General features: G+C 61.4%; 825 protein-coding genes, 6 tRNA genes, 18 pseudogenes, 4 riboswitches and 1 other annotated feature (2 of these 854 cut by a window edge). Of the genes and pseudogenes, 401 read left to right on the top strand and 448 right to left on the bottom strand.

Features of this window, described 5'->3' with window-relative positions; all coding sequences use genetic code 11:
* Window positions 1–827: the 5' portion of a tryptophan--tRNA ligase gene (locus GYM54_RS17445; RefSeq protein WP_181099950.1), read on the bottom strand. The gene continues 532 nt to the left of window position 1, outside the view; only the first 827 of its 1359 coding nucleotides appear in the window; its start codon is at window positions 825–827; its stop codon lies beyond the left edge, outside the window.
* A 75-nt stretch (window positions 828–902) separates the two neighbouring features.
* Window positions 903–1532, bottom strand: a complete 630-nt coding sequence (locus GYM54_RS17440; protein ID WP_131649811.1) for an alpha/beta hydrolase — start codon at window positions 1530–1532, stop codon at window positions 903–905.
* 239 nt (window positions 1533–1771) lie between these two features.
* Here GYM54_RS17440 and GYM54_RS17435 point away from each other — a divergent pair, with 239 nt between their 5' ends.
* Complete coding sequence (locus tag GYM54_RS17435; protein WP_181099948.1) at window positions 1772–2203, top strand: YhcB family protein; 432 nt, start codon at window positions 1772–1774, stop codon at window positions 2201–2203.
* Window positions 2204–2242: 39 nt separating this feature from the next.
* Here GYM54_RS17435 and nadC read toward each other — a convergent pair whose 3' ends face one another.
* Window positions 2243–3091: a carboxylating nicotinate-nucleotide diphosphorylase gene (gene nadC, locus GYM54_RS17430; protein ID WP_181099946.1), complete on the bottom strand. Its 849-nt coding sequence runs from the start codon at window positions 3089–3091 to the stop codon at window positions 2243–2245.
* A 338-nt stretch (window positions 3092–3429) separates the two neighbouring features.
* Here nadC and GYM54_RS17425 point away from each other — a divergent pair, with 338 nt between their 5' ends.
* The 3 genes from GYM54_RS17425 to GYM54_RS17415 all read left to right on the top strand — a co-directional run bounded on the left by GYM54_RS17425 (window position 3430) and on the right by GYM54_RS17415 (window position 7393).
* Entirely contained in the window at window positions 3430–5712 is a 2283-nt protein-coding gene (locus GYM54_RS17425) for a DUF1631 domain-containing protein (protein ID WP_181099944.1), read from the top strand.
* 160 nt (window positions 5713–5872) lie between these two features.
* Complete coding sequence (locus tag GYM54_RS17420; protein WP_181099942.1) at window positions 5873–6046, top strand: DUF3094 family protein; 174 nt, start codon at window positions 5873–5875, stop codon at window positions 6044–6046.
* A gap of 51 nt (window positions 6047–6097) precedes the next feature.
* Window positions 6098–7393 (top strand): NAD(P)/FAD-dependent oxidoreductase, encoded by a 1296-nt coding sequence (locus GYM54_RS17415; protein WP_181099940.1) that lies wholly within the window; start codon window positions 6098–6100, stop codon window positions 7391–7393.
* A 287-nt stretch (window positions 7394–7680) separates the two neighbouring features.
* Here the strand turns inward: GYM54_RS17415 and GYM54_RS17410 are convergent.
* The 6 genes from GYM54_RS17410 to rluD form a co-directional block, all read right to left on the bottom strand.
* A tRNA-Lys gene (locus tag GYM54_RS17410) sits at window positions 7681–7756 on the bottom strand.
* Between the two features lie 5 nt (window positions 7757–7761).
* A tRNA-Pro gene (locus GYM54_RS17405) sits at window positions 7762–7838 on the bottom strand.
* A 9-nt stretch (window positions 7839–7847) separates the two neighbouring features.
* Window positions 7848–7923 (bottom strand) — tRNA-Asn (locus GYM54_RS17400).
* A 213-nt stretch (window positions 7924–8136) separates the two neighbouring features.
* Complete coding sequence (gene clpB, locus GYM54_RS17395) at window positions 8137–10707, bottom strand: ATP-dependent chaperone ClpB (protein WP_181099938.1); 2571 nt, start codon at window positions 10705–10707, stop codon at window positions 8137–8139.
* Window positions 10708–10899: 192 nt separating this feature from the next.
* Complete coding sequence (pgeF, locus tag GYM54_RS17390) at window positions 10900–11637, bottom strand: peptidoglycan editing factor PgeF (protein WP_181099936.1); 738 nt, start codon at window positions 11635–11637, stop codon at window positions 10900–10902.
* Entirely contained in the window at window positions 11634–12608 is a 975-nt protein-coding gene (gene rluD / locus GYM54_RS17385; protein ID WP_131649804.1) for a 23S rRNA pseudouridine(1911/1915/1917) synthase RluD, read from the bottom strand. The genes pgeF and rluD overlap by 4 nt, the downstream gene beginning before the upstream one ends.
* A gap of 275 nt (window positions 12609–12883) precedes the next feature.
* Here rluD and GYM54_RS17380 point away from each other — a divergent pair, with 275 nt between their 5' ends.
* From GYM54_RS17380 to GYM54_RS17365, 4 genes are all read left to right on the top strand, one after another.
* Window positions 12884–13891, top strand: a complete 1008-nt coding sequence (locus GYM54_RS17380) for an outer membrane protein assembly factor BamD (RefSeq protein ID WP_181099934.1) — start codon at window positions 12884–12886, stop codon at window positions 13889–13891.
* Window positions 13892–13978: 87 nt separating this feature from the next.
* Window positions 13979–14215, top strand: a complete 237-nt coding sequence (locus tag GYM54_RS17375; protein ID WP_181099932.1) for a PP0621 family protein — start codon at window positions 13979–13981, stop codon at window positions 14213–14215.
* Window positions 14205–15797: a PAS domain-containing sensor histidine kinase gene (locus tag GYM54_RS17370; protein ID WP_181099931.1), complete on the top strand. Its 1593-nt coding sequence runs from the start codon at window positions 14205–14207 to the stop codon at window positions 15795–15797. The genes GYM54_RS17375 and GYM54_RS17370 overlap by 11 nt, the downstream gene beginning before the upstream one ends.
* Before the next feature lie 99 nt (window positions 15798–15896).
* Window positions 15897–17237: a sigma-54 dependent transcriptional regulator gene (locus GYM54_RS17365; protein WP_181099930.1), complete on the top strand. Its 1341-nt coding sequence runs from the start codon at window positions 15897–15899 to the stop codon at window positions 17235–17237.
* Between the two features lie 227 nt (window positions 17238–17464).
* Here GYM54_RS17365 and GYM54_RS17360 read toward each other — a convergent pair whose 3' ends face one another.
* Window positions 17465–18520, bottom strand: coding sequence for a DUF2333 family protein (locus tag GYM54_RS17360; RefSeq protein ID WP_131649799.1), 1056 nt, complete (start codon window positions 18518–18520; stop codon window positions 17465–17467).
* A 215-nt stretch (window positions 18521–18735) separates the two neighbouring features.
* Between GYM54_RS17360 and GYM54_RS17355 the strand changes: the two genes are divergently transcribed.
* A complete protein-coding gene (locus tag GYM54_RS17355; RefSeq protein ID WP_181099929.1) occupies window positions 18736–20349 on the top strand; it encodes a PleD family two-component system response regulator in 1614 nt (537 codons plus the stop codon).
* 48 nt (window positions 20350–20397) lie between these two features.
* The gene (locus GYM54_RS17350) at window positions 20398–22362 is read left to right on the top strand and encodes a methyl-accepting chemotaxis protein (RefSeq protein WP_181099928.1); all 1965 of its coding nucleotides are present in this window, start codon (window positions 20398–20400) and stop codon (window positions 22360–22362) included.
* A 36-nt stretch (window positions 22363–22398) separates the two neighbouring features.
* Here GYM54_RS17350 and GYM54_RS17345 read toward each other — a convergent pair whose 3' ends face one another.
* From GYM54_RS17345 to rnr, 10 genes are all read right to left on the bottom strand, one after another.
* Window positions 22399–24684 (bottom strand): YgiQ family radical SAM protein, encoded by a 2286-nt coding sequence (locus GYM54_RS17345; RefSeq protein WP_181099927.1) that lies wholly within the window; start codon window positions 24682–24684, stop codon window positions 22399–22401.
* A 162-nt stretch (window positions 24685–24846) separates the two neighbouring features.
* On the bottom strand, window positions 24847–25923 hold the full coding sequence (gene alr, locus GYM54_RS17340) for an alanine racemase (RefSeq protein WP_181099926.1): 1077 nt from the start codon (window positions 25921–25923) through the stop codon (window positions 24847–24849).
* A 222-nt stretch (window positions 25924–26145) separates the two neighbouring features.
* Window positions 26146–27540, bottom strand: a complete 1395-nt coding sequence (gene dnaB, locus GYM54_RS17335) for a replicative DNA helicase (RefSeq protein WP_131649794.1) — start codon at window positions 27538–27540, stop codon at window positions 26146–26148.
* 159 nt (window positions 27541–27699) lie between these two features.
* The gene (gene rplI, locus GYM54_RS17330; RefSeq protein WP_168425129.1) at window positions 27700–28146 is read right to left on the bottom strand and encodes a 50S ribosomal protein L9; all 447 of its coding nucleotides are present in this window, start codon (window positions 28144–28146) and stop codon (window positions 27700–27702) included.
* A 20-nt stretch (window positions 28147–28166) separates the two neighbouring features.
* Window positions 28167–29060, bottom strand: coding sequence for a hypothetical protein (locus GYM54_RS17325; protein ID WP_181099924.1), 894 nt, complete (start codon window positions 29058–29060; stop codon window positions 28167–28169).
* A gap of 34 nt (window positions 29061–29094) precedes the next feature.
* A complete protein-coding gene (gene rpsR, locus GYM54_RS17320) occupies window positions 29095–29325 on the bottom strand; it encodes a 30S ribosomal protein S18 (protein WP_019340128.1) in 231 nt (76 codons plus the stop codon).
* A 28-nt stretch (window positions 29326–29353) separates the two neighbouring features.
* Window positions 29354–29776, bottom strand: coding sequence for a 30S ribosomal protein S6 (gene rpsF / locus GYM54_RS17315; RefSeq protein WP_131649791.1), 423 nt, complete (start codon window positions 29774–29776; stop codon window positions 29354–29356).
* Between the two features lie 179 nt (window positions 29777–29955).
* Window positions 29956–32127, bottom strand: coding sequence for a PAS domain-containing protein (locus GYM54_RS17310; RefSeq protein WP_181099922.1), 2172 nt, complete (start codon window positions 32125–32127; stop codon window positions 29956–29958).
* 166 nt (window positions 32128–32293) lie between these two features.
* Window positions 32294–33040 carry a 23S rRNA (guanosine(2251)-2'-O)-methyltransferase RlmB gene (gene rlmB / locus GYM54_RS17305; protein WP_131649789.1) on the bottom strand — a complete coding sequence of 249 codons (747 nt, stop codon included), beginning with the start codon at window positions 33038–33040 and terminating at the stop codon, window positions 32294–32296.
* Window positions 33037–35571, bottom strand: a complete 2535-nt coding sequence (rnr, locus tag GYM54_RS17300) for a ribonuclease R (protein ID WP_131649788.1) — start codon at window positions 35569–35571, stop codon at window positions 33037–33039. The genes rlmB and rnr overlap by 4 nt, the downstream gene beginning before the upstream one ends.
* A gap of 203 nt (window positions 35572–35774) precedes the next feature.
* Between rnr and GYM54_RS17295 the strand changes: the two genes are divergently transcribed.
* Window positions 35775–35861: transfer RNA gene (locus GYM54_RS17295), tRNA-Leu, on the top strand.
* Between the two features lie 101 nt (window positions 35862–35962).
* Window positions 35963–36049, top strand: a tRNA-Leu gene (locus GYM54_RS17290).
* A 170-nt stretch (window positions 36050–36219) separates the two neighbouring features.
* Here the strand turns inward: GYM54_RS17290 and GYM54_RS17285 are convergent.
* From GYM54_RS17285 to GYM54_RS17235, 11 genes are all read right to left on the bottom strand, one after another.
* Window positions 36220–37515, bottom strand: coding sequence for an adenylosuccinate synthase (locus tag GYM54_RS17285; protein WP_181099920.1), 1296 nt, complete (start codon window positions 37513–37515; stop codon window positions 36220–36222).
* Window positions 37516–37598: 83 nt separating this feature from the next.
* A complete protein-coding gene (locus GYM54_RS17280; protein ID WP_181099918.1) occupies window positions 37599–38786 on the bottom strand; it encodes an ATP phosphoribosyltransferase regulatory subunit in 1188 nt (395 codons plus the stop codon).
* A 278-nt stretch (window positions 38787–39064) separates the two neighbouring features.
* Window positions 39065–39937: a protease modulator HflC gene (gene hflC / locus GYM54_RS17275; RefSeq protein ID WP_131649785.1), complete on the bottom strand. Its 873-nt coding sequence runs from the start codon at window positions 39935–39937 to the stop codon at window positions 39065–39067.
* Window positions 39937–41121 carry an FtsH protease activity modulator HflK gene (gene hflK / locus GYM54_RS17270; RefSeq protein ID WP_131649784.1) on the bottom strand — a complete coding sequence of 395 codons (1185 nt, stop codon included), beginning with the start codon at window positions 41119–41121 and terminating at the stop codon, window positions 39937–39939. Before hflK ends, hflC begins: the two co-directional genes overlap by 1 nt.
* A gap of 97 nt (window positions 41122–41218) precedes the next feature.
* Window positions 41219–42520, bottom strand: a complete 1302-nt coding sequence (hflX, locus tag GYM54_RS17265; RefSeq protein ID WP_181099916.1) for a ribosome rescue GTPase HflX — start codon at window positions 42518–42520, stop codon at window positions 41219–41221.
* A gap of 12 nt (window positions 42521–42532) precedes the next feature.
* Window positions 42533–42787 carry an RNA chaperone Hfq gene (gene hfq / locus GYM54_RS17260; protein WP_021206763.1) on the bottom strand — a complete coding sequence of 85 codons (255 nt, stop codon included), beginning with the start codon at window positions 42785–42787 and terminating at the stop codon, window positions 42533–42535.
* 91 nt (window positions 42788–42878) lie between these two features.
* Window positions 42879–43850 carry a tRNA (adenosine(37)-N6)-dimethylallyltransferase MiaA gene (gene miaA / locus GYM54_RS17255; RefSeq protein WP_197445891.1) on the bottom strand — a complete coding sequence of 324 codons (972 nt, stop codon included), beginning with the start codon at window positions 43848–43850 and terminating at the stop codon, window positions 42879–42881.
* 115 nt (window positions 43851–43965) lie between these two features.
* Window positions 43966–45843 (bottom strand): DNA mismatch repair endonuclease MutL, encoded by a 1878-nt coding sequence (gene mutL / locus GYM54_RS17250; protein ID WP_197445892.1) that lies wholly within the window; start codon window positions 45841–45843, stop codon window positions 43966–43968.
* Window positions 45840–47252, bottom strand: a complete 1413-nt coding sequence (locus GYM54_RS17245) for an N-acetylmuramoyl-L-alanine amidase (RefSeq protein ID WP_269453447.1) — start codon at window positions 47250–47252, stop codon at window positions 45840–45842. The genes mutL and GYM54_RS17245 overlap by 4 nt, the downstream gene beginning before the upstream one ends.
* 17 nt (window positions 47253–47269) lie before the next feature.
* On the bottom strand, window positions 47270–47740 hold the full coding sequence (gene tsaE / locus GYM54_RS17240; RefSeq protein ID WP_181099906.1) for a tRNA (adenosine(37)-N6)-threonylcarbamoyltransferase complex ATPase subunit type 1 TsaE: 471 nt from the start codon (window positions 47738–47740) through the stop codon (window positions 47270–47272).
* Complete coding sequence (locus GYM54_RS17235; protein ID WP_197445893.1) at window positions 47728–49227, bottom strand: NAD(P)H-hydrate dehydratase; 1500 nt, start codon at window positions 49225–49227, stop codon at window positions 47728–47730. Before GYM54_RS17235 ends, tsaE begins: the two co-directional genes overlap by 13 nt.
* Window positions 49228–49414: 187 nt before the next feature.
* On the opposite strand from GYM54_RS17235, the gene queG reads away from it, so the two are divergent.
* Window positions 49415–50482: a tRNA epoxyqueuosine(34) reductase QueG gene (gene queG / locus GYM54_RS17230; protein ID WP_131649777.1), complete on the top strand. Its 1068-nt coding sequence runs from the start codon at window positions 49415–49417 to the stop codon at window positions 50480–50482.
* Here the strand turns inward: queG and GYM54_RS17225 are convergent.
* The 3 genes from GYM54_RS17225 to mpl form a co-directional block, all read right to left on the bottom strand.
* Window positions 50477–50773, bottom strand: a complete 297-nt coding sequence (locus GYM54_RS17225; RefSeq protein ID WP_181099900.1) for a YceK/YidQ family lipoprotein — start codon at window positions 50771–50773, stop codon at window positions 50477–50479. The genes queG and GYM54_RS17225 overlap by 6 nt on opposite strands.
* Before the next feature lie 52 nt (window positions 50774–50825).
* Window positions 50826–51455, bottom strand: a complete 630-nt coding sequence (gene ubiX, locus GYM54_RS17220; protein ID WP_181099898.1) for a flavin prenyltransferase UbiX — start codon at window positions 51453–51455, stop codon at window positions 50826–50828.
* Window positions 51456–51564: 109 nt separating this feature from the next.
* Window positions 51565–52914, bottom strand: a complete 1350-nt coding sequence (gene mpl, locus GYM54_RS17215) for a UDP-N-acetylmuramate:L-alanyl-gamma-D-glutamyl-meso-diaminopimelate ligase (protein WP_181099897.1) — start codon at window positions 52912–52914, stop codon at window positions 51565–51567.
* A gap of 215 nt (window positions 52915–53129) precedes the next feature.
* On the opposite strand from mpl, the gene GYM54_RS17210 reads away from it, so the two are divergent.
* From GYM54_RS17210 to eutC, 4 genes are all read left to right on the top strand, one after another.
* Complete coding sequence (locus GYM54_RS17210; protein ID WP_181099894.1) at window positions 53130–54650, top strand: aldehyde dehydrogenase family protein; 1521 nt, start codon at window positions 53130–53132, stop codon at window positions 54648–54650.
* A 191-nt stretch (window positions 54651–54841) separates the two neighbouring features.
* Window positions 54842–56290 (top strand): ethanolamine permease, encoded by a 1449-nt coding sequence (eat, locus tag GYM54_RS17205; protein ID WP_197445894.1) that lies wholly within the window; start codon window positions 54842–54844, stop codon window positions 56288–56290.
* A gap of 10 nt (window positions 56291–56300) precedes the next feature.
* Window positions 56301–57692: an ethanolamine ammonia-lyase subunit EutB gene (locus GYM54_RS17200; protein WP_181099890.1), complete on the top strand. Its 1392-nt coding sequence runs from the start codon at window positions 56301–56303 to the stop codon at window positions 57690–57692.
* A gap of 154 nt (window positions 57693–57846) precedes the next feature.
* Window positions 57847–58641 carry an ethanolamine ammonia-lyase subunit EutC gene (gene eutC, locus GYM54_RS17195; RefSeq protein ID WP_181099888.1) on the top strand — a complete coding sequence of 265 codons (795 nt, stop codon included), beginning with the start codon at window positions 57847–57849 and terminating at the stop codon, window positions 58639–58641.
* Window positions 58642–58738: 97 nt separating this feature from the next.
* Here the strand turns inward: eutC and GYM54_RS17190 are convergent, their stop codons facing one another.
* Together GYM54_RS17190 and GYM54_RS17185 are read right to left on the bottom strand one after the other, a co-directional pair.
* Window positions 58739–59167, bottom strand: coding sequence for a RidA family protein (locus GYM54_RS17190; protein WP_181099886.1), 429 nt, complete (start codon window positions 59165–59167; stop codon window positions 58739–58741).
* A complete protein-coding gene (locus tag GYM54_RS17185) occupies window positions 59167–59688 on the bottom strand; it encodes a carboxymuconolactone decarboxylase family protein (RefSeq protein ID WP_219852942.1) in 522 nt (173 codons plus the stop codon). The genes GYM54_RS17190 and GYM54_RS17185 overlap by 1 nt, the downstream gene beginning before the upstream one ends.
* 134 nt (window positions 59689–59822) lie before the next feature.
* On the opposite strand from GYM54_RS17185, the gene sigJ reads away from it, so the two are divergent.
* The 6 genes from sigJ (at window position 59823) to GYM54_RS17155 (ending at window position 66687) form a co-directional block, all read left to right on the top strand.
* Window positions 59823–60731 (top strand): RNA polymerase sigma factor SigJ, encoded by a 909-nt coding sequence (sigJ, locus tag GYM54_RS17180; protein WP_197445895.1) that lies wholly within the window; start codon window positions 59823–59825, stop codon window positions 60729–60731.
* A gap of 32 nt (window positions 60732–60763) precedes the next feature.
* Entirely contained in the window at window positions 60764–61576 is an 813-nt protein-coding gene (locus tag GYM54_RS17175; protein ID WP_181099882.1) for a zinc-dependent peptidase, read from the top strand.
* Between the two features lie 137 nt (window positions 61577–61713).
* Window positions 61714–62241, top strand: a complete 528-nt coding sequence (ppa, locus tag GYM54_RS17170; RefSeq protein ID WP_045163730.1) for an inorganic diphosphatase — start codon at window positions 61714–61716, stop codon at window positions 62239–62241.
* 254 nt (window positions 62242–62495) lie between these two features.
* On the top strand, window positions 62496–64769 hold the full coding sequence (locus GYM54_RS17165) for an MHYT domain-containing protein (protein ID WP_181099880.1): 2274 nt from the start codon (window positions 62496–62498) through the stop codon (window positions 64767–64769).
* Window positions 64770–64885: 116 nt separating this feature from the next.
* A complete protein-coding gene (locus tag GYM54_RS17160; RefSeq protein ID WP_177493035.1) occupies window positions 64886–65425 on the top strand; it encodes an ATP-dependent zinc protease in 540 nt (179 codons plus the stop codon).
* Between the two features lie 248 nt (window positions 65426–65673).
* Complete coding sequence (locus tag GYM54_RS17155) at window positions 65674–66687, top strand: SDR family oxidoreductase (RefSeq protein ID WP_181099878.1); 1014 nt, start codon at window positions 65674–65676, stop codon at window positions 66685–66687.
* Here GYM54_RS17155 and GYM54_RS17150 read toward each other — a convergent pair.
* Window positions 66684–67301 carry a cation transporter gene (locus GYM54_RS17150; protein WP_181099876.1) on the bottom strand — a complete coding sequence of 206 codons (618 nt, stop codon included), beginning with the start codon at window positions 67299–67301 and terminating at the stop codon, window positions 66684–66686. The genes GYM54_RS17155 and GYM54_RS17150 overlap by 4 nt on opposite strands.
* Before the next feature lie 104 nt (window positions 67302–67405).
* Between GYM54_RS17150 and GYM54_RS17145 the strand changes: the two genes are divergently transcribed.
* From GYM54_RS17145 to GYM54_RS17120, 6 genes are all read left to right on the top strand, one after another.
* Window positions 67406–67825 (top strand): Cd(II)/Pb(II)-responsive transcriptional regulator, encoded by a 420-nt coding sequence (locus GYM54_RS17145; RefSeq protein WP_131649763.1) that lies wholly within the window; start codon window positions 67406–67408, stop codon window positions 67823–67825.
* Window positions 67826–67920: 95 nt separating this feature from the next.
* The gene (locus GYM54_RS17140) at window positions 67921–68691 is read left to right on the top strand and encodes a sulfite exporter TauE/SafE family protein (RefSeq protein ID WP_181099874.1); all 771 of its coding nucleotides are present in this window, start codon (window positions 67921–67923) and stop codon (window positions 68689–68691) included.
* Window positions 68692–68784: 93 nt separating this feature from the next.
* Complete coding sequence (locus GYM54_RS17135) at window positions 68785–69027, top strand: exodeoxyribonuclease VII small subunit (RefSeq protein ID WP_102837024.1); 243 nt, start codon at window positions 68785–68787, stop codon at window positions 69025–69027.
* On the top strand, window positions 69024–69911 hold the full coding sequence (locus GYM54_RS17130; protein ID WP_181099873.1) for a polyprenyl synthetase family protein: 888 nt from the start codon (window positions 69024–69026) through the stop codon (window positions 69909–69911). Before GYM54_RS17135 ends, GYM54_RS17130 begins: the two co-directional genes overlap by 4 nt.
* Window positions 69912–70033: 122 nt before the next feature.
* Window positions 70034–71923: a 1-deoxy-D-xylulose-5-phosphate synthase gene (gene dxs, locus GYM54_RS17125; protein WP_197445896.1), complete on the top strand. Its 1890-nt coding sequence runs from the start codon at window positions 70034–70036 to the stop codon at window positions 71921–71923.
* A 182-nt stretch (window positions 71924–72105) separates the two neighbouring features.
* A riboswitch (cobalamin riboswitch) is annotated at window positions 72106–72321 on the top strand.
* Window positions 72322–72419: 98 nt separating this feature from the next.
* Window positions 72420–74276, top strand: a complete 1857-nt coding sequence (locus tag GYM54_RS17120) for a TonB-dependent receptor domain-containing protein (RefSeq protein ID WP_197445897.1) — start codon at window positions 72420–72422, stop codon at window positions 74274–74276.
* 23 nt (window positions 74277–74299) lie between these two features.
* Here GYM54_RS17120 and GYM54_RS17115 read toward each other — a convergent pair whose 3' ends face one another.
* From GYM54_RS17115 to GYM54_RS17070, 10 genes are all read right to left on the bottom strand, one after another.
* Window positions 74300–75103, bottom strand: a complete 804-nt coding sequence (locus GYM54_RS17115) for a cobalamin-binding protein (RefSeq protein ID WP_197445898.1) — start codon at window positions 75101–75103, stop codon at window positions 74300–74302.
* Window positions 75100–75519, bottom strand: a complete 420-nt coding sequence (locus tag GYM54_RS17110; RefSeq protein ID WP_197445899.1) for a hypothetical protein — start codon at window positions 75517–75519, stop codon at window positions 75100–75102. Before GYM54_RS17110 ends, GYM54_RS17115 begins: the two co-directional genes overlap by 4 nt.
* Complete coding sequence (gene ribA, locus GYM54_RS17105; RefSeq protein ID WP_197445900.1) at window positions 75516–76133, bottom strand: GTP cyclohydrolase II; 618 nt, start codon at window positions 76131–76133, stop codon at window positions 75516–75518. Before ribA ends, GYM54_RS17110 begins: the two co-directional genes overlap by 4 nt.
* A 132-nt stretch (window positions 76134–76265) precedes the next feature.
* A complete protein-coding gene (locus GYM54_RS17100; RefSeq protein WP_197445901.1) occupies window positions 76266–76913 on the bottom strand; it encodes a TIGR02281 family clan AA aspartic protease in 648 nt (215 codons plus the stop codon).
* Window positions 76914–76997: 84 nt separating this feature from the next.
* Entirely contained in the window at window positions 76998–77498 is a 501-nt protein-coding gene (locus GYM54_RS17095; protein WP_374105174.1) for a phosphatidylglycerophosphatase A, read from the bottom strand.
* A gap of 35 nt (window positions 77499–77533) precedes the next feature.
* Window positions 77534–78493, bottom strand: coding sequence for a thiamine-phosphate kinase (gene thiL / locus GYM54_RS17090; RefSeq protein WP_197445902.1), 960 nt, complete (start codon window positions 78491–78493; stop codon window positions 77534–77536).
* A gap of 14 nt (window positions 78494–78507) precedes the next feature.
* A complete protein-coding gene (gene nusB, locus GYM54_RS17085; protein WP_131649752.1) occupies window positions 78508–78990 on the bottom strand; it encodes a transcription antitermination factor NusB in 483 nt (160 codons plus the stop codon).
* Window positions 78987–79463, bottom strand: a complete 477-nt coding sequence (gene ribE / locus GYM54_RS17080; protein ID WP_197445903.1) for a 6,7-dimethyl-8-ribityllumazine synthase — start codon at window positions 79461–79463, stop codon at window positions 78987–78989. The genes nusB and ribE overlap by 4 nt, the downstream gene beginning before the upstream one ends.
* 58 nt (window positions 79464–79521) lie before the next feature.
* Window positions 79522–80601, bottom strand: coding sequence for a bifunctional 3,4-dihydroxy-2-butanone-4-phosphate synthase/GTP cyclohydrolase II (ribBA, locus tag GYM54_RS17075; protein WP_197445904.1), 1080 nt, complete (start codon window positions 80599–80601; stop codon window positions 79522–79524).
* A 19-nt stretch (window positions 80602–80620) separates the two neighbouring features.
* Window positions 80621–81289 (bottom strand): riboflavin synthase, encoded by a 669-nt coding sequence (locus tag GYM54_RS17070; RefSeq protein ID WP_197445905.1) that lies wholly within the window; start codon window positions 81287–81289, stop codon window positions 80621–80623.
* A 119-nt stretch (window positions 81290–81408) separates the two neighbouring features.
* Window positions 81409–81688, bottom strand: a riboswitch (FMN riboswitch).
* A 358-nt stretch (window positions 81689–82046) separates the two neighbouring features.
* On the opposite strand from GYM54_RS17070, the gene GYM54_RS17065 reads away from it, so the two are divergent.
* A complete protein-coding gene (locus GYM54_RS17065) occupies window positions 82047–82796 on the top strand; it encodes a hypothetical protein (protein WP_197445906.1) in 750 nt (249 codons plus the stop codon).
* Between the two features lie 29 nt (window positions 82797–82825).
* Here the strand turns inward: GYM54_RS17065 and ribD are convergent, their stop codons facing one another.
* Both ribD and nrdR read right to left on the bottom strand, forming a co-directional pair.
* Window positions 82826–83935 carry a bifunctional diaminohydroxyphosphoribosylaminopyrimidine deaminase/5-amino-6-(5-phosphoribosylamino)uracil reductase RibD gene (gene ribD / locus GYM54_RS17060; RefSeq protein ID WP_197445907.1) on the bottom strand — a complete coding sequence of 370 codons (1110 nt, stop codon included), beginning with the start codon at window positions 83933–83935 and terminating at the stop codon, window positions 82826–82828.
* Complete coding sequence (gene nrdR, locus GYM54_RS17055; RefSeq protein ID WP_131649746.1) at window positions 83932–84399, bottom strand: transcriptional regulator NrdR; 468 nt, start codon at window positions 84397–84399, stop codon at window positions 83932–83934. Before nrdR ends, ribD begins: the two co-directional genes overlap by 4 nt.
* A 113-nt stretch (window positions 84400–84512) precedes the next feature.
* On the opposite strand from nrdR, the gene GYM54_RS17050 reads away from it, so the two are divergent.
* The 4 genes and pseudogenes from GYM54_RS17050 to trxA all read left to right on the top strand — a co-directional run bounded on the left by GYM54_RS17050 (window position 84513) and on the right by trxA (window position 87178).
* Complete coding sequence (locus tag GYM54_RS17050) at window positions 84513–84941, top strand: YbaY family lipoprotein (RefSeq protein WP_374105173.1); 429 nt, start codon at window positions 84513–84515, stop codon at window positions 84939–84941.
* A pseudogene (locus GYM54_RS17045) lies at window positions 84938–85588 on the top strand (methyltransferase); the annotation flags it as partial. The gene GYM54_RS17050 and the pseudogene GYM54_RS17045, both read left to right, overlap by 4 nt.
* Before the next feature lie 108 nt (window positions 85589–85696).
* A complete protein-coding gene (gene thpR / locus GYM54_RS17040) occupies window positions 85697–86227 on the top strand; it encodes an RNA 2',3'-cyclic phosphodiesterase (protein ID WP_197445909.1) in 531 nt (176 codons plus the stop codon).
* A gap of 81 nt (window positions 86228–86308) precedes the next feature.
* Window positions 86309–87178, top strand: coding sequence for a thioredoxin (gene trxA, locus GYM54_RS17035; protein WP_197445910.1), 870 nt, complete (start codon window positions 86309–86311; stop codon window positions 87176–87178).
* An 80-nt stretch (window positions 87179–87258) separates the two neighbouring features.
* Here the strand turns inward: trxA and GYM54_RS17030 are convergent, their stop codons facing one another.
* The 3 genes from GYM54_RS17030 to GYM54_RS17020 all read right to left on the bottom strand — a co-directional run bounded on the left by GYM54_RS17030 (window position 87259) and on the right by GYM54_RS17020 (window position 89371).
* On the bottom strand, window positions 87259–87849 hold the full coding sequence (locus GYM54_RS17030; protein ID WP_197445911.1) for an HAD family hydrolase: 591 nt from the start codon (window positions 87847–87849) through the stop codon (window positions 87259–87261).
* Complete coding sequence (gene tesB / locus GYM54_RS17025) at window positions 87846–88715, bottom strand: acyl-CoA thioesterase II (RefSeq protein ID WP_131649741.1); 870 nt, start codon at window positions 88713–88715, stop codon at window positions 87846–87848. The genes GYM54_RS17030 and tesB overlap by 4 nt, the downstream gene beginning before the upstream one ends.
* Before the next feature lie 80 nt (window positions 88716–88795).
* Window positions 88796–89371 (bottom strand): GNAT family N-acetyltransferase, encoded by a 576-nt coding sequence (locus tag GYM54_RS17020; protein WP_181099849.1) that lies wholly within the window; start codon window positions 89369–89371, stop codon window positions 88796–88798.
* Between the two features lie 66 nt (window positions 89372–89437).
* Here GYM54_RS17020 and GYM54_RS17015 point away from each other — a divergent pair, with 66 nt between their 5' ends.
* Both GYM54_RS17015 and GYM54_RS17010 read left to right on the top strand, forming a co-directional pair.
* Window positions 89438–90358, top strand: coding sequence for a histone deacetylase (locus GYM54_RS17015; protein ID WP_197445912.1), 921 nt, complete (start codon window positions 89438–89440; stop codon window positions 90356–90358).
* 107 nt (window positions 90359–90465) lie between these two features.
* On the top strand, window positions 90466–91731 hold the full coding sequence (locus GYM54_RS17010; protein WP_197445913.1) for a TIGR03862 family flavoprotein: 1266 nt from the start codon (window positions 90466–90468) through the stop codon (window positions 91729–91731).
* Between the two features lie 65 nt (window positions 91732–91796).
* Here GYM54_RS17010 and GYM54_RS17005 read toward each other — a convergent pair whose 3' ends face one another.
* Window positions 91797–92666, bottom strand: a complete 870-nt coding sequence (locus GYM54_RS17005; RefSeq protein ID WP_197445914.1) for a helix-turn-helix domain-containing protein — start codon at window positions 92664–92666, stop codon at window positions 91797–91799.
* Window positions 92667–93134: 468 nt separating this feature from the next.
* Between GYM54_RS17005 and GYM54_RS17000 the strand changes: the two genes are divergently transcribed.
* Both GYM54_RS17000 and GYM54_RS16995 read left to right on the top strand, forming a co-directional pair.
* The gene (locus GYM54_RS17000) at window positions 93135–93899 is read left to right on the top strand and encodes an SDR family NAD(P)-dependent oxidoreductase (protein WP_197445915.1); all 765 of its coding nucleotides are present in this window, start codon (window positions 93135–93137) and stop codon (window positions 93897–93899) included.
* Window positions 93900–93921: 22 nt separating this feature from the next.
* Window positions 93922–94044, top strand: a pseudogene (locus GYM54_RS16995) (hypothetical protein); the annotation flags it as partial.
* Between the two features lie 136 nt (window positions 94045–94180).
* Here the strand turns inward: GYM54_RS16995 and GYM54_RS16990 are convergent.
* The 5 genes from GYM54_RS16990 to GYM54_RS16970 form a co-directional block, all read right to left on the bottom strand.
* Window positions 94181–95200 (bottom strand): CNNM domain-containing protein, encoded by a 1020-nt coding sequence (locus GYM54_RS16990; protein WP_131649735.1) that lies wholly within the window; start codon window positions 95198–95200, stop codon window positions 94181–94183.
* A gap of 165 nt (window positions 95201–95365) precedes the next feature.
* Entirely contained in the window at window positions 95366–95680 is a 315-nt protein-coding gene (locus GYM54_RS16985; protein ID WP_131649734.1) for an AzlD family protein, read from the bottom strand.
* The gene (locus GYM54_RS16980; RefSeq protein ID WP_197445916.1) at window positions 95677–96387 is read right to left on the bottom strand and encodes an AzlC family ABC transporter permease; all 711 of its coding nucleotides are present in this window, start codon (window positions 96385–96387) and stop codon (window positions 95677–95679) included. Before GYM54_RS16980 ends, GYM54_RS16985 begins: the two co-directional genes overlap by 4 nt.
* Window positions 96388–96615: 228 nt before the next feature.
* On the bottom strand, window positions 96616–97944 hold the full coding sequence (locus GYM54_RS16975) for a DEAD/DEAH box helicase (protein WP_181099835.1): 1329 nt from the start codon (window positions 97942–97944) through the stop codon (window positions 96616–96618).
* Between the two features lie 189 nt (window positions 97945–98133).
* Window positions 98134–98610, bottom strand: a complete 477-nt coding sequence (locus tag GYM54_RS16970; protein ID WP_181099833.1) for an NYN domain-containing protein — start codon at window positions 98608–98610, stop codon at window positions 98134–98136.
* A 275-nt stretch (window positions 98611–98885) separates the two neighbouring features.
* Between GYM54_RS16970 and GYM54_RS16965 the strand changes: the two genes are divergently transcribed.
* Complete coding sequence (locus tag GYM54_RS16965) at window positions 98886–99584, top strand: YciC family protein (RefSeq protein ID WP_181099831.1); 699 nt, start codon at window positions 98886–98888, stop codon at window positions 99582–99584.
* Window positions 99585–99633: 49 nt separating this feature from the next.
* Window positions 99634–100068, top strand: a complete 435-nt coding sequence (locus tag GYM54_RS16960; protein ID WP_181099829.1) for a VOC family protein — start codon at window positions 99634–99636, stop codon at window positions 100066–100068.
* A 332-nt stretch (window positions 100069–100400) separates the two neighbouring features.
* On the opposite strand, the gene GYM54_RS16955 is transcribed toward GYM54_RS16960, so the two are convergent.
* Window positions 100401–101243, bottom strand: a complete 843-nt coding sequence (locus GYM54_RS16955; RefSeq protein WP_181099828.1) for an SDR family oxidoreductase — start codon at window positions 101241–101243, stop codon at window positions 100401–100403.
* 207 nt (window positions 101244–101450) lie between these two features.
* Between GYM54_RS16955 and GYM54_RS16950 the strand changes: the two genes are divergently transcribed.
* Complete coding sequence (locus GYM54_RS16950; RefSeq protein WP_181099827.1) at window positions 101451–102197, top strand: ABC transporter substrate-binding protein; 747 nt, start codon at window positions 101451–101453, stop codon at window positions 102195–102197.
* A 90-nt stretch (window positions 102198–102287) separates the two neighbouring features.
* On the opposite strand, the gene hrpB is transcribed toward GYM54_RS16950, so the two are convergent.
* A complete protein-coding gene (hrpB, locus tag GYM54_RS16945) occupies window positions 102288–104816 on the bottom strand; it encodes an ATP-dependent helicase HrpB (protein ID WP_197445917.1) in 2529 nt (842 codons plus the stop codon).
* 214 nt (window positions 104817–105030) lie between these two features.
* On the opposite strand from hrpB, the gene GYM54_RS16940 reads away from it, so the two are divergent.
* The 4 genes from GYM54_RS16940 (at window position 105031) to GYM54_RS16925 (ending at window position 107589) form a co-directional block, all read left to right on the top strand.
* Entirely contained in the window at window positions 105031–105447 is a 417-nt protein-coding gene (locus GYM54_RS16940; protein ID WP_131649726.1) for a polyribonucleotide nucleotidyltransferase, read from the top strand.
* Entirely contained in the window at window positions 105447–106385 is a 939-nt protein-coding gene (locus tag GYM54_RS16935) for a cation diffusion facilitator family transporter (protein WP_131649725.1), read from the top strand. The genes GYM54_RS16940 and GYM54_RS16935 overlap by 1 nt, the downstream gene beginning before the upstream one ends.
* Window positions 106386–106683: 298 nt before the next feature.
* Window positions 106684–107163 (top strand): Lrp/AsnC family transcriptional regulator, encoded by a 480-nt coding sequence (locus GYM54_RS16930; RefSeq protein ID WP_131649724.1) that lies wholly within the window; start codon window positions 106684–106686, stop codon window positions 107161–107163.
* A 207-nt stretch (window positions 107164–107370) separates the two neighbouring features.
* Entirely contained in the window at window positions 107371–107589 is a 219-nt protein-coding gene (locus tag GYM54_RS16925; protein ID WP_131649723.1) for a DUF2788 domain-containing protein, read from the top strand.
* A gap of 21 nt (window positions 107590–107610) precedes the next feature.
* Here the strand turns inward: GYM54_RS16925 and GYM54_RS16920 are convergent, their stop codons facing one another.
* The 3 genes and pseudogenes from GYM54_RS16920 to GYM54_RS22110 form a co-directional block, all read right to left on the bottom strand.
* Window positions 107611–108177, bottom strand: coding sequence for a pseudouridine synthase (locus GYM54_RS16920; RefSeq protein ID WP_181100239.1), 567 nt, complete (start codon window positions 108175–108177; stop codon window positions 107611–107613).
* A 162-nt stretch (window positions 108178–108339) separates the two neighbouring features.
* Window positions 108340–109032, bottom strand: coding sequence for a methyl-accepting chemotaxis protein (locus GYM54_RS22115; protein WP_374105199.1), 693 nt, complete (start codon window positions 109030–109032; stop codon window positions 108340–108342).
* 420 nt (window positions 109033–109452) lie between these two features.
* Window positions 109453–110244 (bottom strand): annotated as a pseudogene (locus tag GYM54_RS22110) (cache domain-containing protein); the annotation flags it as partial.
* Between the two features lie 187 nt (window positions 110245–110431).
* Here GYM54_RS22110 and GYM54_RS16910 point away from each other — a divergent pair.
* The gene (locus tag GYM54_RS16910) at window positions 110432–111412 is read left to right on the top strand and encodes an IS5-like element ISPst5 family transposase (protein ID WP_003296471.1); all 981 of its coding nucleotides are present in this window, start codon (window positions 110432–110434) and stop codon (window positions 111410–111412) included.
* A 353-nt stretch (window positions 111413–111765) separates the two neighbouring features.
* On the top strand, window positions 111766–112329 hold the full coding sequence (locus GYM54_RS16905; RefSeq protein WP_197444963.1) for a GNAT family N-acetyltransferase: 564 nt from the start codon (window positions 111766–111768) through the stop codon (window positions 112327–112329).
* Between the two features lie 131 nt (window positions 112330–112460).
* Here the strand turns inward: GYM54_RS16905 and GYM54_RS16900 are convergent, their stop codons facing one another.
* Window positions 112461–112727, bottom strand: a complete 267-nt coding sequence (locus GYM54_RS16900; protein ID WP_131649720.1) for a DksA/TraR family C4-type zinc finger protein — start codon at window positions 112725–112727, stop codon at window positions 112461–112463.
* 266 nt (window positions 112728–112993) lie between these two features.
* Here GYM54_RS16900 and GYM54_RS16895 point away from each other — a divergent pair, with 266 nt between their 5' ends.
* Window positions 112994–113713, top strand: coding sequence for a TorF family putative porin (locus GYM54_RS16895; protein ID WP_197444962.1), 720 nt, complete (start codon window positions 112994–112996; stop codon window positions 113711–113713).
* 19 nt (window positions 113714–113732) lie between these two features.
* Here GYM54_RS16895 and GYM54_RS16890 read toward each other — a convergent pair whose 3' ends face one another.
* The 3 genes from GYM54_RS16890 to GYM54_RS16880 form a co-directional block, all read right to left on the bottom strand.
* A complete protein-coding gene (locus tag GYM54_RS16890) occupies window positions 113733–114884 on the bottom strand; it encodes an MFS transporter (RefSeq protein WP_181099819.1) in 1152 nt (383 codons plus the stop codon).
* Between the two features lie 35 nt (window positions 114885–114919).
* Window positions 114920–115783: an oxaloacetate decarboxylase gene (locus GYM54_RS16885; protein WP_131649717.1), complete on the bottom strand. Its 864-nt coding sequence runs from the start codon at window positions 115781–115783 to the stop codon at window positions 114920–114922.
* Window positions 115784–115879: 96 nt separating this feature from the next.
* Window positions 115880–116752 (bottom strand): DMT family transporter, encoded by an 873-nt coding sequence (locus GYM54_RS16880; protein ID WP_131649716.1) that lies wholly within the window; start codon window positions 116750–116752, stop codon window positions 115880–115882.
* A 41-nt stretch (window positions 116753–116793) separates the two neighbouring features.
* Here GYM54_RS16880 and GYM54_RS16875 point away from each other — a divergent pair, with 41 nt between their 5' ends.
* Window positions 116794–117009, top strand: coding sequence for a hypothetical protein (locus GYM54_RS16875; RefSeq protein ID WP_197444961.1), 216 nt, complete (start codon window positions 116794–116796; stop codon window positions 117007–117009).
* Between the two features lie 23 nt (window positions 117010–117032).
* On the top strand, window positions 117033–117515 hold the full coding sequence (locus GYM54_RS16870; protein WP_131650037.1) for a GNAT family N-acetyltransferase: 483 nt from the start codon (window positions 117033–117035) through the stop codon (window positions 117513–117515).
* A gap of 73 nt (window positions 117516–117588) precedes the next feature.
* Here the strand turns inward: GYM54_RS16870 and amn are convergent, their stop codons facing one another.
* The 3 genes and pseudogenes from amn to GYM54_RS16855 form a co-directional block, all read right to left on the bottom strand.
* On the bottom strand, window positions 117589–119061 hold the full coding sequence (gene amn / locus GYM54_RS16865) for an AMP nucleosidase (RefSeq protein WP_181099816.1): 1473 nt from the start codon (window positions 119059–119061) through the stop codon (window positions 117589–117591).
* Window positions 119062–119213: 152 nt separating this feature from the next.
* Window positions 119214–120863 (bottom strand): acyl-CoA dehydrogenase family protein, encoded by a 1650-nt coding sequence (locus tag GYM54_RS16860; RefSeq protein WP_181099815.1) that lies wholly within the window; start codon window positions 120861–120863, stop codon window positions 119214–119216.
* A gap of 223 nt (window positions 120864–121086) precedes the next feature.
* Window positions 121087–123018, bottom strand: a pseudogene (locus GYM54_RS16855) (7TM diverse intracellular signaling domain-containing protein); the annotation flags it as partial.
* 238 nt (window positions 123019–123256) lie between these two features.
* On the opposite strand from GYM54_RS16855, the gene GYM54_RS16850 reads away from it, so the two are divergent.
* From GYM54_RS16850 to lnt, 10 genes are all read left to right on the top strand, one after another.
* The gene (locus GYM54_RS16850; protein WP_197444959.1) at window positions 123257–124051 is read left to right on the top strand and encodes a hydroxymethylpyrimidine/phosphomethylpyrimidine kinase; all 795 of its coding nucleotides are present in this window, start codon (window positions 123257–123259) and stop codon (window positions 124049–124051) included.
* Between the two features lie 13 nt (window positions 124052–124064).
* Window positions 124065–124703 (top strand): thiamine phosphate synthase, encoded by a 639-nt coding sequence (gene thiE / locus GYM54_RS16845; protein ID WP_181099812.1) that lies wholly within the window; start codon window positions 124065–124067, stop codon window positions 124701–124703.
* 69 nt (window positions 124704–124772) lie between these two features.
* Window positions 124773–126056, top strand: a complete 1284-nt coding sequence (gene hemL, locus GYM54_RS16840; RefSeq protein ID WP_181099811.1) for a glutamate-1-semialdehyde 2,1-aminomutase — start codon at window positions 124773–124775, stop codon at window positions 126054–126056.
* Between the two features lie 5 nt (window positions 126057–126061).
* Window positions 126062–126691, top strand: a complete 630-nt coding sequence (locus GYM54_RS16835) for a hypothetical protein (protein ID WP_197444958.1) — start codon at window positions 126062–126064, stop codon at window positions 126689–126691.
* A gap of 122 nt (window positions 126692–126813) precedes the next feature.
* Window positions 126814–127338, top strand: coding sequence for a tetratricopeptide repeat protein (locus GYM54_RS16830; RefSeq protein ID WP_131649707.1), 525 nt, complete (start codon window positions 126814–126816; stop codon window positions 127336–127338).
* A 171-nt stretch (window positions 127339–127509) separates the two neighbouring features.
* The gene (gene miaB / locus GYM54_RS16825) at window positions 127510–128838 is read left to right on the top strand and encodes a tRNA (N6-isopentenyl adenosine(37)-C2)-methylthiotransferase MiaB (RefSeq protein ID WP_131649706.1); all 1329 of its coding nucleotides are present in this window, start codon (window positions 127510–127512) and stop codon (window positions 128836–128838) included.
* 261 nt (window positions 128839–129099) lie between these two features.
* Window positions 129100–130107: a PhoH family protein gene (locus tag GYM54_RS16820; RefSeq protein ID WP_181099808.1), complete on the top strand. Its 1008-nt coding sequence runs from the start codon at window positions 129100–129102 to the stop codon at window positions 130105–130107.
* A 31-nt stretch (window positions 130108–130138) separates the two neighbouring features.
* Window positions 130139–130567 (top strand): rRNA maturation RNase YbeY, encoded by a 429-nt coding sequence (gene ybeY / locus GYM54_RS16815; protein WP_219232633.1) that lies wholly within the window; start codon window positions 130139–130141, stop codon window positions 130565–130567.
* A gap of 38 nt (window positions 130568–130605) precedes the next feature.
* Window positions 130606–131445, top strand: a complete 840-nt coding sequence (locus GYM54_RS16810; protein WP_131649703.1) for an HlyC/CorC family transporter — start codon at window positions 130606–130608, stop codon at window positions 131443–131445.
* Window positions 131446–131593: 148 nt separating this feature from the next.
* On the top strand, window positions 131594–133105 hold the full coding sequence (gene lnt / locus GYM54_RS16805) for an apolipoprotein N-acyltransferase (protein WP_181099804.1): 1512 nt from the start codon (window positions 131594–131596) through the stop codon (window positions 133103–133105).
* A 62-nt stretch (window positions 133106–133167) separates the two neighbouring features.
* Here lnt and GYM54_RS16800 read toward each other — a convergent pair whose 3' ends face one another.
* Together GYM54_RS16800 and GYM54_RS16795 are read right to left on the bottom strand one after the other, a co-directional pair.
* Window positions 133168–133941: a YdcF family protein gene (locus GYM54_RS16800; protein WP_181099802.1), complete on the bottom strand. Its 774-nt coding sequence runs from the start codon at window positions 133939–133941 to the stop codon at window positions 133168–133170.
* Window positions 133942–134010: 69 nt separating this feature from the next.
* Window positions 134011–134463 (bottom strand): hypothetical protein, encoded by a 453-nt coding sequence (locus tag GYM54_RS16795; RefSeq protein ID WP_181099800.1) that lies wholly within the window; start codon window positions 134461–134463, stop codon window positions 134011–134013.
* A 253-nt stretch (window positions 134464–134716) separates the two neighbouring features.
* Here GYM54_RS16795 and leuS point away from each other — a divergent pair, with 253 nt between their 5' ends.
* The 6 genes from leuS (at window position 134717) to lipA (ending at window position 142262) form a co-directional block, all read left to right on the top strand.
* Window positions 134717–137323, top strand: coding sequence for a leucine--tRNA ligase (gene leuS / locus GYM54_RS16790; RefSeq protein ID WP_181099798.1), 2607 nt, complete (start codon window positions 134717–134719; stop codon window positions 137321–137323).
* A 44-nt stretch (window positions 137324–137367) separates the two neighbouring features.
* Window positions 137368–137973: an LPS assembly lipoprotein LptE gene (gene lptE / locus GYM54_RS16785; protein WP_181099796.1), complete on the top strand. Its 606-nt coding sequence runs from the start codon at window positions 137368–137370 to the stop codon at window positions 137971–137973.
* Between the two features lie 39 nt (window positions 137974–138012).
* The gene (gene holA, locus GYM54_RS16780; protein WP_181099794.1) at window positions 138013–139041 is read left to right on the top strand and encodes a DNA polymerase III subunit delta; all 1029 of its coding nucleotides are present in this window, start codon (window positions 138013–138015) and stop codon (window positions 139039–139041) included.
* A gap of 260 nt (window positions 139042–139301) precedes the next feature.
* Window positions 139302–139460, top strand: coding sequence for an alternative ribosome rescue factor ArfA (arfA, locus tag GYM54_RS16775; protein ID WP_181099792.1), 159 nt, complete (start codon window positions 139302–139304; stop codon window positions 139458–139460).
* Window positions 139461–139520: 60 nt separating this feature from the next.
* A complete protein-coding gene (locus GYM54_RS16770) occupies window positions 139521–140825 on the top strand; it encodes a lytic murein transglycosylase (RefSeq protein ID WP_197444957.1) in 1305 nt (434 codons plus the stop codon).
* A 384-nt stretch (window positions 140826–141209) separates the two neighbouring features.
* Window positions 141210–142262, top strand: coding sequence for a lipoyl synthase (gene lipA, locus GYM54_RS16765; RefSeq protein WP_181099788.1), 1053 nt, complete (start codon window positions 141210–141212; stop codon window positions 142260–142262).
* Window positions 142263–142350: 88 nt separating this feature from the next.
* Here the strand turns inward: lipA and lipB are convergent, their stop codons facing one another.
* The 11 genes from lipB to GYM54_RS16710 form a co-directional block, all read right to left on the bottom strand.
* Window positions 142351–142989, bottom strand: coding sequence for a lipoyl(octanoyl) transferase LipB (lipB, locus tag GYM54_RS16760; RefSeq protein WP_181099786.1), 639 nt, complete (start codon window positions 142987–142989; stop codon window positions 142351–142353).
* 73 nt (window positions 142990–143062) lie between these two features.
* On the bottom strand, window positions 143063–143347 hold the full coding sequence (locus GYM54_RS16755; protein WP_181099784.1) for a DUF493 domain-containing protein: 285 nt from the start codon (window positions 143345–143347) through the stop codon (window positions 143063–143065).
* A gap of 60 nt (window positions 143348–143407) precedes the next feature.
* A complete protein-coding gene (locus GYM54_RS16750) occupies window positions 143408–144565 on the bottom strand; it encodes a D-alanyl-D-alanine carboxypeptidase family protein (protein WP_181099782.1) in 1158 nt (385 codons plus the stop codon).
* A 61-nt stretch (window positions 144566–144626) separates the two neighbouring features.
* Window positions 144627–145619, bottom strand: a complete 993-nt coding sequence (locus GYM54_RS16745; RefSeq protein ID WP_181099780.1) for a septal ring lytic transglycosylase RlpA family protein — start codon at window positions 145617–145619, stop codon at window positions 144627–144629.
* The gene (gene mltB, locus GYM54_RS16740; protein ID WP_181100237.1) at window positions 145616–146599 is read right to left on the bottom strand and encodes a lytic murein transglycosylase B; all 984 of its coding nucleotides are present in this window, start codon (window positions 146597–146599) and stop codon (window positions 145616–145618) included. Before mltB ends, GYM54_RS16745 begins: the two co-directional genes overlap by 4 nt.
* A 47-nt stretch (window positions 146600–146646) precedes the next feature.
* Window positions 146647–147750, bottom strand: a complete 1104-nt coding sequence (gene rodA / locus GYM54_RS16735; protein WP_177493041.1) for a rod shape-determining protein RodA — start codon at window positions 147748–147750, stop codon at window positions 146647–146649.
* Window positions 147751–147788: 38 nt separating this feature from the next.
* Window positions 147789–149678 (bottom strand): penicillin-binding protein 2, encoded by a 1890-nt coding sequence (gene mrdA, locus GYM54_RS16730; protein WP_181099778.1) that lies wholly within the window; start codon window positions 149676–149678, stop codon window positions 147789–147791.
* Between the two features lie 16 nt (window positions 149679–149694).
* The gene (gene rlmH, locus GYM54_RS16725) at window positions 149695–150162 is read right to left on the bottom strand and encodes a 23S rRNA (pseudouridine(1915)-N(3))-methyltransferase RlmH (protein ID WP_181099776.1); all 468 of its coding nucleotides are present in this window, start codon (window positions 150160–150162) and stop codon (window positions 149695–149697) included.
* A 9-nt stretch (window positions 150163–150171) separates the two neighbouring features.
* On the bottom strand, window positions 150172–150531 hold the full coding sequence (gene rsfS / locus GYM54_RS16720; protein ID WP_021209688.1) for a ribosome silencing factor: 360 nt from the start codon (window positions 150529–150531) through the stop codon (window positions 150172–150174).
* A gap of 14 nt (window positions 150532–150545) precedes the next feature.
* On the bottom strand, window positions 150546–151205 hold the full coding sequence (gene nadD / locus GYM54_RS16715) for a nicotinate-nucleotide adenylyltransferase (RefSeq protein WP_181099774.1): 660 nt from the start codon (window positions 151203–151205) through the stop codon (window positions 150546–150548).
* Entirely contained in the window at window positions 151205–152470 is a 1266-nt protein-coding gene (locus tag GYM54_RS16710) for a glutamate-5-semialdehyde dehydrogenase (RefSeq protein ID WP_197444956.1), read from the bottom strand. The genes nadD and GYM54_RS16710 overlap by 1 nt, the downstream gene beginning before the upstream one ends.
* Before the next feature lie 255 nt (window positions 152471–152725).
* Here GYM54_RS16710 and GYM54_RS16705 point away from each other — a divergent pair, with 255 nt between their 5' ends.
* Window positions 152726–154045: a bifunctional DedA family/phosphatase PAP2 family protein gene (locus tag GYM54_RS16705; protein ID WP_181099769.1), complete on the top strand. Its 1320-nt coding sequence runs from the start codon at window positions 152726–152728 to the stop codon at window positions 154043–154045.
* A 10-nt stretch (window positions 154046–154055) separates the two neighbouring features.
* Here GYM54_RS16705 and GYM54_RS16700 read toward each other — a convergent pair whose 3' ends face one another.
* The 3 genes from GYM54_RS16700 to GYM54_RS16690 form a co-directional block, all read right to left on the bottom strand.
* Window positions 154056–154646, bottom strand: a complete 591-nt coding sequence (locus GYM54_RS16700; RefSeq protein ID WP_131649684.1) for an LON peptidase substrate-binding domain-containing protein — start codon at window positions 154644–154646, stop codon at window positions 154056–154058.
* A 304-nt stretch (window positions 154647–154950) separates the two neighbouring features.
* Window positions 154951–155661, bottom strand: a complete 711-nt coding sequence (locus GYM54_RS16695; RefSeq protein WP_165914229.1) for an LrgB family protein — start codon at window positions 155659–155661, stop codon at window positions 154951–154953.
* A gap of 5 nt (window positions 155662–155666) precedes the next feature.
* Complete coding sequence (locus GYM54_RS16690) at window positions 155667–156029, bottom strand: CidA/LrgA family protein (RefSeq protein WP_131649682.1); 363 nt, start codon at window positions 156027–156029, stop codon at window positions 155667–155669.
* A gap of 164 nt (window positions 156030–156193) precedes the next feature.
* Here GYM54_RS16690 and GYM54_RS16685 point away from each other — a divergent pair, with 164 nt between their 5' ends.
* The 3 genes from GYM54_RS16685 to GYM54_RS16675 all read left to right on the top strand — a co-directional run bounded on the left by GYM54_RS16685 (window position 156194) and on the right by GYM54_RS16675 (window position 159067).
* Entirely contained in the window at window positions 156194–156649 is a 456-nt protein-coding gene (locus GYM54_RS16685; RefSeq protein WP_181099768.1) for a MaoC family dehydratase, read from the top strand.
* A gap of 76 nt (window positions 156650–156725) precedes the next feature.
* Window positions 156726–158405 carry a C13 family peptidase gene (locus GYM54_RS16680; protein ID WP_181099766.1) on the top strand — a complete coding sequence of 560 codons (1680 nt, stop codon included), beginning with the start codon at window positions 156726–156728 and terminating at the stop codon, window positions 158403–158405.
* 20 nt (window positions 158406–158425) lie between these two features.
* Window positions 158426–159067, top strand: a complete 642-nt coding sequence (locus GYM54_RS16675) for an oxidoreductase (protein WP_181099764.1) — start codon at window positions 158426–158428, stop codon at window positions 159065–159067.
* Window positions 159068–159181: 114 nt separating this feature from the next.
* Here GYM54_RS16675 and orn read toward each other — a convergent pair whose 3' ends face one another.
* Both orn and GYM54_RS16665 read right to left on the bottom strand, forming a co-directional pair.
* On the bottom strand, window positions 159182–159724 hold the full coding sequence (gene orn, locus GYM54_RS16670; protein ID WP_131649678.1) for an oligoribonuclease: 543 nt from the start codon (window positions 159722–159724) through the stop codon (window positions 159182–159184).
* A 28-nt stretch (window positions 159725–159752) separates the two neighbouring features.
* Window positions 159753–160562: a class I SAM-dependent methyltransferase gene (locus tag GYM54_RS16665; protein WP_181099762.1), complete on the bottom strand. Its 810-nt coding sequence runs from the start codon at window positions 160560–160562 to the stop codon at window positions 159753–159755.
* Window positions 160563–160687: 125 nt separating this feature from the next.
* Between GYM54_RS16665 and rsgA the strand changes: the two genes are divergently transcribed.
* Window positions 160688–161719 (top strand): small ribosomal subunit biogenesis GTPase RsgA, encoded by a 1032-nt coding sequence (gene rsgA, locus GYM54_RS16660; RefSeq protein WP_181099759.1) that lies wholly within the window; start codon window positions 160688–160690, stop codon window positions 161717–161719.
* 95 nt (window positions 161720–161814) lie between these two features.
* Here rsgA and motB read toward each other — a convergent pair whose 3' ends face one another.
* Both motB and motA (GYM54_RS16650) read right to left on the bottom strand, forming a co-directional pair.
* The gene (motB, locus tag GYM54_RS16655) at window positions 161815–162840 is read right to left on the bottom strand and encodes a flagellar motor protein MotB (protein WP_181099757.1); all 1026 of its coding nucleotides are present in this window, start codon (window positions 162838–162840) and stop codon (window positions 161815–161817) included.
* Window positions 162841–162848: 8 nt separating this feature from the next.
* Window positions 162849–163700, bottom strand: a complete 852-nt coding sequence (motA, locus tag GYM54_RS16650) for a flagellar motor stator protein MotA (protein WP_131650034.1) — start codon at window positions 163698–163700, stop codon at window positions 162849–162851.
* Window positions 163701–163862: 162 nt separating this feature from the next.
* Here motA (GYM54_RS16650) and GYM54_RS16645 point away from each other — a divergent pair, with 162 nt between their 5' ends.
* The 5 genes from GYM54_RS16645 (at window position 163863) to GYM54_RS16625 (ending at window position 171261) form a co-directional block, all read left to right on the top strand.
* Window positions 163863–165377, top strand: coding sequence for an HDOD domain-containing protein (locus GYM54_RS16645; protein WP_181099755.1), 1515 nt, complete (start codon window positions 163863–163865; stop codon window positions 165375–165377).
* A gap of 45 nt (window positions 165378–165422) precedes the next feature.
* A complete protein-coding gene (locus tag GYM54_RS16640; RefSeq protein ID WP_181099752.1) occupies window positions 165423–166238 on the top strand; it encodes a rhodanese-like domain-containing protein in 816 nt (271 codons plus the stop codon).
* A gap of 11 nt (window positions 166239–166249) precedes the next feature.
* Window positions 166250–167152 (top strand): archaetidylserine decarboxylase, encoded by a 903-nt coding sequence (asd, locus tag GYM54_RS16635; RefSeq protein ID WP_181099750.1) that lies wholly within the window; start codon window positions 166250–166252, stop codon window positions 167150–167152.
* Between the two features lie 149 nt (window positions 167153–167301).
* On the top strand, window positions 167302–169131 hold the full coding sequence (locus GYM54_RS16630) for a molecular chaperone (protein ID WP_181099748.1): 1830 nt from the start codon (window positions 167302–167304) through the stop codon (window positions 169129–169131).
* 63 nt (window positions 169132–169194) lie between these two features.
* Window positions 169195–171261, top strand: coding sequence for an EAL domain-containing protein (locus GYM54_RS16625; RefSeq protein WP_181099746.1), 2067 nt, complete (start codon window positions 169195–169197; stop codon window positions 171259–171261).
* A 107-nt stretch (window positions 171262–171368) separates the two neighbouring features.
* Here GYM54_RS16625 and serB read toward each other — a convergent pair whose 3' ends face one another.
* Window positions 171369–172583 (bottom strand): phosphoserine phosphatase SerB, encoded by a 1215-nt coding sequence (gene serB / locus GYM54_RS16620; RefSeq protein ID WP_181099744.1) that lies wholly within the window; start codon window positions 172581–172583, stop codon window positions 171369–171371.
* Between the two features lie 202 nt (window positions 172584–172785).
* On the opposite strand from serB, the gene GYM54_RS16615 reads away from it, so the two are divergent.
* The gene (locus GYM54_RS16615) at window positions 172786–174345 is read left to right on the top strand and encodes an AhpA/YtjB family protein (protein ID WP_181099743.1); all 1560 of its coding nucleotides are present in this window, start codon (window positions 172786–172788) and stop codon (window positions 174343–174345) included.
* Between the two features lie 196 nt (window positions 174346–174541).
* On the opposite strand, the gene GYM54_RS16610 is transcribed toward GYM54_RS16615, so the two are convergent.
* From GYM54_RS16610 to nudF, 10 genes are all read right to left on the bottom strand, one after another.
* Window positions 174542–175228 (bottom strand): membrane integrity-associated transporter subunit PqiC, encoded by a 687-nt coding sequence (locus GYM54_RS16610; RefSeq protein WP_231752155.1) that lies wholly within the window; start codon window positions 175226–175228, stop codon window positions 174542–174544.
* A gap of 202 nt (window positions 175229–175430) precedes the next feature.
* Window positions 175431–177683: a DNA topoisomerase IV subunit A gene (gene parC / locus GYM54_RS16605; RefSeq protein ID WP_197444955.1), complete on the bottom strand. Its 2253-nt coding sequence runs from the start codon at window positions 177681–177683 to the stop codon at window positions 175431–175433.
* 31 nt (window positions 177684–177714) lie between these two features.
* The gene (locus GYM54_RS16600) at window positions 177715–178065 is read right to left on the bottom strand and encodes a VOC family protein (RefSeq protein ID WP_181099739.1); all 351 of its coding nucleotides are present in this window, start codon (window positions 178063–178065) and stop codon (window positions 177715–177717) included.
* Window positions 178062–178589 (bottom strand): TIGR02281 family clan AA aspartic protease, encoded by a 528-nt coding sequence (locus tag GYM54_RS16595; protein WP_181099737.1) that lies wholly within the window; start codon window positions 178587–178589, stop codon window positions 178062–178064. The genes GYM54_RS16600 and GYM54_RS16595 overlap by 4 nt, the downstream gene beginning before the upstream one ends.
* Window positions 178586–179530 (bottom strand): esterase-like activity of phytase family protein, encoded by a 945-nt coding sequence (locus tag GYM54_RS16590; protein WP_374105198.1) that lies wholly within the window; start codon window positions 179528–179530, stop codon window positions 178586–178588. Before GYM54_RS16590 ends, GYM54_RS16595 begins: the two co-directional genes overlap by 4 nt.
* 35 nt (window positions 179531–179565) lie before the next feature.
* Window positions 179566–181452, bottom strand: coding sequence for a DNA topoisomerase IV subunit B (parE, locus tag GYM54_RS16585; RefSeq protein ID WP_181099733.1), 1887 nt, complete (start codon window positions 181450–181452; stop codon window positions 179566–179568).
* Window positions 181453–181470: 18 nt separating this feature from the next.
* Window positions 181471–182088 (bottom strand): YqiA/YcfP family alpha/beta fold hydrolase, encoded by a 618-nt coding sequence (locus GYM54_RS16580; RefSeq protein WP_181099731.1) that lies wholly within the window; start codon window positions 182086–182088, stop codon window positions 181471–181473.
* Window positions 182089–182240: 152 nt separating this feature from the next.
* Window positions 182241–183050: a 3',5'-cyclic-AMP phosphodiesterase gene (gene cpdA, locus GYM54_RS16575; RefSeq protein ID WP_231752154.1), complete on the bottom strand. Its 810-nt coding sequence runs from the start codon at window positions 183048–183050 to the stop codon at window positions 182241–182243.
* A 178-nt stretch (window positions 183051–183228) separates the two neighbouring features.
* A complete protein-coding gene (locus GYM54_RS16570) occupies window positions 183229–183675 on the bottom strand; it encodes a DUF1249 domain-containing protein (RefSeq protein WP_131649660.1) in 447 nt (148 codons plus the stop codon).
* Window positions 183672–184289, bottom strand: coding sequence for an ADP-ribose diphosphatase (gene nudF, locus GYM54_RS16565; RefSeq protein WP_181099729.1), 618 nt, complete (start codon window positions 184287–184289; stop codon window positions 183672–183674). The genes GYM54_RS16570 and nudF overlap by 4 nt, the downstream gene beginning before the upstream one ends.
* A gap of 216 nt (window positions 184290–184505) precedes the next feature.
* Here nudF and GYM54_RS16560 point away from each other — a divergent pair, with 216 nt between their 5' ends.
* A complete protein-coding gene (locus GYM54_RS16560; protein WP_197444953.1) occupies window positions 184506–185246 on the top strand; it encodes an RsiV family protein in 741 nt (246 codons plus the stop codon).
* Here the strand turns inward: GYM54_RS16560 and cytX are convergent.
* Both cytX and thiC read right to left on the bottom strand, forming a co-directional pair.
* Window positions 185212–186513: a putative hydroxymethylpyrimidine transporter CytX gene (gene cytX / locus GYM54_RS16555; RefSeq protein ID WP_181099725.1), complete on the bottom strand. Its 1302-nt coding sequence runs from the start codon at window positions 186511–186513 to the stop codon at window positions 185212–185214. The two genes, GYM54_RS16560 and cytX, sit on opposite strands and share 35 nt — an antisense overlap.
* 332 nt (window positions 186514–186845) lie before the next feature.
* Window positions 186846–188726: a phosphomethylpyrimidine synthase ThiC gene (thiC, locus tag GYM54_RS16550; RefSeq protein WP_258189803.1), complete on the bottom strand. Its 1881-nt coding sequence runs from the start codon at window positions 188724–188726 to the stop codon at window positions 186846–186848.
* Window positions 188727–188828: 102 nt separating this feature from the next.
* Window positions 188829–188935, bottom strand: a riboswitch (TPP riboswitch).
* 197 nt (window positions 188936–189132) lie between these two features.
* Between thiC and GYM54_RS16545 the strand changes: the two genes are divergently transcribed.
* A complete protein-coding gene (locus GYM54_RS16545; RefSeq protein ID WP_181099723.1) occupies window positions 189133–190587 on the top strand; it encodes a TolC family outer membrane protein in 1455 nt (484 codons plus the stop codon).
* A 292-nt stretch (window positions 190588–190879) separates the two neighbouring features.
* Here the strand turns inward: GYM54_RS16545 and waaA are convergent, their stop codons facing one another.
* Window positions 190880–192151, bottom strand: coding sequence for a lipid IV(A) 3-deoxy-D-manno-octulosonic acid transferase (gene waaA / locus GYM54_RS16540; RefSeq protein WP_197444952.1), 1272 nt, complete (start codon window positions 192149–192151; stop codon window positions 190880–190882).
* Between the two features lie 194 nt (window positions 192152–192345).
* Between waaA and GYM54_RS16535 the strand changes: the two genes are divergently transcribed.
* The 3 genes from GYM54_RS16535 to GYM54_RS16525 are packed head-to-tail and all read left to right on the top strand — an operon-like array spanning window position 192346 to window position 195255.
* Complete coding sequence (locus GYM54_RS16535; RefSeq protein ID WP_181099719.1) at window positions 192346–193518, top strand: FAD-binding oxidoreductase; 1173 nt, start codon at window positions 192346–192348, stop codon at window positions 193516–193518.
* A complete protein-coding gene (locus GYM54_RS16530) occupies window positions 193515–194330 on the top strand; it encodes an aldo/keto reductase (RefSeq protein WP_181100231.1) in 816 nt (271 codons plus the stop codon). Before GYM54_RS16535 ends, GYM54_RS16530 begins: the two co-directional genes overlap by 4 nt.
* Before the next feature lie 37 nt (window positions 194331–194367).
* A complete protein-coding gene (locus tag GYM54_RS16525) occupies window positions 194368–195255 on the top strand; it encodes a metal ABC transporter ATPase (RefSeq protein WP_181099717.1) in 888 nt (295 codons plus the stop codon).
* Between the two features lie 162 nt (window positions 195256–195417).
* Here GYM54_RS16525 and hldE read toward each other — a convergent pair whose 3' ends face one another.
* From hldE to GYM54_RS21760, 3 genes and pseudogenes are all read right to left on the bottom strand, one after another.
* The gene (gene hldE / locus GYM54_RS16520) at window positions 195418–196839 is read right to left on the bottom strand and encodes a bifunctional D-glycero-beta-D-manno-heptose-7-phosphate kinase/D-glycero-beta-D-manno-heptose 1-phosphate adenylyltransferase HldE (protein ID WP_131649650.1); all 1422 of its coding nucleotides are present in this window, start codon (window positions 196837–196839) and stop codon (window positions 195418–195420) included.
* Between the two features lie 177 nt (window positions 196840–197016).
* A complete protein-coding gene (gene msbA / locus GYM54_RS21765) occupies window positions 197017–198828 on the bottom strand; it encodes a lipid A export permease/ATP-binding protein MsbA (protein ID WP_231752162.1) in 1812 nt (603 codons plus the stop codon).
* A 261-nt stretch (window positions 198829–199089) separates the two neighbouring features.
* Window positions 199090–199515, bottom strand: a pseudogene (locus tag GYM54_RS21760) (O-antigen ligase family protein); the annotation flags it as partial.
* A 592-nt stretch (window positions 199516–200107) separates the two neighbouring features.
* Here GYM54_RS21760 and GYM54_RS16510 point away from each other — a divergent pair.
* Window positions 200108–200737, top strand: coding sequence for a toluene tolerance protein (locus GYM54_RS16510; RefSeq protein WP_181100227.1), 630 nt, complete (start codon window positions 200108–200110; stop codon window positions 200735–200737).
* Here GYM54_RS16510 and GYM54_RS16505 read toward each other — a convergent pair.
* The 14 genes from GYM54_RS16505 to glnE all read right to left on the bottom strand — a co-directional run bounded on the left by GYM54_RS16505 (window position 200689) and on the right by glnE (window position 217683).
* Window positions 200689–201810 (bottom strand): glycosyltransferase, encoded by a 1122-nt coding sequence (locus tag GYM54_RS16505; protein ID WP_181099715.1) that lies wholly within the window; start codon window positions 201808–201810, stop codon window positions 200689–200691. The genes GYM54_RS16510 and GYM54_RS16505 overlap by 49 nt on opposite strands.
* A gap of 30 nt (window positions 201811–201840) precedes the next feature.
* Window positions 201841–202707: a DUF6625 family protein gene (locus GYM54_RS16500; RefSeq protein WP_219852974.1), complete on the bottom strand. Its 867-nt coding sequence runs from the start codon at window positions 202705–202707 to the stop codon at window positions 201841–201843.
* 53 nt (window positions 202708–202760) lie between these two features.
* Complete coding sequence (locus GYM54_RS16495) at window positions 202761–203720, bottom strand: glycosyltransferase (protein WP_181099713.1); 960 nt, start codon at window positions 203718–203720, stop codon at window positions 202761–202763.
* A complete protein-coding gene (locus GYM54_RS16490; RefSeq protein ID WP_181099711.1) occupies window positions 203717–204412 on the bottom strand; it encodes a CatB-related O-acetyltransferase in 696 nt (231 codons plus the stop codon). The genes GYM54_RS16495 and GYM54_RS16490 overlap by 4 nt, the downstream gene beginning before the upstream one ends.
* A 30-nt stretch (window positions 204413–204442) precedes the next feature.
* Window positions 204443–205594 carry a glycosyltransferase gene (locus GYM54_RS16485; RefSeq protein WP_181099709.1) on the bottom strand — a complete coding sequence of 384 codons (1152 nt, stop codon included), beginning with the start codon at window positions 205592–205594 and terminating at the stop codon, window positions 204443–204445.
* A complete protein-coding gene (locus GYM54_RS16480) occupies window positions 205581–207335 on the bottom strand; it encodes a carbamoyltransferase (RefSeq protein ID WP_197444951.1) in 1755 nt (584 codons plus the stop codon). Before GYM54_RS16480 ends, GYM54_RS16485 begins: the two co-directional genes overlap by 14 nt.
* Window positions 207336–207434: 99 nt before the next feature.
* Window positions 207435–208874, bottom strand: coding sequence for a lipopolysaccharide kinase InaA family protein (locus GYM54_RS16475; protein WP_197444950.1), 1440 nt, complete (start codon window positions 208872–208874; stop codon window positions 207435–207437).
* A 112-nt stretch (window positions 208875–208986) separates the two neighbouring features.
* Window positions 208987–209724, bottom strand: a complete 738-nt coding sequence (locus GYM54_RS16470) for a lipopolysaccharide kinase InaA family protein (RefSeq protein WP_197444949.1) — start codon at window positions 209722–209724, stop codon at window positions 208987–208989.
* On the bottom strand, window positions 209721–210533 hold the full coding sequence (rfaP, locus tag GYM54_RS16465) for a lipopolysaccharide core heptose(I) kinase RfaP (RefSeq protein WP_197444948.1): 813 nt from the start codon (window positions 210531–210533) through the stop codon (window positions 209721–209723). The genes GYM54_RS16470 and rfaP overlap by 4 nt, the downstream gene beginning before the upstream one ends.
* Window positions 210530–211651 (bottom strand): glycosyltransferase family 4 protein, encoded by a 1122-nt coding sequence (locus GYM54_RS16460; protein ID WP_197444947.1) that lies wholly within the window; start codon window positions 211649–211651, stop codon window positions 210530–210532. Before GYM54_RS16460 ends, rfaP begins: the two co-directional genes overlap by 4 nt.
* The gene (gene waaC / locus GYM54_RS16455; RefSeq protein ID WP_197444946.1) at window positions 211651–212652 is read right to left on the bottom strand and encodes a lipopolysaccharide heptosyltransferase I; all 1002 of its coding nucleotides are present in this window, start codon (window positions 212650–212652) and stop codon (window positions 211651–211653) included. The genes GYM54_RS16460 and waaC overlap by 1 nt, the downstream gene beginning before the upstream one ends.
* Window positions 212653–213687, bottom strand: coding sequence for a lipopolysaccharide heptosyltransferase II (gene waaF, locus GYM54_RS16450; RefSeq protein WP_197444945.1), 1035 nt, complete (start codon window positions 213685–213687; stop codon window positions 212653–212655). It lies immediately after the preceding gene.
* 81 nt (window positions 213688–213768) lie between these two features.
* A complete protein-coding gene (gene ilvE, locus GYM54_RS16445) occupies window positions 213769–214692 on the bottom strand; it encodes a branched-chain-amino-acid transaminase (RefSeq protein ID WP_131649638.1) in 924 nt (307 codons plus the stop codon).
* A gap of 45 nt (window positions 214693–214737) precedes the next feature.
* Window positions 214738–217683 carry a bifunctional [glutamate--ammonia ligase]-adenylyl-L-tyrosine phosphorylase/[glutamate--ammonia-ligase] adenylyltransferase gene (glnE, locus tag GYM54_RS16440; protein WP_197444944.1) on the bottom strand — a complete coding sequence of 982 codons (2946 nt, stop codon included), beginning with the start codon at window positions 217681–217683 and terminating at the stop codon, window positions 214738–214740.
* A 275-nt stretch (window positions 217684–217958) separates the two neighbouring features.
* Here glnE and aceE point away from each other — a divergent pair, with 275 nt between their 5' ends.
* Window positions 217959–220604, top strand: a complete 2646-nt coding sequence (gene aceE, locus GYM54_RS16435) for a pyruvate dehydrogenase (acetyl-transferring), homodimeric type (protein ID WP_131649636.1) — start codon at window positions 217959–217961, stop codon at window positions 220602–220604.
* 27 nt (window positions 220605–220631) lie between these two features.
* Window positions 220632–222629 carry a dihydrolipoyllysine-residue acetyltransferase gene (aceF, locus tag GYM54_RS16430; protein WP_197444943.1) on the top strand — a complete coding sequence of 666 codons (1998 nt, stop codon included), beginning with the start codon at window positions 220632–220634 and terminating at the stop codon, window positions 222627–222629.
* A gap of 117 nt (window positions 222630–222746) precedes the next feature.
* Here aceF and GYM54_RS16425 read toward each other — a convergent pair whose 3' ends face one another.
* The gene (locus GYM54_RS16425) at window positions 222747–223274 is read right to left on the bottom strand and encodes a hypothetical protein (RefSeq protein WP_197444942.1); all 528 of its coding nucleotides are present in this window, start codon (window positions 223272–223274) and stop codon (window positions 222747–222749) included.
* A 109-nt stretch (window positions 223275–223383) separates the two neighbouring features.
* On the opposite strand from GYM54_RS16425, the gene GYM54_RS16420 reads away from it, so the two are divergent.
* Both GYM54_RS16420 and msrA read left to right on the top strand, forming a co-directional pair.
* Window positions 223384–226053 carry a bifunctional diguanylate cyclase/phosphodiesterase gene (locus tag GYM54_RS16420; RefSeq protein WP_197444941.1) on the top strand — a complete coding sequence of 890 codons (2670 nt, stop codon included), beginning with the start codon at window positions 223384–223386 and terminating at the stop codon, window positions 226051–226053.
* Between the two features lie 98 nt (window positions 226054–226151).
* Window positions 226152–226799 carry a peptide-methionine (S)-S-oxide reductase MsrA gene (gene msrA / locus GYM54_RS16415; protein WP_181099693.1) on the top strand — a complete coding sequence of 216 codons (648 nt, stop codon included), beginning with the start codon at window positions 226152–226154 and terminating at the stop codon, window positions 226797–226799.
* Window positions 226800–227207: 408 nt separating this feature from the next.
* On the opposite strand, the gene GYM54_RS16410 is transcribed toward msrA, so the two are convergent.
* The 9 genes from GYM54_RS16410 to bioB form a co-directional block, all read right to left on the bottom strand.
* Complete coding sequence (locus tag GYM54_RS16410) at window positions 227208–228986, bottom strand: acyl-CoA dehydrogenase C-terminal domain-containing protein (protein ID WP_197444940.1); 1779 nt, start codon at window positions 228984–228986, stop codon at window positions 227208–227210.
* A 156-nt stretch (window positions 228987–229142) separates the two neighbouring features.
* Window positions 229143–230447 carry a diguanylate cyclase gene (locus tag GYM54_RS16405; protein ID WP_197444939.1) on the bottom strand — a complete coding sequence of 435 codons (1305 nt, stop codon included), beginning with the start codon at window positions 230445–230447 and terminating at the stop codon, window positions 229143–229145.
* 287 nt (window positions 230448–230734) lie between these two features.
* Window positions 230735–232555 carry an acyl-CoA dehydrogenase C-terminal domain-containing protein gene (locus GYM54_RS16400; protein WP_197444938.1) on the bottom strand — a complete coding sequence of 607 codons (1821 nt, stop codon included), beginning with the start codon at window positions 232553–232555 and terminating at the stop codon, window positions 230735–230737.
* A gap of 322 nt (window positions 232556–232877) precedes the next feature.
* Window positions 232878–233132 (bottom strand): hypothetical protein, encoded by a 255-nt coding sequence (locus tag GYM54_RS16395; protein ID WP_181099685.1) that lies wholly within the window; start codon window positions 233130–233132, stop codon window positions 232878–232880.
* 90 nt (window positions 233133–233222) lie between these two features.
* A complete protein-coding gene (gene bioD, locus GYM54_RS16390) occupies window positions 233223–233912 on the bottom strand; it encodes a dethiobiotin synthase (RefSeq protein ID WP_197444937.1) in 690 nt (229 codons plus the stop codon).
* A gap of 1 nt (window position 233913) precedes the next feature.
* Complete coding sequence (gene bioC, locus GYM54_RS16385; protein ID WP_181099681.1) at window positions 233914–234735, bottom strand: malonyl-ACP O-methyltransferase BioC; 822 nt, start codon at window positions 234733–234735, stop codon at window positions 233914–233916.
* Window positions 234732–235454 (bottom strand): alpha/beta fold hydrolase, encoded by a 723-nt coding sequence (locus GYM54_RS16380; RefSeq protein WP_197444936.1) that lies wholly within the window; start codon window positions 235452–235454, stop codon window positions 234732–234734. The genes bioC and GYM54_RS16380 overlap by 4 nt, the downstream gene beginning before the upstream one ends.
* Window positions 235447–236628 carry an 8-amino-7-oxononanoate synthase gene (bioF, locus tag GYM54_RS16375; RefSeq protein ID WP_197444935.1) on the bottom strand — a complete coding sequence of 394 codons (1182 nt, stop codon included), beginning with the start codon at window positions 236626–236628 and terminating at the stop codon, window positions 235447–235449. The genes GYM54_RS16380 and bioF overlap by 8 nt, the downstream gene beginning before the upstream one ends.
* Window positions 236629–236712: 84 nt before the next feature.
* Window positions 236713–237768: a biotin synthase BioB gene (bioB, locus tag GYM54_RS16370; RefSeq protein WP_131649623.1), complete on the bottom strand. Its 1056-nt coding sequence runs from the start codon at window positions 237766–237768 to the stop codon at window positions 236713–236715.
* A gap of 93 nt (window positions 237769–237861) precedes the next feature.
* Between bioB and GYM54_RS16365 the strand changes: the two genes are divergently transcribed.
* Both GYM54_RS16365 and GYM54_RS16360 read left to right on the top strand, forming a co-directional pair.
* A complete protein-coding gene (locus GYM54_RS16365; RefSeq protein ID WP_197444934.1) occupies window positions 237862–238572 on the top strand; it encodes a ComF family protein in 711 nt (236 codons plus the stop codon).
* A gap of 179 nt (window positions 238573–238751) precedes the next feature.
* Window positions 238752–239726, top strand: a complete 975-nt coding sequence (locus tag GYM54_RS16360; protein ID WP_197444933.1) for a serine/threonine protein kinase — start codon at window positions 238752–238754, stop codon at window positions 239724–239726.
* A gap of 253 nt (window positions 239727–239979) precedes the next feature.
* Here GYM54_RS16360 and GYM54_RS16355 read toward each other — a convergent pair whose 3' ends face one another.
* Entirely contained in the window at window positions 239980–240819 is an 840-nt protein-coding gene (locus tag GYM54_RS16355) for a 23S rRNA (adenine(2030)-N(6))-methyltransferase RlmJ (RefSeq protein ID WP_131649620.1), read from the bottom strand.
* 131 nt (window positions 240820–240950) lie between these two features.
* On the opposite strand from GYM54_RS16355, the gene GYM54_RS16350 reads away from it, so the two are divergent.
* Together GYM54_RS16350 and GYM54_RS16345 are read left to right on the top strand one after the other, a co-directional pair.
* Window positions 240951–242048, top strand: coding sequence for a nitronate monooxygenase family protein (locus tag GYM54_RS16350; RefSeq protein ID WP_197444932.1), 1098 nt, complete (start codon window positions 240951–240953; stop codon window positions 242046–242048).
* A 33-nt stretch (window positions 242049–242081) separates the two neighbouring features.
* Window positions 242082–242576, top strand: a complete 495-nt coding sequence (locus tag GYM54_RS16345) for a sterol desaturase family protein (RefSeq protein WP_197444931.1) — start codon at window positions 242082–242084, stop codon at window positions 242574–242576.
* A 145-nt stretch (window positions 242577–242721) separates the two neighbouring features.
* On the opposite strand, the gene GYM54_RS16340 is transcribed toward GYM54_RS16345, so the two are convergent.
* The 5 genes from GYM54_RS16340 to fni are packed head-to-tail and all read right to left on the bottom strand — an operon-like array spanning window position 242722 to window position 248688.
* Window positions 242722–243648, bottom strand: a complete 927-nt coding sequence (locus tag GYM54_RS16340; RefSeq protein ID WP_197444930.1) for a phytoene/squalene synthase family protein — start codon at window positions 243646–243648, stop codon at window positions 242722–242724.
* Window positions 243645–245150 carry a phytoene desaturase gene (locus GYM54_RS16335; protein WP_197444929.1) on the bottom strand — a complete coding sequence of 502 codons (1506 nt, stop codon included), beginning with the start codon at window positions 245148–245150 and terminating at the stop codon, window positions 243645–243647. The genes GYM54_RS16340 and GYM54_RS16335 overlap by 4 nt, the downstream gene beginning before the upstream one ends.
* Complete coding sequence (crtY, locus tag GYM54_RS16330; RefSeq protein WP_197444928.1) at window positions 245147–246310, bottom strand: lycopene beta-cyclase CrtY; 1164 nt, start codon at window positions 246308–246310, stop codon at window positions 245147–245149. The genes GYM54_RS16335 and crtY overlap by 4 nt, the downstream gene beginning before the upstream one ends.
* A complete protein-coding gene (locus tag GYM54_RS16325; RefSeq protein WP_197444927.1) occupies window positions 246303–247592 on the bottom strand; it encodes a glycosyltransferase in 1290 nt (429 codons plus the stop codon). The genes crtY and GYM54_RS16325 overlap by 8 nt, the downstream gene beginning before the upstream one ends.
* A gap of 46 nt (window positions 247593–247638) precedes the next feature.
* Complete coding sequence (fni, locus tag GYM54_RS16320) at window positions 247639–248688, bottom strand: type 2 isopentenyl-diphosphate Delta-isomerase (RefSeq protein ID WP_197444926.1); 1050 nt, start codon at window positions 248686–248688, stop codon at window positions 247639–247641.
* 116 nt (window positions 248689–248804) lie between these two features.
* On the opposite strand from fni, the gene GYM54_RS16315 reads away from it, so the two are divergent.
* From GYM54_RS16315 to GYM54_RS16270, 10 genes are all read left to right on the top strand, one after another.
* Window positions 248805–249707, top strand: coding sequence for a polyprenyl synthetase family protein (locus GYM54_RS16315; protein ID WP_197444925.1), 903 nt, complete (start codon window positions 248805–248807; stop codon window positions 249705–249707).
* Window positions 249708–249825: 118 nt separating this feature from the next.
* Entirely contained in the window at window positions 249826–251628 is a 1803-nt protein-coding gene (locus GYM54_RS16310) for an acyl-CoA dehydrogenase (protein WP_197444924.1), read from the top strand.
* 234 nt (window positions 251629–251862) lie between these two features.
* Window positions 251863–253608 (top strand): potassium/proton antiporter, encoded by a 1746-nt coding sequence (locus GYM54_RS16305; RefSeq protein ID WP_131649610.1) that lies wholly within the window; start codon window positions 251863–251865, stop codon window positions 253606–253608.
* Window positions 253609–253717: 109 nt separating this feature from the next.
* On the top strand, window positions 253718–257008 hold the full coding sequence (mscK, locus tag GYM54_RS16300; protein ID WP_181099650.1) for a mechanosensitive channel MscK: 3291 nt from the start codon (window positions 253718–253720) through the stop codon (window positions 257006–257008).
* Window positions 257009–257092: 84 nt separating this feature from the next.
* Window positions 257093–258553: a protein adenylyltransferase SelO gene (gene selO / locus GYM54_RS16295; RefSeq protein ID WP_181099649.1), complete on the top strand. Its 1461-nt coding sequence runs from the start codon at window positions 257093–257095 to the stop codon at window positions 258551–258553.
* Window positions 258554–258833: 280 nt separating this feature from the next.
* On the top strand, window positions 258834–259352 hold the full coding sequence (locus tag GYM54_RS16290) for an Hcp family type VI secretion system effector (protein WP_131649607.1): 519 nt from the start codon (window positions 258834–258836) through the stop codon (window positions 259350–259352).
* 192 nt (window positions 259353–259544) lie between these two features.
* A complete protein-coding gene (tssI, locus tag GYM54_RS16285; RefSeq protein WP_181099648.1) occupies window positions 259545–261668 on the top strand; it encodes a type VI secretion system tip protein TssI/VgrG in 2124 nt (707 codons plus the stop codon).
* Complete coding sequence (locus tag GYM54_RS16280; RefSeq protein WP_181099647.1) at window positions 261658–262551, top strand: DUF4123 domain-containing protein; 894 nt, start codon at window positions 261658–261660, stop codon at window positions 262549–262551. Before tssI ends, GYM54_RS16280 begins: the two co-directional genes overlap by 11 nt.
* Window positions 262548–265865, top strand: coding sequence for a toxin VasX (locus tag GYM54_RS16275; protein WP_197444923.1), 3318 nt, complete (start codon window positions 262548–262550; stop codon window positions 265863–265865). The genes GYM54_RS16280 and GYM54_RS16275 overlap by 4 nt, the downstream gene beginning before the upstream one ends.
* A 13-nt stretch (window positions 265866–265878) precedes the next feature.
* Window positions 265879–266958: a DUF6708 domain-containing protein gene (locus tag GYM54_RS16270; RefSeq protein ID WP_231752153.1), complete on the top strand. Its 1080-nt coding sequence runs from the start codon at window positions 265879–265881 to the stop codon at window positions 266956–266958.
* 54 nt (window positions 266959–267012) lie between these two features.
* Here the strand turns inward: GYM54_RS16270 and GYM54_RS21755 are convergent.
* Window positions 267013–267195: pseudogene (locus tag GYM54_RS21755) on the bottom strand (UTRA domain-containing protein); the annotation flags it as partial.
* A gap of 246 nt (window positions 267196–267441) precedes the next feature.
* On the opposite strand from GYM54_RS21755, the pseudogene GYM54_RS16265 reads away from it, so the two are divergent.
* From GYM54_RS16265 to GYM54_RS16255, 3 genes and pseudogenes are all read left to right on the top strand, one after another.
* Window positions 267442–267689, top strand: a pseudogene (locus tag GYM54_RS16265) (transposase); the annotation flags it as partial.
* Window positions 267690–267992: 303 nt separating this feature from the next.
* Window positions 267993–269864 carry a di-heme-cytochrome C peroxidase gene (locus GYM54_RS16260; protein ID WP_197444921.1) on the top strand — a complete coding sequence of 624 codons (1872 nt, stop codon included), beginning with the start codon at window positions 267993–267995 and terminating at the stop codon, window positions 269862–269864.
* Window positions 269865–269921: 57 nt separating this feature from the next.
* Window positions 269922–271070: a catalase family protein gene (locus tag GYM54_RS16255; protein WP_181099641.1), complete on the top strand. Its 1149-nt coding sequence runs from the start codon at window positions 269922–269924 to the stop codon at window positions 271068–271070.
* A gap of 37 nt (window positions 271071–271107) precedes the next feature.
* On the opposite strand, the gene GYM54_RS16250 is transcribed toward GYM54_RS16255, so the two are convergent.
* From GYM54_RS16250 to GYM54_RS16220, 7 genes are all read right to left on the bottom strand, one after another.
* Window positions 271108–272304: a hybrid sensor histidine kinase/response regulator gene (locus GYM54_RS16250; RefSeq protein WP_131649600.1), complete on the bottom strand. Its 1197-nt coding sequence runs from the start codon at window positions 272302–272304 to the stop codon at window positions 271108–271110.
* A 3-nt stretch (window positions 272305–272307) separates the two neighbouring features.
* Window positions 272308–272910 (bottom strand): chemotaxis protein CheB, encoded by a 603-nt coding sequence (locus GYM54_RS16245; protein ID WP_197444920.1) that lies wholly within the window; start codon window positions 272908–272910, stop codon window positions 272308–272310.
* Window positions 272907–273725 (bottom strand): protein-glutamate O-methyltransferase CheR, encoded by an 819-nt coding sequence (locus GYM54_RS16240; protein ID WP_131649598.1) that lies wholly within the window; start codon window positions 273723–273725, stop codon window positions 272907–272909. Before GYM54_RS16240 ends, GYM54_RS16245 begins: the two co-directional genes overlap by 4 nt.
* 1 nt (window position 273726) lies before the next feature.
* On the bottom strand, window positions 273727–277239 hold the full coding sequence (locus GYM54_RS16235) for a response regulator (protein ID WP_197444919.1): 3513 nt from the start codon (window positions 277237–277239) through the stop codon (window positions 273727–273729).
* Window positions 277240–277624: 385 nt separating this feature from the next.
* On the bottom strand, window positions 277625–277783 hold the full coding sequence (locus tag GYM54_RS16230) for a YqaE/Pmp3 family membrane protein (RefSeq protein ID WP_131649596.1): 159 nt from the start codon (window positions 277781–277783) through the stop codon (window positions 277625–277627).
* Window positions 277784–278173: 390 nt separating this feature from the next.
* Window positions 278174–278395: a hypothetical protein gene (locus GYM54_RS16225; protein ID WP_197444918.1), complete on the bottom strand. Its 222-nt coding sequence runs from the start codon at window positions 278393–278395 to the stop codon at window positions 278174–278176.
* Window positions 278395–279228 carry an MBL fold metallo-hydrolase gene (locus GYM54_RS16220; RefSeq protein ID WP_197444917.1) on the bottom strand — a complete coding sequence of 278 codons (834 nt, stop codon included), beginning with the start codon at window positions 279226–279228 and terminating at the stop codon, window positions 278395–278397. The genes GYM54_RS16225 and GYM54_RS16220 overlap by 1 nt, the downstream gene beginning before the upstream one ends.
* Before the next feature lie 213 nt (window positions 279229–279441).
* On the opposite strand from GYM54_RS16220, the gene GYM54_RS16215 reads away from it, so the two are divergent.
* From GYM54_RS16215 to GYM54_RS16205, 3 genes are read left to right on the top strand one after another with little or no spacing between them, the layout of a single operon-like run.
* The gene (locus GYM54_RS16215) at window positions 279442–280818 is read left to right on the top strand and encodes a nodulation protein NfeD (protein WP_197444916.1); all 1377 of its coding nucleotides are present in this window, start codon (window positions 279442–279444) and stop codon (window positions 280816–280818) included.
* Between the two features lie 3 nt (window positions 280819–280821).
* Window positions 280822–281583: a slipin family protein gene (locus tag GYM54_RS16210; protein WP_197444915.1), complete on the top strand. Its 762-nt coding sequence runs from the start codon at window positions 280822–280824 to the stop codon at window positions 281581–281583.
* Window positions 281584–281590: 7 nt separating this feature from the next.
* Complete coding sequence (locus GYM54_RS16205; protein ID WP_197444914.1) at window positions 281591–282094, top strand: LEA type 2 family protein; 504 nt, start codon at window positions 281591–281593, stop codon at window positions 282092–282094.
* A gap of 160 nt (window positions 282095–282254) precedes the next feature.
* On the opposite strand, the gene treF is transcribed toward GYM54_RS16205, so the two are convergent.
* Both treF and GYM54_RS16195 read right to left on the bottom strand, forming a co-directional pair.
* Window positions 282255–283880, bottom strand: coding sequence for an alpha,alpha-trehalase TreF (gene treF, locus GYM54_RS16200; protein WP_197444913.1), 1626 nt, complete (start codon window positions 283878–283880; stop codon window positions 282255–282257).
* The gene (locus GYM54_RS16195; protein WP_181099628.1) at window positions 283877–284644 is read right to left on the bottom strand and encodes an SDR family NAD(P)-dependent oxidoreductase; all 768 of its coding nucleotides are present in this window, start codon (window positions 284642–284644) and stop codon (window positions 283877–283879) included. The genes treF and GYM54_RS16195 overlap by 4 nt, the downstream gene beginning before the upstream one ends.
* 191 nt (window positions 284645–284835) lie before the next feature.
* Between GYM54_RS16195 and rarD the strand changes: the two genes are divergently transcribed.
* Window positions 284836–285729 carry an EamA family transporter RarD gene (rarD, locus tag GYM54_RS16190; protein WP_181099625.1) on the top strand — a complete coding sequence of 298 codons (894 nt, stop codon included), beginning with the start codon at window positions 284836–284838 and terminating at the stop codon, window positions 285727–285729.
* Between the two features lie 29 nt (window positions 285730–285758).
* On the opposite strand, the gene GYM54_RS16185 is transcribed toward rarD, so the two are convergent.
* On the bottom strand, window positions 285759–286277 hold the full coding sequence (locus GYM54_RS16185; protein ID WP_131649588.1) for a glycine cleavage system protein R: 519 nt from the start codon (window positions 286275–286277) through the stop codon (window positions 285759–285761).
* A gap of 275 nt (window positions 286278–286552) precedes the next feature.
* Here GYM54_RS16185 and GYM54_RS16180 point away from each other — a divergent pair, with 275 nt between their 5' ends.
* The 8 genes from GYM54_RS16180 to GYM54_RS16145 all read left to right on the top strand — a co-directional run bounded on the left by GYM54_RS16180 (window position 286553) and on the right by GYM54_RS16145 (window position 297083).
* Window positions 286553–288733, top strand: a complete 2181-nt coding sequence (locus GYM54_RS16180) for a malate synthase G (protein WP_197444912.1) — start codon at window positions 286553–286555, stop codon at window positions 288731–288733.
* A 188-nt stretch (window positions 288734–288921) separates the two neighbouring features.
* The gene (locus GYM54_RS16175) at window positions 288922–290856 is read left to right on the top strand and encodes a putative nucleotidyltransferase substrate binding domain-containing protein (RefSeq protein WP_197444911.1); all 1935 of its coding nucleotides are present in this window, start codon (window positions 288922–288924) and stop codon (window positions 290854–290856) included.
* Window positions 290853–291557: a PolC-type DNA polymerase III gene (locus tag GYM54_RS16170; RefSeq protein ID WP_181099614.1), complete on the top strand. Its 705-nt coding sequence runs from the start codon at window positions 290853–290855 to the stop codon at window positions 291555–291557. Before GYM54_RS16175 ends, GYM54_RS16170 begins: the two co-directional genes overlap by 4 nt.
* A 131-nt stretch (window positions 291558–291688) precedes the next feature.
* Window positions 291689–292207, top strand: coding sequence for an RNA polymerase sigma factor (locus GYM54_RS16165; RefSeq protein WP_181099612.1), 519 nt, complete (start codon window positions 291689–291691; stop codon window positions 292205–292207).
* Window positions 292204–293190, top strand: coding sequence for a FecR family protein (locus GYM54_RS16160; RefSeq protein ID WP_181099609.1), 987 nt, complete (start codon window positions 292204–292206; stop codon window positions 293188–293190). Before GYM54_RS16165 ends, GYM54_RS16160 begins: the two co-directional genes overlap by 4 nt.
* A gap of 127 nt (window positions 293191–293317) precedes the next feature.
* A complete protein-coding gene (locus tag GYM54_RS16155; RefSeq protein ID WP_131649579.1) occupies window positions 293318–295750 on the top strand; it encodes a TonB-dependent receptor in 2433 nt (810 codons plus the stop codon).
* Entirely contained in the window at window positions 295750–296871 is a 1122-nt protein-coding gene (locus GYM54_RS16150; protein ID WP_131649578.1) for a PepSY domain-containing protein, read from the top strand. Before GYM54_RS16155 ends, GYM54_RS16150 begins: the two co-directional genes overlap by 1 nt.
* Entirely contained in the window at window positions 296868–297083 is a 216-nt protein-coding gene (locus GYM54_RS16145; RefSeq protein ID WP_131649577.1) for a hypothetical protein, read from the top strand. Before GYM54_RS16150 ends, GYM54_RS16145 begins: the two co-directional genes overlap by 4 nt.
* A 35-nt stretch (window positions 297084–297118) precedes the next feature.
* Here GYM54_RS16145 and GYM54_RS16140 read toward each other — a convergent pair whose 3' ends face one another.
* The 4 genes from GYM54_RS16140 to GYM54_RS16125 form a co-directional block, all read right to left on the bottom strand.
* Window positions 297119–297640, bottom strand: a complete 522-nt coding sequence (locus tag GYM54_RS16140) for a hypothetical protein (protein WP_131649576.1) — start codon at window positions 297638–297640, stop codon at window positions 297119–297121.
* Window positions 297641–297739: 99 nt separating this feature from the next.
* A complete protein-coding gene (locus GYM54_RS16135) occupies window positions 297740–299509 on the bottom strand; it encodes a sodium:solute symporter family protein (RefSeq protein WP_181099607.1) in 1770 nt (589 codons plus the stop codon).
* A gap of 6 nt (window positions 299510–299515) precedes the next feature.
* A complete protein-coding gene (locus GYM54_RS16130; RefSeq protein WP_045163945.1) occupies window positions 299516–299779 on the bottom strand; it encodes a DUF4212 domain-containing protein in 264 nt (87 codons plus the stop codon).
* 646 nt (window positions 299780–300425) lie between these two features.
* Window positions 300426–300935, bottom strand: coding sequence for an ATP-dependent zinc protease (locus GYM54_RS16125; RefSeq protein WP_131649574.1), 510 nt, complete (start codon window positions 300933–300935; stop codon window positions 300426–300428).
* A gap of 182 nt (window positions 300936–301117) precedes the next feature.
* Here GYM54_RS16125 and dbpA point away from each other — a divergent pair, with 182 nt between their 5' ends.
* Complete coding sequence (dbpA, locus tag GYM54_RS16120; RefSeq protein ID WP_181099605.1) at window positions 301118–302497, top strand: ATP-dependent RNA helicase DbpA; 1380 nt, start codon at window positions 301118–301120, stop codon at window positions 302495–302497.
* 17 nt (window positions 302498–302514) lie between these two features.
* Here dbpA and GYM54_RS16115 read toward each other — a convergent pair whose 3' ends face one another.
* Window positions 302515–303993 (bottom strand): PhoX family phosphatase, encoded by a 1479-nt coding sequence (locus GYM54_RS16115; RefSeq protein WP_181099603.1) that lies wholly within the window; start codon window positions 303991–303993, stop codon window positions 302515–302517.
* Window positions 303994–304184: 191 nt separating this feature from the next.
* On the opposite strand from GYM54_RS16115, the gene yccS reads away from it, so the two are divergent.
* Window positions 304185–306371 carry a YccS family putative transporter gene (yccS, locus tag GYM54_RS16110; RefSeq protein ID WP_181099601.1) on the top strand — a complete coding sequence of 729 codons (2187 nt, stop codon included), beginning with the start codon at window positions 304185–304187 and terminating at the stop codon, window positions 306369–306371.
* Here the strand turns inward: yccS and GYM54_RS16105 are convergent.
* Window positions 306362–307120 (bottom strand): ABC transporter substrate-binding protein, encoded by a 759-nt coding sequence (locus tag GYM54_RS16105; protein ID WP_181099599.1) that lies wholly within the window; start codon window positions 307118–307120, stop codon window positions 306362–306364. The genes yccS and GYM54_RS16105 overlap by 10 nt on opposite strands.
* Window positions 307121–307272: 152 nt before the next feature.
* Between GYM54_RS16105 and GYM54_RS16100 the strand changes: the two genes are divergently transcribed.
* A complete protein-coding gene (locus tag GYM54_RS16100; RefSeq protein ID WP_181099597.1) occupies window positions 307273–308457 on the top strand; it encodes an NAD(P)/FAD-dependent oxidoreductase in 1185 nt (394 codons plus the stop codon).
* A gap of 31 nt (window positions 308458–308488) precedes the next feature.
* On the opposite strand, the gene GYM54_RS16095 is transcribed toward GYM54_RS16100, so the two are convergent.
* From GYM54_RS16095 to GYM54_RS16075, 5 genes are all read right to left on the bottom strand, one after another.
* Window positions 308489–308677, bottom strand: coding sequence for a hypothetical protein (locus GYM54_RS16095; RefSeq protein WP_131649568.1), 189 nt, complete (start codon window positions 308675–308677; stop codon window positions 308489–308491).
* Window positions 308678–308734: 57 nt separating this feature from the next.
* A complete protein-coding gene (locus GYM54_RS16090; protein WP_181099595.1) occupies window positions 308735–309109 on the bottom strand; it encodes a hypothetical protein in 375 nt (124 codons plus the stop codon).
* Between the two features lie 322 nt (window positions 309110–309431).
* On the bottom strand, window positions 309432–309905 hold the full coding sequence (locus tag GYM54_RS16085) for a hemerythrin domain-containing protein (protein WP_131649566.1): 474 nt from the start codon (window positions 309903–309905) through the stop codon (window positions 309432–309434).
* A gap of 128 nt (window positions 309906–310033) precedes the next feature.
* Window positions 310034–310312, bottom strand: a complete 279-nt coding sequence (locus tag GYM54_RS16080) for a DUF3509 domain-containing protein (protein WP_197444910.1) — start codon at window positions 310310–310312, stop codon at window positions 310034–310036.
* Window positions 310313–310514: 202 nt separating this feature from the next.
* Window positions 310515–311135 (bottom strand): bifunctional 2-polyprenyl-6-hydroxyphenol methylase/3-demethylubiquinol 3-O-methyltransferase UbiG, encoded by a 621-nt coding sequence (locus GYM54_RS16075; RefSeq protein WP_197444909.1) that lies wholly within the window; start codon window positions 311133–311135, stop codon window positions 310515–310517.
* 241 nt (window positions 311136–311376) lie between these two features.
* Here GYM54_RS16075 and GYM54_RS16070 point away from each other — a divergent pair, with 241 nt between their 5' ends.
* Window positions 311377–311754 carry a response regulator gene (locus GYM54_RS16070; protein WP_197444908.1) on the top strand — a complete coding sequence of 126 codons (378 nt, stop codon included), beginning with the start codon at window positions 311377–311379 and terminating at the stop codon, window positions 311752–311754.
* A 218-nt stretch (window positions 311755–311972) separates the two neighbouring features.
* Here GYM54_RS16070 and fba read toward each other — a convergent pair whose 3' ends face one another.
* The 7 genes from fba to GYM54_RS16035 all read right to left on the bottom strand — a co-directional run bounded on the left by fba (window position 311973) and on the right by GYM54_RS16035 (window position 319304).
* A complete protein-coding gene (fba, locus tag GYM54_RS16065) occupies window positions 311973–313037 on the bottom strand; it encodes a class II fructose-bisphosphate aldolase (protein WP_131649563.1) in 1065 nt (354 codons plus the stop codon).
* A gap of 183 nt (window positions 313038–313220) precedes the next feature.
* Window positions 313221–313553, bottom strand: coding sequence for an MliC family protein (locus GYM54_RS16060; protein WP_131649562.1), 333 nt, complete (start codon window positions 313551–313553; stop codon window positions 313221–313223).
* Between the two features lie 27 nt (window positions 313554–313580).
* Entirely contained in the window at window positions 313581–313775 is a 195-nt protein-coding gene (locus GYM54_RS16055) for a hypothetical protein (protein WP_131649561.1), read from the bottom strand.
* 91 nt (window positions 313776–313866) lie between these two features.
* Window positions 313867–315030, bottom strand: coding sequence for a phosphoglycerate kinase (locus GYM54_RS16050; protein ID WP_197444907.1), 1164 nt, complete (start codon window positions 315028–315030; stop codon window positions 313867–313869).
* Between the two features lie 49 nt (window positions 315031–315079).
* Window positions 315080–316126 (bottom strand): erythrose-4-phosphate dehydrogenase, encoded by a 1047-nt coding sequence (gene epd / locus GYM54_RS16045; protein WP_197444906.1) that lies wholly within the window; start codon window positions 316124–316126, stop codon window positions 315080–315082.
* A 167-nt stretch (window positions 316127–316293) separates the two neighbouring features.
* Window positions 316294–318291 carry a transketolase gene (gene tkt, locus GYM54_RS16040; protein ID WP_131649558.1) on the bottom strand — a complete coding sequence of 666 codons (1998 nt, stop codon included), beginning with the start codon at window positions 318289–318291 and terminating at the stop codon, window positions 316294–316296.
* A 92-nt stretch (window positions 318292–318383) separates the two neighbouring features.
* On the bottom strand, window positions 318384–319304 hold the full coding sequence (locus GYM54_RS16035) for a LysR substrate-binding domain-containing protein (protein ID WP_131649557.1): 921 nt from the start codon (window positions 319302–319304) through the stop codon (window positions 318384–318386).
* A gap of 164 nt (window positions 319305–319468) precedes the next feature.
* Here GYM54_RS16035 and GYM54_RS16030 point away from each other — a divergent pair, with 164 nt between their 5' ends.
* The 6 genes from GYM54_RS16030 (at window position 319469) to GYM54_RS16005 (ending at window position 326006) form a co-directional block, all read left to right on the top strand.
* Window positions 319469–320365, top strand: coding sequence for a TauD/TfdA family dioxygenase (locus tag GYM54_RS16030; protein WP_197444905.1), 897 nt, complete (start codon window positions 319469–319471; stop codon window positions 320363–320365).
* Window positions 320362–320964 carry a LysE family translocator gene (locus GYM54_RS16025; protein ID WP_131649555.1) on the top strand — a complete coding sequence of 201 codons (603 nt, stop codon included), beginning with the start codon at window positions 320362–320364 and terminating at the stop codon, window positions 320962–320964. Before GYM54_RS16030 ends, GYM54_RS16025 begins: the two co-directional genes overlap by 4 nt.
* Window positions 320965–321043: 79 nt before the next feature.
* Entirely contained in the window at window positions 321044–322045 is a 1002-nt protein-coding gene (locus tag GYM54_RS16020) for a metalloregulator ArsR/SmtB family transcription factor (protein ID WP_197444904.1), read from the top strand.
* Between the two features lie 14 nt (window positions 322046–322059).
* Entirely contained in the window at window positions 322060–323250 is a 1191-nt protein-coding gene (gene metK, locus GYM54_RS16015) for a methionine adenosyltransferase (RefSeq protein WP_181099580.1), read from the top strand.
* A 201-nt stretch (window positions 323251–323451) separates the two neighbouring features.
* Complete coding sequence (locus GYM54_RS16010) at window positions 323452–325368, top strand: phospholipase effector Tle1 domain-containing protein (RefSeq protein WP_197444903.1); 1917 nt, start codon at window positions 323452–323454, stop codon at window positions 325366–325368.
* Window positions 325365–326006 carry a DUF2931 family protein gene (locus GYM54_RS16005; RefSeq protein ID WP_197444902.1) on the top strand — a complete coding sequence of 214 codons (642 nt, stop codon included), beginning with the start codon at window positions 325365–325367 and terminating at the stop codon, window positions 326004–326006. Before GYM54_RS16010 ends, GYM54_RS16005 begins: the two co-directional genes overlap by 4 nt.
* Window positions 326007–326073: 67 nt before the next feature.
* Here the strand turns inward: GYM54_RS16005 and GYM54_RS16000 are convergent, their stop codons facing one another.
* The 3 genes from GYM54_RS16000 to GYM54_RS15990 form a co-directional block, all read right to left on the bottom strand.
* Window positions 326074–326643, bottom strand: a complete 570-nt coding sequence (locus GYM54_RS16000) for a DUF2780 domain-containing protein (protein ID WP_197444901.1) — start codon at window positions 326641–326643, stop codon at window positions 326074–326076.
* A 64-nt stretch (window positions 326644–326707) separates the two neighbouring features.
* A complete protein-coding gene (locus tag GYM54_RS15995; RefSeq protein ID WP_197444900.1) occupies window positions 326708–327469 on the bottom strand; it encodes an ABC transporter permease in 762 nt (253 codons plus the stop codon).
* Window positions 327466–328395 carry an ABC transporter ATP-binding protein gene (locus GYM54_RS15990; protein ID WP_197444899.1) on the bottom strand — a complete coding sequence of 310 codons (930 nt, stop codon included), beginning with the start codon at window positions 328393–328395 and terminating at the stop codon, window positions 327466–327468. Before GYM54_RS15990 ends, GYM54_RS15995 begins: the two co-directional genes overlap by 4 nt.
* A 351-nt stretch (window positions 328396–328746) precedes the next feature.
* On the opposite strand from GYM54_RS15990, the gene ligB reads away from it, so the two are divergent.
* Together ligB and GYM54_RS15980 are read left to right on the top strand one after the other, a co-directional pair.
* A complete protein-coding gene (gene ligB, locus GYM54_RS15985) occupies window positions 328747–330417 on the top strand; it encodes an NAD-dependent DNA ligase LigB (RefSeq protein WP_197444898.1) in 1671 nt (556 codons plus the stop codon).
* Between the two features lie 55 nt (window positions 330418–330472).
* The gene (locus tag GYM54_RS15980; RefSeq protein ID WP_197444897.1) at window positions 330473–330850 is read left to right on the top strand and encodes a DUF1090 family protein; all 378 of its coding nucleotides are present in this window, start codon (window positions 330473–330475) and stop codon (window positions 330848–330850) included.
* 29 nt (window positions 330851–330879) lie between these two features.
* Here GYM54_RS15980 and GYM54_RS15975 read toward each other — a convergent pair whose 3' ends face one another.
* Together GYM54_RS15975 and GYM54_RS15970 are read right to left on the bottom strand one after the other, a co-directional pair.
* Window positions 330880–331326: a cytochrome c gene (locus tag GYM54_RS15975; RefSeq protein WP_197444896.1), complete on the bottom strand. Its 447-nt coding sequence runs from the start codon at window positions 331324–331326 to the stop codon at window positions 330880–330882.
* 67 nt (window positions 331327–331393) lie between these two features.
* Window positions 331394–331828 (bottom strand): hypothetical protein, encoded by a 435-nt coding sequence (locus GYM54_RS15970; RefSeq protein ID WP_181099560.1) that lies wholly within the window; start codon window positions 331826–331828, stop codon window positions 331394–331396.
* 239 nt (window positions 331829–332067) lie between these two features.
* A riboswitch (S-adenosyl-L-homocysteine riboswitch) is annotated at window positions 332068–332218 on the top strand.
* Between the two features lie 22 nt (window positions 332219–332240).
* Here GYM54_RS15970 and ahcY point away from each other — a divergent pair.
* The 3 genes from ahcY (at window position 332241) to GYM54_RS15955 (ending at window position 336638) form a co-directional block, all read left to right on the top strand.
* Entirely contained in the window at window positions 332241–333650 is a 1410-nt protein-coding gene (ahcY, locus tag GYM54_RS15965; RefSeq protein WP_197444895.1) for an adenosylhomocysteinase, read from the top strand.
* Between the two features lie 85 nt (window positions 333651–333735).
* Window positions 333736–334587 carry a methylenetetrahydrofolate reductase [NAD(P)H] gene (gene metF / locus GYM54_RS15960; protein ID WP_197444894.1) on the top strand — a complete coding sequence of 284 codons (852 nt, stop codon included), beginning with the start codon at window positions 333736–333738 and terminating at the stop codon, window positions 334585–334587.
* Between the two features lie 236 nt (window positions 334588–334823).
* Window positions 334824–336638, top strand: a complete 1815-nt coding sequence (locus GYM54_RS15955) for a DEAD/DEAH box helicase (RefSeq protein WP_181099555.1) — start codon at window positions 334824–334826, stop codon at window positions 336636–336638.
* 99 nt (window positions 336639–336737) lie between these two features.
* Here GYM54_RS15955 and adeC read toward each other — a convergent pair whose 3' ends face one another.
* From adeC to GYM54_RS15930, 5 genes are all read right to left on the bottom strand, one after another.
* Entirely contained in the window at window positions 336738–338165 is a 1428-nt protein-coding gene (gene adeC, locus GYM54_RS15950) for an AdeC/AdeK/OprM family multidrug efflux complex outer membrane factor (protein WP_181099553.1), read from the bottom strand.
* Window positions 338162–341299 (bottom strand): efflux RND transporter permease subunit, encoded by a 3138-nt coding sequence (locus GYM54_RS15945; RefSeq protein ID WP_181099551.1) that lies wholly within the window; start codon window positions 341297–341299, stop codon window positions 338162–338164. The genes adeC and GYM54_RS15945 overlap by 4 nt, the downstream gene beginning before the upstream one ends.
* Window positions 341300–341323: 24 nt before the next feature.
* Window positions 341324–342451, bottom strand: coding sequence for an efflux RND transporter periplasmic adaptor subunit (locus GYM54_RS15940; protein ID WP_131649538.1), 1128 nt, complete (start codon window positions 342449–342451; stop codon window positions 341324–341326).
* A 232-nt stretch (window positions 342452–342683) separates the two neighbouring features.
* A complete protein-coding gene (locus tag GYM54_RS15935) occupies window positions 342684–343259 on the bottom strand; it encodes a YceI family protein (RefSeq protein WP_131649537.1) in 576 nt (191 codons plus the stop codon).
* 22 nt (window positions 343260–343281) lie between these two features.
* The gene (locus GYM54_RS15930) at window positions 343282–343836 is read right to left on the bottom strand and encodes a cytochrome b (protein WP_131649536.1); all 555 of its coding nucleotides are present in this window, start codon (window positions 343834–343836) and stop codon (window positions 343282–343284) included.
* A gap of 167 nt (window positions 343837–344003) precedes the next feature.
* On the opposite strand from GYM54_RS15930, the gene GYM54_RS15925 reads away from it, so the two are divergent.
* Both GYM54_RS15925 and GYM54_RS15920 read left to right on the top strand, forming a co-directional pair.
* On the top strand, window positions 344004–345410 hold the full coding sequence (locus GYM54_RS15925) for an adenosylmethionine--8-amino-7-oxononanoate transaminase (RefSeq protein WP_131649535.1): 1407 nt from the start codon (window positions 344004–344006) through the stop codon (window positions 345408–345410).
* An 86-nt stretch (window positions 345411–345496) separates the two neighbouring features.
* The gene (locus tag GYM54_RS15920; protein ID WP_181099546.1) at window positions 345497–346213 is read left to right on the top strand and encodes a 16S rRNA (uracil(1498)-N(3))-methyltransferase; all 717 of its coding nucleotides are present in this window, start codon (window positions 345497–345499) and stop codon (window positions 346211–346213) included.
* A 73-nt stretch (window positions 346214–346286) separates the two neighbouring features.
* Here GYM54_RS15920 and GYM54_RS15915 read toward each other — a convergent pair whose 3' ends face one another.
* The 8 genes from GYM54_RS15915 to pilG form a co-directional block, all read right to left on the bottom strand.
* Entirely contained in the window at window positions 346287–346757 is a 471-nt protein-coding gene (locus GYM54_RS15915) for a chemotaxis protein CheW (RefSeq protein ID WP_131649533.1), read from the bottom strand.
* Complete coding sequence (locus tag GYM54_RS15910) at window positions 346754–347806, bottom strand: chemotaxis protein CheB (RefSeq protein WP_181099544.1); 1053 nt, start codon at window positions 347804–347806, stop codon at window positions 346754–346756. The genes GYM54_RS15915 and GYM54_RS15910 overlap by 4 nt, the downstream gene beginning before the upstream one ends.
* Entirely contained in the window at window positions 347799–354950 is a 7152-nt protein-coding gene (locus GYM54_RS15905) for an Hpt domain-containing protein (RefSeq protein WP_197444971.1), read from the bottom strand. The genes GYM54_RS15910 and GYM54_RS15905 overlap by 8 nt, the downstream gene beginning before the upstream one ends.
* 11 nt (window positions 354951–354961) lie before the next feature.
* A complete protein-coding gene (locus GYM54_RS15900) occupies window positions 354962–355828 on the bottom strand; it encodes a CheR family methyltransferase (RefSeq protein ID WP_131649531.1) in 867 nt (288 codons plus the stop codon).
* A gap of 59 nt (window positions 355829–355887) precedes the next feature.
* Window positions 355888–357936 (bottom strand): methyl-accepting chemotaxis protein, encoded by a 2049-nt coding sequence (locus GYM54_RS15895; protein ID WP_131649530.1) that lies wholly within the window; start codon window positions 357934–357936, stop codon window positions 355888–355890.
* A gap of 79 nt (window positions 357937–358015) precedes the next feature.
* The gene (locus tag GYM54_RS15890) at window positions 358016–358552 is read right to left on the bottom strand and encodes a chemotaxis protein CheW (RefSeq protein WP_131649529.1); all 537 of its coding nucleotides are present in this window, start codon (window positions 358550–358552) and stop codon (window positions 358016–358018) included.
* 38 nt (window positions 358553–358590) lie between these two features.
* Complete coding sequence (gene pilH, locus GYM54_RS15885) at window positions 358591–358956, bottom strand: twitching motility response regulator PilH (protein WP_021206021.1); 366 nt, start codon at window positions 358954–358956, stop codon at window positions 358591–358593.
* Window positions 358957–358999: 43 nt separating this feature from the next.
* Window positions 359000–359407 (bottom strand): twitching motility response regulator PilG, encoded by a 408-nt coding sequence (pilG, locus tag GYM54_RS15880; RefSeq protein ID WP_131649528.1) that lies wholly within the window; start codon window positions 359405–359407, stop codon window positions 359000–359002.
* A 235-nt stretch (window positions 359408–359642) separates the two neighbouring features.
* Here pilG and gshB point away from each other — a divergent pair, with 235 nt between their 5' ends.
* From gshB to GYM54_RS15845, 7 genes are all read left to right on the top strand, one after another.
* Window positions 359643–360593, top strand: coding sequence for a glutathione synthase (gene gshB / locus GYM54_RS15875; RefSeq protein WP_181099542.1), 951 nt, complete (start codon window positions 359643–359645; stop codon window positions 360591–360593).
* A gap of 159 nt (window positions 360594–360752) precedes the next feature.
* Complete coding sequence (locus tag GYM54_RS15870; RefSeq protein WP_181099540.1) at window positions 360753–361652, top strand: energy transducer TonB; 900 nt, start codon at window positions 360753–360755, stop codon at window positions 361650–361652.
* 135 nt (window positions 361653–361787) lie between these two features.
* Window positions 361788–362357 (top strand): YqgE/AlgH family protein, encoded by a 570-nt coding sequence (locus tag GYM54_RS15865; RefSeq protein ID WP_131649525.1) that lies wholly within the window; start codon window positions 361788–361790, stop codon window positions 362355–362357.
* Window positions 362354–362782: a Holliday junction resolvase RuvX gene (gene ruvX / locus GYM54_RS15860; protein WP_197444893.1), complete on the top strand. Its 429-nt coding sequence runs from the start codon at window positions 362354–362356 to the stop codon at window positions 362780–362782. Before GYM54_RS15865 ends, ruvX begins: the two co-directional genes overlap by 4 nt.
* 20 nt (window positions 362783–362802) lie before the next feature.
* Entirely contained in the window at window positions 362803–363315 is a 513-nt protein-coding gene (gene pyrR / locus GYM54_RS15855; protein WP_181099538.1) for a bifunctional pyr operon transcriptional regulator/uracil phosphoribosyltransferase PyrR, read from the top strand.
* Window positions 363316–363323: 8 nt separating this feature from the next.
* Complete coding sequence (locus tag GYM54_RS15850; RefSeq protein WP_181099536.1) at window positions 363324–364340, top strand: aspartate carbamoyltransferase catalytic subunit; 1017 nt, start codon at window positions 363324–363326, stop codon at window positions 364338–364340.
* On the top strand, window positions 364340–365611 hold the full coding sequence (locus tag GYM54_RS15845) for a dihydroorotase (RefSeq protein ID WP_181099534.1): 1272 nt from the start codon (window positions 364340–364342) through the stop codon (window positions 365609–365611). The genes GYM54_RS15850 and GYM54_RS15845 overlap by 1 nt, the downstream gene beginning before the upstream one ends.
* Window positions 365612–365657: 46 nt before the next feature.
* Here the strand turns inward: GYM54_RS15845 and GYM54_RS15840 are convergent, their stop codons facing one another.
* The gene (locus GYM54_RS15840) at window positions 365658–366056 is read right to left on the bottom strand and encodes a TM2 domain-containing protein (RefSeq protein ID WP_197444892.1); all 399 of its coding nucleotides are present in this window, start codon (window positions 366054–366056) and stop codon (window positions 365658–365660) included.
* Between the two features lie 162 nt (window positions 366057–366218).
* On the opposite strand from GYM54_RS15840, the gene GYM54_RS15835 reads away from it, so the two are divergent.
* Both GYM54_RS15835 and GYM54_RS15830 read left to right on the top strand, forming a co-directional pair.
* On the top strand, window positions 366219–367430 hold the full coding sequence (locus tag GYM54_RS15835) for a putative DNA modification/repair radical SAM protein (RefSeq protein WP_131650024.1): 1212 nt from the start codon (window positions 366219–366221) through the stop codon (window positions 367428–367430).
* A complete protein-coding gene (locus tag GYM54_RS15830; RefSeq protein ID WP_181099532.1) occupies window positions 367430–368257 on the top strand; it encodes a TIGR03915 family putative DNA repair protein in 828 nt (275 codons plus the stop codon). The genes GYM54_RS15835 and GYM54_RS15830 overlap by 1 nt, the downstream gene beginning before the upstream one ends.
* 129 nt (window positions 368258–368386) lie before the next feature.
* On the opposite strand, the gene GYM54_RS15825 is transcribed toward GYM54_RS15830, so the two are convergent.
* Both GYM54_RS15825 and pilT read right to left on the bottom strand, forming a co-directional pair.
* Window positions 368387–369532, bottom strand: a complete 1146-nt coding sequence (locus GYM54_RS15825; protein ID WP_181099530.1) for a PilT/PilU family type 4a pilus ATPase — start codon at window positions 369530–369532, stop codon at window positions 368387–368389.
* An 83-nt stretch (window positions 369533–369615) separates the two neighbouring features.
* Window positions 369616–370650, bottom strand: coding sequence for a type IV pilus twitching motility protein PilT (pilT, locus tag GYM54_RS15820; RefSeq protein ID WP_014851216.1), 1035 nt, complete (start codon window positions 370648–370650; stop codon window positions 369616–369618).
* A 66-nt stretch (window positions 370651–370716) separates the two neighbouring features.
* On the opposite strand from pilT, the gene GYM54_RS15815 reads away from it, so the two are divergent.
* The 10 genes from GYM54_RS15815 to GYM54_RS15770 all read left to right on the top strand — a co-directional run bounded on the left by GYM54_RS15815 (window position 370717) and on the right by GYM54_RS15770 (window position 379362).
* Complete coding sequence (locus GYM54_RS15815; RefSeq protein WP_181099528.1) at window positions 370717–371430, top strand: YggS family pyridoxal phosphate-dependent enzyme; 714 nt, start codon at window positions 370717–370719, stop codon at window positions 371428–371430.
* Window positions 371431–371442: 12 nt separating this feature from the next.
* Window positions 371443–372270 (top strand): pyrroline-5-carboxylate reductase, encoded by an 828-nt coding sequence (proC, locus tag GYM54_RS15810; RefSeq protein ID WP_181099526.1) that lies wholly within the window; start codon window positions 371443–371445, stop codon window positions 372268–372270.
* A 9-nt stretch (window positions 372271–372279) separates the two neighbouring features.
* Window positions 372280–372870 (top strand): YggT family protein, encoded by a 591-nt coding sequence (locus GYM54_RS15805; protein WP_197444891.1) that lies wholly within the window; start codon window positions 372280–372282, stop codon window positions 372868–372870.
* A gap of 119 nt (window positions 372871–372989) precedes the next feature.
* Window positions 372990–374951 (top strand): dynamin-like GTPase family protein, encoded by a 1962-nt coding sequence (locus GYM54_RS15800; protein ID WP_197444890.1) that lies wholly within the window; start codon window positions 372990–372992, stop codon window positions 374949–374951.
* Between the two features lie 79 nt (window positions 374952–375030).
* Window positions 375031–376170, top strand: a complete 1140-nt coding sequence (locus GYM54_RS15795) for a homoserine O-acetyltransferase (RefSeq protein WP_197444889.1) — start codon at window positions 375031–375033, stop codon at window positions 376168–376170.
* A gap of 9 nt (window positions 376171–376179) precedes the next feature.
* Window positions 376180–376779 (top strand): methionine biosynthesis protein MetW, encoded by a 600-nt coding sequence (gene metW / locus GYM54_RS15790; protein WP_181099518.1) that lies wholly within the window; start codon window positions 376180–376182, stop codon window positions 376777–376779.
* Window positions 376780–376805: 26 nt separating this feature from the next.
* Window positions 376806–377228 carry a DUF4426 domain-containing protein gene (locus GYM54_RS15785; RefSeq protein ID WP_181099516.1) on the top strand — a complete coding sequence of 141 codons (423 nt, stop codon included), beginning with the start codon at window positions 376806–376808 and terminating at the stop codon, window positions 377226–377228.
* On the top strand, window positions 377225–377821 hold the full coding sequence (rdgB, locus tag GYM54_RS15780; RefSeq protein ID WP_197444888.1) for an RdgB/HAM1 family non-canonical purine NTP pyrophosphatase: 597 nt from the start codon (window positions 377225–377227) through the stop codon (window positions 377819–377821). The genes GYM54_RS15785 and rdgB overlap by 4 nt, the downstream gene beginning before the upstream one ends.
* Window positions 377818–379029: a radical SAM family heme chaperone HemW gene (gene hemW / locus GYM54_RS15775; protein WP_231752152.1), complete on the top strand. Its 1212-nt coding sequence runs from the start codon at window positions 377818–377820 to the stop codon at window positions 379027–379029. Before rdgB ends, hemW begins: the two co-directional genes overlap by 4 nt.
* A gap of 9 nt (window positions 379030–379038) precedes the next feature.
* The gene (locus GYM54_RS15770; RefSeq protein WP_131649508.1) at window positions 379039–379362 is read left to right on the top strand and encodes a DUF3392 domain-containing protein; all 324 of its coding nucleotides are present in this window, start codon (window positions 379039–379041) and stop codon (window positions 379360–379362) included.
* Between the two features lie 657 nt (window positions 379363–380019).
* Here the strand turns inward: GYM54_RS15770 and GYM54_RS15765 are convergent.
* The 5 genes from GYM54_RS15765 to GYM54_RS15745 all read right to left on the bottom strand — a co-directional run bounded on the left by GYM54_RS15765 (window position 380020) and on the right by GYM54_RS15745 (window position 383841).
* Window positions 380020–381357 (bottom strand): DUF1329 domain-containing protein, encoded by a 1338-nt coding sequence (locus GYM54_RS15765; RefSeq protein ID WP_181099514.1) that lies wholly within the window; start codon window positions 381355–381357, stop codon window positions 380020–380022.
* Window positions 381358–381513: 156 nt separating this feature from the next.
* Window positions 381514–382185: a tRNA (guanosine(46)-N7)-methyltransferase TrmB gene (gene trmB / locus GYM54_RS15760; RefSeq protein WP_219232631.1), complete on the bottom strand. Its 672-nt coding sequence runs from the start codon at window positions 382183–382185 to the stop codon at window positions 381514–381516.
* 100 nt (window positions 382186–382285) lie between these two features.
* Window positions 382286–383080 (bottom strand): thiazole synthase, encoded by a 795-nt coding sequence (locus tag GYM54_RS15755; protein WP_131649505.1) that lies wholly within the window; start codon window positions 383078–383080, stop codon window positions 382286–382288.
* 83 nt (window positions 383081–383163) lie between these two features.
* Window positions 383164–383364 carry a sulfur carrier protein ThiS gene (gene thiS, locus GYM54_RS15750; RefSeq protein ID WP_131649504.1) on the bottom strand — a complete coding sequence of 67 codons (201 nt, stop codon included), beginning with the start codon at window positions 383362–383364 and terminating at the stop codon, window positions 383164–383166.
* Between the two features lie 102 nt (window positions 383365–383466).
* The gene (locus tag GYM54_RS15745) at window positions 383467–383841 is read right to left on the bottom strand and encodes a DUF423 domain-containing protein (protein WP_131649503.1); all 375 of its coding nucleotides are present in this window, start codon (window positions 383839–383841) and stop codon (window positions 383467–383469) included.
* Window positions 383842–383912: 71 nt separating this feature from the next.
* Here GYM54_RS15745 and mtgA point away from each other — a divergent pair, with 71 nt between their 5' ends.
* Together mtgA and GYM54_RS15735 are read left to right on the top strand one after the other, a co-directional pair.
* Window positions 383913–384623, top strand: a complete 711-nt coding sequence (mtgA, locus tag GYM54_RS15740) for a monofunctional biosynthetic peptidoglycan transglycosylase (protein WP_197444969.1) — start codon at window positions 383913–383915, stop codon at window positions 384621–384623.
* A gap of 180 nt (window positions 384624–384803) precedes the next feature.
* Entirely contained in the window at window positions 384804–387359 is a 2556-nt protein-coding gene (locus tag GYM54_RS15735; RefSeq protein ID WP_181099510.1) for a CHASE domain-containing protein, read from the top strand.
* A gap of 83 nt (window positions 387360–387442) precedes the next feature.
* Here the strand turns inward: GYM54_RS15735 and rpoH are convergent, their stop codons facing one another.
* The 4 genes from rpoH to ftsY form a co-directional block, all read right to left on the bottom strand.
* The gene (gene rpoH / locus GYM54_RS15730) at window positions 387443–388297 is read right to left on the bottom strand and encodes an RNA polymerase sigma factor RpoH (protein WP_131649501.1); all 855 of its coding nucleotides are present in this window, start codon (window positions 388295–388297) and stop codon (window positions 387443–387445) included.
* Window positions 388298–388408: 111 nt separating this feature from the next.
* Window positions 388409–389419 carry a permease-like cell division protein FtsX gene (gene ftsX / locus GYM54_RS15725; RefSeq protein ID WP_181099508.1) on the bottom strand — a complete coding sequence of 337 codons (1011 nt, stop codon included), beginning with the start codon at window positions 389417–389419 and terminating at the stop codon, window positions 388409–388411.
* Window positions 389416–390087, bottom strand: a complete 672-nt coding sequence (gene ftsE, locus GYM54_RS15720; RefSeq protein ID WP_131649499.1) for a cell division ATP-binding protein FtsE — start codon at window positions 390085–390087, stop codon at window positions 389416–389418. Before ftsE ends, ftsX begins: the two co-directional genes overlap by 4 nt.
* The gene (ftsY, locus tag GYM54_RS15715) at window positions 390084–391391 is read right to left on the bottom strand and encodes a signal recognition particle-docking protein FtsY (RefSeq protein WP_131649498.1); all 1308 of its coding nucleotides are present in this window, start codon (window positions 391389–391391) and stop codon (window positions 390084–390086) included. Before ftsY ends, ftsE begins: the two co-directional genes overlap by 4 nt.
* Before the next feature lie 236 nt (window positions 391392–391627).
* Here ftsY and GYM54_RS15710 point away from each other — a divergent pair, with 236 nt between their 5' ends.
* The 4 genes from GYM54_RS15710 to GYM54_RS15695 are packed head-to-tail and all read left to right on the top strand — an operon-like array spanning window position 391628 to window position 396158.
* On the top strand, window positions 391628–392983 hold the full coding sequence (locus tag GYM54_RS15710) for a pitrilysin family protein (protein WP_181099505.1): 1356 nt from the start codon (window positions 391628–391630) through the stop codon (window positions 392981–392983).
* The gene (locus GYM54_RS15705) at window positions 392976–394508 is read left to right on the top strand and encodes a pitrilysin family protein (protein ID WP_181099503.1); all 1533 of its coding nucleotides are present in this window, start codon (window positions 392976–392978) and stop codon (window positions 394506–394508) included. Before GYM54_RS15710 ends, GYM54_RS15705 begins: the two co-directional genes overlap by 8 nt.
* A complete protein-coding gene (gene rsmD, locus GYM54_RS15700; RefSeq protein WP_131649495.1) occupies window positions 394508–395101 on the top strand; it encodes a 16S rRNA (guanine(966)-N(2))-methyltransferase RsmD in 594 nt (197 codons plus the stop codon). The genes GYM54_RS15705 and rsmD overlap by 1 nt, the downstream gene beginning before the upstream one ends.
* 37 nt (window positions 395102–395138) lie before the next feature.
* The gene (locus tag GYM54_RS15695; RefSeq protein ID WP_131649494.1) at window positions 395139–396158 is read left to right on the top strand and encodes a hydrolase; all 1020 of its coding nucleotides are present in this window, start codon (window positions 395139–395141) and stop codon (window positions 396156–396158) included.
* 26 nt (window positions 396159–396184) lie between these two features.
* On the opposite strand, the gene GYM54_RS15690 is transcribed toward GYM54_RS15695, so the two are convergent.
* The 7 genes from GYM54_RS15690 to GYM54_RS15660 all read right to left on the bottom strand — a co-directional run bounded on the left by GYM54_RS15690 (window position 396185) and on the right by GYM54_RS15660 (window position 408198).
* Window positions 396185–397219 carry a glycosyl hydrolase family 8 gene (locus tag GYM54_RS15690; RefSeq protein ID WP_131649493.1) on the bottom strand — a complete coding sequence of 345 codons (1035 nt, stop codon included), beginning with the start codon at window positions 397217–397219 and terminating at the stop codon, window positions 396185–396187.
* On the bottom strand, window positions 397209–397679 hold the full coding sequence (bcsD, locus tag GYM54_RS15685) for a cellulose biosynthesis protein BcsD (protein WP_131649492.1): 471 nt from the start codon (window positions 397677–397679) through the stop codon (window positions 397209–397211). Before bcsD ends, GYM54_RS15690 begins: the two co-directional genes overlap by 11 nt.
* A complete protein-coding gene (locus GYM54_RS15680) occupies window positions 397676–401728 on the bottom strand; it encodes a cellulose biosynthesis protein BcsC (RefSeq protein ID WP_197444886.1) in 4053 nt (1350 codons plus the stop codon). The genes bcsD and GYM54_RS15680 overlap by 4 nt, the downstream gene beginning before the upstream one ends.
* On the bottom strand, window positions 401725–406104 hold the full coding sequence (gene bcsA, locus GYM54_RS15675; RefSeq protein ID WP_197444885.1) for a UDP-forming cellulose synthase catalytic subunit: 4380 nt from the start codon (window positions 406102–406104) through the stop codon (window positions 401725–401727). The genes GYM54_RS15680 and bcsA overlap by 4 nt, the downstream gene beginning before the upstream one ends.
* Window positions 406105–406119: 15 nt before the next feature.
* Entirely contained in the window at window positions 406120–406905 is a 786-nt protein-coding gene (bcsQ, locus tag GYM54_RS15670) for a cellulose biosynthesis protein BcsQ (RefSeq protein WP_181099497.1), read from the bottom strand.
* Window positions 406896–407351: a hypothetical protein gene (locus tag GYM54_RS15665; RefSeq protein ID WP_181099495.1), complete on the bottom strand. Its 456-nt coding sequence runs from the start codon at window positions 407349–407351 to the stop codon at window positions 406896–406898. Before GYM54_RS15665 ends, bcsQ begins: the two co-directional genes overlap by 10 nt.
* A gap of 184 nt (window positions 407352–407535) precedes the next feature.
* Window positions 407536–408198, bottom strand: coding sequence for a TetR/AcrR family transcriptional regulator (locus tag GYM54_RS15660; RefSeq protein WP_197444884.1), 663 nt, complete (start codon window positions 408196–408198; stop codon window positions 407536–407538).
* A 129-nt stretch (window positions 408199–408327) separates the two neighbouring features.
* On the opposite strand from GYM54_RS15660, the gene GYM54_RS15655 reads away from it, so the two are divergent.
* The 5 genes and pseudogenes from GYM54_RS15655 (at window position 408328) to GYM54_RS15635 (ending at window position 412890) form a co-directional block, all read left to right on the top strand.
* Window positions 408328–409758 carry a coniferyl aldehyde dehydrogenase gene (locus GYM54_RS15655; RefSeq protein WP_181099491.1) on the top strand — a complete coding sequence of 477 codons (1431 nt, stop codon included), beginning with the start codon at window positions 408328–408330 and terminating at the stop codon, window positions 409756–409758.
* Window positions 409759–409769: 11 nt separating this feature from the next.
* Window positions 409770–410297 carry a twin-arginine translocation pathway signal protein gene (locus tag GYM54_RS15650; RefSeq protein ID WP_131649485.1) on the top strand — a complete coding sequence of 176 codons (528 nt, stop codon included), beginning with the start codon at window positions 409770–409772 and terminating at the stop codon, window positions 410295–410297.
* Between the two features lie 32 nt (window positions 410298–410329).
* Window positions 410330–411924 (top strand): annotated as a pseudogene (locus tag GYM54_RS15645) (GMC family oxidoreductase N-terminal domain-containing protein).
* Window positions 411925–412018: 94 nt separating this feature from the next.
* Window positions 412019–412501 (top strand): pantetheine-phosphate adenylyltransferase, encoded by a 483-nt coding sequence (gene coaD, locus GYM54_RS15640; protein ID WP_131649483.1) that lies wholly within the window; start codon window positions 412019–412021, stop codon window positions 412499–412501.
* A gap of 137 nt (window positions 412502–412638) precedes the next feature.
* Window positions 412639–412890 (top strand): YfhL family 4Fe-4S dicluster ferredoxin, encoded by a 252-nt coding sequence (locus GYM54_RS15635; protein ID WP_131649482.1) that lies wholly within the window; start codon window positions 412639–412641, stop codon window positions 412888–412890.
* 119 nt (window positions 412891–413009) lie between these two features.
* On the opposite strand, the gene GYM54_RS15630 is transcribed toward GYM54_RS15635, so the two are convergent.
* Window positions 413010–413351 carry a multidrug transporter gene (locus GYM54_RS15630; protein ID WP_131649481.1) on the bottom strand — a complete coding sequence of 114 codons (342 nt, stop codon included), beginning with the start codon at window positions 413349–413351 and terminating at the stop codon, window positions 413010–413012.
* A 112-nt stretch (window positions 413352–413463) separates the two neighbouring features.
* The gene (mutM, locus tag GYM54_RS15625) at window positions 413464–414276 is read right to left on the bottom strand and encodes a bifunctional DNA-formamidopyrimidine glycosylase/DNA-(apurinic or apyrimidinic site) lyase (protein ID WP_131649480.1); all 813 of its coding nucleotides are present in this window, start codon (window positions 414274–414276) and stop codon (window positions 413464–413466) included.
* A gap of 180 nt (window positions 414277–414456) precedes the next feature.
* Here mutM and GYM54_RS15620 point away from each other — a divergent pair, with 180 nt between their 5' ends.
* Both GYM54_RS15620 and GYM54_RS15615 read left to right on the top strand, forming a co-directional pair.
* Complete coding sequence (locus GYM54_RS15620; protein WP_131649479.1) at window positions 414457–414996, top strand: type 1 glutamine amidotransferase domain-containing protein; 540 nt, start codon at window positions 414457–414459, stop codon at window positions 414994–414996.
* 348 nt (window positions 414997–415344) lie between these two features.
* The gene (locus tag GYM54_RS15615) at window positions 415345–416541 is read left to right on the top strand and encodes a class I SAM-dependent rRNA methyltransferase (protein WP_131649478.1); all 1197 of its coding nucleotides are present in this window, start codon (window positions 415345–415347) and stop codon (window positions 416539–416541) included.
* Window positions 416542–416694: 153 nt separating this feature from the next.
* Here GYM54_RS15615 and GYM54_RS15610 read toward each other — a convergent pair whose 3' ends face one another.
* Together GYM54_RS15610 and GYM54_RS15605 are read right to left on the bottom strand one after the other, a co-directional pair.
* Window positions 416695–418050, bottom strand: coding sequence for a sigma-54 dependent transcriptional regulator (locus tag GYM54_RS15610; RefSeq protein WP_181099480.1), 1356 nt, complete (start codon window positions 418048–418050; stop codon window positions 416695–416697).
* Window positions 418043–419884 (bottom strand): ATP-binding protein, encoded by a 1842-nt coding sequence (locus GYM54_RS15605; protein ID WP_181099478.1) that lies wholly within the window; start codon window positions 419882–419884, stop codon window positions 418043–418045. The genes GYM54_RS15610 and GYM54_RS15605 overlap by 8 nt, the downstream gene beginning before the upstream one ends.
* Window positions 419885–420137: 253 nt before the next feature.
* On the opposite strand from GYM54_RS15605, the gene GYM54_RS15600 reads away from it, so the two are divergent.
* From GYM54_RS15600 to GYM54_RS15590, 3 genes are all read left to right on the top strand, one after another.
* Window positions 420138–421499 (top strand): dicarboxylate/amino acid:cation symporter, encoded by a 1362-nt coding sequence (locus GYM54_RS15600; RefSeq protein WP_181099476.1) that lies wholly within the window; start codon window positions 420138–420140, stop codon window positions 421497–421499.
* Between the two features lie 286 nt (window positions 421500–421785).
* Window positions 421786–423624 (top strand): dihydroxy-acid dehydratase, encoded by a 1839-nt coding sequence (gene ilvD, locus GYM54_RS15595; protein WP_181099474.1) that lies wholly within the window; start codon window positions 421786–421788, stop codon window positions 423622–423624.
* Between the two features lie 334 nt (window positions 423625–423958).
* Window positions 423959–425500: a nucleobase:cation symporter-2 family protein gene (locus GYM54_RS15590; protein WP_181099471.1), complete on the top strand. Its 1542-nt coding sequence runs from the start codon at window positions 423959–423961 to the stop codon at window positions 425498–425500.
* Window positions 425501–425594: 94 nt separating this feature from the next.
* Here GYM54_RS15590 and GYM54_RS15585 read toward each other — a convergent pair whose 3' ends face one another.
* Window positions 425595–425954 carry a DUF1090 domain-containing protein gene (locus tag GYM54_RS15585; protein ID WP_181099469.1) on the bottom strand — a complete coding sequence of 120 codons (360 nt, stop codon included), beginning with the start codon at window positions 425952–425954 and terminating at the stop codon, window positions 425595–425597.
* Window positions 425955–426116: 162 nt separating this feature from the next.
* Between GYM54_RS15585 and GYM54_RS15580 the strand changes: the two genes are divergently transcribed.
* Window positions 426117–427505, top strand: a complete 1389-nt coding sequence (locus GYM54_RS15580) for a uracil-xanthine permease family protein (RefSeq protein WP_181099467.1) — start codon at window positions 426117–426119, stop codon at window positions 427503–427505.
* On the opposite strand, the gene GYM54_RS15575 is transcribed toward GYM54_RS15580, so the two are convergent.
* Window positions 427506–428606: an NAD(P)/FAD-dependent oxidoreductase gene (locus GYM54_RS15575; protein WP_181099465.1), complete on the bottom strand. Its 1101-nt coding sequence runs from the start codon at window positions 428604–428606 to the stop codon at window positions 427506–427508. It abuts the gene before it with no gap.
* A gap of 103 nt (window positions 428607–428709) precedes the next feature.
* On the opposite strand from GYM54_RS15575, the gene GYM54_RS15570 reads away from it, so the two are divergent.
* Window positions 428710–429165 carry a metallophosphoesterase family protein gene (locus tag GYM54_RS15570; RefSeq protein WP_181099463.1) on the top strand — a complete coding sequence of 152 codons (456 nt, stop codon included), beginning with the start codon at window positions 428710–428712 and terminating at the stop codon, window positions 429163–429165.
* Here GYM54_RS15570 and GYM54_RS15565 read toward each other — a convergent pair.
* Window positions 429162–429808 (bottom strand): annotated as a pseudogene (locus GYM54_RS15565) (YitT family protein). The gene GYM54_RS15570 and the pseudogene GYM54_RS15565 sit on opposite strands and share 4 nt — an antisense overlap.
* 85 nt (window positions 429809–429893) lie before the next feature.
* A complete protein-coding gene (locus tag GYM54_RS15560; RefSeq protein ID WP_181099461.1) occupies window positions 429894–430409 on the bottom strand; it encodes a dihydrofolate reductase in 516 nt (171 codons plus the stop codon).
* A 150-nt stretch (window positions 430410–430559) separates the two neighbouring features.
* On the opposite strand from GYM54_RS15560, the gene GYM54_RS15555 reads away from it, so the two are divergent.
* Window positions 430560–431681 carry a glycerophosphodiester phosphodiesterase gene (locus tag GYM54_RS15555; RefSeq protein ID WP_181099459.1) on the top strand — a complete coding sequence of 374 codons (1122 nt, stop codon included), beginning with the start codon at window positions 430560–430562 and terminating at the stop codon, window positions 431679–431681.
* A 37-nt stretch (window positions 431682–431718) separates the two neighbouring features.
* On the opposite strand, the gene GYM54_RS15550 is transcribed toward GYM54_RS15555, so the two are convergent.
* Window positions 431719–431964, bottom strand: a complete 246-nt coding sequence (locus GYM54_RS15550) for a DUF4282 domain-containing protein (protein ID WP_131649465.1) — start codon at window positions 431962–431964, stop codon at window positions 431719–431721.
* A gap of 199 nt (window positions 431965–432163) precedes the next feature.
* Here GYM54_RS15550 and GYM54_RS15545 point away from each other — a divergent pair, with 199 nt between their 5' ends.
* Window positions 432164–433558 carry a DUF2868 domain-containing protein gene (locus GYM54_RS15545; protein ID WP_371924050.1) on the top strand — a complete coding sequence of 465 codons (1395 nt, stop codon included), beginning with the start codon at window positions 432164–432166 and terminating at the stop codon, window positions 433556–433558.
* 84 nt (window positions 433559–433642) lie between these two features.
* Entirely contained in the window at window positions 433643–435016 is a 1374-nt protein-coding gene (locus GYM54_RS15540) for a GTPase/DUF3482 domain-containing protein (protein WP_131649463.1), read from the top strand.
* A 236-nt stretch (window positions 435017–435252) separates the two neighbouring features.
* Here GYM54_RS15540 and phoU read toward each other — a convergent pair whose 3' ends face one another.
* From phoU to GYM54_RS15515, 5 genes are all read right to left on the bottom strand, one after another.
* Window positions 435253–435978, bottom strand: coding sequence for a phosphate signaling complex protein PhoU (gene phoU / locus GYM54_RS15535; RefSeq protein WP_131649462.1), 726 nt, complete (start codon window positions 435976–435978; stop codon window positions 435253–435255).
* Between the two features lie 189 nt (window positions 435979–436167).
* A complete protein-coding gene (gene pstB / locus GYM54_RS15530) occupies window positions 436168–436995 on the bottom strand; it encodes a phosphate ABC transporter ATP-binding protein PstB (protein ID WP_131649461.1) in 828 nt (275 codons plus the stop codon).
* A gap of 105 nt (window positions 436996–437100) precedes the next feature.
* Window positions 437101–438717, bottom strand: a complete 1617-nt coding sequence (pstA, locus tag GYM54_RS15525) for a phosphate ABC transporter permease PstA (RefSeq protein WP_197444968.1) — start codon at window positions 438715–438717, stop codon at window positions 437101–437103.
* A gap of 126 nt (window positions 438718–438843) precedes the next feature.
* Window positions 438844–441120, bottom strand: a complete 2277-nt coding sequence (locus GYM54_RS15520) for an ABC transporter permease subunit (protein ID WP_131649459.1) — start codon at window positions 441118–441120, stop codon at window positions 438844–438846.
* 217 nt (window positions 441121–441337) lie between these two features.
* On the bottom strand, window positions 441338–442309 hold the full coding sequence (locus tag GYM54_RS15515) for a PstS family phosphate ABC transporter substrate-binding protein (RefSeq protein ID WP_181099458.1): 972 nt from the start codon (window positions 442307–442309) through the stop codon (window positions 441338–441340).
* Between the two features lie 218 nt (window positions 442310–442527).
* On the opposite strand from GYM54_RS15515, the gene GYM54_RS15510 reads away from it, so the two are divergent.
* Window positions 442528–442929: an acyl-CoA thioesterase gene (locus tag GYM54_RS15510; protein WP_131649457.1), complete on the top strand. Its 402-nt coding sequence runs from the start codon at window positions 442528–442530 to the stop codon at window positions 442927–442929.
* Here the strand turns inward: GYM54_RS15510 and GYM54_RS15505 are convergent.
* The gene (locus GYM54_RS15505; protein ID WP_131649456.1) at window positions 442915–444138 is read right to left on the bottom strand and encodes a diguanylate cyclase; all 1224 of its coding nucleotides are present in this window, start codon (window positions 444136–444138) and stop codon (window positions 442915–442917) included. The genes GYM54_RS15510 and GYM54_RS15505 overlap by 15 nt on opposite strands.
* A 144-nt stretch (window positions 444139–444282) precedes the next feature.
* Here GYM54_RS15505 and GYM54_RS15500 point away from each other — a divergent pair, with 144 nt between their 5' ends.
* Window positions 444283–445212 carry an AEC family transporter gene (locus GYM54_RS15500; protein WP_197444967.1) on the top strand — a complete coding sequence of 310 codons (930 nt, stop codon included), beginning with the start codon at window positions 444283–444285 and terminating at the stop codon, window positions 445210–445212.
* Here GYM54_RS15500 and GYM54_RS15495 read toward each other — a convergent pair whose 3' ends face one another.
* The 4 genes from GYM54_RS15495 to recC all read right to left on the bottom strand — a co-directional run bounded on the left by GYM54_RS15495 (window position 445213) and on the right by recC (window position 454866).
* Window positions 445213–445656 carry a hypothetical protein gene (locus GYM54_RS15495; RefSeq protein WP_197444883.1) on the bottom strand — a complete coding sequence of 148 codons (444 nt, stop codon included), beginning with the start codon at window positions 445654–445656 and terminating at the stop codon, window positions 445213–445215. It abuts the gene before it with no gap.
* 118 nt (window positions 445657–445774) lie between these two features.
* A complete protein-coding gene (recD, locus tag GYM54_RS15490) occupies window positions 445775–447628 on the bottom strand; it encodes an exodeoxyribonuclease V subunit alpha (RefSeq protein WP_197444882.1) in 1854 nt (617 codons plus the stop codon).
* A 196-nt stretch (window positions 447629–447824) separates the two neighbouring features.
* Window positions 447825–451370 (bottom strand): exodeoxyribonuclease V subunit beta, encoded by a 3546-nt coding sequence (recB, locus tag GYM54_RS15485; protein WP_197444881.1) that lies wholly within the window; start codon window positions 451368–451370, stop codon window positions 447825–447827.
* A gap of 181 nt (window positions 451371–451551) precedes the next feature.
* Window positions 451552–454866 (bottom strand): exodeoxyribonuclease V subunit gamma, encoded by a 3315-nt coding sequence (gene recC / locus GYM54_RS15480; RefSeq protein ID WP_197444880.1) that lies wholly within the window; start codon window positions 454864–454866, stop codon window positions 451552–451554.
* A gap of 226 nt (window positions 454867–455092) precedes the next feature.
* On the opposite strand from recC, the gene GYM54_RS15475 reads away from it, so the two are divergent.
* A complete protein-coding gene (locus GYM54_RS15475) occupies window positions 455093–456778 on the top strand; it encodes a Na/Pi cotransporter family protein (RefSeq protein WP_197444879.1) in 1686 nt (561 codons plus the stop codon).
* 451 nt (window positions 456779–457229) lie between these two features.
* On the opposite strand, the gene GYM54_RS15470 is transcribed toward GYM54_RS15475, so the two are convergent.
* The 4 genes from GYM54_RS15470 to GYM54_RS15455 form a co-directional block, all read right to left on the bottom strand.
* Window positions 457230–459776, bottom strand: coding sequence for a TRAP transporter permease (locus GYM54_RS15470; protein ID WP_197444878.1), 2547 nt, complete (start codon window positions 459774–459776; stop codon window positions 457230–457232).
* Between the two features lie 151 nt (window positions 459777–459927).
* Window positions 459928–460893 carry a TAXI family TRAP transporter solute-binding subunit gene (locus tag GYM54_RS15465; RefSeq protein ID WP_131649450.1) on the bottom strand — a complete coding sequence of 322 codons (966 nt, stop codon included), beginning with the start codon at window positions 460891–460893 and terminating at the stop codon, window positions 459928–459930.
* A gap of 203 nt (window positions 460894–461096) precedes the next feature.
* Window positions 461097–462503, bottom strand: coding sequence for a sigma-54 dependent transcriptional regulator (locus GYM54_RS15460; protein ID WP_197444877.1), 1407 nt, complete (start codon window positions 462501–462503; stop codon window positions 461097–461099).
* Window positions 462490–463977 carry an ATP-binding protein gene (locus tag GYM54_RS15455; protein ID WP_197444876.1) on the bottom strand — a complete coding sequence of 496 codons (1488 nt, stop codon included), beginning with the start codon at window positions 463975–463977 and terminating at the stop codon, window positions 462490–462492. The genes GYM54_RS15460 and GYM54_RS15455 overlap by 14 nt, the downstream gene beginning before the upstream one ends.
* A 150-nt stretch (window positions 463978–464127) precedes the next feature.
* On the opposite strand from GYM54_RS15455, the gene GYM54_RS15450 reads away from it, so the two are divergent.
* Window positions 464128–464514, top strand: a complete 387-nt coding sequence (locus GYM54_RS15450; RefSeq protein ID WP_181099450.1) for a DUF4168 domain-containing protein — start codon at window positions 464128–464130, stop codon at window positions 464512–464514.
* 587 nt (window positions 464515–465101) lie between these two features.
* On the opposite strand, the gene GYM54_RS15445 is transcribed toward GYM54_RS15450, so the two are convergent.
* From GYM54_RS15445 to GYM54_RS15435, 3 genes are all read right to left on the bottom strand, one after another.
* Window positions 465102–465560: a DUF1456 family protein gene (locus tag GYM54_RS15445; protein WP_197444875.1), complete on the bottom strand. Its 459-nt coding sequence runs from the start codon at window positions 465558–465560 to the stop codon at window positions 465102–465104.
* 196 nt (window positions 465561–465756) lie between these two features.
* Window positions 465757–466107: a cytochrome c gene (locus GYM54_RS15440; protein ID WP_181099448.1), complete on the bottom strand. Its 351-nt coding sequence runs from the start codon at window positions 466105–466107 to the stop codon at window positions 465757–465759.
* Window positions 466108–466181: 74 nt separating this feature from the next.
* Window positions 466182–467456: a sorbosone dehydrogenase family protein gene (locus GYM54_RS15435; RefSeq protein ID WP_197444874.1), complete on the bottom strand. Its 1275-nt coding sequence runs from the start codon at window positions 467454–467456 to the stop codon at window positions 466182–466184.
* A gap of 332 nt (window positions 467457–467788) precedes the next feature.
* On the opposite strand from GYM54_RS15435, the gene GYM54_RS15430 reads away from it, so the two are divergent.
* The 3 genes from GYM54_RS15430 (at window position 467789) to GYM54_RS15420 (ending at window position 471509) form a co-directional block, all read left to right on the top strand.
* Complete coding sequence (locus GYM54_RS15430) at window positions 467789–469414, top strand: NAD(P)/FAD-dependent oxidoreductase (RefSeq protein ID WP_197444873.1); 1626 nt, start codon at window positions 467789–467791, stop codon at window positions 469412–469414.
* A gap of 108 nt (window positions 469415–469522) precedes the next feature.
* Window positions 469523–469969, top strand: a complete 447-nt coding sequence (locus tag GYM54_RS15425; protein WP_197444872.1) for a DUF2147 domain-containing protein — start codon at window positions 469523–469525, stop codon at window positions 469967–469969.
* Between the two features lie 337 nt (window positions 469970–470306).
* The gene (locus GYM54_RS15420; RefSeq protein WP_197444871.1) at window positions 470307–471509 is read left to right on the top strand and encodes an MFS transporter; all 1203 of its coding nucleotides are present in this window, start codon (window positions 470307–470309) and stop codon (window positions 471507–471509) included.
* A gap of 132 nt (window positions 471510–471641) precedes the next feature.
* Here GYM54_RS15420 and typA read toward each other — a convergent pair whose 3' ends face one another.
* The gene (gene typA, locus GYM54_RS15415) at window positions 471642–473465 is read right to left on the bottom strand and encodes a translational GTPase TypA (protein ID WP_131649437.1); all 1824 of its coding nucleotides are present in this window, start codon (window positions 473463–473465) and stop codon (window positions 471642–471644) included.
* Between the two features lie 169 nt (window positions 473466–473634).
* Window positions 473635–475089: a tRNA uracil 4-sulfurtransferase ThiI gene (thiI, locus tag GYM54_RS15410; RefSeq protein WP_131649436.1), complete on the bottom strand. Its 1455-nt coding sequence runs from the start codon at window positions 475087–475089 to the stop codon at window positions 473635–473637.
* 336 nt (window positions 475090–475425) lie between these two features.
* Here thiI and glnA point away from each other — a divergent pair, with 336 nt between their 5' ends.
* The 5 genes and pseudogenes from glnA to ntrC all read left to right on the top strand — a co-directional run bounded on the left by glnA (window position 475426) and on the right by ntrC (window position 480881).
* Window positions 475426–476832, top strand: a complete 1407-nt coding sequence (gene glnA, locus GYM54_RS15405; protein ID WP_131649435.1) for a glutamate--ammonia ligase — start codon at window positions 475426–475428, stop codon at window positions 476830–476832.
* A 222-nt stretch (window positions 476833–477054) separates the two neighbouring features.
* Window positions 477055–477655, top strand: a pseudogene (locus GYM54_RS15400) (DUF4124 domain-containing protein).
* Window positions 477609–478199 (top strand): DUF4124 domain-containing protein, encoded by a 591-nt coding sequence (locus tag GYM54_RS15395; protein WP_374105172.1) that lies wholly within the window; start codon window positions 477609–477611, stop codon window positions 478197–478199. The pseudogene GYM54_RS15400 and the gene GYM54_RS15395 overlap by 47 nt, the downstream one beginning before the upstream one ends.
* Before the next feature lie 167 nt (window positions 478200–478366).
* A complete protein-coding gene (gene glnL / locus GYM54_RS15390) occupies window positions 478367–479458 on the top strand; it encodes a nitrogen regulation protein NR(II) (RefSeq protein ID WP_131649432.1) in 1092 nt (363 codons plus the stop codon).
* Window positions 479445–480881 (top strand): nitrogen regulation protein NR(I), encoded by a 1437-nt coding sequence (ntrC, locus tag GYM54_RS15385; RefSeq protein ID WP_131649431.1) that lies wholly within the window; start codon window positions 479445–479447, stop codon window positions 480879–480881. The genes glnL and ntrC overlap by 14 nt, the downstream gene beginning before the upstream one ends.
* Before the next feature lie 27 nt (window positions 480882–480908).
* On the opposite strand, the gene GYM54_RS15380 is transcribed toward ntrC, so the two are convergent.
* Window positions 480909–481364: a hypothetical protein gene (locus GYM54_RS15380; RefSeq protein ID WP_197444868.1), complete on the bottom strand. Its 456-nt coding sequence runs from the start codon at window positions 481362–481364 to the stop codon at window positions 480909–480911.
* Between GYM54_RS15380 and trmL the strand changes: the two genes are divergently transcribed.
* The 16 genes from trmL (at window position 481363) to GYM54_RS15300 (ending at window position 494535) form a co-directional block, all read left to right on the top strand.
* Entirely contained in the window at window positions 481363–481824 is a 462-nt protein-coding gene (trmL, locus tag GYM54_RS15375; RefSeq protein ID WP_181100207.1) for a tRNA (uridine(34)/cytosine(34)/5-carboxymethylaminomethyluridine(34)-2'-O)-methyltransferase TrmL, read from the top strand. The two genes, GYM54_RS15380 and trmL, sit on opposite strands and share 2 nt — an antisense overlap.
* A 106-nt stretch (window positions 481825–481930) precedes the next feature.
* Window positions 481931–484294, top strand: coding sequence for an FdhF/YdeP family oxidoreductase (locus tag GYM54_RS15370; protein WP_197444867.1), 2364 nt, complete (start codon window positions 481931–481933; stop codon window positions 484292–484294).
* Window positions 484295–484467: 173 nt separating this feature from the next.
* Entirely contained in the window at window positions 484468–485004 is a 537-nt protein-coding gene (gene hslV / locus GYM54_RS15365; protein WP_197444866.1) for an ATP-dependent protease subunit HslV, read from the top strand.
* 26 nt (window positions 485005–485030) lie between these two features.
* On the top strand, window positions 485031–486374 hold the full coding sequence (gene hslU / locus GYM54_RS15360; protein WP_197444865.1) for an ATP-dependent protease ATPase subunit HslU: 1344 nt from the start codon (window positions 485031–485033) through the stop codon (window positions 486372–486374).
* 100 nt (window positions 486375–486474) lie between these two features.
* Window positions 486475–486849: a gamma-butyrobetaine hydroxylase-like domain-containing protein gene (locus GYM54_RS15355; protein ID WP_131649426.1), complete on the top strand. Its 375-nt coding sequence runs from the start codon at window positions 486475–486477 to the stop codon at window positions 486847–486849.
* A gap of 384 nt (window positions 486850–487233) precedes the next feature.
* On the top strand, window positions 487234–487956 hold the full coding sequence (locus GYM54_RS15350) for an alpha/beta fold hydrolase (RefSeq protein WP_197444864.1): 723 nt from the start codon (window positions 487234–487236) through the stop codon (window positions 487954–487956).
* Window positions 487957–488090: 134 nt separating this feature from the next.
* Window positions 488091–488861, top strand: a complete 771-nt coding sequence (gene ubiE / locus GYM54_RS15345; protein ID WP_197444863.1) for a bifunctional demethylmenaquinone methyltransferase/2-methoxy-6-polyprenyl-1,4-benzoquinol methylase UbiE — start codon at window positions 488091–488093, stop codon at window positions 488859–488861.
* On the top strand, window positions 488861–489484 hold the full coding sequence (locus tag GYM54_RS15340; protein WP_181099415.1) for an SCP2 domain-containing protein: 624 nt from the start codon (window positions 488861–488863) through the stop codon (window positions 489482–489484). The genes ubiE and GYM54_RS15340 overlap by 1 nt, the downstream gene beginning before the upstream one ends.
* Complete coding sequence (gene ubiB, locus GYM54_RS15335) at window positions 489481–491091, top strand: ubiquinone biosynthesis regulatory protein kinase UbiB (RefSeq protein WP_181099413.1); 1611 nt, start codon at window positions 489481–489483, stop codon at window positions 491089–491091. Before GYM54_RS15340 ends, ubiB begins: the two co-directional genes overlap by 4 nt.
* A 49-nt stretch (window positions 491092–491140) precedes the next feature.
* Entirely contained in the window at window positions 491141–491536 is a 396-nt protein-coding gene (gene hisI / locus GYM54_RS15330) for a phosphoribosyl-AMP cyclohydrolase (RefSeq protein ID WP_181099412.1), read from the top strand.
* Entirely contained in the window at window positions 491529–491861 is a 333-nt protein-coding gene (locus GYM54_RS15325; protein ID WP_181099411.1) for a phosphoribosyl-ATP diphosphatase, read from the top strand. The genes hisI and GYM54_RS15325 overlap by 8 nt, the downstream gene beginning before the upstream one ends.
* A gap of 24 nt (window positions 491862–491885) precedes the next feature.
* Complete coding sequence (gene tatA / locus GYM54_RS15320; RefSeq protein ID WP_131649419.1) at window positions 491886–492116, top strand: twin-arginine translocase TatA/TatE family subunit; 231 nt, start codon at window positions 491886–491888, stop codon at window positions 492114–492116.
* Window positions 492117–492119: 3 nt separating this feature from the next.
* Window positions 492120–492509, top strand: coding sequence for a Sec-independent protein translocase protein TatB (tatB, locus tag GYM54_RS15315; RefSeq protein ID WP_181099410.1), 390 nt, complete (start codon window positions 492120–492122; stop codon window positions 492507–492509).
* Complete coding sequence (gene tatC / locus GYM54_RS15310) at window positions 492506–493306, top strand: twin-arginine translocase subunit TatC (protein ID WP_181099409.1); 801 nt, start codon at window positions 492506–492508, stop codon at window positions 493304–493306. The genes tatB and tatC overlap by 4 nt, the downstream gene beginning before the upstream one ends.
* The gene (locus tag GYM54_RS15305; protein ID WP_131649416.1) at window positions 493303–494010 is read left to right on the top strand and encodes a 16S rRNA (uracil(1498)-N(3))-methyltransferase; all 708 of its coding nucleotides are present in this window, start codon (window positions 493303–493305) and stop codon (window positions 494008–494010) included. Before tatC ends, GYM54_RS15305 begins: the two co-directional genes overlap by 4 nt.
* A 105-nt stretch (window positions 494011–494115) precedes the next feature.
* On the top strand, window positions 494116–494535 hold the full coding sequence (locus tag GYM54_RS15300) for a UPF0158 family protein (RefSeq protein ID WP_131649415.1): 420 nt from the start codon (window positions 494116–494118) through the stop codon (window positions 494533–494535).
* Between the two features lie 203 nt (window positions 494536–494738).
* Here GYM54_RS15300 and dtd read toward each other — a convergent pair whose 3' ends face one another.
* Window positions 494739–495176 carry a D-aminoacyl-tRNA deacylase gene (gene dtd, locus GYM54_RS15295; RefSeq protein WP_181099408.1) on the bottom strand — a complete coding sequence of 146 codons (438 nt, stop codon included), beginning with the start codon at window positions 495174–495176 and terminating at the stop codon, window positions 494739–494741.
* On the bottom strand, window positions 495176–496147 hold the full coding sequence (gene pip, locus GYM54_RS15290) for a prolyl aminopeptidase (protein ID WP_197444862.1): 972 nt from the start codon (window positions 496145–496147) through the stop codon (window positions 495176–495178). Before pip ends, dtd begins: the two co-directional genes overlap by 1 nt.
* Before the next feature lie 78 nt (window positions 496148–496225).
* Here pip and GYM54_RS15285 point away from each other — a divergent pair, with 78 nt between their 5' ends.
* On the top strand, window positions 496226–496657 hold the full coding sequence (locus GYM54_RS15285) for a hypothetical protein (RefSeq protein ID WP_197444861.1): 432 nt from the start codon (window positions 496226–496228) through the stop codon (window positions 496655–496657).
* A gap of 5 nt (window positions 496658–496662) precedes the next feature.
* On the opposite strand, the gene GYM54_RS15280 is transcribed toward GYM54_RS15285, so the two are convergent.
* The 5 genes from GYM54_RS15280 to GYM54_RS15260 form a co-directional block, all read right to left on the bottom strand.
* Complete coding sequence (locus GYM54_RS15280) at window positions 496663–497205, bottom strand: lipocalin family protein (protein ID WP_197444860.1); 543 nt, start codon at window positions 497203–497205, stop codon at window positions 496663–496665.
* A gap of 9 nt (window positions 497206–497214) precedes the next feature.
* Window positions 497215–497469 carry a hypothetical protein gene (locus GYM54_RS15275; protein WP_131649410.1) on the bottom strand — a complete coding sequence of 85 codons (255 nt, stop codon included), beginning with the start codon at window positions 497467–497469 and terminating at the stop codon, window positions 497215–497217.
* A gap of 87 nt (window positions 497470–497556) precedes the next feature.
* The gene (locus GYM54_RS15270; protein WP_197444859.1) at window positions 497557–498159 is read right to left on the bottom strand and encodes a DUF924 family protein; all 603 of its coding nucleotides are present in this window, start codon (window positions 498157–498159) and stop codon (window positions 497557–497559) included.
* A gap of 3 nt (window positions 498160–498162) precedes the next feature.
* Window positions 498163–499173 carry a class 1 fructose-bisphosphatase gene (locus GYM54_RS15265; protein WP_131649408.1) on the bottom strand — a complete coding sequence of 337 codons (1011 nt, stop codon included), beginning with the start codon at window positions 499171–499173 and terminating at the stop codon, window positions 498163–498165.
* 195 nt (window positions 499174–499368) lie between these two features.
* Window positions 499369–501828: a glycogen/starch/alpha-glucan phosphorylase gene (locus GYM54_RS15260; protein ID WP_181099398.1), complete on the bottom strand. Its 2460-nt coding sequence runs from the start codon at window positions 501826–501828 to the stop codon at window positions 499369–499371.
* Between the two features lie 191 nt (window positions 501829–502019).
* Here GYM54_RS15260 and GYM54_RS15255 point away from each other — a divergent pair, with 191 nt between their 5' ends.
* Both GYM54_RS15255 and GYM54_RS15250 read left to right on the top strand, forming a co-directional pair.
* Window positions 502020–502424 carry a YkgJ family cysteine cluster protein gene (locus GYM54_RS15255; protein ID WP_181099396.1) on the top strand — a complete coding sequence of 135 codons (405 nt, stop codon included), beginning with the start codon at window positions 502020–502022 and terminating at the stop codon, window positions 502422–502424.
* Between the two features lie 123 nt (window positions 502425–502547).
* Window positions 502548–503000: a thioesterase domain-containing protein gene (locus GYM54_RS15250; RefSeq protein ID WP_131649405.1), complete on the top strand. Its 453-nt coding sequence runs from the start codon at window positions 502548–502550 to the stop codon at window positions 502998–503000.
* Between the two features lie 44 nt (window positions 503001–503044).
* Here GYM54_RS15250 and GYM54_RS15245 read toward each other — a convergent pair whose 3' ends face one another.
* The 4 genes from GYM54_RS15245 to GYM54_RS15230 form a co-directional block, all read right to left on the bottom strand.
* Window positions 503045–503740 (bottom strand): carbonic anhydrase, encoded by a 696-nt coding sequence (locus GYM54_RS15245; RefSeq protein WP_131649404.1) that lies wholly within the window; start codon window positions 503738–503740, stop codon window positions 503045–503047.
* 106 nt (window positions 503741–503846) lie between these two features.
* Complete coding sequence (locus GYM54_RS15240) at window positions 503847–504284, bottom strand: CBS domain-containing protein (RefSeq protein ID WP_131649403.1); 438 nt, start codon at window positions 504282–504284, stop codon at window positions 503847–503849.
* 171 nt (window positions 504285–504455) lie between these two features.
* Window positions 504456–506270, bottom strand: coding sequence for a sodium-extruding oxaloacetate decarboxylase subunit alpha (gene oadA / locus GYM54_RS15235; RefSeq protein WP_131649402.1), 1815 nt, complete (start codon window positions 506268–506270; stop codon window positions 504456–504458).
* A gap of 10 nt (window positions 506271–506280) precedes the next feature.
* Window positions 506281–507696, bottom strand: a complete 1416-nt coding sequence (locus tag GYM54_RS15230; protein WP_131649401.1) for an acetyl-CoA carboxylase biotin carboxylase subunit — start codon at window positions 507694–507696, stop codon at window positions 506281–506283.
* 248 nt (window positions 507697–507944) lie between these two features.
* Here GYM54_RS15230 and GYM54_RS15225 point away from each other — a divergent pair, with 248 nt between their 5' ends.
* Window positions 507945–508892, top strand: a complete 948-nt coding sequence (locus tag GYM54_RS15225; RefSeq protein ID WP_165914223.1) for a LysR family transcriptional regulator — start codon at window positions 507945–507947, stop codon at window positions 508890–508892.
* Here GYM54_RS15225 and GYM54_RS15220 read toward each other — a convergent pair.
* Together GYM54_RS15220 and hexR are read right to left on the bottom strand one after the other, a co-directional pair.
* Window positions 508834–509049 carry a PA3496 family putative envelope integrity protein gene (locus GYM54_RS15220; RefSeq protein WP_131649399.1) on the bottom strand — a complete coding sequence of 72 codons (216 nt, stop codon included), beginning with the start codon at window positions 509047–509049 and terminating at the stop codon, window positions 508834–508836. The genes GYM54_RS15225 and GYM54_RS15220 overlap by 59 nt on opposite strands.
* 88 nt (window positions 509050–509137) lie before the next feature.
* Entirely contained in the window at window positions 509138–510004 is an 867-nt protein-coding gene (gene hexR / locus GYM54_RS15215) for a transcriptional regulator HexR (RefSeq protein WP_131649398.1), read from the bottom strand.
* A gap of 177 nt (window positions 510005–510181) precedes the next feature.
* Between hexR and zwf the strand changes: the two genes are divergently transcribed.
* The 6 genes from zwf to GYM54_RS15185 all read left to right on the top strand — a co-directional run bounded on the left by zwf (window position 510182) and on the right by GYM54_RS15185 (window position 517072).
* Complete coding sequence (zwf, locus tag GYM54_RS15210; RefSeq protein ID WP_374105197.1) at window positions 510182–511606, top strand: glucose-6-phosphate dehydrogenase; 1425 nt, start codon at window positions 510182–510184, stop codon at window positions 511604–511606.
* Between the two features lie 654 nt (window positions 511607–512260).
* Window positions 512261–512794 (top strand): diaminobutyrate acetyltransferase, encoded by a 534-nt coding sequence (ectA, locus tag GYM54_RS15205; RefSeq protein WP_197444857.1) that lies wholly within the window; start codon window positions 512261–512263, stop codon window positions 512792–512794.
* Window positions 512791–514068 (top strand): diaminobutyrate--2-oxoglutarate transaminase, encoded by a 1278-nt coding sequence (gene ectB, locus GYM54_RS15200; RefSeq protein WP_197444856.1) that lies wholly within the window; start codon window positions 512791–512793, stop codon window positions 514066–514068. The genes ectA and ectB overlap by 4 nt, the downstream gene beginning before the upstream one ends.
* An 11-nt stretch (window positions 514069–514079) precedes the next feature.
* Window positions 514080–514478, top strand: a complete 399-nt coding sequence (locus GYM54_RS15195) for an ectoine synthase (protein ID WP_181099384.1) — start codon at window positions 514080–514082, stop codon at window positions 514476–514478.
* Between the two features lie 146 nt (window positions 514479–514624).
* Complete coding sequence (gene thpD, locus GYM54_RS15190; RefSeq protein ID WP_197444855.1) at window positions 514625–515542, top strand: ectoine hydroxylase; 918 nt, start codon at window positions 514625–514627, stop codon at window positions 515540–515542.
* 99 nt (window positions 515543–515641) lie between these two features.
* Window positions 515642–517072 (top strand): aspartate kinase, encoded by a 1431-nt coding sequence (locus GYM54_RS15185; protein WP_131649392.1) that lies wholly within the window; start codon window positions 515642–515644, stop codon window positions 517070–517072.
* A 47-nt stretch (window positions 517073–517119) separates the two neighbouring features.
* Here GYM54_RS15185 and GYM54_RS15180 read toward each other — a convergent pair whose 3' ends face one another.
* Window positions 517120–517929 carry a cytochrome c oxidase assembly protein gene (locus GYM54_RS15180; RefSeq protein WP_197444854.1) on the bottom strand — a complete coding sequence of 270 codons (810 nt, stop codon included), beginning with the start codon at window positions 517927–517929 and terminating at the stop codon, window positions 517120–517122.
* A 3-nt stretch (window positions 517930–517932) separates the two neighbouring features.
* The gene (locus GYM54_RS15175) at window positions 517933–518400 is read right to left on the bottom strand and encodes a DUF2243 domain-containing protein (RefSeq protein ID WP_197444853.1); all 468 of its coding nucleotides are present in this window, start codon (window positions 518398–518400) and stop codon (window positions 517933–517935) included.
* Between the two features lie 180 nt (window positions 518401–518580).
* Between GYM54_RS15175 and yegQ the strand changes: the two genes are divergently transcribed.
* Window positions 518581–519936, top strand: a complete 1356-nt coding sequence (yegQ, locus tag GYM54_RS15170) for a tRNA 5-hydroxyuridine modification protein YegQ (protein WP_197444852.1) — start codon at window positions 518581–518583, stop codon at window positions 519934–519936.
* A gap of 132 nt (window positions 519937–520068) precedes the next feature.
* Here the strand turns inward: yegQ and GYM54_RS15165 are convergent, their stop codons facing one another.
* From GYM54_RS15165 to GYM54_RS15145, 5 genes are all read right to left on the bottom strand, one after another.
* On the bottom strand, window positions 520069–522246 hold the full coding sequence (locus GYM54_RS15165; protein WP_231752151.1) for a lipase family protein: 2178 nt from the start codon (window positions 522244–522246) through the stop codon (window positions 520069–520071).
* Complete coding sequence (locus GYM54_RS15160; protein ID WP_197444851.1) at window positions 522247–522987, bottom strand: hypothetical protein; 741 nt, start codon at window positions 522985–522987, stop codon at window positions 522247–522249.
* A complete protein-coding gene (locus tag GYM54_RS15155; protein ID WP_197444850.1) occupies window positions 522984–523838 on the bottom strand; it encodes a DUF4123 domain-containing protein in 855 nt (284 codons plus the stop codon). Before GYM54_RS15155 ends, GYM54_RS15160 begins: the two co-directional genes overlap by 4 nt.
* Window positions 523835–525961 (bottom strand): type VI secretion system tip protein VgrG, encoded by a 2127-nt coding sequence (locus GYM54_RS15150; RefSeq protein ID WP_197444849.1) that lies wholly within the window; start codon window positions 525959–525961, stop codon window positions 523835–523837. The genes GYM54_RS15155 and GYM54_RS15150 overlap by 4 nt, the downstream gene beginning before the upstream one ends.
* A 185-nt stretch (window positions 525962–526146) precedes the next feature.
* Window positions 526147–528987 (bottom strand): bifunctional diguanylate cyclase/phosphodiesterase, encoded by a 2841-nt coding sequence (locus tag GYM54_RS15145; protein ID WP_197444848.1) that lies wholly within the window; start codon window positions 528985–528987, stop codon window positions 526147–526149.
* 230 nt (window positions 528988–529217) lie between these two features.
* On the opposite strand from GYM54_RS15145, the gene uvrD reads away from it, so the two are divergent.
* The 7 genes from uvrD to cfaB all read left to right on the top strand — a co-directional run bounded on the left by uvrD (window position 529218) and on the right by cfaB (window position 538825).
* Window positions 529218–531410: a DNA helicase II gene (gene uvrD / locus GYM54_RS15140; protein WP_197444847.1), complete on the top strand. Its 2193-nt coding sequence runs from the start codon at window positions 529218–529220 to the stop codon at window positions 531408–531410.
* A gap of 49 nt (window positions 531411–531459) precedes the next feature.
* Window positions 531460–532569 (top strand): TRAP transporter substrate-binding protein, encoded by a 1110-nt coding sequence (locus GYM54_RS15135; protein ID WP_197444846.1) that lies wholly within the window; start codon window positions 531460–531462, stop codon window positions 532567–532569.
* Window positions 532570–532702: 133 nt separating this feature from the next.
* Window positions 532703–533545 carry a Tim44 domain-containing protein gene (locus GYM54_RS15130; protein WP_197444845.1) on the top strand — a complete coding sequence of 281 codons (843 nt, stop codon included), beginning with the start codon at window positions 532703–532705 and terminating at the stop codon, window positions 533543–533545.
* A 430-nt stretch (window positions 533546–533975) separates the two neighbouring features.
* The gene (selA, locus tag GYM54_RS15125) at window positions 533976–535385 is read left to right on the top strand and encodes an L-seryl-tRNA(Sec) selenium transferase (protein WP_197444844.1); all 1410 of its coding nucleotides are present in this window, start codon (window positions 533976–533978) and stop codon (window positions 535383–535385) included.
* Complete coding sequence (gene selB / locus GYM54_RS15120; protein WP_197444843.1) at window positions 535382–537301, top strand: selenocysteine-specific translation elongation factor; 1920 nt, start codon at window positions 535382–535384, stop codon at window positions 537299–537301. Before selA ends, selB begins: the two co-directional genes overlap by 4 nt.
* A gap of 43 nt (window positions 537302–537344) precedes the next feature.
* Window positions 537345–537440, top strand: a tRNA-Sec gene (locus GYM54_RS15115).
* A gap of 203 nt (window positions 537441–537643) precedes the next feature.
* Window positions 537644–538825 (top strand): C17 cyclopropane fatty acid synthase CfaB, encoded by a 1182-nt coding sequence (cfaB, locus tag GYM54_RS15110; RefSeq protein ID WP_197444842.1) that lies wholly within the window; start codon window positions 537644–537646, stop codon window positions 538823–538825.
* Window positions 538826–538855: 30 nt separating this feature from the next.
* On the opposite strand, the gene GYM54_RS15105 is transcribed toward cfaB, so the two are convergent.
* A complete protein-coding gene (locus GYM54_RS15105) occupies window positions 538856–540343 on the bottom strand; it encodes a SulP family inorganic anion transporter (RefSeq protein WP_197444841.1) in 1488 nt (495 codons plus the stop codon).
* A 222-nt stretch (window positions 540344–540565) separates the two neighbouring features.
* Window positions 540566–541726, bottom strand: a complete 1161-nt coding sequence (locus GYM54_RS15100) for an HD-GYP domain-containing protein (protein ID WP_219852937.1) — start codon at window positions 541724–541726, stop codon at window positions 540566–540568.
* A gap of 189 nt (window positions 541727–541915) precedes the next feature.
* On the opposite strand from GYM54_RS15100, the gene GYM54_RS15095 reads away from it, so the two are divergent.
* Both GYM54_RS15095 and GYM54_RS15090 read left to right on the top strand, forming a co-directional pair.
* Window positions 541916–543679 (top strand): ATP-binding protein, encoded by a 1764-nt coding sequence (locus tag GYM54_RS15095; RefSeq protein ID WP_131649370.1) that lies wholly within the window; start codon window positions 541916–541918, stop codon window positions 543677–543679.
* 25 nt (window positions 543680–543704) lie between these two features.
* Complete coding sequence (locus GYM54_RS15090; protein ID WP_197444840.1) at window positions 543705–545057, top strand: sigma-54 dependent transcriptional regulator; 1353 nt, start codon at window positions 543705–543707, stop codon at window positions 545055–545057.
* A gap of 297 nt (window positions 545058–545354) precedes the next feature.
* On the opposite strand, the gene GYM54_RS15085 is transcribed toward GYM54_RS15090, so the two are convergent.
* From GYM54_RS15085 to GYM54_RS15070, 4 genes are all read right to left on the bottom strand, one after another.
* The gene (locus tag GYM54_RS15085) at window positions 545355–546632 is read right to left on the bottom strand and encodes an RNA polymerase sigma factor (protein WP_197444839.1); all 1278 of its coding nucleotides are present in this window, start codon (window positions 546630–546632) and stop codon (window positions 545355–545357) included.
* 3 nt (window positions 546633–546635) lie between these two features.
* Window positions 546636–546992 (bottom strand): YciI family protein, encoded by a 357-nt coding sequence (locus tag GYM54_RS15080; RefSeq protein ID WP_131649367.1) that lies wholly within the window; start codon window positions 546990–546992, stop codon window positions 546636–546638.
* A 67-nt stretch (window positions 546993–547059) separates the two neighbouring features.
* On the bottom strand, window positions 547060–547530 hold the full coding sequence (locus GYM54_RS15075; protein WP_197444838.1) for a nuclear transport factor 2 family protein: 471 nt from the start codon (window positions 547528–547530) through the stop codon (window positions 547060–547062).
* A 45-nt stretch (window positions 547531–547575) separates the two neighbouring features.
* On the bottom strand, window positions 547576–547932 hold the full coding sequence (locus tag GYM54_RS15070; protein WP_181099343.1) for a YciI family protein: 357 nt from the start codon (window positions 547930–547932) through the stop codon (window positions 547576–547578).
* Window positions 547933–548072: 140 nt separating this feature from the next.
* On the opposite strand from GYM54_RS15070, the gene GYM54_RS15065 reads away from it, so the two are divergent.
* On the top strand, window positions 548073–549269 hold the full coding sequence (locus tag GYM54_RS15065; protein ID WP_181099341.1) for a lactonase family protein: 1197 nt from the start codon (window positions 548073–548075) through the stop codon (window positions 549267–549269).
* 17 nt (window positions 549270–549286) lie between these two features.
* Here GYM54_RS15065 and GYM54_RS15060 read toward each other — a convergent pair whose 3' ends face one another.
* From GYM54_RS15060 to flgB, 12 genes are all read right to left on the bottom strand, one after another.
* Window positions 549287–550318 (bottom strand): hypothetical protein, encoded by a 1032-nt coding sequence (locus tag GYM54_RS15060; protein WP_181099339.1) that lies wholly within the window; start codon window positions 550316–550318, stop codon window positions 549287–549289.
* Between the two features lie 14 nt (window positions 550319–550332).
* A complete protein-coding gene (gene flgL, locus GYM54_RS15055) occupies window positions 550333–551232 on the bottom strand; it encodes a flagellar hook-associated protein FlgL (RefSeq protein ID WP_181099337.1) in 900 nt (299 codons plus the stop codon).
* 37 nt (window positions 551233–551269) lie between these two features.
* Window positions 551270–552637, bottom strand: coding sequence for a flagellar hook-associated protein FlgK (flgK, locus tag GYM54_RS15050; protein ID WP_181099335.1), 1368 nt, complete (start codon window positions 552635–552637; stop codon window positions 551270–551272).
* Window positions 552634–553665, bottom strand: a complete 1032-nt coding sequence (locus GYM54_RS15045) for a transglycosylase SLT domain-containing protein (RefSeq protein ID WP_197444837.1) — start codon at window positions 553663–553665, stop codon at window positions 552634–552636. Before GYM54_RS15045 ends, flgK begins: the two co-directional genes overlap by 4 nt.
* Window positions 553666–553727: 62 nt before the next feature.
* Window positions 553728–554840, bottom strand: coding sequence for a flagellar basal body P-ring protein FlgI (locus GYM54_RS15040; protein ID WP_131649359.1), 1113 nt, complete (start codon window positions 554838–554840; stop codon window positions 553728–553730).
* A gap of 15 nt (window positions 554841–554855) precedes the next feature.
* Window positions 554856–555518, bottom strand: a complete 663-nt coding sequence (gene flgH / locus GYM54_RS15035) for a flagellar basal body L-ring protein FlgH (RefSeq protein WP_371924049.1) — start codon at window positions 555516–555518, stop codon at window positions 554856–554858.
* A gap of 8 nt (window positions 555519–555526) precedes the next feature.
* A complete protein-coding gene (gene flgG / locus GYM54_RS15030; RefSeq protein WP_181099333.1) occupies window positions 555527–556312 on the bottom strand; it encodes a flagellar basal-body rod protein FlgG in 786 nt (261 codons plus the stop codon).
* A 14-nt stretch (window positions 556313–556326) separates the two neighbouring features.
* On the bottom strand, window positions 556327–557055 hold the full coding sequence (gene flgF / locus GYM54_RS15025; protein ID WP_131649356.1) for a flagellar basal-body rod protein FlgF: 729 nt from the start codon (window positions 557053–557055) through the stop codon (window positions 556327–556329).
* 9 nt (window positions 557056–557064) lie between these two features.
* Window positions 557065–558255, bottom strand: a complete 1191-nt coding sequence (gene flgE / locus GYM54_RS15020) for a flagellar hook protein FlgE (protein WP_197444836.1) — start codon at window positions 558253–558255, stop codon at window positions 557065–557067.
* 50 nt (window positions 558256–558305) lie between these two features.
* A complete protein-coding gene (locus tag GYM54_RS15015) occupies window positions 558306–558986 on the bottom strand; it encodes a flagellar hook capping FlgD N-terminal domain-containing protein (RefSeq protein WP_181099331.1) in 681 nt (226 codons plus the stop codon).
* Window positions 558986–559414 (bottom strand): flagellar basal body rod protein FlgC, encoded by a 429-nt coding sequence (flgC, locus tag GYM54_RS15010; RefSeq protein WP_019340573.1) that lies wholly within the window; start codon window positions 559412–559414, stop codon window positions 558986–558988. The genes GYM54_RS15015 and flgC overlap by 1 nt, the downstream gene beginning before the upstream one ends.
* A 4-nt stretch (window positions 559415–559418) precedes the next feature.
* Window positions 559419–559784: a flagellar basal body rod protein FlgB gene (gene flgB / locus GYM54_RS15005; protein ID WP_181099330.1), complete on the bottom strand. Its 366-nt coding sequence runs from the start codon at window positions 559782–559784 to the stop codon at window positions 559419–559421.
* 212 nt (window positions 559785–559996) lie between these two features.
* On the opposite strand from flgB, the gene flgA reads away from it, so the two are divergent.
* The 5 genes from flgA to GYM54_RS14980 all read left to right on the top strand — a co-directional run bounded on the left by flgA (window position 559997) and on the right by GYM54_RS14980 (window position 564480).
* Window positions 559997–560686: a flagellar basal body P-ring formation chaperone FlgA gene (flgA, locus tag GYM54_RS15000; protein WP_181099329.1), complete on the top strand. Its 690-nt coding sequence runs from the start codon at window positions 559997–559999 to the stop codon at window positions 560684–560686.
* Window positions 560687–560903: 217 nt separating this feature from the next.
* The gene (gene lafA, locus GYM54_RS14995) at window positions 560904–561743 is read left to right on the top strand and encodes a lateral flagellin LafA (RefSeq protein ID WP_131649351.1); all 840 of its coding nucleotides are present in this window, start codon (window positions 560904–560906) and stop codon (window positions 561741–561743) included.
* A 97-nt stretch (window positions 561744–561840) separates the two neighbouring features.
* The gene (gene lafA / locus GYM54_RS14990) at window positions 561841–562779 is read left to right on the top strand and encodes a lateral flagellin LafA (RefSeq protein WP_131649350.1); all 939 of its coding nucleotides are present in this window, start codon (window positions 561841–561843) and stop codon (window positions 562777–562779) included.
* A 340-nt stretch (window positions 562780–563119) separates the two neighbouring features.
* Window positions 563120–564001, top strand: a complete 882-nt coding sequence (locus GYM54_RS14985) for a transcriptional regulator (protein WP_197444835.1) — start codon at window positions 563120–563122, stop codon at window positions 563999–564001.
* Window positions 563998–564480: a hypothetical protein gene (locus GYM54_RS14980; RefSeq protein WP_131649348.1), complete on the top strand. Its 483-nt coding sequence runs from the start codon at window positions 563998–564000 to the stop codon at window positions 564478–564480. The genes GYM54_RS14985 and GYM54_RS14980 overlap by 4 nt, the downstream gene beginning before the upstream one ends.
* Window positions 564481–564920: 440 nt before the next feature.
* Here GYM54_RS14980 and GYM54_RS14975 read toward each other — a convergent pair whose 3' ends face one another.
* The 17 genes from GYM54_RS14975 to GYM54_RS14895 all read right to left on the bottom strand — a co-directional run bounded on the left by GYM54_RS14975 (window position 564921) and on the right by GYM54_RS14895 (window position 579400).
* Complete coding sequence (locus GYM54_RS14975; RefSeq protein WP_181099327.1) at window positions 564921–565832, bottom strand: OmpA family protein; 912 nt, start codon at window positions 565830–565832, stop codon at window positions 564921–564923.
* Window positions 565829–566701, bottom strand: a complete 873-nt coding sequence (gene motA / locus GYM54_RS14970) for a flagellar motor stator protein MotA (protein ID WP_131649346.1) — start codon at window positions 566699–566701, stop codon at window positions 565829–565831. Before motA (GYM54_RS14970) ends, GYM54_RS14975 begins: the two co-directional genes overlap by 4 nt.
* A gap of 2 nt (window positions 566702–566703) precedes the next feature.
* Window positions 566704–567438, bottom strand: coding sequence for a FliA/WhiG family RNA polymerase sigma factor (locus tag GYM54_RS14965; RefSeq protein WP_131649345.1), 735 nt, complete (start codon window positions 567436–567438; stop codon window positions 566704–566706).
* 10 nt (window positions 567439–567448) lie between these two features.
* Window positions 567449–567910 carry a flagellar basal body-associated protein FliL gene (gene fliL / locus GYM54_RS14960; RefSeq protein ID WP_131649344.1) on the bottom strand — a complete coding sequence of 154 codons (462 nt, stop codon included), beginning with the start codon at window positions 567908–567910 and terminating at the stop codon, window positions 567449–567451.
* Between the two features lie 37 nt (window positions 567911–567947).
* Window positions 567948–569156, bottom strand: coding sequence for a flagellar hook-length control protein FliK (locus GYM54_RS14955; RefSeq protein WP_197444834.1), 1209 nt, complete (start codon window positions 569154–569156; stop codon window positions 567948–567950).
* The gene (locus GYM54_RS14950) at window positions 569153–569473 is read right to left on the bottom strand and encodes a hypothetical protein (RefSeq protein WP_197444833.1); all 321 of its coding nucleotides are present in this window, start codon (window positions 569471–569473) and stop codon (window positions 569153–569155) included. The genes GYM54_RS14955 and GYM54_RS14950 overlap by 4 nt, the downstream gene beginning before the upstream one ends.
* Window positions 569457–569855 (bottom strand): flagellar export chaperone FliS, encoded by a 399-nt coding sequence (gene fliS / locus GYM54_RS14945; RefSeq protein WP_131649341.1) that lies wholly within the window; start codon window positions 569853–569855, stop codon window positions 569457–569459. Before fliS ends, GYM54_RS14950 begins: the two co-directional genes overlap by 17 nt.
* Entirely contained in the window at window positions 569852–571159 is a 1308-nt protein-coding gene (gene fliD, locus GYM54_RS14940; protein WP_197444832.1) for a flagellar filament capping protein FliD, read from the bottom strand. Before fliD ends, fliS begins: the two co-directional genes overlap by 4 nt.
* Window positions 571160–571483: 324 nt before the next feature.
* Window positions 571484–571924: a flagellar protein FlgN gene (gene flgN, locus GYM54_RS14935; protein WP_197444831.1), complete on the bottom strand. Its 441-nt coding sequence runs from the start codon at window positions 571922–571924 to the stop codon at window positions 571484–571486.
* Window positions 571921–572196 carry a flagellar biosynthesis anti-sigma factor FlgM gene (flgM, locus tag GYM54_RS14930; RefSeq protein WP_197444830.1) on the bottom strand — a complete coding sequence of 92 codons (276 nt, stop codon included), beginning with the start codon at window positions 572194–572196 and terminating at the stop codon, window positions 571921–571923. Before flgM ends, flgN begins: the two co-directional genes overlap by 4 nt.
* Window positions 572197–572467: 271 nt before the next feature.
* Window positions 572468–572893: a flagellar FliJ family protein gene (locus tag GYM54_RS14925; protein ID WP_197444829.1), complete on the bottom strand. Its 426-nt coding sequence runs from the start codon at window positions 572891–572893 to the stop codon at window positions 572468–572470.
* The gene (gene fliI / locus GYM54_RS14920) at window positions 572890–574221 is read right to left on the bottom strand and encodes a flagellar protein export ATPase FliI (RefSeq protein ID WP_181099318.1); all 1332 of its coding nucleotides are present in this window, start codon (window positions 574219–574221) and stop codon (window positions 572890–572892) included. The genes GYM54_RS14925 and fliI overlap by 4 nt, the downstream gene beginning before the upstream one ends.
* Window position 574222: 1 nt before the next feature.
* A complete protein-coding gene (fliH, locus tag GYM54_RS14915; RefSeq protein ID WP_131649335.1) occupies window positions 574223–574921 on the bottom strand; it encodes a flagellar assembly protein FliH in 699 nt (232 codons plus the stop codon).
* A gap of 6 nt (window positions 574922–574927) precedes the next feature.
* Complete coding sequence (locus GYM54_RS14910) at window positions 574928–575995, bottom strand: FliG C-terminal domain-containing protein (protein ID WP_181099316.1); 1068 nt, start codon at window positions 575993–575995, stop codon at window positions 574928–574930.
* On the bottom strand, window positions 575967–577640 hold the full coding sequence (gene fliF / locus GYM54_RS14905) for a flagellar basal-body MS-ring/collar protein FliF (RefSeq protein WP_197444828.1): 1674 nt from the start codon (window positions 577638–577640) through the stop codon (window positions 575967–575969). Before fliF ends, GYM54_RS14910 begins: the two co-directional genes overlap by 29 nt.
* A gap of 20 nt (window positions 577641–577660) precedes the next feature.
* Window positions 577661–577981: a flagellar hook-basal body complex protein FliE gene (locus GYM54_RS14900; protein ID WP_131649332.1), complete on the bottom strand. Its 321-nt coding sequence runs from the start codon at window positions 577979–577981 to the stop codon at window positions 577661–577663.
* A 27-nt stretch (window positions 577982–578008) separates the two neighbouring features.
* Window positions 578009–579400 (bottom strand): sigma-54 dependent transcriptional regulator, encoded by a 1392-nt coding sequence (locus tag GYM54_RS14895; protein WP_197444827.1) that lies wholly within the window; start codon window positions 579398–579400, stop codon window positions 578009–578011.
* Window positions 579401–579843: 443 nt separating this feature from the next.
* Here GYM54_RS14895 and GYM54_RS14890 point away from each other — a divergent pair, with 443 nt between their 5' ends.
* From GYM54_RS14890 to GYM54_RS14860, 7 genes are all read left to right on the top strand, one after another.
* Window positions 579844–580683 (top strand): FliM/FliN family flagellar motor C-terminal domain-containing protein, encoded by an 840-nt coding sequence (locus tag GYM54_RS14890; protein ID WP_131650013.1) that lies wholly within the window; start codon window positions 579844–579846, stop codon window positions 580681–580683.
* Window positions 580680–581051 (top strand): flagellar motor switch protein FliN, encoded by a 372-nt coding sequence (fliN, locus tag GYM54_RS14885; RefSeq protein WP_131649330.1) that lies wholly within the window; start codon window positions 580680–580682, stop codon window positions 581049–581051. The genes GYM54_RS14890 and fliN overlap by 4 nt, the downstream gene beginning before the upstream one ends.
* The gene (gene fliP, locus GYM54_RS14880) at window positions 581048–581803 is read left to right on the top strand and encodes a flagellar type III secretion system pore protein FliP (RefSeq protein ID WP_197444826.1); all 756 of its coding nucleotides are present in this window, start codon (window positions 581048–581050) and stop codon (window positions 581801–581803) included. The genes fliN and fliP overlap by 4 nt, the downstream gene beginning before the upstream one ends.
* A 1007-nt stretch (window positions 581804–582810) precedes the next feature.
* On the top strand, window positions 582811–583083 hold the full coding sequence (locus GYM54_RS14875) for a flagellar biosynthetic protein FliQ (protein ID WP_197444825.1): 273 nt from the start codon (window positions 582811–582813) through the stop codon (window positions 583081–583083).
* A gap of 20 nt (window positions 583084–583103) precedes the next feature.
* Window positions 583104–583883, top strand: coding sequence for a flagellar biosynthetic protein FliR (gene fliR, locus GYM54_RS14870; protein ID WP_131650012.1), 780 nt, complete (start codon window positions 583104–583106; stop codon window positions 583881–583883).
* Window positions 583876–585015 carry a flagellar biosynthesis protein FlhB gene (flhB, locus tag GYM54_RS14865; RefSeq protein WP_181099312.1) on the top strand — a complete coding sequence of 380 codons (1140 nt, stop codon included), beginning with the start codon at window positions 583876–583878 and terminating at the stop codon, window positions 585013–585015. Before fliR ends, flhB begins: the two co-directional genes overlap by 8 nt.
* Window positions 585012–587108 carry a flagellar biosynthesis protein FlhA gene (locus GYM54_RS14860; protein WP_181099310.1) on the top strand — a complete coding sequence of 699 codons (2097 nt, stop codon included), beginning with the start codon at window positions 585012–585014 and terminating at the stop codon, window positions 587106–587108. Before flhB ends, GYM54_RS14860 begins: the two co-directional genes overlap by 4 nt.
* Before the next feature lie 141 nt (window positions 587109–587249).
* Here the strand turns inward: GYM54_RS14860 and GYM54_RS14855 are convergent, their stop codons facing one another.
* Together GYM54_RS14855 and GYM54_RS14850 are read right to left on the bottom strand one after the other, a co-directional pair.
* On the bottom strand, window positions 587250–587582 hold the full coding sequence (locus GYM54_RS14855) for a PilZ domain-containing protein (protein ID WP_131649325.1): 333 nt from the start codon (window positions 587580–587582) through the stop codon (window positions 587250–587252).
* A gap of 167 nt (window positions 587583–587749) precedes the next feature.
* Window positions 587750–587968, bottom strand: a complete 219-nt coding sequence (locus GYM54_RS14850) for a hypothetical protein (protein ID WP_181099308.1) — start codon at window positions 587966–587968, stop codon at window positions 587750–587752.
* A 190-nt stretch (window positions 587969–588158) separates the two neighbouring features.
* Here GYM54_RS14850 and GYM54_RS14845 point away from each other — a divergent pair, with 190 nt between their 5' ends.
* Complete coding sequence (locus GYM54_RS14845; protein ID WP_181099306.1) at window positions 588159–589610, top strand: iron-containing redox enzyme family protein; 1452 nt, start codon at window positions 588159–588161, stop codon at window positions 589608–589610.
* A 36-nt stretch (window positions 589611–589646) separates the two neighbouring features.
* On the top strand, window positions 589647–590594 hold the full coding sequence (locus GYM54_RS14840; RefSeq protein WP_181099304.1) for a class I SAM-dependent methyltransferase: 948 nt from the start codon (window positions 589647–589649) through the stop codon (window positions 590592–590594).
* A 77-nt stretch (window positions 590595–590671) separates the two neighbouring features.
* Here GYM54_RS14840 and GYM54_RS14835 read toward each other — a convergent pair whose 3' ends face one another.
* The 4 genes from GYM54_RS14835 to GYM54_RS14820 all read right to left on the bottom strand — a co-directional run bounded on the left by GYM54_RS14835 (window position 590672) and on the right by GYM54_RS14820 (window position 595308).
* On the bottom strand, window positions 590672–591604 hold the full coding sequence (locus tag GYM54_RS14835; RefSeq protein WP_131649321.1) for an AEC family transporter: 933 nt from the start codon (window positions 591602–591604) through the stop codon (window positions 590672–590674).
* A gap of 326 nt (window positions 591605–591930) precedes the next feature.
* Window positions 591931–593274, bottom strand: coding sequence for an MFS transporter (locus tag GYM54_RS14830; protein WP_131649320.1), 1344 nt, complete (start codon window positions 593272–593274; stop codon window positions 591931–591933).
* Between the two features lie 349 nt (window positions 593275–593623).
* Complete coding sequence (locus GYM54_RS14825; RefSeq protein ID WP_131649319.1) at window positions 593624–594415, bottom strand: 2-keto-4-pentenoate hydratase; 792 nt, start codon at window positions 594413–594415, stop codon at window positions 593624–593626.
* A complete protein-coding gene (locus GYM54_RS14820; protein WP_181099301.1) occupies window positions 594412–595308 on the bottom strand; it encodes a TauD/TfdA family dioxygenase in 897 nt (298 codons plus the stop codon). Before GYM54_RS14820 ends, GYM54_RS14825 begins: the two co-directional genes overlap by 4 nt.
* Before the next feature lie 143 nt (window positions 595309–595451).
* Here GYM54_RS14820 and GYM54_RS14815 point away from each other — a divergent pair, with 143 nt between their 5' ends.
* Entirely contained in the window at window positions 595452–596471 is a 1020-nt protein-coding gene (locus GYM54_RS14815) for an AraC family transcriptional regulator (RefSeq protein ID WP_131649318.1), read from the top strand.
* Between the two features lie 135 nt (window positions 596472–596606).
* Here GYM54_RS14815 and GYM54_RS14810 read toward each other — a convergent pair whose 3' ends face one another.
* The 3 genes from GYM54_RS14810 to GYM54_RS14800 form a co-directional block, all read right to left on the bottom strand.
* A complete protein-coding gene (locus GYM54_RS14810) occupies window positions 596607–597131 on the bottom strand; it encodes a transcriptional regulator (RefSeq protein ID WP_197444824.1) in 525 nt (174 codons plus the stop codon).
* A gap of 69 nt (window positions 597132–597200) precedes the next feature.
* Entirely contained in the window at window positions 597201–598373 is a 1173-nt protein-coding gene (locus GYM54_RS14805) for a zinc-dependent alcohol dehydrogenase (RefSeq protein ID WP_197444823.1), read from the bottom strand.
* Window positions 598374–598591: 218 nt separating this feature from the next.
* A complete protein-coding gene (locus tag GYM54_RS14800) occupies window positions 598592–599452 on the bottom strand; it encodes an NAD(P)H-binding protein (protein WP_197444822.1) in 861 nt (286 codons plus the stop codon).
* Window positions 599453–599618: 166 nt separating this feature from the next.
* Here GYM54_RS14800 and GYM54_RS14795 point away from each other — a divergent pair, with 166 nt between their 5' ends.
* From GYM54_RS14795 to GYM54_RS14785, 3 genes are all read left to right on the top strand, one after another.
* Entirely contained in the window at window positions 599619–600539 is a 921-nt protein-coding gene (locus GYM54_RS14795) for a hydrogen peroxide-inducible genes activator (RefSeq protein WP_131649314.1), read from the top strand.
* Between the two features lie 4 nt (window positions 600540–600543).
* Window positions 600544–602616, top strand: a complete 2073-nt coding sequence (recG, locus tag GYM54_RS14790; RefSeq protein WP_131649313.1) for an ATP-dependent DNA helicase RecG — start codon at window positions 600544–600546, stop codon at window positions 602614–602616.
* A gap of 77 nt (window positions 602617–602693) precedes the next feature.
* Complete coding sequence (locus tag GYM54_RS14785) at window positions 602694–604097, top strand: aminoacyl-tRNA deacylase and HDOD domain-containing protein (protein ID WP_181099299.1); 1404 nt, start codon at window positions 602694–602696, stop codon at window positions 604095–604097.
* A gap of 51 nt (window positions 604098–604148) precedes the next feature.
* Here GYM54_RS14785 and GYM54_RS14780 read toward each other — a convergent pair whose 3' ends face one another.
* From GYM54_RS14780 to gspE, 9 genes are all read right to left on the bottom strand, one after another.
* Window positions 604149–604661: a type II secretion system protein M gene (locus GYM54_RS14780; RefSeq protein ID WP_131649311.1), complete on the bottom strand. Its 513-nt coding sequence runs from the start codon at window positions 604659–604661 to the stop codon at window positions 604149–604151.
* Window positions 604658–605800, bottom strand: coding sequence for a type II secretion system protein GspL (gspL, locus tag GYM54_RS14775; RefSeq protein ID WP_131649310.1), 1143 nt, complete (start codon window positions 605798–605800; stop codon window positions 604658–604660). The genes GYM54_RS14780 and gspL overlap by 4 nt, the downstream gene beginning before the upstream one ends.
* A 3-nt stretch (window positions 605801–605803) precedes the next feature.
* Entirely contained in the window at window positions 605804–606835 is a 1032-nt protein-coding gene (gene gspK / locus GYM54_RS14770; RefSeq protein ID WP_131649309.1) for a type II secretion system minor pseudopilin GspK, read from the bottom strand.
* Window positions 606832–607536 (bottom strand): type II secretion system minor pseudopilin GspJ, encoded by a 705-nt coding sequence (gspJ, locus tag GYM54_RS14765; RefSeq protein WP_131650011.1) that lies wholly within the window; start codon window positions 607534–607536, stop codon window positions 606832–606834. Before gspJ ends, gspK begins: the two co-directional genes overlap by 4 nt.
* Window positions 607536–607940: a type II secretion system minor pseudopilin GspI gene (gene gspI, locus GYM54_RS14760; RefSeq protein WP_131649308.1), complete on the bottom strand. Its 405-nt coding sequence runs from the start codon at window positions 607938–607940 to the stop codon at window positions 607536–607538. The genes gspJ and gspI overlap by 1 nt, the downstream gene beginning before the upstream one ends.
* Window positions 607937–608512, bottom strand: coding sequence for a type II secretion system minor pseudopilin GspH (gspH, locus tag GYM54_RS14755; protein WP_181099298.1), 576 nt, complete (start codon window positions 608510–608512; stop codon window positions 607937–607939). The genes gspI and gspH overlap by 4 nt, the downstream gene beginning before the upstream one ends.
* A gap of 3 nt (window positions 608513–608515) precedes the next feature.
* On the bottom strand, window positions 608516–608950 hold the full coding sequence (gene gspG, locus GYM54_RS14750) for a type II secretion system major pseudopilin GspG (RefSeq protein ID WP_181099297.1): 435 nt from the start codon (window positions 608948–608950) through the stop codon (window positions 608516–608518).
* Between the two features lie 5 nt (window positions 608951–608955).
* Window positions 608956–610170 carry a GspF family T2SS innner membrane protein variant XcpS gene (gene xcpS, locus GYM54_RS14745; RefSeq protein WP_197444821.1) on the bottom strand — a complete coding sequence of 405 codons (1215 nt, stop codon included), beginning with the start codon at window positions 610168–610170 and terminating at the stop codon, window positions 608956–608958.
* A 93-nt stretch (window positions 610171–610263) separates the two neighbouring features.
* Window positions 610264–611760, bottom strand: a complete 1497-nt coding sequence (gene gspE / locus GYM54_RS14740; protein ID WP_181099294.1) for a type II secretion system ATPase GspE — start codon at window positions 611758–611760, stop codon at window positions 610264–610266.
* Window positions 611761–612031: 271 nt separating this feature from the next.
* Here gspE and GYM54_RS14735 point away from each other — a divergent pair, with 271 nt between their 5' ends.
* From GYM54_RS14735 to GYM54_RS14705, 7 genes are all read left to right on the top strand, one after another.
* Window positions 612032–612436, top strand: a complete 405-nt coding sequence (locus tag GYM54_RS14735) for a type II secretion system protein N (RefSeq protein WP_165914213.1) — start codon at window positions 612032–612034, stop codon at window positions 612434–612436.
* Window positions 612433–614700, top strand: a complete 2268-nt coding sequence (gene gspD, locus GYM54_RS14730; RefSeq protein ID WP_131649302.1) for a type II secretion system secretin GspD — start codon at window positions 612433–612435, stop codon at window positions 614698–614700. The genes GYM54_RS14735 and gspD overlap by 4 nt, the downstream gene beginning before the upstream one ends.
* Before the next feature lie 92 nt (window positions 614701–614792).
* Entirely contained in the window at window positions 614793–617567 is a 2775-nt protein-coding gene (locus GYM54_RS14725; protein WP_131649301.1) for a M66 family metalloprotease, read from the top strand.
* The gene (locus GYM54_RS14720) at window positions 617474–618049 is read left to right on the top strand and encodes a type II secretion system protein N (RefSeq protein WP_165914212.1); all 576 of its coding nucleotides are present in this window, start codon (window positions 617474–617476) and stop codon (window positions 618047–618049) included. Before GYM54_RS14725 ends, GYM54_RS14720 begins: the two co-directional genes overlap by 94 nt.
* A 555-nt stretch (window positions 618050–618604) precedes the next feature.
* A complete protein-coding gene (locus GYM54_RS14715; protein ID WP_131649299.1) occupies window positions 618605–619726 on the top strand; it encodes a Re/Si-specific NAD(P)(+) transhydrogenase subunit alpha in 1122 nt (373 codons plus the stop codon).
* 12 nt (window positions 619727–619738) lie between these two features.
* A complete protein-coding gene (locus tag GYM54_RS14710) occupies window positions 619739–620071 on the top strand; it encodes an NAD(P) transhydrogenase subunit alpha (RefSeq protein WP_131649298.1) in 333 nt (110 codons plus the stop codon).
* Complete coding sequence (locus GYM54_RS14705) at window positions 620068–621519, top strand: NAD(P)(+) transhydrogenase (Re/Si-specific) subunit beta (RefSeq protein ID WP_131649297.1); 1452 nt, start codon at window positions 620068–620070, stop codon at window positions 621517–621519. The genes GYM54_RS14710 and GYM54_RS14705 overlap by 4 nt, the downstream gene beginning before the upstream one ends.
* 63 nt (window positions 621520–621582) lie before the next feature.
* Here the strand turns inward: GYM54_RS14705 and GYM54_RS14700 are convergent, their stop codons facing one another.
* Window positions 621583–622167, bottom strand: a complete 585-nt coding sequence (locus GYM54_RS14700; RefSeq protein WP_131649296.1) for an NAD(P)H-dependent oxidoreductase — start codon at window positions 622165–622167, stop codon at window positions 621583–621585.
* Between the two features lie 165 nt (window positions 622168–622332).
* Between GYM54_RS14700 and GYM54_RS14695 the strand changes: the two genes are divergently transcribed.
* The 6 genes from GYM54_RS14695 (at window position 622333) to GYM54_RS14670 (ending at window position 626116) form a co-directional block, all read left to right on the top strand.
* The gene (locus tag GYM54_RS14695; protein WP_131649295.1) at window positions 622333–622647 is read left to right on the top strand and encodes a putative quinol monooxygenase; all 315 of its coding nucleotides are present in this window, start codon (window positions 622333–622335) and stop codon (window positions 622645–622647) included.
* A gap of 181 nt (window positions 622648–622828) precedes the next feature.
* Window positions 622829–623029: a DUF1127 domain-containing protein gene (locus tag GYM54_RS14690; RefSeq protein WP_131649294.1), complete on the top strand. Its 201-nt coding sequence runs from the start codon at window positions 622829–622831 to the stop codon at window positions 623027–623029.
* An 88-nt stretch (window positions 623030–623117) separates the two neighbouring features.
* Window positions 623118–623435 (top strand): DUF2388 domain-containing protein, encoded by a 318-nt coding sequence (locus GYM54_RS14685; RefSeq protein ID WP_131649293.1) that lies wholly within the window; start codon window positions 623118–623120, stop codon window positions 623433–623435.
* A gap of 86 nt (window positions 623436–623521) precedes the next feature.
* A complete protein-coding gene (locus GYM54_RS14680) occupies window positions 623522–623815 on the top strand; it encodes a DUF2388 domain-containing protein (RefSeq protein ID WP_131649292.1) in 294 nt (97 codons plus the stop codon).
* Window positions 623816–623840: 25 nt separating this feature from the next.
* Window positions 623841–624161: a DUF2388 domain-containing protein gene (locus GYM54_RS14675; RefSeq protein ID WP_131649291.1), complete on the top strand. Its 321-nt coding sequence runs from the start codon at window positions 623841–623843 to the stop codon at window positions 624159–624161.
* A gap of 20 nt (window positions 624162–624181) precedes the next feature.
* Window positions 624182–626116, top strand: a complete 1935-nt coding sequence (locus GYM54_RS14670; RefSeq protein ID WP_197444820.1) for a DUF4105 domain-containing protein — start codon at window positions 624182–624184, stop codon at window positions 626114–626116.
* Window positions 626117–626252: 136 nt separating this feature from the next.
* On the opposite strand, the gene GYM54_RS14665 is transcribed toward GYM54_RS14670, so the two are convergent.
* Entirely contained in the window at window positions 626253–626714 is a 462-nt protein-coding gene (locus tag GYM54_RS14665) for a heme-binding protein (RefSeq protein WP_131649289.1), read from the bottom strand.
* 331 nt (window positions 626715–627045) lie between these two features.
* Between GYM54_RS14665 and GYM54_RS14660 the strand changes: the two genes are divergently transcribed.
* On the top strand, window positions 627046–627696 hold the full coding sequence (locus GYM54_RS14660) for a GntR family transcriptional regulator (protein ID WP_131649287.1): 651 nt from the start codon (window positions 627046–627048) through the stop codon (window positions 627694–627696).
* A 153-nt stretch (window positions 627697–627849) separates the two neighbouring features.
* Here the strand turns inward: GYM54_RS14660 and GYM54_RS14655 are convergent, their stop codons facing one another.
* The 8 genes from GYM54_RS14655 to polA all read right to left on the bottom strand — a co-directional run bounded on the left by GYM54_RS14655 (window position 627850) and on the right by polA (window position 640627).
* Window positions 627850–630855, bottom strand: a complete 3006-nt coding sequence (locus GYM54_RS14655; RefSeq protein ID WP_131649285.1) for an FAD-binding and (Fe-S)-binding domain-containing protein — start codon at window positions 630853–630855, stop codon at window positions 627850–627852.
* Between the two features lie 117 nt (window positions 630856–630972).
* Window positions 630973–632253: an alanine--glyoxylate aminotransferase family protein gene (locus GYM54_RS14650; protein WP_231752150.1), complete on the bottom strand. Its 1281-nt coding sequence runs from the start codon at window positions 632251–632253 to the stop codon at window positions 630973–630975.
* Window positions 632254–632263: 10 nt separating this feature from the next.
* Window positions 632264–633451 (bottom strand): CaiB/BaiF CoA-transferase family protein, encoded by a 1188-nt coding sequence (locus GYM54_RS14645; RefSeq protein WP_131649283.1) that lies wholly within the window; start codon window positions 633449–633451, stop codon window positions 632264–632266.
* Between the two features lie 33 nt (window positions 633452–633484).
* Complete coding sequence (locus GYM54_RS14640) at window positions 633485–634276, bottom strand: enoyl-CoA hydratase/isomerase family protein (RefSeq protein ID WP_131649281.1); 792 nt, start codon at window positions 634274–634276, stop codon at window positions 633485–633487.
* Window positions 634277–634343: 67 nt separating this feature from the next.
* Window positions 634344–635630 (bottom strand): TRAP transporter large permease, encoded by a 1287-nt coding sequence (locus GYM54_RS14635; RefSeq protein WP_181099290.1) that lies wholly within the window; start codon window positions 635628–635630, stop codon window positions 634344–634346.
* A gap of 53 nt (window positions 635631–635683) precedes the next feature.
* Window positions 635684–636208: a TRAP transporter small permease gene (locus GYM54_RS14630; RefSeq protein WP_131649279.1), complete on the bottom strand. Its 525-nt coding sequence runs from the start codon at window positions 636206–636208 to the stop codon at window positions 635684–635686.
* Between the two features lie 85 nt (window positions 636209–636293).
* Window positions 636294–637265 (bottom strand): TRAP transporter substrate-binding protein, encoded by a 972-nt coding sequence (locus GYM54_RS14625; protein ID WP_197444818.1) that lies wholly within the window; start codon window positions 637263–637265, stop codon window positions 636294–636296.
* A gap of 623 nt (window positions 637266–637888) precedes the next feature.
* Complete coding sequence (polA, locus tag GYM54_RS14620) at window positions 637889–640627, bottom strand: DNA polymerase I (RefSeq protein WP_181099289.1); 2739 nt, start codon at window positions 640625–640627, stop codon at window positions 637889–637891.
* Between the two features lie 74 nt (window positions 640628–640701).
* On the opposite strand from polA, the gene GYM54_RS14615 reads away from it, so the two are divergent.
* The 6 genes from GYM54_RS14615 (at window position 640702) to ppnN (ending at window position 646289) form a co-directional block, all read left to right on the top strand.
* A complete protein-coding gene (locus GYM54_RS14615) occupies window positions 640702–640983 on the top strand; it encodes a DUF2782 domain-containing protein (protein ID WP_181099288.1) in 282 nt (93 codons plus the stop codon).
* Between the two features lie 30 nt (window positions 640984–641013).
* On the top strand, window positions 641014–641964 hold the full coding sequence (locus GYM54_RS14610) for a homoserine kinase (RefSeq protein WP_181099287.1): 951 nt from the start codon (window positions 641014–641016) through the stop codon (window positions 641962–641964).
* A 341-nt stretch (window positions 641965–642305) separates the two neighbouring features.
* The gene (locus tag GYM54_RS14605) at window positions 642306–642914 is read left to right on the top strand and encodes a CDP-alcohol phosphatidyltransferase family protein (protein ID WP_181099286.1); all 609 of its coding nucleotides are present in this window, start codon (window positions 642306–642308) and stop codon (window positions 642912–642914) included.
* Window positions 642915–642984: 70 nt separating this feature from the next.
* Window positions 642985–643605, top strand: coding sequence for a 1-acyl-sn-glycerol-3-phosphate acyltransferase (locus GYM54_RS14600; RefSeq protein ID WP_181099284.1), 621 nt, complete (start codon window positions 642985–642987; stop codon window positions 643603–643605).
* A 1-nt stretch (window position 643606) separates the two neighbouring features.
* Window positions 643607–644539: a phosphatidate cytidylyltransferase gene (locus tag GYM54_RS14595; protein WP_181099282.1), complete on the top strand. Its 933-nt coding sequence runs from the start codon at window positions 643607–643609 to the stop codon at window positions 644537–644539.
* Window positions 644540–644915: 376 nt separating this feature from the next.
* Window positions 644916–646289: a nucleotide 5'-monophosphate nucleosidase PpnN gene (gene ppnN, locus GYM54_RS14590; RefSeq protein WP_131649265.1), complete on the top strand. Its 1374-nt coding sequence runs from the start codon at window positions 644916–644918 to the stop codon at window positions 646287–646289.
* 191 nt (window positions 646290–646480) lie between these two features.
* Here ppnN and GYM54_RS14585 read toward each other — a convergent pair whose 3' ends face one another.
* From GYM54_RS14585 to GYM54_RS14575, 3 genes are all read right to left on the bottom strand, one after another.
* Window positions 646481–647176, bottom strand: coding sequence for an NrdJb (locus GYM54_RS14585; protein ID WP_131649263.1), 696 nt, complete (start codon window positions 647174–647176; stop codon window positions 646481–646483).
* Window positions 647177–647226: 50 nt separating this feature from the next.
* On the bottom strand, window positions 647227–649377 hold the full coding sequence (locus GYM54_RS14580; RefSeq protein WP_181099279.1) for an adenosylcobalamin-dependent ribonucleoside-diphosphate reductase: 2151 nt from the start codon (window positions 649375–649377) through the stop codon (window positions 647227–647229).
* A gap of 165 nt (window positions 649378–649542) precedes the next feature.
* Window positions 649543–650556, bottom strand: coding sequence for a zinc ABC transporter substrate-binding protein (locus GYM54_RS14575; protein WP_219852936.1), 1014 nt, complete (start codon window positions 650554–650556; stop codon window positions 649543–649545).
* Between the two features lie 32 nt (window positions 650557–650588).
* Here GYM54_RS14575 and zur point away from each other — a divergent pair, with 32 nt between their 5' ends.
* The 4 genes from zur to GYM54_RS14555 are packed head-to-tail and all read left to right on the top strand — an operon-like array spanning window position 650589 to window position 653132.
* Window positions 650589–651074 (top strand): zinc uptake transcriptional repressor Zur, encoded by a 486-nt coding sequence (zur, locus tag GYM54_RS14570; protein WP_181099275.1) that lies wholly within the window; start codon window positions 650589–650591, stop codon window positions 651072–651074.
* Window positions 651071–651841 carry a zinc ABC transporter ATP-binding protein ZnuC gene (gene znuC, locus GYM54_RS14565; RefSeq protein ID WP_181099273.1) on the top strand — a complete coding sequence of 257 codons (771 nt, stop codon included), beginning with the start codon at window positions 651071–651073 and terminating at the stop codon, window positions 651839–651841. Before zur ends, znuC begins: the two co-directional genes overlap by 4 nt.
* Window position 651842: 1 nt before the next feature.
* Window positions 651843–652628 carry a zinc ABC transporter permease subunit ZnuB gene (gene znuB / locus GYM54_RS14560; protein ID WP_131649254.1) on the top strand — a complete coding sequence of 262 codons (786 nt, stop codon included), beginning with the start codon at window positions 651843–651845 and terminating at the stop codon, window positions 652626–652628.
* Window positions 652629–652634: 6 nt separating this feature from the next.
* The gene (locus GYM54_RS14555; protein WP_181099271.1) at window positions 652635–653132 is read left to right on the top strand and encodes a M48 family metallopeptidase; all 498 of its coding nucleotides are present in this window, start codon (window positions 652635–652637) and stop codon (window positions 653130–653132) included.
* Window positions 653133–653248: 116 nt separating this feature from the next.
* Here GYM54_RS14555 and katE read toward each other — a convergent pair whose 3' ends face one another.
* Entirely contained in the window at window positions 653249–655384 is a 2136-nt protein-coding gene (gene katE / locus GYM54_RS14550; protein ID WP_197444817.1) for a catalase HPII, read from the bottom strand.
* Window positions 655385–655650: 266 nt separating this feature from the next.
* Here katE and GYM54_RS14545 point away from each other — a divergent pair, with 266 nt between their 5' ends.
* From GYM54_RS14545 to GYM54_RS14535, 3 genes are read left to right on the top strand one after another with little or no spacing between them, the layout of a single operon-like run.
* Window positions 655651–656658 (top strand): methionine ABC transporter ATP-binding protein, encoded by a 1008-nt coding sequence (locus GYM54_RS14545; RefSeq protein WP_197444816.1) that lies wholly within the window; start codon window positions 655651–655653, stop codon window positions 656656–656658.
* Window positions 656658–657323 carry a methionine ABC transporter permease gene (locus GYM54_RS14540; protein ID WP_181099265.1) on the top strand — a complete coding sequence of 222 codons (666 nt, stop codon included), beginning with the start codon at window positions 656658–656660 and terminating at the stop codon, window positions 657321–657323. Before GYM54_RS14545 ends, GYM54_RS14540 begins: the two co-directional genes overlap by 1 nt.
* 58 nt (window positions 657324–657381) lie before the next feature.
* Window positions 657382–658155, top strand: coding sequence for a MetQ/NlpA family ABC transporter substrate-binding protein (locus GYM54_RS14535; RefSeq protein ID WP_197444815.1), 774 nt, complete (start codon window positions 657382–657384; stop codon window positions 658153–658155).
* 161 nt (window positions 658156–658316) lie between these two features.
* Here the strand turns inward: GYM54_RS14535 and GYM54_RS14530 are convergent, their stop codons facing one another.
* The 5 genes from GYM54_RS14530 to GYM54_RS14510 form a co-directional block, all read right to left on the bottom strand.
* Window positions 658317–658949: an SCO family protein gene (locus GYM54_RS14530; protein WP_197444814.1), complete on the bottom strand. Its 633-nt coding sequence runs from the start codon at window positions 658947–658949 to the stop codon at window positions 658317–658319.
* Window positions 658950–658969: 20 nt separating this feature from the next.
* Complete coding sequence (gene cyoE / locus GYM54_RS14525) at window positions 658970–659869, bottom strand: heme o synthase (RefSeq protein WP_131649243.1); 900 nt, start codon at window positions 659867–659869, stop codon at window positions 658970–658972.
* Between the two features lie 16 nt (window positions 659870–659885).
* On the bottom strand, window positions 659886–660953 hold the full coding sequence (locus GYM54_RS14520) for a heme A synthase (protein ID WP_181099258.1): 1068 nt from the start codon (window positions 660951–660953) through the stop codon (window positions 659886–659888).
* A 154-nt stretch (window positions 660954–661107) separates the two neighbouring features.
* Window positions 661108–661689 carry a hypothetical protein gene (locus tag GYM54_RS14515; RefSeq protein WP_181100199.1) on the bottom strand — a complete coding sequence of 194 codons (582 nt, stop codon included), beginning with the start codon at window positions 661687–661689 and terminating at the stop codon, window positions 661108–661110.
* Between the two features lie 5 nt (window positions 661690–661694).
* Window positions 661695–662402, bottom strand: coding sequence for an SURF1 family protein (locus GYM54_RS14510; protein ID WP_131650007.1), 708 nt, complete (start codon window positions 662400–662402; stop codon window positions 661695–661697).
* A gap of 83 nt (window positions 662403–662485) precedes the next feature.
* Here GYM54_RS14510 and GYM54_RS14505 point away from each other — a divergent pair, with 83 nt between their 5' ends.
* Window positions 662486–662686, top strand: coding sequence for a twin transmembrane helix small protein (locus tag GYM54_RS14505; RefSeq protein WP_131649240.1), 201 nt, complete (start codon window positions 662486–662488; stop codon window positions 662684–662686).
* Between the two features lie 22 nt (window positions 662687–662708).
* Here the strand turns inward: GYM54_RS14505 and GYM54_RS14500 are convergent, their stop codons facing one another.
* The 6 genes from GYM54_RS14500 to GYM54_RS14475 form a co-directional block, all read right to left on the bottom strand.
* The gene (locus tag GYM54_RS14500; RefSeq protein ID WP_131649238.1) at window positions 662709–663608 is read right to left on the bottom strand and encodes a cytochrome c oxidase subunit 3; all 900 of its coding nucleotides are present in this window, start codon (window positions 663606–663608) and stop codon (window positions 662709–662711) included.
* The gene (locus tag GYM54_RS14495; protein WP_131649237.1) at window positions 663605–664186 is read right to left on the bottom strand and encodes a cytochrome c oxidase assembly protein; all 582 of its coding nucleotides are present in this window, start codon (window positions 664184–664186) and stop codon (window positions 663605–663607) included. Before GYM54_RS14495 ends, GYM54_RS14500 begins: the two co-directional genes overlap by 4 nt.
* A gap of 276 nt (window positions 664187–664462) precedes the next feature.
* Complete coding sequence (gene ctaD / locus GYM54_RS14490; protein WP_131649236.1) at window positions 664463–666091, bottom strand: cytochrome c oxidase subunit I; 1629 nt, start codon at window positions 666089–666091, stop codon at window positions 664463–664465.
* Between the two features lie 12 nt (window positions 666092–666103).
* Window positions 666104–667237, bottom strand: a complete 1134-nt coding sequence (coxB, locus tag GYM54_RS14485) for a cytochrome c oxidase subunit II (RefSeq protein ID WP_131649235.1) — start codon at window positions 667235–667237, stop codon at window positions 666104–666106.
* Between the two features lie 209 nt (window positions 667238–667446).
* Complete coding sequence (locus GYM54_RS14480; RefSeq protein ID WP_131649234.1) at window positions 667447–667707, bottom strand: hypothetical protein; 261 nt, start codon at window positions 667705–667707, stop codon at window positions 667447–667449.
* A gap of 224 nt (window positions 667708–667931) precedes the next feature.
* A complete protein-coding gene (locus tag GYM54_RS14475; protein WP_131649233.1) occupies window positions 667932–668996 on the bottom strand; it encodes a PA0069 family radical SAM protein in 1065 nt (354 codons plus the stop codon).
* Between the two features lie 191 nt (window positions 668997–669187).
* On the opposite strand from GYM54_RS14475, the gene GYM54_RS14470 reads away from it, so the two are divergent.
* On the top strand, window positions 669188–670258 hold the full coding sequence (locus GYM54_RS14470) for an acyltransferase (RefSeq protein WP_197444813.1): 1071 nt from the start codon (window positions 669188–669190) through the stop codon (window positions 670256–670258).
* A gap of 118 nt (window positions 670259–670376) precedes the next feature.
* On the opposite strand, the gene GYM54_RS14465 is transcribed toward GYM54_RS14470, so the two are convergent.
* The 5 genes from GYM54_RS14465 to GYM54_RS14445 form a co-directional block, all read right to left on the bottom strand.
* Window positions 670377–671456: a hypothetical protein gene (locus tag GYM54_RS14465; protein ID WP_231752149.1), complete on the bottom strand. Its 1080-nt coding sequence runs from the start codon at window positions 671454–671456 to the stop codon at window positions 670377–670379.
* A gap of 110 nt (window positions 671457–671566) precedes the next feature.
* Window positions 671567–672343 (bottom strand): DUF1835 domain-containing protein, encoded by a 777-nt coding sequence (locus GYM54_RS14460; protein WP_131649231.1) that lies wholly within the window; start codon window positions 672341–672343, stop codon window positions 671567–671569.
* A 17-nt stretch (window positions 672344–672360) separates the two neighbouring features.
* Window positions 672361–672639 (bottom strand): YheV family putative zinc ribbon protein, encoded by a 279-nt coding sequence (locus GYM54_RS14455; RefSeq protein ID WP_131649230.1) that lies wholly within the window; start codon window positions 672637–672639, stop codon window positions 672361–672363.
* The gene (gene prlC, locus GYM54_RS14450) at window positions 672636–674684 is read right to left on the bottom strand and encodes an oligopeptidase A (RefSeq protein ID WP_131649229.1); all 2049 of its coding nucleotides are present in this window, start codon (window positions 674682–674684) and stop codon (window positions 672636–672638) included. The genes GYM54_RS14455 and prlC overlap by 4 nt, the downstream gene beginning before the upstream one ends.
* Before the next feature lie 94 nt (window positions 674685–674778).
* A complete protein-coding gene (locus GYM54_RS14445) occupies window positions 674779–675777 on the bottom strand; it encodes a bile acid:sodium symporter family protein (protein ID WP_131649228.1) in 999 nt (332 codons plus the stop codon).
* Window positions 675778–675861: 84 nt separating this feature from the next.
* Here GYM54_RS14445 and GYM54_RS14440 point away from each other — a divergent pair, with 84 nt between their 5' ends.
* From GYM54_RS14440 to GYM54_RS14430, 3 genes are all read left to right on the top strand, one after another.
* Window positions 675862–676692, top strand: a complete 831-nt coding sequence (locus tag GYM54_RS14440) for a helix-turn-helix domain-containing protein (protein ID WP_131649227.1) — start codon at window positions 675862–675864, stop codon at window positions 676690–676692.
* Between the two features lie 51 nt (window positions 676693–676743).
* Complete coding sequence (locus GYM54_RS14435; protein WP_131649226.1) at window positions 676744–677280, top strand: gamma carbonic anhydrase family protein; 537 nt, start codon at window positions 676744–676746, stop codon at window positions 677278–677280.
* A gap of 93 nt (window positions 677281–677373) precedes the next feature.
* Window positions 677374–678018, top strand: coding sequence for an HAD family hydrolase (locus GYM54_RS14430; protein ID WP_131650005.1), 645 nt, complete (start codon window positions 677374–677376; stop codon window positions 678016–678018).
* Window positions 678019–678357: 339 nt separating this feature from the next.
* Here the strand turns inward: GYM54_RS14430 and GYM54_RS14425 are convergent, their stop codons facing one another.
* Together GYM54_RS14425 and GYM54_RS14420 are read right to left on the bottom strand one after the other, a co-directional pair.
* Entirely contained in the window at window positions 678358–680298 is a 1941-nt protein-coding gene (locus GYM54_RS14425) for an alkaline phosphatase family protein (RefSeq protein ID WP_177493030.1), read from the bottom strand.
* Between the two features lie 127 nt (window positions 680299–680425).
* Complete coding sequence (locus GYM54_RS14420) at window positions 680426–681007, bottom strand: alpha/beta hydrolase (protein ID WP_131649225.1); 582 nt, start codon at window positions 681005–681007, stop codon at window positions 680426–680428.
* Between the two features lie 257 nt (window positions 681008–681264).
* Between GYM54_RS14420 and oscA the strand changes: the two are divergent.
* From oscA to GYM54_RS14395, 5 genes and pseudogenes are all read left to right on the top strand, one after another.
* A pseudogene (gene oscA / locus GYM54_RS14415) lies at window positions 681265–681443 on the top strand (sulfur starvation response protein OscA).
* A 195-nt stretch (window positions 681444–681638) separates the two neighbouring features.
* Window positions 681639–682637 (top strand): sulfate ABC transporter substrate-binding protein, encoded by a 999-nt coding sequence (locus GYM54_RS14410; RefSeq protein WP_197444812.1) that lies wholly within the window; start codon window positions 681639–681641, stop codon window positions 682635–682637.
* Window positions 682638–682790: 153 nt separating this feature from the next.
* On the top strand, window positions 682791–683609 hold the full coding sequence (gene cysT / locus GYM54_RS14405) for a sulfate ABC transporter permease subunit CysT (protein WP_197444811.1): 819 nt from the start codon (window positions 682791–682793) through the stop codon (window positions 683607–683609).
* A 1-nt stretch (window position 683610) separates the two neighbouring features.
* Complete coding sequence (cysW, locus tag GYM54_RS14400; protein ID WP_131650003.1) at window positions 683611–684480, top strand: sulfate ABC transporter permease subunit CysW; 870 nt, start codon at window positions 683611–683613, stop codon at window positions 684478–684480.
* 2 nt (window positions 684481–684482) lie between these two features.
* On the top strand, window positions 684483–685466 hold the full coding sequence (locus GYM54_RS14395) for a sulfate/molybdate ABC transporter ATP-binding protein (RefSeq protein WP_131649221.1): 984 nt from the start codon (window positions 684483–684485) through the stop codon (window positions 685464–685466).
* A 74-nt stretch (window positions 685467–685540) separates the two neighbouring features.
* Here the strand turns inward: GYM54_RS14395 and GYM54_RS14390 are convergent, their stop codons facing one another.
* From GYM54_RS14390 to GYM54_RS14380, 3 genes are all read right to left on the bottom strand, one after another.
* The gene (locus GYM54_RS14390) at window positions 685541–686263 is read right to left on the bottom strand and encodes a ferritin-like domain-containing protein (protein WP_197444810.1); all 723 of its coding nucleotides are present in this window, start codon (window positions 686261–686263) and stop codon (window positions 685541–685543) included.
* An 11-nt stretch (window positions 686264–686274) separates the two neighbouring features.
* The gene (locus GYM54_RS14385) at window positions 686275–687450 is read right to left on the bottom strand and encodes a hypothetical protein (protein WP_131649219.1); all 1176 of its coding nucleotides are present in this window, start codon (window positions 687448–687450) and stop codon (window positions 686275–686277) included.
* A 241-nt stretch (window positions 687451–687691) separates the two neighbouring features.
* Window positions 687692–688750 (bottom strand): aminopeptidase, encoded by a 1059-nt coding sequence (locus GYM54_RS14380; RefSeq protein ID WP_231752157.1) that lies wholly within the window; start codon window positions 688748–688750, stop codon window positions 687692–687694.
* Between the two features lie 135 nt (window positions 688751–688885).
* On the opposite strand from GYM54_RS14380, the gene GYM54_RS14375 reads away from it, so the two are divergent.
* The 3 genes from GYM54_RS14375 (at window position 688886) to GYM54_RS14365 (ending at window position 691032) form a co-directional block, all read left to right on the top strand.
* Window positions 688886–689311: a hypothetical protein gene (locus tag GYM54_RS14375; protein WP_131649217.1), complete on the top strand. Its 426-nt coding sequence runs from the start codon at window positions 688886–688888 to the stop codon at window positions 689309–689311.
* Window positions 689312–689597: 286 nt separating this feature from the next.
* Window positions 689598–690008 carry a hypothetical protein gene (locus tag GYM54_RS14370; protein WP_131649216.1) on the top strand — a complete coding sequence of 137 codons (411 nt, stop codon included), beginning with the start codon at window positions 689598–689600 and terminating at the stop codon, window positions 690006–690008.
* A gap of 28 nt (window positions 690009–690036) precedes the next feature.
* Window positions 690037–691032, top strand: coding sequence for an LLM class flavin-dependent oxidoreductase (locus tag GYM54_RS14365; RefSeq protein ID WP_131649215.1), 996 nt, complete (start codon window positions 690037–690039; stop codon window positions 691030–691032).
* Between the two features lie 124 nt (window positions 691033–691156).
* On the opposite strand, the gene GYM54_RS14360 is transcribed toward GYM54_RS14365, so the two are convergent.
* The 6 genes from GYM54_RS14360 to GYM54_RS14335 all read right to left on the bottom strand — a co-directional run bounded on the left by GYM54_RS14360 (window position 691157) and on the right by GYM54_RS14335 (window position 697295).
* Window positions 691157–691372 carry a dodecin gene (locus GYM54_RS14360; protein ID WP_131649214.1) on the bottom strand — a complete coding sequence of 72 codons (216 nt, stop codon included), beginning with the start codon at window positions 691370–691372 and terminating at the stop codon, window positions 691157–691159.
* 327 nt (window positions 691373–691699) lie between these two features.
* Complete coding sequence (locus GYM54_RS14355) at window positions 691700–691915, bottom strand: KTSC domain-containing protein (protein WP_131649213.1); 216 nt, start codon at window positions 691913–691915, stop codon at window positions 691700–691702.
* Entirely contained in the window at window positions 691912–693717 is a 1806-nt protein-coding gene (locus GYM54_RS14350; protein WP_197444808.1) for an ABC transporter ATP-binding protein, read from the bottom strand. The genes GYM54_RS14355 and GYM54_RS14350 overlap by 4 nt, the downstream gene beginning before the upstream one ends.
* Complete coding sequence (locus GYM54_RS14345; protein WP_197444807.1) at window positions 693714–694868, bottom strand: beta-glucosidase; 1155 nt, start codon at window positions 694866–694868, stop codon at window positions 693714–693716. The genes GYM54_RS14350 and GYM54_RS14345 overlap by 4 nt, the downstream gene beginning before the upstream one ends.
* A gap of 13 nt (window positions 694869–694881) precedes the next feature.
* Window positions 694882–696123: a UDP-galactopyranose mutase gene (gene glf / locus GYM54_RS14340; protein WP_197444806.1), complete on the bottom strand. Its 1242-nt coding sequence runs from the start codon at window positions 696121–696123 to the stop codon at window positions 694882–694884.
* Entirely contained in the window at window positions 696111–697295 is a 1185-nt protein-coding gene (locus GYM54_RS14335) for a glycosyltransferase family 1 protein (protein ID WP_197444805.1), read from the bottom strand. Before GYM54_RS14335 ends, glf begins: the two co-directional genes overlap by 13 nt.
* 856 nt (window positions 697296–698151) lie before the next feature.
* On the opposite strand from GYM54_RS14335, the gene galE reads away from it, so the two are divergent.
* Window positions 698152–699216 carry a UDP-glucose 4-epimerase GalE gene (gene galE, locus GYM54_RS14330; RefSeq protein WP_131649209.1) on the top strand — a complete coding sequence of 355 codons (1065 nt, stop codon included), beginning with the start codon at window positions 698152–698154 and terminating at the stop codon, window positions 699214–699216.
* Between the two features lie 194 nt (window positions 699217–699410).
* On the opposite strand, the gene GYM54_RS14325 is transcribed toward galE, so the two are convergent.
* Window positions 699411–700334 (bottom strand): LysR family transcriptional regulator, encoded by a 924-nt coding sequence (locus GYM54_RS14325; protein WP_181099221.1) that lies wholly within the window; start codon window positions 700332–700334, stop codon window positions 699411–699413.
* Between the two features lie 127 nt (window positions 700335–700461).
* On the opposite strand from GYM54_RS14325, the gene trpB reads away from it, so the two are divergent.
* The 5 genes from trpB to GYM54_RS14300 all read left to right on the top strand — a co-directional run bounded on the left by trpB (window position 700462) and on the right by GYM54_RS14300 (window position 705514).
* Complete coding sequence (trpB, locus tag GYM54_RS14320) at window positions 700462–701673, top strand: tryptophan synthase subunit beta (protein ID WP_181099220.1); 1212 nt, start codon at window positions 700462–700464, stop codon at window positions 701671–701673.
* A complete protein-coding gene (gene trpA / locus GYM54_RS14315) occupies window positions 701670–702479 on the top strand; it encodes a tryptophan synthase subunit alpha (RefSeq protein WP_181099219.1) in 810 nt (269 codons plus the stop codon). Before trpB ends, trpA begins: the two co-directional genes overlap by 4 nt.
* A gap of 147 nt (window positions 702480–702626) precedes the next feature.
* Window positions 702627–703151 carry a transposase gene (locus GYM54_RS14310; protein WP_181099218.1) on the top strand — a complete coding sequence of 175 codons (525 nt, stop codon included), beginning with the start codon at window positions 702627–702629 and terminating at the stop codon, window positions 703149–703151.
* 304 nt (window positions 703152–703455) lie between these two features.
* Complete coding sequence (gene yghU / locus GYM54_RS14305) at window positions 703456–704298, top strand: glutathione-dependent disulfide-bond oxidoreductase (protein ID WP_181099217.1); 843 nt, start codon at window positions 703456–703458, stop codon at window positions 704296–704298.
* Between the two features lie 421 nt (window positions 704299–704719).
* Window positions 704720–705514, top strand: a complete 795-nt coding sequence (locus GYM54_RS14300; protein ID WP_197444804.1) for a hypothetical protein — start codon at window positions 704720–704722, stop codon at window positions 705512–705514.
* A gap of 238 nt (window positions 705515–705752) precedes the next feature.
* Here the strand turns inward: GYM54_RS14300 and GYM54_RS14295 are convergent, their stop codons facing one another.
* A complete protein-coding gene (locus tag GYM54_RS14295) occupies window positions 705753–706244 on the bottom strand; it encodes a DUF4126 domain-containing protein (protein WP_197444803.1) in 492 nt (163 codons plus the stop codon).
* Window positions 706245–706511: 267 nt separating this feature from the next.
* Here GYM54_RS14295 and GYM54_RS14290 point away from each other — a divergent pair, with 267 nt between their 5' ends.
* On the top strand, window positions 706512–708329 hold the full coding sequence (locus GYM54_RS14290; RefSeq protein WP_197444802.1) for a bifunctional UDP-sugar hydrolase/5'-nucleotidase: 1818 nt from the start codon (window positions 706512–706514) through the stop codon (window positions 708327–708329).
* A 205-nt stretch (window positions 708330–708534) separates the two neighbouring features.
* On the opposite strand, the gene GYM54_RS14285 is transcribed toward GYM54_RS14290, so the two are convergent.
* From GYM54_RS14285 to GYM54_RS14240, 10 genes are all read right to left on the bottom strand, one after another.
* On the bottom strand, window positions 708535–710019 hold the full coding sequence (locus GYM54_RS14285; protein WP_197444801.1) for a YdgA family protein: 1485 nt from the start codon (window positions 710017–710019) through the stop codon (window positions 708535–708537).
* Window positions 710020–710167: 148 nt separating this feature from the next.
* A complete protein-coding gene (locus GYM54_RS14280) occupies window positions 710168–710572 on the bottom strand; it encodes a hypothetical protein (protein ID WP_131649199.1) in 405 nt (134 codons plus the stop codon).
* Window positions 710573–711055: 483 nt separating this feature from the next.
* On the bottom strand, window positions 711056–712891 hold the full coding sequence (locus GYM54_RS14275; RefSeq protein ID WP_197444800.1) for an ABC transporter ATP-binding protein: 1836 nt from the start codon (window positions 712889–712891) through the stop codon (window positions 711056–711058).
* Between the two features lie 250 nt (window positions 712892–713141).
* Window positions 713142–713687, bottom strand: coding sequence for a DUF4145 domain-containing protein (locus GYM54_RS21750; RefSeq protein ID WP_231752148.1), 546 nt, complete (start codon window positions 713685–713687; stop codon window positions 713142–713144).
* A 75-nt stretch (window positions 713688–713762) separates the two neighbouring features.
* Window positions 713763–714140 (bottom strand): DUF2513 domain-containing protein, encoded by a 378-nt coding sequence (locus GYM54_RS14265; protein ID WP_181099207.1) that lies wholly within the window; start codon window positions 714138–714140, stop codon window positions 713763–713765.
* A gap of 761 nt (window positions 714141–714901) precedes the next feature.
* Window positions 714902–715627, bottom strand: a complete 726-nt coding sequence (locus GYM54_RS14260) for a hypothetical protein (RefSeq protein WP_197444799.1) — start codon at window positions 715625–715627, stop codon at window positions 714902–714904.
* 114 nt (window positions 715628–715741) lie between these two features.
* On the bottom strand, window positions 715742–716128 hold the full coding sequence (locus tag GYM54_RS14255) for a hypothetical protein (RefSeq protein ID WP_181099203.1): 387 nt from the start codon (window positions 716126–716128) through the stop codon (window positions 715742–715744).
* Window positions 716129–716695: 567 nt separating this feature from the next.
* Complete coding sequence (locus GYM54_RS14250; protein ID WP_197444798.1) at window positions 716696–718750, bottom strand: PAS domain-containing sensor histidine kinase; 2055 nt, start codon at window positions 718748–718750, stop codon at window positions 716696–716698.
* Window positions 718751–718991: 241 nt separating this feature from the next.
* The gene (locus GYM54_RS14245; protein ID WP_181099199.1) at window positions 718992–719990 is read right to left on the bottom strand and encodes an NAD(P)H-quinone oxidoreductase; all 999 of its coding nucleotides are present in this window, start codon (window positions 719988–719990) and stop codon (window positions 718992–718994) included.
* A gap of 194 nt (window positions 719991–720184) precedes the next feature.
* A complete protein-coding gene (locus tag GYM54_RS14240; protein ID WP_131649191.1) occupies window positions 720185–720382 on the bottom strand; it encodes a DUF2934 domain-containing protein in 198 nt (65 codons plus the stop codon).
* 262 nt (window positions 720383–720644) lie between these two features.
* Between GYM54_RS14240 and GYM54_RS14235 the strand changes: the two genes are divergently transcribed.
* From GYM54_RS14235 to GYM54_RS14215, 5 genes are all read left to right on the top strand, one after another.
* A complete protein-coding gene (locus GYM54_RS14235; protein ID WP_197444797.1) occupies window positions 720645–721457 on the top strand; it encodes an AraC family transcriptional regulator in 813 nt (270 codons plus the stop codon).
* 95 nt (window positions 721458–721552) lie between these two features.
* The gene (locus GYM54_RS14230; RefSeq protein ID WP_197444796.1) at window positions 721553–721942 is read left to right on the top strand and encodes a cupin domain-containing protein; all 390 of its coding nucleotides are present in this window, start codon (window positions 721553–721555) and stop codon (window positions 721940–721942) included.
* Between the two features lie 208 nt (window positions 721943–722150).
* Window positions 722151–722663 (top strand): PAAR domain-containing protein, encoded by a 513-nt coding sequence (locus GYM54_RS14225; protein ID WP_181099191.1) that lies wholly within the window; start codon window positions 722151–722153, stop codon window positions 722661–722663.
* 9 nt (window positions 722664–722672) lie between these two features.
* The gene (locus GYM54_RS14220; protein WP_197444795.1) at window positions 722673–723629 is read left to right on the top strand and encodes a DUF6402 family protein; all 957 of its coding nucleotides are present in this window, start codon (window positions 722673–722675) and stop codon (window positions 723627–723629) included.
* Between the two features lies 1 nt (window position 723630).
* Window positions 723631–724041: a hypothetical protein gene (locus GYM54_RS14215; protein WP_181099187.1), complete on the top strand. Its 411-nt coding sequence runs from the start codon at window positions 723631–723633 to the stop codon at window positions 724039–724041.
* Window positions 724042–724060: 19 nt separating this feature from the next.
* On the opposite strand, the pseudogene GYM54_RS14210 reads toward GYM54_RS14215, so the two are convergent.
* From GYM54_RS14210 to GYM54_RS14175, 8 genes and pseudogenes are all read right to left on the bottom strand, one after another.
* Window positions 724061–724261: pseudogene (locus tag GYM54_RS14210) on the bottom strand (antibiotic biosynthesis monooxygenase); the annotation flags it as partial.
* A gap of 39 nt (window positions 724262–724300) precedes the next feature.
* Entirely contained in the window at window positions 724301–724867 is a 567-nt protein-coding gene (locus tag GYM54_RS14205) for a DUF1993 family protein (RefSeq protein ID WP_181099185.1), read from the bottom strand.
* 100 nt (window positions 724868–724967) lie between these two features.
* Window positions 724968–725354 (bottom strand): ACT domain-containing protein, encoded by a 387-nt coding sequence (locus GYM54_RS14200; protein ID WP_181099184.1) that lies wholly within the window; start codon window positions 725352–725354, stop codon window positions 724968–724970.
* 156 nt (window positions 725355–725510) lie between these two features.
* Window positions 725511–725942, bottom strand: coding sequence for a hypothetical protein (locus GYM54_RS14195; protein WP_181099183.1), 432 nt, complete (start codon window positions 725940–725942; stop codon window positions 725511–725513).
* 248 nt (window positions 725943–726190) lie between these two features.
* Window positions 726191–726487 (bottom strand): HEPN domain-containing protein, encoded by a 297-nt coding sequence (locus tag GYM54_RS14190; RefSeq protein WP_231752147.1) that lies wholly within the window; start codon window positions 726485–726487, stop codon window positions 726191–726193.
* A gap of 78 nt (window positions 726488–726565) precedes the next feature.
* Window positions 726566–727141: a hypothetical protein gene (locus GYM54_RS14185; protein ID WP_181099182.1), complete on the bottom strand. Its 576-nt coding sequence runs from the start codon at window positions 727139–727141 to the stop codon at window positions 726566–726568.
* A gap of 38 nt (window positions 727142–727179) precedes the next feature.
* Complete coding sequence (locus tag GYM54_RS14180) at window positions 727180–727755, bottom strand: hypothetical protein (protein ID WP_181099181.1); 576 nt, start codon at window positions 727753–727755, stop codon at window positions 727180–727182.
* Between the two features lie 117 nt (window positions 727756–727872).
* Window positions 727873–729756, bottom strand: a complete 1884-nt coding sequence (locus GYM54_RS14175; protein ID WP_197444794.1) for a 3'-5' exonuclease — start codon at window positions 729754–729756, stop codon at window positions 727873–727875.
* A gap of 235 nt (window positions 729757–729991) precedes the next feature.
* On the opposite strand from GYM54_RS14175, the gene GYM54_RS14170 reads away from it, so the two are divergent.
* Window positions 729992–730531 (top strand): DUF421 domain-containing protein, encoded by a 540-nt coding sequence (locus tag GYM54_RS14170; protein WP_197444793.1) that lies wholly within the window; start codon window positions 729992–729994, stop codon window positions 730529–730531.
* Between the two features lie 351 nt (window positions 730532–730882).
* Here the strand turns inward: GYM54_RS14170 and GYM54_RS14165 are convergent.
* The 4 genes and pseudogenes from GYM54_RS14165 to pbpG form a co-directional block, all read right to left on the bottom strand.
* A pseudogene (locus GYM54_RS14165) lies at window positions 730883–731064 on the bottom strand (DUF2934 domain-containing protein).
* 185 nt (window positions 731065–731249) lie between these two features.
* Window positions 731250–731873, bottom strand: a complete 624-nt coding sequence (locus GYM54_RS14160; RefSeq protein WP_181099177.1) for a DUF4157 domain-containing protein — start codon at window positions 731871–731873, stop codon at window positions 731250–731252.
* A 110-nt stretch (window positions 731874–731983) separates the two neighbouring features.
* Complete coding sequence (gene treS, locus GYM54_RS14155) at window positions 731984–734053, bottom strand: maltose alpha-D-glucosyltransferase (RefSeq protein ID WP_197444792.1); 2070 nt, start codon at window positions 734051–734053, stop codon at window positions 731984–731986.
* 213 nt (window positions 734054–734266) lie between these two features.
* Window positions 734267–735211 carry a D-alanyl-D-alanine endopeptidase gene (pbpG, locus tag GYM54_RS14150; RefSeq protein WP_181099173.1) on the bottom strand — a complete coding sequence of 315 codons (945 nt, stop codon included), beginning with the start codon at window positions 735209–735211 and terminating at the stop codon, window positions 734267–734269.
* A 394-nt stretch (window positions 735212–735605) separates the two neighbouring features.
* Here pbpG and GYM54_RS14145 point away from each other — a divergent pair, with 394 nt between their 5' ends.
* Together GYM54_RS14145 and GYM54_RS14140 are read left to right on the top strand one after the other, a co-directional pair.
* Window positions 735606–735914: a YqjD family protein gene (locus tag GYM54_RS14145; RefSeq protein ID WP_131649176.1), complete on the top strand. Its 309-nt coding sequence runs from the start codon at window positions 735606–735608 to the stop codon at window positions 735912–735914.
* 19 nt (window positions 735915–735933) lie between these two features.
* A complete protein-coding gene (locus GYM54_RS14140; RefSeq protein WP_181099171.1) occupies window positions 735934–736548 on the top strand; it encodes an NAD(P)-dependent oxidoreductase in 615 nt (204 codons plus the stop codon).
* Window positions 736549–736751: 203 nt separating this feature from the next.
* Here the strand turns inward: GYM54_RS14140 and aroE are convergent, their stop codons facing one another.
* Together aroE and hemF are read right to left on the bottom strand one after the other, a co-directional pair.
* Complete coding sequence (aroE, locus tag GYM54_RS14135; RefSeq protein WP_181099169.1) at window positions 736752–737570, bottom strand: shikimate dehydrogenase; 819 nt, start codon at window positions 737568–737570, stop codon at window positions 736752–736754.
* Window positions 737571–737608: 38 nt separating this feature from the next.
* Complete coding sequence (gene hemF / locus GYM54_RS14130; protein ID WP_181099167.1) at window positions 737609–738523, bottom strand: oxygen-dependent coproporphyrinogen oxidase; 915 nt, start codon at window positions 738521–738523, stop codon at window positions 737609–737611.
* A gap of 120 nt (window positions 738524–738643) precedes the next feature.
* On the opposite strand from hemF, the gene GYM54_RS14125 reads away from it, so the two are divergent.
* Window positions 738644–739621, top strand: coding sequence for a quinone oxidoreductase (locus GYM54_RS14125; protein ID WP_181099165.1), 978 nt, complete (start codon window positions 738644–738646; stop codon window positions 739619–739621).
* A gap of 84 nt (window positions 739622–739705) precedes the next feature.
* Here GYM54_RS14125 and GYM54_RS14120 read toward each other — a convergent pair whose 3' ends face one another.
* From GYM54_RS14120 to GYM54_RS14110, 3 genes are all read right to left on the bottom strand, one after another.
* Window positions 739706–740263 (bottom strand): L-threonylcarbamoyladenylate synthase, encoded by a 558-nt coding sequence (locus tag GYM54_RS14120; protein WP_181099163.1) that lies wholly within the window; start codon window positions 740261–740263, stop codon window positions 739706–739708.
* Between the two features lie 61 nt (window positions 740264–740324).
* Complete coding sequence (gene dprA, locus GYM54_RS14115; protein ID WP_181099161.1) at window positions 740325–741416, bottom strand: DNA-processing protein DprA; 1092 nt, start codon at window positions 741414–741416, stop codon at window positions 740325–740327.
* A gap of 255 nt (window positions 741417–741671) precedes the next feature.
* Window positions 741672–742697, bottom strand: a complete 1026-nt coding sequence (locus GYM54_RS14110) for a LysM peptidoglycan-binding domain-containing protein (RefSeq protein WP_131649169.1) — start codon at window positions 742695–742697, stop codon at window positions 741672–741674.
* A 148-nt stretch (window positions 742698–742845) separates the two neighbouring features.
* Between GYM54_RS14110 and def the strand changes: the two genes are divergently transcribed.
* The 9 genes from def to GYM54_RS14065 all read left to right on the top strand — a co-directional run bounded on the left by def (window position 742846) and on the right by GYM54_RS14065 (window position 751165).
* Complete coding sequence (def, locus tag GYM54_RS14105) at window positions 742846–743352, top strand: peptide deformylase (protein ID WP_168426000.1); 507 nt, start codon at window positions 742846–742848, stop codon at window positions 743350–743352.
* A 55-nt stretch (window positions 743353–743407) separates the two neighbouring features.
* Entirely contained in the window at window positions 743408–744337 is a 930-nt protein-coding gene (gene fmt / locus GYM54_RS14100) for a methionyl-tRNA formyltransferase (RefSeq protein WP_181099155.1), read from the top strand.
* 5 nt (window positions 744338–744342) lie between these two features.
* On the top strand, window positions 744343–745668 hold the full coding sequence (rsmB, locus tag GYM54_RS14095; RefSeq protein ID WP_181100192.1) for a 16S rRNA (cytosine(967)-C(5))-methyltransferase RsmB: 1326 nt from the start codon (window positions 744343–744345) through the stop codon (window positions 745666–745668).
* A 138-nt stretch (window positions 745669–745806) separates the two neighbouring features.
* The gene (trkA, locus tag GYM54_RS14090) at window positions 745807–747180 is read left to right on the top strand and encodes a Trk system potassium transporter TrkA (protein ID WP_131649166.1); all 1374 of its coding nucleotides are present in this window, start codon (window positions 745807–745809) and stop codon (window positions 747178–747180) included.
* Window positions 747181–747529: 349 nt separating this feature from the next.
* Complete coding sequence (ehuB, locus tag GYM54_RS14085; protein WP_181099154.1) at window positions 747530–748384, top strand: ectoine/hydroxyectoine ABC transporter substrate-binding protein EhuB; 855 nt, start codon at window positions 747530–747532, stop codon at window positions 748382–748384.
* Between the two features lie 243 nt (window positions 748385–748627).
* On the top strand, window positions 748628–749287 hold the full coding sequence (gene ehuC, locus GYM54_RS14080) for an ectoine/hydroxyectoine ABC transporter permease subunit EhuC (protein ID WP_131649164.1): 660 nt from the start codon (window positions 748628–748630) through the stop codon (window positions 749285–749287).
* A complete protein-coding gene (ehuD, locus tag GYM54_RS14075) occupies window positions 749284–749943 on the top strand; it encodes an ectoine/hydroxyectoine ABC transporter permease subunit EhuD (protein WP_131649163.1) in 660 nt (219 codons plus the stop codon). Before ehuC ends, ehuD begins: the two co-directional genes overlap by 4 nt.
* Window positions 749940–750773, top strand: a complete 834-nt coding sequence (gene ehuA / locus GYM54_RS14070; RefSeq protein WP_131649162.1) for an ectoine/hydroxyectoine ABC transporter ATP-binding protein EhuA — start codon at window positions 749940–749942, stop codon at window positions 750771–750773. Before ehuD ends, ehuA begins: the two co-directional genes overlap by 4 nt.
* 74 nt (window positions 750774–750847) lie before the next feature.
* Window positions 750848–751165: a tetratricopeptide repeat protein gene (locus tag GYM54_RS14065; protein WP_181099153.1), complete on the top strand. Its 318-nt coding sequence runs from the start codon at window positions 750848–750850 to the stop codon at window positions 751163–751165.
* A 75-nt stretch (window positions 751166–751240) separates the two neighbouring features.
* Here the strand turns inward: GYM54_RS14065 and GYM54_RS14060 are convergent, their stop codons facing one another.
* From GYM54_RS14060 to GYM54_RS14050, 3 genes are all read right to left on the bottom strand, one after another.
* A complete protein-coding gene (locus tag GYM54_RS14060; protein WP_181099152.1) occupies window positions 751241–751507 on the bottom strand; it encodes a PilZ domain-containing protein in 267 nt (88 codons plus the stop codon).
* Window positions 751508–751535: 28 nt separating this feature from the next.
* Window positions 751536–752423 (bottom strand): lysophospholipid acyltransferase, encoded by an 888-nt coding sequence (locus tag GYM54_RS14055; protein WP_181099151.1) that lies wholly within the window; start codon window positions 752421–752423, stop codon window positions 751536–751538.
* A 61-nt stretch (window positions 752424–752484) separates the two neighbouring features.
* Window positions 752485–753051 carry a DNA-3-methyladenine glycosylase I gene (locus GYM54_RS14050; RefSeq protein WP_197444791.1) on the bottom strand — a complete coding sequence of 189 codons (567 nt, stop codon included), beginning with the start codon at window positions 753049–753051 and terminating at the stop codon, window positions 752485–752487.
* A 140-nt stretch (window positions 753052–753191) separates the two neighbouring features.
* Here GYM54_RS14050 and glyQ point away from each other — a divergent pair, with 140 nt between their 5' ends.
* Genes glyQ through GYM54_RS14030 form a run of 4 tightly spaced genes read left to right on the top strand, consistent with a single transcriptional unit; the run spans window position 753192 to window position 757471 of the window.
* Window positions 753192–754139, top strand: coding sequence for a glycine--tRNA ligase subunit alpha (gene glyQ / locus GYM54_RS14045; RefSeq protein ID WP_131649157.1), 948 nt, complete (start codon window positions 753192–753194; stop codon window positions 754137–754139).
* The gene (gene glyS / locus GYM54_RS14040; RefSeq protein WP_181099147.1) at window positions 754136–756190 is read left to right on the top strand and encodes a glycine--tRNA ligase subunit beta; all 2055 of its coding nucleotides are present in this window, start codon (window positions 754136–754138) and stop codon (window positions 756188–756190) included. The genes glyQ and glyS overlap by 4 nt, the downstream gene beginning before the upstream one ends.
* Window positions 756191–756194: 4 nt before the next feature.
* Window positions 756195–756734: a D-glycero-beta-D-manno-heptose 1,7-bisphosphate 7-phosphatase gene (gene gmhB / locus GYM54_RS14035; RefSeq protein WP_131649155.1), complete on the top strand. Its 540-nt coding sequence runs from the start codon at window positions 756195–756197 to the stop codon at window positions 756732–756734.
* Window positions 756734–757471 (top strand): 1-acyl-sn-glycerol-3-phosphate acyltransferase, encoded by a 738-nt coding sequence (locus GYM54_RS14030; protein ID WP_181099145.1) that lies wholly within the window; start codon window positions 756734–756736, stop codon window positions 757469–757471. Before gmhB ends, GYM54_RS14030 begins: the two co-directional genes overlap by 1 nt.
* Window positions 757472–757553: 82 nt before the next feature.
* Here GYM54_RS14030 and ahpF read toward each other — a convergent pair whose 3' ends face one another.
* The 5 genes from ahpF to dnaA all read right to left on the bottom strand — a co-directional run bounded on the left by ahpF (window position 757554) and on the right by dnaA (window position 765452).
* Window positions 757554–759119, bottom strand: coding sequence for an alkyl hydroperoxide reductase subunit F (ahpF, locus tag GYM54_RS14025; RefSeq protein WP_219232585.1), 1566 nt, complete (start codon window positions 759117–759119; stop codon window positions 757554–757556).
* A gap of 208 nt (window positions 759120–759327) precedes the next feature.
* Window positions 759328–761742, bottom strand: a complete 2415-nt coding sequence (gene gyrB / locus GYM54_RS14020) for a DNA topoisomerase (ATP-hydrolyzing) subunit B (protein WP_131649152.1) — start codon at window positions 761740–761742, stop codon at window positions 759328–759330.
* Between the two features lie 4 nt (window positions 761743–761746).
* Window positions 761747–762850 (bottom strand): DNA replication/repair protein RecF, encoded by a 1104-nt coding sequence (gene recF, locus GYM54_RS14015; protein WP_197446125.1) that lies wholly within the window; start codon window positions 762848–762850, stop codon window positions 761747–761749.
* Between the two features lie 13 nt (window positions 762851–762863).
* Complete coding sequence (dnaN, locus tag GYM54_RS14010) at window positions 762864–763967, bottom strand: DNA polymerase III subunit beta (protein ID WP_181105463.1); 1104 nt, start codon at window positions 763965–763967, stop codon at window positions 762864–762866.
* 33 nt (window positions 763968–764000) lie between these two features.
* A complete protein-coding gene (dnaA, locus tag GYM54_RS14005; RefSeq protein ID WP_131649149.1) occupies window positions 764001–765452 on the bottom strand; it encodes a chromosomal replication initiator protein DnaA in 1452 nt (483 codons plus the stop codon).
* Between the two features lie 511 nt (window positions 765453–765963).
* Between dnaA and rpmH the strand changes: the two genes are divergently transcribed.
* The 28 genes and pseudogenes from rpmH to GYM54_RS13870 all read left to right on the top strand — a co-directional run bounded on the left by rpmH (window position 765964) and on the right by GYM54_RS13870 (window position 796748).
* On the top strand, window positions 765964–766098 hold the full coding sequence (gene rpmH, locus GYM54_RS14000; RefSeq protein ID WP_019340723.1) for a 50S ribosomal protein L34: 135 nt from the start codon (window positions 765964–765966) through the stop codon (window positions 766096–766098).
* Window positions 766099–766115: 17 nt separating this feature from the next.
* Window positions 766116–766511, top strand: coding sequence for a ribonuclease P protein component (gene rnpA / locus GYM54_RS13995; RefSeq protein ID WP_131649148.1), 396 nt, complete (start codon window positions 766116–766118; stop codon window positions 766509–766511).
* Window positions 766504–766749 (top strand): membrane protein insertion efficiency factor YidD, encoded by a 246-nt coding sequence (yidD, locus tag GYM54_RS13990; protein ID WP_131649147.1) that lies wholly within the window; start codon window positions 766504–766506, stop codon window positions 766747–766749. Before rnpA ends, yidD begins: the two co-directional genes overlap by 8 nt.
* Before the next feature lie 2 nt (window positions 766750–766751).
* The gene (gene yidC / locus GYM54_RS13985; protein WP_181105462.1) at window positions 766752–768422 is read left to right on the top strand and encodes a membrane protein insertase YidC; all 1671 of its coding nucleotides are present in this window, start codon (window positions 766752–766754) and stop codon (window positions 768420–768422) included.
* A 64-nt stretch (window positions 768423–768486) separates the two neighbouring features.
* Window positions 768487–769854, top strand: coding sequence for a tRNA uridine-5-carboxymethylaminomethyl(34) synthesis GTPase MnmE (mnmE, locus tag GYM54_RS13980; protein ID WP_181105461.1), 1368 nt, complete (start codon window positions 768487–768489; stop codon window positions 769852–769854).
* Window positions 769855–770424: 570 nt separating this feature from the next.
* Window positions 770425–772317, top strand: a complete 1893-nt coding sequence (gene mnmG / locus GYM54_RS13975; protein ID WP_197446126.1) for a tRNA uridine-5-carboxymethylaminomethyl(34) synthesis enzyme MnmG — start codon at window positions 770425–770427, stop codon at window positions 772315–772317.
* A complete protein-coding gene (rsmG, locus tag GYM54_RS13970) occupies window positions 772317–772964 on the top strand; it encodes a 16S rRNA (guanine(527)-N(7))-methyltransferase RsmG (RefSeq protein ID WP_197446127.1) in 648 nt (215 codons plus the stop codon). Before mnmG ends, rsmG begins: the two co-directional genes overlap by 1 nt.
* Window positions 772965–772982: 18 nt before the next feature.
* Window positions 772983–773771 carry a ParA family protein gene (locus GYM54_RS13965; protein WP_181105459.1) on the top strand — a complete coding sequence of 263 codons (789 nt, stop codon included), beginning with the start codon at window positions 772983–772985 and terminating at the stop codon, window positions 773769–773771.
* Window positions 773772–773780: 9 nt separating this feature from the next.
* The gene (locus GYM54_RS13960) at window positions 773781–774653 is read left to right on the top strand and encodes a ParB/RepB/Spo0J family partition protein (protein WP_197446128.1); all 873 of its coding nucleotides are present in this window, start codon (window positions 773781–773783) and stop codon (window positions 774651–774653) included.
* Window positions 774654–774786: 133 nt separating this feature from the next.
* On the top strand, window positions 774787–775185 hold the full coding sequence (locus tag GYM54_RS13955) for a F0F1 ATP synthase subunit I (protein WP_231752265.1): 399 nt from the start codon (window positions 774787–774789) through the stop codon (window positions 775183–775185).
* 14 nt (window positions 775186–775199) lie between these two features.
* Window positions 775200–776072 carry a F0F1 ATP synthase subunit A gene (gene atpB / locus GYM54_RS13950; RefSeq protein ID WP_131649140.1) on the top strand — a complete coding sequence of 291 codons (873 nt, stop codon included), beginning with the start codon at window positions 775200–775202 and terminating at the stop codon, window positions 776070–776072.
* Between the two features lie 70 nt (window positions 776073–776142).
* Complete coding sequence (gene atpE / locus GYM54_RS13945; protein ID WP_003290909.1) at window positions 776143–776370, top strand: F0F1 ATP synthase subunit C; 228 nt, start codon at window positions 776143–776145, stop codon at window positions 776368–776370.
* Between the two features lie 92 nt (window positions 776371–776462).
* Entirely contained in the window at window positions 776463–776933 is a 471-nt protein-coding gene (locus GYM54_RS13940; protein ID WP_131649139.1) for a F0F1 ATP synthase subunit B, read from the top strand.
* A gap of 12 nt (window positions 776934–776945) precedes the next feature.
* On the top strand, window positions 776946–777482 hold the full coding sequence (locus GYM54_RS13935) for a F0F1 ATP synthase subunit delta (protein ID WP_197446129.1): 537 nt from the start codon (window positions 776946–776948) through the stop codon (window positions 777480–777482).
* Between the two features lie 15 nt (window positions 777483–777497).
* Window positions 777498–779042 (top strand): F0F1 ATP synthase subunit alpha, encoded by a 1545-nt coding sequence (gene atpA, locus GYM54_RS13930; protein WP_102826748.1) that lies wholly within the window; start codon window positions 777498–777500, stop codon window positions 779040–779042.
* 50 nt (window positions 779043–779092) lie between these two features.
* Window positions 779093–779956, top strand: a complete 864-nt coding sequence (gene atpG / locus GYM54_RS13925) for a F0F1 ATP synthase subunit gamma (protein WP_131649136.1) — start codon at window positions 779093–779095, stop codon at window positions 779954–779956.
* Between the two features lie 30 nt (window positions 779957–779986).
* Entirely contained in the window at window positions 779987–781363 is a 1377-nt protein-coding gene (atpD, locus tag GYM54_RS13920; RefSeq protein WP_131649135.1) for a F0F1 ATP synthase subunit beta, read from the top strand.
* Between the two features lie 80 nt (window positions 781364–781443).
* Window positions 781444–781872: a F0F1 ATP synthase subunit epsilon gene (locus tag GYM54_RS13915; protein WP_131649134.1), complete on the top strand. Its 429-nt coding sequence runs from the start codon at window positions 781444–781446 to the stop codon at window positions 781870–781872.
* Window positions 781873–781990: 118 nt separating this feature from the next.
* A complete protein-coding gene (glmU, locus tag GYM54_RS13910) occupies window positions 781991–783355 on the top strand; it encodes a bifunctional UDP-N-acetylglucosamine diphosphorylase/glucosamine-1-phosphate N-acetyltransferase GlmU (protein ID WP_131649133.1) in 1365 nt (454 codons plus the stop codon).
* A gap of 109 nt (window positions 783356–783464) precedes the next feature.
* Window positions 783465–784709 (top strand): annotated as a pseudogene (locus tag GYM54_RS22105) (chemotaxis protein); the annotation flags it as partial.
* A 390-nt stretch (window positions 784710–785099) separates the two neighbouring features.
* Window positions 785100–785615 (top strand): annotated as a pseudogene (locus tag GYM54_RS22100) (methyl-accepting chemotaxis protein); the annotation flags it as partial.
* A gap of 72 nt (window positions 785616–785687) precedes the next feature.
* The gene (locus tag GYM54_RS13900) at window positions 785688–786467 is read left to right on the top strand and encodes a DeoR/GlpR family DNA-binding transcription regulator (RefSeq protein WP_197446131.1); all 780 of its coding nucleotides are present in this window, start codon (window positions 785688–785690) and stop codon (window positions 786465–786467) included.
* 2 nt (window positions 786468–786469) lie between these two features.
* The gene (gene glmS, locus GYM54_RS13895) at window positions 786470–788320 is read left to right on the top strand and encodes a glutamine--fructose-6-phosphate transaminase (isomerizing) (protein ID WP_197446132.1); all 1851 of its coding nucleotides are present in this window, start codon (window positions 786470–786472) and stop codon (window positions 788318–788320) included.
* 282 nt (window positions 788321–788602) lie between these two features.
* Window positions 788603–789457, top strand: a complete 855-nt coding sequence (locus GYM54_RS13890) for a TnsA endonuclease N-terminal domain-containing protein (RefSeq protein ID WP_036997997.1) — start codon at window positions 788603–788605, stop codon at window positions 789455–789457.
* Window positions 789454–791622: a Mu transposase C-terminal domain-containing protein gene (locus GYM54_RS13885; protein WP_003290891.1), complete on the top strand. Its 2169-nt coding sequence runs from the start codon at window positions 789454–789456 to the stop codon at window positions 791620–791622. The genes GYM54_RS13890 and GYM54_RS13885 overlap by 4 nt, the downstream gene beginning before the upstream one ends.
* Window positions 791619–793079 carry an AAA family ATPase gene (locus GYM54_RS13880; protein ID WP_003118400.1) on the top strand — a complete coding sequence of 487 codons (1461 nt, stop codon included), beginning with the start codon at window positions 791619–791621 and terminating at the stop codon, window positions 793077–793079. Before GYM54_RS13885 ends, GYM54_RS13880 begins: the two co-directional genes overlap by 4 nt.
* 15 nt (window positions 793080–793094) lie before the next feature.
* The gene (locus tag GYM54_RS13875; protein ID WP_023121734.1) at window positions 793095–794759 is read left to right on the top strand and encodes a TnsD family Tn7-like transposition protein; all 1665 of its coding nucleotides are present in this window, start codon (window positions 793095–793097) and stop codon (window positions 794757–794759) included.
* A gap of 294 nt (window positions 794760–795053) precedes the next feature.
* Window positions 795054–796748 carry a TniQ family protein gene (locus GYM54_RS13870; protein ID WP_023121733.1) on the top strand — a complete coding sequence of 565 codons (1695 nt, stop codon included), beginning with the start codon at window positions 795054–795056 and terminating at the stop codon, window positions 796746–796748.
* Window positions 796749–796982: 234 nt separating this feature from the next.
* Here GYM54_RS13870 and GYM54_RS13865 read toward each other — a convergent pair.
* Window positions 796983–798205 (bottom strand): IS3-like element ISPst4 family transposase gene (locus GYM54_RS13865; RefSeq protein ID WP_076611849.1). Its coding sequence is split into 2 segments (ribosomal slippage): window positions 796983–797920 and window positions 797920–798205, totalling 1224 coding nucleotides; the frame shifts between segments, so codons are not numbered across the junction.
* Window positions 797811–797927, bottom strand: a sequence feature (AL1L pseudoknot). (Overlaps the previous gene by 117 nt.)
* 174 nt (window positions 798206–798379) lie before the next feature.
* On the opposite strand from GYM54_RS13865, the gene GYM54_RS13860 reads away from it, so the two are divergent.
* The 6 genes from GYM54_RS13860 to GYM54_RS13835 all read left to right on the top strand — a co-directional run bounded on the left by GYM54_RS13860 (window position 798380) and on the right by GYM54_RS13835 (window position 804394).
* Window positions 798380–799063: a response regulator transcription factor gene (locus GYM54_RS13860; protein ID WP_064481061.1), complete on the top strand. Its 684-nt coding sequence runs from the start codon at window positions 798380–798382 to the stop codon at window positions 799061–799063.
* On the top strand, window positions 799053–800333 hold the full coding sequence (locus tag GYM54_RS13855) for a HAMP domain-containing sensor histidine kinase (protein ID WP_197446133.1): 1281 nt from the start codon (window positions 799053–799055) through the stop codon (window positions 800331–800333). Before GYM54_RS13860 ends, GYM54_RS13855 begins: the two co-directional genes overlap by 11 nt.
* Window positions 800334–800414: 81 nt before the next feature.
* Window positions 800415–801092, top strand: a complete 678-nt coding sequence (locus GYM54_RS13850) for a class I SAM-dependent methyltransferase (RefSeq protein WP_064481059.1) — start codon at window positions 800415–800417, stop codon at window positions 801090–801092.
* A gap of 2 nt (window positions 801093–801094) precedes the next feature.
* The gene (locus GYM54_RS13845) at window positions 801095–801814 is read left to right on the top strand and encodes a lipopolysaccharide kinase InaA family protein (protein ID WP_064481058.1); all 720 of its coding nucleotides are present in this window, start codon (window positions 801095–801097) and stop codon (window positions 801812–801814) included.
* The gene (locus tag GYM54_RS13840) at window positions 801804–802232 is read left to right on the top strand and encodes a diacylglycerol kinase (protein WP_046617841.1); all 429 of its coding nucleotides are present in this window, start codon (window positions 801804–801806) and stop codon (window positions 802230–802232) included. Before GYM54_RS13845 ends, GYM54_RS13840 begins: the two co-directional genes overlap by 11 nt.
* Before the next feature lie 11 nt (window positions 802233–802243).
* Window positions 802244–804394: an LTA synthase family protein gene (locus GYM54_RS13835; protein WP_064481057.1), complete on the top strand. Its 2151-nt coding sequence runs from the start codon at window positions 802244–802246 to the stop codon at window positions 804392–804394.
* A gap of 13 nt (window positions 804395–804407) precedes the next feature.
* On the opposite strand, the gene GYM54_RS13830 is transcribed toward GYM54_RS13835, so the two are convergent.
* The 6 genes from GYM54_RS13830 to GYM54_RS13805 all read right to left on the bottom strand — a co-directional run bounded on the left by GYM54_RS13830 (window position 804408) and on the right by GYM54_RS13805 (window position 807515).
* Complete coding sequence (locus tag GYM54_RS13830) at window positions 804408–804890, bottom strand: hypothetical protein (protein WP_003302065.1); 483 nt, start codon at window positions 804888–804890, stop codon at window positions 804408–804410.
* Window positions 804891–804982: 92 nt separating this feature from the next.
* Window positions 804983–805447: a periplasmic heavy metal sensor gene (locus GYM54_RS13825; protein ID WP_064481056.1), complete on the bottom strand. Its 465-nt coding sequence runs from the start codon at window positions 805445–805447 to the stop codon at window positions 804983–804985.
* Window positions 805444–805869: an anti-sigma factor gene (locus tag GYM54_RS13820; protein WP_064481055.1), complete on the bottom strand. Its 426-nt coding sequence runs from the start codon at window positions 805867–805869 to the stop codon at window positions 805444–805446. The genes GYM54_RS13825 and GYM54_RS13820 overlap by 4 nt, the downstream gene beginning before the upstream one ends.
* Window positions 805862–806422 carry an RNA polymerase sigma factor gene (locus GYM54_RS13815; protein WP_064482713.1) on the bottom strand — a complete coding sequence of 187 codons (561 nt, stop codon included), beginning with the start codon at window positions 806420–806422 and terminating at the stop codon, window positions 805862–805864. The genes GYM54_RS13820 and GYM54_RS13815 overlap by 8 nt, the downstream gene beginning before the upstream one ends.
* 149 nt (window positions 806423–806571) lie before the next feature.
* Window positions 806572–807096 (bottom strand): diheme cytochrome c, encoded by a 525-nt coding sequence (locus GYM54_RS13810; protein ID WP_064481054.1) that lies wholly within the window; start codon window positions 807094–807096, stop codon window positions 806572–806574.
* Window positions 807097–807107: 11 nt separating this feature from the next.
* Window positions 807108–807515, bottom strand: coding sequence for a DUF1924 domain-containing protein (locus GYM54_RS13805; protein WP_003302072.1), 408 nt, complete (start codon window positions 807513–807515; stop codon window positions 807108–807110).
* A gap of 140 nt (window positions 807516–807655) precedes the next feature.
* On the opposite strand from GYM54_RS13805, the gene GYM54_RS13800 reads away from it, so the two are divergent.
* Complete coding sequence (locus GYM54_RS13800) at window positions 807656–809251, top strand: 2Fe-2S iron-sulfur cluster-binding protein (RefSeq protein ID WP_003118424.1); 1596 nt, start codon at window positions 807656–807658, stop codon at window positions 809249–809251.
* A gap of 189 nt (window positions 809252–809440) precedes the next feature.
* Entirely contained in the window at window positions 809441–809629 is a 189-nt protein-coding gene (locus tag GYM54_RS21745) for a hypothetical protein (RefSeq protein WP_225030852.1), read from the top strand.
* On the opposite strand, the gene GYM54_RS22095 is transcribed toward GYM54_RS21745, so the two are convergent.
* From GYM54_RS22095 to phnC, 7 genes and pseudogenes are all read right to left on the bottom strand, one after another.
* Window positions 809622–810044, bottom strand: coding sequence for an MBL fold metallo-hydrolase (locus GYM54_RS22095; protein ID WP_336512536.1), 423 nt, complete (start codon window positions 810042–810044; stop codon window positions 809622–809624). The two genes, GYM54_RS21745 and GYM54_RS22095, sit on opposite strands and share 8 nt — an antisense overlap.
* A 33-nt stretch (window positions 810045–810077) precedes the next feature.
* Window positions 810078–810383 (bottom strand): annotated as a pseudogene (locus GYM54_RS13790) (IS5/IS1182 family transposase); the annotation flags it as partial.
* 107 nt (window positions 810384–810490) lie between these two features.
* Window positions 810491–811360, bottom strand: a complete 870-nt coding sequence (locus GYM54_RS13785) for a LysR family transcriptional regulator (RefSeq protein ID WP_003118428.1) — start codon at window positions 811358–811360, stop codon at window positions 810491–810493.
* Entirely contained in the window at window positions 811354–812364 is a 1011-nt protein-coding gene (gene ptxD, locus GYM54_RS13780) for a phosphonate dehydrogenase PtxD (RefSeq protein WP_003118429.1), read from the bottom strand. Before ptxD ends, GYM54_RS13785 begins: the two co-directional genes overlap by 7 nt.
* Window positions 812365–812372: 8 nt before the next feature.
* A complete protein-coding gene (gene phnE / locus GYM54_RS13775) occupies window positions 812373–813200 on the bottom strand; it encodes a phosphonate ABC transporter, permease protein PhnE (protein ID WP_003118430.1) in 828 nt (275 codons plus the stop codon).
* Window positions 813201–813208: 8 nt separating this feature from the next.
* Window positions 813209–814072, bottom strand: coding sequence for a phosphate/phosphite/phosphonate ABC transporter substrate-binding protein (gene phnD, locus GYM54_RS13770; RefSeq protein ID WP_003118431.1), 864 nt, complete (start codon window positions 814070–814072; stop codon window positions 813209–813211).
* Window positions 814069–814896, bottom strand: coding sequence for a phosphonate ABC transporter ATP-binding protein (gene phnC / locus GYM54_RS13765; protein WP_003118432.1), 828 nt, complete (start codon window positions 814894–814896; stop codon window positions 814069–814071). Before phnC ends, phnD begins: the two co-directional genes overlap by 4 nt.
* 272 nt (window positions 814897–815168) lie before the next feature.
* Between phnC and GYM54_RS13760 the strand changes: the two are divergent.
* Window positions 815169–815507 (top strand): annotated as a pseudogene (locus GYM54_RS13760) (tyrosine-type recombinase/integrase); the annotation flags it as partial.
* A 145-nt stretch (window positions 815508–815652) separates the two neighbouring features.
* Here GYM54_RS13760 and GYM54_RS13755 read toward each other — a convergent pair.
* Complete coding sequence (locus GYM54_RS13755) at window positions 815653–815988, bottom strand: YegP family protein (RefSeq protein WP_003118434.1); 336 nt, start codon at window positions 815986–815988, stop codon at window positions 815653–815655.
* Between the two features lie 511 nt (window positions 815989–816499).
* Here GYM54_RS13755 and GYM54_RS13750 point away from each other — a divergent pair.
* The gene (locus GYM54_RS13750) at window positions 816500–818212 is read left to right on the top strand and encodes a hypothetical protein (protein WP_023121725.1); all 1713 of its coding nucleotides are present in this window, start codon (window positions 816500–816502) and stop codon (window positions 818210–818212) included.
* A gap of 174 nt (window positions 818213–818386) precedes the next feature.
* Here the strand turns inward: GYM54_RS13750 and GYM54_RS13745 are convergent, their stop codons facing one another.
* The 6 genes from GYM54_RS13745 to GYM54_RS13720 all read right to left on the bottom strand — a co-directional run bounded on the left by GYM54_RS13745 (window position 818387) and on the right by GYM54_RS13720 (window position 826570).
* Window positions 818387–819190, bottom strand: coding sequence for an inositol monophosphatase family protein (locus GYM54_RS13745; RefSeq protein WP_003118436.1), 804 nt, complete (start codon window positions 819188–819190; stop codon window positions 818387–818389).
* Window positions 819191–819588: 398 nt separating this feature from the next.
* A complete protein-coding gene (locus GYM54_RS13740; protein WP_197446124.1) occupies window positions 819589–820155 on the bottom strand; it encodes a biliverdin-producing heme oxygenase in 567 nt (188 codons plus the stop codon).
* Complete coding sequence (locus tag GYM54_RS13735; protein WP_197446123.1) at window positions 820148–822556, bottom strand: response regulator; 2409 nt, start codon at window positions 822554–822556, stop codon at window positions 820148–820150. Before GYM54_RS13735 ends, GYM54_RS13740 begins: the two co-directional genes overlap by 8 nt.
* Before the next feature lie 70 nt (window positions 822557–822626).
* Window positions 822627–823091, bottom strand: coding sequence for a response regulator (locus GYM54_RS13730; RefSeq protein ID WP_197446122.1), 465 nt, complete (start codon window positions 823089–823091; stop codon window positions 822627–822629).
* Window positions 823085–825355, bottom strand: coding sequence for an ATP-binding protein (locus GYM54_RS13725; protein ID WP_197446121.1), 2271 nt, complete (start codon window positions 825353–825355; stop codon window positions 823085–823087). The genes GYM54_RS13730 and GYM54_RS13725 overlap by 7 nt, the downstream gene beginning before the upstream one ends.
* Before the next feature lie 288 nt (window positions 825356–825643).
* Window positions 825644–826570: a LysR family transcriptional regulator gene (locus GYM54_RS13720; RefSeq protein WP_197446120.1), complete on the bottom strand. Its 927-nt coding sequence runs from the start codon at window positions 826568–826570 to the stop codon at window positions 825644–825646.
* Between the two features lie 138 nt (window positions 826571–826708).
* Between GYM54_RS13720 and GYM54_RS13715 the strand changes: the two genes are divergently transcribed.
* Entirely contained in the window at window positions 826709–827113 is a 405-nt protein-coding gene (locus GYM54_RS13715) for a RidA family protein (protein WP_197446119.1), read from the top strand.
* A gap of 3 nt (window positions 827114–827116) precedes the next feature.
* Here the strand turns inward: GYM54_RS13715 and GYM54_RS13710 are convergent, their stop codons facing one another.
* Entirely contained in the window at window positions 827117–828376 is a 1260-nt protein-coding gene (locus GYM54_RS13710; protein WP_197446118.1) for an MFS transporter, read from the bottom strand.
* Between the two features lie 278 nt (window positions 828377–828654).
* Here GYM54_RS13710 and GYM54_RS13705 point away from each other — a divergent pair, with 278 nt between their 5' ends.
* The gene (locus tag GYM54_RS13705) at window positions 828655–829059 is read left to right on the top strand and encodes an SMI1/KNR4 family protein (RefSeq protein WP_181103363.1); all 405 of its coding nucleotides are present in this window, start codon (window positions 828655–828657) and stop codon (window positions 829057–829059) included.
* A 31-nt stretch (window positions 829060–829090) separates the two neighbouring features.
* The gene (locus GYM54_RS13700; protein WP_197446117.1) at window positions 829091–829462 is read left to right on the top strand and encodes a DUF3301 domain-containing protein; all 372 of its coding nucleotides are present in this window, start codon (window positions 829091–829093) and stop codon (window positions 829460–829462) included.
* Between the two features lie 9 nt (window positions 829463–829471).
* Here GYM54_RS13700 and GYM54_RS13695 read toward each other — a convergent pair whose 3' ends face one another.
* Window positions 829472–830440 (bottom strand): GTP-binding protein, encoded by a 969-nt coding sequence (locus GYM54_RS13695; protein ID WP_197446116.1) that lies wholly within the window; start codon window positions 830438–830440, stop codon window positions 829472–829474.
* Between the two features lie 89 nt (window positions 830441–830529).
* Between GYM54_RS13695 and GYM54_RS13690 the strand changes: the two genes are divergently transcribed.
* From GYM54_RS13690 to GYM54_RS13670, 5 genes are all read left to right on the top strand, one after another.
* Complete coding sequence (locus GYM54_RS13690) at window positions 830530–830886, top strand: NADH:ubiquinone oxidoreductase (protein WP_197446115.1); 357 nt, start codon at window positions 830530–830532, stop codon at window positions 830884–830886.
* A gap of 146 nt (window positions 830887–831032) precedes the next feature.
* Window positions 831033–831551 (top strand): sigma-70 family RNA polymerase sigma factor, encoded by a 519-nt coding sequence (locus GYM54_RS13685; protein WP_197446114.1) that lies wholly within the window; start codon window positions 831033–831035, stop codon window positions 831549–831551.
* Window positions 831548–832495 carry a FecR domain-containing protein gene (locus GYM54_RS13680; RefSeq protein WP_197446113.1) on the top strand — a complete coding sequence of 316 codons (948 nt, stop codon included), beginning with the start codon at window positions 831548–831550 and terminating at the stop codon, window positions 832493–832495. The genes GYM54_RS13685 and GYM54_RS13680 overlap by 4 nt, the downstream gene beginning before the upstream one ends.
* A gap of 97 nt (window positions 832496–832592) precedes the next feature.
* Complete coding sequence (locus GYM54_RS13675) at window positions 832593–835049, top strand: TonB-dependent siderophore receptor (protein ID WP_197446112.1); 2457 nt, start codon at window positions 832593–832595, stop codon at window positions 835047–835049.
* 69 nt (window positions 835050–835118) lie between these two features.
* Window positions 835119–836300 (top strand): PepSY domain-containing protein, encoded by a 1182-nt coding sequence (locus tag GYM54_RS13670; protein ID WP_197446111.1) that lies wholly within the window; start codon window positions 835119–835121, stop codon window positions 836298–836300.
* Window positions 836301–836571: 271 nt separating this feature from the next.
* Here GYM54_RS13670 and GYM54_RS13665 read toward each other — a convergent pair whose 3' ends face one another.
* The 3 genes from GYM54_RS13665 to GYM54_RS13655 form a co-directional block, all read right to left on the bottom strand.
* Entirely contained in the window at window positions 836572–836973 is a 402-nt protein-coding gene (locus tag GYM54_RS13665; RefSeq protein ID WP_131649114.1) for a DUF1850 domain-containing protein, read from the bottom strand.
* On the bottom strand, window positions 836970–838994 hold the full coding sequence (locus GYM54_RS13660; protein ID WP_197446110.1) for a TRAP transporter permease: 2025 nt from the start codon (window positions 838992–838994) through the stop codon (window positions 836970–836972). Before GYM54_RS13660 ends, GYM54_RS13665 begins: the two co-directional genes overlap by 4 nt.
* A gap of 141 nt (window positions 838995–839135) precedes the next feature.
* Window positions 839136–840089 carry a TAXI family TRAP transporter solute-binding subunit gene (locus GYM54_RS13655; RefSeq protein ID WP_181103344.1) on the bottom strand — a complete coding sequence of 318 codons (954 nt, stop codon included), beginning with the start codon at window positions 840087–840089 and terminating at the stop codon, window positions 839136–839138.
* 393 nt (window positions 840090–840482) lie between these two features.
* Here GYM54_RS13655 and GYM54_RS13650 point away from each other — a divergent pair, with 393 nt between their 5' ends.
* From GYM54_RS13650 to madM, 12 genes are all read left to right on the top strand, one after another.
* Entirely contained in the window at window positions 840483–840911 is a 429-nt protein-coding gene (locus tag GYM54_RS13650; protein ID WP_197446109.1) for a DNA methylase, read from the top strand.
* Between the two features lie 125 nt (window positions 840912–841036).
* Complete coding sequence (locus GYM54_RS13645; protein WP_197446108.1) at window positions 841037–841279, top strand: hypothetical protein; 243 nt, start codon at window positions 841037–841039, stop codon at window positions 841277–841279.
* Window positions 841280–841359: 80 nt separating this feature from the next.
* Window positions 841360–841797 carry a YqaA family protein gene (locus GYM54_RS13640; protein ID WP_197446107.1) on the top strand — a complete coding sequence of 146 codons (438 nt, stop codon included), beginning with the start codon at window positions 841360–841362 and terminating at the stop codon, window positions 841795–841797.
* A 118-nt stretch (window positions 841798–841915) separates the two neighbouring features.
* Entirely contained in the window at window positions 841916–843583 is a 1668-nt protein-coding gene (mdcA, locus tag GYM54_RS13635) for a malonate decarboxylase subunit alpha (protein WP_197446106.1), read from the top strand.
* Window positions 843583–844458 carry a triphosphoribosyl-dephospho-CoA synthase gene (locus tag GYM54_RS13630; protein WP_197446105.1) on the top strand — a complete coding sequence of 292 codons (876 nt, stop codon included), beginning with the start codon at window positions 843583–843585 and terminating at the stop codon, window positions 844456–844458. The genes mdcA and GYM54_RS13630 overlap by 1 nt, the downstream gene beginning before the upstream one ends.
* A 2-nt stretch (window positions 844459–844460) precedes the next feature.
* A complete protein-coding gene (locus GYM54_RS13625) occupies window positions 844461–844760 on the top strand; it encodes a malonate decarboxylase subunit delta (RefSeq protein WP_197446104.1) in 300 nt (99 codons plus the stop codon).
* On the top strand, window positions 844753–845619 hold the full coding sequence (locus GYM54_RS13620; protein ID WP_197446103.1) for a biotin-independent malonate decarboxylase subunit beta: 867 nt from the start codon (window positions 844753–844755) through the stop codon (window positions 845617–845619). Before GYM54_RS13625 ends, GYM54_RS13620 begins: the two co-directional genes overlap by 8 nt.
* The gene (gene mdcE, locus GYM54_RS13615; protein ID WP_197446102.1) at window positions 845616–846401 is read left to right on the top strand and encodes a biotin-independent malonate decarboxylase subunit gamma; all 786 of its coding nucleotides are present in this window, start codon (window positions 845616–845618) and stop codon (window positions 846399–846401) included. The genes GYM54_RS13620 and mdcE overlap by 4 nt, the downstream gene beginning before the upstream one ends.
* A gap of 70 nt (window positions 846402–846471) precedes the next feature.
* Window positions 846472–847089: a malonate decarboxylase holo-ACP synthase gene (locus GYM54_RS13610; RefSeq protein WP_197446101.1), complete on the top strand. Its 618-nt coding sequence runs from the start codon at window positions 846472–846474 to the stop codon at window positions 847087–847089.
* On the top strand, window positions 847086–848012 hold the full coding sequence (mdcH, locus tag GYM54_RS13605) for a malonate decarboxylase subunit epsilon (RefSeq protein WP_197446100.1): 927 nt from the start codon (window positions 847086–847088) through the stop codon (window positions 848010–848012). The genes GYM54_RS13610 and mdcH overlap by 4 nt, the downstream gene beginning before the upstream one ends.
* Window positions 848013–848135: 123 nt before the next feature.
* Window positions 848136–848549, top strand: a complete 414-nt coding sequence (gene madL, locus GYM54_RS13600) for a malonate transporter subunit MadL (protein WP_197446099.1) — start codon at window positions 848136–848138, stop codon at window positions 848547–848549.
* A 5-nt stretch (window positions 848550–848554) separates the two neighbouring features.
* On the top strand, window positions 848555–849319 hold the full coding sequence (gene madM, locus GYM54_RS13595) for a malonate transporter subunit MadM (RefSeq protein ID WP_197446098.1): 765 nt from the start codon (window positions 848555–848557) through the stop codon (window positions 849317–849319).
* Window positions 849320–849340: 21 nt separating this feature from the next.
* Here the strand turns inward: madM and GYM54_RS13590 are convergent, their stop codons facing one another.
* Window positions 849341–850261, bottom strand: coding sequence for a LysR substrate-binding domain-containing protein (locus GYM54_RS13590; protein WP_197446097.1), 921 nt, complete (start codon window positions 850259–850261; stop codon window positions 849341–849343).
* Between the two features lie 909 nt (window positions 850262–851170).
* On the opposite strand from GYM54_RS13590, the gene GYM54_RS13585 reads away from it, so the two are divergent.
* Window positions 851171–851587: a VOC family protein gene (locus GYM54_RS13585; protein WP_197446096.1), complete on the top strand. Its 417-nt coding sequence runs from the start codon at window positions 851171–851173 to the stop codon at window positions 851585–851587.
* Between the two features lie 32 nt (window positions 851588–851619).
* Here GYM54_RS13585 and GYM54_RS13580 read toward each other — a convergent pair whose 3' ends face one another.
* The gene (locus GYM54_RS13580; protein ID WP_131649098.1) at window positions 851620–851988 is read right to left on the bottom strand and encodes a PH domain-containing protein; all 369 of its coding nucleotides are present in this window, start codon (window positions 851986–851988) and stop codon (window positions 851620–851622) included.
* Between the two features lie 759 nt (window positions 851989–852747).
* Window positions 852748–852993 (bottom strand): AbrB/MazE/SpoVT family DNA-binding domain-containing protein, encoded by a 246-nt coding sequence (locus GYM54_RS13575; protein ID WP_023444227.1) that lies wholly within the window; start codon window positions 852991–852993, stop codon window positions 852748–852750.
* 756 nt (window positions 852994–853749) lie between these two features.
* On the opposite strand from GYM54_RS13575, the gene GYM54_RS13570 reads away from it, so the two are divergent.
* The 4 genes from GYM54_RS13570 (at window position 853750) to GYM54_RS13560 (ending at window position 855763) form a co-directional block, all read left to right on the top strand.
* The gene (locus tag GYM54_RS13570) at window positions 853750–853929 is read left to right on the top strand and encodes a hypothetical protein (RefSeq protein WP_023444224.1); all 180 of its coding nucleotides are present in this window, start codon (window positions 853750–853752) and stop codon (window positions 853927–853929) included.
* Between the two features lie 40 nt (window positions 853930–853969).
* Window positions 853970–854299 (top strand): BPSL0761 family protein, encoded by a 330-nt coding sequence (locus GYM54_RS21885; RefSeq protein ID WP_307876490.1) that lies wholly within the window; start codon window positions 853970–853972, stop codon window positions 854297–854299.
* A complete protein-coding gene (locus tag GYM54_RS13565; protein ID WP_031297248.1) occupies window positions 854296–855060 on the top strand; it encodes an NAD-dependent deacylase in 765 nt (254 codons plus the stop codon). Before GYM54_RS21885 ends, GYM54_RS13565 begins: the two co-directional genes overlap by 4 nt.
* Before the next feature lie 466 nt (window positions 855061–855526).
* Window positions 855527–855763: an MbcA/ParS/Xre antitoxin family protein gene (locus tag GYM54_RS13560; protein WP_197446095.1), complete on the top strand. Its 237-nt coding sequence runs from the start codon at window positions 855527–855529 to the stop codon at window positions 855761–855763.
* Between the two features lie 158 nt (window positions 855764–855921).
* Here GYM54_RS13560 and GYM54_RS13555 read toward each other — a convergent pair whose 3' ends face one another.
* A complete protein-coding gene (locus tag GYM54_RS13555; protein WP_197446094.1) occupies window positions 855922–856308 on the bottom strand; it encodes an MbcA/ParS/Xre antitoxin family protein in 387 nt (128 codons plus the stop codon).
* A gap of 1364 nt (window positions 856309–857672) precedes the next feature.
* Here GYM54_RS13555 and GYM54_RS22090 point away from each other — a divergent pair.
* Both GYM54_RS22090 and GYM54_RS13545 read left to right on the top strand, forming a co-directional pair.
* A complete protein-coding gene (locus GYM54_RS22090) occupies window positions 857673–857885 on the top strand; it encodes a DUF4113 domain-containing protein (RefSeq protein WP_374105171.1) in 213 nt (70 codons plus the stop codon).
* 187 nt (window positions 857886–858072) lie between these two features.
* Complete coding sequence (locus GYM54_RS13545) at window positions 858073–858408, top strand: YegP family protein (RefSeq protein WP_003118434.1); 336 nt, start codon at window positions 858073–858075, stop codon at window positions 858406–858408.
* Here the strand turns inward: GYM54_RS13545 and GYM54_RS13540 are convergent.
* Window positions 858383–858808 (bottom strand): hypothetical protein, encoded by a 426-nt coding sequence (locus tag GYM54_RS13540; protein ID WP_155737914.1) that lies wholly within the window; start codon window positions 858806–858808, stop codon window positions 858383–858385. The two genes, GYM54_RS13545 and GYM54_RS13540, sit on opposite strands and share 26 nt — an antisense overlap.
* Between GYM54_RS13540 and GYM54_RS13535 the strand changes: the two genes are divergently transcribed.
* Window positions 858790–859698: a DMT family transporter gene (locus GYM54_RS13535; RefSeq protein ID WP_003291567.1), complete on the top strand. Its 909-nt coding sequence runs from the start codon at window positions 858790–858792 to the stop codon at window positions 859696–859698. The genes GYM54_RS13540 and GYM54_RS13535 overlap by 19 nt on opposite strands.
* A 170-nt stretch (window positions 859699–859868) precedes the next feature.
* Here the strand turns inward: GYM54_RS13535 and GYM54_RS22085 are convergent, their stop codons facing one another.
* From GYM54_RS22085 to GYM54_RS13500, 7 genes are all read right to left on the bottom strand, one after another.
* Window positions 859869–860369, bottom strand: a complete 501-nt coding sequence (locus GYM54_RS22085) for a Mov34/MPN/PAD-1 family protein (protein ID WP_081262852.1) — start codon at window positions 860367–860369, stop codon at window positions 859869–859871.
* Window positions 860366–861034, bottom strand: a complete 669-nt coding sequence (locus GYM54_RS21740) for a ThiF family adenylyltransferase (RefSeq protein ID WP_256055314.1) — start codon at window positions 861032–861034, stop codon at window positions 860366–860368. The genes GYM54_RS22085 and GYM54_RS21740 overlap by 4 nt, the downstream gene beginning before the upstream one ends.
* A 1121-nt stretch (window positions 861035–862155) precedes the next feature.
* Entirely contained in the window at window positions 862156–863298 is a 1143-nt protein-coding gene (locus GYM54_RS13520) for a hypothetical protein (protein ID WP_064481020.1), read from the bottom strand.
* Window position 863299: 1 nt separating this feature from the next.
* The gene (locus GYM54_RS13515; protein WP_064481019.1) at window positions 863300–864799 is read right to left on the bottom strand and encodes an SAVED domain-containing protein; all 1500 of its coding nucleotides are present in this window, start codon (window positions 864797–864799) and stop codon (window positions 863300–863302) included.
* Window positions 864800–865149: 350 nt separating this feature from the next.
* Complete coding sequence (locus GYM54_RS13510; RefSeq protein ID WP_064481018.1) at window positions 865150–865356, bottom strand: hypothetical protein; 207 nt, start codon at window positions 865354–865356, stop codon at window positions 865150–865152.
* 101 nt (window positions 865357–865457) lie between these two features.
* Window positions 865458–866207 carry an MBL fold metallo-hydrolase gene (locus tag GYM54_RS13505; RefSeq protein ID WP_003289374.1) on the bottom strand — a complete coding sequence of 250 codons (750 nt, stop codon included), beginning with the start codon at window positions 866205–866207 and terminating at the stop codon, window positions 865458–865460.
* Window positions 866204–866653 carry a hypothetical protein gene (locus GYM54_RS13500; protein ID WP_003289372.1) on the bottom strand — a complete coding sequence of 150 codons (450 nt, stop codon included), beginning with the start codon at window positions 866651–866653 and terminating at the stop codon, window positions 866204–866206. Before GYM54_RS13500 ends, GYM54_RS13505 begins: the two co-directional genes overlap by 4 nt.
* 187 nt (window positions 866654–866840) lie before the next feature.
* On the opposite strand from GYM54_RS13500, the gene GYM54_RS13495 reads away from it, so the two are divergent.
* From GYM54_RS13495 to GYM54_RS13480, 4 genes are read left to right on the top strand one after another with little or no spacing between them, the layout of a single operon-like run.
* Entirely contained in the window at window positions 866841–867179 is a 339-nt protein-coding gene (locus GYM54_RS13495) for a helix-turn-helix transcriptional regulator (protein ID WP_003289371.1), read from the top strand.
* Window positions 867176–867607 (top strand): YeeE/YedE family protein, encoded by a 432-nt coding sequence (locus GYM54_RS13490; RefSeq protein WP_003289369.1) that lies wholly within the window; start codon window positions 867176–867178, stop codon window positions 867605–867607. Before GYM54_RS13495 ends, GYM54_RS13490 begins: the two co-directional genes overlap by 4 nt.
* A gap of 9 nt (window positions 867608–867616) precedes the next feature.
* Window positions 867617–868042, top strand: a complete 426-nt coding sequence (locus GYM54_RS13485) for a YeeE/YedE family protein (protein WP_003289368.1) — start codon at window positions 867617–867619, stop codon at window positions 868040–868042.
* Between the two features lie 54 nt (window positions 868043–868096).
* The gene (locus GYM54_RS13480) at window positions 868097–868879 is read left to right on the top strand and encodes a sulfite exporter TauE/SafE family protein (protein ID WP_003289367.1); all 783 of its coding nucleotides are present in this window, start codon (window positions 868097–868099) and stop codon (window positions 868877–868879) included.
* 55 nt (window positions 868880–868934) lie between these two features.
* On the opposite strand, the gene GYM54_RS13475 is transcribed toward GYM54_RS13480, so the two are convergent.
* The 3 genes from GYM54_RS13475 to GYM54_RS13465 form a co-directional block, all read right to left on the bottom strand.
* A complete protein-coding gene (locus GYM54_RS13475; protein ID WP_023444731.1) occupies window positions 868935–870323 on the bottom strand; it encodes a rhodanese-like domain-containing protein in 1389 nt (462 codons plus the stop codon).
* Between the two features lie 89 nt (window positions 870324–870412).
* Complete coding sequence (locus tag GYM54_RS13470; RefSeq protein ID WP_003289361.1) at window positions 870413–871747, bottom strand: sensor histidine kinase; 1335 nt, start codon at window positions 871745–871747, stop codon at window positions 870413–870415.
* Window positions 871744–872439, bottom strand: a complete 696-nt coding sequence (locus tag GYM54_RS13465; protein WP_003289360.1) for a response regulator transcription factor — start codon at window positions 872437–872439, stop codon at window positions 871744–871746. The genes GYM54_RS13470 and GYM54_RS13465 overlap by 4 nt, the downstream gene beginning before the upstream one ends.
* A 188-nt stretch (window positions 872440–872627) precedes the next feature.
* Here GYM54_RS13465 and dsbD point away from each other — a divergent pair, with 188 nt between their 5' ends.
* The 5 genes from dsbD to GYM54_RS13440 are packed head-to-tail and all read left to right on the top strand — an operon-like array spanning window position 872628 to window position 877580.
* A complete protein-coding gene (gene dsbD / locus GYM54_RS13460) occupies window positions 872628–874373 on the top strand; it encodes a protein-disulfide reductase DsbD (RefSeq protein ID WP_197446044.1) in 1746 nt (581 codons plus the stop codon).
* Complete coding sequence (locus GYM54_RS13455) at window positions 874373–875188, top strand: TlpA disulfide reductase family protein (protein ID WP_023444733.1); 816 nt, start codon at window positions 874373–874375, stop codon at window positions 875186–875188. The genes dsbD and GYM54_RS13455 overlap by 1 nt, the downstream gene beginning before the upstream one ends.
* Window positions 875185–875961, top strand: coding sequence for a thiol:disulfide interchange protein DsbG (gene dsbG / locus GYM54_RS13450; protein WP_003289357.1), 777 nt, complete (start codon window positions 875185–875187; stop codon window positions 875959–875961). Before GYM54_RS13455 ends, dsbG begins: the two co-directional genes overlap by 4 nt.
* Before the next feature lie 57 nt (window positions 875962–876018).
* Window positions 876019–876666: a c-type cytochrome gene (locus GYM54_RS13445; RefSeq protein ID WP_003289355.1), complete on the top strand. Its 648-nt coding sequence runs from the start codon at window positions 876019–876021 to the stop codon at window positions 876664–876666.
* Complete coding sequence (locus GYM54_RS13440; RefSeq protein WP_003289353.1) at window positions 876663–877580, top strand: c-type cytochrome; 918 nt, start codon at window positions 876663–876665, stop codon at window positions 877578–877580. The genes GYM54_RS13445 and GYM54_RS13440 overlap by 4 nt, the downstream gene beginning before the upstream one ends.
* Before the next feature lie 911 nt (window positions 877581–878491).
* Here GYM54_RS13440 and GYM54_RS13435 read toward each other — a convergent pair.
* A complete protein-coding gene (locus GYM54_RS13435) occupies window positions 878492–879406 on the bottom strand; it encodes a TniQ family protein (RefSeq protein WP_081262849.1) in 915 nt (304 codons plus the stop codon).
* Window positions 879407–880137: 731 nt separating this feature from the next.
* On the opposite strand from GYM54_RS13435, the gene GYM54_RS13430 reads away from it, so the two are divergent.
* Complete coding sequence (locus GYM54_RS13430) at window positions 880138–880500, top strand: histone-like nucleoid-structuring protein, MvaT/MvaU family (RefSeq protein ID WP_014822230.1); 363 nt, start codon at window positions 880138–880140, stop codon at window positions 880498–880500.
* A 170-nt stretch (window positions 880501–880670) separates the two neighbouring features.
* Here GYM54_RS13430 and GYM54_RS13425 read toward each other — a convergent pair whose 3' ends face one another.
* Window positions 880671–881351, bottom strand: a complete 681-nt coding sequence (locus tag GYM54_RS13425; RefSeq protein WP_014822231.1) for a heavy metal response regulator transcription factor — start codon at window positions 881349–881351, stop codon at window positions 880671–880673.
* A 417-nt stretch (window positions 881352–881768) separates the two neighbouring features.
* Between GYM54_RS13425 and GYM54_RS13420 the strand changes: the two genes are divergently transcribed.
* From GYM54_RS13420 to GYM54_RS13390, 7 genes are all read left to right on the top strand, one after another.
* Window positions 881769–881978 (top strand): co-regulatory protein PtrA N-terminal domain-containing protein, encoded by a 210-nt coding sequence (locus tag GYM54_RS13420; RefSeq protein WP_023444727.1) that lies wholly within the window; start codon window positions 881769–881771, stop codon window positions 881976–881978.
* Between the two features lie 604 nt (window positions 881979–882582).
* Window positions 882583–884424 carry a copper resistance system multicopper oxidase gene (locus GYM54_RS13415; protein WP_023444726.1) on the top strand — a complete coding sequence of 614 codons (1842 nt, stop codon included), beginning with the start codon at window positions 882583–882585 and terminating at the stop codon, window positions 884422–884424.
* Window positions 884425–884448: 24 nt separating this feature from the next.
* Window positions 884449–884739, top strand: coding sequence for a hypothetical protein (locus GYM54_RS13410; RefSeq protein ID WP_170934340.1), 291 nt, complete (start codon window positions 884449–884451; stop codon window positions 884737–884739).
* Window positions 884729–885727 (top strand): copper resistance protein B, encoded by a 999-nt coding sequence (locus GYM54_RS13405; protein WP_064481005.1) that lies wholly within the window; start codon window positions 884729–884731, stop codon window positions 885725–885727. Before GYM54_RS13410 ends, GYM54_RS13405 begins: the two co-directional genes overlap by 11 nt.
* A 9-nt stretch (window positions 885728–885736) precedes the next feature.
* Window positions 885737–886546 (top strand): cytochrome c, encoded by an 810-nt coding sequence (locus GYM54_RS13400; RefSeq protein ID WP_064481004.1) that lies wholly within the window; start codon window positions 885737–885739, stop codon window positions 886544–886546.
* A 478-nt stretch (window positions 886547–887024) separates the two neighbouring features.
* Window positions 887025–887354: a four-helix bundle copper-binding protein gene (locus tag GYM54_RS13395; RefSeq protein ID WP_041754615.1), complete on the top strand. Its 330-nt coding sequence runs from the start codon at window positions 887025–887027 to the stop codon at window positions 887352–887354.
* A 379-nt stretch (window positions 887355–887733) separates the two neighbouring features.
* Complete coding sequence (locus GYM54_RS13390; protein WP_197446043.1) at window positions 887734–888459, top strand: SDR family oxidoreductase; 726 nt, start codon at window positions 887734–887736, stop codon at window positions 888457–888459.
* On the opposite strand, the gene GYM54_RS13385 is transcribed toward GYM54_RS13390, so the two are convergent.
* From GYM54_RS13385 to GYM54_RS13330, 11 genes are all read right to left on the bottom strand, one after another.
* Window positions 888434–888889 (bottom strand): DUF305 domain-containing protein, encoded by a 456-nt coding sequence (locus GYM54_RS13385; protein ID WP_014822239.1) that lies wholly within the window; start codon window positions 888887–888889, stop codon window positions 888434–888436. The genes GYM54_RS13390 and GYM54_RS13385 overlap by 26 nt on opposite strands.
* A gap of 544 nt (window positions 888890–889433) precedes the next feature.
* The gene (locus tag GYM54_RS13380; protein ID WP_041754616.1) at window positions 889434–891101 is read right to left on the bottom strand and encodes a hypothetical protein; all 1668 of its coding nucleotides are present in this window, start codon (window positions 891099–891101) and stop codon (window positions 889434–889436) included.
* Window positions 891102–891207: 106 nt separating this feature from the next.
* Window positions 891208–892581 carry a heavy metal sensor histidine kinase gene (locus tag GYM54_RS13375; protein WP_197446042.1) on the bottom strand — a complete coding sequence of 458 codons (1374 nt, stop codon included), beginning with the start codon at window positions 892579–892581 and terminating at the stop codon, window positions 891208–891210.
* A gap of 100 nt (window positions 892582–892681) precedes the next feature.
* Window positions 892682–892912: a hypothetical protein gene (locus GYM54_RS13370; protein ID WP_014822242.1), complete on the bottom strand. Its 231-nt coding sequence runs from the start codon at window positions 892910–892912 to the stop codon at window positions 892682–892684.
* A gap of 313 nt (window positions 892913–893225) precedes the next feature.
* Window positions 893226–893543 carry a co-regulatory protein PtrA N-terminal domain-containing protein gene (locus tag GYM54_RS13360; RefSeq protein WP_014822244.1) on the bottom strand — a complete coding sequence of 106 codons (318 nt, stop codon included), beginning with the start codon at window positions 893541–893543 and terminating at the stop codon, window positions 893226–893228.
* 140 nt (window positions 893544–893683) lie between these two features.
* Window positions 893684–894040: a copper-binding protein gene (locus tag GYM54_RS13355; protein WP_014822245.1), complete on the bottom strand. Its 357-nt coding sequence runs from the start codon at window positions 894038–894040 to the stop codon at window positions 893684–893686.
* Window positions 894030–897200, bottom strand: coding sequence for an efflux RND transporter permease subunit (locus GYM54_RS13350; RefSeq protein WP_064481003.1), 3171 nt, complete (start codon window positions 897198–897200; stop codon window positions 894030–894032). Before GYM54_RS13350 ends, GYM54_RS13355 begins: the two co-directional genes overlap by 11 nt.
* The gene (locus GYM54_RS13345; RefSeq protein WP_064481002.1) at window positions 897197–898648 is read right to left on the bottom strand and encodes an efflux RND transporter periplasmic adaptor subunit; all 1452 of its coding nucleotides are present in this window, start codon (window positions 898646–898648) and stop codon (window positions 897197–897199) included. Before GYM54_RS13345 ends, GYM54_RS13350 begins: the two co-directional genes overlap by 4 nt.
* Window positions 898645–899898 carry a TolC family protein gene (locus GYM54_RS13340; RefSeq protein ID WP_014822248.1) on the bottom strand — a complete coding sequence of 418 codons (1254 nt, stop codon included), beginning with the start codon at window positions 899896–899898 and terminating at the stop codon, window positions 898645–898647. Before GYM54_RS13340 ends, GYM54_RS13345 begins: the two co-directional genes overlap by 4 nt.
* Before the next feature lie 92 nt (window positions 899899–899990).
* On the bottom strand, window positions 899991–900371 hold the full coding sequence (locus GYM54_RS13335; RefSeq protein WP_014822249.1) for a hypothetical protein: 381 nt from the start codon (window positions 900369–900371) through the stop codon (window positions 899991–899993).
* Window positions 900372–900456: 85 nt separating this feature from the next.
* A complete protein-coding gene (locus GYM54_RS13330; RefSeq protein WP_064481001.1) occupies window positions 900457–902820 on the bottom strand; it encodes a heavy metal translocating P-type ATPase in 2364 nt (787 codons plus the stop codon).
* Window positions 902821–903127: 307 nt separating this feature from the next.
* Here GYM54_RS13330 and GYM54_RS13325 point away from each other — a divergent pair, with 307 nt between their 5' ends.
* Entirely contained in the window at window positions 903128–903760 is a 633-nt protein-coding gene (locus GYM54_RS13325; RefSeq protein WP_036998676.1) for an HAD family hydrolase, read from the top strand.
* A gap of 34 nt (window positions 903761–903794) precedes the next feature.
* A pseudogene (locus tag GYM54_RS21735) lies at window positions 903795–903920 on the top strand (arsenic resistance protein); the annotation flags it as partial.
* Between the two features lie 172 nt (window positions 903921–904092).
* Here GYM54_RS21735 and GYM54_RS13320 read toward each other — a convergent pair.
* The 4 genes from GYM54_RS13320 to GYM54_RS13305 form a co-directional block, all read right to left on the bottom strand.
* Entirely contained in the window at window positions 904093–905628 is a 1536-nt protein-coding gene (locus GYM54_RS13320; RefSeq protein ID WP_197446041.1) for an IS66 family transposase, read from the bottom strand.
* A 61-nt stretch (window positions 905629–905689) separates the two neighbouring features.
* A complete protein-coding gene (gene tnpB, locus GYM54_RS13315) occupies window positions 905690–906025 on the bottom strand; it encodes an IS66 family insertion sequence element accessory protein TnpB (RefSeq protein ID WP_041013622.1) in 336 nt (111 codons plus the stop codon).
* A complete protein-coding gene (locus GYM54_RS13310; protein ID WP_041015591.1) occupies window positions 906022–906339 on the bottom strand; it encodes a transposase in 318 nt (105 codons plus the stop codon). Before GYM54_RS13310 ends, tnpB begins: the two co-directional genes overlap by 4 nt.
* 144 nt (window positions 906340–906483) lie before the next feature.
* The gene (locus tag GYM54_RS13305) at window positions 906484–907377 is read right to left on the bottom strand and encodes a cation transporter (RefSeq protein ID WP_046163957.1); all 894 of its coding nucleotides are present in this window, start codon (window positions 907375–907377) and stop codon (window positions 906484–906486) included.
* A gap of 94 nt (window positions 907378–907471) precedes the next feature.
* On the opposite strand from GYM54_RS13305, the gene cadR reads away from it, so the two are divergent.
* Complete coding sequence (gene cadR / locus GYM54_RS13300; RefSeq protein ID WP_081262848.1) at window positions 907472–907876, top strand: Cd(II)/Pb(II)-responsive transcriptional regulator; 405 nt, start codon at window positions 907472–907474, stop codon at window positions 907874–907876.
* 122 nt (window positions 907877–907998) lie between these two features.
* Here cadR and GYM54_RS13295 read toward each other — a convergent pair whose 3' ends face one another.
* From GYM54_RS13295 to GYM54_RS13285, 3 genes are all read right to left on the bottom strand, one after another.
* Entirely contained in the window at window positions 907999–909372 is a 1374-nt protein-coding gene (locus GYM54_RS13295) for a heavy metal sensor histidine kinase (RefSeq protein WP_003292663.1), read from the bottom strand.
* Window positions 909369–910043 (bottom strand): heavy metal response regulator transcription factor, encoded by a 675-nt coding sequence (locus tag GYM54_RS13290; RefSeq protein WP_008569962.1) that lies wholly within the window; start codon window positions 910041–910043, stop codon window positions 909369–909371. The genes GYM54_RS13295 and GYM54_RS13290 overlap by 4 nt, the downstream gene beginning before the upstream one ends.
* 320 nt (window positions 910044–910363) lie before the next feature.
* Window positions 910364–911683 carry an OprD family porin gene (locus tag GYM54_RS13285; RefSeq protein WP_014822255.1) on the bottom strand — a complete coding sequence of 440 codons (1320 nt, stop codon included), beginning with the start codon at window positions 911681–911683 and terminating at the stop codon, window positions 910364–910366.
* A gap of 839 nt (window positions 911684–912522) precedes the next feature.
* Between GYM54_RS13285 and GYM54_RS13280 the strand changes: the two genes are divergently transcribed.
* The 4 genes from GYM54_RS13280 to GYM54_RS13265 all read left to right on the top strand — a co-directional run bounded on the left by GYM54_RS13280 (window position 912523) and on the right by GYM54_RS13265 (window position 918732).
* Entirely contained in the window at window positions 912523–913830 is a 1308-nt protein-coding gene (locus tag GYM54_RS13280) for a TolC family protein (protein ID WP_008569960.1), read from the top strand.
* A gap of 8 nt (window positions 913831–913838) precedes the next feature.
* Entirely contained in the window at window positions 913839–915185 is a 1347-nt protein-coding gene (locus tag GYM54_RS13275; RefSeq protein ID WP_015275575.1) for an efflux RND transporter periplasmic adaptor subunit, read from the top strand.
* Window positions 915186–915202: 17 nt separating this feature from the next.
* On the top strand, window positions 915203–918373 hold the full coding sequence (locus tag GYM54_RS13270) for a CusA/CzcA family heavy metal efflux RND transporter (RefSeq protein ID WP_015275576.1): 3171 nt from the start codon (window positions 915203–915205) through the stop codon (window positions 918371–918373).
* 233 nt (window positions 918374–918606) lie between these two features.
* Window positions 918607–918732, top strand: a complete 126-nt coding sequence (locus tag GYM54_RS13265; RefSeq protein ID WP_023444716.1) for a hypothetical protein — start codon at window positions 918607–918609, stop codon at window positions 918730–918732.
* Window positions 918733–919011: 279 nt separating this feature from the next.
* Here the strand turns inward: GYM54_RS13265 and GYM54_RS13260 are convergent, their stop codons facing one another.
* Window positions 919012–919341, bottom strand: a complete 330-nt coding sequence (locus tag GYM54_RS13260; RefSeq protein ID WP_023444715.1) for a hypothetical protein — start codon at window positions 919339–919341, stop codon at window positions 919012–919014.
* 377 nt (window positions 919342–919718) lie between these two features.
* On the opposite strand from GYM54_RS13260, the gene GYM54_RS13255 reads away from it, so the two are divergent.
* On the top strand, window positions 919719–920639 hold the full coding sequence (locus GYM54_RS13255) for a cation diffusion facilitator family transporter (protein ID WP_008569956.1): 921 nt from the start codon (window positions 919719–919721) through the stop codon (window positions 920637–920639).
* 214 nt (window positions 920640–920853) lie between these two features.
* On the opposite strand, the gene GYM54_RS13250 is transcribed toward GYM54_RS13255, so the two are convergent.
* The 3 genes from GYM54_RS13250 to GYM54_RS13240 are packed head-to-tail and all read right to left on the bottom strand — an operon-like array spanning window position 920854 to window position 922431.
* Window positions 920854–921315: an isoprenylcysteine carboxylmethyltransferase family protein gene (locus tag GYM54_RS13250; protein WP_003292672.1), complete on the bottom strand. Its 462-nt coding sequence runs from the start codon at window positions 921313–921315 to the stop codon at window positions 920854–920856.
* Between the two features lie 4 nt (window positions 921316–921319).
* Window positions 921320–922000, bottom strand: coding sequence for a thioredoxin domain-containing protein (locus GYM54_RS13245; protein ID WP_008569955.1), 681 nt, complete (start codon window positions 921998–922000; stop codon window positions 921320–921322).
* Window positions 921997–922431: a disulfide bond formation protein B gene (locus GYM54_RS13240; RefSeq protein ID WP_003292674.1), complete on the bottom strand. Its 435-nt coding sequence runs from the start codon at window positions 922429–922431 to the stop codon at window positions 921997–921999. Before GYM54_RS13240 ends, GYM54_RS13245 begins: the two co-directional genes overlap by 4 nt.
* Before the next feature lie 209 nt (window positions 922432–922640).
* Here GYM54_RS13240 and GYM54_RS13235 point away from each other — a divergent pair, with 209 nt between their 5' ends.
* Window positions 922641–922746: the 5' portion of an arsenic resistance protein gene (locus GYM54_RS13235; protein WP_003292675.1), read on the top strand. 854 nt of this gene lie beyond the right edge of the window; 106 of the gene's 960 nt are visible here — the first part of the coding sequence; its start codon is at window positions 922641–922643; its stop codon lies beyond the right edge, outside the window.

Raw genomic sequence — 922746 nt, 5'->3', positions numbered from 1 at the left:
GCCTCACCCCAAGCCAGCCCGCCGACTAGCTCGGCGCGGAACTCGGCCAGTTGCGCCGGCGCGGCGAAGGCTTGGTAAATAGTGAACAGATGGGAGTCGTCCGGGTCTTTCGGCTCGCCCGGCAGTTTCGAGTCGGTGATGATGCGCGCGATGGTGCTTTTCAGCTCCTTGGCACTGGCGAACAGCGGAATGGTGTTGTCATAGCTTTTGGACATCTTGCGCCCATCGAGCCCCGGCAAGGTCGCCACGCCCTCCTCGATCACGGCGGCAGGCAGGGTAAAAAACTCCCTGCCATTGCCAAACAGATGATTGAAGCGTTGGGCGATATCACGCGCCATTTCGACATGCTGAATCTGGTCTCGACCGACTGGCACCTTATGTGCGTTGAACATAAGAATGTCCGCCGCCATCAGCACCGGGTAGCTGAATAGCCCCATGGTGACGCCAGCATCCGGGTCCTCACCCAGTTCGACATTCTTGTCCACTGATGCCTTGTACGCATGCGCGCGGTTGAGCAGCCCCTTGCCAGCAACGCAGGTCAACAGCCAGGTCAACTCAGGGATTTCCGGGATGTCGGACTGCCGATAGAAGGTCACCCGATCCGCATCCAGACCAAAGGCCAGCCAGGTGGCGGCGATCTCCAGGCGCGACTGCTGGATGCGCAGCGGATCGTCACACTTGATCAGTGCGTGATAGTCGGCGAGGAAGTAGAAGGAATCGGCATCGGCTTCGCGACTGGCAACGATAGCCGGCCGGATAGCGCCGGCATAATTGCCCAGATGGGGCGTGCCGGTGGTGGTGATGCCGGTAAGGATTCGGGTTTTCATACAATCATCTCGATTCAGTCAGCGCAAACGGCAGGCGGTTAGAAGGCCATTTGAAGGCGGTCACGCAGCGGAGCACTAGGCCAGCCGCGGCGCTACCAGCTCTTTCAGCTCGACCAGCTTGCCGTGGAAAAAGTGGCCGCATTCTGCCACTTTCAGCAGCTCGTGGGGGCGCTGGAGCTCAGCCGAGAACGCGTGCACCGAAGCCGGATCGACGACTTCGTCATCGTCTGGCTGGATAACCACCAACTCGCAATGCTCGGCCAGCGGCTGATCCGCCAGTCGCGAAACCGCCGGCGCGACCATGAACAACCGTTCCAGCGACTCGCCACGGGCCTCGAGCCGACCAGCCAGCGTGGCCGCTACGAAACCACCAAAAGAGAAACCCATCAGGGTCAATGGCAGCCCGGGATGCTGATCACGAAGCCAGCGCAGGGCAGCTTCGGCGTCATCCACTTCACCGGTATTCATGTCATGGCTGCCGGCGCTGCCGCCAACGCCACGAAAGTTGAAGCGCAGCGTGGCATAGCCGGCATCGCGCGCGCTGCGCTGCAGCGTCGAGACCACCTTGTTGAGCATGGTCCCGCCCTTTACCGGGTTGGGATGACAGATCAGCGCCAGCCCGCGAGCATCGGGTTGATCGAAATACAGGCCTTCCAGCACACCGGCCGGACCCTCGATGGAAATGGGGGTTTCACGTTTCAACAAAGTAACTCCGTGACGTTAGGGCGAGTCGACTCGTCTTGCTTGCACCTGCGTCGCGATCGCCGCATCGCGTCGCGGTATACAGGGCAGGTACGAGACGTTAACGTATCAGGCCGTGGGAAAACCACCGCACAGCAGCCGATAGGACGGTGCAGAGCACCGGATGTCAGCTGCGTCCGGCATCTCACCATCACACAGCTTCGCTGCCGAACAGCACAGCCGTTTATATAGAGGAAGTACTCGTGGAACAGACCCTCGCGACCTGGTTGCTCCCGATCGTTGGCGTGATTGCCGGCATCGTCATTGGATATCTGATCGCGCGCAACAGCGCACCGAACAGCACGCAGCGTCAGGTGGATGAATTGCAGGAGCGCCTCGATACCTATCAGAGCGAAGTGGTCACGCATTTCAATACGACTGCCAGCCTGCTGCGCAAGCTGACTAACAGCTACCAGGACATGCAGAATCATCTATCCGAAGGCGCCGACAAACTCGCCCTCGACGAACAAACCCGTCAGCGTCTGCTAGCCGCGTTGCATAGCGAGGAAAGCCACAGCCACCGGGAACGCTTGAGCTCACCGGCATTTACCGAGCCGCCGAAGGACTACGCGCCCAAAGACGGCGACACGCCCGGCACACTGAACGAAAACTTCGGCCTGAAAAGCCGGCATTGACTCTAGGGCGGCACGTCTCGCGTGCCGCTCCCTCACGCACTACTGCTTCAAACGCATAGACAGATCGATCGCCCGCACGTGCTTGGTCAGTGCACCGATCGAAATATAGTCCACACCGGTTTCAGCAATCGCACGTAGCGTCTCGTCATCGATGCCACCCGAGGCCTCCAGCTTTGCCCGCCCCGCCGCGATGCCTACCGCAGTTCTCATGTCAGCCAGGCTCAACTCGTCGAGCATCACGATATCGGCGCCTGCGCGCAGCGCCTGCTCCAGCTCGTCAAGATTCTCCACCTCCACCTCTACCGGTTTGCCCGGCGCGATGCGATGAGCCGCGGCAACGGCTTCGACGATTCCACCACAGGCGGCAATATGGTTTTCCTTGATCAGGAACGCGTCGTACAGGCCGATTCGATGGTTATGGCAGCCGCCGCACGTCACCGCATATTTCTGGGCCAGGCGCAGGCCCGGAAGCGTTTTACGCGTATCGAGCAGACGGACCCCGGTACCCTCGACCAGATCCGCGTAATGCCGACAGCGCGTCGCGACGCCGGACAGCGTCTGAAGAAAATTCAGCGCCGCACGCTCGCCACTGAGCAAGGCGCGCGCAGGCCCCTCAAGATGAAAAAGGACCTGATCGGCCGCGACCTGCTCGCCATCGGCCGCATGCCAATGAACCGCCACCCGCGGATCCAGCTGCCGAAACACGGCATCGACCCAGGCCGTGCCACTGATTACCGCTGCCTCACGCGTGATGACCGAGGCATACGCGAGCCGTTCAGCAGGGATCAATTGAGCCGTGATGTCACCGGTGCCGACGTCCTCTGTCAGCGCTTTACGCACATTGGTTTCGATTTCGGCGGAAAGGTCCGCAAGAGTGATATTGGTCACGACGGGCTCCCATTGAATTCGACGAGAGTATACGGCGTCGCCCCGCCACGACGCAGCATAGAGCCGTTTGCGGGCAAAAATGCCCGCTGGGCAGCCATGCCTGAGCTAATGCCTTGCCAACCGCTTGTAGGAATTTCGGGAAGTATCTGTGAGCCGCATCATGTCCAAGGCAAAACCGCGCTAGGCTAATAAATAAGATGCATGTAATGTCTCCGTTAATTGGCGCCACCAAAATGGCGGCCATTGGCCATGACTGACAAATCGTTGCCCCTGCCCATTAACAGCGGCATGCTACGGGTTGTTGAGCGCTTGCATCAGCAGGCGACCGGAGAGTCTCGATGCGAACCGATGCGAAAGTGGTGCACCTGAAGGCCGCCCCTGAGCAAAAGCAGACCTCACCGACAGGCAGGTTGCCCGTCGCGCTCATCAGCGTCCGCGATAAAGCAGCTCAGCAGCTGCGTTCGGCATTGCAAACGCTGTTCGACAACGCTGACGACTCGCTCTTCGAAATCGCAGACCGCGCTACCAGCAACGCTGAACAGAACGCATTCTTCGAAGCCATGCGCGATCTGCGGATGAAGCGCCGCGGCATCGAGCGCAGCTTTCTGCAGCAGGTTTTCGAATCCTTTTCCAAGCTCAACCAGTACGAAATCGGAAAACCCGCGCCGCAGGAAGCATCATTCGAGAGCCTGGCGCTGGTGCAGAACGACGAACTGGAAGAGTCGGTTGCGATCGACACCATGGTCGCCAAGGTAATGAGCCGCACCACCCAGCCGCTCAGTCACCTCACCACACGCATGAATGTTCTGGTCAGCAGGAAGCTGGACGACAAGAGCAACCCGCTTGGCCCACAGCAGCTATGCGAATACTTTCTTGAGGCCTGCCGCAACCTGGGCGTCGAGATCAAGGTCAAGCTGATCATTCTCAAACTGTTCGAGCGTTACGTGCTGACGGACCTCGAACAGCTTTACGCCGAATCGAACCAGACCCTGGTCGCAGCAGGCGTTCTGCCGGAACTGCAGTCCAGCCCGCCGCGCCGCTCGCCTAGCCGCCCGAACGCACAGGAAGGCAGTACACAACGAACACCGGGCTCAGGCTTCATTCAGTCGCCCGCATATTCAGATGACAGTGCTCACGAAGCGTTTGGCGCGCTCCAGACACTGCTTTCGGAACTACGCGGAAGCGCGCTACCCGCCCGCAACCTGCCTAGCGATGCCATTCCGATTTCCAGCAATGACTTGATGCGGCTGCTTTCGCATCTCCAGTCTCGCGCCCCACAGCAGATCGATGAATACGATCTGCAGGGCCAGCTCGAGCAGCTCCTGCACCGCGTCAGCGCCAAGAGCGGTAAATCTCGTGTGGTTGGAGAGGTCGACGAAGACGTCATCAATCTGGTGTCGATGCTGTTCGAGTTCATCCTCGACGACCGCACCCTGCCCGACTCGCTCAAAGCGCTGATCGGTCGATTGCAGATCCCGGTTCTGAAAGTTGCCGTTCTGGACAAGACCTTCTTCAGTCGCGGCAGTCACCCCGCCCGCCGCCTGCTCAACGAGATCGCCTCGGCTGCCATGGGCTGGGTCGATCAGGACGAAGCGCAGCGCGACAGCCTGTATCAGAAGATCGAGCAGATCGTGGCTCGCCTGCTGAATGACTTCGTCGACGATCCTGCCATCTTCTCCGAATTACTTGCCGACTTCCTCGCTTTCACAGGAGACGAGCGCCGTCGCAGCGAGCTGCTTGAACAGCGCACGCGAGACGCCGAAGAAGGACGCGCCAAGGCCGAAATGGCCCGCCAGGAAGTAGAGCACGCTCTCAATGAACGCCTGCTCGGCAGAACTCTCCCCGAGGTAGTCGTCCGGCTGCTGCAGGAAGCATGGAGCAAGGTTCTATTGTTGACCTGCCTAAAAAACGGCACTCAATCCGAGCAATGGCGGGACGCCTTGGCGACGATGGACGACCTGATCTGGAGCGTTACGCCTCACGAGGATCCAGCGTCCCGGGAAAGGCTGCTCGAGCTGGTTCCCAGCCTTCTTAAGAATCTTCGTGAAGGCCTGGTCAGCGCAGCATTCGACCCCTTCTCTACCAGCGACTTCTTCACCCAGCTCGAAGCGCTGCATGTCCAGACCCTGCAGCAGCTCAACCAACCTACTTCGAATAACGCCCCGCTCGCGCACGGTGAAATCATCACCGAACCGAAGCTGGAACTGCCGCCGCGCGACGAACACCCCGCCGAAGCCCCCACGCCAGCGATGGTCGAAGTCAGCGAGGAAATAGTGCTATTGGCGCCTGGTGAAAGCCGGGAGAAGGAACCCGAGATCAACCTGGCGGACAATGATGAAGCGCTGATACAGGTCGATAATCTAAGGGTCGGTAGCTGGGTCGAATTCCAGGAAGACGAGGACCACAAGCTACGTTGCAAGCTGGCCGCTGTGATCAAGCCCACCGGCAAATACATCTTCGTCAACCGCACCGGCATGAAGGTTCTGGAAAAGACTCGCATGGGGCTCGCCACAGAGTTCCGTCGCGGCGCAATCCGCCTACTCAACGATGCCCTGCTTTTTGATCGCGCGCTGGAATCGGTGATTGGAAACCTTCGCAGCCTGAAGAGCAGCGGACGCTAAGTGCAACCGGCGTGCCGGCTGATGCCTGCATGCCCTCCTTTCGTTGTCCGCTGCCGCATCACACAGCCTCCGCCCTGCTTCGATACCCGCCCTCATTTGCCGCCGCGCTTGGCATTTGCCGTCGCGCCGCTAGAATGCCCGCATATCCTTCGAGGTGCGTATGCCCAGCCGCCTGAACCCCGACGACCAAAAACGCGTTGACCAATACCTCAGCGCGCCACAGCACCAAGTCGAGCGCCGCCCCTTTCGGCCCTGGCTGCTCCTTGCGCTGATACTCGTGACGATCATCGGCCTGGGCTTATTGAGCCGCCTCCTCAGCCGCCTGGTGTTATGAGTATCGCCCAGATGAGCAACCGAATTCCGCAAAGCCTTATGAGTCCATCCCATGACACACCGTATCGTAATCGTCGGCGGCGGCGCCGGCGGCCTGGAGCTTGCCACCCGCCTGGGTAGAACGCTGGGCAAGCGCCGCAAGGCGCGCATCACCCTGATCGACGCCAATCTGACGCATATCTGGAAGCCACTGCTGCATGAGGTCGCTGCCGGCTCGCTGAACTCGTCCGCCGATGAGCTCAATTACGTCGCACAGGCCAAATGGAACCATTTTGAGTTCCAGCTCGGCCGTATGAGCGGACTTGAGCGGGAGCGCAAATGCGTACACCTTGCCGCCTCGCTCGACGAACACGGCGCCGTGCTGGTACCGGCTCGCACGCTCAGCTACGACACCCTGGTGGTCGCGGTCGGCAGCACCACCAATGACTTCGGCACCAAAGGCGCAGCCGAACACTGCATCTTCCTCGACACCCGTGAGCAGGCTGAGCGCTTTCACCGCCGCTTGCTCAGCCACTACATGCACGCTCACGCCAGCGAAGGCCGCCACGGCACCATCAACATGGCGATCGTCGGCGCCGGCGCGACGGGCGTCGAGCTTGCCGCCGAGCTCCACCATGCCGCACGCGAGCTCGCTGCTTACGGCCTGGACGGCATCAAACCGGAAAACGTCCATATCACGCTTATAGAGGCTGGTCCGAGGGTTCTGCCGGCTTTGCCAGAGCGCATCAGCCAACCTGTGCACCAGACACTACAGAACCTGGGCGTGACCGTGCTGACCAACGCCGCCGTGAGCGAGGTAACCGAGGAAGGTCTGCATACCAGCAATGGCGGCTTCGTAGCGGCGACCCTGAAAGTCTGGGCAGCCGGTATCCGGGCGCCGAGCTTCCTGCACGAAATCGACGGCCTGGAAACCAACCGGATCAATCAGCTGCAAGTTCTGCCAACTCTGCAAACCACGCGGGACGAGAACATATTCGCCTTTGGCGACTGCGCCGCCTGCCCTCAACCGGACAGCGACCGCAACGTACCGCCGCGCGCACAGGCCGCGCATCAGCAGGCTTCACTGTTGGCTAAATCGATCGCTCGACGCCTCGAAGGCCAAAACCTGCCTAGCTATCGCTACCGTGATTACGGCTCTCTGATTTCGCTCTCGAGCTTCTCTGCGGTCGGCAATCTGATGGGCAATCTCACAGGCAACGTCATGCTTGAGGGCTGGTTGGCGCGGATGTTCTATGTCTCGCTATACCGAATGCATCAGATCGCGCTGTATGGAGTAGCTCGTACCACGCTGATGATGATTGGCGACAAACTCAGCACCAGTACCGTGCCGCGCCTGAAACTGCACTGAGCTTTATGCCCATGGGTCTATTCCCGCTCCGCGCGAGCATGGCTCATGGCGTCACTTCGCGAATGCCGATGCAGCAGGCCTCGCCCAAAAGAAGACAAGCGTGCGCGGGTTAGCGATTGCCCGCAGTGCTTCGCCAATATATGCGCAAGGCCACAATTTACGGCTGCGATTTGAGTCCCCGTTCGTGAGCGAGCTCGCTCCTACAAACGACCTTCGAAAAACGCACACAAGAAAAAGCCGGAAGACCCTCTCGGATCTTCCGGCTCTCGTGCGCCTTTAGCGCTTTTTGGTGGGTCGTGTAGGATTCGAACCTACGACCAATTGGTTAAAAGCCAACTGCTCTACCAACTGAGCTAACGACCCAAAAATGGTCGGGGTAGGGGGATTCGAACTCCCGACATCCTGCTCCCAAAGCAGGCGCGCTACCGGACTGCGCTATACCCCGATTGGAAATTGGCTCCGCGACCTGGACTCGAACCAGGGACCCAATGATTAACAGTCATTTGCTCTACCGACTGAGCTATCGCGGAACTATCACTTCCAGCTCTTCGGATGGTTCGCTGTGATGCTTTGCAAACCCCCTTCAGAGGCGCGCCATTTTACGGTTCTCGACGCGCCTGTCAACAGAAAAAATGCGATTTACTACAACGCGTTGCGAGCTCAGCCGACTCGCGACGAACGACACGGGAGCCTTGCCACAACCTCGACAGAGCCACCTTGGCTGGGTGGCCCTGCCGCCGACCTCAAGCCTTGGCGAAGCGGATCTCATCACCCTCAACTGTGCCGGCTATGCTGGCCCCCGGTTCGAACGCGCCAGACAGGATGTCTTGAGCGAGCGGGTTTTCAATCCAGCGCTGAATGGCACGCTTCAGTGGCCGCGCGCCATAGACCGGGTCGTAGCCAACCGCGACCAGCTTGCTCATCGCCTCTTCGCTGAGCTCAAGGCTCAACTCACGCTCGGCCAGACGCTGCCGCAAGCGGCCCAACTGGATCTGAGCGATACCCGCGATCTGTTCGCGCGCCAGAGGATCGAACACCACCACCTCATCGATACGGTTGATGAATTCCGGCCGGAAGTGGCTGCTTACCGCGTCCATGACCGCCGCCCGCTGCGCATCGGGATCGCCCACCAGATCCTGGATCTGGCTTGATCCCAGGTTCGAGGTCATCACAATCACCGTATTGCGGAAATCCACCGTACGTCCGTGGCTATCAGTCAGGCGGCCGTCCTCGAGCACTTGCAGGAGAATATTGAAGACGTCCGGGTGAGCCTTCTCGACCTCATCCAGCAGCACCACCGAGTACGGCTTGCGGCGTACCGCTTCGGTCAGGTAACCGCCCTCTTCGTACCCGACATAACCCGGAGGCGCACCGATCAGCCGCGCCACCGAATGCTTCTCCATGAACTCGGACATATCGATGCGGATCATCGCCTCCTCGGTATCGAAAAGGAATTCGGCCAGCGCCTTGCACAATTCAGTCTTGCCCACGCCGGTTGGCCCAAGGAACAAAAAGGAACCGCTGGGACGATTCGGATCGGCTAGACCGGCACGCGAGCGGCGCACCGCGTTGGCCACCGAAACCACCGCCTCGTGCTGCCCGATCACTCGCTGATGCAGTAGATCCTCCATCTTCAACAGCTTCTCGCGCTCGCCTTCAAGCATTTTCGAGACCGGGATACCGGTCCATTTTGAGACGACCTCGGCGATCTCTTCATCGGTCACCTTGTTGCGCAGCAACTGGTTCTCCGCCTTGCCGTGCTGGTCGACCATCTGCAGGCTGCGCTCCAGATCCGGAATGATGCCGTACTGCAGCTCGGCCATACGCGCCAGGTCGCCCTTGCGTCGCGCGGCTTCGAGTTCGGCCTTGGCCTGCTCGATCCTCTGATGCATCTGGGCGGAGCCCTGCACCTCGGCTTTTTCCGATTTCCAGATCTCTTCCAGATCGGCGTATTCGCGCTCCAGCTTGACGATTTCCTCGTCGAGCTTGGCCAGGCGCTTGCGGGTCGCCTCGTCGTCTTCGTTCTTCAGCGCCTCGCGCTCGATCTTCAACTGGATCAAGCGTCGATCGAGGCGATCCAATTCCTCAGGCTTGGAGTCGATCTCCATGCGAATGCGACTACCCGCCTCATCGATCAGGTCGATGGCCTTGTCCGGCAGTTGCCGATCAGTGATGTAGCGGTGCGACAGCTTCGCGGCGGCGATGATCGCGCCGTCGGTGATGGATACGCCGTGATGCACCTCGTAGCGCTCCTTCAGGCCGCGCAAGATGGCGATGGTGTCTTCTTCGCTCGGCTCATCGACCTGAACGCGCTGGAAGCGCCGCTCCAGTGCCGCATCCTTCTCGATGTACTGGCGATACTCATCCAGCGTGGTGGCGCCGACGCAGTGCAGCTCGCCACGCGCCAGTGCCGGTTTGAGCATGTTGCCGGCATCCATGGCGCCCTCGGCTTTGCCGGCGCCGACCATGGTGTGCAGCTCGTCGATGAACAGGATGACCCGGCCTTCCTGCCTGGACAACTCATTGAGCACGGCCTTGAGGCGCTCCTCAAACTCCCCGCGAAACTTAGCGCCGGCGATCAATGCGCCCATATCCAACGCCAGCAAGCGCTTATCCTTGAGGCCGTCGGGCACCTCGCCGTTGACGATGCGCTGGGCCAGCCCCTCGACGATGGCAGTCTTGCCGACACCAGGCTCGCCGATGAGCACCGGGTTGTTCTTGGTCCGCCGCTGCAGCACCTGGATGGTTCGGCGAATCTCGTCGTCGCGGCCGATCACCGGGTCGAGCTTGCCGTCTTCGGCCCGCTTGGTCATGTCGACGGTGTACTTATCCAGCGCCTGACGCGATTCCTCCACATTGGGATCGTTGACCGCATCGCCACCGCGCAGGTTGGCGATAGCGTTTTCCAGCGCCTTCTTGCTTACACCTTGGGCCAGCAGCAACTTGCCCAGCCGGGTATTACTATCGAGCGCTGCGAGCAGCACCAATTCACTGGAAATGTACTGATCACCCTTCTGCTGCGCCAAGCGGTCGGCCTGGTTGAGCAGACGTGCCAGATCCTGCGACATGTTCATGTCACCCGTGGGGTTCTGCAGCTTGGGCAGCTGATCCAGCTCCTTGGTCAAAGCCTGGCGCAAGCCGTTGATGTCAAAACCCACCTGCATCAGCAGCGACCTGATCGAACCGCCCTGCTGATCGAGCAGCGCCTGCATCAAATGCAGCGGCTCGATGGAGGGATGATCAAGACCGACGGCGATGGACTGGGCATCGGAGAGGGCAAGCTGCAGCTTGCTGGTCAAACGATCGATACGCATGTAGTCACCTTTCAGTAAGGCAGGCCGGCGCACTCAATCGCACCTCGAACGAAAGCCTGCGAGATGGAAACTTAGATGAGGCTGATTGTGAGAGATTCAAGCCGGATGGGGCTGATGCATGTCATGGGTGGGGCTGCAACTTGCCGGTTTGGGGTTGCCAGACGCGCCCTTGCAGCTCCAGCTTGCCGCTCTTTATCCGTCTATCCAGACCAAGCTGGCGAAGCGTCCGGTACGAGCGGCCCGACGATAGGAATAGAAGCGAGGGTCAGTCACGGTACACAAGCCCCCGCCGAAGACCCTGGTGACACCGCAGGCAGCAAGCCGGATGCGGGCGAGCTGATAGATATCAGCCATGTAGCGACCTGCGTTGCGGCTGGGTACGAACGCTTCGGCTGCTATTGCATGCTGTGACACGAACGCCTCACGCACCTCGGAGCCGACCTCGAATGCAGCGGGTCCGATCGCCGGACCGAGCCAGGCTATCAACTGCGCATCTGACCCGCCCATCGCTGCCACCGTCGCCTCCAGCACGCCGCCGGCCAACCCGCGCCAGCCGGCATGCGCGGCCGCTACCCGGGTCCCGCCGAGGTTGCAGAACAACACCGGAAGGCAGTCGGCGGTCAGTACGGCGCTGGCGATACCCTGCGCGCCCGTCCAGCTGGCATCGGCGGCGGGACATGCATTCGGATCAGCTTCGACGATAGAGCTCGAATGCACCTGACTCATCCAGGCCGGCTGGCAACCGAGCAGCTGCTGCAAGCGCTGCCGATTTGCAGCCACAGCGACCGGATCATCGTCGACGTGATCACCCAGGTTGAAGCTGTCGAAAGGCGCCTGACTCGTCCCGCCGTTGCGGGTGGTGACACAGGCCCGCACGTGCTGCGGGGCCGGCCAGTCGGGGACGATCCAGTCGCCAGGCCAGGCGCTCACCCGACGAACGCCTCGCGATCCTGCTGCAGCAGCGCCAGCAACCAGACGAAATCATCCGGCAACGGCGATTCCCATTTCAGCCGCTCACCACTGACCGGATGGTCAAGCTCGAGAAACCGCGCATGCAGCGCCTGTCGTGGGAAGTCGCGCAGCGTCTGCACCATGGTCGGGTTCGCTGCCGGCGGAATACGGAAGCGCCCGCTATACAGTGGGTCACCCACCAGCGGATAGCCAATATGGGTCATATGCACGCGAATCTGGTGGGTGCGCCCGGTTTCCAGCTTGACCCGGACATGGGTGTGCGAACGGAAGCGCTCCAGCACTCGATAGTGACTGACGGCGGGCTTGCCGCCTTCAACCACCGCCATGCGTTGGCGCTGCTGGCCGTGCCGGCCGATGGGCGCGTCGACAGTACCGCCGGTGATGATCACACCAATGACGATGGCTTCGTAGATGCGGCTGACGCTGCGCGCCTGCAGCTGCTCGACCAGACGCGTCTGCGCTTGCAGCGTCTTGGCCACGACCATCAGCCCCGTCGTGTCCTTATCCAGACGATGCACGATGCCGGCGCGCGGCACATTGATCAGATCCGGCACATGGTGCAGCAGTGCGTTGAGTAGCGTGCCATCGGCATGCCCTGCCGCGGGATGCACCACCAGACCAGACGGCTTGTTCAGCACCAGGATGTGCTCATCCTCGAAGACGATATCCAGCGGAATATCCTGCGCCACCCACTCGCCCTGCGCCTGTTGCTCGGCGGAAAGCTCCAGAACCGCGCCCGCATGCACAGTATCGCGGGGACGCAACGCGGCGCCGTCTACCGTCAGCCGCCCGTCCTTAATCCAAGCAGCGAGGCGCGAACGGGAATGTTCCGAAAAAAGCTGAGCCGCGACCTGATCGAGGCGCTGCCCGCCGAGGTCGAACGGCACCTCGGCGCGAAGATGGATGGCCTGAGTCGAGATCGTGGACATAATTAAGGGCGCTTCATAAATGAGGGGAAAGGCAAAGGGTGCGGCAGTTAGGCCAGGGTGACGAGCGATTTCGACCGAGTGCCGCCAAAGGCCAATGACAAACTGGCTGACGTACAAGAAGAACCGACCTGTGGATAGCGACGCAGGCGGAGCCTTTGGTTTCGGCAACACGCTTGTGTTTAAATACGGCGTCTTTGTCCCGGCCAACCGGGGCGCTCATCATAACAGGACGGCTCAGCGCGAGACAGCCAGCCGTCACAGGGACGCAAGCCGCCATGCAAGTGAAACACCTGCTGCTGATCGCCATTTTCGCCCTAACCGCTGCCTGCTCATCGAACGAAACCATCAGCGAAAACCTCGGCGAAGCGGAACTGTACCGGCAGGCACAGGCCGACCTGGACAACAAGAGCTATACCAGCGCCATCAACAAACTGAAGACCCTTGAGTCTCGCTATCCTTTCGGCCGCTTCGCCGAGCAGGCGCAGCTGGAACTGATCTACGCCTACTATCGCAATACCGAGCCCGAAGCCGCGCGCTCCTCGGCCGAACGATTCATTCGTCTGCACCCACAGCATCCGAGCGTCGATTACGCCTACTACCTGAAGGGCCTAGCCTCCTTTGACCAAGATCGCGGGCTGCTCGCGCGCTTTCTGCCACTGGACATGACCAAGCGTGATCCGGGTGCCGCGCGCGATTCCTTCAACGAATTCGCCCAACTGACCACCCGCTTCCCGAATAGCCGCTACGCCCCGGACGCAAAGGCACGCATGATCTATTTGCGTAATCTGCTGGCGGCAAACGAAATCCATGTCGCCGATTACTACCTGCGTCGCCAGGCCTATGTCGCTGCGGCCAACCGCGGCCGCTACGTGGTGGAAAACTTCCAGGGCACACCCGCTGTAGGCGATGGTCTGGCCGTCATGACGGAAGCCTACCAGCGCCTGGGACTCGACGACCTAGCCGGCACCAGTCTGGAAACACTGAAGCTCAACTACCCACAGCATCCTAGCCTGGAAGACGGCGAGTTCGTGCCGCGCGAAGAAGAAGCCGACAACCGCGGCTGGCTGTCTCGCGCCACGCTTGGCCTGATCGAAACGGAAAACGAGGTTCCGGACACCTCGCAATCCAACCGCGACGTCGTGCGCCAGTACGAAAACGCCGCACAGGATCTGCCTGACGAACTGCGCCCCGTCCTGCGGGAGGCAGAAGCCGAAGCGGAAAACGAGCAAGAAGGTGAAGGCCGCTCCTGGTGGAGTTACCTGACCTTCGGCCTGTTCGACTAAGGCAGCCCGACGCCAGGACGACCAACGTGCAATACCACAGAACCTGCCAGACGGCAGATCCGCACGCCTTAGCCAGGAAGTAGCAATATGGGCCTGTTTCGTCTGTTGTTCTGGATCATTCTGATTGCTGCGGCGTTCTGGCTCTGGCGCCGCCTGATAAGCAAGCCGAAGGCAACCGGCAAACCGCAACAGACCACCGTAATGATGGTTCGCTGCGCTCACTGTGGCGTGCATCTGCCACGCGAGCAAGCGCTGCCGAATCATGATCGCTGGTACTGCAGCCAGGGACACCTGGAACAGGACAATCAGTCAGGTGGGAATTGAGCGCCTGACGTTTTTGGGCCACCAAGGCCAGCGAATCCTTCGCCTCTACCATCTCTATCGCGTTGCGATCGGCCTCGTGCTGGTGCTGCTCATCAGCAGCGATCTGCATAGCGACCTGATGCGCATGGTCAACCCGGCGGCCTTTCACTATGGCGCCTGGGTCTACCTGATTCTTAATATTCTCATCACCGTACTGCTGCAGAACCCGAAGCGAGAGCTGCCGGTGCTGGGCCTCGCCCTGCTGGACGTCGTACTCCTCACGGCGCTGTTCTATTTTGCCGGCGGCACGCCCAGCGGGATCGGCAACCTGCTGATCGTCGCGGTCGCCATCTCCAACATACTGCTGCATGGGCGCATCGGTTTTTTCATCGCCGCGGTTGCCGCGACCGGGCTCATCTACCTGACTTTCTACCTCAGCCTCAGCGATCCCTCCACGGGCAGCCAGTACGTCCAGGCCGCAGCGCTGGGCACGCTCTGCTTCGCCGCCGCGCTATTGGTGCAAGGTCTGACGCGGCGGCTGCAGGTCAGCGAAACCCTGGCACGCCAACGCGCAGAGGAAGTCGCCAACCTCGAAGCGCTGAATGCGCAAATCCTGCAGCGTATGCGCACCGGGATACTCGTGCTCGACCAAGCGGAACGCGTGCTGCTCGCCAATCAAGGCGCGCTCGACCTGCTTGGCCAACAATCACTGGCTGGAGAGCGGCTGGCGCCACGCTGCCCCGACCTAATCAAAGGCCTGCAACAATGGCGCGACAACCCGACCCTGCGCCCGCGCAATTTCAAAGCAACGCCCAACGGCGCCACGTTACAACCGAGCTTCGCCATCCTGCAGCACGGCGTGAAACAGGACACCCTGGTGTTTCTCGAGGACATTTCTCAGATCGCGCAGAAAGCCCAGCAGCTCAAGCTGGCATCCCTTGGCCGCTTGACGGCAAGCATCGCCCACGAGATCCGCAACCCGCTCGGCGCAATCAGCCACGCCGCTCAGTTGCTGCAGGAGTCGGAAGTCCTGGACGCGGCGGATCTGCGGCTAACGCAGATCATTCAGGACCATTCGCGGCGCATGAATCTGGTCATCGAAAACGTGCTGCAGCTGTCACGCCGACGCCAGGCCGAGCCGCAATTACTGGACCTGAAATACTGGGCGCATCGATTCGCCAGCGAGTTCCGTGAGAACTTGCCGCCACATCAGCGCGTGCACGTGGAAACCCGCGGCAGCTCCCTGCAGACCCGCATGGACCCGAACCAGCTGATCCAGGTGCTGACCAACCTCGTGCAGAACGGCCTTCGCTACAGCGGCCAGCTGAACGATCAAGCACAGGTGTGGCTACAGCTGTTCCGCGACGAGTCCAGCGATCTGCCGGTGCTCGAAGTGCTCGACGACGGCCCAGGCGTGCCAACCGACAAACTGCAGAATATTTTCGAGCCTTTTTTTACGACAGAGAACAAGGGCACGGGGCTGGGCCTCTATATCTCTCGAGAGCTATGCGAAAGCAACCAGGCTCGTCTGGACTACCGAGAACGAGCCGAGGGCGGCAGTTGCTTCCGTATCGTCTTCGCGCATCCGCGCAAGCTGACCTGACGAGGCGGCACGGGTCACACATCAGCCAGGTCGCGGTACAAAGCACGCGCTGTAGCGTTAACATTGCCGACTCCGCGCCACAACCGAAAGATCGAGACCATGACCGCCCGCCAGAAAGCGCTGATCATCGATGACGAACCCGATATCCGGGAACTCCTGGAGATCACCCTCGGGCGCATGAAGCTGGACACCCGCAGCGCCCGCAATCTCAAGGAAGCCCGCGAGTGCCTGGCGCGCGAGCATTACGACCTGTGCCTGACCGACATGCGCCTGCCCGATGGCTGCGGACTGGAGATGGTGCAGTTCATCCAGCAACAGTATCCACAACTTCCTGTGGCGATGATTACCGCCTACGGCAGCCTCGATACGGCCATCGGAGCGCTCAAAGCCGGTGCTTTCGACTTTCTCACCAAACCGGTCGATCTTGGCCGGCTACGGGAACTGGTCAACACGGCGCTGCGGCTGCGTGCGCCGAACCCCAATGATCTGAGCGTCGATAGCCGTCTGCTCGGCGCCTCGCCACCGATGAACGTGTTACGCAAACAGATCGGCAAACTGGCACGCAGTCAGGCGCCGGTCTACATCAGCGGTGAGTCCGGCAGTGGCAAGGAGTTGGTGGCGCGGCTGATCCATGAGCAAGGTCCACGTCACGAGCGCCCGTTCGTTCCGGTCAACTGTGGCGCGATTCCATCGGAGCTGATGGAGAGCGAATTTTTCGGCCATAAGAAGGGCAGTTTCACGGGCGCGGTGGAAGACAAACCGGGCCTGTTCCAGGCAGCCGATGGCGGGACCTTGTTTCTTGACGAAGTGGCGGACCTGCCCCTTCCGATGCAAGTGAAACTGCTGCGCGCGATTCAGGAAAAAGCCGTCCGCTCGGTCGGCGGCGCGAAAGAGGTGGTGGTGGACGTACGGATTCTCTGCGCCACCCATAAGGATCTCGCCAGCGAAGTGGCGGCCGGCCGTTTCCGTCAGGACCTTTACTATCGGCTCAACGTCATCGAGCTGCGCGTACCCCCGCTGCGGGAGCGCCGCGAAGATATCGCTCAATTGGCCGAAGCCATGCTCCGCCGCCTAGCCCGGGAATGCAACGACACGCCGGCGCGACTACATCCCGACGCAGTGGCCAAACTGCAGAGCTATCGGTTTCCCGGTAACGTTCGCGAGCTGGAAAATATGCTGGAACGGGCCTACACGCTTTGCGAAGGCGATGAGATCAAGCTCAGCGATCTGCGCCTGGCAGACGCACCCGGCACGTCGGAAAACGGCGAAGCGAACCTCGCGCAAATCGACAACCTCGAAGACCACCTCGAGGATGTCGAACGCAAGCTGATCATGCAGGCGCTGGAAGAAACCCGCTGGAACCGCACCGCGGCCGCCCAACGGCTGGGGCTGTCGTTCCGCTCGATGCGTTATCGGCTGAAGAAACTCGGGTTGGATTGAGAAGCTGAGCTGCAAGCTGCAAGCTGCAAGCTGCAAGCTGCAAGCTGCAAGCTGCAAGCTGCAAGCTGCAAGCTGCAAGCTGCAAGCTGCAAGCTGCAAGTAGGTAGGGTGGGCTTCAGCCCACCAAACCAGGCACCGAAAACAGCAAGGCTGAAACGAAACGCCGCCCCTGCAACGCTCACATCCTTATTCGCTCAGCTTTCCAGCCTCCAGCCCCCCTCTCGCCTTCACCCCTGCGACAGCAGCATGCGCAGATCGATGATCGCCGCGTTGGCACGCGAGATGTAGTTCGCCATCACCAGCGAATGATTCGCCAGCACGCCATAGCCACTGCCGTTGAGCACCATCGGGCTCCAGAGCGGCTCCTGTGCAGCTTCGAGCTCACGGATGATCTGCCTGACGCTGATCGTCGCGTTCTTCTTCGCCAGCACATCAGCGAAGTCCACTTCAATGGCGCGCAGTAGATGCGACAACGCCCAAGCCTGCCCACGCGCCTCGTAGAACACGTTATCGATCTGCAGCCAGGCGGTTTCGACGCGCTCTTCCTCAAGCACTTGCTGCACGCCTTCGCGCTCCAGCTCCGGCGCCACCTGGGCATCCAGGCGTACCCGGCCAACGCTGGCCGACAGTCGCTGGGACAGCGAGCCCAGCCGAGTACCGACATCCCCCAGCCAGTTATTCAGATTATCGGCACGCGAATAGAACTGCGCCTTGGGCGCTGGGTCGCTCAAGCGCGCCAGGTAACGGTCCAGATAGCGGATGCCGTTGCGGTATTCCGATTCGCTGGCAGGCAGAGCCCAGCTGCGATTGTCGAAATTGAACAACGGCTCGGCCTTGGACAGGTCGGTATCCTCGGTCGATTGGGATTGTGATCGTGCAAAGTCCTTGCGCAACGCTCGGCTAAGATCACGCACCTGAACCAGGACCCCGTATTCCCAGCTGGGCATGTTGTCCAGCCACAGGCCGGGTGGCGCGACGTCATTGGTCAGGTAGCCGCCTGGCTTGTCCAGCAGGGTGCTGGCAACCCGCTTGAGGGTCTCGACTGTGGTGTAGCCATTGACGATCTGCTGCTGCGAAGCATTGGCTGCCTGCTGAACGTGCTGTTGCACCGAGAAGCGATCAGGCTCGGAACTCCAGTACCAGCCCACCAGCAACGCAACCAGCAAATAGACTGCAATCACTGCGACGAGCGCCAGCACCAACGGATTGCGAGTCGTCCCGTCCGTCCTGGCTGTGCTTCCCGACGAGCCGAGACGGCCGAAGCGGTTCTTCCAATCCAACATGGGTCTGTCCTTCTTCTCAAAATGCAAAGATTCGACCATCGGTCGCTAAGAGCGTTGCGGCAGGCGAACCACTATAACGCAGCCGATTCACCCAAACCTCATAATGAGAACCAAGCCACCTACGTGCACGCTGTCGATCGACCAGTTCAGTGGTAGCATGCGGCCACCATCGCGCCCTCTCAGAAGACTGCCGCAGCGGGCCCAGAGAACCGAAAATGTCGGACCAAGAAGAACTCAAACAGCACTTCGCGCAACGGGTGATCCACCAGGCACGAGAGGTACTCGAAGTCTGGCAGCAGCTGCAACGCAGCGAATGGAACGATCACTACCGAACTGCCCTTGCCGATGCCAGCCAACGCCTGCGGCGATTTGCCGAACGCTTCGAACAGACCGAGCATCGACAACTCGCACTCGCTATCGAGGAGTGCCTGGGGGATATCAACGAAAACCGCGGGCGCTTGTCGAGCGACACCATCGCCACCCTCAGTCAACTGATCTATCGCCTGGCCCGTACCGGCCTGCGTCATAGCGATCCGCGCGGGCAGTCCGGCTATGTCCCGGCATTGAGCAAGCCTATCTACATCGCCCTGGAGGACAACGAGCGCGCCAATCACGTGGTCCGCCAGCTTGAGTTCTTCAGCATGGCCGCTCAGGCATTTGCCAGCGACGAAGCGTTTCGTGCCGCCATGCATGAGCGCCACCCCGCAGCCCTGATCATGGATGTTGACTTCAATGGCCCGGGCGAAGGGCTGAAACTCGCCGAGCGCGTGCAACTGGGCCTGGAAGAGAAACTGCCGTTGATCTTCTTCAGCCACGAGGAAACCGACACGCCCATGCGCCTGGCCGCGGTGCGCGCCGGTGGCCTTGAATTCTTCACCGGTACCATTGACGCATCGAGCCTGCTGGAAAAGGTCGAAGTGCTTACCCGTACCGCCCACTACGAACCCTTCCGCGTGCTCATCATCGACGACTCGCGTGCCCAGGCGACACATACCGAACGCGTACTGAACAACGCGGGGATCATCACCCAGACGCTCAACGAACCCATTCAGGCCTTTACTTATCTGGCTGAATTCCAGCCCGATCTGATCATCCTGGACATGTACATGCCCGAATGTCTGGGCACCGAACTAGCCAAGGTCATTCGGCAGCACGAACGCTACGTGAGCGTGCCGATCATCTATCTGTCGGCGGAAGATGATCTCGAAAAACAGCTCGATGCGATGAACGAAGGCGGTGATGACTTCCTGACCAAACCGATCAAGCCAAGCCATCTGATCGCTACCGTGCGGACTCGCGCCGAGCGGGCACGCAATCTCAAGGCACGAATCGTTCGCGACAGCCTGACCGGGCTATACAACCATACGCACAGCCTGCAGTTGCTCGAAGACGCCGCCTCACGAGCCCGCCGAGACGGTCAGCCACTGTGCTTCGCCATGATCGATATCGATCATTTCAAAAAGGTCAACGACACCTACGGGCATCCCATGGGCGACAGAGTCATCAAAAGCCTCGCCCTGTTCCTGAAGCAGCGTTTGCGCAAGACCGACCATATTGGCCGCTATGGTGGGGAGGAGTTCGCTGTGGTGCTGCCGAACACCGATATCGAAAACGCGGCAAAGGTGCTCGACGAAATCCGCCTGCGCTTTGCCGAGATCCGCTACCCGGCACAACCAGCCGACCTGTCCTGCACCTTCAGTTGCGGCATTGCCGAACTGACTCCCGGCGCCGACACCCGGTCGCTTACCAAGCAGGCTGACGAAGCGCTCTACCGCGCCAAACACGGCGGCCGTAACCGAGTCGAGCGGTACACCCTGTCACATGGGTGACATCAAATAGCCATACATTGCTGACCTCCCTACCATTTGGAGGTCAGGATGCGCCTGAAGTCGCTCACCACAGTCAACACATGCCTGCTCGTTGCGATCTGCCTCGCCTTGGGCATCACGCTCTGGTGGTCTGAGCGCGAACTGCGGCGCCCTTATCAACTGATGGATAGCTATCTTGGGCTTTCTCAGCGATTCGAGCACCAGGCCGCTCACAATATCCATGACTACCTGGCTAGCGGAAACGCGATCAGCCACAGCGCGGCGATGCAGGCGCTGGAAGGGCTTTCGGCGGAGGTGGAAGCCCTGCCGAACCAGTTTGCCGATCGCCTAAGACCCAGCCTGGAGCAGCTTGAGCAATACACTGCCAGCGAGTTGCTGGCCGCCGGCAAGCTCGCTGGCGATCCCCAAGGCCTGCTGTTGCAAGCCGAGCGGGAGATTGCCGGTACATTGGCACAGCTGCATCGATACGTAGCGCAAAGCTCCCAGGCTGCGGCGCAGTCATACCAGACACCGCTATTCGAGGCCAGCCGCCAGCTGCTGCGCCTCAGTCATGCGCGCGGCAAGCTGGTCAGCAGCGGTCAGGACGAACTGGCGATGGAGGTGAATCAGGTATTGCAGACACTGAGCAAGGAAGCGGACACGCTCGATGCGCTGCCTTTGCTGGGCATCGCAACCGAACAGCGCACGGGTGCCAGCGCCTTCGCCGCATTACTGAATCTTGAACAGGAGCAGTCCGAGCAGGCCGCTGAAGACCAGGGCATCGCCCTCAAGCGCGACTTGCTTGGGCTGATCAATCGCTACCCTGCCGAGCTTCAACGCACGCGGGAACAGATCCAGCAACGCAGCGAACTAATGACCGGCAGCGCACAAAAAATCGCTGCGCTGCAGCTGGCACTCGCCGAACTGGAGCCGGTAATTCGCGCCGAACATGGACGCATCCAATCGGAGGTTCGCATCATCCAGGGCACCATCATTGCCCTGATATTGCTTATCGCGCTCGCCATCGATCGTTTGCAGCGCCAGCTGACACGCTCGTTGGCGCAGCTCGCGCCCGCGCTTTCGGCATGGGCCGGAGGCGACTTCGAAAAACCCGTCGGGCTTCATACCCGAACACCGGAAATGATCGAGATCGGCACATCGCTCAACCAACTGCGCAGCTATCTGCTCACGCTGGTCGGAACGCTGCGCCAGCACGCCCAGGAGGTCACCGGCAACAGCCGCAGCCTGGCGGATATGAGCAGCGATCTGCACCGAAGCGCCAGCCGTCAGAGCAGCGACACCGCACAGATTCGAGACGCTCTTAGCGAACTGGAAGCAACCATCCAGGAGGTCGCCAATAGCGCCGAACAGACAGCCGACGCCGGCCGCGCCGCCAGCCTGGCCGTCAACCAGGGGCAGGACGTCATCGGCAAGAGCCTGACAGGACTGCATAGCCTAGTCAGCGAAGTGCAGGGCAATGCCCGAGCCATCGAACACCTCGCCGATGAAACCGGCACCATCGGCAAGGTGTTGATCGTGATTCGCTCAATCGCCGAGCAGACCAATCTACTTGCGCTGAACGCCGCGATCGAGGCAGCCAGAGCAGGCGAGCAGGGCCGTGGCTTCGCCGTGGTCGCCGATGAAGTCCGTACCCTGGCGCAACGCACCAGCGGCGCTACCGAAGAGATCCAACTGCTGATCGGCAACCTGCAGAAAGCCGCCCATCAATCGGTAGAGGCCATGCGCATCCAGGTAGATCACGCCGAAGCGACCGCCCAGCTGGCCGAAACAGCCGACTCGGCATTGGATCAGATCGTCGTCACCATTGGCTCAATCGAACACATGGCGGCGCAGATCGCCCATGCAACTGCACAGCAGAGCGAGGCGGTGAGCGAGATTCGCGGCCATAGCGAACGCATCCATCAGCTGGGCGATAGCAATCTGACGCATATCGGACGCGGTCGCGAGCAAAGCGAACAGATGCTGCGCCTGGCCAGCGAACTGAACCAGGCGACACTTGCCTTCAAGAGTTAAGAGCGCCGGACCATCGAAGCTGGGGTGGCAGCAACCTCAACGCGGCGCGGCGGGACGCTGCGAAGGTTTACGACTCTTGCCGGATGGCTTTCCACCACCGGCTGCGGCCTTGCGCCGCGCTTCAGCAGCGGCCTTGGCCTGCTCGCGCTTGTCCCAGGCATTGCCGTCGTGGCTGCGCGGCGGCAGCCCGTTGTGCTGGGTGAGAATCTGCCCACCCTGCCCGGCCTTCTTGCTTCCCACCGGCGTGGAATTCTTGCGCCGTGCGCTCTGGTAGCCATCCGCTGCCGGCTGATGCACAGGAATCAGCTGGTGCTTGCCGGATCCGATCAAGTCGGCGCGACCCATGCGCTGCAGGGCTTCACGCAACAGCGGCCAGCCCTTGGGATCGTGGTAGCGCAGGAAGGCTTTGTGCAAGCGGCGCTGCTCCTCGCTCTTGACGATGGCTACCCCCTCGCTCTTGTAGGTCACCTTGCGCAACGGATTCTTGCCGCTGTGATACATCGCCGTGGCCGAGGCCATCGGCGAGGGATAGAAGGCTTGCACTTGATCGGCACGGAAGCCGTTGGCCTTCAGCCACAGGGCGAGGTTCATCATGTCCTCATCCGTAGTGCCCGGATGCGCGGCGATGAAGTACGGAATCAGGTACTGCTCCTTGCCCGCCTCCTTCGAATACTTCTCGAACATCCGCTTGAAGCGATCATAGGAACCGATGCCCGGCTTCATCATCTTGTCCAGCGGGCCGCGCTCGGTGTGCTCCGGGGCGATCTTCAGATAGCCGCCGACATGATGGGTGACCAGCTCTTTGACGTATTCCGGCGATTCCACCGCCAGGTCGTAGCGCAGGCCCGAGGCGATCAGGATCTTCTTCACGCCAGGCAGCGCACGCGCCTTGCGATACAGCTCGATCAGCGAGCTGTGGTCGGTATCGAGGTTTTCGCAAATACCCGGGAACACGCAGGATGGTTTACGGCAATGCTTCTCGATATCGTGGCTCTTGCAGGCCAGCCGGTACATGTTGGCGGTCGGGCCGCCGAGGTCCGAGACCACGCCGGTGAAGCCCGGCACACTCTTCATCTCTTCGATCTCGTGCAGGATCGACTCGTGCGAGCGGCTCTGGATGATGCGCCCCTCGTGCTCGGTGATCGAGCAAAAAGTGCAGCCGCCAAAGCAGCCGCGCATGATGTTCACAGAGAAGCGGATCATCTCGTAAGCGGGAATCTTCGCACCGCCATAAGACGGGTGCGGAACACGCGCGTACGGCGAAGCGAAGACGTAGTCCATCTCTTCGGTGGTCAGCGGTATCGGCGGCGGATTCAGCCAGATGTCGTGATCGCCGTGACGTTGCACCAGCGCACGGGCGTTGCCCGGATTGGTCTCCAGATGCAGCACGCGGTTGGCATGGGCGTACAGCGCCGGATCGTTGCGCACTTTCTCGAACGACGGCAGACGGATCACCGTCCTGTCGCGTTCAATCTTCGGGTTCGGCAGCAACTGGACGACCTTCGCCTCGTTCGGGTCCTCGACGGGCCCCTTGTCCTTCTCGATGGCGCAGGCCTGCATGTCCTGGGTACTGACGTAGGGATTGATGATCTGGTCGACCTTGCCGGGTCGGTCGATCCGGGTCGAATCGATCTCGTACCAGTCCGGAGCTGCGCTCTTGCGGATGAAGGCGGTACCGCGCACATCGGTGATCTGCTCGACCGCTTCGCCACGCGCGATGCGCTGGGCCACTTCGACGATGGCACGTTCGGCATTGCCATAGAGCAGGATATCCGCAGTCGCATCCATCAGGATCGAACGGCGCACCTTGTCGGACCAATAGTCGTAATGCGCAATGCGCCGCAGCGAGGCTTCGATACCGCCCAGCACCACCGGCACGTGCTTGTAGGCTTCCTTGCAGCGCTGGCTATAGACCAGGCTGGCACGGTCCGGACGCTTTCCAGCCAGACCACCGGCCGTATAAGCGTCGTCTGAACGCATTTTTCGGTCGGCCGTGTAGCGGTTGATCATCGAGTCCATGTTGCCGGCGGCGATGCCGAAGAACAGGTTCGGCTCGCCGAGCTTCATGAAGTCATCTTTGCTGTGCCAGTCCGGCTGACTGATGATGCCAACGCGAAAGCCCTGGGCTTCCAGCAGCCGCCCGATAATCGCCATGCCGAACGATGGATGGTCGACGTAAGCATCACCGGTGACGATGATGACGTCGCACGAATCCCAGCCGAGCTGATCCATCTCCACCCTGCTCATCGGCAGGAAAGGCGCCGGGCCGAAACACTCGGCCCAGTATTTGGGATAGTCGAACAGGGGCTTGGCAGCGTGCATGGCGAAAAACCGGGCAACGAAAACGGGCGCGGAATATAGCACAAAAAATGATCAGGAAGGCCGAGTAAACACCTCGGTCTTTGTGCTAGAAGCTGGAAGCCAGTGTGGGGTCCACACTACGCCACCAAGCTTCTCTCTCTTGTTTCAGGCTTTCACCTGCTTCTACCCGATATATCGCCGCGGCACCCGCTGCGTCACCTTGGTGAGCAACTCGTAACCGATGGTGCCGCAAGCATGGGCCAGCTCGTCGACGGGCATCTGTGCGCCCCAAAGCTCGACCGCATCGCCGATGGCCGCGTCGGGAATATCGGTCAGGTCGATCGCCAACATGTCCATCGACACCCGTCCTGCTAGCGGTACGCGCTGACCGCGAACCATGACCGACGTGCCCGATGGTGCGTGACGCGGATAGCCATCGGCATAACCACAACTGACGGTGCCGATACGCGATGGGCGCTGCGCTACCCAGGTCGCGCCATAACCGACGCTTTCGCCGACCGGCACTTCGTGCATGGCGATTACCTCGGCTTTCAGAGTCATGGCCGGCTGCAATCCCAGCTCGGCGGCACTGCGCTCGGCAAACGGCGAGGCGCCATAGAGCATGATGCCGGGGCGCAACCAATCCATGTGCGCCGGGGCCAGCGTCAATACGGCTGCGGAGTTGGCAAAGCTGCGCTGGTCGAAGACGAGATCCTGCAGCCCCTGATAACTTTCCAGCTGACGCTCGGTCAGCTGATGCATGTGCTCATCGGCGCAAGCGAAATGGCTCATCAGATTCAGCTCTGCCACCTGCGGCGCGGCGCGCAAACGCTCGGCCCAAGACCTCAATTCGGCCGTATCGAAGCCCAGTCGGTGCATCCCCGAATCCAGCTTGAGCCAGACGTTCAGCGGGCGCGTCGTCGCACAATCCAGAAGCCGCTGCGCCTGCTCGGCACCCTGCACCGAGATATCCAAACCCAACTCCATAGCCGCCCGGCAATCCTCCAGATCGAAGCAACCTTCGAGCAGCAGCACGCGTGCCTCGGGCGCCTGTTCCCGTACGACGCGCGCCTCCTCGACGCTGCACACGGCGAAGCCGTCAGCTTCAGCGCGTAGAGCCGCCACTACCGACGCGGCGCCATGCCCATAGGCATCGGCCTTGACCACCGCAAAAGCCCGCCGCCCCGGCGCGCAACGTTTCGCAAGGGCGTAGTTGTGACGGATGGCGGTCAGATCGACCGTGGCAACGAGGGGGCGCATGGGAGGGTTCCTGGCATCGAGGGAAGATGGAATCTTAGGCTGAACCTCTGAAAGCTGGAAGCTGGAAGCTGGAAGCTGGAAGCTGGAAGCTGGAAGCTGGAAGCTGGAGCCAAGCGTCAGACATGTCGTTTACATCTGACTTGCCCACTCATCGAATGGGAAGCTTGGCCCACCCCACGATCCGCAGCCGATCGCGCTTAAGCTTCAAGCCTATGGCTGCCTTTATTCATCATCGAACTGGTAACTGCCCGGCGCCAGGTTCTCGAAGCGGGAGTACTTGCCGAGGAACGCCAGCCGCGTGGTGCCGATGGGACCGTTCCGCTGCTTGCCGATGATGATCTCGGCCACACCCTTGTATTCGGTTTCGGGGTGATAGACCTCGTCCCGGTAGACGAACATGATGATGTCGGCGTCCTGCTCGATGGCGCCGGACTCACGAAGGTCAGAGTTCACCGGCCGTTTGTTCGGGCGCTGCTCCAGCGAGCGGTTGAGCTGCGACAGTGCGATGACTGGGCAGTTGAACTCCTTGGCCAGACCTTTGAGCGAGCGGGAAATCTCGGAAATCTCGTTGGTGCGGTTGTCGCCACTGGAGCCGGGAATCTGCATCAGCTGCAGGTAGTCGACCATGATCATGCCGATCTCGCCGTGCTCTCGGGCAAGGCGCCGCGTACGGGCGCGCATTTCCGAGGGGGAAATGCCGGCCGTGTCGTCGATGAACAGCTTGCGGTCGTTGAGCAGGTTGACCGCCGAAGTCAGTCGCGGCCAGTCGTCGTCGCTGAGCTTGCCGGTCCGCACCTTGGTCTGGTCGATACGGCCGAGCGAGGCCAGCATACGAATCACGATGGAGTCGGCGGGCATTTCCAGCGAGTAGACGAGGATCGCCTTGTCTGAGCGCAGTACGGCATTCTCGACCAGGTTCATCGCGAAGGTGGTCTTACCCATCGAGGGACGGCCCGCGACGATGATCAGGTCCGCCGGCTGCAGACCGCTTGTTTGTTCGTCGAGGTCGGTAAATCCGGTGGAAATGCCCGTGATCGCCTCACCCGCGTTGAATAACGAGTCGATGCGGTCGATGGCCTTGACCAGAATGTCGTTAATACCGATCGGCCCGCCCGTCTTGGGGCGAGCTTCGGCGATCTGAAAGATCAGCCGCTCGGCTTCGTCGAGAATCTCTTCCCCGGTTCGGCCCTGTGGCGCATAGGCGCTGTCGGCGATCTCGTTGCTGATACCGATCAACTGCCGCAGTGTCGCCCGCTCCCGGATGATCTGCGCATACGCCTTGATGTTCGCAACCGAGGGCGTGTTCTTCGCCAGTTCACCCAGATAAGCCAGACCACCGACCTGTGAAAGATGCCCTTCCTTGTCCAACTGTTCGGAAAGCGTCACCACGTCGAATGGCGAGTTGCGCTCGGCCAGCGCGAAGATGGCGCGAAAGATCAACCGATGATCGTGACGGTAGAAGTCACCATCGGACACCTGATCCAGCACCCGCTCCCAGGCGTTGTTGTCCAGCATCAGCCCGCCAAGAACGGCCTGCTCGGCCTCGATGGAATGCGGCGGCACCTTGAGCGCGGCGGTTTCCAAATCGTACTGTTGGGGGATGCTGATGTCGTTCATGGCACTCGGTGTTCTTATGGCCTGCTGGCGTTTCGTGCGGCTTGCCACGAAATATCAACAGAGCCTCATGTTCAGAAAAACAAAGGGCACGTTCCACTCGCATGGAAACGTGCCCGATGTTACGCGTCAGGCACCAGAGGTACCAGACGACGGCTGGTTTCAGCCAGCAACCACGATCAGCTTCACGGTTGCTTCGACGTCGGTGTGCAGATGCACGGCTACGTCGTATTCACCAACCTGACGGATGGTGCCGTTCGGCAGACGAATTTCGCTCTTGGCCACTTCAACGCCAGAGGCGGTCAGCGCGTCGGCGATGTCGTGCGTACCGATGGAACCGAACAGCTTGCCCTCATCGCCCGCGGTAGCGGTGATGGTGACTTCCAGTTCGGCCAGCTGAGCGGCGCGAGTTTCGGCGGACGCCTTGCGCTCGGCAGCGGCTTTTTCCAGCTCGGCACGACGAGCTTCGAACTCGGCGATGTTCGCTGGGGTTGCAGCGGTAGCCTTGCGCTGCGGCAGCAGGTAGTTGCGGCCGTAACCAGACTTGACGTTTACCTTGTCGCCCAGGTTGCCCAGGTTTGCGACTTTTTCTAGCAGGATGACTTCCATTTGAGTCTTACCTCTCTAACTTAACCTTCACCGTTCGCAGGCCCCGCATCGTCATCACGAGATGCCCGACCGCGAAAATCAAACAAACTGTCGACAATAGCCATGACGGCCAGTAACGGATAAATCAACTGCATGAACAGCACCAGCGTGACGTAAAGCCCCACCAGCCAGAACCGCGACATCCGATTCTTCGCCACCAGGCCGTGCACCAATGCAATACCGGCAAACGCCAGCGGAACACTGCACAGCGGAGCCAGCATCGCCATCTGCACGCCAAGGCTTGGCCCTAGCAACATGCCCGCAAGAAGCACCATCGCCGGCACCGGCGAAAAGCGCAGCGTCCGGAACTCGAGTCCGAAGCCACCCGGGTTGTACAACAACGCTTGCCAATACCGTCCGAGCATCAGACTGAGCAGGGTGACTATCTGCAGCAGCGCTGCCAACAATCCGGTTAGAACCGGTATCAGCAATGCGCCCAAACGGGTCTGCTCTTCCACCGAGAGCTGCTGATAGGCCTCCGACAGCATGTCGGGCAGCACTCTCTGCAACTCGGTGGCGAGCGCCGCGATCGGCTCGCCGAAAACCATTCCAAGCGCCCAGGCATACAACAACCCGAGCCCCACACTGCACAACATCACTCGAGGCCAGGAACTCCGGTTGCGCAACAACAGCGCCAACCCGAACGATCCCAGCAGTACCAGCAGCGTGCGAGGATCCCCGAAATACCACCAGGCCAGTGCGGGCAATACAGCCCAGACCAATACGCCTAGCGCGTCATTCAGACCTCGACGCAACAACACCAGGCTTCCTGCTGCAGCACATAGCCAGAACAACATCGGCAACGCCGCAGAGCCAGCCACTACAACAATCGCCTGCATACGGCCGCGCATGATGAAGTCAGCCAGGGCACGCATGCGATCTATCCTTTACGTCTGTCGAACAGCTCGATCAACGGCCGTGGCTGTCGGTGTAGGGCAGCAGGGCCAGGAAGCGGGCGCGCTTGATAGCGGTAGCCAGCTGGCGCTGATAGCGTGCTTTGGTTCCGGTAATACGGCTAGGAACGATCTTGCCGGTTTCGGAAATGTAGGCTTTCAGTGTGTTGAGATCCTTGTAGTCGATCTCTTTCACGTTTTCTGCAGTGAAACGGCAGAACTTACGACGACGGAAAAAACGTGCCATGAAATAGGCTCCTCAATAGGTCCGTGGATTACTCGTCAGCGTTGTTGTCGCGGCTGTCGCTGTCGCTGTCATTTTCGTTGACAGAGTCAGATTCAGGGCGATCACGACGCTCACGGCGCTCGCTACGGTTTTCCTCAGCCTTGAGCATCTCGGACTGTTCAGTCTCGGCTTCATCGCGACGAATGACCAGGTTACGGATGACGGCGTCGTTGTAGCGGAAGTTGTCTTCCAGCTCGGCCAGTGCTTTGCCGCTGCACTCGACGTTCAGCATCACGTAGTGGGCCTTGTGGACGTTGTCGATGGCGTAAGCCAGCTGACGACGACCCCAGTCTTCCAGGCGATGGATCTTGCCACCGTCCTCTTCGATCAGCTTGGTGTAACGCTCCACCATGCCGCCAACCTGCTCGCTCTGGTCGGGGTGGACCAGAAAGATGATTTCGTAATGACGCATTGTTGCTCCTTACGGGTTGCAGCCTGCCGCAACACGCGGATCAGGCAAGGAGTGAATGAGTATGTTGTCTTGCCTGCCAGAGAGGCGCGCAAACGCCTGCCATCCGGGCAAGGGGCGCAATTCTAGAGAAGCCCGGCCAACCACGCAAGGCGCTTTGGTGATTATTTAACCAGCCAGGCTCAGCCGCGCGCGACACTCATTCGTTCGGCCCGAATGCTGTCGAGCAGCGTCCTGACCTGATGAATGTCATAGGGTTTGAGCATGGTGCGTAGATTATCCAGCCCTTCTTCACGAGCATTGATGGCGTATCCGGAGGCGATCACGATACTCAGCGCAGCATCGCGCGACCGCGCCTGACGCACCAGTTCAATACCGCTCATACCGGCCAGCCCCACATCGGTCAGCAACACGTCGAAGCGACGTTGCTCCAGCATTTCCAGCGCAGCCTCCGCCGATTCGCAGGGACTGACCTGGTGGCCGAGCTCCTCCATCACCTCGCCGGTGAGCATGCGCAATGTCGGATCGTCCTCGACGAAGAGAATGTTCAAGCCTGCAGCCTGCTCCGGCGTCGCCTCGGCCATGCCGACGCTGGACGCCGACGCAGGGTTGCGCTCACGTTCGCCGCCCGACTCGCCCCCTTCAAAGCCCTCGGCAGCGGCCCTCGGCAGATAGACCCGCACGGTCGTGCCTTTGCGCTCTTCGCCTTCCAGCACAACAAAGCCTCCGCTCTGCCGAACGAAGCCATACACCATACTCAGACCGAGCCCCGAGGCATTGGCGTCCTGGCGCGTGGTGAAGAAGGGTTCGAAGGCGCGCGCCAGCACCTCGGGACGCATGCCTTCGCCTTCGTCGATTACACTCAACTCCACGTAAGCCCCGGCAGCGACACCAGGCTGATCGGCCAGCTGCGCAGCACCCAGCGAACGGTTGCGCAGTTGTATGTACAGCGCACCGCCACCGACCATCGCATCACGTGCGTTGACCGCGAGATTGAGAATAGCGGCCTGCAGATTGCCGACATCGGCGAAAATCGACCATAGATCCGACTGGATATCGACCTTCACCTGCACGGCCCGTCCCAGCGCGCCGCTCAACAACTCGCTCATCTGCTCCAGCAGCTCACCCAGATCGATCGACTGCGGCTGAAGCGGCTGACGGCTGGCAAACGCGAGCAACTGGGACGCCAGACGTGCGCCTTTTTCCACACCGCCAACCGCCGACTCCAAACGCCGCTGCGCCGTCTCGTCGCCGCTCAAATTGCGGCGCAGCAACTGCAAATTTCCACCGATAATCTGCAGCATGTTGTTGAAGTCATGGGCGATGCCGCCGGTCAGCTTACCGACCGCTTCGAGCTTCTGCGCCTGCATCAGCGCCGCCTCTGCCACCCGGCGCTCGGACTCGCTATGCAATAGCTCCCGCGTCCGTTCACGAACCAGATCCTCAAGATGTTCGCGGTGTTCCCGCAACTCTTGCTGGCTGCGATGCTGCTCGGTCACGTCGCTGCCCTGCACGAAAATACCTGACGTCCGCCCGTCACGCCCAATGATTGGCTGGAACACCAGATCGAGATAGACCTCCTCGGGCTCGGCATCGGGACGACGCTGCAACAGCGTCCGCAACCCTGCGCCACGGTAGGGCTCGCCCGTACGATAAACCTGGTCCAGCAGATCGATGAAGCCCTGCTCCGCCAGCTCGGGCAATCCGTCATTTACCCGCTTGCCGATCAGTTGACGATTACCGGTGAGCTGCTGATAGGCCTCGTTGACCAACTCGTATACATGTTCCGGACCGCGCAGGAAGCAGACAAAACCCGGAGCTTGTGCGAATAGCTGGCGCAGCTGATTGCCTTCGTCCTGAATCAATCCGGCGCGCGACATGATCGCTGCTTCGAGCTGTTGCAGCGGCTGCCCCCAGGATTCGGCCGAGCGCTGCGAAGCCTTCAGCGATTGCAGCTCGGTAATGTCCATGGTGTGCTGCAGGATAGCGGTCACCTCGCCCTGCTCATCAAGCAACGGACTGTGCGTTGCACTCCAGTAACGATCCTCATAAGCCGCACCGTTACCGGCGCTTACCGCTATCGAGTAGCGGATGATCGGCAGCGTATCCACAGCCCCGGTGCGCAGCACACGGGCGAACGATTCCAGCAACTCCTCGACATGGGTCGTTTCCGGGGCTTGCGGATCAACGGCAAACGCGTCGTGTATGCGACGCCCTACGATGTCTTCGAGCTGGCGCCCGGTGAGCTTCAGGTAGGCCTCGTTGGCATCCAGGATGGTCAACTCGCGATCAAGCAATAAATAAGCGTTCGGAGAAGTCCTGAACAATGCCTCGAAAGGCGGGCGCTGCGGCATACAACCTCCATGATGCGCGCTTGATTTGGCCGCTATCGATAGCGGCCATCAGATGCACGACCAAACCAATAGTCGACAGAGCCGACCAGAAACGGACAATTGACCGCTACAGGAGCGATCCGTTTCGCGATGAACGGCAACGCGGGGGCAACTTGTCAGTCAACCCTTACCCTGCCGAACGACGCTGGCGCAGTGCCTCGAACAGACAGACGCCTGTGGCGACCGACACGTTGAGACTGCTGACGCTTCCAGCCATCGGCAGGCGGACCAGGAAATCACAGTGCTCGCGTGTCAGACGGCGCATACCCTTGCCTTCCGCACCCATCACCAGAACGATAGGACCACCGAGGTCCTGATCGTAGATCTCCTGCTCGGCCTCCCCCGCCGTGCCGACCACCCACAAGCCACGTTGCTGCAGCTTTTCCAGCGTTCGCGCCAGATTGGTCACAGCCACCAGCGGAATGACTTCCGCCGCACCGCAAGCCACCTTGCGCACCGTAGCGTTAAGGGTTGCGGACTTGTCCTTGGGAATGATCACCGCCAGCGCGCCGGCCGCGTCGGCGGTGCGCAGGCAGGCACCGAGGTTGTGGGGGTCGGTTACACCGTCGAGCACAAGCAGCAACGGCGCGCCCTGGGCCCGGTCCAGCAACTCTTCGAGCATGGCATCGCCCCAGACCTGACTGGGGCTGACATCAGCCACCACGCCCTGATGCACGCCCTCGACCCAGGCATCCATTTCACGACGCTCGCACTGACCGACGCGGACTTTCGATTGCGCAGCCAATTGAACCAGCGCCTGTACTCGAGGATCGTCGCGCCCCTCGGCCAGCCAGATCTGCTTGACCCGCCTCGGATGGTGACGAAGCAAAGCCTCCACGGCGTGCAGGCCGTAGATTTTTTCAAGATCACTCATGACTTGGCCTTACGCTTTCGCGGGGCACCGCCTTCAGCTTTGGCCGACGGCTTGCTGTTAGCCTTAGACTTCGAGGAGCTGCGTTTGGGCTTGCTCGCGGTCGACTTGCTTCCTTTCGCATCCGCGAGCAGCGCCTTTTTGATTTCCCGGCTCTTGCGAACCTCCGGGCTGACCGGCTCCCCGCCTTTGGCGGAACTTTCGGTGCCTTTTCGGCCGCGCCCTGTTTTCCGGCTATCACCTTTGTCACCAGCCGAGCCACGTTCACCCGCGCCAGCTTTGCTGCCGCCGCTGATCAGTTCGAAGTCGATCTTGCGCTCATCGAGATCGACACGCATCACCCGAACTTCGACGCTATCACCCAGGCGGAAACTCCGCCCACTGCGCTCACCGGATAGCCGATGGTGCAATGGATCGAAATGGTAGTAGTCACCCGGCATTGCAGTGACGTGAACCAGTCCCTCCACGTAAATATCAGTCAGCTCGACGAACAAGCCGAATCCGGTCACAGCGGTGATCACGCCGGGGAAGGTTTCGCCGACGCGATCCTTCATGAATTCGCACTTGAGCCAATTCACCACATCCCGCGTCGCCTCGTCGGCGCGCCGTTCGGCCATTGAGCATTGCTCGCCGAGCTGCTCGAGAGCGGCCTCATCATAGGGATAGATGCGCGCCTTTGGCATACTGGTCGCGCCCTCTCGACGTACATGCCCCGTATCGCGACGCGAGCGGATCACGCTGCGGATCGCGCGATGAATCAATAGATCCGGATAGCGACGGATAGGCGAGGTGAAATGCGCGTATGCCTCGTAATTCAAGCCAAAGTGACCATTGTTGTCCGGGCTGTAGACCGCCTGACTCAACGACCGCAACATTACCGTCTGGATCACGTTGAAATCGGGCCGCCCCTGAATCCGCTCCAGTAGCGCCTGATAATCCTTTGGCGTAGGCCCTTCCTTGCCCTTGTGCAGCGTCAGCCCCAGCTCGCCGAGAAAGGCCCGCAACTTTTCCTGACGCTCCAATGGTGGCCCGTCGTGAACGCGGTACAGACCGGGAATATCATGATCCTGGAGGAAGCGCGCCGTGGCCACGTTGGCGCATAGCATGCATTCCTCGATCAGCTTGTGCGCATCGTTGCGCTCGGTAGGGGTGATGGCCGCGATCTTGCGCTCCGCCCCGAAGACAATGCGCGTTTCCTGAGTTTCGAAATCGATCGCACCACGCGTGTGGCGCGCCTTGAGCAACACCTTGTACAGCGCGTGGAGCTGCTTGAGATGCGGCAATACTTGCGCGTATTCGCCAATCAATCGCTTGCCTTCGGCCGAGGAAGGCTGCTCAAGCATGCTGCTGACCTTGTTATACGTCAGCCGCGCATGGGAGTGGATAACCGCTTCGTAGAACTGGTAATCGGTCATTTTCCCTGATTTATTCAGGGTGATTTCGCAGACCATGGCCAGCCGATCGACGTGCGGATTCAGCGAGCAGAGACCGTTGGACAGCTCCTCCGGGAGCATTGGCACGACCCGTTCGGGAAAGTACACCGACGTACCCCGCAGCTCGGCTTCCTTGTCCAGCTCCGACCCGACTTTCACATAATGCGATACGTCCGCAATCGCGACGTACAACCGGAAACCACCGGAAAATAGCTTCCAGCCACTCAGCTTCTCGCAATAGACCGCATCGTCGAAGTCACGAGCGTCTTCGCCATCGATGGTGACGAAAGGCAGATGCCGCAGATCGACACGCTTCTGCTTGTCCTTCTCCTCGACTTCCGACTTGAGCTTGGCCGCTTCACGCTTCACCGCATCCGGCCAGACGTAGGGGATATCGAAACTGCGCAGCGCAACGTCGATTTCCATGCCAGGGGCCATGTAATTGCCGATCACTTCGACCACGTCGCCCTGAGGCTGGAAGCGCTGAGTCGGCCAGTGGGTGATCTTGATCTCGACGAACTGGCCCGGCTTGGCATCCATGGAGCGACCCGGCGTCACCAGCACTTCCTGCTGAATCTTCGGGTTGTCGGCCATGACGAAACCGATGCCGCTTTCTTCCTGATAACGTCCGACGATGGTTTCATGCGCGCGACTGATCACTTCGACGATCGCGCCTTCGCGCCGCCCGCGGCGATCGAGTCCGGCAACCCGAGCCAGACAGCGATCGCCATCAAATACCAGGCGCATTTGTGCAGGGCTCAGAAACAGGTCGTCGCTTTTATCGTCGGGAATCAGAAAACCGAAGCCGTCACGATGGCCACTGATGCGCCCGCAAACCAGGTCAAGCTTGTCCACCGGGGCATAAGTGCCACGCCGGGTATAGATCAACTGACCGTCACGCTCCATCGCACGCAAACGGCGGCGCAGAGCTTCGATATCGTCTTCGGAGGATAATCCGAACTCTTCCACCAGCTCCTCACGCGCCGCTGGCGAGCCGCGCTCGCTCAGGTGCTGGAGAATCAGCTCGCGGCTGGGAATGGGGTTTTCGTACTTTTCCGCTTCACGTGCGGCCTCGGGATCGAGGGATTGCCAATCGGCCATTAAGAGATGTCACCTTTCATTCATTTATAGAGGCAGAACGCCCCTATCTATTGAAGCGCGAAACGCACGCCGGCGGCAGCTTTCGAGCGAATTATTTTTCCTGGGCGGGGCTTTACAAGGCATAACCTCGCCCGTATAGTTCGCGCCCACAATGTCTGGTAGACGTTGTAACACGGAAACGATGAAGTATCATCGTTTGCAGTGCCCAGGTGGCGGAATTGGTAGACGCACTAGGTTCAGGTCCTAGCGATGGCAACATCGTGGAAGTTCGAGTCTTCTCCTGGGCACCATTTATTCGATGAAGCTCTTGCCTTGGCGAGAATTCATAAACACGAGGTTTGTCGGCCTCGACCAGCAATCGACAGAAGTCGGTGAGCAATCATCGCAATGTGCCCAGGTGGCGGAATTGGTAGACGCACTAGGTTCAGGTCCTAGCGATGGCAACATCGTGGAAGTTCGAGTCTTCTCCTGGGCACCACTCTTCAGAAAAAACCGAGCCATTGGCTCGGTTTTTTCGTTTCCGCTACGACGAATCCGATAGCGCCCCAACAACGCTGATCGCATCGCGCCGGCAGCTCAAGAGCTCAGCGCGGCTTAAGCAGAAATGAAAAGACCGCCCTGAGGCGGTCTTTTTATCATCAGCCGCGATCAGGCGTAAGGATGACGCAGCACGATGGTCTCGTTGCGATCCGGCCCGGTTGAGATGATGTCGATGGGCGCCTCGACCAACTCCTCCAGACGCTTGATGTAAGCGCGGGCGTTAGCCGGCAGCGCATCGAGCGACTTGGCTCCGACGGTGGATTCGGCCCAGCCCGGCATTTCTTCATAGACTGGCTGTAGATCCTGGTAGCTATCCGCGTCGGTCGGCGCATCGACGAGCACGTCGCCGTTGCGATCCTTGTAGGCAATGCAGATACGGATGGTTTCCAGCCCGTCGAGCACATCCAGCTTGGTCAGGCAGATGCCCGACACACTATTGATCTCGATGGCACGACGCAGCACCACGGCATCGAACCAGCCACAGCGGCGGGCGCGGCCGGTGGTGGAACCGAACTCGTGACCGCGCTCAGCCAGACGCGCGCCGGTCTCGTCGAACAATTCAGTGGGGAACGGACCGGAACCGACCCGCGTCGTGTAGGCCTTGGTAATACCCAAGATGTAGTCCAGATACAGCGGACCGAAACCGGAACCAGTAGCCGTACCGCCAGCGGTGGTGCTGGAACTGGTGACATACGGATAGGTGCCATGATCGATGTCCAGCAACGAGCCCTGAGCACCTTCGAACATGATGCGCGCGCCCTGCTTGCGCAGCTCATGCAGGCGAGCCGACACGTCGGTCATCATCGGCTTGAGAATCTCGGCGTAATCCAGCGCCTCATCCAGCGTCTTCTGGAAGTCGACAGGCTCGACCTTATAGAAATTCTGCAGAATGAAATTGTGGTACTCGAGCAGCTCACGCAGCTTGACGGTAAAGCGCTCAGGATTGAACAGATCGCCGATGCGCAAGCCGCGACGCGCGACTTTGTCTTCGTAGGCCGGCCCGATGCCACGACCCGTCGTACCGATCTTGCCTTCGGAACGCGCCGCCTCGCGCGCCTGATCCAGCGCCACGTGATACGGAAGGATCAGGGTACAGGCCGGACTGATGCGCAGGCGCTCACGCACCGGCACGCCCTTCTCTTCCAGCTTGGTGATCTCACGCATCAACGCGTCCGGCGCCACGACTACGCCGTTGCCAATCAGACATTCCACGTTTTCACGCAAAATGCCGGACGGAATCAGGTGCAGCACAGTTTTTTCGCCGTCGATGACCAGCGTATGACCGGCATTGTGGCCACCCTGGAAGCGGACTACAGCCGCCGCCTGATCGGTCAGCAGATCGACGATCTTGCCCTTGCCCTCATCACCCCACTGGGTGCCCAGGACCACGACATTCTTACCCATAAACCTTTGTCCTCTTGGCGAAGCATTACCGGTCACGACCGGCGAATTCTGGAAACAGCCTGGCGCTTACGATCCAGCCCGCATTAGCGGGTCAGCGGCGTTACGGTCCAGGACCCCTCTTGCAACACTAGCTGCCGGTCGCAGCCAACACTTAGCGCCGCATCGCCCTGCTGTCCATCCAGAGCCTGCACTACACGCTCACCCTGTTCGCGCAGCCGACAGACCGACTTCCATAACGCCGGGTCGGCGTCATAGGGCGCCCAGATACCGACTGCGGGGGACGCTAATTCGGCATTACCGAGGCTGACCAAAGTCTTCAAATCCGTCGAGAAACCGGTCGCCGGACGCGCCCGCCCAAAATCCGCACCGATGTCGTCATAACGACCACCCTGTGCGATCGACTGCCCAACGCCAGGCACGAACACCGCGAACACGACGCCGGTGTGATAGTGATAGCCGCGCAGTTCGCCCAGATCGAAATACAACGGCAGATTCGGATACCGCACCGCCAGCTGTTCAGCGATCTGAATCAATCCATCGAGCGCTTCTCGCACTGCCGACGGAGCGCCAGCCAGGACGACTTTCGCCGCATCCAGCGTCTCGCGCCCGCCGCATAGCCGTGCCAGTGCGCGCAGCATGCTCGCCAGCGACGGCTCGACGTTGGCGGTCAAGGCCGCAATTTCGTCCATCGCCTTACGCTGCAATGCGTCGAACAAGCGCTGCTCGGCATCTCCCGACAAACCTGCCGCACGCGCCAACCCGCGATAAATGCCTACATGGCCGAGATCCATATGCAGATCAGGCACGCTGGCGAGACCTAGCGTCTCCAGCATGAGGCTGATCACTTCGAGATCGCTTGAGGTGCTGCTGTCGCCATAAAGCTCGGCGCCCAGCTGAATCGGACTACGCGACGTCGCGAGCGCCTGAGGCTTGGCGTGCAGTACGCTGCCGGCGTAGCACAGGCGACTGGGACCTTCCCGGCGCAACGTATGCGCGTCCACCCGCGCTACCTGCGGGGTAATATCCGCACGCAGGCCCATCTGTCTGCCGGACAAGGGATCAATGACTTTGAATGTCTTCAGATCCAGATCCTGCCCCGCTCCCGTCAGCAGCGACTCGAGAAACTCCACATGAGGAGTGATGACCAACTCGTAACCCCAGCACTGGAACAGGTCCAGCACACGGCGCCTTGCGGTTTCGATACGCGCCGCATCGGGCGGCAGCACCTCTTCGATGCCATCTGGCAGTAGCCAGCGGTCTACCGTTGCCATTTCGCCAATCACCTCTCGATACGGCAAGCCTAGTCAAGCAGACGAACACCGGGGCTCCGGCCTGGGCCACCCATCGGTCGCGTGCGATTGTGTTCGAACCATGGCGACAGCGCCACGCCCCATAAGGGGATCGGCATGGCTGGCCACGCCCGGATCAGTCTGCCCCACCAGGGCGCAGACGCAAAAAAGCCGGGTTTTCCCCGGCTCGCGGATCATAACAATGTTTCGCCAACGGGTCACCCGGTGGACGGCATCGTCCAGCCGGATGACCCTTGCGGTCATTGCGCCGTTGCGGACTCCAGATAGCGGAAGAAGTCGCTTTTGGGGTCCAGCACCAGGACATCTTCCTTACTGGCAAAGCTGTCTCGGTAGGCCTGCAGACTGCGGTGGAAGGAATAGAATTCCCGATCCTGCCCGTAAGCTGCAGCATAGATAGCGGCCGCCTGCGCGTCACCATCACCACGCAACTCTTCAGCCTCACGGAAGGCCTCGGCCAGCAGGACGCGCCGCTGACGGTCGGCATCCGCGCGGATGCCCTCGGCCAGCTCTTTACCTTTTGCCCTGTGCTCACGCGCTTCACGCTCCCGCTCGGAACTCATACGCTCGAACACGCTGCGATTCACTTCGCGCGGGAGGTCGATGCCCTTGACACGAACATCGACGACTTCGATTCCGAGTTCCTGCTGCGCGGCTCGGTTCAGACTATTGGTCACAACGGCCATCAGTTCATCACGCTGACCCGAGACCGACTCGTGCAGGGTCCGCTTACCGAACTGATCTCGTAGCGAGGCCTCCAGGCGACGCGCGAGGCGCTCGTCCGCGATCTGCTTCATACCCGACGTCGCGGTATAGAAGCGCTCGGCATCATCCACACGCCACTTGGCGTAGGAATCAACCATCAGCGCCTTCTTTTCCAGCGTGAGGAAACGCGAGGTGGAAGTATCGAGCGTCATCAACCGCCCGTCGAACTTGCGAACACTGTTCACGTAAGGAATCTTGAGATGCAGACCCGGCTTCACGTCGGGCTCGACGATACGACCGAAGCGCAACATCACCGCACGCTCTGTCTGCGAGACGATATAGAAGCTGTTCCAAAGGACGATCGCCAGCACCACGCCCACAATCAGGGCGGTTAGGGATTTATTGCTCATTAGCGGACCTCCCTTGTACGCACTTCACGCGGATCCAGTTCCGGAGGCATTCGGGTAGTCTGAGTCGAAGCGCCCGAAACGGATGCCGCAGCAGAACGCTCAGCAGAAGCACCACGACTGTTGATCATCTTGTCCAGCGGCAGGTAAAGCAGATTGTTCTGCCCATCCTCACCTGTTACGAGAACCTTACTGGTGTTACTCAAGACTTCTTGCATGGTTTCCAGATACAGGCGCTCACGCGTCACGTCAGGTGCCTTGCGGTATTCGGCAACCAGCTTGGAGAAACGATCCGCCTCACCCTGGGCCCGGGATATCACCGCATCGCGATAACCGCTCGCCTCTTCCAGCATGCGCTGGGCCTGACCACGCGCTTCGGGAATGACACCGTTGGCATAGGACTCGGCCTGATTCTTCTCGCGCTGCTCGTCTTCACGTGCACGAATCACGTCATCGAAGGCTTCCTGCACTTCACGCGGCGCTGCCGCACTCTGAAGGTTGACCTGGGTGACGATGATGCCGGTGCCATAGTTGTCGAGGAAGCGCTGCAGTCGCTCCTCGACCTCGTTCGCCATGGCCTCACGACCCTCGGTCAATACCTGATCCATCGCCGTGGAGCCTACGACATGGCGAACCGCGCTATCGGTCGCATGCTGCAGCGATGCTTCTGGATCTTCGACGTTAAGTACGAAGGCCTGAAGGTCGCTGATCTTGTATTGCACCGTTAGCGGCACTTCGATGATGTTTTCGTCCTCGGTCAACATCTGCCCTTGCTTGCTATAAGAACGCTCGCGAGTGACGTTAGCCTGGAACTTGCGATCGAACGGCGGGAAATAGATGTTCAGGCCGGGACCGACAGTTTCGTGATATTTGCCGAAGCGCAGCACCACGGCCTGCTCCTGCTCATCGACGATGTAGATCGCATTGGACAACCAGACGGCCAGCAGCACGACCAAGCCGACCCAGAGCAGCGCGAAACCGCCACGCCGTCCACTGCCACCACCCGACGAGCCGCCGCTGCCGCGCTTCTTTTTGCCGAACATGCCGTTGAGGCTGTCCTGTAATTTGCGGAAAGCCTCATCCAGATCCGGCGGACCTTTCTGATCGCCACCACCGCGACGACCACCGCCACCGCTACCCCAGGGATCCTGGTTGTTCGAGTTGCCACCCGGCTCATTCCAAGCCATAGCGCTCTCCATTCAAATAAAGCTAAAGGCGCGCCAACGGCGCGCCCGCCAATGCTACCGAAAGCCCGGAACGAACGGCTTAAAAGCCCCCCGAGCTTTATTGCAAAGTGTGTTGCTCGAAGAACAGTTCCGCTTCGAGACCCGCGCGACTGATGAGACGATGCAGCTCGACACGCTGCAATCTCACGTCGAGTAGACTGCCGCCCTCATCGTCATGGGATTCGGATTGCACTGCGCCCAAATCAAACAACTGCGCCCGTAGTCGCCCAAGATTCTGTGGAAGCCGAAGCGTTCCCACGAACAGATCGTCGCCCAGCAATTCGGCCACAGCCTGCTTCAACAGGTCGAGCCCAAGCCCCTGCTGCGCCGATACCCAGACGCGCTGCGGCACACCGTCTGCGTTGCGCTGGATCTGCGGCTCGATACCCTCCAGCAGATCCACCTTGTTGTAGACCTCCAGTATCGGCAGCTCGTGAGCACCGATCTCGGTCAGCACTGCCAACACCTGCTCGATCTGCTGATCGCGCTCAGGCTCATGCGCATCGATGACATGCAGCAGTAGATCAGCATTGCTGGACTCTTCGAGGGTGGCGCGAAAAGATTCGACCAGTTTGTGCGGCAAGTGACGAATGAAACCCACCGTATCGGCGAGCACCACCGGCCCCAGATCATCCAACTCCAGACGACGCAAGGTCGGATCGAGCGTCGCGAACAGCTGATTGGCTGCGTAGACGTCGGCTTCGGTCAACGCGTTGAATAACGTGGACTTGCCGGCGTTGGTGTAGCCCACCAGAGAGATCAAAGGAATGTCGGCACGGCGACGCCCTCGGCGAGCCTGCTCACGCTGGCCCCGAACCTTCTCCAGCCGCTGCTTGATCTGACGAACCCGCACACGCAACAGCCGCCGGTCCGTTTCCAACTGGGTTTCACCAGGGCCACGCAGACCGATACCACCCTTCTGCCGCTCAAGGTGAGTCCAGCCACGCACCAGACGAGTACTCATGTATTCCAGCTGGGCCAGCTCGACCTGGAGCTTGCCTTCATGCGTACGCGCACGCTGAGCAAAGATATCCAGAATCAGACCGGTTCGATCGAGCACACGGCATTCCAGGGCACGCTCGAGATTGCGTTCCTGACTGGGCGTCAGTGTGTGATTGAAAATGACCAGCTCGACCTCGCCATCCTTGACGAGGTCACGCAGCTCTTCGACTTTGCCGCTGCCAATCAGAAACTTGGCGGAAGGCTGATGCCTTGCCACATTGATGAAGCCAACAGATTCAGCGCCGGCTGACCGTGCCAGCTCCTGAAACTCCTGAGGGTCTTCACGCGCCGCTGGATCCTGACCATCCAGATGAACCAGGATAGCCCGCTCACCACCACCGGGACGTTCGAAGAACAAAGAAGGCCCCCTTTAGTCGTTACCCGACTCGGACTGCTCCGCGTCGCCAGCGGCTGGCAAACGCACCGGACGGCCCGGAACGACGGTCGAAATGGCGTGCTTATAGACCATCTGGCTGACCGTATTTTTCAAAAGGATGACGAACTGGTCGAATGACTCGATCTGACCCTGGAGCTTGATGCCGTTGACCAGGTAGATAGAAACCGGAACGCGCTCCTTACGCAGTGTGTTGAGGTAAGGGTCTTGTAGCGAATGCCCTTTTGACATGTGCCGCACTCCTTAAAGGATCTTTTTCATTAATTTTTAGAATCAAACACGGCTGGCCAGTGATTTGAGGATAGCCGGTCAAATTACAGTGTCAGCTCAATATGGTGAGCCTCTCCAAGTATTTCAATGCTCGCGGCAGATTGTCACAGGCTGAACTCTCTAACCAATGAACGCCCTCCCAACCACGTAACCAAGTCAACTGCCGCTTGGCTAGCTGCCGGGTAGCGATGACCCCGCGCTGAACCATCTCATCGCGCGAATACGAGCCGTCCAGGTAATTCCAGACCTGGCGATAGCCTACGGCACGCATGGAGGGTAGCTCAGGATGCAGATCGTCACGCCTACGAAGCATTTCGACCTCTTCGACAAAGCCCTGTTCAACCATCGCGACGAAGCGTCGCTCGATACGCTGATGCAAGACCTGCCGCTGCGTAGGCGCGACGGACAACTGCGCGACAGTATAAGGCAAGACGCCGCCGTCTGGCGTGCCCGCTCCGGCTTTTTGCGACCTTTGTCGGGCTCGGTGTTCGGACATGCTAATGCCGCTGACCCTGAAGACCTCAAGCGCCCTGACCAGCCGCTGGGGGTCGTTGGGGTGAATTCGCGCCGCGGACTCCGGGTCGACCTCGGCCAACTGCTGGTGCAGCGCCTTCAGCCCCTCTAGCTGTGCCTGCGCCTCCAACTCCGCACGCACAGCAGGATCGGCAGCAGGCATATCGGCGAGGCCCTCGCTCAACGCCTTGAAATAGAGCATGGTCCCACCAACCAGCAACGGAATGCGTCCCGCGGCGGTACTTTCCACCATCGCAGCCAGCGCATCGCCTACGAAGTCAGCGGCCGAGTAGCTCTGCGCCGGGTCGCGAATATCGATCAGCCGATGCGGAAACTCCCGAAGCACTTCGGCCGAAGGCTTGGCGGTGCCGATGTCCATCCCCCGATATACCAAGGCCGAATCGACACTGATCAGATCACAGGGCAGCACGCGCGCAAGCTCCAGCGCCAGACCGGTCTTGCCGGCAGCTGTAGGACCCATGAGAAAGATGGCGGGGGGTAACGGGGACATCGGTGGAATCCATTAAGAGGAAGCTGGAAGCGAATCAGCCCAGTCTGAGGGCGCGGCCAAACTCTGCAGAGTTCTTATGTCAAGCTTCTGGCTTTCAGCTACAAGCTCATATCCGCTAGCGCCCACGCAAAAACAGCTTGTCCAACTCTCCCATGCCCAGCTGCGTCCAGGTCGGCCGGCCATGATTGCATTGACCGCTGCGCTCGGTCTGCTCCATGTCACGCAGCAGACCATTCATTTCCGGCAGGGTCAGGCGTCGATTCGCACGCACCGCACCATGACAGGCCATAGTGCCGAGGAGTTCGTTGAGATGGGCCTGGATGCGATCGCTGGTGCCATATTCGAGCAGGTCGGCGAGTACGTCCTGCACCAGCCGCGTGGCTTCGGCCTGCTTGAGCAGGGACGGAATCTGACGAATCGCCAGGCTCTCGGGGCCAAGCCGCTGCAGTTCGAAACCGAGCATCTGGAACCAGTGTGCATGCTCTTCGGCGCAGTCCGCCTCACGCTGGCTTACGGCAATCGATTCAGGTACCAGCAACGGCTGGCCTCGCAGCCCTTCGCTGGCCATCGCCGTCTTCAGCCGCTCGTACATGATCCGCTCATGGGCAGCATGCATATCCACAAGCACCAGCCCCAGAGCATTTTCCGCAAGGATGTAGATACCCTTGAGCTGGGCCAACGCATAGCCGAGCGGCGGGACGTCATCCTGGCTCTCCGGCAAGGCCGCCGGGCTCACGCCGGCCAGCGGCGAAAAGAACTCACGATAGGCGCCCTGTGCTTCTGCGACATTGCCGGTCGGCATTGGCCGAGGCGCCTGATAGCCGGCTCCCGCTCCGCGCCAGGGGGATTGTTGAGGTTGTGGCTGTTCGAGGACGCTGGCAGCGAGGCTCATCTCGTTCTGCCCGGCAAACTCACCCGCAGCGAGGCCAGTGATCTGAGTCATCGGCGTCACGCTGGCCGGCGCGGCCAGTTGATCCTCTGGACGTATATCTCCGAGCGCGCGGTGCAGCGTGCCGTACAGGAAGTCGTGCACCATGCGGTTATCGCGGAAGCGCACCTCGTGCTTGGTCGGATGGACGTTGACGTCCACCACGGCCGGATCGACATCGAGAAACAGCACGAAGGTCGGATGGCGTCCATTGAATAGCACATCCCGGTATGCCTGACGCACCGCGTGCGCCACCAGCTTGTCGCGGACCATACGGCCGTTCACGTAGAAATACTGCAGATCCGCCTGACTACGGGAAAACGTTGGCAAACCGACCCACCCCCAAAGGTGCAGACCGTTGCGCTCGATTTCAACCGGTAGCGCCTGTTCCAGAAAAGCCGGACCGCAAACCGAGGCCACACGCCGCGCCCGCGACGCAGCATCGCTGGCCTGATGCAGGGCGAGTACAACCTTGCCGTTGTGCCGCAGATGAAACGCCACATCGAAGCGCGCCAGCGCCAGCCGCTTGATCACTTCCTGCAAGTGGTCGAATTCGGTTTTCTCGGTGCGCAGAAACTTGCGTCGTGCCGGTGTGTTGAAGAACAAATCACGCACTTCGACCGAGGTACCGACCGGATGCGCCGCCGGCTGGACGCGAGCCTCCATGTCCCGACCTTCGGTTTCGACCTGCCAAGCCTCAGCGGCATCGGCGGTGCGCGAGGTGAGCGTCAGACGCGACACCGAACTGATCGACGCCAACGCCTCGCCACGAAAGCCCAGACTCATCACGCGCTCTAGATCTTCAAGATCGCGGATCTTGCTGGTCGCGTGCCGAGCCAGGGCCAGAGGTAGGTCATCGGCTGGAATGCCGCAGCCGTCGTCGCGCACGCGTAGCAGCTTCACCCCACCCTGCTCGACATCCACCTCAATACGCGTGGCGCCCGAATCGAGACTGTTCTCCAGCAGCTCCTTGATGACCGAAGCGGGCCGTTCGACCACTTCACCCGCGGCGATCTGGTTCGCCAGCCGCGGGCTAAGCAGCTGGATGCGCGCAGCCTCGGTCATGGCTGCGATGCCAGAGTCGTAGCGGGGATGTTCAGGGTCTGACCAACCTTGATCACGTCGCCTTTCAGGCTGTTGGCACTGCGCAGCGCGGGCAGGCTGATCTGATAACGCTGAGCAAGCAAGGCCAGGCTTTCACCGGAGCGCACCACATGCTCGCGGGGAACACTGGCAATCTTGCCGGAGTCACGCAGCCAGGCGACATAGGTGCCAGGCGGCGGGTTTTCGTGGAAGAACTGCCGCACACCGCTGTGAATCGAGCGGGCCAGCGACTGCTGGTGGGAAGCGGTTTGCAATTTGCGCGCTTCGGACGGGTTAGAGATAAAGCCGGTCTCCACCAGGATCGACGGGATATCCGGAGACTTCAGCACCATGAATCCGGCTTGCTCGACCCGACTCTTGTGCAGGCGCGTCATCCGGCCCATGTTGCTCAGCACCTTCTGCCCCACGTTCAGACTGGACGCCAGCGATGCAGTCATGGACAGGTCCAGCAGTACACCGGCAAGCATCTGGTCCTCGCCAAGGTTGACGCTGCCGGCACCGCCGATCAGATCGGAGCGGTTCTCGCTATCGGCCAGCCACCGTGCAGTTTCCGAGGTAGCGCCGCGGTCGGACAGAGCAAACACCGAGGCCCCATAAGCGGACGAGCGCGGCGCCGCGTCGGCGTGTATCGAAACGAACAGATCCGCGCCCTTCTTGCGGGCGATTTCGGTGCGTTTGCGCAATGGAATGAAGTAATCACCGGTTCGGACCAGCTCGGCGCGGAAGCCCTTTTCGGCATTGATCTGGCGCTGCAGCTCTTTTGAAATTTGCAGTACCACGTTCTTTTCGTACGCCTTGCCCGGACCGATCGCGCCTGGGTCCTCGCCACCATGGCCAGCATCGATGGCGATAATGATGTCACGCTTGCTACTGGGCAGCGGTGGCAGTTTCAGCGCAGGCAGGGTCGGTGATACGGGCGCGGCAGGCGTGCTCGGCGTGGTCGTTGCTGGAATACCCGCCGTGGTGGACGGATCGGCGCCCTCATCGTACAGATCGACCACGAGCCGATGACCGTATTGCTGATTCGGCGTCAGGGTGAAACTCTTCGGCGTGACCTGGGCGGAGAGATCGATGACCACGCGCAACGTATCGGCATCGAACTTGGCCGCACGCAGCCCGGAAATCGGCGTATTTTTCAGCGCCAGCTGCTCGAACGGCTTGGGTAGATTGCCGCCATTGACGTCGATAACGATGCGATCCGGCGCCGTCAGGGTAAACACGTTGTGCTGTACCGGACCGGACAGATCGAACACCAGACGTGTATTGTCCGGCGCGCGCCACAGACGCACGCTCTGCACATCGGATGCAGCCAGGGCCTGTACGGCCGCGAGCATCAATACCAAACCACTCACCAGCGCGCGCATGCGCATACCCAACCCCATGTAGTTCATTGTTCACCGATGGTCAGGATGGAACACCAGCTTTCACCACGCTCGCCTCGTGGCGTCAGGCGCAGCGACCGGCCGGCGCCCTGGGGCGTAATGGTAATGTCCAGGTCGGCCTTTGGCAAAATGCCGGCGCCACGTTCTGGCCACTCTATCAGGCACAGCGCGTCCCCTTCGAAATAGTCGCGAATGCCGAGAAATTCCAGTTCTTCCGGATCGACGAGCCGATACAGATCGAAGTGAAAGACCCGCGCAGCCGGTGTTTCGTAGGGCTCGATCAGAGTAAATGTCGGGCTCTTGACCTTGCCTTGATGACCGAAACCGCGAATCAGCCCGCGCGATAGTGTCGTCTTGCCCGCGCCGAGGTCACCGTGCAGATAGATCACGCCCCGACCGCCGGTCATCTGAGCGATGCGTGCGCCGAGCGCCAGCATCGCCTCTTCGTCTGCAGCAAACAGCGTCACGTCCGGCATGGCGAGCACTCCTCGAGTAACTGGCGGATGTCGGGAATCAGATCGGCGGCAGCCAGCCCGCGTCCTTGCTTGCCGAGACGCTCGCCAGCTACGGCATGCAGCCACACGGCGAGGCAGGCCGCATCGAACGGCGCGAGTCCCTGCGCCAACAGAGCTCCAGCGACGCCCGCCAGAACATCGCCAAGTCCCGCGCTGGCCATGGCCGGATGGCCTCGATCACACAGCGCCAGCCGACCATCTGAATGCGCGATCAGCGTTCCCGTCCCCTTGAGCAACACGGTGCAACCGTAGCGGCTCGCCAGCATTCGGGCCGCCGCGGGACGATCGGCCTGAACTTCGCCAACCGTGATACCCAGTAACCGCGCAGCCTCGCCCGGGTGCGGCGTCAACAGGCAATTAGCGGGCAACTCGACCGCACCGGCTGCCAGGAGATTCAGCGCATCGGCATCCCATACCTGAGGTACGCGACACTGCGGCGCCAGCGACAGCAAACTGCGCCCCCACGGCGCCTGCCCCAAGCCTGGTCCGATCACCAGTACATCGGCGCGTTGAGTAAGCGCCGTCAATGCATAAGTGGATTCCACGCCGCTGCACATGATCTCCGGACGTCTCACCAGCGCGGCCGTCACGTGTTCTGGCCGCGTCGCCAAAGTCACCATGCCGGCGCCACAGCGCAACGCCGCTTCGGCACTGAGTAACACCGCGCCGCCAGTGCCCAGATCGCCTCCTATCACCAGCACCTGACCAAAGCTGCCCTTGTGCGCCGTTGGCTTACGAGGCGCCAAGGTCGGAAGGTTCGCCGCGCACAGGCGTTCAAGGCTGGGCTGGATCTGATCGAGAATGGCCCGATCGGCCTGCAAGTCATCGGATACCAGCTCACCGACCCGATCCGGCCCCTCACCGGTGAACAACCCCACCTTCAGGCCGATAAACGACACCGTGAGGTCCGCAAACACCGCTTGCCCCAGCACGCGCCCTGTATCGGCACAGAGGCCAGACGGCAGGTCCACAGCGAGAACCGGCTGAGGGCTATCGTTCATGGCGCGAATGGCACTGGCGTAAGGCTCGCGGACCTCACCGGAGATCCCGGTACCTAGCAGCGCATCGACCAGCACACCCTGCAGACTTGCATCCGGCACCCACTGCAGCACGTTGACGCCAGCCTCCCGAGCCACGGCGAAAGCCTGAGCGGCATCACCCTGAAGCTGCTGCGGATCACCTACCGCGAGTACCTGAACCTGACGGCCGCCACGCTGCGCCAAGGCAGCGATCAGGTAACCGTCACCGGCATTGTTGCCACGTCCAGCCATCACGGTGATCCGCTGCTCGTCAGGCCAACGCCGACGCAACGAACGCCAGGCAGCATGCGCCGCGCGCTGCATCAGCTCGAAACCGGGTGTTCCCGCGGCGATCAGACGTGCGTCGATCTCCCGCACCTGGGCGGCCGTGTATAAAGAGGTGGGCAAGGTATCGGTGGTCTGAGACATGAATCACCCGAACGAATATCTGGCAGAATTATACGCATGCGCCACCCGGCCCGCCCGTGGATGCATCGAGTTTCACCGCAGCCGCTCAAGCGCAACGGGCGGTCGGCCGATGTACTCACTGTCCTTATATACCGCGCCGAACCAAACGACCCCGCCATACGCGAGCAAGTCTCGAAGACCTTATCCAATGTCCAGCCAAACCCTCGACCCCGCCGCCCTCGCTCAGTCCATCAAGGAGTGGGGTCGCGAACTGGGCTTTCAGCAGGTCGGCATCACCGGTGTCGACCTGGCCGAGCATGAAGCGCATCTGCAGCGCTGGCTGGATGAAGGCTACCAGGGCGAAATGGACTACATGGCCGCCCATGGCAACAAGCGCTCACGGCCCGACGAACTGGTGCCCGGCACCCTGCGGGTGATCTCGTTGCGCATGGACTATCTGCCCGGCGACACTCGCATGAGCCAGCGGCTGGCCGAGCCGGAGAAAGCCTATGTGTCGCGCTACGCGCTGGGCCGCGACTACCACAAGCTGATCCGCAAGCGAATCCAACAACTGGCCGAGCGTATCCAGCAGGTGGTCGGCCCGTTCGGCTTCCGTGCCTTCGTTGACAGCGCGCCGGTGCTGGAAAAAGCCGTGGCGCAGCAAGCCGGGCTCGGCTGGATCGGTAAGAACACCCTGCTGCTCAATCGCAAGGCCGGTAGCTGGTTCTTCCTCGGCGAGCTGTTCGTCGATATCGACCTGCCCGTTGACGAACCCGTTACCAGTCAGCATTGCGGCAGTTGCCAGGCCTGCCTGGACATCTGCCCCACCGAGGCCTTCGTCGGCGAACGGATACTGGATGCGCGGCGCTGCATTTCCTACCTGACCATCGAGCTGAAAGGTCCGATCCCGGTGGAATTGCGCAGCAAGGTTGGCAACCGCGTGTTCGGCTGTGACGATTGCCAGATCGTCTGCCCTTGGAACCGCTTCGCCAAGCCAACCGAACAGACCGACTTCCACCCACGCCACCGCCTGGACAATGCCGAGTTGGCAGAGCTGTTTCGCTGGACCGAGGACGAGTTTCTCAGCCGCACCGAAGGCTCGCCGTTACGCCGCGCGGGCTACGAGCGCTGGTTGCGCAATCTGGCGGTGGGCCTGGGCAACGCGCCGTCGAGCATTCCGGTGCTGGAAGCCCTGCAGGCGCGCCGTGACGATCCCTCGGAGCTGGTGCGTGAGCATGTGGAATGGGCATTGGCCCAGCACGGCAACCCTCTATAGCCCGCCACTCACGCCCAACCCGATACCGAGCTCCGCCGCCACGGCGAATGGCAATAACAGCGTATCGAGCAGCAGACTGGCCGGCAGGTCCAGAGCAGCATGCTTCGGCGCGGTGGCACCGAAGCGCTCCTGAGGACAGCAGCCGCCGTTGAGGCTGTACCAGTCGAGGCGCGTACCGGAATAGATGATCGGCGCGCCGGGCTTGGCCGCATCGAGGGTGCGGACCGTGGCGCAGCCAGATAGCAGAAGGACGGCAAGCAGTGTCGACCCGAGGGTAGCCTTGTGTTTCACCTGCAGCTCCTGAAATGGGTATCGCTGCGCTCAATGCCATCCTCGGCGCGCTTCACTCGTCGCTGACGAAATGGTGCTCACCCCAACGCGGCAGCATGTCCTGGGGAATCTGCAGCAGATTGAGGATGCGCGCGACGACGAAATCCACCAGATCATCGAGGGTCTGCGGCTGGTGGTAGAAGCCGGGCGAGGCCGGCAGGATCACCGCGCCCAGATTCGACAGCTTGAGCATGTTTTCCAGATGAATGCTCGAATAGGGCGCCTCGCGCGGCACGAGAATGAGCTGGCGGCGCTCCTTGAGAGTCACATCCGCCGCGCGCTCGATCAGGTTGTTGCAGGCGCCGGTGGCAATCGCCGAGAGCGTGCCAGTCGAGCATGGCACCACCACCATAGCCGTCGGCGCGCCGGAACCTGAGGCCGGTGGGGCCATCCAGTCTTCCTTAGCGAACACACGGATCTGCCCCGCCGCCGCGCCGGTGTATTCGGAGAGAAAGGCCTGCATCGCCTGGGGTTTGGCCGGCAGTACGACGTCGGTCTCGGTGGCCATCACCAGCTGCGCGGCCTTGGATATCAAGAAGTGCACCTCGCGGTCCTCCTGGATCAGGCAATCCAACAGGCGTAAGCCATACTGCGCGCCTGAAGCGCCGGTCATCGCCAGGGTGATGCGTTCGGGGCCGCTCATTCGTTTTGTTCTCGCACTATTGCGTTGTTTTTGGTGGGCTGAAGCCCACCCTACGGGGGCTGGGTAGAGTGGGCCGGGCGGCGTTCCGCTTCAGCCCACCAATAAGGCCCTACGCCAGCGCCTCGGCCAATTTGCCATGCAATCCACCAAAACCGCCGTTGCTCATGACAACCACCTGAGTGCCCGGCGTGGCGTCGGCCTTGACCTTGGCGATGATCGTCTCTAGCGAGTCGCATACGGTCGTCTCGACGGGCGAGCCGGCGACCGTCGCGGCCAGGTCCCAGCCGAGATTTGGCGGCGCGTACCAGATCGCCTGATTGGCCAGCGCCACCGATTCGGCCAGGCCTTCACGGTGTGCGCCCAACTTCATCGAATTGGAGCGCGGCTCGACCACGGCAATGATCGGCGTATCACCCACGCGCTTGCGTAGGCCGTCGAGCGTCGTGGCGATGGCGGTCGGGTGATGGGCGAAGTCGTCGTAAATGGTCACGCCATTAACGTCTGCGACCTTTTCCATGCGTCGCTTGACGCTGCGGAATTCACTCAGCGCTTCGGTTCCCTGCTTGGGCAATACACCGACATGGCGCGCCGCCGCGAGCGTGGCCAGAGCGTTATTGACGTTGTGCTGACCAGTCAATTCCCAGTCCACCACGCCTTGCACAGTGCCGTCGAAGATCACCTCGAAGCGCGAACCGTCTGCGCTGAGCAGGTTGGCCTGCCATTGCCCGCCGTTGCCGGTTGTCTGCACCGGTGTCCAGCAGCCCATGCCGATCACGCGCTTGAGCGCCTCTTCCGATTGCGGATGAATGATCAGCCCCTCGCCGGGCACGGTGCGTACCAGGTGGTGGAACTGCCTCTCGATCGCCGCGAGATCCGAGAAGATATCGGCGTGGTCGAATTCAAGGTTGTTCAGGATCGCGGTACGCGGTCGGTAATGGACAAACTTGCTGCGCTTGTCGAAGAAGGCACTGTCGTATTCGTCCGCCTCGACCACGAAGAACGGGGTACCGCCCAGGCGCGCCGAGATACCGAAGTTCTGCGGTACGCCACCGATGAGAAAGCCCGGGCTCATGCCGGCGTGTTCCAGCACCCAGGCGAGCATGCTGCTGGTGGTGGTCTTGCCGTGAGTACCGGCGGCAGCCAGCACCCAACGCCCCTGCAACACATGATCGGCGAGCCACTGCGGGCCGGAAACGTAAGGCAGCCCCTTGTTCAGCACGTACTCCACCGCCGGGTTGCCGCGCGACAGCGCGTTGCCGATCACCACCAGATCCGGCGCCGGATCGAGCTGGCTCGGCTCATAGCCCTGGGTCAGTTCGATGCCCTGAGCCTCAAGCTGGGTACTCATGGGCGGATAGACGTTGGCATCGGAACCGGTGACCCGATGGCCCAGTTCCTTGGCGAGAACGGCCAGCGAGCCCATGAAGGTGCCGCAGATGCCGAGAATATGAATATGCATGAATGACCTCTGGATTGGCCACGCCGGGCTCCGGAATCACGGAGCGTCGGGCGAAAAAACTGCGCCGCAGATTAGCACAGGCGGCCCGACACAGCCCGCCGCGCGCATCCGGGCACAAGCACGCCCACACGTCGCCTCGCTCGCGGACCGTCAGGCCTTGATCTACGCTGAATCACAGCAGTCCACACGGCAATTACAAGATCCGGAGACGCATCATGCGCTACGCCCATCCCGGCACCGAAGGGGCCCTCGTTTCCTTCCAATCCCGCTACGGCAACTTTATCAACGGCCAATTCGTCGAACCGGTTGGCGGGCAGTATTTCACCAACACTTCGCCAGTCAACGGCCAGCCCATCGCTGAGTTCCCGCGCTCCGACGCGGCCGATATCGAGAAGGCGCTGGACGCCGCTCATGCCGCCGCCGACGCGTGGGGCAAGACCAGTGTGCAGGCGCGCTCGCTGATCCTATTGAAGATCGCTGATCGCATCGAAGCGAATCTGGAAAAGCTCGCCATCACCGAAACCTGGGACAACGGCAAGGCGGTGCGCGAGACGCTGAACGCCGACATCCCGCTGGCGGCTGACCACTTCCGCTACTTCGCCGGCTGCATCCGCGCCCAGGAAGGCACCAGCGCCGAGATCGATGAGCACACCGCCGCCTACCACTTCCACGAGCCGCTGGGCGTGGTCGGGCAGATCATTCCGTGGAACTTTCCGATCCTGATGGCCTGCTGGAAACTTGCACCAGCCCTGGCAGCCGGCAACTGCGTGATCCTGAAACCCGCCGAGCAGACGCCGCTGGGCATCACCGTGCTGGCGGAAATCATCGGCGACCTGCTGCCGCCGGGCGTGCTCAACATCGTCCAGGGCTTCGGCAAGGAGGCCGGCGAGGCGCTGGCCAGCAGCAAACGCATCGCCAAGATCGCCTTCACCGGCTCCACCCCGGTGGGTTCGCACATCATGAAGATGGCGGCAGAAAACATCATTCCCAGCACTGTGGAGCTGGGCGGCAAGAGCCCCAACATCTACTTCGAAGACATCATGCAAGCCGAACCGACCTTCATCGAGAAGGCGGCCGAGGGGCTGGTGCTGGGTTTCTTCAACCAAGGCGAAGTCTGTACCTGCCCGTCGCGGGCACTGGTGCAGGAATCCATCTACGCGCCCTTCATGGAAGCGGTGATGAAGAAGGTCACGCAGATCAAACGCGGCGACCCGCTAGACACCGACACCATGGTCGGCGCCCAGGCCAGCCAGCAGCAGTTCGACAAGATCGTCGGCTACCTGGACATAGCCCGGCAGGAAGGCGCCGAAGTGCTCACCGGTGGCGGTGTTGAGAAACTCGAAGGCTCGCTCGCGACCGGCTATTACATCCAGCCGACCCTACTCAAGGGCCATAACAAGATGCGCGTGTTCCAGGAGGAAATCTTCGGCCCGGTGATCGGCGTGACCACCTTCAAGGATGAAGCCGAAGCGCTGGCCATCGCCAACGACACCGAGTTCGGCCTCGGCGCTGGCGTCTGGACCCGCGACATCAACCGTGCCTATCGCATGGGCCGGGGGATCAAGGCCGGACGGGTGTGGACCAACTGTTACCACCTGTATCCGGCACATGCCGCGTTCGGTGGCTACAAGAAGTCCGGCGTTGGACGCGAGACCCATAAGATGATCCTCGACCACTACCAGCAGACCAAAAATCTGCTGGTCAGCTACGACATCAATCCGCTGGGCTTCTTCTGATGGCTGGCGCGGGTGGCTGACGCCGCCCGCGTTCGAACAAGACACCTGCAAGGCTCCGCCGTGGTGCTGCGGAGCCCGCAAAAGGTGCGTTCCTGCCGGACTTCGCTGACAAAACACCGCGAATGCAAGGTTCGCGGCGCAGGGCATGACGCTTGCTAGGGAGACGCCAATCCAACAACGAGGGATTCCCCATGGCTTTCGAACACAGCAGTGCGACCCCACCGCAACATGCCGTAGATTTCGAAGCAGTCGGCAGTAGCTATTTCCAGGAACGCGAACTGAAGAAAGGCGCCGCCGGCTGGGTGCTATTGGTCGGCCTCGGAGTCGCCTACGTGATTTCCGGCGACTACGCCGGATGGAACTTCGGCCTGGCACAGGGCGGTTGGGGCGGGCTGTTCATCGCCACGCTGCTGATGGCAACCATGTACCTGTGCATGTGCTTTTCGCTGGCCGAGTTGTCGTCGATGGTGCCCACCGCCGGCGGCGGTTATGGCTTCGCCCGCACGGCGTTCGGCCCGCTGGGCGGCTTTCTCACCGGCACGGCGATCCTCATCGAATACGCCATCGCGCCGGCGGCCATAGCAGTGTTCATCGGCGCCTACTGCGAGTCGCTGTTCGGCATCGGCGGCTGGATGATCTACCTGGCCTTCTACATCGCATTCATCGGCATCCATATCTTTGGCGTAGGCGAGGCGCTCAAGCTGATGTTCATCATCACCGCCGTCGCCGCACTGGCGCTGGGCGTGTTCATCGTTGCGATGGTGCCGCACTTCTCGGTCGCCAACCTGCTGGACATCGCACCGACCACCGCAGCCGGCGCCAGCGCCTTCCTGCCGTTCGGCTACGTCGGCATCTGGGCGGCGATTCCCTATGCCATCTGGTTCTTCCTCGCGGTCGAGGGCGTGCCACTGGCCGCCGAGGAAACCAAGAACCCGCAGCGCGACATGCCGCGCGGGCTGATCGGCGCCATGCTGGTGCTGCTGGCCTTCGCCGGGCTGATCCTGCTGGTCGGGCCGGGCGGCGCCGGTTCCAGCACACTGATCGAATCCGGCAACCCGCTGGTGGAGGCGCTGACCACCGCCTACGGCTCCTCAACCTGGATGAGCGGCTTCGTCAACCTGGTCGGCCTGGCCGGGCTGATCGCCAGCTTCTTCTCGATCATCTTCGCCTACTCGCGGCAAATCTTCGCGCTGTCGCGGGCCGGCTACCTGCCGCGCAAGCTGTCGCTGACCAACCGCAACAAGGTACCGGTGCTGGCGCTGATCGTGCCGGGTGTGATCGGTTTCGTCCTGTCGCTGACCGGCCAGGGCGACCTGCTGATTCTGGTAGCGGTGTTCGGCGCGACCATTTCCTATGTGCTGATGATGGCCTCGCACATCACCCTGCGCCTGCGCCGTCCGGACATGCACCGTCCTTACAAAACGCCCGGCGGCATCTTTACCTCGGGCGTCGCCCTGGTGCTGGCGTGCATCGCGGTGGTCGCCGGCTTCTTGGTGGATCCGCGGGTGGTGATCGGCGCGGCGATCATCTACGGCATCTTCATCGCCTATTTCGCGCTGTACAGCCGACATCACCTGGTCGCCGGCACGCCGGAAGAGGAGTTCGCGGCGATCGAGAACGCCGAGGCAACGCTGAAGTAAGGAGGCAGTCATGACGTACTCGCACAGCGTGGGCGGCACCACCTGGCGTTTCGACGACCTGCGCGAGCTGATGGCCAAGGCCAGCCCGGCGCGCTCCGGCGACCTGCTCGCCGGGGTCGCCGCAGGCAGCGATGCCGAGCGCGTGGCGGCGCAAATGTGCCTGGCCGAGGTGCCGCTCAAGCGCTTTCTCGAAGAAGCGCTGATTCCCTACGAAAGCGACGAAGTCACCCGGCTGATCATCGACAGCCACGACGCGACGGCCTTCGCCCCGGTCAGCCATCTCAGCGTGGGGGATTTTCGCAACTGGCTGCTCGGCGATGAAGCCGATGGCGCCGCGATGGCCGCCCTGGCGCCGGGGCTGACGCCGGAGATGGTGGCCGCCGTGTCGAAACTCATGCGCGTGCAGGACCTGATTTTGGTCGCGCAGAAGCCACGCGTGGTGACGCGCTTTCGCAACACCATTGGCCTGCCGGGGCGGATGTCCACCCGCCTGCAACCCAACCACCCCACCGACGACGGCGCCGGCATCGCCGCGAGCATTCTCGACGGCCTGCTCTACGGCAACGGCGACGCAGTGATCGGCATCAACCCGGCCACCGACAGCACCGCCGGTATTTGCGAGCTGCTGAAGATGCTCGACGCCATCATCCAGCGCTACGAGATCCCGACCCAAGCCTGCATTCTCACCCACGTCACCACTTCCATCGCGGCGATCGAGCGCGGTGCGCCGCTGGATCTGGTGTTCCAGTCCATCGCCGGTACCGAAGCGGCCAACGCCAGCTTCGGCATCAGTCTGGCCACGCTGCAGGAAGGTTACGAGGCGGGCCTGTCGCAGAAGCGCGGCACCCTCGGCGACAACCTGATGTACTTCGAGACCGGCCAGGGCAGCGCGTTGTCGGCGGGCGCCCACCATGGCGTCGACCAGCAAACCTGCGAAGCGCGCGCCTATGCGGTGGCGCGGCGCTTCAAGCCACTGCTGGTGAACACCGTGGTCGGCTTCATCGGTCCGGAATACCTCTACAACGGCAAGCAGATCATCCGCGCCGGCCTGGAGGACCATTTCTGCGGCAAGCTGCTCGGTGTGCCCATGGGCTGTGACATTTGCTACACCAACCACGCCGAAGCCGACCAGGACGACATGGACATGCTGCTGACCCTGCTGGGCACCGCCGGCATCAATTTCATCATGGGCATTCCGGGTTCGGACGACGTGATGCTCAACTACCAGACCACCTCCTTCCACGACGCGCTCTACGTGCGGCAAGTGCTGGGTCTGCGCGCTGCGCCGGAATTCGAGGAATGGCTGGCGAAGATGCAGATCCTTCAGCAGGACGGTAACCGGCTGCAGCTGGGCAATGAGCTGCCGGAGCCGTTCCGGCGCGCGCTGGAGCAGCTGTCGTGAAGGTCACGTCCTACGCAGCACGATCCGAGCTGCCTGAGGGTTTTCTGGTGCGCTGAAGCACACCCTACGGTTGGCGGGCCACGCCTTGTAATCGCAGGCGAGTACGTCCGCAAGCTTTCACCGCTTGATGCCCACCTGACCACTCGAGGTAGCCATGCCCGACCGTTCTCCCATCATCGAAAACCCCTGGCAGCACCTGCGTCAGCTCACCCCGGCGCGCATCGCTCTCGGCCGGGCTGGCACCAGCCTGCCTACTAATGCACAGCTCGATTTCCAGTTCGCCCATGCGCAGGCCCGCGATGCCGTGCATTTGCCGTTGGACAGCGAGGCGCTGATCCGCGAGCTGCAGCAACATGAGCTGGACTGCCTGCGCCTGCACAGCGCCGCCGCGGATCGTCAGGTCTATCTGCAACGGCCAGATCTGGGCCGGCGCCTGGACGAAACCAGCGCCGCTCTGTTGGATGAGCGCGATCAACCAGCCTGCGACCTCGCCCTGGTAATCGCCGACGGCCTCTCAGCATTGGCCGTGCAGCGCCATGCGCTGCCCATGACGCTGAAGATCGTCGAGCATTGCCAGAACGAAGGCTGGACCCTCGGGCCGATCAGCATCGTCGAACAAGGCCGCGTGGCCATTGCCGACGAAATCGGCGAACGCCTCAAGGCCCGGATGGTGGTGATCTTGCTGGGCGAACGCCCCGGCCTCAGCTCGCCGGACAGCCTGGGCCTTTATTTCACCTGGGCGCCGCAAGTCGGCCGCCACGATGCCCAGCGCAACTGCATCTCCAACATCCGCCCTGAAGGCCTCGCCTACAACCTGGCCGCGCATCGCCTGCTGTATCTCATGCGCGAAGCCTGTCGTCGCCAGCTTTCAGGTGTGAACCTCAAGGACGAAGCCGAGGTGCCGACGCTGGACGGCGCGCCCCGCGCCGGCAACTTCCTGCTGGGCTGAAACTCCAGCGCGTATTCGTTTAAAGCCCACTTACCGGCTCCGACGAGCCGCCCGTTTCGTCCGCAGACCGGAGGCGAGCCGCACGATGCAGCGGCAGTCACGCCTCGGGCAGCAACACCACCGCCTCTATCTCGAAGAGCATGCCATCCAGCGCCAGGCGTGGCACCGGGATCAGCGTGCAAGCCGGCTTCGGTCCCGATCCCAGCGCGCCGGCCAACTCCTCGCCGAACACCTGCAGACGTGCCTCACTGTGGTCGACGATAAGCACAGTGAGTTTGGCGATCTGCTGCGCAGTGCCGCCCACCGCCTCGATGGCGAGGCGGAGATTGGCCAGGGCCTGGCGGACCTGTTCGCGAAAATCCTCGGACAAGCGCCCGTCAACATTCTCGCCACCCTGCCCGGCGATGAATGCGAGCCGGGCTCCAGGCGGCAACAACGCCACATGGGAATAGCCATTGGGCGCCGGGTCGTACAGACCCGGCGGATTGAGCAGTGACAGGCCGTTGCGACCCGAATGTTCAGTCATTACTTACTCCTCTCGGTAACGCCACGCAGATCGGCAAAGCGCTCCAACGCGCGCTTCATCGCCCCATCGAGATCGCCGGGCCGGTACTGCCCCGGTTCGCGCCCGAAGGCAACGCTCAGGCGGTTCCAGCTGTTGATCACGACGAGGGCGAAGGTCAGCCGGGTGATCACCCGCGGCGAGAAATGCTCGGTCAACTCACCGTAGCAGCGGTCGAGTGTTTCGCCATCCGGCAGCTCGGTGACAGCTTCAGCCCAGGCCAGCGCGGCACGTTCGGCCGGGTTGTAGACATTGGCCTCACGCCAGGCCGACAGCAACAGGATGCGTGGCAGCGGCGTATCCAGCGCCAGCAGATCCTTGCTGTGCATGTCAATGCAATAGGCGCAGCCGTTGAGTTGCGAGGCGCGCAGCTCCATTAGCGACAGCAGTTGCGGATCCAGATCGGATTCGTGCAGGTAGCCGCTGATAGCAGTCAGTGCTTGCAGTGGCAGCGGGTCGGCGTGCTTGAGGTAGTCGAGTCGCATGGGAATACTCCGGTTCAGTCATGAGTGACATTGCCAGGACGTACCCACCGGGCTCGTTGTGACAGCTCGTCTCGGCTGTCACAACGGCGCGCGCCGGACCGTCCATACTGGATCAACCGTCACGAGGAGCCGCCGTGCAGAATCGCGCCCATTACTACGAAGGATTGCGTCCGCGCCTGTTCGGCCTGGCTTACCGCCTGCTGGGCAGCCGCGCCGATGCCGAAGATTTGCTGCAGGACGCATGGTTCAAGTGGAGCGCAGCCGACCCCGCGGCGATCCGCGATGCCGAGGCCTGGCTGGTCACCGTGGTGACCCGGCTGGGCATCGATCAGTTTCGTCAACGCCGCGCCCGCCGCGAGGAGTACCTCGGCCCCTGGCTGCCGGAGCCGCTGCTGGGCAGCATCGACCACGAAGGCGAACGCTTGATCGAACTCGGCGCGGACATTTCCATGGCCTTCTTGGTGGCGCTGGAGCGACTGGGCGCCGAGGAACGCGCAGCCCTGCTGCTGCGCGACGTGCTGGAACATTCCTACGAACAGATCGCCGAAACGCTGGGCAAAACCTCTGTGGCCTGCCGCCAGATCATCAGCCGCGCCCGTCGGCGGGTTCGCGATGAGCGGCCACGCTTTGCCGTCGACGCCGCCGTACACCGTCGCTTGGTCGAGCGCTTTGCCACGACGCTGCTGGACCCCGACGGCACGGCCTTCGCCGAGCTGCTCGCCGAGGACGTGAGCTGGATCGCCGACGGCGGCGGCCAAGCTACTGCCGCCTCGAAGGTGTTGCACGGCGTGCGCGCCTCGGTGCGGCTGGCTGTCGGCATCGCCCGCCGCGCGGATGGCCAATGGCACACCCGGGTCACCTGGATCAACGGCGAACCCGGCGTGCTGGTGCTGCATGGCGAGCGCATTCATGCCGCGATGACCCTAGTCAGCGACGGCCAGCACATCCGGCACATCTACTCGGTGGTCAACCCGCACAAGCTCGCCATGGCAGGCCGGGAGCAGCACGCTGACGCCCTTGCCGCGTACACCCGCGGCGCTTAAGGTGAGCGCCCCGCCCCGCTGGAACTTCGTGCATGTGGTCCTTCCGCGCCTGGCAGCGCAAACGCATCCTCGCCCGCAACCCGATCAGCGCTGAGCTGTGGCGCCGCGTGGTTGACAGCCTGCCGATCCTCGACGGTTTGAGCGATGAGGAACTGGCGCGCCTACGCGAGCGCGCCGTGCTGTTTCTGCACGAAAAGCGCCTCACCGCACTGCCAGGCGTCGAGCTGCAAGCCGAAGATCGCCTGCGCCTGGCGCTGCAGGCCGAGTTGCCGCTGCTGCACCTGGCTGAGCTCGGCTGGTATCGCGGCTTTCACGAGATCGTGCTTTATCCCGACGATTTCCTCAGCCCGCAGAAGTATCGCGACCCGGCCGGTGTCGAGCACGAATGGGACGGCGAGCACAGCGGCGAAGCCTGGCTGCAGGGGCCGGTCATCCTCGCCTGGCCCGGCGTCCAGGGAAGCGGCGGCTGGGAAGGCTACAACCTGGTGATCCACGAACTGGCGCACAAGCTCGACATGCTCAACGGCGATGCCAACGGCCTGCCGCCGCTGCACCGCAACATGCACATCGAGGCCTGGGCGAGCGCGATGCAGAGCGCCTACGACCAACTCGACGCCGTGCTGGATGCCGATCCGGATGCCGAGACGCCGATCGATCCCTACGCCGCGGAAAACCCGGCGGAGTTCTTCGCTGTCACCAGCGAATACTTCTTCAGCGCGCCGGATGTGCTGCACCAGGCCTTTCCCGAGGTCTACGCGCAACTGGCGGCCTTCTACCGACAGGATCCGCTGACGCGCCTGCAGCAGCTACAGCACAGTCATCCGCAGTACGCGGAACCTCATTGAGTTCGGGCCGTCGAATGCGCGCCATTTTGCCGGCAAGGGTTCACGTGACCGGCATGGCAAAACGCCCGATAGTGCGCCTATAATCGCGCCCACTTTTTTCGCCCCAGGCCGCGTTGGCCGACCACGGAGCAATGTTCATGAGCTACAGCAAAGTCCCGGCCGGCAAAGACCTGCCCAACGATATCTACGTCGCCATCGAGATTCCGGCCAACCACGCGCCGATCAAATACGAAATCGATCACGACACCGATTGCCTGTTCGTCGACCGTTTCATGGCCACCCCGATGTTCTACCCGGCCAACTACGGCTTCATCCCGCACACCCTGGCCGACGACGGTGACCCGCTGGACGTGTTGGTCGTGACGCCCTACCCGGTCGCGCCGGGCTCGGTCATCCGCTGCCGCCCGGTCGGCGTGCTGAACATGACCGACGAAGCCGGCGGCGACGCCAAGCTGATCGCCGTCCCCCACGACAAGCTGAGCCAGCTGTACGTGGACGTTAAGGAATACACCGACCTGCCCCCGCTGCTGATCGAGCAGATCAAACATTTCTTCGAGAATTACAAGGATCTGGAGAAGGGCAAGTGGGTCAAGGTCGAAGGCTGGGAAGGCGCCGACGCCGCCCGCGCCGCGATCACCAAGGCGGTTGCGGCTTACCAAAAATAAGCCAATACCGTTACGGAAAGCCGGCCCACGAGGCCGGCTTTTTTATGTTTTCAGGTTTTGTTTTCGGCTGGCACAAAAGGCACCACCTCGTCTGCCCAACCAGTTGCCACGCCTTTCCCAATCGTCGTAAAAAAAACCGCAAGCTCACTTCCAAGTGGCTGGCGATCGCGCCTCCAGACCAGCGACCTGGCGCTATTGGACGTCCCGTGCAATATATACAGGGCGACCGCCTTGAAGTCTGAACGGATCCCTCGATGCTAACCACCTACAACACTGCATTGGTGAGCCTGTCCATCCTGATTGCCATTGCTGGCTCCTTCACAGCGCTCGACCTGGCCAGCCGCGCGCGCGCTTCAGCCGATTGGATGCGACATGCCTGGTTATGCGCAGCGGCCGTCTGCATGGGCGGCAGCATCTGGTCGATGCACTTCGTCGGCATGCTGGCCTTCGGCATGCCCGGCATGGAGATCCAGTACGACCTGGCGCTCACTCTCTGGTCGCTGGTCGTGCCGATTGCGGTGACGGCGATCAGCTTTTTCGCCGTTGGCATTCGCGGACTGGGCCGCAAGACACTCGGGATCGGTGGTCTGTTCATGGGGCTCGGAATTGGGGCCATGCACTACATAGGCATGGCGGCCATGACGATGCATGCCGAGCTGTCCTATGACCCGTTTTGGGTGGGTATCTCCCTCATCATCGCAATCGGCGCGGCCACCGTAGCGCTCTGGCTCTCCGCCCGCGGCAGGCGCCTGATACTGCAGGCGGTCTCGGCCGTGGCGATGGGCTTTGCCGTGGCGGGCATGCACTACACGGCCATGGCCGGCGCGCGCTTCACTCCGCTGCACGATGCGATGCCCGCGCCGCACGACAGCGGCCTGGATCTGTTGACGCTGGCGTTGTCGGTTGCCGGCTCGACCTTCATCGTGCTGTTCTTCGGCCTTGCCGCCTCGATGCATGACCGGCGCATGGCGATCATCAGCGAGCGGGAAGCGGCGGCCTTGCGCCAAAGCGAGGAGCGGTTCCGCGAGCTGTACAGCAAGACGCCGTTGCCGCTGCATTCGCTGGATGAAGAAGGCCGGATCGAGTCGGTCAGCGATGCCTGGCTCGTACTGATGGGCTATCGCCGAGGCGACGTGATCGGCCGGCCCCTGATCAACTTCATGACCGAAAGCTCGGCGCGCCAGATGCTCAGCCAGGACTGGCCGGCATTGCTCGAAACCGGCGAATGCCTCAACGCCGAGTACCGCTTGGTGGCCAGGGCTGGTGCGTTCATCGATGTGCTGGCGTCCACGCGTCTCGAACAGACCACCCGCGGCGTGCTCATCATCGGCGGCCTGGTGAACATCACCGAACGCCGGCACGCCGAGGCCGCGCTCCGGCAGGCGCAGAAGCTGGAAGCGATCGGCAAGCTGACCGGCGGCATCGCTCATGACTTCAACAACCTGCTCGCCGTGGTCAGTGGAAATCTCGAACTGCTGCGCAAGCGGCTGCCGAACGACACGGCTCGTACCGGCACTCTGATCGAAAACGCGCTGCTGGCGACACAGCGTGGCGCCAGCCTGGTCCAGCGCATGCTGGCGTTCGCCCGCAAGCAGGACTTGAACCCCAGTTCCGTCGTGCTACCGGACGTAGTGATGAGCATGCGAGAGCTGCTGCAACGCTCGGTGGGGACCAATATCGCCATCGAAACGCGATTCTCTCTGAGTCTGCCGCCTGCCTACGTCGACGCGAATCAGCTCGAAATGGTGCTGATCAATCTGGTGGTCAACGCACGGGACGCCATGCCGACAGGCGGCACGATCTGCATCGAAGGCCAGCCGCGTTCTCTCAGGGCACCAACGGAACAATCGTCGCAGGAGTTCGTCGCCCTGATCGTGCGCGACGACGGCATCGGCATGAGTCCGGAGACGCTGGCCCGTGCAACCGAGCCCTTCTTCACAACCAAGGGGCCAGGCAAAGGCACCGGACTCGGCCTCTCGATGGCTCATGGCCTGGCCGAGCAATCGGGCGGGCGATTGGAAATGGCGAGCCAGCCGGGCAGGGGAACGACCGTCGAGCTGTGGCTACCCTTGGGCGTCCCGGCACTGATGGCGGCCCCGGCATCCGAACATCCAGACGAACCCGTCGCGGCGCCGGTCCCCGCCTTGTCGATTCTCGTGGTAGACGATGATCCTCTGGTGCTCGCCAATACCACCGAGTTACTCGAGGACCTGGGACATCGAGTCACCGCGGTCGGCGATGGCGAGGCGGCCCTGGTTATCATTCGCCAGCAAGAGGCCTTCGATATTTTGGTCACCGATCAGATGATGCCCGGCATGACCGGCACCCAACTGGCCAAGATCGTCAAAATCGAAAGGCCCAACCTGCCGGTCCTGTTGGTCAGCGGCTATGCGGAGCTGTCCGAAGACGGTCGCCCGCTGCATACGCTGGCTAAGCCGTTTACGCAGCACACGCTCAGCGCAGCGATCAGTGACACGTTGGGGCGTCAGAATTCGCGTGTCGTGGTGCCGCTGCATAACCGCCGTTGAAGCGTGCGGGTGCGTATCCCGACCCGGTTCGCTGATCGTTCATCGATAAAACCTGAACGGATCCGGGCGCGCCGACTCTATCGAAACCACGGCTTTCGTTGATTTCGAGGTAATAGATGCGCCATCCGACACGCTTCATCCGCAACCGACTCGTCCCGATAACGCTGGCAGCTCTGCTGCTATCACCAGGCATCGCGACAGCCACCGCCAACTCGCCACAGGTACTCGGCTGGGTCGAGGAAGGGCTGATTCTTCCGGAAAAAGTGGCGGTGAAGTTCAAGCTCGATACGGGCGCGTTGACGTCCTCGATGCATGCGGAAAACATCGACCGCTTCGAGAAAGACGGCGAGGACTGGATACGTTTCACCGTCGAACTGGAAGACATCAATACCGAAAAGCAGGTGAGGACACGTCTGGAGCGCAAGATGGTCCGGGACCTCACGGTGCGTGGCGCAGGCGGTGCCGAGGATCGCCCTGTCGTGCTGATGAAAGTCTGCCTGGGCAGTCAGGTCTATGAAGAGCAGTTCTCGCTGAACGACCGGGACAAGATGAACTACCCCGTGCTCATTGGCCGCCGCACGCTGGAGAAGATTGGCCCGGTGGATTCATCCAAGACATTCACCGTCGAGCCGAGCTGCGCTGACGCCGGCAGCTGATCCGTACCGCACGCTCGGATGACCGCACCGATTCACAGCTCATCGCCTGGGTGCAACTCACCCAACGCCCCTCCGGTCAACTGAAAGCGCCACCGCTGCACCTGGCGCCGAGCCTTTCATCGCCCGAACGTCACATCGATGAGATCACCGGACCGAGTCCGCGCCCACCGACACGGCGTGGGTTACATGAAGACAAACCAGGCAGCGCTGGTTCGCGACTTCACCCGTCACCGGAACAGGAGCTTGAGATGACCAACCGCGACCAGACTGCCGTGATCTGCGGCGGAACCGCCGGCGTGGGCCGCGCGACCGCCCATGCCCTGGCGCAGGCAGGTTTTCGCGTGGCCGTGATCGCGCGTGGCGAACAGGGCCTGGCAGACACGCGCCAAGCGCTCGAAGCGGCCGGCGCCACGGTGCTGACGATTGCCGCCGACGTCGCCGATGCCGAAGCGATCGACCGCGCCGCCGAGCGGATCGAAGCCGAGCTGGGTCCGATCGAGCTCTGGATCAACGCGGCCATGGCCACGGTCTTCGCACCAGTCGAGAAAATCACCGCGGCGGAATACAAGCGGGTCACCGAGGTAACCTACCTGGGCTTCGTCCATGGCACGCTGGCCGCGCTGCGACATATGCAACCGCGCAACCGCGGCACCATCGTGCAGGTGGGCTCGGCGCTGTCCTACCGCGCCATCCCGCTGCAATCGGCTTACTGCGCGGCGAAGTTCGCCATCCGCGGCTTCACCGACTCGTTGCGCTGCGAGCTGATCCACACCAAGAGCAAAATCCGCCTGACCATGGTCCAGCTGCCGGCACACAACACGCCACAGTTCGACTGGTCGCGCAACAAGATGCGCAAACGCCCACAACCGGTGCCGCCGATCCACACGCCCGAGGTCGCCGCCCGCGCCATCCTCCGCGCCGCCACCGATGCGCCGCGTGAACTCTGGCTGGGGCGTGCCTCGTTCCAAGCGATCATCGGCAACATGTTCATGCCGGGGCTGCTCGATCGCATGATGGCCAAGCAGGCCTGGAGCGGGCAGATGGCCGACGAGCCGGCCAACCCCGCGCAGCCGGACAACCTCTTCGAACCGGTCGAAGGCTTGCATCGCATCGATGGCCGCTTTGGGGACCGGGTTCAGGACCACGCCGTCGCCCTGAGCAGCGAAACCGTCGGCAAGCTGGCGGTGGCAGGACTGGCAGCAGTGACCGTCGGCGCGGTGGCGCTGATCGCGTCTATCGCCTCGGGTCGCAGCCGACGTTAAGGCGCCGTGCGCAATTCCTGCCGCGCCTGGCGCACCACCGACCAACCGGCAGAAAGTGCCAGCACCGCCATGAACAGCGCCACGAGGAAGTCCGGCCAGCCAGAACCCGTTCCGAAAACGCTCGCTGCGGCAATCATCACCGCGATGTTGCCCAGCGCGTCGTTGCGGCTGCATAGCCAGACCGAGCGCATGTTCGAGTCGCCCTCGCGAAACGCATAGAGCATCAGCGCCACGACGACGTTGGCAACCAGCGCCAGCGCGCCGATCACGCCCATGGTCAGAGGCTCCGGCACCACGCCGACATAGATCGCCCAACCGGCGCGACCCAGCACGAACAGACCGAAGGCCAACATTGACAACCCTTTCACCATGGCCGCGCGCGAACGCCAGATCAGGCCCATGGACAGCACTACCAGGGTGATGCCGTAGTTGGCGGCGTCACCGGCGAAGTCGATGGCGTCGGCCAGTAGCGAGACCGAGCCGGACCGCAACCCGCCGCCGACTTCCACGACGAACATGATTAGGTTGATCGCCAGCGCGAACCACAGCGCCTTGCGAAAACGCGGGCTGACCGCCGGGGTTGAGCAGCCTGAATCACAGCATCTCGACGACATGGAAATGTCTCCTGGACTATATTCGGAGCCATTGCACACCCTGGAGCCGCTCCAGGGTCAAGCCCTATCCTGAGCACGATTGCAGCGAGACGAAGGAGACCATCATGCGTATAGGCGAGCTGAGCACGGCGGCCGACGTGGACGTCGAGACCATTCGCTATTACGAGAAGATCGGGTTGATGCCCGCCCCGGAGCGCGGTGCCAATGGCTATCGGTCTTACTCTTCCAAGCAACTGGCGCACCTGGTGTTCATTCGCCACTGCCGAGCGCTGGACATCGGGCTGGCCGACATCCGTCGGCTGCTGGAGTTTTCCAATCAGCCGGACGCCAGCTGCGGCGACATCAATCTGCTGATCGACCAACAGCTCGAGCGTGTCCAGACGCGGCTGGAAAGCCTCCATGCCCTGGAGCATCAGCTGCAGGCGCTGCGCAGTTGCTGCACTGACGGCCGTCCGATGCAGGGCTGCGGCATTCTTAACGAGCTGGCCAGCGCGCGGCCGGACGAGGTTCGGCGCGAGCCTTGAGGCTCCGGTTCGCAAATACAGCGTCGCTGCTGTCAACGCTTGGCGGGCCGCGCGCCCTTGGCTAATCTGCGTCTCTTTTGCCACGAGCCGTTCCGATGCCGCTGTTCGACATGTTGCTATTGATCGCTGCCGGCTTTGCCGCGGGTGGCATGAATGCGCTCGCCGGAGGCGGCACCTTCTTTTCGTTTCCAGCACTGCTGGCCACAGGCCTACCGCCGGTTACCGCCAATGCGACCAATGCCGTGGCGCTCTGGCCTGCAAGCCTCGCTGGCGCCTGGGCTGCGCGCTCGGCTCTCCAGCCGTTGGGACGCTACCTGATCCCGCTGTTACTGGCCGGTCTGATCGGCGGTTTGCTCGGCGGCCTTCTACTACTGGCCAGTGGTGACGACATCTTCAGTCTGCTCATTCCATGGCTGTTGCTGCTGGCTACCGCGCTGTTCGCAGCCAGTCCTTGGCTGAGTCGCTGGCTCGCCGCACGCCGAAAAGATGAAAGCGCTGTACCACCGCATGCGCCGGCATCGCTCGCGGCACATGGGCTGGTATCGATCTACGGCGGCTATTTCGGGGCGGGCATGGGCATCCTGCAACTGGCGGCCTTCTCCATCGAAGGCCACCAGCTGGTTCGCGCCAACGCGCTGAAGAATCTGATTTCCGCCGTCATCTATAGCGTTGCCACAGCCACGTTCATCATTGCCGGGCGCGTGAGCTGGTATGAGCTGGCCATCCTGCTGATCGGCACCACGCTCGGCGGCTATGCCGGCGGCGCGCTGAGCAAGAAACTGCCAGCCAACTGGCTGCGCGCCTTCGTCATAGGCGTCGGCAGCGCTATGACGCTTTATTACTTCCAAGATATCTACTGGCACTGAGCGGCGGATCGTCCGGTCGGCTTATGGCGTATGCCGTCCAGCTCTGCTAGTGTCGCGCCCGTTTCAGAGCAGCCGCAGAGAACAGGTTCCGCCATGGCCCGCAAGAAAGTCGCCCTCGATTTCGAACAATCCCTCGCCGAGCTGCAACAGCTGGTCGAGCGCCTGGAAAGCGGCGAGCTGTCGCTGGAAGACTCGCTGACCTGTTTCGAACAGGGGATCGGGCTGACCCGCGACTGCCAGGCCGCCCTGAGCCAGGCCGAGCAAAAGGTGCAGATCCTGCTGGAGCGTGACGGCAAGCTGCAGGAAGCCCCCTTCGAGGTGGACCCGGAAGCATGATCGACGAGTACCAGCAACGCTGCCAGAAGCGCGTCGACAGCTGCCTCGAGACGCTCTTCATCCCCCCCCGCCCACAACTCGAACGCCTCTATCAGGCCATGCGCTACAGCGTGATGAATGGCGGCAAGCGCGTGCGCCCGCTGCTGGTCTACGCCGCCTGCGAGGCGCTCGAAGGCGGCAGCGCGCAAGCCGATGGCGCCGCCTGCGCCGTCGAACTGATCCACGCCTACTCGCTGGTGCATGACGACCTGCCGGCCATGGACGACGACGACCTGCGCCGTGGCCAGCCGACCACCCACAAAGCCTTCGACGAAGCCTGCGCGATCCTCGCTGGCGACGGCCTGCAAAGCCTAGCCTTCGAAGCGCTCGCAGCCGAGGCGCACAACCCGGGCGATCCAGCCCTGCGCCTGGAAATGTTCAGCAGCCTCGCACGTGCGGCAGGCCCGGCCGGAATGGTTGGCGGGCAAGCGATCGATCTCGGATCGGTCGGCCTGAAACTCGACCGCACGGCGCTGGAACTGATGCACCGCCACAAGACCGGCGCGCTGATCGAGGCCAGCGTGCGCCTCGGCGCCCTCGCCAGCGGACATGCCGATGCCGACAAGCTGGCCGCTCTGCAGCGGTACGCACAAGCCATCGGCTTGGCCTTCCAAGTGCAGGACGACATCCTCGACGTGGAAAGCGACACCGTCACGCTCGGCAAGCATCAGGGCGCCGATATCGCCCGCGACAAGCCCACTTATCCGGCTTTGCTGGGTATGGACGCGGCAAAAGCCTACGCACTAGAGCTGCGCGACCAGGCGCTCGATGCCGTCGCGCCCTTCGGTGCCGCTGCCGAGCCGTTGCGCCAACTGGCCCGCTTTATCGTCGAGCGCCGTAGCTGAGCCGGCCTGTCGCTGGCCGTATCGCCAGCGCCTATGGGGCGACCGTTGATGCCTGGGTCATTCTTCTCCCTGTAACCATCGGGTAAACTGCGGCTCTTTTTTCAGCCAAAACGATCCGCCCGATGCCCAAGACGTTCCATGAGATTCCTCGGGTCCGCCCTGCGACGCCCGTTCTAGACCGCGCGGCCACTCCCGAGCAACTGCGCCGACTGAGCGAAGCGGAACTTGAAGAACTCGCCAACGAACTGCGGCAGGACCTGCTCTACAGCGTCGGCCGGACTGGCGGGCACTTCGGCGCCGGACTCGGCGTGATCGAGCTGACCATCGCTCTGCACTATGTCTACGACACTCCGGACGACCGCCTGGTATGGGATGTCGGCCATCAGGCCTATCCGCACAAGATCCTCACTGGCCGCCGCGAGCAGATGGCTAGTCTGCGTCAGAAAGACGGCCTCGCGGCCTTCCCACGCCGCAGCGAAAGCGAGTACGACACCTTTGGCGTCGGCCATTCCAGCACCTCGATCAGCGCCGCCCTGGGCATGGCCATCGCCGCGCGCATGCAGGGCAAGAAGCGCAAATCCATCGCTGTGATCGGTGACGGCGCGCTCACTGCCGGCATGGCTTTCGAGGCCTTGAACCACGCCCCGGAAGTTGGCGCCGACATGCTGGTGGTGCTCAACGACAACGACATGTCCATCTCGCGAAACGTCGGCGGCATGTCCAACTATCTGGCGAAAATCCTGTCCAGCCGCACCTATACCAGCATGCGCGAAGGCAGCAAGAAGGTGCTGTCGCGCCTGCCCGGCGCCTGGGAAATCGCCCGCCGCACCGAGGAATATGCCAAGGGCATGCTGGTCCCGGGCACGCTGTTCGAGGAGCTGGGCTGGAACTACATCGGCCCCATCGACGGCCATGACCTGCCGACACTGATCGCCACGCTGCGCAACATGCGCGACCTGTCCGGCCCGCAGTTCCTGCACGTGGTGACCAAGAAGGGCAAGGGCTTCGCCCCGGCAGAAGTCGACCCCATCACCTGGCACGCCATCAGCAAGCTGGAGCCCGTTGGCGGTCCGGTTGCGCCGAAGAAACCCAGCGGCCCGAAATATTCCAACGTGTTCGGCCAGTGGCTATGCGACATGGCCGCCGCCGACCCGCGCCTGACCGGCATTACGCCGGCCATGAAGGAAGGCTCCGACTTGGTCGATTTCAGCGAACGCTATCCCGATCGTTATTTCGACGTTGCCATCGCCGAACAGCACGCCGTGACGCTGGCCGCCGGAATGGCCTGTGAAGGCGCCAAGCCGGTGGTCGCGATCTACTCGACCTTCCTGCAACGGGCTTACGACCAGCTGATCCATGACGTCGCGGTGCAGAACCTCGACGTGCTGTTCGCCATCGACCGCGCCGGCCTGGTCGGCGAAGACGGCCCGACCCACGCCGGCAGCTTCGATCTTTCGTACCTGCGTTGCATCCCCGGCATGTTGGTCATGACGCCGAGCGACGAGAATGAGATGCGCCGCATGCTGACCACCGGTTATCACTTCGAAGGCCCGGCGGCGGTGCGCTATCCGCGCGGTACCGGCCCGAACGCGACCATCGAACCTGGCCTCGAACCACTGGAAATCGGCAAGGGCGTGATACGCCGCCAGGGGTCGAAGGTGGCGCTGCTGGTGTTCGGCGTACAGCTGGCCGAAGCGCTGCAGGCAGGCGAAGCACTCGACGCCACCGTGGTCGACATGCGCTTCGTCAAACCCTTGGACGAGGCGCTTGTGCGCCAATTGGCTGAAGCCCACGACCTGCTGGTAACCGTCGAGGAAAACAGCATCATGGGCGGTGCCGGTAGCGCCATCAGTGAATTCCTGGCCGCTGAGAACCTGCACAAGCCGGTCCTACACCTGGGACTGCCGGACTACTACGTCGAGCATGCCAAGCCGAGCGAGATGCTCAAGGAATGCGGACTCGATGCCGGCGGTATCGAAGCGGCGATCCGCGCGCGGCTGGCGCAGCACTGAACCATCGACGCAAGATGCGCGGCCCACGCCGCGCTGAGTCACGCCCTTTCGACACCATGTCCGGGGGTCGATGGTGCATGTTCGAGCCGCCACAAGCCCGCCACATCCGCTCTCGCGGCCAAGGCTCCTCCCGTTGCCAGCACATTGCTTGTATTTCTTCTGAGCAGCCCTTAAGGTTCCCGCGATTTCCAATCCGCCCAGGTGTGCACGACCGCAAGGTCCGCATTAAACGGGAAGCCGGTGCGCTCGTTGAGCAAGGCCGGCGCTGCCCCCGCAACGGTAATCGACCGCGATCCATGAGGATCGCCGCCCGCTCAACCGCCACTGTGCTCAGCATGGGAAGGCGAGCGTGGTGCGTGTCGAAAGCCCGGAGACCGGCCTGACGGATTCGACTGGTGTTGCGGAGGGCAGCACCGTCAAGCGCGGCCGCCTATCATCATGCCCTCGCTTGTTCCTGCCCTCCTCAAAAGCTGTGATCTTTTGAGGAATTTCAAGAATGAAACTGTCCCGTATTGCTTTGGCCGTGGCGCTGTTGCCCGGCGTATCGGCGTTTGCCGCCGAGATCGAGCATGAACTGCCGAACATGCTGATCACCTCGGCGCGCCAGGCCGAACCCCGCACGCAGGCTACCGCTGCCAACACCCTGTTCACCCGCGCCGACATCGAGCGCCTGCAAGCCCGCAGCGTGCCTGAATTGCTGCGCCGCGTTCCCGGTGTGCAAATCAGCAGCGCTGGCGGCGTGCCCTCCCTGTCGTTACGCGGCACCGGTACGGCACAGACGCTGGTATTGCTCGACGGCCAGCGTATTTCGTCGGCAACCAGCGGTTTCGCCCGCCTCGACTATCTCGCCATCGACAACATCGAGCGCATCGAAGTCATCCGCGGCCCCCGCTCGTCGCTCTATGGCGCCGACGCCATTGGCGGCGTCATTCAAATCTTCACGCGCAGCGGCAAACGGGGCGTGCATCCCGAAGTGCGCCTGGCCGCCGGCAGCGACCAGACCTTCCAGCGCAGCCTGAATTTATCAGCCGGCACTCAGCAAACACGCATCCATCTCGGTGCCAGCCTCGATGAGCGCGACGGCTTCGACATCACCCGCGACAATCGTGGCGCCGATGGCGACGACGACGGCCAGCGCACCAAGGCGCTGCATTTGAAGCTGGATCACCGGTTCAACGCCGATTGGAAAACTGGACTGAGCCTCAACGACCAGCGCGGCGACAACGAGTACGACGATGCTTACGAGTTCGCCCCCGGCATCCCGCAGGACGAGTTTCGCCTCAGCAGTTACAGCGGTTATCTGGACGGGCAGCTGGGCGAAATTTGGAACAGCCGCATAGAACTAGGGCGCAGCTTCGATCGTAATCGCGCGATCGGCTCTGCGTACAACGACAGCCTCCTGGAAACCACCCGTCATTCCGCCGCCTGGCTCAATCGACTGCAACTGAGCGAGAGCCAACAGCTGAGCCTTGGTAGCGACTGGTACGAGGACCGCCTCGACGCTACCACTGCCTACCAAGAGGACAGCCGCGACAATCTGGCCTTCTTCGCGCAACACAGCTTTGAGGGCGAAGGCTTCGGCACCGAACTCGGCTTGCGCCACGATGACAATGAGCAGTTCGGCACCCATAACAGCTGGAATGCTGCGTTCAGCCTGCCGGTAGGCCTATCGCAGCGATGGATACTGAGCTACGGCGAGGGCTTCCGCGCGCCGACGTTCACCGACCTCTACGCACCGCCAGCATGGGGCCCCAATCCGGACCTGGAACCGGAGACTTCCAAAACCTACGAGCTGCAATGGCGCGCCGATTTCGACGGCACCCTGGTCGAAGCCTCGGTTTACCGTACCGACGTGGAAGAGCTGATCGCCTGGAGCGGCAATCGTATGGAGAACGTCGCCCACGCACGGATCAACGGCTTCGAGGCCAGTATTGCCCGTGAACTGCTGGGTTGGCAGGCCAATCTTGGCTTGAGCATCATCGACCCGCGTGACCGCGACAGCGGCCACGTACTGCCGCGCCGCGCCAAGCGCACGCTCAGTCTTGACCTTGACCGCACATTCGACACGCTTTCGGTCGGCGCCATCTGGCATGTGTCCAGCACCCGTCACGATGACGCGGCCAACACTCAGGAGCTGTCCGGTTATGGCGTTCTCGATCTGCGCGCGGGCTGGCAGAGCCATCCCGAGCTGCGCTGGGAGGCCAAGGTCAGCAATCTGTTCGACCGCGATTACGCGTTGGCAACCTATGATCGCCCAGCCGGGCCGTCATGGACCGATCCAACGCAGAACCATACTTATCGCGAAGCCGGCCGCACCGCGCTGTTCGCAGTGACTTGGACGCCGTCGCTCTAAGCGTTAATGATGGGCGCGCGCCATCAGGGCGCCGCCCGAGCCATCACCTCGCAGAGCTTCCCGATCGCCCCGAGCATTTGGAAGCTCGGGCGCTCCAGCCCCTTATCCGGCACTGCCCACAACTGGTCTTTACGCACCGCGGCGAGCTGCGGCCAACTTTTCCACTCGACGAGCTGCGCACCACTGCCGGCCAGGATCACGTCCGGATTCCTCGAAAGCACCGACTCGATGCTGACCTGGGGCGCAGGCAGGTGTAGATCGGCGAACACGTTGCGACCGCCACAGACTTCAATGGCTTCACTGATGATCTGCCGTCCACCGAGGGTATACAGCGGGCGATTCCAGATCTGATAGAAGACCGCCAGCGGTTGCTCGCGGTGGTAACGTTGGCGCAGCTGCTCCAACCCATCGGTGAACTGTTGTTGCAATTGGCGCCCCTGCTCGCCCCGTCCGATCCGCTCGCCGATCAACGCGAATTGCTCGGCCAGCTGTTCGAGCGAGGTCGGCTCCGCAACCAGCACCGGAACGCCAAACTGTTTGAGCTGCTCATGCTGCGCCCGGCTAATGCTATCCGGCCAAAGCAGTACCAGGGTCGGTTGCAGGGCAAGCAGACTTTCCATTTCCAATTGCCCGATCCGCCCCACCGATGGCACCTCGGCCAGCGCTGCCGGCCGATCCCCGCCGTCGAGCACGCCGACCAGCAGATCGGCTGCGTCCAGTTCCAGCATGATTTCGCTCAGCGAAGGCGCCAGGCTGATCACTCGCTCCGTCGCCCCATACGCAGGCGAACTCAACAACGCGACCAACAGCAGCAGGATCGGCATCATTGCAGCTGTCGCGGCACGCGGTAGAGCATCAGCATTACCAGACTGCCGCACACCAGCAGCAACTGAGCGACGGATTCCAGCCCCAGCGGTGCGCCGAACGCCGCCAGCCAGGCCGGCAGAGCCGCGGTCCGTAACGCACGTAGCCGAATGGCGCGCAATGCCGTCCAGGCGGAGGGCTCTGCATCGGTGCCCAAGGCTTTTTCCGTGGCGATCAGGATGTGCTTGTAGGACGTGAATCGGGGCAGATTGAGAAACAGCGTGGCGAGACCAATGCCGAACAGTGGCAAGGCGAGATGTTCAGCGAAGCGGCCTGCCAGTTCGGGAAGTTGTCGGCTGATGAGCACCGGCACCACGATCAGAAGCAGGTGCACCCAACCGTCGCGAGACAACTGGCGACGAGCGGCTCTGCGGTTCACGACTGCTCGGCTTCGCCCTGGTGAATCTCGCCCAGCATATGGCCCAGCTTGCCGGCCTTGGTGGCAAGGTACCTGCGGTTGTGCGGGTTGTGAGCGATCTGCAGCGGCTTGCGCTCGGCGATACGGATGCCGAAGCCCTGCAGCGCCTTGACCTTGCGTGGGTTATTGGTCATCAGCTTGATTTCGGAAATGCCCAGGTGCTCCAGCATCGGCAGGCAAATCGCGTAGTCGCGCATGTCCGGCGCAAAGCCCAGGCGCTCGTTGGCCTCAACGGTATCGGCGCCTTGATCCTGCAGCTCGTAGGCGCGAATCTTGTTCAGCAAGCCGATACCACGCCCTTCCTGACGCAGATACAGCAGCGCGCCACGCCCCTCATCGGCGATAGCCTTCAACGCGGCCTCCAGCTGGAAGCCGCAATCGCAACGCAGGCTGAACAGCGCATCGCCCGTCAGGCACTCCGAATGCAGGCGGCCCAGCACGGGCTTGCCATCGGCGACATCACCCATCGTCAGTACGACATGCTCTTTGCCCGTGTCCTGATCGAGAAAACCATGCATGGTGAACACACCGAACGGCGTCGGCAATTGGGAAGCGGCGACGAAGACGACAGACACCGGAGAGACTCCAGAAGGCGGAAAAGCGGGCATTGTAACAGCAGAAGCAAGCTTGAAGCCCGTGTGCAGGCTGACGCCACACGCTTATGTTTTGACTTCAAGCTTTCAGCTTCAGGCTTCCAGCTGCTTCGCTTAAATCTTCGACTCAAGCCTCAACACGCCCTGGTCCTCGCGCCAGCTGACCCGGCCGAGAAAACTCATGCCCAGCAGCGCCTCGGTGGGCGATGAGCCTTCCACCACCACCGCCTCCACGCCCATCACATCGATGGCGCCGACCTTGACGCTGTTCAGATGTACCTGCCAGGCCTTTGCCGTACCGCTGGCAGTGCCGACCACGATCTGCTTGCCGTCGACGCGATAGTCGATGCCCAGACGGCGCGCCTGATTTTCATTGAACGCCACCGAGGTAGCGCCGGTGTCGACGAGAAACTGCACCGGTTGGCCGTTGATCGAACCAGCGATCCAGTAATGGCCACCCTGCCCCTTGGCGATGCTCAGTTGCTTACGCTCGGGCTCGGCAAAGCCCGAGCTCAGCTCACGGCTAAGACTGTAGCTCCGCTCGACACCTTCGATGCGCAGCACGGCACCTTTGGCGTCGGCACTGATCACTTCGACACCGCCCGGCCCCATCTGCCCGACACGGACCAACTTGCGCTGGCCATCGACGTTAAGAACTGCAGCGCCGGGAAACAGGCCCACCACCTGTACGCGCGGCGCGGCGGTACCGGTGAAAGCAATCAGCGACAGCGTGGCAGCGAGCAGCAGGGCGACGGAACGCATCGGGGGATCTTCCTTGAGGCACGGGCGGAACGGCATTCTTCCATGGCCATGCGCTGGTTACAGCGACCAGACGCACAGCCCGGCTCAGCCAAGCAGCATGACGACCAGATGCACCACCGCACAGGCGGCGAAGCCGGCGAGAATGTCGTCGAGCATGATCCCGAGGCCACCGGTCACATTTCGATCGATCCAGCTCAGCGGCCAGGGCTTGACGATGTCCAGCACGCGAAACACGACGAAGCCGAGCAACAACCAGTGCCAGCCTGCCGGCACCAGCCAGAAGGTGATCCAAATCCCAGCAAACTCGTCCCAGACGATGCCTTCATGGTCATGCACGCCCAGATCCTGCGCGACCTTGCCGCACAGCCAGATGCCGAACAGCATGCTGGCGACGATCACCAGGCCGTAGCCCCAGCCGGGCATGGCCTGCCATAGCGGCACGAACGCCAGCGCCACCAGCGACCCCCAGGTACCGGGCGCTTTTGGCAAGGTACCCGATCCAAAACCGAAAGCCAGGTTATGCCAGGGATTGCTCCATACCGACACGGGCATTGGCTCGGCGGCAGGCTGCAGGGAATCGGTCAACGGGTTGTCCTCTCGTTCAGGCCTGGATAGGCCGGTCAGCTCTCGAAATGATTGTAGCCACGAGGGCCGACGCCGATGGCATTGCCGCCGGCGTCGAGTAGCTGCACACCCTCGCCCGACGTTACGTGGCCGATCACATGGATTGGCCAACCCTCATCCAGCAGCGCCGGTAACGCCTCGGCTGGCAGGGTGAACGCCAGCAGATAATCATCACCGCCGGTCAAGCCGCACTGCAGGGCCTGTTCCGCACCAGCGAAGCCCAGCAATACCTTCGAAAGCGGCACGCTGGACTGCTCTATGCACAGCGAGACTCTGGACGCGGCGGCAATATGCGCACAATCGGCCAGCAGACCATCGGAGATATCCAGCGCGGCCGTGGCCTTGCCGCGCAAAGCGCGTCCCAACGCGAGCTGCGGTTGAGGTGTCCAGTAGCGTCGCAAAAGCGCCGCCGCCTCGACCGTATCGCTCTCACGCTCACCCAACACGATCGGCAATGCACCCGCGGCATCGCCCAGCGCACCGCCAACGCAGAGCAGATCACCCGGTTGCGCCCCGCTGCGCAGCAATGCCTGGCCTGCCGGCACACGTCCGAACACCGTCAGCGTCATGCTCAGCGGACCGCGCGTGGTATCGCCGCCGATCAGACGCATCGAGCAGCCTGCCGCCATCGCGTCGAGCCCGCGAGCGAATTCGCACAGCCAGCTGGAATCGGCCGTCGGCAACGTCAGCGCAAGGGTAAAACCGATCGGCGTGGCACCCATGCCAGCCAGATCGCTGGTCGATACCGCAAGCGCGCGCTGGCCGAGCAGGTAGGGATCGCAGGAATCGGGAAAATGTACGCCAGCAACCAGCGTATCGGTGGAAACCGCCAGTTGCTCGCCTGCCGGCAATGCCAGCAGAGCGCAATCATCACCGATGCCCAACGCAACATCGCCGCCAGCCCTGGCACAAGCGGCGGCGGCGAAGTAGCGGCGGATCAGTTCGAACTCACCCATCGGTCGGTGCAGTCTCAGCGCTTGCGAGCGTTGACTTCAGCGCTGCGCAGGCTGGGCGCCAGCTTATCCAGCACACCGTTGACGAACTTGTGTCCATCGGTAGCGCCGAATACCTTGGCCAGCTCGATGCCTTCGTTGATCACCACGCGGTACGGCACGTCGATGCGGTGCATCAGCTCGTAGGTGGACAGGCGCAGGACGGCGAGTTCCACCGGGTCGAGCTCATCCAGCGGACGATCGAGATGCGGCACGATGGCGCCATCGACTTCCGTCTTGGCGCGCGCCACGCCAGTCAGCAACTCATGGAAGTAAGTGCCGTCGACGCCGGAGAAATCGTTGTCGACGCGAAATTGCGCCTCGATTTCGTTCAGGCTCTGGCCTGCCATGTGCCACTGATACAGCGCCTGCATTGCCAGGCTACGCGCCACACGGCGCGTCGCGATCTTGCCCTTGGCCTTCGGCTGGGGCTCCTGGCTGTCGTCGTGATTGAGGCTCACTTGGCCTCCAGCTGCGCCAGCAGGCTCACCATTTCCAGAGCGGAGAGTGCGGCTTCGGCGCCCTTGTTGCCGGCCTTAGTGCCGGAGCGCTCGATGGCCTGCTCGATGGAGTCGACGGTCAGTACGCCAAACGCGACCGGCACGCCGAATTCCATGGAAACCTGGGCCAGGCCCTTGGTGCATTCACCGGCGACGTACTCGAAATGCGGAGTACCGCCACGAATGACCGCACCGAGGGCGATGATGGCGTCGTATTCACCCTGCTGAGCGACTTTCTGCGCCACCAGCGGGATTTCGAAGGCGCCCGGCGCGCGAATGATAGTGATGGCGTCTTCCGGGATACCGTGGCGTGCCAGCGTATCGACGGCGCCGCTCACCAGGCTTTCGACGACGAAGCTGTTGAAACGGCCCACTACGAGGGCGAATTTGCCCTGCGGGGCGATGAAGGTACCTTCGATGGTCTTCAGGGACATGGGTGTTTTCTCATCTCTTTAAAGAACGAAGGCGCCGCGACTTGCGCGGCGCCTCTGATTATTCGGCCGGCAGGTATTCTACAACTTCCAGATCGAAGCCGGATATCGCGTTGAACTTCATTGGCGAACTCATCAGGCGCATCTTGCGCACGCCGAGGTCGCGCAGAATCTGCGAGCCGGCACCAACGGTGCTGTAGGTCGCGGGCGTCGGCGGCTGCTGGCGGTTGAGCTGCGCCAGCAACTGCGGACCAGTCAGCGGATTACCGAGCAACAGCACCACGCCGCTGCCCGCCTTGGCCACTTCGCTCATCGCAGCGCGCAGGCTCCAGCGTCCTGGCACGGTGACCAACAGCAGATCGCGCAGCGGCTCCATGTTATGTACGCGCACCAGCGTTGGCTCTTCCGGCGATATCTCGCCACGGGTCAGCGCCATATGGACGGTGTCTTCAACGCCGTCGCGGTAGGTGACCAGCTTGAACTGCCCCAGCTCGGTTTCCAGCGGTTGCTCGGAAACGCGCTCGACGGTGCGCTCGTGGATCATCCGGTAATGAATCAGGTCGGCGATGGTGCCGATCTTCAGGCCATGCTGTTCGGCAAAGACTTCCAGTTCGGGCCGACGCGCCATGGTGCCGTCGTCGTTCATGATTTCGCAGATCACGCCGGACGGCTCGAAACCGGCCATCCGCGCCAGATCGCACGCCGCCTCGGTGTGACCGGCACGCGCCAGCACGCCGCCGGGCTGAGCCATCAGCGGAAAGATGTGACCAGGGCTGACGATGTCCTCGGCCTTGGCCTCTTTCGCTACTGCCGCCTGGACGGTGCGGGCGCGGTCGGCAGCAGAGATGCCGGTGGTCACGCCAACCGCCGCCTCGATGGAAACGGTGAACTTGGTGCCAAAGCCTGAGCCGTTACGCGGCGCCATCAGCGGCAGCTGCAGGGTTTCACAGCGCTCGCGGGTCATGGGCATGCAGATCAGGCCGCGTGCGAACCGGGCCATGAAATTGATGTGCTCGGCGGTCACACATTCCGAGGCGATGATGATGTCACCCTCATTCTCGCGATCCTCGTCATCCATGAGGATGACCATCTTGCCGGCGCGGATGTCTTCAATCAGTTCTTCAGCGGTGTTCAGAGCCATGTGGCCGAATCCTTCTAATTTAACGAGCGCGGTTCAGGTAGCCGTTTTCGGCCAGAAAGCTTTCTGTCAGGCCCGAGGCATTCGGCTCGGCTGCCTTGTCACCCATCAGCAGGCGCTCTAAATAACGCGCTAACAGATCCACTTCCAGATTCACCTGCCGCCCGGGGCGGTAGTCGACCATGATGGTTTCGGCCAAGGTGTGCGGGACGATGGTGAGCTCGAACTCCGCGCCGTTCACGGTATTTACCGTCAGGCTGGTGCCATCGACCGTGATCGAGCCCTTGAGCGCGATGTACTTGGCAAGCTCGCGCGGCGCGCGGATGCGGAACTGCACGGCGCGGGCGTTTTCCTCGCGCGCCACCACCTCACCCACGCCATCGACGTGACCACTGACCAGATGCCCGCCGAGACGACTCGACGGCGTCAGGGCCTTCTCGAGATTCACCCGGCTGCCGGCCTTGAGGTCGACGAAGGCAGTACGGGCCAGGGTTTCGCGGCTCACGTCAGCCCAGAAGCCACTGCCCGGCAACTCCACGGCAGTCAGGCAGACGCCGTTGACCGCGATGCTGTCGCCAAGTTTGACGTCTGACAGGTCCAGCTTGCCGGTCTCGACCAGCACACGGACGTCGCCGCCCTTGGGCGTCATCGCACGAATGGTCCCGATGGACTCGATTATTCCTGTGAACATACGGCCTCCCGTGGAAGGCTGTTGAAACGATGCATATGACCAACTCCTGTTTTGGATAAAACAGGGCGCTGCAGATCGATAGGGAGTAGACGCGCGCACGAACGGCGCCCGTCGAGGCATCCCGCTCTCTCTCATCCGGACTATACCGTCGGCCCCGGAATCACACCGGGTCTGCTGACCTTGTCTAAGACAAGCGCTCGCGGGCTAGGCACGAATTGAAAGCTACTGCGCTCAGGTCATGCTGCGTTGTAATCCTCCTCGAAATGCTCATTCACCGCAGTAAATTCCGCTTTCTCGTCGAATCACGCCTTGCCTGCCCTGCGCTCGCTACGCTTTCAATGTTTTTATAGCTGCGCCATTACCGCCGGTGGGGAATCTCACCCCGCCCTGAGAACGTGGGTCGGTTAGGACCCGGCGCAGTTTTTACCACAAACGAGCCGATTCTGCAGCCGGCAAACGACCGTTTGACTGCCGAGGCAGCTGCTCAAAAAAATTCCTCATCTCAAGCAACTAGCGCTGCGCTTGTTTGTCCATACGCATCAGAATCGGCCTGACAACGCGATTGCCGCGAACTCGTGCCGACGCAAAGCAAGACGATCAGGATGGAACGTCACTCCGCATTACGTCGTACCGACACGCCGAGCCAGGATCCGCTCGCACTTTTGGCGATCCCCCGCGCAGACCAGGACACGATCAGGAAGAACGCTCCGAACCTTCACATGTGCCGCGAGGGATGGGTATGTCAGAGGTTACGGCTATGGACACGTCGGCTGCCGTTCAGGCTGCCGAGATCGACCGCAATGGGTTTGCGGTCATCGAGCAATACATTTCAGCCGAAGTACTCGAGCAAGGCCGCGCGTTTATCGAGCAGCAAGCAGCCAATCACGAGGGCGAGTACTTCGCAATTCACGGCATCGAGGCGCTGGGCGGCAGCATCGTGGCAGCATTGGCGCTTTCCGCCCCCTTGAAGGAAACGCTGGCGGAGCTGTATCACCTCCAGACGGGACGGGAGCCTGCGGCAACGGAGCAGATCTTCCCGGTGATCCGCTGTCTGCAAGGCCGCAACGGACTCAAGCAGTCGCATTTCTATCACTTCGATGCCACGGCGGTCACCGCGCTGCTTCCGCTGTTCATCCCGACCGAGGGTGAACACTGCGGCGACTTGATCATCTTTCCGAACCTGCGGCGCGTTCGCTTCAATGCCTTGCGCAACGTGATCGAGAAGGCGGTGCTGCATAACACTCTCAGCCAGAAACTGGTCGCCTTTGCGGTGAAACGCGGCTGGCTACGGCCGATCCGTTTGAAGCTGGTGCCCGGCAACCTCTATCTGTTTTCGGGCTACCGCAGCCTGCATGCCAACGACCAGTGCGACCCGGCCATGCTGCGCGCCACCGCGCTGTTCCACTTCGGCAACCCTCACCATGACAGCCTGCTGGCGCGGCTCCTGCTGGGAGCCAACAAGCGCCGGGCGAAACTTGACCACAATGGACTCAAGCCGGTGAATTGAGCGAGCTGATCCGTCTGGTCGAGATCGGGTCAGCCGACCGGACGAGCGACGATGCGCCAGTCGTCGCCGACCGCCCGGATATCCTCGATTTTCATTTCGGGCGCTTCGCTCATGCGCGCCAGCGGCAGGTCAAGCAACGGCCGCGCCGAGGAACCGAGAAATTTCGCGGCGACGAATATCTGGTATTCATCGACCAGCCCCAGCGCGGCAAAAGCACCGGCGAGACGTGGGCCGGCTTCGAGCAGCACTTCGTTGGCGCCACGATTGGCGAGTTCGACCAGCAGACCACGCAGATCGACACGACCCACATCGCTGGCTAGCGCCAATAACTCATGACCTGCCGCCTGATAGCTTGCCGCCTGCTCATCGCCAGTGCTGGCCACCAAAGCCGAGCCAGCCTGAAAAAACGGCGCATCCAGCGGTACGCGCAAACGTCCATCGACCAACACGCGCAGCGGTGGACGCTGCATGGCCAGCGCGGTCAGTTCGTCGTCCAGCCCCAGCTCGGCAGCGCGTACCGTCAGCCGCGCGTTGTCCATCAGCACCGTGTCGGCACCGGTCAGCACCACGCTGGACTGCGCGCGCAGCCGCTGCACTTCCGCGCGTGCCGCCGGGCCGGTGATCCATTGGCTTTCGCCGCTGGCCATGGCAGTGCGGCCGTCGAGGCTCATCGCAAGTTTCGCGCGCAGCAGTGGCAAGCCGGTTTCCATGCGTTTGACGAAGCCGGCGTTCAGCGCCCGCGCTTCGTTTTCCAATACGCCGCTGGCGACCTCAATGCCGACGCTGCGCAAGCGTGCCAGACCACGGCCGGCAACCTGCGGATTGGGGTCCTGCATGGCCGCGACCACGCGCCCAATACCCGCCTCGACCAGCGCTTCGGCACAGGGCGGCGTCCGTCCGTGATGGCTGCAAGGTTCTAGCGTGACGTAGGCGGTCGCACCGCGCGCACGTTCACCGGCCTGAAGCAGCGCATGGACCTCGGCATGCGGCTCGCCGGCTCGTACGTGCCAACCTTCGCCGATCAGCTCGCCATCCTTGACGATGACGCAACCGACTCGCGGATTGGGATGTGTCGAATACAAGCCTTTGCGCGCCAGTTGCAGCGCGCGGGCCATCCAGGCGTGATCGTTGCTGTTCATTCGGTTTTCGCAGGTTCGCGCGACAGACGCTCGATTTCCTCGCGGAACTCGTTGAGGTCCTGAAAGCGGCGATAGACGGAAGCGAAGCGGATATAGGCCACCTCATCGAGCTTTTGCAGCTCGGCCATTACCAGCTCGCCGAGCACCCGCGATTTGATTTCGCGCTCGCCGGTGGCCCTCAGCCTGTGCTTGATGTGGGCGATGGCTTCTTCCAGCCGCTCGACGCTGACCGGGCGCTTCTCCAATGCGCGCTGCATGCCAGCACGCAACTTTTCTTCGTCGAACGGCTGGCGACTGCCGTCCTGCTTGATCAACCGCGGCATGACCAGCTCGGCGGTTTCGAAGGTGGTGAAACGCTCGCCGCAGGCGAGGCATTCGCGGCGGCGACGGACCTGATCGCCCTCGGCAACCAGGCGCGAGTCGATGACTTTGGTGTCATGTGCAACGCAGAAGGGACAATGCATGGTTTAGAGCTGTCAGACGTCGGAGAGCCATGGTAGCGCATCGCGTCGGCAAGACAAATCGAGCGGATTGTTGCTATACAGGCGCGCATCAACGTCACGTTCTGGAGCCGTCCGTGCAGTTACGCCCCTTCATGTTGCCCGTCTTGCTCCTGGCCCTGGCCGGCTGTTCGAGCCAGGAGACCCAGCGCCCCGCTGCCCCCGTCACCTTTAAGGAACCGCCTCAGGCGACCACCCCGCTGCACGAGCTGCACGGTAGCCTGCTCGGCGTCCCGGCCGACAGCGAGGTCGACCTGGCCCTGCTGGAAGTCAACCGCCGGGACCAGCCCGATCGTTTGTTGAGCAATGTCAGTTTGAAAGGGCGCGGCGGTGAGTTGCCGTTCATTCTCAAGTTCAACGCCGAGAATTTCCCCAAGGACCAGCAAGTCGAACTGCGCGGCCGAGTCACCCGCTCGGGGCAGTTGATCATGCGCCTGCCGGCTGTGCAGATCAGCAGTCCGGCCAGCCAATCGCTGGGGCCGCTGCGCCTGGTCCCGGCGCCTTGATCCCGCCCGTTGAATTGCAGGCGGCATTGGCCGACCTGCTCGGCGACGCACGCCTGAGCATCGCAACCCTGCCCGATACCGACATCCGCCTTTGGCTGATCGATGCGAACAATATGGACCGTGCGTTCAGCCCCGAGGAAACCCGGCGGATTCTCGAAGAGCCGCCCTACTGGTGTTTCTGCTGGGCCAGCGGCCTGGTGCTGGCGCGCTGGCTGGCGGAGCGCCCCGAGTGGGTGCGTGGCAAGCGGGTGCTGGATTTCGGCACGGGTTCGGGCGTTGCGGCGATCGCTGCCGCCAAGGCGGGCGCGGCGGAAGTCGTCGCCTGCGATCTCGACCCACTGGCGCTGGCGGCTTCCCGGGCCAATGCCGAGCTCAATGGCGTTCAGCTGAGTTATTCCGAGGATTTTTTCGCCGAGGCCGACCGCTACGACCTGATCATCGTCGCCGACGTGCTCTACGACCGCGCCAACCTGCCGCTGCTGGATCAGTTTCTGAGCCGAGGTCGCGAAGCACTGGTTGCGGATTCGCGCGTGCGCGACTTCCAACATCCGCTATACGAGCGCCTGGACATCCTCGACGCCTGCACCTGGCCGGATCTGGCCGAACCAGCGGAATTCCGTCGAGTCAGCCTCTATCATTCGGTAAGGCGTGGAGAAGAGAGCGTTGGGCGGCTGGAAGTCGGGCGCTTGGCTGCCGGATCGACCGTTGAAGCGCTTCAACCGTAGCGAGGGCGAATACCGGAGGCTGAGGAAGCGATGACGACCGAAAAAGACCTGCGCCTGTTCTTTGCCCTACCCTGCCCGCCGACGCTGGCGGATGCGATTTGCAGCTGGCGCGACGCTCAAGGGTTCGATGGCCGACCGGTGGCACAAGCCAATCTGCACCTCACCCTGGCTTTTCTCGGCAGTCAGCCGACGAGCGCATTGGAGGCGCTGAAGCAGCTCGGCGGCCGTTTGCGCGCCGACGCCTTCAGGCTGCGGCTGGATCAACTACGGGTCATCGGTCATGGCTTCGCCTGCTTGATCCCGAACCAGATGCCGACGCCGCTGAGTCAACTGGTCGAACAGCTGCATGCGGGCCTGTCCACACACGGTTTCGCCCTCGATGCGCGTCCGTTTCTGCCGCATGTGACGCTCATACGCGATGCGCGGACGCAACCAACCACAACGCCGCCCGCGTTCGAATGGCCAGTGGATCGTTTCGGCCTGTTTCTTTCCACCCATACGCCGAGCGGCGTGCACTACCGTGAACTGGCGAGTTGGCCCCTGACCGCAGCCAACGGCTGACTGACCGCCACTTGCTTCCGCTTCGGATCGCCCCCACTTAACATGCTCGCCATTTCGCACGCGCCCATTTCGAGAGTTCCGATGAGCCAGACTCCTTTCATCTTCGACGTCACCGCCAGCAACTTCGAACAACTGGTGCTGGAAAACTCCTTTCACAAACCGGTACTGGTGGACTTCTGGGCCGAGTGGTGCGCTCCGTGCAAGGCACTGATGCCGCTGCTGGCGAAGATCACCGAGGAATACCAAGGTGAGTTGCTGCTGGCCAAGGTCAATTGCGATATCGAGCAGGACGTGGTGGCGCGCTTCGGTGTGCGCAGCCTGCCTACCGTGGTGCTGTTCAAGGACGGTCAACCGGTCGACGGCTTTGCCGGTGCCCAGCCCGAATCGGCGATTCGCGCCATGCTCGAACCCCACGTGCCGGCACCCGCTGCGCCCGATGCCGATCTGCTCTCGACCGCGCAGGCGCAGTTCGCCGAAGGGCGCATCGGCGAGGCGGAAAGCCTGCTCAAGCAACTGCTGAGCGAAGACAACGAAAACGCTGCGGCGCTGATCCTCTATGCTCGCTGCCTGGCCGAACGCGGCGAGCTGGGCGAGGCCGAAACGGTGCTCGGTGCGGTCAAGGGCGACGAGCACAAGCAGGCACTCGCCGCCGCACGCGCTCAATTGACCTTTCTCCGGCAAGCCGACGACCTGCCGGAAGTCGCCGACCTCAAAAGCCGTCTTGCACACAACGCCGAGGATGACGAGGCGGCCTATCAGCTGGCGATCCAGCAACTGGCACGCCAGCAGCACGAAGCGGCACTGGAAGGATTGCTCAAACTGTTCGTGCGCAACCGCAATTACGCCGACGGCCAGCCGCACAAGACACTGCTGCAGATATTCGACCTGCTGGGCAACGACCATCCACTGGTCACGACTTACCGGCGCAAGCTGTATCAGGCGATTTACTGAACCGGGAAAGGGGCAACCGCCAGGCTGCCCCTCTTCTGCACGAATTGCCTCGCCGGTAGGGTGCGCTTAGCGCACCGGCATCAGCCCAACATCCGCCGTAATTGCCCACAATCACGCGCATGCAGATCGGTCAGCTCCGGCCAGAGGTTTTCCGGCAGGTTGACCAGCACGCCACGAGCGCCAGCCGCCTTCGCGCACTCCAGGTCGAAGCGGTAGTCGCCGACCATGACCAGTTCCCGCGGCGGCACCGACCATTTCTCGGCGAAATGCAACAAACCGCCAGGATCGGGTTTGGGCGGCGCCTCGTCGCGGCCAAGAATGTCGTCAGACACAAAGCAGTCGCCCATGCCCACCGCCTGCAAGGTCACCAGCGCCAGCTCATGGGCATTGCGCGTCAGCACGCCGAGCCGGCACCCGCAGTCACGCAGCTCGTGCAGTAACCCCAGCGCGCCCGGTGCCGGCGTCGCGGCATAGGCCAGTTCGCGCTCGTGTTCCAGCAACCACGCGCGCTTGCTTGCTGCCTCATCGTCCGGCAACGCGGCGAGGTGATGGAGAATGTCGTCTTCCAGCGGAATATCCAGCGCCCGCTTGATCGCCGGAAAATCATGCACGGCGATGGTCAGGGTGCCGTCCATGTCGAACACCCAATGCCGCGCATCGGCCAGCTTCACTTCCAGTCCTCACGCACGCGAATCAGGCCTTCCTGCGCGACCGAAGCGACTAGTTCGCCGGCGCGGTTGAAAATGCTGCCACGGGCGAAACCACGTGCGTTGCCGGCCCAGGGGCTGTCCATGGAGTACAACAGCCAATCGTCCGCGCGCACTTCACGGTGGAACCAGATGGCATGGTCGAGGCTCGCCAGCTGGATGAATTTGCTCCAGGAACTGACGCCGTGCGGCTGCAGCGCGGTGCCGATGAAGCTGAAGTCCGAAGCATAGGCGACCAGATATTTGTGCAGTGCGGCGTTGTCGGGCAGCGAACCATCGGCACGGAACCAGATGTGCCGAATCGGCTCGATCGGCGCGGGATTGATCGGGTCCTGCAGCGTCACGGGACGAATCTCGATGGGCTTGGGACGACGCAGTTTTTCGGCTACCCGCGGCGGCACCAGCGGCGTCAGCTGATGCAGCAACTCCCACTCGCTGAGCAGATTTTCCGGTCCCGCCACCTCGGGCATCGGCAGCTGATGCTCATAACCGGTCTCGTCCGCCTGGAACGAAGCGCTGCAGGTAAAGATGGTCTGCCCTTTCTGGATCGCGCTGACGCGCCGGGTGGTGAAGCTGCCGCCGTCACGCACTCGGTCGACGTCGTAGACCACCGGCTGATGTGAATCACCCGGGCGCAAGAAATAGCCGTGCATGGAATGCACATGACGCTCAGGCGCCACGGTCTGGCTCGCCGCGGACAACGCCTGACCAACCACCTGACCGCCGAACAGTTGCGGGAAGCCCAGATCCTGGCTCGCGCCACGAAACAGGTTTTCCTCGATTCGCTCCAGCGAAAGCAGATTCACCAACGTATCCAGGGTGTCGGTCATGATGTTGTTCCTTTATCTAGGCGGCACGGGCAAGGCGCGCAATATTACGGATTCGGCAGGTTTCGCTCCAGCAATTGTGCTTATCGTCGGGCAATGGCCCGGCTATCCCGACGCATCCGGTACAACACGTGTGGGCGCAGCGGATGCCCCTCGGCCACGCCAGGGTGTTCGAAGTCTTCCTGCGGTTCATGCTGCATGCCAAGGGCTACCATCAGCCCTCTGGACGGTTCGTTGAGCGCAGCGGTATAGGCCACCACCTCCGCCAGTTGCAGACGTTCGAAGGCGCAGTCCAGAGCCGCCTCCGCCGCTTCGCGGGCCAGGCCCTGGCGCCACTGATCGCTGGCGAGTCGCCAACCGATCTCCACGGCAGGGCAAAACGGCTGTTGCAGGCGGCTCCAGGCCAGACCGGCCATGCCAATGAAGCGCCCGTCGTCCTTGCGCTCCAACGCCCAGAAACCGAAGCCGTGCCGCGCGAAGTGAATACGGCAGCGCGCCATCGCCGCCGCGCAGTCGTCACGCGAGAGCAACGCCGGGAAATAGCGCATCACCCGTAGGTCGGAGCACATCTGGGTCAATGGTGTGAGGTCGCTGTCTTGCCAGCCGCGCAAGCGCAGGCGCGGTGTCTCCAGTTCGATACGTACTGTCGCTTCTTCCATGCCGCTTCCTTGAGAGGGCCGTTGCCGAGTGGGCATACTTCCGGCTGACCACTCGGGCGCCGAACGATGTCTCTACCGTTGATCTTTCATGATGATTACAGCCCGCCGTTACCGTCCGGGCATCGCTTTCCGATGGAAAAGTTTCGGCTGCTACGTGATCACCTGATTGCGAGCGGTTTGACCACGGATGAAGCACTGTTGCGCCCGGAAATCTGTCCAGCCGACATCCTCGCTCTCGCCCATGACCGCACTTACGTCGAGCGCTACTGCACGGGAGACATGAACCGCGAGGAACTGCGCCGCCTCGGCCTGCCCTGGAGCCCGCAACTGGCGCAGCGCACGCTGCGCGCGGTCGGCGGTTCGCTGCTGGCTGCCGAGCAAGCGCTGGAATATGGGCTGGCCTGTCACCTGGCGGGTGGCACGCACCACGCGCACCACGACCACGCCTCGGGCTTCTGCATCTTCAATGACCTGGCGGTGATCGCCCTGTCGCTGCTGGAAAGCGGCCGGGTTGGTCGTGTGCTGATCTTCGACTGCGACGTGCACCAGGGCGACGGCACCGCGCGCATCCTCGAACAGGTGCCGGATGCGGTGACCGTGTCGCTGCATTGCGAGAAGAATTTTCCGGCGCGCAAGGCGCGAAGCGACTGGGACATCGGCCTGGCACCGGGCCTGGGCGACACCGATTACCTCAAGACGGTGAACGACACGCTGGATTATCTGCTGCCCCTGTACCAGCCGGATCTGGTGATCTACGACGCCGGCGTCGACGTCCACCGTGACGACGCGCTGGGCCTGCTCAACCTCAGCGATGAGGGGCTGGCAATGCGCGACAGCGCGGTCATCGAACATTGCCTGGGGCGCGACATTCCGCTGGTCGGGCTGATCGGCGGCGGCTACGACAAGGACCGCGCCCTGCTTGCCCGGCGCCATGCGCAGCTGCATTTCAGCGCCGCCGCAGCATGGGAGCGTTACGGGCTGGGTTGAAGCCGCATTTGGCTAGGGCTTTTTGTATGGGCGGATGCACGATGATGTCGGCGAGTATCGGAACGGCATTCGCTACAATGCCGGCCTCGTACCGCCAGGCCTGAACCATGCTTTCGATTCCTACGCCTTCCCGCGTCGCCATCATCGGCGGCGGCCCAGCCGGGCTAATGGCTGCCGAAGTGCTGAGCCAGGCCGGCATTGCGGTCGACCTCTACGACGCCATGCCGTCGGTGGGTCGCAAGTTCCTGCTGGCCGGCGTCGGCGGCATGAACATCACTCACGCCGAGGATTTCGCCGCATTCGTCGAGCGCTACCGCGAACGGGCCGGCGAGCTGCGGCCGCTACTCGAAGCCTTCGATCCAAATGCATTGCGCGAGTGGATTCACGGCCTGGGCATCGACACCTTCGTCGGCAGCTCCGGCCGGGTGTTCCCCACCGACATGAAGGCCGCGCCGCTGCTGCGCGCCTGGCTCAAGCGCCTGCGCGACAGCGGCGTGCAGATTCACACCCGCCGCCGCTGGCTGGGCTGGAGCGACGATGGCCAGTTGCGTATCGCCGGGCCGGAAGGCGAAACGCTGCTGAAACCGGATGCCACCCTGCTCGCCTTGGGCGGCGGTAGCTGGGCTCGGCTGGGGTCGGACGGCGCCTGGGTGCCGCTGCTTGAAGCCCGTGGTGTCGCCATCGCGCCGCTGCAGCCAGCCAATTGCGGTTTCGAGGTGGCGGGCTGGAGCGCGCACCTCGTCGAGAAATTCGCCGGTGCGCCGCTGAAGACCGTCAGCCTGGCTTTGCCCGGCGAAACACCGCGCAGGGGCGAATTCGTCCTCACCGCGACCGGCATCGAAGGCAGCCTGGTCTATGCGCTGTCGGCGAACGTCCGTGAGCGGATCAACGCAACGGGCTTGGCATCCGTTCTGCTCGACCTGTTGCCGGATCGCTCCCACGCGCAGATCGCCGCCGCTCTGGCCAAACCGCGCGGCTCACAGTCCACGGCCAAGCACTTGCATCGCCAGTTGAAGCTGGACGGCGTAAAGGCCGCCCTGCTGCGCGAACTCACCGACGCCGAAACCTTCCAGAGCCCGCAAGCACTCGCCGCAGCGATTAAGGCCCTGCCGATCACCCTGCTGCGCCCACGCCCGCTGGACGAAGCCATCAGCAGCGCGGGCGGCGTGCCTTTCGAGGCGCTGGACGACAAGCTGATGTTGCGCCAGCTGCCCGGCGTGTTCTGCGCCGGAGAGATGCTCGACTGGGAAGCGCCGACCGGAGGCTATCTGCTCACCGCCTGCTTCGCGAGCGGCCGCGCCGCAGCCGAGGGTATGCTGGATTGGCTGACGGCGAAGCCTGAGCCGAACCCCATCGCCCATGCGGGCACCTAGACAATGAATAGGACGCCGTTGATCGGTGCCGCACATAAGCTGCAAGACTTCGACGCAGGCCGAAATCACATCCGGCGATAGCCTCTCGGCGTCACGCCCACCTCACGACGAAAGACTTGGGAAAAGTGGCTGGGGCTCGAATAGCCAACTTCCATGCTGATCTCGATGACGCTCATCTCCGTCTCCAGCAATAGATGGCGTGCGCGTGCCATGCGCAGGCGGATGAAATATTGCGAGGGCGACAGGCCCGTGGCGCGCTTGAACAGCCGGCTGAAGTGGTAGTCACTAAGGCCGGCGATCTGCCCCAGGTGAGGCAGGCAGAACTCCTCGGCCAGACGCGCCTTCATAGTTTCGATGACGCGGCGCAACTTGTAGGCCTGTAGCGCATTCGCGCCCCTGGCGGCGTTGTGCGGGTCCGGGTAGGTGCGCACCAGATGTATGGCCAGCGCCTGGGCCAGGCTGTGCACGAATAGCGGGCTGGGCTGACGCTCGCTGAACAGCTCCAGCCGCAGCTGTTCGAGCAGAAAGGTCACACGCTCATCACGAGCGCCGGAGACATCGAGAAAACTCACCGGGTTGCAGTTGTCACCGTACAGATCGCGCGCGGCCTGCTCGATCAGCGGCAGGCTGAGATAAAGATGCATCACTTCGAAACGGGCGTCGCCCTGCACCTGCCAGCGCATCTCGTATGGCTCGCTGGTGCTGGTCAGGAAGAAGTCACCAGCGTGAACCTCGGTGGCTTGCCATTCGCCATCGAGGGCACGTTCTTCGACCGTAGCAGCGCCGGACAGCACCAGCACCAGCAGCGGCTCCACCACGGCGGGAACCAGGATAGGTTCGGCAAGGCCCTGATAGCTGAACAGTTGCACTACCACATCCTGCACTTGCGGGCTCGGCGGCAGGGACAGCGGCTTGCCGGGTAAAAAGTGCGGCATCGCTTCGCGATCACGCGCTGGCCGTCCATCACGGGAGGCAGATCAGAATCGGATTGCTGCAAGGATGGCTCCATTGCGAAGTCCACAAAACGCGACGCGATCGAAAAGGTTAGCTCAGGGCCGGTATCTGGGATGTGTATCTGGTCGGGCTAATGCGCTGGATGGAAGCCCACCCCTCACCCCGACCCTCTCCCCAAAGGGGCGAGGGGGCGGATTGAAGCCACTGAATCATCGTGGGTGGGCCTGACACCTGAGCAATCCCCTCTCCCTGCGGGAGAGGGCTAGGGTGAGGGGTAGGCGGTTAGCACCAAAGGACGACTGGCTATTCTCAGCTTCGCGCAAGACTCCAACAGTCCGCGCAAGGCCGCGAAAGCCGTGGTGCCGGGTTTGCGCGACAGTGAGCCCGACATCGCTCACAAGCGCCCGGCTGGCGAATGTCTCGCCCGGCCCGTATCGGAGGAAATACGCATGACTGATATCACATACCGCGTTCCCCAGGAAGTCGAAGGCAAGGTCGCCCTGGTTACCGGAGCCGCCAGCGGCATCGGCAAGGCCATCGCGCAAATGCTGCATGCACGTGGCGCGAAGGTGGTTGCCGAGGATCTGAACCCCGACGTAGAGGCGTTGGCGCAGCCCGGGCTGGTGCCCCTGGTGGCTGACATCACCGCCGACGGCGCGGCCGAGCGTGCGGTGGGGCTGGCGGTGGAACAGTTCGGACGGCTGGATATTCTGGTCAACAACGCCGGGATCATCATCAACAAGCCGGTCATCGAAATGACCCGCGAGGATTGGGAGCGCATCCAGGCGACCAACGTCACCGCAGCCTTCCTGCATTCGCGCGAGGCGATCAAGGCGATGCTGCCGAACCGCTCAGGCGCCATCGTCAACATTGCCTCCTACGCCTCGTACTTCGCCTTTCCCACCATCGCCGCCTACGCGGCCTCCAAAGGCGCGCTGGCACAACTGACGCGCACCCTGGCGCTGGAGGCAATCGAGCACGGCATTCGCGTCAATGCCATCGGCGTAGGCGATGTGGTCACGAACATCCTCAACGAGGTCGTCGACGACGGCCCCGGCTTTCTGGCCAAGCACGGCGAAGCCGCGCCCATCGGTCGCGCTGCACAACCGGAAGAGATCGCCGAGGTGGTGGCCTTTCTGGCCTCGGACCGCGCCAGCTTCATGGTCGGCTCGGTCGTAATGGTCGATGGCGGCATGACGGTGACGGCCGGCTGAGAGCGGAGCCAAATTCACGGCCGTTTCCTTCGAGGCGCTCGACGACAAACTGATGCTGCGCCAGCTACCGGGCGTGTTCTGCGCCGGTGAGATGCTCGACTGGAAGGCGCAGACCGGCGGCTACCTGCTCATCGCCTCTTCGTGAGCAAGGCAGCGGCCGGACGATATTGCGGTGGCTGGCTGGCGTTAAGCGAATCGATGGTCGTGCAGCATGGCCGGCACATGAGCGCGCGACTCACGATGACTCAAGGCTGTATCGGCCCTACGAGCTGAGCGTCAGCCTAGTCCCGCGCCGCTTTGATGCGGTGTTCCCAGCGTCGTTTCGCGAAGCGGCGCATGTTGGGAATGTCATCGGTCTCGTCCATGATCGGCTGGCCGATGATGTATTCGATCACGTCTTCCAGCGTCACCAGCCCTTGCCAGCTGCCGAACTCGTCATAGACGAGGCACATGTGCTGACGCTCACGCATCAGCTGAGTCATCAGGTTTTCTACGCTCGTCAGTTCCGAGGTGATCTTGATGGGCTTCATGATCGAGGCGACGGTGCTGTCATCCGCTGCGGCCAGAATGTCATAACGAAAGACCACGCCCAGCGGATCTTCGTTGTCGCCGATGACGGGATAGCGCGAGAACTGGCTTTCGCTGACCTTTTGTTTGAACGCCGCGACGCTGTCGTCCGGCGACGCATACTCGCACACAGTCCTTGGGGTCAGGATCGCGCGGAGCTTGATTTCGTGGAGGTCCAGAATATTGCCGATGACGCGCTGCTCGTCCTCGTCCAACTGGTTCGTCTCCCGGCCGAGCAGGGCCAGCGCCTTGATCTCCTGACGAACGTTATGCTCCGGCTCCTTGCCGCCAAACAGCCGCATGATGAAATCGGAAACGACAATGAACGGCTTGAGCAGAACGATCATTCCCTTGAGGAATGGAGGCAGGAACGGCGCCAGCTCCCGCCAATACCGCGCACCGATGGTTTTCGGCAGGATTTCCGAGAGAACCAGGATCAGGACGGTCATGATGGCGGACGCAGCACCAAGGTAGCCGCTGCCGAACACGACCGTGACCTGGGCGCCAACGCCCGTCGCGCCGACCGTATGGGCAACCGTATTCAACGTGAGAATGGCGGCCAACGGCTGGTCGACCTTCTCCTTCAGGTGCTTGAGGCGTTCATAGAGCTTGGGATTCGTCACCTTCTGGTGTGCGATGAAACTCGGGGTAATCGATAGAAGCGCCGCTTCCAGGATCGAACAGATGAAGGAAACGAGGATGGACAGAACAGCGAAAGCGATCAGGAGGGCCATAGGGCGGCGAGGTGGCTACGTAGTGAGGAATCTGCAATTTACAGGAACCTGCAATGACCTTGCGTTTGCAGGGGGTTCATCCTTGCTACATTTCATTTCTGCGACTAACCACAGCTCGCGGCCCGGCTAGGCCCCGCTCACTTGCCTCCAGCGAAGCCGTCCTTATCAACCGGAGAGCTGCCTGAACAGCGCGACTGCGATCACCCCAGCAGCGATCGCGGGCAACGGTTTCTTGAGCATCAACATCGTGACAGCCGTAACCAAGAAAGCCAGTCGAGCGCCGTTGTCTCCATTAACCGCCATGGGTGTAAGCAACGCCACCAGCACTGAGCCAGACATAGCGCTGATGAATTGCTCGGTCCTGCGGTTGATGGGCACGAACGACATCACGAACACACCGCCCCAGCGGGTTGCCAAGGTCACCACGGCCATGATCAGGATGATGATCAGCGCGCCAGAACCTGCCGTTTCCAAAGTCAATTCTGCTTCTCCATCCACAACGCGCCCAATATGCCGCCTGCGAGCGCGCCTGCAACGACATGGCTATTGGCGGGCAGATACCAGTACGCCAACATCGATGAACATCCGGCGACGATCCAGACAATGGCCATCCGCAGATCTTTCTTGCCGCCAACGACCATCGCCAACAGGAAACACCCCATGACCATGTCCAATCCCAGGCTGACCGGATCATGGATGGCACTGCCGAAATAAAGGCCAAGCCAGGTCCCAAGCACCCAGAACGTCCAGAGCGCGAGACCGCCACCGAACAAGATACCCAGCCCAGGCTCATTGCGTCCGAACGCTTGCATCGACATCGCCCAATTGGCGTCCGAGACGACGAACATGACGGCATAGCGCTTCGACGGCGGCAATTGACGCAACCACTGATACAAGGTCGCGCCCATCAACAGATGCCGGGCATTGACGGCAAATACGGTTACCACCAGCGGAACGAGCGGAACATGGGTGCCCCAGAGTTCCAGCGAGGCAAACTGTGAAGCGCCGGCAAAGACCAGGCCGCTCATGAGCATGATGGAATAACTATCCAACCCGGCCTGCGCCGCAGCCAGACCAAAGGCCAAACCAAACACCACGACAAAAAGCGAAATAGGCGTCAGCTGCTTGAAGCCGGCCCATACGTCATGGCGGCTGAGCGCGTGAAGTTCTGCATCAGTATTTGCCAAAAGCCACCTTTTTCCCTTTCAATAGCTGTAGATGGGCCCGACGAACAAAGCGCGCCCCATGAACGCGTGGGTCCCGGTTGAAAGCCGTTTCATTCAGGAAGCATCAAACGACGGTCGTCTAGGCTCACCGCCGCATGAGCAAGACGACGCCGTCATGCAGCAAAGCGTCATGCAGCAACAAGGCTTTCGCCGAGGAATGTCGCCGCACGCAACAGGAGCATCGTTTCCTCAACGCTTCTTTCCAGCGGGCTTCGCCCCACCCAGACTCGGCACTTTTCGGATCGCCTTCGCGTTGGGTTTTTCACTTTCGTCGAACCAGTTGCCCAGATGAACCCGCCCTTTAGCGGCGTTCTCCTTGGGTTTCTTTGGCTTTTTCGGCTTCTTGATGATCTGCCCGCCGGGCTGGGTGGCCGGCACACGGTGATCGGGGACGAAGCCGGGCTCGTCATGGCGCGGCAACACCTGATTGATCAGCGTCTCGATGGCGGCGAGCTGGTCGACTTCGTCGGCGGCCACCAGGGAAATCGCTTCACCGGTGGCACCCGCGCGGCCGGTACGGCCAATGCGGTGCACGTAGTCCTCCGCGACGATTGGCAGGTCGAAGTTGACCACCTGCGGCAGGTCATGGATATCCAGCCCGCGAGCGGCCACGTCGGTGGCGACCAGCACTTGCACTTCGCCGGCCTTGAAGCGCTCCAGCGCACGCAGTCGGCTCGCTTGCGGCCGGTCGCCGTGAATCGCATCGCTGGCGATGCCCTGTGCCTGCAACTCCTCGACCAGTTGATCGACGCCCTTGCGGGTCTTGGCGAACACCAGCACCTGGCCCCAGCGTTTTTCTGCCAGCAAGTACAGGAAAAGTTCGCTCTTGCGCTTCTTGTCCACCGGAACCAGCCATTGCTTGACGGTTTTGGCGGCGGCGTTGCGCGGGCTGACCTCGATGGACAGCGGGTCGCGCAACAGCTCGCCAGCCATCTGGCGGATGGCATCGGAGAAGGTTGCGGAGAACAGCAGGGTCTGACGCTTCTTCGGCAGCGCGCTGAACAGGTCGTCCAGTTCTTGGGCGAAGCCCAGATCGAGCATACGGTCGGCTTCGTCCAGCACCAGCGCCTGCACCTGGCCGAACTTCACGGCGTTCTGTCGGTACAGGTCGAGCAGCCGACCCGGCGTCGCCACCAGCACGTCGATGCCCTTGCGCAGCGCCATCATCTGCGGATTGATGCTGACCCCGCCGTAGACCGCATAGGTGCGCAGCGGCAGGCTCTGGCCGTAAGTCCGAAAGCTTTCGTGGACTTGCTCGGCCAGCTCGCGGGTCGGCACCAGCACCAGCGCGCGAATCGAGTTACTCGCCACCTGCGGCCCTTCGTGGAGTAACCGCTGCAGCAACGGCAAGGCGAAACCCGCGGTTTTGCCGGTGCCGGTCTGAGCCGCCGCCATCAAGTCGCGGCCCTTGAGCACGGCGGGAATCGCCTTGGCCTGAACCGGGGTCGGCGTGGTGTAGTCGAGGGATTCGAGCGTGTGCAGCAACGGATCGATCAGGCCCAGGGAGGCGAAGGTCATGGCGAGAACCGGACGATAAAAACGGGGCGTGCAGTTTACTCGCAAACGCTGGCTGGACGAGAAACGCGTCGTGCTGCGCTGCTCTACAAAAGGTGCGCGGAGCGCACCCTACGGACGACACGTCGCCCTCAAATAGGGTGCGCTCAGCGCACCGTTTCCCGTCCAGCCTCCCCAGTGCTTTTTCGGCTCTTAACTCTTCAACAACAACTTTCCTTCGATCGGCACATAACGCGTAGCGGCGCGGATCAGCGATTGCGCGGTCAGCCCCGGCACGCCGTAGGCGGTGGCTTCGGCGCCGCCGGCACGTACGCGGTCGAGCAGCAGGTCGAAATCGCCGTCGCCGGAGGCCAGCGCCACTTCATCGACGCGCGCGGCAGCGTCCAGCACGTCGATGGTGATGCCCACATCCCAGTCGCCCTTGGCCGAGCCGTCGCTGCGCTGGATATAAGGCTTGAGCTTCACGGTGAAGCCGAGGTTGCGCAGGATCTGCTGAAACTGCTGTTGTTTGGCGTCGCCCCGGTCGATGGCGTAGGCATAGGCCTCGACGATCTCGCCGCGCGCGCTGACCTCGGCCCACAGGGCGGCGTAGTTGAAATGGCAACCGTGGGCCTGGCGGACCGTGTAGTAGAGGTTCTGCACGTCGGCAAACAGGGCGATCTTCTTCACGCGGCAACCCGAATCGAGAAAGGCGGGCCAGTATGCAGACTGTGCGAAAACGTAGCGAGCGAAGGTTAGGCGGGGCCGCCCAGGCAAGAACTAGGCGTCCCCACAAAAACAGGCGAGGAAGCGGACTGGGCTCGCATCCGAGCCTGCTTTTAACGCCGCATAACCGAGCGCAGCAGTTTTCACACAGCCTGCTTGGACGGCAATATCGCGCATGTCGCTGCCCGATTTCTTGGGCTAAAGTGCGCGCCTGTTTTTCCGAGACGGTTCCGACCGCGATGAATGTCCTGACCATCCTCCGTGACGCCTGGTATTTCTATTCCCGCAATCTGGCGTCGATTGCGCGTCTTTGCCTGCCGCTGATCGCGCTGGAGAGCTGCGCCAGGCTGGCCGTCGAGCACTGGTTCGGCAAGGATGCGGTGCCGGCGCAGGAGCTGCTGGTCGGCATGGTGTTCTACCCCTTGTACATCGGCGCGCTGATCCTGTTTCTAGACGCCCGCAGCCGTGGCCATGCGCCGCTGCTGCGTGAGGTGCTGGCGCGTGCCGTGCCGCTATGGCCGTCGATGGCGGTACTGGCCGGGCTGGGCACCCTGCTGATCATGCTCGGCGCCTCGCTGTTCGTGCTGCCGGGGCTGTGGGTGATGGTCAAGATCGCCTTCGCCGAATATCTGCTGATCCTGCGTGGCTTGAGCCCACTGGCGGCACTGAAGGAAAGCTTCCTGCAGACTCGCGGCCACTTTCTTCTGGTGTTCGGCTGCATCCTTGCGGTGCTGCTGCCGCTGTGGCTTCTCGAAGCCTGGCTGGCCGCCCAGCTCTGGGCCGGCGAGGCACCGCCCGGGCTGATCGCCGTACTGGTCGACAGCGCCGTCGGGATGGTGCAGCTGCTGGCCACGGTAGTGCTGTTCCGCTGCTTCATGCTCTGCAGCGAACCAACCATCGACCGCGATGCAAAAAACGAGCAGCCGGACGGCGAGTAACGATTCGTCGGTCTAGGCTTGGTTGCTCTCACCTTCGGAGCACTAAGTCATGACCGACCAGAATCCCAGCATCCTGTCCCACGTCTCCCTGGGCACCAACCGCTTCGAGCAAGCCGCGACCTTCTACGACCAGACGCTCGCAACCCTAGGCTGCAAGCGCATCATGAGCCACCCCGGCGCGGTGGCCTGGGGCCGCGAATATCCGGAGTTCTGGCTGCAGACGCCCATCGATGGCCAGCCGGCCAATATTGGCAACGGCACGCATGTTGGCTTCTTCGCCGCGGACAAAGCATCGGTGGACGCCTTCCACCGTGCCGCGCTGGCAGCCGGCGCAACGGAGGAAGGCGCGCCGGGACCGAGGCAGGAGTACGGCGAGCCTTACTACGGCTGCTTCGTGCGCGATCTCGACGGACACAAGATCGAAGCGGCGTACTGGGATATGGAGCTGGTGCAACAGTTATATGGCGATGCGCAGCCGAGCTGACTACTTTTGGCGTTCATCGAAGCGACAGGAATCGCGACGAAAACAGCGCAGCCCTGCGCTAAAAAGCCAAAAGCATCGCGCCGAGGGCGGCCCTCCTACAAAAGCCAAAGCACACACCGCACCGTTTTCGTGGGAGGCGCACCCTCGCGGCGAAGCAGTCCGCAGGCCTGCAGCAAACCCCAAGTATCGCGCCGGGGCGGCCCTCCCATAAAAGCCAAAGCACGCACCGCACCGCTTTTCATGGGAGGCGCGCCCTTGCAGCGATTGCAGGCCACAGGCCTGCAGCAGATTCAAAGGCTTCGCGCCGGGGCGGCCTTCCCACGAAAGCGGCGTCAGTTGATGCTTCTTGATACCCGATTGCGCGCCAGTCGTGGCAATAGCAAATGCTCGAACAACCGCGGAAAGCAGCGCGCCACCATCCGCGCGCGCCAGTCGAGATTCGATAGCACCAGCAGCCGCCGCCGTTTCAGCGCGCCCTGAAAAATAGCTTCAGCCACGTCCTGCGGCGATGCCACCCGACCCACGGCCAGCACCGGCTGCGGCGCGGTAGAGCCATCGCCGATCAGCACATTTTTGCGCAGATCGGTGGCGGTATAGCCAGGACAGACCAGCATCACGTTGACACCGGTATCGCTCAACTCGCTGCGCAGGGTCTCGAACAGCCCATGCAACGCATGCTTGCTGGCGTTGTAGGCGCCGCGGTCGGGTACCGGTGCGTATTGCGAGAGCGAACTCAGCACGATGACCTGCCCGCGACGCGGCCTCAGGCTCGGTAACGCCGCCTGGGTGCAGTGCAGAGCGCCATAGAAATTCACCGCCATGATCCGCTCGAACACCGCCAGGCTGGTGTCGGCCACGCGGCTGCGATGGGTGATGCCGGCATTGTTGATCAGCACGTCGATACCGCCGAAGCGTTCCACCACCAGCGCCACGGCCTGCTGCACCGCCGCCGCATCCGACACATCGCAGCGCAGCCCCAGGGCATCGGCGTTGTGATGATCGACCAGATGCTGGACCAGGCCATCGAGCGCGTTCTGCTCCAGATCGAAAATCACCAACCGCGCCCCGGCCTGCGCCATCCGCTCGGCCAGCGCCCGACCGATTCCGGCGCATCCGCCCGTGATCAGCACCACCTTGCGATCGAAAACCTTGTTGGCGAACACCTTGCGATACATAGACCACTCCACCGAAATGAACGGGGCCGCCCATAGGAGCAAGAGCGGCCACATCGTCGGTTGAGCATAGCCAGCCAGAACCGGCTCCGCCTCAGCGGCTATGAACGCCGTGGCCACCACTCGACGCCCGGCCCGTCGCCATTCTGGACACGGAGGCGTCCGGCAACCATGCTTGCACTATGCAATCACAAGGGTCGGTGAATTACCTTGAAAGCTCTCCTCTGGATCTCGTTTACAGCCTTCCTGGCGGGACCCTGCTTCGCCGCGCCCGAGGCCGAGCCGCTGCGCACCCTGACGGTCGGGTACTACGACTTTCCGCCCGCGATTTACAGCGATCCGCAGGGCCAGCCGCAGGGACCGCTGGTGGGCCTCACTCACCGGGTACTCGAACGCGCCGGCTATCGAGCGCAATTTCGCGCATTTCCCAGCGCACGCCTGTATGCGGCCTTGAAGAGCGGCGCCGTCGATCTGTGGCCAGGTGCACCAGGCAAACCGGAGCTGGCTGCGGACACGCTGGAGGGACGCGCAACCCTGGCGCAGATCAGCCTCAACCTCTACCACCGCTCGGACACACCAGCGCCAAAGGTGCCGGAGAGCCTGCGCAAACGTGGCGTTATCATCATCGGCGGCTACAACTACTGGCCGGTGGTGACCCAGATGCTGCACGACCCGCAGCTGGGCATTCGTCTGCATCGCACCAGCAGCCACGCCTCGGCACTTGAAATGCTGCAGCACCGCCGCGCGGACTACCTGCTCGATTATCAGATTCCGGTGAACCAGGTTTTGCAGCGCTTCGACATACAAGCGCTGCCCTATGTGAACGTCCACAAGGTACCGATCCGCTTCATCGCGTCGCGTCGGCTGAGCGACAGCCAAGCGGTTCTCGACGCATTGGATCGCGCCTACGCCGAGATGGCCGCCGCAGGCGAGGATCTAAGCCTGCCGGGGGAATAAGGAAAGCTGAAAGCGTGAATGTCCCGCTGAGAAGCGGCAAACTTTGCGCTTCTAGCTTTGTTTTCCGGCTTCAAGCTGCAAGCTGCTTTTTTACGTTCCCCGCGGCTTGGCGCGCGCCGTGGGCTCGGCGACCAACGGATCATCCGGCCAATAGTGCTTGGGGTAGCGCCCCTTCAGATCCTTTTTCACCTCGCCATAGGTATTGGCCCAGAAGCTCGCCAGATCCTGCGTCACCTGCACCGGACGGCGCGCCGGGGAAAGCAGGTGCAGCTTCACCGCCTGCCTCCCGCCGGCAATACGCGGCGTGTCGGCCAAGCCGAACAGCTCTTGCAGACGTACCGCCAGCACCGGCGGCGACTCGCTGTAATCAAGCCGCACCCGCGAACCGGAAGGAACGGCGATGGCGACCGGGGCCAGCTCGTCGAGCCGCTGCGGCAACGGCCAGGGCAGCAATGTTGCCAGCATGCTTTTCAGGTCCAGCTGAGCGAAGTGGGCCAGCCGTGAAACCTTGCCCAGGTACGGTAGCAGCCAATCTTCGAGACGGTCGAGCAACGCCGTGTCGCTGACGTCCGGCCATTCGCTGGCGGCACCGGCATCCAGATCGAGCTGCCGAAGCAAGGCGATGCGCGCCTGCCATTGGCGAATCTCTGGCGTCCAGGGCAGCAACTCCAGCCCCTTGCGCCGCACCAGCCCGAGCAGGGCGCGGCCGCGCGCGTCTTCATCCAGCTCCGGCAAAGGCTCGCGGCTGAGTACCAGCTCACCGACGCGCCGCTGCCGTTCGGCACGCAGCACGCCTTCTCGTTCGTCCCATTCCAGCGCGTCGTGTTGGCTGACCTGCTCGGCCAGCACCTCGTCGAACAGCGTCGGATCCAGTGCCGCGGCACGATAGATGCGCTCTTCGCGCTGGCCCTGGCGGCTGCCCAGTTCGGCGAACACCAGCCAGGGCTCCTTCATCAGCGCGTCCGGCTCGCCGAATACCGCCGCCCGCCCATTGGCCAGACGGTACTCGCCACCGCCCTCACGGCGCTGCCGGGCGATCCGGTCGGGATAGGCGAACGCCAGCAGCGCACCGTGCCAGCGCTGATCATCGGCATCGCTCGGAACGGTACCCGCCGGGTCGCGCAGCAGACCGCGAAATTGCCGGGCCAGCTGACGCACCCGCTGCGCGCCGGCATGTCGCCCCGCGCTGCCGGCGAGCATTCCGAGGCGGGTGGAGATATCGCTGCCGTCGCGCTGGCTGCCGCGCTGAATGTCGCGCTCTACCAGCAATGCAGCGAGATCAGCCGCCAGCGGACCAAGCCCCAGCGCCTGGCCGCGCAGCAACATATGGGCGATGCGCGGATGCGCCGGCAATTCGGCCATGGCCTGACCGTGAGCGGTCAGCTGCCAACCGCCGCGGGCGTTACGGCTGAGCGCGCCGAGGCGCTGCAGCAGATCCTGCGCCTGCCCATAAGCGGCCACAGGCGGCGCGTCCAGCCAGCTCAGCTCATCCGGCTCGACGCCCCATCGCGCCAGTTGCAGCGCCACCCCGGCCAGATCGGCCTGGAGGATTTCCGCTTCGCCATAGGCCGCCAGTTGCGCGTGCTGATCTTCGGACCACAGCCGATAGCAGGCCCCTGGCTCCAAACGTCCGGCGCGACCGGCCCGCTGAGTCGCCGAGGCGCGGGAGATGCGACGGGTTTCCAGGCGGGTCATGCCGCTGCCGGGATCGAATCGCGGCACCCGCGCCAAGCCGGCATCGACCACCACCCGCACGCCTTCGATGGTCAGGCTGGTCTCGGCAATGTTGGTCGCCAGCACCACCTTGCGCTTGCCGTCCGGCGCCGGTTCGATGGCCGCACGCTGGGCGCTCAGCTCCAATTCGCCGTGCAGCGGGCACAGCATCACCTCGTCCCGCTCCGCCAGTTGCTCGCCCAGGGCATCGTTCACGCGGCGGATTTCGGCCTGTCCCGGCAAGAAGACCAACACGCTGCCGGATTCCTCATCCAGCGCCTGCAAGACCGTTTGCACCACTCTTTGCTCGATGCGCTCGCCTGGCTGGAACGGCCGACCCCAACGCTGGATGACCGGGTACATGCGCCCCTCGCTGCGCACCACAGGTGCATCGTCGAGCAGGCTCGACAGCCGCGCACCTTCCAGCGTGGCGGACATCAGCAGCAGCTTGAGCGGCTCATCGCGCAGCAGTACGCGCGCATTGAGGGTCAGCGCCAGAGCCAGATCGGCATCCAGGCTGCGCTCGTGGAATTCGTCGAAAATCACCAACCCCACGCCTTCGAGCGCTGGATCGTCTTGCAGTCGGCGCGCCAGGATGCCTTCGGTGACCACTTCGATACGGGTATTCGGCCCGACCTTGCTGTCCAGACGGATGCGATAACCGACAGTCTCGCCGACCTTCCCCCCAAGCTCACTGGCCAGCCGTTCGGCCGCAGCGCGAGCGGCCAGCCGCCGTGGCTCAAGCATCAGGATGGTTTGCCCGTCCAGCCACGGCTCGTCCAGCAACGCCAGCGGAACGCGGGTGGTCTTGCCGGCGCCGGGGGGTGCTTCGAGCACCGCTTCGTCACGGTTTCGTAGGGCCTGGCGCAGCGCCGGCAGGGCTTGATCGATCGGCAGGGAAATCATGGGCACTCCGCGTGAGGGCGAAGATTGTAAAGGTAAAGAAGGGCAAAGCGCTGGAGGCTGGAAAGCTGGACGACAAGGCAACTCGGTCGCCTTTTCCTTCAACTCCAGCCTCCAGTGCAGGACGTGGCGAACGGTCACCCGGGCAAGACAGTCTGATGTCGAGAAAACATCACGCGGCCCTTGTATAGTTGCGCCCACTTTTTCGGAGGTCCTTATGCGTACTCGTTCCCGTGTTATCGGCGGCGTGCTGGCCGTCTCCCTGTTCACTCAACTGACCGCCTGCGGCACGCTGTTCTACCCCGACCGCCGCGGCCAGATCGACGGCAAGATCGATCCGGCCATCGCCGTAGCCAACGCCGTCGGTCTGCTGTTCTATGTGATCCCCGGCCTGATCGCCTTCGGTATCGATTTCGCGACTGGTGCGATCTATCTGCCCGACAACGAATATTCCATGGCCCCGGAAAAACTCCAGGAAGCCATCGGCGCGGACGGCGTGATCGACCAGGCCAGACTCAAGGCCATCATCGAAGCGGAAACCGGCCGCAGCCTGCCGCTGAATGACCCGCGCCTGATTCAGCACGACGGCAGCATCGAGCAACTGGCCGCCTTCGGACTGCGTCCCGCCGCTTGATGCAGCACACCAGCGAACGGCGCAAGGGCGTCAGCGCCGAGCACGCGCGTCTTATGCGCCGTGCCACGCGTCTGGCTTTGGCCGTGGCGTTGACGCTGGCGGCAAGCAAGGCGCTGGCCTGGTGGATGAGCGGTTCGGTCAGCCTACTGGCCGGTCTTACCGATTCGCTGCTGGACGGCGCCGCCTCGCTGCTCAATCTGCTGGCGGTGCACTACTCGCTGCGTCCCGCCGATGACGATCATCGATACGGCCACGGCAAGGCCGAAGCGCTAGCCGGGCTTGGCCAGGGTGCGTTCATTTCGGTGAGCGCGATCCTGGTCTGCGTCCAAGGTGTCGACCGCATGCTGCATCCGCAACCGCTGGGCGCGCCGACGCTGGGCATCGCGGTGATGCTGCTGTCGCTGGCGCTGACCGTGGCGCTGCTGGCTTACCAGCGTCATGTGGTGCGTGAAACCGGCTCCACGGCGATCCGCGCCGACTCGCTGCACTACCGTTCCGACCTGCTACTCAACAGCAGCATCCTCGTGGCCCTGATCCTCGCCGGGTACGGCTGGGATCGTCTGGATGCGGTCTTCGGCATCGCCATCGCGGTGTACATCTTCTGGAGCGCGCTGAGCATCGTGCGCGAAGCCGGCGCGGTGCTGATGGACACCGAACTGCCGCCGGACGTCAGCGAGGACATGCATCGGCTGGCCTGCGCTGTGCCCGGCGTGGTTGGCTGTCATGACCTTCGCACCCGCGTCTCTGGCACCCGGTGGTTCGTGCAACTACATCTGGAGCTGCCCGGCCAGTTGCCGCTGATCGAGGCCCATGCGCTCTGCGAGGCGGTCGAGACGGCCATTCAGGACCGCTACCCGCGCGCCGAGGTGCTGGTCCATGCCGACCCGCAGGAGGTGGTGAGGCCGCGCCCAGCGCCGGAACCTGCCGGCAATCCATAAAAAAAGACCACGTGGCGAGACGTGGTCTTTTTACTGCTGAATTCGCTGACCGCTTGTGGCGGGATCTTCGGCAGCGCCTTGTGAGCGGTGCTGGCCCGGACCGATGACCTCGATAAAGGTCGGCGGTTGGCGCGGCGGGATAAGTGCCGCGTCAGTTCTGCCGGGGCTGAAGTTGAATAAAGCTTACGCCCCGCGCTCCGGCAGATGTTTGCGAAGATTGCTCAAATTGACAGGGATTGCGCAATTCATACGCGACGGAGCATAGTTCCACGCAATCAAACCATGCGAGCTATTCGAAATGAGCAAACTCGACCGCCATGACCTACGAATTCTCGCCGAATTGCAGCACGACGCGCGTATCTCCAATCAGGACCTGGCCGAGCGTATCGGCTTGTCGCCTTCGCCCTGCTCACGACGGGTCAAACAGCTCGAGGATGACGGCTACATCGCGCGCCAGGTCGCCCTGCTGGACCGCAAGAAGCTGGGCCTGACCCTGACTGCTTACGTATTGATCGGGATGGACCGGCACACGCCAGACCGCTTCGAACACTTCGAAGGGGTGATTGGCAAATGCGCGGAAGTGCTGGAATGCAGCCTGGTCACCGGGATGGACGCCGATTACCAGCTCAAGGTCGTGGTGCCCGACATGGAGCACTATCAGGCCTTTCTGCTCGGCACGCTGACGCGCATCGAAGGCGTCTCCAGCGTACGTTCGAGTTTCGTGCTGCGTCAGGTGTCGTCCAGTACCGAACTGCCACTGCAACACCTGCGCGCCTGAGACCCATTGCCGCGCCGGGAATCGACGCTGCCGGACTTGGCGTATAATCGCCGCCGCCTTGCTATGCCCCGGCGCGCACCACTTATAGAAATAGCGTCTCGCTCGTCGATAAATGTTCGCCGGCTGTCATAGCTGTATCGACTCAGGCCATGTGAAAACCACTGTGCTCGCTCGTTTTCATACAGACCTAACCAAGCGGAGTAATCGATGGAGCCCGAAGTTTTCGAAAAATGGATGATGATCGTCCTGGTCGGCGGCCTGATCGCCTTCATGGCGTTCATCATCTGGGACCTGGCCAAGAAATCGAAAGCCGGTCGACTCGGTACGACCATTCTGTTCCTGGGGCTGGGCCTGTGCCTGTTCGCGTTCATCGCCAAACCAATCATCGGCTACATCATCGAAGTGACACAGGGCATTCCGCACTGACTCGGCTTTCAGCGCCGACGCTCACAAATGCGCCGGCACTTCCCGCCATTCGCCCGGCTGCAGGCCATCCAGCGCCCAGGGCCCGATCCTGACCCGCACCAGCCGCAACGTCGGCAGCCCGACCGCCGCCGTCATGCGCCGCACCTGACGGTTGCGGCCCTCACGAATCACTAGCTCCAGCCAGCTGGTCGGCACCGACTTGCGAAAGCGTACCGGCGGATTGCGCGGCCATAGCGCCGGTTCATCGAGCGCACGGGCTTCGGCGGGTAGCGTCATGCCATCGTTGAGTTCGACGCCTTCGCGCAGCCTCGCCAGTTGTTCTTCGCTCGCCTCGCCTTCGACCTGCACCCAGTAGGTCTTCGCCAGCTTGTGCCTGGGATCGGCGATTCGTGCCTGCAGCTGGCCGTCGTTGGTCAGCAGCAACAGCCCCTCACTGTCGCGATCCAGGCGGCCGGCGGGATAGACGCCAGCTACTGGCACGAAGTCCTTGAGCGTGGCGCGTCCATCGGCATCGTTGAACTGGGTAAGCACGTCGAAGGGTTTGTTCAGCAGCAGCAAGCGCGGTTCGGCCGGCGGCGCCTTGGCCACGCGGCGGGGCTTGCCGGTCGGGCGCTGCGGCCGCGGGTTGGAAGGGCGTGGCATGACAAGGGGCTCCGGGTCGGGGCGGCCATGCTAGGGCGGCAATCCCGAGCTCGCAAGCTATCGTCCGTGTAGCTCGCGAGGCCCCATGACAAACATTGCTACCTATCCTCAGCGGCTCATGCCAGCCAGCCGCTGCGATATCGCCTGCATGCCCTGACCAAGCTCGCGCAGCGTCGCCGCATCACGGGCCCCTTCTTCGCTTGCGGTGTGAATGCGCACCGCCAGCTCGTTGATTTCCTGGGCGACATGACTCTGCTCCTGCGCCGCCACGGCAATCTGCTGCGCCCGCTGGACGATGCCATCGAAGCTGCTCACCGTGTTGCCCAGCGTGCCGGCTACACCATCAGCCTGCCGTACCGCTTCATCGGTGCGTCGGGCGCCGGCCTGCATGGTCGAAACCGCCTGGGTCGAGGCCTGGCGCAACTGGGCGATCATCTGCTGGATTTCATCGGCTGAACTCTGCGCGCGTCCCGCCAGGGTCCGCACCTCATCGGCCACGACCGCGAAGCCGCGTCCCTGCTCACCGGCACGCGCCGCCTCGATGGCCGCATTGAGCGCCAGCAGATTGGTCTGTTCCGAAATGGATTTGATGACGTCCAGCACGCCGCCAACGCGCTCGATATCCTCGCCGAGCTGCGTAATGGCCGAGGCGGCATCGGATATATCGCCAGCCAGTCCGGCGATCGCTTCGCTGTTGCGCTGCACTTGACCTTGTCCCTGTTCGGCTTCCGAAAGTGACTGACGGGCGGTGTCGGAGCAGTCGGTAGTGTTCTGCGCGACCTCGGCCGCACTGGCCGACATCTCGGTAATCGCGGTCGCCAACAAAGTGTTGTCCTGTCGCTGGGCTTCGGCACGATCGGCTAGCCCAATGGAAAGCCGCGCCAGTTCGTCGGCCTGCCGCTCGAGGCTTGCCGATTCCTCGCCGATGCGGCGCAGCATGTCACGCAGCGAACCGGCGTAATGATTGACGGCGCCGCGCAATGCCCCGAGTTCGTCGGCGCGGTGAATCTCCAGCTGAGCTCCGTCATGCCCACCGCCCTGCCCCAGCCGCTCGATCTGGCCGGTGGTTTCTTCAAGCTGCGCCAGCAGACGCTTGCCCGCCAGCCAGGCGATGCCAAGCAGCAGTGCCAGCAGCGGCAGCAGAAGCAACAGCATCTGCCGCGTCAGTTCGTCTGCAAGGCCGGTCACGCTCGCCTCCGGCGTCACCAGCCCAACACGCCACCCGGTGCCCTCCATGGTGACCAGCGTCACGTAAGCCGCGCCGTCGACCAGGCCGTCGTGCTCCAGAAACAGCGCAGCATCATCCGCGCCGCGAGCGGCAACGGCGTCGGCAACCGGCTTGAACCAGGGCTGCTCACGCACCAGATCGCCCATGGCCGGCAAACCGCCATTGCCCTTGGCGCCTGGGAAAAACAGCAGATTGCCAGCCTGATCGACTGCAAAGGCATAGCCGCCGGTTACGCCACCGTTCGCCTCGAGGAAGTTGGCAAGACCATCGAGTTTGAGATCGAGAGTCGCAACGCCGGCGAACGCCCCGTCACGGCTGTAGGGCACGCTGCAGGTGGTCATCGCCACGCCGCTGACGGCATCCTGATAGCCGTCCGACCAGACGCAACGTCCCGGCGCTGCCGAGCGAGCCCCGCTGTACCAGGATTCGGCATGGTAGGACGAGGTTTGCGCTGCGTTGTATTCATCCGAATAATCCAGTCCGCCACTGGCGTTGCGCGCCCAGAAGAAGCTGCGCCGCTCGACGCCAGGCGTGAATGCGTTCGGCTCAGGCCACAGCCCGCCGCCAGCAATGGCAGCGTCGCCCTGACCGTCGATCAGGTTGGGCAGGGTCGACGACACCAGCGCCTCGTCATTGGGCATCCTTTCAGCCAGATGCGCCATGGCGGCGGTCGTGCCTTCGATGCGGCTGAGCTGCAGCGCCAACTGGCGGGCCAAGGCGCTGGCTGACTGCTCAGCGGCGGCGGTCCCCGTGGCCACCAGCTTCGGTTTGCCACCCAGGGTCATGACCCCGAAGATAGCCAGTGCGGTAAGCACCAGAAGAACGAGAACACCCAGCGTCATGCGTGGCGCGATCCGGGTAGGCAGGAAGGACATGCTACAAACTCCACGAAGGGCTAAATCACTAAGGATGGTCTGAAAAAGACTTCCCGAATCTGGTGAAATACGCCGATCCCGTTGCCCGAGTTTCCCGATGAAGCAAATGACCTTCGCCGACGCCGAGTACGCCGGCAAGCGCAAGCAGACCCGCAAAGAGTTGTTCCTGATCGAGATGGATCAGGTGGTGCCGTGGAAGGGTTTGATTGCCCTGATCGAGCCGCACTACCCCAAGGGTGAAGGTGGTCGTCCGGCGTATCAGCTGATGGCGATGCTGCGCGTACATTTGATGCAGAACTGGTTCGGCTACAGCGATCCAGCGATGGAGGAGGCGCTGTACGAGACCACAATCTTGCGCCAGTTTGCCGGGCTGAACCTAGAGCGTATTCCCGACGAAACCACCATCCTCAATTTCCGTCGCCTGCTGGAGAAGCACGAGTTGGCGGCCGGGATTCTGGCGGTGATCAATGGTTACCTGGGCGATCGGGGCCTGTCGCTGCGCCAGGGCACCATCGTCGATGCCACGCTGATCCATGCGCCGAGTTCGACCAAGAACAAGGACGGTAAGCGTGACCCGGAAATGCACCAGACCAAGAAGGGCAATCAGTATTACTTCGGCATGAAGGCCCACATCGGCGCGGATACCGAGTCTGGCCTGGTGCACAGCGTGGTGGGGACGGCAGCCAACGTTGCTGACGTTACCCAGGTCGACAAACTGCTGCATGGAAAGGAAAACATGGTCGGCGCCGACGCGGGTTACACCGGCGTAGAGAAACGCCCGGAACATGAAGGCCGGGAGGTGATCTGGCAGATTGCGGCCCGCCGCAGTACGTACAAGAAGCTGAGTAAGCGCAGTGCGCTGTACAAAGCCAAGCGCAAGATCGAGAAATCCAAGGCCCAGGTGCGCGCCAAAGTCGAGCACCCGTTCCGGGTGATCAAGCGCCAATTCGGCTACGTGAAGACACGCTTCCGTGGCCTGGCGAAGAACACCGCGCAGTTGGTGACACTGTTCGCGCTGTCGAACCTGTGGATGGCGCGCCGACATTTGCTGACGAATGCAGGAGAGGTGCGTTTGTAATGCGGGAAATGGCCGGCGCGAGGTGCTCGCGCCGGCTATAAATCCGGAAAGAGGGGATGATTTGATCGTTTTTTAGCCGAATCACCGTTTTGAAATCGGCAAGGGCTGGAGTCAGCCAGAAATACCTGACTACTTCAGACCATCCCTAAGGGACTGCGTCACCAAGGAACTGGGTTATGCAGCATTACGGCCGCCCGACCCGCACATTGAGCGCTCGACGGCTGGAAACGACGAGCGGCAGGACGATCGAACCGTGCTCGATCAAAAAACGAAAGGCGTTTTGGCTCGGTCGAAAAGGCTGAGATGGCACCCGAGCGCCTGCCGGCATCAACCAATCCCGCGAGAACGGGTCAATGACTGTTGCGGCCAACGCCGCATCGCCCCGAACCGCTTTGAAGGACTTCAACGTGCAGATACGTGACGCCCTGGACGCCGACCTCGACGGCATCCTGCAGATCTACAACGATGCGGTGCAGAACAGCACAGCGATCTGGAACGACCGGACTGTCGACCTCGCCAATCGTCGCGCCTGGCTGGCCGAACGCCATGAACAGCGCTATCCGGTATTGGTTGCCGTCGACGACGAGCAACGGGTCGCAGGTTACGCATCCTTCGGCCCTTGGCGCCCGCACGATGGTTTCCGCCACACGGTGGAGAATTCGGTCTACGTGGGTCCCGGTCAGCGTGGTAGCGGCATCGGACGCAGCCTGATGCAGGCGTTGATCCAGCGCGCCCGGCAGTTGGACAAACACGTAATGGTCGCGGCCATCGAGAGCGAGAACCGTGCCTCGATCCATATGCATCAGCAACTGGGTTTCATCCACGTCGGGCAGATGCGACAGGTCGGCTGCAAGTTTGGCCGTTGGCTGGACCTGACGGTCATGCAGCTGACCCTGCGCCGCACAGCCAACCCGTAGTTACGCTCATCTTCGAGTTCGATGCCCGCCTGCATGCATGAAGCATCCGATCGCATAGGTGGAAACGCTGATGCCTTTCCACCGAAACCGACGGCAGCCGCCAGGTCCGCCATTTCCAGACTCCTTACCACTCACCGCAGCTGGCTATCCTTGCTGCCGCGGCGGTTATAACCACTGTATGCGGCTTCTCGCTTGTCCTGTTCGGACTGGCACTTCACGCACAACCGTACGCCCGGGACCGCCTGCCGCCGCGCCTCGGGAATCTTGGCGTCGCATTCTTCACAGTGCGTCAGGCTTTCGCCCCGCCCCAATTTGCTGCGTGCACGCTGAACGGCGTCCTCGATCGTGCTGTCGATCTGGTCCTGCACGGCGCCTTCGTTCGCCCAACCGGTGGCCATAGCAACCTCCTGCCTGTTCGAGCAATCACTCTCCGACATTTGAGCTGCTGCGGCGTGAGCGGTTCAGCCCGTGACGCACAGTGCTGGGATTCATCCTCCGGCACCGCCTGTCGTTTGCTTGGCGTCAAAACGACGAGCGGGGCTTGAGTCGCGAAGGCATGCACTACCCTTTCCAGCCGATCGATGGCCAAGCCGAACCGCACCCGCTCTGCATTGCGCCCTTGCGCACGTACGGCTGGCACAACTATCCACCAGCGAAACGGTGTATGAACAAAAATATCCTGACGGCCCTGGCGCTTGCTCTGGGCGGATGCGCCAGCCAACCGGACGTCGTCGAACACGAGGTCGGGGCGTTCGACCTCAAGCTCGGCACTGCACCGACCCGGAGCATGGCGCAAGGCCTGGTCAACCCGACCGCCGCCGGCACCTTTCGCGGAGGGCTGGACCTGACCCACGCAGGCGGCCTGTACATGGGGCAATGGGCGCCGAGCATGGGCATTCTTGACGGCAGTCAGCTGGAGCTTAATAGCTACGTCGGCTATGCCCAGCCGCGCCTTGACGACACGCCTGGCTTCGAGCTGGGCGTGATCCGCTACAGCTTTCCAGAGCTGGAAAACCACGATCGTCACGAGTACTACGCCGGCATCAACCTGGTCGGCAGCCGCCTGGGAGGCGCGCTACGCAGCGCGCCAGGGCGCACCGACGGGACGCTGTTCCTGGAGCTGGGTTCGGTTCAGCCATTCGATGTCGGGGTTCGCCTGAAGTACGCCAGCCACTCGATGGACAGCCCCATGTATCACCCCGGCGGCAGCGTGCGCGTCTTCAACGACTGGTCACTGAACCTGTCCCGCCCGCTGCTCGGCATGGATCTGAACCTGTCCTATACCGACTCCAGCCTGAGCGGCGACCAATGCGGCGTGTACTCGGGGTTGAACGCTCACTGCGAGGGCTTTTTCATGTTCAAGGCCGAGCGCCAGCTGTTCTGAGCGAGCCCTGAGGTCTGCACTAGCGAAAGCGCCTTTGCGCGTGCAGCACCGCCAGCAGGAATACCGCGGCCGCGAAGCCGTACAGCAACCCCAGATTCCCATGCTGAAACAACCAGGATCCCAGCACCGGTCCGGTGGCCATACCCATGAAACGAAAGAAGTTGTAGCTGCCAACGGCGGTGGCGCGATTGTGCGGGTAAAGGTCCATCAGCAGACTGGTCTGTACTGGCAGCGACAGACCTAGAAACAGCCCAAAGGCGCTCACCGCCACGACAAGCGCCGCCAGTGACCACTGCGCAACGGCGAGAAACAGCAGCACACTGAGGGCATTCAACCCGGCCGTCACCAGCAACGTTGGGCGGGCCCGCCAGCGTCCCAGTAACCGACCGCCAGCGAAGCTGCCGATCACCACGGCAATCGACAGCGGCAGGAAGACCAAGCCCTTTTCGCTGGCGCTAAGGCCGTAGCTGGTGTCCAGCACACGCGGCATGAAAACCAGATAGTTATAGAAAGCGTAGTACTGCACGAAGCTCAGCAGCATGATCGCCAGCCCCTGATGGTTGCGCAGCACATCCAGATAGTCGGCGGGATGGAAAGCCTTGGGCGTGGCCCCGACGGGGCGCGTTTCCTGAAGCCAGATGGCATTGGTCAGCAGTGCGGCGGCGCCGACCACCGCCAGCAGCAGAAACACGAAATGGAAGTCCAGGTGTTCGCCAACGAAGCCGCCCACCACCGGGCCGACCACCGGCCCCAGCGCCACCATCATCTGAAACGAGCCCATCGCCCGGCCACGCTCAGCCCCTTCGAAACGATCGCCAATCACCGTGACCGCCACCACCGCACCGGCGGCGATACCCACCGCCTGCAGCGCGCGAAACAGCAGCAGCATCTCGATATTCGGCGCCAGGAAGCAGCCCAGCGAAGCACCGACATAGATCGCCAGCCCCACCAGCAGCGTGCGCTTGCGCCCTCGACGGTCGACCAGCGGGCCGTAGACGATCTGCATGAACGCCAGCACGAAGGTGAAGATCGAGATGCTGAGGTTGATCATCAGCGGCGTAGTCTCCAGCGCCGCTCCCAGCTCCGGCAGAATCGGCGCGTAGACGGTCTGGGTGAACGGCCCGAGGAACGCGGCGAAAGCCACCATGAAGGTCAGCAGGCGTGGGCTCATTGAATTCCCCGAGCGATGGAAGAGCGGCGCAGCGGTTATTCCTTAACCTGCATGAAGTCTTCAGCCCAGGCCATGTATTCGTCAGCGGTCGAGTATTTGACCGAGAGCTGCGATGCGTTGAGATCCGATGCGTCGATCTGACGTTGTTCGCGCAGGCAGTCGTAGGTCGCCTTGATCGCCGCGAAGTAGGCGGCGTGACCGTTGACCACGATGCGCACGCCAAGCGCAGCCAGCCGCTCGTTGTCACGCAGGCGCGGGTTGCCGTACGTCACCAGCATCAACGGCACGCTGAGTTTTTCCGCAACCTGCTCAAGCTGCTCGAAATCCTCGATGCCGACCAGGCAGATGCCATCGGCACCCGCCGCCTCGTAGGCCTGCACCCGGGCGATCACCTCTTCCAGGCCGATCACGCCGGCGTTGGTGCGGGCGATGATGGCGAGCGCGGGGTCAATACGCGCTTCGAGCGCCGCCTGAATCTTGCCGACCGCCTCGAACATGCCGATCAGGTCCGTGGATTTGCGGCCGAATTTGGCTGGCAGCAGGGTGTCTTCGATGGTCAGCGCGGCGATTCCGGCGCGCTCCAGCTCGACCACCGTGCGCATCACGTTGAGCGCATTGCCGTAGCCGTGATCGGCGTCAGCGATGATCGGCAGGCGCGACACGCGACCGATGCGCGTGGCCTGTTCGACGAATTCACTCAGGGTGATCAGCGCGAAGTCCGGCGCCGCCAGCACCTGCAACGAGGCGACCGAGCCGCCGAGGATGCCGACTTCGAATTCGAGGTCGGCAGCGATACGCGCCGACATCGGGTCGAACACCGAAGCGGTGTGGTAACAGCGGTTAGAGGCCAGCAATTGGCGGAATTCGTTGCGCAGGGTGTGATGAGAAATTCTTTGCATGATTTTTCCTGAATAAAGCACGCAAGGGTCGAGTCGCCCTTGTTAGTCGATGTTGGAAGCTACGCGGAAGGCCCGACGGCACATCCGCTGCGGTAATCAGAGCCGGGGGCGCGGTGCGCGCCCCTGCACCCAGGCCATGCATAGGCCGCTGGCAATGATGATAGTCATGCCCAGGATCGCGCCGAGATCCGGTACGTGGCCGAAGGCGAAGAAGCCCACGACACCGGCGAAGATGATCTGCGCATAGGTAAAGGGGGCCAGGGTCGCCGCGCTTGCGAAACGGAACGCATTGGTCAGCAACAGGTGGCCGCTCATCGCCATGGCGCCGAGTGCCGCCATCAGCAAGGCGTCGTGCAGGGTCGGTGTCTGCCAGTTGAAAATCACCAGCACGCTCATCACCAGACTACCGACCACACTGGTGAGGAAGTTGCTGGTCACCGGATGGTCGGTAGCGCTGAGCCGACGCGTAACCAGCTGGTAGAGCGTGAAACTGACCGCCGCGCCGAACGGCAGCAGGATCGCCGGAGTGAACAGCGCCCCGCCTGGCCGCACGATGATCATCACCCCTATCAGCCCGCAACCCACCGCCAGCCACTGGCTGCGGCTGACGTGTTCCCCCAGCAACGCAGAGGCGATGGTCACCAGCAACGGCGTCAGAAAGATCACCGCCGTGGCCTCGGCCAGCGGGATGAAACTCAGGCCGCTGATGAACAACATGCTCACGCTCACCAGACTCAAGCCACGGCATAACTGCAATCCGGGCCGTAGCGTATGGAACACGCGGCGCCCCATGCGCGGCGCGAACAGCGCGGCCATCAGCACCGTCTGCGCCATGTAGCGCGCCCAGATGACCAGGAACACCGGATAAAGCAGCGTCAAGTGCTTGGACAGCCCGTCGTGCGTGGCAAGGACCAGGCACGAGACGAGAATGAGCAGGACGCCGAGCAACGGCTGGGGTGAATTGTTCAAAGAGAAGACCAGAGGGATAGCTAGCTAACTAACGATGAATTATGCCCGCAAAACGCGATGCCGTCAGTCGCGAGTTCGCGTCGCCCGACCGCCTGCCGCTTGCGCTGATGCCCTTCGAGACGACAGCGACACGGCTGTGTCATGTGCGGCATCGTGCCGCCGCGTCCTTCGTCGCCTGGCTCACCCTTGCTCTGCCGATCGCGTATGATCGCCGGCCCGTTGCAGGTCGCACAGCCGGCCCGAGCCCGTTCGAGTAACCAAGATGTTCAAGTTGAGAGCGATGCAGGTGCGCGATATTCCTGCCGTGATGTCGATTCAGGAAGAATCCTATGCCGCCGAAGTCCTTGAAGACGAAGCGGTGATCCGCGCCCGCCTTGCCGCGTGCCCGCAACTGGCCTGGGTCGCTGAAGATACCCTCGGCGTCTGCGCCTACCTCTTCGCCTATCATTCGCGGGTTGGCAAGGTGACGCCGCTGGACGGCGAATTCCAGTCCCACGCCGAAGCAGATTGCCTCTATCTGCACGACCTCGCCGTATCCCGTCGCGCCAGCGGTCGTGGCATCGGCCCGGCGCTGGTGCAGAAGAATCTGGAACAGGCCCGAACCCAGCAGCTGCGTTATTCGGCACTGGTTTCGGTACAGGATTCAGAAGCGTTCTGGGCCCGCCTCGGCTACGCCGCGCATGACGAACTGGATCAGCCGCAGGCCAGCAACCTGGCCAGCTACCAGATCCCCGCCGTGTATATGGTGCGCGCGCTGCATTAACGAATGCAGAAGTAGAGAAATGCAAAGCCCGAGCTGACCTCGGGCTTTTTTGTGGCTGCGCTTGCCACTGCCCCTACCGGAACGGCGGCTCGTCGAAGCTGCGCAGCTTGCGCGAGTGCAGCGAGTTGAGCTGGTTGCGCAGCAGATCGAGCGCGGCGATGCCGATTTTCAGGTGCTGGGTCACGGCGCGCTCATAGAAGGCATTGGCCGAGCCCGGCAACTTGATTTCACTATGTAGCGGCTTGTCCGACACGCATAGCAACGTCCCATAAGGCACACGCAGGCGATAGCCCTGAGCGGCGATGGTGCCGCTTTCCATATCCACCGCCACGGCTCGCGACAGGTTGATCAACGGCCGCTCCTGCGCCCAGCGCAGCTCCCAATTGCGGTCGTCGTAAGTCAGCACGGTGCCGGTGCGCAAACGCCGCTTCAGCGCCTCGCCCTTGTCGCCGGTGACCTGCGCGGCGGCCTCCTGCAGCGCTTGCTGCACCTCGGCCAGTGCCGGCAGCGGAATGTGCGGCGGCAGCACCCGGTCGAGGATGCCATCTCGACGCATATAGGCGTGGGCCAGCACGTAGTCACCGATCGATTGCGACTGCCGCAAGCCGCCGCAGTGGCCGATCATCAGCCAGCAATGGGGGCGCAGCACAGCCAGGTGATCGGTGATGTTCTTGGCGTTCGAAGGACCGACGCCGATGTTGACCAGGGTGACGCCGTCGCCATCCTCGGCGATCAGGTGGTAGGCCGGCATCTGGTAGCGATGCCAGAGCACGCCGCCGATGATCGCCTGGGCCTCACCCTCTTCCATGCCGCGCTCGATGATGATGTTGCCCGGCAGCACCATGCGCACGAAGCGGGTGTCGTCGCGCAACATGTCGAGGCCGTGACGGATGAACTGATCGACGTAACGGTGATAGTTGGTCAGCAGTATCCAGGGCTGCACATGCCGCCAGTCGCTGCCGGTGTAATGCACCAGCCGACGCAGCGAGAAATCCATCCGCGCACCGTCGAACAGCGCCAGCGGATAGGGATCGGCGTGCTCCCAGTCATAGAGCCCGTCGGCGATGTCATCGGTGGCGGCGGACAGATCGGTGCTGGGAAATACCCGCGCCAGTTCAGCTGCGGTCACGCCGGAGCCGGCCAGCTCGTCGCCCTGCTCGATCACATAGGGATAGGGGATGTTGCGGTCGCTGATCCCGACTTCCACCTTCACGCCAAAGTCATGCATCAACGGCTGCAGCTGATCGAGCAAGTAACTGCGAAACGCTGCCGGATGCGTCACGGTCACGCTGTAGACGCCCGGCGCCTGCACCTTGGCATAGGCGCGAGTGGATGCCGGCACCTCACCGTGGCACTCGTAGGTCAAGCGCAGTTCGGGATAGCGAAACGACGCACGCTCGGCCGCACTCGGCTCGCTGCGGCTGGCCACGTAACGCTTCAGCGCCTGGTGCAATGAAGCGGTGGCGTGCTCGTGCAGCTCGGCAAGATAATCCACCGCCGCTTCGGCGCTGGTGGCAACGCGAAAGGCTTCGCCTGCTGGAGTCATGGTGGGTTTCCTTGTTCAGTCGTTGAAAACATCTTGCCTGCTGTTCGATGACAGCGGTAGCGGCAACGGCCGACTGTTTATCGGCGAGCATGCAGTTAGCACTGCCGTCCCTCACACCCGCTCTCCCATGGCGCCGCATTGCTGCGGCTCAGTCAATCAATAAACGGCGCACTCCTCGCCAACAACGCCGTGATATCCAGCCCTCTCGGCAAAGTGCCGAATACCCGCCCGCGTCCTTCCAGTCGACTGGCGATGAACGCATCCGACACCGCCGCGTTGCCGGCCTCCAGCAGCAGCTTGGCCTGCAGCGCGACGGCTACGTCTTCGGTGAGCTGTCGGGCGCGGTATTGGATGTCGTCGGTGTCGCGGAAGGCTGTTTGCAGCCTGGCGATATGCGCCTGAAGACGCGCATCGCCGTGGCCGTCGCCGAGTTCGGCGAACAGCACTTCGAGCACGCCCGGCTCTTTCGACAGGGCGCGCAACACGTCCAGGCATTGCACGTTGCCGGAGCCCTCCCAGATGGAATTGACCGGCGCCTCGCGGTACAGCCGCGGCAGGATGGTTTCCTCGACGTAACCGGCGCCGCCCAGGCATTCGCCGGCTTCGGCGATCATTTCCGGCGCGCGCTTGCAGATCCAGTACTTGCCGATGGCAGTGACCAGACGCGCGAACTTGTCTTCCTGTTCATCCTGGCGATTGTCCTGAGCACGACCCATGCGCATGGTCAGCGCCAGCGCGGCTTCGCTTTCCAGCGCCAGGTCAGCCAGCACGTTGCGCATCAGCGGTTGTTCGATCAGTGCCCGCCCGCCGACGCTGCGATGGGTGCAATGGTGCATGGCCTGGGTCAGAGCTTGGCGCATCAAGGAACTGGAGCCGATCATGCAATCGAAGCGGGTCGAGGACACCATCTCGATGATGGTCGGCACACCGCGCCCTTCCTCGCCGATCATCCAGGCCAGGGCGCCGCGGTATTCAACTTCACTGGACGCGTTAGCCCAGTTGCCGAGCTTGTTCTTCAGTCGCTGGATATAGAACTGGTTGCGGCTGCCGTCGGGGCGATGGCGCGGCAGCAGAAAACAGGACAGGCCCTGGTCGGTCTGCGCCAGGGTCAGAAAGGCGTCGCACATCGGCGCCGAGCAGAACCATTTATGCCCGACCAGCTCGTAGGCCTGTCCCGGGCCGCCAGCGCCAACCGGGTGGGCGCGGGTGGTGTTGGCGCGCACATCGGTGCCGCCCTGCTTTTCAGTCATCGCCATGCCGATGGTGACTCCGGCCTTCTGCTCCATCGGTAGGTTGCGCGGGTCGTATTCCAGGCTGAGGATTTTCGGCAACCAGAGGTTGCCCACCTCTCCCTGCAGGCGCAGCGCGGGCACGCTGGCGTAAGTCATGGTCAGTGGGCAACTGCTGCCGGCTTCGGTCTGGTTGTGCAGGTACATCAGCGCCGCGCGGGCCACCTGGGCGCCGGGCTGCGGGTCGGTCCAGGGCAGCGACGTGATGCCATGGGCGATAGCCGTGCGCATCAGCTCGTGATAGGCGGGATGAAACTCCACCACATCGATGCGATGACCATAGCGGTCATGGCTCTTGAAAACCGGCTTGTTCTCATTGGCCAGAAAGCCTGCCGCCATCAGCGGCCCGCCGGCCAGCGCGCCGTAGGCATCCAACCGTGACTCGGCCCAGCCGCCATGGTAGCGATGCACCCATTGCTGCAACGGTAGGTCAAGGCGGTACAGGTTGGCGCCATCGAGCGGCGGCACCTGGTTCAGCACCTCGTGGGTTTCAGCGTACTGGTGCAGGCTCATGGCGGATCTCCTCGGCAGGCGAAGTGGCGACGACCTGATTGAAGATGCGTTCTCAGCTACCTTCACAGTTCGCCGGGTCGATGCGAGTCGGCATCTTGTCGGCCCGCGAGAAGAAGTGAAGCACGCATGTTTGCCGGGAAAAAGCGGGGTTTCAGCCAAACCACGCGCGCGAACACGCACGGCATGGCCACCGGATGATGGGCGGAAGCGTTCAGGCAACCTGCAGCGGCACGCGCACCTGGAAGTGAGTGCCGCGGCCAGGCATGGATTGGCAGGAAATACTGCCGCCCTGCAGCTCGATCAGCTGTCGGCATAGCGAAAGGCCGATGCCCAAGCCGCCATAGGGCCGAGTCATGCTGCCATCGAGCTGGCGGAAATATTGATAAAGCGAGCCATCGGCCGGCGCTTCGAAACCCACGCCGGTATCGATCACGTCCACCGCAAGAACGAACCCGGATTCCCCGTCGTCATGCCCGGCCAGCGCCAGCGTCACGCTGCCCGTCAGGGTGAACTTGATGGCGTTGTCGAGCAGATAGCCAAGGCTCTGTTTCAGCTTGCCGGCATCACCCACCAGGATACGAGGCAGCTCGCTGCTGGTTTCGATCGAGAAGGTCAATCCACGCTTCGTCGCTCGGGCGCCGTAGATCACGTCAAGCTCGTCGATCATGGCACGCACACCAAACGACTCGTTGCGCAGCTGCAACTTGCCGGCCTGCAGTTCGGTCAGCGCAAGAATGTCGTTAACCAATCGCATCATGTCGCGCGCCGAGCCGGTTGCGATGCGCTGGTACTGTTCTAGTTCGCCGCTCAGCTCCAGCGTTCGCATCAGGTCGAGGCTGCCAAGAACGCCGTGCATCGGCGTACGCAACTCATGGGTTACGTTGGCCAGAAACTGATCCTTGAGTCGGTTGCTTTCGGCCAGTTCCCGGTTCATTTCCTCAAGTTTGCGACCTGTCTCCTGCAGCACCTTGGCGCGCTCTTCCTTCATCGCATTGATGCGGTCGGCCAATGCCAGCGACAGCAGAGCCACTTCGATCGCCGAGCCGATCTGCCCGGCATACATGGTGAAGAAGTTGTGCGGTAGATAGCCCAGCACCATCAGCGTATTGATCTGCCCACCGATCAGAAAGGTCGTCCAGGCAATCATGAAATAGCGCGCGACCCGCATGCCACGGTACCAGGCGACACTACCGGCGACGAAGATGACCAGGATGAACCAGAGCGCCATGAACGTCGCCAACCGCAGCGCCAGCGCATAACTGGCGGTCAGCGACAGCACCATGGTCAGCGCGCCTAGCCCCACCAACATCAATAACGCGGTGTCGATCCAGGGGCTGTGCTTGCCCGTGTGCAGGAAACTACGGGCGAATTGGCAACCGAAGACGCCCGCCGCGCCGATCAGGAACGGTGTCGAGACATTGGCCCACCACGGCGAATCCGGCCACAGAAACTGGACGCCCAGCCCATTGACCGAGACCTGGTACAGGCCGAACGAGGCGATATAGAAGATGTAGTAGAGATAACTGCGATCACGCACGCTGAGGAAGATAAACAGGTTGTAGACCAGCATTACCAGCAGCGCGCCGTAGATGATTGCCAGCATATAGATGTGTGCCGATTGCGCCTCCAGATAAGCCGCTGGCGCCCACAGGGTCAACGGAACCTGGATCGAACCCTGGCTTTCCAGTCGCAGGTAGATTCGCTGCGGCTGATTGGGCGGCAGTTCCAGCTCGAATAAATGATTGCGGTGCTGGATTTGCCGCTCGCCGAAAGGCAGCGCGTCGCCACTCGCTTGCGCCAGACGGTAGCCGCCCTGGCCGTCGGGTAGATACAGATCCAGATGATCCAGCGGCGGATAGGCCAGCTCCAGCCACCATCGTCCAGGCCCTTGGGGTCGATCGGTTCGGTAATGCAGGTCGATGCGCAGCCAGAACGCTGAACGCGAATAACCGGCGTTGAGCACGTCCTTGTCATGACGGACGAAGTGCCCGGCCGCGTCGCGTGCGAGCACCTCCTCGATGCTGGCGTCCCGCTCAGGATCTTCCAGCAAGGCCATGACCTGACCCAGCGGAAGACGCCGGGTTTTATCGTCGAAGTCGACAGCGCCGGCCAATGCCGGCAGCAGACTGAATAGGAATAACAAGATCTGGCGCATAACTGCGAACGCCCCGCCGAGCCGCGCCAGGAGAACCCGGCTCCCCTAAAACATGCGCCACTCGAAATGGATGGCACTTTAGCATGATCCAGCAGACCGGCACGCCGCGTTCTGCTGGCGTCACACTGCACGCGCCACGGTCGCCCAGGCAAGCCGCACGGGTCGATTGGTGATAAGCTCGCACGCCTTAAATCTGGCTGCCTAGCGCCATCACACTCTGTATTCGGGGAACCCATCGATGTCCGGCCCTTGCTCCCGTCCTGTCGTTCTCTGCCTTTCCGGCCACGACCCGAGCGGGGGCGCCGGGTTGCAGGCGGACATCGAGGCGCTGATCGCTCAGGGTTGCCACGCAGCCCCGGCCGTCACTGCGCTGACCGTGCAGGACACCGTCGACGTGTCTGATTTCCGTGTATTGGATCGCGACTGGGTGTTGGCTCAGGCCCACGCCGTCATCGCCGACCTGCCTGTTGCCGCGGTCAAACTGGGCATGCTCGGCTCGGTGGAGATGGTCGAGACCGTCATTGAAATCATGCAGAAACTGCCCGGAGTGCCATTGGTTTGCGACCCGGTGCTGCGTGCCGGCGGCGGCGGCGCGCTGGGCAAGGACGAAGTTGGCTATGCCATGCGCGAGCGCCTTTTCCCCGTATCGACCATCGCGACCCCGAACCTGCCGGAAGCGCGAATTCTCGCCGGACTGCCCGAAGGCAGCGCCGATGAATGCGCGGAGAAATTGCTGCCCTACATTCGCTATCTGCTGATCACCGGCGGACATGGCGATGAGACCGAAGTGCATAACCGCCTGTATTCACGCGACGGCGAACGTCACGACTTCAGCTGTCAGCGCCTGCCGGGCGGCTATCACGGCTCCGGCTGCACCCTGGCCAGCGCGCTCGCGGGCCGTCTGGCTCTTGGCGAAAACATCGTCAGCGCCGTGAAGTCCGCCCTGGATTACACATGGCGCACCTTGCGCGATGCCGAAGCGCCGGGGCGCGGGCAATACATTCCCCGTCGCCTGCCGTTGGATCTGGCCTGATTGGAGAATTGCCATGAAAGGCACCAAGTTGCGCGGCCTCTACGCCATCACCGACAGCAAGCTGCTGGCCGATGGGCGCCTGTTGCCGTACGCCGAAGCGGCGTTGAAGGGTGGCGCGCGTCTGCTGCAATACCGCGACAAATCCGATGACGCGGCCCGGCGCCTACGCGAAGCCGAAGCATTGCGCGAACTCTGCCATCGCCATGGCGCGCAACTGATCATCAACGACGATGCCGAGCTGGCCGCGCGCCTCGACGTCGGCCTGCATCTGGGCCAGGGAGACGGCTCGCTGTCCGCTGCCCGCGCCCTGTTGGGCCGCCATGCGATCATCGGCGCAACCTGCCATGCGCGGCTGGAACTAGCCGAACAGGCAATCGACGAAGGTGCGAGCTATGTCGCCTTCGGCAGATTCTTCGACTCCAACACTAAACCCGGCGCCCCGGCCGCCACCCCGGAAATGCTCGAACAGGCACGCCAGCGCTTCAGCCAACCGATCACCGTGATCGGCGGCGTGACACTGGAGAACGCACCTGACCTGATCGCTCGCGGCGCCAGCCTGGTTGCCGTGGTGCATGCGCTGTTTGCAACGGATTCGGCCAGTGAGGTCGAACGCCGCGCGCGGGCATTCAGCGAGCTGTTCGCCGGTAACTGATCGGTGTCATTGGCAGCGGCCGCCGCGCCAGTCCACTCTGTATTTTTCTCTATTTCCGAGAGGCCACGCATGTCCCGTTCCGAAACCCTCTTCGCCAGCGCCCAGAATCACATCCCAGGCGGTGTCAACTCTCCGGTGCGCGCCTTCCGCAGCGTCGGCGGCACGCCGCTGTTTCTCAAGCACGCCGAAGGTGCATACGTCACGGACGAGGATGACAAGCGCTATGTCGATTACGTCGGCTCCTGGGGCCCGATGATTCTCGGCCACAGCCATCCGGAAGTCCTCGACGCGGTACGCCGTCAGCTGGCGCACGGCCTGTCGTATGGCGCGCCGACCGCCATGGAAACCGAGATGGCCGAACTGGTTTGCAGCCTGGTGCCGTCGATGGAGATGGTGCGCATGGTCAGTTCCGGCACCGAGGCGACGATGAGCGCCATCCGCCTGGCTCGCGGCCATACCGGCCGCGACAGCATCATCAAATTCGAGGGCTGCTACCACGGTCATTCCGATAGCCTGCTGGTCAAGGCCGGTTCGGGCGCGCTGACCCAGGGCGTACCCAGCTCCGCAGGCGTGCCGGCGGCATTCGCCAAGCACACCCTGACGCTGCCGTTCAATGACCTGGCCGCAGTCGAGCAAATGCTCGCAGAGGTCGGCAGCGAGGTCGCCTGCATCATCGTCGAGCCGGTTGCCGGCAACATGAACTGCGTACCGCCGGCGCCCGGTTACCTGCAAGGGCTGCGCGAGCAATGCGACAAGCACGGCGTGGTGCTGATCTTCGACGAAGTGATGACCGGCTTTCGCGTCGCGCTCGGCGGCGCGCAGGCTCACTATGGCGTCACCCCGGATCTGACCACCTTCGGCAAGATCATCGGCGGCGGTATGCCGGTCGGCTGCTTTGGCGGCAAGCGCGCCATCATGGAACGTATCGCACCACTGGGCCCGGTCTACCAGGCCGGCACGCTCTCAGGTAATCCGCTGGCTATGGCTGCCGGCCTGACCACGCTGAATTTGATCAAACGCCCGGGCTTTCATGCCGAGCTCACCGACTACACCACACGCATGCTGCAGGGCCTGAAAGAGCGCGCGGTGGCCGCCGGCATCCCGTTCGTCACCACTCAGGTGGGCGGCATGTTCGGTCTGTATTTTAGCGACGCGGACGACATCGTCACCTTCGAAGACGTGATGGCGAGCGACGCCGAGCGCTTCAAGCAATTCTTCCACGCCATGCTCGATGGCGGCGTGTACCTGGCGCCCAGCGCGTTCGAAGCCGGTTTCACCTCCATCGCCCATGGCGATAAGGAGTTGCAGATAACCCTCGATGCCGCCGAGCGCGCCTTCGCCCGATTGAAGTAAGCCCGATGCCCGCGCTGTTGCAAGCCACCCTTTTGACGCTGGCCGCACTGGTCAGCGCAGTCTGGATCGGCACGGCCCGCCGCGGTTATGACGAGCCGGAGCAGCCGGCGCTGTTCTGCGCCCTGCTCGCCTTCAGCATGGCCGCCGGAACGGGTGCCTGTGCCGTGGCGAGATTGGCGCTTGGCCACGACACCCTCGAGGCAGAACGCTGGTTATTGCAGGCGACGATACTGCTCGGGCTACCGCTGGTCGGCATGGCGGCGTTGACCCTGAGCCGCAGATGGCGTTGGAGCCGCCCGAACTGGGGCCGAATCGTATTGGGGCTGTGCGCCTTTTTCGAACTCGCCAGGCAGCTCGGTTGGAGCGCGCCTTATGAGCTCGCACTGGGTCTGATCAGCGCGCTGCTGGTGCTTTACGCAGGCCTGTTGCAATGGCCCGCGCGCCTGCAGGCCAGCGCTGGCGTGGTCGGCGGCGCCCTGATACTGATCGCGCTGCCCTGGACCGGGCTGTCGATCGGACCCAACCCGCTCGGTGCTTATCAGCAACTCTGGCTTGCGCTGGCCTGCCCGGTCACAGCCTGGCTGCTGCTCAATCTCACCGGCAATCCTCTCAAGGTGGGCAGCGCGCCCGCGTAAAAAGCTCGGCAGGCGCGATCAAAGCCTTTGTAAGCCGGCAACGGCTTATCCATAATGTGACCGTCGGCTCGTTTTGAGCCGGACCTTCAATCACCGCCCTGATCTCCGAGGCGCTTTGATCCATGACTCGCACCGGTCGCAGCCTCGCCCTTGGCTGCCTGCTGCTTCTCTCGCCCATGCTGGCCATGGCGGGCGGCAATTCGCTGCTGATTCCCGCAACCTCACGCTGCGCCCTCAATACCGTGCCGGAAGAAATGCACGAAGCCCTGCGCGCGTGCGAGCGGGCCGCTGGCGAAGGCGATCTGCAAGCGGCATACGAGCTCGGCGAGTACCACTACGATGGCCGCCGCGCGCCGCGCGACCTGGCTAAGGCACTGCACTGGTTCGAGCAGGCATCGCTGCAGGGGCACGCCTTGGCTCAGCACCGGCTCGGGGTAATGTTCTTTCGCGGCGAAGGTGTGCCGGCCAACAACGTACAGGCCTATGTGGTGCTGAAGATGTCGGCGGTCAACGGCGCGGAAGACGCGCTGGACACCGCTGATCGCGTCTCCGCCCAGATGCGCCGCGACGAATTGGAAATCGCCACCCAAGTCTTGGGACAGATCTTTCGCGACTATTTGATGGATTTGCAAACGGCGGGCGAATAGCAAGCTGCAAGCGAATCAGTATTCGGGCCAGCGCCTAAACACGGTCAAGCTTTTTCCGCTTTTACCTGAAGCCTGTGGCTTGAAGCTCTCCTTGTTCTTCCTTGCGCTTTTCTCGCCCCCGTCCTGCGCCTATAATCGCCGGTCATTTTTTGCACAACGCCGGCCCGTAACATGACCCGCAAGCTCTATATCGAAACCCACGGCTGCCAAATGAACGAGTACGACAGCTCGCGCATGGTAGACCTGCTGGGTGAGCAGCAACCCCTCGAAATCACTGCGAATCCGGCGGATGCCGACGTGATTCTGCTCAACACCTGCTCGATTCGCGAAAAGGCGCAGGAGAAGGTGTTTTCTCAGCTGGGTCGCTGGCGTGAGTTGAAACTGGAAAACCCGCAACTGGTCATCGGCGTCGGCGGCTGCGTGGCGAGCCAGGAAGGCGCGGCGATTCGCGACCGTGCGCCCTACGTGGATGTCGTTTTCGGCCCGCAAACCCTGCATCGCCTGCCGGAGATGATCGACGCGGCGCGCACGACGAAACAGCCGCAGGTCGATATTTCCTTCCCCGAAATCGAGAAATTCGATCGCCTGCCCGAGCCGCGCGTTGACGGCCCGACCGCCTTCGTCTCGGTCATGGAAGGCTGCAGTAAATATTGCACCTTCTGCGTGGTGCCCTACACCCGCGGCGAAGAGGTCAGCCGCCCCTTCGACGACGTGATCGCCGAGGTGATTCACCTGGCCGAGAACGGCGTCCGCGAAGTGACACTGCTCGGCCAGAACGTCAACGGATACCGTGGCGCAACCCATGACGGGCAAACAGCCGATCTGGCCGAGCTGATACGTGTAGTGGCGGCTATCGACGGCATCGACCGTATTCGCTACACCACCAGCCATCCGCTTGAGTTTTCCGATGCCCTGATCCAGGCCCATGCGGAGGTGCCGGAGCTGGTCAAGTACCTGCACCTGCCCGTGCAGTCCGGCTCGGACCGCGTGCTCGCCGGCATGAAACGCAACCACACCGCGCTCGAATACAAATCGCGCATCCGCAAGCTCAAGGCCGCCGTTCCGGACATCCTGATCAGCTCTGACTTCATCGTTGGCTTCCCGGGCGAAACCGATAAGGATTTCGAGCAGACCATGAAGCTGATCGAGGATGTCGGCTTCGATTTCTCCTACTCCTTCGTCTACAGCTCGCGCCCCGGTACACCGGCGGCGGATCTGGTCGACGAGACCCCGGAAGACGTGAAGAAGCAGCGCCTGGCGATCCTGCAACAGCGGATCAACCAGCAGGGCTTCGAAAACAGCCGACGGATGGCTGGTACCACCCAGCGCATCCTGGTCACGGACTATTCCAAGAAAGACCCCGGCATGCTCCAGGGCCGCACCGAGCACAACCGCATTGTCAACTTCCGCTGCGACAATCCCCGCCTGATCGGTCAGTTCGTCGAGGTTTACATCGACGATGCCCTGCCGCATTCGCTGCGCGGTAGTTTGATCGGCTGAATCCGGACCGAGTCGGCGCTATTGCGTTTCGGCCCTACGGAAAAAACCGGAGGGCCGATAAACCCGCCAGGCATGCGCGAAGCCAGCTCCGTTCGGCGGATTTCACCGCCCTGGGCCACCGCGATTTTTTCGTCGAGCCCTCAGCTTCCAGCGTTTTTTATCATCTTTCGACTTTTTACAGCTGCTTTCCGCCGCTGCTTTTTTCGCTGCGCGGCGCTATTCTCACCCAACCCCTTATCAAAGCAGGTCAATCAAAAGCCCTTGAACGCCCCTACAGAGCCTCATCGTTTTACCCTCGAGCCCTTTGAAGCCAACCGCTTCGCCAATTTATGCGGTCAGTTCGACGAGCATCTGCGTCTGATCGAGCAACGCCTCGAGCTGGAGATCCGCAACCGTGGCAATCAGTTCGAACTGATTGGACCAGCCGATGTGGCGAAATCCGCCGAAAACCTTCTGCGCCGCCTGTATCGCGAGACCAAGAGCACCGAGCTCTCGCCAGACATGGTTCATCTGTTCCTGCAGGAATCGGGCATGGAGGAGTTTGCCAATCCTTCCACCACGCCGAACATCTCGCTGCGCACGCGCAAGGGCAACATTCGCCCGCGCGGTGCCAACCAGCAGCGCTACGTGCAATCCATCCTCGACAACGACATCAACTTCGGCATCGGCCCGGCCGGTACAGGCAAGACCTATCTGGCCGTCGCCTGTGCCGTCGATGCCCTCGAACGCGAGCAGATTCGCCGCATTCTTCTGGTGCGTCCGGCGGTCGAGGCCGGTGAAAAGCTGGGCTTCCTGCCGGGTGACCTGGCACAGAAGATCGACCCCTATCTGCGTCCGCTGTACGACGCGCTCTACGAAATGCTCGGCTTCGAGCACGTGGCGCGATTGATCGAAAAACAGGTGATCGAGATTGCACCGCTGGCGTACATGCGCGGCCGGACGTTGAACAACAGCTTCATCATTCTCGACGAAAGCCAGAACACCACGCTGGAACAGATGAAGATGTTCCTGACGCGTATCGGCTTCGGCTCGACCGCCGTGATCACTGGCGACATCACCCAGGTCGACCTGCCGCGCGGCACCAAGAGCGGGCTGGCCCACGTGATCGAGGTGCTCAAGGACGTCAACGGCATCAGCTTCACTCACTTCAAGCCCAAGGATGTGGTGCGTCACCCACTGGTGCAGCGCATCGTCGAGGCGTACGAGGCCTTCGAGGACAAGCAGCCCCAGCCGGGCAAGCGCAACGCCCAGGACCGCGAAAGTGATTGAACTCGACGTGCAATGCGCCAGCAACGGCGCGATGCCTGATGAAGCGGACCTGCGCCGCTGGTGTGAGCTGGCGCTGCGCCAGCGCAGCGGGGATTCGGAGCTGACCATTCGCCTGGTCGACGAACCCGAGGGCCGCGAGCTGAATCGCACCTGGCGGCAGAAGGACTACGCCACCAACGTGCTTTCCTTTCCCGCTGATGTGCCGGACGGGCCGGGCGGCGTTCCGCTATTGGATATCCCGCTTCTGGGCGATCTGGTGATCTGCGTACCGGTAGTCGAGCGCGAAGCGGCCGAACAGGGCAAGACGCCGCAGGCGCACTGGGCGCATCTCGTCATTCACGGCTGCCTGCACCTGCTCGGCTACGATCACATCGACGACGACGAAGCCGAAGAAATGGAAAGCATCGAGCGCCACCTACTGGCGGAACTGGGTCATGCCGACCCCTACGCCACCGAATAGCCCGTACGGGCAACTGCAAGGACCATCGAGTCAAAGACATGAGCGAAGACCAATCGAGCAACGGGCAGAAGTCCTGGTTTGGGAAAATCACCCAGGCTTTTGCCCAAGAGCCGAAAAACCGCGAGGAGCTGCTGGAGGTCCTGCGCGGTGCCCATCAGAACAAACTGCTAGACAACGAAGCGCTGGCCATTGTCGAGGGCGCCATTCAGGTCGCTGACCTGCAGGTGCGCGACATCATGGTGCCGCGCTCGCAAGTGATGAGCATCCGGGCCGACCAGACGCCTAAGGAGTTCCTGCCGGCGATCATTTCCGCCGCGCACTCGCGCTATCCGGTCGTCGGCGACAGCCTCGACGAAGTGATCGGCGTACTGCTGGCCAAGGATCTGCTTCCTCTGATCCTGCAGGACGACCACCAGAATTTCGACATCAAGGACCTGCTGCGCCCCGCCACCTTCGTGCCGGAGTCCAAGCGCCTCAACGTGCTGCTGCGCGAATTCCGCGCCAACCACAGCCATATGGCCATCGTCATCGACGAATACGGCGGAGTCGCCGGCCTGGTGACCATCGAAGACGTGCTGGAGCAGATCGTCGGTGACATCGAAGATGAGCATGACATCGAAGAAGACAGTTACATCCGCCCATTGCCCAGCGGCGACTTCTTGGTCAAGGCGCTGACGCCGATCGACAGTTTCAATGAGTTCTTCGAAAGCGAATTTCCCGACGAAGAATTCGACACCGTTGCAGGACTGGTCATGAGCACCTTCGGTCATCTCCCCAAGCGTAACGAAGTCACCGAGATCGACGGTTTCCGCTTCCGGGTACTGAACGCTGACAGCCGCCGGGTGCATATGCTGAGAGTCAGCCGGATCAGCGGCTGAAGCTGGAAGCGAATCAGTGCCGGGATTGTTGTATCAGTGCCGTCAAGCTTTTCCTTCCAGCTTCAAGCTTTCGACCTCAAGCTGCTTCTATCGTCCCGCCTCCAGCACTTCTGTCATCTTTCAGATTTATCGTCTTTAAAGGATTCCGATGCACTGGATAACCCGCTCCGGCTGGCCGGGTAACCTGCTGGCGCTAGCCGCCGGCGCCCTGACAACCTTGTCGCTCGCTCCCTTCGATATCTGGCCGCTGGCTCTGCTGTCGATCGGATTGATCTACCTGGGCCTGCGCGAGCTGACACCAAAGCAGGCGGCTGGCCGCGGCTGGTGCTACGGCTTCGGCCTGTTCGCCTCAGGCGTGAGCTGGGTTTACGTCAGTATTCATGACTTCGGTGCGGCGCCGCCTGTGCTGGCGGGCGCGCTGACGCTGGGCTTCGTCGCCGGCCTGGCATTGTTCTTCGCCCTGCTCGGCTGGCTCTGGTCGCGCTGGCTGCGGCCACAACACGCGCCGCTACTCAGCGCCCTGACGTTCGCCGCGTTGTGGCTGGCGCTAGACGCGTTGCGTGGTTGGGTGCTGACCGGATTTCCGTGGCTCTATGCCGGCTACAGCCAACTCGACGGCCCCTTGGCGGCGCTTGCACCGCTTGGTGGGGTCTGGCTGCTCAGCTTCGCCATCGTGCTGACGGCGACATTGCTGATCGAACTGCCTCGACTGTTTGCCCGTAAAAGTGCGCTGATCGGCTCGCTGGCGATCCTGGTGGCGCTCTGGGGCGGCGCGATGGGCATCGGACAACACGCCTGGACGCAGACCAAGGGCGAGCCGCTCACGGTTGCTGCAATGCAGGGCAACGTCGCGCAGAGCATCAAATGGGATCCGAAGAAACTCGAGATGCAGCTGCTGCTCTACCGCGACATGACCTTCCACAGCCGCTCTACCGACCTCATCGTCTGGCCCGAAACCGCGGTACCCATCCTTAAGGAGCACGCCGATGGCTACCTGACGATGATGAATCGATTCGCCCAACAACGGCAGTCGGCGCTGATCACCGGGGTGCCGGTGCGCCAGCCCAACACCGACGGCGAACTACGCTACTACAACGGCCTGACCACCGCTGGCGATGCGCAAGGCACCTATCTGAAACAGAAACTGGTGCCCTTTGGCGAATACGTGCCCCTTCAGGATCTGTTGCGTGGCCTGATCGCCTTCTTCGACTTGCCGATGTCCGATTTTGCCCGTGGCTCGCCAGGGCAGGCATTGCTGCAGGCGAAGGGTTATCAGATCGCGCCTTTCATCTGCTATGAGGTCGTCTACCCTGAGTTCGCCGCCAGCCTCGCGGCACAGAGCGACATCCTGCTCACCGTCAGCAACGACGCCTGGTTCGGTCATTCCATCGGTCCATTGCAGCATTTGCAGATGGCGCAGATGCGCGCGCTGGAAGCCGGACGTTGGATGATTCGCGCCACCAACAATGGCGTCACGGTACTGATCGACCCGCAGGGCCGTATCGTCGAGCAGATCCCGGCATTCGAAGAAGCCGTACTCTACGGCGAAGTCACGCCCATGCAGGGACTGACGCCATACCTGCAATGGCGCTCCTGGCCGCTGATCATCGTTTGCCTACTGCTATTGGGCTACGCGTCGTTGAGGCGAAGAGGCCGCTAACAGCGCTGAGGCTAGTCAGAATCGTAGGGCGGATGCCCCTTTGCCCAGTCCTCCAGCGCTTTTTAATCATCCTCTTTTCCATAAAGAATCGGATAAACCAACATCCCGACGGCTTCGTTGAGCAGCATGCCGTTCTGCCAGACGGATTTCGTTTCCGGCAACCAGCCACCGAACGGCCTCCCGTTGGGCACGCCAAGGAAGCCCACCGGCGCGGTGATCACCCGCAGACCGACCTGCTCGAAACACCAGCGCGCCCGTGGCATATGCGAGGCCGAGGTCACCAGCACGATGCGCTCGATTCCTGCGGTCTTGAGCATCTGCGCGCTGTACACCGCGTTTTCCCAGGTGGTGCGGCTACGCTCTTCCAGCCAGCGTGTCGGCGTGGCGAAGTCGCGTTGCAGCGCTTCGGCGGCCAGCAAAGCTTCGCTCGGCGGTTGCCCATAGTGCAGGCCGCCGCTGGCCAGGATCGGCAGCTCCGAGGCCTTGGCCAATCGCGAGGCGTAACGCAGTCGCTCGAGTGCGATATGGCTGGGCTGGTCGGAGCCCCAACCTGGATCAGCCTGCTCGCGACCGGCGCCGAGCACCACGATGGCTTGTGCCTGCTGTCCAAGATCGGCCCAATCGGTCCACTCCAGCGCCTGCTCGCGCTCCAATGCCCGTGCTGCCCATTCGACGGTCACCGGCAAGCTCATCAACCACAGCCCGCCGAAGCCGATTACGAAACAGAACGCGGCCAGCCGCGGCGCACGCCGCCGAAGCCACCAGGCGGCAAGCAACAGCAGAAACAGGCCGCCCGGTGGCAGCAATAGGTGTTTGAAGAAATAACGAATCGGCATACGCAGCTCCAGCACTCTGGTTGCTGCAACTTTACCTGCCGAGGCGTCCGCCCGGTAAGGCGGACGCCATCAATGCTTTGGGTAGGTATGCAACCGCTGCCGGGCCCTTAGCAATTGCGAACCGCAGGCCGGGCAGGCCACCGGACCCGCCCCGTCGGGCCAGGTCACACAAGCGCCGCATAGTGCGCAGCTCATGGACTGTTGCAGCGACACGGGCGCCTGTTTACTTCGCTTGCCCGAATGGTGGCGCAGCACGTTGCGCAGGGCCGGGCGCGCGGCCTGACGCTCCAGCTGCGCCTGCTCCTCGGCCGCGGCATGCCAGCCCGACAGCCACTGTGAGTCCTGCTGCAGATAAGCGCGGATCAGATCGAACTCGGCAGGCGTCAACCCGCCGACCTCCAGTTCGGTCGCGGCACCGGCATTACCGCCCGAAGCTCGTTCCGCCTCTTCCAGCGCCAGGGTCAGCCGCTGCAGCACACGCCCATATAGATTGCCCTCATCCGCTTCGCGCTCTCCACCCATGATTCACCTCCGTTCGTCCCGCCCCCTGTACAAGCGTAGCTCAGACTCGAACGACACCACCGCGAGCGACAAACGGGGCCCGCGTGGCTCCCGGCAAATGGGTTTCCCTCGGTCGCTGGGGGTCATGTATGCTACGGCGCTTCCATGCTTTCGCATCCAGCCCGTTACGCCGCCGTTCGCCAGTCTCGACCTGGCGTTGCCGCAGCCAGCCGCCGCTTAGCGAACAGCCAGCCCCTATTCAACGCCAGTAGCCATGCACGAACAGTATCAGCCCCGCGAAATCGAAGCCGCCGCGCAGTCCCACTGGGATTCGCAGAAATCCTTTGAAGTTAGCGAACAGCCAGGCAAGGACACCTTCTATTGCCTGTCGATGTTCCCTTACCCCAGCGGCAAGCTGCACATGGGCCACGTGCGCAACTACACCATTGGCGACGTAATCGCGCGCTACCAGCGCATGCAGGGCAAGAACGTACTGCAGCCGATGGGCTGGGATGCCTTCGGCATGCCGGCTGAAAACGCCGCGATGAAAAACCAGGTGGCACCGGCCAAGTGGACCTACGAGAACATCCAGTACATGAAGACCCAGCTCAAATCGCTGGGGCTGGCCGTGGACTGGACGCGCGAAGTCACTACCTGCAAGCCGGACTACTACCGCTGGGAGCAATGGCTGTTTACCCGCCTGTACAAGAAGGGCGTGATCTACCGCAAGAACGGCACGGTAAACTGGGACCCGGTGGACCAGACCGTACTGGCCAACGAGCAGGTCATCGATGGCCGTGGCTGGCGTTCGGGCGCGCTGATCGAGAAGCGCGAAATCCCGATGTACTACTTCAAGATCACCGCCTACGCCGATGAGCTGCTGGAGAGCCTGGACGAGCTGGATGGCTGGCCGGAACAGGTCAAGACCATGCAGCGCAACTGGATCGGCAAGTCGCGCGGCATGGAAATCAGTTTCCCCTACGATGTGGCGAGCATCGGCGACGAAGGCGTGATGAAAGTCTTCACCACACGCCCCGATACTTTGATGGGCGCCACCTACGTCGCCGTGGCCGCCGAACATCCGCTGGCGACCCTCGCCGCGCAGAAAGATCCTGAACTGCAAGCCTTCATCGACGAATGCAAGCGTGGCGGCGTGGCCGAAGCCGACATCGCCACCCAAGAGAAGAAAGGCCTGCCCACCGCCCTGCGCGTGCAACACCCGCTGACCGGCGAACAGCTGCCGGTGTGGGTCGCCAACTACGTGCTGATGAACTACGGCGAAGGCGCCGTGATGGCCGTGCCAGCCCACGACGAGCGCGACTTCGCTTTTGCGACCAAATACGATCTGCCGATCCAGCCGGTGGTACGCACCAGTATTGGTGACCAGACGCCCGCACCGTGGAGTGACGCCTATGGCGAGCACGGCGAGCTGATCAACTCCGGCGAATTCAACGGGCTGGATTTCGACGGCGCCTTCGATGCCATGGAAGTCGCCTTGCAGAAGAAAGGCCTCGGCCAGGCGCGCACCCAGTTCCGCCTGCGTGACTGGGGCATCAGCCGTCAGCGCTACTGGGGCTGCCCGATCCCGATCATTCATTGCGAAAGCTGTGGCGATGTGCCGGTGCCGGAAGACCAGCTGCCAGTGGTTCTGCCCGAAGACGTGGTGCCTGATGGCGCCGGCAGCCCGCTGGCGAAGATGCCCGAGTTCTACGACTGCAGCTGCCCCAGCTGTGGCAAGCCGGCCCGGCGCGAAACCGACACCATGGACACCTTCGTCGAGTCGTCCTGGTACTTCGCCCGCTACGCCAGCCCGAACTACGACCAGGGCATGGTCGACCCGAAAGCCGCCAACCACTGGCTGCCGGTCGACCAGTACATCGGCGGCATCGAACACGCCATTCTGCACCTACTCTACGCGCGTTTCTTCCACAAGCTGATGCGCGACGAAGGCCTGGTAACCTCGAACGAGCCGTTCAAGAACCTGCTGACCCAGGGGATGGTGGTAGCGGAGACCTACTACCGCACGCTGCCCAACGGCGGCAAAGACTGGTTCAACCCCGCCGACGTTATTGTCGAGCGTGACGCCAAAGCCAAGATCATCGGCGCCAAGCTCAAGAGCGATGGTCTGCCGGTGGAAATCGGCGGCACCGAGAAGATGTCCAAGTCGAAGAACAACGGCGTCGACCCACAGTCGATGATCGATGCCTACGGCGCCGACACCTGCCGTCTGTTCATGATGTTCGCCTCGCCGCCCGACATGAGCTGCGAATGGTCCGACTCCGGCATCGAAGGCGCCAACCGCTTCCTGCGCCGCGTCTGGCGCCTGGCTCATAGCCATGTCAGCTCCGGCCTGCCGGGTACGCTGGACATCGCCAGCCTGAGCGACGAGCAGAAAGCCGTGCGCCGCGCCATTCATTTGGCAATCAAGCAAGCCAGCACCGATGTCGGCCAGCACCACAAATTCAACACCGCCATCGCCCAGGTGATGACGCTGATGAATGTGCTGGAGAAGGCCTCAGCCAGCAACGAGCAAGATCGCGCACTCATGCAGGAAGGGCTTGAAACCGTCGCCCTGCTGCTGGCACCTATCACACCGCACATTTGCCATGAACTCTGGCAGCAGCTGGGCAAATCCGGTGCAGTCATCGACGCGCAATGGCCGACGGTCGACGAGTCCGCGCTAGTGCAGGACAACCTGACGCTCGTGGTACAGGTCAACGGCAAGCTGCGCGGCCAGATCGAAGTGCCGGCCAGCGCCTCGCGCGAAGAAGTCGAAGCCAGTGCACGCGCCAACGAGAACGTGGTGCGCTTCACCGAAGGCCTGACGATTCGCAAGGTCATCGTGGTACCGGGCAAGCTGGTCAACATCGTCGCTAACTGATTCGCCTTGGCGCAGGACGCCAGGGCTGGCAAGGGGATAACAAGATGATCAAACGCAATCTGGTGGTGGTCGGCCTGACCCTGCTGTTGAGCGCCTGCGGTTTCCACCTGCGTGGCACTGGCGAAACCAGCTTTGCCCTTGAGGAAATCAATCTGCAGGCGCGCAACAGTCATGGCGAGACCGCCAAGCAACTCGAAGAACTGCTCAAGGACAATGGCGTCAGGGTTCATCCTGGCGCGCCCTACACGCTTGATCTGGTGCGCGAGCAGAACCAGCAGCGCACCGCCAGCTATACCAGCTCGGCGCGCAGTGCCGAGTACGAGCTGACCAGCGTGCTCGCGTATGAATTCCGCGGCCCGCAGAACACCGTTCTGCTACAGGACAGCGTCGAAGTGCAGAAGGTCTACGTCCATGACAGCAACAACCTGATCAGCTCGGACCAGGAAGCGAACCAGCTGCGTCAGGAAATGCGCCGTGAACTTCTGCAACAGCTGAGCATGCGGATCCGTGGCGTCACCCCCGCACAGCTGGACCAGCTGCAGCAGACCGCCGAGGCGAAGAAACGCGCCGAGGCCGAAGCCATCGAAGCACAGATGCGCGAGCAGGCCTCGCAACCGCAGCAATCGCCCGTCGAACTGCCTATCCAGTGACCGATCGGGAGCCAGCCAGCGCTGGCTCTCGCCCCCGCGATGAAATTACCTCCCGCCCAGCTCGCCAAACATCTGCAAGTCCCTCTAGCACCGGTCTACGTGGTGAGCGGCGATGAGCACCTCCTCTGCCAGGAAGCCTGCGATGCCATCCGCAGCGCCTGTCGTCAGCAGGACTTCAGCGAGCGTCAAGTGCTTAACGTCGAGACCGGCTTCGATTGGGGCCAGCTCATCGAAGCAGGTGCAAGCCTCTCGCTGTTTGCCGAGAAGCGCCTGCTGGAGCTGCGTATTCCCAACGGCAAGCCCGGCGACAAGGGTGCCGCAGCATTGATCGATTACCTCGCACGGCCTGCCGAGGACACCGTGCTGCTGATCACCCTGCCCAAGCTCGACGGTAATACGCAGAAGACCAAATGGGCCAAGGCGCTGATCGATGGCAAGCAAGTGCAGTTTCTGCAGATCTGGCCCGTCGACGCCCAGCAATTACCGCAGTGGATACGCCAGCGCCTATCCAGTGCCGGGCTTGCCGCCGATCAGGACGCGGTCGAGCTGATCGCAGCACGCATCGAAGGTAATCTGCTCGCCGCCGCCCAGGAAATTGAAAAGCTCAGACTGGTTGCCGAGGCGGATCGGGTCACGGTTGAAACCGTCCAGGCCGCCGTCGCCGACAGTGCCCGCTACGACGTTTTCGGCCTCATCGATGCCGCATTGCTGGGCCAGCCGGAGCACATCCTACAGATACTGACAGGCTTGCGCGGCGAAGGCGTCGAGGCGCCGGTCATTCTCTGGGCCGCGGCCCGCGAGGTTCGCCAACTGGCCAACATCGCCCAGCAATACAGCCAGGGCGTGCCGCTGGACCGCGCCTTCAGCCAGGCCCGCCCGCCGGTATGGGACAAGCGCAAACCGCTGGTCAGCAAGGCCTTGCAACGACACGACCTAGCCGGCTGGCAACGCCTACTGATGAGTGCGCAGCACATTGACGAACAGATCAAAGGACAGGCCGAAGGCGATCCCTGGATCGGCCTGACGAATCTCTGCCTGCAACTGAGCGGAAAGCGGATCGGGGTTTAACCTATTCGGTACTGGCCGGCATCTGCCCGGCGCAGACTAGCCGAGCAAATTAAGCCCTCGGGTCATGTAGGGTCGATTACTATCCTGGCCTACAACCTTGACTGCCATCCACGCCACTCAGCAGCCGTCCCTCACGGCCGCATAACTACGCACCCACGCTTATGACCCATAGGGCTGAACTTGTTCGGCCGCTTTTGCATCTGGACATTTTTTACGCAACGCCTATGATGCGCCCGCTTCCAATCGCAGAGGAACAGCCCATGGCAAAAAACCGTAAACGGCCGAACAAGGCCAAATCCCTAGTGGCGCAGCCGCTGTTTCGCAGCCGCCAGGAACAACCGAGAAAAGGTAAAGGTAGTTACCGCCGCGAAGCCTCCCAGTCCAGCAGCTGGGAGGCTTCGGTCCTTCTGGCGGCCTGAAAAGCCAAGCAATTCAAAGCGTGATAAGGTCACGTGCCGATGACCTGTCGAGAGTGGTGCATGTTTTACGCCTTCGTTCCCGTACTGCTGTTGCGTACCCTTATTGCCGGATCAGCACTGAGCATCATGGTTGCCTGCGCCGCAGAGCCTGTCGAACAGGCCCCGGCAGAGCGCCCAAGTCAGCCAGTCGCGGCGCCCGCCACCGATGCCAGCGCAGCCGCACAGCCGCAGACTGCGCTCGTGCAGCAGCAAACCTTCGCCGAATGGCGAGATAAATTCCGCAACGAGGCGCTACAAGCCGGCGTGTCCGCCGAGCTGTTTGATCGCGCATTTTCCGACGTCACCCCCGACCCCAGCATTATCGCCGCCGACCGCAGCCAGCCGGAGTTCTCCCGTCCAGTATGGCAATACCTGGAAGGCGCGCTGTCGAACCAACGCGTGCAAGGCGGTCAGCGCCTGCTTCAACAGCACGCCAAAACCCTGGATGAGATCGAAGCGCGCTACGGCGTCGATCGCAACACACTCGTTGCGATCTGGGGGCTGGAGAGCAGCTTTGGACAGATCATGGGCGACAAGTCGGTGATCCGCTCGCTGGCTACGCTCGCACACGAAGGTCGCCGGCCAGGGTTCGCCAAGAGCCAGTTGCTGGCGGCGCTGGACATCCTCGCGCATGGTGACGTCGAACCCTCTCAGCTACGCGGCTCCTGGGCTGGCGCCATGGGCCAGACGCAATTCATTCCGACCACCTATAACACCCATGCGGTGGATTTCGATGGAGACGGTCGCCGGGACATCTGGAACAGCTCGGCCGACGCGCTGGCTTCAGCCGCCCATTACCTTCAGGCGTCGGGCTGGCAAGCCGGGCAGCCGTGGGGATTCGAAGTCAAGCTGCCGGACGGATTCGATTATGCCCTCGCCGACAGCAGCCTGCGCAAGTCGCTGCCAGCGTGGCGCGCTCTGGGCTTGCGCGATGTGCCGACGGGTAATGATGACGCCACGGCCAGCCTGTTGCTTCCGGCGGGCCATCGCGGCCCAGCCTTCCTGATTCTGGATAACTTCCGCTCGATCTTGCGGTACAACAATTCGTCCTCCTATGCCTTGGCGATCGGGCTGCTCTCGGAGCGTTTCGATGGAGCCGGCAAGGTGCGTGGCAGCTGGCCGCTGGGCGAGCAGCCGCTGAGCCGATCGGAACGAGTGGAGTTGCAGGAGCGCCTGCTCAAGCAGGGCTTCGATCCCGGCACGGCGGATGGCATCATCGGCGCCAACACCCGCAGCGCCATTCGCGGATTCCAGCAGCAACTCGGCTGGCCCGCTGACGGCCATCCGACTCAGGAGCTACTAGGTCGGTTGCGGGCGGAGCCGTAGCGAGTATGGCCGAACTACTCGGCCATACCCTGCCCCGAGCCACTCATTTCTCAGGCAGGTCACGCGGCTTCGGTAGCCCATTCCTGACCGGCAGTACCGCCTTTTAGTAATGCAGCGCTGGCCGGTAGGTCAGCTGCCGGGGATGAGCGCGGCATGCACATTGACCAGCCCCACTGGCGAGTGGCCAGTGTGCGACGCTCACCGTAGTGCTGACCGAAGCAGATCGCCAGCCAGCTGCACGATTGACTCGCGCACGCTCGGCGGCTGGCCGCCAGGCTGGACTGCACGGTGCTAGACGGACTGAACGGCCAATGCCTGTGATAAACTGCGCGGCGGCCACGAGCCGCCTCGTCCCCGGAGCCTCTAGCGGAGCCCAGAAAGCCGATGTCCGATACCTCCCAGCCCAAAACCGTTGCCAGCGGCGAAAAATTCCGCACCACTCAGGGCATCACCGCGATCAAGGACGGGCAGAAACGCCGCGCCTCAAGCGAACCCCAAGTGTTCGAACCCAAGCCCAAGTGGCTGCGGGTCAAGGCACCCAGCGGCAGCCGCTTCGAAGCGGTCAAGCGCAATGTCGGCGAGCACCGTCTGAGCACCGTATGCCAGGAATCCCACTGCCCGAACATGGGCGAATGCTGGTCCAACGGCACGGCCACCATCATGCTGATGGGCTCGGTATGCACCCGCGCGTGCCGCTTCTGCGCGGTGGATACTGGCAATCCCAACGGTTGGCTTGATCAGGAGGAGCCACAGAACACCGCCAAGTCTGTGGAGCTGATGGCGCTGCGCTACATCGTGCTGACCTCAGTAGATCGCGACGACCTTGAAGATGGTGGCGCCAGCCATTACGCGGCCTGCGTGCGGGCAATCAAGGAAAACACCCCGCAAGTTGTGGTCGAGGCATTGACGCCGGATTTCGACGGCGACCACCAGGCCATAGAACGCGTCGTGGATTCCGGCCTGGAGGTATTCGCGCAGAACGTCGAGACGGTCAAGCGCCTTACCCGCGAAGTACGCGACCCCCGCGCTGGCTACGAGAAGACCCTCAAGGTTCTCGAGCACGCCAAGAATCACCGCCCGGAGGTGCTCACAAAGACCAGCCTGATGCTCGGCCTGGGCGAGACCGATGAAGAAATTCTGCAGACCATGGATGATCTGCGCGCCATCGGCGTGGACATCCTCACCCTCGGCCAGTACCTGCAGCCGACCCGCAACCACCTGCCGGTCAAACGCTGGGTTAGCCCGGAAGAATTCAGCCGTTTGCGCGATATCGGTCTGGAAAAGGGCTTTATGGAAGTCGCCGCCGGCCCGCTGGTGCGCTCAAGCTACCGAGCCGACCGGGTGTTCGAGAAGAACAACCTGGGCCTGGCTGCCCCGGTGCCAGTGCCGGGCCAGGCATTTGACAGCAATCTGATTCCGACCCTCACTCTGAACTGATCGGGCCGAACAACGCCGGACCCTGGGCTTTGCCTGGGTCAGGCGTTATATGCGCCAGTCCCGCTCACATTGCGCCCGGCTTAGCTATCTATAGCGTCTGTAGCTCTGCGTAGCCGAGGTGCTTGACCAGCTGTTCACGCAGCCGGGCACCGACCTCGGAAAACGCGACCGGCCTGGCAACCAGATCGGCCAGTTGGGTCATGCTCAAGCCGGCGTGACCGCAGGGGTTGATCCGTCTGAAGGGCTCCAGATCCATGTCCACATTCAGCGCCAGACCATGAAACGAGCGTCCATTACGGATGCGCAGACCCAGCGAAGCGATCTTCGCCCCTTCGACATACACGCCGGGGGCGTCGGGTTTGGCCAAGGCCTGCACATCGTAGCTGGCAAGCAGATCGATTAGGCTTTGTTCAATGCGGCTGACCAGCTCACGCACACCGATGCCCAAGCGCCTCACATCCAGCATCAGATAACACACCAGCTGTCCCGGGCCGTGGTAGGTCACCTGACCACCGCGGTCGACCTGAACCACCGGTATATCGCCGGGTAGCAACAGGTGTTCGGCTTTGCCGGCCTGCCCCTGGGTAAACACCGGTGGATGCTGCAGCAGCCAGATTTCGTCCTTGGTAGTCGGCACACGCTCGTTGGTGAAGCGCTGCATGGCCTGCCAGGTGGGCTCGTACTCGACCAGCCCAAGGTCACGAACACCGAGCGTTGCGGAAGCCATCAGCGAACACCAGATTCAGAAGAATTAATTACCGTCTTGTCGGTAACGTTGCGAGCCAATGGAGCGCTGCCCATCACAGCACCATATGCACGCGCCCGGTAGCGCGCAGATCGGCGTGGATCGCCTGCAACTGCTCGACGCTAGTCGCGGTGATCAGCACCTGAACGGAAAGAAAGCGCCCGTTGCGGCTGTCGCGTGTCACCGTCGTGGTTTCGTCGAAGTTCGGCGCATGCCGCCGGATCACTTCTACCACCGCCTCGTTGAAGCCCTCGCCCGCGTCGCCGATCACCTTGATCGGATAGCGTTCGCAAGGAAATTCGATTTTGGGTGGCTGTGTTTCGCTTTTGCTTTCGGTCATGACGACGGACTCGTGATCCGCAAGCACGCCCGGCGGATAGCCGAGCGCGCTCAGGTGGTATCAGTTGAAGAGGTTGAAGAAGAACAGCCGAATGCTATCCCAGAAACGGCTGAACAGCCCACCTTCCTCCACGGCCTGCAGGGCAATCAGATCGGTGCTCTGCAGCACCTCGCCTTCGAGACTGACTTCGACCTTACCGACCACGTCGCCCTGTTGGATCGGCGCCGTCAGTTCGGGGTTGAACGTCAGGCCGGCCTGCAGCTTGTCCATCTGACCACGCGGAAGGGTGAGCGTCAGGTCATTTGCCAATCCGGCGCTGATCTGGTCCTGCTCGCCTTTCCAGACCCGCGACTGGGCCAGTTCGACACCCTTTTTGTAGAACGTGCGCGTCTCGAAGAAGCGGAAGCCATAGGTCAGCAATTTCTGCGTCTCGGCAGCGCGCGCCTGCTCGCTGTTGGTGCCGAACACGACGCTGATCAAACGCATGTCGTCGCGTACTGCCGACGCCACCAGGCAGTAGCCCGCCTCTTCGGTATGTCCGGTTTTAAGACCATCGACTGTCTTGTCCCGCCACAGCAGCAGATTGCGGTTGGGTTGCTTGATGTTGTTCCAGAAGAATTCCTTCTGCGCATAAATGCCGTAATGCGCCGGATCCTCATAGATGATTGCGCGAGCCAGCTTGGCCATGTCGGCCGCCGAGGAATAGTGATCCGGGTGAGGCAGGCCCGTGGCATTCATGAAATGGGTATTGGTCATGCCCAACCGCTGGGCCGCGCTGTTCATGAGATCAGCGAAGGCTTCCTCGCTGCCGGCGATATGCTCGGCTATCGCCACACTGGCGTCGTTACCGGACTGGATGATGATGCCGTGCAGCAGATCATCGACCGAAACCTGGGTGTTGACCTGGATGAACATCCGGGAGCCGCCGGTTCGCCAGGCTTTTTCGCTGACGGTGACCATGTCGCTTTCGGATATCTGACCCTTATTGATTTCCAGCGTCGCGATGTACGCGGTCATCAGCTTGGTCAGGCTCGCCGGTGGCAAACGCTCGTCACCTGCATTTTCGACCAGCACTTTGCCGCTGGCCGCGTCCATCAGAACGTAGGATTTTGCAGCCAGCTGCGGCGGTGACGGGATGATCGGCGCGGCCCAAGCGGCGGGCGCGACGGCCAACACGACGAGGAGGAACAGGCGGTGCACGAAGGTGGTTATAGTCATTGCGCTCTCAGAAGTGGTGTAGACAAAAACAAACGGCGCTCGGCCAAGACATGGAATGGCCTCATTCGCCACTCACACGCCGCGGATTTCCCAGATTGGCAAGGCGGACGCTCTGCTCCAGCTGCGCGGCCTCATCCGGCGAGTCGATCGGCCCGAGGCGCACCCGGTGCAAAACCTGCTCCTGATGAACCACCGAACTGACGAATACCGGTGCCGTAGTCATGCCGCTGAGCTTGTCGCGTAGCAGCTGAGCGGCATCTGGATTGGCAAACGCACCGACCTGCAGAAACACTCCCGACTGGCCTGCGGCAATCGTGTTGCCGCGATCGACCTGCACCGGCAACGTAGCGCCGGCATGCTGCGCTGGCGGAGGAGTGTACTGTTCGACAGGCTGTGACAGCGAGCGACCAGCGGGCTGACCGGCGACCTTCTGCGGCTGCGCCAGTACCATCGGCGCAGACTGGCCGCGCTCGGCCCACCACCGCTCGGGGTCGATACCTTCGACCTTGACCCGGGCGGTTCCGGTCTCGGCATAGCCCAGTTTTTTCGCCGCCGCAAATGACAGATCGATGATCCGGTCCGAGTAGAAGGGGCCGCGATCGTTGACCCGCAGTACCACAGTCTTACCGTTGTCGACGTTGGTCACCCGGACGTAGCTGGGCAGCGGTAACGTCTTGTGTGCTGCGCTCATGCCGTACAGATCGTACTTCTCGCCGTTGGCGGTAGGCTGCCCGTGGAACTTGGTGCCATACCAGGATGCGGTACCGGTTGCCTGATAGTTGCGTCCATCACCGATCGGATAGTAGGTCTTGCCCAACACGGTGTAGGGATTGGCTTTGAACGGGCCGTTATGCGGCACGGGCGTCGCGTCGGGAATGGCCGAGACGTCGACGTCCCACCAGGGCGCGCCGTCCTTGTGTGGCCGTGAATAGTTATCGGGGCCGCTGATGCCCGTGCTCGGCGCAGGCGTCGAAGGCTGCGGCGGTGTCGGTGACGAGGCGCAACCCGCCACGAGCGCGAGAACGGCAGATACCGCCAGCAGACGAGCGATCATTGCGCGCCTCGTGCCTGGGCCAGTTGCTCGGCAAGCTGATGCACTGCCATGGCGTACATCACGCTGCGGTTGTAACGCGTGATGACGTAGAAATTGGGCAAGCCTACCCAGTATTCATCACCTTCGGCGCCGTCCAGTCGGAAGGCGGTCACGGCCGTGTCGTCTGCGAGCTCCGCCTCGGTCTGCCACTGCCAGCCGAGCTGGCGTAGCTCGGCAGCATTCTTGACCGGTTCGAGCCCTTCGGTCAGGCCTTCACCGTGCCGCTCGCCGTTGACCGTAGCCTTGGCGACCACAGGTGCATCGGCTACCCAGCCGTGCTGCTTGAAGTAATTGGCGGCACTGCCGATGGCATCGACCGGATTCTTCCAGATGTCGATACGGCCGTCGGCATCGAAGTCCACGGCATAGGCGCGGAAGCTACTCGGCATGAATTGCGGTAGCCCCATCGCACCGGCATAGGAGCCAGTCAAAGCCAGCGGGTCGACCTGTTCTTCGCGAGCCAGCAGCAGGAATTCCTTGAGCTGCTGACGGAAGAATGGCTGGCGCGGCGGATAATCGAAGCCCAAGGTCGCCAGCGCATCGATGACACGATAGCTGCCGGTGTTGCGGCCATAGAAGGTCTCAACGCCAATGATCGAAACGATCACCTCGGCCGGCACGCCGTACTCCTGCTCTGCCCGCGATAGCGCGGCCTCATTTTCACGCCAGAAGTCGACACCCTGGGCCACCCGCGAATCGGTTATGAAGATCGGCCGGTATTCCTTCCAGGGTTTGACGCGCTCCGCCGGACGGGAAATGGCGTCGAGAATCGCCTGTTTGCGCTCTGCTTCGGCCAGTATTTCAACCAACTGCTCGCTAGCGAAGCCGTAGTCGTGAGTCATTTCACGCACGAATTCGGCAACCTTGTCGCCCTGATAGTCTGCCGCGAACGCCGTCGGGATTCCGCCAACCACACCGAACAGCCCCGCTCCGCAGAGCACTCGTGCCAACCAGCCACGTCGTAATGGATTCAAGAAATTCACTCTAATCAAACCTGCGCGATCCACTTGCGATGGGTGTGGATCGACATCAAAACCCCGAACCCTGATAGCAGGGTCACCAATGAAGTGCCACCAAAACTGATAAAGGGCAACGGCACCCCTACGACCGGCAGCAATCCGCTGACCATCCCGATATTGATGAAGACGTATACGAAGAACGTCATCGTCAGCGCGCCGGCAAGCAACTTGCCAAACAATGTCTGCGCCTGAACCGTGATGACCAACCCCCGCGCGATCAGCAGAAGATACAGCAGCAGCAGTAGACAGACGCCAACCAGGCCGAACTCCTCGGCCAGGACCGCAATGATAAAGTCCGTATGGCTTTCGGGCAAAAAATCCAGGTGCGACTGGGTGCCGAGCAACCAGCCTTTGCCAAATACCCCGCCCGAGCCGATCGCCGCCTTCGACTGGATGATGTTCCAGCCGGTCCCCAGCGGATCGCTTTCCGGGTCGAGGAAGGTATGCACGCGCTGCTTCTGGTAGTTATGCAGCACGAAATACCACATGCCGACAGCGATGGGCACGAGCGCCGCAATCGCGCCCAGGACCCAGCGCCAGCGCAGCCCGGCGATGAACAGCACGAAGGCACCGGAAACCAGCACCAGCAGCGAAGTGCCCAGGTCCGGCTGTTTGAGAATCAGCACGAAGGGCACCAGGATCAGGCACAGAGTGATGACGGTGTGCTTAATACCGGGCGGCAGTGCGCGGGTGGACAGGTACCAGGCAATGGTCATCGGCATGATGATTTTCATGAATTCCGATGGCTGAAAGCGAATCACGCCAGGAATGTTGATCCAGCGGGTCGCGCCCATTGCCGTATAGCCCACGAACTCCACCGCCAAGAGCAACGCGACGACACCGAGATAGCCGAGCGGCACCCAGCGCGCCATGAAGCGCGGTTCCAGCTGAGCGATGACCAGCATGGCAGTCAGGCCTATGCCGAACGAGGAGGCCTGCTTGATCAGCAGATCCCAGTTTTTGCCGCCGGCCGAATAAAGAATGAACAGACTGCCCGCCGCGAGTGACAGCAGAAGCAACAGCAGCACGCCATCGATGTGCATGCGCTGCAACAAGGTCGCGCGTCGGCGCATCACATCGGTGGTGGACAGCGTGCGATCGAACGTCCCGCTCATGGCTCTTCCACCTCGGCCGTCAGTGGCGGCGCATACTCGGCTTTCAGCTCGCCCGCCTCGTTCAACAACCAGGCATCCATGACCTGCTTGGCAACCGGGGCGGCGACACCAGAGCCGGACTCACCGTTCTCGACCATCACCGCCACCGCAATCTGCGGGTCATGCACCGGCGCGAACGCGACGAACAGCGCATGGTCACGATGCCGTTCGGCAAGTTTCTCGCTGTCGTATCGCTCGCCTTGCTTGATGGCGACCACCTGCGCGGTACCGCTCTTGCCGGCAATACGATAGCTGGCCGTATCGCCGACCTTTCTCGCGGTACCGCGCGCGCCGTGCAGAACCGCCACCATGCCGTCGATGGCAGCATCCCAGTAGTCCGGGTCACGCAACTCGATATCCGGCATCGGCTCCGGATCGACCGGGGACACGCCCTCGATGCTTTTCGCCAGATGCGGCCGAATCCACTTACCGTGAGTGGCCATCAAGGAGGTCGCCTGAGCCAACTGCAATGGCGTGGTCTGCATATAGCCCTGTCCGATGCCGAGAATGACGGTTTCGCCCGGATACCAGGGCTGGCGGTAACGGGCCCGCTTCCATTCCCGGGACGGCATCAGGCCGGCGGTTTCCTCGAACATGTCCAGCGACACACGCTGACCGATGCCGAAGCGGGTCATGTATTCGTGCATCCGATCGATGCCCATCTTGTGGGCCATGTCGTAGAAGTAGGTGTCGTTGGAGCGATAAATCGCAGCCTCCAGATCCACCCAACCATCGCCGCCCCGGTTCCAGTTGCGGTACTTGTGCTTCACGTTCGGCAATTGAAAAAAACCGGGATCGAACACCTTGCTGTTTTCGGTTACCACGCCCGAATCGAGGCCAGCCACCGCCATCATCGGCTTGATGGTCGACCCGGGCGGATACAGGCCGCGCAGCACGCGGTTGAACAGCGGCTGGTCGATGGAATCGCGCAGTTCGCCGTAGGCCTTGAAGCTGATGCCGGTAACGAACAGATTGGGGTCGAAACTCGGCTGACTGACCATCGCCAGCACTTCGCCAGTTGCCGGTTGCAATGCCACCACAGCCCCACGGCGCCCCGCCAGTGCGGCCTCGGCTGCCTCTTGTAGATCCAGATCGAGGGTCAGGGTGATGTCCTTGCCCGGTATCGGATCGGTGCGTTTGAGCACCCGCAGCACGCGCCCGCGCGCATTGGTTTCTACTTCTTCGTAGCCCACCTGACCATGCAGCGAGTCTTCGTAGAACCGCTCGATGCCGGTCTTGCCGATGTGGTGGGTCCCCGCATAATTGACCGGATCGAGCCGCTTGAGCTCCGCCTCGTTGATGCGCCCGACATAGCCGACCGAGTGCGCGAAATGTTCGCGCTGCGGGTAATGCCGGACCAATTGCGCTGCGACCTCGACGCCTGGCAGTCGGAACTGGTCGACGGCGATGCGCGCAATCTGCTCCTCCGACAGTTCGTACATAATCGGCACCGGTTCGAAGGGCCGACGCCCTTGCAGCACGCGCTTCTCGAACAGCTCGCGCTCCTCGCTCGACAATTCGAGCACCTCGACCACGGTATCCAGCGTCTTGCGCCAATCCTCGGCGCGCTCGCGCGTCACCGTCAGGCTGAAACTCGGTCGGTTGTCGGCAATGATCTTGCCGGTCCGATCGAAGATCAGCCCTCTGTTCGGCGGAATGGGCTGGACATGGACGCGGTTGTTTTCCGAGAGCGTGGAATGGTGCTGATACTGCACGACCTGCAGGTAATACAGACGCGCAATCAGCATGCCGGTGAGCAACAACACGAATGCCGCACCCACAAGCACGCGCTGGCGCACCAGACGGGCGTCCTTTTCGTGGTCCTTGAGGGGTATCGGCTGGGACATCTTGGGTTTGGCCGTACTACTTGTGGTAAGGGTGGCCCGACAGCAATGACCAGGCGCGATAAATCTGCTCGCCGATCAGAATGCGTACAAGCGGGTGCGGCAACGTCAGCGGCGACAGCGACCAGCGTTGTTCGCTACGTGCGCAGACCTCGGGAGCCAGGCCCTCCGGCCCGCCAACCATCAGGTTGACGTTGCGCGCATCGAGCCGCCAACGCTCCAGCTCGGTCGCCAGCTGCTCGGTGCTCCAGGGTCGACCCGTCACTTCCAGAGTGACGATACGCTCGCCGGGCTGCACCTTCGCCAGCATGGCTTCGCCTTCCTGGCGAATCAACCGCGCTACGTCAGCATTCTTGCCGCGTGTGTTGAGCGATATTTCATGCAGCTCCAGAGGCAGCTCCGAGGGCAGACGCTTGGCGTATTCATGCCAGCCATCCTCGACCCAGCGCGGCATCTTCGACCCCACCGCGATCAGCTTGATTCGCACGGATCTACCTTATTCCTGCTCACCCGCATGCTGGGCGCGGCTCTGTTCGGCGCCCTGCCAGAGGCGTTCGAGGTCATAGAACTGACGAGTCGGCACCTGCATGACATGAACGACGACATCGCCCAGGTCGAGCAGCGCCCACTCACCGCCGTCCAGACCTTCGCTGCCCAGCGGACGAACGCCCTGCTCCTTGACCTTCTCGAGCACGTTATCGGCCAGCGACTTCACGTGGCGGCTGGAGGTACCGCTGGCGATCACCATGAAATCGGTGACACTGGTCTTGCCGCGAACATCGATGGTGGTGATGTCAGCGCCTTTCAGATCTTCCAGGGCGCTCACGGCCAGCTGGACCAACGAATCATTTTGCATAACTTGAAACAACCTCAGTTCGACGCCCGGTAGAGTCCGTGCGCGTTGATATAGGCCAGTACGGCGTCGGGAACCAGAAAACGGACCGATCGACCACTGGCCAGAAATTGACGAATTCGCGTCGCAGAAACCCCGAGAGGCGCCTGCCAGACGAAAGCGATTTGCCCGCTGCTGCCGGCCAGCGCCAGCGGATCGTTCACGTTGCGTGCCGCCAGCAGATCACGCAGAGCTTCGGGGGCTTCGCTGTCGGCGTCAGGCCGTTGCATGACGAGGACGTGGCAGTGATCGAGCAGCTCATCCCAGCGATGCCAGCTGGGTAAGCCGCAGAACGCGTCCCAACCCATGATAAGAAAGAGCTGATCGTCAGCTTCCATCTCCTCACGTAGCGATTCCAGCGTGTCGAGCGTATACGACGGCTTGTCGCGCTCCAGCTCGCGAGAGTCGACTTTGAGTAGGGGCAATTCCCGCGCCGCCAGCCGGACCATCGCCAGCCGGTCTTGCGCGGAGCTGTTCGGCGTTTCACGGTGCGGCGGGCGGAAATTCGGAACCAGGCGAACCTCGTCGAGCCCGAGCGCTTCAGCCACTTCCACAGCCCCGCGCAAGTGCCCGATGTGCACCGGATCGAAGGTGCCACCGAGAACACCGATGCGCCGTGGCGTGCGGGCAATGCTCATCAAGTACGCACGTGGCCGTCGCCGAAGACCACATATTTCTCGCTGGTCAGACCTTCCAGGCCAACCGGTCCGCGTGCGTGCAGCTTATCGGTAGAAATGCCGATTTCTGCACCCAGGCCGTATTCGAAGCCGTCCGCGAAACGCGTGGAGGCGTTGACCATCACCGACGCCGAGTCGACTTCGGTGATGAAACGGCGGGCATCGGTGAAATTTTCCGTGACGATCGCATCGGTATGCTGCGAGCCGTAACGGTTGATATGTTCGATGGCCTCGCCCAGGGAATCGACCAGCCGGATCGAAAGAATCGGCGCGTTGTATTCGGTGGACCAATCTTCCTCACTCGCGGTCAGCACCTCACCACCGAGCAGTTCGCAGGTACGCGGGCAACCGCGCAATTCGACGCCCTTGTCGCGGTAGATAGCGGCCAGCGGCGGCAGCACGCGGCCGGCAACGGCAGCGTGCACCAGCAACGTTTCCATGGTGTTGCAGGGTGCGTAGCGCTGGGTTTTGGCGTTGTCGGCGACGCGAATGGCCTTGTCGATATCGGCGGCCTGGTCGATGAACACATGGCAGATGCCGTCCAGGTGCTTGATCACCGGGACCTTGGCGTCGCGACTGATGCGTTCGATCAGGCCCTTGCCGCCACGCGGAACGATCACATCAACAAATTCCGGCATGGTGATCAGCGCACCGACAGCGGCACGATCGGTGGTTTCGACGACCTGCACCGCAGCGGCTGGCAATTCGGCTTCGGCCAGCCCCAGCTGGATGCAGCGAGCAATCGCCTGATTCGAATGAATCGCCTCCGAGCCGCCACGCAGGATGGTGGCGTTACCGGATTTCAAGCAAAGGCTGGCGGCGTCGATGGTCACGTTCGGCCGCGATTCGTAGATGATGCCTACCACGCCGAGCGGCACACGCATCTTGCCAACCTGAATGCCGGACGGCAGGTAGCGCATGTCGCGAATTTCGCCGATGGGGTCCGGCAGGGTCGCGACCTGGCGCAGGCCCTCGATCATGTCGTCGATACGCGCTGGGGTCAGCGCCAGGCGATCGATCATCGCCTCGTCCAGACCATAGGCGCGTCCTGCCGCCAGGTCTCGCTGATTGGCTTCGACCAGCTCGCTGCGCGCAGCGTCCAGCGCAGCGGCGGCGGCATGCAGTGCGCGATTCTTCTGTGCGGTGGTGGCACGGGCGAGCACACGCGACGCCTCGCGCGCGGCGCGACCGAGGCGGGTCATGTAGTCGATTACGGACTCGGTCATGGTCTGGCTGGCCTGACTGGAGGGAAAGCGGCTGATTATAGCCACCCACGCGCCCCACGCACAGCGGCGCCGGGCGAATGGCAGGCAAGCGCACCAATGCTTGCGCGATAACCGCCACTCATTGCACGGCAACCCGCGAGATCAAGCCGTCGCCGGCCGGAACCGAGCCCCATGCCTCCGGCGCTATCATGCAGCGCATTGAAACCGGAACACCCACGGCCGGTCGAAACCGTCTCGACGAAAGGAAAACCTCCGATGCCCGAATGGCTCACCGCGCTCACCAGCTGGCTCTCCGAGCATCCGCAATGGCTGGGGCTGAGTCTGTTTCTGGTGGCCTGCCTGGAATGTCTGGCCGTGGTCGGCCTGCTGATGCCCGGCACCGTGCTGGTGTTCGCCATCGCCGTGCTCGCCGGCAGTGGCGTTCTGAGTCTCGGCGAGACATTGCTACTGGGCTATGCCGGCGGCCTGCTGGGCGATCTGCTGTCCTACGGACTCGGACGCCGTTATCACCAGAACATCCGCAGCATGCGCGGCCTGCGCAACCATCCGGAATGGCTGACGCGAGCCGAGCTGTATTTTGGCCGTTACGGCATTGCCAGCCTTCTCGTGGGGCGTTTCATCGGCCCCCTGCGACCCATGTTGCCGCTTACCGCTGGCATGCTGGACATGCCGTTCGGGCGTTTTCTGCTGGTGAGCCTGTTCGCCGCGGCAGGCTGGTCGATGGCCTATCTGCTACCAGGCTGGACGGCCGGCGCCGCCGTACGATTGCCACTACCGGATGGTTTCTGGGGCGAGGCAGGGATCGTCATTGGCGCGCTATTGCTGCTCATCGGTGGGGTCGTGCATTGCAGCCTGCATCAGGTGCGCTGGGTCACGCCGCTGGCTGCCGCCCTGAGCACCGCCATTCTGATCGGCCTGTTCATCGGCTGGCCTTATCTGGTCGAGTTCGACGAGGGCCTAATGGCGGTCGTGCAGGGTGAACGCAGCCCGATATTCGACCGTTTCATGGTGGTGGTAACCCGTGCCGGTGATTACCACACACAACTGTGGGCGGCAGTGCTATTGAGCGTGCTGCTGCTCGCCCTGAGACAGACTCGCGCGGCGGTTTTCGCCATTCTCACGCTGCTGGGCACCGCGCTGGCGAACGGCGCGCTGAAGGCGACGTTCGGGCGGATCCGACCGGATATTCTGGTCGAGCCCCTGAGCACTTACAGCTTTCCCAGCGGCCACAGTTCGGCGGCGTTCGCGTTCTTTCTTACCCTTGGAGTGCTCGCCGGGCGCGGACAGCCGCCGCGCCTGCGCCTTGCCTGGGTGCTGCTGGGCGGACTGCCGGCAACCGCCATCGCGCTGTCACGGGTTTACCTGGGCGTGCACTGGCCTACCGATGTGATCGCCGGCGCCCTACTCGCCTCAGTCTTCTGCGCGGCGAGCCTGACCATCGTGCAATGGCGTACGCCCATGGCGGCGCTCGCACCTAAAGTCTGGTGGCTGATTCTGCCGGCGACCGTAGGACTGATCGGCGCCTTTACCATCTGGGCGCTGCCAGGCGCCATGCTGCTGTATCGCTATCAATAACGCACCGTCGCTATTCGCCGGCATCACCCTGCAATTGTTCGAGCCAACGCTGAATGCGCTGTAGTTGCAACCGCGGATCGTCCAGCTGGAGCAGTTCGATTTTCTGCTCCGGCTGAAAAGGCAACAGATAGGCCAGTTGATGCGCCAGCGAGCATTGCCCCTGCACCGCTCCGCCCATGCCCAGCGTCTCGACCACGGGATGCTGGCCCAAGGCTTCGAGCAACGTCACCAGATCGGCATGCTCGTCGCCCAAGGGGCGCTCATCGATTTCGTCGCGCCAGCTGATGTCGGCGACCGTCAGCTGGTCGCGCTGCACCTCGGCCGAATGCACATCGAAACGACGACCACCCTCAACGCGGATGCCGAGCAAGCCATTGGGGCGCTGCTGCCAATCGCGGATCAGCGCCTCGCAACCGGTCAGTGCGTATTCGCTCGCTGCCAAGCCCACCTCGCTGCCCTCGATGATGCGGACCACACCAAAGCCGTGCCCCGCTTTCAGGCAACTGCTGACCATGTCCAGATAGCGCGCCTCGAATATCTGCAAATCCAGGGTGCAACCGGGGAACAACACGGTATCGAGCGGAAACAACGGCAGCTTCATTCGGACTCCTTAGGGTCTGTTGGCGTTTCGTCACGGCCGCGGCGGAGCCGGTTTTAGCGCGAGACAAGGCGCGAGTCGCGCAGTTTGGTAGTTCCAAATAAGCGACGAGAAACGCAGTATCGCGCTAAAACCGGCCCGCCCCTTCGGGTGGGGCCGCCTAGGTTGCGCGGCAAATGACGCCATGCGGCGTTGCGGGACTTGGCAAGGGAGCGACCATTACCTGCGTCCCGCGCCTTGCGGAACGCCGCCCGGCCTGGCGACATTTGTCACAGCAACGCGGCTCGCGACGAAACGTCAACAGACCCTATGACAACAGCAACACGGCCAGCGGCAGCAGCACCGCCGTCATGACACCCATCAAACTCATGGCCAGCGCCGCGAAAGCACCGCACTCGTCGCCTTCCTGCAGCGCTTGCGCGGTGCCCACCGCGTGAGCGGTCAGGCCCAGCGCCATGCCCCGGGCCGCTGGATGCTGAACGCCGAATCGGCGCAACAGTTCCGGACCGATGATCGCGCCGATGATACCGGTGATCATCACGAACACCGCCGCCAGCGCCACCACGCCGCCGATCTGCTCGGCCACCAGCATGGCAATGGGCGAGGTCACGGACTTGGGCGCCAGCGTCATCAGGATCATCTGATCGGCACCGAATGCCCAGGCCAGCGCCATGCCCAGCGCCGTAGCGCCGGTACCGGCCAACAGCAGGGTGAGCATGATCGGCCCGAACAACTCGCGAATCCGCCGCAGATTGAGATACAGCGGCACGGCCAGCGCCACCGTGGCCGGGCCGAGCAGCACGGTGAGCATCTGCGCACTGTCACGGTATTCGTAATAGCTGAGACCACAGGCCAGCAGAATGCCGACGACCACCAGCATCGAAACCAGCACCGGCTGCAGAAACACCCAACGGGTCTTTTCGTAGGCGGCGAACGCCAACTGGAATGCCGCCAGGGTAATCGCCACGCCAAATAGCGGATGGTGAATCACCGCCTCCCAGGCCGCCTGCCATTGCACCGCGATCATGCTCGCTCCGCCTTGCGCTGCTGGCGGCGAATCAGTGCCTGCATCAACCAGCCGGTGAATACCAGCGACACCACCAGAGAAACCACCAGCACCCCGACGATGGCCCAGAAATCCTCGAGAATCGCCTCGGTATAGGCCATCACGCCCACAGCTGGCGGGACCAGCAGCAGCGGCAGATAACGCAATAGACTCCTGGCCGCCAATTGCAGCGACTCGCTGGCCTGGCCGCGCATCAGCAGCGCCACGAACAGCAGCAGAAGACCAATGATCGGCCCCGGCAATATCGGCAGCATCAGCACGTTGAGTGCAGTGCCGAGCAATTGGAACAGCACCAGCCAGGTTAGCCCGCGTAGCAGCATGAAAGCCTCCGAAGCAAAAGACGCGCGATTATACGTCCCGCTTCCACAACGAGCCCTGTCACAGGCCGGCTCGACCTATGACCCACCATTCGCGGCAACCATGCTTGGTTGATTCATCACCAGGCGCGTGCTGATCTAACTAAAACAAAAAACCCGGAGGACATATGCCGCAGGTACCCGTAGCAGAACTCAAGGACTACATTGGCAAGGAGCTTGGCCGCTCCGAATGGTTCACTGTCGACCAGCAGCGAGTCGACCAGTTCGCCGATTGCACTGGCGATCACCAATTCATCCATATCGATCCCGAAAAGGCCGCACAGACGCCGTTCGGTGGGACCATCGCGCATGGCTTCCTGTCTCTGTCGTTACTGCCAATGCTGATGGAGGACCTGATGGTCCGCCCCGAAGGCATCAAGATGGGCGTGAATTATGGCCTCGACAGCCTGCGCTTCATCCAGCCGGTCAGGGTCGGGTCGCGGGTTCGCGTGGCGGCGACGCTGCTGGACGCACACGAGAAGAATCCGGGGCAATGGCTGCTCAAATGCCGCGCCGTGATGGAAATCGAAGGTGTGGAAAAACCCGCCTACATCGCCGAAACCCTGGCGCTCTGCATCCTCTGATCAGGCCGGGTGCGCCGGTCCCGCACCCCGTCCCGTTTACGGCATACTGCGGGTATCCCGCCTTCCGGATGACCGCATGCGCCACCTCGCCCCGCTCCTGTTTGTCAGCCTCCTTGCCGCGTGTGGCGACGGCGAGCCGCTGCTGCCCGCCGATGCCGTACTGCCAGATGGAGGACGCTATCGGGGCGAGATCGTCGATGGTCTTTTGCAGGGCCAAGGACGCATCGACTACCCCAACGGCAGCTACTACACAGGGACATTCAAGGACGGCCAATGGCACGGCCACGGCCGCTGGCAAGGCGCCAACGGTGACCGCTACGACGGTGAATTCAAACAGGGGCTGTTCGATGGCCAAGGGCGCTTCAGCTATGCAACAGGCGGCGTGTATGAAGGCCGTTTCGAGCGCGGCAGCCTCAACGGCGCGGGGCGCTATAGCGAGCCGGGCCTGAGCTACGAGGGAGAATTCAAAAACGACCTCTACGAGGGCACCGGCAAACTGGCGAGCGCCGACGGCGTCACGTACGAAGGCGAATTCGCCGCCGGCCAGCTCCATGGCGAAGGCACCCGCAGCGACGCGAGCGGGGTGTTCATCGGCACCTTCGTCAATGGCAGCCTGAACGGTGAAGGCGTCTATCGCGGCAGCAGCGGCGAGCACTACCTGGGCGGTTTCGAGAACGATCTGTTTCACGGGCAAGGCCGCTATGAGGACGCCAACGGCGACGTTTGGAAAGGCACCTTCAAGCAGGGCGAACTGAGCGGCAAAGGTGAGTACGCCAGCATCGACGGTACGCGCTACAGCGGTGAGTTCAGACAGTGGCAGTATCACGGCAAGGGCCGTCTGGAGCAGCCGGACGGCAGCCTCTACCAGGGCGATTTCCGTGCGGGACGTTTCGAAGGCACCGGCACCCTTACCCGTGCCGACGGCACCAAACAATCCGGCACATGGCGCGCCGGTCGCCTCATCGAGGACAGCAGCGGCAAGCACCTGAGCGACCCGCTGGAGCTGGGTCTGTTGAATCAAGGGCGTCTACTCTCCGAGGCGCTCGACGCGGTTCCGCCCTCGACGCCGGCCGCCGAGCTCTACAGCCTGACCTTCGCCGGCGATGGCCAGCAAAGCGTGTTTCTTCGCGAAGTGGATTACGTCGACCGGCTGCTGACCGAGCGTTTCGCCGCGCGAGGCCAGATCAGCCTGGCCAACCACCGCGACCATATCGCCGACCGCCCGCTGGCCACGCGCGAGAATCTTTCACGGGCCATCCAGACGCTCGCCGAGCGCAGCGGCCCCGAGGACCTGATCTTCATTTACCTCACCAGCCACGGCTCGGCTGATCACGAGCTTGCGGTAGCGCAGCCGCGGCTGGCGCTGGAAGATTTGCCTGCCGCCGAGCTGGCACGATTGCTGGCCCCGCTCGCCGATCGCAACAAGTTGGTGGTGATCTCCGCCTGCTATTCCGGCGGTTTCATCGAGCCATTGAAAAGCCAGAACACCTTGGTGATTACCGCCGCGCGCGCCGACCGGGTGTCCTTCGGCTGCTCCGAGGAAAGCGACTTCACCTATTTCGGCCGTGCCTTGTTCGCCGAAGCCCTGCATGAAACCAGCGATATTCTGCAAGCGTTCACACTGGCGCAGGCGAAGGTTGCCGAACGGGAGCAAGCCGACCACTATCAGGCTTCGGAACCACAAATCTGGGCGCCGGAGCAGGTTGTCGAACACTGGCGTGCACTGACCGAACAACCGTCCACGTCGACCGACTGATCGTTACAGGAAGCCAAACCATGTATTTGACGCCACAGCGTATTTTGCTTGCCGGCGCCACCGGGCTGACCGGCGAGCATCTGCTCGACCGCCTGCTCAACGAACCCACCGTGGAGTGCGTTCTGGCTCCCAGCCGCAAATCGCTGGCCGAGCACCCGCGGTTGGAAAACCCGGTCGGCCCCCTGCAAACACTCTTGCCGCACCTGTCGGGCGAGCTCGATACCGCGTTCTGCTGCCTGGGCAGTACCATCAAGGAAGCGGGAAGTCAGGACGCCTTCCGCGCCATCGATCACGACTTGGTCGTGGAATTCGCTAAACGCGCCCGCGAACTGGGCGCGAGGCACCTGCTAGTGATTAGCGCACTAGGCGCCAACCCGGACAGCTCGATCTTCTATTGCCGAGTCAAAGGTGAGATGGAAGAAGCGCTGCGCGCTCAGGACTGGCCGCAACTGACTATCGTCCGCCCGGCCCAACTTCTGGGCCCACGCATGGAAGTGCGCCCCATGGAGCGGTTGACCGCCCCACTTTCCTATCTGTTGCCCGGCAAGTATCGCGGCATCTCGGCCTGCATCCTCGCCCGCGCACTCTGGCGCCTGGCATTGGAAGACGGAGAAGGGACTCGGGTGGTCGAGTCGGACGAATTGAGGCGATTGGGGCGGTAACGAAGAAGCTGCAAGCTGCAAGCTGCAAGCTGCAAGCGAATCAGTGTGCGGGCAGGTACTTGCTGCCAAACTCTGCCTGCTTTCACTTAGAGCTTGGAGCTTGCCGCTGTTTCTTCAGCCCTTAATGAAATGCGCTCGATAGTGACGCAGCTCTGCGATCGATTCGCGAATGTCGTCCAGCGCCAGATGCGTGTTGCCCTTCTTGAAACTGGCCAGCACATCCGGCGCCCAGCGTGCGGCCAGTTCCTTGAGAGTGGAGACGTCCAGGTTGCGGTAATGGAAATAAGCTTCCAGGCGAGGCATACGGCGGTATAGGAAGCGTCGGTCCTGGCAGATGCTGTTGCCGCAGATCGGCGACTTGCCCTTCGGCACCCACTGTTCCAAAAACGCCAGCGTCTGCGCCTCGGCCTCCTCGGTGGAGATCCTGCTCTCACGCACCCGCTGCGTCAGCCCGGAACCGCCGTGCTGGCGCGTATTCCATTCATCCATACCGGCAAGAATCTCGTCGCTCTGGTGAACGGCGATGACCGGCCCTTCGGCCAGTACGTTTAGCTGGCTATCGGTGACGATAGTAGCCATCTCGATGATGACGTCGTTATCCGGATCCAGACCGGTCATTTCCAGGTCGATCCAGATGAGATTCTGCGGGTTCTGCATGATGAGCTCCTTGGCTGTGGCGCGCAGTTTAGCCGCTGGCGGGACGCCCGTCAGGCTGTGAATCGGCGCCGGGTCGCCAGATCAGCAGGCGCGAGTGGCGCCAATCATCGACCGGCAGACTCTCCTGCGCCTCGACCCCCGGCACCTCGAAGCTGTTGCTGATCAGCAGCGCGTCCGACCGCATCTCGGCACACGCCTTACGCCACAGCGCCGGCATGGGCGCCGGTGACAGGAAGCAATAGACCACATCGTAACGGCCCAGGGGCTCGCGCCAGAAACTGCGAAACCGCACCCGGCAGTTGCGCTGGAACAGGCAGCGCAGCCAGCACAGCGCGAACGTCAGCGGCGCGGTTTCGACGCCGACGAAGTGCGCCGACGGATAAGCCCGCGCCAGCCGCACTAGCGTACCGCCAAGCCCGCTGCCCAGATCGATGAAGCGAAAGCCGTCCGGCAACCGCGCCAGTCGCTCGACCAGGCGGCGCTCGGCCGCCGTGCCGGTCAGGTACAGCGGCACTCGCTCGATCAGTGCATTGCCATTGAGCAAGAGCAACACCAGGAAGCCGACCAGCAACGACCAGGGCGGCAGAGAATGGCCCTGCAACAGCACCAGCCCCGGCACGAAGGCGAGGTTGATCGGCAGCCACCAGCGCGACAGCCCGAGCAGATGCCCGAGCAGCGCGGCAAGCGAGCCCTGCAGCCAGGCGGCCGTCAGCAGGCTCACATGCCAACCCGCCAATCGAGCCAGTGCCAGCAACAGCAGCCAGCTGATGAGCAGCGATGACAGCTGGCTGAACAACGCCAACAAGGCGGGAAATCGCGCAATTGAAAAGGCAGGCATGAGGTCATGTCTTAGCGAGATGTGACGTCGAGTCTAACTGGCCAGAACCACGCCATACAGGCCCCAGCGCGCCATCGTCGGCATGCTAGACTCGCCTACTTTCCAAGCCTGGGCACCCTACGCAAATGGCCAAACGCCAACTCAACCGCCGGCAAAGCTGGCGCATCGAGAAGATCCAGGAAGAGCGCGCCTCGCGTGCGGCGCGACGGGAATCACGCGCAGTGGAAGAACTGGAAGGCGGTGATCTGGGGCCGGAGCAGACGGGCCTGGTCATCGCGCACTTCGGCGTGCAGGTCGAAGTCGAGGCGCAGGAAGGCGAGCACCGCGGCCAGGTTTTCCGCTGCCACTTGCGCGCCAATCTGCCTGCCCTGGTCACGGGCGACAGGGTGGTCTGGAGGCCGGGCAATCAGGGCATCGGCGTAATCGTCGCGCAGTTGCCCCGCCAATCCGAACTCTGCCGGCCCGACACGCGCGGCCAACTCAAGCCGGTCGCGGCCAATGTCGATCTGATCGTCATCGTCTTCGCCCCCTTGCCGGAGCCGCACGCCAACCTCATCGACCGCTATCTGATCGCCGCCGAGCATGCGGGTATCACCCCACTGCTGCTGTTGAACAAGGCGGACCTGATCAATGCGCAAAACGAAGGTGCACTCAACGCGCTGCTCTCGGTCTACCGCGAACTCGGCTACCCGCTGATGGAAGTCTCCGCCCACGACGGCGCAGGCATGGATGCACTGAAAGCGCGGCTCGACGGCCATGTCAGCGTATTCGTCGGCCAGTCAGGCGTGGGTAAATCATCGTTGGTGAACAGCCTGCTACCGGGCGTCGACACGCGCGTCGGCGCATTGTCGGAAATGACCGGCAAGGGCACCCACACTACGACCACCGCGCGGCTATTCCATTTTCCCGGCGGCGGCGAATTGATCGACTCGCCCGGCATCCGTGAATTCGGTCTGGGACACGTCAGCCGAGCCGATGTGGAAGCCGGATTCGTCGAGTTCCAGGATCTGTTGGGGCACTGCCGGTTCCGCGACTGCAAGCACGACCGCGAGCCCGGCTGCGCTCTGCTGAAGGCGCTGGAGCAAGGACAGGTCCAGCCACAACGCATGGCCAGTTATCGCTACATCATCAGCACCCTGTCGGAAGCGGATTATTAGCCTGGGGCTGGATAGCATTCGGTTCGCTGCTGTATTTAAGCTGTTTCTTTCCAGCTTTCCCTTCCAGCCTTCCAGCCTCAAGCGCTTGTATCGGCTTATTGGCTTCGAGGCTCGTCGAACTGCAGCACCCCTTCCTCGAAGATATTCAACCGCTCGCGCAATTGCGTCGGTGGCAACGGATCGGGTACTTCGATGATTGAAGCTCCGTCGGGATTGGCCGTCGCGGCCCCCGACAATTGCGATTCAACAGAAGCGTCAACCGCATCCGCGTCCGACTGTTCCCCTTCAATGTTGCGCTGGGCCTTCTTGGTCAGCACCAGAATGTCGATGCGACGATTGACCGGATTCAGCGGATCATCCCGATCGAACAGGGCCGATGAGGCATAACCCACAACGCGGGCAATCTGATCCTCCGGATAGCCTCCGGCGACCAGCGTGCGCCGAGCCGCGTTGGCGCGCCCTGCCGATAGCTCCCAGTTACCGAAATCACCTCGTCCCGAGTATGGCTTGGCATCGGTGTGCCCGCTGATGCTGATCTTGTTCGGCACGGCGCGAATGGTGTCGGCCATCGCCAGCAGAATGTCCTCGAAGTAGGGCTGCAGCTGCGCGCTACCCAAGGCGAACATCGGGCGGTTCTCGGCATCCATGATCTGAATGCGCAGCCCGTCCTGAGTGATCTCGAACAAGATCTGATCCTTGAAGCGGGTCAGGTCGGGATTTTCGTCGATCTTGTTCTGCAACTCCTGCAACAGTAGTTCCAGCCGCTCGCGCTCCAGCTGCTCGGCAAAGGTTTGCGCCTGATCGGCGTCGAGCGCTGCTTCGGTCTGTTGCACGGCCGGGTCGACCACATCGTTGAGCGTACGGTCCGGCGCTGGCGTCGGCGTACCGCCCAGATCTATCACGTGCGGGCTGGCACTTTCCGTGAAGCCGATCGGGTCCTGGAAGTAGCCCGAAATGGCGCGTTTCTGTTCCGGCGTTGCCGAGGACATCAGCCACATCACCAGAAAGAACGCCATCATGGCCGTGGCAAAGTCGGCGAAGGCGATCTTCCAGGCACCGCCATGGTGCCCGGCCGCGGATTTCTTGACCCGTTTGACGATAATCGGTTGGGTATTGTCCATGATCGCGCTTAGCTACCACGCATGGCTTGTTCGAGCTCGGAGAAGCTCGGGCGATGCGCCGGTAGCAGTACCTTGCGGCCAAACTCCACGGCGAGCGTTGGCGGCATGCCCGACGCCGACGCCACCAGCGTGGCTTTGATGCTTTCGTAGAGATTGAGCTCTTCTTTGGCGTCGTGCTCGAGCGCACCGGCCAGCGGACCGAAGAAGCCGTAGGAGGCGAGAATACCGAGGAATGTACCCACCAGCGCCGTGGCGACCTTTTCTCCGATCTCGGCGTTCGAGGCGGACGCCAGAATCGACATGGTGATCACGATCCCCAGAACGGCGGCCACGATCCCCATCGCGGGCAAGCCGTCGGCGACCTTGGCCACGGCGTGCGAGGGATGTTCGAGTTCTTCCTTGAGGCTATTCAATTCCATGTCGAACAGCCCTTCCAGCTCGTGCGGAGCCATATTGCCGGACGACATGATGCGCAAGTAATCGCAGACGAACGCCGTCATGCGTTCATCCTTGAGGATCGCAGGATATTTACTGAAGATCGGGCTGGCCTTGGGGTCTTCGAGGTCCGCCTCGATCGCCATCATCCCCTCGCGGCGGCTCTTGTTGAGGATTTCATAGAGCATCCCCAGCACTTCCAGATAGTACTTGTGAGTAAACCGGGTGCTGAACATCTGCAGTGATTTCTTGAACACCACTTTGGTGGTGCTGCCGGGGTTGGCCTGCAAGAAGCCACCGAGCGCCGCTCCCCCGATGATCATGACCTCGAATGGGTGGATAAGCGCGCCGAGCTTGCCGCCGGACAGCATGAAACCGCCGAGCACGCTGCCGATTACTACGAGGATGCCAATAATCTTTGCCATAGGAGGTACGTCTAAAACCTGATCACAAGGCACCTGAAACAAGCCACGCGACATCGCGCGCTCCGGGGTCACAGGCGGGGCGTATGAAAGAATTGTTCTGGTTATCGGAGCTTTTGCGCCAGACTAAAGGCCAACCCGATGAAATGCCAGTTCGGTAGCGCCATGACCACACCCCCTCTCCCACGCACGCTCCCCGCCTGGATCAAGGCGCTGGACGCCGTTGTGCTGCCTGCGTTCGCCGACCCGCATGCACGAGTTCAGCGGGCAATGCGCGACAGCAGCAAGTCCATGCGCCAGATCGCCGAGCTGATTCAGGAAAGTCCGATCCTGGCGCTCAACGTGATTCGCGAAGCCAACCGCAGCGCGGCATCGGCCGGCAAGCCGGCAGAGAGTCTCGAAGTCGCGCTCAGCCGCATCGGCTTGAAACGAGCCGAAGCATTGATCGCAGGGATTCCGGCAGCCCGACCCAGCGAAATCCCTGCGCCGTTGCGGCAGATGGTGCTGATCAGTCGACACGCCAGCCAACAGGCCAATGGACTGTTCGCAGCCCGCCTCGCGCGGCTCTGGCAGGAAATTCACTGGAGCAGCCTGCTGTTCCTCGCCCCCGTGTGGACTCTGGTCGCGGCGCATCCGGAACTGCTCGAGGCCTGGGAACAACGCGTGCTGGTCAGACGCGAGCCGGCGCCCCAGGTCGAACAGGCCTTGCTGGGCATCCCGTTATTGGATCTTTGCGTGGCGGTCTCCGAGCATTGGGGGCTGCCCGGATGGATCGCCCAAGGTTATCGGCTGCTCAGCCAAAATCGACGAATGCTGATCAAGGCGCTGCACGTCGCCCGCGATAACGAACATCCGTTGCATCAGCAACAGATGCTCGATGCCGATCCGGAGCTGCGTCGCTGGCTTACCCTGCCGAGCAATACCATCGTGCTGGCCAACGGCCTGGCGCTTTCTGCGCACCATAGTTGGAGCGGCATTCACAGCCTGCGCTGGCAGCGGCTCGCCGGGCTGTATCTGCAGGTCCCGCTGACCGAACTGCAGCAAATGGTGCACCAGCAGGCCGCAGCCAGTGCGCAGACGATCGGGAAGACCGACCTTTGGCATCCGGCTCAGGCCCTGCTGTGGCCATGGGAAACGGTGTTTCAGGTCGAAAAGGTCGCCAGGCTGCCCAATACCGAAGCGCTGACGCAATGGCGCACGCATTGCCGTGAACTGCTCAGCGAGCCCTGTCCATACGACAATGTCATCCAGCTCACCGCCACTGCGTGCAAAGCGCTGACCTGTGCCGGCATGCAGCGGGTGCTGCTGATGATCGTCGACCGCAGGCAGCAGCGCCTGGTCAGCCAGCAAGCCAGCGGCCTGCCGCGCGAGGCCTCCCGACTTACTCTCGAGCCGGATCAGAGCCAGGTGTTGCGCAGGCTGCTGGAAAAGCCCGCCCTGCTGCGACTCACGCCCGACAACGTGGCGCAATTCTCCGCCTTGCTACCGGGCGCGCTGAAGGCGCTGTTTCCCAGCGAGCATGTCCTGTTGCGCTCCGTGGGTCAGGAGGGTCGGGTGGTCATGCTGGTGGTGGCTGATCAGGGCAACACTGCGTTCAGCGAAACGGGTGTGCAGGCGTTCACTAAGACCGTCCAGTGCATCGAGCGCGCCCTGGCAACGTTCAGCAAACGCGGCCGCTGACATTTTTCGCTAGACTGGCTCCTTTCTGACAGCCCGAGACTTACCGTGTCTGCCTTTTCAAACCTGCCTCTGGTAATCGAACCGGTCGATCTGGCCGAACGTTTGAATGCCCCCGAGCTGATCCTGGTCGACCTGACCAGTGCGAGCCGCTACGCCGACGGCCATATACCTGGCGCGCGATTCGTCGATCCCAAGCGGACCCAGCTCGGCCTGCCGCCAGCACCGGGAAAGTTGCCCGGCAAGGACCAGCTGGAATCGCTGTTCGGCGCGCTGGGGCATCGCGCCGATGCGGTTTATGTCATCTATGACGATGAAGGCGGCGGTTGGGCCGGGCGTTTCATCTGGCTGCTGGACGTCATCGGCCATCGCCACTACCACTACCTGAACGGCGGCCTGCACGCCTGGCTGGCCGAACAACGTCCGCTGTCGCAAGAGGTTCCTGACGCCGTGGGCGACTCAGTCGCACTCCAGCTCGATGAAAGCCCGAGCGCGACCCGCGAATACATCGAAAGCCGGCTCGGCGCTGCGGACCTGGTCGTCTGGGACGCGCGTTCGCCCGAAGAGTACCGCGGCGAAAAGGTGCTGGCGGCACGCGGCGGTCATATTCCCGGTGCGATCAACTTCGAATGGACCGCGGCGATGGACCCGTCCCGCGCCATGCGCATTCGCGAAGACATCGCCGAGCGGCTGGTCGCGCTCGGCATCACCGCGGACAAGGAAATCGTCACCCACTGCCAGACGCATCACCGCTCCGGTTTCACTTACCTTCTGGCCAAGGCCCTGGGCTATCCAAAGGTGAAGGGATACCCCGGTTCCTGGGGCGAATGGGGCAACCTGCCCGACACCCCGATTCAGCAATGAAAAGGTCATCCATGAAAGATCGCTTGTTCGTATTCAGTCAGTACCTGCTCCCGCACCACCTGATCTCGCGCCTCGCCGGCTGCCTCGCCGAATGCCGCCTGCCATGGGTGAAGAACACCTTCATCAAATGGTTCGTGCGGCATTTTCAGGTGGACATGCGCGAGGCGCAGATCGAAGACCCGATGGCCTACGAGCATTTCAACGCGTTTTTCACCCGCGCCTTGAAAGACGGCGCCCGCCCGCTGGATCTGACGCCAGGTGCGATCCTCAACCCCTGCGATGGTGCCATCAGCCAGTTGGGCCGGATCGAGCAGGGCCGGATCTTCCAGGCCAAGGGCCACAGCTACAGCGTGATGGAGCTGCTCGGTGGCGACCATGAGCGCGCGGCGCCCTTCATGGGCGGTGACTTCGCCACCGTGTACCTGTCGCCCAAGGATTACCATCGTGTACACATGCCGCTGTCCGGCACCCTGCGCGAAATGGTCTACGTACCGGGCCGCATCTTCTCGGTGAACACCGTGACCGCCGAAGGCGTACCGGAGCTGTTCGCGCGCAACGAGCGCGTGGTTTGCCTGTTCGATACCGACCGCGGGCCGATGGCCATGGTGCTGGTCGGCGCGATGATCGTCGCCAGTATCGAGACCGTATGGGCCGGGCTGGTAACGCCGCCCAAACGCACCCTCAAGACCACCCGTTACGACGAAACGGCACGCGCGCCGATTCATCTGGAAAAAGGCGCGGAGATGGGCCGCTTCAAACTGGGCTCCACGGTGATTCTGCTGTTCGGTCCGGATCAGGTCAGCTGGGCCGAGCAGCTTACGGCACTGACGCCGGTATGTATGGGCGAAGGCCTGGGACAGGCCAAGCCGATACCCCCGGCCGTTACTCCAGTGGACGATTTCACACAGCCTTAAAGCCAAACCAATGGTCGGTTGCGGCTAGCCAACGTCTCTGTGTTCGTTATGATGTCAGCCGAAGATTGCGTTTTGACATCACAGGTAGCAAATCCTGCCGTCATTGCCGAACCTAGGCAGTACGTCGGATTTGCCACGGAGTTCACCGTTTGGATAACCAGAGTCAGCCATCGCTATTGCGCGTCCCGACGCCGGATTGCCAGGGGCTGTCTTTCTGCGAACCCAGCATACGCGGCGTCCGGCGCTGGCTTTCCGGCCTGCCCAAGGCAAACCTGGGCGAAACCGCGCGACAGCTGTACCAGGCCATCCAGGAACTCAACCGACTCCGCACCACCGCCCAGGGCCGGCTGCAACTGCTCGAACTGTTGCGACCGGAAATCCATATGGTCTGCAAGGCCCTGGAGCGCTACTTCGTCAATCAGCCGATCGTCCTCAGCGAACAGCCGCGTAAGGTCGCCAGCCTGTGCCAGGCGCTGCAGAACCACCTTGCCACCGGTTACAAGCTGATCTCCGTCGAGCTGTCGTCCCAGCCAGGACGCGAATCCCAGCAACTGCTCACTATTGCCCTGCAGCGCGCGGTCCGCAGCCTCTGCGCGATGCTGGTTCGCTCGACGCAGCTGTACAGCCCGACACCCGATGGGCTATGGCTCGAACTTCACCAGCTGTACGCCATCGCTGGCGAGCGTGGCGTGCACCGCACCCTCGTGCGCGACGACCTCGGCTATCGCGTCAAAGGCCTGAGCATCGAACAGAGCTACATCGTCGCCCTCATGGTCGGCAGCGCCCGCTGCAACCAGATGCGCCAGCAGAACATCGCGCAATTGGCTGAGGTGCTAGAGCCCTGGAGCGCACTGATTCGTCTGCAGTCCGGGCAAAGTCCGTCCAGCCTGTTCTGCCTGTCGTCACGCGTCGATCACCCGCCGCGCTATCGATCGCTGTTTGCAGCCGAGGAGCGGCTCCACCTGCTCGGCATCGACCCGCATGGCCTGGTCAATGCCATCCAGCTACACCTGCAATCACCATCACAGCCCCACGAAAACAGCGCGCTTGCAATGCCTGAGGGTTTGAGCCCCGATTTCCTGCAACATCTATGCGCCGCCTGGGGGGATATTTCCGAGCGCAGCTTCCAACGTACCCCAGCGCAGGGCCAGATGAAACTGTGCATCGGTATGAGTGCATTGCATTACCACCTGGCGGGGCAACGGTCGTTCGCCGATCTGTTGAAACGGCCGGAAGCTGCTCAATCCGCCAAGTACAAACTGAACAATGCGGCGCCTGATGTCTGGGCCGTCGCTTTCGACGCGCAGGCGATCAACGAGGACGGCATTCTGCCGAGCGACCACATCGAGTTCGTCCGCCCCGTCCTGGCAAACACCGCTGCGCCTACGACCGCCGAGGACAAACCTGAAAAGCCGCCGGCAGATGCGTCGTACCCGACTTTCGAGGTGCAGCTGGTCGACCACAGCCCCGGGGGCTACTGCCTATCCTGGCCGGGCGAGGTGCCGGCGCAACTCCAGGCAGGCGAACTGCTCGGCCTGCAGGATTCGACCAGCCCGGCCTGGAGCGTCGCAGTAGTGCGCTGGATCCGCCAAGTCCGCGGGCACGGACCACAGATGGGCGTTGAGCTCATCGCGCCGCATGCCCAGCCTTGCGGCCTGCGTCTGCTGCGCAAGACCGAGCAGGGCAGCGAGTATCTGCGCACCTTGCTGCTACCGGAAATCAGCGTGATCTCCCGCCCGGCAGCTCTGATCGTGCCGCGCCTGCCATTTCAGGAAGGGCAGAAGGTACAGATCAACCAAAATGGCGACGAGGAGCGCGCGCTGCTCTGCCGCCGCCAAACGGGCACCAGCAGTTACAACCAGTTCGAATTCCAGCGAGTAGGCCTGGGGAGCACTCCCCAGGAGAAGCCGATCACAGCCAAGACAACCCAGGCAGCGCCACGGGGTGAAGATTTTGACTCACTCTGGAACACGCTGTAGATTGCGGCTCATCGTTATTTAGCCCCCCACGCCCCGTCTACGGCGCGTTCCAAAGCTGCTGCCATGGCCCCGCAAAAGAAAACCATCCGCCTGCTGATCCTCGAGGACTCGCAGAATGAAGCCGAGCGACTAGTCAGCCTGTTTCGTAACGCGGGCCAGGCGACACGCGTGCACCGTCTCACATCGAGTGAGGACCTTGCCGATGCGCTGCAGCAGACCTGGGATCTACTGATCAACGCGCCCACCAGCGCTAATCTCGACCCCGCTGAAGCCATAGGCGCCATCCGCAAGCAAGCCAAGGACATCCCGATCATCCAGCTGATCGACGGTAACGATGCCGACGCGATCACCGAAGCCCTCACGCTGGGTGCGCAAGGCGCGCTGCCTCAGGGTGAAGACGAGTGGCTGATCCTGATCTCCAAACGTGAACTGGCAAACCTCGAAGAACGCCGCGCACGCCGCTCCGCGGAGCTGGCACTGCGTGAAGCCGAGAAGCGCTGCCAGCTGTTGCTCGACAGCTCGGTGGACGCCATCGCTTACGTCCACGACGGCATGCACATTTACGCCAACCGGGCCTACCTCGACCTGTTCGGCTACGAGGACGTGGACGAACTCGAAGGCATGCCGATGATCGATCTGATCGCTTCCTGTGATCAGGGAGAATTCAAAGGCTTCCTGAAGAACTACCAAAGCCTGCAAGGCAGCGCCGAACTGGTGTGTGGCGGCATTCGCGCCGATGGCGGCAACTTCAAGGCGCGCATGCATTTTTCACCGGCCAGCTATGACGGCGAACCCTGCATACAGGTGGTCATCCGCGCGGAAAGCGACAATGCCGAGCTGGAAAAACTGCGCGAAATCAGCAGCCAGGATCTGGTGACGGGACTATACAACCGCAACCATTTCCTCGGAACGCTGGACGCCGCCATCGAACGCGCGGTAAACGCCGGGCAGCGTTCGAGCCTTGCCTACATCCGCGTCGACCGCTTCGCCAGTCTGCAAGCCGAAATCGGCTTGGGCGACTCGGACCGTCTGCTGGCCGAGCTGGCCCAGCTGCTGCGTGAGCAATTCAAAGAGACGGCCGAGCTGGCTCGCTTCGGTGACGACGCATTCGCGGTGCTGGCACCTGAGACTACGCCGCAGCAACTCGAGCAACCATTGACCAAATTGCTGCGCAAGGTCGAGGGCCATCTCTTCGAAATCGGCGGTCGCACCGTGCAGACCAGCCTCAGCATCGGTGCCGCCGCGCTCGATGAACAGACAGCCAAGGCCCGCGACGTGATCGACCGTGCCCACCGCTGTGCCGAAGAACTCACCGATGGCAATGCGCTGAGCATCTACAATCCGGCCGACGAACTGGCCGCCGCTGCCAGCCGCGGCAATGTCCTGGCGATGCTGCAGCAGGCGCTGGAAAAGAACAGCTTCCGTCTGCTATTCCAGCCGATCATCAGCTTGCGTGGCGATAGTCACGAGCATTACGAAGTCCTGCTGCGCCTGCTCGACCCGCAAGGGGTGGAAGTGCCGCCGGCGGAATTCCTCGGCGCCGCGAAAGAAGCAGGCCTGGCTCCCCGGATCGACCGCTGGGTATTGCTCAACTCGATCAAGCTGCTCGCCGAGCATCGCAGCAAAGGCCACAGCACACGGCTGTTCGTCCACCTATCGAGCGCCAGCTTGCAGGATCCGTCATTGCTCAGCTGGCTAGGGGTTGCGCTCAAGGCATCGCGCCTGCCAACTGACTCGCTGGTGTTCCAGCTCGACGAAAACGACGCTGTCGCCTATCTGAAGCAGGCAAAGGCGCTCAACCAGGGACTGACCGGACTGGGCTGTCGCATCGCTCTGAATCAGTTCGGCTGCGTGCTGAACCCGTTCAACACGCTCAAGCACCTCGATGCCGAGTTCGTGAAGATCGACGGCTCCTACACCCAGGACCTGAGCCGCCAGGAAAACCAGGAAGCACTCAAGCAGCTACTGGCCGACCTTCACGAACAGAACAAACAGACCATCGTCCCCTTCGTCGACAGCGCCACCGTGCTGGCTACGCTGTGGCAAGCCGGTGTCGGCTACATTCAGGGGCAGTATCTGCAAGGCCCGAGCCAGTCGATGGACTACGATTTCTCTTCAGACGACGAATAGCTGAAAGCTGGTCAGCTTGCGGCCTGTCAGTAGTCAGTCAAGCCGCCCTTATCCTGTCGCAAAAAGCGCTGCACGCCCCAACTACCTATCCTGGCTTCCAGCTGCCTTTACTCCGTCCCTTCCCGATCCCTGAACCCCAGCAGGTAAAGTATCCCGTCCAGCCCCAGGGTAGAAATCGCCTGTTTGGCCGACTGCTTGACCAAGGGTTTTGCCCGGAACGCCACACCCAGCCCGGCCAGCCCGAGCATGGGCAGATCGTTGGCGCCGTCGCCGACGGCGATGGTCTGTTCCAGGCGCAAGCCTTCCCGCTTGGCCAGTTCACGAAGCAGATCGGCCTTGCGCTGAGCATCGACGATGGGCTCCTGGGCGATGCCCGTGAGTTTGCCGTCGACGATCTCGAGTTCGTTGGCGTACACGTAATCGATGCCGAGCCTAGTTTGCAGCTGGCGCGCGAAATAGGTGAAGCCGCCGGACAGGATCGCGGTCTTGTAGCCCAGCCGCTTCAGCTCGGCAAACAGCAGTTCGGCGCCCTCGGTAAGCCGCAGACTGGCACCGACTTCGGCCAGCGCGCGCTCCTCCAAGCCTTCGAGCAACGCTAGGCGCTCCTTGAAACTGGCGCGGAAGTCCAGTTCGCCACGCATCGCACGCTCGGTGATTTCCGCCACTTGATCGCCGACGCCGGCCACCTTGGCCAGCTCGTCGATCACTTCCGCCTCGATCAGCGTCGAGTCCATGTCGAATACCGCCAGCCGGCGATTGCGCCGGAACACCGAGTCACGCTGAAAGGCGATATCGACGTTCAGCTCCTGCGCCACGCTAAGAAACTCCGCACGCAGCGCTGCCGTATCGGCGGGCTCGCCGCGCACCGAGAACTCGATGCAGCCCTTGCCCAACTCCTCTGGCATATCCAGAGGCTGGCGTCCGGAGAGACGGTCGATGTGATCGATGTTGAGGCCATACTTGGCGGTGATAGAGCTGACTCGCTGCAATTGTTCAGCGGTGACCTTGCGGGTCAGCAGCGTGACGATGTGCCGCGGCTTGCCCTGGCCGGCGACCCACTGCTGGTAGTCCTCTTCGGCAACCGGGGTGAAACGCACCTGCTGATCATGCTTGTAGCCCATGAACAGCACGTCCTTGAGCACCGAGGAAGCGCCTTCGGTATCCGGAATCTCGACCAGGATGCCGAACGACAAGGTGTCGTGAATCACGGCCTGACCGATATCGAGGATATTCACGCCCCCCTGGGCGAGCACGCCGGTAATGGCCGCGGTCAGCCCGGGGCGATCTTCCCCGGTGATGTTGATCAGGACGATTTCGCGCAAGGCGCAACTCCTATGGCAAAGAAGGCGGGCATTCTACAACAGCCGGCCCACCGCGGCGCGCCACGACCGCTCGCTGGACTGCTGCCTCTACGCGTCGACAACGGTATTCTGCAATTCGTCTGCTTTGCCCGGGAGACCTTCAGCCGCCAGTGCGCTTTCCGTATACTGCGCGGCACTTTCCTCAAGAGTAGAGCCGCGCTCTGTGAACCGGCCCGCATCCGTCAAACCCGACAATTTCTTTTTGCTGATCTATCGTGCATTACGCCAGCGGCGCGTTCCGCTGGTGCTGCGGGTAGCCAGTCACACGCTGCTGCTGGTCGCCCTGGCGCTGATCATGTATGCCTGGGTCATGGGCATGCAGTTCAAGCACGCCATGGAGCAGCATACCGATGCGCTGGGTCAGAGCCTGATCACCCAGACAGCCGCCTCGGCGACCGATCTGCTGGTGGCCAATGACATTCTCAGCCTCAACGTGCTGCTGAGTAACCTGGTGAAGAACCCGCTGGTGGCACACGCGGCGGTTTACAGCGTCGACAACCGCATATTGGCGGAATCGGGCACGCGCCCGCCGCGAAACCTGCTGGGCGATGAGGAAGGCCTCTACTCCACCCCCATCAGCTTCCAGGAAGTGATTGCCGGACATCTGCGCATCAGCCTCGACATGCGCCAGCTTCAGCAGCCGATGACCATCAGCCTGCAGAGCATGGGCCTGCTCAGCCTGATCCTGCTGGCGCTGACCCTGATGCTCAGCATGCGCTTGGGCCGACAACTCTCGCTGCCTCTGATGCAATTGCGCCTATGGTTGCGCGACCCGGACGACCCGGCTCCCGGCGCGGGCCGGCAAGATGAGATCGGCGACCTGGCGAGGCAACTGCAGGCCCGCCTGGTACCGGAGGAGCCCGAGCCGGAGATCGAGCTGGACGACAGCATGCAGGATATCTACTCGGCGCATATCGACCTGCCGGTGCTGACCACTGATGCAGACCACGAGCATCTCGAGGACGATCGTCTCGAAGATGAGGATGACTACCCGCGCGCTGACGACTATCCGGCAGACGCGCCCCTCGAAGCCGATGACTTCGATCCCTTCCATGACGACCCGCCACTGGAAGAAACCAAGCCAGAACCGGTATCTACGCCGACTCGCGCACCTGCAACAGCCCCCGCAGCGCCAGTCGCGGCGACCAAAAGCGGCGTGCTGGCGATTCAGCTCGGCGCTCAGGAGCAGCTTCGCCGCCTGCCGCGCGCACGGCTTACCGAATTGCTGCAGCGCTACCGGGACTGCCTGCAGCAAGCCGCGACCCTCTATCAGGCCGAGCTGCATACGCTCAACGATGGGAGCAGCCTGATGCTGTTCCATAGCCAGGACGATGAGCAGAATTACCTGACCCATGCGCTATGCTGCGGTGAGCTGATGCGTGCGCTCGGACATGCGCTGCAGATCGAAGTCGCCGATAGCGGCATCACCCTGCAATTGCAGCTGGGCCTGACCCAGGGCGAAGGACTCTACGACCTCAGCCAGGGCGACTTGCTGCTCAGCGAGCCGGCACAAGCAGCGCTGGCCATGTCGCAGCACAGCCGTAACCTGCTGCTGGTCGAGCGCGGTATCGGTGAAGATAGCTTGATCCGCCAACGCGCACGCATCCGCCCAATTGCCAGCCCGGAAGGCGCCTGCTGCGTCGAGCGTCTGCTCGAGCCCTACCCCTCCCTGCTCGAGCGCCAGCTCGCGCGCATGCACGAGTTGCGCAATCGCGGTAGCTGACGCGAAATCAAGAGATTTGTAGGGTGACCCGCCAAGCGTGCCCTACAGGCAGGACCCACTCAACGACCTGAACCGCGCAGGGCCGAATTCATTCGGCCACCGCCCCACCATCGGCCCACGAACAGCTGACCGGACGCTGGATGGATTAGCCGAAGGCGTATTCCGTCATTGGAAACCTAAACGTCGTCCTCGGACCTCAGAAGCGAAACACTTCCAGATCGGTCCTGATCGGCTCGGCCGCGGGAATTGCCGGTGGAGAAGGCTCTGCCTTCCTCGGCGCTTTGATTTCGCGCTTTGCGCGCGTTTGGGCGATGACGACTGGCTCGATAGCGTTCGCCATCATTTCGCTCAGTCGCTGCAATAGCAGGCTTTGTGCACGTACTTGGTCGGTCGTGCTGCCCTGATGCTCTTCCTGTAACCGCACCAGACGGCTGGATTGCCGCTTGCCCTGCTTGTCCAGCAGACGCCACTGAGCCTCCAGCACGGCAGAATGCTCTGGGCCGGAATCCAGCCGCGTGATGTCCACTTCAACCCGCACGTCCGGCGTGAAGCCCTTGCTTCCCGGGCTCAGCTCCAGACGCTGGGTCTTCAGCTGCCAGGCCAGCTGGCGCAACAGAAGCTGATCGATATCGCCCTGCAGGCTACCGGCCCAACGCGCCTGCTGCCCTTCGGTCGCCAGACTACCGTCGGGCAAACGCTGCAACAGCACATCGCGCTGCAGGTAATCTGCCAACACAACCGGACCTAGCATCACCGCAGCGCCGTCGTCCTTTGTCGGCAGTTCGACGACTCCGTTATCCAGGCGGTACATGGGTACAGGTTGAGTGACGCAGCCAGTGAGGCTGGCACAGGCCAGCAGCAATACAGTTATGAAACGCCGCACGTTCGTCTCTTTCCTTGCACCGGGCTCGACCACCGGCAGGCGTCTACAGTCTGCCGTCAATGGTTGGCCCACAGTGCCGATTGTCTTTTCGGCTCTCGATGCGACCGACGATTGCAGTGCATCGAGAAGGATGAATTTGGAAGGCCGCTATCTTCCGTTAAACAGCCAACGGAAGCCAGCCTCTAGCGACTGCTGACCTCCGTCACACCTCGACCAGCAGCGAGTCCACACGCTGGAAGCCGCGCGGCAGCTTGTTCCCACGCCGTCCGCGTTCGCCCTTGTAGTGTTCGAGGTCATCGGCCCTGAGCGACAAGGTGCGCTTGCCGGCCTGCAATATCAGGGTTGCTCCCTCGGGCAACACGGCAAGGTCGGTCAGGTACTCGTCGCGACTTGCGACGCGATCGCCGGGGATGCCGATGATCTTGTTGCCTTTGCCCTTGCCCAACTGCGGAAGATCACGGACCGGGAACACCAGCAACCGCCCTTCGGTGGTGACGGCCGCCAGCCAATCCTGATCCCTGCTCTTCAGCGGGCGCGGCGCGACTACGCGGGCGCCGGCCGGCAATGACAGCAGTGCCTTGCCCGCTTTGTTCTTGGCCTGTAGATCCTCGCCCTTGACCACGAAGCCGTAACCGGCATCCGACGCGATCACGTACAGCGCCTCGTCATCGGGCAACAGCACGCATTCGAAACTGGCACCCGGCGGCGGCGTCAGCCGTCCGGTGAGCGGCTCGCCCTGACCGCGCGCAGACGGCAGCGAGTGCGCTGCCAGCGAATAGCTACGGCCAGTGGAGTCGATGAACACAGCATATTGATTGGAGCGGCCGACGGAGGACGCCCTGAAGCCATCGCCGGCTTTGTAGGACAGCCCGGTCGCATCGATATCGTGGCCTTTGGCGCAACGCGCCCAGCCCTTCTCGGAAATCACCACGGTGATCGGCTCGGATGGCAGCAGCTCGTTCTCCGACAACGCCTTGGCCTCGGCCCGCGCCACGATTGGCGAACGGTGGTCGTCGCCGTAGGTTTCGGCGTCCTCCAGCAGCTCCTTGCGCACCAGCTTCTTCAGCTTGGCTTCGCTGCCGAGCAGCGCCAGCAGCTTCTCGCGCTCCTTGGCCAGTTCGTCCTGTTCGCCACGGATCTTCATTTCTTCCAGCCGCGCCAACTGCCGCAGGCGAGTGTCGAGGATGTAGTCGGCCTGCAGGTCGGACAATTCGAAGCGCGCCATCAGCACCGGCTTGGGCTGATCCTCGGTGCGGATGATGTGAATTACCTCGTCGAGGTTGAGGAATGCCACCAGCAAGCCTTCCAACAGATGCAGACGCTTCTCCACCTTGTCCAGCCGGAACTGCAGACGGCGGCGAACGGTGCCGATGCGGTAGGTCAGCCACTCGGACAGCAGCGTCTTGAGGTTTTTCACCTGAGGCCGGCCATCGAGACCGATGACATTGGTGTTGACCCGGTAGCTGGACTCCAGCTCGGTGGTGGCGAACAGGTGCTGCATCAGCTCGTCGGCATCGACCCGGTTGGAGCGCGGGATGATGACGATCCGGCACGGGTTTTCGTGATCCGATTCGTCACGCAGATCGGCGACCATGGGCAGCTTTTTGGCCTGCATCTGGGTGGCGATCTGCTCCAGCACCTTGGCGCCGGAGACCTGATGCGGCAACGAGGTGACGACGATGTCGCCATCCTCGACCCGGTACACGGCACGCATGCGCACTGAACCGCGCCCGGTTTCGTAGATCTTCAACAGGTCCGCACGCGGAGTGACGATTTCCGCCTCGGTCGGATAATCCGGTCCTTGTACGTGTTCGCAGAGCTGCTCGACGGTCGCGCCCGGCTCGTCGAGCAAGCGCACGCACGCAGCGGCGACTTCGCGCAGATTGTGCGGCGGCACGTCGGTGGCCATGCCCACTGCGATACCCGTCGTGCCATTGAGCAGCAGGTTGGGCAAGCGCGCCGGCAAGGTCGCCGGCTCGTCGAGTGTGCCGTCGAAGTTCGGCACCCAGTCGACGGTGCCCTGCCCAAGCTCGGACAGCAGCACCTCGGAATAGCGCGACAAGCGTGCCTCGGTGTAGCGCATGGCGGCAAAGGACTTCGGATCGTCGGGCGCACCCCAGTTGCCCTGGCCATCGACCAGCGTGTAGCGATAGCTGAACGGCTGCGCCATCAACACCATGGCTTCGTAGCAGGCCGAGTCGCCGTGCGGATGGAACTTGCCGAGGACGTCGCCGACGGTACGCGCCGACTTTTTGTGTTTCGAATCGGCGTTCAGTCCCAGCTCGCTCATGGCATAGACGATGCGCCGCTGCACCGGCTTCAAGCCGTCGCCGATATGCGGCAGTGCGCGGTCCATGATCACGTACATGGAGTAGTTGAGGTAGGCCTGCTCGGTGAAATCGGCGAGGGAGCGGCGCTCCACGCCATCCAGGCTCAGATCGATTGTTTCGCTCATCAGCAGTGTTCTTCAGTAAAGGTTGGATGACTCACGGCTGTCGCTCGCCGAACTTGAGCAGGTTGCCGTGGATGTCGATAACGTAAAGTTCTTTCATGCCCCAAGGCCGCAGCACCGGGGCCTCCAAGGTCAGGCCGCGCTGGCTGAACTCTTCATACAACGCCTGGCAATCGCCGGTACGCACGTAGCAGGAGGTATTTTCCGCCAGGTGTCGCTCGGCGCAGAGCCAGAAGTGCAGTTCGGCCCCGTCACGTTCCAGGATCAAGTAATCAGCGGCCTGCTGCCGCATGCGAAAGCCCAGGAAGGAGGTATAGAAGGCCCGGCTTTCATCAAGGCCCAGCGAGGCCAGCACCGGCACTGTCGCCTGTATGAGTGCGCTCATGGTCGATCCGTGGCGTGTTGGCGCAGCACCAGAGTGCCGGCGCGCTGGGTGAATTCGAGTTGTTTCAAGGCGCTCATGCCGAGCAGCACCTGCTCGCCGCCGAAGCCAGGCGCGATAAGCGCACGCACGTCCTGCAGAACGATGTCGCCAAGCGCAAGGCTGTCGAGCACCGTGCGATAGCCAGTGGTCTGGCCGTTGGCTGTCTGCAACCGCACCGGCGCGCCGCGCGCGAGGTCCAGCTCTTCGGCCAGCTCTGCCGGTATGGCAACGTCGGTGGCGCCGGTATCCAGCAGGAAGGTAACCGGCTGGCCATTGATCAGCCCATCAGCGACGAAGTGGCCCTGGATATTGCCCTCCAAGTGAACCTCGATCTGGTCGCCCTGCACGACGGAAACGGGCTCGCGGTTGGGGTTGAAGCGACTTTGCTCCCAGTCGGCAAAAAAACGAGTGGCCAGCAACAGAGCCGCACCCCACGCCACGACCAGCATGACGCGGCCGGCGCGACGACCGGCAGGCTGTGTCACTGCTTGGAACCCCAGCCGCCTTTGGGCGCGGCGAAGCGCCAGACGATGGGACGCTTTTCTCCATCGGCGCGCGTAAGCTGATTATTGTCGACGCCAATCCAGGCGCCTTCGGCGTCTATCGACAAGGCCTCGGCATTGCCGAACGGTGTGTCATAGCGACGAAAGTCCGCCAACGCCGTAGCGGCATAGGACCAACACGCCTCGCTATCGCCAGTCGCAGGCTTACGCCGACAGATCTGGTGGGGGACAGGTTCCAGGGTGAACAACTTGTCCGCGTGGAGAGCGAGGCCGGAGAATCTTCGTGGCTGATCGGTTTCGTTCATCGCCGGCGACGGTGACTCGCGCCCTCCTTCGGCCAGCAATACGCAGCCGCCGGTACACTCCCAGACGCTCTGCTTGCGATGCATCACCATCAAACCACGCCGACTGTGCTCGGCCGCAAGCCATAGACGATTGGCATCCGGATCGACAGCGACACCCTCGAACATAGCGTTGAATTGAAGCAGCATTCCACTCGCGCGCGCCTGACGAACGACACCGGCGGGCAGGTTCAGCCACTCGGCCGTGCCTGCCGGACTGACACGCAGCACAGCGGCGTGCGCTTCGCTGACCAGATAGCGATTGCCCAGACGGTCGCAACTCAGGCCCTCGAAATCCATTTCACCACCGCGCAACAGGCCGGTAACGGCGGCACGCATGCGCACCCCCCATGACAAACCGGTGTTCGGCACGGGCGGCAACTCGAAGCGCTCGGCCTCCGCGTGCCAGACGGTTTCGCTGGCATCGAGGCGATACAGGACGTTGTCCTCACGATCCGATACTGCCCACAGCCCATCGCCGCACCAGGCCAACCCGGACAGGTTGCCTTGAGCGATCCCTTCGACAGGGTGCTCGCTGATCAGCGACAGTTCGGGAGCCGCTGCGATGGCCCAGGCTGGCATCGTCAGCGCAAACAACAGAGCGATCCAGGGCTTGCTCAAATCAGCACCTCGGCGAGATTGCCCTTGGATTCGAGCCAGTTCTTGCGATCGCCCGCGCGCTTCTTGGCCAGCAGCATGTCCATCATTTCACGGGTACCGCTGAAGTCATCGAGCGTCAGCTGCACCAGCCGGCGCGTATTCGGATCCATGGTGGTTTCGCGCAGCTGCGGTGGATTCATTTCGCCGAGGCCCTTGAACCGGGTGACCTGCGGTTTGCCGCGGCGCTTCTCTGCCGTCAGACGATCGAGGATGCCATCGCGCTCGGCCTCGTCCAGCGCATAGAAAATGTCCTTGCCCAGATCGATGCGGTACAGCGGCGGCATGGCGACATAGACATGTCCGGCCTCCACCAACGGACGAAAGTGCTGAACGAACAGCGCGCAGAGCAGCGTGGCGATGTGCAGACCGTCCGAGTCGGCGTCGGCGAGGATGCAGATCTTGCCGTAACGCAGTTGCGATAAGTCGGACGAGCCCGGATCCAGCCCGATGGCGACGGCAATGTGGTGCACTTCCTGGCTGGCCAGCACCTCGCCGCCGTCCACTTCCCAGGTATTGAGAATCTTGCCGCGCAACGGCAGGATCGCCTGGAATTCCTTGTCGCGCGCCTGCTTGGCGGAGCCGCCAGCCGAATCGCCTTCAACCAGAAACAGCTCGGAGCGCGCCGGATCCTGTCCGGCGCAATCAGCCAATTTACCGGGCAGCGCCGGCCCCTGAGTAATGCGCTTGCGTTCGACCTTCTTGCTGGCCTTGAGTCGGCGCCCGGCGTTGCTGATGGCCAGCTCGGCCAACTGCAGGCCAAGCTCGGGATGTGCGTTGAGCCACAGACTGAAGGCGTCCTTGACCACGCCGGATACGAATGCCGCCGCCTCGCGGGAAGACAGGCGCTCCTTGGTCTGGCCGGAAAACTGCGGTTCCTGCATCTTCGTCGAGAGCACGAAGGCAATCCGCTCCCAAACGTCCTCCGGCGCCAGCTTGACGCCGCGCGGCAATAGATTGCGGAACTCGCAGAATTCTCGCATGGCGTCCAGCAGCCCCTGACGCAGGCCATTGACATGAGTACCGCCCTGCGCCGTCGGGATCAAATTGACGTAGCTTTCCTGGACGCTGTCGCCACCTTCAGGCAGCCACAGCAGCGCCCAGTCGACCGCTTCCTTGTTACCGGCCAGACTGCCGCAAAAAGGCTCGTCAGGTAGACGGGCGAATTCGCTGACCGCATCGGTCAGGTACGACCGCAGGCCATCCTCGTAATGCCATACGACTTTCTCGCCGGTGTTCTTGTCCTCGAAGCTGACATTCAGCCCAGGACAAAGCACGGCTTTCGCTTTGAGTACGTGCTTGAGCCGGCTGATCGAAAACTTCGCTGAATCGAAATATTTCGGGTCCGCCCAGAAATGTACGCTGGTGCCGGTGTTGCGCTTGCCAACCGTACCGATGACATCCAGCTCGCTGGCTTTGAAGCCATCGACGAAGGCCATGCGGTATTCATTGCCGTCGCGCTTGACCGTGACTTCCACCCGCGTCGACAAGGCGTTGACCACCGAGATACCGACCCCATGCAGACCGCCGGAGAACTGGTAGTTCTTGTTCGAAAATTTGCCGCCGGCATGCAGCTTGGTCAGGATCAGTTCGACGCCCGAGACCCCCTCTTCGGGGTGGATATCCACCGGCATGCCGCGACCGTCGTCGATTACTTGAAGGGAATTGTCCTGGTGCAGGATCACCTGCACGGAGCTGGCGTGGCCCGCCAGCGCTTCGTCGACGCTATTGTCGATGACTTCCTGAGCCAGGTGGTTGGGCCGCAAGGTGTCGGTGTACATGCCCGGACGCTTGCGCACCGGATCCAGGCCGGAGAGGACTTCAATGGCTTCGGCGGTATAAGACATGTGCGTCTCTTGATGTCCTTATGATTCGGAGAAATCGAGCTCTGCAAAGATGCCCGGATCGAAGCCGGCGAAGGCCAGCAACGCGGGGATTCGTTCAGCGAACCCCTGGAAACCGTGATCGCCGCCGGCCTGGATGCGTAACGCGCATCCTTTGTAGAAATCCGCCGCGTGGAGGTAATCCAGCGTTTCATCGCCCGTCTGCAGCCAGACCTGATAGCGCTCGGCATCCTGTGGCGGCGGTACTTCCAGCTCGGCCAGGGCAACGACATGGTCTTCGGTCAGATCCCAGACTTCGCCCGTGTAGAGATTGGTCTGCGGCCCGAGGTAACCATCGAAGCGACGGTGCGGCGTCACGGCCGGATTGATCAGCAGCGCCTTGAGCCCGTGGCGCTCGGCGAGGTGCGTTGCATAGTATCCGCCGAGGGAGCTGCCGACCAGCACAGGACGCCCCAGCTCGGCGATGATCGCTTCGAGCTGGGCGATGGCCTGACGCGGATGATGATGCAATGCCGGCACTCGCAGCCATGCACTCATGCCAATGCGCTCCAGCGCCGCGGTTAATTGGCTGGCCTTTTGCGACAGCGGGGAGCTGTTGAGGCCGTGCATATAGAGGATGGCGGGTTGCGTGCGGGTCATGCTGGTTCGCTGGGCTGGCAAAAGACGGAAAGGCTACTAGGCGAGACGCGCCGGCTGCAAGCCGCTAGCGAATCAGTATCGGGGCTTGCGCCCGCGCGCCGCTCAAGCCTGTTGGGTCGGCTCTTGCTTGAAGCTCGTGGTTCGTAGCTGACTCAATACCCTTTAATGCTGTGATCTACCTTGAAGGTCATGCCGACCACTCGGGATACGCCTGTATCCAGACGTCCATCATCATGGAGACGCAACCAGCGATAGCCCGGCGCAAGCGTATCGACCTGGAATTCCTCACTGCCCGGGGCGAACTGAACGCCCGTCGACGGCGTTGCCAGGAGCCTGATGTCGCCGCGCTGGTCGTCGAATTCTTGGTGGATGTGCCCCCAAAGCACGGCCTGAACACAAGGGAAGCGGTCGAGCACTGCGAACAGCGCGTCGCGGTTGCGCAGCCCGATACTGTCCATCCAGCGGCTACCGATGGTGACCGGGTGATGATGCAGACAGACCAGATGATGACGCTGCGGTGCGTCCTGCAGGGTCCGTTCGAGCAACTCCAGCTGATCATCGCGAAGCATGCCGAATACCGAACCCGGCACCAGCGTATCGAGCATGATGACCCGCCACGCGCCGACATCCAGCACAGGCGCCATCATCTCACTGCCGCGAGCGGCCTCCTGCATGGCCGGCAGCTCGTCATGATTGCCCGGACACCAGCGCGCCGGCGCATCGATGCGCTCGGACAGCTGGCGAAAACGCTGATAGGACGCAAGCGAGCCATCCTGGGACAGATCGCCAGTGGCCAGAATCAGGTCGACGCAAGGCTGCTCGGCAAGCACCAGATCGACCACACGCTGCAGACTTTCGCCGGTGTCCATGCCCAGTAGTTTGCCGCCCGCCTCGGCGAACAGGTGACTGTCGGTCAACTGCACCAGCAGCACCGAGTCTTTTTCAATGAGGGGCGCAGCCAAGACCCGTCTCCTTTGGCGAAATCGCAATAGAATTATGGTGGCTGGCGGTTGCGGGGGTAAACCGCGCGATGCGGGCATGCATCACAGAAGCTGGAAGCTGCCAGCGAATCAGTGCCGGGGCTGGCGCTCAGAAGTTATCAAGCTGTCCTTCCTTGGAGCTTGCGGCTTACAGCGGTTGTCAGAGCACAGGCTCCAGCTCATGACCGCAAGCCAGGCAGTGGCCGAGCCATTCGCCGAGGAACAGGTTGAGCTGATTTTTCTCGTCGGGCTGGTGCATCTGCGCGTTGGGATAGCTGTAGATGCCCCGGAACCGCCGAGCATTCTCGGCGCGGATGACTTCCGCCATGCGCGCATCGTGATATACCCGCACCTCCATCTGTGGCGCGGGCAGCCAGGGCAGGCAGTCCTGCTGGCTGATCTGCACGGTAGTGGTATAGGGGCAGCTTTCCACCACCTTCAGTGCCAGCACGCCCAACAGGCGGTCGCCCTGGCTCATGGCGATACGGCGAACATCAGGCTGGATGCGCATATCGGGCAGCAGCCGCATCAGTCGCAGGTAGTTCGCCTCGCAGGCCGATTGCAATTCCAGTAAGTCGACACGGTAGCGTTCAGGTGTTCGCCTCATGTCCACGCCTCCCTGACTTCATCGCGATTCAGGGCCAGCCACTGCAATGCAATGATGCTCGCGGCGTTGTCGATACCGCCGTCGCGCACGGCCTGCAGTGCACGCTGCAACGACCAGACATGCACACGGATATCTTCACCTTCTTCGTCCAGGCCGAACACCCCGCCGGCATTGGAACTGTCACAACGCCCCAAATAAAGGTGCACTCGCTCGGTGCTGCCGCCAGGCGACGGGAAGTAGGTCGTCACCGGCCACAAATCGGCCACTTCCAACCCCGCCTCTTCGATGGCTTCGCGACGCGCCACCTCTTCAGGCTGCTCGTCCTTGTCGATCAGACCCGCGACCAGTTCGATCAGCCAGGGGTTGTCGACCTTGCCCACCGCTCCGACCCGGAACTGCTCGATCAGCACGACCTCGTCGCGACGAGGATCGTACGGCAGCACGCAGACCGCATCGTGACGAACGAACAGCTCACGCTCCAGTTGCCGCCCCATGTCGCCATTGAACAGGCGATGACGCAACTGGAGGCGGTCCAGACGATAGAAACCGCTGAAGCATTGCTCTCGCTCGACGATCTCGACATCATCCGGGCCGGATTTGAAAATATCAGTCATGAATCACTCACATATCGGATTGTCCGGCGCCAGCCTGGCGCCAGAAGACTGCAACCGTCACGGCGTGAGCGGTCTCTCTGTTGTCATCCTAGCGCGCCGTTTATTCAGGCGCAGCCCTTTGCAGACCGCTTGCACGCGGAAAAATTACCAAACGCCCATTTACGAACTTCACAACCTGCCGGTACTCGAAACCGCACTGCAGCCAACACAAGAGCCATGAACCCATTGAAGCCTTTTCGCCACGTCTTCGTATTGATCGTTCTTAGCCTGCTACTCAGCGCCTGTCAGCATTTTCGCGGCGAGCCGCCCGTCGAGGTTCGGCAGATCGTCAGCGAGCAGCGCCCCGCCGGTTGTCCAGAGCAGGACGATCGCTGCCCACTGGTAAACATCGATACGCTGTTATTCGCCGAAGAGCCGGCGTTGAACGCCCTGATTGACCAGCGACTGCGCAGGATGACGATCAACAGCCCGGACGCCCAAACTCCGGCAACCTTGGAACTCTACCAAGACGATTTTCTGCGTAGCGCAGAACCCGGCTGGAGCAGCTATCTGCAGGCCAAGCTGCGAGAGCAGCACGGCTCGCTGCTCGTGGTCGAGCTGTCGAGCTACCTGTACACCGGAGGCGCCCATGGCATGCCCGGTCGCGGATTCATCAACTACGACCGGGAACAGGGCCGCGAGCTGGAATTGGCAGACGTTCTGCTTCCCGGCAAGGAGGGCGCATTCTGGCGTGCCGCCGCAAAAGCGCATCAGCAGTGGCTGCTGGCGAACGAGCACGATGCCGAGTTTTCTCGCCAATGGCCGTTCCAGCGAACCGCCAATGTCGCCCTGCTACGCGACAAGGTGCTGCTCAAATACGACGTCTACAGTATCGCGCCCTATTCGAGCGGCCATCCAGAGCTGGAGATTCCGTACGCCGAACTCAGCGCGATTCTGAAACCTCAATACCTGCCGTAGCGTGACCGAAACGGCTCAGCACAAGCAACAGCCCGCCGGAGAGGAACAGCGCGGGCAGGCTGGCACCGATTTCCGGCCAGGCGCTGGCGAGCACGTGATAAGTAGCCGCTCCGCAGCCCCAGGCCAACAGAGTTTCCCAGCGCAAACCGGCAGCCGGAGCGGCCAGGCGGCCTCGGCCCCGAAGAATGTAATGATCGACCAGCACGACGCCGAACAGCGGCGCGAATACCGAGCCGATCAACAGCAGGAAATTCTGGTACTCGGCAAGCGGCGCGAACCAGGCGATAAGCGTGCAGATTGCGCCGATCATCAGCGCCAGATGCTCGACCTTGAGCGGCAACAGGATGCCGACTGAAACTGCGGCCGAATGGATGTCGGCGAAGGCGTTTTCAGACTCGTCGAGCAGTATCAGCAATAAAGGAATACCCAGCCCCGCGCCGGCCAGCGCCAATAACAACGCATTGACTTCCTCACTGTTGGCGAACGCCAGGGTGTAAGCGACGCCAAGGCTCATCAGCCAGAAATTGCCGGCAAAGAATCCCAGCGCGGTACCCCCGAAAACACGCACGGCCGCGCGGCCGAAGCGCGAGTAATCAGCGATCAGCGGCAACCAGGACAGCGGCATGGCGATGGCGATATCGAAGCCCAGCGCGAACGGCAACGAGCCATCGCCCTGCCGAGCCCAGAGCGCCGCCAGGTCCGCCTTGTCGAACAGATTCCAGGTCAGCCAGACACAGGCGCCGAGCAACAGCCAGATGCCCCATTTACGCAGTATCCGTCGCACGAAGGTCAGCGGGCCGGTGACGGCCAGCAGCGTGGCGAGACCGCCGAAGAACAAGGTCCACGACGCAGTGCTGTTCAGCACGTTGCCTTCGCCGAATGCGCGGGTCGCCAGCACGCTGGCTGCATCTCGCATGACGATGATCTCGAATGCGCCCCAGCCGATCAGCTGAACAAGGTTCAGCAACGCCGGCAGCACCGCACCGCGGCTGCCCAGCGTGAGCTTCAGCGCAGCCATGGATGACAGGCCGGTGTCGGTGCCAATCACCGCGACCGCCCCTAGCAGCAACACGCCGACGGCGGTTCCGCAGGCGATTGCCAGCAGCGCGCCACTCATGCCCAACCCCGGTGCCAGCAAGGCGCCGAGCTGCAGCACCATCAGGCCGACGCCAAGGGAGAACCACAGGGAAAACATGTCACGACCGCCGAACACACGGTGTTCAGGGGCGACGCTTTGATGCGGGGAATAGCGGCCTGGAATGTTCACATTGTTTTCTCAGAGAAACCGGTTGCCCGGCACAAACTGCGGGAGCGAGAACGCTCGCGACCGCCGAAGAATTAAGTAGCGATAACCGCTACGGGGTTGATGCCCAGACTCAGCCACCATTGCGGCGGGTTGTTCCCGCGCCACGAGTCTCAAAAAGGGTTGATCGTTCTTACGCTCTGCATGGAATGCGCCCCGAATGCTCCAGCGCTCGTAGTGGCGGTGGAGCCCGGCTGTCCGGCGCAAACCGCTGGAACGGCTAACAGGTCGGGGGCGATTCTCAGGATGTATGCACACCCTGCGAGTCGCCCCCGACCTCCCAACGTTTCTACGCTTTAGACCTGCCGGTAAATGACCGACCCTTCATCCTTGAAGCGCGATGACTGCTCGGCGAAGCCGGCCTCGATGGCCTTCTGCTCGTCGGTCAGGCCGTTTTCGGCGGCGTACTCGCGGACTTCCTGAGTGATCTTCATCGAGCAGAATTTCGGCCCGCACATGGAGCAGAAATGCGCGACCTTGGCCGAATCCTTGGGCAGCGTTTCGTCGTGGTAGCTGCGTGCGGTGTCCGGGTCGAGGCCGAGGTTGAACTGGTCTTCCCAGCGGAACTCGAAGCGCGCCTTGGACAGTGCGTTATCGCGAATCTGCGCGCCCGGATGACCCTTGGCGAGGTCGGCGGCGTGGGCGGCGATCTTGTAGGTAATGATGCCTGTCTTGACGTCATCCTTGTTCGGCAGGCCCAGGTGTTCCTTGGGCGTGACGTAGCAGAGCATGGCGCAACCAAACCAGCCGATCATCGCCGCGCCGATGCCGCTGGTAATGTGGTCATAACCAGGGGCAATGTCGGTGGTCAGCGGGCCGAGGGTGTAGAACGGTGCCTCGTCGCAGCATTCGAGCTGCTTGTCCATGTTCTCCTTGATCAGGTGCATAGGCACGTGGCCGGGGCCTTCGATCATGCACTGCACGTCGTGCCTCCAAGCAATCTTGGTCAGCTCGCCGAGGGTTTCCAGCTCGCCAAACTGCGCGGCGTCGTTGGCGTCGGCAATGGAGCCCGGACGCAGGCCGTCGCCCAGCGAGAAGCTGACGTCGTAGGCCTTCATGATTTCGCAGATTTCCTCGAAGTGGGTGTAGAGGAAATTTTCCTGGTGATGGGCCAGGCACCACTTGGCCATGATCGAGCCACCGCGGCTGACGATGCCGGTGACTCGTTTGGCGGTCAGCGGCACGTAGCGCAACAGCACGCCAGCGTGGATGGTGAAGTAGTCCACGCCCTGCTCGGCCTGCTCGATCAGCGTATCGCGGAACAACTCCCAGGTCAGATCCTCGGCCACGCCGTTGACCTTCTCCAGCGCTTGGTAGATCGGCACGGTACCGATCGGCACCGGCGAGTTGCGGATGATCCATTCGCGGGTTTCGTGGATATGCTTGCCGGTTGAAAGATCCATGACCGTATCCGATCCCCAGCGAATGCCCCAGGTCAGCTTGGCCACTTCTTCCTCGATGCTCGATCCCAGCGCCGAGTTGCCGATGTTGCCGTTGATCTTCACCAGGAAGTTGCGGCCGATGATCATTGGCTCCAGCTCGGTGTGGTTGATGTTGGCCGGGATGATGGCGCGGCCGCGAGCCACTTCGTCACGGACGAATTCCGGGGTAATTTCCTTGGGAATGCTGGCGCCGAAGCTCTGACCTGCGTGCTGCTGATCCAGCAGGCCGGCGGCGCGGTGCTCCTGCAACTTCATGTTTTCGCGGATGGCGATAAATTCCATCTCGGGCGTGATGATGCCCTGACGCGCGTAGTGCATCTGGCTGACGTTCTTGCCCGGCTTGGCGCGGCGCGGGTTGCGCACGTGGGCGAAGCGCATGGCGGTCAGCTCGGCATCGTCCAGGCGGCGCTGGCCGAATTCGGAGCTCAGCCCCGGCAGTTTCTCGGTGTCTCCGCGATCCGCGATCCAAGCGCTGCGCACATCGGCCAGGCCCTTTCGCACGTCGATCTGCACATTGGGATCGGTGTAAGGACCGGAGGTGTCATAGACGGTGACCGGGGCGTTGATCTCGCCACCGAACGCAGTAGGCGTCACGTCGAGGCTGATCTCGCGCATCGGCACACGAATGTCCGGGCGCGAGCCCTGCACGTAGATTTTCTGCGAACGCGGGAAAGGCTGGATCGACTGCTGGTCGACCTGGGCGGATTCACTGAGATGTTGTTGTTCTGCACGCATCAGACTGGCTCCTCGATAGTTGTCGGAGCGAACCTGAAAAACACGGCGGGATAAGGGCATCGGGGTGCGCCGGGATTGGCGCCGAGAGACTCGCTGGAGAACTGGCGAGCACATCTTGTTCCCTACGCAGGCCTTAACCTGATCAGGTTCAACGGGATCCGGAACTTTCCGATCTCAGCCTTCGCTTCAAGGCACCCCGACAAGAACGCGACCGAGTCTAATCAAGAGTCCAGAGGAAAGCCACGCCGATCCGCGAATGTCGCGACCGCCGGGTCACATTTGCCACATCTCGCCGAGCCTGCCAGACCGACCATAGCGGGCATCTGGAGGGCGCCGCCAAGCCGCTTGACCGGCCGCATGACCGCGCATAGCCTTGCCCATCACTCCGCTTCAGGGAAAGACGCACATGCTGCGTAGACTCACGCTGGCACTGGCCGTGGCCGCCTCGTCGGGACTGGTTTGGGCCGAGACGGCGCCTCCGCTCTCCAATCGCACCGATCTGGTGAGCGTTTATCGCCAGGCCGTGGAGAACAATGCCGACCTCGCGGCGGCGCGCGCGCAGTTCAAGGCGACTCAGGAAGTCGTACCCCAGGCACGTGCCGGCTTGCTACCGAATCTCAGCGCGGGCGCGGAGATGAGCGACACCCGCACAGACCTCGACACCGACGTCGGTTCACGCTCCCTGTCACGTAGTGGCACCGTCTATCAGGCCACCTTGAGCCAACCGATCTTCCGCGCCGAGCGCTGGTTCCAGTTGCAGGCGGCCGAAGCGATCAGCGAGCAGGCAGCGCTGGAGTACTCCATTGCCGAGCAGGACCTGATCCGCCTGACCGCTCAGGCGTACTTCGCAGTCCTACGTGCGCAGGACAATCTCGCCGCCGCCAAAGCCGAGGAGTCGGCCTTCAAGCGGCAGCTCGACCAAGCCGACGAACGCTTCGAAGTGGGGCTGTCCGATCGCACCGACGTGCTCGAAGCCCAGGCGGGTTTCGATACCGCGCGCGCCAATCGACTGATTACCCAACGCCAGGTTGACGATGCCTTTCAGACTCTGTTCACCCTGACCAATCGCGAATACCTCGCCCTGGAAGGCATGGAGCATAGCCTGCCAGTACTGCCGCCCACCCCGAACGACGCCAGCGCCTGGGTCAACACCGCCACTCGGCAGAACCTGGATCTGCTGGCGATCAACCAGGCGGTAAACGCGGCCGAAGAAACCCTGCGTCAGCGCCGGGCCGGCCATGCACCGACAGTCGATGCCGTGGCGCGCTACAGCCGGGGTGACAACGACAGCCTGGGCTTCTCCAATACCGGTTCCATGGATATTCCGGGCTACAACCTGCCGCGCTACACCGGTGACGTCGAACAGAGCAGCATCGGTTTGCAGCTGAACATTCCGCTGTACAGCGGCGGGCTGACCAGTTCCCAGCGGCGCGAGGCCTTTCATCAATTGACCCAGACCGAGCAGCAGCGCGAAAGCCTGCGCCGTCAGGTGGTCGAGTCCACCCGCAATCTGCATCGCGCGGTGAATACCGATGTGGAGCAAGTGCAGGCGCGCCGACAGTCAATCATTTCCAGCCAGAGTGCTTTGGAAGCTACCGACATCGGCTATCAGGTGGGCACTCGCAATATCGTCGACGTGCTCGACGCTCAACGCCGTTTGTTCGCTGCCGTGCGCGATTACAACAACGCCCGCTATGACTACATCCTCGACAGCCTGCGCCTGAAACAGGCCGCCGGCACACTCAACCCGGGTGATCTGGAGGATCTGCAGCGTTATCTGAAGGCGGACTACGATCCGGACAGCGACTTCCTCCCGCCGGATCTGTCTGAGAATTTCGGCCAGCCGGTACGCGTGGACTGACGGGCGCCGCTTCAGGAGTGAGTTAGCGGCGAGGATGGCTTCCGCCATGCCTGCGGACAACGTCACATCTCGGCGGGGGCAATCTCTAACTGCAAGCAAGACGCCATCCGGTGGGCTAAAGCCCACCCTACATCACTGCCGCAGCCGTTCAGTGGAGGCGTCGAAAGAGAGATAGAACGAGGAGCAGATGGAGACGGCCAGAACCTTTGCCCCTCCTACGGGGCGGCACGCATTGGCCGCTGTAGCCTTCGGCGGATAACTAGCAGGGACGAGAGTCAGCCCAGATCCCGCATCACTGGTCGAGCAGCCGTCCCAGCCCTGCCAGCAGCCGCTCCAGCGCGCCCTGATTATTCCTCAGCACACGGCACCCTGCGGCCCGAGCCTGTTCGACACTTGCCGGATTCGTCCATAACGCCTCGATTGCCACCGCCAGCGCGGGGGCGCTGTCCACTTCCTTCAACGCGTCGGCATCGCGCAGTTGCGCGGCGATATCGAGGAAATTGAACAGATGCGGGCCGGTCAGTACGGGTTTACCCAGCGCTGCGGGCTCGAGCAAATTGTGCCCGCCGGTAGGCACCAGACTGCCGCCAACGAAGGCCACATCGGCCAGCGCAAAGAGAAACAGCAACTCGCCCATGGTGTCGCCAAGCAGCACTTGCGTCCGGGCCTGCGGCGGCTCGCCGAGGGTACGTCGGACAGTGGCAAAACCCTGCTTCCGGCACAATTCATATACCGAGCCAAAGCGTTCGGGATGGCGCGGCACCAAGATCAACAGCGCGTCAGGATAGGTGTTCAACAACTGCCGATGCGCAGCCAGCAGAATTTCGTCTTCGCCCGTGTGGGTGCTGGCGCCGATCCAGATCGGCCGCATCACGGCACTCCATTGCTGGCGGAGCTGGGCGGCCTGCTCGGGCAGCACCGGGTCGACGCTGAGGTCGAACTTGATCGAGCCGGTTACTTCTACGCAGGCATCACGTGCGCCGAGCTGGCGGAAACGCGCCGCCTCGGCCTCGGTCTGCACGGCGATGAGGTTCAGTTCAGCCAGCATGGGCGCGGTCAACCGGGCGAATCGTGCGTAGCCGCGCGCCGAGCGTTCGGACAACCGCGCATTGGCCAGCGCCACGGGAATACCGCGACGCGCGCACTGGTGGATATGGTTGGGCCACAGCTCGGTTTCCATCACCACAGCCAGTTTCGGCTGCAGTCGTTGCAAGAACCGTGAAGCCGCCCAAGGCAGATCGTAAGGCAAGTAGCAATGCTGCACCGTATCGCCAAATAGCGCCCTGATTCGCTCGGAGCCGGTCGGGGTCATGCAGGTCACGGTAATCGGCAAGTGCGGATACCGCGCCATAAGCTCGCGAATCATCGGCGCGGCAGCGATGCTTTCACCCACCGAGACAGCGTGCACCCAGATGCCATGCGGCTGGAATTCGGGCAGCCCTACAGCAAAGCGTTCGCCGATGCGTTTCGAATAGGCCGGCGCTTTGCGGGCACGCCAAAACAGGCGAACCACCACGAGCGGCAAGGCAAGATGGAACAGCAGGGTATAAAGGGTTCGGTTCATGGGGGCGGAGTTTACTTGAAAGCTGGGCGCTGACGGGCGGCGTTCCGCGTCAGTTAGTAGGGTGGACTTCAGCCCACCAACAGCCAGCCCACAACGTCTTACCCCCGCTCCCAGCTTTCCAACCATGGCTGCGACGACTACGCCGACGGTTATACTGCCGGCCCGTATTTACGCTTTACAGGCGAGGTTTACTCATGCCCGACTCCTTAAGCACCGATGTCCTGATCGTAGGCGGTGGCGTTGCCGGTCTGTGGCTGAATGCGCGCCTGCGCCGGCAAGGCTATTCGACGCTGCTGGTGGACAAGGACGTGCTCGGCGGCGGGCAGAGCGTCAAATCCCAGGGGATCATCCACGGTGGCACCAAGTATGCGCTATCCGGCGCGCTGACCGGCGCATCGGAAGCTATCGCCGACATGCCCCGGCGCTGGCGTGAAGCACTCCAAGGCGGCGGCGAGCTGGATCTTTTCGGCGTGCGCCTGCTCTCCGATGCGCACTATCTCTGGTCGCCGGGCACTCTGACCGGCAATCTCACCAGCTTCTTCGCCAGCAAGGCGGTGCGCTCGCGGGTCGGCCAGGTCAAGGGCGACGAATTGCCACCGGCGCTGCAGCACCCGAAATTCAAGGGCAAGGTTTATCGGCTCAGCGAACTGGTGCTGGACGTGCCGAGCCTGATCCAGCGCCTCGCGGAGCTCGCCGGTCCCGGCCTGTTGAAGGCCGACCGGATCGAGCCGCTGCGGGAGAATGGTGAACTGACCGGTCTGATCGTCGATGGTCGCTCCATAACCGCGCAGCGCATCGTCCTGACTGCCGGCGCGGGCAACGCCGAGCTGCTGGAGGCGCTGGGGCTCACGCAGCCGGCGATGCAAAAGCGCCCGCTGCATATGGTCATGGTAAAGGCGGCGACGCTCAAACCTCTCTATGCACATTGCCTGGGCGGCGGCTCCAAACCACGCATCACCGTGACCAGCCATCCGGCCGCTGACGGCGAATGGGTCTGGTATCTAGGCGGCGATCTGGCCGAGGCCAACGGCGTCGCGCGCGACGAGGCGGCGCAGATCGCCGCGGCGAAAAAGGAGCTGGCGGAATTGGTGCCCTGGATCAATCTGTCCGCGGCGAAGTGGGCGACGCTGCGGATCGACAGGGCCGAGCCGGCTCAGTCAGCGCTGGCCAGACCGGACAACGCCTTTCTCGCCGAACAGGGCCGGCTGCTGGTTGGCTGGCCGACGAAATTGGCGCTATCCCCCGATTTCGCCGACCGCGTCGAGGCCGCCTTGGCCCGCGACAATATCCATCCGCAACCGCGTCCGCCGCTACCCGAACTGCCACGCCCAACGGTTACCGCACCCTTTTGGGAAGGATTGCTCTGATGGCAACGACCTTGCATGAGCTGCACCGCCCTCTTGGTAGCACCGGGCTCATTGTGTCACCGCTGGGCCTGGGCACGGTCAAGCTGGGTCGCGACCAGGGCGTCAAATATCCCAACGGTTTTCGCATTCCGGATGATGAACAGGCGCGCCAACTGATCGCACTGGCCCGCGATCTGGGCATCAATCTGATCGACACCGCGCCCGCCTACGGGCTCAGCGAACAACGTCTGGGGTCGTTATTGCGGGGCCAGCGAGACCATTGGGTGGTAGTCAGCAAGGTCGGCGAAGAATTCGTCGATGGCCAATCGCACTTTGATTTCTCGCCTGCCCATACCCGACGTTCAGTCGACCGCAGCCTCCAGCGGTTGCGGACCGACCGCATCGACCTTGTCCTGGTGCACTCGGACGGACGCGACCTGGAAATTCTCCAGCACAGCGGCGTCTACGAAACCCTCGCCGATCTCAAGCGCGAGGGCAAGATTGTCGGCTACGGACTGTCCGGCAAGACCGTCGAAGGCGGCCTGTTCGCGCTCGAACAGGGCGACTGCGCGATGGTGACCTACAACCTCAACGAGCAGAGCGAGCGGCCTGTTCTGGACTACGCTCAGTCACACGCCAAGGGCATCCTGGTCAAAAAAGCGCTGGCCAGCGGGCACGTCTGCCTAAAAACCGGCGAAGATCCGGTGCGAGCGAGCTTCGAATTGCTGTTCGCGCATCCAGGCGTTGGCGCCGCCATCATCGGCACCATAAACCCGAACCACCTGTCAGATAACGTGCGTACCGCTGCAGCGGTTTTGTCCCAACAACGATAATCACGGCCCTACGGCCGCCTACGTCAGGAGGAGCCGAATGCCGCGCGTGTTGATCCGCAGGAACCCGAGCACGTTCAAAACCCTGCCATTGCTCGTCGAGGCCAGCCCCGAAGGCTTGCGGTACCAGAGCCTCGGGCGGCCGCTCAATTTCAGCGAGATGCTCGAGCGCCGCCGCCCCGTGGTCGTTGACGATCCGAGCCGCTTCGATATCGAACTGGCCAACCTCGGAGTGTCGGTACGCCTAACGCTTTGCTGGCAGGGGCGGGAGTATTGGGTACTGGTGCGCCAGCAACGCCAGGACCGCGGTGACGTCGTGCTCAAGTTGATTTCTGGTTACGTGCCAGCTCATGAGCTCAGCCTGCCGCTGCTGACCGCGATTCACGAAGTCGCTGAAGAATGCCTGCTGGAAACGCCCGAAGGCTGGCTCGCCGGGCGATTTGGCGATACCTGGCTGCCCGCACCTTACCAAGGCAGCCTGCGTTATCGCGAGGCGGTGCATTTCAATCTGGCTTCGTTATCCGGCTCGGCCAAACCGGTGCAATGCGGCCAGATGACCTTGATGGAACGCCCGCGGGCCTATGTCCATCTGCCAACCGCTTCCCTGCAGTTGATCTATGACATGCGCCTCGATCTGCCAAAGGAAACCCGCGAACTCAGCCTGTTTCATGTCGACGAGCGGCTCGAGGGCGAAGAGCTGGTCGCCCAACTGGACCGTAGCCGGCCCGACCTCTACCTGGTCCCGCTGCATGAAGGTCAGCCGCAAGATCAGCTCCTGCACCTGCGCAACGGCCAGCTCAGCATGATAGGCACGCGGGGGCTGTGGCTAGCCGAGAGCTTCACGCAGCAGGAGGACTGGGTGGTTCGCGACGAGCGCATCCGCTGGAGGGAATGGTGGGCGGCGAGGCCCGCGGCCGTGACGCGCTGAGAGACCCGCCAACCTTGAAGGAGCAGGCCATGCCTGCGAACAAAAGCCATATACGGCGCGGAGTTCTTCATGGGCATGACCCACTCCTACGCAGGAACAGTACGCTCCGGAGCACGACCGTAGCGCTTTGCGCATGGTTACGCTCGGCCGTTTACAACCCCTCTAGGCCTTGCGAATCCTCTCGACGATCGCCGTGGTCGAGCTGTTCTCGACCAGCCCCAGCACCTTCACCTCGCCGCCATAGGCGGTGACCAGATCCGCCCCGACCACCTGATCCACGCCGTAGTCGCCGCCCTTGACCAGCACGTCCGGCCTGACCTTGGCGAGCAGCTTTTCCGGCGTGTCTTCGGCGAAGCAAACGACCCAGTCGACAGCACCGAGGCCTGCCAGCACGGCCATGCGCCGATCGACCGAATTGATCGGCCGGCCCGGCCCCTTCAGGCGACTCACCGAGCCGTCATCGTTGACCGCAACGACCAGTCGATCGCCCTGCGCGCGGGCCTGCTCCAGATAGGTCACATGACCGGCGTGCAGAATGTCGAAGCAGCCGTTGGTGAAAACGATCTTCTCGCCTTCAGCGCGGGCGTCCTCGATCGCCGTGAGCAGTTGCTCGAGCGTCATCACCCCGCGCTCTGAACCCTCCTCGCGCTGCACGGCACGGCGCAGCTCAGGCGCACTGATGCAGGCGGTGCCCAGCTTGCCAACCACGATACCGGCGGCCAGATTGGCCAACGCCACGGCCTGCGGCAGCTCCTCCCCCGCAGCGATGGCTGCCGCCAGGGTCGAAATGACGGTATCGCCAGCTCCGGTGACATCGAACACCTCACGTGCGCGCGCCGGCAAATGCAACGGAGAGTGCTCCGGACGCAGCAGCGTCATGCCATGCTCGCCTCGGGTTACGAGCAAAGCATCAAGCTCCAGCTGTTGCATGAGCTCAGCGCCCTTGGCCACCAGCTCGACTTCGTCAGCGCATCGCCCAACGATGGCCTCGAACTCGCCGAGATTCGGCGTAATCAGCGAGGCGCCACGATAGATTTCGAAATCCTTGCCCTTGGGATCGGCCAGCACCGGAATGCCACGGCGGCGAGCAGCCTCGATCAGCGCCTGATGATTCTTCAGCGCGCCCTTGCCGTAATCGGACAGCACCAGCACTCTGACGCCAGCCAGCAATCCTTCGACGTCCTCGAGCAATGCTCCAGCATCGGTTTCGAAGGCTTCCTCGAAGTCCATGCGCAGCAGTTGCTGGTGGCGGCTCATCACCCGCAGCTTGACGATGGTCGGCTGATGCTCGATGCGCTGGAAATGCGCTTGCACACCGGCTGCGGCCAGACTGTCGGCCAGGCTTTGGCACGCTTCATCTTCACCGGTTACCCCCACCAACGCAGCCGGAGCGCCCAGCGCCGCGATGTTCAGCGCGACGTTGGCCGCACCACCGGGACGGTCCTCGATCTGCTCGACCTTGACCACCGGCACCGGCGCCTCCGGCGAAATCCGCGACGTGCCGCCATGCCAGTAGCGATCGAGCATGACATCGCCCACTACCAGAACGGGGGCTTGGTCGAAACGGGGCATGGACAGTTTCATGAGGGCTCCGGGGCGGAAGAAAAACGCTGCAAAGCATAGCAGCATGGGACTGGCGAATTCTTGCCGTAAACACAGGGAGAGCATGGCGATTGCAGAGCGTTGCGGACCTGCGGCGCAGTGAACCGGCCGAACCTGACAGACCTTGGCCTGCGTCATTCGGCAGGTCCACCGTTCAGCCTAGGCCTCATCCTTGAACTGTGTTGCGTGCAACCTGGCATAGGCGCCATTGGCCACAAGCAATTCGGCATGCGTACCACGCTCGACGATACGCCCCTGCTCCATCACCAAAATGAGATCGGCCTTTTCGATGGTACTCAGGCGGTGCGCTATCACCAGCGTGGTGCGCCCCGTCATCGCATGATCCAGCGCACCCTGGATGTGCCGCTCGGATTCGGTGTCCAGCGCCGAGGTCGCCTCGTCCAGAATCAGTACCGGCGCGTTCTTCAACAGCGCACGGGCGATGGCCAAGCGCTGACGCTGGCCGCCGGACAGCAGTACGCCATTTTCTCCAACTTGGGTCTGGTAACCCTCAGGCATCTGCTCAATGAATTCATCGGCGTAGGCGTCGCGGGCCGCACGCTGGATATCTTCCAGCGGTGCGCCGGCCAGATCGCCATAGGCGATGTTATTGGCAACCGTGTCGTTGAACAGCGTGACCTGCTGAGTGACCAACGCGATATGCCGGCGCAGATTGCGCAGCCTGTAACTTTGAATATCCGCTCCATCCAGCAAAATCTGCCCTTGATCATGGTGATAGAAGCGAGGAATCAGATTCGCCAGGGTCGACTTGCCGCTGCCGGATCGTCCGACCAGCGCCACCATCTGCCCCGGCTCCACCGAGAAATTGATATCGTGCAGCACCTGCTTATCGGTGCCGGGATAAACGAAACTCAGGCCACTGACGTCGAGACGCCCATTGACCCGATCACGCTCAAGCGTACCGCTATCGATTTCCTGGGCCTCGTCCAACTGTTCGAAAATGCTCTCTGCACCAGCCACACCCTTCTGAATCGTCGAACTGACTTCCGAAAGCTGCCGGATCGGTTTTGGCAACAGGCCCGCCAGCGTGATGTAGGCCACCAGATCGCCCGCCGATGCATCCCCGCGCAACAACAGAACCAAGAACATTAGCAGCGCCATCGCACTGTAGATAACCAACTGCAGGGTTGGCGTATAGACCGCGTTAGTCTTGACCATGCGCAGCTGCTTGGCGGTGTTATCCGTGCTGGCGCCGAAGAAGCGATGCTGCTCGTAGCTCTCGCCGCCAAAACTGCGCACGACTCGGTAGCCCTGAATGGTTTCGGAAGCGACATGGGTGACATCACCCATCGCGACCTGAATCTTCTTGCTCTGCTTGCGGAATTTCTTGCTGGCGCTGGAAACCATGACACCAATGACGGGAAGAATCGCCACCATCACCATGGTCAGCTTCCAGTTCATCCAAAGCAGCGTGCCAAATAGGAAAATGACGGTCATGCCTTCTCGCACCACAACCTTGATCGCATCGGTCGCTGCACCGGTGACCATCGTCACGTTATAGGTGATACGCGAAATCAGATGGCCGGAGTTGTGGCTGTCGAAGTAGCGATTGGGCAGCGTCAGCAGGTTGTTGAACAGCGCGACGCGCAAGTCATGAACCAGGCCCAGCGAAACCTTGGCTAGAAAATAATTGCCAAAAAATGAGCCAATGCCCTGCATCAACGCAATGAGCACGATCAACAACGGCACGGCCTGCAGGAGCTTCAGCTCGGCCAGCCATTCCAGCTCTTTCAGGTGAGGCACCTGGGCGAAAAAGCTAGCATCCGGGTTATTCAATCCATCGACGAAGAACTTGAGGATGTAGCCCAGCATCGGCTGGGTGGAGGCGAAAAGGAGGAAGCCGAGAAGGCTGATTGCGAATAGCCCCCAATAGGGGAGCACGTAGCGCAGCAACCTCAGGTAGATGCTTAGACTCGAAGCCGTGTCGGCCTTCAGGGGTGAGCCACTCATAGGAGAATGCAACTCATATGTCGAAGGGCGGAAATGGTAGCACAGTGAGGTAACCGACCCTGCCCTCAGCCCCAGCGCTAGACCCACCGGCAGCCAAGTCAAGAACCACTCGGGGCGAGGAGAGTCCCACAGGTTCGCGCCATCGAACAATAGCGCCATTGTGCTGAACAACAGCATACCCAACAACACGCTACCAAGAGTCGTTGACCGCTCCTGTATCGCGATGACAAAGCTGCGACCCCAGATTGCCAACCAAAGCACGAGACCGGGAAGTCCAAGCTCTAAAGCCACATGGGTAAACAGGTTATGAGCATGGTCGAACATGCGCCCCAAGGCTTCGACTTGGTACTCGCTCCCCAACCCTAAACCCAGCCAGGACCGATCAGCGACCATTCCTAGGCTTGCAGCGAAGATTTCGGGGCGATAAGAGGTGCCTCTAGCGACCACATAGTTGCCAAATAACCAGTAACCGACGGCAGCCACCAAAAGTAGCAAGACGGCCACGATCAAACCGGCCCGCCCAACCCTCCAAACAGGCATCAACAGCACACTGGTCAGCAGGGCAACCCATACACCACGGCTCTGTGTCATCACGATGAACGTAAAAAGCGCCAACAAACCGGCCGCCCAGACCACCCGCAGCGCAGTCCGCCTGGGTGGCAAACAGAACCACCAGATAAGTGCCATGCCAAATACATAGCCGCCAATAATCGGATGATCGAGCAGGCCGAACCCCTGCGCCCGCCATGCCCAGGGCTTCGCCTCGAGTCCATAGCGCTGTATCAGCGCGGCCAGCGCAGCAAGTGCCAGACCGAAACCAGCCCACCGCAGGACAGAGACGACACGCGATGGTGTCTGCCCCAGGCAAACCAAACCCAGTAGGAAAAACAGCACATAAAACAGTCGTTTGGCTTCGCGCGCAGGCTCCTCGGCAGCGCTCCAGAACACGCTGATTGCAGCCCACGCGACCAATGCAAACAATGCCGCCACAAGCGGCTTTTCCTGCCGCCAGAGGTCGAGTAGCAATGCGCGATAAGACCAGGACGACCAGATAGCTGGAATCCAGAACAGAACAATCAAGCCTTGTTGGTAAAGCTTAGCCGTCGAAATCCACGTTATACCAAGCAAAAACCAGAGCAAACCCAGCGTCAGCCAGGCCAGCTCTATGCGACGGCTATCCATATTACCCCTTCGGAAAACAGCAAAATGCGCCGGTATCAGCGATGTTAGAATGCATGCCCTGCTCGACGTTCGTACACTGCTTAAGGCCCTCTCCACAATGCACGTAAGTCAATTATGCCAGCGAGACTTGCAACAGCTCACCCATAATGCGGCCGTTCTCGAGGAGGATGGCCTGGGCCCTAAAGTCCTGCAGCTTGAGAACGGTCAGTTTCTAAAAATCTTTCGTCGTAAGCGCTGGCTATCCTCAGCACTTCTACGTCCTTACTCGCGCCGCTTCGTCAATAACGCCGAACGCCTCCAGGCTCTTGGCATCGCCACGCTGAGCGTCCAGGCGCTATACGAGCTTCCCGACAAGTCGGCCAGCGCGGTGCTCTACGCCCCGCTGCCAGGCAATTCGCTAACTCAGCTCGCCAAGCAGCCTGAATTCAGCTGGACGCCGATCTTGCCTGAACTGATCCGCTTCGTACGCGAGTTGCACCGCAAGGGCATCTACTTCCGCTCGCTGCATCTGGGCAATATCGTCCTCACCCCGCACGGTTCGCTGGGGCTGATCGATATCGCCGACATGCGTTTCCTGGGTCGATCTCTACCTAATCACATGATCCGACGCAACCTAGCGCACTTCAGCCGATACCTGGAACGTGAAAAATTTCAGAACGCCTTTCCGTTTTCGCAGTTCTACGATGCCCTGACCGGGTCCGCGTCATTGGTCAGCAGTTCCGCATAGCTGTTGCAGAACTGCTCCCAGGCGACCTCCGGTGCGAGCTGATGATCCTGCTCACCGGCGAGCGATCGCCGATCCGAATCGAGTACGTGCTCAATGGCCGCGACCCAGCCGGACACATCGTTCGGCGAGACGTAAATACCTCTGAGCCCCAACTGCTCGACGAAGACCGGTAGATCACTGGCCACAACCGGCACATGCGCCATCACCGCTTCCTGTAAAACCAAACCCAACCCCTCGCTGCGGGACGGGATCAACATCACGTCGAACGCCTGGTACAGCTGTGCAGCGTCCTGGCGATGCCCCGCCAGCGTCACCATTCGCTCCAGGCCCAGGCACCGGATACGTGACTCTAGTTCCGGTCGCTGCTCCCCGTCGCCCACGAGCACCAGGTGGATGTCCGTCCGCGTGCGCGACAACTCTCTCAGCACATCGAGCATCGGCAGAAAGCCCTTTTCCTCGACCAGCCGTCCGACCGCGCCCAGGACAATGCATGCGCTATCAACGCCCAACCTCATCCTGGCTTCGTCGCGGGAAATCAGTGCCTGCTTGAATGTGTGCGGATTCATCGCCGTTCGCGTAGCGGATACTGTTCTCCCCAGCTTCGCGCCCAGGGATTCGGCGAGCGCCCCGGACACCGCGACGAGCTTCAGGCGATGCGCAGCGATCGCGCTGAACAACCTCGAGTCGCTGCGGCGTATGCGGCTCTGCCCATGGAAGACTACGATGACCTGAATGGAGGGGTTCAGCCTCGCCACCACCGGAATGATCAGCCGTGCCACGCCAATGCCATCGAGCAACAACGCTTTCGGATTGACCCGTTCGATCTCGCGGGCGAGGCGCCGCTGTAGCCACCACTGCGAAAGCTTCCAAACACCCCGGCCTTTGAGCGCCTTCGCGCTCAACCGCCAATGCAGCGTTTGCCCGCAACCCGGATCCCTCGCAGCCTCTCGGCCCATCAGCATCCAGGTGTGGACCCCTCTCTTATCAGCCACGAGGGAAAGGATCTGCTCATGCACCTGATGGATCGAGGCATGCGCGTTGCCCGAAGACCACACGATACTGACGATGCTCAAGCCGAATACTCCAGCATGATGGCTCCGGGATTAAAGCGAGTCATCGGTACCCGCTCTCCGCTCGGTAGCGGCAAACACGCCGTCAAACGTGCGAAACCCTTGCTCGGTAACGCACCACGATGGCTGAGCGGCGAGATCGCCAGGTTGCATCAGCAGTTCTGGGGAACGGCCGGACCACTTGGCGTTCTTCCAGGTTATGAAATGGAAATAGGGAAAATCTCGCGCACCATCCCGGTTGTTGGTCAGCCGCCCGTCGCTCCAGATCCAGCAATCGGGGAAATCGAAGCCACCGCTGAGCCATGGAACCCGCGCGTGCGGCGTGCTGAACGCCTCGTTGAATTCACTGCATCGACGCCACGGATTGAAGCGGTCGGCGACCCGCCGAAGCGCCTCGGGCCAGTTTTTTCGTCGAATGAACAATCGACTGAACGCCGCTTCGTCGAATGCGCGGTGCTCGGGATTTTCGAAACAGGCCTGCCAGCCGGGAACGCGCATGAACGCTTGGCGCATACGCTCGTTATTGCGCAGCAAACACAAATGCCCCGAAACGCGACGTGCGTGGGTAGACAGCAGATCGTATCGTACGAGCCGCTCCTCTGAAAAATAGCCGCGCAGGTCACCGTAGACGAGATCGATATCGCTGAACCCCCAGAAGTCGAAGCCATCCAGATACTCGGCGTGGATATGCCCTAGCGCAGGCTTGATATCGCAGAGCTTGTAAGGATTGGTCGGCTTGAAGCATATGCCCAGACGCTCGCTGACCAATTGACAGTAGTCAGCAAACGAAATCGGTACGATCCGTACGTTATCCGGAAGGTCGTCTGGCGTCCCGCAATCGCTGAAAAAGAGCCAGTCGATATCGGCGTTCCGCTTGCAGGTCTGCAGGAAAAACGGCATCCAGAACGGCCATCGGCCGAAATAGGGAATCAGCAAGCGAATACGTGATTGATTCACTTTAGCCTCCAGTACAGGCGCAGTCGATCCCACAGGCCCATCGGCGGGCGGTCCCGCAACGGCTTATCCAACGACTGGACGATACGCTGCCCGATGCGCGAGAAACTGTACTCCCGCTCCGCCAAGGCCCGACCCGCAGAAGCGATGCGCGCCGCCAGGTCGGGATCCGAACGCAACATCACCAGCTTGCTTCGCAGCTCATCGACACTGCGGTAAAGCACCAGGTTTTCCATATCGACGAAACCCAGCGCCTTGTTTTCCGCTTCGCCCTGATCCCACGCCAGCAATACACAACCGCAAGCCATAGCCTCGAAGTTCTTGATCATGTATTCGCCCATGCCGACGTCGGCACTGACGAAGAAGCGAATACGATTGAGGGTATTGCAATAGTCTTCGCCGGAATTGGTGCGTGTAACGACTAGATCTTCGACTTTTGCCAGCTCATCGAGTAACGCCTTGCGCTCGCTATAGGCGCCGCTTTTGGTGCTGCCGACGAAGGCCAGCTCGATATCTCGCTCCTGCCTCAGATCGCGCAGCGATGTCTGGTCGTAACCCTTGGGGACGAAGACTGCATCGAAACCTTCCTGGCGAAGCCGCTCGCTGACCATGAAACCAGAGCTGATTACACGCACCCACGGCAAGCGCCGATAGTGTGCGCTGAACTTCCCGGTGTATTTGCAGGTGATGTAGTTCTGATAAGCGTCGTGCTCCAGTATCACCAGATTCGGCACACTGCGAATGAAGCCAACTTGCCGAATCTCCTGCTTGAAGCGCACGAAGAAAAGAATCCGGTCATAACGAGCGACATCCACCTCGCGGCGGAAATAGCTACGTAGATCCGCCTGGTCATTCCGGCTCAGCCAGCGCAGGTCGCAGTCGCAATGGCTAGCGACGCCTTCGTACAGGCGGTCGAGGATGATCCTCTGCTCGGCCTGGACAAGAAATAAGACTTTCATAGGACCTTACAGCCCTCCCGGGTTATGCGCAGTGCTGGGGGTTCGCTCTTAGCCACAAAGTGCCTCTCGCCAAGCACCCGCAGAAAGGCCTCTGGGCTATTGAGCGGCAGCTGAACTAGATCAACGATGGGAATATCCCACCATTTCGACTCCAGCAGTTGCTGCGCTATGGATTCCGGATGTCTTTGCGCGACGACTCTGGCAGGAACTCCTGCGGCGATCGAATAGGGCGGCAGACTCTTGGTGACCACCGAGCGGGCCGCCACAATGCAGCCAGTGCCGATCTCCACACCTTCCATGACCATAGCGTCACGCCCAATCCAGACATCGTGTCCGACATGGGCCGGCCTGGCTCTTGCCTGATACTGCAAAGCGGTTCCGGAATACTGGAAGGGATGGGAGCTGATCCAATTGGTCGGGTGCGTATTTCTCTCCTGCCCTAGCACCACATTCGAGCCGATCGAGCAGAAACGTCCGACGAAGGCGACGTTCTGAAGTTCGCCGCCGCTGCGCATGTAGGTTCGAGTACCGACGCTCAGCTCGTCGAAGAGCATCTGGACATGCCCGAGTTCGACGCCTACCTCGATATGAAGACGGCTGCCTTTACGCAGGGCTATTACTCCATCTGCCACTTTACAGCCGTGCTGGCGGATCCAGCGCTTCCAGTACTGATTCTTGAGGTGAGCAATCATGCAACCGAGCACTCCAAATAACCATGAGCCTTACGGATATTTCCCTCTGGCCAGCTCCAGCTTCAATAGAGAAGCAACCGTATCCAATTGCCAGAACCGGGCGCGCACCGCCGTATCGGAGAAGACCTCGTCCAGCCGCTGGGCCAGCAGCTGTTCGCAAAGGCTACGCTGCTCCGCTCCCAGCCCGGACATGCGCACCAGACCTTCAGCCAGTACCGCGGCGTCCCCCAGCGGAAAGAGAGTTCCGACACCCCCAACCACTTCCCTCCCGCCGCCGCAGTCGCTGGCGATGACCGGCACACCGGCGGCCATGGCTTCCAGCAGCACCATGCCGAACGGCTCGTGATCGGAAGTCAAGGCGAAAACATCGAAGGCGTTGAAGTAGCGACGGGCCTTAGCTACCTGGCCGAGGAAATGAACCTGTCCGGCAATGCCCAGCGCGCCGGCCAGGGTTTTGAGTTCGGCCTCGAGGCGCCCCTTGCCGAGAATCACTAGCACACTGCCCTCAGGTAGGTTCGATAGGGCTTTGGCAAAACCGCGGATCAGAGTGGCCTGGTCCTTATCTGGATGTAGACGACCGACGTTACCAACAACCCAAGCGCTAGACGGCAGTCCAAGGACCGCAAGGGCCTGAGCGCGCGGAAGCTGCTCGGCCTGCACGGCCTCAATATCTATTCTGTTGTAGAGTGTTTCAGTCCGCTCTGCCGGCCAACGAGGCAGGCAAGTACGGATATCGTCACGCACGGCGTTCGAGACCCCGAGCAGCAGCAAGCGCTTGCGGAACAGATTAGCGAACATTCGCCTCGACAAGCGCTGATACACACCGAACGCATGATTTACGCCAATGACTGGCAGATGGGTCGCCACGCAGGCGATGTAGGTTGGCTTGAAGCGGTGGGCGATGCACAGGCGGAAATCCCGTCCGCGAATGATCTCGCGCAACCGGCGTATTGGGCCCAATTTGAGGCCGCCCAGTTCTTTCGAGCTGTAGCCGAGAAACAACACCTCGTCAGAAGCGCAGGCAGCTGCCACTCGCTCATCCGGCACGCCGATCAGGAATACCGTGGTGACCAAGTAGGGTGTGCCGGCAAACAGGACGGCGTACTGACGGGCGCAATCAAGGAAGGGGCCATCGTAACCGTGGCAGAGCTGCAGGACACGTGGCGTGTCAGGCGGGCTCATACCAACCCTTATCATCCTTGACCACCAGAATGTCTTCCATGATCAGATATTGCAGATCCGACCCATAGAACATATTCAACGCATCGGTCGGCGAGCAGATCATCGGCTCACCGCGGCGGTTGAGCGACGTATTGAGCGAGACGCCATTACCAGTCAATTTTTCCAGCTCGACCATCAGATCGTACCAGCGCGGATTGTATTCGCGCTTGAGCACCTGGGCGCGAGAGGTACCGTCTTCGTGGACGACTTCGCTGACGCGCTCTTTCCACTCTTCATTGACTTCGAAGGTGAAAGTCATGAACGGGCTGGGATGGTCAACCTTTAGCATCTGTTCAGCCACGGTATCGAGCATCGAGGGGCAGAATGGGCGCCAGCGCTCGCGGAACTTGATCTGTTCGTTGATCCGGTCAGCCACGCCCGGAATGCTCGGGCAGCCGATGATGGAGCGGCCACCGAGGGCGCGCGGACCGAATTCCATGCGACCCTGGAACCAGGCCACCGGGTTGCCATCGACCATAATCTTGGCGATACGCTTGGGCACGTCGTCGACCTTCTGCCACACCGGCTGGCTGGGGTGGCGGGCGCAGGCGGCAATCACGTCCTCGTTGGTATAGGACGGGCCGAGATAGACATGCTCCATCTTCTCCACCGGCACGCCGCGCTGGTGCGAGACGTAGGCGGCAGCGCCGACCGCGGTGCCAGCATCACCGGACGCGGGCTGGACGAACAGTTCCTTCACCTCGGGGCGGGCGATGATCTTCTGGTTGAGCTTGACGTTCAGCGCGCAGCCGCCGGCGAAGGCGATCTTACCGGTCTGCTTGATGATGTCGCCCAGGTAGTAGTCCATCATCTCAAGCGCCAGCTTCTCGAACAGCGCCTGCATGCTGGCGGCGTAATGGATGTAGGGATCGTCGGCGATGTCGCCTTCGCGCTTGGGACCGAGCCAGTCGATCAGCTTGGGCGAGAAGTAGAAGCCCTTGCCCTTTTCCTTGTAGCGACGGAAACCGATGACGTTGGCGTAGTCGGTGTTGATGGTCAGTTCGCCGTTCTCGAATTTCGCCAGACGGGAAAAATCGTATTTAGCCGCATCGCCGTAGGGCGCCATACCCATGACCTTGAACTCGCCGTCGAGCATCTCGAAGCCGAGGTATTCCGTGATCGCACCGTACAGGCCGCCCAGCGAATCCGGATCGTAGAATTCCTTGATCTTGTGGATCTTGCCGTTCTCGCCCCAGCCGAAGAAGGTGGTGGCGTACTCGCCCTTGCCGTCGATGCCGAGGATGGCGGTCTTCTCGGTGAAGCCGGAGCAATGGTAGGCGCTGGAGGCATGGGCCAGGTGATGTTCGACCGGCTGCAGCTTGACCTTCTTCAGGTCGAAGCCGAGCTGCTGCAGGCACCACTGGATGCGCTTCTTATAGCGGTGATAGCGGCGATTGCCCATGAGGATAGCGTCCAGCGCGCGGTCCGGCGCATACCAGTAGCGCTTGGCGTAGTGCCAACGGGCCTTCTCAAAGATGCTGATGGGCGCGAACGGAATCGCCACCACATCGACATCGCTCGGCTTGATCCCGGCCTGCTCCAGGCAGAACTTGGCCGACTCGTAGGGCATGCGATTCTTGGCATGCTTGTCGCGCACGAAGCGCTCTTCTTCGACGGCCGCAATCAGCTTGCCGTCGACATACAGGGCGGCGGAAGGATCATGACTGAGGGCGCCGGAAAGGCCGAGAATCGTCAATGACACGGTTGGAAGCCTCTTAAAAGCAGCTTGAAGCTTGAAGCCGGAAGCTCGAAGCAACAGCGAATATGTCTAGTTCAACCCCGGAGGGCTTTTCTTCCAGCTTCAAGCTTCTGGCTTCAAGCTGTCCTTCGGTAAACGTGCATCCAGTAACCGACATAGCGCTGAGTCGGCTGGCCAGTTGCGCAGAAACCGCGCACGGTCCTTGGCATAGGCGCGGGCGAAGCGGGTATCGCTACTATGTTGCTGCGCAGCGTCCAGGTCGATCAGCGCCCAGCGACCCTGCTCCCAGAACAGGTTGGTGCCTTTCATATCGCCATGGCTGATGCGCTCGCGCAGCATGGCTTCGAATAGCTGATCCAGCGCCACCAATTCGGACTCGGGCGGTGAACTGGAGAGATACGGCTGGAAACGAGCGATTATATCCTCGCCTGCGCTGTATTCGGTAACTAGGTAACTGCGGCGGCGCAGGCCCAGCCAACGCAACTCCAGCATCGCCAGCGGCCGGGGCGTGGCGATGCCGAGAAATGCCAGGCGATTGCCTTCTATCCAGCTGTGCCAAGCGCGGCTCGGCCGCCAGCAACGCCGCAGCCAGTGCGCCAGTCCTTTGATGTTGTAGCGTTTGATGACCAGTTGCCGTCCAGACTGCTCGGCCAGGGCCACGGTCGAACTACCGCCCAGTTTCAGCGCCCGTCCTGCTTCGACAGCCTCATCCGGCGCAGCCAGCAGCTCACGCAGCGCCGGCTCATCCTCACGGCGCAGGACACGCAATTGACCGAGGCTGCGGCTTACGCTGAATAAGGAACAATCACGCCCGAGCTTGCCAAGGTAATCGCGCAACCGCCAACGCCGAACGCTGGCGATTTCTCGCAGCAAGGCTTCCAGCGGCAGCGCATGCTCGCCGTTGACCAAGACGTAATGCACAAGCAACGCCTCGATATGCGGTTCGAGGCTGGCAGGCAGCTGGGCAAAGAAGACGCCAAGGTTCGCCAGCACTTTGTCACGATCAAGCGGTTGGCCCGGTGTCTGCGCCTGCACGCCGCCGCCATCGATGAGATACAGCCGCCCCTCATGGCGCAACAGGTTGTCCAGGTGCAGGTCGCTCTGCCACAGGCCGCGGGAATGCAAGCGCGCCACAGCGCCCAGCGCTTCACCCAGCACCGCCTGCTGCGCATCGGATAACAGCGGCTGTTGCGCCACATCGCGCCAGGCCTGTTCGAGGCTTTCGGCATCGGTGAGGAAGTCGAACAGCAGCCAACCGCCCTGCCCTGCCGCGAACCCCTCGACGAGCAAAGCGGGTGTGGTCATCCCCTGCTCGGCCAGTAACCGTGCGCCTCGCCGCTCACGCTCGAAGTGGCGCTCGGCCTTGCCACCGACCAGCAGTTTGGCCAGCACGTCACGGCCCTGCCATTGCGCCTTGGCGACATAGCGTTGCCCTGGCAATACGCGCATCCACCGCTGCAACGTCAGCTCGCCAGCGGGTAGCGTCACGTTCAAGGGCAAAGCCGGCGAGCGCCCGGCTCGTGCGAGTTCCGTCAGATTCATGAACGCGCGCCCTTGCTTTGCCGATGACTGGCAATACGCTCCAACAAGGAATCGATGACCGGAGCACGGGCATCCTTCTTGAGATAGGCCTCGGCGGGGTTCAGCTCGGCTCTCATTCACGCCCCTCGAAGTACTTGAGCACCTGGTCAATCAACGCGCGGTCAGCCGATACCAGACGCGGGCGTTGCTGGTATTGCAGGTAGAAACGCAGCCGCTGAGTGCGGCTCAGGTGATGCTTGGCGACTTTATCCAGGCAGGCCAGATCCTTGACGATGCGTCGGCGCAGCAGCGGCCCCCGCCAAAAGTCGCCGGACGGACAATCGATCAGAAACAGCTCACCGGCGCCGTTGACCAGCAGGTTGCGCCACTTCAGATCGTTATGGGCGAAGCGATGGTCGTGCAGGGTACGGGTCGCAGATGCCACCTGCCGGCTGATGCGCTCGACCCAGCTCCGGTCGCCCAGGCGTGGGTCGTTGCCTTTGGCCAGCGCCGCCATGTCCAAGGTATCTGGTACTTCCAGGGTGATCAGCGCGCCGCGCGCGAATGCACCAGCGCGGCGTTCCATACCCCAGGCCACCAGCGGCGCCACGGGTATGCCCCAGCGCTCGAAATGCTTGAGGTTTTGCCATTCAGCCTTGACCCGCGGGCGCCCCAGGTAGCGTCGCAGATTCTTACCCGCTGCCCAGTAGCGCTTGATGTAGTAGCGCAGGCCGTCGTATTCGACGCGGATCACCTCGGAGAGCGGGTCGCGCGCGATCGGCTCGCCTTCAAGCGCAAAAACCGTATCCAGACTGGCAAACGCGTGTGCCGCGCCGGCCGTAATGTCGCCGACGACCCGCCAGCCACTCATTGAGCACCCTGCGCGTACTTGCGCTCATAACGGCTTTGAAGCCTGTCCGCCTTGCTTTCCAGCCAACGCAGCAACGGGGCCTCGTCACGCAGAGCCTCGCGCAGCGGACGCTGGAAATAGATCTGCAGAAAACGTAGTTTGTCGCGACGGGTCAGGCCAATGCCCAATGCCGAAAAATATAGCCCGGCCAGATCCTTGTTGCGCCAGCGCCGTGGCGTTTCGCTGCGAGTCTGGGCGCGGTGCAGATCGATCAGCGACAGACGAAAATCCAGGGCCATTACTGGCTTGTCGGTGTGCAGCAGGAAGTGACAGATATAGAAGTCCCGATGATTGACCCCGGCGCGATGCATGGTGCCGGCCATGTGCGCGACTTCGGCGATCAGTGCACGCTTGAGCGGCGGCTCAGGCGGATTCTGCAGCCAATCGGCGCTGTAATCCTCGAGGCTGATCGTCGGCGCCAGCTCCTCGGTGATGATGAAGGAGTGCTGCGCCGCAGGATTTCCACCACGCTCGCCATAAGCCACCGCGGTCATGGTCGGCACGCCCGCTTGATGCAGTCGCTGAATGGCCCGCCACTCTTGCCCGGCGCCCAGTACTGGCGCCTTGGCAGTGCTCAGGTTCTTGAAAATCTCGCCCCAGCCGATCCCGCGGTGGATCTTGACGAAATACCCACGCCCATCGACCTCGGTACGCAAGGTGCGGCGGCCTTCCAGTTCGCGGTAGACCTGGCCCTGCAATTGTTCGACGGCCTCGAACGGGTCACGCCCCGCCCAGAGCGTTTTGAAGGGCTCAGCAAGAATCAGTTTCATGGGCGTTCTGCCAGAATCACGTCGGCCGCCTTCTGCGGCATCGAGTAGAGGTCCGCGGTCTCGGCATAAGCCAACGCATTTTCTGCCCAGCGCCTGCGCTGCTCATCATCAGCCAGCATGTCGGCCAGCAAACGATCTAGATCGTCCTGCTTGAACGGGCTCGGCACAACGCGCCCGCAGTCGGCATCTGCGATGTAATGCGCGTAACCGCAGACATCGGTTACCAGCACAGCTAACCCGGCGACCAGCGCCTCCAGCAGCACGGTGCCGGTGTTCTCGTTGTAGGCGGGATGGATCAGCAGGTCGGCGCCCAGAAGAAAACGCGGGATATCGCTGCGACCCTTGAGAAACTCGATCTGCGCAGAAATGCCCAACGTCTTGGCCTGGAGCTGGAAGGTCTTGGGGTCGTCCTGGCCGATAACGAACAGACGAGTGCGCTTTTTCAAGTCGCGAGGGAGTGAAGCCACGGCCTTAAGGCTGCGGTCGAGGCCCTTGGTCTTGAAGCCGGAGCCGATCTGCACCAGCAACAACTCGTCGTACTGCAGTTCGAATTCCTCGCGAAACTCGGCGCGGATTTCTGCGGCGTTGACCGGCGCACGGCGATCCTGAGCAATACCCGGCGGCAACAAATGAAAGCGCTCTGCCGGCGTCGCGTAGTGTTTGACGAATAACGGCTGCTGCACTTCAGAGATCATCAAGATTTCGGTCTTCGACTGTGGCGCAAACACCGCACGCTCGTATTCGGCGAAATGCTTGTAGCGCCCCCAGCGGCGATAGATCGGGTTGCGCAGGGTTTGCGCCTTGTCTTCGAAACAGGGGTCGGCCGCGTAGTAGACGTCCAAACCGGGCATCTTGTTGAAACCGATGACCCGGTCCACCGGGCGCTTCGCCAGATCCTTCTCGACCCAGGCCGTGAAGCGCTCATTGCGCGCGTGATTGAAGAGGGCCTTGACCGGCGCGATCAATACTTCGAAGCCGTCCGGCACCTCGCCTTCCCAGATCATCGCATAGACCCGGATGCCATGGCCGCGACGCTGGCACTCGAGCGCGATGCGCATGAAGTCCCGCTGCAGTCCGCCGAAAGGAAAATACTTGTAAAGAATGAAGGCCAACTGCATCAGTGCATCCCCGATGACCGCAACAGGGCCTTGAGTTCGCTTGCGACGCGCTCGGGCGAGAGGTCGTCGAAGCAGGGTTTATGACGATCGCCTTTGCCGGCATTCGGGCCGCTGGCGCACAGATGTACTTGCGAGCGCCCGTACGCACCGACACGGCCAGGGAGCGTTGGGCCGTAAAGCGAGATGCTCGGCACGTCCAGCGCCGCCGCGAGGTGACCGAGGCCTGTATCGACCGCAACACAGGCCCGCGCACCGGCAACGACCTTGGCAATTCCGCCGAGATTCAGCCGGGGCAGCACCGACACGCCAGCCAAGCCATCAGCGATGCGCTCGGCACGCGCTTTTTCGTCTGCATTGCCCCACGGCAGACGGATCGCCCAACCGAATTCGCTCATCCGCTCGGCCAGTTCGCGCCAGTACTGCTCCGGCCAATGCTTGCTCGGCCAGGTGGTGCCATGCAGGAACAATAAATAGGGGGCCTCGCCCGGCGTCGCCAGCTGGTTACGATCCAGGCCGTAGTCGGCGATCGTCTCGGGCACGGGATAGCCGAGCGATTGGGCGAACAATTGGCGTACCCGCTCCAGAGCGTGCTGGTCACGCGGCACAGCGTAGCGGCGATCATAAAAGCGCGAGGCCAGCGGTTCACGTGCAGAGTCACGATCCAGACCGGCAATCGGCGCCTTGACGTAACGTGTCATCCAGGCACTTTTAAGCAAACCCTGGGCATCGATGACTAGATCGTAGCGGGCCTCGCGCAGGCGCGCCTTGAACCGCCGCCACTCACCGGAACGAAGCGTCTGCAGAGGCTGCTTGCGCCAACGGCGAATCGCCACAGGGATGACCTGTGCCACCGACGGATGCCAGGCGGGGATTTCGGCGAAGCCCTCTTCCACCACCCAATCGAACTGGATGCCGGGAACCGCGCGCTGTGCATCGGTCACCGCCGGGAGCGTATGCACCACGTCGCCTAGCGACGAGGTCTTGATCAGCAACACCCTCACTCAGCGCACCTCGATCGGCTGGGGAATCAGGCGATCCAGCGCCTCGTTCACCCTATTCGGCTCGAGTTCGCGCATGCAGTTGTTGTGGCCGAAGCGGCAGGTGCGCTCGAAACAAGGGCTGCAGTCCAGGCCCAGGCGGACGACTTCGACCTGCTCGGACAATGGCGGTGTGAAGGCGGGAGACGTGGAGCCATAGACCGACACCAGCGGGCGGCCGAGCGCGGCGGCCACATGCATCAGGCCCGAATCATTGGAAACCACGGCTTCGGCACAGGACAGCAGATCGATCGCCTCGGCCAAGCTGGTTTCACCCGCGAGGTTCAGCGCCTCTTCGCGCAATCCGGGAATCAGCCGCTGACGGATATCTTCGCCCACGGCGTGATCGGTCTTCGAACCGAACAGCCAGACCTGCCAGCCTTCGCGAATCTTCGCTTCGGCCACCTTGGCGAAATGCTCGGCTGGCCAGCGCTTGGATTCGCCGAACTCGGCGCCTGGACACAGCGCCAGCACCGGCCGGTCCATGCGCAAACCAAAGCGTGCCAGCGCCGCATCACGGCTCTCGCTGTCGATGCGCAGCGACGGGTTCGGATAGGGCTTGGGCAGCTCGGCGCCCGGCTCGAAGGCCAGCGCCATGAAGCGCTCGATCATCAACGGATAGCGCTGCTTGTCTAGCTTGCGGATATCGTTGAGCAGCCCGAAGCGCATCTCGCCGCGCCAGCCGGTACGCTTGGGAATGCCGGCGAAAAACGGCACCAGTGCCGATTTCAGCGAGTTGGGCAGCAGGATCGCCTGCTCATACTGGCCACGCAGGCTCTGTGCGACCTTGCGCCGGGTCGTCATGTCGAGCACGCCGTGGCCGAGCGGGAAGCTCAGGGCCTGGCGGACCTCGGGCATGCGCTCAAGGATCGGACGACTCCACTCCGGCGCCAGTACGTCGATCTGGCAATCCGGATGGCGCTGTTTCAGGCAGATGAACAGCGTCTGCGCCATCACCATGTCGCCGACCCAGCTGGGACCTACGATCAGAATATTCATAAGCTGGAAGCCATAAGCTTGAAGCTGGCAGCCAGTGCGGGAGTGGTCTTCACTTCCAGCTTCTGGCTTCCAGCTTGCGGCTTACTTGACCAATGTCCGCCATTCGGCATGCGCATCGGTCTTGCCGGACACCAGATCGAAGTAAGCCTTCTGGATGCGCTCGGTGACCGGACCACGGCGGCCGATGCCGATGTTGCGGCCATCGACTTCGCGAATCGGCGTGACTTCAGCGGCGGTGCCGGTGAAGAAGGCTTCGTCGGCGATATAGACCTCGTCGCGGGTGATGCGTTTTTCCACCACCTTGATGCCCAGCTCGTCGGCCAGGGTCAGCACGGTGCCGCGGGTGATGCCGTTGAGGCAGGCGGTGACTTCAGGGGTGTAGATCACGCCGTCTTTGATGATGAAGATGTTCTCGCCCGAGCCCTCGGCGACGTAGCCTTCCGGATCGAGCATCAGCGCCTCGTCGGCGCCGCCGGAGATGGCTTCCTGCAGCGCCAGCATGGAATTGATGTAGGCGCCGTTGGACTTGGCGCGGGTCATGCTGATGTTGACGTGGTGGCGAGTGAAGGAACTGGTGCGGACCTTGATGCCTTTTTCCAGTGCCTCGTCGCCCATGTAGGCACCCCAGTGCCAGGCGGCGACGATCACGTGGACCTTCAGGCCGCTGGCGCGCAGGCCCATGCCTTCGGATCCGTAGAAGACCATCGGACGGATGTATGCGCTTTCCAGATTGTTCTCACGAACCGCGGCGCGAGTCGCCTCGTTAATCTCTTCTTTCGAGTACGGCATCTTCATGTTCATGATGTGCGCCGAATCGAACAGGCGATCGGTATGCGCCTGCAGGCGGAAAATCGCGGTGCCAGCCGGCGTATCGTAGGCGCGCACCCCTTCGAAGACGCCCATGCCGTAATGCAGGGTGTGAGTCAGCACATGGGTGGTCGCGTCGCGCCACTGAACCATCTCACCGTCATACCAGATCACGCCATCACGATCGGCCATCGACATTGTTGCCACCTCGGAATTCGATAAATGCTCTGTTTGCAGACGAGTTCAGCTGAGCCCCAGCTCGCGCCAAAAGCGCATCACCGCGCGACGCTCGTCATGGAATTGGTCCCCACTCACCACACCGGGAAGCTTCTGCAGTGATTGCCGGTGAGCCACTGCTCGGTAGGCCTTGTAGGCGTCCTGCAGCAACCGAACCTCATCGCCGGTCATCAACCTGGCCTGCTCCAACCCGTCGAGAATGCGGATGTTATCGGTATAGCGCAGCAGTTGCGGATGCTGGTGCGACCACGCCAAAGCCGCGTATTGCACCATAAATTCGATATCCACGATACCACCGGCGTCGTGCTTGAGATCGAACGCGCCCTCTGCCTCGAAGGCCTTGTCAGCCATGCCGGCCTGAGTCGTGCGCGTGCCGAGGTTGTCGCGCATCTTGCTGCGCATCTCGCTGACCTCACGGCGCAGTTGTTCGAGATCGCGCGGCCGGGCCAGCACGCCCGTACGCACCCGCTCGAAATCTTCAGCCAACTGAGAGCAGCCAACCAGCACCCGAGCACGCACCAGAGCCTGATGTTCCCATGTCCAGGCTTCCTGAGTCTGATAGCGCTCGAAGGCGCCCAACGAGCTCACCAATAATCCGGAAGCGCCGGATGGCCGCAGCCGCATGTCGACTTCATAGAGCTGCCCGGAGGTGGTCTGGGTGGTCAGCAGATGAATGATGCGCTGGCCGAGACGAGTGAAGAATTGCGCGCCATCGATGGGCTTGGCACCGTCGGTTTCGGCGTTGGGATCACCGTCGTGGATAAACACCAGATCCAGATCGGAGCTATGGCCGAGCTCGATGCCGCCAACTTTGCCGTAACCGATGATGACGAACGACGGATCGCAGGGCGTGCCGTCAACCCGCTGCGGCTGGCCGTGACGTGCCACCGCGTGCCGCCAGGCAAGGGCCAGCACTTGTTCGAGGGTCGCTTCGGCGAGCCACGTCAAATAGTCGCTGACTTTCATCAGGGGCAAGGTGCCGGCGATCTCCGAAGCCGCCACGCGCAGCCGGTGCGCCAGCTTGAAGTGCCGCAGCGCCTCCATCTGCTGCTCCAGGTCGTCTTCCGGAATCCGCGCCAGACGCTCATGCAGCTCGGCGGCCAACTCCGGCGCCTGCGGCGGACGGAACAGTCGCCCGGCGTTGAGCAGCTCATCGAGCAGCAGCGGAAAACGCGCGATCTGCTCGGCGATCCAGGGGCTGCCCGCGCAAAGTTCCAGCAATCGCTCCAATGCATTGGGGTTTTCTGTCAGCAACACCAGGTAAGCCGAGCGCCGCGCGACCGCCTCAACCAGCGGCAGCACGCGCCCCAGCACCAGGTCCGGATCATCCTGCTCGACCGCCTGCGCCAACAGCCGTGGGATAAATGCATCCAGCCGCTCACGACCCAGGCGCTGCATGGTTCGCACCTGCTGGGCGCTACGTAGCGCGGCGAGGCGCTGGCAAGCAGCCTGACCGTCTCGGAACCCGGCGTCGGTCAGCTGGCGACAAGCGAACTCCTCGTCCCAGTCCTGCTCCCAAAGCGGCAGCCACTCGCCGCCGACCAATGCCTCGCCTTCGGCATTTTCATCCTCGTCAGGGTCAGCGATGACCTGGCGGAAATGCCAGTCGATTCGGTCGCGCCAATGCAGCAGGCGTTCATGAAAAGCCGCCCAGTTGTCGAAGCCGAGCATGAACGCCACGCGGCTGCGGTCGGTCTGGCTGTCCGGCAGCATCTGCGTCTGGCGATCATCGATGGCCTGCAGCGCATGCTCGGTGTAACGCAGAAATTCATACCCTTCGCGCAATTCCTCGACAGCTGCGGGTGGCAGATAGCCCTGTCCGGCCAGGGTTGCCAGCACTTTCAGTAACGGGCGCTGCTGCAGGCTCAGATCGCGTCCGCCATGTATCAGCTGGAAGGCCTGGGCGATGAACTCCACTTCGCGAATGCCACCAGAACCCAACTTGATATTTGCCGCCACGCCCTTGCGACGCACCTCCTGCTGGATGAGCTGCTTCATGCTGCGCAACGCGTCGATGGCCGAGAAGTCCAGGTAACGCCGATAAACGAACGGGCGCAGCATGTCGAGCAGCTCCTTGCCCGCCACCTGATCACCCGCAACGACCCGCGCCTTGATCATGGCGTAACGCTCCCAGTCGCGACCCTGGTCCTGGTAGTACTGTTCAAGCGCATTGAAGTTCAGCACCAGCGCGCCGGACGAGCCGTACGGCCGCAAGCGCATGTCCACCCGGAAGACAAAGCCATCGACGGTCGGCGCATCCAGCGCTTTGATCAGACGCTGGCCGAGGCGGAGAAAAAACTCGTGGTTATCCAGCGAACGTTTGGCGCCCACGGTTTCTCCACCCTCGGGATAGCCGAAAATCAGATCTATATCGGAAGAAAGGTTGAGTTCGTGCGCACCCAGCTTGCCCATCCCAAGGACGACCATCTGTTGCGCCTGACCACTGCGCCGGCCGGTCGGCGCCCCGAACTGCTCGCTGTGACGCGCATACAGCCACTGGTAAGCCAGGTCGACGCAGGCGTCGGCCATGTCGGACAGATCGCCACAGGTTTCAGCCAGATCCGCCTGACGGGTCACGTCACGCCAGATGATTCGTACCTGCTGACGATTGCGAAAACGCCGCAGCAGCCTCGCCAGACTGTCCTCGCCTTCGCAGCCGGCGAGCGCCTCGGCGAGCATCGCGCGCATTTCACCGGCCCGCAGCGAGCGCTCCAATAGCCCCGACTCGGCCAGCCCCAGCAGCATTTCGTGATCTCGGCTAACCTGCTCGGTGACGAAGTCACTGGCTGCACAGACTCTGCCGAATGCCTCGCGGCGTTCCGTCGGCCATTTGCCGAAGCGCTCGCCAGCCTGCTCCGACGAGCCGCGCAACGCCGAGAGGAACGTCTCCTCGGCACGGTTGACCAATGGCAGTAGCGGCGTCGGCAATGCAACCAGCGGTGGCAGACTCATGTAAGGTTCCTTTACGCCGTGGTCGGCAGCAGGACAGCGAAAGCGCCAGGCTAGAGCCTTTGAGCGCGAGCCAGCCCGTCAAACCGAGTCGTCGCGGTTGTAGTTTTACTACGAAAGAATGTCATAGGGGGCTGAAACAGTCGCAGTTTTGTAGTAAAACTACAGAGCCCGGCTCTACCCCCGGCGAACATCCAAGAACATAAACGCACCGGCTCACGAAGCCGGCAGCGAAGCAGGCAACCGATTCTGGAAGCCTTTCCGCCCTGGAGCAAGCCATGCAAGATCTCGATCCCGTCGAAACCCAGGAATGGCTGGACGCCCTCGAGTCAGTACTCGATCGCGAAGGTGAAGACCGCGCCCACTACCTGATGACCCGGATGGGTGAATTGGCCACCCGTAGCGGCACACCCCTGCCCTACGGCATCACCACGCCCTACCGCAACACCATCCCCGTCACCCGTGAAGCGAAGATGCCCGGCGACCTGTTCATGGAGCGCCGTATTCGCTCCCTGGTCCGCTGGAACGCGCTGGCGATGGTGATGCGCGCGAACCTGAAGGACCCTGACCTGGGTGGACACATCTCCACCTTCGCTTCCAGCGCGACCCTGTACGACATCGGCTTCAACTATTTCTTCCAGGCCCCGACCGAGGAGCATGGCGGCGACCTGATCTACTACCAGGGCCATGCCTCTCCCGGCATCTACGCCCGCGCCTTCCTCGAAGGCCGCCTGACCGAAGATCAGATGCTGAATTTCCGCCAGGAAGTGGACGGCAACGGCCTGTCGAGCTACCCGCACCCGCACCTGATGCCGGACTTCTGGCAGTTCCCGACCGTTTCCATGGGTCTGGGCCCGATCACCGCGATCTACCAGGCGCGCTTCATGAAGTACCTGGAAAACCGCGGCTTCATTCCGAAAGGCAAGCAGCGCGTCTGGTGCTTCATCGGCGACGGCGAATGCGACGAGCCGGAAACCCTCGGCGCGATCTCCCTGGCCGGACGCGAGAATCTCGACAACCTGGTGTTCGTCATCAACTGCAACCTGCAGCGCTTGGACGGCCCGGTTCGCGGTAACAGCAAGATCATTCAAGAACTGGAAGGCGTGTTCAAAGGCGCCAACTGGAACGTCAACAAGGTCGTCTGGGGCCGCCTGTGGGATCCGCTGTTCGCTGCCGACGAAGATGGCCGCATGCAGCGCCGCATGGACGAAGCGATCGACGGCGAGTATCAGAACTACAAGGCCAAAGACGGCGCCTACGTGCGCAAGCACTTCTTCGGTGCCGACCCTGAGCTGCTCAAGCGCGTCGAGAAGATGTCCGACGAGGAAGTCTGGAAGCTCAACCGCGGCGGCCACGATCCCTACAAGGTCTATGCGGCCTATCACCAGGCGGTCAACCACAAGGGCCAGCCGACGGTCATCCTGGCCAAGACCATCAAGGGTTACGGCACCGGTGCCGGTGAGGCGAAGAACATCGCCCACAACACCAAGAAAGTCGATATCGACAGCCTGAAGATGTTCCGCGACCGCTTCGACATTCCAGTCAACGACTCGCAACTCGAAGAGCTGCCGTTCTACCGTCCGGCCGAAGACAGCGCGGAAATGCGCTATCTGCGCAAGTGCCGCGAGAAGCTCGGCGGTCATCTGCCGCAGCGCAGGCCGAAGAGCTTCAGCATTCCGACGCCTCCGCTGGAAACACTCAAGGCCGTACTCGACGGTTCCGGCGAGCGCGAAATCTCCACCACCATGGCGTTCGGTCGAATCCTTTCGCAGCTGGTCAAGGACAAGGATCTGGGCAAGCGCATCGTGCCAATCCTTGCCGACGAAGCCCGTACCTTCGGCATGGAAGGCATGTTCCGTCAGCTGGGTATCTACTCCCCGGTAGGGCAGCTGTACGAGCCAGTCGACCGCGATCAGGTGATGTACTACCGCGAAGAGAAAGACGGCCAGATCCTGCAGGAAGGTCTCAACGAAGCCGGCGCCTTCTCCTCGTTCATCGCGGCGGGCACCGCCTATAGCAACTACAACCAGCCGATGCTGCCGGTCTACATCTTCTACTCGATGTTCGGCTTCCAGCGTATCGGCGACTTGGCCTGGGCGGCCGGTGATGCGCAGACGCGCGGCTTCCTGTTGGGCGGTACCGCCGGACGCACCACGCTGAACGGCGAAGGCCTGCAGCACGAGGACGGCCATAGCCACATCCTCGCCAGCACCATCCCCAACTGCCGCAGCTATGACCCTACCTACGGCTACGAGCTGGCGGTGATCATGCATTACGGCATGCACGAGATGATGGAGCAGCAGAAGAGCGTCTACTACTACATCACCGTGATGAACGAGAACTACCAGCAGCCGGCCATGCCGCAGGGTGTAGAGGACGGCATCATCAAGGGCATGTACCTGCTCGAGGAAGCCAAGGGCGACTTCAAGCATCGCGTGCAGCTACTAGGCTGCGGCACCATCCTGCGCGAAGTACGCGCCGCAGTGGACATGCTGGCGAAGATAGGCGTGGGCGCCGACGTCTGGAGCGTCACCAGCTTCAACGAGCTGCGCCGCGATGGCCTGGCCGTGGACCGCTGGAACCGTCTGCATCCGACAGAAGAACCGCGCAAGACCTACGTCGAGCAGTGCCTGGAAGGTCGCGAAGGTCCGGTGATCGCCTCGACCGACTACATGAAGCTGTTCGCCGATCAGATCCGTCAGTGGGTGCCGTCGCGCGAGTACGAGGTGCTGGGCACCGACGGCTTCGGTCGCAGCGATTCGCGCGCCAAGCTGCGCGACTTCTTCGAAGTGGATCGCCGCTGGGTTGCTCTCGCCGCACTCAAGGCACTCGCTGATCGCGGCGCCATCGAACGCAAGGTCGTGGCCGAGGCCATCATCGAGTTCGGTATCGACCCCGATAAGCGCAATCCGCTGGATTGCTGATGCAGCGTGCGCACAGGAGAACCTATTGTGAGTGAAACCATACGCGTACCCGACATCGGCAGCGGTGAGGGTGAAGTAATCGAGTTGTTCGTCAAGGTCGGCGACCGTATCGAAGCCGACCAGAGCATCCTGACGCTCGAATCCGACAAGGCCAGCATGGAAATTCCCGCGCCCAAGGCTGGCGTGGTGAAGAGCCTGAAGGTCAAGATGGGTGATCGGTTGAAGGAAGGCGACGAGCTACTGGAGCTGGAAAGCGAAGGTAGCGAAGAAGCTGCAGCTCCGACTGAAAAGGCCGACGAGCCTGCCGGCGCCGCCAGCGGTGGCCCGGCCGACGAGACTGAAGCACCGACACCGCCGGGTGACGTAAATGCTTCGGCCTCGGCGGAGGAAGGCGAATCCCAAGAAATCAAGGTGCCGGACATCGGCTCCTCGGGCAAAGCCAGCGTGATCGAAATCTCGGTCAAGGCCGGCGATACCATCGAGGCCGAGCAAGCGCTGATCACCCTGGAGTCCGACAAGGCCAGCATGGAGATTCCGTCTCCGGCGGCGGGCGTCGTCGAGAGTATTTCGGTCAAGGTGGGCGACGAAGTCGGCACTGGCGATCTGATCCTGATCCTCAAGGGCGCGGCAACCAGCAAGCCTGCAACTGCAGCCAGCGCGCCGGCGGAAAAGCCCAAGGCGCAGCAATCGGAAGCAGCTGAAGAGTCAGCGGCCGAGCCGGCCGGCGAATCCGTGGAAGAGGTCCGCATTCCGGACATTGGCTCCAGCGGCGCCGCCAATGTCATCGAAGTCATGGTGAAAGCCGGTGACAGCGTCGAGGCGGATCAATCGCTGATCACGCTCGAGTCTGACAAGGCCAGCATGGAAATCCCGGCGCCCAAGGCCGGTGTCGTGGAGTCGCTGTCGATCAAGGTCGGCGACGAAGCCAAGACCGGCGACCTGATCCTGACACTGAAAGTGAAAGGCGCCGCGCCGGCGAAGAAACCCGAGGCCAAACGCGAGGAAGCGGCACCGCAGCAGCAGGCTGTCGCGCCGAACAAGCAGGGCGTGCCAGAAGCCCAGGCGGCCGCAACGGCGCCGCCCGTAGTAAGCGGACCAAGCAAGGCCGGCACAAAGGTGCACGCCGGCCCAGCGGTACGCATGACCGCGCGCGAATTCGGTGTCGAGTTGGCCGATGTCCAGGGCACCGGGCCGAAGGGACGAATTCTCAAGGAAGACGTCCAGGCCTACGTCAAGAACATGATGAGCAAGGCCAAGCAGGCGCCGGCAGAAGGCGCTACGGGCGGAGCGGGTATTCCGCCGATCCCGACCATCGACTTCAGCCGCTTCGGTGAAGTCGAGGAAGTGCCAATGACCCGCCTGATGCAGGTCGGCGCCGCCAACCTGCACCGCAGCTGGCTCAACGTGCCGCACGTGACCCAGTTCGAATCGGCTGACATCACCGAGCTGGAGGCCTTCCGCGTCGCGCAGAAAGCAATCGCAGAAAAGGCCGGCGTCAAGCTGACCGTACTGCCGTTGCTGCTCAAGGCCTGCGCGCACCTGCTCAAGGAACTGCCGGAATTCAATGCCTCGCTAGCCCCCAGCGGCAAGGCAGTGATCCGCAAGAAGTACGTGCATGTAGGCTTCGCCGTCGACACGCCGGATGGCTTGATGGTCCCGGTGATTCGCAACGTCGATCAAAAGAGCCTGCTGCAACTGGCAGGCGAAGCGGCGGAGTTGGCCGAAAAGGCGCGCAACAAGAAGCTTTCACCGGATGCCATGCAGGGCGCCTGCTTCACCATTTCCAGCCTCGGCCACATTGGCGGTACCGGCTTCACGCCGATCGTCAACGCGCCGGAAGTGGCGATCCTGGGTGTCAGCAAGGCAACCATGCAGCCGGTATGGGACGGCAGTGCGTTCCAGCCGCGCCTGATGCTGCCGCTTTCGCTGTCCTATGATCACCGCGTGATCAACGGTGCCGCGGCGGCGCGCTTCACCAAGCGTCTGTCCGAGCTGCTGGCGGACATCCGCACGATGCTGCTGTGATCGTGTGAGTCGAAACAGCCCTGCCATCCGGCGGGGCCGTTCCTTCAAGCTCAGCGCCGAAGCCTCAAGCCCCGAAAGCTTGGGGCTTTTTGTTTTCTACTGCGGCGTTGACGGTTCCTATCCTTTTTGCAGATTGCGGAACAGGAAAGACAAGGCTTTTGCCAGTTCTTCAGCTCCGGCGGGATCACGCAATATGGTCAGCCAGGGGTCCCCATCGGCCGGGCTGGTAAAGACGCAAACAATCCCTTGTGGCGGGCATTGATAGCGTAAATAAGGGTCCATTCCGAACACCGAAAAGCTGCTGTTGCGCACAGCGATGTTGCCGGACGCATCTCGCCGCTCTTCGCGGATGCGTAATTCACCCGGCGCGCCCACGCTCAGGCGATAGGACAGATCCTGCGGATTGGCCTGCCCAACCTGATACGCGGCCTTTAGCCCGTGGGTTTCAAGCAAGGCATTGCTATGCGCAAGCAGGGCTTTTCGCTCATCCGATGTAAGATAGAGCGCCTTCAGCTCGGCCAGGTAATTGGCCGATTCATCCGAGCTCAAGGCGGGTGATTCATCAGCTTGCAGCGATACGCTGGTAGTCAGAAGAAGTGAGATCAGCAGTAACTTCGAAAGCCGACTTGTCAGTCCCTGTCGCATGATGCACCCTTGCCGTAATTTAATATTATTTAGCCATCGCCACCGCTAAAATGCTGTCAACAACGGCTAGCGAAGCGGCTCCCGCAGCATACTGGAAGCAAACCGCTCGATGAAAATACATACCGATGCCGCCAGCCGTTTGGCGACCGAGGTTGTGACGCAGTTGCCAGTGCCTTCCAGGCTCGGGATGCTGCGTTTCGAGCGTTTGAACGAGTCCAGCTGGGCGTTGCTCTATCTGGATCCCGCTTGCGAACGTCACCTGGGCCAACCGGCGCACGAGTTATGCTCGCTGATCGACTCACCGTACGCCAGCCTGATGGAACCGGCGACGCGCCTGCACATGCATGACGTCGTCCAAGCACAGCTAAGCGCCCAAGGCCACTACTCCATTCGTTATTGCGTGCATGCGGCGATCGGCTCGCTGGAGCTGCTAGAAATCGGCGAGCCGTGCCAACAGTATGGTCGGGAATTGCTGCGCGGCTACCTGATCGTCGAAGCCTGCTCAGCTGAAGCGACTCCGCAGCTGCAAGACTCCATGCTCAAGCTCTCGGCGGACCTTTATCAGAAAACCTCCGATGTGCATCTAGAGCATCTGATTCGCTCACGCGCGCAACAGAGCCTGATCGTGCGCTTGGCACGGCACCGCTACAACTCGGCCAACCCCCAGCTCGAAGCGGCACAGCTGATCACCCAGGCCGCCAGCGAAGCCTATGGGATCGCCCGAGCGGCGATCTGGCACCTGAACGGTGACCAGCTCGAAGCCGTCGCCATATATCGACGCGACAACGACAGCTACGAGCACCCTCCCACGCTGGATATCGCTGTGTGCCCCCGCTACCTGGAGGCGCTGCACAGCGGTCGAGCCCTCGACGTAGCCAATGTCAACGAAGACCCCCGCACCCGGGAACTCACCGAAAGCCTTTTCAGGCCGCGAAGTATCATTTCCATATTGGATGCGACCATTCGGGTTGGCGGTGAGGTCATTGGCGTGCTCTGTCTGGAGCATTCGGGCAATGCGCGCAACTGGCATGCCGATGAGGTGGCTTTCGTCGGCGAACTGGCCGATCAATACGCGCAGGTGCTGGCCAACCAGCAAAGACTTAGCGCCACCCATACACTGCATCTGTTCAAGCGCGCAGTAGAGCAAAGCGCAAGCGCCTTCATTTTGGTCGACAAGAACGGCGTGGTCGATTACGTCAATCCGAGCTTCACCGCCATCACCCAATTTGCCGCAGAGGAAGTCCGCGGACGTCGCCTCACGGAACTGACCGCACTGGAAAACCTCGGCGAATTGCTTTTCGACACCTCATCCAATCTGGCGAAAAGCAATAGCTGGCAAGGCGAGTTTCGCAGCCGACGCAAGGATCTCGAGCCGTACTGGGGCCAGCTCTCGATCTCTAAGGTGTATGGCGAAAACGGCGAGCTGACCCACTACATCGGCATCTACGAAGACATCACCCATAGCAAGTTGGCGCAGCAACACATCGAACGCTTGGCCTATACCGACAACCTGACCAGCCTCGGCAATCGCCCCTTCTTCATTCGCAGCATCGAAGAGCGCTTCGCCAACGACAAGACTCCGCAGCTGTGCCTGCTGCTGGTGGACATCGACAATTTCAAGCGCATCAATGACAGCCTTGGCCACCAGACCGGCGATAAGCTGCTGGCCAGCCTCGCGCGGCGCCTGCGTAATAGCCTGAGCCGCGATAGCGTGCTGGCCCGCTTCGCCAGCAATGAATTCGCACTCCTGCTCGACGGCATGGACCTCGAAGAAGGCCAGCACCTGGCCAATCAGGTGCTGCGTATTTTGGAAAAGCCGTTGTTCGTCGACAAGCAGCTGATCAGCGTCAGCGGCTCCCTGGGTCTGGCCTGCGCCCCGCTGCACGGCCACGATCCAGAAACCCTGATGAAACACGCCGGCCAGGCCCTGCACAAAGCCAAGGCCAACGGTAAGAATCAGGTGCAGGTATTCACCGAAGCCCTGCATGCCGAGGCCAACTACAAGCTGTTCGTGGAAAACAATCTGCGCCGCGCGCTGGCGCAGAACGAGCTCGAAGTTTTCTACCAACCCAAGCTTTGCCTGCGGACCGGGCGACTGCAAGGGCTGGAAGCGCTGCTGCGCTGGAATCACCCGGAAAAGGGCATGATCCGCCCGGATCAGTTCATCAGCGTTGCCGAAGAAACCGGGCTGATCATCCCGATTGGCAAGTGGGTCGCGCGCGAGGCCTGCCGGATGGGCATAAAGCTCGCGGCGCTGGGCATCGGCGCGCCGCAGATGGCGATAAACCTTTCGCCGAAACAGTTCTCCGACCCTGACCTGGTTGACTCGATTGCCGCCATTCTTTCCGAAGAGCAGCTGCCTCCAGGTTGCCTGGAACTGGAGCTGACCGAAAGCCTATTGCTCGAAGCTACCGAGGAGACACGCCAGCAGCTGATTGGCCTGAAGGCGCTCGGTGTAACGCTGGCGATGGATGACTTCGGCACCGGCTACTCATCGTTGAGCTATCTGAAGAAGTTTCCCATCGACGTCATCAAGATCGATCGAAGCTTCATCAAGGACATTCCCGGCAACCAGGACGATATCGAAATCACTTCTGCGGTGATCGCCATGGCCCGCAACCTCAATCTGAAAGTCGTCGCCGAAGGCATCGAAACCACCGAGCAGCTGACGTTTCTGCGCCATCAGCGTTGCGATATCGGCCAGGGCTACCTATTCGACAAACCCATACCCGGCACCCAGCTCGTCGGCTCGCTCAGCCGTTATCCGCACTGGATCTGAGCCTTTCGTCAGCGTACAGACTGGCGGCAGCGTTTTGGTATTGTCCGCTTGATAGCCTAGGCTCCCAGCAGCTCCTTACTCCAGGCTCGAGGATCATCATGACTCTGCGCTCACAAATTCTTGTTCAAAAACAGGCGCTACCCGATGCCGGACAGGCGCTACCCGGACGTGCCACCGCGGTTCCGGTACCCGAGGCGCATTTCGTCAACGGCAACCCGCTACAGCCACCCTTCCCGGCCCACTTGCAGCAGGCACTGTTCGCCATGGGCTGCTTCTGGGGGGCGGAGCGGCGGTTCTGGGAGCAATTTGGCGTCTGGACCACCGCGGTGGGCTATGCCGGAGGCCACACGCCAAACCCCACGTATGAAGAAGTCTGCTCCGGCCTCACCGGGCACACCGAGGCCGTGCTGGTCGTTTTTGACCCACAGCAAATCAGTTACCGCGAACTGCTCAAGCTATTCTGGGAGGCGCACAATCCGACCCAAGGCATGCGGCAGGGCAACGATATTGGCACCCAATATCGATCGGCGATCTACTGCCTCGACGAAGCCCAACTGAACGAAGCGCGTGCCAGCGAGGAGCGTTTCCAGGCAGAGTTGACCAGGCATGGGCTTGGCGGCATCACCACGGAGATTGCTGAAGCCCCTGCGTTCTATTACGCCGAGGCTTATCACCAGCAATATCTGGCGAAGAATCCGGGCGGTTACTGTGGGCTGGGTAGCACTGGCGTCTGCATGCCACTCTGAGATTCAAGCATTAATGCCTGAGCATCACGCAGCAGTGCTCGGGCGATGCTTCTTGCCAGTCTTTGCGAAAGGGTTCCGCAAAAAAAGAAACCCCGCCGAAGCGGGGCCTTTGCAGACTGAATCCTGACATCCGTGACTTGCGCCTTCCTGGCGTCGTTCCGCTACGCTTCCGTGTTTTCTATGCGCTTCCCTACGCGGCGTCCATAGCGCAAAAGACTACCGTTCAGCCGAATAAACCTGTAGTAGCCATCTGCACCGCGATTTGTAAGCAAAGGCTTACAGAAAACCCTTCCCTAGGTCACTCTGTAAGCCATTGACTACAAACGATGCGGAACTATGACTGGCGTAGTGGCGCCTTGTTCCCAGAGCTGGCTAATTAATTTCATTGTGCCTTTACGGGTTAAGCGTTCAGAACTGTGCTGCGTCGAGCAGATAGAGCGAGTCGCTTCCCGCCCGGACCGATGCGCTCAGCGAATGAATACGGGGCAGCAGGCGCGCGAAGAAGAAACGTGCCGTGCCGAGTTTGCTGGCATAGAAATCGTCCTGTCCTTCCTTACCCAACGCAGCGCCCGCCATGCGAGCCCACATATAGGCGTACGCGGTGTAGCCGAACACATGCAGATATTCGACCGAGGCGGCACCTATTTCATTAGGGTTGCGCTTGGCGCTATCGAGGACGAACGCAGTGAGCTCATCGAGATTTTCCAGCGCTGCCTTGAGCGGCGCCACGAATTCGTCCAACTCGGCGCTCGTGGTAGAGCAGTAGCTTCGAATCTCTTCTGCAAAAGCGTTGTAGAGTTCACCGCCGCTGCCTACAACCTTGCGGCCCAGCAGATCCAGCGCCTGGATACCGTTGGTGCCCTCGTAGATCTGAGTGATACGGCAGTCGCGCACCAGCTGCTCCTGGCCCCACTCGCGAATGAAGCCATGACCGCCGAATATCTGCTGGCCATGCACCGTGGTTTCCAACCCCATGTCTGTGAGGAACGCCTTGGCCACCGGCGTCAGCAGCGCAACCTGCGCTTCGGCGCGCTGACGCGCCTCGGCATCCTCGCTGAACTTGGCGATATCCAGCTGCAACGCAACGTAGCTGGAAAACGCGCGGCCGCCCTCGTTCAGCGCTTTCATGGTCAGCAGCATGCGCCGAACGTCCGGGTGCACGATGATCGGATCGGCCACCTTGTCCTGCGCGACAGGGCCGGTCGGAGCGCGGCTTTGCACACGCTCGCGCGCATATTCGATGGCACTCAGGTAGGAACGCTCGCCGGTCGCCAAGCCCTGGATGCCAACACCCAGCCGCTCGTAATTCATCATGGTGAACATCGCCGCCAGGCCCTTGTTCGGCTCGCCGACCATCCAGCCGGTCGCACCGTCGAAGTTCATCACGCAGGTCGCCGAAGCCTGGATGCCCATCTTGTGCTCGATGGAACCGCAAGACAGCGAATTGCGCTCGCCCAGCGAACCGTCCTCATTGACCATCACCTTGGGAACGAGGAACAGCGAGATACCACGCGAGCCGGCCGGCGCATCCGGCAGCTTGGCCAACACCAGATGAATGATGTTCTCGGTCAGGTCGTGTTCCCCGCCGGTAATGAAAATCTTGGTCCCGCTGACTTTGTAGCTGCCGTCGGCCTGCGGCTCGGCCTTGGTGCGGATGATGCCCAGGTCCGTGCCGGCATGCGGCTCTGTCAGGCACATCGAGCCAGCCCAGGTTCCGGCATACATGTTCGGCAAATACTTCTGTTTCAGCTCTTCGCTGGCGTGGGCGTAGACCGACAGGCAGGCGCCAGAGGTCAGCATCGGATAGAGGCCGAATGCCAAGCTGGCGGAGTTCATCATTTCTTCGACCTGAGCCGAGATCGCCTTGGGCATGCCCATACCGCCGTAGGCCGGGTCGCCACCCACGCCGACCCAGCCACCTTCGGCATACAGGCGATAGGCTTCGGGATAACCGGCCGGCGTGCTGACCGCGCCATCGGTCCAGTGACAGCCTTCCTCGTCGCCGCTGCGGTTGAGCGGGGCGATGGTATTGGCGGTGATCTTGCCCGCCTCCTCAAGAATGGCATCGGCGGTTTCCGCGTCCACGACCTCAGCCAGCGCTGGCAACGTCTGCCAGAGCTTCGGGGCATCGAAGACTTCATTCAGGACGAATCGCATATCGCGCAACGGTGCTTTGTAATCAGCCATGGGAGAGACCTCGCAGAAAACATGACGCCGGGCCGGTTGGCCGCAGGAGTTTTGCGAGTCTAACTGAAGACCAATCGGCGCCCGAAGCGTCTTAAAGTGACCGACTGGTTCTCATGCTGGCGCCATTGAGGTGGCGTGATTGCGTCGCCACGGCCGCTAGGTATCAGCGGCCGAACGCTTTGCCGTCCGTACCGCGCCACGCCGATTCTCGCCATGCGAGCGAATGCAGTTGCGCCCTGCACTCTTGGCGCTATAAAGCGCCTGATCAGCGCTTTTGATAACTTCCTCCGGGCTGCGCTGCGTGATCAGCCGCTCGGCCACGCCAATGCTGATGGTCACCGAGACTGACGCCGCCGAACTGGCACCACGACGCTGCCGCCCTCGCTCCGCATCCTTTGGCCGATTCGACTTATCCCGTAGCTGCAATGGATAGTCCTCGACCGCCTGCCGGACGGCCTCCAGATGCACCAGACAGTGCTCCAGATCGCGGCCCGGAAACACCAGCGCGAACTCTTCGCCGCCGTAACGATAGGCACGCCCGCCGCCGCCCACCTTGCGCAACCGGCTCGCAACCAGTCGCAGCACCTGGTCGCCGACGTCATGGCCATGGGTGTCATTGAACGCTTTGAAGCGATCCACATCGGCCATGGCGATGACGTAATTGCGCCCCAGCCGCTGTAGCCGTTCGTTGAGCGCCCGGCGCCCGGGAAGGCCGGTCAGCTCGTCACGAAACGCCATCTGGTAGGCCTCCTGCGCGATCGCTACCACCAGCATCAACATCAGCAGGCTACTCATAACATTGAGCGTGCCCGGCCGACTGAACACCTGCGGCAGCATCAGCAGCAAACCAATCAGCGCGACGAACTGAGCAGCATGCACCGGGCGCGGACGCCGCAGGTATTGCACCAGCAAGCCAGTCAGCGCCACCAGAAAAACCGGATAGGCCAGTTGGATCAGTGACAACCAGTCCGTCTGCAGGGAGGGCCAACGAATCTCTACCAACCAGTCGAGCGTGGCCTCGGGGAATCGTCGCGCCAGGGCCAGCGCCAACATCGACGCGGCGAACAGCACAGCGAGGCGCGCCAGGCCGTCCTGCAACAGATGAGCACGCTCACGCCACAGCGCATACAGCCCATAAAGCGCGGGTGAAAGCAGGCTACAGAGATGAAATGTCAGCACCGCTTCCGGCAATAAAGCACCTGTAAGCCGGTAATGATCGACCTGGGTGTCCAACAGAAAATAGACGAGATAGACCACCAGCAGCAGGAAACCCTCGCGGACCCGCGCGTAGGCGATACAGAACGCGCCACCGAGCAATAGCAGAACGGTCGGCAGCACGTTGAACAATGACGTGAAGAACTCGTTGAGATTCGTCTGCCGCGCAGCGATCAGCGAGCCGAATAGCAAGGCCAGCGGTGCATACAGATGACTAACAAGGCGTGCAGCATTCAGGCGAGGCACGACGGCTCCGGCAGATGGTCGCGAGAACCAGGCATTGTGCCATTAACTCGATCAGGCGATCATCTCAGATCGAGCGTGAGCACCTTTTGCTCGGAATGAAAGGCCACCGGCGAAGCAGTGATTCAAGTAACGACGGTAGCGCGTCACGCGGCTATCGGTGGTCTATCCGATCGCTCCACGGCACGCCTTCATAACGACTGCCTTATAAAGGCGAAACCCCGCGATTAGCGGGGTTCGTCATCAGCTGAGTCCATTGCCAAGGCAACGGATCTCAGCTCAGCACAACCTTAGTACGCCAGCTCGAAGTGAGCCTCGTCCATATCCATCAGGTTGTCAGCACCGGACAGCATGGTTTCGATGTGGGTGCGAGTGCGCGGCAGGATGCGCTGGAAGTAGAAGCGCGCCGTCTGCACCTTGGCGGTGTAGAAGCCATCGCTGTCTTCGCCGGCTGCGATCTTCTCGGACGCCAGGCGCGCCATGTCGGCCCAGAAGTAGGCCAGGCAGGCGTAACCGCAGTACATCAGGTAATCCACCGAAGCGGCACCGACTTCTTCGCGGTTTTTCATCGCAGCCATGCCGACCTTCATGGTCAGATCGCCCCACTCCTTGTTCAGCTTAGCCAGCGGCTCGACGAACTGCTTGATCGACTCGTTGCCTTCGTTGGCCTGGCAGAACTTGTGCACCACCTTGGTGAAGCCTTTCAGCGCTTCGCCCTGGGTCATCAGCACCTTGCGGCCCAGCAGGTCGAGTGCCTGAATGCCAGTAGTACCTTCGTACAAGCAGGAGATACGGCTGTCACGTACGTTCTGCTCCATGCCCCACTCGGCGATGAAGCCGTGTCCACCGTAAATCTGCACGCCGTGGTTGGCGGCTTCGAAGCCCACTTCGGTCATGAACGCCTTGGCGATCGGAGTGAGGAAGGCCAGCATTGCATCTGCGGCCTTGCGCTGCTCCTCGTCCTGACTGCGCTGAGTGATGTCGACCTGCTTGGCGGCGAAATAGAGCATCGCGCGATTGCCTTCGGCGAAGGCCTTCATGGTCAGCAGCATGCGGCGCACGTCCGGATGGACGATGATCGGGTCAGCGGCTTTCTCGGGCGCCTTGGGACCAGTCAGCGAACGCATCTGCAGACGCTCGCGAGCGTACTTGATACCACCTTGGAAACCGATCTCGGCATGGGCCAGGCCCTGCAGAGCGGTGCCCAGACGTGCGGTGTTCATAAAGGTGAACATGCAGTTCAGGCCCTTGTTCGGCGGGCCGATCAGGAAGCCGGTAGCGCTATCGAAGTTCATCACGCAGGTGGCGTTGCCGTGAATGCCCATCTTGTGCTCCAGCGAGCCACAGGACACGCCGTTGCGCTCACCGACACCGCCTTCGGCGTTCGGCAGGCCGTCTTTTGGTAAAAACTTGGGCACGATGAACAGCGAAATGCCCTTGGTGCCTTGCGGCGCATCGGGCAGACGGGCCAGTACGATATGGACGATGTTGTCGGCCATGTCGTGCTCGCCCGCGGAGATGAAGATCTTGGTGCCGCTGATCTTGTAGCTGCCGTCGGCCTGAGGCTCGGCCTTGGTGCGCAGCATGCCCAGGTCAGTGCCGCAATGCGGCTCGGTCAGACACATGGTGCCGGTCCACTCGCCGGATACCAGCTTGGTCAGATAGGTGGCCTGCTGCTCGGGCGTGCCGTGGGCGTGCAGGGTGTTCATCGCGCCATGGGACAGGCCGGGGTACATGCCCCAGGACCAGTTGGCTTCACCGACCATCTCGCTGATGGCCATGCCCAGCGACTCCGGCAGGCCCTGACCGCCGTGCTCGACGTCGTGGGCCAGGCTCGGCCAGCCGCCTTCGACGAACTGCTGGTAGGCCTCCTTGAAGCCAGTCGGCGTTTTTACGCCCGACTCGCTCCAGGTGCAGCCTTCGAGGTCACCGACGCGATTCAGCGGGGCGATGACCTGCTCACAGAACTTGGCGCCTTCGTCGAGAATGGCATTGACCATGTCCGGGGTGGCGTCTTCACAACCCGGAAGGCTCTGATAGTGCGCTTCGTAGCCGAGCAGTTCGTCACGTACGAAACGGATATCGCGCAAGGGGGCCTTGTAATCAGGCATAGCGTAAACCTCAGCGGTGGGCTCTTTGATTCAGGTGACCGACCGGCCACTCTTGGTTTGGATAGTGACCGCCACATGGCAGGTCAAACAGTCGTTTGAAACATACGTTTCGCCCTGCGCGATGTCAAGCAGGGGCCAGAACGCCGTTGGTCGGAGCGCCCTTCTAATGAGAGTCTAGAAAGAGATGGCCCGTAGGGGCTGTCCATTGCTTGGTCATTTCAAACAAACGACAAGAAACGCCATACCGCGCAGCAACACGGCACACAGCGAAACAGCAACAGCCCGAGGATGGAGGGATTTCGGAGAGACCGACCGGAGGGAGTCAGGCTTTGGTATTAATTAAAGTGCCAAGCACTTCATCTGCGCTCTGCAACATCCGTGCGCCGGCTTTCGCCGCGTGCTCGCCGACCTTCATCTGGATCAGCTGCTCGGTCAGCTCGACGGCATCGGCAACTGTTTGAGAATTTTCGGCAACCGGCAACGTATCGGCGGCGATCGCAGCGCCGGCATCATCGACGCGCTGCTGGCCGGCCTGAAAAGCGGCCAGACCGGAAGAGAGGAGATTGGAGATCTGCATGTGCGACTTCCAGGTAGTCAATTCGCCATCATTGAAGCAGAGCTGAAGCTCAGCCGCCAGTAACGCATCGTTATAAGCGGACCTGAAGCATCAACAAGCCGGGAAGAGCGGCCCGATATCCAGATAGCGCGCAACCTCGGCGGGACACGCCTCGGATAGGTGTGGCACCCGCCCAAGGCAAGGCGCTGGCAGACGCTCGGCCAGCGTGGTGAGGTTTTCCTCCAGCCGCGACGTTGCCGGATCGACGATGTTGGCAACCCAGCCCGCCAACCGTAACCCGTCGCGCTCGATGGCCTCGGCCGTGAGCAAAGCGTGATTGATGCAGCCCAGGCGAACCCCGACGACTAGAATCACCGGCAATCCCAGCTGCACAGCGAGATCGGACAGACTTTCGCGACCGGCCAGCGGCACGCGCCAACCGCCGGCGCCTTCCACCAGCGAGAATTGTGCCTGCAACGCCAATATCTGCCGAACCGGCTTCGCGAGCGCCGCCACGCTTAATTCGACAGCGGCTTCGCGCGCGGCCAGATGCGGCGCAATGGCCGGCTCGAAGGCGAACGGATTGACCTCCTCGTAGCGCAGCGGCAGCGTGCATTCGCCGAGCAACGCCAGCGCGTCGCTGTTGCGCAACCCATCAACGGACATCTTGCACCCCGACGCCACCGGCTTCGCCGCAGCCGTGCTGTGCCCCGCCAGCCGCGCCGCATGTAGCAGCCCGGCGGCGACGGTGGTCTTGCCGACTTCGGTATCGGTACCGGTGACGAAAAAAACCGCGGTCATCTCAGAAATCCTTGCGCAACACGCCGTATACCACCTGATAGGTCGCCGGCAGCCCGCTCGGTGTGCGGAACTGCTCGTACGCATCAATCAATGCGCGAATGCGCACACGGCCGGTAAGACGGCCGGAACGACCGGGATTCAGATTGTGCGCACCGAGCGCCTTGAGCTCATGGGTCAGCTGACGCAGCTCGGCGAAGTGCAGCACCTGGGGCTCGACATCGAGCCGGTCCAGCTGCAATCCACTGGCGGCGCAGAGCTGCTGGTAAACCTCCAGGGAACGAAAGCGATTGACGTGAGTAAAACCGTCCACTGCTTGCCAGCTGTCACGCAGCTCCTGCAGGGTGCCGCTGCACAGACTGGTAAAGGCCAGAACGCCGTCTGGACGCAGCACCCTTTTCGCCTCGCTCAGTACGGCGGAAAAATCTTCACACCATTGCAGCGCCAGACTGGAAAAGACCAGATCGACCGATGCATCTCGCAGCGGCAGGCATTCAGCATCGCCGGCAATGAACGCAGCCGCGCCGCCTTGAGGCCGTGCATGGCGCAACATACCTTCGGCGATATCCAGCGCGACACCTTCGCTTGTAGAAAAGCGACTCGCCAAAACCCTCGAAAAGTAACCGGTGCCTGCACCCAGATCGAGCCAGCGCGAGGGTTGCAGATCAGTCGGCAACCGTTCGATCAATGCGCTGCCGACGGTGCGCTGCAGCTCGGCCACGGCGTCATAGCTAGCGGCGGCACGGGAGAACGATGCGGCGACCAGGCGTTTGTCCGGCAGGCCGGATGCGGCATTGGCAGGCGTCACCGCAACCCATTCACTCATACAGCGCTGCCTCTGATAAATGCCACCATCTCCGCCGCGACATCATCAGCGCGTTCCAGAGCCAGCGCATGGCTCGCGCCTGGAATCATTTTAGTCTCTATTCCGGGCATCCAGCGCCGCAACGCATCGCAGGCGGCCGCCGGAACCAGTGCGTCACCATCGGCGAACAGATGCAGCTGACGACCAAAATAACCATGCAGGGCCGCGCGCCCATCCAGCTCCGCCAACAACTGCAGGCCGGCGTCCAGCACGGCCGGCGCAGACTCCGACTGGCTGACCAGCAGCTGGCGCGCCAGCGTTCGCGGATCGTAACCACCGCGGCTGCACAGCGAACGGAAGCGCTTGAGGGTTTCTTCAGGATCGAGCCGGAACGCCTCGTGAAAGGCATCGAAGATTTCCGGCGCCATGCCTTCCGGCCATTGCGGGCGGGCGCGGAAGCAGGGGTTACTGGCGATGGTGATCAACCCGCGGCAGGTATCCAGGCGTCGCGCCGCCAGCTGAGCGGCGAGCATGCCGCCCAGCGACCAGCCGGCCAGCCAGCTGTCGTGTGGTACACGCCGGTCGAGTTCATCGAACCAGGCATTGGCGTCTGCCAGCTCGGGCAAGGGTTCGATGATCACCTCAATATCCGGTGCGAGCTCGGTCAGTGCCTCGTACAAAGGCTGCAACGCAGCCGGGCCGAACGCCCATCCGGGCAGCAAAATCAGCTGATCACGCATCCGCTTCAGGCTCCTCGGCCAATCGATTCCAGCATTCGGCCAGGATATCCAGCAGTCGTTCCACGTGCGCCTCGCTGTGCAACGCACTGAAGGTCACGCGCAGCCGCGCACTGCCGACCGGCACGGTGGGCGGCCTGATCGCGCCGACCAGAATGCCGCGCGCCTTGAGCGCAGCGGACAAAGCCAGGGCCCGCTCGCTGCTGCCGACCAGAATCGGCTGGATCGGCGTCGGGCTGTCCATCAGAGTCAGGCCGATGTCGGCGGCGCCCTGGCGGAAGCGGGCGATCAGCCGGTTTAGGTGCTCACGGCGCCAGCCTTCACGGCGCAGCAATTCGAGACTCTTGAGCGTTGCACAGGCGACGGCCGGTGGCTGGCTAGTCGTATAGATGTAGGGCCGAGCGAACTGGATCAGCGTCTCGATCAGCTCCTCGCTGCCGGCAACGAAAGCGCCCGCCGTACCGAAGGCCTTGCCTAGGGTGCCGACCAGAACCTGCACGTCATCGATGCCCAGCCCGAAATGTTCGACGATGCCGCTGCCGGTTTTGCCCAGCGGGCCGAAACCGTGGGCGTCATCGACCATCACCCAGGCATCGCGGCGCTTGGCCTCAGCGCACAGCGTCGGCAGGTCGGCCAGATCGCCGTCCATGCTGAACACACCATCGGTGACCACCAGCGTATTGCCGCTAGCCTTCTCTAGTCGCTTGGCCAGGCTAGCCGTATCGTTGTGCAGGTATCGGGAAAAACGCGCGCCGGACAGCAGGCCGGCATCGAGCAGCGAAGCATGGTTGAGGCGATCCTCCAGCACCGTATCGCCCTGCCCCACCAACGCCGTGACAGCTGCAAGATTGGCCATATAGCCAGTGGAAAACAGCAGCGCACGCGGCCGTCCGGTGAATTCCGCCAGCGCCTCTTCCAACTCGTGATGCGGCGTGCTGTGGCCGATCACCAGATGCGAGGCGCCACCGCCGACGCCCCATTTCGCCGCGCCCTGCTGCATCGCGGCGATCACCTCGGGGTGATTCGCAAGCCCCAGATAGTCATTGGAACAGAAAGCCAGCAGCCGCTCGCCATCGACGGTCGCTTCCGGCTGCTGCGGTGTTTCCAGCAAGGGTCGTTGGCGGTAAAGATGTTCGGCACAGCGGGCCGCGAGGCGGGATTGCAGGTCAAAGGACATGAATAAGCTCGAAGCTGGAGGCCTGAAGCTGGAAGCGGCGCCGAATCGCTTCATGCTTCCGGCTTAAGGCTTCCAGCTCCGTGTTTATACGACCGCGTTATAGAACAGCTTCGAATCGCGCTGCTCGACCAGCGCCTGCTCGATGGCGGCCTGATGCACTTCGTCATCGTGCTCCTCACGCGCTTCGGGCTGGATGCCCAGGCGCTTGAACAACAGCATGTCCTTGTCGGCCTGCGGGTTGCCGGTGGTCAGCAGCTTTTCGCCGTAGAAAATCGAGTTGGCGCCGGCGAGGAAGGCCAGGGCCTGCATCTGCTCGTTCATCTGCTCGCGACCAGCCGACAGGCGCACGTGGGACTTGGGCATCATGATCCGCGCCACGGCGAGCATGCGAATGAAGTCGAAGGGATCGACGTCCTGCTCCTCGGCCAGCGGCGTGCCTTTCACTTTGACCAGCATGTTGATCGGTACCGATTCAGGATGCTCCGGCAGGTTGGCCAGTTGGATCAGCAGGCCGGCGCGGTCGTCCAGCGATTCACCCATGCCGAGGATGCCGCCGGAGCAGATCTTCATCCCCGACTCGCGCACGTAGCTCAGGGTCTCCAGACGGTCAGCGTAGGTGCGGGTGGTGATGATGTTGCCGTAGAACTCAGGCGAGGTGTCGAGGTTGTGGTTGTAATAGTCCAGGCCCGCCGCCGCCAGTGCTTTGGTCTGTTCCTGATCGAGCTTGCCGAGGGTCATGCAGGTTTCCAACCCCAGGGCTTTCACGCCCTCGACCATTTTCAATACGTAGGGCATGTCCTTGGCGGACGGATGCTTCCAGGCCGCGCCCATGCAGAAGCGCGTCGAACCGATGGCTTTGGCGTCAGCCGCGGCATCCAGCACCTTTTGCACTTCCATCAGTTTTTCTTTATCAAGGCCGGTGTTGTAGTGGCCCGACTGCGGGCAGTACTTACAGTCTTCCGGGCAGGCGCCAGTTTTGATCGACAACAATGTCGAAACCTGGACGCGGTTGGCATCGAAGTGCTGGCGATGCACGCCCTGAGCCTGGAAGATCAGGTCGTTGAACGGTTGTTCAAAGAGCGCCTTGACTTCGGCGAGGCTCCAGTCGTGACGGGTAACGGAAGCGGCGGTGGCGCTCATGGGCATTCCTTGTAATTAATAGCGGCTCGGCGGCCTGGCACGGATGCGAAATGGTTAGCCAAGGCGATGTGGCTGTCAACCTGGAAAGGAATCATGGTTTACGACTGGTTAAAATATAAGCACTACTGCCAACTTTGCGATGAACGCTGCGAAGCCGACCAATCGCCGTGCGCGCCCTGCGAAGCCGATTTGCCTTGGCTCGACGGTCAGTGCTCGATCTGCGCGCTGCCGCTACCAACGTCAGGCCTGATCTGTGGCGACTGCCTCAAACGCCCACCCACCTTCGATCACGTCGCAGTACCCTGGCGCTTCGCCTTTCCCGTAGACAGCCTGATCACCCGCTTCAAGCACCAGTCACGCTGGCCGCTGGGGAGATTGCTGGCGGAGCAGCTGACTCGCCATCTGCAACACGCCTACGCCGAAGGTCTGCCGCGTCCCGACGTGCTTCTGCCGGTCCCGCTGGCGCGCAAGCGGCTGCGAAAGCGAGGTTTCAATCAGGCGAAAATGATCGCCGACTGGCTGAGCCCGGCACTGGCGGTCCCGGTCGATATGCAACTGCTGCAACGGGTTCAGGACACTCAATCGCAACAACAACTCGACGCTGCGAGCCGGCGCCGAAATTTGCGACAAGCGTTTCGCCTGGCTGACCAAGAGAGACTCGCCGGACGTCACATCGCAATCGTCGACGACGTACTTACTACCGGCGCCACTGCCGAAGCACTGGCTCGTCTGTTGAAACGCGCCGGCGCTGTACGAGTCGATGTGTATTGTCTGGCGCGCACGCCGAAGCCGGGGGATACCTGAAACCACGAGCGGAGCGAGCCATGCGCGCGAACCCAGGCTCCGCATGTTTCGTCCTACATGGCACCGCTTTCACGGACAGCCCCTCCCGGCGATTGCGCCAGCCTAGACTTGCGGCAAGCCATGCGGTTGTTTAAAAGCCCGGGTGCAATACACTGACCGGCCCATTCGCGGAGCCGACCATGAGCCATCCCTTCGACACTCTCACGCCTGACCTTGTGCTCGATGCGGTGGAAAGTGCGGGCTTTATCAGCGATGCGCGCGTGTTGGCGTTGAACAGCTATGAAAACCGGGTCTACCAGGTGGGCATCGAAGACGAGGTGCCCGTGGTCGCGAAGTTCTACCGCCCGGGCCGCTGGAGCAACGAGGCGATCCTCGAAGAGCATCAGTTTTCCATTGAACTGGCTGACCGCGAGATTCCGGTGGTGGCGCCATTGGAGCGCAACGGCGAAACACTGTTCGAGCATGCCGGTTTTCGCTTCGCGCTCTTTCCCCGTCGCGGAGGGCGCGCGCCGGAGCCGGGCAATCTCGACCAGCTCTATCGCTTGGGCCAATTACTCGGCCGCATGCACGCGGTCAGTGCCAGCCGGCCCTTCGAACACCGCGAAACGTTGAATGCTCAGCACTTCGGTCACGAATCGCTGGCGACCTTGCTCGATGGTGGCTCCGTGCCGAAAAGCCTGCTGCCGGCCTACGAGTCGGTGGCACGCGATCTGCTGAAGCGCGTCGATGAGGTCTTCAACCGCACCGAATTCCAGCCGATCCGCCTGCACGGCGACTGCCACCCCGGCAACATCCTCGCCCGCGACGACGCTTTCCATCTGGTCGATCTGGACGATTGCCGCATGGGCCCATCGGTGCAGGATATCTGGATGATGCTTGCCGGTGAGCGTCACGAGCGGCTCGGGCAACTGTCCGAGTTGGTTGACGGCTACAACGAATTCCATGATTTCGCGCCACGCGAACTACCGCTGATCGAAGCCCTTCGCGCTCTGCGCTTGCTGCACTACAGCGCCTGGCTGGCACGCCGCTGGGACGATCCGGCCTTTCCGATGAGCTTTCCGTGGTTTGGCACGGAGCGTTATTGGGGCGATCAGGTGCTGATTCTGCGTGAGCAGATGTCCGCGCTGCAGGAAGAGCCGCTGAAGCTTTTTTAGCTGGAAGTCAGAGCAAACGAGATGGGCCAATCGGAGTCCCGACGGATCTAGCGCCGGGGTTCATCGGTGGGCTGAAGCCCACCCTACGACTCAAAGCGGAGGGTTGCCGGCTTCACTACCCCCTGTTCACCATGTTCCGGGTGGGTTGAAAACGGAGTGCCGCCTGGTCCACCCATCGGCTCCAACTTGACTAACCGACCGTAGGGTGGGCTTCAGCCCACCAAACTACGTGCAGACAACAGCTCTGCTACGGTCAGGCCTCTTCGATCAACCAGTCCAGCCGCCAGCCGCCCTCGCTTTGCTCCAGCAATGTGGCCAGCCAAGGCAGCAGTTCGCGCAACTCCTCTTCCAGCCCCCATGGAGGGTTGGCGATGGCCAGGCCCGAGCCGTTCAGCCGCAGCGCCTCATCGGTGGGGTGGACGAACAGTTCGGCGCGCAACAGTTTTGGCGCACCGCTACGCGACAGATCCTGATAGAAACGCCTGAGTTGGCGTTCATCTTTGATCGGATACCAGATCACGCCAATGGTCTGGCGCATGCGGCCGAGCGCTTCGGACAGTGCTTGGACACAGCGACTCAGCTCATCGGCCTTCTCGAATGGCGGATCGATCAGCAACACGACGCGCTTTTCCGCGGTCGGCATCAACGCTCGCGGCACATGCCAGCCTTCGCCCAAATGCACCGCTACGCGGCGGTCGCCGGCCATGTTGTCTTTCAGCAGGCGGCCATCTTCGGGGTGTTTCTCGTTGAGCTGCAGACGATCCTGCGGGCGCGTCAGCTGTCGCGCCAGTTCTGGCGAGCCGGGGTAGTAACGCAGGGCGCCGTCAGGGTTGAGTGCACGAATCACATCCAGATAAGGCTTCGCCATCGCCGGGACATCCTCGGCCTGCCACAGCCGCGCAATGCCCTGCAGCCATTCTCCGGTACGACTGGCCTGGTCGCCGGCCAGGTCATACAGACCGACGCCAGCGTGGCTGTCGAGATAGGCAAGAGGCGCGTCCTTGCGGGCCAGCAAGGCAAACAGCCGGGACAATACGAGATGTTTGAAGACGTCGGCGTGATTGCCGGCGTGAAAAGCGTGGCGGTAGTTCATCGGGCACTCCTGAAGAGCGCACAGTCTAACTGCGCAGCGACCTGTTTCGCAGGGGGCGCGATACGCCATGCAAAACGACGACAGATGGCTGCTACAGTGGCAACTCCGCCAGCCAGCGCATAGGACCTTCGATGGATATACGCGACCTCTTCCAGATCACGCTGCCAGTCATCCAGGCACCGATGGCCGGATCGCAGAACCATCAGCTCGCTGCAGCGGTATCCGAGGCTGGCGGGCTCGGCTCGATTCCCGCCGGCATGCTCAATGCCGAGACCCTGGATGCCGAACTGACAGCCATGGCCGCGCTGACGCGCAAGCCCTACAACGTCAATTTTTTCTGCCATCAGACGCCGACAGCCGATCCCGCACGCCACGAAGCCTGGCTGGCGCTGCTGGCGCCGTTTCTCGAAGAGCTGCAAATCGACCCGGCGAGCATCCCCAACGGAGCCACGCGCCAACCCTTCGACGCGGCGATGGCCGAGGTGGTCGAGCGGCACCGCCCGCCTGTTGTCAGCTTCCATTTCGGGCTGCCTGCTCACGAGTTGCTGCAGCGCGTACAGGCCACCGGCGCGAAGATCCTATCCAGCGCCACGACGCTTGAAGAAGGCCGCTGGCTGCAGGAACAGGGTGTGGATGCGGTGATCGCCCAGGGCGTCGAAGCAGGCGGTCATCGCGGCATCTTTCTCAGCGAAGATATCGACGGCCAGATCGGCACCTTCGCCCTGTTGCCGCGGCTGGTTGGCGCGCTGGACATTCCGGTGATCGCCGCCGGAGGGATCGCCGATGCGCGCGGTGTCGCCGCCGCGCAGACGCTCGGCGCGGCGGGCGTGCAGATCGGCACCGCCTATCTGCTGTGTGACGAGAGCCGCGCCAGCCCCTTGCACCGTCAGGCATTGCAGAGTCCCGCCGCGCAGCACACCGTGCTGACCACGCTGTTCACCGGGCGACCAGCACGCGGCATGGTCAATCGAATCATCCGCGAACTGGGGCCTCGGCCCGCTGCGGTGCCGGCGTTTCCGCTGGCAGGCAACGCGATCAGTGCGCTGCGGGCCAAGACCGAAAGCCTGGGGATCGATCATTTCTCGCCGCTCTGGGCGGGGCAGAACACCAGCGGCTGCCGTGCCGTTCCGGCGATGCAACTGACCGAGGCGCTGGGGGCCGGCTGGCACGTTGAGACAGGCCACTGCCAAGCGTCGGCGCCGCACCGGCCGGCGCTGCCCAACGAGTAGACTGGTGCAATCTGCAAAGCGAACGGATCGGATATGACCGTGCTGACCAATACATTGGTATTTCTCGCCACCTTGGCCGGCATGGAGCTGTTCGCCTGGTGGGCGCACAAGTATGTGATGCACGGCTGGGGCTGGGGCTGGCACAAGTCCCACCACGAGCCGCGCAGCGGCTGGTTCGAGAAGAATGATCTGTACGCTGTGGTGTTCGCTGGCGTCGCGATCGTGCTGATCGCGCTCGGCACCGCCGGCTACGGCCCGCTGGAGTGGATTGGCGCCGGCATGACCGCGTACGGCCTGCTGTATTTCGTTGCCCATGACGGGCTGGTTCATCACCGTTGGCCGCTACGCTACGTGCCGCGCAACGGCTACCTCAAGCGTCTTTACCAGGCTCATCGTTTGCACCATGCAGTGGAAGGCAAGGAACGCTGCGTATCCTTCGGCTTCCTCTACGCGCCGCCAGTCGCCGTCCTGAAACAGCAATTGCGCGAATTGCATGACGGACCACTGCGCAAAACAAGCCGCCACTGAAATCGTAGCGAGCGATGGCCAGGCAAGGCGAATACACTCAGGGCGCGCTGAGAAAACGGAGTTTACGTGCTGCAAATGAGCACTCCGAAGTTGCTTTCAACGCCGCCTAGCCTAGGGCCAGCAGGTTTCAACGGTTGCTTGTAGGCTAGCGCGGACGTCGCCACAAAGCAGCAGGACGCGGCCTGACCGGCATCCGCCGCGAGGCCAGCGCCAGCACGCCACCGCCGAGCAGAAATTGCAGCTTCTGCACCTTGCTAGTCGAGACCCGCGTATCCCAAGCGGCCGCGCCGCGCGCCTTCACCTCGATGCCGATCTGCCGATAAACGCCGTGTGCCGTGGCGATCGACCAGGCCGAGCGCAATGGCAGATCACGCAACCCCTGCGCCGCCGATTGGTAATAGGGCTCGGCCAGTTCGACCAGCCGCGTCGCTAAGGTCGACAATGCAGCGCGGTACTGCGGCAGGACAATTTCATCCGGCGGGATTCCCGCTTCGGCCAACCAGTCAGCCGGCAGGTAAACGCGCCCAATCTCCGCGTCCTCGACGATGTCTCGCGCAATGTTGGTCAGCTGAAACGCCAGCCCCAGATCGCAGGCGCGATCCAGGGTCGGCTCGGCTTCGGCGCCCATCACCTTGGCCATCATCAGGCCCACCACGCCGGCGACGCGATAGCAGTAGAGCAGCGTGTCGTCGAGGGTCTGGTACTGATAATCCTGCACATCCATGCGAAAGCCCGCCAGATGCTCCAAGGGATATTCCCGTGGGATCTGGTGGCGTTGAATGACCTGCTGAAACGCGGCGAACGCCGGATCGCTCATCGGCTCGCCGGCATAGGCGCGTTCGGTCAGCTCCACCAGCTCGGTGAGGCGCGCCTCGCCGGTGGAGCGGTCGCCGTCGACCTGGCCATGGCCGAGGATCTGGCCATCGATCACGTCATCGCAGTGCCGGCACCAGGCGTAGAGCATCACCGCGCTCTGGCGGGTGCGCTCGTCGAACAGTCTCGCCGCCGCAGCAAAGCTCTTGGAGCCGACATTGATCGCTTGCGTCGAGTGATCGATGACCTGATCGTTCATCGGGCGAAATCCTCCAGCATCAATCCAGCTGTAGCTTTGGCCGAGCCCACCACGCCGGGTACGCCTGCGCCGGGATGGGTGCCGGCGCCAACGATGTAGAGGTTAGGAATCGTGTCATCGCGGTTGTGCGGCCGGAACCAGGCGCTCTGGGTGAGGATTGGCTCCAGCGAGAACGCTGAGCCAAGATGCGCGTTTAGCTCGTCACGGAAATCGTGCGGCGTGAAGATCCGGTGGGTGACCAGGTCCTCGCGCAGGCCCGGAATGTAGTGACGCTCGAGGTATTCGAAGATGCGGTCGCGGTACTTGGGCCCCTCCACCGTCCAGTCGATATCGGCCGTGCCCAGATGCGGCACCGGCGCCAGCACGTAATGACTGGCGCAGCCTTCAGGTGCCAGCGACGGGTCGGTCACACAGGGTGCATGCAGGTATAGGGAAAAGTCGTCGGCCAGGGTTTCGCATTTGAAAATTTCGTCGATCAACTCCCGGTAGCGCGGACCGAAGCACACGGTGTGATGCTGCAGGTGCTCATGGCGTCGCTTGAGGCCGAAATGGATGACGAACAGCGACATCGAGAAACGCTTGCCGCTCAGCCGCTGCGCCTCGTCACGTCCGCGCTGCTCGTGGCCCAATAACTGCTTGTAGGTATTCACCACATCGGCGTTCGACGCCACAGCATCGGTCTCGAAGCGGCGGCCATCCTGAGTCACCAAGGCCTTTGCTCGCCCTCCTACCAGTTCGATGCGAGCGACCTCGGCGTTCAGCTCCAGCGTGCCACCCATATCCTCGAACAGCCGGACCATGCCCTGCACCAGTGCACCAGTGCCACCACGCGGAAACCAGACGCCGCCCTGGCGCTCCAGCGCATGGATCAGCGTGTAGATCGACGATGTTTCGAATGGGTTGCCGCCCACCAGCAGAGAGTGAAAGGACAGGGCCTGCCGCAGCCGGTCGTTCTCCACAAAGCTCGACACCATGCTGTACACGTTGCGCCAAGCCTGCAGCTTGGCCAACTGCGGGGCGACGCCGATCATGCTGCGAAACGACAGAAAGGGCACGGTTCCCAGCTTGACGTAGCCTTCCTCGTACACCGCACGGGAATAGGCGAGGAAGCGTTGGTATCCGGCGACATCCTTGGGGTTCAACGCATGGATTTGCCTGTCCAGCTCCGCCTGGTCATTGACGTAATCGAAGCTGTAGCCGTCTTCCCAGCACAGCCGGTAGAACGGGCTGACCGGCAGCAGCTCGACATAGTCGGCCATGCGCTTGCCCGCGCCGGTGAACAATTCTTCGAGGGCCTGCGGGTCGGTGATCACCGTCGGGCCGGCATCGAAGGTAAAACCCTGGTCGTGATAGACGTAGGCGCGGCCGCCCGGCTTGTCGCGTTTCTCCAGCAGTGTGGTCTGTACGCCGCTACGCTGCAGGCGGATCGCCAGCGCCAGGCCGCCAAATCCGGCGCCGATCACCACCGCCCGCTTGGGTACATCGCCTGCTGGCTCGTTCATCGCTTGTCCTTGTGAAGATTACGGGCGGCCAGCGCGTGCAGCGCCTCGCCCACCGGTACGGGAGGTTTGCCCGAGACGATGCGCAAGCGGTCCCAGGTGGTCAGGGTCGCAGCGTAGAAGCGCTGGATCAGCGGTTCGCGCAGGCGGTAAAAGCGCTGCATCACCGCCCAACGGCGATCGGCCGGGCCAGCCAGAAACAACATGCGATTGAGCAGGCGGAAGAATCCGCGCTGGCGCCATTGCGCCATTGAGTAGTCGCGAATCGCAGAAAACAAACCGCCAGCATCCCAGCGATCCAGCGCGACCAGGTGATCGGCCAAGCGCACCGCATCGGGCAACGAGTAGCCAGTGGTGGGGTGAAACAGCGCCGCCGACAACCCGCTTTGCGGCACACCATGCGCCTCGTCCCAGAACGCCGGCAGATCACCGGACAGCACGATGGGCAACACGCCCTGCTCCTCGCGCAGCCGCTCAGCGATGCGCCAGCCTTTTGCGTCGGCGTAGCGCTCGATGTTGTCGCGTAAGGTGTCGAGTGCGACGGCATCGCCGTCGGCGTAATAGGTGTCCTCGATCAGCAGGTGATCAGCGCTGAGCGGCAGGACGTAGACGAACCGGTAGCCGTCCTGCTGGGCGACGCTCGCATCCATAATGATCGGCTGTTGCAGGCCGTGAGGCTGCTGCAGGCGCAGCTCCTGGCCGAGGAACTTCTGAAAGCCCAGCGCCAGCTGGGCGGTCCGGCGCGCGCCGCGCCCATCGATTACCGCGCCGGCTTGCAGGGTGACCCCCGACGCCAGGCGCACCCGTTGTGGCTCAACTTCGGCGACGTCTTTACCCAGACGCACGCGGTCGCCCAGTTCGGCCATCAGGTGCTGATGAAAGCGCCGCGAAAAGATGCTCGCGTAACCGCTGTCCAGCCGCCGCTGAAGGTTGGGAAAGATCACCTCATAAGCCGGCCAGCGATTGTCCACGAGCGGCTCCAACCAGGCCTGTTGCGCGGGCGTCAGGTCGTGTTGGTGAAAGGACCAGGTGTGGTTGCCGCCCAAGGTTTCGCCCTGCTCCAGAATCAGCAGACGCAGGTCCGGACGCTGCTGCTGCAACCGCAGCGCCAACAGCCCGTTGGCCAGACCGCCGCCGACGAGGATCAGGTCCGCATCAGCCATGCTCGGCTCCCTGCACTGCCGGCCACTTACTGCCGAGTGCCCGTTCAATCAGCAGCGCCGCTCGCGGCGCACCCCCGGCGGCGCGAATCTCCTCGCCCAGACCTCGCGCACGCTGGGCAAAACCGGGCTCGCGCAACAATCGGCGTAGCGCCTGTACGATACCTCGGCAGCTGGCCAGGCGCGGATCGAGCTTCAGCCCCACGCCCGCATGGACTATCCGCGCAGCAACGCCGGGTTGATCGAAGGCGATCGGCAGCGCCAGGCTCGGCACACCGGCTTCCAGCGCGTCGAGCGCTGTGTTCAACCCTGCATGGGTGATCAGCGCATCGGCCCGCGCCAGCACCGCACGCTGCGGCGCGAAGTCGGTGACCCAGCTGGCGCCGGTCTGTCGCAACTTTTTTTCCTGCCGCACATCGAGGCGGCCGCAGTGGACGATCAGCAGTTGCACCTCGAGCTCGCGGCAGGCCTCGGCAATGCGCGTGAACAGCCCGAAGCGATCACCTTGCAAAGTGCCGAGGGAAGCGAACACAAACGGCCGTCCGCTCACGATGGATAAGTCCAGCGCAGGTTCTTCGGTCAACGCCGAACGCAGCGGGCCGACACCATGAAAGTGGTCTGGCAATCCAATACGCGGGAAGTCGAAGCCGGTGGTGGTCTGACTCAGCTGCAGCAAGGGCGACAGGCATTCATCGAGGCGCTGTCGCGGCGACAGGCCGAACTCGGCGGCATAGCGCGCGATCACTGCAGCAAGGGCTTGCATCGCCCGATCGTAAACGCGGCTGCTGTGGTGGTTCAACTGCTCGCCCCAGGCCGTGGCCCGATAACGCCAGGGCATCACCGGCAGCGGCACAAACGCTTCGCGGTTGACCGGCAGCGCACAGGCCACCGAGACGAACGGCAGCCCAAGATGCTCGGCCACCAGCCCACCAGCAGGCTCCATCTGATCTGCGATGATGGCGTCGGCGCCGATGGCGCGCAGCACGGCCGGCGCCTCTCGACAGTACATCTCGGTCGCAGCGGCCATATCTGCGATGACCCGACGTATGCCCCAGGGGCCGCCAGGACGTGCCGCCCGTTCGACCACTGCGGTGAGCGAGCCAGGCGGATGTGAGCCGGCACCGATCCGGTGAAAGCCCAGCGATGGGTGGCGCAATGCCGCAGCGACATCCGCCTGCTGCACGACTGTCACACGATGCCCGCGAGCAAGCAATTCAGCGGCGATGGCCTCCATCGCGCGCAAATGACTATAGAAAGGCGGTGTGATCACCGCGAAGTGCGTCATCGGAACGCACCTTGCCGGCTGCGAGTGGCCGATCGCTGCGTTCGCATCAGGCGCTAGACGGATCGAAGGCTGGCAACAGCGGCGCCTGCAATAAAGCCGCAAGGTCGGCCGAACCGGTGCAAAAGCAGGCGATGCGCAGCTGCTGGATGAGAACCTGAAAATGCTCGACGACCGCTTGTGGCCCGAGCAGCGCTGCGTCCAGCACGCCGGCTGCCTGGCCAACCAGATCAGCACCGAGGCGAATCGCCTTGGCCACATCAATGCCGTCACGAATGCCGCCCGACGCGATCAGATGCGCATCCGGACAGGCTCGACGCACCGACGCGATAGCCTGTGCGCTGGGAATTCCCCAACCGGCAAACGCCTGGGCTATGGCGCGCTGTTGTGGATCCAGGGTGCGTTCGGCCTCAACCGCAGCCCAGCTGGTGCCGCCCGCACCGGCTACATCAATGACCGACACGCCTGCATCGAGCAATCGCTGCGCCACGCTCGGAGAAATCCCAGCGCCCACTTCCTTGGCCACCAGCGGAACCGTAAGCCGCGCTGCCAGTGCCTGGATCGCGCTCAACACGCCGCGCCAGTTCCGGTCACCACCCACCTGTACCGCTTCCTGCAATGGATTGAAATGGATGATCAGGGCATCCGCCTCGATCATCTCCACCGCACGCTGCGCCTCGTCCAGCCCATAGCCGGCCACCAGCTGCGCAGCGCCGAAATTCGCCAGCAACGGTATGGACGGCGCCAGCTGTCTCAATTGCCGCGTCAGGCCCTGATCAGCGCCGGTTTCCAGCGCAATGCGTTGCGACCCGACTGCCAGTGCGATGCCCAGCGCCTCGGCCGCTTCGGCCAGATTACGGTTGATTTGCGCGGCCCGCGCTGCGCCACCGGTCATTGAGCTGATCAGCAAGGGCGCTGCAAGATCGCGTCCAAAAAGCGAACTGCGGATATCGATGTCGTTCAGACACAACTCAGGCATAGCGCAGTGCTCGAATCTTAGTGCGGAGAAGCCGGTATCCGCCTTGGAACAGGCGCGGCGCGGATCTAGAACGATATCCAGGTGTTCGTTTTTGCGTTCCGCGAAAAGATCTTTGCTCATGCAACCGCCTCGCTCGTGACCTTATGTTGACGGACGTGGTCATTAAAAGTGCCAAAACCTGTACAACCAAACCATATTTGTCTAAGTATTCCGAAGAAACAATATAGGAGGTCGTCATGGCCACCGTTATGCCCAACACGCAATTCGAACTCGAGCGAACGCTCAGCGCATTGCGTGCGCAGGTCAACGACCGTCTGGCTATATGGCTGCCTCATTGCCCGCCTGAAGACGCCATCGGCACCGCAATGCGTGCCGGCAGCCTGGCGCCGGGCAAACGCATTCGTCCATTGCTGCTGCTTCTGGCTCTCAAAGATCTGCAATATGAAGGGTCAGTGGAGTCAGCGCTCGATCTCGGCTGCGCCTTGGAAATGGTGCATGCCGCCTCGCTGTTTCTGGACGACATGCCCTGTATGGATGACGCCGAGCTGCGCCGGGGCCAGCCGACCATCCACAGGCAGTTCGGCGAGGACGTCGCTGTCCTCGGCTCGGTGGCGCTGCTCAGCCAGGCCTTCGGCATTGCGGCCTCTGTCGAAGGCATCGATCCTGCGACACGCAACCGGCTGGTTCGCTTGCTCGCGACGGCGACCGGCGCGCAGGGGCTGGTTCGCGGGCAGTACCACGATCTGCGAGAAGGTTTGCGAAACCGACCGCTCGAAGCCATCGCTCATAGCAATCGACTGAAAACCTGCCCGTTGTTTACCGCTGCGGTGGAATTCGCAGCCCTGCTGGAAGGCGCCAGCGACAGCTGTACACGGCATCTGAACGGTTTCGCCACGGAGCTCGGCATGGCGTTCCAACTGCTCGATGACTTGGCCGACGGGCTTAGCCCGCAGCACAGCGGCAAGGATGCCGGTAAAGATCACGGCAAGAGCACAATGGTCACGCTGCTCGGTCCAGAAGTGGCCCGACAGCATGTCGAAAGGCACCTGATCCGCGCGGGACAGCACCTGATCGATGCCGATATTGGCGATGGCTATCTAGCGCGGCTGCTGGACTATATCGACGTCCGGCCACGCTGAAGCGACATCCGCAAGCCCCGCCACAGACCGCTGTGTCGTTTCATCACTCGAATGTATGGTGCTAGGCAGCCATCTCGCCGTCTCCTTAGACTCCGGCCCATAAAACGGAGGACACCCCATGCCCGAGATGCTGCTTTGCCCACGCAACCTCGCCTTCGAGCTCTACGAAGTGCTCGATGCCGAAGCGCTGACCCGACGCGAACGCTTCGCCGACCACAGCCGCGAGACCTTCGACGCCGCCGTGGGTACCGCCCGCCAGATCGCGGAAAAGTATTTCGCCCCGCACAACCGCAAATCGGACGAAAACGAGCCGCTCTACCAGAACGGCGAGGCAGTGTTGATTCCCGAGGTCAAACCGGCGGTGGATGCCTTCATCGAGGCCGGCTTCCACAATGCCCAGCGCAGCTTCGAAGATAGCGGCATGCAGTTGCCGAACCTGCTGTCACGGGCCTGCTTCGCGCATTTCCAGTCCGCCAACATCGCCACCAGTTCCTACCCGATGCTGACCATGGGCGCGGCGCATCTGATCGAAACCTTCGGCAGCGACGAGCAGAAGCGGCGCTTCCTGCAGCCGATGATCGAGGGTCGTTTCTTCGGCACCATGGCGCTCACCGAACCGCATGCCGGCTCATCGTTGTCGGATATCCGCACCCGCGCCGAACCGGCCGGTGACGGTACTTATCGTCTGAAGGGCAACAAGATCTTCATCTCAGGCGGCGATCACCCGCTGTCGGAGAACATCGTGCACATGGTGCTGGCCAAACTGCCGGACGCCCCGGCCGGGGTAAAGGGCATCAGCCTGTTCATCGTGCCGAAGTTTCTGGTCAACGACGATGGCAGCCTCGGCCCGCGCAACGACGTGCTGCTTGCCGGGTTGTTCCACAAGATGGGCTGGCGCGGCACCACCAGCACGGCGCTGAACTTTGGGGATAACGGCAACTGCGTCGGCTATCTAGTGGGCGAGCCGCACAAAGGTCTCGCCTATATGTTCCAAATGATGAACGAGGCGCGCATCGGCGTTGGCATGGGCGCCATCATGCTCGGCTATGCGGGCTATCTGTACTCACTGAACTACGCGCGAGAACGTCCGCAGGGCCGGCTGCCGGACGGCAAAGACCCCGCCTCGACGCAGGTGTCGATCATCGAGCACACCGACATCAAGCGCATGCTGCTGACGCAGAAAGCCTACGTCGAGGGCGCCTTCGATCTGGGCCTATATGCCGCGCGGCTAGTGGACGACGAGCACACCGCCGAGAGTGAAGAAGATCGGCGCAACGCCGCCGAACTGCTCGACCTGCTCACCCCAATCGTCAAATCCTGGCCGTCGGAGTTCTGTCTGAAGGCCAACGAACTGGCGATCCAGATCCTCGGCGGCCACGGCTATACCCGCGAATATCCGGTCGAACAGTACTACCGCGATAATCGTCTGAATCCGATTCATGAAGGCACCCACGGCATTCAGTCTCTGGATCTGCTGGGCCGCAAGCTGATGCAGAACAAGGGCGCCGGCCTGCGCCAGTTGCTCGGGCTGATCCAGAACTGCTGCGCACGCGCCGCCAAATATCCATCGCTGGAGCCGTTGCTCGAACCGTTGCAACATCTGGTTGCGCGCCTGACAGCAGTAACCCAGGCACTGCTGGGCGACCTGATGGCCGGCAAGGTCAATCTGGCGCTGGCCAACTCCGCGCTGTACCTGAAAGTCTTCGGTCACACCGTGATCGGCTGGCGCTGGTTGGAGCAGGCGATTCACGCCGAACAGGGGCTTGCGGCAGGCAATCCGTCCGACGTCGACTTCTACAAAGGCAAGCTGCAGGCCGCACGCTACTTCCTGACCTGGGAAGTGCCGGGTTGCCAGCACGAGCTGAGCCTGCTGGACGCGCGCGACGATACCTGCCTGGCGATGAACGACAGCTGGTTCTAGGTCGATTACCGTTACCGGCGCACCGCACTGGGCGGTGTCGCCGAAGCTCTAGCGACCATTCCGATAAACCGAGACAGAGCCTCAAAGCCAGCCGCCACCATCACGGAACGCTCGATGAATGCCTCTTAGCACAAGGGGCATTTTTTTTGACAGCCCGTCAAATCATCGGGTTAGAATCGCTGGCATGTCCCGTGCATAAACTGCCGGGAAACTCGCTTTTCTCGGAGACCACACTTGGACGTCGGCAACATCAACCACCTTTTTTTCGTCGGTGCCCTGTTGGTTGCTGCCAGTATCCTGATGAGCTCTTTGTCCGCGCGCCTGGGCGTGCCGATCCTGGTCATCGTCCTCGGTGTCGGCATGCTGGCTGGAGTCGATGGTATCGGCGGCATCGTCTTTGAGGACTACCGGCTCGCCTTCATCATCAGCAACCTGGCACTCGCGGTGATTCTGCTCGACGGCGGCATGCGAACCCGCAAGGCCACCTTTCGCGTCGCGCTCTGGCCGTCGATGTCGCTGGCCACGCTCGGGGTGGCGATCACCGCCGGCCTGACGGGCGTAGCGGCCGCCTGGTTGTTCGACCTGCGCCTGATCGAGGGCCTGTTGATCGGCGCCATCGTCGGCTCCACCGATGCCGCGGTGGTGTTCAACCTGCTCAACGGCAAAGGCCTCAACGAACGCGTCGGGCCGACACTGGAAATCGAATCGGGCACCAACGACCCGATGGCGATGTTCCTCACCGTAACCCTGATCGGAATGATCGCGTCGGGGCAAACCTCATTCAGCTGGACCGTTCTGGTCAGCCTGATCCAACAGTTCGGCATCGGCATTCTGCTTGGCCTGACCGGTGGTTGGCTGTTGCAGCAGCTGATCAACCGCCTCTCCGTAGCCGATGGCCTTTATCCACTGCTCGCGGTCAGTGGCGGCATCATGATTTACGCCTTATCCGGCGCGGCGGGCGGCAGCGGGATCATGGCGGTATACGTCTGCGGTTTGCTGCTGGGCAACCGTCCGATTCGCAACCGCTACGGCATTCTGCATATGTTCGACGGCTTGGCCTGGCTCAGCCAGATCGGTATGTTCCTCGTACTCGGCCTGCTGTTGACACCCAGCGAACTGCTGCCCATCGCCGTTCCCGCCCTGCTGCTGTCGCTGTGGATGATCCTGTTCGCTCGGCCGCTCTCGGTGTTCATCGGCCTGCTGCCGTTCAAGAGCTTCAACCTGCGCGAGCGGATGTTCATTTCCTGGATCGGCCTGCGCGGCGCGGTGCCGGTCATTCTTGCCGTATTCCCGCTGGTCGCGGGCCTGGACAATGCGCAGCTGTTCTTCAATGTGGCGTTTTTCATCGTGCTGGTCTCGCTGCTGTTGCAGGGCACCACGCTCGGCTGGGCGGCCAAGAAGGCCAAGGTCGAGGTTCCGCCTTCGCCATCGCCGATTTCACGTACCGGTCTGCAAGTCCACCCCACCAGCCAGTGGGAGCTTTTCATTTATCGTCTGAGCGCCAGCAAGTGGTGTGTCGGCGCGGCCCTGCGCGAACTGAAGATGCCCGAAGGCACGCGGATTGCCGCGCTGTTCCGTGGCAGGGCGCTGCTGCACCCGTCCGGCAGTACGCGCCTGCAGGTCGATGACATCCTTTGCGTCATCGGCCATGAAGAAGATCTGCCGGCACTCGGCAAACTGTTCAGCCAGGCGCCGCAACGGGGCCGCGACATGCGGTTCTTCGGTGACTTCATTCTCGAAAGCGAAGCCGAAATGGGCGCTCTCGCTGCGCTGTATGGCTTGAAGCTGGGTGATGTCGATGAGCATCAACAGATAGGCCGCTTCATTACCGAGCGCGTCGGCGGCAAACCGGTCATTGGCGACTATATCGAGTGGAGCGGCCTGACCTGGACCATTGCCGCCATGGAACAGGGGGAAGTCCGCAAGGTCGGACTGAGGTTCCCGGAAGGCGAAAAACCAGGCCCGTCGCTGCAGTTCTGACGAGGCGCCTGGGTCGCGGTCAGGATGGCGGGACGTTCCGATCTATGGACTCGCCGCGGCCATCCGCAGCCCTTAGACTCCGCGCTCGTTCTTCATTTCGATAGTACCCATGGCCTCATTGCGTAACTTGCTGCTGGCGACACTGCTCCTTATCGCCCCGCCCCTTCTCCACGCCGCCCCGACCATCCCAGGGCTTACGGGCAATCAGAGCGCCGGGGAAGAGGCGAAACCCGCGCAACCGAGCAACGATGAACGCGCCAGCCGGTTCGCCGACCAGGCGAGCCAGGCGCAGCAGCGGCTGACCGAACTTAAGGCCGAGCTAGCCGGCGCGCCAAAGGAAATTGCCGAGGCGCAACGTGAGCTGAGCAAGCTCAAGGGCAGCGACACCAGCGAACTGGCGTCGAAGCTGGCCAAGCAGAGCGTCCCCGAACTCGAACAGCGACTGAGCGAACGCGTCGACGAACTCTCGGCCTGGCAAACGGCCCTGACGTCGGCCAATAGCATGATCATCAGCGCGCAGACTCGTCCGGAGCGTGCCCAGGCCGATATCAGCAAATTTCAGACGCGCATCGACGAAATCAACAACCTCCTCAAGACGGGCCGTGAGAGCGGCAAACCCCTGTCCGACGAGCGTCGCGAGCTGCTCAACGCAGAGAAATCGGCGCTCAGTGCGCAGATCGAATTACGTCGCAACGAGCTGGCCAGTAACAGCCTGCTGCAGGACTTGGGCATTGCTCGCCGCGACCTGCTGTCCGAGCGCATCGCGCGCGCCGAACAGGAAACCATGGCGCTGCAGACGGCGATCAACAACAAACGCCGTGAGGAATCGGAGCAGACCGTCGCCGAATTCTCGCTAAAGGCCGAGAAAGCCGGCTCGGACAAACTGTTACCGGCCGAGAGCGCGGAGAACCGCAAACTTTCTGGTTATCTGCTACGCGCCACCGAGCGCCTCAACGACCTGACCCAGGAAAATCTGCAGACTCGCCAGCAGCTCGATACGCTCAATCAGGCCGATCAGGCGCTGGAAGAGCAGATCGCCGTGCTCGAAGGCAGCCTGTTGCTGTCGAAGGTTCTCTACCAGCAAAAGCAGGCGCTGCCACAGCTGAGCCTGAACAAGAACCTGGCGGATGAAATCGCCGATATCCGCCTTTATCAATTCGAGCTGAATCAGCGTCGCGAGCTCAGCGGTAACGTCGAGGCGTATGTCGAACAACAGCTCGCCAGCCAGCCTCCCGACGAGGTAACGCCGGAGCTGCGCAGCGCGCTGCTGGAGCTCGTGCGCACCCGTGGCGAGCTGCTCGATCGACTCAACCACGTGCTCAATGCGCTGCTGAGTGAGTCGATCACACTGCAGCTGAATCAGCGTCAGCTTCAAACCAAGGCCCAGGCGCTGAGCGAAACGCTGGACGAGCAGATGTTCTGGATCCCGAGCAATAAGCCGCTGGATCTGGACTGGTTCAAGAACATACCGACCCTGCTCGACCGCCAGTTGCGCGCGATGCCCTGGGGGTCCGCGTTCGACGCGCTCGGCGCCGGGCTGGTGGAGCGGCCACTGTTCTTCGTGCCACTGCTGCTGGTGATCGGCGCGCTGCTGTGGCGCCGCAATGCCATAAACGCCAAGCTCGACTCGCTCAGTGCGGACATCGGCCATTTCCGCAACGACAGTCAGTTGCATACACCGCTGGCGCTGATGCTGAACCTTCTATTGGCGCTGCCCGGTGCACTGTTTCTGGCGCTGTGTGGGTATTTGCTACAGATGGACGGGCGCGGTCAGAACATCAGCCTCGGCGCCGCTTTCTATCAGATGGCGCAGGCCTGGCTCGTGTTCTACAGCGCCTATCGCATGCTCTCGCCCAACCGTGTTGCCGAAACGCACTTCGGTTGGTTCCAGCCGCAGGTAGCCTTCCTGCGCAACGAAATCCGCCGGTTGGGGCTGGTGGTCATGGCGCTGGTGGCGGTCGTGGCGATCGCCGAGCATCAGCCGGGAAGCCTGGTGGATGATGTGATCGGCATCGTAGTCGTCATCACCTGCTACGCACTGATGAGCTGGAGACTGACACGCCTGCTGCTCAAAGGGCCATCGAGCCAGAACGCACCGCCGGTTCGACGCTTCATTGGTCTGCTGTTCAGCATGCTGCCACTGGCGCTGGTCGTGGTGGTGGGCCTGGGGTACTACTACACCGCGTTGAAATTGACCGGCCGGCTGATCGACACGCTCTATCTCCTGCTGGCCTGGGTCGTTATCGAGGCAGCGCTGATCCGTGGCCTTACGGTGGCTGCGCGGCGCCTGGCATACAAGCGCGCGGTCGCCAGGCGAGAAGCGAATCCCGATGAAACGACCACGCCCCACGAAGACGCCGCCGAGCCCGGTCTGGCGATCGACCAGGTCAACCAACAATCCCTGCGCCTGACCCGGCTGGCCATGTTCGGCCTGTTCTTCGTCGTGCTGTACTGGGTCTGGGCCGACCTTATCAGCGTGGTGTCGTATCTCGATAACGTCACCCTGTATGAATTCACCAGCGGCAGCGGTGAGACCGCCACTACCTCGGCCATCACGCTCAACAATCTAATCGGCGCACTGGCCACGGTGGTCATAACTTTCGCGCTAGCGCGAAATCTGCCAGGGCTTCTCGAGGTCCTGGTGCTGTCCCGAATGCGCCTCGCGCAGGGCAGCGCCTATGCCACCGGCACCTTGCTTTCATACACGTTGGTCGGCATCGGCATCGTCACGACGCTTTCGACGCTAGGCGTGAGCTGGGACAAGCTGCAATGGCTGGTCGCTGCCTTGTCGGTGGGGCTGGGTTTCGGCCTGCAGGAGATCTTCGCCAACTTCGTTTCGGGCCTGATCATTCTGTTCGAAAAGCCGGTCCGCATCGGCGACGTGGTGACCATCGGCAACCTGTCCGGGACCGTCAGCCGCATCCGCATTCGGGCAACGACCATCACCGATTTCGACAACAAGGAAATCATCGTCCCGAACAAGACCTTCGTGACCGACCAGTTGGTCAACTGGTCGCTCAACGACACCGTTACCCGGGTCACCATTCGCATCGGCGTGCAGTTCGGGTCCGATCTGGAAGTGGTTCGCAGCCTGTTGTTCCAGGCGGCCCGAGAAAATCCTCGCGTACTCAAGGAGCCCGAGCCGCAGGTGTTCTTCCTCAACTTCGGCGAGAGCCGGCTGGAGCATGAGCTGCGCCTGCACGTACGCGACCTCGCCGACCGCAACCCGGTAATCGACGAAATAAACCGTTGGCTCGACCAGGAATTCCGCGCGCGCGGAATCGTCATCGCCTTCCGGCAGCTGGATGTACACCTGAAGAACCCGCCGCCAGCGCTGGAAATCCGGCGGGTCGATATGGACGAAAATCTCATCGACACACCTGTCAGCGGTCAGCCCTGAGGAACGCCCCGACAGACGCGACCTCCAAAATTCAAATGCGCTCGCCCGGCGGGCGCTATCTTTCAAGACAGCGCCGGAGCCAACGTGAAAACCCTCACCGAGCTGCATTTCGATAACCGCTTCGCCCGACTCGGCGACATATTCTCCATCAAGGTGACGCCCCAGCCCCTGGCCGAACCGCGCCTGGTAGTGGCCAGCGAGGCAGCAATGAGGCTGCTCGATCTCGACCCAGCGGTGGCGGACGACCCGCTGTTCACCGAATTGTTCTCCGGCCACAAGCTCTGGAGCACCGCCGAGCCGCGAGCGATGGTCTATTCCGGTCATCAATTCGGCAGCTACAACCCGCAGCTAGGCGACGGTCGCGGCTTATTGCTGGGCGAGGTGGTCAACGATGCCGGCGAGCATTGGGACATGCATCTCAAGGGCGCCGGCCTCACGCCTTACTCGCGTATGGGCGATGGTCGCGCCGTACTGCGCTCCTCGATCCGCGAATTTCTCGCCAGCGAGCATCTTCATGCCTTGGGCATTCCCAGCTCACGCGCGCTGTGCGTGACCGGCTCGGATACGCCGGTCTATCGCGAGCGCCAGGAGCGCGGCGCGATGCTGCTGCGCCTGGCGCCCAGCCATGTACGCTTCGGCCATTTCGAATTTTTCTATTACACCAAGCAGCACGACGAACTGAAGCAGCTGCTCGATCACGTCGTTGAATCTCACTTCGCCGATTGCCTGGAACATCCAGAGCCCTACCACTCCTTCTTCCGCGAGGTGCTGCAGCGCACCGCCGAGCTGATCGCCCGCTGGCAGGCCTATGGCTTCTGTCATGGCGTGATGAATACCGACAATATGTCGATCTTGGGCATCACCTTCGATTTCGGTCCCTACGCTTTTCTCGACGACTTCGATGCGCGCTTCATCTGCAACCATTCCGACCACACCGGCCGTTATTCCTACGAGAATCAGGTGCCCATTGCGCACTGGAATCTCGCCGCGCTGGCCCAGGCGCTGACGCCGTTCATCGCCATCGAGCAGCTACGCGAGACGATGGATCTGTTCCTGCCGATATACGAAGCTGCCTGGCTCGACCTGATGCGCCAGCGGCTGGGCCTGCAGACCGCTGACGACAGCGACAGAGAGCTGGTACAGCGCCTGCTGCAGCTGATGCAGAGCAGCGCCATCGACTACACAAACTTCTTCCGCGAACTCGGCGAGAACCCAGCGGAACAGGCCCTGGCTCGCCTGCGTGAGGATTTCATCGATATCAAATCGTTCGACGAGTGGGCTGCAAGCTATCGCAAGCGCGCCGAAAGCGAGGATGGCGAACAGCAGGCGCGGCGGACGCGCATGCACGCCGTCAATCCCAAGTACATCCTGCGCAACTACCTGGCCCAGCAAGCAATCGACGCTGCCGAGGCCGGCGACTACGGTCCGGTGCGCGAGCTGCATGCGGTGCTCAGCCGTCCTTTCGAGGAGCAACCGGGCATGGAACGCTACGCCGAGCGCCCACCGGAATGGGGCAAGCATCTCGAAATCAGCTGTTCGTCGTGAACCATGGCGTTGCGCAATATGCTGCGCAGCGTTTCGCTCGCCCCCCTAATCCCCGCAGCTGCGCGGCCCGTAAACGCTGGGCTGGCGCGCATCTGTGCCAAACCTTGCACAGCGTCGGCAGGAAGTTGCTCAACTTAATGTGAGCCGTCCCGCAGATCAGACCGTGCGCATTCATGGAGATACCGTAACTCTTTGATATTTAATTATTTTCCATAACTGGCATGCACCTTGTATCTCTCTGATTGCCATTCCGGCATTCAACAAGGCAAGGAGAGCGTTCATGCCAACACCCGCGTATCTGTCCCTCGAAGGCACCAAGCAAGGCCTGATCACCGCAGGCACTTTCACCGAGGACTCGGTCGGCAACATTTTCCAGGAAGGACACGAAGACCAGATTCTGGTGCAGGCCTTTCAGCACCAAGTCATCATTCCGCGCGATCCGCAGTCCGGTCAACCCACCGGCCAGCGCGTGCATAAGCCGCTGATGATCACCAAGGTGTTCGACAAATCGTCGCCACTGATCTTCAACGCCCTGACCTCAGGCGAGCGTCTGAATAAGTGCCGGCTGGAGTGGTACCGCACGTCCGCCACCGGTACCCAAGAGCATTACTACACCATCGAACTGGAAGACGCGGTGATCGTCGACGTGCAGTCGCGCATGCCCAACTGCCAAGACCCGAACATGTCCCATTTCACCCATCTGGAAGACGTGTACTTCACCTACCGCAAAATCGTCTGGACCCACGAAGTCTCCGGCACTTCCGGCTCCGATGACTGGCGCACCCCGATCGCCGGTTAAGGCAATCGCGGCAAGACAGGCTTCGGTCGGGCGCACCCCGGCTGAAGCCTTTTTGCGAAACAGTAGCGGAAAATCGGACCGCGGCGTCGCAATGCGCGACTCAGCGCACCGCAACGCCGCCGACGCGTGGTACATCAAGTCCCCCGCATGCGCCCTGGCGCACACCCATGGACGGATCCAGGAGGAACACGGATGTTCGCCCCCGCCAACCAGACTCATTTTTCCCTGCACATCGAAGGCATCGAACATGACCTTCAGGTTCTCGAATTCCGTGGCAGCGAAGCCATCAGCCGCCCCTATCGCTTCGACCTGGAGCTGGTCAGCGAGCGTCCCGACCTGGATCTGGAAAGCCTGTTGCAGAAATCCGCGTTTCTGGCATTCACAGCGGATGGCGCCGGTATTCACGGCCTGCTCCACCGAGCCGCACGGGGCGAATCCGGCAAACGCCTGACTCGCTATCGGTTGGTCATCGTTCCGAAGCTCGCCTATCTGGCGCACCGGACCAACCAGCGCATCTTTCAGCATCTGTCGGTCCCGCAGATCATCGCTCTGGTGCTGGAAGAGCACGGCATTCTCGCCGGCGACGGTCACCGCTTCGACCTTGGCCCAGTGATTTACCCTGAGCGTGACTACTGCGTTCAGTACGACGAAACCGACCTGCATTTCATCCAGCGTCTGTGTGAGGAAGAAGGCATTCACTACCACTTCCGGCACAGCGAAGCCGGCCACATGCTGGTATTCGGCGATGACCAGACGGTGTTCCCCAAACTTGCACCAGTCGCTTACCAGCAGGACAGCGGGCTGGTTGCCGACGCGCCAGTCGTCAAGCGCTTCGGTGTACGCATCGAGACCCGCACCGGCCGCGTCACCCGCCGCGATTACGACTTCGAGAAGCCCCGCCTCACGCTGGAAGCCGGCGTTCGAAGCGACGCCCAGCCGGACCTGGAGGATTACGACTATCCCGGCCGCTTCGCCAATCGCGAGCGCGGCAAGCTGCTGTCCCAGCGAGCCTTGGAACGGCACCGTCACGACTTCGAACTGGCCGAAGGCGAAAGCGATCAGCCGCTGATGGTCAGCGGTCACTTCCTCTCGCTGAGCGAGCACCCACGTAGTGACTGGAATCAGCTGTGGCTGATCACCGAAGTACTTCATGAGGGCAAGCAACCGCAGGTACTGGAGGAGTCAGTTACCGACGCATCACGCCCGCACGCACCAACCCCCTATCCCCTTGGGGGAGAGGGCTGGGGTGAGGGGCTAGGGAGTATTGCCCAATGTTTCGGAGCAGGCGCCTTCACCCAAGGCTACCGCAACCACTTCACCGCCACGCCTTGGGCTTTCCCCTTCCGCCCGGAGCTCAAGCATCCCAAGTCCCGCATTCTCGGCAGCCAGAGCGCAGTCGTCACCGGCCCTGCCGGCGAAGAAATCCACTGCGACGATTACGGGCGCGTAAAGGTCCAGTTTCACTGGGATCGCGAGGGCCAGGCCAACGACAAGACGAGCCGCTGGCTGCGCGTATCCAGCAGCTGGGCCGGCGACCGCTACGGCGGCATTGCCATCCCCCGCGTCGGCATGGAAGTGCTGGTCACCTTTCTCGAAGGCGACCCCGACCAGCCGCTGATCACCGGCTGCCTGTACCACAAGGAAAACGCCGTTCCCTACGTCCTACCGGCGAACAAGACCCGCAGCCTGTTCAAAACCCTCAGCTCGCCAGGTGGCGACGGATACAACGAACTGCGCATCGAGGATCGCAAGGGACAGGAGCAAATCTACATCCACGCCCAGCGCGACTGGGACCAGAACATCAGGCACGACCAGAATATCCGCGTCGGCCACGAACGCCACGACACCGTCGAGGCCAATAGCCACAGCGAATTCAAGGCCGAAGAACACCGCACCACCCACGGCGACCGCCGCAGCGAAGTAAAAGCCAACGACCACCTGACTGCCGGTAACAACCAGCACGTGAAAATCGGCACCGGGCAGTTCGTCGAGGCGGGTCAGGAAATTCATCTTTCCAGCGGCCTGAAAGTCGTTCTCGAAGCCGGCAGCGAACTCACCTTCAAAGCCGCCGGCAGCTTTATCAAACTCGATGCGAGCGGCATCACGATGGTTGGGCCTTTGATCAGAATGAACTCGGGCGGGAGTCCGGGGAAAGGCACGGGTGCGGCGCCGGTGCTGCCGGGCAAGGTAAAGGCGGCGGATGCGGATAGAGCGGGGCAGTTGTTGATTCAGGCGCAGAAGCAGGCGCTGCAACGCAAGCAACCGCTCTGCGTCATCTGCGAAGCAGCAAAGCTGGAGGCCGCAGATGCCGGCTAACGATCTGCGCCACCTGCCAGTAGAGTTGCCCTGGGACGTCCCCGCATATCTGCTACTGGACGGCGTCAGCGTCGATAACTTGGCGCAACGCCTTTATCAATGGTCCGATTCGCCTGACTTCGACGTGTTGTACTTGGACACACCGTGGGCCGAGCTGGCCGATATATCCCCCAGTCTGGTTCGTCTGAGTGGGCAGCAGGACCCGGCACTTGTCGCTTTTGTTGAAAACAGTCATGACGAATGGGGTTATCTACTATTCAGTCACGCGAGCCGGGATGAGGTGCTAAGCCACTTGCGCTGGCTGGTCAGAGTTCGTCACGCGCAGGGCGAAGATATGCTGCTGCGCCTGGCCGATCCCGCGGTCGTTCATGCGTTATTCGGGCAGTCTGTGCGGGACAATGACGCAACGCTATTCGGCCCGATCGGGCGACTAGTTGCCGCCGACCGAATCCAAGCTTGCTGGTATCAGCATCAATGCCCCGGATCGACGAAAGTCGCTACCCCCCATGATCGCCCCTACCAACTATCAGAATTCCAACTGGAGATGCTCGGAGAAGTGGGTTTTCGCGGCGTCCTCATCCGGCTTGACGAACACCTGCGCGATTATTTTCCGAATTACCAGTCTGCATTGAGCCCGCCTGAGCGTTGGCAATACCTACGTGAGCTGGCTGAGCGGGCCTATGCCCAAGGCTTCCAAAGCGAACACGAGATAACCCTCTATGCCAATATTTTCGGCTTGCTCGGCGGAGACGCTCTGCAGACCCATACAGATATCGCCGAGCTGCTGGGCCAGGCCTCGCCACTAACGCCTTCCCAGCGCATCGAACAGGCTGCGGATCTGGCCTATGCCCACGCCCGGCCAGTGGAAAGGACTTCCCTGTGACCAACAAGAACCCCAATCACGCCGACAAGGCCAAAAATGACGCCAAGAGTGCAATTGGTGCTTGCCCACTAATGAAAAACAAGGTGCAGCTACTGCCCCTGCGTTACGGTCTGGTCGAACGGCTCGATCCCTCACCTCAGCTCAGCCTGCCTTACGAGCTCAAATCGCGGCCACTGGGTATTCGACTGATCCGCGATGGCTGGTTGTATGTCACCGTCGGCAAGCAGTCTAAAGCCATTCTGCATGAGTACCGCATTGCCAAGGGCGTGATTACCCAACTGCTGTGGAACAAGGCCGAGGTCACTGCCGACAAACGAGAAACGAGCGTCGGCGAAGCCCAGCTGATTTTCTTCCGTAATGAACCGCTGCATGTGGCCTACTCCGAAGTGCAGTGGACTGCCGCAAAATGCGCTCAGGTGCTCAAGAGCCCCAAAGAGCGCCATTACTTTATGCAGGCCATTGATCTCAGCCGGGTTGATTGTGAGAAAGGTGCCGCCGACCTTTTGACCACTCACCAAGCCAACAAATGGCTGGCCGAAGTGGCGGAAAAGCCCGCCACAACAAGCGCAGGTCAAGATGTGCAGCCTGAAGAAGTAAAGGATTACGCGTGGGAGCAACCTTCGCTGTACCAGCCAACCCAGCTAGGCATGCTGAAGAAAAGCCTGAACCCTCAGTACGAAAATGATCACCTCTACCTGGTGGTGCGTGACGACATTGGTGTGCTGCGTGACCTGGCCAGCCACCAAGATCTGGCTGCCGGCTGGATCATCGACTGGAGCTATGCCGAAACAATCCAGAAGAAGTATGTGATTGGCTGCTACATCGAGTCGCTGTACCGCCTGAATGGGCAACACATGCTCAGCGCAGCTAAGCAGGATCCGCGCTTCGCCAAGCTTGAAGAGGAAACCGGTCCGGCTCAGCGTCAGAGCATCAGTGACTACATCAACGTCAAGCATCAGGCCCAATGGCATGGCCCTGGTACGCACAGTGGCGCCATCAGTGCCTCACGTATGCGCATGCGCCAGAGCCTCGGCGCGTCCCTCTATGCGAAGTACGAGGACTTTATCGAGAGCCTCGATGAGAATACCGAAGATGCCCTGGAAGGCGCAAAGTGGGGGCAGCAAGGCATAAGCGACCTGACTGATCGCCCCGGTATGGAGGCGTTTCTCAAACAGCAGCGCGCCCAGCTCAAGCGCTGGAACGAGCGACTTGACCTGATCAGCGAAGACCGCATTGCCATGGTTGCGGCAGAACGCTTCCATCGCGCGGCCTGGTACTTCGACCCACAGTCGAGCGCGCAGATAGAGCTAGCGCTCGCCACTGAATACGCCTGCCTGAAAGATATCTGCCGTACTGACAAAGCCACCGATGCCTTGGCAGCGCTGCTGGATAAATACCCGCAACTGAGCTTGCCGGGCTTTTACACCCTGAGTCATATCGACCAGATTGATATGCAGACCAAGCTCTCCAGCATGATCAAAGGCATGCGTGATACGGCTATGGCTGGCAATGACTACAGCGGCGCACATGAGCTTAGCGTCCAGTTCACTGGCTTGGTCCAGCAACAATTGCCGAGTGTTTTCCACCTCAGCGAAACGGGCATTACCCTCAATCAGTTGCGTAATACCGCCTACGAGCCGGCCAAACAACTGAGACTGGCCGCGGCCATGGACGGGGCGATGCAAGGGCTGCGCAACGCAGCCCCGCTGGACCCCGGCAAAGTGCTGCGTGCCCTGCCAGGGGCAGCATGGCTGGATGTACTGCGGGCCTTCGGCCAAGGTGGCATCACCCTGGAGTTCGCGTCGGCCAGCCAGATTCAGGCGTTTGAAACCGATACCCGTAAGCTGGCCGAGCTGCGTAGCACGCTTACCGCGCTGAAACATCAGATCAGACAAACCCTCGCCTTTGAGCGCCGGGGCCGGCTGCCCCAAGGTAGCCACCGCAGCCTGCTGGCAGAGCGCAAAGCCCTGCAAGCAAGCCTGCTGCCGTTAGAAAGCCGCGTGGCCAGCGCCCTCAGCCCGGTGGGCGAAGGGCCGAGCAAAGCCGGGGTCAAGATCAAGGGCCTTAACAGCACTCAGGTTGCCGAGTTTCAGCGTATGGCGGAAGACTTCCGCCTCAAACGGCCATTTAAGGGCTTGGGCGACGCGGTATTTCGCTCGGCCGGGGCGGATATATTTGCTTCGGCCGTGGCGGTTTGGCAGATACGTAACTTTGTGGTGGTGAGTGCTGAGCTAAACAGAAGGTCAGAATGGAGTGGGGCAGAGTGGCTAGCGTTAACAAACGCTATCTTTTCAATGGCTGCTGGAGTGTTTGCAGCCGCGCAGGGCATAGCTGTCACCGGCCTTTCGGTAGCAGTGAATAACTACGCCAGTGTCCCCGGCAAGATCACCATGGCTGCACGGTTGGGCAAGCTTACCGCCAGCTTTGGTATACCTGCGTATTTATCTAGCGTACTTGCCGCATCCATCAGCTTGAAAGGCAGTATCGACAAATTTAACGAAGGACTACGCCGTGGCGATGCGGGCATGCTGGCGGGTGCCGGGATGACAAGCGTAGGCGATGCCGGGCAAGTGGGTATTAACACTTGGGCCTTGATTCGTTCGAGTGGCATTGTGATTGGTGTGCTCAAGGATACCCAGCAAGCCCGCGCGGCGGCCTGGGCTGTCGCGGGAGGCCGCCTGGTCAGCATCGCCGCGCGGGCCAACCTGATTGGTTTGGCCCTGACCGGCTTGCAACTGGGCGGCGAATGGATTTACAACCGCAGTAACCTGAGCCAACTCGACGACTGGCTGCAACAAGGCCCCTGGGGCCTACGCGATGCCCAGCGCCCATTGGCAGCCGAGCACCTGCGCCTGGCTACCATCACCGCTGCGCCAAAGGCGGCGTTACAACCTGACAAGGCCGGGGGGCTGTTTATCCTGCAGGTGCCCGGCGTTATCACCGCCGAGCTGGATGACAGTGGCATCAGCCTGGCCGCCTACTGGCTCAGTAACCACCAGCGTAACGATTGGGAACCCTGGACCGAGCCGCTGCTCTACCAATTCAAACTACTCAGTAAACTGCACGAGCCGCTGCTGCTGGGGCTGGAGATCTACCCTCAGGAGTCCAATGCCCAGCACGGCCTGGCCATCGAGCTGCGTTACCCGCCGCTGGCAGGCAGCAACGAGGTACAGACCAAACGTTTTGAAAGCCTGACCCTGCTTGCTCAGCAGGGCAAACCCATGGCCGAAGTCGCCTTGCTGCGCGTCCGCACCGCCAATGCCCCCAGCCTGCCGCTAACGCTGGATACCCTCGACCAATCTTCTAGCAGTTAAAGGACCCGTACCCATGGCAAAAAAAACAGAAGAGGGCGACTTCGACCTGAAAAACCAGCGACCCAGTGCGGGAGAAATGCGCAGCTTCGCCACAGGCCAAGCTATGTTTCTGGCCCCCCTGCCGCTGCCCACCGGCCATGCACCGATGGACCTGGGCGGCAGTTTCCTGGAAGTTAACGACACTTACCTCGATGTGGGGCAAAGCAACATCAATAAAGCCTTTCAGGCCCAGTTGATGATTTGGGGGCTAATGTTCGTTCTGATTATGAGTTTTCTTGTTATCCCGTTGTCGGTCGCAACTATGCGAACCTTCAGCATTTATCAACTAGATTTTTGGCAGGTTTTCGGGGAAGGCCTTGAATTTATTGCAACAGAGTTGGGGCTAACAATTTTTTGTATCGGCATTTTGTGTGCTTTTCCAGTCATCCGCACCACCTTGCAAAAAGCTCGTACCCGCCCGATGCGCTTTAACCGCCAGCGCCGCGAGGTGTGCTATTTCCCCAGCGGTTCGGACGAACCGATCATTCAACCGTGGGAAGAGCTGGTGGCCTGGGTGTCGGTCAGCACCGGCACCACAGGCGAGGGCATTATAAGTACCTATACCCTGGGTATGGCTCTCGATAACCCGAAAACCGACAAGACCCACTTCCTCAACCAGGGCGTACTGACCCCGGCCCACGGCCTATCCAAGTGGGAGGCCATTCGCGTGTATATGGAAAAAGGCCCGGCCTTTTGCCCCGGCAAAGCCCCCTACGAGGGCCGCCACACTTTTGATGAAAAGCGCGAATCCATGCGCGAGGCTTACCGTGAGGGCGACTGTTCAGCCTTCGGCGTGGCGTTTTGGTACGTGCGCAATGTCGTTACCTGGTGGCGCTTCCCTTACTGGGTTGCCGAGTGGGACCACCGCTACAGCATGAAACCCATGCCCGCCAGCATCGATCAGTGGTCCCAACCCTTACCGCTAGAGCAATGGGCCAAACCCAGCAGCGCGCTGCTGGCAAAAACCGCTGAAATCGAAAAAGCCTTCGCCAAGGGCCAAAGCTTTATGGACTACTTCAACAGTACGCTGGGCAAAGCCGCGAGCGTAGCGTAAGCCAAGCAATAACCCGCGAGGAAAGTGGTCAACGATGCCGGCCAGCCTCTGCTGCTCCGGCACCTCCAGGCACACATGAATCGCATCATGCCGCCAATACTCCACTTCGCAATGGTCGCGGTTGAGGCGGGTGATGCGCAGGGCTGGGCTGCCGGGGGCGGTGCGTAGGGTTGAGGCGGCTTCGGGGTGTAAGGCTGTGGGGACCATGTCGAAGCGGACGCGGCCGTAGTGGATGCCAGGCAGGTGGCGGCCCTACGCCAACGCGACCCGCAGCGGCTTGATCATCGATATCTTTGCCGAGGTGCAACGAAGCCCCTCCGCTGCCCGTACGGGCTGATGCTGGACACCCGCGATGGCCTTAACGATGGGCATACACAAGGTAGGGCGGGTGAACGAGCCCCCTTGAAGCACCAGACACCGTTTCCCCTCACCATAAGGGATAGACAAACGGTCGGGTTTATGACTATCAGCAAAGACAGACATATCGAAGTGCTTGGCCAAGAGCGGCGTCGCCGTTGGAGCGTCGAGGGAAAAGCTCACCATAGTTCGCGAGAGCCTGGAGCCGGGGCAAAGCGTTCCGTCGTGGCTCGGCGCAACGGCACCAACCCCAACCAGTTATTTCATCGGCGCAAGCTGTATCAGGACGGCAACCTGCCGGCGGTCAGTGCCGGTGAGGCTGTGGTACGGCTTCGGAGATGGCCGATGCGATGAAGCAGATCCGCGAGCTGCAATGCGCCGTAGCGTCGCCTAGCAGAGACCTGAAATTTTTCAGCCCTTTCAAGACTTTCCGTGGAGATGCGGTAGAACCCTTCGGAGAAAATTGAACCATTAAACGCTGGCAAGCCTGAACCAGCGCTCAGAAACCGCCCGGCTGCGAAGGCCCAGCCGGATGACGTACTCCTTAGCAGATCGAAACCAGCAAGCTCCATATTTCGCGCCCAAACATAAGAACGTTACGGACGGCCTGGCATATTGCTATTAAGCCAAGGGATTGGCATAAAGCGTGACTGCCTTGACTACATGGATGTTCACCCATGCAACTGCTCCGCCGCGCCCTGCTCGGGCTTTTATTGCTAGTAGCCTTGTTCGCGGGCATTGGCGCGTATTTTGTTGCCTACCCCAACCTGCCCGCTTACCAACAGCCCGAGCAGCTTCACTATCTCAACCAGTGGAGCGAGGCAGATCGGCAGACCTTTTACTACACGCCGCAAGGCACACAAGTTAAGGGCTTAAGGTACGAATGGTTCCAAGCGCTTGAAAAGCCATTCGGACGAGGAAAGCTCGCCGCGCCGGACTATCTGGCCAGGTTCGGTTTTCTTGTGGACCCGCAGCAGCAACCCTCCCCACACAATCCGGCCAACCTTCCCGTTGGCTTTGCGCGACACGAAGACAGCGAAACCGGCTTTGCCTATCTCGATATAAGTTGTGCCGCGTGCCATACGGGCGAGCTGCGCCACCGCGGCCAAGCCGTACGCATCGATGGCGGGGCGGCACTGCACTCGCTTGCCTCGACGGTGCCCACATTGCGTGGTGGAGCGTTTGGCCAGGCCCTGGGCATGAGCATGGCCGCAACCTACTACAACCCGCTCAAATTCAAACGGTTCGCGCTGGAAGTCCTAGGCGACAACTATGCACGCGACCGAGAGCCGCTGCGGGTCGATTTCAAGCGGGTGCTGGATCGGCTGCTCAGCACAGCCATCAACGATTGGCATAGAGGCCTCTACCCAACCGAAGAGGGCTTCGGCCGTACCGATGCATTCGGGCGAATCGCCAATACTGTGTTTGGCGATGCCATTGATGCGGATAACTACCGGGTCGCCAACGCACCGGTCAGCTATCCGCAGGTATGGGATATATGGAAGTTCGACTGGGTTCAGTGGAACGGTTCAGCCATGCAGCCAATGGCGCGCAATATTGGCGAGGCATTAGGCGTGGGCGCGCCACTGCGCCTGTTGCACGAAGATGGCAGCCCCATACCGCTCGCCGAACGCTACTCATCGAGCGTTCGCGTGCGCGACCTCGATAGGCTGGAGCAGACGCTTAAACGCCTGGAGCCGCCGCGCTGGCCCGAAGAAGTGTTGGGCAAAGTTGATATCGAAAAGGCCAGTCTCGGCCGGGCACTGTTCGAGGAAAATTGCGCCTATTGCCACGCAGCCGCTCCCAAGCCCGTGGGCGAGCGCTTTGCTGCAAGCAGGGACCCTGAATGGCGTATGCGAATCGTACCAACCGACGTCATCGGCACCGACCCCACCACCGCCGACAATATTGCTGACCATCGCTTCGATGTCAGCCAATTAGGCTGGACGCAGGACGAGCTGAAAGCACTAGATGTCAGGCTCTTTGGCGCCTCGTCAGGGGAAGTGGTCCTACAAAAGATATCCAGTGCAAAAGGGCTGGCTTACATCACGGCCTATGTCGAACAGCGCGCATACCGTGACGCCGGTATTCATCCGGACGAGCGCGCGAGCATGGACGGGTTCGGACTACCTATCGGCGTCCAGGAGATACGCGGTTATAAAGCCCGCCCCCTCCATGGTGTCTGGGCCACACCGCCTTTTCTGCATAACGGTTCGGTCGCGAACCTGTTCGAATTGTTGTCGCCAGTGGCCGAACGGCAGGACCAGTTTTGGGTGGGTACCTTCGAATACGACACCAAGCGCCTCGGTTTTGAAACCGGTGCTTTTCCCGGTGGCTTCCTGCTCGACACCTCGATTACCGGCAACAGCAACCGTGGGCATGAGTTTCGCGCTGGCTGTCGCGAACAGGGCGTCATAGGACGCGCCCTGCTACCTCATGAGCGCTGGGCTCTGATCGAGTATTTGAAAGTGCTGGGCGACGATCGACTCGAGCCGCGACTGCAAGATTTGCCAGCCAAACCATGGAAACCGGGCCCCAACTGCGGGTAACGCCACGGATCGCAGCGCTGCTGCTCCCATAATGGAAAGGTCAAAAGGGACTTCACCATGCTCAAGAAATTCTGGCTCTGCCTCGGTAGCTGGCTCGGCAAAATCCTATTGTTGGCTCTGGCCGTAGGCCTCGGCGGCTGGCTGATCGGCAGCCTGCTCTATAGCTGGAAATTTTCCGGCCCGGTGTCACGCGAGGAACAGATTCCTGTCACCGAAAAAGCGGACACGCAGGCCATTATTGCTGACGCAATCCGGGTCGTCGAACAACACCGGGACAACACCCGGGTGCTGCGCGACGCGCACGCCAAAGCGCATGGTTGCCTCAGGGCGGAGGTTTCCGTCCGCGGGGACATCGACAGCGGCCTACAGCATGGCGTCTTCAGCCAACCCGGCCATAGCTGGCAGGCCTGGGTAAGGCTTTCGAACGGCAATGCTTATCCTCAGTTCGATCGCGTTCGTGATGCGCGAGGCATGGCGATAAAGCTGCTCGAAGTACCGGGACAGAAGTTGACAGCGAACCCGGCTCACGCCGCTGAGCAGGATTTCGTCATGTTTAATCACCCCGCATTCTTCGTCCGCGACGTAGCCGAATACCGAAGCAATTTCGCTGCTCAGGCCGAGGGCAAGAAAGTGCTGGCATTCTTCCCAGGCTGGGATCCCCGCCACTGGGAAATCCGCCATCTGGCGATTGCGCTGAAAACCCTATCGCCAGCGCCCGACAGCCCAGTGGCGACCACCTACAACTCGGTGGCGCCGTTCAAGCTTGGACCGCTGAATATCAAATACCGAGTGATACCTGCGCCGGAGAACTGCCCGGCTTACCAATTACCCGAACAGAACCGCGACCTACCCAACTTCTTGCGCAACGCGCTCTACCAGCAGCTTTCGCTCGACCAGACGCCCGCCTGCTTTACCTTGCAGGTACAACGGCAGAACGCCGATTTCTACATGCCTATCGAGGATCCCAGCGTTGAGTGGGACGAGGCGATCTCCGCTTTTGAGTCCGTCGCGGATATCCGCCTTCTCGCTCAGGATTTCGACAGTCCGGCGCAGAATATCGACTGTGACAACCTGTCCTTCAACCCTTGGCATTCGCTACCTGAGCACCGGCCAATAGGCGGCATCAACCGCTTGAGGAAAGCAGTGTACGAAGCCGTTAGCGCGTACCGTCTGGACCGCAACGGCGCGCTCCGAGCTGTCTACTAGTACCGCAGCTTGGAGTTGAATGGGCGTTGGGCCGGCTTTAGGCCTCATCGCTCAACGGCAGCAAGACTCTAAATAGCGCGCCATTGCCCTCTTCGCTTTCGACCTGAATGCGACCGTCATGCGCCTTGACGATCTGTTCGGCAATAAACAGCCCAAGCCCCAGTCCGGCGCTGCTTTCGCTGCCTTCGGCGCGTTCGAACTGGCAGAAGATTCTTTCGAGACTCTTCTGGCTGATGCCGATGCCCTGATCGCGCACTTCGATACAGGCAGTCACCGGAGTCGCGCTGACGTTGACCTGCACAGGCTTGCCGGCGCCGTAGCGCATTGCGTTGGTCAGCAGATTAGCCAGCACCTGTTCGATGCGGAATTCATCCCAGACACCGATGATCGGCTCCGGTCGCTGAAACAGCAGCGTGCAACCGCTGGCTTCCATCTGCGGCGCGAAATTCTCGACGACGCTGGCGACCAGCTTGCCCAGATCGAGGCGGTCGGGGCGGATCGACAGTTTGCCGGTGCGAATGCGCGAGACATCGAGCATGTCGTCGATCAGACGGATCAGGCTGCGGATCTGCCGCTCGTCCTTGTCGACCATCTGCCGCAGCTTGTCGTCGCTGAACGCGGCGAAGTTGTTCCGCCCCAGCTGCAGCTTGCGCAGCTGGACTTCGAGAATAAGGGTATTGAGGGGCGTTTTCAGCTCGTGGGAGACGATCGACATGAAGTCGTCGCGCATGCGCACGGCGTCTTCCAGTTCGGCCTTGGTGCTGCGTAGCTGATCGAGCAACACTTCCTGCTCGCGGCGGCTGCGCTCGAGCGCTTCGAGCTGACGCGCCATCCGCTTGCGGTTGCGGTAAAGATCGACGAACACACTGACTTTGCTACGAACCGCATGGGTGTCGAGCGGCTTGTGCATAAAATCCACCGCGCCGCTCTCGTAGCCCTTGAAGGCATAGTTGAGTTCGCGCCCGGCGGCGCTGACGAACACGATAGGGATCTGCTTGGTGCGCTCGGTACCGCGCATCATCTCCGCCAGCTGGAAACCATCCATGCCAGGCATCTGCACGTCGAGAATGGCCAGTGCGAACTCATGCTGAAGCAACAGTTCGAGTGCCTGTTCCGCCGATTCGGCCTGATGCACGCGAACCCCCGGGTTCCTGAGAATGGCATCCAGCGCCAGCAGGTTTTCCGGCAGGTCATCGACGATCAGCAGGTTCGCTTCATCGGTATGGTCAGGCATGGGTCACTCCAGTTCACGCAACAGTCGATGAATATCGCGCAAGGGCAAAATGTAATCCGGCGCAAAGCGCTGGAGTGCGGCCAAGGGCATGGTCTGAACCTCGGCTTCGCCAGGGTCCTGAACGATGGTCATGCCGCCGGCCCGCTTGATCGCTTCGAGGCCTGCCGCGCCGTCTTCGTTGGCGCCGGTCAGCAGGATACCGGCAACGCGCTCGCCCCAGGCATCGGCGGCCGATTCGAACAAGACATCGATCGAGGGACGAGAAAAGTGCATCGCCTCGTCCTGGCTGAGCGATAGCGTCAGGTCCGCTTCCACCAACAGGTGATAGCCGGGCGCGGCGAAATACAGCGTCGCTCCGCGCACAGGCTCCTTGTCGTCCGCTTCCTTGACCCGCAGTGCGGTCTTGCGCTGGAAGATCTCGACTAGTTGTGTCGGCCCGTACGGCGGCACGTGCTGGACCATCAGCAGCGGCTGGCGAAAGTCTCTCGGCAGGCCGTCGACCAAGGCACTGAGGGCGGCCAGACCGCCCGCCGAGGCGCCGATCACTATGGCATCGATGGCCCGCGCAGGTGATTTGCCTGAAACATCTCGGGTCGCGAACGTCATAGCTTGCGAAAGATCCGTTGTGGCTTGTCGAACGCCTCGTAACGGTCGGCATGACCGGAGAATTCAACGGTCTCCTTGCTACCCAGGCCGAGAAAGCCGCGATGGCAGAGGGATTCATGGAATAGGCCAAAGGCCCGATCCTGCAGCGGCTTGTTGAAGTAGATCAGCACGTTGCGGCAGGAAATCAACTGGGTCTCGGCGAAGACGCTGTCGGTCGCCAGGCTATGGTCGGCAAAGGTCACCTGGTCCTTCAAGGTCTTGTCCATGATCGCCGAGTCGTAGGCGGCCGTGTAGTAATCGCTGAGGCTGCGCTTGCCGCCGGCGCGCTGGTAGTTGGTCGTGTACTGCTGCATGTCGCCAATATCGAAGATGCCCTGGCGTGCCTGTTCCAGCGACCGCGGGTTGATATCGGTGGCGTAGAGAATGGTGCGTTCCAGCAGGCCCTCCTCCCTGAGCAGGATCGCCATCGAGTAGACCTCTTCGCCGGTGCTGCAGCCGGCGATCCAGATCTTCAGCGACGGGTAGGTGCGCAGCACCGGGACCACCTGCTCGCGCAGCGCCAGGTAATAACTGGGGTCGCGGAACATCTCGCTGACCGGGATCGTGAGGAACTGCAAGAGCTCCATGAAGGCTTGCGGATCGTAGAGAATCTTGCGCTGCAGCTCCGAGATGCTTTCGCATTGCATCTGCTTCAATGCCAGCAGCACCCGGCGCTTGAGCGAAGCGCCGGAATAGTCGCGGAAATCGTAGCTGTAGCGCAGATAGATGGCTTCGATCAGCAGCTTCAGCTCGATGGCCTGATTGCGGTGAGGCATGTCACAACAGCTCCACTTTAGGTAGCCATACACGAATCAGTGAGAACAGGCGATCAAGCTCGATTGGCTTGGCCAGGTAGTCGTTGGCCCCGGCGCGCAAGCAGCGGTCCTGATCGTTGTTCATGGCTTTAGCGGTGACCGCGATGATCGGCAGCTTGGCGAAGCGCGAATCCTTGCGGATCTCCTGCATCGCGGTAAAACCGTCCATCTCCGGCATCATGATGTCCATCAGCACCAGATCGATATCGGTCACACTCTGCAATTGCGCGATGGCCTCGTGACCGTTGCGGGCGATCTCGATCAGCGCGCCCTTCTGTTCCAGCGCACTGGTCAGTGCGAAGACGTTACGCACATCGTCGTCGACCACCAGAATCTTGCGTCCCTCGAAGGCCTTCTCGCGGCTGCGCACGCTTTTCAGCATCTTCTGCCGCTCCGGCGCCATGTCCGATTCGACCTTGTGCAGGAACAGCGTGACTTCGTCGAGCAGCCGCTCCGGCGACCGAGCGCCCTTGATGATGATCGAGCGCGAGTATTTCATCAGCGACGCTTCTTCATCGCGGGTCAGGTTGCGCCCGGTGTAGACGATGACCGGCGGGAAGGAGCAGATGTCCTCGTGAGCCATGCGCTCGAGCAGTTCATGGCCATCCATGTCCGGCAGCTTGAGGTCGATGATCATGCAGTCGTAGAGCGTCGAGCGCAGCAGTTCGAGAGCCTGCGCGCCGAACTCCACCGCCGTGATCTCCACATCGATATCTTCGATCAGCCGCGACACGCTTTCACGCTGGCGGGCGTCGTCCTCGACCAGCAGGATGCGCTTGACCTTCTGCGCCAGCTTCGCTTCCAGCCGGCCGAATACTTTCTTGAGGTCGTCGCGGGTGGTGGGTTTAGTGGCGTAGCCGATGGCGCCCATTTGCAGGGCGGCCTCCTTGCGGTCTTCCACGGACACGATATGCACCGGGATATGCCGCGTGACAGGATTCTCCTTGAGCCGCTCAAGCACGGTCAGACCGGAATGATCGGGCAGTCGCATGTCCAGCAAGATGGCATCAGGGCGGTACTGCACGGCAGTGTCGAAACCGTGATCGGCGCTCTGCGCGATCAGACAGCTGTACTTCAGCTCGTGCGCGAGGTCGCGGAGAATGCAGGCGAACTGCGGCTCGTCTTCGATCACCAGCACCGAGCGTCCGAATGGAAGGGCGTCACGGTCGTCGGCCAGAGCCGGCACGCTCGGCTCCTGCGCGCGTAGCGGCGCGGCCGGCGAAGGCACGGCCTGGACAAGCGCCATGGACACCGATGCGGCAGACGCTTCGATCGGCGCGGCGGCAGGCAATTCCGGCTCCTGAACAGCCACCGGGGCGCTGTAGTTCTCTGGGACGATCAGCGTGAACAGGCTGCCGGCGCCCGGCTCGCTGCTCACCTCGATAGTGCCGCCCAGCAATTGGGCGAGTTCGCGGGAAATCGACAGGCCCAGGCCAGTGCCGCCATAGCGGCGATTAGTGGTGCCGTCGGCCTGACGGAACGCCTCGAAGATCACATCCTGCTGATCGACCGGAATGCCGATCCCAGAATCACGCACGGCGAAGGCGACCTGACCATCGCCATGGCGCATCACATGCAGCTCCACCGAGCCCTTCTCGGTGAATTTGAAGGCATTCGACAGCAGGTTCTTGAGAATCTGCTCCAGTCGCTGTCGGTCCGTGTAGAGGCTCGATGGCAAGTCTTCGGCCAGTTCGACCTGGAACTGCAGTGACTTCTCCAGCGCCTGCGCGAGAAACAGGCTCTTCAGCCCGTCGATCATGCGTGTCAGAACGAGCAGTTCAGGCCGCACGTCGAGCTTGCCGGCTTCGACTTTGGAGATGTCGAGAATGTCGTTGATCAGGTTGAGCAGATCGTTGCCTGCCGAATAGATCGAGCGCGCGAACTGCACCTGATCGTCGCTCAGATTGCCTTCGGGATTATCGGACAGCAGCTTGGCGAGAATCAGTGAGCTGTTGAGCGGCGTGCGCAGCTCGTGCGACATGTTGGCGAGGAATTCCGACTTGTAGCGACTGGCGCGCTGCAGCTCGTCGGCACGCTCTTCGAGCATCAGCTGCACTTCATGCAGGCGATTGTTCTTCAGATCCATCTCATCGCGCTGACGCGCCAGCTCTTCGGAATGCTCGGCGAGCTGCTCGTTGGTCTGTTCCAGTTCGGCCTGCTGCTCTTCCATGTGCGCCTGCGATTCACGCAGGGCGTTGGATTGCTCTTCGAGCTCCTCATTGGCGGCGCGCAGTTCTTCCTGCTGCACCTGCAGTTCTTCGTTGAGCTGCTGGGTCTCGGCCAGCATACGCTGCAGGCGCTGGCGATAGCGCGCGGCCTCGATGGCCGAACCGATGCTTTCGCTGACGCGCCGCAGCAACTCGCTGTCTTCTTCGTGCAGGGGCCGCAGAAAGCCGATCTCCAATACGGCATTGAGCATGCCGCTGTCTTCCACGGGAACGATCAATACCGATCTGGCGTCGGTGTTGCCCAACGCCGAAGTGACCTTCATATAACCGGGCGGCACGCTGTCGAGCGCCATCGCTCGCCGCTCCAGGGCAGTCTGCCCGACCAGCCCTTCGCCGATTTCCAGCGTCCGGTCACCGTGCAGCTTGTCCTTGTCCCAGCCGAACTCCGCGACCCGCTGCAGCTTGCCGTCCTGCGTCACGTAGAGCGCTCCGACCGCCACGTCGAGGTAACGCGAGAGGAAGCTCAGAACGTTCTGCCCCAGCGTCGGCAGCGCCTGCTCACCGATCATCGACTCGCTGAGTTGGGTCTGGCCGGTGCGGTACCAGGCCTGCTTCTCCAGCGCCGCGGCATGCGCCTGTTGTTGCTCCAGTGATTTGGCATAGCTGTCCGACAGATTGATCAGGTCGCGGCGCCCGAAGTAAACCAGCAGGCCACTGAACACCAGGCTGAACAGCAGAAAACCGCCGATCAGAACCGTAGTGACCACTTCCGACGTGTCGGTAAGCTCGGTGCGAGTCTGACGTTCATAGGCAATGAAGTCGTTGAGCAGCCGACGCTGCTCCTCCTTCAGGTCCAGCCCGCGCTTGCTGCGTACGTACTCGGTCACGGGCTCGTTCCGTGCACGACGCTCAATGGCTTCTTCGGCATATCCGAGCCACTGCCCATGAAGTTGTTTCATACGCTCGACACGGCCCAATTGCACCGGCGTATCGCTCGCGTACTCCTCGAGCCGGTTCATCAGGTCGACGAATGCGGGCAGCTCTTTTCGGTAAGGCTCGAGAAAAATCTCCTCGCCAGCGATGAGATAGCCACGCATGGAAGCTTCCATATCGCCTGCGACTTTCAGCATGTCGTGCGCGTAGGCAACGCCATGAACCGAGCGCTCGACCCAATGGCTGACGTTCAACAGGTAATAGACGATGGCGCTGAAGAAGAATGCGCTGAGAAATCCGAAACCAAGGGGCACGGCCACATTGCGGTTGAGGATGCGCCTGAAGTTTTCTCGATTGATGAAAGAGTCGCCCATTTGGTTTCCTTCCCGGGTGCTGGCGCGATGACCGATACCCACAGCAGCGCGGGCAGCTGCGTCGCTAGCAAGCGAACGCTCCACATCCCGTCAAGTTCAAAGGTGATTCGCGCGAGATAGGCTCACGCAGCAAGTCGACCGGGGACTTTACACCGCTGCGGTTGCGAGCACAAAAAACCCGGCTGAATGGCCGGGTTCAGACCGTCCTGCGGGGCAAGGGTTCGTTTCACTCGCGCCAGAACGATTCATCCGGCCCGTAATAACTCCCGAGCCGGCTCTCGCTGGTTGTTCGACGAAACAGCAGGCGATGCGGGAGACGCGCCCTTGAGGACAAAGCGTCCGGCGCCTGCGACAAGCTGAGCCGAACTGTTCTACCGCAACGCTATCAGCGCCGCGCGATAATCCAGACCGCGTGGATGATGCCTGGAATGTAGCCCAGTAGCGTCAGCAGGATATTCAGCCAAAAGGCTCCACCGAAGCCGACTTGTAGAAACACCCCCAATGGAGGCAGAAGTATCGCGATGATGATTCGGATCAGGTCCATGTGTGTCCCCTCGGGTCTGTGCAGGCTGAAAAGCTCACTTGAGTCGACCCTGATCACGCCTTGGGGGTTCCTTCGGTCTACGGCGCACAAGCGCAGCAGCAACGCGGAAGGAGCGACAACCGCCGTCGATGGACAGCGGTTGTCAGAATCGGTTGCGGCCGTTTAAGCCGCAGGGGGCGCCTACAGGCACCGATAGGGAAGAAACGCAACAGGCGGCGTGGTTGGCCAATCGTTGCGATACGCATCACCTTGTGGGCGGTACGCATTGCCAAACGGCTTCGCTTAGCCTGCTAACTATTACAGAAGCGGCGCAGGCACTCCATACGCAGAAAGTCGAACCCCGCGAATGGGCTGGAACTGGCTCCATTTTCATCTATCAGCGAATCAAGGTCAGTGCTGGGTGGGCGACGCTTCAGATCGGTCTCGGCGTTTGCGACGAATGTTGACCCACGACAGCACGGCCAGCGCCAGCATCAAGCCAGCCATGTTGAAGTTTCCCACCAGCATGTAGCCCAACCCGGCGAGCGAGCAGGCTACCAGCCCGATCCAACGGACGTACTTCATCATTGCGCCTACCGGCCCGCCCAAGCGCTCTTCGTCATGTTGCGACATTAACCCTGCCTCGCGCGCATGCGTTCCAGTTCCTTGGCGTCGTGGCTGCAGAACAGCTTCACCTCGCCCTTGTGTTCCAGCGACAAGGTCCAGAGTCGATGCTGATTGGACAGGCGCGCCGGACGGTCGACTTCCATCATGCGCTGGTACAAACGCAGGCCCGGCGTGCAGTAACGCTCGGTTTGGCCGACTTCGTCGCGGTAGAAATAGGCATCGCCGGCGTGCAGCAGCCAGCCCTGATTGGTCTGCAGCGCGACGCCCGCATGGCCGTGGGTATGGCCGGTCAGCGGGATGAGCAAAAGCTCTGGCGGCAGCCCGCGCAGCTCTTTGACGGCCTGGAAACCGAACCAGTTATCACCGCCCGGCTCGTAGAACTGCCAGTTGCGCACCTCGTCCCATTGCCGATGACGGTAGCGCCGATGGCCAATGAAGCTGTGAGTCGAGCGCGCCGCATCCATTTCACGCTGCAGCACGTGGACCTGGGCCTCGGGGAAATCCTCGAGGCCACCGGCGTGATCGAAATCCAGATGAGTAAGCAGGATGTGCCGGACGTCTTCGGGCTTGAAACCAAGCTGGCGCACCTGCTCCAGCGCCGTGAAGCGACGCTCGAACTTGATGTTGTTGAAGGCGATGAAGAACTGGCTGAGGCGCTTGCGCGGCTCCAGCACATCGCAGCTGCCAAAGCCGGTGTCGACCAGCACCAGCCCGTGCTGCTCGGTCTCGATCAACAGGCAGTGGCAGACCAGGCTGGCGGTCAGCCCATCGCTGAAACCATCGAACAGCTTGCCGCCCACCGGGCACATGCAGCCGCAGTTGAGATGGTGAATACGCATGGAAGACTCCTCATGGAGCGGGCCGGCGCGGCAAACCCGCGCGGATATCAGCCTCGGTTGAATTGTGAGGCCCGATGGCGCCCGAGAGTTCAGACGCCGGTCTCTTGCGGACGATCCGACGTCGTGACGGGAACCTCGCGTCAACTGGACTACCCTCTCTGGTAGTGCCGCGATACCTCGTCGCGCCATCGTCGATTCGGGAGGATCACACCGATGCGACGCCCCATTGATCGATTGGCCTGGCTGCTGACGCTCCTGACAATATGGCTGGGTATCGTCGGGACGACGCTGGCTGCGGCTCCGGTGACGGTGCTGCGGGTCGACGGCGTGATCGGTCCGGCCAGCGCCGACTACATCACCAGCGGCATACAGCGCGCCGCGCAAACCAATGCGCAGCTGTTGGTGCTGGAGCTGGACACACCCGGCGGGCTGGACAGCTCGATGCGCGCCATCATCAAGGAAGTGCTCGCCAGTCCCGTCCCGATCGCCACCTATGTCACGCCCAGCGGCTCGCGCGCGGCCAGCGCCGGCACCTATATGCTCTACGCCAGCCATATCGCCGCGATGGCCCCGGGCACCAACCTCGGCGCCGCCACGCCGGTGCAGATCGATGGCTCGCCAGGCAGCCCACCCGAGCAGCCGCCAGACGCCGAAAAGCCTGATTCCACCGATGCCGGCGATGCCATGAGCCGCAAGCAGGTCAACGACGCCGCTGCGTATATCCGTGGCCTGGCGCAGCTGCGCGGGCGCAATGCTGAATGGGCGGAACAGGCGGTGCGCGAGGCGGTGAGCCTGTCGGCCAGCGAGGCACTGGAGCTTAAGGTGGTCGATTACGTTGCCACCGATCTGGATGACCTGCTCGGCAAACTCGACGGCAAAACTATCCAGACCAGCGCTGGCGAGCGAAGGCTACAGACCGCCAACGCAACGCTCGATCACTACGAACCGGACTGGCGGGTGCGCTTGCTGGCCGTGATCACCAACCCCAGCGTGGCGCTGATCCTGATGATGATCGGCATCTACGGATTGATATTCGAATTCTCCAATCCGGGCACGACCGGCGGTGGCGTGATCGGCGGCATCTGCCTGCTGCTGGCGTTGTATTCCTTGCAGCTGCTGCCGGTGAACTACGCCGGGGTAGCGCTGATTCTGCTGGGCCTGGGCTTCATGATCGCCGAGGCGTTCGCGCCCAGTTTCGGCGTGCTCGGCCTGGGCGGTGTCGCCGCATTCGTCACCGGCTCGGTAATCCTGATCGATACCGAGGTGCCGGGCTACGGTATTCCCCTGACCTTGATCGGCACCCTGGCGGTGGTCAGCGCGCTGCTGGTGTTCGCCATCGTCAGCATGGCGCTCAAGGCGCGCCGGCAGCGCGTGGTCAGCGGTGATGCCGAGCTGATCGGTAGCCTGGCGCCGATCAGCCGCGTTCAGGCGGCCGACCCGGCTTGCGGCTGGGTGCTGCTGCAGGGCGAGCATTGGCAGGTCCGCAGCGCGGCTCCCTTGCATCTGGGTCAACAAGTCCGTGTCGTGGCGAGACACGGGCTGCAACTGGACGTCACCGCGGCCGACGCGCCGCCAATCGAGGAGAGGTGAACCATGGGTTTTGAAATGAGCTTCATCGCGGTGCTGGTGCTGTTTTTCGCGCTGCTCGCATCGACCTTCCGCATCTTGCGCGAATACGAGCGTGGCGTGGTGTTCCAGCTAGGGCGCTTCTGGAAGGTCAAGGGGCCGGGGCTGATCATGGTCATTCCCGGCATTCAGCAAATGGTGCGGGTCGATCTGCGCACCCTGGTGCTGGACGTGCCGACGCAGGACGTGATCTCTCGCGATAACGTCTCGGTCAAGGTCAATGCGGTGGTTTACTACCGCGTGCTGGATGCCGAAAAGGCCATCATTCAGGTAGAGGATTACCATTCGGCAACCAGCCAGCTGGCCCAGACCACCCTGCGCGCCGTGCTCGGCAAGCACGATCTGGACGACATGCTGGCCGAGCGCGAACAACTCAACAACGACATCCAGCAAGTGCTCGATGCGCAGACCGACGCCTGGGGCATCAAGGTGGCCAACGTCGAGATCAAGCACGTGGATCTGGACGAATCGATGATCCGCGCCATCGCCCGTCAGGCCGAAGCGGAACGCGAGCGGCGGGCCAAGGTCATTCATGCTGAGGGCGAGTTGCAGGCGTCGGAGAAACTGATGCAGGCCGCCGAGATGCTCGGTCGTCAGTCCGGCGCGATGCAGCTGCGTTACATGCAGACGCTGAGCAACATCGCTGGCGACAAGAACTCGACCATCGTCTTCCCGCTGCCCATGGAGCTGTTACAGGGCTTGGGCAACCTCACCAAGAAACCCGAGTAGAGCATTTATGCGCATGCGCCCAGCTGTATCTGTTGCACGTCTGCTGTCGGTCATTCTGCTAGCGTTGAGCCTGGTCAGCTGTGCGATGTTCACCCAGCGCGACCCGCTCAACGTGCAAGTCGCCGGTATCCAGCCGCTGACCGGCGAAGGCTTGGAGCTGCGCATGGCGGTCAAGCTTCGCGTGCAGAACCCCAACGACATGGCGCTGGAGTACAACGGCGTGGCGCTCGATCTGGAAATCAACGGTCGACGCCTGGCCAGCGGTGTCAGCGATGAGCGCGGCAGCGTGCCACGCTTCGGCGAAACCGTACTGACCGTTCCGGTGACCATTTCGGCGTTCTCCGCCGCGCGACAAGCGCTGGGGCTGGCCGAGGACATCGGCATGGAGGAGGTGCCCTACGTGCTGCGCGGCAAGCTCGCCGGTGGGCTTTTCGGTACGCAGCGGTTCGTCGAGAAGGGGACGCTGGATCTGTCGGGGGCGCTGGCTAATCCCTATCGACGGGCGCCCTGACATTCAGGTCGGCTACAAAACAAAACCCACCGCACCGTTTTTGTTGGCGGCGCGCCCTCGCGACCAATGTAGACGCCAGCCTACTAACAGAATCAGAGCGTCGAGGCCGAGCCTGAGCCCGCACCGAACCTCACGGCGAACTAGGTCGCCGCTTTAGTCTTCAGCCTGTATCTCCCGCCGAACTGGCCCACTCCGGCCGGCACTGCCCCGCCCGACAACGATGGACTTCGTGGGTCGGGTCTTCTTGCATCAGCTTGCGGGTCACGCCATTGGTCCAGCCGAAACCGTCCTGCAGAGGATATTCCCCACCGGTCGCATGTTCGACGCAAGGCCGCAGCACATACTTTTCCACCAGTTTGCTTTCCCGTTCGAAGAGGTGCGAGACAATGCTCAGCCAGCGCTCTTCGATCTGCAGTGCCAGCGCCTCGTGGCCGTAGGCCTGCAGCCCGCGAATCCCCATCCACTGCAATGGCGCCCAGCCGTTGGGGCGGTCCCATTGCTCGCCGCTGTCGCTAATCTCGGTCGTTGACAGCCCGCCCGGCGCGAGCAGCCGTTCGCGCACGATGTCGGCAACGCGCGCCGCCTGTTCGGCGCTGGCCAGTTGCACGAACAGCGGCGTCAACGTCGCGGCTGTGAGGTTGTCGCGCGGTTTCTGCAGCGTCCAGTCGTAATCGAAATAGGCGCCGCTCTGCTCGTTCCACAGGTAGCGATCGATAGCCTGCAGGCGCGCCTCGGCACGTTGGCGGAATTCCTCGGCGCAGCCGTGCTGCTTCATGTCACTCAGGCGGGCTATCTGCCGTTCGAGCTTGTAGAGAAAACAGTTGAGGTCCACCGGAATGATGTTGGTGGTGCGAATGCTCGATAACCGCTGCGGGTCGCCCAGCCAGCGCGAACTGAAATCCCAGCCCGATTCGGCGCCCGCACGCAGGTCACGATAGACCTCATGCGCCGGCCGGCTCGATGAGCGCGCGGTCTCGACGTCTTCGAGGTAGGACTCCTCGCGTGGCGTATCGCGGTCATCCCAGTAACGGTTGAGTACGCTGCCATCGGCCAGGCAGACGCAGCGCCGATGCGCCTCACCGGGGCGCAGATGTTCGCCACCCTCGGTCCAAAAGGCATATTCCTTGCGCAGCTGTGGCAGGTAATCGCTGGCGCGATGCACGCCGGTGTCTTCGAACAGATCGATCATCAGCGCGAACACCGGCGGCTGCGAACGGCTCAGGTAATAGGAGCGATTGCCATTGGGCACGTGGCCGTACGTGTCGATCAGGTAGGCGAAGTTGTCCGCCATCGAACGCAGCAGCTCGCAATGCCCACTCTCGTCCAGGCCGAGCATGGTGAAGTAGGAATCCCAGTAATACAGCTCGGTGAAGCGCCCGCCCGGCACCACGTAGTCGTGCGGCAGCGGCAGCAGTGACGAGAATTCCGGGTGCTGGCGTGGATGCCGGGTCAGAACAGGCCAGAGCCGATCGATGTGCTCGCTCAGGCTGTCGTTGGGGTTGGCGACGAACTCGCTCGCCGACAATTCGAACACGCTGAAGTGCTCGTGCACAAAGGCGCGCAGATTGAAATCGGGGGCGCCGGAGCGTGCGCGATAGGCCTCAAGAATGCGCTCGGGATGCTGGCGCGGCGCGCAGTCGACAAAGGTCTTGCTGTCGGGGAACACGCGCTGCGTCTGCACCGCCAGGAAGAGTTCCTGATAACGATCCGCCGGGGTCAGGGTATCGGCGGCGGAGACCGCATGCGTGTCGTAATCGAAGGGGCCTTTGTGATCGATATCAGTCATTGCTCGCTGTAATTCCATAGCAGTCCGCCGTCTATCACCAGCGTGGTGCCAGTGATGTAATCGGCCTCGTCGGAGGCAAGGAAAGCCACCGCGCCCGCCACGTCGCGCGGTTGGCCAAGGCGGCCTGCAGGGATGTTGCACAGCAGGCCGGCGAGTTTTTCCGGCTGGTTCATCAGCGAGCGGTTGATCGGCGTCTCGATCGCGCCCGGCGCGACGTTATTGACAGTGATACCCAACGGCGCCAGTTCGATCGCCAGGTTGCGCATGAGCATTTTCAAACCGCCCTTGCTGGCGCAATAACTGGTGAAGTTGGGGAATGGCAACTCCTCGTGAACCGAGCTGTTGTTGATGATGCGCCCGCCCCGCCCTGCGTCGCGCAGGTATCGCGCAAACGCCTGAGCAGTAAAGAACGGCCCGCGCAGATTGACATTCAGTACCTGGTCGTAATCGGCCTCGCTGGCATCGAGAAAGGCGGCATGCTTCTGCACCCCGGCATTATTGACCAGGATATCCAGGCGGCCCATCTGCTCGACCGCTTGCTCGACCAACCGCTGACATTCGGCGACCACGCCGACATCGGCAGAGATGAAGCAGGCACGCCGGCCTTGCGCGCGGATCTGTTCGAGGGTCTCCCGAACGTCGTCGTCATCGTGCCGTCCGTTGATGACCAGATCGGCCCCCGCCTCCGCCAGGCGTACGGCGATACCGCGACCGATGCCCTGCGAGCCACCGGTAACCAATGCAACCTTGTCGTGCAAATTCATCGCAGACCTCATGTGGCTATCGGAGCGCAACGACGCCCCTGAGTCGTTCAGGTGAGACGGGCTGCGGTCGGCTGCGTTCAACCTGTGTGTTTGCCAATTGCTTCAACGGCGCGAACCATCGCAGCGGCAGACAAAGGGCCTGCCGCAGGCGCAAAATGTCCGGCTCTCCGTTGCTCCGTTACAGGACCACCATGGCCACCGCCGATCTGCGTAAAGGGTATTTGCTGGGTCTGACGACCTTCTGCATCTGGGGCATGTTCCCGCTCTACTTCAAATCCATCGAGCAGTACGCGGCGCTCGAGATCGTTACCCAGCGCGCCATCTGGTCGGCGGTGTTCGGCACGCTGGTGCTCATGCTCTGGCGCCATCCGGGCTGGTGGCAGGAGCTGCTGGCGCATCCGCGCCGAATCGGCGTGCTGATGATTTCCAGTGTCTTGATCGCGACCAACTGGCTGATCTACGTCTGGGCGGTCAACAACGATCACATGCTCGAGGCGAGCCTGGGCTACTACATCAATCCACTGGTCAATGTGCTGCTCGGCTTGATCGTGCTGCGTGAACGACTGCGTCCGCTGCAGTGGCTTGCGGTCGCCATGGCGGCGACCGGCGTGCTGCTGCAGCTGGTCACGCTCGGCGACTTTCCTGTGGTCGCGATGGTGCTGGCGCTAAGCTTTGGCAGCTACGGCCTGTTGCGCAAGCAGGCGCCGGTGGCGGCGCTGCCTGGTCTGGTGGTGGAAACCTGGCTGCTACTGCCGGTCGCCCTGATCTGGCTGTTTTTCTTTGGCAGCGGGCCGACCACCGAATGGTCGTTCTGGACCGAACCCCAGGCACTGTGGCTGATAGCCGCCGGCCCGGTCACCCTGCTGCCGCTGTTGTGCTTCAATGCCGCGGCACGTCATCTGCCCTATTCGACCCTTGGATTTTTGCAGTACATCACTCCGACACTGTTGCTGATCCTCGCGGTGTGGGTGTTCAACGAGCCCTTCCCTGCCGACCGCCAAGTGGCGTTCATCTGCATCTGGGCCGGGCTGGCGGTGTACAGCTATGACGCCTGGCGGCTGATGCGCAGGAGCGTTGAAGCCTGAGGCGACGCATGCGCCCGTGTAGTTAGCGGTCAGTCCGCCGACTGCAATTTCAGCTCCACCATCAGATCGTCGGCCAGGGTTTCCAGGTGCTGCTGCAACGCTTCCAGCGACAGCTCGGTCGGCACCGCCAGGCGCGCATCGGCATGAAATAGCAATTCGTTGGTCATCGGCGCGGGCAACACATCGGTGTCCAGGCTTTCCAGGTTGACGCCGTGCCCCGCCAGCAGTCGGGTGATGTCGCGAACGATGCCGGGACGATCATTGCCCACCAGTTGCAATTGGATCATCCGCCAGCTGCGCTCGGGCTCTTCGCCGCTGTGCGCGAACACCACGCGGATGCCTTGACGCTCCAGCTGCTGCAACGCGGCGATCAGGTCGGCATGCGCTTCGGCCGGCACCGCAACCCGTAGAATCCCGGCGAACTGCCCGGCCATGCGCGACATGCGGCTCTCCAACCAGTTGCCGCCATGCCCGACGATGCAATTGGCGATACGTTCGACCAGCCCCGGCTGATCTTCGGCGATGACTGTCAGGACGAGATGGTCCATGTCTGGCTCCTCTTCAGTTGGTTCGTGCGCTACCGGCGAATGCCCAGTGCGCCTGAGCGTGAGTCGTGCACCCGTGGAGCCCGGTTCCATAGGTATAGAACAAGGTGCCGGTTTCGCCGCTTTAGCACGGCCAAAATGATCTCTTAATGCCGAGCCGTCGACCTGGGCTGACCAAGCGCAACGAACTGCTTTTCCGAACGGCTTCCTGTAGTATCCGCCGACCCGGACTACAAGAAGAATCGTCCGAAGATTTGAAGAACCAAGTGAGGCGAGTAATGACTGAGCGCGTTCAAGTCGGTGGCCTGCAGGTCGCCAAAGTCCTGTATGACTTCGTCAACAACGAAGCGATCCCCGGTACTGGCGTCGACGCCGCGGCCTTCTGGGCCGGCGCCGACAGCGTCATCCATGATCTGGCGCCGAAAAACCGCGCTCTGCTGGCCAAGCGTGACGAACTGCAGGCGAAAATCGACGCCTGGCATCAGGCCCGCGCCGGTCAGACTCACGACTTCGCCGCGTACAAGACCTTCCTGCAGGAAATCGGCTACCTGCTGCCCGAAGCCGAAGACTTCCAGGCCACCACCCAGAACGTCGACGAAGAAATCACCCGCATGGCCGGCCCGCAGCTAGTGGTGCCGATCATGAACGCACGCTTCGCGCTGAACGCAGCCAACGCCCGCTGGGGTTCGCTGTACGACGCCCTATACGGCACCGACGCCATCTCCGAAGAAGATGGCGCCACCAAGGGCCCGGGCTACAACGAGATTCGCGGCAACAAGGTCATCGCCTACGCCCGCACCTTCCTCGATGAAGCCGCAGCACTGGAAAGCGGCTCGCATGCAGACTCCACCGGCTACCGCATCGAAGGCGGCAAGCTGGTCGTATCGCTGAAAGACGGCAGCACCACCGGCCTGAAAGACCCGCAGCAGCTGCTCGGCTTCCAGGGCGACGCGAGCGCACCGATTGCCGTACTGCTCAAGCACAACGGCATCCATTTCGAAATCCAGATTGACCCGGCCAGCCCCATCGGCCAGACCGACGCCGCCGGCGTGAAAGACATCCTGATGGAGTCGGCGCTGACCACCATCATGGACTGCGAAGACTCCATCGCTGCCGTCGACGCCGACGACAAGACCATCGTCTACCGCAACTGGCTCGGCCTGATGAAGGGCGACCTGGTCGAGAACCTGGAAAAGGGCGGCAAGCGCATCACCCGCGCGATGAACCCCGACCGTGTGTACAGCAAGGCCGATGGCAGCGGCGAGCTAACCCTGCATGGCCGTTCGCTGCTGTTCATCCGTAACGTCGGTCACCTGATGACCAACGATGCCATCCTCGACAAGGAAGGTAACGAAGTGCCGGAAGGCATCATGGACGGCCTGTTCACCAGCCTCGCCGCCATGCATAACCTCAAGGACAACACGACCCGCAAGAATACCCGCACCGGCTCGGTTTACATCGTCAAGCCGAAGATGCACGGCCCGGAAGAAGTGGCCTTCGCCACCGAACTGTTCGGCCGCGTCGAGGATGTGCTCAAGCTGCCGCGCAATACCCTGAAGGTCGGCATCATGGACGAGGAGCGTCGCACCTCCATCAACCTCAAGGCCTGCATCAAGGAAGCGCGCGAGCGCGTGGTGTTCATCAACACCGGCTTCCTCGACCGCACCGGCGACGAAATCCACACCTCCATGGAAGCCGGCCCGGTGGTGCGCAAGGCCGCCATGAAAGGTGAGAAGTGGATCAGCTCCTACGAGGACAACAACGTCGACGTCGGTCTGGCCTGCGGCCTGCAGGGCAAAGCGCAGATCGGCAAGGGCATGTGGGCCATGCCCGACCTGATGGCCGGCATGCTGGAGCAGAAGATCGGCCACCCGATGGCCGGCGCCAACACTGCCTGGGTCCCTTCGCCGACCGCCGCCACCCTGCACGCCATGCACTACCATAAGGTCGACGTGTTCGCCCGTCAGGCCGAACTGGCCAAGCGCAGCAAGGCCTCGGTAGACGACATCCTGACCATCCCGCTGGCCAAGGACACCAACTGGAGCGACGAGGAAAAGCGCAACGAGCTGGACAACAACTCGCAAGGCATCCTCGGCTACATGGTGCGCTGGGTCGAGCAGGGCGTCGGTTGTTCCAAGGTGCCGGACATCAATGACGTCGCGCTGATGGAAGACCGCGCCACCCTGCGTATCTCCAGCCAGCACGTGGCCAACTGGATGCGCCACGGCGTGGTCACCCAGGAACAGGTCGTCGAAAGCCTCAAGCGCATGGCGCCGGTGGTCGACCGCCAGAACGAGGGCGACCCGCTGTACCGCCCGATGGCACCAAACTTCGATGACAGCGTGGCCTTCCAGGCCGCACTGGAGCTGGTCCTCGAAGGCACCAAGCAGCCCAACGGCTACACCGAGCCAGTCCTGCACCGTCGTCGCCGCGAGTTCAAGGCCAAGAACGGCCTGTAACTCGCAAGCCCGCACCAAAGAAACCGCCTTCTGGGCGGTTTCTTTTTGCATGAGAAAACCAGCAACACCCTCATCGAATCAGCCGACGCCCGCAGCCCGCTGCTTCCCCTCGGCGACTAGACTTACGTCCAATGTGCCCTTCCGGACGCACAGCCCACCATTGGCCGCTTGAAAAATGGAAGCGAACCATGAGCAAAGCCGATGCCTTCGCCGAGGCAGGCAAGACTGCCGTGCTGCAGAACATTCACGGGACCATGGAATTTCTGCGCAAGTATCCGCCGTTCAATCAGATGGAACCGGGTCACCTCGCCTATCTGGTCGAAAACTGCCAGCTGCGCTTCTACAGTGAAGGCGACTGCATCATTTCGCCCGATGATGGCATCGTCGAGCACTTCTATATCGTCAAGCAGGGTCGCGTTCACGGCCAGCGACCGCATTCCAGCAAGCGCGGCACCGAAACCACCTTCGAAGTGATCCTCGGCGAATGCTTCCCGATGGCCGCGCTGATGGGTGAGCGCGCAACCCGCACCGGTCATTTCGCCGCCGAGGACACTTTCTGTTTTCTGCTGAACAAGCCGGCCTTCATCAAGCTGGTGTCCAAATCCGCCGCGTTTCGCGACTTCGCCATGCGCGGCGTGAGTAGCTTGCTGGATCTGGTCAACCAGCAGGCGCAGATGCGTGCGGTGGAAAATCTCGGATCTCAATATTCGCTGGAAACCGGAATCGGTGAGCTGGCCTTGCATCATCCCGTTTCCTGCCTGCCCTCGATGCCGCTGAATGAAGCGGTCGCCCTGATGCATGAACACAATGTCGGCAGCATCGTGGTGACCGACGCGGACCTCCACCCCCAGGGCATCTTTACGCTACGCGATCTGCGCCGCGTTATCGGTACCGGCACGATCGATCTGTCGATGCCGATCGCCCAGTTCATGACGCATGACCCGTTCCATCTGCCGCCGGACGCATCTGCATTCGACGCTGCGATTGCCATGACCGAGCGGCACATCGGCCATATCTGTGTGGTGGAGAACGGCTTGCTGCGCGGCGTCATTTCCGAGCGCGATCTGTTCTCGCTGCAGCGCGTCGATCTTGTTCATCTGGCGCAGGCCATTTCTCATGCCGATAGCGTCGAGACGCTGGTGATCATTCGCAGCCGTATTCAGCAATTGGTGGACAACATGCTGGCGCACGGCGCCTCGTCCACCCAGATCACCCGCATCATCACGCTGCTCAACGATCACTCGGTCTGCCGGGTGATCGAGCTGGCCATCGACGCGCTGGGCAATCCAGGCGTCCCCTTTACTTGGCTGTGTTTCGGCAGCGAGGGCCGGCGCGAGCAGACGCTGCATACCGACCAGGACAACGGCATTCTTTTCGAAGCCGAGGACGCGGCTGAAGCCGCACATATCCGTGGACGACTGCTGCCGCTCGCCGAGCGCATCAACCAGGACCTCGGCACCTGCGGCTTTACCCTGTGCAAGGGCAACATCATGGCTGGCAACCCGCAGCTGTGTTTGTCGCGACAGGAGTGGCGTCGGCGCTTCAGCTCGTTCATTCGAGAGTCGACGCCAGAGAACCTGCTCGGCAGTACCATCTTCTTCGACCTGAGAGCGGTCTGCGGCTCCAGCGATGGCTGTGAGCGGCTGCGCAGCGACCTGCTCGACGAGATTGCAGAAAATCGGCTGTTTCAGCGGATGATGGCCGAAAATGCGTTGCGTCACCGACCACCAGTAGGCCGGTTCCGTGACTTCGTCATGACCCGCAAAGGCGACGGCAAGGCGACGCTGGATCTCAAGGTGCAGGGCCTGACGCCCTTCGTCGATGGTGCCCGGCTGCTGGCGTTGGCCAATGGTATCTCCAGCACCAACACGCTCGACCGGCTGCGGCAGCTGGTGGAAAAGCAGGTCATCGACGAAAAAGACGGCGCAGCTTACGAAGAGGCCTACCATTTCATCCAGCAGACGCGCATGCAGCAACACCAGCAGCAGGCACGCGAGGGGCGGCCATATTCCAACCGGCTCGACCCTGACACCCTGAACCACCTGGACCGTCGTATCCTGCGCGAGTCCTTCCGTCAGGCCCAGCGCCTGCAGAGCAGCCTGACCCTGCGTTATCAGTTATGAACATGCCTTGGTTCAACATGCGTGGTCCGGTATTGGACCTTGAACAGCTGCAGCGACGCGACCGGCTACCCGTGCCGGCGACGCCCGCTACCTGCGCACTCAGTGAAACGCGTCTGGTGGTGCTGGACCTGGAAACCAGCGGGCTGGATATGCGCCGCGACATCGTTCTGTCCATTGGCGCGGTTGTCATCGAGAACGGCGGTATCGACCTGGGCCAGCAGTTCGAGTCGACGTTGCTGCGACCGGCTCAGAAAATCAGCGAGAGCGTACTTATCCACGGCATCGCGCCGAGCGAGTTGGAAGCCGGCGAAGATCCCGCCGAAGCGTTGCTGGATTTCATGGAGTTCGTCGCTGACAGCCCGATTCTGGCGTTTCATGCCGGTTTCGATCAGCGCATGCTGGCTCGCGCGCTCAAGCAGACGCTCGGCCACAAATTGCGTCATCCGTTTCTCGACGTGGCCGAACTCGCGCCGATGCTGTGTCACGACAATCGACCGCGACAGAACGGGCTGGATGACTGGTGCAGTCGTTTCGGCCTGCAAGTGCTGCAGCGTCACCATGCCAGCGCCGACGCGCTCGTAACGGCCGAGCTGGCGCTGATCCTGCTCAGTAAGGCGCGCCGGCAAGGACTGGATAGCTTGGCGGCGCTGAATCAGCGGCTGACTAATTGGCGTCGGCGCCAACAGGCGCAATTGATGTAGCACCGCCGCACACGAATCTCTCCGGATCCGCCGCGTAACCGATAGCCAGTCGTTGCACCGATGACGGCAACTTGCGATCATGCTGCGAATAGTTCTCGTTACCGGCCAATCCAGGCCTCGGAGCGTTCGTCTTGTCGGCGGGTGGATCGTCCAATCAACTTTTTGTAGGCACGCTGTATCGCGACCACCGTGATTGGCTGCTCAGCTGGCTGCGGCGCTACCAGACCTGCCCGCATCGCGCCGAGGACCTGAGCCAGGATGCCTTTCTGCGTCTGCTCAAACGCAATGACCTGGGTGAGGTTCGCGAGCCACGTGCGCTGCTGGCGACGATTGCCCGCGGCCTGCTGATCGACCATTTCCGCCGCAGTGCGCTGGAGCGCGCCTACCTCGATGAACTGGCGCTCCAGCCTGAAGAAACGCAACCCAGCGCCGAGGAGCAGTTGCAGATCATCGAGGCGCTGCGCGAGGTGAATGCGCTCCTGGGTCACCTGTCCGCGAAGGCGCGCGCGGCGTTCTTCTACAACCGCTTGGACGGCCTGACACATGCCGAGATCGCCCAGCGCCTCGGCGTGTCGGTCCCGCGCGTACGACAGTATCTGGCCCAGGCGCTGCGCCAGTGTTACATCGCCGTCTACGGCGAGCCGACATGAGCTCGGACCGCACACCGGTATCGGCCCGTGTTCTCGATGAGGCTATCGCCTGGCAATTGCGCCTGGGGGACCACGCGGCGAGCATGCAGCTCGACGCCGAACTCCAGCGCTGGCTGAACCAAAGCGCCGAGCATGCCAAGGCTTGGGCGCAGCTGGGGGGTATCGATCGGCGTCTGGGAACGATCAACTCGCCAAGCGCCAGGCGCGCCCTGCAGCGCAATGCCGCGACCAAACGGCAGCATGCCGTTAGCCGCACGCTTCTGGGGTTGGTCTTGCTCGGCTCACTAGGTATCGGCCTTGCGCTTCAGGCGCGCCCGCTGCCGGTCTGGCTCGCCGACGCAAGCACCGGCGCAGGCGAGCAGCGCAGCCTTACGCTGGATGACAACAGCCGCATCCAGCTGAACAGCCGCAGCGCACTGGACATCCACTTCGACGAGCGGCGACGCGGACTGTTCCTGCATCAGGGAGAAGTGCTAGTGGAAACGGCGCCGGGAAGCGACCCGCGACCGTTCATCGTGGAAACCGCACAGGGCGACCTTCGAGCGCTGGGTACGCGCTTCATCGTTCGCCGCGAAGGCAATGCCACTCGGCTGATCGTGCTGCGCTCGGCGGTCGCCGCGCATCCAGACGACGGGCAAACGGGCCGCACCATAGGCGCTGGCGAACAGGTGCTGATGCATCGCAATCGCCTCGGAGAGAGTTCGGCCGCACCCATCGCAGCAGATGCCTGGAGCCACGGCATGCTGGTGGTCGATGACCTGCCGCTGGGTGAACTGCTGAAAAAACTGGGCGAATACCGCCGCGGCTATCTCGGTCTCGATCCGAGCCTCGAGTCCCTGCGCATCAGCGGCAGCTTTCCGCTGCATGACACCGACTGGGCCCTGGCGGCCCTTCCGCCCAGCCTTCCGGTGCGGATCGAACGTCACACCGACTGGTGGATAAAGGTGGTCCCGGCCGAGCCGGCGGCTGTCCCCAGCAAGTAGCCCATGGCATCCACGCCAGATGCGTGGATGCCCGAACGAAAAAATTCTTATTTGCCCCTATCACTTTTTCGTTCTGCTTCGGCTTGGTGAATGACTGAGACACATTCCTATTCGGGAGCAATTCACAATGCCGTCACTGACTCCGCTGTTTCGCCCCAGCCTGCTGGCCATTGCCATCGCGTTCGCGCCTTCGCCGCTGCTGGCGCAATCTGCCGTCGACGGTGCCGTTGTCCGTGACGAAACGCGCGATTACTCACTCCCTACCGCGCCCCTTGCCACCACACTCAACCGTATTGCCGCAGAGGCCGGGCTGGTTCTGAGCATCGATCCCGCATTGACCCGCGATCGCATGGCCGAGCCGGTGGAAGGCCGCTTCGATAGCCAGGGCGCGCTGCAAGAAGCCCTGCGAGGCACCGGGCTGGAGCTGCGCCAGAGTGCGGCGGGTAGCTATAGCCTTCATCCCGCTGCGACCGATGCGATGGCGCTTCCGGATGTCACCGTGACGGCAACCGAGGCGCTGGCCGAAGGCAGTGAAGAAAGCGGCTATCGCACCAGCACCGTGCGCAACGTCGGCGCGCTGGGTGGGATGCCACTTCAGGATGCGCCCTATTCAGTGACGGTGATTTCCTCGGAACTGATGGACAACATCCAAGCCACTTCCAGCGACGACATTTTCAAGCTCAGCCCTACCACGCAGTTCACCTCCCCGACCAGTGCCGGCTACGCCAGCGCGGTGGCCATTCGAGGCTTCAGCGGTGTCGGCAACCTGAGCATCGCCAATGACGGCCTGCGCTTCAGCAACGGCTACGACGGCGGCAACTTCATCGAGGAAATGGAGCGGCTGGAGATTCTCAGCGGCCTGTCCGGCTTTCTCTATGGTCCGGCCAGCCCCGGCGGGCTGGTCAATTACGTGCTCAAGCGCCCCACTGCCGAGCGCTACAACAGCGTGACCTACGGCACTCCGGGCGGCGAGAACCAGTACCTGCACGGCGACTTCGGAGGGCCGATCGATAGCGAAGGTCGCTTTGCCTACCGCGTCAACCTGCTCGCTCAGGATGGTGAAACCGCCATCGACGGCCAGGTCGAACGCCGCCACATGGCCAGCGTCGCCCTGGACTGGAACGTCAGCGACGACCTGCTCATCCAGTTCGACGCCTCGCACAAGCAGAGCGAGACGCGGGGCCTCACCAGCTACTGGTACTTCGCCGATCAAGCATTCCGGCCCGATGCCGACGACCTGGAGAACGATGAACTCTATAGCCAGCGCTGGGCTTACAACGACAGCCGCCATGACCGCGTCGGCAGCCGCTTCCAGTGGCGCCTGGACGATGTGTTCAGCTTGCGCGGTGCACTGGGCTACAGCCAATACACCACCGAATACGCCTATACGGGGCCAACCGTGAATTCGGCCGGCGTATACGTCCAGCCGCTCTATGCCTTCGCCCCGGTAGAGACCGAAGAAACCTCGGCCAACCTGTTCCTCGATACGGTTTTCGACACCGCCGGCATCGGCCACGCGATGACCTTCGGCTACCAGGGCAACATCGCCCGGGTTCGCTACAACACCGATTACATCCCCTTCCCAGGTCCGCAATATGTGTCGGTCACGCCCGAAGTGCCGTTCAGCGAGCGGCCGCAAGTGGCCAAGCCGGATTACGACCTGGGCGATGGCGACTACCATCTGGCCAGCCGCAGCCAGGCCGACAGCGTGCTGATCGGCGACGTCATCACCTTCAATGAGCAGTGGTCGACGATCCTTGGTGTGACGCACTCGCGCATCAAGACCTTCAGCGACAACTTCGTCTGGGTCGAGGCGTTCGGCAGCGAGCCGGAAATTGAGGACTACAGCGAGACCAAAACCTCGCCCAACGTCTCGCTCGTCTACAAGCCAGTCGAGTGGCTGACTACGTACGTGACCTACATCGAAGGTCTGCAGACGGGTGGCGTGGCGCCGAGCGGCTCGAACAACGCCGGCCAGGCACTGGCGCCGATCGTCAGCGAGCAGTACGAAATCGGTGCGAAAGCCGAGCTCGGCGGTGCCCTGTACACCGTTGCGCTGTTCGACATCGAGAAGCCCAACACCTACACCAATGCAGCCAACTTCTTCGTTCAGGATGGCATGCAGAACAACAAGGGCCTGGAGTTCAGCGTAACGGGCAACGTTACCCCAGCACTGACGCTGGTGGGCGGCGTCACTTTGCTCGATCCAGTCGTAGAAGGCGCGGCGAACGCTGCCAACGACGGCAACCGCCCGGTAGACGTGGCGCGGCACCTGGCCAAGCTGTACGGCGAATACGCAATATTCGGCGTACCCGGGCTGACACTCACCGGTGGCGCCTTCTACACGGGCAAGCAATACACCGACGAGGCCAACGACCACACCATTCCCTCATTCACAACTTTCGACCTGGGCGGTCGCTATCGCATGGCCTTGGGGGATGAGCGTGCCCTGACTCTGCGCGCCAACCTGAGCAACCTGACCGACGAGGAATACTGGCTGAGCAGCCATTACCTTGGAGCACCACGCACGCTCAAGCTGTCGGCGCAGCTGGAGTTCTAATGCGAACCACCACCATCCGTCGCTGGTCCTTCGTCCACACCTGGACCAGCCTGATCTGCACACTGTTCCTGCTGATGCTTGCCATTACCGGGCTACCGTTGATATTTCACCACGAGCTGGAGCACCTGCTTGGCGAGGCGCCCGAGCTGCGTGAGATGCCTGCCGACACCCCACATCTGGATCTGCAGCAGTTGGTCAGTGCCGCCGAGCAGCACCGGACCGGCGAGGTAGTACAGTACTTTGGCTGGGAAGCCGACGAACCTAACGGCGTCGTGGCCATTACCGCTGCGACCGCCGGCACCGAACCAAACTCCTCCTATACCTTCATGCTCGATGCGCGCACCGGAGAAGCGGTGGAGATGCCTGCGGCCAATGGCGGCCTGATGATGTTCTTTCTGCGCATGCACGTGGACATGTTCGCCGGATTACCGGGCAAGTTATTCCTGGCCTTCATGGGCATTATGTTCATTGTGGCGATCATTTCGGGCGTGGTGCTATACGCGCCCTTTATGCGGCGTCTGGAATTTGCTCAGGTGCGCCACGACCGTTCCAGCAGGACGCGCTGGCTCGATCTGCACAACCTGATCGGTGTCGTCACGCTCAGTTGGGCCTTGGTGGTGGGCATCACCGGCGTGGTCAGCGCCTGTGCGGACCTGCTGATCGAGGCTTGGCGTGCCGAATCTCTGAGCGCGATGCTCGAGCCCTACCGGGATGCCCCGCCGTTGACGGAACGCGCACCGGCCAGTCAGTTGCTGGAAATCGCCGCTCAGGCAGCACCAGGCATGCAGCCGGATTTCATTGCATTTCCCGGTACGCGTTTTTCCAGCGAGCATCATTACACGGTGTTCATGAACGGCAGTAGCCATTTGACCTCGCATCTGCTCACACCGGTGCTGATCGATGCGCAAACGCTCGACATCACAGCTGCCGGCAGCCGCCCCTGGTATATGGATGCGCTGTCGCTGTCCTCGCCGCTGCACTTCGGCGACTACGGCGGACGTCCAATGCAGATTCTCTGGGCGGTGCTGGACGTGCTGACGATAATCGTACTCGGCAGTGGGCTCTACCTATGGTGGGTACGACGCCGCGGCGCGACAACGACGCGCGAGGTGATGGCATGAGTTGGCGCCAATCGACTTTCCTGCTGCCCAGCCTCATCGCCCTGCTCGGTATGGCCGGACTATTCGCCGCGCTGTTGGGTGATGGCTGGTGGGATACCTTGGCCTGGCTCGGGTTGGGCGCGCAGGCGGGACTGGGGCTATGGCCCCTGCTACCCGGCCGCGGAGGCCGAGCCGGTAGCGAAAGGATCATCCCCCGGCGCCAGCAGCCCTGACCGCCATAGCAGGCGGCATTGCTGGCATGGAGTGATCAAGAGTGATCGGCTGTGCAAACGGCCTGGTAAAGCGGCGCAGCCACGTCCAGTTCGGTCATGGTTTCAAACTTCGCCTGACCTTCCTCGTTCAGCCGGAACATCACCTTCTCGGTGCAAAGCGCCTGGTAATTCGCGCTTTTTACCGTGGACATCAGATGATGCTTTTCAAAGCGATACAGGGTGAAACGAGCGACGGGCCCCTTGCTGGTCTCTTCGATCTGCGCGTTCGCGCCATCGAGCACCGTATAGACCAGTGGCATCGGAAACTTGATGGTCCAGGGGCGCCAGAACATCTCGCCTTGTTCACTCGATACCACAACGGAGCCCTGCGGCAGGCGCGCTTGCTTGGTATCGAACCAGGTGTATTCGTAATGGATGGTGTAGCCGAGCATGCCCAGACCGGCGAACGCCGGGATGATCCACTTCGGCAGTCGTTTACGAGTCAGGCTGCGCAGCAGCAGCGCGACCCCCGCACCCGCCACTGCGGCGACGATTGCAGCGATTAGATGCCAGATCATATGAATCTTCCTTAAAAAAGTCGGGCTTCCAAATGGAAGCCCGACTTATATCTCAACCATGGGCCAGATTCTAAACCCAACTTCTGGTCGAACTGTTACTTAGTGATCAAGCGCAACGCCAGCACCTTTCGGAGTACGAACGCTTTCCACCAGATCCTGGATTTCCTGCGGCGGAGCCTCAGTGGCCATAGACACAGCGTAAGCAACTGCGAAGTTCAGTACCGCTCCGATGGCGCCGAAGGCCTGCGGAGAGATGCCGAATATCCAGTTGTCAGGCGTGTTGGCGATGGACGCAGTGCCTGGGATGAAGAACCAGCCCAGGTACAGGAAGATGTACACGCTAGTGCTCACCAGACCAACCAGCATGCCAGCAACGGCACCCTTGCTGTTCACGCGCTTGGAGAAGATCCCCATCATCAGCGCTGGGAACAGGCTCGCTGCAGCAAGACCGAACGCTAGCGCCACCACCTGTGCCGCGAAGCCCGGCGGGTTCAGCCCCAGCCAGGTAGCCAGGATGATTGCTGCGGTCATGGATAGACGCGCCGCCATCATCTCGTTCTTCTCGCTGATCTTCGGATTGATGATCGTCTTGATCAAGTCGTGACTGATGGCAGAAGAGATTGCCAGCAGCAAGCCCGCAGCTGTCGACAAGGCTGCCGCGATGGCACCCGCAGCGATCAGACCGATAACCCAGCCCGGCAGGTTGGCGATTTCCGGGTTGGCCAGCACGATGATGTCGTTGTTGACGACCAGCTCGTTACCGTTCCAACCACGCTCTTGGGCAGTGGGGGCGAAGGTAGCGTTGGTGTCGTTGTACATCTGGATACGACCATCGCTGTTCTTGTCTTCCCAAGTGATCAGACCGGTTTGTTCCCACGTCTGGATCCAGCCCGGACGCGCTTCGTACTGAATCGCTTCAGCCTGCGGGCCTTCCGGATAGATGGTATCGACAAGGTTCAGACGAGCCATGGACGCAACGGCCGGAGCAGTCAGGTACAAGAGGGCGATGAAGATCAGCGTCCAGCCAGCCGACCAGCGAGCATCAGCTACTTTCGGTACGGTGAAGAAGCGGATGATGACGTGCGGCAGACCAGCGGTACCGATCATCAGCGACAGGGTGAACAGGAACATGTTCAGCTTGTTGTCGACATCAGCAGTGTAGGCAGCGAAGCCCAGGTCCTGAACGACAGTATCCAGCTTGTCCAGCAGCGGCATACCGGATTCGACGTGAGTGCCGAACATGCCGAACATCGGGATCGGGTTGCCAGTCAGTTGCATGGCAATGAACACGGCCGGAATGGTGTACGCGATGATCAGCACCACGTACTGCGCCACCTGGGTATAAGTAATGCCCTTCATGCCACCGAATACCGCATAGGCGAACACGATCGCAGCGGCAATCCAGATACCGGCGGAGTTGCTCACTTCGAGGAAGCGGGAGAAGGCCACGCCAGCACCGGACATCTGGCCGATTACATAAGTGACGGAGATCAGAATCAGGCAGATAACCGCGACCAGGCGCGCGCCTCGGCTGTAGAAGCGATCACCGATGAAGTCAGGTACGGTGAACTTGCCGAATTTGCGCAGATAGGGCGCCAGCAACATTGCCAGCAGCACGTAGCCACCGGTCCAACCCATCAGGTAGACCGAAGTGGCATAACCACCGGAAGCGATGATCCCCGCCATGGAGATGAACGAAGCCGCAGACATCCAGTCAGCCGCTGTCGCCATACCGTTTGTTACAGGATGGACGCCACCGCCAGCTACATAGAACTCTTTGGTCGACCCAGCTCGGGCCCACACCGCAATCCCTATATATAGGAGAAAGGATGCGCCCACGAACAACATGTTAATCCAATATTGACTCATTCTGGCTTACTCCTCGACCCCAAATTCCTTGTCCAGTTTGTTCAACCGCCACGCGTAGTGAAAGATGATCAAAATGAACGTAATGATGGAACCTTGCTGAGCGAACCAGAACCCCAGATCTGTTCCGCCGACCGGTATACCGGACAGCAACGGGCGCAAGAGGATAGCAAAGCCATATGAGACGAGAGCCCAAACCACAAGGCTCCATGTTATGAGGCGAACGTTCGCCTTCCAGTACGCAGCAGCATTTTCTTTATCGGCGTCGGCCATTGACGTTCTCCGTCTTATTTTTATTACGAGTGAGAGGAACCACATCGTGAATCTAGCAAGGATGGGTTCTGAAAAGAAAGCCCCGACTTTAGTCTGACGAACGCTACCGAATGCCATCTAAACCGCTGAATACGGCATTCCGTACAGGCTTTCATAGCTGAACAAACTGTCGCTCGATAGCGTTCAATCCTCGACGTGACAGTCCGACGCTCGATGTCCCGCTACGACCGGGGATAAACCAGCCCCCCTTGCCAACGCGAACAGCACCCGGTCACCCCCGGCGGCTCGAAACTACCAACCTTAATCGAACATAAAAGCGCGCCAATCATTCCTGCTCTTGATTACATCCAATCAAAGCAGCATGAATAATCAGATATGAACTTCAATACGTTAAATTTAAAATCCAATACAAGCCTTAAATCCAGACACTTAAATTAAGAATCACATTAATCAAATGAAATAAACAATTTAATATCGAAAACAAAATCCAGCCTTCCGACAATGCGACGCATAGTTATGGCTATTCTGTTTTTTAAGCTTTGCACTTAAAGAAAGGCGGACAAAAGCAATTCAGAACGTGTTCCCTGACAACTACTCATCAGCTCGTTCTTTCGCATATCCGCCATCAGATGCATGTGCATGCGTCTTAGCAGGTCGGTCGCCCTGCCGTGTACTTATCGGCCGGATCGATCGCGGCGTTCAGGTCGCGGATGGTTTGGGCGCCGATCAGTAGCGGATAACTGAAGTGGGTACGATCGGTGAGATTCACCTCAGCCTCGCGTAGCTGGTCGCCGATGCACAGCTGCATGCCGATAACCGGCCGCTCCGCCCGTGGCGGCTCGCTATCCGGATCGACCTCAACGCCCTCTTCGGCGCGGGTTTTGATCTGACTGATGCCAATCAGCGGCTGTTCATAAATGGTGTCATCAGCGCCATCGACGGCCAGACGGAAGCGCACCCAGTCCTCACCGTCACGCTGGAACTGCTCGATGTCACGCGCTGACAGCGATGCGGTCATAGCCCCAGTGTCCATCTTGGCTGGCAGGGTCTTGCCGATTTCTTCGATCTTGATGTGTTCGTAACGCCCATAAAGAGTGGGTTCGGCCGCGAACGCCGGAAGCGCCAACAGACCTGCAAGGAAAAGAACGCGAGACAAAAACAACCTCCTGGAACGAGTCATGGACAAGCTATCGATCGACCACTCGCTGGCTGGGTTCCGTTTGCTTGTCCTACAAAACGTTTCGCCGCGATGGCGGGCCGCCTCGGTGGCACGCTTGATCTCCGCGTGAGCCAGCGGCCTGATAGACTGCAGGCCGATCCCCGCCGAAGACTTTCCCCGTGCCCAGTACCGCATTTTCTTCCCTGCCTCTTTCCGCAGCCATGCTGGCCAACCTCGAGGCCCTCGGTTACAGCGAGATGACCGCGATCCAGGCCCAGAGCCTACCCGTGATGCTCAAGGGCATGGACCTCATTGCCCAGGCCAAGACCGGCAGCGGCAAGACCGCCGCCTTCGGCATCGCCCTGCTCGAACCACTCAATCCGCGCTACTTCGGTTGTCAGGCTTTAGTGCTATGCCCGACCCGCGAGCTGGCCGATCAGGTTGCCAAGGAACTGCGCCGGCTGGCGCGCGCGGCGGACAACATCAAGATCCTCACGCTCTGCGGCGGCGTCTCCATCGGCCCGCAGATCGGCTCGCTGGAGCACGGCGCGCACGTCATCGTTGGCACCCCTGGTCGTATTCAGGAGCACCTGAAAAAGGGCACGCTGAAACTCGACGGCCTGAACACCCTGGTGCTCGACGAGGCCGATCGCATGCTCGACATGGGCTTTTACGACGCCATCGCGGAGATCATCGAGCAGACGCCAAGCAAGCGGCAGACGCTGCTGTTCTCGGCGACCTATCCTTCAGGCATCAAGCAGCTTTCGGCCACCTTCATGCGCGACCCGCAGCAGGTGAAGGCCGAGGCGCTGCATGACGATTCACAGATCGAACAGCGCTTCTACGAAATCGATGCGGATGACCGAATGGACGCAGTGGTGCGTGTGCTCGCCAGCTTCCGCCCGGAAACCTGCGTCGCCTTCTGCTTTACCAAGCAGCAATGCCAGGAGCTGGTGGAACAGCTCACGGCCAAGGGCATCTCCGCCATGGCGCTCAATGGTGACTTGGAACAACGCGACCGCGATCAGGTGCTGGCGATGTTCGCCAACCGTAGCCTGTCGGTGCTGGTGGCCACCGACGTTGCCGCGCGCGGCCTGGACATCGACGCGCTGGACATGGTGATCAACGTCGAGCTGGCGCGCGATTCGGAAATACATATTCACCGCGTCGGGCGCACCGGACGCGCCGGCAAAAAAGGGATCGCAATCAGCCTGGTGGCGCCCGCCGAAGCCCATCGCGCCCGCGCCATCGAAGAGCGGCAGAAAGCGTCGCTCAACTGGCAGCCGCTGAGCGACCTGAAAGCGCAGCCCGGCGAGCCGCTGCGACCGCCGATGGTGACGCTCTGCATCGGCGCGGGACGCAAGGACAAGTTGCGCCCCGGCGACATTCTGGGTGCGCTGACTGGCGATGCGGGCATCCCCGGCACCCAGGTCGGCAAGATCGCGATCTTCGATTTCCAGGCGTTCGTGGCCGTCGAGCGCGACGTCGCCAAACAGGCGTTGAATCGCCTCAACGCCGGGAAGATCAAAGGGCGGTCGTTGAAAGTCAGACAGCTTTAAGCTTGAAGCTGCCTCTCTTACAACGACCCGCGCGCCCAAGGCCCCCAGATGGCGAAGGTGATGCCCGGGGTCTGGATGTTGACGAACAAATAGCGCCCGGTCGGATCGAAGCACGCCCCGCAGAATTCCCTGTTGCGGTAGTCGCCCCCTGAGACCTGCTTACCCGTCGCCGCGGCTTGCACATCATCGAACACCACGTTGTTCTTGGCGAAGATGTAAGCCTCGCCCGCCGTGGTCAGGCCCAGCAGCCGCTCACCGAAGCCGAACGCATCCTGCACGCCACCGCCATCTTCACAGAGCAGCAAACCGCCGCGCGGGCTGACGGTGATGTTGTCCGGGTTGTTGGCGATCACTGCATCGGTGGACGCGAAAATGCAGGTCAGACGATCACTGACCAGATCGTGCATCCATACCGCGCCGCGACCATAGCCAGGGCGGCCTTGGGCGTCGGTGCCGGCGCTGGTGTCGACAATGAACAGCTTGCCTTCGCTGTACCAGATGCCTTCGCCGCGGCTCATGCTCAGACCGCCGGCCTGGCGTGCCTGGGCATAGGGGCCGCTTCCTTCGGGCTGCGGATCGAGGTCGGGATTCGACACTTCGACCCATTCCAGCTGGTAGCTGTCGCCCTGCTTCGGCGCGTGCAGATCGACCAACGCGCGATTACGCACGCGCGCCGCCTGCAGTATTCCGCCCGCCGCCAGTGATCCGGGCTGCTGGCTGGCATCGGTGGGAATGTAGCGATAGTAACCGGAGCGATTGCGGGAATCTTCGGTCAGGTAGACGTAGCTGTTGCGGGGATCCACAGCCACCGCCTCGTGGGCGAAGCGGCCCATCTGCACGATCGGCTGGCCGGTGGTCAGCGCGGGGTCGGCGGTGACTTCGAAAACATAACCGTGGGCACGGCCACCGACGCTGCGGTAATCCTCGGTGGTTTCCTCACATGACAGCCAAGTGCCCCACGGCGTTACGCCGCCGGCGCAGTTGGTGCGCGTGCCGCCAAGGCTCGGCACAGTGCGTACTGCATCGTCAATGCCATGGGAGAAATACAGATTGGTGGTGCCTCCAGCGGGACGCTGGCCGTTGGCAAGGGAAATGCCATCGTAGATTCCATCGGCCTCGATCAGCTTGCCGGTGCCGGCTTCATGGTTGCGCACCAGAACAATCTCCGGGCCGTTGTGCCCGCGACGCACGTCGATAACGCCCATGCCGTCATGCGAACCGGGCACCGGCTGGCCGTTTTCCATCAGATCGCCGGTCCAAGAAAAGCTCCTGTACTGGAAGCCATCGGGTAGCTGCAGCAGTTCCAGACCCGTGCTCAGATCCTTGGTGGGGCGCAGCGGGCCGTAGCTGCTACGGACCAGGCCAGCACCGCGGCCCTGCGCATTGCGCGCGGCAAAAGCTTCCAGGGTCCCGAGAAACGGCGTGGTGGCGACTACGGCGGCGATAGCGCCACCCTTGAGCAGGCTGCGGCGGCTGGCATCATGTTCACGGTTCATGCGTTGTCCTCTTTTATCGGAATGGGTGGAGGGGCCGCATGAATAAAGCCAGCGAAATACGGCAGAACCATGACCAAGCGATGGCGTTCCGGTGATGCGGGACGGACGGACGGTATAAGCTTTGCCATGGTCGCCGTGACGTCCGAACGCTTCGGGCGTCCAAATAGCTTCTCAGTCGGGTCCGAACGTCCATGCGCTCACCATCGCTCAGCCATTCCCTACGCCGCCTCTGGGCGCTGGAGAAATTCGGCTACAGCCTGCGCGTGCTGATTGCGCTGGCCGGCAGCATGGGCCTGAGCTGGCACCTCGGGCAGCCGTCGCTGGCCATCCCGCTGTTTCTCGGCGTGATTGCCAGCGCTCTGGCTGAGACCGACGACAGCTGGTTCGGTCGGCTCTCGGCTTTAATGGTCACGCTGCTGTGTTTCAGCGTCGCCGCCGCCTCGGTGCAGTTGCTATTCCCGTACCCGCCGCTGTTCGTCGGCGGCATGGCCGTGGCTGCATTCGTGCTGGTGATGCTGGGCGCGCTGGGCGAGCGCTACGCGACCATTGCCCAGGCCACGCTGATTCTGTCCATTTACAGCATGATCGCCGCTGATCAGCGCGACGGTGCTGATCTCGACTCCTGGCGAGGACCCTTGCTGCTGCTCGCCGGGGCGACTTGGTACGGACTGCTGTCGGTGCTCTGGAACGCCCTGTTCTCGCATCAGCCGGTGCAACAGAGCCTGGCCAGGCTGTATCGGGAACTGGGTCAGTATTTCAAGCTCAAGGCCACGCTGTTCGAGCCGGTGCGCCAACTCGATGTGGAGGAGCGCCGCCTGCAGTTGGCGCAGCAGAACTGTCGGGTGGTCAGCGCGCTGAATGCCACCAAGGAAACCCTACTGCACCGCCTCGGTAACGGTCGTCCTGGCGTCAAGATCAGCCATTACCTCAAACTCTATTTCCTCGCCCAAGACCTGCACGAGCGCGTCAGCTCCTCGCACTATCCCTACCAGGCGCTGGCCGAGGCCTTCTTCCACAGCGACGTGCTGTTCCGCTGCGGCAGGCTGCTGCGGCTGCAGGGCATCGCCTGCGCCGAACTGGCCAAGGCCATTCAGCTGCGCCAGCCTTTTCGCTACAGCGAAGCCAATGCCCAGGCACTGGGCGATCTGGAATCGTCGCTGGAACACTTGCGCATGCAGAGCAATCCGGCCTGGCGCGGGCTGTTGCGCTCGCTGCGAGCGCTATCGAGCAACCTGTCAACGATGCAGCGCCAACTCGCCAGTGCCAGCAATCCCGATGCCCTGGAAGGGGAACAGGACAGCAGCCTGCTGGACCGCGAGCCGCAATCGCTACGCGACGCCCTCGCCCGCATCCGCTTGCAGCTCACACCTACGTCGCTGTTATTTCGCCATGCCTTGCGCATGAGCCTGGCGTTGGTGTGCGGCTACGCGGTGCTGCACGCGATCCACCCGGAACAGGGTTACTGGGTGCTGCTGACGACAGTGTTCGTCTGCCAGCCGAACTACGGCGCGACACGGATCAAGCTGGTGCAGCGCGTGACCGGCACCATGCTCGGGCTGGTGGTGGGCTGGGCGCTGTTCGATCTGTTCCCGAGCCAGCAGATCCAGGCGCTGTTCGCCGTGGTCGCCGGGGTGGTGTTCTTCGCCACACGTAGCAGCCGCTATACCCTGGCGACGGCGGCGATCACCTTGCTGGTACTGTTCTGCTTCAACCAGGTTGGCGACGGCTACGGGCTGATCTGGCCGCGGCTGGTCGATACCCTGCTGGGTAGTCTGATCGCCGCGGCGGCAGTGTTCCTGATTCTTCCGGACTGGCAGGGTCGCCGGCTCAATCGGATGGTTGCCAATACCCTCAGCCGCAGCGCGGATTACCTGCGTCAGATCATGCGCCAGTACGAGAGCGGCAAACGCGACGATCTGGCGTACCGGCTGGCCCGACGCAATGCGCATAACGCTGATGCCGCGCTATCGACCACGCTGTCGAACATGCTGCTGGAACCCGGCCATTTCCGAAAGGATGCCGAGACCGGCTTTCGCTTTCTGATTCTCTCCCACACGCTGCTCAACTATCTGTCAGGGCTGGGCGCACACCGCGAAAGCCTGCCCGACGATGCCCGCGACGTCATGCTCGAACGTGCGGCGCAGCAACTGGCGAGCAGCCTCGACGAGCTGGCGACGGCCCTGCAAACCAACCAGCCAGTGGCGGTCTACAGCGATGAGGAAGAAGCGCTCGCGCAACAGCTCGAACAGGCCTCCGAGGACCAGGACGATGCACACCGGTTGCTACAGACCCAGCTGGGTCTGATCTGCCGCCAGCTCGCGCCGCTGCGCAGTATGGCCAGCCACCTGGTGCGCCAGGCACCCCCGGCTCAGGGCTGAGGCAACGCTTCGGGCGCAGGCAGCCCATGGCGGAGAAAGATCGCCGCATAGCTGCCTTCTTTTTCCATCGCCGCGATCTCGCGATTGAACGCTGCGAGGATCGCCGCCTGCTGCGGATGGCTGTTGCGTACCGCCAGCGACAAATCGCGCAGGCTGAATTCACCCGGCACGAACGACAAGGCGTCGCTTACCTGCTTCAGTTCGCGGCGGAAATGGAACAGGGCGGTGCGCTCATCTTCCAGCGTCAGATCGACGCGCCCGACCAGCAGCATCCTCGCCGCCTGCACGAAGTTCGCGACGTACCCCTTGTTCAGGCGCGAATCGTTTTCCAGCTCCTCGCTATAGCCATAGCCGCGGCTCAGCGCAACGGGATAGACCGCAAGACTGGCGAGGCCGTCATAGCGAATGTCACTGTCGCGTCGCTGCACCCAACGCATGCGATTGGTCAAAAAAGGCTGTGAGCGGCGCACATAATCAGCTCGGTTGAGGGCCGGCCAACCATTGACCATGTCGTAGCTGCCAGTCTTCAGCCCCAGCAGAGCGCGCTCCCACGGCACCTCGATGTATTCGATCCGGTAGCCCGCACGGCCAAGCGCAGTGCGGATGAGCTCGACCGACAAACCATCCTCGGGCAGACGTCGATCCGTATAAGGCGGCCAAGCGTTGCCAGCCAGACGCAGCACGTCGGCCGAAAGGGACGTGCTCGCCAGCAGCAATGCCAACCATAGAAGACGGCTTGAACCTTTCATGGACTTCTCGCCCCTCATAGCGAAGCGCCATTAGTCATAGCAAAGCACACGGTGAACCGATTGCCATGTTCGTCTCGTCGGCTGCCCCAAGCCCAGGCTGCAGTAGCCCGGCGGCAGGAGTACCATCTCGCGTTTTCGAGTCGAGGTGAGCGGTGTTGCAAACGGATGTGGTGGTAATTGGCGCGGGGGCTGCCGGACTGATGTGCGCTTTCACGGCGGCGGCACGCGGCCGTCGCGTTCTGCTGCTCGACCATGCCAACAAGGCCGGCAAGAAAATTCTCATGTCCGGCGGCGGACGCTGCAATTTCACCAATATGTACACCGAGCCGGCCAACTTCCTCTCCGGCAATCCGCATTTCTGCAAATCCGCTCTGGCGCGTTATACCCAATGGGATTTCATCGAGATGGTCAGCCGTCATGGCGTGCCCTATCACGAGAAAAAACTCGGTCAGCTGTTTTGCGACAACAAGGCCAGCGACATCCTCGACATGTTGCTCGAGGAGTGCCGACAAGCGGGCGTCGACCTTCACCTGAATACGAGCGTGCAGTCGGTCGAACGCAACGAGGACGGCTATCGGTTGCAAAGCGATGCCGGCGAACTGGCCTGCCAGTCGTTGGTGATCGCGACGGGCGGGCTGTCGATTCCGACGCTCGGCGCCAGCGGTTTCGGCTATCAGATTGCGCGTCAGTTCGGCCACAGCGTACTGCCGACTCGCGCCGGCCTGGTGCCATTCACCATCACCGAACCGCAGCTCAAGGGGATGTGCGAAGCCCTGTCGGGCACCTCGGTCGAGGATTGCCTGGTTAGCTGCAACGGCCAGAGTTTCAAGGAAAACATCCTGTTCACCCATCGCGGACTTTCCGGGCCGGCGATTCTGCAGATTTCCTCGTACTGGCAGCCGGGCGATGTCATCGAAATCAACCTGTTGCCGCACCTGAACCTCGTCGACTGGCTGGACGAACAGCGCCGTGAACGCCCCAATACCGAGTTGAAAACGCTGCTCGGCGAGCTGTTCACACGCAAGATGGCGGGGCTGCTGACCGAGCATTGGATCATTTCCAGGCCGCTGAAGCAGTACAGCCCGGCTGAGCTCGAAGACGTGGCGGAAAAGCTCGGCAACTGGCAACTGGTCCCGGCCGGCACCGAAGGCTATCGCACCGCGGAGGTGACATTGGGTGGCGTCGACACGCGCGAAGTGTCGTCGAAGACCATGGAGTCGCAGAAGGCACCGGGCTTGTACTTCGTGGGTGAAGTGCTGGATGTTACCGGCCATCTCGGCGGTTTCAATTTCCAATGGGCCTGGGCATCCGGCTACGCGGCGGCCCAGTACGTGTAGCGGCTCGCTCAGCCGCAGCGTACGAGCCCTGTCATTCGTTGGCCATATTCGAAGGTGGCGAAATCTCGCGCGGCCCGGCCGGGTCGGTGGCCGTGTTCTGGTATTCCTGTTGATTTTCGCTGGTGTTATCCATTGCCGACGGCTCTTCGTCCGGCGAGCAGGCGCTCAGCATCAGCGCAACAGGTAGCGCAGCGGCGACGGCGATATATTTCGTCTTCATCCAAACCTCCAGCAGAGCGCCTCGCCAAGCTCGCGAGGCGCCGTTGAATTTAAAATCTTACTGGGACGCACCCGTACCGGTGCCGGTGGGATTGGGCGCGGTGCCGGCACCCGACTCGGTGCCCAGACCGCTGCCGTTGTCGGCCGGTGCGGCGTTCATGCCATCCGAATTACCCGTTCCAGTTGTGACGCCGGTTCCGGTGCCGGTTTCCGCGCCGGCGCCCGTACCGGTTCCGGTAGTGCCCGGCCCTGCACCCGTTCCAGCGCCAGTTCCGGTAGCCGGCGGTGTGGCAGCAGGCGGCGTAGTTGCAGGAGCCGCAGGCTGCTCGGTTGCAGGTGGCGGCGGGGTCTGTTCGCGCTCAAGATCCTCATCCGGGCCGCAGCCGACCAGCAGCAGACCTAGAACAGGGGCAGACAAGTAAGCAAGACGCATGGATAACCCTCCAGAAAGATGAAAGCCGACTAACAAGCCGGAGATAGGACAAATCAATCCTTCTGAAACTGACCTTTCACAAGGAGGAGAGTGCCCACGCAACCCCGCAGACTGGGCGTCAACCGCTCAACGGTATCGGTCCTGCCATGCATATCCAGCACGCTAGCGTATAAAACGAGGGCTCTGATCGATCTCAGTCGATGCTTTGCGGGCCGTTCGGCCTGGCTATCGAGCCGATACGTCAACCGGCGCGACAGTTACCTGCGCGCCGGTTGGGTGTGAACAATGTGCCGAGGCGTTGCGCCCCCCGGTACGAAATACGTCAAGCCGCTTTGCTAGCAACGAATTCCTTCTTCAGGCGGTCTCGGAGTTCGCTCATCTGCTTACCCATCTCTTCCAGCCTGGCCTCGTCGAACAGCTCGCGCGCCTGGGGAAACATTTCCGATTCCTCTTCCTCGATGTGATGCTCGAGCAACTCCTTGCACACTTTCGCGCGGCCGGAGAACTCAACGCTCCCCGGATCGGTCACCTTGAGATCAGGCAGCACGAGGGAATCCACCGCGCGGTGCTCCTCCTTGGCCTCGTAATACATTTTCAGCTCTTCCTTTCCACCCGCTTCCTTATAAGCCGGGTAGAGAATCTGCTCTTCGAGCTGGGTGTGGATGGTCACTTCCATCTCAAGTTTTTGCAGCAGGTCGGTACGAGTCTTTACCGCACGCTCTGTGCTCTCGGTCAGGCGCGTCAGGATGTCCTTCACTCGTTCGTGGTCTTCAATCAACAGGTCAATGGCATTCATGTGGGATTCCTCATCACTTAAACGGCTTGCTGCACCCGGACTCTTCTGATCCGGTAGGTTCGCCTGCGCCAGATCGCGCAGTGCTTATCCGAAGGTGGGCCCACTACACGGCGGGCCCAACGATCGGTTCAGGCGTAATCGTAGGTCGGCAGCCCAGTGCGGCTCTGGCTCTGCAACCGGGCGATGGCAGGCGACATGCCAGCCTCCAGCGCCAGGTCGCGGCGGATCGAGCTGATGACCCATTCCAGCTGAATATTGGTCTGGGTCTGACCCTTGGAAAGAGCGCGCTTGATGATGTCCCGATCATCGTTACGCAGCGTCAAGAGAAGCCCCCCATCCGGACGAGGGGTGGTGAGTACTTCGAACTCAGGAAACGCGGCAGAGAGAGTTTTTTCAGCGGCGATCATTATTGTGTACTCCGGTTATGGTCCAGCTTCCTTAACTAGAGCAGCGTTCATGCCAACCGGGATAGATCACGAAACCTACGAAATTCAGTGACTTGCGTCACATAATAGCGTTTTGGATGCATGCAAAACGCATGAAGCCAAGCTTCACGACATGCATTCTGCGTTACGGATGAACAACCGCCGCTTGCCGCTGTCCGCCACTTCAGCCCTTGCGCCAGACGCTGGCAAGCCACGGTTGCCGTTCGCGAGGCAGACCTGCCGGCCGGTAATAGTGATCGAGCTCGATGAAGCCCGCCGACTGCAGCACTTCACGCCAGGCGGGCCAGTCATACCAGGTGCCATACCGCGCACCGCTCCAGCCCTCCTGATTGTTGCCGCGCGGATTGGAGGTGAACAGCACGCCACCGCCGCGAAGCGCAGCATGCAACTTCAACAGAACCGCGCTGATTTCACGGCTGGGAAGATGAAACAGCACCGCATTGGCAAAGATGCCGTCGAACGCTTCGGCGGGCAGGTCCAACTGCAGGAAGTCCTGTTGCAGCACCTCGCAACCGCTGTCGGCCCGCGCCATGCGTACGAAGGGTTCGGCACCGTCCAGCCCGACGGCGATATGGCCAAGCGAGGTGAATGTCTTGAGGTCCCGCCCTGGTCCGCAACCCAGATCGAGAATGCGAAAAGGCGGTTCGCCGTGGATGTTTCGCAACAATGCATCGATATTCTGGCTGACGTCGTGGTCGCGCGTGCCCTCGCGAAACGCCTCGGCATTGGCACGATAGTCATCCAGCGTCCGATCAGCGATGGTCCGGGTGTCTTCATTGGTCATGGTGGGCTTCCGAAGTAACTGACATGAGCCGTGGGCTTCTCCAATAGAGGTTCGTACCATAGTTCAGTACTCTGCTGGGCATGCACTGACGGACACTCGACTGGATCAGCCGATTGCCAGTGCACTCATGAACTTGCGGAGCACCGTCGTGCTCCAAGTGCTCGTCCCGCGCCGGAACCATCACTGGCCTGACACAAAATACGTTCACAAGCTATTTTCACAAGAATCGAGAATCACCCCGATGAGCCAAGCACCAACCAAAGTTGTCCTGCTCGTTGAGGACGAACCCCACATTCTCGGCCTGTTGTCTGACTATCTAGCCGGGGAAGGCTATACGGTTCTGGAGGCGGCGAATTCCGCCCGAGCTTTTGAGATTTTGGCAACCAAGCCGCGACTGGACTTGCTGGTAACCGATTTCAGACTGCCCGGTGGAGTTTCAGGCGTGATGATCGCGGAACCGGCAATCAAGTTGCGGCCCGATCTGAAAGTCATCTTCATCAGCGGTTATCCGATCGAAATCCACGAGTCCGGAAGCCCCATTGCCCGCTCCGCTCCGATCATCGCAAAGCCCTTCTCGCTCGATAATCTGCACAGCCAGATTCAGCAACTATTGGACTAAGGATTCTCCATCTAATGCTCAAAGACCAAGTGCGCCTGGTAATACCGGGCAAGGCAAAAGCTTCACCCCGAGGGCGGGCCTCCCGCAAAAGCTCATAAGAGGCGCGGCCGCGACAATTGCCTCGGCCGGCACAACGCTTAAAAACAAAACCCCGCCAAGGCGGGGTTTGTTATTTCGAGCCCACTTCAAGCGGGCCTGGCTCGGACGTCAGCGCCGACTCAGTTGACCTTGGGGTCCAACTCGCCGGAAGCATAACGCTGGAACATGCCTTCCAGGGAGATCGGCTTGATCTTCGAGGCATTGCCAGCGGTGCCGAAGGCTTCGTAGCGCAGAATGCAGATGTCACGCATGGCCGCGACGGTCTTGGCCAGGTACTTGCGCGGATCGAATTCGGCGGGGTTCTTCGCCATAAACTCGCGGATCGCACCGGTGGACGCCAGGCGCAGATCGGTGTCGATGTTGACCTTGCGCACGCCGTACTTGATGCCTTCGACGATTTCCTCGACCGGCACGCCGTAGGTTTCCTTGATGTCACCACCGTACTCATTGATGATTTTCAGCCACTCCTGCGGAACGGAGGAAGAGCCGTGCATCACCAGGTGCGTATCGGGAATGCGCTGGTGGATTTCCTTGATGCGCTGGATCGACAGCGTGTCGCCGGTTGGCGGCTTGGTGAACTTGTAGGCGCCGTGGCTGGTGCCGATGGCGATGGCCAGGGCGTCCACCTTGGTCTTCTTCACGAAGTCGGCGGCTTCTTCCGGATCGGTCAGCAGCTGGCTGTGATCCAGGGTGCCTTCGGCACCGACACCGTCTTCTTCACCGGCCATGCCGGTTTCCAGGCTACCCAGGCAGCCCAGTTCGCCTTCCACCGATACGCCGCAGGCGTGGGAGAAAGCAACGGTCTGCTGAGTGACACGCACGTTGTATTCGTAATCGGACGGCGTCTTGCCGTCTTCACGCAGCGAGCCGTCCATCATTACCGAGCTGAAGCCCAGCTGGATCGAGCGCTGGCAGATATCCGGGCTGGTGCCGTGGTCCTGGTGCATGCACACCGGGATATGCGGGAATTCTTCGATCGCCGCCAGGATCAGGTGGCGCAGGAAGGGGGCGCCAGCGTATTTGCGGGCGCCGGCAGAAGCCTGGACGATCACCGGGGAGTCGGTCTTATCGGCCGCTTCCATGATAGCTCGCATCTGCTCGAGGTTGTTCACGTTGAAGGCCGGCACGCCGTAGCCGAACTCGGCGGCGTGGTCGAGCATCTGGCGCATGCTGATGAGTGCCATGTTTTCCTTTCTCCCGGTTTGGGTCGTTTATTCGTTTAAAGCCTGCCGCAGGGGCGGGCGCTGTTCAAGCACCGCGCGGTAAGGCGCGGCATTGTAGTGGCGGACGGCTCAAAAACCATCAGTTCTGGCGAAACGCCGCAAATCGCTCCATGCCGACCCGCTGCGTAGGGGCGTCTCGGCATCTCAAATGGTGATCAGCGAAGCGCTGCAGCCATGGGCCAGCAGCTTGTCGTCGGCGGTCCGAAAGACCAACGCCTGGTTACCTTTGTCGTGGAAAGCCACCACACCGTCGCTATAGAAAGCACCACGAGTGGCAGGTTCCTTGCGCAGCCGGTGAACCTGCTCGCTATCGCCGATCTTCAGCTCCACCGTTTGGCGACTGTCATCGGCGTAGCGCCAGGCGATGTTCTGTTGGCTCTGGCATTTCCAGCGAACGAAGGGTGCGTCGGGGCCGGACTGCCAGTGACCGCAACCACTGAGCAGCAGTGCGGCAAACGGGATATACAGGCCTTTCATCGCTTCTCCTTGCTTGGCTGCATCGGCTCACGGGCAATCCTGAACGTCCGCAGCGGTTCCAGCGGTTGGATCGCCGGTGCTTTGCATCTGCACCCGCTGATCGTTCTGTGCAGTGGGGCTTTCGATTGGTGGCGGGTCGATCACTTCGCAAAGCGAATCCGGCGCGCCACCGGCACAACCGGCCAAGCCAAGACAGCAAACAGCTAGAGCGGCATAACGCATGGTAAGTCTCCATTCCGTGCTCAGACAAAACAGAGACCTCATCAAGCTCCAGGGGTTGCCTTGGCGTTTCGCTTGTTATGCCTGACGAGCGCTACTGTGCGGCTCGCTGCTCGAGGATTTCCACTGCCGGGAGCACCTTACCCTCGACGAATTCGAGGAAGGCGCCGCCACCGGTGGAGATGTAGGAAATCTTCTCGCTCACACGATATTTGTCGATGGCCCCCAGGGTGTCACCGCCGCCCGCGATGGAGAATGCCGGGCTTTCAGCGATGGCCTCGGCCAGCACCTTGGTGCCGTTGCCGAACTGATCGAACTCGAATACCCCAACCGGGCCGTTCCAGAGAATGGTTTTCGAGGACTTGAGCAGCTCGGCGAAATTGGCCGCGGTCTGCGGGCCGATGTCCAGAATCATGTCGTCGTCGGACACATCGGCAGCGGCTTTCACCGTGGCCTCGGCGTCCTCGGCGAAGGCCTTGGCTACCACCACGTCCACCGGCAGCGGCACGCTGACCTTGGCCGCGATGGCCTTGGCGGTGTCCACCAGATCGGCTTCATACAGCGACTTGCCCACCGGGAAGCCAGCAGCGGCGAGGAACGTATTGGCGATGCCGCCACCGACGATCAGCTGGTCGCACACCTGGCTCAGGCTGTTCAATACATCGAGCTTGGTCGAGACCTTGGAACCGGCAACGATGGCGGCCATCGGCTTGGCCGGGCTCTTCAGCGCCTTGCCCAGCGCATCGAGTTCAGCGGCCAGCAGCGGACCGGCACAGGCGACCTTGGCGAATTTGGCCACGCCATGAGTCGAGCCTTGGGCGCGGTGAGCGGTGCCGAAGGCATCCATCACGAAGACGTCGCACAGTGCCGCGTACTTTTGCGCCAGCTCGTCGGTGTTCTTCTTCTCACCTTTGTTGAAGCGTACATTTTCCAGCAGCACCAGCTCACCGGCCTTGACCTCGATGCCGTCGAGGTAATCGCGGACCAGCGGGACTTCGCGGTTCAGCGCCTTGCTCAAATAGTCGGCGACCGGCTTGAGACTGTCTTCCTCGCTGAACACGCCCTCCTCCGGGCGGCCCAGGTGCGAGCAGACCAGCACCGCCGCGCCCTTTTCCAGCGCCAGCTTGATGGTCGGCAGCGAGGCCAGGATGCGCGCATCGCTTTTCACCGCGCCGTCCTTCACTGGCACGTTGAGGTCTTCGCGGATCAGCACGCGCTTACCCTGCAGGTCGAGGTCGTTCATCTTCAAAACGGTCATGTCGATCTTCCTTAAAAGTACGAAACAGCGAAATTCAAGACGCGGCCCGCTAGGGGCGATGAGCCACGCGCAGATAGTGTTCGGCGACGTCCAGCATACGGTTGGCGAATCCCCATTCGTTGTCGAACCAGGCCAGCAGATTCACCAGCCGCGGCCCGGAGGCTCGCGTCAGGCTGCCATCGACGATCGCCGAATGCGGGTCGTGATTGAAGTCGCAGCTGGCATGGGGCAGCTCGGTGTACGCCAGCAATCCCTTCAACGGGCCGGATTCGGCGGCCTCGCGCAGCACCCGGTTGATCGCCTGCGCGTCCGTGTCACGGGACGTCTGCAGCGTGATATCCAGGCAGGACACGTTCACCGTCGGCACCCGAACGGCTTTGGCCTGAATCCGTCCGGAGAGTTCCGGCAGCAGCCGTTCAATTCCCTTGGCCAATCCGGTGGACACCGGAATCACAGACTGGAAGGCCGAGCGCGTGCGGCGCAGGTCGTCGTGGTGATAGGCGTCGATCACCGGTTGATCGTTCATCGCCGAGTGGATGGTAGTGATGGAGGCGTACTCGATGCCCACCGCGTCGTTGAGCAGTTTCAGCAACGGCACACCGCAGTTGGTGGTGCAGGACGCATTTGAAACCAGCCGTTCGGCGCCGGTCAGCTGCGTGTGGTTGATGCCCATCACTACGGTGGCGTCGACATCCGCGGCTCCCATCATCGGCTGGGAAAACAGCACGCGGGGCACGCCGGCATCGAGAAAACGCTGGCCGCTGGCTCGGGTGTTGTAGGCGCCCGAACATTCCAACACCAGGTCCACACCCAGCACCGACCAGTCGATAGCCTCCGGCGTAGACTCACGCAGCACCTTCACGCAGTCGCCATTGAGGTGCAGACAGTCTCCGTCCACGCTCACCTCGCCGGGAAAGCGCCCATGGGTGGAGTCGAAGCGGGTCAGATATTCCAAGCTGGCCATGTCGGCCAGGTCGTTGAGGGCAACGATCTGAAAATCGAATGCGGCATCACGTTCGTAGAAGGCGCGCAGCACGCAGCGGCCGATACGGCCGTAGCCGTTAAGCGCGATGCGGTAAGAGGGAGTTCGGGACATTCGCGGCTCGTCTCTGGGCGAGCTGGAAGCTGGAAGCCGGAAGCTGGAAGTACTCATGCCGCTGGCACTTCCACCATCCAGCCGTAACCTCTCAGCTGCTGTGATCCCTTAAGCCTGATCCGGCTGCTTTTATTCAAGCCGCCAGCTTCAGGCTTCCAGCTGACTCGTTAGTCTTCCAACAGCTCTTCGGCAACCGCGAGAACGTTATCGACGGTAAAACCGAACTCCTCGAACAGCTGACCGGCCGGGGCCGACTCGCCGTAAGTGGTCATGCCGATGATTTGGCCTTCGAGGCCGACGTACTTGTACCAGTAGTCCGCATGCGCCGCCTCGATGGCGATGCGCGCACCGACTTCCACCGGCAGCACCTGCTGCTTGTAGGCGGCGTCCTGGGCATCGAACACGCTGGTGCAGGGCATGGACACCACGCGCACCTTACGACCTTGCGCGGTCAGCTTGTCGGCGGCGTCGACCGCCAGGCTCACTTCCGAACCAGTGGCGATCAGGATCAGCTCCGGCTCGCCTTCGCAGTTTTTCAGGATGTAGCCGCCGCGGGCGATGGCGGCCTCGGTTTCGTTGTCGCGTACGTGATAGGGCAGGTTCTGGCGCGAGAAAATCAGCGCGCTCGGGCCGTCCTTGCGCTCGACGGCATGCTTCCAGGCTACCGCGGACTCGACGGTGTCGGCCGGACGCCAAGTGTCCAGATTCGGCGTGGTACGCAGGCTGGTCAGTTGCTCGATCGGCTGGTGGGTCGGGCCGTCTTCGCCGAGGCCGATGGAGTCGTGAGTGAAGACGTAGATCACCCGCTGCTTCATCAGCGCCGACATACGCACGGCATTGCGCGCGTATTCCATGAACATCAGGAAGGTCGCGCCGTAGGGGATCAGTCCGCCATGCAGGGCGACGCCGTTCATGATCGCGGCCATGCCGAACTCGCGCACGCCGTAGTACATATAGTTGCCCGAGGCATCCTCGGCGACTACCGGCTTGCAGCCCTTCCAAAGGGTCAGGTTGGAGCCGGCCAGGTCCGCCGAGCCGCCGAGCAGTTCTGGCAGCAGCGGGCCGAAGGCGTTCAGGCAGTTCTGGCTGGCCTTGCGGCTGGCGATGGTCTCGCCCTTCGTGGCCACTTCGCGGATGAATTCGCTGGCTTTCTCGGCGAAGTCGGCGGGCAGTTCGCCGGCCATGCGCCGCTTGAATTCAGCGGCCAGCGCCGGGAATTCGGTTTCGTAGGCGGCGAAGCGCTTGTTCCATTCGTTTTCGGCGTCGGCGCCCTTCTGCTTGGCATCCCACTCGGCGTAGATCTCGGCGGGAATTTCGAACGGGCCGTGCTTCCAGCCCAGCGCCTCACGAGTCAAAGCGATTTCGGCGTCGCCAAGCGCGGCACCGTGGGATTCTTCCTTGCCCTGCTTGTTCGGCGAGCCAAAGCCGATGATGGTCTTGCAGCAAATCAGCGTCGGACGGTCGCTCTTGCGCGCGGTCTCGATGGCCATCTGAATCTCGTCTGCGTCGTGACCGTCGACGTTGCGAATCACCTGCCAGCCGTAGGCCTCGAAGCGGCGCGGGGTATCGTCGGTGAACCAGCCGTGCACTTCGCCATCGATGGAGATGCCGTTGTCATCGTAGAAGGCGGTGAGCTTGTTCAGCCCCAAGGTGCCGGCCAGCGAGCAGACTTCATGGGAGATGCCTTCCATCAGGCAGCCATCGCCGAGAAACACGTAGGTGTTGTGGTCGACGACCTGATGGCCGGGCTGGTTGAACTGCGCCGCCATGACCTTTTCCGCCAGGGCGAAGCCCACGGCGTTGGCCAGACCCTGACCGAGCGGGCCGGTGGTGGTCTCGACGCCGGCGGTGTAACCGAACTCCGGGTGGCCAGGCGTCTTGCTGTGCAGCTGGCGGAAATTCTTCAGGTCATCGATGGACAGGTCGTAGCCGGTCAGGTGCAGCAGCGAATAAATCAGCATCGAACCGTGGCCGTTGGACAGCACGAAGCGGTCGCGATCGGCCCACAAGGGGTTGGTCGGGCTGTGTTTCAGGTGGTCGCGCCAGAGTACTTCGGCGATGTCCGCCATGCCCATCGGGGCACCGGGATGGCCGCTGTTGGCTTTCTGCACAGCATCCATGCTGAGGGCGCGGATGGCATTGGCTCGCTCACGACGGCTGGGCATCGCTGAATCTCCTGCGGGGGTAGTACGTGAAAAAGGCGGCCATTTTCCCCTTTCGCGGGATGGGGGGCAATGACTGATGCGCGCTGCGCGTTCTAGTCGAGCAGACTGACGCCGCAGCTTCCGGCATCCGGCAGATGCCGCAGCAGGTAATCCTTCATCCGAGTGAGCGTTTCCGGGGTTTCGCCGGTCGCCGGCCAGACCAGATAGTAGCTATCGCCGGAGCGCACCGCCTGCTCGAACGGCAGCGCCAGCGTGCCCTTGTGCAGCTCCGCACCGACCAGTGCGAGATCGCCGATGGAGACGCCATGCCCCTGCGCTGCGGCGGAGATGCCCAGTTCCAGCGTGTCGAACAGTTTGCCCTGCTGCCACGCGATCACGTCGATCAGCCCGACCCGCTGCAGCCAACGCCGCCAGTCGCGGCAGTCACGCGACGGATGGATCAACTCGGCGGACGCCAGCTGGGACGCGGTCCAGCATCCGTCACCGAGGATGTCCGGTGAACACACGGGCACCAGCCATTCATCGAACAACTTCACGCGGTTCCAGTCAGCCGGGAAACCGCCGTGTCCGAGCAGAATCGCGCAATCGAACGGCTCGTTATGAAAATCCACCGCGTCCAGGTCCATCCAGGCACTGGTGAGCTGTACCTGATTCTGCGGGTGGGCTAGCTGGAATGTTTCCAGCGCACCCAGCAACCAGCGCATGGTCAGCGTCGACGGGGCCTTCAGCCGGAGCGCGTTCTGCTGTCGATTGACCGCGATGCAGGCGTTTTCGATGGTGCGAAAGCCCACCTTGAGTTCCTGCGCCAGCATCCGCCCCGTGTCGGTCAGCGCCAGCTTGGAGCCGCGCCGGTCGAAGAGCTGACAACCGAGATTCTCCTCGAGTGCCTTCACATGCCGGCTGACCGCGCTCTGCGTGATGCACAGGCTTTCAGCCGCCTGGGTGAACGAGCCGAATCGCGCCGCCACTTCGAAAGCTCGCAGCGCATACAGGGGAGGCATCCGCACTGTCATGCCGCCCCACTCCGGCATGAGTAAAACTCATGACAGCCGGCCCTTTTTTCCATTTTTCAACCCTCCGAACCCCACCAATACTGCGCCAGCAGCCGAGCCAACAGTGCGATGGCTTCGGCTCACAAGCGTGGCGTATGCCGTAGAAAACCGCAGGGAAGAATGACATGTCCAATCGCAACTTTGACCTACTTTTGTCTGCCGCCATCCGTAACGGGGGACTGGGCCAGGAGCAGATTGCGCAGATTCTCGATTTCAAGGTGTTCGGCAACCCGCAGGGTTTTCTACGGCTGCAAGGCATGGAGATAGGCGATATCCCGCCGACACCTCAATCCCGCGCCGACGTGCACAAGCCGGACGAGCGCAGCGAAAAGCTGCTGCTGCAAGCCACCGCCCTGCTGGGTGACCCGATCGGCTACGTGCAGGAATCCGGCGGCTGCATCGTCAACAACCTCTTCCCGCAGCCGACACAATCGCGCGCCGCCAGCTCGGACAGCTTCGATACCGAGCTCGACCTGCATACCGAAAACGCCTTTCATGCGATCCAGCCGGACTACCTGCTACTGCTTTGCCTGCGCCAGGATCCTACAGCGCAAGCCATTACCTACATCGCTTCGGTCGATCGCATCCTTGAGCACCTGAGCTACGAGCAGCAGGCTTTCTTTCTCAACGAGCCCTACAACTTTTTCTCTGATTACGGCCCAACCGAGAAGAACCAGCGCATCGACATCAATAAACATCAGACCGTGCTGTACGGCGACCCCGATGCGCCCTTCTTTCGCTTCGATCCCCAGTTCATGGTGGCCTACAGCGACCGCGCGCAGCACTCGCTCGATGCGTTGCGCCGCATCGCCTGGGACGTCGTCGAGCCGGTACGGCTAGCCCGCAGCGATCTGCTGATCATCGACAATCGACGCACCGCGCACGCGCGCAGCCCCTTCCCAGCCCGCTTCGATGGCAGCGACCGCTGGATGCAGCGCACCTTCGCCAGCTGCAACCTGGCTTTCTACACCGAAAAATTGGGCCGCCAATCACGCATCTTCGAGCTGGTGACCGAGCTATGAGCGCCACTTACTTAGCCTTTGCCGCCGCGGTCACCTTGCTGATCGCCTCCCCAGGGCCAGTGGTCGCGCTGGTCATCGCCGATGCGCGGCGCAGCTGGCCGGCCTGGACCATTCTCGGCGGCGTGCTCTCTGCTCAGCTTCTGTTGATCGCCGCCCTGGTACTGATCTATCTGGCGCTCGATCTGAAGCCGGCCATTCTTGAATGGGGCCAGGTACTCGGTGGCCTCTATCTGATCTGGCTCGGCGCGGATGGCCTGTGTGGCGGCGATGACGAAAAACCGAAACAGGGGCGGCCACACGCGCATTACTTCTGGCGTGCGATGGCGGTAGGCTTGTCGAACCCCAAGGACATCCTGTTCTTTCTCGCGTTTCTGCCGGGGTTCATTCTTCCCGCGCAACCCTTCGCGCCCCAGGCCGCAGCACTGATCATCATCTGGGCATTGGTCGATGTGTCCATTCTGGTCGCCTACAGCCTGGTATCACGTCGCCTGTCCAGTCACGACAAACTGCAGCGGGCACTCGACCTGCTACCGAGCTTCTTCCTGCTCGCCCTCGGGTTGGTGTCGTGCGCAATGGGCATTAACAGCCTGGTGAGCTGAACAGCCGGCTTGTCCAATATCAAAACTTTTTGATACTGCCATTGCTGGACGAAAAACGACCGACTAGACTGCGCGACTTATGAGCCTGCGCATCCCCCGGATTTCCTTCGACGACAGCGATCAGCTCGCCGCCCTGTGCAAGGCCGGCGGCGACTCGTTGCGGCTGAATGTGTTGCGGGCGCTGGCCAGCGATTCGTTCGGCGTACTGGAGCTGGCGCAGATCTTCGCCACCGGCCAGTCCGGCATCAGCCACCACCTGAAAGTGCTGAGCCAGGCCGGTCTGCTGGCGACACGACGTGAAGGCAACGCCATCTTCTATCGTCGCAGCCTGCCCCAGGGCGAATCTCTCGGCGGCAAGCTGCATGCCGCCCTGCTGGAGGAAGTCGATCAACTGATATTGCCAGTCGACGTCCAGACTCGGATTAGCGCGGTGCATGCCCAGCGCAGCGCCGCCAGCGAAGACTTTTTCACGCGCATGGCTGGCAGCTTCCAGGCACGCCAGGATTTGATCGCCGGACTGCCGCAATACCGCGATAGCGTGGTGGCGCTGCTCGATGCACTGAACTTCGCGCCGACTGCGACCGCGCTGGAAGTCGGCCCCGGCGATGGCAGTTTTCTACCGGAGCTGGCCGCACGCTTCGCGCGGGTGATCGCTGTCGACAACAGCCCGGCGATGCTCGAACTGGCGCGCACACGTTGCGAAGAAGAGGCGCTGGACAACGTCGAATTGAAACTCGCCGATGCTTTACAGGACGAATGCCCATCGGCCGATTGCGTCGTGTTGAACATGGTTCTGCATCACCTGGCCGCGCCGGGTGATGCGCTCAAGCAACTGGCGCGGCTGGTGAACGCGGGCGGCAGCCTGCTACTCACCGAGCTGTGCAGCCACAATCAGAGTTGGGCCAGGAAGGCCTGCGGCGATCTCTGGTTGGGCTTCGAACAGGACGATCTGGCCCGTTGGGCCGATGCCGCGGGGCTCACGCCCGGCGAGAGCCTCTACATTGGCTTGAAGAACGGTTTTCAGATCCAGGCCCGGTACTTTTCCCGGCCCGCCACTGACAGCCGACTCACCCACCGGTAATTAGGAACCGATAGATGAGCGAATATTCGATTTTCACCTCCGAGTCCGTGTCCGAAGGGCACCCGGACAAGATCGCCGACCAGATCTCCGATGCGGTGCTGGACGCAATCATCGCCGAAGACAAACACGCCCGCGTGGCCTGTGAAACCCTGGTCAAGACCGGTGTGGCGATCGTCGCCGGCGAAGTCACCACCAGCGCCTGGGTTGACCTTGAGCAGTTGGTGCGCGACGTCATCATCGACATCGGCTACAACAGCTCGGAAGTCGGCTTCGATGGCGCCACCTGCGGCATCATCAATATCATCGGCAAGCAGTCGGTAGATATCGCCCAGGGCGTCGACCGCAGTAAGCCGGAAGACCAGGGCGCGGGAGATCAGGGCCTGATGTTCGGCTACGCCAGCAACGAAACCGATGTGCTGATGCCCGCGCCGATCCGCTTTTCCCATGCACTGGTCGAGCGCCAGGCCGAAGCGCGCAAGAACGGCCTGCTGCCGTGGCTGCGCCCGGATGCCAAGAGCCAGGTCACCTGCCGTTACGAAGGCGGTAAAGTCGTAGGCATCGACGCCATCGTCCTCTCCACCCAGCACAACCCCGAGGTCAAGCATTCCGACCTCAAGGAAGCGGTGATGGAGTTGATCGTCAAGCACGTCATCCCGGCCGAATTGCTGCACAAGGACACCCAGTTCCACATCAACCCGACCGGCCAGTTCATCATCGGCGGCCCAGTGGGCGACTGCGGCCTGACCGGGCGCAAGATCATCGTAGACACCTACGGCGGCATGGCCCGTCACGGCGGCGGAGCCTTCTCCGGCAAGGACCCGTCCAAGGTCGACCGTTCGGCGGCCTACGCCGGCCGCTACGTGGCCAAGAATATCGTCGCCGCAGGCCTCGCCGAGCGCTGCGAAATCCAAGTTTCCTACGCCATCGGCGTGGCCCAGCCGACCTCGATCTCGATCAACACCTTCGGCACCGGCAAGCTCAGCGACGAGCGAATCGTCGCCCTGGTGCGCGAGCATTTCGACCTGCGTCCCTACGCGATCACCACCATGCTCGACCTGCTGCACCCGATGTACAAGGCTACTGCGGCCTACGGTCACTTCGGTCGCGATCCTTATGAAATGACGGTCGGTGGCGACACCTTCACCGCATTCACCTGGGAAAAGACCGACAAGGCCGACGCACTGCGCGCGGCTGCCGGGCTGTAAAGCAGCGGCAAGCTGCAGGCCTCATGCTGCAAGAAAGCCCCGCCAGCCCTGTGCTGACGGGGCTTTTCTTTTTTCGCTGCGCAAGTTCTGGCACGGCCGGGGCACAGGCTGCGAACCAGCCCATAAAAAATGGAGCGTCGTTTGCGCTCGCTATTGCCTTGCGGCAAGGTGCCGGCTCGCATACCGATAAGGAGATTGGTCATGTCCGGCAAACCTGCCGCCCGCCTCGGTGATCCTACGGCCTGCCCAAAGACTGGGCACGGTAATAACCCCATCGCCACCGGCTCACCCGACGTACTGTTCGACAGCTTGCCCGCCGCTCGCCTGGGTGACGCCACCGGCTGTGGTAGTGCGCTATCGGGCAACCTCGTTTCCAAAGTACTGATCAACGGTAAACCGGCCGCCACGCTGGGCAGCGTTGGCGCTCACGGCGACGTGATCGTGGGCGGCTCCGGAACTGTCGTCATCGGCAACGCTTCAGTCTCGGCACCTTTTACACCGCCTGCACCCCTGAACCTTCAGCCAGCGGCGCAAGCTCAGGCCTTCGATAGGACCACATCGCTGCGCTCACCTCATCCGCCGCAACCGACTCCCAGCCAGGCCCGAGCGTTGGAGCAAGCAGACCCTGGCCGCGATGCTCCGCACGGCTTGGAAGAAGAGGAGGAAGAGGAAGAACTCGACTGCCGCCAGGCCGTCACCCTGCGCATCGGCGTGTTCTTCGACGGCACCGGCAACAACGCAAGTAATAGTGCTGTCGGCGCGCAGTGCCGCGCCTCGGATATTGGTTTGGGCGAGGAAGAAACGTTGGCGATCGTGCAGCGCTGCGAAGCTCACCACCTCGATCCGGATAGTAGTTATGGGAACGATATGAGCAATATCTGGCGGTTGTATGACTTGTATCAGGACGATTCCGGCCAGCCATTGGCAGAAGAACTGACTCAAGCCACTCTCCGTATTTATGTAACTGGCATCGGTACAACGACTGGCGAAAAGGACTCGCAGTTTCCTGGGCAGGCACTCGGGCGGGGCGACACCGGCGTTGAAGCCAAAGTCGACGAAGGTTTTTCGCTCATTACCCAGGCCTTGGATACATTCCAGCAGACAAACCCGAGTTCAGTACTCGGAGCCCTGGAGCTGGACATATTCGGCTTCAGTCGGGGCGCAGCGGCCGCTCGGCATTTCGCCAATCAGGTCAACAAGCGCGTCCAGGGGCCATTGGGTGCACTGCGTCGTAAGGGGAAATTCGTCCCCGGGCCAGGGTTCGACTGGCATCACAACGTCACCATCAATTTCATCGGTCTGTTCGATACGGTTGCAGCAATCGGCGGCTGGAACGATTGGGCCAACCCCAGCGACGCCATAAACGGTGACATCGATCTTTACTTGGCGCCTGATGCGGCCCGCCAGGTCGTGCATCTGGTGGCTCGTGACGAACACCGCCGCAACTTCTCCCTCAACCGGGTCTCTTCGCCACACCGCGAAATCATGCTGCCAGGCGCTCACTCAGACCTGGGCGGCGGTTACCTGAAAGAGTCCGTGGAACGCCTCTACCTCGTTCGCCCGCGCCGCAACTGGGTCAGCCGTGAGACCGATCCGCTGCGCACGCTGGCTTATCAACAGGCGCAGCAGGACACCGCTCTCGCTCACCAAGCCGATCTGCTCGATCCGCAGGACCACGCCGCTCGCCTGGCAACCGATGCTTGGGAATATTTCCCGCCACTCAGCGGTTCGCGCAACGACCAGATGAAATACGTAATAGCAGCGCCCTATCTGGAGCGCACGGTGTATGGGCATTTGTCTCGGGTGTATCTGCGAGTAATGCATGCGTTGGCAGTTGACGAGAAAGTGCCTTTCAAGGAGATACCTGAAACTGAGGACTTGATCGTGCCAGAGGAACTCCTATCTATCGGCAAGAAGTTGCTGGCGCGGGCGATGGGGGGCAGTGGATTACTGGATGAGGATGAAGAACGGCTGCTTCGCCAGCGCTATATCCACCTTTCGTCTAATTGGAATGCCGCGATTGGACAGGGCGGTGGCAGATGGAGCGTAGTTTTCGTAAATGCCCCGGCCGAGAACGGCCGCGTGCATCACGACGATACCTTGGGAGCGAAGCGATGAAATCGGTATTGCTTGGCCTGCTAGCTTTCCTGCTCTCAGGTTGCGCCACTCCCGAACAGTACGCAGGCAACCTGCCCTATCCGTATTGGCGCCTGGGCTTTCTCGCTCCGGACTATATGGAAGTTTGGGTGGAAACCGCCGATGTGGAAGATATTCGCGAACACAAATTCTTCCACGTAGGCAGCGGCATAGCTGCCGTTCGCACGCCATCTGAAGGCAAAGGAAATGCTGCCGGATGGGGCAAACGCTTCGGCTGGGGCGCGGGCCGCCACGTTAACGGAGCCGAGCTACCCAGGCGCATTTATGTACGCTGGCAGTCGCTCGCGGAGCCACAAACCTACCGGGTCACTCTTGAGATTCCTGAGCGTGCGCGGCAATTGATGAATGAGCGGCTCGACCCGCCCTGCCGCACCAGTGACTACCGCCATGCTCTGGCGCTGGGGCTCGCCCCTGGCGGTGTGGTAAGAGGCTGGGTAATGAGCACCTGCGGTGGTCCCATCGAGGTTCTACGCGCCCAGGCGGAAATCGAGCCCAAAGGGCCATCCCAAGGCAAGACCGGCGGTCGATACGCATTGCCGTTAGAGCCTGAATCCAAAGCCTACATAGATAAAAACGGCATCCCTTACGGCTCCTGGTAGCTCACGCTCTGCGGAATGAAAAAGCCCCGCCGGCAATACCGAACGGGGCTTCTATGCCGAGCGTGAATCAAGCGCCGCCAACATCCCAGATGCCGCCCAAGCTCTGCAACAGCGAGCCGCCCACTCCTTGACTGCCCAAATACTGCAGCAGAATCGGCGCGAACTGGCCGACCATGCCGGCATCCATGCCCAGCGCGGAGAATGCCTGGTTGACGTCGCCCAGACTCTGCACGTTGTCCACCGCGGCGGCCGTCTGCGCATTGACACTGGTATCCGACTGACCCAGCAGTCCAGTCAGCGCACCCAGTTGGCCGAGCTGATCCAGCCCGCTGTCGCCGGTGAGTTTGTCGATGCCCGGCACGGATTTGGCCAGCTGGGCGTAATCGGCGCTGCCCAATTGCTGTTTTGCCAGTTGCAGCAGCGCCCCGCTGCCACCAAGAGCTTGGGTGGGCGTGACGTCTAGCTCGTCGAGCTGACCGATAAGGTTAAGCGCCTGGCCCTGCGACGAGTTCTGCGTGGCGCCGTTGCCGGTGATGCCCGAAACCGCCCGTGCAGCCTCGCCAAGATCGAAGGCGGTAGCCGAGCCGGCTGCCAGACTGAGAGCGGCCAGAACGGCGAGAGAAGAAACAAGTTTCATGTTTGCCTCGAAAAGAAGGGTGCATTGCATGTTACCGGCGATGCGGGTCGGAAAGCGTTGTGACTCAATTCTTCAGCCGGTAACCCGTCCGGAATATCCACCATACGGCCAGCAGGCAGGCGATGAGAAAGCCGAAAATCATCGCCAGGCTGATACCGACACCGATGTCCGAAACACCGTAGAAGCTCCAACGGAAACCGCTGATCAGGTAGACCACCGGATTGAACAGGGTGATCTTCTGCCACAGCGGCGGCAGCATCTCGATCGAATAGAAGCTGCCGCCGAGAAAGGCCAACGGCATGACGACCAGCGACGGCACGATCTGCAGCTTTTCCCAGCCGTCAGCCCAGATACCGATGATGAAGCCGAACAGACAAAAGGTCACCGCCGTGAGCACCAGAAATAGCGCCATCATCAGCGGATGCTGGATCTGATAATCGACGAACAGCCGCGCGGTGACCAGAATCACCAAGCCAAGAATGATGGACTTGGTCGCAGCCGCGCCGACGTAGCCGATGACGATTTCCAGATAGGAAACCGGCGCCGACAGGACCTCATAGATGGTCCCGGAATAGCGCGGCATGTAGATACCAAACGAGGCGTTGGAAACACTCTCCGTCAGCAGCGCCATCATGATCAGGCCGGGAATGATGAAAGCACCGTACGGGATACCGTGCATGGCTTCCATCCGCGAACCAATCGCCGAGCCGAACACCACGAAGTACAGCGATGTGGAAATGACCGGCGTGGCGATGCTCTGCAGCAACGTACGCCAGGTGCGTGCCAGCTCAAATAAGTAAATGGCGCGGATTGCATGGAAGTTCATGTGCGGCTTCCCTTTACCAGGTTGACGAAGATTTCTTCCAGCGAGCTCTGACTCGATTGCAGATCCTTGAAATCGATCCCGTGTGCCGCGAGACGTCTGAGCAGATCGGCGATGCCGGTGTCCTCGTGCTGGGCATCGAAGGTAAAGACCAGTTCGTTGCCGCCGTCGATCAACTCCAGCGGATATCCAGCCAGCTCCGCCGGGATTTCTGCCAGCGGCCGTTGCAGGTGCAGTGTCAGCTGCTTCTTGCCGAGCTTGTGCATCAGGACGTGCTTGTCCTCGACCAGAATGATCTCGCCCCGGCTGATCACGCCGATGCGATCGGCCATTTCCTCCGCCTCTTCGATGTAGTGCGTGGTGAGGATGATGGTCACGCCGCGCTCACGCAGACCGCGAACCATCTCCCACATGTCCCGGCGCAGCTCGACATCGACGCCAGCGGTGGGCTCGTCGAGAAACAGGATGCTCGGCTCGTGGGACAGCGCCTTGGCGATCATCACCCGGCGCTTCATGCCGCCGGACAGCTCGATGATGCGCGCGCTTTTCTTGTCCCACAGCGACAGGTCGCGCAGCAGCTTTTCCAGATAGGCATCGTCCGGCGCCTTGCCGAACAGGCCGCGGGAGAAGCGCACCGTGGCCCAGACACTCTCGAAGCCTTCGTTGAACAATTCCTGCGGAACCAGACCGATCTTCGAGCGGGCTTGGCGGTAATCGCCAATGATGTCGTAACCATCGACGAGCACCCGCCCGCTACCGGGATTGACGATGCCGCAAATGATGCTGATCAACGTGGTCTTGCCCGCTCCGTTGGGCCCGAGCAGGGCGAAGATTTCGCCCTTGCGAATGTGCAGATCGATCTGCTTGAGCGCCCGATGCCCGGACGCATAAGTCTTGCTCAGTTGTTCGATGGAGATCACGGGTTGCACGGACTGATAACTCCATAAGGATTGACCGGCAATTGTAAGCGCAACTGGTTAGCTCGCTCATTAACCAGGTGCTGCGATGGGCTGCGAGGTGATCGCCGGCAGCGTCTGACACCCATCATAGGCAGCAGCCGGACTGGCGAAACCGCGCCATATCGCGCTGCGGACCCACACATTGGAGTGACTTGCGGCACGGTTTGATCGGCCGAGGTCCGACTGCCGAAGACTTTAAGCCGAAATTGTTTACCATGCGCCAGCACCGCCGCCGAGCACAGCGCGACCACGATCTAGTGAGTTGCCAGCCATGCCAAGCGGCTTACCCTGCATTTTCCAATCGAGCAAGGATGCTCCGCCATGTCACGCCTGATCGCGTTGACCCTGCTTCTTTTGACGTCCGCCGTACAGGCCAACTGTCCGGACTGGTCCGAATCACGCGCCACCAGCGAGCTCACTGCGCTGACCCAGCAGCTTCGGCTATGGGACGACGCCTATCACGGGCGTGGCATCTCGCTGGTGGACGATGAGCTCTACGACCAATCCCGCAGCCGGTTAAGGGCATGGCAAGCCTGCTTTCCGGGGATCGCCACGGACGCTTCGGATCCGCTGGCCAATAGCGCCGGCCCCATCGAGCACCCCATTGCTCAGACGGGGCTCACCAAACTGGCCGACGCGGCCTCGGTGCAGGCCTGGATCGAAGCGCGCAACGGCTTGTGGATCCAACCGAAAGTCGATGGCGTCGCGGTCACGTTGCACTACCGGAACGGCCGCCTCGTCCAAGCCATCAGTCGCGGCGATGGCAGCCATGGCCAAGACTGGACCGAGCGGGCCCGGCAACTACCAGCGATACCGCAAAGCCTGGCGAGCGATGGCGAGCTGATTCTGCAAGGCGAGCTTTACTGGCGTCTCGATGCGCATATCCAGATGCAGGCTGGCGGTGTCGGCGCGCGCGGCAAAATTTCCGGCGCCATGGCACGCCAGACCATCGACGACAGCATTGCGGCGCAGATTGGGCTGTTCGTTTGGGACTGGCCGAACGGGCCGGCACGGATGCAGACGCGCCTAGAGGGGCTCTCAGCCCTTGGCTTCAAAGCAAGCGCGGAACTGACCCAGCCAATCGGCGACCTGGCGCAAGCCGAGCGTTGGCGTAATCGCTGGTACCGTTACCCGCTGCCCTTCGCTACCGATGGCGTCGTGCTGCGCCAGGGCACGCGGCCGAACGGCACACGTTGGCAAGCTCAACCGCCGCACTGGGCGGCCGCCTGGAAATATCCGCTTCGCACCGCCCTGGCGCAGGTTCGGCAGGTGCAGTTCACGATCGGCCGCAGCGGCCGAATCACGCCGATTCTGCAGATCGAGCCGGTCCGGCTGGATGATCGCCACATCACCCGCGTCAGCCTCGGCTCCCTCGAACGCTGGCGTGCGGACGACATTCAGCCTGGCGATCAGGTCGCGATCAAGCTTGCCGGCCTGACGATTCCACAGTTGGATTCAGTCGTCTTGCGTGCGCAACAGCGGCAGGTGATCAAGGCGCCCGACCCCGCCAACTACCACTGGCAAAGCTGCTGGAACGCCAGCCCTGGCTGCGATCAGCAGTTCGTTGCCCGACTCGCCTGGCTGAGCGGCAAAAAGGGCCTGGACCTGCCGCGCCTGGGGCCGGGCACATGGAAGGCGCTGGTCGATGCAGGCGCGCTTCACGAACTGCTCGGCTGGCTCGATCTCGACGAGGCCGATCTTCATCGGATCCCTGGCATCGGCAAAACCAGCGCCGAAGCACTGATGGCCAGTTATCGACTCGCGCGCGAACGCCCATTCGCCGCCTGGCTGCGCGCAATCGGTCTACCGCCAAGCGGCAGTGCTTTCATCGAGACGGATTGGGAAACCCTCGCGGCCCGAAGCACCGCACAATGGCAGGCCGAGCCCGGAATCGGCGTCACCCGCGCCAACCAGTTGCATGCATTTTTCCGGGAGCCGGAAGTCGTCAAACTGCGTGATCGGCTACGCAACGCCGGGATAGCCGGTTTCTGACGGCACTTAGCCGGCTCGACTCAGTCAGAAGATCAACAATAAGAAAGGAGTCCCCATGTTCCGGCGAAGCATTCTCTCGCTGCTGCTCTTCGGCCTTTGCACTACGCAGCCATCCATTGCAGCACCGCAACCGGCGGAAGCCTGCCGTGACGCGCGCAAAATCCTTGGCGAGCAGATTCAGGATGCCCGCCTCAAGGGCGAGGACGCTCATCGCCGGGCGCTCGAAGAGCGCGTGACGAGCCTTAATGAACGCTGCCGCGGCATGATCCCGATCCAACCCAACCATGCAGAGGTGGAACGGGCGACTCGACTAGCCAGCGAGCGGGAAGCGCAGCTGCGCGAAGCGCTCGGAACGGGTGATGCGCAGATGATCGAACTGCACAAACGACGCCTGGATCAGGCTCGGGAAGAGCTCGAAGCGGCCAAGCGCTGAATGCAAAAGAGGCCTGATCAAGGCCCGTATCAATACGCACGAAACTCCTTGTGGCAAGCCTCGCAGGCATCCTCCACACGCTGAAAAGCCGGCGTGACGCTCTCGGTGGTCAGCGGCTTCTGAGCCGTCGCGGCGACCAGCGCGGCGGTATGCGCTTCCAGCTCGCGGGCCAGCTGATTGAAACGCTCTTGCTTGTGCCAGACGTCCTCGCGAGCATCGCTCTGCTCTTCCTTGACCTCCGGATAATGCTGCCAGGGTTGCCGCGACAGCTCGTCCAGCTTTGCCGCGCCGCTGGTAAAGCTCTGCGAATCGAACGGCAGCCGGCCTCGCAGCATGCCGCCAAGGTCTTCCTTGGTATCGAGCATCTGCTGATAAATGGCCTTGCGCTTGCCGAGCGGCGAGTCGGGATCGATGCGATCACAGCCGGCCAATGCGAAAACGGCGACCAGCAACACACTCAACGGGATCAGCTTCATGGTTCAACCACTCGAAACACGACGGCTGGCGATTATCCCCGCAAGCGGCTGTTTCACCAAACGTCCGCTACTGCGACCATTCACCGCCCGCGCTTTCGCAGTCGATCTTGGCCTGCGCGCGATCAGTCGATTCGTAGTTGTATGTCACGATGCGCGCGTCTTCAGGCAGGGTCGTTGGCGCTGGCGAGCCGTCCGCCTGCGTACCAGTGGCGCGTTCGTTGGCCAGCGTCTCCGGCGTGATCGCTGCGGTGCATACTCCGAAATGGCCAGACGGGCAGCTGTCGCGGATTTCACGCTGGGAATTCTTAACCGCCTCGGTGTCACTGCAAACCCAGTCAAGGGCTTCAACATCCAGCCCCTGGAATTCGAAGCACTTTTCGGTGACCACCGGCGGCGGCACGGCGCCCGAGGTTTCGGCTTTGACATAACAGGAATTGGCCGCCACTGGCAGGCTCAACGCAGCGATAGATGCAAGCAGAACAGAACGGAACAAGAGGTTCATGTTGGCAGCTCCTGTAGATCGTCGCCCGGCGAGGCTCACCGAACCTTCAGGTTCGACCACCGTGGTCCTGATGGAGTTCGGCAAACGGACGGCGCATCGGCGCGCGAGCCATGTATCGAATCGCGCTATGGGGCCAAGAACCCCGCCAGCATGCGCCGCGCCGGGCTTGGGATTACTCGCGGTCGCGGCTATAATCGCCGGGTTTCACGCGGTCGACACTGTTCGACCGTGCCCGCCACCTGTCCGAGGGGCGCTGCAGCAGGTTTTGATAACTGTTTGGATCTTGCAAGCCACGCTGTTTACCTGGCGCGCCGCAGCAGATCCAATCAAGCATCACCTGTCAGGCTCGGATGGGGCGTTAACCATACGCATCAACGGCGCCCATTCGCACAAAACGAATGGAGAACTCTTCATGAGCGCTGTCATGACGCCTGCCGGTTTCACTGATTTCAAGGTCGCCGACATTTCTTTGGCTGACTGGGGTCGCCGCGAGATCATCATCGCCGAATCGGAAATGCCCGCACTGATGGGCCTGCGCCGCAAGTACGCCGGCGAGCAGCCGCTCAAAGGCGCGAAGATCCTCGGCTGCATCCACATGACCATCCAGACTGCCGTACTGATCGAGACGCTAACCGCCCTTGGCGCCGAAGTACGCTGGTCCAGCTGCAATATCTTCTCTACCCAGGACCAGGCCGCTGCAGCCATCGCCGCCGCCGGCATCCCGGTATTCGCCTGGAAAGGCGAGACCGAAGAAGAATACGAATGGTGCATCGAGCAGACCATCCTCAAGGACGGCCAGCCTTGGGACGCCAACATGATCCTCGACGACGGCGGCGATTTGACCCAGATCCTGCACGATAAATTTCCGCAGGCGCTCGAGCGCATCCACGGCGTTACTGAGGAAACCACCACTGGCGTGCATCGCCTGCAGGACATGCTGAAGAAAGGCACCCTGAAGATCCCGGCGATCAACGTCAACGACTCGGTCACCAAGAGCAAGAACGACAACAAGTACGGCTGCCGTCACAGCCTCAACGACGCCATCAAGCGTGCCACCGACCATCTGCTGTCGGGCAAGCAGGCGCTGGTGATCGGCTACGGTGACGTAGGCAAGGGCTCGGCGCAGTCGCTGCGCCAGGAAGGCATGATCGTCAAGGTCTCGGAAGTCGACCCGATCTGCGCCATGCAGGCCTGCATGGACGGCTTCGAGCTGGTCTCCCCGTATAACAACGGCATCAATGACGGCACCGACGCCTGTATCGACGCCGCTCTGCTGGGCAAGATCGACCTGATCGTCACCACGACCGGCAACGCCAACGTCTGCGACGCGGGCATGCTCAAGGCGCTGAAGAAGCGCGCCGTGGTCTGCAACATCGGTCACTTCGACAACGAGATCGACACCGCCTTCATGCGCAAGAACTGGGCCTGGGAAGAGGTCAAGCCGCAGGTGCACAAGATCCACCGCACCGGCGCCGGCAGCTTCGATGCACAGAACGACGACTACCTGATCCTGCTCGCCGAAGGCCGCCTGGTGAACCTGGGCAACGCCACCGGTCACCCGAGCCGCATCATGGACGGCTCCTTCGCCAACCAGGTGCTGGCGCAAATCCACCTGTTCAACGAGAAGTTCGCCGACCTGCCGGTCGTGGAAAAGACCAAGAACGTCACCGTCATGGTCCTGCCGAAGAAGCTCGACGAGGAAGTCGCGGCTGAAATGGTCCGTGGCTTCGGCGGGGTGATCACCCAGCTGACGCCGAAGCAGGCCGAGTACATCGGCGTCGAGGTTGAAGGGCCGTTCAAGCCGGACAGCTATCGGTATTAATAGCTGGAAGTTGGAAGCCAGAAGTAGTCGGGGAGTTCCCGCTGCTTTGGCTTCCAGCTTCAGGCTTCAAGCTTGGTAAAAATAAATGACTTCTCTGAATCGCCCCTCCATCAGCTTCGAGTTCTTCCCCACCAAGACCGAAGCCGGGCATGAAAAACTGTTGGCCACCGCACGGCGACTGGCCGAGTACAAGCCGGACTTCTTCTCCTGCACCTATGGCGCTGGCGGCTCGACCCGCGATCGCACGCTGAACACCGTATTGCAGCTCGACGGCGAGGTGAAGGTGCCGACGGCGCCGCACCTGTCCTGCGTGGGCGACAGCAAGCAGGAGCTGCGCGAGCTGCTGAATCTCTACAAGGAAGCAGGCATCAAACGCATCGTCGCGCTACGGGGCGACCTGCCGTCGGGCATGGGCATGGCCAGCGGCGAGCTGCGCTACGCCAACGAACTGGTGGAATTCATTCGCGCCGAAACGGGCGATCACTTCCACATCGAAATCGCTGCCTACCCGGAGATGCATCCGCAGGCGCGCAATTTCGAGGACGACCTGGCCAACTTCGTGCGCAAGGCCAAGGCCGGCGCGAGCAGTGCCATTACCCAGTACTTCTTCAACGCTGACTGCTACTTCTACTTCGTCGAGCGGGTGCGCAAACTGGGTGTGGAGACGCCGATCGTGCCGGGCATCATGCCGATCACCAACTACAGCAAACTGGCGCGCTTCTCCGACGCCTGCGGCGCGGAAATCCCGCGCTGGGTGCGCAAGCAGCTGGAGTCCTATGGTGATGACATGCCCAGCATCCAGGCCTTCGGCGAGCAGGTCATCAGCGAGATGTCCGAGAAGCTGCTCGCTGGCGGCGCGCCGGGTCTGCACTTCTACACGCTGAACCAGGCCGAGCCGAGCCTGGCGATCTGGGACAACCTCGGGCTGTCCCGCTGATCACTTCGCCAGCTCCCTGCGAAACAGGGAGCTGGCCAATGAACCTGCGAACTGCCACACTGTCCCACCAATGCGGCGTTAACAAGCTCTGTTATACTCCGCGTTTCCGCCAGGCTTACGTCCGGATGTCGGCATTCTCCCAAATGCGACAGGACCGGACGGGATCGCACGCCAGTCGCGATTCGGGCCAGGCATGACCATCCCGGGGCTTCGCCCTCTACAAGACAGGATTACTCATGTCCTTTGCTTCCCTCGGTCTCTCCGAGGCTTTAGCCGGTGCCGTCGAGGCCGCTGGCTATACCCAGCCTACACCAGTGCAACAGCGGGCCATTCCCGCCGTGTTGCAAGGACGCGACCTGATGGTCGCCGCACAGACAGGCACCGGTAAGACCGGTGGGTTCGCCCTTCCTGTACTCGAATTGCTGTTTCCCGGCGGTCATCCAGACCGGGAACACCGCCACGGACCGCGCCAACCCCGCGTGCTGGTGCTGACACCGACCCGCGAACTCGCCGCGCAGGTGCACGACAGTTTCAAGGTCTACGCCCGCGATCTGCCGCTGAAAAGCGCAGTAATCTTCGGTGGCGTCGGCATGAATCCGCAGGTCCAGGCTATCGCCAAGGGCCTCGACGTGCTCGTGGCTTGCCCGGGCCGCCTGCTCGATCTGGCCAACCAGAAGGCCGTTGATCTCGGCCATGTGGAAATCCTCGTCCTCGATGAAGCCGACCGCATGCTCGACATGGGCTTCATCCATGACGTCAAGAAGGTGCTGGCCAAGCTGCCCGCCAAGCGGCAGAACCTGCTGTTCTCGGCAACCTTCTCCAAGGACATCACCGACCTGGCCGGCAAGCTGCTGCACGAGCCGGAGCGCATCGAGGTCACGCCGCCGAATACCACGGTCGAGCGCATCGAGCAGCGCGTGTTCCGCATCGCCTCCAGCCACAAGCGCGCGCTGCTTGCGCACCTGATCACTCAGGGCGCCTGGGAACAGGTGCTGGTGTTCACCCGTACCAAGCATGGCGCCAACCGCCTTGCCGAATACCTCGACAAGCACGGTCTGCCGGCTGTCGCGATTCACGGCAACAAGAGCCAGAACGCCAGGACCAAGGCACTGGCTGACTTCAAAGCCAATCAGGTAAGAATTCTGGTCGCCACCGATATCGCCGCTCGCGGCCTGGATATCGATCAGCTACCACATGTGGTCAACTTCGAGCTGCCCAACGTCGAGGAGGACTATGTCCACCGCATCGGCCGTACCGGCCGTGCCGGACGCAGCGGTGAGGCTATTTCGCTGGTCGCGCCGGACGAGGAAAAGCTGCTCAAGGGCATCGAGCGGATGACCAAGCAGAGGATTCCGGATGGCGACCTGATGGGCTTCGACGCGAGCACCATCGAGGCGGAAAAACCCGAAGTGCGCGAAGCGCGTCAGCCGCGACCAGCACGCAGCGGCGAGCGCAAGCCGCGTGCAGCCAAGGCGGCCGAAACCAGTGCTGAGCCAAAAGACCGTGAGCGCAACCGCCGCGGTCGGAACAAACCGCGCAACGCCAATGCCAGCCAAGGCTCGGCGACAGCAGAGGCCGCCACTACACCGGCCAATCGTCCTCCGCGCCTGCCCAGTGACCGTGATCCAGAAGTGTTTCTCGATGACGATCTGGACAACTTCGGCAATCGCGTCGATTACGTCAGCCCTTACCAGAACAAACAGGGCCGTGGCCGCCGCCCGGGCGCTCCCGCGCAACCCGGCACCGGCCAACCTCGTGCTGCGGCAGGGCCGCGCGGCGGCGGTGCGGGCTCGCCAGGCGCCGCCAGCAAAGGCAAACGGAAGCCAGGCCAACCCCGCGGCGAAGGTCAACCACGACGCAAGAACGAAGGACGTCGGATCGACAACGATAGCCGTGCCCGTCAGGATGTCGCGGCCAAGCCGAAGGAAAAGCAGCCAGTGATCATCCATAAGGAATCGAAACTCGATCGATTGCCAAGCGTGGAGCAACTGGATCAGCTTCCGACAAAGCCCCGCGGCGAGAAGCCCGCGTTGCTGACCCGCAATCGCTGATTCGGGACGCTAAACAAGAACGCCGCCCTTCGGGGCGGCGTTCTTGTTTGTACAGCGGTGGGTAGGTGTCCGGCGGGCGCTGGCGCCCACCGAAGACGATCAGCCTTCGCCGGGAATCGGCTCGGCTTGCACGTCCCAACCGCCACCCAATGCCTTGAACAGATTGACCTCGCTGATCATCTGCGCCAGACGATCAGCGATGTACTGCTGCTGCACGTCGAACAGCTGGCGCTGAGCGTCGAGCAAGGTCAGGTAGCTATCCACGCCGGTGCGGTAACGTCGTTCCGCCAGGCGGAAATAATCTTCACTGGTATCCAGCAAGTCACGTTGAGCCTGGACCTGACGGGTATAGGTCGCCTGGGCGGCCAAGCCATCGGACACCTCACGAAATGCGGTCTGGATGGCCGTCTCGTACTGTGCAACCTGGATGTTACGGCTGATTTCCGCGTAATCGAGATTGGCGCGCAACTGCCCGGCATTGAAGATGGGCACGCTGATGCTCGGCGAGAACGTCCAATAGCTGGAGCCACCATCAAACAAGCCGGATAGCTCGCTGCTCGCCGTACCCGCCGCGCCGGTCAGGCTGATACGCGGAAAAAACGCCGCTCGGGCCGCGCCAATATTCGCATTTGCCGCCCTGAGCTGACGCTCGGCCTGAATGATGTCGGGACGCTTGTGGAGCAGGTCGGAAGGCAGGCCGATTGGCAGCACCGCCAGTTGCTCGCGTTCCAGATCGCCGGCAGCCGGAAGGCCGACGGGGATGTTCTGACCGAGAAGCAGGGTCAGCGCGTTACGGTCCTGAGCGACCTGGCGGGTATACTGTTCGATGCGCACCCGCGCCGTATCCACCGCACTGCGGGCCTGGCTGAGCTCAAGCGCCGAAGCGACGCCCACATCGAAGCTGTGCTGCGTCAATCCGAGGCTCTGCTCGTAGGTCTTCAGCGTGTCGCGGCTGACCTGAAGCAAGGCCTGATCAGCCTGCAGGGTCAACCAGGCGTTGGCGACACTGGCGATCAGGCTGATCTGCGTGCTGCGCTGCGCCGCTTCGGTCGCGAAGTATTCCTGCAGCGCCTGCTCACGCAGGCTGTCGAGACGGCCAAACAGATCCAGCTCCCAGGAGACGCCGAACGTCGCGCTGTACTGACTGCTGATGCCGCTCTGCCCGGTCTGGTTGAGATCGCCAGGTGTACGGGTGCGACTGCCGCTACCGTCGGCACTTACCAGCGGCAGCAGATCGGCGCGCTGGATGCGATACAACGCGCGATAGGCGTCGACGTTAAGTGCCGCGACCCGTAGATCACGGTTATTTTCCAGCGCCACTTCGATCAGCTGGCGCAGCGCGGGATCGCGGAAAAACGCTTCCCAGCCCAGATTGATCTGCTCCTGGGTCGCAGCAGATGTGCCCTCATAGGCTTCGCCTTCCGGCCAGCTGGCCGCCGTGGGCGCATCAGGGCGCTGATATTCGGGAATCAGCGAGCAACCACTAAGCGCTGTCAGCAGTGCAAGGGCCAGTACCGACTTGTTCATTGCGCATCTCCCTTCGGTTCTTCAGCGGCGTTTTTTTTACGCTCGCCCAGTGAAGACACCAGAACATAGAACAGCGGCACCCAGAAAATGACCAGCACCGTGGCCGTCACCATGCCGCCGATGACACCCGTACCGATAGCATGCGAACTGCCAGCACCCGCACCGCTCGCCAACGCCAGCGGTACCACGCCAAGGGTGAAGGCCAGCGAGGTCATGATGATTGGGCGCAGGCGCATGCGGCATGCCTGGACCGCCGCATCGAAGCGACTCATGCCTTGTTCGTGCAGATCCTTGGCGAACTCGACGATCAGAATCGCGTTCTTCGCGGTCAGACCGATGGTCGTCAGCAGACCCACCTGGAAGAACACGTCATTGGACAAACCGCGGCCCAGGGTCGCAAGCAGTGCGCCGATGACACCCAGCGGGACCACCAGCATCACCGCGAACGGAATCGACCAGCTTTCATAGAGCGCCGCCAGACAGAGGAACACCACCAGCAGCGACAGCGCGTAGAGCGCCGGCGCCTGATCGCCGGACAGGCGCTCCTCATAGGACAGTCCCGTCCAGGACACACCTACGCCTGACGGTAGCTGTTGCGCGAGGCGCTCGACCTCGGCCATCGCGTCACCCGTACTGTAACCCGGGGCCGCCTCACCGAGGATCTCCATCGCCGAAACGCCGTTGTAGCGCGACAGCTTGGGCGAGCCATAAACCCATTTGCCACTGCCGAACGCGCTGAACGGCACCATTTCACCTTGATCGTTGCGCACGAACCACTTGTCGAAGTCCTCCGGTCCCATGCGCGAAGGCGCCGCGCCCTGCATGTAGACCTTCTTCACCCGACCACGATCGATGAAGTCGTTGACATAGCTCGACCCCCAGCCAATCGACAGTGCACTGTTGATCTGGTCCAGGGAGATACCCAGCGTCCGGGCCTTCTCGTCATCGATCAGCAGCTGATACTGAGGCTCGTCGTTCAGGCCGTTCGGGCGTACCGCCTGCAGCACTGGGCTCTGCGCCGCCATCCCGAGGAACTGATTGCGCGCAGCCATCAGGGCTTCATGACCAAGGCCGGCGCGGTCCTGGAGGAAGAAGTTGAAGCCGGTGGCATTGCCGAGCTCCATGACCGCAGGCGGCGCGAAGGCGAACACCTGTGCATCTCGATAAATGGCGAAATGTTGCTGGGCGCGCTGCGCCAGAGCGAAGACGCTATCTTCGGCGTCCGGACGCTCATCCCAGGGCTTGAGTCCGATGAACGCCAATGCCGAATTCTGACCGCGGCCAGCGAAATTGAAGCCAGTGACAGTAAACACCGAGTTGACCACTTCACTTTCTTCGGTCAGCAGGTATTCGCGCATCGCATCGACGGTCTTCTGGGTACGCTCGGCGGTCGAACCCACCGGCGTCTGCACCTGGGCAAACAGCACGCCCTGATCTTCGTCCGGCAAAAACGCGCTGGGCAAACGACTAAACAGCACCGCCAGCGCCGCAACGATGACCAGATACACGATGATGAAGGGGATCTTGCGCTTCAGTACCGCAACGACACCCTTCTCGTAGCGGTTCACGCCGCGATCGAAGGTGCGGTTGAACCAACCGAAGAAGCCGCGCTTTTCGTGATGATGGCCCTTCTCGATCGGTTTGAGCATGGTCGCGCAAAGCGCTGGAGTGAAAATCAGCGCAACCAGTACCGACAGGGTCATCGCGGAGGCGATGGTGATCGAGAACTGCCGGTAAATGACGCCCGTAGAGCCGCCAAAGAAGGCCATCGGCAAGAACACGGCCGAAAGAACCAGACCGATACCGATCAGCGCGCCCTGGATCTGGACCATGGATTTGCGTGTCGCTTCCAGCGGCGACAGCCCCTCCTCGGCCATTACCCGTTCGACGTTTTCCACCACGACGATGGCATCGTCCACCAACAGGCCGATCGCCAGGACCATGGCGAACATGGTCAGGGTATTGACGCTGAAGCCAAACACTGCCAGCAGGCCGAACGTACCCAGCAGTACCACTGGCACCGCCAGCGTTGGAATCAGCGTTGCGCGGAAGTTCTGCAGGAACAGGTACATCACCAGGAACACCAGCACGATGGCTTCGAACAGGGTGTGCACTACGTTGGTAATGGACGTCGAGACTACCGGGGACGTGTCGTACGGATAGACGATTTCCATCCCCGCAGGGAAGAAAGGCTGCAAGTCACTGATGGTCTGGCGTACCGCTTTGGCGGTGTCCAGCGCGTTGGCGCCGGTGGCCAGTTTGATGCCAATACCGGCAGCCGGCATGCCGTTGTAGAGCGCGGTGATGGCTGCGCGCTCGGCGCCCAGTTCGACCCTGGCGACATCCTTCAGACGTACCTGGGAGCCGTCACCGTTGACCTTCAACAAAATCTCGCGGAACTGCTCGGGCGTTTGCAGACGCGTCTTGCCGATGATGGTGGCGCTCAGTTGCTGCCCGGGAACCGCTGGCAACCCACCAAATTGGCCGGCGGAGACCTGTACGTTCTGGGTGCGGATCGCATTGGCGACGTCGGTCGGCGTGAGCTGGAAGTTGTTCAGCTTGGCCGGATCCAGCCAGATGCGCATGGCGTACTGCGAACCGAACACCTGGAAATCGCCCACCCCGTTGGTACGCGACAAGGGGTCCTGGATGTTGGAGACGATATAGTCGGCCAGGTCGCTCTGGTTCATGCTGCCGTCCGCCGAGACGACGCCGACCACCATCAGGAAGTTTCGAACGGCCTTGGTTACGCGGATGCCCTGCTGCTGGACTTCCTGCGGCAACAGGGGCGTGGCGAGCTGCAGTTTGTTCTGCACCTGAACCTGGGCGATGTCCGGATCGGTGCCCTGGTTGAAGGTAATGGTGATCGTCATGCTGCCGTCGGAGTTGCTCTCCGAGGAGATGTAGCGCAGACCGTCGATACCATTCATCTGCTGCTCGATGACCTGCACCACGGTATCCTGGACCGTCTGTGCCGAGGCACCGGGATAGCTCACGGAAATGCCGACCGCAGGTGGAGCAATGCTGGGGTACTGGTTGACCGGAAGACCAAGGATCGCCAGCCCCCCGGCAAGCATGATCACCAGGGCAATTACCCAGGCGAAGATGGGACGATCGATAAAGAATCTGGACATTAGGTGATAATCCTTGGCTCAGCCTTACTGGGCTTGTGGCTGGGCAGACGCAACGTTTGAAGCCGGCACGGCCTTGACTTCGATACCAGGCTGAATGAACTGCAGCCCCTCGGTGATCAGGCGATCTCCGGCATTCAACCCTTCATTGATCAGCCAGCGATTACCAACGGTACGAGAAGCCACGACCTGGCGGAGCTCGACCTTGTTCTCCGCGTTGACGACCAGTGCCGTCGCATTGCCATTAGGCGTACGGGTAATGCCCTGCTGCGGCGCCAGGATGGCTTCGCTTTTCACCCCGGCGACCAGTTGCGCATGAACGAACATGCCGGGCAGCAGCACTTTGTCGGGGTTTGGGAACACGGCGCGAAGCACCACGGAACCGGTGCCGGCATCCACGGATACTTCAGAAAATTCGAGCGTGCCTTCGTGGCTGTACTCGGTGCCGTCTTCCAGAGTCAGCGTCACCTTGGCGGCGTTCTCACCGGCTTTTTCCAAGCGGCCTTCCGCAAGATCGCGACGCAGATTGAGCAGTTCCCGGGCCGGCTGGGTCACATCGACATAGATTGGATCCAGTTGCTGGATGATCGCCATCTCCTGAGCCTGGCCATTATTCACCAGCGCACCCTCAGTTACAGCCGAGCGGCCTATGCGTCCCGAAATCGGCGCCAGCACCTTGGTATAGCGCAGATTGATGCGTGCCTGCTCCAGATTGGCTTCGGCTTGCAGGCTGGTCGCCCGCGCCTCGTCGTAAGCCTGCTTGCTCACCGCTTGCTCTTCGACCAGCAACGCGTAGCGATCGGATAGCGACTTGGCAGAGGCCAGGCTGGCCTGGGCGCTCTTGTATGCAGCCTGATAAACCGAATCATCGATCTGGTAGAGCTGCTGTCCGGCCTTGACGTCACGGCCCTCGGTGAACAAGCGCTTCTGAATGATCCCATCTACCTGAGGCCGGACCTCAGCGATGCGATAGGGTTGAGCCCGACCGGGCAGCTCGGTAGTCAGCGCAAAAGACTCGGCCTCAAGCGTCACCACTCCGACTTGAGGCGTCTCCTGCGCGGCAGGTACCGCTGCCTGTTCGTCCTGGCAGCCTACGAGCAGTGTTGCCACGGCGAAAAGAGAGATCAATGCAGCGCTGGCCGACTTGATGGACATTGGGAACCTCGTTGAACAGGCAAACCAGGAAAGCGGACGCCCCTGGGCCAGATAATGATGGCAGAATGCGGCGAATATACTTACATGCACGACTGTTTGTAAATAGCCGATAGTGCTTTAACCCGGCTACAGCAGCCCATACAAGCCAACTGCAACCTGCTTCCAGCCGCCCCGCCCGCTGGCCGAAAAGCAAAACGCCGGCTTGCGCCGGCGTGGTTTTACACGTGTTCTATTACTGACGAACACCTTCGACCGAGATGATCAGATCCACGGTCTGCGATGCCGGACCCAAGTCCATCTTGATGTCGAAATCTTTCAGTTTCAAGGTCGTGGTGCCTTCGAAACCGGCGCGATAGCCGCCCCATGGATCCTTACCTTCACCAATGAACTTGGCAGAGATCACGACCGGCTTGGTCACGCCATTAAGAGTCAGGTCGCCCGTGATATCGGCAGTACCTTCGCCAGTCGGCTTCACCGAAGTGGACTCGAAGGTCGCGGTCGGGTGCTCGGAGACATTGAGGAAGTCCTCGCTGCGCAGGTGCTTGTCACGCTCGGCATGGTTCGAGTCGACACTGTCGGTCTGCAGAGTCACCTCGACCTTGCTGGCTTCCGGCTGCGCGGCATCGAAGCTGAAGCTGCCCTCGAAATCCTTGAAGGTGCCCCACAGCCAGCTGTAGCCAAGGTGGCTGATTTTGAAATTGACGAAGGCATGCTGGCCTTCCTTATCGATCACATAGTCGGCGGCCATCGCCTGTCCGGCGAAAAGCATCGAACCCAGGGTAAGTGCAGCAAAGGTTTTCTTGAGCATAGGAATTTTCCTTTGAGTGAGATTAGTCATCGGCGCGGCCGAACATCCGTTTCAGAGTCGGATCGCGATCGATGAAGTGGTGCTTGAGTGCCGCCAGGGCATGCAGACCGGCAAAGATCAGCAGGCCCCAGGCCAGATATTCATGAACCAGGCCGGCGATATCCTCCTGTTTCGGAATCGAAGTGATCAGCGCGGGCACCTCGAACCAACCGAACACCCCGATTGGTCGCCCATCGGCAGTGGAAATCAGGTAACCGGAGATCATCAGGGCGAACAAACCGATATAGAGGACGCCATGTCCCACCTTCGTCGCAAGACGTGTCATACGACCGTGGCTCTGCAACGGAGCGGGACCGTCGCTGACGAATCGCCAGGCGACCCGAACCACCATCAGAGCAAGCAGCAATAGTCCGACACTTTTGTGAATATCCGGAGCCGTGCGGTACCAGCTGCTGTAATAGGTCAGCCCGACCATCCAGTAACCCAACGCGAACAAGCCAACCATGGCAATCGCAACCAGCCAATGCAGCAGGATGCTGACGAGGCCATAGTTGGTGGATGAGTTTCGCCATTGCATCGACGGGTCTCCGGAATTGAGGTGAGGCAAGCCTAACGAGTAACCGATCGAAGTAGAGCGTATTTTTTCGTTGCAAAATATCGAACAGGTTGATGTTTCCGTCCGCCTCCCTAAAGCCGGCATTACTTCTGCTAGGCTGCGCCGTCTCACCTGTACGAGGAACGATGATGAGCCTGAACGACAGCTGGATGCAGCGCGACCTTGCCGTTCTCTGGCACCCCTGCACCCAGATGAAGGATCACGAACAGCTGCCCCTGATTCCGATCCGGCGCGGCGATGGCGTCTGGCTGGAAGATTTCGACGGCAAGCGCTACCTCGACGCGGTCAGCTCCTGGTGGGTCAACGTGTTCGGCCACGCCAACCAGCGCATCAATCAGCGCATCAAGGATCAGCTCGACCAGTTGGAGCACGTGATGCTCGCCGGGTTCAGCCATCAACCGGTGGTCGAACTGTCCGAGCGCCTGGTACAGATTACGCCGCCAGGTCTCGATCGAGTGTTCTACACCGACAACGGCTCGACCGGTATCGAGGTTGCGCTCAAGATGAGCTTTCACTACTGGCGCAACAGTGGGCAGCCGAACAAACAGCGCTTCGTCACCCTGACCAACAGTTACCACGGCGAAACCGTCGCGGCGATGTCCGTGGGCGACGTCGCGCTGTTCACCGACACTTACAAACCGCTGCTGCTGGACACCTTCAAGGTGCCAAGCCCCGACTGCTATCTGCGTCCCGATGGCATGCACTGGGAAGAACATTCGCGCAATATGTTCGCGCACATGGAGCAGACCCTGGCCGATCATCACCGTGAAATCGCGGCGGTGATCGTCGAGCCGCTGATCCAGGGCGCGGGCGGCATGCGCATGTACCATCCGGTCTATCTGCAGCTGCTGCGCGAAGCCTGCGATCGCTACGATGTGCACCTGATCCACGATGAGATCGCCGTCGGCTTCGGACGCACCGGAACCATGTTCGCCTGCGAACAGGCCGGCATCACGCCCGACTTCTTGTGCCTGTCCAAGGCGCTCACTGGCGGCTACCTGCCGATGGCCGCCGTGCTGACCACCGACAAGCTATATCAGGCGTTCTACGATGATTACTCGACGTTGCGCGCCTTCCTCCATTCGCATACCTACACCGGCAACCCACTGGCTTGCGCTGCGGCGCTGGCGACGCTGGATATATTCGAGCAGGACCGGGTGATCGAAGCGAACAAAACGCTGGCGGCGCGCATGGCAACGGCCACCGCGCACCTGGCCGATCACCCGCAGGTTGCTGAAGTCAGACAGACCGGTATGGCCGTCGCTATCGAGATGGTCGCCGACAAAGCCAGCAAGACGCCCTATCCGTGGCAGGAACGGCGCGGCCTCAAGGTCTACCAGCATGCGCTGCAGCGCGGCGCCCTGCTGCGCCCACTCGGTAGCGTCGTGTACTTCCTGCCGCCCTACACTATCACCGAAGAGCAGATCGACTTTCTCGCCGAAGTCGCCACCGAGGGCATCGACATAGCCACCCGGGCCTCGGTCACCGTAGCCGTGGCGCCCGGCGCTCCTGCGAACTTTCACGATCCGGGCTGACGCCCGGGTGGCAAGCCAAGCACTGCTAGCAGGACGGTAGATGCTTTAAACTTGCCGGTCCCAACTTGCCGCTCGCAGCTGCTCTCATGCGCCTATCCCGCTTCTTCGTCGACACCCCGCTCTCCCTCGGCCAGCACGAACTGCCCGAGGCCCAGGCCCATTACATCGGTCGAGTGCTGCGCCTCTCGCCGGGCGCGGCCGTGCAATTATTCGACGGCAGCGGCCGGGAGTATCAAGGCGAACTAGTCGAGGTTGGCAAGAAGCAGGTGCGGGTAGAGCTGCATGAACAACTCGTCGGTCTGCCCGAATCGCGACTGCGAATTCACCTTGGTCAAGGCCTGTCGCGTGGAGAGCGGATGGACTGGGCGATCCAGAAGGCCATTGAGCTGGGCGTTGCGGAAATCACCCCTATTGTCAGCGAGCGCTGCGAAGTGCGGCTGAAGGATGAGCGGGCCGACAAGCGCCTGGCTCATTGGCACCAAGTCGCCATCAGCGCTTGCGAGCAGTGTGGGCGCTCGGTCATTCCAGTGATCCATCCACCCGCGCCACTTGCGCAATGGCTCGCCGTGGAGGCCGAGCTGAAGCTGGTCCTGCATCCTGTCGCCGAACCACTGGCACGCCATGAACAACCAGGCTCTCTGGCATTTCTGATCGGCCCTGAAGGTGGACTGAGCGATACGGAAGTCGAGCAGGCGCGCGCCGCCGGGTTCCATCCTGCCCGCCTCGGCCCTCGCGTGCTGCGCACCGAAACCGCACCTGTCGTCGCCCTGAGCGTAGCGCAGCAGTTGTGGGGGGATTTTTAAGCTGCAGCTGCAAGCTGTTCAGCGCCATCTACTTGAAGCTCACGGCTTGAAGCTCACCGCTGCTTTTATAGCGTCAGACCAACCCCGCATCAGCCAGCTTCTGCTCCAGCGCGACCAGGTCCGGAATTCTCGCCTGTACGTCGCCGAGGTTCACCACGTCCAGCTCCAGCGGAGCCGGCACGATGTCCGAACGCGCCAGGCTCGGGTCAACCTTGACCGAGCGAGGGATGCCCTGCACCAGCAACGCAATGAATCTCACATGATCACGTCCGCCCACGGCGTTGAGTACCGCCACCCGAGCCCGCGATCCCGTTTCCGGTTGGCCATCGGACGCCGCCTCGAACGATAGTAGCGGCAGAGTCAAATCTCGCCACGACACCTGTCCGAGAAACCAGGCCGGGGCGTCCTGGGCTGGCTGCGGCGCGCGATAAGGGATCAGCTCGGCAACGGCGACGTTAGGTAACAGTAGCGTCCGGTCGGCCAGTGGCACCAAAAGACCGGTGATGCTGGCGGGCGTATCCTGAGCGATAGCGGATTGACTCATAAGTTATCCATTTGCAAAGCCGCAACGGGCGGGCGAGCCTGCTGCAAAAAATGATTGACCAGCGCTTGGGCCAGTTCGCGTGGGTCGCCGCTGAACGAGCTGTAGCCGCCTTCGCGAAGGCTGTCCGGCATGCTGGAGCAAACGCAGGAATCGGCACGCTGGGTCCAGACACGGCCACCCTGACGTAGTACATAAGCCGCCGCGGCGTTGCCATCGCTGCCCATGCCGCTAAAGGCGATCACGCCGCAACGGCTGCCGAACTGCTGCGCCAGATTGAGCATCATCTGATCGATGGAAGGGCTGTAGGGCTCGGGCCAGCTACGGCCACTGAGCAGCATGGCGCCATCCCTGTCGAAACCCATTTCCTGACCGATGGGCGCTACCACGACTTCGCCGCAGCGAATCGAGTCGCGCTGCCGGCTCTGGTTGACGCTCCATTGGCTGTGCCGTCCGACTACTTGCGACAGTGCCGACTCGAAACTGGCCTCGATGTGCTGGGCGTAGACGAAACCAACGGGCAAGCCTGCCGGTAGCGCATCGAGAAAGGCCTTTACCGCCTCAGGTCCACCTAACGAAGCCGCCAGCAACCAGACCTCTTGGGCCGGTTGGCCCGCTACCGGATTGGCATTTGCCAAGGCCGCGGGTAATTCCAGGCAAGCGGGACGCTCCGCATCCCCACGCAGCCCTTCAAGACGAGGGCCGACGACCCTCGACGGATCACCGACAAGTCGCTTCAGCTTGCCGAACAAGCGCCGCTCCCAACGCGGATAGTGCTCGGAATGACGCTCTGGCGCATGGCCTTCGCCGAACAGTACTGGACAACTGTCCCGCTCGAGCAGGGCGTTGACCAGCGGCGAATCTTCCGTCTGCGCCAGATCAACCAGCCACAAATCGGCTTCCACCGCTGTCAGGTCCGCATCTTCCAGCCGTGCTGGATCGCTGTTCAGCACCACTTGGTATCCGTTGGCACTCAAGGCTTGCTGCAGCACATGGCGCTGCAACGAAGTATCGGCGATCACGCCGATGCGTGCCGCGGTAACGTCACTCATGACGCGTGACCAGTTGCTGGATGGCCTCGAGTAGCAGGGATTCCTGATACGGCTTGCCCAGATACTCGTTTACACCGATGCCCATTGCTCGATCCCTGTGCTTTTCACCGGTTCGCGAGGTAATCATGATGATCGGCAGATCCTTCAGCTGCTCATCGTGACGCACCAGGGTCGCCACTTCGAAACCGTCCATCCGCGGCATTTCGATGTCCAGCAGCATGATGTCCGGCTTGCGTTCCTGCAGCTGCGTGATCGCATCGACACCATCCTTGGCAGTCATGACGTTCATGCCGTTGCGCTCGAGCAAGCGGCTGGTGACCTTGCGCACGGTAACCGAGTCGTCGACGACCATGACCAGCGTCGGTCGATCGACTTCGGTCTCGACCGGCTCGTCATTGCTCAGCAACCGAAGCGGTTGTTGCTGCGTGAGCAGATGCGCATGCAACACACGGATGGTCGCGAGCAAGTCGAGAATCACCACCACGCGACCATCACCCAGAATGGTCGCACCGGAGATGCCCGGAACCGTGGCGAATTGCGGGCCAAGACTCTTCACCACGATCTCGCGGGAGCCGGCGAGGCTATCGACCTGTACCGCCACGCTGTGCTCGTTCGAGCGCACCAGAATCACCGGGAGAGGCAGGCTCTGACCAACCAGCTTGGGTCGCTGTCCGTTATTCAGCAGCTCGCCGAGATAACGCAGCTCGTATGTCTGACCTGCGTACTCGAAGCGCGACGCGCCCGGCTGGTAGTAGGCCTCCAGCTCGTATGGCGACACACGCACGATACCCTCGATCGTGTTCAGCGGGATTGCATAAAGGTCTTCGCCGGAATACACCATCAGCGCCCGGTTGACCGATACGGTGAATGGCAGGCGGATCAGAAAGCGCGTGCCACTGCCAAGCGTCGACTCGATGCTCATGGAGCCGCCGAGCTGTTTGACTTCCGAGTGCACCACGTCCATGCCGACACCGCGGCCGGATATCTGCGTTACCTGTTCGGCAGTGGAGAACCCTGCCTCGAGGATGAACTGCAGGATCTCATGGTCCGACAGATCATTACCGGGCACCATCAGGCCCCGCTCCAACGCCTTGCGTCGCACGGCTTCCAGATTGATACCCGCGCCATCGTCGCTCAGCGAGAGAACGATGTCGCCGCCTTCGCGCGTCAGATCCAGACGGATGTTGCCCTGTTCGGGCTTGCCTGCGGCCGCGCGCTTAACCGCGGTTTCGATACCGTGATCTACGGCGTTACGCAGCATGTGCTCAAGCGGCGCAACGATCCGCTCGAGAACGCTGCGGTCCATCTCCCCCGTTGCGTTGCCGACGTGGAATTCAACCTGCTTGCCCAGTTCACCGGCGACCTGCCGAACGATTCGACGCAAGCGCGGCACCAGTCGGTCGAAGGGCACCATGCGAGTGCGCATGAGTCCTTCCTGGAGTTCCGTATTTACCCGTGCCTGCTGCAGCAGCAAGGTTTCAGCATCGCGATTACGCGCGGCCAGGGTTTCCTTTAGATCCAGCAAGTCGGAAGCCGACTCGAACAAGGCGCGGGAGAGCTGCTGGAGCTGCGAGTGGCGGTCCATTTCAAGCGGATCGAAATCGTCGTAGCCCGCGCGCTCTGCCTCGGCCTGATAACGGCTGAGAATTTGCGCCTGGGTTTCGGTATCCAACCGCCGCAGCTGGTCGCGAACCCGCTCGATGGTGGCTTCCATTTCGCTCAGCGTGAAACCGACGTCACTGACTTGCTGCTCGACCCGACCGCGGAAAATGGATGTTTCGCCGGCCAGGTTGACTAGCCCTTCGAGAAGCTCGGCCGGTACTTTGACTAGTTCCTGCGGCGCGCGACGTGATGCGGCATCCAGCGCCGCCTGTTCGGCCTTGCGGACGAACGGTAGTACCTTGGCTGGTGCATTGGTTGTCGGCGCCTGCACGCTGGCGGCGACGATCGGTGTTTCGAGCACGATAACCGAAGACTGCGGCTGATCTTCTTCAACACCTTCCGGCATTTGCTCAGTGAAAACGACGTCAGGCTCGCTCGACAACCGCGAACGCATCGATTCGACTTCCTTGAGCAACCCGTCGTAGCCGGCCTGTACATCAAGAAACAAGCTGTCCGTCCAGGACTCGCCCTGCAGCTGCGCCTCACCTAGCCTGTGCTCCAGGTCGTGCGCCATATCACCCAGGCGACCTTGAGCCGCTAGCCGCGCGCCACCCTTCAGCGTGTGCAGAACGCGCATCATGTCGGCCAAGGGCGCTACGCCATCACGCGTGGCTTCCCAGCGTCCCAGCGCGGACTCCATCTCTTCCAGCAGCTCATCAGCCTCTTCGACAAAAATGTCCAGAATCTCGGCTTCGGCGGCGTCCTGAGCCGAGGTCAAGGCGACACTGCTGGGCATGCTCAATTGCTCTTCCGGGTTCGCCCGGAAGCGCCGGATCGTTTCGATCAGGTCCAACCCGCTCGGCAGTTCGCGATAGGCGCGCACCGCATCGAGCATCGCCGCCAACCGGTCGTGGCAACTCTGCAGCAAAGTGAACAGGGACGGACTTGCCCGGTAACTACCGGCGCACAGCCCCTCGTATAGATACTCCAGCTCATGCGCAAGATCACCGATCTCACGGATGTCCGCCATTCGCGCGCCACCTTTGAGGGTGTGCAGATCCCGTTGTAGCGCTTCGACTTCGTACGTATTGTCGACGTCCTCCATCCAGCGCTGTAGCGATGCTCCGGCGCGTTCGATGATGTCGAAGCCTTCCTCCAGGAAGATCTCCGCCAGCTCAGGGTCACGCTCTTCCCAACTCTCTGCTGCTGTCTTGACGGGCTCCGCCATCTCTGTCGGCACCTGTTCCTCGGCAGTCTCGAACTGCTCGGGGTCCAGCTCATTGGCCGCGAGTTGCAACGCGTCCTCGTCCGAAATTTCGGGTTCGAAAGCGAAGGCTTCGTCCGATGGAGCTTCGGTTTCAACCTGGCCGATATCCATGCCGGCCGTCGCATCGGTCCGATCCGCCGGCTCACTGGCCGAAAGCAGGAAGCCATCCGCGGGGAGTTCCGGCAACTGATCCACACCCGTGACTACCGGTTCTTCGCACGTGAAAGCACCACTTTCGAACGTCGGCGTAACGCCTTGCCGATAGGCTCGAACATGCTCGATTAGCTCCGCAGCGGCGTCCATCGGCCTGCGTGCTTGCAGTTGTTCCAACTGCACCGCCAGATGATCGTGACTGCGCTGCAGCAGCGCGGCAAGATCGTCCGCATACACGTAGCGACCATCCGAAAGCCCTTCATAGAGGGTTTCAAGCTCATGGGCCAAATCGCCGATCGGACGGATCTCAGCCATCCGCGCGCCCCCCTTGAGGGTGTGCAGATCTCGCAATAGAGCAGATAGTGCCAATTGGTTAGTGGGGGTACCCAGCCAGCGCTCCAGCGCACCACCGGCACTTTCGAGCAGGTCGACCGCCTCATCGAGGAAGATGTCGACCATTTCCTCATTCAGGTCGTCCTCAACCAAGGATGTGTCGAGAGGCCAGGCTTCGGCTTCGGCTTCGGCTTCGGCAATATGCTCGGCGGCACTCTCGATAGCGGAAGGCGAGGCAGCGGTTTCCACTTGCATGTCATCAGCAGGGATTTCGTATGCGTGCGGGTCGATCGCCTCGGCGAGCAATTCTTCGAGACGGGCGACCAGTTCAGGCTGACCGGTAACCTGCAGACCGGCGGCAACCTGATCCATCATGCCAACCAGCGCCTCGTGAGCCTGCTCGACGTCATCGAAGAAGCGCCCGCTGATCGCGAGACGACCATCCTGTACTACGGCATACAGATTCAGCAGCACCTGACATAGCGCATCGATCTGCGGCAAGTCGGCCATTTGCGCACCACGGCCGAGCGTCGTCAGCTCTTCGAGCAGCGCAGTTAACTCCTGGCGCTCGGCAGGATGCTCGCGCCAGCGCTGCAACAGGTCTTCGGCATCCAGCAGAATGTTCATGCCTTCCGAGAGAAAGAGCGAGATCATGCCCGGATCCCGCGGCTCGCCCTGATCGTTGTCACCACGCTCGCTGGCAGCGTCCAGCCGAGCCTGATGCTGCGCATGGACTCGGGTGATGAACTCACTGGCCCCATCGATGGGCGCCAGCGGGTCGCGCTCAAGGTTCTCGAGCCCATGACGCAACAGCTGCTCCGCAGCGTGCAGCAATTCCGCCTCGGCCAGATCCATTGGAATCAGGTTGGCCTTGAATTCCTTGACCATTTTTTCCAGTGGAGTGGCAATCTCCGCCACTGGCAAGATTCCGGCCATGTGTGCGCTACCCTTGAGGGTATGCAACGCTCGCTGCAAGGCGTCGGTGACCGGCTGAGGCAGGCGTTGCGCACAGTCGGCGAGGAAGTCGACCAGCGTACCGAGATGGGCTTCCGCCTCGTTACGAAAGATCTCCAGCAACTGCGGATCGAGCATTTCTTTAGCTGCAGATTCCGGAGCCGGTGACTCATCGAGCGCTACGCCACCCTGCGGACCAGGGTCGATCGGCTGACCCTTAGCGAGCGCGTGGGCGTCGGCCGCTAACCGATCGACATCGTCGCGCTGACGCTGTGCCTTCGCTGCAAATTCTTCGACCAGGGCCGGCATCAGCGCGACCACATCGGCCACAAGTTTCTTCACGGGCTCACTGGCGTCGATGCTTCGGTCGAGAACGCGATTGAGCAGATTTTCCACAGACCAGGCGAGCTCGCCGATGATCAGTGCACGCACCATGCGTCCGCTGCCCTTGAGGGTATGGAAGGCTCGCCGCACTTCACCGAGCGCGCCCTTGTCGGTGGTATCGACGCACCAGCGTGGCAGGTGCTCGTCGATGGTTTCGAGCACTTCGGCTGCTTCCTCGATGAAGACTTCGAGCAGGTCTTCGTCGACCGGCTCCTCATCCTCAGGCGGTGGCAGCAAGCTTGGCGGAACGTTCTGTGCCGGAGGATTGATCGAGACGACCGGCGCAGCCATGACGTCTTCCATGCTCAACGCCGGTTCGACAACCGTCGGCTGCTCCATCAGCTCAGGCAGGATCACCTCTGGAATGTCGAGCTCTGCCATTTCGGCTTCGCTCCACTCCACCCCATAGCCGAGCGAGTCGCCGGCAGTCTGCTCGTCAACCAAGAGATCGTTGCTATCAGGAATGTTTTCCGGGGAGGACGCAAGCTCGGCGGTCTCGCCCGGCAGGTCGGCGACTTCGGGCTCGGCTAGATCCTCGGCAGAAGCTGCTCGTTCTTCGCCACTCCAATCGACGGCCGGCCAGGTAACGTCTGACAGTTGCCCATCAATCGATGCCTGTATCAGGGCATCGCCCTGACCCGACGGTTCATCTGCCAGCACATCCACCGCAGGTTCGGGCAACAGTATTTCGATTTCATCCAGCGGATCGGACAAATCGAGGTCCGCTTCACGACTGAATTCGTCGCGGGTATTCGGCATTGACTGCTCTCGCAGCGGATAGCCCAGCGTCTGCAGGCTCTCTTCGGCCACGTCGAGAATGAGATCGCCTTGCGAACCGCGATCCTCGCTAAGGCGCTCTAGGTAATATTCAACGCTGGTGATGGCATCGGCGAGCGTATCCAGACTCTGCCAGTCGGGGATCGCCTGTGGCTCGAGCAATTGCTCCTGAATATAGCGATTGCAGGCATCCAGCAAAGCAGCGGCCCGTGCAAGCGGGACCATCGCAAGCCCACCTCGTGACTGGGTCAGTAGTTCCGGCACGCGAGCCAGGTGCTGGTGATTCCACTGGGACGCGATGAATTCGATGATCGCATCCTTGGCCTGCTCGAGCCCCGTGCGCGCTTCGCGGATGACCAGTTGGTGGATCTGCGCGACATCCGTTGTCGGAAGATGACTTTCCTCCCGCCGTTCTTCGGGCGTGCCACCGACCATGCCAGACAGCGTCGCCTCGACGTACAGCAGCGCCCCCGCGACATCCATCAGCGCCGCATCGTCAGGCTGCTGCTGCCCTTGCATCAGGCTTTCGATCACCCCGATCTGATCGAGAATGATCCGGCGTGGCTGACCGAACCCCAACACCGCAAGCGTGTCGGCAATCTGCTTGAGCGGCGGCTGTAGCGCGCCAAGCTCGGTCACGCCCATGCGATCGCTGCGCACGAACAGATCCAGGCTGTCTTTTACCCGCACCAATTCTTCGCATAGCGCCGCTACAACCGAACGCATGGCGCCGCGATCCGGGCCTGACAGCTGTGCGCGCTCTTCATCGACTACAGTGCTGTCGGGCAGCGCATCGTCCAGGCTGTACTCGGCTTTCAAGGCCTGGATGCGCGGGGACTGGGTTGGCGCCTTGGCTATATAGAAAAGTAGATTTTTGGTCAGCTCGTCAGGTGCAGCCTGGTTGATACCATCGGCGCCTTGCGCGACAAGCCGCTTGAGTTCCTTGTCGACTTGGCGCAGCAGGTTTCGGACCGTGGTGCCGTTGACGACCGCGCCACTGGCCATCCCCTCGACCACACCCGATGCGACCCGCCACAACGCGCCCAGCGGGGCATCCTTGCAGAGCATTTCCAGGCGCGCGAACACCCGCGCCATATATCCCAGATTGGTAGGCAGGTCCTGGTTACGGATAACCCCGACCAATGCGACTTGCAGCATCTGCCGCAGCTTACGAAGCAGTCCTGGTAGATCGGCGGTTTGCCGCTGGGCCAGAAACTCATCCGCAAGCGCCGGTGCTCGGACAGTCATATTGGGCGAGAACAGGCTGGTCTCCGACAACAGCTTCTCGCCGCGCGCGGCACGCAGGTCGTTGAGCAACGGAAGCACGACCATCGGCAGGTCACGACGGGCGCTCTGAATACGGTCGAGGTACACCGGCATCTGCAGAATGGCCTGCATCAGCACTTCTAGCGCTTCGGTCTGGCTGGCGACGCGCTCATCCAGCAAGGCACTGGCAAGCTGCTCCATTTCTTCGGCAAGCAGCGCAGCACCGTAGAACTCGACCATTTGCAAGGTGCCGTGCACCTGATGCACATAGGTCAGGCAGAAGCGCATCCGTGTCGAGTCCTGTGGGTTTTCGACGAACGCTTCCAAGGCCTGCCGCGCCTGCTTCAGCGTTTCGGCAATTTCGCCCTTCACCCACTCCAGGGCGACATAATCGTGCCGATCACCCATAGCGACTCCGCTCATAAACATTTCCGGGTAAAAGCCAAAACCTGACTATCAGCCACCGGCACCAGCTCCGGGTGCTGCCAGCCGACTACCTCTCCCGCACCGATGACCAGCAACCCTCCCGGCGCCAGGCGCTCGGCCAGACGATTGAGGATTTCGCGGCGGCGCCAGCGACGGAAGTAAATCAACAGGTTCTGACAAAAGATGACGTCCATATTGGACATGGGCGCGCCGGCCAGCTCCAGCACGTTAAGCCTGGCGAAGCACACACGTGCCGCCAAGCCGGGTAACACTTGAAAACGATCATCCGGTAGCAACTGGAAATACCGTTCGCGCAGGTCTGAGGCCAGGTGCTCGAGTCGACGATGACTGTAGAAGCCATCCCGCGACCGTGCCAAGGCGCTGAGGCTGATATCGGTGCCGATCACGCCGTATTGCGCCTCGTCGCCGCTGCGTGTCAGCGCCTCGGCAGCACAGATCGCCAACGAGTAAGTTTCCTCACCGCTTGCACAACCTACGCTCCATAACGACCAGGGCTGCGCATCGTTGCGCACGTCACAGCGTTGCTGCATGTAGCGCGAAAGCAGCGCAAACGAAGGCGGGTGGCGAAAGAAGCGGGTTTCCTGCACCGTCAGGCGGTCCATCAGGGACGACCACTCCACCGCACCCCGTGGGCCATCGGTAACCTGACGATAGTAGCTGGCGTAATCAGCCACACCGACTTCGCGCATACGGCTGCTCAGGTTCGCTTGCAGGAATGCTCGTCGTTGCTCCGTGACCACCATGCCGGAGCGTTCTTCGAGCAACGCCTGCCAATCATGGAACTCCGCTGACGACATATCGGCCAAGGGTCTCAGTGACCAGTCAACGCTTGGCTGCATGCCCTGCCCCTCACTCATGAACGTTCACGACAGCCGTCATCCGGCTGCCGTGTTCTCAATCAGGCCTGTTCCTGTGTTTCCGGCAAGGTAAAGCCGGAAACCGAATGCCGCATTTCGTTGGCCATCTTTGCGAGATTACCAATGCTCTTCGCGGTCGCGGTGGTGCCCGACGAGGTTTGCGAGGTGATTTCCTGGATGACGTTCATGGTGTTGGAAATATGACCGGCCGAAGACGCCTGCTGGCGAGCGGCATTGGAAATATTCTGGATGAGTGCCGCGAGGCTCCTGGATACCTTCTCGATCTCCTCCAGCGCGACACCGGCGTCCTGTGCCAGGCGAGCGCCTCGTACCACTTCGGAGGTCGTCTGCTCCATGGAGATAACGGCTTCGTTGGTGTCGGTCTGAATGGTCTTGACCAGCGCCTCGATCTGCTTGGTTGCAGCGGATGAACGCTCAGCAAGACGCTGTACTTCGTCCGCAACCACCGCGAAGCCTCGACCCGCGTCGCCGGCCATGGACGCCTGGATGGCGGCGTTAAGTGCGAGGATGTTGGTCTGGTCGGCAATGTCGTTGATCAGACTTACGATGTCACCGATCTCCTGGGAGGACTCACCGAGACGTTTGATCCGCTTGGAGGTGTCCTGAATCTGCTCACGGATGTTATCCATGCCGGTGATGGTGTTGTGAACGACCTCGTTACCCTTGTTGGCAATAGCTACCGAGCGCTCCGCTACCGCGGACGACTCGGCGGCGTTAGCCGAGACCTGGTCAATCGAGACGGCCATTTCGTTGATGGCCGCCGAGGCCCCGGCGATTTCCTGGGCCTGATGCTCGGACGCCTCGGCCAGGTGCATCGCGGTCGCCTGGGTCTCCTGCGCCGCACCCGACACCTGAACGGCTGTCTGGTTGATTGTCTCGACCAGATCACGCAGCTGGTCAATGGAGTAGTTGATCGAGTCGGCGATGGCGCCGGTAAAGTCTTCGGTAACCGTAGCGGCCACCGTAAGGTCACCGTCAGCCAAGTCGCCGATTTCGTCGAGCAGACGCAGAATCGCGGTCTGGTTACGCTCGTTCTTTTCCGCTGTCTCAGTCAGACGACGGCGCGTTTCCTGCACCATGACCAGACCGATCAGCAGAATCGACGCAAGGGCCAGCGCACCGAGAACATAACCGGCGAGCGTATTGACGTAACGGGCGTCAGCACGCTCTTGTAGGCCCTGAGTCAGCACGGAAGTCTTTTCAAGCAGCGTCTGCGAAACCTCGAAAATGCTGTTCGACGATTCGCGTACCTGGAACAGTTCAGGTGAGGTTTCGAGGATCTCGTCCACCGAGCCGGAAACGAACTGAAACAGCTCGGAAATCGCGGCCAGGCGATCCAGCGCTTCGACATCGTTGACGCGGGTGATGCCCATGGCTTCATTGCCTTCGAGCATCGCCGTGAGTACACGACCGAACAGGCTGGCATCACGACCGAACATGTCGGCGGCCTGAACCGAGTCCTGGTCGCCGGACAGCACCTTGTTCACCGAGCCCAGAATACGTTCCGCAAGCAGCGACTGGCGCTGAGCAACCGAAACCTGAGCCGCCGGCGCACCACTCTCGAGAAGAATGTCGACGACCTCTTCGTACTCAACCTGCAGCTGCGGGATGGTTTCGGCGAGGGTCGCGGCGACCTGATGCAGCGACAGCACGGTTTGTTCGCTGGCGAGGATCGCGTCGGTGTTCTGCCGCAACGTATCCCAGTCCTGCTGTACCGTGGCCACTTCTGCCTGGAGCGACTGCGGAACGGCGGGTAGGCCGATACGGTCGTCACCTTCGGACAGATAACCCCAGCGCTGGCTGAAGTCGTTTCGTGCGTCTTTCAGCGAGGCGAACGCTTCCGGCGTACCGGCGGCCGCTTCCACCGCGTTCTTCGCGATGCGCTGAGACAGAACTCGCAGCTCACCTGCGTGTCCTATGTATTCGTTGTCATAGTCGGCCTGGGTATTGATGTACGCGAAGTTCACGAACAACAGCACCATCGATACGATCAGAAGGATAAACAGCCCGGCGATCAACGTATTGCTACGCACCCCTGCCAGCAATGCTTTTGCGTTCATTTTTTTCATTTTTTCCGGCCCCCGCCTGGACCACCCGTACGTTTCCTTCCAAGAACCAAAAGGCCGGCATCAGCCGACCCCACCTAAATCAATACGCCACGTCCAGAAATGTCTGGTGCGCGGCAAGCGCGTGCGGACTGAAGACCAGCCAGGGCTGCTCACGCTGAAAGACACCATGAATGAAGGGCTGAATCGACGCCTCGACCGGGGGCAATTGCTCGGAGAAGGCATCTACCGGGAAATATTGCATGCCGAACACTTCATCGACCGTCAGTCCCGCAAACACTTCCCGGTGATCGACCACCAGCACGCGCCGCTGTTTGCGCAGCGCCGACAATTCCAGGCCGAAATAACCGCACAGATCCATGATCGGCAATAGCCTGCCGCGCACGTTCGCCACACCCTTGACCCAGGTTTTCACACCGGGCAGCAAGGTATAGCGTGGCTCATGGAGTATTTCGCCGACCTCTCCCATCGGAGCAACGAACAGTCGCCCCCCCATCCGAAAACCGATACCAGCCCAGGTCTGAATGGCTTCCTGCTGCGAAGGCAGTCCGGCGGCCATTGCGCGACAACGAGCATCAATCTCTAGGAGTCGCTGAAACGGCGTAGGCGTATCCGACATTACTGGCAACATCCCTTGTTCGAATTGCAAACCGCCGACTAACCGGCGAGTACCGCGTTCAGGGTCTTCAGCAGTGTCGCTTCATCTACCGGTTTGGTCAGATAATCCTTGGCGCCTTGACGCTTGCCCCAGACCTTATCGGTTTCCTGATCCTTGGTCGTCACAATGATCACCGGAATGTGACTGGTTTCAGCATCTTTGGTCAGTTGGCGAGTAGCCTGAAAGCCATTCAGGCCAGGCATGACGATGTCCATCAGAACCGCATCGGGTTTTTCCTGACGAGCGAGCGCTACGCCATCGGCGCCGTTTTCGGCCTTCAGAACGACATGACCATGCTTCTCCAGCATGGCCGTCAACTTGTACATCTCGGTCGGCGAGTCATCAACAATCAGAACGCGAGCCATGATTTCTCCACGGAAAGGCTTCAGCGGCACACAGGGCCGAACTTCAGGATACTTGCTCTATCGGTGCGAAATCAGGCACGTGAGCCTTGATAGCACCGAGCAACTCTTCTTTGCTGAAAGGCTTGGTGAGGTATTGGTCCGACCCCACAATCCGCCCTTTGGCCTTGTCGAACAGGCCATCCTTGGAAGACAGCATGATTACCGGCGTGGACTTGAACGAACTGTTGTTCTTGATCAGCGCGCAAGTCTGATAACCATCAAGCCGAGGCATCATGATATCGACGAAAATGATGCGTGGGCGGCTATCCGCTATCTTGGCGAGCGCATCGAAGCCATCCACCGCCGTGATCACATCACAACCTACTTTCTTCAGCAGCGTTTCGGCGGTGCGACGAATCGTTTTCGAATCGTCGATCACCATGACCTTCAAGCCCTCGGAGTGCTGTTCCATTTCGCCCTACCATCGCCTCGGTGAGTCGTAGTTTATCGTTATGTCAGTGCGCTAGAGGCCCTGCCATCGATGGGCTGCACCCAATCGCCGGACCTTTTTAGCACACTCCTCAAATGCAAGCCATCCGCCACCGTAGCAGCGGGATTTTCCTTGACCCAACGCACATCCACCGCCAATCTGCGTCGACATTTCAGCCTCGGCAGCCCTGTTCTGCCCCCTCGTTGGAGATCATCACATGACTGTTCGCGTCGGGATCATCATGGACCCAATCGCGCAGATCGCATTCAAGAAGGACAGCTCCCTGGCCATGCTGCTGGCAGCCCAGGCTCGCAGCTGGACGATCTACTATATGGAGCAGCGCGACTTGTACCAGCTAGGCGGCGAAGCGCGCGCCCGCATGCGCCCGCTCAAGGTCTTCAACGATCCCCAGCACTGGTACGAAACCGGCGACGAGCTTGACATCCCTCTCGCTGAACTCGACGTCATCCTGATGCGCAAGGACCCGCCTTTCAACAGCGAGTACGTATACGCGACCTACCTGCTGGAACTCGCTGAACAAGCCGGCACGCTGGTAGTGAACCGACCGCAGAGCCTACGTGATTGCAACGAGAAGTTCTTCGCTACCCAATTCCCGCAATGCACGCCGCCAACGCTTGTCAGTCGACGGTCCGACATTCTGCGGGAGTTTGCCCGCGAGCAGCGTGACATCATTCTCAAACCACTGGATGAAATGGGCGGCGCCTCGATTTTCCGTCACCGCGAAGGCGACCCCAACCTTTCAGTGATCCTCGAAGTGCTGACTGAACACGGCAACCGCCAGATCATGGCGCAGCGCTACATCCCGGCCATCAAGGACGGCGACAAGCGAATTCTGATGATCGATGGCGAGCCGGTGCCCTACTGTCTGGCTCGCATTCCGGCAGCCGGCGAAACCCGCGGCAATCTCGCCGCTGGCGGGCGCGGCGTCGCACAACCGCTATCCGACCGCGACAGGGAGATCGCAGCCATCGTCGGGCCAGAGCTGCGCAAGCGCGGGCTGCTGTTCGTCGGGCTGGACGTGATCGGTGACTTCCTCACTGAAATCAACATCACCAGCCCGACCTGCATTCGCGAGATCGACAATGCGTTCGACACGCGCATAGCGGAACGCCTGATGGATGCGATCGCCGGAAAGCTGAAGCGCTAAAAGTTGGAAACTGGAAATGCAGGGGCTGCCAGCTCTTTCCTTCCAGCTTCAAGCTTCTAACCGCTTTTCTATGACCGAGCTATCAGCTTTGAGTTTGAAGCTTGCGGCCTCAAGCTCAAAGTCGGCAGACTGCGCGCACCTCTAGCCGACCGACATTCGATGAACGCCGCTACACGCCAACCCCTCCCTGCCAACACCGGCGTTCGTCCGGCGGATCGTCTCGGCTTCACGATATTTCTCGCAGCCGTACTGCACGCAGTCTTGATCCTTGGCCTTGGCTTCTCCCTGAGCGAACCGAAGCAGATCAGCAAGTCGCTGGAAATCACTCTCTCCACCTTCAAAAGCGAAGAAAAACCCAAGGACGCCGATTTCCTGGCACAAGATAACCAACAGGGCAGCGGCACCCTGGAACACAAGGCATCTCCGAAAACGACCGAGCAGGCGCCGTTCCAGGACAACCAGGTGCGCAAGGTCACGCCGGCCGCCTCGCCGCCACCAAGCAACCGGAGCGAGGCACCGGTAAAGACCGCCGTATCAACGCGCGCGCCGCAGCCGGACAAGACCCCGACCAAGCCGCAGAAGAACGAGCCGCAACCGCAGGCACAGCCGGCACCGGTCTTTGACAGTTCGCAACTGAGCGCTGAAATCGCCAGCCTTGAGGCAGAGCTCGCCCAGCAGGTCGAGCAATATGCCAAACGGCCGCGCGTCAGCCGCCAGAACAGCGCGGCCACCATGCGTGACATCAGCGCCTGGTATCGCGATGAATGGCGCAAAAAAGTCGAGCGCATCGGCAATCTCAACTACCCCGACGAAGCGCGTCGTCAAAGGATCTACGGTAGTTTGCGCATGCTGGTGGTGGTTGACCGCAACGGTACCGTGCAGGAGCTTCGGGTGCTTGAGTCGTCGGGGCAGGCGGTGCTCGACGAGGCCGCCATGCGCATCGTCAGGCTCGCAGCACCGTTCGCGCCCTTCTCGGGAGAGCTCGCGCAGAAATTCGATCAGGTGGAAATTATCAGAACCTGGCGTTTCGAGCGCGGCGACCGCCTGTCGAGCCAATAAGCCGCAAGCGGCCAGGAGTAGCGACTGGCCCCGAACGGCTGCCAGGCTTCCGCTTTACCTGAAGCTCGCCGCTTGAAGCTTATCGCTGCTTTTTGAAGCTTGAAGCCGCCGCGTCGAAGCCCGAAACTAGCCCGCATGAAAAACGCCAAGACGTCCTATCTCAAGCATCATTTCCTGATTGCCATGCCGCACATGGCGGACCCTAATTTTGCCCAGGCATTGATCTATCTGGTGGAGCACAATCGGGACGGCGCGATGGGCCTCATCATCAATCGCCCAAGCGGTTTGAACCTGCTCGACATACTGGAACAGTTGCGCCCGGATGAGCCCGCCGACCCTGCGAGCCAACAGGTAACGGTCTTCTCAGGCGGGCCGGTACAAACTGATAGAGGCTTCGTGCTGCATCCGGCCGATGCTCAGTTTCAAGCTACGCTCGGCCTCGGTCAGCTAGGGGTCACCACCTCCCAGGACGTGCTCTTCTCCATAGCCGACGGTTACGGCCCCAAACAGCATTTCATCGCCCTCGGCTACGCAGGTTGGGAGCCAGGCCAGCTGGAGGCTGAGCTGATCGACAATGCCTGGCTGAGCTGTCCGGCACAACCACACATTCTCTTCGACCTGCCTTACGATCAGCGCCTGAATGCAGCCGCCGCATCGCTGGGTGTCGACCTCGGCCTGCTTAGCACACAGGTGGGCCACGCATGAGCACCCTGCGTCTGTTGCTGGGTTTCGATTACGGTACTAAACAGATCGGCGTCGCGGTCGGCCAGGCCGTTACCGGCCAGGCGCGCGAACTCTGCGTGCTCAAGGCGCAGAATGGCGTGCCCAACTGGTCGCAGATCGAGGCGTTGCTGCGCGAGTGGCAGCCGGACGCGCTGGTGGTGGGCCTGCCGCTGAACATGGATGGCAGCCCCAGCGAAATGAGCGATCGTGCGGTAAAGTTCGCCCGGCGCCTCAATGGCCGCTTCAATCTGCCAGTGCATACCCACGACGAGCGCCTGACGACTTACGAAGCCAAAGGCGAACGCCTGCGCAACGGACAGCAAGGCGGTTATCGCGAGCGTCCTGTCGACGCCCTGGCCGCGGCGCTTTTGCTCGAAGGCTGGCTGGCCGCGCAGCAAACCGCCTGAGCCGCCATCAAGGAGAACCCATGACATTGCCGAACCCCGATCAGCTACTGCCCGAAATGGCCGCAGCGCTGGATCGACACCTCACCAGGCACGGCATAACCGAGCCCCATTTCATCGGCATCCACACTGGCGGCGTATGGGTTGCTCAGGCGCTTCTGGACCTGCGCGGCCAGCAGGAAGCGCTCGGCGTTCTGGACGTCTCTTTTTATCGCGACGATTTCACCCAGAACGGTCTGCATCCGCAGGTTCGCCCATCGGCGCTGCCATTCGAGATCGAAGGCCAGCACTTGGTGCTGATCGATGACGTGCTGATGAGCGGCCGCACCATTCGCGCCGCGCTCAACGAGCTGTTCGACTATGGCCGGCCCGCCAGCGTCAGTCTGGTGTGCCTGCTGGATCTCGACGCCCGTGAATTGCCTATCCGGCCAGATGTGGTTGGCGCGACGCTATCCTTGGCGCCCGATCAACGGATCAAGCTGCTCGGTCCGTCGCCGCTCGCTCTTGAGCTACAGACCCTCGTTTCCGCCCAATGAGATCTTCGATGACGCCTCTCGACGCCAAGCGCCCGCTACAGCTGAACGATAACGGTCAACTGCGCCATTTTCTGTCGCTGGACGGCCTACCGCGCGAACTGCTGACTGAAATACTCGACACGGCCGACTCCTTTCTCGAAGTCGGCGCCAGAGCGGTCAAGAAGGTTCCGCTGCTGCGCGGCAAGACCGTCTGCAATGTGTTTTTCGAAAACTCCACGCGCACGCGCACCACCTTCGAATTGGCGGCTAAACGCCTGTCCGCGGACGTGATCACGCTGAACGTCTCGACCTCGTCGACCAGCAAGGGCGAAACCCTCACCGACACCCTGCGTAATCTTGAAGCCATGGCGGCCGACATGTTCGTCGTGCGCCATGCGGACTCAGGCGCGGCGCACTTCATTGCCGAGCACGTCTGCCCCGATGTTGCGGTCATCAATGGCGGCGACGGGCGCCACGCGCACCCGACCCAGGGCATGCTCGACATGCTCACCGTCCGTCGACACAAGGGCGACTTCGAAAAACTCTCCGTAGCGATCGTCGGGGACATCCTGCATTCGCGCGTCGCTCGCTCGAACATGCTGGCATTGAAGACCTTGGGCTGCCCAGACATCCGCGTCATCGGCCCGAAAACCCTGCTGCCGGTGGGGCTGGAGCAATACGGGGTCAGCGTCCACCACGACATGAACGAAGGGCTGCGCGACGTCGATGTGGTGATCATGCTGCGCCTGCAACGCGAGCGCATGCAGGGCGGCCTGCTGCCCAGCGAGGGCGAGTTCTACCGGCTCTACGGGTTGACCACGCAACGCATGGCGCTGGCCAAACCGGACGCCATCGTCATGCATCCGGGGCCGATCAATCGCGGCGTGGAAATCGAATCGGCGGTAGCCGACGGTGCCCAGTCGGTGATTCTCAATCAGGTGACCTACGGCATCGCTATCCGCATGGCGGTACTGTCCATGGCGATGAGCGGCCAAACCGCGCAACGCCAGCTCGAAAACGAATATGCCGCCGAGGAGCAGAACTGATGCCAACCCAGATCCTCGGTGCTCGGCTGATCGACCCTGCCAGCGGTCGCGATGAAATCACCGATATCTACTGTACAGACGGCAAGATCGCTGCCATCGGCCAGGCGCCGGCAGGCTTCGAAGCCGCACATACGATCGACGCCCAAGGGCTGGTAGCCGCCCCCGGCCTCGTCGACCTGTCCGTCGCCCTACGGGAGCCGGGTTACAGCCGTAAGGGGAGCATTGCCAACGAGACACTCGCGGCCACCGCCGGCGGCATCACCAGCCTGTGCTGTCCGCCCGCAACCAAACCGGTATTGGACACCGCCGCCGTGGCCGAGCTTATTCTCGATCGGGCGCGCGAGTCCGGCCACGCCAAGGTCTTTCCGATTGGCGCCCTGACCCGCAACCTGGCCGGCGAACAGCTATCGGAACTGGTCGCGCTGCGCGATGCAGGCTGCGTGGCCTTCGGCAACGGGCTGACCAACTTCACCAGCAATCGCAACCTCAGCCGCGCGCTGGAATATGCGGCGACCTTCGACCTCACCGTCATCATCCATTCCCAGGACAGCGACCTGGCCGAAGGTGGACTGGCGCATGAAGGCCCCAGCGCGGCCTTTCTCGGCCTGGCCGGCATCCCCGAAACGGCGGAAACCATTGCGCTGGCCCGCAACCTGTTGCTGGTGGAGCAGTCCGGCGTACGCGCCCACTTCAGCCAGCTCACCACCGCTCGCGGCGCACAGATGATTGCCGATGCCCAGGCGCGCGGCCTGCCGGTCACCGCCGATGTGGCGATGTATCAGTTGATCCTGACCGATGAAGCGTTGCATGGTTTTTCCAGCCTGTACCATGTCCAGCCGCCATTGCGCAGCACGGCCGATCGTGACGGCCTGCGCGAAGCGGTCAGGTCCGGCGTGATCTCAGCCATTTCCAGTCATCACCAACCCCATGAAATAGATGCCAAGCAGGCCCCATTCGGCGAAACCGAGCCCGGCATCAGCAGTGCGGACATCCTTCTGCCACTGGCGCTGACATTGGTGGAAGACGGCCTGCTGGACCTGCCGACTCTGCTCGCCCGCCTGAGCCACGGCCCGGCTAGCGCCCTGCGGCTACCCGCTGGACGCCTGGCTGTCGGCGAGGCAGCGGACCTAGTGCTGTTCGATCCGCACAGCTCGACCCTCGCGGGCGAGGTCTGGTATTCGAAAGGCCGCAACTGCCCCTTCATCGGCCACTGCCTGCCGGGCGCGGTGCGCTACGCCCTTGTCGACGGCAGGGTCAGCTATCAGATCTGAAGCCTGAAATCGGAGGCTCGACTTTTTTGTCCAGCCTCCGGTGCGCTTATCGATTCTTTTCTACGTTACGCACCGAGACCTGATCATTCAGCGTCCAGAAATCGTAGAGCACGCCGAGGAAGAACAATCCGCCCGTGCACAGGTAGATGATCCCTGTGATCCATTTGCCCTGATACGTCCGGTGCACGCCGAATACGCCGAGAAAGGTCAGCAGGATCCAGGCAATCGTGTAATCGATCGGTCCCGGCTGAAAGCGCATGTCGGCCTCGCGGTCCATCGAGGGAATCAGGAACAGGTCGATGATCCAGCCGATGAAGAACAGGCCGAGCGTGAAGAACCAGATGGTTCCGGTGACCGGCTTGCCGTAATAGAAGCGGTGGGAACCGAGAAAACCGAATATCCACAGGAGATAGCCGATCAGGGTGCTATGAGTGTTCTGCCGCATCTGAGCCTCGCTGTCTGTTTAGCAGGCCATTGAAGCACCTGCGTTGGCATTGCATGTCGAGCTTATCCGATTCGCTGCACTCGAACCTTCTGCCGAGCGGAGGTTGCCGGATGAAGCGGTCGTGATACTGTATGCACGAACAGTATATTGACGCTCCTTATCATGCAATTGATCGACAAACTCAGCGTTCTGGCTGACGCCGCGAAATACGACGTGTCATGTGCCAGCAGCGGCGCGCCAAAACGCAGCTCGAAAGGCCGCAGCGGGCTTGGCGCCACCGATGGCATGGGCATCTGTCACAGCTTCACCCCCGATGGCCGCTGCGTAGCCTTGCTGAAGATCCTACTGACCAATTTCTGCCTGTACGACTGCCAGTACTGCGTGAACCGCCGTTCCAGCGATGTGCCGCGCGCGCGCTTCACCCCGGAAGAGGTGGTGACGCTGACACTGGATTTCTATCGCCGCAACTGCATCAGCGGCCTGTTCTTGAGCTCCGGCATCATTCGCTCGGCCGACTACACCATGGAGCAGCTGAACCGCGTGGCCAAACTGCTACGCGAAGAACACGAGTTTCGCGGCTACATCCACTTGAAGACCATCCCGGACGCCGATCCGCTGCTGATCGCCGAGGCTGGCCGCTACGCCGACCGGCTCAGCGTCAATATCGAACTTCCTACCGAAAGCAGCCTGATCCGTCTGGCACCGGAAAAACAGGTCGTCTCCATCAAACAGGCGATGCATTCGATCCATCAGGGCGAGACCGAAGCGCAAGCAGAAAAGCGCGCACCGCGCTTCGCCCCGGCCGGGCAAAGCACGCAGATGATCGTCGGCGCCGACGCCACCGACGACAGCACGATTCTCCACACGGCTCAGTCGCTATATGGCGACTTCCGCCTGCGGCGCGTCTATTACTCGGCATTCAGTCCGATTCCGCACAGCCCCAAGACCGTGCCGTTCGAAGCGCCGCCGCTACTGCGCGAACATCGACTGTATCAGGCCGACTTTCTCATGCGCGGTTATGGCTTCCGGGCCGGCGAGCTACTCGCTGGCCCAGGCAATCTGCCGCTGGACATCGACCCCAAGCTCGCGTGGGCGCTGTCCAACCGCGAGCACTTTCCGGTCGATCTGAACCGCGCCGAGCCGTCGCTGATCGCACGTATCCCCGGTATCGGAATACTCAGCGCCAAACGTCTGGTCGCCCTGCGACGGCAAAAACGCATCCGGTTCGAAGATCTGACGCGGCTGCGCTGCTCGCTGGAAAAGGCCAAACCCTTCGTCATCACTCAGGACTACCGGCCGCCGCTGGCCTACCGCGAGTCCGCAGCCTTGCGCCAGCAGCTCAGCGAAGGCCCCCAGCAGATGGCGCTGTGGTGATGCTCCAGGTGCGTTTCGACGGCAGCTTCGATGGCTGGCGCGCCGCTGCCCGCGCCCTGCTTGGCTCGGGCGTCGCACCTCATGACGCCGAATGGCTGAGCGGCGATGCACCAGGCAGTCTGTTCGACTGTTGCGATGCCTCCCCCGAGCCGATCGAGCCCTCACTGCCCATCAAAATTCCGCGGCAATTACTAGATGAGCTGGAAAGCGCCGCCCGCTTTCGCAGCGCCGACCGCTGGAGTCTGCTATATCGCATTCTCTGGCGGGTCGCCAAAGGCGATCAGACAGCCAGGCTCGCCGGCGATGTCGATGGCAGCGAGCTGCATGCGCGGATCAAGGCGGTACGCCGTGAAGCCCACCATATGCATGCCTTTCTCCGCTTCAGTCCACTGAATAGAGAAGGCGTTCCGGACTACGTAGCCTGGTTCGAACCCGCACATGACATTCTGCCCAGCGCGGCGCCGCATTTCGCCGGACGCATGGGCCTGCATTCTTGGCTGATCGCAACGCCTGATGATGCGGTGTTATGGGACGGCCAGAACATGCACTACGCCAGCCCCTGCCCGCCTCACTGGCGGCAGCTGGCGCAAGAGGTACAAGATACCGGCGCCGAGCTGTGGAAGACCTATTACGAAAGCACCTTCAACCCCGCGCGGCTGAATCGCGAGGTGATGCAGAGCAATTTGCCGGTGCGCTTCTGGAAGAACCTGCCGGAGGGGCCGCTGATTCCGCTCTTGATGAGCCGCGCCCGCGCCGGTGCGCAACGCGACGGTCAGGCCGAACGTGTTGCCAGCCAGCCGGGCAAGCGTATCGGCCCGCAAAACTAGCTGCGTTGCCAATACATCGTTAAAACAGCCTCGGTTGCGAGCCCAGTCAGACTCGCATTTAGACCACTCCGCGTCTTCGGCTGTTTTGCCTCGTCTTGCCTGCCTCGCTTACGTTTTTGCAACGATTTTTTAGCGGAAGCTGCGCCCCGGATCGTCGTCGCTGACCTCTAATGTCAGCCCCTGGGAGACGCTGCTCAGGTGTTCACCATCGGTTTCCGAGCCCAGCTTGATCATCAGGCGCAGGTCGTTGGACGAGTCGGCGTGCAGCAGGGCGTCTTCGTAGGTGATTTCGCCCTGCACATAAAGGTTGTAGAGCGCCTGATCGAAGGTTTGCATGCCCAGATCGGTGGAACGCTTCATCAACGACTTGAGTTCGTGCACCTCGCCCTTACGGATCAGGTCGGCGGCCAGCGGCGTGTTGATCAGCACTTCGATGACCGCGCGGCGGCCCTTACCGTCAGGCGTCGGGATCAGTTGCTGGGCGACGATAGCTTTGAGGTTCAGCGACAGGTCCATCCAGACCTGCTGCTGCCGGTCGGCGGGAAAGAAGTTGATGATCCGGTCCAACGCCTGGTTGGCGTTGTTGGCATGCAGCGTCGCCAGGCAGAGGTGGCCGGTTTCGGCGAAGGCGACCGCATAGTCCATGGTCTCGCGGGTTCGCACCTCACCGATGAGGATCACATCCGGCGCCTGGCGCAGAGTGTTCTTCAATGCCACGTCGAAGGAGTCGGTATCGATCCCTACTTCACGCTGGGTAACGATGCAGCTCTGATGCTGATGAATGAACTCGATGGGATCTTCGATGGAAATGATGTGGCCGCTGGAGTTCTTGTTGCGGTAGCCGATCATCGCTGCCAGCGAAGTAGACTTACCGGTGCCGGTGGCGCCGACGAAGAGCACCAGGCCGCGCTTGGTCATGGCCAGCTTCTTCAGTACGTCCGGCAGCTTCAGATCTTCGAGCGTCGGGATATTCGTTTCGATGCGGCGCAGCACCATCCCCGCCAGGTTACGCTGATAGAAGGCACTGACGCGGAAACGACCGATGCCCCGCGCACTGATGGCGAAGTTGCATTCGTGGTTTTCGGCAAATTCGCGGCGCTGCTGCTCGTTCATTACCGCATGCACTGTTTCGCGGGTCATTTCCGGCGACATCGGCGTTTTATTCACCGGCATGATCTTGCCGTTGACCTTCATCGAAGGTGGCACACCAGCGGTAATGAACAGATCGGAGCCGCCCTTTTCCACCATCAGGCGCAACAGTTTCTCGAATTCCATTGTCGTTCTCGTATTCGTCGGGCGAAACCGCATTGAAGCAATTCGGCGGGTCGGCGTTTATGGCCGAACCGCCTATATAAAGATTAGAAGTTTTCCGGCTGCTTGGCCTTTTCCTTGGCGCTGTCGCGCGAGATCAGCCCTTTTGCCAGCAGCCCCTTGAGGCAGGAGTCGAGCGTCTGCATACCCAGCGAACCGCCGGTCTGGATCGAGGAATACATCTGCGCCACCTTGTCCTCGCGAATCAGGTTCCGGATCGCCGGCGTGCCGATCATGATTTCGTGGGCCGCCACCCGACCGCCACCGACCTTCTTCAGCAGCGTCTGGGAAATCACCGCCTGCAGCGACTCGGAAAGCATCGAGCGGACCATGGATTTTTCTTCTGCCGGGAATACGTCGACCACGCGGTCGATGGTCTTGGCCGCCGAGGTAGTGTGCAGGGTGCCGAACACCAAGTGGCCGGTTTCCGCAGCGGTCAGCGCCAGCCGGATGGTCTCCAGGTCACGCATTTCACCCACCAGAATGATGTCCGGGTCTTCCCGCAATGCCGAGCGTAGCGCCTCGGAGAAGCCCAGGGTGTCGCGATGCACTTCGCGCTGGTTGACCAGACACTTCTTCGATTCGTGAACGAATTCGATCGGGTCTTCGATAGTGAGGATGTGGTGATACTTGGTGTTGTTCAGGTAATCGAGCATCGCCGCCAGAGTGGTGGACTTGCCCGAACCGGTCGGCCCGGTGACCAGCACCAGCCCGCGTGGCACGTCGGTGATCTTGCGGAAGACCTCGCCCATCCCCAGGTCCTCCATGGTCAGGACCTTCGACGGAATGGTCCGGAACACCGCGCCAGCGCCGCGGTTCTGATTGAAGGCGTTGACCCGGAAGCGCGCTACGCCTGGCACTTCGAACGAGAAGTCAGTCTCGAGGAACTCTTCGAAATCCTTGCGCTGCTTGTCGTTCATGATGTCGTAGATCAGCGCATGTACCTGCTTGTGGTCCATCGCGGGCAGATTGATGCGGCGCACGTCTCCGTCGACGCGGATCATCGGCGGCAAGCCGGACGAAAGGTGCAAATCCGACGCACCCTGCTTGGCACTGAAGGCCAGCAGCTCTGTGATATCCATGGGACTCCCCAATTACAAGCAAGCAGGTAGAATGCCGCGCAGACCCTAAGGTGGCAGGCGCAGGTAATGTCCACGATAGCGAACAATATTGCAAAGGTCGCAGCGCGCATCCGTGAGGCGGCGCAAGCTGTAGCGCGCGATCCTGACGAGGTGCGTCTGCTGGCGGTGAGCAAGACGCAATCGGCCGAGGCCATCCGCCAGGCCAGCGACGCCGGGTTGAGCGATTTTGGTGAGAATTATCTTCAGGAAGCCTTGGAGAAGCAGGCCGATCTTGGCGACCTTTCCCTCACCTGGCACTTCATTGGGCCGATCCAATCGAACAAGACCAAGCAGATCGCCGAGCACTTCGACTGGGTCCACTCGGTGGATCGTCTGAAAATCGCGCAGCGTCTCTCCGATCAGCGCCCCGAGTCGCTGCCGCCCCTGAAAATCTGCCTGCAAGTCAACGTCAGCGGCGAAGCCAGCAAGTCCGGCTGCGAACCGCAGGACGTGTCAGAGCTGGCCCACGCCATCGCCGCCCTGCCTCGCCTGCATTTGCGGGGGCTGATGACGATTCCCGAACCGACCGATGACCCATCCGAGCAGCGCGCCGCGTTCGCCCGCCTGCGTCAGCTGCAGCACGAGCTCGGCCTCGATCTCGACACCCTCTCAATGGGCATGAGCCAGGACCTGGAGGCCGCCATTGCCGAGGGCGCCACCTGGGTCCGCATCGGTACCGCTTTGTTCGGCGCCCGCGCTTATCCTTCGCAGACAGCGACGAACGCCCCTTCGCATGAATAAAGGAAACCCCGTATGAGCACACCCCGTATCGCCTTCATCGGCGCCGGCAACATGGCCGCCAGCCTGATCGGCGGGCTGCGTGCCCAGGGCATTCCAGCCGCATCCATTTGCGCCAGCGACCCTGGCACCGACAAACGTGACGAGCTGGCAGCGACCCATGGCGTCGAGGCCTTCGCCGACAACGGCCAGGCGCTGACTGGAACCGATGTCGTCGTGCTCGCGGTCAAGCCGCAGGTGATGCAGGCTGTCTGTCGTGACCTGGCCGCGCACCTGCAACCGAACCAGCTGATCGTATCGATCGCCGCCGGCATCAACTGCGCAAGCCTGCAAACTTGGCTCGGCGAGCAAACGCCACGGGCAATCGTCCGCTGCATGCCGAATACTCCGTCGCTGCTGCGTCAGGGCGTTAGCGGTCTTTATGCCAACGCTCAGGTCAGCGATGCACAACGGCAGCAGGCCGAGCATTTGCTGTCGGCAGTGGGTCTGGCGCTCTGGCTGGACAAGGAAGAACTGATCGACGCCGTGACCGCGGTTTCGGGCAGCGGCCCGGCCTATTTCTTTTTGCTGATCGAAGCCATGACCGCCGCTGGTGAACAGATGGGCCTACCTCGCGCCACTGCGGCTCAGCTGACCCTGCACACCGCGCTGGGCGCCGCGCGAATGGCCTGCGAAAGCGATGTAGAAGCCGCCGAATTGCGTCGCCGGGTCACCTCACCGAACGGAACTACCGAAGCGGCGATCAAAGCATTTCAAACGAGCGGCTTCGAGGCCCTGGTACAACAGGCGATGAACGCAGCCGCACGACGCTCAGCCGAGCTCGCTGAACAATTGGGCAAATAAGGAACCTTCATGTCACAACTCTCGCAAGCCCTGATCCTGATCGTCCAGACGCTCGGCAGCCTCTACCTGCTGATCGTTCTGTTGCGCTTCATCCTGCAGTTGGTCCGGGCTGATTTCTACAATCCGCTGAGCCAGTTCATCGTGCGCGCCACGCACCCGCTGCTGAAGCCGTTGCGCCGGGTGATCCCCAGCGTCGGCGGGCTCGACCTATCCTCACTGGTGTTGGCCATCGTGGTTCAAGTGCTGCTGATGGCCGCAATCCTGATGCTGGCCTACGGCACCATCGGTAACCCGCTGCAGCTGCTGGTCTGGGCGATCATTGGCGTCACCGGGCTGTTCCTCAACATCTTCTTCTACGCCTTGATCATCAGCGTGATCCTGTCCTGGGTAGCGCCCGGCAGCCACAACCCCGGCGCGCAACTGGTCAGCCAGATCGTCGAACCGGCGCTCGCCCCCTTCCGCCGCCTGCTGCCCAACCTTGGCGGCTTGGATATTTCGCCGATTTTCGCGTTTCTCGCGATCAAGCTGATCGACATGCTGGTAATCAACAACCTGGCGATGATGACGCATATGCCCAACATCCTCCGCTCGCTGATCTGAGGCGCAACCGCTCAATCGCCTCATACGGCCTTTGAGCGTCAGTTCACAGCGGCTCGATTGACCTGTACCGGCCTGCGGGGATAATCGCCCGATCACGCCTTTCTGGAAGCACGACGATCATGGAACGACTCGACCGACAGGTGGATGCTTACGTCAACTGGAAGCGCGATCTGGTCCGCGAGATCACTCGCTACCGCAGTTGGCTGGCTCACAACCGCCTCACCTCGGAGGCGGTCGACTCCAGATTGGAGCGTGCGCTGAAGCTGCTGCGGACCGACCACATCACCCTGGCCTTCGTCGGGGAGTTCTCTCGCGGCAAGACCGAGCTGATCAACAGCCTGTTTTTCTCGGGATACGGCCAGCGCATCCTGCCTTCGCGCGCCGGCCGTACCACCATGTGCCCGACCGAGTTGTTCTTCGATCCACGCGCGGAGCGGTCCTATATCCGTCTGCTGCCGATCGAGTCGCGCCTGGACGACAACAGCATCGCCCAGCTCAAGCGTACGCCGCGCTACTGGCAAAGCATTGCACTGGATCCGGACGACCCGGACGCCATGGTGGAAGCGTTCAGCCAGGTCGCCTCGACCAAATCGATGCCCGTCGAGCACGCCATTCAGCTCGGCTTCCATCCCGCCTCACTGGAGGATTCGGAGGTTGCCGGCGAAGTGATGGTGCCGGCCTGGCGGCACGCCATGGTCAACTTCGACCATCCTCTGTTGCGCCAAGGTTTGCGCATTCTCGATACGCCTGGCCTCAATGCCCTGGGCAGCGAGCCAGAACTCACCCTGTCAATGCTGCCGAATGCGCAGGCGGTGATCTTTCTGCTGTCGGCCGACGCAGGCGTCACCGCCAGCGATATGGGTATCTGGCAGCAGCACATCAGTCAGCTCGATGACAGCAAGCGTAATCGCCTGTTCGCCGTGCTCAACAAAATCGACGTCCTCTGGGACGACGTATCCGGCAGCACCTTCGTCGAGGATGCGATTCGGCAGATGCAGATCAGCACCGCCCAGCAACTGGGTATCGCTGTTGAAGACGTGTTACCACTCTCGGCCAAGCAAGCGCTGCTGGCCAAGATCCGCGACGACCAGGCATTGCTGGAGCGCAGCCGGCTAGCGACGCTGGAGCACTTACTCTGCGAACGCATCCTCGCGCAGAAGGAGCACCTGCTGGAGCAGCAAGTGGTCCGCCAGGTGCTCGCCCTGCTGCACAACAGCCAGCAGATCCTCACCCAGCGCCTGGCCAAGGTCCGCGAACAGGGCGAGCTGCTCGACAATCATCGTCAGGATAACGGCCAGCTCCTCCTGGAACTCACCGCCCGTACCCGTCACGATCATAACCAGCACCACAAACGCCTGCTCCAGCTGAAGACCAACCAGCACTTGCTGCAACGTCAGGGCGATTTGTTACGCGGCACCGTGCGTGCCGAGCGCCTGGAAGAACACCTGACACGCCTGCGCCGCAGCCTCACTGGCAGCCTGACCACGCTCGGCATCAATCTCAGCATCTTGCATTTCTTCCGCTCGGTAGAGCAGGACCTGGGCGCCCTTGAGCAGGAAGCTGCGCTGGCGAACAAAATGGTGACGGCGATCTATCGCCGCCACAATGAGGCAAACCCGCTGCATGGTCTGGATGCGCCGCTGTTCCGCCTGGCCCCTTATCAGCAGGAGCTGAAGGGTTTGCAGAACAAGGCCGATCAGTTCCGCCTGCAACTCAAGACGCTGCTCACCGAACAGCGCACCCTGACGCGACGCTTCTTTGCCACGCTTGTGCAGGAGGTCATCGGCCTGCACCAACGCCTGCGCCAAGAGGCCGAACATTGGGCAGCCGAAGCCCTGATGCCGCTGATGCAACACTCGCTGGAACACAAGCAACAGCTCGAAGCCCACATACTGCGCCTCAAGAGCCTGGCACAGGACGGCCAGCAGGCCAGCCAGCGCGGTCGACTGCTTGCACGCTACATCCTCGAACTGGAGCAGCAACTGGCCCAGGCCGCGGAGATGTTGCGATTGCTGCGCCGTCCAGCGCCGATCAGACGCCAGAGCAAGGTCGTCAGCCTGACCAGCGCCATTCCGGGTTGAGCGGCGTTGCGATTGAGGATGAATTGAAGCGCGCTTACCTTTAGACTTTGCCGCCTTCTTTTCGCAAGAGCCAGGCTCGATGCCCACTGACATACCAGCCGATTCCGTTGGTCTGGTGAGCCCGCAGGTCGCGCATTTCGCCGAACCACTGGTGCTCGCTTGCGGCCGCACCTTGGCCGATTACCAACTGATCTACGAAACCTACGGTGAACTGAACGCCGCGCGCAGCAATGCCGTGCTGATCTGCCATGCCCTTTCCGGCCATCACCACGCCGCCGGCTACCACAGCATGGACGATCGCAAGCCGGGCTGGTGGGATTCATGCATCGGGCCCGGCAAGGCCATCGACACCAATCGCTTCTTCGTCGTCAGCCTGAACAACCTCGGCGGTTGCAACGGCTCGACGGGGCCGAGCAGCCTCAATCCGCTGAGCGGCAAACCCTACGGCGCCGATTTCCCGGTCGTGACCGTGGAAGACTGGGTCAACAGCCAGGCGCGCCTGGCCGATGTGCTGGGCGTCGAGCAATGGGCCGCTGTGGTTGGCGGCAGCCTCGGCGGCATGCAGGCGCTGCAGTGGAGCATCAGCTACCCCGAGCGGATTCGTCACTGCGTGGCGATAGCCTCGGCACCCAAGCTGTCGGCACAGAACATCGCGTTCAATGAAGTGGCGCGTCAGGCCATCCTCTCCGACCCGGAGTTTCACGGCGGCCATTTTCAGGAACAGAACGTGATTCCCAAGCGTGGGTTGATGCTGGCACGCATGGTAGGCCACATCACCTACCTGTCCGATGACGCCATGGGTACCAAGTTCGGCCGCGGACTGAAGAGCGAAAAGCTCAACTACGATTTCAACAGTGTGGAATTCCAGGTCGAGAGCTACCTGCGCTACCAGGGCGAGGAATTCTCGGGCCGATTCGATGCCAACACCTACCTGCTGATGACCAAGGCGCTGGATTACTTCGACCCAGCCGCCGCGCATGACGATGATCTGGCTACGACGCTGGCCGGCGCCCAGGCCGATTTCTGCGTGATGTCCTTCACCACCGACTGGCGCTTCTCGCCGGAACGTTCGCAGGAAATCGTCAACGCCCTGATGGCGGCACGCAAGAACGTCTGCTACCTGGAAATCGACGCCCCGCAAGGCCATGACGCGTTTCTGATTCCGATCCCACGCTATCTGCAAGCCTTCCGCGGTTACATGAACCGCATCGCCGTATAAGGAACCGACATGCGCGCCGATCTGGAAATCATCCAAGACTGGATTCCCGCCGGCAGCCGGGTACTCGACCTTGGCTGCGGCAACGGCGACCTGCTGGCCTGGCTGCGCGACCACAAGCAGGTCAGCGGCTATGGCCTGGAAATCGACCCGGACAACATCGCCGCCTGCGTCGAGAAAGGCGTCAACGTCATCGAGCAGGACCTCGACAAAGGCCTGGGCAACTTCGCCAGCGACAGCTTCGACATGGTGGTTATGACCCAGGCCCTGCAAGCCGTTCATTACCCCGACCTGCTGATGAAGGAAATGCTGCGCGTGGGTCGCGAATGCATCATCACCTTCCCCAATTTCGGCCACTGGCGCTGCCGCTGGTACCTGGCCAGCAAGGGCCGCATGCCGGTCTCGGAGTTCCTGCCGTACACCTGGTACAACACGCCCAACATCCACTTCTGCACCTTCGAGGATTTCGAGCGGCTGTGTCAGGAGCGCGGCGCGCGGGTGCTTGAGCGCCTGGCAGTCGACCGCGACCATAAGCATGGCTGGGCGAGCCGTCTGTGGCCGAACCTGATCGGCGAGATTGGTATCTACCGCGTCACCGGACCGAACAGATGACCCGCTTCAATGATGGAGGAAACACCATGAAACGCAGCCTCATCGGCCTTCTGGCGCTGCTGCTGACGATGCCGGCCTGGGCCGAGCGCAAGCACAGCTTTGGCGAGTACGACATCCATCACATCGCCTTCAACTCGGGCTTCCTGCAGCCGGACATCGCGGCGGCGGCCGGCCTGGTGCGCAGCAAAACCCAAGGTGTGGTCAACATCTCGGTGCTCAAGGCCGGCAAGCCGACGGTGGCGCTGGTCAGCGGTACGGTCAAGAACCTCCTGGGCCAGGATCGGCCACTGACGTTCAAGCAACTCAAGGAAGGTGACGAAGCCATCTACTACCTGGCCCAGTTCCCATTCGACTCGCGCGAGACGCTGCGCTTCGCCCTGACCGTGCAGCCCATGGGGGCCGATCCGGTCAGCTTTACCTTCAACCAAGAATTCTTCCCTGACGAATGATGCCCCTCAAAGAACTGGTGCTGGCCAGCCACAATGCCGGCAAGCTCAAAGAACTCCAGGCCATGCTGGGCGACGCCGTGCGCGTGCGCTCGGTAGGGGAATTCAGCGATGTGGAACCGGAAGAAACCGGCCTGTCATTCATCGAGAACGCGATCCTCAAGGCGCGCAACGCCGCGCGCGTGTCCGGCCTGCCGGCACTGGCCGACGATTCCGGGCTGGCGGTCGATCACCTCGGCGGCGCGCCCGGCATCTACTCCGCGCGCTATGCCGGCGGCCAGGGCGATGCGGCGAACAATGCAAAATTGCTGGACGCCCTGAAAGAAGTGCCCGATGCCGGGCGCGGCGCACAGTTCGTCTGTGCCTTGGCGCTGGTCAGGCATGCCGACGACCCGCTGCCGATCATCTGCGAAGGCCTCTGGCACGGCCGCATCCTCCATGAAGCGCGTGGCGATCAGGGCTTCGGCTACGACCCGTTGTTCTGGGTGCCCGAACGCGGCTGTTCCAGCGCCGAGCTGACGCCCGCCGACAAGAACCAGCTCAGCCACCGCGCCCGCGCCATGGCGTTGCTCAAAGCGCGGCTGGGGATTGCATGAGCGGAGCTGGAAGCTCAAAGCTGGAAGCTGGAAGCCAACGCACGGATAACTTCCAGCTTCGGGCTTCCGGCTTCGAGCTGCCGCCCTTGGCGGCCTACGTCCATATCCCCTGGTGCGTGCGCAAGTGCCCGTACTGCGACTTCAACTCCCACGCTGCCGGGCCGCAGTTGCCGGAAGATGAATATGTCTCGGCGCTGCTGGCCGACCTTGAGGAGGATTTCGATCAGATCCAGGGCCGCCGGCTTGGCTCGATCTTTTTCGGCGGCGGCACGCCCAGCCTGTTTTCCGCCCAGGCGCTGGGCAGGATTCTGGAAGGGCTGGAGCGTCGCGTCGGCTTTGCCGAGGACATCGAAATTACTCTGGAAGCCAATCCGGGTACTTTCGAGCAGGCCAAGTTTCGCGATTACCGCCGTCTCGGGATCAATCGCCTGTCCATCGGTGTACAAAGCTTCCAGCCCGCCAAGCTGAAGGCCCTGGGTCGCATCCACGATGGCGACGAAGCCATCCGTGCCGCAGACATGGCGCGCGCCGCCGGTTTCGACAACTTCAACCTGGACCTCATGCACGGCCTGCCTGACCAGAGTCTGGAGGATGCACTGAACGATCTGCGCACCGCCATCGCTCAGCAGCCGACGCACCTGTCCTGGTACCAGCTCACCGTCGAGCCGAACACCGAGTTCTGGAGCAAACCGCCGCAACTGCCCGAGGACGATACCCTCTGGGACATCCAGGAAGCGGGCCAGGCGCTGCTCGCCGAACAGGGCTACGCCCAGTACGAAACCTCGGCCTACGCCCAACCCGGTCGCCAGGCGCGACACAACCTCAACTACTGGACCTTCGGCGACTTCCTCGGCCTCGGCGCGGGTGCCCACGGCAAGATCAGCCAGCCCGACGGGCGAATCCTGCGCAGCTGGAAAACCCGCCTGCCCAAGGACTATCTCGACCCGGCCAAGCGCTTTCGTGCCGGTGAGAAGCAGCTGCAGGCCGAGGAATTGCCATTCGAATTCCTGATGAATGTGCTGCGCCTCACCGACGGCGTGCCGGCGCTGTTGTTCACTCAGCGCACCGGTTTGCCACTGGGGCAACTGGCCGACGCCCGTCGCGAAGCCGAAGCACGTGGCCTGCTGGCCGCCGACCCGCAGCGGCTGGTCGCAACGCCCAAAGGCCAGCTGTTTCTCAACGACCTGCTGCAACTCTTTCTGACCTAAGGACCCTGGATGGATCTCGTACTCGACCTAATCGCCACCCTCTCGCGCTGGAGCCGCGGCCATCTGTTCGATATTTCCTTGGCGATCATGGCTACGCTTTTTGTGCTGTTCGGGCCGGCGCTCAATGCCTGGGTGCAGAAGAACATAGGCGGGCTGAATTTCATCCTGCGTACGTTGGCGTTCGTAGTGTTCTGCGCGGTCGTTTATGGGCTCGGCATCGTCTATCTCAGCCCCTGGCTGGCCAAGGGGTTGGCGCAGTTCAACAATTACACCCTGGCGCCGGTGTTGATTCTGGTGTTGTTCATCATTGGGGTGGTGGCTGATCGAAATTAGGAAGCGCTGCGGGCTCTTCCATGGCCTGCTGCATGGTGCGCCAGATTTATCCAGCTGCCTGAAACATAGGTTTCGCCTGCTGGGTGAGTTTCTTTTGGCAATCGCCCCAAAAGAAACCAAAAGGTCTTGCCCCTCCATCCGGCCCGGCTACGCCGGGGTTCGTTCGCTCCATCGTCGCTTCAGGGGCCGGCTTACAAGGGCCATCCATGGCCCTTTAAGCCTCTCGCCGCATCCATGCGGCTCGCTCCCTTACGCAACGATGGCGCTCACCCTGCTGAAAGGGGCGGTTGGTGTTGCCTGGCAGACCGTGCAGAGGAAAAGCAAAGCGTTTTCAAGAACCTACAGGCAACTCGGATTTCTTCCGCCTCAGGAAGCCGAACGCAGGCGTTGCGTAGGAGGTCGCGAGGCATGGACGCCTAGCGGGAAACGAAGGGACAGGGGCGTCCCTTCGTGACGTGCCTCCGGAGCGGCACCGGAGTGAGGGAAGTCTGGTCGCAACGCGACCAGACCCGGATGTAGGGGTGGCCTTCTTTTGGTTACTTTTTCTTGGCAAAACAAGAAAAAGTGACGCGCCGTGCAAGGCGCAACCTGTAGTCCCCCGCCGAGAAAAGCGTTGTGGCTCCACACAAGCCCAGCGCCGTCAAAACTGCTCTTTTACTAATTACCCCCTCTCCTCAACGCCGCAGGCGAGAAGTCCCGAGGGCTGAGCCTGACGTCGAAGTCGTACATCGGCTCGTTGTTGTCCAATCCGTCTACGAAGTAGTTACCGTCCTTGAAGTGATACAGCGTCTCCAGCGTGCTGGCGAACATTGGCACTTCGTAGTAGCTGATCGGATGACTTTCCTGCAGCCCGATCAACTCGGCATTTTCATCGAACAGATCCACCGCCAGAATCTGCCAGCTGTCTTCATCGACATAGAACCGGCGCATGTCATACGGATGGCTGAAACCCTTGCGCAGGGTCGCTTCGACGATCCATACGCGATGCTGTTCATAGCGCAGCAGCTCGGGGTTCAGGGTGCGCGCGCCCACGATCGAATCGTAAGGGATGCCTTGCTGGTGAACCGCGTAGCTGTTGTACGGCACCAGCATCTCGCGCTTGCCGACCAGCTTCCACTCATAGCGATCCGGCGCGCCATTGAAGGAATCGACCACGTCAGCGGTAGCCAAGCCGCTCGTGTCCGGCTGCAGCGAGTCGTAGGCCAGCGAAGGCAGGCGCCGTACGCGGCGGTCGCTCGGGCTGTAACGCCAGGCCTTGCGGATCGCCAGCACCTGGTCCAACGGGTCCTGCACGACCAGCGAGGTGCCGGAGAGCTTCGCAGGCGCGGTGACCCGGTATTTGTAATAGAGCAGCGTGTTGTCCAACTGCGCCTGGTCCATGCCCTCGCGGTTGTAGACGTAATAAACGTGCCGATCCCGCTTGATCAGACTTGCCCGGCCGTTGATCACCACGGCCTGGTTATTGATCATGTGGGTTTGTTCGCCCTTGTAATGCACGGCATGGTTCCAGATCACTTCCATACCGTCTTGCGGTATCGGGAAGGGGATACCGGAGACAGCGCCCTTGATGCCGTTGCCGTTGGCGATCAGCTCGGCAGAAACGGCATTGGCACGCGTCTCGTCATAGATACGCTGTGGCGCCGAGGCGCTGCGGCGTGACGGGAACACGCGTAGATGAAAGTCCGGATACCGCTCGACCAGCGCACGGAGGCCTTCCGGCAACAGTGCGGCATATTCGGCGGCATTGCTGCTGTCGACCCGGTAAAGCACCGGATCAGCGGCATAGGGGTCAGGATGGTGCATCCCGACGGAGTAGCTGTCGGGCGCCTGGACTCCACCGGTCCAGGCCGGAATCGTGCCGGCGGCATTGGCGGCGCGCTCGGCACCCAGCGGGGTAAGGTCCTGACCCAGGCGGGCGGCCTGAGCCTCGTCCACCTTGGCCTGGGCCTGGCTGGCACAGGCCGCCAGCAGCAGAATTCCGAATTTTCTGTACATCGCTTTGCTCCTTGCCGCGCAACGGGTGCGCTGCATGTAACGGCCTCTGCCGGCAGACAGGGCTCTCATTAGGTGTTGGGGGAGATCGAGCCTTCCTGGCGTTGCGTTCTTGTCAGTTCTTCCGTGGGCCGTTTGATACGGCTCTAGTATTGGCGGTCAGCCGATGCGCTCGAACTTGAGATCCCAGACGCCGTGGCCCAGGCGCTCACCGCGGCGCTCGAACTTGGTCGTAGGGCGCTCCTGAGGGCGCTCGACGTACTGCTCGTTTACGGCCTGGTTGCGATAGCCAGGGGCGATGCTCATGACCTCGAGCATGTGCTCGGCATAGGCTTGCCAATCGGTTGCCATATGCAATACGCCACCGATCCTCAGTTTTTGCCGTACCAGCTCGGCGAATGCCGGCTGGACAATTCGCCGCTTGTGGTGACGACTCTTGTGCCAGGGATCGGGGAAAAACAGCAGAACCCGGTCCAGGCTCGCGTCGGGGACGCATTCACGCAGCACTTCCAGCGCATCGCAACTGTAGACCCGCACGTTATTCAGGTTTTGTGACAAAAGCCCGTTTAATAGCGCGCCGACACCCGGCGAATGCACCTCGACCCCGATGAAATCCTGCTCAGGCGCCGCTGCAGCCATCTCGAGCGTCGAATGGCCCATGCCGAAGCCGATTTCGAACGTGCGTGGCGCCTGTCGGCCGAAGACCTGGTCGAAATCGCGTAGACCATCGGCCAGCTCCAGACCGAATTGCGGCCAGCCCTGGTCAAGGCCGCGCTGCTGGCCTTCGGTCATGCGACCGGCACGCATCACGAAGCTTTTAATGGTGCGCATGCGCCGTTGGCCGTCGGCCGGGGTAGAAGTGTCACTCATGAACGAACCTGCGGAGAGAAGCCGCGCAGTCGGGCGAGTGCGCGGCGGAATACGGGGAGAATTAGCGGATCAGACCTTCCAGAGGCGAAGAGGCGCTGGCATACAGTTTCTTCGGCATGCGTCCGGCCAGATAGGCAAGACGCCCGGCGTCGATCGCGTACTTCATGGCTTCAGCCATCAGCACCGGATTCTGGGCGTGGGCGATAGCGCTGTTCATTAACACCGCCTCGCAGCCCAGCTCCATGGCGATGGTCGCATCGGACGCCGTACCGACGCCGGCATCCACCAGCACCGGCACCTTGGCCTCTTCGAGGATGATGCGCAGGTTGTAGGGGTTGCAGATCCCCAGGCCAGTGCCGATCAGCCCCGCCAATGGCATCACCGCGATGCAGCCCATCTCGGCCAGCTGGCGCGCGATGATCGGATCGTCGCTGGTATAAACCATGACGTCGAAACCGTCCTTGACCAGCACTTCGGCGGCCTTGAGGGTTTCGATGACGTTGGGGAACAACGTCTTCTGGTCGGCCAGCACTTCCAGCTTGACTAGCTTGTGGCCGTCGAGCAGCTCGCGGGCCAGGCGGCAGGTACGCACTGCCTCTTCGGCGTCATAGCAGCCGGCGGTGTTCGGGAGAATCGTGTAGCGATCAGGCGAGATAACGTCGAGCAGATTGGGCTCGTCCGGGTTTTGGCCAATATTCGTGCGGCGCACCGCGACGGTGACGATCTCGGCGCCAGACGCCTCGATGGCGGCGCGTGTCTCTTCGAGATCCTTGTATTTGCCGGTGCCCACCAGCAAGCGCGACTGATAGGTGCGGCCTGCGAGCGTAAAGGGTTTGTCGTGCGGAACTGGGCTCATGGGACCATCCTGTTCAGACGTAATGAAGCGAAAAATACGCCGCTGCACGGGCGACGTCCGGGAATATCAATATGGCGGGCTCGTCAGCCGCCACCAATGGCATGCACGACTTCGACCTGATCACCTTCGACCAAGAGAGTTGCGGCATGCTGGCTGCGCGGTACGATGTCTCGATTGAGCTCGACCGCCAGCCGGCGCCCAGTCAGTTCCAGGCGTTGCAGCAGATCGGCCACCGACTGACCGTCAGGGAGCTCGTAGCGCTCGCCGTTCAACTGAATGTGCATAGTGATCGCCACCATAGCCAAGGGGCCCGCATTCTAGCCCGATCGACCCGGCGCACCAAGGCGCCAAGCGCCGCCATTCATCTGCCATCACAAGGCCGTTTTTCAGCCGCGAAGATTCCAGGCCGCAAGCATCAAACAGATCCATCCCGCCAGAAATGCCGTCCCACCGATGGGCGTGATGATGCCCAGCTTACTCATACCCGTCAGAGTCAACAGGTACAAACTGCCGGAGAACAGCAGGACGCCGAGCGAGAATAAACCGCCCGCGGCAGTCAGCAGGCGACTCGGTGCATGCAGGGCGAGCAGCGCAACCCCGAACAACGCCAGGGCATGAATCAGCTGGTAGTGCACGCCGGTCTGGAACACGGCGAGGTAGTCGGCGCCGAGGCGGGACTTCAAGCCATGCGCGGCGAAGGCGCCCAGCGCCACACCGGTCAGTCCAAAAAAGGCGGCAATTAGGAGATAGACGCGAATCATTCGGCAGCTTCCGGTCAGGGTGTATGGCGGTCGCTATAATGCCCGTTCCCTCTGGTTGCGACTATGTCCACATGCTCCGAGCCCTGCTGCGCCGACTCATCAAACTGCTGCTCTGGCTAGCCGCGCTTTCCGTGCTGCTGGTGCTTGCCCTGCGCTGGGTTCCGCCGCCGGTCACCGCGCTCATGATCGAGCGCAAGATCGAATCCTGGAGCAATGGCCAGAGTATCGACCTGCAGCGCACCTGGCGGCCCTGGAACGTACTGCCAGACGATCTGAAGATGGCGGTGATCGCTGCCGAAGATCAGAAGTTCGCCGAGCATTGGGGCTTCGATATCGCCGCCATTCGCGCCGCGTTCGCACACAACGAGCGCGGCGGCTCCCTGCGCGGTGCCAGCACGCTGAGTCAGCAGGTGGCCAAGAACCTGTTTCTCTGGTCCGGGCGAAGCTGGGTGCGCAAGGGCTTCGAGGTCTGGTTCACCGGATGGATCGAGCTGCTGTGGCCGAAACAGCGAATCTTGGAGATCTATCTGAACAGCGTGGAATGGGGCAATGGCATATTCGGCGCCGAAGCGGCCGCGCAGCATCATTTCGGGACTGGCGCTGCAAATCTCTCAGCCGCCCAGGCCAGCCAGCTGGCCGCTGTGCTGCCCAACCCGCGCGAGTGGAACGCCGGCCGCCCCGGTCCGCACGTCCGCCAGCGTGCCGGCTGGATTCGCCAGCAGGTTCGCCAGTTGGGCGGCAGTCACTACCTGAACGGACTGCAAGACTCAGGCGCACGCTGAGATTCGATCATCGTGCAAGGCGTCACCGAGCTCGGCTGACGGAGTGTTATGGCAGGGCGCCATCGCAACGAGTAATCTGCAGCCAACATGTTGCGAGATGCAGGGGGAAGGCTGTCAGGTAGACGGCCCCATGCAGTAACCTCTCGCTCGATTCGCCCCTGAACGCATGGCAGCGACAGCATGAGCGCAACCGGATACAGCACGCCCCTCGACGGGGTGCGGCAATTTTTCAATTGGCGAAACAGCGTTGCCTGGCTCGTTCTGGTACTCACGCTGCTCGTGCAATTGGTCATCCTGCAGCATCTGCGCAGCAACGAAACGAGCGCGGCCATCACCCAGTTCGAGTTTCTGGTGGAGAAAACAACCGAAGCCATCGGCAAGCGGCTGATCAACCATGAGCAAATCCTGCTGGGTGCCGTCGCCCTGTTCGACACCAGTGGCGATGTTTCACGCGAGCAGTGGCGCCTTTATAACGAACGTCTGCAACTGGCCAAGCGTTATCCCGGCATCCAGGGAGTAGGCTTCGCCAAGGCGGTGCTGCCGAAGCAGCGGACCGCCCATATAGAGAGCGTTCGCCAGGAAGGCTTCGCCGATTACGACATTCATCCTCCTGGCGAACGCCCGCTTTATACACCCATCGTTTATCTCGAGCCGTTCGCTGACCGCAACCTCGCCGCATTCGGCTATGACATGTTTGCCGAACCGGTACGCTGGCAAGCCATGTCGACAGCCGCCGAAACCGGGCAGACGCGCCTCACCGGCAAGGTCAAGCTGCGGCAGGAGACCCATGGCGAGGTGCAGGCCGGGGTACTGATGTATGTCCCGGTGTACCGTCAGGGTATCCCCATCGATTCGCCGGAACAGCGGATGCAGGCGCTGCGCGGGTTCGTCTACAGCCCCTATCGGATGGACGACCTGATGCGCGGAATCCTCGGCGTGGCCGATCCGAATATCAGCCTGCGCATCTACGCCGGTCCGCAAGAGCAGGCCGAACAGCTCATCTTTGCCAGCCGCAATCAGCCGCGTGCCGAAGCCCCACGATACAGCCAGACCCTGCGGCTGGACCTGTATGGGCAAACTTGGACCCTGAATCTGCAAAGCCTGCCGGAGTTCGATGCCTTCTTCCATGGCAACGACGGGTTGGTGATCGGCCTCGGTCTCGGCTTCAGCATGCTGCTGTTCCTTCTCACCTCCTCGCTATCGCTTAGACGCAGCCGTGCCGAGGCGCTGGCCCAGCAGATGACCGAGCATATCCGGGAGAACAAACGCGCCCTTCAACTAAGCGAAGAGCGCTTGAGCCTTGCCCTCAAAGGCAGCAACGACGGGCTCTGGGATCTGAATCTGGAAGCCGATACCTTCTATGCCTCGCCACGCGCCTGGCACATGCTCGGCTATCGTCCTGGCGAGCTGCATTCGGATCTGAAGCTCTGGGAAAGGGTCATGGCGCCCGACGACCTGCTTCCGGCAAAAAAACAGCTGGCAAAGACCATGCTCTCGGCAGTCGATCACTTCACGACCGAGCTGCGTTTCCAGCACAAGAGCGGCAAGCTGGTTCCGGCCCTGATCCGAGGCTACATCCAACGCGACCGAAACGGGCAGCCGCTGCGCATCAGCGGCACCAGCATGGACCTGACCGAACACAAACGCATCGAGCAGATGAAGGACGAGTTCGTCTCGACCGTCAGCCACGAGCTGCGCACCCCATTGACCTCTATCAGCGGCGCCCTGGGCCTGGTGACCGGCGGCGCCGTGGGCGACGTTCCGCCGGGCATGGAGCAGATGCTGGAGATCGCTCATCGCAACAGTTTGCGCCTGGGTCATCTGATCAACGATCTGCTGGACATGGAAAAGATCACGGCAGGCAAAATGGCCTTCGACATGCGCGAGCACTCGCTGTGCCGGCTGCTGGAAGAGGCCCTGGCCAGCAACCAGGCCTTTGCCACTCATTTCGGCGTGAACTGCGTATTACGCGATGCCCCTCAGATCAACGTCTGGGTCGATGGGCTGCGTCTGCAACAGGTGCTGACGAACTTCCTGTCGAACGCGATCAAATACACCCCGGAAGGGGGCGAAGTAACCCTGCACTGCAATCTGACCGAAACCGGCCAGGTTCGTGTCAACGTCACGGATCAGGGGCCGGGCATCCCGCCGGGCTTCCAGAACCGCGTGTTCGAAAAATTTGCCCAAGCGGACGCCTCCGACAGCCGCCAGCAAGGCGGCACAGGCCTGGGACTCGCCATCACCAAAGAGTTTATCGAGCGCATGGGCGGCCGGGTCGGCTTCGATACTGAACAGAATCTCGGCACGACCTTCTGGTGCGAATTGCCGATACTCGAATCGACCACATCTACAGTGGATCAGGGCCAACCACGTCTGCTGGTAATCGAAGACGAACCGGACACCGGCCGACTGCTGCATCTGATGCTGCGGGATGCCGGTTACGCGGTTGATCGGGTGCAGAGTCTGCATACAGCACGAAGCAAACTCGCCAGTGTTCGCTATGAGGCAATGACCCTCGACTGGCATCTGCCCGACGGGAGCGGGCGCGAGCTGATCGACGAGGTTCGCGCCAATCCCGACACGCAAGATCTTCCGATCATCGTGATAACGGCGGCCAGCCGGTTCGAGCAGAGCGATACAGATACCGGCATCACCTGGCTACACAAACCCATCAGCGCGGCACAGCTGCTGATTGCGGTTACCGATAGCCTGGAACGCTTGCAACATCGCCCATGAGCCGCGTCAAGAACACGCAAGTACCGGTTCGACAGATATAAAAAAGGCGCTGCAGTTGCAGCGCCTCGGGAGCAACCATGTGATCAAGCCTGAATGGAACCCTTGAGCTTGTTCATCGCGTTCTTTTCCAGCTGGCGAATGCGCTCGGCAGAGACGCTGTACTTGGCCGCCAGATCATGCAGGGTGGCCTTCTCTTCGCTCAGCCAGCGTTGTTGCAGAATGTCGCGGCTGCGCTCATCCAGGGTTTCCAGCGCCTCGTGCAGGCTGGAATTGGAACTGTCGCTCCAGTCGGCATCCTCGAGCTGACGCGCCGGATCGTAACGATGATCTTCGAGATAATGCGCTGGCGACTGATAGGCACTGTCGTCATCAGCATCGGCTGACGGATCGAATGCCATGTCGTGACCCGTAAGGCGGCTCTCCATCTCCCGCACTTCGCGCGCTTCGACACCGAGGCTATCGGCAACCCGCTCGACTTCCTCGTTGCTCAGCCATGCCAGGCGCTTCTTCTGACTACGCAGATTGAAGAACAGCTTGCGCTGTGCCTTGGTGGTAGCGACCTTGACGATGCGCCAGTTGCGCAGAATGAATTCGTGAATCTCGGCCTTGATCCAGTGCACCGCAAAGGACACCAGGCGCACACCCATTTCCGGGTTGAAACGCTTGACCGCTTTCATCAGGCCGACATTGCCTTCCTGGATCAGGTCGGACTGGGCCAGCCCATAGCCGGAATAGCTGCGGGCGATATGGACGACGAAGCGCAGGTGGGCAAGCACCATCTGACGTGCGGCCTCGAGATCCTGATGGTAGAACAGGCGCTCTGCCAGGTCGCGTTCCTGCTCGACCGTAAGCAGCGGAATGCTGTTGACCGTCTGCACGTAGGCCTCGAGATTGCCTCCCGGGACCAGGGCTTGAACAGGTTGCAGATTAGTAGTCATGCAGATCCTCCAATAATGAAGCTGCAGCAGTTTAGCACTGCCGGGTCAGACTGCAAGCCTATGGAAAAGTTCCCTTACAGCTCTACAAAAACCTTTAAAATCAACAAGTTATCAGCGCGGCGCAAGTTCGCTCAAATGCCTCGCCACCGCCAGCCAGGCACCGACGTAACCCAGCAGCAAGGCGCCGAGCACCAGCGACAGACCATCTTCGACCGGCACCCCGGCCAGGCCGAAATCACTGCCATACAGGCCGGCCAGCCCCACTACCGCCTCGTTCAGCCAGCCCAGCCCGTAAGCCAGCAGCAGCCAGGCGATCAGCCCGGCGCCCAATCCGTACAAGGCGCCCATGTAAAGGAACGGGCGCCGTACATAACCGTCGGTGCCGCCGACCAACTTGACCACTTCTATCTCGGTGCGGCGATTTTCGATATGCAGGCGAATGGTGTTGCCGATCACCAGCAGCAGGGTGGCGATCAGCAGCAACGTTAGGCCGAAGACGAAGCGGTCGCCCAGCTTCAGAATGGCTGTTAGGCGCTCGACCCAGAGCAGGTCCAGCTGCGCCTGCTCGACGCCTGGTAGTTCCGCCAGACGCTGACGCAACGCTTCGAGATTGTCGCGATCGATCTCGCTGGGCGTTACCAGAATCACGCCGGGCAGCGGGTTTTCCGGTAGTTCACGTAGCGCCTCGCCAAGACCCGAAAGCTGCTGGAATTCCTCCAACGCCTGCTCACGGCTGATCCAGCTGGCTTCCGACACATCCGGCATCGTCAGGATCTCTTCGCGCAACGCGCTCCCTTCTTGCGCGTCTACGTCCAGTTGCATGAACAGCGAAATCTGCGCCGCCCGCTGCCATGACCCGCCGAGCCGCTCGACGTTGTCCAGCAGCAGCGCCAGCCCCATGGGCAGGCTCAGCGCGACGGCCATGACCAGACAGGTGAAGAAACTTCCAATCGGTTGCTTGATCAGCCTGCCGACGCTGTCGACCATGCTGGCGCGATGGCTTTCCAGCCAGGCGTGGAACAGCGTTTTGAAATCCGGCTCGTCATCTCTCGGCTGCTCGGGCTTGCTCCGCACGCCACCGGCGCGTTCGGCCGGGTTCGGATTGTTCTCGGGTGCGCTCATCGGGCGGCCTCCCCATCGCCGATCAGGCGGCCACGCTGCAGGGTGAGCATGCGATGGCGCATGCGGGCGATCAGCGCCAGGTCGTGACTGGCGATCAACACGGTGGTGCCGAGTTTGTTGATATCTTCGAACACGCCCATGATTTCCGCCGCCAGGCGCGGGTCGAGGTTACCGGTGGGCTCGTCAGCCAGCAGCAGCGCCGGGCGGTGTACAACGGCGCGGGCGATGCCGACACGTTGTTGCTGGCCGGTGGACAGGTCCGATGGATATTGCAACGCCTTGTCCTTCAGGCTGACCCGCTCTAGCGCAGTCATTACCCTCTGGCCGATCTCGCGCTTGTTTAGGCCGAGTATCTGCAGCGGCAGCGCAGCGTTGTCGAACACGGTGCGGTCGAACAGCAGCTGGTGGTTTTGGAACACCACGCCGATCTGCCGGCGCAGAAAAGGAATCTGCGCATTGCTGATGCGCGACAGGTCCTGCCCAGCCAGCAGCAGCTTGCCGCTGGTGGGTCGTTCCATCGCCAGCAGCAGGCGCAGCAGGGTGCTCTTGCCGGCGCCGGAATGGCCGGTGACGAACAGGAACTCGCCGCGCTGCACCTGAAAGGACAGTTCGTGCAGCCCGACATGACCGTTGGAATAGCGCTTGCCGACTTGGTCGAAACGGATCATGACGGCGGATTACCTGCGCTCGCTCCCTTCTCGGCGAACAGCGCACTGACGAAGGCATCCGCCTCGAAGGCGCGCAGGTCGTCGATGCCCTCACCCACCCCGATATAGCGAATCGGCGTGCCGAACTGCTTGGCCAGCGCGAAGATCACCCCGCCCTTGGCGGTGCCGTCGAGCTTGGTCAGCACCAGCCCGGTGAGTTCCACCGCCTGATTGAACTGCTTGGTCTGGTTGATGGCGTTCTGGCCGGTGCCGGCGTCGAGCACCAGCAGCACCTCGTGCGGCGCCGTCTCGTCCAGCTTGCCCATGACCCGGCGGACCTTTTTCAGCTCCTCCATCAGGTTGTCCTTGGTGTGCAGGCGGCCGGCGGTGTCGGCGATCAGCACATCGACGCCACGGGCCTTCGCGGCCTGTACGGCATCGAAGATCACCGAGGCGGAATCGGCGCCGGTGTGCTGGGCGATCACCGCGATGTTGTTACGCTCGCCCCAGATCTGCAGCTGCTCCACGGCGGCGGCACGGAAGGTGTCGCCAGCGGCGAGCATGACCTTCTTGCCTTCGAGCTGCAGCTTCTTGGCCAGCTTGCCGATGGTGGTGGTCTTGCCGACGCCATTGACGCCGACCACCAGAATCACGAACGGCTGCTTGCCGGGCTCGATCCGCAGCGGCTGCTCGACCGGCTTGAGCAGGCCGGCCAGCTCTTCCTGCAACGCCTTGTACAGCGCGCCGCTGTCGGCCAGCTCCTTGCGCGAGACGCGACGGGAGAGGTTCTGCATGATCGCCGTGGTGGCCTCGACGCCGACGTCGGCGGTCAGCAGGCGGGTTTCCAGTTCGTCCAGCAGATCGTCATCGATGGCCTTCTTGCCCAGGAACAGGCTGGCCATGCCTTCGCCGATACTGGCGCTGGTCTTGGACAGACCCTGCTTGAGGCGGGCGAAGAAGCCCAGCTTGGCCGGTACTTCTTCCGCAACGGGAACCGGTACCGGCTCAACGGCGATTTCAGCGAGCGCCGGGGCTTCCGGCACATCCATGGATTCATCGAGTTGCGCTACCGGCTCGGGTTCGGGCTGAGGCGCGACTTCCGGCTTGATTTCCGGTTCGGCTGCGGGCTCGGGCTGCTCGGCCTCGACCTGCTGCTCTTTGGCCTGCTCATCAGGTTCATCGGCGAACGGCTGGCTGTCTTCCAGCGGCTCGGATGGAGGCGGTTCGGCTGCTGGGGTCTGCGGCTTCTTGCGCAACCAGCCGAACAGGCCTTTCTTCTCGCCGGCCTCGGCCGGCGCCTTCTTATCGTCGTTGGAACCAAACATGGAGAAGATTTTCTCAAGAGGGCGAAACGCCGGCGGCCACGCCACCGGCCAGACGGGGGCTATCCTAGCACCGCGCAACCGACTGCGCTAAGCGTGGCCATCGGACCTGGAACATCGCGACGCAGTTCGAATCCCCTGACACTTTGCCCCGACCACGACGCCCCAGTACCATGCCCCGCGTGTTCTCGCCTGCCAGCGCCACCCGGCGGGATTCATTCCTGAACGAGTCTTTCACTATGTCTCCGATGCTACGACGCGCCGCCGCTCTGCTACTTGCCGCTCTGTACTTGCCGCTGGTCACCGCAGCCGACGCTCAGCCAACCCATGAATTCTTTCTAGATAACGGTCTCAAAGTGATCGTCCGCGAGGATCACCGCGCCCCCGTGGTGGTGTCCCAGCTCTGGTACAAGGTCGGCTCCAGCTACGAATCGCCCGGGCAGACCGGCCTTTCCCACGCGCTGGAACACATGATGTTCAAGGGCAGCCGCAAGCTCGGCGCTGGCGAGGCGTCACGCATCCTGCGCGAGCTCGGCGCCGAGGAAAACGCCTTCACCAGCGACGACTACACCGCCTATTACCAGGTGCTTGCACGCGATCGCCTGGCGGTGGCCTTCGAGCTGGAGGCCGACCGCCTGGCCAGCCTCAAGCTGCCGGCCGACGAGTTTGCCCGCGAGATCGAGGTAATCAAGGAAGAACGCCGGCTGCGCACCGACGACAAGCCCAGCTCGCTCGCCTACGAGCGCTTCAAGGCCATGGCCTACCCCGCCAGCGGCTACCACACGCCGACCATCGGCTGGATGGACGACCTCGAACGCATGACCGTCGAGGAACTGCGCGCCTGGTACGAGGCCTGGTACACCCCCAACAACGCCACCCTGGTGGTGGTCGGCGACGTGACGGCTGATGAGGTGCGCACGCTGGCCGAGCGTTATTTCGGCCCGATCGAGAAGCGCCCCATCCCCAGCGCCAAGCGTCCGCTGGAACTGGACGAACCCGGCGAACGCCGCCTGACCCTGCACCTCAATACCCAGGTGCCGAGCCTGCTGATGGCGTTCAACACGGCCAGCTTGGCGACCGAAACAGATAACCCGCGGCAGATCCATGCGCTACGCCTGATCACCGCACTGCTCGATGGCGGTTACAGTGCCCGCCTGCCGAGGCAGCTGGAGCGCGGCGAGGAACTGGTGAGCAGCGCCTCGGCCTGGTACAACGCACACGCTCGCGGCGACAGCCTGTTCGTGCTCAGCGCCGCGCCCAACGTGCAAAAGGGCCGCACCCTCGAAGAGGTGGAGGCGGGCCTCTGGCAGCAGCTCGAACAGCTCAAGCAGACCGCCCCCACGACAGAAGAGCTCGAGCGAGTCCGCGCCCAGGTCATTGCCGGCCTGGTCTACGAGCGCGACTCCATCACCCAGCAGGCCACTACCATCGGCATGCTGGAGACCGTGGGCCTGTCCTGGCGCCTGATGGACGAGGAGCTCAGCGCCTTGGAGGCGGTGACGCCGGAAGATATCCAGCAGGCCGCCCGCACCTATTTCACCCGCTCGCGCCTGAGCGTCGCCCATGTTCTGCCCAAGGAGACCCGCGATGAGTGATCGCACCCTATTGCGTCGCGGCCTGCTCGGCCTGGTCCTGCTCGGCACCCTGGGGCTGGCCGCCTGCGACAGCGAAACCGGCGATACCGCTGCGGTCATCCCCCCGGCGAAGAACGTCGCGACACCCGCCGAATCCGGCCAGGCCATCGCCAAGGCCGAGCAGGACGAAACCCGCCTGGAGTCGCTTGCCGAACTGGGCGACCAGCCTTTGCCCCGTCGCGAGTTGGATATCCAGAGCTGGCAGACCGAAGGCGGCGCCAAGGTGCTGTTCGTCGAAGCCCGTCAGCTACCGATGTTCGACCTGCGCCTGACCTTCGCCGCCGGCAGCAGCCAGGACGGCGCCACACCCGGCCTGGCGATGTTGACCAACGCCATGCTCAACGAAGGCATCGAGGGCAAGGATGTCACCGCCATTGCCGAAGGCTTCGAGGATCTGGGCGCCGACTTCGGCAACGGCTCCTACCGTGACATGGCGATCACCAGCCTGCGCAGCCTGAGTGCAGCGGGCAAACGCCAACCAGCGCTGGAACTGTTCAGCCAGGTGGTCGGCCAGCCGACCTTCCCAGAGGATGCGCTGCAACGCATCAAGAACCAGATCCTGACCGGCTTCGAGTTCCAGAAGCAGAACCCCGGCAAGCTGGCCAGTCTGGAGCTGTTCGAGCAGCTGTACCAAGACCATCCCTACGCACACCCCAGCGAAGGCACGCCTGAATCCATTCCCGGCATCGACACCCCGCAGCTGCGCGACTTCCACGCCAGGGCCTACACCGCCGGCAATGTGGTGATCGCGCTGGTCGGCGACCTCAGCCGCGAAGAGGCCGAGGCGATCGCCGCGCAGGTGTCTGCCGCCCTGCCCCAAGGCGCCGCGTTGCCGCCACCGCCCACGCCGCAGCAGCCCGCAGCCACGCACGAGCACATCGACTTTCCGTCCAACCAGACCCACCTGCTGCTGGCGCAACTCGGCATCCCCCGTGGCCATCCGGACTACGCTGCGCTCTATCTGGGCAACCAGATTCTTGGCGGCGGCGGCTTCGGTACCCGGCTGATGGAAGAAGTACGTGAAAAGCGCGGCCTGACCTACGGCGTCTATTCGGGCTTCAGTCCCATGCAGACCAACGGCCCTTTCATGATCAACCTGCAGACCCGCGCCGAACTGGCCGATGGCACGCTGCAGCTGGTGCAGCGACTGGTCGCGCAGTTCCTCGAAGATGGCCCGACCCAAGCCGAGCTGGAGCGCAGCAAGCGCGAGATCGCCGGCAGCTTTCCGTTGTCTACCGCCAGCAACGCCGACATCGTTGGCCAGCTGGGCAGCATTGGCTTCTACGACCTGCCGCTGACCTATCTCGAAGACTTCATGCAACAGGTCCAGGCGCTGTCGGTCGAAGAGGTCAGAACAGCGATGAACGAACACCTCGACGCGGACGGTTTCGTCATCGTCACGGCGGGCCCGGAGGTGGAGCAGAAACCATTGCCGCCACCTAGCGACAAGCCCCTCGAGCAACCCAGCAGCGTTCCGGAGCATTGATGGCCAACCCACCCATTCGCCCGTCCGCCCATGGCGGCCAGGGCCAGCTGCGCATCATCGGCGGCGAATGGCGCAGCCGGCGCTTCGGTTTTCCCGACGCCGAAGGCCTGCGCCCGACGCCGGATCGGGTGCGCGAAACGCTGTTCAACTGGCTCGCGCCTTATATGTCCGGTGCCCGCGTGCTCGATCCGTTCACCGGCAGCGGCGCGCTCTATCTCGAAGCCTTGTCGCGCGGCGCCAGCATGGCGCTGGCGCTGGACGTGAATGCCAACGCCATCGCCAGCCTGCGCAAGCATCTGGATACGCTCAAGTGTGGCCAGGGCCAGTTGCTGCAGAGCGATGCCTTGCGCTATCTGGAAACCCAGTCGCCAACGCCCTTCGACCTGGTGTTCCTCGACCCGCCGTTCAACAAGAACCTGCTGCAACCGACGTGCGAGCTGCTGGAAAACAAAGGTTGGCTAGCCGACCACGCCTGGGTCTATACCGAAAGCGAAGCCGTGCCATCGAGCCTCGGCCTGCCCGGCAACTGGCGGCTGCACCGGGAAAAGAAGGCCGGCACGGTGCATTACGCGCTATGGGAGCGCAACGCCTGAACTGGCTGATCGTTATCTCCACCTGTCGCACCCGAGCATGACCACCACGCACCCGCACACCCGCTGCTGTACCGCCAGCGACGAAACCTTTACGCCGGCCCGGTGGCTGCCGGGCGGTCATCTGCAAACGCTATGGAACCCCTGTTGCCGTCGCGCCACCAAACTATCCCGCCAGCGCGAGCGCCTGTGGTTGGCCGATGGCGACTTCATCGACCTCGACTGGCATGGCCCGCACGATCCGACGGCGCCTCTGGTGCTGATCCTGCACGGCCTGACCGGCTCGTCCAACTCGCACTATGTGCTGGGCCTGCAACGGCAACTGGCCGAGCGGAACTGGGCCAGCGTCGCCGTCAACTGGCGCGGCTGTTCCGGCGAACCGAACCTGCTGCCGCGCGCCTATCACTCCGGCGCCAGCGACGACCTGACCGAAGTCGTCGCCCATCTGCAGGCCATACGGCCACTGGCGCCGCTCCATGCGGTCGGCTATTCATTGGGCGGTAATGTGCTGCTCAAGTATCTCGGCGAAACCGGAAGCACGACGCCGCTGCACAAAGCCGTGGCGGTTTCGGTGCCGTTCCGGCTGGACCAGTGCGCCGACCGCATCGGCATCGGCTTTTCGCGCGTGTACCAGGCGCATTTCATGCGTGAGATGGTGGCGTATGTGAAGGACAAACAGCGCCTTTTTACCAGCCTAGGCAACGCCGAACATCTATCGACACTCCAACGCCTCGGCTCGTTGCGAGGCATGCGCACCTTCTGGGATTTCGACGGCCGCTTCACTGCGCCGTTGCACGGCTATAGCGATGCCAGCGACTACTACCGGCGCGCTTCGAGCCGCTACTTTTTACCCGACATCAGCATCCCGACCCTGCTGATCCAGGCCGAGGACGACCCCTTCGTGTTCCGTCACAGCGTGCCCGAGCCGGCCGAACTCTCGGCCACCACCACGCTGGAGCTGCACCGCAGCGGCGGCCACGTCGGCTTCGTCGAAGGCTCGCCGACCAGGCCGCGCTACTACCTGGAGCGGCGGATACCGGGATGGCTGTCCGGCTGTTGATCAACTGACAGGGGACGCCCCATCCGTTAGTTGTCAGTCTTACAGCCGCCGCCGGCAAGCTGCGCAAGCAGATACAGGGAAGCCGAATAGTAGTCTTCCGTGCCTACCGGAGATGCAGGCGCGGGCGCGCCTGTCAGATAAGCATGAATGGCTGCCACGCCCGTGGATATCGGATACGGCGCAACCGACCCATCGTCAAGGTTTATCCATGCCGGTGGCCGCTGTTTGCCTTCGCTGCGCCAGAAGCGGTCGAACGGCTTGAGCAGGTCGGGTTCCTTCGCATCGACGCCGCCCCAGCGGTAGTACAGCGGGATTCGCACCGCATCGAAACTGAAACGCTCAGGCCAACCACCGGCTGGATACGGACGGCCGCGATCCGGCAATAGCAGCCAATCCGGCGGCAGGTCGTACTTTCCGAACCGCGCCAGCTTGAGCAGGCGCGGCGCATCGCTCAACAAGTCTTTCCAAGGCCCTTGATGGTCGACGCGGTCGAATTCGACGAACGCCGGGATGACCAGATAGGAAAGGTTGATGACCGTTCCAGCCGGCTGATCGAACCCCTCGATTCCGGCCAATAGCGTGGTGTAACCCTGAATGCGCCTGACCAATCGCTGGGTAATCGCATCACGGATTTCACCTGACTTCAGCAGTAGCTCGGCATCCCCCCAGCGCTGGCCAGCGCGCAGCAACGCCCAGGCGATCAGCACATCGCCATCGCTCGCGTCGTTGAGATCCGCAATCGGCGGCGCCCCGGCCGGATCGTAACGCCACGAAAAAAGCGCAACGTCCTGGCGGCGAAGCGTCGTATCGGTCCAGCGCCAGAGCCTGTCGAAAGCTTCCCGGTCGCCTGCGGCAACGGCAAACAACATGCCCCAGCCTTGGCCTTCGGAGTGGCTGATATTGCCGTTACCGGTATCCTGAATGCGCCCGTCGGAAGCCATGAAGCGTTGGCGGTACTGATCCCAGTCCGCCGGGCAGAGCTTTTCTGGCGCGCCATAAGCCAGGGAGCTACACAGGCTGATGCCAAGCAACAGGACCACAATCCAGCTTCTAGGCGCCATGGCAGCGGAACACCAACGCCATTTCGACCTGTTCCGTACAGCTGACCCTCAACGGCGCACCTTCACCGAGCACCACCAGCCAGGCCTCATACAAGCCTTCCAGCAACGCCGCCATCGCTGCTTGCCATTGGCTGGAGCCGCCGCCCGCACCGGGATAGGCGCCGTGGGTCAGCGTCAGGCTTCTTCCATCGGTGGTCAGGGTTACCCAGCCCCAGTCCATGCCGAGCCATTGGTTGTTGATAGCCTCTTCGAGTGCTTCGAGCGTGCTCGCGCTCGGCGTTCCAAGCTCGTTGGCCATACGGCGACCTACATGGCGCATGAACGCACAACCATCGTGCTCGCCCGCCGAATCGAACATTTCTCCGACCAGCGCCTGCAGCATGGGAAGGCCCTGGGCACTGCCGCGCTGCTTGGCCAGGTACGCCAGGCTGCGTGTTTCGATTGGGTTAGCCGAGGTCAAGGCAGTTTCTCCAGGTTGTGTTTGATGTAGATCGAGCCGGTGGTCTCTTTGTACTCACCGAAACTGTCATAGCCCAGCGCACCGCCAACCTTGGTCTGATCGCCGAGCTTGTATTCGAGTTTGCCGCGCAGGTTGACCGCCATACCGCTCTCGCTTTGCCCGCTGTATCGGCTCTGTACCTGGACGCTGTAGTCGGTGACATACTCGCTGACCACCGCCTGCACTGCCTCCAGCGCGCCCTGCATTTCGGAGTCGTTGGGGAAATAATCGGCGCTGTCCTGACTGTAGGACTGGTAACCCAGCGCGCCACCAACCTGCATGCCCCAGCGCTTGCCGAACGACTGCGTCCACTGCACCGGCAGCGAGACGCCCACGTAGTTTTCCGGACTGAAATAACCGCCATGACCCGAGGTATAAAAACCAAGGTTCTTGTCGAAGCTCATCCAGTCCAGACCAACCCCGACTTGCAGCTGGCGATCCTGTTCCTGAATCGGCCGGACGTAGATACCGCTACTGAAACCCAGGCCGGTGTTGTCGACGACGTTTTTCCCGGCGTAACGATCGGCCTTGCCGCCGACATAGAACCCTGCGCTGCCGTTATCGTAGCTGTACTGTATGCCGGCGCCGGTGCGCGTTACGGCCCCCCATTCCTTGCCGGTCAGCGGGTCCTTCGAGCCCGCATAGGACAGCAGGCTGTCGGTGACCGCGCGGCGATGGACGTCAATGTCCAGCCGGCCATTCTGGCCCAGCTTCGGCGAGACCTTGATCCCGCCGACGATATTGGTCTGGCTGAAGCCCAACGGCGTGGTGCCGATGTCTGCGCTGATCAGATCGCCCTTGTAGGCCAAGTTGAGGGCAACGCCGGCCTCGTTCTGCGAACCGGGTTTGTAGCTGTCCAGCAGCTTCTCCGGCGTGTTCGCAAGCAAATTGTTGCGAACTGCCGTGGCGTCCTCGACTGACAGGCCTTCGGCGATCAGCCCCTGTTGAATGCCTGATGCCATCTCCTCGCGGCTGGTGGACAGCAGCTCGGCACGCTCCTGAGCGGTGAGCGCTCGGTTTTCACTCTGGAACACCTGCTGGGTGCGTACCTGCAGCCGTGTCTGGTAATCCGTTTCGACAGCCAAGCGGAAGGCATTGGCCGAGCCGTTGACGAGACCCGCCGGGATAGCATGACTGCCAAAACGTGTAGCCGCCGAATCGCTGGCCGTACCCGCACTGAGGCTCACCGGCGTCGCCGTCACTTCCAGTCGCCCCGACTCCAGCGGCACGGTGGAAAGCGTCATCGGTGCCGAGAATTCGGTGAGCTTGCTCAGGCCTGCCTCGCCATCGCGGGCACGCAGCTGGCCACCGACGGAAACGAACGATGCGGTCTGCTCGCTCACTTCCGTGAGGGCTCTGCCGATATCGCGTAGCAGCGGGTCGCCCACCGGCGCCGATTGCGTGGCGGCACCGGCGAACGGCTGGCGCTGCAGATAAGCGGGCAGCGAGCTGTCGACCGCCGCCACCGAATAGGCTGAAGGGTCGCTGGCCTTGCGGAAGGGATTGGTCTGGACGAATGGCCGGGCGCCCTGAGCCAGCAGCAGCGAACCCTGCCCCGCCAACCGCCGTTGTTGCTGCCGCTGAGCGTTTTCCAGCAGGATGCGCGCTTGCTGATGCTGCCCCTTGGCCTGGGCAACACGCGCACGCAGGAACAGCCGGCGCGGTTCGTCCATGCCAGTGGCGGACGCGAGCAACGCATGGGCGCGGTCGGGCTGCTTGTTGCCAAGCGCCGCATTGACGCCGCCTTCGATGGCCTCCGCATGGTTCGGCTGGCGCTGCAGGACGTGGTTGTACACGCTCGCCGCTGCCGGATACATCTTGCCGTCGTTGTACAACCGCCCCATCGCCAGCAGCAGCTCGTCGTTAGCCGGCGAGACGTTGATGCGCGCCATCAGGGTGTCGTAGGCGCCCGCGAAGTCGCCTTGCAGACGCTGATTATCGGCTTGGGTAATGGCCAGCCCATCGCGCAGCTGATCGATGCTGGCCTGGTCCTGCGCGGTAAGTTCGCCGCGCTGGGCGAGCCTCCTCATCAGCACATCGGCCTCGGCGCTCTGACCGGTCTTGCCCAGCACGGCGAGATGGCCCAGATAGCCTTGCACCGGCCCGTCGACGGTGTCGGACAAATCGTCACGCACCAGACTCAACGCCAGTCCCGGCTCGCCGAGATCGGCCAGAGCCTCGGCAATCCGTCCTCGGGCCGCCAGATCCTTTGGTGCATTGTCGTACAGCTCACGCAGCGCCTGGCGGGCAACGACCGGGTTCCCGGTGCTCGCCTGCTGGCGTGCGGTTGCGATGCGTTCGTTGACCGCCACGCGCTGCTGCAGCTCGCGCATTTCCAGGGTCTGCTGCGCAGGCGGAACCTGCGCGAGCAATTCGGACGCCTCGTCCCAGCGCGACTGCTCGCTTGCCAGCAGCGCCGCCGCATGGCGCGATTCGGCGTCGGGTCGCTGGCCGAGTGGCGCCATCATCCGCTCCGCCTGTTCGGCTTCGCCCTGTACGTTCAGCAAACGCGCATAGGCCAGCCGAACCCAGGGATCGGCTGGCGCCATCGCAAGCGCCTCGGCGTAGAGTTGAGCCGCGCCGTCGACATCGCCGTTTTTTTCCAGCGATTCGCCGCGTTCGCGCAGCGCCTGGGCCTCTATTCGCTCAACCGAAACCAGACTCTGCTTGGCCAGTGCAGGCGTGCTACGCAGAAGTTGCGCAGCGCCTTGAATATTCCGTTGGCCCAGGAGGCTGTTGTACAAGCCGAGCTGGCTCGCGGAATCGTTCGGCGAAGCCTGCAGATTCTGCCGATAGACGGCCTCGGCCTCGGCCGGCCGTTCATCGCGCAAGAGCAACTCGCCCAAAAGCAGATTCGCCGTCCTGCGTTGATCCGCCGTGCCTGGTTTCAGTTGCCGGACCTGCTTTTCGGCCCCTGCGATGTCACCTGTATCGCGTGCTTTGCGTGCATCGGCCAGTCGGCTATAGAAATTCGCATCGCGCAGGGCCGCGGCCCATTGCTGCTTTTTCTTGGGCGCCAGCTTGATGGCCTTGCTCAGGCTGGCAGCGGCCTGCGCGTACTGCTGATTGCGCAGCTGCACGACGCCAAGCCCGCCCCACGCGTCGGCGTCCTTAGGGTTCTTGCTGATCGCTGCCCTGAAGTTCGCCAGCGCGGTGCCTGTCTCGCCCTTGCTCAACGCAGTGAAACCCGCACCCCGTTCCTGGCCCTGCTTGGCCGTCTGGGCCCGCGCTATAGCCGCTTCGTACTGTTGGCCAATCTCCTGATCCTGCGGATTAGCCGCCATGTACTGCTCGTAGCGCGCGCGGTCCGCTTCAGTCGGCGAGAGCCAGAGCAGCGCCTGACGCCAGGCGCCGCTCGCCGATGCGGAAGCCGGCGCAAGCTCGGCGAGCCGCTCGATGCCTTGACGGCGAGTCTCTTCGCGATAAGTCAGTGCCCGGGCGTAGGCGAGTTGCACGCCGGCATCGGTGGGCTGATCTTCGGCCAGGCGCTTCAGGCCCTCCACGCCTTCCTTCCAGGATGCCGCATCGCCGGCGAGAGTCTGGTAGTACTCCGAAGCAAGATCCGGCGACGGAATGCCGCCGTTCAGCAGCGCGCGATAACCTTTGATCGCTTCCTGCGTACGGCCACGGCTGGCCAATTGGCGCACCGCAGCGAGCGCCCGGTCGTCTATCTGTGCGCGGCGGTCGGCGCTGTTCAGGCTGGCCAAATAATGACTATCGGGGCTGGCAGCTCGGAGGCGCTCGATCCATTGCTTCCGCGCCTGCTTGTCCTGCGCGTAGAGCGCCATGCGATACAGCGCTTCTTCGGCATTCGGACGCACCAGCAGCGCGCGATCCAGCACCTGACGCGCCATTTCCAGTCGATTGCGTTCGTGCCAGAGATCGGCCTGCTGCATCAGCACGGAAAAGCCATCGTTCGGCGCTGGCGCGGTCTGGGACCAGCCCAGCACCGGCAACAAGCTGCAGAAGATGGCAAGGGACAGCGGACGTGGCCGAAACCGACTCATCATGATTGCTCCCGGCGAGCCGCACGGGCACGCAGCAGAGGATAAAGACAGGCGGCCGCCACGGCAGCGGCGATCAGCAGCATGAACATCAATAAGAAGGGGCGCTCACTGAAGAGCCAGCGCGCGTATTTGTTGAGGGGAAGCGTGCCGTAGGTGAGTTGCTGGCCGACTCGATAGCTCATGACCCGATTGTTGCTTTCGAACACGGCGAGGTCACCCCGAATGTCAGTGTTCAGCTGGGCATTCTCGAGCCGCTGCACCGCATCCGGCAGCCACTCCTGACGACTCGCCAGCAGCATGACCATGATCCGCGTGTCATCCACGGGGGATGCAGCGCTTAGCAGCCCCTGAAAATTCTGATAGCCGGAGAGCGTCCGGTCGGCGGCATCGGTTTCCCGCCCCCAATCGCCCTTGGCCAAGGTGATCGCGCGCTCCAGCGGACTCTGCTCCCGCACCCGCAAATGCGCGTCTTCGCGGCGAAACGCCGACTTCGCCAGCAGCGGGTCGACTTCGAGCCGCGCGCCGATCTGGCCGACCACCAGCAGATCCTTTCCCTTCATCGTGTCGCTCAGCTGACTGCCGAGCTGCACGCGCAAGCCGCGCGCGGGATAGCCGCTGGCATTGCCAAAGCGGCCGGCCAGTTCCAGCAAGGCTTGCAACTCGGACTCCGCAGGCGATTTCGGCAGGATCGCCAGGGTCTCTGACAGGTCGGCCATGCGCGTGAACGGAAAACCCGCGCCGACGAAAAAGGAGAGGTTGGGCAGCTGCGCGAAGTGGTAGGTCTTGGAAAGATCGATCGTCGAGTCGCCCTCGATGGCCGAATAGGCAGCGTCCGGCAGGCTGCTACCGCACTCCGAGGTGTCGCCGTAATCCAGGTTGAAATAGAAGTCGAGCCGGTTCTGCCCGTAGATCAGATAGGCGGGAATCGGCACCACGATTTCTTCCAGCCGCGAGGGATAGCCAAGCCGCTGTTTGGCCTTTTCGAACAGTCCGGGCTTGAGCACCGGCAGCGAGGTCAGGTAGTTGTCGTTCAGGGCGATATCGAGGCGCGACTTCGAGGCATCGAACCACTCGCCCTCCGGGAAGCGGTAATGCAGGCGCAGCGGGATATTGCCGTTGCGCCAGACGAAGGTATCGGGCGCCGCGCGGAAGTCGATGGTCATCTGCCCAGGCATGAGGCTGGTACTGGTCAGCGCGCCCTCCTCCGTCAGCTGCGCCAGCGGCACAGGCTCATCCGTGCGCAACCAGGCGGGCGCGTCGAACGGCACTCTGGGTGCAACCGGACGAGCCTGTACCCGCGCGCGATCGCCGGTCAGGCCCTGGCTCTGCAACGTCAGCACGTCGACGGCGACTTTCAGCTCGTTGGCATCGCGCCCCAGCACGAGCAACAACTTGGACAGAGGCTGGCGGGGGTTGTCGATCACCGCCAGCGTCGGACCTTCGATCACTGGCAATTCGATCCCATCGGGCAGTGCACCGGCGGTCGCGATCAAGATGGCGTTGGTGGTCGGCAGCTCGTCGTAATGGACAGGAAAACGCGCGCTGCGGTAGCCGGCCTGCGCACCGAAGTACGAAGCGACCGCCGCAGCACTTTCGGCCATGGCGGCGTTTGGCTCGGCACCGAAGATGAACGGCAGCGTGACGATGCCCTGGCTGGCAGGGTCGAAGAACGGCTGCGGCAACGCGGCCAGGTCGTTGACCATTGGCAGCGGCTGCGTGACCAGTTCGATCGCTGAACTGCGGCTGAGTGTCGCCCAGAGCGCCGGGTTGAACGGATTCTCGCACTGGTCCGAATAATGGGCGCGCAGGCGAAAAATCAAGCGGTTGTAGGGCAGCATCATCATTGGATCGAGCGGCACTTCGAGGCTCTGACCGGACGCGGTATCCGGCGTGAGCGCAACGCGCTGGATCAATTCGCCGTTGAGCAGGACTTCCAGGTCGCTAGTTTCCGGCAGCAGCCGGTCCGAGTGGCTCATGGTGAGCTTCAGGCGCGCTTCGGTGACCAGATCCTGCTGGCTGACGGAAAACGGGACGTTCAACTCACCGCGCATCCCACGAATGGAGGGATCGCTGGCAAAGCCCAGTTTGCCAAACGTCAGCGTCTCCACCCGGGTCGGTACGCTAAACACCGGTACAGGTAGCTCAACGGTCTCTGCCTGCGGCGCGGGAAGATCGGGCAATGGCGAAACCTGCGCGAGCGTAGTGTTCGGCGCTATCACCGACGCCGCCGTGAACACGGCCACCAGAACCATGGCGGCGGCATTCGATACGGGCCGTTCAAGGGGTTTCGCGCTTTCACCGGACGCATACTTTTTGCGTCGTCGGAGCAAAGGAGAAATCGCGGTTCTGACGACCAGTAACAGCGAGCGCAGCGGCCGGTCTCGGCCTGGTGATTCGAGCGGCAACCATGCATCCGCCCGGCCCATGATGATACGAACGAGTTCGCGTCGCTGAGCGATTCCAGGCGCCTGGAAGTTGAGGCGCAAGATGCCGGGCTCTGCGCCGGACACTTTCACTTCGAAGATCTGGGAACGTTCGCCATAAGTTATTTCGGCATACTCGACCACCTCGGTGAGCATTTCCTCCGTCGGCAATGCCAGGCGCATTCCGCCCATCGAGATATCTTCGGTAGTCGTTTGCAACGTGCGGCCGTTGTCCAGATGCAGCACGACCGGCAACTTGATATCGATCCGAATCGTTTCCCGTACCTGACGCTTTTCGTGTGCAACGGCGATGGCAGCGAACAACAGCACCAGGCTGAACAGGGCCCAGGCAATGTTCAGAGCCAGTACGTAGGGGTTTGGCGCAATGGTGGCGAGCCAGAAGTACCGTACGCAGCCGAGCGCGATCCCGAGCAACAAAACGGCGGCAACGATGATATGAGGCCGCACGATGCGCGCATCGAAGTAATCCTTGTCCAGCAGATCGCCTTTGTCCGTCACGTTGAATCTGCCGCGCTTCGGGCTGAATAGCGTGACGAGCGTCGGCAAGACAATGTGAAAACAAAGGACCGTCTCGTATATCTCGCCCCAGAAGGTGTAACGGTGCTTACCCTGGATACGGGTATTGGTGATGATCGCGACGGCCAGATGCGGCAACGCATAGACGAAAATGGCGGCAGCCGACGAAAAGATGATGTTCTGGTCCAGCAGCAGATACGCGAGCGGAGCCGTCAAAAAGACGATGCGCGGCAGGGCGAATTGAAAGTGCAACATCGCGTTCAGGTAGCAAAGCCGCTGCGGCAACGACAAACCGCGCCCCAGCAGCGGATTGTCCAGACGCATGATCTGTGTCATTCCGCGCGCCCAGCGAATGCGTTGTCCTACGTGCAGGACAAGACGCTCTGTCGCCAACCCCGCTGCGAGCGGTATTCCAAGAAATGCGGTATTCCAGCCCTTACGCTGGAGTTTGAGCGCCGTATGGGCATCTTCGGTCACGGTTTCCACCGCGAACCCATTGGTATCTTCCAGCGCTCGGCGGCGAATGACGGCACAGGAGCCACAAAAGAATGTGGCATTCCAGAAGTCATTACCCTTTTGTACGGGCCCGTAAAAGAGCTCGCCCTCGTTGGGCACCTTGCGACCCGCCGAAAGGTTCCGCTCGAACGGGTCGGGGGAATAGAAGTGGTGCGGCGTCTGGATCAAGGCCAGCTTCGGGTCGTCCAGAAATGCGCCGACTGTGGCCTGCAGAAAAATCTGCGTCGCCACGTGGTCGCAATCGAAGATGCAAATCAGCTCGCCGTGGGTCTTCGCCATGCCGTGATTCAGATTGCCGGCCTTTGCATGGTTATTGTCGGACCGGGCGATATAGCCGACACCCGCCGCTGCGGCGAATGCGCCGAATTCAGGGCGTTTGCCGTCGTCGAGAATGTAAATGCTCAGCTTGTCACGCGGGTACGCCAGGTTCTGCGCGGCGAGCACGGTGTCCTGAACGACGCTCAGGCTCTCGTTGTAGGTCGGGATATAGACATCGACGGTCGGCCAGAGCGAAACATCCTCCGGCAACGGCGCAATACGGCGCTCCAGTGGCCATGCGGTCTGGATGTAGCCAAGGATCAGGATGACCAAGGTGTAAATCTCGGCCAGATAGAGCCCGAATCCGAGGAAGGTTTCGAGCCCATTGCCGAACACCAGCGTTTCGGTCGTGCGCCAGTACATGTATCGCAGCGAGACGGTGACCGAGATGACGATCATCACCAACGTCATCAAGCGGCTGCGCATCCTGCCCAGCACGAGTGCGGCACCGATGGTGGTGACCATCAGCAGGGCCTGCATTTCCAACGCCATCGGAACGACGACGACCAGACCCAGAGCGGCGAGCGAGCAGCACAGCACCAGGTTAGCCAGGACTTGCCTGGCCAGGCCAATTTCGTGCGACATGGATTAAAACCTTCCTTAGTTCCGGTGAGCCTGACGGTGGGCCTGGCTATGCTCGAGTCGTTGCGCCAAACGACGAGCTATCTGGTCGATGTCGTGCGCTGACGCCGCGGCAGGCTCGAAGGTAAAGACGGTTTGCTGCGTAGCAAGGGCCTCGGCGAGCGCCTCGTCACGGTGAACCATGCCCAGCACCTGGCTTCCAAGCCTCGCACGAAGAAACTCGGTTACGTCCTGATTGAGTCGCCGACGCCTGTCTACCTGATTGACGATATATCCAACCGAGCTCAGGTCGTTTCGCGAATAACGGTAGAAGTCGCCCTGCTCGATCTTCGGCAACTGGGATATCGATCCCGAATCCGCCAGCAATACGGCGACCCGATAATCGGCGATGCGATCCAGCGCATCGAGTGCCGCGGTCGGCCCCGGAGGCGTGTCCGCTATCACCATCAAACCGGGGACCGCCAGAAAGTCACGCAGCCCCTCCGCGAGTACGTTGGGATCTTCACGAAGATGCCGTTCGAAAAGCTGCGTCGCTTCCGCCGAGCAATCGCCATAAGGCAACACGCGAATTCCGCTCTGCGTGGTCAGGCTGAGCCGGCTCCAATTGGGCTGGTGTGGCGCATGAGCGACATAACCACGGTCGTCGTTGAGCGCAATGCCCAAATGTAGACGAAGCGCGTTCTGCACGTCGAAATCGATGACGACGACCGGATGACCAAGACGCTGCAAGGCAAAGGCGAGGTTAGCAGCCAGGGTCGTTTTACCAACGCCCCCTTTGGGCGAGGTTATGCAGATCAATGGCATCGGCTGATAGCCTTCAATAGCTGTACCAGGTCGGTATGCTGTGCTTCTGGCGGTGGATTAATGATCGTTTTACGGAACAGATGGCCAAAGCTTGGCTTTGCATCGTTCGCTTCGGCCGTTGGCCGTTGCACTGTAACGGTCGATTTCTCAGCGATTGGCTCCGGGACGATTGGCGCCTCGGCAACCATGCGCAGCGGCGGCATGCCGACGGACGTCAACATGGACCAATCAGCCTCATGCGCGATGGGGATGGGTTGGTTCGGCGGCTGGGCACCCGGCACGTCCGTGCTGGGAGCGGCATTAGCTGGATCCACGCTGCGAGAGACGGCGTTCAACAAACTCCAGTCGCTGGAGCCCGCATCCATCGAGGCGCCAAACTCGCGGAATTCGACGTTGCCACCGGTAAGCTCATTGAGACGTCGAATATCTGTGTCACGTCCGCTCATTTACATTTCTCCCAAACCATAGACAGCGCACAAACGCGTAGCCGAACGAGGCGATATTTCGCCCTGCGGCTGCGGCACTGCTATCAGTCTGAAAAGAACGTGCCACCACGCTAGTTTGATGGTGGCGCCATGCCATTATCAATGAATTTTTGTGATCATGATCAAGTCTGCCGACTGACGGCATTCAGACAAGTGAAGACATCGGTGCGTATAGCTGCCGGTAGAGCGCTTCGATCGACGATCGAGCATCTGCTGTCACGTAACCATCCTCGAGTGCCAGCAGCTGAAAGATACCTCGGCGCAGGGACTCCCTGTTCAGCGCCTGGTTTGGCGCGCCGTCGGCGGTGCAGAGAAAGCGCACCCAGGACGTCATGATGATCCAGGCGTTGACCGACAGCGCCTCCACCTGACGCGGCGTCATGGCGAGGATCCTGGCGTCGACGAAGCCCTGATAGATCCGCTGCGCACTCAACAGATGGCGCCTGGCGAAGAGGCGATAGCGCTCGGCCAGCTGCTCATCGCTGCCCAGCAGATGTTCCAGATCCTGATGCATGAAGCGGTAATCCCACATCGCCGAGAGCAAGGCTTCGAGATAGAGGGTCTTGTCATCAATAGTCAGCGCGCGACCTACCGGCAGCTGCAAAAAACCATCGACATCCGCCTCATAGCGGCCAAACAGCTCGGCGATGATCATTTGCTTGTTACGGAAGTGGTAATAAAAGTTGCCCGGTGAAATCCCGAGATGCGCGGCGATATGGTTGGTGGTCACGCTGCGCTCACCCTGGCTGTTGAACAGCTCCAGGCTGGCCTCGAGGATGCGTTCGCGGGTATTGGGTTTTGCAGACATCTGCGGCTCATCCGTCGTGCTTGAAGCAGAGGCGCAAAGATACCCCCGACGCCGCGTGCAAGCACCTCGATTGACAGACTAGAGCAATAACTCTAAAACATTCCGACCCTGCCCATATCGGACGTCGCCATGCTTGCCACTGTCGCCTATCTGGACCCGACACAATCCGAGATCGAACGCCTGCAGCCGCTGTTCGAGCGTCAACGCAAGGCATTTCAGGCCTATCCCAGCCCTGGCGCCGAGGATCGCCTGCAGTGGCTGGAAGCGTTGCACGATCTGCTCGCGCACCATCAGCAGCCACTGATCGAGGCCATCAGCGAGGACTTCGGCAACCGCTCGGCGGATGAAACGCGGCTGGCAGAGATCATGCCCAGCCTGCACGGCATTCGTTACGCCAAGCGCCGGCTGCGCCGCTGGATGAAGCCTTCGCGCCGCAGCGTCGGCATGGCGTTTCAGCCGGCCAGCGCACGGGTGGTTTATCAGCCGCTCGGCGTGGTCGGCATCATCGTGCCCTGGAACTATCCGCTGTATCTGGCCATCGGTCCGCTGATCGGCGCGCTGGCGGCGGGCAATCGGGTGATGGTGAAGATGAGCGAAGCCACTCCGGCGACGGGGCGGCTAATAAAGAAGCTGCTGGCGCAGATCTTCCCCGACGAGCAGGTCGCGGTGATCCTCGGCGAAGCCGATACGGGCATCGCCTTCTCGCAGCTGCCCTTCGACCACCTGCTGTTCACCGGTAGCACCAGCGTTGGGCGGCATGTGATGCGCGCCGCCGCGGAAAACCTGACGCCCGTCACGCTCGAACTGGGCGGCAAATCGCCCGCCATCGTCTCGGCCGAGGTACCGCTGGCCGACGCCGCCGAGCGTATCGCCTTCGGCAAGACGCTCAATGCTGGCCAAACCTGTGTCGCCCCGGATTACGTGCTGGTTCCACGGCAGCGTATCGAGGGTTTCGTCGATGCCTATCGAGAGGCCGTACGGCGTTTTTACCCGCAGCTGGCGGACAACCCTGACTACACCTCCATCATCAATCCGCGTCAGTACGCCCGGCTGCAGGGTTATCTGGACGATGCCCAAGCCAAGGGCGCCCGCGTGCTGCCGCTGTTCGAGCAAGGCCAGCAACGACGCATGCCGCACTGCATGGTGCTCGGCGTCAGCGATGACATGCAGCTGATGCAAGATGAGATTTTCGGCCCTTTGCTGCCCATCGTGCCCTACGACGACCTTGATCAGGCGCTTGCCTACATCAACGCCCGCCCCCGCCCGCTGGCGCTCTATTACTTCGGCTATGACAAGGCCGAGCAGCGCCACGTGCTGCGTCATACCCACTCCGGCGGCGCCTGCCTCAACGACACGCTGCTGCATGTCGCACAGGACGATCTGCCGTTCGGCGGCGTCGGCCCGTCCGGCATGGGCCACTATCACGGACACGAGGGATTTCTGACCTTCAGCAAGGCCAAGGGCGTTTTCGTCAAGCAGCGCTTTAACGCTGCGCGGCTGATTTATCCCCCGTACGGCAGAGCGCTGCAAAAACTGATCTACAAGCTCTTCGTGCGCTGAGCCCGCCACCGATGACAACCACGACCCGCCGCAGCCTGCTCAAGGTCGGCCTGTTCGGTAGCGCCGCGCTGGCCGGCGCCGGCCTGCTCGGCAGCCTCCCCGGTTGCAGTGCCGAGCGTCCGGCGAGTGGCTTCATACAGCTGCGCGACAGTGATCTGCCGATGCTGCGTCGCCTCACACCTGTGGTGCTGGAGGGCGCGATACCAGTGCCGGATACCGCCCGCGCCGTCACGAGCACCCTGGCGAGCCTCGACCAGGGGCTGGCGCACCTGCCACCTGCCGTATCGAAACAGGTCCAGCAACTGTTCGATCTGCTCAGCCTCCCGCTCACCCGGGGCCCGCTGACCGGGATCTGGGGCGGCTGGGGACAGGCGCAGGACACCGAAATCCAGGCGTTCCTGCAGCGCTGGGAGAACAGCTCGCTGGACCTGCTGCGACAAGGCTGCGCCTCGCTGCAGCAGATGATTCTGATGGCCTGGTACGGCCGTGTGGAATCTTGGGCGCACTGCGGTTACCCCGGGCCGCCCAGTATCTCGTGATCGATTGAATCCACCGTTATCAAGGAGCAGAGATGCCGGTAGCCGATCCCTTTGCAGAAGGCCTCGCCCGAGGTTGGAACGTCCGTGACGGCTCACGGCTCGAGCAGGACATTACCCTCGAGGCCGATATCGCCATCGTCGGCAGCGGCGCGGGCGGCGGCACCAGTGCAGAAATCCTCAGCGCGGCGGGCTTCAAGGTCCTGCTGATCGAGGAAGGCCCGCTTCGCAGCAGTCGTGACTTCGACATGCAGGAACCGGCGGCGTACGCCTCGCTCTATCAAGAGGCGATCGGCCGCACCAGCAAGGACGGCGCCATCACCATCCTGCAAGGACGCGCCGTCGGCGGCTCGACCTTGGTGAACTGGACGTCGAGCTTCCGTACCCCGACGCAGACACTCGAACACTGGGCTCGCGAACACGCCGTCAAAGGGCTTTCGCCCGAGACGCTGGCGCCCTGGTTCGAACGGATGGAGCGACGGCTGGGCGTCGAGCCCTGGCAACTGCCGCCGAATGCCAACAATCAGGTGATCCGCGATGGCTGCGAGGCCCTGGGCTACAGCTGGGCGGTGATTCCGCGCAATGTGCGCGGCTGCTGGAACCTCGGCTATTGCGGCATGGGCTGCCCGACCAACGCCAAGCAATCGATGCTGGTGACGACCATTCCCGCGAGTCTGGATGCCGGTGGCGAGCTGCTCTATCTCGCGCGCGCCGAACGACTCGTCGTGGAAAGGGAGCGGATCACCGCCCTCGAATGCTTGGCTATGGATTCACGCTGCGTTGCCCCTACCGGACGCAAGATCTGCGTTCGCGCACGCCACTACATACTCGCCGGCGGCGGCATCAATACCCCGGCGATTCTGCTGCGTTCGGATGTCCCCGACCCACACCAACGCCTCGGTAGACGCACCTTCCTGCATCTGGTGAATTTCTCCGCCGCGCAGTTCGATAAGGTCATCAACCCTTTCTATGGCGCGCCGCAATCGGTTTACTCCGATCAGTTCCAGTGGGACGACGGCACCGGCGGTCGCATGTCCTACAAGCTCGAAGTGCCGCCCATTCATCCAGCCCTGGCCGCCACGCTGCTGGGCCGTTTCGGTGTCGACAATGCCTTGCGCATGCAGCAGCTGCCGCACACCAACGCCATGCTTGCGCTGATGCGCGACGGCTTCCACCCGGACAGCGCCGAAGGTCAGGTGCAGCTGCGTAGCGACGGCTCACCCACACTCGACTATCGGATGACGGGCTATACCTGGGACGGTATCCGCCGCGCCTACCACAGCATGGCGGAGATCCAGTTCGCAGCCGGCGCCAAGGCAGTGCTACCGCTGCACAACGACGCCATTTACCCGAACAGTCTTGGACAAGCGCGCCAGATCATCGACGCGCTGAGCCTGGAGCTGTACCGCACGCGACTCGGCAGTGCCCACGTCATGGGCGGCTGCGCCATGGGTGAAGACCCGCGTCAGGCTGTAACCGACAGCCTCGGCCGGCACCACCAGCTGGACAATCTCTCGATTCACGACGGCTCGCTGTTCCCACCAGCATCGGCGCCAATCCGCAGTTATCGATCTACGCCCTGACCGCCAAACTCTCCAGCCAGCTGGCCGATCGCCTGAAAACAGCCTGACCGCCGCTCTGCCAAGGCCATCCGTTTTGATGCTTTACGCTGCCGTTACCGAGCCGCTACCATCCAACCCCCACGCATGCGTCAGGACGCCGCGATGAATCGAGTGCTGTATCCGGGAACCTTCGATCCGATCACCATGGGCCACACCGACCTGGTCGAACGCGCCTCACGCCTGTTCGACGAGGTGATCATTGCGGTCGCTGCCAGCCCCAACAAGAACCCCCTGTTCCCGCTGGAGCAGCGCGTAGCACTGGCGCAAGAAGTCACTTCGCATCTGTCGAACGTCAAGGTGATGGGCTTCTCCACGTTGCTGGCGCACTTCGTCGCCGAGCAGAAGGCCAACGTCCTGCTACGCGGTCTGCGTGCGGTCTCCGACTTCGAATACGAGTTCCAACTGGCCAACATGAACCGCCAGCTCGTTCCGGATGTGGAAAGCCTTTTCCTGACACCGTCAGAGAAGTTTTCCTACATTTCCTCGACGCTGGTGCGCGAAATCGCCCGGCTCGGCGGCGACGTCTCGAAGTTCGTTCATCCGTCCGTGATGAAGGCGCTGACCGAGCGCTACGCCTCGCGCTAAGGCATCCCAGATTTCGGGAGACGGACGATTGGCCACCGAAGGGTGATCACTGCCGCGTGCACCGGGCGAGCCGATGCGGCAAAATTGCGCGTCGTTTTTACCTGCGCTGCGGTCATGCCGCAGCTGGAGCTAGTTGGATGTCCCTGATAATCACCGATGACTGCATCAACTGCGACGTGTGCGAGCCCGAGTGCCCGAACAGCGCGATTTCCCAGGGCGAGGAAATCTACGTCATCGACCCCAACCTCTGCACCGAATGCGTCGGCCATTACGATGAGCCGCAGTGCCAGCAGGTTTGCCCGGTTGACTGCATTCCCCTCGATGCGAGCAATGTCGAAAGCAAGGCCGAGCTGATGCAGAAGTACATGATCATCACCGGCAAAGCCTGATCACCCAGCCGCTCGCAATTTTTTACTGCCCAACGCAACACGGCTTCGCACGCGGTAACGCGGCGAAGCCGTGGGGAAAAAGCAAAGCGGACCGAGGCCTCGATCCGATGGCAGCGCGATCAATCCTGGCGGTTGTAACCGACGCGGGTACAACCCAGGCAGCGGGCGAAGGCCGCAGCACCGGGCTCGACCACCAGCGCCTTGCCGGTTTCCTTGATGCCGCCGCCCATGGCGGTAAATGGCAGGCTGACGACGAACAGGCCGGCACCGACGACGGTCGCCGCGATCAATAAAGGCCGCGCAATCAGCAGATCGCCGACGATCGAAAAGGCTTTGGGCGCTTCAACGGTATACATGGGATCGCCGCTGGCGTTCTGCTGCACCGATTGCGCCTGAGCCGGCATAGTCAACAGACCAGTGGTCAGGGCCAAAGCAACAGCAGTGGAACGAAACAGATTCATGGTGTGGTCCTTCAGCTGGGCGAAACGAGGCAGATGATTGTTGTGGCGGTCACTATAGCAGCGGCCGGCCGTTGTTGATCGTGAACGCCGTCAATGCCTGCGCAGCCGCCGGTCATCGCTGACAGCGGCCGCAGTAGACACTGGCCCGCTGACCCAGCCGGATCTCACGCAGGGTCGAACCGCAAGTTTTGCAGAAATCCCCGCCACGGCCATAGACGAATAGCTCCTGCTGAAAATAACCGGGTTTACCGTCGCCACCGACGAAATCGCGCAATGTCGTGCCGCCGCGCTCGATGGCATGAGCGAGCACGCGCTTGATCTCGGCGGCGAGCTTCAGATAACGCGCCCGCGAAACGGCACCGGCAGCCCGCCGTGGGTCGATCCCAGCGGCAAACAACGCCTCGCTCGCATAGATGTTGCCGACGCCCACCACCACCGCGTTATCCATGATGAACGGCTTGACCGCCATGCTGCGCCCGCGTGACATCTGGAACAGACGATCGCCATCGAACACATCATCGAGTGGCTCCGGACCGAGATTGGCAAGCAGCGCATGGCTCAGCGGCTCATCGCTCCAGAGCAGAGCACCGAAACGTCGGGGATCGGTGTAGCGCAGCGCCATGCCGGACTCCAGGACGATATCGACGTGCTCGTGCTTGCCCACAGGTAGATCCGCCGGAACCAGCCGCAGGCTACCGGACATCCCCAGGTGAGCGATCAAGGTGCCCGCCTCGGCCTTTATCAGCAGGTACTTGGCTCGGCGCTCGATCGCTTCGATGCGCTGGCCGGACAGCCGCACATCGAGATCTTCCGGGATCGGCCAGCGCAGCCGCCGCTCGCGCACGATGACACGGCTGACGCGTTGACCTATGAGATGTGGCGCGATGCCACGGCGAGTGGTTTCGACTTCAGGTAGTTCAGGCATGGCTATCGGGCAGATCGAGGACCGCCGAATCCTAGCATGGAGGTAGAGCGGCGGGCTTCCGGCTGCAAGCAAATCAGCCGAACGGATGGCGCAAGGCCATCAGCAAATAGGTGCGAACTTTGGCTGAGCTCATGGTCGGATTTCAAGTAGACAAAATCAAACCGACCAGGAGGAAACCAAATGACCGAGTCCCTGAAAGGCAAACGCGTGGCGATTCTGGTGACCGACGGTTTCGAGCAAGTCGAGCTGACCGGCCCGAAGGAAGCGCTGGAGAAGGCCGGCGCGACCGCCGAGATCATTTCATCGTCCAATGGCGAAGTAACCGGCTGGAATCACACCACTCCGGCGACAAAATTCCATGTCGACCGGACCTTCGACGCCATCCGCATGGAGGATTACGACGCACTGCTGTTGCCCGGCGGGGTGGTGAACTCCGACACGATCCGCACCGACGAAATGGCCCAGAAACTGGTGCGCGATGCCGCACGGGCGAACAAGACCATCGCGGTGATCTGCCATGGCGCCTGGCTGCTGGCTTCCGCCGGCCTGGTCAAGGGCAAACGCATGACCAGTTGGCCTTCGCTCACCGACGACCTGAAAAACGCCGGTGCCGACTGGGTCGATGAGCAGGTGGTGGTCGACGGACACCTGATCAGCAGTCGCAGGCCGGACGACATCCCGGCATTCAGTAAGGCACTGATCGAGGCGCTAGCAGCATAAGAGCCGTTTGAGGCTGAAGGCTTGACGAATATCTGCACAGTACTCGTCCAGCTTCCAGTCTCGTAGGGTGGGCTTCAGCCCACCAAATACGATGCGGGCAGGGCTGAATGACTCCGGTGCGCTAAAGCACACCCTACGGACGTCGCTACAGCCTGGAGGATGGCCGGGCCGCGTTCCGCTTCAGCCCACCAACGCGGTCTAGCGGATCGCCGCTCATGCCCTGCCAGGCCCTGCCCACTCAAAAAGCCGCTTAGGCAACAGCCGATCCAGACATAGCCGTGGCTTTTAACCAGAAGCTTGCAACCTGCCACTCCTATACAATGCCCGCCTTTTTCCGGGAGCCCTCCGATGACCCTGCCCAGCCTGCGCCTCAAAGCCAACGCCGATCGCCGCCTGCGCGCCGGTCATCTGTGGGTCTACAGCAACGAGGTAGATACCGCTGCCACGCCGCTGAACGGCTTCGCCGCCGGTGACCAGGCGATTCTCGAGGCCGCCGGCGGCAAGCCGCTGGGCATCGTCGGTGTGTCGCCGAACAACCTGATCTGCGCCCGCGTGCTGTCACGCGACCTCAAGCACAGCCTGGACAAGTCGCTGCTGGTACATCGCATTCAGGTTGCACTTTCCCTGCGCGAGCGCCTGTTCGATCAGCCTTGCTACCGCCTGATCTACGGTGATTCGGACCTGCTGCCAGGCCTGGTCGTGGACCGCTTCCATGATCATCTGGTGGTGCAGCTGGCTTCGGCGACCATGGAGCGCAACAAGGATGCCGTGCTCGAAGCGCTGGTCCAGGTGCTCAAACCGCGTGGCGTGCTGTGGAAGAACGACTCCAGCGCCCGTGATGCTGAGGGCCTTGAACGTTACGTCGACACCGCCTTCGGCGTGGTGCCGGAGTGGGTCGCGCTGGAAGAGAACGGCGTGAAATTCGAAGCGCCGGTGCTGCAAGGCCAGAAGACCGGCTGGTTCTACGATCATCGAATGAATCGCGCGCGCCTGGCGCCCTACGTCAAGGGCAAGCGCGTGCTCGATCTGTTCAGCTATATCGGCGGCTGGGGCGTGCAGGCCGCCGCCTTCGGTGCCAGCGAGGTGTTCTGCGTCGATGCTTCGGCCTTCGCCCTCGATGGCGTCGAGCGTAATGCTGCACTCAATGGCGTGGCGGAGAAGATGACCTGCATCGAGGGCGATGCTTTCGAGGCGATGAGAGAGCTGAAGAACGCCGAAGAGCGCTTCGACGTGGTCATTACCGACCCGCCTGCCTTCATCAAGCGCAAGAAGGACCTGAAGAACGGCGAGGCCGCCTATCGCCGCCTTAACGAAACCGCGATGCGCCTGCTCAACAAGGACGGCATCCTGGTCAGCGCCAGCTGCTCGATGCATCTGGAGGAAGACAACCTGCAGAACATCCTGCTCGGCAGCGCCCGTCATCTGGATCGCAACATTCAGCTGCTCGAACGTGGCAGCCAGGGCCCGGATCATCCGGTGCATCCGGCGATCCCCGAGACTCGCTATATCAAGAGCCTGACCTGCCGGTTGCTGCCCAACGCCTGATCGCTCCGCACAATGATGGCGCCTCGGTTTTGTAGGTGCGCTATGCGCACCCTACTTCGAGTCATGCTGGGCATCGGAAGTGATGTTCGCTTCACGGCTACGATCCGTTGGGCTTGGCGGAATACCAACAACCCCCTAACGTCCTGAAACGCCCTACTCGCCCTTTCTGACGTACTCGCCGCGATCGATCCGGTGGCGCTGCAGCTTGTCGTAGAAGGTCTTGCGCGGTATGCCCAGCGCCTCGATCGTGGAGCGCACGTCGCCGGCGTTGGCCAGCAGCGCCTCGCGGATCAGGTCCGCCTCGTAGCGTTCGAGGCGTTCGGGCAGGCTGGCGTCGCCGACCTCTGCGGGCGCCCCGAGCGGGAGCGTGGTCAGCTCCCCTAGCCCAAGGACCAGCCGCTCGGCGAAATGCGCCAATTCACGCACATTGCCCGGCCAATTGTGCTGGAACAGGTAACGGCTGACCTCCTGCGAGACGTGCGGCACTTCGATGCCGAAACGCACCGCGGCGCGCTGCATGAAATGGGCGAACAACAGCGGGATGTCGTCCTTACGCTCGCGCAGCGGCGGGATCGACACCGTGACCACGTTCAGTCGGTAGTACAGGTCCTCGCGAAAATCGCCGCGCTGCGCCGGGTCGCCTAGGTCAATCTTCGATGCGGCGACGATACGCAGGCTCAGCTCGCGGCTCTCGTTGCTGCCCAGCGGATCGATCTTGCGCTGCTCCAACACTCGCAGCAGGCGCACCTGGGCGGCCGGCGGCATGCTTTCGATCTCGTCGAGAAACAAGGTGCCGCCACTGGAATGCTCGATGCGGCCGATGCGCTTCTTCTGCGCGCCGGTGAACGCCCCGGCCTCGTGGCCGAACAGCTCGCTTTCGATCATGGTTTCCGGCAGCGCACCGCAGTTGACCGCAACGAAATGGCCGCTGCGCCGGCTGCTCCACTCGTGCAGCAGGCTGGCGACCACCTCCTTGCCGCTGCCGGTCTCGCCGGCGATCAACACGTCCACTTCGGTATCGGCAATGTGGCGGATGGTCCGCCGCAGGTTCTCCATGGCCGGGGTCTGACCGATTAGCGGCAGCGATTCCTCGGCGCTCTCCGCGGCCAGGCGCAGGGTGCGGTTCTCCAGCACCAGCCGGCGCTTTTCCGCCGCGCGCATAACGCTCTGCACCAGCCGGTCGGCGCCGTAGGGCTTGGCGATGAAGTCGTAAGCGCCGTTCTGCAGCGCCTCGACCGCCATGGGGATATCGCCATGGCCGGTAATGAGGATCACCGGCAGGTCTTCATCGAGCGCCTGCAGCCGGCGGAACAACTGCAGACCATCGACGCGCGGCATGCGGATATCGCTCACCACCACGCCGGGGAAATCGGCGCCGATGAAGGCCAGCGCGCTTTCGGCATCGGCGAACGGAAAGACCTCGAAGCCGGCCAGCTCCAGTGTTTCCTGATTGGCATTGCGCAATTCGGCGTCATCGTCGACGAACGCGATTTGCGGGCGATCATTCATGCTCGGCTGCCTTCTGCAAATAAACAGTGAAACGGGTGCCCTGCGGACTGCTGGTGACTTCGATACGCCCGCCGAAGTCACTGACGATGTCCTTGGAAATCACCAGCCCGAGCCCCAGCCCTGCGGGCTTCGAGGTGTTGAAGGGGGTAAACAGCGCTTCCATGATCGACGACGGTATGCCGCTGCCGTTGTCGCTGACGATCAGCTCGACCCACTCCTCGGCCTCCACCACGCTGACCTCGACACGCCCATCCGGCCGGCTTTCCACGGCCTCCAGACCGTTCTGCAACAGATTGATCAGCACCTGCTCCAGGCGAATGCGCGTACCCATGATGCGAAGCGTAGGCGTCGGCATGCGCGTGTCGATGGAGCCGTAGCGCTGACGGAAGCGACTGCCGAGCAGCAGCAATGCGCCCTCGATCACCTCGTCCAGCCGAGTCGGTTCGGCCTTTACCCTGCCCTTGCGAGAAAACGTCCGCAGCTCGTCGGTGATGGTGCCGATGCGTTCGGTCAGGCCGGCGATCTGTTCGAGTTTGCGGTCCGTACCGGCCTGGTCGCCACGGCCCAGATAGGTGCGGGCGTTATCGGCATAGGCGCGGATGGCTGCCACCGGCTGGTTGATTTCATGGGCCACGCCGGCGGCCACCTGGCCGAGGATCGCCAGGCGGTTGGCCTGCACCAGTTCCTGCTGCACCGTCTGCAAACTGGTCTGGGCCTTGAGACGCTCGTCGATCTGCATCTGCAGCTGGTCATGCGCCTCGCTCAATGCGCGGGTGCGTTCGAGTACGCGACGCTCGAGTTCGGTGCGGGCATGCTGGTGCTCCACGACGCGTTCATCGCTCTTCTGCCGCCGGTACAGCAGCAAGCCGCCGGCACCGAGCAGCAGCAACAGGGCGAACAGCGTGGCCGTGCGGCTTTCCCGCATGGCCTTGGCTACCGCCGCCTCGCTGGGCAGCAGCAGGTTGAGCCGCCATTGAGTGCCGACCACCTCGGTATCGATGCGCAGATATTCCTCCGCATGCTCGCGACCGGGCAGCCATGCCTGGACGATATCGGGGAAGGCTCCGCTCTCGCGAGGCGTGATCGGCAAGGGAGCAAGGGGCGCATCACCGAATTGCAGGCTCTCGCGGATCGCCGCCTTGCGCCGGGGCTCGATGGGCGCCACGGCCATGAAGCGCCACTGCGGCATGCTGGTCGCCAGTACGATGGCGCGCTCGTCAACCACATAGGTGATGCCGTCGGAGCGGCCCCAATCCCGCTCCACTGGATCGAACTCGACCTTGACCACGATGACGCCCAGCGGGCCGGATGGTCCCTCCACGCGGCGCGAAATGTACAGACCCGGCCGCAAGCTGACATTGCCCAAGCCGTAATGCTCGGCGCTGCCATGTGCCAGCGCGTCGCGGAAATAGGCACGAAAGTCGTAACGGCTGCCCACGAAGCTGGTGGGTTCTCGCCAGTTGCTCGCCGCCACGCCTATGCCATTCACATCGAGCAGGTAGATGACCGACGCCTGGGTGCCGGGAAGCAGCGCCTCCAGCTTTCGATCGATGCGCCGAAGCGCCTGGGCATCGCGCGAAAGCAGGCCGTCGCGGATATCGCGGTCGCCGGCCAGCACGAACGGCAGCGAGCGCTGCTTTTCCAGCACCGTGCGCAACAAGGCGCTCTGCAGCTCGGCGGCCTGCTGGGCGCGTTCGCTTAGCGCCGCGTAGGCCTCGGTGCGGCCGTGCGTACCGGCCAGCCATAGCGCTACGCCCACCAGCACCGCAGCCAGCAAGCCGAATATCCACCCGTTTCGCCGATGGCGACGGCGCAAGGCGGCCTTGCTAATCATGGCTCCGCTTCATTGAGGTGAAGATTCAGTCGTGGTTAGGGCGCAGATTCTGCGCAGAAAACCACACAACCAGCAACGCTGGCGTGCGAGTTTCCGCACAAAGAATCGACGAAGCGTATTGAATGCCATGAGATTAACGATATAAATCAAATAGTTATATGTCCATACAGAACTGGCGCGACATTTGCCATTAGGAACATGACGAGGCGTCGACCTCCCCATGAACCTGGCCTGCAGGCCCTGGAGAATAAAAATGATCGTTGCGCAAACCGACACCGATTCCCTGCCACTTGGCAAGAAAACCCCGCTGTACGCGCATCTGTACGTACAGGTCATCGCCGCGATCATCGTCGGTATCGCCCTGGGCCACTTCTATCCGCAGGTCGGCGAGGAGATGAAGCCGCTGGGCGACGCCTTCATCAAGCTGGTCAAGATGATCATCGCGCCGGTGATCTTCCTCACCATCGCCACCGGTATCGCCGGCATGTCCGACATGAAAAAGGTCGGCCGCGTCGCCGGCAAGGCCATGCTGTACTTCCTGACCTTCTCGACCCTGGCGCTGATCATCGGGCTGATCGTCGGCAACGTGATCCAGCCCGGCGCCGGCATGCATATCGAACCGGCTTCACTGGACCCGAAAGCGGTCGCCGATTACGCCCAGAAGGCGCATGAACAGTCGATCGTCGGCTTCCTGAGCAACATCATCCCGACCACCATCGTCGGCGCCTTCGCCTCCGGCGACATCCTGCAGGTGCTGTTCTTCTCCGTGCTGTTCGGTGTGTCCCTCGCGCTGGTCGGCGACAAGGGCAAGCCGGTGGTCAACTTTCTGCAGGATCTGGTTGCGCCGGTGTTCAAGCTGGTATCGATCCTGATGAAAGCAGCCCCCATCGGTGCCTTCGGCGCCATGGCGTTCACCATCGGCAAATACGGCATCGGCTCGATCGCCAACCTGGCGATGCTGATCGGCACCTTCTACATCACAGCACTGCTGTTCGTGCTGGTGGTGCTGGGCGCGGTGGCGCGCTACAACGGTTTCTCGATCCTCGCGCTGATCCGCTATATCAAGGAAGAGCTGCTGCTGGTGCTCGGCACCAGCTCCTCGGAAGCCGCGCTGCCGACGCTGATGGACAAGATGGAGAAGGCCGGCTGCAAGCGTTCGGTGGTCGGCATGGTGGTGCCCACCGGTTATTCGTTCAACCTGGACGGCACCAACATCTACATGACCCTGGCGGCTCTGTTCATCGCCCAGGCCACCGACATTCCGCTGTCGCTGGGTGATCAGATCGCCCTTCTGCTGGTGGCCATGCTCAGCTCCAAAGGCGCGGCCGGCATCACTGGCGCCGGCTTCATCACCCTGGCCGCTACCCTCTCAGTCGTGCCGGCGGTGCCGGTGGCCGGCATGGCGCTGATCCTTGGCATCGACCGCTTCATGTCCGAATGCCGCGCGCTGACCAATCTGGTCGGCAATGCAGTGGCGACCATCGTCGTCGCCCGCTGGGAAGGCGAACTCGACAAGGAGCAAATGGCCAAAGCCCTGGGCCGCCCCGGCACGACGCCTGCCGTACCGGCAGCAGCGCCAGCACAAGCACCAGACGCACTGTCACAAACGGCCTGATCGCCAACTGCCCGCCACGACGCCCGACTTGCTCGGGTGTCGTGCTATATGTTCAACGCGCTGCCATTCACGAGCAGTAGACGACCATGCCTTTCGCCACCGCGCTGCCTGGGCTTAGAATCACCGTTCCTGCCCCACCTCAGGCGGACTCAAGAGCCTGGCCGAAGCAGCGGCGATCCCGCCTGACCATCCGGCCCCGCCCCGACAGACATCCACTCCGTTTGCCTCGGGCGAGCAGCACGCTCACCATACGCACAACCTGACCAGCCTTTGCAGGACGATTGCCATGCCTGATTACCGCTCGAAAACCTCCACGCACGGCCGCAACATGGCCGGTGCCCGCGCGCTGTGGCGCGCCACTGGCATGAAGGATGAAGACTTCAAGAAGCCAATCATCGCCATCGCCAACTCCTTCACCCAGTTCGTGCCTGGCCACGTGCACCTGAAAGATTTGGGCCAGCTGGTCGCCCGCGAGATCGAGAAGCACGGCGGCGTCGCCAAGGAATTCAATACCATCGCGGTCGATGACGGCATCGCTATGGGCCACGACGGCATGCTTTATTCGCTGCCATCGCGCGAGATCATCGCCGACTCGGTGGAGTACATGGTCAACGCCCATTGCGCCGACGCCATCGTCTGCATCTCCAACTGCGACAAGATCACCCCCGGCATGCTGATGGCGGCGCTGCGCCTGAACATCCCGGTGGTATTCGTCTCCGGTGGCCCGATGGAAGCCGGCAAGACCAAGCTGGCCAGCCACGGCCTGGATCTGGTCGACGCCATGGTCATCGCCGCCGACGAAAGCGCATCCGACGAGAAGGTCGCCGAGTACGAGCGCAGCGCCTGCCCGACCTGCGGCAGTTGCTCCGGCATGTTCACCGCCAACTCGATGAACTGCCTGGCCGAAGCCCTGGGTCTCGCTCTGCCCGGCAATGGCTCGACCCTGGCCACCCACAGCGACCGCGAGCAGCTGTTCCTGCGCGCCGGCCGTACCGTCGTCGAGTTGTGCCAGCGTTATTACGGTGAAGGCGACGAGTCGGTCCTGCCACGCAACATCGCCAGCCGTCGCGCGTTCGAGAACGCCATGACCCTGGACATCGCCATGGGCGGCTCGACCAACACCATCCTGCACCTCTTGGCCGCCGCCCAGGAAGCCGAGGTCGACTTCGACCTGCGCGCCATCGACGCCCTATCCCGCAAGGTGCCGCAGCTGTGCAAGGTCGCGCCGAACATCCAGAAGTACCACATGGAGGACGTGCACCGCGCCGGCGGTATCTTCTCCATTCTTGGGGAGCTGGCCCGTGGCGGCCTGCTGCACACTGACGTGCCGACCGTGCATAGCAAGACGCTGGCCGATGGCATCGCCCAGTGGGACATCACCCAGACTCAGGACGAAGCCGTGCACACCTTCTTCAAGGCAGGCCCGGCCGGCATCCCGACGCAGACGGCCTTCAGCCAGTCGACCCGCTGGGACACCCTGGACCTGGACCGCGCGGAAGGCTGCATCCGCAGCGTCGAGCACGCCTACTCGCAGGAAGGCGGCCTGGCCGTCCTCTACGGCAACATCGCCTTGGACGGCTGCGTGGTGAAGACCGCAGGCGTGGATGAATCCATCCATGTGTTCGAAGGCACCGCGAAGATTTTCGAGAGCCAGGACAGCGCTGTTAAGGGCATCCTCAATGACGAAGTGAAGGCTGGTGACATCGTCATCATCCGCTACGAAGGCCCGAAAGGCGGCCCGGGCATGCAGGAAATGCTCTATCCGACCAGTTACCTGAAGTCCAAGGGCCTGGGCAAGGACTGCGCCCTTCTCACCGATGGCCGTTTCTCCGGCGGTACTTCGGGCCTGTCCATCGGCCACGCCTCGCCAGAAGCCGCTGCAGGCGGCGCCATCGGCCTGGTACGCGACGGTGACAAGGTGCTGATCGACATCCCCAACCGCAGCATTCAGCTGCAGGTCAGCGATGAAGAGCTTTCGCACCGCCGCATCGAGCAGGACAAGAAAGGCTGGAAACCCGCCGCACCACGCGCACGTAAGGTGACCACGGCGCTCAAGGCCTACGCACTGCTCGCCACCAGCGCCGACAAGGGCGCGGTGCGCAACAAGGCGATGCTGGAAGACTAACCGCTACGCCGTTACCGTTATCGAGCCCGGCCTTGTGCCGGGCTCGTCATTTTCGCGAAGCCAGCGCAAGGCTGGAAAATTCCCTTCGTCGTTCTTTGCCAACATCCTCCGCTCAGCTGCCAAAACAGGTCATCTGCGGCTGCCACTCGTCGTTTCGTATTCATTGCTCTCTTCGTGAAGATATCTAGTGCCGTATTTAAACGACCTGATTGCCGTTGATCGGCGCACAATGATGACAAACTGAAGAAAACATAAATGTATACAAAAGCCTAGTAATCCTGGTAACGAATTGTCTACATTAGGAGCACAAGAACAACAGCCAGAAAGGATCACCATGACAGTCTCATCCGTCAGCACCCCGTCGGAGAAGCGTCCAGAGGACGAGAACCTCGGCGTTGGTGCCAACCTGGCCTATGGCCTACAACATGTCCTGACCATGTACGGAGGCATCGTTGCGGTGCCGCTGATCGTCGGTCAGGCAGCCGGTTTGTCGCCGGCCGAAATCGGTCTGCTAATCGCCGCTTCTCTGTTCGCTGGCGGTGCGGCCACTTTGCTGCAAACGCTCGGCCTGCCGTTCTTCGGCTGCCAGCTGCCGCTGGTACAGGGCGTATCCTTCGCAGGCGTGGCAACGATGATCGCAATCATCGGAAGCGATGGCGCCGGGGGGCTTCCGGTGGTGTTCGGCGCGGTAATTGCCGCCTCGCTGATCGGTTTGCTGATCACGCCGGTGTTTTCGCGCATCACCAAGTTCTTCCCGCCATTGGTAACCGGCATCGTCATCACGACGATCGGCCTGACCCTGATGCCAGTCGCGGCGCGCTGGGCGATGGGTGGCAACAGTCAGGCACCGGATTTCGGCAGCATGGCCAATATCGGCCTGGCGGGCTTCACCCTGGCGTGCGTACTGCTGCTGAGCAAACTTGGCAGCGCCACCATATCCCGTCTGTCCATCCTCCTGGCTATGGTGGTCGGTACCGTCGCCGCCGTGTTCTTCGGCATGGCTGACTTCTCTGGTGTACTGGACGGGCCGGTCGTGGCCCTGCCATCACCGCTGCATTTCGGGGCACCGGTATTCCAGTTTGCCGCGATCCTGTCGATGCTGATCGTGGTCATCGTCACGCTGGTTGAAACCTCCGCCGATATCCTCGCGGTCGGCGAAATCATCGACACCAAGGTCGACTCCAAGCGTCTGGGCGACGGCCTGCGTGCGGACATGATTTCCAGCAGCCTGGCACCGATCTTCGGCTCCTTTACCCAGAGTGCCTTCGCCCAGAACGTGGGCCTGGTAGCCGTCACCGGCATCAAGAGCCGTTACGTGGTGGCCAGCGCCGGCCTGATTCTGGTGACGCTCGGCCTGCTGCCGGTGATGGGTCGCCTGGTTGCCGCCGTACCCACCGCAGTGCTCGGCGGCGCCGGCATCGTGCTGTTCGGCACCGTAGCCGCTGCCGGTATCCGTACCCTGGCGCAGGTCGAGTACCGCAACAACATGAACCTGATCATCGTCGCCACCTCGATCGGCTTCGGCATGATCCCGATCGCTGCGCCCAGCTTCTACCATCACTTCCCGGCCTGGTTCGAGACCATCTTCCACTCGGGCATAAGCTCGGCGGCAATCATGGCGATCCTGTTGAATCTGCTGTTCAACCACCTGACCGCCGGCAACTCGGACCAGCAGTCGGTATTCGCCGCCGGCAACGAACGCACCCTGCGCTTCCAGGATATCGCCGCGCTGCACGACGGTGACCACTTCCGCGATGGCAAACTGTTTGACGTGGACGGCAACGAGGTGCCAGTGATTGCCCCTGACGACCACGGCGCACCCACGCAGCAGCCACCGCAAGCCAAGATGACGGAGGCGGTGCCGACCAGCGGATAAGGTCGCCGCACGAGAGCCCGATTAAACAATGCCCGCCTCATCGAGGCGGGCATTGTTTTATGCAGAGTTCGACACTGTCGCTGTTACGCCAACCCTAATCTTCCAGTATCTCGCGCAACTCTTCTCTGGCTTCGGCCAGCTTGCGCTCGCGTGTTTCGATCTTCTCCGGATCGCCATCACGTAACGCCTCTTGCAAATCGGCTTCGCGCTCGCTGACCTCCTCCCGCGCCTCGTCGATATCTTCCTGCCGTTCAGCCCGCAGCTCCGATTCGGTGCAGTGCGCCCGGACCTTGCCCAGCGCGGTTTCCAACCCCCCAATACGCCCGGCGCTGCCCTGCTCGCGGGCATGCTCCAGCTGGCGGAGAATGTCCGCTTCCTTGCTGGCACAGCTTTCTTGGGCGTGGGCCAACCCGGTGACGAGCGACAGCAGTGTCATTGCAACGGCGATTTTCATTCGGAGCACTCCTCGATTGAGCTTCGGTCATTGTAGGAGTCGTATCGATGTAACAGGTTGCGGAAAATAACCGCGATAAGCCTTCAAGGCCCCCGAACGCCGCACTGTCCGTACGGCATCCTGGTCAGTAGAATCGCGCTCTTTTCGCCTGGAAGGACGGCCATGAGCGCTCCCGACACTAAAACCGCCCCCGAAGCGCCAGACGAACTGGTCTACGGGCTCAACGACCGCCCGCGTCCCTGGATCGCCTTCCTCGCCGCGCTGCAGCATCTGCTGGCAATCATTGTGCCCATCGTCACCCCCGGCCTGCTGATCTGCCAGGCCATCGGCGTGTCGCCGCGCGACACCAACATCATCGTGTCCATGTCGCTGGTGATTTCCGGCATCGCCACCTTCGTGCAGTGCAAACGCTTCGGCCCGCTGGGTGCCGGATTGCTGATCGTGCAGGGCACCAGCTTCAATTTCGTCGGACCGCTGATCGCCGGCGGCGTGCTGATGGTAGGACAAGGTACGCCGGTGGAAGGCGTGATGGCGGCGATCTTCGGCGTGGTCATTGCCGGCTCCTTCATTGAGATGGGCGTGTCGCGCGTCCTGCCCTTTATCAAACGTCTGATCACGCCATTGGTGACCGGCATCGTGGTGCTGATGATCGGCCTGACGCTGATCAAGGTCGGCCTGATCAGCATGGGCGGCGGTTACGCGGCCATGGGCGACGGCACTTTCGCCAGCCGCGAGAACCTGCTGCTGTCCGGCGTGGTGCTGGCAGCCATCGTCGTGCTCAACCGGTTGCCAGTGGTGTGGCTGCGCAGCTGCGCGATCATCATTGCGCTGGCCATCGGCTATGCGCTGGCCGCCTACCTCGGTCGTCTGGACTTCACCGGCATGCGCGAAGCGGAGCTGTTCGAAGTCCCGATGCCGTTGCACTTCGGCCTGGGCTTCTCCTGGAGCCTGTTCATCCCAATGGTGGTGATTTACTTGGTCACCTCGCTGGAAGCCATCGGCGACATCACCGCCACCAGCAAGCTTTCGCGTCAGCCGGTCGAAGGCCCGTTGTGGATGCAGCGCATCAAGGGCGGCGTGCTGGTCAATGGCGCCAACTCGCTGCTGGCGGGCATCTTCAACACTTTCCCCAGCTCGGTGTTCGCACAGAACAACGGCATCATCCAGCTGACCGGCATTGCCAGCCGCTATATCGGCATGTGGATCGCCGTGATGCTGGTGGTGCTCGGCCTGTTCCCAGCGGTCGCCGGCGTGCTGCAAGCGGTGCCCGAACCCGTGCTGGGCGGGGCCGTGCTGGTGATGTTCGGTGCGGTGGCGGCGGCGGGCATCAATATCCTCGCGGGTGTTCAGCTGGATCGCCGCGCGCTGCTGATCATCTCGGTGTCCCTGGCGCTCGGCCTGGGCTTTTCCCAAGTGCCGGAGTTTCTGGCGAACCTGCCGGCGGCGCTGCGCAACGTACTGGAATCGGGCGTCGCCACCGGCGGCATCTGCGCACTGCTGATGAACTGGTTCCTGCCCGAGTCGCCAGAGACGACGCACGAACAGGCCTGATCACCAGAGGTGCTGGCACACCTCGTCGGCAATCGCCAAGGCTGCGGTCAGCCCTGGCGACTCGATGCCGAACAGATGCACCAACCCGGCGATGCCATGCTGCGCCGGGCCGTCGATCCGAAAATCCGCCGCCGGCTCGTCCGGGCCGCTGATTTTCGGTCGGATGCCGGTATAAGCCGGTTGCAGCGCGCCATCCGGCAGCCTAGGCCAATACCGCCGGATGGCAGCGTAAAAACCATCGGCGCGACGGGCGTCCAGATCGTAATCGAGTGACTCGACCCACTGCACGTCAGGGCCGAAGCGGGCCTGACCACCCAAATCCAACGTCAGGTGCACGCCCAGCCCGCCAGGCTCGGGTAGCGGATAAACCAGATGCCGGAAGGGCGTCGCCGTCGCCAGGCTGAAATAACTGCCCTTGGCGAAATAGCGCGTTGGCACCGCATCGGCAGGCAGGCCGCGGGTCCGAGCGGCGATCACCGGCGCTGAATGCCCGGCGCAGTTGATCACGGCCGACGCGATCAGCGTCATCGGTTCATCCCCGCCGATATCGACACGCAACCCGCTATCCAAAACCTCGACCGCCTCCACCGGTGCACGCAGCGCCAGCAATGCACCTGCACGCTCGGCGTCGCCCTGCAGCGCCAGCATCAGCGAGTGGCTGTCGACGATGCCGGTGCTCGGCGACAGAAGTCCCGCGATGGCATTGAGCTGCGGCTCCAGCGCTTTCAACTCGTCGGCATCGAGCCGTTGCAAATCCTCGACGCCGTTGGCCGCTCCGTGTTCTTGGAGCGCCTGGAGTCCGGCCAGTTGCGACTCGTCGGTCGCGACGATCAGCTTGCCGCAGCGCCGATAAGGCACGCCGTGGCTGTCGCAGAAGTCATAGAGCGCATCTCGCCCGGCCACGCACAGCCGCGCCTTCAGCGAGCCTTGCGGATAATAAATGCCGGCATGAATGACTTCGCTATTGCGCGAACTGGTGCCCGTGCCGATGGCCGCCTCTGCTTCCAGAATCAGCACCTCACGCCCGGTTCGCGCCAGTGCCCGTGCCACCGCAAGCCCCACCACGCCCGCCCCGATGACGATGCAATCGACTCGTTCCATTGACTCGCCTCTGTTCGTTCGAGCATCAGACTGCCGCAACATCGAACCGCGGCCAAGTCTCGGTTGCCTTAACCTGGAGCACACTCGAACGACAGGAGTCCGCATGCGCATCGGCATCATTTCCGACACCCACGGCCTGCTTCGGCCCGAAGCGGTGACCGCATTGAAAAGTTGCGACCGCCTCATCCATGCCGGCGATATCGGCAAGGCGGAAGTTCTCGACGCGCTGCGAGAGCTGGCGCCGCTGGACGCGATTCGCGGCAATGTCGACAGCGGTGAATGGGCCGCCGAGATCCCCGAGCGGCTGGATCTGCAGCTTGGCGGGCTGCGCATACACGTGCTGCACGATCTCAAGGAACTGGAGCTGAACCCTGCCGACGCCGGTATCGCCGTGGTGATCGCCGGGCATTCCCATCAGCCGAAGATCGAGCAGATCGACGGCGTGCTCTACATCAACCCGGGCAGTGCCGGGCGGCGCCGCTTCACGCTGCCGATCAGCCTGGCGTTGCTGGACATCGAGGACGGCCAGCCCCGCCCGCAGCTGGTTACGCTGGGCTAGCTGACGCCCATATACCGATCGGCACGATGGTTGATCGCCAGCACTAGATTCAGCGCCACCGCACCGAGCACGGATAGCACGACCTTTTCCGGCGGCACGATGAAGACTGCCGCCAGCACGATCAGCGCATCGATACCCATCTGGAAGGTGCCCGCGCGCATGCCGATGCGTTCCTGCAGATACAACGCCAGGATGTTCACCCCGCCAAGGCTGGCGCGGTGGCGGAACAGCATCAACAGCCGACGCCCATGGCGAAGCCGCCGAACAGCGTCGCGTAGTAGATGTTCAATTCGGCGAAGCGGATCCAGTGTGGCGTCAACTCGGCCAGCAGTGAGACCAGCCCTACCGCAACGACGGTGCGCAGGGTAAAACTCCAGCCCATGCGCCAGATCGCCAAGAGGTAGAACGGCAGGTTGAGCGTGAAGAACACCAGTCCGAAGGGCCAACCGGCGAAATACTTGAGCAAAAAGGCCAGGCCCACCGTGCCGCCGGTCAGCAGTCCCGCATGGCTATAGAAGGCGATGCCCAGCGCCACCATCGCGGTGCCCAGCGCCAAGGCCAACGCATCCTCCCAGAGCGGATGGCGCACGAATATCGCCGCGATCGTCATCGCCTGGCCGGCGTCCGGTCTGTTGTTCTGCATGGAAATGTCTCGTGGCAAACGAGCGAAAAGCATAGAGCCTGACGCCAGGCGAAGACTTGGCGTCGATCAAGGAACGATGGGTGATTCAGCGCCGCTGCCAGGTCTCGAAACGATAGCCCGGCGCCTCGCCCTCGGCGGGATGCGTCTGACAGTCGCTGCGCTGCCATTCGACTTCGTCGAAGCTCGGAAAGAACGCATCGCCGTCAGGAGCGGCTTCGATACGGGTCAGATACAGGCGCTGCGCCTGGCCCAGCGCCTGGGCATAAAGTTGCGCACCGCCGATCAGCATCAGTTCGTCGACACCCTGCTCGCACGCCCATTGCTCGGCGCGAACCAGCGCAGCGTCCAGACTGGCGAAGGTTTCGGCGCCTTCGAGTTGCAGATCCGGCTGACGGCTGATCACCAGATTCAGCCGCCCCGGCAACGGCCGCCCAAGCGAATCCCAGGTCTTGCGACCCATGATGATCGGCTTGCCGAGGGTCATCGCCTTGAAGTGCTTGAGATCGGCCGGCAGGTGCCAGGGCATGCGGTTGTCGAGGCCAATGACACGGTTTTCCGCGAGCGCGGCGATCATGGCGAGGGGAAGGGAGGTCTGAGTCATGGCGGCGAGAATAGCAGAGGGCCCACGGGCAGTCAGTGGCGTCGAATTAACGTCAATAACATCGAACCGTCATGTTCGTTCCACCGAAGCGTCAAGCGGGCGTCACTGTTACGCTTCAGGCTGATCGCTCCCCTCCCACGGAGACGCCCCATGGTCCGCTCTACTCTCACCCTGCGCCACTGGTTCACCGCCTGCGGCCTGTTGTTGCCGATAGTCGCCTTCGCTGCCTCCCCAAACTCGGCCAGCGAGGCGAAGCTGCAAGGCAACCACAACGAACCCCATCCTCTGGTGATCGCCCACCGCGGCGCCAGCGGCTACGTTCCCGAGCACACGCTCGCCTCGTACGCCCTGGCCGTCCTGCAGGGCGCCGACTACGTCGAGCCGGACCTGGTGATGACACGCGACGGAGAGCTGGTCGCCCGTCACGACAACGAACTCGGGCTGACCACCGATGTGTCCCAGCACCCTGAATTTGCCGATCGCAAGCGCACGCAGATGGTCGATGGGGTCAGCCTGACCGGCTGGTTCAGCGAAGACTTCACCCTGGCCGAGCTGAAGACCCTGCGCGCCATCGAGCGCATTCCGGACATCCGCCCCGGCAACGCCCGTCTCGATGGCAGCCTGGAAATCCCCACGCTGCAGGAAATCATCGACCTGGTGAAAACCCTGCAGCTGAGCGAGCGCCGACGCATCGGCCTCTACATCGAAACCAAGCATCCGACGCATTTCCAACAGCTCGGCCTGACCATGGAGCAGCCGCTGGTGCGCACGCTGCACCGCAACGGCTACGCCGGACGCAACGCGCCGGTGTACATCCAATCGTTCGAGGTGGAGAACCTGAAAACCCTGAGCCGCCTGACGCAGCTGCGTCTGGTTCAGCTGTTCGGCGGCGGCCAGCCGTACGACCAGCAAGTGCGCGGCAGCGACCTGACCTACGCACAGATGGCCACCGCCGAAGGGCTCAGGACCATCGCGCAATACGCAGCGGGCGTCGGGCCAGAGAAGAGCTACATCATCCCGCGCGACGCCAACGGCAACCTGGGCCAAGCCACCGACTTCGTCCCGAACGCCCACGCCGCCGGACTCAAGGTGCATCCCTACACCTTCCGAGCCGAGAACGCTTTCCTGCCGACCAATCTGCGCGCCGGTGACTCGCCCGCCGATCGCGGCGACATCGAAACGGAAATCCGTGCATTCCTTGATGCGGGCATCGACGGGCTGTTCATCGATCACCCGGATGTCGCGGTGAAAGTACGCTCCCAGGGCGAATAACTAGCACTCTGGCGGCAAGGACGCCGCCCTCAGCCGATCACTCACGATTGGCGATTTTCTGCAGGTTCTCGTTGATCTTGAACAGCACGATCAGCAGCTCGCACCAGACCCGCGTACCAATCAGGCCGAACAGCAGCACACCCAGGCCGGACCAGAAGCCTCCGCCGTAATCGCTGAACATCGTGGCGATCGCCCCGACGACCACGCTGATCAAGCCCAACCAGTAGATGAAGATAATGATCTTCGGCGTCAGCATGGAGTCGAAAAAGAAGATGTCTTTCATGGCAACGTCCTTTTGAAGCGCACAGGAGCGGCAGACAAAGCGCCGCTTGGCGAATTTCTGGCAGATGATGCGGCGAACCGCGGGATGATCGGCGGCGGATGCTAACAGAGTCGGCCGGCGCTCCAGCTGGATAGCCATTTCACCCTTCGGATCGGCACCGGTTATTCTCAGGACCGAGCCGTCCACTATGAGAAGCCGTGTGCCCGCACCTCACCTGCCGCTACCCGACCCCCTCGACCGCCTCTGGCTGACCGAAGCCGTGCGTCTGCGCGAAGAACACGCAGGGCCGTTGGACGATGCCGAAGCCAACCGCCAAGCTCGTGCGCAGGGCGGCGATCTTGCCGAGCTGATCGAGCGACGCGCGCTGTGGTTGGCCCACCGCGACGGGCTGATCGAGGCCCAGAAGCATTGGTGGCAGGGCGCGCGTCTAGCCGGCTTCGCGCTGGTCTTGCTCGCGCTGCTCACCGGTGCCGGGCTGGCGTGGGCAGCGCTTGGCGATGGGCAGCAACCGGTCAATGTGTTCTGGGCGCTGGGCAGTCTGCTCGGGCTGAATCTGCTAACGCTGCTCGGCTGGCTGCTTGGCTTCGCTCTGGCCGGCGACAGCGGCGGCGCGCTGGGACGATTGTGGCTCTGGCTCAGCGAAAAGCTCGCCCGCGACGCACGCGCCGTGCAACTGGCACCGGCGCTATTGGCGGTGCTCGAACGACGTCGCCTCGGGCGTTGGCTGCTGGGTTTGGGTGTGCATGGCCTGTGGCTGTTAGCGATGTCCAGCGCGCTCGTTACCCTGCTGGCGCTACTGGCCACGCGGCGTTATGGCTTCGTCTGGGAAACCACCATACTCGGCGAAGGCACCTTCGTCGGGCTGACCCAGGCGCTCGGCGCTCTGCCGTCGTTGCTGGGGTTCAGCGTCCCCGATATCGACCAGATTCGCGCTAGTGGTGCGCTGAGCAACGACCTCGAGAACGCCCGTCAGAACTGGGCCGGCTGGCTGGTGGGCGTGGTGCTCATCTATGGGCTGCTGCCGCGGCTACTGCTGGCGCTGTTCTGCCTGTGGCGCTGGCGACGCGGTCGTGCGCAGCTGCGTCTGGATCTGCAACTGCCCGCCTACCGCCTGCTGCGCGAGCGGCTGCAACCGCCCAGCGAACGTCTCGGCGTCAGCGACGCGGCACCGACCCAACTGCATGCCCCAAGCCTCGGCACTCAATTGAACGGCAGCGAAGGCGCCGTTCTCGTGGCCATCGAACTGGACCAGAGCCGCCCGTGGCCACCGAAGCTGCCTGACTCGGTCGCCGATGCCGGCGTGCTGGACGACCGGGAGCAACGCCGTCGATTGCTCGATCAGCTGACTCGGTTTCCACCGCAGCGCTTGGCCATCGCCTGCGACCCGCGTCGCTCGCCGGATCGCGGCACGCTTGCCCTGATCGGCGAATTGAGCCGTTGCGCCAATGAGACGCGGGTCTGGCTGTTGCAGGCACCAGTCGGCGAGGCGCTGGATAGTCACCGCCTGGAGGACTGGCGGCAGGCGCTGGATAGCCTTGGGATAGTCCATTCCTGCAGCGCGCCATTGATTTGGCTGGAGAGCGGTCATGACTGATGACCACGTCGAAATCGCCGGACGAATGAAACCCGCCAATGCTGAGCCACCCTTTGCCTTCCTGCAGAGCGGCGGAGGCCTCCTATGAGCGCCCCTCTGAAACTCGCGCTGGTCGGCCACACTAACGTCGGCAAGACCTCGCTGCTGCGCACCCTCACCCGCGATGTCGGCTTTGGCGAGGTCTCGCATCGACCGAGCACCACCCGCCACGTCGAAGGCGCGCGGTTGTCGGTCGAAGGCGAGCCGCTGCTGGAACTCTACGACACGCCCGGCCTGGAAGATGCCATCGCCCTGCTCGACCACCTGGAGCGAATCGAACGCCCCGGCGAACGTCTCGATGGTCCGGCGCGCACCGCACGTTTTCTCGACGGCAGCGAGGCGCGCCAGCGTTTCGAGCAGGAAGCCAAGGTGCTGCGCCAGTTGCTTGCTAGCGACGCCGGACTCTATGTGATCGATGCCCGCGAGCCGGTGCTGGCCAAGTACAAGGACGAACTGGCGGTGCTCGCCAGCTGCGGCAAACCGCTGCTGCCGGTGCTCAATTTCGTCGCCCAGCCCGGTCACCGGGAAGACCAGTGGCGCGAAGCGCTGGCACGGCTGGGTCTGCATGCGCTGGTGCGCTTCGACAGCGTGGCGCCGCCGATCGATGGTGAACGCCGGCTCTATGAAAGCCTGGCGCTATTGCTGGAGCAGTCCCGCCCGAAACTACAGCGACTGATCGATGATCACGAAGCCCAGGCCGCTGCTCGGCTGAGCGAGGGCAATCGGCTCATTGCCGAGCTGCTGGTGGATGTCGCCGCCTGTCGTCGCAGCGTCGCTGCCCAGCCGGACCTGGAACGCGGCGCGATCCGCGAACTGCACGACGCCGTGCGCGCCCGCGAGCAGCGTTGTGTTGAAGCGTTATTGCGCCTCTACGGCTTTCGCTTACAGGACGCCGCCGCTGCCGACCTGCCGTTGCTCGACGGCCGCTGGGGCGATGACCTGTTCAATCCCGAAACGCTCAAACAGCTGGGCGTGAAAATCGGTGGGGGGATGGCCGCGGGCGCAGCCGCCGGGGCCGGCGTGGATCTGATGGTCGGCGGCATCACCCTCGGCGCCGCCGCGCTACTCGGCGCCATCGCGGGCGGCGGCGCACAGACGGCCAGGCATTACGGCAACCGCCTGCTCGGCAAGCTCAAAGGCCAGCGAGAATTGACCGTCGACGATGCGGTGCTGCGCCTGCTCGCCCTGCGTCAACGGCAGTTGTTGATCGCCCTCGCCGCCCGAGGCCACGCCGCCATGGACGCCATCCGCCTCAATGCACCGGACGACAAAGCCTGGCGCGAGGGCAAGCTACCCGAAGCGCTACAGCGCTGCCGGGCGCATCCGGCATGGTCTTCGCTCAACCCCGGCGCCCGGCTGCAGGACAGCGAACGCCAGGCAGCGCTCGATGCATTGCAGGCAGAGCTGCGCGGGAGCTGACCCGGCTCGCCTGTCCCGATGGTGGGCTGAAGCCCACCCTACGCGGAACGCCGCGCGGCCCGCCCTACGAAACTGTGGCGGCAGAAGTCATGTAGGGTGGGCCGGGCGGCGTTCCGCTTCAGCCCACCGAGCGGTCGTTAGTCGACGCACTCCGGTCGTTTCAGCCCACCACCAGCCAGCCTCAAGGTTCAGTTATGTAGGGTGGGCTTCAGCCCACCAACAGGCCCCGCCGATTTTCAGTCGCGCTTGTTGGCAACTTCCTCCGCCATACGCGTCAGGCCCAGGTGGCGTACGTCGGTGCCGCGCACCAGGTAGATCACCAGTTCGGCGATGTTGCGGGCGTGGTCGCCGATGCGTTCCAGCGAGCGCAGCACCCAGATGACGTTGAGCACGCGGGAGATCGAGCGCGGGTCTTCCATCATGAAGGTGACCAGCTCGCGCAGGGCGGTCTTGTATTCGCGGTCGACAGTCTTGTCGTACTGCGCCACGGACAACGCCAGGTCGGCGTCGAAGCGGGCGAAGGCGTCCAGCGCCTCGCGCACCATCTTGCGCACCTGGTCGCCGATATGACGCACCTCGACGTAGCCGCGCGGCGACTCGCCTTCTTCGCATAGCTGGATGGCGCGGCGGGCGATTTTGGTCGCTTCGTCGCCGATGCGCTCGAGATCGATCACCGACTTGGAGACACTGATGATCAGCCGCAGGTCGGAGGCCGCTGGCTGGCGCCGGGCGAGGATGCGCACGCATTCCTCATCGATGTTGCGCTCCATATGGTTGATCTGATCATCGACGTCGCGCACCTGCTGGGCCAGTCCGGAATCGGCCTCGATCAGCGCGGTGACTGCGTCGTTGACCTGCTTCTCCACCAGCCCGCCCATGGCCAGGAGATGACTGCGCACCTCTTCCAGCTCGGCGTTGAACTGCTGGGAGATGTGTTGGGTGTGGCTGTCTTTGCTGATCATGTCTTTCGCTCCGAGGAGGCTGCCGCTAGGCGGCGCTGGTGCGCAGCGCACCCAGGTAAATTGGAAACCACGCGAGCCCGTCTGGGCTTTGGCAGAGTGTGTCAGGCAAGGAGGCGGAACGCAGACAGTACGTTTTTTGTACGGCAAGTTCCGCCGACGCCGCCGGGCGCGCTCTGACATGGCCAGACATCAACCGTAGCGGCCGGTGATGTAATCTTCTGTCTGCTTCTTAGCCGGGTTGGTAAAGAGCGTATCGGTGTCGCCGTACTCGATCAGTTTGCCCATGTACATGAACGCGGTGTAGTCGGAGACGCGGGCGGCCTGCTGCATGTTGTGGGTGACGATGACGATGGTGTACTTAGCCTTGAGCTCGTAGATCAGCTCTTCGACTTTCAGCGACGATATCGGGTCGAGCGCCGAGCTGGGTTCGTCGAGCAGCAGCACTTCGGGCTGCACGGCGATGGTCCGAGCGATGACCAAACGCTGCTGCTGACCGCCGGAAAGGCCCAGCGCCGATTCGTGCAGGCGGTCCTTCACCTCTTCCCACAGCGCTGCACCCTTGAGCGCCCATTCGACGGTTTCGTCCAGCACGCGCTTCTGCTTGATTCCCTGAATGCGCAGGCCGTAGACCACGTTCTCGTAGATGCTCTTGGGGAACGGGTTGGGCTTCTGGAACACCATGCCGACACGGCGGCGCAGGTCGGCAACATCTTCACCCTTGCGGTAGATGTTGGTTCCATCAAGGTTGATGGCGCCTTCGATGCGACAACCGTCGACCAGGTCGTTCATCCGATTGAAGCAGCGCAGCAGCGTGGACTTGCCGCAACCGGACGGGCCGATGAAGGCCGTCACGCGCTGGCGCGGGATGTTCATGCTGACGTTGAACAGCGCCTGCTTCTGACCGTAGTACAGGCTCAGATCCGGCACCTCGATGGCCACCGGCTCGTCGGCCAGGCTGAGGCTGCGCTTGTCGCGGCCAAGGGCGGAAATGTCGATGGAATGGGTATTCGATTGCATGTGCTCACTCCGTTCGCAGCCACAAGCTGCAAGCTACAAGCCGCAAGCTCAAACCGGCACTCCTCACTTTTCTTGAGGCTTGCCGCTTAAAGCGTGCAGCTGCTGTTAATGATCCAGCGCCTTGTATTTCTCGCGCAGGTGGTTGCGGATGACGACCGCACTGAGGTTGAGCGTCGCAATCACCAACACCAGCAGCAACGCCGTCGCGTAGACCAGCGGCCGCGCTGCTTCGACGTTGGGGCTCTGGAAGCCGACGTCGTAGATGTGGAAGCCCAGGTGCATGATCTTCTGGTCCAAATGCAGGTAAGGGTAGTTGCCGTTGAGCGGCAGCGAAGGCGCCAGCTTGACCACACCCACCAGCATCAGCGGCGCCACTTCGCCGGCCGCTCGGGCCACGGCGAGGATCAGGCCGGTCATCATCGCCGGACTGGCCATGGGCAATACAACCTTCCAGAGCGTCTCCGACTTGGTCGCACCGAGGGCCAACGAGCCTTCGCGGATCATCCGCGGAATACGCGCCAGGCCTTCCTCGGTGGCGACGATCACCACCGGCAGGGTGAGGATCGCCAGGGTCAGCGACGCCCACATCAGGCCTGGCGTACCGAAGACAGGAGCCGGCGCCGCTTCGGGATAGAAGATGCGGTCGAGCGAGCCACCCAGTACATAGACGAAGAAGCCCAGGCCGAACACGCCGTAGACGATGGACGGAACACCGGCAAGGTTGTTGACCGCGATGCGGATGATGCGGGTGAGCACGCCCTGTTTGGCATATTCACGCAGATAGACCGCCGCGATCACACCGAACGGAGTAACGATCACCGCCATGATGATGGTCATCAGCACGGTGCCGAAAATCGCCGGGAAGATGCCGCCCTCGGTATTCGCCTCGCGTGGCTCGTCGCTGACGAACTCCCAGACCTTGGCGAAGTAGAAGCCCAGCTTGTCGGCCACCGACATGGCGTTCGGTCGATAGGCGCGCACGACCTTGTCGAGCGTGATCTCCTTTTCCTGACCGTCCATGGTGCGCACGACGATGCTGTCGCGGTTGAAGCTCTGGTAGAGCGACACCAGTTCGCCCTCGAGCGCCTTGTACTCGGCATCCCACTGGGCGCGCTCGGCGTCCAGCTGCGCCTGCGCGGCGGCATCGAGTTCACCGTCGAGCTCCAGCTTGCGGGTCTTCAGGCGCAAACGCTCGAGGCCATGGTTGATGCGGCCGATATCGGCCTTCTCCAGATACGAAATCTGCGCATGCAGCTCGTCGATGCGCTCGATGCGGCGCTGAAACTCTGCCCAGGCGGCAACACCCTCGGCTACCAGCTGTCCACTTTCCTTGACGCTCAGCAGCTCGCCATAGAAATTGCCCCATTCGCGACGCTCGATGACGATCAATTCAGCTGGCTTGCGCGGGTTGCTCAACCATTCGCCGACGACCCAGGAGAAGTCCGCGCCATAGACCTCACGGTTGCCGACCTTGAGCAACTCGCGGGTCATGAACTCGCCGCCCTCGACGTCCACCGGCAAACCGCTGGCGGCCAGACGGGCACGCGGTACCTCTTCGGCCTGTACCAGCTCGCCGGCCAGCACGCGTGGCTCGGCACCGGGCACTTGGTAATCGGCGACCATGACGTCGGCCGGCCAGAAGTGTTCCAGCCCGCGCACGGCGATCACCGCCAGCAGGCCGAGGGTCATGATCACGGCGATGGAGACCGCACCGGCGTTCATCCAGATCCAGGGAGTGCCGCTCTTGATCCAGTTTGTCAGCGAATCCTTTTTCACGGATCGATACCTTTGTCGAAATCTTGTCGCAGCCAAGGGCTGCACGCTTGTCAGTGCCCGCAGGCGTGGCCCTTAGAGGCTGGCGTACTTGCGACGCAGGCGCTGGCGAATCAGCTCGGCCAGCGTGTTCATCACGAAGGTGAACATCAGCAGCACCATCGCGGCGAGGAACAGCACGCGGTAGTGGGTACTGCCTACCTCCGATTCGGGCATTTCCACCGCAACGTTGGCCGCCAGGGTGCGCATGCCTTCGAAAATGTTGGCTTCCATAATCGGTGTGTTGCCGGTGGCCATCAGCACAATCATGGTTTCGCCGACCGCGCGGCCCATGCCGATCATCAGTGCCGAGAAGATGCCGGGGCTGGCAGTCAGCAGCACCACGCGGGTCAACGTTTGCCAGGGCGTCGCACCGAGCGCCAGAGAACCCAGGGTGAGGCTTTTCGGCACGCTGAACACGGCGTCTTCAGCGATCGAGTAGATCGTCGGGATCACCGCGAAGCCCATCGCCAGACCAATCACCAAGGCGTTGCGCTGATCGAAGGGAATGCCCATTTCGTTAGTCAGCCACAAGCGCATGTCGCCGCCGAAGAACCAGTTCTCCAGATAGCCGCTGACGGCCAGCGAGCCCCAGCCCACCGCCAGGATTACCGGGATCAGCAGCACCGCCTCCCAACCCTCCGGCACGCTCAGGCGAACGTTTTCCGGCAGTCGGCTCCAGAGCCAGGCAGCCAGCAGAATCCCCAGCGGCATCAGCAGCAACAGGCTGAAGATGCCGGGCAAGTGGTTTTCCAGATAGGGCGCGAGAAACAGGCCGGCGAAAAAGCCCAGGATGACCGTGGGCAGCGCTTCCATCAGCTCGATCACCGGCTTGACCTTGCGGCGCAGGGCTGGGGCCATGAAGTAAGCGGTGTAGAAGGCCGCGCAGATCGCCAGCGGTGCCGCCAGCAGCATGGCGTAGAAGGCCGCCTTGAGGGTACCGAAGGCCAGTGGCGAGAGGCTCAACTTGGGTTCGAAGTCACCGGTCGCGGAGGTCGACTGCCAGACGTAATCCGGTTCCGGATAGCTTTCGTACCAGACCTTGCCCCACAGCGCGCTCCAGGAAATCTCCGGATGCGGATTATCGATCACGAAGCGCTGCAGCTGATCGCCCGACTCCACCAGCAGGCGGGTGGCCCGCGGCGACAGGGCAGCGACAGCCGCACCCTCGGCGACCGGTTCGGTCAGCAGCGTGCGATGCGCGGTGCTGTGGAAAATCCCCAGGGTGCCGGCACTGTCGAGGGCGAGGAAGCCCTTGCGGCGCTCTTCGGAAAGGATTTGCGTGATCGGCTGACTGCCTAGCTGGAAGTTGCGCACATTCTCAAGCTCGGCCTGACCATCGCTGCCGCGCACCATGAACCATTGACCGATGCCGCCCGTCGAGTCGCCGACCATCAGCGAGATGCCACCCAGCAAGGCAGCGACGCTGGTGATTTCACCCTTGCCACCAAGCAGTTTGTAGCGCCCGTTGAGTTGCTTGCGGCGTAGATCGAAGACGTCGACGCTGGCCCGGCCACTCACCGCGAACAGCCACATATGGCGCGGATCGATGCGCAGCGCTTTGATCGGCTCGGATAGCTGCGGCAGATCCAGGCGATCTTCCTCCAGGGTGGTCTCACCGGTCAGCAGATTTTCCGTGGCGGAGATGCGCAGGGCCTGCAGCGCGCCGTCAGTGGCGCCAGCGACCATCAGGGTCTTGCCATTCAGGCTGACCGCGGCGTGGGCGATGGGCCGACCTTCGGGGTCGAGCTGCAGCGGTTCCTGGCCGAACGGATAATCCAGCTGCGGGGTGATGGTCTTGTCGCCGTTCGGGTAGGTGATCTTGTAGTTGTGCTCGACGACCAGCACTTGGCCATTGTCCAGGCCCAGCACGATACGGCGGTTACCCGGCGTGTCCTGCCCAACCGAGACGATGCGGCTGTCAGCCGGCAGCGGCAGTTCGATGGTGCGCAGGGATTCGCCGGTCCGCAGGCTGAAGAAGCGCACCAGGCCATCGTTACCCAGGCGCATGGCGACCTGGTTCTGCTCTTCCATGGCCAGCAACAGCGGCTCGCCAGCGTCGGCCAGCCAGGCGGGCTGTTGCGCATCACGCGCCTCCAGCTCCGCGCCCTGGAACATCGGCAGGACGACCTGGGCGAGGTAGAAGAAAATCAGGCAGATGGCGCCCAGCACGGCGAGGCCACCGATGGAGACGTACCAACGCGCCAGGTTGTCTTTCAGCGCGCGGATGCGGCGCTTGCGTTGCAGAGCCGGGGTATTGAAGTCCAGCCGTTGCACATCGGAATTCGCGCTCATGGTCTCTATATCGTTCATGCGAAGGGTCCTGGCCGCTCAGGCCGCTAAAACTGCCGCGCCTCTGGGAGCGAGTCGTTTCCACTGGCTACGGAGGGCCGGTCGGGCGCCTAATTTAATAAAGCCGTGTGACAGAAACATTACAGCGAGGTGACGCGACGACGCCCGCCAGCGCAAAAATGCGTGGCGGGCGTCTTGATCAGGCTCGCAGCGGGCGCCGCAAGCCTGGCAGCAGGTCTTAGTTTTCCAGACCCAGTTCTTTCAGTGTCTTGTCGACAACGGTCTTCGGCAGCGGGATGTAGCCGTCCTTGACAACGACTTCCTGACCCTGCTTCGACAGCACCAGCTTGAGGAACTCGGCATCGATCGGGCTCAGTGGCTTGTTCGGGGCCTTGTTCACGTAGACGTAGAAGAAGCGTGCCAGCGGGAACTTGCCAGCCAGGGCGTTCTCTTCGCTGGCTTCAAAGGCTTCGCCACCCTTGGACAGTGGAACGGCGCGGACGCTGGAGGTCTTGTAGCCGATGCCCGAGTAACCGATAGCATTCAGGGTGCTGGAAATCGACTGCACCACCGAGGCGGAGCCCGGCTGCTCATTGACGTTGGGCTTGAAGTCACCCTTGCACAGGGCTTCTTCCTTGAAGTAACCGTAGGTGCCGGACACGGAGTTGCGACCGAACAGCTGAATCGGCTTGCTGGCCCACTCGCCAGTCAGACCCAGATCGCCCCAGGTCTTGATGTCCTGCTCGCCACCGCACAGACGGGTGCTGGAGAAAATGGCATCGACCTGCTCGATGTCGAGGCTCTTGATCGGGTTGTCCTTGTGTACGAACACAGCCAGGGCGTCGATGGCGACCGGCACTTCGGTCGGCTTGTAGCCGTACTTCTCTTCGAAGGCCTGGATTTCGTTGTCCTTCATCGGCCGGCTCATCGGGCCCATGTTGGCAGTGCCTTCGGTCAGAGCCGGCGGTGCGGTGGAGGAACCGGCAGCCTGAATCTGGATGTTGACGTTCGGGTAGCTGCGCTTGAAGTCTTCGGCCCACAGGGTCATCAGGTTGGCCAGCGAGTCGGAACCGACGCTGGACAGGTTGCCGGAAACGCCGGAGGTCTTCTCATAGGTCGGCAGTGCCGGATCAACAGCGGCAACAGCGCTGGCAGCGCCTACACCAGCGGCAACGAAGGTCAGGGCCGCCATCAAACGATTCAGTGTCATACCTTGCTCCTAGCAGGGGTGTGCTCGAGTGTGTTGGAACGGGGGCCATTGTCTGCAGGCCGCGTGAACACTCTATGAACGGAATGTGACAATCTGGTTACGGCAACGGAGACGCGACTGCACGGTCGCTGCTGAAACATTCAGCCGCTATACTCGCCCCGGCCCGCACTACCGCGGGTTTTTCGCGCCAGAACAACAACCGCGCCGCGAGTCGACCGATGAAAGAATACGAACAGGAAGATCCGATTCCACAGGGCGATCTGGCCCTGCAACTCACTGCGCTGCCACGCGAGACCAACGGGTTCGGCGATATCTATGGTGGCTGGCTGGTCTCGCAGATGGATCTGGCCGGGACCGCCATGGCCAGCCGCGTGGCAGCCGGCCGCGTCGCCACGGTGTCCATCGATCGCATGGCCTTCATGGTGCCGGTGGCGGTGGGCGCGCAGCTGTCCTTCTATACCCAGACGCTGGATGTCGGGCGCAGCTCGATTCGCATGCTCGTGGAGGTCTGGAGCGACGATCCTGTCTCCAGTGAGTGGCGCAAGGTTACCGAGGCGGTGTTCGTCTTCGTGGCCATCGACGGTAGCGGTCGCACTCGCCCGGTATCACCACGCCGCTGAGCAGCTGCGGGCCTCGGTTGTCTGACCGGCGCTCATCGCGTAGCGGTTCTTGCCGGCCTGCTTGGCTTCGTACAAGGCCGTGTCGGCGGCGTGATACAGCTGTTCGGGCGTCTGCTCCGGCTGCAGCACCGCCACGCCAATACTCGACGTGACGTGGGCACCATGCACCGAGGCCGGATGCGGCAACGCACGCTCTTCCAACTTTTGCAGTATCTGTCCGGCGATGGCCTGTGCCGATTGCGCATCACAATCGAGCAGTAGCAGCGCAAACTCCTCACCGCCCACCCGCGCCGCCAGATCCAGCGGCCGCCGCGAGAAGCCCGCGAGCAGCGTACCGAACTCCCGAATCAATGCATCGCCCGCCGGATGACCGAGGCTGTCGTTGTAGTCCTTGAAGTTATCCAGATCGAGCAACAACAAGGCCAGCGGCTTGCGTTCGCGCCGCGCCTGTAACAGCGTCTGCGGCAAGGTGCTATCGAAGCTGCGGCGGTTGGCCAACCCCGTCATGGCATCGTGCTGAGCGACCCAGCCGAGCAACTTGCGCATCAGAAACTGCTCGCGCTGCGAGTATTCATGGACGTAGCGGCTGATCGCTCCGAGCACCAGCAACAGCAGGTAATAGCTGACCGAAATCCAGTGCACCAGCAGCTCGCTCGGTGAAAGCACCACGACCGCGATCAGTACATCGAACAGAACGATCGCCATCGCACTGGCCAGGGCACGCCAGAAGGTTACGCCGAGAAAGAAGAACGAGCAGACGATCAACAGGCCGGCGCCATAGCGAAAGGCGAGCTCCGGCTGGGTGAGCTCGTATTGCATGTCGATCCGCGCCGCGATCACGCCGATCAGCACAAGGAACGCCGGGAACATACGGTTAGCGATGATTCGCGCCCGTCGCATGAACAGCGTCAGCACCAGGATTGCCAGACCGGGCACGATCTGCAGCAGGCGCAGCACGGTCAACTCACGCAACCAGTCGGGATCGTGATCACCGAATAGCTGGTGCTCGACATAGAGGTAACCGCAGACCACCAGGATCAGCAGACAGGCACCTAGCTGCTGCGCCAATCGCGCCTGGCGACCAATATAACGGCGGAATTCGCGTTCCAGGTCCGGTGCGAACAGCAGGCGTCGGAAACCATCGAGCAGCTGCTGCCCGTACGGTGTGTCCCGATAATCCTCGGCGGACTTGGTTTCTATGGTTCGCATGGGAGACGCTCATATACAGAAGCGCGCATATGATATCAATTAGGCATCATCGTGCTCGTTTTTCCGATGAGCGCCAGCCTCGGTGCAGCACCACTACGTCTGGCTTGCGGACACAAACGCAACGCCGCACTATCGCCTATCTACATGCACCACTGGATGTATCGCGTGACTGCCCTTCTGCTCGCCCTCTGGCCTTTATTTGCGTTGATCGTTGTCGGCTATTTTCTACGGCTGAAAGAATTCCCCAACGAGGCATTCTGGCCGGGCGCCGAACGAATCAACTATTTCGTGCTGTTCCCGGCGCTGCTGTTCAGCAGCCTGGCCACTGCGCCGTTGAACAATCCTGCACTGCCGCGCCTGGCCGGCGCGGTCATGCTCGGACTGGGGCTGGTATGGATCGGACTGTTGCTGGCCAAGCGGATGCGCGGCTGGCCGGCCGCTCGCTTCGGCGCGTTTGCCCAGGGCGCACTACGCTTCAATACCTATCTGGGCCTGGCGGCGGTCGGCAGCCTGTTCGGCAAGGAAGGCCTGGCGCTGGCGGCACTGATGCTGGCGCTGATGGTGCCAACGGTAAACGTGATGTCGGTGTGGGCGCTGACCGCCGAGCGTGGCGTCAACGTGCGTTCGCTGCTGTTGCCGATCATCAAGAACCCGCTGATTCTCGCCTGCCTGGCCGGTGCACTGGTGAACCTCGCAGGGCTGGGTTTGCCCGGCGGGACCGATCGACTATTGAGCCTGCTGGCCGCTGCCAGCTTACCGCTAGGGCTACTCTGCGTCGGCGCGGCACTCAAGCCGCAGGAGCTGAGCGGGGAGATCCCGGCGCTGGGCTGGAACAGCGCGGTGCGCCTGCTGGCCGTCCCGCTGCTGGCTTATGGCGTGGCATTGGCTCTCGGATTACCGGACATGGAGACGACCATCCTGGTGCTGTTCTTCGCCCTCCCCACCGCACCCACCGCTTACGTCCTGACCCGCCAACTTGGAGGCGACAGCCACCTGATGGCCGGCATCATCACCCTGCAGACGCTGCTCGCTGCGGCCAGCTTGCCGTTGGTGCTGACGTTGTTGAACGGATGATCAGCGCAGATCCTGCGTGCGAAGCAAGCGCAGCAGCGCCACTGCCAGGCCGACACCCAACGCGCAGAGCGTAAGCAGGGGCCCGAGATAGCCTAGCGCGTCCTGTAGCCAACCGAGCAGATGGTGCATCCATGCGGTACGCCGCGAAGCTTCAACCGCCACGTAGCCGCCCTGCACCCAAACCTTGTAGGCAGCATGCAGTGGAATCAGCGTCAGCGGCTGCAGCATCAGGCACAGCCAATAACCACTGCGCCGATACGAACCCAGCAATCCCCAGGGCAGATAGGCGGCACGGATCAGCTGAAAGAAGCAGAAGATGTAATAGCCAACCAGCAGCAGCACCAAAATGCTGGCCAGAGAGGGATCAAGCCAGAGCTCACGCAATACGGCCGCTGTGAGCAACAGGCTAAGCAAGCCCCAGACCAGAAGAAAGAAGGTTTTCATCGGGTGTCCCGGTGATCGACGAACAGCCATCGGAACAGAATTGCGCGACCCAAACGCACAACCGCTTCACGAAACAAGTTGCGATGCGCTGCGATCATGCTGACTTAGCTGTGCACGCTCAGAACAAGCTGAGCTGATTTCCCGTCGGCTCGGTTGCAGAGGAGCCCGGTAGAGGCTCTTCTGTGGCTCTGGTCGCTGCCTCGTGTAGTACCAGTCTTTCAGCCAAACCCGCAGCTCGCTCGGCACGGGTGTTTACCGCCTCGGCGAGACGCGCCGGCAGCGCCCAAATTTCCACCTTGCGCTTGGCTCGAGTAATGCCGGTGTAGAACAGCGAGCGGGTCAGCAGTGGACTGGGTTGTTCCGGCAGCGCCAGTAGCACCTCATCGAACTCCGAGCCCTGGCTTTTGTGCACGGTCATGGCGAAGGCGCTGTCATGGCTCGGCAGCCGCGCCGGGGCGAAGCCGCGATAACCGTCATCCCCCTCGAAAAACACGCGCAGGCCATACTCGGTTTTCAGACAGAGACCAATGTCGCCGTTGAACAGGCCCAGCGCGTAATCGTTCTGCCGCACCATCACCGCACGGCCCGGATACCAGCGTTCGCGCGCCGGCACGCCGAGGTGCCGCTTGAAGCGCGCCTCCAGCGCCTCGTTGAGACCGGTCACGCCAAAGGTGCCTTCGCGCTGAGCAGTCAGTACGCGAAAGCCATTGAAGGCATCGAATGCAGCGATCGGGTCCGCTTGCCGTGCGGCCTGCAGGTAAGGCGCATAACCCTGCTCCAGCCGTTCGATCAGCGCAGCGGAAGTGGGCGCCGCGTTCCAGGCCAGATCGGCGCGACCTTCCTGCAACAACGCGACGGTACCCTTGGCGTCGCCGCCGTTGATCCGCCGCGCCAGTTCGCCGATGCCACTGTCGCCGGCGAAGCGATGGCTGTGGGTCAACAGCACCACCGCATCACCCAGGCGCGAGCGCGGCGTCTCAACCGGCACGCTTTGCCCGGTGATGCGTTGCAAATCACCCGCTGCCTGGGCGTCGAAGCCGCGCCCTTCGCAGAGTTCGGCGAACACCGCGCCGGCCTCCACCGCGGCTAGTTGATCCTTGTCGCCGAGCAGGATCAGCCGTGCCTTTGGCGGCAGCGCGACAACCAGTTTGGCCATCAGCGCCAGATCGACCATCGACGCCTCGTCCACCACCAGCACGTCCAGTGCCAGCGGGTTGGCCGCGTCGTGGCGCACTTTCGGGCTGTCGCCGCGACTGCCGAGCAGGCGATGCAGCGTGCGCGCCTCGTCCGGCAGCGCGTCCTTGAGCGCATCGCTTATCGGCAAATTGGCCTTGGCATTGCGAATCGCCTCGGCCATGCGCGCCGCCGCTTTGCCAGTGGGCGCTGCGAGACCAATCGCCAAACGCTCGCCGCCAGGCTGTTCCAGCAGCGCCGCCAGCAACCGCACCACGGTGGTGGTCTTGCCCGTGCCGGGGCCGCCAGAAATCACTGCCAGCCGACGGCGTACCGCCTGCGCCGCAGCCAACCGCTGCCAGTCGGGGCTTTGCTGATTGAAGGCGAACAATCGCGCCAGACTCTCGCTGAGCTGCGGTTCGTCTACCTCCGGCACATCCGCCGAGCGGGACAGCAGCTGTTCGGCCAGTTGCTGTTCGTAAGCTTGGTAACGGGACAGATAGAGGCGGTCGCCGACGAGCGTGAGCGGTGCGTAGTCATCGGGCCCACCGACCAGCGGGGATATCGTCAGCTGCTCACGCCAGCTAGCGAGTGGCGGCAGGCTGACATCGTGATCCGGCCAGGGACGTTTGCCGGCCAGGCTCCCCAATTGCAAACAAACGTCGCCGTTACCAAGCGCCTCGCAACACAGCGCGGCGCCGAGTAGCACCGGCTCCGCGGCCTCAGGATCGAGGCGCCGCAAACCGTCAATGAAGGCACGTTCCAACGGGCCGAGCGGCAGGTCCGAGCGAAGCGTCATCGCACGTCCCCCCACGCGGTAGGCGTCGCGCCGTTCACGCGGTGGGCTGAAGCCCACCCTACAGAAAAGTTGGAGCGCGCCGGCTCCAGGCTTGCCACCTGTAGGGTGGGCTTTAGCCCACCAAGAAGTGCACCACATGGGCGTTGTGCTGAGGCAAACCTCTGCTCGCCCCACTTCACAGAACATGCGTCTCGCATCATCTACCCTCCTCGAACAGCCGATCCAACGCATCGAGCAGCGCATCGTCCGGCCTCGCAAAGTACACGCCAGCCTCGGGCATCCCGCGTAGGAACAGGTAGAAGGCACCGCCCAGCTGCTCGTCGCGGAAGTCTGCCAGGCGCTGGCGCAGAAAGCGGCGCAGCGCCACCAGGTAGATCAGGTATTGCAGGTAATAGTGCTCGCCGGCCAGCGCCTGCAGCAGCCGCTCGCCGCCGTAGTAGCTGGCGTCCGGGCCAAGCCAGTTGGATTTGTAGTCGGCGATGTACCAGCGGCCATCATGCTCGAAGGTCAAGTCGATGAAGCCCTTGAGAAAACCTTTTAGGCTGTCGAACTCCAAGCGAGCCGCCGCCTCGCGCAGAGGTCCGGCGAGGCCGTTGGCCGGGTCTGTCAGCAGCGTACGCAGGCGCGTCACATCGAGATCCTGAACCGGAAAGGTGAAGCCCAGCTCGGGCAATCGCCGCGCGGCTTGCAGGCCGGAAAGGCTCAGACCAGCCCCATCCAGGTCGGTCTCCAAGACCTGTTGCAGATGGGCGGAGGCGATCTCTTTCCACTCCACCGGCAGCCCATAGGCCTGCAACGCCGGCTCGATCAGCTCCGGCAGCTCGCCCTTACCCCGCGCCCAATCTTCTAGGATCGCGTGCAGGCAGGTACCGGCCCGTGCGCCGCGCGGGAACGCGAAGAAGCCGCTGCCCGGCTCGCCGGCATTGGGGATCGCCAGGGCGTCGCGATCTGGCGCCTCCATATGCATCCCGGCGGCCAGACCGGAAAAACTGCCGATGCGCCAGGCGCTGTGCAGGCTGCGGTTGAGCTGCGACAACTGCTGTGGAGGTGCGGCGCGACCCGGTCCCTGGGCGCTGGCTTCGTGCTGCTCCAGCGATAGCAGCGCCATGCTGCCTTCGCTTACCGCGACAAGCCGCTCGATGGCGGTACGCAGGCTGGCGCAGTTCACGTCGGCCAGATGATTGCCGAGCTCTTTCAGCCCGTCATTGCCGGGCAACGCCCGACCGTGCAGCAGCCAGGCCAAAGCACTGCTGTGCAGGCCTTCGTCCGGCAGGCTGCCATCCTTTTTCGCTTTAGGCAGGCTCACTGGCCCCCAATGCAGCCAAAGCCGGTCACGGGCGCGGGTCAGGGCAACGTAGGCCAGGCGCAGCTGTTCGGCGAAGACTTCCTGCCGGGCACGTTCGAGGTTTTCTTCCAGTTCGTCGCTGCCCAAATCCAGCAGCGGCTGACCGCTGTCATCGTGGCAGCGGGCGCTGTCTCGGTTCTTGCCCAGGAGCTTGCCGTCCCAGAGGAAAGGACAGAACACCAGCGGGTATTCGAGGCCCTTGCTGGTGTGGATGGTGACGATCTGTACCCGCTCGGCATCGCTTTCCAGGCGTAGCAACGCTTCTTCGCCGGCGCCTTCGCTGCCGCGCTGCGCGTTGAACCAGGCGAGTAAGGGTTCGAGGCCGGGGCGCAACAAGCTCTCGGCCTGCAGCAATTCGCCCAGGTGCAGCAGATTGGTCAGCCGACGCTCGCCATCAACCCGCGCCAGCAGCCGCTCGGCCACGGCCTGCTCGTCGAGCCAGGCACGGAACACGCGCATGAAGCCTTGTTGCTGCCAGAGCTGGTGATAACGCTCGGCCGCTTCACGCTCGGCGTCCCACTGTTGCTGGTCGTCCTGGCAGCGCGCGAGATCGGCGGCGCTGCGGCCCAGCAGGCGCGTAGCCAGGGCGTAACGCAGCAAACCCTCGCGACCCGGCTCGGCGTAGGCGGCCAGCACCGCGGCAAGTTCGGTCGCCTCTTCGCTGCGCCAGACGCTGTCGCGCCCGCGACGCACGCTGGGCACGCCGCGGGCGGCCAGCTCGTCGGCAATCATGCCGGCCTGACGGTGATTCGCCACGAGCACGGCGATGTCGCCACCCTTGAGTGCCGTGAACACGCCGTCCTTTTCAAAACCGGCACGACCTTCGCCAGCAGCAGCCAGCTGCAGGGCGATGCGCCGTGCGGTGTCGCAGGCCGCCAGTTGCGCGGCCTCGCCCTTGCCCAGCGGATCGTCGCCAAGCCAGACCAGCGACAACGGCGCCGCCTCACCCTCTTCTACCAGGCACAGGCTGGCACGCGATTTCTCAGCGGCGCCCACCGGCGGGTATTGCAGGTCGCTTTGGGCGAACGGTTGCGGATGGTCGAACAGCTGATTCAGCGCAGCGATCAATGCCGGCGTGGAGCGGTAGTTGGTCGGCAGATTGTAGGGTCGGTCGGCCTGGTTGCGAGCGGTGATGTAGGTCGCCAGGTCCGCACCACGGAAGGCGTAGATCGCCTGCTTTGGGTCGCCGACAAAGCACAGCGATGCCGGACTGCCCTTGGCGTAGATGCGGTTGAAGATGGCGTACTGGATTGGGTCGGTGTCCTGGAATTCGTCGATCAGCGCCAGCGGGTAAGTGGTGCGAAGCGAGGCCGCCAAATCCTCGCCAACTGGTCCTTGCAGCGCCTGATTCAAGCGATTGAGCAGATCGTCGAAGGCCAGCAGCCGCTGCGCCGCCTTGCGCTCCGGCAGTTCGCGGTTGAGCCGTTCGAGCAGCGCCACTTGCAGCGCGATCAACCGCTGCTTGCCGGCCGGTAGCGCCTCGGCCACCCGGTCAGCCAGCTCGTCTAGCGCATGGGCCAGCTCGCAGACGGGCGCATCGAAGCCCTTTTTGCAGGCCTTGCTCAGGGCGCGCACGCCAAACTTGGCGGCACCCTCGGGTAGATCGAACATCACCGCCGGATCGGCGAAATAGGTGTCTAGCTCGCCCTGCCAAAGCTCGAACTTGATGCTTTTGTGGGTGCTTTGGCTGAGTCCGCCGTGGGCGAAAAGCTCGGCGATCCAGGCCTTGCCGGCCTCTTGCCAGAGCGCCGCGGCCCGATGCCAGGCCGCCTCGACCGGACGCAGGTCAGCCGCGACCGGCGCCCCCTGCGGCTCGACACGCAGATAGGGCTTGCTCAGATGGCTGCGCAAACGCTGGCGCAACCACAGCGGGGTGATCCGGCTCTTGGCCAGAAACCGCGCCCAGGCTGGATCGGCATCGGCCAGCTCGCTGCGCCAAGCATCGGCGAGTAGGGCATCGATGATCTCGCGGTCGTCGGCGGTCAGCTCACTATCAAAGTCGCCGCCCGCCTCGAAGGCCGCGTCCTGCAGGGCGCGCTGGCAGAAGCCGTGGATGGTAAAGATCGCCGCCTCGTCGAACCCGTGCACGGCCAGCAGCAGGCGCCGCCGCGAGGCGTCGTCCGGGTAGCGGGCATGGAGGCGATTGAGAAAGTCGTCATCGCTGGGCGTGCCTGCATAGACTGCCAGCAGATCGGCTAGCCGCGCGCGGATACGCTCGCGCAGCTCGGCGGTGGCAGCGGTGGTGTATGTGACCACCAGAATCTGCCCCACCGACAGCTGCCGCTCCAGCAAAAGGCGGGCGTAGAGCGCCGTAAGCGTCCAGGTCTTGCCGGTGCCGGCGCTGGCCTCGATCAGCGAGCGGCCGTCGAAGGGCGAATCGAGCAAGTCCAATTTCATGCGAACCCCCCGGAGGCGGCATGGGGTTTATCAGCACGCTTTCGCGACGATGCGGTACGGCCACGGAGGGACCACTCCACAGTGCACGAGCTTTTCGTAGGGCGCGCTTCGCGCACCACCAGGCATCGACGCATGCGGTGCGCGGAGCGCACCCTACGGTGTAGGCAGAAAATCGACAGGCTCATGCGTCTTGCTCCTCGTCCTGGGCCAGGGCATCCAGCGCCGGACCGATCAACTGTTCGGCCAAGGTTTCGAAGCGTTCATCCAGCGGATCACGGTCGCGAAACGCCAGAGCATTCCACGGGTCTTCAGACTCGGCGGCTATGGGGCTGAACTCGGCGCCCAGCCAGGCTTCGCGGGCGCGCTTGCGGGCGCACTCGAGCGGCTCGCTGCCGCGGGCCGGCTTGCGATAGCCCTTGGCAAAGGCATGGCTGCTGCGCGGCAACAGCGGCAGCGGTTCACGGATCGCACATCGATAGGCGGCGAGCCAGGGTTCAAGCAGTTGCGCGGCGTTTGCCAGCGGGCGGAGTTGCCAGTCACCGGCCGGCGACAGCATCAAACTGTTGCGTTCGATGCCGGGCGTGGCGGCGAGGTTGAGCAGCAAGTGGCGCAGCCAGAACGGCGGCAGGTCCCATTCGCCGAGACGGCCGAGCTTCCAGCCGAACAGCCCGCCCGGCGTCACGCCGTCGAGCCAGCCGTGAATACGCACGCCCGCCAGGGTGATGTCCACCGGCAGCGGTTCGGGTATGTCGTCGGGACGCAGTTCGAACAGTCGCGGAGCGAACGCGCGCACCGGGCCGCGCAACTTACCCCACAGCGCCTGGCCCAGTTCGCCAGTGGGCAGCCAGCCGGCGGCACAGGCCATGCGCCGCTCTTCCTCATCGCTCCAGCCGTGCTCCAGCGCTTGCAGCGACAGGCGGCGCAGGCCGTTCCAGGCGGGCAATTCCAGGTCGAAGGGCTCATCGCTGGCAAGCGCCTCCTGGTCATCGGCCAGGCGCAGACCCAGGCGCTGTTCGAGCAGGAAGCGCGACGGATGGCGGAAGCACTGCAACAGCTGGGACGGCTCAATGGTCAGCCAGGCCTCGTCGGGCTCGGCGAGCAGGCTGGTAAAGGGTTGCACTTGTGTCTGCGGCGGCTCGGCCAGGCGCTGGGCGGCACGGAACCAGGGCAGCGAGTAACCGGCGCTGGGGGCACCACCGAAATTGTTTGGCGAGAACGGCTGCAATGGGTGGGCGACGAGAATCTTCTCGCTGGCCTTGGGCTGTTTCGGCTGCGAGGCATCGGTGCGAGCAGGATCGCGAGCGGGCTCGCTCTTGCAGACGGCGGTCATGTCGACGGCTTCGAGCACCTCGCTGAGCAATACAGAAGGTGGCAAGACGGCGTTGTCGCGCGGGTCGCGGCCGACATAGGACAGGTACAGCGCCTCGCGCGCCGAGAGCAGCGTCTCCAGCAGCAGGTAGCGATCATCCAGCCGCCGTGCACGGTCGCCGCGCCGGGGGTGGCGGCCGATCAGGTCGAAGCCCGACGGCGGCGTTCTCCGTGGAAAGGCGCCGTCGTCCAGGCCGAGCAGGCAGACCACACGGAACGGCAGGCTGCGCATCGGCACCATGGTGCAGAAGGTCACCGCACCGGTGAGAAAACCTGAGGCGCCGCCGCCCTGCTGCAGTGCGGCGCTGAGTTGTTGATGCACCAGTTCCAGTTCGATGGGGCGCTCGAGGTCCGCGGCCTGCGCCTGGTCGCGCAAGGAGGCGCAGGCCTGGGATAACAGCAGCAGGGTGTCGCCGGCCTCGCGCTCGTCGAACAGGGTATCGAGCAGCACTTGCAGGTCGTCCGCCCATTCGGCCAGCGGGCGCGGACGGGCCAGCTGATCGGCGAGTTTGCCGAGCCGTTCGACGAACTCCACCAGCCGACCCAACAGCTGGCCTCGCGCACCCTCCAGCGCGTCCAGAGGCCAATGTTCACCGAGCAGCGGAGCAGAGTCGCCGGCCAGTTGCGGCGGCGCGGCGAAGCCCAGTAGCAACCGATCCAGCCCCTGGCGCCAAGTGAAGGCGGATTCGTCCGGCAAGCCCAGTCGCGCCCGCTGGCTGCCATCGCGGCCCCAGCGCACACCCGCCTCGCGCAGCCAGTCGCGCAGCAGCGGCAGGTCTTCGCTTTCGATCCCGGCGCGACGGGCGATGGCCGGTTGCTCCAGCCAGGCGAGGATTTCCTCGGCGGCGAAACGACTCTGCGCCAGCATCAGCAATTCGAGGAAAGCCTCGATCAACGGCACTTCGGCGCGCAGGCTGCGATCGGCGAGGCTGTAAGGAATCCGAGGGCTGCCCTCGCGCGGGGCGAACACCGCTTCGATAAAGGGCGCGTAACGCTCGATATCGGGGGTCAGCACCACGACCTGATCCGAGCTCAGCGCCGGATCGGCGGCGAAGCGTGCCAACAACTGATCGTGAAGAATCTCCACCTCGCGCAACGGCGAATGGGCGATATGCACCTCCAGCGAGCGGTCATCCTCGACAAGGATCATGCGCTCGTCGGGCATGCGGGTGCGCAGACGCAGAATGTCGTTCTGTAGCGCGTGCAGCAGGCTGTCGTCGCGCAGGTCGTCGTCTTCGGAATACAGGCCGATTTCCTGACGACCTTCGCTCGTCGCGAGGCTGAACAGCGAATCGAAGAAGTCGCGGCCCTGCTTGCCGAGGCTCGCCAGCAGAGGGTGGCCGACGTCGAGATACCAATCATCGACACCGCTCTCTGGCTGTCGCGCGAGCTCCCGGATATCGCGGATCTCGCCCCAAGCCTCGCGGCTCGGGTTGAGCGCGCAGACGACCACGTCGACATGCCGAGCCAGACCATCGAGTACGCGCAAGTGGTGCGGCGGCAGGCTGCTGATGCCGAACACCAGCAGCCGCTCGGGCAAGCCGGGCAAGGGTTCGTCGCTATAAAGACGCTGCAGCAGGTCGTCGAGCAGACGGGCGCGATGCGGATGGCCGTCCTTGGTCAGCTCGCGCCAGAGCAACGCCTGCCAGGCTTCGTCGGGGCCAAGATCGAGGGTATCGCCGCGTTCCCAAGCCGCCAGCCAGTCGTCGCGGTAGAGCAAGTATTGGTCAAAAACATCGGCGATCTTCGCCCCTAGACTCAGCCGCCGGCGCTCGTCGCCGCCGTCGAGATATTGCGCCAGGCGGGGCGCCAGTTCGAGGTTGGACGGCTCGCACAGCCAGCCGTACAGGCGCCAGGTAAGCGCCGTCGGCGAGAAGGCTGATTGCTCCGGCAGGCTGCCCAGCACCGTGCGGCTCAGATCCCAGACGAACTTGGCCGGCAGCTGCATTTCCAGTTGCATGGCGATGCCTTGCTTGCGCGCCAGCTCCAGCGTCAGCCAACGGCCCATGCCCTGGCTCGGCACCACCACCAGTGCCGGCGCGAAAGGATCGCTCAGTGGCTGGGCAAGCAAGGTGGTCGCCAGTTCGCCGAGGGTTTCCAGATCGGGAGCGTGGTAGAGACTGAGCATGGGCAGACCATTGAAAAGCGAAGTGGGTAGGTTACAGACCACCCGCCCGGCTAGCGAGTGACTGCGCCATCGTGCACCGGCCTCGCGACAACCTGCGTCGCGCCGGCCAGTCATGACAGTTTCTTGAACGGCACTACAGCGCGAAGGTCAACCGGATATCCCTCGATTCGTATCGCGTCGCTCGGCGCAGACGCTTGCCGTTGCCGCTCGCCGGAGAACCACACTGATGTTGACGTTGCTGCACCTGCTTTCCTCCATCGCATTACTGGTCTGGGGCACGCATATCGTGCGGACCGGGATCATGCGGGTCTATGGTTCGCATCTGCGGCGGCTGCTCGGCCACAGCATGGCCAACGCGCCGATGGCGTTCACCGCCGGCATCGGCGTCACCGCTTTGGTACAGAGCAGCAACGCGACCGCATTGCTGGCGATCTCGTTCGTTGCGCAGGGGCTGATGGCGCTGCCCACCGCCCTCGCGATCATGCTCGGCGCGGATGTCGGCACGGCGTTGATGGCGCGGGTGCTGACGCTGGACCTGTCATGGCTGTCGCCGGTGCTCACGCTGGTCGGAGTCTGTCTGTTTCTGTCGCGCAAGCAGACCCGCGCTGGCCAGCTCGGGCGCGTACTGATCGGCCTGGGGCTGATCATTTTGGCCCTGCAGTTGATCGTCCAGGCCGCCGCGCCAATCACCGAAGCGCGCGGCATGCGCGTACTGTTCTCGTCGCTGGCCGGCGACACTTTGCTGGCGGTGGTCGTGGGCGCGCTGTTCGCGGTGCTCTCCTACTCCAGCCTCGCCGCGGTGCTGCTCACCGCGACCCTCGCCAGCGCCGGATTGATCAGCCTGCCGGTGGCGCTCGGCGTGGTGATTGGCGCCAACGTCGGCAGTGGCGTACTGGCCTGGTTCAACGCCACCGCGCAACCGGCATCTGCACGCCGCGTGGCGCTGGGCAATCTGCTGTACAAACTCGCCGGGCTGGTGGTATTGCCCTTCCTGCCAATGCTGGTCGAGTGGATGGCGACGCTCGGCTACAGCGCGCAGACTCAGGTCATCGCCTTTCATCTGGTCTACAACACGGCGCGCTGCGTGCTGTTGCTGCCCACGGTGGGCCTGATGGCCAGGCTATGCGAGCGCCTGCTGCCGGAACGTGTGCTGGATGGCGGTATCGCTCAGCCGCGCCATCTGGACCCGACCGCTCTGGACACGCCCAGCCTGGCCCTGGCCAACGCCGTACGCGAAACCCTGCGCATCGGTGATCTGGTGGAAACCATGCTGGCGCGCCTGCTGGAAGTGCTACGCGAGGACCGACCGGAGCCGGGTGAGGAGATTCGTCGCCTGGATGACGATGTCGATGCGCTCTACAGCGGCGTGAAGCTCTATCTGGCGCGCATGCCGCGTGAAGATCTGGCCGAGCAGGAAAGCCTGCGCTGGGCGGAAATCATCGAGCTGGCGATCAACCTGGAACAGGCTGGCGACATCATCGAGCACATGCTCGGCAAGGTGCAGAACATCAAGACGTCCAAGCGACGCTCGTTCTCCGACAGCGGACTGGATGAGCTCAGCCAGTTGCACGCCCTGCTCAGCGCCAACCTGAGCCTCGGCCTGTCGGTATTCCTGTCCGGCGATTCGCACAGCGCGCGGCAACTGCTGCAGCAGAAGCGGCAATTTCGCAAGCGTGAACGCGAACTGGCCCATGCGCATGTCCATCGGTTGCATCAGCAGGTGGTCGAAAGCATCGAAACCAGCGCGGCGCATCTGGAGCTGATCGCCGACATGAAGCGGCTGAACTCGTTGTTCTGCAGCGCGGCCTATGCGGCGCTGGACGGCGCAGGTAGCGGCAAGAACCGACCGTCGGCCGAAACATCCCATGACGCGGCGCCGGCCGAGCATCATCTGCCGGGCAGGCCTGCATAGGCGAGGCCTGCCCATGAGGAGCATGCCGTTCAATAAGCGCTGTCGATCAAGGCACGCCTGCATTTCGGACAGGCCTGCGGCCTGTATTCGCCGCGAGGGCGCGCCTCCCACAGGTTGGACGCGTATCTGCCGCTTTTGTGGGAGGCCCGACTCTGGGCGAGGATTTTTTCCGCTCTTGGCTGGCTTCTGCTCGCATTCGCCGCGACGGCGCGTCCACTAGGGCGAGGTGAACACCCGGTGCTTTTATGAAAGGCCCGACCTCGGGGCGAACTTACTTAAGAACAGCATTGCGTTATGGGATAGATATTTCTGGTTTGGTCCTGATTCCGCCCTTGCGCTTGACCCCGGTTCGCTCACTCACTGCTTGAGGCTGGCGCTGCGACAGCAAGAAAAAACCCCGCCCATGCATGCGCATGAACGGGGTTCGAGTGACACTGAACGGTGAGTCGAGTTAGCTCGACTTACGACGCCGCTGCATCCAGACGACGAGGCCGAACAGCGCGAGGCCGGGTAGCCACATCCATTCCTTGGCCCAACGATCGGTGGGCGCGCGGACCGCCAGGATTTCCTGATCGAACTCCAGGCCCAGCTCGGCGGCGGGGCTGCCGAAGGTGACGCTGTCGACCAGCACCTTGCCGTCTTGCTCATAGGTCATGAGGCCAAGCTTTTCCAGCTTCTCCTCGCCGGTCGCTCCATTCGGAATTGCCACCAACAGGCTGAATTCCCGCGCGTCGCCCACCGCGTCCTCGCCGCGAATGCGCAGGCGAAGCTGGCTGTCCTCGTCCACGGCTTCCAGCGCCTGTACCAATTGCGCCGGCGGGATGTCGCGGTAGGGGTCATGCACGATGTCCATCCAGAAGCCTGGCCGGAACAGGGTAAAGGCCACCAGCAACAGCAGCACGCTTTCATACCAGCGGTTACGTACCAGGAAGTAGCCTTGAGTACCGGCGGCGAAGACCAGCATCGCACCAGTGGCGACCAGGAAAATCAGGATGCCATGCCAGAGCCCGACATCGATCAGCAACAAATCGGTATTGAAGATGAATAGGAACGGTAGCGCGGCGGTGCGCAGGCTGTAATAGAACGCCGTGACCCCGGTCTTGATCGGGTCGCCCTTGGACACCGCGGCAGCCGCGAACGAGGCCAGCCCCACGGGCGGCGTGACGTCAGCCATGATGCCGAAGTAGAAGACGAACAGGTGCACGGCGATCAGCGGCACGATCAGCCCGTTCTGCTGCCCCAGCGCCACCACCACCGGCGCCAGCAGACTGGACACCACGATGTAGTTGGCGGTCGTCGGCAGGCCCATGCCAAGGATCAGGCTGAAGACCGCGACGAGCAGGAGCATCAGGAACAGATTGCCCATCGACAGCATTTCGACCAGATCGGCCAGCACCAGACCGACGCCAGTCTGCGAGACCGCACCGACGATGATGCCCGCCGCCGCGGTGGCGATACCGATGCCGATCATGTTGCGCGCGCCTGCGATCAGACCTTCGCGCAGGTCGACGATGCCATCCACGAAGCCGCCGTGCTGGTGACCGTCGCGGCGCATCCAGCTGAGCAGAGGACGCTGGGTCAGTAGGATGATCACCAGCATTACCGTGCCCCAGAATGCTGACAGGCCGGGTGACAGCCGCTCGATCATCAGGCACCAGACCAGTACTACAACCGGCAGCAGGAAGTGCAGCCCCGAAAGCAGCACCGCACGAGTGTTCGGTAGTTCTTCCAGCGGCTTGTCCGGATCCTCAGCCGGCAATGGCGGATTGCTCGCTGCGATTTTCAGCAGCGCCAGATAAACCAGCGTCAGCAGCACCGAAATGCCGGGCAGCGCGTAATCGCCAAGGGCCGGCTTGAGCCAGCCGAGACCGTAGTAGACGGCCAGCGAGAGTCCGGAAATCAACGCCGCACCGAAGGCAAAGCCGGTCAGGCGGCGCAGCCAGGGTTTGGGCTGGTGCGTGCCGATCGGCTGCATGTTCTGCTTGAGCGCTTCCAGGTGCACGATGTACAGCAGCGCAATATAGGAAATTGCCGCTGGCAGGAAGGCGTGCTTGATGATTTCCACATAGGGAATGCCGACATACTCGACCATCAGGAATGCCGCAGCCCCCATCACCGGCGGCATGATCTGGCCATTGACCGAGGACGCCACCTCCACCGCACCGGCTTTTTCCTTGGAGAAACCGACCTTTTTCATCATCGGAATGGTGAAGGTGCCGGTGGTGACCACGTTGGCGATCGAGGAACCGGAAATCAGACCGGTCATGCCCGAAGCGACGACTGCTGCCTTGGCCGGCCCGCCACGCATGTGGCCGAGCAGGCTGAACGCCAATTGGATGAAGTAGTGCCCGGCACCGGCGCGTTCGAGCAGCGCGCCGAACAGCACGAAGAGAAAGACGAAACTGGTGGATACGCCCAGGGCGATGCCGAACACGCCCTCGGTGGTGATCCACTGATGGTTGGCCATCGCGGTGAAGCTCACTCCGCGGTGCGCCAGCAGCCCCGGCATATAAGGACCAGCCAGGCTGTAGATGATAAATATCAGCGCGATGATCGCCAGCGGCGGGCCGAGTGCGCGGCGAGTGGCTTCCAGCAACAGAGGAATGCCGATGCAGGCTGTGACCAGATCGGCGGTCGTCAGGTTGCCCGGGCGCTGCGCCAGCTGTTGATAAAAGATGAAAAGATAAGCGGCGCTGGCGGCAGCCACCAGGCCCAGCGCGATATCGATCAACGGCACTCTATCGCGCGGTGAACGCTTGAACGCCGGATAGGCCAGAAACGCCAGCAACAGCGCAAATGCCAGATGGATGGAGCGGGTTTCGGTGTCATTGAGCACACCGAAGCGCAGCATGAAGGGCAGCGGCGAGGCGATCCACAGCTGGAAAAGCGACCAGAGCAGGGCCAGGCCCGCGATCGCTTTCGCCATGGCACCTTCGGGCATTCGCGCGCCGACGTCCTTGGCAACGAGCTCTTCGGTGGACAGTTGGTTGTCTTGCATGGAATGAGGCCTGTTTTTTCAAGTAACGGAACCACGAAAACCCGTGGCACCGGGCTCACGGGTTTTCGGGCGAATGCCGCGGGTCAACGCCCGCCGCATCGATGCAGCAAAACCTGATAGCAGACCGCAGCTTCAGCGGTCTGCCAGGTCATTACATCCAGCCACGTTCCTTGTAGTAGCGCTCGGCGCCTTCATGCAAAGGCGCGGACAGGCCGACCTTGATCATGTCTTCCGGCTTGAGGTCCTTGAACGCGGGGTGCAGACGCTGGAACCGCTCGATGTTCTCGAACACCGACTTGACCAGCTTGTAGACAACTTCAGCATCGACCTTGGAAGTGGTGGAGAGCACCGCCTTGCCACCGATCGACTGGGTTGCGCTGTCGTTGCCGGCGTACATGCCGCCCGGAATTTCAGCCTTGGTGTAGTAGGTCTTCTCAGCCAGCAGCTTGTCGATTTCCGGGCCGGTGATCGGTACCAGAACCGCATCGACGGTGGTGGTGGCTTCCTGAATCGCGCCGTTGGGGTGACCGACGAAGTAGGTCATGGCATCGATGTTGTTGTCACCCAGCGCACTGGCCAGTTCGGCCGGCTTGAGTTCCGCTGCGAGACTGAAGACCGACTGGTCCCAGCCCTTCACTTTCATGATTTCTTCCAGGGTGTCGCGCTGGCCGGAACCGGGGTTACCTATATTGACGCGCTTGCCCTTGAGGTCGTCCAGACCCTTGATGTTGGCGTCACGGCGCGCCAATACGGTGAAAACTTCGCTCTGCAGGGAGAAGATCGCGCGGATGTCGTCCATCGCGCCCTCTTTCTCGAACGGCGACAGACCTTCCATCGCCTTGTATTGATGGTCCGACTGCATGATGCCGAAGTTGAACTCACCGCTACGCAGTCCGTTGACGTTGGCCACACCGCCGCCACTGGCTGGCGCGTTGCACTTGACGCCTTCAGCATTGCGATTGACGAAGCGGCAGATCGACTGACCAGCAACGTAGTAAACACCCGTTTGGCCACCGGTACCGATGGTCACGAATTGTTCTTGCGCCTGAGCCACACCGCTCAGACCGGTCCCCGCCAACGCGGCGGAAAATATCCATGCCAAGGATTTGCCTTTCACGGATTCACTCCTTATTGGTTGTTGGATTGCCTCGCCGCACCTCGTGAGCATTTGGCGAGAAGTTGGGAGTCTAGCAGGCCATCGGTTTCACACGTAACGCTGTGAGCGACGCAGGTGAAGCGCCGAGGGCGGCCAGCACATCGAGACCGGACATTTCGACTCAGTTGCCCGGCGTGCGTTCCAGCGTGCGCGTCGCTGACGGCTCAGCCTTCCTCCGGGTCCTGCTCTTTCTCACCCAGGCGCCGATACAGGGTCCGACGACCGATCCCGAGCAAGGCTGCGGCACGACGTTTGTTGCCCTCGACCCGCTCCAGCACGTGGTGGATGTAACGCATCTCCAGCTCGTCCAGAGTCGGCAGCAACGGGCCGTCGATCATCAGCCCGAGCAGTTCGTCGGCGCGGGTTGCGGGCGTGCTTTCCTGATAGCTGGCGATGCGCGTCGGCAATTGCTCCAGCTCGATGTCACGCCCATGACAGAAGGTCACCGCGCGCTCCATGGCGTTCTGCAGTTCGCGTACGTTGCCGGGGAACGGATAGCGCCGCAGCTGTTCCAGCGCGGTGCGCGACAGGCCACGCACGGGTCGCCCGTCGCGTGCAGCGAAGTGCGCGACGAAACCGGCGGCGAGAAGCTCGCGATCCTCTTCGCGGTCGCGCAGCGGGGGCACTTGAAGGATGAAGGTCTCCAGACGGAAGAACAGATCTTCGCGAAACGACTCGCGGCCAGCAGCCGTTTCCAGCGGACGGTTACTGGCGGCGATGATGCGTACGTCGACACTCAGTTCGCGCTCGCCACCCACCGGGCGAATGGTGCCCTCCTGCAGCACGCGCAGCAGTTTGGCCTGCAACGGCAACGGCATTTCGCCGATCTCGTCGAGAAACAAAGTGCCGCCGTCGGCCTGTTGGAACAGCCCCTTGTGCGCGCGGTTGGCGCCGGTAAAGGCGCCGGCGGCGTGGCCGAAGAACTCGCTTTCCAGCAATTCGGCCGGCAGCCCAGCACAGTTGATCGCCAGGAAAGGCCGCTGCGCCCGCTCACTCTCGGCATGCACGGCGCGGGCGACCAGTTCCTTGCCGGTGCCACTTTCGCCGATCACCAGCACGGGACCAGCCGCGCGGGCCAGCTGGCGGATCTGGTCGAACAACTCGCGCATCGCTCGACTGCGACCGAGCATGCCGTGAAAGCGGTCGTCGCTGAGCAGCTGCTGAAAGCGCCGCACCTCGCCGCGTAAACGACGGGTCTCCAGCGCACGCGAAACGGCGAGACCAAGATGATCCAGATCCAGCGGCTTGGTCAGAAACTCATCGGCGCCTTCCTTCAAGGCCGCCACCGCCTGCTGAATACTGCCGAACGCGGTGATCACCAGAAACGCTGGCGCCGCCTGCATTGCCTTGACCCGCCGCAGCAGCGCCATGCCATCGGCGCCCGGCAGGCGCAGGTCGCTGATTACCAGATCCGGTTCCCAGCTCTCCAGCAGCGGCACGGCATCTTCGGCGCTGGCCATAGATTGCACCGTTAACGCGCGGTCTTCCAGCTCCTCGACCAATAGCTGACGCAGACCGTCGTCATCTTCCACCACAAGCACCCGCTGCGGCGCGCTGTCATCCTGCTGCATCCTTATCCTCCTCATCAGCCAGCGCCAGAGAAATACGAAACGCCGCACCACCCAGCGAGCTTTCGACCAATTCGATACGGCCGCCACATTCGGCCACCACGCCATGGGCCACGGCGAGCCCGAGCCCACTGCCCTTGCCTACCGGTTTGGTGGTGAAGAACGGCTCGAACAGGGCCGCGCGATGCTGCTCGGCCACACCGGGGCCGTCGTCCTCGACTTGGAACAGCAGGCAGTCGTCCTCCCGCCACCAACGCAGCAGCACGCGGCCGCCCGGACTGGCCTGGGCGGCGTTGCGCAGTAGATTGGTCAGGGCCTGTTCGAAGCGCGGCGGATCGACCTCGCAATGCAGAGCCGTGGCAGGCGCCTTGAGCATGAGTGCAACCTTCAGCGCGGCCAGCTCGTCGGCCACCGCGGCGGCCGCCGAATGCGCCAGTACATCGGCGGGCATTCGTCGGGCCGGAAGGCCAGCGGCGCGGCCAAATTCCAGCAATTGCCGGACGATTTGACTCAGGCGCTGCACCTGACTGCGTATCTGCAACAGGCCCTTGCGTTGCCCGTCTTCCAGATGCTCGCTGCGTAAAACACGCTGCGCCTTGCCATCGATGACGCTGAGCGGACTGCCCAGTTCATGGGCGACACCGGCCGCCAGACGACCCACCGCGGCCAGTTGCTGGGTGCGCCGCAAGCGGGCTTCGAGTTCCGCCTCGCGCGCCTTCTGCTCGGCCATGCGCTGTTCGGCATCGGCGATGCTGTCGAGCATCTGGTTCAGCGCGCGACCCAGTACGGCGATCTCCTGGGGGCCGCTGCGAGGTGCGCGATGACGGCGATCCCCCGAAGCGACCCGCGCCATGCTCTGGGTCAGCTGTTGCAAATGCCGGCCGATGGCCGACCAGTGACCGAGCAGGACGATGCAGACCGCCGCCAACGCCAGCACCGCTGCGGAAATGCCGGCGATCACGCGCAGCCGGCGTGTGTCGCGCTCGAAATCCGTCCCGCGACGAGTGACCTGCAACAGCCCATTGATGCGTCCGCCGCTCTGTTCGAGCGGCACGAAGTAGGAATACACCTCGCGCCCGCGGATGCGCTGATAGCCGCCACGACGCTTGCCGTCGGCGGTCAGCTCCTGAATCGAGGATTGATCCTGATCCGGCTCGATGGCCCCGGCAAAGGCCACCAATTCGCCCTGATGGTCATAGAGATAGGCGCCATAAACACGACCGACGCCAAGCACCGACTCCAGTACCTGCTGCGAAGTGCGGTCGTGCTGTTTTTCCAGACTGTCGCTGAGTGGCAGCCGGACCGCCCGCGCGACCAGCTCGACCTCTTCCTGCAAACGCCGCTCGCTGTTGCGCTCGACCGTCCACAGCAACAGGTAACTGAAGCCGAGCATGATCGCCACCAGCGGGATCACGACCTTCAACAGCAACGCGCCGCGCAGGGTCGAAGTTCTTTGCCAAACTGCTACATGTGCCATTTCGGCACGATACAGAACCGCTTCCGAAGCGTCGACGCGAACAAGACGGCCGGCATAAGTACTTATGAATCAAAGGGTTATCGGTTGCGTCTGTTTTGGCACGGGTGATGCACCCTTCCTTGCGTCTTTCAGAAGCCAGGAATATCGAACATGACCAAGCTGAAAACCCGCCTTGTATCCGCCAGCCTCGCCGCCCTGTTCATGGCCGCCGGCGCTTCCCAGGTGTCGGCGCAGCAGGCCACCCAGGCCACTCAGCCCGCCCCGGCCATACAGGCGTCGGACATCAGCGACCAGAAGCTGGAGAAGTTCGCCGACTCGCTGGGCGAAATCATGGAGATTCGCGAGGACTTCACCGCCAAGCTCGAGAAGACCGGCGACCCGGCCGAGGCCCAGCAGCTACAGCAAGAGGCCAATGAGAAGATGATGAGCAGCGTCGAGGACAACGACCTCAGCATCGAGGAATACAACGCCATCAACCAGGCCGTACAGAGCGACCCACAACTGCGTGATCGCGTCATCGCCATGGTGCAAAAATAAAGGCTCACAGACTCAACGAGCCCCGCCTACTTCGGCGGGGCTTTTTTTCGGTCCGCAAAAGTCGTGGCGTGCAAGCTGCTCGCTCACTTCCACGCAGCGCCAAGCCCCCGTTAGAAAGGTACGCAGTGACGTGGTGCGTAGGGTGGGCTTCAGCCCACCGTTAAGACGCGGAATCACCAAGGCGCGTCAACGCCGGAGCGTGGGTACGATCAAAGCGAGCGCGGAGTTCGGTTAGATGCCCTTCCACGTATCGTACCGGTCATGTTGGTGGGCTAAAGCCCACCCTACAAAAGCTGGGTCGGGTGGTTACGGCGTTGCCCGCTCAACACTTCCCACGCAACGCCAACCCCTTGAGGAAGTTGCGCAGTAACGTAGGGTGGGCTTCAGCCCACCGTTAAGACGCTATGACGCGGAGTATCACCAAGGCGCGTCCAAGCCAGCGCGTGGGTACGATCAAAACGAGCGCGGAGGTCGGTTAGATGCCCTTCCTCGTATCGTGGCGATCATGTTGGTGGGCTAAAGCCCACCCTACATAGCTAGTCATGCGGCGCAGGGTGGGCCGGGTGGTTACGGCTTTGCTCGCTCGGTCACTTACCGCGCAACGCCAAGCCTTTGAGGAAGTTACGCAGCAGCTGGTCGCCACAGACCCGGTAGTTGCTGTGCCCGGCCTTGCGGAACAGCGCGCTGAGTTCCGGTTTGGATACCGGGAAATCAGCTGCCTTGAGGATTGCGTGTATGTCGTCCTCCTTCAGCTCGAAGGCCACACGCAGCTTCTTCAGCACCATGTTGTTGGTCACTGGCACTTCGATCGGCGGGGTTGGGCGGCTCTCGTCCTTGCCGCGTTTGTAGATCACCAGGCCGTCGAGAAAATACGCCATGATCCGGTCGCCGCAGGGTTTGTAGCCTGCCTCGTCTTCCTTCTTCAGATAAGCCACCGCCTCGGCATCGGGGAGTTCGCACCCCGTGAGCCGGGTGATCTCGGCGATCTTCGCGTCATCGACGTTGAGGATGTAGCGCAGGCTGCGCAGCACATCGTTGTTGACCATGGATAATCCTTACTTCGTTTGTATGAGCGAGCGCGGCGATGGGTGATGCGCTGAATTCTGTGATCCAGGCAATGACGATGGCGGCTCGGATGGGCGCGGAGTATAGGGGATAGCACAAATGTTCAGGAAAGCGCCGCTCGAACGGTACTCGGCAAGGCGGCGAGCTGACGGCTGCAACGCTCGTCCGTTCAGGCCGCTACTGCGGCAACTCCACGCTGACCTTGATCGCCGAATACCAGGCCGTCAGGTCGGCAATATCTTCCTCGCTCAAACTCGCGGCGATAACGCTCATCTGTGGATGTTTGCGCGCGCCGCTCCGAAACGCTTTCAGCTGACCAGCTAGATACAGCTCGCCGTTGCCGGCCAGATTAGGTGCGTCCGCCGCTTTGCTCAGCCCATCGAGGCCATGGCAGGCCGCACACATCTTCGCCTTGGTTTTGCCTGATGCAATGTCGCCTGCTGCTTGCGCCGTCATTGTCGTCGCGCACAGCGCCGCGAGCAGGACCAACCGGAGAATCAGCCAACCGTTGCGATTACCTGATGCCATGAATTCTCCTTGATGCGTGTGGCTGCCGCGCCGCCAAACAGCGCGGCGCCGGCCAGCCCCGTTACCTCGGTGGCTCAGTTCTCGCCGCCGTCGTATGAGATACGGTAGATGGCGCCTGCGGTGTCATCGCTGACCAGCAGGGAGCCGTCCTTTAGCTGGGCCACGTCGACGATACGGCCGAAGTACTCGCCGGTTTCCTCATTCAGCCAGCCTTCGGCGAAAGGCACCGTATCGCCGGACGGCGCACTGCCGTCGGCGGCGAACGGTGTGAACATCACCCGCGCGCCAGCCGGCACGGTGCGGTTCCAGCTGCCGCGCTGCGCACTGAACAGCCCCCCGCGATACTTCTCGGGAAACATTTTGCCGGTGTAGAACGTCAGCCCCATATCAGCTGCGTGGGCCACGGTTTCCACGACGGGAAAGGTCAGGCCCTCCGGCGGCGTCTCCTCAGCGTATTCATTGGTGCGCACCTGACCGCCGCCATACCAGGGCATGCCGAACTGCATGCCGGCCTTCGGCGCGTGGTTGATCTCGCCAGGCGGGGTGTCATCGCCCATGCCGTCTACCTGGTTGTCGGTAAACCACAGCTCCTTGGTGGTCGGGTTATAGGTGATGCCCACCGAGTTGCGTACGCCGGTTGCATAAACCTCGCGTTTGCTGCCATCGCGCTCCATGCGCACGATGCCGCCGATGCCGTGCTGGTTGTACAGCTCAAGCTTGTCCTTGGACGGCACGTTGTGTGGCTGCCCGAGCGAAACGGTCAGCTTGTTGTCAGGCCCCACGGCACAGACTCTAGCGCCGTGGTTGTAACTCTCCTCATCGGTCGGAATCAGCTCGCCCGTCGGCACGACGATGTCCGCCGCCACGTCCGGACCTTCGTAGAAAAACTCGGCGGCAGGGAACACCAGCACGCGGTTGTGCTCGGCGACGAACAGGAAGCCATCGGGGCTGAAACACGGGCCCGGCTGGGTAAAGGAGATAGCCGGCGCGAAGCGTTTGACTTCATCAGCGGTGCGATTCTTGGTCCGGTCGGTAACCGCCCACAGATCGGTCTTACGGGTGCCGACGAACACTACGCCGCTGGACGGCCCAACCGCCATGTGCCGCGCATCCGGTACCACCGCGTAGAGGTCGATCTTGAAGCCGTCCGGCAGTTTGATGCGTTTGAGGTTGTCCCTAATCGCATCGGCGATCTCGCCGTCCTGCGGCACGGTTTTCATATCCAGGGACTGGCCGGTGGTCTTCATCGAACGCATGCGTTCCAGCGCTTCGTCACTGGTCGGCGCGGCCATGGCGGACCCCGCCCCGATGAACAGCAAGGCACTGAGGGAAACGAAAGCGAGTTTCATAGGGCGGCGACCTCTGCGGTCGATCGACTTGTCGGGGCGATCGTTGTTGTTTTGTAAGCGGCTGCACAACGGCATAGGCAGTCGCAAGTGGCTGGCTCGCCGACAGCTGAAAAGTGAGCGCGTTGTCAAAGCGTAGCGCTAAAAATGCCCTTTGCCAGACGATGTGCGTGACTGGACGCTTACCCGTCGAGCATCGGCGCCGCCGGCCATCCACCACATGCGCTCGCGCAATGACAGCCCTGAACGGCGCCGTTACACTGCGCGCCGCGCATACGCTTGCCGTCACGCCCTTTCACGCTCACCTCTGCCGGGGCCACCGGCCAGGACTCGCCATGATTCGCATCAACGAACTGCAACTGCCGCTCGATCACCCCGCCGACGCCCTGCGCCAGGCCGTCGTGGCGCGCCTGAAGATCACCGATACCGAGCTGCTCGGCTTCAACGTCTTCAAGCGCAGCTATGACGCGCGCAAGAAGAACAGCGAGATCACCTTCGTCTACATCATCGATGCCGACGTGGCGAGCGAAGACCAGGTGCTGCAGCGCCTGGCCAACGACCGCAACATCCGCCCAGCCCCGGACACCGGCTATTACCCGGTCGGCCAGGCACCCGAGGGACTGAACGAGCGCCCGCTGGTGATCGGTTTCGGCCCGTGCGGCCTGTTCGCCGCGCTGAGCCTGGCGCAGATGGGCTTCCGGCCGATCGTGCTGGAGCGCGGGCGCGACGTGCGCAGCCGCACCAAGGACACCTGGGCGCTGTGGCGCAAAAAGGTGCTGAGCCCGGAATCCAACGTGCAATTCGGCGAGGGCGGCGCCGGGCTGTTCTCCGACGGCAAGCTCTACAGCCAGATCAAGGACCCGAAGTTCTACGGTCGCAAGGTGATGTACGAGTTCGTCCGCGCCGGCGCGCCGGAAGAAATCATGTTCGTCAGCAAGCCGCATATCGGCACCTTCCGCCTGACCGGCGTGGTCTCGACCATGCGTGAAGAGATCAAGGCGCTGGGCGGCGAAGTGCGCTTCGACAGCCGCGTGGTCGACTTCATCATCGAAGACGGCCGCATCCAGGGTGCGCGCATGGCTGACGGCGAGGAAATTCGCAGCCGCTATGTGGTGCTCGCTCTGGGTCATAGCTCGCGCGACACCTTCCGCGTACTGCACCAGCACGGCGTGTATATGGAAGCCAAACCCTTCGCCGTAGGCTTTCGCATCGAGCATCCGCAATCACTGATCGACAGCGCGCGCCTGGGCAAATATGCCGGGCATCCGGAGCTGGGCGCCGCCGACTACAAACTGGTCTATCACGCCAAGAATGGCCGGGCGGTCTACAGCTTCTGCATGTGCCCGGGCGGCACCGTGGTAGCGGCCACATCCGAGCCCAACCGCGTGGTCACCAACGGCATGAGCCAGTACTCGCGCAACGAGCGCAACGCCAACGCCGGTATCGTCGTCGGCATCAATCCGGATGAGGATTTCCCCGGCGGCCCGCTGGCCGGCGTCGAGCTACAGGAAAGGCTGGAATCGCGCGCCTTCGAGCTGGGCGGCAGCGATTACTGCGCGCCGGGGCAGTTGGTGGGTGATTTCATTCGCGGCAAGGCTTCGAGCGAATTCGGCGAGGTCGAGCCGTCCTACAAGCCCGGCGTGCGCCTGGGCGACCTGGCACCGTCGCTACCCGATTACGTGATCGAGGCGATCCGCGAAGCCCTGCCGGCGTTCGGCAAGCAGATCCGCGGCTTCGACCGCGCCGACGCGATACTCACCGGCATCGAGACCCGCACCTCATCACCGGTGCGGATCAAGCGCGACAACGAATCCCTGCAGAGCATCAACACCCGCGGGCTGTACCCAGCCGGTGAAGGCGCCGGTTACGCTGGCGGCATCCTTTCCGCTGGAGTCGACGGCATCAAGGTTGCAGAGGCGGTGGCGACGGCGATGTTGGCAGACCTGGCCGGGAAGCATTGAGCGCTGGCGGGCGTCTTTCGCTCGTCTGGTGATGTACTCCCGCGCTCGACCCCAGAGGCGAAACCAGTGATAGAGTCGCTGCCATCGATTACCGCCGCAGGAGAAACCATGCGCTCGCTGTTCACCGCACTATTGCTGGCATTGCCGCTGACCATCACATCAATGGCCTTCGCCGCCGAATCGCCAGCCGGCCGCTGGCAAACCATTGATGACGAAACCGGCAAGCCCAGGTCCATCGTCGATATCCAGGAAGCCGCTGACGGCACGTTGAGCGGCAAGGTGGCGGAAATTCTGCAGTCGGACCAAGGCCCCAACCCGCTGTGCAGCGCGTGCGAGGGCGAGCGCAAAGACCAGCCGATCACCGGCATGACCATTCTCTGGGGACTCAAGCCCGACGGCGAACGCGTCTGGAGCGACGGCAACATTCTCGATCCCGCCAAGGGTAAGACCTACCGCGCCAAGGTCACCGTGCTCGAAGGCGGCAAAAAGTTGGAAATGCGCGGCTACGTGGGCATCGAAGCGCTAGGCCGCACCCAGACCTGGATTCGCCAGTAAGGCCGTAAGTCCTCAAACCAGGCGGGTCACACGGCGCTGGCCTGACCAGCGCTGCACCTCAGCGCTGGTTCGCGGGACCAACGCAACCGCGTCGATGTCGCGCGGAAGCTGGAATGACCGGTTCCACCCATCAAACACACCGATCAACCGACCGCGAGGGCACTGCCGCTCATGGTCGGCTGCTGTGTTGACGGCTCGATCACCCGTCACTATCGTTACCCGGCTGAATGGGTTGATGCCTCGCGTCAGCGCGCACATCAATGACCCGCTCACACTCAATTTGGGATAACCGAAGGCACACAGCGCCCGAAACCCCTCACCGGGAATCGGAGCCGTCATGGACCTTCGTTTGTTTCTACTATCGCTCACCGCCTTCGCTGCTGGCGTGGCGGAGAGTGTTCTTATCGGCATCTTGCCGCCATTGGCCAGCGACCTCCGGGTTTCGGTCAGCCTGGCCGGCCAGTTGACGACCCTCTTCTCCATCGCTTTTGCCGTAGCCGTCCCGCTGGTCACCTGGCTGACCAGACGCTGGGAACGTCGCCGCCTGCTGGTAGTGGCGCTGCTGATCTTCGCGCTATTCAATGCGTTCGCCGCAATCAGCCCGAACTACTCCAGCTTGCTCCTGGCTCGCATCGGCATGGCCGCCTGCTGCGGGCTGCTGATCGTCATGTCGACGCTGCTGGCATCGGAACTGGCGCCACCGGGGCAACAGGGCCGGGCCATCGGCATCATCTTCCTGGGCATCAGCGCCTCGCTGGTTTTCGGCGTGCCGTTGGGCGTACAGATTACGAGCTGGTTCGGCTGGCGCTGGGTCTTTTTTGGTATCGCGATTTACTCATTACCCCTGAGCCTGCTCCTGTGGCGATATTTGCCCGACAGCCGCTCCAGCGCCCTGCCAGGTCGCGCCGGCTACCTGAGACAGCTGAGCCACCGGCCGCTCTGGCTGGCGCAGGCCGTCTCGATACTGCTGCTCGGCGGGCACTTCACCTTATTCACCTATTTCACACCGTACCTGGCGGCCACCCTTGGGATCACCGATGCCGCCGCGGTGAGCGGACTGCTGTTGCTGATCGGCCTGGCCGCGCTGGGGGGCGGCTATCTGGGCGGCTGGCTGTCTGATCGCCTAGGTCCGCGCCTGGCGCTCGTGCTTATTCCGGCGGCCTTCAGCCTGGCGTTGGCGGCCATTCCGCTGAGCTTGAACAGCGCCCTCTTCATCCCGAGCGTGATGCTCTGGAGCACCATCAGCTGGATGATTTCTCCGGCCGTGCAGAGCTTTCTGCTCCACAGCGACCCCGCCAGCGGCAGCGCCGGGGTCGCTGTGAACACCTCGGCGATGCATCTGGGCGTGGGGCTGGGCGCGGCTATCGGAGGGCTGGTCATTGCGCTTGCAGGCGTTGGCTGGACCCCCTGGGTCGGTCTCGGCCTCACCGCACTGGCATTGCTCTGCGCAGTTGGCGCGTCTACTCACAGGAGCAATGCTGAATTGGACTCTTCCGATGCGCTCATGGCGGCTTCACATTCGCATACAGGCTCGCATTGACCAGGATTTCGCCCATCGTGTGGTCTGTATATTTCCTGCAAGAGCCAAAGACATACGGAACTAAAAGCGGAGCAATATTGCGGGTAACAAAAAGGCGCCCGAAGGCGCCTTTTTGTTACAGCTAAGCGATAATCAAGCCTTGTTGGCTTTCTTCGCAGCGCGGCTACGCTCGCCTTCGTCGAGAATCTTCTTGCGCAGACGGATCGACTTCGGCGTCACTTCGCAGAGCTCGTCGTCCTGGATGAACTCCAGCGCCTGCTCAAGGGTGAAGCGGACCGGCGGGACCAGGGCGATGGTTTCGTCCTTGCCCGAAGCGCGCATGTTGTCGAGCTTCTTACCCTTGGTGGGGTTAACGCCGAGATCGTTGTCACGGCTGTTCAGGCCGACGATCTGACCGTTGTAGATTTCCTGGCCGTGCTCGACGAACAGCTTGCCGCGCGCCTGCAGGGTTTCCAGCGAGTAGGTCAGCGCCTTACCGGTATCGATCGAAACCAGTACGCCGTTCTGACGACCGGACATGTGGCCGGACTTCATCACGTCGTAACGGTCAAAGATCGAGGTCAGGATGCCTGCACCGTTGGTCAGGGTCAGGAACTGGTTACGGAAACCGATCAGACCACGCGCTGGAATGTTGTACTCCAGGCGTACACGGCCCTTGCCATCCGGGACCATGTTGCTCAGGTCGCCCTTACGCAGGCCCATCTCTTCCATGACCTTTCCCTGAGCTTCTTCAGGGATATCGATGGTGACATTCTCGAACGGCTCGTGCTTGGCGCCGTTAACTTCGCGAATGATCACTTCTGGACGGCCCACGGCCATCTCGAAGCCCTCACGACGCATGGTTTCGATCAGTACCGACAGGTGCAACTCGCCGCGACCGGAGACTTTGAACTTATCGGCCGAATCGCCTTCTTCGACGCGCAGGGCCACGTTGTACAGCAGCTCCTTGTCCAGGCGCTCCTTGATGTTACGGCTGGTGACGAACTTGCCTTCCTTGCCGCAGAACGGCGAATCGTTGACCTGGAAGGTCATGGAAACGGTCGGCTCGTCAACGGTCAGCGGCTTCATCGCTTCGACGTTGTTCTGGTCGCACAGGGTGTCGGAGATGAACAGCTCATCCATACCGCTGACGCAGACGATGTCGCCTGCGGTGGCTTCGTCGACGTCGACGCGGTGCAGACCATGGTGACCCATCAGCTTGAGAATACGGCCGTTACGCTTCTTGCCCTGCGTGTCGATGGCAGTGACCGGGGTGTTCGGCTTGACGCGACCGCGGGCGATGCGGCCCACACCGATGATGCCGAGGAAGCTGTTGTAGTCCAGCGCCGAGATCTGCATCTGGAACGGGCCGTCGATATCGACGTTCGGGGCCGGGACGTGGTCGACAATGGCCTGGTACAGCGGGGTCAGGTCTTCGGCCATGTCGCTGTGATCCAGACCGGCAATGCCGTTCAGGGCGCTGGCATACACCACCTGGAAGTCCAGTTGCTCGTCGGTGGCGCCCAGGTTGTCGAACAGGTCGAAAATCTGGTCCATGACCCAGTCCGGACGCGCGCCCGGACGGTCGATCTTGTTGATCACCACGATCGGACGCAGGCCGGCTTCGAATGCTTTCTTCGTCACGAAACGAGTCTGCGGCATCGGGCCGTCCTGGGCGTCCACCACCAGCAGCACCGAGTCGACCATCGACATGACGCGCTCGACCTCACCGCCGAAGTCGGCGTGGCCGGGGGTGTCGACGATGTTGATGTTGTAGCCGCTCCACTTGATGGCAGTGTTTTTTGCCAGGATGGTGATGCCGCGTTCCTTTTCCTGGTCATTGCTGTCCATCACGCGCTCGTCGTTGAGCTCGTTGCGCTCCAGGGTGCCGGATTGACGCAGCAGGGCATCGACCAGGGTGGTTTTGCCATGGTCAACGTGAGCGATGATGGCGATGTTACGTAGATTCTCGATCACAGTAGTGGTCTCGTAGTTGGGTCGGGCTGCTCTGCAAATGCATCGAGCGGCCAACGCGAAAAAACGGATGAAAGAAAGTGCAGATCGTTAATGGCATGTCGCGGCAATACAGCCACGAAGCGGGTCGGGAGGGCGGTGGCGGATACTGCCGCCCAGCAGGCCGGGCTGTTTAGCTCGGACGATAAACGCGCACATTGACATGTCCCTCGCTCAGCAGATGATGAGCATGCAGGCGACTCATGACACCTTTATCGCAATACAGCAGGTACTGGCGGTTCACATCCAGTTCCTTGAATCGGTTGTTAAGCGCATAGAACGGCAGTGTTTGCACTTCGATGCCCTGCAGTTGCAGAGGTTCGTCCTCGGCGGCATCGGGGTGACGGATGTCGAGAATGACTTGGCTGGCCGTCGCCTCGATTACTTCCTCTACCTGAATATCCTGCCCCAGCTCGTCGATCACGCGATCGATGGCGACTTGGCGGGCGTTCTCCAGAGCGCGCTCGAGCACCTGCATATCGAATTGCTTTTCTTCGTGCTCGACGCGGTAGCGCTTGGCGCGGGTAGTCGGGTTCTTGGAGATCACGCCGCAATACTCGGGCATGTTCTTGGCGAACTCGGCGGTGCCGATCTCGAACGCGGTATCGATGATGTCCTGCTTGTGCGCGGCGATCAGCGGGCGCAGCACCAGCATGTCGGTGGCCGAGTCGATCACCGAGAGATTGGGCAGCGTCTGGCTGGAAACCTGGGAAATCGCCTCGCCGGTGACCAGCGCATCGATGTGCAGGCGCTCGGCGATCTGCGTGGAAGCACGCAGCATCATGCGCTTCAAGACCACGCCCATCTGGCTGTTGTCGACTTTCTTCAGAATCTCGCCGACCACCTCTTCGAACGGCACGCTGATAAACAACACGCGGTGCGAGCTGCCGTATTTCTTCCATAGATAGTGGGCGACTTCCATCACCCCCAGTTCATGGGCGCGACCGCCGAGGTTGAAGAAGCAGAAATGGGTCATCAGCCCGCGGCGCATCATTTGATAAGCCGCAACGGTGGAGTCGAAACCACCGGACATCAGCACCAGGGTCTGCTCCAGCGCACCCAGCGGATAGCCGCCGATGCCGTCATGCTGAGCATGGATGACGAACAGACGCTGGTCGCGAATTTCCATCCGCACTTCGATTTCCGGCGCTTTCAGCGAAATACCGGCGGCACCGCACTGCTGTCGTAGCTCGCTGCCGACGTGGCGCTCGACGTCCATCGAGCTAAAGGGATGCTTGCCGGCGCGCTTGCAGCGAACGGCGAATATCTTGCCGGCTAGCCGATCGGCGAAGTGCGCCTTGCACTTCTCGACGATATCGTCCAGATCGCCCAGCGGGTACTCATGGACTTCCAGGCAGTGAGCGATGCCCGGCGTGCAGCGCAGGCGCTCGATCATCTCGCGCAGCAGCTTTGGCTCGCTACGCACGGTTTCCACCTCGACGTTGTCCCACACGCCTTCCACCCGCAGTTCGGGATCGAGGTCGCGCAGCACGGTGCGGATGTTCTTCGCCAGTTGACGAATGAAGCCCTTGCGCACCGGTGGGCTCTTGATGGTGATTTCGGGGAAAACCTTGACGATCAGCTTCATGTAACAGCGCGCGCCGATATGGCGTAAAAAGAGGGGGGCGGAGTATAGCGGAACTGATCAAGCTTTAGTCAGTTTTCTCCAGCCGTACGATTGCACTTAAATTGAACAAAGCCAGAAAGCGACGCACCAAATAAGTGCACAAAGCGGACAGCACGCATCACCGGGACACCCACGGTTACAACAGCCCTTCAATTTCAGGCGCCCGGACCCAAGACGGAGCACTGGCATGCAATTTGCTCTCTTGTGAGGCAGGTTGCCTTGGCGGAACATCGCCGCCCGGCTTCACCCTGCTTCGGAAGCATCCCCTGTCAGCGCTTCCACTATTTGGAGAACACCATGTCGAAGTCGCTTCAACTGATCAAAGATTACGATGTGAAGTGGATTGATCTGCGCTTCACTGACACCAAGGGCAAGCAGCACCACGTCACCATTCCGGCTCGTGATGCTCACGATGAAGACTTCTTCGAACATGGCAAGATGTTCGACGGCTCCTCCATCCATGGCTGGAAGGGCATTGAAGCTTCCGACATGATCCTGATGCCGGTCGACGAAACCGCCGTGCTGGATCCGTTCACCGAAGAACCGACCCTGATCCTGGTCTGCGACATCGTCGAGCCGAGCACCATGCAGGGCTACGACCGCGACCCGCGCTCCATCGCCAAGCGCGCCGAAGAATTCCTCAAGTCCACCGGTATCGGCGACACCGTATTCGTCGGCCCGGAGCCGGAGTTCTTCATTTTCGACGAAGTGAAGTTCAAGTCGGATATCTCCGGCTCGATGTTCAAGATCTACTCCGAGCAGGGTTCCTGGATGACCGACCAGGACGTCGAAGGCGGCAATAAGGGCCATCGCCCTGCCGTCAAAGGCGGATATTTCCCTGTTCCGCCGTGCGACCACGACCATGAAATCCGTACTGCCATGTGCAACGCCATGGAAGAAATGGGCCTGGTCATCGAAGTTCACCACCACGAAGTGGCGACTGCCGGCCAGAACGAAATCGGTGTGAAGTTCAACACCCTGGTTGCCAAGGCTGACGAAGTTCAGACTCTGAAGTACTGCGTACACAACGTCGCCGATGCCTACGGCAAGACCGCGACCTTCATGCCGAAGCCGCTGTACGGCGACAACGGCTCGGGTATGCACGTGCACATGTCCATCTCCAAAGATGGCAAGAACACCTTCTCCGGCGAAGGCTATGCCGGCCTGTCCGAAACCGCCCTGTACTTCATCGGCGGCATCATCAAGCACGGTAAGGCCCTGAACGGCTTCACCAACCCGTCGACCAACTCCTACAAGCGTCTGGTCCCTGGCTTCGAAGCACCTGTCATGCTGGCCTACTCGGCTCGCAACCGCTCCGCTTCGATCCGTATCCCGTACGTTTCCAGCCCGAAAGCCCGCCGTATCGAAGCGCGCTTCCCGGATCCGGCTGCCAACCCTTACCTGTGCTTCGCCGCACTGCTGATGGCTGGCCTGGACGGCATCCAGAACAAGATTCACCCTGGCGATGCCGCTGACAAGAACCTCTACGATCTGCCGCCGGAAGAAGGCAAGCTGATCCCGCAGGTTTGCGGCAGCCTGAAGGAAGCCCTGGAAGAACTCGACAAGGGCCGCGCGTTCCTGACCAAGGGCGGCGTGTTCAGCGACGACTTCATCGATGCCTACCTCGAGCTCAAGAGCGAGGAAGAAATCAAGGTCCGCACCTTCGTGCATCCGCTGGAATACGACCTGTACTACAGCGTCTGATCCCAGCCTGCGCATGACAACAAGGCCTCCTTCGGGAGGCCTTGTTGTTAGTCCCGCCACTGATCGTTCTTCCTTCCGATCGCCGCTCGGTCACTGTGCAACACGGCCCAAGACTCCCGCCAACGATGTCAGGTTGAGGCCGCTCCCAATTCGCGCTGATCACGCTTGCCTGCCGACATCAGTGGTGCAAGGCTTGCAGCACCTTTACCCGAGGAGCTTCCCATGCGCCTTGCATTGCTCAGCCTGTTGTTGCTCATCACGGCGCCAGCCTTGGCGCAGATCTACAAATACACCGATGAAAAGGGCAACACGGTATTTACCAACCAGCCGCCAGAAGGCGTCGCAGTCGACACCGTCGAGCTGCCGCCAGCCAATACGGTCGATATCCGCACGCCGCCGCCCCCTCCTCCGCTCGAACGTGACGAGGACCGCAGCCAGCAGCCCTACCAGACTCTTTCCATCGGCGGCATACCCGATGAACAGGCGCTGCGCGCCAATAACGGCACGTTCGTCGTCACGGCCCAGCTCGACCCATCACTGCGCCAGGGACACCAGATCCGCTTTCTGCTCGACGGCATACCCCAGGCGGAGCCGAGTGCAAGCACTGCGCTGCAGCTGAACAATGTCGACCGAGGCACGCATGTGGTGGAGGTTCAGGTGCTCAGCGGCGAACGAGTCGTGCAGCGCAGCGCTAAGGAATTCACGGTACAACGCGTGCATACGTCCAATCCGGGACGCAGATGAAAGCCCTCCTCGGCCTGTTCGGCCTGCTGTCGATGCTGGCGCTGCCCGTCAGCGCCGGCATCTACACCTACATAGATGAACAGGGCAATCGCGTATTCACCGACCGTCCCGGTGGCCGCGCGGCCGAATCGGTCGATTCCAGATCAATCAACAGCATGCCCGCTCAGCCGACGGCGCCACCAGCCACGCCAGACAAGGCGCCGCGCGAAAACAAATTTACTTACCGGTTGCTCGAAATCGTCCAGCCTGAGCACGACACCACGCTGCGCAACAATGCCGGCGAACTGTCCGTCAGCGTCACTAGCGATCCCGCCTTGCAGCCCGGCCACCTCTACCGCCTGCTGCTCGATGGAAGCCCGATCGCGCCGGCCACCATCGAACCCACCTTCGCACTGGGGAACATCGACCGCGGCAGCCACCAGCTGATCGTGGAGGTTGTCGATGACAAGGGGCAGACACTGCAAAGCAGCCCACCTCGCACCTTTCATCTATTGCGCACCTCTCTTGCGCAGCGGCGTATGGTCAATCCCTGCAAAAAGGCCGATTACGGCGTGCGGCCCGAATGTCCGCTGAAGGACAAACCCGAGGAAAAGAAAGATATTCCCTTCGTGCCCTTTCTGTGATCATCCTATGCACCTAAATGGTGCATAAGTGGTATCGGCCGTACTTGCCCTACCGTCTCTCTGCCATGCTCTGCTTTGGAGCGTCCGGGCAAATGGCGCCTGTGTAAAAAAGGGCGCTTTGGTTTGCTTCTTGCATTTCCCGTACGACCTATCGGATGCAGACAGCCATGATCAACGAAGCCATACAGCGCCTGCTGATCGAAAACCTGACCACCGCGACCCTGCTGCTCGACTCGCGCTTGCGTCTGGAATACATGAATCCGGCAGCGGAGATGCTCCTGGCGGTTAGTGGCCAGCGTAGCCACGGCCAGTTCATCAGCGAACTTTTCACCGAGTCGCCCGAAGCGCTGGCGGCCCTGCGCCAGGCTGTCGAACAGGCGCACCCCTTTACCAAGCGCGAGGCAACGCTGACCTCTACCAACGGCCAGACGCTGACCGTGGATTACGCGGTCACGCCGATGCTGACCCGCCAGGAAACCATGCTGTTGCTGGAGGTGCTGCCGCGTGATCGACTGCTGCGCATCACCAAGGAAGAAGCGCAACTGTCCACCCACGAGACCACCCGAATGTTGGTCCGCGGCCTGGCCCACGAGATCAAGAACCCGCTCGGCGGCATCCGTGGCGCGGCGCAACTGCTCGCGCGGGAGTTGCCCGAGGAACACCTGAAGGACTACACCGAGGTAATCATCGAAGAGGCCGACCGCCTGCGGAACCTGGTCGACCGGATGCTCGGCTCGAACAAGCTGCCATCCCTGACGATGACCAACATTCACGAAGTGCTCGAACATGTCGCCAGCCTGATCGAAGCAGAAAGCCAAGGCCGCCTCATTTTGGTGCGAGACTACGACCCGAGCATTCCCGAGGTGCTGCTCGACCGCGAGCAGGTGATCCAGGCCGTGCTCAACATCATGCGCAACGCCATGCAGGCACTTGCCGGCCAGACGGAACTGGGGTTAGGCCGCCTGACATTGCGTACCCGCACACTGCGTCAGTTTACCATCGGGCACGTCCGCCACCGCCTGGTGACGCGCATCGAAATCATCGACAACGGCCCGGGCATCCCCGCCGAACTGCAGAACACGCTTTTCTACCCAATGGTCAGCGGGCGTCCCGATGGCACCGGCCTCGGGCTGGCGATCACCCAGAACATCATCAGTCAGCATCAGGGCCTGATCGAATGCGAGAGCCATCCGGGGCACACCGCGTTCTCGATCTTCCTGCCGCTGGAACAAGGAGCCCATCAGCATGAGCCAAAGTGAAAACGTCTGGATCGTCGACGATGATCGCTCCATCCGCTGGGTGCTGGAAAAGGCGCTGCAGCAGGAAGGCATGGCCACGCAGAGCTTCGACAGCGCCGATGGCATGCTGAGCCGACTGGCGCGGCAGCAACCGGATGTGATCATTTCCGACATCCGCATGCCGGGTATCAGTGGCTTGGACCTGCTGTCGCAGATTCGCGAGCACTATCCGCGTCTGCCGGTGATCATCATGACCGCCCACTCGGACCTCGACAGCGCGGTGGCGTCCTACCAGGGCGGCGCATTCGAATACCTGCCCAAGCCATTCGATGTCGACGATGCGGTGTCGCTGGTCAAGCGCGCCCACCAGCACGCGCAGGAACAGGAGCAGCTCAAGGAGCCCGTCAGCCGCCACCACACGCCGGAAATCATCGGCGAGGCGCCGGCGATGCAGGAGGTCTTTCGCGCCATCGGTCGCCTCAGCCACTCCAACATCACCGTGCTGATCAACGGCGAGTCGGGCACCGGCAAGGAACTGGTCGCCCATGCCCTGCATCGCCACAGCCCGCGTGCCGCTTCCCCGTTCATCGCGCTGAACATGGCGGCGATTCCCAAGGACCTGATGGAGTCGGAGCTATTCGGCCACGAAAAAGGCTCCTTTACCGGCGCCGCCAACCAACGCCGTGGGCGGTTCGAACAGGCCGATGGCGGCACCCTGTTTCTCGACGAGATCGGCGACATGCCGGCCGACACCCAGACCCGCCTGCTGCGCGTGCTCGCCGACGGCGAGTTTTACCGAGTTGGTGGTCATACGCCGGTTCGCGTCGATGTGCGCATCATTGCCGCAACGCATCAGGACCTGGAAACGCTGGTACAGGCCGGCAAGTTTCGCGAAGACCTGTTCCACCGCCTGAACGTCATTCGCATTCACATCCCGCGTCTGGCCGATCGACGCCAAGACATTCCCACGCTCGCGCAGCACTTTCTCGCCAGGGCCGCGCAGGAGTTGGCCGTCGAGACCAAGCTGCTCAAGAGCGAGACCGAGGAATATCTGCAGAACCTGCCATGGCCCGGCAACGTGCGTCAGCTGGAGAACACCTGTCGCTGGATCACGGTCATGGCCTCGGGACGCGAGGTACATGTGAGCGATTTGCCGCCGGAGCTGCTCAATCAGCCTGCCGACGCCCTACCGGCCCATAACTGGGAACAGGCGCTGCATCAATGGGCCGATCTGGCGCTGGCACGCGGCCAATCAGGCTTGCTCGACGAGGCGGTGCCGGCATTCGAGCGGATCATGATCGAAACGGCCCTGCGCCACACCGCCGGACGGCGACGCGACGCGGCTTTGCTGTTGGGTTGGGGTCGCAACACCCTGACGCGCAAGATCAAAGAGCTGGGGATGGGCGTGGACGGTGGCGAGGACGACGAAGGCGAGGACAACTGACCGACCGATACGTACCGGATTGCGCCATCAGCGCGGCGCGACCCGCACGTCTAGCCGCCAGTCACCGTCGACTTCCTGGCCATCCGACTCGGCCACCAACGGTCTGGTCGCCACGAAGTGCAGCAATAATCCGTTCTCAGTCGTTTGCAGGCGCCAGCCGACGTTGGTGCCGCCAATATCAAGCCGTCCGTCCTCGGCGCTGCCCTGCGCCTGGAACAACATGCCCACCGCCCCATCCACGTCCTGGCTGTAGAGCTCCGGCTCGCGATCGAACCACAGCTGCAGCCCACCGGCGATAGGCTCGGCACGCAGCAACTGCACCGGCCCGGGCGCCGTGACCCGCCCAATCATGGCGCCCACCAGCAGCCCGATCAGCACCAGCGCTGCGAAAAAGCGCCGACGCAAACGAGGTAGCGGATCGTGCGGCGCAGGGTCGCCTGCCGCAGTAGAATGCCGGTCGTTTTCAGAGTCGGTGATGCGCATGTTCCATGTGATCCTTTTCCAGCCGGAAATTCCGCCGAATACCGGCAACATTATCAGGCTCTGCGCCAATGCCGGCTGCAGCCTGCACCTGATCGAACCCCTGGGCTTCGAACTGGACGACAAGCGTCTGCGCCGGGCGGGCTTGGATTACCACGAATATGCGCCGTTGCAACGCCACGCTGATCTGGACAGCTGCCTGGCGAGCATCGGCCAGACACGCCTGTTCGCGTTCACCACCAAAGGCTCGCAGCCTTTTCATCAAGTGCAGTTCCAGCGCGGCGATGCCTTCCTGTTCGGCCCGGAAAGCCGCGGGCTGCCGCCGGAAATCCGCGACGCACAGCCCAATGAAAGGCGCCTGCGCCTGCCGATGCGGCCCGACAGCCGCAGCCTGAACCTTTCCAACACCGTGGCGGTGGCCGTCTACGAAGCCTGGCGCCAGCTGGATTTCGCGTTGCAATAAGGCCTGTAACAAGCCGTATAACCCTTGTACCGATAGGGGTGAACGATCACTTGGTCCTCACGTCGTAACTTCATGCGCCTCCATAACAAGAGCACAGGAGATCGACGTGAGCCAGCCAACCTTCAAGCCCTACCACGCACCATCCGGCGGCTGGGGCTCGGCCTATTCAGTCGCCAATATCCTGATCCGCGAGAAGATTCCGTTAGCCGGCGCCTCGCTGTTGCTCAAACAGAACAAACCCATCGATGGCTTCGCCTGTGTCAGTTGTGCTTGGGCCAAGCCTCACCCGTCGCGGCCACTGTCGTTCTGCGAGAACGGCGCCAAGGCCACCGCCTGGGAGAACACCAGCCGTCGCTGCGGCCCGGATTTCTTCGCCGCCCACACAGTGCGTGAATTGCTCAACTGGACCGACTTCGATCTGGAGCACCAAGGCCGCCTGACCCATCCCATGCGCTACGACGCCGCCAGCGACCAGTACAAACCAGTCAGCTGGGACGAGGCCTTCGCCGAGATCGGCCAGGAACTGAAAGCCATGGCCGACCCCAACCAGGTGGTCTTCTACATGTCCGGTCGTGCCTCGCTGGAAACCGCCTACATGTATGGCGTGCTGGCACGGATGTACGGCACCAACAACCTGCCGGACAGCTCTAACATGTGCCACGAAAGCACCTCGGTGGCGTTGCCGGAGAGCATCGGCGTGCCCGTGGCGACCGTCACCCTGAACGACATGGAAAAGACTGACGGCCTGTTCTTCTTTGGCCAGAACACCGGCACCTCCAGCCCGCGCATGCTCCACGAACTGCAGGAAGCCCGCGAGCGCGGCGCCGAGATCGTCACCTTCAATCCGATTCGCGAACGCGGGCTGGAGCGCTTCGTCGATCCGCAATCACCCAGGGAAATGCTTACACCGGACAGCACGGTGATCAGCACCCAATATCATCAGCTGGCGATCGGTGGGGATATCGCCGCGATCACCGGGGTCTGCAAGGCGCTGTTCGCCATGGATGACGAGGCGCAAGCGGCGAGTAAACCGCGGGTGCTCGACGTCGATTTCATCGCGCAGCACACCCACGGCTTCGAGGCTTTCGAACAGCGCGTACGCGGCTATGCCTGGCCAGTGCTGGAGCGCCGTTCGGGCCTCAGCCGCGCAGCGATGGAAGCCGCCGCCACCGCCTACGCCAGTTGCCAGCGCGTGATCGTAGCCTACGGCATGGGCATCACCCAGCACCGCCATGGCGTGGAGGCGGTGCAGATGCTGGTCAACCTGCTTTTGCTGCGCGGCAATATGGGCAAGGAAGGCGCCGGCATCCTGCCGGTGCGGGGGCATTCCAACGTGCAGGGCCAGCGCACCGTGGGCATCACCGAAAAGGCGGCGAAGGTGCCCGCCGATAATCTGCGCCGGCAGTTCGGCTTCGAGTCGCCGAGCGAGGATGGCGTGAATACGGTGGAAGCCTGCGAAGGCATCCTCGACGGCAGTATCAAGGGCTTCGTCGCCCTGGGCGGCAATTTCACCCGCGCGGTGCCCGATACTTCGCAGATCGAACCGGCCTGGCGCAGGCTGCGCCTGTCGGTGCAGGTGTCGACCAAGCTCAACCGCAATCACCTGATCGTTGGTGAAGTGTCGTACATCCTGCCGTGCCTGGGCCGCACCGAGATCGACCGCCAGGCCACTGGCGAGCAACGCCACACCACCGAGGACAGCACCGGCTGCATCCGCGCCTGGCGCGGGGCAGCCGAGCCGGCCGGCGAGCTGCTGCTATCCGAGCCGGCCATCGTTGCGCGGCTGGCCAAGGCCGCGCTGGTGGATAATCCAAATCTCGATTGGAACGCCTGGGTCGGTAACTACGATTTGATCCGCAATGCCATCGCCGAGAGCTATCCCGATATATTCCATGACTTCAACGTGCGCATGATGGAGCCGGGCGGCTTCCATCGGCCTCTAGGCGCCAGCCAGCGCCAGTGGGACACCGAAACCGGCAAAGCCAACTTCATCAATCCGCCGGAGCTGGCGGCAGACCCCGATACCGAAGAAGGCGGCCATGAGCGGCACGACGTGCTGCAACTGATGACGCTGCGCAGCAACGATCAGTTCAACACCACCGTCTACGGCTACAACGACCGCTTTCGCGGTATCCACGGCACGCGCGCGGTGATCATGATGAACCGCAACGACATCGTCCGCCTGGGCCTGGCCGAAGGTGATCAGATCGAGGCAGTGACCGAGGTGGACGATGGCGTGCATCGTGCGGTTGGGCCATTGCGCGTAACGCCCTACGACATCCCCGAAGGCTGCTGCGCCGGCTACTACCCCGAGTGCAACGTGCTGCTGCCGGTCTGGCACCACGCCAAACGCAGCAAGGTGCCAGCGGCGAAATCGATTCCGGTGCGTTTGCGCAAGGTCATCGCCGCGACTCGAGCTTCCAGCGTGCCCGTCGAGCCCAACCCACCGACAGGGATTGGCGCGGCCTGACTTGAGCTAGATTCGGGCCGCCTCCCTTCGCCGCAGCAGCGGACCGCTCCCACGATAGAAGCTTTACGATTCCTGGCCGCCGGACGGAAACATGGCCGGTTGAAAAGCGCGTTGCCCTCCCCCATATCAACCGCATTCGGGCATTCATCGCCCCGCCGCGTGGAGAATTTTCCTTGACCACCATCGTTTCAGTGCGCCGCAACGGCAAAGTCGTCATGGGCGGCGACGGCCAGGTTTCCCTGGGCAATACCGTCATGAAGGGCAACGCCAAGAAAGTCCGCCGCCTCTACCACGGCCAGGTGCTGGCCGGTTTCGCCGGTGCCACCGCCGACGCCTTCACCCTTTTCGAGCGCTTCGAGGGCCAGTTGGAAAAACACCAGGGCCATCTGGTGCGCGCCGCCGTCGAGCTGGCCAAGGACTGGCGTACCGACCGTTCCCTGAGCCGCCTGGAAGCCATGCTCGCCGTGGCTAACAAGGACGCATCCCTGATCATCACCGGCAATGGCGACGTAGTGCAGCCCGAGGACGACCTGATCGCTATGGGCTCCGGCGGCGGTTTCGCCCAGGCGGCGGCCATGGCGCTGCTGCGCAAGGGCGGCGATGACATGTCCGCCCAGGACATCGCCGAGACCGCGCTGAACATTGCCGGCAGCATCTGCGTCTTCACCAATCAGAACCTGACCATAGAGGAACTGGATAGCGCCATCTGAGCGCGTCCGCTTCCGGAGTACCGAACATGTCCATGACGCCCCGCGAAATCGTCCACGAACTCAACCGCCACATCATCGGCCAGGACGACGCCAAGCGTGCCGTCGCCATCGCCCTGCGCAACCGCTGGCGGCGCATGCAGCTCTCCGCCGAACTGCGTCCGGAAGTCACGCCGAAGAACATCCTGATGATCGGCCCGACCGGCGTCGGCAAGACCGAGATCGCCCGTCGCCTGGCCAAGCTGGCCAACGCGCCCTTCATCAAGGTGGAAGCGACCAAATTCACCGAAGTCGGCTATGTCGGCCGCGACGTTGAGTCGATCATCCGCGATTTGGCCGACGCCGCATTGAAGATGCTGCGTGAACAGGAAGTGCAGAAGATGCAGCACCGCGCCGAAGACGCCGCCGAGGAGCGCATCCTCGATGCCCTGCTGCCCCAGGCGCGCCCGGTCGGTTTCAGCGAGGAGCCGGTGCAGAGCAGCGATTCCAACACCCGCCAGCTATTCCGCAAGCGTCTGCGCGAGGGCCAGCTGGACGACAAGGAAATCGACATCGAAGTCGCCGACAGCCCGGCGGGCGTTGAGATCATGGCCCCGCCCGGCATGGAGGAAATGACCAGCCAGTTGCAGAACCTGTTCTCCAATATGGGTAAGGGCAAGAAGAAAAGCCGCAAGCTGAAGATCAAGGACGCGTTCAAGCTGGTGCGGGACGAGGAAGCGGCGCGCCTAGTCAACGAGGAAGAACTCAAGGCCCGCGCGCTGGAAGCGGTGGAGCAGAACGGCATCGTCTTCATCGACGAAATCGACAAGGTGGCCAAGCGCGGCAACACCAGCGGCGCCGATGTGTCCCGCGAGGGCGTGCAGCGCGACCTGTTGCCGCTGATCGAGGGCAGCACGGTCAACACCAAGCTGGGCATGGTCAAGACCGACCACATTCTGTTTATCGCCAGCGGCGCTTTCCACCTGTCCAAGCCCAGCGATCTGGTGCCGGAACTGCAGGGTCGCCTGCCGATCCGAGTGGAACTCAAAGCCCTGTCGCCGGAAGACTTCGAGCGTATCCTCACCGAACCGCACGCCTCGCTCACCGAGCAGTACCGCGAGCTGCTGAAGACCGAAGGGCTGCATATAGAATTCGCCGAGGACGGCATCAAGCGTCTCGCAGAGATCGCCTGGCAGGTCAATGAGAAGACCGAGAACATCGGCGCCCGCCGTCTGCATACCCTGCTCGAACGCCTGCTGGAAGAAGTCTCCTTCAGCGCTGGCGACCTGGCGGGGCAGCAGAACGGCGAGCCGATCCGCATCGACACCGCCTACGTCAACGAGCACCTGGGCGAGCTGGCGGAAGACGAAGATCTGTCGCGGTATATCCTTTAAAGGCAGCTGGGAGCTGGGAGCCAGAAGCTGGAAGAACGGTGCGGCACAACCTGTTCAGCAGCAGACAGGCTTCGGCTTCAAGCTCATACGGAGTATGCCCATGCGCATCCCCACTCAGATCAAACTCCGCAAGGCTTCGAAAACCCTGGAGCTGGAATACGGCACCGACGAGCGCTACAGCCTGCCGGCCGAATTCCTACGGGTGAATTCGCCGTCCGCCGAAGTCCAAGGCCATGGCAATCCGATCCTGCAGACCGGCAAGATCAACGTTGCGCTGGAAGGTGTGGAACCTGCCGGACAGTACGCGCTGAAGCTGACTTTCAGCGACGGCCACGACAGCGGCCTTTACAGCTGGGAATACCTCGACCATCTGTCGCGCAACCAGCAGCAACTTTGGGACGAATACCTCCAGGCGCTGGCCGCAGCTGGTAAATCCCGCGACCCGGATATCTCGCCGGTCAAGCTGATGCTTTGAACGGCTGATTGGCTGCGTTGCGCTGCAGCCAACTGCCGAAGTAACACTCGCTCGCCGGGTTTCAACCCACCCGCTTTCTCCAGCTGCGCGCCCCCACGGCAGCCACTTAGCCGTGTTCGTGGCCACCCTAACCTTCCCGCCCAATGGCAGCACAACTGATGAGCGCGCCGACGCGCGCGCGGTCAAAGCTCAGGTTCGAACGTAGTCAACAGACCCGCCACATACGACTACCGGGAGCCTTCGCCATGCCTGCCCACCGTGTTACCCACCACCATCTCGACCTAGATGGTATCGACGTCTTCTACCGCGCCGCCGGGCCGCAGGACGCACCTGTGGTTCTACTGCCTCACGGTTACCCTTGCTCGTCCTACGAATTCAGGGCCGTTGCTTGCCGACCGCTGGCGGCTGCTCGCGCCGGATTTCCCAGGCTGCGGTTACAGCGCGACGCCGAACGACTTCGCCTACGATTTCGACGGCTACGCCGACTTCCTCGATCGCTTCACCCGCCGCCTGGGCGTAGAGCGCTTCGCACTCTATCTGCGCGACTTCGGTTCGCAGATCGGTCTGCGCCTGGCCATCGCCCAGCCGCAGCGCATTGCCGCGCTGATCCTGCAGAACGGCGACATCTACGAGGACCAACTGGGCCCCAAGTACGCCGCGCTGCAAAGCTTCTTCGCCAACCCGACCCCGCAGGCGCGCGCCGGGCTGGCCGACGCCGTCAGCTTCGAAGGCTTCAAGGAAGAATTTCTCAACGAGGTGGAGCCGGAGCTAGCCAAATGCATCCCGCCGGATCTGTGGCACCTGCATTGGGCACTGATGACACCGCGTCGCAAGGAAATCACGGTGCAGGTGATCGCCGGGCTCAAGGAGAACCTAGCCTGGTTTCCCCGTTATCAGGCCTACCTGCGCGACCATCAGCCGCCCACTCTGATCGTCTGGGGTCCTCGCGACGGCTACATGCCCGAGGGGTCGGCAAAAGCCTACCTGCGCGACTTACCGAACGCCGAGCTGCACCTGTTCGAGGATGGCGGTCATTGGCTGCTGGAAACCCACCTCGATGAAGTGGCGCGCCTGTCGCGGGCGTTCCTGGAGCGGAGTTGCCACTGAGCGCAGGCGGCATTGTCTGCAAGGCCGGCACAGCGACCGAGCCCATCGGACAAATCTTTTGAGGCTTGCCGCTTGAAGCTCACCGCAGCCTTTTAGGTTTAGAATGCCCCGCACATTCTTCCGGTGACAGTGACATGACCGATCCCCGCAAAGAGCATGACGCAGAGCCCATCACCCACTTCGGCTACAAGAACGTGCCGGAGAGCGAGAAAGCGCACAAGGTGGCCGAGGTTTTCCATTCCGTGGCCGCCAAGTACGACCTGATGAACGACCTGATGTCCGGCGGCGTGCATCGCCTCTGGAAGCGTTTCACCATCGAGCTGTCCGGCGTGCGCCCCGGCAATCGCGTGTTGGATATCGCAGGCGGCACCGGGGACCTGACCCGGCAGTTCTCGCGCCTCGTCGGCACCACTGGCGAAGTGGTGCTGGCTGACATCAACGCCTCGATGCTCAAGGTCGGGCGTGACAAACTGCTGGACAAGGGCGTGGCTGGCAACGTCAAGTTCGTCCAGGCCGATGCCGAGAAGCTGCCCTTCCCGGACAACCACTTCGACGTGGTCACCATCGCCTTCGGCCTGCGCAACGTCACCCACAAGGAAGACGCCATCGCCTCCATACTGCGGGTGCTCAAGCCCGGCGGGCGGCTGCTGGTGCTGGAGTTCTCCAAACCCACCAACCAGCTGTTCTCCAAGGCGTACGATGCCTACTCGTTCAGCCTGCTGCCGATGATGGGCAAGTTGATCACCAATGACTCGGAGAGCTACCGCTACCTGGCCGAATCGATCCGCATGCATCCGGACCAGGAAACCCTCAAGGGCATGATGGCCAACGCCGGCTTCGAGCGCGTGACCTATCACAACATGACCGGCGGCATCGTCGCCCTGCATCGCGGCATCAAGCCCTGATGTTGCGCGCTGCCCTGCTGGCCGCGGCCGAGCGCGGCATCAACCGCGTCCTGCGCCTGGACCCTACCGCATTGCCGCGGTTGGCCCGACTGAGCGGTCGCGTCATCGAAATCGACTGCACGACGCCCGCCTGGCGCCTGTTCGTGCTGGCCGATGGCGAAGGGCTGCGGCTGGCTGGCGACTGGGGCCGCGAGGCCGATTGCCGTCTGCGCGCGCCAGCCGCAAGCCTGCTGCGTCTGGCGACCAGCCGCAACAAGACCGCGATCCTGCACGGCCCGGACGTCGAGATCGAGGGCGACAGTGCGCTGCTGATGAGCCTTGCCGAAGTACTGCAGGATCTCGAGCTGGACTGGGAATACGAAGTCTCACGCTGGCTCGGTCCGGTCGGCGCTCAGCTTCTTGGCTCCGGCGTGCGCGGCCAGACCGCCTGGGCACGGCAAAGCGCTGAAAGCCTGCGCCAGAACCTCGCCGACTACCTCAGCGAAGAGTCCCGAACGCTGGTCGGCATGGCCGAGGCCGAAGCCCGCTTCGCTGAACTCGACCGACTCAAACTCATCCTCGACCGACTCGAAGCCCGAGTCGAGCGGCTCAACCAATCTCTGAAACCAGACCAAGCCGAATGAAGCTGTTCGCCGCCACCCGCCGCCTGTTCCGCATCCTGCTGGTGGTGATCCGCTACCGCCTGGACGACATCATCCTCGACCTGCCGATGCCCTGGTGGCTACGCACCTCCAGCTATCTGCTGCCCTGGCGCTGGCTGCCACGGCGCCGCAGCGTGCTATCCCGCGGCGCGCGCCTGCGCCTAGCGCTGGAAGGCCTGGGGCCGATCTTCATCAAGTTCGGCCAGATTCTCTCGACCCGCCGCGACCTGTTGCCGCTGGATATCGCCGAGGAACTGGCGATGCTGCAGGACCGCGTACCGCCGTTCGATTCGGCCGTCGCCATCGCCCTGATCGAGCGACAGTTGGGCGCATCGGTCGGCGAGATCTTCGCCCGTTTCGACAGCAAACCGCTGGCCTCCGCCTCGGTCGCGCAGGTCCACGCCGCCAAGCTGCGCAGCGGCGAAGAAGTGGTGGTCAAGGTGGTCCGGCCGAATCTGCGGCCGATCATCAGCCAGGACATCGCCTGGTTGTTCCTGCTGGCCAAGACTGCCGAGCGCGCGTCTACCGAAGCGCGCCGCCTGCACTTGGTGGAGGTGGTCGACGACTACGCCAAGACCATCTACGACGAGCTCGATCTGTTGCGCGAAGCGGCCAATGCTAGTCAGCTCAAGCGCAACTTCCAGGGCTCACCGCTGCTTTACATACCGCAGGTCTACTGGGACCTGTGCCGCCCGCAGGTGCTGGTCATGGAGCGCATCTACGGTGTGCCGGTGACCGATATGAAGCGCCTGGCCGAACAGCGCACGGACATGAAACAGTTGGCCGAGCGCGGCGTGGAAATCTTCTTCACCCAAGTCTTTCGTGACAGCTTCTTCCACGCCGACATGCATCCCGGCAATATTTTCGTCAGCACTCACCAGCCGTGGAACCCGCAGTACATCGCGGTGGACTTCGGCATCGTCGGCAGCCTGACGCCTGAAGATCAGGATTACCTGGCGCGCAACCTGATGGCTTTCTTCAAGCGCGACTACCGCAAGGTCGCGCAGCTGCACATCGATTCGGGCTGGGTGCCGGCGGAAACCAAGGTCAACGAGTTCGAAGCAGCGATCCGTACCGTCTGCGAGCCGATCTTCGAGAAGCCGCTGAAGGACATCTCCTTCGGTCAGTTGCTGGTGCGCCTCTTCCAAGTAGCGCGGCGCTTCAATATGGAGGTCCAGCCGCAGCTGGTGCTGTTGCAGAAGACCCTGCTGAACATCGAAGGGCTGGGCCGCGAGCTGTATCCCGAACTGGACCTGTGGTCCACCGGCCAGCCTTACCTTGAGCGCTGGATGCGCGAACGCATGAGTCCCATGCAGTTGCTGAAAAACGCACACGCGCAGATAGAGCAATTGCCGCATCTGGCCGGCATGACCCGCGAGCTGCTCGAGCACATGTCGCAGCCCCATGCCAACAATCCCGCACCGCCCTGGCGCGAACGTCACCACGGCTGGCCGCTGCGACTGATTGGCGCATCGCTGCTGGCTGGCGGCGCGGTACTGGCAGCCGGAGCCGAGACTTTCACAGCCGCCGCTGCTTGGCCGGCCTGGATGATGCTGGCGGCCGGCCTGTTCATCGTCGTACGCCGATAGCCAGCGGTCGGCGAGGCTGGCAAACTTGACGCATTGCACGGAGACGCCGATGAACTGGCTGGACGAAATCAACTGGAATGCCGATGGCCTGGTCCCGGCGATTGCACAGGACTACAGGACCGGGCGCATCCTGATGATGGCCTGGATGAATCGCGAGGCCCTGACGCTGACCGCGACGGAGAACCGCGCCATCTACTGGTCACGTTCGCGTGGCAAGCTGTGGCGCAAGGGCGAGGAGTCCGGTCATGTGCAGAAACTGCATGAACTGCGCCTGGACTGCGATGCCGACGTCATCGTGCTGATGGTCGAGCAGATCGGTGGCATCGCCTGCCATACCGGACGTGAAAGCTGCTTTTATCGGGTCTTCGAGAACGGCGACTGGAAAACCGTCGAACCGATCCTCAAGGATCCCCACGCGATCTATGCGGAGCACCGACATGAGTGACACCCTTGCCCGCCTGGCCGAGGTGCTGGAAGCCCGCAAGGGTGCGGTGGCGGACAGCTCCTATGTGGCCAGCCTCTACCACAAGGGTCTGAACAAGATTCTCGAGAAAGTCGGCGAAGAGTCGGTGGAAACCATCCTGGCCGCCAAGGATGCCGCCATCAGCGGCGATGCCAGCGAGCTGATCTATGAGACCGCTGATCTGTGGTTTCACAGTCTGGTGATGCTGGCCGCGCTGGATCAGCATCCACAGGCGGTACTGGACGAACTCGACCGGCGATTCGGTCTCTCCGGGCATGCGGAAAAAGCCGCGCGCCCACAATCCTGATAGTCAACTTCGGAGTACTGCAGCATGGGTTTTGGTGGAATCAGCATCTGGCAACTCCTGATCGTTCTGCTCATTGTGGTCATGCTCTTCGGTACCAAGCGCCTCAAGGGCCTGGGGTCGGATCTGGGTGACGCCATCAAGGGCTTCCGCAAATCGATGGGCACCGATGAGGAAAAGCCCAGCGTCGAAGAAAAGCAGAGCCACACCATCGATGCCGAGGCCCGCAAAGTCGAAGATCCGACGAAGAAGAACTAAGGCATGTTCGATATCGGCTTCACCGAACTGCTGCTGGTCGGCCTGGTAGCGCTGTTCGTCCTGGGTCCAGAGCGCCTGCCCGGCGCGGTGCGCACCGCCGGTCTTTGGATCGGCCGGGCCAAGCGCAGCTTCGCCAACATCAAGGCCGAGGTCGAACGCGAAATCGGCGCCGATGAGATTCGTCGGCAGCTGCACAACGAGCGCATTCTCGATCTCGAACGCGAGATGAAGCAGAGCATCATGCCGCCGAGCTCGCCCAGCGCCCCGGCCAAGCCCAGTCCACAATCGGCAACGCCACCGCCTGACGCCAACGTGATCGACGCACCAACGGCCGAGCCCAAACCCGCCGAAACCACCCCCGCACCACGACCGGACCGACCCGCCGAGCCATGAGCAATACCTCCATCGATGATCAGGAAATGCCGCTAGTTGCCCACCTGACGGAACTGCGCAAGCGCCTGCTTCGCTGCGTGGTGGCGATCCTGCTGCTGTTCGGCGCTTTGTTCTACTTTTCCCAGCAGATCTACTCCCTGGTTGCCGCACCGTTACGCGCCTATCTGCCGGAAGGGGCGACGATGATCGCCACCGGCGTGGCCTCGCCATTCCTCACGCCGTTCAAGCTGACAATGATGGTGGCGCTGTTCCTCTCGATGCCGGTGATCCTGCATCAGATCTGGGGGTTCATCGCCCCCGGCCTTTACAAACACGAAAAGCGCATCGCCATCCCACTGCTGATTTCCAGCATCTTCCTGTTCTACGGCGGCATGGCGTTCGCCTACTTCGTGGTGTTTCCTATCATGTTCGGCTTCTTCGCCAGCGTGACGCCCGAGGGCGTGGCGATGATGACCGACATCGGCCAGTACCTGGATTTCGTGCTGACGCTGTTCTTCGCCTTTGGCGTGGCCTTCGAGATTCCGGTGGCAACCTTCCTGCTGATCTGGGTCGGCATCGTCGACGTTGCCACCTTGCGCAAAAGCCGTCCCTACGTGATCGTCGGCTGCTTTGTCGTTGGGATGGTGCTGACGCCGCCCGACGTGTTTTCCCAAGCGCTACTTGCCATACCGATGTGGCTGCTGTTCGAGGCCGGGCTGATCTGCGGCAGCATGGTCAAGAAACGTGAAGAGTTCCGCGGCGATGCCGAAGACGACCAACCGCACCCCAGCGACCAATCGCCTACGCCTCGACCATGAACCTGCTGCTGCTGGAGGCGGCCGATTTCGTGGCCGCCAATCGTGTGGTTCTACATGATCGCCGTCTCACGCATATTCGAGAGGTTCACCGTGCCGAGGCAGGGGAGCATCTGCGCGTTGGCCTGCTCGGCGGCGAAATGGGCCAGGGCCGCTTGCTGCGGCTGGATGCCAATGAGGCGGAGCTCGAGGTCGAGCTGAATCAACCGCCGCCGGCCAAACTGCCGATCACCCTGCTGCTGGCGCTGCCAAGACCGAAAATGCTCCGCCGTGTACTGCAAACCGTCGCCTGCATGGGCGTACCGCGGTTGGTGCTGCTCAACAGTTATCGCGTGGAAAAGAGCTTCTGGCAAACCCCTTTCCTTGAACCGGCCGCCATTCGCGAGCAGCTGCTGCTCGGGCTGGAGCAAGCACGCGATACCGTGCTTCCGGATGTGAGTATCGAGAAGCGCTTCAAGCCCTTCGTCGAGGATCGATTGCCACAACTGGCCGCCGGTACTCGCGGTCTGGTCGGGCATCCGGGCAACTATCCGGACTGTCCACGCGCCATCACCGAATCGGTGACGCTGGCCATCGGTCCGGAAGGCGGCTGGATACCCTACGAAATCGACAAGCTCAGCGAAGCAGGTCTGCAACCTGTTCAGCTGGGCGCGCGCATCCTGCGAGTGGAAACCGCCGTCAGTGCGCTGCTGGCGCGCCTGTTCTGACAAAGCCGGCACGTACGTCGCGTGGCGATGCAGTACCGATGAACGTAATGCACGCATCCGGAGCATGTGGGTCAGAGCTACTGAACCCCAAAAGCAGTAGCTGCCATGCGCCCTTTGACCATCGATCTTCACCGGCTGGAATACGCGCTGGATAACCGCGACGCCAGCGAACATTACCTCGATCTGGAGTCCGGCCAAATCCGCGCGGTATTTCCCGGCGAAACCGCGCCGGGCGTGAACGAAAAATACGAAGTGCAGGAGGACCGCTTTCTGCATATCGAACCCCTCGGGCTTGCCGAGTCGATCGCGATGCGCGAAGCGTTTCTGTTCACTCAGCATGACCCCATCGCTCATGCGATGCTCAGCGACGCATTGACAGGCCGCAAGCCTTTGCGAACCTTCGATTTCAAACTGGAGGATTTCCCCGCGGTGCGCCAGGCCTGGCTGGACTATCAGGCCGTTCAGCTACGCGAATACGCCATCACCTGGCTGCACGACAACGGACTGGAGCCCTCGGGGCGCTAGCCTTTTCTCGGTACCAGCTGGTATGGCCGCTCCCTCACCAAGCTTCTTCCAAAGGAAGAGTGGCTGCTGCGATGTGGGCATGCCCTTACGGCGCTTGCCACCCGGCTTGTCTCCCTCTCCCCGCTGGGGAGAGGGTTGGGGTGAGGGGCGGAGCGAAGTGAAGCACAGAGGGCCGCCTCATCCACGAGCCAGCTTTCCGACACTCAGCTCTCCAACAGAAAGGTCACCGGCCCATCGTTTAGCAGATGGACCTGCATATCGGCCCCGAAACGCCCGCTGGCGACCGGCGAATGCTGACGCCGTGCCTGCGCTAGCAGGTAGTCGTAGAGCTCTTCGCCGAGCTGCGGCGATGCCGCGCTGGAAAAACTGGGCCGAAGACCGCTACCGGTATCCGCAGCCAGGGTGAACTGGGAGACCATCAGCAGACCGCCACCAATGTCCGTCAACGAGCGATTCATCCGGCCCTGCTCGTCGCTGAAAACGCGATAGCGCAGCAGCTTGTGCAACAGCTTGTCGGCCCGAGCATGGTCATCTTCACGTTCGACGCCGACCAGCACCAGCAGGCCCTGGTCGATGGCGCCGACCACTTCGCCCGCCACCTCGACCCGCGCCTGCCGCACGCGCTGGATCAATGCCTTCATCAGGCTTCCTCGAGCGGCAGATCGAGCAAGCGGTGGGCGATGTCCGCGGCGGCACGCACCAGAGCATCACAGATACCCGACTCCGCTGCAGAGTGACCCGCTTCGCGAATGATCTGCAACTCGCTGTTCGGCCATGCTTCGTGCAGTTCCCAGGCGTTTTCCAGCGGGCAGATGACGTCATAGCGTCCATGCACGATGATCCCCGGAAGATGGGCAATCTTGTGCATGTCACGCAGCAGTTGATCGGGCTCGAGGAAAGCATCGTTGACGAAGTAATGGCACTCGATGCGCGCCATCGCCAGCGCCCGATGGGTGTCGGAGAAACGATCGACGACCTGGGTGTTGGGCCTCAGCGTGGCGGTACGGCCTTCCCAGCAGGACCAGGCCTTGGCGGCGTGCATCTGGGCGATCTGGTCGCTGCCCGTCAAACGCCTGTAGTAAGCCTGCATCAGATCGCCCCGCTCTTCCGGCGGGATCGGCGCAAGAAAATCCTGCCAGTAGTCCGGAAACAATCGGCTGGCGCCTTCCTGGTAGAACCAGTGGAACTCCTTCGGCCGGCAGAGGAAAATGCCGCGCAGGATCAGCGCGTGCACATGTTCGGGAAATGCCTGAGCGTAGGCCAGCGACAAGGTTGAGCCCCAGGACCCACCGAACAGCACCCATTTGTCGATGCCGAGATGTTCACGAATCCGCTCCATGTCGGCGATAAGGTGTGCGGTGGTGTTGTTTTCCAGGCTCGCATGTGGAGTCGAGCGGCCACAGCCACGCTGATCGAAGGTGATGATGCGGTACAGGTTGGGATCGAAGAAACGTCGGCTCAGGGCGTCACAGCCACCGCCTGGGCCGCCATGCACGAATACCACGGGCAGGCCCTCCGGTGATCCACTCTCGTCCACGTAAAGCACATGCGGTTGGTCGACCGCCAGCTCGTGCCGGGCGTAGGGTTTGATCTCCGGATACAAGGTCTGCATGGCACACTCCATGATCGGTGCGCGGGCTTAGACCCGCCTGACGTTTCCGGCATCATAACGAGGTTCGAGAGGTTCGGCATGCCCGTATGGAAATTAGCCATCGCTATCGCGGCCCTGGCCCTGCTGCTGGCCGGTTGCGGCCGCGACGATCCGCAGGCGGCGCTTGAAATGGCCGCGCAATCGCTACAGGAAAGCATCGAAAACAAGGACAACGGCGACCTGATGGCGCGGATACATCCGGAGTTTCGCGCCAATCAGAATCTCGACCGAGACTGGGTTCGGCGCACGGCCGGCCTAATGTTCCTGCGTCACACCAACGTGCGGGTGATAGCGCTGAATTCCCAGAGCTGGATCGATCCGACCTATTCGGACAAAGGCTACAGCGAAGCCCAGGTAGCACTGACCGGCGCCGAGCGTTGGCTGCCCCAACGCGTCGGGCATTACCACGTCAGACTCGAATGGTGGCGCGAGGACGGCGAGTGGCTGCTAGCGCGGCTGGACTGGGAATAACCGAGTCAGGACGACTCGCCGCGCCATATCAATTCGCCGACGTCATAGCCACGCTCGCGGGCCTCGGCGAGCAGCCTGTCGCGCGTTGTCGCGTCGACTTCTTTTTCGCGCGAGAGCAGCCACAGGTAATCGCGATCCGGACTGCCCACCAGCGCCACGTCGTAGCCCTCGTCGAGGTAGAGAATCCAGTAATGCCCTTTGGTCAGTCCCGGAAACAGATTGCTGAACCAGTTATCGAAGCGCACCCAGAGCTTGTCAGTCTTGCCAGCCTGCTGGGGCACTGCCTGACCCTGGACCTGCTGCCACTCGCCTTCAGCGGTTTCGCAGCGGTTGGTCACCGCCACGCTGCCGTCATCCTGCAACCGATATTCAGCTTCGGAACGCACACAGTTGCGCTGGAAAAACATCGGCAGCCGCGCCAGCTCATACCAGGTTCCCTGATAGCGCTGCAGGTCGACCTGCCCGACCGTCTCCGGCCCTTCGACATTCCGCGAACCCGCGCATCCTGTGACTAACAACGCGCAACACAGAGCTATGAGATAACGCATAGGTGCTCCTTATTTCAGGCCTTGGCCGGAAAACATCATCACCTTGTCGCCGGCAAACTGAATGCTGATGAAACGGTTCTTCTGCCCCCAGGTGCAGCTGGACATGCCCAGCGCGCCAGCACACTCACCGGGCTTGCCGAGTAATTCTTCAACTTCCGCGCGGGGCATGCCGGCTTTCAGCTTGGCGAAATTCTCCTGGGTGACCGGACTGCAGGCCGTCAGCAATACGACCAGAGCAAGCAATGACAAATGACGCAACGACATGACAGTTTCCTTGATTCAAACGGCGCCTGGCCGCGCCCGGCTGATGGAGGTTAGGAAGCGAACGGGCGGGGAGGTTCCTCGCTGCCGCTAGAAACGTGAGCCGGGCTCGGCCAGAAAGGCCTGCTCGGCCTCGGTGGTTTGGCGACAGAGCGTATCGTTGCGATGGGGAAAGCGACCGAACCGGGCAATCACATCACGATGGCGTTCCGCAAAATCGAGGAAGTCGGCGAACAGCTTTCGGTCTTCGGGCGCGACGAGCCCGTGGAGCATCTGGAATTGCGCAACGGCGTGCTCCTGCGTCTGCAGGCTTTCCGCGTGCTCGAGAACCAGATAGATGAATACCCGCTGAATCGGCGTAAGCAGTACATCGCCGCCATGCGCCATGCCCTCGCGAACTAACTGCAGGGCTCGCTCGTCCCCGGCGAATGCACGCGGCGTTCCGCGGTAGATCATGCGGGGGAGCTGATCGAGCAGCAGCACCAGCGCGAGCCAACCGTGCGGCGATTCGGTCCAGTGGCCCAACCCGCCAGCCAGCGCCTGGTCGGTCAGATCGCCGAAGCGATCACGCGCCTCGGCGTCCTGTTCGGGCTTGTAGCCGAACCACAATCCGTGCTTCTGCCGGGCGATTTCGCCAACAGTGGCGCCCTGGCCGAACCACCAATTCAGCAAATCCAGCCAGGGCGCCTGCACCGGTCAGTCCTGGTGGTAGCCGGTGGCGCGCTCGACCTCTTCCTTGGAGCCGAGGAAGACAGGGACGCGCTGGTGCAGCGAAGTCGGCTGGACATCGAGGATGCGCTGCGTGCCTGTGGTGGCGGCACCGCCGGCCTGCTCGATGATGAAGGACATCGGATTGGCTTCGTACATCAGGCGCAGCTTGCCCGCCTTGCCCGGCTCACGGGCATCACGCGGGTACATGAAGATGCCGCCGCGGGTCAGGATACGATGCACGTCGGCCACCATCGAGGCGATCCAGCGCATGTTGTAGTTCTTGCCCAGCGGGCCTTCGGCCCCGGCCAGCAACTCGCTGACGTAGCGCTGCACCGGCGGCTCCCAGTGACGCTGGTTGGACATGTTGATGGCGAACTCGGCCGTCGACTCGGGTACGCGCAGGTTCTCGTGGGACAGGACGAAGCTGCCCAGTTCGCGGTCCAGGGTAAAGCCCATGACACCGTTGCCCAGCGTCAGGATCAGCATGGTCTGCGGGCCGTAGATGGCATAGCCGGCAGCGACCTGCTTGGTGCCGGGCTGGAGGAATGCTTCTTCGCCGAGCGCATCGTTCTGCGTGAAACATTCGCCCGGGCAGCGCAGCACCGAGAAGATGGTGCCAACCGAAACGTTGACGTCAATGTTGCTGGAGCCGTCCAGCGGGTCGAAGACCAACAGGTAGGCGCCCTTGGGGTATTTGCCGGGAATCTGGTAGGCGTTGTCCATTTCTTCCGACGCCATGCCAGCCAGGTGGCCGCCCCACTCGTTGGCCTCAAGCAGGATTTCGTTGGACAACACGTCGAGCTTCTTCTGCACTTCGCCCTGGATGTTCTCGCTGTCAGCGCTGCCGAGCACGCCGCCTAGCGCGCCCTTGGACACGGCGTGGCTGATTTCTTTGCACGCTCGGGCCACTACCTCAATTAGGAAGCGCAGGTCCGCCGGGGTGTTGTTGCTGCGGGTCTGCTCGATCAGGTAGCGACTCAGGGTTACGCGTGACATGGAATGGCTCCGGAGGATGAAAAACCCGCGCAGTTTAGCAGGCCGAGGGGAAACTAACCCTGCCTCAGACCTGCCCTGAGACCACAGAGTTCAGCGCAACGGCAAAGTGCCTGCAGGCGCAGCCTCTCAGCCGCTCTGGCGCGGGTTTGGCGACCCTGCGATCGCCTTCGAGGCAGCAGCACCATGCACTAGTGCTCAGAGCACCTTCCAGATCTCCTCGGCATACTCACGAATGGTCCGATCCGAGGAGAACCAGCCCGTACGCGCTGTATTGAGCACGGCGGAACGCCACCAGCTGTCGGCATCGCTCCAACGCGCTTCGACTTCCAGCTGCGCCTGCCAATAGGCCTCGAAGTCGGCGCAAACCATGAAGGTGTCGTGCCATTTCAGACCGTCGATCAGCGCTGTGTAACGACCGGGGTCGTCAGCCGAAAATGCGCCGTTGCGAATCGCCATGAGCACTTCGTTGAGGCGCGGAGAGTCGATGATGATCGCCTCGGCGTTGTACTCGTTGGCCTGCTTGCGCGCCTCGACCTCCTGCGCGGTCATGCCGAAGATGAACATGTGCTCGCGTCCGATCTGCTCAGACATTTCCACGTTCGCGCCATCGAGCGTGCCGATGGTCAGCGCGCCGTTGAGGGCGAACTTCATGTTGCTGGTGCCCGAAGCCTCCAGTCCCGCAGTGGAAATCTGCTCGGACAGATCCGCTGCCGGGATGATGCGCTCGGCCAGACTGACGTTGTAGTTGGGCAGGAACACCACCTTGAGCAAGCCGCGCACCGTCGGGTCATCGTTGATGGTCCGTGCGATGTCGTTGGTCAATTTGATGATCAGTTTGGCCGTGTGGTAACTAGCCGCCGCCTTGCCGGCAAAAATCTTCACGCGCGGCACCCAGTTGCGGCCCGGATCGGAGCGGATCGCCTGGTACAGCGCCACGGTGTGCAGCAGATTGAGCAACTGTCGCTTGTACTCGTGGATGCGCTTGACGTGCACGTCGAACAGCGCGTTCGGGTCGACGCTGATGCCCAGCCGCTCCTGGATCATGCGCGCCAGCAGCTGCTTGTTGTTCAGCCGCTGGGCGGCAAAGCGCGCGCGGAAATCCGGTTGATCGGCATAGGGTTCTAGCTGGCGCAGCACCGTTTCCGGCGCATCGAGCAATTCTTCGCCGACATGCTCGACGAGCAGCCGGGTCAATTGCGGGTTGGACTGGTACAGCCAGCGGCGGAAGGTGATGCCGTTGGTCTTGTTGCTGATCCGCTCGGGGTACAGCGAATGCAGATCGGTGAACACCGTCTCGCGCATCAACCCGGTGTGCAGCGCCGACACGCCATTGATGCAGTGCGAACCGAGGAACGCGAGGTTACCCATGCGCACCCGGCGGCCATGCCCTTCTTCGATCAACGAGACCGAACGCAGCAGGTCCAGGTCATGAATACCGCGCTCGCGCAACGCATCGAGGTGCTGGGCATTGATCAGGTAGATGATTTGCATATGTCGCGGCAGCAGGCGCTCCATCAGCCCCACCGGCCAGGTTTCCAGCGCCTCCGGCAGCAGGGTGTGGTTGGTATAGGACAGCGTATTGACGGTCAGCTCCCAGGCCTTGCGCCAAGGGATATCGTGCACATCGACCAGCAGCCGCATCAGCTCCGCCACGGCGATGGCCGGATGGGTATCGTTGAGCTGGATGGCGGCGAATTCCGGCAGATTCATCAAGGTGCCACGCTGATCCAGATGCCGCCGCAGCAGGTCCTGCAGCGAGGCCGCGACGAAGAAATATTCCTGGCGCAGACGCAGCTCCTGACCGGCCTCGGTGCTGTCGGCCGGATACAGCACGCGCGAGATGCTTTCGGCGCGGGCTTCTTCGGCGACGGCACCGATATGGTCGCCGGCATTGAAGCGCTCCAGATGGAAATCCGCCTCGGCGCGGGCGCGCCACAGGCGCAGCGTATTGACGCTCGCCCCGCGCCAGCCGACCACCGGCGTGTCGTAGGCAATCGCGCGCACGCCTTCGGCCCAATGCCAGAAGTGCTTGGGCTGTTCCTGCCCGGCTGCGTCGTGCGGCATGGCCGTGACGCTACCGCCAAAGCCGATCAGATAGCTGACTTCGGGCCGCTCGAACTCCCACGGATTGCCGAAATTCAACCAGGTTTCGGTCTGCTCGTGCTGCCAGCCGTCGACGATGGCCTGGCGAAACAGACCATGATCGTAGCGAATCCCGTAACCATGGGCGGCGATGCCCAGCGTCGCCATACTTTCCATGAAGCAGGCCGCCAACCGGCCCAGGCCGCCGTTGCCCAACGCCGCATCCGGCTCGGTCAGGCGGATGTGGTCGAAATCCACATCGACATCCGCCAGGGCTTCGCGCGCAACGTCGAGCAGGCCGAGGTTGCTCAGGCTGTCGGTGAGCAAACGTCCGATGAGAAATTCCAGCGAGAGGTAATAAACCCGCTTCTTGCCCTCCCGATAACCCTCGCGCGTACGGTCCATCCATTGATCGATCATGCGATCGCGCGTAGCCAGCGCGACCGCTTCGAACCAGTCGTGATCGGACGCATGCTCCGGGTCTTTGCCGATCGAATAGGTCAGCTTGCTGATGATCGAATTGCGGAAGGCTGCGACAGCATCGGCGTCAGGAGCAGTGGGTTCTTGCGACATGGACAGACCTCATGGAGCTGGGAAGGGGTTCATGGCAGCACAGGCCACCTCGGCAAAGGGCAATGCAGACAGGTTTGCAGGTTTCAGTTGAATCTGCGCGACCGTCTGTCCGGCGTTCGACTCGTCGGATTCGCTGGAAATTCAACCCAGGGTCGTTATGATCGCGCGCCGCCATTACCGATACCGCCTCCGTGAAGACACGCCTGATCGCCTCCGCCGACCCCGACCGCCTGGAAACCTGGGCCCGCTACAGCAACGGGCTGTGTCGCGACTGCCACGCCACTTGCTGCACGCTACCGGTCGAAGTGCGCATCGACGACCTGATTCGCCTGGAAGTAGTCGATGCCTTCGAACGTGACGAGCCGCTGAAGAGCGCTGCCAAACGCCTGAGCAAAGCGGGCATCGTCGAGCACTTCAATCAGAAGCATGGCATCTTCACCCTGACCCGGCTGGCCAACGGCGACTGCCTGTATCTGGACCGCAAGACGCGCCTGTGCACCGTCTACGCCAAGCGTCCGGACACCTGCCGCAACCATCCCAGAATCGGCCCGCGCCCCGGTTACTGTGCTTACCAGCAGAAAAGCGCGGCGCGCTGAAGCAAACCGTCGAATGGCATCCTGACAGCGGCAAAAAGCGCGTGTGGAAACTGGCAATATCGTGACTCAGCGGTCATGCTTGGCGTCTGCCTGTATCTGCAAACGTTTAGGAATCCACCCGGCATGAGCCGCGATAGCCGCTATCTGGAAGCCATTCTGCATCACGACATCCCTCTGACCCGGGCGATGGGCCTGCGTGTCGATCAGTGGGAAAACCATGAGTTGCGTCTGAAGGTCCCGCTGCAAGCGAACATCAACCACAAGAGCAGCATGTTCGGCGGCAGCCTGTATTGCGCGTCGGTGCTGGCTGGCTGGGGTTGGTTGCACCTGCGCTTGCGCGAGGCCGGCATCGAAGACGGCCATATCGTCATTCACGAAGGCCAGATCGACTATCCGCTACCGGTGGTAGATGACGCGACGGCGATCTGCTCGGCGCCGGACGACGGCGCGTGGGAGCGCTTCGAGACGATCTACCGGCGTCGCGGCCGCTCACGTCTCACGCTGCACAGCCGCATTCTCGCAGCCGATGGCCGCGACGCCGTGCGCTTCACCGGCCAATTCGTCTTGCATAAATAGCGCTGGCGCCGTTGGGCTTCGTTGCGAAGCCCAATCCGTACCCCTCAGACGTAACGCGATTTGGGCGTCGCCATCGGCAGCGGGCCGTCGCCGATCAGGCGAAACTCGCCGCGCGCCGCATCGTAGGCGCGGATTTCACTGGTGCCGATGTTGTAGAGCCAGCCGTGAATGAACAGCTGGCCGCTGGCCAGTCGTGCCGCTACCGATGGGTGCGTGCGCAGGTGTTCGAGCTGCGCCAGCACGTTTTCCTCGGTGAGGATGCGCAAGGTGCTGTCATCGGCACAGCCGCAATTCTCTTCTACCACGGTCCTGGCCACCTCGGCATGACGCAGCCAGCCCCTGACCGTCGGCATGCGGTCCAGCCCGGACGGGTCGAGCACCGCTTTCATCGCGCCGCAATCCGAATGTCCACAGATGATGATGTGCTTGACGCCCAGCGCCATCACGGCGAACTCGATCGCCGTCGACACACCACCGTTCATCTGGCCGTAGGGCGGCACGATATTGCCGACGTTGCGGGTCACGAACAGATCGCCCGGCGAACTCTGGGTGATCAGCTCCGGGAGAATCCGTGAATCGGCGCAGGTGATGAACATAGCCCGCGGCGTCTGCTCGTGGGCAAGTTTGGAGAACAACTCGCGCTGCTGCGGATAGACATCCTCGCGAAAGCGCATGACGCCCGCGACCAGGTTGTCGAGCGCTTCCTGCGCCGTTTCGCTCGTCTTGTCTTCGAGGCTCATGTACGACATCTCTTTCTGTATGGGTTGAGCCCGCGCCGGCAGATCGTGCCGAAGCGGGCGCCGAGACCCGACCGGACCGGCGCTCACGCGCCAGTTGCGGGTTTAATTATTCGCCGCGAATGTACTGTTCGAGATGCTGGATCAAACTTTCTTTCTCGGCGACGAGCTCCTTGACCACGTCGCCGATGGAAAGCATGCCGACCAGCTTGCCCGCTTCGAGTACCGGCAGGTGGCGCAAGTGCCGATCGGTCATCAGCTGCATGCATTCTTCCAGTCCCTGATGCGGCTCGACGGTCACCAGGTTGACGCTCATGATCGTGCTCACGGGAGTCGCGAACGACGAACGCCCCTTGAGGACACATTTGCGCGCATAGTCGCGCTCACTGACGATGCCGACCAAGCGACCATCAGCTTCGGCCACCGGCAGTGCACCGACGTTCTTTTCCGCCAGCACCTGCAGCGCCGTGAATATCGTGTCGGTCGGCGCGATGGTATGCACGCTCAAGTTCGACTTGCTGCTGACGACCTGTCCTACCGTTTTCATGGTTTCATCTCCTCCATGCCGACCCCAAGCCGGACGCCGTTCGTAGCATCATCCGCAGGCACGGGTGGGTAAAGCGTTTTTCCGCGCTTGAAACACGCCGTTCCAAAAGACGCATGCACCGGCAAGGAAGACACCTATGCCGTGCCTGGGCGTATCCAGGCACGGCTCGGCTCAGGCGATCTCGATCAGCAGGTCGCCGGGCGTCACGCGATCGCCCTTGGCCACATGCACAGCTTTCACGGTACCGGCAATGGGCGCCTGAATTTCGGTTTCCATCTTCATCGCCTCGCTGATCAGCACCGGCTGGCCGGCCTTGACCACATCGCCTTCCTTGACCAGTACGTCGACTACATTGCCCGGCATGCTGGTGCTGACATCGCCCGGACCGCTGGCCTGTTTGCGCTGACCACCAGCACCGCCGCCGACGAAGTTGTTCAATGGCTCGAACACCACTTCTTCCGGCATGCCGTCGATGGAGAGGAAGAAATGCCGCTTGCCTTCGCCCTTGACGCCGACACCCGTGATATCGACGCGATAGGTCTCGCCGTGTACGTCGATGACGAACTCGGTCGGCACGCCCTCCCCGCCTGCAGTACCCACCGCGTTGCCGTCCGGAATCGGTAGCAGTACTTCAGGCTGCAGGGTGCCGGCCTCGCGTTCCTCGAGGAACTTGCGGCCGATGTCCGGGAACATGGCGTAGGTCAGCACGTCCTCTTCGGATTTCGCCAGCGCACCGATCTCCGTGCGCAGCTTGTCCAGCTCCGGCTTGATCAGATCGGCCGGACGCACCTCGACGATCTCCTCGCCACCGATGGCCTGGCGCTGCAGCTTGGCATCGATGGTGCCCGGCGCCTTGCCGTAGCGGCCCTGTAGATAGAGCTTCACTTCATTGGTGATGGTCTTGTAACGCTCACCGGCCAGCACGTTGAAGAATGCTTGGGTGCCGACGATCTGCGAGGTCGGCGTGACCAGCGGCGGATAGCCGAGGTCCTTGCGCACGCGGGGAATCTCGGCGAGCACTTCGTCCATGCGGTTGAGCGCGCCCTGCTCCTTGAGCTGGTTGGCCAGGTTGGAAATCATTCCGCCGGGCACCTGATTGACCTGCACACGAGTATCGACGCCGGTGAACTCACTCTCGAACTGGTGGTACTTCTTGCGCACCGCATAGAAGTACAGGCCGATCTCCTGAATCAGTTCCAAATCCAGACCGGTGTCATAGGGTGTGCCACGCAGGGCAGCGACCATCGACTCGGTCCCCGGATGGCTGGTGCCCCATGCCATGGAGGATATAGCGGTGTCGATGTGATCGGCGCCGTTCTCGATGGCCTTGAGCTGGCACATGCTGGCGACGCCGGCGGTGTCGTGAGAATGGATGAACACCGGCAGGTCGATTTCTGCCTTCAACGCACGCACCAGATCGCCGGTGGCGAACGGCGTCAGCAGGCCAGCCATGTCCTTGATGGCGATCGAATCGACACCCATGTCGCGCATTGCCCGACCCTGTTCGACGAACAGCTCGATGGTGTGTACCGGGCTGGTGGTGTAGGCGATGGTGCCCTGGGCGTGCTTGCCGGTCTTCTTGACCGCGCGAATCGCTGTTTCCAGGTTCCGTACATCATTCATAGCATCGAAGATGCGGAATACGTCGATGCCGTTATCCGCCGCCTTGGCACAGAAAGCCTCGACCACATCGTCGGCGTAGTGCCGATAACCAAGCAGGTTCTGCCCACGCAAGAGCATCTGCAGGCGGGTATTGGGCAGCGCAGCCTTGAGCTGGCGCAGGCGCTCCCAAGGGTCTTCCTTGAGGAAACGCACGCAGGCGTCGAAGGTCGCGCCGCCCCAAACTTCGAGCGACCAATAGCCGACCCGATCGAGCTTCTCGCAGATCGGCAGCATGTCCTCGGTGCGCATGCGGGTAGCGATCAGCGACTGGTGGGCGTCGCGCAGGATGGTGTCGGTAACGGTGATTTTTTTCTGAGCAGTCATGGTTCGTTCCTCACAGTCCTGCGTGGGCAGCGATGGCGGCGGCGATGGCCAGGGCCAGTTCGCTCGGCTTGCGCTTGATCGAGTAGGTCATCAATTCCGGGTGGTTATCGACAAAGCTGGTGTTGAACTGCCCGCTGCGAAAATCCGGATTTTCGAGAATCTTCTGGTAGTAGAAGGCGGTGGTCTTCACACCCTGCACGCGCATGTCGTCCAGCGCGCGGGAACCACGGGCCAGCGCCTCTTCCCAGGTCAGCGCCCAGACGATCAACTTCAGGCACATCGAGTCGTAGTACGGCGGAATGGTGTAACCGGTGTAGATCGCCGTGTCGGTACGCACGCCCGGGCCGCCAGGCGCGTAGTAACGGGTGATCTTGCCGAAACAAGGCAGGAAGTTGTTGCGCGGATCCTCTGCGTTGATGCGGAACTGCAGGGCGAAGCCGCGATACTGGATGTCTTCCTGCTTGAACGAGAGCGGCAAGCCCGAAGCGATGCGGATCTGCTCGCGGACGATGTCGATGCCGGTGATCTCCTCGGTGATGGTGTGCTCCACCTGCACCCGAGTATTCATTTCCATGAAGTACACCTCGCCATCGGCGAGCAGGAACTCCACGGTGCCGGCATTCTCATAGCCCACCGCCTTGGCCGCACGCACCGCCAGGTCGCCGATGTAGGCGCGCTGCTCCGGAGTCAGCTGAGGGCTGGGCGCGATCTCGATGAGCTTCTGGTTGCGCCGCTGGATCGAGCAGTCGCGCTCGAACAGATGCACGGTGCTGCCGAAGGAGTCGGCCAGGATCTGCGCCTCGATGTGCTTGGGCTCAACGATGCATTTCTCGAGGAACACATCGGCCGAACCGAATGCCTTGGTCGCTTCGGAGATCACCCGTGGGTAGGCCTGGGCCAGTTCCTCGCGAGAGTTGCAGCGGCGAATGCCGCGCCCGCCCCCGCCGGAAGTCGCCTTGAGCATCACCGGGTAGCCGATGCGCTCGGCCTCGGCCAGCGCTTGCTCGACATCGGCGACGTTGCCTTCGGTGCCGGGCGTGACCGGTACACCGGCCTTGATCATGCTGCGCCGGGCTTCGGTCTTGTCGCCCATGCGGCGAATGACTTCGGCGCTTGGACCGACGAACTTGATGCCGCGCTCGGCGCAGATTTCCGCCAGCTCGGCATTCTCCGAGAGAAAGCCGTAACCCGGATGCAACGCATCGCAGCCGGTCTCGACGGCCAGGTTCACCAGCTTGCGCGGGTTCAGGTAGCCGGCCAGCGGGTCGTCACCGATGAAATACGCCTCGTCGGCGCGCTTGACGTGCAGCGCATGGCGGTCAGGCTCGGCGAATACCGCCACCGAGCGCACGCCCATTTCGGCACAGGCCCGCACGATGCGGACGGCAATTTCACCGCGGTTGGCGATCAGCAGCTTCTTGATCACGCTGTCATTCCCTCGGTCGATTAGCAGGCGGCCACCTCGTGGGGCCGTGTGGCGCTTGCACTCAATGCAAGCGTTTAAACCCTACGCCCACCGGCATGATTACCGAAAATAAATAATTGTTTGACGTTGAATAAGTAATTACTTATAGCTTGCGTTTTAGCGCGCTAGATCGCGGCCTCGGCGGGGTCAGTTGTCGTGATCGAAGGTACAAAAACAAGCAAGAGCGGCGAAATATGCGAAAAACCATGATGCGCATAACACTGCGCCAGCTTCAGCTATTCCGGGCGGTGTGCGAAAGCCGTTCGTACAGCCGAGCGGCCGAGGAGATGGCCCTGACGCAGCCAGCGGTGAGCTTGCAGATCCGCCAACTCGAAGACCTGATTGGCCAGCCGCTATTCGAATACCTGGGTAAAAAGCTCCATCTCACCCCGGCGGCCGAAGCGCTGCAGCGCGCCAGCACCGACATTTTCGGCCGCCTGGACAGTCTGGACATGCAGCTCTCGGATTTGCAGGGCTCGCTACACGGGCAGCTGAACCTTGCCGTGGAATCGAGCGCCAAGTACATCACCCCGCACCTGTTCGCCGCCTTCAAGCGGCAACATCCGGAAGTCAATCTGGAGCTGGTCGTGGTCAACCATGCGCAGGCGGTGAAGCGGTTGTCGATCAGCCGCGACGATCTGTTGATCATTTCCCAGGTCCCGACCGACATGGATCTGGAATTCCTGCCGTTTCTGAATAACCCGATCGTCGCCGTCGCGCCAGCCGATCATCCGCTGAGCCAGGCGGCCGAGCTGACCCTGCAGGACCTGACCGCCTACCCGCTGCTCGTACGCGAACCGGGATCGGGTACGCGCAAGGCAGGCGAGGACTATCTGCGCCAAAAGCGCGCGCATTTTGCCCAGACGATTCAAGTCGCCTCGCTGGATGCGCTGCGCGAAAGCGTAGTGGCTGGACTTGGCGTGGCGCTGATGCCGCGCCACGCCGTGCACCTTGAACTGACGCACGGTCTGCTACGCGAACTGCCGGTTCAGGAACTGCCGCTGTACCGCAGCTGGTGCGTGGTACACCCGAGGGCAAAGCGGCTCAGCCCGGTCGCCCAGGCTTTCCTCGCCTTCATCCGTGAAGAACGTGCGCAGATCAGCGCATTGGCGACGCGTTTTGCCGGCGTTCCGCCCCAGCCTCCAGCAACGGGCTGACCATCAGCAGATCGGGGAACTCCATCAGCTGCGCATGCAATTGGCGCTGCTCATCGTAGCTTTCAATGGCGCGACGGAAATACATGCGGCGCTCGTCCTGCAGCTTGCGGCGGGCACGGGCATCGAGGTTGACGTAGGTTTCACGGTGCTGAGACATGGGGTTCTCCCGAGAAAGGTACTGGGAGGTTCAGCATCGGAGCTATGGGTGACGCTATGAGGTCAGGTCGATGACGTTTCGAAGACGATCAATCTTCGTGCGGCTTCACCGACTTGGGTGACAGGCGCAAGCTGCGCAGGCTGCGCTTTACGCTCTTGAGGTGGTTAACCAAGCTCGGCCCGCGCGCCATGGCAACGCCCATCGCCAGCACGTCGATCACCACCAGATGGGCGATGCGCGAGGTCAGCGGCGTATAGATTTCGGTGTCTTCCTGGACATCGATGGCCAGGTTGATGGTCGCCAGCTCCGCCAGCGGCGTCTGGCTCGGGCAGAGGGTGATCAGCGTGGCGCCGGACTCGCGCACCACATTGGCGGTGATCAGCAAATCCTTGGAGCGTCCCGACTGGGAAATGCAGATAGCCACGTCGGTGGGCTTCAGCGTGACCGCCGACATCGCCTGCATATGCGGATCGGAATACGCCGCCGCGCTGAGCAGCAGGCGGAAGAATTTGTGCTGGGCATCGGTCGCGACCGCACCGGACGCGCCGAATCCGTAGAACTCCACCCGTTCGGCCTTGGCCATGGCGGCCACGGCACGCTCCAGCGCGTCGGAGTCGAGGCGTTCGCGCACGTCCATCAGGGTATGCAGGGTGGTGTCGAAAATCTTCAGCGCGAAGTCGGTGACCGAATCGTTCTCGCTGATGGCGAACTGGCCGAAGCTGGCGCCAGCGGCGAGACTCTGCGCCAGTTTGAGCTTGAGATCCTGAAAGCCGAGGCAACCGATGGCGCGACAGAAGCGCACGATGGTCGGCTCGCTGACGCCCACTGCATGAGCCAGATCCGCCATGGAGCTGTGCATCACCGCAGCCGGATCGAGCAGTACATGGTCGGCCACCTTGAGCTCCGACTTGCGCAGCGAACTTCTCGATTGGGCGATGTGTTGCAGCAGGTTCACGTTCCGGACTCGCTATGATCAATACCGGACAAGGAAGGTCAAACGCAACGATGCGCTCGCAGCTACCTTGCCGGCTGGCTGTAGTGGGCTTGTAGTTATACTACAAGGCCTGCAGCATCGCCCACCTATTGAGTTCACCTTCTAGCTAGGAGCGACGCTGTGTCCATTTCCTGCGACATGCTGGTATTTGGCGGTACCGGCGATCTGGCGCTACACAAACTCATCCCTGCGCTTTACCACCTGCACCGTGAGCGGCGACTGCACGATGACGTGCGCATCCTTGCCATCGCTCGCCAGGAGATCGACCGCGACGCCTTCCTGACCCTGGCCGAGCGCCATTGCCGCGCGGGAATCGCGCGTGCCGATTTCGAGGTCGACATCTGGCAAGCGTTCAGTCGACGCCTCGATTACTTCGCCATGGATGCCTCCCAGCGTGGCGAATTCCTCGGTCTTGCGCATCACCTCGGCCCATCCGAAGGACGCGTGCGGGTGCATTACCTGGCGACCGCGCCGAGGCTGTTCGTGCCCATCGCATCCAATCTCGAAAGCGCCGGACTGGCCGGCGAAGACGCGCGCATCGTGCTGGAGAAACCCATCGGCCACTCCCTGGATTCGGCGCTCGAGATCAACGAAGCGATCGGCGCGGTCTTCCCCGAGTCGCGGATCTACCGGATCGATCACTACTTGGGCAAGGAGACGGTGCAGAACCTCATGGCACTGCGTTTCGCCAACGCCCTGTTCGAGCCGATCTGGCGCAGCGGTCATATCGACCATGTGCAGATCACCGTGGCCGAAACCCTCGGCGTCGAGAATCGCGGCAGCTATTACGACCACGCCGGCGCTATGCGCGACATGCTGCAGAACCATCTGCTGCAGCTGCTCTGCCTGGTGGCAATGGAGGCGCCGGTGCGTTTCGACGCCAAATCGATACGCGGCGAGAAGGTCAAGATCCTGGAGGCGCTCAAACCCATCACCGGCAACGACGTGCAGGACAAGACCGTGCGCGGCCAGTACAGCGCCGGGCGTATCGGCGGCCACGATGTGCAGGCCTACTACTTCGAACAGGATGTCGATAACGACAGCGATACCGAAACCTTCGTCGCGGTAAAGGCCGAGATCAACAACTGGCGCTGGGCCGGCGTGCCCTTCTACCTGCGCACCGGCAAACGCATGGCTCGCAAGCGCTCGGAAATCATCGTCACCTTCAAGCAGGTGCCACACATGCTGTTCACCAAAGGCGAGGTCAACCGCCTGGTGATCAGCCTGCAACCCGAAGAAAGCATCAGCCTGCAACTGATGGCCAAGGCACCCGGCAAAGGCATGCAGCTGGAGCCGGTGGAACTGGATCTGAACCTGGCCAACGCCTTCAGCAGCACGCGTCGCTGGGAGGCGTACGAGCGTCTGCTGCTGGATGTGATCGAAGGCGATTCGACGCTGTTCATGCGCCGTGATGAGGTGGAAGCGGCGTGGAACTGGGTCGATCCGATCCTGCGCGGCTGGCAGAACCATTACCGCAAACCGAGGCCATATCCGGCCGGCACCGATGGCCCGGAGCAGGCCCGTCAGCTGATCGAGCATCAAGGTCGGCAATGGTGGCGCTGAGCTGCCGAACGGCGCGATTTTCGACACACCGATGTTCATTTCAGCCATTGGGACAGAGCGGTTCGCACAAGTAATGGCAACTAACGCATCAGGCGCTCGAGAACTAAGGATTAAGTTCGTATTCATCGCCGCTCAGTCGGGCGACCACAAAAAATTCATCAATGCGATGAAGTCGCCATCTTCCTGGAAACGGATCGCCGATATCCAGCAACGATATCGGCGGCTCGACCCTTAGTTCTGCCACCTCATTTTCCCTAGTTGCCAGCGCAAGCTCGGTTAATTCAACCGCCGTGAAAAGCGGCCGCGATCCGTTGCCGGATCCGCACAACCGGAATCCGCCTCAAGCCCCGCCCCATGAGGGTTTCACCGGAGCCTTCGACGGCGGCGCATGGTCTCTGAATACAGTCGTAATCCAGGCCTCTGAATCGGCCTATTTCTTCGCGGCTGGTCCCGCCAATATCCAGCAAGATATTCAACTCGGATCAAAGCGAATTCCAAGCTGCCACCGGCTAATTCAACTTTCGCGATAAAACACGAACTTCGGAGATATCAGCGGCGATCCGCTACCCATGATCGGCGACTTGGGTTGAGATTAATTTTTTGATGTGTTTATTCTAATAAAGGATTTCAATCAGCAACCCCAAAGGTCTTGTTTTGAGTGTTCCTACCGTAACGCTCCGTCGCCCCACCGACGGCGACGGTTATCCCCTCCATGAGCTGGTAGCGCGCTGCCAACCTCTGGACACCAATTCGGTGTACTGCAACCTGCTGCAATGCTCCGATTTCGCCGATACCTCCATTGCCGCCGCCGATGCGGATGGCCGATTGGTAGGTTTCATTTCTGGTTACCGCCCGCCTTCCCGCCCGGACACATTGTTCGTCTGGCAGGTCGCGGTTGACGCGTCGATGCGCGGCCAAGGTCTGGCTCTGCGCATGCTGATGGCCCTGATCGCACGGGTCGCCAGAGAACAGGACGTGCGCTATCTGGAAACCACCATCTCGCCGGACAACGGGGCATCACGGGCGCTGTTCAAAAAGGCTTTCGCCAAGCTCGGAGCCGACTACAGCACCCGCACCTTGTTCGCCCGCGCTGAACATTTCGCCGGCAAGCACGAAGATGAAGTGCTCTACCGCGCCGGTCCGTTCGCCGCACCCCATTCAGAAGAAGAATTAGAGGAAAACGCATGAAAACTTTCGAACTGCACGAATCCGGCGTTCGCAGCTACTGCCGATCCTTTCCCGTGGTCTTCAAACAGGCGCGTGGCGCCGAGCTGATCACCCGCGACGGCAAGTCCTACATCGACTTTCTCGCGGGTGCCGGCACGCTCAACTACGGCCACAACCATCCGGTGCTCAAGCAGGCGCTGCTCGACTACATCAGCGACGACGGCATCACTCATGGCCTGGACATGTACTCCGATGCCAAGGAGCGTTTCCTCGAGACCTTCAGTCGCCTGATTCTCAAGCCGCGCAACATGGACTACGTCATGCAGTTCACCGGACCGACCGGTACTAACGCAGTTGAAGCCGCGTTGAAGCTGGCGCGCAAGGTGACCGGTCGTAACAACGTCATCAGCTTCACCAATGGCTTCCACGGCTGCAGCATCGGCGCCCTGGCGGCGACCGGCAACAAGCATCACCGCGGCGCCGCTGGCGTACCGCTGACCGACGTCAGCCGCATGCCTTACGCCAATTACTTCGGCGACAAGGTCAACACCATCGGCATGATGGACAAGCTGCTCACCGACCCGTCCAGCGGCATCGACAAGCCCGCCGCGGTGATCGTCGAAGTGGTACAGGGTGAAGGCGGTCTGAACGCCGCGTCCGCCGAATGGGTGCGCAAGCTGGAAAAACTCTGCCGCAAGCACGAGATGCTGCTGATCATCGACGATATCCAGGCTGGCTGCGGCCGCACCGGCAGCTTCTTCAGCTTCGAAGAAATGGGCATCAAGCCGGACATGATCACCCTCTCCAAGTCACTGTCGGGCTTCGGCCTGCCGTTCGCCATGGTGCTGCTGCGCAAGGAGCTGGACCAGTGGAACCCCGGCGAGCACAACGGCACTTTCCGCGGCAACAACCACGCCTTCGTCACCGCAGCCGCCGCCCTGGAACATTTCTGGCAGGACGACGAGTTCGCTAAAAGTGTTCAGGCCAAGGGCAAGCGCATCGCCGATGGCATGCACAAGATCGTCCGCCGCTATGGCCCGGATTCGCTGTTCGTCAAAGGCCGCGGAATGATGATCGGCATCAGCTGCCCGGATGGCGACACCGCCGCCGCGGTCTGCCGCCATGCCTTCGAGAACGGTCTGGTGATCGAGACCAGCGGCGCCCACAGCGAAGTGGTCAAGTGCCTCTGCCCGCTGGTGATCAGCGAAGAGCAGATCGACAAGGCCATGAGCATTCTGGACAAGGCTTTTGCCGCCGTGATGTCCGACCAGGACACCAATCAAGCTGCTTCTTGAGGATTGAAAAAATGATCGTACGTACTCTTGCCGAATGCGAGCAGTCCAACCGCAAAATTGTCACCGAAACCTGGGACAGCACCCGCATGCTGCTCAAGGACGACAAGATGGGCTTCTCCTTTCACATCACCACCATCTTCGCCAACACCGAGACGCACATTCACTACCAGAACCATCTGGAATCGGTGTACTGCATCAGCGGCAACGGCGAGATCGAGACCGTTGCCGACGGCAAGATCTACAAGATCGAGGCCGGCACCTTGTACATCCTCGACAAGCACGACGAGCACCTGCTGCGCGGCGGCAGCGAGGACATGAAGATGGCCTGCGTCTTCAACCCGCCGCTTAACGGCAAGGAAGTTCATGACGACAGCGGTGTCTATCCGCTGGAGGCCGAAACCGTCGTCTAACGTGAACCGTAGTACGGGTGCACTCGCCAGCACGGAGTTTCCCGCCGGCATTGATTGGCGGCTGCACCCGCCCTACGACTGCGCCGCATTGTCCACCGCAATTTACCGCGACCATAACAAGTAATCGCGGAACGAAGGAGGAAGACATGAGCACCTCGCAAGCTGACCTGTATCCCTCGCGCCAGGAGGATCAGCCCAGCTGGCAAGAACGGCTGGACCCGGTCGTCTACCGTAACGACATGGCCAATGCGCCGGTCCCGGCCGAGTTGATCGAACGCTTCGAGCGTGACGGTTATCTGGTCATCCCCAATCTCTTCAGCGCCGAGGAAGTCGCGTTTTTCCGCGACGAACTCGAGCGCATGCGCCAGGATCCGGCCGTTGCCGAATCCGGCAAGACCATCAAGGAACCCGACAGCGGTGCGATCCGCTCGGTGTTCGCCATTCATAAAGACAACGCGCTGTTTGCCCGAATCGCTGCCGACGAGCGGACCGCCGGGATCGCCCGCTTCATTCTCGGCGGCAACATCTATGTCCACCAGTCGCGGATGAACTTCAAGCCCGGCTTCACCGGCAAGGAGTTCTACTGGCATTCGGATTTCGAAACCTGGCACACCGAGGACGGCCTGCCGCGCATGCGCACCCTCAGCTGCTCGATCCTGCTGACCGACAACGAGCCGCATAACGGCCCGCTGATGCTGGTCCCCGGTTCGCACAAGCACTTCGTCCGCTGCGTGGGCACGACGCCGGAAAACCACTACGAAAAGTCCCTGCGCAAGCAGGAGTTCGGCGTACCGGATCACGACAGCCTCACCCGGCTGGCCGAGCAGCATGGCATCGACACCGCCACCGGCCCGGCGGGCAGTGCGCTGTTCTTCGACTGCAACACCATGCACGGTTCGAACAGCAACATCACACCCAGCGCGCGCAGCAATCTGTTCTATGTCTACAACCATGTGGATAATGCTGCCCAGGCGCCGTTCTGCGGGCTTGCACCACGCCCCGACTTCGTTGCCGAGCGTGAGGATTTCACGCCGCTGCAGATCCAGCCACAACGCTATCTCTGACCTTTATGAACCATTCCCGTCAGCACGGGGATGGTTTCCGCTTGGCCTGCAAAGCCGGCCCAGGGATGAAAATTCACCCCAAGACGGGACGTTGAATCGATGCATACCGTAGAAAAGATCGGCGGCACCTCCATGAGCCGCTTCGACGAGCTACTCGACAACATTTTTATTGGCCAGCGTGAAGGCACCCAGCTGTACCAGCGGGTCTTCGTCGTTTCGGCCTACAGCGGCATGACCAATCTGTTGCTGGAGCATAAGAAAACCGGCGAGCCGGGCGTCTACCAGCGCTTCGCCGACGCTCAGAATGAAGGCGCCTGGCTCGATGCGCTACAGAGCGTTCGCCAGCGCATGCTGGAGAAGAACGCCGAGCTGTTCCTCGGCGACTTCGAGCGCCACGCCGCCGACCAGTTCATCAACTCGCGCATCGACGATGCCCGCGAATGCATGAGCAGCCTGCAGCGTCTGTGCGCTTACGGCCACTTCCAACTCGGCGAACACCTGATGAAAGTGCGCGAAATGCTCGCCTCGCTGGGCGAAGCGCACAGCGCCTTCAACGCCGTGCTGGCACTCAAGCACCGCGGCATCAACGGGCGCATGGTCGACCTGACCGGCTGGCACTGCGACTCGCCGTTGCCCTTCGAGGAGATGGTGCGCGAGAGCTTCGAAGGCGTCGACCTGAGCCGCGAGCTGGTCATCGCCACCGGCTACACCCATTGCAGCGAAGGCCTGATGAACACCTTCGACCGCGGCTACAGCGAGATCACCTTCGCCCAGATCGCCGCCGCCACCGGCGCGCGCGAGGCGATCATCCACAAGGAATTCCACCTCTCTTCCGCCGACCCGAACCTTGTCGGCGCCGACAAGGTGGTGACCATCGGCCGCACCAACTATGACGTGGCTGACCAGCTGTCCAATCTCGGCATGGAGGCGATCCATCCGCGCGCCGCCAAGACCCTGCGCCGCGCCGGCATCGAGCTGCGCATCAAGAATGCCTTCGAGCCGCAGCACGCCGGCACGCTGATCAGCCAGGACTATAAGAGCGAGCGGCCCTGCGTCGAGATCATCGCCGGACGCAAGGACGTCTTCGGCATCGAGGTGTTCGATCAGGACATGCTCGGCGACGTGGCCTACGACATCGAGATCACCAAGCTGCTCAAGCAGCTCAAGCTCTACGTCGTCAACAAGGACTCGGACGCCAACAGCATCACCTACTACGCCTCCGGCTCGCGCAAGCTGATCAATCGCGCGGCCAACCTGATCGAGGAGCGCTATCCGGCGGCGGAAGTCACGGTGCACAACGTCGCCATCGTCTCGGCCATCGGTTCGGATCTCAAAGTCAAAGGCATCCTCGCCAAGACCGTTGCGGCGCTGGCCGGTGCCGGCATCAGCATCCAGGCGATCCACCAGTCGATTCGCCAGGTGGAGATGCAGTGCGTGGTCAACGAGGAGGATTACGACGCCGCCATCGCCGCCCTGCACCGCGCGCTGATCGAGCCGGAAAACCACGGTGACGTGATAGCTGCGGCGTAAGCTTCTTCGCTATACGGCAGCGCCCGAACCGCCGGACCCGGCTCGCGCTAGGCCCGGCGGTTTGCCGTCTGCCATTCGCTGACCGCATCGGGCATTCGGCGTCGCCGATACCAGGCGGCAAAGAACACGATGGCCAGCAGCAGCTCGGCGAAGTCACCGCCGTAATACATCAATTGCGCGGCTGCTTCGATTTCTGCCAGGTCGTGGCCTGCATTCCGTGGAAAACCGTAGGCATACATCAGCTTGCCGAGCACGGCGTGAGCGGCCGTGGCGACGAACAGTACCGCCAGCCGCACCCGCATGCCTGGCCGATATGGCGCGGGATCAGACCCGGCGATCGACCAGCTGAAGAGGTAACCAGCCAGCACGAAATGCACATGCAACCACAGGTGCAACAGCGGCTCGCTGAAGCTCAGCCGGTAGAGCGGTGTGAGATACAACAGATAGAGCGCACCAATATCCAATAGCAGCGCGGCAATCGGATGAGTCAGGCAGCGCACCGGTCGGGTACTGGCAATCTCCATGATGCGCCGCGCAGTCGTCGCCGGCACGCTACGCAGCAGCAATGTACCCGGCGCACCGAGCATCAGCGCGATAGGCGCGAACATCCCAAGCAGCAGGTGCTGCGACATGTGCCCGCGCAGGTCGGCATGACCCCACTCGAGCATAGGCGGCGAAAGTGCGAAGACCAGCAAAACACAGCCGAACGTGAAGCTGACCAGCCGCGAGCAACTCCAGACCTTGCGGCGCCTGCGCTGGCGATACACACCGAGCACATAGGCGAACCACAGGTTCAGCGTCAGCATCACCAGTACGAAGGCACCCGCCAGTGTCAGTAGATGGGCGTCGTGCGCCATCGGCTAGGCGCCCGGCCTGCGAGTCGGTCGGCTGGCGCCGGCGCGTCGCCAGATCACCACGCCAATCACCAATAACAAAATGCCAAAGCCATTCCAGGCTAGATCGTACGGCAAGAGATTGTCGACATACCGCACCTGATGCAGACGCAGCAGCTTGTGATCGACGATGCCATCGAACAGCTGGAAGCCGCCTGCGCCAAAGAACAAACCGGCCCAGGCATGTAGGCGCGAGACAGCTCGTTCGCGGCTCAGCTTGACGAACAGATAGAACCCGGCCGCTAGCATCAGCAGCTCGGCTGCATGTAACAAACCATCGGACAGAAGCGAGATGGCAGGCGTCGAGCGATCGAAGAAGTGGTGCCAGGCGAGGATCTGATGAAAGACGATCTCATCGACCGCTGCCATCAGGCCGATCCCGAGAAAGATCGTTGCGATCAGGCTGCCCCTGGCATCGACAGGCTTGGCACTCACGATGGCCTCCGAATGTGGGCGGTTTGGCTCGTATCGGAACGTGTGGTAGTCGACCCAAGCCCTGTTTATGAGTGACTGAGGTTCGGCGGCTGAGTTCGCCACGTTCTTGATCTGGCTCAGTGAAAGCACCGAGCAACACCTTAGAATCCGCACGTTTTATCGGTATAGAGTCACCCCACCATGCCCCGCTCGCACCCTGAACTGCTATCGCCCGCCGGCACCCTGAAATCTATGCGCTACGCCTTGGCCTACGGCGCCGACGCTGTGTATGCCGGTCAGCCGCGCTACAGCCTGCGGGTACGCAACAACGAGTTCGACCATGCCAACCTCAAGCTCGGCATCGACGAGGCGCACGCGCTGGGCAAGCAGTTCTACGTGGTGGTCAACATCGCCCCGCACAACGCCAAGCTGAAGACCTTCATCAGGGACCTGGAGCCGGTGGTGGCGATGGGGCCGGACGCGCTGATCATGTCCGATCCCGGCCTGATCATGCTGGTTCGCCAGCATTTCCCCGAGATGATCATTCATTTGTCGGTGCAGGCCAACGCGGTGAACTGGGCCACGGTGAAGTTCTGGCACCAGCAGGGCGTGAGCCGGGTGATCCTCTCGCGCGAGCTGTCGCTGGAGGAGATCGGCGAGATTCGCGAGCAGGTGCCGGGCATGGAGCTGGAGGTGTTCGTCCACGGCGCGCTGTGCATGGCCTATTCCGGCCGCTGCCTGCTCTCGGGCTACATCAACAAGCGCGACCCCAACCAGGGCAGCTGCACCAACGCTTGCCGCTGGGAATACAAGACTCACGAGGCGAAAGAAAACGAACTCGGCGAAGTAGTGCACCAGTACGAGCCGATCGCCGTGCAGCGCGCCGAACCAACCCTCGGCGTGGGCAAGCCCACCGACGAGCTGTTCCTGCTGGAGGATTCCAGCCGCCCCGGCGAGTTCATGGAAGTCAGCGAGGACGAACACGGCACCTACATCATGAACTCCAAGGACCTGCGCGCCGTGCAGCATGTCGAGCGCCTAGTACGGATGGGCGTGCGTTCGCTGAAGATCGAGGGCCGTACCAAGAGCCATTACTACGTCTCGCGTACCGCCCAGGTCTACCGCAAGGCCATCGACGATACGCTGGCGGGCAAGCCGTTCGACAAGTCGCTGATGGACACCCTCGAATCCCTCGCCCACCGCGGCTACACCGAAGGCTTCCTACGCCGCCACGTGCATGACGAATACCAGAACTACGAACGCGGCTTCTCGCTCTCCGAACGCCAGCAGTTCGTCGGCGAACTGACCGGCGAACTCCGCAACGGCCTGGCCGAAGTGAAGGTGAAGAACCGCTTCGCCGTCGGCGATAAGCTGGAACTGATGACACCACAAGGCAACCTCAACCTGCGCCTGGAAGCACTGGAGAACAAGCGCGGCGAAGCCATCAAGGTCGCTCCCGGCGATGGCCACACCGTCTATCTGCCAGTGCCGGAAGATATAGATCTGCGATATGGGCTATTGATGCGTGAGTTGCAGGGTGGGACGACGAGAGGGTGAGCCAGCGCGGAGTTGGAGGGCGAAGTTTCCGCAGGCGGACAGTCAAACCAAGCCTCGCGTCCTAAGTGTTTCGGTCGCGCCTATTACAGCGAACGCGCCGATAAATTTCCGACAACACCATCGAGCCCCGGGTTAGGCGAGCGATTTGCCTCTAGGCATAGCTGGGTAAGTTTTGACACTGACCCCAGCCAGCTTCTCCGCCGCTTGGTTTTCTTCAAGGGCCCGCCATTGCGCAACCAGCTCGACTATTTCCGCTCGCCCCGCATGCTCGCCAAATACGCTGCGCTGCGTCACGACGCGCTCGGCTTGGGCCAGCAAGCGCTGCTGTGCACGTGAGAGGGCCTGCTCCTGCTCGTTACGAAGATGTTGGCCTTTCTGGAGCGCGTCGGCATAAATGGCGCGTAGCTCCAGATCACTTTTGCCATAGAAACGCATGTCGCCGCTGCGCCGGGCCTCCCAACGGAACTCATTGAAGGAGCGTGGCTGCCAGCTCTCCAGGAGTTGCTGGACGCTCCTTACCTGAGCGTAGATATCGCGTATTTCACCATCGGTGAACAATGCTCCTTCACGTTTCTCGGCGCTGTCATGCCAGCGCAGCAGCGTCGTCAGGGCAGCCCGAGCGTAGCCGCTATCGCTGGAATGATGAGGTCCCCACAGCGGAATGCGTTTGGGCATATCCCCGTCGAGGGCGATCTCACCCACGTAGCGCGCGCAGGTTTGCTCGTCGATAAGTGCACAGCCCGGCTGCCAGAGAATGGCCGCCTCGCTCCCGCCGCCCGGCTTGCGTGGCATGAAATGCCGCTGCTCGCCATGGTGCTCGTAGGGATCACCGTGCAGATTGACCAGTCCTGCCAGCAACAACACGATGCCCACCACCGGAGAGCTGAAAAGCAGCGCAGTACCAGGCAGCGCCAGTTTCCACTCGGCATCCATCCAAGGTAGCGGCAAGGCGGGAATGGGATCATCGTGATTGACGATGCGATGGTGGGTCAGCGATTGAGCAGCCTGAACGAACGCACGGTCGCCGGCACGAGGTGCGCCGTAGGTGTACAGGACGACATCGGGGCCAGTGGGTAGGCAACGCAGCCATTCCGCCAGCAGCAAGGCGATAGCACCCCCGAGGCTGTGCCCACAGATGATGAGTGTCTGTTCGCCGGTGTAGAACGCCTCCATGTAACGTTCGACAAAGGGCTTCACCGCCAGGAAGCCGCCGTAGAAACCACGGTGCGCCTGGCCTTTCCTTTCGTAGGGTACTTGGCGAGCATCCAGGTCAAGGCTAGCGTCGGCGAGCAGCTCCTGGGTGCCGCGCACCGAAATCAGCATGATCTTGTCGTTGTGGGTGATGAACGCCTGGGTGCTGGAGTCATTGTCATAAAGGAAGTGCACATCCTCCGGGTTCTTCCAGCCCTCTTCCGCTTCTTGCGTATAACGCTCGGGATCGTAGGGCATGATCTCCAGGCGCTTGGAGTAGGGCACTTCCTCGCAGAGCAAATGGTAGGGTCCGGCCGTGTTGAACTGTGTCGGCTTGACCAGGCGACCCAATTGACTCTGCAGTACATGTCCGATGCTGCCGAGCGATGTGTAAGGCGGCGGCGACGATTCATAACGGTCAGATGATGTCGGCTCCTCGCTGAAGGGGGCATAAGCAAAAGTGCTCATTACAGCTAGGTGATAAGCGTTCAGTGCGCAGAATTCTTTATCTCTTGAGATCAGCGGGCTGTAGGCGCGCAGTGCTTTAACTTCGAGCACGTAATGAGCGTTCTCTACCCTTAAGACAATCCCCGGCTGGCCTTCCGGTAAACCTGCATTTCGTTTAGGAATGTTCGGAGGCTTCGGTTTCCATGTCTCGTCGGCGTCAGGTAAATGACCTCTAGCTTCTGCAAAATTGCTAACTTCGACTCGAAAAAAACGCGCACCCTCTTGTGATGCGCGAGCTTCCGCTAGATATGTTTTGCCATCGGCACGACGCGGCCCGGAGGACGATTGCTCTGCTGCAACTTGCAGAGCCTTTAGCGGCAATCTGAACGATTTTCTAATGTTCAGCCTTTTGTACCATGGGTCTAACTCACCTGTATCCTGAGCTGAAATATCCAGGATTGCTGGACCGCAATGACAGCCTTCTACCCGCGCGAATCCGTCATCACTCAAGATACCTTCAAGCTTCTGACCCTGACTGTCATGCAACGTATAACTGAGGCCAGCGTAAGAGGCTCCATCGCCATGTTCATTCACGAGACGAAAGCTGATCCAGTAATTGAGTAATGGACAGTTCAATATAGGTATCGTTGCGTCCTTGCTTGATTTAAGCATCTAATATTCCGTGCAGTTAGGATAAACGGTGCATTCACGGCCATTCATTCTGAATGTTTTAAATACCGGAGGCTTTTGGCAATTAGGCCAGCCTGGTTTCGGTAGGCACGGTTTCCATCCAGCTGGAAATTTCACCCACGTATCATCGTGTGACGGCTCTTCTTCAGCGTTCACTTGAAACGACAACATAACTTTTTTGCCAGGCATTTCATCTCTGGTTAGATACGCGCCAGCTCCCTTGCAATTAAGCAGTTTCGATATTTCAATATAGAGCTTGCTTTCTTGAAACCACCAAGTACATATCGCCGTCTTGGTAAGAACTCCGTCCGCTCCAAAGCCCGGAGCACCCTCAGGAAGCTTATCGACAATTACTAACCCACCATTGTCATAGGTTCGCTGCCAGTCTTTTTCACCATAGCGGCCATATATAAACAGCTTGACCTTACCCAGTTGCATCTCGCAAAGCCCAAAACGGTAATTAACTGGAACTTTAAAACGATACTGCTGGGAAGATTTCCCATAATCCTGCTCGAATGTTTTGACCTGGCTACGGCCGCTACACTCATTGGCGACGTCATATTCCGCTTGTGCCTTGAGGGAAAAATTAGGTGGCAACTCGCCTTCAAAGGTAAAGATCTCTCCGCCGAGTGAGCCGAGTGCGCTACAGGCACTTAGGGAAGTCGCCAGTAGACAAGGCCAAAGTAGAGTTGAGATGCGTGACGTCTTAGGGAAATAGGTCATGACTGTTGTTCCCGTGGAATAAAAGCTGCGTTTAACTCTTGGCTGAGCCTGACGAAATGCGCCTCTGGAGATTCCCGTTCCTCAGGTTTCCAGGCGGGATGTTCCGCGAATTCAGGATCGAGTTGATAACGCAACAGGAACTGTATGTGCTCCAAAGGCTTCCACCGCCAGTGCTCGGCTTTATCTAGTTGCTCATCCAACCAATCGCTCAGTACTCGCGTTTCAGCTAGCCGGGCGGTAGCCGCCGAATGGTTCTGCCACAGCCAAAGCGTCAGGTTATGGCGCTGGATTTCCCGCACCACGGTATCCGGCTCAGGCAAGGTCAGCCAGGCTGCTTCGAATGGAGCGGGGTATTGTCCCGGTCGTGCATTATCGAAGCACTGCCAACACTCACCATCCCAGCAAAGAGCGCTGTTCAGGGGGCCGAGCAGCAACGGCTGCTGTGCCGGTGCAAGTTCGGCAAGATGGCGAGCGATAACGCGGCTGTCCTGAAATCGGTAAAGCGAGCGCTGCCCTTTCTCATCGACCTGCATGCGTTCCCGCCAGTGCTGCGCAAGGGCAGTTAGATCGATGCGGTCGGCACTTGCCAGCCAGCCCCAATTGCGCTCAGGCGCATCGAGCAATGGCTGGATCTGCGCAACCTCGGAGACGCTCAAGGCGACCAGCCACGGACCGATATCCGCTAAGTCGGCAAATTCGGTTCCCTGGTAGAGATTGACGTAATCCTGCATCAGGTTGCTGGCAAACAGCTCCTGAATGGGATTGGGTTCGGCCAGGCTGTCGATGACGAGCAGCAGTTGCCGTTGTTGCGCCTGCTGCTCATCGAGCCACTGTCGTAACTGATCGTTCATGTGGCCGCACCAGTGTCGCAAACGCCTTCTCTGCAGGCTTCGCAGATCGGGCAGCGACTGGCCCCGATATGCCTCGCTTTACGGGCCATCTGTAGCTGAGTGTTGGCCAGGGCCAGTTTTGGCTTGGCGCCGGCTTGGTCCTTGTCTGCCGCGTTAGCTAGCGCTGGCATGAGAATCTTCAGCCCCGAGCCCTTACCCGCTGCCCCGCCGGAATTCATCTTGATAGTGGCGCCACTCAGCGTTACGCCACTGGGATCGAGCTTGAGGAAGCTGCCGCCGCCTGAAGCGGTGAGTTCCATGCCGGCGTCGATGACGACTTTGCTGCCGGCGTAGTAGTGAATTTCATCGCCGGCTTCGACGAGCTGGCCGCTGCCTATCTTGATGTGTTGGGTGTTGCCCACGGTCAGATGGTCGTTGGCTCTGACTTCGGTCTTGCGGTCGCCGTGGGTGGTGCGGTGTTCTTCGGTCTGGAATTCGCTGTAGCTGTTGGCCTCGACGGTGTCATGGCGTTCGTGGCCGACGCGGATCTTCTGGTCGTGCTGGATGTTCTGGTCCCAGTCGCGCTGGGCATGCACGTAGATCTGTTCGGCGCCCTTACGGTCTTCGATGCGCAGTTCGTTGTAGCCCTCGCCACCGGGTGAGCTGAGGGTTTTGAAGACGGTGCGGGTCTTGTGGGCCGGCAGTTCATAAGGCACGACATGTTCGGCGTGGTACAGGCAGCCGGTAATCAATGGCTGGTCGGGATCGCCTTCGAGGAAGGTCACCAGTACCTCCATGCCGACTCGCGGGATGGCGATGCCGCCATAGCGATCGCCAGCCCAACTGCTGGAGACGCGCAGCCAGCAACTTGCCTTGTCGTTGGCCTGGCCCTGGCGGTCCCAATGGAACTGTACTTTCACTCGGCCGTATTGGTCGCAGTGGATTTCTTCGCTGGCAGGGCCGGTGACGACGGCGGTTTGGCTGCCTAAGACTTTGGGTTTGAGGTGGTCGAGCTGGGGGCGGTAGAAGATGTCCCAGGGAGTGGCGGTGAAATGGTTGCGGTAGCCTTGTTGAAAGTCGGTGTGGCCTTTCCCCTCCCCCCTAAGCCGGGCGCCCCAGCGGGGAGAGGGGGCAGGGCGGAGCGCATCCGAGACATCATTAATCGACTCTTCCAGCACCTGTGGCTGCTTACCCTGATGGAACACTTCGGTGAGCAGCCAGAGGTCGTTCCACTGTTGCCGGGGATGGTCGGTGAGGGCGAGAAAATGGCCGCACGCCAGGTAAGCGTCGCTGAGGCCTTCGGCCAGTTCGTAGTCTGCGCGCAGGCGCTCCAGGCTGCGTTTAGCCAAGTGCTTGCCACGGACGCGGGTGGTGAAGCGGCCGGGGTAGTCGTAGACCTCCAGCGTCGGCGCGAACTCGCTGCCGTAGCCGGTTTCCATCTGAAGCCTGGGCTGTTCGAAGTCGTAGTCGCGGAAGGTGGCATGGCTGCTTCGGGTTTCCAGGCGCACGCCGAAACGCTTGACGACTGCCCGGTCGGCGACCAGGCCGGAATCCTGCTGGTAGGCCACCGGCGCCAGCTTCGGAAACACCGTCTGATCGTCGCCGAACACCAGGACGTGGCCGGCTTCGCTGTGCTGGAAGTGGAAGCTGATGCCTTCCTCCTCGCATAGCCGCTGAATGAAATGCAGGTCGGATTCGTCGTACTGCACGCAGTAGGCGCGCTCGGGATAAGCGTGACCAAGCTGGAAGCGGTAGGCGTCGGCCTGGATGCCGTGGGCTTCCAGCACCTGGGCGATGATCTGCGGCGCGCTGAGGTGCTGGAAAATGCGCTGATCATGGCTGTGACCCAGATAGGCCAGTTGCGGACGAAGATTCAGGGTATAGCGGGTCAGACGCTTGCCGGAGTCACCCTGGCCGATGCTGTGGATCACGCCGTGCACGCCCCTGCCAGCGGGGCCGAAAGCGAGATAGGCAGGGCGGTTGATCAGAGTCTCGAGATCGAGGTCAGGCCGCTCGCTGACCACTTCGATATCGAAGCGGTAGGGTTGGTTGAGCTTTTCCTGGCCTTCGAAACCCAGTACCTGCAGATCAGTTTCGGCGCCGGTAATGGCGAGGGTGATATGCGCTTGATTGGCATCCAGCATGCCTTGGCCTCCATCCTTGAGTCAGGCGAAGGCCGGAGGTTGACCGACGAGGACGCCCGTTTCAATGATGGCAAGGCCGCAGCATGACTCGAATCACGTTTCGGGCGGCCCCGGCAGGGCCAGTCGCGCTCGAATCCGAATTCGCATCGTGGTGCGGGCCAGACGGCGCTCAGCTGCAGCCTGCCCTACGCCAACAACTCGGCAAACTGCCCGGCCGGCACCGGGCGGCTGATCAGGTAGCCCTGGATTTCGTCGCAGCCCTGTTCCTTGAGGAAATCCATCTGCGCCTGGGTTTCGACGCCCTCGGCGACTACTTTCAACTCCAGGCTGTGGACCATCGCGATGATGGCCCGGACGATGGCAGAATCCTCGCCGACCTGATCCAACTCCGAGATGAACGAGCGGTCGATCTTGACGTAGTTCACCGGGAAACGCTTCAGGTAGCTGAGCGACGAATAGCCGGTACCGAAATCATCGATGGCGAGTTTCACGCCGAGCGCACGCAACTGATGGCTGATGCTGACGGCATTGTCGATGTCGTCGAGCAGCTGGCTCTCGGTCAGCTCCAGCTCCAGCAACTCTGCCGGCAGTCCTGTTTCCACCAGCACCTGCCGCACCAGGCTGACAAAATTGCCCTGGCGCAGCTGTTTGACCGAGAGGTTCACCGAAACCCGGATCGTCGCGAGCCCGTCCAGTTGCCATTGGCGGGCCTGCCGGCAAGCCTCGCGCAGGACGAACTCGCCCACCTGGACGATCAGACCGGTCTCTTCGGCCAGCGGAATGAAGTGACCCGCCGCCATCAGCCCCTGCTGCGGATGACGCCAGCGCACCAGCGCTTCGGCTGCGTCGAGGCGATCCTCCGCCACGTTCAAGCGCGGCTGATAGAAGACTTCCAGCTGCCCCTCTTCGAGTGCCTGGCGCAACTGGTTTTCAAGCTTCAGATTTTCCAGACTGGTGCTTTGCAAGCGCTCGGTGAAGAACTGCACGGTGTTACCGCCCAGGTGTTTGGCATGTTGCATCGCCATATTGGCCTGCAGCAGCAGGGACGTGGCATCGCGCGCATTGTCGGGCATCAGGCTGACACCGATGGATGCGCTGATCACCAGTTCCTGATCACCGATCAACACGGGCTTGCTGATGCGTGACAGCAGACGGCCGCCACTATGCGCAAGGTTCGACAGGCTGCCGTAGCCTTCGAGCACTACCACGAACTCGTCGCCCGACAGCCGCGCGATAGTGTCCGCATCGGAAAAGGTATGCGACAGCCGCCGAGACATTTCGCGCAGCAGCTGGTCGGCCGCTTCGTGTCCCAGGCTCTGGTTGAGGATCTTGAAACGGTCTAGGTCGATATAAAGCACCGCCAGACCGCGGCTATTAGCGTGCGTCCGCTCGCAGGCATCGTGCAGGCGGGTCTTGAGCAGGCTGCGATTGGCCAGCCCGGTTAGCTCGTCGAAGTGCGTGAGATAGCGTAGACGCTCTTCCACCTGCCGCCGAACGCTGAGGTCGAATACGAACGCCACGACATTGCTGACCTTGCCCTCATTGTCGCGAACCGCATGCAACTGCGCCCATTGAGGATAAACTTCACCATTCTTGCGGGTTTCGATCAGCTCACCCTGCCAGCTTCCCTCCCGCTCCAGGCATTCTCGAATCGCCGCATACTGCTGCCGACTGTCTTCGGAACTGGCCAGCCGCGCGACGCTACGCCCGATGAGTTCCTCCCGCGAATAGCCGGACAGTGCACAACAGGCATCGTTGACTGCCAGCAGGCGGAAGTCAGCATCCATGATCGCCATGCCCTCGCCGGCCGCGTCGAATACCGTGGCCGCCAGACGCTGCTGCTCGGTCTGTCGATGAGCCTCGCTGATATCGCGACGAGTACCGATCATCCGCTGCGCACGGCCATTGGCATCACGTTTGATGACCCGCCCGCAATCTTCCATCCACAGCCAGCTGCCGTCCGCTTTCACCGCACGATAGCGCGCCGTGTATAGCTCGGTTTCACCTTTGAGGTGGGCGATGACGGCGTTTCGCACCTGCGACAGGTCATCAGGATGAACCTTGGGCCGTAGCGGGTCGGCCAGCAATAACCGGGCGCTTTGGCCAATGCCGAACACCACTTCCATACGCGAATGATGGACTTCGTCATGCTCGAGATCCCAATCCCACAACCCCAGACCGCTGGCTTCGAGCGCTAGGTTCAATCGCGCCTCGCTTTCGCTCAGCTCCGCCGTGCGTTCGGTCACACGCTGTTCGAGCCCGTCAAGCGTCTCGCGCAGCAGACCTTCGGCGTGCCGCCGTTGCTCGACCTCGCCTGCCAGCTCGTCGTTCAGCTGAGTGGCCTCACTGTGCATGAGCTGCAGGCGCGCGATCAGCTGCTGGTTGTGATAGCGCTGGCGCAAGCTCGCAGTCAGCAGGTGATTGGTCTGCCAGGCAATCATGCAGAGCGTCAGCAGCACCACGACGGTCAACACGCCCCAGCCCAGCTGTTGTAACTGGTCGCTGCTCAACAGCACGACGGCGGAGGGCAGCAGGCTGGGTATGGTGAAGATGAAGAAGGCACGAAGCGATACGCCACTGGTCACGGCGCCGGTAACGACCACCGACCCGGTCGCGCCGTAGAGCAGGGTTTGCTGGATGAAACTGTCGTCAGGCACCAGTGCCACGATCGCGTAGCACAGCGTGATCGCTGTCATACCGCTGCCCAGCAAGAATGTCCGGTGCCAATATGGTCGTTGCTGATCTTTCGCAGCGGCCCTGTCGAATGCGCTCGCTTGCTGCAACCGCCACAGCGCCAGCAACAGGGTGCAGCCCGACCACAACGTCAATTCCAGTAGCGGGACCTTGTTCCAGAGCAGGCCGAGGAACACCGCAACGGCGACCAGCAACAGCACGAGCGAGATCCGGGAACTCTGATAAAGCAACCGTGTACGCTCGGTTCGCTGCTCGATATCAGCGCAGGCGAGAACGGCCTGGTCGTCCTGGGTCAGTAACGCCGATTGGGTTGCCTGTGCAGAATCGATCATCGAGCACTCTTGTTATAGGTGTCTGAAAAGCATTGTTCGCCGCAGCTGATGGTCCGGATGATGGCATGTTGCCGGCCAAAGACAACAGTGCGTTCCGACCAACGAACGAGAACGCCTTTGCATCCTGGGCGTTGCGTCTGGCGCGGCAAACCTGATCCAGTGACGCTCGAGTCAACGCGCCCGTCCGTTGCGCGAGCGAGCCGAACCGGTTTGCGGATAGAATGGCGCCCATGCATGACGATCTCTCTCTCCTCCTGAACTCCCTCAACGACGCCCAGCGCCAGGCCGTGGCCGCGCCGCTAGGTCGTCAATTGGTCCTCGCTGGCGCCGGCTCGGGCAAGACCCGCGTATTGGTGCACCGCATCGCCTGGCTGCACCAGGTCGAGCGCGCCTCGCTGCATTCGATTCTGTCGGTGACCTTCACCAACAAGGCCGCCGCCGAGATGCGCCAGCGTATCGAACAGCTGATGCAGGTCAACCCGCAGGGCATGTGGGTCGGCACCTTTCACGGGCTGGCGCACCGCCTGCTCCGCGCGCATTGGCAGGAAGCCAAGCTGGCACAGAACTTTCAGATTCTCGATTCCGACGACCAGCAGCGGCTGGTCAAGCGGGTGATCCGCGAACTGGGGCTCGACGAACAGCGCTGGCCGGCGCGCCAGGCCCAATGGTGGATAAACGGGCAGAAGGATGAAGGGCTGCGGCCGAAGCACATCCAGCCCAGCGGCGACTTATTCCTGGCAACGATGCTGAGCATCTACCAGGCGTACGAAGAGGCCTGCGCGCGCGCAGGCGTCATCGATTTTTCCGAGCTGCTGCTGCGCGCCCTGGATCTGTGGCGCGACAACCCGGGGCTGCTCGACCACTATCAGCGGCGCTTCCGCCACATTCTGGTGGACGAGTTCCAAGACACCAACGCCGTGCAGTACGCCTGGCTGCGCCTGCTGGCCAAGGGTGGCGAGAGCCTGATGGTGGTGGGCGACGACGATCAGTCCATCTACGGCTGGCGCGGCGCGCGGGTCGAAAACCTGCACCAGTTCAGCGAAGACTTCCAAGACGCCGAAACCATCCGCCTGGAGCAGAACTACCGCTCCACCGCTTGCATCCTCAAGGCCGCCAACGCTTTGATCGCCAACAACCATGGGCGGTTGGGCAAGGAGCTCTGGACCGAAGGCTGCGAAGGCGAGCCGATCAGCCTTTATGCCGCGTTCAACGAACACGACGAAGCGCGGTATGTGGTCGAGAGCATCGAAAGCGCGATCAAGAAAGAAGGCCTGGCGCGCAGCGAAATCGCCATCCTCTATCGCTCCAACGCCCAGTCGCGGGTGCTGGAAGAGGCGTTGCTGCGCGAGAAGATTCCCTACCGCATCTACGGCGGCCAACGCTTCTTCGAGCGCGCCGAGATCAAGAACGCCATGGCCTACCTGCGCCTGATCCAAACCCGCGATAACGACGCGGCGCTGGAGCGGGTGATCAACGTGCCGGCACGCGGTATCGGCGAGAAAACCGTCGAAGCGCTGCGCCAGCTGGCCCGCGCGCAAGGCTTGTCGCTATGGGGGGCGCTGCACCAGGCGGTCGGCACCAAGGTGGTTTCCGGCCGCGCTGCCAGCGCGCTGAACGCCTTCGTCGAGCTGATCGATAGCCTCGCGCTCAAAGTCGAAGGCATGCAGCTGCACAACATGGCGCAGTTGGTCATCGAGCAATCCGGTCTGCTCGCCTATCACCGCGACGAAAAAGGCGAGAAAGCCCAGGCACGGGTGGAAAACCTCGAGGAACTGGTCTCCGCCGCACGCGCCTTCGATAACTACAGCGAAGAGGAAGAAGACGAGCAGACACCGCTGGCCGCCTTCCTCGACCACGCTTCGCTGGAAGCCGGCGAGCAGCAGGCAGGCGATCACGAGGACAGCGTGCAGTTGATGACACTGCACAGCGCCAAGGGCCTGGAGTTCCCCCTGGTGTTCCTGGTGGGCATGGAAGAAGGCCTGTTCCCGCACAAGATGAGCCTGGAAGAACCGGGCCGTCTCGAAGAGGAACGCCGCCTCGCCTACGTCGGCATCACCCGCGCCATGCAGCAGCTGATCGTCACTTACGCCGAAACACGCCGGCTATATGGCAGCGAGACCTATAACAAGATCTCGCGCTTCATCCGCGAAGTGCCGCCCGCGCTGATCAGCGAAGTCCGCCTGAGCAATACCGTGAGTCGCAGCTTCAACAGCCGGGGCATGAGCGGCGGCTCCCTGTTCGACGGCGCCAATGTGCCGGAAACGCCATTCAATCTTGGCCAACGCGTCTCGCACTCGCTATTTGGCGAGGGCACCATCCTGAACTTCGAGGGCTCCGGCGCACAAGCTCGCGTTCAGGTGAATTTCGAAAGCGAAGGCAGCAAGTGGCTGATGCTCAGTTATGCCAAACTCCAAACGCTATGACGTGCACGTCAACCGATACTAATAAAATCGTCAAAGGAAAACCTCACTCATGAAACGCCGTCACTTGTTTGGTGCCGCCGCTGCCCTGCTTGCAACGCTCGGCCTTGCAGGCTGTAACGATGAGAAGAAAGTCGAATCCACCGCTGAGTCGCAACCGGCCACCAGCGAAGCGCCTAAAACCTACAACTGGAAGATGGTCACCGCCTGGCCGAAGAACTATCCAGGCTTGGGCACTTCAGCCGAACGGTTGGCTGAGCGCGTCAATGCCATGAGCAATGGGCGGCTGACCATCAAGGTCTATGCCGCCGGCGAGCTGGTGCCTGCCCTCGAGGTATTCGACGCGGTCTCGCGCGGCACCGCCGAAGTCGGCCACGGCGCCGCCTATTACTGGAAGGGCAAAGTGCCCACGGCGCAATTCTTCACCTCGGTTCCCTTCGGCCTCTCGACCAGCGAAATGAATGCCTGGCTGACCCGTGGCGGCGGCCAAGCGTTCTGGGACGAAGCCTACGCACCGCACGGCGTCAAGCCGTTCGTCGTGGGTAACACCGGCATGCAGATGGGCGGCTGGTTCAACAAGGAAATCAACTCGCTGCAGGACCTTGAGGGATTGAAGATTCGCACCCCCGGCCTGGGCGGCGAGGTGCTGAGCCGTCTCGGCGCGACCACCGTCAACATGCCCGGCGGCGAAGTCTTCACCGCGCTGCAAACCGGCGCGATCGATGCCACCGACTGGGTCAGCCCCTACAACGACCTAGCTTTCGGCCTGCATAAGGCGGCGAAGTACTACTACTACCCCGGCTGGCAGGAGCCGCAGGCGGTGCTGGAACTGCTGGTCAACCAGAAAGCGCTGGACAGCCTGCCGGAGGATCTGCGCGCCATCCTCACCGAGGCCGCCGGTGCTGCAAGCCGCGACATGATCGACGATTACGTCTACAACAACGCACTTGCACTCGATCAGTTGAAGCAGCAGGGCACCGAACTGAAGCGTTTCCCCGATGAAGTGCTGGCCGCCATGCGTGAGCAGTCCGATGCCGTCCTAGGCGAACTGGCCGCACAAAGCGAGCTGAACGGCCGTATCTGGGCGTCGATGAAGGCGTTCCAGGCGCAGGTCAAACCCATGCATGAAATTTCCGAAAAAGAGCTGTACAACTGGCGATGAGCCAAAGACTCGCTGCGCTTGTCGTCTATCCAACAAGCGCAGCGAGCAAAAACCCGAAACACTCTCCAACTGGCGCGGCCCGAGCGGGCCGTGCAACATCAGCCTGTAATTTCACCCATACCAGGAATACCAAATGCAACGTGTGCTCAGCATTTTCATGGCGCTGTGTATCGGCCTGACTCTCAGTCTCGACGTGCACGCCAAGCGTTTCGGCGGCGGCAAGAGCTTTGGCTCGGCGCCCAGCCACCAGACCCGTCAGGCGCAGCCTCAACAACGCAATGACGCAGCCGCGCAGCAAGCAGGACGCCAACAGCCGGCCGCAGCCAGCGGTGCTTCACGCTGGCTCGGCCCGCTGGCCGGCCTCGCCGCTGGCGGTCTACTCGCCTCGATGTTCATGGGCGACGGCTTCGAGGGTATTCAGTTCATGGATATCCTGATCTTCGGTGCGATCGCTTTCCTGCTGTTCCGCTTCCTGGCCGCCCGCCGTCGCCAGCAGCAGCCAGCCGTGGCCGGCCATGCGCCGATGCAGCGCGAAATGCCGCAGCAACCGTCCATTTTTGGCGGTAGCAGCGCAGCCGTTGCCAAGGCCCCGGTGATCAACGCGCCGGCCTGGTTCAACGAGCAGAGCTTCGTTGGCGCGGCGCGCGAGCATTTCATGTCGCTGCAGCAGCATTGGGACGCCAACGAAATGGACAAGATCGCCGAGTTCGTCACGCCGCAGCTGCTCGAATTCCTCAAGCGTGAGCGTGCCGAGATTGGCGACGCCTACCAGTCGACCTATGTCGACGATCTGCAGATCCAGCTCGACGGCGTGGACGACAATGCCGAGAAGACCACCGCCACGCTGACCTTCACCGGCGTCGCGAAAAACTCGCGCTTCGATCAGGGCGAGCCCTTCAGCGAAAGCTGGCGCATGGAGCGTGCACAGGGCGAGAACCAGCCGTGGCTGGTCGCGGGTATCCGTCAGAACGCCTGATACACGCAGGCGTAGCCGAGAGCCCCGGCTTAATTGAGTTCAGTTTGATAACGAACCCCGCTAAATGCGGGGTTTCGTTTTTAAGGCGAATCGTTTTATTGCGGTTCGTCCTGACCCGACCTCACCAACCAGAGCCTACAACTCAGAAAAAAGGGTCAGCGAAACGGCTTAGGACCCGCCCTCCGAGCGGCGCTGTTTCCTTTAACTGCATTTTGAACCCGGCTTGCCCAGGTTTTTTCGTTTTTTGGCAGCAGGAAGCGCGCCGCTCGGCTGAACCCTGTGAAGAATTAAGCGTCTATGCTGCTCGGAAAATACTAAAAAGAATGGAGTCCTGCGTGTCAGGCAACCTCATGACAGGGTTTTACGTCGTCAGCACGACGAGCGCTCCCACCGCCGCTTTCGTACCGAGCCACCGACCGGATAATCAGCCATGAGCAGCGTTCGCCTGCCCTCGGTGGACCGTCTGTTGCGCGCGCCTGCTTGCGCGCCCCTGCAGCAGCGCTACGGCCGCGAAGCGCTGCTCGGCACGCTACGCGATCTGCTCGATGAGTTACGCGAGCCGGCCCGCCACGGTCAGCTCGCCGCGCTGGAGCTGTCAGAGGCCGTGCTTGCCGGGCGCGCCGGAGAGCGCCTCGCCAGCCAGCACCGCAGCCGCATACGTCGCGTATTCAACCTTACCGGCACGGTGCTGCACACCAACCTCGGCCGCGCGCTGCTGCCCGACGAAGCCATCGAGGCGATCACCCTCGCAGCTCGCTACCCGTTGAACCTGGAATTCGATCTGGCCAGCGGCAAGCGCGGCGACCGCGACGACCTGATCGAAGGGCTGATCCGCGAGCTGACCGGTGCCGAAGCCGTCACCGTAGTCAACAACAATGCCGCCGCCGTTCTGCTGGCCCTCAATAGCCTAGGTGCACGCAAGGAAGGCATCATTTCTCGCGGCGAGCTGATCGAAATCGGCGGCGCCTTCCGCATTCCCGACATCATGGCGCGTGCCGGGGTAAAGCTGCATGAAGTGGGCACCACCAACCGCACCCACGTGCGCGACTACGAAAACGCCATCGGCCCGCGCAGCGGCCTGCTGATGCGTGTACATACCAGCAATTACAGCGTGCAGGGCTTCACTGCTAGCGTCGCCACAGCTGAGCTGGCGTCCATCGCCCGAGCGCATGGCTTGCCGCTGCTGGAGGACCTAGGCAGTGGCAGTCTGGTCGACCTGTCGCGCTGGGGCCTACCGAAGGAGCCGACCGTGCAGGAAGCCCTGCGCGACGGCGCCGATATCGTCACCTTCAGTGGCGACAAACTGCTCGGCGGCCCCCAGGCCGGGCTGATCGTAGGCAGCCGCGAGCTGATCCAGAAGATCAAGAAAAATCCGCTCAAACGCGCCCTGCGCGTCGACAAACTGACCCTGGCTGCGCTGGAAGCGGTGCTCAATCTTTATCGCGACCCTGATCGCCTCGCCGAACGCCTGACCAGCCTGCGCCTGCTCAGCCGCCCGCAGGAGCAGATCCGTGCACAAGCCGAACGAATTGCGCCGGCAATCGCCACGGCGCTCGGCGAAAACTGGCAGGTTGCCGTCCGCGACGCGCTGGGCATGATCGGCAGCGGCGCACAGCCGGTGGCACGACTGCCAAGTGCCGCGGTTCGTATCAGCCCGCTGCAACCCAAACGGCTGCGCGGTCGCAGCCTGCGCCAGCTGGAAGAAGCCTTACGTTGCCTACCGATCCCGGTCCTTGGCCGGCTCGCCGAAGACGCGCTCTGGCTCGACCTTCGGCAACTGGACGACGAGGCGGCACTGCTGGAACAGCTGCCGCACCTGCAGCGGGAGCTGATGCCATGATCATCGGTACCGCCGGCCACATCGACCACGGCAAGACGGCTTTACTCAAGGCCCTGACCGGGCAAGAGGGCGATCGTCGTCGCGAGGAACGCCTGCGCGGCATCACCATCGACCTCGGTTACCTGTACGCCTCGCTTGGCAATTCAGAAAACCTCACCGGTTTCATCGACGTACCCGGTCACGAGCGCTTCGTGCACAACATGCTGGCCGGTGCTTGCGGCATCGACTGCGTGCTGCTGGTGGTCGCTGCCGATGACGGCGTAATGCCGCAGACACGCGAGCATCTAGCCATCATCGAATTGCTGGGCATCCGCCGCGCGCTGGTGGCGCTGACCAAGATCGACCGGGTCGACCCAGCGCGCACTGACCAAGCGCGCCAGGAAGTCGAAGCGCTGTTGCAGGCCGGTCCGCTGGCCGGCGCACCAATCTTCCCGGTGTCCAGTATCAGCGGAGAAGGGATCGATGCGCTCCGTTCGGCGCTAATCGAGCAGGCCGCAGATATACGCTCGGGTTGCGGCAACGGTTATTTCCGCCTGGCCATTGACCGCGCATTCAGCGTCGTCGGTGCCGGCGTCGTCGTGACCGGCACGGCCTTCGCGGGCCGGGTGCGCGTGGGGGACGAACTGACCCTGAGCCCAGCCGGACGAACCGTTCGGGTACGCGGACTGCATGCGCAGAACCAGGCGTCCGACGAGGCCCATGCAGGTCAGCGGGTCGCCCTGAACCTCGCCGGCGAACGCCTTGCGACAGAGCAAATCAGCCGGGGCGACTGGCTGCTGAAACCCGAGCTACAGGCCGCAACCCAGCGCATCGATATCGAATTCACCCTGTTGCCCAGCGAAGTTCGCGAACTGCGCCATTGGACGCCGGTACACATTCACCTTGGTGCGCAGGACGTCACCGGCCGGATTGCCCTGCTGGAAGGCGAATACCTGGCGCCCGGCGGCCGCGTGCATGCGCAGCTGTTGCTGAATGCGCCGGCTCATGCGGTACACGGCGATCGCGTGATACTGCGCGACCAATCCGCACAGCGGACCCTGGGCGGCGGACGGGTGCTCGATCCCTTCGCTCCGCCGCGCAATCGGCACCGCCAGGCACGCCTAGCGGTATTGCGCGCACTGGACGGCGAAACACTGGAACACATCCTGCCGGGGCTGCTGCCCAGCGCGATCAACGGTCTGGAGCCGGCGTTGCTGGAACGGCAGTTCAACCGTCCGCGACACACCTGGAAGCTGCCGGACGAAGCCCTGGAAATTACCACACGGCTTGGCCCGCGCTTGTTCGACCGCGACACCTGGGACTACCTCGGCCAAAGTCTTGTGGCGGCATTGCAGCGCTTCCACGAAGCCCAACCGGACGAGCTGGGTCCGGATCGCGACCGCCTGCGCCGCTACGCGCTACCTCAGCTCGAGCGACCGATATATTTAGCGTTGCTGGAACAAACGCTGGCGGCCGGAAAGATCGAAGCCAGCGGTCCCTGGCTGCACCTGCCTGGGCACCGCGTTCGGCTGAGCGACGAGGAAGAAGCGCTGAAAGCCCGGCTATGGCCGCTGCTGGAATCCGCCCGTTTCGATCCACCCTGGGTCCGCGATCTGGCCGGCGAACTGCGCATCGACGAGGACAAGGTTCGTCATCTGTTGCGCAAGCTGTCCCGCATAGGAATGCTGCAACAGGTCGTCAAAGACCTGTTCTACACCGACTCCACCATCCGCCAGCTGGCCAATCGGGTAGTGGATATGGAACGGCAACACGGCGTGATCCGCGCTGCCGCGTTCCGCGACCAGATTCAGCTCGGCCGCAAGCGCAGCATCCAGCTGCTCGAGCACTTCGACCGCATCGGCCTCACCCGGCGCTTCGGCAACGAACGCAAGGTGCGACCCGACAGCGCCTTGGCCTCAGAGGCTGAGGTCGGGTAGGCTGCAGCACTTCCAGATTCCAGCCCCGTTCGGGCACGTCTCTGGAAGGCAATCGCACCCGGTGGTGCGGCCGGGCTTCAAACCCGGTTGGGGGCGGCAGCCGTTCCCGGGTGGGTTCGACTCCCACTGCCTTCCGCCATTATCCGCTTCGCTCAATTCGCCCTATTCCCGGGCGCTCACGGCGCGCAGGTCTGTAGGCACCTTCTCGTAGAGCTTGGCTGGTCGACGGTTCGCTCTGAGCCGCTTGCCTATCTGCCCGATAGCTAAAAACTATTCCTAGCCCGCTGCAAACTCGAATTGTTGGTCTAGCCTTTTCAACACGCGTGGAAAAGGAGAACGAGCATGTTGGCAACATTGCTTCCGGCCCTGCAAAACCTGGCGTTGCCGTTGCGTCTGCGGCTATGGGACGGCAACGAAATCGACATCGGTCCCGCGCCGAGCGTGACGCTGGAGATCAAGGATCCGAACCTGATCGCGCAGCTGGCTCATCCCAGTCTCGCCCTGCTGGGCGGTGCTTACGTCGAGGGCAAGATCGATCTGCACGGCCCGCTTGAAGAGGTAATCCGCATCGGCGATGAAATCACCCGCGCTCTGGGTGGCGATGCCACTGTCCTGCCGACGCGCGAATCCCACGATAAGACCACCGATGCCGAGGCCATTTCCTATCACTACGACCTGTCCAACGAGTTCTATCAGCTCTGGCTGGACCGCGACATGGTTTACTCATGCGCCTATTTCGAGACCGGCACGGAAGATCTCGACCAGGCCCAGCAGGCCAAGCTGCGCCATCTGTGTCGCAAGCTGCGGCTGAAGCCCGGCGACCGCCTGCTGGACGTCGGCTGTGGCTGGGGTGGGCTGGCGCGCTTTGCCGCGCGGGAGTTCGGCGCAGAAGTGCTCGGCATCACCCTCAGTCGCGAGCAGCTCAAGCTCGGGCGCGAGCGCGTCGCCGCCGAAGGACTGGAAGGCCAAGTGCAGCTGGAACTGATGGACTACCGCGACCTGCCCAAAAACGGCCAGTTCGACAAGGTGGTCAGTGTCGGCATGTTCGAGCATGTCGGCCACGCCAACCTCCCTCTGTACTGCCAGCAACTGTCGGAAGTGGTGCGCCCCGGTGGTCTGGTGATGAACCATGGCATCACCTCGCGGCACATCGATGGGCGACCGGTGGGGCATGGCGCCGGCGAGTTCATCGACCGTTACGTGTTCCCCCACGGCGAGCTGCCACATCTGGTGAAGATCGGTGCCTGCATCAGCGAATCGGGGCTGGAAATCGTCGACGTGGAGAGCCTGCGCCTGCATTACGCACGTACGCTGGATTTCTGGAGCCAGCGCCTGGAAGCGAATCTGGCCGAGGCCCGGCAGATGATTCCCGAGCGTGCGTTGCGCATCTGGCGTGTCTATCTGGCCGGCTGTGCCTATGGTTTCCGTCGCAACTGGATCAACCTGCACCAGATCCTGGCGAGCAAACCGCTACCGGATGGCTCCCATGAGGTGCCCTGGTCGCGGGCCGATCTGTACCGATAGGCGCCAGACACTTGCCTGGCGCGTACGCGATCAATGGCTCATCAGCGTATCGGTGGTTTCAGGCTTATCGTGGGTGCCGAAGCGGTCGACGATGGTCGCGCTGGCTTCGTTCATGCCCAGCACCTCGACCTCAGCGCCCTCGCGGCGGAACTTGAGCACCACCTTGTCCAGCGCCGAGACGGCGGTGATGTCCCAGAAATGCGCGTGGCTGAGGTCGATGATGACCTTGGCGAGGGCTTCCTTGCAGTCGAAGGCCGTGGTGAATTTCTCCGACGAGCTGAAGAACACCTGGCCAACCACACGATAGGTTCGCTGCCCGCCTTCGGCATCCAGCTCCGAGTCGATATGCAGGTAATGGCCGACCTTGTTGGCGAAGAACATCGCCGCCAGCAGCACGCCGGCCAGCACGCCATAGGCCAGGTTGTGGGTGAAGACCACGACCGCCACGGTGACCACCATGACGATATTGGTGGAAAGCGGGTAGCGCCGGAGGTTGCGGATCGAATCCCAGCTGAAGGTGCCGATGGAGACCATAATCATCACCGCCACCAGCGCCGCCATGGGGATCTGGCTGACCCAGTCGCTGAGGAACACCACCAACAGCAACAGCACCACGCCGGCGATCAGGGTCGACAGCCGCGTGCGGCCGCCGGATTTCACGTTGATCACCGACTGGCCGATCATTGCGCAGCCAGCCATCCCGCCGAACAGGCCGGAAGCGATGTTGGCTACGCCCTGGCCTTTGCATTCGCGGTTCTTGTCGCTGCCGGTGTCGGTCATCTCATCGACGATGGTCGCGGTCATCAGCGATTCCAGCAGGCCGACAACCGCTAGCGCGGCGGAATACGGGAAGATGATCTGCAGGGTCTCGAAGGTCAGCGGCACCTCCGGCCAGAGGAAGATCGGCAGGGTGTCGGGCAGCTCGCCCATGTCGCCGACGGTGCGGATATCCAGGCCGAGATAGATGGCCACGGCCGTCAGCATGAGGATGCACACCAGCGGCGACGGAATCACCCGGCCGATCTTCGGCACGTAGGGGAACAGGTAGATGATGCCCAGGCCCGCCGCCGTCATCGCGTAGACGTGCCAGGTGACGTTAGTCAGCTCCGGCAGCTGCGCCATGAAGATCAGGATCGCCAGCGCATTGACGAAGCCGGTCACCACCGAGCGCGAGACGAAGCGCATCAGCGAGCCCAGGCGCAGGTAGCCGGCGATAATCTGCAACACGCCGCAGAGCAGCGTCGCCGCCAGCAGGTATTGCAGACCATGCTCGCGCACCAGGGTCACCATCAGCAGCGCCATGGCGCCGGTGGCTGCGGAAATCATCGCCGGCCGGCCACCGACGAAGGCGATCACCACGGCGATGCAGAAGGAGGCGTACAGGCCGACCCGAGGGTCGACGCCGGCGATGATGGAAAAGGCGATGGCCTCGGGAATCAACGCCAGGGCGACGACGAGCCCGGAAAGCACGTCGCCACGAATATTGCCGAACCAGTTTTGCTTGATCGAGTGGAGCATGGGCTATCCAAAGGGGAAAAAGCGGCAGCTGCAGACCCGACGCGATGCGCCGGCTGACAGAGCCGTTCCAGTTTCGAATGTAGGGCGAACCGCGCTAATCGAAGCGCGGGGAATGCAGATTGATCGCGCCGAGCTGCTGCTCAGGCGGAGAGTCGCTGCAAGGGCGGCGAAGGATAGCGGATCACGCCGCAACCGGCGATGGCCACCTGATAGCCTGCATCGCTAGCGCCAGAAATCATCCAGATTGGCGAAGCCCCAAGTAACCGGGTCTTCACGGCTGACGATGCGGTCTTCACCGTGGCGGCGCGACAGGTCCAGTTCCTCCGGGGCGATGGGCATCTTCGTTCTGGTCGAATAGAACAGGCGCAGCACCGGCTCCGTCAGCTTGCCGGGGTTCTGGTCGACAACCACGCCCAGCCGACCGGATTCCAGCCGGACCAACGTACCGAGCGGATAGATGCCCACCGATTTGACGAACGCGTGAAACACGCCGGTATCGAAATGCCCCTTCCACTGCGCCATTCGCGAGAGCGAACCGGCGGCGTCCCAGGCCTCCTTGTAGGGGCGCCTGGAGGTGATCGCATCGTACACATCGCACACCGCGCCCATGCGCGCGAACAGGCTGATCTGTTCACCCTTCAGCCCGTGCGGGTAACCGCTGCCATCGACCTTTTCATGATGGTGCAAGCACACGTCCAGTACCGCCTCGGGCATCGTGCCGCTGTGCACAAGCATCGCGTGGCCACGCTCGGGATGAGCACGCATGATGTCGAACTCGGCATCGGTCAACTTGCCAGGTTTATTGAGCACCTGCGGTGGCATCGCCATCTTGCCGACGTCGTGCAGCAGCCCAGCCAGGCCTGCCTCGCGAGTAAGGCTTTCATTCAGTCCAAGCTGGCGAGCAAGCGACACCATCAAGGCGCAGACGCTGACCGAGTGCATGTAGGTGTACTCGTCACGATCCTTCAGCCTGGCCAGACCGATCAACGCCGAAGCATTACGCGCGAGGGATTCACTGATTTCCTCGACCACCGGCAGGCACGCCTGCGCGTCCACGGCATTGCCCAGACGCGCCTCGTTGAACAACGAAGCCACTGCCTGCTTCGAGCGGTCGAGCACGCGAGAGGCCCGCTGCATTTCATCACGGGCGCTGCAGGTTGCGGCCCGCACGGGTAACTCGTTGATAGGTGCCTCGACGGCGGGATGGGGTTCGGTTGTCGCCGCAGCTGCATCAGCGATATCCACACCTTGCTCGGTATCGATCCAGACAGCCGGCACCCCGCTACTGCGCAGCGCCTGCAGATCCGACGGATCGTTGAGGACGAAGCGGGTTCGCCAGAACGGATGCGAAAACCAGCTCCCGTCGATGGCCTGAATGTACATCCCGAACCGGAGCTGGTTTGTGGAGATTTTCCTGAGCACTCAATACCTCTGCAGGGGATAACCGCAGTGGCAATCATAGCCATCGACGCCGTCCGGTTATGCGCGGTTAACGGCAAAACGGACCATCGGCAGTGATTGGCAATCCGCCGCTCTGGCTTAACATAGCCGTTCTTACAAATAGAGCCGCTCATGTCCGCCCACGCCAACCGCTACCGCGTCGTCCTGATCGTGCTGCTGATCCTCGCCGGCCTGCTGCTGAGCATGTACGGGGCCGGGCGGCTCGCCGAACAGCGCGCCTGGGCCGAGCGCAGCCAAGAAGCCCGTGAGCAGCTGGAACTCTACGCCCAGACGATCCACACGCAGGTCGAGCGCTTCCGCTCGGTGCCAGCTCTACTGGCGCTGGACAGCGACATCCGCAGCCTGCTGGCCAATCCCGATGACCGGCAACTGCGCGCCCGCCTCAATCGCCGCCTGGAGCAGCAGAACCAGGCCGCCGGCTCGTCGGTGCTGTACCTGATCGACCGTCATGGCGACACCCTGGCCGCCAGCAACTGGCGCGAATGGAGCAGCTTCGTCGGCTACAACTACGGCTTTCGCCCTTACTTTCGCGATGCGCTGACCCAGGACAGTGGCCGCTATTTCGCAGTGGGCGTGACCACCGGAGTTCCTGGTTATTTTCTCTCCAGCTCTGTAAAGAACGCCGCCGGCGAGGTGCTCGGCGTACTGGTGGTCAAGCTGGAGCTGGAAGACATGCAGCGCGAATGGGCCGGCCAGTCCGGCATTCTGCTGATCACCGACTCGCTCGATATCGTCATCCTAAGCAATCGACCGGCCTGGCGCTTCCGCTACCTGCAACCGCTCAGCGACGAGATACGCGACCGCCTGGTCGCCGCCCGCCGCTACGCCGAACAGAATCTGCAGCCGCTGCACAGCAGACGCCTGCAACGCATCGACGAAAACAGCGAGCGCCGCCAAGTCGAAGGACCGGACGGCCGCCACACCTATTTCTGGCAGCGCCTGCCGCTGCCCGAGGAAGACTGGACGCTGCACCTCCTACAAGAGCCGCAACTGGTGGCCGCCAGCATACGCAGCTATCGCCTGGCCGCGGCGGGCGTGTGGATGACGCTGGCCTTCCTGCTGCTTTACCTGGCCCAGCGGCGCAAAACCCGTCGGGTCGAGCAGCGCAGCCGCAACGAGCTGGAACGGCTGGTCGAAGCCCGCACCCGCGAGCTGCATACCGCGCAGGATGGTCTGGTGCACGCCGCGCGGATGGCCGCCCTGGGGCAGATGTCCGCCGCCCTCGCCCACGAGATCAACCAGCCGCTGACCGCCCTGCGTATGCAGCTGGCCAGCCAGCGCCTGCTGCTCGACAGCGGCCGCAGCGAGGCAGTGCGCGAAGGTCTGGGTCAGGTCGAGGGCCTGATCGAACGCATGGCGGCACTGACCAGCCACCTGAAGACCTTTGCCCGTAAGAATCCCGCCGGGCTGCCGCAGCGCGTACGTTTGGACGAGGTGCTGGAACAGGCGCTACAGCTACTCGGTCCGCGTATCCGCGGCGAAGACGTCGAAGTCGTGCGTCAGGTATCCGCCGATGCCTGGGTCAATGCCGATGCGATCCGCCTGGAGCAAGTCTTGATCAACCTGCTGAACAATGCGCTGGATGCCATGCAGGACAGCGCCGTCCGGCAGTTGCGCATCGACTGCCGCCGCGATGCGAACCATTGGCGACTGAGCGTCGCCGACAGCGGTGGCGGCATCGCCCGCGAACATCTGGATCAGGTATTCGAGCCCTTCTTCACCACCAAGCCGGTCGGCCAGGGCCTCGGGCTGGGACTGGCGGTTTCCTACGGTATCGTGCGCGATCTGGGCGGTAATCTCGACGTGAGCAACGATGCGCAGGGTGCAGTATTCGAGATTCGGCTGCCGGCAGCCGACGAGCACCTCACCGAGTAGACTGGCACCGGCAAAGGAGCGAAACATGAGCGGTCAGGTCATCTTCATCGACGACGAAGCGGCGATCCGCCAAGCGGTCCAGCAATGGCTGGAACTGTCCGGCTTCAGCGTGCGCACCTGCGCCAGCGCGCACGAGGCGCTGGGCCTGATTGACCGTGACTTTCCGGGCGTACTGATCAGCGACGTACGCATGCCGGACCTGGACGGCCTCGGCCTGCTGGAGAAGCTGGTTGCGCTGGATCCCGAACTGCCAATCATCATGGTCACCGGCCATGGCGACGTGCCGATGGCGGTGCAGGCGCTGCGCCAGGGCGCCTATGACTTCATCGAAAAGCCCTTCACCCCCGAACGCCTGCTCGACAGCGTGCGCCGCGCCCAGGACAAGCGCCGACTGGTCTGCGAAAACCGCCAGCTGCGTGAGCAGTTCGCCCGCAAGGGCCGTATCGAATCGATGCTGCTGGGGGTTTCGCGCGCCGTGGACAACCTGCGCCGGCAGGTGCTGGAACTGGCCGGCACGGACGTCAACGTGCTGATTCGCGGCGACACCGGCAGCGGCAAGGAACAGGTGGCGCGCTGCCTGCACGATTTCAGCCCGCGCGCACGCCATCCATTCGTGGCGCTGAACTGCGCGGCCATCCCCGAAAGCATCTTCGAGAGCGAGCTGTTCGGCCATGAAAGCGGCGCCTTCACTGGCGCCCAGGGCAAGCGCATCGGTCGCATCGAGCATGCCCACGGCGGCACCCTGTTCCTCGACGAAATCGAAAGCATGCCGCTGGCCCAGCAGGTCAAGCTGTTGCGCGTGCTGCAGGAAAGAACCCTGGAACGGCTGGGCTCCAACCGCAGCATCGAAGTCGACCTGCGAGTGATCAGCGCGGCCAAGCCGGACCTGCTCGAAGAAGTGCGCGGCGGACGTTTCCGCGAAGACTTGCTGTATCGCCTGAACGTTGCCGAGCTGCATATCCCGCCGCTGCGCGAGCGTCGTGAAGACATCCCGCTGCTGTTCGACCACTTCGTCAGCCAGGCCGCCCAGCGCCACGGCCGCGAGCCCCTGCCGGTCGGCCCCGCCGAACTGGCGCAGCTGCTGAGCCACGACTGGCCAGGCAACGTCCGCGAACTGATCAACGCCGCCGAACGCCACGCCCTCGGGCTGAACCCGCCGCCGCCCAACGCCCCGAGCGACAACACCGGCAGATCGCTGGCCGAGCAGATGGAAGCCTTCGAGGCGCAATGCCTGCACAACGCTCTGCAGCAGTGCAAAGGTAACATCGCCGAAGTCATGGCCCAATTGCAGCTGCCCCGCCGCACCCTCAACGAGAAGATGCAGCGCCACGGTTTGAGTCGTGGTGACTATCTACCAGCGGGCAGCACCGATAGCTGATTCTGTTCAGGCGAACCCTCCATGCTCCGGGTGGGGGGCATTACTGCGACGCTCCGCGTCGATGGACGCAGAACGTCCAACACATCGGTCACAAATTGTGAGCGTAGAAAAGACCATCAATGAGCTGGTGGGTGGGCCGAGCGGCGTTGCGCTTCAGCCCGTAGGGTGGGCTTCAGCCCACCAGAGCTCGGCGCCGGCTGCACAGGCCAGACGAGGCGTTTATGAAGGCGATGCCAGAGCAAATGGTGGGCTGAAGCCCACCCTACAAGCTGGAGGGGTGAGCCGGGCGGCGCTCCCTCAATCGAGCCCGTCCAGCTCGTCCAATCGTTGCTGCAGAAAACGCCGCTCCGGCTCCAGCTGCGCCAATGCCAGTGCGCTGCGGTAGGCGGTTCGTGCTTCGTCCAGGCGGCCGAGGCGGCGGCAGAAATCGGCACGGGCCGAATGCCGCAGGTGATAGTCGCGCAGCAGTCCGCAGGCCGATAGATCGTCGATCAGCGCCAGCCCTGCTTCCGGCCCGTCGCGCATGGCAACCGCCACCGCGCGGTTCAGCTCGATCACCGGAGACGGGCTGACCCGCAGCAATACGTCATAGAGCCCGACGATCTGCGTCCAATCGGTCAGCGCGGCACTGGGCGCCTCGGCATGCACGGCGACGATCGCGGCCTGCAAGGTGTAAGGACCGAAACGTCGCGAAGCCAGGGCCCGTTGCACCAGCGCAGAGCCTTCTTCGATCTGCGCCCGGTCCCACAGGCTGCGATCCTGCTCGTCGAGGCGCACCAGTTCGCCCGCGCCATCGGTACGCGCGACGCGGCGCGAGTCGTGCAGCAACATCAGCGCCAGCAGCCCCATCAGTTCCGGGTCTGGCAGCAATTCGAGCAGCAGCCGGCCCAGCCGGATCGCTTCGGCGCTCAGATCGGTGCGGGTCAGTTCGGTGCCGCTGGAGGCCGAATAGCCCTCGTTGAACACCAGATAGATCACCCGCAGCACGTTATCCAGACGTGCCGGCAGCTCCTCGCGCGAAGGCACACGGTAGGGAATCGCGGCATCGCGGATCTTCTGCTTGGCGCGCACGATGCGCTGGGCGATGGTGCTGGGCGAGGCGAGAAAGGCGCGGGCGATTTCCTCGGTCTTCAGGTCGCAGACTTCACGCAGGGTCAGCGCCACTTGCGCGTCGGCCGGCAGCGCCGGGTGGCAGCAGGTAAAGACCAGCCGCAGGCGATCGTCTTCCAGCATGTCGCGGTCCCAGTCCGGCTCCTCGGCGCTGTCCAGCTGATCGGCCAGCAGATTCAGCGAGGCGTTGAAGCGTGCCCGCCGACGCAGGCCGTCGATGGCCTTGAAACGCCCGGCCGAGACCAGCCAGGCGCGCGGGTTGTCCGGCATTCCGTCGCGCGGCCACTGCTGCACCCCGGCGAAGAAGGCGTCCTGCAGTGCCTCTTCGGCCAGCTCGAAGTCGCCCAGCAGACGGATAAGGGTCGCCAGCACCCGCCGCGACTCGTTGCGGTAGAGGGTGTCGATCTCCGCCCGCGTCGGCCCACTGGTTAGGTCGGACGAGGGCGGCCTGCCCCGTTCATGCATCGATCAGCGATCGGGCAGCTGGCGCAACGGGCGAACCTCGATGCTGCCCAATTGCGCCGGCGGGATCTTCGCAGCCAGGCGCAGCGCCTCGTCCAGGTCCTGGGCTTCCAGCAGGTAGAAACCCGCCAGCTGCTCGCGGGTTTCAGCGAACGGGCCGTCAACCACGGACACCGCGCCCTCGCGCACGCGCACCGTCTTGGCGGTACGCACCGATTGCAGCGGCTCGCCAGCGATGAAGTGCCCGCTCTCCTGCAGACGTTCACCGTTAGCGATGCATTGCTCGACCAACGCGGCCCACTGCTCGTCGGTCATCGAGTCGACGCGCTGTTCGTCGTAGTAGACCAGGCACAGGTATTTCATTTCAGTCTCCGGTGGTGCCCCGCCGGCTGCCGCTATGGCAGCCGCGAGACGGTACGAGTATGGCGGTTCAGCCGACGGCTCCCGCTTGGGGCTCGGGCTCGATGCCGAAATCGATCTGCCCACTGGCCATGTCGAACGGCATCGAGAAGTGCTCGTGGACGACCTTCCAGTCGTTGCCCTGGCGACGCCAGCAGCGGCTGCCGCGCATCCAACCGGTCTGCATTTCGCCTTTTTCGTTGGTACCGCCGCAATGGTTCAGGAAATGACTATAGGCCAGGTCTCCGCTGGCGTGGATGCCCAGCTCGCTGATCTCGAAAAAGCCTTCGCCCTGACAGAATTCGAAGCAGTTCTGCCAGTGCTGGCGGTACGCCTCGGCGCCCTTGAATTGCAGCGGGCCCACCGCATCGAAGGCCAGCACGTCGGTGGCGTACTGGGCCATGATGCGGTCAAGATCCTTGGCGCAGACCGCACGCTCCCACTCGTTGGTGAGTTCGCGGATACGGGCTTCGCCGGTCTGGTTTTCAGTTGAGTTGTTCATGCGAGTTGCCTCTTGGTTGATGGCTGACGGTCGTTGCGGCACGGGTCAGGGTGGCGCCCTTGGGTGCAGGGCGCGGACCTCGACGCAGCCCAGCCGCCCCGGGGGAATGCGCGATGCCAGCCGGATCACGTCGTTGAGGTCGCTTGCCTCGAACAGATAGAACGCCGCGGGCTGCTCACGGCTGTCGACCACGGGCCCGTCGCGCAAGCAGAGGGTGTCGCCCTGCAGACGCACAGTCGTGGTGCTGAGGACTGGTTGCAGCGCTTCGCCAATGATCAGCTGGCCGCTGCGCTGAAGCCGTTCGCGATAGTCGCGGCATTCGGCATCCATCGCCGCCTGCGCGCCAGGCGACAGGCTGGCCAAAACCTGCTCGTCCAGATACACCAGGCACAGATAACGCATTGCGGCGCCCCCGAGATGGTTGCTGTTACCTGATAGTCGAGGTGGAAAGGGAAAAATCGACAGCGCCGACAAATCTTTTTCGCCTGCGGTGCTCGAAGTCAGTCCGGGACTAAACAAACTCAGCGAGACAGGAGCGAGGCATGGCCGGTCCACTGCGCGGTCTATTTAATCACTACCGTCTCCTCGGCCTCGCCGTGGCTCTTCTGGCATTCAGCACTTCGGGAGTGGCGGCACCCATGTATCAATTACTGATCGGCAGCTACACCAGCGAGGGCGGCAGCGAAGGGATCTACCGCATGCAATTCGATGCCGAGCGCGGCTATATCGAGCCCCAGCCTTTGCAGGTGGTGCGCACCCACAACCCGTCCTGGCTGACGCTGGACCTGAATCGCAACCGGCTGTACGCGGCGAACGAGAACGGACCGGGCCATCCGGACCCGGTAGGCCGGGTGAGCGCGTTCACCATGGCGCCGGCCAGCGGGCAACTGTCGCCGCTGGCCCAGCAGATCACCCTCGGCGATGAGCCCACGCACCTGAGCCAGAGTCGTGACGGGCGCTATCTGTTCGTGTCCAACTATGGCTCGGCGCCCAACCCCGGCGGTAGCCTGGCGGTAATTCCCACGGCAGAGGATGGCACCCTGTTGCCCGTGACCCAGCTCGCCACGCACAAGGCCAGCGAGAAACATCCTCAGCGCCAGAAGTCGGCGCACGTGCACTCGGCGGTGATGTCGCCGAACGGCAAACGGTTGTTCGTCAGCGACCTAGGCGCCGACAAAATCTTTGTCTACGAATACAACCCGGCCAACTCCGAACGCCCGCTGTCGCCCGCCGAGCCGCCCTTCATCGGCCTGCCCGACGGCAGCGGCCCACGTCACTTGGTATTCAGCCCGGACGGCAGCCAGGCCTACGCGACCCTGGAGCTGAGCGCGCAGGTCGCGCGTTTCGATCATGTCGACGGCAGCCTTATACAACGCCAGCTGGTCGATCTGGCCGAGAACGGCAAGGTCGACGCGCATTCGCCAGGCGCCATTCATCCCTCGCGGGATGGCCGCTTTCTCTACGTCAGCGACCGCGCCGAGGCGAACCGCATCTTGGTATATGCCATCGAGGAAACCGGCAGCCTGCGCGAAATCCAGCAGCGCGCTAGCGAGGGGCGGGAGCCACGCGAATTCGCCATCGACCCGAGCGGTCGCTTCATGCTCATCGCCAATCAGAAGAGCGATCAGCTGGTGGTGCTGCAACGCGACCCCGACAGCGGGCTGCTCGGTGACACACTGCAGATATTGCCGATGAGTCGACCATCGGATGTGAAATTCATCGACCGTACCGGCCTTTGAGCGCCGCAGCCGGATGATCAGGACAGCAGGCTGACCACCGCGAAGCGGCTGATGGTGGCCTGGGCCACCACCGTCTGAGTAACAGCGGCGTAGCTGGAGGGGCTACGCTGCATCAGATTGAACACCGAACGCGAGAAGTCCATCGCCCATTGCTTCTCGTCGGCATGCGCCTGGCGCGCCAGGAACTCGCGGATCTCCTGCTGGCGATTACTAAGCTGCTCACGCAGTGCGGTTACCTTATCGAGCCCGGCGACCACCGAGTCGAGCAGGCGCCGCAGCTCGCGGAAGGAATCGAGCTGCAGCTCCTCAGGGAAACTCAGCAGCTGCTCCTCCTGATGCTGTACGCGGACGTACTTGCCCTTGTCGAACAGCTTGCCCTCGCCCTGCACCGCCAGCTGGTCTTTCAGCTTCTGCCAGTCCCCTTCGCGAGCGGAGAATTTCAGCTCGCCATTCTGATCCAGCTCGGCGCGGATACCGGCCTGGCCCAGACTCCCATTGAAACGTCGCAGGATCTGCTCGTCGCTCATCTCGTCATCGAGCACCACCGCTACCGGCTCGGCCAGCTGGCGACCGCCGCTGAACAGCAGCGTTTCGCGCCCCGACTGGCGAATATTCTCCAGCGACTCCAACCCCTGCAGGCTGAAGCGGCTGCGTACCGGCTCGGTCAGGCGCAGCTTGAAGTTGGCGTCCAGCGAGTTGGCAGAGCGCTTGCTGCGCTCCTTGAGCAGAGCGTTGACCTCCTGCACCGCCTGCTGAATGGATTCTTCGCCGTTGGGCGGCGGCGAGCTGATCTGGCGGCTGAGAGTCAGTTTGAGTTGTGACAGATGGGTCTGCAGGTCGCCGAGGTAGCTGTCGGCCGACTGCATCGAGGATAGCTGCTGGTTGAGCTGCAGGCTGAAGCTGGTGCTCTTGCTTGTCGTCGGTTCCGAGTGCGACGTTTCACTCGGTGTCCCGACACGCAGCGGCGCGGGTGCATTGCGCAGCAAGGCCTCACGGCGCTCCTGCGGATTTATGACGGCGACACCCGGTAGCTGTCTACCAATCTTCATTCACGGCTACCTCGTCAGAGCATGCCGAAGAGCGACAGCCCGTTGATCTTCAAATAGGTCTTCTGCGTCGCCTGCAGCGACAGCTGATAGTTGTTCAGGTCGATGCTGGCCGCAGCGTAGTCGAGCTGGGACAGCTCGCCTTCGATCTTCTGGTTCACCAGCGACACGTCTTCGTTACTGCTCGATAACAACGTCAGGGTGTTCTGCCGGCCGCCCAGTTCGGTAACCGCGCCGAGCAATTGACTATGAGTGGCGTCCAGGCTGGCCAGGGTCTCGCTGATCTGCGCGCTGGAATCGACTGTCGGGTCGGCGAGACTCTTCACCAGTGCATGCAATTGATTGAGCATGTCGGCATCGGCACCGAAAACTTGCGCGGCGGTAACATTTTCCTCGACCAGCACGCCGTTGGCGACAGCCGCCTGGCGGTATTGATCGTTGCCGGTCAGGCTGTAGGTCTCGGTCGCCTCATCGAAGGTGATCGCCGCACGGTCGCTCAGCGTGCCGGAAAAAAGATAGCGGCCTTCCTCGTCGCGCACGTTGGCGAAACTGAGAATGGTCTTTTCCAGGCTCTCCAGCTCGTTGGCGATGGCCACCAAATCCTCGCTGGTATTGCTGCCGTTGGCCGCCCACAACAGCATGTCGCGCACGTTGAGCATGGTGTCCGAAGCGGCCTTGAGGTTGGCCTCCTGCTTGGACAGGTTGCCCGAGACGTTTGCGATGTTGGTGCGGTACTGCGTCAGTGTGGCTTCCTCACGCTGGATACGCAGCACGCGCACCGCAGAAATCGGATCGTCCGACGGCATCAACATACGCTCGCCGGTCGCCATCTGCTGCATCAGCTTGCCGAGCTTCTCGGAGCTGGTATTCATCGAGCCATGCATCATGGCGGTGATCTGGGCGTTGGAGATGCGCATGTATTTTTACTCGTCAGTCGAATCGGCTTGCGCCGGCTCAGAACATCGCCAGTACGGCGTTGAACAGCTCGTTGGAGGTGCTGATGACCTTCATGTTGGCCTGGTAGGCCTGCTCGTAGGCCATCAGGTTGACGGCTTCCTCGTCCAGGTTCACGGCGCTTACGCTGTCGCGCTGGGCTTGCGCCTGCTCGGCGACAGTGGTCGCGGCGCTGCGGTCCGCCTGATTCTGTCGGCTGGCGCTGGCGACGCGTCCGACCAGACCGGCGTAGGCGTCGTTGAGCGGCACGGTGTTGCCGGCGACAGTGATGCCTTGCGACTTCAAGTCGAGCAGCGCGAGCAGGTTCTTGTTGTTACCCACTTCGCCCGGTATCGAGGAAAACGCTAACTCGGTCGCCCCCAGTGGATTGACCGCGAGCATGCCGCTGGTGCTGCCAGGGTTGTGGACGAACAGCGGCTGGCCGGGATTGCCGTCGAGGTCGAAGCCGCCTGCGAGCGTGTCGTTGACCATCGTCGCCAGCGCCGACGCCATGTCGTGCAGATCCTGCTGGGCCGGACGCAACGCGCCGTATTCCATGTCATGGAGGCTGCCCAGAGAGCCGCCGAGTCCCTGCTGATCGAGTGGAAAGGTGGTCTTGGCGAAGACCAGCGACATTTCCTGCTCACCAGCGATGTTTTCGCTGATTTTCAGCTGCCCTGCCGTGATCCCGGCCACCAGCGGCTGACCATTGGCTAGAGACACATCGAGGGTGCCGTCCGAGGATTCCTGGACGCGGATGCCAGCGTATTGGCTCAGATCCTTGACCAGATTCTCGCGGTAGTCACGCAGGGTCGCGGTGTCGCGCCCGGTCGATTCCATCTCGCGAATCTGAGCATTCAGTTCGGCGATGTTGCCGGACAGTCCGTTGATCTCGCTGACCATAGCCCCACGCTGACCCTGCAGCGCGTTGAGCTGGGTGCCGATGTTGCTGTTGAGCCCGTTGAAACGCTGCGCCAATTGCTTGGACTCGCCGATGATCTGCTGGCGCAGCGCGATGGATTCGGGGGTCGAGCTGGCTTCGCTGAGCGCAGCGAAAAAGTTATCCAGGCCGACGCTGACGCTGGAGCCTTCACTATCGATCAAACCCTCCAGCGCTGTCAGGTACTGCTGATTGGTACTGAAGTACTGCTTGTCGGTCGTCGCGCGCCACAGCTGCTGGTTCTGGAAGTCGTTGGACAACCGGCGAATGCTGCTGACCTGAACGCCGCCGCCAATGCTGACCGAGGTCTGCCCGCCAAGCGAATGCAGCTCCGGCGTCAGACGGCTGAAACCGGGAGTGTTGACGTTGGCGATGTTCTGCCCGGTCGCCGTCAGGGCGATCTGCGTGGCGCGAACGCCGCTGTAGCCAATTTGACCAAGAATACTCACGACACGATTTCCTTCGACTCGATCCGGATCGACTGAGCGAACGCCACGGAAAGGTGGCTGCCGCCGACGACACTACGCTGCTGACTGGAAAGAGCGACCGCATCGGCCGCGGAATTAAGCGCCGGCTGCAGCGGGTGGGCGGCCGGCTGGATCTGCGCGCGCGGCTCGACCGGACTCGGCACCTCCGCACGCAGATCGTTGAGGATGTTGCGGGTGTAATTCCGAGTTTCCGCGTATGGAATCTTCTGCACCCAGGCAGTCATGCCGATCTCGCCCTTGCGCGGGTCGCCATGGCTCTTCAGCCACTCGTCCACCTTGCCAGGGCCGGCGTTGTAGGCGGCCAGCGCCAGCGCCTGATGGCCATCGTAACGGTCGAGCATCTTGCTCAGATAGGCGCTGCCCAGGCGCTTGTTGTATTCGGCATCGGTGGTCAGCCGCGCTTCGCTGAACGGCAGGCCGAGCTCGGCCGCCATATCGCGTGCGGTACCTGGCATCAGCTGCATCAGGCCGCGCGCGCCCTTGGACGAGACCGCCGCGATGTTGCCGCTCGATTCATGCTTGATGACACTGTCGACCAGCGACTTGAAGCCTGCCTTGCCGCTTTCCCAGGCACTATCAAGCGCCTCGACGCCGCGCTGCCAGGTGCCACGCAGTGCGTGCAGACCGCCCGCCTGCAGGCCGCTACCGGCGTGGCCAGCCAGGGCAGTCGGCGCGGGCGCCGTGCCGGGTGCATCGCCGCTCAACTGCTGCACCAGCATATCGGCAATCCCCGTCTGCCGCTTGCCGGCCAGTGTGTCGGCCAGCACCTCGTCGTAGAAGTCGCGCATGGTGTCCAGCTCGCGGCTGCGCATGGGGTTGCCCGCGCCGAGCACGTCGCCGGCCTTGCGCATCTGCTTGAGGATCTGCTGCAGGAACATCGCTTCGAACTGCTCGGCAACGACTTCCAGTTGCTGACGCCGCGCCGCGTTCGGGCCGTCGGCGCGCTGGCGCAGGGTATTGAGGTGCTGTGGGAGGGAAACGATGCTCATGGTCGCCTTGGAACCTGTTCAAATCTGCTGCGCGTCGGGCCTGTCCGGTCAAGGACAAGCGCTTACATCACGATCAGTTCCGCATTCAATGCGCCGGCGCGTTCCAGCGACTGCAGGATGCTCATCACGTCGTCCGGCGTGGCGCCGAGACTGTTGATGGTGTTGATGATGCTTTCCAGGCTGGCGCCTTCCGGCCACTTGAACATGGCCTTGCGGTCCTGCTCGATGGCGACATCGGACTGCGGCGTGACCACGGTTTCGCCGCCGGCAAACGCATTCGGCTGGCTGACCTGAGGGCGCTCGCTGATGGTCACCGTCAGGCTGCCGTGGGCGACAGCCGCGGCTTTCACCCGCACGCCCTGGCCGACAACCACGGTCCCGGTGCGGCTGTTGAACACCACCTTCGGCCGGGTCCGTCCCTCTTCCACTTCCAGCCGTTCGAGCATGGCCATGAAGCTCATGCGCTGGGTGCTGGTGACCGGCGCACGGATCGAAATCTTGGTGGCATTGAGGGCCGTGGCGGTGCCCTTGCCAAAGTAGGCGTCGACCGCATCGACCACGCGAGTGACGGTCTGGAAGCTCGGCTGACGTACGTTAAGCATCACGTCCGGGCGCTCGGTGAAGTCGCTGGGAATCATCCGCTCGACCGTCGCGCCGTTGGGAATCAGCCCGCTGTTGGAGGTATTGATCGCGACCTTGGAGCCGCTGGCGCCCTCGGCGTTCACGCCACCGACGATCACCGCGCCCTGGGCAAGTGCATAGATCTCGCCATCGACACCCTGCAGCGGGGTCATCAGCAACTGGCCGCCGCGCAGACTCTTGGCGTCGCCCAACGAAGAGACGGTGACATCCACGGTCTGGCCGGCGCTGTAGGACGGCGGCACGGTAGCGGTAATGGTCACCGCAGCGACGTTCTTCAGCTTCGGGTCGACATTCGGCGGCAGGTTCACGCCGAATTGCTTGATCATGTTCGTCACCGACTGGCTGGTGAACTTGACCTGGTTCTTGTCGCCGGTGCCATCGAGCCCGACCACCAGACCGTAGCCGATCAGCTGGTTGCCGCGGATGCCCTCGACATCCACCAGATCCATCAGCGGCACGGCTTGCGCGGGAAATTGCCAGCACAGCGCGACGGCGGCGAAAAACAGCTTCAGGGATCGCTTCGGGCTAGTCATATCAGGGGCTATCACTTAAAGAGGGAACAGCGGCGACGTGAAGAAACGCGTCAACCAGCCGGCCGAGTTGCTGTCGTTCAGCACGCCGCGCCCGGCATAGGAAATCTTCGCGTTGGCCACGCTTTGGGACGACACCTGGTTGTAGCGGTTGATGTCATCGACACGAACCAGCCCGGCGAGACGAATGAATTCGTCACCCTGGTTCAACCGCAGGGTCTTCTCACCCTTGATCAGCAGCGTGCCGTTGGGCAGCACGCGATGGACGGTCACGGCGATGGCGCCGCGCAGGGTGTTCTGCTGCGAACTTTTCGCCGAGCCGTCGAACTCGCGCTCGGCACCGGCCGATGTTTCAACGTCGGGATAGGTCTTGCCAAGAATCGTCGGAATGCCGATACCGACGCTCGATTCCTTGCCGAAGCTGGTGCCGGCGCTCTTGCTCGACTGGGTGGACTCGTCGAGCACCACGGTGAGAATGTCGCCGACGCGCACCGCGCGGTTGTCGCTGATCAACGAGCCTCTGTAGCCGGAACGGAACAGTCCCCCGCCAGTGGTCGGCGGCAGGCTGTAGTCCAGTTCCAGCGGTTCGAACTCGGTCGATGGCTCTTCCGGCAGCATCTCGTTGAAGCTGGCGCAGCCGCCAAGAAGGGTCAGCGCGACGAGCAGAGCGGGGGTACGCATCATCGGTCTCAGACGGTCTGGTTGAGGAACTGCTGCATGCCGCTGGCGGCATCGAGCACCTTGGCGTTGGCTTCGTAAGCGCGCTGGATGGCGATCATCGCCACCATGGCCTCGACCACCTGCACGTTGGAGCCTTCCAGCACGCCCTGCTTGAGCTGGCCGAGACCCTCTTCGCCCGGCACGCCCTCGACAGGCTCGCCGCTGGCGACGGTTTCGCGATAGAGATTGCCGCCCAGGGCTTCAAGGCCGGCCGGATTCGTGAAGTTGACCAGCGTGATCTGGCCCAGCTCAGACGGCAGCGTGTCGCCAGGCAGCACGGCGGTGACGATGCCATCGGCACCGACCGTGAAGCCCGTTGCGCCTTGCGGTACTTCGATGGCTGGCGCTAGCGGCAGTCCTTGGGCGTTAACCATCATGCCTTCGGCGTTGAGCTGGAACTGGCCGTTCTCGGTGTAGAGAAGGTCGCCGTTGGGCGCCTCGACCTGGAAGAAGCCACGCCCGACGATCGCCAGGTCCATCGGCTGGCCGGTGGTCTGGATGCTGCCTTCGGTGAACACCTTCTGGGTACCGGCAACGCGCACGCCGCTGCCCAGCTGGATGCCGGACGGCACCGTGTTGATCTCGTCGGCCTGGGCGCCCGGCTGCTTCTCGATGCTGTAGAACAGATCCTCGAAGACCGCGCGGTCGCTCTTGAAGCCGTTGGTGTTGACGTTGGCCAGGTTGTTGGCGACGGTGGACATGGCCTTGTCCTGGGCGGCCAGGCCGGTCTTGCTGACCCAAAGTGCGGAATTCATGCGTTATCTCCCGATCAGCTGCCGCGGATCATTCGGTTGCCGGCGTCGGAGAGGTCCTCGGCGGCTTTCATCATCTTCACCTGGGTTTCGAACAGGCGGTTGAGGCTCATGGTCGAGGCCAGCTCATCGATGGCCGATACGTTGCTCGACTCGAGGAATCCGCTGGCCAGGCGCACGTCTTCACTGGGCGCGGCGGGCTCGCCATTGCGCGTCACCAGCAGGCCAGCCTCGTTCTTCATCAGGTCTGCAGCCGCTACGTCGACCAGACGGATACGGTCGACCTCGGCCATCATCCAGTCGCCCGGCGCCATGACGGAGACGGTACCGTCATTGCCGATTTCCACGCGGTCATGTTCGGGCAGCTCGATCGGCCCGCCCTCGCCCATCACGGCACGACCGTTGAGGGTCAGTCGACCCTCGGCATCGATCTGCATGCTGCCCTGGCGGGTATAGGCCTCGCCTTCGCCGTCTTGCAGGACGATCAGGCCGGTGCCCTTGACCGCAAAGTCCAGCTCGCGACCGGTCGCAATCATCGGGCCGGCTGCCAGACTGACGCCGTTGTTCTCAACCACCGCCATGTGTCGGCTGTCGTAGCCGTAGCCTTCCACCGCCACGGCCTGGGCGCGCTCAAGGTCGGCGCGAAAGCCCGGCGTGTTGACGTTGGCGAGGTTGTTGGAGCGCACCTGCAGCGACATCATCGTGCGGCTGGCGGCGGTCATCGCCGTGTATCCCAAACGATCCATGAATCAGCCTCAGATGGCGTTGAACAGCGTCTGGGTGAGTTCCTTGTTGGTGGAAATCACCTGAGTGTTGGCTTGATAGTTGCGCTGGCCTTCCATCAAACCCACCAGCTGCTGGGTGAGGTCGACGTTGGAGCTTTCCAGCGCGCCAGACGCCAGGCTGCCGTACTGGCCGACACCCGGCGCGCCGAGCATGGCCGCGCCGGAGGCAGCGGTTTCGGTCCAGGCGGTGCCGCTGATGTTCTTCAGGCCTTCGGCGTTGACGAAGCTGGCCAGCACCACCTGGCCCTGCAGCATGCGCTCGCCGTTGGAGTAGCTGGCGTAGACCTTGCCGTCCTTCTCGACGCTCATGCCGGTCTGCTCGCCTGCGGCATAGCCGGTGGCGCGGTTGCTGGTGACGCTGAATTCGGAGCCGTACTGGCTGGTACCGCTGTAGTCGAGCTGGACGTTCAGCGGATCGACGCCGCCGCCCGGCGTGGCGGTCAGCGCGACCGTGCCGATCGGCGCGGTGAGCGTACCGGCACCGTCGAATGTCAGCGCCCGAGGCGCGCCCGGCAGCGCCGCGCCATCGACGTAATAATGAGCGTTCCAGCTGTTATCGGCGGTCTTGGCGAAGTACTGGGTCAGGGTGTGTTCCTTGCCCTGGGAATCGAACAGCTTGGTGGTGTAGGTGGAGTTGTAGCTGTCAGCGACCAGCGGATCGAAGGCCACAGCCGGCACTTCCTGGTTCGCATCGAGGTTGGCGACGAAGCTCAACGCATCGGTGGCCTTGGCTGGTATTCCGCCGGAGCGCAGCTGAAGATCGCCAACGGTCCCGGTCTGCAGATTACCGGTGGCATCGGCCGGATAGCCCTGCAAACGCTGGCCGAGACTATTGGTCAGGTAGCTATCCTTGTCGGTGCCGAACACGCCGGCGCGGGTGTAGGCCACATCGCCATTGCTGGCGCGGGTGACGAAGAAGCCGCCACCGGAAATCGCCAGATCGAGGCTGCGATTGGTGGTAGTCAGCGCGCCGCCTTGGCTGATGCTCTGAGTGGTGCCGGTAACCTCGACGCCCATCGCCTGGCTTTCGGCATAGAGGCTGCCGAAATCGGTACGCGAGGACTTGAAGCCCACGGTGCCGGAGTTGGCGATGTTGTTGCCGATGGTGTTGAGTTGTTCGTTGACGGCAGACAAGCCGGTCAGGGCGATATTGAAGCTCATGGGCTGATCTCGATGCGATAGATGGAATGAAGACTGGCGAGCAACAAGGCTCAGCCGCCGAGCAGCCCGGCATCGGCCTGGGCGAATTCGAGGATGTTGTAGAAGGGCACCGAACCGACACCCTGAACCTGAAGCACCGGACCCTCGGCGCTGACGCGCACGTTGGAGACCTGGCCGGCGACTTCCACCTGCGGAAACTCGCCGTTTTCCGACTCGATGCTGACGCTGTACCGGCCGTCACGCAGGCCGTGCTTGGCCGGATCGATCACGAAGGGCACCTTACCGGGGGACTGCGCGCCAAGCTCGATACGGGTCTGGGTGCCGTTGGAGTCGGTCAGCAACAACGCAGCGCGGTTCGAGGCATGGCTCAGGTCGAACTGGCCGTTGACGGCCTGCCCGCTCAGGTCCAGCGTTTCGACCGCGACGCTCACCTGCTGGCCAACCAGACCGGCGGCGGTGAGGGTCTGCAGGTTGTCGGTCAGCACCAGGTTGTTTTGCATCAGGCTGGACATGTTTTCCATGCTCTTGACCTGTGACATCGCCGAGTACTGGTTGAGGAACTCAGTGCTGTCCACCGGCTTGGTCGGGTCCTGGTTCTTGATCTGCGCGACCATCAAGCTGATGAAGTTGTTCTCCATCGTTGCGGCATCGCTGATGTTCACCGCACGCTTGACCTGATCGATCGAATTGCTCGCCAGGCTGCCGTCCAGTGCGGAATTAACCGTCGCCATCAGGATTCTCCCAACCGCAGCAGGCTCTGCTGCATGCTTTTCACGCGATTGAGCACCTCGACGCCGGTCTCGAAGCTACGGGTGGCCGACATCATGTCGGTCATCTCTTCGATCTCATTGATGTCGGGGTAGTAGACGTAGCCTTCGCCATCGGCCAGGGGATTACCCGGCTCGTAGCGGCGCTTGGGCTCGGCGCCGGAGGTGACCACATCGAGCACCTGCACATGGGCGCCGCCGAGGCCGACGCCACGGGTCAGCGAGTTGTTCTCGTACACCGCCGCGAACATCGGCTTGCGCGCCTGATAGACGTCGGCGGCGTTGTTGGCCGCCGAGTCAGTGTTGGCCAGGTTGCTGGCCACGGTGTTGAGGCGCACGGTCTGGGCGTTCATGGCCGAGCCGGCGATGCGGTAGATGGAATCGAATGACATGACTTCAACGTCCCTCGATGGCCTGCTTCAAACCACGAAATTTCATCGTGACGAAGGTCAGGCTGGTCTGGAAATCCATGGAGTTGCGCGAGAACTGCGCCTGTTCGGTAGACAGTTCGACTGTGTTGCCATCCTGCGAGGCCTGGCTCGGCACGCGGAACAGCAGACGCGGATCGGTGCCGGCAATGCTCACGCGCGGCGAGGTGCCGCTGTCCAGCCGCTGCATTTCCTTGCTGAAGTCGATGTCCCGCGCCTGAAAACCGGGCGTGTCTTCGTTGGCCAGGTTCGCCGCGAGAATCTCGCTGCGCTGCATGCGCAAACCCAGGGCGCGTTCGTGAACGCCCAGAGCGTCGTCAATCCGTATACTCATTTCGATACCCTTGCAGCCTGAGTAGGCTGAATCCAGCCCACCGCTTTTGCATGTGAATAGCAGAAAGCGTGCCGAAGCCGTATCTACAAGGTAATCCTTTGATTTACATAGAAAACTCTACAGAGAACAGAGCGCGCACCAAGCGTATTTTTCCGCTTGGCAAAGCGCGATCGGGCGGAAGCGGAAAAGCCCCTTCCGCCTGCTTCGTCGCCATGCTGCTGTTGTTGGCCATATCGGTCGAGGCTCGCGCTGACGCCGCGACTCAGGCCCGGCAGGCGGTGGAAAATCATCTGCGCCAGATGCTCGAACAACAGGCCGCGCGCCAGGGCTGGCACGGCATGCAGCTACGCTACGACATCAGCGTGCCGGCCAGCTCGACCAACCTGCCGATGTGCTCCGAGGCGTTGCAGGTCCGCGCCACTGGCGAGGCGCCTTCAGCCATGGAACGTCAACAACTGCAGATTCGCTGCCCCGATGCGCCCGGCTGGGCACTGAACGCTACCGGCCAGGCCCATGTCTTTCTGCCCGCCGTTCACGCTGAAGGCATTATCGACCGCGGCCAGACCCTGACCGCCAACGACCTCAAGCTGCAGCGCATCAACATCGCCAAAGCCCGCCGCGGCTACTACAACCGTCTCGAAGAGGTAATCGGCCTGGCTGCCAAACGCCGCATCCGCGCCGGCCAGACCATTACTCCGGCCCTGCTCGAGCAGGCCATGGCGGTCAGACGCGGCCAGCCAGTGAAGATCGTCGCCAGCCACGACGGCATCGAAGCCTCCACCTCCGGCGAAGCTCTGGCCGACGGCCAGCCAGGCGACGTCATCCGCGTGCGCAATGTACGCAGCGGGAAGGTAATCGATGCGAAGGTAATAGAAGAAGGCGTGGTGACGAGTATGTTTTAAGGGCGGAGGCCGGAAGAATTTGATCGTCTGACCGTACTCCAGCTCCCGGGGTTTCGCCGCAGGCGATTAAGCTCCAGCCGCATGCACCAGCGGCCTTCGAAGAAAGCACAGAATATTTGACGTCAGGATTTAATCCTTCGCGCAGCGCTGTCGCCCTATCTTTTCAGCAGGCAGTCAAGCCAGCTCCTAACAGCCAATCGCACGAAGGATGATCATCATGGCTCTGTCCATTCACACTAACTATTCCGCTCTGACCACCAATACCGCGCTGAACAAGTCCAACAACGCGTTGGCAACCAACCAGCAGCGTCTGGGTACCGGCCTGCGCATCAACTCCGCTGCTGACGACGCTGCTGGCCTGCAGATCGCAACCCGCCTGAACGCCCAAAGCCGCGGCATGTCGGTTGCCATACGCAATACCGGTGACGCCACTTCGATGCTGCAAACCGCCGAAGGCGCATTCAGCGAAGTCACCGATATTCTGCAGCGCATGAAGGATCTGGCCACCCAGGCGGCGAACGACACCAACGGAGCATCCGACCGTACTTCGCTGAAATCCGAGTACGATGAGCTGGCCAAAGAAGTCGACAACATTCTGACCAACACCAAGTATGCAGGCGAGTCGCTGTTTGCAGCTGGCGGTAAGTTCACCGCTGCGGTCAATTTCCAGATCGGCGCGTCCTCGGCCGAGACGCTGGCCATGGACGTCTCCGGGGCGCTGACCACGATCAATACGAACTGGGCTACGTCCAAAGCAAGCACGCTGGACACCGCCGCCAACGCCGGGACCGCCATTGACAACCTGGAAGCTTCGCTCAATGACGTGAGCGCCATGCGAGCCCAGTTTGGCGCCAACATCAACCGCCTGAACCACACCAGCAACAACTTGGCGAACATGAAGGACAACACCGACATGGCCAAGGGTCGGATCATGGACGCCGACTTCGCCATCGAGAGCGCCAACATGAGCAAGAATTCCATGCTCATGCAATCCGGTATCTCCATGCTCAAGCAAGCCGGTCAGATGCCAGGCATGGTCATGGGTCTGCTGGGCTAAGCCATCGCTTAGGGCTGCGGCGAGACTCCATGACCGGACCTCGCCGCAACCGCGCCCTCTCATTGGGCTCAACGCTATAAATTAAAGGATTTCGATCATGGCCTTGTCCATTCACACCAACTATTCCGCGCTGACCACCAACACCGCGCTGAACAAGTCCAACAACGCCCTGGCGACCAACCAACAGCGTCTGGGTACCGGCCTGCGCATTAACTCCGCCGCTGATGACGCTGCTGGCCTGCAGATCGCTACTCGCCTGAACGCCCAGAGCCGCGGTATGGCCGTAGCCATCCGCAACACAGGCGACGCCACCTCCATGCTCCAAACAGCCGAGGGCGCCTTCAGCGAGATGACCGACATCGCGCAGCGCATGAAAGATCTTGCGACTCAAGCGGCGAACGGAACCAATGGCGTATCCGACCTCAAGTCCATCCAGGCTGAATACGACGAGCTAGGAAAAGAGCTAGGCAACATCTTTAAAAATACAAAGTACGCTGGCGAAAATCTGTTTAGCGACGGTGCCGGCGTCGACGGCGACACAGGCAAATTCGGTGCCGCTGCAGTTACCTTTCAAATCGGCGCAAGCTCCAGCGAAACACTGAGTTTTGATCTTCAGACCGCACTGGGTTCAGTTGCCGGTTCGCTTAAAGCAGCATCGCTTATGTTCGCGGACAACGGCGACACAGCCGATTTCGTTGGCACTGACATTGCTACGATTACGGCTGGTACCGCCCCCGCTCCGGATACGGCAGTGAACAACGCTAACGGAACGATTACGAAGCTAGAAACCTTGCTGAACGACATTGGTTCCGTACGCGCTCAGTTCGGCGCCAACATCAACCGTCTGAACCATACCAACAACAACCTGGCCAACATGAAGGACAACACCGACATGGCCAAGGGTCGGATCATGGACGCCGACTTCGCTGTAGAAAGCGCCAACATGAGCAAGAACTCCATGCTCATGCAGTCGGGCATCTCCATGCTCAAGCAAGCCGGCCAGATGCCAGGCATGGTCATGGGCCTGCTGGGCTAAGCGGTACGCAACAGCGCTGGTCGCAACGACCGGCTTCGAAAAGCCCCGATTGTTTCGGGGCTTTTTTATTTCCGAACGTGAGAATCGTTGTCACCCGACCAGCGGCAGTCCGTCTAGCGTGACGACTCAAACACAAGATATGCCCTGTTATGCGGCGAACTTGCCGCTTCGCACGGCACATCTGCCCCGCGCTCACGATTTCGTTTCTTTCTCGCTCCGATGCCCGTTCGGCATTTCGTGTAACAACCGGCTTGTAGTATCAAAAAAACGGCGCCAATATGCCGCCGCCCGGTTTGCCAACCCTGTCACACCGGAAACTTTCCCTTCATATCAGGCGCTCATGACTTCATCTCTGTCCCTTACGGCCACCGATGCCATCATCTGCCCGCTGTTGAAAACCGGTCGAGACGGTTGTTCGGCTCGTTTCGATCGTGCGCTCTACCAACTCGTGCTGAACCATGACGAATATGAGGAAACACTAGACCTCGGTTTCTCTGGTAGCCGCGTGCTGGAGCGTTTGCTGCACTCGCCCGGCGAGGTCGTTTCTCGCGAGGAGCTGTTGAATTACGCCTGGGAGGGGCGGGTCGTCAGTCAGGGCAGTCTGAATCAGCAGATCTACACCCTGCGCCAGGCGTTGTTCGACGGCCGTAACCAGGTCATCCAGACGTTGCCGCGGCGAGGCTACCTGTTCAACCCGCAGCATCTGATTGTCGAACAACCGGCTTCGCCAGCTAATTCCGCCACTACGTCTGTTCCTACAGCTCCCGAAGAGCCAGCTGCTGTGCTGACGCAGCTGCTAGTGGCACCTCATGAGGCAGTGATACCAGGCTCGGCCAGAACGATCCGGCGCTACCGCTCGTGGCAGACCGCCGCGCTCGCCGGTACGGGAATGATGGTCTTGTTGGGGCTGGCAACCCTTGGCTTTCGTCTGGCCAGCACATCGACTCCCTCCCTCACGCAGACATTGGCCGTCGACGATCTGGAGGTACTTTACGTCGAAAAAAACCAGCACCTGCTTGATTCGCTGATTAAGGAAACGCGCATGCTGGTCGATACCATGAGCGACATGAATGCCGAGCCGGCTCGGCTGATCGTCAATATGTCCCCTGGGTTTTATGAGATCCGTTGCCTGCAAGGCGACGGTCGGGTCAATTGGCTAAAGGTTCACAAAAGCCAGATCCAGACGATCCCCAGTGACCATCTACAAGGGTGCCTGCAATGAACAGCCAGAACGAAACCGGCGCAGTCGGCAAGCGCATGCTTCAGGTAATGGTGCCATCGGCATTGTTGCTCTGGGCTTTTGTGGCAATGGGCACGACAGGAAACATGTCCTCGAAACTCGATGGTCAGTACAGCTCCAGCGGTCAGGTATTGCTGAGCGACGGCACAAGCGTGAAAGTCAGTCAGAGCCTGGTCTTCAACAAGGGCCGCTTTTACTCGATGACCCGAAACGCACCGGCCATCGTCGAGGCTTCGGGTCGGCTGGAGACGGACCTGCTCGGGCGTGCATCGCTGGTGGTGGAAGAGGGCCAGGTTCATGGGCTCGGCCCCCAGGACCAGATGGACGACGAACTGCTGTTCAATCTCTTCTACGGCGCACACAAGGGCGCACGGATTACCCTCGAGCAGGTCGGTGCCTGCCTGTACGGCGTCGAGACCCAGCAGGTCTATTGCGCCGACGATCACCCGCATCGCGGTTGAAAGCAGTTCCGCGCTCGGCGCGTGGCGCTCCATCGCGAAACGCTCGCTTGGAGCGCTGCGCTAAATCACTGTCCACACGCTATCAGGTCGGCTGACAACTCATCGGCGGACCTTTGCACCCTAATCTCGCGCCTGGCCCCTCTACCCCTCACCCCGACTCTCTCCCTGCAGGGAAGGGGCTGTCTGGAGAGTAGCTCCACGTCGCTGTTCGCTGGCAGACGCTAGGGGATGCCGCAGTCTTTTCAGGAGGGCGCCGGGTTTGGTCGGCGGCGGTCAGCGTGCTACCGCGCCGTCTGGCCTCGTTGCCGCCAACGCTCACCGGGAAGGCAAAAGGAAGCTGTTCGGCGGGCTGGCTCGACGCTAGTGATCGTCTCGCGGGCGTCAGGAGGGTGTCGCAGTGTTTTCACGATGGTGCGTCAGGCTGGTGTGCACGTCCGGCGTCAGGAACCCGCACCACTGTAGCTCGCCCCACTCTGGGAGAACCGCACCCGCCCGTAACTGTCGCCGAACAGCTCCTTGTACAGCGCTTCGGCCGAGGCGGTCAGCAGCAGGATTTCGACCCGACGGTTGGCACCATTCTGCGGATCTTCAGGGCGCAACGGCATGATGTCGGCCTGTGCGGTCACTTGTAATACCGAGCGCTCGGCCAGGCCGGCATCGACCAGCGCACGGCGAGCACGCAGGGCACGATCGCCGGAAAGATTCCAGTTGTTGTAGCCGTTCTTCTGCCGATACGGCGTGGCATCGGTATGGCCGCTGATGATCAGCTTGTTATCGACCTTGGCCAGCACACCAGCGAGCACACCCAGCAGCTTCTGAAAATGAGGATTCAGCGTGGCACTGCCGCGCTGGAACATGAAGCGCTGCTGGTCGTCCTTGATCAGTATGCGCAGCCCCTGCGGGACCACGTCCACTTCGAGATTGGCCAGGGCATCGACTTCGCTGGCGACTTCACGCATCAATTCGGCGAGCTTTTTCAGCTCTTCGGTCGAGCCATAGTTGCGGCTGCCGTCCTGTTCGCTTTTCGACGCGCGACTGTCCGCCTCTTCAGTCTGCGGCGGGCGCACCGGCACGCCATCGAGTTCCAGCGGCGAGGTGCTGGTGCCATCGAAAATCCCGGCGCCGCCATCGATCAGCGGGTTACTTTCCATCTCCCCATACGAGGGGTTGGTTTTTTCCATCTGCGGCTGGATGATCCAGAGCACCATGAACAGCGCCATCATCGCCAGGGTGAAGTCGGCAAAGGCCACCTTCCAGGCACCACCGTGCTCGTCGCCGTGGCCCTTCTTACTGCGGCGCTTGATGATGATCTCGTGCTCGCCGCCGCCCTTGCCCTTGTCCCGGCTTCTCATGCGGCGTCCCTTTCTTCCTCATACTGGGTGACCCAGTTTTCCAGCTGGCGGAAGGCGGGCTTGACGTCCTGCTCGATCAGCTTGCGTCCGGCGTCCACCGCCAGCAGGGTGGGCTTACCGGCAACGTGGGCAACCAGCGTGGTGCGCACGCATTCCAGCGCAGAGAGCTCGGTCTTGATGCGTTGGCTCATCGCGTTGGACAGCGGGTCCATCAGGCAATAGCAGAAGAAGATGCCGAGGAAGGTACCCACCAGGGCCGCCGCCACGTGAGCACCGATTTCCGCCACGCTGCCGCCGATGCTGCCCATGGTGATGATGATGCCCATGATCGCCGCAAGAATGCCGAAGCCGGGCATGGCCTCGCCGATCTTGTGCAGCGAGCGAGCCGGCTGCAGCAGCGCGTGCTCCATGGCCTCCAGTTCCTGCTCGAGGAATCCTTCCAATTCGTGGGCGCTGATTTTCCCCATGGCCATCAACCGGAAGTTATCGGCGATGAAGGCCATCAGGTTCTTTTCCTGCAGGATCAATGGATAGCGAACGAACAGGTCGCTCTCTTCCGGCTCCTCGATATGCGAATCGAGCACCTTGAGGCCGCCGACGTCGACCATTTCCAGCAGTTCGTAGAGCAGCATCAGCAACTGGCGCTGAAACTCCTCGCCACGACGTTTGTAGGCAAAGACATCCTTGATCTGGTGCAGCATCTCGATCAGCACCTCCTTCGGGTTGCCCACCACCAAGCTGCCCAGCGCGGCGCCGAGGATGATGACCACTTCTGCTGGCTGCCAGAGCACGCGCATGTCCCCGTTGGCCATGGCATAACCACCCAGCACACAACCGATGATGATCAAGGCACCTAATACTTTCTGCATGACTACTGACTTCTCTCGGTTAGAAAGCGACTGGCCTTGCCGATCGCCTGTTTGCTCAGCTGACAAACCCGGGCATCGCTGACTTCCAGCACCAGGGCGATTTCCTTCAGGCTCAGTTCGTGCTGGTAATAGAGCGTCAGCACCAGCCGCTCACGCTCGTCCAGCCGCGCCAGCGCCTGCTCTAGAACACGCTCCTTGATCAGGCGCTCCTCGAACAACTCAGTGGCGTCGGGAAAATGCTCGTGACCGCTCTGCAGCAGTTCATCAAGGCTCTCGATGGCCTCCGAAGAATCGGCCCAGAGGAAGTCCTGGTATTCCTTGTCGGCCAGGCCGGTATACGCCTTGATTTCCTCGTCGCTGGGCTCGTGGCCCAGCTGGCGCGACAGGTCGCGAATCGCGTCACGCACCTTGTGCGCCTGCTGACGGACCTGGCGCGGGCGCCAATCCTGACGGCGCAGCTCATCGAGAATCGCGCCACGGACACGCAACGCGGCGAACTTGCCGAACTGCTCGTCCGGCTCACCGTAGCGGCGCAGCCCTTCGAGCAGGCCCATCATGCCGATCTGCTCCATATCTTCGCGGTCGAGCACTTGGTTGGCCTGCAGCGATAGCTGCCTGACGATGCGCTTGACCAATGGCAGATACTGCATCAGCCAGCGCTGCTCGACCGCCGGAGCGAACACCGATGGGCTGGCCGGCGTGGCGCCGTAATAGTTGATGGGGCAAGTGGCGCTCATGGCGTGGCCTTTATTGCACGATCAACTTGTTGACTAGCACGTGCTTGAACGGCACGGCTGCGTTCTTGGAGGCAAAATCGGCGAACAGGACAGTTTCAAGACGATCCTGCAGATCACTGATCTTCAGGCCACGCAGTTCTTCGAACGGCAGCGACGACAGGTAACCCACCACCGAATTACGCACCAGCGGTTCGGCCTGCTCGAACTTCGGTGGTTCTTCGGAGGCATCCGCCTGCAACGCGAGATCCAGCACGAAGTAATGCTCACGACCGTCACCACGCACGCTGACGATGACTTTCTCCACCGGGAAGAACTCGTATTCCGAGGGCTCAGCCGGCTCGTCTGCTACGACCTCCTCGGAAACGGCACCTTCCATGCCGGGCTTGAGCAGCCAATAACTGACACCGACACCACCGGCAACGGTCAGCACGTTGATCAGCAGCATCAGAAGGACGAGACGGGGCGTCGACATAACACACTCACAAATTGGCTAATTAGGTTGAATCGGGTCAAACCGTGATCAATACATCTCGGGGCCGGCCGCTCTGCCGGCTCTGCTCCTGTTCATGCGGTCGGGCCGCCTGCGGAAGCTCCTCACCGGTCAGTGCCGTACGCTGGCGCTGTTGACCCTGCTGGCCACCACTGTCGGCTCCCACCTGCACATTGACCTGAACGAAGTGCTGGCCGACCAGCTCCTGGCGCAGGCGATCGCTGGTCTGTTGCAGCAGACGAGCCACATCGGCATTCGCGGCAGACAGCTGAACGTTCAAACGTCCCGATTCATGGCTGAGCAGGATTTCCATGCTGCCAAGCTCCGGCGGATCAAGGCGGATGGTGGCGCTCTGAATCTTCTGTTGGATCTGCAGATCGACGTTCTCGCGCAAGGCGTGCAGCATCTGCTCGCCCCACTTGGATTCTGGCGCTTGCAGTTTCAGCGCGCGGTCGACGGCTTGAGGCTGTGGCACCTGTCCGCGCTCAACCGTGGCCGTCAGCGGCTCGCCCGCTTCCGCCGGCTCGGCGGCACTCAGCAGCGGCTCCAGTGCCGGCTCGGCCAGAACGTCGGCGGCGAGCTGCGGCGTTGTCGCCGCTTGCGTCAAACCGGTATTCAGCTCCGCCGCCATACGCGGTAAAGGCGCGCCTATCGCACCTGCATCGACGGGTGCGCGTTGCCAGCTATGACCGGCCAGCGCGTCGAAGGGATCGGCCTGGGCCGTCGCCTGCTGCCCCGTCAGGGACTCGGGCAACCATGCAAGCAGCGCATCGGCCTGTTCCGCTATCGATGACGTCGGCAAGGCATCGGAGAGCGGGTCTTCGGTCACGCCACCCAGGCGTGCAGAGTCGCGCGCCTGAATCTCGGTCTGTTGCTGGTCGATCATGCCCAGCAACCACTGCTCGGGCGTGAGCTCGGGTAGTGCGTCGTCGCCCTGTTCGGCCTTCGTGCCCATGGACAACGGTTCATTCAGTTCGGCTGCCGATAAAGCGGCCTGCGGCGAAGCCGGAAACGCCTTGCCTGAGAGCACGCCTGCCGGAAGCGCTGCATTCGGCAGTGAGCCGCTTTCGCCAGCGATCAGGCTCATACGCGCGCCGAAGCCAATTCCCGGCACTGCCTGGGAACCTGTACCCGACTGACCTGCGGCAATGCCACGAGCAGCAACGGGAGTACCACCGGCGTCGGCTGGCGCAGCGGAAGGGTGGGCATTTGAGATCGGCTGGATCATCGCCTGTCTCCGGCTTGGAACATGTCAATTCGCTGATAGGCCGCACGCCCTTCGGCGTACTCCAGGTGGTTCAGTAACAGCAGGCGCAGCCGTTCGCATTCGTCGGTGCAGGCTTGCAGACCTTCGCCGTGAAGCTGCTTGAGCTGGCTTTTGGCGGCGTGGGTCGGCTCGTCGAGCTCCTGACCGGCCAGCTCTTCGAGGCACTGACGGATGGCCTTATCGGCGACCGCCACGGCGCCCCAATCGCTGGCCTGCAACGCCTGCTGCAGCTGATCGTGCAGCTCCATCAGGCGCGCGCTATCACTTACGAGCGGCACTGACACCCTCCCAGCCTTCACGCAGAATGCCGAGCAGGTTGATGACTTCATCCAGCCCTTCCAGCGACAGCGACACGCTGACATCGGAAAGACGATAGATGCAGTATTCGTAGAGTCGCGCCAGCCCCTGAACCACTTCGCCGCCACCCTCTTCGTCGAGCGCGCCGTTGAGGCCGTTGAGGATGTTCATGCACTTCTCCAGAGAAATGCCCTTCTGCTGATAACGCTTGTGCTCGATATGTCCGCGAGCGCGGGCCAACTCATCGAGTAGGCCATCCATCAGCACCAGCACCAGCTCATAAGGCGAAGCGGAGGCCGCACGGGCTTCGAGGTCTACCGAGCGGTAGCTGTCGTAACTGTCGTTTTGGAGGTAGGTGCTCATCCGAACAATCCGAAGGTCTGCTCCATGCTCTGCATGGTCTGCATCATGGAAGTGAATTGCTTGAGGTAGCGGCTGTAGTGGGTGTCGTACTGCTGCTGGAGGTTCTCGAACTGCTCGTCGATACGGCGCAGGCTCATGTCCAGCGTGTCCATACGGTTCTTCAGCATGCCGTTGGTGCTGCTGGTATAGCTGGCGACGGTCTTGTCGATGCTCTCGAGCAGGTTGTCCTTGCCGGTGAACAGCGCCTCGAAGCCTTCCGGATCGTTGGCGACGGCAGCTTCGAAGCGCTTGGCGTCGATGGTCAGCTTGCCGTTGCGATCGGCGCTGATACCGAAATTGATCAGACTGGTGCCACCGAAATCGGTACGCAGCAGGCCATTGAGGCGGCTTTCGATGGAACGGATGCTGGAATCGCCGGCCAGGACGCCGCGTGCCGCACTTTCGCTGCCGCTGGCGGTCAGCGAGTCGAAGCTGCCCATCAGCGTATTAAATGCATCGATGAAACTCTGAGCCTTGGCCTGGGTGCCTTCCTTGTCTTGCGCGATATCAAGGGTTAGCGGTGATTCACCGGTGGCATGCGCCTTGGTGAAGGTCATGCTGACGCCTTCGATGACGTTCTCGAAGGTATTGCTGGCATTGGTCAGCTTGATCCCCGAGGCATCCCGACCGAGATATACCTCGGCGTCCGCTGCGGTGGACAGACGAGTCGGGCTGGCAATTGCGGCTTCGACCGCCGAGTTGCCTGAGGCGCTCAGGCTGATGCTCTGTGCGGCTCCGGTTTCCTCAGTGGTCAGGACCAGATTGACCGCGCCGTCGCTGCGTACCAGGGTGGCCCGAACGCCGCTGTTATCGACCGCGTCATTGATCGCGCTGGCGAGGCCGTCAAGGGTGGTGATGCCGGTCATATCGACATCGAACGAATCCACACCGCCCTGGCCGATGGTGAGCGTACCGCCGCCCGCTAAGCTGGAGTCAGTCAGGCCCTGCAATGCGATCTGATCCTTGCTGGCTAACTGCTTGACGAAAAAGTCGTAACTGCCAGCCTGCGCGGTGGTGCCAACCGTAGCGCTGGCATAACCGTCCTGGCTAAAGGTCGCTTTATTGGTCAGCATGCTCGAAGTGCTGCTATTGAGCTTGGTGATGGCCGACTTGAAGGTCGTCAACGAGCTACGCAGCGAGCTCAGCGCATCGCGCTGGGCCTTGTAGTTTGATTCGTTGCGGTTCAGCCGATCCAGCGAAGACTGAACTTCGTAGGTCGCCAACTGCGTCGACATCTGCTGTACGTAATCAGAATCTATAGCCATCACCATCCCCTCTTGATGTCTGTTGAGCAAATTGGGTGCCAAGTCGAAAAGGCCGCATTACGGGCGTTCGAGAGGCAGCCATGCAGAAAAAAGGCTTCCGCAACGCGACGTGACGAGGAAACGGGGAAACACCGCTTCCTCCTGTGGCGATGACGGAACGACGCTCTATAAAGGCGACTTGGACGCGCGGTTTATTTAGCGGGCTGAAGACCCATTTGCCATGGGACGCACCGCGCGAGGAATCGGCTCGGCACGATGGCCGGATTTGGCGGGAACGCTACGCAAGTCATTGACTAGCAGCGGACAGAAAGTCTGCGAAGCGGCTCAGTAAGCCTGCGGTGTATAGAGGCGGGCATCCTGATTGCCAGCGAGCAGTTGCTGCAGGATGTCGTGGTGCATGGCAAGAAGCTTGCCGTTGTGCTCATTAAACAGCTGGCACTGCACGGCGAGATCGCCGACCTGCTGCCAGTGTTGCTGCAACGACACGCCGCGCTCGCCCGAGCAGCTGGACAGCAGGCGGCGCATACCAGCCCCGGTTGCGTCCAAACGGAAAGCTGCAAGCACCTTGCTGCGGCGCTGGGCGCGGGCGGCAATGGCTTCGACGCGAAGGGTGATCTGCAAATTGATGCGATCGATTTCGGGCACATCGCGTTCCAGCAGACGACCGTAGAGCTCCTGCATCAATTCGCGCAGGGCAAGGTAGTCGCCGCAGTCCTGCCGCAGATCGTCATCGACGACTGCGAGCAGTTTGTCCCGTTGAGTCACGCGTCGTTGCCGCGGTGATAGCTGAGCATGCTGCTCGCCAACTGACCGATGTCTGTGGATATCTCGCCGCGCTGCAGCGCCTGCTTGATCGCCGCAACGCGGTCCAGATCGATCTCGGGCATTGCGCGCAAGGCTTCATGCATCTGCTCGAGCGGCAGGCTCTCGGCCGGGCGGGCAGCGGACTGCGCGGCGGGGCGGACGCTGGCCGGACGAGCAGGAGTCGTCTCGGTGGGGTTCGCAATGGCGGGCTTGAAATGCCGGCTGATTTCCATGTTCTCATTCCAACTCGGTGGTTACTGCCTAACAAGCGACCGCTCGGGCGGAAACCTTAAATAATTTTTCGCACGGCTGACAGGCGGGTCCTTTGCTGCTCACCACAAACAACGACTGGCGTAGGATCGCCCCTCACCCCAACCCTCTCCCCGCAAGCGGGGAGAGGGTGCTGGCCGTGCGGGCTGATTATCGCCGCGGCGGCCTTCTCTCTCCCTCGCCCTTCCGGGGTGAGGGGGCGGAGCCGAGCCGACTCCCGACTTCAAACAACCACTAGGCAATCCGACCCCGCCACCAGCTCTGCGCCGCCAGGCCGTCCTGAATCTTCTGCTCCTGAGCCAGCAACAGCTGCTGCCACTGCTGGATCTTGGCATCGATCACATGCTCGATGACCTTCTCGCTGCGCATGGCCTGCATTAGCTCCTGCTGGATGCGCGCCAGCGCCTGTTCGGCTACAGCCAGTTCGCGGCGCTGCAGTTCGACCATCTTGTACAACGTGGCTTTGTAACGCTGCTGATTATCACGCTGCAACGGGGTGCTCATCGGCACACTGAAGCCACACAGACGGCTCAAACCGGTAATGTTGTTGCGATAGCGCTGACAAAGGTTCTGCTGGTACTGCACCTGTCCAAGCATCTGCTTGACCCGGTTGCTGCGCAGGCTGGCCAGGCGCGAGAGCGTCTCGATCTGCTGTTTCATGGCTTCCTGATGATGCTCTGCAGGAGAGTAAGGCTGGTTTCCAGCTCCGCCGCCTCGCCCACTTCCTGGCGCAGAAAACGCTCGATGGTCGGTGCGAGCTGCACGGAGCGGTCGGTTTTGATGTCCGCTCCGGGCGTATAGCCGCCCAGCGGGATCAGCTCCTTGATCTTCTCGTAGGTGCTGTAAAGCTCTTTAAGCTGGCGCGCCGCGCCCAGGTGCGGTGGCTGGCCGACCTGACTCATGCAGCGGCTGACCGAAGCGCAGACATCGATGGCCGGGTAGTGCCCGGCATCAGCCAGGCGCCGCGAAAGCACGATGTGCCCGTCGAGAATCGCCCGTGCGCAATCGACGATCGGGTCCTGCTGGTCATCGCCCTCGGCGAGTACGGTGTAAAGGGCGCTGAGGCTGCCATTGTCGTTGGCGCCATTGCCGGCGCTTTCCACCAGTTCCGGCAGCATGCCGAATACCGACGGTGGATAGCCCTTAGTCGCCGGCGGCTCGCCCAGCGCCAAGGCGATTTCGCGCTGGGCCATGGCGTAGCGGGTCAGTGAATCGACCAGCAACAACACATCGTTGCCCTGGTCACGAAAATAGGCGGCGATGCTGTGGCACAGCTCGGTAGCCTTGAGGCGCATCAGTGGCGATTCGTTGGCCGGCGCGACCACCACCACGGCTTTCTTCAGGCCTTCCTCGCCGAGCGAATGCAGCAGGAACTCCTGCACCTCACGACCGCGTTCACCGATCAGCCCGACCACCACCACATCGGCCTTGGTTTGCCGCGTGATCATCCCCAACAGCACGCTCTTGCCCACGCCGGAGCCGGCAAACAGGCCCACACGCTGACCCTTGCCCAGGGTCAGGGTGGCATTGATCGCGCGTACGCCGACATCCAGCGGTTCGCTGACCGGCTTGCGCTTGAGCGGATTGACCGACGGCAGCTCGGCAGGCAACGGGTCGCGCCCGCTGAGCTTGCCCAGCTCGTCCAGCGGCTCGCCAAGGCCGTTGACCACCCGGCCAAGCCAGGATTCATCAATGTGCAGCTTCGCGTCATCCGGCGCTGGAAACACTCGGGAACCCGAGGTCAGACCAACCGGTTTCTTGAACGGCATCAGGTAGGTGATGTCACGGTTGAAGCCCACCACCTGCGCTTCGAGCATGCTGCCGTCGCCCTGTTCGACGAAGCAGCGCTGGCCGGTCATGCGCTGGCAACCGAGGCTTTCCAACAGCATGCCGGAGACGCGCACCAGCCGGCCGCTGACCTTGGCCAACTGCACCGTGTCCAGCGAGCGCAGGGCCTCATCGAGTCGGAAGCTCTCGCGCAGGGACATTTCAGGCTTCTGCCTTGATGTGTTCGGCCAGCGTATCCATGCACGAATCCAGACGCTGCTGGCAGCCGATGTCGGCTTCGGATTCGGCAGTAATTACGCGGCACTCGCCGAGCGCCAGCTTTTCATCTGGCACCAGACGCCAGGCCGCCGCCCGCTCGGGCGCCAGTTCCTTGATCCGGGTGCACTCTTCGGGGTTGAGCAGGATGCGCACGTCCTCCTGATCGCCGGGCATGGCCGCCAAGGCTTCCTCGGCCAGGCTCAAGAGCTGAGTCGGATGGAGAGTCAGCTCGCAACGAATCACCTGCTTGGAGACCTTCTGCACCAGTTCCAGCAACTGCTCGCGACGCGCCTGCTCGAAATCGTGGCGAAAACGCTCGACGCTTTCGATCAGCTGATCCAGCGGCCGTGCCGCCTCGTCAAAAGCCTTCCGGCCCTGGGCACGGCCTTCCTCGCGACCGATGGCCTTGCCATCCTCGATACCGCGCTCGAAGCCTTCGCGGTGGCCAGCTTCGCGGCCCTGCTCCAGCCCCTGCTCGTAGCCTTTGTCGATACCTTCCTGAAAACCATCGGCGACGGCGCGTTGCAGCGCAGCCGGGTCCCCGGCAACACTGTCGGACATCTCAGCGGCGGTGCGCACGCGCGGCGGAAAACGGAACGGCCGCCAGGAGCGGCCTTCGCCCTTGATTATCTTGATGCTCATCGGCGCTTACTCGACCGTCTGTTCGCGGAACAGCTGTACCTGCAGATCGCCGTCGGCGGACATCTCGCGGACCACCGCCATGATGTCCTTGCGCACCTGCTCGACCCGCGACAGCGGCACCGGACCTTGGCGGCGGTTGATCGACTCCATCTGTTGCGCCTGACGCTTGGGCATCGCGGCCTGAATTGCCTTGACCAGCGCGGGCTCGGCGCCCTTGAGCGCAACCACCCACTCTTCCAGCGGGATCACCTCAAGCAGGGTTTGCAGTACATCCTGGTTCTGCCGCGAGAGGATGAAGAAGTCATACATCTCGTCCTCGATTTTGGTCACCAGGTCTTCGTTATGCGCGCGCAACAGCTCGAACATCTGGTCACGGTTGCCCTTGAAGCGGTTCATGATGTCTGCCGCCTGCTTGACGCCGCGCACCTGCGAGCCCTGGTTCGAGAGCACCTGCAGGCTGCGGTCGATCAGCTGCTCGAGCTCGGCGATGACGTCGCTGTTGACCTCGTTGAGGTTGGCGATGCGATAGAGCAGCTCGTCCTGCCGCTCGGCCGGCATGCATTCGAGCACATCGGTGGCCATGCCCGGCGGCAGGAACGCGAGGAACACCGCCTGCATCTGCGCGTGCTCCTTGGCGATCAACGCGGCGAACTGCTTGGGATCGAGCCATTCCATCTTGGCCATCTTGGCGCGGATTTCCTCGCCATAGATGGAGTCCAGCAGGCTGCGCGTGATGTCGCCGCCCAGCGCCTTGCCGAGCATGCCCGACAGATAGGTGCGCGAAGCGCCCTTGATGCTGCTCTGCTCTTTGTAATCGTCGAAAAAGCGGCTGATCACGTCGGAAACCATTGGTTGCTTGACGTTGGATAACCGCGCCATCGCCTGGCTGATGCTGATGATTTCTTCGCGAGAAAAGTTGCGCAGGATGCCGGCAGAAATGTCATCGCCCATGCTCAGCATGAGGATCGCCGCCTGGTCCAGCGAACTCACCGAGCGCAGCTGCACCGGGCGCGCCTTGATTTCCTTGCTTGAGCCGGATGCCGACTCAGCTGGCTGGGTTGAGGTCTCTTTCATTGCGGCCTATCCAGTGCTTGATGACTTCCGAAACGCGTTCCGGGTCGTTCTTGGCGAGCATCTGCAAGTGCTCGATCTGTAGTTCCAGACCCGAGCCCGGCGCCGGCAGGCGGATTTCCGAGAGCGGGTTGAGTTCACCGAAAATGTGCGCCCCATCGGTCGCCGTCGGGCGCGGGCTGGTCAAGGCGGCGCGGGTCTCGGCTTCGATAGCGCTTTGCACCGGGGCAGAGGCGAGCGCGCCTTCAAGCGTTTCTGTGACGGGTTCGTCATTGCGCTTTGTCAGGCTGCGTACCGCCGGGCGTACCACGATCAGCAACAGCAACAAGGCGATCAGGCCCGCTACGCCGAGCTTGACCAGCGAATGGATCTGGGTGTTCTCCCACCAAGGCACGTGTCCATTGATGACTTCCACCGCCGCGAAGGGCAGCACGCTCAAGGTCAGCAGATCACCGCGCTCCTGCTTGAAACCAACAGCGCTGCGCACCATGGCTTCAAGCTCGGCGCGCGCCTCGTCGGACCAGCCGCCCTCGGGCGCGGCATCGGCGTTGAGCACCACCGCCACGCTCTGCTGGCGCAGGGCGAAGCCGGCGTGTTTCACATGGACCACACTCTGGTCGTAGTCCAGCTGGCGCGTGGATTCCTCACGCAGGGAGGTCGCGCCCTTGGTTTCGCCTTCGGCCGGCGCTTCCTCGCCTTCCTGGGGCGGCGCCACGGGGCGATTCGCCAACGAGCCGGGAATGCCCAGTGCCAGTTGATCCAGTGCGCTTTCGTTGCTCAGCACCTCGCGACGCAGACGCGGCGTATCGCCATAGGACTGGAACGTCTCTTCCTTCTGGCTGAAATCGATGTCCGCAGCGACGCTGATGCGGTAGTTGCCGTTGCCCAGCACCGGCGCCAGCACCTGCTCGATATTGGCTACGGCCTTCTGCTGGTAATCCTCCACCGCGCCCCAGTTCTGCGCCGGGCCGCCGCCGACATTCAGCCCGCGCGAGAGCAGCGCGCCGTACTGATCGACCACGCCGACATCTTCGGGCTTGAGGTTGGGCACGCTGCCGGCGACCAGATTGACGATCGCGCCGACCTGATCAGCGCCCAGCTTGTAGCCGGGTTCCAGCTGCAGCATCACCGATGCCTTGGCCGGTGCACGCTTGCTGACCACGAAGGAACTGTTCTCCTCCTGTGCCAGGTGAACCCGGGCATGCTGAACGCCCTTGAGCGACATCACCGTACGCGCCAGTTCGCCCTCCAGGCTGCGCTTGAGACGCACGTCCTGAACGAACTGGCTGGTGCCCAGCGGCTCTTCCTTGTCGAACAGCTCGTAGCCGGCCGGCATCGCCACCTTCACGCCCTTGGCGGCGAGCAGCATACGCGCATGCGACAGCTGTTCCTCACGCACCAGAATCTGTCCGCTCTGCGGATGGATGCGGTATTGCACGGCCTCGCCATCGAGCACCTGCATTACCTCTGAAACTGGAAAGGCCTCGCCGGCGCCATGCAGCGGGCGGAACGAGCCATTGTCGCGCCACAGGTAGAACGCCACGGCCACGGCCAGCGCGGCGGCGATCACCGCCATGCCGGCGAGCGTTACCCGCGGGTCAAGTTGAAGGCCGCCGGCAGGCAGCTTGCTCTTTAATTTCTCAAGCACGTCTTAGCTCTCACGCCCGATCACAGCGGCATTCTCATGACGTCGTCGAACGCCGTGGTCAATTTGTTGCGCACCTGCAGCAACGCGGAAAACGACACGCTGGCCTTCTGGCTGTCGATCATCGCGCCGACCAGATCGTCGCTCTTGCCGCTATCCACCGCAGCCGCTGCCGCGCTGGCGTGATGCTGCTGAGCATCCACCGAACGCATCGCCGCCATGAATACGTTGCCCGCGTCCGGCGCCGTCTGGCTGGCTGGCTTGATGCCCGGGCCCTCGGCGACATTCGCAAGCTGCTGCATCCGGCCCAGCATGTCCTGCTGCACCTGCATGATTGAACTCATCGCTGGCTCTCCCTTGATACGTCGGAATTAGAAATTCAGCTCGATGCCCTGCTCGCGCATGGCATTGAGGCGATAGCGCAGGGCCCGCGAGGTCATGCCGAGGCTGGCGGCGGCCTTGGACTTGTGCCCGTCGAACCTGCGAATGGTGTCGATCACGTGCTGGTACTCGGCCCACTTGCCACTGGCACGCAGGGCGGCCTTGCCCGTCTCGACGATGGGCTGCGGCGGGCGTTCGGCACGCACTTCCGCCTGCGGCTGCGCCGCCAGGCCCAAGTCCTGCGGCTGGATGAACAGGCCGTTACGCAGCACCAGCGCGCGCTGCACGGTGTTTTCCAGTTCGCGAGCATTGCCCGGCCAGTCGTGCTGCAACAGGGCGCGGCAGGCGTCGCTGGTGAACAGCTCTTCGCCGGCTTCCTGCGGTGCGTACTTGGCAACGAAACGGCGGGCCAGCGGAAGCACGTCTTCCTTACGCTCGCGCAGAGGGCTGATATGCAGCGGCAACACGTCGAGACGGAACATCAGGTCCGAGCGAAAGCGCCCTTCGGCGACCTCCAACTGCAGGTCCCGGTTGGTCGCGGCAATGATTCGGACGTTGAGCTCGATTTCCTTGCGGCCGCCCAGGCGCTCGACACGCTGCTCTTGCAGCACGCGCAGCAGCTTGGCTTGCAGGCCCAGCGGCAGCTCGCCGATCTCGTCGAGCAGCAAGGTGCCGCCATTGGCCAGCTCGAACTTACCGGGCTGGGCTGTCACCGCGCCCGTGAAGGCGCCTTTTTCATGTCCGAACAGGATGGATTCGAGCATCTGTTCGGGAATGGCTGCGCAGTTCACTGCAATGAAGGGAGCATCGGCGTTGGCGGAGAAACGATGGATGTAACGCGCCATCAGCTCCTTACCAGTGCCGGTTTCGCCGGTGATCAGAATTGGTGCGCGGGTCAGTGATACGCGTTGGGCCATGGCCAACAAGCGACGGCCAGCCTTAGAGCAGGTTACGAAGCTCTCTTGCGCTGCATCGGCGTATTCCTGACGGCGCAACAGGGCGCTGAGCTGGCTGTCGCTGAACGGCGACAGCAGGTAATCCACACACCCCAGCTCAAGCAATGTCGCGGCCTTCTCCTGATCCGCGTACTGCACAACCGGAATGACACTGATATTACGGCCGCGCCGCATCAGTGATTCAACCTGCGTATATAAAGTTTGCTCTTCCACACCGCCGATAAATACAAAAACCAGGGCGGTGTTTTTCAGCGCCGCATTGTCCAAATCGTTCAGGCTTGCATAGGAAAAGACCGCGCAACCTTCCTTGCGCAACCCTGCATTAAGGAAGTCACTACCCGTCTCGGCGGCATTATCGAAAATGATGACTTTCTTGCGCGCTGATGCCGGCGCCGGAGCAAATAGCTCTTCGCATGAGTAGCTCATTGCATGACTAACACTTTTCAATGTGACCACCTTGGCGCTGACGCGCCTGTCGACTCGCTCGAGCACAACGCCGGATTTCGCCGAAGAAAAAATATTTAACTTTTCCGGAACTTCCGTCGCCCTGCCTGTCCAACTCAACCAGAACGAACGACCAACAATAGCTAACTGCCCCGAAACAATGCGCGCACGTTAACAAGCCCTCCAGGAGCCGCCCAATCAGTTCCGCTAAAATTAAATCAGAAGCTCGCAAGTGATCTCAAAAAAGGTCATTTGATACTTATTGATTTAATCCTTCCTCGCGCCTATGCCTAGACTGGCGGCACGCTAGAGCCGTGCCTGAATCTCGGGCGCCGCAAAATCCGCCCTGGCCAAATAATCTTCTGCTTATACCCCGTGTTGCCGGCTCGCCGGCCGCGCAAGAACCAGGACATACAGTTCACAACATGTCTGGCAATTCCAAAGTCCATCATGGCGTGCCCGCCCAAAGCCTGACTGTATTGAAACCGCAGAAGCTTGGCCGGCATCATCACAAGATTCCTCAGTTCATAAAAGAAACCACCAACAAGAATCCGCGCTTGATTGGTGACTACTTCCTGCGTAATTACCGTATTAGCCTGGAACTGAGCAAAGTCGATGTGCAGGAGCCCAATAAAAGGCCGCCAGACTGCATCTATCGATCCCCGATGGGGAAAGTTGGTTTTTCCATTGATCGCGCCCTGCTTACCGAGGCGCTAGAGTGTTATTACGGCGGAACTATCGTACCTAGCCAGGACACACCACCGATCAGCACATCCGAACAACGGATGCGTAATCGCTTGGGCCTTGACCTGACTTATATATTTGCGCGCTCGATATTGTCCGGTGAAACCTTTGGCGAACTCGAGCGGTATGAAAATGACTACGAAGAAACCAGCTGGGAGTACGTGGCGGAGTTCGAGTACATCAGCCATCTGACCAACAGCCGCTCGTCGATTTTCATTCATCTGGATACTGATCTGGTCGATGAACTGACCAGTCGCCTGGCCGGCCCGCTGCCCAATCGGCAGAGCGGCAACCCGGTCGATCACATCAAGCATCTTCCGGTACGCCTGGACTGCGTGGTCGCCTCGGCGCAAATGCCGTTGTCGCAGGTGCTCGGCCTGCAGCTCAACGACATCCTCATGGTGCGTCCGCTGGATCGCTATGAGGTGCGCATCAATCAGCAGAAGCTTTTCCGGGGGACTGTCTTTGAAGAAGACGGCGCCTTGTTCCTCACTTCACTTGAAAGCGTGAAATCCCAATGACCGGTCAACTGTCCGACAACGAATTCGAGAACCTCATCAACGAGGGCGACCTGAGCCTCGACGCGGCCGAAGAGTCAGCCGTCGCCCCCACCCCGCAGCCGCAGGTACCGCGCCAGGACCTGAGTTTCTTCGGCAAGATCCCGGTCAATGTCACCTTGGAAGTGGCCTCGGCGGAAATCTCGCTGAAAGAACTGATGGAGTGCGACACCAGCAGCGTCATCGTGCTCGACAAAGTGGCCGGCGAGCCGCTGGACGTGAAGGTCAACGGAACCCTGTTCGCCAAGGCTGAAGTGGTGGTAATGAACGGCAGCTACGGCCTGCGCATCGTCGAACTGTCGGGCACCAGCCTGGATGCACTGACCCAATGAAACTGCGTCGCGGGCTGGTGCTGCTGTGCCTGGTGCTGGTCAGCCTGTTCCCGCTGGTGGCTCAGGCTGCCGGCGGTGAGATCACGTTGTTCAACCTGAACGATACCGAGAACGGTCAGGAATTCTCGGTCAAGATTCAGATTCTGATCCTCATGACCTTGCTCGGCTTCCTGCCGGCGATGCTGATGATGATGACCTGCTTCACCCGCTTCATCATTGTATTGGCGATCCTGCGCCAGGCCATCGGCCTGCAGCAGAGCCCGCCGAATCAGGTGCTGGTCGGTATCGCATTGATCGTCACGCTGCTGGTGATGCGTCCGGTCTGGCAGGAGATTCACAACACGGCCCTCGAGCCGTTCCAGAATGACGAGATCAGTCTGGAGCAGGCGCTGGACCTGTCCAAAGACAGCCTTTCAGGGTTCATGTTGGCGCAGACCAACAAGACCTCACTGGAGACCATGGTGTCCTTGGCGGGCGAGCAGATCCCGGAAAACCTTGATGATCTGGACTTTTCGCTGCTGCTGCCAGCCTTCGTGCTCAGCGAGCTGAAGACCGCTTTCCAACTGGGCTTCATGATTTTCGTGCCGTTTCTGGTGATCGATCTGGTCGTGGCCAGCGTGCTGATGGCGATGGGCATGATGATGCTATCGCCGATGATGATCTCGCTGCCGTTCAAGCTGATGATCTTTGTGTTGGTGGATGGCTGGGCCCTGTTGATGGGAACGCTGACGACCAGCGTGCAGCCGTTTTAGGTGGCGGTGATGAATGCTGCTCGCGCGCGCTTGAATCCACTCATCGGCCGATTTGGTAGGAGCGTAGGGGGACGCCTAGTCCTTGCTCGCGGAGCTTTCGGGATTTGGGTTCGGTGCATCAGGCTCATTATCGAACTGGGCCGAAGCATTGGTTTCGCCCTGCTGGGCGAGTCCCTTTTGGCAGTTGCACCAACAAAAGGAACCAAAAGGTCTTGCCCCTACATCCGGGTCTCGCTTCGCTCGACTTCCCTCATTCCATCGCTGCTCCGAGGGGCGCCGCGCAAGGGCCATCCATACCGACGGCGGCCCCGACCCTTCACGGCTCTCGCGGCATCCATGCCGCTCGCCCCTCTGCGCAGCGATTCCATTCGGCCTGCTGAAAGGGGCGTTCGGCGTCGTCTGCTGGATCGTGCGCAGGAAAATCGGAAAAGCATCTCGACCCAACGTTGCGGCGTTTACGCCCAGAACAAAGACGAAAATTCTGTAGGGCGGAAAACTGCGAAGCATTTCCCGCCGACATCGACGCAGGAACTGACGTCGAACTCCGGCTGCGAAAATCGGCGGGTAAGCTCCGCATTACCCACCCTACGCGCCCCTGTAGCCCGTATATCCGCTTCGTTGCACGGCCCATCAGACGCCACCGTATCGCCCCTTTCAGGAGGCCGAGCGCAGGTGGCGCGGAAGGGGTTGAGCGGCATGGATGCCGCGAGAGCCGCGATGGGCCATGGATGGCCCTTCGCGGCGGGCCCCTGGAGCGTCACCGGAGCGAGGGAACCTCGGCGCAGCCGGGGCCGGATGCAGGGGCAAGCGTTTTTGCTTACTTTTTTCGCGTTTGAAAAAAGTGAGTCGCCCAGCAGGGCGAAACCAATGTGTCGGACAACTCCGCTAATAAGCCGTGCCCCAAGCGTAAAAGCTTCGCGAGCCAAGAACTCGGCGTCCCCCTCGCTCCTACATAGCAGTGCTGTGAGCCGAATCGCACGAAACGCCTTCACCTTCCAGGTGCTCCCATGCTGACCCCCGACACCGCCGTCAATATCATTTCCAACGCAGTCCACATCATCGTGCTGGTGGTCTGCGTGCTGGTGGTGCCGAGCCTGCTCGGCGGTCTGCTGATCAGCATTTTCCAGGCGGCCACCCAGATCAACGAACAGATGCTGAGCTTCCTCCCGCGCCTGTTGATCACCCTCGGCATGCTGGTATTCGCCGGCCACTGGATCCTGCGCACGTTCAGCGACCTGTTCATCGAAACCTTCACCCAAGCCGGGCGGCTGGTTGGTTAGCCATGGGCAACGAACCCATCATGCAGGCCGGTCAGTACCTGCAATCGTTGCTGGGTTATTGGTGGCCGTTCTGCCGGATCATGGCCGTGTTCAGCCTGGCGCCAATGTTCAGCCACAAATCGCTAAGCGTGCGCGTCCGCGTGCTGCTCGCCATCGCCCTGACGGTGGTGCTGACGGCCGCGCTCCCAGCCGCGCCGGCGCTCGACCCGCTGTCGCTCAAGGGCATTCTCACCGCGTTCGAGCAGATCGCCATGGGCCTGCTGCTGGGCCTGGCGCTGATGCTGGTGTTCACCGTGTTCACCCTGATCGGCGATATCGTCTCGACCCAGCTGGGGCTGTCCATGGCAGTGTTCAACGACCCTATGAACGGCGTGTCATCGGCCTCGATCATCTATCAGCTGTACTTCATCCTGCTGGCGCTGCTGTTCTTCGCCATCGACGGGCATCTGGTAACCGTCACCATCATCTACCAGAGCTTCGTCTACTGGCCGATCGGCAGCGGCATCCATTTCGACGGGCTGCAAACCATCGCCTGGTCAATGAGCTGGGTGATTTCGGCAGCCTTGCTCATTGCCCTGCCGATCGTTTTTTGCATGACGATCGTGCAGTTCTGCTTCGGCCTGCTCAACCGCATTTCTCCAGCAATGAACCTGTTTTCCCTGGGTTTTCCCATGGCCATCATCGCCGGGCTGGTATTGATCTACCTGACCCTGCCGAACCTGTCGGAAGCCTATCTGCACCTGACGCGTGAGCTGCTGGATAACATCGGCGAGATCCTGCGGAGCGGCCGCGATGTCTGAGCAGAACAGCAGCCAGGACAAAACCGAAGAGGCCTCCGAGCAGAAACTCAAGAAGAGTCGCGACGACGGCCAGGTCACCCGCTCCAAGGACGTCGCCACCACGGTCTCGCTGCTGGTGACGCTGTTGGTACTCAAATTCAGCATCGGCTTCTTTTTCGATGGCATGCAGCAGGCGTTCAGCTACTCATACATCAACTTCCACGAAAGCGAGATGAGCCTCGACGATCTGCAGCTGATTCTTACCCACAACCTGCTGCTGTTCGTCAGCGTGCTGTTGCCGTTGCTGATCACACCGATTCTGGTCATCGCCTTTGGTCTGGTGCCGGGCGGTTGGGTATTCGCCTCGAAGAACTTCGCGCCCAAGTTCAGCAAGCTCAACCCGATCACGGGCCTGGGGCGGATGGTCGGCGCGCAGAACTGGACCGAGCTGCTCAAGTCGCTGCTGAAGATCACAACGCTGCTGGGCGTCGCCATCGGCCAGCTATATTACGCAGCGCCGCAGCTGATCGCCCTGCAGCGAACCGATATCGCCAACGCCATCGGCGGTGCCTTTTCGCTGACGTTCAACCTGGCCATCTCGCTGCTGTTGGTATTCGTGCTGTTCTCACTGATCGACATCCCGCTGCAGCGCTTCTTCTTTCTGAAAAAAATGCGCATGACCAAGCAGGAGCGCAAGGAAGAGCACAAGAATCAGGAAGGCCGCCCCGAAGTGAAGGCGCGTATCAAGCAGCTGCAACGCCAGCTGGCCCAGCGCCAGATCAGCCGGGTGATAAAGGATGCCGACGTGGTGATCGTCAACCCGACGCATTACGCGGTGGCCTTGAAGTACGACCCGAAGAAGGCCGAGACGCCCTTCGTTATTGCCCGTGGCGTCGATGAAACCGCGCTGTACATCCGCAAGCTGGCCCAGGCCAACGGGCTGGAGGTGGTCGAACTACCGCCGCTGGCGCGGGCGATCTACTTCAGCACCCAGGTCAACCAGCAGATCCCGGCACCGCTCTATACCGCGGTCGCCCATGTGCTGACCTACATCCTCCAGCTCAAGGCCTGGAAGCAGGGTCGGCGGGCCAAGCCCAAGCTGGCAAGCGACATCCATATTCCCGAAGAATTGTTCAACCGAGCCCGAACATGAGCCTGATTCAGAAACTGACGCCGACCTTCAGCAGCGGTCGGATTGGAATCCCGCTGATCATCCTGTCGATCCTGGCGATGATCATCCTGCCGCTGCCTCCGCAGCTGCTGGACGTGCTGTTCACCTTCAACATCGCCATGTCGATTCTGGTGTTGCTGGTCAGTGTGTCGTCGAAAAGCCCGCTGGACTTCTCGCTGTTCCCGACAGTGATTCTGATCACCACGCTCATGCGCCTGTGCCTTAACGTCGCATCGACCCGGGTGGTGCTGCTCGAAGGTCACACCGGCACCGGCGCGGCGGGCAAGGTGATCGAAGCCTTCGGCGAGGTGGTGATCGGCGGCAACTTCATCGTCGGCCTAGTGGTGTTCATCATTCTGATGATCATCAACTTTATCGTCATCACCAAGGGCGGCGAGCGGATATCGGAAGTCACCGCGCGCTTCACTCTGGACGCCCTGCCGGGCAAACAGATGGCTATCGACGCCGATCTCAACGCCGGCCTGGTGACCAACGAGGAAGCCAAGGCGCGGCGCCAGGAAGTAGCCAAGGAAGCCGACTTCTACGGTGCGATGGACGGTGCTTCGAAGTTCGTTCGCGGGGACGCCATCGCCGGCATCCTGATCCTGCTGATCAACCTCTTCGGCGGTTTCGCCATCGGTGTCTTCGTTCACGATCTGGCGGCGGGCGAGGCCTTCAAGCAGTACGCCCTGCTGACCATCGGTGACGGTCTGGTGGCGCAGATCCCGGCGCTGCTGCTGGCTACGGCGGCAGCGATCATCGTCACCCGGATCAATGAATCCAGCGACATCACCAGCCAAGTACAGCGCCAGTTGCTGGCCAATCCAGCGTCGCTGTACACCGTGGCCGGCATCCTGTTCGTCATCGGCCTGGTGCCGGGCATGCCACACCTGGCCTTCATCGGCTTCGCCGCGCTGATCGGTTTCATCGGCTGGCGCGTGTCGCTGCATGAGCCGCCGGCTGCCGGGGCTGATCTCAAGGAAATCCAGGCCATCGGCCAGGCGATGGACAAGGAAAAGGCACAATCGCTGGCTTGGGAAGACATTCCGCTGGTCGAGCGGCTGTCGATTTCCTTGGGCTACAAGCTGGTAGGGCTGGTCAACGAAGCCTCCGGTGCGCCCTTGCCGGCACGGGTGCGCGGCGTTCGGCAGACGCTGTCCGAGCACCTGGGCTTTCTGCTGCCGGAAGTGCAGATTCGCGACAGTCTGCGGCTCAAGGCTTCGCAATACGACATCTACATTAACGGCGAGAAGATCGATGGCGCCGAGCTGCACGCTGACCGTCTGATGGCGATTCCTTCACCGGAACTCTACGGCGAGATCGACGGCATCCTCGGCATCGACCCGGCGTACCGCATGCAGGTGGTGTGGATTCAGCCGTCCGACAAGTCGCGCGCGTTGAACCTGGGTTATCAGGTAATCGACTGCGCCAGCGTGGTCGCCACGCATCTGAACAAGGTGGTGCGTGAGCATCTGCCGGACCTGTTCAAGCACGACGATGTCGAGCACCTGATGCAGCGTCTGACCGTGCAAGCGCCCAAGCTCGCCGAAAGCCTCAAGGCCGCGCTGACCTATACCCAGCAAATGCGCGTCTACCGCCAGCTGCTGCTGGAAGAAGTGCCACTGCGTGACATCGAAACCATCGCCAGCACCTTGCTTGAATGCAGCGAAACCACCAAGGACCCGGTGCTGCTGGCAGCCGACGTGCGTTACGCGTTGCGCCGCAGCATCGTCTCGATGATCGCTGGCGATCGCCGCGAACTGGCCGTGTTCGTGCTGGAAAACGCGCTGGAAAACACCCTGCTCAACGCGCTGGCCATCGCCCAGCAGGCCGGTCAGGTGAGCCTGGACAACATTCCGGTGGAGCCGAGCCTGCTCAACCAGCTGCAGAACAGCATGCCGGTGGTGAAGGAAAAGCTGCGCAAGGATGGCCATCCGCCGATCCTCACCGTGATGCCGCAGTTGCGCCCGCTGCTGTCACGCTACGCACGGGTGTTCAGCCCAGGCCTGCATGTGCTGTCGCAAAACGAGATTCCGGATCGGGTGGGAGTGAATATTCTCGGCACGTTAGGCTAGCAACTAACAGGTCTAGGACTATGCCTTGCGGCATCCGCCTGGTGGCGGCACCCAGTCGCCCCGCAAGCGTTGCCGCACTGCTGCGAATATGCCTCGCCTCGCCTCGCCTAACCGGCTCCGCCGCGGGCTGCCAGATGCAGATCAGCGCCGTCTGGGCAGCAGCTGCGCAACCATTTCGACGAAAGCTGGGCAAGGGCGATCGAGAGCAAAGCCCATCTCGAACGAATCACGCCGTGAATCCTTGCGCACCCATTGGCAGATCACAACAACATCGACCTCGCGCAGCCGCTCACCGTGGTCCGGCACGTGTAGGCACATCTCATAGCAGCCACCAATGACCAGGGGTTGCCTGGCCACTAAACGCAGACCGCCGATGGAAAGGTCGCCGATGTAGCCCATGGGATCGCCGCTGAGACGATTGGTCACCTGTATACGGCTCAGATGACGGAAGGTAAGGCGGCTGTGTTGGCGCATGGCGAAACTCTGCAGTCCTTTGTTCGGCAACAGCCGGTGTCACCGCGGCCGCGGCGACGGGCGTGGTGTAAAAGGCAGCAGGCGACCAGATCGCAGGGAAAATTAAGCGCCGGGGATAATATTTTTCCCCCTGGCAGTTCAGGCCCGCACCTACTCCGCGCAAGCAGCTAGCGCTCCGGCTTCTGCGGTTTACGGTGCTGCAATGCGTCGTCTTCGCTGACTTCGTCGGCCATGTTCGGCGGCACGTTGTAAGCACCGCCGGGTACGTCACTGCGGTCGCCGCCGGCGGCTTCGCCATTGGTTTTGCCACCGGCCCGGTCGATGCGCTGGTCGTCGCGGTCGGTGATGGCGTCGAGATTTTCCTTGCCGCGTTCGGATGGGTTCATGGGGACCTCCTCTGGTTTCGCTGAAAACGTTCGTGCACCTGAATAGGTAGGAAGACGACGCCTCTCGGAAGTTGCATGAAGACTCACCTTGCGGGATGACCGGCCACTCGACGGGTGCGCTGAACTTATCCGGTTGGGTAAAGGCCAAAACAGCATCGGGGGACTTCCTCCTTAGCCGCTGTGTGAGCTTATGCAACTGACTCGAAGCCTACCCATGGATGCCGCTCCCGTTGCGCCCGAGATCGCAGCGCCGTCCCGAGCGCTCTATTTCGCGCTGCTCGATGCGCCGGCCAGCGAGAGCGTGCGTGCCGACGCCGCGCAGTATCTCAACGCTCAGTTGGAGACCGCGGCGGCACTGCCCTGCGATCTACCGCCGGACCCGGCAGGGCTCGGTGAATGGCTCGAAGCGCATACCGCCAGCGTCGGCGGCCAATATCAAAGCTATCTCGATGCGCGCCGCGCCGGGGCACCGCGCCGCTATTTCTCCAGCAAGGCCCACGCGCTGCATTTTCTGCAAGGCGTGGCGCCGACCAAGCTGGTCGACGGTGCTTGGCTCTACGGGCTGTTGCAGCGCTGGGACGACGCGCGTTTCACCGCCCTGATCCAGACCTATCTCGAAGAACTCGGCGAGGGGCAGCCGGAAAAGAACCATGTGGTGCTTTATCGCAAGCTGCTCGCCAGTCAGGGGTGCGACGACTGGCAGAATCTGGATGACGAGAACTTCGTCCAGGGCGCGATCCAGTTGGCGTTGGCCGAACATGCCGAGCATTTCCTGCCCGAGGTGATCGGCTTCAATCTCGGTTATGAACAGCTGCCGCTGCATCTACTGATCAGTTCGTACGAGCTCACCGAGCTGGGCATCGATCCCTACTATTTCACGCTGCATGTCACCGTCGACAACGCCGACAACGGCCATGCGAAGAAGGCCATACAGGGCCTGCTAGCGGCCTGGCCGCAGATCGGGGACAGCGAGAAGTTCTATCGTCGGGTCATTAACGGCTATCGCCTCAACGAGCTTGGCGCCAGCACGCTGTCGGTGATTGGAGGCTTCGACGCCGAGCAGGAAGTGCTGCGCGTGCTGGAGAAAAAAGCCGGTGTCGGGCAGTTCGTGCATTCGGACTACTGCCGCTTCGATGGTCGCACGGTGAACCAATGGCTGGCCGAGCCGGAACAGATTCCGCAGTTTCTCGATACCCTGCAGCGCCGCGGCTGGATCAAGCGCCATGAAGACCCGCAGCATAGCCGCTTCTGGCAGCTGGTGGCCGGCGAACAGGGGCCGATGTTCGGCGTATTCAGCGCCCATGAGCAGCAGCTGATTCACGACTGGATTGCTGGCGACTGGCTGGCCGAACAGCCATCGACCCGCGGCAAGCCGCACCCCGCACTGGCGCAGCGCCAGAGCCAGTTCAGTGGCCGCCGACAGGCAGTCAACGAACGTCCGGCCAAGCCGGCACTGGTGCAGAACCGAAGCCAGACGGTCAGTGACTTCGATCAGGAGACGCAACTGCTAGAACAGCAATTGGCACAACTGCCCAATCGTGACGCTCGCATGCGTCACCTGTTGCCTTTGCTGTCTCCGACGCGCCACCACAGCGCCGCCGGCCTGCTGGCCACCAGGATCTTCACCGGACTCTTCAACTGAAACCGTTCAACTGAGGCGAATTCGCCAGGGAACCCCATGACGCTGGAAAATGCCCAAGACCGTGCGCTGCTGCACTTGGCTCAGGCGCTGCGCGAGCGCGGCTATCACTTCATCACCCCCACTCCGTTGACCCACGAGCGGGTCAATCAACGAATCGAAAACGCACTGGCCAAAGACCTGAGCGGCGTCTTCGGCTGGAGCCGACCGTTTCAGCATGAGCTGCTGCCTCCGGCGCTGTTCAGCCTGATGGATCAGGCCGGCGTACTGGCACCCAGCGATTCGCGCTGGCGCAGCCAGGTACGGCTGTCGAGCCTGGATGGTCAGCTATTCGTGCATTCGGCTTACCCCACCGATGCGCCGGACGCGGTGTTCTTCGGTCCGGATACCTACCGTTTCGCCAACGCCATTCAGGCGCACCTGAATAACCATCAGGGCAATATCTCTCGTGCCGTGGATATTGGCTGCGGTTCCGGGGCCGGCGCCGTGCTCACGGCACTGGCTCGACCACAGGCTGAAGTGCTGGCGGTGGACATCAATCCATCCGCGCTGCGCCTGACCCGCATCAACGCGGCGCTGGCCGGTGCTGACAACCTGCGAGCCCAGCACAGCGACTTGCTCAAGGATGTCGATGGCGAATTCGATCTGATCCTGGCTAACCCGCCCTATCTGATCGACCCCAGCGAGCGCGCCTACCGCCACGGAGGCGGGCCGCTAGGGGCCGGGCTGTCGCTGGCGATCTTCGACAGTGCGCTGGAGCGCCTCGCCCCGTGCGGCACGCTGCTGCTCTATACAGGCGTGGCGATGGTCGACAATCGGGACCCATTCCTGAAGGAAGTCAGCCAGCGCCTCGAAGGACGCGGCCTGCAATGGCGCTACCGCGAAGTCGACCCGGACGTGTTCGGCGAAGAACTGCTCGACGGCGCCTACACCGAGTGCGACCGGATTGCCGCCGTGGTGCTGGAAGTGACCCGGCCGGCAAGGTGATCGACGCGACGCGTCAGTGTGAATTGTTGAGTTGCATCCATCCTATGAGTCGGCCGGCGCTCCGGGCAGCGCTCGGCTCAGACTGGCAGCAGCACTAGGCACACCGACAGCGTGATCAGCGAGCCCAGGGTCGAGTACAGCACCACCCGCGAAACCCGTGACGCCTCGCGACCGTAGAATTCAGCGAGCATGTACGGGCCGGTACCGGTGGGTAGCGCACTCAGCAGCAACGCCGAATAGGCCCACAGCGCCGGCAGCTCAAACACCTCGAAAGCCAGATACCAAGTAATCAGCGGCTGCACCACCAGCTTCAACATCACCAGCGGCCAAACGCCGGTTGCCGTGCCGCCAGGCTGCGGCTGAGCCAGAAACAGTCCCAGCGACACCAATGCGCAGGGCGCCGCCGCCGCGCCCAGCAACTCGAGCAAGGTCGCCAGCGGCACCGGCAACACCAGCCCGCTCGCGGCCCAGACGCCACCCAGCAAAGGCGCCACCACCAGCGGGTTGCGCAGCAGCGCGCCGCTGACCTTACCCAGCGTACGAGTGAAGCCCTGTCCGGCGTGCAACCCGGTTTCCACGCAAGCCAAGGCGATGGCGAACAGCACACAGACAACGATGATCGACGCCACCATGGCCGGCTGCAGCGCTTCGTCACCGAGCACCAGCATGCACAGCGGAATCCCGACGTAGCCGGTATTGGCGTAGGACGCGCCCAGCGCATCGAGGCTGGCATCGACCAGCGGCTGCTTCTGCAACAGCCGATAAATCAGGGTGAAAGCGAATACGCCGAGGCAGCCCACCGTGAAGGCGACGATGAAGCCCGGCTGCCAAAGCTGTTCCCAGGTCGAGGTGGCGATCACGCTGAACAGCAGCGCGGGCAGCCCCAGCCAGACGACAAAGCGATTCAGTTCGGACGCTCCGTTCGGGCCCATGCGCCCCGTGCGGCGGCACAGAAAGCCAAGGAAAATCAGGGCAAAAACCGGCAGGACGACATTGACAACGGCAGACATGGTTTCTCAACGGCAGGCTTGCCGACAGCAGGCTGGCGGCGCGGGAACGGCGGTGCGGCCGGAATGAATGGCGGCAAACCTTAGCAGAAATGCTTCTTCGCGAGTTATCGGAGCGCTGTTCCTGCTGACGTTTCATTTGCCAGCAGGCTTTCAGCGATGCCAGCGCCAGAATCACATGACGAAGCGGTGTACCGGCACCGCCTCGCCCTTGAAGGGTTGCGGAAAACATGTTCTAGCCATGGATCATGGACACTCCTTGCGGCGGACATTTCCACCTTGAGCCCGCGCCCACTCAGTCCGGAACAGAGCATCGGCTGTTCGCGCCTTTAAATAGGCTGAGCCACCCCAACCGTGGCCTGCCTTCTTGGCCGCGCCGCAACGGCCATGATGATGGCCGCCATGACATACAGCGAGACGATGAAGAACAGGCTGTACCGGTTCTGCCCCGTGGAAGTGAGGATCCAGGTGCTGATGGATGGGGTCACCGCTGGCCCCAGATTTCCCAACGAGCTGATGAGCGCGATCCCGCCTGCCGCCGTTTCCTTCGATAGATATTCGCTGACGAAGGCGAAGAACAGTGGTGTGAGGGATGCGATGCCGATCGATGCGATGCAATAGAAGATCATCGACCACACAAGGTCGTCGTTGGCGAATCCCATGGCCACGAAGTTGACCGCGATCAGGCCCACGCAGAACACATAGTGCCCGCGCCGATCGTTCATGCGGTCGGAGCTCAGCCCGATGAGCACCATGCCGACGGCGCCGACGATGTTGGGCAGGGCTTTGAGCAGGCCGATATGGAACACATCCTTTACGCCCCAGCTCGCAATCATCGTGGGTGCCCAGAACAGCAGCGCATAGACCGCGCCGCTCATGAGGAAGTAGACCGCAGAGAGGATGTAAATCTTGGGATCGCTGAGAAGAGTGCGCAGGGCACTATGGCCGCTTGGAGTCGATGCGACGCGATCCCTTGCCAAGCGTTCGGTCAATATCCTCTTTTCCTGGTCCGTCAGCCACGATGCCGTGGCCGGGCCGTCGCTCAGCAGGAGGTAGGCAAGCACGCCGATCAGGATGCAGGGTGCGCCGTTGGCGATGAACATCCACTGCCAGCCGTGATAGCCCATGAGGCCCTGGCCAAACTTCATCAGCGCTCCATTGAGCGGCCCGATGAGGATCCCGGCAATGGCGGTCGCCGTCATGAAGGTGGCGATGACTCTCCCCCGCCGCGCAGGCGGATACCAGAACGTGAAGTAGAGGATCGCGCCAGGGAAGAAGCCGGCCTCGAACGCCCCCAGTAGGAAGCGCAGCACGTAGAACTGCCAGGGTGCCGTGACCCAGGCCATGGCCGTGGCGCAGGCGCCCCAGCACAGCATGATGCGCAGGATCGTCTTGCGCGCGCCGATCTTCTCCAGCACCAGGTTGCTGGGTACTTCGAAGAGGAAATAGCCGACGAAGAACAGGCCGGCGCCAAGGGCGAAGATATGATCACTGAAGTACAGGTCATTCTTCATCTGGAGCTGTGCGAATCCAACATTGATGCGATCGATGTAGGCGAAGCAGTAGGCGACCAGCAATAGCGGCAGGATATGCCAATTGATCTTTGAGAAGATTGCCTTTTCGGCATCGCTCTCGACGATCGCCTCACCCTTCGGCAGTGGAATCGCTGTCATTGATTATTCCTCTGGATTGCAACCGACCTTAGTTAGTTTTGTTCTTCGGATCGAGCTCACATGGCTAGCCAGGCTGCGTTCGGATATACCTTGCCGGTCCCGGTTTGCCCACTGCCTTTATTCCGGCACGTCACGCGCTAATGGCCTCCCTTAGTCGCTGAAGAACAAGCGCCTGCTGTCTGGGTCTTCCTCTAGGCCCGAGAAGTATTCCATCGTCGCGGATGCGTGCGCGCTTCGGTGTGTTGCCTGTCGGCAGGACGCCTCGGTCGGCCCAGTGCCAGCGCGCGTAGCGGGCCCCCTAATGCATGACCTCTAAGGGCGTCCCGGTTGATCACAACACCTGGTACCATCAGCTGAATGAACACGTCACTTCGCCCAGTCCCGTCACCTGAAAACACAGCCGGTCGCCACGGGCGATTTCGGCGATCGGCGCCAACGCCCCGGTCAGCAGCACATCACCAGCCCTCAGCGGCCTGCCGAGCGCGGTCAGTTTGCGCGCCAGCCACAGCGCCGTGCTCAAGCAGCCATGCAGCGAGAGGGCGATATCGGTCTGCACCGGCTCTCCATTCTTGTACAGGTCGGCGAGCAGTGTCTGCCCTTGCAGTTGCGCCAATGGAACCGTCTGGTTGCCTAGCACATAGAGTCCCGAAGACAGGTTGTCGGCAACCGCGTCGAGCATAGTCAGTTGCCAGCCATCGATGGCCGAGTCGTTGATTTCCAGCGCCGGTATCACCCCGGCAATGCTGGCCAGCAATTGCTCCTGACTGATTTCGCCAGCCGGCAGGTCGTGGGCCAGCAGCAGTGCCAGCTCAATCTCGACCTTGGGTTGCAGCAGACTTTCCCAGGCGATGGTTGCACCCGAGCGACAAGCCGTGTCGGCGTACAGCCAGCCATACAGCGGCTCCTCGACCTTGAGTGCCGCCCGCAGTGCAACAGAGGTCAGCCCGGCCTTCACGCCGCTCAAGCTGCGGCCCTCCGTCAGGGCGAGCTGCAGGCCTGCCGTCTGCACCTGATAGGCTTCGTCCAGGCTGGCCAGGGCGAAGGTTTCGCTGACCCGTGGCCCAGGCTGACGCTGACTACGCGCCACGGCCAGGCTGCTGGCCGCGGCTAGCAGGCGCGCGTCGCTGATGGTTTGCTTCATCGGCTTGGCACCTCGCCGACCACGGTGGTACGGAACATCTCGCGGCGCATGCCATGGTAGTCGGCTACTGGCATATGCCAGGTGCTGCGGTTGTCCCAGATCGCCAGGGTGCCCTGGCGCCAGCGCATGCGACAGGTAAAGGCCTCCGTGGTCGCCAGGTTGAACAGATAGTCGAGCAACGGCCGTGCCTCATCGGCGCGCAAGCCTTTGATTCCCGAGGTGTATGCCGGGTTGATGAACAACACCTTCTTGCCGGTTTCTGGATGCCGGATCACCAGCGGGTGGCTATGCATGTCCTGCGAGGTATCGCTGCCATAGTTGATTGTCATGTTCTCCAGCAGCGCGTTGTGGTTGGCGTTCGACCCATAGGCGCGCTCCGGGCTGTGTACCGCATCGAGGGTTTCCAGTAGCGCCTGCATGCCCGGCGAGAGCCATTCGTAGGCCAGCACCATGTTGGCGAAGCAGGTGTCACCGCCGTAGGGCGGAATGTCGTGGCCGTAGAGCAGAGTGAAGGCCGGTGGACGCTGCTGGAAGGTCCAGTCCGTATGCCAGGCACCGCCGAACACGAAGGGCGCCTCTTCGTTGGATTCCTTGACCACGTGCACCACGTGCGGGTGATCCTTCATGCAAGTCACATAGGGCTCGCGGCCGAACTCACCAAGGTGCTGGGTAACCCGCTCCAGGTCGCTGACGCTCAGGGCCTGGTCGCGAATGAAGATTACTTTGTGCGCGAGCAGCGCCTGGCGTAGCTCGGCGAAGCCATCGGTGTCCAGTCGAGTGAGATCGACATCTGCGGCGTCCGCGCCGATGGCCCCGGTCGTCGGGGTCACACGGAAATGGCGGTAGTCGGCTGCGCGATTGTGGCTGGGCAGGGTGTAGATGAACTCGCTCATGGCTAACACTCATGTGGAGATGGGTATCAGCAGGATGCGATGCGAGCGCCACGTTCATCTATGATCATGACTGCCAATAAATGACAGTTACTGCCAGCGGCTTTGCTGTTTGCGAACGCGGCTTGACGTGAGGAGAACACCTGATGGATTGGCGTCAAAGCCGCCCACTCACTGGCGTGCTCTACCTGCTGGAAACCGCCCAGGCGGAAGGCGTGGACGCCGCAACCTGCCTGATTGGCAGTGCTATCACCCGCGATGCAATGCACCAGCCGAATGCTCAGATCGAAGCCTGGCAGGAGCTAGCGGTGATCCGTAACCTGATCGAACATGCCGGACGGCAGGGCTTGGGCTTCACCGTAGGGCAGCGTTACCACCTGACTTCGCTGGGGCTGCTGGGCTTTACCATGCTGGCCAGCCGCACCCTCGGCGAAGCGTTCGCCACCTTCGGCCGTTTCCATTTGCTGGGGTTGACGCTCTGTCCACGACACATCGAGGCGGATCGGCGCGGCCTCTGGCTGCTGTTCGATGCCAGTGTTCTACCTCAGGATGCCCGTGCTTTCGTCATCGAGCGCGGCCTGTCGGCCTGCCTGGGCGTGGCTGCCGAGTTGCTGCAGCGACCGGTCGCTCCCTTGGTCGTAGAGATGACCTGTGACGCCCCAACCGATGTGACCCTGTTGCAGCGTGACTTTCCCTATCCAGTGCAATTTAACGCCGCGCGCAACGGCATTCTGTTTTCCCATGCCGATCTGCAGTCCAGCCTTCCACAAGCACATATCGGCGCTCACAGCGAGGGAGAGCAGTTGTGCGAGCGGCTGTGTGTCGAGATTTCTCACAGTCTGGTCAAGCCTCCCACCGCGCGTCTGGTGCAGCAGGTGCTGATACGCGATTCGGTCAACCTGCTCAGCGGGCGCACAGTGGCCGAGCGGTTAGGCCTTTCTGAGCGCACGCTGTACCGCCGTCTAGCGACTGAGGGCCATGCCTTCCAACAGCTTAACGAGCAGATCAAACAACGCCTGGCCGAGCGCCTGCTGAGCAAGTCGCGCCTGGACCTCAACGACATTGCACAGCGCCTGGGTTATGCCGAGGCAGCCAGCTTTTCCCGGGCGTTCAGCCGCTGGACCGGCTGCTCGCCCCGTCATTGGCAACGCCGGAACTCACTATAGATCGGCCGCGGCTGAGATTTTTGAGTCCCCAAGCGACAATCGGCACACCGCGTGCCGTGCGTCAGCGCCCCACGGGCAGGAAACCTTGAACCCGTGGAACTCCGACGCTGCGATTTTGCAGCCATTCACCAAGCGTCAGTGCAACATGGCCGACGGACTATACCCATTAGGCTCAGCCCGCATGGCCGCGAACTCCGCCTCGACGCGCCCACGCATGGCATCAGGCGACTGCGAGAAGCCGCTGCGATCACTGTAATCCCACTCAATGACCTCCTCGCTTTCCGCCGCCAGCCCCTTGGCACACGACAGGTCAAGCGCAGTCACGCCGGCCACGGCGCCTGCGGCAATCGCGGCATTCACCTGTTCGGTGCCCTTCTCGATGCTCATGCCGAGCCCGGCCAGATCCAACACATCGCCACCGATGCGGGCATAGATCCAGGGCTTGGGATCGTCGCTCAGCAACAGGCCGAGACCTGTGGCCACTTCCCGGGCTCCGCAGGCACGGATCAGCCCTTCGTTGCCGGGTACGCCCAGGAAACGCGCCAGCGTGCCTGGCATGGCTAACTGCGCAACGCCCAGGCCAATGCTGAACCAGCCAAGGCCGCGGGCCAGCGTGCGGGCCGAATGATTGGTACGGGTTACTCGATGTGGAACGCTCATGAATCAGTCCCTCCTCGGGGCGTGGAGAAGCCGCCCGCTTCCCTGCAGCAGGGAAGCGGAGCGAAGCCCTCAGGGCTTGAGAACGACCTTGATGCAGCCGTCGTGCTTGTCGCGGAAGGTCTTGTACATCTCCGGACCCTGCTCAAGGCTGACGCTGTGGGTGATGACGAAGGACGGATCGATCTGCCCTTCCTGGATGCGCTTGAGCAGATCGTCGGTCCAGCGATTGACGTGGGTCTGGCCCATGCGGAAGGTCAGGCCCTTGTTCATGGCGGCGCCGAACGGGATCTTGTCGATCAGCCCGCCGTAGACGCCGGGGATGGAGATGATGCCTGCCGGACGGCAGACGTAGATCATCTCGCGCAGCACGTGCGGGCGGTCGGTCTCCAGCATCAGCGCCTGCTTGGCGCGGTCATACATGGAGTCGATGGAGCGCGCTGCGTGCGCTTCCATGCCCACCGAGTCGATGCACTTTTCCGGGCCTTTGCCGTGAGTCAGCTCCTTGAGCCGTTCGAGCACGCTCTCTTCATCGAAATTGATGGTGATGGCGCCGCCGGCGCGGGCCATGGACAGCCGCTCGGGTACGTTGTCGATGCAGATCACCTGTTCGGCACCCATCATGATCGCGCTGCGAATGGCGAACTGGCCGACCGGCCCCGCGCCCCAAACGGCCACGGTGTCGGTGGGCTGAATGTCGCATTGCGCCGCGGCTTGCCAGCCGGTGGGCAGGATGTCACCGAGAAACAGCACCTGCTCGTCAGTCATGCCGTCGGGGACGACCACCGGGCCGACGTCGGCATAGGGCACGCGCACGTACTCGGCCTGGCCGCCGGCATAGCCGCCGGTTAGATGGGTGTAGCCATAGAGCCCGGCGGTGGTGTGGCCGAAGACCTTGTCGGCCACGTCCTTGTTGCGGTTGGTGCGCTCGCACACGGAAAAATTGCCGCGCCGGCACTGGTCGCATTCGCCGCAGACGATGGTGAAGGGCACCACCACGCGGTCGCCAACCTTGAGCTTCTTATTGGCCGAGCCGACCTCCATCACCTCGCCCATGAACTCGTGGCCCATGATGTCGCCGTGCTTCATGCCAGGCATGAATCCGTCGTATAGATGCAGGTCGGAGCCACAAATGGCGCAGGAACTGACCTTAATGATGGCGTCGCGCGGGTCCTCGATGGTGGGGTCGGGGACGTGGTTGTCACAGCGGATATCGTGCTTGCCGTGCCAGCGTAGGGCTCTCATGAAAAATCTCCTGGTTCGGTGTTCGAAAACGCCGCCGTGGTGGTTCTTCCTGATTGATCGCCGCTGGGGCGGCAGCTGCTCCTGACCCGACTGCCGCCATATGGCAGGGCGCGCGGCGTGCGTGCTAACAAATTTTTAGTAAGCGTCGCGCCGCCAGAGTTGCCTGAAATATCGCAATGATGGCCAAAACACCGACGGGCTGTTGTTGTGGCTGCGGCTCAACCCTTGCCGGGACGGACGCTGGCGTAGCCGTTGCGATAGCTCGAATAGTGCGGCATCCAGCCCAGCGCCCGCGCACGGGCATTGCTGCAGCGCTTGCTGCCGGCCCGGCGCGTCATCGTCTGCTCCGCCCAGTGGGTTACCCCGAGTCGCTCGCGTAGCCAGTCGATGACTTCATGCAGCGGCGCCGGGTCGTCGTCGACGCCCAGATAGCAGTTCTGCAGATCACCTCCACGCAGATCGGTCTGTAGCAGACAGGCCAGCAGCGCGGCGGCGTCGTCGCGATGAATGCGATTGCTGTATTGCGGCGGCTCGCGATCGACACGCAAGCCCGCGCGGACCTGATTCTGCATCCACGGGCGGTCCGGGTCGTAAAGCCCGGCCATCCGCACCAGCGTAGTCGAGATGTCACTGCCAAGCGCCAGCCGCTCGGCTTCGAGCATTACCTGCCCGGTATAGCCGGTGGGCTCGGTGGCAGACGTCTCGTCGATCCATTCACCCTGATTTTGCGCATAGACGCCGGTGCTGGAGAGGAAGATCAAACGCTTGGGACGCTGGCCGCGCTGTTGCAGCCAGCCGAGCGCATTGCGCAGCCCATCGACATAGGCGGCGCGGTAGCCCGGTTCGTCGTGCTGGCTGGCCGATGCGGCGTAAACCAGATAGTCCAGCGTGCCGTTGGGCCAGCTGCGCGGAACCTGGACGGAAGCCAGATCGCCTTTGACCGGCAGGATCGGCACCGGCAGGCTCGCTGCCTGGCGGCGCAGGCCATAGACCGTCCAGCCCGCTCTGCTCAGTTGCAGCCCAAGACGAATGCCAATATCACCGCAGCCGGCGATCATTACCGAAGGACGATTTGCCATGGTCGGTTACTCCTTAACCGTTGCGGACCACCCAGTCGGCCCGCCTTGCCTGAGTGTAACGCTGCCGTGGCTTGGCCGCTGATCAGCTTGCATGGAACGGCTATTGGCCAGTTGGTTCGAACACGAGCAAAGGCTATGCTAGCCGGCACTCTGATGGAAACTCGCTATGACACTGACTGAACTGCGCTATATCGTCACGCTCGCCCAGGAATCACACTTCGGCCGCGCCGCCGAACGTTGCCATGTCAGCCAGCCCACCCTCTCGGTGGGGGTGAAGAAGCTGGAGGACGAACTCGGCGTGCTGATTTTCGAGCGGACCAAGAGCGCGGTGCGGCTGACGCCGGTGGGCGAAGGCATCGTCACCCAGGCGCAGAAGGTGCTGGAGCAGGCGCAGAGCATCCGCGAACTGGCTCAGGCGGGCAAGAACCAGCTGGCCGCACCCCTCAAGGTCGGCGCCATCTATACCGTCGGCCCCTACATGTTTCCGCACCTGATCCCGCAGCTGCACCGCGTGGCGCCGGACATGCCGCTGTATATCGAGGAAAATTTCACTCACGTCTTGCGCGACAAACTGCGTACCGGTGAATTGGACGCCATCATCATCGCGCTGCCCTTCCAGGAAGCCGATGTACTGACACTGCCGCTCTACGACGAGCCGTTCTACGTGCTGATGCCGGCCAACCATTCATGGTCCAAGAAAGAAACCATCGACGCCGAAATGCTCAACGACAAGAGCCTGCTGCTGCTCGGCGAAGGCCATTGCTTCCGCGATCAGGTGCTCGAAGCCTGCCCGACCACCCGCAAGGGCGAGGCGCCAACCCACACCACGGTGGAATCCTCCTCACTGGAAACCATCCGCCATATGGTCGCCTCGGGCCTGGGTGTATCCATCCTGCCGCTGTCGGCGGTCGACAGCCATCACTACTCGGCCGGTGTGCTGGACATCCGTCCGCTGACGCCGCCGGTCCCGTTCCGCACCGTGGCGATCGCCTGGCGCGCCAGCTTCCCGCGCCCGCGCGCCATTGAAGTGCTGGCCGACTCCATCCGCCTGTGCTCGGTCGCCAAGCCGCCTGCCGCGAACGCCTGAACCCATGAGCGAGCTTGCGACCGTCCCGGTCACTGCGCTCAAGGGCGTCGGCGCGGCGCTGGCCGAAAAGCTCGCCAAGGTCGGCCTGGAAACCCTGCAGGACGTGCTCTTCCACCTGCCGCTGCGCTATCAGGATCGCACCCGCGTGGTGCCCATCGGTGCGCTGCGCCCCGGTCAGGACGCGGTGATCGAAGGTGTGGTGACCGGCGCCGACATCGTCATGGGCCGTCGGCGCAGCCTGCTGGTGCGCTTACAGGACGGCAGCGGCACGCTGAGCTTGCGCTTCTATCATTTCAGTAACGCCCAGAAGGAAGCCATGAAGCGCGGCACTCAGCTGCGCTGCTATGGCGAAGCCCGCCCCGGCGCCTCGGGGCTGGAAATCTACCACCCCGAATACCGTGCTTTGACCAGCGAGCCAGCGCCGGTCGAGCAGACGCTGACGCCCATCTACCCGACCACCGAAGGCCTGACTCAGCAGCGCCTGCGCAACCTGAGCGAACAAGCGCTGACCCGCCTCGGCCCGCACAGTCTGCCCGACTGGCTGCCCGAAGAGCTGTCACGCGACTACCGATTGGCGAAGCTCGACGAGGCCATCCGCTACCTGCATCGTCCCCCGCCGGATGCCGATCTGGAAGAGCTCGCCGAGGGCCGCCACTGGGCCCAGCATCGCCTGGCCTTCGAGGAACTGCTGACCCATCAGTTGTCGCTGCAACGCCTGCGCGAAAGCGTGCGCGCGCAACAGGCACCGCAGCTGCCACCGGCACGAACCCTGCCGCAGCGCTATCTGAACAACCTCGGCTTCCAACCCACCGGCGCGCAGCAGCGCGTTGGTGCCGAGATCGCCTATGACCTGGCCCAGGACGAACCCATGCTGCGCCTGGTGCAGGGCGACGTGGGTGCCGGCAAGACGGTGGTCGCCGCGCTGGCCGCACTACAGGCGCTGGAAGCTGGCTATCAGGTGGCGCTGATGGCGCCCACCGAGATTCTTGCCGAGCAGCACTTCATCACCTTCTGCAAATGGCTCGACCCCCTGGGCATCGAGGTCGCCTGGCTGGCCGGCAAGCTCAAGGGCAAGGCCCGCGTTGCTGCATTGGAACAGATCGCCAGTGGCTGCCCGATGGTGGTCGGCACCCATGCGCTGTTCCAGGACGAGGTGCGCTTTCGCAAGCTAGCGCTGGTGATCATCGACGAGCAGCACCGCTTCGGCGTGCAGCAGCGCTTGGCGCTACGGCAGAAGGGCATCGACGGCCGGCTCTGCCCGCATCAGCTGATCATGACCGCCACGCCCATCCCGCGCACCCTGGCGATGAGCGCCTACGCCGACCTGGATACCTCGATCCTTGACGAACTGCCGCCGGGCCGCACGCCCGTCAACACCCTGGTGATCGCCGACAGCCGCCGTCTGGAAGTCATCGAACGGGTGCGCGCCGCCTGCAACGAGGGCCGCCAGGCGTATTGGGTCTGCACCCTGATCGAAGAATCGGAGGAACTCACCTGTCAGGCCGCCGAAACCACCTTCGAAGACCTATCAGCGGCGCTGGGCGGGCTCAACGTCGGGCTGATCCATGGCCGTATGAAGCCAGCGGAAAAGGCTGCGGTGATGCACGAATTCAAGGAGGGCCGGCTGCAACTGCTGGTCGCCACCACGGTAATCGAGGTCGGCGTCGACGTGCCCAACGCCAGCCTGATGATCATCGAGAACCCCGAGCGCCTGGGCCTCGCCCAGCTGCACCAGCTGCGGGGCCGAGTCGGGCGCGGCAGCGCCGCCAGCCATTGCGTGCTGCTCTATCATCCACCGCTGTCGCAGATCGGTCGTCAGCGGCTGGCGATCATGCGCGACACCAACGACGGTTTCGTCATTGCCGAACGGGACCTGGAGCTGCGCGGCCCCGGCGAAATGCTCGGCACCCGCCAGACCGGCCTGCTGCAATTCAAGGTCGCCGACCTGATGCGCGACGCCGATTTGTTACCCGCCGTGCGTGACGCCGCGCAGGCCCTGCTGGCGCGCTGGCCGCAGCACGTCAGCCCACTGCTTGAGCGCTGGTTGCGCCACGGCCAGCAATACGGGCAAGTCTGACGCTCGTCGGTAAACCCAAACCGCACTAAACCTAAGGCTATACTGCGCCGCATGGGAATAAGACGGATCACTTGCTCATGAACTCGGCTGTCGACACAACAACACAAATCTCGCTTCCGCCAATGATCATCCAGCTTCTCGACAAGCTGGCGTTGCCTTACCGCACCTGTGAGGACCGCTCCGATCTGGACCCGGCTCGGCGCGTGCAGGCCATATTGGTCGACGACGCCATCGGCGCGTTGCTGGTGCTCTACCCCCGCGATCATTTGCTCGATCTGCCGAGGCTGGTGGAGCTGACCGGGCGCCAATTGGTCGCGGTCAAACCCGAGCGGTTGACCCGCATGCTGTCCAAGCACGATCTGCAGGTATTGCCTGGCCTGCCGCCGCTGACCAGTTCGCCCTGCCTGTACGAGGAACGACTGCTGGAGCAGCCGGAGCTAATGATCGAGTCGGGACAGCCCGGGTTGCTCCTGGCGCTGTCAAGCGGCGACTTCAAGCAGCTGCTCAGCAAGGCCAGCGCAGGCCGGTTCGCCGTGCCGCTGAGCGAGATCCGTCTCAACCTCGACCGCCCCGAACAAGACAGCGCGGAAATCACCCAGGCGGTGCAAAGCTTCACAGCCCGGCGCATCCAAAAGCGTCTGGAAGAAACCATCGAAATTCCACCCTTGGCGCAAACGGCACAGAAGATCATCAAGCTGCGCGTCGATCCCGACGCCACGGTGGATGACATCACTGGCGTGGTCGAGACCGACCCGGCGCTGGCTGCACAAGTGGTCAGCTGGGCCGCCTCGCCGTACTACGCCGCGCCCGGCAAGATCCGTTCGGTGGAAGATGCCATCGTGCGGGTGCTCGGCTTCGATCTGGTAATCAATCTGGCGTTGGGTCTGGCGCTGGGCAAGACCCTGAGCCTGCCCAAGGATCAGCCGCAGCAGGCGACACCCTACTGGCAACAGGCGATTTACACCGCGGCGGTGATCGAAGGACTGAACCGCGCGATTCCCCGTGTCCAGCGTCCGGAGGCGGGTATCAGCTATCTGGCCGGGCTGCTGCATAACTTCGGCTATTTGGTGCTGGCGCATGTGTTTCCGCCGCATTTCTCGTTGATCTGCCGGCATCTGGAGGTCAATCCGCACCTGAGCCACAGCGTCATCGAAAAGCACCTTCTGGGTATCACCCGCGAGCAGATCGGCGCCTGGTTGATGCGCTACTGGGGCATGCCGGACGAGCTGTCCACCGCACTGCGCTTCCAGCACGACCCGCTCTACCAGGGCGAACATGCCGCTCATGCCAATCTAGTCTGTCTGGCGATACGCCTGTTGCGCAATCGCGGTATCGGCTCCGGCGCCTACAGCGAAATTCCGCAAGAGCTGTTCGATCGCCTCGGCCTAAGCCGCGAGAAGGCCAACGATGTGGTGAACAAGGTGCTGGACGCCGAAGTCGCCTTGCGCGCCCTGGCGATGCAACTGCAACCGCCGCATTGATTGATCGATGAAAGGCAGCGCCGCTCATGGCGCTGCCCTGATGATGCAGCTCTAGCCGCCGGCGCGGAAACTTGCCCGCGCATCCACCAGCCCGTCGCCGACCTGGCTGATACTGACCTCCACCAGCCCCGCGCCTGCGGCCTGCAACTCATCGAACCAGCGCAGCAGGCTGGCGTAGGACGCGCCGGGCAAGGTCACTTGCAGGCTACCGTCATTACCGATGTCGAAGCTCTCGATGACCAGACCGCTCTGCTGTGCACTCTGGGTCACCAGCCCCTGCAGCTGTTCGGGCGCCAGCGAGACCGGGTTGCTGCGCGACATCTGCCGCGCCAGTTCGGTGTTCTGCTCCAGGTAGGCGTGCAATTCACGCTCCTGCTGAAAATAATCTCGGGCGTCGTGCACCCGCTGTTGCGCCGGTTGCCAGAGCAGCAGGTAGAACAGCACCGCCAGCAGAAAAGAGCCGAGCAGCGTCAGCGATAGGCGTTCGCGCGGTTGCAGGCGCTGCCAGCGCAACCACGTGGGCGACTCGGCCAGGCGCACCTGCATCTGTTGTTTCAGGTTCATCCCCGACCTCCTATCACCACGCGGGCACTGACGGCGTCGCCATCACGGCTGGCCGAGCCCAGCTGGACAGGCTCGCCGGTTTCACCCAGGCGCTGGCGCAACTGCTCCAACGCCGCAAAGTCGCTGGCGCGAACCTGCAGGGCCAGATCGCCGCGGGCCTGGTTGTAATCCAGCTGGCTGATCGACACTGGAACGCCCTCAGCCATGGCCAGCGCTACTTCGTTGAGCAGACGCATGAATTCGGCCGAGGTGCCGGAGCTCTGACCGATGTGTTCGTCGAACTGCGCACGCAGGTTGACGATGCGCTGATCCTCAGGAAACAGCTCGGTGTAAAGCGCTCGGCTGGCGTCGGCGTAACGATCGGCCTGGCGCTCCAGCGACCAGGCCTGCGCGAAGTTGAAGACCAGCTGCACCGCGAGCACCAGCGCGAGTACGATCAGCGCCGGCTTCCATTGCCCCAGCCCGCTGCCGGCGGTCTGCATGGCGAAGTCGCCCTGCGCCAGGTTCAGTGCGGCGGCACGGCCCGAAGCGAGGAAGCGGTAGGGATCGCCCAGGTGCTGATAATCATCGAGCGGCTCGGGTGCGTCAGCAAGGTTGCCATGCGCATGACGAGGTGCCGGGCATTGGGCGGCCAAATGCGGCCACTGGCTGCTTTCGAAAGCCAGCCTCGCCTCCGGCGCGCCGCCCAGTAGCGCACGCTCGCCGATGAATAGCAGCTGGGTATCGTCACGGGGCAGCAGATCGGCATCGACGTGAATGGCGACGATGGTCAGCCCCAGGGCCCGTAAATCTTCCAGCCAATCGGCCAGCAGCTGCCGACGAATCGCGATGACCCGCCGGCGGCCATCTTCCAGCGCGTCGCCGTGGGTCAGGTGCAGATCGTCGACGTTCTCAGCCAGCAGCTCTTCGACCGCATAGGCCAGCGCCTGACTGATCCAGCGTGCCTTGCGCGTCGGCAGATTGACCGCGAAATAGCTGCAGGCCTCGGCCGGCAGCACCAGCGTCACCGCGACCGGCGTCTGCTCGGCGCATTGGGCGAGTGGCATCCAGCCGCCTTCGCCGTCGCCCGGCAACCAGTAGACCTGGGTATCGGTGGCGAGCCGGGCACCGCAGTCGGCGGGCAGAAACAGGCAATCCATCAGCTATCGCTCTCCATCGTTGGTTTGACGAGGCAGTCGTGGCGGCTGCCCCAGGTTGCGCTGAAGGACGCGGACATCACCGTTTTCCTCGCGCCGCAGACGGCTCACCAGGGCCATCCGCCGATCGGCCAGCCGCACTTCGCTAGTGGCCTGGAAGTATTGACTCGCCACCGCCAGACGGATGCCCTCAAGTTGGACACCGCCAAGCGCCGGTTGCGCCGTGAAACTCGCAACATCGCGAAACCCGCCAGCCTGCCGCACCTGGACCAGCGCCTCGGCGGCACTCAGGCTAAGGCTGTCGGCGAGGCTCGACAGCACCATTGCGCTGGCGGTGTTGACGTTCAACGGGGTATCGGCCGGCAACGCGGTGACATAGGGCGCCAACCGCTGGAAGTCTTCGTCGCGCATGTCGAGCAGCAAGCGCAACTCGGACAAGTCCTCCATACGACTCCCGGCAGTGCGGTAGGGCGGGTCGAGCAGCAGATAGGCATTGTCCTCGGCGCCCAGCTCGCCGCTGGGTTGCTGGTCGCTATCGAGCCAGTCCAGCAGCCGTTCGGCATAGGGCTCGGTGATTTGCAGGCGCAGCAGTAGGCGGCGGAACTGCGCCAGCGCGGCCGCATTGTGTTGTTGCTCCTGCACCAGGCTGTTGAGGTTGAAACGTCCCGCCAGGTCCTCGATGCGGATCTGCACCTGGCCCTGGCCTTCGTCGAGGTCGTAAGCCGGCTGCGGCAACGCCCAGGGTTCGAGTAGGTGGTCGACGGACGGCTGCCCGGTGCCGTTGCCATTTTCGGTGCCATTATCGATTCCAGTGCCTGTGCCAGTCCCGGCGCTGGACGCGCGCAGATCGCGGCGCAATATCGACTGCGCGAGGGCTTCGCCACCCAACCCGTAGTGCCAGGCCTGGCGCGCCTGCGCCTGGTTGGCGGTGCCGCGAATCGACAGTTGCTGGCGGGCGATCATGCCGGCACAGACCACCGTGACGATGGCCACCACCAACAGCACGGTAATCAGCGCGACGCCGCGCTGGGCTTTCATTGCATCTCTCCTTCGGGGTCAGGTTCAGGAACCCCCTGGGAGTCCGGCTGGATGAATTGCGGCGCCGGCGTTGGGCCATCGGGCAGGCGCAGCAGCCGGGTGATGGTGCCGTAACGCATATGGTCGAACGAGACCTCCACCGCAACCGGCAAGCGTCGCGCCTGTTCTTCCGGATTGCCGCGGCCGAAGTCGAACGGTGGCCATTCCTCGTGCCAGCTGTTTTCAGCGTCGAGATAACGCAGGCGCAGCTCGGTGACATCGTCCAGCACCCGTTGCACACGCGGTTCGCTGTCCAGATCACGGTCGAGCACGGTCCAGTAGAGCCGTTCCAGGCTGTCACCACTGAGGCGCCAGCGAACCCGTTGCAGATTCGAGCGAAGCAGCCCGGTGGGATTGCGCCAACCGCTGCGGGTCAGTTCCAGGGCGGCGCCGCCCTCGAAACTCGACAGTTGACCGACCAGGGCATTCTGCTCGTCACCGTAGCCATCGCGCACCGGTCGCGGCACGGCCTGTATCAGATCCTGTTCGAGGCGCCAAACGGCGCGACCCAACTGGCGCAGCTGGGTTTCCTGAGCACGTACCACCTCATCGCTGCGCAACACGGCTTCGAGCATGCGATAGGTCGCCAACCCCAGCAGCGCGAACAGCGCGATGGCGATCAACAGTTCGAGCAGAGTGAAGCCCGCCACGGCACGACGCATCACTGATCGACTCCGACGAAGCCGGTCAGGCTGGTGACGGCGCGCCTCTCTATCGAACCGGTATTGCCGTGACGCGATTCGGCGGCCGCCACCCAGACGCGGATGCGCAACAGGCCGGGCGTTCCGCTGGTCTCCACTTCACTGAGGGTCTGCCACTGGCGGCCGCCGAATTCCAGCTGTCGATCTTCGCGACCGATGCTCGGGGCCGGTTGTTGCAGTTGCAGTTCGGTGAGGCGGTTATCGGCGATCCAGCCCGCCAGCGTCAGCGCTTCCAGCCGTCCGGCGTTGCTCACGCTGCGGCCGGCGGCGGTCAGTACCACTGCCGCGACGATGGCGAAGATCGCTAGTGCAACCAGTACTTCCAGCAGGGTGAACCCCCGCGCTCGCGGCAGGCCGTTGCTCATCGGCGCTCTTCCAGCGGTTCGGCGCGGGGCATGCGAAAGCCATCGCTGGACACGGTCCAGCCGGTACCGCCCGGTCTTTCGTCGGAGAAGGTCAGGGTGAAGGGCGAAAGCTCGCCGCTCGACAGGATCAACAACTGCGGCTGCACGCGCGGCGCGCTGCGGCGCTCACGATCCTCGTCATCTGACAGGCCGATAGGATCATCCTCACGCTTGACCGGTGCTACCAACTTCAGCGGCGAGCCTTCAAGTTCGAGTTCCAGACGCATCCACTCCGGCGCCCGGTGCGCCTGGCCGTCGCCGGCATCGAGCCAGCGTGCCTCGGCCTCGTCGTAGTGCATCAACCGGTAACCGTCGCGGCTGAACAACAGCCCGTACTCACGGCTGTCGAGCACAGCCTCGTCGGCCATCAGGCCGATCAGCGTCGCCAGGCGTTGCGCTTCGTCGCGAATCTCGCGCGATGAGTTGGTACCGCCGATCGAGAGCACCGCCAGCCCCACCAGGCTACCGAGGATGACGATCACCACCAGCAACTCGATCAGCGTAAAGCCGCCCTCCCGGCGCGCCCCAGGCATGGATCAGAGGTCCCAGTTACCGATGTCCGCGTTCAGGTCGGAGCCGCCCTGCTTGCCGTCGGCGCCGTAGGAGTAAAGATCGAACTGGCCCTGAGTGCCCGGTGATAGGTACTGGTATTCGTTACCCCATGGGTCTTTCGGCACACGCTTAAGGTAGCCGTCGCGGTTCCAGTTCTTGGGTTGCGGATTGCCGCCGGGCTTTTCCACCAGCGCATCGAGGCCCTGCTGGGTGCTGGGGTAGGAATAGTTGTCCAGTTTGTACATGTCGAGGGCAGCGCCGATCGCCTTGATGTCGCCCTTGGCCACGGTCACTTTGGCCTGATCCGGGCGGTTCATCACCTGTGGCACCACCAGCGCGGCGAGGATCCCCAGAATCACCACCACCACCATGATTTCGATGAGGGTAAAGCCCCTCTGCTTGCGTTCGTTCAACATCATGCTCGTTAGCCCACCAGTTGATTAAGTGAAAGAATCGGCAGCAGGATCGCCAGGACGATCACCAATACCACGGCCCCCATGAAAACCAGCATGAAGGGCTCGAAAAGTCCCACCAGCAGCGAAATCTGCGCGGCCAGGTCGTTTTCCTGATTGCGCGCGGTGCGGGCGAGCATCTGATCGAGCTCGCCGGATTTCTCGCCGCTGGCGATCATGTGCAGCATCATCGGCGGGAATTCGCCAGTGGCGTCCAACGCGCGGGTCAGGCTGCCGCCTTCACGCACGCGCTGCGCCGCCTCGATGACCTTGTCGCGGATGCGCAGGTTGGCGATCACCGCTGCGGCGATGCCCAGCGCATCTACCAATGGCACGCCGCTGCGGGTGAGGATCGCTAAAGTCGAGGCGAAACGCGCGGTATTGGTCGCCCGCGCCAGCCGCCCGACCAGCGGAATGCGCAGGATCACGGCATGCCAGCGACGCTTGATCTTCTCGTCGCGCAGCGCCTGCCGCATGCCGATCGCGGCCACGACGATCCCCACGAACATCAGCCAGCCCCAGCGCTGCACCGCCTCGCTCACGGCGATCAGCCCGGTGGTCAGCGCCGGTAGTTCCTGCCCGGTGTTGACGAAGACCTTGACCACATCAGGCACCACGTAACCCAGCAGCAACACCACGATGGCCAGCGAGGCCACCAGCAGGATCACCGGATACAACAGCGCCAGCTGAATCTTCTGTCTCGATTGCTGGCGTTGGTCGGTGTAGTCGGCCAGCTGATCGAGCACCAGCCCCAGATGCCCGGCATGCTCGCCGGCCGCGACCGTGGCGCGATACAGCTCGGGAAACGCCGATGGGTATTCGCGCAGCGATCCGGCCAGGCTATGTCCTTCCATCACCCGCGCACGGACCGCCAGCAGCATCGACTTGATCTTCTGCGAAGTCGCCTGTGCCGCCGCCGCGCGCAGCGCCTCTTCGATGGGCAGTGCAGCCTGGACCAGGGTAGCGAGCTGGCGAGTCACCAAGGCCAGGTCGCGCGCCGACAATCCCCGACCGAAAGCGAAGCCCCCGCCGCCGGTATCTTCCTTGGCCTTGGCCTGCTTGACCTCCAGCGGCGACCATTGCTTCTCGCGCAACAGCTGGCGCGCCTGGCGCGGGCTGTCCGCTTCGATCAGGCCCTTCTGCTCGCGACCGCGCGGGTCGAGCGCCAGGTACTCGAAGGCGGCCATCAGGCAGGATCTCCGGCAAGCCGGCTATCGGTTCCACATAAACCCGATCCGCTTGCATGCCTGTACGGCGCCTGCCGGTCAATGGCGTTCATCTCACTCCTCACGTGTCACGCGCAACACTTCTTCAATGGTGGTCACGCCCTCGCGCACCTTGCGCAGCCCGTCTTCGCGGATGCTCGGGCCCAGCCGGCGAGCGTGACGAAGCATGTCCTGCTCGGCTACGCGGGTGTGGATCATGCTGCGCAGGGTGTCATCGAACATCACCAGCTCGTAGATGCCGGTCCGTCCACGGTAGCCCAGCTGCCGGCAGACGTCGCAACCCTCGGCGTGATACAGCGTAGGCGCCTCGCTCGGGTCGATACCGAACAGCGCGCATTCGGCTTCATCGGCAACATAGGCGCGTTTGCAGTCATTACACAGCACCCGCACGAGGCGCTGGGCCAGCACGCCGAGCAGCGACGAGGAAATCAGGAACGGCTCGACGCCCATGTCCACCAGTCGCGTCACTGCACCGATTGCGCTGTTGGTGTGCAGCGTGGAGAGCACCAGGTGACCGGTGAGCGAGGCCTGCACGGCCATGTCGGCGGTTTCCTGGTCGCGGATCTCGCCGACCATCACCACGTCCGGGTCCTGACGCAGGATGGCGCGCAAACCACGGGCGAAGGTCATATCGACTTTGGTGTTGACCTGGGTCTGGCCGATGCCTTCGAGGTTGTATTCGATCGGGTCCTCGACGGTGAGGATGTTTCGCGTGCGGTCGTTGAGCGTGACCAGGCTGGCATACAACGTGGTGGTCTTGCCCGAACCGGTCGGGCCGGTGACGAGGATGATGCCGTGGGGTTTCTGCACCGCCTGCTCCATCACCCGCCGGTCCCGGTCGCTCATGCCCAAATGGCGCAGTGTCAGCCGCCCAGCTTGCTTGTCGAGCAGACGCAGCACCACCCGCTCGCCGTTGGCCGACGGCAGGGTCGAGACGCGAATGTCCACTTCGCGACCACCGACGCGCAGGGAAATACGGCCGTCCTGGGGGATGCGCTTCTCGGCAATGTCGAGCCGCGCCATGACCTTGATCCGCGACACCAGCAATGCCGCCAACTCGCGCTTGGGCTGCACCACTTCACGGAGGATGCCGTCGATGCGGAAGCGGATTACCAAGCGTTTCTCGAAGGTTTCGACGTGGATATCCGAGGCGTTTTCCTTGATCGCCTCACCGAGAATGGCGTTGATCAGACGAATGATCGGCGCATCGTCTTCCTGTTCGAGCAGGTCCTCAGTTTCTTGAATCTGGTCGGCCAAGCTGTGCAGGTCCATCTCATCGCCCAACCCCTCGACCATCAGCATCGCAGCCGAAGAGTCGTGCTGGTAGGCGGCACCGAGCGCCTGATCGAACGCCTCTGGCGTCAGCCATTGCATCGGCAACGGCCCACCGGCCACGCGCTGAGCTTCCTGCAGCGCAGTCAACGGCGCCCCCTCGCGCACGCATAAACGCAGGCCTTCAGGACGATCCAGCAGGATCACACCATGGCGCCGAGCGAAGGCGAAGGGCAGACGCGCGGGGAGCAGATTACCTTCGGCGGACGGGGGCAACATAGAAAACTTCCTGATTGGAGCTTGGGTAAAGTCGAGAATTCTGCTGAAAAAATCGCATGCTGTCCGATTCTCGATACCAACTGTGACAACACACACAGTCCGGGATTCTCGCCGAGCGGGTAGGGGAACTTCTGTTTAACCTCGCGCCGCCTAGAACGGGGCGGCCATGCCTCCGTCGCCAACGGAATCAGCGGAGTCAGCAGTGTCGTCCCGAGCGTTCGATAGATACCCACCGACCAACAGATGGCCCGCTCTGCGCTGGGCAGCACCGGTGGCTATCGCACTGGCAGCCATCGCCAGCTTCACCTGGCAGGCTCTCGAATTAAGGGACTGGCTGACGCAACCCGCCTTCATTCCCGCTCCTGTCGCGATTCCCGAACGCCATTCTGTTGATATGAACCCGGCAATGGATCGCCTGTTCGGTGCAAAGAGCGAGTCTGCCCGCGCCAACGAACAACGTTTACGGCTGCGCGCCAGCTTCGTGCATTCCGACCCGAGCCGTTCCAGTGCTTTGATCATTGTGGACAACGATCGCCCTCGACGCCTCCTTCAGGGTGACGAAGTAATGCCCGGGATGAGGCTGTCGGCCATCCACCATGATCACGTGCAGCTGGCGCATGCCGGCCGGCTGGAAAGCGTATGGCTGCGGCGCGTCCCGGGAGAGCAACGGCCATGAGCCTGACCAGGCGAACGAACAAGGTGCTGCTGACGGGGCTGATCGCCGCCAGCTGCCTGGCATCCATCTGCATCCCGTCGCTGGTCATTGCGGCAAATCCGGCTGCCGAAAGCAGCGAGGAGCGCTGGACGATCAATATGCGGGACACGGACATCCGTGACTTCATCGAGCAGGTTTCCAGCATCGGCGGTCAGACCTTCGTCGTCGATCCGCGGGTCAAGGGCCAGGTCACGGTGATCGCTCAAGAGCCTCTGAGCCTGGCCGAGCTTTATCAGCTATTCCTCTCGGTGATGGCTACTCACGGTTTCGCTGTACTGCCACAGGGCGCGCAGACCGCCATCGTCCCCAACGTGGAGGCCAGGGCGGAAGCCGGCAGCGGCGGCAACCTGGAGACACGCGTGCTGCAGGTGCAGCATGGCTCGGTCGGCGAACTGGCGGCGCTGATCCGCCCGTTGGTGGCCGGTTATGGGCATCTTGCCGCTGTGCCTTCGGCCAATAGCCTGATCGTCAGCGACCGGCCGGCCAACATCGCCCGCATCGAAGACGTCCTGCGTCAGCTCGATAGCCGCCAGCAGCGCGATTACAGCATCTATGAGCTGCGCCATATCTGGGTGCGCGATGCCGCACAGGTGCTTGGCGAGTCGTTGAAACACGGACAGACCGACGCCACCCAAGTGATCGCCGACCACCGCGCCAACCGGCTCATCCTGCTGGGCCCACCACAAGCCCGGGCCAGGTTGCTACAACTGGTCCAGTCCCTCGACACACCGAGCTCGCGCTCGTCCAACACGCGGGTGATCCGCCTGCGTTACGGCGATGCCAAGAACCTCGCCACCACGCTCGGCGAACTGGCCGAAAGCATGGTCGAGCCGGATGCCAGCGGCAACACCCGACCGCGCCAGGTCATGATCCGCGCCGACGAAAGCCTCAATGCCCTGGTGATCCTCGCCGAGCCGGACATGCTCGGCGCACTGGAGGACCTGGTACGCCAGCTGGACGTCCCGCGCGCCCAGGTTCTGGTGGAGGCGGCGATCATCGAGATGTCCGGAGATGTCAGTGAAGCCCTGGGCGTGCAGTGGGCCATCGACGGGCGAAACGGCGGCCTCGGCGGCGTAAACTTCAGCAATACCGGGCTATCCATCGGTACCCTGCTCGGCGCCCTCGGCTCGGAAGATCCGAGTCGGCTGGCCGGCGCGCTGCCCAACGGCGCCATCGTGGGCGTGGGCAACGACAACTTCGGCGCCTTGATCACGGCGCTGTCGGCCACCGGCAAAAGCAACCTGCTATCCACCCCGACGCTGCTGACCCTGGACAACCAGCCGGCGGAGATCCTGGTCGGCCAGAACGTACCCTTTCAGACCGGCTCCTATACCACCACCAGCGACGGCGCCAGCAACCCCTTCACCACCATCGAGCGCGAGGATATTGGCGTCTCGCTGAAAATCACCCCGCACATCAACGATGGCTCGACCCTGCGCCTGGAGATCGAGCAGGAAATTTCGACCCTGGTAAACGCCCCCACCGGCATCCAGGTGGCGGATGTGATCACCAACAAGCGCTCCATAAAGAGCACCATCCTCGCCGACGACGGCCAGGTGATCGTGCTGGGCGGTCTGATCCAGGACGACGTCACCCAGAGCATGAGCAAAGTGCCGCTGCTGGGGGACATTCCTCTGCTGGGCCGGCTGTTCCGCTCCAGTCGCGATAGCCGGGTCAAGCGCAACCTGATGGTCTTCCTGCGCCCAAGCGTCACCCGCGATGGCGCCGGGTTGAGCAGCCTCAGCCTGGGTAAATACCAGGAGATGCACGGCCTCAGCCGGAGCGAAGCCTTCAGTGGCAGTTCGCTGCCAGATGATCCGCGCAGGCTCTTCGACCGAAGCGGCACGCAGCCAGAGCTGGACTTGCGCGCCCAGCCAGCACCGGATGAAGCCCCTCGGGCGCTTGCGATACCACCACAACCGGCATTGCAACTGGCGCCACCCACGCCGGCAATCATCGACATCAAGCCCGCAGAAACACACCAGAGCCACACTATTCAGCTGGTCGCTGGCAGCAATTCCGAGCGGATGCGAGCGTTGGTCGAACGCCATCCCGAACAGCCACTGCGGTTGCTCCAAGGCCAGAGGCAGGGCGGACCATGGTATTCGCTGACCTATGGCGATTACCCAAGCAAAGAACTTGCGCGTCAGGCACTTGACACTATTCCGCCAGAACTGCCGAAAAACGGCGCTTTCATCGTCTCACGCAGTCAAGATGGCAGCTAAGTAGCGGAAAAGTCTGAGAATTTTGCGAAGAGCGTCCGACAAAAAGTTGACGTATTGCTGAAAATGGATTTTTCCACTTCGCTTGTGTCGGCATGAAAAATCAACGTTTGTTGCTATTGGCTTTGCTTTCCCTCTCCTTGTCCGGCTGTCTCGATGAAGGTGGCGGCAGCAAGAAACCGAACCACACCGAAACGCCCCCGGCTACCAGTATTCCTGAAGAGCCGCAGCCGGACGAGACGCTGCCGGAGCCGGAGCCGGAGAAGCCGCCCGTCGTACCGCCGCTCGATCCGCAACCCCAGCCGGATGGGGAAACCACTGCGCCCGCGCCCGCCTTTCCCGAACCCAGCGGCGCGGTTCGCGACGAAATCAGTGCCGAGGGCTTCTACGACATCGACGCCAGCGGCAAGCCACGCGCCGTGCGTAACGACCTGAGCGGCAACCTGCCCGCCATGGTGCAGTTCGTCCAGAACCATTCGGTGGACCCTTCGGGCAATGCCGCGAAGAACATGCCCATGCTCACCAGCGAACGCGAAGCCCTGCTGCTGGTCACACCCGATCCGGACCAGGGCGAGGTACGCGGCCTGACCCTGAGCGTCACGGTCGACGGCCAGACCAAACCCGCCGTCACCCTGCGCCATCCCGACGAGCTGCCTGAAGCTGATCGCAACGCCAGCGACGCGCGTCCCGACGTGCGCTATTCACGGCGCGCCTGGTCGGCCGTGCTGCCCTGGGATTGGGTCAAGCCGGGGATGAGCCTGTCCATCAGTGACGATCGTGGCCGCAACGGCGTGCTCGCCGGCGATGCGATCGACATTGCCGCGCCGGCCGAACTGGTGATCAACAATGTGCGCCTGGGCCTGCTCACCGAGCCGCCGCGCAGCAACGGCCATTACATGCTGCTGGAGCCGGCCCGGGCCGGTACCGACTACTTCCAGACCGTGCCCGTCTCTCGCTTGATCGTGGCCAAGTACGACGAAGTGATCCTGCAAAAGGTGATGGTCGCCAGCGGCACCATCTACGACACGGCCAGCGCCGTCGAAGGCAGCGTCTATGCCGGCGACATGCGCGAGAACACCGCCAAGTCCACCTTCAGCGTGGGCATCAACCTGGCCAACTGGGGCGTCACTAGCTCCAGCATGCAGAGCCAGCAGCAGCCACAAGTTACCCAGAGCGTGGTGGTGCACCATGCGCGCGGCGTCTATCAGAACGGCCAGGTCAACCACGGGCTGAGCGGCGGCAACAGCATCCTCACGTTGATCGACTCGGTGGGTAACGAATTCAGTCATGAAATCGGCCACCATTATGGGCTGGGCCACTACCCGGGCCAGAACGTGGAACCGAAGAACCTCTGGGACCGCCATCACGCTGACAGCGGCTGGGGCTACATCGGTCATCGCCAGCGCATGCGCGCCAACCTGGACTGGGCAAAGTACAAGCCCGCCGAGGTGCCTCAGTTCCAGAAACAGTACAACTACAACTGGGATTCCATGTCCGGTGGCTGGCCCGGCAGCAGCCTGTCGCGCTACACCCACTACACGGGCTACAGCACCCACCTGAAAATCCAGCCGTCGCTCGACAAGGCCGTGCTCGCCGTTGGCTCGCCCACCGGCTACCGCAAGTGGAACGCAACGACCCGGAAGATGGAGAACTTCCAGCCGAAGCAACCGGCGTCCAACCAGGTCTGGTACAACGGCGTCGCCGGCAACTTCCCCAAACCTCGCCGCCAGGGCATCACTGTCTTCACCCTGCTCGGCGGCTACGACCCGGTGAACGGGGTCGGCCTGCTCTACCCACCGGCGCGCAGCAACTGGGGCAACGTCTTCGATCTGCCGCAACCCACCGCTGACGCCACGGCAGCCCAATGCTGGCTGAGCGTCGACTATGCCGGCGGACGCAACCAGCGCATCGCCCTGGCGCCCAACCGCATGCAAGGCAACGCCAATAAACTGCACGTGCAAGTGGCCGCTGATGAAAACCCGCAGCAGGCCAGCCTGCACTGCCAGGCAGCCGGCGGCACGGCGCGGGAACTGCACCGAGTCAGCTTCCCGCAGAATCTGCCTGCCATCGAACCGCCGGTCATCATCGGTCGCGAGGCAGGCTACCAGGCCCTGCGTCGCATCGAACTACCCGAACTGGAACAGGCCCTGCTCAAATTGCAGAACCAGGCGGTACCGACCCTGAACGGCCAGGCCAAGGTGCTTTACGACAGCTATGCACAACACGCGGCGGAACTCTCCGCTCCGGCCCGCGCGCAGCTTGAGCGCTATCGCGGCCTGCAGCAGAAGGCCCTGCGCCTGAACCGCTGGATGGACGCCTACCAGGCTCAGCTGAAGGCCGCTGATCCGGCAGTGGAGAAGGCGCTGCTCGGCTTCATCGAGCAGTTGGGCCTGCGCAGCGACCCGCTGTTGCCGCCGGCACAAGCCATGAAGGTGAACAACAACTGCCTGCGGGCCGAGAGCGTTGGTGGCGTGATCACACCAGTCATTATCGCCGCAGCCCAGTGCAAAGGTGAGGCTGCCGAGACCTGGCTGACGGACGCCAATGGCCGCATTCGCAATACCCAGAACCCGCATCTGTGCCTCACCGACCGCGGCGGCAGCAGCGAAGTCGGCTTGAGCGAATGCGACAGCAATGCCGATGCACAGAGCTGGAATCTCGCCGCGCTGCCGCAGGTCAAGCGCGAGTCCCGCTGCCTGGATCTGAAGAACGGCTTCCTCAGCGAAGGCCGTGGCACGCTCATCACCTACAACTGCACCAATGGTGGCAACCAGAAGTGGCAGGGCATCAGTCGCAACGACAACCTCCTGCTGCCGCTGCTGCAGAACCGCAACCTGCAGCCGCTGCTGCGGCTGGCTATCCAGCCCTGAGTGAAAAGGCCCGGTCGCCTAGCGACCGGGCCGACAACCAGATGCCATTCTTCCCTGCTTTTTTCCGTACCGCGGCGATGCTGGCCATGATCGGTACTGCATCAGCCGACGCTCCCTTGCAGCTACAGCTTCTAGGCATTTTCGCCAGTTCCGATATGGCCCGCTCCACTGCACTGGTGAGTAATCAGGGACAGGAACCCATGGCCGCACGGATCGGCCAATTCCTACCAGGCGGTTTTCGGCTGCAGGCAATCGCTCACGACCGCGTTCTCTTGGCACGCGATGGCCGTACATTCCAATTGATCCTGCATGGTCGCACGCAAAGCGCGACGGAATCGCTGCCTCTGCCTTCGCAGGCATCCATCGCCACGACGCCATTCGAACCTGCCTCCGCCCCTTACGCCGATGCGTGCAACGCTCTGGCGCGCTTCGATCAGGCACAACGCGAGGAACTGCAAAGCCTTGGCGTCTGCTTCAGGTAAGCGCAGCAACAGTCCGAACGCCCGGTGACACCCAAGCACAACGGCATAGCAATGCAGTACGAAAGCACCATCGACGGGCTCAGCGGCAAAGTCTGACAATCTCGCCGGCTGCGCTTTCAGCGCAACGCTGACAGAACTTTAATCGCAAGCCGTGCGAACACCGTCGCCTCCGCCCGGTCGAAGATGCCCGGCACCGATGACGAATACCGCGTCAATGGTGGGTCATTCATGATTCGCCCTTCCGCGCCGCCGCGCTACAACCTCATGTCAGCCGTAACGCCATGGGTGGCGCCGTCTGCAGCGGTGCCCGACGAACTGATGGTCATGCATTGACCATTACGTCAAAAGCAATCGCTTATTTAAAACAGTTGTTTGATTTTCTCGGCGATAGCAGAATGCTGCGCCGCAGCAGGCCCAACCAGCAGTGCAGGGGCCCGTTAGCCGTTACGAACGCCCGACCGCCATACGCAGTGGCCGGACGAACAGACCACCAGCGGCCAATAACCGGCTCCCGAGCTGAGCTGCTGGTTACGATCAAGCAGGAGAACAAGAACAATGCACATTGGTGTTCCTCTCGAAACCAGGCCCGGTGAAACGCGCGTCGCCGCGACACCGGAAACCGTCAAGAAGCTGATCGGCCAAGGGCATCAGGTCACTGTGCAGAGCGGTGCAGGCTTACAAGCCAGCGTCCCGGACAGTGCCTACGAAGCGGCAGGCGCAACCATCGCCGATGCCGCTGCGGCGTTCGCAGCAGAGATCCTGCTGAAGGTAAACGCACCGAGCGATACCGAACTGGCGCAGATGCAGCCCGGTACGGTTCTGGTCGGCATGCTCAATCCCTTCGACAATGAAAACATCGCACGCATGGCCGAACGCGGCATCACCGCGTTCGCCCTGGAAGCCGCGCCGCGCACCTCGCGCGCGCAGAGCCTCGACGTGCTGTCTTCGCAGGCCAACATTGCCGGTTACAAGGCGGTGCTGGTTGGCGCGCATCACTACCCGCGCTTCATGCCGATGCTGATGACCGCCGCCGGTACGGTGAAGGCCGCACGGGTGCTGATCCTCGGTGCCGGCGTCGCCGGTCTGCAGGCCATCGCCACGGCCAAGCGCCTGGGCGCAGTGATCGAAGCCTCGGACGTGCGTCCGGCAGTGAAGGAGCAGATCGAGTCGCTGGGTGCCAAGTTCGTCGATGTGCCGTGCGAGACCGATGAAGAGCGCGAGTGCGCCGAAGGTGTCGGCGGTTATGCCCGGCCGATGCCCGCTTCGTGGATGGCACGCCAGGCGCAGGCCGTACACGAGCGCGCCAAGCAGGCCGACATCATCATCACCACTGCGCTGATTCCGGGCCGCAAGGCGCCGACGCTGTTGCAGGAAGAAACCGTGCAGCAGATGAAGCCTGGCTCGGTGGTGATCGACCTCGCCGCCTCTCAGGGCGGCAACTGTCCATTGACCGAAGCCGATCAGGTGGTGGTCAAGCACGGCGTGACCCTGGTTGGCTACACCAACTTGGCGACCCTCGTGCCGGCGGATGCCTCGGCGCTATACGCACGCAACCTGCTGGACTTCCTCAAGCTGGTGATCGATGGCGAAGCCAAGTTCCAGCTCAATCTTGAAGACGACATCGTCGCCGCGTGCCTGATGTGCCGCGACGGCCAGGTCGTGCGGACCAACGGTTAAGGGAGCCCGAACATGGACATGATTTCTGATGGCATCTACAACCTGATCATCTTTGTGCTGGCGATCTACGTCGGCTACCACGTGGTCTGGAACGTCACCCCCGCGCTGCACACGCCGCTGATGGCGGTGACCAACGCCATTTCGGCGATCATCATCGTTGGCGCCATGCTGGCCGCTGCTCTGACCGTCACCCCGATGGGCAAGCTGATGGGCACCCTGGCCGTGACCCTGGCTGCCGTGAACGTATTCGGCGGCTTCCTGGTCACCCGCCGCATGCTGGAAATGTTCAAGAAGAAAGAGCGCGCTTCCGTTGCGGGCAGCACCAAGGCGGAGGTCAAGCCATGAGCATGAACCTGATCACCCTGCTCTACCTCGTCGCCTCGGTGAGTTTCATCCAGGCCCTTAAAGGCCTGTCGCACCCCACCACCTCGCGCCGCGGCAACCTGTTCGGCATGATCGGCATGGGCATCGCCGTGGTCACTACGGTCTTCCTAGTGTTCAAGCTTGGCGATCAGCTGGTCGAGAGCGCAAGCCCCTGGGGCGGTCTGGGCTTCATCGTCCTCGGCCTGTTGATCGGCGGCACCATCGGTACGCTGATGGCCAAGCGCGTCGAAATGACCAAGATGCCCGAGCTGGTCGCCTTCATGCACAGCATGATCGGGCTGGCCGCGGTGTTTATCGCTATCGCCGCGGTGCTCGAGCCGCAGTCGCTGGGTATCGTCCAGGCCATCGGTTATCCGATCCCGGCCGGTAACCGTCTGGAACTGTTCCTCGGTGCAGCCATCGGCGCCATCACCTTCTCCGGCTCGGTGATCGCCTTCGGCAAGCTGTCCGGCAAGTACAAGTTCCGCCTGTTCCAGGGCGCGCCGGTGTCGTTCCCCAACCAGCACAAGATCAACCTCGCCGTCGGCGTGGCGATTCTGGTGCTGGGCCTGATCTACACCTTCAGCGGCAATTTCACCGCGTTCATGATTCTGGTGGCGCTGGCCTTCGTGATCGGCGTGCTGATCATCATCCCCATCGGCGGCGCCGACATGCCGGTGGTGGTCTCGATGCTCAACAGCTACTCTGGCTGGGCGGCGGCCGGTATCGGCTTCTCGCTGAACAACTCGATGCTGATCATTGCCGGTTCCCTGGTGGGTTCGAGCGGCGCGATCCTCTCGTACATCATGTGCAAGGCGATGAACCGTTCGTTCTTCAACGTCATCCTCGGCGGCTTCGGCGGCGACGCGGATGCCGGCCCGGCCACGGGCAGCAAGGAGCAGCGTCCGGTCAAATCCGGCTCCAGCGATGACGCTGCCTTCCTGCTGTCGAACGCCGACACCGTGATCATCGTCCCCGGCTACGGCCTGGCGGTGGCTCGCGCGCAGCATGCGCTGATGGAGCTGGCCGAAAAGCTGACGCATATGGGCGTGACCGTGAAGTACGCGATCCACCCGGTTGCCGGCCGCATGCCCGGGCACATGAACGTGCTGCTGGCCGAGGCCGAAGTGCCGTACGAGATGGTGTTCGAGATGGACGACATCAACTCCGAATTCGGCCAGGCCGATGTGGTGCTGGTGCTCGGCGCCAACGACGTGGTCAACCCGGCGGCGAAAAACGATCCCAAGTCGCCCATCGCCGGCATGCCGATCCTGGAGGCGTACAAGGCCAAGACGGTCATCGTCAACAAGCGCTCCATGGCCAGCGGTTACGCCGGTCTGGATAACGAGCTGTTCTACATGGACAAGACCATGATGGTCTTCGGCGATGCCAAGAAGGTCGTCGAGGACATGGTCAAAGCTGTGGAATAACCGCACCCTGCGCCACCAGAACCCCTCTCGGCATCGCCGCGAGGGGTTTTGTTTTTCTAGACGTTAGAGACCGAAGACCTGCGCTAGATGCGCTTCGTAGCGCAGGGTGTCGGCCTCGATCGAAGGCCGCTTCATCACGTCGACGCAGAGAAAGGTTGGCAGGCCGCTCATGCCGAGGAACTCGTTAGCCTTGTGAAAAGGGAAATACACCGCATCGACGCCCTTGCCTTCGAAGAAATCGGTCGGGTCGTCGAAAGCCTGCTGCGGTGCATTCCAGGTCGCCGAGATCATGTACTGCTTGCCCTGCAACAAACCGCCGCTGCCATACTTCTGCGACGCATCGGAGCGCGTGCGACCGTCGTTGGCGTAGAGACTGCCATGCCCTTCGGTGAACACCTCGTCGAGGTACTTCTTCACGGTCCAGGGGGCGCCCATCCACCAGCCGGGCATCTGGTAGATGATCACGTCGGCCCAGAGAAACTTGGCGACTTCCTCGGCCAGGTCATAGCCGGCATCGATCTGAGTTTCCTTGACGTCGAAGCCGGCACGATCAAGAAAGCTCAACGCGGTTTCGTGAAGGGTGGCGTTGTAGCGGCCATCCGAGTGGGCGAACTGTTTTCCGCCATTGAGCAGCAATACGTTTTTCATAGACAGGTTGACCTGATCAGTTACGAATGGCGAGCAGCCTAACGATTACTAACCCGCCGAAACAGAGCCTTTTCAACAAAAACGAATTGACTGAAAATCACGAATGCTTGGTCGGCTCATGCGGTAGCGTTTGCAACCAGCCACTGCCCTTACGGAGTAAAACTCATGAGCGACACCTGTGCCTTCATCCTCCACGCCTACACGCGACCGGAAAAAGCCGACGAGTTCGAAGGGCTGTTCAGCAGCTACGTCGCCGCGAGCCGGGCCGAAGACGGCTGCATCGAATACCACATGCTGCGCGATAGCGAAGACCCGACGCTGTTCATCTTCTACGAGGTCTGGCAATCGTCCGAACATCTCCAGGCGCACAGTGCGCTGCCGCACATGCGTCGCTTCCACGAACAGCGCATGGATTTCCTGACGCGTGAGTTCGAGATACGCCCGATCGAAATGATCAGCTCGTCATCCGCTACGGGCTGAACCAGGCCAAGCAGGTCCCGTTTCGACGAACAGTTCCGCTGGAATACCAGCCATACAGTTCGCTTCCACTCGCAACTGGACCGGCACAATCCACAACGCCTGTGACTGTTACGCAACAGCGCGGCAAGCGACTCTATTTGCCCATAACCCATCCCCGCGAAACGGCGGGAAGGAGAGGCACATGGAGCGCGTACTGCCCCGCATGCTCACCCTCCGTATTAGCACGGCACCGCTTCGCCGATTGTTGCAACTGTTGCGGCTCTGGCAACAACGCGCGCGCACCCGACGCCATCTGGCAGCGCTGGACGATCACCAGCTATCCGACGTCGGCATCAGCCACAGCGAGCGCATGGACGAGCTGAGCAAGCCGTTCTGGCGTTAACGTCACACTTCTCTGATAACACCTTGCGGCATAAGCTGAACGGCATCGCCCGGCCACGGGTCGAAGTTGCTCAGCTCTGGAGAAGTGTATGAACAAATATCTATTGTCAGTTGCCGCCGCTGCCTGCCTGGTCACCGGAACGGCCTACGCCGGCAGCGTCACCGGGACCATCGATGCGATCGGCGCCTCGCTGGTCAACACTGTCGAAGGCACCTCCGACATCACCTCGAACCTGGGCGACGACAAGCTGGTACGCGACGCGCGGGACGATGCGGCCCGTTTCGTGGCCAGCAATGGCGAGGCGCGTGGTGCTCAGCTGGAAGCCGCGCTGAAACACATCCGCAGTGAGCGGCCGGGCATCGAAGCCAGCGATCTGCAGCTGGCCAGCGCCATCCTGGCGCTCTGACGCAGAGCTTTATAGCAAGCGTGCGCTAGCCCCGGGGCTAGCGTTTCGCTAGCCTATGAGGCTGTTTTTTCGGCATCAGGATCCGCATGCGTTCGCTTTACCTTGTATTGGCCGGCTGTTGCCTTTGCGGCAGCGCGCAGGCCTTCGATAGCCTTCTTGCCAGCAGCGTCGCTTCTACCTATGTCGCCACCCAGGTGACCAGCGCCCCGTTCGACAACAAGCTAATCCTCGACTCCAGAGACGAAGCCGCTCGATTCGTCGCCAGCGATGGCGAGATCCGCGGAGCGCGGCTGGAATCGGCGCTGCGTTGGCTGCGTGAAACCCACCCGCAGCTAGCCGCAAGCGACCTTGAACTGGCCGAGGCAATCCTCGTCCAATGACCCACCCCGTTTTACGAGAACCCTTATGAACTTCAAGCTGATCGCCGTGCCGCTCGCACTGGTTCTGTTCGTCGGCGGTGCACAGGCGCAGACGCTGGTCGCCACCAGCAACATTCTCGTCAACGCGCTGGATCGCAGCATCAACTTCACCTCGGATGTGACCAGCCGCATCAGCGACATGAAAGTCGTCAGCGAAGCGCGTGACGACGCCGCCGGCTTCGTCGCCAGCGGCGGCGAGATTCGCGGTGCTCGTCTGGAAGCGGCATTCGGCGGGCTACGCAGCGCATTTCCCGAAGCTCGACAAGCCAGCGACCAGACACTGGCTGAACTCATCCTCGCGCAGTGAAATCATCTCGCGCCTGGTGGATGGCCGTTGCGCTCACCGCGTTCGCTAATGTTGCTCAGGCCGACCTGCGCCTGACACTGGATGACCGCGACCTGCACCCGGCCGAGTGGGCAGCCAGTCAGCAGTTACTGAATGAAGCCATGGCGGCATTGCCACCGCGGATGGTCGAGCACCTCGACCGGGACGTACGCGTCCGCTGGCACGATGGGCTGACGCACGACGTCTACGGAAGTGCCGGCGGCGATCTGCTGCTGCTCAACCGCCGTCTGCTGCCGGCGCTGAGCGATGGCGCCGCCGCCACGCAACGCACCAGCCGCCCGCATGGCACCGTGCGCCGCGAGCTGCTGGCCACGCTGGTTCACGAAATCACCCACCTCTACGATCGCGCCCGGCTCTGGTCGCCGGAGGGCCATCGGCAGTTGGCTTTTTGTAGCCAGCGCGCCGCCAGCCTCGGCTTGGTGGGATTGCCGGATGCCTGTCGCGGACAGACCGAACGCCGTTTCACCCTCAGCGACGACCCACGCCTGCTCGATCTGGCGGGCTGGCCCCAGCGCGTCGGCCAACGCGGCGAACGGGAAGTCAGCAATGCCCAGGCCGCCCGTAGCCCGGATCTCTACGAGCTGACCAATCCCCTTGAATTCGTCGCGGTGAATCTCGAGTACTTCCTGCTGGACCCCAGTTACGCCTGCCGCCGCCCTTCGCTGCATCGCTATTTCCGCGACCATTTCGGCTGGCAGCCAGAAGACGGGGATGAATGCGCGAGCGGCTTACCGATCCTCAACGCCGGTCACGACTTTGCGCGCACGCCGCTGATCGAACTCGATCCGGAGCGCGTCTATGAAGTCGACTATCTGTTTGCCGAAGCCAATGACGCCTGGGTCAGCCGCTGGGGCCACAGCATGCTGCGCCTGGTGATCTGCGCGCCGGGCCGTCCACGCGGGCCAGATTGCCGGCTAGATCTCGATCACCATCTAGTGCTTTCTTTCCGCGCCTTCGTCGGTGATGTGCAGCTATCCAGCTGGGATGGTCTGACCGGCGTCTACCCATCGCGCCTGTTCGTCCTGCCGCTGGGCCAGGTGATCGATGAGTACACGAAGGTCGAGCTGCGCAGCCTCGCCTCGATTCCGCTGAAGCTGGAGCGTCGCGAGATCGACATGCTGGTCGAGCGCAGCGCCGAGATGCATTGGAGTTATGACGGCGACTACTACTTCCTGTCCAACAACTGCGCGGTGGAAACCCTCAAGTTGCTGCGCAGCGGAACGGCCCGTCCCGAATTCGACGCGCTGGACAGCATCCTGCCCAGCGGATTGCTGGAGATCCTGATCAATCGTGGTCTGGCCGATGCCAGCGTGCTCGACGACCCGCGCGAGGCGCTGCGTCTGGGTTATCGCTTCGACTCCTACCGCGACCGGTATCAGGCCATGTTCGTGGTGCTGCGCGAACGGCTGGACTTGCCGCAGACCAGCGTAGAGCAATGGCTGGAGCTCAGCGCCGAGCAACGCCGCCCCTGGATCGCCCAAGCCGACCTGCGCGCTAGCGCCGCTCTGCTACTAGTCGAACAGGCGGCGCTGCGCCGACACCTGCTGCTGGCACAGGAAGAACTGAAACAGCGCTACCTGAGCGGCCGCGAACGCGGCGATGAAAGCCTGGCCAAGGCTGACGATACGCTGCAAGGCATCCTTGCCAACAGCGGCTACCTGAGCCGCCCGGCCGAGCTGCTCGATGGCAACGGCTACGGCCTGCCACAGGCCAGCGAATGGACGCGGCTGGAGCAGGAAAGCAGCCAACGCCAGGCACGGCTGCTGCAGCTCACCGAGACACTGAACGCGGAAGTCCGCTTGCTGTTGGGCAAGGAACGCCGGCTCGAGCTGGAAAACGTGGAAGCCAATCTGGCGCAGATCGGCGATCATTTACGTACCTTGCACAAGGCGGGCGGTGGGCTGGAGCTGCCTTAATGCATGCAGCTCGGGTTCCCGGAACCGCATTTTCGTCCATCGTTCCTTCCGCTATTCGCCGGATAACCCCGAACGGCACCTGAGTGAAAGAGGCGAACGCAGCCCATAGTTGGCGCATTCACATTGCTCCCCTGGCCTATTTGGGTGCGAGGCCGACCTTGAAGCCCGCAGCCTCGATACCCACGATAGCCACCTGCTCATCTTCATCCGAGGAGGCGCCGCTCACACCCACAGCGCCGATCACTTCGTCATTCGCGTCGAGAATCAGAACGCCGCCCGGCACCGGAATGAAGGTGCCATCAGACGCAGCCGCGACCGAGGCGAGGAAGGCCGGACGGAGATCGTTTCGCTCGCCTATCGTCCGGCTGGATGCGCCATTCCCGAGCGCGGCGAACGCCTTACCGCGCGCCACCGGAAGTCTCAACGGCGCGCAGCCATCCTCCCGTTCGGCGGCAATCAGATTTCCACCTCCATCCATGACAAACGCCGTCAACGGGTCCATGTCCTGCAACCTCGCCTGAGAAAATGCTGCATCCAGAATCCGCCGAGCCTGGGCTCGGGTAATTTTCACGCTGGAACGAAAAACCTTGCCTGCCATTAGTGCCTCCAAGTTTTCGATAAATACTTAATGCAGGATTTGAACGCGCCGGAACGGTGTGACGATTAATGCTTTGAATGATTTTTGCCGGACGCCAACTAGCCTGGCTGAAATCATCTTGCCTCAGATCGAATTCTTAATGCAATTCCTGTAATTTTCTGCTATTGAAATAAGTAAGCGCACCGTTGCGCAGCCTGTGTATTGGTTGGATATTATTTTTAACGTTAGGTATCGCCTCAGGCACGACGGCCACAAAAAATAGTAACGGGACGAACTTAAGTTAACGTCTAATATAATGCCAAACGAACCGCACTCTATTCGCGAGACCACTATGGAAAAAATTCAACACCGAATCCTTTACCAGGAAGCGGCTGACAGAATCCGAGAATTAATTGAGCATGGAGTACTTACCGCAGGAGAGAAAATCTCCGAAAAACAGCTTTGCGACAAGTTCGGAATCTCACGGACGCCACTTCGTGAGGCGCTGAAGGTCCTCACTTCCGAAGGATTGATAGAAATACTCCCCAATCGAGGAGCGCGGGTAAGCCGCCTCAGTTTAAGTGATGTGCAGCACACCTACGATGTAATGGGCGCATTGGAAGGCCTTGCGGGCGAAGCGGCCTGTCGCCGTATAACAGAAGATGAGTTATCGACCATTATCGAGCTCCACAGACAGATGCTTGATTATTTTAATCGCCAAGATTTGCAGGCTTACTTCCAAGCCAACCGACAAATCCATGAGCGTATTCTTGCCGCCTCAGGTAACGCTGTACTGTTAGAGATGTATAACAATCTGAGTCAACGGATCAAACGGTTTCGTTTCACTGCAGAGATGAGCCCTGAGTTTTGGCAGAAAGCAGTGAACGACCATGAAGAAATGATTAAAGCCTTGCAGGAACGCGACAGCAAAAGGCTCGGTGATATTCTTCGAGAACATTTGAATCACAAGCTTGAAGCTGAAAATCTTTCGGGTGTGGCTTAAAGCTTGTTGAAATCTCGCAGCGAGCTATTTGCTGCTGCGATGGAAGGCGCTGGGTAGGTAAAAAAAGTCTCTTTCCATTACCGTCCCTCAGCGCCTCAGGCTTCAGTTGCAGTACAACTCAATCCCGACGCCCCCTCGATTGCCGTGTCAGGCTCAGGCCAATGCCTGCTCTAGGACCTTGGCGACATGCAAGGCCGCCTTGCTTGCACCGTCATGAATCTGGTGGCGACAACTGGTCCCGTCTGCAACCACTAGATCCTCCGCTTTAGCCTGACGAATGGCCGGTAATAGCTTCATCTCGGCCATTTGCATGGACACTTCGTAATGCTCGCTTTCGTAGCCGAAGCTCCCTGCCATCCCGCAGCATGACGTTTCGATGGTTTCGACCTTCAGCTCGGGAATCCAGCGCAGCACTTGTTCCACGGGTCGCATGGCGTCGAATGCTTTTTGGTGGCAATGCCCGTGCAACAACGCCCGGGACGCACCCAGCGCCTTCAGCTTCAGGTCCAGACGACCGGCGTCATGCTCGCGAACCAAGAACTCTTCGAACAGCAGAGCGGCGTTGGCCAATGCCTTGGCTTGTTCGCCGTATCCGTAATGCAGAAACTCGTCACGCATGGTTAGCAAGCAGGAAGGCTCCAGACCAACAATGCTGACCCCGCGCTCAACGAATGGCATCAGGAAATCCAGTGTGCGCTTCGCTTCGGCTTTGGCTTTGTCTACCTGACCGGACGCCAGATAGGTTCGTCCGCAGCAAAGTGGTCGCTCGCGGGCTGCCTTGTTGAAATGGACTTTATATCCGGCTGCAACCAGCACCCGATGGGCGGCTTCGGCGTTGGCTGGTTCAAGGTAGTTATTGAACGTATCGACAAACAACAGGACTTCTTTCGTCTGTGTTGCGTTGCCTTGCGCCTCGCCCGCGTTGCTGAGGAAGCTGCGTTGAAAACTCGGCAGCGCCCGTTGCGTAGCCAACCCCAGGCTCTTCTTGACCCAGTCAGCCACTGCCGGCACGCGCTCGACTGCGCTTACCAGTCCTGAGAAGTAACTGGCGTACGGTGCGTATTGCGGCATATCGGCTACAAGGCGTTCACGAAGCGGCATCGGGTGCGTTTTCGACCAGGCCACGCGGGCTTCGATTTTCATTTTGGCCATGTCCACGCCGGTTGGACATTCCCGCTTGCAGCCCTTACAGGAAACACAAAGATCAAGCGCTTCCTTTACGTCTTCACTGGCTAACCCTTCCGGCCCTAATTGACCCGACAAAGCCAAGCGCAAGGTGTTGGCGCGGCCGCGGGTCAGATGCTGTTCATTACGTGTGGCGCGGAAGCTCGGGCACATCGTACCCGCGTCGAATTTACGGCAGTGGCCGTTGTTATTGCACATTTCCACTGCTTTGATCAGGCCTGACGTGGGATCACCACCGCTCCCAGGCTCACTTTGCTCTCCAGTGAGCGGATCACGCAATACATCCCAACCGGACCAATCGAGTGCTGGTTTAACCGGGATCGCCTGATAGTCCTTGGGAAAGCGGAAATAGTTCTGATCGTCCATACGAGGTGTATCGACGATCTTGCCCGGATTGAGCAGATTTTCCGGATCAAATATCTGCTTTATTTCCGTGAACGCGGCGTTGAGCTGCGGGCCGAACTGCCAGGCCACCCACTCGCCTCTGCAAATACCGTCGCCATGTTCGCCAGAAAAGGCGCCCTTGTATTCCCTGACCAAAGCCGATGCTTCTTCGGCAATGGCACGCATCTTCTCTCCGCCGTCACGGCGCATATCCAGTATCGGGCGTACGTGTAAGGTTCCTACGCTGGCGTGGGCATACCAAGTACCCTCAGTACCGTACTTGTGAAATACCTGAGTTAGTTTATCGGTGTATTCGGCGAGTCCATCCAACGGGACTGCACAGTCTTCGATGAAAGACACCGGCTTCCCGTCGCCTTTCATACTCATCATGATGTTCAACCCCGCCTTGCGGACATTCCAAAGTGCTGTCTGCTCAGCACCGTTGACCATGTCCACGACACTTCCCGGCAGGCCGAGATCGCCCATAAGTTCATTCAAACCGGCAAGTTTCTGATGCAACTCCTGCATGTCATCGCCAGCGAACTCGACAAGTAGAATGGCCTTGGGTGCACCGATTAACGCTTTTTCAATAACCGGGCGGAATGCTGGGTTCTCAAGCGACAGGTCGATCATGGTGCGATCGACAAGTTCGACAGCCGTAGGCTCCAGCTTGACGATATGCTGGGTCATGTCCATCGCCTGATAAAAGGTAGGGAAGTTGACCACACCCAGAACTTTCTGCTTCGGCAAAGGCGCCAATTTCAGCTTGATGCGTTGAGTTAGTGCCAAGGTCCCTTCGGACCCTATTAACAGATGTGCCAGATTGATACGGCCGTCACGGTCGTAGGGCAGCGGGTTCTGGCAGTTGAAGATATCCAGGTTATAACCGCCGACACGGCGTAATACCTTGGGGAAGTTCTCGAGGATATTTGCATCTTCGCGGCTGGCAATTTGTTGGAGTTGCTGAGCGATGCGCTGCACTCTGCCGCCGGCCGAAAGGTTCTCGATATAGTCGAAATGGCCTTGTGAGCCGTCCGCCAGTAACGCGTCGATGCTGAGAACGTTATGGACCATGTTGCCGTAGCGGATCGATCGCGACCCACAGGAGTTATTGCCGGCCATTCCTCCAATGGTGCATTGCGCAGCTGTCGATACATCAACCGGAAACCAGAGCCCATGTGGCTTCAGCCAGCGATTGAGATCATCGAGAACGAGGCCGGGCTCGACCACGACGGTCATCCTTTCTTTGTCGAACTCAACGATCTGGTTCAGCCAACGGCTAGTGTCCAGCACGATCGCTTCCCCGACCGTCTGCCCGCACTGGCTGGTTCCGCCTCCCCGCGCGAGTACCGGAATCTTCGCGTCACGCGCGATATCCAAGGCAATCTGTAGGTCCTGCTGGTGGCGCGGGATGACTACGCCAACCGGCATGACTTGGTAGATCGATGCGTCCGTCGAATAGCGCCCCCGGGAGGCCTTATCGAAAAATACATCGCCGGCAATCTCTCGCTGCAAGCGTGCTGCAAGATCAGAGACAAGGCCTACTTGCGCGCTGCGCGCTTTTAATTTTTGTTCAGTAAACGAAGTCATCACAAACTCCCGGTTTCCATCAGGGCGGCAGTGGCGAGCCTTACGCCAAAAAGCACCGTTCGCAGCTAGCGCCGCTCCCACGGCAGGAGCGACTTAAGCCGCGATGCTTATGCTGTGTCAGTTGGCGGTCCGCAGGGGATTAGCGGCAAAGTAATTCAGCGCCGCCAACACTCCACTTCCCTTCAACTCAACACCGGATAACTTCATTCCCGCCTCGCAGCCACCGAGGGCCGCGATCAGAGTCAGGTCATTGCAATCACCCAAGTGACCGATACGGAACATCTTTCCCTTGGCCTTGCCGAGCCCCATGCCTAAGGAGAGATCGAAACGCTCGTAAACCAGCCGGCGAACCGCATCGGCATCTACACCTTCTGGCATTACGACGCCGGTCAGGACCGGTGAGTGGACGGCAGGGTCCAGGCACTGCACTTCCAATCCCCAGGCTTCGACAGCGGTGCGCACTCCCGCCCCCCAGCGCTGATGACGGAGAAACACGTTATCCAGGCCTTCCCCCAGGATCATGTCCAGCGCTTCGTTCAAGCCATAAAGCAGATTGGTATTGGGTGTGTACGGCCAGTAGCCAGTTTTGTTGGCCTCGACGATTTCGTCCCAGGCCCAGAAGCTTTTTGGCAATTGGGAGGGACGGCTGGCTTGAAGCGCCTTATCTGACAGCGCGTTAAAGCTGATGCCTGGCGGCAACATCAGGCCCTTCTGCGACCCTGAAATCGTGACGTCGACACCCCAGGCGTCGTGCTGATAATCGGCACAGGCCAGCCCGGAAATGGTATCGACCATCAACAGCGCCGGGTGCCCCGCCGCATCCATGGCACGTCGTACCGCAGGAATATCGCTGGTAACGCCAGTGGAGGTCTCGTTGTGAACGACGCAAACCGCTTTGATGCTGTGTCCGGTGTCCTCCCTCAGGCGCCGTTCGATCATGTCGGCCTGCACTCCAGCGCGCCAACCCTCATACCCTGGCAACCCGAGAAACTCCGGTTCCACGCCCAAGCGACGCGCCATCTTCTCCCATAGCGTGGCGAAGTGGCCGGTCTCGAACATCAGCACTTTGTCACCGGCTGACAGCGTATTCACCAGCGCCGCTTCCCAAGCGCCTGTGCCTGAAGCGGGATAAATGACAACGGGATGCACCGTTTTGAAAATCTTCTGAATCTTGCCCAGTATCTCCAGCCCCAACGCGCCGAATTCAGGACCACGGTGGTCGATAGTCGGCAGGCTCATGGCACGCAGGATGCGATCCGGTACAGGAGAAGGGCCGGGAATTTGGAGGAAATGGCGGCCAGATGGATGAAAATCGAGCTTCAACATGGGATATCTCCGTAGCCTTTCGCTATTGGTTATTTTTGTATTTTGCGTTTTGAATTCATCGTTAAATAACAAAAATCCACGCTTACCTGATGCAACCCTCCCCCCTTAATCGGCCCACTTCCTCCTCGCTGATACCAATGCCGCGAAGGATCTCGTCTGTATGCTGGGCAAAAAGCGGTGCCGGCCGACGAATCTGCAGAGGCGTGCGGGAGAACTTTGCCGGGAAACCAATCGTTTTCATTTTGCCGATCACCGGATGATCGACCTCCTGAACCATGCCCCGGGCGAGAAAATGTTCGTCTTCCATGGCTTGGGCGAAGTTATTGATCGGGCCTGCCGGGACGCCAGCCACATCACAAAGCTCAAGCCAGTGGTCCATGTTCTGTTGGGTCAGGATGTCTTCGATAACGGCTTCGAGCACTTCAACATTGCGCCCGCGGTCACTATTCGTTGCAAAGCGCGGATCATCGATCAGCTCGGGGCGTGCTATGACATCGAGGCAAAAGCGCTCCCAGGTCCGCTGGTTGGCACAACCGAGCATAAGAAAGCCGTCTTGGGTCTTGAATGCCTGATAAGGCGCGGAGACTCGGTGTCGCCACCCTGTTGGCTCCGGTACCCTCCCCTCCGAGAAATAGGCGGCTGCCTCCCAGCTGAACCACGGCAAGCCGCATTCGGTGATGGCGATATCGATATGTTGCCCTTCTCCGGTGTTCATCTTGTGAATGTATGCCGCGAGAATGGAATAGACCGCAGTGATCCCCGCGCCTATGTCATATACCGCAATACCTGTTTTTACAGGGCGTCGACCCGGCTCGCCAGTCATCGACATGAGGCCGCTCATGCCCTGCGCAACCAGATCGAAACCACCCTTGTTGCTGTATGGGCCGGTCTGCCCATAGCCGGAAATGGAGCAGTAAATGATGCCCGGATTGAGCTTTTTGATGGTCTCGTAATCGATTTGCAGAGACTGAGTCACGCCGGGGCGGTAGTTCTCCACGATTACATCGGCCTCATTGGCCAGTCGGTAAAACACGTCCTTGGCCCGCTGATCCTTCAAGTTCAGCGAAATGCTCTTCTTGTTCCGGTTGATCTGGGAGAAACAGGTGGATTCGTCATTAACGTATGGGCCCATTTGCCGGCTGTCATCGCCGCCGTTGGCCTTCTCAACCTTGATGACTTCTGCGCCCATGTCTCCCAAAACCATGGTGCAGTATGGCCCGGCCATGATCTGGGATACATCGAGTATTTTTATATTGTTCAACGGGAGCATGGAATTCCTCACTGCCGGAAATTGATCGGAAGGCTATCGCCCGGTCCATTCAAAGGATGTCTTGTGAACGAACTTGCCGACCGCTGCCTTGAAATCCTGGCTGCCGTAACAGGCCCGCACCCAGTCGTCACTGGCATCTGCGGCCGCACGTCGATGTGCGAGCACGCGATTGATGACCTCTTTCGATGCTTGAACCGTCAGCGGAGCTCGACTGGCGAATGCCTGCGCTCGGTTGTTGACTTCCTGCCTGATAGCGTCCGCGTCGAAGATTTCGTTGACCAAACCGATCAAGGCTGCTTCGGGTGCCTCGATGAACTTCGCGGCCATGAGCACTTCCTTGGTGCGCGCGACGCCTATCAAGTCCATCAAGCGTGAAACATTGGTCACGGACAGGCAGTTGCCTAGCGTCCTGGCAATCGGAACGCCGAACTTCAATGACGGCGTGCAGTAGCGAAAATCACAGGCCAAGGCAATGGCCGCGCCACCACCGACACAGAACCCTTCGAGCATGGCAATGGTAGGTTTGCGCATGGTTTCCAGGCCGGCGATGGCGCTATCGATACGGCGCTCATATGCAACACCCTGCTCGCCATCGAAACCGGTGAACTGCTTGATATCCGTACCGGCGACAAAGGCATCGCCCCCGCGGCCATGGAATATCACCGCATTCACCGCCGGGTCAGCATCTACTTGTTGGCATATAGCTGCCAGCGATTCGTACATATGCCAGGTCATGGCATTGCGGCTTTCGGGGCGATTGAATCCGACCCAAGCCACGCCTTGATCGATATGGCATTCAACGGTGCCCTGGTTCTGATCACTCATCTCTCTCATTCCTTCGGTTCGTTGCCGCCAGGTATTGGTAGCAGAAGGCTGGAAACATCAGCGCCTATCAACTGCCATACACAAAGTTGACCAGCGACATCGCAACGGCCGGGATGTAAGTGTTCATGATCAGGATTGCGAAGAGCACGCCGAGGAACCAGAGATTGGTTCGGCTGGTTGCCCAAATATCCGACTTGGCTATCGAGCAGGAAGCGATCAGAACGCTGGCTACCGGCGGTGTTTGTTGCCCGATTGCCAAATTAAGCGTGACGATCAAACCGAAGTGAATGGGGTCGATGCCAACCGCAAGAACCAGCGGCAATACAATCGGCACAACCAGAATTATCGCAGCGGCTGAGTGCAGAAAGACCCCAAGTATCAGGAAGATCACGTTCAACAACGCCAGGATTACATACTTGTTGCTGGTCCATTCGCTGATTGAGGTGGCCAACTGCTGTGGAAGCTGCGTCTCGGTCAAATAGAGGCCAACTACGGCCGAGCTTGCAACAAGGAGCATGACCACTGCAGTTTGTATACCTGCATCAAGGCATGCCTTATAGAAAGTTTTGAAGGTGAACTCCCGGTATACGAAAGCACTGATGAAAATGGCAACAACGACCGCCAGTGCGGCACCTTCTGTCGCGGTTACAATGCCACCGAAAATCCCTCCAAGAATAATTACCGGAATCGACAACGCCCAGATGGAGCTTTTGAATGCTTCCCAGAGTTTTCCTGCCCGGAACTTTCCTTCCGATGGAAAGTTGTTCTTTTTAGCCAAGTAGTAGCACATGGCGGCTAAACCCAAGGCCCCGAGAATCCCTGGAAAAATGCCGGCAACAAACATCTTGACCACTGATTCCCCAGACATAACCGCATAAAGAATCATGGGGATCGAAGGTGGCAGGATGATCGCCAGACTGGCGGCAGAGGATGAAAGAGCCGCCGAATACTCCTTGGAGTACCCCTTCTTCTTCATCGCCGGAATCATGATGCTACCAATGGCCGAAACGCCTGCTACCGCAGAGCCGGAAATTTCCGCGAAAAAGATAGAGGCGCCAATGGTCACCATCGACAGTCCACCTTTTATGAACCCCAGCATCGCTGATGCGAGATCAATGAGGCGTCGTGAAATGCTTGAAGCATTCATGATGGCACCGGCCAGGATGAACAACGGAATCGCAATCAGCGGGAAGCTGGTCGCCCCGTCGAACATCACCATGCCTATGTTGGGAAGTGCCGAGACACCATAAGTGGCGAAGGTCGCAGCGGCGCCAATGAGACCGAGCGCTACCGCGATAGGCACATTGATCAGAATGAGCACGACAAGGCCAAGAAACATATAAAGAATCGTCATTTTTTATTCTCCTGAGCGCGCGGTTCTGCGGGCTCGATGGGGTCGTTCGGAACTCAGCTTTTCGCGAGCTCAACCTCTAGCTCTTCCAGTTCATGGTCGACGAACCCAGCGCCTTTGGCGCTCGCAATGACATCGGGCAGGCGTAATAACTCGGCAAGAATGAACATCGCTGCACCAATCGGGATAACTGATTGCGTAAGCTGCAGCGAAACGTTGGTCAGGCTGACCAGCGTTGAGCCTTCGAGAATGGTCACTACCTGCATGCCGGTATATGCGAGCAGTACGAAAAAACCGATCGTGATCGCCTCTGCGATAAGTGCAATCGGCAGCCGTACCTTGGGGGAGAAGTAATTAATGACACTTGGGCAGCCTATGTGGGCGCCCTTTGCCGCAGCCAGTGCGGCTCCGTAATAGGTCAGCCAAGCCAATCCTACGGATGCAACTTCGTCGTACCAGCTAAAGGGCGAACCGACCAGGCGTGAAACAAAGCCAATTGTAACAACCGCTGCCAGCGCGATGATATTGATTACAACGATGACTTCAAGAAGCTTGAAGTAACCTTTTTTAAAAGAGCTCATCAGCTCCTCCTGATATATCGACCCTCAATTGTTCCGTGCATGACTTGCGGGATGAGCAAGTCATGCACAACGGAGATATCACCTATCAGTCGCGGAGCTGCCTTACTTTTTCCAGCATTTCTTTGCCGCCATCAACTTCCTCGGAAAACTTCGCATAAATTGCATCCGAGCCGTCAATAAACGCTTGCTGGTCGACCTCGTTGACCTCCATGCCAGCCTCTTTCATCTTTTCGACAAGGCTGTTATCGAGCTCCTCGCCTTGCTTTAGAGCAAAGTCTTCAACTTCCATCGCTGCATCCGACAGCACTGTTCTCACCTCTTCCGGCAAACGCTTCCAGCTGGCGCCTGCCACCACAAACGCCGGGGTGTAGACATGGTTGGACAAGGAAAGAAAGCGTTGAACCTCATGGAAGCGCTGCGAGTAAATCTGGACGAGCGGGTTTTCCTGGCCATCCATCGCGCCGGTCTGCAATGCAACGAAGGCTTCGGAGAGCGCCATGGGCGCAGGATTAGCGCCGTAGCCCTTGAACATTTCAACGCGCCAGATCCCGTTCGGCGTTCTTAGCTTTAGCCCTTCGAGATCTTTGGGTACTATGATCGGACGGCTGTTATTGGTGATCTGCCGGCTGCCGTTTTCCCACACGGCAATGATATTCAGGTTCCTTTTTTCCGCCGCTGTGTACATGACATCGCGCACTACTTCGTCGCGAACCTTCTTCATGTGTTCCCGATCCTTGATCAGGTACGGCATTTCGAACAGCGAGAACTCGGGGCTGACGCTGCTCATGACCGTGGAGGGCAATGCGAGATCGAGCGTGCCTAACTTGAGCTTGTTTAGCATTTGCGAATCGCTACCGAGCTGACTGGAGCCGTAAGGCACAACCTCATACCCATCCAGTTTTTCGTTAGCGATCCGAGCGAATTCGTTAGCTGTTATCTCGAATAGGGAGCCTGGCCCGCCCACATGGCCGAATTTGATTTGGGTATCAGCAGCCTGTGCTACCGAAACGCCGAGGGCCAGTACTGATGCAAGAAGCGCTTTCTTTGAGCCTTTCATGTGGATCTCCACTCATTGTTATTTTTGTTGGTACCCAACGCCGCAAAGCCCGAATTTCTTTCCCGTTCGGTCAGTTCGTTGCTGTTCTTTTGCAGCTATCGAACGGGAAGAGTGACGAGTAGAACTCCCTGCATTTGCCGGGCGCGCAGCTGACTGATCAAAATGAATTCATAATTCACTTTTGGACGTTAGTCTAAGATTCGCAGCCTAGCAAATGGCTTTTCCATTAATTTCATTTTGCTTTTTTAGCGCCTAATCAGGCGCTGCGATGGCTGGCGATCAGCGGTTCTCGCAGTGATATCTGCAGCCAACACAGGTGTTCGCCGCCAAGAAGAAGGGACGTTGAAATGTGGTTCGTCAAAGCACAGCCGGACGAGCGCGAAGACTCGTCTGGGCCGGTGTTTTGTCCAGGCGAAAAAAAACCTCGAACTTCGTTGGGGGAGGGGGAAGTTCGAGGTTCCAAATCCGGACCGCTAGGGCGAGGTCCAGATGATCTGCCAACACTTAACACAACAAGGAGCATCGAAGGGTTTTGACACCCTCCGAAGCCTATGACTCGCCTTTTGCGTCATGAGTTCAATGAGTCAGAAAAAATAATTTCGTCTCGCTTCGTCTGCGCCCCTTCAGTGCGCCTCGTCCCAGTTGTCGCCCACGCCCGCTTCCACCAACAGCGGCACGTCCAGCTCGGCGGCCTGGCTCATCAGCGGGCAGATGGCTGCGCGCACCTGCTCGACCAGATCCTCGCGCACTTCCAACACCAGTTCGTCGTGCACCTGCAGGATCACCCGTGCATCCAGGCCGCTGTTCTGCAGCCAGTTGTCCACACTAATCATGGCGCGCTTGATGATGTCCGCCGCGGTGCCCTGCATCGGCGCGTTGATCGCGGTGCGCTCGGCACCCTTGCGCATGGCGCCGTTCTTGGAGTTGATTTCCGGCAGGTACAGCCGGCGCCCAAACAGGGTCTCCACGTAGCCCTGCTCGGCGGCCTGGGTACGAGTGCGCTCCATGTAGGCGAGCACGCCGGGGTAGCGCGCGAAGTAGCGATCGATATAGGCCTGCGCTTCGCCGCGCGCGACGTCGATCTGCTTGGCCAGGCCGAAGGCGCTCATGCCGTAGATCAGACCGAAGTTGATTGCCTTGGCGCTGCGGCGCTGGTCGTTGCTCACCTCATCCAGCGATACGCCGAAGACCTCGGCGGCGGTGGCGCGGTGGACATCCAGATCGTTCTGGAAAGCATGCAGCAACCCTTCATCCTGGGCCAGATGGGCCATGATGCGTAGTTCGATCTGCGAGTAGTCGGCGGCCAGCAGCTTGTAGCCGGGTGCCGCGACGAAAGCCTGGCGGATGCGCCGCCCTTCAGCCGTTCTGATCGGGATGTTCTGCAGATTCGGGTCCGACGAAGACAACCGGCCGGTCGCCGTTACCGCCTGGTGATAGCTGGTGTGGATACGCCCGGTGCGCGGGTTGATCTGCTGCGGCAGCTTGTCGGTGTAGGTGCCCTTGAGCTTGCTCAGGGAGCGGTGCTGCATGATCACCTTGGGCAGCGGGTAATCCTTATCGGCAAGGTCAGCCAGCACACTTTCGGCGGTCGAGGGCTGGCCTCCAGCGGTCTTCGACAATACCGGACAGCCGAGCTTTTCATAGAGGATGGCGCACAGCTGTTTGGGCGAACCGAGGTTGAACTCCTCGCCAGCGATGTCATAAGCCTCACGCTCTAGAGCGACGAGTTTTTCGCCCAGCTCGACGCTCTGCAGCCCGAGCAGATTGGCGTCGACCAGCGCACCGTTGCGCTCGATACGCGCCAGCACCGGAACCAACGGCATCTCGATCTCGTTCAGTACCTTGAGCAGCGACGGCGTGGCTTCGAGCCTTTCCATCAGTGTCTGGTGCAGGCGCAGAGTAACGTCGGCATCTTCGGCCGCGTAGGGTCCGGCCTGTTCGATGGCGATCTGGTCGAAGGTCAGCTGCTTGGCGCCCTTGCCGGCTATGTCCTCGAAGCGGATGGTGCCGCGGCCGAGATATTTCAGCGCCAGGCTGTCCATGTCGTGACGGGTCGCGGTGGCGTCCAGCACGTAGGATTCGAGCATGGTGTCGCAGCTCATGCCGCGCATTTCGATACCGTAGTGCATCAGCACGTTCATGTCGTACTTGCCGTGCTGGCAGATCTTGCGTTTGGCCGGGTCTTCCAGCAGCGGTTTGAGGGCAGCGAGCACCGCGTCACGGTCGAGCTGCTGCGGCACCCCCATATAACTGTGACACAGCGGCACGTAGGCGGCCTTGCCGGTCTCGATGGCGAATGAAACGCCCACCAGCTGTGCCTTCTGCGCATCGATGCTGGTGGTCTCGGTATCGAAGGCGAAGCAGTCGGCAGCCTGCAGACGCGCCAGCCAGGCGTCGAATTCGGCCTGATCGAGAACAGTGTCGTACTCGGCTTCCGCCTGGATCGAGCATTCCTCAGGCGTAACTTCGCAGTTCGCCGCCTTGGCCTCGCGCAGCAGCTCGTCGAGCCACTGTTTGAATTCCAGCTCGCGGTACAGCGCGATCAACGCCTCGCGATGCGGTTCGCCCGGCATTAGATCGGCCACCTGCACATCCAGCGGCACGTCGATCTTGATCGTCGCCAGCTCATAGGACATGAACGCCGCATCGCGGTGTTCTTCGAGCTTGGCGGCCAGCGACTTGGCACCGCGAATCGGCAAATCGCAGACTTTTTCGAGGTTCTCGTAAAGCCCCTTCAGACCGCCGGGAATGCCATTGAGCAAGCCGCAGGCGGTCTTCTCGCCAACGCCGGGCACGCCGGGGATGTTGTCAACCTTGTCGCCCATCAGCGCGAGGAAATCGATGATCAGCTCGGGACCGACGCCGAACTTGGTCCGTACACCCTCGATGTCATAGACGCTGCCGGTCATGGTGTTGACCAGCGTGACATGCGGGCAGACCAGCTGCGCCATGTCCTTGTCGCCAGTGGAGATGACGACGTCGCGCTGGAGGGCTGCGCATTGGCGCGCCAAGGTGCCGATCACGTCGTCGGCCTCGACCCCGTCCACGCACAACAGCGGCATGCCGAGCGCGCGAACGCTGGCATGCAGTGGCTCGACCTGACCACGCAGGTCGTCCGGCATCGGTGGGCGATGGGATTTGTATTCGGCGAACAACGTGTCGCGGAACGTCGGCCCCTTGGCATCGAAGACCACCGCGAAGGGGCTGTCCGGATATTGTCGGCGCAGCGACAGCAGCATGTTCAGCACACCCTTCACCGCGCCGGTGGGTTTGCCGGTCGAGGTGGTCAGCGGCGGCAGGGCATGGAAGGCGCGATAGAGGTAGGACGAACCGTCCACCAGAACCAGGGGCGTTTGACTCATGAGCGGGATCAACCTTTTCGGCGGGTCCGGGGCTAGAATGCAGGGACCATTTGACGACAAAGGGCAAGGTTATCATGCGTACGCTCAAACCTCTGATGCTTGCCGGCCTGCTGGCGCTCGTGCCGCTGACCGGTTTTGCCCAGGAGTCGGTCGAGGGTGAGCCCGATGTGACCATTCGCCAGGAGGGCGACCGGACCGTTGAGGAATACCGGGTCAATGGCTTCCTCTATGCTGTGAAGATCACGCCCAAGAACGGCAAGCCCTACTTCCTGGTGCGCGCCGATGGCGATAGCAACTTCATCCGCGCCGACCGCCCGGACATGCTGATCCCTGCCTGGGAAATCTTCAGCTGGTAACGCCGCGACGACGATAACGGAAGGCCACTCATGTCGGTATTCACCCCGCTGCAACACGAAGAACTGGAAGCCTTTCTGGCGCCCTATCAACTGGGACGTCTGCAAGAATTCGAGGGCATCGCCGCAGGCAGCGAGAACAGCAATTTCTTCGTCAGCCTGGAACAGGGCCAGTACGTTCTGACCCTGGTTGAGCGCGGCCCGACCCAGGACCTGCCGTTCTTCATCGAGCTGCTCGAGGTACTGCACCGAGCCGGCCTGCCGGTGCCCTACGCGTTACACACCCGGGACGGCGAAGCCCTGCGCAACCTGGCAGGCAAGCCGGCGCTGCTGCAACCGCGCTTGCCGGGCCGGCACGTGGCGGTGCCCAATCCCCACCACTGCAGCGAAGTGGGCCGGCTGCTGGCGCGCCTGCATCTGGCGACGCGCGAACACATCCTCGAGCGACGCAGCGACCGCGGCCTGGACTGGATGCAGGAAGAAGGCCCCAGCATTGCCATGGGACTGCCGGAGGACCAGCTACCGCTACTGCGCGAAAGCCTGACGGAAATCGCCGAGCTGAAGCCGAAGATCCTCGCCTTGCCCCGCGCCAACCTGCACGCCGATCTGTTCCGCGACAATGTGCTCTTCGAGGGGGGGCACCTGACCGGCGTGATCGACTTCTATAACGCCTGCTCCGGGCCGATGCTCTACGACATCGCCATCACGGTTAACGACTGGTGCAGCCACCCCAACGGCGAGCTCGACGATGAACGCAGCCAGGCATTGCTCGCCGCCTACTCCAGCCTGCGCCGCTTCACCCCGGCCGAGGCTGAGCTATGGCAGCCGATGCTGCGCGTGGCCGGCGTGCGGTTCTGGCTCTCGCGCCTGATCGCCGCGCAGAACTTCGCCGGACAACCCGTGCTGATCAAGGACCCTGAAGAATTCCGCCGCCTGCTCGCCGCCCGCCGACAATGCCATAGCGCATTGCCGTTTGCGCTCTAATAGCCAGGCCAAGAGGTTGAACACGGCGGAACACCGCGACCGCAAGGAATCGCCGGACCACAGGCATCGAAGATCTGGCTGAACTGAAGCAGTCATGTACCGAAGCCCGGGGTGGATCTCCGAACGTTGGACACTTGGCTGGCACATCAATTCGCAGTGAACCCAGCGCCATAGCGGGTCCTTCTACTATTGACGCCGACCAGCTCCCAAAAACAGCGGCGCACCGCTGAGCCTACTTGCCACGCGCCCTGTTTTTCCCCAAAGTCCGGCTCCGATTGATCGCGCTTCGCCGCTTGCACAATCATTCGCGCACACCATGCCCACATCGAAAGGAATCGATGATGCTTTCCATCTATCAGCTCAAGCCACGCTTCCAGGATCTGTTGCGCCCATTGGTGCAGCGCCTCCACGCGCTCGGCATTACCGCCAACCAAGTGACCATCGCTGCCCTCGTGCTGTCGCTACTGGTCGCTGGCGCCGTCGCGCTGTGGGTGGAGCTCGCCTGGCTTTTCGCCTTGATCCCCGTCTGGATGCTCCTGCGCATGGCGCTCAATGCCATCGACGGGATGCTGGCCCGCGAATTCGGCCAGCAGTCCCGGTTGGGCGCCTATCTCAACGAGCTCTGCGATGTCATCGCGGATAGCATCCTCTACCTTCCTTTCGCCCTGTTGCCAGGCGTTTCGGCGATGGCCGTGGTGCTAGTCGTCCTGCTGGCGCTGTTCAGTGAGTACGCCGGCGTATTAGGTCCGATGGTGGGCGCCTCGCGCCGCTACGACGGCCCCATGGGCAAAAGCGATCGCGCCTTTGCCTTCGGCGTGCTGGCCGCTGGCGTGGCCTGCGGCTGGTTGCCCGCAAGCTGGATCAATGGCGCATTGCTGCTGATAGCCGCCCTTGCGCTGTACACGCTGATCAACCGTGTATGCCAGGGATTGAACGAAACGGCGGCCTGATTTCTCGCAAGTTGCTCATTGCGCTCAGCTCTGCGCCCCGTCAACCGTCAATGCCCTCGAGGAACCATAGATGCTCGGCTACCTGTCCGCTTTCCTTCTCACCTCCGCGGCGCGCCTGCTCACCGGCACGCGCAGTCTCTGGCTAGGCTGCGCGCCGACCCGCACCCAGCGTATCTATTTCGCCAACCACACCAGCCACGGCGACTTCGTGCTGCTCTGGGCCTCCCTGCCGCCCGACCTGCGCAAACGAACCCGACCGGTAGCCGGTGCGGATTACTGGCAGAAGGGACAGATGCGCCGCTTCATCATCAATCGCGTGTTTCACGGCGTGCTAGTCGACCGTGAGCGTCGCGACCCGTCGGTCGATCCGTTGCAGCCAATGCTCGATGCATTGGATGAAGGGCATTCGCTGATCCTGTTTCCGGAGGGCACACGCAATCTCGAAGAGGGTCTGCTGCCGTTCAAGGGCGGGCTCTTCCGTCTCGGCCAGGCGCGACCCGAGGTGGAGCTGGTCCCGGTATGGATCGCCAATCTCAACCGCGTGATGCCGAAGGGCCGCTCGCTGCCCTTGCCGCTGCTGTGCACGGTCAGTTTCGGCGCGCCGCTGAGCATCGACGAGAACGAAGACAAGGACGCCTTCCTGCCCCGCGCCCGCCAAGCGCTGCTGGAACTGGCGCCGGAGGAAGCCTGACATGGATAACAACACACTCATGCTGTTCGCCGGAATCGGCGCCCTGCTCGCCCTGGCCTCGCTGATCGGCTTCGTACTCAAGCGCCGCAGTGGCGACGCCGAGAACCCGGTAGTCGACAACCTCAACGCGCGCATCAACGCCTGGTGGGTAATGGTCGCGGTGATCGGCATCGCTTTCTGGCTCGGGCACACGGCGGTGGTGATCCTTTTCTATCTGGTTTCCTTCTTCGCCCTGCGCGAGTTCATGACCCTGGCACCGACCCGGCGCAGCGATTATCCGGCATTGGTCGCGGCGTTCTATTTCGTGCTGCCGGTGCAATACCTGCTGGTCGGTATCGGCTGGTACGGCCTGTTCGCGATCTTCATTCCGGTGTACATCTTCCTGCTGTTGCCGATCCTCGCCTCGCTGGGCGGCGACACCACGCGCTATCTTGAGCGTGCCTCGAAGGTGCAATGGGGCCTGATGATCGCGGTGTTCTGCGTGTCGCATGTGCCGGCGCTGCTGACGCTGGAAATCGCCGGTTTCGAAGGCCGCAACCTGTTGCTGATCGCCTGGCTGGTGATGGTGGTGCAACTCTCCGACGTGCTGCAGTACGTCTGCGGCAAGCTCGCCGGCAAGCGCAAGATCGCGCCCAACCTGTCGCCATCGAAAACCGTTGAAGGCTTCGTTGGCGGCATCGCGCTGGCAACGCTGATCGGCGCGGCGCTGTTCTGGATCACGCCTTTCACCTTCTGGCAGGCGGCGCTGATCGCACTGCTGCTGAATCTGCTCGGCTTCTTCGGCGGGCTGGTGATGTCGGCCATCAAGCGCGACCGTGGCGTGAAGGACTGGGGGCACATGATCGAAGGGCACGGCGGCATGCTCGACCGCCTCGACTCGGTATGCTTCGCCGCGCCGATTTTTTTCCACACGGTGCGTTATTGGTGGGCGTGAGCCGCAGCACCCCGCTGCTGTGACGAAACAGACTAAGGCGGCGCAGTCCAACTGCGCCGACACTGTCGAACCGTCCGGTGGCCAGACGCGCCGGATGCATACCAACCAACTCAACCGATGGCTAATCGTGCGGAACCTTTCTCATGTCCTGGGCGTCAAGTGAACCCTGCCATGCGCGCCGCTGCGGCAGGTGTAAGATGGCCGGTCTCAGCTGGCTGACGTCGTGGCGATCTGAAAGCAGGCATCGCCACTAAAGAAGCTGGCGCGATGCTAGCCTGGACGACTGCACTGTGCGCGACCACACCGCGCTGCGCTTACCAACCTGATGCACCTGACCTGCCTGGCTCGGTGGCATTGTTTTCAGGGAACAGAACGAATGACCTCACGCTATGTAATCAATGCCTCGGTAGCCCCCAAGGGCAGCCTGGAAACACTGTCCCAGCGAGAAGTACAACAGCTCAGCGAAGCCAGTTCGGGCAGCACCTATACACTATTCCGTCAGTGCGCCCTGGCGATCCTCAACACCGGCGCGCGCATCGACAACGCCAAGACCATCCTGGAGGCCTACGACGACTTCGAGGTCCGCATTCATCAGCAGGACCGCGGCGTCCGTCTGGAGCTGATCAACGCGCCCGCCGATGCGTTCGTCGATGGACAGATGATCGCCAGCACGCGTGAAATGCTCTTCAGTGCACTGCGCGACATCGTTTACACCGAGAGCGAGCTGGGCAGCTCACGTATCGATCTGAGCAGTTCCGCCGGCATCACCGACTACGTCTTCCACCTGCTGCGTAATGCACGCACCCTGCGCTCCGGCATCGAGCCGAACATGGTGGTGTGCTGGGGCGGGCATTCGATCAGCACCGAGGAATACCAGTACAGCAAGCGTGTCGGCCACGAGCTGGGCCTGCGCAACCTGAACATCTGCACCGGTTGCGGCCCAGGCGTGATGAAAGGCCCGATGAAGGGCGCGACCATCGCCCATGCCAAACAGCGCATCGTCAGCGGCCGCTATCTGGGCCTAACCGAGCCGGGCATCATTGCCGCCGAAGCGCCGAACCCGATCGTCAATGAACTAGTGATCCTGCCGGATATCGAGAAGCGTCTGGAGGCCTTCGTCCGTGTCGGCCACGGCATCATCATCTTCCCCGGCGGTGTCGGCACGGCGGAGGAATTTCTTTATCTGCTGGGTATTCTGCTGCATCCGGACAACCGCGACGTGCCCTTCCCGGTCATCCTCACCGGTCCGGAAAGCGCCGCGCCCTACCTGCAGCAGCTACGCGATTTCGTCGGCGCGACACTCGGCGAAGAAGCCCAGCGCCACTATCAGATCGTCATCGACGACCCGGCCGAGGTGGCCCGGCAGATGGTCGAGGGGCTGAAAGCCGTCAAGCAGTTCCGTCGCGAACGCAACGACGCCTTCCACTTCAACTGGCTGCTGAAGATCGACGAAGGTTTCCAGCATCCGTTCGACCCGACCCACGAGAACATGGCCAGCCTGCGCCTGACCCGCGACGTGCCGCCCCATGAATTGGCGGCAAACCTGCGCCGGGCGTTCTCCGGCATCGTTGCCGGTAATGTGAAGGACAAGGGTATCCGCCGCATCGAAAAGTTCGGCCGTTACGAAATCCACGGCGACGCGGCGATCATGAAGCCCTTGGACGAGTTGCTGCAGGCGTTCGTCCTGCAGCATCGGATGAAGCTACCCGGCGGACGACCTTACGAGCCGTGCTATCGAGTGGTGAGCTGAAGGCGCAGCCCCGCCCCAAGGCCCGAGCCAGGGGCGAAGTGTTTTCTAACGTATAAGCGCGCTTTTGAGGGAGAGGCCCGCCTCCGCGGCGGGCCTTCCATTTCCGGCGGTGGCATTGGCGAGCTTGTCGCAACCACCGCAGGTGATGACAGCGGGTTCGTATGCCCGCTACTAGCTGAACGTACGCCCGCTCATCCGCACTTCGAATTCCCGCAATTCAAACACGTAGCGCAGCCATCCATCTGCACCACTGCCTGGGTGTTGCACTTGTTGCAAAGTTGCGCGCCAGCCGGGAAGCCTTCGCCCGGCTCGACCGCCACCGCGCCCTGGCTGGCTTCGTAGGCGGCGCGTTTCTCAGCCAGGTATTTGAGCTGGGTTTCGTCCAGCGCGTGACCTTCGAGCATTCCGATGGCTATCAAATGGCGCTCCAGCACGCCGCCGATTTCGGCGACGATGGACGGCATGTAAACGCCGCCCTTCTTCAGGTAGCCGCCACGCGGATCGAATACTGCTTTCAGCTCCTCGACCAAAAAGGTGCAGTCGCCGCCCTTGCGGAACACGGCGGACATGATCCGAGTGAGCGCGACGATCCATTGGAAATGATCCATGTTCTTCGAATTGATGAAGATCTCGAACGGCCGGCGCTGCTCGTGGGGCGTACCGGCGTTGAGCACAACATCATTAACGGTGACGTAGAGTGCGTGCTCGAACAGCGGCGACTTGATCTTGTAGGTCATGCCGACCAGCGTTTCCGGGCGTTGCAGACTTTCGTCCATCTCCACCACCTTCGCCTTGCTGGCGTTGCTGTCGGGCGTTACGGCGGGGCGTTCGAGGGTCTCATCGACAACCTTGAAGCCCTTGATGCGCTGAGTAATCTTGACGGTCATTACAGGTTCTCCATCCGGGCGGCGCGCGCCGCCCGGCTACTGATCGGGGCTCAATACTTGCCGTAATAGCCTTCTTTGAGGGCATCGAACAGGTTGGCGGCGGAATTGACCTCGCCGTCGTATTCGACCTCTTCATTTCCTTTCAACTCGACCACGCTGCCGTCTTCGAGAACGAAGCGATAAAGGGTCTTTTCCAGGTCGGCTTCCTTGACCAGCACGCCCTGAAACGCCGCCGGGTTGAAGCGGAAGGTGGTGCAACCCTTGAGGCCTTGGCGCCAGGCGTAGCGGTAGATGTCCTTGAAGGCCTCGAACGGATAGTCGGTGGGCACGTTGGCAGTCTTGGAAATCGACGAGTCGACCCACTTCTGCGCGGCCGCCTGAATGTCGACATGCTGAGTCGGGGTGACGTCGTCGGCGGTGATGAAGTAGTCGGGCAGCTTCTCGCCCGGCACGTCGGAGCCCGGCTTGGCTCGCTCGTTGATCAAAGTGCGATAGGCCAGCAACTCATAGCTGAACACCTCGATCTTTTCCTTCGCCTTGCGTCCGGCGCGGATCAGGTTGCGCGAGTAATGATGGGCGAAGCTCGGCTCAATGCCGTTGGAGGCGTTGTTGGCCAGGCTCAGGCTGATGGTGCCGGTGGGCGCGATGGAGCTGTGATGAGTGAAGCGCGCGCCCTGCTCGGCCAGCGCCTCGATCAGCTCGGGCGCATATTCGGCGATCTTCTGCATGTAACGCGAATACTTGGCGTGCAGCACGCGACCCGGCACCTGGTCGCCGGCCTTGTAACCGTGCTTCTTCATTTCCGGGCGCTTGCGCAGCATCTCGGCGGTGACTTCAAAGGTCTCGGCAAGCAGGGGCGCCGGCCCCTTCTCCTTCGACAGTTCGAGCGCCTCTTCCCAGCCGACCAGCGCCATTTCGCGCGCGACTTCTTCGGTAAATACGCAGGCTTCCGGGCTGCCGTAACGCAGTTTGAGCAGCGTCAGGGTCGAGCCGAGGCCGAGGAAGCCCATACCGTGACGGCGCTTCTGCTCGATCTCGTGACACTGCTGCGGCAACGGCAGGCCATTGATTTCCACGACATTGTCGAGCATGCGGGTGAACAGACGCACCACTTCGCGGTATTTGTCCCAGTCGAAACGGGCATCGGCACCGAATGGATCAATCACGAAGTTGGTCAGGTTGATCGAACCCAGCAGGCAGGACCCATAGGGCGGCAATGGTTGCTCGCCACAGGGATTGGTCGCGCGGATCGCCTCGCACCACCAGTTGTTGTTCAACTGGTTGACGCGGTCGATGAGGATGAAGCCCGGCTCGGCGTAGTCGTAGGTGGAGACCATGATCATGTCCCACAGGTGCCGCGCCTTGACCCGGCCGTAGATCTTGCAGGCGACTAGGCCATCGTCGCGGACGATGTAGCCCTCGTGGCTCGGCCACTCGCGCCAGACGATCTGCTCGGGGTCGTCCAGATCCAGCTCGGCCTTTTCCTTGAGGTGCAGCGGGAAGATCAGCGGCCACTCGGCGTCGTTTTCCACCGCCTGCATGAATTCATCGGTGATCAGCAGGCTGAGGTTGAACTGGCGCAGGCGGCCGTCTTCGCGCTTGGCACGTATGAATTCGCGCACGTCCGGATGGCCGACGTCGAAAGTGCCCATCTGCGCGCCGCGACGACCACCGGCGGAGCTGACGGTGAAACACATCTTGTCGAAGATATCCATGAACGACAGCGGCCCGCTGGTATGCGCGCCAGCCCCGGAAACGAAGGAGCCGCGCGGGCGCAGGGTGCTGAATTCATAACCGATGCCGCAGCCGGCCTTGAGCGTCAGCCCGGCCTCGTGGACCTTGCCGAGGATCTGGTCCATCGAATCGTCGATGGTGCCAGAAACAGTGCAGTTGATAGTCGAGGTGGCCGGCTTGTAGTCCTGCGCGCCGGCGTTGGAAATGATCCGCCCCGCCGGGATGGCGCCGTTGCGCAGTGCCCACAGGAAGCGCTCGTACCAGTGCTCGCGCTTATCTTGCGACTCGACGTCCGCCAAGGCACGGGCGACCCGCTGCCAGGTGGCGTCGACGCTGTCGTCGACGGGCGTACCGTCCTTGTCGGTCAGGCGGTACTTCTGCGCCCAGATATCCTCGGAAGCCGCCTGCAGCGCGATTCCGGCGGTGGTTTTACTGTCTGCCGTGATCGGCCCGTCGGTCTTCGCCATGCTGCGCATCCTCATGCAAATGGGAAAAGACGCAAGCTTAAGCCAGCACGGCAGGGCTTGGGATGACATTCATCAAGTTGCCGATGCCTAAGGGCTATTCCTGACCGGTGGCGATTGGGATGACGCTAACCCCGGTTAGAGCAAATTGCCTTGGCTGCCCGTTACTTACAGACTTTCCAAACACTCAACGAGCGACATCCCGAGATTTTCGATCAGACGCTCGTAGCCGCCAGCGGTGGCTTCGATGCCCTGACCCATAGCGTCCAGCTCGGCGACCTGTACCGGTAATTCACGGATCAAGCTGTCGGCCAGACGCGGACGGATCGGCGGCTCATAAAATACGCAGCTGGGGCCGGCTTGCTCCAGGCGCTGACGCATCTCGGCGACGTGACGCGCCCCCGGCTGGGCCTCGCCAGCGGCGAACACACCGGTATGCGCCAGGCCATAGGCTGCTTCGAAATAGTCGTAGGCTTCATGAAAGACGAAGAAGGGCTTTTTATCGGTATCGCTTAGCCGCTTCGTCAGGCGCTGATCGAGCGCGTCCAAACGCTGTCGGAACCCCTCGAGATTCGCCTGATAATGCGCTGCGTTGGCTGGGTCGACGGCCGCCAGCTTGCCGGCCATGTTCGCGGCTATGACCAAGGCATTGGCCGGCAACAGCCAGAGGTGAGCATCGAGACTGCCGGGGCGGTGCGCATGATCATGGTGGCTGTCAGCCGCGTGAGCTTCATGTGCATCGTGATCATGATTGTCGGCTTCGTGCGCATGCTCGTCATGTCCATGGTGGGACTCGGCATGCTCATCACCGAAATGACGCAACGTCAGCCCCGGCAGCGACTGTGCGGCGACGCTCGGCCCTTCGCGGCCTTTCAGCAGCGGTTCCAGGAAAGCTTCCATATCCGGGCCAATCCAATAAAACAGATCGGCACTGCGAATCTGCCGTACGTCGGATGGCCGCAGCGCGTAATGATGAGCAGAGGCGCCCGCCGGAAGCAGCACCTGCGGTTCGCCCACGCCGTCCTGGATAGCCGCAGCGATCAGCTGCAGAGGCTTGATGCTGGTGACAAGAGCCACCTCGGCGCGGGCCGGCGCACTGCCGAGAAAGATGAGAGTTACAAGTAAAGGCAACGAAAAAAGGCGAAACACGGGCAACACTCGGCTAGTTCGAATGGGTAACATAATAACGTCTCTCCAAAGCTTCGTCTTCGCCCATGTCTAATATCCCGCTGGCCTGCACTCCCCATGATCATGATCACTGCGTCAGTAGCGCGCTGGCCGAAGCCGATGCGCTTTGCGCGCGCGCCGGTGTGCGTCTGACGGCGCTACGCAAGCGTGTGCTGGAATTGGTCTGGCAAAGCCACAAGCCACTCGGCGCCTACGACATTCTCGGCGCGCTGACCGAGCAGGACGGCCGTCGCGCCGCACCACCAACCGTCTACCGTGCATTGGACTTTCTGCTGGAAAACGGCCTGGTGCATCGCATCGCATCGCTCAACGCCTTCATCGGCTGTAACCACCCCGAGCATCCACATCAAGGGCAATTCCTGATTTGCCGCAACTGCCACACTGCGATCGAGCTCGAGCAATCGATCGTCAGCGAGGCCATCAACCAGGCTGCGCACAGCGTGAATTTCCGAGTCGAAGGCCAGACCGTTGAAGTAGTCGGTCTTTGCGCGACCTGCCGGAGTGCGGCATGAGCGAGGCGCTGATCCGCCTGGATGACATTCATGTCCGCTTCGCCAAGCAGGCGGTGCTCGAAGGCGCGCAGCTGCAAGTGCAGCGTGGCGAGATCGTCACGCTGATCGGCCCCAACGGCGCCGGCAAGACCACGCTGGTGCGCGCGGTATTGGGGTTGCTGAAACCGGACAGCGGCACCGTCTGGCGCAAGCCGAAGCTACGCGTCGGCTATATGCCACAGAAGCTTCACGTCGACGCAACACTGCCACTGTCAGTGCTGCGGTTCCTGCGCCTGGTCCCAGGCGTGGATCGCGCCGCGGCCCTTCGCGCACTGAGCGAAGTGGGTGCCGAACAGGTGATCGACAGCCCGCTGCAATCGGTTTCGGGCGGCGAAATGCAACGGGTACTGCTGGCCCGCGCGCTGCTGCGCGAACCGGAACTGCTGGTGCTCGACGAGCCGGTGCAGGGCGTCGATGTCGCAGGGCAGGCCGAGCTCTATCGCCTCATCGGCCGGCTACGCGAGCGTTACGGTTGCGGCGTGCTGATGGTTTCGCATGACCTGCATCTGGTGATGAGCGCCACCGACCAGGTGGTCTGCCTGAACCGCCACGTGTGCTGCTCCGGGCACCCGGAACAGGTCAGCGCCGACCCGGCCTTTATCGAGCTGTTCGGCCAGGACGCGCGCAGTCTGGCGATCTACCATCACCAGCACGATCACAGCCACGACCTGCATGGTAGCGTGATCACCGGTAAACCCCACGTCCACGGTCCGAACTGCAAGCACTGACATGCCTGACTTTTTACTGAACGCCCTGCTCGCCGGTCTCGCCCTGGCACTGGTCGCCGGCCCACTAGGCTCCTTCGTAGTCTGGCGGCGCATGGCCTATTTCGGCGATACGCTGTCCCACTCCGCGCTGCTCGGCGTAGCGCTGGGGCTGATGCTGGAGGTCAACCTGACCCTCGCGGTCGTCGTCTGCTGCGTGCTGCTGGCAGTGTTGCTGGTGACCCTGCAGCAGCGCCAGCCGCTGGCCTCCGACACGCTGCTCGGCATTCTCGCGCACAGCACGCTGTCGCTCGGGCTGGTCTCGCTGAGTTTCATGCAGGATGTACGTATCGACCTGATGGGCTACCTTTTCGGCGACCTGTTGGCCGTCGGCCCGACCGACTTGGCCTGGATTGCCGGCGGCAGTGCGCTGGTGCTGTTGGTGCTGATCCCGCTATGGCGTCCGCTGTTGGCAGTGACGGTGCATGAGGAATTGGCGAAGGTCGAAGGCCTGCCCGTCGCGGCCATCCGCTTGGCACTGATGCTGCTGATCGCCATGGTGATCGCCGTGGCGATGAAGATCGTTGGCGTGCTGTTGATCACCTCGCTGCTGATCATTCCGGCCGCCGCGGCCCAGCGACACGCCCGAACGCCCGAGCAGATGGCCTTGGGCGCGAGCTTGTTGGGCATCGTCGCGGTGTGTCTGGGGCTGGCGCTGTCCTGGTACGAAGACACGCCGGCCGGGCCGTCCATCGTGGTCAGCGCCGCCGCGCTGTTCCTACTCAGCTTCGCCTGGCGCAAGCGCAATTGAACGGCCATGACTGATCTGAAATATCTGCGTGGCTATCCTGAGCCGCTGTTGGAGCAGGTCCGCCAACTGATCGCTGAGCAGCGTCTGGGCGACTATCTGCAGCGCCGCTATCCCGGCCGCCATGAGCACCAAAGCGACAAGGCGTTGTACGGCTATGTCCAGCGCCTGAAGCAGGATCACCTGAAAAGCGCGCCGCCGATCGACAAGGTGCTCTACGACAACCGCCTCGACCTCACCCACCGCGCCCTTGGCCTGCACACCGCGGTGTCACGCGTGCAGGGCGGCAAGCTGAAAGCTAAGAAGGAAATCCGCGTCGCCTCGCTGTTTCGGGACGCGGCACCGGAATTTCTGCGGATGATCGTCGTTCACGAGTTGGCGCACCTGCGCGAATCCGACCACAACCGCGCCTTCTACAAGCTCTGCGAACACATGCTGCCGGGCTACGGCCAGATCGAATTCGACCTGCGACTGTACCTACACTGGCGCGAGCTGCAGAGCGCCTGACGGTGCTCGGAAAGCTTCGCCCTGAGGGCGAGCCTCCTACAAAAGCACGCGTTGCGCACCGGTAGGAGGCCCGTCCTCGCGGCGATAGCAGGTCGAGGGACCGGAGGCGAAGGTGCCTACGCCGGCACCGCCTTGGCCGCCGCCTCGCGTGCCCAGACGCGATGCTGGCCGAGCGCCTGAACGAAGGCGCCGAACACCGCGTCCACGTCATCGCCTTCCAGCAGACCGGCGTCGGGCACGAGATTCAGCGACGCCAGCAACGGCCGCGCCGCGCCTATCACCACCACCGGCTTCAGGTGCTTGTAGGCTTCGAGCAGATAGTGCTTGGCCTCGCCGGACTGAGCCATGGCCGCCGCCGCGTCGGCGCCGCCGGGCACGAACACGGCGTCGAACATCACAGACGGCATACCATCCATAGCCGCATCGATCACCAGCGCCTTGCCCTCGGCGGTTTTTACCGGCGCAGGCGTCGGGCCGATCAGTTTGGCGAAGGCGCCCTCTTCGGCGAGTTTGGCCTTGAACGCATCGATAGCTGCGCCGTCCACGCCGTTGGCCACGAGGATCGCCACCTTGCGCGATTTGATGTTGCCCGGCGCATGGTTCATTAGGCTCAGCGCCAGTGAGCTCGACGCCTTCGGCTCCTTCTTCGCCACGGTGGGCGCGCTCGGCGCCGGCAGGCCGAGGTTGTCCGCCACGCGGCGGGCCAGTTCCAGGTCGATATTGGCAAGAATCTCGTTGACCTGCCGCTCGCGGATGAACACCCGCTCCACCTTGCCCAGCTCGAAGGTGTAGGCGCCGATGATGTGCTCCTTCTCCGGCTCGCTCATGCTGTTCCAGAACAGCGTGGCCTGTGAGAAATGGTCGCCGAACGACGCGCTGCGGTTGCGAATCTTGTGCCCTTCGACGCGTTCTGGATAACTCTCGAAGCCGCCGCCCTGCGCCGCTGGCGGGGTTTCCTTGGGCCAGCCGCCATCGATGGAGTTGGGCTCGTAGTTGGCGCGGCCCTTGTGGATGGCCTGGCGATGGAACGCATCGCGCTGGTTGTTGTGTAGCGGGCACAGCGGCCGGTTGATCGGAATCTCGTGGAAGTTCGGGCCGCCCAGGCGCAGCAGCTGAGTGTCGGTGTAGGAGAACAGCCGGCCCTGCAGCAGCGGGTCGTTGGTGAAATCGATGCCCGGCACGATGTGACCGATGTGGAAGGCGGCCTGCTCGGTCTCGGCGAAGAAGTTGTCCGGGTTGCGATTGAGCGTCATCTTGCCGAGCTTCTGCACCGGCACCAGCTCCTCGGGGATGATTTTGGTCGGATCGAGTAGGTCGAAGTCGAAGCTGTGCTCGTCGGCTTCCTCGACCACCTGCACGCCCAGCTCCCATTCGAAGGGATCGCCGCTCTCGATGGCCTCCCACATGTCGCGGCGGTTGAAGTCCGGGTCTTTGCCGGCGATCTTCAGCGTCTCGTCCCAGACCAGCGAGAAGGCGCCGGCCACCGGCTTCCAATGGAACTTGACGAAGCGGGAGACCCCCTCTGCATTGATCAGGCGGAAGGTGTGCACGCCAAAACCTTCCATTGCCCGGAAGCTGCGCGGCAAAGCACGATCGGACATGGTCCAGAGCACCATGTGCGCCGATTCGGGGGTCAGCGAGACGAAGTCCCAGAAGGTGTCGTGGGCCGATTGCGCCTGCGGAATCTCGTTGTGCGGTTCGGGTTTGACCGCATGCACGAAGTCCGGAAATTTGATCGCGTCCTGAATGAAGAACACCGGCATATTGTTACCGACCAAATCGAAGTTGCCCTCGTCGGTGTAGAACTTGGTGGCGAAACCACGCACATCGCGCACCGTGTCCGCGGAGCCGCGCGAACCCTGCACCGTGGAGAAACGCGCAAATACCGGGGTTTCCTTGCCTTCGGAGGCGAGGAACGAGGCCTTGGTCAGCCAACTGTGGTCGCCGTAGCTGACGAACACGCCATGGGCCGCCGAGCCGCGCGCGTGGACGATGCGCTCGGGAATGCGCTCGTGGTCGAAGTGGGTGAGCTTCTCGCGCATGATGAAATCTTCGAGCAGCGAGGGGCCACGGTCGCCAGCCCGAAGGGTGTTCTGGTTGTCAGCGATCTTCACGCCCTGATTAGTGGTCAGGGCCTGTCCGGTGGCGTCGGAGCGGACGTTTTCCAGCTGGTCGAGCTTGGCGTTGCGGTTGGCGCGGTCCGGCGTGTCGGTGCCGGCTATTTCGTTACGTGGGGCATTGATGTCGGTCATGGAGGGGCCTCGCAATGGGTTGCGCAAGCCGTGGCGGACCGTCTGCTTGACCCGGCTTTTCCACGGCGCTCGGTAAACTGACAGCCACGACGTGTACAAGGTCGGTCTTGCGCCAATTTGCTTTTCTCATGACGGTGATAGGGGACCTCAATGATCGGCGCCGACAGCCCATTCGCCCAGCGGCTGAGCCTGTGCGTCGGATGCGGTAGAATGCCGATCTTTTGCCGGCAGATGCTGCCGGTATCGCCCCATCTACAGGTTCGCCCGTGATCGAATTCCACGACGTCCACAAGACTTATCGCGTCGCCAGCCGCGACGTGATGGCGCTGCAGCCGACCCGCTTGCGTATCGAAGCCGGCGAAGTGTTCGGCCTGATCGGCCACTCCGGCGCCGGCAAAAGTACCCTGCTGCGCCTGATCAACCGACTGGAAGAACCTTCCGGCGGGCGCATTCTGGTCAACGGAGAAGACGTCACCGCACTGGAGGCCGACGGCCTGCGCCGCTTCCGCCAGCGTGTCGGGATGATCTTCCAGCACTTCAACCTGCTGATGTCCAAGACTGTGGCCGATAACGTCGCCATGCCGCTGCGCCTGGCCGGCACCTACTCGAAAGCCGATATCGAACGCCGCGTCGCTGCCCTCCTGGAGCGGGTCGGCCTGAAGGACCACGCACGTAAATACCCCGCGCAGCTGTCCGGCGGACAGAAGCAGCGCGTCGGCATCGCCCGCGCGCTAGCCACCGAGCCTGACATCCTGCTCTGCGACGAGGCCACCAGCGCTCTCGACCCGCAGACCACCGCCCAAGTGCTACAACTGTTGGCCGAGATCAACCGCGAGCTGAACCTCACCATCGTGCTGATCACCCACGAGATGGACGTGATCCGCCGCGTCTGCGATCGCGTGGCGGTGATGGATGGCGGGCTGATCGTCGAGCAGGGCCCGGTGACCGATGTTTTCTTGCATCCACAGCATGCGACCACCCAGCGTTTCGTGCTGGAAGACGAGGCGGTGGATGAGGGTGAGCAGCGCGATGACTTCGCCCACGTGCCGGGTCGCATCCTGCGCCTGACTTTTCAGGGCGAGTCGACCTACCAGCCACTGCTAGGCACCGTGGCGCGCGAGACGGGGGTCGATTTCAGCATCCTCTCGGGGCGTATCGATCGCATCAAGGACACCCCCTATGGCCAGCTGACCCTGGCGCTCACTGGCGGCGACATGCAAGCCGCCCTGTCCCGCTTCGATAGCGCCGATGTTCACGTGGAGGTGCTGCGCTGATGGATGCTCTGTTCACCAATGTGGATTGGTACGAAATCTGGCTGGCGACGCTGGACACTCTGCTGATGCTCGGCGGCTCGCTGCTGTTCACCATCCTGCTGGGCCTGCCGCTGGGCGTGCTGCTGTTTCTCACCGGGCCGCGCCAATTGTTCGAGAACGGTCCGCTGTATGCGCTGCTGTCGTTCGTGGTCAACGTGCTGCGTTCGCTGCCGTTCATCATCCTGCTGATCGTGATGATTCCCTTCACCGTGCTGCTGACTGGCACCTCGCTGGGCGTGGCCGGCGCCATCCCGCCGCTGGTGGTGGGCGCGGCGCCGTTCTTCGCGCGGCTGGTGGAAACCGCGCTGCGCGAAGTCGACCGCGGCATCATCGAGGCGACCCAGGCCATGGGCGCGACGACGCGGCAGATCATCTTCAGCGCATTGCTGCCGGAGGCGAGGCCGGGCATCATCGCGGCTATCACCGTCACCGCCATCACCCTGGTGTCCTACACCGCGATGGCCGGTGTGGTAGGGGCCGGCGGTCTCGGCGACCTGGCGATCCGCTTCGGCTACCAGCGTTTCCAGACCGATGTGATGGTCGTCACCGTGGTCCTGCTGCTGGTACTGGTGCAGGTACTGCAGAGCGTCGGCGACAAGCTGGTCACCCATTTTTCACGCAAATGAACCGCAACCAGGGCGAGCGAACCATCGCAACCCGATCATCTTCTGAAGGAACCAAACGATGAAAAAACTGCTTGCCGCCTTTGCCGCCGTCGCGGCCTTCTCCGCCCAGGCTGCCGACGAACTGAACGTCGCCGCGACCGCCGTCCCGCACGCGGAAATCCTCGAATTCATCAAACCCCAGCTGGCCGAGCAGGGCGTCGATCTGAAGGTGAAGGTCTTCACCGACTATGTGCAGCCGAACATTCAGGTTGCCGAAAAGCGCCTGGACGCCAACTTCTTTCAGCATCAGCCGTACCTGGATGAGTTCAACAAGGGCAAGGGCACCGAACTGGTCAGCGTCGCCGGCGTGCATATAGAGCCCTTCGGCGCTTATTCCAGCAAGCTGAAATCGCTGGACGAACTGCCGAAAGACGCCAATGTGGTCATCCCCAACGATGCCACCAATGGCGGCCGTGCGCTGCTGCTACTGGCCAAGGCTGGCGTAATCACCCTTGAAGAAGGCGCCGGCATCACCGCCACACCGAAGGACATCGCCGAGAACCCGAAGAACATCAAGGTCCGTGAGCTGGAAGCCGCAACCCTGCCGCGCGTGCTGACCCAAGTCGATCTGGCGCTGATCAACACCAACTACGCGCTGGAAGCCAAACTCAACCCCACCGAAGATGCCCTGATCATCGAAGGCAGCGATTCGCCCTACGTGAACATCCTCGTCGCCCGGCCGGACAACAAGGACAGCCCCGCCATGCAGAAGCTGGCTGCCGCGCTGCATAGCGAAGAGGTCCGCAAGTTCATCGAAGAGAAATACCAGGGCGCGGTCGTTCCCGCCTTCTGATCATTTCCGAGCTGACCACGGACCCCGCCGCGGGCGGGGTTCGTCGTTAATAGCCGTAGGGCCGAATTTATTCGGCCGGCGAACGGGCAATGGCCGAACAAATTCGGCCCTACGGAAAGGTTTCGTTTTTAGAGCGGGCCGGCTGGCCCAAAGCGCGATGCCTACTCCAGCGCCAGTACCATCGGCAATTGCTCTGCAAGCTTCTGGGTACGCATCGGCGCGCGGATGAAGCCACGCAGGCGGCCATCAGGGCCGATCAGCGCGAGATTGCCGCCGTGGTCGACGGTGTAATTTTCTTTCGAGGTATCGCCCGGAATGAAGGGCACGCCGGCGGCGTTGGCAAGCGTCTGGATGTCATCCAGCGGCCCGGTAAGGCCGATGAATCCGGCATCGAAATAATCCAGATAGGTTTTCAGCTGCTCCGGCGTATCGCGCTCGGGGTCGACGCTCACCAGGATCGGCTGCATCCGTTGGCGCGTCTCCTCCGGCAGCATGCCGCGCAGCTGGCGCAGTTCGGCCAGCGTCGCCGGGCAGATATCCGGGCAAAAGGTGTAGCCAAAGAACAGCAGGTTCCACTGCCCTTCCAGTTGCTGCAGCGACACCGATTCGCCGTCCTGGTTGGTCAGCGTCAGCTCCGGCATGTCGCGCCCTTGGGGCAAGAGCACGATGCCGGCATCCAGCAGCTCGGCGGTATCGAGCTGGCGCTCGGTATTGAGCACCTTGGAAACCGTCAGGCCAATGACCAGCGCGACCAGCGCGACGAGAACGAATACGGTTTTCTGGATGCGGGTCATGGGGTTCCTTGTCGAGCGGCTCAGATATTGAGCAGCAGATAATGATCAACCAGCAGCGCGATGAACAGCGCGAACAGGTACCAGATGCTGAATTTGAAGGTCTTGATCGCCGCATGGGGCCGGCTGTCGCGATAGAGCACGATGCTCCAGAACAGGAATCGCGCGCCCAGCAACGCGGCCGCCGCGAGGTACAGCGGGCCGCTCATGTGAATGGCGAAGGGCATGAAGCTCACCGCCAGCAGCACCGCCGTGTAGAGCAGGATGTGCACCTTGGTGTAGTGCTCGCCATGGGTGACCGGCAGCATGGGCACATTGACCTTGGCGTATTCGGCCTTGCGGTGGATCGCCAGCGCCCAGAAGTGCGGTGGTGTCCAGGCGAAGATGATCAGCACCAGCAACAGCGGCTCGGCGGTGATCTGCCCGGTCACCGCGACCCAACCGAGCAGCGGCGGCGCAGCGCCGGCGAGCCCGCCGATGACGATGTTCTGCGGCGTGGCACGCTTGAGAAAGCCGGTGTAGATGACCGCATAACCGACCAGCGAAGCCAGCGTCAGCCAGGCCGCCAGCGCATTGGTGAAAGTCAGCAGCAGGCCCATTCCCGCCACACTCAGCAGTAACGCGAAGAACAGCGCGGCAGCCGGCGATACCCGACCCTCGGCCAGTGGCCGCTTGTGAGTGCGCGCCATCACTGAATCGATACGCCGATCAACCACATGATTGACCGCCGCCGCGCCCCCGGCACAAAGCGCAATCCCGAGGTTGCCGAACACCAACACGGTCCAGGGCACGCCTGCCCGCGTCGCCAGGAACATGCCCACCAGGGAGGTGATAAGCATCAGCAGCACCACCTTCGGCTTGGTCAGCTCCAGGTAATCGCGCCAGCTAGCCTGGGCGCCGCGTTCGCTGAGTAGAGTCGCCATGGGGTTCTCCTTGTGGTCAAGCGCGAGGCAGGTCGAGCCCGCCTACGGTGTTCGGGCGCTCCTGAGGTGCAGGCTCGCGCGCCGCGACGGCGCCCTGACTCAGGAGACGAAGGTTGATCAGTACGGTAACCAGCAGCAGCAGCGCTCCGCCGCCGTTATGGGCGACGGCGACGGCCAGGGGGAGATTGAACAGAACATTACTGATGCCCAGCCCGATTTGCAGAGCCAGCGCGGTCAGCAGCAACCCGGCCAGACGCGGCAACCCGTTGCGCCAGAGCTGCCAGCTCAGGGCCAACAGGATGAGCGTCACGGTCAGTGCGCCGAGCCGGTGAGTGACGTGGATGGCCGTACGCGCCTCGCCGAAGAGCATGCCACCCAAGTAATTCGGGCCGATGTCGTGGTGAGTCAGATTGAAGGCATTGATGAAATCCATCTTCGGCCACCACTCGCCATGGCAAGTGGGGAAATCCGTGCAGGCCACCGCGGCGTAGTTGCTGCTGACCCAGCCACCCAGCGCCACTTGAAGGATCACCGCCAGCATGCCGATCACTGCTAACGCTCTGACTCGACCCGCCACGTTCGGGATTGCCGGTTGTCGACCGGACAAGCGCAGGCTCAGCAGGAACAGCAGGCTCAAGGTGGCGAAGCCGCCCAATAGATGCGCCGTGACCACTTGCGGCCAGAGTTGCAGGGTGACGGTCCACATGCCAAACGCCGCCTGGGCGATCACGACCGCCAGCAGCAGCAACGGCAACTTGACCGGTTGACCGGGCTCGGCGCGGCGGCGCACAGCCTGCACGGCAAGCGCGAGAATCACCACTCCCAACGCACCGGCGAAGTAGCGATGGACCATCTCGTTCCAACCCTTGTGCACCTCCAGCGGAGCTTCGGGGAAGCGCAGCGCGGCCAGGCTCTGTTTGTCTTCACTCATGGGCACGGTGAGAAACCCGTAGCAGCCGGGCCAGTCCGGGCAGCCAAGGCCAGCGTGGGTCAGTCGTGTGTAGGCACCGAGCAACACCACCACCACAGCCAGCAGCGTGGCGAATACGGCAAGGCGATAACCGGGGCGTGATCTTGGCTGCATAAGGTCCTCGTTATCGAAAAGCTTGTAGGCAGGTGCAGCGCCCAATTTCAACGTAGGGCTTGACTTGCTCCCCTCACCCCAGCCTTCTCCCTGAGGGAGAGGGGGTTGGCTCAGTGCTTCTTCCAGCTTCAGGCTTTCAGCTTCCGGCTGCTTTTCAACCTATCTGCGAAATTTTCAGCAGGTACTTCAGGTCATCGAGAATCGCTTTGCCGTCTGCTTTCGCGTCGTAGCGCAGCACCAGATTCCCGTGTGGGTCGACGATCCAGAGTTGCGGGCCGGTGGGCACGTCGGGATTGGCGCCGTACACGGTTGCGTCCAGCGAGTAGCGTTGCAGTTGCGGATATTCACGTTGCAGCCGCTGGTCATAATCGTTGGCCAGAGGCTCCGCGCTGGCCAGTGCATGGCCGGCGCGACCGGCTTCGCGAGCCAAACCGATATTGATCTGACGGGCCAGATAGACCAGCTGCTGGCAGTCTTCGGCGCAGCCCTGCGGAGCCGTGACCAGCAGTTCCCAGCGCGGTTCGGCGGCGACCGGCGTGCTGATCCCGAGCGCATCGCGGCCCTGTCCGGTCGCGACCAGGGCGCCGTCATAGGTTCGGGTTTGCGGCACCCAGAAGCCGAAGTGGTACATCGCGCTGGCCAATAACATCGGGCCGATCACCACGGCCAGGATCAGCAGCAGTTGCAGCCGCCCACGGCGCCGCTGCGGCGGCGCAGAGTTGAAGGTCGGATTCATCGTGGTCACTGCTTGCTCTCCCGTGCCTGGTGCACGCCGAAGTAGATGAACAACGCCAGCAACGCTGCCGCCAGCGCAAACCATTGCACCGCGTAACCCACATGCTGCTGCGGCTTCATGAAGGTCACCGGCCAGTCGGCGCGATATGCCGTGGGCCCCGGCTCCAGTCGCAGCTCGTAGCTGACGCCCTCGCGATCGAGCAGCTGCCAGATCTCGTCGACATCGACGTGATTGATCAGCCGCGGCCAGCCTTCAGCCATGCGTTTGCTAAGGATGAACGGCTCGCCCGAAGGGGCGTAGACCCAGGCCGCCAACTTCAACGGGCGATCCGGTGTGTCGAATTTCGGCGGGATGCGGCGATCCGGCCATGGCAGCCAACCCCGGTTGACCAGCACCCATCGGCCGCTGGCCTGATCCTGAAACGGCTGCAGCAGTTCGACGCCGACCTGGCCGTCGCGGGTGCGGCTGTCCAGCAGAAAGCTGTGCTCGACATCGAAACTGCCCTGTAGATGGATGCGGCTGTAGATGGGGTCTTCGAGATTTTCGATCTGCTCTGGCGACACTGGCGCAGCCCCTTGGCGGGCCTCCTGACGCGCCAGCATGTCGCGCTTCTGCTCGCCGCGCTCCAGCTGCCAGAAACCCAGCCAGACCAGCAGCGGCAACAGGCACAGCACCACCATCGTTGGCAGCAAACCCGGCTTGAAGCCGCTCATGCCGCGCCCCGCGACGTATTTATCCGGCTGGCTATACTCCACCCCCAACTTCCCCCAGTTCACCTATCACGGCGGACCCGCTCATGCTCAAGGCGGTGATTATTCTGTTATTAGTCGCCACGCTGGTCAGTCTGTTCAGTGGACTGTTCTTTCTGGTCAAGGACGAAGGCCGCACCTCCCGTCTGGTAACCGCCCTGTTCGTTCGTGTCTCCCTCACTGCATTGACTGTCGCGCTGATCGCCTGGGGCTTTTACTCCGGGCTGCTGCAGCCTGGCTTCGGATAGCGCCTACAGCGGGTTTGCAGCTTCAAAGCACATAAACGAAGACGAACAGGCCGAGCCATACCACGTCCACGAAGTGCCAGTACCAGGCCGCCGCCTCGAAGCCGAAATGTTGTTCAGGCGTGAAGTGGCCGCGAAAACTGCGCACCAGCATCACCGTCAGGATGATCGCCCCCATGGTGACGTGGGCTCCGTGAAAGCCGGTAAGCATGAAGAAGGTCGCGCCGTAAATGCCCGAGCCTAGCGTCAGGCCGAGTTCGGTATAGGCGTGCACGTACTCCTCGATCTGCAGGATGAGGAAAGCCACGCCGAGCAGCACGGTCAGCCCTAGCCCGAGCTTGAGGTGTTTGCGATTGCCCTTGCGCAGTGCGTGGTGCGCCCAGGTCAGCGTAAAGCTGGAGGTGACCAGGAGAATGGTGTTGATCAGCGGTAGTCCCCAGGCGCTGATGGTGCCTTCCGGCGCCGGGTACAGTTGGGGATCGGGGTTGTTCAGCAGCGGCCAGGTGTATTCGAAGTTGGGCCAGAGCATATTGCTGACGCCCTTGTCGCCATCGCCACCAAGCCAGGGGCCGACCCAGTAGCGGATGTAGAACAGCGTGCCGAAGAACGCAGCGAAGAACATCACCTCGGAAAAGATGAACCAGGTCATGCCCCAGCGGAAAGATCGATCCATCTGTCCGCTATAAAGGCCGGCACGACCTTCGCGAACCACCGAGCCGAACCAGCCGAACATCATGTAAACGATCAGCAGCGCACCGATGAAAAAGATCAGCGGACCGTTGGAGTCGGCACGCTCGGCCTTGAGGTCGTTGAACCAGCTGCCGAGGCCGTAGACGGTGACCAGCAGCGCAACCGTGGCAACGATGGGCCACTTGCTCTGGGCGGGGACGTAGTAATTCTCGTGCGTGGTGGTCTGTTTGTTCATTGCAGACTCTCCTTGGCCGCCACCACGGGCGCCTGATGGATGGCGGCGACGGGGGGTTGGCGAGACGTGATGTCGAACAGGGTGTAGGCGAGCGTCAGGTGACGCACGTCTGCGGGCAGATCACGATCAACGATGAAGCGCACCGGCATCTCGATGCGCTCACCGGGCTGCAACACTTGCTGGGTAAAGCAGAAGCACTCGGTCTTGTGAAAGTACGCAGCTGCCTTGGAGGGCGACACGCTGGGCACGGCCTGGGCCGTCATCGGCTTGTCCGTGGGGTTGTAGGCGACGAAGCGCATTTCCTGGCTGGCACCGGGATTCACGCTGAGCTGATCGGCCTGGGGACCGAATTCCCATTCCATGCCTGCGGCATTGGTGGCCAAGAACTGCACGCGAATCTCCCGCGCTACGTCCGTCGTCTGCGTTCCTTCGTAGGCGCCGGCCGTCTTGCCGTTGATGCCGAAGGCCTGGCACATGACGTCGTAGATCGGCACCAGTGCGAAGCCGAAGGCGAACATCGCCACCACGACGAACAGCAGACGGCGCACCAGGCGGGCGGTGGGCAGGGAATCGCTCATTGCATTCTCCTCGCGCAGGGCCGTTCATCGCGCAGCGCAGGGGCCTGCTCAGCCCTTTCGCAGCCGCCCTGGTGGGCTGAAGCCCACCCTACAAAAAGCTCGACACTATGCGGATGCAGGGTGAGCCGGGCGGCGCTCCGCTTCAGCCCACCATGGGAAACCCGTAGGGTGGGCTTCAGCCCACCAAAACAACCATCAGCCACTACCCGAGCAGCCGCAGAGCACGCCATCGAAGCCACCCGACTTCCAGCCGCCAAGCCTTCGGCGGCTTTCACCCTAATCATGCTTGGGCCCCGTGCGGTGCTCATGCAGCTCTTCCATGCTCGGCGGCACGCTGAAGGTGTGGTAAGGCGCCGGCGACGGCACGCTCCATTCCAGCCCTTCGGCACCGTCCCAAGGCTTGGCAGCGGCGACCGGGCCACCACGAATGCACTTGATGACGATGAACAGGAACAGCAGCTGTGTGGCGCCGAACATGAAGGCGCCCACCGACGAGATCATGTTGAAGTTGGCGAACATCATGTTGTAGTCCGGGATGCGCCGCGGCATGCCGGCCAGCCCGACGAAGTGCATCGGGAAGAACGCCAGGTTCATGCCGACGAAACTCATCCAGAAGTGCAGCTTGGCCAGCGTCTCGTCGTACATGTGCCCGGTCCACTTGGGCAGCCAGTAGTAGGCCGAAGCGAAGATGCCGAAGATAGCTCCCGGCACCAGCACGTAGTGAAAATGTGCCACTACGAAATAGGTGTCGTGGTACTGGAAGTCAGCCGGCGCGATGGCCAGCATCAATCCGGAGAAACCACCGATGCTGAAGAGAATGACGAAGGCCACGGCGAACAGCATCGGCGCCTCGAAGGTCAGCGAGCCGCGCCACATGGTCGACACCCAGTTGAACACCTTCACCCCGGTCGGCACGGCGATCAGCATGGTCGCGTACATGAAGAACAGCTCGCCGGTCAGCGGAATGCCGACGGTGAACATGTGGTGCGCCCAGACGACGAACGAGAGGAAGGCGATCGCGCCGGTGGCGTAGACCATCGAGGTGTAGCCGAACAGCGGCTTGCGCGAGAACGCCGGGATGATGGAGCTGACCGCGCCGAACGCCGGCAGGATCATGATGTACACCTCGGGATGACCGAAGAACCAGAACACGTGCTGAAACAGCACGGGATCGCCGCCGCCCGCCGCGCTGAAGAAGCTGGTGCCGAAGTGGATGTCCATTAGCATCATGGTCACCACGCCGGCCAGTACCGGCATCACCGCGATCAGCAGGAAGGCGGTAATCAGCCAGGTCCAGACGAACAGCGGCATCTTCATCAGCGTCATGCCCGGCGCGCGCAGGTTGAGCACGGTGGCGACCACGTTGATCGCGCCCATGATCGAGCTGATGCCCATCAAGTGGATGGCGAAGATAAAGAAGGTCACCGATTCGGGCGCATAGGTGGTCGACAGCGGTGCATAGAAGGTCCAGCCGAAGTTCGGCCCTCCGCCCTCCATGAACAGCGTCGACACCAGCAATCCGAATGCCGCTGGCAGCAGCCAGAAGCTGAAGTTGTTCATCCGCGGCAGCGCCATGTCCGGCGCGCCGATCATCAGCGGAATCATCCAGTTGGCCAGGCCGACGAAGGCCGGCATCACTGCGCCGAACACCATGATCAGGCCGTGCATGGTGGTCATCTGGTTGAAGAATTCCGGCTGCACGATCTGCAGGCCCGGCTGGAACAGCTCGGCGCGAATCACCATCGCCATCGAGCCGCCGAGCAGGAAGGCGCAGAAGCTGAACCACAGGTACATCGAGCCGATGTCCTTGTGGTTGGTGGTCAGCAGCCAGCGTGAGAGGCCCTTGGCTGGGCCGTGGTGATGGTCATGCTCGGCATGACCATGATCGTCGATCACTGCACTCATCACCTGATCCTCTTACTGGGTGGCTTCTTCGGCCTGTTTGAAGACGAGCACGTCTTTCGGCGTGACCATGTCGCCCTTGTCGTTGCCCCACGCGTTGCGCTCGTAGGTAATCACGGCGGCAAGGTCGACCTCGGACAGTTGCGGGCCGAACGCAGGCATCGAGGTGCCTGGCGCGCCCTTGACAACGATGCTGATGTGGTCCTCGGCTTCGCCGGTGGCGATCGGCGAGCCTTTCAGGGCTGGGAACATTGGCGGCAGGCCTTCACCCGTGGGCTGGTGACAGGATGCGCAATTGGTCTGGTAAACCTGTTCGCCGCGAGCGGCGAGTTCTTCGAGCGTCCATTCCTTGCTGGTCAACTCGGCAAGCTTGGCCGCTTCGGCCTTCTTCTCACCCAGCCAGGCAGCGTAGTCCTCGGCGGTCCTGACCTCGACCACGACCGGCATGAAGCCGTGATCCTTGCCGCACAGCTCGGTGCACTGGCCACGATAGATGCCGGGCTCCTCGACACGCGTCCAGGATTCGTTGATGAAGCCGGGGATCGCGTCTTTCTTGACCGCCAGCGCCGGTACCCACCAGGAATGGATGACGTCCGCGGCGGTGATCAGGAAGCGCACCTTGGCGCCCACCGGAATCACCAGCGGTTCGTCGACCTCCAGCAGATAGTGTTCGCCCTTGGGCGCCTGATTGTTGATCTGGTCGCGCGGTGTCGTGAGGTTGCTGAAGAACTCGACGTCTTCGCCCAGATACTTGTAATGCCACTTCCACTGGTAGCCGGTGATCTGGATATCCACGTCCGATTCGGATGCGTCATAGATGTGGATGAGAGTGCGCGTCGCCGGCACGGCCATGGCGATCAGGATCAACAAGGGAATGACGGTCCAGAGAACCTCGACCTTGGTATTTTCGTGGAAGTGCGCCGATTCCAGTCGTTTGGAACGCCGATGAGCGAACATCGACCAGAACATCACCGCGAACACCAGCACGCCGATGATCACGCAGATCCAGAAGATGGTCATGTGCAAATCGAATACGGAGCGACTGACGTCCGTTACACCAGGTCGCATATTCACGTCCCAGGCCGCCTGGGCCTGACCGAATAGCGACCACAGCCCAATCCCCATCCAGACTCGTGGATGTCGCGACATTGCGGGTTCCCCTTATGGTTCTTGTTATCCCGCCGACTGGCCTGTTGTCCGGACGCGAAGGGAGCCACGCTCACTTCGACGGCCTGACTACGCCTTGATCCGGTGCCCCCCAATTCCTGGTCACCAGCCTTCGCTTTGCACGCGCAGTCGGATTCAATCGGTACGCTTACGATCGGAGTATAGACAGCGTTCTCCGACTGGCAATTTCATCAGGTGCTCGGGTTAGCTTCCGCTTCGCGCGGCTGATCGTTCTTCTTCACGCCGCGGATATTCATCAGCGCAAGACACACCTGCAGCGTGATCAGCGCCCAGGCCTGGGCATGCCAACCCCAGATCACCCAAAGCAGGTTGCTCAGCAGAAAACACCAGAAGCCCACCGTGCGCCGGCTCGGTTTCAGCGAGCCGATCAACCACGCCGCCAAAACGGTGATGACCATAGCCGGCCATTGCAGCAGATCGATCCAGTCCACATCACCTCCACCTACGGAAGCGAGCGCCGTGCCGGCCGGCTCGCAGGAATATAGGGTTTGGTGCGCTCGCCGCTAGGGTTGGTTCCGTGCACCAGACGGTTTAGGCCTGCCGGCAACCGAGAAGCATCGCGCCGAGCAGTTCACACGAGTAAGCCTCCCGTGGCGATTTGTAGAGGCCGCGCCCCGCGGCGAATGCAGGCTGCCGAGGCGCTTCCATAGACAGCTCAGAGCAGGCTCAATTGCTGCCCTGGCGGCGCGAAGCGGCTGCAATCGAGACCGAAGTTCTGATCGCGACGGTTGTAGCCCAGGCGCTTGCAGGCCAGCTGGAACCGTTGAGCGAGTAGCTGAGCGAACTGCCCTTCTCCGCGCATGCGGCTGCCGAAGCGGCTGTCGTAGTCCTTACCGCCGCGCGACTGGCGTACCAGGCTCATCACATGCGCCGCGCGCTGCGGGAAATGCTCGGTCAACCAGGCCTCGAATAGCTCCGCCACCTCGTGGGGCAGGCGCAGCAGGACATAACCCGCCGACGCCGCACCGGCCTCGCGCGCGGCCTCGAGCATGCGCTCCAGCTCCATGTCGTTGATCATTGGAATCATCGGCGCGCACATCACGCTGACCGGAACACCCGCCTCGTGCAGAGTCCGCAAAACGCGCAGGCGCGCCGCGGGCGAGGCCGCGCGAGGCTCCATGATGCGCTTGAGCTCGTCATCCAGGGTGGTCAGGCTGACCGAGACGCTGACCAGCCGTTGCTCGGCCAAAGGCACCAGCAGATCCAGATCGCGCAGCACCAGCGAACCCTTGGTGATGATGTGCACCGGATGCTTGAAGCGCAGCAGTATTTCCAATGCCTGACGCGTCAGCCGCTGCTCGCGCTCCAGCGGCTGATAGGCGTCGGTATTGACTCCCAGCGCGATGGGTTGCGGCACGTAGCCGGGCTTGCTCAGCTCCTGCTCCAGGCGCTCGGCAAGGTTAGTCTTAGCGATCAGCCGCGTCTCGAAATCGATGCCCGGCGACAGGTCCCAATAGGCATGGCTGGGCCTTGCGAAGCAGTAAATACAGCCATGCTCACAACCCCGATACGGATTGACCGAACGATCGAAGCCAACGTCCGGTGACTGGTTGCGAGTGATGACGGACTTTGCCGTCTCGCTGCGCACTTCGGTCGCGCGGGTCGGCGGTACTTCCTGCTCCCAGCCGTCGTCATAGGCTTCGCTAAGGGTCGGCGCGAAACGGTTGTGCGGATTTATGGCGGTACCGCGACCGCGTGGTGTGGCGACGATGCTGGACATGGGCAGCCCTCATAACTGTTCATGCATACAGTATATGAGAACGATCAACATGCATTCGTCTTCCGACGAGCGCAGGGCCGGACGATTCATGACCGTCGGTCGGAATTGCGAGTGATTCACAGCCGCGCAAAATAGATCGTCTACAACGGTAGTACTCGGCTAAGAGGCCGTTGCGGAGAGAGAGAGCGGCAATGGATTCCAAGAGACCTTTGCATGCCCGGGAAAACAACTTTGATTTCCTGCGCTTTTTTGCAGCGTCGTTGGTGCTGCTCGTTCACAGTTATCCGCTGACCGGGCGCCGGCCTGACGAGCCCATCGAGCTGCTGACCGGCTATGAGAACGGCGGGGAATTCGCCGTCGCGATCTTCTTCGTCATCAGCGGCTACCTGATCACGTCGTCCTGGATCAATAGCAGCAGTGCGAGAAGCTTCCTGATCAAGCGCGCGTTGCGGGTCTTTCCAGCCTTGATACTGGCCGTTCTGTTATCGGCGTTCGTCATCGGCCCGCTGGTGACCGAGCGCAGCATGACCAGCTATTTCTCGTCCCCCATCACCTGGACATACCTGCAGAACATCTTGCTCGTCACGCGCTTCGAGCTGCCGGGCGTGTTCAGCCATAACATCTATCCGAACGTGGTGAACGGATCGCTGTGGACGCTTCCGCTCGAGGTACTGATGTACCTGGGCGTGCTGGTCATGGGTCTGGTTGGTTTGTTGAAGCCTCGGCTGATCTTTTTGCCCATCGCCGGCCTCGCCCTGGGCTACTTCTGGTTACTGGAGCGGCTCGGGATCGAGTCCTTCTTCATCACCAACGTCTTCAAGTTGGGCCTGCTGTATTACACCGGCGCTGCCATCTTCCTCTACCGCGACGCACTGCCCTGGCGCGGCTGGATTGCCGCCCTGTTCGTCGCGGCACTGGTGTTGACGTTTCATACCGCCGCCGGGCCGTATGTTTATGTGATCGCGCTGCCTTATCTGGTGATCTATCTCGCCTATGCGCCGATTCCGTTGCTTTCCCGGTTCGGCAAGTACGGCGATTTCTCCTATGGCATGTACATCTACGCCTTCCCTTTCCAGCAGCTCACCGTCTATCTGCTTGGCCACGAAATCGGTGTGTTCTGGCTGACGGTCATAAGCCTGGCGCCCACCTTGTTGCTGGCGATCCTGTCCTGGCACCTGATCGAGGCGCCGGCCATGAAGTTCAAGCAACGCCTAGCCCGGGCGCCAGAGCCTCGCCTGGTGCCACCCAACCCCTTGGTTTGAAACGCGACGTCGAATCGCCGTGGTTGCAGCGACAACCATATAAACACTCTGTGCTTGCTCTGCCTTTCGACCAGCGTGACCTCGCTGGTCGCCCCAGCGGCGCGGATCGGCAACGCAATCAGCGCAGATTGACGGGCAGTGGCGGGCCGCCGTCTTTTTGCCAGCTGCCACTGAGTTGGCCGTCGCGGCCAAGCCGAAGCTCGAACAGCGCGGGTACGTCACGCTGCTCTCGAAGCAAGGTGCGGTTGGCGTCGTGGCGCACGGCAAGTTCAATCGGGCCATCGTCCTCGTTGCGAAAATAGGCGGCTCTGGCCGCCCCTTCGACACTAGGTGGTGTGATTGCCAGGGTTATTCGATGACGGCTCTCGATCACACCGCGGTAAACGCCGCCTACCTGCGGCTTCGCCAGCTGCCTGCAATCGCCGCGTTGCTCCAGCAGCAGGCAGCGTCCGTACGAACTGAGATCCTCCGCAAGATCGGTGTAGGCGAAACTGTTCGAAAACTCATCAAGATCATCCAGTGCGCGTACTGCATGCGCCGAGCATCTTTCCGCAATTAGGGTCAGCTGCGCTTGTTTGAGCACCAGCCTGTCATGAGCGAGATTGGAGTCGAGATGGCGCGGCAAGCAGTGCTCGTAGATTCCACGCTGAATGGCGGCAGACTCGGCCTCTTCGTCAGTGGCGCTGTTCGCTGGAATTCGGGCAAGGAAATTCTCGATGCGCTCTATCCGCGCCTGGCTTACCCGTTCACGTAGCCGCTGCAGACCCGACTCGCTGAACAGATCGAACAACGAAAGGGGCGAGCCATCGGCTAGCGCGAACGCATAGCTGTTGCGGCCCATGCTGAGATAAGCGCCGTAATACTCACCAATGATATCCAGCGAAAGGAAGCCAGGCGTGTGCGCATGGATTTCGTAATCGAGGCTGACCACACCGTGCCCCGCCTCCTCTTTCGGCCAGATTCGCTCGAACGGCGACTGCTTGAAGTGGCCCGGCAAACCGTCGAGTTCGAACGCGTGCAGGTAGATATTGATTCGCTCCAGCGCAGCCGATTCGCCTTCGAACAACGGAAAGCGATAGGTCGACCATTCGCTCCGCGCGGCTTCGAGTGTGGAGACGCCTGGATCGGCAATTGACGACATCGGCACGAGGGCAAGCAGACAAAGCGACAGCAATCGCCTGTGGCACGTCATACGCATGAACCTCGGAACTGATTTGGGAATACGGCGTGACGCCTGAGAATAAACGCTTCCCTCGTTCGAATGTCCCCGATACTTGCTTCGAACCACCGCTGCGCAAGAACGCTCGCTCAGGCTGCGGTACGACGCACCTGCACCTTGCTGTACTCAGCTTCTGCACCGTCGCTGAGCTGAATGACGCCTCGTTGCATCAGTTCGCGGGCGCGCCAGTAGAGGAACAGGTCGGTCGGGAAAAAACCATCGCAGTGGCCCATGACCTGCGCCATAGCCCGTGCCAAGGGCATCCAGTCGGTGTGGCAGGCCGCAACCAACTCACCATCGATCGCCTTGTAGTCCTCGCCGGCAAAGCGCCCGGCGGTCCAGCGACGTATCGCTGCGCTCTCCTGAACGACCGCGCGCCATTGGCTGGCGAGTTCGGCGATCCTGCCCGGCTCGACGGTGCGTGGTTGATGGAGTGCCGCAAGAGCGTCCGGCGCGTGCATGGATACCGCCATTCGCGTGCCGACGCGACTGTCGCCGGTGCCACATACGACTTCCTGAAACGGCAGCGCCGAACCTTCAAGCACCGCTGCCACGCGAGCCAGCATCAGCTGCTCGGAGGCGCTGTCGCCATGCCAGACCGTCACCGGCCGTGACTGACTGGCCAGCCCCGCCAGAAACTCGGCATCATCAGCGAGGCCCACCGCAAAATCCGGACGCGGCGTCAGGGCAACGGGCCAGACGCCTTCCCAGAACGCCACACGCTCCGCGCAAGGTAGAGAATCGATATCGGCGAGCGGCCCGACGGCAAGATCGTCGCGCAGGACCCGCACCGTCTCGCCGTTGCCTTGGCCCAAGTGCTGCCGGACGCTGTCAGCGGCAAGGTCCCCACAGGTGAGATGCCACATGCCAAACCTCTAGTTGATCAGTCGGGTTTTTTCTTCAGCTTTGGATTCGGGAAGAACTGCACCGCCTGAACCTGCGGGTCGGCCGGTTTCGGCTTGGCCTGGTTGACCCGCGTGCCCAGCTCCGAGGGCACCGACTGCCCTTGGGCGTTGAGGGTATCGGCGTAGCCGCATTCGACGCATTCGCGATGCGGTACGCCATCGACGTCCCACATTTTGATGCTATCCGTCGCGCTGCATGCCGGGCACACCGCGCCGGCGATGAAGCGTTTGGTCGTCACTTTCGGCTCGTCAGTCATGCCACTTGCTCCGTCAGGCCGAGGTGGCGCAGCAGGGCGTCGGTGGATGGTTCGCGACCGCGGAAATCGACGAACAGCACCATCGGCTCCTGCGAACCACCGCGCGCTAGGATGGCATCGCGGAAGGCACGGCCGGTCTCGGGGTTGAACACGCCTTCTTCCTCAAAGCGCGAGAAAGCGTCGGACGACAGCACTTCGGCCCACTTGTAGCTGTAGTAACCAGCGGCGTAACCACCGGAGAAGATGTGCGCGAAGCTGTTGGGGAAGCGGTTGCTGGCCGGCGGGCGCATCACCGAGACCTCATTGCGGATGCCTTCCAGAACCTCTAGCACGCTTCGGCCATCGCCGTGGGTGGCGTGCAGCTCGAAGTCGAACAGCGAGAACTCCAGCTGGCGCACCATCATCAGCCCGGACTGGAAGTTCTTCGCTGCCAGCATCTGCTGCAACTTGTCCTGCGGGAGGCGTTCGCCGGTCTGGTAATGACCGGAGATCAGCGCCAGACCTTCCGGCTCCCAGCACCAGTTTTCCATGAACTGGCTGGGTAGCTCGACCGCATCCCAAGCCACGCCGTTGATGCCAGAGGCGCCAGCGTGTTCGACCTGGGTCAGCAGATGATGCAATCCATGGCCGAATTCGTGGAACAGGGTGGTGACTTCATCGTGGGTCAGCAGCGCCGGGCGCTCGCCGACCGGCGGTGTGAAGTTGCAGACCAGGTTGGCCACCGGCGTCTGCAGCGTGCCCAGGCAGGTGCGGCGCTTGTCGCGGGCGCCGTCCATCCAGGCTCCGCCGCGCTTGTTGGCGCGGGCGTAAAGGTCGAAGAAGAAACGACCGACGTGCTCGCCGTTCTCGCGGATCTCGAACAGGCGCACGTCCGGGTGCCAGCTGTCGAAATCTTCCAGCTCGTGAATCTCGATGCCGTACAGGCGCTGGACGATGGCGAACAGCCCGGACAGCACCTTGTCGATCGGGAAGTATTCGCGCAGCTCTTCCTGGTTCAGGCTGTAGCGCTGTTGGCGCAGCTTCTCGCCGAAGTAGCCGACATCCCAACTCTGGAGATCCGAAACGCCATTCTTAGCAGCGAAGGCGCGCAGTTCCTGCAGGTCGCGCTCGGCGAATGGCTTGCTGCGCTTGGCCAGGTCGCGCAGGAAGCCCAGCACCTGATCGGTGCTCTCGGCCATTTTGGTCGCCAGCGACAGCTCGGCGTAGTTGCCGAAGCCCAGCAGTTTGGCCAGTTCCTGACGCAGGTCGAGGATCTGCTCCATCACCGGGCCGTTGTCGAACTGACCGGCGTTCGGACCTTGATCGGAAGCGCGGGTGGAATAGGCGACGTAGACCTCTTCACGCAGCGCGCGGCTGTCGCCGTAGGTCATTACGGCGTAATAGCTGGGAAACTCCAGACTGATCAGCCAGCCGTCAAGCTCCTTGGCTTTTGCAGCTTCGGCCATCTGCGCCTTGGCCGAGTCGGTGATACCGGCCAGCAGGCTTTCGTCGGTGATGTGTTTAGTCCAGGCCTGGGTGGCATCGAGCAACTGATTGGAAAAGGTGCTGCCCAGCTCGGCGAGCTTCATCTGGATGGCGCCGAAGCGCTGCTGCTCGGCTGGCGGCAGGTCGATACCGGACAGGCGGAAATCGCGCAAAGCGTGCTCGATGATGGTTTTTTGTGCGACCTCGAAGCCTTCAGCCTCGGCGCTCAGTGATAGTGTCTGATAGGCGGCGAACAGATCGGCATTCTGGCCGAGTTCCGTGGCGTATGCAGACAGCTTGGGCAGACAAGCCTCGTAGGCTGCGCGCAATTCGGGGTTGTTGCGTACCGAATTCAGATGGCTGACCGGGCCCCAGGCGCGGCTGAGGCGCTCGTTCATTTCATCCAGGCCGACTACCAGCGTGGACCAGTCGAGGCTCTCTGCCGGACGGCTGAGCAGTTCCTGCAAGGCGACGCGGTTGTCGCCGAGGATGCTATCCACGGCAGGCTCGACGTGCTCGGGGCGAATCTCGGAATAGGGCGGCAGGTCGAAATCGCGAAGCAGCGGATTAGTAGCGGTCACGGCATTGGCCCTTTCAGATGAATACCCGCAGCATGTTAAAGACAAATGCCTGACCGTGCAGCTGGGGATCGGAGCGATAGCGCTTCCCTATCCCTTATGGCGCAGCGGTCTCAGGTACCTGCTCCGGCTCCTCCTCCCGCTGCGCATACCGCTGGGCCAGCACCGCGCAGACCATCAGCTGAATCTGATGGAAGATCATCAGCGGCAGGATGATCATCCCCACCGCGCTGGTGGCGAACAGCACCTGCGCCATGGGTACACCGGTGGCCATGCTCTTCTTCGAGGCAGCGAAGAGAATGGTGATGCGGTCTTCCAGATTGAAGCCCAGCCGCTTGCCGAGAAAATGCGTGGCCCAGAGCACGATGGCCAGCAGCACGCAGCAGACCAGCGTCAGCGCAACCAGGCGTGACAACGGCACCAGTTGCCAAAGGCCCTCGACTACCGCGTCGCTGAAAGCTGTGTATACCACCAGCAGGATCGAGCTCTGGTCGACGACCTTCAACCAGTTCTTGTTGCGCGTCACCCAAGCGCCGATCCAGCGCCGCGCGATCTGCCCGGCGACGAAGGGCACCAGCAGCTGCAGCACGATCTTGCCGATGGAGTCGAGTGTCGATCCGGCTTCGCCTTCAACACCCAGCAGCAACATCACCAGGATCGGCGTGAGGAAGATGCCGAGCAGGCTGGAGGCCGCCGCGCTGCAGATCGCCGCCGGGATGTTGCCGCGCGCCAGCGAAGTGAAGGCGATGGCCGACTGCACGGTGGCGGGCAGGGCGCAGAGATAAAGAATGCCAAGGTAGAGCTCGGTGCCGACCAGCGGCGTCAGTAGAGGCTTGAGCGCCAGGCCCAACAGCGGAAACATCACGAAGGTGCAGGCGAACACCAGCAGGTGCAGGCGCCAGTGGCCGGCACCGGCCAGAATGGCTTCGCGCGACAGCTTGGCGCCATGCATGAAGAACAGCAGGGCGATGGCCAGCGTCGTGGCCCAGCCGAAGATCACCGCGCCTTGGCCTTCGCAGGGTAGGAAGGTGGCGATGGCGATGACCGCCAGCAGGGCGAGGGTGAAGTTATCGAACAGCAGGCGCAGATGGGCCATGACTTAATTCCTTGTAGCTTGCAGACAACAGGCGACGACCTTATCGTGACCGGAATTTTCCGACTAACGCCAGGCAGGCACTAAATGTCGCCAATCGGACAAGAGGCTGCGCTGATCACCCGCCTCGGTGAGCTCAGAAAATTGCCACGGCCGGTCTATGGCCAGCTCGATTCGCCACCCAACCTCAAACTCGGCTATCGCCACAGCCACCCCTGGGTGCAGCTTTCCCATGCGGTAGAAGGGGTGCTCGAGGTGCGTACCGACCGCGGCCGCTTCATCGCCCCGCCGCTGCGCGCGGTATGGGTACCCGCGGGCATCACCCATCAGGTGTTCTGCGCGGCGGATACCTGCATCCGCAGCCTGTACATCGACCGCAGCGTGGCCGGCGACGCCCCGGAGCGCTGCCGCGTGTTGCAGATCAGCCCGCTGCTGCGCGAGCTGATTCAACACTTCAGCACACTGCCCGAAACCTATGCCGAGGACGGTCCGGCAGGCCGTCTGGTGCAGGTGTTGCTGGATCAGCTCGATTGCGCGCCGGAGATCGCACTGGTGCTGCCGCTGCCGGTCGAACCGCGCCTGCGCCAGCTGTGCAAACGACTGCAGAACCACCCCGACTCGCGTGAAACCCTGGCCGACTGGAGCCAAGCGCTGGGCGTCTCGGAACGCACCCTGAGCCGGCTGTTCCTGCGCGAAACCGGGTTAAGTTTTCGCGCCTGGCGACAACGTTTGCGACTGCTCAGCGCGCTGCCCGCGCTGGAGCGTGGCGAGCGAGTGACCGATGTGGCGCTGGGCTGCGGCTACGAATCACTATCGGCCTTCATCGCCGCGTTTCGCGAGCAGTTCGGCGCCACGCCCGGCGAGTTCTTCCGCGATGCCAGGCGGCAGAATCCGTCCGGGCTTCAAGTCCCTTCTTGAAACCCGGCCCGCCAGGCCCGAAGCTTGAGCGCACTCGCAAAGGAGCCAACCATGTCCATCCGCACCTATCAGAACCACACACCCAAGCTCGGCGAGCGCGTCTTCGTCGACCCCAGCGCCGTGCTGATCGGCGACATCGAGATCGGCGCGGACAGCTCGGTATGGCCGCTGACGGTGATCCGCGGCGACATGCACCGCATCCGCATCGGCGCGCGCAGCAGCATCCAGGACGGCAGCGTGCTGCATATCACCCACGCTGGCCCGTTCAACCCGGACGGCTTCCCGCTGGTCATCGGCGATGAGGTCACCGTCGGCCACAAGGTCACCCTGCACGGCTGCACCCTGGGCAGCCGCATCCTGGTGGGTATGGGTTCGATCGTCATGGACGGCGCCATAGTCGAAGACGAAGTCATCATCGGCGCCGGCAGCCTGGTGCCGCCGGGCAAGACGCTGGAAAGCGGCTTTCTTTACGTCGGCAGTCCAGTGAAACAGGCCCGCCCGCTGACCGAAAAGGAGCGCAGCTTCTTCAGCTATACCGCTGGCAACTACGTGAAGCTGAAGAACCTGCATATGGCGGAGGGGGTTTGAAAGCAGCTGGAAGCCGGAAGCTTTAAGCGGAAAGCATCAGCAGCCCGCTTGCTAGAATTTCTGGTCAACGAAAACACCACTGACGAGCCGCCCATGCACCACTCCACCATCCTCTTCGACCTCGACGGCACCCTCACCGACCCGCGCGAAGGTATTACCCGTTCGATTCAACATGCGCTGGCCAAGCTCGGCATCGACGAGCCGGACCTGACCAAACTCGAACCCTTTATCGGCCCGCCGCTGCTGCAGGCGTTCATGCAGTTCTACGGCTTCGACGAGGCGCGCGCGTGGGAAGCGGTGGGGCATTACCGTGAGCGCTTCAAGGTCACCGGCCTCTACGAAAACCTTCTGTTCGATGGCGTGCTGGAAATGCTGGAGCACCTGCGCGGCCAGGGCCGTACGCTCTATGTCGCCACCTCCAAGCCCTCGGTGTTCGCGCGCGAGATCGCCCGGCATTTCGCCTTCGACCATCACTTCAAGGTGATCTATGGCAGCGAGCTGGACGGAACCCGCACCAATAAGGTCGAGCTGATCGCGCACTTGATCGCCGAGGAAAGGCTGGAAGCCGCACAGACTCTGATGATCGGCGACCGTAAGCACGACCTGATCGGCGCGCGTGAAAACGGTTTGCAGGCCGCCGCCGTGGGTTACGGCTTCGGCAGCCACGCCGAACTGATGGCCGAGTCGCCCGCCTACTACTACGCCACGCTACCGGCGCTGCGCGCGGCGTTCAGCTAAGAGCCTGCTCACGATCTCGCGAGCTAGGGTCTGTTCCCGTTTCGTCGCGAGCCGCGTTGCCGCGCCAAATGCCGCCAGGCCGGGCGGCGTTCCGCAAGGCGCGGGACGCAGGTAATGGTCGCTCCCTTATCAAGTCCCGCAACGCCGCATGGCGACATTTGCCGCGCAACCCGAAGGGCCGGGCCGGCGTGGCCGCGAACGAAACGGGAACAGACCCTAGAGACCTGCAAGGCAAAAACAGGCGAGGTAGCGGACTGGGCTCGCACTCGAGTTTACTGGGGTAATCCGAGCCTGTTTTTAACGCAGCAGGGCCGACGCGCAGCAGATCGTGAACCGGCTCTAAGAGGCTTGGTCGCGCTCGGGGCCGAAGGTGACCGGGGGCGAGCCATCGGCGTTGATCTGTTCGACACGCAGCGGTCGGCCTTCGCCGTCGAGGCTGATGCGCCCGATACCGGCACCGTTCCACAAACGCTCACCGGATCGGCTGCGGCTCGGCAGCCACGGCTGGACCCGCACGCGGCGGCGCTTGGTGAACCAGTTCAACGGCGAGCGCGGCGAATAGAGCCAGCGGTTGAGCCGGTCGAACAGATCCAGCAGGCGACGGGGAAACTCGTTCTTCACCCCGCTGCTGGTGATCTGCCACAGCCGCGGCCCCTCGACACGGCCGCGGATATGTACCTCGTAGGCGAAGGAATAATGTACGTCGCCGGACAGGATCACGTAGTTTCCCGGCGTACGGGTATGGCGAAAAATGTTGAGCATGGTCTGCGCGGCGCCGCGATGGGCCATCCAGTTTTCCGCATCGACCAGCAGCGACTGCCCCGCCCAGCTGAACACCCGCTGCACGGTCTCGATCAGCTTGACGCCGAACATCGGTGTCGGCGAGACGATGACCACCGAGCGCTGATCGAGTAGGTGCTGCTGGAGGTCGGTGAGCGCCTCCCAGTCCATCAGACCCGACGGCCGGCTCAGGTGGAGTTCGCTACGCCAGCGCCGGGTGCGAGTGTCGAGCACCACCACCGCCGGTTCGCTGGGTAGAACGTAGCCCCAATCGCCCCGTTGCAGCACCTCATCCACCATCTCATCCTGCAGCGCGCAATCGAGCCGCCCATCTTCACCGCTTGCCAATAACGCCTCGATGGCCTGCAGCGGCGCAGCGTAATCCTCGGGAACATTGCCCCAGGCTTGGCACAGCAGGTAGCCGAGCAGCGCATTGCCGAGGATGCGTCGCGAAAAGGGATGGCCGTAGGCGGTCTGTTCCCAGCGGGCGCTGAGGTTCCAGTCGTCGGTGACGTCGTGATCATCGAAGATCATCAACGACGGCAGATGCGCCAATGCGCGCGCGACCGTTGGCAAGCCCGCCTGGAAAGCCTCCATGCAGCTCGCCTCGCGAGACCAGCGTTCGGCCAGTTTCTCGTCCAGCGGCGGTGCCTGTACTTCGATCAGGCGCCAAGGTACGGGCGACCAGACCAGCAGGTACATCGCCAGCACCTCGGCCAGCGTCACCAGGTGGTTATGCGCGTTGGCGGTGGTAAAGACCGGCTTCTCGACTCCGCCAAAGAAGCGCTCACGTAACGCCTCGTTGGACTTGAACGCCGGCAGCAACTGCTCGCGTCGGTAATAGGTGGCCGGATGCGACATCAGCTCATCGCTGTCGGCTACGGTCGCGCCTTCCAGGCATTCGCCATAAAGCCCGAGCCGACGGATCAGCGCATGAATGGCGACCAGGGTCGGCCCGGCGACGTCGTCGATGTAGACCTGATCGCCGGTCATCAGTAGCGCGGCGGGCCAGCGTTCGGGTGTCTGGCGCGCCTGGGCAATCAGCTCGTCAACCCTCACCAGCCCGTCCGCCGAAGCGTGATGCGGCTTGCGGCAGGAACCGTGCAGCAAGTCATCGTAACGCGAGCGGATGACGAAGGCTGGTCGGTCGGCGCCGTCGTGAAGCAGATGCGGCGCCCATTCGGCAATCGTCTGTTCGACCCCATCGCGTAGGATCACCAGGTCGTATTCGACCAGCCGATCGACCGGTAACGGCGCATCCAGGCGCAGGTCGATCAGATGCAACCAGGCCGAAGTGCCGATACGTAGCCGACGGCAGGCCTCGCCGACCAGCGCCAGCGAGCGCGCCGGCTCGCCGTCGGGGTGCAGCGTCAGGCGCAACGAAAGCGGCTCGCTGGCAACCAGCCAGAGCACCAGGCGGTCGGCCTGCAACCTGCGCAACAGCGGCCCAGCGAGCACAGGCGGCAGGGATGAGAGGGTGTCGGATGTCGAGTTGGACATGCAGCGGCTCGATGGGCGGCGATGAAAGTCAGAGTGTAACGAATACGGCCGGTTCGCCCCGTCCTGCAGAGTCACTCATCTGTCTGCCCAATCCCGCTCGCCCGCGGCACTGCACCAGCGAATCGCCTCAGGCCCGACGTTTCGCTCGTTGTTCGATAAGGTGCTGCAGGCGATAGAGGTACGCGAAGCCCTGTTCCCAACGGCGATGCCCGGACGCTACGTTGACATGCCCGGCCCCGCTGAGAATCGCCACTTCACTGCCCCAGGCATTGCCCATCGCCCAGGCGCGTTCGGGGCTGGCTGCCACATCGTTGTCCGACCCCACCAGCAGGCTGGGAAAAGGCAGCGCCGCAACCGGCAGCGGGGCGAAATTGCGCAACGGCTCAGGGCAGCCAGGGCGTTCGACGTCTGCCGGCGCGACCAGTAGCGCACCACGCACCCGCCGTAGCGATTCGGACGAAGCCTGCAACGCCCAGTGCGCCACGGTCACGCAGCCCAGGCTGTGGGCGATCAGCACCACCGATCCCGATACAGACGCGACGCTACGATCGAGTTCACTGACCCACGCCTGGCGTTGCGGCAGCAGCCAGTCGTCCTGCTCTACGCGTCTTGAATTGGGCAACGTGCGTTGCCAATGGCTTTGCCAGTGTTCATCTGGCGAACCCTGCCAACCCGGCACGACGACGTAGTGAATGGTTTCGCTGGCCATGAGAGCACCGCTCCAAGAGTCTGCAATAGCGCAACAGACTAACCAACGCCAAGCAAAACCATAAAGAATAAGAAATTCTTTTGTTATTCCCGGATGTGCTTATTCGTAGATCGTAGAGACTTCATCTTGTTATTTCTAAAATGCATATAAATGTTCTCAAATAATATTTTAGAGAATATCCAAGAGCCCCTTATGATCCGCCAGACCCGATTCGAGCTGTAGCGCCACCTGTGGTCACACCCGCAGAGGACAAAACAATGACAACCACGCTTCGTACACCAAAGGCCCAGGACGACGCAGTCATCCTGCATGAGATCCGCAGCGCGTTGCATGACCTTAAGTTCGGCTCGGTGGAGATCACCTGCACAACGGCCAGGTCGTGCAGATCGAGCGCAAGGAAAAAATCCGCCTGCAGCCATCCAGCAAACAGGCCTGAACCCAACCCCACCCCGACCGGACCACCGGAGGGCGTGACATGAGCACACGACAGGTATTCCCGACCATGTACACGCCAAGCCAGCACCCGCTCCCGACGTATCGCTGTCGTTGCCGAATGCGCAGCTGACATACCCGCTTCATTACCGATACCCGTTACGTCAACGCATCCACTGGGATGCGCCAAGGAGCCTTCATGTCCATCGGAAAATCCATTCAGGCCGTTCTGGCCAGCACCCTCATCGCCGGTCAGGCGCTTGCCGCCGATTCTCTACTCAACGTGTCCTACGACCCGACCCGCGAGCTGTACGTCGATTTCAACGCCGCTTTCAACACGCATTGGCAGGCGCAAGGCCATGAGCCTCTGCGCGTCCAGCAGTCCCATGGCGGCTCGGGCAAACAGGCCCGCGCGGTGATCGACGGCCTGCGTGCCGATGTGGTGACACTGGCGCTGGCCGGCGATATCGACGAGCTGCACCGGATCGGCAAGCTCATCCCAGCCGACTGGCAGTCCCGCCTGCCGGACGCCAGCACGCCCTATACCTCGACCATCGTGTTCCTGGTGCGCAAGGGCAACCCGAAAGGCATCCAGGACTGGGACGACCTGATCAAGCCCGGCGTCGAAGTGATCACCCCCAACCCGAAAACCTCCGGCGGCGCGCGCTGGAACTTCCTCGCCGCCTGGGCCTGGGCCCAGCAGGAATACGGCAGCGAGGAAAAGGCGCAGACGTATGTCGAGCAGCTCTACAAGCAGGTGCCGGTGCTCGATACCGGGGCGCGCGGCTCGACCATCACCTTCGTCAACAACGGGATCGGCGATGTGCTGCTGGCCTGGGAGAACGAAGCCTTCCTCGCGCTCAAGGAACAAGGCGGCGACCAGCTCGAGATCGTCGCGCCGTCGCTGTCGATCCTCGCCGAGCCGCCTGTGGCAATCGTCGACAAGAACGTCGAGCGCAAGGGCACCCGTGAAGTCGCCGAGGCCTACCTGAACTACCTCTACAGCGACGAGGGTCAGCGCATCGCCGCCAAGCACTTCTACCGCCCACGCAACCAGGCGGTCGCTGCCGAGTTCGCCGAGCAGTTCCCCGCGCTGAAGCTGGTGACCATCGATGACGACTTCGGCGGCTGGAAGAGCGCGCAGCCGAAGTTCTTCAACGATGGCGGCATCTTCGACCAGATCTACCAGACCGAATGAAGCTACTGCGCTTGCTCATACTTCGTTGAAGACCGGCTCGGGCCTGCTCATTTACCGCCCGTAAACTCCGCGACCCTCGCCGGTCTTCGCCTTGTCTGAGCTGCGCTCGTGACGCTTCAGCCGAAACATTGTTCGAATAGACAAGGCCGATCCATGTCCCGTCAAACCTCCCCCGTCATACCCGGCTTCGGGCTGACGCTGGGTTACACCCTGGTGTACCTCAGCCTGTTAGTGCTGATACCCCTGGGTGCCATGTTCGTCCATGCGGCGCAGCTTAGCTGGACTGAGTTCTGGACGATCATCACCGCGCCCCGCGTGCTGGCTGCGCTGAAGCTGAGCTTCAGCACCGCCTTTATCGCCGCGCTGATCAATGGCGTGATCGGCTCGCTGCTGGCCTGGGTGCTGGTGCGTTATCGCTTCCCCGGACGCAAGATCATCGAGGCGATGATCGATCTGCCCTTCGCACTGCCCACCGCCGTGGCCGGCATCGCCCTAACCGCGCTTTATGCACCGAACGGGTTGATTGGCCGGCTGGCCGCCGAGCTGGGTTTCAAGATTGCCTACACGCCCATCGGCATTACGTTGGCACTGACCTTCGTCACCCTGCCCTTCGTGGTCCGTACCCTCCAGCCGGTACTCGCCGACATTCCGCGTGAGGTCGAGGAAGCCGCCGCATGCCTCGGCGCCAAGCCGCTGCAGATCGCCCGCCATGTGCTGCTGCCGGCTCTACTGCCGGCCTGGCTGACGGGGTTTTCCCTGGCCTTTGCCCGTGGCGTCGGCGAATACGGCTCGGTGATATTCATCGCCGGCAACATGCCGATGAAGACCGAAATCCTGCCGCTGCTGATCATGGTCAAGCTCGACCAGTACGACTACCACGGCGCCACGGCCATCGGCGTGCTGATGCTGCTGGTGTCCTTCGTTCTGCTGCTGGCGATCAATCTGCTGCAACGGAGGATTGCCCATGGCTGAGATGACTACCACTACCCTGTCCGCCCCGCTGGCCGCCAAAACACGCCAGGGCAACCCGCTGGCGCGGCGCCTGCTGATCGTCGCCGCCTGGCTGACCTTCGCGCTGTTTCTGCTGTTGCCGCTGCTGGTGGTGCTGAGCGAAGCCCTGAAGCTCGGCCTGGGCACCTTCTTTGGCGCGATCTTCGAAGCCGACGCCCTCGCCGCGCTGAAACTCACCCTGCTCGCGGTCGGCATTTCGGTGCCGCTCAATCTGGTGTTCGGCGTCGCCGCGGCCTGGTGCGTGAGCAAGTACCAATTCACCGGCAAGAGCCTGCTGGTGACGCTGATCGACCTGCCCTTCTCGGTCTCGCCGGTGATTGCCGGTTTGATCTACGTGCTGCTGTTCGGCGCCCAGGGCTTCTTCGGCGAATGGCTGGCCGACCGCGACATCCAGATCATTTTCGCCCTGCCCGGCATCGTACTGGCCACGGTATTCGTCACCGTGCCCTTCGTCGCCCGCGAGCTGATACCGCTGATGCAGGAACAGGGCACGCAGGAGGAAGAAGCGGCGCGCCTGCTCGGCGCCAACGGCTGGCAGATGTTCCGGTACGTGACCCTGCCCAACATCCGCTGGGGCCTGATCTACGGCGTGGTGCTCTGCACCGCGCGGGCGATGGGCGAGTTCGGTGCGGTGTCGGTGGTGTCCGGGCACATCCGCGGCTACACCAACACCCTGCCGCTGCATGTCGAGATTCTCTACAACGAATACAACCACGTCGCCGCCTTCAGCGTGGCCAGCCTGTTGTTGCTGCTGGCGCTGCTGATCCTGCTGCTCAAGCAGTGGAGCGAGTCCCGCCTTCAACGCCTCAAAGCCAACGCCGGCGAGGAATAGCCATGTCCATCGAAGTAACCAATGTCAGCAAGCAATTCCACCAATTCAAGGCCCTGAACGAGATCGACCTGCACATCGCCAGCGGCGAACTGGTCGCCCTGCTCGGCCCGTCCGGCTGCGGCAAGACCACTCTGCTGCGGATCATCGCCGGGCTGGAAACCCCCGACAGTGGCCGCATCGTCTTTCACGGCGAGGACGTTTCCGGGCGTGACGTGCGCGATCGCAACGTCGGCTTCGTATTTCAGCATTACGCGCTGTTCCGCCACATGACGGTGTTCGACAACGTCGCCTTCGGCCTGCGCATGAAGCCGCGCCGCGAGCGCCCCAGCGAAAGCCGGATCAAGCAGAAGGTCCACGAATTGCTCGACCTGGTGCAGCTCGACTGGCTCGCCGATCGCTATCCGGATCAGCTCTCCGGTGGCCAGCGCCAACGCATCGCCCTGGCCCGTGCGCTGGCGGTCGAACCCAAGGTGTTGCTGCTCGACGAACCCTTCGGCGCATTGGACGCCAAGGTGCGCAAGGAGCTGCGCCGCTGGCTGGCACGCCTGCACGAAGAGGTGCACTTGACCAGCGTATTCGTCACCCACGATCAGGAAGAGGCGATGGAAGTGGCCGACCGCATCGTGGTGATGAACAAGGGTGTGGTCGAACAGATCGGCTCGCCGGCCGAGGTGTACCGGCAACCGGCCAGCGATTTCGTCTATCACTTTCTAGGCGATGCCAATCAGCTTCAGATCGGCGAGCGGCAGGTGCTTTTCCGACCGCACGAGATTCATCTGTCTCGGGACAGGGTCAACGACCACCAACCGGCAGAAGTCCGCGACATCCGGCCGCTAGGCGCCGTCACTCGCGTCACGCTCAGGGTCGTGGGGCAACCGCAGCCCATCGAAGCGGAAGTCGCCCATGATCACGCTAGCCTGAACGACCTCGCCCGAGGCGCAACGCTGTTCTTCAAGCCAGCCATCGCCGTGGCGCCGCCGCGCTGATTCCGTGCATTAAGAATTCGCACATAAAAAAGACGCGCCCAAGAGGCGCGCCAAGTTTCAAGCGCACGCGCTGTCTATTTGATCTGGCCTATCAGGTCCCGACGGATCAGGGTCTTGATCTTCACCAGATGGTCATCCTCTTGGTCCTTCGCCTTTTTAAAGCCTTTGGCGATGTTCGGATGGCCGCCTGCTTCGGCCAGCTCGATGAGTAGCTCCCAGGCGGCGTTGTCCTCCAGCTCGATGGTGAGCAGTGCGCCCATACCCTGCGCAATATTGGTGCGCGGATCGGTAAGCACCTGCATTACGCCCATGGACTTCACCGCCGCGACATCGGCGCAAGGCGTCTGCGCCGTCGGGTCAGCGCCCAGCGTCTCGATCGCCTCGGCGACCATGTTCATGTGCTCGAACTCTTCGTCACGAATGTGCTGCAACACTTGGATCAAGTCGGATTCCGCTGTGCCTAGAGCCTTCGCCTTGGCGATCATCGCGTCGTACAGACGTACCCCGCTGCGCTCGAACGCCAGCCGTTCGCCAAGCTTGTCGACCAGCAATTCCGGGCTCTTGCCCAGCGCCATGTCGAAGGTCGACTTGAGCATGCCCTTGGCCGAACCGGGCACCGGAACCGAACCGATGCGGTCAGCCTCTTCGGCGCGCTTGACGCGTTCGAGCATGATGCCTTTGGAGTCACCCGGAACGTCGGGTTTGATCTGCTCAACCGCTTCGAGCAGGCTCTTGGTGTCCTTCGGGGACATCTGCACCCCGGTGAAATTGGTACCTAATTTCGCAGCAGTTGCCATGTTCGTTCTCCTCAAGAAGCCTTACGTCCGCGCATGAGTTCACCACCCGGCGCCCATTGGTAACCGGCCGACACGATGTTCGACGCGATACCTTCTGAGTTGACCTGGGCGCGGTAATCGAGGGAGTTCTCCGGCTCTTCGCTCTTGTCCACATACTGGGTGCCGCTGGTGCGCAGGTTGACCTCAGCAGCGAGAACCTGGCGGACGAACTCGCGCTGGCTCTTGAACTCGATCATTTTCGGCAACGGGCCTCCGAGGATTTCCGCCGGATCGCGGCGCTCGATGTTCTTGAAGTGCTCGCAGGCGATGTTGAGGTGGCCCAGCTCGTAGTCGAGGAAGCGCTCCCAGATCGCCTTGATCCGCGGGTTGGTTTCCTGCTCGGCACAGCTGGCGTAGGCATAGACTTCCATCGCCTCGTGCACCAGCCACTTCTCCATGAACGACTCCTGAGGGTCGGCCAGCGAGCCGTACTGGGTCACATGCTGTTCTTCCACCGAGGCGATCTCGGCATAGAGCTGGCGCGCCAGTGGATCGGCGAATAGTGGCCCGACGTTCATGTAGTAATCATGAGTCTGGAATTCCGCCGCAGTGATCATCGCGCAATGGATCTTGGTGATCAGTGCCGCCTCTTCCTTGGCGTAGCTGTCGCGCAGGTCGTTGGTCGGATGGCGATGGTGCTCCGAGGTTTGCCGGCCAGGTACGATGTCCGTATAGCCCTGCAGGATATTGTTCGCATCCTTGCCTTCGAGGCGGTCGAGCATCGCCGCGTAGCGGTAGAGATGGTCGAAGTCCTCCAGCAGGCCAAAGCGATAGGTCTGAGCCTGATAGGGATCGGGTTCGGCCTGGGCTACGGCAGCAGTCACCTCGATGGCGACCTGCTCGTAGGCGACGGTTGTTTCCAGCGGTGAGTGGTCGGCGGAAATCAACCAGTTGATCATCGTCGCCTGGTGCTGTTCGACGCGCCGAATTTCAGCCAGCGGGCCGCGCAATTGGCCAGTAATACGCGCGATACCATGCTTGAGACGCAGCGCATCGACCTCGATTCCGTTCATCAGAATGATGCGCACCCGAGTAAAGGCATCGTCGTCGAGCTTGCTGATCGGCTTACCCGCCATTTCCTTCCAGGTGAATTTCTGCTTTTCGAGCGGCGTGCCCTTGTTATCAAGAATGCCGGATAGGTTGTCCATGAAGCCTCCGTTTTTACGGCTTGTATTTGATAGACGTACGAGCTGAATCACGGGCAGCTGGTGCCGACGTCCTAAAAAATGGACGGAGGAAAGCGGAAAACAATTCCGCAGGATCGGACGCGAAATGCGTGAAGACGACGAGTGGCGGTCGTTAAACGCTTCGAACGAGTGCGAAACCAACAACGACAAACCCGCCCCGACACGTGCTCGGACGAGCCTTTGAGTCAAGCGGCGCTGCGCTTTAGCGAAGCGCCTTCAGACGCTGCGCCCGCTCGTCGGCGGGCAGTCGACCCAGCGCTTCGACCCGCGCATAAAAGCGCACCCAATCACCGTCGACCTGCTCGAACAGCGCGGCAAATGCCGGCACCCAGCCGTCGTACAGACCGAACGGCAGCAGGCTGGCGTTGTTCAGCGGCTGGGCCATCCAACGGTCGAAACGGCGATCACCCTTCCAGGCGCCGTCGCGCAACTGGCGGTAGGCCTGGCGCAGGTGCGTGAACTCGGCCTGCTTCGCGGCTCGCATGGCCGATTCGTCCAGATTGCTGGCATACAGCGTCGCCAACCGCGCCCGGGTTTCGAGCATCAGCTCGGTGAATTCGGCGGAGCGTCTTTGAGCCGCGTCGCTGAACGGCGGCAAACCGCGACTGGCACGCCACTGGCGCAACCCCTCGCGTTCGACGAACGATGCAAAGGATTCGTTGAACGCGGTGTCGCCAGCCACGTAGAGCCGCTGGTGCGCCAGTTCGTGAAAGATCAGCCCGGCCAGACGCTCATCGTCCCAGCGCAGCATGGAACTGAGCAGCGGGTCGTCGAACCAGCCCAGCGTCGAGTAGGCCTGCACGCCGCTCACCAGCGTGTCGTAGCCCTTTGCCTTGAGCAGTGCCGCCGCGCCCCGTGCCCGCCCCGGCTGGTAGTAGCCGCGGTAGGCGACGCAACCGGCGATCGGAAAACAGTGAGTCAGCGGCGCGACGGAAAACTCCTCGGTGGCGAACAGATTCCACACCACGTAGGGCCGCTTGATGTCCGTATAGCGCCGGTAACTACCGTTGTCCGGCAAGGCCAGCGCGCTGCTGGCGAAGGCTCTGGCCTGCAGCACCAGGCTTAGTCGCTGACGCAGCTGTGGGTCGCGCTGGGGGTCGTCGATGATGGCGGCGATGGGCTCGCGCTGGCGCAGCAGATCCAGCTGACCGACCGCCAGCTGGCCGTAATAGGTGCTGCAGCCATTCAGACCAACGGCCAGCAGCAGCGGAACCCAGCGCCTGCTTCGGCTGTCGACAAGGGCGGTTTTCAGCTTCGAAATGAACAAACGCCTGCTCACATTTGAAGACCTACTCGGTCGGTGCGCTGAGCCTACAACGACATCGAAGCCCGCCCAACTATCGAAGGCAGCCAAGCCTTCGCAGCCAGACCGCGCCATCAGCGGTGGAGACTCGTCATGCGAATCCTGATCCTTGCTCTCGCGCTGTCCACACTTGGCGGTTGCGCCCTATGGATGCCCCAGCCGGACCCGAACCAGGCCTGGATCGAGCTGGCCCCGCGTGACGAAACCGAACTCAAGGCCGTTGCGGTGGACTCGAGGCCGCTGGACGATCACCGCTACTTTCAGGTGACGCCCGGCAGTCATCAGTTGGGCATGCGCTACCTCTTCGAGGTGGGGCCGGCCGATGTCGGCGGCGACAGCGAAGCACTGGAGCGTGATTGTCGCCTGACCCTGGAATACGACGGTTTCGATGCCGGCGCCCGCTATCGCCTGGTCGCCGGTGGCTACGGCTTCCGCCCCTGGGCGCGGCTGTACGACCAGCATGATCAGCTGCTGGCCAAGGCCACGGAACGCGGTTGCGGCGGTGTCGCCATCCGCTGAGCTCGCTCTGCTGGCCGTTGAAAGCTCTGCCGCTCAGGCCGTGAGAACGTAGCGAGTGAAGGTCAGGCAACGACTAGGCGTCCCCACCAAAACAGGCGAAACAGCGGACTGGGCTCGCACGTGAGTTTACGAGCTGTAAATGAGCATTTTGATCGGACTCGCGCACGAGCCTGTTTTTAACGCAGCATGGCCGAGCGCAGTAGTTGTCACACAGCCAGATCTGGCTCAGGCTCGACAGGGACCGCCACAGCAATGGGCTGACGGCGGACCGCTGGGAGGAACTGCCATGCGTCTGCCCCTTGTCCTGTTCGTGCTCGCCGGCCTTTCCGGCTGCGCCAGCCCTCTGCCGCCACCCGATCCGAACATGGCCTGGGTCGACCTGCGCGCACAACCGAGCGACATCTTCATGTCCGACCAGCTGGACGACAGACGCACGCCCGACGGCCGCTATTTCCAGGTCAGCCCCGGCGCACATGAACTCGAAGCGCGTTATGAATTCGAAATCAGTAGCGGCGGGATGGGCATTTTCGGCGAAACCCAATACCTGCGCTGTACCATGGTCATCCGCTATGACGATTTCCAGGCCGGGCGGCGCTACCTGTTTCAGGCACGCTCGCTGGGCTTCACGCCGCAGGGCTGGCTACGCGACGAACAGCACAACGTACTGGCCCGCGCCGAAGCGGAGCACTGTTACTGAGCCCGCCCCGCCAGCAGAGAGAAGAGATATGTCCCGTATCGAACACACCCGTTTTTCCACCCTCGACCTGGCGCCGATCCGCGATGACGGCGACGCCGGTCTCGCCTTGCGCAATTCACTGGCGCTGGCCCAGCACGTCGAAAAGCTCGGCTTCGAGCGCTTCTGGGTGGCCGAACATCACAACATGGACGGCATCGCCAGCGCCGCCACGTCCGTGCTGATCGGCTATCTGGCGGCCGGCACCTCGCGGATTCGCCTGGGCGCCGGCGGGGTGATGCTGCCCAACCACGCGCCGCTGGTGATCGCCGAGCAGTTCGGCACGCTGGAAGCGCTTTACCCCGGGCGAATCGATCTCGGTCTGGGCCGTGCGCCCGGTGCCGACCAGTTCACCGCCCACGCCCTGCGCCGCGACCGCATGGGCAGCGCCGACGACTTTCCCGCCGATGTCGAGGAGCTGGAGCTACTGCTCGGCCCGCGTCAACGCAACCAGCGCGTGATCGCCATGCCCGGAGTCGGCAGTAACGTGCCGATCTGGCTGCTCGGCTCCAGCCTGTTCAGTGCGCAGCTGGCCGCCGCCAAAGGCCTGCCCTACGCCTTCGCCTCGCATTTCGCGCCGCGTTACGCCCATGAAGCGATTCGCCTGTACCGCGAGAATTTCCAGCCGTCCGAGGTGCTCGACAAACCCTACGTGATGCTTGGCGTGCCGCTGATGGCCGCCGACACCGACGAGCAGGCCGAGTACCTGGCGACCACCGCCTACCAACGCATCCTGGCGCTGATCCGTGGCCAGAGCTTGGTACTGGTGCCGCCGGTGCAGAGCATGCAGGGCAAATGGCTGCCACACGAGCAGGACGCGGTGGGCAATTTCCTCGGCATGGCGCTGATCGGCGGCCCGGAAAAGATCCGCGCGCGGCTGGAGATTCTGCTGGAGCAGACCGGGGCCGACGAACTGATCTTCACCTGCGATTTCTATGAAACCGCCGACCGCCACCGCGCGTTCGAGATTCTTGCCGGGTTGCGGTGAGGACTGAAGTGAGCCTGGTGGGCTGAAGCGGAGCGCCGCCCGGCCCACCTTACCGGCCGGCAGTGTTCCGCTCCTATGTAGGGTGGGCTTCAGCCCACCACCCAGCAGCCAACAACAACGGCGATCAGCTATCGGCGAGGCGGAAGCCGACTTTCATGGTGACCTGGAAATGGCCGATCTTGCCATTCTCGACATGGCCGCGAATTTCGCCCACCTCGAACCATTCGACGTTGCGCAGCGACTTGCTGGCTTCGGCGATACCGTTCTGAATCGCTTCGTCAACGCTGTTGCGCGAGGAGCCGACGATTTCAATCTTCTTGTACGTGTGATGATCCGACATAGATTTTCCCCTTCTGATCTGAAGAGCCTCCGCTCGGTGGTGACGCATCCTGTCTGATTGAGGCCCGCACAGTGGCGCGGAAGTTCAGCGCAACGCTTCAATCACGTCGGTACGGAGGGCAGCTAGTAGGGTGGGCTTCAGCAAGTAGGGTGGGCTTCAGCAAGTAGGGTGGGCTTCAGCCCACCAGCGGCGCCGGCCTCGTTTGTGGGCTAAAGCCCACCCTACGGAGCCGCCTGAGGCAAACGACACGATCACGAACTCCTAGGGTGCGCTCCGCGCACCGACGATGTATCGGGCCGCCTGCGGATCCGGGGCGCGCGGCCCACCCTATTTCAGCCGGAGGTAGCTGTAGTGCTGCGGCTTGAACACCTGATTGAAATAACGCCCCAGCGAATCCGCTTCGAGCAGCGCCTGCACCACCTCGGCGGGCACTTGCTCGTAGCGATAGACCGAGCCGTTGTGAAACTCCACTTCCAGCGCCTGCTCGTCAGGGTCGTAGCCCAGCGAGCGCAGGCTGCGCGAGGACACCGCGACGCGCTTCATACAGCCGGATCAGGTTGCTGCTTGAAGCCTTCCGCCTGCATCCGCCACAGCGCGTCGAATTCGCCGCCCCGGCTGCGCAATTCATGTGGCGGGCCATCCTCGACGATGCGGCCGTCACGCAGCACGATGATCCGGTCGAAGCTCGACAGCGTGGACAGTCGATGCGCCACCGCCACCACGGTGCGGTTATGCACCAAGTTGTTCAGAGCCGCCTGGATCTCCGCTTCGGACTGGGTATCGAGCGCCGAAGTGGCCTCATCGAGGATCAGAATCGGCGAATCCTTGAGGAACGCGCGGGCGATGCCCAGCCGCTGACGCTGACCGCCGGAGAGCATCACGCCGCGTTCGCCGACCAGCGTGTCGTAGCCCTGCGGCAACTCGCGGATGAAGGCGTCGCAGAAGGCGTTGCGCGCGGCGGCGATCACTTCCTCGTCGGTGGCGCCCGGGCGGCCGTAGCGGATGTTTTCCCGAATGCTGCGGTTGAACAATGCGGTTTCCTGCGGCACCACGGCGATCTTCTCGCGCAGGCTATCCTGGCTGACGCTACGAATGTCCTGACCGTCGATGAGGATGCGCCCGCTCTGCACGTCATCGAGGCGCTGGATGAGGTTGATCAGGGTCGACTTGCCGGCCCCCGAAGAGCCCACCACACCGACCTTCTGCCCGGCCGGAATGTGCAGGTCCAGCTGCTGAAACACTGTACCGCGATCGGGATAGCTGAAGCTGATGTTCTCGAAGGTGATGTCGCCCTCGGCCAGCAAAAGCTGGGCGTCGCTGTCTTCCAAGCCGTGCGGCTGGACAATGATGCGCAGGGTGTCGTCGATAGCCCCGATCTGCTGAGTGGCGTCCACCAGCGCCAGCGCCAAATCGCGCGAGCCATGCAAGATGCGGAAGGTCAGCGCGCTGACCAGCACCACATCACCGGCGGTCACTTCCCCACCGATCCACAGCTTGATGGCCCAGATCAGCATGCCGCCAGCCATCACCGACAGGCAGATGTCGTGCATGACCCGCGCTTTTTCCAGATACATCCAGCTGCGCCGCTGGGCGCGGGCTTCATAGCCGATCTCATGGGCCAGGCGTTCGGCCTCGCGATCGCGCGCGGAGAACGCCTTGATGGTCCAGACGTTGGAGACCGCATCGACCAATTCACCGCCGACCCGCGCCGACTGTGCGGCGAACCGCTGGTGCTTGGCGCGGCCACGAATGCCGAACCCGGTAATCAGCGCAGCGACGATGGCGACGAACAGGATCAGCGCCACCGCCATGCGCACATCGACCGTCAGCAACACCACCACCGCGCCGATGAAATCGACGATTGGCGGAACGATTTTCCAGGCCAATCCGCCATAAATTGCGCCCGCGGCCTGCCCGACTGCGGAAATACGGTTACCCAGCGACCCGGCGAAATGCTCGGTGAAATAGCGCATCGGATGGCCGGTCAGGTGCTTGAACAGATCGACGCGGATATCCACCACGCTGGCCACCACCGTGCGGCAGCCGAGCCAGCCGCCGAGGCGCCAGAACACGTTTTCGACAACGATCAGGCTGATGAACAGCCCCAACGGAAGCCAGACGTTGGCGGCACCTCGATCCGAGCTGCCCTGCGCCATGGCGTCCACCAGCAATTTCATGCCGTACTGCACCGCCACCGCACAACTGGCGGCGCCTATGATCAGGGCCAGCAAGCCGCTGAAATGCCACGGTCGACCACAGATGTAATGCCAGAGAAAGGCGACCGGCCGACCTGGAACCGGCGCTTCCTGCGGCTTCACTTTGGGCGGCGGGGCCGGTACGTTCATGGCAATGCTTCGGCGAGTGGCAGCGCGGCGTTGAACTGGCTGAATCTCAGCTGTTGCAGGCGCAGCTCATCGGCCAGCCCTTCGTGCACGCAGCGGTTGCCGTTTTCATCGGGGAAGCCCAACAGCCCGACCGGGCAATGGCGCTCGTCGGTCCAGCCCGGGTAGTCGAGCACCGGATACAGGCAGATGCCCTCCACCGGCACACCGCGCTGCATGGCCAGCCCTGCCTGCTCGCTGACGTAGCGCAGCCAGTCGCCGCGCAAGTCGCCCTCGGCACCGGTTTCGGCGATCAGCAAGGGCCGTTTGTAACGCTGCCATATTTCGCTGAGGATGCCTTTGAAGGGCCGATAGTCCGGGTTGTCGCGCTCGATGGTGCGGCCATCACCGTGATACCACTGGTTGTCGGAGTAATAGTTCACGCCCAACACATCGAGGTATTCCGGCGCACCGCCGAGGCCCGGCCAGATTTCACCGCACAGCATGTCCCAGGCTTCGAACTGCGATTGGCGAAAACGCTCGGCCTCACGCTGCGGCCCGGGGCGGTCGTTGGCCGCCGCCACGTGAATGGCCGGGTCGACCTGGACGAAACGTGCTCGCGGTTCGACGTCGCGGATCGCCTGCATCGCGGCGATGGTGGCGCGCACCAGTTGGTGCTTGAGCTCGAAGCCACGACCGCGCGCCATGGGATTGAAATAGGCTTCGTCGCCACCGGCCCAAGCCCAGAAGGAGATTTCATTGAGCGGCGCATAGAAGGGCACCGTGTCGGTTTCGTCCTTGATCAGCTGTGCCGCCGCCGCCGCGTAACGGGCGAAGCGCTCGACGAACTGCGGCCGCCAGATGTCGATGTCGTCCGGCCAGCCGTAGTGGCACAGGTCCCAGATCACCTGGGTGCCATGACGCTGCGCGGCCTGCAGCATCGGCAGGAAGCTCGACCAGTCGTATTGGCCCGGTGTGCGTTCGATCAGGTGCCAGCGCAGCCCGTCACGTACGCTGCGCAAACCGTGGCGCTGGAGTACGCCATAGTCATGCGCAGCCCAGCGGTCATGGCCGGTCGCCGCCAGCAGATCGAGACGCCGCCCATCGCTACGGCGGTGGTTCGAGCATTCGAAGCCGCCCATGAAAAAACTCTTGAACAACGTGGGCTGATGCATCGTACGCCTCGCCTCAGGGTGCTTGTTCAGCCAGCGACTGGCTGTGTTCAACGCTCTCGCCGGGTTCTGGGCCGCGCTCGGCCTCCTCGATGCGCTTGTACAGCGCCAGCGCCTGGCCCACGACCTGATCCATGTTGTAGTACTTGTAGGTGCCGAGGCGGCCGACGAAGGTGACGCCAGGGGTTTCATCGGCGAGCTTCTGGTAGCGCTTGTACAGCTCGGCATTTTCCGGCCGCGGGATCGGGTAGTAGGGATCGCCTTCGGCCGAGGGGTATTCGTAGGTGATGCTGGTCTTCGGATGGACCTGCCCGGTGAGGTGCTTGTACTCGCTGATGCGCGTGTAGGGCACGTCCTCGTTCGGATAGTTGACCGTGCCGACCGCCTGGAATTGCGCCTGATCGAGCTGTTTGTGCTCGAATTTCAGCGAACGGTAGGGCAACTTGCCGAAGCGGTAATCAAAATACTCGTCGATCGGCCCGCAGAAGATCAGGTGGTCGTGCTGCACCTCGTCGCGGATCTCGCGGTAGTCGGTGTTGATCATCACCTTGATGTTGGGGTGCGCGAGCATCTTCTCGAACATCTTGGTGTAGCCGTACTTGGGCATCTGCTGGAAGGTGTCGGTGAAATAGCGGTCATCGGTGTTGGTGCGCGTCGGGATGCGCGAGGTCACCGATTTGTCCAGCTGCGACGGGTCCAGCCCCCACTGCTTGCGGGTATAGCCGCGGAAAAACTTCTGATACAGCTCACGGCCGATGCCATTGATCACCACGTCTTCACTGGTCTGGATGTCCGCCACCGGCTCGGCGCGGCTGGCGAGAAAGTCAGCCGCCTCCTCTTCGGTGGTCATGTTCAGGCCGTAGAGCTTGTTCAGCGTGGTCATGTTGATCGGGATCGGCACTTCCTGGCCGTCCACCTGCGCCAGCACGCGGTGCTCGTAAGGACGCCACTCGGTGAAGCGCGAGAGGTAGTCGACGATGCGCTGGGCGTTGGTGTGAAAGATGTGCGGCCCGTAGCGGTGGATCAGCACGCCGGCTTCATCGTAATGGTCGTAGGCATTGCCGCCGATATGCGGTCGCCGGTCGACCACCAGCACGCGCTTGTTCAGCCCGGCAGCCAGCCGCTCGGCCAGTACGCTGCCGGCGAATCCGGCGCCGACGATGAGGTAGTCGAAGCCGCGCCGACGGCTGGAAGAATGATCGCTGGCGCCACCGCCTGCGTGTTCGGGATTGCTGTCTCGCAGGCTCAGATCGCGCATTGCATCTTCTCCTTCATCAGGGCCGAGGTGTGATCCCAGGACATGTCGCCGAGGATCTCGTCAGCGGTTTTCAACAGGCGGTCACGGTCCTGGCTGTCGACGAGCGCCTGCTCCACCGCGGCGATGAACGCATCGGGGCTGTCGGCGATATGGACGATCTCGGTGTCGCCATAGGTGCGCACCACGTCCCTGATCGGCGTAGACACCACCGGGCAACCGCCGGCCAGGTATTCGGGGGTCTTGGTCGGGCTGATGAAGCGTGTCGATTCATTCATCGCGAAGGGCATGATCGCCACGTCCCACCCCGACAAGTATTTGGGCAACTCGTCGTAGGTTTTGCCGCCCAGGTAGTGAATGTTGTCGCGCTGCGGCAGCTCCACCGGATCGATCTTGACCACCGGACCGATAAGCACGAACTGCCAGTCGGGACGCCTCTCGGCGACTTCGGCCACCAGTTGGATATCGAAGCGCTCGTCGATCACCCCGTAGAAGCCCAGCCGCGGGTGCGGGATTTCCGCCTGATCGTCGGGATCGGCCTGGGTCCGACGCGCCTCGGCGAAGTGCGCGACGTCGACACTGCTGGGAAAGGCGTGCGCGTTGTCGTGCAGTTCGCGCTTGGCTTCCCAGATGCTGTAGCCGCCGGTAAAGACCACGTCGGCACGCTGCAGCAATTCCCGCTCGCGCTCCACCAGCTCGGGTGGCGCGCCGCGAAACGCGGAGAGTTCGTCCATGCAGTCATAGACGGTGAGCTTGGGCTTCAAGTGGCCGGCGTAACCGAGCGCCATCGGCGTGTAGTACCAGAGCATCAGGTCGTTGACGCCGAGCTTTTCCAGGTAGCCATCTAGCAGGTCGCGCTGGACGCGCAGGGCCGTCTCGCCGCCGCAACCCTGGGGAAGACGGGGAATCAGTATCTGCACGCCGTTCTCTTCCGGGCGGACTTCCAGCCAGGGCTGGGCGTCTTCGGTGGGAATGGGCTCTTCGAAAAAGAGCACGTTGAAGTCCCGCGCGAACCGCGACATTAGGTGCTGCGGACGCTGATAGACAAAGCTCCAGCGAAGATGCGAGAGACACAGCAGAGTCGGAACCTGCTCATCGAAAACGACTTCGGGCGGCGTCTCCTGCTTCTCGGGGGATTTTCCAATCTCGTATTGATAAGGGCCGGCCCAGCTCATGAACACCTCTCGGATCGCGAAATCTTCAGAGTCCGTTCTGCTGCATCGCATTGGCCCGCGCTGCCTGCGCAAACACATAAATGTCGGGGCTCGCTGCCTATGACGCTCGTGGCGTACCAAGCGCAGCCCGCGGGTTATGGACGACGCCGGGCAAGTCAAGGTTCCCTTTGCCGGGTTGCGGTGCATGAGAGCGCTCGGCGATGCAATGTCGAAGGCTTCTGTCCAAGGTTCGTCTGAAGCCTCTGCACCGCCTCTTTCGCGCATTCGCTCTGGCGCTGACGCTTCAGGCGAACCTGCGCCACCCACGGGACGGCATTCGCAGGGTGCGTTCCACGCACCAGGCGTAGTTCGGGCCGGGCATAACGTTGCGCTTGAGCCTGTTGCCTGGTTTCAGCAGCGCTTGGTGCGCGGAGCGCACCCTACCGGACCGGCGCTCAGAAGAACCTGGGCAATCTTCCGGGGCGGCATCATTCGTAGGGTGCGTTCCACGCACCAACCGGCGTTCGGGCCGGGCACGACGTTGCGCCTGAGCACACTTCCTGGGTTCAGCCGTTCTTGGTGCGCGGAGCGCACTCCACGGGTCGCGGCGCCTTGTTCATCCGCGCTCATTTCAGCCGCGCGTTATCCGACAAAGCGGTCGGTCATCGGCTGGCGGTCGTCTCGTTGGAACTTGACCGCAACTCTCCCGTCCTTATCACAGGACGCATGATTTACCCCGGCACCGGCGCAGCGTGCTTTCGCAGTAGCACCACCCGGTTCGCCGAACCCAACCCTGGAGATCCATGCAGCGACCGCGCTCATACGGCCAGCCGCAGTCTCCGTGCGCGTCGAAAGAATTCTCACGCGAGGTGGAAACATGATTCTGGTAACGGGAGGAGCTGGCTACATCGGGTCCCATGCAGTGCTGGAGCTGCTCCTGGCGGGCCATGAGGTTCTAGTGCTGGACAATCTGTGCAACAGCTCCAAGGTGGCGCTGGACCGAGTCGAGGCGTTGTCCGGCCGCAAGGTGCAATTCGTCAAAGGCGACGTGCGCAACCGGTCGCTGCTCAATGCGCTGTTCGCCTCCTATCCGGTGACCGCCGTGCTGCATTTCGCCGGGCTCAAGGCGGTGGGGGAAAGCGTGCGCGAACCCCTGCGCTACTACGAGACCAACGTCAGCGGCAGCATCGCGTTGTGCCAGGCGATGGCCGAAGCCGGCATTTTCAGGCTGGTATTCAGCTCGTCGGCGACCGTCTACGGAGACTCGCCGCGGATGCCGATCACCGAGAAGTGCCCGACCGGCGTTCCGACCAACCCCTATGGCCAGTCCAAGCTGATGGCCGAAAACGTGCTCAAGGGGCTGGCCGAATCCGACCCGCGCTGGTCGATCGCCTTGCTGCGCTACTTCAACCCCATCGGCGCGCACGAGTCCGGGCTGATCGGCGAAGACCCCAACGGCATCCCCAACAATCTGCTGCCCTACATGCTTCAGGTGGCGGTCGGTCGGCGCAAGCAACTGAGTATCTATGGCGCCGACTACCCAACCCCGGACGGCACCGGCGTGCGCGACTACATCCACGTCGTCGACCTGGCCAAGGGGCATCTCCAGGCACTGGAGCGGCTGGATCTGGTTCGCGGCGTATCGGTCTGGAATCTCGGTACCGGCCGTGGCTACTCGGTGCGCCAGATGGTCACCGCATTCGAGGAAGTCATTGGTCGCCCATTGCCCCACGTCTTCAAGGCACGCCGCCCTGGCGACATCGCCCAATGCTGGTCCGACCCGACCAAAGCCCGCGAAGAACTTGGCTGGCAGGCGGATAAGGATTTGCTGACGATGCTCACCGACGCCTGGCGCTGGCAGAGCCGTAATCCGCAGGGTTATGCGACGGAAGTCCCAGCCGAGAAGGTCGCAGCGACCGCCGAAACCGCATTGGCGAGTTAGACCCGTAGGGTGGGCTTCAGCCCACCAGCACACGACGACCCTACGACGGTGGGCTAAAGCCCACCCTACCTGCTGCCCCGGCCCGTGGGTTCGACCAAATTTCGGTGGGCTGAAGCGGAACGCCGCTCAGCCACCCGACGGCATTACAGTGCGCATTCAGCTTTGTAGGGAGGGCTTCAGCCCACCGCAGCCTGCTACCTAGTCCTGCCAAGGCTACTTTCCACTGATTCGGTGCCGGCCTGCTCGTTGCGCAGCCATTCGGCCAACCGCTCCGCCCGCCGATTCACCCGCCGCGCCGGCACCCACAGCGCCAGCTTGGCGCGGGTCTCCACGAACCCCCAAGGCGCCAGCAAGCGCCCCTGGCGTATGTCGTCGGCAACCAATTGTTGCGGCGCGATAGCCACACCCAATCCAGCCAGCGCCGCTTCCAATAGAAAGTAGAGGTGTTCGAAGCCTTGCCCCATCTTCAGACGGGCCGGGTCGATACCGTTGCCTTGCGCCCAGGCCGGCCACGCCTGCGGCCGGGATGTGGGGTATAGCACCGCTTCGTCGAGTAGCACCGAGACCGGCGCCTGACGCAGCTTGGCGCAATTCGGATGATGCGGACTGAGCACCGGGCCGATGCATTCGGCAGCCAGCTCGAACACCTGCATGTCCGCCGGCCACGGCGGCTCGGCGTACCACAGAGTGGCATCCAGACCAGGCTTGCGCGGGTCCAGCTCACCTTCACTGGCGGATAACTGCAGATGCAGATCCGGCAGCTCACGGTTAAGCCGATCGAGTCGGGGAATGAACCAGCGCGCCAGCAGGCTGCCGGGACAGCCGAGCACGAAAGGTGCATCGACGGTCTGTTGCCGCAGTTCGGCGCAGGTGTTGCGCAGCCGCTCGAACGCCTCGCCCGCCGCATCGCGCAACCGTAGCCCCGCATCGGTGAGTTTTACGCCACGCCCTTCCTTGCTGAAAAGTGCCACGCCAAGGTCGTCTTCGAGCAGGCGAATCTGCCGGCTGACGGCACCATGAGTCACGCTGAGTTCCGCTGCCGCTTGGCTTACGCTCTGCAGGCGAGCAGCAGCTTCGAAAGCACGCAGCGCGTTGAGCGGAGGAAGGTTTTGGCTCATCGGTGAGATTTCCTGACAGATCGAGGCGATCTTATCGCTTTTTATCCGCGCCAGAGTCGGTTAATTTCCAGCCCATCGAGCAATTGCTGGAATCGATTGCCGCCACCCATTCCCGCAGGAGATGACCATGACCTCATTCCGCAGCGGCCCTGATGCCAAGGGCCTGTTCGGCCACTTCGGCGGTCAGTACGTCGCCGAAACCCTGATGCCGCTCATTCATGAGCTGGCCGCCGAATATGAAAAAGCCAAGCAGGACCCCGAGTTCGCCAAAGAGCTGGCCTACTTCCAGCGCGACTACGTCGGCCGCCCTTCCCCCCTCTACTTTGCCGAGCGCCTGACCGAGGCCTGTGGCGGCGCGAAGATCTACTTGAAGCGTGAGGAGCTCAATCACACCGGCGCGCACAAGATCAACAACTGCATCGGCCAGATCCTGCTGGCCCGGCGCATGGGCAAGCAGCGCATCATCGCCGAGACCGGCGCCGGCATGCACGGTGTGGCTACCGCCACCGTCGCCGCGCGTTTCGGCATGCAGTGCGTGATCTACATGGGCACCACCGACATCGAGCGCCAGCAGGCCAACGTCTTCCGCATGAAGCTGCTCGGCGCCGAAGTGATCCCGGTCACCGCCGGCACCGGCACGCTGAAAGATGCCATGAACGAAGCCCTGCGCGACTGGGTGACCAACGTCCACAACACCTTCTACCTGATCGGCACCGTCGCCGGCCCGCACCCCTACCCGGCCATGGTTCGCGACTTCCAGGCGGTGATCGGCAAGGAAACCCGCGACCAGCTGCAGGCCCAGGAAGGCCGCCTGCCCGACTCGCTGGTGGCCTGCATCGGCGGCGGCTCCAACGCCATGGGCCTGTTCCACCCCTTCCTCGATGACGCGAGCGTAGAGATCATCGGCGTGGAAGCCGCCGGCTACGGCATCGAGACCGGCAAGCATGCCGCCAGCCTCAACGGCGGTGTGCCCGGCGTGCTGCATGGCAACCGTACCTTTCTCTTGCAGGACGACGACGGCCAGATCATCGACGCCCACTCGATTTCCGCCGGCCTCGACTACCCCGGCATCGGCCCCGAGCACGCCTGGCTGCACGACATTGGCCGCGTCGAGTACACCTCGATCACCGATCAGGAGGCGCTGGACGCCTTCCACAAGTGCTGCCGCCTGGAAGGCATCATTCCCGCGCTGGAGTCTTCCCACGCGCTGGCCGAAGTCTTCAAGCGCGCGCCCACGCTGCCCAAGGATCATCTGATGGTGGTCAACCTGTCCGGTCGTGGTGACAAGGACATGCAGACCGTCATGCACCACTTTGCCGAACAGGAAGAACACATATGAGTCGCTTGCAGACGCGCTTCGCCCAGCTGCAGCAGGAAAACCGCGCCGCGCTGGTGACCTTCATCACCGCCGGTGACCCGGATTACGCCACCTCGCTGGCCATCCTCAAGGGCCTGCCGGAGGCCGGTGCCGACGTGATCGAACTGGGCATGCCCTTCACCGATCCGATGGCCGATGGTCCGGCGATCCAGCTGGCCAATATCCGCGCCCTGGCTGCCAAGCAGGACCTGGCCAAGACGCTGCAGATGGTTCGCGAATTCCGTCAGGACAACCAAACCACCCCGATCGTGCTGATGGGCTACTTCAACCCCATCCACAAGATGGGCGTCGAGCGCTTCATCGCCGAGGCAGTGGAAGCCGGTGTGGATGGACTGATCGTCGTCGACCTGCCGCCGGAACATAACGAAGACCTCTGCGACCCGGCCCAGGCCGCCGGCATCGACTTCATCCGCCTGACCACCCCGACCACCGACGACGCACGTCTGCCGGTGGTATTGAACAACAGCTCGGGCTTCGTCTACTACGTCTCGGTGGCCGGTGTGACCGGTGCCGGTTCCGCGACGCTGGAACATGTCGAAGAGGCCGTTGCGCGCCTCAAGCGCCACACCGATCTGCCCGTCGCCATCGGCTTCGGTATTCGCACGCCGGAACAGGCCGCAGCGATTGCTCGCTTGGCTGATGGCGTCGTCGTCGGCTCGGCGCTGATCGACCATATCGCCAATGCCGAAAGCGGCCAGCAAGCGGTCGAGGGTGTGTTGGGATTGTGTCGGGAGCTGAGCGAAGGCGTTCGCGGCGCCCGCGGCTGACCGTAGGGTGGCTTTAGGACCCGTAGGGTGGGCTTCAGCCCACCAATTACTACACGCACTCGGTGGGCTAAAGCGGAGCGCCGCCCGGCCCACCCTACGTCTTTTTCCCGCACATATCCGCATCACCATGAAGGCAAGGAGGCCTCCATGCCCAACTACCGCCGCAGCCAGGTGCCAGGCGGCACCTGGTTTTTCACCCTGACCCTGGCCGACCGCCAGTCCCGGCTGCTGGTTGAAGAAGTCGAACGCCTCCGCCATGCCTATCGCCAGACCCAGCGAACCCGCCCTTTTCAAACCGTCGCTGTTTGCGTCCTGCCCGATCACCTGCACGCCATCTGGACGCTTCCTGAGGGCGACGCCGACTATGCCGGCCGCTGGAGCCTGCTCAAGAGCACCTTCTCCCGCCAATTCCCCGCAGCCACCCAAAGCCCCAGCAAGGCGCGCAAGCGAGAAAAAAGCATCTGGCAACGCCGGTTTTGGGAACACCAGATTCGGGATGAATCTGACTTGCAACGGCACGTCGAATACATCCACTACAACCCGGTCAAGCATGGGCTCGTAGAACAGGTCGCCGACTGGACTTATTCGAGTTTCCATCGGTACGTAGAGAAGGGATTGTTGCCAAAGGACTGGGCGTGTAGCGCCGAAGCGAATGGCACGTTCGGTGAGTAACCATAGGCGCGCCGCTTTAGCCTATGTAGGGTGGGCTTTAGCCCACCGCTTGCTCGCCGCGCACCGCCCTCATCAATGCCTGGCCGTTGCCGCCGGCCCCGAAGTCTGGTGGGCTGAAGCCCACCCTACACATGACGCTACTCCTACGTAGGGTGGGCTTCAGCCCACCGCTGCTGCCGCGTGCAGACAAACGCTAACCACCCACCGTCGATGACCAATATCGACCAGCTCGATTTCGACCACGCTGGCTGAACGCGTAGGATGCTACGCACATCCCCGGTCAAACCCCTTCGAGGAGATCGCCATGCCTGATACCACCTACGTACCGCCAAAAATCTGGACGCACGACGCACCCTCGGGCGGCACCTTCGCCAGTATCAATGCGCCGACCGCCGGCGCGCGGGAGGAGCGGGCGCTGCCGGTCGGCAAGCATCCGCTGCAGCTCTACTCGCTGGCCACGCCCAACGGCGTGAAGGTCACCATCATGCTCGAAGAGTTGCTCGCCCTCGGCCACACCGGTGCGGAGTACGACGCCTGGCTAATCAAGATTGGTGACGGCGACCAGTTCGGCAGCGGCTTCGTCGAGATCAATCCGAACTCCAAGATTCCGGCACTGGCCGACCACAGCGTCGGGGGCGAACCGCTGCGTGTGTTCGAGTCCGGCTCGATCCTCGTCTATCTCGCGGAAAAATTCGGCGCCTTCCTGCCGACCGAACCGCTGGCCCGTACCGAAACCCTCAATTGGCTGTTCTGGCAGATGGGTTCGGCGCCCTTCCTCGGTGGCGGTTTCGGGCATTTCTATGCCTACGCACCGGAAAAGTACGAATACCCGATCAACCGCTACGCGATGGAGGTCAAGCGCCAACTCGACGTGCTGGATCGCCAACTGGCCGAAAACCGCTACATCGCGGGCGACGAATACACCATCGCCGACATGGCCATCTGGCCTTGGTACGGCGTACTGGTGCGCGGCGAGCTGTATAACGCTGCCGAATTCCTTTCGGTGCAGGATTACAAGCACGTGCAGCGCTGGGCCGCCGAAGTGGCCGAACGCCCTGCCGTAATCCGCGGCCGCAAGGTCAATCGCACCTGGGGCGAAGAGTCGGAACAGGCACCCGAGCGGCACAGCGCGTCAGATCTGGACTGAGCCGTCGGAGAACTCGGATCCCACATCCTAGGGGTGGAAAACGGCGAAGCCTTTTCCACCCTCTCCCACACAACGTCGTAGCATCGGCCGATGCGACACCCAGCCCACAATACCGCCGCCACCCGTTTAACCCCGGCGTCGCCGATAGCCAGCGCTTAGAACAACCCTCGCAGACCCGGCCCGCACTAACCAACCACCCGAAACCTCCGCGGCGCTTGTGCGATTCCGGCCAGCCTCCCAACGGCCGATGCTTCATTTCTGAACTATGGCCCTGCAGCCAGACCCAATGTTCACGGGCGTTGCTCTTGATAGCTGCCGAAGCGGCCAACGTTCATGGCTGCTCGCGCCTGAGCCTGCCGTCAGGCCCTTATGAGCGCAGCGCTCCGCATACCCAGTTGTTCAACACAACGCGAGGTGAATCATGAAACACACATTGGTAGCAGCGTTCGCAACGCCAACCGACGCCAGCCGCACCTATGGCGACCTGATGTCGAGGGGCATTGCTCGGGAGCAGATCCATACCGTAGGCGCCGAGAGCGCGGAAATTCATGGCTACGACACGCCCTATTCCACTGCAGGCAGCACGGTGGACCGCACGCAACACGAATCCAAGGTCGCGCATTTCTTCAAGTCGCTGTTCGGCCATGAGCCGCATGAAGACCATCGCCGCCACGCCACGGCGTATCCGGAGGCGGTGCGCCGAGGCGCCACGGTGCTCGCCGTAGATATATACGACGATGATCAACTCGTCAGGGCGCGTGATGCGCTGGAGTACAACGGCGCCATTAGCATTGATGACAACGGTGCCGGCTCCGGCTCAACGCCGGGTTATGCCGGGCCGACCAGCCCCTACGCCGGCGCGACGGGCGGCGACAGCCATCTCGACAAGCATTTCGTTGGGACCGCCCATACCACCGGCGATGCGGGTCGTTCAGGAAGCACGCATCTCGATACGGGCGCCCTGGGCGGCAGCGCAGCAGGCACAGGCCACACTGTCGATGCTCACACAGGCTCCGGCGATACTGGCCGCTACGATGTAGGCACCGCCGCCAAACGCGCCGGGACAGGCTATCCGGAAACCACCGCCACCTCCTCCCCGACGGGTGGCGGCCTGGCCGGTGACAGTGTTGCCGCTCGCGACGCGACGCAAGGCATGGATCCCACCCAGGCGGGAACATGCAGCGACCGGATATGCGTGATCAAGCGGCAAAGCTGAGTGCTGGTTTTTGATTAACCAAGGGCCGCGCGATGCGGCCTTTTTTTGTCGATCTAGAGCTGTAGCCGCTCGAAACGTTTTGTGGCTGTCTCACATCATCGTCAAAACGAGTGAGCCGAAGTATTCAATGGGTACAGCTCACCGTCCAGGCGCGGAATAGGTTGAGCCTGATACACCGCTCAGCTGGCAAACCAACCCGTAGGAGCACAACGGCAAGCCTTCAGCCCTGGCCCGAGGGTCACCGCTCGCCCAATGCCCGCCGTAACCCAGCGCTCCCGATCGACAACGCCACACAATCTTCAGCCAGCCCCAGCGCGGCATTCATCAGCGAATTGCTCTGGTAAGGCTTGCGCAGGTTGAGTCCGATCTCTGACGCGACCAGCGCTGCCGTCGCGCCGATCAGCGCCGGTAGCCAAATCGGCTCCCGCCGAGCGCCGGCCAACGCCGCCGCGGTCACGCCGCCCGATAACGCACGAAACATCATCGAAGGCAGAATCGTCCGATCCGGCGCGAAAGGCATCTTGTCGCCGAGCAATTCGGCAGCGGCCATAGGCATCAGAAATTGTTGGGCGCGATGCGAAGCCAGCGTTCGCGCCGGCTCGTCTGCTTCATCGATGCTGTCATGAGCTGCCAGCGCTCGGCTGGCCATCGTCGGCGCCAGTGTGCTGCGCATCCCTGTCACCAAGCCGAGTGCCAAAGCGCCCCAAAACAGATTGCTGGATATCGTCATCGTCAAATCTCCCAATGGTTGCTAATACCGACCGGACGCCCGCTGTGAGCGTTCGGCGCCAGGCACGGCCAGCGACGGATGACATGCCCCGCTATGACAAAGGCCAGCCCTCTCCTTCGCAAGGCCATGGCCTCGCGCAACCGACTGCCGCTCCCGGTTGCCCATAAGCCGCACGCCGCCTCTCGCGAAAACGCCAACAAGCAGTCATCAACCTGCCACCTGCGCTTCCTAATTTCGGTCGCACCCCACCGCACCGAGGAACTCGCAATGCGTACGCGCATACTGGATTGGCTGCTCGCGGCAAGCCTGGTCGGCCTCGCCGGCCCGACTCTGGCTCAAACTCAAATACAGCCCGAGCACGGTTCCATCGAGCAGGATTACCGTGAAGATCGCTTGGAAGGTCTCAAGGCCCGGCAGCAGGCCAGCGAGCGACGCAGCTGGCGCGCACCGGACTGGCGGGTCGAGCCGGTGGTGTCCATCAACCTGCTCAGCATCAACGACTTCCACGGCCAGCTGTCGCCGCGCAGCGTGGCCGGGCGGCCGGCAGGCGGTGCAGCTGTCCTGGCCGCCTACCTCAAGGCGGCCAGCAACGAGAACACCCTAATCGTGCACGACGGCGATCAGGTCGGTGCTTCCCCGCCTAATTCCGCCTTGCTGCGTGATGAGCCGTCGATCAGCTTCTTCAACCTGCTGGCCAACCCTCATTGCCGCCCCTTCAGCCGCCAGATGAACATGCCGCGCAGCGTGCAGCCCTTCGCTCAGCAGCGCTGCAATCTGCTCGGTACCCTCGGTAATCACGAATTCGATAACGGAAAAGCAGAACTGTTGCGCCAGCTCACCGGCGGCAACCATCGCAACGGGCCGTTCCTTGAAGCCTCTTGGGAAGGCGCGCGCTTTCCCGTGGTGTCGAGCAACGTGATCGATGTAAGCGCCGGCGCATCCCTGCTGCCGCCCTACTCCGTCTACTTCAGCGATGGCGTGCGCATCGGCGTGATTGGCGCCGTGTTGAAGGAAACCCCGTCGATCGTCTCGCCGAGCGGCGTGGCCGGCCTGCGCTTCATCGACGAGGCGGATGCCATCAACCAGTCCGTGGCCGAGTTGCGCCGGCATGGCGTGCGAGCCATCGTCGTCGCGCTGCACCAGGGCGGCCAGCAGACCAGCTACGACGGCCCGACCAACCCCGAGGCCGACACGGTCACCGACCCGGTGGTCGACATCATCGAGCGCCTGGATGACGAAGTAGACGTGGTCATCTCTGGGCATTCCCACGGCTTCACCAACGCCCTGGTGCCCAACGCCAGCGGCAAACCGATCCTCGTGACCCAGGCGTTCTCGGCCGGCACCGCCTACGCCGATATCGAACTGGTGGTCAGCCGCCGCAGCCGCGACATCGTCGAGAAGTCCGCCGCTGTAATCACCACCTGGGCCGACCAGGGCGCCGGCCTGTCGCCGGACCCCGAAGTCGCCGCGCTGGTGGCAGAGGCCGATGCCCGCGTCGAACGGCTGGTGGCTCGTCTGGTAGGCGTAACTCAAGGCGACATCACCCGCACCGAAACGCCCGCGGGCGAATCGGCGCTGGGCAACCTGATCGCCGATGCCCAGCGCGTCGCCACCGATGCCCAGATCAGCTTCATGAACCCGGGCGGCATCCGCGCTGACCTGGCGGGAGGTGAAGTCTCCTGGGGCGAGCTGTTCGCCATCCAGCCCTTTGCCAACGATCTGGTCTCCATGGACCTGACCGGCGCGCAGATCAAGACGCTGCTGGAACAGCAATGGATCGGCCAGAGCTACGCGCGCATCCTCAAGCCATCCGGCATCCAGTACAGCTGGGCCGCCAGCCGCCCCGAAGGCAGCCGCGTGATCGAAATGCGCGACGCTACCGGCACGCCCATCAACCCCGCCGCGACCTACCGCGTCACGGTCAACTCCTTCCTCGCCGGCGGCGGCGACAACTTCACTGTGCTCACCGAAGGCACCAACCGCGTCGTCGGCCCGGTGGATCTGGATGCGCTAGTGGATTACATAGAAGGATTGCCGCAGCCGTTTGGTGGGCGTGTTGCGGGGAGGATTGAGCGAGTGGATTGATGGCGAAGAAGTAAGGGAGTGGATGGGACGAGGCCATCCTTCTCCATGCATCAGGCACGCCGCCCAAGGGTGGGCTTCAGCCCACCGCCTACCAAAGGAGCCAGACCGGCAGGTCAAGGTCACATCAAACGGCGACCTTCATCTAGCAAACCGGGGCGCTTCTTTGGTGGGCTGAAGCCCACCCTACGGGCGTTCCGACGCGGGGTTAGCGGTTGCCGAGCAGACCGGAACCCTGTACCGAACCGAAAGCAAAACTCATGAACTCCTGGACGCTCATTTCGCGCCCATTGAAGGTCACCTGGTCGTCGGCGTAGTGCAGAGAGCTGACCAGACGGTCGCCTTCCAGGCGGGACCAGCCCGCGTTGAGCGCCATGCCGCTGAACAGATCAGTAGTGGCGTCGGTTTCCTGCTTCAGCGCAACAGGGTCGACCTGACCACCCTGCTGCTGGCGCTGCGCGATCAGGCTGACCACATCGCGCACCAGACCCTTGTCGATGCCGGCCTCGGCTTTGAGCGAGGCGAGCATGCTGGTGATCATCGCGTCGGACGTGACGGCGTCTTCGCTGGGGCCGCGCAGGTCGAGCACGACGGACAGGCGGGCGGTGCCATGAGCGGTCTCGAAGCCGAATTCATCAAGCGCCAACGTGGGCTTGTGCTGGAGCAGCTGCACGGCCTGAGCCTGCAATTTCTGCTGCTGGGCATCGGTCATATTGGCGATCGCGTCCTGCTGGTCGGAGCCGCTTTCTAACAGTTCCTTGTAGCTGTCGAGCAGGGCTTTGAGGCTGCCTTCATCGAGATTGCGCAGGCTGAAGGCAAGCGCGAGGTTGCTGAAGGTCTGACCTTGCGCTTCCACCTGGCCGACGCGGTAGGCGAGCGTCTGGTCGAGGCCACCGCTACCCTGGCTCAGCGCTTCCTCGACGGACGCGTTCTGAATAACAACGGCGGGTTCGTCGCCAGTCTGGATTTCCATACGCTTGAGGGTGACGGCGGACGGCCCCAGGGCCAAACCATTGGTGTCCTCCTGTTTGTCGGCGCTCAGGCCGAAGCCGCGCAGGCTCATGCGCACCGGCTTGCCGGTGACGCTGTGTTGCAGGTTGATGTCGACTTCTGGCAGTTCGCCGTCCATACGCACGGCGGTGGCGTCCTTCGCCGCTTCGAAGTTGATCGTGCCGGACGAGACGCGAACCGTGCCCTCTTCATCTTGAATGTTGAATGCGGCCGAGCGCAGATCGCCGTATTGGCGGCCGTCATAGCCAATGGTGACGTCGCCCACCAGCGGGATTTCACCGGAAGCGGCATCGAACAGCTTTTCGGTCAGAGGCGTCCGCTCGAGCTCGAAGTGACTCTGGGCGGCGACCGGCATCAACTGGCCGCGGGCCAGGCGGGAGACGGGGAATGGGCCGTGCTCGAGGCGGTCCTGCAGCAACACCGAGTACTGCCGGGTGCCGCCTTCGTCATCAGGGATCTCGATGTCGATCTGGTAGCGGGCGGCGCTGGACAGCAGGCCGCGGTCGAAGCTGAGCAGCTTCAGGCTGACGTCGGCTCCGCCGCCGGCACTCATCTCGTGCAGCTTGACGTTGGCCTGGTCGACGGCATCGCGGGCGGTCGATTCGACCTGCGTGCTGGTATAGAAGGTGGCAGCCCCGAAGAGGGCCAGGGGTACGGCAACGGCGAGCGCGAGCTTTTTCATGGAAGCATCCTGTGCGGCGGCTGGGCAGACGTCCTGTCAGCCGATGGTTGATGAGCGGCGGCACTCTATCAGCGAGCCTGCGCCTGCTCCAGCGCGCCATGCAGCGGGATGGGAAGGAGTGAGAACGTGACGACAAATCATGGCGCCTTCACCACTGATAAAGCCCATAAGCGAGCACACCAAGACCGAACCCCATTTGCGCCAGCAACAGCGCCCGGATGGCAAAGGTGTAGCTGATGATCCAGCTTTGCCCCAGCGCGTCGTGGGCAAACAGCCGGTGGCTTGCCGGAAACTCGGTCTCCATCTCTTTGAGCGCCGTGATGGTCAGTTGCAACAGTTGGCGGCTCCGCGCATCGACCAGCCAGAACACCATCGCCAGCAGGACGGTGAAGGCGCCCAACAACACCAGCAGCCCTGGCGAGAAGCCCCGCTCCAACGCGGCCAACACCCCGCCATCGGCAAAGATCGCCAGCACCACAAAGAAGTTGAACCCGCGCAGGCGCTGCTCGGCATTGAGCTTGAAATGCGCCCAGACAAACTCTCGACTATCCACGCGCTTCCCCTTCACCGAGATGAGCCGTCATCGATCATTCATATGAGAGCCTCGCTGGTGACGATAAATCCCATCGACGGCGGTTTGATAGCGCAGCAAGGGCCGCCGGCAGCCGGACGAAATCAAGCGCTCACCAATACCGTGATATGCCCGGCCCACCCTACGTGCTGGAAAAGCCTGAACGCCACTCACATGAGAAGTGGTCGGTGCGATAAATCCCATCGAAGCCATTCAGATAGCGGAGCGAAGCCAGCCGCCTGTCCATGGAATAGATGAGTGTCAAAAGCCCGCCCGAGCAGCTGGCGCTTGCAGCTGCGGCGCCGAGTCATACGGCTCGTAGGGTGGGCTTCAGCCCACCGTGACAGGGTGACTTTCATCGGTGGGCTAGCCCGGCCAACCTACAATCGTCAGTTCATCGCCCCAGCAGGACGCGAAGATGGGCAACGACCTGCTGCGCGGCTGGTCCAATCCCCAACTATCCAGTCAATCCACACCAACAAACCCACCCGTCTGGTGCTGCCACAGGCGCGCATAGAGGCCGCCGCGCTCGATCAGTTCAGCGTGGGTGCCGGTCTCGATCACCTGGCCGTTATCGATCACCACCAGACGATCCATACGGGCGATGGTCGACAGCCGGTGAGCGATGGCGATAACCGTCTTGCCATCCATGAGGGTATCCAGGCTCTCCTGAATCGCGGACTCGACTTCCGAATCCAGCGCGGAGGTGGCTTCGTCGAGCACCAGAATCGGCGCGTCCTTGAGCAACACCCGAGCGATGGCGATGCGCTGTCGCTGACCACCGGACAGCTTGACGCCCCGCTCCCCAACCATGGCCTCGAAGCCAAGGCCGCCCTGGCCGTCGTCCAGCGTGGCGATGAACTCGTCCGCGCGGGCTTTTCGCGCCGCCGCCCAGAGCTGTTCGTCGCTGGCGTCGGGCTTGCCGTAGCGCAGGTTGTCGCGGATCGAGCGGTGCAGCAGCGAGGTGTCCTGCGTGACCATGCCAATGTTGGCGCGCAGGCTTTCCTGATTAATGTCGGCGATGTCCTGGCTGTCGATCAGGATGCGACCGCTTTCCAGGTCGTAAAGGCGCAGCAGCAGATTGACCAGGGTCGACTTGCCGGCGCCTGACGGCCCGACCAGGCCGATCTTCTCGCCGGGGCGGATGTCGATACTGAGACCGCTGATCACGCCGCCCTTCTTGCCGTAATGAAAATGCACATCGTCGAAGTGCACGCCGCCCTGCTCCACCCGTAGCGGCTTGGCGTCTCCACGATCAAGCACCTGGCGCGGCTGGACGATAGTCTGCATGCCGTCCTGCACGGTGCCGACGTTTTCGAAGATGCCGTTGACCACCCACATGATCCATTCGGCCATGTTGTTGATGCGGATCACCAGGCCCAGCGCCAAGGCAATCGCGCCGGTGCTGATCAACGCCTCGCTCCACAGCCACAGCGCCAGCGCGCCGGTGCCGACGATCAGCAGGCCGTTCATGCAAGTGATGAGGAAGTCCAGGCTGGTGATGACGCGCGACTGTAGGCGGAATTTATCGAGCAGCCCCTGCATGGCCTCACGGGCGTAGCTTTCTTCCTCACGGGAATGAGCGAACAGCTTGAGCGTGGCGACGTTGCTGTAGCCGTCGACCACCCGGCCCATGACTTTGGAGCGCGCAGCCGAGGCGGCTGCCGAGCGCGCCTTGATGCGCGGCACGAAGTACCAAAGCGCGGCGCTGTAACCGATGATCCACAGCGACAACGGCACGATCAGGCGCAGATCGGCCGCGGCGAACAGGTACAGCGCGCTGCCGGCGTACACCACCACGTGCCACAGCGTGTCGATCACCTGCATGGCCGAATCGCGCAGCGACGGGCCGGTCTGCATCACGCGCTGGGCGATGCGCCCGGCAAAATCGTTCTGGAAGAAATTCAAGCTCTGCTTGAGCACATAACGGTGGTTTTGCCAGCGGACCAGATTGGTCAGGCCCGGGTTGATCGCCTGATGGGTGAGCAGGTTGTGCAGGCCGAACACGAGGGGCCGAATGATCAGCGCGACCAACGCCATCCACAGCAACTCGTTGCGGTGTTCCGCGAAGAATGTCCGCGCATCGCTGGTCGCCTGGGCCATGTCGATCAACCGGCCGAGAAAGCTGAACAGCGCCACCTCGATCAACGCCGCAAAAAAGCCGATCACCAGCACAGCGGTCATCAACGGCCAGACCTGCTTCAGGTAATGAGCGTAGAAGCGCAGCATGCCGGCGGGCGGCGCGACGTCAGGGCTGGGCTTGAAGACATCGATCAGGTTTTCGAAACGGCGGAACAACATGGGGCAGAGTCTGCTTTGGCGGGTGGGAGCTTGGACTTGTTGGACGCCACCAGCCCAGCGGCGTTTCCACATCACACGCTGAGTCTGCTCCCGCCTGTCGATTAGGTTGCGCCGGGCGCCGAGTCTTTATTAAACGCCCGCCCTCGCCTGTCGTCATTCACACACACTCTTACGAATGACGAAGAAAAATAAATCTGTCCCCTTTTTCAGTCAGCGCAGCGAACGGTCTGAACCAATTGTTATGTAAGCATTACCGGGGTGGGATTTTGTTTGGAAATTCATAGATGAATTTCATAAGCATTTCTGAAAATGCAATTAGGTCTTCACAATCTGCTTTAGTCATAAGTGCGATTTCATGCGTCGCCTCATTTCCTTTTTGTCGAATATGATCTACCCAGCCCCGACCATTAGGTGGTATATAGCCTTGTTCAGCCAAAAAATTGATGTAGTGTATGAAGGGTTTCCCCTCTTCGGCACCTTGCTCAACGCCAATATTCATGAGCAGTTTTCGACATAGTAGAACAGCCCCAGTATAAGCAGTTGCCGCTACACAATTTCTTGCTTCTTTATAAAGTGCTCCCAGATTTTCGGGTAGATGATTTACGTCATTTCCAGGTGCTACATCTGGATACTGTTTATTGCGACCGTCGAAATGAGTAGGCTGATCGCAGTGAGTACAAATATATATTTTTTGACTGGAGTTCGAAAAAAATCCGCTATTTGAAGCAACTATGTTTCCGCAGTGACCACAGGTGTATTGTCTTGAGCCTATTTGCTGGGGATGGTGCCAGGGCATATGCAATATTCCTCATGGTTACATAACGTCTGTATTAAGCCGAGCCGCGAAGTGGGCGTCGGCTTTAATGAACTTTTAGACCCCGGACGCTCCACGGATGAGCGCCAATGAGATATCCGACGCAACCGACCTGACCAGGTCAAATGTCATGTCGATACCCTTTGCTGCAAATGTTTTCTTAGTCTTGTTCCAAACGGTGTCAGACCGGATGGAATCAAGAAACTCATGCCCCGGCCAAGTGAGCCGTCTTGCAAAGAAGTGTGTAGGCCCGCGACCAAGTGTTCGAGACATCTGCCCCTCAACAATCCCGGCCTCTATCAGCAGTTCTACGTGATACGAATACTCATACCTGCCATCCTCGGGAAAGTCCGAAAGATCGAGCATGGAATCGGTATCCGGAAGGTCCTCAAGTCGCGTGAGGATTTCGCGGATTGTGTCCCAGTTGCGCTTCATATCTACTCCGGGGCTAACGTTTGGTTAAGGGACCGGTTTTAGCCGGCCCCGAGTGAGCGAAGCGAACGACTTGAACCATTTGTTAGGCTCGGGCTGCACCGACGGGCTAACGCTTAGTGACTTTTCTAGTTAAATCTTCCTCTTTCATTTCAGGAAGTTTCTGGATTACGTCTGATAGTAGATCAGCAATTGCATATGCTTTTTTGTGAAACTCGGCTAGTTCGGTCACTGTAAAAGAAACAAAACTTTTTCTATGCTGGTTTCCCTTGGGAATGCCACCAGAGAAATTTAAAATCTCTTAGTCATTGCTCCGTGACCAGCAGAAATGAGCGAATTTATTTCTGGTTGATCTAAGTGGTGTGATCTGATTGTTTATTGCTTGGATTTGTTTGATCTGCGCTTCAGTTACCAGCTTATAACCATACCGATATCTATGTATTTCGCACGCTTCTCTGATGGCCTCTTGACGCCTTGCTCCGGACATATGATCAGTGTAGGTGCGTGCCAAGAAAACCGAGGTAACCAATAGACGAGAAAGCAATTTTCCAAGTAGAAATTCAATATTCGACCACTCAACTGTGAGCTTGCCGATAGCTCGGAAGTGCTCGTCGGTGAGCTCTGCATACTGCGATGAGTGGTTTAACGGCATCCTATCTCCTGGGCCTAACGATTAAGTTAAGGGGCGGGCTTTAGCCCGTCCCAGTGAGCGAAGCGAACGGTTTGAACCAGTTGTTAGGCAGCTAAGAGCTGAAGCATGAATATTAACTTTCCATGCTTTCTATTTTTTGAAGAAGCCAAAACGCGGCTGGAGTTAATGTATAAACTGGGCCTTTATCAAACGAACCTTGACCGTTGTCGTGCAGCAATCCTTTAGACATTAGCTCCATACAAAACATCTCAACTTCTGTGTGGCTTCTTCCAGTAAGTAGCGTCAATATGTTAAGTGTGGGAGCTGTTGATCTACCATCAATCATTCCTGGCTTTGGAAAGTTTGGGGTCTCTATGTAGAATTTCGCTTGTCCTTTACCAGTATTAATGTGTAGTGATGCTTCTGAAATAATCTGGATGTGAATGTCTTCTAGGCTTGCTATTGCTCGAAGTGCTGTAGCTGTTTCATCCCAAGAACTGCTGTGTATGATGTGGCCGGATATGATTTTTGCAAATCTGTTTATTTTGTCTGTGCTTACTGCTGACTGAACACCTTGAATCGCTAGAACAACAGCTTCGTGCAGATTTTCATTCAGGTTGTGAATGCTATTTTTATGTTGTTCAAGTTGTTTTGTAATTTGACTGGCTAGATACTCTTGTTTGATTTTTGCTCTTTGTGAATTGCCGTAGGACAAAAGCACACCGATAGCTGCAGCTGAGGCACCAAATGCAGGGTTGATTAACGTCAGTAGTGCGACAAGTGCAGGTCCTGCGACATTTTCATAAGTATCGCCCAGCTTGCTGATTGCAGTGTCTTGGGCTCTGATTGGCAAGTTCATCTACTGTCCTTTGGTGATGAGTGATATTTTCGCAGGAGGCCTAACGTTTGGTTAAGGGGCGGGCTTTAGCCCGTCCTAGTGAGCGAAGCGAGCGATTTAACCAGTTGTTAGACGCTACTTCCGCCTTAACACGAGACGGTTATTTTCATAAGAGATTTGTTTGTATTTCCGAAGGCTATTTAGTGCCCCAACACCTCCTGCTGCAATTGCAGTAGCAATGGCGGAGTAAGTTACAGTGGCACCAAGTATTGTGGTGGCAGCTACTGCTGTGAAACCAGCTGTGGTCGCAGTAACTGGGGCGCTTGCTCCACCTGTTCCGAGGGTTGCAAATGCACTATAGGTTGCGACTCCAATTGCGCCGATGGCAACAATCCATGCTGCTTTTCCTGTGGCTCGTATTTTGAGTGCTTTATTTGCAAGATCTCCTTCAATTTCAATAGAGTCTTCGTTATTTTTCAATGCGGCGCCGAGCTCTGCTTCTGTTCTAACTTTTTTGGCCATGGCTATCTCCTGTGACGTGGTGTCTAACTACGATCAGACACCAGTTGTTGTATAAGTAGCCGGACGGGCGTGGTGTATAACATTCTCTCTATCACTGTGCTTACGGCTCTATTGCGAGAGATGCGGAGGCATCGGTGACCGCCAGGAATTTTATACGCCATGTAGTACGTCTGTTTGAGTCCAGCAGTTTTTGCGGTTAATCGGGTCGCGATAAGACGGAACATTGCTCCAGCAACGGTAATTGTCCGCCAGCAGCTTTTCCAGCAGCTCGGCGAAGCGACGTTCGCAGACGTATAGAACTGGCACTGCGACCGAACGGGGGAAAAGCGGACCATCTGTACCTGTCCTTGGTGTGGGCGTGGCGCCCGTTGTGCTGGCCGTTGGGCTTAAGCCGAGGCGGGAGTGTGATTGGGCGCGCAATCCTCATGCGTTCGGCCACGTTACCGGCGGCGTGAAACTCGGTAAAGCGTCCGATAGGCTTAATCACCAATTTTATGGGGCTACCGAATCACGGCTTCGCTTAGCGAATGGCGAGGGCGGGGAGCGCTGGGAGGCGGGGCGCAAACCTTAACCTGCCTGAACCCCCAACATTTCCCGTACCTTGGCGGCGAGGGCGTCGATGGCGAAGGGCTTGGTGATCACAGCCATGTCTTGGCCGAGGAAGTCGCTGGCGGTGGCGCTTTCGGCGTAGCCGGTGGCGAACAGTACTTTCAGGTCGGGGCGGTGTTGGCGGGCGATTTCTGCCAGTTGGCGGCCGTTCATGCCGGGCAGGCCGACATCGCTGACCAGCAGGTCGATGCGCTGGGCGCTTTCGATGATGGGCAGGGCTTCTGAGGCGTCGCCGGCTTCGAGGGTTTGGTAGCCCAGGTCGTCGAGCACTTCGATCACGAGGGAGCGGACCACGGGTTCGTCCTCGACGACCAGAATGGTTTCGCCCATGCCCTGGGTCGCCAACTCCGGCTCCGCCGCCACGGATGCTGTCTCGCCTTTGTAGACGGGAAGGTACAAGTAGACGCTCGTACCGCTGCCGGGCTTGGATTCGATGTGAACATAGCCTTTGGCTTGCTTGATGTAGCCGTACACCATGGACAGCCCGAGCCCGGTGCCCTGACCAATGGGTTTGGTGGTGTAGAAGGGCTCGAATGCCCTGTCTTTGACTTCCGGTGTCATGCCCGTACCGGTGTCGGTTACGGTCAGAAGGACGTAATCACCCTCGCCCAAAACTCGCTTTTGCGGATGAGGCTTTTTACCCATGTGAAAGCTGCTTGTCGTGAGGGTGATCTTGCCCCCGTGAGGCATGGCGTCCCGCGCGTTGATGACCAGGTTGAGCAGGGCGCTTTCAAGCTGATTGCTATCCATGCAGGCGGGCCGCAAATCGGGGGCCAGCGCCGTGACGATGGTGATGTTTTCGCCTGTGGTGCGGTGCAGCAGGTCTTCTAGCGAGGCCACCATCTGGTTTACGTCGATTGGCTTGAGATCCAGTGCCTGCCGACGGGAAAAGGCCAGCAGCCGTTGCGTCAGGGCCGCCGCACGCTGGGCGGAGCTGGCCGCGGCGTTGATGTAGCGGTCGAGATCCAGCGGCTCACCGCGGCGGTGGCGCCGCTGCATGAGGTCAAGGCTGCCAATGATGCCGGTGAGCAGGTTGTTGAAGTCATGGGCGATGCCGCCGGTGAGCTGACCGACGGCCTCCATCTTCTGCGCCTGATGTAGCGCTTCTTCGGTTCTGCCGCGCTCGGCCACTTCGGCGGCTACTCGCGCTTCCAGATTCTCGTTGAGCCGCCGCAAACGGTGCTCGCTGATGCGCAGGGCCTGTTCGGCATGCCAGCGCGCACTGATGTCAGTACATGCCCCGGCCACGTGGGTGGGATCGCCCAGCGCATTGCGAAACACCTTGGCCTTGCACGCCAGCCATTGCTCGGGGCCTGAGCGCGCCAAACGATACTCCACCGAGAAGTCCTGACGGTCAGCGTAATGCTCCATTGCCTGGCATATCCGCTGTCGATCGTCAGGGTGAACGTGCTGCAGAAAGGCCTCGACGGTATCGAGCTTCTCGCTCAGCGGAAGATTGAAAATTCGCTCCATGGCGCTATCGAAGTGAAGGATGCCGTCCGGCAGGTACCAATTGAAGGTGCCGGTCCCGGAGGCCAGCAGCGCGGCGCGAAAGCGCTCGTCGAGATAGTCCATCCGCTGCCTGGACTCTTCTCGGCTGAGGAGCCGTTCAGTCACGTCCTCGGTCTTGTGGACGATGCAGTACATCTTTCCCTTTTTGTCGAAGACCGGAAGGTTGATCGGGCTCCAGTAACGCTCTTCGTAGCCTCGGCCTTCGGACGCGGGGCTAGGAATGTCGTATTTGATAATCGCCATGCGGTCGGGCATCCCGGTTTCCAGGACGCGATCCAGCGAGGCGCGTAATGCACAGCTGCCGAACTCATCCGCCTCATCCGGATTCTTGCCGAACACGTCGAATATCGAACAGCCGACGCAGTCTTCGCGACGCTTGTTGATGGCAAGCAGATGGGCGTCGCTGACCGCCACGATGGTGAATTCCGGGTTGGCGGACAGGACCAAATGGAGCACGGGCAGGGCTTCGAATATCGCCTTGAAATCCAGTTCTTGCTTCATTAGCTTCAGCATCGACCCCCGCTGAGGGCACCCTCTACTGAGACAGACGCTGTATTCGGAGGTGCGGTGCGATAAGCCGTACCACCCGCGCGGAACGACCCGGTTTACGGGCCGAAACGGGCTGGAAGCGGCAGATTGAAGCGGCCGTGCCGACTGTCGGCTGCGGTGCGCAACCGCAGCCGGACGACGGCCGGCTCAGGCGAAGCTTTCGGACGGACCGTCACGACCCGGGACGCAGAAGTTATGGCTCGACCTTCAGCATGATCTTGCCGATATGCTTGCTACTTTCCATCAGCCGATGCGCTTCGGCGGCTTCTTCGAGGGGGAAGGTGGCGTGGATGACGGGGTGGCATAGGCCCTGGTCCAGCAGCGGCCAGACCTTCTCGTGCAAAGCCTTGGCGATATCCGCCTTCTCAGCGCGGCTGCGTGGGCGCAGAGTCGAGCCGGTGAAGGTAAGGCGCTTGCGCATGATCGCCGAGGTGTCCAGCTCCATACGGCTACCCTGGAGAAAAGCGATCTGCACCAACCGGCCTTCCACAGCGAGCGATTTCAGGTTACGCGGTGTGTAGTCGCCGCCCACCATGTCGAGAATGACGTCGACACCCTTGCCATCGGTGGCTTGCGCCACGGCTTCGACGAAATCCTCTTCGTGGTAGTTGATGACCCGATCCGCTCCGGCGCGCTGGCAAGCCTCGGCCTTTTCGCTGTTGCCGACGGTGGTGAATACGGTGGCACCGAATTGCTTGGCCAGCTGGATCGCGGTCAGGCCGATGCCGCTGGAGCCGCCATGTACCAGAAAGGTTTCGCCGGGCTGCAGACGGCCACGCTCGAACACATTGCTCCACACGGTGAAGCAGGTTTCGGGCAGCGCCGCCGCCTCAATCAGGGAAAGCCCGGCGGGCACGGGCAAGCAGTGTTCGGCCGGCGCTACGCAATATTCGGCGTAGCCACCGCCCGGCGTCAGCGCGCAGACTTTATCGCCCAGTTTCCGGCCGCTCACCTCGGCGCCGAGGGAAACGATTTCACCGGAGATTTCCAGACCGAGCAGGGGCGAGGCGTCCGGCGGAGGCGGGTAGCTGCCGGAGCGCTGAAATACGTCCGGTCGATTGATGCCGGCGTAGGCCACCCGAATCAGCACATCGTGCGGACCCGGCTCGGGGATCGATCCTTCGACCAACCGAAGGCAATCCGCATCGCCGCCCGGACGATGATCTACATGACGCATGGTTTGCACAGACATCAGTTCGTGTTCCTCCAAAAGCAAAGCAGCCGCGCTTTACGGGCGGCTCGTCGTAATACGGTAGTGCGCGCCGACCGCAGCGCCAACCCCTCGCGAGGCACGGTATAGGGTTTGTGTTCGCTGAGGCAGCCATCGGCCCGAGCGGGTCGACGGCTGCTTTTATCGGCCGATGCTGGCGTTCGGCAGCGGAAACCTCACTCCTTCGAGGGTTTCGGCATCGGAATCGCAACGCTGCTTTCTACGCTGCCAGCCGTGGCATCACCTTCTTTGTAAAAGGGCTCCATCTCATCGCGCGCCTGCTTCCAGTGCTCGCCTTCCTGGCCTTCAGGCCGGCCTTTGGCTTCCCAGATTTCGTATGCCCTGTCACGAATACGTTGTTCGTCGTCGTTCATGTTGGTCACCTCTTTTTATACGGATTAAGCCGGAACGTCGTTCGCTAGCAGCGCTTGGCTGCGTAGGACGTGACCCAGCTTTTCAGCAGAGGCAGGTAGAGTGGGGATGGTTCCGGTATTCCTTTCGCAGCCGACGAATCGACTGTTCGGTTTCGGGCTATTCGGGCTTAGCGCGGTTGCGGTTGGCGAAAGCAAAGGGGTGCGAGACCCTCTTCCGCCTCGATGGGTATATTCCACCCTCGGCACTCGGATGGCGTCACCGATGAACAGAATCAGCACTGACCGCGACTGGCTTGCGCGAGCGACCCCGTCGACGAAGATGGAGCGCATCGAAGCCTACTTTCGTGGGCACGGCTATACGCCCCATCGGCACGACACCTATGCCATCGGACGTACGCTTTCGGGTGTACAGAGCTTTCATTACCGGCAATCGAAACGGCATAGCCTGCCGGGCGGCACGATAGTGCTGCACCCAGACGAGATCCATGACGGCGAGGCGGGCACCCAGGCCGGCTTCCATTACCGAATGCTCTACATCGAACCGTCCTTGATTCAAGAAGTGCTGGGCGGCGAGCCGTTGCCTTTCATACCAGGCGGGCTGTCGCAGGATGCTCGGCTGTTTTCGGCAACCAGTCGTTTGCTGTACAGCATGGAAAGCGCACTCGATCCGCTGGAGGAAGATGATGCGATTTACGATCTGGCGCAGGCGCTGAGGTTCGCCGCTGGCAAGCGTTGTGGCCGTAAGGCGGTCGATTACGCAGCGGCGGAACGGGCACGCACGTTCATTCATGACGCCCTTGGCAATGCCATCACGCTAGATGATCTGGTACTGGCAAGCGATCGCGACCGCTGGAGCCTGTCGCGGGATTTCCGTGGGCTGTACGGCACCAGCCCGTATCGCTACATCACCCAACGGCGCCTGGCGGCGGTGCGCAACCGGCTGGTGGCGGGCCGGTCGCTGACCGATGCGGCGTTGGAGAGCGGTTTTTTCGATCAAAGCCACATGACCCGCCTGTACACGCAAACCTACGGCATATCGCCGGCACGCTGGCTGAAAATGCTCGGGCGCCGGTAGCCGTTACAGGCGGACCTTGCACGATCATGCAAGACGAACGTCAGGGGCGACGCTAGCGTGGCAGGCATTCACCGCAACCGAGAGCGAGCCACACCATGAATTCCCAAGAGACGACGCGCACTAGCTATACCGCCATCAACTTCGCCCAGAAATACACACTGTTCCATGAGCAGTGGGCACCGAAGGTCGTGGCCGAGATGAACGACTACCAGTTCAAGATCGTCCGGCTCGAGGGCGAGTTCGTCTGGCACACCCATGCCGATACGGACGAAACCTTCATCGTGCTGGAGGGCCAGTTGGTGATTCATTTCAGAGACGGCGGCGTCACCGTGAGCGCCGGCGAGATGTATGTGGTGAAGAAAGGGATCGAGCACAAACCCAGCGCGGCGCGGGAGACGAAGCTACTGCTGATTGAGCCCAGGGGCGTTTTGAATACCGGCGATGAAACCAACGAGCGGACCGCTGTGAATGATGTTTGGATTTGATTGAAGCGACCAGCAAAGCGAAGAGAACGGATAGATAAATCCGTCCCCTTCCCGTTGGTTCTCGGTAGAGACGCAACGCGTCCTCGGCGGTGCCATCAGCTGGCGAAAACGTTAACAAGTCGGTTTCCTTGAGATGGCGAGGTCGATGAGCTCCGCCAGGCTTGTTAGGGTCTTGACCCGCCACCCGCAGATTACGAAGGGAACTCGTATGGCCAAACCCGCTGCTCGCTTATCTGACACCCACTCCTGCCCTATCCCCGGCCACGGTTCCAACCCGATAGCCGTTGGTTCGCCGGACGTCTTTTTCAACAACCTACCTGCTGCCCGAGTCGGTGACGCCAGTAGCTGTGGCGGCGCGATATCAGCAGGCGAAGCCACGATTTTGGTCAACGGCAAACCGGTTGCATTCCTCGGCAGCCCCACCACGCACGGAGGCAGTATCGTGACGGGCTCCGGCAACATTCTGGTCGGCTCGTCAGTGAGCCCGGCGCCCTTCACCGCGCCAGCGCCGATGCCTAACCAGCTGGACGAGCATTTCGTGCTCAGCGATAGCGATACCGGCCTGCCTTTGGCCAACCGCCCTTACAAGCTAAAGACGGCCTCCGGCAAAGTCATCGAAGGGGTCACTGATGAGCACGGCAAGACCAAACGTGCCGCGGCCTATACGGCCGAGACCGTGTCCGTCGAGTTCGCGCCACAAACCGAAATCTACATTGGCTGAGGGCGCAGCATGTCGAGCACGGAGCCAGTCGTCGCACAATCGAACCTGAGCCCTGCGAGTAATAGGCAAGGCACTCCCGTTCAGGCCAGGCTATTCAAGATCACCGACATTCCGGCAGCCATGGATGCCATCGATTGGCCGGTTTCCGCCGCGCTGATGCGCCACTGGTTTCAGGGGCAACCCTGGCCAACGGAAAATGGCGGCATGTCGCAGCGGGTCAAGGAACACGCCGAGTGGCCGCCGGCGCCGTACATCGAGGAAAGCATCGTCAAGATGAGCTGGGTGACCAGTTTCGACAAGGTCCAGCCGGTTCTCGCCGAGCTGCGCAGAAGCTGGAACAACACCGCCGCTATGGGTGAAATTCGCAAGCATCTGCTCAGGGACTATGGCGACAAGGGGCTCGGCTGCTATCCCCTGGTTTTCCCGAACCTGGCGAGCGCGGTGGAGCGCTTCGGCTACTTCAACTCACGCGCGATCACCTTTTCCAAGTATGGCCGCGAAGGCCTCAACGACCTGCGCGGAGCGCTGGCGGACTTCAACCTACGGGTCGCGGCCGAGGGTGACGTAGAGGTACATGCAGATCGCATCCTGTTTCGCCCGAAAACCTTGCTGTTCTATGCCGAGGACAACTACGACTTCAATGACGATGGCTCGGTGTTCAGCCAGCCGCTGGGCTACTGGAACTTCGAAGGTATCGCTCCCAGCCTGCTGGAGGCCACCGCGCACAATGCCGGCGTCGATGCGGTCTCCAGAGGCATCATGCAGCAGTCGTTGTTCGGAATGAGTGCGCAGAACCAAAGGCGCTACATAGACGAGCAACGCAAACGCTACATGCTTGTGCTGAACAGCCATTTCGCCGACTACCGGGCCAGATACAAACGAGGCGGAGACTTCCGCGTATTTTCCGATCTGCTACGCGAACCCTTGCCACCTGGCACGCCCGCCATCACCCTGCCGAAACACTGACATGAACAAAGCCATTCTCGCTGTATGCAGCCTTCTCGCCGCGCTCGCCCTGCTCTTTGGCTGGAGCCTGAGCGATGCGCTGAGCGCGCCGCCGTCGGTTTCGCAAGTCAGCCCGCAAGGTGGCCATTTAATCGAAAGCGTGCCGGTACAGGGCTTGCTGGTCCCTGGTGGTGGCCTGTCGTATCTGCGCATCGTCGACCGTGCGGACCGGTCGAAAGTATTTCGCAGCCCGCTCTTTACCACGCGCTCAGTGGACATGCGGACGAGCGAAGACAACCAAAGCCTGGGCGTGGCATGGATCGCCTTCGACAAGCGCACCCAAGGCTTTACCCTGAGCATCCCTCAATGGCGCTCGGACTGGCGCAACATCTTTTTCAGCAATACGCCCTACGAGGTCGTGCCGAACGGCTGAGCCACAAAGAGAGCGGATCGATTGCCTTCAGGTTCGCCCAGTACGAAACCGTGATTCCCACACCATCGCGGGCAGACTCAACGCCGAGAAAGCCCGGCTGCAATGCCGCCAATTCCAGCATTCGCCCGCCATCGCGCCGTACCTGATCGCCCTCGGCCCGAAGCGATGTGAAGATGACGGCGTAGTACGGCGGTGCAGGCGTCTGGGCAATCTGAGTCATGGTCGCCTCGGGGAGTGGCGTTCGGTCGGGATTGGTTCGTTAACCCTTTGGAATCGTTTCCGGACGGACATAGGGCAGCATGTGCGCCACGTAGTCCGCCTTGCCGAGATTGATGCCTTCCTTGCGCAAGATCGAATAGGCGGTCATGACGTGGAAGTAGAACTGACCCAGCGTCCAGTCACGGGCGTATTGGTCTGCGGTCAGATCCAAGACCATCCCGTTCGGGAGTTCATGGGCGATGGGCTCATTCCCCTCTACATCGAGCGCATCGGCTGCGAGGCGGTTGAGCAGCGCGACCGTTTCATCGATCCGGGCATAGGCCTCAGCGAGCGATCCGGGGCTTTTGACAGCCTGACGCCCCTCGTTCAATAGCTCGTTGATAGCAGGCGGGAGCGCCTCGCCCCGCAACCGACACATGGCCTCTCGCGCCTGGACACAGGCAAAGCGAACCTGAGTGGACAGCGGATACATGTCGGGCGCCAACCGCGCGGATAACAGCGCCTGCGCCTCTGCTTCCGGTAGCTGGGCCTGCGCTTTCCTCAGCCACCCGGCGAGTGTCTTGAGCATCTGCGTGTAAGTTGGGACAAGGAGTGACGTTAGCTGCATGGGTTCTTACCTTGGGATTGAAGACTGATTTATGCCGAACAAAGTGACGGGGTGTAGCTAGGCAAGCGTCGGGCAGGCGGATCGCTCTGCCCTCTTACCTTCATTCTCCCAAGAGCTGGTGTCCGGCTTCTTTCAAAGCGTCTACCGCTTTATCCAGATTCTCCGACTTGACCAATATGTAGTCCGTATCGAACGTGCTTATCGCGAAAATGCCAACGCCAGCAGCCGCGAGCGGATCAAGGAAGGACGCCAGAATCCCTGTTTGGTCAAAGGCAAACGGCCCTTGTACTTTGATCGCACGCCAAGGCCCATCCACTCGGGTTGAACCGGTTGCGACACCCTCAGCGCAGACAATCGAGAGCTCATCGCCCATCCGAGTGATCGAAAAGAAATCTGGTGATGCCAACACAGCACTCGGCAGGTCAGTATTTGGCTCTAACCGTGCAATCACAAAACGTTGGGGGAGCACAGAAAACGATTGGTTCATGTCATGAGACCTCGTGATTAAGCGAACGGGGTGCCTGAAGTAAGAGTGATAGGTAGCGTTGAATGAACGCCCTTTCCTCCAGCGGAGGGGCGATTAATAGATCTGTCCCCTTTTTCCGCGGTCTGCTTTTTGGGGACTCACCGCCAGCCAGAAAGATCAAGCAACCGAGGCGGGAGTAGTAGCCTTGAAATCTGACAGGATGAATATCGTTTCGCTGCTTAGAAACGCTTCTACCTCGGGTAACGTGGCCAGTCTTTCATGGATCAGCTTTACCGCTGTAGTGCTGCCGGTGACCTTCACGTCCAATACATAGGCCTGCTGATCGAATTTCAGGCGAGCTGAGTGCTTGGTTAACGTCCCGTCCTTTTTCACCAGCGCAGTTGCGGAAAGCTCATGGTCGACCAGCGCCAACGTGGTTTGGCTATCAAGCCGTTCCTTTCTACCCCTCAGCTCCTGGGCTGTCAGCCAGCCGCCTATCCATACAGCTACTATGACAACCCACACCCATCCATACGGCGGCGGTCGTCTATCAGAAAAGCCATGACGGCTACCCATCCATTCGACGATGACGCTAACAGCTTCTTCCACTGCAATTCCTTCAAACGTACATGTCGGGCTTGGCTTGAATGTTTATCTTCAGCGTCTATGCAAACCCAAAAATAAAACTGTCCCCTTTTTTCATGACTGGGCGGAGACGAGGTGTCGGGAATCTTCTGCAGGAATATTTCATGGCTTTGAAATGCACGATCATCCATGATGAGACCTAACAATGGATTAAGCCGCGCCGCGAAGCGGCGTCGGCTTGAGTGAATTGTTAGCCCTGCGCTGCAAAAGACTCATGGTAGGGTTTTATCGGATGTAGGATTGTGGAATTGCTTAAGCTCTTGCTGCAATTTCTTGTGGATGAACTCACCAACATAGCTTCCTGCAACTGCTGCAAGCCTCTTGTTCATTGCCTCGGTTACACGATCCTCGACGTATGTTTCCCATGCAGTAAGCGCCATTACCAGCCCTGCACGTTTTAGAACCTCCGCATTCGGTGGCGGAGGGTTGGTGTTAATTGCGTCGAAGTGAGCCAGAAGCTCATCTGCATCTTTTATTCCGTACTCGAATGAGGCTTTGGCATGGGACATCTTGTGATCTCTAACGCCAAATTCAGCGGACGAATTTCGCGCAGCGACATTTGTTCCGCTGCAATTGTTTGATAGTTGCTATTCCACGTTATCTGCCGGAAATATCTCAATCATGATTGAGTTATCAGGAGCGTTTGAAACTCCGAACTTCCTACCAGCCACACCAAACGTTTGTAAGGTACATATCTCTATCTTGTTGAAGCCCATGCGTTGCAGTACGAGATAAACTTGGCCTGCCAAGTTGGTTGTCTCTTTGCAACCTGGATAGCCCAGCGTAATATGAGATCGATTTAATTTTTCCGAATATCTATTCGAGAATTTCTCAATCTCTTGAGCCAGATACTGCACATCTTCTTGTGTAACCTCGCGTTGTTTGAGCCCGGTGTATTTGTCGCCAATCTCTCCGTAATTTTGTCCCGTGTTGATATTCTTACCGGTGATATTAGGGTGATGAGCTGTCTTTTCCTCTTTAGCGGACTGAGGCGGCATAGCATTTACCTCAAACCAGAGGAACTTAGCGTGCCGTCCTTTAGCCCTATCGATATTGTATTGAACAAACAAAATCAAAAGCATAGCGGCAATTAACAAAAAAACACCAATTACTACCAATTGAAGCGCTTGGCTGGTTAGCACTAACTCTATAAGTCTATCCATGGCTCTCTCTGTCTGGATGTCGGGCAACTAACGTTTGGTTAAGGGGCGGGCTTTCGCCCGTCCCGAGTGAACGAAGCGAGCGGACTTGAACCACTAGTTAGGCGATTGCGATACTTTTTGTATAAGTAGCTAAGTACTGCAATGGTCGCAGAAAGAAATATAGATGCAACAATGTCTACAGCCTCATCTCTGCTGCCGGCAAGAGGACAAAATTCATAGACAGTGGCTTGTAAAAAAGGCATGTAATTTAAGCCAGTCATTAGCAAACAATACCCTAGGGACAGCAGGGTGAAACCAATTTTTGATTTCTCTTGAATCGCAAGTGAGAGTAGTATCCAGAGAAATGCCCCAAATATTGTTGAAATAAAGGTCGGTAAAATCTCATTAAAGAAACTCTCGAAGGCGACTCCAAATACGGCTCCTAAAGGGATTTGCCAAATCCAAAGCAAAATTGAAAGCAGGGCTGAGGTTAGAGATAGATATGCACCAGCCCAGTAGAGCTCCTTTGAGATTGCTGAGTTGATCGCATTCTTTGTGCCAGACGGGGCACATACGGCAAGACTGAAAAGTGCAATTGTAGTAACTAATAACCAAGTGATTGATACGCCTGTCATTTTATGATCTCGGGGAAGTAGGTTGCCTAACTATAATCAGACGCCAATAGGTGCATAACACACCGTAAGTCATCATGGACATGCTATGAGCGCAACGGGCCATTGGATAGCGCAGGCTCACGCACAACCCTCCTGTACCAACCCAACCCGCTCCCCCACTCCACCAATCGCATCCTGCACCCGTCTCGTAAAATCCGAATGCACCTGATACGTCATCACCAACCGATCAATCGCCCGCGTCATTGCCACATACAACAACCGTGCCTCATCCGCTTCCGTCTCGCCCTTTTTCGGCATGTCCCCTAGCCCCGGAATCAGCACCAGCCCGAACTCCAGGCCTTTGCTGGAGTGCATGCTGACGATCTTGACGCTGTCTTCGCTGCCGTAGAGTTCGCCGCGGCCTTTGGAGCTGGTGCCGGATGCGTAGGCGATGCCCGCTTGGGCCAAGGCGCGTTCGGCGGCTTCGGCCTGGGCGTTGTTGCGGTAGATGATCGCCATGTCGTTGAGTACGCGGCCGTTGGCCTGTTCGTCGCGGATGCGGGTGACGAGGCAGTCCCATTCCTGCCAGTGGCCTTCGCAGTGAATGAGTTCAGGAAAGGCACCGCGGCGGCCGGCGCTTTCTGGGACGATGATGGGGACGCCGTCTTCGCCGGCATCACGGCCGGCGAGCAGTTCGGTGGCGAAGGCGCGGGCGACCGAGAGTACTTCCAGCGTGTTGCGGTAGTTGAGCTTGAGGATGGTGGTGCGGCCTTGGGCCTGGATACCGACGCTGGCAAAGCTGAAATCCAGCCCGGCCTTCTTGCCCTTGCCACGGTAGATTGACTGGGCATCGTCGTAGAGCACCAGCAGCGAGTTGGTGGCTGGGTCGACCATCTGCACGATGAGCTTGAACCACTCGGGCGCGAAGTCGTGGCCTTCGTCGATCAGCACGGCGGAGTATTGCGCGCGCGGGATCTGGCCACGGTCGACGCCGTCGATGGTGAACTGAATCATCTGCTCCATCTTCTGGCCGACCGGCAGCCGCGGGCTGGGCTTGTCGACCTGGTAGGCGGTGAGCATGTCCGAGCACCAGGCGTGGAAGTTGCGCACGCTGACCTTCTCACCCAGGCCTTTCACATCCAGCACCTGGCGCAACCGGCCTGCCAGGGACTTGTTGTAGCAGAGCACCAGTATCGGCTTGGGCGAAACCTTGGCCAGTTGCTCGCAGCGGTAGCCGAGGATCATGGTCTTGCCGCTGCCGGCCGCGCCGTGGATAACGCGGTGGCCTTCGCCGAGGGAGCGGGCAAGTTGTTCCTGCTGCAGGTCCATGACCTTCATGAGGCTGGGGATCGGCGCGTCGTTGTCAGCGAACAAGCCGAACTGGCCGGGCAGGGCGCTGACGCGAACCTCGGGGTAGAGGTGGTAACGCACGCGGTCGATCTGCGGCAGCGTCAGGGTGCAGGGGAAGACGTGGGGGAACATGTTCCAGAGGCGCTGCTGAAAGGCTTCCGGGTCGGCGGTTTCGGTCATCTCGTCCTGAAAGATGACGCGCTGCGGGTCGAGCACATCGTGCAGGTCGGTCCCTTCGAACTGGCGGCGGGTAATGTTGGTGAGCACCACGCCCCAGCCCCACGGCATGATCAATTCGCCCGGCCGGGGTGAGCTTTTGCTCTGGCGCAGCAGTGGATCTTTCTTTAGCGCTAGGTCGACTTCCAGAACGAAAGAGCGCGCCTGCAGCATGGGGTTCGGCTGGGTCTTCAAGCCGCTTGAGGTATGCAGGGTGACCTTGCCGTGGGTCATGCTCTGGATAGTGGCGAGCTTCCAGTCCTTGACCTCCAGCACGAGAATGCCGCGGCGCGGGTGCAGCACGACGAAGTCGGGATAGCGCGCCTTGGGCCCAACCGGAACGTTGCTCCAGCAGAGGTAGTCGTCTTCGAGTAGCTTCTCCAGCCGCTCGGCGAAGCGACGCTCGCCGGGGGTGTCGAACTGGCACTGTGAGCGGACAGGGAAAAAGCGGGCCATCTGAACCTTCCTTGGAGCGGACCGGTGCAGATCGTAGCGTCGCAGCGGAACCGTGAACGAGTGCGCAGTTGCTGCGCGTGATGGCACATTAACCACTGCCTACGTACGGGTAAAGCAGGCGATGGATTAATCCCGACTTTTCACGTCGGCTCCTGACGCGCGGTCATTCGCGCCATTTGCACTTTCCGCCCGCCAGCCCTGTCCACTCCTGCATGACTCACTTGCGGAGGTAATCGTGGAAGGCATGTTTTTCAGTAGCGCAACGACGCTGATACGCACGCTGGTAGTCGGCGTGCTGGCCTATATCAGCCTGGTGCTGTTGTTGCGCCTGTCGGGGCGGCGGACGTTGTCGAAGATGAATGCGTTCGATCTGGTGGTAACGGTGGCCCTGGGGTCGACCTTTGCGACGATTCTGCTCAATCGCAATGTGTCGCTGGCCGAGGGGGTGCTGGCCTTCGCGCTGTTGATTGGGTTGCAGTATGTGGTCACCTGGTCCAGCGTGCGGGTGGCTTGGGTGCGGCGTACGGTGACAGGCGAGCCGGCGCTTCTGTTCTATCGCGGCCGCTTTCTCGGCGACGCCTTGCGCGCGGCGCGGGTGACCCAGGACGAGGTGCGTGCCGCGGCGCGCAGTCAGGGGCTGGCCGCGCTGGATGGCATCGAGGCGGTGGTGCTGGAGACCGATGGCAGTTTTAGCGTGATTACCGATGGCGCGGGCGAAAGCCGTTCCACGCTGGACGGGGTGAATGTGCCGGGGCCGAATGAAAAGGGCGTTTAAGGCCGTGGCAGGGTACCGCGGCGGCTGATCGACGGGCCTATGCCCAGGCGACCGCGCCGGTCCGGTTGCCGCCACGGGACTGGCATTACGACCAAATGGGAGAGAAGCGGGCCATCTTTACCTTCCATGGTGACGGGCCGGACGCCCCGTCCGTGGTGGCCGCATTTGGCTTAAGCCGAGCGGCTTGTTTGTGATCCGTGTGCGCAATTCCAGACGCGTGCGCGCCACGTTACCAATGCGTTTGACGAGCAAAGCGTCGCCCCCGATGAATCACTACTTATTTTTAGGATTATCAAACGTATGGCTAGGCAGGATGCGAGCCCGCTTGGCGCAGGCTCGCATGGAAGTAGCCTACTTTTGCTCGTCTGAAGACTTGGGCATAGGAATCGCGACACTGCTTTCTACACTGCCGGCCGTGGCATCGCCTTCCTTGTAGAAGGGCTCCATCTCGCCTCTGCTTGCGCCCAGTGTTCTCCTTCCTATCCTTCCGGTCGGCCTTTGGCCTCCCAGATTTCGTATGTCTTTTCACGAATGCGTTGTTCGTCGCTCCCCTCGCTGTGTGAATCGAGCCGGTATCGGCCGCAACGCTGCCTTGGACGTGACGACCCATCTGTTCAGCAGAGAGGGGTAACGTGAAGATGGTTCCGGTATTCCTTGCGCAGCCGACGAACCGACTGTTTGGTGACGCCCATGGCGAATGTTGTGCGGCTTCGCTTGATTACTGGCGCGTGCCGGTTGCAGTGGCAGGCGTCTGCTCTCGTTCAATTTCAATCTGCAAGGCATAGGCCGGGCGTTCGACGCTGCGATGGTCGCGGGTGTAGCGCCGGGCGAACTCGCCGACGCCCCATTGCAGATATTGCTCGACGTGCTTGAGCTCATGAGCCCATAGCGCGACGTTGTCGAGGGCGTCGGCCTCGTTGCGAAAGACGATGATGTCGATCAGCGTCACGGCGGTAACGTCGGGGTGTTGCAGCAGCGTATTGGCGGCGTTGAGCACGGCGTCATCGCCCACCCGGTAGCGCGCTGTTTCCAGCACAGCGAGATCGAAGCGCGATTCGAGCTGCGAGCGGATATGCAGCGGTATCGGGCGGCTCTCCTGTAGCGCCAGCTGGTCACGGGATTGGCGTATCCAGGTTTCCAGCCCGGCGGCCGCCAGCCATTGCACCTGTTCGTAAAGCGCTTCGGTATCGCGCGGCGAGCCGGGCAGACAGACGCAACCGCCGAGGCAGAGAGGTTGTTCGCCAGGCGGGCAAGCGGTCTGGGCGAACGCTGCGGTGGCACAGAAGCAGGCAGCGCCAAGCAGTACTTGGCGGAACAGCCGAAGGGCAGTGGTGAACGGCACGCGAATGGCTCTCGGATCAGAGATGCAGACGGCACCGAATGGTGCCGGACGGCGCGCACTATAGCCGCGCCGTTCAGCGCGGCGAAGGGCCAGTCAGCCGCCACCCTCCGTTAAAGCACCGACGAAGCCGCACTCACCACGCGCAACGCCAGCCCTTCATAGGGATCGAGGTTGAGGGTCACTTCGCAGTTGTCGGTCAGGTCGCCCTCGACCCGCTCATGGATGATGTCCACCACCGGACCGGGCGCGATGCCGGGCAGGCAGAGGGTTTCGCTGATCGGCTCGGCACTGAAATTCAGTGCGGTAATCTGTACGCCCTTGCCAGCCGGCAGTTCATGAACCATGACCAGCAGCCCCGGTGTCTGGACGTCGGGAATCATGATCTGCTTGCTCGCAGCGATGTCGTAGGCGCGACGGACGCTGAGGATGTGCTTGAGCTGACAGGCGAAGGAGCCCGGGCGCTGCAACTGTTCGACCAGGCTGCCGTAGAGCGAGCGTGCCTTGGGCAGGCCTTCAGTGGAAGTTTCGGCCTCGGGTGCGAGGTCGGCCAGGTCGTAGGCGCCGCGATGCAGCCAGCGGGTATCGCCGTCGCCCATCAGGTGTGCAACCTGCTCGGCTTCCAGCGGCAGGGCGCCGACCAAGTCCCAGCCGGAGAGGGCGAACACGCCCGGCTGCATGGCGTTGAACATCACCAGCAGGATATGCAGGCGCTGGATCTGTTCGATCTCGGCCGCGCCGATGGTATTCAGGTTGCGAATGCCCAGCGCGGCGGTGATTACGCTCACGGTTGTACAGGACACGCCATTGGTGACGAACTTGAGGTTGTAGGGCGCATGTTCGCCGGTCAAGCGCTCGTACATTTCCTCGCGGATGTGCTCGCGCAGGATGCCGCCCGGCAAGGTCTGGCCGTGGTAGTGGTAATGGTCGTAGGCGTGCAACGTCCAGAAATGCACCAGCTCCAGGGTCAGCTCGTCATGGTTCTGCATCGCGTGGATCAGCGAGGCCGGGTCGATGCCGAAGGCGTGGACCTCGCGCAGCATCAGCCGCAGGAACTCAGTGTCGCCGGTCAGCAACGCGTGGTGATAGGCGGGGCGGGTGATGAAGTCATAGGACAGGTCGGCGCCGCCGTGGGACATGCTGGCGATATCGTCGATGGTCAGGTTCAGCTCCTGGAAGCTGAAGCCGCCGGCCTTGCGGATGGTGCTCGCGATCAGCTGGTTGCCGGTGACCGACAATGGGTGGCTCTCCGACCAGGCGGTACCTTCGGCGCGGCGCTCGACGCCGAGAAAGCCGTTGGCATCCAGGCGCAGCACGCGCGCGCCGGACACGTCGATGGCATGCAAGGCATCGCCGATGATCAGTTGCTGGGCGGCGAAGGTCGGGTCCAGCCAATTCAGCGACGGCTGGCCTTCCTTGAAATAATGCAGGTACACCCAGCGGCGGCGCTTGCCGTCCACGCCAGTGACGATGCCGGTGGCGCTCCAGTCGGTGTCCTTGATCCCCGGTTCAAAGAAGATCACCCGCTGCAATTGGCCGACGATGTAGTGCTTGTCCTTGAGCTGATCGACCACCGGCGGTGCGAGATTGACCGAGTCGCGCCCTTTGGGCACCTCAGGCAGCAAAGGCCAGTCTTCCTCGTTGATCTCGACCATGTGGTACAGGCCCGGATAGTCACCGTAAGCCATCTCGGCCAGGCGGAAATCAGCGCCCTTGCCGGTGTGCGCCGGGACGATGTCGTCGATGACGATGGCATTGTGCGCGGCGGCCATGCGGCTGAGCTGCAGCATTTCCGCCTCGGTGCCGAGGTTGGGGTCGATATCGAAGCTGATGCGGTCGAAGTTGCCGTCGATGGTCGGGGTGAAGTCACGCCCGCGCAGACCGCCGGAGCGTTTCATCGGACCGTTGTGAATGCCCTGCACGCCGAGTTCGGACAGGGCACTCCAAAGGCGGTCGTCGCCCAGCGCCTGCAGCACCGAGCCGCCTTCCGGCGTGATGATGGCGGCAGGGTAGGCGGTGAACCATACCGAGGAAATCGCGCTGGCATCGCGCGGCCGCGCCTGCGCATAGGGGCGCTGCCAGAGCCGGGCCTGCCCGGCATAGAGACGGGCCCGCTCGCGGGCGGTACGAAGCATGGATTGGCTTTCCAGCCATTCGATGTAGCTGCTGTCTGGTGTGCTCATAGCGACGTTCGTTTCCCGGTGCGCTGAGGGACGATGTAGTCGTTTGAGTCGGACGCACCGGCATCGTTGCATTGCACGATGTATCGATGCGCTAAAGGACGGACACGCGGCGTATAAGTTCGTCGTAGAAGCGAGCTTGCTCGCCAAACACCGCGCCGTGCCGCCCGGCTTGCAAGGCAATTCGCTTCTACGAGCGCCTTCTGATGCGGCGCTTCAACGCGCGCCGGCTACCGCCGCCGCCGCATCGCCAGGTTGCCCGGCCAGTTGGCGCGCGGCCTGCTTCTGCTGCTTGTAAGCCAGCGCAGCGGGCGCCACCGGTGTGACCTTGCCGGTCTCAAGCCATTTCTTCAGACGACTGGCATCGGCCATGTGGGTGTACTTGCCGAAGGCATCGAGCACGACGAAGGCCACTTCGCGTTGATCCATGACGGTGCGCATTACCAAGCAGTGTCCAGCGGCGTTGGTGAAGCCGGTCTTGGTCAGCTGAATGCTCCAGTCGGGTTTGCGCACCAGCGCGTTGGTGTTGCGAAAACCGAGGGTGTAGTTGGGCTTGTGGAACGCGACGGTCTTTTCGCCGGTGGTGCTGAACTGTTCGATCAGCGGATAGCCCTGGCTGGCCTTGAGCAGCTTGACCAGATCATTGGCGCTGGAGACGTTCTGCTCGGACAGGCCGGTGGGTTCGACATAGCGCGTGTGGGTCATGCCCAGCGCCAGCGCCTTGGCGTTCATGGCCTGGATGAACGCGGCGTAACCGCCCGGATAGTGATGCGCCAGGCTCGCGGCAGCGCGATTCTCCGAGGACATCAGAGTCAACAGCAGCATCTCGCGGCGGCTGATCTCGCTGCCGATACGCACCCGCGAGAACACGCCCTGCATTTCCTGCGCATCGCGGATGGTGACGGGCAGTCGCTGATCGAGAGGCAGCTTGGCATCGAGCACGACCATCGCCGTCATCAGCTTGGTCACCGAAGCGATGGGCACCACCCAGTCGGGATTGCTCGAATAGAGCACTTCGTTGCTGTTGAGATCGATCAGCAGGGCGCTGCTGGAGGCCAGCTCCTGTTGCACGGTCGATTGTGGGGCAGCGCTGACCGCTGGAGACACGATGACGCTGCCGCAAGCAAACAGCAGGCCGAGGATGGATTGACGAAATTTCAAAATGGACACCGATGAATTGGCATTGAAGAGAGGCGCGCCGAGGCCGACAGACGCGGCGCGCATTTTATAGATAAACCCGAACCGCGCCTTATATTTCTGCACGTTCAGCACCGTTACCACCAGGTTGCGGGTATACCGCTGCGCTTGCGAAACCGCGCATGTGGCGATGCTCAACGCAGCGCTGCTGAGTGTAGAAGAACATTGCGAGCCTCGCTTGGAGTCGGGTGGGCGCTTCCCTCGCTATCGGCAGCGTGGCACAGCCAACCAATCAGCCCGACGGACGGGAACCCGCGCGGATGCTGCTGGTCCGCTACCTACCAGGACGTCGCCGGGAGGGTGCACCTTCGCCCGGCCATGGGGTCCAAACAGCACATTCAAACGGGGAGGACCGATTATGTCCCGCTTCAGCAAGCCCACCACACGCGACGAAATCGAGCGTGAAATCCACAACCTCATGACCGCCCTCGACGAGCTCAAGCACGATGCGACCCGTGGTTCACGGCATCGCTTCGATTCCCTGCGCTCGCGTGCCGAGTCGCTGTGGCACGACGCCGATTTGGACGCGCACTATCGTGATCTGTCCAAGCGAGGCCGCGAAGCCAGCCGCCTGGCCAAGGATTGCGTACGCGAACATCCGCTCAGCACCCTGGCGCTGGCCGCCGGTGCAGTGGCGCTGATCGGCTATCTGGCCACACGTCGCTAGTCGTTAGAGGCATCCGCTCATGCTCAACGCCGAGACGCCGCGCCTCAAGTTCGCCCTGTACGGGGCGCATTCCAGCCTGGGCAACGCCTTGTTGTGCGAGCTGCTGAGCCGACAGCATGAAGCCGTGGCGCTGGTCAACGACCTCAACTCGATGACCGCTCGTCCCGGACTGCGGGCCAAGCCCGGCGACCTGTTCGATGCTGCCAGCGTGGCGCGCAGTGTCGCCGGCATGCATGGGGTGATCTGCTTGTTCGACAGCCCCTCGGTTCCCACCGCTCCAGGCGCCGCCGTCGTGGGGCAGCCGCAGGATCTGTATCAGGCGGTGGAGACGTTGCTGTCAGGGCTACGTGAGGTGGGCGTCGAACGCCTGCTGCTGGTGGCCGACTTTACCGCCCATGCCGATGAGCCAGAAGTCACGGCCGCCTTGCAAATACTCGCCGCCGAGCATTCGCTGAAATGGACCCTGGTGGATGCCGACAGCGCGGGTGAGGATTTGTCGATCGAAGACTTCACCAATCTCGAAGGGATGGACGCCGAAGACCGTCGCGTGCGGCTACGACGCATCGCTGCAGGCATGGTCGACGAGCTGGAAAACCCGCAGCATGTGCGTCAGGAAATCCGCTTTCGTATCTAATCTGAAGCCTGTTTCCTGAAGCGGTGACGGCTCTCGGAGCGCTTACCTGAAGTCGTGTCGTTCCATTGGCGTGCATTCGCCGCGGGGCTCGGGCAAGTTGCTTTTAATAGGAGGCCCAGCCTCGGGGCGAAGCTTTTGCTCTTGTGTTGGTGCACGTTCCGGATTCGCCGCGAGGCGCGCCTCCTACAGACTGGTGCGCACCGTCAGGCCGCGAGCTGGCGACGCAGCTCAGCCAGCACCGGCGCCGACTCCGGGCGCACACCACGCCATAGCTCGAAGGCCGCCGCAGCTTGTTCGACCAGCATGCCCAACCCATCGCGAGTGACCGCGCCGCGTGCTGCGGCCCATTCACAAAAGGGTGTGGGTTCGGCGCCATACATCATGTCGTAGCAGAAGGTTTCGCCGGCATCGATCAGGCCGTCGGCCAGCGGCGGCAGTTCGCCACCGAGACTGGCCGAGGTGCCATTGATGATCACATTGAAGCGGCCCTCCAACTGCTCGAAGGCGCTCGCGCTTATCGGCCCCAACTCGGCAAACTCCGTGACCAGCCGCTCGGCCTTCGCCAGGGTGCGATTGGCGACCACCAGTGCGCCGGGACGCTGAGCCAGCAGCGGTTCGAGCACGCCACGCACCGCGCCGCCAGCGCCCAGCAGCAGGATGCGTTTGTTTTGCAGAGCGATGCCAGCGTTATCCAGCAGATCGCGCACCAGACCGATGCCGTCGGTGTTGTCGCCCAGCAGCCGGCCATCGTCGTGTTTCAGCAACGTATTCACCGCACCAGCGCGACGTGCGCGTTCGGTCAGTTGATCGGCCAGTCGATAAGCGTCTTCTTTGAAGGGTACGGTGACGTTGGCGCCGCGGCCATCGGTGAAGAACTGACGGGCATAGCCAGCGAAATTGTCCAGCGGCGCCAGCAGGGGCTCGTAGCTGAGCGACTGACCCGTCTGCTCGGCGAACAGGCGATGAATCTGCGGCGACTTGCTGTGGCCGATGGGGTTGCCGAATACGCCATAGCGGTCCATGAATAAGCTCCAAACTGCGAGTGACAAGCTCAAGAAAATCAGGCGTCGGCGAGCCAGTCGCGGTCCTGTAGAAAGTATTCGGTCAACCGCGCTTCCGGCGTGCCGGGCTCGGGGTGCTTGTCGTAGCCCCAAGCGACCTGCGGCGGCAGCGACATAAGGATGGACTCGGTGCGCCCGCCCGATTGCAGGCCGAACAGCGTACCGCGGTCATAGACCAGGTTGTATTCCACGTAGCGGCCGCGCCGCAGCAACTGGAATTCACGTTCGCGTTCACCGAAGGGCGTGGCCTTGCGCTTGCGCACGATGGGCAGGTAGGCGTCCAGGTAGGCATCGCCGACGGCGCGCATGAAGGCAAAGCTGGTGTCGAAATCCCACTGGTTGAGGTCGTCGAAGAACAACCCGCCGACGCCGCGCGGCTCGTTGCGGTGCTTGATGTGGAAGTAGCGGTCGCACCACTCCTTGTAGCGCGGATAGACATCGGCGCCAAAGGGCGCGCAGGCGTCACGGGCGACCCGGTGCCAGTGCACGCAGTCTTCATCGAAGCCGTAGTACGGCGTCAGGTCGAAGCCACCGCCGAACCACCAAACAGGTTCTTCGCCGTCCTTCTCGGCGATGAAGAAGCGCACGTTGGCGTGGGAGGTCGGTACGTAGGGGTTGTTCGGGTGAATCACCAGCGACACGCCCAGTGCCTCGAAGCCACGCCCGGCCAACTCGGGGCGATGCGCGCTGGCCGAAGGCGGCAGACCGCTGCCGTGCACGTGGGAGAAATTCACCCCACCTTTTTCGATCAGTGCGCCGCTCTCGATCACTCGCGTCCGCCCACCGCCGCCGGCCGGGCGGGTCCAGGCGTCTTCGACGAAGCGGGCACCGCCATCCTCGGCTTCCAGCGCGGTGCAGATACGATCCTGCAGATCGAGCAGGTAGGCTTTGACGGCTTCGGTTCGGTCGTTCACGAGATCACCTTGGCAAGAGGAGGGCAGTGCGATGAGGCGGGCAAGCATATCATCCGCCCGGTTGACGAAAGCCCGCCGGAGGGGTTGGATAGCCTCCTTTATGCCCGCCAGGAGACTTTCATGTCGCAGCGTATCCAGTTCAGCCAGCACGGTGGTCCCGAGGTTCTCGAACAGGTCAAGGTCGAGGTTCCCGTCCCCGCCGCCGGTGAGGTTCGCGTGCGCAACCACGCCATTGGCCTGAATTTCATCGACACCTATTTCCGCAGCGGCTTGTACGCGCCGCCGAGCCTGCCCTCGGGGCTGGGAACCGAAGGTGCAGGAGTGATCGAGGCGGTGGGCGAGGGCGTCGATCAATGGCAGGTTGGTGATCGCGTCGCCTACGCCACCGGTCCTTTGGGTGCCTACGGCGAGCATCATGTGCTGCCGGCACGGCATCTGGTGAACTTACCGGAAGCGATCAGCTTCGAGCAGGCGGCCGCGGTAATGCTCAAGGGCCTGACCACGCAATATCTGCTGCGTCAGGTGCATCCGCTGCAGGCAGGCGAAACCATTCTGTTCCACGCGGCGGCCGGTGGCGTCGGCTCGATTGCCTGCCAGTGGGCGAACGCATTGGGCGCACGGCTGATCGGCGTGGTCGGTTCGGCGGAAAAGGCCGAACGCGCCAAGGCGCTGGGCGCCTGGGCCACCATCGACCGCACCCGCGAGGACGTGGTGCAGCGAGTCATGGAGCTGACCGATGGCCAGAAATGTCCGGTGGTCTACGACTCGGTGGGCAAGAGCAGCTGGGAAGTTTCGCTCGATTGCGTCGCGCCGCGCGGGCTGCTGGTCAGCTTCGGCAATGCCTCGGGCGCGGTGACTGGCGTCAACCTCGGCGTGCTGGCGCAGAAGGGCTCGCTGTTCGTTACCCGACCGATCCTGGCCGGCTACGCGGACACGGCGCCACGGTTGCAGGCAATGGCGGCCGAGCTGTTCGAAATGATCGCCAGCGGCAAGATCAAGGTGGAGATCGGCCAGCGCTTTGCGCTCAGTGAAGCGGCCGAAGCGCAGCGGCTGCTGGCCGAGGGACGCACCACGGGGTCGACGATTCTGTTGCCGTAGCCGTAGTCTGCAGGGCCGAATTCATTCGGCTGCGGATGGAAGGCCGAACAAATTCGGCCCTACGGCTCTGCCGAATTCTCTAACCTAACTTGCCCGTATGACTTCTCCGCTACGCACATCCCGGATGGTGCTGGGATTGCGTCGCCCACCCAGGCGGCCACCGAGCACTGCGTCGAGCTGGCGCGGAAAATACTGCTCGACGCGCAAACGTGTACGGGCCGATGGGCGGCCGGCGGGATTTGCCGAGGTGGACACCAGCGGACCCGTCAGCTCGCAAAGCCGCGCGACCAGTGGATGATCGCTAACGCGCAAGGCCACGCTGTCATGTTTGCCGGTAATCCACTCGGGTAGGCGCTGCTGGTGCGGTATCAGCCAGGTATTGGGCCCCGGCCAACTGCCCGCCAGGCGATCCAGCCAGCGCTCGGGCAGGTCTTCCAGAAGAAAATCGAACTGCTCGATGCGGTCAGCCACCAGAATCAAACCCTTTTCCACCGGACGATCCTTCAGCGCCAGCAACCGGTGCACCGCATCGCTATTCCAGGGATCGCAGCCCAGCCCCCAAACTGCTTCGGTCGGATAGGCGATGACACCGCCGTTTCTGACCACCCGAGCCGCTCGCTGCACACGCCAGTTACCGACCATCGCTACCTCCGCTGCTTGATCCGCGCAGTGTACCCAAGCGCATGTGGCGAAACAGCTGTACTCAGCCGACTCGCGCGATCCAGAAACCGTTTTCGCAGGCGACCAGCCCTTCGATTTCTAGCTCGGTCAGTTCCGCCAGAACCTGTGCCAACGGTTGCACGACCGCACCGGCTAGGGTCTCGCTGGTCATCGGCGCGGCGTGTAGCTGATCGAGCAGGGGATGAGCCGGTCGATCGGGTTGCAGCTGGCTGGCAGGAACCGTCTGCTGCCAGCCCCGGAGTGCCTGAAGGATGTCGTCGACGCTTTCCACCAACGCCGCGCCCTGGCGGATCAGCTGATGGCAGCCGCGGGCGCCTGGATGATGAATCGAGCCGGGGATGGCATAGACCTCGCGTCCCTGCTCGGCCGCGAGCCGGGCGGTAATCAGCGAACCGCTGGAGGGGCTGGCCTCGACTACCAGGACACCCAAAGACAGTCCGCTGATGATTCGATTGCGACGCGGAAAATTGGAGGCGTGGGGCGCGCAGTCCAGCGGCAATTCTGAAACCAGTGCGCCGCCCGCTTCGACAATACGCGCGGCGAGACCGATGTGGCGGCGCGGATAGAGATGCTGCAAGCCGGTACCCAGCACCGCCACGGTTTTGCCGCCGACATCCAGCGCGCCCTGGTGCGCCGCGCCATCGATTCCGAGCGCCATGCCGCTGGTGATCACGAACCCGCCGTTCGCCAGGCTTCGGGCAAACGCCGTGGCGTTATCCAGCCCGGGACGCGAAGCGCGGCGGCTGCCGACCATCGCCAGTTGCGGGCGCTCCAGCAGACTTGGGTCGCCGTCGACGAACAATAGCGGCGGTGCGTCCGGCAGTTCTGCCAGCAGCGCAGGGTAGGCGGGATCGTCCCACATCAGCAGCTGATGGCCTGGCTGCTCAAGCCAATTCAGGGCCGCAGCGGCTCGCTCGCGTATCGCCGGGCTGCGCCTGGGTTCGGCACAGCTGGCCGGCAAGCCCAGGGCACGCCAGGCGGTTGCCGGTGCACTGAGCGCGGAAGAGGCGTCGGGAAAAGCGCTGAGCAGTTTTTGCAGGCGCCGTGGGCCGAGCTCCGGCAGCAGATGCAGGCGTAGGCGGGCTTCGAGCTCGGCAGGGGAAATCGCAGGCACGTAAACATTCCTTGTCTTGGCGCACCGCATCCATACGGTGTCGATCAGCAGAAAAAGCCCCGCATCGGCGTAACGCTGTTCACTTAAGCGCTGTCGACTCAGACACGCCTACGTTTCGGACAGGCCTGCGGCCTGCATTCGCCGCGAGGTCGCGCCTCCCACTGGAACGGGTAGCACCTGCTACTTCGTAGGAGGCCCGACCTCGGGGCGAACTTACTTAAGTGAACAGCTTGCCGCATCCGCGAGCTGGGGAAATCAGGGATTACGGACCTTATCCATCACCGACAGCGAGCGGGTCGCTTGCAGCACCAGACCGTAGCTGAGCTTGTCGTAAGTGCGGAAGACCATCAGCAAGCCCGAGCGCTCATCCGGAATCTTGACGTTTTCGCCGGTGACCCGGTCGCGTACGGTTTCGCCGGTCTTGTATACCGCCAGTACGTTGCCGATGCTCAGCCCGTCACGCGCGCCCTTGTTCAGGGTGACCACATCGAACTGACCGATCTGCGTCACGCCGCGCGGCACGTCGAGAATCACGCCGTTGACTTCTTCTTCCGGCTCGCTCGGCATGAAGGTCGAGTTCACCGCGCGCTCTTCGCTGGGGAACATGCGGTCACCGATGCGTGCCTCCTGGGTAACACGCGTGAGCATCATGGTCGCGATGTCACCTTCCATGTCGATACGTTCGGCGGTGCCGACGTCGTCGGCATTGATGCCAAGGAACTCACCGGTGTCAGGATCCGCGTAGGTCTTGCCCTGACGGAAGATGCCGTAGATGGCGATATCGTCCTGGAACTCGCCACGCCCGTAGACGCGGTCGCCGGAACCGCTGATGACACGTTCGGCGTTGCCGGCGACGATATAGGGCGCGGCTTCGAATTCGGCAGCGCTATCGACGATGCGGTTGCTCAACAGAAAACTGTTGATGGCTTCCAGCGGGATGGTGCTGATGGCTTCAGCCATGGGTGTCGTGCGTACGGTGGGGGAGAGCTTGATGGTCCCACGCGATGCGCCGCGGTTGAGCATGATGCGGGGCTGGCCGTCGATGTAAACCAGGCTCAGGCTGTCGCCGGGATAGATCAGATGCGGATTTTCCACCTGGGGATTGGCATGCCAGAGTTCCGGCCATTTCCAGGGTTCGCTGAGGAAGCGACCGGAAATATCCCAGAGGGTGTCGCCTTTCACTACGGTGTACTGCTCCGGATGATTATCCTTGAGCTGCACAGCGGCCTGCGCCATGCCGCCAACCGCCACCAGCAGCAGGGCGAGTAGTGATTTCCTCATGTGGTGAATCCCTTTATGATGTGCCTTCACGTAAAGCGCCCTAGCGCCGCAGAAACCCTTGTGGAAAGCGGCGTTAAGCCGTTTACAAGCTGCCCGGCATCTTAGCAGCGGCTTTTCACTTTATTCCATAAGTGCATCACAAACGCATATGGCAATCCTGAACATCCTTGAGTTTCCCGATCCACGCCTGCGCACCATCGCCAAACCGGTGGACGTGGTCGACGACGGCATTCGTCAGCTGATCGACGACATGTTCGAGACCATGTACGACGCGCCGGGCATTGGCCTGGCAGCGACGCAGGTCAACGTGCACAAGCGCGTGGTGGTCATGGACCTGTCCGAGGACAAGTCCGAGCCGCGGGTTTTCATCAACCCTGAGTTCGAGTTTCTCACCGATGAGATGGAGCAATACCAGGAAGGTTGCCTGTCCGTGCCGGGTTTCTACGAGAACGTCGACCGCCCGCAGAAGGTCAAGGTCAAGGCGCTGGACCGCGACGGCCAACCCTACGAACTGATCGCTGAAGGCCTGCTCGCGGTGTGCATCCAGCACGAGTGCGATCACCTCAACGGCAAGTTGTTCGTTGACTATCTATCCAATCTCAAGCGCGACCGGATCAAGAAGAAGCTGGAAAAGATCCACCGTCAGCAGGCTTGATTCCCGACACCAAAGGCTTGCAGCAGCAAGCCTTTTTTATTGACGAGTGTTTTAGATGCGCATCGTTTTTGCCGGAACGCCGGAATTCGCCGCCCAGCACCTGCAGGCTCTGCTCGACGCCAATAGGCAAGTGGTGGCGGTTTACACCCAGCCGGATCGGCCTGCAGGTCGCGGGCAGAAGCTGATGCCCAGCCCGGTCAAGCAGCTCGCGCTGCAGCACGGCATTGCCGTATATCAGCCGCAGACTCTGCGCGACCCGGCAGCTCAAGCGGAACTGGCGGGACTGCAGGCCGACCTGATGGTGGTGGTCGCCTATGGCTTGATCCTGCCGCAGGCGGTGCTGGATATGCCGCGCCTGGGTTGTATCAACAGCCATGCCTCGTTGCTGCCACGCTGGCGAGGTGCGGCGCCGATTCAGCGCGCCGTCGAGGCCGGCGATGCCGAATCTGGGGTCACGGTGATGCAGATGGAAGCCGGTCTGGATACCGGACCGATGCTGCTCAAGGTCAGCACACCGATCACAGCTGACGACACCGGCGGCAGCCTCCATGACCGCCTTGCCGAGCTCGGCTCGCGCGCAGTGGTCGAAGGGGTCACGGCGCTGGAAGCCGGCTCGCTGAAAGGCGAAGTGCAGGACGACAGCCTGGCGACTTATGCGCACAAGCTGAACAAGGATGAAGCGCGCCTCGACTGGAGCCGCCCGGCCGTCGAGCTGGAACGTCTGATCCGCGCCTTCCATCCCTGGCCGATCTGTCACAGCAGCCTGGACGAAGCCGCCGTGAAGATTCACGCCGCACGTCTGGCGGACGGGCAGGGTGAGCCGGGCCAGATCATCGGTGCCGGCAAGGACGGTCTGCAGGTCGCGTGCGGTGCAGGCTCGTTGTTGATTACGCGTCTGCAACTACCAGGCGGCAAGCCGCTTGGTTTCAGCGATCTGTACAACAGCCGGCGTGAGCAATTCGCGCCGGGCAAGGTGTTCGAATAATGTCGATGAACCCGCGCCTCGCCGCGGCCCGTGCGCTCGGTGTGGTACTGGCCGGCAAAGCCTCGCTGAACAGCAGCCTGCCCGATGTGTTGAGCAAGGTCGACGCCCGCGACCGCGGCCTGACCCAGGAGCTGGCGTTCGGCGCTGCACGGTGGCAACCGCGTCTGGCCGGCCTTGCCGAACGCCTGCTGCAGAAGCCATTCAAGGCCGCCGATCGAGACGTCGAAGCGCTATTGCTGATCGGCCTGTATCAGCTGTTCTACACCCGCATACCGCCGCACGCCGCCATCGGCGAAACCGTCGGCTGCGCGGATAAGTTGAAAAAGCCATGGGCCAAGGGCCTGCTCAACGCCGTGCTGCGCAATGCCCAACGCGAAGGTGAAGCGCTGTTCGCCGAACTGGAGCGTGATCCGGTGATCCGTTTCGCCCATCCGCGCTGGCTGCAGAAATCGCTGAAGGCACACTGGCCGGAACACTGGGAGGCGATCTGCACCGCGAACAACATTCATCCGCCGATGATGCTGCGGGTCAACCGCCGTCAGACCGGGCGCGATGACTATCTCGCCGAGCTGCAGACGGCCGGTATCGAAGCCTTCCCCTGCAGCCACAGCGAGGACGGTATCCGCCTGGCTGAGGCCTGCGACGTCAATCTGTTGCCGGGCTTTGCCGAAGGGCGTGTCAGCGTGCAGGACGAAGCAGCGCAGCTGGCGGCGTCCCTGCTCGATCTGGCGCCCGACCAGCGCGTGCTGGACGCCTGCTGCGCGCCGGGTGGCAAGACCTGCCATATTCTCGAACGCGAGCCCAAGCTGGCGGAAGTCGTCGCGCTGGACCTGGAGCCTAAGCGGCTGCAGCGAGTGCAGGAAAATCTCGACCGCCTGCAACTGCAGGCACAGCTGGTTGCCGCCGATGCGCGTGCGACGGATCAATGGTGGGACGGTCGTCCGTTCCAGCGCATTCTGCTCGACGCGCCCTGTTCGGCGACCGGCGTGATTCGCCGTCATCCAGACATCAAACTGGCCCGCCAGGTCGATGACATCGCGCCGCTGGCCGCGCTGCAGGGCGAAATGCTCGATGCGCTCTGGCCGACCCTGGCGGTCGGCGGTGTGCTGCTGTACGCCACCTGCTCGGTGTTGCCGACCGAGAATCGCGAGGTGATCGAGGCCTTCCTGGCACGCATGCCTGGCGCGCGCCAGCTGGATCTGCCGAAAGGTTTCGGTGTCGAGCAGTCTCATGGCCGTCAGCTGCTGCCGCAGGAGAACGGCCATGACGGCTTCTATTACGCCAAACTGATGAAGATCGCGGCCCAACCCACGGCCAGCGTGTCTCAATGAGACAGGCCGGGGACATCGGTGGGCTGAAGCCCACCCTACGGCTTTGTGCCGGGCGGCGCTCCGCTTCAACCCACCGACAGGCAATCGACAAGTTTGGCCAATAATGGGCGTTGAAAGCTGCCCTTCAGGAGCGACTTCGTGAAAATCATCATTCTCGGTGCGGGGCAAGTGGGCGGTACGCTGGCCGAAAACCTCGCCAGTGAAGCCAACGATATCACCGTGGTCGACACCGATCCTGATCGCCTGCGCGATCTCGGTGATCGCCTGGACATTCGCACCGTGGTCGGCCGAGGTTCGTTTCCGACCGTGCTGCGGCAGGCCGGTGCGGACGACGCCGACATGCTGGTGGCGGTGACCAACAGCGATGAAACCAACATGGTTGCCTGTCAGGTTGCCTACACGCTGTTCCATACGCCGACGAAGATCGCCCGAGTACGTGAGTCCGTATACCTCACCCGCTCCAATCTGTTCAGCAACGAGGCGATACCGGTCGACGTGCTGATCAGCCCCGAGCAGGTGGTCACCAACTACATCAAGCGCCTGATCGAGCATCCCGGTTCGCTGCAGGTGATCGACTTTGCCGGTGGCAAAGCCCAGCTGGTCGCGGTGCGCGCCTACTATGGCGGGCCGCTGGTGGGCCAAGAGCTGCGCCAGATTCGCAAGCACATGCCCAACGTCGACACACGGGTAGCGGCGATCTTCCGTCGCAACCAGGCGATCCTGCCGACGGGCGATACGGTCATCGAGGCCGACGACGAGGTCTTCTTCATTGCAGCGCGTGCTCATATCCGCGCGGTGATGAGCGAAATGCGCCGACTCGACGATTCCTACCGCCGCATCGTCATCGCTGGCGGTGGACACATCGGCGAGCGCCTCGCCGAGGCAATCGAAAGCCGTTATCAGGTGAAAATCATCGAGATGAATCCGGCGCGCTGCCGCTACCTCTCGGACACCCTCGACAGCACCATCATCCTCCAGGGCAGCGCCTCGGACCGCGATCTACTGGTGGAGGAGAACATAAACGACGCCGATGTGTTCCTGGCGCTAACCAACGACGACGAGGCCAACATCATGTCGTCGCTACTGGCCAAGCGCCTGGGCGCGCGCAAGGTGATGTGCATCATCAACAACCCGGCTTACGTGGATCTGGTGCAGGGTGGCGAGATCGACATCGCCATCAGCCCCCAGCTGGCCACCATCGGCACGCTGCTGACGCACGTACGCCGCGGCGATATCGTCAGTGCCCACTCGCTGCGCCGGGGCGCGGCGGAGGCGATCGAAGTGATAGCCCATGGCGACTCGCGTTCGAGCAAGGTCGTCGGTCGCGCCATCGGCAAGATTACATTGCCGCCGGGCTCCACCATCGGAGCGGTGATTCGCGCCGAGCAGGTGCTGATCGCCCATGACGACACCGTCATCGAGTCGGGCGACCACGTGATTCTGTTCCTCGCCGACAAGAAGCACATTCGCGACGTGGAGCGGCTGTTCCAGGCGGGCCTCACCTTTTTCTGATCTGGCAGATTGCTGCCACCTTTTCACCGACGCCGGGCGAGCCTGGCGCCGCAGAAGCGACTGGATTCAAGCCAGACGGTATCTCTTTGCTTTTTTGACGCTGATTCGTGACGAATCGGCTCAAATAGCCTCTACATTTCCGTTAACTGCTCAGCTTTTGTATCCTCCAGTCAGGGATACGAAGCCAGTAAGTCCCATGACGGCGCTTCGTTAACCTGCGGTTATGGCAATAACAACAACCGAGGCAACCGCATTCAACACAGGTTTGACCACGTTCGCCCCTGGCGGCGGCCTCCTAAAGCTAATGATCCGCCTTGCGGATTTCAAAGGAACACAGGAGAGACACCCCATGAGGAATTTCAGCATCTCACCCATTGCCCGGCTACTGGTCGGTTGTACTGCGCTAGCGAGTGTGACCATCAGCAGCCTGGTCCAGGCCGATACCCTGGATGACATCAAGGACAGCAGTAGCGTCCGCATTGGCTACGCCAACGAAACCCCCTTCGCCTACACCGCCACCGACGGAAGCGTCACCGGCGAGTCCCCCGAGATCGTCGAAAAGATTTTCCAGCAGATGGGCATTGAGACCATCAACCCCGTCCTCACCGAATGGGGCTCGCTGATTCCCGGCCTGCGCGCCAGCCGCTTCGACCTCATCGCCGCCGGCATGTACATCACGCCGGAGCGCTGCAAGCAGGTGCTGTTCACCGATCCGCACTACCAGTTGCCCGATACCCTGCTGGTGAAAACCGGCAACCCGAAGAATCTGCGCAGCTACGCCGATATCGCCAACGACCCCGAGGCCAAGCTGGCCATCATGTCCGGCACGGTCAACCTCGCCTACGCACGCGAAGCTGGTATCAAGGATTCTCAGATCGTCCAGGTGCCCGACACCACTTCGCAACTGCAGGCCGTACGCACCGGCCGCGCCGACGCCGCCATCGGCACCCAACTGACCATGAAGGGTCTGGCCGAGAAGGCTGGCGATCAGGTCGAAGCCACCAGTGATTTCAAGGACGACCCGGCCCACACCGGCTACGGTGCCCTGGCATTCCGCCCCGAAGACAAGGCGCTGCGTGATGCGGTCAATGCCGAGCTGAAGAAGTGGCTGGGCAGTGACGAGCACCTGAAAACCGTCGAGCCGTTCGGCTTCGATCGGTCGAACATCACCGACAAGACTGCCGAAGAGCTCTGTAGCGCTTGAATGGATTCGGCGCGGCCGCTGATGCCGCGCCGGACTTCCCTCGGTGAACAGTCCTTCGCTAGTGCTTCTGCCTCTGGTCGGTCGCCGCGCGTCATCGCGGTGCGCCGATTCACGCATGCCTGCTTCCCGCCGCCGGACGCAAGACGCCACGCGGCGGCCGGACCGCAGCCCGCTCACGCAGCCAGCCTTATCGGGTGTCCTGCGACCCAGCTCCAACACCCCGGAGCCAACCGGAATTCCAAGATGAATGAATTACTTCCCCTTCTGCTGCAAGGCGCCTGGGTGACCGTGCAGGTCACCTTCTGGGGCTCCTTGCTGGCCATAGCCGCAGCGCTGATCGGCGCACTGGGCCGGCTCTCGCCAATCGCACCGCTACGATGGCTGGCGATCACCTATATCGAGGTGTTTCGCGGCAGCTCGCTGCTGGTCCAGCTGTTCTGGCTTTATTTCGTGTTGCCGATGCCGCCGTTCAATCTGTCCATGAGCGCCTTCAGCGTCGCGGTCGTCGGCCTCGGTTTGAACATTGGCGCCTATGGTGCGGAAGTGTTGCGCGGCGCCATCCGCTCGGTGCACGAAGGGCAGTACGAGGCATGCCAGGCACTGAATATGACCGCCTGGCAGCGCTTGCGCCGGGTGATCCTGCCGCAGGCCTTGCTGGCGGCGATCCCGCCGGGTACCAACCTGTTGATCGAGCTGCTGAAGAACACCTCGCTGGTTTCGTTGATCACCCTGTCGGATCTGGCATTTCGCGCGCGCCAGCTGGATCAGGCCACGCTGATGACGCTGGAAATCTTCGGCCTGGCACTGGTCATGTATTTCGTTCTTGCGCAGATCATCAACTTCTCCATGCGCATGCTCGAACGGCGCCTGGCGCGCGGACGCGTGCGGGGAGGGCTGTCATGAATTTCTTCGATTGGGCATTCGCCCTGGAGATTCTGCCCAGGCTGCTCGACGCCTCGCTGAAGACCATCGGCATCACCCTGGCCGGCTTCTCCATTGCTATCGTCCTGGGCCTGTTTCTCGCCGTGGGCCGACGCAGCCGGCAGCGCTGGCTGTCATGGCCGGTAACCGGGCTGATCGAATTCATCCGCAGCACGCCGCTGCTGATTCAGGTGTATTTCCTGTTCTTCGTGTTGCCCAACTACGGTCTCAATCTCTCGGCGCTACAGGCCGGCATCATCGGCATCGCGCTGCACTACGCCTGCTACACCGCCGAGGTCTACCGTGCCGGGCTCGATGCTGTGCCGCGTGCGCAATGGGAAGCGGTGACAGCATTGAACATGAAGCCGCTCAACGCCTACCGCACGATCATCCTGCCACAGGCCCTGCGGCCCATTCTGCCGGCGCTGGGCAATTACCTGATCTCGATGCTCAAGGACACGCCGGTGCTGTCCGCAATTACCGTGGTGGAAATCATGCAACGGGCCAAGAACATCGGCTCGGAGCATTTCCGCTATCTGGAACCGATCACCATGGTCGGTCTGTTTTTCCTCATTCTCAGTCTCGGCCTCGCCTGGTTCGTGCGCCGTCTGGAAAACCGTATGGAGCTCGCCCGATGAACGCAGTGATGCCAACCACCGAAAACTCGAACCCGATCGCTGCGGCCAACGAGCCGGAAATCATGGTGCAGTTTCGCGACGTGTCCAAGCGTTACGGTGATCTGACTGTGCTCAACCATCTCGATCTGGATGTGCGCAACGGCGAAAAGGTCGCCATCATCGGCCCCAGCGGGTCCGGCAAATCCACCCTGCTACGCGCCCTGATGACGCTGGAGGACATCGACGAAGGCGTGATCATGGTCGATGACGAGCCGCTGACGCATATGCCCGGCACCAACGGCGAACTGGTCCGAGCCAACGCCCGGCACTTGCGCCGAGTGCGCGGCAAGGTCGGCATGGTGTTCCAGAGCTTCAATCTGTTTCCGCACATGAGCACCCGGCAGAACGTGATGGAAGCGCCGGTGCAGGTGCTGGGCCTGTCAAAAAAGGAAGCGCGCGAACGCGCCGAGGAATTGCTGGCCATGGTTGGGCTGGAAGACAAGCTCGAGCATTACCCGTCGCAGCTGTCCGGCGGCCAGCAACAGCGCGTGGCCATTGCCCGAGCGCTGGCGATGCGGCCCAAGGTGATGCTGTTCGATGAGGTGACGTCGGCGCTGGACCCTGAGCTGTGCGGCGAAGTGCTCAACGTCATCCGCCGACTGGGCGACGCGCATAGCCTGACCATGCTGATGGTCACTCACCAGATGGGCTTCGCCCGTGAGTTCGCCGACCGCGTATGCTTCTTCAACGAAGGCCGGATCCACGAGCAGGGCACGCCGGAAGAGCTGTTCGGCAATCCGCAGGAAACGCGCACTCAGGAGTTTCTCAGCGCGGTCACTCAGGCAAGCTAGACGCCGTGGCAGGGCCGGTTCGATCTGCGATGATCGCCGGCTCTGTCGCGTGTGATCTCACAAGGGGAGCGCAGATGCTCGAATCACTGGAAAAGATGCTGGCCAAAGGCATGGACAATCCCATGCTGCGCTTCGGCCTCGGCAAGGGTTATCTGGATGCCGGCGACCCGGCGCAGGCTGCGACGCATCTACAGCGCTGCGTCGAACAGGATCCCAACTATTCCGCGGCCTGGAAACTATTGGGCAAAGCGTTGCAGACCAGCGGTGACCGCGACGGCGCGCGTCGGGCCTGGGAGCAGGGCGTGGTCGCGGCGCAAGCACACGGCGACAAACAGACGGAAAAGGAGATGGGCGTGTTTCTGCGCAAGCTGAACAAGCAGGCCGACAGCTAGCGTCCTGAATCGGCAGCAAGCTGTGCAGTTCCGGCGACGCCTTTAGCTCCGCCAATCCAATCGGCAGGTTCGGCTTCAGCTGTCCTGCACGAAGCGCAAGCCGACGCCTTCGGCATCGACACGCATCACTTCCATCTGCAGCACAGGCGCCGGAATCGGCAGATCCTGCACCTGTCCGCTGACGATCATGCCGGGCTGCAGCTCGGTCAGCTGAGGATGTTTGACGTATACGCCACCATCGGACAGGTCGCGCGTGTGGGCGAGCACCTCGCCAAAGGACTCATGCGTGATGCGTATCCGGCACTTCATGGGCGCACGTGGATGCTGTCGCTGGTTGGCCATCTGACGTTCCTGTTGTCTTTGTTAGCTTTCAGTACCAGCGACGCTCGCCGGCCGGGCGCTTCTTGAAGCGCTTCATGGTCCACATGTACTGGCTCGGCCAGGTGCGCACATAGCGCCCGATGACGTCGCTCATGGCCGCGACCGCGACTTCGACATTCTCGTCGTACATAGCCGGCGGTGCCGCTTCGATGATCACCTTGTAGCCCGAACCGTCCTCCAGACGCAACGCATGGAGGAACACGCCAATGGCCTTGCCGCCGGTGAGCATGCCGGGTACGAATTTGCTGGTCAGCGCCTGCGTCCCGAGGAAGGGGACGAACACGCCGGAACCTTCGCTGGGCTCCGGATCGGCAGGAATACCCACGGCGCCGCCGCGGCGCACTTCCTTGATCACGCTGATGATGCCTTCGCGGGTAGAAGGCGCGACCTTGTTGCCCAGCTGCACACGCTGGCGTTGCAGGAGATCATCGACGGCCTTGAGCTTCGGTGGGCGGTAAAAAATGATCGGCTTGCACTGCGCGCAGTAAAAGTGATTGAGCACTTCCCAGTTGCCCAGATGGCTGGTGATGCCGACGACGCCCTTGCCGGACGCCAAGGCCTGTTCCAGTACGTCGAGCCCTTCGACCTGCCTGACCAGCCGCAACGTCTTGTCCGCCGGCCAGATCCAGGCGCAGGCGCTTTCGGTAAAGGCTTTGCCGATCTGCTGCAGGCTTCGTCCCAACAGCGCTTCCTGTTCGGCGGCAGACAGTTCAGGGAAACATTTGGCCAGATTGATCCGGGCGACCTCGCGGGAACGGTTGGGCAACTTCCACATCAACCAGCCGATGGCACCGCCCACTCCTTGCACCGCGCGCCAGGGCAGCAGGGCGAACAGGCGCAGGAAACCGACCACCAGCGCACCTTTGAACTTGTCCAAGGATCTCTCCCGAAAAATCAAAGCCGCTAGTGTAACTGCTTCCTGTGTTCGGCTACCCGTACTAGGCGCCGACCGAGGTGGCGGCGAGTATCGGGTAGCGCTCGCAATCGCTGGTGTGATCCATGACCATGCCGCAGGCCTGCATATAGGCGTAGCAGATGGTCGGACCGACGAAACTGAAGCCGGCCTTCTTCAGCGCGCGGCTCATGGCCTCGGCTTCAGGCGTCACCGCCGGAACCTCGCTGCGCGACCGGAAATGGTTGACCTTAGGTCGGCCGCCGACGAACGACCATAACCAGCCAACCGGATCTTCCAGTTCCAGCCAGCGCTGGGCATTGCGCCTTGCAGCTTCGAGCTTGCGTCGGTTGCGGATGATGCCCGCGTCGAGCATACGTTCGTCGATTTCGGCGTCGCTCATCTGAGCCAGCCGCTGCGGATCGAAACCGAACAGCACCTGGCGATACCGCTCACGTTTGCGCAAGACCGTGATCCACGACAGCCCGGCCTGAAAGGCTTCGAGGATCAGGAATTCGAACAGAACCTGGGGATCACGGGTCGGCACACCCCATTCGCTGTCGTGATAGTCGATGTACAGCGCGTCATCGGTGCACCAGGCGCAACGCGGCATTTTTCCACTCCTCGAAAGCGGCATGAGCAGAGTGCGGATGTCACCGCAGGCATCCAACCCAAAGGCAAGCGCCACCACGGGTTTGAGCCGTTATCGGGTATACTCCGGGGCTTTCTGTCGAAGCCAGCACAGGTGAAATTTTGACCCAGCCTACGCCTGCCGTGCGCACCTTCCAAGACCTGATCCTCGCCCTACAAAGTTACTGGGCGGAGCAGGGTTGCGTCGTCCTGCAACCCTATGACATGGAAATGGGCGCCGGTACTTTCCACACCGCCACTTTCCTGCGCGCAGTCGGTCCCGAGACCTGGAATGCGGCCTACGTCCAGCCTTCACGCCGCCCGGCCGACGGCCGTTATGGCGAGAACCCCAACCGCCTGCAGCACTACTACCAGTTTCAGGTAGTGCTGAAGCCCAACCCGGACAACATCCAGGACCTGTACCTGGAGTCGCTGCGCCGCATAGGCGTGGATACCTCGGTGCATGACGTGCGCTTCGTCGAGGACAACTGGGAGTCGCCGACACTGGGCGCCTGGGGCTTGGGCTGGGAAGTCTGGCTGAACGGCATGGAAGTCACCCAGTTCACCTACTTCCAGCAGGTCGGTGGCATCGAATGCTACCCGGTGACCGGCGAGATCACCTACGGCTTGGAGCGCCTGGCCATGTACCTGCAGGGCGTCGATTCGGTCTACGACCTGATCTGGACCGACGGGCCGTTCGGCACCGTCACCTATGGCGATGTGTTCCATCAGAACGAGGTGGAGCAATCGACCTACAACTTCGAACACGCCAACGTCGACAAGCTGTTCGAGCTGTTCGATTTCTACGAGTCGGAAGCCAACCGGCTGATCGAGCTGGAGCTGCCACTGCCCACCTACGAAATGGTGTTGAAGGCGTCGCACACCTTCAACCTGCTGGATGCCCGCCGCGCCATCTCAGTGACGGCGCGTCAGCAGTACATCCTTCGTGTACGTGCGCTGGCTCGTGCGGTGGCGCAGAGCTACCTGCAGGCCCGCGCCAAACTCGGCTTCCCCATGGCGGCCCCCGACCTGCGAGATGAAGTACTGGCCAAGCTGGAGGCAGCAGAATGAGCGCACTGGATTTCTTGGTCGAACTCGGCACCGAAGAGCTGCCGCCCAAGGCGTTGGGCAAGTTGTCTGATGCCTTCCGCACTGGTATCGAGAAAGGCTTGAAAGAAGCCGGCCTCAAGCATGGTCGGGTACAGACGTTCGCCGCGCCGCGACGTCTTGCGGTGCTGATCGAGCAGCTCGATACCGAGCAGCCCGATCGCAGCATCAACCTCGATGGTCCGCCCCTGCAGGCCGCCTTCGACGCCGAGGGTGAACCGACCCAGGCCGCGCTGGGCTTCGCCCGCAAGTGTGGTGTCGATCTGGCAGAGATCGACCGCAGCGGTCCGAAACTCCGTTACAGCCGCTCGATCCCCGGCCAGCCGACCGCCGAGCTGTTGCCCAGCATCGTCGAAACCTCGCTGAACGAGCTGCCGATTCCCAAGCGCATGCGCTGGGCCGCGCGCAAGGAAGAGTTCGTCCGGCCAACCCAGTGGCTGGTGATGCTGCTGGGTGATCAGGTCATCGACTGCACCATTCTCGCGCAGCGCGCTGGACGCGAATCGCGCGGCCACCGTTTCCACAATCCGGCGCCGGTGCGTATCACCAAGCCGACCAGCTACCTCGAAGACCTGCGCGGTGCCCATGTGATCGCCGACTTCGCCGAGCGCCGCGAGCTGATCGCTAAGCGCGTCGAGCAGCTGGCAAGCGAGCAGAACGGCACCGCCATCGTGCCGCCGGCCCTGCTCGATGAGGTCGCCGCACTGGTCGAATGGCCGGTTCCGCTGGTGTGCTCCTTCGAGGAACGCTTCCTGGAAGTGCCGCAGGAAGCACTGATCACCACCATGCAGGACAATCAGAAGTACTTCTGCCTGCTGGATGCCAACGGCAAGCTGCTGCCGCGTTTCATCACCGTGGCCAACATCGAATCGAAAGACCCGGCGCAGATCGTCGCCGGGAACGAGAAGGTGGTGCGCCCGCGCCTCACCGACGCCGAATTCTTCTTCAAGCAGGACAAGAAGCAGAAGCTGGAAAGTTTCAACGAACGGTTGAAGAACGTGGTCTTCCAGGCGCAGCTGGGCACTGTTTACGACAAGGCCGTGCGGGTATCGCAGCTCGCCGCTTTCATCGCCGAGCGCACCGACGGCAATCCGCAATGGGCTGCCCGTGCCGGCCTGTTGAGCAAGTGCGACCTGGCTACCGAAATGGTCGGCGAGTTCCCGGAAATGCAGGGCATTGCCGGTTACTACTACGCGCTCAACGATGGCGAGCCGCAGGACGTGGCGCTGGCGTTGAACGAACAGTACATGCCGCGTGGTGCCGGCGCCGAGCTGCCAAGTACCCGTACGGGTGCGATTCTGGCGGTGGCGGACAAGCTGGACACGCTGGTCGGAATCTTCGGCATTGGCATGCTGCCCACCGGCAGCAAGGACCCCTACGCGCTGCGTCGTGCGGCGCTGGGCATCCTCCGCATCCTCATCGAGAAGCAACTGGATCTCGATCTGGTGGAGGCGGTGAATTTCGCCATTGGTCAGTTCGGCAGCCAGGTGAAAGCGGCCGGATTGGCCGATCAGGTACTGGAGTTCATCTTCGATCGCCTGCGTGCCCGTTATGAAGATGAGGGCATCGAAGTCGCTTCCTATCTGTCGGTACGTGCCGTGCAGCCAGGCTCTGCGCTGGATTTCGATCAGCGTGTGCAGGCGGTGCAGGCGTTCCGCACGTTACCGGAAGCAGAAGCGCTGGCAGCGGCCAACAAGCGTGTCTCGAACCTGCTGAGCAAGTTCGAAGCGAAGCTGCCGGAAACCGTCGAGCCACGCTGGTTCGACAATGCCACCGAGTTCTCGCTGTATTCGGCGCTGCAACAGGCCGAACAGGCCGTGCAACCGCTCGCTGCGGCACGCCAGTATCGCGAGGCGCTCGAGCGCCTGGCGCATCTGCGCGGCCCGGTGGACGCCTTCTTCGAGGCGGTACTGGTCAATGCCGAAGACGCTTCGGTACGCGCCAACCGCTATGCCTTGCTCGCCCGGTTGAGAGGACTGTTCCTTGGCGTCGCCGATATTTCCGCACTTGGCTAAGCCGGTGAAACTGATAGTGCTCGACCGCGACGGCGTCATCAACGAGGACTCCGACGCCTATGTGAAGACCCTGGATGAATGGATTCCGATTCCAGGCTCTCTCCAGGCCATCGCCAGCCTGTGCAAGGCGGGCTGGACGGTGGCGGTTGCCACCAACCAGTCCGGTCTGGCGCGAGGCATGTTCGATGCCTCGATGCTCGACGATATGCACTTCAAGATGCAGCAGCTGGTGATGGAGCAGGGCGGACGCATCGACCTGATCATGCATTGCCCGCATGGTCCGGACGATGGCTGTGACTGCCGTAAGCCCCTGCCGGGGCTGTTCCAAAAAATTGCCGAGCATTTCCATTTGTCCGATCTCAAAGGTGTACCGGTGGTCGGTGACAGCCATCGCGATCTGCATGCAGGCATGCTCTTGGGCGGTGCGCCTTACCTGGTCAGGACTGGCAAGGGCATGCGTACTCTGAAAGGCGCACTGCCGCCTGGAACTCAGGTATTCGATGATCTCGCGGCGGTTGCCGAACATCTGCTGAGGGCATCGTGATGAACCTTCTGTTTGCTGCTCGGATTGCGCTGTTCTATTTCCTTCTAGCCTTCACCGCTTTTGCCTGGTGCCTGGTCTGCCTGGTCTGCGCCCCGTTCATGGCATTCCGCGCGCGCTATCGTTTCGTGGTACAGAACTGGTGCCGCTGCGCCGTATGGCTGGGTAAGACGCTGGTCGGCCTGCGCTACGAGGTGCACGGGACGGAAAACATTCCGTCGCGCCCCTGCGTGATTCTGGCCAAGCACCAGAGCACCTGGGAAACCTTCTTCCTGTCGGCATATTTCGAGCCCCTGACCCAGGTGCTCAAGCGTGAGTTGCTGCGTGTGCCGTTCTTTGGCTGGGCGATCATGCTGCTCAAACCCATCGCTATCGATCGCGACAATCCCAAGGCGGCATTGCGTCAGGTGGCCAAGCAAGGTCATGAGCGTCTGGAGCAAGGCGCCTGGGTGCTGATTTTCCCGGAAGGCACGCGCGTACCGGTTGGCGAGCAGGGTAAGTTCTCCCGCAGCGGAGCGGCGCTTGCCGTCAACGCTGGGCTGCCGGTCCTGCCGATCGCACATAACGCCGGCATGTTCTGGCCCAAGGCCGGTTGGGGCAAGATTCCCGGTACCATTCAGGTGGTCATTGGCCCAGCCATGCATGCCGAAAGCGAAGGCCCTCGCGCTGTAGCTGAACTCAATCAGCGCGCTGAAGACTGGATCAATGCGCAGGTCAGACGACTCGAAGGCGGTGCCTGAAAGGCGGAATGCAGCAGGGCAGAGTCCAATGAAAAGGGGGAGCAGACCGAAATCTGCTCCCCCTTTTTCGTGCCCGTCAGGCTCAGTCTTCGACGGAGCTGCGGATCAGGTGGTCGAACGCACTCAGCGAAGCCTTGGCGCCTTCGCCGACGGCGATAACGATCTGCTTGTACGGCACCGTGGTGACGTCGCCCGCCGCGAAAATGCCCGGCAGCGAGGTCTCGCCCCGCGCATCGACGATGATCTCGCCGCGCGAAGTCAGTTCGACGGTGCCCTTCAGCCAATCGGAGTTCGGCAGCAGGCCGATCTGCACGAAGATGCCCTCCAGTTCCAGGTTGTGGAACTCGCTGGAGTTGCGGTCCTTGTAGGTCAGTCCGGTGACCTTCTGGCCGTCGCCGATGACCTCACTGGTCAGCGCGCTGGTGATCACGGTGACGTTGGGCAGGCTGTGCAGCTTCTTCTGCAGCACGGCGTCGGCACGCAACTGGCTGTCGAACTCGATCAGCGTGACGTGAGCGACGATGCCGGCCAGGTCGATGGCCGCTTCGACACCCGAGTTGCCGCCGCCGATCACCGCTACGCGCTTGCCCTTGAACAGCGGGCCGTCGCAGTGCGGGCAGTAGGCGACGCCACGGCCGCGGTATTGCTGCTCACCGGGTACGTTCATTTCACGCCAGCGCGCACCGGTGGCGAGGATCAGTGTCTTAGCCTTGAGCAAGCCGCCGTTTTCCAGCTTGATCTCGTGCAAGCCGCCTTCGGCCGAGGCCGGAATCAATGCCGCAGCGCGCTGCAGGTTCATGATGTCGACGTCGTATTCGCGTACGTGGCTTTCCAGCGCACGGGCCAGTTTTGGGCCTTCGGTCTCGTTGACCGAGATGAAGTTTTCGATGGCCATGGTGTCCAGCACCTGACCGCCAAAGCGCTCGGCCGCCACGCCGGTACGGATACCCTTGCGCGCGGCGTAAATGGCCGCGGCGGCGCCCGCCGGGCCACCGCCAACGACGAGCACGTCGAAGGCGTCCTTGGCGCTGAGCTTCTCGGCATCACGCGCCGAGGCACCGGTGTCGAGCTTGGCGAGGATTTCTTCTTCGCCCATGCGGCCTTGGCCGAACAGTTCACCGTTGAGGTAGATGCTCGGTACGGACATGATCTGCCGGGCTTCGACTTCGCCCTGGAACAGCGCGCCGTCGATGGCGACGTGGCGGATGTTCGGGTTGAGCACGGCCATCAGGTTCAGCGCTTGGACCACGTCGGGGCAGTTCTGGCAGGACAGCGAGAAGTAGGTTTCGAAGGTGTAGTCGCCTTCGATGTTCTTGATCTGCTCGATGACTTCCGGTGCGGTCTTCGACGGATGGCCGCCGACCTGCAGCAGGGCCAGCACCAGAGAGGTGAACTCGTGGCCCATCGGGATGCCGGCGAAACGCAGGCTGATGTTGCCACCGATGCGGTTGAGTGCGAACGACGGACGACGAGCATCATCACCATCGGTGCGCAGTGTGATGTGGTCGCTCAGGCTGGCGATGTCTTCCAGCAGGGCGAGCATTTCTTGGGACTTCTCACCGTCATCGAGGGATGCGACGATCTCGAACGGCTGAGTGACCTTTTCCAGATAGGCTTTCAACTGGGTCTTGAGATTGGTATCCAGCATATGAATTACCTCTTAGTAGTTTCGAAAGTCGACGATTTAAAAGCTTCAATGAGAGAGAGCTTATAGAGCGCAAGGGAATTTCGAAAATTGATTAAAACAAGCAGGACGATGGGTTAAGGCTATCGAAAAGCGGGAATTTTTATGTTCCACGTGAAACAAAAAACCCGGCAAAGCCGGGTTTTTGTAATACGAGACGAGACGGAGCGGATCAAAAATCCAAGTTGGAAACCGCCAACGCATTCGATTCGATGAAGTCTCGACGCGGCTCCACTGCATCCCCCATCAAGGTATTGAAAATCTGATCAGCCGCTATGGCATCTTCGATCGTGACCTTGAGCATCCGCCGAACCGCTGGATCCATGGTGGTTTCCCACAGCTGATCCGGATTCATCTCTCCCAGCCCCTTGTATCGCTGGACGCTGTGCCGACGTGTGCCTTCGGTCATCAGCCATCCCAGCGCTTCCTTGAAGGTGCTGACCTGCTTTCTACGTTCACCGCGCTTAACGTAGGCACCCTCTTCTAGGAGGCTGTTGAGCTTGTCACCCAGTGCAGTGACCGTCTTGTAATCGTTACTACCGAAGAAGTCCCGGTTGAACGTGATATAACTGGCCAGCCCATGGGAAACGATCTCCACTTCCGGCAGCCACAGGTTGCGCTCTTTATCTTCTCGCAGGCTCGCCTTGTAGGTCAGTCCAGACTGCTCGACGCCTTTCAATAACGAGGCATACGATTCCATCCAGGCTTGCATCGCAGCCTGGTCGCCCAGTTGTTCGATCGATACGCGGGGCAAATAAATGAAGTGCTCAGTCAATTCCTGAGGGTAGAGTCGGGACAACCGTTGCAACGTCTTCATCACGGTGCGGTAGTCGTTCACTAGGCGTTCAAGCGCCTCACCCGAAAGGCCAGGTGCATCTTCATTGACGTGCAGGCTTGCATCTTCGAGCGCCGATTGGGTGAGGTATTCATCCATCGCCTCGTCGTCTTTGATGTACTGCTCCTGCTTGCCGCGTTTGACTTTGTAAAGCGGCGGTTGAGCGATGTACACATAGCCACGCTCGATCAGCTCGGGTAGCTGACGGAAGAAGAAGGTGAGCAGCAGCGTACGAATGTGCGAACCGTCAACGTCAGCATCGGTCATGATGATGATGTTGTGATAGCGCAGCTTGTCGATGTTGTACTCTTCGCGACCGATACCGCAGCCAAGGGCGGTGATCAGCGTGCCGACTTCCTGCGATGAAATCATCTTGTCGAATCGGGCTTTCTCAACGTTCAGGATCTTGCCTTTGAGTGGCAGAATGGCCTGGGTCCGGCGGTTGCGTCCTTGTTTGGCAGAACCGCCTGCGGAGTCACCTTCCACTATGTAGAGTTCGGAAAGGGCAGGGTCCTTTTCCTGGCAGTCGGCGAGTTTGCCGGGTAGGCCGGCAATATCGAGAGCTCCCTTGCGCCGGGTCATTTCGCGGGCTTTTCGCGCCGCCTCACGAGCTCGTGCAGCATCGATCATCTTGCCAACGACCGCTTTCGCTTCATTGGGGTGCTCAAGCAGGAAATCCGCAAAATGCTTGCCCATCTCCTGTTCTACGGCTGTTTTGACTTCGGACGAGACAAGCTTGTCCTTGGTCTGCGAGCTGAACTTTGGATCCGGAACCTTCACCGAAATGATTGCAGTCAAACCTTCACGGGCGTCGTCACCGGTGGTCGCCACCTTGTGCTTTTTCGCCAGACCTTCCTGCTCGATGTAATTGTTAAGGTTGCGCGTCAATGCCGATCTGAAACCGGCCAGATGCGTACCGCCATCGCGCTGAGGAATGTTGTTAGTGAAGCAGAGCAGATTCTCGTTGAAGCTGTCGTTCCACTGCAGCGCTACCTCGACACCAACCCCATCGTCACGCTGGACGTTGAAGTGAAACACCTCGTTGACCGGCGTCTTGTTGGTGTTGAGGTAGGCGACGAATGCACTCAAACCGCCCTCGTACTTGAACAGCTCTTCCTTGGCGTTGCGCTCGTCGCGCAGCACGATACCCACACCGGAGTTGAGGAACGAGAGCTCGCGTAACCGCTTTGCCAGGATATCCCAGCTGAAGTGGATGTTCTGAAAGGTTTCCGATGATGGTTTGAAATGGATCTGGGTGCCTGAATCCTCGGTTTCACCAACGGCTGCCAGCGGTGCCTGTGGCACACCATGGCAGTAAATCTGTTCCCAGACTTTGCCTTCCCGACGGATTGTCAGCACAAGCTCTTCGGACAGGGCGTTCACCACCGACACACCGACACCGTGGAGGCCACCGGAAACCTTGTAAGAGTTGTCATCGAACTTACCGCCGGCGTGGAGCACGGTCATGATGACTTCGGCTGCCGACACGCCTTCTTCGTGAATATCCACCGGAATACCACGGCCGTTGTCGCGAACGGTAATGGACTCGTCGACATGGATGGTGATCGATATGTCGCTGCAGTGTCCGGCTAGCGCCTCGTCGATCGAGTTATCGACTACTTCGAAGACCATATGATGCAGGCCGGTGCCATCGTCCGTGTCGCCAATGTACATGCCGGGACGTTTGCGTACGGCATCGAGGCCCTTGAGAACCTTGATGCTGGACGAATCGTACGTGTGATTTTCGCTCATGCCTTCACTCCCGAGGGGCCGTGGACTGGGTTATCGCACCATGTTCCACGTGAAACAATGAGACTGGGGTATCGTCACGCCAGCCTTCTCGCAATACATTCGAATCGACGCAGGTGATGAATACCTGGCAATTCAGTTGTTCAAGCAGCCGGCATAGTGCCAGCCGATGTTGGCCATCCAGCTCGGACGGCAGGTCATCAACCAGATAAATACACTGGCCTCGCTTGGCCTCGCTCACCAAGTGCCCCTGGGCAATCCGTAGGGCACAAACAACCAGCTTCTGCTGGCCTCGCGAGAGAATCTCCGCCGCGTTGTGACCTGCTATCCGCAAGCGGAGATCGGCTCGCTGCGGCCCCGCTTGGGTGTGCCCCATCATCCGGTCGCGATCGATCGACGCCGCTAGCACCTCGGCCAAAGAACGTTCTTTGTCCCAACCGCGGTAATAACTCAATTGAAAGCCTTCGAGCTCAAGAAGAGACACCAGCGTTTGCTCGAATACTGGCTTCAACGCCTGGATATAAGCTCGCCTGTACGCGTCTAATTCGTCGCTCGCCACGCTCAGTTCTTGGCTCCAGGCGGCCTGCGAAGCGGCGTCCAGTGTACCATGCCGCAGCCAGGAGTTTCGTTGCCGCAGCGCCTGCTGGAGACGTTGCCAGGCCCTGAGAAAACGTGGTTCCACGTGGAACACGCCCCAATCAAGATACTGTCGGCGGAGCTTGGGGGCGCCTTCCAGAAGCCGGAAACTGTCTGGATTGATCAGCTGCAGCGGCAGGGTTTCGGCAAGCTCAGCCGCACTACGCGCGCTCTGGCCGTTGATGCGAATTCGAAATTCACCAGAGCGTTCTCTGGCGATACCCAGCGCATTGGACTGGCCCTCACCCAGCTCAACCTGGCCAAACACCGTACAACTGACGTGCTCGTGGCTAATCACCGGGTTCAGCCGCGTGCTGCGAAACGAACGGGCCATTCCAAGCAGATGAATGGCCTCAAGAAAGCTGGTCTTCCCGCTGCCGTTGTCGCCGTGAAGGATGTTGATCCGAGGGGAGGGGATGAGCGTCACCGGCTGCAGGTTGCGAACGCCGGTGACAGATATACGGCTGAGGGACATTCAGAATCGAGCGTTACAGACGCATTGGCATTACGACATAGGCTGAATCGTCGTTGTCGTATTCCTGAACCAGCGCACTGCTGTTGGCATCAGAAAGAATCAGACGAACCTGATCAGTGGTCATGACGCCCAGCACGTCGAGCAGATAGCTGACGTTGAAACCGATCTCCAACGATCCGCCGGTGTAGTCGACCGCAACTTCTTCTTCCGCCTCTTCCTGTTCCGGGTTGTTAGCCTGGATCTTCAACAGCCCACTTTCGAGCTGCAGGCGGATACCTCGATATTTCTCGTTGGAGAGAATGGCCGTGCGGCTGAATGCCTCGCGCAACGTCTGGCGCTCGCCGACGACCAGCTTGTCACCGCCACGGGGCAGCACGCGCTCATAGTCGGGAAACTTCCCATCCACCAATTTGGAAGTGAAGGTGAACTCATTGGTCGTTGCACGGATGTGGTGCTGACCAAGCACGATGCTGACGTCGCCGTCCTGATCGGACAGCAAACGCGCTAGTTCGAGAATCCCTTTGCGCGGCACGATGACTTGGTGACGATCCGGTTGCTCAATACCGGCCTGCATGGAACACATCGCTAACCGATGCCCATCGGTCGCGACCGCACGCAGCATTCCGCTGGAAACCTCGATCAGCATACCGTTCAGGTAGTAGCGCACGTCCTGCTGTGCCATGGCAAAGCTGCTGCGCTCGATCAGGCGACGCATCTTGCCCTGGTTAACGCTGAAACTAAGCGAGCCTGGCCCTTCCTCGACGGTAGGGAAATCGTTGGCCGGCAGGGTCGACAGGGAAAAACGGCTACGCCCCGACTTGATCACGACTTTCTGATCATCCAGACGTATATCGATCAGCGCATCGGGCTGCAGGCTCTTGCAGATATCCATCAGCTTGCGCGCCGGTACCGTTATCTCACCGGGCTCTGCAGCATCCTCTAACGCCACGCGGCCGACCAGTTCGACTTCGAGATCGGTACCGGTAAGGGATAACTGATGATCCTGAACCACCAGCAACACGTTGGACAAAACGGGCAAGGTCTGGCGTCGCTCGACGACGCCAGCCACCAACTGCAGAGGTTTCAACAGGGCTTCGCGCTGAATAGTGAAATGCATGGTCTGGTCCCTTGCCTATTAATTGGCCGCAGTTCAGGTTGTCAAAGTACGCAGCAGATTTTTGTAATCTTCGCGAATATCAGCATCCAATTCGCGAAGTTCAGCAATTTTACGACAGGCATGAAGCACGGTCGTGTGATCGCGCCCACCAAACGCATCGCCGATTTCCGGCAGGCTGTGGTTGGTGAGCTCTTTGGACAAAGCCATCGCGACCTGACGCGGTCTCGCCACTGAGCGAGAACGTCGCTTCGACAGCAGATCGGAGATTTTTATCTTGTAGTACTCAGCGACAGTGCGCTGAATATTATCCACGCTGACCAACTTGTCCTGTAGAGCAAGCAAGTCCTTCAAGGACTCTCGAATGAGCTCGATGGTGATATCGCGGCCCATGAAATGAGCGTGAGCGATGACGCGCTTCAGTGCGCCTTCCAGCTCACGCACATTCGAGCGGATCCGCTGCGCGATGAAGAACGCAGCATCATGTGGCAGATCCACATTGGCCTGATCAGCCTTCTTCATCAGGATCGCCACCCGCGTCTCGAGCTCCGGCGGCTCGACAGCAACCGTCAGGCCCCAGCCGAAACGGGACTTGAGTCTTTCTTCAAGTCCGTCGATTTCCTTCGGGTAGCGGTCACTGGTGAGAATCACTTGTTGCCCACCCTCCAGTAACGCATTGAAGGTATGAAAGAACTCTTCCTGGGAGCGCTCTTTCTTGGCGAAGAACTGAATGTCGTCGATCAGCAGCGCGTCCACCGAGCGATAGAAGCGCTTGAATTCATTGATGGCATTGAGCTGCAGCGCCTTGACCATGTCGGCGACGAAACGCTCCGAATGAAGATAGACAACCTTGGCGTTGGGATTTTTCTTCAACAGGTGGTTGCCCACCGCGTGCATCAAGTGAGTTTTACCGAGGCCCACCCCACCATAGAGAAACAGCGGGTTGTAGCCATGCTTGGGATTGTCGGCAACTTGCCATGCAGCAGCGCGGGCCAGCTGGTTGGACTTGCCCTCGACGAAATTTTCGAAGGTAAAGGTCCGGTTGAGATAACTGGTGTGCTTGAGTCCACCTTCGACCTGGACGTTACGCTCCGCACGCGCAGGCGCAGCTGCTGGTGGCGGAGCAGATAGAGGTGCAACGGCAGCGGGTTCCGAAGGTGCCGCTTGCGAGGGAACGGCAGAAACGGTGGCCTGCTGTTGAGCGCGGGCCATCGACGCAGAAGGGAGCGCGGCGGCGGCTGTACGTTTGCTCCCTATCAATAGAGACAACGAAGGTGCCGGACCGGTAGCGCGTTCCGATAGCAACTCAAGCAAACGGGAAAGATACTTTTCGTTGACCCAATCAAGAACGAATCGATTAGGTGCGTATACGCGCAGTTCGTCCCCCTCGGCCTCGACTTGAAGCGGACGGATCCACGTGTTGAATTGCTGGGCCGGCAGCTCATCTCTCAAGAGGTCAACGCACTGCTGCCAAAGTTCCACCGACACGGAATCTCCTAGACGCTGTCGAGCTTCAAACGGCAACCATTGTAGCCATGGCCAGCCCTGTTATCCACAGTCAGCATCTCTATTGAGGCGAAGTCAGGCATAAAAATAGCCGGTAACATTCTCAGTACAGGGCCTAAGAGCTGTTGATAACCCTCCGTTAGGGCTCCGGATAAGCCTGTGCAAAGCTCGGTGAAGAACTGTCCTGTTGATAACCTGAAAAAATACCCACAGGAAATTAAATACGTTCCCACCGCGAACGCACCGTTTACGAAGAGAGTTTAGAAACGTCTGATGCGGCGGCTGTCCTGGGCTGTAGAGGGTTATCCACAGAAAAGGTACGCACCATTTATAAGCTCTGTAGTAAGAAAAGCTTTAATTTCTTTTTATCTATATTTATTTGCCTTCGACGGCGCTGGTTGGAAATTGACCTCGCCGCGCGGCTTCTCTACAATCGCCGGTCTCTTAAAAGGGGGCCATTCCGGCCCGCAACGGATCACCAGGTAAACGCATCATGAAACGCACTTTCCAACCCAGCACCCTCAAGCGCGCTCGCACTCACGGTTTCCGTGCTCGTATGGCCACCAAGAACGGCCGTGCCGTCCTGTCGCGCCGTCGCGCCAAAGGTCGTAAGCGCCTGGCAGTCTGAACACGTCGGAACAGGTAGTGAGTCGAGACTTCGCTCGGGAAAAGCGATTGCTGACCCCGCGTCAGTTCAAAACAGTCTTCGACTCCCCTTCCGGCAAGTTACCGGGCAGGAACGTCCTGCTCCTGGTGCGCGAAAACGAACTGCCACACCCCCGAATCGGGCTGGTGATCGGCAAGAAGAGCGTCAAGCTCGCGGTTGAACGCAATCGCATCAAGCGGCAACTGCGTGAGACCTTTCGTCTCCACCAGATGGAACTGACGGGGTGGGACATCGTGGTTATCGCTCGCAAGGGATTGGCTGATCTGGATAATCCCGAACTGGCACGGCAATTCGCCAAACTCTGGAGGCGGTTGTCCCGCACACCCTCCCAGACCGCCGGCAGTCCGGAACAGAGCAAGTCCGCTCATGCGTAAACTGGCCTTGATTCCGATTCGGATCTACCGGTACGCCATCAGCCCCATGATGGCGAGCCATTGTCGTTTCTACCCAAGTTGCTCCTGCTACGCACAAGAGGCCATCGAGAATCATGGCCTGCTGCGCGGTGGCTGGCTGAGCCTGTGCAGGCTTGGCCGTTGCCATCCATGGAATCCGGGCGGCTATGATCCCGTGCCTTCCAACAACACCTCCAATTCATCTTCGATGACCGAGTAACCATGGATATCAAACGCTCGATCCTGCTTGTCGCATTGGCAGTCGTTGCCTACCTGATGGTTCTTCAGTGGAATCAGGACTATGGTCAGGCTGCTCTGCCTGCAGAGACACATCAGGAACAATCTTCGGCCACTCAGCTACCCGAGACGCCAACCACCGTTACTGCTGAAGGTTCGCAGGGTGACATTCCTGCTGTGGCTGGCGAGCAGTCGGCCAGCGCGCTTCCTGAGACTCAGGCCAGTTCTCAGCTCATCCGTGTGCGTACCGATGTCCTCGATGTCGCGATCGATCCACGTGGCGGTGACATCGTCGACCTGCGCTTGCCAGAGTTTCCTCGCCGCCAGGATCGACCGGACGTTCCTTTCCAGCTTTTCGAGCGTAGCGCCGAGCGGACGTACGAAGCTCAGAGCGGGCTGATTGGCGATGGTCCAGACAAAGCCAGCGGCCGCCCGCTGTATAGCAGCGAGCAACAGAACTATCAGCTCGCCGAAGGGCAGGATCAGCTCGTCGTCGACCTGAAGTACAGCGAAGATGGTGTCAACTACACCAAGCGTTTCACCTTCGATCGTGGCGATTACGATCTGGGCGTGCGTTACCTGATCGACAACCAGAGCCAGAAGGCCTGGACTGGTTACATGTTTGGTCAGCTCAAGCGCGACGACAGTGGCGATCCCTCTTCGAGCACGGCAACCGGCACGGCAACCTATCTAGGCGCGGCACTGTGGACCAAGGACGAGCCCTATACCAAAGTGTCTATGGGCGACATGGACGACCAGAACCTGAAGAGAACCGTCGACGGCGGCTGGATCGCCTGGTTGCAGCACTATTTCGTGACCGCCTGGATTCCTGCGCCCGATCAGACCAACCAGGTACAGACGCGCAAGGATAGCCAAGGCAACTACATCATCGGTTTCACCGGTCCCGCAATTGCGGTGGCTCCCGGTAGCCAGGGTGAAGCAGCCGCGACTCTCTATGCCGGTCCCAAGAGTCAGGAAAAGCTCGAGGAACTTTCCCCCGGCCTGCGTTTGACCGTCGACTACGGCATCCTCTGGTTCATCGCCCAACCGATCTTCTGGCTGCTGGAAAACATTCACGCACTACTGGGTAACTGGGGCTGGTCGATTATCGTACTGACCATCGTCATCAAGCTCGCGTTCTTCCCGCTGTCGGCCGCCAGCTATAGGTCGATGGCGCGCATGCGTGCGGTGTCGCCGAAGATGCAGGCACTCAAGGAACAGTTCGGCGATGACCGCCAGAAGATGTCCCAGGCGATGATGGAGCTGTACAAAAAAGAGAAGATCAATCCGCTGGGCGGCTGTCTGCCGATCCTGGTGCAGATGCCGGTTTTCCTTGCGCTCTATTGGGTTCTTCTTGAAAGCGTCGAGATGCGCCAGGCGCCCTGGATGTTCTGGATCACCGACCTGTCGATCAAGGATCCTTTCTTCATCCTGCCGATCATCATGGGCGTGACCATGTTCATCCAGCAGCAGCTGAACCCCACACCGCCGGATCCGATGCAAGCCAAGGTGATGAAACTGTTGCCTGTCATCTTCACCTTCTTCTTCCTGTGGTTCCCGGCAGGTCTGGTGCTGTACTGGGTCGTCAACAACGTCTTGTCGATCGCGCAGCAGTGGTACATTACCCGCAAGATAGAGAGACAGGCCGCAGCCTGATCTACTGAACCAACAGAACGCCCCTTGATTGGGGCGTTTTGCTTTGGATCCGCTGGAGAGACGCATGAATCACGAACGTGAAACCATTGCCGCAGTCGCCACCGCACCGGGAAGAGGGGGAATCGGGGTCGTGCGTGTTTCCGGGCCACGGGCGAAAGCGGTGGCCATCACCCTCAGTGGCCGGGAACCGACTGCCCGCTATGCGCATTACGGTCCGTTCCATGCCGACGATGGAGAGGTCATCGATGAAGGTCTGATGCTGTTTTTTCCAGGTCCTAATTCCTTTACCGGCGAAGACGTACTGGAACTGCAGGGGCATGGTGGCCCGGTGGTGATGGACATGCTATTGCGCCGCTGCGTGGAGTTGGGTGCGCGCCTGGCTCGCCCCGGCGAGTTCAGCGAGCGGGCTTTCCTCAACGACAAGCTAGACCTGGCGCAAGCCGAGGCGATCGCCGATCTGATCGAAGCAAGCTCCGCCCAGGCCGCCCGCAACGCTGTGCGCTCGTTGCAGGGCGAGTTTTCCCGGCGGGTGCATCAGCTGACGGAAACACTCATCCAGCTGCGGATATACGTGGAGGCGGCGATCGATTTCCCGGAAGAGGAAATCGATTTCCTGGCCGACGGCCGGGTGCTGGCCTTGCTACAAGGTGTCAGAGAGGAGCTGAGCCAGGTCATCCGTGAAGCCGGTCAGGGCGCGCTGCTGCGTGAGGGTATGAACGTCGTGATCGCCGGTCGTCCCAATGCTGGAAAGTCCAGCCTGCTCAATGCACTGGCCGGTCGGGAAGCGGCGATCGTCACCGATATCGCAGGCACCACGCGCGACGTGCTTCGCGAGCACATTCATATCGACGGTATGCCGTTGCACATCATCGATACCGCCGGCTTGCGAGATACCGATGATCAAGTGGAGCGCATCGGAGTGGAACGCGCCATCAAGGCCATCGAAGACGCCGACCGGATACTCCTGGTGATGGATGCCAGCGCAGCATCCGGCGACGCTGGCGAGTCAGGTTGGCCTGAGGTTCTCACCATCAGGCCGGACCGCACCAAAACCACCCTCATCCGCAACAAGGCTGACCTGACCGGCGAAGGCGCCACGCTTGCGATCGATCCTGACGGCTACACCACCCTGAGCCTCTCGGCGAGATCAGGTGACGGCCTTGAAATGCTGCGTGATCATCTAAAGGACTGCATGGGCTATGACCAGACCGCCGAGAGTGGTTTCAGTGCCCGTCGCAGACACCTGGATTCGCTGCGACAGGCTGCGGAGCATCTGAAGCATGGCCATGCCCAGCTCACGCTCGCTGGAGCGGGGGAGCTGCTGGCCGAAGACCTGCGGCAAGCCCAGCAGGCGCTTGGCGAGATCACTGGAGCCTTCAGCTCGGACGATCTGCTGGGCCGCATATTTTCCAGCTTCTGTATTGGTAAGTAGCCCTAAGCCTCGCTCGACGGGTCTTAGGCTTCGCCAATTCGTGCGCTTGAACGCCGCCGCCCTTGGCTCTGGCTGCCTGCGGGAACCCCATCATTAATAATCGCCAATGCTCTTCAACCCTACCCACCGATTCCATTGGCTCCCCAAAGCCGCGCCAAACTTGCCAAACCCTACAGCTAAGCTCTGTGGAAAACTACGCCTAAGATCGGTCCATAACCAGTTGAAGAACAAGCATGCAAATAGCCCTGTGCATAACTTGTCATTTCATACACAGCCTATGAACTGCTAGCGCACGGGTAGAGCCCAGCATCAACACAACCTTTTAAAACGCTAGAATCCGTTAATTACGGGGCTTCCATTAATCTATCCACAGAAATTTCGCTCCTATTTATAAACATAAAAATAAGCTTTAAATACTTTTCTCTATTTTTCTAATGATGCGTCTGTTTGACATCGTCATGCCTGAAGCTGCAGTTGGTCATTTTTTGTTCAAAGGACTTCTTTCGAAAACCCCCAGCCCCTATACTTGTGCGTTTCCCAGAACTCATCTGAACAGGCACGAGGTGCGTGGTGGATTTCCCTTCCCGTTTTGACGTCATCGTTATCGGCGGTGGCCATGCCGGTACCGAAGCTGCTTTGGCAGCCGCTCGAATCGGCGTGAAGACATTGCTGCTCACTCATAACGTCGAGACGCTAGGGCAGATGAGCTGCAATCCGGCCATTGGCGGCATCGGCAAAAGTCATCTGGTCAAGGAAATCGACGCGTTAGGCGGCGCCATGGCGACCGCCACCGACAAGAGCGGGATACAGTTCCGCGTGCTCAACAGCCGCAAGGGTCCGGCGGTCCGCGCTACGCGTGCGCAGGCCGACCGTGTGCTCTACAAGGCTGCGGTGCGGGAGACGCTAGAGAATCAGGCGAACCTGTGGATATTTCAGCAGGCTGTTGACGATTTGATCGTCGAGGCGGATCAAGTCAAAGGTGTGATTACGCAAATGGGCCTGCGTTTCTTCGCCGAGTCGGTTGTTTTGACGACCGGGACCTTTCTTGGCGGACTTATCCACATTGGTTTGCAGAATTACTCCGGTGGGCGCGCTGGCGATCCGCCATCCATCGCTCTGGCTGCACGTCTGCGCGAATTGCCGCTTCGCGTTGGTCGTCTGAAAACCGGAACGCCGCCTCGTATCGACGGCCGCAGCGTCGATTTCTCGGTGATGACCGAACAGCCGGGCGATAGCCCCATTCCGCCGATGTCATTCCTCGGGCATGCGGCGCAGCATCCCGAGCAGGTCAGTTGCTGGATTACTCACACCAACGCCAAAACTCATGAAATCATCGCGGCCAATCTCGACCGCTCGCCGATGTACTCCGGAGTCATTGAGGGCGTCGGGCCGCGCTACTGTCCGTCAATCGAGGACAAGATTCATCGCTTCGCCGACAAGGACAGCCACCAGGTTTTCATCGAGCCCGAAGGCCTGACTACCCATGAGCTCTACCCCAACGGTATCTCCACTTCGCTGCCATTCGATGTTCAGTTGCAGATCGTGCAGAGCATTCGCGGGATGGAGCAGGCGCACATCGTTCGACCTGGCTATGCCATTGAATACGATTACTTCGATCCCCGCGATCTGAAGTACAGCCTGGAAACCAAGGTCATCGGCGGCCTTTTCTTTGCCGGTCAGATCAATGGCACCACGGGTTACGAAGAAGCCGGCGCACAAGGTTTGTTGGCCGGTACCAATGCGGCTTTGCGCGCGCAAGGCAAAGACAGCTGGTGTCCGCGTCGCGACGAAGCCTACCTGGGCGTCCTGGTCGACGATCTGATCACCCTGGGAACCCAGGAGCCGTATCGCATGTTCACATCTCGCGCCGAGTATCGGTTGATACTGCGCGAGGACAACGCCGACCTCAGATTGACGGAAAAAGGCCGGGATTTAGGACTGGTGGATGATGTTCGCTGGGCGGCGTTTGAGCGCAAGCGCGAAAGTATCGTTCAGGAAGAGCAGCGTCTGAAAAGCACCTGGGTGCGTCCTGCCACTCCGCAGGGCGATGCCATCGCCGAGCGTTTCGGCACACCGCTGACCCACGAGTACAGCCTGCTCAATCTGCTTGCGCGTCCGGAAATTGACTACCGCAGCCTGATTGAGCTCACCGGGGCCGGCGTCGAGGATTCACAAGTCGCCGAGCAGGTCGAAATCAAGACCAAGTACGCTGGGTACATCGATCGCCAGCAGGAGGAAATATCCCGCCTGCGTGCCAGCGAAAGCGTGGTGCTACCGGCGGACTTGGATTACGCGACCATCAGCGGCTTGTCGAAGGAGATCCAGCATAAGCTTTCCCAGGCGCGCCCCGAGACGCTAGGCCAGGCTTCGCGGATACCCGGCGTCACGCCGGCCGCCGTATCGCTCCTGATGATCCATTTGAAAAAACGCAACGCCGGTCAGAAGCTGGAGCAAAGTGCTTGATGGACGCCGAATACGCCCGCTACGCCGAAGAACTCAAGCAGGGTGCGGCCTCGCTGGGCGCCGATCTGAACGAAACCCAGCAAGAGCAGCTGCTCGGCTATTTGCGGCTGCTGAACAAGTGGAACAAGGCCTACAACCTGACCGCCGTGCGCGATCCGGCGGAAATGGTTTCGCGGCATCTGCTCGATAGCCTCAGCGTCGCCCCGCATGTAGAGCAGGGCGGCTCGCGCTGGCTCGATGTGGGTAGCGGCGGCGGTATGCCTGGCATACCGCTGGCCATTCTGTTTCCCGAGCGCAGCTTCACACTGCTCGATTCGAACGGCAAAAAGACCCGCTTTCTGACGCAGGTCAAGCTTGAGCTGAAACTCGCAAATCTGGATGTTGTCCACAGCCGCGTCGAACAGTTCAGGCCGGAGCAGCCTTTTGCCGGTATCACGTCCCGGGCTTTCAGCTCGCTGCGTGACTTTGCCGACTGGACGCGCCACCTGGGTAATATCGACACACGTTGGCTAGCCATGAAAGGCGTCCAGCCGGATGATGAGCTACAGGCGATGCCTGATGATTTTCACCTGGAGCGCTGCTTGGTTCTCAAGGTTCCCGGTTGCCAAGGGCAACGCCATCTGTTGATACTGCGCCGCATTTCATGACTCGGACAGACACTGACCATGGCTAAAGTATTTGCCATCGCCAACCAGAAGGGCGGTGTCGCCAAGACTACCACCTGCATCAATCTCGCCGCTTCGCTGGTTGCGACACGCCGTCGCGTCTTGCTTATCGATCTTGATCCACAGGGCAACGCTACCACTGGAAGTGGTGTGGATAAGTTGAGTCTGGACTATTCGATCTATGACGTTCTCATCGGCGAATGCAACTTGATCGATGCGATGCAGTTTTCCGAGCACGGTGGGTATCAGTTATTGCCGGCCAACCGTGATCTGACGGCCGCGGAAGTCGCCTTGCTCAACCTGCCGGCCAAGGAAAACCGCCTGCGCGAGGCGCTTGCGCCGGTACGCGAGAACTACGATTACATCCTCATCGATTGTCCGCCTTCCTTGTCGATGCTGACCATCAACGCCCTGACAGCGGCGGACGGCGTGATCATTCCGATGCAGTGCGAATATTACGCCCTCGAAGGTCTGACCGACCTGGTCAATTCCATTCAGCGCATCGGTCAGGCGTTGAATCCTTCGCTGAAAATCGAGGGCCTGTTGCGCACCATGTACGATCCGCGCAGCAGCCTGACCAACGATGTCACCGAACAGCTCAAGGCGCATTTCGGAGAGAAGCTCTACGACACCGTCATCCCGCGCAATGTGAGACTGGCCGAAGCGCCCAGTCATGGCATGCCGGCTTTGGTCTATGACAAGCAATCCAAGGGTGCCTTGGCCTATCTGGCACTGGCGGGCGAATTGTCGCGTCGTCAGCGTCGAGCCGCCCGCAGCGTAACCGCATAAGGAATTTTCATGGCGACCAAAAAACGAGGCCTAGGACGCGGACTGGATGCCCTGCTCGGCGGCGCCAATGTGACAACGGCGCAGCAACAGACCGCTCAAGTCGACGAGCGCGAGATGCAACAGTTGCCTCTCGACGTCATTCAACGGGGCAAGTATCAGCCGCGTCGTGATATTGACCCGGTGACCCTCGATGAATTGGCGAATTCGATACGTAGCCAAGGCTTGATGCAGCCGATCGTCGTTCGCTCGATCGGTTCGGGCCGCTACGAGATCATTGCAGGCGAGCGGCGCTGGCGTGCCAGCCAACAGGCGGGGCTCGAGAAAATTCCGGCATTGGTGCGCGAAGTCTCGGACGAAGCGGCCATTGCCATGGCTCTGATCGAAAACATCCAGCGCGAAGACCTCAATCCGATCGAAGAAGCTGTGGCTCTGCAACGACTGCAGCAGGAATTCCAGCTGACCCAGCAGCAGGTCGCTGACGCGGTGGGCAAGTCTCGGGTGACCATCAGTAACCTGTTGCGTCTGATCTCCTTGCCTGAAGAAATCAAGACGCTTCTGTCTCATGGCGATCTAGAAATGGGGCATGCGCGGGCACTGCTGGGGTTACCCGTTGAACAGCAGGTCGACGGCGCGCGTCATGTTGTCGCACGCGGGCTGACGGTACGCCAGACCGAGGCGCTAGTCCGGCAATGGCTCAATGGCAGCAAGGGCACGAAAGCCGAGCCGAAGAGCGATCCTGACATTGTTCGCCTAGAACAGCGACTAGCCGAGCGCTTAGGTTCTCCGGTGCAAATCAAGCATGGCGAAAAAGGCAAGGGACAGCTGGTGATCCGCTACAATTCGCTGGATGAGTTGCAAGGTGTGCTGGCGCACATTCGTTGATACAAAATATATGTAGTGCCGATCGGAAATAACTACCGGAAGGTTGAACGCCGTTGGGGCTGCTCCTATACTCGCGGCGCTTTTTTGACTGCTGTCATTTCAGATGGCGTAGGTATTTGGCGGTGGGTTGTAGGTGAATATACGTAACAGAACACCTCTCCATCGGATGCCTGTAGTACGTGTGCTGGTGGTACAGGCGCTCGTTGCGTCGGTCACCGGCATTTTTTGTGGTGTTTTTTTTGGTATGGTCGCGGGCTATTCAGGCCTGCTGGGCGGTTTGATAGCTCTATTGGGCAATACATATTTTGCGTTCAAGGCGTTTCGTTATTTCGGCGCGCGTTCGGCAAAGGCCATCGTTCAGTCATTGTGGGCTGGCGAGATGGGTAAACAGATTCTGGCAGCAGCGCTATTCGCGCTGGTGTTTGTGGGAGTGAAACCGCTGGAACCGGTAGCGTTGTTTGCCGGCTATCTAATGGTTCTTGGCGCTGGAGCGAGCGCCCTCCTGCTAATGAAAAATAATCCGAAGCATTGAACACTGAGGCGTTTATGGCGAGTACCCCGGCGGAATACATCCAGCATCACCTACAGAATCTGACTTACGGAAAATTGCCGGAAGGTTACGTTCGCGCAGACGGCTCGGTGGTCGACCAGGCTACCTGGACCATCGCCCAAACGGGCACTGAAGCCCGCGACATGGGCTTCATGGCCGTCCATCTCGATACGCTCGGGTGGTCGTTGTTCATGGGCCTGATCTTTGTCCTGATTTTTCGCATGGCCGCCAAGGGCGCAACCGCTGGCATTCCGGGGCGCCTGCAGAACTTCGTGGAGATGTGCGTCGAGTTCGTCGAAGGCGTGGTGAAGGATACTTTCCACGGTCGCAACGCGCTTATTGCGCCACTGGCTTTGACCATTTTCGTCTGGGTGTTCCTGATGAACAGCCTGAAGTGGATTCCGGTGGATTACATCCCGGGTCTGGCCACGCTGCTTGGCCTGCCCTACTTCAAGATCGTCCCGACTGCCGACCCGAACGGCACCTTCGGCCTGTCGTTGGGTGTATTCATTCTGATCCTGTTCTACAGCTTCAAGGTCAAGGGCGTCGGCGGTTTCACCAAGGAGCTGGCCTTCACCCCGTTCAACCACTGGTCGCTGGTTCCGTTCAACCTGTTTCTCGAAATCCTCGGTCTGCTGACCAAGCCGCTGAGCCTGGCTCTGCGTCTGTTCGGCAACATGTATGCCGGTGAGGTGGTGTTCATCCTCATTGCGCTGCTGCCGTTCTACGTGCAGTGGACCCTGAATGTACCCTGGGCGATTTTCCACATCCTGGTAATCCCGCTGCAGGCGTTCATCTTCATGGTTCTGACCGTGGTGTACCTGAGTTCTGCACATGAAGATCATGGGCATGCCGAGCTCACGCCATAACAGCTGAATCGTTCGAAACGTTTTTGCTTTACCCGAAAAACCTTAACCCCCTTAGCTTCAGGAGCTTTACATGGAACTCGTCTACATCGCCGCCTCCATCATGATCGGTCTGGGTGCCCTGGGCACTGGCATCGGCTTCGCCCTGCTGGGTGGCAAGCTGCTGGAATCCACTGCTCGTCAACCCGAGCTGGCTCCTCAGCTGCAAACCAAGACCTTCCTGATGGCCGGTCTGCTCGACGCCGTACCGATGATCGGTGTTGGTATCGCGATGTACCTCATCTTCGTTGTCGCTGGCTAATACATTCCGGTTCCTGATGGGGTTCGCTCCGCGAGCCCCGTTGCCGTGGAATTGACAACCGCGTCGAACGAGATAGCACGAGGTATATCGCTGTGAACATTAACTTGACGCTGTTCGGTCAAACGTTCGCTTTCGCTATTTTCGTCTGGTTCTGCATGAAGTTCGTATGGCCGCCTATCACCAAGGCCATGCAGGAACGCCAGAAGAAAATTGCCGAAGGGCTGGACGCCGCAGGCCGTGCGCAGCAAGACCTAAAATTGGCTCAGGAAAAGGTTTCCAACACCCTCCGCGAGACCAAGGGGCAAGCTGCCCAGATTCTTGAGCAGGCCAACAAGCAGGCCAATGCCATCGTTGAGGAAGCCAAGCAACAGGCGCGCACCGAAGGTGAGCGACTGGTAGCCGGCGCCCGCGCCGAAATCGAGCAGGAAGTGAATCGTGCCAAGGAGCAACTGCGCAATCAGGTAGCGGTATTGGCCGTGATGGGTGCGGAGAAGATCCTGGAGTCCCAGGTGGACGCCAAGGCTCACAACGATCTGGTCGAAAAACTGGCCTCCCAACTCTAAGCGAGGCAAGCGATGATCAATACCCAGACGCTTGCTCGGCCATACGCAAAGGCTGCGTTCGAGTTCGCCAGCGCGGCTGGCCGGATCGAGGCGTGGTCGGGCATGTTGAGCCTGGCTGCGGTCGCCGTTGAAGTTCCCGACGTTGCCGAACTGCTGAAGAATCCTCGTCTGACCAGTGAAAACAAGGTCAAGACGCTGGTTCAGCTGCTCGGTAGCGACATCGATGAAGCCTTCCGTAACTTCGTCTCCACGCTTGGCGATAATGATCGCCTGGACGTGTTGCCGACCATCCGGGAGCTGTTCGAGGAACTCAAGGCTGAGGCCGAAAAGACACTCGACGTTGAAGTGCAGACAGCTTTCGAGCTGACCCCTGCGCAACTCCAAACCTTGGCTGCCGCCTTGTCGAAGCGGCTAGATCGTACCGTCAACCCCCAGCAGGTCGTGAACCCTGCGCTGATCGGCGGCGTTGTCATCCGCGCCGGCGATGTGGTTGTCGATGGTTCGGTCCGCGGCAAACTGAGCCAGTTGGCCGAATCGTTGAAATCCTGATTTGAGGGTCGTGGCATGCAGCAACTGAATCCTTCCGAGATTAGTGAAATCATAAAGCAGCGCATCGGTAGTTCCGACGTGTCTGCCCAAGCGCGTAACGAAGGCACCGTCGTCAGCGTTTCTGACGGTATCGTGCGCATTTACGGCCTTGCCGACGTGATGTATGGGGAAATGATCGAGTTCCCTGGCGGCGTCTTCGGTATGGCCCTTAACCTTGAGCAGGACTCCGTCGGCGCCGTGGTATTGGGTGCCTACCAGAGCCTGACCGAAGGCATGAGCGCCAAGTGCACCGGTCGTGTACTGGAAGTTCCGGTAGGTCCGGAGCTGCTGGGTCGCGTAGTCGATGCACTGGGCAACCCGGTTGACGGCAAGGGCCCGGTCAACGCGCAGGCAACTGACGCGGTTGAAAAGGTCGCTCCTGGCGTGATCTGGCGTAAGTCGGTCGACCAGCCGGTACAGACCGGTTACAAGTCGGTCGATGCGATGATCCCGGTTGGTCGCGGTCAGCGCGAGCTGATCATTGGTGACCGTCAGATCGGCAAAACCGCTCTGGCTATCGACGCGATCATCAACCAGCGCAACAGCGGCATCAAGTGCGTCTACGTCGCGATTGGTCAGAAGCAGTCGACCATCGCCAACGTGGTGCGCAAGCTCGAGCAGCACGGCGCGCTGGCCAACACCATTATCGTTGCCGCTTCGGCTTCCGAGTCGGCTGCACTGCAGTTCCTGGCTCCGTATGCCGGTTGCACCATGGGCGAGTATTTCCGCGATCGCGGTGAAGACGCGCTGATCGTGTATGACGATCTGTCCAAGCAGGCTGTGGCCTACCGCCAGATTTCCCTGCTGCTGCGTCGTCCACCAGGACGTGAAGCCTACCCGGGCGACGTGTTCTATCTCCACAGCCGTCTGCTGGAGCGTGCATCGCGCGTTTCCGAAGAGTACGTCGAGAAGTTCACAAACGGCGCCGTGACTGGCAAGACCGGTTCCCTGACCGCTCTGCCGATCATCGAAACTCAGGCCGGTGACGTATCCGCGTTCGTTCCAACCAACGTGATTTCGATCACCGACGGTCAGATCTTCCTCGAGTCGTCGATGTTCAACGCAGGTATCCGCCCGGCCGTCAACGCCGGTATCTCGGTATCCCGCGTCGGTGGCGCCGCTCAGACCAAGATCATCAAGAAGCTGTCCGGTGGTATCCGTACCGCCCTGGCTCAGTACCGTGAGCTGGCCGCATTCGCCCAGTTCGCTTCTGACCTGGACGAAGCGACCCGCAAGCAGCTCGAGCATGGTCAGCGTGTCACCGAGCTGATGAAGCAGAAGCAGTACGCGCCGATGTCCATTGCTGACATGGCGGTGTCCCTGTATGCAGCCGAGCGTGGCTATCTGCAGGATATCGAAGTAGCCAAGGTCGGTGCCTTCGAGCAGGCGTTGATTGCCTATTTCCACCATGAGCACGTCGCTCTGCTGGACAAGATCAACGTGAAGGGCGACTTCAACGACGAAATCGACGCGGGCATCAAGGCCGGTATCGAGTCGTTCAAGGCCACCCAATCCTGGTAAGCCGCAGCGGGAGCCGCGAGGCTCCCGCTTGCTAACCCGATAGGTGTCAAATGGCAGGCGCAAAAGAGATTCGCAGCAAGATTGCGAGCATCAAAAGCACGCAGAAGATCACCAGCGCCATGGAAAAGGTGGCGGTCAGCAAGATGCGCAAGGCACAGATGCGCATGGCTGCCAGCCGTCCCTATGCGGAGCGGATCCAGCAGGTAATCGGTCATTTGGCCAATACCAACCCGGAATACCGTCATCCGTTCATGGTTGAGCGTCCGGTCAAGCGTGTCGGCTATATCGTCGTGTCTTCCGATCGTGGCCTGTGCGGTGGCTTGAACACCAACCTGTTCAAGGCACTGATCAAGAACATGAAGGAATGGCACGACACTAAAGTCGAAGCCGACCTGTGCGTGATCGGTAACAAGGGCGCAAGCTTCTTCCGCAGCTTTGGCGGCAACGTGGTCGCGGCAGTCAGCGGGCTTGGCGAAGAGCCGTCGATCAACGATCTGATCGGCAGCGTCAAGGTCATGCTGGATGCTTTCGATCAGGGCCGTCTGGACCGTCTCTACCTGGTGTCGAACAAGTTCATCAACACCATGACGCAAAAGCCGACCGTAGCACAGCTGCTACCGTTGGCCGCGAGTGACGATCAGACCGCGCCGAAAGGCAAATGGGATTACCTGTACGAACCCGACGCCCGCCTGTTGCTGGATGCGTTGCTGGTTCGCTATATCGAGTCCCAGGTCTACCAGGCCGTGGTCGAGAATGGTGCTGCCGAACAGGCCGCCCGGATGATCGCCATGAAGAACGCAACCGATAACGCCGGTGATTTGATCAGCGATCTGCAACTGGTCTACAACAAGGCCCGTCAGGCTGCGATCACGCAGGAAATTTCGGAAATCGTCGGCGGCGCTGCCGCGGTTTAAGAACGGTTCAAATATTCAGAGGAACCAAACATGAGTAGCGGACGTATCGTTCAAATCATCGGCGCCGTTATCGACGTGGAATTCCCGCGCGATGTGGTACCGAGTATCTATGACGCGCTGAAAGTGACTGGCGCTGAAACCACCCTGGAAGTCCAGCAGCAGCTGGGCGACGGCATTGTCCGTACGATCGCCATGGGTTCGACCGAAGGCCTCAAGCGTGGTCTGGACGTCAGCAACACCGGCGCTGCCATCTCCGTACCGGTGGGTACTGCCACCCTGGGCCGGATCATGGACGTACTGGGTAACCCCATCGACGAAGCCGGTCCCATCGGTGAAGAAGAGCGCTGGGGTATCCACCGCGCGGCGCCGAGCTATTCCGAGCAGGCTGGCGGTAACGAGCTGCTGGAAACCGGCATCAAGGTTATCGACCTGGTTTGCCCATTCGCCAAGGGCGGTAAAGTCGGTCTGTTCGGCGGTGCCGGTGTTGGCAAGACCGTAAACATGATGGAGCTGATCCGTAACATCGCCATGGAGCACAGCGGTTATTCCGTGTTCGCCGGTGTCGGTGAGCGTACTCGTGAAGGTAACGACTTCTATCACGAGATGAAGGACTCCAACGTTCTGGACAAGGTTGCGCTGGTCTACGGCCAGATGAACGAGCCCCCAGGAAACCGTCTGCGCGTAGCACTGACTGGCCTGACCATGGCCGAGAAGTTCCGTGACGAAGGAAAGGACGTTCTGCTGTTCGTCGACAACATCTACCGCTACACTCTGGCCGGTACCGAAGTATCTGCACTGCTGGGCCGTATGCCGTCCGCGGTGGGTTACCAGCCGACTCTGGCCGAGGAAATGGGCGTTCTGCAGGAGCGCATCACCTCCACCAAGAGTGGTTCGATCACCTCCGTTCAGGCTGTTTACGTTCCTGCGGACGACTTGACCGACCCGTCGCCTGCGACCACCTTCGCCCACCTCGACGCCACCGTGGTTCTGTCGCGTGACATCGCTTCCCTGGGTATCTACCCGGCGGTCGATCCGCTCGATTCCACCTCGCGTCAACTGGACGCCAACGTGATCGGCCAGGAGCACTACGACACCGCTCGCGGCGTTCAGTACGTGCTGCAGCGCTACAAGGAACTGAAGGACATCATCGCGATCCTGGGCATGGACGAACTGTCCGAAGCCGACAAGCAGCTGGTATCCCGTGCTCGTAAGATCCAGCGCTTCCTGTCCCAGCCGTTCTTCGTGGCCGAGGTCTTCACCGGTTCGCCTGGCAAGTACGTCTCGCTGAAAGAAACCATCCGTGGCTTCGCCGGCATCCTGAACGGTGATTACGATCATCTGCCGGAGCAGGCGTTCTACATGGTTGGCGGCATCGACGAAGCCATCGAGAAGGCCAAGAAACTGTAACTGGCGCGCCCGCTCGCGGGCGCCAATAAGCTAGACCGGCGGCACCCGTCGCGGGTCGAGCTGATTACCGAGGCATAAGTATGGCTATGACAGTCCACTGTGACATCGTCAGTGCGGAAGAAGAGCTGTTCTCGGGGCTGGTAGAGATGGTCGTCGCTCATGGTCACTTGGGTGATCTGGGCATTCTGCCGGGCCACGCTCCACTGTTGACCGATCTCAAGCCCGGTCCGGTGCGAGTGATCAAGCAGGGTGGCACCGAAGAGATCTTCTACATTTCCGGCGGCTTCATCGAAGTTCAGCCGAACATGGTGAAGGTGCTGGCTGATACCGCTACGCGCGCCAAGGATCTGGACGAAGCGGCGGCGCAGGCTGCCGTGACGGCCGCCGAGAAGGCCCTGCACGAGAAGGGTGCTGAGTTCGATTACGGCTCGGCTGCTGCTCGTCTGGCTGAAGCTGCCGCGCAGCTGCGGACCATCGAGGCGATGCGCAAGAAGTACGGTCGCGGTTGAACCGCTGACTGCTTCATCGTGCGCGAGTAAAAGGGTAGCCTTGGCTACCCTTTTTCTTTTTCGTTTTTCGTAAAAACTTCTTTTGCGTCGGCCCCAGGGTCACGATTCAGGATCTGCCATGTCACTCGATATCGTCATTCTCGCTGCCGGTCAGGGCACGCGCATGCGCTCCGCTCTACCCAAGGTACTTCATCCGGTTGCCGGTCAGTCCATGCTGGGTCATGTGATCGAGACCGCCCGAGGGCTCGAGCCCAAAGCCATCCACGTGGTGATCGGTCACGGCGCCGAGCAGGTGCGTGCGCGCCTGGCCGCGGACGATCTGAATTTCGTGGTCCAGGCCGAGCAGTTGGGAACAGGACACGCGGTTGCCCAGGCACTTCCGGCGCTCACGGCAGAGCGGGTGCTGATCCTTTATGGTGACGTGCCGCTGATCGAGGCGGCGACGCTCGAACGACTCCTGCACAAGGTCGGCCCGCAGCAGCTTGCGTTGCTGACGGTGAAGCTGACCGACCCGACCGGTTATGGCCGGATCGTGCGCGACGGTCAGGGCGTGGTCCAGGCGATTGTCGAACACAAGGACGCGTCGCCCGAACAAAAGCTGATAGCCGAAGGCAACACCGGCATTCTGGCGGTTCCGGGTGAGCGACTGGGCGACTGGCTGGGACGGCTCTCCAACAGCAATGCACAAGACGAATACTATCTGACCGATGTGATCGCCATGGCCGTCGCCGATGGGCTGACGGTCGCTACCGAGCAGCCGCAGGATGCGATGGAAGTACAGGGCGCCAACGATCGCATTCAATTGGCTGAGCTCGAGCGGCACTATCAGCAGCGTGCGGCGCGCCGTCTGATGGCTCAGGGAGTCACGCTACGCGACCCGGCACGCTTCGATCTGCGTGGCGAAGTGAGTGTCGGCCGCGATGTCTTGATCGACGTGAACGTAATCCTCGAAGGCCGAGTGGTGATTGAGGATGGCGTGGAGATCGGACCCAATTGCGTTATCCGCGACAGCACGCTGCGCCGCTGTGCGGTGGTCAAAGCTAACAGCCATCTGGAAGGTGCCGAGCTGGGCGAGGGCGCCGACTGCGGGCCATTCGCGCGCCTGCGTCCCGGAGCGGTGCTGGGGGCCAAAGCGCACGTCGGCAATTTCGTCGAAGTAAAGAATTCGCGCATGGGCGAAGGCGCCAAGGCTGGCCACCTGGCCTATCTCGGTGACGCCGAAATCGGCGCACGGACCAACATCGGCGCCGGCACCATCACTTGCAATTACGACGGTGCCAACAAATACCGCACGGTGCTGGGCGAGGACGTGTTCATCGGCTCCAACAGCTCGCTGGTTGCCCCGGTCAACCTCGGTGATGGCGCTACCACGGGCGCCGGTTCCGTGATCACGGCCGATGTGCCGGCAGGTACTCTGGCACTCGGGCGGGCTCGGCAGGCGTTGGTCAAGGGCTGGCAACGTCCGCAGAAAACGCGCAAATAACACTGATGATGCGCAGCCAGGGCTCGCTGCGCTTCGGTGTTCTTACAGGCGGTACTCAAGGGATGGGATGTCTGGTCGATCCTTAAGGGCATAACGTCACGAGGAAGCGATGATGCCCGCCCTTACCCGCCTGTCCATCCAGTGGAAGCTCACTCTGCTGGCTGGCCTATGTCTGTTGCTCATCGTCGGCCTGTTGGTCGGCGCTTCGCTCTATCAATCGCGTCAGGCCACCGTTCTGGTCAGCGCATCTAGCGGTGCCATGCTAGAGGAGTCCGCACGCAACAATCTGCAAGCGCGTGGCTTGGCGCAGGCTCTGCGCATCGAGCGACAGTTCAACGATGCCTATCAGTACGGCCAGGGTATCGTCCGTCAGGTGCTGTCCCTGCGCGAGCAGGCCATCGAGCGTATGGCCAACGCCTTCGAGCTTCGTGAGGATTTGCACCATCAGATCAAGACGGCGCTGGAAGCCAATCCCGACCTGATCGGCCTTTACGTGGTGTTCGAGGCCGACGCGCTGGACGACAGGGATGGCATGTTCATAGACAACGCCGAAATGGGCGGCAACGACACCGGACGATTTTCGCTGTACTGGTCGCAGCGCAAGCCTGGCCAACTCAGTGCTGAGACCATGAGCGAAGAGGAACTCGCCGATACCTCATCCAGCATCACGGGCGCACCCTACAACGCCTGGTACAGTTGCCCGCGCGACAGCGCCCGGGTCTGTGTACTCGAGCCTTATTTCGACGAGGTGGAAGGGAAGCCGCTGCTGATGACCAGCGTCGCTTTCCCCCTGATAGAAGACGGCAAGGTCATCGGCGTCGTCGGTGTTGATATCAGCCTGGCTTCGCTGCAGCAGCTCAGTCAGGAGGCGCAACAGGTTCTTTATCAGGGCGAAGGTCATCTGAGCGTGATCAGTCCTGCCGGATTCCTGGCCGGCCATAGTCGCGACGCCGGTCTGCTCGGCAAACCGTTGAGCGCCGCGTTCGGCGCGGAGAGCGAGGCGATCGGCCGCGTGGTCGATGCCGGCAAGCCGGTGTTGCTCGGCGATGGCGACATGCTGCGGGTGCTGCAACCCGTACAGCCAGTGCCGGAACTCGAACCCTGGGCGATTCTGCTGGAGGTGCCACGTCAGGTGCTGCTTGCTCCGGCAGCGCGTCTGGAGCAGACGCTGCAGGCTCAGAGCCAGGAGAACAGCGTGATCGCCCTAGCTATCGGTCTCGGTGCGGTGTTATTGGGCCTGGCACTGATGTGGCTAACCGCGCGGGGCGTGACCCGACCTATCGAAGGCGTGGCGGCGATGCTCAAGGACATCGCCAGTGGCGAAGGCGATCTCACCCGACGACTGGAATACACCCGAGAGGATGAATTGGGCGAGCTGGCCGGATGGTTCAATCGTTTTCTCGACAAGCTGCAGCCAACCATCGCCGATGTACAGCGCTCGGTTCAGGACGCGCGCAGCAGCGCCGACCAGTCTGCAGCGATCGCCACGCAGACCAGCGCCGGCATGCAGCAACAGTTCCGCGAAGTCGAACAGGTGGCGACCGCATCGCATGAAATGAGCGCCACGGCGCAGGATGTGGCGCGCAACGCTGCGCAGGCAGCGGAGGCCGCACGGGCAGCCGATCAGGCAACGCACGAAGGGCTGGGTGTCATCGATCACACCACGCGTAGCATCGACGGCCTCGCCGGTGAACTGAACCATGCCATGGGACAGGTCGAAACGCTGGCTGCTAGCAGCGAACAGATCGGCTCGGTGCTCGAAGTGATTCGCGCAATCGCCGAGCAGACCAACTTGCTGGCGCTCAATGCCGCTATCGAGGCGGCGCGGGCAGGCGAGGCCGGGCGTGGTTTCGCCGTGGTGGCCGATGAAGTTCGCAACCTCGCTCGACGCACCCAGGAATCCATCGAAGAAATCCGTCAGGTCATCGAACGTCTGCAGAGCGGAACTCGCGACGTGGTCACAGCGATGCAAGGCAGCCATGCTCAGGCGCAGGGCAGCGTCGATCAGGTAGGCAATGCCGTCGCTGCGCTGCGCAAGATCGGCGACGCGGTGGCGGTGATTTCCGACATGAACCTGCAGATCGCCAGTGCAGCCGAGCAGCAAAGTGCAGTAGCCGAAGAAATCAACCGCAACGTGGCTGGTATCCGCGATGTTACCGAATCGCTGTCTGGCCAGGCGGACGAATCGGCTCGCGTCAGCCAGGCGCTGAATCAGCTGGCCAACCATCAGCAAAGTCTGATGAGTTACTTCCGGGTTTGATGACTGGGAGTTGACGGCGCTGCTGGTTTAGGTTTTGATTCGCGCGTTTTCCTTTCGAATCGAAACTTAAACATGTCGAAGCGCAACACTCCTCAACGACGCCACGCCATCCTTGCCATGCTCAATGAGCAGGGCGAGGTGAGCGTCGATGAGCTGTCCAGACGTTTCGAGACTTCCGAAGTGACTATCCGCAAGGACCTTGCGGCGCTGGAAAAGAACGGCCTGCTGTTGCGCCGCTACGGTGGCGCGGTGCCCTTGCCGCAGGAACTCATCGGCAGTTCACAGCCGGTTTCGCCGTGGAAGCAAGCCATCGCCCGAGCCGCCGTTGGTTGCATCCGCGAACATGCGCGCGTCATTATCGATAGCGGCACCACTACCGCCGCGATGATTCCTGAACTAGTCAACAAGCATGGCCTGCTGGTGATGACCAATTCGCTGAACGTGGTCAATGCCCTGCGTGAACTGGAACACGAACCGACCTTGCTGATGACGGGTGGCACCTGGGACCCGCATTCCGAGTCCTTTCAGGGGCAAGTGGCGGAACAGGTGCTGCGTTCCTACGATTTCGATCAGTTGTTCATCGGTGCCGACGGCATCGATCTGCAGCGCGGCACAACGACTTTTAACGAATTACTTGGCCTCTCGCGTGTCATGGCTGAAGTAGCGCGCGAAGTCATCGTGCTAGCCGAATCCGACAAGATCGGACGGCGCATTCCCAATCTGGAGTTGCCCTGGGGCGACATCCATACCCTCATAACGGATGAGCGTCTCACCGCCGAGGCGCGTTCAAGTATCCAGGCGCGCGGCATCAAGCTCATCTGCGCAGCCATCGGAACCCATCAGGAGACCTGACCATGTGTGGCATCGTTGGCGCCGTCGCTGAACGTAACATCACTGCAATTTTGCTCGAAGGCCTCAAGCGTCTCGAGTACCGAGGCTATGACAGCGCCGGTGTGGCCGTGCTGGATGCAAGCGGCAAACTGCATCGCCTGCGGCGCTCCGGCAAGGTCGCCGAACTGGAACAGGCGCAACAGCAGGAGCAGCTTGCCGGCCGCCTGGGCATTGCTCACACGCGCTGGGCCACTCATGGCGCACCATGCGAGCGCAACGCGCATCCGCACTTTTCCGGCGAAGACCTGGCGGTGGTGCACAACGGCATCATCGAAAACCACGAAGCCCTGCGTCAGCAATTGAAAGCACAGGGTTACGTCTTCGTTTCCGACACCGATACCGAAGTCATTGTGCATCTGCTGCACCACAAGCTCGATGAATACGGCGATCTCACCGTGGCGCTCAAGGCGGCGGTCAAGGAGTTGCATGGCGCCTATGGTTTGGCCGTAGTCAGTGCCAAACAACCTGATCGGCTGCTCGCCGCCCGTAGCGGCAGTCCGCTGGTGATCGGACTAGGCCTGGGGGAAAACTTCCTTGCCTCTGACCAGCTGGCCCTGCGTCAGGTCACCGATCGTTTCATGTATCTGGAAGAAGGCGATATCGCTGAGATCCGCCGCGACAGCGTGCAGATCTGGGATGTCGCCGGCCAAGCGGTGGAACGCGAAAGCGTGCAATACCATGAAGGCGCGGAAGCGGCGGACAAGGGCGAATATCGCCACTTCATGCTCAAGGAAATCCACGAGCAGCCCAAGGTCGTGCAGCGCACGCTCGAAGGCCGCCTGGGTGATCACCAAGTGCTGGTGCAGGCGTTCGGCCCGCAGGCTGCCGAGCTGTTTGCCAAGGTGCGCAATGTGCAGATCGTTGCTTGCGGCACCAGCTACCACGCCGGTATGGTCGCTCGTTACTGGCTGGAAGAACTGGCTGGCATTCCCTGCCAGGTCGAGGTTGCCAGCGAGTTCCGCTATCGCAAGGTGGTGGTTCAGCCCGACACGCTGTTCGTCACCATCTCTCAGTCCGGCGAAACCGCCGATTCACTGGCGGCGCTGCGAAACGCCAAGGCGCGCACGGACGAGGAGGGGCGTTACCTTGCCAGTCTGGCGATCTGCAACGTGGGCATCAGCTCGCTGGTACGCGAATCCGATCTGACCCTGCTGACCCAGGCCGGTCCAGAGATTGGCGTGGCCTCCACCAAGGCCTTTACCACCCAGCTGGTCGGTTTGTTACTACTAACCCTGTCGCTGGGGCAGGTACGCGGCACCCTTGATCCTGCCCTGGAAGCGGAGCTGATCGACGAATTGCGCCGTCTGCCGACGCGTCTGGGCGAAGCGCTAGCGATGGATACCACCGTGGAGAAGATATCCGAGCATTTCGCCGAAAAGCACCACACGCTGTTCCTCGGTCGTGGCGCGCAGTATCCGGTGGCGATGGAGGGCGCGCTCAAACTCAAGGAGATTTCCTATATCCACGCCGAGGCTTATCCGGCGGGCGAGCTCAAACATGGGCCATTAGCACTGGTCGACGCCGACATGCCGGTGGTGACCGTGGCACCGAACAACGAGCTGCTGGAAAAGCTCAAATCGAACCTGCAGGAAGTGCGCGCGCGCGGTGGCGAGCTGATCGTCTTCGCCGACCGTGAAGCCGGCATCGAGAATGGCGAGGGCACCTTTATCGTCAGCATGCCGCATATCCATGACGTGCTGGCGCCGATCCTCTATACGTTGCCATTGCAGCTGCTGTCGTACTACGTGGCCGTATTGCGTGGAACAGATGTCGACCAGCCGCGCAACTTGGCAAAGTCGGTGACGGTGGAGTGACAATTCGGTACTGACATGTAGTTGTTGGCTTCACGGAATAAAGATTGACACAAAATAATAAAGTCTGACACAAGCTATTATAGTTTGACACTAACCGTAAGCCCCTGTATCTAAAAGGGTTTTCTGTTTTTATGCTAGGCCGTTCGTCAGGAGCCGCTGCCTTAATTTTCAGCAGGAGTATTCTGGAAAGCCCTACGACATGGCAGCTTGTTAGCTCATGTTTTCCTATAACTACTCTCTTGCCGAACGAGGGGAGCGGTCCGGACGGACTTAGGAGGGCGGGTGCGAGGTCGTAGGTTTGCTTCAAATCAGGATATCGAACGGCACATCGCCAATGGGTTTGGAGCTGGCGCCGGAGCTGAGTATGTGCCTTGGTTACGTGTTCAGGATGTCCCTTCGATGGGGCGTTCCTGGAAAATCCAAGGTGTTAAGATTGATCGAATTCATCACCTCTTATCCGACCTTGAACGGGCGTACTTTTTACTCTGTGAGTTTTCAGAGGACGTTGTAGATATCCGCGAGCAGTATCCCCTACTGCCGGTGGAGAGCACCCAGGCGATCGCCAGGGCTATCGGTGTACGGTATCCAAAATACAAAACGACCTCTGTTCCTATGGTAATGACCACTGACTTTTTGCTGTCTGTAAAGCAGCCAAATGGAGACGTAAAGTCCGTTGCCAGGACGATCAAATACGCGAAAGACCTTCAAGGAAAAGGCTGTGCTCGCACGTTAGAAAAACTCGAAGTCGAGAGACGGTTCTGGGTGAGCCAAGGTGTAGACTGGAGCATCGTAACGGAGGAGTTGTTTACGCCCGATTTGATCCTGAATCTCGTATTTCTTCGCAAATTTGCCAAATTGCCTCGTGCCTTGATGGATGTCCCGCTGCATTTGCAATTCATCGAGATACTTGAATCAATAAAGGGTTGCCCTTGGTCAACGTCGGAGAGCTTGCGCAAGATTGGACACCGATTATCCATACCGTATACCGATGCTCGCGACATTTTCTTTAATTTGATCTGGCGGAAAACTATTAGGATTGAATTAAGTGGTGCGCCGTTACAGCTCAAGTCACCTTTGCCAGACTTCAGTGTTTTTTATCCCACTGAAATATCCACACTGAGCGAGAAGTCGTCATGAAAATTTCAGTTAATGACGTCTTTGAGCCTGTCACGGAACTCTCCTTGCTCTCTACTATGGCGAGAGCAATTCACCTCGACGAGAAGCACGACGCACTGATTGTTATGGATCTAACGGATCCTCCTAGGAAGCCGTATTCGATTGGTCTTGAGGAATTCAGGGTGTCATTGGTATCAGGCGATACAAAGCCTGTGGTGATGGCAGTGCCAGAATTTCTACTGGTTTTGGAAGAAGATCTCGACGAGCGCGCGAGGCGTGATAGAGACCAAAAATGGGCTCTGATTGCGCCACTTTTGGACCCGGCCTATCCAGGGCAAATATTTGTTCATGGCGAGATGGGCCGATTGGTAAGTGATCGCGCCGCTGAGGCGGGTGTGCAGCGTAAAACGCTATATCGTTTGTTGTATCGATACTGGTTTTACGGGCAAGTAAGAAATGCGCTTCTTAACAACTATTCTGCTGTAGGTGTTGGGAGTCGTAATTACTCCGCTGATAAGCCGCCGGGACGAAAGCCAAGGTTTCAAGGGGTGTTAGTGTCGCCTGCCAAATTACTAAGCGATATCGACAAGAAGTGTATCCGAGTTTGTTACGCGCTTTACGTAAAGAACAAGAAGTCGACGATTGATAGCGCGTACAACAAAATGCTCAATAAATATTATTCGGAGAAGCGGCTTTCTAAAAATCCCGAAAACGAGGTCGTATTGCTTCCTCAATCTGAAATTCCGACGTTTAACCAGTTTAATTATTGGGGAAAGCAGTTCTTTGATGATACCGAGACTGATCGTGGACGCATGGGGTTGACGAAGTGGCTGAAGGATTGCCGTCCATTATCCGGTACCGTCCGCGACTGGCTTAGAGGTCCTTGTCATCAATTCGAGATCGACGCGACCATCGCTGACATTTACTTGGTCAACAGCTACTCCCGACGAATGCTTATCGGTCGCCCCGTGGTGTACATCGTAGTCGACAGTTTCTCAGGGATGATCGTTGGCCTTTATGTAGGCCTTGAGGGGCCTAGCTGGAACGGAGCTCGACAGGCGCTGTTCAACGCGTTCACCTCCAAGGTGGAGTTCTGCGCGCAAAACGGTGTTGATATCACTCCTGAGGATTGGGACTGTCGTCATCTGCCACATCAAATCTACGCCGATAGAGGTGAAATGTTGGGGGCTGCTGCTGAGGGGCTCGCGTCTGGCCTGGGTATCGATATGGGGACGGCCCCGCCATACCGACCGGATTGGAAACCGATGGTCGAGAGCCGCTTCGGCATCCTGAACGACTTAACCGGTATTAGGTGGCTCCCCGGCGGAGTAGCAGCCCGAGAGAAGGAACGCGGTGAGCGTGATTATCGGCTCGACGCGACGCTGAATTTGAAGGAGTTCACCCAAGTCCTCATCGAGTGCATTCTTCACTACAACCGTTTCCACCGACAGCCGGATCGTCTTACCCAGGCGATGATGAACGATGGCGTGGAGCCCACTCCGATGGGGATTTGGCGGTGGGCGTTAGAGAACGACCTTATCCAGCCTAACAAGCGACCTGACGAGCTGATTTATCTCAATCTGCTGCCTCGGGAAAGGGCCACCGTCCAAAAAGGTGGCGTGTTGTTTCGCGGCATGCATTATCTCTGCGAGATGGCTATCGAAAAAAACTGGTTCGCAAAAGCGCGTCGCAATGGCGTCTGGGCGATTGATTGCTGGTTTGATCCGAACTCTGCGGCGCACATCTGGATCCAGGACGAGAACAAGGAGTTCCTGCGTTGCGACCTGCGGAGGTCGGATGCGAAGTATGCGGATTATCGCTCGGACGAGATCTACGACCTCTTGGAGGCCTACAGGCAAGTGCCGCCAGCTCACAAACGAGCTGAACGGGAAAGCCAAGTTGGCTTGGTCGATAAAGTTGAGCAAATTGTCGGCAATGCAATGGCCGAGAAAAAGCTTGAACCCGCAGCCGGCTCTAAGGCTGAAGCAGTGGCTAATATCCGCGAGAATCGTACGGAAGAGCGGTTATTGGAGCGAGAGCAAGCGACTGTACCTGACGGTATACGTGCGGATCCCGTTCAACCTGATGCTCAGAGCCCTTCCATTGTCAGAGAGTCGTACGCTGGGCCGCGCACCGCGCAGGTTATCGATTTACTCAAAAGAGTTCGCCCGGGGCAGCCCAAATGAGAGGTGCTAAAGCTCTTGCGAGCTATACGAAGCAGGCCATCACTGAGTACGCGGGAAACCCTCTGATCGAAGCGCTGCCACCAATTCTTGACGAAGCGGCGGCTGCCGAGCTGATATCAAATTTTCCCCAGCCGGTAGCACCTGAGGAGCTAGAGCTCGACGGGGCAATGCGGATTCACTGTATTGATCGCTTGAGGACGGTTGTGCAGCCGTTTCTGCTGCACCTAGAGCTAGAGTCCCTGTTATCTCTGCTGATCCGTCGTGGATATGTTGGCCGTAATCCAACTAGCGCCTCCACAGTCAGGCACCTGCATTCTTTGTCAGGGGCTCAGCGCTATCACGATGCTTTCAAATCAACAGCTGACACTTTCAGCGTTGTGGGACTGAGTGGTATTGGGAAGTCCACCGCACTGCATGCCATTTTAAGCTTGTACCCTCAGACGATCCGACATGAGCGTTATGAGGGTCAGCAATTCGTCCACACCCAGATCACCTGGCTCAAGCTTGATTGTCCACGAGATGGCTCGTTGGCTGGATTTTGTCAGCAGTTCTTCCACGCGGTTGGCCAGGCACTCGGCGATCAGGACTACCACAAGCGCCACCGGCATCGAAATATCAACGATGCGCTTCAGCAGATGGAACAGGTAGCCAGCACGTTTTTTATCGGCGCCTTGCTCATTGATGAGCTGCAGAACCTTCACCTGGCCAAGACCGGGGGTAAGGAAAGCATGCTGAATTTCTTCCTTCACCTGGTGAACAATATCGGTATCCCGGTCGTGTTCATCGGGACGAATTCGATGGTCAGTCTGTTCTCGGACGTAATGCGTGTCGCCAGGCGCAGTTGCGGTGGGGGGATGATCGAGTTCAAGCGCTTCGAGAAGGAGGATGACGAGTGGCGTTTTCTGGTCGAGAACCTTTGGAGCTATCAGTGGTGCAAGCAGGCGGCTGAACTGACTCCTGAGATTTTTGACGCGCTGTACGAGCACACCCAGGGTGTGACTGACTTCCTGGTTAAGTTATTGGTGCTGAGCCAGCGCTATGCAATTCAGAGTGGCTCCGAGTGTCTGACTGCCGAGACGATCGTCAAAGTAAGCAATTCCAAGATGCAAATACTCAGGCCAGCGCTATCGGCTCTGCGTAGTCGCGACCCTAGTCGCATGCGCAAGTTCGACGACCTGCTTCCCATAGAGGAGCAGTTGATGGAAATGATGGCGTTCAACGGACTTGGGCGAGCAGACCGTCTCGCTTTGCTTCGAGGCGTAACTCCAGCTGCACGGGCAAATACTGCGTTACCGGAAGCTACTGTGAGCAAACCTAATGCGCCTTCAGCAGTTGCCGTGGAGGCTTCTGAAGCGAAGGTGTTCAGCGAGCATCCCGACACCCTTGCAGAACTGAAGTCAGCTGGCTGGATAACCAGGGATCTCTTCGAGTTCTCGCCGGCCTACCGCCGATTATGATTCGAGGGTCGTGTAATGGAGCTGAAATTCCATTTCTTCCCTGCTGCGTTCCCCGACGAGACGCTTCACAGTGTCCTATCCCGCTATGCCCGGCTTTGTGGCGGGCATAGCCGAAAAGCCGCTTTCGCTGGCGATAGGGCTGCAATCTCATACACACAGAACGTAGCGTTTCCCTGTCGATTGGGTGACTTAGCCGAGTCACTTCCACCTGCCACGGATCTCTCGGTATCCAAAATAATTACATGCCATACCGTTCTGCCCTATTACGCGCCCTTTCTCACCGACGATCAGGTGCGGCATGCTCGTACCTCAATGGCCGGGGCCGGCAAGTGGCTGATGCTGAAATTAGGAGTCAACGCCAGTCGGATCGAGGTCGCTTCGAGAGTACGATTCTGTCCTGCTTGCCTCAATGAGGATATCGTTCGGGTTGGCGCAGCGTACTGGCACCGTGTTCACCAGCTTCCCGGTGTATTGGTATGTCCCCACCACGGCCATTCGCTCAAGGTGGTGGATCCCAGTTGGTATAGCCGCAACTCATGGCAGCTCCACCTGCCTGACGAAGACGATGTACAAGCTCATTCATATCAGGTCGATGCTGATCTGGAGGCTTATCCAGTGCTGCGTCAAATAGCGCTCCGATCAATGCAATTGCTTGCGCTAGACCTCAAACCTCTTTCACCCACTGCAGTGCGCTCTTGCCTTGTTCAAAGAGCTGTAGAGTTAGGCCTGACCCATGGCGCATCGCACCGGCTGGATCTATGCCGTTTGGCCGCACATATGGCCGGCGTTTTCAACGCTCTGCCTGCAGCTTGGGAATACTCGATTCTAGGAGAGTCACCCGCAGATCTACCCGCGACTTGGGTCACCAAGCTGCTACGGAGGCCAAGGCATACGCACCACCCACTCAAATACATTGTGCTGGCCACCGCCCTTGGGGTTGATCTGGCTCATCTCCAGTGCAGCGACAAACCATCAACGCCAGCTGTTAAGCGATCATCGCCAACTGGTGTCGGCTACCCAAAAGCGAAACTTTCTAAGGCCCTGCTAGAGGGGCTAGAAGGCTTACCTGCTGCTGTTTGGGAGCTAGCACTTGCAGGGTGCGAGGCTCGGCAGATCGCCTCTGTGCTTGGAGTCTCCCAAGTGTATGTGTATCGAACCATTCGTGCCGTCGATGGCGGCTCGCAGGTCTGGAAAGACGCAAGATTTCAAAGCAAGCGCCTCAGGCGCCGAGCAACTTTCGAGGTTGAATATCGGGGCCTGCAAGCTCACCAATGCAAAGATTACATGTGGCTGTATCGCCATGATCGAAACTGGCTCTCAGGCTGCATCGCCAAACATGCAGGTGCTCATACAAGCCGCGCTGATAACACCGATACATTCGCTACTCTCGACGCGAATCTTGCTGAACAGATCAGGTGCTGTGCGCAGCGCCTTCGAGCAGGATCGGGAAAGCCTATTTTGATCTCTCGCGCTAGGATAGGGCGAGAGCTGCATGTCCTTTCACGCCTTGAGAAACAACTCTCCAAGCTACCCCTTTGCGCCAGAGCACTGGAGCAGACGTGCGAGTCTATTGAGGAGTTTCACGTTCGTCGCCTGCAATGGGCCAAGGAGAAGCTGGCAGACGAGCAGCGAAGCGTAACCCGGTCAGCATTGTATCGGACTGCTTGCATCAGACCGTAGTCACGTGCACCACTGCGCGGCACTGTTTCACTTTTCTTCGTACATATTTTTAAGAAAGTGTGAGCCTTCGTAAGACCCTCATTAGGGTGTGGCTCATGATATTGCTGGTGCAAACCTGAGTTAACTGCTTTTCGCAAAAAAGTGTGAGAGTGCAAAATTGGTGTGGCTCCTGTTCGCCATATTTTCGTGTGCTTTTAATATACTTACTCTGTAAAACCTTATGTTATGTGTTAAAAATACGCCGCGTCGCAGAATGCGTGTACTTCCAAACATTATCTCGTTAGTTAATTATCGATGTCTGATCTGCTATTTTTCCCCATGTCCATGCCGGACGAGATGTTGCATTCTCGTATCACGCGCTACCACTTCCTTTCAGGTAACAGGACTGCAGCTGAAACCTTCCAAGACCTGTTTGGCTCGGCACCCTTCAGCGTAGGGCTCCTGCCAAAGCAGATTGAAGTGCTTGCTGCCAGACTACCTGGTGATCCAGAAAGCAATCTCGACGAGCTGATCTGTACCAATACGATGTTTCCAGCTTACAGGCCCTTTCTAGGGGTCAGCCAAGGGGTGGAGAATGCCCCAGCAGGCTCCAGTTTATTTGGGGTGGCTCGTATTCCCCGCCGAGAGGGTGCGGTCCACGGGAAGGCTAAGCTCTGCTCCACCTGTGTGCAGCAGGATCTGCTTGAAACGGGGTACGCATACTGGCATCGCTCACACCATTTGCCTGGTGTGTCAGTCTGCTGGCGTCATGGTGAGCCGCTGATTCACGCGTGCCCCAAATGCTCTCACCCGTTCTTCCGTAAGCTTCGGCTACTTCCAAATCCGACTGATCCGTGTGTATGCGGCTGGAGCGCTCTCGATCCTGCGACAGTTAGGCAGGGCACTGTGCTGGAAAAGAATTTTGCGCAGTTCGCCTACGAAGTACTGCAGCGTAAGTTTCCGCTAATGAGTTGTGAAACGTTAGGTGCAAGTTATGTACGACAATGCAGAAAGCGAGGTTTCGTACACGGAAACCTTGTTGGTACTGCGAAACTATTTGACAGTATCCGCACGAAATATGGAGATGAAGCCCTGTCTCGAATGGACAAAGCTTATGAAGCAGGTAAACACGATCAATGGATACGGTTTAGATTTTACAATGGCCAGATGGATATGCCCCTCGCCCGGCATATGATCATTGCGCAGCATTTATTTGGGAGCGCGGATGACTTTGAGTCCGCCTTGCAGAAAGAACTCATTCTTCAGCACGCGGCAGGTGCAAAATTACGTTTAAAGTTGGAAAAGCCTCAGCTTGGTAGGAAGGCGCAGCATCGTCAGAAAATAGACACGATCTTGGCTGTACGAGCGAATGTCGATTTGGGGTATCTCTGGGATAACGCTTACCAAGCCACCCGCTGGCTTACGGAGCACGACAACGCATGGTTGATGGAGAAGCTCAGTACGCCAAAGCACGTACCTGAAGTAGTCGAGGAGGTTAGCGATCCCCGAGACAGCGCGTTTGCTGCCGTTCTTCTAGCGGGTGCTGAGGATCTTTATCGAATTTCCAAAGGACAGAAGCGGGTTAATCTCAGTAATCTGCAGAAACTCCTACCCGTGCGTTTACCTCCCTGCCCAAAATTACGTAAACGTAGATTCCCCTTGGCTTCTCAGCAGGCTGAACTCCTCATGGAGTCTGTTTGGCACTTTCGATTGAGAAGGCTAATTTGTGCTCTTGCCGATATGAAGAGGCTAAAACTTCCGATGAACACTGGAAGCCTGGGTCTGGTTTCCAGCGTGTCGAACACTATTTTTCAAACCCTCGTCAGTTTTTTTGAGTGGGACTTGGAGGAGTTTTTAAGAAACGGCGTGGACTCAGAAAACCTGCTTAAGTCCACTGGTGTACCAAGGGATTGGCAGGGACCTCCTGACTTCAACCGGGTTCTGGGAGGTACTGCATACTATCGGAATAAGGCTGTAGCTGGGCAACTGGAAAAAAGCAGCGGTGAGTGAGGGGCCTGTGGCGCTGCCCCTGTTTCGGTTCAAAGTGACCTGCTCTATTACCCACCCGCTCGGCACACTATCGAATGGCTGGTATTCGGCCGCCGCACACCGGTGAGGTTGAATAGGCCTGCCAGCCCCCGTAGGTGCACCATTAGAGCAAGGAATTTTCCAGCTTCGCAATGAAGGGGCTAGAACTCTCTAGAGTGAATCGCCCCGGGTTTTGTGGAGGCCGTTTCGTTTAAGTCAGGCCGCCATGGCCTGACCTGCTTGTTGCTGGTGGAAGTTTGCCTCAGCCTCCGCAGGCGGGATATATCCGATTGAGCTCAGCAGGCGTTGGTGGTTGTACCAGTGCACCCATTTCAAAGTCGCCATTTCGACGGCTTCGCGGCTCTTCCATGACTGACGGTAAATCAGCTCGGCCTTGTACAACCCGTTGATGGTTTCGGCCAAGGCGTTGTCGTAGCTGTCTCCCTTGCTGCCAACCGAAGGCTCAATGCCGGCCTCTGCCAGCCGTTCGGTATAGCGGATCGAGACGTACTGGCTTCCACGGTCGCTGTGATGGATCAGACCACCCGAGCAATGCGGCTGACGGGCATACAAGGCTTGCTCTAGGGCATCCAGTACGAAGTCTGTCTTCATGCTGGTACTGACTCGCCAGCCGACGATCCGCCGTGCAAAGACGTCGATCACGAACGCCACGTACAGCCAGCCCTGCCAGGTCGATACATAGGTGAAGTCCGACACCCACAACTGGTTCGGGCGGTCGGCATGGAACTGGCGTTGGACACGATCCAGCGGGCAAAGGGCCTTGTCGCCGGCCACCGTTGTCTGCACGATCTGGCCACGTCTAATGCCCTGCAATCCGGCCCGACGCATTAACCGCTCCACCGTGCATCTGGCGACCTCGATGCCTTCTCGCCGCAGCTGCTTCCAGACCTTCACCGCGCCATAGCACTGCATATTGGCATCCCACACTCGCTGGATTTCCAGGGTCAATGCGTCATCGCGCTGAGCACGACAACAGCGCAGTGCCGGGTTGCGCTGTTGAGCCACGTGCCTGCGGTAACCGGACGGGGCGATCTGCAACACGCGGCAGATCGACTCGACCCCGAGACGGTCACGATGCTGATCGACAAACGCCCTCAGGACTTGGTGCGGCGGTCGAGCTCCGCCTGGGCAAAATACGCACTGGCCAGGCGCAATATCTCGTTTGCCTTACGCAGTTCGCGGTTTTCGCGCTCTAGGGCTCTGATGCGCTCGCGCTCTTCACTGGTCTGACCGGGGCGCTGCCCCGCATCGGTCTGCTGGCGACGAATCCAGCCATGCAGGGTTTGCGCGGCACAGCCAATCTTCGGAGCGATGGCCTCAATGGCTGCCCACTCGGACGGATAGTCGTTCAGGTGTTCCAGAACCATGCGCACAGCACGCTCACGGACTTCAGGGGAGTAGGTAGTAGTCTTTCTCATGGCCTCATCTTCTCAAGAGTTGAGGCCTCCACGAAACCCGGGGTGATTCACAGGGCTAAATGCGGGGCTGGCGAGGCGACGTTTTTTTCACATCGTCTCGGCTATGTTCTGCGCCGCGCGCAGGCGTAATAAGCAGCGTCTGCCGTTCCGAAACTTCTAGCGAGTACCCCAGCGATGCGCATCCTGGTCATCGAAGACAACCGTGACATTCTCGCCAACGTGCTGGACTACCTTGAGCTCAAGGGCTACGTGGTCGACTGCGCGCAGGATGGCCTCAGCGGTCTGCACCTGGCCGCCACCCAGGACTACGACCTGATCGTGCTGGACCTGATGCTGCCGGGCATCGACGGGCTGCAGGTGTGCAAGCGCCTGCGCGACGATGCCGGGCGCGATACGCCGATCATCATGCTCACCGCCCGCGATGCGCTGCCTGACCGCATCAAGGGGCTGCAGGCCGGTGCCGACGACTATCTGATCAAGCCCTTCGCGCTGTCCGAGCTGGTTGCCCGTATCGAGGCGATCCTGCGTCGCTGCCAGGGATCGCGTCGCCGGCAGCTGCAGGTGGCCGATCTCTGCTACGACCTGGACACCCTGGAAGCCAGTCGTGGTGGCCAGCCGATTCGCCTCAACCCTATCGGCCACAAGCTGCTGGCGATCCTCATGCAGCGCAGCCCGGCGGTGGTGCGCCGCGAAGCGCTGGAAGATGCCGTCTGGGGTGATCACGTGCCGGACAGCGATGCGTTGCGCAGCCATATCCACCAGTTGCGCCAGGTGCTCGACAAGCCGTTCGACAAGCCGTTGCTGCATACTGTGCACGGCCTTGGCTTCCGCCTGGCGGAGGACTGCGATGCTCGCTAAGCAGCCGCTGGCGCGGCGGATCGTCATCGCCTTCACGCTGATGACGCTGGTGGTGAGCGGTGCGTTCGCCCTCGGCATCGTTGGCGTGGTGCACTTCATCGAAGAGCAGCTGGTCACCGAGGAGTTGAGTCGCGACCTGGACATCGTGCTCAACGAGGATCTGCCAAACGGACGAACACCGCAGCTGGGTACCAGCACTCACTTCTTCGCCTCGCATCTGCCCGAGCGCCCGATGCCAAAGGCGTTTGCCGGGCTCGGCGAGGGGTTCACCGAGCTGGTTCGCGGGGACGATGCCTACTACGTCTATGTGCGCAATGTCGGCGCTGACCGCTACGTGCTGGTGCAGGAGCAGCACGAGTTCGAGGCCCGTGAGGATGCGCTGTTCAACGTCGTGCTGGCCGGCTTTCTGCTCAGCGTGCTCGGCGCCTGGGCGCTGGGGCGGCTGATGGCCAACCGGGTGTTGGCACCGGTCAGCCGCCTGGCCAACCAGGTGCGCCACCGCGACCAGCTGCATCCGCTGGCGCCGCCGCTGGCCCTGCAGTATCCCGATGACGAGGTCGGCCATCTGGCCGCGGCGTTCGACAGCACCCTCGGCCAGCTGCGCCAGACCCTGGAGCGCGAGCGGCTGTTCACCGCCGATGTCAGCCACGAACTACGCACCCCGTTGATGGTGGTGCTCGGCGCCTGCGAGCTCCTCGAGCAGCAGGCCGAGCTGTCGCCAGCCGCGCAGCGACCGCCGCTGGCGCGCATCCAGCGCGCCGCGCGGGAAATGCACGAGCTGGTGGAAACCTTCCTGATGCTGGCGCGGGCGCGTCCGCAACAGACGTCCTTGGCCGGCGACGCCAGCTTGCGGAGCGTGGCGACCGAGCAGAGCGAGCGCTGGGCACCGCTGCTGGCGGAGAAGGGCCTGGCCTTCGAGCTGCTGGAGGAGGGCGAGGACCGCGGCGTCTACAACCACACCCTGCTCGGCACGGTGATGTCCAACCTGCTGCGCAACGCACTGCATTACACCGACCGCGGCACGGTGCGGCTGGTCCTCGACGACGCTGGCTTTCGCGTCGAGGACAGCGGCGTGGGCATTCCCCTGGCGGAGCAGGAGCGCATGTTCCAGCCGTTCGTGCGGGGTGCCGAGGGGCGCGGCGAAGGGCTGGGGCTGGGGTTGTCGCTGGTCAAGCGGATCTGCGCGCACCAGGGCTGGCAGGTAGGTGTGGTGCCGCGGCAACCGCAGGGCAGCTGCTTTCAGGTGCGCTTTCATGACGGCGCTGTTTGACGTTTTTTTCACATCCCGTTGACGGGCCCTTGATGTCTGTCTGGTTAGTTTGGCGTTCCGTTTCCAACCGGAATGCCCGCCATGACCACATCGAGCCCCATCGAACTGGAGTTCTCGCGCAAATACGATCGCCAGCACGCCTACGAATACCTGCACAAGCATCAGGATGGCCTGGCCCGGCGGCTGTCGCACTGGCGTGACGAGCAGATGGCGCGCCGCGCACTGAAGATCGCCGGCGATCCTGATCTGGTGCTGGACCTGCCGTGCGGCGCCGGGCGCTTCTGGCCGCTGCTGGCCGAGCACCCAAGCCGGATGATCTTTGCCGCCGACAACTCGGCCGACATGCTGGCGATCGCCGAAGCCTCGCAGTCGCGGGAAATCCTCTATCGGGTCGAGAGCTTCCAGACCTCCGCCTTCGCCATCGACATGGGTGACAACGCGGTAGACAACATCTTCTGCATGCGCCTACTGCACCACATCGCCGACCCGGCGCACCGGCTGGCGATGCTGCGTGAGTTCCACCGCGTCACCCGTGACACGCTGATCGTCTCGCTGTGGGTCGATGGCAACTACAAGGCCTGGAAGCGCAAGCGCCTGGAGCGTCGCCGGCCGGCGAAGGACAACCAGAACCGCTTCGTCGTCGCGCGCTCGGTGATCGAGACGGAATTCGCCGAGGCCGGCTTCGACATCCTCGACCGCAATGACTTCCTCCCGGGCTACGCCATGTGGCGGGTCTACGTGCTGCGCAAGCGGGGTTGAACATGAGCCGACCACTCGTACTGCCGGCCCGCGAAGCGCGTACCAGCACCTTCCAGCGCTGGTGGAACACCCAGGGCGAATGGGTCGAGGAACCTAACCAGCGCCGCGCCGGCGAAAGCGGTGTGCAACGGATACGGCTGCGCGATCCGCAGCAGCCGCTGCTGTACTGCAAACGGCAGATTGGCCACCTGTATCGCTCGCTGCTGCATCCGTTCGGCCGGCCCACGGTGCTGCGCGAATTGCAGGCGCTGCAAGCATTCGCCCGGCTCGGCGTGCAGGTGCCGGAACTGGTCTACTGCGGCACGCGACAACAGGCCGGGCAGTGGCAGGCGCTGCTGATGACGGCGGAGCTGGAAGGCTTCGTCAGCCTGGAGGACTGGTATCAACAGGACTTGGGGGGGCGCTTCGGTCCGACGGTACAGGAGCGCATGCTAGCGGCGGTCGGGATCACCCTGGCGCGCATTCATCAGGCACGCTGGCAGCATGGCTGCTGCTACCCCAAGCACATCTTCATCAGGGTTCAGGGTGAAGGTGACGCGGCCAGCGTCGAAGTCGCGCTGCTCGATCTGGAAAAGAGTCGTCGCCGTTTGCGGCGCAGCGCCGCGGCACGGCATGACCTGCGCCAGCTCAAGCGTCATCGCCAGGCCATGCCGGAACAGGACTGGCAACGATTGCTGGCCGCCCACCGCACCTTCAGCGAGTTGCGCTGCGATGTCATCTGAGCCGACCTGCGCGGCTACCGATGCCGTGGCCAGCGTCGACGTGCCGGCCGACGGTGCGGCGCTGAAGGGGCGCAGCGGACTGGCGCGCATCTGGTACGCGTCCGGCTATTCGGCTGCAGGTCTCAAGGCCGCTTATAGAGGCGAAGCGGCGTTTCGCCAGCTGGTGCTACTGAATCTGCTGCTGATTCCCTTGGCGTTTCTGTTCGACGTCAGCCGCGTCGAGCGCGCCGTGCTGATTGCCGTGGTGTTTCTCGGCCTGATCGTCGAACTGCTCAACTCGGCCATCGAAGCGACGGTCGACCGCATCTCTTTCGAACTGCATCCGCTCGCCAAACAGGCCAAGGACATGGGAAGCGCCGCGCAATTGCTGGCGCTGTGCCTGATCGGTCTGGTCTGGGCGGTGATCCTCATCCCCTGAAGGACGTACCCATGCTTTCCTCTTTGCGACGCCCTGCTCGAGAGCGCGCGGCGTCCGGCTTCAATGGCCTGGCCGCGCACCTGCGCTTCACGTTCGCCAGTGCGCTGGCCCTGCTGGCGTTGTTTGCGCTGCTGCGGCTGGGCTTGCTGCTGTTCAACCGCGAGCTGATCGGCAGTACACCGCTGGCCAGCTTCGTCGAGGCGTTCGGCAACGGCCTGCGTTTCGACCTGCGGGTGACGGTGTACATCCTCGTGCCGCTGCTGCTCGCGGTACTCAGTAGCCGGGCAATGGCCGCCCGCCGGCTGCAGCAGCTATGGCTGGGTGTTTGCGCCAGCGTGGCGATCCTGCTCGGGCTGATCGAGCTGAACTTCTATCGCGAGTTTCACCAGCGCCTCAACAGCCTGGTGTTCCAGTACCTGCAGGAAGACCCGGCTACGGTGCTGAGCATGCTCTGGCACGGCTTTCCGGTGCTGCGGCTGCTGGCCGCCTGGCTCGCGGCGAGCGCCGCGCTGTTCGCGCTGTTCGGCTGGCTGGAGCGCCGCACCCGTGCCGCTCCGGTCAGCCTGGCGAGCGCGCCGGCCCGCCGCGGCGCGAGCTGGCCGGCGCGCTTCGCGGTGTTCGGCGTGTTGCTGGTGGTCAGTGTGGTGGCCGCGCGCGGCACGCTGCGTCAGGGCCCGCCGCTGCGCTGGGGCGATGCCTTCACCACCGCCTCGACCTTCGCCAACCACCTTGGTCAGAACGCCACGCTGTCGCTCTACGATGCGGCGCGCAACCGCTTCTCCAGCCATCGCGACAACAGCTGGAAGGCGACACTGCCGGTGGCGGATGCGCAGGCGATCACCCGCGAGCTGCTGCTGACCGCCAACGACCGGCTGGTGGATGCCGAGCTGGCGCCGGTGCGCCGTGACTTCCAGCCGCCGGCGGACGGCCAGCTGGCGGTGCGCAACGTGGTGGTGATCCTCATGGAGAGCTTCGCCGGCCGCTATGTCGGCGCGCTCGGCAGTGCCGACGGCATCACGCCGAACTTCGACCGCCTGGCCGGCGAGGGGCTGTTGTTCGAGCGCTTCTTCGCCAACGGCACCCACACCCACCAGGGCATGTTCGCCAGCATGGCCTGCTTTCCCAACCTGCCGGGCTTCGAGTACCTGATGCAGACGCCCGAAGGCGGCCATCGCTTCTCCGGCCTGCCGCAGCTGCTCGGTGCGCGGGCGTTCGACGACGTTTACGTCTACAACGGCGATTTCGCCTGGGACAACCAGGCGGGGTTCTTCGGCAACCAGGGCATGAAGCGCTTCGTCGGCCGCAACGACTACGTGAATCCGGTGGTTTCCGACCCGACCTGGGGCGTTTCCGACCAGGACATGTTCACCCGCGCCGCCGAGGAGCTGGGCAAGCTGGATAACGGCGCGCCGTTCTATGCGCTGCTGCAGACGCTGTCCAACCACACGCCGTACGCGCTGCCCGAGCAGTTGCCGGTCGCTGCTGTCGAGGGGCATGGCGCGCTGGATCAGCATCTGACGGCGATGCGTTATTCGGACTGGGCGCTGGGGCAGTTCTTCGACAAGGTGCGTAACCAGCCCTGGTTCAAGCAGACCTTGTTCGTCGTGGTCGGCGACCACGGGTTCGGCGCGCCGGAGGAAGTCACCGAGATGGATCTGCTGCGCTTCCACGTGCCGCTGCTGCTGATCGCCCCGGGCGTCACCGAGCGTTTCGGCAGCCGTCGCGAGGTGGTCGGTACGCAGGTGGACGTGGTGCCGACCATCATGGGCCGCCTCGGTGGCGAGGTGCGTCATCAATGCTGGGGCCGCGATTTGCTCAGCCTGCCGGCGGACGATCCGGGTTTCGGCATCGTCAAGCCGTCGGGCAGCGACCAGACCGTGGCGCTGATCCGCGGTGATCGGGTGCTGGTACAGCCCAAGGAGCAGCCGGCGCGGCTGTATCGCTATCGCCTGGGCGGTGAACCGGCTGGCGAGCGGATCGCCGCTGCCGAGGATCAGCCGCAGCTGCTGCGCCAGCTGCACGCCTACCTGCAGACCGCCACCGCCAGCCTGCTGGCCAACACCAGCGGAGATCGCAGCGGCGAGGGCGAGTCGGAAGCGGTGGCCGCCGAGGTGCCGCTCGCGGTGAAAGCGGCCCCGCCGGCACGGCCGGACAAGGGTTGAGCGCGGCGGTCGATCAGTGTTCCAGCGGCTTGAAGCTGTCGTCGGCGAAGTAAGTGGCGTAGTCGCCCAGCGCGCCGACCACCGTCACCGCGCCGTCGCGCTGACCGGCCGGGGCGCCGCTCATGGCGTCGGCACCGGCGAGCAGCTGGGCGATGATCAGGTGCAGCTGCGCGTCGGCCTCGGCGCTCAGCTTGCAGTTCTCCACCATGTAGGCGACCTGGCCGCGCACCGTCTCGGCCAGTTCGCCGTAGCGGGCGGCGGGCAGACGGTCTTCGTGGATCGCCGGCAGCGCCTGGCGCATATCGTTGTTGATGGTGCCCATTGCCTGGCGCAGCGGCGCGTCGGTGGCCCAGCGCTTGCCGGCATCGAGTTGCAGCGCCGGCGCGCCTTCGCCGTGGCCGTGGTCATGGCTGGTGGCGGCGAGGCTGGTGCCGGCGTGGCCGAGGGTGCCGGCGAGGATGATGGCGAGGGCGAGAGCGTGGGGTTTGCGGATCATCGATAGAACTCCATTGAGCGAGCCGGCGAAGTGCGGCTCCTGATGTTCTAACGCAGGCGCGACGGTTTTGTTCCATCGCGCCGTGCAATCCGTCATTTGCGGTGCAATTGCTCGATGCTGTCGGCGCCGAACGACTGCTGCGTGAGCACCTGGGCGAGCCGCGCGCGCTGCTGCGGTTCGAGGATCTCGCGCTCCTGCAGCAGCTGGTCGATGAGTAGGCGCTGCTGTTCGTTCTGCAGTTCGGCGATCTTCGCCTGCTCGGCGTCGATTACCGCGCGGTCTACCTGTTCAGCGAAGATCGCCTCGATCAGCCGGTTGCGGTGTTCGCCGAGGCTGGCGTTGGAGGCGCGCAGGTAGGCCAGGAACGGCGCCTCGGCATCGTGCCAGCGCTGCAGCTGGCTGGCGCTCAGTTGCAGCTCGCGCGACAGCTCGGTCGGTGCGCCAGAGGGCATCGGCAGGCCATCGCGACTGAGTTTCTGCCAGCCGAGGCCAGCGAGCACGCCGACGTTGACCAGCACGGACAGGACCAGGGCGTTGCGCAGGGTGGTGTTGCTCATTTCAGGTTTACCTTCAGGTAGCAGAATTCGGGGCGCGCGCAGAGCGCGCCAGGTGGGGTGCTGCCGAGGACGGCGAGCAGGTCGTGGCGGGGTGAGCTGCCCGGCGGCTGGCCGGGCAGCGCATAGCCGAGCAGCAGGCCGAGCAGGATCGACGCCGCGGCGCCGATACCCTGTGCCCAGTGCCGGGCCCACCCGCTGCGCACCGGCGGCGCGAAGGGCCGCTGCAGACGCGCCTGCAACTCGGCCGGCAACTCCGGGCTGGCCAGCGCACGCAAGCCCTGGCCGAGCCCGTCGAGCTCGGCCAGGGTCGCGCGACACTGCGGACAACCCGCCAGGTGGGCGTCGGCGTGGCGCTGTGCGGCGGCGTCGAGTTCGTTGTCGAGGTAGGCGGACAGGATCGCCATGTCCAGATGCTCAGTCATCGAGGGTGCCTCCGTTGGCCTGGCGATAGCCGTGCAGCAGCGCCTCGCGGGCGCGTGCCAGGCGCGACTTGACGGTGCCGGCGTTGAGCTGCAGCGTGGCGGCCAGTTCGTCGTAGGCCAGCCCCTCCACTTCGCGCAGCAGCAGGATCTCGCGCTGTTCGTGGGGCAGGCGGGCCAGCAAGCGTTCCAGCAATGCCAGATCGCGCCCGGTCTGCAGCCGGCTCAGCGGCGATGGCGCCGGATCGACCGGCTCGGCCAGTTCCTCCGGCGCCACGTCGACGTGGCGTTGCCGCTGGCGCAGCGCATCCAGCGCGGCATTGCGTGCGATCTGCAGCAACCAGGTCTGCAAGCGTGCTTCCGGGCGCCACCTGGGGAGCGCCTGGAAGGCGCGGATGAACGTTTCCTGAGTCAGGTCCGCGGCCTCGTCGGCGCTGCCGAGCAGGCGACGGAGGAAGTGGAAGACCCGCGCCTGATGGACGCGCACCAGCGTGCCGAACGCCTGGCGATCACCACGCGCGGCCTGCTGGATGAGGTCCTGTTCGCTGTCGTTCATTAAGCGCTCGTCTGGGCTGACCGCGCAGGGCGCCGCTAAAACCTGCTGCGTTGCCAACGCCTCGGTTTTTGCAGTGCCCATGCGCTGCCGTCCGGGTTGCCGCAGGGATATAACGCAACGGTTGGCAAAATGTTCCGGCTATTTTTGTCTCAGCGCGGAATCTTCACCCGGTCCTCGTCGAAGTCGCCTTTTTCTGCGTCGCGATGGCAGGCCACGCAGTTGAAGCGGCCGCCGACCGACTCGCGGGCGAACTTGGCTTCGCTGACCTCGTCGTGTTTGTGCTCGAACCAGCGCGTCTGGCTGATGCGTGGCGGCTCGCCGGCGGTGGGTGACGGCTCCACCGGCAGGCGGTTGACGGCCGAGGCGCGGACCAGGAAGTCGAGGATTTCCTTTTCCTGCACCGGGTCCAGCGACGCGTTGCTGCCGTAGTGATCGCCCAGGGTGCGCATCTGCTCGCGCCAGGCATCGGCAGGCAGCAGGCCGGGAGAATAGAGCATGTGGCAGGCAGCGCATTCTTCCTTCCACACCAGCGGCGCGTCGCTGGGTACCGACAGGCGCTTGGGCCGCTTGTAGCCCTTGCGCTCGTGATGGTCGTCGTCATCGGCGAAGCTGAGGCCGGCCAGTACCAGGGTCAGGCCCAGCCCGGCGACGGCAGCAAGGGGTGCAATCTTCATGGCGGGGCTCCTTACTTGATGCTGTCGATCCAGCTGATGAAGTCACCCTTTTCCTGCGCGGTGCATTCACGGGCGTAGACGTCGTCGCAGTTGCGGCGGAACCATTTCTCGACCTTCTTCAGGTCCGTGAAGCGCTCGGGGTTGGCTGCCGGGGCGAGCGGATCGACTTTGCGGTGCGCCGGCGTCTTGCCGGGCTGACGCGGGTCGGCGGTGTGGCAGGTGGTGCAGCTCATGGTCTTGCCGTTGCGCTGCTCCTCGGCGAAGTACAGCGCCTTGCCGCGCTCGGCGGAGAAACCGGCGAAGTTCGGATTCTCCTGGCGCGCCTGGGCGGCGTAGCCGGGCAGCAGTGGGTGTTCGGTTTCGGCCAGGGCGGGCAGGCTCAGGCAGCAGGACAGGAGGATGATCCAGCGGGCTTTCATGGTGCGCTCTCCGGTTGGGAATGAGTGCAGCCTAGGCGCGCCGCCTTACGCCAAGCTGAACCGCAGCGGCTGGCGGCGTTCAGTTTCGTTTCAGCTCGCAGGAATACAAAGGCGGCATCCATTCAATGAGGATCGCCGTCGTGGCTGCTTTCAATCGTTTCCGTCTGTTCCACTGGCTGCTGGCCGGTTTCTTTCTTGGCGCCTACCTCAGCGGTGACGACGCCGAGACGCTGCATATCTGGTTGGGCTATGGCCTGGTGGCGCTGTTGATGTGGCGCCTGCTGATCGTGCCGCTGCGCCTGCGCGGCTTCCCGCAGTTGCTGCCGCCGAAGGGCCAGCGGAGCAAGCCCGGCCTGTCGAGCGTCGGCAAGTGGCTGACGGTCGGCGCGCTGGGCAGTTTCGCCATTGCCAGCGTGGTCGGCCTGGGTATGGTCGACAACGGCGATGTGCTGGCCGCCCTGCCGGGCGTGGGGCCGGATGTCTTCGGCGCTGCCAGCGACATCGATTTCATCGGCTGGATGGGCGATGCCGAGGAGGTGCACGAGTTCTTCGCCAATCTGGGGCTGTGGCTGATCGGCCTGCATGTCGGCTATGTGCTGCTGTTCCGCCGCAAGTCGGTATGGCCGATGCTGCGCGGCGTGCCCAAGGCGGGGCCGGCTTCGACTGCACCTTCGGCTTCGACGTCGACACCGGCAACGACGTCGGTCGCGACCGCGTTCGCATCGGCGCCAGCGCCTGCCGCCGGGGAGTTCACCCGTCTGCGCATCGTCTCACGCCAGGCCGAAACCGCCGACAGCTGCTCGTTCACCCTGCAGGTGCCGGCCGCCCAGCGCGCACGCTTTGCCGCGCAGCCGGGGCAGTTCCTCACGCTGAAGGTGCCCGCTGCCGAGCCGGCGCTGCTGCGCTGCTACTCGCTGTCGCAGCGACCGCAGGCGGATGGCGCGCTGCGCATCACCATCAAGCGGGTGCCCGGCGGCCGCGCGTCGAACTGGCTGCTGGACAACCTGCAGGCCGGCGATTGCATCGAGGCGCTGCCGCCGGCCGGCGTGTTCGTGCCGCGCAACCTGGATGACGATCTGCTGCTGCTCGGCGCCGGCAGCGGTATCACGCCGCTGATGGCGATCCTGCAGGCGGCGCTGGTCGAGGGCAGCGGGCAGGTACGGCTGTTCTATGCCAGCCGCGATGCCGCCTCGCTGATCTTTGCCGAGGAGCTGGCCGAGTGGTCTGCGCGTTACCCCGATCGCCTGCAGCTGCGCATCTGGCTCGATGCCGAGCAGGGTGTGCCGAGCGGCCCGGCGATTGCCACGAAGATCGCTGACTGGTCAGCCGCCGACGCCTTCATCTGCGGGCCGCAACCGTTCATGGATGCCGCGGGTGCCGCGCTGGGCGAGCGGGGTGTGGATGCGGCGCGTATCCATCTGGAACGCTTTGCCGCCGCAGCGCCGACGGCCGCACCGGGCGGGCGCCGCAGCCGCCTGCGGGTCGCGCTCGACGGTCGCCGTCACGAGCTGGACGTGCCGCGCGGCGAGGTGCTGCTGGAGGCCATGGAACAGGCTGGCCTGCAACCGCCGAGCGCGTGCCGCTCGGGTGTCTGCGCCGCCTGCAAGTGCCGGGTGGTGGAGGGCAGCGTGAGCATGCGCAGCAACCAGGTGCTGAGCGAAAGCGAGGTGCGTCAGGGCTGGGCGCTGGCCTGCCAAGCCGAACCGCGCAGCGCCGAACTGCAAGTCGAATACTGACGTGTGGGAAAGGCCGCTGGCCGTTTTCCACCCTGCGCATCGGGTGATCGACGGGGCGTAGGGTGGATAACGGCGCAGCCTTATCCGGCAGTACCTGTGCCTCTGGCCGGTGGAAAAAGCGATTGGCCATTTGCCGAGGGTGGAGTGGCGACGGTCACCGATGGATTTGCCGCAGGCCGAGCCGGCGCCGTGGCAGGGGTAGATCTCGATGCGTTCGCCGAGCGGCAGGTAGCGGGTGAACAGCGTGGCGTAGAGCTGCGCTGCCAGCTGCTTGGTGCTGTCCTCGCCGAGCAGGTCGGGGCGGCCGACGTCGAGGTTGAACAGCGTATCGCCGGTGAACAGCGCGAAGGGCGCTTCGCCCTGCTGGCTGTCACGTAGCAGCAGCGAGATGTGCTCGGGGGTGTGGCCTGGCGAGTGCAGCACTTCCAGGCTGACCTGACCCAGTTCCAGCACCTCGCCGTCGTCCACCTGACGCAGCCCGAAGGCGTAGTCCGCCGATGATCTCGGCGCCGCAGCGTTCGGCCAGCGCCTGGGCGCCGGAAACGAAGTCGGCGTGGATGTGCGTCTCGATGGCATAGGCGATGCGCAGGCCCTTGTCGCGCGCCAGGTCGAGGTAGACCTCGACGTCGCGCCGCGGATCGATCACCGCGGCGACGGCGGCCTTGCTGTCGCCCACCAGATAGGAAATCTGCGCCAGACCTTCGGTGTAGATCGACTCGAATACCAGCATGCGTGTGCCTCCGTAATCCGTGAGGGTTACGGATGTGAGCGCCGGTTGGCCGCCGGCGTTCAATCGCAGCGGGTCACTTGCGGACCAGCAGCACCCCGTGGTTTCGTCGGGGATGCGCTCCAGGTTCAGCCCGGCAAACTGGCGCAGGATCGTGGTTTCGTACAGCGCTTCCTCCATCGCTGGATCGCTGTAGCCGAACCAGTTCTGCAGCAGATGCACACGCAGCATCGCCATCAACGGGTAGGCCGGACGGCCACCTTCACCCTTCGGATAATGTGGCTCGATCAAAGCAATCAAGCCCTTCCACGGCACCACCCGATCCATCTCGATCAGGAACAACTCCTTGCGGGTTTGCTTGCGCTTGCCAGCGTACTCGGCGTCGGCGAAGGTCATCTGCTTCATCGGGAAACTCGGTGGGTGGGGTCGCGGTATTTTGCCAAATCAGAAAGTCTTTTTCAGAGTTTCCCTAGGCTGACAAGCCAAGCGCTGGATCGCAACCATCCATCACCTTATCCAGCTAGATCCGCCTCCTCCAATAAGTGCCGCACAAATCCCGGCGGGTGCAGATTTCCGGGAGGTTTGCGCCAGATCAGTTGGAGACGCTTTTCAAGCCCCGGGATGGGAAGAGCTACCAGCGCGCCACTGCGAACTTCGTCTTGTACTGCGGAAGCCATCACCAACGACACGCCGAGTCCCGCCCTCACTGCTTGTTTGACTGCCTCGGTGCTGCCTAGCTGCATACCGCTGCGAGGCACGCCCAGTTCGCCAAAGTATTCGGTCAGAAGCCGTCCGGTACCGCTACCCGGTTCACCTCCCAGCATCGGCAGGTCCACCAGACGATCACGTTCTATGCACCCTGCTTCAGCCAGCGCATGGTCGGGGCTGACGATAAGCACCAGCGGCTCGACCCGCCAGAGGCGGTATTCGAAGTCGGGGTGAGGTAGCCACCATTCCATGATCGCGGCGTCGAGCTGGCCCGCCAGTAGCTGGTCGGCCACATCCGGGTTGGCGGCGATGCGCAGATCCACCTCGCCCCTCTCATTTGCGGTCGTCAGATAGTTGCGCACGAATGGCTGGAGAAGGTAGGTGCCGATGTTGGAGCTGGCCCCGACGCGCTCACGATTGCCATGCAGGGCTTCTAGCGCCCGGGCGTGCATGTCGAGCAAGGCGGTCGCATGCGGCATGAAGGCCAGCGCCCGTGTGGTAGGCTGGCAGCCGCTACGACTGCGCTGCACCAGCGTTACGCCGACCTGCTCTTCAAGCTTCTGCAAGTGCTGCGACACCGTCGGCTGGGCCAGCCCCAACGCCCTCGCCGCGCTCTGAAAACTGCCTGTTTGAACGATCGCTACCAGGCTCTTCAGCCAGACCGGATTCAACATGCGGCAGGCTCGGCCTTGGGCAGACGGTTCGCAGCGTTGATTGGGCGCGCACCTGCCAATACCTGGATGATGTTCTGCGCTGCACAACGTTCAATCTCCAGGCGCACCGCGCGCACTGCCGACCCTATGTGCGGAGTGAACAGCGTATTCGGATGCGCGAGCAGCGCAGGATCGATCAGCCGCGGCCGGTCCGCGCGAGCCCAGTCTTCCATTTCGAATACATCCGCCGCATACCCGCCGAGCTGGCCTCGCTCAAGCGCCGCGAGCACGGCGGCTTCATCCACTACCGAACCACGACAGGGGTTTACAAGCAGAGCGCCCGGCCGTACGAGGGCAAGCAGCTCGGCGTTGACCAGATGCTGGGTATCGGCATTCAAGGGAAGCGCCAGCAGGATGAAGTCCGAGCTGGCGAAGAGTTCGCTGCACGCCACCTGGCGCAGGCCGAGCCGTTGCTCGGTTTGTGTATCCAGAGCCTTCGCCTCGTGGTACTGCAGGGTCGCGCCCCATCCCTGCAAGCGATCAGCCATGGCCAGTCCGATGGCGCCCATGCCAAGGATGCCGACCGTAGCGTTATCCAGCCCCGTGCCGTAGAACTGTGGTTGCCAGCCCTGGAACTCGCCAGAGCGGACGAACGCATCTGCTGCCCGCAGATGCCGCCCCAGCCCCACCGCCAGTCCGATCGCCAGCTCGGCAGTCGGGACCGTCAACAGATCAGGCACGAAGGTCAGCCAGACCCCGCGGGCAGTACAGGCGTCCACATCGAAATTGTCGAAGCCCTTGAGCGCGCAGCCGACTACACGCAGCTCAGGGCAGGCTTGAAGAAAGTCTGCATCGACCCGATCGGGCATGAACGCCATCATCGCCTGAGCATCGCGACAGCGGCGCAGAATTTCCTCGCGCGTCAGCGTGCTGTCGGTCTGGTTGGTCATCAGCTCGCAATGTGGCGCCAGCAGTTGCAGGATCTCATCGTGTACTCGGTGAGTTATAACGAGTTTCGGCAGCATGGTTTGTCCTATTTGAAATGTTTGCGCAGCACGCCACTGAAGGCGTCTACTAGCGTGACCATGGCCAGGATGACCAGCAGGATTGCTGCAACCTCCTGGTACTGCATGATGCGCAGCGAGCCCATGAGTTCGAAGCCGATACCGCCGGCGCCAACCATGCCCATCACGGTGGAGGCGCGAAAGTTGTATTCCCAGCGGTAGATCGCCACGTCGGCGAACTGCGGCGTCACCTGTGGCAAAACCGCGTGCAGCAGCACTTGCATCGGCGTAGCCCCCGCCGCCCGAGCGGCTTCCACCGGCGCTTCGTCGACGTGCTCGATGGCCTCGGCGAAGAACTTGCCGACCATGCCGACCGAATGCAGACCCAGGGCAAGCACGCCCGGCAAGGCGCCGAACCCTACGGCTGCAACGAAGATGATGCCCATGATCAGCTCCGGCACCGACCGCAGGGCATTGAGCAGCACCCGGGCAACACCGAACACAAGGGGGTGCGGCGCCGTATTGCGCGCTGCAACGAAGGCCACCACCAGCGAGAACACCACTGCGATGGCCGTACCGGCGATGCTCATCGCCAAGGTGTCGATCAAGGGGCGAATCCAGCTTCGATAGCCCGAAAAGTCTGGCGGCATGGCCTCGCCTGCCAGGGTCGCGATGGAGGGCAGCCCGTTCAGCAGCGTGGTGGCATCGAGCAGCCCCACGTACCAGCAGGCCAACAGCACCACTCCGAATACAATCGCCACCTGCCCCAGCTGGCGCCACCAACCGAGGCCGAAGCCTCGAAGGATGTGCTCGCGTTGCTCTGCAGGCAGCGCCTGCACGTCGTAATGAGAAGACATATCGGTGCTCACATCGTGGCGAAGTCGAGGCCGAGCAGCGATCCCATGTTGCGGATCACATCGTAGTCGGCGTCGGTGATTGGCGCGAAGGCCTCGGCCTTGAAGTTGCGCAGCACTTCGGGATCGTCGATACCGACGAATACATCCCGCACCTTGGTTTTCAGCTCGGGGCTCAGGTTCGAGCGCATCGCCCAGGGGTACTGGGGGTATTCGCCGCTGTAACCAAGTACTTTCACCTTGCTCGGATCGATCAGGCCACGTTCGGCTGCGTGATTGAAAATTACCTCCGACAGCCCACCCGCATCGGCGTTGCCGTTCGCCACGTTGACGGCAACGGCGTCATGCGTGCCCACAAAATGTTGTTCGTAGTCCTGCCCACCCGTCAAATCGGCCGTCTCAAGAAGCACGGTTTTGGGAATCAAATGGCTGGACGTCGATGCCCGGTCACCATAGGCCATTCTCTTGCCCTTAAGGTCGGCATACTCATTCACGCCTGACGCCACATTGGCGATAATCACCGAGCGATAGGTCGGCTTGCCGTCGATGACCATGGCAGCGAAGGGCTCGATGTCGCTTTTGCTTTTGGCCATGACGTAGGACAGCGGACCGAAATACGCCAGGTCGATACGGCCAAAGCGCATCGCCTCAATCATCGAGGAATAGTCGGTGGTTACGATCAGCTGCACCTTCTTGTCCAGATGCTCTTCCAGATAATCCTTCAGCGGCTGGTTACGCTTGATCAGCTCGGAGGCGTTTTCGTCCGGCAGCAGGGCAACCTTTAGCACATCCGGATCGGCATCGGCCGCTAGGGCGGACAAACTTGAAACAGCGGACAGCAAGCAAGTCAATAAGAGCGCGGATAAGCGTTTCATCGGGACATCTCCAGTGAAGGTTCGAGCATGACAGGTGGTTCAGCCGGAGCATTCGCTGGCTGAGTCGTAGAGCGGCCTGCATAGATGCGCTCAAGCTGCGCATCGGTGAGTTCCGAGGGCGCGGCATCGAAAACGATCTGAGAATCGGCCAGCCCGACGACGCGATCGGCGAAGCGGCGGGCATATTCGAGTTGATGCAGCGAAACGATGGCGGTGATGCCGTCTTCCTTGCAGATGTCGCGCAGCAATCCGAGAACACGGACCGAAGTGGCCGGGTCGAGACTGGCTACCGGCTCATCGGCCAGAATGATCGCCGGCTGTTGCGCTAGCGCACGCGCGATGCCTACCCGCTGCTGCTGGCCACCGGACAGTTTGTCCACCCGGCTTAGCGCCTTGTCTGCCAGACCGACCCGAGCGAGGCAACTGAGCGCAATCTCCTGATCGGCACGCGGCAGAGGAAACAGCGAGCGGAGCGTGTTGTGAAAGGCCAGCCGACCGGTAAGCACATTAGCCAGTGCGCTTTGACGTTCGATTAGCTGGTGGTGCTGAAAGATCATGGCGGTACGCCGACGATGCTGACGCAAGGCCGAGCCGCTGCCGAGTTCACCGAGTTCGCTGGTGACACTGCCGCCAGTGGGCGTGACGAGTCGATTGAGACTACGGAGCAAGGTCGACTTGCCTGCGCCCGAGAGACCAAGCAGCACGGTGAACTCACCACGCCGAAATGCAATCGAGGTATCGCGTAGGGCTGTCACGCCGCCTGGATAGACGACGCTCAACCGGTCGACCCGCAGCACGGCGTCCTGTATCGGATGGGGCGTCATTTGATCACCTTTCGCAATATTGCTGGCCGCACAATTGCGGTTCGCGATGCAAAGGGTAGAAATTCCTTGTTACCGCACTGCTTCTAAAGGATGACATTTCGATGAATACTTCGAATCTGCCGTAGCGGGGCGGCAAGCGAAGCCGTGGAAGAACGGGCGCAACGTAGCGTCTTTCTTCACGCGGGATACAGGAGGCTTTGATTGATACTGCTGCGGATTCGCTACAGTAACGTTGGGCCAGAACGTAATGCCATCCAAGCAAGAGAGCGCACACTAGGGAAACACGGTCTGCTCTCGCCGCCTGGATACATCAAGCACAGCTCCGGAGCCAGGACTGCCTTTTCCCGAGCAGGCTGCATACATCAGACCATCTATCCACTCGTCAATACGCTCGTATCGTCAAAGGCTGGGTAAAAGCCATTGGCCTAGATCCTGCCATATATGGCACACACACGATGAGACGTACGAAGGCATCGCTGATCTATCGCAGGACGAAGAACCTACGGGCGATTCAAATTCTGCTCGGCCATACGAAGCTTGAGAGCACCGTCCGATATCTTGGGATTGAGGTCGATGACGCTCTGGAAATGGCGGAGCAGACCGAGGTCTGACCATATATTGCGACGGTCGAAGTCAGACCGTCGCTAACCGGCCAGAAGCGGTCGATCACATCCGAGCAGGGAAAAGCGGCTATTAAGAATACTCAGCCGCCCATCTCAACGAAATGCCCAAGTGATTTTGAACAGACTGAAGCGATTAATTGCCCACCTCAACAACCTTAGCGTCGGGTGCGTGGTTTTTCACCGACTCGATACCCTTGTCGCGTGAGGCTTCGGAGGCATATGACTGGCTCGTCCCGACTACTTGGTGATTACCCGCCTTAAGGTTGAACATAAACTTGTCAGCCCCGCTGGCCTTACGCTCGTAGCGTGCATCATCAGGCGCATTTTTTTTGACTGACTCGACTCCATTTAGACATCCAGACTTATCCTTGTAGCCCTCGCTGGCCAGAATTGCTTGGCCATTGTTGGCTTTGAGCCGAAAACGAAATTCACCCGCTTTGTCGTTGTATATTTCAAACGTCCCAGACATATAGCTATTCCTTATTTTTGGCTTTCATGAGATCCATCGATATCGCTGCGGTCCAAAAAATGACTGTTTGCCCATTAGAAATATGGTTTCTGTGTGATGCTAGCCAGGCAAAATCGATGCTCCAGCTTCAGTAGAACTGCATGACAAATGCACCATACCCCAAGAGCTAAACCAGATTTTTGAACAGTCAAAGTATAGACACAGATCTCAACACGGCTCGATTTCTTCGTCGAGTGAAGAGCCCAGCTTTTGCAGAGATATCCGAGCGGCTGCTTTTGGCCGATTGCAGCCGGTCGTGAAGCGCAGAAAACGGGTACTAGCGGTCGCTCATGTCACCCTCACACAGCAGCATGTGACAAGGCCTGTCGACTGTGCATGGGCCTATTGGCTTCAGAGAGTAGAGCGTTGCCGTGGTTAGCCAAGGTACCTTGCGAACCTTTATGGGATTGACCTGTACAGCGCCGGAGCGGAGATTAGGCTCTACCGAACCAATGGTAGTGCGAGAGGGAAGATGCGCCGATTTGAAGCCAAGGATCTAATAGCGCTCGCGACCGCGCCAATGAATCCAGATGATCATTGGTACGTGGATGCTGAACAAGCCTCGCAGTACCTGGTCACGAATGCGCATGCTGATGAGACCGTCATCTATGCATCCGCTCCCGCGGTACTGATCGTCGGAGCTCTAGTACCAACCGTTAACGTCACACCGGTTGACGGAGACGCGCTTCAGAATACGTCGCTTTGCACTGATGCAGCTTGGAAGATTCAAAAGTCTTGGAGCGCAGCTGAAGGTTACCGCGTATACCTAGAGCCACCATTTCCGAATGACCGGGTATCAGCCCTCTCTGGCGGCGAGACGCTCGTCACAAGGCGATATTTTTCGGGAGTGCACAAAGGCCCGGCTCCAATTGAAGTCAGCCAGAAACTCGTCCACTGCCTAGACATTCACTATATCCCCGAGCGGAATGCCTACTGTCGCCTAGACGGCAATGGGGATATCGAGGATGTGATACGGATTATGACGCTTCCAATTGATGAGCAGTTGGAAGGTAGAGAAGTCGTAACGATTCTTCGCAAAGATCTGGACATCTACATGGCAGTCGCGGATCTAGCGCTGGTTATCAAGTTTGACTTCACGCGGACCGTTCGCGGTAGCTTCAGCGGCTGGAATGACCTAAGCCGCTACCATCGCGATGGGGAGGATCTTTTTTACCATGGCGGTTCAGCCGCTCGTGCCAGCTTTATGCACGGCGCTATGGTTGTGCGCTCACAAACAACCCTGGCTGAACAGGAAGAGGCGTGGTGCAGGGATTTTGAAGGTGACCCTGACCGGGAATATGCAGTTTTCAAAATTTACGACCGCAAAAATGATCGCAATGTCGAGACGTCCGCTAGCCCGCTTCATATCGTCAGCTACTTCGAGCAAAGCGACCTGCCGTGGCAGATATCTCCCGCATTCTTTAGGCCCGAGGTTCTCCAGCGCTTCAAGGCGGACCCAGAAAAATACACGCTCGAAGACCGAAGCATCTCCTGCCGCGGAGCTTGGCACATCAAGTCGTACGACATAAATGAGGCAGGTCAAGTCCACGTTTACATCGGCGACCTCGCCAAGCTTCCTATTGCAGAGCAAAACTACTGGAAGACATTCAACGAATGGCCGAAGTCATCCATCTCGGCACGAGCCCATCGGACGGATATAGAGGGGCAGTGGTGCACGACCTACGACCCCTTAACTTCTTTAAGAAATAAGGTGAGAGCGCTGGATAAGGCTAGCCCGGAATGGTGGAACCGGAGAGGCGATGCACTGATGGATAGCGTACTGGCCCCGGCTACCGACTCCCCGAAAGAATGGGGAGATGAAATCTTGGCGCTCGACCAATTGCTGGTGGAGGGCTTTCTAGATAAACCTCTGCGAAAGATCGCCCAAGAAAAAGGGCGAGAAGTAGAGTCTGTGTGGCGCTCGCTGAAGCTTCTTCATGAAATTCTGCTTGGAAGCACTCTGAGTGAGGAGGCTGCCAAACAACTTCTGGCTCCTATGAAAAAGCTCCATGAGCTTCGCAATGAGATCCGCGGGCACGCGACCCATGAGAAAAAAGAGGTCGCAATTCGCGAGGCCCGTGCTACCCACGGTAATTTTCGAGCTCATTTTTTCCATATTGCAGAAGGCTGCGACCAGGCTCTCATTGGCGTGCTAAAAGCACTCGAGTTCGAAACGGAAGATTAGAAAACTCGGCTGATTGGTCTGTACGCTCCTCTCGGCGCGTAGGGCGCTAAGAGCTGTTGGTTCCCGGCTCTTCGCATGACGGCGCTCGCAAGGGGCGCCTTCTCGAATATAGTCGCGCTTGGCAAACGATTTCCTGCTTTCAACACCGGTTGAGTGCGAGTTTTCAGCTCATTATTAGCGAAACAGGCGCTTCCAGTCCCTAGTGACAAGCTCTTGACATGCTTGAGGTGCTCCGCCGAAGCAGCGCAAGGAAACCTCCTTCATTCGCTCTTCAGATTCATAGGTGATCGGCCCGCCATCTTGATCAATGAGCACGCCGCCTGCGCCGATCAGTAGTGCGTGACCTCCTACCACATCATGAGCTGACACAGGTACAAGAGACGTACCCACGACAGCATCACCAGCTGCGGCACGAGCGAGGCGATAGGCGATGCTGGGCATTGAAATGAACTCTGCCGGGGCACAAAGCTCTGCGTTGAGCTCAGGTTTGCTTGTTGCGGCAGTGCTTACCAGTACCACGCTGTTGGACGTCAACCTCAGTTGATCAAGCAGAGCATGTACTGTTTGCCTATTGCGAATGATTGCTGGCAGTCCTTCTGCCCAGGAGATGCAATCCTCACCACCATCCGGTGCGATGGGGGCGTAGACCACCCCTAGAACAGGGATTGCATTGTGAAGTAGGCCGACAGAGATGGCTGACCCTGCACGGTGTTGTAGGAAGTCCGCTGTTCCATCGTTCGGATCGACTACCCAACAGTACTCGTGACCTGTCATGTGCGTCCCAGTTTCCTCACCCCAGAAATCACAATGCAGGAGCTCGAGCAGATCTAGACGTAGCTGAGCCTCAATCTCGGAGTCGATAGCTGCTTTGTCCCCGTGGCCTCGGGGGCCGCCGATACGGTGCCACTCTGAAGACAGCAGTTTTCCGGCGGAAAGAACCCTCTCAACGACAGGGCCGAGCAAGTCCACGACGTTCATATGGACCTCCTGCATTAATCGGTTAGCCCTTAAAGATTAATCGCTTCTGCCCGAAATGCTTCTTGGCAGAAGGGGTAGATCGAGAGCGGCGACTGTGGCGGATGGAGCCTGGGAGGATGAGATGAGGCTTCTAGCGCGAAAGCTCAGCCAGCACAGAGACCGGCCTAGGCACAGATTCTTGGGTAGCCAGGGGCTCAACTACGGATGGTCAAATATTTTTGTCAATCTATGTTGTTCCAGGATTGGGGCTTCGTTCGATGTGGCAGTGGCCTTGTGTCAGACTATGTTGTCGAGGCTGGCACCTAAGGCCTCGGTTTTCCTCAGTGTTTTCAAGGGTGCTTGTGTCAATCTATGTTGTTGCCAACCAGTTGTTGTACGCTTGAACCACAGAAAGGCCCTCAGGGGCCTTTCTTGTTCTCACTGGTGCCCGCCTGTTCGAGTGCTGCGCCGGCTATGAAAAGTGTGAATGTTGCCTCGGCAGCGGCAAGCATCGGCACCCATGCGCAGGAACTGGCGGTTTCAAGGCGCGCAAGGAAGGTTGGCCAGAGCTTGGCGACGTCACCATGCTCCAGGTAGCTAACCGGCGCTGCTGGATCGATCTGACGCCGCCGCCGCGCCAGAATGGTGCCGCCAAGACGCGAACCCTCAAGCACATAGGCGGCGCCCCAGCAGCTGGCTTCATCCGGCAATTGCGGTGGTGGCAGTGCAGTCGGCGCCGGGGTATCCAGCTCGGTGAGGTCCGCCAATAACGTGTGACGTCGCGCCCGTGCGGGCCAATCATCAAGCAGCCGAACGATGCCAGCCTGTTCCAGCGCGACTTCCACGGCACCCAAGACTCGGCTATGGGCTCGAAGAAAATGGAAGTAGCCGTCCTGCCGTTCGATGTCAAAGCCGGCATAGGCAGCCTCGACACGTGCGTGCAGAGGAGCGGTTGCGTTCCTGAGAAGGGCTCGCAGCTCAGACATCGATCAGATTGCCTTTTTGCAGTGCCAACTCAATACCGTGCGCCAGCTGCTCCTCGCGAAACGGCTTCTGGATGATTGGGAAGCCCGCCAGACCAAGCTCGCTCAGTTCCGCGTAGCCCGTAACGATGACCACCGGCAGTTCTGGATTACGCGCACGCACTGTCCGCGCCAGTTCACCGCCGTTCATGCCCGGCATTGCGAAGTCAGCCAACAGCAGGTCGACATCGATGCCTTCGGCCAGTAGTTGCAACGCATGTTTGCCGCTATCGGCCTCGGTTACCGCGAAGCCCAGATTACGCAGGATCTGGGCTGTCACTTCGCGAACGCTGGGATCGTCATCAGCCAGGAGGATGCTGTGGTGGCTGTTGCTTTCGATCGAGGCCATGTTCGTGGGCATCAGCGGTTGCGTCTCCTGCGTTGCCGCGGTTCGTGGCAGGAATACCATCACCGTAGTGCCGACACCGGGTTGACTTTGGATACGAGCACCGCCGCCGGACTGCTTGGCGAAGCCGAACACCTGTGCCAGTCCGAGGCCGGACCCCTTGCCCACTTCCTTGGTGGTGAAGAAGGGTTCGAAGGCTTTGCTCAAAACCTCTTCACTCATGCCTTCCCCCGTGTCGGCCACGGACAGCACCACGTATTCGCCCGGGCCGGGGTCTTCGGCGCGCAAGGCTGGCTGGTCAATGACCACATTACCGGTGCCAAGGGTGAGCTGGCCGCTGTCGCCCATGGCATCGCGGGCGTTGATCGCGAGATTGAGGATGATCATCTCGATCTGTGTCGGGTCCACCAAGGCATGCCAGAGGTTGGCTTGCGTATCGGTCACAATGCTCACGTTACCGCCGAGGGTGCTCTTGAGTAGGCTCAGCAGGCTAACAAGCGTGTCGTTGAGGTTCACAGCCGTGGGAGCCAGTTGCTGACGCCGCGCAAAGGCGAGCAGCTGGCTGGTCAATGTGGCACCGCGTTCGCCGGAATTGCGGATGTATTCCAAGCGGCGCAGGCAGCGCTCGGTCGGTGCGCCACTTTCCAGATCGTTCTTTAGAAAGCTGGCGCTGGTCAGGATCACCGTCAGCAAATTGTTGAAATCATGGGCGACGCCAGCGGTCAGCTGGCCGACGGCTTCGAGCCGCTGCATCTGCTGCAACGTGGCCTCGACGCGCTCGCGTTCCTGGATCTGTGCAACCAGTTCGCGGTTGGCTTCGGCGAGTCTGTCGACGGTCGCGATTTCGCTGGTGATGTCCCGTGCGGCCGAATAGACGCGGCCGTTTTCGGCTACCGCGGACCATGACAGCCAGCGATAGCTGCCGTCGCGATGGCGTAGTCGGTTGACGAAGCGGTTGGCGACCTTGCCAAGACCGATCCGGGTGGTTTCCTCCAGCGACTCTTGAAGGTCGTCGGGGTGAACCAGCTCAATCAGAGAATTCTGCATCAGCTGGTCGAGGGGCCAGCCAAGAGTGTCTTCCCAGATCGGGTTCAGTGCGATCGGCATCATATCCAGCTGCGTGACCGCCAGCAGATCGCGCGACAGTTCCCAGGTGCGGTCGCGTTCCCGGGTTCGCTGCTCTACGCGCTCGCCCAGAGTTTCGTTCATGCGCTTGAGGGTCTGGGTCGCCAATTGCTGCTCGGTGATATCCATCACCACACCGACGAAGCGCGTGCAGACGCCCGCTTCGAAGAAGGCCTGCCCCCGCGTTTCCATCCAGCGAATACGACTGTCGCCGAGGATCACACGGTACGTGGCGCAGAATTCACGATTGTTTTCCTGAGTAATGGCCCGTTCGATTTGGACGCGCATGGCCTCGCGATCATCTGGATGACAGAGCTGTTCGAACAACGCCATATCTACCGGGACGTCTTCAGGGAAACCGTGCATCGCGCAACAACGCTCGTCCCATATCAGGGTTCCGCTTTGCGGCTCGTAGTCCCACATGCCCAGGCGCGAAGCATCGATGGCCAGACGGGCGCGCACTTCCACTTCCCGCAGCGCCTGCTCGGCCTGCAGGCGGCGACGGCGCTCGTTGACCTCGCTCAGCGCCCGCTCGACGGCTTTCGGTAGAAAACCCAGGTTCTGCTTGAGCACATAGTCAACGGCGCCGGAACGCATCATGTTGACTGCATTCTCTTCGCCGAATACGCCTGAAATGAATATGAAAGGTATCTGAGGGGCCAGTCTGCGTGCGTCCTGCAATGCCTGGCTGCCGGAATAGCCCGGCAGGATGAAATCGGCAAGTATCACGTCGAATTCGCGCCGCTGCAGCGCCTCGACTACCCCCGCCTGGTCGTAAACCCGCTCGGCATGCGCCAGGACGTAGCCGCTGCGCTCCAGCGACAGTTGGGCCAGTTCGGCATCGTGGGGACTATCCTCGATGAACAGGACGCTAATGTTCTTTGGCGTTGGCATTTTCACCCGGTCGAGGAAGGCAGGATTCGAGGCAGCACGCCGGCCTTCTGCGGCGGCGGGTCGTTCAGTTCTATTCGTCGTTAAAGCCACGTTTGAGCCGCAGGGAACCGGGTGGCGGCTCGTTGAGAACGGCCCAGAAGAGGCCGAGGTCGGAGATCGCGGCGACGAAATCCTTGAATTCGACCGGCTTCACCACGTATGCGTTCACGCCGCGCTCATAGGCCTTGAGCAGATCGGGTTCTTCCCGCGATGAAGTCAGCATGACCACGGGGATGCTACGTAGCTCAGGCGTTTCGCGCACTATCTTGAGTACCTCCAGACCGTCGACCTTCGGCAGCTTGAGATCCAACAACAGTACCGCGGGGTTGCCATCGGCCCGTCCGGCATAGCTTCCGGTGCGCTGCAAATAACTCAGCGCTTCGGCGCCATCGCGCATGATCACCACGTCGTTCGCCAACTGGCTGCGCTCCAGCGCAATCAGTGTCAGCTCCAGGTCGTGGGGGTTGTCCTCTATTAGCAGTATCGGTTTCAGCATCGCGTGTCTCGGTCCAGAGATGTATAGGTCAATTTCGGAAGCGAAAAAAAGAAGGTAGCGCCCTTGTCCAGTTCACCTTCCGCCCAGACACGGCCGTCGTGGCGCTCGATGATGCGGCGCACACTCGCTAGGCCGATACCGGTGCCTTCAAACTCCTCCATTCGATGCAGGCGTTGAAAAACACCGAATAGCTTGCCGGCGTATTGCATGTCGAAGCCCACGCCGTTGTCACGGACGTAAACAATCACCTCTCCGTGGCGCTGCTCAGCGCCGACCTCGATCACTGCCCTCTCGCGCGTGCGGGTGTATTTCACGGCGTTTCCTAACAGGTTGCGCAGCGCCATATGGAGGAAAGCCGCATCGGCCACCACGATTGGCATTGGCAGCAAATGCCATTCGATCTGTCGGCCTTCGCAGTCGGGGGTGAGTTCCTCCCGGATCGACGCAACCAGCGCACCGAGATCTACATCAGACATGCGCAATGCGGAGCGGCCCATTTGCGAAAAGGTCAGCAGGTTGTCGACCAGGGTGCCGGCAAAACTGGCCGCATCCGAAATGTTGTCCAGAAAGCGTAGCCCTCGCTCGCTTAGACGACTGCCTTCCAGTTCGCTGAGCAACTCGGTGTACCCGGCGATATGCCGCAGCGGCGCCCGCAGGTCGTGAGACACGCTGTACGAAAACGACTCAAGTTCCTTGTTGCTGGCACGCAGCTCGCCGGCTAGTTGGGCCATTTCTTCAGCCTTGCGCAGCACGATGCCGAGCACTGCGTTGCGCAGTTCAAGTGCGCCTTCGATTTCGTCCCGTTCCCAGGGAGTCGCGTAACCACGCAGGGTTTCCTGCCATCGTTCGAAACTATGGCGCGGGCTGAGCGCACCACTCTCGAGATCGACTCTTTTTTCCGGCCGTCCGGCCCAATCGACGGTCTTGATCTGCTCATGGCGGAACCAGATCAGGTAGTGCGCATGCAGGCGGGAGATAGAGATCGCCATGACACCAGCGCAATGCTCGGCCAGTTCTGGCAAGTCGGGAATGTCGAGGGATACGCATTCGCTGTGGTAGATCAGCCGGTCGCGCTGTGCGCCCAGCCATTTGGCCAACCGCAAGATTTGTTCGTGGTCGGGGGTTTCGCCAATGGTTTCGCAGGTTTCCGCGGAGACAATCGCCGCGCCATGGGCGCCGGCAAAGTCGAGCGCCACATCCGGCAACTGGCGAAAGCCGTCCACTACGCTGTCGTGGTCGGCCATTGCTGACAGGAGGCGTACAATCTGTCGGCGCAGTTCAAGCTTGCGCTGCGCCAGGGTTTCGACCTGCCGTGCCTCAATCTGCAGCGCCAGGATGCGCCCGAGCAACTCGCATGATGTACGGGTCTGGTAACTGACGTGGCGCGGCTGTGCATCGTGACAGGAGATCAGCCCCCAGAGCCGCCCGCGGATCACGATGGAGATTGACATCGAGGCCAGCGTGCCCATGTTGCGCATGTACTGCAGATGCACCGGTGACACGCTTCGTAGCGCCGCAAAGCTCAGGTCCAAAGGCTCACCGGTTGAGGGGTTCAGTGCCGGCACCAGCGGCGAAGGCTGGTAATTGGCGTCCTGGATGACCCGAATCAGGTTTTCTTGGTAAAGCAGACGGGCCTGAGGCGGGATATCGGATGCCGGAAAGCACAGTCCTAGATACTGCGCATAGCCAGCGTCAGCCGCTTCGGCCAGTACCAGGCCATTGTCATTGGCATCGAACCGGTAAGCCTTGACCCGACCGAAGCCGGTGATGCGCTTGACCTCTTTGACGGCGAGTTGGCAAAGGTTTTCCAGCTCGCGGGTCTCCTCCAGCTGCACGACGAAGGTACGCATCAGTGGGTAGAGCGAGTTATAGGCATCAAGGGGATCGCCGGCTCGCTCAAACTCCAGGATCAGCTGGCCCTTGCGGCGGTGCGCCATCACCGCGAATACAGACTCCTCAGCGCCGTTGAGGCTGAAGCTCACGTCGCTCAGGTGGAAAGGGTTCTGATCATCTTCGGTCAGCGCCGCCAGGCCAGCATCGATCCGCTCGATGTTGAGCAGTGTGGAAAGCGGCTTGCCTAACAATGTCGATGCCTCGAGGCCCAGCCATTCCACTACGTTCTTGCTGGCCTGCTGTATTCGCAGCTGCGGCTCGTCGACTACCAGAAGGAAACCGTGTGGCTGGATGCTGCCAGGAATGTGAATGGGTTCATCGGCGCATCGGTCGATGGCCTTGAGCAGGTCGTGGGCCTCGGTAGTGGTCATTGTGGTCCTTGTTCATGTCCAGTTCGGACCGAAGTGACAGGCAGGCACAAAGCGAATTGCTATTCAATGCCAGTGACAGCGCCGTAATTGCGATGGCAGATGAGGATATGACAACAGAGCGTGTAGTTTGGCAGCACTTTAACCCGACCGAACTGGCTCGCCAATGCGCTGAGCTCGCCAGGCCAGTCTTTTGAGGGACATTTAAGGATAGGTATGTAGGCCCTTTCCTTCTCGAATGCTTGGCAGTCCGCCGTGCGGGTCGTGTTCGTAATGGTCTGACAGCGAGGGTCACAACATATGCCGGCTGCGGGCAGGGAAATGCTTTGCCATGAGTTCAACCGTCCAATCGATGAACACGCGCAGCTTGGCACTGAGGTGCCGGTTCGGCGGAAAGGCGATGTACATCGGCATGGAGTCGAGTCGCCAGCGCTCGAATAGCGGTACCAGTTCACCGCGCGCGACGTGCTCGGCTGACATGTAATGCGGCAGCCAGAGCACGCCGAGGCCGGCCAGGCCCGCGGCGAGGTACGCGTTGCCGTCATCGACCGATAACGCATGGCGGCCAAGCAAGCTGATGCTCTCACCCTCGCGGCGCATGGCGTACGGAGCGGCTTTGCCGGCACGTGCCCAGACGAATCCCACGATGCGGTGATGCGAGTCTTCCAATTCCTGCGGATGCTGTGGCGTGCCAGCGCGTTCTAGGTAGCCCGGCGCGGCGTACACGCCGAGTTGCAGTTCGCCGACGCGCCGGGCCACCAGCGATTGATCGGTGAGTTCGCCGCCGCGCACGACGCAATCCACGTTTTCGCCGATCAGGTCCACCGTGCGATCACTTACGCCCAGGTCCAGCTGAATGTCCGGGTACTGCGCATAGAACGCTGGCAGTGCGGGTATCAAAATCAGCCGGGCAAAGGGACTGGGCACGTCCACCCGCAGCCTGCCGCGAGGTGATGCCGAGGCGCCGGATAGGCTCGTCTCGGCGTCGTCCAGGTCGGCTAGCAGGCGCAGCACATGTTCGTAATAGACGGCACCGTCGGCGGTGACCCCAACCTTGCGTGTGGTGCGGTTGAGCAGCCGCACGCGCAACCGCGCCTCCAGCTGCTGCACCAGTTGCGTCACGCTGGTTCTGCTCGTGCCGAGGGTCTCGGCCGCCTTGGTGAAACTTCCGGTTTCCACCACGCGGGCGAATGCCTGCATCGCATCGAAGCGGTCCATCTTGGTCCACCATTCTAGGAATTGTTTGGATTCTACAAACAATCATGACCGGACTTACCTGTTTATCCCACGCGATGACGCGCCTAGATTCATGTCTCCCTGAATGACGGGGCGGTTCAACCCCAATTGGAGAGTTCCATGACACAGCGCGACGTTGTTTTTCCACCCGCACGCCAGGCGCTCTACGAGCGAAACCGCTACTCGCCGGCAATCCGCTCCGACGGACTGCTGTTCGTTTCTGGACAGGTCGGCAGCCGCGAGGACGGTTCGCCCGAGCCTGAGCTGGAAGCCCAGGTCAGGCTCGCGTTCGAGAATTTGAATGCCATCCTCACGGCAGCGGGCTGCACGTTCGATGACGTGATTGACGTGACCTTGTTCATCGTTGATCCCGAAGCGCAATTCGACACGATCTGGAAAGTCGTGCCGGACTATTGGGGCAGCGCGCCCCACCCGACTCTGACAGCCGTCGGCGTGACCTGGCTCTACGGCTTTCAATTCGAAATCAAGGTCATCGCCAGACTGCCGGAAGCCGTGGGTAGCTGATGTCTATTTCGCGTAAGTCGTGTGCGACGGTGCTTGCGGCGCCGCATCCTCGAAACGATCGACCTGGCGCAGGCTCCTGAAGCCGAGCAGCCAACCGCCCGTTACTGTCAGGGTGCAGGCGCAGCCCAGCAGCGCCGCCGGCACCGCGCCGAACCAGGCGGCGCTGGTTCCAGCGCGGAATTCGCCGAGCTCGTTGGATGAGCCGATGAACAACATGTTCACTGCGTTGACCCGACCGCGCATGGCGTCCGGTGTGGAGAACTGGATCAGCGAGGAGCGGATATACATGCTCACCATGTCCGCACCGCCGGCCACCATCAGCGCGGCGAAGGACAGCCAGAACAGGCTCGACAGCGCAAATACCAGATTGGCCAGGCCGAACAGCGCTACCGCCGCGAACATCACCAGCCCGACATGTCGATTGAACGGCCGCACGCTGAGATACAGTCCCACCGTCACCTCACCGACGGCCATGGCGCTGCGCAGTAGACCGAGGCCGGTGGGACCGACTTCCAATACCTCCTGGGCATAGATCGGTAGCAGCGCTACCACGCCGCCCAGCAGCACGGCAAACAGATCGAGAGAAATGGTACCGAGAATGATTGGCCGCGAGCGGATGAAGCCGATGCCGGCGGTGAAGCGTGCCCATGCGGTGGTTTCAAGCGCCTGGCGCTGTTCGGCATAGCGCACCGGGACGAAGCCCAGCAGCAGCGTGCCGGCGAGAAAACCGATCAGGCACAGGCCATAAGTCAGGCCGCCGCCCCCGAGCGCATAGAGACCACCGCCGAGCACTGGGCCTGCGATGGTAGCGCTGCGCATGATCATGCTGTTGGCGGCGATGGCCGCGGCCAGACGCTCGCGCGGAACGATCTGCGGCAGCAGGCTGGACAACGCCGGCCCAGTGAAGGCACGCGCGCAGCCGTAGAACACCAGCACGCCGTAGTAATAACTCACCGCCGCGTCGGTCAGCGACAACCACAGCAGCGCGGCGGCGCACAGCGCTTCCACCAGCCAGCTCAGCGCCAGGATCAGCTTGCGGTCGAAGCGGTCGATCAGATCCCCCGCCGGTAGCAACAGAAGCAGCATCGGGACGAACTGGGCCAGGCCGACATAGGCCAGCGACAGTGGATCGCGCGTGAGGTCGTAGACCTGCCAGGCCACGACTACGGCCTGAATCTGCATGGCGAAAACTGCCAGCAAACGTGCAGCGAGAAAGGGGACGAAACCGGGAAGGCGGTAAACGGAAATGGACGTCGCGGTCACGGCAGGGTCCTGTCGCAGAGTCGTTCGTGAAGCGGCTCCGGGGGCAGGCCGCAGCGTCAAGGCAGCCGGGCAATCTACTGGAAAGCGCGGCAGCCACGCAAACGGCGTCCAGATGCAGCGATCCAGACACGTGTCTAACCGCTATGACCGGCCAGGAGCCGTTGCAGGCTGGCCGACTGCATCCGAAATGGGCGGATCGAAACGGCGCGGGGCTGGCTCGCGTGCGTTCGGGCTTGTATAAACTCGCTTCAAGCGCGTATTTCACGAATGGGGGGCGCATGGAAGAGGTAATCGAACAGCTGCGAGAACTCAACGAGCCGGTACCGGTGCCGTTGGAACTGCCAGACGATGACCGTCTGGTCGAGGTCGAAGAAGAGCTGCTGATCAACTTGCCGTTCGGCCTGCGCGAATTTCTGCTAACGGTAAGCGATGTCGTTTATGGCCGGCTCGAGCCGGTGACCGCCGATCCACAATCGCATACCTACCTGCCGGAAGTGGCGGCGAACGCCTGGGATGCCGGCGTGGCGCGGGATTTATTGCCGATCTGTCAGGACGGGCCTGACTACTACGTGGTCGATCTGGAAGGCGAAGTCATGCTGTTCGATGGTGACGCGCATGAACTCACCGATGAAAGCTGGGAAACCGTGTGGCACTGGGTGCGCGACGTTTGGTTGGAAAGTTGAGCCGCTTGGTTCTACAGGAGATGCCAAGGTCATGGTGACGCTCGGCAACCTGTGCGTTTTCCTCCTGCTGATGACAGCAGCCGCCTGGCTCTGGCATTCCCATGGCATACGCGAGCGCGCGCTGGCATCGGTGCGCCGTCATTGCGAAAAGATGGATGTCGATCTGCTCGATGGCAATGTCGCGTTTCGCCGCCTTGGATTTGTGCGCGACGCGCGCGGGCAACGCCGCTTTGCGCGCGTCTACGGCTTCGAGTTCACCGTGACGGGCGAGCAGCGCCATCAGGGCAGTATCGTCATGTTCGGTCCGCGACCGGGGCCGATCGAGATGGAAGCGCATCCCTTCAAGGCCCCGCCGGATTTGGGGCGGGTCATCCAGATGGAAGATTGGCGTCGCGGTGACTGATTTTGTCGGTTAAAGGCGGCAGGCGGCCATTGCTGCTTTCAGTAGCGCTTCGTCTCCGGGTGCGTTGAAAATCAATTCGAGCCGCGAATCCTTTCGCCATTCGCTGGGCTTGAACACCAGCCGCTCGCCAGCCAAGGCATTGGCCGAACGCCAGCCATCGGGGCTATGAAGCACCAGCTTCGCCCGGCGCCAATCCAGGCTGCCAAGCCACCGTTCGATGCGCTGCAGATCGAAACGCTGACTTGAATGCCAACGCCAACCGATGCTCCAACCGTCTGCGCTTGCCTGGCTTTGGCAGACCGGCTGTTGCGGATTCAGCCAGACACTGCCGGCTGGTTGCACGGAGGCGGGCAGGGGTGATGGAGTCTCGGCTTGTGCGCCGGCTCGCTGGTCGATACCCGGTAGCGCTGTGATCGGTAATTCGCCCTGGGTCGTCCAGCGCAATGGCAATGAGGGCAGCCTCGCCATGATGCGCTGGCGATCGGCCTGATCCAGCGCATCACTTTTATTCAGCAGCAGCAGGCCGTCGCTGCGCCGAAGTGTTTGCTGCACGCTGAGCGGCAAGGGCTCGTCACGCGCAAGGGAGGCGGCATCGAGCACCGTCAGGCAGGGCTGCAGCGCCAGGACACCCTGCCATGGCGGCGCGCCGAGTTGCGTGAGCAGTTCAGCGGGATGGCCCAGCCCGGAAGGTTCGATCAGCAGCCGATCCGGTTTGGCCTTGCGTAACAAGCGGCTCAGACCGACCTGGAAGGGCACGCCGTTGACGCAGCACAGGCAGCCGCCGGCGACTTCCGCGAGACTGATGCCCGCTTCGTTGGTGCTCAGCAGTGCTGCGTCGAGGCCGATCTGGCCGAACTCGTTAATCAACACCGCCCAGCGCTCGTTTGCCGGCTTCTGCGATAGCAGCGAACGGATCAAGCTGGTTTTGCCGGCGCCGAGCGGGCCGCCGATTACATGAGTCGGTATTTGAGTCAGCATGGCGCCATGGTGCGCATTTGGCGGATGGATTGGAAGCGGCCGTGCAGCCTGCATGCTAGAGTCGCCGCGGTCAGATGAGGGGGTAATCGATGCGTTTATTGTGTTGTCTGCTGCTATCGCTGAGTGTCGCCGGCCAGGCCTGGGCCGATGGCTGCGTCATTCACAGCCAGGACGAGCGCATCGAGGTGAAGGTCTGCCAGCAGAACCGCAACATTCCGGCTGAAATGTTCCGCTCGGGATTCTGCCAGCCCGAACTCAAGGGACAGAAGGTCGAGGTCAGCTTCGTGGAGCAGTGTCCCGGCGGCGCCTTCGGAGTCTGCCGCAACGCCCAGGTGTCCAACATGCCCTATCGACAGGACATTCACTATTACGGCATCGCCAGCGATGCGCGCTTCCTTCAGCCGGCCTGTGAGCAGACCAGTGACGGCGAGTGGGTGATTCCATGAGTGTTCATGGGCGTTCCACGTGAAACGTCGCTTTCCTCCTGTAACAGGGTTCGTCTCGAACCTAGCTATGTCGAACAACATACTGCCGTAGCTTGCGAAGTTGAGAAGCGTTAGCATTACGATCTCGACGGCAAAGAGCAGCAGCCATGGCAACCCAGGGGATGGTTCGGCAACAGTTGGTACATCGACTCTATGTCGATCATCAGGGCTGGCTGAATGGCTGGTTACGCCGTCAGCTCGGCTGCAGCCAGAAGGCAGCGGACCTGGCGCAAGATACTTTCGTGCGTGTCCTGACCAAAGATCACGGCCTAGAAGCGATTCGTGAACCGCGCGCCTTCCTGCATACCGTCGCCAGAGGCCTATTGATCAATCACTGGCGCCGCAAGCAAATCGAGCAGGCCTATCTGGACGCGCTCGCCTTGCAGCCCGAGGCATTCGCGCCGTCACCCGAATCCCACGCGTTGGTCGTCGAAATCCTGTTGCAGGTCGATGCGATGCTGGCGCGGCTTCCAGAGAAAGTTCGCCGTGCCTTCCTTCTTTCCCAGCTGCAGGGCATGACGTACGGGGCGATAGCCGCCGAGCTTGGCGTATCCGAACGCATGATCAAGAAATACATGGCGCAGGCCATGCTGCACTGCCTGACTCTGCTCGACGACGCGCCATGAGCCTCGATTATCAGGTACTGCAAGCCGCAGCCCAGTGGTTCGCGGTACTGCAATCCGATGCGATCAGCGAGGCTGATCGCCAGGCCTGGCGCGCTTGGGTTGCCTTACCCGAGCACGCCAAGGCCTGGCAGCGGGTGGAACAGATCAGCGGGCGGTTGGAGCCGTTGACGGGCGACCCGTTCGGCTCCGCAGCGACGGTTCTACTGCAGCGTCGCGAGCCGACTCGGCGGCACGCACTCAAGACCCTTTCGATTCTATGCGGCGGCGCCTTGCTGACGTTCGCCGGCGGTGCGCTGCCATGGCGTAGCTGGGCGGCGGACCATCGTACGGCGGTGGGGGAGGTGCGCGACTGGCGTCTGGATGATGGCTCACGGCTGTGGCTGAACACCGATAGCGCGTTGGCTGTCGCGTTCACCGATCAGGCTCGGCAGCTGTCGCTGCATCGTGGCGAGGCGTTGCTGCAAGCGTCTGACGAGCGACGCCCGCTGCTGTTGCGCACGTCCGAAGGCGATCTTCAGGCACGCGGCGCTGCGAGGTTTTCGGTACTGCAGCGCGACGGCAGTACTCAGCTCAGCGTGTTCGAAGGCTCCATCGATATCCGGCCCGCCGGGCGCGATGGCGTTCATACCGTCCTGCAAGGCCAGCAAGTGGCGTTCGATACTCTGCAAATCAGGCTTGATCGGCCGGTTCAGCCGGGCCGTCAGGCATGGAGTAGCGGCGTCCTGTTGGCCGATGATCTGCGTCTGGACGAGTTCGTGACCGAGCTGGCGCGCTATCGCCAGGGCTATCTCGGTTGTGATCCACGCATTGCCGGCCTGCGCGTGGTCGGCGCCTATCCGCTGGCTGATACGGAGCGGATTCTGGAGGCTCTGGCCAGTACATTACCGTTGCGCATCAATCGGCGTTTGCCTTGGTGGGTCAGTCTCGAACCGTCGAGCGCTTGAACGCAAATGTAAAAATTTCTCATCCGCAGTTCCCTTTCGTAGGACGTCGCTGGGCATAACCGCATCGATCTCTATTTTGTTTGCAAAAGGATGACCCATGCGCTCCATCGCTCCGCTTCGTCGTTCCAGCCTGTCCCGTGCCGTCCGCGCTGCCCTGTTCTGCCTGCCGCTAACAACGCTCGTCGCCTCGCCGACGGCGCTGGCACAGGCCGCCAGTCAGCAAGAGGTTCGCGTCTACGATATCCCAGCCGGTCCGCTGTCCAGTACGCTGAGCCGTTTTGCCGGCGAGGCTGGCGTGATGCTGTCGGTCGATGGTCGTCTCACCGAGGGGCGCGATTCGGCTGGCCTGCAGGGGCAGTATGGCGTCGCGGAGGGCTTCGATGTCTTGCTGCAGGGCAGCGGGCTGCAGGCCGTACGCGATGAGCGCGGCACCTACTCGCTGGCGGTGGCGCCGTCTCACGAACAGGCTGAGGCCGTCGAGCTGAAGCCCATGGTGGTCGAAGGCTTCGCCCTGGGTAACGCGCTAGGCGAGATGGAAGGTTACAACGCCACCCACAGCAGCGTGGCGACCAAGACCAGCATGCCGCTACTGGAAACGTCGCAGACGGTCTCGGTGGTCACGCGTCAGCAGATGGACGATCAGGGCTCGCTGACCGTGGCCCAGGCGTTGCGTTATACCCCCGGTGTGATGAGCACGCCTTATGGCGCCACCAGCCGCTACGATTATGTGGCCATGCGCGGCTTCAACGATGGCTCGGTGGACAACCTGTATCTGGACGGCCTCAAGATCATGGGTGACAGCGGCACCTACAGCACCATGCAGATCGATCCTTACTTTCTCGAGCGCATCGATGTACTGAAGGGCCCATCATCGGTTCTGTATGGCCGCAGCCTGCCTGGCGGCCTAGTCGCCATGACTTCCAAGCAGCCGACGGAAGAGGTTTATCGGCAGGTCCAGGCGACGCTTGGCAGTAACGATCAGAAAGGCATCGGCGTCGATTTAGGCGGGCCGCTGGACGAAGAAGGAACGCTCTCCTATCGGCTGGTCGGTCTGGCGGATAAAGGTGATACCCAGTACGACCATGTGAAGTCGGAGCGCTATGCCATCGCGCCATCTCTGCGCATCGCCTTTTCCGAAGATACCGCGCTGACCCTGCAGGCCTATCTGCAGCACGACCCGGAAAGTGGTTATCACGGCGGCCTGCCTGCTGAAGGCACTCTATATCGTCGTAATGGGCGCTATCTCTCCGACGATTTCTTCGAGGGTGAGCCCGGGCACGAGAAGTTCGAGCGCACTCAGCAAATGCTCGGCTATCAGTTCGAGCATCGTTTCGACGATGTCTGGTCGATGCGTCAGAACTTCCGCTACCTGGATTCGAAAGTCGAGTCCGAACAGGTCTACAGCCTGGGCTGGGTGGGCGATTCGTCAGAACTGCTGCGTGGCTATACGGGCGCGGAGGAGCGCCTGCACTCGTGGATCATCGACAACATGCTGCAGGCCGAATTCGACACGGGCGCCGCCCGGCATACCTTGATCACCGGTGTCGATTATCAGCGTGGAAAGGCCAAAGTGGACTATTACGGCGGCACCGTCGGCAATCTCGATGCGTTCGATCCGGTCTATGGCACGCCTGTTGTGGTTGGCGGCCCGTTCGGCCAGACCCGCCGGCTGGAGCAGACGGGTCTGTACATGCAGGACCTGATCGAGCTGGACCGTTGGCGTGTTTCCCTGGGCTTGCGTCAGGACTGGGTAGAAACCGAAGTGGTGTCAGACGGGGCGAGTGCGCCCTCGGGAAAGGACTCGGACCAGCTGACGACCCGCGCTGGCGTGCTTTATCTGTTCGATAACGGCGTGGCGCCTTATATCAGCTATTCGGAGTCGTTCAACCCGAACTCGACCAGTGACGCCAATGGTGATCCGCTTGACGCGACCGAAGGCACTCAATGGGAGCTGGGCATCAAGTACCAGCCGGTGGGTACCGACGATCTGTATACCGCTTCGCTGTTTCACATCGAGCAGGAAAACCTCGCTTCCAAGCTCCCTAACGAGGATTTCTACAGGCCTATCGGGGCCGTACGCTCGCAGGGCCTGGAACTTGAAGCGCGTCTGCAGCTGACCGACAGCCTGCGTCTGCTGGGCAGCTACACCTTCACCGACATCGAATATTCCAAATCCGTGTTCAGCGCTGTGGACGCGACTCTGGATAACAAAGGCAATACCCCAACACAGTCGGTACGCCACATGGCGTCCATCTGGGCGGACTACCGTTTCATCGGCGATAGCCTGGAAGGGCTGAGCACCGGCGCTGGCATTCGTTATGTCGGCGAAGGCTGGGCCGATGCCGAAAATACGCAGCGCATACCGTCCTACACATTATTCGATGCCTCCGTCGGCTATGACCTCGCCAGGGTCGGGCTGGATGGCATGGATGTCCGGCTAAATGCCAACAACCTCACCGACAAAAGATACGTGGCGGGCTGTGGCAGCAGCCTGAACTATTGCTATCTGGGTGAGGAGCGCAACGTCACGGCGACGGTCAGCTACGAGTTCTGATTAACAGGTACACACTCGCCGCCAGCCTTCCAGGCGGCGGCTTTTGCGTTCTCCAAGTGGTTATAACTGATGCGTTACATCTTCGTTCTACTGCACCGCTACATCGGCCTGGCCACGGCGCTGTTCCTGTTTCTTGCGGGCATCACCGGCGCGGTTCTGGCCTTTCACCACGAGCTGGACGAGTGGCTGAACCCCGAGTTCTACCACACCACCAGCGAAGGCCCGGTGCTGGCGCCGGGGTCGCTGGTCGAGCGCGTTCAACAGGCCAACCCGCGGATGCAGGTCTGGTACATGGAATTCCCCGACGAGCCGGGGCATGCCGCCTTGATGGCGCTGGTGCCGCGTAATGATCCGGCCACCGGCAAGCCCTATGACGAAGAACCGGTGGTGCAGTACCTCGACGCGGTGACCGGAGAGCAGGTGGGCACACGTTACTGGGGCGAATGCTGCTTCTCGCGGGAGAACTTCGTGCCCTTCATGCTGGAGTTCCACTACAACCTGTCGCTGCCGGGCAACTGGGGGCTGTGGCTGATGGGCATCGTGGCGATCGCCTGGACGCTCGATTGCTTCGTCTCGCTGCTGCTGACCTTCCCGCGTGGGCGGCCGTTCTTCGGCAAGTGGTGGACGTCATGGAAGATCAAACGTCAGCGCATGAATCATGACGTGCACCGTGCCGGCGGGTTGTGGCTGTGGCTGCTGCTCACGCCAGTGGCGGTCAGCAGCGTGGCCATGAATCTTCCCGAGCAGGTGTTCAAACCGGTGGTGTCACTGTTCTCACCAGTCGAGCCGAGCGTCTACGAGGCGCGTGGCAGACTGCCAAAGGATGAGCTGGGCACCACCGCCTATGATTTCCATCAGGCCTATGACTACGCGATGCAGCATGCGGCCGAGCTGGGCCTGAGCGAACCCATCGGCGAGCTGTACTACAGCTTCGAATACAACTTCTACGGCGCGGGCTTCGGCGATCACGACAGCAACCAGGGCAACGCCTGGCTGTTCTTCCATGGCACTGATGGGACGCAGTTGCTGGGGCAGGAAATACCGGGGCAGGGCACGTTGGGTGAGCAGTTCCACATGTTGCAGCCGGCGATTCATGGCGGGCGCATCCTCGGAATGCCGGGGCGGATTCTGATTGCGGTGCTGGGCGTGGCGATTGCGGTGCTGTCAGTGACTGGTGTGGTGATCTGGTGGCGCAAGCTGCGCGCGAGGAGGGCGGCGACGCTCAGGCGCGAGGCAGAACTGGCGGTTTGATGGATCGCCCACACTGCTCGTGGGGTCGGTTGTCGAGCGGACCTGCCGTCAGGCTGATGTCTGATCGAGTCACGCTCCCGCGTGGGCACGCCTGGTGGCTTGCGTCTCGATCACAGCACCGGTTGGAGGCTCCCACGCAGGAGCGTGGGAACCACCAGGGTCACGGTGCAGTGAGTCGCCTCTCACCGGCGCACCGAGGTTGGGCGCGGGTTATGTTTTGCCGGTGTGCGGAGCGGACCCTACAGCGGAATCTCGAGCGGACTTGCGGTACTCAAGAGGAACTGCTCACCGGCACGCTGCAACTCCAGAGCTCCAGCGCGGGCTGCTCCGACGTGGGCGGGCCGAGCCATTCGCTTAGCGCGTGGCAACGCTGGTCGAAACACAGCTGGTAATCGCCGGCTTCAGGGGTTCGCCCCACACGCAGCGGTTGCAGAGGCGGCAGCTGGCGCTGGTAATGCCAGCTGCCGTCGCGCAACTGGGCGTCATCCGGAACTTCCATGCCGGCGCCGGTGCCCTTGATCCGCGCTTCGCCGAGCAGCAGCCCATCCGGCGTTACGCGGTAATCTTCTTCCCAGCGGATCTTCTCAATCGTGTGGTTCCACGCCAGGGTGAAGACGGGTGTGGGCACCTGCGCCCACACCACGCCCGCCAACCCCAGGCAGAGCCCGATCACGCCACCGCCGGCTCGGCACGACGAGCGCGCCAGACATGCTGGGCCACCAGAGCGATACCCAGTGCGAAGCCGATTTCATCGCTGATCGGCAGCGCCAGGATCAGCGCGACACCTGCGGCGAAGGCCCACAGGCGCTCCCATAGCGGCATACGCATGCTCATGAAACCGGTAACCGCCATGCCCCACAGGCACACCGCGAAGACCGTCTTGACCACCATGTAGATCGTGGTCAGCCAGCTGTCGCCCTGCATCATCAGCGCCGGGTCGTAGACCGCCATGAACGGCACGACGAAGCCGGCGGCGGCGATGCGGATCGCCCAGAGACTGATCTTGAAGCCGTTCTCCCGCGCGATCGGCGCCGCGGCGAAGCAGGCCAGCGCCACCGGTGGTGTCAGGTCGGCCATTAGCCCGAAGTAGAAGACGAACATGTGCGAGACGATCAGCGGCACGCCCAGCTGCTCCAGCGCCGGCGCGGCGATGGCGCTGGTGATGATGTAGTTGGGAATGGTCGGGATGCCCATACCCAGCACCAGACAGGTGATCATGGTCAGCACCAGCGAGAGGAACAGGTTGTTCTCACCGATGGCCAGGATGTAGCCGGCGAAGGTACTGGCAATGCCGGTCAGCGAGACGATGCCGATGATCACCCCCACCAGCACACAGGCGATACCCACCGGGATCGCATGGCGCGCGCCTTCCACCAGCGCGAACAGACAGGTGCGCAGGGTGTCGCGGCCACCTTTGATGAACCAGCAGACCACCACCAGCGCCGCGATGACACCAAAGATCACCCCGATGCCGAGTTGGAAGAAGCCGGCGCAGAGCACGCCCAGTGCGATCCAGAAGGCGCCGCGCAGCCAGAAGCTGCTGGCCTTGAGGATGATCGCCGAGCCGAGGATGACGATGGCCGTCAGTGCCAGACCGACAGTGCCGGAGAACATCGGGGTACGCCCCGAAAACAGCAGGTAGACCAGCACCGCGAGCGGGATCAGCAGATACCAGCGTTCCTTGACCGAACCCCAGGCGCTCGGGCACTGGTCCTTCGGCAGACCCTTGAGGCCCTTGCTGCGCGCTTCCAGGTGCACGATCCAGAACACTGCGAAGAAATACAGCATCGCCGGAATCAGCGCCGCCTTGGCCACCTCGACGTAAGGCACGTTGATGGTCTCGGCCATGATGAAAGCCACGGCACCCATTACCGGCGGCATGATCTGCCCACCCATGCTGGCCGTGGCTTCCACCGCGCCGGCAAAGGCCGGTCGGTAGCCGAAGCGTTTCATCAGCGGAATGGTGAACTGCCCGGTAGTGACCACGTTGGCCACGCCGGAGCCGGTGATGGTGCCCATCAGCGCCGATGACACCACCGATACCTTGGCCGGGCCGCCGGTCTTGTGGCCGAACATGCCCATGGCGAAATCGGTGAACAGCTTGATCATCCCGGCCTGCTCGAGAAAGGAGCCGAACAGGATGAAGAGGAAGATATAGGTCGCCGAGACATACGTTGGCGTGCCGTAGAAGCCCTCGGTACCGAACGACAGCTGGTTGATGATCTGATCGAAACCATAGCCACGGTGGGCGAAGTCGCCCGGCAGGTACTCGCCGAACAGACCGTAGGCCAGGAAGATCGCGCAGATGGTCGGCAGCGCAATACCCATCACCCGGCGGCCTGCTTCGAACACCAACACGGTGAGGATGATGCCGATGTACATGTCGGTAGTGGTCAGATCACCCGAGCGTTGAACCAGATCGCCCTCGAAATACCACTGATAGAAAGCCGTCGCCATGCCGGCCAGGCCGAGCAGCCAGGCCAGCGGCTGCCAGGGGCGGCCATTGCCTTTTGCCGGGTAGCAGAGAAACACCATCAGCAGCAGGAAACCGACGTGGCCCGCGCGCAACACCTGGCTGGACACCGGATGGAAGGCGGCGGTGATGATCTGATAGGTGGAAAACAGCAGCGCGACGTAGAACAACGTCTTCGGCCATTCGCTGGGACTGCTGTGCAGCCCTTGGGTCTCGCTCATGGGATGGCTCTCTCGGAAAGGTTGAAGCGTCGCGCCAGTGCGGAGCATGGGCGTTCTTCGCGATGGCCCGGGATGCGGGCCATCAGGCTATGCAGTCTTGAAGGCGAGCTGGGCGGGTATCAGGCCCGCCCGGCCCGGCTGTCACTTGAGGACGCCGGCTTCCTTGTAGTAGCGCTCGGCGCCCGGATGCAGCGGGATCGGCAGCCCTTCGGTCGCGGTTTCCAGCTTGATGTCCTTGGCCGCGGAGTGGGCGCTGGACAGGCGGTCGAGGTTCTCGAAGATCAGCTTGGTCATCTGGTAGGCGACGTCATCGGAGACCTTCTCGTGGCTGACCAGGATATTGGTGATGGCGGCAGTGGGGATGTCCGCGTCCTGACCGTCATAGGTGCCGGCCGGAATCATCTTCGACTGGTAGGCGGCGCTGCCGATCTTGGCAACCACGTCCTCGGGAACCGCGACGAAGGTGATCGGGACCATGGCAGCCAGATCGCGAATCGCCGCCATGCCGAGGCCGGATGATTGCAGGGTGGCATCCAGCTGACGGTTCTTGATCAGCTCGACCGACTCGGCGTAGGGCATGAATTCCACACGGCCCATGTCCTCGTAGGTCAGGCCGGCGGCCTTGAAGATTGCGCGGGCGTTGAGCTCGGTACCGGATTTCGGCGCGCCGACGGAGATGCGCTTGCCCTTCAGGTCTTCCAGGGTCTGGATCCCGGATTCCTTGCTGGCCACGATGTGGATGTAGTTCGGGTAGGTGGCGGCGATGGCGCGCAGACGCTTGAGCGGGGCCTTGAAGCCGGCATCCTCGACGCCGTTCCAGGCATCGTCCACGGAATCACCGAGGGCGAAAGCCAGCTCGCCGCGGCCGGCCTGCAACAGGTTGAGGTTTTCGACCGATGCCTTGGTGGCCTGAACGGAGGTCTTGGCGCCGTCGATCTTGTTGTACTGCTGCGACAGGGCTACGCCGATCGGGTAGTACACACCGCTGGTGCCGCCGGTGAGGATGTTGATGAAGGTCGGCGCAGCGACGGCTGCGGTGCTGGCAGTGAAGGCTGCTGCGGCAGCAAGCAGGCCAAAGCGTTTGGTCAGTCTCATGGTGTAACTCCGTTTCGTTGTTATTGGTTTTCGCAACCCTTGACGATAGACGATCGGCCGCAGCTTCAAAGGCTGCAAGGACAAGAAGGGCGGTTACGGCGGCGGGTAAGCTTTCATTAGGGAAAAGCGGGCGCGCTGTGCGGCTTTCTTGTCTTGGTAATCGCATCGGGCTAGGCAGAGCAAGCACGAGCCGTGCCATATACCCTCAGGGCTCTGCCACGTTGAGTTAACGCGTATATGCGACGGGTATTGGCAATAAACCGCTTACCAATCCCAAGCAGTAGGCGGAAACTTGCCGATGCCAGGGCGGGCCGGCGGTTACTGAGAAGGATCTCGAACCTAGCGCCATCGCTGTCGTCGCATCATGAAGAGCTGCTGCTGAATGAGGCGCCAATGGCACGCGAAATTAGCGCAAAAGACCTGGGTATCGAAATCGAGAAAGGCGAAGGCGAACTGTTCAAATGGTTCATCGCCAGCTTCCTGTTCGGCAAGCGCATCCAGCAGGATATCGCCGCTGAGGCCTATCGGGTGATCGTCGACAAACACAAGCGCGACACGCCGAGAAAGCTCTGCAACTGCAGCCGGCAGGAATTGGTAAGCATGCTCGGCGAAGGGCGCTATGTGCGTTACGACGAATCCACCGCCGAACGCCTGCTCAAGCTGTGCGAAAAGCTCAACAGCGTGTACGGCGGCAAGCTCGGCAACATCCGTGAGCAGAGCGAAAGCCGTAACGCACTAGAGAAGCGCCTGGCCGAGTTCGAGGGTATCGGGCCGAAGACGGTGGAAATTTTTATGCGCGAGGCGGCGAAGGTCTGGTACTGAGCGATCTTCTTGAACCGCATCCTGCAAAAGCGTCTTGCCAGGCACATCCAGCATCTCGACCGGCCGAGCTTGCGCCGCGCGCCGATCCGGCTAAAGTGGCGCCAGCCTCCTATCGAATTTCAACCATGCGCGCCGTGCTTTTTGCGTTCAGCCTGTTCTTACCGCTACTGGCTTCTGCCGGCCCTGCGCCTTATTACCAGTGGCAGAGCAAGGTCGACGGGACCGTCATCTGTCGTCAAACGCCGCCGGGCCATGGCTGGGAATTACTCAACGGTCGGCCATTTCGTGATCTCAACTGCACCCAACCGGCCAGCCGCGTAGAGCGTCCTGGCGATGTGCCGGGCTTTCGCCCCCAGCCGGGGCGGTGATAGGCACTAAGCGCATTCAGATGTATCCGTTGTAAAAGCGCTCCTACGCACCAACTATTCCTTCGAAGCCCCCCATAACCATGGTCGATCTATCCGCCTACTTCGGCCTGTTCTTCGCAGCTTTCGCTGCCGCCACGCTTGTACCCGCGCAGTCGGAAGCCGTGCTGGTTGGGTTGCTGCTGGGTAGCGATCTCTCACCAGCGACACTGTTGGCAGTGGCTACGTTCGGCAACGTGCTGGGCTCGGTAGCCAATTGGCTGCTCGGTCGCTACATCGAGCGGCTGCGCCACAGGCGCTGGTTTCCGGTTAGCCAACGTCAGCTGGAAAAGGCTCAGCGCAGCTATCACCGTTACGGACGATGGTCGCTGTTGCTGAGCTGGGTGCCGATCATTGGCGATCCACTGACCGTCGTCGCTGGAACACTGCGCGAACCGCTCTGGAGTTTTTTGCTGCTGGTAACTCTGGCCAAGGGCGGCCGCTACCTGTTACTCGCTGGGGTCACGCTCGGCTGGCTGTAACGCCCGGCTCTGCGGCATCGTTAACTTAAGCGTAACGAAGCGCCTCTGCGCTTGATTGATGACCTTCCGGTCAGCTCCCTACTGTGCGCTCCACAAAGCGGAAACCTGTGGAGTCAGCATGACAACAACAATATCCCCACCGCCGCAGTGGTCGCGTCGTCGCGCTGAAAAAGCCCGGCGTCTAGACCAGATGCGCAGCCTCGCCGACGGCGTGGTGCTGCCCAGCGACAAGATCGTCGCGGCGCTCGAAGTTCTGATCGCACCCGGTGATCGCGTGGTGCTGGAGGGCAACAACCAGAAGCAGGCGGATTTCCTCTCGCGCTCGCTGGCTCAGGTCGATCCCGGCAAGCTGCATGACCTGCACATGATCATGCCGAGCGTCAGCCGCGCCGAGCACCTGGACCTGTTCGAACGGCAGATTGCGCGCAAGTTGGACTTCTCCTTCGCCGGCCCCCAGAGCTTGCGCATCAGCCAGCTACTCGAAGACGGCTTGCTCGAAGTCGGTGCCATCCACACCTACATCGAACTCTATTCGCGCCTCTTGGTGGACCTGATCCCCAACGTCGCGCTGGTGGCCGGCTTCCAGGCCGACCGCCACGGCAACATCTACACCGGCCCGAGCACCGAAGACACTCCCGCACTGGTCGAGCCGACCGCGTTCAGCGATGGCATCGTCATCTTTCAGGTCAACGAGATCGTCGACGAGCTGCCGCGCGTGGACATCCCGGCGAGCTGGGTCGACTTCGTCGTCGTCGCCGACAAGCCGTTCTATATCGAGCCGCTGTTCACCCGCGACCCGCGCCACATCAAGCCGGTGCACGTGCTGATGGCGATGATGGCGATCCGCGGCATCTACGAAAAACACAGCGTGCAGTCGCTCAACCACGGCATCGGTTTCAACACCGCCGCCATCGAGTTGATCCTGCCGACCTACGGCGAATCGCTGGGCCTGAAAGGCAAAATCTGCCGCAACTGGACGCTCAACCCGCACCCGACGCTGATCCCGGCGATCGAGACCGGCTGGGTCGAGAGCGTGCATTGCTTCGGCACCGAATTGGGCATGGAAAATTACATCGCTCATCGCCCGGACGTATTTTTCACCGGTCGCGACGGCTCCATGCGTTCGAACCGCATGATGTGTCAGTTGGCCGGGCAGTACGCCGTGGACCTGTTTATCGGCGCCACGCTGCAAGTCGATGGCGACGGCCATTCCTCCACCGTTACCCGTGGCCGCCTGGCCGGCTTCGGCGGGGCACCGAACATGGGCCACGATCCGCGCGGCCGTCGCCATCCGACACCGGCCTGGCTCGACATGGCCATGCCCGGCGGCGAAGCCTCAGTGACCATGCTCGAGCGCGGCAAGAAGCTCGTCGTGCAGATGGTCGAAACGTTCCAGGAAGGCGGCAAACCCACCTTCGTCGAGCAGCTCGATGCGGTGGAAGTGGCGAAGAAGAGCGGCATGCCGCTGGCGCCGATCATGATCTACGGCGACGACGTCACCCATTTGCTCACCGAGGAAGGCATCGCCTACCTATACAAGGCGCGCTCGCTGGAAGAGCGCCAGGCGATGATCGCCGCAGTGGCGGGCGTCACCAGCATCGGTCTGCGGCACAACCCGAAAGACACCGAGCGCATGCGCCGTGAAGGGCTGATCGCGCTGCCGGAAGACCTCGGCATTCGCCGTAACGACGCAACGCGCGAGCTGCTGGCGGCAAAGAGCATTGCCGAACTGGTCGACTGGTCCGGCGGCCTCTACAACCCGCCTGCCAAGTTCAGGAGCTGGTGATGAGTGCACTCATTGCAAGACAGGCGCAGCCGACACTGGCCGAGCGCCTGGCGGACCTGGCGGTGCAGGCGCTGATCGACGAGGCCGATCTGTCGCCTAAGCCGGGGCTGGTCGACCGTCGCGGTAGCGGCGCCCACAGCGACTTGCACCTGGGGCTGATGCACGCTTCGGCGCAATCGCTGTGGCCAGCGTTTGCCGCCATGGCCGATGCCGCACGAGCCGAGGGCCGGGTTAGCCAGCCGCTGCGCGAAGCACTTGGTCAACTGGGACGTGAAGGCGAAGCGGAAATGCTCCGCGTGACCGGCGGCGTAAACACCCATCGCGGCGCGATCTGGGCGCTGGGGCTGCTTAGCGCGGCGGCGATGCTGGAAAGCGGCGCCTCGGCCGAGTGGATCGCCGCCAGCGCGGCGGCCCTGGCGCGGCTGGACGATCCGGCTGCGCCGCATAACCCGGACAGCCATGGCGCGCGGGTCTGCGGTCGCTATGGCGTACTCGGCGCCCGCGAACAGGCGCAACACGGCTTTCCCGCCGTAATCGAGCACGGCCTGCCGCAGCTACTCGCCAGCCGTCATGCAGGAGCCGGTGAGCAGAACGCCCGTCTCGATGCGCTGTTGTCGATCATGAGCTCCCTGACCGACACCTGCGTGCTGCACCGCGCCGGTATGGAAGGGCTGACCCGCATGCAGGCCGGCGCCCGCGCCGTGCTCGATGCCGGTGGCGCCGCCAGCCTCGCCGGCCGCCGCAAGCTGCGCCTGCTCGACCGCGACATGCTCGCGCTTAACGCCTCGCCCGGTGGTGCCGCCGATCTACTGGCCGCCACTCTTTTCCTCGACCGCCTGGCGCCTCATGCGCTGGCGCCGACTGGGAGCAACTGAACATGGAAACCCTGTCTTTCGAATTCGCCGCCGGGCAACCCGCCCGCGGTAATGCCCTGGTCGGCGTGGTCGGCTCGGGCGATCTGGAAGTGCTGCTCGAACCCGGCCAGGCCGGCAAGTTGGCGATCCAGGTAGTCACCTCGGTCAATGGTGCCGAGCAACGCTGGAAGAGCCTGCTCGAGAGGATGTTCCGCGAGCAGACGCCGCCGGCATTGAACATCGATATTCACGATTTTGGGGCCACACCCGGCGTAGTGCGTCTGCGCCTGGAACAGGGACTGGAGGAGGTCGGCCATGACTGATGTGTCCGCTAACACCGTGGCCCGTTTACTCGAGTCGCGCAGCTTCGTCGAACTCGGTGCCCGCCAGCGTGCCCGCGCACTGCTGGACGACGGCAGCTTCCGCGAACTGCTCGATCCGTTCGATCGCGTCACCTCGCCCTGGCTGCCGAAGCAGGGCATCGTCACCCAGGCCGACGACGGCGTGGTGGTGGCCAAGGGCAGCCTCGACGGCCAGCCGGCGGTGATCGCCGCCATTGAAGGCGCGTTCCAGGGCGGCAGCATGGGCGAAGTCGGCGGCGCGAAAATCGCCGGCGCGCTGGAACTGGTCGTCGAAGACAACCGCAAGGGCATACCGACCCGCGCCGTACTGTTGCTGGAAACCGGCGGCGTGCGCCTTCAAGAAGCCAACCTCGGTTTGGCGGCCATCGCCGAGATCCAGGCGGCAATCGTCGAGCTGCGCGAATACCAGCCGGTGATCGGCGTGGTGGCGGGCTCGGTTGGTTGCTTCGGCGGCATGGGCATCGCCTCGGGGCTGTGCAGCTACCTGATCGCCACTCGCGAGGCGCGCATCGGCCTCAACGGCCCGCAGGTGATCGAGCAGGAGGCTGGCCTCGACGAGTACGATTCGCGCGATCGCCCCTTCATCTGGAGCTTGACCGGGGGCGAACAGCGCTACGCCAGTGGCCTGGTCGACAGCTATGTCGCCGACGACACCGACGCCATCCGTGCAGAACTGCAGCGTCTGTTTGCCCAGGGTAAACCCGCGCAAGCCCGTAGCCGCCGCCACGCCTGGTTCCTCCAGCGCCTGGCCGACGCCGATACCCGCACGCAACTCGACGCCGCCGCCGTGCGTGCCCTCTACGAAGGAGATGCCCAATGAGCCGTGGACTGAACTGGTTGCAAGCCCTGGCCGGTGGCCAGGCCCAGGCGGGCTACCCGGCCTCGGTGAAGGTAGTCGATGGCGAGCTGGCCGGCCGCGCAGCGCGCTACATCGCCGTGGTGCCGGATGCCGAAAACCCCTTCCCACGTGCCCGCAACGGCGAGGTCGGCCTGCTCGAAGGTTGGGCGCTGGGTCAGGCGGTCGACGAAGTCATCGAAGCCGATCGCGGCAAGGCTGACAAGCGCGTGCTGGTTGCCGTAGTCGATGTGCCGAGCCAGGCCTACGGCCGCCGCGAAGAAGCCTTGGGCATTCATCAGGCGCTGGCCGGCGCGGTGGACGGCTATGCCCGTGCGCGCCTGGCCGGACATCCGGTGGTCTCGCTGCTGGTCGGCAAGGCCATGTCCGGTGCCTTTCTAGCCCATGGCTACCAGGCCCAGCGGATCATCGCTCTGCGCGATCCCGGTGTGATGGTGCACGCCATGGGCAAGGCCGCTGCTGCGCGCATCACCCTGCGCAGCGTCGAGGAACTGGAAGCCCTCGCCGAATCGGTGCCGCCGATGGCCTACGACATCGATAACTACGCGACCCTCGGTCTGCTCTGGGAGACCCTCTCGGTGGACAACATCGAGCAGCCGTCCGCCGCCGATCTGGCGCGGGTGCGCGATTGCCTGCGCAAAGCCGTCGAGGATATTGGCGCCAGTACCGATCTGCGTAGCCGACTCGGCGCGCAGAATCGTGAGGCGTCATCGCGGGTCCGCGAGATGCTCAGCGAGCAGTGGTAACGCCAAGGTAAGGGCGGGCGCGACCCGCCTGTCCCCACCCTCGATAACAACAATCACGACGAGGCTAGAGATGCACAGCACACCACGCCCCCACGACCTGCTCTGGGGCATGCGACCCGAGCAGCTGCCAGCCGACGCCCCGGCCTGGGCACTGGCCGTGCTGGCTGCTGGCCAGCCGGTTGTGGTGCGCCGTGCCCGCGTAGCGCCGGGGCTGGTGGCGGTTGGTCTGCGTGGGACCACGCGGGCGCAGCGTCTAGCGACCGTGATGCCGTTCGAGGCGATCCGTCATTGCCTGGCGCCCGAACAGCTGGTCGAGCGCCGCGCGCGCGAAGAGCTTCCGGTATTCCACGCCCTGGCAGGCCTGCGACCCTTGCTCGACGGCCTGGGCCACGTCTGGGGCGTCACCGGCTCGGCAGGCTTCCAGCTCGCCACCGGCTTGCACGCTGCTCATCCGGACAGCGATCTCGATCTGCTGCTGCGGGCCGAACGCCCGTTGCCACGCAGCGAGGCGCGTTCGCTGCTGCAGCTGCTGGCGGATCATGATTGCCGCATCGATCTTCAACTGGAAACGCCGCTCGGTGGCGTGGCACTGCGTGAGTGGGCCGGCAGCGCCGCACGAGTGCTGGCCAAGACCGAGCATGGACCGCGCCTGGTTGACGACCCCTGGGCAGAGGAGGTCGCCGCATGAGCAACCTTTTCGCCTTTCCCGGCCAGGGCGCGCAGAAGCCCGGCATGCTCCATCGCCTGCCTTGCGCGCCGGAAGTTGCCGCTACTCTCGCAGAGGCAAGCGCAGTGCTCGGCGTAGATGCGCTGATGCTGGATTCGGCCGAAGCGCTGCGTTCGACCCGCGCCGTTCAGCTCTGCCTGCTGATCGCCGGCGTCGCCGGTGCGCGTCTGCTGATGCGCGACGGTCAGCGACCCGATTACGTTGCCGGACTATCCATCGGGGCCTATGCCGCGGCGGTTGTCGCCGAGTCGCTCGACTACACCGACGCCCTGCGCCTGGTGGCATTGCGCGGTGAGCTGATGCAGGAAGCCTACCCCGAAGGCTACGGCATGACGGCGATCCTCGGCCTCCAGCTCGGCACGGTAGAGGGCCTGCTGGCAGAAGCTACGGAGCCCGCCTACCTGGCGAATATCAACGCCGACAACCAGATCGTCATCGCCGGCAGCGACGCCGCCATGGCGGCGGTTGCCGCTCAGGCCAAGGCTCTCGGCGCCTCATGCGCGCGTCGCCTGGCGATGAGCGTGCCCTCGCACTGCGCCCTGCTGGAAGCGCCGGCGCAGCACCTGGCCGAAGCGTTTGCCAAGGTCAACCTGCGCGCTCCGCGGTTGCGTTATCTCAGCGGTTCGTCGGCGCGCCCGGTGTTCGATGCCGAGCGCCTGCGCGACGACCTCGCCTTCAACATGTGCCGCGTCGTCGACTGGCACGGCACCCTGCGCACTGCCTACGAGCGCGGTGTGCGGCTGCATATCGAACTGCCGCCCGGCTCCGTGCTCACCGGGCTGGCGCGACGGGTTTTCGAACAGGGTACGCTGATCGCTTTCGACGGCGCTCGGTTGGACACACTGGACGCCTTGCTGCGTCAGGAGGGCAGCCAGAGCCGATAGATCGCGTGCTTCATCAGGGTGAGGGAGCCTTGCTCGCCTACTGATCGACGGATAACAACAACTACCTCGACAACACGCGCCAGGCCTTCGGCAGGCTGAGCGCAATCCAAAAGGACAATAACAATGATTATTTTCGGTGTGGCCTTCCTGGCCTTGTGTACCCTCACCGGTATCTTCATCGGCGAGCTGCTCGGCAAAGTGATCGGCGTGCCGGCCAACGTCGGCGGCGTTGGTATCGCCATGGTTTTGCTGATCCTGATCGGCAGTTATCTGAAAAAACGCGGCCTGTTCAATCCGGAATCGGAGCAGGGCATCAAGTTCTGGAGCGCCGTCTACATCCCGATCGTGGTCGCCATGGCCGCGCAACAGAACGTCTACGGCGCGCTCTCCGGCGGCCCAATGGCCATTCTCGCCGGTGTTGCCGCGGTGGCGGTGGCTTTTGCGCTGGTGCCGGTACTGGACCGGATCGGCAGAAAAAAGCCTGAAGCCGAGCCGGCCGCCTCGGTCAAGCCCGCCACCAGTTGCGTCCGGGGGTAACGGCTATGTACGAATCCCTCATGAAAGTGATCTCCGGCTACGGCATGATCAGCGGCTTCGCCATCATCGGCGCCACCATGTGGCTGTCCTACTGGCTCTCGGACAAGCTCACCAAGGGCCGCCTGCATGGCTCGGCAGTGGCCATTCTCATCGGCCTGTTGTTGTCCTATATCGGCGGCATGGTTACCGGTGGGCAGAAGGGGCTGGTGGATATCGCAATGTTCTCCGGCATCGGCCTTCTGGGCGGCGCGATGCTGCGTGACTTCGCCATCGTCGCCACGGGTTTCGGCGTCAGCGTCGAGGAGCTCAAGCGCGCTGGTTTCGTTGGCGTGCTGGCGTTGTTCATCGGAGTATTCTCTTCGTTCGTGGCGGGGGTCGGAGTGGCCGTGGCCTTCGGCTACACCGATGCAGTCAGCCTGACTACCATCGGTACTGGCGCGGTAACCTACATCGTCGGTCCGGTCACCGGTGCGGCGATCGGCGCCAGCTCCGAAGTGATGGCCCTTTCCATCGCGGCAGGCCTGGTCAAGGCCATCCTGGTGATGGTGGCGACGCCTTTCATCGCGCCGCTGATCGGCCTGAACAACCCTCGCTCGGCAGTGATATTCGGCGGCTTGATCGGTACCTCTAGCGGCGTTGCCGGCGGCCTTGCGGCAACCGACCCGAAACTGGTGCCTTATGGCTGTCTAACCGCAGCGTTCTATACCGCGCTGGGCTGCCTGCTCGGGCCTTCGCTACTGTTCTTCGTCATGCGAGGCCTGCTCGGCTGAACCGGGAAGCCGCCGCGTGGTTCAGCTGGGGTTCTTCAAACTGTACATGCGGCATTCGGCGAGGAGCGCGAGCAGGTTCGGGTCGCGCTCCTTGGCCTTCAGAAACACCACGCCGATGTGCTGCTGTAGGTGATAGCGCGCCTGCAACGGCACCAGCTTGACCCGGGATTCATAGACCATCCCCACCCGGCCCGGCAGCAGCGCATAACCCACTCCCGAATTGACCATGCTCAGCAAGGTGAAAATGTCGTTCACCTGCATCGCCACCTTCGGCTCGAACCCTGCCTGCTGGAACACCCGGTTGCCGTCCTGATGGGTAGCGAAGCCCTGGGTGAGGGTGATGAAGGTCGCGTCGCGCAAGTCGCTCAGATCCACCTCCGGTTGCTGAGCGAAGGGTGAATCGGCCGGTGCGGCGAGAAAGATGTCATCAGCGAACAATGGCAACTGCGCACAGTCCGGATCGTTGCTGACGCTCTCGTTCAGCGATACCAGAATGGCATCCAGCTCCATGTTCTTCAGCTTGTAGAACAGATCGATATTGGAGCCTAGGATCAGGTCGATGTTGAGTTCGCTGCGGCGCAGTTTCAGGCCCATGATCAGATGCGGCACGGTTTTCACCGTCAGCGAGTAGAGCGCGCCAAGCTTGAAACGCTCAGCCGAGAAGCCTGCGGCCTCCCGTGTCTGGCGCACCGTCTCCAGCACGTCCTGCACCAGCTTCTGGGCCTTTTCTTCGAGTACGTAGGCGCTTTCCAGCGGAATCAGGTTGCGCCCTTCATGCTTGAACAGCGGACAGCGTAAGGCGCTTTCCAGCGAATGGATGGCGCGGTGCACGCTGACATTGCTGGTATTGAGCTCAGCCGCCGCTTTGCTCAGGTTTCCGCTGCGCATGAATGCCAGAAACACTTCCAGCTTCTTCAGCGTGAGTTCTTCGTCGATCTGCATGGCGGGTGCTCAGGCAATGGCAGTCGATTATGCCTAACGCAGCCCAACTTCGGGCTTGCAGCAGGAGTCGGTTGCCTCCTGCTGTGCTGATCGCAGCGTACGAGCGGCCAAGTTGTAGACGATGAGCTGAAGTGCACATCGCATGGAACTACAAACTCAGTCATGCAACTTGCAAGGCTTTCGGAAATTATCAGGAATATAACTTGTTGATTTTTAAGATAAAAATGAATGTTCAAATAGTGGCATGCTTGATGCTGTAGTCGCCTATTGCCACTTCAGGCATCCCACCATAACTCGAACGACTGGCTGTGCGGACGCTCAGCTTAGGAACTAAAAATGGATGACAGGCTGAACGTTAAGACTCAGATATGGGCCGATGGGTACTCATTCATGGAAGTCACCGAGACGCTGCTAACAGCGCTGGGAATTCGCACCGAAAACAGCCCGGAATCGGAGCTAGGCCGGCCTGAACCTGCCGTTATCTCGACAGTTAGGGGGTCATGCCATGATACGGGAGCCGACCGGTAGGCCGCCTGCGGCCCTATGGTGCCGGGCTAAAGCTTTGACATCCCTACGAACCTATTCAATCAGCGCGCCAATCCGGTAAGCAGGTTTCACCCGCTCGGCCAGAATGACAGTCCTAGCTGTCTAGCAGGAATGAAGCCAGCGCTTGTGGGGCCCGAGCTTTCGACCGCTACGCCCATAAGGACTGTTTGTTCACGCACGCAGACCGTGCGCTGGCTGATCCGGATTGCTCCACCAAGGCCGGTTTCGGTGACGCTGCCGTGACGCTCATTCAACCTGGGGGTCGAGTAAAGGATCTGAAGCCGGTCGGGAAAGCAATCAGATCGTGTTGTTACCGCTCTACATAACAGGACGCAATAATACAGCCCGCTACGGAGTCCGTTCATGCAGCCACGAATCACCGTCATCACCCTCGGGGTCGAGGATCTCGAGGCGTCGTTGCAGTTCTACCGCGACGGCCTCGGCTTCGCGAGCGAAGGCATCATCGGTGAGGCCTTCGAGTACGGTGCGGTAGTGTTCATCCATCTGCAACCCGGCCTGCGCCTGGCGCTCTGGCCGCGTAGCAGCATCGCTCATGACTCGGGGCTGGAGCTCGGTCCGGCCAGTTCGACAGAGATGACGTTGGGCCACAACGTGGCGTCGAAAGCCGACGTCGATGCCGTCATGGCGATAGCCGAGACGGCCGGAGCCGTCATCGTCAAGCCGCCACACGAGACGTTCTGGGGCGGTTATTCAGGCTATTTCAAGGACCCGGACGGGCACCTCTGGGAAATCGTATGGAACCCGCAGCTCCTGGACTGAAGCATTACCGGTGAACGCCAGCCCTGGTTCCCTCAGAGTAGATGCCTGGATATGTGCCTGGATATCTCAACGACCGAAGCCTTGCCGGTGAATTCGAACCTAACCTTGCCCAACGATGAAAAGTAGATTTCCAGCTCCGAATCCAGATCGAAGGTTCCGGACGTTTCCACCGAATAGGCGACGATGTTCTTGTAGGGCAGGGAGGTAAAGTCCTTTTTGCTACCGGTGAGGCCTTGCACGTTTACCGCGATGATTCGCTTGGTCGTGAACACCACGCCGTCGCGCATCGATTTGTACGCGTCGACCACTTGCTCGCCGTCCAGCAGAAGGGAGCTGACCCGCTCCGCATACTCGTCGTTCTGCTTCAGCTTGAAAAAGCCTTTGTTATTGAAGTCGATCATCCGCATTCCCCGGTTCTATTTTCTGGCTACACGCTGAGCAAGATAACCGCCATACCGTCCCGCCGCTGTTTAGTTTTACCCTGTGCGGCGTCACTTGCTACATGAGGCCTTCGCCCTGGCGAGTGGCGTGTGCAGAAGTGTCCGCCAAAATTGCAATAGCAGGACGCGAAACGAAAAAGGCCCCAGATTTTCATCTAGGGCCTTCTTTAATATGGCGCACCAGGCGGGATTCGAACCCACGACCCCTCCTTCGGAGGGCAATGCGGTACAGAAATCTTGATTGGCGGCAAGCGTTCAAAAATGGCTCTAAGTGCCGTACTGCAAGGATTTCGTCTTTTACCGTGTCTGCAGTTTAAGGCTAATAGCGGCGTCTGAGGGCAGTTACCTTTGGCACAAAAAACGAAATCCGGAATATCGATTTTTGACCACTAGCTAGACCCTGACGCGTCTTACTGTCGTCTCATTGAGCCGGAGTTCCTCGCGGCCTGCAGCGAGCATCGTAGCTCAGTGAGGTTAATAGATCGCTGGTACCTGGCGCCGCCCCGGCTCCATCAGCGCTTGGGATGCATGACTACAATCATGCTGCGCTTGAGTTCGTAAAACCTGCTTTTTGTCCTGGGCTGTTACCTTTGCGCAACCTAGGAACGTGGTTGGCCAAAAGCTATCGGCCCTTGTCTATGCATGAAGGTCTCTGCTCTTTGCTGGGGCCAATGGTAGAGCGTCAAACAGGATTCGCGGGCAGCAGGCTGGGTAGTCAGCTCACTCGTCCTTGGCGTTTATCTCGGCGGAGTCTTTGCCAAACGACTCCCAATGGCCAACCAGCTCATCTACACGATCAGGGATACGCGGCGATTTACTGAGCACGAGGCAACGAGTAGTGCCTACGAACTCCTCGAGCACATAGAGCGTGTCCCCAACGTCGACGCCCATTTCCTGCAGAACTTCGTCGGGTAGGCGAATAGCACCGTCGCCATCCCAGTCCTCAATCACTACATGATTTCGCATCGTGACCTCAGGAAACGGTTGAATGGGTGTCCGCAGGGGGAAGCAACGGCGAGCCGTTGCCAACGAAGTCCCGCGGCGCAGGCCGACAGAATAGCAAAAAGCTCCTAGGCCCAGAGCGTTGTAACGACGACGCCCCTCATCTCTATCCGCAGCTTCTGATATTTAAATTCGCCGCAGGCCTGCCAGCTACCACCGCCGTTGCTGAGCTGAAAATCCCGCAATACCACCGGGCAAATTCACTATTCCCATGCCGCACTCAGCTAATCCATCAGCAGTTCACTGATCTGTCATCGAGACTTCGCTCTTGTAGCCAGTGTCGCTGCACTCGATTACCGCAAGATGTCGGTGGCGGTCCTGCAAAAAATCACAGGACCGCCACAAGCGCTCACTGGGAAACCTCCACCAAATCGCATGCTCACGCTGTTCCCAGGCGACCAGGTTTTTCGGCAGTATGAAGGCTGCGTCGGGAATTCGGAGGTTTTCCATTCTCACTTCCAAATCTCGGAGCCGACAAAATTTTCAGCACTGGCGTTAGCACAGGAGAGCATGCGGTTATCGTGGTATCTCGTATGTAATCGGGGAACAGGCTGATGAGATGGTTTTGTATGGCGATGCTTAGCGGAGGCGCAGGTCTTTGGCTAAGCGGCCAGTACCAATTTCCGCAATGGCTACTCTGGGCCTTGCTGACAATGGGAACCGCGGCGTGGGGTTTTGCCAAGTGGATGGAATGGAGGGAGGCCAAAAAGGAGCGTAATCATGATCACGCGCTCTGATCAGGATTGGACCACCTTGAATCTTGCGGCGTTACAAGCTCTGCAGCTTTCAGCTCGTAAAACGCTAGTGGACATCGCCCCCTACTTGGTACGGCTTCACCACTTTTGCTTCGATGCCCGAGGCGCTGAACTGCGCACTGGATGGTCGGCGTTGGTGAGCTAGCTAGCCGGGGCTTTTAGTTCATGATCAGGAGATAACGAGATTGACCCTTCCTTATGAGCGAACGCGCGCAATCGTCAAAACAGAGGCGTTCCTGCGTGAGCTCTCTCGTGACGAAGATTTACCGCAGGGTATCCGCCGTTCTGCCAAAAGTCTGCTTAGGCACTACCTCTCTGCCGCTCAAGTTTTCTCGCTGGGGCGTCTTGAGGAATGCCTGGTGAACGAGGCGCCTGAGGATGAATACCGAAGGAGGGTAATCGCATTCCACCAGCCGCTGCTCTGCTCATCGCTAGAGTCGGGCGCTCGACCATCGAGCTATGACACCTGCTCTAACGATCCAGCCATAAAGCATCATCAGACAGGTCCCTCATGAGCGACATGCAGCAAGCATCCTTCGCCTTGCAATCCGCCCGTAGCGTGGTGTTCTTCACGGGCGCTGGTATTTCCGCGGAAAGTGGTATTCCCACCTTCCGCGACAAGCTTACCGGGCTTTGGGCAACGTACGATCCCCAGCGATTGGAGACCGCAGAGGCGTTCCGTGCCAACGCTGCGCTCGTTTGGGGATGGTATTTGTGGAGAAGGCATCAGACTACACAAGCCCAACCGAATGCAGCTCATCTAGTGCCGTCGCGACTTGCTGCCACAGGCAGGGAGGTGTTCGTAGTGACTCAGAACATTGATGACCTTCACGAGCGCGCTGGGTCGGTGGACGTGGTTCATCTACACGGGAGTCTTGCGCAGCCGAAATGCTTCGCCTGCCATCGGCCTGCCGATCTGAGTGAGGAGCAGCTAGTGGTACATGGTGATGGACAGGAGGTAGAGCCCCCTCGTTGCAGACGCTGCAATGGGAAATTGCGGCCCGCTGTCGTCTGGTTCAAAGAGGATTTACCCATGGCTCCCTGGAAAGCAGCCATGCATATGGTGAAAACGTGCCAGGTACTGATCTCTGTAGGTACCTCAGGCATCGTTACGCCTGCGGCGGACATCCCGGAAATAGCACTCGCTGCGGGAGCTACCGTAATCCATGTCAATCTTGCGGACGTCTCCCTCGGCAATGCCAACGAGCTGATGTTGATTGGCCGAGCATCCGAGGTGCTGCCAGCGCTTTTGAAAGCCGCTTTTCCTACGGTTTAATTCACGACATCAAAGCCGATCGGCAAGATGTAGAAGTCTCGCGTCCTTAGTTTTATTCCGAAAGCGTCCTGCCGTAATGAGCGGCGTGTTTTTCACTGACGTTGATCTCACCGTTCTAGAGGGAATCCTGGAAAGGCCTAAGATACTGCGCCAGTCTGAGCTCCAGAGGTAGGGTACCGCCGTCGTAGAAAAAGCCATCCCGGGCAACGCGTCTAGAATCGCTGAGATTCTTCAGCCGAGCCATAACCCCAGCTAGCGTGAAGAGTGGCAAACTGCAATCCATACCCATCAGCGCGCGTGCTCTCGGGGTAGAACCCGGCTAGAACCCGGGACTCTAAAAGGGGCGTAATCGTGATGGCGCGCATTGATTGTGAATGGATGCACCTTGCATCCTCCGGCGGCACAAGCGCTGCAGCTTTCAACTCAAAAGATCTCGTGAAGTTTCTCCAATTCGAAAGAGGTCGTGATGCGCAAAAAGCCTTCAGTAAGGAAACAATCGGTTCCGTTAAGCTCTGGCCAGTACAACAAAGTGCTGGAGCGGGCGATTAGCGTCTTTGGTAACCAGAAACTGGCCGAGGAATGGCTTGGCCGACCCTGCAGGTACTTCAATGGTGAGATGCCATCGGCAATTATCACTGATCCGGTAGGGTTGCAGGCTGTCGAGGCATACTTGCAGCGCATCGAGCACGGCGTATACCAGTGAAATTGCAGCCGATGCCTGCCCCAAGGCTCCCGACTTCGAAATTCAGCAGGGTGCCGCCCTTCAGTTAAACGCTGCTTTTTTTTGTGAATCGCGCTCAAGAGACGTGGCTGCGCCGCCAGGAATTCCCGGATGCTTTCGATGCGTTACGACAACTTTATTTAGAAAGGTGGTTCTCGTACCGAATCTAGATAGCGGCGCACCTCGGCCAGTTCAGCAGTACGGCCAGACAGCATTAACTGCAGAGCGCTTTGGCCATTGAAGGGAGGTGTTTTATTGGGTTTTCTTACCCAATGGTAACCGTAGTCGGCGTGGTTACTGAAGATCACCCTCAAGGACCTGTGGATCCCCATCAGGTAGGAAATCCTCTCCATAAGATCGTGACACAGGCATATCTCCGGCGAGCTCTTGTACTTGTGGTAAGCATCGTTGCCGATGCCTCCTAGCAGAACCTTCTGCTCATCCTCAGAGCAGCCCCATTTCTCCATAAGGTTGAAGAAAAATTTCATCGCGACCTTGCCTGCATGCGGAGTATCTGTGGCTGCCATTTGATCTTCATTTTTTATAGTCACGTTAGACCTCGGCTTTGCTATGGGTATGACCCCTTTCACTATAACGAGCGTGGCCAGCACTACGCACTGACTCAAGATTTCAACGCACGACCTTGACGGAGCCAAGTCGCGTCTACCGGAATTCCATGAGTGCTGGCCGGAAACTGGCGAGCGCCCCGAGAGTGCAGTTGAGGCTTTGCCATGGCTCCAGCCCGTGTCATTTCTGGGTTACGGTCTTTTTCGTGCAGCATTCTCACAAGCGCTGTTGAGGGCACCGGCTGCCCGCCAGAGCCGAAAAGAATGGTCGACTACATGACCGGAATTAGCTGAGCGCTGACCGGAAACTGGCGAGCGCCCCGAGAATGCAGTTGAGGCTTTGCCACTACTCCAGCCCACGTCGTTGCTGGGTTACGAACATCTCGTGCAGCATTCCCACAGGCGCTATCGAGGCCACCGGCTGCCCGCCAGAGCCGAAAAGAATGGTCGACTACATGACCGGAATTAGCTGAGCGCTGACCGGAAACTGGCGAGCGCCCCGAGAATGCAGTTGAGGCTTTGCTACTACACCAGCCCACGTCGTTGCTGGGTTGCGAACATCTCGTGCAGTATTCCACAGGCGCTATCGAGGGCACCGGCTGCCCGCCAGAGCCGAAAAGAATGGTCGACTACATGACCGGAATTAGCTGAGCGCTGACCGGAAACTGGCGAGCGCCCCGAGAATGCAGTTGAGGCTTTGCCACTACTCCTGCCACGTCGTTGCTGGGTTGCGAACACCTCGTGCAGTATTCCACAGGCGCTATCGAGGGCACCGGCTGCCCGCCAGAGCCGAAAAGAATGGTCGACTACATGACCGGAATTAGCTGAGCACTGACCGGAAACTGGCGAGCGCCCCGAGAATGCAGTTGAGGCTTTGCCACTACTCCTGCCACGTCGTTGCTGGGTTACGAACATCTCGTGCAGCATTCCCACAGGCACTATCGAGGGCACCGGCTGCCCGCCAGAGCCGAAAAGAATGGTCGACTACATGACCGGAATTAGCTGAGCGCTGACCGGAAACTGGCGAGCGCCCCGAGAATGCAGTTGAGGTTTTGCTACTACTCCAGCCCACGTCGTTGCTGGGTTGCGAACATCTCGTGCAGTATTCCACAGGCGCTATCGAGGGCACCGGCTGCCCGCCAGAGCCGAAAAGAATGGTCGACTACATGACCGGAATTAGCTGAGCGCTGACCGGAAACTGGCGAGCGCCCCGAGAATGCAGTCGAGGCTGAGCCATCGCTCCAGCCCACGTCGTGCTGGGTTAGGGTTTACCCCGTTAACACGCCCGGGTACCGATCGGCTGATGGCTGTAGTCGACCGGATTAATGCCCGAGGGCAGGGGTACAGTGCGACTCGGTCGTATCCCTGCAGCCCCTAAGTGGGCGATGCGGCGCGAGATGCCGTCGCAGCGGTACACGACGCGGTGGGATGAGCGGCAGCTATCGGCCAAAAGCAGCCGCTCGGATATCTCTGCAAAAGCTGGGCTCTTCACTCGACGAAGAAATCGAGCCGTGTTGAGATCTGTGTCTATACTTTGACTGTTCAAAAATCTGGTTTAGCTCTTGGGGTATGGTGCATTTGTCATGCAGTTCTACTGAAGCTGGAGCATCGATTTTGCCTGGCTAGCATCACACAGAAACCATATTTCTAATGGGCAAACAGTCATTTTTTGGACCGCAGCGATATCGATGGATCTCATGAAAGCCAAAAATAAGGAATAGCTATATGTCTGGGACGTTTGAAATATACAACGACAAAGCGGGTGAATTTCGTTTTCGGCTCAAAGCCAACAATGGCCAAGCAATTCTGGCCAGCGAGGGCTACAAGGATAAGTCTGGATGTCTAAATGGAGTCGAGTCAGTCAAAAAAAATGCGCCTGATGATGCACGCTACGAGCGTAAGGCCAGCGGGGCTGACAAGTTTATGTTCAACCTTAAGGCGGGTAATCACCAAGTAGTCGGGACGAGCCAGTCATATGCCTCCGAAGCCTCACGCGACAAGGGTATCGAGTCGGTGAAAAACCACGCACCCGACGCTAAGGTTGTTGAGGTGGGCAATTAATCGCTTCAGTCTGTTCAAAATCACTTGGGCATTTCGTTGAGATGGGCGGCTGAGTATTCTTAATAGCCGCTTTTCCCTGCTCGGATGTGATCGACCGCTTCTGGCCGAAAGCCGTCTTCACAACGGCGACTACCGGCCAGAAGCGGAAGCTGGCGACAGTGCATCGGGTGCCATGTTGTAGCCATCTGTCGATGGCAGCTTGCTGCAGACTGGTTTGTAGCACCTGTTGACAGCCTGCTGCCCCAAATTGATTAATAGCGGCAGATGAAAGCGCTTTACCGACTTGCCTTAACGTTAGAGAAGAGATTGAAGGCAAACTCGGGCTTTCTTGCGGCCTCTCCGCATGCTCTAACCACTCCAATTTGAATGGATGGTTTTCGCATGCCTGTTCGTCAGACATATCTATGCCTGTTAATCCTCGGAACCGCGTTCTGGGGGATTTCGTTTGCCTTCACCAAAGTGGGTGTTGCGGACGGGTCACCCTTCGTATTCCTGGGGTACAAGTTCGCACTCGCTACGCTAGTGCTTTGCGTGATCTTTTTCAGACGGCTGAAACTGATCAACAAAGAAACGCTCCTGGCCGGCGTGGCCATAGGTCTACCCTTGTGTTTGGGTAACATTTTCCAGACTGTCGGGCTTCAGCACACCAGCATCACCAACACCGCCTTCATCACTGGCCTGGATGTATTGCTCATCCCGGTCTTCAAGTGGGCTCTCTTTCGGAAGCGCGTCGAGCCTCGAATCTGGCTCTGCTGCGCCGTCGCGCTGACAGGGCTCTATCTGATCGTTACGAGGGCCGGGCTTACTCTGAATCCAGGTGACATCTGGATCATGTGCTGTGCAGTCTTTTTTGCCGCATATGTGCTCACGGTTGGCTTCTTCTCGCATAAGTACGACTCGATGCTTACGGTCATCACTGCGCTGGCTACCTGCGCTACTGGATGCCTTTTTGCTGCACTTTTCGACGCTAGGGCCGAATGGGCCCCAATGGATTCCTCCTTCTGGGAAGGAGTTCTGTTCTGCGCGTTGCTCGCCACAGCCTTCATGTACGCGGTTCAGAGTGCTGCGCAGAAGTATCTCGAAGAAGAAAAAGTAGCCCTGACCTACCTGTTCGAGCCCATCTTCGCAGCATTCGCGGGAGCGATGCTCCTTGGCGAAACCTTGGATGGAAGAACCCTGGCCGGTGCAGCTCTCATCTTTTCAGCTCTGCTGATCGCCGAGATTGATGTACCCAAGTTCTTATCCCGCCTGCTGCGCGCCCTGTTTGCCCCGTGGGCTAGGCGCCAATGAGTATTTGGATGGAATTCTGTGGAGGCTTTGGTCGGTAGCTGCCGGAGGCAGCATTTGGCCGGGAGGTGCCTGTCGTAGCAGGCTGAAACCGGCCATAAGCGGCAGTCTGTTGAGCTAACCATCTTTGGACAGCATTTAGGCTGAACAGCCCGCAGGAAAGGTGGCGCGTGTCAGCTATAGGAGAATGGATTTAATCTCACGCTTGGCCTATTGGCCGGAAAAACTGTTGCACTGAGCTTTACTTCTCGTGGAGGGCGTCCACCTAAGATGATCAGAATCGGTTCTCGACACGAGTATTTGGAGTTTGTAGCGATGGATCGCATGGTATGCATATCGGGGCCGCTTGGTTCCGGTGATCCGCCAGGATGATAGTGCCACTCACCGACATAGTGAAAACCTTCATCCCAACGCGCGGCGAGCAATTCTCTCAGCCCAATTGTTCCGCGTTGGAAGGTGACTGAGCTGCTGATTGAGTCCTTGGGGTGTGATGTAATTTCCGAGATAAGGGCAACGCTCCCGTCGCTACTGTACTTCCCTATCAAAATGCCGCCCGTTTCGTGCGTTCCTGCCCGGACACAGTCACTTACCATCTTACTTAAGGCTGCAGCCTCAAAGGTCACAGTGTATGGGGCACCGGGGCTCGAGAATGAGAGCGGGACAGAGTTCTTCATTTTGCATGCTCGACTGTGCCGTCCGGCATTTGCCGGAAATACTCGTAGTGCCTTCCTGGACTCAATACGGCCCTACGGATGAATTTGCTACCAATCGCTCCCCATAGCTGAACATCATCGGCGGTCGCAGGGAATACGGCATGCCAGCATCCGATACCTTCGATCTTTTCGTCTAAGTCGTCGAAGGTCGGGGTGGGAGAGGCTGAGAATTGGGCCTTGGCATCTATGGCTGGAAAGCTCGATTCGGAAGCGGCATACGCGAAAAGGCCTTCCGCTCGCCACGTCATAGCTAGGCTCACAAAGAGCTTTTCACTCTGCCAATCGAACGAAGCCAGAGCATCCAATACTTCATCGTCGCCCGTGCAGTCGACAATCACATCATAGCTTCTGACTGCTTGTTTGAGCTGTTCGCTATGGGGCGGAAACACGGTATCAAACGCCCTGACCTTTGCATCGGGCATGCATCCGTTGAGGTGCGCAGCAAGAGCCTTGGCTTTCTTGTGCCCCACCGCCTGCATGGAGAGCGTATGGCGGCTGAGATTGCCCATCATCACCCAGTCGTAATCCAGAATACCCAGTTCGCAAACGCCCATACGGAGGAGGTTCTCTGCGACTGAGCTTCCGAGAGAACCTGCGCCTATCAATACAATTCGACGCCCGCACATCTCACTCTCGGCCGCTCCCCTCGTTCTCAGTTGGTCCGAGGCCCAGTTGGCTGTGCGCTGCCACTTCAGGGGTTCCTTGGATATAGCAATTTCAGCATCCCATTGGCGATGGTTGCGCTCACAGGACCTGAATCCATTTCGCCGCGCTGTCTTGTTGGCGAGTGGGGGGGATTTAATCGCAAGCCAGTGAAATCGGGATGGTGCTAACCCAACTCGCTCCGCGATCGGGAATCCCAGAAGTAGTACCCAGGGCGGGGCTCTCCGAGGACTTCGCCTAACCGCGCGCCCCATGTCAACGAGCATTTTTTCAAGATCGACGTGGTTAGCTGCTAGGCGTTCGTTTAGTTCTAGCCAAGACTTAGGCGCTTGCCAGGGAGGGGCTACTGGCATCTCAGGCAAGACAAGCCACAGGGCATCTGATGTACGTTCTTTGCTCAGCATCGAAGGCGACCATTCAGTGGTCCTGAAGATCTCGCCGTCGGCCAGTTGATATGCCGTTATGACCCGGGTGCCATCGGTCCCTTTCAACGGGCTTGTGCTTGCGTACCCCCAACTCCCTTGGCGAGGCATCCACTGCGAAAGGCCGCCGGCGATTTCTCGAAACCCCAACAGTGGAAAGAGGGTTTGTCCGGGTAGGGGCGGAAGCTCAAGTGGGTCTCCCTCAACGCTAAGGGAATCGCTTGCCGCCGCGTCAATCCAGTTCAATAAGCGCTGCAGCAACCAGGACAAGCGTTCGGCCAGGTTGCGAGGTTCGTTCGACCAGCTAGTGCGATTGAAAACTCCGATAGGTTTTTCCAAGCAAGGTTTGCCGAGCCTCCAATGACGCGGTGGATACGCTTCGCCGTTGTAATCCTGGTGAGGGAATGTGGCGGTGATGCCGTGAGTAGCATCTGGATAAACGTGAGCTGTTTCCCCGTTATGGGTTGTCCAGACCACTAGCTGCCAGATCGATTCGCTTGGCACAAAGTCAGTCGGCGGTACGGAAAGACGCGCTACGAACCGGAGCGACCATTCTCCTTCCGGATGCAGCACCCAGCTACTGTCTGTATGGGTGCGTGCACCGCTGTTGATGGCATCAACAACCGACAACAGAATGTGGGGCGTTATCACCTGACGAACAGTCAAGCGAACCGCTCAGTCTTGTCAGGCTGGGCAGAGTGGTTCGGTGCGGTAAAGCCCCCATTCGACCTGTCACCACCTTGCGGGCCGGGCAGTGGGAACTTGCGCCCCAACAAGTCTTGCCACAACTGACCGCTCTCCTGGGCATCGGTGCTGTCGAGCGCTTTCCTGGCCAGCTTGGCCGCTTCGCATACTGCCGCGTAAAAGGCCTTGAAGTCTTCTACCGACAAGCGTGCGAGAACGTTGTGCTCTGGGACACCGTGGTCGGCAAGTGTTGGGACTGAATTGAGCCGGTCATAATAGGACCAGGTATCCCTGAAACTCTCCAAGGCCTGAACCAGGCCCGTCGCCATGGAGGTGGTACCGTCGACCAGGACATGCCCGATCATGTGCTCCAGTGGGTAGCCTTTCGGGTACTTAGGAAGACTTTTTGCATTCTCCTGGCGCCACCACTTCATTGCTCGCACCAGGTTCACGTAGTGGCCATTGCACGCTCGATTCTTTGCCGCCGTCCATTGAATCTGTGCGAGTGGGTGAGTGCGCCCCCACTTGCCGGCATCCCGATCCGGAAGAAACAATGGATGGGGCTTCCACTCTTCCTGAGGCGCGTCCTGAAGAGGCGTCGCGTTGCCGAGCAGACCGCTAGGTGGTGTCCAACTGCTGTTCAATCGCCAGCTGGTCTCTTCTTCGAGCGAGTTAGTGGTCAACACGGACTGCGACCGGTAGAGCTGTTCTAGGAGACTGCGACGCGGGCCGTCGGTGGGCAGAGCCGTAATTACCAGGTCGAGATCCACATAGGAAAGCTCAATCCCGAATGAGCGCCCCTGGGGGCGCCATTTCCCCTTGTAGTAACGCTCCAGAAATGGCTCGAAGAGAACCATAGCCTCCTTCGGCGTCAGTCGGTTGTAATCCAGATTCGTCACCACCACGACATCGACGTCTGGACGTTTGTCACCCAGGGGGCGGATGGCTGTTGACCTGCGAACGCTGCCTTGCAGGAAGGTAGCTACGACGATGCCCTTGAGTTTCTCATCGGACTCGAGCCGGCTTCGCAAGGTCTTCGACCCGACTTTCCAATCTTCCTGCTGTGAAGGCGTTGGCCGAATTCCCGCTAGGAACTCCGCGAATTGAGGTTTGAGTTCCATGTCATTGAACCTTGAAGGTGGGGTGGTAGCTACCGTCGACGCGGCGGTTGAAATCGAACTCGTAGAAAACGCATGTGCCCATAGCTTCGGCGTGTTGACCCACAAAGAAATTGACCGCATTCGGTGCCGCGCTAAATACGTGGATTTGAGCGCCGAATGGAACCCGAGCCTTGGCCACTGCCTTGGCAACGTCGTCCGCCAGGCGGGCGGCATGGGCCCCTCCCGCTACGGCGTTTTGGCCTGGCCCCTCTGTAGGCGTGATGTGCAAAATCTTGCCTATCGTCGGCTGCTTGGCGACGTAGTCCCGCACATCGTCCACAGCATCTCGAGATATGCTCAACACAAGCGCAATGTCTGGACCAGCATGGAGTTGTTCAACAGTGACATCGGTTGCGCTCTTATCTTTGCCGTCATCTGCCCGCCAAACAGATGTCCCTGAGCGCCCCTTCTGAACGAGCTCAACCTCCATGCCGGATTTCAGCCCGAGGCATCGTCCTGCCAGGAATGCGATTGAGGTATGAACGTCCAGAAACAATCGAATACGGCGTTCCGATTGCTTTATTCGCGCCAGGAACGACTCAACCGCGGGTTGAACTACAGATGCCCAATCCTCGCCTGGTCTGAGGTGACGGCCGTCAAAGTGCTGCAATAGTGAAAGAGTGTTTTCCGGTAGCGCGTCTATACGGTCGGTTGGACCATCTGCAAACGAGCGAAGGGCTACGTTGAGGAGATTCTCAGGAGGATCGGAACGAACCCAACCTTCCTCTTGGCAGAGGGTTTCGAACTGCTGGCGCGTAAACTGGTACAGGCCTTTGCTCTTGAGGGACCTTGCAGCAGCGTCGAAACGGAATTCGGAACTGTCATGGCAACTGATCAGGCCAACTACTCGGAAGCGAAGGTTCACTTCTTCGCGCAGCTGAGTCAGAGACCGCTGGGCGGTTGCAATATGAAGTCCCTCCAGCACCTTCTTCAGTTCGTCGTCCGATGCGAGCTTGAGATGTTCGCGCCACAGCTTGCGAACCTTGCCCATTTTACTGGTGTCCGTTTTGCCAACCGATAGCTTGTCAAGGCGCAGGGAATAGTCCACGGCTGAAATGATCTCACCCAGTGGATCGCCATCTTTAACGCTGTCGATCGTAACAAGGTGATAAGCAGAGTTCTGAGGTGCGCTCTTTTTTGCCTGCTTCAATCTTTCCAGGAGAGACACCGATTCGGCGCCGATGAAGGCTGGATTGATGAGATCTGCGTAGCCGAATCGACCTGCGCCAGTGACATGAAACTTGATCTGGTGGTAGTCAACCGAGATGCGCACCGGCCCAGTGCTCGCCCGCGGCGGGTCATAGCGAATAATCACGTCGTCGAACGCTTTAGGACCGTCAGCCTCGTAGGAGACTTCAATGACATGTGACTGATCAGGGTCCCTTAATGCAGATGCATGAATCCAGAAAAATCGGGCTTGATAATCATGCCCGTGCCATCCGGCCGAAACCGCGTTTGCCATGCTCAATTCCTTATGCAGCGTTATGGCGAAACGCTATCGCCTCTTCAATCTGGATTCAAGCCGAAACGCTGGTTACGTGATCTCTCGATCGGCAGGCGGGAGGATGCGAAACAATCAGGGGGGGCTACGAAATGATGTTGGCGCGAGAAATATAGCCTCGTTCGGTTGGCTGTAACTGACTGCTTTTGGCCAAAAGCGGACGTTGGCTCGTTTGCCGAGATACATCCCTAGCTCGTTCCTAGTTCGTTTTTCGTATTGGCGAAGTGGTACGTGCGCGGGGGCTGGCGAGACCAAAGCTCTCGTCGCAAGGGATTTGTGCTAAGCCGCGTTCACTAGGGGCGTCGGAGGCCCTACCGCTCCGACTTGGCGCCGGGCTTCTGCTCACCGGTATCGTGCGCGCTGGAAGACGCCTCGACTGGCGATGGGTTTTCTTCATCCAGCTGGCAAATCGTGCAGTTCTGGCTATCTGGGCGGTTGGTTTCGACATAGCGAACGCGGCGGCTTCCCGATTGCCGGTCTGCGCTCACGCCGAAACGGGGTCGATCTGGGCTCTTCATATTCAATTCCTCACGTAGCGAAATGGATTCTTGGTAACGTCGCCTGGAGGCTGCGAACGGTGATCGATTCCCCGGGCCTCACGGGGGCTGGCATGACGTGCTCAACCCTGAGGACTGTGCTCAACCTGTTCGCAATAGCGGCGGAAATTATCCGTCAGGTCGGGTGGGCAGACACCGCACTGGCGATTCCCCGGCACGGCATGATCGATGAACGCGGGATAGGGCAAGTTCAGTTCCGCCATGATGTCGCGGAAGCGCTCCAACGTTATCGCTTCACCGAGTCGGGGGTTGCGCTGCTTTTCCTGGGCGATGGTCGAGACTCGTCGACCGCTGTAGTCATGGCCGGGATAGACCAGGGTGTCGTCTGGCAGCGTGAACAGCTTGTTTCTAACGCTGTGAAACAGGTCGTCGGCGCTGCCGTTCTGAAAGTCAGTCCTACCGCAGCCGTCGATGAGCAACGCATCACCGCTGAACAGGCGATCACCGAGGAGATAGGCAAAATGCCCGTCGGTGTGTCCGGGGGTATGCAAGGGTGTGAACTGCAGGCTGCCGACGATGAAAGGAACACCTTCTTCAATGCCCACATCCGTGCAGGGCAACTTATCGATAGCCGGCCCCGCGATACGGCAGCCGGTCTGCTTCTTCAGCTCCAGCGCGGCGGTGATGTGGTCGGCATGTATATGGGTGTCCAAGGTGAACGCCAGCTGCAGGTCCAGCCTGGCCAGCTCGGCCAGGTCGCGGTCCGTTGCGGAAATGACCGGGTCGATGAGCACGGCCTGGCCGGTGTCCTCGCATCCGAGTACGTAGGTATAGGTGGACGACACGGGCTCGAACAGCTGGCGAAATATCATGATGGTCTCGGCGAGTGGTGAGTGTTCAGCGGTGCCTGTTCCAGCGCACTGAGCAGTGCATACTTTTCCTGATCGATCTCGCCCCGCGTGCGGATACCCAGCCGGCGCAAGATCGCCAGCGGCGGGCACCAGCCCTGCAAGCCGTGTTGCAGAAGAAACGGCAGCACGACGCCAGGCAGCAGAAACCACTTTCGGTTCGCTGTCAGGCCAAGTAGCAAGCCAGACAGCGCGAGCGAGGAGGCATTGACCTCGAGCACGCGTTCCACGTCCCACTCGCGATCCAGGGCGTCGATACGCTGAAGGATTGCGCTTCGCCCCATCCCGCTGAATCGACGAATGTTCTCGTCCGTTTGCCGATCGATTTCCTGGTTCACAGGTTGGGACGTTGAGCGGCGAACCCTGTCCGCCTGGTCATGATTGGTACTGTTTTGCTGTATCGATGACATGTTGATCTCCAGGTTCGCGCCGACGGGGTGGGCGCGGCGAGGTGAAAGTCACAGCGATGCCGCATAATTGTAGGGCGTGTGCGGGAGGTCGAGTTCCGACCGGGCGTCCGCTGCCGTGTTGATACGATCTATTGAAATATATATTGATAAATCGTATTGTCAAATCCACCTGACCCACCTGAACAAAATGGCCCACATGGCAGAAATCGATATCGAAACGCTTCGTCGCAGTGCCGCGGACGCCTGCGGCTTGCTGAAAGTGCTCGGCAACCCCGACCGCCTGTTGTTGCTCTGCCAGCTGACCCAGGGCGAGCACTGCGTGGGTGACCTCGCCAGTGCGACGGGCATTGTGCAGCCGACCCTGTCGCAGCAGCTCACGGTGCTGCGCCATAACGGCTTGGTCAGCACCCGACGCGAGGGCAAGCAAGTGCATTACAGCATCGCCAGCCCTCAAGCGATGGAGGTTATGCAGGTGCTTTACCGGCTTTACTGTCAGCATCCCGAACGCGAGGAACCCTCGGCATGACGATTGACTGGGCACATTTCACACCGTGGTCCTCGCTCGCAGGGGGCGCGCTGATCGGTCTTGCTGCGACCTTATTTATCCTGTTGAGCGGGAGAATCGCGGGCATCAGCGGCGTGATCGGCGGCTTGCTGCGGCCAGGCAAAGGCGATGTGCTCTGGCGTGTTGCATTCATTGCCGGGCTGGTGATCGCGCCGGTGCTGTTTCAGGCCGCGTTCGAGCAACCAGACATCGAAGTAGAGGCGAGCACCTTGACGCTGATCGCGGCTGGTGTGTTGGTCGGGATCGGCACGCGGTATGGCTCCGGTTGTACGAGCGGGCATGGCGTCTGCGGGTTGTCGCGACGGTCGCCGCGCTCGCTGGTCGCGACGGCCGCGTTCATGGCCAGCGGCTTTCTAACCGTGTTCGTCATCCGCCACCTGCTGGGCTGAGGAGTTGCCATGAAATTGCTGAGCGCCTTTGTAGCGGGGCTGGTTTTCGGCCTTGGCCTGATCCTGTCAGGGATGGCCGATCCGTCCAAAGTGATCGCCTTTCTCGATCTGGCCGGGCCGTGGGACCCCTCGCTCGCGTTCGTTATGGGCGGTGCGATTGCGGTCGCCAGTGTCGGGTTCTATTTCGCCTCCAAACGGTCCCGGGCGGTGCTGGGAGATATCATGCGAATGCCCACCGCCACCCGGATCGATCGCCCTCTTGTACTGGGCAGCCTGGCATTCGGAGCGGGATGGGGGCTGGCTGGCTATTGTCCGGGTCCGGCGGTCGCGACGCTTTTGAGTGGTCGGAGCGAACCCTTGATCTTTGTCCTCGCCATGTTGGCGGGTATGGCGCTCTACGAGTTGCAGACACGCTTCTCAGGGAAGCCGCAGTGATAGGTTGCAGTCGCTCTAAATCGAAAGGTGATCCAAGGCTTCCGGAGCGCAACGATGGTTGAGATCGGGCTTGGGCTATTGGTCGGCCTCGTCCTGGCGCTGACCGGTGCCGGCGGCGGCATCCTCACCGTGCCGTTGCTGATCTTCGTGGTCGGGCTCGAGCTGCATCAGGCCGCGCCAATCGGGTTGATGGCGGTCGGATTCGCGGCCTGGGTCGGGGCAGTGATTGGTCTGAGGGACGGCATTGTCCGGTACAAGGCGGCGGCCCTGATGGCCTGCTGTGGCGTGTTGCTCGCGCCCGTCGGCCTCTGGGTGGCCGCGCGGGTAGCGCACGATGTGCTTGCCGTGGTGTTTGCGCTGGTGATGTTCTGGGTCGCCTTCAGGGCATTCAGGCGCCCGCCGAGCGATGACACGACCCCGAGAGCCGTGCCCTGTCGGCTGAACCCGCAGACGGGCCGCTTTCACTGGACCTCACGCTGTGCAGCGACCGTCGCCGCCTCCGGCACCTTGGCCGGTTTCCTCTCCGGCTTGCTGGGGGTCGGCGGCGGGTTCGTGCTGGTGCCGGCGCTCAGTCGCTTCAGTGATCTGCCGATGCGTTCGATTGCCGCCACGTCGTTGGCGGTCATCGGCCTGGTGTCGGTCAGCGGCGTGTTGTCCGCCGCGCTGACGGGTGGCATCCAGTGGGCAGTGGCGCTGCCATTCTCGGCCGGTGCCGTGCTCGGGATGTTCGCCGGCCGCACGGTTTCCTCTCGCCTGGACGGGCGCCTGCTGCAGCGGGGCTTCGGATTGGTCGCGGCTGTTGCCGCGTCGGCCTTGCTGCTTCAAGTCGCCTTCTGATCGCGCACCCGCAGGTGGCAAGCCAGACACCTGCGCCGCGCGACCGGATAAGACCTTAGCCTTCCTGGACCGGCAGGTTTGCCGCCTTCCAGGCCATCCAGGAACCGGGGACATTGGCCACATCACGAAAGCCGGCTTTCTTGAGGATGCTGGCAGCGATGGAGGCGCGATAGCCGGATCCGCAGTAGGTGACGGTGGTCTTGTCCGGATCCAGCTCGTTGAGCCGGTCGGCGAGGTGCGCGACGAAGATGTGCCTGGCGCCAGGCACCCGACCCGCCGCAACCTCTTGGGGGCTGCGTACATCCAGCACCTGTACATCGGGCGCTTCACGACGTGCATTCAGTTCATGAACCGTCCATTCCTGAAGCCTGTTCAGCGGTAGCGCCGCGTTCTGCCAGTCCGTCATGCCGTTGCGCAGATAGCCGCGAATATCGTCCAGGCCTATCCGGTAGAGCTGGGTGACAGCCTGGTGGACATCGTCGGCCGATTCGCCCACCAGCAGGATCGGGCGAGCGTCGTCGAGCATCCGGCCCGCCCAGTTCACGAACTCGTTGCGCAGGGCGATGTTGACCGCCCCGGGCACGTGCCCGCCGCCAAACGCGAGGATCGAGCGGACGTCCACAACCTGCATGTCGTGCGCGGCCAGTGCCTCGAAGTCGGACGGGGCGAGGGGCGGCGGCAGGGCAGGGCCTTCTATCTGCACCGCTGGGCGCAAGTTCAGTTTTTTCAGGCGCGCGTAGTGACGGGGTGGTTCCGGCATGTCCGCCAGTAGCCAATCGATGAACGCGTCCTCGCTCCGCTGCTCGCGCAACGCGGGGTTGAAGAGACGCTCGCTGCCGAGCGTGGAGTGGCGACGGTCGCCGATAGACTTGCCGCAGGCCGAGCCGGCGCCGTGGCAGGGGTAGATTTCAATCCTGTCGCCAAGGGGCAGGTAGTGATCGAAAAGTGTGTGGTACAGCGCGCCGGCCAGCTTTCGTTCGCTGCCTTCGCCCAGCAGGTCGGGGCGCCCGACGTCCAGGTTGAACAGGGTATCGCCGGTAAACAGCGCGATCGGCTGGTCGCCCTGCTGGGCGTCGAACAGCTGCAGGGAGATATGTTCAGGCGTATGCCCGGGCGTGTGCATGACCTGCAGCGTGGCCTGCCCGAGCTCTATCGTCTCGCCACCGCTGACCTGGCGAAGCTCGAACTCGTAGTTATCCGCGCGACCGCCGATGATCTGTGCCCCGGTGCGCTTCGCCAGCGCCTGGGCGCCGGACACGAAGTCGGCATGGATATGTGTTTCGATGGCGTAGGCGATTCGCAGGCCTCGCGCCTTGGCCATTTGCAGGTAGATATCGATGTCGCGGCGTGGGTCGATGACCGCGGCTACCGCGGCCTTGCTGTCGCCGACCAGATAGGAAATCTGCGCCAGGCCGTCTGTATAAACAGGTTCGAAAACAAGCATTGCCACCTCCGACGATGGTTAACGGATTGCTCAGTCAGCTATTCGGACGGTGTGCGTGGCTGGACGTTCAGGTTATCGAGGTGCCGTCTTCAGGGAGCGGGAGCCTGCAGGCTGACCACCAACTCGACGATGAGGCCGTCCGCCTGCGGCTCGAAACGCAGATCGCAGGCACAGCGCTCGGCGATCGCCTTGACGATGGACAGGCCCAGACCACTGCCTTCACCTTCGCCGCTGCGCCAGAAGCGCTCCGTCAGACGCTCGAGCATTTCCGGCGGGATGGCCGGGCCGTGATCCTGCACGCTGAAGCGAACCCGGCGTTCATCCAGCTGTGAGAGCGTCAAGCGGATGGCTGTGCCGTGCCGGGTATGGCGGCGGGCATTGTCGAGCAGGTTGCGCAACGCCGCGACCGCCAGGGTGGGCGGCATCGCCAGTGGGTGAGGGCAGACATCTTGCGCCCCGCACAGCTCGATGTGCGGCCCGGGCTGCTGACTGGCGTCAGCGATCGCCAGCTGCGCGACGTCGAGGGCCGTGCAGCTGAGGCCGTCATTGAAGGACACGCGACCTTCGACCCGCGCCAGCATGAGCAGCTGTTCGAGGATCCGGTGCAGGCGATCCGTGCCGACCTCGGCCTGGGCCAATGCCCGTTTCGCGGTATCGCCCTCGGTCATGGCCGCGACCTGCAGGTGGGTCTTGATGGCGGTCAGCGGGCTGCGCAGTTCATGGGCGGCGTCATCGGTGAGCCGACGTTCGCGTTCGAGCATGTGCGCGATCCGCGCGAACAGCTGGTTCTGGGTTTCGACCAGGGGCGTCAGCTCTCGCGGCAGTCGCTCGATGTGCAACGGCTCTACCGAGTCGGCGCTGCGCTGCGCCAGGGCCGTGCGGATGCGTCTGAGTGGCGCAAGGCCGTTGCCGATTCCGATCCACAACACGATCAGGCTGCCCAGCAACGCGACGAACACCGGCAGTGCCGCGGCCAGGAGCACCGAGCGCTGGAGTGCGGTGCGCTCGTCAAGGCGATCGGCCGTGGTGATGCGCATGCCGTTCTGGATGAAGGTGAAACTACGCCAGGCGGTATCGCCAATCATCTGGTCGTGAAAGCCGGTGCGCTGAGCGTCGAGCGTGCTGTCTGGCGCCGCATGGCTGCGCGCCAGGATTTCACCCCGCAAGGAGCTGATCTGGCAGGCCAGGCCGTTTTCGATGCCAAGCTGTTCCGCACTCAGCCGGGTGATACCGCCTTCGCCCAGTTGCGGTTGCGGCAGTTGCACCAACAGACCCGCAACCATCCGCGCCGACGCAGCAAGGCGCTGATCGAGGGACTGCATCAACTGATTGCGAACATCGAAGAGCATCCAGGTCGCGGCCAGCGCCCAGAGCAGCACGAAGGCCGAGCCGAGGGTAAGGGTCAGGCGCAGGCGCAAGCTCATGGGTCGGGTGCCTCGGTGGACGCCGACGCATGGCCGGCCGGGCCCAGGCGATAACCGATCCCTCTGACGGTTTCGACGATGCCGTTACCCAGCTTGCGGCGAAGATGGTGGATATGGACATTCAGGGCGTTGCTTTCGACGTCATCGCCCAGTCCGTACACGGCGTCCTTGAGCTGCTCGGCCGATAGCACGCGGCCGGGGTTCTGCAGTAGCGCCTGGAGCAGCGCCTGTTCACGGCGCGACAGGTCCACGGGTTCGCCTGCCATGAAGGCCGCACAGGCGGCGGGATCGTAGCTTAGCGGGCCGTGTTCGATCATCTGCGTTGCCCGCCCGGCAGCGCGGCGCAGTAGGGCATGCAGGCGGGCAGCGAGCTCACGCAGGTCGAAGGGTTTGACGAGGTAGTCGTCAGCGCCCGCCTGAAGCCCGGAGACCCGCTCGGTTACCGCATCCCGGGCGGTCAGGATCAGCACAGGCAGCTCGAGGCCGCGGCGGCGCAGGCGCTGCAGAAAGCGCAGGCCGTCTTCGTCAGGCAGACCCAGATCGAGAACCATCAGGTCGAAGCTGGCTGTGCGCAGCAGCGAGTCGGCCTGCCCGGCCGTAGCGGCATGGGCCACGCTGAAGCCCTGGGCTTCTAGCCCGGCGACGATGCCACTGGCGATCAGTGCGTTGTCTTCTGTCAGCAGTACGTGCATGTGGGAATCGCTTGATAGGCAGCAGTCAGTATCGTCCGCCTGGATTAACGGCGCGTTAGCAGATGGTACGCCGAGTTGCTCGCGCCTCAACGTCGCTCGGCCTTACAGGTTGTGTCCATGCCTCGTTAATCGCCTCTTAATCCCGAGTCGGCAAGCTCGCCGTCGAATCTGGTAATCGGGTGTTGTGCATGCGAGCGCTTTTTATCTTTCTGGCCTGCTGCCTATGGTCTGTGCAGCTGGCGAACGCTTCGCCGTTCACCTTCGGTCAGAAGCAGCAGGACTTTCTGCCCGTGGATGAAGCGTTCACGCTGCACGTCGAGCAGCCTGACGCTGGCGGCGCCGTGCTGCGCTGGGATATTGCGCCCGGCTATTACCTCTACAAGGAGCGCCTGCGATTCGCAGGGCTGCCACCGGGGAACGAGCCCCAGTTGCCGCCTGGCGAGCCGTACCATGACGAGTATTTTGGTGATTCGCGAATCTATCGCGACAGCCTGGAAGTGCAGCTCCCCGATGCGGATCTCGCGTCGCTTGAACTCGGCTGGCAAGGCTGCGCCGATGCCGGCCTGTGCTATCCGCCGCAAAGCCGCACGGTAGAGCTGGGCGGCAGCAGCACCCCTCCGTCCATGCCGGTTCAGGCCGACGACCAGGCCCTGGCCAGCGGGCTACAGCAGCAGTCGCTGGGCTGGAGCCTGCTGATCTTCTTCGGACTCGGCCTGCTGCTTGCCTTTGCACCCTGTTCGCTGCCGATGCTGCCCATCCTGGCCGGCATCGTCGTGGGTAGCCAGGCCGGGCCTCGCCGCGGCATGGCGCTGGCTGGGGCCTACGTATTCAGCATGGCGCTGGTTTACGCCGCCCTCGGAGTGGTGGCGGCGCTACTGGGTGCGAATCTGCAGGGATGGCTGATGCAGCCGTGGCTGATCGCAAGTTTCGCTGGCCTGTTCGTGCTGCTGTCCTTACCTATGTTCGGCTTCTTCGAACTGCAACTGCCGGCGGGCCTGCGTGATCGGCTGGAGCAGGCCGGCCGCAAGCGCCGGGGCGGCAGCCTCGCCGGGGCCAGCGCGTTGGGCGTGTTGTCCGGGCTGCTGGTGGGCCCCTGCATGACTGCACCGCTGGCCGCGGCGCTGCTGTACATCGCCCAAAGCGGCGACGCCGTGAACGGTGGCCTGGTGCTGTTCGCGCTGGGCCTGGGGATCGGTACGCCACTGGTGCTGCTGGTGACGGTGGGCAATCGCTTCCTGCCCAAGCCTGGGCCGTGGATGGATCGCGTCAAGGTTTCCTTCGGTTTCCTATTTCTGGTCGCCGCCCTCTACGTGCTTCGTCCGCTGTTGTCCGACCCGCTCTGGGTAGGGCTGTGGGGCGCGCTGCTGGTTGTGGGTGCCAGCGGGCTGCTGCACCTGTCGCGGGAACTGGTGCGGCATCAGGCGCTCAGCCGCGCGGTGGCGTCGCTGGCCGGCGTCTGGGGCGTAGCGCTGCTGCTCGGAGCGGCTGGCGGCGCACAGGATGTCATGCGGCCGCTCGGTGTATTCACAGGCGGCGTTGCGTCCTCGCAAGGTGCTGAGCCTGCCCACGGATTTGTCGGCTTCAGCGAGCCGGTCGACCTTGATCGTGAGCTTGCTGCCGCCAGGGCCGCGGGCCAGTGGGTGCTGGTGGACTACTACGCCGACTGGTGCGTGTCCTGCAAGGTCATGGAAAAGGAGGTGTTCGGTGACGCCCAGGTGCAGGCAGCGCTCACCGGCGTGCGGATTCTGCGGCCGGACGTGACGCAGACCGATCCCGCCAGTCGCGAGCTGCTGAACCGCTATCAGGTCATGGGGCCGCCGACGCTGCTCTTCATCGGCCCGGACGGGGAAGAGCGGCGAACCCAGCGCATCACCGGCGAGGTCGATGCGAATCAGTTTCTGAACAGATGGAACCAGACAATGGAGCGTGGCTGATGCTGACGATCAACCTGGGGCCATTGGCGCTTGCCGTCCCACATGTGCTGATGCTGGTGAGCCTGTTTATAGCGATGCTGACCGGCTGGTGGGTTGGGCGGCGCAGCGAGCGGAATCCGGAACAACAGCTCTTCAGGCTGCTGCTGGTGGCGCTACTGGTCGCGCGGCTGGCCTTCGTGCTGGTGTACGTCGAGCATTTCCGAGATGAGCCCTGGCGCGTGATCGACATACGTGACGGCGGTTTTATTGCCTGGCCGGGCTTGCTGGTGGCCGTTCTGTTGGGTTCCTGGCTGGCCTGGCGCGACAGCGGGCTGCGCCGACCGCTGGGCGCAGCGGTGCTGGTGGGTGTGCTCAGCTGGGGGTTCGGGACCTTTGCGTTGCACGCGTTCGAGCAGGGCACGCGACTGCCTGAGATGGGCCTGCGGGACAACCGGGGTAAACCCGTCGCCTTGCAGGATTACGTTGGCAAGCCGCTGGTGGTCAACCTGTGGGCCACTTGGTGCCCGCCCTGCCGGCGTGAAATGCCGGTCCTTGCGCAGGCGCAACAAGAAAACACCGACGTGACCTTTCTTTTCGTCAACCAGGGCGAGGGCGAGCGATTGATCGCCGACTTCCTCGAAGCCGAAGGGCTCGGTCTGGAAAACGTTCTGCTCGACACCGGCGGTCGTCTGGGCCAGCACGTAGGGTCTGCGTCGCTGCCCACCACGCTTTTTTATGACGCCGAGGGACGCCAAGTTGGCAGCCATCTCGGTGAACTGTCCCGTGCCAGCCTGGCGCGCGCCCTTGAGCAACTAGAGGTCAAAACCCAGCCATGAAACCGGTACGTTCACTTTCGTTTTTTATCTCAACGCTCGCCTTACTGCCGACGCCCTGGGCGCTGGCCGAAACGCTGCCTCCCGCGGTTCAGGCCATTGAAGCGCGCGGAGCCAAAGTGGTCGGCAGTTTCGACGCGCCGGGAGGATTAAAGGGCTACGCAGCGCGTTACAACGGACAGGGCATTGCGCTGTATCTGACACCGGACGGTGATCATGTCGTGGTCGGCAGTTTGCTGGATTCCGCTGGCGAAGACCTGACCAAGGCACCGCTGGAAAAGCTTGTGTATGAGCCGATGAGCAGCGAGATGTGGCAGCGGCTCGAAAGCAGCACCTGGATTGCTGACGGCGCGGCTGAGGCGCCACGGGTTATCTACATGTTTTCCGACCCGAACTGCCCGTTCTGCAATATGTTCTGGAAACAGGCGCGGCCCTGGGTCGAAGCGGGTGACGTTCAGCTTCGCCACGTGATGGTCGGCATGCTGCGCCCGGACAGCGCCGGTAAATCCGCGGCACTGCTGGCCGCGAAGGACCCTGAGGCGGCGCTCAATGAGCACGAGGCCGCGGGCAAGGCCAGCACGCTCAAGGCCATCAAGCGTATCGCGCCCGAGGTGAATGAACAGCTTGAGGCGAACCTCACCCTGATGGGCGAAATGGGCGCCTCGGCCACCCCGGCTATCTATTACCTAGATGAGCAAGGGCGTCTGCAGCAGCATCAGGGCGCGCCTCGTCCCGAGGCGTTGAATGGCATCATGGGGCCGTTGTCCAAACGCTAGCAACACGACACGGTCAGTCAGCACCGGCACCTATAACAAGAATGATCTGGAGGCTACATGAACGTCCCCCTCTGGCCCTTGGCCGGGCTCTTCCTTGCGATTTCGGTGTCCGCGCACGCCGCGGATGCCGCTGCGGTGTACAGCAAAGGCGGGGCCAACACCGCCGCGATGGCGTGCGCTACCTGCCACGGCGCCGAGGGCGAAGGCATGGCCGCTGCGGGATTCCCCCGTCTGGCCGGCTTGTCGGCGAATTACATGCGCAAGCAACTGGCTGATTTCGCATCCGGTGCGCGGGCGAATCCAATCATGCAGCCCATTGCGGCAGCCTTAAGCCGTGAGGAAGCCGAGGCCGTCTCGACGATGCTGGCTGACAAGCCGCAACCGCAGGTCGAGCGAATCGACCGCACCGCGTTGGTCGACGGGCCTGGCGAAACCCTTGCGCTGCGCGGCGCCTGGGAACGCAACATCCCCGAGTGCGTTGCCTGCCACGGCCCCAGCGGAACGGGCGTCGGCGACGCCTTCCCACCGCTGGCCGGGCAGTCGGCACAGTACCTGTCGTCTCAGTTGACCGCCTGGCGTCAGGGCACCCGCAAGAACGACCCCAACGACTTGATGGGCCACATCGCGCGTAGCTTGACCGAGGACGAGGTAATGGCGGTCTCGACATACTTCGCAGGCCTGACCGACAAAGGAGCAGCCAAATGAAGCCCCATACAAGCGCACTGCTGTTGATGTCATTGGCCTTCCCGGTGCTCGCGGACGACATCGCGATGGAAGATCAGTCGCAGATCCTGACCGGGGCCGGTGATCCCGCCAGCAGCAAGTACTTCCAACCGCCCAAGGAAAGCGAACTGCCTGACAACGCCTACGGGCAGTTGGTACAGCAAGGGCGCGCCATATTCGTCGATACCAAGACGCATGCGCCCGACTATGTGGGCAACGGCCTGGCCTGTGCGAACTGCCACCTCGAACAAGGCCGGAAAGCCAACTCTGCGCCGCTCTGGGCTGCCTACACCATGTACCCGGCGTACCGAAAGAAGAACGACAAGGTGAACAGCTATGCCGAGCGCCTTCAGGGCTGTTTCCAGTTCAGTATGAACGGCAAGGCACCCGAGGCTGACGGCCCCGTTATCGCCGCGCTTTCAGCCTATTCCTACTGGCTTGCAACCGGAGCACCCACGGGGCAAGAGCTGCCCGGTCGGGCCTATCCGGAAGTGCCACAACCCGAAGGCGGCTACGACCTGGCGAAGGGAGAACAGGTCTACGACGCACAGTGCGCCGTCTGTCATGGGCCAAACGGGGAAGGGCAGAAGTCTGGTGACCTTTATGTATTCCCGCCACTCTGGGGGGCGGACTCGTTCAACTGGGGTGCTGGCATGCATCGAATCAACACGGCTGCGGCGTTCATCAAGGAAAACATGCCACTGGGCAAAGGCGGCACCCTGTCAGATGAAGACGCCTGGAACGTGGCGGCCTTCATGAACAGCCACGAGCGACCGCAAGACCCGCGCTTGATTGATGGCTCAGTCGAGAAAACTCGAGATAAGTACCACGCCAATGACGGCGTGAACCTTTACGGCAAGACCGTTAACGGCAAGATGTTGGGTAAGGGTATCTGACAGCCAAGGCGCTGGTGTCGCTACCTGCGTTTTGCGGTCGATTATCTCAACTCATGGCTTAGGTGGGCAGCTTACCGGGCTGTCCGCTTTTGGCCGGTTGCAGCCGGTCAGACGTCTAGCTCGGTCTGTTACATCAGCGTAGGTTCTGAACCCTTTCGAGATGAAACGCATGGTAAAGATAGCCGGTGCAGGCAGCAGATCTACGATCTGCCTTCCACCGCGCGGAAGGTCAGCTTGCGAAGTATTTATTCCTTTACCTCACCACCCGAGGTGCGTAGTAATCGCTTAGTGCGGCCTCGTACCGCCCTAAGCAAATTTCGCAAATTTATTTAGGTAAATTACTCAGAACCCAGACGTTGAGAGCTTGCCGCAGTTCTTCATTCATATTTGAGTATGCCTGCTGCAGCATAGCTATTAGTCTTTCTTTATCAGACATTTTGGGTAGCCAATCATCAATGCATAGATGATCCACATTACGCCCAATGCGGATTGCAGCGATAACTAGGTCCGCTACAGCTCGTGTGTGGTTTGCAGAGTATGCCGCATCGCCTACGAATTCTATATCCAAGCTCTTTAACAGCTTAGAGCATTCGAACACACCGACATCACCTAGAAAGGCTGTCGTATCTATTTCGCAACCCAAGCCACATATGAAGCCAGTTGAACGTCTAGACCTCTGTACAAAGAAAGTTTGTAGGAAGTGCCAGTCCCCAGTTCCTGCGGCAGACGGAAGGTTTAGAGCGGCAATCCCACTGAGATACCTGTTCCGCGTGGTTTGAGGGATAACAATGCTAGACATAAGATCGAATCCATCACTAGCGTCATGTTCTGATCAATGAAGCCTTGCGCAGCATAAGACTATGATTGGTATACGCCTCACTGCATCCGGCGAGAGTGAGTACACGACGATTTCATAAGCCCCGCATATTGCTCTTATCATTCACTGAGCTAATAGGAGCAGAGTCATCTAGAAAGATTATTTTGCCAATAAATTCATGCATTTTCTCAAAGCTCCCAAAGAGAAGATGTAACACCCTCAAACTAACAGAAAGCTCATCTTCTAATGAATTGAATTTGGTACCAATTAAGCTTCGCTGGATATCCGAAATAGCTCGTTTTTTTAATTCTAGTAGATAATTCTTGTCATATCCAAGCTGTGATGTGGTGTAGTCCGCGAGCCCTTCGAAACCGATGCCTAGCCATCTTTTCTCGCTTTGATAAATACCCGCTATAAAACTTGAGTAACGGTGCTCATTAATATCAAAATTTTCAAATTCTTCCCAATCATTAAAACTCAGACCACACTTGCAGTTATGCCAAAAACCGTCATCGGTTTCATTAAAAATTGAAAAACTTTTCGCACATGCTTGGCATTTATCTACCAAACGTACATTACAGTGTGAGCAAACAGTTACACGATGAAACTGATGCACTTTTCTCCAATAGCTAAATCCGTTTTGTTCCATGTCGTGCTTAGAGCATCTAAGGCAGATTTTAATGCTATGGTGAGCTATGTAGGAGTTTCTAACGGATCTGGTGGCTGAACTGTAATTGGACAAATATTCTACGTTTTTACCTGTAGTTAAATAAGCATGGACATCGTACCCAGTGCAAGAGCTTAGCAACAATTCTAAGCTATTAGCTGTGGTTCCAGTATTTAGTTCGGATAGTTTGGCAATGCTTTGCTTATTTATATGCCACTGGTTTATGCCGAATTTGGCATCGTGAAAATGTCTACTAACCGAACCGCTGACAATTCTGTCTCTAGCTAGAAGCGAATTTATCGTCTCGCCTGCCTGAGGTCTTACGACCAAACTGGATAACATCTATCACATCCGAAATAGCGATGGCCGAACGAGCTAGCCTTCGTGACCAGACCTTGAAACAGGTTTTATCCCCCAGAGACAGTTTTTATCCCTGAGGAACACTTGGTGGTTTACAAATAATTCTGACAATTTCAGCCCCTTGGATCAGGGGCTGGGCCCGCTTTGAAGTTAGCATTGAGATAATAATATTTCGACAATTCGCATGGTGAGAACGATTAGATGCAGGATTTTTGCCAAAATATTCTGACAAATCTCAACACCCAAAGAGCGTAAACGGTTGGCTACCAGAATTTCCCGCCAGAGTAAGCTCACTACGGTAAGCAGTTTCGCGGGATTCGGATGCACCCGCTCTGAGGCCAGCGAGTGTTTACGATCAGCTCGCAAATCGTCTGCTGGGTCTGTTCTTCGGAATCGCGCCGGATGATAAACCTTCCACCGTTGCAGATTTTGTCATCGTAGGGCCACGCTTCGAAGGCTGCTTCCTCGCATCACTTGAATATTCTAGCGTCTGTTACTCCACAGGCCTTCGCTGTACACATACCGACCCATGTCATGGCGATTTGCTGGTCACTTAGGAGCTCGGGCTTCGACCTGCGGACCTCCTTCATTCCTCCCGCAGCCTCGGGGTACGCAAACATCCCACCGAATTTCGTCACGCCATGCTTGAAGTTGAAAGTATTGATATCATATGGACCAAAATGTCTAAACACTGACCTTAGAGGTAATGATAAATGTCCCGACTGGCAGAGTACCGTAAACTGGAAGAGCAATTGAAGTCGCAAATGGCCGAACTTGAGGCCATGAGAAACGACAAGAGCCTTAAAAAGGATATGGAATTTGAAGATAAGCTTCGCTCGCTGATGGGTGAATACAGCATTACTCTACCTAGTTTGATCAATATTCTTGACCCGCAGTTTGGGACTCGTCGCGCTCCGGTTCAGCAAGGCCCGACACCACGCCGTGCTCGTCAGGTCAAGACATACAAGAACCCTCACAGCGGTGAAATAGTTGCGACCAAAGGTGGCAATCACAAGGTCCTGAAAGGCTGGAAAGCAGAATATGGAACGGATGAGGTCGAAAGCTGGATCCAGTGATAGCTTAGATCCCTCTGGTTTCAATAAGAGGTCTAATTAAGGCCTCTTAAGTTACGCATGAATATGCATTGGCCGATCCGCCGAGCAGCACAAAGCAGTACGCCACGGATTAGCAGAGGTGGCCCGCTAGTTATATTGGCCATATCGCAAATCGCTAAATAGCGTGATTTTTAAAAGCCTGGCGCCTCGATCAGATAGCCCATTCCGCGAGCAGTTTGTATCAGCTTCGGCTCGAACTCATCATCAATCTTTGCCCTTAACCGGCGTACCGCCACCTCGATTACATTGGTATCGCTATCGAAGTTCATGTCCCATACTTGGGAGGCGATAAGTGACTTTGAGAGCACTTCCCCGCGACGCCTAAGCAATAGCTCAAGAAGTGCGAATTCCTTTGCAGTTAGGTCTATGCGTTTCCCCGATCGCGTAACCCGTCGTCTCAGCAAGTCCATCTCAAGGTCGAGGAGCTTGAGTATCGTTTGGTTGGGAGCATGGCTGCCGCGGCGAAGCAGCGTGCGTATCCTGGCAAGCAGTTCGGAGAAAGCAAACGGCTTGATGAGATAATCATCAGCGCCCAACTCCAATCCCTTTACTCGATCCTGAACCCCGTCTCGGGCGGTAAGGAATAGCACTGGAACGTCATTACCGGCAGCGCGGACATTCTTTAAAACCTGCCACCCATCCAAGCCAGGCATCATCACATCTAAGATGAGCAGGTCGTATTCCCCGTGAAGCGCGTGCTGAGCAGCATCAGTCCCGTTCTCTACTCGATCGACAGTGAAGCCGGCCTCCGTGAGCCCCTGCTGTAGGTAGGTGCCTGTTTTCGGCTCGTCTTCAGCAACAAGAAGCTTCATAAGGTACTCCTGCAAGCATTTAGAACAGTGTGGCGGTTGTCGGTCCTTGCATCCAGTACCTTACAGAAACGTAATGCTCGCATCATCTGTCTGACAGCTTCTAGCGTTAACGTCTACACCAGCAGTTGCCTCCACACTCTGCTTTTTGGCCATTTCCATGCTCCTTTGGCCTATTGGCGCCTTGATGGCGCCTTTTTTTTTGCATGCTGGAACAGAACCTATTTACAGCAGGTAAAGATGCCATACACGCAACCTGCGCTTTCGCTTGTACTCACTTCTTCTGCGTTACTGACGAAACCGTAATGTTTCGATCAGGTTTCTGACAGGGACACTCGGTTAGCTTACACACAAGCCCAAGCCTCTGTTAATGGAGCTGCGCTGGGTCTCCCGTATCTTCGTAAACAAAGGTAAAAAGTCATGAAACTTTTCAAATCCCTTTCTGTACTGCTCGCCATCGCAGCAAGCTCTTCCTATGCAATGGCAGAAGGTGGTGGTGATCGTACCTTTGCTCGTATGGAGCAGGCTCGCCAAGTAGCGATCGCTAGTTATCAGGCTGACCAGAACGACCAAGCCCAGGAGCTAGCCGCGAAGGAAACTTCAGCGAAGCACGCTCATGCTAATTGCTGAAGCGAAACCGTACGCAGATTTGACTGCGCAGCTCTTAACTGTGGCAGCTTCTGCGATGTTATAGCTGCCACGGTGCTGGTATAGGCAGAAATGTTTGTAGAACCGGCGAAGCCGTTATAGCTACTTCGAACCATGGCTCGTCAAAAACCTAACCTAATATCTTCGCACCGAGCAGACCAAGTTTATACTGGCTAGTAGGTTACAACCCTCTTGAGCGGCTAAGATTTGATAATTATCCAATCTCATGAGGCCTTCTAGACTGCCCGCAAAGCCTGGAAAGATCCGCTGAAAAGCAGTGAATGAGCAACAAACTGCTAATGAACTGCTAGATTATGGCCGGACCTTTTTAGCGGCTCTTATCCAGCCCGCGGTTTAAGTAAAGCCAGCTAAAGTGACCGGAACTCTGATCGCAGACGTTTTCGGGGCGCTTTAAACTTACAAAAATGTAATCACGCGTTTTTCTTCGGCATGCCATATTTACGAATAATGGCGAGTCGCTTGATAAGACAGACCGTGCGCGAGCTTCTAAGATCGATTAACGCTGGCAACACCAACCCTAAAGGCTGGTTTCGGCTTGGCTCCTTAGCTTGATTGGAACGTACACATGCAACGTAAAACCTCTAGGCGAACCTTTGTTAAAGGCTTGACTGCCGCAGGCCTCCTTGGCGGTCTTGGCTTGTGGCGAGCTCCGGTCTGGGCAGTGAGTAGCCCAGGCCAGCCCAGCGTACTAACCGGCACGGAGTTCGATCTGCTGATTGGGGAGACGCCGGTCAATATCACCGGCGCGGCCCGGACAGCGATGACTATCAATGGGACCATCCCAGGGCCGCTTCTACGTTGGCGTGAAGGGGATACCGTCACGCTGCGCGTCAGGAATAAGTTGAGCGAAGATACATCGATTCACTGGCACGGCATGATCCTGCCGGCCAACATGGATGGCGTGCCTGGATTGAGCTTCCACGGCATCGCTCCCGATGGCATGTATGTCTACAAGTTTCAGGTTAAACAGAACGGTACCTATTGGTACCACAGTCATTCAGGCCTACAAGAGCAGCTTGGTGTCTATGGTCCCTTGGTCATCGATGCGAAGGATCCCGAACCGTTCAGCTATGACCGCGACTATGTGGTGATGTTGACTGATTGGTCCGATGAGGATCCCGCTCGAATCCTTTCTAAGCTCAAGAAGCAGTCCGATTATTACAACTTCCACAAGCGCACTGTCGGAGACTTCATTAACGACGTGAGCGAAGACGGCTGGGCCGCTACGATTGCGAATCGGAAAATGTGGGCTCAGATGAAAATGAGTCCCACCGACCTCGCCGACGTAAGCGGCTACACCTATACCTATCTAATGAACGGCCAAGCACCCGACGGGAACTGGACCGGCATCTTTAAGCCCGGCGAGAAGCTTCGTCTGCGGTTCATCAACGGCTCGGCCATGAGCTATTTCGATGTCCGCATTCCAGGGCTGAAGATGACTGTAGTCGCAGCCGATGGCCAATACGTCAACCCAGTTAGCGTCGACGAATTCCGCATTGCCGTGGCAGAAACCTACGATGTGATTGTCGAGCCTGCGACCGAGGAGGCTTACACGATCTTCGCCCAATCGATGGATCGCACAGGATACGCCCGTGGCACGCTAGCGGTTGCCGAAGGGCTGAGCGCTCCTGTTCCAGAAACCGATCCTCGACCACTAATCACCATGGACGACATGGGGATGGATCACGGCAGCATGGGCGGTATGGCGGGCATGGACCATGGCGGCGACATGGGCGCGATGGACCATAGCAACATGTCCGGCATGAACCACGGTGACATGCAAGGGATGGGCGACATGGGCGCAATGGCCGGCATGGATCACAGCAAAATGGGTGGGATGTCCGGGATGGACCACTCTGGAATGGCTGGGATGAGCGCAGGTATGCAATCGCACCCGCCCTCAGAGTCCAATAACCCACTGGTGGACATGCAGACCATGAGCCCAACTCATAGGCTGAACGATCCCGGTATTGGCTTACGAGACAACGGCCGCCGAGTCCTGACCTATAGCGACTTGAGAAGCACTTTCCCCGATCCGGACGGCCGTGAGCCCAGTCGGACGATCGAACTCCATCTCACCGGCCACATGGAGAAGTTCTCTTGGTCATTTGACGGTATAGAGTTCTCTGATTCGGAGCCCCTGCGGCTCAAATATGGCGAGCGGGTACGCATCACTTTGGTCAACGACACCATGATGACCCATCCGATTCATCTGCATGGTATGTGGAGCGATCTTGAGGATGAGAATGGAAAGTTCATGGTTCGCAAGCACACGATCGACATGCCTCCAGGTTCGAAGCGCAGCTACCGCGTGACAGCCGATGCACTCGGGCGTTGGGCTTATCACTGTCACCTACTGCTTCACATGGAAATGGGCATGTTTCGTGAAGTCCGAGTGGACGAGTAAGAGGAACTTTATATGGGAAATTTTATGAAGCGTAAAACTCTTATCGGCAGCGCGTTAATGTTCAGTCTGCTGGGCGTAATGAATATATCAGCTGCGTTTGCAGAGCAAACGCATGATCAGCACAAGCAACCATCGGCTTCGTCGCAAAATTCAGGCAACAAGCCGGCATCTCAGACACAAGGCTCCTCTAACTCAGAAATGGACCACGGCGACATGGGTCATGGCTCGATGGACCATGGTGAAATGGACCATGGCAAGATGGATCATGACCCGAAGGCTACTGGTACTGAGGTGGATTCGCACCATGACCACTAGATCTTCTCGCTTTGCTCTTATTGCGCTCGGAGTTTCGTTGAGCGCAGCGGCTGGACGGATAGCCAACGCCGCCGAGATGATGGATCACTCGATGCATCAAACCCCTCCTATTCCGGCAGCTCAAGCCCCTGCATCTTCTGCCAAGCCCGCGGCAATGAATCATGGCTCCGGTGGGCAAATGGACCATTCTGCAATGGGTCATGGTGCGATGGACCATAGCAAGATGAACCATGGCCAAATGAAGCATGACGATACGCTCGAAATGCCCGGCGTGGTTCATCCCTCGTTCATTCCAGTATTGACCGATGCGGATAGAGAAGCGGCTTTCCCTGGTCTTCAAGGTCATACGGTCCATGACAAGTATCTGGCCTGGTTCCTTCTGCTAGATCAACTTGAGTACCAGGACGCAAATGAAGGTAGCACCCTCAGTTGGGAAGCTACTGCCTGGGTTGGTGGCGATATCAATCGGTTCTGGTTTCGCTCGGAAGGTGAGCGAACGAATGGCGTTACTGAAGACGCGGAAATTCAGGCGCTTTACGGGCGTGCAATCAGTCCCTGGTGGGATGTAGTAGCAGGTGTTCGCCAGGACTTTAAGCCCGAGTCGCCGCAGACGTGGGCGGCTTTAGGCGTCCAGGGGATGGCGCTGTATGGGTTTGAGGCGGAAGCCACCGCCTTCGTCGGTGAAGGTGGGCAGACAGCAGCACGTTTTGAAGGCGAGTACGACATTCTCCTAACTAACCGGCTCATCCTCCAACCGACTGCCGAGCTCAATTTCTATGGCAAGGACGATCCTGCACACGGAGTGGGCGCTGGTCTCGCAAATACAGAGGTGGGGCTCCGCCTCCGATACGAAATCGTTCGTGAGTTCGCACCGTACATCGGCGTCACGTGGAGCCGGGCATACGGTAATACCGCTGATATGGCGAGAGATGACGGCGAAGACCTAGATGAGGCGCGGTTCGTTGCTGGCATCAGGCTTTGGTTTTAAGGTCCCTCGATGAAAAGAATAATTATTAGCTTCGCTGCCTTCTGTGCTCTAGGCCTGTTGGTAGTGGCCGGAGTTGTTTTCTCAGGACTGATTAGCGTTGCCGCGGATGATCCTCATACGGGAGTCGTGCACGCATTCCTGGAAACTGCTCGCAATCGCTCGATTGAGGCTCGCTCCGAAGACATAGCCGTGCCATCTCTCGACGATGAAGACCAAATCCGCGCCGGGGCGGGGAACTACGACTCGATGTGTGTGGGTTGTCATTTGGCGCCAGGCATGGCTGAGACCGAGCTAAGCAATGGCCTTTATCCCGCTCCTCCCAGCCTGGCTGAGGCGGGGCTATACGATGACCCAGCAAAAACATTTTGGGTCATCAAGCATGGCATTAAGGCCACTGGGATGCCCGCGTGGGGTAAAAGCATGGCTGACCCGTACATCTGGGGAATGGTGGCTTTTCTGCAGAAGCTTCCTGAGTTAGATGAAGGAGCGTATCGAGCACTCGTTGCGTCTAGCGGTGGTCACCAGCATGGTGGTGGGGAGACCCCAGCTGGGCATAGTGAGCAACACGGCGAGATGGCCTCGGGCGACCACCATCAGGGCGACAGTGGCGGCTCGGATCACCATGGCTCCAGCAGCACAGGTGGAGCATCCGGCCAATCAGGCTCCGGTCATCATGGTAATAACGAAAGCGATGACCATCATGCGTCCGAGGAGCCCCAGGCGGTTGAGCACAGCAATGGCAGTGACAGTGCCGATGCGGAAGGCAAATCCCCTTCAAAAAACCATGTGCACGCAGACGGGAAGCAACACGAGCACTAACATCCGGTATATGTGTGCCTATGCGGTTCTGATCGAGGCTCTAAGAAAGGCGGTTCAGCAAGCAGAGGATCGGCCCTAGGCCATCCTAGTCGACGCAACGGTACCGGAGGGCTTTGCAATTGCTTCCTTCCTAAAAGTTAGGCCGCAAGGCCAGTAACTTACCTAGTTAAGCGGCTTGCGCTCCGGCCGTTCCCCAACGAATACTCCCAGTCGTGGCGACAGGGAGCTCCCTCATTTTCAACTCAATCATCTCGAACAGACTAGCGAAGCCGTACAGGCAATCTGACGGCCACATCGCCACCAACTGCGCCCGCAGATCCCCGGTGCGGTTGGACTTACCTTACAACATTGTAATGAGGTTTTTCGAAACGGGCTCGGTAGGAGCGTGTCGTAATTCAGTGTCTGCTAACAGGCTGATGAGCCATATCGGCCAGTAAGCAAACGACGAAATACAACTATCGAACCCTGGAGAACGTAAATGACAAACTCAATGTTCGCATCCTGTATCCAAGCTTGTTCGAACTGTGCCCTAGTGTGCGAAATGTGCGCCTCTGCTTGCCTACGCGAGGATGATGTAAAAATGATGGCTCGCTGCATCGAGCTTGACCGCGACTGCGCGGACATTTGCAGGTTGGCTGCCACACTGATGAGCCGCGAAAGTGAATATGCTAAGGAGTTCTGCGCCCTTTGCGCCAAGATCTGCCGTGCATGCGGAGAGGAATGCGCGAAGCATGAAATGGATCATTGCCAAGAGTGTGCGAAGGCGTGCATGAACTGCGCTGAGGAATGTGAGCGAATGGCAGGATAACATCCGTAACTCACTGCTCTGGCACTACTAAATTGGGAGTGTCAGAGCCCCTCGAAGAATAAGAAAAGCCATGGTGCGCTTAATGTTCGCGCCTCCATGACATATCGAAAAAGTGCGTACGATACCCGCAACTGCCAAGAGCGAATCAATCCCTGTCCAGCAGCATTTCATTCCAAAGCGAAATACGAATAGTTACGCGCTAGCAACTCTTACTTAGCCACCGATGATCGCCACCGTAACGGTCTATTCTCTTGCCACTGTCTCCCGATTGAGCGCTGAAAACTAATTGAGTGAATTAGCATGAAAGCTCCTGGCAAAAAGGCGGTCCAACAACAACCAAGCGGGCCATGCGACCTTATTTTGCTGGGAGAAAACGAAAATGGTTTTGCGAATATTCCCATCGCAGCGATTGGCTTTGCTGCTAGTACTGCTCGCCGTTCTGCAACTCAGTGGCTGCGCCGTTTCCCCGCGCCTGAAACCAAGCGACCAGCCAAGCGTTGCTCGCAAAACCTTTGTCATCACTGGTGCCTCCAGTGGCTTCGGCCGCGGCGTGGCGCTCAAGCTTGCCGCTCTGCAAGGCGACGTGGTGCTAGCGGCCCGCCGGACCGACGTGCTCGAAGAACTGGCCGCGCAGATACGCATGGCTGGAGGATCGGCACTGGTGGTGACCACCGACGTGAGCAACCCGAACGAGATGCAGGACTTGGCACGAGCCGCCATCGAGCGTTTCGGCAGGATCGACGTTTGGATTAACAACGCTGCGGTCGGAGCGCTGGGTCGTTTCGAGGACGTTCCCGTCGAGGACCATGCGCGGATCGTGGATGTCAATCTTAAGGGCATGATCTATGGCAGCCACGCAGCCATGCGCCAGTTCAGAGCTCAAGGCTTCGGCACGCTTGTCAACGTGGGCTCAGTCGAGAGCGAGATACCGCTGGCTTATCATGCCTCCTCCGCAGTGACCAAAGGTGGTGTCATAAATCTCGGCGCGGCAATCGCTGAGGAGATTCGCCTGAGCGGTAGCGAGACCATCAATGTCGCCACCGTCATGCCCTGGGCTGTGGACACACCGTTTCTGGTAATCAATTTGCCCTTTCTAGTTCATTGATCAGGGACTTCATTTCTGCGATTTCTCGGCGCTGAGCGTCGATGATTTCGTCAGCTAACTTGCGGACGCGAGGATCTGAAATCTGAGCTCGTTCACTTGTTAGGATTGCTATGGAATGGTGGGGGATCATGGCCTTCATGTAGTCCGTGTCGTCTACCGTCGCTTGCCCACGTACAAGCCATAGTGCAATGGTAAAAGCTACTGCACTTCCTGCCAATATCGCTAGGTTTATTGACTTACGCTTATACATGTTGAGCATGAATGCGAGCATGACTACTGCCATTACCGCGCCCATCACTAATGCCATCCAAGCGCGAGTCTCGCTCCAAAAAACATGCTCGAACGAGTAAGTATTTAAGTACATCACGCCATACATAATGATCGTAGACGTGGCTACCATCGCTGCAAAGCGCCAGTAAGACATTTGCATAGTTAGACCTCTTTAATGATTGCTGCTGGATCGGCGACTCAACGTGTTCGCGCAGCCCTGCTTAGAAGTGGCTTTCGAATGCTCTCCTAAAAACGGACAAGCCGAAGATGATGAGGTTTCGATTTTTTGAGAAGCTTACAAAAATGTAATCATCGACCGCTTTAAGACCGGCTTAAAGCGCTGCCAGCGCTGTACTACGCGTAATGTTCCCCTGAACTAATCAATCGCTAATAGCTTATAAGCAGACAATACCAACGTCGCGCTATGGACCACTGCGCGAAAGAGCGGGCCCACTAAGATGGCCTTCAAACCTTGAGACCCGACTACTCGGCTTAGCAAGCCCAAAGAGTTATCGTGAGCAATAGAACACTCGGAGAGAACAATTCAGCACCCAGCATATGCCACGTTCTTGTCGAGTGTGACCGCAGGGTTAGTATTCGCACATTAGATGTGTGGCGGCTAAGACGGCTGGGTGTAGCTGGCTCCAAAACTGAGCGGCGAGGTTATTCTGTCCCAAGCCGCGCCTTTCGTGGCGCGCGGGACCTCACTCACTTTGAAACAACAGACCTTCGATTCGATCATGTTCTTCCGGTGTTGGCAGGGCAGATGAGTCAACATTGCCAATACTATTTGGCTGACCATTTTCTGGTGGGCCAACTTCAGGGTGGTAGGCGCCATCTGCGTCGAAAGCAACCCAGCCGTACAATTCTCGGATGACTTCGGAAGGATGGCCATCTTCCATTGCCACATACCAGTCCGCCAATCGGAAACGCTTACCGGCAAGCTTAGAAGTAGCCATTTCGGCTCGAACCAGCGCCAGATATAGCGGGTGCGGCAGTTCCTCTACGGCGCCGGTTTCGTCGAGCAAGAACGTGAACGAGGCGTGCGACCGTTGCTCTGTAGAACCGGCTCGCTCCTCTTCCTCGCCTAAGGTAAAAACGGGAGCAAAACCGCCCCCCTCTGTTCTGAAGTTGGTCGTCTGGCCTTGGTAGACCCTGGCAGCGTTCCACTGCACCTCGCCAGCATAAGCGTAAGCGCGCAGATCAAACTTCATCGATCGTACCTGAGGGTCGGCGACGATTCTACGCTCGCCAGGAGCTACAAGGGACTGGGCCACGTAGTTTCCGCCAACGATTTCTTCCCAAACGCGCTTGGTGAGCTTGTCTCCTCGGTATGCACCGCGACTACCATACCCGCTGACAGGCTTGAAAAAGAGGCTACGGCGGTTTTGCCACAGGTGCTCTGCATTACCATGCCCGACAGGAACGGTAAGCGGGACGTATTGGGCCAATACGGTTCGGATTTGCTGATCAACGCCAATCTCTTCCAAAAAACGTGCGTTGGTTAGGTCAACCAACCTGCGTTTGTCGGCGTAAAGGGCATAGGCCTGAGGGTGTGGCGTTACCGTCACGACATCAGCCAAATAAGCGCTGCGCAGCGCGCTGCAATTGTCGCCTTCCAGATAGAAATCGGTGAGTCGGTTGTAGACGAGATCCACAGGCTTTCCGTCGACCAAGAGGGACTCGTTGTGAAAGGCCAGATCGGCTGGGTCTGCGATTAGGCAGTCGATTCCTGCTGACTCGAATAACCGCTGAAAAAGAAGGAACTCCGGATACAGATATTGGGCTTGTGGGCTTTCATCCAAGATCACCACGCGCGTGAGCGGACGTTGCTCGCCGCTCGTAGACCATTCCTGGGCGAACATATCCAGAATCGAACGCTCGAAGCCGCCGGGTCCATCCTGACCTGGCGAAAGCCCGACTACGCCGCTGCAACAACTACGCTGCGCGCGGGCGAGCAATACGTTTAGCATCGCTCCGCCCGCATTTGTGTTTATTTCGATGAGCCCAAGCTTGTCATCATCCAGATGGAAGTCGTAGCCAAAGAAGACGCCGCGCGCACCCCGAGGATCATGTCGTGCAATAGGAGGTGCAGAATCCAGAGCATGCTCACGCCAACCGGGCGAACTCACGGTCTGCTCGATGGCCTGAATAACCTCATTAACCTGGCGCAGCCGCAAGGATGAAACAAAGACCGGTCGTGCTGCAAACACATGGGGGCAACGTGACTTCAATAGCTCCGACAGCTCTGAATTCCCAAGCTGTTCGGTCAATGAGTTTACGAGCGCAGCTTGATCTAGGCTTACGCAGAAGCACGCTTCGTTGAGCGCTGCGGCTGTCGAACCGCATTTTCTTGATGAGGACGCTTGCACGTGAAACCTCCAGAACCAAATATACAGGTACGAAAGCCTTGGCCTCCTCCGGTTCAGCCGGGCATTTGTATAAGCGTAGATCAGCGTCGTTGCCAGCACTTTGCCATTAACTAGACATCAGCCTTGGAAGCGTCATTGTGAAAGTCGTGTGCCCCTCAGCTGATTCGCAAGCGATGCGCCCCTTGTGGGCCTCAACAATCGACCGTGTGATAGCCATGCCGAGGCCCGCATTAAGGGTAGTACCTTCGCGCCTTGCGGTATCCACCCTGTAAAATCTGTCGAATATTCGAGTGTGAAGCTCGGCTGGAATAGTAATGCCGCGGTTGGTTATAGCTGTCGAAACCGAGTTACCACTCTCGCTTATTTCAACCCTGATAATGCTGCCTTCCTCTGCATACCGAACTGCGTTCGAGACTATGTTTGAGATGGCCCGTCTTAGCATTGATTTATCGCCATGTACCGACCCATCGCCTGAAAGCGCGATTTCGACCTTCTTGTCCTCGGCTGCGAGCTCGTAATATTCGATAACACTCGTGGTCATCTCAGCCATGCTGGCCCCTTCGGCACTGGGCGTAATCTTCCCATTGTCCGCTTTGGCGAGGAACAGCATGTCATCGACCATCTTTGACATGCGCCTAAGTTCTTCGAGGGCGGAATACAAGATATCCTTGTAGTCGGTATTTTCGCGGTCGCGCAAGAGCGCGACCTCCATTTGGGTCAGCATGCTGTTCAGCGGCGTTCTTAGCTCATGCGCGATGTCCGCTGAGAAACCTGACAACCTGAGGAATGAGTCATCCAAGCGCGAGAGCATTTCATTGAAGTTGTCTACGAGTTCATGAAGCTCGCCTGGCACTGACTCGGTTGGAATTCTGGTATCCAAACAATTGGCAGTTACTGTAGAGGAAGTCTTAGAGAGTTCATCGATCGGTTTTAAACCCTTCCTGATCAGAACCACACCTAAAGCGCCACTCAAAAGTGCACTGACCACCAGCGTATAAGCGAACCATTGCTGAATCATTTCGAAGAAGTGGACTCGATGCGTTACATCCAAAGCCAGATAGATGACTGTGTCTTGCCCTTCGACCCACTGGTTTACTTTTCTGGTAATGCCACTGTACTGATGCCCAGCGAAATTTACTGTCCAACGTTCCTCTTGGATGTCCGTGACAATTGGTAGCAAGCTCTCAGAGAGATTGTGATGTGAGTAGACTGTCTTGCCGTCTACTACAACTGCAGTTGCGAAGCCAAAGGAGTGCTCAATAACGGCATCGATCCTTGAAGCGGTCTCAGGCCCAAATGCTGAGCTGTTGAGCAGCGTACGCTCTACTGCAGCGGCCTTTTCATTCAGCACTTGTTCATCTTTGCGTTCGAAATGGAGCTGGCAAAAATAATTGAAGCTGATTGCGGCCGCCATCAGCACAACCGTAACCACAAGCATGAAAGCTATCGCCATTCTGCTCGTCAGTGACACTTTTCCCATCAGTACGGTCCTAGTTAGGCCATCACTCACAAGAAAGCAGGCGGGCACCCAGAAAAGGTGCCCGGCCTGCTTCGATCATGTTTGCTCGCACTCTCGTATCCTAAGCAGCGTCTGAATTTTCGCCAGTTTGCGAGTGGCCGGCTTTGGCCCCCTCCATCATTTCACGACACTCTTTCATCATTCCATGCATGTCGCCCATCATTTCCATATGCTTGTCGCCGCTCATCATGCCGGTTTCTGAATGGCTTTGGTCCGATTTATCTACCGCTGCGAAACTCAGTCCGCTCGCCAGGGTGATTGCGATTGCTGTAACGGTGATGGCCTTTCGCATGTTAAATCTCAAAGTTCAGTGGGTTATTCGCTTTTGCTTAATAAGGTGTTTTCGCCAACGTTGGGCTCCTCGGGCTTGTCGCATTTACCGCTAGACATATGCTTCATGCATACGACCATCATCAACAAGCAGGGCAAGAGAAAGAGCAGGCTTGGCAGCGTTGTTGCCAACGCCGCAGTGCTTTGGTTCAGTAGCATGTAGCCAACCACAGCTGCGGTTAACCCCGTTACGACCGGATTGCGCTGCAGTACGCTTTTAATCTTGGATATTATGCCCCTCATCTAACTATCCCTCGGATATTAAGCTTGGCAGATTAGCCATTGTTCACGCCAACTGGGGTGCTCAGAAACTCTACCGTATGGATCTTCCCGTCAGGGGTCTTGACCGTCATCTCATACGTCTGGACTTGGGCGCTTGTTCTATAGTTTTGAATCATTCGAGTCGTGCCGGTCGCGCCAGCAGGTGCGATGCTCAGCACTTGGCCTTCTTTTACAAGCTCCTTAAGGGTGGGCTTTGCTCCTGCCGAGTCATTTAAGCGATTCAGCGTACGTTCGCTTCCGCCTTCGGCCATTGCAAGCGAGGAAGCAACGGTCAGAATAAAAGGAACGATTACTTTGGTTATGCGGTTCATGGTTTGCACCTCTTGGTTAGTTGATGCCTGTAGATTAAAGGCTTGCTACTTACAAGGAGCTGTTGCCAAGGTTACAAAGCTGTAATCCCTCATTTTCGTGTTGGTACGACCGCCGCGCCTGCGGCAGTCGTTTTCAACTTCTACTGCTTTTCGATGCGGGTAATGGTGGAATCCATGCCCTTCGAGGAGAACTCGAATTCGACCTGGTCCCCTTCTTTCAACTTTTGGAGCTGATCAGGCTTCGCTTTGAAGCCCATCGTCATAGAAGGCCAACCCAGCGCTTCGACCGGGCCGTGTGCAATGGTCACGGTGCCGCTCTCGGTGTTCACTTCCTTGACCGTGCCGATGGCTGTAGCGGTCTGTCCCGCCGACTTCTGGTCCATTGGCATGTTCATGCCTTTGTGATCCATCGGCATGCCGTCCATTGGCTCCTTGTCGGCGGCATAGGCGACTGGCACCAGGAAGAGTGAGGCAAGGGTGATGTGCTTAATGTTCATGGATGTTCTCCAGTGGGTTGGTTGCTTGCTGGGTGGTAACTCGCAATTGCCGGCGGCGCATCAGCAGGTAAGCTGCCGGCAGAACGAACAGGGAGAGCAAAGGGGCGGTGATCATCCCGCCCACCATGGGCGCGGCGATGCGGCTCATGATTTCGCTGCCGGTTCCGCTACCCCAGAGGATGGGCAGCAGACCGGCGATAATCACTGCTACGGTCATGGCCTTGGGGCGCACTCGCTGGACAGCACCTTCACGAATGGCGTCGAGCAGGACGCCTTCGCCATGGGCTCCAGCGTTAACCCGATCCGTCCAGGCGTTCTTCAAATACAGCAGCATAATGACGCCGAACTCAGCAGAAACGCCTGCCAGTGCGATGAATCCGATTCCTGTCGCTACGGATAGGTTGTACCCGAGCAGATATAGGAACCAGACGCCCCCGGTCAGAGCGAATGGCAGCGTAGCCATGATGAGCAGCGCCTCGCCAAAGCGGGCAAACGTTAGGTAGAGCAATACAAAAATGATCAGCAAGGTAGCCGGAACGACGAGCTTCAGCTTCGCGTTAGCGCGCTCCATGAATTCGAATTGGCCGGAATAGCTGATGCTCATGCCGGATTCGAGCTGGACCCCTTTGCTGATCTTTTCCCTCAGATCGCCCACCACAGCCGCCATGTCGCGGCCACGAACATCGACGTAAACCCAGCCCGACAGCCTTGCGTTTTCGCTTTTAAGCATGGGCGGTCCGTCTGTCACCTGTACTTTGGCCACGGTCCCCAACGTGATCTGGCTGCCTTGCGGCGTGTAGATCGGTAGGTTGCGCAGATCGGATATCGAGTCGCGCCACTCGCGGCCATAGCGGAGGTTGATCGGATACCTGGCGAGCCCTTCCACGGTTTCACCAATGGTTTGACCACCGATGGCACCGGCCACGATCGATTGCACGTCCGCGATATTCAGGCCGTAGCGTGCGGCAGCGACACGATCGATATCCACATCGATATACCTGCCGCCGGTCAGTCTCTCAGCAAGCGCCGAACTGACCCCAGGCACCGTTTTGGCGATTTTTTCCACTGCCTGGGTGGCTTTGTCGATCTGTGCCAAGTCAGTGCCATACACTTTCACCCCGATCGGGCTCTTGATACCCGTCGCCAGCATATCGATACGGTTTCGAATCGGCGGGATCCACAGATTGGCTAATCCAGGTACCTGTACGGTGCGATCCAACTCCTCAACCAGCTTGTCAGGCGTCATCCCAGGGCGCCATTGATCCTTCGGCTTGAACTGAATGGTCGTCTCGAACATTTCCAGCGGGGCGGGATCTGTAGCGGTGTCGGCTCGACCAGCCTTACCGAACACGTGTGCAACTTCTGGAACCGTTTTTATGAGCCGGTCCGTCTGCTGCAGTAGCTCAGAAGCCTTCTGAGCGGAGAGGCCTGGAAGCGCAGTGGGCATATAAAGGAGGTCACCTTCATCCAGCGGGGGCAAGAACTCCCCACCAAGGCGAGAGGCCGGCCACAAGCCTGTCAGGAAGACCAGAACAGCCACCAGCAGAGTCATCTTGGGCCAGCGCAGTACCGCGTCCAGGGCCGGCTTGTAGATCCAGATGAGGCCACGGTTGAGTGGATTACGGTGTTCGTCAGGGATTTTGCCCCTGATCCAATACCCCATGAGCACCGGAACCAGCGTGACAGACAGGCCCGCGGCGGCTGCCATTGCATAGGTTTTGGTGAACGCCAGTGGACCGAACAGCCGGCCTTCCTGCGCCTCCAGGGTGAACACTGGAATGAACGACAGCGTAATGATCAGCAGGCTGAAGAACAATGCCGGCCCCACTTCAACAGCCGCGTCAGTAATGACCTTCCAGTGCTCCTGGCCCTTCAAGGTGGAGTCAGGATGCCGCTTGTGCCAGGCCTCAATGTGCTTGTGGGCGTTTTCGATCATGACGATTGCTGCATCGACCATCGCTCCGATGGCGATCGCGATGCCACCCAACGACATGATGTTGGCGTTGATGCCTTGCCGCTGCATGATCACAAAAGCAATCAGGATGCCGATCGGCAACGACACGATGGCGACCAACGACGAGCGCAGATGCCACAGAAAAATCGCGCAAACCAACGCAACGACAATGAACTCCTCGATGAGCTTGTGCGTGAGGTTTTCAACGGCACTGTCGATCAGCTTGCTACGGTCGTACGTCGTGACGATTTCGACGCCTTGGGGCAGGCTCGCTTTCAGCTCATCCAGTTTGGTCTGAACGGCAGCGATGGTTTCCCGAGCGTTCTTGCCGCTCCGCAGGATCACCACGCCGCCGACTACCTCACCTTCACCGTCAAGCTCGCTGATGCCCCGGCGCATTTCCGGGCCGAGCTGGATATGCGCAACGTCCCCTAGCGTCACTGGCACGCCGCCGTCGAGACGCAAAGGAATGGCTCGAAAGTCTTTGAGTGTCTTGAGATACCCGGTCGCACGGACCATGAACTCGGTTTCTGCGAGTTCCAGAACACTCCCGCCGGTTTCACGGTTGGCTTCATCGATCGCCTTTGCAATCTGCTGCTGCGTCACGCCCCTGCTTGCCATGCGCACGGGATCCAGTACGACCTGATACTGCTTGACCATCCCGCCTATGGGCGCGACTTCCGCCACGTTGGGCAGTGTCTTGAGCTCATAGCGCAGGAACCAATCTTGCAAAGAGCGCAGCTGCGAGAGGTCATGTTTGCCCGTTCGGTCTACCAAAGCATATTGGTAGATCCAGCCGACACCTGTGGCGTCAGGGCCCAAAGCGGGTTTGGCGGCGGCGGGAAGCCGACTCTGCACCTGACTCAGGTACTCCAGCACCCGAGAACGGGCCCAATAGAGGTCGGTGCCGTCCTCAAACAGGACGTACACGTAGCTATCCCCGAAGAAGGAGTAGCCGCGGACCGTCTTTGCGCCGGGGACAGACAGCATGGTCGTCGTCAGTGGGTAGGTGACCTGATTCTCAACGATCTGGGGCGCCTGCCCGGGGTATGGCGTGCGGATGATGACCTGAACGTCGGAAAGGTCTGGCAATGCATCAACAGCGGTGTTTTTGACCGACCAGACACCCCAAGCCACCGCGAACACAGTAGCCAGCAGGATCAGAAAGCGGTTGGCCACTGACCACCGAATTATGGCTGCGATCATGGCTGGCCCCCCAGCTTCTCGATGTGCTCAATGACCAGGCCCTCTTCGCTTTCACGCGCGCCGACACGAACGCGATCGCCGGTCTGCAAACTTGTTAGGAGCGATTGATCGGCAACCGGAAAGGACATGGTCATGCCGGGCATGTTCAGCGTCTTGAACGGCCCATGCGAGAGGCCAACCATGCCATCTTCCAGGCTGACGATCGTACCTTCAGCCTCGTGCAGCGCAGGTTCTGTAGAAGTTGCAGGCTTCTCCAAGCCCTGAGCGGTCAGCCCGCGTAGGCTCGCCTCTGAATCGAGGAGAAACTGACCGGACGCCACGACCTTCTGACCGGCTTCCAGCCCTTCAAGCACCTCTGTCTGGTCATTGAACTCTCGGCCGATGCGGACCTCAACGGGGCGGTAACGGCCTTCATTCTCAGCCAACATCACCAATGCTCGCCGGCCGGTGCGAATGACCGCCTCGGATGGGATGACCAAGACATCTTCAACGTTGCGACTCAACGTCACCTCGGCCGTCATGCCGGGGCGAAGCCGCTGCTGCGGGTTAGGTAGTTCGACCCGGACACGCACAGTGCGGCTATTCAGGTTGGCTTGCGATAGTACGGCCTGGATCGTGCCTTCCAGAGATTCACCTGCAAAGGCGGGGAGGCGCGCGGTGACTGAGTGCCCTGGCGCCAGATTGGTGATCTGCGCCTCAGGCACAGCTATCTCTAGCCATACCGTCTCCAGTCCATTGACGCGTGCGAGAGATGCGCCGGCGGGTACGGTCATGCCCTCGCGAACGTCGAGGCTGTTCAGCACGCCGCCGATTGGGCTCGTTACGGTCCAAACGGGGCGCGCTTTACCGGTTCGTTCCAGTTGGGCAATGACATCCGACGGCATGCCGGCGAGGCGTAACCGCTGTCGGGCCGCTGCGAGCAGTTGGGGTTGGCCGACCCCTTTGAGCGCCAGGTACTCTTCCTGTGCGGCAGCCCATTCGGGAACCAAAAGATCGGCTAACGGCGCGCCTTTTTCGATGACATCCTCCGGTGCTCGGTCGTAAACGCGCTCGACAAAGCCACCGGCACGCGCCTGCACAACCGCCACGTCTCGCTCGTCAAACATCAACGCGCCTGTCGCTTCGAGCGACTGGCTGATCGATTCACGCGTTACGGTTGCCAAGCGCACGCCGAGATTCTGCGTCACGCTCGGGTCGATACTGATCGATGCCCCGTCGCTTCCCTCATCTGCATAGCGTGGAATCAATTCCATATCCATGAATGGCGACTTGCCCGGCTTATCGAACTTTTGCTGGGGTACCATAGGGTCATACCAATAGAGCACTTCCTTGTCTTCTTCTGCAGGCGATTGTCCGAAGGCTGCGGTAGGCAGACCGATTAGCGCTGCAGCGCTAATCATCAGAGGCAGACTGAAGGCGAGTACCAGCCGCTTGTGTTGGAATGTCATGGTCGGGTATCTCCAAAGGCGAAATGCAGGCGGGCATTGCTCAACGATCGATCGCGGGCGACGTCAATACGCCGTAGCCGGGTCTCCACAAGCTGTCGTCGCGCTTCGATCACAGCGGTCAGCTCACCGCTTCCGGAGCGGTAATCGGCCATGGCAAGGCGGACCTTCTCTTCAGCGAGGGGTAGTAAGGTTTTGTCGAGGCGGATGAGTGCGCGGTCCAGACGCTGATACTCAGCGAGGTCAGTACTCAGCTCTTGGTTGTACAGGCGCAAGGTCGCTTGGCGCTGAGCCTCGATCTGGGCAAGGCGAGCTCGTTCGGCCGCGATCTTCGGATCCTGCCGAGAGCTGGTAAACAGCGGCAGGTCGAAGCTGACGCTGAGGTTCACCATGTCGCCGTACTCACGGCCACGTCGCAGGTAGTCGACCCCCCAACTCCAATCCGGTGTTTTCTCTGCGATGGCCTGGTGAACCTTTGCCTCCGCTTCACGAGTCATCGGGTCGAAGGCGAGTAACGCCGGGTGCCGGTTCAGGTTGTGCTGATAGTTATCAACGGCGGCAAGCCATTGCGGCCAGTCACCTGTAAGCGGCTGGCCTGCTAGCTCGCCTATCCAGCGCCGGAGGCCGGCCCGCGCAACAGCCTGGTTACGCAGCAGCTCATCCTCTTGTTCAGCCAGCAATGCTGCCTCTTGCCTCGGAAGTACGCTGTCTGCGGTTTGTCCGCTGCCGCCAGCAATGCGGGCCTGAACAGCCCGCGAAAGGAGCTGATTCTCGCTGTAAAGCTGCTTGAAAAGGCTTAGCTTCTGCTCGACCGCGAAGCTAGCGATCCATGCCTCGGCGGTTGCTTGGCGCACACCGAGACGTTCAACCGTTTGCTGGGCGTTTGCGAGCGCAACACTAGCCTGCGCGGCCTCGACACGAGCGCGCCTTTTCGCTCGGTTTGGCACATCTTGCATGACCCCAACCATTTGCATGGTCATGGCCTCTTGCTCCAACTGCCAGCGAGCGTCACCTTCGATGGGCACGCTTTGCAGTCCAAGCTTAAGTTTAGGGTCAGGAAGCTCGCCGGCAGGGATTGCAGCGCTGCGTGCGGCCACCAGGTTGGCGGCTTGCGCATGCAGCGAAGGCGCGTCTTGCTCGGCCACGCTCAGAGCTTGTTCTAAGGTCAAAGCGGACGCTAACCCTGGAAACGAGAGCGCGCCCATGATCAAGGCGGCCACGTACGGCGGCGCCCAATAAATACGGGGTTTCATTTGCGAAGGATTCCTGATCTTTCATGCGAGCCAAAGGCGCGCGGTAGCCGGCCCGAATGCTCACTCGGGCGGTTCCTATAATTTGATCGGAATTAGACGCGGGGTGGATGCCAGACGGCGTCTAAAAGGCTAGAGGGGATCAGGCCGTTATAGGGAGTGGTCACGGGTTTAGCAGCAGGCATCAGCTGGGCTTTTATTGAGACAAGCTGAAGGATACTTGCAGTTTTGCATTCTTGGCCCGTCTTGCAGACGGTCGCCGTTCCATGCTCATTCGCTTCACAGCACTCGTGTTCAGCACCGTCATCGGCGCCAACCATCGAAGCGTGGTCGGTCGTCATGGCGCCCACACCTTCCATATCGGACATCACGTGATGCCCGGACGATCCAACCGGCATGAGCATTTCCGCTATCCCATTGATCGGAAGCGCAAGCACTAGCAGCAGGATAAGGAAGGAGCGCATGTAGGACTTCATATTTCCAGCTTACGGGGCAATTCATGAGCAATCAATGAGGCTTCGGTCGCTTCGCAACCGAAGCCTAAGCCTAAGCCGACAGGCTTCAAACTACACGCGTTTGACGGAGCCGGAGTGCGTTGAACACAACCGATGCTGAGCTGAGGCTCATGGCCAGGGCAGCAATCATCGGAGACAGCAACAGTCCGAAGAACGGATAGAGCAGACCTGCGGCAATCGGGATGCTCAACCCGTTGTACATAAAGGCAAACAGAAGGTTCTGACGCATATTGCGAACCGTCGCCACCGAAAGCGTGCGCGCGCGCAGTATCCCCATCAGGTCACCTTTAACGAGCGTAACTTGGGCGCTGTTCATGGCGACGTCAGTGCCCGTGCCCATCGCTATGCCGACATCAGCCCTGGCGAGCGCCGGCGCATCATTTATTCCGTCGCCTGCCATGGCGACTACTTTACCTAGGGCTTGTAGCTTAACCACCAGCGCCTCCTTGTCCTGCGGCTTCACTTCGCCATGCACCTCATCGATCGATAGCTCACGAGCCACCGCGCGGGCAGTGGTAAGCCCGTCGCCGGTGGCCATGATGACTTGCACGCCCTCCGCTTGGAGCCGCGCTACAGCTTCCTTGGAAGTCGGTTTGATTGGGTCCGATACGGCCAGCAAGCCGGCAAGTGCCCCATCAACAGCCAGGTACACAATGCTGGTACCGCTCTCGCGCATTTTTTCTGCCTGATCTCTCAACGGCTCGACGCTCACACCCGTATCTTCCATAAGCGCGGTGTTGCCTAGTTGTAGCTGCTTGCCTTCCACCAGACCACGGACTCCGATACCTGACCCTGACTCGAAGGTCTCTGGCTTCGCCAGCTGGATACCTTCGCTTCTGGCATGGTCTACGATCGCGTGGGCTAGGGGATGCTCACTACCTTGATCCAAGCTGGCAGACAAACGGATGACTTCCTGCGAGTCAAACGGCGTGACGCCTATGGCCCGATCGAAGACAGGTCGGCCCTCGGTCAAGGTTCCTGTTTTATCGACAATCAGCGTGTCTACCTTACGGACGTTCTCGATGGCGCCTGCGTCTCTGAAAAGCACTCCGCTTCCAGCCGCTTTGCCTGTGGCAACCATGATCGACATAGGCGTTGCAAGGCCAAGTGCGCAAGGGCAAGCAATGATCAGAACCGCAACTGCATTGATCAGGCCGAATACCCAGCCCTGCTCGGGTCCAAACAGGCCCCATGCAAAGAATGTCAGCAAGGCGATACCAATGACCGTCAGCACGAAATAACCCGCAACCGTGTCCGCCATTCGCTGCATGGGTGCTTTGGAGCGTTGCGCATTCGCAACCATCTGGACGATTTGTGAAAGCATAGTCCCGGAGCCAACCCTGGTGGCTCGCATGACAAGCGAGCCGCTCGTGTTCATCGTCGCGCCGATAAGCGAATCGCCTGTCCGCTTCGTCACCGGGACGGGCTCGCCCGTTAGCATGGATTCGTCGACGGCGCTCTCGCCCTCCAATACTTCTCCATCCACCGGTACCTTTTCACCAGGACGAACGCGCAGATGGTCACCCTCGTGAACATGTGTAAGCGGAATGTCCTCCTCGGAACCATCCTTGGCGATACGGCGAGCTGTTTTGGGCGATAGGCCAAGCAAGGACTTGATTGCCGAGGACGTCTGGGAGCGGGCCTTCAATTCGAGCAGCTGCCCTAAAAGCGTCAGGGAAATGATGACCGCGGCGGCTTCGTAATAAACGCCTATCCGGCCGCCCACAGTGAATGACTCTGGAAATATGCTCGGTAAGACGGTTGCTACGATGCTGTAAATATACGCAGCCCCTGTGCCAAGCCCGATCAACGTCCACATGTTTGGGCTGCGATGCTTAACTGATGCGAAACCGCGCACGAAAAATGGCCAACCTGCCCACAAGACAACCGGGGTCGTAAGGGCTAGTTCAACCCAGTTCTGGCTAGCGCCGTGAAACAGCGGTATCGCATGTCCCGCCATTGCCAACAGGGTTACTGCTACGGTCAGGGGCAGAGACCACCAGAATCGCTTCGAGAAGTCCTTGAGTTCGGGATTCTCCTCCTCGTCGAGTTCAGGGATCAGAGGTTCCAATGACATCCCGCAGATAGGGCAATCACCTGGACCCATTTGGCGGATCTCAGGGTGCATCGGGCAGGTGTACTCGGTCGTTGCATCACCGGCGGACGCCTTCTGTGCGGGCGGCGTGGATGCCTGAGGCGATGACCCATGAGCCTGCTGTGCAGCAAGATATCTAGCAGGATCAGAACGGAACTTGGTCCGGCACCCCTGGCTACAGAAGCGGTAAGTGGTTCCTTGGTAATCCTGCTCATGCTCGCTGTTCTCTTTCACCTTCATCCCGCAGACCGGGTCTGTGAGCGGTGCTGATCCTTTCGTTTGGTCAGGCTGATGGTGGCAATGCGAGGAGGTCATGCGGGCTCCTTATGGATTGGTTAGCAACGAACAGCCTACTGCGGGGACGTTTGTGGTTTTTCCGATGCTTACAGCGTCCGACAACCAATATATGCAAAGCGTCCTGACCAAAGGCTGAAGTAACCATTACATTTCTGTCAGGTTCTCCGGTATGTCAGGTCGTACGAATGCTGAAGCGAGCTGCTGAAAAAAGTAGCTCGCGCGAATACCGCTTGCTGGCCTAGCCTATGCCTCCCTTATCCGAAGCCCGGCCGCTTTCTTTTAATGAATACCGAACCGTGCAAAGCCTAAGCGCAGGTGCTCTGTTTTGATAGAAGCCGTAATTTTTGATGTCTATGGCACACTCCTGCAAATCAGTGAACGACGGCGGCCATTTCGCAAGCTCTTAAAACAGGTACGCAGCCAAGGTCGTCAACCTAGGGCCGATGATGCCAGGACATTGATGACACGAAACTTGGGGCTGGCCGGCGCCGCCGACCTGTTTGGTACACAACTAGGTAACGATGAGCTTGCTATTTTGGAGCTTGATCTCTACGCGGAACTGGCCAGCGTGCGTCCCTATGATGATGCCCTGCGGGCACTGGAAAGCCTTAAGAGAGCGGGGCTGAAAGTGGCGCTGTGCTCCAACTTGGCTACCCCCTATGCCATACCTGCCAAGTTGCTACTGCCTGAGTTTGACGCCTATGCCTGGAGCTTCGAGGTGGGCGCGATCAAACCGGAGCCAGCGATCTACGAACATCTGCTAAAGCGGTTGGGTTGCAAAGCGTCTTCCATTGCAATGATCGGCGATACATTGGAGGCCGATGTGTTCGGTCCCGAAAGGCTGGGAATGCATGGCTTCCACCTCCAGCGCGATGCCATCCGTGGTCCTGACCGATTAGCTAGCCTGATCGAATTTGCAGACCACATTTTGGGCACGGGGACTGTCACTAGAACGTAGCACTAGCGCACATCGAGGTCGCCTCCAGCTATCGGCCTTCAGTTCAAGCACTCACAACTCGCTTGTAGTGCTTTTCCTGACGATGGCGCTCCCAAAGTCCGTTCGCGCATTGGCCGCAGCGGTTGTGATCACTCAGGCATTCGTAGAGCTGATTGGTTAAGCGGGGCTACCACCAACAGCGTGAAGGAAAGCCGATCAGTGCGGCTTCGTCTCGCTGATGGACTTTGCAGCCCACGTTCTACAATACCCACCATCCGCTAACGGCTAAAGCTGCGTCGCCAGTTTTAGCTGACGCCGCTAGACCCGGATGGCTTAGAGTAAGCGAACGGGCATTACACCTTGCCGGCGGATACCCAGTTGTGCGGCAGCAGCTCGACCAGAGCGCTGGCCTTCTGCGTCGGCAGTCGTGTGAGCACATCCTTGAGATAGGCATACGGATCATGCCCATTCATGCGCGCCGACTGGATCACGCTCATGATTGCCGCCGCCCGTTTGCCGCTGCGTAGCGACCCGGCAAACAGCCAATTGGAGCGACCTAGAGCCCACGGGCGGATCTGGTTCTCGACTTGGTTATTGTCGATGGGCACGGCACCATCCTCGACATAGCGAGTCAGTGCCAACCAACGTTTGAGGCTGTAATCCAAGGCTTTCGCCGTGGCTGAGCCGTTGGGCACCCGATCACGCTGGGCCAGCATCCAGGCATGCAGCGCGTCGAGGATCGGTGAAGCCTGTTCCTGTCGTATTCGCCCGCGTTCTTCATCGCCCATGTCGCGCACTTGGCGTTCGACTTCGTACAGCCCAGCGATAGAGTGCAGCGCCTGTTCGGCCAATTGGCTTTTGTTCGCCGCGTGCAGATCGAAGAACTTGCGGCGGGCGTGGGCCATGCAGCCGATTTCGGTGATGCCTCGCTCGAAACCGGCCTTGTAGCCAGCGAAGTCGTCGCAGACCAGCTTGCCATTCCACTGGCCAAGAAAATTGCGCGCATGCTCGCCGGCACGGCTGGGGCTGAAGTCGTAGACCACGGCCTTCAGATCGGCGAAGGGCGTGGTGCTGTAGGCCCAGACGTAAGCCCGATGGGTTTTCTTCTCGCCCGGCGCGAGCATTTGCACCGGGGTTTCGTCAGCGTGAATCACGCGTTGGCCCAGCACGGCTTCGCGCAGCGCATCGACCAGCGGCTGGAGCTGCACGCCGGTTTGCCCGACCCACTGCGCCAGCGTCGAACGAGCGATAGCCAGGCCGGCGCGGCCGAAGATCTTTTCCTGTCGGTACAGCGGCAGATGGTCGGCGAACTTGGCCACCATCACGTGCGCCAACAGGCCGGCGGTGGGGATCCCCTTGTCGATCACCTGCGCCGGCACCGGCGCCTGGATCAGCGTTTCGCACTGGCGGCAGGCCCATTTCCCACGCACGTGCTGCTCGACGGTGAACACGCCCGGCGTGTAATCCAGTTTTTCGCTGACGTCTTCACCCACGCGTAGCAGCTGGCAGCCGCAGGCGCACTGGGTGTTCTCCGGTTCGTGATGGATCACGGTGCGCGGGAGCTGCGGTGGCAGCGGTGTGCGCTTGGGCTGCTGGCGTGCGTCGGCCGGCGCAGCCGGCGGATTGACTGCTTTCAGCTCCGCCTCGATGGCCACGATGTCGGTGTCGAGCAGGTCATCCAGCAGACGGCCCTGGTCAGGGCTCAGTTGCTCACTACGCTTGGCAAACTTGTGCCGCTTGAGGATGGCGATTTCGTGGTTGAGGTTCTCGATAACCGTTTGGTCGCGGTAGATCCTCTTGCCCATCACGTCGACCTGCGTGAGCAACTGCGCGGCCAGTGTGCGCAGCTGGTCAGGCGTCAGTTGGTCGAGATTGGGCGCGGAAGTCATGCCGCTGATTGTGCCAGAGCAGGCGATCAGCGGAGCTAAACCGATGGGCTAATGGCAGGTGCTACAGCACTGTGATCGCGCCGGCTGCACCGACCCGCTGCCAGGGTAGACCCAGCACCAAAGCCTGAAGTTGCTCGGTGTCGAGTTCGACTTCCGAGCCGTGCCGGATGCCTGGCCAATGAAACTTGCCCTGGTGCAAGCGCCGCGCGGCGAGCCAGATACCCACGCCGTCATGCACCAGGACTTTCATGCGGTTGCCGCGGCGATTGGCGAAGAGATAGGCGCAGTGCGGCTTCGCCGCACCGAACACGGCCACCACACGCGCCAACGCGGTGTCGGTGCCGGCGCGCATGTCCATCGGCTCGGTGGCGAGCCAGATGGCATCGATGCGGATCACGGGGTGAGCCCACGCACAAAGCGGGCGCAACCTTCAGGATCGGAGGCTGGCCATTTCACCGTGACCGATTGCTCGCCAAGGGACAACTCAATGAGTGCGAACGCCTCAGTTGTTCGTTTAGGCGTGGCCCTCAATGGCACGAACGCCGGCAACGCCGCTGGTAGCTGATCTCGGTAAAGCGGCAGCCACTTGCGAATAACGTTGGCGTTGATGCCGTGGCTGATGGCAACGCTGGAGACGGTCGCACCAGGTTGCAGGCACTCCTGAACAACCTGGGCCTTGAACGGTTTGGGGTAAGAGCTTCGTTGGCGCATGGAAATCCCGGCGATAAGGGCTATCGCGTCCGCTTAAAAATACGCGGACACCATCGTCCTTAATGCGGGAGTTCGGAAGGTGACTTGGCTGGACGCTTACGGCTTAGAGGCATGACGACGCCTTTTTCTGTAACGGGAGCTTCTTTAGCTCTTGAGCGCCAGAATACGCCGAGCGCCGTTTAGAACGATGAATCCCACAACGGTACCGATAATCAGGTCTGGGTAGTTTGACCCAGTCCAAGCGACGAGCGCTCCGGCGACTATAACCCCCATGTTGATGACCACATCATTGGCGGAGAATATCCAGCTCGCTTTCATGTGAGCACCACCTTCCCGGTGTTTGGAAATAAGCAGCAGACAGCCCGTGTTGGCGAGCAATGCCAGGAACGCAACGGCGATCATTATCAGCGACTCGGGCTCACTACCGAATACAAAGCGCCTAATCACCTCTACGAGCACGCCGAGTGCCAAAATTAGCTGGAGAACACCAGCAAGGTGTGCAGCACGCACCTGCAGACTGACGCTACGTCCAACTGCATAAAGGGCTAGGCCGTACACTGCCGCGTCAGCGAACATATCGAGGGAATCGGCAATCAGGCCCGTGGACCTGGCGATCAGGCCAGCGGTCATCTCAACCACGAACATGAAGGCGTTGATGCCTAACAGTAAACGCAGGGAGCGGGATTCCTGTGTAGAGTCCGCCGAATTCTCGGCGGCTTTGATCATCTCTGGGTCGGCAGCGACGGTTTTCTGAAGAGTGGCGCCTAGCCCTAACGTCGCCAGCTTTGTGGTTATGGGCTCAACGGCACCGCAATGCATGACATCTAACCGACGGTCCGACAAATCAAAAGTCAGCTTCCGAATTCCGTCCAAACCACTCAGGGCCAAGCGGATCATTCGCTCTTCTGATGGACAATCCATTTTTGGCACGGCGTAAACACTGACCCATTGTGCTGTCGTATCGGCAGGGTTTTGCACACCGGCATCGGCGGCTGGTGTCGCATCGCAGCCGCAACGATCGCCATCGGATTTGCTCATGATACGGCTCCACTTGAAATCGAAGATGGGATCATTAAAAACCTTATAGCTACCATAAGGTCAATAACGCAGAGAACCGAAGAGGATTCGCGCGATGCGCATTGGTCAGTTAGCAAGGCTAGTAGGGATTGATACACAGACGATCCGCTTCTATGAGCAGCAGGGATTGTTACCTCCGCCTAATCGTCAGCCGAACGGCTATCGGGTTTACAACGAGAAGCATGGCGAGCGGCTAGCGTTCATCCGACGCTGCCGAATTCTGAATCTTTCACTTCCAGAAATTCATGCACTCCAAAGTTACCAAGATGACCCTGGCCGGCCTTGTGCGGCCGTTAATGCCTTGCTTGATGATCACATTTCTCAAGTCAGGTCTCAGATAGCCGCTTTGCAATCACTGGAACGACAACTCGTTTCGCTGCGGGCAAATTGCAACGATGGGCGGGAAGTTGAGGCTTGCGGCATTCTCGCCGGAATTAGCGAGGACGCATGCATTAAATGAACGGCGTTGGGGCTCGCGGGCCTGGTTACCCGGCCAACGCGCATGCCCTCGAAATGGTTGTTTGTCCCTGTGGTTTTTGCCCCTTCGTAGTGATGGCTGTCTCCGTGCGGTATCACTTTGAGTCAGGCCTGCCGAGGAAACGTGAGTTCAAACGTGGTCCGACCGTCTTTGCTGGCGACGGCCACGTGGCCTTTGTGGAGGTTCATCACTGAGCGGACAATCGCTAGCCCCAATCCTGCCCCGCGAGGTTGTATGCCGTTAACGCGGTAAAAGCGGTCGAACAGATGTGGGAGATGATCCGATTCGATAGTCGCGCCATGATTGGTGACAGCCAGCGAGACGATGTCTACGTCCTCCTCAAGGATCTTAAGTTCGACCGTACTGCCAGTATTTGAATGCCGCAGCGCGTTGGATAGCAGGTTGGAAATGGCCCGCTGGACCATAAGTCGATTTCCCAAAATCATGGCATCGCCCGTTACTGTCGTAGCGACTCCCGCTTCTTCGGCAAGGACTTCGAAGTATTCACATACGCGCCTCGCCTCGCTTCCTAAAGATAATTGTTCGAGCTTCAGTGCTGGGCTGGCGTGGCTGGCCTGGGCGAGAAACAGCATGTCTGACACGATTCGATCCATGCGTTCGAGTTCTTCAACCGACGACTCGATCACCTCCCGATAATGCTCCTTGCTTCGCTCACGCACCAAAGTCACCTGCGCCTTGCCTATCAGGTTGTTCAGCGGAGTTTTTAACTCATGAGCCACATCGTCCGAGAATTGTGACAGTTGCTGAACGCCGTCATCGAGTCGATGAAGCATTACGTTGAGGCTGTGCGCCAATGCCTGGAGCTCTTGCGGAAGCCGATCGGTGCGGATTCGAGGTGATAGATCCTGTGTAGATACCTTAGTCGCCAAGGCCCGGAACTTGCGAAGCGGCCGCAAGCCATTTTGGGCGATTAGCCATCCAGCCAATCCGATCAATATCAGTAGCATCGGCACGGTCACTAAGGCCGAGCGCAGGAATGCAGCCACCAGCCGTTGATCGGCACTGCGATCTTGCGAAAGTAAAAGCGTCATTGGAGCCAGTCCCGGGACTTGGATTTGCTTGCGCCCGGTTAGCATCTGCACGCCATCTTTCGTTGTCCAGCCAAGATAGTCGCCGTCCCTGCTCACGAGATCCAGCTGCTGCGGCGCATTGGCGAATCGGCCGATACTGAAAATGGGTGATTTCGCTGTATCGCCGATGACCGTAATCGAAAGGTTGTCATGGCCGAGTACGGTATCGCTCAATGCGTGTTGCCAGGAGCGGCCCATACGGGCTTTGGTGTCTTCGAGGAGTCCATGATCGATCTGAGAGAGCTTGGCCGTCACTTCCTCCTGGGCGCGCAGTTCCAGTTGGCGCACCAGTACCCAGTAGCTCAGTGCAATCAGCAGCGCGACCAAAGCGGCGCCGGTCAGTGTGATTTGAAGCGCGAGACGCGATGCGAGGCTGAGTGGCTTCAAGGCCGCGCCTCCAGCACGTAGCCCACACCCCGGATGGTGTGTATCAGGCGATCGCCGAAGGGTTCGTCCACTTTCATCCGCAGGCGACGAATCGCAACATCCACCACATTGGTATCGCAGTCGAAATTGATGTCCCACACCATGGCAGTTATTTCCGTACGCGTGAGGACTTCGCCAGTCCGGCGCATGAGCAGATGCAATAACGCAAATTCTTTGCTGGTGAGGTCGATACGCTGACCGCTCCGGTAAGCCCTATGCCGGGCCGGGTCCAGTTCGAGGTCGGCTACACGCAGGTTGCTCGGAAGTGTGACTGCCTCGCCTCGCCGCAACAGTGTCCGGATACGGGCAAGCAGCTCGGGGAACTGGAACGGCTTGACCAGATAGTCGTCGGCGCCCGATTCCAAGCCGCGGACTTTTTGCTCTAAGCGGCCATTGGCAGTCAGCATGATGACGCGTGTCTGCTTACGCCGCCTGATGAGTTCGAGAACCTCCCACCCATCCATGGTTGGCAGATTCACATCTAGCAGCACGATGTCATAGTCGTTCTGCAGTGCCAGGTGAAACCCATCGAGGCCATCACTTACGCAATCGACCAAGTAACCACATTCGATAAGACCCTGCTGCAAGTATTCCGCAGCTTTGATCTCGTCTTCGACAACCAGGATGCGCATGTTTTGAGGTAACTCGGCAAGGAGGTGCGCGGTAAGCGGAACCAAAAAAATCCATGTAGTAACTAGGTCAAGACGAAAGCGGCTTGGCTCTAGCGTGAAAGGCAGAGGCGAAAAGATCTGCCCAGGGAAGCGGGAAGCACTTTAACGCGGTAAAAGCCCTGTGAGGGCTATCTTGCGAATTTGTAATCTACCGGTCATTTGGTTGACCCGCAGCGCGAGCGGGTGCACCAAACGAAAAAAGGCGCCCTGATGGGCGCCTGAAACACATCTTCAAACCAAGGGAGCAAAACTAAAGAAGATGTGGTGTTGCTCATGGTGTTTCACAAGATCGAGAGAGGGTACTCGGCGATGAATCGGACCTCATCGAGGTCGGACTCGAAAGCAGTCGCCCGCGTGGTAGCCTGGCGCACCCGCAGAGACAAATCCTTGAGAGAGCCAGTCTGTACAACGTAGCGGGCTTCGACGTCGCGTTCCCAGCGGTTCTGTCCCGTCAGCGGCGCACCGTTATCGTCTTGGCGCATGTACACCTCGTTCGCGTTGCTGTAATCGGCGCCCCAACCGCGGGCGTAGCGGGTCATGAAAGTAAGCCCGGGTATGCCGTACTCCGCCATGTTCAGGTCGTAGCGCAGCATCCAGGACTGCTCTTTAGGTGAGTTGAAATCACTGTACTGAATGGAGTTGTTCAGGTAGATCGAGTCCGCCTGGCGCAAGTAGTCAAAGTCGTTGTTACCGTTGTTTCGCTGATACGACGCCGTGACGGTGTGCGCGCCGAAGGCGACACCCAGGCTGGAGCTCCAGATGTTGTTGTTGAACTCGCCCAGCAACTCACGGCCTTCGTCGGTTGCCTTGTAATAGTTGAAGCTGGCCAGCAGCGCGACGATATCGGAGAGCGGATAGGTGGCCGACGCACCGAAGTAATGCTGGTTCCAGGCATCTTTGAGGCGGCTGGTGTACAGGCTAAGACTGATATTTTCATTCACGCTGTAGTCACCGCCTGCGTAGCCGAGCCAAGGCGCGTCTACGCCCCCGCCGTAGAAGGTGACGAAGTCTTCGTTCATGTTACTGGTGTTGGGCTGGCTCATCGCGTGCAAGCGGCCTCCCTGAAGGGTGAGGTCGTCCAGCGAGTTGTTCACAACGGTGACACCCTTGAAAGACTCCGGCAGCAGCCGAGAGTCGCCGAAGTGCACGACAGGTGTAGTGGGAAATACATCGCCGGCCTTGATCTCGGTGTCCAGCAAGCGTGCTTTCACCGCGCCCCCCACCCGTGTGAAGTCATCCTCAGGATCGCCAGCGCTGTCGTGGGGAAGCAGGTCGATGCTGCCGCCCACACCGGAGCGCCCCGAACCGGAGTCGAGCTTGAGGCCGAGCATGGCGAAAGCGTCGAAGCCAATCCCTACCGAGCCTTGGGTATATCCGGACTCGAAGAAGGCCATCAATCCGTGGGCCCATTCCTCGGAGTAGCCATTGCCGGCGGCACTCTCACCGTCGCGAAAATCCCGATTGAAATAGAAGTTGCGATTTATCAGCGATAGCGTGCTGCCTTCGATGAAGCCCTCGGCTGTTTCCGATTGGGCAAAGACCGGGGCGCTGCCCAATGCCAGTGAAAGGGCTGTCAGCGAAAAAACGGCCTTTTTGCTCATGATGATGCTCCTTATGTACGGCAGGTCAGTGCTCGAATGACGCCTTTCGCCTTTTTGTTTTTAGCGCTTGGCCATGTTCTTCCCCTAGAGATGACGGCAGGATTAGCGGCAAATGACTATTTTGTAATCTGAGGAAGCCCAATCGCGCACTCCTTCGATTACAGATTTGTAATGTTGCGGTCACCAGGTCGTTATCCACACTTATTTAAAGTCACCACCCCATAGCCATCAGCTATCTCGCCGGCTTGGCAAGGCTGATAAAAACGCTTTCGTGTATTTGTCTACTAAATTCAGGGCGAATCACTATCGCAGTAGAGGCGCATGTGTTTCGCGTCTTGGCGGGGGTAGTTCTTATGATTGGATTCGACATCTAAACCAGGAAGTCATCGTTTTGCCTTGGATGAGAAAAATAGTTTTGCTGATGTTGCTAGCCTTGTTCCCATTGCAATCATCATGGGCAGTTGTTAGCACGAGCTGCAGTCATGAGGATGGTTCGGCAGCAAATCATCTTGGACATCACGAACATCCGCACGAGTCTCTGGGTACTGACGAGGAAGGATCGTCAAAAGCCGCAAAAAAAATCAGTCTGGATGGAGACTGTGTCTTTCATGGCGACCATATCAAGCCGCTTATAACGAAAGGGATCTGTCCTGGTTCGGTATTATCAATGAGCTTGAAACCGTTTCCTTCTGCTAGCTACGCATCGGCTGAAGCGGGGCGTCCTGAGAAACCTAATTGGCGCATCGGTGCAAAACCGGTGGGACGCCAAAGTAACCAGTAAGCGCCATTTATCTGTATCTGACGTCTCACCGAACCTTCCCTTTTTTTAGGAGATTTCGGTGCGAAAAGCTCTTTTCTCGCTGGGGTTGACGACGTTGTCGTGCAATCTCGCCTTTGCGCAACCCTTAGAGTTGCCGACCTTCACACAGACCTTACCTGTCGGTGTGTCAAATACATTCCCCGTTGAGTCTGTCGAATCCATAAGCTTTCTACGCGCCTTGGAACTCGCTAGCTCTGCAAGCCCTGAACTGGCTGTTGCAAGACGTGAGCTGGCTGCTTCTCGCGCATTAATTAGCCAAGCCGGAGCACGTCCGAATCCAATATTGTCCGCTAGCCAGGAGGGAATCCGGGGCGATGCCCCGGAGACCACGCTTGAACTGAGCCAAGAAATAGAGCTGGGTGGTAAACGTTCGGCTCGTATTGAGGCGGCGCAACGAGCCTTGGACGTAGCAGCTGCTGACCTACAGGACGCCCAAGCTCGACTGAGGGGGGCAGTGATGGGCGCGTACTACGATGTGCTTACTGCTCAAGAACGGCTGGACCTCGCTCAGGCTGCTTCAAAGCTTGCGAAGCAAGCAGTGAACGTGGCCAATCGACGTGTGAGGGCCGGCATGGTTTCTCCCGTAGAGGAAACCCGGGCGCGGGTTGCGGCTACTGGAGTGCAAGTAGAGCTTGCCCAGGCCACAGCTGAACTCGAAGCTGCGCGCACTCGGCTGGCGGCCAACTGGGGAAATCCACAGCCACGCTTTGAGCGAGTAAAAGAGCCGGCAGAGGCAGTGCCTCCTCTTCCCGAGCTAGCTGAGCTTTATAGCCGTTTGAACGATTCCGCCCAACTAACCCGCGCGCGTCGGGAGGCTGAAAGACGTCGGGCTGCGTTAAAGCTGGAAAGGACGAATCGCTTTTCTAACGTGACGGTTAGCGTAGGTGCCCAACGCTCAGATGAATATAACGGCACGCTGGGATTGGTGAGTATCTCGATGCCCCTGCCGTTGTTTGATCGAAACCAAGGCAACATCGGAGCAGCGCAGGAACGGGCCTACCAGGCGCAGGACGAGCTCAACGCCGTCCATATACGCCTGAAAAGCGAACTTTCCCAAGCGCACATGCGGCTGCGCACTGCTCGCCAGCAGTTTGAACTGTTGCGCAACGATATGCTCCCCAGTGCCCAAAGCGCTTATGAAGCTGCCAGCAAGGGGTTCGAACTTGGAAAATTCACGTTCCTTGACGTACTGGATGCTCAACGCACGCTTTTCCAAGCCCGATCTCAGTACCTGTCTGCGCTATCACAAGCTAACCAGGCGGCGGCAGAAATCTCGCGAATTGTCGGAGATGGGTCGGCCGTTATCACCTCGGCCACTCAGCCATAGGAATCCATATGAAAAGTAAATCGAATACATCTTCCTTGGCTGGTCACAAGAAGCAGATTTTTTGGATCGTCGTCATATTAAGCGTGGCACTTATGCTTGGCGGATTGCTTCTTCGCAGTAGTCCAGCTGTGCCCGATGCGGGCGACGCACATAGCGAGCATGGTGACGAATCGGAGCATGAGGATGAAGGGCATTCGGATGAGGATGCAGAAGCCGAAGGAGATCATGGCCATGATGAAGGAGGCGCCGATAGCGATCACGAGGTCGGTGCGGCAGAGAAAGATGAGCATGAAGATGAGCCCGAGGGAGCGGAGCATACTGAAACAGCAGAGGTAGAACTCTCAGAGACACAAATCCTAGCCGCCGGCATCTCACTGGCAACTGCTCAGCCCGCAAAGATAAAAAGCGCAATTGAGCTGCCTGGCGAAATTACATTCAACCAAGACCGCACAGCGCAAGTTGTGCCTCGTCTCTCAGGTGTCGTTGAAGCGGTCAAAGTCGATTTGGGCGAACAGGTGAAACAGGGGCAAGTACTTGCTGTGATCGCGAGTACAGACCTGTCGGAACGTAGAAGCGAGTTCTACGCGGCGCAAAAACGTCTTGCATTGGCTCAAAAAACCTATCGACGCGAAAAGGAGCTATGGGAAGAGCGTATTTCTGCGGAACAGGATTATTTACAGGCACAACAGGCTTTACGGGAAGCAGAGCTGACTGTTGCGAATGCAAACGCACAGCTACAAGCGCTTGGCAGTGATGCTGGCAAGCCAGACGCATTGAGCCGCTACGAACTCAGGGCGCCGTTCGATGGGATGATCGTTGAGAAGGACATCACGCTCGGTGAGTCAGTCAATACCGATGACCAGATATTCATCATTTCCGATCTCTCCACCGTGTGGGCAGATATCAGCGTTCCTGCCAATGCACTCAGCGCGGTACGAGTAGGCAGCAATGCCGTTATCGAGGCCACAGCATTCGAGTCCAGTGCCAATGGAACCGTTTCTTATGTCGGCTCACTTGTTGGTCAGCAAAGCCGCGCCGCTACCGCCCGGGTCACACTTCCCAACCCTGAAGGGGTTTGGCGCCCCGGCCTGTTCGTCAAAGTGCAGGTAGGCGCTGGCGAAGCATCCGTGCCAGTCGCAGTAAGTCCTGATGCGATCCACACATTGGAAGAAAAGCCGGTGGTGTTTGTACGGACCGACCATGGCTTTGCTGCTCAGCCAATCGTGAGTGGCCGCAGCGATAGTGACGCGGTCGAAATCAAGGAAGGCCTCCAGCCCGGAGCGCGCTATGCCTTGGATAACAGCTTCATCATCAAGTCCGAGCTTGGCAAAGCCAGCGCCTCGCATGCTCACTGATACGGAGTTATAGAATCGTGTTCGAACGTATCATTCGTTTTTCTATCGAGCATCGCTGGTTGGTTATGCTAGCCGTGCTTGGCATGGCAGCGTTAGGAGCTTACAGCTACCAAAAGCTGCCTATCGATGCTGTCCCGGATATCACCAACGTACAGGTGCAAATCAACACTGCGGCGCCAGGTTATTCCCCGCTGGAAGTGGAGCAGCGTATTACCTACCCGCTCGAGACGGTAATGGCTGGGCTGCCCAAGCTCGAGCAGACACGATCCTTGTCTCGATATGGACTTTCTCAGATCACAGTTATTTTTGAGGAAGGCACTGACATCTATTTTGCCCGCCAACTTGTGAACGAGCGCCTGGGAGGGGCCAAAGATCAGCTCCCAGATGGCGTCACTCCAACACTTGGCCCTATTTCCACTGGGCTTGGCGAAATCTATTTTTGGACGGTTGAAGCTGAGGAAGGTGCCACCAAATCGGACGGTACGCCGTATACCCCTGCTGACTTGCGTGAGATTCAAGATTGGATCATCAAACCGCAAGTCCGAAATGTACCTGGTGTTACTGAGATCAATACGATCGGAGGATATGCAAAGGAATATCAGATCGCCCCCAACCCAGACACTTTGCGGTCGTTTGGACTAACACTACAAGATTTGATCGAGGCGGTTGAGCAAAACAATAACAATCTAGGTGCCGGATATATTGAAAAGCGCGGCGAGCAGTATCTTGTTCGCGCTCCAGGACAAATGCAGTCTGTGGAGGACATCCGCGATACCCTTATTAGCAACGTTGACGGTACCCCAGTGCGTATCCGCGACGTTGCGACGGTCGAGGTTGGAAAGGAGCTCCGCACTGGCGCAGCCACCGAGAATGGCCGCGAAGTGGTACTAGGTACGGCCTTCATGCTTATCGGTGAAAATAGCCGAGTAGTTTCAAGGGCTGTCGACGACAAGATGAAAGAGATAAACCTTTCGCTTCCGGAAGGCGTAAAGGCAATTACTGTCTACGATCGAACTGTACTCGTAGACAAAGCTATATCCACCGTTAAGAAGAACCTCACTGAGGGTGCCATTCTTGTTGTGGTTATACTTTTTCTCTTCTTAGGCAATATCCGGGCGGCGATCCTAACCGCGCTTGTGATACCGCTTTCTATGCTCTTCACGTTCACCGGCATGGTAGCCAATCAGGTCAGCGCCAACCTGATGAGCCTAGGCGCATTGGATTTCGGCATCATTATCGATGGAGCCGTGGTGATTGTTGAGAACTGCGTGCGTCGACTTGCACACGCTCAGTCCCATCACGGACGGGCATTAACACTGTCCGAACGGCTTCATGAAGTATTCGCTGCGGCAAAGGAAGTGCGTCGGCCTCTATTGTATGGGCAGCTGATCATTATGATCGTGTATCTGCCGATATTCGCCCTTACAGGGGTAGAAGGTAAGATGTTCACGCCCATGGCGTTTACCGTAGTGACAGCGCTATTCGGGGCGATAATCCTTTCGGTGACGTTCGTCCCGGCGGCCGTTGCGCTCTTTATCGGTAAGCGGGTTACGGAAAAGGAAAACTTTCTAATCCGCAATGCTAAACGGGCCTACGCACCTGCGCTCGATGCGGTAATGGCCAACAAGCCAGCAGTGCTCACCTTTGCGGTAGTTGTAGTCATACTTTCTGGCCTCGTAGGGTCACGTATGGGCAGTGAATTCGTGCCTAGCCTCAACGAGGGAGACTTCGCTATCCAAGCCCTTCGTGTACCAGCTACCAGTCTTAGTCAGTCTGTAGAGATGCAGCAGCAGCTGGAGCGAAAGCTTATGGATGAGTTTCCGGAGATTGAACGCATATTTGCGCGAACTGGCACTGCGGAAGTGGCATCGGATGCTATGCCTCCAAATATCTCTGACGGGTACGTCATGCTGAAGCCACAAGAACAGTGGCCGGATCCAGGCAAGTCGCGTAATCAGCTCTTAAGCGAGGTGCAAGCATCCGCCGCTGAGTTGCCGGGCAATAACTACGAGTTTTCCCAGCCGATTCAGCTGCGTTTCAACGAGCTGATTTCCGGAGTTCGTGCCGCGGTAGCCGTGAAAATCTATGGTGATGACATGGACGTTCTTAACAGCACGGCGGCGGAAGTATCCGAGGTGCTAGGACAAGTACCAGGCGCTTCAGAGGTTACGGTCGAGCAGACGACTGGCCTTCCCATGCTCACGATTGATATCGATCGCGATCAGATCGCACGATACGGCCTGAGTCTAGATACCGTCCAGCAAGCGGTTGCAGTAGCTATCGGTGGCCGAGAGGCAGGCACCTTGTTTCAAGGAGATCGGCGTTTCGATATCGTGGTTCGTTTACCGGACGAGATACGCAGCGATCTCGCCGCAATTGAGCGGCTTCCAATTGCCCTTCCAAGGGAATTAAACAGCACCATAAGTTATATCCCCCTCGGCGAGGTGGCCACCCTGGATTTGGCCCCCGGTCCGAATCAGATCAGTAGAGAAGAAGGGAAACGGCGAATTGTCGTCAGTGCAAACGTCCGTGGTCGTGACATTGGATCATTCGTATCTGAGGCAGAACAGAAAATCCAGGCCCAGGTAGATATCCCGGCAGGTTATTGGATCGACTGGGGCGGTACCTTTGAGCAGCTTGAATCGGCAACGAAGCGGCTGCAGATTGTCGTCCCCGTGGCGCTGCTCCTGGTCTTCATTCTGCTTTTCATGATGTTCAACAATGTCAAAGACGGTTTGTTGGTCTTTACAGGGATTCCATTTGCGCTCACCGGAGGCATTGTTGCGCTGTGGCTCAGAGATATCCCATTGTCCATTTCAGCAGGTGTTGGCTTTATTGCTCTGTCAGGCGTCGCCGTTCTAAATGGCCTGGTAATGATCTCCTTCATCCGTAGCCTACGGGAGCAAGGTTTACCTCTGGACACTGCGATCCGCGAAGGTGCCCTTACCCGGCTACGACCGGTATTGATGACAGCCTTAGTGGCTTCACTCGGGTTCGTTCCAATGGCCTTGAATGTGGGTACCGGTGCAGAGGTACAACGTCCCCTTGCGACGGTGGTGATCGGGGGGATTCTCTCCTCAACGGTGCTAACGCTATTAGTTTTGCCGTTGCTCTACCAGATGGCTCATCGACGCGAAGACGAATTGGAGGAGCAAGAAATCGCGTTGGCCGCTGACAGAACAAGCTAGAGATTGGATGGCGGCACACAACGCCCCGTTCTTGCTAGCTAGCGAGAACGGGGCGCGTTAATTATCGGAGCGCAGTTTCATTAGCGGCGCAGCGGACAGCACAGCCTTTGTGGCGCAGTCTGATGCATCTAAGCGGTAAATAAAAAATTGCTCAGCGCTTAGTGCGTATGACTTTCGCTACATACGCGTCCTTGACCTGATGGCTTTCACCCACGGTGAGCTGACGAAGGATTATGCAAACAGCGACTGACCTGCCCCGGTCGGCAGCAAAGGGCGATAGCTACGACAAAGCCCTGGCTGGAACGATCAGCGGGCTGTGCAAGGCCGAGCTGACACCGTCAATCATGGGCGAACCGTGAGGCCTTTGAGATAGCGACCCAGACATGGGTGCGCTGTACGCCACAGCGTCTGTTCAGCTCACTCGGACATGATCCTTGCGAAGGCTAATAACAACAGATCAGGCAATGGCGGCCTGACTTAAACGAAACGGCTTATATAAATTCCGGGCGATTCGCTGGTAGCGATGTTGCGGGCAAGTTATGGAAACAAAAAAGCGCCCCGAAGGGCGCTTAGAGTGCAACTGCTTCCAAAGGAGATTGGAAGCTGCCGGAGGCGAATATCGTTCAGATATGAAGCGGTTAGTCAGCTTTGGTTTCTTTCTTGCTTTCCGTATTGTTCTGATCTTGGCGGGTATCCTTAATCTGTAATTCGTCTATTTTTCGTTTGGCGGATTCGGTTCCGTGAATTCGTTTTTGATCTGCTCGGAATTTTTCATTAAATTTAATTGAGCGGTCGTAACCATCTTCTGCATAAGACAATGCGGAGCCGCAGATTACCAAACCAACAACAATAGCTTTCAACAGATTCATAGGGCAGTCCTCGCTAAATTCAAAGGTGGCTTGCTGAGCTTTCTCGCTGAGCCCTGCAGGTTCGAATGAATTTTGCGTGATTGAAGTTAACAGCAGCATGAGCCAAGCATTACATTATTGAAATGTAATGCTTCCATTGCGCGGTGACATGAGCGCCTTGCTTCGTCATGTCAGCACCGAGGCGCACCAATCTGCAAGGGCCTATCCTACGAAAAGAATGATTGGAAGATTACAATTTTGTCATCTTCGGATTGACGCCGCATCATCTATCATTAGCGAGCAACGTCGTTTAACGTTTGAGAGGGATCGGCCAGTTATCGGCAAGTTTCAGACGATAATGCACGAACTCGCTTGAGAGTGGTCGCATTTCTGTCAGTGTGGTTTGGAAGGCCAGATGGTATTGGTGCTAGTATTATCTATTACTTTTTTGGGCTCCCTATCCTTGTCTTATGTTATTTAAGGACGGTTAAAAACCAATGGCTCACGAACATAACCATAACACCGAAGCCATAGGCGATAAGCGTTTAATCGCTGCCATTGGCGTTAATACTGTGCTAACTCTGGCACAAGTTGTTGGAGGAATACTTTCTGGCAGTTTATCGCTCATAGCTGACGCGCTACATAACTTGAGCGATGCCGCATCACTGGTTATTGCGCTCATCGCACGTAAAATCGGTCGCAAACCGCCAGATGCTTTTAAAACCTTCGGCTACCGACGCAGTGAAACCATAGCGGCTTTGATTAACTTGGTCACGCTGATTATCGTTGGTCTCTACCTCATCTACGAAGCTATAGGTCGGTTTTTTGCCCCACAGCCCATTGAAGGATGGACAGTGGTCGTGGTGGCGGGAATAGCCTTGATTGTAGATGTCGTCACGGCCTTGCTCACCTACACAATGTCTAAGAATAGCATGAATATAAAGGCGGCATTCTTGCACAATGTGTCGGATGCGCTGGCCTCCGTCGGTGTTATTATTGCCGGAACATTAATCCTTCTGTATGACTGGTATTGGACAGATACTGTACTGACGCTGATGATTGCTGGTTACGTGCTATGGCAGGGCTTTAGCATGCTACCTAAAACCATTCACTTGTTAATGGAGGGCGCACCAGAAGGAGTTTCCATCACTGATATAATCAATGTCATGGAGCAAGTGGACGACGTTGTGAGTGTTCACCACGTACATGTCTGGGAAATTGCCGAACATTCAACTGCATTGGAAGCTCACGTTGTCATCAAGAAGGCTAGCCTGCCCGAAATTGAACGAGTGAAGACTGATTTAAAACGTGTACTTCATGAGCGATTCAAAGTCAGCCACTCGACACTTGAAATGGAGCTAGACGGCAGTGTTTGTATCGACACCAGGCAGGCCGACAGTCATCGCAGCGAAGCATAAGCCTGCTTTGCGCTCACCGCTGTTGCTAGACAGTTATCTCGATATCAACGGAGTGAACTTGCGACATCACTCGTTGGCGCTATGTCTTCGACCAGAGACATGCTAGCGGCATGTGGCCAAAGCAGCTCGTCACGAGGAGATCAGGCTAGGTCGTGGCACCTTCGGCAGGCTGCCGCGACGAGCAAGCCCCGCCAGTCGCTACCGCCGCGGACGCTCAGAGCCAGCGGCGGACTCGTGCACGGTAGCGGGCAAATGATTCGCCGAACAATGTTTCCAGCGCCCACTCTTCGGCTGGGATCTGGAAACGGTTCATGTACAGCACGAAAGCAACTACGCCAAGCAGGGTTAGAGGCGAGGCCAAGACCAGCGCCCAAGCCGCCAGGATAATGGCAAAGCCTAAGTACATGGGGTTGCGGCTGTACCGGTAGATGCCAGCCTCCACTAATGCAGAAGCCTGCTGCGGCTGCAATGGATTAACCGTAGTACGCGCGCGGCGAAACGACAGGACGCCGGCGAGGCACACGCCGAGCCCCAGGAGCAGTATTGGCAAAGCGAAGGTCAGGCGCGCGGTCCATGCCAGTTCGAAACCCGGCAATTTGGTTCCCGACAAACCCATCAGCACAGCGATCAGGCCGGCCACGAGCAGCGGTGGCACGCGGTTTTCCAGCGCGCTCATAGTGTCATTCTCGTGCCTTGGCCACTTCGCTGTTCACCAACTGGCGCAGCGGCTCCGGGCCAAACTCGCTGAGCGCACGACCATTGACAAAAAAAGTCGGCGTGCCACGAACCCCAACGGCTTTAACGTCCTGCATGTCCGTTTCCAGCACGGCGTTGACGCCAGGCGTATGCATGTCCTGGCGGGCCTGTTCCAAGTTCAAACCGACGCGCTCTGCAGCAGCCCATGCCTGCGTTACCTTGGGGTCGTCGTGCCAACCGGGTTGGGCTTCCAGCACAGCCCCCAACACTTGTTCATGGAGATTTTGCTTACGCGCCGCCTCCAGCATTCGCGCCACCTCTTCGGAGCCTTGATGGAACAGTACATAGCGCAGCACCAAACGCACGTCTTCCGGGTTCTCGGCGAGGATCTGCTTCACATAGGGGTGGAAGGCGCGGCATGCCTCGCAGGAAGGGTCAAAGAATTCGACGATGGTCACTGGCGCTTGCGCCGGGCCGAACACTGGTGAGTGGAAGCGAACCAACTGGCCGCCGTTCTGTTTGGGTTGTGTCGCGGTCTCTTGGGCTGTCGAACCGGGAGCCTGGGCCTGTTGAGGCGATTGCGAGGGGGAATAGAAGAATGCGGCGGCAGCAAAGACGGCCAGGATCACGACACTGACGATCAGGACCACGGAACGGCGATTCATGGGGTGGTTCTCCGACGGATGATTATGAGCAGGATGGCGATAAGGATAAAAGCGAACAAGGCGAGTGCCGGCAGGGGCACCACGCCGAAGAGGGTCATTCCGGCGCCTGAGCAGGATGGACCAGTGGCCGTGCAGGGCTGGATCGGCTGTGGAATCAGCCCTGCATAGAGCAGCGTGTGAACAAATGCCAGTGCCGCACCGATAGCGGTCAGCGGCAGGGCATAGTGCCAGACGGTGAAATCCGAGCGGTAGCAGGCGATGGCCAGGATCACCGCCAGCGGAAACATGAAGGCACGCTGGAACCAGCACAACACGCAGGGTGCCTGGCCCATCACCTCACCAATGAACAGCGCGGACAGGGTCGATACCAGTGCGACCAGCCAGGTTAGCAGCAGCAGGTTCCAGGGCATGCCTGAAGGTTGAGGATTCATTGCGGTTAACTCCTGGCGATGGCGAGCACTTGCCTCAGACCCGCCATCCAGTTATTTCGAAACATCATGCATCCTCTTATCGGCAGGACTTGTTAGGACCGTTGCGGACTTCGCCCAACGGCAAAGCGAAAAGCAACCAGCCTCAACGCTGGGTTAAATCCGATGCCAGTGGGAGAATGTCGCCCTTGCGCAACAAGGGAAGATATCAGATGTCGCGGGACTGGCTGGAAGAACACCAGATAGCATTTTATTTCGCGGCGGTGGTGGCCGCTGCCATTGCAGGCCTGAGCTCTGCGCAATTCACCGGACTGACGG

The sequence above is a fragment of the Pseudomonas sp. MTM4 genome (genome assembly GCF_019355055.1).
Taxonomy (GTDB): Bacteria; Pseudomonadota; Gammaproteobacteria; order Pseudomonadales; family Pseudomonadaceae; genus Stutzerimonas.
The sequence above is the reverse complement of the archived record's forward strand: the minus strand, read 5'-3'. Positions and strand labels throughout refer to the sequence as shown.

Coding starts and splice junctions, on each gene's coding strand:
- GYM54_RS17425 (WP_181099944.1), top strand. CDS start 3,430: ATGCGAACCGATGCGAAAGTGGTGCACCTGAAGGCCGCCCCTGAGCAA.
- GYM54_RS17420 (WP_181099942.1), top strand. CDS start 5,873: ATGCCCAGCCGCCTGAACCCCGACGACCAAAAACGCGTTGACCAATAC.
- GYM54_RS17415 (WP_181099940.1), top strand. CDS start 6,098: ATGACACACCGTATCGTAATCGTCGGCGGCGGCGCCGGCGGCCTGGAG.
- clpB (WP_181099938.1), bottom strand. CDS start 10,707: ATGCGTATCGATCGTTTGACCAGCAAGCTGCAGCTTGCCCTCTCCGAT.
- rluD (WP_131649804.1), bottom strand. CDS start 12,608: ATGTCCACGATCTCGACTCAGGCCATCCATCTTCGCGCCGAGGTGCCG.
- GYM54_RS17380 (WP_181099934.1), top strand. CDS start 12,884: ATGCAAGTGAAACACCTGCTGCTGATCGCCATTTTCGCCCTAACCGCT.
- GYM54_RS17375 (WP_181099932.1), top strand. CDS start 13,979: ATGGGCCTGTTTCGTCTGTTGTTCTGGATCATTCTGATTGCTGCGGCG.
- GYM54_RS17365 (WP_181099930.1), top strand. CDS start 15,897: ATGACCGCCCGCCAGAAAGCGCTGATCATCGATGACGAACCCGATATC.
- GYM54_RS17360 (WP_131649799.1), bottom strand. CDS start 18,520: ATGTTGGATTGGAAGAACCGCTTCGGCCGTCTCGGCTCGTCGGGAAGC.
- GYM54_RS17355 (WP_181099929.1), top strand. CDS start 18,736: ATGTCGGACCAAGAAGAACTCAAACAGCACTTCGCGCAACGGGTGATC.
- GYM54_RS17350 (WP_181099928.1), top strand. CDS start 20,398: ATGCGCCTGAAGTCGCTCACCACAGTCAACACATGCCTGCTCGTTGCG.
- GYM54_RS17345 (WP_181099927.1), bottom strand. CDS start 24,684: ATGCACGCTGCCAAGCCCCTGTTCGACTATCCCAAATACTGGGCCGAG.
- alr (WP_181099926.1), bottom strand. CDS start 25,923: ATGCGCCCCCTCGTTGCCACGGTCGATCTGACCGCCATCCGTCACAAC.
- dnaB (WP_131649794.1), bottom strand. CDS start 27,540: ATGAACGACATCAGCATCCCCCAACAGTACGATTTGGAAACCGCCGCG.
- rplI (WP_168425129.1), bottom strand. CDS start 28,146: ATGGAAGTCATCCTGCTAGAAAAAGTCGCAAACCTGGGCAACCTGGGC.
- GYM54_RS17325 (WP_181099924.1), bottom strand. CDS start 29,060: ATGCGTGCCCTGGCTGACTTCATCATGCGCGGCCGTATGCAGGCGATT.
- rpsR (WP_019340128.1), bottom strand. CDS start 29,325: ATGGCACGTTTTTTCCGTCGTCGTAAGTTCTGCCGTTTCACTGCAGAA.
- rpsF (WP_131649791.1), bottom strand. CDS start 29,776: ATGCGTCATTACGAAATCATCTTTCTGGTCCACCCCGACCAGAGCGAG.
- GYM54_RS17310 (WP_181099922.1), bottom strand. CDS start 32,127: ATGCCGCAGCGCCCGCCTTTCGAGGCATTGTTCAGGACTTCTCCGAAC.
- rlmB (WP_131649789.1), bottom strand. CDS start 33,040: ATGAGTGATCTTGAAAAAATCTACGGCCTGCACGCCGTGGAGGCTTTG.
- rnr (WP_131649788.1), bottom strand. CDS start 35,571: ATGGCCGATTGGCAATCCCTCGATCCCGAGGCCGCACGTGAAGCGGAA.
- GYM54_RS17285 (WP_181099920.1), bottom strand. CDS start 37,515: ATGGGTAAGAATGTCGTGGTCCTGGGCACCCAGTGGGGTGATGAGGGC.
- GYM54_RS17280 (WP_181099918.1), bottom strand. CDS start 38,786: ATGGCAACGGTAGACCGCTGGCTACTGCCAGATGGCATCGAAGAGGTG.
- hflC (WP_131649785.1), bottom strand. CDS start 39,937: ATGAGCAATAAATCCCTAACCGCCCTGATTGTGGGCGTGGTGCTGGCG.
- hflK (WP_131649784.1), bottom strand. CDS start 41,121: ATGGCTTGGAATGAGCCGGGTGGCAACTCGAACAACCAGGATCCCTGG.
- hfq (WP_021206763.1), bottom strand. CDS start 42,787: ATGTCAAAAGGGCATTCGCTACAAGACCCTTACCTCAACACACTGCGT.
- miaA (WP_197445891.1), bottom strand. CDS start 43,850: ATGTCCCCGTTACCCCCCGCCATCTTTCTCATGGGTCCTACAGCTGCC.
- mutL (WP_197445892.1), bottom strand. CDS start 45,843: ATGACCGAGGCTGCGCGCATCCAGCTGCTTAGCCCGCGGCTGGCGAAC.
- GYM54_RS17245 (WP_269453447.1), bottom strand. CDS start 47,252: ATGCGCATGCGCGCGCTGGTGAGTGGTTTGGTATTGATGCTCGCGGCC.
- tsaE (WP_181099906.1), bottom strand. CDS start 47,740: ATGCCGGACGTGACGCTGTTTGCTGCAGACGAAGAGGCGATGCTGGCG.
- GYM54_RS17235 (WP_197445893.1), bottom strand. CDS start 49,227: ATGTCTCAGACCACCGATACCTTGCCCACCTCTTTATACACGGCCGCC.
- queG (WP_131649777.1), top strand. CDS start 49,415: ATGTCCAGCCAAACCCTCGACCCCGCCGCCCTCGCTCAGTCCATCAAG.
- ubiX (WP_181099898.1), bottom strand. CDS start 51,455: ATGAGCGGCCCCGAACGCATCACCCTGGCGATGACCGGCGCTTCAGGC.
- mpl (WP_181099897.1), bottom strand. CDS start 52,914: ATGCATATTCATATTCTCGGCATCTGCGGCACCTTCATGGGCTCGCTG.
- GYM54_RS17210 (WP_181099894.1), top strand. CDS start 53,130: ATGCGCTACGCCCATCCCGGCACCGAAGGGGCCCTCGTTTCCTTCCAA.
- eat (WP_197445894.1), top strand. CDS start 54,842: ATGGCTTTCGAACACAGCAGTGCGACCCCACCGCAACATGCCGTAGAT.
- GYM54_RS17200 (WP_181099890.1), top strand. CDS start 56,301: ATGACGTACTCGCACAGCGTGGGCGGCACCACCTGGCGTTTCGACGAC.
- eutC (WP_181099888.1), top strand. CDS start 57,847: ATGCCCGACCGTTCTCCCATCATCGAAAACCCCTGGCAGCACCTGCGT.
- GYM54_RS17190 (WP_181099886.1), bottom strand. CDS start 59,167: ATGACTGAACATTCGGGTCGCAACGGCCTGTCACTGCTCAATCCGCCG.
- GYM54_RS17185 (WP_219852942.1), bottom strand. CDS start 59,688: ATGCGACTCGACTACCTCAAGCACGCCGACCCGCTGCCACTGCAAGCA.
- GYM54_RS17175 (WP_181099882.1), top strand. CDS start 60,764: ATGTGGTCCTTCCGCGCCTGGCAGCGCAAACGCATCCTCGCCCGCAAC.
- ppa (WP_045163730.1), top strand. CDS start 61,714: ATGAGCTACAGCAAAGTCCCGGCCGGCAAAGACCTGCCCAACGATATC.
- GYM54_RS17165 (WP_181099880.1), top strand. CDS start 62,496: ATGCTAACCACCTACAACACTGCATTGGTGAGCCTGTCCATCCTGATT.
- GYM54_RS17160 (WP_177493035.1), top strand. CDS start 64,886: ATGCGCCATCCGACACGCTTCATCCGCAACCGACTCGTCCCGATAACG.
- GYM54_RS17155 (WP_181099878.1), top strand. CDS start 65,674: ATGACCAACCGCGACCAGACTGCCGTGATCTGCGGCGGAACCGCCGGC.
- GYM54_RS17150 (WP_181099876.1), bottom strand. CDS start 67,301: ATGTCGTCGAGATGCTGTGATTCAGGCTGCTCAACCCCGGCGGTCAGC.
- GYM54_RS17145 (WP_131649763.1), top strand. CDS start 67,406: ATGCGTATAGGCGAGCTGAGCACGGCGGCCGACGTGGACGTCGAGACC.
- GYM54_RS17140 (WP_181099874.1), top strand. CDS start 67,921: ATGCCGCTGTTCGACATGTTGCTATTGATCGCTGCCGGCTTTGCCGCG.
- GYM54_RS17135 (WP_102837024.1), top strand. CDS start 68,785: ATGGCCCGCAAGAAAGTCGCCCTCGATTTCGAACAATCCCTCGCCGAG.
- GYM54_RS17130 (WP_181099873.1), top strand. CDS start 69,024: ATGATCGACGAGTACCAGCAACGCTGCCAGAAGCGCGTCGACAGCTGC.
- dxs (WP_197445896.1), top strand. CDS start 70,034: ATGCCCAAGACGTTCCATGAGATTCCTCGGGTCCGCCCTGCGACGCCC.
- GYM54_RS17120 (WP_197445897.1), top strand. CDS start 72,420: ATGAAACTGTCCCGTATTGCTTTGGCCGTGGCGCTGTTGCCCGGCGTA.
- GYM54_RS17115 (WP_197445898.1), bottom strand. CDS start 75,103: ATGATGCCGATCCTGCTGCTGTTGGTCGCGTTGTTGAGTTCGCCTGCG.
- GYM54_RS17100 (WP_197445901.1), bottom strand. CDS start 76,913: ATGCGTTCCGTCGCCCTGCTGCTCGCTGCCACGCTGTCGCTGATTGCT.
- thiL (WP_197445902.1), bottom strand. CDS start 78,493: ATGGGTGAGTTCGAACTGATCCGCCGCTACTTCGCCGCCGCCGCTTGT.
- ribE (WP_197445903.1), bottom strand. CDS start 79,463: ATGTCCCTGAAGACCATCGAAGGTACCTTCATCGCCCCGCAGGGCAAA.
- ribBA (WP_197445904.1), bottom strand. CDS start 80,601: ATGGCTCTGAACACCGCTGAAGAACTGATTGAAGACATCCGCGCCGGC.
- GYM54_RS17070 (WP_197445905.1), bottom strand. CDS start 81,289: ATGTTCACAGGAATAATCGAGTCCATCGGGACCATTCGTGCGATGACG.
- GYM54_RS17065 (WP_197445906.1), top strand. CDS start 82,047: ATGGACACGTCGGCTGCCGTTCAGGCTGCCGAGATCGACCGCAATGGG.
- ribD (WP_197445907.1), bottom strand. CDS start 83,935: ATGAACAGCAACGATCACGCCTGGATGGCCCGCGCGCTGCAACTGGCG.
- nrdR (WP_131649746.1), bottom strand. CDS start 84,399: ATGCATTGTCCCTTCTGCGTTGCACATGACACCAAAGTCATCGACTCG.
- thpR (WP_197445909.1), top strand. CDS start 85,697: ATGACGACCGAAAAAGACCTGCGCCTGTTCTTTGCCCTACCCTGCCCG.
- trxA (WP_197445910.1), top strand. CDS start 86,309: ATGAGCCAGACTCCTTTCATCTTCGACGTCACCGCCAGCAACTTCGAA.
- tesB (WP_131649741.1), bottom strand. CDS start 88,715: ATGACCGACACCCTGGATACGTTGGTGAATCTGCTTTCGCTGGAGCGA.
- GYM54_RS17020 (WP_181099849.1), bottom strand. CDS start 89,371: ATGGAAGAAGCGACAGTACGTATCGAACTGGAGACACCGCGCCTGCGC.
- GYM54_RS17015 (WP_197445912.1), top strand. CDS start 89,438: ATGTCTCTACCGTTGATCTTTCATGATGATTACAGCCCGCCGTTACCG.
- GYM54_RS17010 (WP_197445913.1), top strand. CDS start 90,466: ATGCTTTCGATTCCTACGCCTTCCCGCGTCGCCATCATCGGCGGCGGC.
- GYM54_RS17005 (WP_197445914.1), bottom strand. CDS start 92,666: ATGCCGCACTTTTTACCCGGCAAGCCGCTGTCCCTGCCGCCGAGCCCG.
- GYM54_RS17000 (WP_197445915.1), top strand. CDS start 93,135: ATGACTGATATCACATACCGCGTTCCCCAGGAAGTCGAAGGCAAGGTC.
- GYM54_RS16990 (WP_131649735.1), bottom strand. CDS start 95,200: ATGGCCCTCCTGATCGCTTTCGCTGTTCTGTCCATCCTCGTTTCCTTC.
- GYM54_RS16975 (WP_181099835.1), bottom strand. CDS start 97,944: ATGACCTTCGCCTCCCTGGGCCTGATCGATCCGTTGCTGCACACGCTC.
- GYM54_RS16965 (WP_181099831.1), top strand. CDS start 98,886: ATGAATGTCCTGACCATCCTCCGTGACGCCTGGTATTTCTATTCCCGC.
- GYM54_RS16960 (WP_181099829.1), top strand. CDS start 99,634: ATGACCGACCAGAATCCCAGCATCCTGTCCCACGTCTCCCTGGGCACC.
- GYM54_RS16955 (WP_181099828.1), bottom strand. CDS start 101,243: ATGTATCGCAAGGTGTTCGCCAACAAGGTTTTCGATCGCAAGGTGGTG.
- hrpB (WP_197445917.1), bottom strand. CDS start 104,816: ATGATTTCCCTGCCGATCGATCAAGCCCTGCCGGCGCTGCGCCAGGCC.
- GYM54_RS16940 (WP_131649726.1), top strand. CDS start 105,031: ATGCGTACTCGTTCCCGTGTTATCGGCGGCGTGCTGGCCGTCTCCCTG.
- GYM54_RS16935 (WP_131649725.1), top strand. CDS start 105,447: ATGCAGCACACCAGCGAACGGCGCAAGGGCGTCAGCGCCGAGCACGCG.
- GYM54_RS16930 (WP_131649724.1), top strand. CDS start 106,684: ATGAGCAAACTCGACCGCCATGACCTACGAATTCTCGCCGAATTGCAG.
- GYM54_RS16925 (WP_131649723.1), top strand. CDS start 107,371: ATGGAGCCCGAAGTTTTCGAAAAATGGATGATGATCGTCCTGGTCGGC.
- GYM54_RS22115 (WP_374105199.1), bottom strand. CDS start 109,032: ATGTCGGCCAGTGCGGCCGAGGTCGCGCAGAACACTACCGACTGCTCC.
- GYM54_RS16910 (WP_003296471.1), top strand. CDS start 110,432: ATGAAGCAAATGACCTTCGCCGACGCCGAGTACGCCGGCAAGCGCAAG.
- GYM54_RS16905 (WP_197444963.1), top strand. CDS start 111,766: ATGACTGTTGCGGCCAACGCCGCATCGCCCCGAACCGCTTTGAAGGAC.
- GYM54_RS16900 (WP_131649720.1), bottom strand. CDS start 112,727: ATGGCCACCGGTTGGGCGAACGAAGGCGCCGTGCAGGACCAGATCGAC.
- GYM54_RS16895 (WP_197444962.1), top strand. CDS start 112,994: ATGAACAAAAATATCCTGACGGCCCTGGCGCTTGCTCTGGGCGGATGC.
- GYM54_RS16890 (WP_181099819.1), bottom strand. CDS start 114,884: ATGAGCCCACGCCTGCTGACCTTCATGGTGGCTTTCGCCGCGTTCCTC.
- GYM54_RS16885 (WP_131649717.1), bottom strand. CDS start 115,783: ATGCAAAGAATTTCTCATCACACCCTGCGCAACGAATTCCGCCAATTG.
- GYM54_RS16875 (WP_197444961.1), top strand. CDS start 116,794: ATGCCCGCAAAACGCGATGCCGTCAGTCGCGAGTTCGCGTCGCCCGAC.
- GYM54_RS16870 (WP_131650037.1), top strand. CDS start 117,033: ATGCAGGTGCGCGATATTCCTGCCGTGATGTCGATTCAGGAAGAATCC.
- amn (WP_181099816.1), bottom strand. CDS start 119,061: ATGACTCCAGCAGGCGAAGCCTTTCGCGTTGCCACCAGCGCCGAAGCG.
- GYM54_RS16860 (WP_181099815.1), bottom strand. CDS start 120,863: ATGAGCCTGCACCAGTACGCTGAAACCCACGAGGTGCTGAACCAGGTG.
- GYM54_RS16850 (WP_197444959.1), top strand. CDS start 123,257: ATGTCCGGCCCTTGCTCCCGTCCTGTCGTTCTCTGCCTTTCCGGCCAC.
- thiE (WP_181099812.1), top strand. CDS start 124,065: ATGAAAGGCACCAAGTTGCGCGGCCTCTACGCCATCACCGACAGCAAG.
- hemL (WP_181099811.1), top strand. CDS start 124,773: ATGTCCCGTTCCGAAACCCTCTTCGCCAGCGCCCAGAATCACATCCCA.
- GYM54_RS16835 (WP_197444958.1), top strand. CDS start 126,062: ATGCCCGCGCTGTTGCAAGCCACCCTTTTGACGCTGGCCGCACTGGTC.
- GYM54_RS16830 (WP_131649707.1), top strand. CDS start 126,814: ATGACTCGCACCGGTCGCAGCCTCGCCCTTGGCTGCCTGCTGCTTCTC.
- miaB (WP_131649706.1), top strand. CDS start 127,510: ATGACCCGCAAGCTCTATATCGAAACCCACGGCTGCCAAATGAACGAG.
- ybeY (WP_219232633.1), top strand. CDS start 130,139: ATGCCTGATGAAGCGGACCTGCGCCGCTGGTGTGAGCTGGCGCTGCGC.
- GYM54_RS16810 (WP_131649703.1), top strand. CDS start 130,606: ATGAGCGAAGACCAATCGAGCAACGGGCAGAAGTCCTGGTTTGGGAAA.
- lnt (WP_181099804.1), top strand. CDS start 131,594: ATGCACTGGATAACCCGCTCCGGCTGGCCGGGTAACCTGCTGGCGCTA.
- GYM54_RS16800 (WP_181099802.1), bottom strand. CDS start 133,941: ATGCCGATTCGTTATTTCTTCAAACACCTATTGCTGCCACCGGGCGGC.
- GYM54_RS16795 (WP_181099800.1), bottom strand. CDS start 134,463: ATGGGTGGAGAGCGCGAAGCGGATGAGGGCAATCTATATGGGCGTGTG.
- leuS (WP_181099798.1), top strand. CDS start 134,717: ATGCACGAACAGTATCAGCCCCGCGAAATCGAAGCCGCCGCGCAGTCC.
- lptE (WP_181099796.1), top strand. CDS start 137,368: ATGATCAAACGCAATCTGGTGGTGGTCGGCCTGACCCTGCTGTTGAGC.
- holA (WP_181099794.1), top strand. CDS start 138,013: ATGAAATTACCTCCCGCCCAGCTCGCCAAACATCTGCAAGTCCCTCTA.
- arfA (WP_181099792.1), top strand. CDS start 139,302: ATGGCAAAAAACCGTAAACGGCCGAACAAGGCCAAATCCCTAGTGGCG.
- GYM54_RS16770 (WP_197444957.1), top strand. CDS start 139,521: ATGTTTTACGCCTTCGTTCCCGTACTGCTGTTGCGTACCCTTATTGCC.
- lipA (WP_181099788.1), top strand. CDS start 141,210: ATGTCCGATACCTCCCAGCCCAAAACCGTTGCCAGCGGCGAAAAATTC.
- lipB (WP_181099786.1), bottom strand. CDS start 142,989: ATGGCTTCCGCAACGCTCGGTGTTCGTGACCTTGGGCTGGTCGAGTAC.
- GYM54_RS16755 (WP_181099784.1), bottom strand. CDS start 143,347: ATGACCGAAAGCAAAAGCGAAACACAGCCACCCAAAATCGAATTTCCT.
- GYM54_RS16750 (WP_181099782.1), bottom strand. CDS start 144,565: ATGACTATAACCACCTTCGTGCACCGCCTGTTCCTCCTCGTCGTGTTG.
- GYM54_RS16745 (WP_181099780.1), bottom strand. CDS start 145,619: ATGATCGCTCGTCTGCTGGCGGTATCTGCCGTTCTCGCGCTCGTGGCG.
- rodA (WP_177493041.1), bottom strand. CDS start 147,750: ATGCGCCGACGCGCGACCTTGTTGCAGCGCATGCACATCGATGGCGTG.
- mrdA (WP_181099778.1), bottom strand. CDS start 149,678: ATGTCCCAGCCGATACCCCTCAAGGACCACGAAAAGGACGCCCGTCTG.
- rsfS (WP_021209688.1), bottom strand. CDS start 150,531: ATGCAAAATGATTCGTTGGTCCAGCTGGCCGTGAGCGCCCTGGAAGAT.
- nadD (WP_181099774.1), bottom strand. CDS start 151,205: ATGAGCATTGCCCGCACGCCACGGCGCATCGGTGTTCTCGGTGGCACC.
- GYM54_RS16710 (WP_197444956.1), bottom strand. CDS start 152,470: ATGACCGAGTCCGTAATCGACTACATGACCCGCCTCGGTCGCGCCGCG.
- GYM54_RS16705 (WP_181099769.1), top strand. CDS start 152,726: ATGCCCGAATGGCTCACCGCGCTCACCAGCTGGCTCTCCGAGCATCCG.
- GYM54_RS16700 (WP_131649684.1), bottom strand. CDS start 154,646: ATGAAGCTGCCGTTGTTTCCGCTCGATACCGTGTTGTTCCCCGGTTGC.
- GYM54_RS16690 (WP_131649682.1), bottom strand. CDS start 156,029: ATGCTGCTACGCGGGCTAACCTGGCTGGTGCTGTTCCAATTGCTCGGC.
- GYM54_RS16685 (WP_181099768.1), top strand. CDS start 156,194: ATGCCGCAGGTACCCGTAGCAGAACTCAAGGACTACATTGGCAAGGAG.
- GYM54_RS16680 (WP_181099766.1), top strand. CDS start 156,726: ATGCGCCACCTCGCCCCGCTCCTGTTTGTCAGCCTCCTTGCCGCGTGT.
- GYM54_RS16675 (WP_181099764.1), top strand. CDS start 158,426: ATGTATTTGACGCCACAGCGTATTTTGCTTGCCGGCGCCACCGGGCTG.
- orn (WP_131649678.1), bottom strand. CDS start 159,724: ATGCAGAACCCGCAGAATCTCATCTGGATCGACCTGGAAATGACCGGT.
- GYM54_RS16665 (WP_181099762.1), bottom strand. CDS start 160,562: ATGCCTGCCTTTTCAATTGCGCGATTTCCCGCCTTGTTGGCGTTGTTC.
- rsgA (WP_181099759.1), top strand. CDS start 160,688: ATGGCCAAACGCCAACTCAACCGCCGGCAAAGCTGGCGCATCGAGAAG.
- motB (WP_181099757.1), bottom strand. CDS start 162,840: ATGGACAATACCCAACCGATTATCGTCAAACGGGTCAAGAAATCCGCG.
- motA (WP_131650034.1), bottom strand. CDS start 163,700: ATGGCAAAGATTATTGGCATCCTCGTAGTAATCGGCAGCGTGCTCGGC.
- GYM54_RS16645 (WP_181099755.1), top strand. CDS start 163,863: ATGACCACACCCCCTCTCCCACGCACGCTCCCCGCCTGGATCAAGGCG.
- asd (WP_181099750.1), top strand. CDS start 166,250: ATGAAAGATCGCTTGTTCGTATTCAGTCAGTACCTGCTCCCGCACCAC.
- GYM54_RS16625 (WP_181099746.1), top strand. CDS start 169,195: ATGGCCCCGCAAAAGAAAACCATCCGCCTGCTGATCCTCGAGGACTCG.
- parC (WP_197444955.1), bottom strand. CDS start 177,683: ATGAGCGAAACAATCGATCTGAGCCTGGATGGCGTGGAGCGCCGCTCC.
- GYM54_RS16600 (WP_181099739.1), bottom strand. CDS start 178,065: ATGAGCGCACTCATACAGGCGACAGTGCCGGTGCTGGCCTCGCTGGGC.
- GYM54_RS16590 (WP_374105198.1), bottom strand. CDS start 179,530: ATGCCAGCCTGGGCCATCGCAGCGGCTCCCGAACTGTCGCTGATCAGC.
- parE (WP_181099733.1), bottom strand. CDS start 181,452: ATGTCTTATACCGCCGAAGCCATTGAAGTCCTCTCCGGCCTGGATCCG.
- GYM54_RS16580 (WP_181099731.1), bottom strand. CDS start 182,088: ATGACCCGCACGCAACCCGCCATCCTCTATATGCACGGCCTCAACAGC.
- GYM54_RS16570 (WP_131649660.1), bottom strand. CDS start 183,675: ATGAGGCGAACACCTGAACGCTACCGTGTCGACTTACTGGAATTGCAA.
- nudF (WP_181099729.1), bottom strand. CDS start 184,289: ATGACTGATATTTTCAAATCCGGCCCGGATGATGTCGAGATCGTCGAG.
- GYM54_RS16560 (WP_197444953.1), top strand. CDS start 184,506: ATGAACCCATTGAAGCCTTTTCGCCACGTCTTCGTATTGATCGTTCTT.
- thiC (WP_258189803.1), bottom strand. CDS start 188,726: ATGCGTGCAGAACAACAACATCTCAGTGAATCCGCCCAGGTCGACCAG.
- GYM54_RS16545 (WP_181099723.1), top strand. CDS start 189,133: ATGCTGCGTAGACTCACGCTGGCACTGGCCGTGGCCGCCTCGTCGGGA.
- waaA (WP_197444952.1), bottom strand. CDS start 192,151: ATGAACCGAACCCTTTATACCCTGCTGTTCCATCTTGCCTTGCCGCTC.
- GYM54_RS16535 (WP_181099719.1), top strand. CDS start 192,346: ATGCCCGACTCCTTAAGCACCGATGTCCTGATCGTAGGCGGTGGCGTT.
- GYM54_RS16525 (WP_181099717.1), top strand. CDS start 194,368: ATGCCGCGCGTGTTGATCCGCAGGAACCCGAGCACGTTCAAAACCCTG.
- hldE (WP_131649650.1), bottom strand. CDS start 196,839: ATGAAACTGTCCATGCCCCGTTTCGACCAAGCCCCCGTTCTGGTAGTG.
- msbA (WP_231752162.1), bottom strand. CDS start 198,828: ATGAGTGGCTCACCCCTGAAGGCCGACACGGCTTCGAGTCTAAGCATC.
- GYM54_RS16510 (WP_181100227.1), top strand. CDS start 200,108: ATGCACGTAAGTCAATTATGCCAGCGAGACTTGCAACAGCTCACCCAT.
- GYM54_RS16500 (WP_219852974.1), bottom strand. CDS start 202,707: ATGCCGTTTTTCCTGCAGACCTGCAAGCGGAACGCCGATATCGACTGG.
- GYM54_RS16495 (WP_181099713.1), bottom strand. CDS start 203,720: ATGAAAGTCTTATTTCTTGTCCAGGCCGAGCAGAGGATCATCCTCGAC.
- GYM54_RS16490 (WP_181099711.1), bottom strand. CDS start 204,412: ATGATTGCTCACCTCAAGAATCAGTACTGGAAGCGCTGGATCCGCCAG.
- GYM54_RS16485 (WP_181099709.1), bottom strand. CDS start 205,594: ATGAGCCCGCCTGACACGCCACGTGTCCTGCAGCTCTGCCACGGTTAC.
- GYM54_RS16475 (WP_197444950.1), bottom strand. CDS start 208,874: ATGAATCTGACGGAACTCGCACGAGCCGGGCGCTCGCCGGCTTTGCCC.
- GYM54_RS16470 (WP_197444949.1), bottom strand. CDS start 209,724: ATGAGTGGCTGGCGGGTCGTCGGCGACATTACGGCCGGCGCGGCACAC.
- rfaP (WP_197444948.1), bottom strand. CDS start 210,533: ATGAAACTGATTCTTGCTGAGCCCTTCAAAACGCTCTGGGCGGGGCGT.
- GYM54_RS16460 (WP_197444947.1), bottom strand. CDS start 211,651: ATGCAGTTGGCCTTCATTCTTTACAAGTATTTTCCTTTCGGCGGACTG.
- waaF (WP_197444945.1), bottom strand. CDS start 213,687: ATGAATATTCTGATCGTAGGTCCCAGCTGGGTCGGCGACATGGTGATG.
- ilvE (WP_131649638.1), bottom strand. CDS start 214,692: ATGTCGATGGCCGATCGTGATGGCGTGATCTGGTATGACGGTGAGATG.
- glnE (WP_197444944.1), bottom strand. CDS start 217,683: ATGAGTCTGCCACCGCTGGTTGCATTGCCGACGCCGCTACTGCCATTG.
- aceE (WP_131649636.1), top strand. CDS start 217,959: ATGCAAGATCTCGATCCCGTCGAAACCCAGGAATGGCTGGACGCCCTC.
- GYM54_RS16425 (WP_197444942.1), bottom strand. CDS start 223,274: ATGCGACAGGGACTGACAAGTCGGCTTTCGAAGTTACTGCTGATCTCA.
- GYM54_RS16420 (WP_197444941.1), top strand. CDS start 223,384: ATGAAAATACATACCGATGCCGCCAGCCGTTTGGCGACCGAGGTTGTG.
- msrA (WP_181099693.1), top strand. CDS start 226,152: ATGACTCTGCGCTCACAAATTCTTGTTCAAAAACAGGCGCTACCCGAT.
- GYM54_RS16410 (WP_197444940.1), bottom strand. CDS start 228,986: ATGGCTGATTACAAAGCACCGTTGCGCGATATGCGATTCGTCCTGAAT.
- GYM54_RS16400 (WP_197444938.1), bottom strand. CDS start 232,555: ATGCCTGATTACAAGGCCCCCTTGCGCGATATCCGTTTCGTACGTGAC.
- GYM54_RS16395 (WP_181099685.1), bottom strand. CDS start 233,132: ATGCAGATCTCCAATCTCCTCTCTTCCGGTCTGGCCGCTTTTCAGGCC.
- bioD (WP_197444937.1), bottom strand. CDS start 233,912: ATGACCGCGGTTTTTTTCGTCACCGGTACCGATACCGAAGTCGGCAAG.
- bioC (WP_181099681.1), bottom strand. CDS start 234,735: ATGAGTGAATGGGTTGCGGTGACGCCTGCCAATGCCGCATCCGGCCTG.
- GYM54_RS16380 (WP_197444936.1), bottom strand. CDS start 235,454: ATGCGTGATCAGCTGATTTTGCTGCCCGGATGGGCGTTCGGCCCGGCT.
- bioF (WP_197444935.1), bottom strand. CDS start 236,628: ATGTCCTTTGACCTGCAATCCCGCCTCGCGGCCCGCTGTGCCGAACAT.
- bioB (WP_131649623.1), bottom strand. CDS start 237,768: ATGAGCGCCACCGCCGCTTCCGTTACCCGTCACGACTGGAGCCTCGCC.
- GYM54_RS16365 (WP_197444934.1), top strand. CDS start 237,862: ATGGTTTACGACTGGTTAAAATATAAGCACTACTGCCAACTTTGCGAT.
- GYM54_RS16360 (WP_197444933.1), top strand. CDS start 238,752: ATGAGCCATCCCTTCGACACTCTCACGCCTGACCTTGTGCTCGATGCG.
- GYM54_RS16355 (WP_131649620.1), bottom strand. CDS start 240,819: ATGAACTACCGCCACGCTTTTCACGCCGGCAATCACGCCGACGTCTTC.
- GYM54_RS16350 (WP_197444932.1), top strand. CDS start 240,951: ATGGATATACGCGACCTCTTCCAGATCACGCTGCCAGTCATCCAGGCA.
- GYM54_RS16345 (WP_197444931.1), top strand. CDS start 242,082: ATGACCGTGCTGACCAATACATTGGTATTTCTCGCCACCTTGGCCGGC.
- GYM54_RS16340 (WP_197444930.1), bottom strand. CDS start 243,648: ATGAACGATCAGGTCATCGATCACTCGACGCAAGCGATCAATGTCGGC.
- GYM54_RS16335 (WP_197444929.1), bottom strand. CDS start 245,150: ATGAACGAGCCAGCAGGCGATGTACCCAAGCGGGCGGTGGTGATCGGC.
- crtY (WP_197444928.1), bottom strand. CDS start 246,310: ATGGCTGATGCGGACCTGATCCTCGTCGGCGGCGGTCTGGCCAACGGG.
- GYM54_RS16325 (WP_197444927.1), bottom strand. CDS start 247,592: ATGACGCACTTCGCGGTGATCACACCGCCTTTCTATAGTCATTTGCGC.
- fni (WP_197444926.1), bottom strand. CDS start 248,688: ATGAGCAAAGATCTTTTCGCGGAACGCAAAAACGAACACCTGGATATC.
- GYM54_RS16315 (WP_197444925.1), top strand. CDS start 248,805: ATGGCCACCGTTATGCCCAACACGCAATTCGAACTCGAGCGAACGCTC.
- GYM54_RS16310 (WP_197444924.1), top strand. CDS start 249,826: ATGCCCGAGATGCTGCTTTGCCCACGCAACCTCGCCTTCGAGCTCTAC.
- mscK (WP_181099650.1), top strand. CDS start 253,718: ATGGCCTCATTGCGTAACTTGCTGCTGGCGACACTGCTCCTTATCGCC.
- GYM54_RS16290 (WP_131649607.1), top strand. CDS start 258,834: ATGCCAACACCCGCGTATCTGTCCCTCGAAGGCACCAAGCAAGGCCTG.
- tssI (WP_181099648.1), top strand. CDS start 259,545: ATGTTCGCCCCCGCCAACCAGACTCATTTTTCCCTGCACATCGAAGGC.
- GYM54_RS16280 (WP_181099647.1), top strand. CDS start 261,658: ATGCCGGCTAACGATCTGCGCCACCTGCCAGTAGAGTTGCCCTGGGAC.
- GYM54_RS16270 (WP_231752153.1), top strand. CDS start 265,879: ATGGCAAAAAAAACAGAAGAGGGCGACTTCGACCTGAAAAACCAGCGA.
- GYM54_RS16260 (WP_197444921.1), top strand. CDS start 267,993: ATGCAACTGCTCCGCCGCGCCCTGCTCGGGCTTTTATTGCTAGTAGCC.
- GYM54_RS16255 (WP_181099641.1), top strand. CDS start 269,922: ATGCTCAAGAAATTCTGGCTCTGCCTCGGTAGCTGGCTCGGCAAAATC.
- GYM54_RS16250 (WP_131649600.1), bottom strand. CDS start 272,304: ATGCCTGACCATACCGATGAAGCGAACCTGCTGATCGTCGATGACCTG.
- GYM54_RS16245 (WP_197444920.1), bottom strand. CDS start 272,910: ATGACGTTCGCGACCCGAGATGTTTCAGGCAAATCACCTGCGCGGGCC.
- GYM54_RS16240 (WP_131649598.1), bottom strand. CDS start 273,725: ATGCCTCACCGCAATCAGGCCATCGAGCTGAAGCTGCTGATCGAAGCC.
- GYM54_RS16235 (WP_197444919.1), bottom strand. CDS start 277,239: ATGGGCGACTCTTTCATCAATCGAGAAAACTTCAGGCGCATCCTCAAC.
- GYM54_RS16230 (WP_131649596.1), bottom strand. CDS start 277,783: ATGGACCTGATCCGAATCATCATCGCGATACTTCTGCCTCCATTGGGG.
- GYM54_RS16225 (WP_197444918.1), bottom strand. CDS start 278,395: ATGTCGCAACATGACGAAGAGCGCTTGGGCGGGCCGGTAGGCGCAATG.
- GYM54_RS16220 (WP_197444917.1), bottom strand. CDS start 279,228: ATGCGTATTCACCATCTCAACTGCGGCTGCATGTGCCCGGTGGGCGGC.
- GYM54_RS16215 (WP_197444916.1), top strand. CDS start 279,442: ATGCGACGCCCCATTGATCGATTGGCCTGGCTGCTGACGCTCCTGACA.
- GYM54_RS16210 (WP_197444915.1), top strand. CDS start 280,822: ATGGGTTTTGAAATGAGCTTCATCGCGGTGCTGGTGCTGTTTTTCGCG.
- GYM54_RS16205 (WP_197444914.1), top strand. CDS start 281,591: ATGCGCATGCGCCCAGCTGTATCTGTTGCACGTCTGCTGTCGGTCATT.
- treF (WP_197444913.1), bottom strand. CDS start 283,880: ATGACTGATATCGATCACAAAGGCCCCTTCGATTACGACACGCATGCG.
- GYM54_RS16195 (WP_181099628.1), bottom strand. CDS start 284,644: ATGAATTTGCACGACAAGGTTGCATTGGTTACCGGTGGCTCGCAGGGC.
- rarD (WP_181099625.1), top strand. CDS start 284,836: ATGGCCACCGCCGATCTGCGTAAAGGGTATTTGCTGGGTCTGACGACC.
- GYM54_RS16185 (WP_131649588.1), bottom strand. CDS start 286,277: ATGGACCATCTCGTCCTGACAGTCATCGCCGAAGATCAGCCGGGGCTG.
- GYM54_RS16180 (WP_197444912.1), top strand. CDS start 286,553: ATGACTGAGCGCGTTCAAGTCGGTGGCCTGCAGGTCGCCAAAGTCCTG.
- GYM54_RS16175 (WP_197444911.1), top strand. CDS start 288,922: ATGAGCAAAGCCGATGCCTTCGCCGAGGCAGGCAAGACTGCCGTGCTG.
- GYM54_RS16170 (WP_181099614.1), top strand. CDS start 290,853: ATGAACATGCCTTGGTTCAACATGCGTGGTCCGGTATTGGACCTTGAA.
- GYM54_RS16160 (WP_181099609.1), top strand. CDS start 292,204: ATGAGCTCGGACCGCACACCGGTATCGGCCCGTGTTCTCGATGAGGCT.
- GYM54_RS16155 (WP_131649579.1), top strand. CDS start 293,318: ATGCCGTCACTGACTCCGCTGTTTCGCCCCAGCCTGCTGGCCATTGCC.
- GYM54_RS16150 (WP_131649578.1), top strand. CDS start 295,750: ATGCGAACCACCACCATCCGTCGCTGGTCCTTCGTCCACACCTGGACC.
- GYM54_RS16145 (WP_131649577.1), top strand. CDS start 296,868: ATGAGTTGGCGCCAATCGACTTTCCTGCTGCCCAGCCTCATCGCCCTG.
- GYM54_RS16140 (WP_131649576.1), bottom strand. CDS start 297,640: ATGATCTGGCATCTAATCGCTGCAATCGTCGCCGCAGTGGCGGGTGCG.
- GYM54_RS16135 (WP_181099607.1), bottom strand. CDS start 299,509: ATGAGTCAATATTGGATTAACATGTTGTTCGTGGGCGCATCCTTTCTC.
- GYM54_RS16130 (WP_045163945.1), bottom strand. CDS start 299,779: ATGGCCGACGCCGATAAAGAAAATGCTGCTGCGTACTGGAAGGCGAAC.
- GYM54_RS16115 (WP_181099603.1), bottom strand. CDS start 303,993: ATGAACCGTGAACATGATGCCAGCCGCCGCAGCCTGCTCAAGGGTGGC.
- yccS (WP_181099601.1), top strand. CDS start 304,185: ATGCGCTCACCATCGCTCAGCCATTCCCTACGCCGCCTCTGGGCGCTG.
- GYM54_RS16105 (WP_181099599.1), bottom strand. CDS start 307,120: ATGAAAGGTTCAAGCCGTCTTCTATGGTTGGCATTGCTGCTGGCGAGC.
- GYM54_RS16095 (WP_131649568.1), bottom strand. CDS start 308,677: ATGAAGACGAAATATATCGCCGTCGCCGCTGCGCTACCTGTTGCGCTG.
- GYM54_RS16090 (WP_181099595.1), bottom strand. CDS start 309,109: ATGCGTCTTGCTTACTTGTCTGCCCCTGTTCTAGGTCTGCTGCTGGTC.
- GYM54_RS16085 (WP_131649566.1), bottom strand. CDS start 309,905: ATGAATGCCATTGACCTGTTGATTGAAGACCACGAACGAGTGAAGGAC.
- GYM54_RS16080 (WP_197444910.1), bottom strand. CDS start 310,312: ATGATCGCCGCTGAAAAAACTCTCTCTGCCGCGTTTCCTGAGTTCGAA.
- GYM54_RS16075 (WP_197444909.1), bottom strand. CDS start 311,135: ATGACCAATGAAGACACCCGGACCATCGCTGATCGGACGCTGGATGAC.
- GYM54_RS16070 (WP_197444908.1), top strand. CDS start 311,377: ATGAGCCAAGCACCAACCAAAGTTGTCCTGCTCGTTGAGGACGAACCC.
- fba (WP_131649563.1), bottom strand. CDS start 313,037: ATGGCACTCATCAGCATGCGCCAGATGCTCGACCACGCCGCCGAGTTC.
- GYM54_RS16060 (WP_131649562.1), bottom strand. CDS start 313,553: ATGAAAGGCCTGTATATCCCGTTTGCCGCACTGCTGCTCAGTGGTTGC.
- GYM54_RS16055 (WP_131649561.1), bottom strand. CDS start 313,775: ATGCGTTATGCCGCTCTAGCTGTTTGCTGTCTTGGCTTGGCCGGTTGT.
- GYM54_RS16050 (WP_197444907.1), bottom strand. CDS start 315,030: ATGACCGTTTTGAAGATGAACGACCTCGACCTGCAGGGTAAGCGCGTG.
- epd (WP_197444906.1), bottom strand. CDS start 316,126: ATGTCCCGAACTCCCTCTTACCGCATCGCGCTTAACGGCTACGGCCGT.
- tkt (WP_131649558.1), bottom strand. CDS start 318,291: ATGCCCAGCCGTCGTGAGCGAGCCAATGCCATCCGCGCCCTCAGCATG.
- GYM54_RS16035 (WP_131649557.1), bottom strand. CDS start 319,304: ATGACAGTGCGGATGCCTCCCCTGTATGCGCTGCGAGCTTTCGAAGTG.
- GYM54_RS16030 (WP_197444905.1), top strand. CDS start 319,469: ATGTCCAATCGCAACTTTGACCTACTTTTGTCTGCCGCCATCCGTAAC.
- GYM54_RS16025 (WP_131649555.1), top strand. CDS start 320,362: ATGAGCGCCACTTACTTAGCCTTTGCCGCCGCGGTCACCTTGCTGATC.
- GYM54_RS16020 (WP_197444904.1), top strand. CDS start 321,044: ATGAGCCTGCGCATCCCCCGGATTTCCTTCGACGACAGCGATCAGCTC.
- metK (WP_181099580.1), top strand. CDS start 322,060: ATGAGCGAATATTCGATTTTCACCTCCGAGTCCGTGTCCGAAGGGCAC.
- GYM54_RS16010 (WP_197444903.1), top strand. CDS start 323,452: ATGTCCGGCAAACCTGCCGCCCGCCTCGGTGATCCTACGGCCTGCCCA.
- GYM54_RS16005 (WP_197444902.1), top strand. CDS start 325,365: ATGAAATCGGTATTGCTTGGCCTGCTAGCTTTCCTGCTCTCAGGTTGC.
- GYM54_RS16000 (WP_197444901.1), bottom strand. CDS start 326,643: ATGAAACTTGTTTCTTCTCTCGCCGTTCTGGCCGCTCTCAGTCTGGCA.
- GYM54_RS15995 (WP_197444900.1), bottom strand. CDS start 327,469: ATGAACTTCCATGCAATCCGCGCCATTTACTTATTTGAGCTGGCACGC.
- ligB (WP_197444898.1), top strand. CDS start 328,747: ATGTCACGCCTGATCGCGTTGACCCTGCTTCTTTTGACGTCCGCCGTA.
- GYM54_RS15980 (WP_197444897.1), top strand. CDS start 330,473: ATGTTCCGGCGAAGCATTCTCTCGCTGCTGCTCTTCGGCCTTTGCACT.
- GYM54_RS15975 (WP_197444896.1), bottom strand. CDS start 331,326: ATGAAGCTGATCCCGTTGAGTGTGTTGCTGGTCGCCGTTTTCGCATTG.
- GYM54_RS15970 (WP_181099560.1), bottom strand. CDS start 331,828: ATGAACCTCTTGTTCCGTTCTGTTCTGCTTGCATCTATCGCTGCGTTG.
- ahcY (WP_197444895.1), top strand. CDS start 332,241: ATGAGCGCTGTCATGACGCCTGCCGGTTTCACTGATTTCAAGGTCGCC.
- metF (WP_197444894.1), top strand. CDS start 333,736: ATGACTTCTCTGAATCGCCCCTCCATCAGCTTCGAGTTCTTCCCCACC.
- GYM54_RS15955 (WP_181099555.1), top strand. CDS start 334,824: ATGTCCTTTGCTTCCCTCGGTCTCTCCGAGGCTTTAGCCGGTGCCGTC.
- adeC (WP_181099553.1), bottom strand. CDS start 338,165: ATGAACAAGTCGGTACTGGCCCTTGCACTGCTGACAGCGCTTAGTGGT.
- GYM54_RS15945 (WP_181099551.1), bottom strand. CDS start 341,299: ATGTCCAGATTCTTTATCGATCGTCCCATCTTCGCCTGGGTAATTGCC.
- GYM54_RS15940 (WP_131649538.1), bottom strand. CDS start 342,451: ATGTCCATCAAGTCGGCCAGCGCTGCATTGATCTCTCTTTTCGCCGTG.
- GYM54_RS15935 (WP_131649537.1), bottom strand. CDS start 343,259: ATGCTCAAGAAAACCTTTGCTGCACTTACCCTGGGTTCGATGCTTTTC.
- GYM54_RS15930 (WP_131649536.1), bottom strand. CDS start 343,836: ATGCAATGGCGAAACTCATCCACCAACTATGGCCTCGTCAGCATCCTG.
- GYM54_RS15925 (WP_131649535.1), top strand. CDS start 344,004: ATGAGCCTGAACGACAGCTGGATGCAGCGCGACCTTGCCGTTCTCTGG.
- GYM54_RS15920 (WP_181099546.1), top strand. CDS start 345,497: ATGCGCCTATCCCGCTTCTTCGTCGACACCCCGCTCTCCCTCGGCCAG.
- GYM54_RS15915 (WP_131649533.1), bottom strand. CDS start 346,757: ATGAGTCAATCCGCTATCGCTCAGGATACGCCCGCCAGCATCACCGGT.
- GYM54_RS15910 (WP_181099544.1), bottom strand. CDS start 347,806: ATGAGTGACGTTACCGCGGCACGCATCGGCGTGATCGCCGATACTTCG.
- GYM54_RS15905 (WP_197444971.1), bottom strand. CDS start 354,950: ATGGGTGATCGGCACGATTATGTCGCCCTGGAGTGGGTGAAGGGCGAA.
- GYM54_RS15900 (WP_131649531.1), bottom strand. CDS start 355,828: ATGCAGCCAAGCGTTGACTGGTCACTGAGACCCTTGGCCGATATGTCG.
- GYM54_RS15895 (WP_131649530.1), bottom strand. CDS start 357,936: ATGAAAAAAATGAACGCAAAAGCATTGCTGGCAGGGGTGCGTAGCAAT.
- GYM54_RS15890 (WP_131649529.1), bottom strand. CDS start 358,552: ATGTCGGATACGCCTACGCCGTTTCAGCGACTCCTAGAGATTGATGCT.
- pilH (WP_021206021.1), bottom strand. CDS start 358,956: ATGGCTCGCGTTCTGATTGTTGATGACTCGCCGACCGAGATGTACAAG.
- pilG (WP_131649528.1), bottom strand. CDS start 359,407: ATGGAACAGCACTCCGAGGGCTTGAAGGTCATGGTGATCGACGATTCG.
- gshB (WP_181099542.1), top strand. CDS start 359,643: ATGACTGTTCGCGTCGGGATCATCATGGACCCAATCGCGCAGATCGCA.
- GYM54_RS15870 (WP_181099540.1), top strand. CDS start 360,753: ATGAACGCCGCTACACGCCAACCCCTCCCTGCCAACACCGGCGTTCGT.
- GYM54_RS15865 (WP_131649525.1), top strand. CDS start 361,788: ATGAAAAACGCCAAGACGTCCTATCTCAAGCATCATTTCCTGATTGCC.
- ruvX (WP_197444893.1), top strand. CDS start 362,354: ATGAGCACCCTGCGTCTGTTGCTGGGTTTCGATTACGGTACTAAACAG.
- pyrR (WP_181099538.1), top strand. CDS start 362,803: ATGACATTGCCGAACCCCGATCAGCTACTGCCCGAAATGGCCGCAGCG.
- GYM54_RS15850 (WP_181099536.1), top strand. CDS start 363,324: ATGACGCCTCTCGACGCCAAGCGCCCGCTACAGCTGAACGATAACGGT.
- GYM54_RS15845 (WP_181099534.1), top strand. CDS start 364,340: ATGCCAACCCAGATCCTCGGTGCTCGGCTGATCGACCCTGCCAGCGGT.
- GYM54_RS15840 (WP_197444892.1), bottom strand. CDS start 366,056: ATGCGGCAGAACACTCATAGCACCCTGATCGGCTATCTCCTGTGGATA.
- GYM54_RS15835 (WP_131650024.1), top strand. CDS start 366,219: ATGCAATTGATCGACAAACTCAGCGTTCTGGCTGACGCCGCGAAATAC.
- GYM54_RS15830 (WP_181099532.1), top strand. CDS start 367,430: ATGCTCCAGGTGCGTTTCGACGGCAGCTTCGATGGCTGGCGCGCCGCT.
- GYM54_RS15825 (WP_181099530.1), bottom strand. CDS start 369,532: ATGGAATTCGAGAAACTGTTGCGCCTGATGGTGGAAAAGGGCGGCTCC.
- pilT (WP_014851216.1), bottom strand. CDS start 370,650: ATGGATATCACAGAGCTGCTGGCCTTCAGTGCCAAGCAGGGTGCGTCG.
- GYM54_RS15815 (WP_181099528.1), top strand. CDS start 370,717: ATGTCCACGATAGCGAACAATATTGCAAAGGTCGCAGCGCGCATCCGT.
- proC (WP_181099526.1), top strand. CDS start 371,443: ATGAGCACACCCCGTATCGCCTTCATCGGCGCCGGCAACATGGCCGCC.
- GYM54_RS15805 (WP_197444891.1), top strand. CDS start 372,280: ATGTCACAACTCTCGCAAGCCCTGATCCTGATCGTCCAGACGCTCGGC.
- GYM54_RS15800 (WP_197444890.1), top strand. CDS start 372,990: ATGGAACGACTCGACCGACAGGTGGATGCTTACGTCAACTGGAAGCGC.
- GYM54_RS15795 (WP_197444889.1), top strand. CDS start 375,031: ATGCCCACTGACATACCAGCCGATTCCGTTGGTCTGGTGAGCCCGCAG.
- metW (WP_181099518.1), top strand. CDS start 376,180: ATGCGCGCCGATCTGGAAATCATCCAAGACTGGATTCCCGCCGGCAGC.
- GYM54_RS15785 (WP_181099516.1), top strand. CDS start 376,806: ATGAAACGCAGCCTCATCGGCCTTCTGGCGCTGCTGCTGACGATGCCG.
- rdgB (WP_197444888.1), top strand. CDS start 377,225: ATGATGCCCCTCAAAGAACTGGTGCTGGCCAGCCACAATGCCGGCAAG.
- hemW (WP_231752152.1), top strand. CDS start 377,818: ATGAGCGGAGCTGGAAGCTCAAAGCTGGAAGCTGGAAGCCAACGCACG.
- GYM54_RS15770 (WP_131649508.1), top strand. CDS start 379,039: ATGGATCTCGTACTCGACCTAATCGCCACCCTCTCGCGCTGGAGCCGC.
- GYM54_RS15765 (WP_181099514.1), bottom strand. CDS start 381,357: ATGTACAGAAAATTCGGAATTCTGCTGCTGGCGGCCTGTGCCAGCCAG.
- trmB (WP_219232631.1), bottom strand. CDS start 382,185: ATGCGCACCATTAAAAGCTTCGTGATGCGTGCCGGTCGCATGACCGAA.
- GYM54_RS15755 (WP_131649505.1), bottom strand. CDS start 383,080: ATGAGCCCAGTTCCGCACGACAAACCCTTTACGCTCGCAGGCCGCACC.
- thiS (WP_131649504.1), bottom strand. CDS start 383,364: ATGCACATTCAGTTGAACGGCGAGCGCTACGAGCTCCCTGACGGTCAG.
- GYM54_RS15745 (WP_131649503.1), bottom strand. CDS start 383,841: ATGATTCGCGTCTATCTCCTAATTGCCGCCTTTTTTGGACTGACCGGT.
- mtgA (WP_197444969.1), top strand. CDS start 383,913: ATGCTCCGAGCCCTGCTGCGCCGACTCATCAAACTGCTGCTCTGGCTA.
- GYM54_RS15735 (WP_181099510.1), top strand. CDS start 384,804: ATGAGCGCAACCGGATACAGCACGCCCCTCGACGGGGTGCGGCAATTT.
- rpoH (WP_131649501.1), bottom strand. CDS start 388,297: ATGACTACTAATCTGCAACCTGTTCAAGCCCTGGTCCCGGGAGGCAAT.
- ftsX (WP_181099508.1), bottom strand. CDS start 389,419: ATGAGCGCACCCGAGAACAATCCGAACCCGGCCGAACGCGCCGGTGGC.
- ftsE (WP_131649499.1), bottom strand. CDS start 390,087: ATGATCCGTTTCGACCAAGTCGGCAAGCGCTATTCCAACGGTCATGTC.
- ftsY (WP_131649498.1), bottom strand. CDS start 391,391: ATGTTTGGTTCCAACGACGATAAGAAGGCGCCGGCCGAGGCCGGCGAG.
- GYM54_RS15710 (WP_181099505.1), top strand. CDS start 391,628: ATGTCTCCGATGCTACGACGCGCCGCCGCTCTGCTACTTGCCGCTCTG.
- GYM54_RS15705 (WP_181099503.1), top strand. CDS start 392,976: ATGAGTGATCGCACCCTATTGCGTCGCGGCCTGCTCGGCCTGGTCCTG.
- rsmD (WP_131649495.1), top strand. CDS start 394,508: ATGGCCAACCCACCCATTCGCCCGTCCGCCCATGGCGGCCAGGGCCAG.
- GYM54_RS15695 (WP_131649494.1), top strand. CDS start 395,139: ATGACCACCACGCACCCGCACACCCGCTGCTGTACCGCCAGCGACGAA.
- GYM54_RS15690 (WP_131649493.1), bottom strand. CDS start 397,219: ATGGCGCCTAGAAGCTGGATTGTGGTCCTGTTGCTTGGCATCAGCCTG.
- GYM54_RS15680 (WP_197444886.1), bottom strand. CDS start 401,728: ATGATGAGTCGGTTTCGGCCACGTCCGCTGTCCCTTGCCATCTTCTGC.
- bcsA (WP_197444885.1), bottom strand. CDS start 406,104: ATGTCGCACGAAATTGGCCTGGCCAGGCAAGTCCTGGCTAACCTGGTG.
- bcsQ (WP_181099497.1), bottom strand. CDS start 406,905: ATGCCATTGATCTGCATAACCTCGCCCAAAGGGGGCGTTGGTAAAACG.
- GYM54_RS15665 (WP_181099495.1), bottom strand. CDS start 407,351: ATGAGCGGACGTGACACAGATATTCGACGTCTCAATGAGCTTACCGGT.
- GYM54_RS15660 (WP_197444884.1), bottom strand. CDS start 408,198: ATGTCTGCAAAACCCAATACCCGCGAACGCATCCTCGAGGCCAGCCTG.
- GYM54_RS15655 (WP_181099491.1), top strand. CDS start 408,328: ATGCTTGCCACTGTCGCCTATCTGGACCCGACACAATCCGAGATCGAA.
- GYM54_RS15650 (WP_131649485.1), top strand. CDS start 409,770: ATGACAACCACGACCCGCCGCAGCCTGCTCAAGGTCGGCCTGTTCGGT.
- coaD (WP_131649483.1), top strand. CDS start 412,019: ATGAATCGAGTGCTGTATCCGGGAACCTTCGATCCGATCACCATGGGC.
- GYM54_RS15635 (WP_131649482.1), top strand. CDS start 412,639: ATGTCCCTGATAATCACCGATGACTGCATCAACTGCGACGTGTGCGAG.
- GYM54_RS15630 (WP_131649481.1), bottom strand. CDS start 413,351: ATGAATCTGTTTCGTTCCACTGCTGTTGCTTTGGCCCTGACCACTGGT.
- mutM (WP_131649480.1), bottom strand. CDS start 414,276: ATGCCTGAACTACCTGAAGTCGAAACCACTCGCCGTGGCATCGCGCCA.
- GYM54_RS15620 (WP_131649479.1), top strand. CDS start 414,457: ATGACCGAGTCCCTGAAAGGCAAACGCGTGGCGATTCTGGTGACCGAC.
- GYM54_RS15615 (WP_131649478.1), top strand. CDS start 415,345: ATGACCCTGCCCAGCCTGCGCCTCAAAGCCAACGCCGATCGCCGCCTG.
- GYM54_RS15610 (WP_181099480.1), bottom strand. CDS start 418,050: ATGAATGATCGCCCGCAAATCGCGTTCGTCGACGATGACGCCGAATTG.
- GYM54_RS15605 (WP_181099478.1), bottom strand. CDS start 419,884: ATGATTAGCAAGGCCGCCTTGCGCCGTCGCCATCGGCGAAACGGGTGG.
- GYM54_RS15600 (WP_181099476.1), top strand. CDS start 420,138: ATGATCGTTGCGCAAACCGACACCGATTCCCTGCCACTTGGCAAGAAA.
- ilvD (WP_181099474.1), top strand. CDS start 421,786: ATGCCTGATTACCGCTCGAAAACCTCCACGCACGGCCGCAACATGGCC.
- GYM54_RS15590 (WP_181099471.1), top strand. CDS start 423,959: ATGACAGTCTCATCCGTCAGCACCCCGTCGGAGAAGCGTCCAGAGGAC.
- GYM54_RS15585 (WP_181099469.1), bottom strand. CDS start 425,954: ATGAAAATCGCCGTTGCAATGACACTGCTGTCGCTCGTCACCGGGTTG.
- GYM54_RS15580 (WP_181099467.1), top strand. CDS start 426,117: ATGAGCGCTCCCGACACTAAAACCGCCCCCGAAGCGCCAGACGAACTG.
- GYM54_RS15575 (WP_181099465.1), bottom strand. CDS start 428,606: ATGGAACGAGTCGATTGCATCGTCATCGGGGCGGGCGTGGTGGGGCTT.
- GYM54_RS15570 (WP_181099463.1), top strand. CDS start 428,710: ATGCGCATCGGCATCATTTCCGACACCCACGGCCTGCTTCGGCCCGAA.
- GYM54_RS15560 (WP_181099461.1), bottom strand. CDS start 430,409: ATGACTCAGACCTCCCTTCCCCTCGCCATGATCGCCGCGCTCGCGGAA.
- GYM54_RS15555 (WP_181099459.1), top strand. CDS start 430,560: ATGGTCCGCTCTACTCTCACCCTGCGCCACTGGTTCACCGCCTGCGGC.
- GYM54_RS15550 (WP_131649465.1), bottom strand. CDS start 431,964: ATGAAAGACATCTTCTTTTTCGACTCCATGCTGACGCCGAAGATCATT.
- GYM54_RS15540 (WP_131649463.1), top strand. CDS start 433,643: ATGAGCGCCCCTCTGAAACTCGCGCTGGTCGGCCACACTAACGTCGGC.
- phoU (WP_131649462.1), bottom strand. CDS start 435,978: ATGATCAGCAAAGACAGCCACACCCAACACATCTCCCAGCAGTTCAAC.
- pstB (WP_131649461.1), bottom strand. CDS start 436,995: ATGCAATCGAATACCCATTCCATCGACATTTCCGCCCTTGGCCGCGAC.
- pstA (WP_197444968.1), bottom strand. CDS start 438,717: ATGAACGCCGGTGCGGTCTCCATCGCCGTGATCATGACCCTCGGCCTG.
- GYM54_RS15520 (WP_131649459.1), bottom strand. CDS start 441,120: ATGAACGATATAGAGACCATGAGCGCGAATTCCGATGTGCAACGGCTG.
- GYM54_RS15515 (WP_181099458.1), bottom strand. CDS start 442,309: ATGACACTGAATCGTTTGATGGCGGCCCTGACCTTCGTTGCCGCTGGT.
- GYM54_RS15510 (WP_131649457.1), top strand. CDS start 442,528: ATGAAAGAATACGAACAGGAAGATCCGATTCCACAGGGCGATCTGGCC.
- GYM54_RS15505 (WP_131649456.1), bottom strand. CDS start 444,138: ATGCGAACCATAGAAACCAAGTCCGCCGAGGATTATCGGGACACACCG.
- GYM54_RS15500 (WP_197444967.1), top strand. CDS start 444,283: ATGCACCACTGGATGTATCGCGTGACTGCCCTTCTGCTCGCCCTCTGG.
- GYM54_RS15495 (WP_197444883.1), bottom strand. CDS start 445,656: ATGAAAACCTTCTTTCTTCTGGTCTGGGGCTTGCTTAGCCTGTTGCTC.
- recD (WP_197444882.1), bottom strand. CDS start 447,628: ATGACGCTTCGCTCGGACCTGCCGCTCGGCCCGTTGGAACGTGCCTTC.
- recB (WP_197444881.1), bottom strand. CDS start 451,370: ATGAAATTGGACTTGCTCGATTCGCCCTTCGACGGCCGCTCGCTGATC.
- recC (WP_197444880.1), bottom strand. CDS start 454,866: ATGCTCAGTCTCTACCACGCTCCCGATCTGGAAACCCTCGGCGAACTG.
- GYM54_RS15475 (WP_197444879.1), top strand. CDS start 455,093: ATGTTGACGTTGCTGCACCTGCTTTCCTCCATCGCATTACTGGTCTGG.
- GYM54_RS15470 (WP_197444878.1), bottom strand. CDS start 459,776: ATGCAAGACAACCAACTGTCCACCGAAGAGCTCGTTGCCAAGGACGTC.
- GYM54_RS15460 (WP_197444877.1), bottom strand. CDS start 462,503: ATGCAGCAGGATGACAGCGCGCCGCAGCGGGTGCTTGTGGTGGAAGAT.
- GYM54_RS15455 (WP_197444876.1), bottom strand. CDS start 463,977: ATGGCACATGTAGCAGTTTGGCAAAGAACTTCGACCCTGCGCGGCGCG.
- GYM54_RS15450 (WP_181099450.1), top strand. CDS start 464,128: ATGACCAAGCTGAAAACCCGCCTTGTATCCGCCAGCCTCGCCGCCCTG.
- GYM54_RS15445 (WP_197444875.1), bottom strand. CDS start 465,560: ATGGTCAACAACGATGTGCTGCGCAGCCTGCGCTACATCCTCAACGTC.
- GYM54_RS15440 (WP_181099448.1), bottom strand. CDS start 466,107: ATGGCATCAGGTAATCGCAACGGTTGGCTGATTCTCCGGTTGGTCCTG.
- GYM54_RS15435 (WP_197444874.1), bottom strand. CDS start 467,456: ATGAAACTCGCTTTCGTTTCCCTCAGTGCCTTGCTGTTCATCGGGGCG.
- GYM54_RS15430 (WP_197444873.1), top strand. CDS start 467,789: ATGATTCGCATCAACGAACTGCAACTGCCGCTCGATCACCCCGCCGAC.
- GYM54_RS15425 (WP_197444872.1), top strand. CDS start 469,523: ATGCGCTCGCTGTTCACCGCACTATTGCTGGCATTGCCGCTGACCATC.
- GYM54_RS15420 (WP_197444871.1), top strand. CDS start 470,307: ATGGACCTTCGTTTGTTTCTACTATCGCTCACCGCCTTCGCTGCTGGC.
- thiI (WP_131649436.1), bottom strand. CDS start 475,089: ATGAAGCTGATCGTCAAGGTTTTCCCCGAAATCACCATCAAGAGCCCA.
- glnA (WP_131649435.1), top strand. CDS start 475,426: ATGTCGAAGTCGCTTCAACTGATCAAAGATTACGATGTGAAGTGGATT.
- GYM54_RS15395 (WP_374105172.1), top strand. CDS start 477,609: ATGCTGGCGCTGCCCGTCAGCGCCGGCATCTACACCTACATAGATGAA.
- glnL (WP_131649432.1), top strand. CDS start 478,367: ATGATCAACGAAGCCATACAGCGCCTGCTGATCGAAAACCTGACCACC.
- ntrC (WP_131649431.1), top strand. CDS start 479,445: ATGAGCCAAAGTGAAAACGTCTGGATCGTCGACGATGATCGCTCCATC.
- trmL (WP_181100207.1), top strand. CDS start 481,363: ATGTTCCATGTGATCCTTTTCCAGCCGGAAATTCCGCCGAATACCGGC.
- GYM54_RS15380 (WP_197444868.1), bottom strand. CDS start 481,364: ATGCGCATCACCGACTCTGAAAACGACCGGCATTCTACTGCGGCAGGC.
- hslU (WP_197444865.1), top strand. CDS start 485,031: ATGTCCATGACGCCCCGCGAAATCGTCCACGAACTCAACCGCCACATC.
- GYM54_RS15355 (WP_131649426.1), top strand. CDS start 486,475: ATGCGCATCCCCACTCAGATCAAACTCCGCAAGGCTTCGAAAACCCTG.
- ubiE (WP_197444863.1), top strand. CDS start 488,091: ATGACCGATCCCCGCAAAGAGCATGACGCAGAGCCCATCACCCACTTC.
- GYM54_RS15340 (WP_181099415.1), top strand. CDS start 488,861: ATGTTGCGCGCTGCCCTGCTGGCCGCGGCCGAGCGCGGCATCAACCGC.
- ubiB (WP_181099413.1), top strand. CDS start 489,481: ATGAAGCTGTTCGCCGCCACCCGCCGCCTGTTCCGCATCCTGCTGGTG.
- hisI (WP_181099412.1), top strand. CDS start 491,141: ATGAACTGGCTGGACGAAATCAACTGGAATGCCGATGGCCTGGTCCCG.
- GYM54_RS15325 (WP_181099411.1), top strand. CDS start 491,529: ATGAGTGACACCCTTGCCCGCCTGGCCGAGGTGCTGGAAGCCCGCAAG.
- tatA (WP_131649419.1), top strand. CDS start 491,886: ATGGGTTTTGGTGGAATCAGCATCTGGCAACTCCTGATCGTTCTGCTC.
- tatB (WP_181099410.1), top strand. CDS start 492,120: ATGTTCGATATCGGCTTCACCGAACTGCTGCTGGTCGGCCTGGTAGCG.
- tatC (WP_181099409.1), top strand. CDS start 492,506: ATGAGCAATACCTCCATCGATGATCAGGAAATGCCGCTAGTTGCCCAC.
- GYM54_RS15305 (WP_131649416.1), top strand. CDS start 493,303: ATGAACCTGCTGCTGCTGGAGGCGGCCGATTTCGTGGCCGCCAATCGT.
- GYM54_RS15300 (WP_131649415.1), top strand. CDS start 494,116: ATGCGCCCTTTGACCATCGATCTTCACCGGCTGGAATACGCGCTGGAT.
- dtd (WP_181099408.1), bottom strand. CDS start 495,176: ATGAAGGCATTGATCCAGCGCGTGCGGCAGGCGCGGGTCGAGGTGGCG.
- pip (WP_197444862.1), bottom strand. CDS start 496,147: ATGCAGACCTTGTATCCGGAGATCAAACCCTACGCCCGGCACGAGCTG.
- GYM54_RS15285 (WP_197444861.1), top strand. CDS start 496,226: ATGCCCGTATGGAAATTAGCCATCGCTATCGCGGCCCTGGCCCTGCTG.
- GYM54_RS15280 (WP_197444860.1), bottom strand. CDS start 497,205: ATGCGTTATCTCATAGCTCTGTGTTGCGCGTTGTTAGTCACAGGATGC.
- GYM54_RS15275 (WP_131649410.1), bottom strand. CDS start 497,469: ATGTCGTTGCGTCATTTGTCATTGCTTGCTCTGGTCGTATTGCTGACG.
- GYM54_RS15265 (WP_131649408.1), bottom strand. CDS start 499,173: ATGTCACGCGTAACCCTGAGTCGCTACCTGATCGAGCAGACCCGCAGC.
- GYM54_RS15260 (WP_181099398.1), bottom strand. CDS start 501,828: ATGTCGCAAGAACCCACTGCTCCTGACGCCGATGCTGTCGCAGCCTTC.
- GYM54_RS15250 (WP_131649405.1), top strand. CDS start 502,548: ATGAGCCGCGATAGCCGCTATCTGGAAGCCATTCTGCATCACGACATC.
- GYM54_RS15245 (WP_131649404.1), bottom strand. CDS start 503,740: ATGAGCCTCGAAGACAAGACGAGCGAAACGGCGCAGGAAGCGCTCGAC.
- GYM54_RS15240 (WP_131649403.1), bottom strand. CDS start 504,284: ATGAAAACGGTAGGACAGGTCGTCAGCAGCAAGTCGAACTTGAGCGTG.
- oadA (WP_131649402.1), bottom strand. CDS start 506,270: ATGACTGCTCAGAAAAAAATCACCGTTACCGACACCATCCTGCGCGAC.
- GYM54_RS15225 (WP_165914223.1), top strand. CDS start 507,945: ATGCGCATAACACTGCGCCAGCTTCAGCTATTCCGGGCGGTGTGCGAA.
- GYM54_RS15220 (WP_131649399.1), bottom strand. CDS start 509,049: ATGTCTCAGCACCGTGAAACCTACGTCAACCTCGATGCCCGTGCCCGC.
- zwf (WP_374105197.1), top strand. CDS start 510,182: ATGCTGGTATTTGGCGGTACCGGCGATCTGGCGCTACACAAACTCATC.
- ectB (WP_197444856.1), top strand. CDS start 512,791: ATGAAAACTTTCGAACTGCACGAATCCGGCGTTCGCAGCTACTGCCGA.
- GYM54_RS15195 (WP_181099384.1), top strand. CDS start 514,080: ATGATCGTACGTACTCTTGCCGAATGCGAGCAGTCCAACCGCAAAATT.
- thpD (WP_197444855.1), top strand. CDS start 514,625: ATGAGCACCTCGCAAGCTGACCTGTATCCCTCGCGCCAGGAGGATCAG.
- GYM54_RS15185 (WP_131649392.1), top strand. CDS start 515,642: ATGCATACCGTAGAAAAGATCGGCGGCACCTCCATGAGCCGCTTCGAC.
- GYM54_RS15180 (WP_197444854.1), bottom strand. CDS start 517,929: ATGGCGCACGACGCCCATCTACTGACACTGGCGGGTGCCTTCGTACTG.
- yegQ (WP_197444852.1), top strand. CDS start 518,581: ATGCCCCGCTCGCACCCTGAACTGCTATCGCCCGCCGGCACCCTGAAA.
- GYM54_RS15165 (WP_231752151.1), bottom strand. CDS start 522,246: ATGCTTAAATCAAGCAAGGACGCAACGATACCTATATTGAACTGTCCA.
- GYM54_RS15160 (WP_197444851.1), bottom strand. CDS start 522,987: ATGACCTATTTCCCTAAGACGTCACGCATCTCAACTCTACTTTGGCCT.
- GYM54_RS15155 (WP_197444850.1), bottom strand. CDS start 523,838: ATGAACGATCAGTTACGACAGTGGCTCGATGAGCAGCAGGCGCAACAA.
- GYM54_RS15150 (WP_197444849.1), bottom strand. CDS start 525,961: ATGCTGGATGCCAATCAAGCGCATATCACCCTCGCCATTACCGGCGCC.
- GYM54_RS15145 (WP_197444848.1), bottom strand. CDS start 528,987: ATGATCGATTCTGCACAGGCAACCCAATCGGCGTTACTGACCCAGGAC.
- uvrD (WP_197444847.1), top strand. CDS start 529,218: ATGCATGACGATCTCTCTCTCCTCCTGAACTCCCTCAACGACGCCCAG.
- GYM54_RS15135 (WP_197444846.1), top strand. CDS start 531,460: ATGAAACGCCGTCACTTGTTTGGTGCCGCCGCTGCCCTGCTTGCAACG.
- GYM54_RS15130 (WP_197444845.1), top strand. CDS start 532,703: ATGCAACGTGTGCTCAGCATTTTCATGGCGCTGTGTATCGGCCTGACT.
- selA (WP_197444844.1), top strand. CDS start 533,976: ATGAGCAGCGTTCGCCTGCCCTCGGTGGACCGTCTGTTGCGCGCGCCT.
- selB (WP_197444843.1), top strand. CDS start 535,382: ATGATCATCGGTACCGCCGGCCACATCGACCACGGCAAGACGGCTTTA.
- cfaB (WP_197444842.1), top strand. CDS start 537,644: ATGTTGGCAACATTGCTTCCGGCCCTGCAAAACCTGGCGTTGCCGTTG.
- GYM54_RS15105 (WP_197444841.1), bottom strand. CDS start 540,343: ATGCTCCACTCGATCAAGCAAAACTGGTTCGGCAATATTCGTGGCGAC.
- GYM54_RS15100 (WP_219852937.1), bottom strand. CDS start 541,726: ATGTACATTCAGGCCATCGACGGGAGCTGGTTTTCGCATCCGTTCTGG.
- GYM54_RS15095 (WP_131649370.1), top strand. CDS start 541,916: ATGTCCGCCCACGCCAACCGCTACCGCGTCGTCCTGATCGTGCTGCTG.
- GYM54_RS15090 (WP_197444840.1), top strand. CDS start 543,705: ATGAGCGGTCAGGTCATCTTCATCGACGACGAAGCGGCGATCCGCCAA.
- GYM54_RS15085 (WP_197444839.1), bottom strand. CDS start 546,632: ATGCATGAACGGGGCAGGCCGCCCTCGTCCGACCTAACCAGTGGGCCG.
- GYM54_RS15080 (WP_131649367.1), bottom strand. CDS start 546,992: ATGAAATACCTGTGCCTGGTCTACTACGACGAACAGCGCGTCGACTCG.
- GYM54_RS15075 (WP_197444838.1), bottom strand. CDS start 547,530: ATGAACAACTCAACTGAAAACCAGACCGGCGAAGCCCGTATCCGCGAA.
- GYM54_RS15070 (WP_181099343.1), bottom strand. CDS start 547,932: ATGCGTTATCTGTGCCTGGTGTATCTGGACGAGCAGGTTTTGGCCAGC.
- GYM54_RS15065 (WP_181099341.1), top strand. CDS start 548,073: ATGGCCGGTCCACTGCGCGGTCTATTTAATCACTACCGTCTCCTCGGC.
- GYM54_RS15060 (WP_181099339.1), bottom strand. CDS start 550,318: ATGAAGATTGGTAGACAGCTACCGGGTGTCGCCGTCATAAATCCGCAG.
- flgL (WP_181099337.1), bottom strand. CDS start 551,232: ATGCGCATCTCCAACGCCCAGATCACCGCCATGATGCATGGCTCGATG.
- GYM54_RS15045 (WP_197444837.1), bottom strand. CDS start 553,665: ATGAGCATCGTTTCCCTCCCACAGCACCTCAATACCCTGCGCCAGCGC.
- GYM54_RS15040 (WP_131649359.1), bottom strand. CDS start 554,840: ATGACTAGCCCGAAGCGATCCCTGAAGCTGTTTTTCGCCGCCGTCGCG.
- flgH (WP_371924049.1), bottom strand. CDS start 555,518: ATGCGTACCCCCGCTCTGCTCGTCGCGCTGACCCTTCTTGGCGGCTGC.
- flgG (WP_181099333.1), bottom strand. CDS start 556,312: ATGAATTCCGCACTTTGGGTCAGCAAGACCGGCCTGGCCGCCCAGGAC.
- flgF (WP_131649356.1), bottom strand. CDS start 557,055: ATGGATCGTTTGGGATACACGGCGATGACCGCCGCCAGCCGCACGATG.
- flgE (WP_197444836.1), bottom strand. CDS start 558,255: ATGAGCTTCAATATCGCCCTGACCGGCTTGTCTGCCGTCAACGAACAA.
- GYM54_RS15015 (WP_181099331.1), bottom strand. CDS start 558,986: ATGGCGACGGTTAATTCCGCACTGGACGGCAGCCTGGCGAGCAATTCG.
- flgC (WP_019340573.1), bottom strand. CDS start 559,414: ATGTCATTCGATTCCATCTACCGCATCGCCGGCTCGGCCATGAACGCC.
- flgB (WP_181099330.1), bottom strand. CDS start 559,784: ATGAGTATACGGATTGACGACGCTCTGGGCGTTCACGAACGCGCCCTG.
- flgA (WP_181099329.1), top strand. CDS start 559,997: ATGCTGCTGTTGTTGGCCATATCGGTCGAGGCTCGCGCTGACGCCGCG.
- lafA (WP_131649351.1), top strand. CDS start 560,904: ATGGCTCTGTCCATTCACACTAACTATTCCGCTCTGACCACCAATACC.
- lafA (WP_131649350.1), top strand. CDS start 561,841: ATGGCCTTGTCCATTCACACCAACTATTCCGCGCTGACCACCAACACC.
- GYM54_RS14985 (WP_197444835.1), top strand. CDS start 563,120: ATGACTTCATCTCTGTCCCTTACGGCCACCGATGCCATCATCTGCCCG.
- GYM54_RS14980 (WP_131649348.1), top strand. CDS start 563,998: ATGAACAGCCAGAACGAAACCGGCGCAGTCGGCAAGCGCATGCTTCAG.
- GYM54_RS14975 (WP_181099327.1), bottom strand. CDS start 565,832: ATGAGAAGCCGGGACAAGGGCAAGGGCGGCGGCGAGCACGAGATCATC.
- motA (WP_131649346.1), bottom strand. CDS start 566,701: ATGCAGAAAGTATTAGGTGCCTTGATCATCATCGGTTGTGTGCTGGGT.
- GYM54_RS14965 (WP_131649345.1), bottom strand. CDS start 567,438: ATGAGCGCCACTTGCCCCATCAACTATTACGGCGCCACGCCGGCCAGC.
- fliL (WP_131649344.1), bottom strand. CDS start 567,910: ATGTCGACGCCCCGTCTCGTCCTTCTGATGCTGCTGATCAACGTGCTG.
- GYM54_RS14955 (WP_197444834.1), bottom strand. CDS start 569,156: ATGATCCAGCCGATCTCAAATGCCCACCCTTCCGCTGCGCCAGCCGAC.
- fliS (WP_131649341.1), bottom strand. CDS start 569,855: ATGAGCACCTACCTCCAAAACGACAGTTACGACAGCTACCGCTCGGTA.
- fliD (WP_197444832.1), bottom strand. CDS start 571,159: ATGGCTATAGATTCTGATTACGTACAGCAGATGTCGACGCAGTTGGCG.
- flgM (WP_197444830.1), bottom strand. CDS start 572,196: ATGGAAATCAGCCGGCATTTCAAGCCCGCCATTGCGAACCCCACCGAG.
- GYM54_RS14925 (WP_197444829.1), bottom strand. CDS start 572,893: ATGAAACAGCAGATCGAGACGCTCTCGCGCCTGGCCAGCCTGCGCAGC.
- fliI (WP_181099318.1), bottom strand. CDS start 574,221: ATGTCCCTGCGCGAGAGCTTCCGACTCGATGAGGCCCTGCGCTCGCTG.
- fliH (WP_131649335.1), bottom strand. CDS start 574,921: ATGAGCATCAAGATAATCAAGGGCGAAGGCCGCTCCTGGCGGCCGTTC.
- GYM54_RS14910 (WP_181099316.1), bottom strand. CDS start 575,995: ATGAAAGAGACCTCAACCCAGCCAGCTGAGTCGGCATCCGGCTCAAGC.
- GYM54_RS14900 (WP_131649332.1), bottom strand. CDS start 577,981: ATGAGTTCAATCATGCAGGTGCAGCAGGACATGCTGGGCCGGATGCAG.
- GYM54_RS14895 (WP_197444827.1), bottom strand. CDS start 579,400: ATGAGCTACTCATGCGAAGAGCTATTTGCTCCGGCGCCGGCATCAGCG.
- GYM54_RS14890 (WP_131650013.1), top strand. CDS start 579,844: ATGTCTGGCAATTCCAAAGTCCATCATGGCGTGCCCGCCCAAAGCCTG.
- fliN (WP_131649330.1), top strand. CDS start 580,680: ATGACCGGTCAACTGTCCGACAACGAATTCGAGAACCTCATCAACGAG.
- fliP (WP_197444826.1), top strand. CDS start 581,048: ATGAAACTGCGTCGCGGGCTGGTGCTGCTGTGCCTGGTGCTGGTCAGC.
- GYM54_RS14875 (WP_197444825.1), top strand. CDS start 582,811: ATGCTGACCCCCGACACCGCCGTCAATATCATTTCCAACGCAGTCCAC.
- fliR (WP_131650012.1), top strand. CDS start 583,104: ATGCAGGCCGGTCAGTACCTGCAATCGTTGCTGGGTTATTGGTGGCCG.
- flhB (WP_181099312.1), top strand. CDS start 583,876: ATGTCTGAGCAGAACAGCAGCCAGGACAAAACCGAAGAGGCCTCCGAG.
- GYM54_RS14860 (WP_181099310.1), top strand. CDS start 585,012: ATGAGCCTGATTCAGAAACTGACGCCGACCTTCAGCAGCGGTCGGATT.
- GYM54_RS14855 (WP_131649325.1), bottom strand. CDS start 587,582: ATGCGCCAACACAGCCGCCTTACCTTCCGTCATCTGAGCCGTATACAG.
- GYM54_RS14850 (WP_181099308.1), bottom strand. CDS start 587,968: ATGAACCCATCCGAACGCGGCAAGGAAAATCTCGACGCCATCACCGAC.
- GYM54_RS14845 (WP_181099306.1), top strand. CDS start 588,159: ATGCAACTGACTCGAAGCCTACCCATGGATGCCGCTCCCGTTGCGCCC.
- GYM54_RS14840 (WP_181099304.1), top strand. CDS start 589,647: ATGACGCTGGAAAATGCCCAAGACCGTGCGCTGCTGCACTTGGCTCAG.
- GYM54_RS14835 (WP_131649321.1), bottom strand. CDS start 591,604: ATGTCTGCCGTTGTCAATGTCGTCCTGCCGGTTTTTGCCCTGATTTTC.
- GYM54_RS14830 (WP_131649320.1), bottom strand. CDS start 593,274: ATGACAGCGATTCCACTGCCGAAGGGTGAGGCGATCGTCGAGAGCGAT.
- GYM54_RS14825 (WP_131649319.1), bottom strand. CDS start 594,415: ATGAAGCAAACCATCAGCGACGCGCGCCTGCTAGCCGCGGCCAGCAGC.
- GYM54_RS14820 (WP_181099301.1), bottom strand. CDS start 595,308: ATGAGCGAGTTCATCTACACCCTGCCCAGCCACAATCGCGCAGCCGAC.
- GYM54_RS14815 (WP_131649318.1), top strand. CDS start 595,452: ATGGATTGGCGTCAAAGCCGCCCACTCACTGGCGTGCTCTACCTGCTG.
- GYM54_RS14810 (WP_197444824.1), bottom strand. CDS start 597,131: ATGAGCGTTCCACATCGAGTAACCCGTACCAATCATTCGGCCCGCACG.
- GYM54_RS14805 (WP_197444823.1), bottom strand. CDS start 598,373: ATGAGAGCCCTACGCTGGCACGGCAAGCACGATATCCGCTGTGACAAC.
- GYM54_RS14800 (WP_197444822.1), bottom strand. CDS start 599,452: ATGGCAAATCGTCCTTCGGTAATGATCGCCGGCTGCGGTGATATTGGC.
- GYM54_RS14795 (WP_131649314.1), top strand. CDS start 599,619: ATGACACTGACTGAACTGCGCTATATCGTCACGCTCGCCCAGGAATCA.
- recG (WP_131649313.1), top strand. CDS start 600,544: ATGAGCGAGCTTGCGACCGTCCCGGTCACTGCGCTCAAGGGCGTCGGC.
- GYM54_RS14785 (WP_181099299.1), top strand. CDS start 602,694: ATGAACTCGGCTGTCGACACAACAACACAAATCTCGCTTCCGCCAATG.
- GYM54_RS14780 (WP_131649311.1), bottom strand. CDS start 604,661: ATGAACCTGAAACAACAGATGCAGGTGCGCCTGGCCGAGTCGCCCACG.
- gspL (WP_131649310.1), bottom strand. CDS start 605,800: ATGGATTGCCTGTTTCTGCCCGCCGACTGCGGTGCCCGGCTCGCCACC.
- gspK (WP_131649309.1), bottom strand. CDS start 606,835: ATGAAAGCCCAGCGCGGCGTCGCGCTGATTACCGTGCTGTTGGTGGTG.
- gspJ (WP_131650011.1), bottom strand. CDS start 607,536: ATGCGTCGTGCCGTGGCGGGCTTCACTCTGCTCGAACTGTTGATCGCC.
- gspI (WP_131649308.1), bottom strand. CDS start 607,940: ATGAGCAACGGCCTGCCGCGAGCGCGGGGGTTCACCCTGCTGGAAGTA.
- gspH (WP_181099298.1), bottom strand. CDS start 608,512: ATGCCTGGGGCGCGCCGGGAGGGCGGCTTTACGCTGATCGAGTTGCTG.
- gspG (WP_181099297.1), bottom strand. CDS start 608,950: ATGATGTTGAACGAACGCAAGCAGAGGGGCTTTACCCTCATCGAAATC.
- xcpS (WP_197444821.1), bottom strand. CDS start 610,170: ATGGCCGCCTTCGAGTACCTGGCGCTCGACCCGCGCGGTCGCGAGCAG.
- gspE (WP_181099294.1), bottom strand. CDS start 611,760: ATGTTGCCCCCGTCCGCCGAAGGTAATCTGCTCCCCGCGCGTCTGCCC.
- gspD (WP_131649302.1), top strand. CDS start 612,433: ATGAGCCTGACCAGGCGAACGAACAAGGTGCTGCTGACGGGGCTGATC.
- GYM54_RS14725 (WP_131649301.1), top strand. CDS start 614,793: ATGAAAAATCAACGTTTGTTGCTATTGGCTTTGCTTTCCCTCTCCTTG.
- GYM54_RS14715 (WP_131649299.1), top strand. CDS start 618,605: ATGCACATTGGTGTTCCTCTCGAAACCAGGCCCGGTGAAACGCGCGTC.
- GYM54_RS14710 (WP_131649298.1), top strand. CDS start 619,739: ATGGACATGATTTCTGATGGCATCTACAACCTGATCATCTTTGTGCTG.
- GYM54_RS14705 (WP_131649297.1), top strand. CDS start 620,068: ATGAGCATGAACCTGATCACCCTGCTCTACCTCGTCGCCTCGGTGAGT.
- GYM54_RS14700 (WP_131649296.1), bottom strand. CDS start 622,167: ATGAAAAACGTATTGCTGCTCAATGGCGGAAAACAGTTCGCCCACTCG.
- GYM54_RS14695 (WP_131649295.1), top strand. CDS start 622,333: ATGAGCGACACCTGTGCCTTCATCCTCCACGCCTACACGCGACCGGAA.
- GYM54_RS14690 (WP_131649294.1), top strand. CDS start 622,829: ATGGAGCGCGTACTGCCCCGCATGCTCACCCTCCGTATTAGCACGGCA.
- GYM54_RS14685 (WP_131649293.1), top strand. CDS start 623,118: ATGAACAAATATCTATTGTCAGTTGCCGCCGCTGCCTGCCTGGTCACC.
- GYM54_RS14680 (WP_131649292.1), top strand. CDS start 623,522: ATGCGTTCGCTTTACCTTGTATTGGCCGGCTGTTGCCTTTGCGGCAGC.
- GYM54_RS14675 (WP_131649291.1), top strand. CDS start 623,841: ATGAACTTCAAGCTGATCGCCGTGCCGCTCGCACTGGTTCTGTTCGTC.
- GYM54_RS14670 (WP_197444820.1), top strand. CDS start 624,182: ATGGCCGTTGCGCTCACCGCGTTCGCTAATGTTGCTCAGGCCGACCTG.
- GYM54_RS14665 (WP_131649289.1), bottom strand. CDS start 626,714: ATGGCAGGCAAGGTTTTTCGTTCCAGCGTGAAAATTACCCGAGCCCAG.
- GYM54_RS14660 (WP_131649287.1), top strand. CDS start 627,046: ATGGAAAAAATTCAACACCGAATCCTTTACCAGGAAGCGGCTGACAGA.
- GYM54_RS14655 (WP_131649285.1), bottom strand. CDS start 630,855: ATGACTTCGTTTACTGAACAAAAATTAAAAGCGCGCAGCGCGCAAGTA.
- GYM54_RS14645 (WP_131649283.1), bottom strand. CDS start 633,451: ATGCTCCCGTTGAACAATATAAAAATACTCGATGTATCCCAGATCATG.
- GYM54_RS14640 (WP_131649281.1), bottom strand. CDS start 634,276: ATGAGTGATCAGAACCAGGGCACCGTTGAATGCCATATCGATCAAGGC.
- GYM54_RS14635 (WP_181099290.1), bottom strand. CDS start 635,630: ATGACGATTCTTTATATGTTTCTTGGCCTTGTCGTGCTCATTCTGATC.
- GYM54_RS14630 (WP_131649279.1), bottom strand. CDS start 636,208: ATGAGCTCTTTTAAAAAAGGTTACTTCAAGCTTCTTGAAGTCATCGTT.
- GYM54_RS14625 (WP_197444818.1), bottom strand. CDS start 637,265: ATGAAAGGCTCAAAGAAAGCGCTTCTTGCATCAGTACTGGCCCTCGGC.
- polA (WP_181099289.1), bottom strand. CDS start 640,627: ATGAGTCAAACGCCCCTGGTTCTGGTGGACGGTTCGTCCTACCTCTAT.
- GYM54_RS14615 (WP_181099288.1), top strand. CDS start 640,702: ATGCGTACGCTCAAACCTCTGATGCTTGCCGGCCTGCTGGCGCTCGTG.
- GYM54_RS14610 (WP_181099287.1), top strand. CDS start 641,014: ATGTCGGTATTCACCCCGCTGCAACACGAAGAACTGGAAGCCTTTCTG.
- GYM54_RS14605 (WP_181099286.1), top strand. CDS start 642,306: ATGCTTTCCATCTATCAGCTCAAGCCACGCTTCCAGGATCTGTTGCGC.
- GYM54_RS14600 (WP_181099284.1), top strand. CDS start 642,985: ATGCTCGGCTACCTGTCCGCTTTCCTTCTCACCTCCGCGGCGCGCCTG.
- GYM54_RS14595 (WP_181099282.1), top strand. CDS start 643,607: ATGGATAACAACACACTCATGCTGTTCGCCGGAATCGGCGCCCTGCTC.
- ppnN (WP_131649265.1), top strand. CDS start 644,916: ATGACCTCACGCTATGTAATCAATGCCTCGGTAGCCCCCAAGGGCAGC.
- GYM54_RS14585 (WP_131649263.1), bottom strand. CDS start 647,176: ATGACCGTCAAGATTACTCAGCGCATCAAGGGCTTCAAGGTTGTCGAT.
- GYM54_RS14580 (WP_181099279.1), bottom strand. CDS start 649,377: ATGGCGAAGACCGACGGGCCGATCACGGCAGACAGTAAAACCACCGCC.
- GYM54_RS14575 (WP_219852936.1), bottom strand. CDS start 650,556: ATGTTACCCATTCGAACTAGCCGAGTGTTGCCCGTGTTTCGCCTTTTT.
- zur (WP_181099275.1), top strand. CDS start 650,589: ATGTCTAATATCCCGCTGGCCTGCACTCCCCATGATCATGATCACTGC.
- znuC (WP_181099273.1), top strand. CDS start 651,071: ATGAGCGAGGCGCTGATCCGCCTGGATGACATTCATGTCCGCTTCGCC.
- znuB (WP_131649254.1), top strand. CDS start 651,843: ATGCCTGACTTTTTACTGAACGCCCTGCTCGCCGGTCTCGCCCTGGCA.
- GYM54_RS14555 (WP_181099271.1), top strand. CDS start 652,635: ATGACTGATCTGAAATATCTGCGTGGCTATCCTGAGCCGCTGTTGGAG.
- katE (WP_197444817.1), bottom strand. CDS start 655,384: ATGACCGACATCAATGCCCCACGTAACGAAATAGCCGGCACCGACACG.
- GYM54_RS14540 (WP_181099265.1), top strand. CDS start 656,658: ATGGATGCTCTGTTCACCAATGTGGATTGGTACGAAATCTGGCTGGCG.
- GYM54_RS14535 (WP_197444815.1), top strand. CDS start 657,382: ATGAAAAAACTGCTTGCCGCCTTTGCCGCCGTCGCGGCCTTCTCCGCC.
- GYM54_RS14530 (WP_197444814.1), bottom strand. CDS start 658,949: ATGACCCGCATCCAGAAAACCGTATTCGTTCTCGTCGCGCTGGTCGCG.
- cyoE (WP_131649243.1), bottom strand. CDS start 659,869: ATGGCGACTCTACTCAGCGAACGCGGCGCCCAGGCTAGCTGGCGCGAT.
- GYM54_RS14520 (WP_181099258.1), bottom strand. CDS start 660,953: ATGCAGCCAAGATCACGCCCCGGTTATCGCCTTGCCGTATTCGCCACG.
- GYM54_RS14515 (WP_181100199.1), bottom strand. CDS start 661,689: ATGAATCCGACCTTCAACTCTGCGCCGCCGCAGCGGCGCCGTGGGCGG.
- GYM54_RS14510 (WP_131650007.1), bottom strand. CDS start 662,402: ATGAGCGGCTTCAAGCCGGGTTTGCTGCCAACGATGGTGGTGCTGTGC.
- GYM54_RS14505 (WP_131649240.1), top strand. CDS start 662,486: ATGCTCAAGGCGGTGATTATTCTGTTATTAGTCGCCACGCTGGTCAGT.
- GYM54_RS14500 (WP_131649238.1), bottom strand. CDS start 663,608: ATGAACAAACAGACCACCACGCACGAGAATTACTACGTCCCCGCCCAG.
- GYM54_RS14495 (WP_131649237.1), bottom strand. CDS start 664,186: ATGAGCGATTCCCTGCCCACCGCCCGCCTGGTGCGCCGTCTGCTGTTC.
- ctaD (WP_131649236.1), bottom strand. CDS start 666,091: ATGAGTGCAGTGATCGACGATCATGGTCATGCCGAGCATGACCATCAC.
- coxB (WP_131649235.1), bottom strand. CDS start 667,237: ATGTCGCGACATCCACGAGTCTGGATGGGGATTGGGCTGTGGTCGCTA.
- GYM54_RS14475 (WP_131649233.1), bottom strand. CDS start 668,996: ATGTCCAGCATCGTCGCCACACCACGCGGTCGCGGTACCGCCATAAAT.
- GYM54_RS14470 (WP_197444813.1), top strand. CDS start 669,188: ATGGATTCCAAGAGACCTTTGCATGCCCGGGAAAACAACTTTGATTTC.
- GYM54_RS14465 (WP_231752149.1), bottom strand. CDS start 671,456: ATGCGTATGACGTGCCACAGGCGATTGCTGTCGCTTTGTCTGCTTGCC.
- GYM54_RS14460 (WP_131649231.1), bottom strand. CDS start 672,343: ATGTGGCATCTCACCTGTGGGGACCTTGCCGCTGACAGCGTCCGGCAG.
- GYM54_RS14455 (WP_131649230.1), bottom strand. CDS start 672,639: ATGACTGACGAGCCGAAAGTGACGACCAAACGCTTCATCGCCGGCGCG.
- GYM54_RS14445 (WP_131649228.1), bottom strand. CDS start 675,777: ATGGCCCATCTGCGCCTGCTGTTCGATAACTTCACCCTCGCCCTGCTG.
- GYM54_RS14440 (WP_131649227.1), top strand. CDS start 675,862: ATGTCGCCAATCGGACAAGAGGCTGCGCTGATCACCCGCCTCGGTGAG.
- GYM54_RS14435 (WP_131649226.1), top strand. CDS start 676,744: ATGTCCATCCGCACCTATCAGAACCACACACCCAAGCTCGGCGAGCGC.
- GYM54_RS14430 (WP_131650005.1), top strand. CDS start 677,374: ATGCACCACTCCACCATCCTCTTCGACCTCGACGGCACCCTCACCGAC.
- GYM54_RS14425 (WP_177493030.1), bottom strand. CDS start 680,298: ATGTCCAACTCGACATCCGACACCCTCTCATCCCTGCCGCCTGTGCTC.
- GYM54_RS14420 (WP_131649225.1), bottom strand. CDS start 681,007: ATGGCCAGCGAAACCATTCACTACGTCGTCGTGCCGGGTTGGCAGGGT.
- GYM54_RS14410 (WP_197444812.1), top strand. CDS start 681,639: ATGTCCATCGGAAAATCCATTCAGGCCGTTCTGGCCAGCACCCTCATC.
- cysT (WP_197444811.1), top strand. CDS start 682,791: ATGTCCCGTCAAACCTCCCCCGTCATACCCGGCTTCGGGCTGACGCTG.
- cysW (WP_131650003.1), top strand. CDS start 683,611: ATGACTACCACTACCCTGTCCGCCCCGCTGGCCGCCAAAACACGCCAG.
- GYM54_RS14395 (WP_131649221.1), top strand. CDS start 684,483: ATGTCCATCGAAGTAACCAATGTCAGCAAGCAATTCCACCAATTCAAG.
- GYM54_RS14390 (WP_197444810.1), bottom strand. CDS start 686,263: ATGGCAACTGCTGCGAAATTAGGTACCAATTTCACCGGGGTGCAGATG.
- GYM54_RS14385 (WP_131649219.1), bottom strand. CDS start 687,450: ATGGACAACCTATCCGGCATTCTTGATAACAAGGGCACGCCGCTCGAA.
- GYM54_RS14375 (WP_131649217.1), top strand. CDS start 688,886: ATGCGAATCCTGATCCTTGCTCTCGCGCTGTCCACACTTGGCGGTTGC.
- GYM54_RS14370 (WP_131649216.1), top strand. CDS start 689,598: ATGCGTCTGCCCCTTGTCCTGTTCGTGCTCGCCGGCCTTTCCGGCTGC.
- GYM54_RS14365 (WP_131649215.1), top strand. CDS start 690,037: ATGTCCCGTATCGAACACACCCGTTTTTCCACCCTCGACCTGGCGCCG.
- GYM54_RS14360 (WP_131649214.1), bottom strand. CDS start 691,372: ATGTCGGATCATCACACGTACAAGAAGATTGAAATCGTCGGCTCCTCG.
- GYM54_RS14355 (WP_131649213.1), bottom strand. CDS start 691,915: ATGAAGCGCGTCGCGGTGTCCTCGCGCAGCCTGCGCTCGCTGGGCTAC.
- GYM54_RS14350 (WP_197444808.1), bottom strand. CDS start 693,717: ATGAACGTACCGGCCCCGCCGCCCAAAGTGAAGCCGCAGGAAGCGCCG.
- GYM54_RS14345 (WP_197444807.1), bottom strand. CDS start 694,868: ATGCATCAGCCCACGTTGTTCAAGAGTTTTTTCATGGGCGGCTTCGAA.
- glf (WP_197444806.1), bottom strand. CDS start 696,123: ATGCGCGATCTGAGCCTGCGAGACAGCAATCCCGAACACGCAGGCGGT.
- GYM54_RS14335 (WP_197444805.1), bottom strand. CDS start 697,295: ATGAGCTGGGCCGGCCCTTATCAATACGAGATTGGAAAATCCCCCGAG.
- galE (WP_131649209.1), top strand. CDS start 698,152: ATGATTCTGGTAACGGGAGGAGCTGGCTACATCGGGTCCCATGCAGTG.
- GYM54_RS14325 (WP_181099221.1), bottom strand. CDS start 700,334: ATGAGCCAAAACCTTCCTCCGCTCAACGCGCTGCGTGCTTTCGAAGCT.
- trpB (WP_181099220.1), top strand. CDS start 700,462: ATGACCTCATTCCGCAGCGGCCCTGATGCCAAGGGCCTGTTCGGCCAC.
- trpA (WP_181099219.1), top strand. CDS start 701,670: ATGAGTCGCTTGCAGACGCGCTTCGCCCAGCTGCAGCAGGAAAACCGC.
- GYM54_RS14310 (WP_181099218.1), top strand. CDS start 702,627: ATGCCCAACTACCGCCGCAGCCAGGTGCCAGGCGGCACCTGGTTTTTC.
- yghU (WP_181099217.1), top strand. CDS start 703,456: ATGCCTGATACCACCTACGTACCGCCAAAAATCTGGACGCACGACGCA.
- GYM54_RS14300 (WP_197444804.1), top strand. CDS start 704,720: ATGAAACACACATTGGTAGCAGCGTTCGCAACGCCAACCGACGCCAGC.
- GYM54_RS14295 (WP_197444803.1), bottom strand. CDS start 706,244: ATGACGATATCCAGCAATCTGTTTTGGGGCGCTTTGGCACTCGGCTTG.
- GYM54_RS14290 (WP_197444802.1), top strand. CDS start 706,512: ATGCGTACGCGCATACTGGATTGGCTGCTCGCGGCAAGCCTGGTCGGC.
- GYM54_RS14285 (WP_197444801.1), bottom strand. CDS start 710,019: ATGAAAAAGCTCGCGCTCGCCGTTGCCGTACCCCTGGCCCTCTTCGGG.
- GYM54_RS14275 (WP_197444800.1), bottom strand. CDS start 712,891: ATGTTGTTCCGCCGTTTCGAAAACCTGATCGATGTCTTCAAGCCCAGC.
- GYM54_RS21750 (WP_231752148.1), bottom strand. CDS start 713,687: ATGCCCTGGCACCATCCCCAGCAAATAGGCTCAAGACAATACACCTGT.
- GYM54_RS14265 (WP_181099207.1), bottom strand. CDS start 714,140: ATGAAGCGCAACTGGGACACAATCCGCGAAATCCTCACGCGACTTGAG.
- GYM54_RS14260 (WP_197444799.1), bottom strand. CDS start 715,627: ATGAACTTGCCAATCAGAGCCCAAGACACTGCAATCAGCAAGCTGGGC.
- GYM54_RS14255 (WP_181099203.1), bottom strand. CDS start 716,128: ATGGCCAAAAAAGTTAGAACAGAAGCAGAGCTCGGCGCCGCATTGAAA.
- GYM54_RS14250 (WP_197444798.1), bottom strand. CDS start 718,750: ATGAAGCAAGAACTGGATTTCAAGGCGATATTCGAAGCCCTGCCCGTG.
- GYM54_RS14245 (WP_181099199.1), bottom strand. CDS start 719,990: ATGTCTGTGCAAACCATGCGTCATGTAGATCATCGTCCGGGCGGCGAT.
- GYM54_RS14240 (WP_131649191.1), bottom strand. CDS start 720,382: ATGAACGACGACGAACAACGTATTCGTGACAGGGCATACGAAATCTGG.
- GYM54_RS14235 (WP_197444797.1), top strand. CDS start 720,645: ATGAACAGAATCAGCACTGACCGCGACTGGCTTGCGCGAGCGACCCCG.
- GYM54_RS14230 (WP_197444796.1), top strand. CDS start 721,553: ATGAATTCCCAAGAGACGACGCGCACTAGCTATACCGCCATCAACTTC.
- GYM54_RS14225 (WP_181099191.1), top strand. CDS start 722,151: ATGGCCAAACCCGCTGCTCGCTTATCTGACACCCACTCCTGCCCTATC.
- GYM54_RS14220 (WP_197444795.1), top strand. CDS start 722,673: ATGTCGAGCACGGAGCCAGTCGTCGCACAATCGAACCTGAGCCCTGCG.
- GYM54_RS14215 (WP_181099187.1), top strand. CDS start 723,631: ATGAACAAAGCCATTCTCGCTGTATGCAGCCTTCTCGCCGCGCTCGCC.
- GYM54_RS14205 (WP_181099185.1), bottom strand. CDS start 724,867: ATGCAGCTAACGTCACTCCTTGTCCCAACTTACACGCAGATGCTCAAG.
- GYM54_RS14200 (WP_181099184.1), bottom strand. CDS start 725,354: ATGAACCAATCGTTTTCTGTGCTCCCCCAACGTTTTGTGATTGCACGG.
- GYM54_RS14190 (WP_231752147.1), bottom strand. CDS start 726,487: ATGTCCCATGCCAAAGCCTCATTCGAGTACGGAATAAAAGATGCAGAT.
- GYM54_RS14185 (WP_181099182.1), bottom strand. CDS start 727,141: ATGGATAGACTTATAGAGTTAGTGCTAACCAGCCAAGCGCTTCAATTG.
- GYM54_RS14180 (WP_181099181.1), bottom strand. CDS start 727,755: ATGACAGGCGTATCAATCACTTGGTTATTAGTTACTACAATTGCACTT.
- GYM54_RS14175 (WP_197444794.1), bottom strand. CDS start 729,756: ATGGCCCGCTTTTTCCCTGTCCGCTCACAGTGCCAGTTCGACACCCCC.
- treS (WP_197444792.1), bottom strand. CDS start 734,053: ATGAGCACACCAGACAGCAGCTACATCGAATGGCTGGAAAGCCAATCC.
- GYM54_RS14145 (WP_131649176.1), top strand. CDS start 735,606: ATGTCCCGCTTCAGCAAGCCCACCACACGCGACGAAATCGAGCGTGAA.
- GYM54_RS14140 (WP_181099171.1), top strand. CDS start 735,934: ATGCTCAACGCCGAGACGCCGCGCCTCAAGTTCGCCCTGTACGGGGCG.
- aroE (WP_181099169.1), bottom strand. CDS start 737,570: ATGGACCGCTATGGCGTATTCGGCAACCCCATCGGCCACAGCAAGTCG.
- GYM54_RS14125 (WP_181099165.1), top strand. CDS start 738,644: ATGTCGCAGCGTATCCAGTTCAGCCAGCACGGTGGTCCCGAGGTTCTC.
- GYM54_RS14120 (WP_181099163.1), bottom strand. CDS start 740,263: ATGGTCGGTAACTGGCGTGTGCAGCGAGCGGCTCGGGTGGTCAGAAAC.
- GYM54_RS14110 (WP_131649169.1), bottom strand. CDS start 742,697: ATGAGGAAATCACTACTCGCCCTGCTGCTGGTGGCGGTTGGCGGCATG.
- def (WP_168426000.1), top strand. CDS start 742,846: ATGGCAATCCTGAACATCCTTGAGTTTCCCGATCCACGCCTGCGCACC.
- fmt (WP_181099155.1), top strand. CDS start 743,408: ATGCGCATCGTTTTTGCCGGAACGCCGGAATTCGCCGCCCAGCACCTG.
- rsmB (WP_181100192.1), top strand. CDS start 744,343: ATGAACCCGCGCCTCGCCGCGGCCCGTGCGCTCGGTGTGGTACTGGCC.
- ehuB (WP_181099154.1), top strand. CDS start 747,530: ATGAGGAATTTCAGCATCTCACCCATTGCCCGGCTACTGGTCGGTTGT.
- ehuC (WP_131649164.1), top strand. CDS start 748,628: ATGAATGAATTACTTCCCCTTCTGCTGCAAGGCGCCTGGGTGACCGTG.
- ehuD (WP_131649163.1), top strand. CDS start 749,284: ATGAATTTCTTCGATTGGGCATTCGCCCTGGAGATTCTGCCCAGGCTG.
- ehuA (WP_131649162.1), top strand. CDS start 749,940: ATGAACGCAGTGATGCCAACCACCGAAAACTCGAACCCGATCGCTGCG.
- GYM54_RS14065 (WP_181099153.1), top strand. CDS start 750,848: ATGCTCGAATCACTGGAAAAGATGCTGGCCAAAGGCATGGACAATCCC.
- GYM54_RS14060 (WP_181099152.1), bottom strand. CDS start 751,507: ATGGCCAACCAGCGACAGCATCCACGTGCGCCCATGAAGTGCCGGATA.
- GYM54_RS14050 (WP_197444791.1), bottom strand. CDS start 753,051: ATGCCGCGTTGCGCCTGGTGCACCGATGACGCGCTGTACATCGACTAT.
- glyS (WP_181099147.1), top strand. CDS start 754,136: ATGAGCGCACTGGATTTCTTGGTCGAACTCGGCACCGAAGAGCTGCCG.
- GYM54_RS14030 (WP_181099145.1), top strand. CDS start 756,734: ATGAACCTTCTGTTTGCTGCTCGGATTGCGCTGTTCTATTTCCTTCTA.
- ahpF (WP_219232585.1), bottom strand. CDS start 759,119: ATGCTGGATACCAATCTCAAGACCCAGTTGAAAGCCTATCTGGAAAAG.
- gyrB (WP_131649152.1), bottom strand. CDS start 761,742: ATGAGCGAAAATCACACGTACGATTCGTCCAGCATCAAGGTTCTCAAG.
- recF (WP_197446125.1), bottom strand. CDS start 762,850: ATGTCCCTCAGCCGTATATCTGTCACCGGCGTTCGCAACCTGCAGCCG.
- dnaN (WP_181105463.1), bottom strand. CDS start 763,967: ATGCATTTCACTATTCAGCGCGAAGCCCTGTTGAAACCTCTGCAGTTG.
- rpmH (WP_019340723.1), top strand. CDS start 765,964: ATGAAACGCACTTTCCAACCCAGCACCCTCAAGCGCGCTCGCACTCAC.
- yidD (WP_131649147.1), top strand. CDS start 766,504: ATGCGTAAACTGGCCTTGATTCCGATTCGGATCTACCGGTACGCCATC.
- yidC (WP_181105462.1), top strand. CDS start 766,752: ATGGATATCAAACGCTCGATCCTGCTTGTCGCATTGGCAGTCGTTGCC.
- mnmE (WP_181105461.1), top strand. CDS start 768,487: ATGAATCACGAACGTGAAACCATTGCCGCAGTCGCCACCGCACCGGGA.
- rsmG (WP_197446127.1), top strand. CDS start 772,317: ATGGACGCCGAATACGCCCGCTACGCCGAAGAACTCAAGCAGGGTGCG.
- GYM54_RS13965 (WP_181105459.1), top strand. CDS start 772,983: ATGGCTAAAGTATTTGCCATCGCCAACCAGAAGGGCGGTGTCGCCAAG.
- GYM54_RS13960 (WP_197446128.1), top strand. CDS start 773,781: ATGGCGACCAAAAAACGAGGCCTAGGACGCGGACTGGATGCCCTGCTC.
- atpB (WP_131649140.1), top strand. CDS start 775,200: ATGGCGAGTACCCCGGCGGAATACATCCAGCATCACCTACAGAATCTG.
- atpE (WP_003290909.1), top strand. CDS start 776,143: ATGGAACTCGTCTACATCGCCGCCTCCATCATGATCGGTCTGGGTGCC.
- GYM54_RS13935 (WP_197446129.1), top strand. CDS start 776,946: ATGATCAATACCCAGACGCTTGCTCGGCCATACGCAAAGGCTGCGTTC.
- atpA (WP_102826748.1), top strand. CDS start 777,498: ATGCAGCAACTGAATCCTTCCGAGATTAGTGAAATCATAAAGCAGCGC.
- atpG (WP_131649136.1), top strand. CDS start 779,093: ATGGCAGGCGCAAAAGAGATTCGCAGCAAGATTGCGAGCATCAAAAGC.
- atpD (WP_131649135.1), top strand. CDS start 779,987: ATGAGTAGCGGACGTATCGTTCAAATCATCGGCGCCGTTATCGACGTG.
- GYM54_RS13915 (WP_131649134.1), top strand. CDS start 781,444: ATGGCTATGACAGTCCACTGTGACATCGTCAGTGCGGAAGAAGAGCTG.
- glmU (WP_131649133.1), top strand. CDS start 781,991: ATGTCACTCGATATCGTCATTCTCGCTGCCGGTCAGGGCACGCGCATG.
- GYM54_RS13900 (WP_197446131.1), top strand. CDS start 785,688: ATGTCGAAGCGCAACACTCCTCAACGACGCCACGCCATCCTTGCCATG.
- glmS (WP_197446132.1), top strand. CDS start 786,470: ATGTGTGGCATCGTTGGCGCCGTCGCTGAACGTAACATCACTGCAATT.
- GYM54_RS13885 (WP_003290891.1), top strand. CDS start 789,454: ATGAAAATTTCAGTTAATGACGTCTTTGAGCCTGTCACGGAACTCTCC.
- GYM54_RS13880 (WP_003118400.1), top strand. CDS start 791,619: ATGAGAGGTGCTAAAGCTCTTGCGAGCTATACGAAGCAGGCCATCACT.
- GYM54_RS13875 (WP_023121734.1), top strand. CDS start 793,095: ATGGAGCTGAAATTCCATTTCTTCCCTGCTGCGTTCCCCGACGAGACG.
- GYM54_RS13870 (WP_023121733.1), top strand. CDS start 795,054: ATGTCTGATCTGCTATTTTTCCCCATGTCCATGCCGGACGAGATGTTG.
- GYM54_RS13860 (WP_064481061.1), top strand. CDS start 798,380: ATGCGCATCCTGGTCATCGAAGACAACCGTGACATTCTCGCCAACGTG.
- GYM54_RS13855 (WP_197446133.1), top strand. CDS start 799,053: ATGCTCGCTAAGCAGCCGCTGGCGCGGCGGATCGTCATCGCCTTCACG.
- GYM54_RS13850 (WP_064481059.1), top strand. CDS start 800,415: ATGACCACATCGAGCCCCATCGAACTGGAGTTCTCGCGCAAATACGAT.
- GYM54_RS13845 (WP_064481058.1), top strand. CDS start 801,095: ATGAGCCGACCACTCGTACTGCCGGCCCGCGAAGCGCGTACCAGCACC.
- GYM54_RS13840 (WP_046617841.1), top strand. CDS start 801,804: ATGTCATCTGAGCCGACCTGCGCGGCTACCGATGCCGTGGCCAGCGTC.
- GYM54_RS13835 (WP_064481057.1), top strand. CDS start 802,244: ATGCTTTCCTCTTTGCGACGCCCTGCTCGAGAGCGCGCGGCGTCCGGC.
- GYM54_RS13830 (WP_003302065.1), bottom strand. CDS start 804,890: ATGATCCGCAAACCCCACGCTCTCGCCCTCGCCATCATCCTCGCCGGC.
- GYM54_RS13825 (WP_064481056.1), bottom strand. CDS start 805,447: ATGAGCAACACCACCCTGCGCAACGCCCTGGTCCTGTCCGTGCTGGTC.
- GYM54_RS13820 (WP_064481055.1), bottom strand. CDS start 805,869: ATGACTGAGCATCTGGACATGGCGATCCTGTCCGCCTACCTCGACAAC.
- GYM54_RS13815 (WP_064482713.1), bottom strand. CDS start 806,422: ATGAACGACAGCGAACAGGACCTCATCCAGCAGGCCGCGCGTGGTGAT.
- GYM54_RS13810 (WP_064481054.1), bottom strand. CDS start 807,096: ATGAAGATTGCACCCCTTGCTGCCGTCGCCGGGCTGGGCCTGACCCTG.
- GYM54_RS13805 (WP_003302072.1), bottom strand. CDS start 807,515: ATGAAAGCCCGCTGGATCATCCTCCTGTCCTGCTGCCTGAGCCTGCCC.
- GYM54_RS13785 (WP_003118428.1), bottom strand. CDS start 811,360: ATGTTGAATCCGGTCTGGCTGAAGAGCCTGGTAGCGATCGTTCAAACA.
- ptxD (WP_003118429.1), bottom strand. CDS start 812,364: ATGCTGCCGAAACTCGTTATAACTCACCGAGTACACGATGAGATCCTG.
- phnE (WP_003118430.1), bottom strand. CDS start 813,200: ATGTCTTCTCATTACGACGTGCAGGCGCTGCCTGCAGAGCAACGCGAG.
- phnD (WP_003118431.1), bottom strand. CDS start 814,072: ATGAAACGCTTATCCGCGCTCTTATTGACTTGCTTGCTGTCCGCTGTT.
- phnC (WP_003118432.1), bottom strand. CDS start 814,896: ATGACGCCCCATCCGATACAGGACGCCGTGCTGCGGGTCGACCGGTTG.
- GYM54_RS13755 (WP_003118434.1), bottom strand. CDS start 815,988: ATGTCTGGGACGTTTGAAATATACAACGACAAAGCGGGTGAATTTCGT.
- GYM54_RS13750 (WP_023121725.1), top strand. CDS start 816,500: ATGCGCCGATTTGAAGCCAAGGATCTAATAGCGCTCGCGACCGCGCCA.
- GYM54_RS13745 (WP_003118436.1), bottom strand. CDS start 819,190: ATGAACGTCGTGGACTTGCTCGGCCCTGTCGTTGAGAGGGTTCTTTCC.
- GYM54_RS13740 (WP_197446124.1), bottom strand. CDS start 820,155: ATGTCTGAGCTGCGAGCCCTTCTCAGGAACGCAACCGCTCCTCTGCAC.
- GYM54_RS13735 (WP_197446123.1), bottom strand. CDS start 822,556: ATGCCAACGCCAAAGAACATTAGCGTCCTGTTCATCGAGGATAGTCCC.
- GYM54_RS13730 (WP_197446122.1), bottom strand. CDS start 823,091: ATGCTGAAACCGATACTGCTAATAGAGGACAACCCCCACGACCTGGAG.
- GYM54_RS13725 (WP_197446121.1), bottom strand. CDS start 825,355: ATGACCACTACCGAGGCCCACGACCTGCTCAAGGCCATCGACCGATGC.
- GYM54_RS13720 (WP_197446120.1), bottom strand. CDS start 826,570: ATGGACCGCTTCGATGCGATGCAGGCATTCGCCCGCGTGGTGGAAACC.
- GYM54_RS13715 (WP_197446119.1), top strand. CDS start 826,709: ATGACACAGCGCGACGTTGTTTTTCCACCCGCACGCCAGGCGCTCTAC.
- GYM54_RS13705 (WP_181103363.1), top strand. CDS start 828,655: ATGGAAGAGGTAATCGAACAGCTGCGAGAACTCAACGAGCCGGTACCG.
- GYM54_RS13700 (WP_197446117.1), top strand. CDS start 829,091: ATGGTGACGCTCGGCAACCTGTGCGTTTTCCTCCTGCTGATGACAGCA.
- GYM54_RS13695 (WP_197446116.1), bottom strand. CDS start 830,440: ATGCTGACTCAAATACCGACTCATGTAATCGGCGGCCCGCTCGGCGCC.
- GYM54_RS13690 (WP_197446115.1), top strand. CDS start 830,530: ATGCGTTTATTGTGTTGTCTGCTGCTATCGCTGAGTGTCGCCGGCCAG.
- GYM54_RS13685 (WP_197446114.1), top strand. CDS start 831,033: ATGGCAACCCAGGGGATGGTTCGGCAACAGTTGGTACATCGACTCTAT.
- GYM54_RS13680 (WP_197446113.1), top strand. CDS start 831,548: ATGAGCCTCGATTATCAGGTACTGCAAGCCGCAGCCCAGTGGTTCGCG.
- GYM54_RS13675 (WP_197446112.1), top strand. CDS start 832,593: ATGCGCTCCATCGCTCCGCTTCGTCGTTCCAGCCTGTCCCGTGCCGTC.
- GYM54_RS13670 (WP_197446111.1), top strand. CDS start 835,119: ATGCGTTACATCTTCGTTCTACTGCACCGCTACATCGGCCTGGCCACG.
- GYM54_RS13660 (WP_197446110.1), bottom strand. CDS start 838,994: ATGAGCGAGACCCAAGGGCTGCACAGCAGTCCCAGCGAATGGCCGAAG.
- GYM54_RS13655 (WP_181103344.1), bottom strand. CDS start 840,089: ATGAGACTGACCAAACGCTTTGGCCTGCTTGCTGCCGCAGCAGCCTTC.
- GYM54_RS13650 (WP_197446109.1), top strand. CDS start 840,483: ATGGCACGCGAAATTAGCGCAAAAGACCTGGGTATCGAAATCGAGAAA.
- GYM54_RS13645 (WP_197446108.1), top strand. CDS start 841,037: ATGCGCGCCGTGCTTTTTGCGTTCAGCCTGTTCTTACCGCTACTGGCT.
- GYM54_RS13640 (WP_197446107.1), top strand. CDS start 841,360: ATGGTCGATCTATCCGCCTACTTCGGCCTGTTCTTCGCAGCTTTCGCT.
- mdcA (WP_197446106.1), top strand. CDS start 841,916: ATGACAACAACAATATCCCCACCGCCGCAGTGGTCGCGTCGTCGCGCT.
- GYM54_RS13630 (WP_197446105.1), top strand. CDS start 843,583: ATGAGTGCACTCATTGCAAGACAGGCGCAGCCGACACTGGCCGAGCGC.
- GYM54_RS13625 (WP_197446104.1), top strand. CDS start 844,461: ATGGAAACCCTGTCTTTCGAATTCGCCGCCGGGCAACCCGCCCGCGGT.
- GYM54_RS13620 (WP_197446103.1), top strand. CDS start 844,753: ATGACTGATGTGTCCGCTAACACCGTGGCCCGTTTACTCGAGTCGCGC.
- mdcE (WP_197446102.1), top strand. CDS start 845,616: ATGAGCCGTGGACTGAACTGGTTGCAAGCCCTGGCCGGTGGCCAGGCC.
- GYM54_RS13610 (WP_197446101.1), top strand. CDS start 846,472: ATGCACAGCACACCACGCCCCCACGACCTGCTCTGGGGCATGCGACCC.
- mdcH (WP_197446100.1), top strand. CDS start 847,086: ATGAGCAACCTTTTCGCCTTTCCCGGCCAGGGCGCGCAGAAGCCCGGC.
- madL (WP_197446099.1), top strand. CDS start 848,136: ATGATTATTTTCGGTGTGGCCTTCCTGGCCTTGTGTACCCTCACCGGT.
- madM (WP_197446098.1), top strand. CDS start 848,555: ATGTACGAATCCCTCATGAAAGTGATCTCCGGCTACGGCATGATCAGC.
- GYM54_RS13590 (WP_197446097.1), bottom strand. CDS start 850,261: ATGCAGATCGACGAAGAACTCACGCTGAAGAAGCTGGAAGTGTTTCTG.
- GYM54_RS13585 (WP_197446096.1), top strand. CDS start 851,171: ATGCAGCCACGAATCACCGTCATCACCCTCGGGGTCGAGGATCTCGAG.
- GYM54_RS13580 (WP_131649098.1), bottom strand. CDS start 851,988: ATGATCGACTTCAATAACAAAGGCTTTTTCAAGCTGAAGCAGAACGAC.
- GYM54_RS13575 (WP_023444227.1), bottom strand. CDS start 852,993: ATGCGAAATCATGTAGTGATTGAGGACTGGGATGGCGACGGTGCTATT.
- GYM54_RS13570 (WP_023444224.1), top strand. CDS start 853,750: ATGATCACGCGCTCTGATCAGGATTGGACCACCTTGAATCTTGCGGCG.
- GYM54_RS13565 (WP_031297248.1), top strand. CDS start 854,296: ATGAGCGACATGCAGCAAGCATCCTTCGCCTTGCAATCCGCCCGTAGC.
- GYM54_RS13560 (WP_197446095.1), top strand. CDS start 855,527: ATGCGCAAAAAGCCTTCAGTAAGGAAACAATCGGTTCCGTTAAGCTCT.
- GYM54_RS13555 (WP_197446094.1), bottom strand. CDS start 856,308: ATGGCAGCCACAGATACTCCGCATGCAGGCAAGGTCGCGATGAAATTT.
- GYM54_RS22090 (WP_374105171.1), top strand. CDS start 857,673: ATGCCCGAGGGCAGGGGTACAGTGCGACTCGGTCGTATCCCTGCAGCC.
- GYM54_RS13545 (WP_003118434.1), top strand. CDS start 858,073: ATGTCTGGGACGTTTGAAATATACAACGACAAAGCGGGTGAATTTCGT.
- GYM54_RS13535 (WP_003291567.1), top strand. CDS start 858,790: ATGCCTGTTCGTCAGACATATCTATGCCTGTTAATCCTCGGAACCGCG.
- GYM54_RS13540 (WP_155737914.1), bottom strand. CDS start 858,808: ATGTCTGACGAACAGGCATGCGAAAACCATCCATTCAAATTGGAGTGG.
- GYM54_RS22085 (WP_081262852.1), bottom strand. CDS start 860,369: ATGAAGAACTCTGTCCCGCTCTCATTCTCGAGCCCCGGTGCCCCATAC.
- GYM54_RS21740 (WP_256055314.1), bottom strand. CDS start 861,034: ATGTGCGGGCGTCGAATTGTATTGATAGGCGCAGGTTCTCTCGGAAGC.
- GYM54_RS13520 (WP_064481020.1), bottom strand. CDS start 863,298: ATGGAACTCAAACCTCAATTCGCGGAGTTCCTAGCGGGAATTCGGCCA.
- GYM54_RS13515 (WP_064481019.1), bottom strand. CDS start 864,799: ATGGCAAACGCGGTTTCGGCCGGATGGCACGGGCATGATTATCAAGCC.
- GYM54_RS13510 (WP_064481018.1), bottom strand. CDS start 865,356: ATGAAGAGCCCAGATCGACCCCGTTTCGGCGTGAGCGCAGACCGGCAA.
- GYM54_RS13505 (WP_003289374.1), bottom strand. CDS start 866,207: ATGATATTTCGCCAGCTGTTCGAGCCCGTGTCGTCCACCTATACCTAC.
- GYM54_RS13500 (WP_003289372.1), bottom strand. CDS start 866,653: ATGTCATCGATACAGCAAAACAGTACCAATCATGACCAGGCGGACAGG.
- GYM54_RS13495 (WP_003289371.1), top strand. CDS start 866,841: ATGGCCCACATGGCAGAAATCGATATCGAAACGCTTCGTCGCAGTGCC.
- GYM54_RS13490 (WP_003289369.1), top strand. CDS start 867,176: ATGACGATTGACTGGGCACATTTCACACCGTGGTCCTCGCTCGCAGGG.
- GYM54_RS13485 (WP_003289368.1), top strand. CDS start 867,617: ATGAAATTGCTGAGCGCCTTTGTAGCGGGGCTGGTTTTCGGCCTTGGC.
- GYM54_RS13480 (WP_003289367.1), top strand. CDS start 868,097: ATGGTTGAGATCGGGCTTGGGCTATTGGTCGGCCTCGTCCTGGCGCTG.
- GYM54_RS13475 (WP_023444731.1), bottom strand. CDS start 870,323: ATGCTTGTTTTCGAACCTGTTTATACAGACGGCCTGGCGCAGATTTCC.
- GYM54_RS13470 (WP_003289361.1), bottom strand. CDS start 871,747: ATGAGCTTGCGCCTGCGCCTGACCCTTACCCTCGGCTCGGCCTTCGTG.
- GYM54_RS13465 (WP_003289360.1), bottom strand. CDS start 872,439: ATGCACGTACTGCTGACAGAAGACAACGCACTGATCGCCAGTGGCATC.
- dsbD (WP_197446044.1), top strand. CDS start 872,628: ATGCGAGCGCTTTTTATCTTTCTGGCCTGCTGCCTATGGTCTGTGCAG.
- GYM54_RS13455 (WP_023444733.1), top strand. CDS start 874,373: ATGCTGACGATCAACCTGGGGCCATTGGCGCTTGCCGTCCCACATGTG.
- dsbG (WP_003289357.1), top strand. CDS start 875,185: ATGAAACCGGTACGTTCACTTTCGTTTTTTATCTCAACGCTCGCCTTA.
- GYM54_RS13445 (WP_003289355.1), top strand. CDS start 876,019: ATGAACGTCCCCCTCTGGCCCTTGGCCGGGCTCTTCCTTGCGATTTCG.
- GYM54_RS13440 (WP_003289353.1), top strand. CDS start 876,663: ATGAAGCCCCATACAAGCGCACTGCTGTTGATGTCATTGGCCTTCCCG.
- GYM54_RS13435 (WP_081262849.1), bottom strand. CDS start 879,406: ATGTTATCCAGTTTGGTCGTAAGACCTCAGGCAGGCGAGACGATAAAT.
- GYM54_RS13430 (WP_014822230.1), top strand. CDS start 880,138: ATGTCCCGACTGGCAGAGTACCGTAAACTGGAAGAGCAATTGAAGTCG.
- GYM54_RS13425 (WP_014822231.1), bottom strand. CDS start 881,351: ATGAAGCTTCTTGTTGCTGAAGACGAGCCGAAAACAGGCACCTACCTA.
- GYM54_RS13420 (WP_023444727.1), top strand. CDS start 881,769: ATGAAACTTTTCAAATCCCTTTCTGTACTGCTCGCCATCGCAGCAAGC.
- GYM54_RS13415 (WP_023444726.1), top strand. CDS start 882,583: ATGCAACGTAAAACCTCTAGGCGAACCTTTGTTAAAGGCTTGACTGCC.
- GYM54_RS13410 (WP_170934340.1), top strand. CDS start 884,449: ATGAAGCGTAAAACTCTTATCGGCAGCGCGTTAATGTTCAGTCTGCTG.
- GYM54_RS13405 (WP_064481005.1), top strand. CDS start 884,729: ATGACCACTAGATCTTCTCGCTTTGCTCTTATTGCGCTCGGAGTTTCG.
- GYM54_RS13400 (WP_064481004.1), top strand. CDS start 885,737: ATGAAAAGAATAATTATTAGCTTCGCTGCCTTCTGTGCTCTAGGCCTG.
- GYM54_RS13395 (WP_041754615.1), top strand. CDS start 887,025: ATGACAAACTCAATGTTCGCATCCTGTATCCAAGCTTGTTCGAACTGT.
- GYM54_RS13390 (WP_197446043.1), top strand. CDS start 887,734: ATGGTTTTGCGAATATTCCCATCGCAGCGATTGGCTTTGCTGCTAGTA.
- GYM54_RS13385 (WP_014822239.1), bottom strand. CDS start 888,889: ATGCAAATGTCTTACTGGCGCTTTGCAGCGATGGTAGCCACGTCTACG.
- GYM54_RS13375 (WP_197446042.1), bottom strand. CDS start 892,581: ATGGGAAAAGTGTCACTGACGAGCAGAATGGCGATAGCTTTCATGCTT.
- GYM54_RS13370 (WP_014822242.1), bottom strand. CDS start 892,912: ATGCGAAAGGCCATCACCGTTACAGCAATCGCAATCACCCTGGCGAGC.
- GYM54_RS13360 (WP_014822244.1), bottom strand. CDS start 893,543: ATGAACCGCATAACCAAAGTAATCGTTCCTTTTATTCTGACCGTTGCT.
- GYM54_RS13355 (WP_014822245.1), bottom strand. CDS start 894,040: ATGAACATTAAGCACATCACCCTTGCCTCACTCTTCCTGGTGCCAGTC.
- GYM54_RS13350 (WP_064481003.1), bottom strand. CDS start 897,200: ATGATCGCAGCCATAATTCGGTGGTCAGTGGCCAACCGCTTTCTGATC.
- GYM54_RS13345 (WP_064481002.1), bottom strand. CDS start 898,648: ATGACATTCCAACACAAGCGGCTGGTACTCGCCTTCAGTCTGCCTCTG.
- GYM54_RS13340 (WP_014822248.1), bottom strand. CDS start 899,898: ATGAAACCCCGTATTTATTGGGCGCCGCCGTACGTGGCCGCCTTGATC.
- GYM54_RS13335 (WP_014822249.1), bottom strand. CDS start 900,371: ATGAAGTCCTACATGCGCTCCTTCCTTATCCTGCTGCTAGTGCTTGCG.
- GYM54_RS13330 (WP_064481001.1), bottom strand. CDS start 902,820: ATGACCTCCTCGCATTGCCACCATCAGCCTGACCAAACGAAAGGATCA.
- GYM54_RS13320 (WP_197446041.1), bottom strand. CDS start 905,628: ATGACTTCCGCGCCCAATCTCGACCAACTGACGCCTGACCAGCTGCGC.
- GYM54_RS13310 (WP_041015591.1), bottom strand. CDS start 906,339: ATGCGCCAACGAAGCTCTTACCCCAAACCGTTCAAGGCCCAGGTTGTT.
- GYM54_RS13305 (WP_046163957.1), bottom strand. CDS start 907,377: ATGAGCAAATCCGATGGCGATCGTTGCGGCTGCGATGCGACACCAGCC.
- cadR (WP_081262848.1), top strand. CDS start 907,472: ATGCGCATTGGTCAGTTAGCAAGGCTAGTAGGGATTGATACACAGACG.
- GYM54_RS13290 (WP_008569962.1), bottom strand. CDS start 910,043: ATGCGCATCCTGGTTGTCGAAGACGAGATCAAAGCTGCGGAATACTTG.
- GYM54_RS13285 (WP_014822255.1), bottom strand. CDS start 911,683: ATGAGCAAAAAGGCCGTTTTTTCGCTGACAGCCCTTTCACTGGCATTG.
- GYM54_RS13275 (WP_015275575.1), top strand. CDS start 913,839: ATGAAAAGTAAATCGAATACATCTTCCTTGGCTGGTCACAAGAAGCAG.
- GYM54_RS13265 (WP_023444716.1), top strand. CDS start 918,607: ATGCAAACAGCGACTGACCTGCCCCGGTCGGCAGCAAAGGGCGATAGC.
- GYM54_RS13260 (WP_023444715.1), bottom strand. CDS start 919,341: ATGCTGCTGTTAACTTCAATCACGCAAAATTCATTCGAACCTGCAGGG.
- GYM54_RS13255 (WP_008569956.1), top strand. CDS start 919,719: ATGGCTCACGAACATAACCATAACACCGAAGCCATAGGCGATAAGCGT.
- GYM54_RS13250 (WP_003292672.1), bottom strand. CDS start 921,315: ATGAGCGCGCTGGAAAACCGCGTGCCACCGCTGCTCGTGGCCGGCCTG.
- GYM54_RS13245 (WP_008569955.1), bottom strand. CDS start 922,000: ATGAATCGCCGTTCCGTGGTCCTGATCGTCAGTGTCGTGATCCTGGCC.
- GYM54_RS13240 (WP_003292674.1), bottom strand. CDS start 922,431: ATGAATCCTCAACCTTCAGGCATGCCCTGGAACCTGCTGCTGCTAACC.